The 897411-nt window shown below is 65.9% G+C and carries 884 protein-coding genes, 4 tRNA genes and 5 pseudogenes (2 of these 893 only partly in view); 424 read left to right on the top strand and 469 right to left on the bottom strand.

Translation table 11 applies throughout. From position 1 onward, the window contains the following. Positions 1-673, top strand: the 3' portion of a protein-coding gene (locus ACQY8M_RS37660; RefSeq protein ID WP_428667589.1) for an error-prone DNA polymerase. It extends 2570 nt beyond the left edge of the window; only the last 673 of its 3243 coding nucleotides appear in the window; the start codon falls outside the window, past its left edge; it ends in the stop codon at positions 671-673. Between the two features lie 978 nt (positions 674-1651). On the opposite strand, the gene ACQY8M_RS37655 is transcribed toward ACQY8M_RS37660, so the two are convergent. The 3 genes from ACQY8M_RS37655 to ACQY8M_RS37645 all read right to left on the bottom strand — a co-directional run bounded on the left by ACQY8M_RS37655 (position 1652) and on the right by ACQY8M_RS37645 (position 5629). Then, on the bottom strand, positions 1652-2224 hold the full coding sequence (locus tag ACQY8M_RS37655) for a hypothetical protein (protein ID WP_428667587.1): 573 nt from the start codon (positions 2222-2224) through the stop codon (positions 1652-1654). 211 nt (positions 2225-2435) lie between these two features. Next, positions 2436-2654: a hypothetical protein gene (locus ACQY8M_RS37650; RefSeq protein ID WP_428667585.1), complete on the bottom strand. Its 219-nt coding sequence runs from the start codon at positions 2652-2654 to the stop codon at positions 2436-2438. Between the two features lie 674 nt (positions 2655-3328). Then, the gene (locus ACQY8M_RS37645) at positions 3329-5629 is read right to left on the bottom strand and encodes an AAA family ATPase (protein ID WP_428667583.1); all 2301 of its coding nucleotides are present in this window, start codon (positions 5627-5629) and stop codon (positions 3329-3331) included. A 767-nt stretch (positions 5630-6396) separates the two neighbouring features. Here ACQY8M_RS37645 and ACQY8M_RS37640 point away from each other — a divergent pair. Further along, positions 6397-6600, top strand: coding sequence for a hypothetical protein (locus tag ACQY8M_RS37640; RefSeq protein WP_428667581.1), 204 nt, complete (start codon positions 6397-6399; stop codon positions 6598-6600). Positions 6601-6646: 46 nt separating this feature from the next. Here ACQY8M_RS37640 and ACQY8M_RS37635 read toward each other — a convergent pair whose 3' ends face one another. Next, complete coding sequence (locus ACQY8M_RS37635; protein ID WP_428667579.1) at positions 6647-6814, bottom strand: hypothetical protein; 168 nt, start codon at positions 6812-6814, stop codon at positions 6647-6649. Between the two features lie 167 nt (positions 6815-6981). Next, positions 6982-7332, bottom strand: coding sequence for an Hsp20/alpha crystallin family protein (locus tag ACQY8M_RS37630; protein ID WP_428667577.1), 351 nt, complete (start codon positions 7330-7332; stop codon positions 6982-6984). Positions 7333-7853: 521 nt separating this feature from the next. On the opposite strand from ACQY8M_RS37630, the gene ACQY8M_RS37625 reads away from it, so the two are divergent. Then, on the top strand, positions 7854-8366 hold the full coding sequence (locus ACQY8M_RS37625) for a DedA family protein (RefSeq protein ID WP_428667575.1): 513 nt from the start codon (positions 7854-7856) through the stop codon (positions 8364-8366). On the opposite strand, the gene ACQY8M_RS37620 is transcribed toward ACQY8M_RS37625, so the two are convergent. From ACQY8M_RS37620 to ACQY8M_RS37605, 4 genes are all read right to left on the bottom strand, one after another. Next, positions 8363-8725, bottom strand: coding sequence for an enoyl-CoA hydratase-related protein (locus tag ACQY8M_RS37620; protein WP_428667573.1), 363 nt, complete (start codon positions 8723-8725; stop codon positions 8363-8365). The genes ACQY8M_RS37625 and ACQY8M_RS37620 overlap by 4 nt on opposite strands. Continuing rightward, entirely contained in the window at positions 8718-9389 is a 672-nt protein-coding gene (locus ACQY8M_RS37615; protein WP_428667571.1) for a glutathione S-transferase family protein, read from the bottom strand. The genes ACQY8M_RS37620 and ACQY8M_RS37615 overlap by 8 nt, the downstream gene beginning before the upstream one ends. A 1-nt stretch (position 9390) precedes the next feature. Further along, a complete protein-coding gene (locus ACQY8M_RS37610) occupies positions 9391-10134 on the bottom strand; it encodes an SDR family NAD(P)-dependent oxidoreductase (protein ID WP_428667569.1) in 744 nt (247 codons plus the stop codon). A 125-nt stretch (positions 10135-10259) separates the two neighbouring features. Next, positions 10260-10784, bottom strand: coding sequence for a winged helix-turn-helix transcriptional regulator (locus ACQY8M_RS37605; RefSeq protein WP_428667567.1), 525 nt, complete (start codon positions 10782-10784; stop codon positions 10260-10262). Between the two features lie 152 nt (positions 10785-10936). On the opposite strand from ACQY8M_RS37605, the gene ACQY8M_RS37600 reads away from it, so the two are divergent. Beyond that, entirely contained in the window at positions 10937-12139 is a 1203-nt protein-coding gene (locus ACQY8M_RS37600) for a CaiB/BaiF CoA transferase family protein (protein ID WP_428667565.1), read from the top strand. 40 nt (positions 12140-12179) lie between these two features. On the opposite strand, the gene ACQY8M_RS37595 is transcribed toward ACQY8M_RS37600, so the two are convergent. From ACQY8M_RS37595 to ACQY8M_RS37585, 3 genes are read right to left on the bottom strand one after another with little or no spacing between them, the layout of a single operon-like run. After that, complete coding sequence (locus ACQY8M_RS37595; RefSeq protein WP_428667563.1) at positions 12180-12785, bottom strand: 2-hydroxychromene-2-carboxylate isomerase; 606 nt, start codon at positions 12783-12785, stop codon at positions 12180-12182. A gap of 3 nt (positions 12786-12788) precedes the next feature. After that, positions 12789-13532, bottom strand: a complete 744-nt coding sequence (locus ACQY8M_RS37590) for an SDR family NAD(P)-dependent oxidoreductase (protein ID WP_428667561.1) — start codon at positions 13530-13532, stop codon at positions 12789-12791. Between the two features lie 9 nt (positions 13533-13541). Further along, positions 13542-15086, bottom strand: coding sequence for a class I adenylate-forming enzyme family protein (locus tag ACQY8M_RS37585; RefSeq protein WP_428667559.1), 1545 nt, complete (start codon positions 15084-15086; stop codon positions 13542-13544). Positions 15087-15247: 161 nt separating this feature from the next. Here ACQY8M_RS37585 and ACQY8M_RS37580 point away from each other — a divergent pair, with 161 nt between their 5' ends. Genes ACQY8M_RS37580 through ACQY8M_RS37570 form a run of 3 tightly spaced genes read left to right on the top strand, consistent with a single transcriptional unit; the run spans position 15248 to position 17547 of the window. After that, complete coding sequence (locus ACQY8M_RS37580; RefSeq protein WP_428667557.1) at positions 15248-15949, top strand: SDR family NAD(P)-dependent oxidoreductase; 702 nt, start codon at positions 15248-15250, stop codon at positions 15947-15949. A gap of 4 nt (positions 15950-15953) precedes the next feature. After that, entirely contained in the window at positions 15954-16751 is a 798-nt protein-coding gene (locus ACQY8M_RS37575; protein ID WP_428667555.1) for a glutathione S-transferase family protein, read from the top strand. Between the two features lie 28 nt (positions 16752-16779). Then, on the top strand, positions 16780-17547 hold the full coding sequence (locus ACQY8M_RS37570; protein ID WP_428667553.1) for an SDR family oxidoreductase: 768 nt from the start codon (positions 16780-16782) through the stop codon (positions 17545-17547). A 28-nt stretch (positions 17548-17575) separates the two neighbouring features. On the opposite strand, the gene ACQY8M_RS37565 is transcribed toward ACQY8M_RS37570, so the two are convergent. The 11 genes and pseudogenes from ACQY8M_RS37565 to ACQY8M_RS37515 form a co-directional block, all read right to left on the bottom strand. After that, positions 17576-18817 (bottom strand): TIGR02679 family protein, encoded by a 1242-nt coding sequence (locus ACQY8M_RS37565; RefSeq protein WP_428667551.1) that lies wholly within the window; start codon positions 18815-18817, stop codon positions 17576-17578. Continuing rightward, positions 18814-22986, bottom strand: coding sequence for a TIGR02680 family protein (locus ACQY8M_RS37560; protein WP_428667549.1), 4173 nt, complete (start codon positions 22984-22986; stop codon positions 18814-18816). Before ACQY8M_RS37560 ends, ACQY8M_RS37565 begins: the two co-directional genes overlap by 4 nt. After that, a complete protein-coding gene (locus ACQY8M_RS37555; protein ID WP_428667547.1) occupies positions 22983-23750 on the bottom strand; it encodes a TIGR02678 family protein in 768 nt (255 codons plus the stop codon). The genes ACQY8M_RS37560 and ACQY8M_RS37555 overlap by 4 nt, the downstream gene beginning before the upstream one ends. A gap of 22 nt (positions 23751-23772) precedes the next feature. After that, positions 23773-24135, bottom strand: a pseudogene (locus tag ACQY8M_RS37550) (TIGR02678 family protein); the annotation flags it as partial. A 95-nt stretch (positions 24136-24230) separates the two neighbouring features. Further along, positions 24231-25754: a TIGR02677 family protein gene (locus tag ACQY8M_RS37545; protein WP_428667545.1), complete on the bottom strand. Its 1524-nt coding sequence runs from the start codon at positions 25752-25754 to the stop codon at positions 24231-24233. 183 nt (positions 25755-25937) lie between these two features. Beyond that, positions 25938-26954, bottom strand: coding sequence for an oligopeptide/dipeptide ABC transporter ATP-binding protein (locus ACQY8M_RS37540; protein ID WP_428667543.1), 1017 nt, complete (start codon positions 26952-26954; stop codon positions 25938-25940). Beyond that, the gene (locus tag ACQY8M_RS37535) at positions 26951-27994 is read right to left on the bottom strand and encodes an ABC transporter ATP-binding protein (protein WP_428667541.1); all 1044 of its coding nucleotides are present in this window, start codon (positions 27992-27994) and stop codon (positions 26951-26953) included. Before ACQY8M_RS37535 ends, ACQY8M_RS37540 begins: the two co-directional genes overlap by 4 nt. Further along, complete coding sequence (locus ACQY8M_RS37530; protein ID WP_428667539.1) at positions 27994-28902, bottom strand: ABC transporter permease; 909 nt, start codon at positions 28900-28902, stop codon at positions 27994-27996. The genes ACQY8M_RS37535 and ACQY8M_RS37530 overlap by 1 nt, the downstream gene beginning before the upstream one ends. Position 28903: 1 nt before the next feature. Next, positions 28904-29902 carry an ABC transporter permease gene (locus tag ACQY8M_RS37525; RefSeq protein WP_428667537.1) on the bottom strand — a complete coding sequence of 333 codons (999 nt, stop codon included), beginning with the start codon at positions 29900-29902 and terminating at the stop codon, positions 28904-28906. 14 nt (positions 29903-29916) lie between these two features. Beyond that, positions 29917-31560, bottom strand: a complete 1644-nt coding sequence (locus tag ACQY8M_RS37520; RefSeq protein ID WP_428667535.1) for an ABC transporter substrate-binding protein — start codon at positions 31558-31560, stop codon at positions 29917-29919. Between the two features lie 30 nt (positions 31561-31590). Next, positions 31591-32616 carry an isopenicillin N synthase family dioxygenase gene (locus ACQY8M_RS37515; protein ID WP_428667533.1) on the bottom strand — a complete coding sequence of 342 codons (1026 nt, stop codon included), beginning with the start codon at positions 32614-32616 and terminating at the stop codon, positions 31591-31593. Positions 32617-32803: 187 nt separating this feature from the next. On the opposite strand from ACQY8M_RS37515, the gene ACQY8M_RS37510 reads away from it, so the two are divergent. After that, complete coding sequence (locus ACQY8M_RS37510; protein ID WP_428667531.1) at positions 32804-32986, top strand: hypothetical protein; 183 nt, start codon at positions 32804-32806, stop codon at positions 32984-32986. A gap of 4 nt (positions 32987-32990) precedes the next feature. Continuing rightward, positions 32991-33977 carry an isopenicillin N synthase family dioxygenase gene (locus ACQY8M_RS37505; protein WP_428667529.1) on the top strand — a complete coding sequence of 329 codons (987 nt, stop codon included), beginning with the start codon at positions 32991-32993 and terminating at the stop codon, positions 33975-33977. A gap of 51 nt (positions 33978-34028) precedes the next feature. Here ACQY8M_RS37505 and ACQY8M_RS37500 read toward each other — a convergent pair whose 3' ends face one another. Genes ACQY8M_RS37500 through ccoN form a run of 9 tightly spaced genes read right to left on the bottom strand, consistent with a single transcriptional unit; the run spans position 34029 to position 41918 of the window. Continuing rightward, positions 34029-34217 carry a hypothetical protein gene (locus ACQY8M_RS37500; protein WP_428667527.1) on the bottom strand — a complete coding sequence of 63 codons (189 nt, stop codon included), beginning with the start codon at positions 34215-34217 and terminating at the stop codon, positions 34029-34031. A gap of 14 nt (positions 34218-34231) precedes the next feature. Beyond that, positions 34232-34378 (bottom strand): cbb3-type cytochrome oxidase assembly protein CcoS, encoded by a 147-nt coding sequence (gene ccoS / locus ACQY8M_RS37495; RefSeq protein ID WP_428667525.1) that lies wholly within the window; start codon positions 34376-34378, stop codon positions 34232-34234. Beyond that, positions 34378-36747 carry a copper-translocating P-type ATPase gene (locus tag ACQY8M_RS37490; protein ID WP_428667523.1) on the bottom strand — a complete coding sequence of 790 codons (2370 nt, stop codon included), beginning with the start codon at positions 36745-36747 and terminating at the stop codon, positions 34378-34380. Before ACQY8M_RS37490 ends, ccoS begins: the two co-directional genes overlap by 1 nt. Further along, on the bottom strand, positions 36744-37226 hold the full coding sequence (locus ACQY8M_RS37485; RefSeq protein WP_428667521.1) for a FixH family protein: 483 nt from the start codon (positions 37224-37226) through the stop codon (positions 36744-36746). Before ACQY8M_RS37485 ends, ACQY8M_RS37490 begins: the two co-directional genes overlap by 4 nt. Positions 37227-37240: 14 nt before the next feature. After that, positions 37241-38659 carry a cytochrome c oxidase accessory protein CcoG gene (ccoG, locus tag ACQY8M_RS37480; protein ID WP_428667519.1) on the bottom strand — a complete coding sequence of 473 codons (1419 nt, stop codon included), beginning with the start codon at positions 38657-38659 and terminating at the stop codon, positions 37241-37243. Positions 38660-38686: 27 nt separating this feature from the next. Further along, positions 38687-39547: a cytochrome-c oxidase, cbb3-type subunit III gene (gene ccoP, locus ACQY8M_RS37475; RefSeq protein ID WP_428667517.1), complete on the bottom strand. Its 861-nt coding sequence runs from the start codon at positions 39545-39547 to the stop codon at positions 38687-38689. An 8-nt stretch (positions 39548-39555) separates the two neighbouring features. Continuing rightward, complete coding sequence (locus ACQY8M_RS37470) at positions 39556-39711, bottom strand: cbb3-type cytochrome oxidase subunit 3 (protein ID WP_428667515.1); 156 nt, start codon at positions 39709-39711, stop codon at positions 39556-39558. A gap of 7 nt (positions 39712-39718) precedes the next feature. Next, positions 39719-40441 (bottom strand): cytochrome-c oxidase, cbb3-type subunit II, encoded by a 723-nt coding sequence (gene ccoO / locus ACQY8M_RS37465; RefSeq protein ID WP_428667513.1) that lies wholly within the window; start codon positions 40439-40441, stop codon positions 39719-39721. Positions 40442-40451: 10 nt separating this feature from the next. Next, entirely contained in the window at positions 40452-41918 is a 1467-nt protein-coding gene (ccoN, locus tag ACQY8M_RS37460; RefSeq protein WP_428667511.1) for a cytochrome-c oxidase, cbb3-type subunit I, read from the bottom strand. A 124-nt stretch (positions 41919-42042) separates the two neighbouring features. On the opposite strand from ccoN, the gene ACQY8M_RS37455 reads away from it, so the two are divergent. Further along, the gene (locus ACQY8M_RS37455; protein ID WP_428667509.1) at positions 42043-42837 is read left to right on the top strand and encodes a DUF2189 domain-containing protein; all 795 of its coding nucleotides are present in this window, start codon (positions 42043-42045) and stop codon (positions 42835-42837) included. Between the two features lie 3 nt (positions 42838-42840). On the opposite strand, the gene ACQY8M_RS37450 is transcribed toward ACQY8M_RS37455, so the two are convergent. Beyond that, positions 42841-43575, bottom strand: a complete 735-nt coding sequence (locus ACQY8M_RS37450) for a sulfite exporter TauE/SafE family protein (protein ID WP_428667507.1) — start codon at positions 43573-43575, stop codon at positions 42841-42843. 107 nt (positions 43576-43682) lie between these two features. Between ACQY8M_RS37450 and ACQY8M_RS37445 the strand changes: the two genes are divergently transcribed. The 8 genes from ACQY8M_RS37445 to ACQY8M_RS37410 all read left to right on the top strand — a co-directional run bounded on the left by ACQY8M_RS37445 (position 43683) and on the right by ACQY8M_RS37410 (position 50940). After that, positions 43683-44519: a universal stress protein gene (locus tag ACQY8M_RS37445; RefSeq protein WP_428667505.1), complete on the top strand. Its 837-nt coding sequence runs from the start codon at positions 43683-43685 to the stop codon at positions 44517-44519. A gap of 8 nt (positions 44520-44527) precedes the next feature. Further along, positions 44528-45874, top strand: a complete 1347-nt coding sequence (hemN, locus tag ACQY8M_RS37440) for an oxygen-independent coproporphyrinogen III oxidase (protein WP_428667503.1) — start codon at positions 44528-44530, stop codon at positions 45872-45874. A 19-nt stretch (positions 45875-45893) separates the two neighbouring features. Next, positions 45894-46109: a hypothetical protein gene (locus tag ACQY8M_RS37435; protein WP_428667501.1), complete on the top strand. Its 216-nt coding sequence runs from the start codon at positions 45894-45896 to the stop codon at positions 46107-46109. Between the two features lie 63 nt (positions 46110-46172). Beyond that, a complete protein-coding gene (locus ACQY8M_RS37430) occupies positions 46173-47738 on the top strand; it encodes a PAS domain-containing sensor histidine kinase (protein ID WP_428667499.1) in 1566 nt (521 codons plus the stop codon). Next, positions 47728-48342 carry a response regulator FixJ gene (gene fixJ, locus ACQY8M_RS37425; protein ID WP_428667497.1) on the top strand — a complete coding sequence of 205 codons (615 nt, stop codon included), beginning with the start codon at positions 47728-47730 and terminating at the stop codon, positions 48340-48342. The genes ACQY8M_RS37430 and fixJ overlap by 11 nt, the downstream gene beginning before the upstream one ends. Before the next feature lie 49 nt (positions 48343-48391). Continuing rightward, entirely contained in the window at positions 48392-48769 is a 378-nt protein-coding gene (locus tag ACQY8M_RS37420; protein WP_428667495.1) for a response regulator, read from the top strand. A 97-nt stretch (positions 48770-48866) separates the two neighbouring features. Further along, entirely contained in the window at positions 48867-49928 is a 1062-nt protein-coding gene (gene epsC / locus ACQY8M_RS37415; RefSeq protein ID WP_428667493.1) for a serine O-acetyltransferase EpsC, read from the top strand. A 157-nt stretch (positions 49929-50085) separates the two neighbouring features. Continuing rightward, positions 50086-50940, top strand: a complete 855-nt coding sequence (locus ACQY8M_RS37410; protein WP_428667491.1) for an alpha/beta fold hydrolase — start codon at positions 50086-50088, stop codon at positions 50938-50940. Between the two features lie 417 nt (positions 50941-51357). Here ACQY8M_RS37410 and ACQY8M_RS37405 read toward each other — a convergent pair whose 3' ends face one another. The 19 genes from ACQY8M_RS37405 to ACQY8M_RS37315 all read right to left on the bottom strand — a co-directional run bounded on the left by ACQY8M_RS37405 (position 51358) and on the right by ACQY8M_RS37315 (position 75931). After that, on the bottom strand, positions 51358-52005 hold the full coding sequence (locus tag ACQY8M_RS37405; protein ID WP_428667489.1) for a carboxypeptidase-like regulatory domain-containing protein: 648 nt from the start codon (positions 52003-52005) through the stop codon (positions 51358-51360). Then, positions 52005-55589, bottom strand: coding sequence for a DUF6519 domain-containing protein (locus tag ACQY8M_RS37400; protein WP_428667487.1), 3585 nt, complete (start codon positions 55587-55589; stop codon positions 52005-52007). The genes ACQY8M_RS37405 and ACQY8M_RS37400 overlap by 1 nt, the downstream gene beginning before the upstream one ends. An 8-nt stretch (positions 55590-55597) precedes the next feature. Further along, a complete protein-coding gene (locus ACQY8M_RS37395; RefSeq protein WP_428667485.1) occupies positions 55598-57820 on the bottom strand; it encodes a hypothetical protein in 2223 nt (740 codons plus the stop codon). After that, positions 57813-60293, bottom strand: a complete 2481-nt coding sequence (locus ACQY8M_RS37390) for a hypothetical protein (protein ID WP_428667483.1) — start codon at positions 60291-60293, stop codon at positions 57813-57815. Before ACQY8M_RS37390 ends, ACQY8M_RS37395 begins: the two co-directional genes overlap by 8 nt. Further along, positions 60290-62866, bottom strand: coding sequence for a hypothetical protein (locus tag ACQY8M_RS37385; RefSeq protein WP_428667481.1), 2577 nt, complete (start codon positions 62864-62866; stop codon positions 60290-60292). The genes ACQY8M_RS37390 and ACQY8M_RS37385 overlap by 4 nt, the downstream gene beginning before the upstream one ends. After that, positions 62866-63243, bottom strand: coding sequence for a GPW/gp25 family protein (locus tag ACQY8M_RS37380; RefSeq protein ID WP_428667479.1), 378 nt, complete (start codon positions 63241-63243; stop codon positions 62866-62868). Before ACQY8M_RS37380 ends, ACQY8M_RS37385 begins: the two co-directional genes overlap by 1 nt. A gap of 4 nt (positions 63244-63247) precedes the next feature. Next, positions 63248-63580, bottom strand: a complete 333-nt coding sequence (locus tag ACQY8M_RS37375) for a hypothetical protein (protein ID WP_428667477.1) — start codon at positions 63578-63580, stop codon at positions 63248-63250. Then, positions 63580-64137 (bottom strand): phage baseplate assembly protein V, encoded by a 558-nt coding sequence (locus ACQY8M_RS37370; protein ID WP_428667475.1) that lies wholly within the window; start codon positions 64135-64137, stop codon positions 63580-63582. The genes ACQY8M_RS37375 and ACQY8M_RS37370 overlap by 1 nt, the downstream gene beginning before the upstream one ends. Further along, positions 64137-65198 (bottom strand): phage late control D family protein, encoded by a 1062-nt coding sequence (locus tag ACQY8M_RS37365; protein ID WP_428667473.1) that lies wholly within the window; start codon positions 65196-65198, stop codon positions 64137-64139. Before ACQY8M_RS37365 ends, ACQY8M_RS37370 begins: the two co-directional genes overlap by 1 nt. After that, the gene (locus ACQY8M_RS37360) at positions 65199-65474 is read right to left on the bottom strand and encodes a hypothetical protein (protein ID WP_428667471.1); all 276 of its coding nucleotides are present in this window, start codon (positions 65472-65474) and stop codon (positions 65199-65201) included. A gap of 9 nt (positions 65475-65483) precedes the next feature. Then, positions 65484-66242 carry a hypothetical protein gene (locus tag ACQY8M_RS37355; RefSeq protein WP_428667469.1) on the bottom strand — a complete coding sequence of 253 codons (759 nt, stop codon included), beginning with the start codon at positions 66240-66242 and terminating at the stop codon, positions 65484-65486. Then, positions 66239-66388 carry a hypothetical protein gene (locus tag ACQY8M_RS37350; RefSeq protein WP_428667467.1) on the bottom strand — a complete coding sequence of 50 codons (150 nt, stop codon included), beginning with the start codon at positions 66386-66388 and terminating at the stop codon, positions 66239-66241. Before ACQY8M_RS37350 ends, ACQY8M_RS37355 begins: the two co-directional genes overlap by 4 nt. Continuing rightward, positions 66385-66621: a hypothetical protein gene (locus tag ACQY8M_RS37345; protein ID WP_428667465.1), complete on the bottom strand. Its 237-nt coding sequence runs from the start codon at positions 66619-66621 to the stop codon at positions 66385-66387. The genes ACQY8M_RS37350 and ACQY8M_RS37345 overlap by 4 nt, the downstream gene beginning before the upstream one ends. Continuing rightward, the gene (locus tag ACQY8M_RS37340) at positions 66618-68732 is read right to left on the bottom strand and encodes an ATP-binding protein (RefSeq protein WP_428667463.1); all 2115 of its coding nucleotides are present in this window, start codon (positions 68730-68732) and stop codon (positions 66618-66620) included. Before ACQY8M_RS37340 ends, ACQY8M_RS37345 begins: the two co-directional genes overlap by 4 nt. Further along, a complete protein-coding gene (locus tag ACQY8M_RS37335; protein ID WP_428667461.1) occupies positions 68729-70000 on the bottom strand; it encodes a DUF4255 domain-containing protein in 1272 nt (423 codons plus the stop codon). Before ACQY8M_RS37335 ends, ACQY8M_RS37340 begins: the two co-directional genes overlap by 4 nt. A gap of 697 nt (positions 70001-70697) precedes the next feature. Beyond that, positions 70698-71495 (bottom strand): hypothetical protein, encoded by a 798-nt coding sequence (locus tag ACQY8M_RS37330; protein ID WP_428667459.1) that lies wholly within the window; start codon positions 71493-71495, stop codon positions 70698-70700. A gap of 13 nt (positions 71496-71508) precedes the next feature. Next, positions 71509-72009, bottom strand: a complete 501-nt coding sequence (locus ACQY8M_RS37325; RefSeq protein WP_428667457.1) for a phage tail protein — start codon at positions 72007-72009, stop codon at positions 71509-71511. Between the two features lie 61 nt (positions 72010-72070). After that, entirely contained in the window at positions 72071-74482 is a 2412-nt protein-coding gene (locus ACQY8M_RS37320; protein ID WP_428667455.1) for a phage tail sheath family protein, read from the bottom strand. Positions 74483-75130: 648 nt separating this feature from the next. Further along, on the bottom strand, positions 75131-75931 hold the full coding sequence (locus tag ACQY8M_RS37315) for a glucose 1-dehydrogenase (protein WP_428667453.1): 801 nt from the start codon (positions 75929-75931) through the stop codon (positions 75131-75133). Positions 75932-75980: 49 nt separating this feature from the next. Between ACQY8M_RS37315 and ACQY8M_RS37310 the strand changes: the two genes are divergently transcribed. Together ACQY8M_RS37310 and ACQY8M_RS37305 are read left to right on the top strand one after the other, a co-directional pair. After that, a complete protein-coding gene (locus tag ACQY8M_RS37310) occupies positions 75981-76853 on the top strand; it encodes a TauD/TfdA dioxygenase family protein (RefSeq protein WP_428667451.1) in 873 nt (290 codons plus the stop codon). 12 nt (positions 76854-76865) lie between these two features. Continuing rightward, positions 76866-77900: an energy transducer TonB family protein gene (locus ACQY8M_RS37305; protein ID WP_428667449.1), complete on the top strand. Its 1035-nt coding sequence runs from the start codon at positions 76866-76868 to the stop codon at positions 77898-77900. On the opposite strand, the gene ACQY8M_RS37300 is transcribed toward ACQY8M_RS37305, so the two are convergent. Genes ACQY8M_RS37300 through ACQY8M_RS37285 form a run of 4 tightly spaced genes read right to left on the bottom strand, consistent with a single transcriptional unit; the run spans position 77897 to position 81325 of the window. Then, positions 77897-78664, bottom strand: coding sequence for an ABC transporter permease (locus ACQY8M_RS37300; protein WP_428667447.1), 768 nt, complete (start codon positions 78662-78664; stop codon positions 77897-77899). The genes ACQY8M_RS37305 and ACQY8M_RS37300 overlap by 4 nt on opposite strands. After that, the gene (locus ACQY8M_RS37295; RefSeq protein ID WP_428667445.1) at positions 78661-79464 is read right to left on the bottom strand and encodes an ABC transporter permease; all 804 of its coding nucleotides are present in this window, start codon (positions 79462-79464) and stop codon (positions 78661-78663) included. The genes ACQY8M_RS37300 and ACQY8M_RS37295 overlap by 4 nt, the downstream gene beginning before the upstream one ends. Next, the gene (locus tag ACQY8M_RS37290) at positions 79464-80234 is read right to left on the bottom strand and encodes an ABC transporter ATP-binding protein (RefSeq protein WP_428667443.1); all 771 of its coding nucleotides are present in this window, start codon (positions 80232-80234) and stop codon (positions 79464-79466) included. Before ACQY8M_RS37290 ends, ACQY8M_RS37295 begins: the two co-directional genes overlap by 1 nt. Continuing rightward, entirely contained in the window at positions 80231-81325 is a 1095-nt protein-coding gene (locus ACQY8M_RS37285; protein WP_428667441.1) for an ABC transporter substrate-binding protein, read from the bottom strand. Before ACQY8M_RS37285 ends, ACQY8M_RS37290 begins: the two co-directional genes overlap by 4 nt. Before the next feature lie 106 nt (positions 81326-81431). Between ACQY8M_RS37285 and ACQY8M_RS37280 the strand changes: the two genes are divergently transcribed. The 8 genes from ACQY8M_RS37280 (at position 81432) to ACQY8M_RS37245 (ending at position 90919) form a co-directional block, all read left to right on the top strand. Continuing rightward, positions 81432-82886: an FAD/NAD(P)-binding protein gene (locus tag ACQY8M_RS37280; protein WP_428667439.1), complete on the top strand. Its 1455-nt coding sequence runs from the start codon at positions 81432-81434 to the stop codon at positions 82884-82886. Positions 82887-82890: 4 nt separating this feature from the next. Next, entirely contained in the window at positions 82891-83709 is an 819-nt protein-coding gene (locus tag ACQY8M_RS37275) for a creatininase family protein (RefSeq protein ID WP_428667437.1), read from the top strand. Positions 83710-83776: 67 nt separating this feature from the next. After that, complete coding sequence (locus tag ACQY8M_RS37270; protein ID WP_428667435.1) at positions 83777-84808, top strand: ABC transporter substrate-binding protein; 1032 nt, start codon at positions 83777-83779, stop codon at positions 84806-84808. Positions 84809-84817: 9 nt separating this feature from the next. Beyond that, on the top strand, positions 84818-86161 hold the full coding sequence (locus ACQY8M_RS37265) for a cytosine deaminase (protein ID WP_428667433.1): 1344 nt from the start codon (positions 84818-84820) through the stop codon (positions 86159-86161). Further along, complete coding sequence (locus tag ACQY8M_RS37260) at positions 86158-87495, top strand: FAD-binding oxidoreductase (protein WP_428667431.1); 1338 nt, start codon at positions 86158-86160, stop codon at positions 87493-87495. The genes ACQY8M_RS37265 and ACQY8M_RS37260 overlap by 4 nt, the downstream gene beginning before the upstream one ends. Next, on the top strand, positions 87492-88847 hold the full coding sequence (locus tag ACQY8M_RS37255) for an FAD-binding oxidoreductase (RefSeq protein ID WP_428667429.1): 1356 nt from the start codon (positions 87492-87494) through the stop codon (positions 88845-88847). The genes ACQY8M_RS37260 and ACQY8M_RS37255 overlap by 4 nt, the downstream gene beginning before the upstream one ends. Continuing rightward, positions 88838-89884, top strand: coding sequence for a Rieske 2Fe-2S domain-containing protein (locus ACQY8M_RS37250; RefSeq protein ID WP_428667427.1), 1047 nt, complete (start codon positions 88838-88840; stop codon positions 89882-89884). Before ACQY8M_RS37255 ends, ACQY8M_RS37250 begins: the two co-directional genes overlap by 10 nt. 3 nt (positions 89885-89887) lie before the next feature. Then, positions 89888-90919 carry a Rieske 2Fe-2S domain-containing protein gene (locus ACQY8M_RS37245; RefSeq protein WP_428667425.1) on the top strand — a complete coding sequence of 344 codons (1032 nt, stop codon included), beginning with the start codon at positions 89888-89890 and terminating at the stop codon, positions 90917-90919. Here the strand turns inward: ACQY8M_RS37245 and ACQY8M_RS37240 are convergent. Genes ACQY8M_RS37240 through ACQY8M_RS37230 form a run of 3 tightly spaced genes read right to left on the bottom strand, consistent with a single transcriptional unit; the run spans position 90904 to position 93847 of the window. Next, on the bottom strand, positions 90904-91485 hold the full coding sequence (locus ACQY8M_RS37240) for an NAD(P)H-dependent oxidoreductase (protein WP_428667423.1): 582 nt from the start codon (positions 91483-91485) through the stop codon (positions 90904-90906). The genes ACQY8M_RS37245 and ACQY8M_RS37240 overlap by 16 nt on opposite strands. Beyond that, positions 91482-93056 (bottom strand): CocE/NonD family hydrolase, encoded by a 1575-nt coding sequence (locus tag ACQY8M_RS37235; RefSeq protein WP_428667421.1) that lies wholly within the window; start codon positions 93054-93056, stop codon positions 91482-91484. The genes ACQY8M_RS37240 and ACQY8M_RS37235 overlap by 4 nt, the downstream gene beginning before the upstream one ends. Before the next feature lie 17 nt (positions 93057-93073). Then, the gene (locus tag ACQY8M_RS37230; RefSeq protein ID WP_428667419.1) at positions 93074-93847 is read right to left on the bottom strand and encodes a cysteine hydrolase family protein; all 774 of its coding nucleotides are present in this window, start codon (positions 93845-93847) and stop codon (positions 93074-93076) included. Between the two features lie 83 nt (positions 93848-93930). Between ACQY8M_RS37230 and ACQY8M_RS37225 the strand changes: the two genes are divergently transcribed. Further along, positions 93931-94350 (top strand): cupin domain-containing protein, encoded by a 420-nt coding sequence (locus tag ACQY8M_RS37225; protein WP_428667417.1) that lies wholly within the window; start codon positions 93931-93933, stop codon positions 94348-94350. A gap of 29 nt (positions 94351-94379) precedes the next feature. Beyond that, positions 94380-94955 carry a hypothetical protein gene (locus ACQY8M_RS37220; protein ID WP_428667414.1) on the top strand — a complete coding sequence of 192 codons (576 nt, stop codon included), beginning with the start codon at positions 94380-94382 and terminating at the stop codon, positions 94953-94955. Between the two features lie 46 nt (positions 94956-95001). Here ACQY8M_RS37220 and ACQY8M_RS37215 read toward each other — a convergent pair whose 3' ends face one another. From ACQY8M_RS37215 to ACQY8M_RS37205, 3 genes are all read right to left on the bottom strand, one after another. Continuing rightward, positions 95002-95814 (bottom strand): enoyl-CoA hydratase/isomerase family protein, encoded by an 813-nt coding sequence (locus tag ACQY8M_RS37215; protein WP_428667412.1) that lies wholly within the window; start codon positions 95812-95814, stop codon positions 95002-95004. A gap of 11 nt (positions 95815-95825) precedes the next feature. Continuing rightward, on the bottom strand, positions 95826-96806 hold the full coding sequence (locus ACQY8M_RS37210) for an isopenicillin N synthase family dioxygenase (RefSeq protein WP_428667410.1): 981 nt from the start codon (positions 96804-96806) through the stop codon (positions 95826-95828). Between the two features lie 322 nt (positions 96807-97128). Beyond that, positions 97129-97266: a hypothetical protein gene (locus tag ACQY8M_RS37205; protein ID WP_428667408.1), complete on the bottom strand. Its 138-nt coding sequence runs from the start codon at positions 97264-97266 to the stop codon at positions 97129-97131. Positions 97267-97706: 440 nt separating this feature from the next. On the opposite strand from ACQY8M_RS37205, the gene ACQY8M_RS37200 reads away from it, so the two are divergent. The 4 genes from ACQY8M_RS37200 to ACQY8M_RS37185 all read left to right on the top strand — a co-directional run bounded on the left by ACQY8M_RS37200 (position 97707) and on the right by ACQY8M_RS37185 (position 103124). Next, positions 97707-98957: an MFS transporter gene (locus ACQY8M_RS37200; protein WP_428667406.1), complete on the top strand. Its 1251-nt coding sequence runs from the start codon at positions 97707-97709 to the stop codon at positions 98955-98957. 640 nt (positions 98958-99597) lie between these two features. Continuing rightward, a complete protein-coding gene (locus ACQY8M_RS37195; protein WP_428667404.1) occupies positions 99598-101202 on the top strand; it encodes an ABC transporter substrate-binding protein in 1605 nt (534 codons plus the stop codon). Positions 101203-101227: 25 nt separating this feature from the next. Then, positions 101228-102199 (top strand): ABC transporter permease, encoded by a 972-nt coding sequence (locus ACQY8M_RS37190; RefSeq protein WP_428667402.1) that lies wholly within the window; start codon positions 101228-101230, stop codon positions 102197-102199. A gap of 10 nt (positions 102200-102209) precedes the next feature. After that, positions 102210-103124: an ABC transporter permease gene (locus ACQY8M_RS37185; protein WP_428667400.1), complete on the top strand. Its 915-nt coding sequence runs from the start codon at positions 102210-102212 to the stop codon at positions 103122-103124. A gap of 1 nt (position 103125) precedes the next feature. Here the strand turns inward: ACQY8M_RS37185 and leuD are convergent, their stop codons facing one another. From leuD to ACQY8M_RS37145, 8 genes are all read right to left on the bottom strand, one after another. After that, entirely contained in the window at positions 103126-103728 is a 603-nt protein-coding gene (leuD, locus tag ACQY8M_RS37180; RefSeq protein ID WP_428667398.1) for a 3-isopropylmalate dehydratase small subunit, read from the bottom strand. Positions 103729-103740: 12 nt separating this feature from the next. Then, a complete protein-coding gene (gene leuC, locus ACQY8M_RS37175; RefSeq protein ID WP_428667396.1) occupies positions 103741-105141 on the bottom strand; it encodes a 3-isopropylmalate dehydratase large subunit in 1401 nt (466 codons plus the stop codon). Between the two features lie 15 nt (positions 105142-105156). Then, positions 105157-106035: an isocitrate lyase/PEP mutase family protein gene (locus ACQY8M_RS37170; protein ID WP_428667394.1), complete on the bottom strand. Its 879-nt coding sequence runs from the start codon at positions 106033-106035 to the stop codon at positions 105157-105159. Next, positions 106032-106814, bottom strand: coding sequence for a GntR family transcriptional regulator (locus ACQY8M_RS37165; RefSeq protein ID WP_428667392.1), 783 nt, complete (start codon positions 106812-106814; stop codon positions 106032-106034). Before ACQY8M_RS37165 ends, ACQY8M_RS37170 begins: the two co-directional genes overlap by 4 nt. Beyond that, on the bottom strand, positions 106811-107560 hold the full coding sequence (locus tag ACQY8M_RS37160; protein ID WP_428667390.1) for an ABC transporter permease: 750 nt from the start codon (positions 107558-107560) through the stop codon (positions 106811-106813). The genes ACQY8M_RS37165 and ACQY8M_RS37160 overlap by 4 nt, the downstream gene beginning before the upstream one ends. Continuing rightward, positions 107557-108306 (bottom strand): ABC transporter permease, encoded by a 750-nt coding sequence (locus tag ACQY8M_RS37155; RefSeq protein WP_428667388.1) that lies wholly within the window; start codon positions 108304-108306, stop codon positions 107557-107559. The genes ACQY8M_RS37160 and ACQY8M_RS37155 overlap by 4 nt, the downstream gene beginning before the upstream one ends. A 144-nt stretch (positions 108307-108450) precedes the next feature. Further along, positions 108451-109260: an ABC transporter ATP-binding protein gene (locus ACQY8M_RS37150; protein WP_428667386.1), complete on the bottom strand. Its 810-nt coding sequence runs from the start codon at positions 109258-109260 to the stop codon at positions 108451-108453. Beyond that, positions 109257-110240 carry an ABC transporter substrate-binding protein gene (locus tag ACQY8M_RS37145; RefSeq protein WP_428667384.1) on the bottom strand — a complete coding sequence of 328 codons (984 nt, stop codon included), beginning with the start codon at positions 110238-110240 and terminating at the stop codon, positions 109257-109259. The genes ACQY8M_RS37150 and ACQY8M_RS37145 overlap by 4 nt, the downstream gene beginning before the upstream one ends. A 283-nt stretch (positions 110241-110523) precedes the next feature. On the opposite strand from ACQY8M_RS37145, the gene ACQY8M_RS37140 reads away from it, so the two are divergent. The 4 genes from ACQY8M_RS37140 (at position 110524) to ACQY8M_RS37125 (ending at position 112479) form a co-directional block, all read left to right on the top strand. Then, positions 110524-110652, top strand: a complete 129-nt coding sequence (locus tag ACQY8M_RS37140; RefSeq protein WP_428667382.1) for a hypothetical protein — start codon at positions 110524-110526, stop codon at positions 110650-110652. Between the two features lie 155 nt (positions 110653-110807). Next, positions 110808-111791, top strand: coding sequence for an isopenicillin N synthase family dioxygenase (locus ACQY8M_RS37135; protein ID WP_428667380.1), 984 nt, complete (start codon positions 110808-110810; stop codon positions 111789-111791). 75 nt (positions 111792-111866) lie between these two features. After that, positions 111867-112115 carry a hypothetical protein gene (locus ACQY8M_RS37130; protein ID WP_428667378.1) on the top strand — a complete coding sequence of 83 codons (249 nt, stop codon included), beginning with the start codon at positions 111867-111869 and terminating at the stop codon, positions 112113-112115. Positions 112116-112125: 10 nt separating this feature from the next. Beyond that, on the top strand, positions 112126-112479 hold the full coding sequence (locus tag ACQY8M_RS37125; protein WP_428667376.1) for a DUF1622 domain-containing protein: 354 nt from the start codon (positions 112126-112128) through the stop codon (positions 112477-112479). A 60-nt stretch (positions 112480-112539) separates the two neighbouring features. Here the strand turns inward: ACQY8M_RS37125 and ACQY8M_RS37120 are convergent, their stop codons facing one another. Beyond that, entirely contained in the window at positions 112540-112800 is a 261-nt protein-coding gene (locus ACQY8M_RS37120; protein ID WP_428667374.1) for a glutathione S-transferase N-terminal domain-containing protein, read from the bottom strand. Between the two features lie 96 nt (positions 112801-112896). Here ACQY8M_RS37120 and ACQY8M_RS37115 point away from each other — a divergent pair, with 96 nt between their 5' ends. Both ACQY8M_RS37115 and ACQY8M_RS37110 read left to right on the top strand, forming a co-directional pair. Then, positions 112897-113985 carry an ABC transporter substrate-binding protein gene (locus tag ACQY8M_RS37115; RefSeq protein WP_428667372.1) on the top strand — a complete coding sequence of 363 codons (1089 nt, stop codon included), beginning with the start codon at positions 112897-112899 and terminating at the stop codon, positions 113983-113985. A 68-nt stretch (positions 113986-114053) separates the two neighbouring features. Next, entirely contained in the window at positions 114054-114788 is a 735-nt protein-coding gene (locus tag ACQY8M_RS37110) for a cobalt ABC transporter substrate-binding protein (RefSeq protein WP_428667370.1), read from the top strand. Positions 114789-114791: 3 nt separating this feature from the next. Here the strand turns inward: ACQY8M_RS37110 and ACQY8M_RS37105 are convergent, their stop codons facing one another. Further along, entirely contained in the window at positions 114792-115166 is a 375-nt protein-coding gene (locus tag ACQY8M_RS37105; protein WP_428667368.1) for a Rid family hydrolase, read from the bottom strand. A gap of 36 nt (positions 115167-115202) precedes the next feature. Here ACQY8M_RS37105 and ACQY8M_RS37100 point away from each other — a divergent pair, with 36 nt between their 5' ends. Continuing rightward, a complete protein-coding gene (locus ACQY8M_RS37100) occupies positions 115203-116081 on the top strand; it encodes an alpha/beta fold hydrolase (protein WP_428667366.1) in 879 nt (292 codons plus the stop codon). A 47-nt stretch (positions 116082-116128) separates the two neighbouring features. Here the strand turns inward: ACQY8M_RS37100 and ACQY8M_RS37095 are convergent, their stop codons facing one another. Both ACQY8M_RS37095 and ACQY8M_RS37090 read right to left on the bottom strand, forming a co-directional pair. Next, positions 116129-116962 carry an enoyl-CoA hydratase gene (locus tag ACQY8M_RS37095; RefSeq protein WP_428667364.1) on the bottom strand — a complete coding sequence of 278 codons (834 nt, stop codon included), beginning with the start codon at positions 116960-116962 and terminating at the stop codon, positions 116129-116131. After that, the gene (locus tag ACQY8M_RS37090; RefSeq protein ID WP_428667362.1) at positions 116959-118134 is read right to left on the bottom strand and encodes an amidohydrolase family protein; all 1176 of its coding nucleotides are present in this window, start codon (positions 118132-118134) and stop codon (positions 116959-116961) included. The genes ACQY8M_RS37095 and ACQY8M_RS37090 overlap by 4 nt, the downstream gene beginning before the upstream one ends. Before the next feature lie 33 nt (positions 118135-118167). On the opposite strand from ACQY8M_RS37090, the gene ACQY8M_RS37085 reads away from it, so the two are divergent. Together ACQY8M_RS37085 and ACQY8M_RS37080 are read left to right on the top strand one after the other, a co-directional pair. Then, positions 118168-118911 (top strand): 2-keto-4-pentenoate hydratase, encoded by a 744-nt coding sequence (locus ACQY8M_RS37085; protein WP_428667360.1) that lies wholly within the window; start codon positions 118168-118170, stop codon positions 118909-118911. Then, on the top strand, positions 118911-119705 hold the full coding sequence (locus ACQY8M_RS37080) for a hypothetical protein (protein WP_428667358.1): 795 nt from the start codon (positions 118911-118913) through the stop codon (positions 119703-119705). Before ACQY8M_RS37085 ends, ACQY8M_RS37080 begins: the two co-directional genes overlap by 1 nt. 102 nt (positions 119706-119807) lie before the next feature. Here the strand turns inward: ACQY8M_RS37080 and ACQY8M_RS37075 are convergent, their stop codons facing one another. Beyond that, a complete protein-coding gene (locus tag ACQY8M_RS37075) occupies positions 119808-120209 on the bottom strand; it encodes a hypothetical protein (RefSeq protein ID WP_428667356.1) in 402 nt (133 codons plus the stop codon). A 92-nt stretch (positions 120210-120301) separates the two neighbouring features. Between ACQY8M_RS37075 and ACQY8M_RS37070 the strand changes: the two genes are divergently transcribed. Continuing rightward, positions 120302-120502 (top strand): DUF1127 domain-containing protein, encoded by a 201-nt coding sequence (locus ACQY8M_RS37070; RefSeq protein ID WP_428667354.1) that lies wholly within the window; start codon positions 120302-120304, stop codon positions 120500-120502. A gap of 4 nt (positions 120503-120506) precedes the next feature. Here ACQY8M_RS37070 and ACQY8M_RS37065 read toward each other — a convergent pair whose 3' ends face one another. Beyond that, a complete protein-coding gene (locus tag ACQY8M_RS37065) occupies positions 120507-121286 on the bottom strand; it encodes an enoyl-CoA hydratase/isomerase family protein (RefSeq protein WP_428667352.1) in 780 nt (259 codons plus the stop codon). 12 nt (positions 121287-121298) lie between these two features. Between ACQY8M_RS37065 and ACQY8M_RS37060 the strand changes: the two genes are divergently transcribed. Next, the gene (locus ACQY8M_RS37060) at positions 121299-122039 is read left to right on the top strand and encodes a carbonic anhydrase (protein ID WP_428667350.1); all 741 of its coding nucleotides are present in this window, start codon (positions 121299-121301) and stop codon (positions 122037-122039) included. A 469-nt stretch (positions 122040-122508) separates the two neighbouring features. On the opposite strand, the gene ACQY8M_RS37055 is transcribed toward ACQY8M_RS37060, so the two are convergent. After that, positions 122509-123699 carry a pyridoxal-phosphate-dependent aminotransferase family protein gene (locus tag ACQY8M_RS37055; protein ID WP_428667348.1) on the bottom strand — a complete coding sequence of 397 codons (1191 nt, stop codon included), beginning with the start codon at positions 123697-123699 and terminating at the stop codon, positions 122509-122511. A gap of 111 nt (positions 123700-123810) precedes the next feature. Between ACQY8M_RS37055 and ACQY8M_RS37050 the strand changes: the two genes are divergently transcribed. The 7 genes from ACQY8M_RS37050 to ACQY8M_RS37020 all read left to right on the top strand — a co-directional run bounded on the left by ACQY8M_RS37050 (position 123811) and on the right by ACQY8M_RS37020 (position 129661). Further along, positions 123811-125214, top strand: a complete 1404-nt coding sequence (locus ACQY8M_RS37050; protein ID WP_428667346.1) for an aspartate aminotransferase family protein — start codon at positions 123811-123813, stop codon at positions 125212-125214. Positions 125215-125264: 50 nt separating this feature from the next. Next, a complete protein-coding gene (locus ACQY8M_RS37045) occupies positions 125265-125480 on the top strand; it encodes a CopG family transcriptional regulator (protein ID WP_428667344.1) in 216 nt (71 codons plus the stop codon). Next, on the top strand, positions 125474-125839 hold the full coding sequence (locus ACQY8M_RS37040; RefSeq protein ID WP_428667342.1) for a type II toxin-antitoxin system VapC family toxin: 366 nt from the start codon (positions 125474-125476) through the stop codon (positions 125837-125839). The genes ACQY8M_RS37045 and ACQY8M_RS37040 overlap by 7 nt, the downstream gene beginning before the upstream one ends. 80 nt (positions 125840-125919) lie before the next feature. Beyond that, positions 125920-126912 carry a TRAP transporter substrate-binding protein DctP gene (gene dctP / locus ACQY8M_RS37035; protein WP_428667340.1) on the top strand — a complete coding sequence of 331 codons (993 nt, stop codon included), beginning with the start codon at positions 125920-125922 and terminating at the stop codon, positions 126910-126912. 48 nt (positions 126913-126960) lie between these two features. Then, on the top strand, positions 126961-127455 hold the full coding sequence (locus tag ACQY8M_RS37030; RefSeq protein ID WP_428667338.1) for a TRAP transporter small permease: 495 nt from the start codon (positions 126961-126963) through the stop codon (positions 127453-127455). Next, positions 127452-128759 carry a TRAP transporter large permease gene (locus tag ACQY8M_RS37025; RefSeq protein WP_428667336.1) on the top strand — a complete coding sequence of 436 codons (1308 nt, stop codon included), beginning with the start codon at positions 127452-127454 and terminating at the stop codon, positions 128757-128759. Before ACQY8M_RS37030 ends, ACQY8M_RS37025 begins: the two co-directional genes overlap by 4 nt. Continuing rightward, positions 128756-129661 carry an isocitrate lyase/PEP mutase family protein gene (locus ACQY8M_RS37020; protein ID WP_428667334.1) on the top strand — a complete coding sequence of 302 codons (906 nt, stop codon included), beginning with the start codon at positions 128756-128758 and terminating at the stop codon, positions 129659-129661. The genes ACQY8M_RS37025 and ACQY8M_RS37020 overlap by 4 nt, the downstream gene beginning before the upstream one ends. A gap of 143 nt (positions 129662-129804) precedes the next feature. Here ACQY8M_RS37020 and ACQY8M_RS37015 read toward each other — a convergent pair whose 3' ends face one another. Next, on the bottom strand, positions 129805-130206 hold the full coding sequence (locus tag ACQY8M_RS37015) for a RidA family protein (protein WP_428667332.1): 402 nt from the start codon (positions 130204-130206) through the stop codon (positions 129805-129807). 7 nt (positions 130207-130213) lie between these two features. Continuing rightward, complete coding sequence (locus tag ACQY8M_RS37010; protein ID WP_428667330.1) at positions 130214-131185, bottom strand: Bug family tripartite tricarboxylate transporter substrate binding protein; 972 nt, start codon at positions 131183-131185, stop codon at positions 130214-130216. 20 nt (positions 131186-131205) lie between these two features. Between ACQY8M_RS37010 and ACQY8M_RS37005 the strand changes: the two genes are divergently transcribed. The 3 genes from ACQY8M_RS37005 (at position 131206) to ACQY8M_RS36995 (ending at position 137368) form a co-directional block, all read left to right on the top strand. Further along, complete coding sequence (locus tag ACQY8M_RS37005) at positions 131206-133302, top strand: acetate--CoA ligase family protein (RefSeq protein WP_428667328.1); 2097 nt, start codon at positions 131206-131208, stop codon at positions 133300-133302. A gap of 208 nt (positions 133303-133510) precedes the next feature. Then, positions 133511-137089, top strand: coding sequence for an ATP-binding protein (locus ACQY8M_RS37000; RefSeq protein ID WP_428667326.1), 3579 nt, complete (start codon positions 133511-133513; stop codon positions 137087-137089). 18 nt (positions 137090-137107) lie between these two features. Continuing rightward, a complete protein-coding gene (locus ACQY8M_RS36995; RefSeq protein ID WP_428667324.1) occupies positions 137108-137368 on the top strand; it encodes a DUF4242 domain-containing protein in 261 nt (86 codons plus the stop codon). A gap of 63 nt (positions 137369-137431) precedes the next feature. Here ACQY8M_RS36995 and phhA read toward each other — a convergent pair whose 3' ends face one another. Beyond that, the gene (gene phhA / locus ACQY8M_RS36990) at positions 137432-138184 is read right to left on the bottom strand and encodes a phenylalanine 4-monooxygenase (RefSeq protein WP_428667322.1); all 753 of its coding nucleotides are present in this window, start codon (positions 138182-138184) and stop codon (positions 137432-137434) included. 105 nt (positions 138185-138289) lie between these two features. On the opposite strand from phhA, the gene ACQY8M_RS36985 reads away from it, so the two are divergent. The 7 genes from ACQY8M_RS36985 (at position 138290) to ACQY8M_RS36955 (ending at position 144935) form a co-directional block, all read left to right on the top strand. After that, on the top strand, positions 138290-138766 hold the full coding sequence (locus tag ACQY8M_RS36985; RefSeq protein WP_428667320.1) for an Lrp/AsnC family transcriptional regulator: 477 nt from the start codon (positions 138290-138292) through the stop codon (positions 138764-138766). 25 nt (positions 138767-138791) lie between these two features. After that, on the top strand, positions 138792-139967 hold the full coding sequence (locus tag ACQY8M_RS36980) for a M20 aminoacylase family protein (protein WP_428667318.1): 1176 nt from the start codon (positions 138792-138794) through the stop codon (positions 139965-139967). Positions 139968-140085: 118 nt separating this feature from the next. After that, positions 140086-141846, top strand: a complete 1761-nt coding sequence (locus ACQY8M_RS36975; RefSeq protein ID WP_428667316.1) for a glucan ABC transporter ATP-binding protein/ permease — start codon at positions 140086-140088, stop codon at positions 141844-141846. Positions 141847-141914: 68 nt separating this feature from the next. After that, complete coding sequence (locus tag ACQY8M_RS36970) at positions 141915-142928, top strand: ABC transporter substrate-binding protein (protein WP_428667314.1); 1014 nt, start codon at positions 141915-141917, stop codon at positions 142926-142928. 90 nt (positions 142929-143018) lie between these two features. Next, complete coding sequence (locus tag ACQY8M_RS36965; protein WP_428667312.1) at positions 143019-143804, top strand: ABC transporter ATP-binding protein; 786 nt, start codon at positions 143019-143021, stop codon at positions 143802-143804. Continuing rightward, positions 143801-144577: an ABC transporter permease gene (locus tag ACQY8M_RS36960; protein WP_428667310.1), complete on the top strand. Its 777-nt coding sequence runs from the start codon at positions 143801-143803 to the stop codon at positions 144575-144577. Before ACQY8M_RS36965 ends, ACQY8M_RS36960 begins: the two co-directional genes overlap by 4 nt. A gap of 58 nt (positions 144578-144635) precedes the next feature. Continuing rightward, a complete protein-coding gene (locus tag ACQY8M_RS36955; RefSeq protein ID WP_428667308.1) occupies positions 144636-144935 on the top strand; it encodes a hypothetical protein in 300 nt (99 codons plus the stop codon). Here the strand turns inward: ACQY8M_RS36955 and ACQY8M_RS36950 are convergent. The 3 genes from ACQY8M_RS36950 to ACQY8M_RS36940 are packed head-to-tail and all read right to left on the bottom strand — an operon-like array spanning position 144932 to position 148696. After that, entirely contained in the window at positions 144932-146473 is a 1542-nt protein-coding gene (locus ACQY8M_RS36950) for an ABC-F family ATP-binding cassette domain-containing protein (RefSeq protein ID WP_428667306.1), read from the bottom strand. The two genes, ACQY8M_RS36955 and ACQY8M_RS36950, sit on opposite strands and share 4 nt — an antisense overlap. A 49-nt stretch (positions 146474-146522) precedes the next feature. Beyond that, positions 146523-147686: an amidohydrolase family protein gene (locus tag ACQY8M_RS36945; RefSeq protein ID WP_428667304.1), complete on the bottom strand. Its 1164-nt coding sequence runs from the start codon at positions 147684-147686 to the stop codon at positions 146523-146525. Continuing rightward, positions 147683-148696, bottom strand: a complete 1014-nt coding sequence (locus tag ACQY8M_RS36940; RefSeq protein WP_428667302.1) for an ABC transporter substrate-binding protein — start codon at positions 148694-148696, stop codon at positions 147683-147685. The genes ACQY8M_RS36945 and ACQY8M_RS36940 overlap by 4 nt, the downstream gene beginning before the upstream one ends. Before the next feature lie 78 nt (positions 148697-148774). Between ACQY8M_RS36940 and ACQY8M_RS36935 the strand changes: the two genes are divergently transcribed. Genes ACQY8M_RS36935 through ACQY8M_RS36925 form a run of 3 tightly spaced genes read left to right on the top strand, consistent with a single transcriptional unit; the run spans position 148775 to position 151237 of the window. Beyond that, positions 148775-149635 carry a TauD/TfdA dioxygenase family protein gene (locus ACQY8M_RS36935; RefSeq protein WP_428667300.1) on the top strand — a complete coding sequence of 287 codons (861 nt, stop codon included), beginning with the start codon at positions 148775-148777 and terminating at the stop codon, positions 149633-149635. Continuing rightward, a complete protein-coding gene (locus ACQY8M_RS36930; protein ID WP_428667298.1) occupies positions 149628-150395 on the top strand; it encodes an ABC transporter ATP-binding protein in 768 nt (255 codons plus the stop codon). Before ACQY8M_RS36935 ends, ACQY8M_RS36930 begins: the two co-directional genes overlap by 8 nt. Beyond that, positions 150395-151237, top strand: a complete 843-nt coding sequence (locus ACQY8M_RS36925; protein WP_428667296.1) for an ABC transporter permease — start codon at positions 150395-150397, stop codon at positions 151235-151237. Before ACQY8M_RS36930 ends, ACQY8M_RS36925 begins: the two co-directional genes overlap by 1 nt. A 45-nt stretch (positions 151238-151282) precedes the next feature. Here the strand turns inward: ACQY8M_RS36925 and ACQY8M_RS36920 are convergent, their stop codons facing one another. From ACQY8M_RS36920 to ACQY8M_RS36890, 7 genes are all read right to left on the bottom strand, one after another. Continuing rightward, positions 151283-152314 carry a formamidase gene (locus ACQY8M_RS36920; protein ID WP_428667294.1) on the bottom strand — a complete coding sequence of 344 codons (1032 nt, stop codon included), beginning with the start codon at positions 152312-152314 and terminating at the stop codon, positions 151283-151285. Positions 152315-152493: 179 nt separating this feature from the next. Continuing rightward, complete coding sequence (locus tag ACQY8M_RS36915; protein ID WP_428667292.1) at positions 152494-152736, bottom strand: hypothetical protein; 243 nt, start codon at positions 152734-152736, stop codon at positions 152494-152496. 78 nt (positions 152737-152814) lie between these two features. Beyond that, entirely contained in the window at positions 152815-153504 is a 690-nt protein-coding gene (locus ACQY8M_RS36910) for a hypothetical protein (RefSeq protein ID WP_428667290.1), read from the bottom strand. A gap of 324 nt (positions 153505-153828) precedes the next feature. Continuing rightward, complete coding sequence (locus tag ACQY8M_RS36905) at positions 153829-154614, bottom strand: HpcH/HpaI aldolase family protein (protein WP_428667288.1); 786 nt, start codon at positions 154612-154614, stop codon at positions 153829-153831. A gap of 64 nt (positions 154615-154678) precedes the next feature. Next, positions 154679-155566 carry a carbohydrate ABC transporter permease gene (locus tag ACQY8M_RS36900; RefSeq protein WP_428667286.1) on the bottom strand — a complete coding sequence of 296 codons (888 nt, stop codon included), beginning with the start codon at positions 155564-155566 and terminating at the stop codon, positions 154679-154681. Next, complete coding sequence (locus tag ACQY8M_RS36895) at positions 155566-156468, bottom strand: carbohydrate ABC transporter permease (protein WP_428667284.1); 903 nt, start codon at positions 156466-156468, stop codon at positions 155566-155568. Before ACQY8M_RS36895 ends, ACQY8M_RS36900 begins: the two co-directional genes overlap by 1 nt. A gap of 91 nt (positions 156469-156559) precedes the next feature. Next, positions 156560-157915, bottom strand: a complete 1356-nt coding sequence (locus tag ACQY8M_RS36890) for an extracellular solute-binding protein (RefSeq protein WP_428667282.1) — start codon at positions 157913-157915, stop codon at positions 156560-156562. A gap of 95 nt (positions 157916-158010) precedes the next feature. On the opposite strand from ACQY8M_RS36890, the gene ACQY8M_RS36885 reads away from it, so the two are divergent. The 5 genes from ACQY8M_RS36885 (at position 158011) to ACQY8M_RS36865 (ending at position 161701) form a co-directional block, all read left to right on the top strand. Further along, entirely contained in the window at positions 158011-158838 is an 828-nt protein-coding gene (locus tag ACQY8M_RS36885; protein WP_428667280.1) for an aldose 1-epimerase, read from the top strand. 7 nt (positions 158839-158845) lie between these two features. Beyond that, a complete protein-coding gene (locus tag ACQY8M_RS36880) occupies positions 158846-159595 on the top strand; it encodes an SDR family NAD(P)-dependent oxidoreductase (protein WP_428667278.1) in 750 nt (249 codons plus the stop codon). Beyond that, positions 159592-160113, top strand: coding sequence for a hypothetical protein (locus ACQY8M_RS36875; protein WP_428667276.1), 522 nt, complete (start codon positions 159592-159594; stop codon positions 160111-160113). Before ACQY8M_RS36880 ends, ACQY8M_RS36875 begins: the two co-directional genes overlap by 4 nt. 47 nt (positions 160114-160160) lie before the next feature. Then, the gene (locus tag ACQY8M_RS36870; RefSeq protein ID WP_428667274.1) at positions 160161-160553 is read left to right on the top strand and encodes a RidA family protein; all 393 of its coding nucleotides are present in this window, start codon (positions 160161-160163) and stop codon (positions 160551-160553) included. Between the two features lie 182 nt (positions 160554-160735). Then, on the top strand, positions 160736-161701 hold the full coding sequence (locus tag ACQY8M_RS36865; protein WP_428667272.1) for a Bug family tripartite tricarboxylate transporter substrate binding protein: 966 nt from the start codon (positions 160736-160738) through the stop codon (positions 161699-161701). Here ACQY8M_RS36865 and ACQY8M_RS36860 read toward each other — a convergent pair. From ACQY8M_RS36860 to ACQY8M_RS36850, 3 genes and pseudogenes are all read right to left on the bottom strand, one after another. Further along, a complete protein-coding gene (locus ACQY8M_RS36860; protein WP_428675595.1) occupies positions 161688-162377 on the bottom strand; it encodes an alpha/beta fold hydrolase in 690 nt (229 codons plus the stop codon). The genes ACQY8M_RS36865 and ACQY8M_RS36860 overlap by 14 nt on opposite strands. A 23-nt stretch (positions 162378-162400) precedes the next feature. After that, the gene (locus tag ACQY8M_RS36855) at positions 162401-162634 is read right to left on the bottom strand and encodes a malate:quinone oxidoreductase (RefSeq protein WP_428675593.1); all 234 of its coding nucleotides are present in this window, start codon (positions 162632-162634) and stop codon (positions 162401-162403) included. A gap of 112 nt (positions 162635-162746) precedes the next feature. Continuing rightward, positions 162747-163293: pseudogene (locus ACQY8M_RS36850) on the bottom strand (malate:quinone oxidoreductase); the annotation flags it as partial. A gap of 148 nt (positions 163294-163441) precedes the next feature. On the opposite strand from ACQY8M_RS36850, the gene fumC reads away from it, so the two are divergent. Further along, positions 163442-164842: a class II fumarate hydratase gene (gene fumC / locus ACQY8M_RS36845; RefSeq protein WP_428667270.1), complete on the top strand. Its 1401-nt coding sequence runs from the start codon at positions 163442-163444 to the stop codon at positions 164840-164842. 8 nt (positions 164843-164850) lie between these two features. Further along, complete coding sequence (locus ACQY8M_RS36840; protein ID WP_428667268.1) at positions 164851-166401, top strand: alpha-N-arabinofuranosidase; 1551 nt, start codon at positions 164851-164853, stop codon at positions 166399-166401. Here the strand turns inward: ACQY8M_RS36840 and ACQY8M_RS36835 are convergent. The 5 genes from ACQY8M_RS36835 to ACQY8M_RS36815 all read right to left on the bottom strand — a co-directional run bounded on the left by ACQY8M_RS36835 (position 166387) and on the right by ACQY8M_RS36815 (position 172212). Continuing rightward, on the bottom strand, positions 166387-166791 hold the full coding sequence (locus ACQY8M_RS36835) for a response regulator (protein ID WP_428667266.1): 405 nt from the start codon (positions 166789-166791) through the stop codon (positions 166387-166389). The two genes, ACQY8M_RS36840 and ACQY8M_RS36835, sit on opposite strands and share 15 nt — an antisense overlap. 136 nt (positions 166792-166927) lie before the next feature. Then, positions 166928-168115 (bottom strand): MFS transporter, encoded by a 1188-nt coding sequence (locus tag ACQY8M_RS36830; protein ID WP_428667264.1) that lies wholly within the window; start codon positions 168113-168115, stop codon positions 166928-166930. A 307-nt stretch (positions 168116-168422) separates the two neighbouring features. Beyond that, entirely contained in the window at positions 168423-168662 is a 240-nt protein-coding gene (locus ACQY8M_RS36825; RefSeq protein WP_428667262.1) for a hypothetical protein, read from the bottom strand. Then, positions 168662-169756, bottom strand: a complete 1095-nt coding sequence (mtnA, locus tag ACQY8M_RS36820) for an S-methyl-5-thioribose-1-phosphate isomerase (RefSeq protein WP_428667260.1) — start codon at positions 169754-169756, stop codon at positions 168662-168664. Before mtnA ends, ACQY8M_RS36825 begins: the two co-directional genes overlap by 1 nt. Positions 169757-169869: 113 nt before the next feature. Beyond that, complete coding sequence (locus ACQY8M_RS36815; protein WP_428667258.1) at positions 169870-172212, bottom strand: transketolase; 2343 nt, start codon at positions 172210-172212, stop codon at positions 169870-169872. A 99-nt stretch (positions 172213-172311) separates the two neighbouring features. On the opposite strand from ACQY8M_RS36815, the gene ACQY8M_RS36810 reads away from it, so the two are divergent. Further along, positions 172312-172794, top strand: coding sequence for an Lrp/AsnC family transcriptional regulator (locus ACQY8M_RS36810; RefSeq protein ID WP_428667256.1), 483 nt, complete (start codon positions 172312-172314; stop codon positions 172792-172794). 90 nt (positions 172795-172884) lie between these two features. Here ACQY8M_RS36810 and ACQY8M_RS36805 read toward each other — a convergent pair whose 3' ends face one another. After that, positions 172885-173184, bottom strand: a complete 300-nt coding sequence (locus ACQY8M_RS36805; protein ID WP_428667254.1) for a c-type cytochrome — start codon at positions 173182-173184, stop codon at positions 172885-172887. A gap of 2 nt (positions 173185-173186) precedes the next feature. Next, positions 173187-173594, bottom strand: a complete 408-nt coding sequence (locus ACQY8M_RS36800) for a translational machinery protein (RefSeq protein ID WP_428667252.1) — start codon at positions 173592-173594, stop codon at positions 173187-173189. A gap of 142 nt (positions 173595-173736) precedes the next feature. Here ACQY8M_RS36800 and ACQY8M_RS36795 point away from each other — a divergent pair, with 142 nt between their 5' ends. The 7 genes from ACQY8M_RS36795 to ACQY8M_RS36765 all read left to right on the top strand — a co-directional run bounded on the left by ACQY8M_RS36795 (position 173737) and on the right by ACQY8M_RS36765 (position 185509). Continuing rightward, entirely contained in the window at positions 173737-174432 is a 696-nt protein-coding gene (locus ACQY8M_RS36795) for a CBS domain-containing protein (RefSeq protein WP_428667250.1), read from the top strand. 27 nt (positions 174433-174459) lie between these two features. After that, entirely contained in the window at positions 174460-176880 is a 2421-nt protein-coding gene (gene ppsA / locus ACQY8M_RS36790; protein WP_428667248.1) for a phosphoenolpyruvate synthase, read from the top strand. Positions 176881-176922: 42 nt separating this feature from the next. Further along, positions 176923-179442 (top strand): magnesium-translocating P-type ATPase, encoded by a 2520-nt coding sequence (gene mgtA / locus ACQY8M_RS36785; protein ID WP_428667246.1) that lies wholly within the window; start codon positions 176923-176925, stop codon positions 179440-179442. Position 179443: 1 nt separating this feature from the next. Continuing rightward, the gene (locus tag ACQY8M_RS36780) at positions 179444-180427 is read left to right on the top strand and encodes a zinc-dependent alcohol dehydrogenase family protein (protein ID WP_428667244.1); all 984 of its coding nucleotides are present in this window, start codon (positions 179444-179446) and stop codon (positions 180425-180427) included. A gap of 195 nt (positions 180428-180622) precedes the next feature. Further along, the gene (locus ACQY8M_RS36775) at positions 180623-181630 is read left to right on the top strand and encodes an HlyD family secretion protein (protein ID WP_428667242.1); all 1008 of its coding nucleotides are present in this window, start codon (positions 180623-180625) and stop codon (positions 181628-181630) included. 1 nt (position 181631) lies between these two features. Then, entirely contained in the window at positions 181632-184382 is a 2751-nt protein-coding gene (rbbA, locus tag ACQY8M_RS36770) for a ribosome-associated ATPase/putative transporter RbbA (RefSeq protein ID WP_428667240.1), read from the top strand. A gap of 2 nt (positions 184383-184384) precedes the next feature. Next, a complete protein-coding gene (locus ACQY8M_RS36765) occupies positions 184385-185509 on the top strand; it encodes an ABC transporter permease (protein WP_428667238.1) in 1125 nt (374 codons plus the stop codon). Positions 185510-185542: 33 nt separating this feature from the next. On the opposite strand, the gene ACQY8M_RS36760 is transcribed toward ACQY8M_RS36765, so the two are convergent. Both ACQY8M_RS36760 and ACQY8M_RS36755 read right to left on the bottom strand, forming a co-directional pair. Further along, positions 185543-185618, bottom strand: a tRNA-Ile gene (locus ACQY8M_RS36760). Between the two features lie 25 nt (positions 185619-185643). After that, the gene (locus tag ACQY8M_RS36755) at positions 185644-186279 is read right to left on the bottom strand and encodes a winged helix-turn-helix domain-containing protein (protein ID WP_428667236.1); all 636 of its coding nucleotides are present in this window, start codon (positions 186277-186279) and stop codon (positions 185644-185646) included. 229 nt (positions 186280-186508) lie between these two features. Here ACQY8M_RS36755 and ACQY8M_RS36750 point away from each other — a divergent pair, with 229 nt between their 5' ends. Both ACQY8M_RS36750 and ACQY8M_RS36745 read left to right on the top strand, forming a co-directional pair. Next, on the top strand, positions 186509-188656 hold the full coding sequence (locus ACQY8M_RS36750; RefSeq protein WP_428667234.1) for an ATP-binding protein: 2148 nt from the start codon (positions 186509-186511) through the stop codon (positions 188654-188656). Beyond that, positions 188653-188997 carry an Hpt domain-containing protein gene (locus ACQY8M_RS36745; protein WP_428667232.1) on the top strand — a complete coding sequence of 115 codons (345 nt, stop codon included), beginning with the start codon at positions 188653-188655 and terminating at the stop codon, positions 188995-188997. The genes ACQY8M_RS36750 and ACQY8M_RS36745 overlap by 4 nt, the downstream gene beginning before the upstream one ends. A 44-nt stretch (positions 188998-189041) precedes the next feature. Here the strand turns inward: ACQY8M_RS36745 and ACQY8M_RS36740 are convergent, their stop codons facing one another. Continuing rightward, a complete protein-coding gene (locus tag ACQY8M_RS36740) occupies positions 189042-189560 on the bottom strand; it encodes a hypothetical protein (RefSeq protein WP_428667230.1) in 519 nt (172 codons plus the stop codon). 173 nt (positions 189561-189733) lie between these two features. Then, positions 189734-190627, bottom strand: coding sequence for a PaaI family thioesterase (locus tag ACQY8M_RS36735; protein ID WP_428667228.1), 894 nt, complete (start codon positions 190625-190627; stop codon positions 189734-189736). A 58-nt stretch (positions 190628-190685) separates the two neighbouring features. Here ACQY8M_RS36735 and ACQY8M_RS36730 point away from each other — a divergent pair, with 58 nt between their 5' ends. The 5 genes from ACQY8M_RS36730 (at position 190686) to pstS (ACQY8M_RS36710) (ending at position 195380) form a co-directional block, all read left to right on the top strand. After that, the gene (locus ACQY8M_RS36730) at positions 190686-191474 is read left to right on the top strand and encodes an enoyl-CoA hydratase (RefSeq protein WP_428667226.1); all 789 of its coding nucleotides are present in this window, start codon (positions 190686-190688) and stop codon (positions 191472-191474) included. Positions 191475-191476: 2 nt separating this feature from the next. Further along, complete coding sequence (locus ACQY8M_RS36725) at positions 191477-193273, top strand: acyclic terpene utilization AtuA family protein (protein ID WP_428667224.1); 1797 nt, start codon at positions 191477-191479, stop codon at positions 193271-193273. An 18-nt stretch (positions 193274-193291) separates the two neighbouring features. Further along, positions 193292-193504 (top strand): hypothetical protein, encoded by a 213-nt coding sequence (locus ACQY8M_RS36720; protein WP_428667222.1) that lies wholly within the window; start codon positions 193292-193294, stop codon positions 193502-193504. Between the two features lie 16 nt (positions 193505-193520). Continuing rightward, on the top strand, positions 193521-194153 hold the full coding sequence (locus ACQY8M_RS36715; protein WP_428667220.1) for a universal stress protein: 633 nt from the start codon (positions 193521-193523) through the stop codon (positions 194151-194153). Positions 194154-194327: 174 nt separating this feature from the next. Next, on the top strand, positions 194328-195380 hold the full coding sequence (gene pstS / locus ACQY8M_RS36710) for a phosphate ABC transporter substrate-binding protein PstS (protein ID WP_428667218.1): 1053 nt from the start codon (positions 194328-194330) through the stop codon (positions 195378-195380). 21 nt (positions 195381-195401) lie between these two features. Here pstS (ACQY8M_RS36710) and ACQY8M_RS36705 read toward each other — a convergent pair whose 3' ends face one another. After that, positions 195402-196121: an HXXEE domain-containing protein gene (locus ACQY8M_RS36705; RefSeq protein ID WP_428667216.1), complete on the bottom strand. Its 720-nt coding sequence runs from the start codon at positions 196119-196121 to the stop codon at positions 195402-195404. A gap of 39 nt (positions 196122-196160) precedes the next feature. After that, positions 196161-197045, bottom strand: coding sequence for a haloalkane dehalogenase (locus ACQY8M_RS36700; protein WP_428667214.1), 885 nt, complete (start codon positions 197043-197045; stop codon positions 196161-196163). A 17-nt stretch (positions 197046-197062) separates the two neighbouring features. Here ACQY8M_RS36700 and ACQY8M_RS36695 point away from each other — a divergent pair, with 17 nt between their 5' ends. The 3 genes from ACQY8M_RS36695 to murA all read left to right on the top strand — a co-directional run bounded on the left by ACQY8M_RS36695 (position 197063) and on the right by murA (position 199130). Then, the gene (locus ACQY8M_RS36695; protein WP_428667212.1) at positions 197063-197215 is read left to right on the top strand and encodes a hypothetical protein; all 153 of its coding nucleotides are present in this window, start codon (positions 197063-197065) and stop codon (positions 197213-197215) included. A 120-nt stretch (positions 197216-197335) separates the two neighbouring features. Next, entirely contained in the window at positions 197336-197839 is a 504-nt protein-coding gene (dcd, locus tag ACQY8M_RS36690; protein WP_428667210.1) for a dCTP deaminase, read from the top strand. A gap of 10 nt (positions 197840-197849) precedes the next feature. Beyond that, positions 197850-199130, top strand: coding sequence for a UDP-N-acetylglucosamine 1-carboxyvinyltransferase (gene murA / locus ACQY8M_RS36685; protein WP_428667208.1), 1281 nt, complete (start codon positions 197850-197852; stop codon positions 199128-199130). A 3-nt stretch (positions 199131-199133) separates the two neighbouring features. Here murA and ACQY8M_RS36680 read toward each other — a convergent pair whose 3' ends face one another. Genes ACQY8M_RS36680 through ACQY8M_RS36670 form a run of 3 tightly spaced genes read right to left on the bottom strand, consistent with a single transcriptional unit; the run spans position 199134 to position 200790 of the window. After that, complete coding sequence (locus tag ACQY8M_RS36680) at positions 199134-199931, bottom strand: sulfite exporter TauE/SafE family protein (protein WP_428667206.1); 798 nt, start codon at positions 199929-199931, stop codon at positions 199134-199136. Further along, positions 199928-200455: a rhodanese family protein gene (locus tag ACQY8M_RS36675; RefSeq protein ID WP_428667204.1), complete on the bottom strand. Its 528-nt coding sequence runs from the start codon at positions 200453-200455 to the stop codon at positions 199928-199930. The genes ACQY8M_RS36680 and ACQY8M_RS36675 overlap by 4 nt, the downstream gene beginning before the upstream one ends. Before the next feature lie 11 nt (positions 200456-200466). Next, a complete protein-coding gene (locus tag ACQY8M_RS36670) occupies positions 200467-200790 on the bottom strand; it encodes an ArsR/SmtB family transcription factor (RefSeq protein ID WP_428667202.1) in 324 nt (107 codons plus the stop codon). 73 nt (positions 200791-200863) lie between these two features. On the opposite strand from ACQY8M_RS36670, the gene ACQY8M_RS36665 reads away from it, so the two are divergent. Beyond that, positions 200864-201733 (top strand): MBL fold metallo-hydrolase, encoded by an 870-nt coding sequence (locus ACQY8M_RS36665; protein WP_428667200.1) that lies wholly within the window; start codon positions 200864-200866, stop codon positions 201731-201733. Positions 201734-201901: 168 nt separating this feature from the next. Here ACQY8M_RS36665 and ACQY8M_RS36660 read toward each other — a convergent pair whose 3' ends face one another. Both ACQY8M_RS36660 and ACQY8M_RS36655 read right to left on the bottom strand, forming a co-directional pair. Then, a complete protein-coding gene (locus tag ACQY8M_RS36660; protein WP_428667198.1) occupies positions 201902-203137 on the bottom strand; it encodes an efflux RND transporter periplasmic adaptor subunit in 1236 nt (411 codons plus the stop codon). Beyond that, a complete protein-coding gene (locus ACQY8M_RS36655) occupies positions 203134-206322 on the bottom strand; it encodes an efflux RND transporter permease subunit (RefSeq protein WP_428667196.1) in 3189 nt (1062 codons plus the stop codon). Before ACQY8M_RS36655 ends, ACQY8M_RS36660 begins: the two co-directional genes overlap by 4 nt. Positions 206323-206487: 165 nt before the next feature. Here ACQY8M_RS36655 and ACQY8M_RS36650 point away from each other — a divergent pair, with 165 nt between their 5' ends. The 9 genes from ACQY8M_RS36650 (at position 206488) to ACQY8M_RS36610 (ending at position 213241) form a co-directional block, all read left to right on the top strand. Next, on the top strand, positions 206488-207933 hold the full coding sequence (locus ACQY8M_RS36650; protein WP_428667194.1) for a sensor histidine kinase: 1446 nt from the start codon (positions 206488-206490) through the stop codon (positions 207931-207933). Next, entirely contained in the window at positions 207930-208583 is a 654-nt protein-coding gene (locus ACQY8M_RS36645; protein WP_428667192.1) for a response regulator transcription factor, read from the top strand. Before ACQY8M_RS36650 ends, ACQY8M_RS36645 begins: the two co-directional genes overlap by 4 nt. A gap of 112 nt (positions 208584-208695) precedes the next feature. Beyond that, the gene (locus ACQY8M_RS36640) at positions 208696-209091 is read left to right on the top strand and encodes a response regulator transcription factor (protein WP_428667190.1); all 396 of its coding nucleotides are present in this window, start codon (positions 208696-208698) and stop codon (positions 209089-209091) included. 104 nt (positions 209092-209195) lie between these two features. After that, positions 209196-209777: a YceI family protein gene (locus ACQY8M_RS36635; protein ID WP_428667188.1), complete on the top strand. Its 582-nt coding sequence runs from the start codon at positions 209196-209198 to the stop codon at positions 209775-209777. Positions 209778-209847: 70 nt separating this feature from the next. After that, positions 209848-210270 (top strand): DUF2948 family protein, encoded by a 423-nt coding sequence (locus ACQY8M_RS36630; protein WP_428667186.1) that lies wholly within the window; start codon positions 209848-209850, stop codon positions 210268-210270. A gap of 80 nt (positions 210271-210350) precedes the next feature. Continuing rightward, positions 210351-211019: an ATP phosphoribosyltransferase gene (gene hisG, locus ACQY8M_RS36625; RefSeq protein WP_428667184.1), complete on the top strand. Its 669-nt coding sequence runs from the start codon at positions 210351-210353 to the stop codon at positions 211017-211019. Beyond that, a complete protein-coding gene (hisD, locus tag ACQY8M_RS36620) occupies positions 211009-212313 on the top strand; it encodes a histidinol dehydrogenase (RefSeq protein WP_428667182.1) in 1305 nt (434 codons plus the stop codon). The genes hisG and hisD overlap by 11 nt, the downstream gene beginning before the upstream one ends. Positions 212314-212315: 2 nt before the next feature. After that, on the top strand, positions 212316-212801 hold the full coding sequence (locus ACQY8M_RS36615) for a UPF0262 family protein (protein WP_428667180.1): 486 nt from the start codon (positions 212316-212318) through the stop codon (positions 212799-212801). Then, positions 212798-213241, top strand: coding sequence for a low molecular weight phosphatase family protein (locus ACQY8M_RS36610; RefSeq protein ID WP_428667178.1), 444 nt, complete (start codon positions 212798-212800; stop codon positions 213239-213241). The genes ACQY8M_RS36615 and ACQY8M_RS36610 overlap by 4 nt, the downstream gene beginning before the upstream one ends. Here ACQY8M_RS36610 and ACQY8M_RS36605 read toward each other — a convergent pair. From ACQY8M_RS36605 to ACQY8M_RS36595, 3 genes are all read right to left on the bottom strand, one after another. After that, positions 213201-213557, bottom strand: coding sequence for a DUF805 domain-containing protein (locus ACQY8M_RS36605; RefSeq protein ID WP_428667176.1), 357 nt, complete (start codon positions 213555-213557; stop codon positions 213201-213203). The genes ACQY8M_RS36610 and ACQY8M_RS36605 overlap by 41 nt on opposite strands. 278 nt (positions 213558-213835) lie before the next feature. Then, the gene (locus tag ACQY8M_RS36600) at positions 213836-214378 is read right to left on the bottom strand and encodes a hypothetical protein (RefSeq protein WP_428667174.1); all 543 of its coding nucleotides are present in this window, start codon (positions 214376-214378) and stop codon (positions 213836-213838) included. Positions 214379-214386: 8 nt separating this feature from the next. Further along, positions 214387-215124, bottom strand: a complete 738-nt coding sequence (locus ACQY8M_RS36595; protein WP_428667172.1) for a hypothetical protein — start codon at positions 215122-215124, stop codon at positions 214387-214389. A 116-nt stretch (positions 215125-215240) separates the two neighbouring features. Here ACQY8M_RS36595 and infA point away from each other — a divergent pair, with 116 nt between their 5' ends. The 6 genes from infA (at position 215241) to ACQY8M_RS36565 (ending at position 218136) form a co-directional block, all read left to right on the top strand. Next, entirely contained in the window at positions 215241-215459 is a 219-nt protein-coding gene (infA, locus tag ACQY8M_RS36590) for a translation initiation factor IF-1 (protein ID WP_296385517.1), read from the top strand. Positions 215460-215462: 3 nt separating this feature from the next. Further along, positions 215463-216023, top strand: a complete 561-nt coding sequence (locus ACQY8M_RS36585) for a Maf family protein (protein WP_428667169.1) — start codon at positions 215463-215465, stop codon at positions 216021-216023. After that, positions 216020-217207 carry a ribonuclease E/G gene (locus ACQY8M_RS36580; protein ID WP_428667167.1) on the top strand — a complete coding sequence of 396 codons (1188 nt, stop codon included), beginning with the start codon at positions 216020-216022 and terminating at the stop codon, positions 217205-217207. The genes ACQY8M_RS36585 and ACQY8M_RS36580 overlap by 4 nt, the downstream gene beginning before the upstream one ends. A 112-nt stretch (positions 217208-217319) precedes the next feature. Continuing rightward, positions 217320-217523 carry a DNA gyrase inhibitor YacG gene (locus tag ACQY8M_RS36575; protein WP_428667165.1) on the top strand — a complete coding sequence of 68 codons (204 nt, stop codon included), beginning with the start codon at positions 217320-217322 and terminating at the stop codon, positions 217521-217523. Between the two features lie 58 nt (positions 217524-217581). Further along, positions 217582-217657, top strand: a tRNA-Phe gene (locus tag ACQY8M_RS36570). 179 nt (positions 217658-217836) lie between these two features. Beyond that, positions 217837-218136 carry a hypothetical protein gene (locus tag ACQY8M_RS36565; protein ID WP_428667163.1) on the top strand — a complete coding sequence of 100 codons (300 nt, stop codon included), beginning with the start codon at positions 217837-217839 and terminating at the stop codon, positions 218134-218136. 63 nt (positions 218137-218199) lie between these two features. Here ACQY8M_RS36565 and ACQY8M_RS36560 read toward each other — a convergent pair whose 3' ends face one another. Both ACQY8M_RS36560 and ACQY8M_RS36555 read right to left on the bottom strand, forming a co-directional pair. Further along, the gene (locus tag ACQY8M_RS36560) at positions 218200-218859 is read right to left on the bottom strand and encodes a TetR/AcrR family transcriptional regulator (RefSeq protein WP_428667161.1); all 660 of its coding nucleotides are present in this window, start codon (positions 218857-218859) and stop codon (positions 218200-218202) included. 142 nt (positions 218860-219001) lie between these two features. Beyond that, entirely contained in the window at positions 219002-219685 is a 684-nt protein-coding gene (locus ACQY8M_RS36555) for a Crp/Fnr family transcriptional regulator (RefSeq protein ID WP_428667159.1), read from the bottom strand. Positions 219686-220191: 506 nt separating this feature from the next. On the opposite strand from ACQY8M_RS36555, the gene ACQY8M_RS36550 reads away from it, so the two are divergent. Together ACQY8M_RS36550 and ACQY8M_RS36545 are read left to right on the top strand one after the other, a co-directional pair. Further along, positions 220192-221043, top strand: coding sequence for a c-type cytochrome (locus ACQY8M_RS36550; RefSeq protein ID WP_428667156.1), 852 nt, complete (start codon positions 220192-220194; stop codon positions 221041-221043). Positions 221044-221591: 548 nt separating this feature from the next. Then, positions 221592-221861: a hypothetical protein gene (locus tag ACQY8M_RS36545; RefSeq protein WP_428667154.1), complete on the top strand. Its 270-nt coding sequence runs from the start codon at positions 221592-221594 to the stop codon at positions 221859-221861. A gap of 186 nt (positions 221862-222047) precedes the next feature. Here ACQY8M_RS36545 and ACQY8M_RS36540 read toward each other — a convergent pair whose 3' ends face one another. From ACQY8M_RS36540 to hemP, 3 genes are read right to left on the bottom strand one after another with little or no spacing between them, the layout of a single operon-like run. After that, positions 222048-222530, bottom strand: a complete 483-nt coding sequence (locus ACQY8M_RS36540) for a hypothetical protein (RefSeq protein WP_428667152.1) — start codon at positions 222528-222530, stop codon at positions 222048-222050. A gap of 22 nt (positions 222531-222552) precedes the next feature. Continuing rightward, entirely contained in the window at positions 222553-223323 is a 771-nt protein-coding gene (locus ACQY8M_RS36535; protein ID WP_428667150.1) for a ferredoxin--NADP reductase, read from the bottom strand. A gap of 54 nt (positions 223324-223377) precedes the next feature. Further along, complete coding sequence (hemP, locus tag ACQY8M_RS36530; RefSeq protein WP_428667148.1) at positions 223378-223569, bottom strand: hemin uptake protein HemP; 192 nt, start codon at positions 223567-223569, stop codon at positions 223378-223380. A gap of 85 nt (positions 223570-223654) precedes the next feature. Between hemP and ACQY8M_RS36525 the strand changes: the two genes are divergently transcribed. Further along, complete coding sequence (locus tag ACQY8M_RS36525; RefSeq protein ID WP_428667146.1) at positions 223655-224173, top strand: hypothetical protein; 519 nt, start codon at positions 223655-223657, stop codon at positions 224171-224173. A 34-nt stretch (positions 224174-224207) separates the two neighbouring features. Here ACQY8M_RS36525 and ACQY8M_RS36520 read toward each other — a convergent pair whose 3' ends face one another. Continuing rightward, positions 224208-226550: a type IA DNA topoisomerase gene (locus ACQY8M_RS36520; protein ID WP_428667144.1), complete on the bottom strand. Its 2343-nt coding sequence runs from the start codon at positions 226548-226550 to the stop codon at positions 224208-224210. A gap of 124 nt (positions 226551-226674) precedes the next feature. Here ACQY8M_RS36520 and ACQY8M_RS36515 point away from each other — a divergent pair, with 124 nt between their 5' ends. After that, on the top strand, positions 226675-227661 hold the full coding sequence (locus ACQY8M_RS36515; RefSeq protein ID WP_428667142.1) for a ketopantoate reductase family protein: 987 nt from the start codon (positions 226675-226677) through the stop codon (positions 227659-227661). Between the two features lie 19 nt (positions 227662-227680). On the opposite strand, the gene ACQY8M_RS36510 is transcribed toward ACQY8M_RS36515, so the two are convergent. After that, entirely contained in the window at positions 227681-228241 is a 561-nt protein-coding gene (locus ACQY8M_RS36510; protein ID WP_428667140.1) for a carboxymuconolactone decarboxylase family protein, read from the bottom strand. Positions 228242-228275: 34 nt separating this feature from the next. Beyond that, the gene (locus ACQY8M_RS36505) at positions 228276-229439 is read right to left on the bottom strand and encodes a phytanoyl-CoA dioxygenase family protein (RefSeq protein ID WP_428667138.1); all 1164 of its coding nucleotides are present in this window, start codon (positions 229437-229439) and stop codon (positions 228276-228278) included. A 146-nt stretch (positions 229440-229585) separates the two neighbouring features. Here ACQY8M_RS36505 and ACQY8M_RS36500 point away from each other — a divergent pair, with 146 nt between their 5' ends. Further along, positions 229586-230563, top strand: coding sequence for a hydroxyacid dehydrogenase (locus ACQY8M_RS36500; protein ID WP_428667136.1), 978 nt, complete (start codon positions 229586-229588; stop codon positions 230561-230563). Positions 230564-230947: 384 nt separating this feature from the next. Then, entirely contained in the window at positions 230948-231712 is a 765-nt protein-coding gene (locus tag ACQY8M_RS36495; RefSeq protein WP_428667134.1) for a Hint domain-containing protein, read from the top strand. Between the two features lie 8 nt (positions 231713-231720). Here the strand turns inward: ACQY8M_RS36495 and ACQY8M_RS36490 are convergent, their stop codons facing one another. Continuing rightward, positions 231721-232371 carry a hypothetical protein gene (locus ACQY8M_RS36490; RefSeq protein ID WP_428667132.1) on the bottom strand — a complete coding sequence of 217 codons (651 nt, stop codon included), beginning with the start codon at positions 232369-232371 and terminating at the stop codon, positions 231721-231723. A gap of 205 nt (positions 232372-232576) precedes the next feature. Between ACQY8M_RS36490 and ACQY8M_RS36485 the strand changes: the two genes are divergently transcribed. Continuing rightward, complete coding sequence (locus ACQY8M_RS36485; protein WP_428667130.1) at positions 232577-233212, top strand: hypothetical protein; 636 nt, start codon at positions 232577-232579, stop codon at positions 233210-233212. 52 nt (positions 233213-233264) lie between these two features. Here the strand turns inward: ACQY8M_RS36485 and ACQY8M_RS36480 are convergent, their stop codons facing one another. Then, on the bottom strand, positions 233265-235052 hold the full coding sequence (locus ACQY8M_RS36480) for a flavin-containing monooxygenase (RefSeq protein WP_428667128.1): 1788 nt from the start codon (positions 235050-235052) through the stop codon (positions 233265-233267). Positions 235053-235109: 57 nt separating this feature from the next. Here ACQY8M_RS36480 and ACQY8M_RS36475 point away from each other — a divergent pair, with 57 nt between their 5' ends. From ACQY8M_RS36475 to ACQY8M_RS36465, 3 genes are read left to right on the top strand one after another with little or no spacing between them, the layout of a single operon-like run. Then, positions 235110-235961: a TauD/TfdA dioxygenase family protein gene (locus ACQY8M_RS36475; RefSeq protein ID WP_428667126.1), complete on the top strand. Its 852-nt coding sequence runs from the start codon at positions 235110-235112 to the stop codon at positions 235959-235961. Between the two features lie 31 nt (positions 235962-235992). Continuing rightward, positions 235993-236730: a DUF6946 family protein gene (locus tag ACQY8M_RS36470; protein WP_428667124.1), complete on the top strand. Its 738-nt coding sequence runs from the start codon at positions 235993-235995 to the stop codon at positions 236728-236730. Positions 236731-236777: 47 nt separating this feature from the next. Beyond that, positions 236778-237629 carry a GNAT family N-acetyltransferase gene (locus ACQY8M_RS36465; protein ID WP_428667122.1) on the top strand — a complete coding sequence of 284 codons (852 nt, stop codon included), beginning with the start codon at positions 236778-236780 and terminating at the stop codon, positions 237627-237629. Here ACQY8M_RS36465 and ACQY8M_RS36460 read toward each other — a convergent pair. Then, entirely contained in the window at positions 237561-237788 is a 228-nt protein-coding gene (locus ACQY8M_RS36460) for a hypothetical protein (RefSeq protein ID WP_428667120.1), read from the bottom strand. The two genes, ACQY8M_RS36465 and ACQY8M_RS36460, sit on opposite strands and share 69 nt — an antisense overlap. Before the next feature lie 411 nt (positions 237789-238199). Here ACQY8M_RS36460 and ACQY8M_RS36455 point away from each other — a divergent pair, with 411 nt between their 5' ends. The 3 genes from ACQY8M_RS36455 to ACQY8M_RS36445 all read left to right on the top strand — a co-directional run bounded on the left by ACQY8M_RS36455 (position 238200) and on the right by ACQY8M_RS36445 (position 239930). After that, the gene (locus ACQY8M_RS36455; protein ID WP_428667118.1) at positions 238200-238472 is read left to right on the top strand and encodes a hypothetical protein; all 273 of its coding nucleotides are present in this window, start codon (positions 238200-238202) and stop codon (positions 238470-238472) included. A gap of 173 nt (positions 238473-238645) precedes the next feature. Beyond that, positions 238646-238918 carry a hypothetical protein gene (locus ACQY8M_RS36450; protein ID WP_428667116.1) on the top strand — a complete coding sequence of 91 codons (273 nt, stop codon included), beginning with the start codon at positions 238646-238648 and terminating at the stop codon, positions 238916-238918. Between the two features lie 265 nt (positions 238919-239183). Then, the gene (locus ACQY8M_RS36445) at positions 239184-239930 is read left to right on the top strand and encodes a LuxR C-terminal-related transcriptional regulator (protein WP_428667114.1); all 747 of its coding nucleotides are present in this window, start codon (positions 239184-239186) and stop codon (positions 239928-239930) included. Between the two features lie 767 nt (positions 239931-240697). On the opposite strand, the gene ACQY8M_RS36440 is transcribed toward ACQY8M_RS36445, so the two are convergent. Then, positions 240698-240774: transfer RNA gene (locus tag ACQY8M_RS36440), tRNA-Pro, on the bottom strand. A gap of 96 nt (positions 240775-240870) precedes the next feature. Here ACQY8M_RS36440 and ACQY8M_RS36435 point away from each other — a divergent pair. Continuing rightward, positions 240871-241695 (top strand): aspartate dehydrogenase, encoded by an 825-nt coding sequence (locus ACQY8M_RS36435; protein WP_428667112.1) that lies wholly within the window; start codon positions 240871-240873, stop codon positions 241693-241695. A gap of 75 nt (positions 241696-241770) precedes the next feature. Here the strand turns inward: ACQY8M_RS36435 and ACQY8M_RS36430 are convergent, their stop codons facing one another. The 3 genes from ACQY8M_RS36430 to glpD form a co-directional block, all read right to left on the bottom strand. After that, on the bottom strand, positions 241771-242568 hold the full coding sequence (locus ACQY8M_RS36430) for a sulfotransferase domain-containing protein (protein ID WP_428675591.1): 798 nt from the start codon (positions 242566-242568) through the stop codon (positions 241771-241773). A 212-nt stretch (positions 242569-242780) separates the two neighbouring features. Beyond that, positions 242781-243377, bottom strand: coding sequence for a Spy/CpxP family protein refolding chaperone (locus ACQY8M_RS36425; RefSeq protein ID WP_428667110.1), 597 nt, complete (start codon positions 243375-243377; stop codon positions 242781-242783). A 90-nt stretch (positions 243378-243467) separates the two neighbouring features. Beyond that, on the bottom strand, positions 243468-244991 hold the full coding sequence (gene glpD, locus ACQY8M_RS36420) for a glycerol-3-phosphate dehydrogenase (RefSeq protein WP_428667108.1): 1524 nt from the start codon (positions 244989-244991) through the stop codon (positions 243468-243470). Between the two features lie 63 nt (positions 244992-245054). On the opposite strand from glpD, the gene ACQY8M_RS36415 reads away from it, so the two are divergent. The 6 genes from ACQY8M_RS36415 to ACQY8M_RS36390 all read left to right on the top strand — a co-directional run bounded on the left by ACQY8M_RS36415 (position 245055) and on the right by ACQY8M_RS36390 (position 252498). After that, the gene (locus ACQY8M_RS36415; protein WP_428667106.1) at positions 245055-245315 is read left to right on the top strand and encodes a hypothetical protein; all 261 of its coding nucleotides are present in this window, start codon (positions 245055-245057) and stop codon (positions 245313-245315) included. A gap of 91 nt (positions 245316-245406) precedes the next feature. Further along, positions 245407-246312 carry a glycine--tRNA ligase subunit alpha gene (locus ACQY8M_RS36410; protein WP_428667104.1) on the top strand — a complete coding sequence of 302 codons (906 nt, stop codon included), beginning with the start codon at positions 245407-245409 and terminating at the stop codon, positions 246310-246312. Between the two features lie 111 nt (positions 246313-246423). After that, a complete protein-coding gene (glyS, locus tag ACQY8M_RS36405) occupies positions 246424-248475 on the top strand; it encodes a glycine--tRNA ligase subunit beta (protein ID WP_428667102.1) in 2052 nt (683 codons plus the stop codon). Between the two features lie 2 nt (positions 248476-248477). Next, complete coding sequence (gene ppdK / locus ACQY8M_RS36400) at positions 248478-251153, top strand: pyruvate, phosphate dikinase (RefSeq protein WP_428667100.1); 2676 nt, start codon at positions 248478-248480, stop codon at positions 251151-251153. Next, on the top strand, positions 251150-252076 hold the full coding sequence (locus ACQY8M_RS36395) for an ArgK/MeaB family GTPase (RefSeq protein ID WP_428667098.1): 927 nt from the start codon (positions 251150-251152) through the stop codon (positions 252074-252076). Before ppdK ends, ACQY8M_RS36395 begins: the two co-directional genes overlap by 4 nt. After that, on the top strand, positions 252073-252498 hold the full coding sequence (locus ACQY8M_RS36390) for an HIT family protein (protein ID WP_428667096.1): 426 nt from the start codon (positions 252073-252075) through the stop codon (positions 252496-252498). The genes ACQY8M_RS36395 and ACQY8M_RS36390 overlap by 4 nt, the downstream gene beginning before the upstream one ends. 227 nt (positions 252499-252725) lie before the next feature. On the opposite strand, the gene ACQY8M_RS36385 is transcribed toward ACQY8M_RS36390, so the two are convergent. Both ACQY8M_RS36385 and ACQY8M_RS36380 read right to left on the bottom strand, forming a co-directional pair. Further along, positions 252726-253127: a GFA family protein gene (locus ACQY8M_RS36385; RefSeq protein WP_428667094.1), complete on the bottom strand. Its 402-nt coding sequence runs from the start codon at positions 253125-253127 to the stop codon at positions 252726-252728. Between the two features lie 27 nt (positions 253128-253154). Then, positions 253155-254048 (bottom strand): LysR family transcriptional regulator, encoded by an 894-nt coding sequence (locus ACQY8M_RS36380; protein ID WP_428667092.1) that lies wholly within the window; start codon positions 254046-254048, stop codon positions 253155-253157. A 336-nt stretch (positions 254049-254384) separates the two neighbouring features. On the opposite strand from ACQY8M_RS36380, the gene ACQY8M_RS36375 reads away from it, so the two are divergent. The 3 genes from ACQY8M_RS36375 (at position 254385) to ACQY8M_RS36365 (ending at position 256584) form a co-directional block, all read left to right on the top strand. Further along, positions 254385-255653, top strand: a complete 1269-nt coding sequence (locus tag ACQY8M_RS36375; protein ID WP_428667090.1) for a hypothetical protein — start codon at positions 254385-254387, stop codon at positions 255651-255653. Further along, entirely contained in the window at positions 255650-256213 is a 564-nt protein-coding gene (locus ACQY8M_RS36370) for a GNAT family N-acetyltransferase (protein WP_428667088.1), read from the top strand. Before ACQY8M_RS36375 ends, ACQY8M_RS36370 begins: the two co-directional genes overlap by 4 nt. Positions 256214-256329: 116 nt before the next feature. Continuing rightward, a complete protein-coding gene (locus ACQY8M_RS36365) occupies positions 256330-256584 on the top strand; it encodes a hypothetical protein (protein ID WP_428667086.1) in 255 nt (84 codons plus the stop codon). A gap of 39 nt (positions 256585-256623) precedes the next feature. Here ACQY8M_RS36365 and ACQY8M_RS36360 read toward each other — a convergent pair whose 3' ends face one another. Both ACQY8M_RS36360 and ACQY8M_RS36355 read right to left on the bottom strand, forming a co-directional pair. After that, positions 256624-257766 (bottom strand): M20 family metallopeptidase, encoded by a 1143-nt coding sequence (locus ACQY8M_RS36360; RefSeq protein ID WP_428667084.1) that lies wholly within the window; start codon positions 257764-257766, stop codon positions 256624-256626. A 108-nt stretch (positions 257767-257874) separates the two neighbouring features. After that, the gene (locus ACQY8M_RS36355) at positions 257875-259116 is read right to left on the bottom strand and encodes a Zn-dependent hydrolase (protein WP_428667082.1); all 1242 of its coding nucleotides are present in this window, start codon (positions 259114-259116) and stop codon (positions 257875-257877) included. Positions 259117-259162: 46 nt separating this feature from the next. Between ACQY8M_RS36355 and puuE the strand changes: the two genes are divergently transcribed. Then, complete coding sequence (gene puuE, locus ACQY8M_RS36350; protein ID WP_428667080.1) at positions 259163-260077, top strand: allantoinase PuuE; 915 nt, start codon at positions 259163-259165, stop codon at positions 260075-260077. On the opposite strand, the gene ACQY8M_RS36345 is transcribed toward puuE, so the two are convergent. After that, positions 260074-261255 (bottom strand): CynX/NimT family MFS transporter, encoded by a 1182-nt coding sequence (locus tag ACQY8M_RS36345; protein ID WP_428667078.1) that lies wholly within the window; start codon positions 261253-261255, stop codon positions 260074-260076. The genes puuE and ACQY8M_RS36345 overlap by 4 nt on opposite strands. A gap of 102 nt (positions 261256-261357) precedes the next feature. Here ACQY8M_RS36345 and ACQY8M_RS36340 point away from each other — a divergent pair, with 102 nt between their 5' ends. After that, positions 261358-261813: a hypothetical protein gene (locus tag ACQY8M_RS36340; protein WP_428667076.1), complete on the top strand. Its 456-nt coding sequence runs from the start codon at positions 261358-261360 to the stop codon at positions 261811-261813. A 46-nt stretch (positions 261814-261859) separates the two neighbouring features. Beyond that, the gene (locus ACQY8M_RS36335; protein WP_428667074.1) at positions 261860-262294 is read left to right on the top strand and encodes a hypothetical protein; all 435 of its coding nucleotides are present in this window, start codon (positions 261860-261862) and stop codon (positions 262292-262294) included. A 24-nt stretch (positions 262295-262318) separates the two neighbouring features. Here the strand turns inward: ACQY8M_RS36335 and ACQY8M_RS36330 are convergent, their stop codons facing one another. The 8 genes from ACQY8M_RS36330 to ACQY8M_RS36295 all read right to left on the bottom strand — a co-directional run bounded on the left by ACQY8M_RS36330 (position 262319) and on the right by ACQY8M_RS36295 (position 270957). Continuing rightward, entirely contained in the window at positions 262319-263014 is a 696-nt protein-coding gene (locus ACQY8M_RS36330; protein ID WP_428675589.1) for an ABC transporter ATP-binding protein, read from the bottom strand. After that, positions 263014-263766, bottom strand: coding sequence for an ABC transporter ATP-binding protein (locus tag ACQY8M_RS36325; RefSeq protein WP_428667072.1), 753 nt, complete (start codon positions 263764-263766; stop codon positions 263014-263016). Before ACQY8M_RS36325 ends, ACQY8M_RS36330 begins: the two co-directional genes overlap by 1 nt. Continuing rightward, positions 263763-265040 carry a branched-chain amino acid ABC transporter permease gene (locus ACQY8M_RS36320; RefSeq protein WP_428667070.1) on the bottom strand — a complete coding sequence of 426 codons (1278 nt, stop codon included), beginning with the start codon at positions 265038-265040 and terminating at the stop codon, positions 263763-263765. The genes ACQY8M_RS36325 and ACQY8M_RS36320 overlap by 4 nt, the downstream gene beginning before the upstream one ends. After that, positions 265037-265984: a branched-chain amino acid ABC transporter permease gene (locus tag ACQY8M_RS36315; RefSeq protein ID WP_428667068.1), complete on the bottom strand. Its 948-nt coding sequence runs from the start codon at positions 265982-265984 to the stop codon at positions 265037-265039. The genes ACQY8M_RS36320 and ACQY8M_RS36315 overlap by 4 nt, the downstream gene beginning before the upstream one ends. 60 nt (positions 265985-266044) lie before the next feature. Then, positions 266045-267289: a branched-chain amino acid ABC transporter substrate-binding protein gene (locus ACQY8M_RS36310; protein ID WP_428667066.1), complete on the bottom strand. Its 1245-nt coding sequence runs from the start codon at positions 267287-267289 to the stop codon at positions 266045-266047. A gap of 239 nt (positions 267290-267528) precedes the next feature. After that, positions 267529-268704 carry a sensor histidine kinase gene (locus ACQY8M_RS36305; RefSeq protein WP_428667064.1) on the bottom strand — a complete coding sequence of 392 codons (1176 nt, stop codon included), beginning with the start codon at positions 268702-268704 and terminating at the stop codon, positions 267529-267531. A gap of 246 nt (positions 268705-268950) precedes the next feature. Then, the gene (locus ACQY8M_RS36300) at positions 268951-270090 is read right to left on the bottom strand and encodes an amidohydrolase family protein (protein ID WP_428667062.1); all 1140 of its coding nucleotides are present in this window, start codon (positions 270088-270090) and stop codon (positions 268951-268953) included. A 33-nt stretch (positions 270091-270123) separates the two neighbouring features. After that, positions 270124-270957: a DMT family transporter gene (locus ACQY8M_RS36295; protein ID WP_428667060.1), complete on the bottom strand. Its 834-nt coding sequence runs from the start codon at positions 270955-270957 to the stop codon at positions 270124-270126. A gap of 69 nt (positions 270958-271026) precedes the next feature. Here ACQY8M_RS36295 and ACQY8M_RS36290 point away from each other — a divergent pair, with 69 nt between their 5' ends. Genes ACQY8M_RS36290 through ACQY8M_RS36280 form a run of 3 tightly spaced genes read left to right on the top strand, consistent with a single transcriptional unit; the run spans position 271027 to position 273959 of the window. Beyond that, positions 271027-272772 carry an NAD(P)-binding domain-containing protein gene (locus ACQY8M_RS36290; RefSeq protein WP_428667058.1) on the top strand — a complete coding sequence of 582 codons (1746 nt, stop codon included), beginning with the start codon at positions 271027-271029 and terminating at the stop codon, positions 272770-272772. 3 nt (positions 272773-272775) lie between these two features. After that, the gene (locus ACQY8M_RS36285; RefSeq protein WP_428667056.1) at positions 272776-273201 is read left to right on the top strand and encodes a CHRD domain-containing protein; all 426 of its coding nucleotides are present in this window, start codon (positions 272776-272778) and stop codon (positions 273199-273201) included. 11 nt (positions 273202-273212) lie between these two features. After that, positions 273213-273959 (top strand): SDR family NAD(P)-dependent oxidoreductase, encoded by a 747-nt coding sequence (locus ACQY8M_RS36280; protein ID WP_428667054.1) that lies wholly within the window; start codon positions 273213-273215, stop codon positions 273957-273959. A gap of 4 nt (positions 273960-273963) precedes the next feature. On the opposite strand, the gene ACQY8M_RS36275 is transcribed toward ACQY8M_RS36280, so the two are convergent. The 4 genes from ACQY8M_RS36275 to ACQY8M_RS36260 form a co-directional block, all read right to left on the bottom strand. After that, on the bottom strand, positions 273964-274788 hold the full coding sequence (locus ACQY8M_RS36275) for an amidohydrolase family protein (protein ID WP_428667052.1): 825 nt from the start codon (positions 274786-274788) through the stop codon (positions 273964-273966). Further along, positions 274785-275624 carry an amidohydrolase family protein gene (locus ACQY8M_RS36270; protein ID WP_428667050.1) on the bottom strand — a complete coding sequence of 280 codons (840 nt, stop codon included), beginning with the start codon at positions 275622-275624 and terminating at the stop codon, positions 274785-274787. Before ACQY8M_RS36270 ends, ACQY8M_RS36275 begins: the two co-directional genes overlap by 4 nt. Before the next feature lie 7 nt (positions 275625-275631). Next, positions 275632-276459, bottom strand: coding sequence for an amidohydrolase family protein (locus ACQY8M_RS36265; RefSeq protein ID WP_428667048.1), 828 nt, complete (start codon positions 276457-276459; stop codon positions 275632-275634). 176 nt (positions 276460-276635) lie between these two features. After that, positions 276636-277664 carry an aldo/keto reductase gene (locus tag ACQY8M_RS36260; protein ID WP_428667046.1) on the bottom strand — a complete coding sequence of 343 codons (1029 nt, stop codon included), beginning with the start codon at positions 277662-277664 and terminating at the stop codon, positions 276636-276638. 192 nt (positions 277665-277856) lie between these two features. On the opposite strand from ACQY8M_RS36260, the gene ACQY8M_RS36255 reads away from it, so the two are divergent. Then, positions 277857-278702, top strand: a complete 846-nt coding sequence (locus tag ACQY8M_RS36255) for a hypothetical protein (RefSeq protein ID WP_428667044.1) — start codon at positions 277857-277859, stop codon at positions 278700-278702. Between the two features lie 14 nt (positions 278703-278716). Here the strand turns inward: ACQY8M_RS36255 and ACQY8M_RS36250 are convergent, their stop codons facing one another. From ACQY8M_RS36250 to gpt, 11 genes are all read right to left on the bottom strand, one after another. Beyond that, positions 278717-279514, bottom strand: a complete 798-nt coding sequence (locus tag ACQY8M_RS36250) for a 2-keto-4-pentenoate hydratase (RefSeq protein WP_428667042.1) — start codon at positions 279512-279514, stop codon at positions 278717-278719. Positions 279515-279555: 41 nt separating this feature from the next. Then, positions 279556-280890, bottom strand: coding sequence for a TRAP transporter large permease (locus ACQY8M_RS36245; protein ID WP_428667040.1), 1335 nt, complete (start codon positions 280888-280890; stop codon positions 279556-279558). After that, a complete protein-coding gene (locus ACQY8M_RS36240; protein ID WP_428667038.1) occupies positions 280890-281408 on the bottom strand; it encodes a TRAP transporter small permease in 519 nt (172 codons plus the stop codon). Before ACQY8M_RS36240 ends, ACQY8M_RS36245 begins: the two co-directional genes overlap by 1 nt. 18 nt (positions 281409-281426) lie before the next feature. Further along, on the bottom strand, positions 281427-282410 hold the full coding sequence (gene dctP / locus ACQY8M_RS36235) for a TRAP transporter substrate-binding protein DctP (RefSeq protein ID WP_428667036.1): 984 nt from the start codon (positions 282408-282410) through the stop codon (positions 281427-281429). Between the two features lie 41 nt (positions 282411-282451). Further along, positions 282452-283255, bottom strand: a complete 804-nt coding sequence (locus ACQY8M_RS36230; protein WP_428667034.1) for an IclR family transcriptional regulator — start codon at positions 283253-283255, stop codon at positions 282452-282454. Positions 283256-283512: 257 nt separating this feature from the next. Next, positions 283513-284403, bottom strand: coding sequence for a TauD/TfdA dioxygenase family protein (locus ACQY8M_RS36225; protein ID WP_428667032.1), 891 nt, complete (start codon positions 284401-284403; stop codon positions 283513-283515). Positions 284404-284462: 59 nt separating this feature from the next. Next, positions 284463-286499: a bifunctional aldolase/short-chain dehydrogenase gene (locus ACQY8M_RS36220; RefSeq protein ID WP_428667030.1), complete on the bottom strand. Its 2037-nt coding sequence runs from the start codon at positions 286497-286499 to the stop codon at positions 284463-284465. Between the two features lie 2 nt (positions 286500-286501). Continuing rightward, positions 286502-286810, bottom strand: coding sequence for a type II toxin-antitoxin system RelE/ParE family toxin (locus tag ACQY8M_RS36215; RefSeq protein ID WP_428667028.1), 309 nt, complete (start codon positions 286808-286810; stop codon positions 286502-286504). 3 nt (positions 286811-286813) lie between these two features. Next, the gene (locus tag ACQY8M_RS36210) at positions 286814-287053 is read right to left on the bottom strand and encodes a ribbon-helix-helix domain-containing protein (RefSeq protein ID WP_428667026.1); all 240 of its coding nucleotides are present in this window, start codon (positions 287051-287053) and stop codon (positions 286814-286816) included. 17 nt (positions 287054-287070) lie between these two features. After that, the gene (locus ACQY8M_RS36205) at positions 287071-288081 is read right to left on the bottom strand and encodes a zinc-dependent alcohol dehydrogenase family protein (RefSeq protein WP_428667023.1); all 1011 of its coding nucleotides are present in this window, start codon (positions 288079-288081) and stop codon (positions 287071-287073) included. Beyond that, complete coding sequence (gpt, locus tag ACQY8M_RS36200; protein WP_428667020.1) at positions 288081-288581, bottom strand: xanthine phosphoribosyltransferase; 501 nt, start codon at positions 288579-288581, stop codon at positions 288081-288083. Before gpt ends, ACQY8M_RS36205 begins: the two co-directional genes overlap by 1 nt. Before the next feature lie 118 nt (positions 288582-288699). On the opposite strand from gpt, the gene ACQY8M_RS36195 reads away from it, so the two are divergent. From ACQY8M_RS36195 to ACQY8M_RS36180, 4 genes are all read left to right on the top strand, one after another. Further along, positions 288700-289437 carry a TerC family protein gene (locus ACQY8M_RS36195; protein ID WP_428667017.1) on the top strand — a complete coding sequence of 246 codons (738 nt, stop codon included), beginning with the start codon at positions 288700-288702 and terminating at the stop codon, positions 289435-289437. A gap of 8 nt (positions 289438-289445) precedes the next feature. Further along, positions 289446-289877 (top strand): universal stress protein, encoded by a 432-nt coding sequence (locus ACQY8M_RS36190; RefSeq protein ID WP_428667014.1) that lies wholly within the window; start codon positions 289446-289448, stop codon positions 289875-289877. 112 nt (positions 289878-289989) lie between these two features. Then, positions 289990-290538 (top strand): YjbE family putative metal transport protein, encoded by a 549-nt coding sequence (locus tag ACQY8M_RS36185; RefSeq protein WP_428675587.1) that lies wholly within the window; start codon positions 289990-289992, stop codon positions 290536-290538. 23 nt (positions 290539-290561) lie between these two features. Next, positions 290562-291749: a deoxyguanosinetriphosphate triphosphohydrolase gene (locus ACQY8M_RS36180; RefSeq protein ID WP_428667011.1), complete on the top strand. Its 1188-nt coding sequence runs from the start codon at positions 290562-290564 to the stop codon at positions 291747-291749. On the opposite strand, the gene ACQY8M_RS36175 is transcribed toward ACQY8M_RS36180, so the two are convergent. Then, positions 291738-292640, bottom strand: a complete 903-nt coding sequence (locus ACQY8M_RS36175; RefSeq protein WP_428667008.1) for a TerC family protein — start codon at positions 292638-292640, stop codon at positions 291738-291740. The two genes, ACQY8M_RS36180 and ACQY8M_RS36175, sit on opposite strands and share 12 nt — an antisense overlap. A gap of 33 nt (positions 292641-292673) precedes the next feature. Further along, positions 292674-293048, bottom strand: coding sequence for a hypothetical protein (locus ACQY8M_RS36170; protein WP_428667006.1), 375 nt, complete (start codon positions 293046-293048; stop codon positions 292674-292676). 295 nt (positions 293049-293343) lie between these two features. Between ACQY8M_RS36170 and glgA the strand changes: the two genes are divergently transcribed. Next, a complete protein-coding gene (glgA, locus tag ACQY8M_RS36165) occupies positions 293344-294768 on the top strand; it encodes a glycogen synthase GlgA (protein ID WP_428667003.1) in 1425 nt (474 codons plus the stop codon). Between the two features lie 18 nt (positions 294769-294786). Here the strand turns inward: glgA and ACQY8M_RS36160 are convergent, their stop codons facing one another. Continuing rightward, a complete protein-coding gene (locus ACQY8M_RS36160) occupies positions 294787-295485 on the bottom strand; it encodes an SDR family NAD(P)-dependent oxidoreductase (protein ID WP_428667000.1) in 699 nt (232 codons plus the stop codon). A 67-nt stretch (positions 295486-295552) separates the two neighbouring features. On the opposite strand from ACQY8M_RS36160, the gene argS reads away from it, so the two are divergent. The 11 genes from argS (at position 295553) to ACQY8M_RS36105 (ending at position 305755) form a co-directional block, all read left to right on the top strand. Then, positions 295553-297295, top strand: coding sequence for an arginine--tRNA ligase (gene argS / locus ACQY8M_RS36155; RefSeq protein WP_428666997.1), 1743 nt, complete (start codon positions 295553-295555; stop codon positions 297293-297295). A 148-nt stretch (positions 297296-297443) separates the two neighbouring features. Then, positions 297444-298211 (top strand): SPOR domain-containing protein, encoded by a 768-nt coding sequence (locus tag ACQY8M_RS36150; RefSeq protein ID WP_428666994.1) that lies wholly within the window; start codon positions 297444-297446, stop codon positions 298209-298211. A gap of 37 nt (positions 298212-298248) precedes the next feature. Next, entirely contained in the window at positions 298249-299271 is a 1023-nt protein-coding gene (gene nagZ / locus ACQY8M_RS36145; RefSeq protein WP_428666991.1) for a beta-N-acetylhexosaminidase, read from the top strand. A gap of 55 nt (positions 299272-299326) precedes the next feature. Then, positions 299327-300148 (top strand): segregation and condensation protein A, encoded by an 822-nt coding sequence (locus ACQY8M_RS36140; RefSeq protein WP_428666988.1) that lies wholly within the window; start codon positions 299327-299329, stop codon positions 300146-300148. Between the two features lie 8 nt (positions 300149-300156). After that, positions 300157-301284 carry an SMC-Scp complex subunit ScpB gene (gene scpB / locus ACQY8M_RS36135; protein WP_428666985.1) on the top strand — a complete coding sequence of 376 codons (1128 nt, stop codon included), beginning with the start codon at positions 300157-300159 and terminating at the stop codon, positions 301282-301284. A gap of 85 nt (positions 301285-301369) precedes the next feature. Next, the gene (locus tag ACQY8M_RS36130; protein WP_428666983.1) at positions 301370-301630 is read left to right on the top strand and encodes a twin-arginine translocase TatA/TatE family subunit; all 261 of its coding nucleotides are present in this window, start codon (positions 301370-301372) and stop codon (positions 301628-301630) included. Between the two features lie 27 nt (positions 301631-301657). Continuing rightward, positions 301658-302173, top strand: coding sequence for a Sec-independent protein translocase protein TatB (gene tatB, locus ACQY8M_RS36125; protein ID WP_428666980.1), 516 nt, complete (start codon positions 301658-301660; stop codon positions 302171-302173). 69 nt (positions 302174-302242) lie between these two features. Continuing rightward, positions 302243-303019: a twin-arginine translocase subunit TatC gene (gene tatC / locus ACQY8M_RS36120; protein WP_428666977.1), complete on the top strand. Its 777-nt coding sequence runs from the start codon at positions 302243-302245 to the stop codon at positions 303017-303019. A gap of 2 nt (positions 303020-303021) precedes the next feature. Next, entirely contained in the window at positions 303022-304311 is a 1290-nt protein-coding gene (gene serS, locus ACQY8M_RS36115; RefSeq protein WP_428666974.1) for a serine--tRNA ligase, read from the top strand. A gap of 2 nt (positions 304312-304313) precedes the next feature. Next, positions 304314-305090 carry a 5'/3'-nucleotidase SurE gene (surE, locus tag ACQY8M_RS36110; RefSeq protein WP_428675585.1) on the top strand — a complete coding sequence of 259 codons (777 nt, stop codon included), beginning with the start codon at positions 304314-304316 and terminating at the stop codon, positions 305088-305090. Between the two features lie 17 nt (positions 305091-305107). Continuing rightward, a complete protein-coding gene (locus ACQY8M_RS36105) occupies positions 305108-305755 on the top strand; it encodes a protein-L-isoaspartate(D-aspartate) O-methyltransferase (protein ID WP_428666971.1) in 648 nt (215 codons plus the stop codon). A 380-nt stretch (positions 305756-306135) separates the two neighbouring features. On the opposite strand, the gene ACQY8M_RS36100 is transcribed toward ACQY8M_RS36105, so the two are convergent. The 3 genes from ACQY8M_RS36100 to ACQY8M_RS36090 all read right to left on the bottom strand — a co-directional run bounded on the left by ACQY8M_RS36100 (position 306136) and on the right by ACQY8M_RS36090 (position 311256). Next, positions 306136-309519 (bottom strand): M10 family metallopeptidase C-terminal domain-containing protein, encoded by a 3384-nt coding sequence (locus tag ACQY8M_RS36100; RefSeq protein WP_428666968.1) that lies wholly within the window; start codon positions 309517-309519, stop codon positions 306136-306138. 960 nt (positions 309520-310479) lie between these two features. Next, positions 310480-310956: a DoxX family protein gene (locus tag ACQY8M_RS36095; RefSeq protein WP_428666965.1), complete on the bottom strand. Its 477-nt coding sequence runs from the start codon at positions 310954-310956 to the stop codon at positions 310480-310482. A gap of 66 nt (positions 310957-311022) precedes the next feature. Further along, positions 311023-311256, bottom strand: a complete 234-nt coding sequence (locus ACQY8M_RS36090) for a hypothetical protein (protein ID WP_428666962.1) — start codon at positions 311254-311256, stop codon at positions 311023-311025. Positions 311257-311416: 160 nt separating this feature from the next. Here ACQY8M_RS36090 and ACQY8M_RS36085 point away from each other — a divergent pair, with 160 nt between their 5' ends. The 3 genes from ACQY8M_RS36085 (at position 311417) to ACQY8M_RS36075 (ending at position 313580) form a co-directional block, all read left to right on the top strand. Next, positions 311417-311965: a sigma-70 family RNA polymerase sigma factor gene (locus tag ACQY8M_RS36085; protein ID WP_428666959.1), complete on the top strand. Its 549-nt coding sequence runs from the start codon at positions 311417-311419 to the stop codon at positions 311963-311965. After that, on the top strand, positions 311962-312597 hold the full coding sequence (locus tag ACQY8M_RS36080) for an NrsF family protein (RefSeq protein WP_428666956.1): 636 nt from the start codon (positions 311962-311964) through the stop codon (positions 312595-312597). The genes ACQY8M_RS36085 and ACQY8M_RS36080 overlap by 4 nt, the downstream gene beginning before the upstream one ends. A 68-nt stretch (positions 312598-312665) precedes the next feature. Further along, positions 312666-313580: a peptidoglycan DD-metalloendopeptidase family protein gene (locus ACQY8M_RS36075; RefSeq protein WP_428666954.1), complete on the top strand. Its 915-nt coding sequence runs from the start codon at positions 312666-312668 to the stop codon at positions 313578-313580. 39 nt (positions 313581-313619) lie between these two features. On the opposite strand, the gene ACQY8M_RS36070 is transcribed toward ACQY8M_RS36075, so the two are convergent. Together ACQY8M_RS36070 and ACQY8M_RS36065 are read right to left on the bottom strand one after the other, a co-directional pair. Further along, positions 313620-313955 carry a DUF1491 family protein gene (locus tag ACQY8M_RS36070; protein WP_428666951.1) on the bottom strand — a complete coding sequence of 112 codons (336 nt, stop codon included), beginning with the start codon at positions 313953-313955 and terminating at the stop codon, positions 313620-313622. A gap of 10 nt (positions 313956-313965) precedes the next feature. Beyond that, on the bottom strand, positions 313966-314904 hold the full coding sequence (locus ACQY8M_RS36065) for a hypothetical protein (protein WP_428666948.1): 939 nt from the start codon (positions 314902-314904) through the stop codon (positions 313966-313968). Positions 314905-314964: 60 nt separating this feature from the next. Between ACQY8M_RS36065 and ACQY8M_RS36060 the strand changes: the two genes are divergently transcribed. Further along, positions 314965-316767, top strand: coding sequence for an ABC-F family ATP-binding cassette domain-containing protein (locus ACQY8M_RS36060; RefSeq protein WP_428666945.1), 1803 nt, complete (start codon positions 314965-314967; stop codon positions 316765-316767). 74 nt (positions 316768-316841) lie between these two features. On the opposite strand, the gene ACQY8M_RS36055 is transcribed toward ACQY8M_RS36060, so the two are convergent. The 6 genes from ACQY8M_RS36055 to ACQY8M_RS36030 form a co-directional block, all read right to left on the bottom strand. Beyond that, a complete protein-coding gene (locus ACQY8M_RS36055) occupies positions 316842-317447 on the bottom strand; it encodes a GNAT family N-acetyltransferase (RefSeq protein ID WP_428666942.1) in 606 nt (201 codons plus the stop codon). Positions 317448-318008: 561 nt separating this feature from the next. Next, on the bottom strand, positions 318009-318878 hold the full coding sequence (locus ACQY8M_RS36050) for a carbohydrate ABC transporter permease (RefSeq protein ID WP_428666939.1): 870 nt from the start codon (positions 318876-318878) through the stop codon (positions 318009-318011). Then, positions 318875-319777, bottom strand: a complete 903-nt coding sequence (locus tag ACQY8M_RS36045) for a carbohydrate ABC transporter permease (RefSeq protein ID WP_428666936.1) — start codon at positions 319775-319777, stop codon at positions 318875-318877. The genes ACQY8M_RS36050 and ACQY8M_RS36045 overlap by 4 nt, the downstream gene beginning before the upstream one ends. Before the next feature lie 13 nt (positions 319778-319790). Beyond that, a complete protein-coding gene (locus ACQY8M_RS36040) occupies positions 319791-321194 on the bottom strand; it encodes an ABC transporter substrate-binding protein (protein ID WP_428666933.1) in 1404 nt (467 codons plus the stop codon). A gap of 40 nt (positions 321195-321234) precedes the next feature. Then, positions 321235-322200 (bottom strand): Bug family tripartite tricarboxylate transporter substrate binding protein, encoded by a 966-nt coding sequence (locus ACQY8M_RS36035; protein ID WP_428666930.1) that lies wholly within the window; start codon positions 322198-322200, stop codon positions 321235-321237. Between the two features lie 67 nt (positions 322201-322267). Then, complete coding sequence (locus tag ACQY8M_RS36030) at positions 322268-323155, bottom strand: TauD/TfdA dioxygenase family protein (protein ID WP_428666927.1); 888 nt, start codon at positions 323153-323155, stop codon at positions 322268-322270. A 135-nt stretch (positions 323156-323290) separates the two neighbouring features. Here ACQY8M_RS36030 and ACQY8M_RS36025 point away from each other — a divergent pair, with 135 nt between their 5' ends. From ACQY8M_RS36025 to ACQY8M_RS36010, 4 genes are all read left to right on the top strand, one after another. Then, positions 323291-324124, top strand: coding sequence for a GntR family transcriptional regulator (locus ACQY8M_RS36025; RefSeq protein ID WP_428666925.1), 834 nt, complete (start codon positions 323291-323293; stop codon positions 324122-324124). 61 nt (positions 324125-324185) lie between these two features. Beyond that, the gene (locus ACQY8M_RS36020) at positions 324186-324662 is read left to right on the top strand and encodes a hypothetical protein (protein WP_428666923.1); all 477 of its coding nucleotides are present in this window, start codon (positions 324186-324188) and stop codon (positions 324660-324662) included. Position 324663: 1 nt separating this feature from the next. After that, the gene (locus tag ACQY8M_RS36015; RefSeq protein WP_428666920.1) at positions 324664-326268 is read left to right on the top strand and encodes a GMC family oxidoreductase; all 1605 of its coding nucleotides are present in this window, start codon (positions 324664-324666) and stop codon (positions 326266-326268) included. A gap of 72 nt (positions 326269-326340) precedes the next feature. Next, positions 326341-327186 (top strand): LLM class F420-dependent oxidoreductase, encoded by an 846-nt coding sequence (locus ACQY8M_RS36010; RefSeq protein WP_428666917.1) that lies wholly within the window; start codon positions 326341-326343, stop codon positions 327184-327186. A 1-nt stretch (position 327187) separates the two neighbouring features. Here ACQY8M_RS36010 and ACQY8M_RS36005 read toward each other — a convergent pair whose 3' ends face one another. Beyond that, positions 327188-327514 carry an NIPSNAP family protein gene (locus tag ACQY8M_RS36005; protein ID WP_428666914.1) on the bottom strand — a complete coding sequence of 109 codons (327 nt, stop codon included), beginning with the start codon at positions 327512-327514 and terminating at the stop codon, positions 327188-327190. A 51-nt stretch (positions 327515-327565) separates the two neighbouring features. Between ACQY8M_RS36005 and ACQY8M_RS36000 the strand changes: the two genes are divergently transcribed. Further along, positions 327566-328144: a VOC family protein gene (locus tag ACQY8M_RS36000; protein WP_428666912.1), complete on the top strand. Its 579-nt coding sequence runs from the start codon at positions 327566-327568 to the stop codon at positions 328142-328144. 24 nt (positions 328145-328168) lie between these two features. On the opposite strand, the gene ACQY8M_RS35995 is transcribed toward ACQY8M_RS36000, so the two are convergent. From ACQY8M_RS35995 to selD, 9 genes are all read right to left on the bottom strand, one after another. Further along, positions 328169-328876 carry a response regulator gene (locus ACQY8M_RS35995; RefSeq protein ID WP_428666909.1) on the bottom strand — a complete coding sequence of 236 codons (708 nt, stop codon included), beginning with the start codon at positions 328874-328876 and terminating at the stop codon, positions 328169-328171. Between the two features lie 120 nt (positions 328877-328996). Next, entirely contained in the window at positions 328997-331738 is a 2742-nt protein-coding gene (locus ACQY8M_RS35990; protein ID WP_428666906.1) for an ATP-binding protein, read from the bottom strand. A gap of 32 nt (positions 331739-331770) precedes the next feature. Next, complete coding sequence (locus ACQY8M_RS35985; RefSeq protein ID WP_428675584.1) at positions 331771-332262, bottom strand: molybdopterin-dependent oxidoreductase; 492 nt, start codon at positions 332260-332262, stop codon at positions 331771-331773. Positions 332263-332394: 132 nt separating this feature from the next. After that, complete coding sequence (locus ACQY8M_RS35980; RefSeq protein WP_428666903.1) at positions 332395-332925, bottom strand: 6-pyruvoyl trahydropterin synthase family protein; 531 nt, start codon at positions 332923-332925, stop codon at positions 332395-332397. Continuing rightward, the gene (gene folE, locus ACQY8M_RS35975) at positions 332922-333506 is read right to left on the bottom strand and encodes a GTP cyclohydrolase I (protein ID WP_428666900.1); all 585 of its coding nucleotides are present in this window, start codon (positions 333504-333506) and stop codon (positions 332922-332924) included. Before folE ends, ACQY8M_RS35980 begins: the two co-directional genes overlap by 4 nt. 267 nt (positions 333507-333773) lie before the next feature. Further along, entirely contained in the window at positions 333774-334325 is a 552-nt protein-coding gene (locus tag ACQY8M_RS35970) for a GNAT family N-acetyltransferase (RefSeq protein WP_428666897.1), read from the bottom strand. Positions 334326-334338: 13 nt separating this feature from the next. Then, positions 334339-334845 (bottom strand): GNAT family N-acetyltransferase, encoded by a 507-nt coding sequence (locus tag ACQY8M_RS35965; RefSeq protein ID WP_428666894.1) that lies wholly within the window; start codon positions 334843-334845, stop codon positions 334339-334341. A 109-nt stretch (positions 334846-334954) separates the two neighbouring features. Next, entirely contained in the window at positions 334955-335287 is a 333-nt protein-coding gene (locus ACQY8M_RS35960; protein WP_428666891.1) for a hypothetical protein, read from the bottom strand. A gap of 313 nt (positions 335288-335600) precedes the next feature. Continuing rightward, complete coding sequence (selD, locus tag ACQY8M_RS35955) at positions 335601-336647, bottom strand: selenide, water dikinase SelD (protein WP_428666888.1); 1047 nt, start codon at positions 336645-336647, stop codon at positions 335601-335603. A gap of 154 nt (positions 336648-336801) precedes the next feature. On the opposite strand from selD, the gene ACQY8M_RS35950 reads away from it, so the two are divergent. Then, positions 336802-337233 (top strand): GNAT family N-acetyltransferase, encoded by a 432-nt coding sequence (locus ACQY8M_RS35950; protein WP_428666885.1) that lies wholly within the window; start codon positions 336802-336804, stop codon positions 337231-337233. On the opposite strand, the gene ACQY8M_RS35945 is transcribed toward ACQY8M_RS35950, so the two are convergent. From ACQY8M_RS35945 to ACQY8M_RS35935, 3 genes are read right to left on the bottom strand one after another with little or no spacing between them, the layout of a single operon-like run. Further along, positions 337211-337585, bottom strand: a complete 375-nt coding sequence (locus ACQY8M_RS35945) for a hypothetical protein (protein WP_428666882.1) — start codon at positions 337583-337585, stop codon at positions 337211-337213. The genes ACQY8M_RS35950 and ACQY8M_RS35945 overlap by 23 nt on opposite strands. Positions 337586-337637: 52 nt before the next feature. Then, positions 337638-339410, bottom strand: a complete 1773-nt coding sequence (gene mdoH, locus ACQY8M_RS35940; RefSeq protein ID WP_428666879.1) for a glucans biosynthesis glucosyltransferase MdoH — start codon at positions 339408-339410, stop codon at positions 337638-337640. Positions 339411-339419: 9 nt separating this feature from the next. Next, on the bottom strand, positions 339420-340928 hold the full coding sequence (locus tag ACQY8M_RS35935; protein ID WP_428666876.1) for a glucan biosynthesis protein: 1509 nt from the start codon (positions 340926-340928) through the stop codon (positions 339420-339422). A 76-nt stretch (positions 340929-341004) separates the two neighbouring features. Here ACQY8M_RS35935 and ACQY8M_RS35930 point away from each other — a divergent pair, with 76 nt between their 5' ends. Continuing rightward, positions 341005-342036, top strand: a complete 1032-nt coding sequence (locus ACQY8M_RS35930; RefSeq protein WP_428666873.1) for a DNA topoisomerase IB — start codon at positions 341005-341007, stop codon at positions 342034-342036. A 19-nt stretch (positions 342037-342055) separates the two neighbouring features. Here ACQY8M_RS35930 and ACQY8M_RS35925 read toward each other — a convergent pair whose 3' ends face one another. Next, complete coding sequence (locus tag ACQY8M_RS35925; protein WP_428666870.1) at positions 342056-342436, bottom strand: hypothetical protein; 381 nt, start codon at positions 342434-342436, stop codon at positions 342056-342058. 335 nt (positions 342437-342771) lie between these two features. Between ACQY8M_RS35925 and ACQY8M_RS35920 the strand changes: the two genes are divergently transcribed. Further along, positions 342772-343107, top strand: coding sequence for a hypothetical protein (locus ACQY8M_RS35920; protein WP_428666867.1), 336 nt, complete (start codon positions 342772-342774; stop codon positions 343105-343107). Between the two features lie 71 nt (positions 343108-343178). Here the strand turns inward: ACQY8M_RS35920 and ACQY8M_RS35915 are convergent, their stop codons facing one another. Next, positions 343179-344324 carry a hypothetical protein gene (locus ACQY8M_RS35915; RefSeq protein WP_428666865.1) on the bottom strand — a complete coding sequence of 382 codons (1146 nt, stop codon included), beginning with the start codon at positions 344322-344324 and terminating at the stop codon, positions 343179-343181. Positions 344325-344415: 91 nt separating this feature from the next. On the opposite strand from ACQY8M_RS35915, the gene ACQY8M_RS35910 reads away from it, so the two are divergent. Beyond that, positions 344416-345162 carry a class II aldolase/adducin family protein gene (locus ACQY8M_RS35910; protein ID WP_428666862.1) on the top strand — a complete coding sequence of 249 codons (747 nt, stop codon included), beginning with the start codon at positions 344416-344418 and terminating at the stop codon, positions 345160-345162. A 185-nt stretch (positions 345163-345347) separates the two neighbouring features. Here the strand turns inward: ACQY8M_RS35910 and ACQY8M_RS35905 are convergent, their stop codons facing one another. Further along, a complete protein-coding gene (locus ACQY8M_RS35905) occupies positions 345348-345794 on the bottom strand; it encodes a nuclear transport factor 2 family protein (RefSeq protein ID WP_428666859.1) in 447 nt (148 codons plus the stop codon). Positions 345795-345870: 76 nt separating this feature from the next. On the opposite strand from ACQY8M_RS35905, the gene ACQY8M_RS35900 reads away from it, so the two are divergent. Continuing rightward, positions 345871-346329 carry a (2Fe-2S)-binding protein gene (locus ACQY8M_RS35900; RefSeq protein ID WP_428666857.1) on the top strand — a complete coding sequence of 153 codons (459 nt, stop codon included), beginning with the start codon at positions 345871-345873 and terminating at the stop codon, positions 346327-346329. Further along, positions 346326-348440, top strand: a complete 2115-nt coding sequence (locus ACQY8M_RS35895) for a molybdopterin cofactor-binding domain-containing protein (protein ID WP_428666855.1) — start codon at positions 346326-346328, stop codon at positions 348438-348440. The genes ACQY8M_RS35900 and ACQY8M_RS35895 overlap by 4 nt, the downstream gene beginning before the upstream one ends. 92 nt (positions 348441-348532) lie before the next feature. On the opposite strand, the gene ACQY8M_RS35890 is transcribed toward ACQY8M_RS35895, so the two are convergent. The 7 genes from ACQY8M_RS35890 to ACQY8M_RS35860 all read right to left on the bottom strand — a co-directional run bounded on the left by ACQY8M_RS35890 (position 348533) and on the right by ACQY8M_RS35860 (position 353601). Continuing rightward, positions 348533-349612, bottom strand: a complete 1080-nt coding sequence (locus ACQY8M_RS35890) for an amidohydrolase family protein (RefSeq protein WP_428666852.1) — start codon at positions 349610-349612, stop codon at positions 348533-348535. A gap of 55 nt (positions 349613-349667) precedes the next feature. After that, positions 349668-350528: a TauD/TfdA dioxygenase family protein gene (locus tag ACQY8M_RS35885; RefSeq protein ID WP_428666849.1), complete on the bottom strand. Its 861-nt coding sequence runs from the start codon at positions 350526-350528 to the stop codon at positions 349668-349670. 183 nt (positions 350529-350711) lie between these two features. Further along, positions 350712-350945 carry a hypothetical protein gene (locus tag ACQY8M_RS35880; protein ID WP_428666846.1) on the bottom strand — a complete coding sequence of 78 codons (234 nt, stop codon included), beginning with the start codon at positions 350943-350945 and terminating at the stop codon, positions 350712-350714. A gap of 373 nt (positions 350946-351318) precedes the next feature. Then, a complete protein-coding gene (locus tag ACQY8M_RS35875) occupies positions 351319-351594 on the bottom strand; it encodes a hypothetical protein (protein ID WP_428666844.1) in 276 nt (91 codons plus the stop codon). A gap of 67 nt (positions 351595-351661) precedes the next feature. Then, on the bottom strand, positions 351662-351889 hold the full coding sequence (locus tag ACQY8M_RS35870) for a hypothetical protein (RefSeq protein WP_428666842.1): 228 nt from the start codon (positions 351887-351889) through the stop codon (positions 351662-351664). A gap of 78 nt (positions 351890-351967) precedes the next feature. Continuing rightward, a complete protein-coding gene (locus tag ACQY8M_RS35865; protein WP_428666839.1) occupies positions 351968-352771 on the bottom strand; it encodes an enoyl-CoA hydratase/isomerase family protein in 804 nt (267 codons plus the stop codon). Then, on the bottom strand, positions 352768-353601 hold the full coding sequence (locus ACQY8M_RS35860) for a TauD/TfdA dioxygenase family protein (protein ID WP_428666837.1): 834 nt from the start codon (positions 353599-353601) through the stop codon (positions 352768-352770). Before ACQY8M_RS35860 ends, ACQY8M_RS35865 begins: the two co-directional genes overlap by 4 nt. 127 nt (positions 353602-353728) lie before the next feature. Between ACQY8M_RS35860 and ACQY8M_RS35855 the strand changes: the two genes are divergently transcribed. Then, a complete protein-coding gene (locus tag ACQY8M_RS35855) occupies positions 353729-353878 on the top strand; it encodes a hypothetical protein (protein WP_428666834.1) in 150 nt (49 codons plus the stop codon). Between the two features lie 38 nt (positions 353879-353916). After that, positions 353917-355011, top strand: a complete 1095-nt coding sequence (locus ACQY8M_RS35850; RefSeq protein WP_428666832.1) for an ROK family protein — start codon at positions 353917-353919, stop codon at positions 355009-355011. Between the two features lie 3 nt (positions 355012-355014). Here ACQY8M_RS35850 and ACQY8M_RS35845 read toward each other — a convergent pair whose 3' ends face one another. The 12 genes from ACQY8M_RS35845 to ACQY8M_RS35790 form a co-directional block, all read right to left on the bottom strand. Next, on the bottom strand, positions 355015-355731 hold the full coding sequence (locus ACQY8M_RS35845) for a Crp/Fnr family transcriptional regulator (RefSeq protein WP_428666829.1): 717 nt from the start codon (positions 355729-355731) through the stop codon (positions 355015-355017). A gap of 192 nt (positions 355732-355923) precedes the next feature. After that, positions 355924-356415 (bottom strand): hypothetical protein, encoded by a 492-nt coding sequence (locus tag ACQY8M_RS35840; protein WP_428666826.1) that lies wholly within the window; start codon positions 356413-356415, stop codon positions 355924-355926. Positions 356416-356432: 17 nt separating this feature from the next. Beyond that, the gene (locus ACQY8M_RS35835; RefSeq protein WP_428666823.1) at positions 356433-357503 is read right to left on the bottom strand and encodes an LLM class flavin-dependent oxidoreductase; all 1071 of its coding nucleotides are present in this window, start codon (positions 357501-357503) and stop codon (positions 356433-356435) included. 466 nt (positions 357504-357969) lie between these two features. Beyond that, positions 357970-359340, bottom strand: coding sequence for an ABC transporter substrate-binding protein (locus ACQY8M_RS35830; protein WP_428666820.1), 1371 nt, complete (start codon positions 359338-359340; stop codon positions 357970-357972). Between the two features lie 53 nt (positions 359341-359393). After that, positions 359394-360221, bottom strand: coding sequence for a carbohydrate ABC transporter permease (locus tag ACQY8M_RS35825; RefSeq protein WP_428666817.1), 828 nt, complete (start codon positions 360219-360221; stop codon positions 359394-359396). Between the two features lie 20 nt (positions 360222-360241). Continuing rightward, positions 360242-361150, bottom strand: a complete 909-nt coding sequence (locus ACQY8M_RS35820) for a carbohydrate ABC transporter permease (protein WP_428666814.1) — start codon at positions 361148-361150, stop codon at positions 360242-360244. 312 nt (positions 361151-361462) lie between these two features. After that, positions 361463-362668, bottom strand: a complete 1206-nt coding sequence (locus tag ACQY8M_RS35815) for an ABC transporter substrate-binding protein (protein ID WP_428666812.1) — start codon at positions 362666-362668, stop codon at positions 361463-361465. Positions 362669-362834: 166 nt separating this feature from the next. Then, the gene (locus ACQY8M_RS35810) at positions 362835-364268 is read right to left on the bottom strand and encodes a sensor histidine kinase (RefSeq protein WP_428666810.1); all 1434 of its coding nucleotides are present in this window, start codon (positions 364266-364268) and stop codon (positions 362835-362837) included. Positions 364269-364344: 76 nt separating this feature from the next. Beyond that, a complete protein-coding gene (locus ACQY8M_RS35805) occupies positions 364345-365094 on the bottom strand; it encodes a response regulator transcription factor (protein WP_428666807.1) in 750 nt (249 codons plus the stop codon). Then, positions 365084-365599, bottom strand: coding sequence for a hypothetical protein (locus ACQY8M_RS35800; protein WP_428666804.1), 516 nt, complete (start codon positions 365597-365599; stop codon positions 365084-365086). The genes ACQY8M_RS35805 and ACQY8M_RS35800 overlap by 11 nt, the downstream gene beginning before the upstream one ends. 504 nt (positions 365600-366103) lie before the next feature. After that, entirely contained in the window at positions 366104-366661 is a 558-nt protein-coding gene (locus ACQY8M_RS35795) for a VOC family protein (protein ID WP_428666801.1), read from the bottom strand. Positions 366662-366677: 16 nt separating this feature from the next. Beyond that, positions 366678-367943, bottom strand: coding sequence for an MFS transporter (locus ACQY8M_RS35790; protein ID WP_428666798.1), 1266 nt, complete (start codon positions 367941-367943; stop codon positions 366678-366680). Positions 367944-368066: 123 nt separating this feature from the next. On the opposite strand from ACQY8M_RS35790, the gene ACQY8M_RS35785 reads away from it, so the two are divergent. After that, positions 368067-369497, top strand: coding sequence for an MFS transporter (locus tag ACQY8M_RS35785; RefSeq protein ID WP_428666795.1), 1431 nt, complete (start codon positions 368067-368069; stop codon positions 369495-369497). Positions 369498-369532: 35 nt separating this feature from the next. Beyond that, entirely contained in the window at positions 369533-370360 is an 828-nt protein-coding gene (locus ACQY8M_RS35780; protein WP_428666792.1) for a metallophosphoesterase family protein, read from the top strand. A 209-nt stretch (positions 370361-370569) separates the two neighbouring features. On the opposite strand, the gene ACQY8M_RS35775 is transcribed toward ACQY8M_RS35780, so the two are convergent. Continuing rightward, a complete protein-coding gene (locus ACQY8M_RS35775; RefSeq protein ID WP_428666790.1) occupies positions 370570-371295 on the bottom strand; it encodes a glutathione S-transferase N-terminal domain-containing protein in 726 nt (241 codons plus the stop codon). A 119-nt stretch (positions 371296-371414) separates the two neighbouring features. Between ACQY8M_RS35775 and ACQY8M_RS35770 the strand changes: the two genes are divergently transcribed. From ACQY8M_RS35770 to ACQY8M_RS35760, 3 genes are read left to right on the top strand one after another with little or no spacing between them, the layout of a single operon-like run. Continuing rightward, positions 371415-372818 (top strand): adenylate/guanylate cyclase domain-containing protein, encoded by a 1404-nt coding sequence (locus tag ACQY8M_RS35770; RefSeq protein ID WP_428666787.1) that lies wholly within the window; start codon positions 371415-371417, stop codon positions 372816-372818. A gap of 53 nt (positions 372819-372871) precedes the next feature. Then, positions 372872-375127, top strand: a complete 2256-nt coding sequence (locus ACQY8M_RS35765; RefSeq protein WP_428666784.1) for a xanthine dehydrogenase family protein molybdopterin-binding subunit — start codon at positions 372872-372874, stop codon at positions 375125-375127. Further along, complete coding sequence (locus tag ACQY8M_RS35760; protein WP_428666781.1) at positions 375124-376011, top strand: DMT family transporter; 888 nt, start codon at positions 375124-375126, stop codon at positions 376009-376011. The genes ACQY8M_RS35765 and ACQY8M_RS35760 overlap by 4 nt, the downstream gene beginning before the upstream one ends. On the opposite strand, the gene ACQY8M_RS35755 is transcribed toward ACQY8M_RS35760, so the two are convergent. Together ACQY8M_RS35755 and ACQY8M_RS35750 are read right to left on the bottom strand one after the other, a co-directional pair. Continuing rightward, positions 375977-378772: a patatin-like phospholipase family protein gene (locus ACQY8M_RS35755; protein ID WP_428666778.1), complete on the bottom strand. Its 2796-nt coding sequence runs from the start codon at positions 378770-378772 to the stop codon at positions 375977-375979. The genes ACQY8M_RS35760 and ACQY8M_RS35755 overlap by 35 nt on opposite strands. A 199-nt stretch (positions 378773-378971) precedes the next feature. Next, complete coding sequence (locus ACQY8M_RS35750; protein WP_428666775.1) at positions 378972-380570, bottom strand: ABC transporter substrate-binding protein; 1599 nt, start codon at positions 380568-380570, stop codon at positions 378972-378974. Positions 380571-380662: 92 nt separating this feature from the next. Between ACQY8M_RS35750 and ACQY8M_RS35745 the strand changes: the two genes are divergently transcribed. The 3 genes from ACQY8M_RS35745 (at position 380663) to ACQY8M_RS35735 (ending at position 384537) form a co-directional block, all read left to right on the top strand. Then, positions 380663-381943, top strand: coding sequence for an amidase (locus ACQY8M_RS35745; protein ID WP_428666772.1), 1281 nt, complete (start codon positions 380663-380665; stop codon positions 381941-381943). Further along, complete coding sequence (locus ACQY8M_RS35740; protein WP_428666769.1) at positions 381940-383202, top strand: amidase; 1263 nt, start codon at positions 381940-381942, stop codon at positions 383200-383202. The genes ACQY8M_RS35745 and ACQY8M_RS35740 overlap by 4 nt, the downstream gene beginning before the upstream one ends. Before the next feature lie 108 nt (positions 383203-383310). After that, entirely contained in the window at positions 383311-384537 is a 1227-nt protein-coding gene (locus tag ACQY8M_RS35735; protein ID WP_428666766.1) for a Zn-dependent hydrolase, read from the top strand. Positions 384538-384568: 31 nt separating this feature from the next. On the opposite strand, the gene ACQY8M_RS35730 is transcribed toward ACQY8M_RS35735, so the two are convergent. From ACQY8M_RS35730 to ACQY8M_RS35675, 12 genes are all read right to left on the bottom strand, one after another. Next, positions 384569-384757: a hypothetical protein gene (locus ACQY8M_RS35730; RefSeq protein ID WP_428666763.1), complete on the bottom strand. Its 189-nt coding sequence runs from the start codon at positions 384755-384757 to the stop codon at positions 384569-384571. A 49-nt stretch (positions 384758-384806) separates the two neighbouring features. Further along, a complete protein-coding gene (locus ACQY8M_RS35725; RefSeq protein WP_428666760.1) occupies positions 384807-385526 on the bottom strand; it encodes a hypothetical protein in 720 nt (239 codons plus the stop codon). Between the two features lie 66 nt (positions 385527-385592). Beyond that, positions 385593-386342: an alpha/beta fold hydrolase gene (locus tag ACQY8M_RS35720; protein ID WP_428666757.1), complete on the bottom strand. Its 750-nt coding sequence runs from the start codon at positions 386340-386342 to the stop codon at positions 385593-385595. 14 nt (positions 386343-386356) lie between these two features. Next, positions 386357-387337: a tripartite tricarboxylate transporter substrate-binding protein gene (locus ACQY8M_RS35715; protein ID WP_428666754.1), complete on the bottom strand. Its 981-nt coding sequence runs from the start codon at positions 387335-387337 to the stop codon at positions 386357-386359. A 22-nt stretch (positions 387338-387359) separates the two neighbouring features. Beyond that, entirely contained in the window at positions 387360-388412 is a 1053-nt protein-coding gene (locus ACQY8M_RS35710; RefSeq protein WP_428666751.1) for a phosphotransferase, read from the bottom strand. Between the two features lie 69 nt (positions 388413-388481). After that, entirely contained in the window at positions 388482-389651 is a 1170-nt protein-coding gene (locus ACQY8M_RS35705) for an OmpA family protein (RefSeq protein ID WP_428666748.1), read from the bottom strand. Positions 389652-390125: 474 nt separating this feature from the next. Then, complete coding sequence (locus tag ACQY8M_RS35700) at positions 390126-390392, bottom strand: hypothetical protein (protein WP_428666745.1); 267 nt, start codon at positions 390390-390392, stop codon at positions 390126-390128. A 67-nt stretch (positions 390393-390459) separates the two neighbouring features. Beyond that, entirely contained in the window at positions 390460-390837 is a 378-nt protein-coding gene (locus ACQY8M_RS35695; protein WP_428666742.1) for a hypothetical protein, read from the bottom strand. Between the two features lie 100 nt (positions 390838-390937). Then, on the bottom strand, positions 390938-391594 hold the full coding sequence (locus ACQY8M_RS35690; protein WP_428666739.1) for a hypothetical protein: 657 nt from the start codon (positions 391592-391594) through the stop codon (positions 390938-390940). Beyond that, positions 391572-392108, bottom strand: a complete 537-nt coding sequence (locus ACQY8M_RS35685) for a VOC family protein (protein WP_428666736.1) — start codon at positions 392106-392108, stop codon at positions 391572-391574. The genes ACQY8M_RS35690 and ACQY8M_RS35685 overlap by 23 nt, the downstream gene beginning before the upstream one ends. 13 nt (positions 392109-392121) lie before the next feature. Then, positions 392122-392406, bottom strand: coding sequence for a hypothetical protein (locus ACQY8M_RS35680; protein WP_428666733.1), 285 nt, complete (start codon positions 392404-392406; stop codon positions 392122-392124). 18 nt (positions 392407-392424) lie between these two features. Next, positions 392425-396006, bottom strand: coding sequence for an ABC transporter ATP-binding protein (locus ACQY8M_RS35675; protein ID WP_428666730.1), 3582 nt, complete (start codon positions 396004-396006; stop codon positions 392425-392427). A gap of 65 nt (positions 396007-396071) precedes the next feature. Here ACQY8M_RS35675 and ACQY8M_RS35670 point away from each other — a divergent pair, with 65 nt between their 5' ends. From ACQY8M_RS35670 to ACQY8M_RS35635, 8 genes are read left to right on the top strand one after another with little or no spacing between them, the layout of a single operon-like run. Beyond that, positions 396072-396977: a LysR family transcriptional regulator gene (locus ACQY8M_RS35670; protein WP_428666728.1), complete on the top strand. Its 906-nt coding sequence runs from the start codon at positions 396072-396074 to the stop codon at positions 396975-396977. After that, positions 396955-397275, top strand: a complete 321-nt coding sequence (locus ACQY8M_RS35665) for a serine hydrolase (RefSeq protein ID WP_428666725.1) — start codon at positions 396955-396957, stop codon at positions 397273-397275. Before ACQY8M_RS35670 ends, ACQY8M_RS35665 begins: the two co-directional genes overlap by 23 nt. Positions 397276-397305: 30 nt before the next feature. Further along, a complete protein-coding gene (locus ACQY8M_RS35660) occupies positions 397306-398493 on the top strand; it encodes a substrate-binding domain-containing protein (RefSeq protein WP_428666722.1) in 1188 nt (395 codons plus the stop codon). Between the two features lie 31 nt (positions 398494-398524). Next, on the top strand, positions 398525-399310 hold the full coding sequence (locus ACQY8M_RS35655) for an ABC transporter ATP-binding protein (RefSeq protein WP_428666719.1): 786 nt from the start codon (positions 398525-398527) through the stop codon (positions 399308-399310). Further along, positions 399303-400028 (top strand): ABC transporter ATP-binding protein, encoded by a 726-nt coding sequence (locus ACQY8M_RS35650; RefSeq protein ID WP_428666716.1) that lies wholly within the window; start codon positions 399303-399305, stop codon positions 400026-400028. Before ACQY8M_RS35655 ends, ACQY8M_RS35650 begins: the two co-directional genes overlap by 8 nt. Positions 400029-400038: 10 nt before the next feature. Further along, on the top strand, positions 400039-401013 hold the full coding sequence (locus ACQY8M_RS35645; protein ID WP_428666713.1) for a branched-chain amino acid ABC transporter permease: 975 nt from the start codon (positions 400039-400041) through the stop codon (positions 401011-401013). A 4-nt stretch (positions 401014-401017) separates the two neighbouring features. After that, entirely contained in the window at positions 401018-402058 is a 1041-nt protein-coding gene (locus tag ACQY8M_RS35640) for a branched-chain amino acid ABC transporter permease (RefSeq protein ID WP_428666710.1), read from the top strand. Between the two features lie 53 nt (positions 402059-402111). Continuing rightward, the gene (locus ACQY8M_RS35635) at positions 402112-402621 is read left to right on the top strand and encodes a hypothetical protein (protein WP_428666707.1); all 510 of its coding nucleotides are present in this window, start codon (positions 402112-402114) and stop codon (positions 402619-402621) included. A gap of 23 nt (positions 402622-402644) precedes the next feature. Here the strand turns inward: ACQY8M_RS35635 and ACQY8M_RS35630 are convergent, their stop codons facing one another. From ACQY8M_RS35630 to ACQY8M_RS35620, 3 genes are read right to left on the bottom strand one after another with little or no spacing between them, the layout of a single operon-like run. Continuing rightward, complete coding sequence (locus ACQY8M_RS35630; protein ID WP_428666705.1) at positions 402645-403526, bottom strand: inositol monophosphatase family protein; 882 nt, start codon at positions 403524-403526, stop codon at positions 402645-402647. Then, positions 403469-404539: a TauD/TfdA family dioxygenase gene (locus tag ACQY8M_RS35625; RefSeq protein ID WP_428666702.1), complete on the bottom strand. Its 1071-nt coding sequence runs from the start codon at positions 404537-404539 to the stop codon at positions 403469-403471. Before ACQY8M_RS35625 ends, ACQY8M_RS35630 begins: the two co-directional genes overlap by 58 nt. Positions 404540-404582: 43 nt before the next feature. Beyond that, positions 404583-405068, bottom strand: coding sequence for a GNAT family N-acetyltransferase (locus tag ACQY8M_RS35620; RefSeq protein WP_428666699.1), 486 nt, complete (start codon positions 405066-405068; stop codon positions 404583-404585). A gap of 48 nt (positions 405069-405116) precedes the next feature. On the opposite strand from ACQY8M_RS35620, the gene ACQY8M_RS35615 reads away from it, so the two are divergent. The 6 genes from ACQY8M_RS35615 to ACQY8M_RS35590 all read left to right on the top strand — a co-directional run bounded on the left by ACQY8M_RS35615 (position 405117) and on the right by ACQY8M_RS35590 (position 410947). Further along, positions 405117-405950, top strand: a complete 834-nt coding sequence (locus tag ACQY8M_RS35615; protein WP_428666696.1) for a TauD/TfdA dioxygenase family protein — start codon at positions 405117-405119, stop codon at positions 405948-405950. Positions 405951-405957: 7 nt separating this feature from the next. Further along, entirely contained in the window at positions 405958-407106 is a 1149-nt protein-coding gene (locus ACQY8M_RS35610) for an iron-containing alcohol dehydrogenase (RefSeq protein WP_428666694.1), read from the top strand. 68 nt (positions 407107-407174) lie between these two features. Further along, positions 407175-407954 (top strand): SDR family oxidoreductase, encoded by a 780-nt coding sequence (locus ACQY8M_RS35605; protein WP_428666691.1) that lies wholly within the window; start codon positions 407175-407177, stop codon positions 407952-407954. Between the two features lie 141 nt (positions 407955-408095). Next, complete coding sequence (locus tag ACQY8M_RS35600; RefSeq protein ID WP_428666689.1) at positions 408096-408857, top strand: TSUP family transporter; 762 nt, start codon at positions 408096-408098, stop codon at positions 408855-408857. Positions 408858-408969: 112 nt separating this feature from the next. Continuing rightward, positions 408970-409944: an ABC transporter ATP-binding protein gene (locus ACQY8M_RS35595; RefSeq protein ID WP_428666686.1), complete on the top strand. Its 975-nt coding sequence runs from the start codon at positions 408970-408972 to the stop codon at positions 409942-409944. Positions 409945-409948: 4 nt separating this feature from the next. Then, entirely contained in the window at positions 409949-410947 is a 999-nt protein-coding gene (locus tag ACQY8M_RS35590) for an ABC transporter ATP-binding protein (protein WP_428666684.1), read from the top strand. Here the strand turns inward: ACQY8M_RS35590 and ACQY8M_RS35585 are convergent, their stop codons facing one another. Genes ACQY8M_RS35585 through ACQY8M_RS35575 form a run of 3 tightly spaced genes read right to left on the bottom strand, consistent with a single transcriptional unit; the run spans position 410948 to position 414497 of the window. Beyond that, positions 410948-411895, bottom strand: coding sequence for an ABC transporter permease (locus ACQY8M_RS35585; protein WP_428666681.1), 948 nt, complete (start codon positions 411893-411895; stop codon positions 410948-410950). Between the two features lie 10 nt (positions 411896-411905). Continuing rightward, positions 411906-412856, bottom strand: coding sequence for an ABC transporter permease (locus ACQY8M_RS35580; RefSeq protein ID WP_428666678.1), 951 nt, complete (start codon positions 412854-412856; stop codon positions 411906-411908). 15 nt (positions 412857-412871) lie between these two features. After that, positions 412872-414497 carry an ABC transporter substrate-binding protein gene (locus ACQY8M_RS35575; protein WP_428666675.1) on the bottom strand — a complete coding sequence of 542 codons (1626 nt, stop codon included), beginning with the start codon at positions 414495-414497 and terminating at the stop codon, positions 412872-412874. A gap of 267 nt (positions 414498-414764) precedes the next feature. Between ACQY8M_RS35575 and ACQY8M_RS35570 the strand changes: the two genes are divergently transcribed. The 4 genes from ACQY8M_RS35570 (at position 414765) to ACQY8M_RS35555 (ending at position 419079) form a co-directional block, all read left to right on the top strand. Further along, positions 414765-415199, top strand: coding sequence for a MarR family winged helix-turn-helix transcriptional regulator (locus ACQY8M_RS35570; protein WP_428666673.1), 435 nt, complete (start codon positions 414765-414767; stop codon positions 415197-415199). A 78-nt stretch (positions 415200-415277) separates the two neighbouring features. Further along, on the top strand, positions 415278-415790 hold the full coding sequence (locus ACQY8M_RS35565; protein ID WP_428666670.1) for a (2Fe-2S)-binding protein: 513 nt from the start codon (positions 415278-415280) through the stop codon (positions 415788-415790). Beyond that, positions 415787-416773 (top strand): FAD binding domain-containing protein, encoded by a 987-nt coding sequence (locus ACQY8M_RS35560; protein ID WP_428666667.1) that lies wholly within the window; start codon positions 415787-415789, stop codon positions 416771-416773. The genes ACQY8M_RS35565 and ACQY8M_RS35560 overlap by 4 nt, the downstream gene beginning before the upstream one ends. Then, a complete protein-coding gene (locus ACQY8M_RS35555) occupies positions 416770-419079 on the top strand; it encodes a xanthine dehydrogenase family protein molybdopterin-binding subunit (protein ID WP_428666664.1) in 2310 nt (769 codons plus the stop codon). Before ACQY8M_RS35560 ends, ACQY8M_RS35555 begins: the two co-directional genes overlap by 4 nt. A gap of 84 nt (positions 419080-419163) precedes the next feature. Here the strand turns inward: ACQY8M_RS35555 and ACQY8M_RS35550 are convergent, their stop codons facing one another. Both ACQY8M_RS35550 and ACQY8M_RS35545 read right to left on the bottom strand, forming a co-directional pair. Further along, on the bottom strand, positions 419164-419331 hold the full coding sequence (locus ACQY8M_RS35550) for a hypothetical protein (protein ID WP_428666661.1): 168 nt from the start codon (positions 419329-419331) through the stop codon (positions 419164-419166). A 16-nt stretch (positions 419332-419347) separates the two neighbouring features. After that, positions 419348-420196, bottom strand: coding sequence for a TauD/TfdA dioxygenase family protein (locus tag ACQY8M_RS35545; protein ID WP_428666658.1), 849 nt, complete (start codon positions 420194-420196; stop codon positions 419348-419350). A 44-nt stretch (positions 420197-420240) separates the two neighbouring features. Here ACQY8M_RS35545 and ACQY8M_RS35540 point away from each other — a divergent pair, with 44 nt between their 5' ends. Next, positions 420241-421212, top strand: coding sequence for a Bug family tripartite tricarboxylate transporter substrate binding protein (locus tag ACQY8M_RS35540; RefSeq protein WP_428666655.1), 972 nt, complete (start codon positions 420241-420243; stop codon positions 421210-421212). On the opposite strand, the gene ACQY8M_RS35535 is transcribed toward ACQY8M_RS35540, so the two are convergent. The 3 genes from ACQY8M_RS35535 to ACQY8M_RS35525 form a co-directional block, all read right to left on the bottom strand. Beyond that, complete coding sequence (locus tag ACQY8M_RS35535; RefSeq protein WP_428666652.1) at positions 421181-421942, bottom strand: hypothetical protein; 762 nt, start codon at positions 421940-421942, stop codon at positions 421181-421183. The two genes, ACQY8M_RS35540 and ACQY8M_RS35535, sit on opposite strands and share 32 nt — an antisense overlap. 1358 nt (positions 421943-423300) lie before the next feature. Further along, entirely contained in the window at positions 423301-424068 is a 768-nt protein-coding gene (locus ACQY8M_RS35530) for a 2OG-Fe(II) oxygenase (protein WP_428666649.1), read from the bottom strand. Positions 424069-424178: 110 nt separating this feature from the next. Further along, a complete protein-coding gene (locus ACQY8M_RS35525; RefSeq protein ID WP_428666646.1) occupies positions 424179-425159 on the bottom strand; it encodes a Bug family tripartite tricarboxylate transporter substrate binding protein in 981 nt (326 codons plus the stop codon). Between the two features lie 121 nt (positions 425160-425280). Here ACQY8M_RS35525 and ACQY8M_RS35520 point away from each other — a divergent pair, with 121 nt between their 5' ends. Continuing rightward, the gene (locus ACQY8M_RS35520; protein ID WP_428666643.1) at positions 425281-426300 is read left to right on the top strand and encodes a LysR family transcriptional regulator; all 1020 of its coding nucleotides are present in this window, start codon (positions 425281-425283) and stop codon (positions 426298-426300) included. On the opposite strand, the gene ACQY8M_RS35515 is transcribed toward ACQY8M_RS35520, so the two are convergent. The 4 genes from ACQY8M_RS35515 to ACQY8M_RS35500 are packed head-to-tail and all read right to left on the bottom strand — an operon-like array spanning position 426233 to position 429289. Continuing rightward, the gene (locus ACQY8M_RS35515) at positions 426233-426835 is read right to left on the bottom strand and encodes a zinc-binding dehydrogenase (RefSeq protein ID WP_428666640.1); all 603 of its coding nucleotides are present in this window, start codon (positions 426833-426835) and stop codon (positions 426233-426235) included. The genes ACQY8M_RS35520 and ACQY8M_RS35515 overlap by 68 nt on opposite strands. Before the next feature lie 20 nt (positions 426836-426855). Beyond that, entirely contained in the window at positions 426856-427242 is a 387-nt protein-coding gene (locus tag ACQY8M_RS35510) for an alcohol dehydrogenase catalytic domain-containing protein (RefSeq protein ID WP_428666637.1), read from the bottom strand. Between the two features lie 3 nt (positions 427243-427245). After that, positions 427246-428310 (bottom strand): Ldh family oxidoreductase, encoded by a 1065-nt coding sequence (locus ACQY8M_RS35505; protein WP_428666634.1) that lies wholly within the window; start codon positions 428308-428310, stop codon positions 427246-427248. 25 nt (positions 428311-428335) lie between these two features. Next, on the bottom strand, positions 428336-429289 hold the full coding sequence (locus ACQY8M_RS35500; protein WP_428666632.1) for an SMP-30/gluconolactonase/LRE family protein: 954 nt from the start codon (positions 429287-429289) through the stop codon (positions 428336-428338). Positions 429290-429384: 95 nt separating this feature from the next. On the opposite strand from ACQY8M_RS35500, the gene ACQY8M_RS35495 reads away from it, so the two are divergent. Both ACQY8M_RS35495 and ACQY8M_RS35490 read left to right on the top strand, forming a co-directional pair. Next, positions 429385-430131, top strand: coding sequence for an SDR family NAD(P)-dependent oxidoreductase (locus ACQY8M_RS35495; RefSeq protein ID WP_428666629.1), 747 nt, complete (start codon positions 429385-429387; stop codon positions 430129-430131). 334 nt (positions 430132-430465) lie between these two features. Beyond that, on the top strand, positions 430466-432406 hold the full coding sequence (locus ACQY8M_RS35490; protein WP_428666626.1) for a primary-amine oxidase: 1941 nt from the start codon (positions 430466-430468) through the stop codon (positions 432404-432406). 31 nt (positions 432407-432437) lie between these two features. Here ACQY8M_RS35490 and ACQY8M_RS35485 read toward each other — a convergent pair whose 3' ends face one another. Continuing rightward, positions 432438-434018, bottom strand: a complete 1581-nt coding sequence (locus tag ACQY8M_RS35485) for an ABC transporter substrate-binding protein (protein ID WP_428666624.1) — start codon at positions 434016-434018, stop codon at positions 432438-432440. A gap of 93 nt (positions 434019-434111) precedes the next feature. Between ACQY8M_RS35485 and ACQY8M_RS35480 the strand changes: the two genes are divergently transcribed. Beyond that, a complete protein-coding gene (locus ACQY8M_RS35480; RefSeq protein ID WP_428666622.1) occupies positions 434112-434402 on the top strand; it encodes a LacI family DNA-binding transcriptional regulator in 291 nt (96 codons plus the stop codon). Positions 434403-434431: 29 nt separating this feature from the next. On the opposite strand, the gene ACQY8M_RS35475 is transcribed toward ACQY8M_RS35480, so the two are convergent. Together ACQY8M_RS35475 and ACQY8M_RS35470 are read right to left on the bottom strand one after the other, a co-directional pair. Beyond that, a complete protein-coding gene (locus ACQY8M_RS35475) occupies positions 434432-436258 on the bottom strand; it encodes a cache domain-containing protein (RefSeq protein WP_428666619.1) in 1827 nt (608 codons plus the stop codon). 33 nt (positions 436259-436291) lie between these two features. After that, entirely contained in the window at positions 436292-437266 is a 975-nt protein-coding gene (locus ACQY8M_RS35470; RefSeq protein WP_428675582.1) for an ABC transporter substrate-binding protein, read from the bottom strand. A gap of 308 nt (positions 437267-437574) precedes the next feature. Here ACQY8M_RS35470 and ACQY8M_RS35465 point away from each other — a divergent pair, with 308 nt between their 5' ends. The 3 genes from ACQY8M_RS35465 to ACQY8M_RS35455 all read left to right on the top strand — a co-directional run bounded on the left by ACQY8M_RS35465 (position 437575) and on the right by ACQY8M_RS35455 (position 440338). Continuing rightward, the gene (locus ACQY8M_RS35465) at positions 437575-437961 is read left to right on the top strand and encodes a hypothetical protein (protein WP_428666616.1); all 387 of its coding nucleotides are present in this window, start codon (positions 437575-437577) and stop codon (positions 437959-437961) included. Positions 437962-438226: 265 nt separating this feature from the next. Next, complete coding sequence (locus ACQY8M_RS35460) at positions 438227-438706, top strand: GNAT family N-acetyltransferase (protein WP_428666613.1); 480 nt, start codon at positions 438227-438229, stop codon at positions 438704-438706. 48 nt (positions 438707-438754) lie between these two features. Next, positions 438755-440338: a peptide chain release factor 3 gene (locus ACQY8M_RS35455; protein WP_428666611.1), complete on the top strand. Its 1584-nt coding sequence runs from the start codon at positions 438755-438757 to the stop codon at positions 440336-440338. Positions 440339-440377: 39 nt separating this feature from the next. Here ACQY8M_RS35455 and ACQY8M_RS35450 read toward each other — a convergent pair whose 3' ends face one another. Continuing rightward, entirely contained in the window at positions 440378-441223 is an 846-nt protein-coding gene (locus ACQY8M_RS35450) for an amidohydrolase family protein (RefSeq protein WP_428666608.1), read from the bottom strand. Positions 441224-441237: 14 nt separating this feature from the next. Continuing rightward, positions 441238-442431 (bottom strand): CaiB/BaiF CoA transferase family protein, encoded by a 1194-nt coding sequence (locus ACQY8M_RS35445; protein ID WP_428666605.1) that lies wholly within the window; start codon positions 442429-442431, stop codon positions 441238-441240. 127 nt (positions 442432-442558) lie between these two features. On the opposite strand from ACQY8M_RS35445, the gene ACQY8M_RS35440 reads away from it, so the two are divergent. Together ACQY8M_RS35440 and ACQY8M_RS35435 are read left to right on the top strand one after the other, a co-directional pair. Then, positions 442559-442909, top strand: coding sequence for a RidA family protein (locus tag ACQY8M_RS35440; protein WP_428666602.1), 351 nt, complete (start codon positions 442559-442561; stop codon positions 442907-442909). A gap of 40 nt (positions 442910-442949) precedes the next feature. Next, on the top strand, positions 442950-443297 hold the full coding sequence (locus ACQY8M_RS35435) for a RidA family protein (RefSeq protein ID WP_428666599.1): 348 nt from the start codon (positions 442950-442952) through the stop codon (positions 443295-443297). Between the two features lie 104 nt (positions 443298-443401). Here ACQY8M_RS35435 and ACQY8M_RS35430 read toward each other — a convergent pair whose 3' ends face one another. Both ACQY8M_RS35430 and ACQY8M_RS35425 read right to left on the bottom strand, forming a co-directional pair. After that, complete coding sequence (locus tag ACQY8M_RS35430) at positions 443402-445099, bottom strand: glycosyltransferase family 4 protein (RefSeq protein WP_428666596.1); 1698 nt, start codon at positions 445097-445099, stop codon at positions 443402-443404. 171 nt (positions 445100-445270) lie between these two features. Continuing rightward, on the bottom strand, positions 445271-446674 hold the full coding sequence (locus ACQY8M_RS35425; RefSeq protein WP_428666593.1) for an FAD-binding oxidoreductase: 1404 nt from the start codon (positions 446672-446674) through the stop codon (positions 445271-445273). Between the two features lie 85 nt (positions 446675-446759). Between ACQY8M_RS35425 and ACQY8M_RS35420 the strand changes: the two genes are divergently transcribed. From ACQY8M_RS35420 to ACQY8M_RS35410, 3 genes are all read left to right on the top strand, one after another. Continuing rightward, positions 446760-448010 (top strand): thiolase family protein, encoded by a 1251-nt coding sequence (locus ACQY8M_RS35420; RefSeq protein WP_428666590.1) that lies wholly within the window; start codon positions 446760-446762, stop codon positions 448008-448010. Positions 448011-448154: 144 nt separating this feature from the next. Next, positions 448155-449048, top strand: coding sequence for an SDR family oxidoreductase (locus tag ACQY8M_RS35415; RefSeq protein ID WP_428666587.1), 894 nt, complete (start codon positions 448155-448157; stop codon positions 449046-449048). A gap of 28 nt (positions 449049-449076) precedes the next feature. Next, complete coding sequence (locus ACQY8M_RS35410) at positions 449077-450234, top strand: adenylate/guanylate cyclase domain-containing protein (protein ID WP_428666584.1); 1158 nt, start codon at positions 449077-449079, stop codon at positions 450232-450234. On the opposite strand, the gene ACQY8M_RS35405 is transcribed toward ACQY8M_RS35410, so the two are convergent. Both ACQY8M_RS35405 and ACQY8M_RS35400 read right to left on the bottom strand, forming a co-directional pair. Next, complete coding sequence (locus ACQY8M_RS35405) at positions 450231-450779, bottom strand: hemerythrin domain-containing protein (protein ID WP_428666581.1); 549 nt, start codon at positions 450777-450779, stop codon at positions 450231-450233. The genes ACQY8M_RS35410 and ACQY8M_RS35405 overlap by 4 nt on opposite strands. 60 nt (positions 450780-450839) lie before the next feature. Next, positions 450840-451286, bottom strand: a complete 447-nt coding sequence (locus ACQY8M_RS35400) for a flavodoxin domain-containing protein (RefSeq protein ID WP_428666578.1) — start codon at positions 451284-451286, stop codon at positions 450840-450842. Between the two features lie 102 nt (positions 451287-451388). Between ACQY8M_RS35400 and ACQY8M_RS35395 the strand changes: the two genes are divergently transcribed. From ACQY8M_RS35395 to ACQY8M_RS35385, 3 genes are read left to right on the top strand one after another with little or no spacing between them, the layout of a single operon-like run. Next, on the top strand, positions 451389-452186 hold the full coding sequence (locus ACQY8M_RS35395) for an enoyl-CoA hydratase-related protein (protein WP_428666575.1): 798 nt from the start codon (positions 451389-451391) through the stop codon (positions 452184-452186). Between the two features lie 4 nt (positions 452187-452190). After that, a complete protein-coding gene (locus tag ACQY8M_RS35390; RefSeq protein WP_428666572.1) occupies positions 452191-452979 on the top strand; it encodes an enoyl-CoA hydratase-related protein in 789 nt (262 codons plus the stop codon). 14 nt (positions 452980-452993) lie between these two features. Next, on the top strand, positions 452994-453926 hold the full coding sequence (locus tag ACQY8M_RS35385) for an SMP-30/gluconolactonase/LRE family protein (RefSeq protein WP_428666569.1): 933 nt from the start codon (positions 452994-452996) through the stop codon (positions 453924-453926). A gap of 225 nt (positions 453927-454151) precedes the next feature. Here the strand turns inward: ACQY8M_RS35385 and ACQY8M_RS35380 are convergent, their stop codons facing one another. Next, entirely contained in the window at positions 454152-455546 is a 1395-nt protein-coding gene (locus tag ACQY8M_RS35380) for a malonyl-CoA decarboxylase domain-containing protein (RefSeq protein WP_428666566.1), read from the bottom strand. 414 nt (positions 455547-455960) lie between these two features. On the opposite strand from ACQY8M_RS35380, the gene ACQY8M_RS35375 reads away from it, so the two are divergent. Continuing rightward, entirely contained in the window at positions 455961-456296 is a 336-nt protein-coding gene (locus tag ACQY8M_RS35375; RefSeq protein ID WP_428666563.1) for a type II toxin-antitoxin system HicA family toxin, read from the top strand. A gap of 12 nt (positions 456297-456308) precedes the next feature. Here the strand turns inward: ACQY8M_RS35375 and ACQY8M_RS35370 are convergent, their stop codons facing one another. Further along, positions 456309-456698 carry a hypothetical protein gene (locus tag ACQY8M_RS35370; protein WP_428666560.1) on the bottom strand — a complete coding sequence of 130 codons (390 nt, stop codon included), beginning with the start codon at positions 456696-456698 and terminating at the stop codon, positions 456309-456311. Next, the gene (locus ACQY8M_RS35365) at positions 456691-457254 is read right to left on the bottom strand and encodes a methylated-DNA--[protein]-cysteine S-methyltransferase (protein ID WP_428666558.1); all 564 of its coding nucleotides are present in this window, start codon (positions 457252-457254) and stop codon (positions 456691-456693) included. Before ACQY8M_RS35365 ends, ACQY8M_RS35370 begins: the two co-directional genes overlap by 8 nt. 75 nt (positions 457255-457329) lie before the next feature. Here ACQY8M_RS35365 and ACQY8M_RS35360 point away from each other — a divergent pair, with 75 nt between their 5' ends. From ACQY8M_RS35360 to pcaF, 3 genes are all read left to right on the top strand, one after another. Next, complete coding sequence (locus ACQY8M_RS35360; protein WP_428666555.1) at positions 457330-458562, top strand: DUF3419 family protein; 1233 nt, start codon at positions 457330-457332, stop codon at positions 458560-458562. 3 nt (positions 458563-458565) lie between these two features. Next, on the top strand, positions 458566-459225 hold the full coding sequence (locus ACQY8M_RS35355) for a class I SAM-dependent methyltransferase (RefSeq protein WP_428666553.1): 660 nt from the start codon (positions 458566-458568) through the stop codon (positions 459223-459225). A gap of 84 nt (positions 459226-459309) precedes the next feature. Beyond that, on the top strand, positions 459310-460512 hold the full coding sequence (gene pcaF / locus ACQY8M_RS35350; RefSeq protein WP_428666551.1) for a 3-oxoadipyl-CoA thiolase: 1203 nt from the start codon (positions 459310-459312) through the stop codon (positions 460510-460512). Between the two features lie 39 nt (positions 460513-460551). Here the strand turns inward: pcaF and pncA are convergent, their stop codons facing one another. Genes pncA through queA form a run of 3 tightly spaced genes read right to left on the bottom strand, consistent with a single transcriptional unit; the run spans position 460552 to position 463305 of the window. Further along, positions 460552-461160, bottom strand: a complete 609-nt coding sequence (pncA, locus tag ACQY8M_RS35345; RefSeq protein WP_428666549.1) for a bifunctional nicotinamidase/pyrazinamidase — start codon at positions 461158-461160, stop codon at positions 460552-460554. Between the two features lie 13 nt (positions 461161-461173). After that, positions 461174-462298 (bottom strand): tRNA guanosine(34) transglycosylase Tgt, encoded by a 1125-nt coding sequence (gene tgt / locus ACQY8M_RS35340; RefSeq protein ID WP_428666547.1) that lies wholly within the window; start codon positions 462296-462298, stop codon positions 461174-461176. After that, positions 462295-463305: a tRNA preQ1(34) S-adenosylmethionine ribosyltransferase-isomerase QueA gene (queA, locus tag ACQY8M_RS35335; RefSeq protein WP_428666545.1), complete on the bottom strand. Its 1011-nt coding sequence runs from the start codon at positions 463303-463305 to the stop codon at positions 462295-462297. Before queA ends, tgt begins: the two co-directional genes overlap by 4 nt. A 3-nt stretch (positions 463306-463308) precedes the next feature. On the opposite strand from queA, the gene ACQY8M_RS35330 reads away from it, so the two are divergent. Next, the gene (locus ACQY8M_RS35330; RefSeq protein WP_428666543.1) at positions 463309-463653 is read left to right on the top strand and encodes a type II toxin-antitoxin system Phd/YefM family antitoxin; all 345 of its coding nucleotides are present in this window, start codon (positions 463309-463311) and stop codon (positions 463651-463653) included. Between the two features lie 9 nt (positions 463654-463662). Continuing rightward, positions 463663-464094 carry a hypothetical protein gene (locus ACQY8M_RS35325; RefSeq protein ID WP_428666541.1) on the top strand — a complete coding sequence of 144 codons (432 nt, stop codon included), beginning with the start codon at positions 463663-463665 and terminating at the stop codon, positions 464092-464094. 13 nt (positions 464095-464107) lie between these two features. Here the strand turns inward: ACQY8M_RS35325 and ACQY8M_RS35320 are convergent, their stop codons facing one another. Genes ACQY8M_RS35320 through ACQY8M_RS35310 form a run of 3 tightly spaced genes read right to left on the bottom strand, consistent with a single transcriptional unit; the run spans position 464108 to position 466732 of the window. Continuing rightward, on the bottom strand, positions 464108-465232 hold the full coding sequence (locus tag ACQY8M_RS35320; protein WP_428666539.1) for an MBL fold metallo-hydrolase: 1125 nt from the start codon (positions 465230-465232) through the stop codon (positions 464108-464110). 32 nt (positions 465233-465264) lie between these two features. Continuing rightward, positions 465265-466542: a phosphoribosylamine--glycine ligase gene (purD, locus tag ACQY8M_RS35315; protein ID WP_428666536.1), complete on the bottom strand. Its 1278-nt coding sequence runs from the start codon at positions 466540-466542 to the stop codon at positions 465265-465267. A gap of 4 nt (positions 466543-466546) precedes the next feature. After that, positions 466547-466732 (bottom strand): hypothetical protein, encoded by a 186-nt coding sequence (locus tag ACQY8M_RS35310; protein ID WP_428666534.1) that lies wholly within the window; start codon positions 466730-466732, stop codon positions 466547-466549. A gap of 63 nt (positions 466733-466795) precedes the next feature. Between ACQY8M_RS35310 and xseA the strand changes: the two genes are divergently transcribed. Both xseA and ACQY8M_RS35300 read left to right on the top strand, forming a co-directional pair. Further along, positions 466796-468319, top strand: a complete 1524-nt coding sequence (gene xseA, locus ACQY8M_RS35305; RefSeq protein ID WP_428666531.1) for an exodeoxyribonuclease VII large subunit — start codon at positions 466796-466798, stop codon at positions 468317-468319. 11 nt (positions 468320-468330) lie between these two features. After that, positions 468331-469068: a ribonuclease activity regulator RraA gene (locus ACQY8M_RS35300; protein WP_428666529.1), complete on the top strand. Its 738-nt coding sequence runs from the start codon at positions 468331-468333 to the stop codon at positions 469066-469068. On the opposite strand, the gene ACQY8M_RS35295 is transcribed toward ACQY8M_RS35300, so the two are convergent. The 4 genes from ACQY8M_RS35295 to ACQY8M_RS35280 form a co-directional block, all read right to left on the bottom strand. Next, the gene (locus ACQY8M_RS35295; RefSeq protein WP_428666526.1) at positions 469034-469972 is read right to left on the bottom strand and encodes a DMT family transporter; all 939 of its coding nucleotides are present in this window, start codon (positions 469970-469972) and stop codon (positions 469034-469036) included. The genes ACQY8M_RS35300 and ACQY8M_RS35295 overlap by 35 nt on opposite strands. A 39-nt stretch (positions 469973-470011) precedes the next feature. After that, positions 470012-470398, bottom strand: coding sequence for a VOC family protein (locus ACQY8M_RS35290; protein ID WP_428666523.1), 387 nt, complete (start codon positions 470396-470398; stop codon positions 470012-470014). A 352-nt stretch (positions 470399-470750) separates the two neighbouring features. After that, the gene (locus tag ACQY8M_RS35285) at positions 470751-471800 is read right to left on the bottom strand and encodes a glycosyltransferase family 4 protein (protein ID WP_428666520.1); all 1050 of its coding nucleotides are present in this window, start codon (positions 471798-471800) and stop codon (positions 470751-470753) included. Between the two features lie 5 nt (positions 471801-471805). Beyond that, positions 471806-472624 carry a UDP-2,3-diacylglucosamine diphosphatase gene (locus ACQY8M_RS35280; protein WP_428666518.1) on the bottom strand — a complete coding sequence of 273 codons (819 nt, stop codon included), beginning with the start codon at positions 472622-472624 and terminating at the stop codon, positions 471806-471808. Positions 472625-472732: 108 nt separating this feature from the next. On the opposite strand from ACQY8M_RS35280, the gene ACQY8M_RS35275 reads away from it, so the two are divergent. Both ACQY8M_RS35275 and ACQY8M_RS35270 read left to right on the top strand, forming a co-directional pair. After that, positions 472733-473656 (top strand): diacylglycerol/lipid kinase family protein, encoded by a 924-nt coding sequence (locus tag ACQY8M_RS35275; RefSeq protein WP_428666515.1) that lies wholly within the window; start codon positions 472733-472735, stop codon positions 473654-473656. 23 nt (positions 473657-473679) lie between these two features. Beyond that, the gene (locus ACQY8M_RS35270; protein ID WP_428666512.1) at positions 473680-474288 is read left to right on the top strand and encodes a hypothetical protein; all 609 of its coding nucleotides are present in this window, start codon (positions 473680-473682) and stop codon (positions 474286-474288) included. Positions 474289-474394: 106 nt separating this feature from the next. On the opposite strand, the gene ACQY8M_RS35265 is transcribed toward ACQY8M_RS35270, so the two are convergent. The 4 genes from ACQY8M_RS35265 to ACQY8M_RS35250 all read right to left on the bottom strand — a co-directional run bounded on the left by ACQY8M_RS35265 (position 474395) and on the right by ACQY8M_RS35250 (position 479745). Beyond that, on the bottom strand, positions 474395-475594 hold the full coding sequence (locus ACQY8M_RS35265; protein WP_428666510.1) for a lytic murein transglycosylase: 1200 nt from the start codon (positions 475592-475594) through the stop codon (positions 474395-474397). Positions 475595-475606: 12 nt separating this feature from the next. Continuing rightward, a complete protein-coding gene (locus tag ACQY8M_RS35260; protein WP_428666507.1) occupies positions 475607-476971 on the bottom strand; it encodes a TldD/PmbA family protein in 1365 nt (454 codons plus the stop codon). Between the two features lie 84 nt (positions 476972-477055). Beyond that, positions 477056-478726, bottom strand: coding sequence for a 2-isopropylmalate synthase (gene leuA, locus ACQY8M_RS35255; RefSeq protein WP_428675581.1), 1671 nt, complete (start codon positions 478724-478726; stop codon positions 477056-477058). A 167-nt stretch (positions 478727-478893) separates the two neighbouring features. After that, positions 478894-479745: a class I SAM-dependent methyltransferase gene (locus ACQY8M_RS35250; protein ID WP_428666505.1), complete on the bottom strand. Its 852-nt coding sequence runs from the start codon at positions 479743-479745 to the stop codon at positions 478894-478896. Between the two features lie 65 nt (positions 479746-479810). Between ACQY8M_RS35250 and ACQY8M_RS35245 the strand changes: the two genes are divergently transcribed. Beyond that, the gene (locus tag ACQY8M_RS35245) at positions 479811-483062 is read left to right on the top strand and encodes an AAA family ATPase (RefSeq protein ID WP_428666502.1); all 3252 of its coding nucleotides are present in this window, start codon (positions 479811-479813) and stop codon (positions 483060-483062) included. Here the strand turns inward: ACQY8M_RS35245 and ACQY8M_RS35240 are convergent. Continuing rightward, positions 483036-483362: a hypothetical protein gene (locus tag ACQY8M_RS35240; protein ID WP_428666500.1), complete on the bottom strand. Its 327-nt coding sequence runs from the start codon at positions 483360-483362 to the stop codon at positions 483036-483038. The two genes, ACQY8M_RS35245 and ACQY8M_RS35240, sit on opposite strands and share 27 nt — an antisense overlap. 386 nt (positions 483363-483748) lie before the next feature. On the opposite strand from ACQY8M_RS35240, the gene ACQY8M_RS35235 reads away from it, so the two are divergent. The 5 genes from ACQY8M_RS35235 to ACQY8M_RS35215 all read left to right on the top strand — a co-directional run bounded on the left by ACQY8M_RS35235 (position 483749) and on the right by ACQY8M_RS35215 (position 488265). Next, positions 483749-484942 carry a CaiB/BaiF CoA transferase family protein gene (locus ACQY8M_RS35235; protein WP_428666497.1) on the top strand — a complete coding sequence of 398 codons (1194 nt, stop codon included), beginning with the start codon at positions 483749-483751 and terminating at the stop codon, positions 484940-484942. A gap of 64 nt (positions 484943-485006) precedes the next feature. Further along, the gene (locus tag ACQY8M_RS35230) at positions 485007-485993 is read left to right on the top strand and encodes a Bug family tripartite tricarboxylate transporter substrate binding protein (protein ID WP_428666495.1); all 987 of its coding nucleotides are present in this window, start codon (positions 485007-485009) and stop codon (positions 485991-485993) included. A gap of 26 nt (positions 485994-486019) precedes the next feature. Continuing rightward, a complete protein-coding gene (locus ACQY8M_RS35225) occupies positions 486020-487009 on the top strand; it encodes a Bug family tripartite tricarboxylate transporter substrate binding protein (protein WP_428666492.1) in 990 nt (329 codons plus the stop codon). Positions 487010-487237: 228 nt separating this feature from the next. Then, a complete protein-coding gene (locus ACQY8M_RS35220; RefSeq protein WP_428666490.1) occupies positions 487238-487948 on the top strand; it encodes a hypothetical protein in 711 nt (236 codons plus the stop codon). A gap of 50 nt (positions 487949-487998) precedes the next feature. Beyond that, positions 487999-488265: a flavin reductase gene (locus tag ACQY8M_RS35215; RefSeq protein WP_428666487.1), complete on the top strand. Its 267-nt coding sequence runs from the start codon at positions 487999-488001 to the stop codon at positions 488263-488265. Here the strand turns inward: ACQY8M_RS35215 and ACQY8M_RS35210 are convergent. The 7 genes from ACQY8M_RS35210 to ACQY8M_RS35180 form a co-directional block, all read right to left on the bottom strand. Next, positions 488187-489356: an AGE family epimerase/isomerase gene (locus ACQY8M_RS35210; protein WP_428666484.1), complete on the bottom strand. Its 1170-nt coding sequence runs from the start codon at positions 489354-489356 to the stop codon at positions 488187-488189. The two genes, ACQY8M_RS35215 and ACQY8M_RS35210, sit on opposite strands and share 79 nt — an antisense overlap. Positions 489357-489403: 47 nt before the next feature. Further along, the gene (locus tag ACQY8M_RS35205; RefSeq protein WP_428666482.1) at positions 489404-489598 is read right to left on the bottom strand and encodes an aldo/keto reductase; all 195 of its coding nucleotides are present in this window, start codon (positions 489596-489598) and stop codon (positions 489404-489406) included. A 102-nt stretch (positions 489599-489700) separates the two neighbouring features. Then, positions 489701-490198, bottom strand: coding sequence for a tRNA (N6-threonylcarbamoyladenosine(37)-N6)-methyltransferase TrmO (tsaA, locus tag ACQY8M_RS35200; RefSeq protein WP_428666480.1), 498 nt, complete (start codon positions 490196-490198; stop codon positions 489701-489703). Between the two features lie 225 nt (positions 490199-490423). Continuing rightward, entirely contained in the window at positions 490424-490834 is a 411-nt protein-coding gene (locus ACQY8M_RS35195) for a DUF2852 domain-containing protein (RefSeq protein ID WP_428675580.1), read from the bottom strand. 109 nt (positions 490835-490943) lie between these two features. Next, positions 490944-491579: a TetR/AcrR family transcriptional regulator gene (locus ACQY8M_RS35190; RefSeq protein WP_428666478.1), complete on the bottom strand. Its 636-nt coding sequence runs from the start codon at positions 491577-491579 to the stop codon at positions 490944-490946. Between the two features lie 93 nt (positions 491580-491672). Then, complete coding sequence (locus ACQY8M_RS35185; protein ID WP_428666475.1) at positions 491673-491987, bottom strand: nucleotidyltransferase family protein; 315 nt, start codon at positions 491985-491987, stop codon at positions 491673-491675. A 55-nt stretch (positions 491988-492042) separates the two neighbouring features. Continuing rightward, positions 492043-493464, bottom strand: coding sequence for an MATE family efflux transporter (locus ACQY8M_RS35180; protein WP_428666472.1), 1422 nt, complete (start codon positions 493462-493464; stop codon positions 492043-492045). A gap of 28 nt (positions 493465-493492) precedes the next feature. Between ACQY8M_RS35180 and ACQY8M_RS35175 the strand changes: the two genes are divergently transcribed. Further along, positions 493493-494572 (top strand): LLM class flavin-dependent oxidoreductase, encoded by a 1080-nt coding sequence (locus tag ACQY8M_RS35175; RefSeq protein WP_428666470.1) that lies wholly within the window; start codon positions 493493-493495, stop codon positions 494570-494572. 12 nt (positions 494573-494584) lie between these two features. After that, positions 494585-495355, top strand: coding sequence for a hypothetical protein (locus tag ACQY8M_RS35170; RefSeq protein WP_428666467.1), 771 nt, complete (start codon positions 494585-494587; stop codon positions 495353-495355). Here ACQY8M_RS35170 and ACQY8M_RS35165 read toward each other — a convergent pair. Next, positions 495352-496854 (bottom strand): UbiD family decarboxylase, encoded by a 1503-nt coding sequence (locus ACQY8M_RS35165; RefSeq protein WP_428666464.1) that lies wholly within the window; start codon positions 496852-496854, stop codon positions 495352-495354. The two genes, ACQY8M_RS35170 and ACQY8M_RS35165, sit on opposite strands and share 4 nt — an antisense overlap. A 41-nt stretch (positions 496855-496895) precedes the next feature. On the opposite strand from ACQY8M_RS35165, the gene ACQY8M_RS35160 reads away from it, so the two are divergent. Then, on the top strand, positions 496896-497645 hold the full coding sequence (locus tag ACQY8M_RS35160) for a tetratricopeptide repeat protein (RefSeq protein ID WP_428666461.1): 750 nt from the start codon (positions 496896-496898) through the stop codon (positions 497643-497645). Continuing rightward, positions 497642-498355 (top strand): hypothetical protein, encoded by a 714-nt coding sequence (locus tag ACQY8M_RS35155; protein ID WP_428666458.1) that lies wholly within the window; start codon positions 497642-497644, stop codon positions 498353-498355. Before ACQY8M_RS35160 ends, ACQY8M_RS35155 begins: the two co-directional genes overlap by 4 nt. A gap of 13 nt (positions 498356-498368) precedes the next feature. Here ACQY8M_RS35155 and ACQY8M_RS35150 read toward each other — a convergent pair whose 3' ends face one another. From ACQY8M_RS35150 to ubiA, 5 genes are all read right to left on the bottom strand, one after another. Then, a complete protein-coding gene (locus ACQY8M_RS35150) occupies positions 498369-498845 on the bottom strand; it encodes a CreA family protein (RefSeq protein WP_428666455.1) in 477 nt (158 codons plus the stop codon). Between the two features lie 58 nt (positions 498846-498903). Continuing rightward, positions 498904-499806 (bottom strand): DMT family transporter, encoded by a 903-nt coding sequence (locus ACQY8M_RS35145; protein WP_428666452.1) that lies wholly within the window; start codon positions 499804-499806, stop codon positions 498904-498906. Between the two features lie 36 nt (positions 499807-499842). After that, a complete protein-coding gene (locus ACQY8M_RS35140; RefSeq protein ID WP_428666450.1) occupies positions 499843-500595 on the bottom strand; it encodes a hypothetical protein in 753 nt (250 codons plus the stop codon). A gap of 63 nt (positions 500596-500658) precedes the next feature. Next, positions 500659-501333, bottom strand: coding sequence for a class I SAM-dependent methyltransferase (locus ACQY8M_RS35135; protein WP_428666447.1), 675 nt, complete (start codon positions 501331-501333; stop codon positions 500659-500661). Then, entirely contained in the window at positions 501333-502259 is a 927-nt protein-coding gene (gene ubiA / locus ACQY8M_RS35130; protein ID WP_428666444.1) for a 4-hydroxybenzoate octaprenyltransferase, read from the bottom strand. The genes ACQY8M_RS35135 and ubiA overlap by 1 nt, the downstream gene beginning before the upstream one ends. Positions 502260-502276: 17 nt before the next feature. Here ubiA and ACQY8M_RS35125 point away from each other — a divergent pair, with 17 nt between their 5' ends. From ACQY8M_RS35125 to ACQY8M_RS35110, 4 genes are all read left to right on the top strand, one after another. After that, a complete protein-coding gene (locus ACQY8M_RS35125; protein ID WP_428666441.1) occupies positions 502277-503065 on the top strand; it encodes a 16S rRNA (uracil(1498)-N(3))-methyltransferase in 789 nt (262 codons plus the stop codon). Between the two features lie 139 nt (positions 503066-503204). Continuing rightward, the gene (locus tag ACQY8M_RS35120; RefSeq protein ID WP_428666438.1) at positions 503205-504569 is read left to right on the top strand and encodes a glutamate--cysteine ligase; all 1365 of its coding nucleotides are present in this window, start codon (positions 503205-503207) and stop codon (positions 504567-504569) included. Positions 504570-504584: 15 nt separating this feature from the next. After that, complete coding sequence (locus ACQY8M_RS35115; RefSeq protein WP_428666435.1) at positions 504585-505439, top strand: VOC family protein; 855 nt, start codon at positions 504585-504587, stop codon at positions 505437-505439. Beyond that, entirely contained in the window at positions 505436-505978 is a 543-nt protein-coding gene (locus ACQY8M_RS35110; RefSeq protein WP_428666432.1) for a hypothetical protein, read from the top strand. Before ACQY8M_RS35115 ends, ACQY8M_RS35110 begins: the two co-directional genes overlap by 4 nt. Positions 505979-506056: 78 nt before the next feature. On the opposite strand, the gene ACQY8M_RS35105 is transcribed toward ACQY8M_RS35110, so the two are convergent. After that, on the bottom strand, positions 506057-507127 hold the full coding sequence (locus tag ACQY8M_RS35105) for an amidohydrolase family protein (protein WP_428666429.1): 1071 nt from the start codon (positions 507125-507127) through the stop codon (positions 506057-506059). Positions 507128-507188: 61 nt separating this feature from the next. On the opposite strand from ACQY8M_RS35105, the gene ACQY8M_RS35100 reads away from it, so the two are divergent. From ACQY8M_RS35100 to ACQY8M_RS35090, 3 genes are all read left to right on the top strand, one after another. Further along, on the top strand, positions 507189-508172 hold the full coding sequence (locus ACQY8M_RS35100) for a ketopantoate reductase family protein (protein WP_428666427.1): 984 nt from the start codon (positions 507189-507191) through the stop codon (positions 508170-508172). Between the two features lie 90 nt (positions 508173-508262). Beyond that, a complete protein-coding gene (locus ACQY8M_RS35095) occupies positions 508263-509852 on the top strand; it encodes an ABC transporter substrate-binding protein (RefSeq protein ID WP_428666424.1) in 1590 nt (529 codons plus the stop codon). A 149-nt stretch (positions 509853-510001) separates the two neighbouring features. After that, on the top strand, positions 510002-510544 hold the full coding sequence (locus ACQY8M_RS35090; protein ID WP_428666421.1) for a hypothetical protein: 543 nt from the start codon (positions 510002-510004) through the stop codon (positions 510542-510544). A gap of 35 nt (positions 510545-510579) precedes the next feature. On the opposite strand, the gene tldD is transcribed toward ACQY8M_RS35090, so the two are convergent. Beyond that, positions 510580-512025: a metalloprotease TldD gene (gene tldD, locus ACQY8M_RS35085; RefSeq protein ID WP_428666419.1), complete on the bottom strand. Its 1446-nt coding sequence runs from the start codon at positions 512023-512025 to the stop codon at positions 510580-510582. Positions 512026-512129: 104 nt separating this feature from the next. Here tldD and ACQY8M_RS35080 point away from each other — a divergent pair, with 104 nt between their 5' ends. Then, positions 512130-512963 carry an NAD(P)-dependent oxidoreductase gene (locus ACQY8M_RS35080; protein ID WP_428666416.1) on the top strand — a complete coding sequence of 278 codons (834 nt, stop codon included), beginning with the start codon at positions 512130-512132 and terminating at the stop codon, positions 512961-512963. A 9-nt stretch (positions 512964-512972) separates the two neighbouring features. Here ACQY8M_RS35080 and ACQY8M_RS35075 read toward each other — a convergent pair whose 3' ends face one another. The 3 genes from ACQY8M_RS35075 to ACQY8M_RS35065 all read right to left on the bottom strand — a co-directional run bounded on the left by ACQY8M_RS35075 (position 512973) and on the right by ACQY8M_RS35065 (position 516696). Further along, the gene (locus tag ACQY8M_RS35075; protein ID WP_428666414.1) at positions 512973-513944 is read right to left on the bottom strand and encodes a zinc-binding dehydrogenase; all 972 of its coding nucleotides are present in this window, start codon (positions 513942-513944) and stop codon (positions 512973-512975) included. A gap of 119 nt (positions 513945-514063) precedes the next feature. Further along, positions 514064-514810: an FAD-binding oxidoreductase gene (locus ACQY8M_RS35070; RefSeq protein WP_428666411.1), complete on the bottom strand. Its 747-nt coding sequence runs from the start codon at positions 514808-514810 to the stop codon at positions 514064-514066. Positions 514811-515154: 344 nt separating this feature from the next. Next, positions 515155-516696 (bottom strand): AMP-binding protein, encoded by a 1542-nt coding sequence (locus ACQY8M_RS35065; protein WP_428666408.1) that lies wholly within the window; start codon positions 516694-516696, stop codon positions 515155-515157. 113 nt (positions 516697-516809) lie between these two features. Here ACQY8M_RS35065 and ACQY8M_RS35060 point away from each other — a divergent pair. From ACQY8M_RS35060 to ACQY8M_RS35020, 9 genes are all read left to right on the top strand, one after another. After that, positions 516810-516896 (top strand) — tRNA-Leu (locus ACQY8M_RS35060). A 180-nt stretch (positions 516897-517076) separates the two neighbouring features. Further along, complete coding sequence (locus tag ACQY8M_RS35055; protein ID WP_428666405.1) at positions 517077-518084, top strand: hypothetical protein; 1008 nt, start codon at positions 517077-517079, stop codon at positions 518082-518084. Between the two features lie 89 nt (positions 518085-518173). Then, on the top strand, positions 518174-519187 hold the full coding sequence (gene hpnA / locus ACQY8M_RS35050; protein WP_428666403.1) for a hopanoid-associated sugar epimerase: 1014 nt from the start codon (positions 518174-518176) through the stop codon (positions 519185-519187). Continuing rightward, positions 519184-520344, top strand: a complete 1161-nt coding sequence (locus ACQY8M_RS35045) for a glycosyltransferase (protein ID WP_428666401.1) — start codon at positions 519184-519186, stop codon at positions 520342-520344. Before hpnA ends, ACQY8M_RS35045 begins: the two co-directional genes overlap by 4 nt. After that, positions 520341-521225, top strand: coding sequence for a squalene synthase HpnC (hpnC, locus tag ACQY8M_RS35040; RefSeq protein WP_428666398.1), 885 nt, complete (start codon positions 520341-520343; stop codon positions 521223-521225). Before ACQY8M_RS35045 ends, hpnC begins: the two co-directional genes overlap by 4 nt. Then, positions 521225-522070, top strand: a complete 846-nt coding sequence (hpnD, locus tag ACQY8M_RS35035) for a presqualene diphosphate synthase HpnD (RefSeq protein ID WP_428666395.1) — start codon at positions 521225-521227, stop codon at positions 522068-522070. Before hpnC ends, hpnD begins: the two co-directional genes overlap by 1 nt. Then, complete coding sequence (gene hpnE / locus ACQY8M_RS35030; protein WP_428675578.1) at positions 522070-523353, top strand: hydroxysqualene dehydroxylase HpnE; 1284 nt, start codon at positions 522070-522072, stop codon at positions 523351-523353. Before hpnD ends, hpnE begins: the two co-directional genes overlap by 1 nt. Continuing rightward, complete coding sequence (gene shc / locus ACQY8M_RS35025; protein WP_428666392.1) at positions 523350-525302, top strand: squalene--hopene cyclase; 1953 nt, start codon at positions 523350-523352, stop codon at positions 525300-525302. The genes hpnE and shc overlap by 4 nt, the downstream gene beginning before the upstream one ends. Further along, the gene (locus ACQY8M_RS35020) at positions 525299-525997 is read left to right on the top strand and encodes a phosphorylase (RefSeq protein ID WP_428666390.1); all 699 of its coding nucleotides are present in this window, start codon (positions 525299-525301) and stop codon (positions 525995-525997) included. The genes shc and ACQY8M_RS35020 overlap by 4 nt, the downstream gene beginning before the upstream one ends. On the opposite strand, the gene hpnH is transcribed toward ACQY8M_RS35020, so the two are convergent. Beyond that, positions 525908-527068, bottom strand: a complete 1161-nt coding sequence (gene hpnH / locus ACQY8M_RS35015) for an adenosyl-hopene transferase HpnH (RefSeq protein WP_428666387.1) — start codon at positions 527066-527068, stop codon at positions 525908-525910. The genes ACQY8M_RS35020 and hpnH overlap by 90 nt on opposite strands. Before the next feature lie 12 nt (positions 527069-527080). Beyond that, positions 527081-528040 carry a 4-hydroxy-3-methylbut-2-enyl diphosphate reductase gene (ispH, locus tag ACQY8M_RS35010; RefSeq protein WP_428666384.1) on the bottom strand — a complete coding sequence of 320 codons (960 nt, stop codon included), beginning with the start codon at positions 528038-528040 and terminating at the stop codon, positions 527081-527083. A gap of 472 nt (positions 528041-528512) precedes the next feature. Here ispH and ACQY8M_RS35005 point away from each other — a divergent pair, with 472 nt between their 5' ends. Beyond that, entirely contained in the window at positions 528513-531131 is a 2619-nt protein-coding gene (locus ACQY8M_RS35005; protein ID WP_428666381.1) for an MMPL family transporter, read from the top strand. Between the two features lie 65 nt (positions 531132-531196). Next, complete coding sequence (locus tag ACQY8M_RS35000; RefSeq protein WP_428675577.1) at positions 531197-531916, top strand: EipB family protein; 720 nt, start codon at positions 531197-531199, stop codon at positions 531914-531916. A gap of 31 nt (positions 531917-531947) precedes the next feature. Here ACQY8M_RS35000 and pstS (ACQY8M_RS34995) read toward each other — a convergent pair whose 3' ends face one another. Then, entirely contained in the window at positions 531948-532970 is a 1023-nt protein-coding gene (gene pstS / locus ACQY8M_RS34995; RefSeq protein ID WP_428666378.1) for a phosphate ABC transporter substrate-binding protein PstS, read from the bottom strand. Positions 532971-533033: 63 nt separating this feature from the next. Between pstS (ACQY8M_RS34995) and ACQY8M_RS34990 the strand changes: the two genes are divergently transcribed. From ACQY8M_RS34990 to ACQY8M_RS34955, 8 genes are all read left to right on the top strand, one after another. Continuing rightward, positions 533034-533918: a metalloregulator ArsR/SmtB family transcription factor gene (locus ACQY8M_RS34990; RefSeq protein WP_428666375.1), complete on the top strand. Its 885-nt coding sequence runs from the start codon at positions 533034-533036 to the stop codon at positions 533916-533918. Between the two features lie 11 nt (positions 533919-533929). Next, positions 533930-534976 (top strand): ArsJ-associated glyceraldehyde-3-phosphate dehydrogenase, encoded by a 1047-nt coding sequence (locus tag ACQY8M_RS34985; RefSeq protein ID WP_428666372.1) that lies wholly within the window; start codon positions 533930-533932, stop codon positions 534974-534976. Continuing rightward, positions 534973-536223, top strand: a complete 1251-nt coding sequence (arsJ, locus tag ACQY8M_RS34980) for an organoarsenical effux MFS transporter ArsJ (RefSeq protein WP_428666369.1) — start codon at positions 534973-534975, stop codon at positions 536221-536223. The genes ACQY8M_RS34985 and arsJ overlap by 4 nt, the downstream gene beginning before the upstream one ends. Before the next feature lie 24 nt (positions 536224-536247). After that, a complete protein-coding gene (arsB, locus tag ACQY8M_RS34975) occupies positions 536248-537291 on the top strand; it encodes an ACR3 family arsenite efflux transporter (RefSeq protein ID WP_428666366.1) in 1044 nt (347 codons plus the stop codon). A gap of 61 nt (positions 537292-537352) precedes the next feature. Next, a complete protein-coding gene (locus tag ACQY8M_RS34970) occupies positions 537353-537679 on the top strand; it encodes an ArsR/SmtB family transcription factor (protein ID WP_428666363.1) in 327 nt (108 codons plus the stop codon). 50 nt (positions 537680-537729) lie between these two features. After that, on the top strand, positions 537730-539121 hold the full coding sequence (locus tag ACQY8M_RS34965; RefSeq protein WP_428666360.1) for an NAD(P)-binding domain-containing protein: 1392 nt from the start codon (positions 537730-537732) through the stop codon (positions 539119-539121). Positions 539122-539131: 10 nt separating this feature from the next. Continuing rightward, entirely contained in the window at positions 539132-540310 is a 1179-nt protein-coding gene (locus tag ACQY8M_RS34960; protein WP_428666357.1) for an MFS transporter, read from the top strand. Beyond that, positions 540300-541523, top strand: coding sequence for an MFS transporter (locus ACQY8M_RS34955; RefSeq protein WP_428666354.1), 1224 nt, complete (start codon positions 540300-540302; stop codon positions 541521-541523). Before ACQY8M_RS34960 ends, ACQY8M_RS34955 begins: the two co-directional genes overlap by 11 nt. Before the next feature lie 46 nt (positions 541524-541569). Here ACQY8M_RS34955 and ACQY8M_RS34950 read toward each other — a convergent pair whose 3' ends face one another. Further along, a complete protein-coding gene (locus tag ACQY8M_RS34950) occupies positions 541570-542592 on the bottom strand; it encodes an acetamidase/formamidase family protein (RefSeq protein ID WP_428666351.1) in 1023 nt (340 codons plus the stop codon). A gap of 80 nt (positions 542593-542672) precedes the next feature. On the opposite strand from ACQY8M_RS34950, the gene ACQY8M_RS34945 reads away from it, so the two are divergent. The 6 genes from ACQY8M_RS34945 (at position 542673) to ACQY8M_RS34920 (ending at position 548219) form a co-directional block, all read left to right on the top strand. Next, a complete protein-coding gene (locus tag ACQY8M_RS34945) occupies positions 542673-543749 on the top strand; it encodes an isopenicillin N synthase family dioxygenase (protein WP_428666348.1) in 1077 nt (358 codons plus the stop codon). Between the two features lie 135 nt (positions 543750-543884). Next, the gene (gene pxpA / locus ACQY8M_RS34940) at positions 543885-544613 is read left to right on the top strand and encodes a 5-oxoprolinase subunit PxpA (protein ID WP_428666345.1); all 729 of its coding nucleotides are present in this window, start codon (positions 543885-543887) and stop codon (positions 544611-544613) included. A gap of 45 nt (positions 544614-544658) precedes the next feature. Beyond that, positions 544659-545528 (top strand): 5-oxoprolinase subunit B family protein, encoded by an 870-nt coding sequence (locus ACQY8M_RS34935; protein ID WP_428666342.1) that lies wholly within the window; start codon positions 544659-544661, stop codon positions 545526-545528. Positions 545529-545540: 12 nt separating this feature from the next. After that, positions 545541-546509 (top strand): biotin-dependent carboxyltransferase family protein, encoded by a 969-nt coding sequence (locus ACQY8M_RS34930; protein ID WP_428666339.1) that lies wholly within the window; start codon positions 545541-545543, stop codon positions 546507-546509. A 26-nt stretch (positions 546510-546535) separates the two neighbouring features. Continuing rightward, positions 546536-546754, top strand: coding sequence for an acetyl-CoA carboxylase biotin carboxyl carrier protein subunit (locus ACQY8M_RS34925; protein WP_428666336.1), 219 nt, complete (start codon positions 546536-546538; stop codon positions 546752-546754). A 166-nt stretch (positions 546755-546920) separates the two neighbouring features. Next, complete coding sequence (locus tag ACQY8M_RS34920) at positions 546921-548219, top strand: aminotransferase class III-fold pyridoxal phosphate-dependent enzyme (RefSeq protein ID WP_428666333.1); 1299 nt, start codon at positions 546921-546923, stop codon at positions 548217-548219. 50 nt (positions 548220-548269) lie between these two features. Here the strand turns inward: ACQY8M_RS34920 and ACQY8M_RS34915 are convergent, their stop codons facing one another. Both ACQY8M_RS34915 and ACQY8M_RS34910 read right to left on the bottom strand, forming a co-directional pair. After that, complete coding sequence (locus tag ACQY8M_RS34915) at positions 548270-549001, bottom strand: GntR family transcriptional regulator (RefSeq protein WP_428666330.1); 732 nt, start codon at positions 548999-549001, stop codon at positions 548270-548272. A gap of 27 nt (positions 549002-549028) precedes the next feature. Next, a complete protein-coding gene (locus tag ACQY8M_RS34910; protein WP_428666327.1) occupies positions 549029-551092 on the bottom strand; it encodes a hydantoinase/oxoprolinase family protein in 2064 nt (687 codons plus the stop codon). 87 nt (positions 551093-551179) lie between these two features. On the opposite strand from ACQY8M_RS34910, the gene ACQY8M_RS34905 reads away from it, so the two are divergent. Beyond that, positions 551180-552091, top strand: a complete 912-nt coding sequence (locus ACQY8M_RS34905) for a DMT family transporter (RefSeq protein ID WP_428666324.1) — start codon at positions 551180-551182, stop codon at positions 552089-552091. A 106-nt stretch (positions 552092-552197) separates the two neighbouring features. After that, the gene (locus ACQY8M_RS34900; RefSeq protein WP_428666321.1) at positions 552198-553988 is read left to right on the top strand and encodes a hydantoinase B/oxoprolinase family protein; all 1791 of its coding nucleotides are present in this window, start codon (positions 552198-552200) and stop codon (positions 553986-553988) included. Positions 553989-554171: 183 nt separating this feature from the next. Here ACQY8M_RS34900 and ACQY8M_RS34895 read toward each other — a convergent pair whose 3' ends face one another. The 4 genes from ACQY8M_RS34895 to ACQY8M_RS34880 are packed head-to-tail and all read right to left on the bottom strand — an operon-like array spanning position 554172 to position 557737. After that, the gene (locus tag ACQY8M_RS34895; RefSeq protein ID WP_428666318.1) at positions 554172-555248 is read right to left on the bottom strand and encodes a branched-chain amino acid ABC transporter permease; all 1077 of its coding nucleotides are present in this window, start codon (positions 555246-555248) and stop codon (positions 554172-554174) included. 10 nt (positions 555249-555258) lie between these two features. Beyond that, positions 555259-556173, bottom strand: coding sequence for a branched-chain amino acid ABC transporter permease (locus ACQY8M_RS34890; protein WP_428666315.1), 915 nt, complete (start codon positions 556171-556173; stop codon positions 555259-555261). After that, positions 556170-556931 (bottom strand): ABC transporter ATP-binding protein, encoded by a 762-nt coding sequence (locus ACQY8M_RS34885; RefSeq protein WP_428666312.1) that lies wholly within the window; start codon positions 556929-556931, stop codon positions 556170-556172. The genes ACQY8M_RS34890 and ACQY8M_RS34885 overlap by 4 nt, the downstream gene beginning before the upstream one ends. Before the next feature lie 38 nt (positions 556932-556969). After that, a complete protein-coding gene (locus tag ACQY8M_RS34880) occupies positions 556970-557737 on the bottom strand; it encodes an ABC transporter ATP-binding protein (RefSeq protein WP_428666309.1) in 768 nt (255 codons plus the stop codon). Positions 557738-557923: 186 nt separating this feature from the next. Between ACQY8M_RS34880 and ACQY8M_RS34875 the strand changes: the two genes are divergently transcribed. Then, complete coding sequence (locus tag ACQY8M_RS34875) at positions 557924-559138, top strand: ABC transporter substrate-binding protein (protein WP_428666307.1); 1215 nt, start codon at positions 557924-557926, stop codon at positions 559136-559138. A gap of 189 nt (positions 559139-559327) precedes the next feature. Here ACQY8M_RS34875 and ACQY8M_RS34870 read toward each other — a convergent pair whose 3' ends face one another. Genes ACQY8M_RS34870 through ACQY8M_RS34860 form a run of 3 tightly spaced genes read right to left on the bottom strand, consistent with a single transcriptional unit; the run spans position 559328 to position 565051 of the window. Beyond that, positions 559328-561148: a hydantoinase B/oxoprolinase family protein gene (locus tag ACQY8M_RS34870; protein WP_428666304.1), complete on the bottom strand. Its 1821-nt coding sequence runs from the start codon at positions 561146-561148 to the stop codon at positions 559328-559330. Then, entirely contained in the window at positions 561145-562950 is a 1806-nt protein-coding gene (locus ACQY8M_RS34865; RefSeq protein ID WP_428666302.1) for a hydantoinase B/oxoprolinase family protein, read from the bottom strand. Before ACQY8M_RS34865 ends, ACQY8M_RS34870 begins: the two co-directional genes overlap by 4 nt. Before the next feature lie 25 nt (positions 562951-562975). Continuing rightward, on the bottom strand, positions 562976-565051 hold the full coding sequence (locus ACQY8M_RS34860) for a hydantoinase/oxoprolinase family protein (RefSeq protein WP_428666299.1): 2076 nt from the start codon (positions 565049-565051) through the stop codon (positions 562976-562978). A 386-nt stretch (positions 565052-565437) separates the two neighbouring features. Here ACQY8M_RS34860 and ACQY8M_RS34855 point away from each other — a divergent pair, with 386 nt between their 5' ends. Then, entirely contained in the window at positions 565438-565716 is a 279-nt protein-coding gene (locus ACQY8M_RS34855; RefSeq protein WP_428666296.1) for a hypothetical protein, read from the top strand. 410 nt (positions 565717-566126) lie between these two features. On the opposite strand, the gene ACQY8M_RS34850 is transcribed toward ACQY8M_RS34855, so the two are convergent. Then, positions 566127-566885 (bottom strand): SDR family NAD(P)-dependent oxidoreductase, encoded by a 759-nt coding sequence (locus ACQY8M_RS34850; protein ID WP_428666293.1) that lies wholly within the window; start codon positions 566883-566885, stop codon positions 566127-566129. A gap of 174 nt (positions 566886-567059) precedes the next feature. Here ACQY8M_RS34850 and ACQY8M_RS34845 point away from each other — a divergent pair, with 174 nt between their 5' ends. The 4 genes from ACQY8M_RS34845 to ACQY8M_RS34830 are packed head-to-tail and all read left to right on the top strand — an operon-like array spanning position 567060 to position 572226. After that, entirely contained in the window at positions 567060-568670 is a 1611-nt protein-coding gene (locus tag ACQY8M_RS34845) for an ABC transporter substrate-binding protein (RefSeq protein WP_428666290.1), read from the top strand. A 3-nt stretch (positions 568671-568673) separates the two neighbouring features. Beyond that, positions 568674-569699 (top strand): ABC transporter permease, encoded by a 1026-nt coding sequence (locus ACQY8M_RS34840; RefSeq protein WP_428666287.1) that lies wholly within the window; start codon positions 568674-568676, stop codon positions 569697-569699. Then, positions 569696-570568 carry an ABC transporter permease gene (locus ACQY8M_RS34835; RefSeq protein WP_428666285.1) on the top strand — a complete coding sequence of 291 codons (873 nt, stop codon included), beginning with the start codon at positions 569696-569698 and terminating at the stop codon, positions 570566-570568. Before ACQY8M_RS34840 ends, ACQY8M_RS34835 begins: the two co-directional genes overlap by 4 nt. Continuing rightward, positions 570565-572226, top strand: coding sequence for a dipeptide ABC transporter ATP-binding protein (locus ACQY8M_RS34830; RefSeq protein WP_428666282.1), 1662 nt, complete (start codon positions 570565-570567; stop codon positions 572224-572226). The genes ACQY8M_RS34835 and ACQY8M_RS34830 overlap by 4 nt, the downstream gene beginning before the upstream one ends. A 153-nt stretch (positions 572227-572379) precedes the next feature. Here the strand turns inward: ACQY8M_RS34830 and ACQY8M_RS34825 are convergent, their stop codons facing one another. Next, positions 572380-573957: a hydantoinase B/oxoprolinase family protein gene (locus ACQY8M_RS34825; protein WP_428666279.1), complete on the bottom strand. Its 1578-nt coding sequence runs from the start codon at positions 573955-573957 to the stop codon at positions 572380-572382. Beyond that, entirely contained in the window at positions 573954-575975 is a 2022-nt protein-coding gene (locus tag ACQY8M_RS34820) for a hydantoinase/oxoprolinase family protein (protein ID WP_428666276.1), read from the bottom strand. Before ACQY8M_RS34820 ends, ACQY8M_RS34825 begins: the two co-directional genes overlap by 4 nt. Before the next feature lie 167 nt (positions 575976-576142). Here ACQY8M_RS34820 and ACQY8M_RS34815 point away from each other — a divergent pair, with 167 nt between their 5' ends. From ACQY8M_RS34815 to ACQY8M_RS34780, 8 genes are all read left to right on the top strand, one after another. Beyond that, positions 576143-577693, top strand: coding sequence for an ABC transporter substrate-binding protein (locus tag ACQY8M_RS34815; protein ID WP_428666273.1), 1551 nt, complete (start codon positions 576143-576145; stop codon positions 577691-577693). 65 nt (positions 577694-577758) lie between these two features. After that, the gene (locus ACQY8M_RS34810) at positions 577759-578703 is read left to right on the top strand and encodes an ABC transporter permease (RefSeq protein WP_428666271.1); all 945 of its coding nucleotides are present in this window, start codon (positions 577759-577761) and stop codon (positions 578701-578703) included. Then, positions 578696-579577: an ABC transporter permease gene (locus ACQY8M_RS34805; protein ID WP_428666268.1), complete on the top strand. Its 882-nt coding sequence runs from the start codon at positions 578696-578698 to the stop codon at positions 579575-579577. Before ACQY8M_RS34810 ends, ACQY8M_RS34805 begins: the two co-directional genes overlap by 8 nt. Then, entirely contained in the window at positions 579577-580566 is a 990-nt protein-coding gene (locus ACQY8M_RS34800) for an ABC transporter ATP-binding protein (protein ID WP_428666265.1), read from the top strand. Before ACQY8M_RS34805 ends, ACQY8M_RS34800 begins: the two co-directional genes overlap by 1 nt. Beyond that, positions 580566-581540 (top strand): ABC transporter ATP-binding protein, encoded by a 975-nt coding sequence (locus ACQY8M_RS34795; protein WP_428666262.1) that lies wholly within the window; start codon positions 580566-580568, stop codon positions 581538-581540. The genes ACQY8M_RS34800 and ACQY8M_RS34795 overlap by 1 nt, the downstream gene beginning before the upstream one ends. Then, positions 581530-582969 carry an amidase gene (locus ACQY8M_RS34790; protein WP_428666259.1) on the top strand — a complete coding sequence of 480 codons (1440 nt, stop codon included), beginning with the start codon at positions 581530-581532 and terminating at the stop codon, positions 582967-582969. The genes ACQY8M_RS34795 and ACQY8M_RS34790 overlap by 11 nt, the downstream gene beginning before the upstream one ends. Before the next feature lie 35 nt (positions 582970-583004). Beyond that, positions 583005-584555 (top strand): ABC transporter substrate-binding protein, encoded by a 1551-nt coding sequence (locus ACQY8M_RS34785; RefSeq protein ID WP_428666256.1) that lies wholly within the window; start codon positions 583005-583007, stop codon positions 584553-584555. 8 nt (positions 584556-584563) lie between these two features. Beyond that, on the top strand, positions 584564-586258 hold the full coding sequence (locus tag ACQY8M_RS34780; protein WP_428666254.1) for a N,N-dimethylformamidase beta subunit family domain-containing protein: 1695 nt from the start codon (positions 584564-584566) through the stop codon (positions 586256-586258). Positions 586259-586288: 30 nt separating this feature from the next. On the opposite strand, the gene ACQY8M_RS34775 is transcribed toward ACQY8M_RS34780, so the two are convergent. Genes ACQY8M_RS34775 through ACQY8M_RS34765 form a run of 3 tightly spaced genes read right to left on the bottom strand, consistent with a single transcriptional unit; the run spans position 586289 to position 592332 of the window. After that, positions 586289-589465 carry an efflux RND transporter permease subunit gene (locus tag ACQY8M_RS34775; RefSeq protein ID WP_428666251.1) on the bottom strand — a complete coding sequence of 1059 codons (3177 nt, stop codon included), beginning with the start codon at positions 589463-589465 and terminating at the stop codon, positions 586289-586291. A 12-nt stretch (positions 589466-589477) separates the two neighbouring features. After that, entirely contained in the window at positions 589478-590725 is a 1248-nt protein-coding gene (locus ACQY8M_RS34770; RefSeq protein WP_428666248.1) for an efflux RND transporter periplasmic adaptor subunit, read from the bottom strand. Between the two features lie 5 nt (positions 590726-590730). Next, entirely contained in the window at positions 590731-592332 is a 1602-nt protein-coding gene (locus ACQY8M_RS34765; protein WP_428666245.1) for an efflux transporter outer membrane subunit, read from the bottom strand. A 398-nt stretch (positions 592333-592730) separates the two neighbouring features. Here ACQY8M_RS34765 and ACQY8M_RS34760 point away from each other — a divergent pair, with 398 nt between their 5' ends. The 8 genes from ACQY8M_RS34760 (at position 592731) to ACQY8M_RS34725 (ending at position 601242) form a co-directional block, all read left to right on the top strand. Then, positions 592731-594431, top strand: coding sequence for an FAD-dependent oxidoreductase (locus ACQY8M_RS34760; protein ID WP_428666242.1), 1701 nt, complete (start codon positions 592731-592733; stop codon positions 594429-594431). 166 nt (positions 594432-594597) lie between these two features. Further along, positions 594598-595356 carry a dienelactone hydrolase family protein gene (locus ACQY8M_RS34755; protein ID WP_428666240.1) on the top strand — a complete coding sequence of 253 codons (759 nt, stop codon included), beginning with the start codon at positions 594598-594600 and terminating at the stop codon, positions 595354-595356. An 11-nt stretch (positions 595357-595367) separates the two neighbouring features. Continuing rightward, positions 595368-595673, top strand: a complete 306-nt coding sequence (locus tag ACQY8M_RS34750) for a DUF6295 family protein (protein ID WP_428666237.1) — start codon at positions 595368-595370, stop codon at positions 595671-595673. Between the two features lie 67 nt (positions 595674-595740). Beyond that, on the top strand, positions 595741-596055 hold the full coding sequence (locus ACQY8M_RS34745) for a hypothetical protein (protein ID WP_428666234.1): 315 nt from the start codon (positions 595741-595743) through the stop codon (positions 596053-596055). 126 nt (positions 596056-596181) lie between these two features. Next, positions 596182-597231: an amidohydrolase family protein gene (locus ACQY8M_RS34740; RefSeq protein ID WP_428666231.1), complete on the top strand. Its 1050-nt coding sequence runs from the start codon at positions 596182-596184 to the stop codon at positions 597229-597231. A 9-nt stretch (positions 597232-597240) separates the two neighbouring features. Further along, positions 597241-598116, top strand: coding sequence for an HpcH/HpaI aldolase/citrate lyase family protein (locus ACQY8M_RS34735; protein ID WP_428666228.1), 876 nt, complete (start codon positions 597241-597243; stop codon positions 598114-598116). A 141-nt stretch (positions 598117-598257) separates the two neighbouring features. After that, positions 598258-599133 carry a glutathione-dependent disulfide-bond oxidoreductase gene (gene yghU, locus ACQY8M_RS34730; RefSeq protein ID WP_428666225.1) on the top strand — a complete coding sequence of 292 codons (876 nt, stop codon included), beginning with the start codon at positions 598258-598260 and terminating at the stop codon, positions 599131-599133. A 225-nt stretch (positions 599134-599358) separates the two neighbouring features. After that, positions 599359-601242, top strand: a complete 1884-nt coding sequence (locus ACQY8M_RS34725; protein WP_428666222.1) for a flavin-containing monooxygenase — start codon at positions 599359-599361, stop codon at positions 601240-601242. Between the two features lie 59 nt (positions 601243-601301). Here the strand turns inward: ACQY8M_RS34725 and ACQY8M_RS34720 are convergent, their stop codons facing one another. The 4 genes from ACQY8M_RS34720 to ACQY8M_RS34705 all read right to left on the bottom strand — a co-directional run bounded on the left by ACQY8M_RS34720 (position 601302) and on the right by ACQY8M_RS34705 (position 606325). Then, positions 601302-602723 carry an amidohydrolase family protein gene (locus ACQY8M_RS34720; RefSeq protein WP_428666219.1) on the bottom strand — a complete coding sequence of 474 codons (1422 nt, stop codon included), beginning with the start codon at positions 602721-602723 and terminating at the stop codon, positions 601302-601304. After that, on the bottom strand, positions 602723-603739 hold the full coding sequence (locus ACQY8M_RS34715) for a CobW family GTP-binding protein (protein WP_428666216.1): 1017 nt from the start codon (positions 603737-603739) through the stop codon (positions 602723-602725). The genes ACQY8M_RS34720 and ACQY8M_RS34715 overlap by 1 nt, the downstream gene beginning before the upstream one ends. Beyond that, the gene (locus ACQY8M_RS34710) at positions 603736-604656 is read right to left on the bottom strand and encodes an NADP-dependent oxidoreductase (RefSeq protein WP_428666213.1); all 921 of its coding nucleotides are present in this window, start codon (positions 604654-604656) and stop codon (positions 603736-603738) included. Before ACQY8M_RS34710 ends, ACQY8M_RS34715 begins: the two co-directional genes overlap by 4 nt. Before the next feature lie 94 nt (positions 604657-604750). Beyond that, a complete protein-coding gene (locus ACQY8M_RS34705; protein ID WP_428666210.1) occupies positions 604751-606325 on the bottom strand; it encodes a hypothetical protein in 1575 nt (524 codons plus the stop codon). 159 nt (positions 606326-606484) lie between these two features. Between ACQY8M_RS34705 and ACQY8M_RS34700 the strand changes: the two genes are divergently transcribed. Further along, positions 606485-607195 carry an SDR family oxidoreductase gene (locus ACQY8M_RS34700; protein ID WP_428666207.1) on the top strand — a complete coding sequence of 237 codons (711 nt, stop codon included), beginning with the start codon at positions 606485-606487 and terminating at the stop codon, positions 607193-607195. Here the strand turns inward: ACQY8M_RS34700 and ACQY8M_RS34695 are convergent. Continuing rightward, positions 607168-608028, bottom strand: a complete 861-nt coding sequence (locus ACQY8M_RS34695) for an enoyl-CoA hydratase-related protein (RefSeq protein ID WP_428666204.1) — start codon at positions 608026-608028, stop codon at positions 607168-607170. The two genes, ACQY8M_RS34700 and ACQY8M_RS34695, sit on opposite strands and share 28 nt — an antisense overlap. Before the next feature lie 110 nt (positions 608029-608138). Here ACQY8M_RS34695 and ACQY8M_RS34690 point away from each other — a divergent pair, with 110 nt between their 5' ends. After that, a complete protein-coding gene (locus tag ACQY8M_RS34690) occupies positions 608139-608930 on the top strand; it encodes an enoyl-CoA hydratase (protein ID WP_428666201.1) in 792 nt (263 codons plus the stop codon). Here the strand turns inward: ACQY8M_RS34690 and ACQY8M_RS34685 are convergent. Beyond that, the gene (locus tag ACQY8M_RS34685) at positions 608924-609856 is read right to left on the bottom strand and encodes a branched-chain amino acid ABC transporter permease (RefSeq protein ID WP_428666199.1); all 933 of its coding nucleotides are present in this window, start codon (positions 609854-609856) and stop codon (positions 608924-608926) included. The genes ACQY8M_RS34690 and ACQY8M_RS34685 overlap by 7 nt on opposite strands. A 40-nt stretch (positions 609857-609896) precedes the next feature. Between ACQY8M_RS34685 and ACQY8M_RS34680 the strand changes: the two genes are divergently transcribed. The 3 genes from ACQY8M_RS34680 (at position 609897) to ACQY8M_RS34670 (ending at position 611946) form a co-directional block, all read left to right on the top strand. Then, positions 609897-610667 carry a VOC family protein gene (locus ACQY8M_RS34680; protein WP_428666196.1) on the top strand — a complete coding sequence of 257 codons (771 nt, stop codon included), beginning with the start codon at positions 609897-609899 and terminating at the stop codon, positions 610665-610667. Between the two features lie 141 nt (positions 610668-610808). Then, the gene (locus ACQY8M_RS34675) at positions 610809-611555 is read left to right on the top strand and encodes a glutathione S-transferase family protein (protein ID WP_428666193.1); all 747 of its coding nucleotides are present in this window, start codon (positions 610809-610811) and stop codon (positions 611553-611555) included. Between the two features lie 4 nt (positions 611556-611559). Next, positions 611560-611946, top strand: a complete 387-nt coding sequence (locus ACQY8M_RS34670; RefSeq protein WP_428666190.1) for a hypothetical protein — start codon at positions 611560-611562, stop codon at positions 611944-611946. A gap of 4 nt (positions 611947-611950) precedes the next feature. Here ACQY8M_RS34670 and ACQY8M_RS34665 read toward each other — a convergent pair whose 3' ends face one another. From ACQY8M_RS34665 to ACQY8M_RS34645, 5 genes are all read right to left on the bottom strand, one after another. Continuing rightward, entirely contained in the window at positions 611951-612925 is a 975-nt protein-coding gene (locus tag ACQY8M_RS34665; RefSeq protein WP_428666187.1) for an NAD(P)H-dependent flavin oxidoreductase, read from the bottom strand. Positions 612926-613012: 87 nt separating this feature from the next. Beyond that, the gene (locus tag ACQY8M_RS34660; RefSeq protein ID WP_428666184.1) at positions 613013-613426 is read right to left on the bottom strand and encodes an ester cyclase; all 414 of its coding nucleotides are present in this window, start codon (positions 613424-613426) and stop codon (positions 613013-613015) included. Positions 613427-613527: 101 nt separating this feature from the next. Beyond that, positions 613528-613962, bottom strand: coding sequence for an OsmC family protein (locus ACQY8M_RS34655; RefSeq protein ID WP_428666181.1), 435 nt, complete (start codon positions 613960-613962; stop codon positions 613528-613530). An 11-nt stretch (positions 613963-613973) separates the two neighbouring features. Next, the gene (locus ACQY8M_RS34650; protein WP_428666178.1) at positions 613974-614804 is read right to left on the bottom strand and encodes an alpha/beta hydrolase; all 831 of its coding nucleotides are present in this window, start codon (positions 614802-614804) and stop codon (positions 613974-613976) included. Next, a complete protein-coding gene (locus ACQY8M_RS34645) occupies positions 614801-615922 on the bottom strand; it encodes an NAD(P)/FAD-dependent oxidoreductase (RefSeq protein ID WP_428666175.1) in 1122 nt (373 codons plus the stop codon). The genes ACQY8M_RS34650 and ACQY8M_RS34645 overlap by 4 nt, the downstream gene beginning before the upstream one ends. A gap of 39 nt (positions 615923-615961) precedes the next feature. Between ACQY8M_RS34645 and ACQY8M_RS34640 the strand changes: the two genes are divergently transcribed. The 6 genes from ACQY8M_RS34640 to ACQY8M_RS34615 all read left to right on the top strand — a co-directional run bounded on the left by ACQY8M_RS34640 (position 615962) and on the right by ACQY8M_RS34615 (position 620643). Beyond that, positions 615962-616723 carry an SDR family oxidoreductase gene (locus ACQY8M_RS34640; RefSeq protein WP_428666172.1) on the top strand — a complete coding sequence of 254 codons (762 nt, stop codon included), beginning with the start codon at positions 615962-615964 and terminating at the stop codon, positions 616721-616723. Position 616724: 1 nt separating this feature from the next. Next, positions 616725-617075: a dihydroneopterin aldolase gene (locus tag ACQY8M_RS34635; RefSeq protein WP_428666170.1), complete on the top strand. Its 351-nt coding sequence runs from the start codon at positions 616725-616727 to the stop codon at positions 617073-617075. 175 nt (positions 617076-617250) lie between these two features. Beyond that, complete coding sequence (locus ACQY8M_RS34630; RefSeq protein ID WP_428666167.1) at positions 617251-618189, top strand: DMT family transporter; 939 nt, start codon at positions 617251-617253, stop codon at positions 618187-618189. 38 nt (positions 618190-618227) lie between these two features. Further along, positions 618228-619106 carry a DMT family transporter gene (locus ACQY8M_RS34625; RefSeq protein WP_428666164.1) on the top strand — a complete coding sequence of 293 codons (879 nt, stop codon included), beginning with the start codon at positions 618228-618230 and terminating at the stop codon, positions 619104-619106. Next, on the top strand, positions 619103-619531 hold the full coding sequence (locus ACQY8M_RS34620) for a sugar 3,4-ketoisomerase (protein ID WP_428666161.1): 429 nt from the start codon (positions 619103-619105) through the stop codon (positions 619529-619531). The genes ACQY8M_RS34625 and ACQY8M_RS34620 overlap by 4 nt, the downstream gene beginning before the upstream one ends. Continuing rightward, complete coding sequence (locus ACQY8M_RS34615; protein WP_428666158.1) at positions 619528-620643, top strand: DegT/DnrJ/EryC1/StrS family aminotransferase; 1116 nt, start codon at positions 619528-619530, stop codon at positions 620641-620643. The genes ACQY8M_RS34620 and ACQY8M_RS34615 overlap by 4 nt, the downstream gene beginning before the upstream one ends. Here ACQY8M_RS34615 and ACQY8M_RS34610 read toward each other — a convergent pair. Further along, a complete protein-coding gene (locus tag ACQY8M_RS34610) occupies positions 620616-620888 on the bottom strand; it encodes a hypothetical protein (protein WP_428666155.1) in 273 nt (90 codons plus the stop codon). The genes ACQY8M_RS34615 and ACQY8M_RS34610 overlap by 28 nt on opposite strands. 121 nt (positions 620889-621009) lie before the next feature. On the opposite strand from ACQY8M_RS34610, the gene ACQY8M_RS34605 reads away from it, so the two are divergent. The 3 genes from ACQY8M_RS34605 (at position 621010) to ACQY8M_RS34595 (ending at position 623576) form a co-directional block, all read left to right on the top strand. Further along, entirely contained in the window at positions 621010-622044 is a 1035-nt protein-coding gene (locus ACQY8M_RS34605) for an LLM class F420-dependent oxidoreductase (protein WP_428666152.1), read from the top strand. Positions 622045-622146: 102 nt separating this feature from the next. Then, positions 622147-623196, top strand: coding sequence for a sterol desaturase family protein (locus tag ACQY8M_RS34600; RefSeq protein ID WP_428675576.1), 1050 nt, complete (start codon positions 622147-622149; stop codon positions 623194-623196). Between the two features lie 122 nt (positions 623197-623318). Beyond that, the gene (locus ACQY8M_RS34595; RefSeq protein ID WP_428666149.1) at positions 623319-623576 is read left to right on the top strand and encodes a hypothetical protein; all 258 of its coding nucleotides are present in this window, start codon (positions 623319-623321) and stop codon (positions 623574-623576) included. A 14-nt stretch (positions 623577-623590) separates the two neighbouring features. Here ACQY8M_RS34595 and ACQY8M_RS34590 read toward each other — a convergent pair whose 3' ends face one another. Continuing rightward, a complete protein-coding gene (locus tag ACQY8M_RS34590; RefSeq protein WP_428666146.1) occupies positions 623591-624529 on the bottom strand; it encodes a ferritin-like domain-containing protein in 939 nt (312 codons plus the stop codon). Between the two features lie 148 nt (positions 624530-624677). Here ACQY8M_RS34590 and ACQY8M_RS34585 point away from each other — a divergent pair, with 148 nt between their 5' ends. After that, positions 624678-625526, top strand: coding sequence for an LLM class F420-dependent oxidoreductase (locus ACQY8M_RS34585; RefSeq protein WP_428666143.1), 849 nt, complete (start codon positions 624678-624680; stop codon positions 625524-625526). 117 nt (positions 625527-625643) lie between these two features. Here the strand turns inward: ACQY8M_RS34585 and ACQY8M_RS34580 are convergent, their stop codons facing one another. From ACQY8M_RS34580 to ACQY8M_RS34570, 3 genes are all read right to left on the bottom strand, one after another. Beyond that, positions 625644-626114 carry a YybH family protein gene (locus tag ACQY8M_RS34580; RefSeq protein WP_428666141.1) on the bottom strand — a complete coding sequence of 157 codons (471 nt, stop codon included), beginning with the start codon at positions 626112-626114 and terminating at the stop codon, positions 625644-625646. 74 nt (positions 626115-626188) lie between these two features. Further along, the gene (locus tag ACQY8M_RS34575) at positions 626189-626314 is read right to left on the bottom strand and encodes a hypothetical protein (protein ID WP_428666138.1); all 126 of its coding nucleotides are present in this window, start codon (positions 626312-626314) and stop codon (positions 626189-626191) included. Continuing rightward, positions 626311-627261 (bottom strand): LLM class flavin-dependent oxidoreductase, encoded by a 951-nt coding sequence (locus ACQY8M_RS34570; protein WP_428666135.1) that lies wholly within the window; start codon positions 627259-627261, stop codon positions 626311-626313. The genes ACQY8M_RS34575 and ACQY8M_RS34570 overlap by 4 nt, the downstream gene beginning before the upstream one ends. 60 nt (positions 627262-627321) lie before the next feature. Here ACQY8M_RS34570 and ACQY8M_RS34565 point away from each other — a divergent pair, with 60 nt between their 5' ends. Together ACQY8M_RS34565 and ACQY8M_RS34560 are read left to right on the top strand one after the other, a co-directional pair. After that, positions 627322-628716 (top strand): amidohydrolase family protein, encoded by a 1395-nt coding sequence (locus ACQY8M_RS34565; RefSeq protein ID WP_428666133.1) that lies wholly within the window; start codon positions 627322-627324, stop codon positions 628714-628716. 11 nt (positions 628717-628727) lie between these two features. Next, positions 628728-629519 carry a class I SAM-dependent methyltransferase gene (locus ACQY8M_RS34560; protein ID WP_428666130.1) on the top strand — a complete coding sequence of 264 codons (792 nt, stop codon included), beginning with the start codon at positions 628728-628730 and terminating at the stop codon, positions 629517-629519. A 119-nt stretch (positions 629520-629638) separates the two neighbouring features. On the opposite strand, the gene rfbB is transcribed toward ACQY8M_RS34560, so the two are convergent. The 9 genes and pseudogenes from rfbB to ACQY8M_RS34515 all read right to left on the bottom strand — a co-directional run bounded on the left by rfbB (position 629639) and on the right by ACQY8M_RS34515 (position 638861). Continuing rightward, positions 629639-630694 (bottom strand): dTDP-glucose 4,6-dehydratase, encoded by a 1056-nt coding sequence (rfbB, locus tag ACQY8M_RS34555; protein WP_428666127.1) that lies wholly within the window; start codon positions 630692-630694, stop codon positions 629639-629641. A gap of 46 nt (positions 630695-630740) precedes the next feature. Next, entirely contained in the window at positions 630741-631517 is a 777-nt protein-coding gene (locus tag ACQY8M_RS34550) for an amino acid ABC transporter ATP-binding protein (RefSeq protein WP_428666125.1), read from the bottom strand. Further along, entirely contained in the window at positions 631517-632797 is a 1281-nt protein-coding gene (locus ACQY8M_RS34545) for an amino acid ABC transporter permease (protein ID WP_428666122.1), read from the bottom strand. The genes ACQY8M_RS34550 and ACQY8M_RS34545 overlap by 1 nt, the downstream gene beginning before the upstream one ends. 1 nt (position 632798) lies before the next feature. Continuing rightward, positions 632799-633986: an amino acid ABC transporter permease gene (locus tag ACQY8M_RS34540; protein ID WP_428666119.1), complete on the bottom strand. Its 1188-nt coding sequence runs from the start codon at positions 633984-633986 to the stop codon at positions 632799-632801. Between the two features lie 17 nt (positions 633987-634003). Then, the gene (locus tag ACQY8M_RS34535) at positions 634004-635035 is read right to left on the bottom strand and encodes an amino acid ABC transporter substrate-binding protein (protein ID WP_428666115.1); all 1032 of its coding nucleotides are present in this window, start codon (positions 635033-635035) and stop codon (positions 634004-634006) included. A gap of 4 nt (positions 635036-635039) precedes the next feature. After that, positions 635040-636071 carry an amino acid ABC transporter substrate-binding protein gene (locus tag ACQY8M_RS34530; protein ID WP_428666113.1) on the bottom strand — a complete coding sequence of 344 codons (1032 nt, stop codon included), beginning with the start codon at positions 636069-636071 and terminating at the stop codon, positions 635040-635042. A 102-nt stretch (positions 636072-636173) separates the two neighbouring features. Next, a pseudogene (locus ACQY8M_RS34525) lies at positions 636174-636308 on the bottom strand (amino acid ABC transporter substrate-binding protein); the annotation flags it as partial. A gap of 147 nt (positions 636309-636455) precedes the next feature. After that, positions 636456-637490 carry an amino acid ABC transporter substrate-binding protein gene (locus ACQY8M_RS34520; protein WP_428666110.1) on the bottom strand — a complete coding sequence of 345 codons (1035 nt, stop codon included), beginning with the start codon at positions 637488-637490 and terminating at the stop codon, positions 636456-636458. A gap of 153 nt (positions 637491-637643) precedes the next feature. Next, a complete protein-coding gene (locus ACQY8M_RS34515; protein WP_428666107.1) occupies positions 637644-638861 on the bottom strand; it encodes a M23 family metallopeptidase in 1218 nt (405 codons plus the stop codon). A gap of 375 nt (positions 638862-639236) precedes the next feature. Between ACQY8M_RS34515 and ACQY8M_RS34510 the strand changes: the two genes are divergently transcribed. After that, the gene (locus ACQY8M_RS34510) at positions 639237-640118 is read left to right on the top strand and encodes a pirin family protein (RefSeq protein ID WP_428666105.1); all 882 of its coding nucleotides are present in this window, start codon (positions 639237-639239) and stop codon (positions 640116-640118) included. Between the two features lie 9 nt (positions 640119-640127). Here the strand turns inward: ACQY8M_RS34510 and ACQY8M_RS34505 are convergent, their stop codons facing one another. From ACQY8M_RS34505 to ACQY8M_RS34470, 8 genes are all read right to left on the bottom strand, one after another. Then, positions 640128-641468, bottom strand: coding sequence for a TRAP transporter large permease (locus ACQY8M_RS34505; protein WP_428666102.1), 1341 nt, complete (start codon positions 641466-641468; stop codon positions 640128-640130). Beyond that, positions 641465-642013, bottom strand: a complete 549-nt coding sequence (locus tag ACQY8M_RS34500; RefSeq protein WP_428666099.1) for a TRAP transporter small permease — start codon at positions 642011-642013, stop codon at positions 641465-641467. The genes ACQY8M_RS34505 and ACQY8M_RS34500 overlap by 4 nt, the downstream gene beginning before the upstream one ends. Further along, entirely contained in the window at positions 642010-643017 is a 1008-nt protein-coding gene (locus ACQY8M_RS34495) for a TRAP transporter substrate-binding protein (protein ID WP_428666097.1), read from the bottom strand. The genes ACQY8M_RS34500 and ACQY8M_RS34495 overlap by 4 nt, the downstream gene beginning before the upstream one ends. A 196-nt stretch (positions 643018-643213) precedes the next feature. Continuing rightward, positions 643214-644779: an ABC transporter substrate-binding protein gene (locus tag ACQY8M_RS34490; RefSeq protein ID WP_428666095.1), complete on the bottom strand. Its 1566-nt coding sequence runs from the start codon at positions 644777-644779 to the stop codon at positions 643214-643216. A gap of 131 nt (positions 644780-644910) precedes the next feature. Further along, entirely contained in the window at positions 644911-646446 is a 1536-nt protein-coding gene (locus ACQY8M_RS34485; RefSeq protein ID WP_428666093.1) for a M81 family metallopeptidase, read from the bottom strand. Positions 646447-646455: 9 nt separating this feature from the next. After that, complete coding sequence (locus tag ACQY8M_RS34480; RefSeq protein ID WP_428666091.1) at positions 646456-647274, bottom strand: alpha/beta fold hydrolase; 819 nt, start codon at positions 647272-647274, stop codon at positions 646456-646458. A gap of 159 nt (positions 647275-647433) precedes the next feature. Continuing rightward, positions 647434-648303: an SDR family NAD(P)-dependent oxidoreductase gene (locus tag ACQY8M_RS34475; protein ID WP_428666088.1), complete on the bottom strand. Its 870-nt coding sequence runs from the start codon at positions 648301-648303 to the stop codon at positions 647434-647436. After that, on the bottom strand, positions 648300-649292 hold the full coding sequence (locus ACQY8M_RS34470) for a 2Fe-2S iron-sulfur cluster-binding protein (RefSeq protein WP_428666085.1): 993 nt from the start codon (positions 649290-649292) through the stop codon (positions 648300-648302). The genes ACQY8M_RS34475 and ACQY8M_RS34470 overlap by 4 nt, the downstream gene beginning before the upstream one ends. Before the next feature lie 84 nt (positions 649293-649376). Here ACQY8M_RS34470 and ACQY8M_RS34465 point away from each other — a divergent pair, with 84 nt between their 5' ends. Further along, a complete protein-coding gene (locus ACQY8M_RS34465; RefSeq protein WP_428666083.1) occupies positions 649377-649841 on the top strand; it encodes a MarR family winged helix-turn-helix transcriptional regulator in 465 nt (154 codons plus the stop codon). Positions 649842-649851: 10 nt separating this feature from the next. Continuing rightward, on the top strand, positions 649852-650331 hold the full coding sequence (locus tag ACQY8M_RS34460) for a PaaI family thioesterase (protein WP_428666080.1): 480 nt from the start codon (positions 649852-649854) through the stop codon (positions 650329-650331). A 59-nt stretch (positions 650332-650390) separates the two neighbouring features. On the opposite strand, the gene ACQY8M_RS34455 is transcribed toward ACQY8M_RS34460, so the two are convergent. The 7 genes from ACQY8M_RS34455 to ACQY8M_RS34425 all read right to left on the bottom strand — a co-directional run bounded on the left by ACQY8M_RS34455 (position 650391) and on the right by ACQY8M_RS34425 (position 657347). Then, positions 650391-651302 carry a polysaccharide deacetylase family protein gene (locus ACQY8M_RS34455; RefSeq protein WP_428666077.1) on the bottom strand — a complete coding sequence of 304 codons (912 nt, stop codon included), beginning with the start codon at positions 651300-651302 and terminating at the stop codon, positions 650391-650393. After that, positions 651295-652044, bottom strand: a complete 750-nt coding sequence (locus ACQY8M_RS34450; protein ID WP_428666074.1) for an aspartate/glutamate racemase family protein — start codon at positions 652042-652044, stop codon at positions 651295-651297. The genes ACQY8M_RS34455 and ACQY8M_RS34450 overlap by 8 nt, the downstream gene beginning before the upstream one ends. 130 nt (positions 652045-652174) lie before the next feature. Continuing rightward, entirely contained in the window at positions 652175-653533 is a 1359-nt protein-coding gene (locus tag ACQY8M_RS34445; RefSeq protein WP_428666071.1) for an amidohydrolase family protein, read from the bottom strand. 1 nt (position 653534) lies between these two features. Next, complete coding sequence (locus tag ACQY8M_RS34440) at positions 653535-654335, bottom strand: ABC transporter permease (RefSeq protein ID WP_428666068.1); 801 nt, start codon at positions 654333-654335, stop codon at positions 653535-653537. A 24-nt stretch (positions 654336-654359) separates the two neighbouring features. Next, positions 654360-655208 carry an ABC transporter permease gene (locus ACQY8M_RS34435; protein WP_428666065.1) on the bottom strand — a complete coding sequence of 283 codons (849 nt, stop codon included), beginning with the start codon at positions 655206-655208 and terminating at the stop codon, positions 654360-654362. Continuing rightward, a complete protein-coding gene (locus ACQY8M_RS34430) occupies positions 655205-656269 on the bottom strand; it encodes an ABC transporter ATP-binding protein (protein ID WP_428666062.1) in 1065 nt (354 codons plus the stop codon). The genes ACQY8M_RS34435 and ACQY8M_RS34430 overlap by 4 nt, the downstream gene beginning before the upstream one ends. 31 nt (positions 656270-656300) lie before the next feature. Further along, the gene (locus ACQY8M_RS34425; RefSeq protein WP_428666060.1) at positions 656301-657347 is read right to left on the bottom strand and encodes an extracellular solute-binding protein; all 1047 of its coding nucleotides are present in this window, start codon (positions 657345-657347) and stop codon (positions 656301-656303) included. A gap of 123 nt (positions 657348-657470) precedes the next feature. On the opposite strand from ACQY8M_RS34425, the gene ACQY8M_RS34420 reads away from it, so the two are divergent. Together ACQY8M_RS34420 and ACQY8M_RS34415 are read left to right on the top strand one after the other, a co-directional pair. Next, positions 657471-658619, top strand: coding sequence for an epoxide hydrolase family protein (locus ACQY8M_RS34420; RefSeq protein ID WP_428666058.1), 1149 nt, complete (start codon positions 657471-657473; stop codon positions 658617-658619). 34 nt (positions 658620-658653) lie between these two features. Next, entirely contained in the window at positions 658654-659178 is a 525-nt protein-coding gene (locus ACQY8M_RS34415; protein ID WP_428666055.1) for a pyridoxamine 5'-phosphate oxidase family protein, read from the top strand. Positions 659179-659275: 97 nt separating this feature from the next. Here ACQY8M_RS34415 and ACQY8M_RS34410 read toward each other — a convergent pair whose 3' ends face one another. Beyond that, entirely contained in the window at positions 659276-659869 is a 594-nt protein-coding gene (locus ACQY8M_RS34410; RefSeq protein ID WP_428666052.1) for a pyridoxamine 5'-phosphate oxidase family protein, read from the bottom strand. Positions 659870-659873: 4 nt separating this feature from the next. Next, positions 659874-660743 (bottom strand): ATP-binding protein, encoded by an 870-nt coding sequence (locus ACQY8M_RS34405; protein ID WP_428666050.1) that lies wholly within the window; start codon positions 660741-660743, stop codon positions 659874-659876. Positions 660744-660865: 122 nt separating this feature from the next. On the opposite strand from ACQY8M_RS34405, the gene yajC reads away from it, so the two are divergent. From yajC to ACQY8M_RS34380, 5 genes are all read left to right on the top strand, one after another. Continuing rightward, positions 660866-661294: a preprotein translocase subunit YajC gene (yajC, locus tag ACQY8M_RS34400; RefSeq protein WP_428666047.1), complete on the top strand. Its 429-nt coding sequence runs from the start codon at positions 660866-660868 to the stop codon at positions 661292-661294. A 22-nt stretch (positions 661295-661316) separates the two neighbouring features. Next, positions 661317-662987: a protein translocase subunit SecD gene (gene secD / locus ACQY8M_RS34395; RefSeq protein ID WP_428666044.1), complete on the top strand. Its 1671-nt coding sequence runs from the start codon at positions 661317-661319 to the stop codon at positions 662985-662987. A 9-nt stretch (positions 662988-662996) separates the two neighbouring features. Then, the gene (gene secF / locus ACQY8M_RS34390) at positions 662997-664181 is read left to right on the top strand and encodes a protein translocase subunit SecF (protein WP_428666041.1); all 1185 of its coding nucleotides are present in this window, start codon (positions 662997-662999) and stop codon (positions 664179-664181) included. Continuing rightward, entirely contained in the window at positions 664178-664582 is a 405-nt protein-coding gene (locus ACQY8M_RS34385) for an Mth938-like domain-containing protein (RefSeq protein ID WP_428666038.1), read from the top strand. Before secF ends, ACQY8M_RS34385 begins: the two co-directional genes overlap by 4 nt. A gap of 147 nt (positions 664583-664729) precedes the next feature. Continuing rightward, on the top strand, positions 664730-665344 hold the full coding sequence (locus ACQY8M_RS34380) for a LysE family translocator (protein WP_428666036.1): 615 nt from the start codon (positions 664730-664732) through the stop codon (positions 665342-665344). A 142-nt stretch (positions 665345-665486) separates the two neighbouring features. On the opposite strand, the gene ACQY8M_RS34375 is transcribed toward ACQY8M_RS34380, so the two are convergent. Next, positions 665487-666080, bottom strand: coding sequence for a urate hydroxylase PuuD (locus ACQY8M_RS34375; RefSeq protein ID WP_428666033.1), 594 nt, complete (start codon positions 666078-666080; stop codon positions 665487-665489). Positions 666081-666184: 104 nt separating this feature from the next. Between ACQY8M_RS34375 and ACQY8M_RS34370 the strand changes: the two genes are divergently transcribed. From ACQY8M_RS34370 to ACQY8M_RS34355, 4 genes are all read left to right on the top strand, one after another. Then, positions 666185-666832: a squalene/phytoene synthase family protein gene (locus tag ACQY8M_RS34370; RefSeq protein ID WP_428666030.1), complete on the top strand. Its 648-nt coding sequence runs from the start codon at positions 666185-666187 to the stop codon at positions 666830-666832. Positions 666833-666909: 77 nt separating this feature from the next. After that, a complete protein-coding gene (locus tag ACQY8M_RS34365; RefSeq protein ID WP_428666028.1) occupies positions 666910-667173 on the top strand; it encodes a hypothetical protein in 264 nt (87 codons plus the stop codon). 19 nt (positions 667174-667192) lie between these two features. Continuing rightward, positions 667193-668080: an alpha/beta fold hydrolase gene (locus ACQY8M_RS34360; RefSeq protein ID WP_428666025.1), complete on the top strand. Its 888-nt coding sequence runs from the start codon at positions 667193-667195 to the stop codon at positions 668078-668080. A gap of 9 nt (positions 668081-668089) precedes the next feature. Then, positions 668090-669322, top strand: coding sequence for an LLM class flavin-dependent oxidoreductase (locus ACQY8M_RS34355; protein WP_428666023.1), 1233 nt, complete (start codon positions 668090-668092; stop codon positions 669320-669322). An 18-nt stretch (positions 669323-669340) separates the two neighbouring features. Here the strand turns inward: ACQY8M_RS34355 and ACQY8M_RS34350 are convergent, their stop codons facing one another. Together ACQY8M_RS34350 and ACQY8M_RS34345 are read right to left on the bottom strand one after the other, a co-directional pair. Further along, positions 669341-670078: an SDR family NAD(P)-dependent oxidoreductase gene (locus tag ACQY8M_RS34350; RefSeq protein ID WP_428666021.1), complete on the bottom strand. Its 738-nt coding sequence runs from the start codon at positions 670076-670078 to the stop codon at positions 669341-669343. 10 nt (positions 670079-670088) lie between these two features. Then, complete coding sequence (locus ACQY8M_RS34345) at positions 670089-671324, bottom strand: FAD-binding oxidoreductase (RefSeq protein ID WP_428666018.1); 1236 nt, start codon at positions 671322-671324, stop codon at positions 670089-670091. Positions 671325-671444: 120 nt separating this feature from the next. Between ACQY8M_RS34345 and ACQY8M_RS34340 the strand changes: the two genes are divergently transcribed. Genes ACQY8M_RS34340 through ACQY8M_RS34325 form a run of 4 tightly spaced genes read left to right on the top strand, consistent with a single transcriptional unit; the run spans position 671445 to position 675520 of the window. Then, entirely contained in the window at positions 671445-672272 is an 828-nt protein-coding gene (locus tag ACQY8M_RS34340; protein WP_428666015.1) for a decaprenyl-phosphate phosphoribosyltransferase, read from the top strand. After that, positions 672248-673813: an FAD-dependent monooxygenase gene (locus ACQY8M_RS34335; RefSeq protein ID WP_428666012.1), complete on the top strand. Its 1566-nt coding sequence runs from the start codon at positions 672248-672250 to the stop codon at positions 673811-673813. Before ACQY8M_RS34340 ends, ACQY8M_RS34335 begins: the two co-directional genes overlap by 25 nt. A gap of 59 nt (positions 673814-673872) precedes the next feature. Then, complete coding sequence (locus ACQY8M_RS34330) at positions 673873-675042, top strand: FAD-dependent oxidoreductase (RefSeq protein WP_428666009.1); 1170 nt, start codon at positions 673873-673875, stop codon at positions 675040-675042. After that, positions 675032-675520 carry a GNAT family N-acetyltransferase gene (locus tag ACQY8M_RS34325; protein ID WP_428666006.1) on the top strand — a complete coding sequence of 163 codons (489 nt, stop codon included), beginning with the start codon at positions 675032-675034 and terminating at the stop codon, positions 675518-675520. Before ACQY8M_RS34330 ends, ACQY8M_RS34325 begins: the two co-directional genes overlap by 11 nt. 226 nt (positions 675521-675746) lie before the next feature. Here ACQY8M_RS34325 and ACQY8M_RS34320 read toward each other — a convergent pair whose 3' ends face one another. Next, positions 675747-676226 (bottom strand): GFA family protein, encoded by a 480-nt coding sequence (locus ACQY8M_RS34320; protein ID WP_428666004.1) that lies wholly within the window; start codon positions 676224-676226, stop codon positions 675747-675749. Positions 676227-676275: 49 nt separating this feature from the next. Between ACQY8M_RS34320 and ACQY8M_RS34315 the strand changes: the two genes are divergently transcribed. The 3 genes from ACQY8M_RS34315 (at position 676276) to ACQY8M_RS34305 (ending at position 679938) form a co-directional block, all read left to right on the top strand. Further along, entirely contained in the window at positions 676276-676758 is a 483-nt protein-coding gene (locus ACQY8M_RS34315) for a VOC family protein (protein WP_428666002.1), read from the top strand. A 14-nt stretch (positions 676759-676772) separates the two neighbouring features. Further along, the gene (locus tag ACQY8M_RS34310; protein WP_428665999.1) at positions 676773-678422 is read left to right on the top strand and encodes a hypothetical protein; all 1650 of its coding nucleotides are present in this window, start codon (positions 676773-676775) and stop codon (positions 678420-678422) included. A gap of 178 nt (positions 678423-678600) precedes the next feature. Beyond that, a complete protein-coding gene (locus ACQY8M_RS34305) occupies positions 678601-679938 on the top strand; it encodes an ABC transporter substrate-binding protein (protein ID WP_428665996.1) in 1338 nt (445 codons plus the stop codon). 157 nt (positions 679939-680095) lie between these two features. Here the strand turns inward: ACQY8M_RS34305 and ACQY8M_RS34300 are convergent, their stop codons facing one another. Beyond that, the gene (locus tag ACQY8M_RS34300) at positions 680096-680269 is read right to left on the bottom strand and encodes a hypothetical protein (RefSeq protein ID WP_428665994.1); all 174 of its coding nucleotides are present in this window, start codon (positions 680267-680269) and stop codon (positions 680096-680098) included. A gap of 30 nt (positions 680270-680299) precedes the next feature. Continuing rightward, positions 680300-680536: a tripartite tricarboxylate transporter substrate-binding protein gene (locus ACQY8M_RS34295; protein ID WP_428675574.1), complete on the bottom strand. Its 237-nt coding sequence runs from the start codon at positions 680534-680536 to the stop codon at positions 680300-680302. Positions 680537-680671: 135 nt separating this feature from the next. Between ACQY8M_RS34295 and ACQY8M_RS34290 the strand changes: the two genes are divergently transcribed. Continuing rightward, a complete protein-coding gene (locus ACQY8M_RS34290; RefSeq protein WP_428665992.1) occupies positions 680672-681433 on the top strand; it encodes a hypothetical protein in 762 nt (253 codons plus the stop codon). A 120-nt stretch (positions 681434-681553) separates the two neighbouring features. On the opposite strand, the gene ACQY8M_RS34285 is transcribed toward ACQY8M_RS34290, so the two are convergent. From ACQY8M_RS34285 to ACQY8M_RS34270, 4 genes are all read right to left on the bottom strand, one after another. Next, positions 681554-682027 carry a DUF2019 domain-containing protein gene (locus tag ACQY8M_RS34285; protein WP_428665989.1) on the bottom strand — a complete coding sequence of 158 codons (474 nt, stop codon included), beginning with the start codon at positions 682025-682027 and terminating at the stop codon, positions 681554-681556. 62 nt (positions 682028-682089) lie between these two features. Further along, positions 682090-683271 carry a 4-hydroxybenzoate 3-monooxygenase gene (gene pobA / locus ACQY8M_RS34280; protein WP_428665987.1) on the bottom strand — a complete coding sequence of 394 codons (1182 nt, stop codon included), beginning with the start codon at positions 683269-683271 and terminating at the stop codon, positions 682090-682092. A gap of 150 nt (positions 683272-683421) precedes the next feature. After that, entirely contained in the window at positions 683422-684552 is a 1131-nt protein-coding gene (locus tag ACQY8M_RS34275) for an LLM class flavin-dependent oxidoreductase (protein WP_428665984.1), read from the bottom strand. Positions 684553-684660: 108 nt separating this feature from the next. After that, positions 684661-686526 (bottom strand): dihydroxy-acid dehydratase, encoded by a 1866-nt coding sequence (locus ACQY8M_RS34270; RefSeq protein WP_428665982.1) that lies wholly within the window; start codon positions 686524-686526, stop codon positions 684661-684663. 140 nt (positions 686527-686666) lie between these two features. Between ACQY8M_RS34270 and ACQY8M_RS34265 the strand changes: the two genes are divergently transcribed. After that, positions 686667-688115 carry a 4-hydroxyphenylacetate 3-hydroxylase family protein gene (locus tag ACQY8M_RS34265; RefSeq protein ID WP_428665979.1) on the top strand — a complete coding sequence of 483 codons (1449 nt, stop codon included), beginning with the start codon at positions 686667-686669 and terminating at the stop codon, positions 688113-688115. Here the strand turns inward: ACQY8M_RS34265 and ACQY8M_RS34260 are convergent, their stop codons facing one another. Together ACQY8M_RS34260 and ACQY8M_RS34255 are read right to left on the bottom strand one after the other, a co-directional pair. Next, positions 688116-688982 (bottom strand): TauD/TfdA dioxygenase family protein, encoded by an 867-nt coding sequence (locus ACQY8M_RS34260; RefSeq protein ID WP_428665976.1) that lies wholly within the window; start codon positions 688980-688982, stop codon positions 688116-688118. A 205-nt stretch (positions 688983-689187) separates the two neighbouring features. Then, positions 689188-690279 carry an AI-2E family transporter gene (locus ACQY8M_RS34255; protein WP_428665973.1) on the bottom strand — a complete coding sequence of 364 codons (1092 nt, stop codon included), beginning with the start codon at positions 690277-690279 and terminating at the stop codon, positions 689188-689190. Between the two features lie 25 nt (positions 690280-690304). Between ACQY8M_RS34255 and ACQY8M_RS34250 the strand changes: the two genes are divergently transcribed. Next, the gene (locus ACQY8M_RS34250; protein ID WP_428665970.1) at positions 690305-690475 is read left to right on the top strand and encodes a hypothetical protein; all 171 of its coding nucleotides are present in this window, start codon (positions 690305-690307) and stop codon (positions 690473-690475) included. A 71-nt stretch (positions 690476-690546) separates the two neighbouring features. Further along, positions 690547-692010, top strand: coding sequence for a cardiolipin synthase (cls, locus tag ACQY8M_RS34245; protein WP_428665967.1), 1464 nt, complete (start codon positions 690547-690549; stop codon positions 692008-692010). Between the two features lie 25 nt (positions 692011-692035). Here the strand turns inward: cls and ACQY8M_RS34240 are convergent, their stop codons facing one another. Beyond that, positions 692036-692797 carry an alpha/beta fold hydrolase gene (locus ACQY8M_RS34240; protein WP_428665964.1) on the bottom strand — a complete coding sequence of 254 codons (762 nt, stop codon included), beginning with the start codon at positions 692795-692797 and terminating at the stop codon, positions 692036-692038. A 134-nt stretch (positions 692798-692931) separates the two neighbouring features. On the opposite strand from ACQY8M_RS34240, the gene ACQY8M_RS34235 reads away from it, so the two are divergent. The 5 genes from ACQY8M_RS34235 (at position 692932) to ACQY8M_RS34215 (ending at position 697358) form a co-directional block, all read left to right on the top strand. After that, positions 692932-693906, top strand: coding sequence for a Bug family tripartite tricarboxylate transporter substrate binding protein (locus ACQY8M_RS34235; protein ID WP_428665962.1), 975 nt, complete (start codon positions 692932-692934; stop codon positions 693904-693906). A 262-nt stretch (positions 693907-694168) separates the two neighbouring features. Then, positions 694169-694441 carry a HigA family addiction module antitoxin gene (locus ACQY8M_RS34230; RefSeq protein WP_428665959.1) on the top strand — a complete coding sequence of 91 codons (273 nt, stop codon included), beginning with the start codon at positions 694169-694171 and terminating at the stop codon, positions 694439-694441. A 37-nt stretch (positions 694442-694478) separates the two neighbouring features. Beyond that, a complete protein-coding gene (locus tag ACQY8M_RS34225; protein WP_428665956.1) occupies positions 694479-695486 on the top strand; it encodes an alpha/beta fold hydrolase in 1008 nt (335 codons plus the stop codon). A 151-nt stretch (positions 695487-695637) separates the two neighbouring features. After that, a complete protein-coding gene (locus tag ACQY8M_RS34220) occupies positions 695638-696891 on the top strand; it encodes an aromatic ring-hydroxylating oxygenase subunit alpha (RefSeq protein ID WP_428665953.1) in 1254 nt (417 codons plus the stop codon). Next, positions 696891-697358, top strand: coding sequence for an aromatic-ring-hydroxylating dioxygenase subunit beta (locus ACQY8M_RS34215; RefSeq protein WP_428665950.1), 468 nt, complete (start codon positions 696891-696893; stop codon positions 697356-697358). The genes ACQY8M_RS34220 and ACQY8M_RS34215 overlap by 1 nt, the downstream gene beginning before the upstream one ends. Before the next feature lie 85 nt (positions 697359-697443). On the opposite strand, the gene ACQY8M_RS34210 is transcribed toward ACQY8M_RS34215, so the two are convergent. Further along, on the bottom strand, positions 697444-698328 hold the full coding sequence (locus ACQY8M_RS34210; RefSeq protein ID WP_428665947.1) for a polysaccharide deacetylase family protein: 885 nt from the start codon (positions 698326-698328) through the stop codon (positions 697444-697446). Between the two features lie 82 nt (positions 698329-698410). Next, a complete protein-coding gene (locus ACQY8M_RS34205) occupies positions 698411-699538 on the bottom strand; it encodes a zinc-binding dehydrogenase (RefSeq protein ID WP_428665944.1) in 1128 nt (375 codons plus the stop codon). A 119-nt stretch (positions 699539-699657) separates the two neighbouring features. Between ACQY8M_RS34205 and ACQY8M_RS34200 the strand changes: the two genes are divergently transcribed. Continuing rightward, positions 699658-700677 carry a hypothetical protein gene (locus ACQY8M_RS34200; protein ID WP_428665941.1) on the top strand — a complete coding sequence of 340 codons (1020 nt, stop codon included), beginning with the start codon at positions 699658-699660 and terminating at the stop codon, positions 700675-700677. Positions 700678-700765: 88 nt separating this feature from the next. Here the strand turns inward: ACQY8M_RS34200 and ACQY8M_RS34195 are convergent, their stop codons facing one another. Both ACQY8M_RS34195 and ACQY8M_RS34190 read right to left on the bottom strand, forming a co-directional pair. Further along, entirely contained in the window at positions 700766-702118 is a 1353-nt protein-coding gene (locus ACQY8M_RS34195) for an MATE family efflux transporter (RefSeq protein ID WP_428665938.1), read from the bottom strand. Between the two features lie 112 nt (positions 702119-702230). Then, complete coding sequence (locus ACQY8M_RS34190) at positions 702231-703430, bottom strand: CinA family nicotinamide mononucleotide deamidase-related protein (RefSeq protein WP_428665935.1); 1200 nt, start codon at positions 703428-703430, stop codon at positions 702231-702233. An 80-nt stretch (positions 703431-703510) separates the two neighbouring features. Between ACQY8M_RS34190 and ACQY8M_RS34185 the strand changes: the two genes are divergently transcribed. Together ACQY8M_RS34185 and ACQY8M_RS34180 are read left to right on the top strand one after the other, a co-directional pair. Beyond that, on the top strand, positions 703511-704338 hold the full coding sequence (locus ACQY8M_RS34185) for a class I SAM-dependent methyltransferase (RefSeq protein ID WP_428665932.1): 828 nt from the start codon (positions 703511-703513) through the stop codon (positions 704336-704338). 219 nt (positions 704339-704557) lie between these two features. Beyond that, on the top strand, positions 704558-705118 hold the full coding sequence (locus ACQY8M_RS34180; protein ID WP_428665930.1) for a fasciclin domain-containing protein: 561 nt from the start codon (positions 704558-704560) through the stop codon (positions 705116-705118). A gap of 137 nt (positions 705119-705255) precedes the next feature. Here the strand turns inward: ACQY8M_RS34180 and ACQY8M_RS34175 are convergent, their stop codons facing one another. Beyond that, entirely contained in the window at positions 705256-706221 is a 966-nt protein-coding gene (locus ACQY8M_RS34175; RefSeq protein WP_428665928.1) for a S1C family serine protease, read from the bottom strand. Between the two features lie 151 nt (positions 706222-706372). Between ACQY8M_RS34175 and ACQY8M_RS34170 the strand changes: the two genes are divergently transcribed. The 6 genes from ACQY8M_RS34170 to ACQY8M_RS34145 all read left to right on the top strand — a co-directional run bounded on the left by ACQY8M_RS34170 (position 706373) and on the right by ACQY8M_RS34145 (position 713292). Beyond that, a complete protein-coding gene (locus ACQY8M_RS34170) occupies positions 706373-707776 on the top strand; it encodes a fibronectin type III domain-containing protein (protein ID WP_428665925.1) in 1404 nt (467 codons plus the stop codon). Positions 707777-708029: 253 nt separating this feature from the next. Next, positions 708030-709541: a trypsin-like peptidase domain-containing protein gene (locus ACQY8M_RS34165; protein WP_428665923.1), complete on the top strand. Its 1512-nt coding sequence runs from the start codon at positions 708030-708032 to the stop codon at positions 709539-709541. 126 nt (positions 709542-709667) lie between these two features. Next, complete coding sequence (locus ACQY8M_RS34160; protein ID WP_428665920.1) at positions 709668-711098, top strand: hypothetical protein; 1431 nt, start codon at positions 709668-709670, stop codon at positions 711096-711098. Between the two features lie 4 nt (positions 711099-711102). Then, positions 711103-711960, top strand: a complete 858-nt coding sequence (locus tag ACQY8M_RS34155) for a DNA adenine methylase (protein WP_428665918.1) — start codon at positions 711103-711105, stop codon at positions 711958-711960. Positions 711961-711966: 6 nt separating this feature from the next. Next, positions 711967-712518 carry a hypothetical protein gene (locus tag ACQY8M_RS34150; protein ID WP_428665915.1) on the top strand — a complete coding sequence of 184 codons (552 nt, stop codon included), beginning with the start codon at positions 711967-711969 and terminating at the stop codon, positions 712516-712518. A gap of 15 nt (positions 712519-712533) precedes the next feature. Beyond that, the gene (locus ACQY8M_RS34145; protein ID WP_428665912.1) at positions 712534-713292 is read left to right on the top strand and encodes a hypothetical protein; all 759 of its coding nucleotides are present in this window, start codon (positions 712534-712536) and stop codon (positions 713290-713292) included. Positions 713293-713594: 302 nt separating this feature from the next. Here ACQY8M_RS34145 and ACQY8M_RS34140 read toward each other — a convergent pair whose 3' ends face one another. Beyond that, a complete protein-coding gene (locus ACQY8M_RS34140) occupies positions 713595-714530 on the bottom strand; it encodes a TAXI family TRAP transporter solute-binding subunit (protein ID WP_428665909.1) in 936 nt (311 codons plus the stop codon). 299 nt (positions 714531-714829) lie between these two features. Next, complete coding sequence (locus tag ACQY8M_RS34135; protein WP_428665906.1) at positions 714830-715264, bottom strand: hypothetical protein; 435 nt, start codon at positions 715262-715264, stop codon at positions 714830-714832. Positions 715265-715411: 147 nt separating this feature from the next. On the opposite strand from ACQY8M_RS34135, the gene ACQY8M_RS34130 reads away from it, so the two are divergent. Together ACQY8M_RS34130 and ACQY8M_RS34125 are read left to right on the top strand one after the other, a co-directional pair. Further along, the gene (locus ACQY8M_RS34130; protein WP_428665904.1) at positions 715412-716761 is read left to right on the top strand and encodes a CapA family protein; all 1350 of its coding nucleotides are present in this window, start codon (positions 715412-715414) and stop codon (positions 716759-716761) included. Positions 716762-716874: 113 nt separating this feature from the next. Continuing rightward, positions 716875-717207, top strand: coding sequence for a GIY-YIG nuclease family protein (locus tag ACQY8M_RS34125; protein ID WP_428665901.1), 333 nt, complete (start codon positions 716875-716877; stop codon positions 717205-717207). 178 nt (positions 717208-717385) lie between these two features. Here ACQY8M_RS34125 and ACQY8M_RS34120 read toward each other — a convergent pair whose 3' ends face one another. After that, entirely contained in the window at positions 717386-717814 is a 429-nt protein-coding gene (locus tag ACQY8M_RS34120) for a hypothetical protein (protein ID WP_428665898.1), read from the bottom strand. A gap of 7 nt (positions 717815-717821) precedes the next feature. Then, the gene (locus ACQY8M_RS34115; RefSeq protein ID WP_428665895.1) at positions 717822-718244 is read right to left on the bottom strand and encodes a cupin domain-containing protein; all 423 of its coding nucleotides are present in this window, start codon (positions 718242-718244) and stop codon (positions 717822-717824) included. 164 nt (positions 718245-718408) lie between these two features. Between ACQY8M_RS34115 and ACQY8M_RS34110 the strand changes: the two genes are divergently transcribed. The 4 genes from ACQY8M_RS34110 to ACQY8M_RS34095 are packed head-to-tail and all read left to right on the top strand — an operon-like array spanning position 718409 to position 721920. Continuing rightward, the gene (locus ACQY8M_RS34110) at positions 718409-719641 is read left to right on the top strand and encodes a GTP cyclohydrolase II (RefSeq protein ID WP_428665893.1); all 1233 of its coding nucleotides are present in this window, start codon (positions 718409-718411) and stop codon (positions 719639-719641) included. Positions 719642-719672: 31 nt separating this feature from the next. Continuing rightward, positions 719673-720848, top strand: coding sequence for a URC4/urg3 family protein (locus ACQY8M_RS34105; protein ID WP_428665890.1), 1176 nt, complete (start codon positions 719673-719675; stop codon positions 720846-720848). A 17-nt stretch (positions 720849-720865) separates the two neighbouring features. Continuing rightward, the gene (upp, locus tag ACQY8M_RS34100) at positions 720866-721504 is read left to right on the top strand and encodes a uracil phosphoribosyltransferase (protein ID WP_428665887.1); all 639 of its coding nucleotides are present in this window, start codon (positions 720866-720868) and stop codon (positions 721502-721504) included. A gap of 29 nt (positions 721505-721533) precedes the next feature. Next, positions 721534-721920, top strand: a complete 387-nt coding sequence (locus tag ACQY8M_RS34095) for an MAPEG family protein (protein WP_428665884.1) — start codon at positions 721534-721536, stop codon at positions 721918-721920. Between the two features lie 124 nt (positions 721921-722044). On the opposite strand, the gene ACQY8M_RS34090 is transcribed toward ACQY8M_RS34095, so the two are convergent. The 3 genes from ACQY8M_RS34090 to ACQY8M_RS34080 form a co-directional block, all read right to left on the bottom strand. After that, positions 722045-722284, bottom strand: coding sequence for a hypothetical protein (locus tag ACQY8M_RS34090; protein ID WP_428665881.1), 240 nt, complete (start codon positions 722282-722284; stop codon positions 722045-722047). Positions 722285-722462: 178 nt separating this feature from the next. Further along, complete coding sequence (locus ACQY8M_RS34085; protein WP_428665879.1) at positions 722463-723212, bottom strand: glucose 1-dehydrogenase; 750 nt, start codon at positions 723210-723212, stop codon at positions 722463-722465. A 33-nt stretch (positions 723213-723245) separates the two neighbouring features. Continuing rightward, the gene (locus ACQY8M_RS34080; RefSeq protein ID WP_428665877.1) at positions 723246-723563 is read right to left on the bottom strand and encodes a DMT family transporter; all 318 of its coding nucleotides are present in this window, start codon (positions 723561-723563) and stop codon (positions 723246-723248) included. Positions 723564-723693: 130 nt separating this feature from the next. Between ACQY8M_RS34080 and ACQY8M_RS34075 the strand changes: the two genes are divergently transcribed. From ACQY8M_RS34075 to ACQY8M_RS34055, 5 genes are all read left to right on the top strand, one after another. Beyond that, positions 723694-725484 (top strand): peptide ABC transporter substrate-binding protein, encoded by a 1791-nt coding sequence (locus ACQY8M_RS34075; protein WP_428665874.1) that lies wholly within the window; start codon positions 723694-723696, stop codon positions 725482-725484. 93 nt (positions 725485-725577) lie between these two features. Next, the gene (locus ACQY8M_RS34070) at positions 725578-726504 is read left to right on the top strand and encodes an ABC transporter permease (protein WP_428665871.1); all 927 of its coding nucleotides are present in this window, start codon (positions 725578-725580) and stop codon (positions 726502-726504) included. Beyond that, positions 726470-727417 (top strand): ABC transporter permease, encoded by a 948-nt coding sequence (locus ACQY8M_RS34065; protein WP_428665868.1) that lies wholly within the window; start codon positions 726470-726472, stop codon positions 727415-727417. Before ACQY8M_RS34070 ends, ACQY8M_RS34065 begins: the two co-directional genes overlap by 35 nt. Before the next feature lie 5 nt (positions 727418-727422). Next, positions 727423-728394: an ABC transporter ATP-binding protein gene (locus ACQY8M_RS34060; protein ID WP_428665865.1), complete on the top strand. Its 972-nt coding sequence runs from the start codon at positions 727423-727425 to the stop codon at positions 728392-728394. A 157-nt stretch (positions 728395-728551) separates the two neighbouring features. Then, entirely contained in the window at positions 728552-729523 is a 972-nt protein-coding gene (locus ACQY8M_RS34055) for an ABC transporter ATP-binding protein (protein WP_428665862.1), read from the top strand. Positions 729524-729527: 4 nt separating this feature from the next. Here the strand turns inward: ACQY8M_RS34055 and ACQY8M_RS34050 are convergent, their stop codons facing one another. Beyond that, positions 729528-730229 (bottom strand): hemerythrin domain-containing protein, encoded by a 702-nt coding sequence (locus ACQY8M_RS34050; protein ID WP_428665859.1) that lies wholly within the window; start codon positions 730227-730229, stop codon positions 729528-729530. Positions 730230-730355: 126 nt separating this feature from the next. Here ACQY8M_RS34050 and ACQY8M_RS34045 point away from each other — a divergent pair, with 126 nt between their 5' ends. Together ACQY8M_RS34045 and ACQY8M_RS34040 are read left to right on the top strand one after the other, a co-directional pair. Beyond that, complete coding sequence (locus ACQY8M_RS34045; protein ID WP_428665856.1) at positions 730356-731162, top strand: urea amidolyase associated protein UAAP1; 807 nt, start codon at positions 730356-730358, stop codon at positions 731160-731162. Beyond that, a complete protein-coding gene (locus ACQY8M_RS34040; RefSeq protein ID WP_428665853.1) occupies positions 731155-731802 on the top strand; it encodes an urea amidolyase associated protein UAAP2 in 648 nt (215 codons plus the stop codon). Before ACQY8M_RS34045 ends, ACQY8M_RS34040 begins: the two co-directional genes overlap by 8 nt. Positions 731803-732023: 221 nt before the next feature. Here ACQY8M_RS34040 and gmd read toward each other — a convergent pair whose 3' ends face one another. Further along, entirely contained in the window at positions 732024-733007 is a 984-nt protein-coding gene (gene gmd / locus ACQY8M_RS34035) for a GDP-mannose 4,6-dehydratase (RefSeq protein WP_428665850.1), read from the bottom strand. Between the two features lie 416 nt (positions 733008-733423). Here gmd and ACQY8M_RS34030 point away from each other — a divergent pair, with 416 nt between their 5' ends. After that, the gene (locus ACQY8M_RS34030) at positions 733424-734413 is read left to right on the top strand and encodes a GDP-mannose 4,6-dehydratase (RefSeq protein WP_428665848.1); all 990 of its coding nucleotides are present in this window, start codon (positions 733424-733426) and stop codon (positions 734411-734413) included. Positions 734414-734432: 19 nt separating this feature from the next. Further along, positions 734433-735158 carry a nucleotidyltransferase family protein gene (locus tag ACQY8M_RS34025; RefSeq protein WP_428665845.1) on the top strand — a complete coding sequence of 242 codons (726 nt, stop codon included), beginning with the start codon at positions 734433-734435 and terminating at the stop codon, positions 735156-735158. A 272-nt stretch (positions 735159-735430) separates the two neighbouring features. Here the strand turns inward: ACQY8M_RS34025 and rfbC are convergent, their stop codons facing one another. Both rfbC and ACQY8M_RS34015 read right to left on the bottom strand, forming a co-directional pair. Beyond that, on the bottom strand, positions 735431-735997 hold the full coding sequence (rfbC, locus tag ACQY8M_RS34020; RefSeq protein WP_428665842.1) for a dTDP-4-dehydrorhamnose 3,5-epimerase: 567 nt from the start codon (positions 735995-735997) through the stop codon (positions 735431-735433). Between the two features lie 438 nt (positions 735998-736435). Beyond that, the gene (locus tag ACQY8M_RS34015) at positions 736436-737530 is read right to left on the bottom strand and encodes a glycosyltransferase family 4 protein (RefSeq protein WP_428665839.1); all 1095 of its coding nucleotides are present in this window, start codon (positions 737528-737530) and stop codon (positions 736436-736438) included. A 184-nt stretch (positions 737531-737714) separates the two neighbouring features. On the opposite strand from ACQY8M_RS34015, the pseudogene ACQY8M_RS34010 reads away from it, so the two are divergent. Both ACQY8M_RS34010 and ACQY8M_RS34005 read left to right on the top strand, forming a co-directional pair. Beyond that, positions 737715-737811 (top strand): annotated as a pseudogene (locus tag ACQY8M_RS34010) (transposase); the annotation flags it as partial. Positions 737812-737998: 187 nt separating this feature from the next. After that, entirely contained in the window at positions 737999-738817 is an 819-nt protein-coding gene (locus ACQY8M_RS34005) for a 2OG-Fe(II) oxygenase (protein ID WP_428665836.1), read from the top strand. Positions 738818-739016: 199 nt separating this feature from the next. Here ACQY8M_RS34005 and ACQY8M_RS34000 read toward each other — a convergent pair whose 3' ends face one another. From ACQY8M_RS34000 to ACQY8M_RS33935, 14 genes are all read right to left on the bottom strand, one after another. Further along, on the bottom strand, positions 739017-740120 hold the full coding sequence (locus ACQY8M_RS34000) for a glycosyltransferase (protein ID WP_428665834.1): 1104 nt from the start codon (positions 740118-740120) through the stop codon (positions 739017-739019). A gap of 289 nt (positions 740121-740409) precedes the next feature. Next, positions 740410-741660 carry a hypothetical protein gene (locus tag ACQY8M_RS33995; RefSeq protein WP_428665831.1) on the bottom strand — a complete coding sequence of 417 codons (1251 nt, stop codon included), beginning with the start codon at positions 741658-741660 and terminating at the stop codon, positions 740410-740412. A 166-nt stretch (positions 741661-741826) separates the two neighbouring features. Beyond that, positions 741827-742015 (bottom strand): GDP-mannose 4,6-dehydratase, encoded by a 189-nt coding sequence (locus tag ACQY8M_RS33990; protein ID WP_428665828.1) that lies wholly within the window; start codon positions 742013-742015, stop codon positions 741827-741829. A 366-nt stretch (positions 742016-742381) separates the two neighbouring features. Then, entirely contained in the window at positions 742382-742507 is a 126-nt protein-coding gene (locus tag ACQY8M_RS33985; RefSeq protein ID WP_428665826.1) for a GDP-mannose 4,6-dehydratase, read from the bottom strand. A 225-nt stretch (positions 742508-742732) separates the two neighbouring features. After that, positions 742733-743956: a glycosyltransferase gene (locus ACQY8M_RS33980; protein WP_428665823.1), complete on the bottom strand. Its 1224-nt coding sequence runs from the start codon at positions 743954-743956 to the stop codon at positions 742733-742735. A 4-nt stretch (positions 743957-743960) separates the two neighbouring features. Then, positions 743961-744959, bottom strand: coding sequence for a polysaccharide deacetylase family protein (locus tag ACQY8M_RS33975; RefSeq protein ID WP_428665820.1), 999 nt, complete (start codon positions 744957-744959; stop codon positions 743961-743963). 13 nt (positions 744960-744972) lie between these two features. Beyond that, a complete protein-coding gene (locus ACQY8M_RS33970) occupies positions 744973-746073 on the bottom strand; it encodes a hypothetical protein (protein WP_428665817.1) in 1101 nt (366 codons plus the stop codon). Then, positions 746074-746856 (bottom strand): glycosyltransferase family 2 protein, encoded by a 783-nt coding sequence (locus ACQY8M_RS33965; protein WP_428665815.1) that lies wholly within the window; start codon positions 746854-746856, stop codon positions 746074-746076. 28 nt (positions 746857-746884) lie between these two features. Beyond that, positions 746885-747952 carry a glycosyltransferase gene (locus ACQY8M_RS33960; RefSeq protein ID WP_428665812.1) on the bottom strand — a complete coding sequence of 356 codons (1068 nt, stop codon included), beginning with the start codon at positions 747950-747952 and terminating at the stop codon, positions 746885-746887. 92 nt (positions 747953-748044) lie between these two features. Continuing rightward, positions 748045-749004 (bottom strand): hypothetical protein, encoded by a 960-nt coding sequence (locus ACQY8M_RS33955; RefSeq protein ID WP_428665810.1) that lies wholly within the window; start codon positions 749002-749004, stop codon positions 748045-748047. Beyond that, positions 749001-750422 carry an O-antigen ligase family protein gene (locus ACQY8M_RS33950; RefSeq protein WP_428665807.1) on the bottom strand — a complete coding sequence of 474 codons (1422 nt, stop codon included), beginning with the start codon at positions 750420-750422 and terminating at the stop codon, positions 749001-749003. Before ACQY8M_RS33950 ends, ACQY8M_RS33955 begins: the two co-directional genes overlap by 4 nt. Positions 750423-750468: 46 nt before the next feature. Beyond that, on the bottom strand, positions 750469-751773 hold the full coding sequence (locus ACQY8M_RS33945) for a lipopolysaccharide biosynthesis protein (RefSeq protein WP_428665804.1): 1305 nt from the start codon (positions 751771-751773) through the stop codon (positions 750469-750471). Beyond that, positions 751773-752777: a glycosyltransferase gene (locus ACQY8M_RS33940; RefSeq protein ID WP_428665801.1), complete on the bottom strand. Its 1005-nt coding sequence runs from the start codon at positions 752775-752777 to the stop codon at positions 751773-751775. The genes ACQY8M_RS33945 and ACQY8M_RS33940 overlap by 1 nt, the downstream gene beginning before the upstream one ends. 31 nt (positions 752778-752808) lie before the next feature. Further along, positions 752809-753729 (bottom strand): NAD-dependent epimerase/dehydratase family protein, encoded by a 921-nt coding sequence (locus tag ACQY8M_RS33935; RefSeq protein WP_428665798.1) that lies wholly within the window; start codon positions 753727-753729, stop codon positions 752809-752811. Positions 753730-754060: 331 nt separating this feature from the next. Here ACQY8M_RS33935 and ACQY8M_RS33930 point away from each other — a divergent pair. Beyond that, a pseudogene (locus ACQY8M_RS33930) lies at positions 754061-754291 on the top strand (dTDP-4-dehydrorhamnose 3,5-epimerase family protein); the annotation flags it as partial. A 42-nt stretch (positions 754292-754333) separates the two neighbouring features. Here ACQY8M_RS33930 and ACQY8M_RS33925 read toward each other — a convergent pair. Further along, entirely contained in the window at positions 754334-755890 is a 1557-nt protein-coding gene (locus tag ACQY8M_RS33925; RefSeq protein WP_428665795.1) for a hypothetical protein, read from the bottom strand. Positions 755891-756843: 953 nt separating this feature from the next. Here ACQY8M_RS33925 and ACQY8M_RS33920 point away from each other — a divergent pair. The 6 genes from ACQY8M_RS33920 to ACQY8M_RS33895 are packed head-to-tail and all read left to right on the top strand — an operon-like array spanning position 756844 to position 762535. Continuing rightward, a complete protein-coding gene (locus ACQY8M_RS33920; RefSeq protein ID WP_428665792.1) occupies positions 756844-757683 on the top strand; it encodes a sugar transferase in 840 nt (279 codons plus the stop codon). Further along, the gene (locus tag ACQY8M_RS33915) at positions 757680-758948 is read left to right on the top strand and encodes a polysaccharide biosynthesis/export family protein (RefSeq protein WP_428665789.1); all 1269 of its coding nucleotides are present in this window, start codon (positions 757680-757682) and stop codon (positions 758946-758948) included. Before ACQY8M_RS33920 ends, ACQY8M_RS33915 begins: the two co-directional genes overlap by 4 nt. Before the next feature lie 11 nt (positions 758949-758959). Beyond that, a complete protein-coding gene (locus ACQY8M_RS33910) occupies positions 758960-759919 on the top strand; it encodes an NAD(P)H-binding protein (RefSeq protein WP_428665786.1) in 960 nt (319 codons plus the stop codon). Continuing rightward, entirely contained in the window at positions 759916-760623 is a 708-nt protein-coding gene (locus ACQY8M_RS33905) for a sugar phosphate nucleotidyltransferase (protein WP_428665784.1), read from the top strand. Before ACQY8M_RS33910 ends, ACQY8M_RS33905 begins: the two co-directional genes overlap by 4 nt. Next, a complete protein-coding gene (locus tag ACQY8M_RS33900) occupies positions 760620-761669 on the top strand; it encodes an NAD-dependent epimerase/dehydratase family protein (protein WP_428665781.1) in 1050 nt (349 codons plus the stop codon). Before ACQY8M_RS33905 ends, ACQY8M_RS33900 begins: the two co-directional genes overlap by 4 nt. Positions 761670-761716: 47 nt before the next feature. Beyond that, positions 761717-762535, top strand: coding sequence for a class I SAM-dependent methyltransferase (locus ACQY8M_RS33895; RefSeq protein WP_428665778.1), 819 nt, complete (start codon positions 761717-761719; stop codon positions 762533-762535). A 524-nt stretch (positions 762536-763059) separates the two neighbouring features. Here ACQY8M_RS33895 and ACQY8M_RS33890 read toward each other — a convergent pair. The 5 genes from ACQY8M_RS33890 to ACQY8M_RS33870 all read right to left on the bottom strand — a co-directional run bounded on the left by ACQY8M_RS33890 (position 763060) and on the right by ACQY8M_RS33870 (position 767529). Beyond that, the gene (locus tag ACQY8M_RS33890; RefSeq protein WP_428665775.1) at positions 763060-763872 is read right to left on the bottom strand and encodes a putative DNA-binding domain-containing protein; all 813 of its coding nucleotides are present in this window, start codon (positions 763870-763872) and stop codon (positions 763060-763062) included. Continuing rightward, on the bottom strand, positions 763869-764705 hold the full coding sequence (locus tag ACQY8M_RS33885; protein WP_428665773.1) for a DUF692 domain-containing protein: 837 nt from the start codon (positions 764703-764705) through the stop codon (positions 763869-763871). Before ACQY8M_RS33885 ends, ACQY8M_RS33890 begins: the two co-directional genes overlap by 4 nt. Positions 764706-764798: 93 nt before the next feature. Continuing rightward, on the bottom strand, positions 764799-765038 hold the full coding sequence (locus ACQY8M_RS33880; RefSeq protein WP_428665771.1) for a hypothetical protein: 240 nt from the start codon (positions 765036-765038) through the stop codon (positions 764799-764801). Positions 765039-765598: 560 nt separating this feature from the next. Then, positions 765599-765835, bottom strand: a complete 237-nt coding sequence (locus tag ACQY8M_RS33875; protein WP_428665768.1) for a hypothetical protein — start codon at positions 765833-765835, stop codon at positions 765599-765601. A gap of 557 nt (positions 765836-766392) precedes the next feature. Next, a complete protein-coding gene (locus ACQY8M_RS33870) occupies positions 766393-767529 on the bottom strand; it encodes an NAD(P)/FAD-dependent oxidoreductase (RefSeq protein WP_428665765.1) in 1137 nt (378 codons plus the stop codon). A 48-nt stretch (positions 767530-767577) separates the two neighbouring features. Between ACQY8M_RS33870 and ACQY8M_RS33865 the strand changes: the two genes are divergently transcribed. From ACQY8M_RS33865 to ACQY8M_RS33850, 4 genes are all read left to right on the top strand, one after another. Beyond that, a complete protein-coding gene (locus tag ACQY8M_RS33865) occupies positions 767578-769098 on the top strand; it encodes an AMP-binding protein (RefSeq protein ID WP_428665762.1) in 1521 nt (506 codons plus the stop codon). Positions 769099-769269: 171 nt separating this feature from the next. Further along, the gene (locus ACQY8M_RS33860; RefSeq protein ID WP_428665759.1) at positions 769270-769929 is read left to right on the top strand and encodes a dienelactone hydrolase family protein; all 660 of its coding nucleotides are present in this window, start codon (positions 769270-769272) and stop codon (positions 769927-769929) included. 100 nt (positions 769930-770029) lie between these two features. Beyond that, positions 770030-771382 (top strand): MFS transporter, encoded by a 1353-nt coding sequence (locus ACQY8M_RS33855; RefSeq protein WP_428665757.1) that lies wholly within the window; start codon positions 770030-770032, stop codon positions 771380-771382. After that, on the top strand, positions 771379-771867 hold the full coding sequence (locus tag ACQY8M_RS33850; RefSeq protein WP_428665754.1) for a DUF2165 family protein: 489 nt from the start codon (positions 771379-771381) through the stop codon (positions 771865-771867). The genes ACQY8M_RS33855 and ACQY8M_RS33850 overlap by 4 nt, the downstream gene beginning before the upstream one ends. A 3-nt stretch (positions 771868-771870) precedes the next feature. Here the strand turns inward: ACQY8M_RS33850 and ACQY8M_RS33845 are convergent, their stop codons facing one another. Continuing rightward, on the bottom strand, positions 771871-772827 hold the full coding sequence (locus ACQY8M_RS33845) for a Bug family tripartite tricarboxylate transporter substrate binding protein (protein ID WP_428665751.1): 957 nt from the start codon (positions 772825-772827) through the stop codon (positions 771871-771873). Between the two features lie 63 nt (positions 772828-772890). Here ACQY8M_RS33845 and ACQY8M_RS33840 point away from each other — a divergent pair, with 63 nt between their 5' ends. Next, positions 772891-773298, top strand: coding sequence for a DUF1801 domain-containing protein (locus ACQY8M_RS33840; RefSeq protein ID WP_428665748.1), 408 nt, complete (start codon positions 772891-772893; stop codon positions 773296-773298). Here the strand turns inward: ACQY8M_RS33840 and ACQY8M_RS33835 are convergent. Then, a complete protein-coding gene (locus ACQY8M_RS33835) occupies positions 773280-773768 on the bottom strand; it encodes a nucleoside deaminase (protein ID WP_428665746.1) in 489 nt (162 codons plus the stop codon). The genes ACQY8M_RS33840 and ACQY8M_RS33835 overlap by 19 nt on opposite strands. A gap of 67 nt (positions 773769-773835) precedes the next feature. On the opposite strand from ACQY8M_RS33835, the gene ACQY8M_RS33830 reads away from it, so the two are divergent. After that, positions 773836-774651 carry an SDR family NAD(P)-dependent oxidoreductase gene (locus ACQY8M_RS33830; RefSeq protein ID WP_428665744.1) on the top strand — a complete coding sequence of 272 codons (816 nt, stop codon included), beginning with the start codon at positions 773836-773838 and terminating at the stop codon, positions 774649-774651. A gap of 87 nt (positions 774652-774738) precedes the next feature. Here the strand turns inward: ACQY8M_RS33830 and ACQY8M_RS33825 are convergent, their stop codons facing one another. After that, positions 774739-775863 (bottom strand): AbrB family transcriptional regulator, encoded by a 1125-nt coding sequence (locus ACQY8M_RS33825; RefSeq protein WP_428665742.1) that lies wholly within the window; start codon positions 775861-775863, stop codon positions 774739-774741. Between the two features lie 10 nt (positions 775864-775873). Continuing rightward, complete coding sequence (locus ACQY8M_RS33820; protein ID WP_428665739.1) at positions 775874-776656, bottom strand: NAD kinase; 783 nt, start codon at positions 776654-776656, stop codon at positions 775874-775876. 93 nt (positions 776657-776749) lie between these two features. On the opposite strand from ACQY8M_RS33820, the gene ACQY8M_RS33815 reads away from it, so the two are divergent. Continuing rightward, positions 776750-777631: a TauD/TfdA dioxygenase family protein gene (locus ACQY8M_RS33815; protein ID WP_428665737.1), complete on the top strand. Its 882-nt coding sequence runs from the start codon at positions 776750-776752 to the stop codon at positions 777629-777631. A 46-nt stretch (positions 777632-777677) separates the two neighbouring features. On the opposite strand, the gene ACQY8M_RS33810 is transcribed toward ACQY8M_RS33815, so the two are convergent. Further along, complete coding sequence (locus tag ACQY8M_RS33810) at positions 777678-778871, bottom strand: adenylate/guanylate cyclase domain-containing protein (protein WP_428665734.1); 1194 nt, start codon at positions 778869-778871, stop codon at positions 777678-777680. A 190-nt stretch (positions 778872-779061) separates the two neighbouring features. Continuing rightward, positions 779062-780870: a B12-binding domain-containing radical SAM protein gene (locus ACQY8M_RS33805; protein WP_428665731.1), complete on the bottom strand. Its 1809-nt coding sequence runs from the start codon at positions 780868-780870 to the stop codon at positions 779062-779064. Between the two features lie 313 nt (positions 780871-781183). Between ACQY8M_RS33805 and ACQY8M_RS33800 the strand changes: the two genes are divergently transcribed. Then, entirely contained in the window at positions 781184-782428 is a 1245-nt protein-coding gene (locus tag ACQY8M_RS33800; RefSeq protein WP_428665728.1) for an MFS transporter, read from the top strand. A gap of 33 nt (positions 782429-782461) precedes the next feature. After that, entirely contained in the window at positions 782462-783538 is a 1077-nt protein-coding gene (locus tag ACQY8M_RS33795; protein ID WP_428665726.1) for a lipid A deacylase LpxR family protein, read from the top strand. A gap of 46 nt (positions 783539-783584) precedes the next feature. On the opposite strand, the gene ACQY8M_RS33790 is transcribed toward ACQY8M_RS33795, so the two are convergent. Beyond that, positions 783585-783740: a DUF3309 family protein gene (locus tag ACQY8M_RS33790; RefSeq protein ID WP_428665724.1), complete on the bottom strand. Its 156-nt coding sequence runs from the start codon at positions 783738-783740 to the stop codon at positions 783585-783587. Between the two features lie 14 nt (positions 783741-783754). Continuing rightward, positions 783755-784369 (bottom strand): superoxide dismutase, encoded by a 615-nt coding sequence (locus ACQY8M_RS33785; RefSeq protein WP_428665722.1) that lies wholly within the window; start codon positions 784367-784369, stop codon positions 783755-783757. A 406-nt stretch (positions 784370-784775) separates the two neighbouring features. Between ACQY8M_RS33785 and bfr the strand changes: the two genes are divergently transcribed. Beyond that, positions 784776-785258: a bacterioferritin gene (gene bfr / locus ACQY8M_RS33780; RefSeq protein ID WP_428665719.1), complete on the top strand. Its 483-nt coding sequence runs from the start codon at positions 784776-784778 to the stop codon at positions 785256-785258. A gap of 139 nt (positions 785259-785397) precedes the next feature. Beyond that, positions 785398-785706, top strand: a complete 309-nt coding sequence (locus ACQY8M_RS33775; protein WP_428665716.1) for a copper resistance protein CopC — start codon at positions 785398-785400, stop codon at positions 785704-785706. A 5-nt stretch (positions 785707-785711) separates the two neighbouring features. Here the strand turns inward: ACQY8M_RS33775 and ACQY8M_RS33770 are convergent, their stop codons facing one another. The 3 genes from ACQY8M_RS33770 to ACQY8M_RS33760 form a co-directional block, all read right to left on the bottom strand. Beyond that, on the bottom strand, positions 785712-786080 hold the full coding sequence (locus tag ACQY8M_RS33770) for a hypothetical protein (protein ID WP_428665713.1): 369 nt from the start codon (positions 786078-786080) through the stop codon (positions 785712-785714). Between the two features lie 89 nt (positions 786081-786169). Beyond that, the gene (locus tag ACQY8M_RS33765) at positions 786170-786373 is read right to left on the bottom strand and encodes a (2Fe-2S)-binding protein (protein WP_428665711.1); all 204 of its coding nucleotides are present in this window, start codon (positions 786371-786373) and stop codon (positions 786170-786172) included. A 79-nt stretch (positions 786374-786452) separates the two neighbouring features. Continuing rightward, a complete protein-coding gene (locus ACQY8M_RS33760; protein WP_428665708.1) occupies positions 786453-786887 on the bottom strand; it encodes an acyl-CoA thioesterase in 435 nt (144 codons plus the stop codon). Between the two features lie 25 nt (positions 786888-786912). Here ACQY8M_RS33760 and ACQY8M_RS33755 point away from each other — a divergent pair, with 25 nt between their 5' ends. Then, on the top strand, positions 786913-788073 hold the full coding sequence (locus tag ACQY8M_RS33755) for an acyl-CoA dehydrogenase family protein (protein ID WP_428665705.1): 1161 nt from the start codon (positions 786913-786915) through the stop codon (positions 788071-788073). Between the two features lie 21 nt (positions 788074-788094). Here the strand turns inward: ACQY8M_RS33755 and ACQY8M_RS33750 are convergent, their stop codons facing one another. Continuing rightward, positions 788095-789624 carry an adenylate/guanylate cyclase domain-containing protein gene (locus ACQY8M_RS33750; RefSeq protein WP_428665702.1) on the bottom strand — a complete coding sequence of 510 codons (1530 nt, stop codon included), beginning with the start codon at positions 789622-789624 and terminating at the stop codon, positions 788095-788097. An 87-nt stretch (positions 789625-789711) separates the two neighbouring features. Between ACQY8M_RS33750 and ACQY8M_RS33745 the strand changes: the two genes are divergently transcribed. From ACQY8M_RS33745 to ACQY8M_RS33720, 6 genes are all read left to right on the top strand, one after another. Next, positions 789712-790209, top strand: a complete 498-nt coding sequence (locus ACQY8M_RS33745; RefSeq protein WP_428665699.1) for a MaoC family dehydratase — start codon at positions 789712-789714, stop codon at positions 790207-790209. Beyond that, complete coding sequence (locus tag ACQY8M_RS33740) at positions 790206-791048, top strand: VOC family protein (protein WP_428665697.1); 843 nt, start codon at positions 790206-790208, stop codon at positions 791046-791048. The genes ACQY8M_RS33745 and ACQY8M_RS33740 overlap by 4 nt, the downstream gene beginning before the upstream one ends. After that, the gene (locus ACQY8M_RS33735; RefSeq protein ID WP_428665694.1) at positions 791045-791488 is read left to right on the top strand and encodes an acyl-CoA thioesterase; all 444 of its coding nucleotides are present in this window, start codon (positions 791045-791047) and stop codon (positions 791486-791488) included. Before ACQY8M_RS33740 ends, ACQY8M_RS33735 begins: the two co-directional genes overlap by 4 nt. Continuing rightward, entirely contained in the window at positions 791485-791946 is a 462-nt protein-coding gene (locus ACQY8M_RS33730) for a PaaI family thioesterase (RefSeq protein ID WP_428665691.1), read from the top strand. The genes ACQY8M_RS33735 and ACQY8M_RS33730 overlap by 4 nt, the downstream gene beginning before the upstream one ends. 167 nt (positions 791947-792113) lie before the next feature. Beyond that, positions 792114-792260, top strand: a complete 147-nt coding sequence (locus ACQY8M_RS33725; RefSeq protein WP_428665688.1) for a hypothetical protein — start codon at positions 792114-792116, stop codon at positions 792258-792260. Further along, positions 792260-792994, top strand: a complete 735-nt coding sequence (locus tag ACQY8M_RS33720) for a serine/threonine protein kinase (RefSeq protein WP_428665685.1) — start codon at positions 792260-792262, stop codon at positions 792992-792994. The genes ACQY8M_RS33725 and ACQY8M_RS33720 overlap by 1 nt, the downstream gene beginning before the upstream one ends. On the opposite strand, the gene ACQY8M_RS33715 is transcribed toward ACQY8M_RS33720, so the two are convergent. After that, positions 792973-794364, bottom strand: coding sequence for a hypothetical protein (locus ACQY8M_RS33715; RefSeq protein WP_428665683.1), 1392 nt, complete (start codon positions 794362-794364; stop codon positions 792973-792975). The genes ACQY8M_RS33720 and ACQY8M_RS33715 overlap by 22 nt on opposite strands. On the opposite strand from ACQY8M_RS33715, the gene ACQY8M_RS33710 reads away from it, so the two are divergent. From ACQY8M_RS33710 to ACQY8M_RS33680, 7 genes are all read left to right on the top strand, one after another. After that, positions 794326-795420 carry a class I SAM-dependent methyltransferase gene (locus ACQY8M_RS33710; protein ID WP_428665680.1) on the top strand — a complete coding sequence of 365 codons (1095 nt, stop codon included), beginning with the start codon at positions 794326-794328 and terminating at the stop codon, positions 795418-795420. The two genes, ACQY8M_RS33715 and ACQY8M_RS33710, sit on opposite strands and share 39 nt — an antisense overlap. Next, positions 795413-796453 carry a glycosyltransferase family 2 protein gene (locus ACQY8M_RS33705; RefSeq protein WP_428665677.1) on the top strand — a complete coding sequence of 347 codons (1041 nt, stop codon included), beginning with the start codon at positions 795413-795415 and terminating at the stop codon, positions 796451-796453. Before ACQY8M_RS33710 ends, ACQY8M_RS33705 begins: the two co-directional genes overlap by 8 nt. After that, positions 796450-796782, top strand: coding sequence for a DMT family transporter (locus ACQY8M_RS33700; protein ID WP_428665675.1), 333 nt, complete (start codon positions 796450-796452; stop codon positions 796780-796782). The genes ACQY8M_RS33705 and ACQY8M_RS33700 overlap by 4 nt, the downstream gene beginning before the upstream one ends. A gap of 10 nt (positions 796783-796792) precedes the next feature. After that, positions 796793-797656 (top strand): crotonase/enoyl-CoA hydratase family protein, encoded by an 864-nt coding sequence (locus tag ACQY8M_RS33695; protein WP_428665672.1) that lies wholly within the window; start codon positions 796793-796795, stop codon positions 797654-797656. A 104-nt stretch (positions 797657-797760) separates the two neighbouring features. Continuing rightward, on the top strand, positions 797761-798807 hold the full coding sequence (locus ACQY8M_RS33690) for an ABC transporter substrate-binding protein (protein WP_428665669.1): 1047 nt from the start codon (positions 797761-797763) through the stop codon (positions 798805-798807). A gap of 4 nt (positions 798808-798811) precedes the next feature. Beyond that, entirely contained in the window at positions 798812-799636 is an 825-nt protein-coding gene (locus tag ACQY8M_RS33685) for an ABC transporter ATP-binding protein (protein ID WP_428675572.1), read from the top strand. Beyond that, a complete protein-coding gene (locus ACQY8M_RS33680) occupies positions 799636-800433 on the top strand; it encodes an ABC transporter permease (RefSeq protein ID WP_428665667.1) in 798 nt (265 codons plus the stop codon). Before ACQY8M_RS33685 ends, ACQY8M_RS33680 begins: the two co-directional genes overlap by 1 nt. A gap of 278 nt (positions 800434-800711) precedes the next feature. Here ACQY8M_RS33680 and ACQY8M_RS33675 read toward each other — a convergent pair whose 3' ends face one another. Then, a complete protein-coding gene (locus ACQY8M_RS33675; RefSeq protein WP_428665664.1) occupies positions 800712-801533 on the bottom strand; it encodes an enoyl-CoA hydratase in 822 nt (273 codons plus the stop codon). A gap of 116 nt (positions 801534-801649) precedes the next feature. On the opposite strand from ACQY8M_RS33675, the gene ACQY8M_RS33670 reads away from it, so the two are divergent. From ACQY8M_RS33670 to ACQY8M_RS33660, 3 genes are all read left to right on the top strand, one after another. Further along, on the top strand, positions 801650-802117 hold the full coding sequence (locus tag ACQY8M_RS33670) for a MaoC family dehydratase (protein WP_428665662.1): 468 nt from the start codon (positions 801650-801652) through the stop codon (positions 802115-802117). 14 nt (positions 802118-802131) lie between these two features. Beyond that, positions 802132-802836 carry a gamma-glutamylcyclotransferase gene (locus ACQY8M_RS33665; RefSeq protein WP_428665660.1) on the top strand — a complete coding sequence of 235 codons (705 nt, stop codon included), beginning with the start codon at positions 802132-802134 and terminating at the stop codon, positions 802834-802836. Between the two features lie 104 nt (positions 802837-802940). Continuing rightward, positions 802941-803873, top strand: a complete 933-nt coding sequence (locus ACQY8M_RS33660; protein ID WP_428665657.1) for a DMT family transporter — start codon at positions 802941-802943, stop codon at positions 803871-803873. On the opposite strand, the gene moaA is transcribed toward ACQY8M_RS33660, so the two are convergent. The 7 genes from moaA to ACQY8M_RS33625 form a co-directional block, all read right to left on the bottom strand. Continuing rightward, on the bottom strand, positions 803870-804862 hold the full coding sequence (moaA, locus tag ACQY8M_RS33655; protein ID WP_428665655.1) for a GTP 3',8-cyclase MoaA: 993 nt from the start codon (positions 804860-804862) through the stop codon (positions 803870-803872). The two genes, ACQY8M_RS33660 and moaA, sit on opposite strands and share 4 nt — an antisense overlap. A gap of 52 nt (positions 804863-804914) precedes the next feature. Beyond that, positions 804915-805217: a DUF2252 family protein gene (locus tag ACQY8M_RS33650; protein ID WP_428665653.1), complete on the bottom strand. Its 303-nt coding sequence runs from the start codon at positions 805215-805217 to the stop codon at positions 804915-804917. Beyond that, a complete protein-coding gene (locus tag ACQY8M_RS33645; RefSeq protein WP_428665651.1) occupies positions 805199-805342 on the bottom strand; it encodes a hypothetical protein in 144 nt (47 codons plus the stop codon). The genes ACQY8M_RS33650 and ACQY8M_RS33645 overlap by 19 nt, the downstream gene beginning before the upstream one ends. Then, positions 805339-805566 (bottom strand): hypothetical protein, encoded by a 228-nt coding sequence (locus ACQY8M_RS33640; protein WP_428665649.1) that lies wholly within the window; start codon positions 805564-805566, stop codon positions 805339-805341. Before ACQY8M_RS33640 ends, ACQY8M_RS33645 begins: the two co-directional genes overlap by 4 nt. Then, positions 805563-807143, bottom strand: coding sequence for a cisplatin damage response ATP-dependent DNA ligase (locus ACQY8M_RS33635; protein ID WP_428665646.1), 1581 nt, complete (start codon positions 807141-807143; stop codon positions 805563-805565). The genes ACQY8M_RS33640 and ACQY8M_RS33635 overlap by 4 nt, the downstream gene beginning before the upstream one ends. 70 nt (positions 807144-807213) lie before the next feature. Then, a complete protein-coding gene (locus ACQY8M_RS33630; protein ID WP_428665644.1) occupies positions 807214-808233 on the bottom strand; it encodes a ligase-associated DNA damage response exonuclease in 1020 nt (339 codons plus the stop codon). Between the two features lie 175 nt (positions 808234-808408). Then, positions 808409-809716, bottom strand: a complete 1308-nt coding sequence (locus tag ACQY8M_RS33625; RefSeq protein WP_428665641.1) for a radical SAM protein — start codon at positions 809714-809716, stop codon at positions 808409-808411. A gap of 58 nt (positions 809717-809774) precedes the next feature. Between ACQY8M_RS33625 and ACQY8M_RS33620 the strand changes: the two genes are divergently transcribed. Continuing rightward, positions 809775-812246: a ligase-associated DNA damage response DEXH box helicase gene (locus tag ACQY8M_RS33620; protein ID WP_428665639.1), complete on the top strand. Its 2472-nt coding sequence runs from the start codon at positions 809775-809777 to the stop codon at positions 812244-812246. Positions 812247-812267: 21 nt separating this feature from the next. Beyond that, entirely contained in the window at positions 812268-813380 is a 1113-nt protein-coding gene (locus ACQY8M_RS33615) for a serine hydrolase domain-containing protein (protein WP_428665636.1), read from the top strand. On the opposite strand, the gene ACQY8M_RS33610 is transcribed toward ACQY8M_RS33615, so the two are convergent. The 4 genes from ACQY8M_RS33610 to ACQY8M_RS33595 all read right to left on the bottom strand — a co-directional run bounded on the left by ACQY8M_RS33610 (position 813365) and on the right by ACQY8M_RS33595 (position 819386). Beyond that, on the bottom strand, positions 813365-813502 hold the full coding sequence (locus ACQY8M_RS33610; protein WP_428665634.1) for a hypothetical protein: 138 nt from the start codon (positions 813500-813502) through the stop codon (positions 813365-813367). The genes ACQY8M_RS33615 and ACQY8M_RS33610 overlap by 16 nt on opposite strands. A gap of 62 nt (positions 813503-813564) precedes the next feature. Continuing rightward, positions 813565-816852: an error-prone DNA polymerase gene (locus ACQY8M_RS33605; protein ID WP_428665631.1), complete on the bottom strand. Its 3288-nt coding sequence runs from the start codon at positions 816850-816852 to the stop codon at positions 813565-813567. Positions 816853-817027: 175 nt separating this feature from the next. Further along, positions 817028-818659, bottom strand: a complete 1632-nt coding sequence (locus ACQY8M_RS33600; protein ID WP_428665628.1) for a Y-family DNA polymerase — start codon at positions 818657-818659, stop codon at positions 817028-817030. After that, positions 818577-819386, bottom strand: a complete 810-nt coding sequence (locus ACQY8M_RS33595; protein WP_428665626.1) for an ImuA family protein — start codon at positions 819384-819386, stop codon at positions 818577-818579. Before ACQY8M_RS33595 ends, ACQY8M_RS33600 begins: the two co-directional genes overlap by 83 nt. A 102-nt stretch (positions 819387-819488) precedes the next feature. Between ACQY8M_RS33595 and ACQY8M_RS33590 the strand changes: the two genes are divergently transcribed. Both ACQY8M_RS33590 and ACQY8M_RS33585 read left to right on the top strand, forming a co-directional pair. Then, positions 819489-819749 (top strand): DUF433 domain-containing protein, encoded by a 261-nt coding sequence (locus ACQY8M_RS33590; RefSeq protein WP_428665623.1) that lies wholly within the window; start codon positions 819489-819491, stop codon positions 819747-819749. A 253-nt stretch (positions 819750-820002) separates the two neighbouring features. Next, positions 820003-820842 carry an MBL fold metallo-hydrolase gene (locus tag ACQY8M_RS33585; protein WP_428665620.1) on the top strand — a complete coding sequence of 280 codons (840 nt, stop codon included), beginning with the start codon at positions 820003-820005 and terminating at the stop codon, positions 820840-820842. Between the two features lie 9 nt (positions 820843-820851). Here the strand turns inward: ACQY8M_RS33585 and ACQY8M_RS33580 are convergent, their stop codons facing one another. The 7 genes from ACQY8M_RS33580 to ACQY8M_RS33550 all read right to left on the bottom strand — a co-directional run bounded on the left by ACQY8M_RS33580 (position 820852) and on the right by ACQY8M_RS33550 (position 826118). After that, complete coding sequence (locus ACQY8M_RS33580; protein ID WP_428665617.1) at positions 820852-821631, bottom strand: amino acid ABC transporter ATP-binding protein; 780 nt, start codon at positions 821629-821631, stop codon at positions 820852-820854. After that, on the bottom strand, positions 821618-822262 hold the full coding sequence (locus ACQY8M_RS33575; RefSeq protein ID WP_428675570.1) for an amino acid ABC transporter permease: 645 nt from the start codon (positions 822260-822262) through the stop codon (positions 821618-821620). Before ACQY8M_RS33575 ends, ACQY8M_RS33580 begins: the two co-directional genes overlap by 14 nt. Beyond that, positions 822262-822945: an amino acid ABC transporter permease gene (locus tag ACQY8M_RS33570; protein WP_428665614.1), complete on the bottom strand. Its 684-nt coding sequence runs from the start codon at positions 822943-822945 to the stop codon at positions 822262-822264. The genes ACQY8M_RS33575 and ACQY8M_RS33570 overlap by 1 nt, the downstream gene beginning before the upstream one ends. Positions 822946-823305: 360 nt before the next feature. After that, on the bottom strand, positions 823306-824094 hold the full coding sequence (locus tag ACQY8M_RS33565; protein ID WP_428665611.1) for a transporter substrate-binding domain-containing protein: 789 nt from the start codon (positions 824092-824094) through the stop codon (positions 823306-823308). An 8-nt stretch (positions 824095-824102) separates the two neighbouring features. Further along, on the bottom strand, positions 824103-824891 hold the full coding sequence (locus ACQY8M_RS33560; protein WP_428665608.1) for a transporter substrate-binding domain-containing protein: 789 nt from the start codon (positions 824889-824891) through the stop codon (positions 824103-824105). Between the two features lie 28 nt (positions 824892-824919). Further along, positions 824920-825366: a ribose 5-phosphate isomerase B gene (gene rpiB / locus ACQY8M_RS33555; protein ID WP_428665606.1), complete on the bottom strand. Its 447-nt coding sequence runs from the start codon at positions 825364-825366 to the stop codon at positions 824920-824922. Further along, entirely contained in the window at positions 825363-826118 is a 756-nt protein-coding gene (locus ACQY8M_RS33550) for a FadR/GntR family transcriptional regulator (protein ID WP_428665603.1), read from the bottom strand. Before ACQY8M_RS33550 ends, rpiB begins: the two co-directional genes overlap by 4 nt. 195 nt (positions 826119-826313) lie before the next feature. On the opposite strand from ACQY8M_RS33550, the gene ACQY8M_RS33545 reads away from it, so the two are divergent. After that, positions 826314-827327, top strand: a complete 1014-nt coding sequence (locus ACQY8M_RS33545; RefSeq protein WP_428665600.1) for a DUF4331 family protein — start codon at positions 826314-826316, stop codon at positions 827325-827327. Here the strand turns inward: ACQY8M_RS33545 and ACQY8M_RS33540 are convergent. The 5 genes from ACQY8M_RS33540 to ACQY8M_RS33520 are packed head-to-tail and all read right to left on the bottom strand — an operon-like array spanning position 827324 to position 831080. Further along, positions 827324-828352 carry a histone deacetylase family protein gene (locus ACQY8M_RS33540; RefSeq protein WP_428665597.1) on the bottom strand — a complete coding sequence of 343 codons (1029 nt, stop codon included), beginning with the start codon at positions 828350-828352 and terminating at the stop codon, positions 827324-827326. The genes ACQY8M_RS33545 and ACQY8M_RS33540 overlap by 4 nt on opposite strands. After that, positions 828349-829233, bottom strand: a complete 885-nt coding sequence (locus ACQY8M_RS33535; protein WP_428665594.1) for a dienelactone hydrolase family protein — start codon at positions 829231-829233, stop codon at positions 828349-828351. Before ACQY8M_RS33535 ends, ACQY8M_RS33540 begins: the two co-directional genes overlap by 4 nt. An 11-nt stretch (positions 829234-829244) precedes the next feature. Continuing rightward, a complete protein-coding gene (locus tag ACQY8M_RS33530) occupies positions 829245-830417 on the bottom strand; it encodes a CaiB/BaiF CoA transferase family protein (RefSeq protein WP_428665591.1) in 1173 nt (390 codons plus the stop codon). A 43-nt stretch (positions 830418-830460) separates the two neighbouring features. Then, a complete protein-coding gene (locus ACQY8M_RS33525; protein WP_428665589.1) occupies positions 830461-830796 on the bottom strand; it encodes a type II toxin-antitoxin system RelE/ParE family toxin in 336 nt (111 codons plus the stop codon). Continuing rightward, on the bottom strand, positions 830793-831080 hold the full coding sequence (locus tag ACQY8M_RS33520) for a type II toxin-antitoxin system Phd/YefM family antitoxin (protein WP_428665586.1): 288 nt from the start codon (positions 831078-831080) through the stop codon (positions 830793-830795). Before ACQY8M_RS33520 ends, ACQY8M_RS33525 begins: the two co-directional genes overlap by 4 nt. Positions 831081-831139: 59 nt before the next feature. Here ACQY8M_RS33520 and ACQY8M_RS33515 point away from each other — a divergent pair, with 59 nt between their 5' ends. From ACQY8M_RS33515 to ACQY8M_RS33490, 6 genes are all read left to right on the top strand, one after another. Continuing rightward, a complete protein-coding gene (locus ACQY8M_RS33515; RefSeq protein ID WP_428665583.1) occupies positions 831140-832381 on the top strand; it encodes a Zn-dependent hydrolase in 1242 nt (413 codons plus the stop codon). Continuing rightward, positions 832378-833532 (top strand): benzoate/H(+) symporter BenE family transporter, encoded by a 1155-nt coding sequence (locus tag ACQY8M_RS33510; protein WP_428665580.1) that lies wholly within the window; start codon positions 832378-832380, stop codon positions 833530-833532. The genes ACQY8M_RS33515 and ACQY8M_RS33510 overlap by 4 nt, the downstream gene beginning before the upstream one ends. A gap of 116 nt (positions 833533-833648) precedes the next feature. Beyond that, complete coding sequence (locus ACQY8M_RS33505; RefSeq protein WP_428665578.1) at positions 833649-834353, top strand: TVP38/TMEM64 family protein; 705 nt, start codon at positions 833649-833651, stop codon at positions 834351-834353. 29 nt (positions 834354-834382) lie between these two features. Continuing rightward, a complete protein-coding gene (locus tag ACQY8M_RS33500; RefSeq protein WP_428665576.1) occupies positions 834383-835816 on the top strand; it encodes a dihydrolipoyl dehydrogenase family protein in 1434 nt (477 codons plus the stop codon). Further along, entirely contained in the window at positions 835810-836979 is a 1170-nt protein-coding gene (locus tag ACQY8M_RS33495; protein WP_428665573.1) for an FAD-dependent oxidoreductase, read from the top strand. The genes ACQY8M_RS33500 and ACQY8M_RS33495 overlap by 7 nt, the downstream gene beginning before the upstream one ends. A 6-nt stretch (positions 836980-836985) precedes the next feature. Then, complete coding sequence (locus ACQY8M_RS33490) at positions 836986-837603, top strand: CDP-alcohol phosphatidyltransferase family protein (RefSeq protein WP_428665570.1); 618 nt, start codon at positions 836986-836988, stop codon at positions 837601-837603. Between the two features lie 3 nt (positions 837604-837606). Here the strand turns inward: ACQY8M_RS33490 and ACQY8M_RS33485 are convergent, their stop codons facing one another. Beyond that, positions 837607-838149, bottom strand: coding sequence for a carboxymuconolactone decarboxylase family protein (locus ACQY8M_RS33485; protein WP_428665568.1), 543 nt, complete (start codon positions 838147-838149; stop codon positions 837607-837609). A gap of 64 nt (positions 838150-838213) precedes the next feature. Here ACQY8M_RS33485 and ACQY8M_RS33480 point away from each other — a divergent pair, with 64 nt between their 5' ends. After that, positions 838214-838528, top strand: a complete 315-nt coding sequence (locus ACQY8M_RS33480; protein WP_428665566.1) for a winged helix-turn-helix transcriptional regulator — start codon at positions 838214-838216, stop codon at positions 838526-838528. On the opposite strand, the gene ACQY8M_RS33475 is transcribed toward ACQY8M_RS33480, so the two are convergent. From ACQY8M_RS33475 to ACQY8M_RS33445, 7 genes are all read right to left on the bottom strand, one after another. Next, entirely contained in the window at positions 838521-838955 is a 435-nt protein-coding gene (locus ACQY8M_RS33475; protein ID WP_428665563.1) for a hypothetical protein, read from the bottom strand. The genes ACQY8M_RS33480 and ACQY8M_RS33475 overlap by 8 nt on opposite strands. Next, entirely contained in the window at positions 838952-840175 is a 1224-nt protein-coding gene (locus ACQY8M_RS33470) for a sulfite oxidase (protein ID WP_428665561.1), read from the bottom strand. Before ACQY8M_RS33470 ends, ACQY8M_RS33475 begins: the two co-directional genes overlap by 4 nt. Positions 840176-840486: 311 nt before the next feature. Then, on the bottom strand, positions 840487-841584 hold the full coding sequence (locus ACQY8M_RS33465) for a sulfite oxidase (RefSeq protein ID WP_428665558.1): 1098 nt from the start codon (positions 841582-841584) through the stop codon (positions 840487-840489). 45 nt (positions 841585-841629) lie between these two features. Further along, positions 841630-842421 (bottom strand): ABC transporter permease, encoded by a 792-nt coding sequence (locus tag ACQY8M_RS33460; RefSeq protein WP_428665555.1) that lies wholly within the window; start codon positions 842419-842421, stop codon positions 841630-841632. After that, positions 842418-843257 carry an ABC transporter permease subunit gene (locus tag ACQY8M_RS33455; RefSeq protein WP_428665553.1) on the bottom strand — a complete coding sequence of 280 codons (840 nt, stop codon included), beginning with the start codon at positions 843255-843257 and terminating at the stop codon, positions 842418-842420. Before ACQY8M_RS33455 ends, ACQY8M_RS33460 begins: the two co-directional genes overlap by 4 nt. Before the next feature lie 137 nt (positions 843258-843394). Then, positions 843395-844360, bottom strand: coding sequence for an ABC transporter ATP-binding protein (locus ACQY8M_RS33450; protein WP_428675568.1), 966 nt, complete (start codon positions 844358-844360; stop codon positions 843395-843397). Positions 844361-844415: 55 nt separating this feature from the next. Continuing rightward, on the bottom strand, positions 844416-845498 hold the full coding sequence (locus ACQY8M_RS33445; protein WP_428665550.1) for a polyamine ABC transporter substrate-binding protein: 1083 nt from the start codon (positions 845496-845498) through the stop codon (positions 844416-844418). A gap of 151 nt (positions 845499-845649) precedes the next feature. Here ACQY8M_RS33445 and ACQY8M_RS33440 point away from each other — a divergent pair, with 151 nt between their 5' ends. Further along, positions 845650-846330: a cysteine hydrolase family protein gene (locus ACQY8M_RS33440; protein WP_428665548.1), complete on the top strand. Its 681-nt coding sequence runs from the start codon at positions 845650-845652 to the stop codon at positions 846328-846330. Between the two features lie 10 nt (positions 846331-846340). Then, entirely contained in the window at positions 846341-847945 is a 1605-nt protein-coding gene (locus ACQY8M_RS33435; protein WP_428665545.1) for a regulator, read from the top strand. A gap of 186 nt (positions 847946-848131) precedes the next feature. Here ACQY8M_RS33435 and ACQY8M_RS33430 read toward each other — a convergent pair whose 3' ends face one another. The 13 genes from ACQY8M_RS33430 to boxC all read right to left on the bottom strand — a co-directional run bounded on the left by ACQY8M_RS33430 (position 848132) and on the right by boxC (position 859933). After that, a complete protein-coding gene (locus ACQY8M_RS33430) occupies positions 848132-848551 on the bottom strand; it encodes a DUF1801 domain-containing protein (RefSeq protein WP_428665542.1) in 420 nt (139 codons plus the stop codon). 25 nt (positions 848552-848576) lie between these two features. Next, positions 848577-849278, bottom strand: a complete 702-nt coding sequence (locus ACQY8M_RS33425; protein ID WP_428665539.1) for an ABC transporter ATP-binding protein — start codon at positions 849276-849278, stop codon at positions 848577-848579. Further along, the gene (locus tag ACQY8M_RS33420; protein ID WP_428665537.1) at positions 849278-850030 is read right to left on the bottom strand and encodes an ABC transporter ATP-binding protein; all 753 of its coding nucleotides are present in this window, start codon (positions 850028-850030) and stop codon (positions 849278-849280) included. The genes ACQY8M_RS33425 and ACQY8M_RS33420 overlap by 1 nt, the downstream gene beginning before the upstream one ends. Next, positions 850027-850977 carry a branched-chain amino acid ABC transporter permease gene (locus ACQY8M_RS33415; RefSeq protein WP_428665534.1) on the bottom strand — a complete coding sequence of 317 codons (951 nt, stop codon included), beginning with the start codon at positions 850975-850977 and terminating at the stop codon, positions 850027-850029. Before ACQY8M_RS33415 ends, ACQY8M_RS33420 begins: the two co-directional genes overlap by 4 nt. Beyond that, positions 850974-851888: a branched-chain amino acid ABC transporter permease gene (locus ACQY8M_RS33410; protein ID WP_428665531.1), complete on the bottom strand. Its 915-nt coding sequence runs from the start codon at positions 851886-851888 to the stop codon at positions 850974-850976. Before ACQY8M_RS33410 ends, ACQY8M_RS33415 begins: the two co-directional genes overlap by 4 nt. 215 nt (positions 851889-852103) lie before the next feature. Continuing rightward, positions 852104-853282: an ABC transporter substrate-binding protein gene (locus tag ACQY8M_RS33405; protein ID WP_428665528.1), complete on the bottom strand. Its 1179-nt coding sequence runs from the start codon at positions 853280-853282 to the stop codon at positions 852104-852106. Between the two features lie 47 nt (positions 853283-853329). Continuing rightward, a complete protein-coding gene (locus tag ACQY8M_RS33400; protein ID WP_428665526.1) occupies positions 853330-854877 on the bottom strand; it encodes a benzoate-CoA ligase family protein in 1548 nt (515 codons plus the stop codon). Positions 854878-854978: 101 nt separating this feature from the next. Then, a complete protein-coding gene (locus ACQY8M_RS33395) occupies positions 854979-855212 on the bottom strand; it encodes a hypothetical protein (protein WP_428665523.1) in 234 nt (77 codons plus the stop codon). Beyond that, positions 855209-855466 carry an addiction module protein gene (locus ACQY8M_RS33390; RefSeq protein ID WP_428665522.1) on the bottom strand — a complete coding sequence of 86 codons (258 nt, stop codon included), beginning with the start codon at positions 855464-855466 and terminating at the stop codon, positions 855209-855211. Before ACQY8M_RS33390 ends, ACQY8M_RS33395 begins: the two co-directional genes overlap by 4 nt. A 39-nt stretch (positions 855467-855505) precedes the next feature. Beyond that, a complete protein-coding gene (locus ACQY8M_RS33385) occupies positions 855506-856468 on the bottom strand; it encodes a Bug family tripartite tricarboxylate transporter substrate binding protein (protein WP_428665519.1) in 963 nt (320 codons plus the stop codon). 45 nt (positions 856469-856513) lie between these two features. Beyond that, complete coding sequence (locus ACQY8M_RS33380; protein ID WP_428665516.1) at positions 856514-856846, bottom strand: hydroxyisourate hydrolase; 333 nt, start codon at positions 856844-856846, stop codon at positions 856514-856516. After that, entirely contained in the window at positions 856843-858261 is a 1419-nt protein-coding gene (gene boxB, locus ACQY8M_RS33375) for a benzoyl-CoA 2,3-epoxidase subunit BoxB (RefSeq protein ID WP_428665513.1), read from the bottom strand. The genes ACQY8M_RS33380 and boxB overlap by 4 nt, the downstream gene beginning before the upstream one ends. 10 nt (positions 858262-858271) lie before the next feature. Continuing rightward, entirely contained in the window at positions 858272-859933 is a 1662-nt protein-coding gene (boxC, locus tag ACQY8M_RS33370) for a 2,3-epoxybenzoyl-CoA dihydrolase (protein WP_428665510.1), read from the bottom strand. 77 nt (positions 859934-860010) lie between these two features. On the opposite strand from boxC, the gene ACQY8M_RS33365 reads away from it, so the two are divergent. From ACQY8M_RS33365 to ACQY8M_RS33355, 3 genes are all read left to right on the top strand, one after another. Next, the gene (locus tag ACQY8M_RS33365) at positions 860011-860430 is read left to right on the top strand and encodes an N-acetyltransferase family protein (RefSeq protein WP_428665507.1); all 420 of its coding nucleotides are present in this window, start codon (positions 860011-860013) and stop codon (positions 860428-860430) included. Then, complete coding sequence (locus tag ACQY8M_RS33360; RefSeq protein WP_428665504.1) at positions 860427-860819, top strand: Rrf2 family transcriptional regulator; 393 nt, start codon at positions 860427-860429, stop codon at positions 860817-860819. Before ACQY8M_RS33365 ends, ACQY8M_RS33360 begins: the two co-directional genes overlap by 4 nt. 109 nt (positions 860820-860928) lie before the next feature. Further along, complete coding sequence (locus ACQY8M_RS33355) at positions 860929-861633, top strand: hypothetical protein (RefSeq protein ID WP_428665501.1); 705 nt, start codon at positions 860929-860931, stop codon at positions 861631-861633. A gap of 24 nt (positions 861634-861657) precedes the next feature. Here ACQY8M_RS33355 and ACQY8M_RS33350 read toward each other — a convergent pair whose 3' ends face one another. Continuing rightward, positions 861658-862188, bottom strand: coding sequence for a TetR/AcrR family transcriptional regulator (locus ACQY8M_RS33350; protein WP_428665498.1), 531 nt, complete (start codon positions 862186-862188; stop codon positions 861658-861660). A gap of 77 nt (positions 862189-862265) precedes the next feature. Between ACQY8M_RS33350 and ACQY8M_RS33345 the strand changes: the two genes are divergently transcribed. Next, entirely contained in the window at positions 862266-862622 is a 357-nt protein-coding gene (locus tag ACQY8M_RS33345) for a hypothetical protein (RefSeq protein ID WP_428665495.1), read from the top strand. Here ACQY8M_RS33345 and acdA read toward each other — a convergent pair. The 9 genes from acdA to ACQY8M_RS33300 form a co-directional block, all read right to left on the bottom strand. After that, a complete protein-coding gene (acdA, locus tag ACQY8M_RS33340) occupies positions 862612-863805 on the bottom strand; it encodes a 3-sulfinopropanoyl-CoA desulfinase (protein WP_428665493.1) in 1194 nt (397 codons plus the stop codon). The genes ACQY8M_RS33345 and acdA overlap by 11 nt on opposite strands. Beyond that, positions 863802-865289 (bottom strand): adenylate/guanylate cyclase domain-containing protein, encoded by a 1488-nt coding sequence (locus ACQY8M_RS33335; RefSeq protein ID WP_428665491.1) that lies wholly within the window; start codon positions 865287-865289, stop codon positions 863802-863804. Before ACQY8M_RS33335 ends, acdA begins: the two co-directional genes overlap by 4 nt. Continuing rightward, positions 865286-866788 (bottom strand): adenylate/guanylate cyclase domain-containing protein, encoded by a 1503-nt coding sequence (locus ACQY8M_RS33330; RefSeq protein WP_428665488.1) that lies wholly within the window; start codon positions 866786-866788, stop codon positions 865286-865288. Before ACQY8M_RS33330 ends, ACQY8M_RS33335 begins: the two co-directional genes overlap by 4 nt. A 54-nt stretch (positions 866789-866842) precedes the next feature. Continuing rightward, positions 866843-867928: a transglutaminase-like domain-containing protein gene (locus ACQY8M_RS33325; RefSeq protein ID WP_428665486.1), complete on the bottom strand. Its 1086-nt coding sequence runs from the start codon at positions 867926-867928 to the stop codon at positions 866843-866845. Between the two features lie 144 nt (positions 867929-868072). Next, positions 868073-868777, bottom strand: a complete 705-nt coding sequence (locus ACQY8M_RS33320; RefSeq protein WP_428675566.1) for an ABC transporter ATP-binding protein — start codon at positions 868775-868777, stop codon at positions 868073-868075. Positions 868778-868785: 8 nt separating this feature from the next. Further along, on the bottom strand, positions 868786-869517 hold the full coding sequence (locus ACQY8M_RS33315) for an ABC transporter ATP-binding protein (RefSeq protein WP_428665483.1): 732 nt from the start codon (positions 869515-869517) through the stop codon (positions 868786-868788). Next, positions 869514-870479, bottom strand: coding sequence for a branched-chain amino acid ABC transporter permease (locus ACQY8M_RS33310; protein WP_428665481.1), 966 nt, complete (start codon positions 870477-870479; stop codon positions 869514-869516). Before ACQY8M_RS33310 ends, ACQY8M_RS33315 begins: the two co-directional genes overlap by 4 nt. Further along, the gene (locus ACQY8M_RS33305; RefSeq protein WP_428665478.1) at positions 870476-871360 is read right to left on the bottom strand and encodes a branched-chain amino acid ABC transporter permease; all 885 of its coding nucleotides are present in this window, start codon (positions 871358-871360) and stop codon (positions 870476-870478) included. Before ACQY8M_RS33305 ends, ACQY8M_RS33310 begins: the two co-directional genes overlap by 4 nt. Positions 871361-871499: 139 nt before the next feature. Then, positions 871500-872747 carry an ABC transporter substrate-binding protein gene (locus ACQY8M_RS33300; protein WP_428665476.1) on the bottom strand — a complete coding sequence of 416 codons (1248 nt, stop codon included), beginning with the start codon at positions 872745-872747 and terminating at the stop codon, positions 871500-871502. A gap of 65 nt (positions 872748-872812) precedes the next feature. On the opposite strand from ACQY8M_RS33300, the gene uraD reads away from it, so the two are divergent. The 3 genes from uraD to ACQY8M_RS33285 all read left to right on the top strand — a co-directional run bounded on the left by uraD (position 872813) and on the right by ACQY8M_RS33285 (position 876261). After that, complete coding sequence (gene uraD / locus ACQY8M_RS33295; protein ID WP_428665473.1) at positions 872813-873694, top strand: 2-oxo-4-hydroxy-4-carboxy-5-ureidoimidazoline decarboxylase; 882 nt, start codon at positions 872813-872815, stop codon at positions 873692-873694. A gap of 18 nt (positions 873695-873712) precedes the next feature. Then, positions 873713-875152: an NAD-dependent succinate-semialdehyde dehydrogenase gene (locus ACQY8M_RS33290; RefSeq protein ID WP_428665471.1), complete on the top strand. Its 1440-nt coding sequence runs from the start codon at positions 873713-873715 to the stop codon at positions 875150-875152. Between the two features lie 134 nt (positions 875153-875286). Further along, positions 875287-876261, top strand: a complete 975-nt coding sequence (locus tag ACQY8M_RS33285; protein ID WP_428665469.1) for a Bug family tripartite tricarboxylate transporter substrate binding protein — start codon at positions 875287-875289, stop codon at positions 876259-876261. Between the two features lie 48 nt (positions 876262-876309). On the opposite strand, the gene ACQY8M_RS33280 is transcribed toward ACQY8M_RS33285, so the two are convergent. After that, positions 876310-877305, bottom strand: coding sequence for a Bug family tripartite tricarboxylate transporter substrate binding protein (locus tag ACQY8M_RS33280; RefSeq protein WP_428665466.1), 996 nt, complete (start codon positions 877303-877305; stop codon positions 876310-876312). Positions 877306-877395: 90 nt separating this feature from the next. Here ACQY8M_RS33280 and ACQY8M_RS33275 point away from each other — a divergent pair, with 90 nt between their 5' ends. From ACQY8M_RS33275 to ACQY8M_RS33265, 3 genes are all read left to right on the top strand, one after another. Further along, on the top strand, positions 877396-879216 hold the full coding sequence (locus tag ACQY8M_RS33275) for a CocE/NonD family hydrolase (RefSeq protein WP_428665464.1): 1821 nt from the start codon (positions 877396-877398) through the stop codon (positions 879214-879216). A gap of 82 nt (positions 879217-879298) precedes the next feature. Further along, entirely contained in the window at positions 879299-879904 is a 606-nt protein-coding gene (locus tag ACQY8M_RS33270; protein WP_428665461.1) for a TRAP transporter small permease subunit, read from the top strand. Continuing rightward, on the top strand, positions 879901-881205 hold the full coding sequence (locus ACQY8M_RS33265; RefSeq protein ID WP_428665458.1) for a TRAP transporter large permease: 1305 nt from the start codon (positions 879901-879903) through the stop codon (positions 881203-881205). The genes ACQY8M_RS33270 and ACQY8M_RS33265 overlap by 4 nt, the downstream gene beginning before the upstream one ends. 7 nt (positions 881206-881212) lie before the next feature. Here the strand turns inward: ACQY8M_RS33265 and dctP (ACQY8M_RS33260) are convergent, their stop codons facing one another. Continuing rightward, the gene (dctP, locus tag ACQY8M_RS33260; RefSeq protein WP_428665455.1) at positions 881213-882253 is read right to left on the bottom strand and encodes a TRAP transporter substrate-binding protein DctP; all 1041 of its coding nucleotides are present in this window, start codon (positions 882251-882253) and stop codon (positions 881213-881215) included. A 229-nt stretch (positions 882254-882482) separates the two neighbouring features. On the opposite strand from dctP (ACQY8M_RS33260), the gene ACQY8M_RS33255 reads away from it, so the two are divergent. After that, on the top strand, positions 882483-883454 hold the full coding sequence (locus ACQY8M_RS33255) for a Bug family tripartite tricarboxylate transporter substrate binding protein (RefSeq protein ID WP_428665452.1): 972 nt from the start codon (positions 882483-882485) through the stop codon (positions 883452-883454). A gap of 105 nt (positions 883455-883559) precedes the next feature. Here the strand turns inward: ACQY8M_RS33255 and ACQY8M_RS33250 are convergent, their stop codons facing one another. The 3 genes from ACQY8M_RS33250 to ACQY8M_RS33240 form a co-directional block, all read right to left on the bottom strand. Then, on the bottom strand, positions 883560-884306 hold the full coding sequence (locus ACQY8M_RS33250) for an SDR family NAD(P)-dependent oxidoreductase (RefSeq protein ID WP_428665450.1): 747 nt from the start codon (positions 884304-884306) through the stop codon (positions 883560-883562). Next, a complete protein-coding gene (locus ACQY8M_RS33245) occupies positions 884306-885493 on the bottom strand; it encodes a CaiB/BaiF CoA transferase family protein (RefSeq protein WP_428665448.1) in 1188 nt (395 codons plus the stop codon). The genes ACQY8M_RS33250 and ACQY8M_RS33245 overlap by 1 nt, the downstream gene beginning before the upstream one ends. Before the next feature lie 115 nt (positions 885494-885608). After that, positions 885609-886397 (bottom strand): enoyl-CoA hydratase, encoded by a 789-nt coding sequence (locus ACQY8M_RS33240; RefSeq protein ID WP_428665446.1) that lies wholly within the window; start codon positions 886395-886397, stop codon positions 885609-885611. On the opposite strand from ACQY8M_RS33240, the gene ACQY8M_RS33235 reads away from it, so the two are divergent. Beyond that, positions 886350-887129, top strand: coding sequence for a hypothetical protein (locus ACQY8M_RS33235; protein WP_428665444.1), 780 nt, complete (start codon positions 886350-886352; stop codon positions 887127-887129). The genes ACQY8M_RS33240 and ACQY8M_RS33235 overlap by 48 nt on opposite strands. A 2-nt stretch (positions 887130-887131) precedes the next feature. On the opposite strand, the gene ACQY8M_RS33230 is transcribed toward ACQY8M_RS33235, so the two are convergent. The 3 genes from ACQY8M_RS33230 to ACQY8M_RS33220 all read right to left on the bottom strand — a co-directional run bounded on the left by ACQY8M_RS33230 (position 887132) and on the right by ACQY8M_RS33220 (position 890284). Then, complete coding sequence (locus tag ACQY8M_RS33230; RefSeq protein WP_428665442.1) at positions 887132-888043, bottom strand: amino acid ABC transporter substrate-binding protein; 912 nt, start codon at positions 888041-888043, stop codon at positions 887132-887134. 327 nt (positions 888044-888370) lie between these two features. Then, positions 888371-889336 (bottom strand): ABC transporter substrate-binding protein, encoded by a 966-nt coding sequence (locus ACQY8M_RS33225; protein WP_428665439.1) that lies wholly within the window; start codon positions 889334-889336, stop codon positions 888371-888373. A gap of 27 nt (positions 889337-889363) precedes the next feature. Further along, on the bottom strand, positions 889364-890284 hold the full coding sequence (locus ACQY8M_RS33220) for an ABC transporter substrate-binding protein (protein ID WP_428665435.1): 921 nt from the start codon (positions 890282-890284) through the stop codon (positions 889364-889366). Between the two features lie 223 nt (positions 890285-890507). Between ACQY8M_RS33220 and ACQY8M_RS33215 the strand changes: the two genes are divergently transcribed. Next, a complete protein-coding gene (locus tag ACQY8M_RS33215) occupies positions 890508-891674 on the top strand; it encodes a M23 family metallopeptidase (RefSeq protein WP_428665433.1) in 1167 nt (388 codons plus the stop codon). 458 nt (positions 891675-892132) lie between these two features. After that, positions 892133-893578, top strand: a complete 1446-nt coding sequence (locus ACQY8M_RS33210) for an SRPBCC family protein (protein ID WP_428665430.1) — start codon at positions 892133-892135, stop codon at positions 893576-893578. Between the two features lie 49 nt (positions 893579-893627). Here ACQY8M_RS33210 and ACQY8M_RS33205 read toward each other — a convergent pair whose 3' ends face one another. After that, positions 893628-895346, bottom strand: a complete 1719-nt coding sequence (locus ACQY8M_RS33205; RefSeq protein ID WP_428665428.1) for a gamma-glutamyltransferase family protein — start codon at positions 895344-895346, stop codon at positions 893628-893630. A 4-nt stretch (positions 895347-895350) separates the two neighbouring features. After that, on the bottom strand, positions 895351-897411 hold the 3' portion of the coding sequence (locus tag ACQY8M_RS33200; protein ID WP_428665425.1) for a xanthine dehydrogenase family protein molybdopterin-binding subunit. It continues 252 nt past the right edge of the window; 2061 of the gene's 2313 nt are visible here — the last part of the coding sequence; the start codon falls outside the window, past its right edge — the gene reads right to left on this strand; the stop codon is at positions 895351-895353.

Genomic DNA, 897411 nt, shown 5'->3' with positions numbered 1-897411 from the left:
GCTGGGCATGACACGCCGCGATGTCCTGTGGGCGGTGCGGGCCTTCTCTGAGGCATCCCTGCCGCTCTTCGTTGCACGGCCGGTGAAGGACCTGGAGCCTTCAGTGAGCCTGCCCAAGTTGACGCTGGGTGAGCAGGTGGTCGACGACCTCTCGACCATCTCCATGTCGCTGCGCGCCCATCCGCTGCAATTGCTACGACCGACGCTGACTGAGCGGGGAATGAAGCATTCCCACGCACTACGCGAGGCGCGCAACGGCGACCGATTCGGCATGGCGGGGCTCGTGATGATCAGGCAGCGACCCGGTACCGCCTCGGGCGTGGTGTTCGTCACGCTGGAGGACGAGTTCGGGATCGCCAACCTGGTCGTCTGGCCCTCGGTACTCGAGACCTATCGCCGGATCGTCATGGGCGCGCGGATGATGGGCGCCAAGGGCACCGTGCAGCGCGAGGGGATCGTGATTCACCTCGTAGTCCAGCAGCTGTGGGACTGGTCGGCGGACCTCGACCGCATCGCCAACTTGGACGGCCACTTCGAATTGCGCACCGGCCGGGGCGATCAGGCCCGTTCCTCGACACCGGACCCGCGCGACGGGCCACAGTCTGACTACGACCGCGGCCGGGTCGTCCTCGAGCGACCGGCCATCAGGATCGCCTCACGTGACTTCCACTAGGGGCCGGGCTGACCCGTGGCCGGGCCCAATCCTCACGAGCTGCACTCGTTTAGGGAACTGCGGGCCGTCATGGGCCGCGCGTACGTCATGTGTGAGCCCTGCCGGAGGTTTGTCGCGGTAGGAACCTGGCTCGACAGTCTGGACTCCCGTGTCGTGACCTTCAGCTGCTCGACGTGCGGCAGGCCCGGGAAGCTCACCTTCGACGATCCGGGCAAGGCAGGCCTCCAACGCGATCTGCGGGGCCAATCCGGCACGACACCCGGAGGTCGCCGGCCACCTGCAGCGTATGCAGGACCTGGCCAATCCCTTTGGCCGTCGCCCGACTGTCGTTCGCGAGATGATGCCCCAGAGCGAGCGCACGAAATTCGTCCCGGAGCCGCGCTATCGGCTGAGGCCAACTCCCTTCGTCACGTACGCCGAGCCGCCGGCGCTCGGCTTGGTGCTCGAGGTGTGGTGCTCGACTTGCAAGAGTAGCCGGGCGGTGGCCATCGGCGACGGATGGGCCGGCTCACGCTTCGGCCGCCTCCGGTTCACTTGCAGCGCGGCGCGCCATGACGGCGTGATCTGCGGCGGATTCGGCCATCCGCAAATCGTGCCTTTGGCGCCGATCGAGCGCGGGGCGCCGTTCGTCAGCCTCAACTGCCCGCGGTGCGTGCCGCCATGGAGCGCGAGCCCTGTCGAACTCGATCGACCGCCCTGGAGCGCTGCGCCGATCGACACCGTGACGGAGCGTTATCGGTGTCCGGCATGCGGGGGCCAGGTGCGGGCAACCCTCCACGGGCTCGCAGCGTGGCGGCGGGACCGAGAGCCGATAGTGCCCCTCAGGTCGGCGAACTGAAAATCGCGCTGTGCGTTCGGAGCATCTCCGTCGGGAACACCGAGACCCGGCGACCGAGATGGAACCCAAACGCCGCAAGGCTGCTCAATGCAGCTCGCTTAGTGCCGATGGCCGCCTAGCACAACATCCCGCAGACAGGACTACTTCATCTTGCGGCACAGAAACAATGCTACGTAGGGAGGATACAGGTCTATCTGCTTAGGCGACACGTTTCCTCCAGTGAAGTAGGTTCCAGAGGCCGGTTTAGCAAAGGCAATCCCAGTTGGATGGGTCCTAGAGTACTCTCCACCGTGATTGCTGTTGATATAGCTAAGATAGATCTGCGGCATATGTTCTGCTCCGAGGACTACGCTCGCTTCGCCACCTTGAATTCGATAGTTAAAGCGAGCGTCCTTCTGGTCTACGCCGGCAATCACCTTCTTTCCAAACCCTGCGTCTTGCCACGCGTCGCCCAATCTCTGACAACCTGCGTGGTCATCGAGCGCAACAATAGTTCCAACAGGCAATTTTTCATTTTCCACCGGCTTTGAAACTGCCACCATGAGTGCAACCATACCGAGAATAAGAGACGCCACTGAGAGGCTAAAGGAAACTCGAGATGATGTTTGTTCTTTCCAAATCTGCTTTGCGCGTAAAAACAACCAAGTAGCGACACCAACGGCGCCGGCGCTGGCAACTGCGGTTGCGACTGCACTCAAATCGATGGCCAGCATATCCCTCTCCCCGTCGATTTCCCGAATCTAGTGTAGGGGAGCAACCATTCGCAACCAGTTTTCGAAGGCGGCTACACCATGAGCTTCCGGTCCAGGGTGCGCCTCGTACCGGGCCAGCGTATCCAGCTTGTCCCCTTCAGAGACTCGCCGAACGCCTGTTCGTTAATAAGCGACCGGTTCGTCAATTAGGTCCGGCACCCGTCACCGCGAGTTAGTTCCGGCTGGGAGCCGGCAGCATCTGCGCCCGCAGCGCAGTCAACCGCTTGATGATCTCGTCGACCGTCTCGGCGTCGAAGTCGAGGTGGATACGCAGCGGCTCCGGAATGCCGGCGATCGGCAACGATGGCAACTGCAGGCGAACCGTCTCGCGGTCATCGGATAGCGTCCACATCCGCTCGGGCAGCACGTCGGCAAGTATGTCGTCGCTCACGCTTTTCGCATCTCCAATCGCCGTCCGTCGTCGGTCAGGCACACGCCATGCCCGCCCTCGACGACAAGCCAGCCATTGGCCGCAGCTTCGGCCCCGTCCCATGACAACCGGAGCCGTTTGGCGACGCTGTCAATCATCCGCCAACGCTGGGGGTGACAGTCGCTGAGATCCCCAAGTGCCTGGCAGAAGCGCCGGGCGCGATCGGTCGACAGCTTCCGGGGGAGTTTCATAGGCGCGGCATCAATTGCAGTTCCATACGTGGCCCCTCACGAACTGCCGGACTCAATGCGCAAGATGGCGAGTCGTTGCACCGCGATAACCCCCGCCATCTACACTCTGAACGAGGCCGCCCAGCTCAACGACACAGATCCCAAGGCCTGGCTGACCGCTGTTGTTGGCGCGCCTGCACGATCATCCCGCCAAGCGCATCGCTGAGCTGATGCCCTGGAACTGGGAGCCACAATAACAACCACAACGAGCCGCCGCCTAGGCTCCTCGATCAGATCTAGTTCACGACATCAACCAGCGATCCCGCGGCCTTCGCCGGCCGCGCACTATGCGCGGAAGCATGCTCCAGATTTCCTTATAGAAGAGCCACACCGCCACCACTGTCGCTATAGGCCACCCAAGCGATACTAGAGATTGCACGAAGGGGGCGATGAACTGGTGGAGGTTCATGCGGCGTTGGCCGGGATCTCGGTCAGCGCACCAGTGAGTTCGAGCACCTTACCGACGAAGCCGCTCAGCTCGGTCGTGTGTAGAGGCTCGGTGTCGGGGTTCTTCCCTTCGCCGTGCATGTATTTCCGGGTGTAGGTGTTGACGTCTTCGATGTCGGCGTACGCCTCGACGAGGACAGGCGGCGACTGCGCGTCTCGCACCTTGTCCAGCATGTTGCCAAGGCCCTTCACGTTCGCGAGGAGCTGGGGAGCCATACGCCGCATGTGCGTCTCGACCACCGGACGGAGCTTTTGAACCACGTCGCGCGGCTTGCCTTCGTTGTAGAGATAGTAGCTCAGCAAAACACGCCGATTCGCGGCATCCTCGGTCTCGGTGTCTGTCTCGATGGGCCACTCGGAGATCACGGTGTCCTTGTGGCCAAACGGAATCAGCCAGAGCGCTTTACGGTCACCCGTCGGCAGCGGCAGGTCCCAGAGGTCTCGCAGGAAGTGGCGGTCATGGGACATGACGATCACCTGCGCGACCGAGTCACCGCACCGCCGGATTTCGGTGACCGTGCAGGTTCGTCGAAAATGGTCCTGGCTGTTGAACGGGTCGTCGAGGACCACGACGGTATCACCCTTGGCCGGGTCGGCTTCGACCTCGGCTAGGAAGAAGGCGAGTGCCAGCGTGCTGCGGTCGCCAGCCGAGAGCGTGTTCTTGAAGCTGGGCTCGCTCAGCGGCGTATCGCTGTTGCCCATCTCGACTTGGACCTCGTTAATCAGCACGCAGAACGTCGAATTCGCCACCCTGCCGGAGTACTCGACGCGCACGCGATCGAGCTGGAAACCGGCATTGAAGCGCTTGAGGAACTTGTTGATGCCCTTCCGGTAGTTCTCGCAGACCGTCGCGCTATAGGTCTCAAGGCGCGTCCGGGCCTCGCCCTTCTTCTTGTCCAAGGCGTCCTTCTCGGCGTTGAGCGTCGTGTACTGGCTGCAGGCCTCAGCCACGGCTGCCTCATGCCGCTTCTTGGTCAGCTCGAGCCAACGCAGCTCGTTCTGCGAAGACTGGAGCTTGGTCGGGTTCGCGTCTTTCTTGAAAGCCTCGATCTTCGCATTAGCGTTGGTCACCGCCTGGTCGTACGCGGTGCCCGCTGCCGCCAACTCGGCAAGCGCGGTGTAGGCATTCTCGTACTCTTCGGATATTTTGACGACTTCCAGCAGTGCGGCAGCCTTCCTCTCAAGCAGGGCGAGCATCTCCGTCCGGAAGTTCGTCAGCAGCTCGGCCGGATCGAGGTCCGCCGGGGTGGCTGGCGCGTCGAAGACGACGTAGCGCTTCCATACTTCGGTGCTGGCCTCGTTCGACTGAATTCGGGTCTGCACGAGCGTGATGCGGTCGTCAGAGTAATACTTCGCCGGCAGCTGTTGGTACTGCTGCAGCTCCGTGCGAAACGACGTGTACGCATCGTTGAAGTAAGACTGGTAGGCCTTGATCAGGGCCAAGCCGTCTGCCGGCTGGCCGCAGAAGGGGCATTCCTTGGTCAGATGCGGCAGACCGCCTGCAATCCACTCCTCGTTGCCCAGCATGCCATGCGCCTTCAGATGCGCCTGTACGGCCGCTTCCGCCGCGCGCGACACATCCTTCAGAGTGCGGCCCAAGATCTCCGCCAGACGCGTGGGCATCGGAGGGAACTTCAGCTCCTCCAACAGCTTCTGCGAGCGCAGTTTGTCGATGTCTTTCAGCCCCTCGACTTCCTTCCGTTTTGCTTCGATCTTGTCGTCAATCTCGGCGTCTTCGTTGAGGCCGATTAAGGTATCCACCTGGTTCGCCTGCACGTGGGTGGTCAGGACGCGCCGCGCGTCACGAATGGCGTTGTTCTTCTCGGTGATGGCGGTGTCGAGGTCGTGGTATTCCTTCGCGATCGCAACGCCCTCTTTGCCCAGGATCACGTTGCAGAGGTTCCGGCGCTGGTCAGTACCGATTGCATCGCCCAGATAGATGTTCTCGGCGACGTACTGTGCATCGAAGATGCGCAGGTGCTCCTGCGCCCGGTTCCAAGTGCCATTCCGGAAAAGCGCGGTGCCGGTGCCGAGCGTCAGGACGACGTTCGGCTCACGTTCATCCCCGAGTGTCTTGCGCCCGGCGATGATATCGGCGTCGTCGGTCTGGAGAGAACGGAGGATTGAGCACAGAGTCGTCTTGCCTCGCCCGTTCTCCCCGAACAGGAGGGTGAATTTCTTGAACGTCGCGTCACCTTCCGCAGCGCAGTTGCGGAAGCGTCCGACGGACGCGATGTGCTTCACTTGCTTGATGAACATCGCCCGCTCACCTTGGCCCACCGAGCCGCGGAACTTAGCCTCCCAGCCGCGCCGTGTTGACTCCGGTGTTGGGGGTTCTGTTTTTGTTCTTAACGATTTGCGCAGGGACAGTTCATGGCTCGGTTGACAGCTCGGTCGAAGTACACTCGCTGGGTCTCTGGTCGCGTCGTCGTTTGCTAACACTGGCCTTCGTCGGCTGGGCGACGTCCGACCTGTTGGCTGTGTGGGATGCAGCTGTGGGACGGCTGTCCGCTAAGGCGCGTCTATCGCCTTTTAACGCTTTGTTAACAGAGAGTTAAATGGCGGACCCGGCGAGATTCGAACTCACGACCTCTGCCTTCGGAGGGCAGCGCTCATCAATCGAATTGTGGTTCGGTAAAGGTGGTTGCGGGCCCCCGCAACCAATTCCGGCATTATTCACTCACCGTCCCGATCTAGCCATCGGGGCGGTGTTAGTGTTTTAGAAAAGTTCCCCAACCTCGCGAGCTCGGTTCCCGCAAAAGGGCGAAAATTGCGCCGCGCGGCCAGCTGCGCCTTGCGGTAGATCAACGGCCAGTGATCTGTCGAGCATCGCGCGCGAGATAGCGAGCTATGGCGCGACGGCGATCGTTCGAGGGTCGGACGCCTCGCCATGCGCAGGATGGTCGGCCATGCGCTCACCATCGCAGATCAGCCTACGTAATGCCCCTTAGTTGGGCCGATCTACGTGTCTCTGTAGAAACGATCGTCCCATCTCGAAACGGCGACGGCGCCATGAATGCCGCCCCATGGTCATGGCAGAAATGCGCATCAATTTCCTGTTCAAATGTCCGCACCTCGGGTTGCTGGTCCAAGGCAGCGTCACCGAATCGGTGCTCCCTCCGGAAGGGTTGTTCCTGCCCTACGAGTGTCCGGCCTGCGGCACCATTCATTTCGTGGATCCCAGAAAGTCGGAGGGTCCACAAATCCCGCCGCAGCCGAACTCGGGCTGACGCGGAGGCCCAGAGGCCAAGCCGGGTCGCCTTCCAACGCAAATCTTCAGTGGCGGATCTCTTCTTCCGTGGCCACAGGCACTGGCCGGGGCGCCCACTCTGCAATCGCTACGATCAGCAGCGCGGCAATCAGGATGGAAAAAAGGCTGAACAGCCAGCCACGCAAGTTGCCGTCGTCTGCGCGGCCGAGCCACTTCGGGGCTGGCATCGACATGGTCGCCTCCCGGGATTGTTCTGGTGTCTTGCGCCTCCGCGATAAGGGCGAGGCCTGTCATCTCCTTCAGGCCGCAGCCTTGACTTCGATCGTCTTCGCCGGCCTGCATGCTTCCTGTGTCGTCGGGAGCGTGACCGTCAGAACCCAGTCTTCATTCTGGCCTCGATCTATGCACGATCGACACCTTCCGGCAGCGGGAAGCTGCGCTCGAACGAGCCGAACTCACGTTCGCGCAGATAATAGTCCTTTTGTTTCTCTTCCTCATCGGATTCGCGCTCGCCCCTGATTGACAGTGAGCCGTTCGCGACCTTGACCTCGATGTTCTTCTCGTCGAAGCCGGGCACGTCGGCGGTGAGCTCGTAGACCTTGTCCTTCTCCACGATGTCGACGGCAAGGCTCATGCCCGTCATCGGTCGCCAGAAGAATGGATCCTCGAAAGGACCACGGCCCGACCGCCACAGGCCCGCAATGCCGAAGTCCTCGAACAGCCGGTCGACCTCGTGGCTAAGGACTTCCATCGGATGCCCCATGGCGGTGAACGGGGACTTGCACCTCTCCTCCACTTTTCAGGAATCTCGATCGCGTCGGCCATGGCAAGTCTCCCATGTTCACACTTTAGCTTTTCGCCGCGAAGATCTGCCTGCGCGTTGCCCCAGATCAATTCTCTGCAACTTCGTGGACGGCAGAGTACACACCCTGCATGAACGCACCGCCGCACAGAGGGCAGCGTGGTCGGCGTCCGGCGTTCACGTCGTGGAAGACCGGATCAAGGGCGGGTAGACCACCGAGGCAAATGCGCGAACGATCGAACCAACCGGTCCCGTATGCCACGCTGGAGGCCTTGGCGTCGGCGATTCGCGCCGATCTGTCTCCACAGGTGCATCGACTCAATTTTGACGCCTTCACCAGCGCGTGGCAGCAGTACGCTGACTTCGCAGATCGCGAAGCGTTCTGTCACCGTCTGGCCCGATCGGCAGTCCGACTTCACCGACTTATTGGTGATAGCAGTATTTCTCTCGCACTGGAGTGAGAGCTCGCGATGCAGTCTATAGCTGAATTTCTAATCCACTATCCGGCAGCATCGGTGGCTGCGGCGTTCTTCGTCGCATTCTGCGAATCGTTCGTCCTTGTGAGCTTTGTCTTTCCGGGCAGCACGCTGCTGTTCGCGATCGGCATCATGGGCGCTGCGGCAGCGGTACCGCTCGGTGGCATCCTCGCCGCGGCTGTGCTCGGCGCGATCGCAGGTCAGGCCAGCTCATTCTGGCTGGGGCGATCTGTCCGGCGCTCGCCCGGCCGGGTGTGGCCCTTCAATCGCAACCCAGAACTTATTGGCGACGCCCGGTCGCTGTTTCAAGAATGTGGCATCGGCGGCGTCTTTGCGTCGCGCTTCCTGGCGCCATTGAGGGCTGTCGTTCCTTTCGTTGCCGGCATGTTCGGGATGAGTGCCGGTCGATTCTGGCTCATGAATGTCGCCTCGGCATTGATCTGGACGCCGGGTGTGCTGTTGAGCGGCGCACTGACATTCGTCGTGGTGAAGCTCATTGCTGCCTAGACGGATCTCAATTCGTAAATGGACGCTGACTCGCGGCGCTCGATGAACGAGCGGATGCCCTCCTTGGCATCCCCGGTTTCCATCACCGCGGCGTGGATCGACGGGATGGCGGCGACCGCCGTCGCCTCGCCGGCCTGGATGTACTTGAGGGCTGCCTCCTTCATCGCCCGCAGTCCGATCAGTGCGTTGCGCGCGATGCGCCGGGCGATCTCGAGGGCGCGCTCGATCTGCCGGCCGGCCGGCACCACCTCCTGGACCAGGCCGATCTGCAACGCGCGCCCGGGGTCGAATTCGTCGCGAAGCATGAGGCGGTCGGTCTTCTCGGTCCGGATGGTGTCGGACGGCGTGCTGTCAGCCATGATCCTTGCCTGCAGTCGGGGGTAGGGGAAGGTTGGCCCGAAGCGCCGCCTGATAGGCGGGGCGCTCGGCGATACGGGTGGCGTAGTCGCGGCACACCGGCGGTACCGGCACGCGGTAGTTGATCGCCCAGACCAGGCAGGTCGTGAGCAGCATGTCGGCGCTGGTGAAGCGGTCTCCGATCAGGTACTGGCGGCCATCGCCGAGCGCCTGCACGGTATGGCGGAGCTGCGTCCCGAAATACTGGCTGGCGCTTTCGACGGCGACCGGTGCGTCACCGTAGATGTGCTTGAGGTCGCGGTGACGACGCATGACGTAGAGGCTGGTGGCGTCGAGCTCCATGGCGATGTGGAAACACCACTCCAGCCATGTCGCGCGCAGCCGCGGATCGCGCGGGATCAGCCTGTTGTCGTCGGTGCCGTAGGTGTCGGAGAGATAGGCAATGATGGCCGGGCTCTCGGCGATGGTGAAGTCGCCGTCCTGCAGGACGGGGATCTTCTGGCGCGGATTGATCCGCGTGAACTCGTTGGTCTTGGTCTCGCCGGTCCGTGGCAGGATGCGATGACCCTCGTAGTCGAGCGAAAGCTCGTGCAGGGCCCACACGGCGCGCAGGGTGCGAGTGGTGCTGACGCCCCACAGCTGCAGGCGTGGTTTCGCGTCGGCCATGTCACCACCTCTCGATCGAGGTGCGGAGATCGAGCTCGTGGGTCCAGCCCCAGGTCGGCTGAGTGTGCAGCATCCAGTAGGCATCGGCGATCGCCTCCGTCCGGATCAGCGTGTTGGTTGGCAGCGAGTCGACGGCGTCGCCGATCCGCGCCCGCATGCGCTTGCGGATGGCATTGCTGTCGACGCCGCCGTCGACCAGCAGGTGAGCGACGTGGATGTTCCCGGGGCCGAGCTCGCGTGCCATCGATTGCGCGACAGCACGCAAACCGAACTTCGCCGAGGCGAAGGCGGCAAAGCCCGAACCGCCGCGGACGCTGGCCGTGGCGCCCGTGAACAGGATGGTGCCGCGCCCGCGGGGCACCATGTAGCGCGCCGCCTCGCGGCCGGTGAGGAAGCCGCCGTAGCAGGCCAGCTCCCAGGCCTTGCGGAAAAGGCTTTCGCTCGTGTCCAGGAGCGGCGTGTTGACGTTCGAGCCAGCGTTGTAGAGACAGGCGTCGATCGGTCCGACCTCGCCTTCGATCTTCGCAAACAGGTCCTGGATGCTGCCTTCCTGGCGCGCATCGACGCTGAACGCACGCAGGCTGCCGCCGCGGGCCGCGACCTCGTCGATCAGCGCTCTGGCCTTGCCGGCGTCGCGTCGCGCCACGCAGACTTGCATTCCGCCGGCTGCAAAGCGGCGGGCCACGGCCGCGCCGATGGCGTCGCCGGCGCCGACGAGCAGGGCGACTGGCCCGCTGGCGGTCATGTGCGCTCCTCTCCTGTGACGCAGATTTCGACGGAACTCTATGGTCCGTTCGAAAATAACACTGATAGTCTCGACTGGTTCGTCGCCGCTCGCAAGCGGCTTTCCCGTGCCAAGCGCGAGAAGATTTAGCCGGGCGCTGCCGTTTTCTTTCGCCGGCCCGCAGGGCGGGCGGCCAATTCGGCCGGCAGGTGGCGCACGTTCGCCGCGCCGGGCCCGCGATGGACATGAACCTGCCGGGGGTTCAAGGGCTCGCCGCACTCCGAGCAGATCATCACCGGATCGAACGTCTTGCCGCAGCTCGTATGCTGGTGGAGCAGGGGACGCCCCTTCTTGCCAGACATATGGACATCGCCCCAGTGCACGATCGACATGACGATGGGATAGAGATCGAGGCCCTTCTGCGTCAGCCGGTACTCGTACCGCAGGGGGCGTTCCTGGTAGGGCACCTTCGCCAGGACGAAATCCTTGACCAGCTTGCGCAGGCGTCCGGCCAGGATCGGCCGTGTGATGCCGAGCCGCGCCTGGAACTCCTCGAAGCGGCGCACCCGCAGGAAGCAGTCGCGCAAGATCAGCAGGGTCCAGCGATCGCCGATGACCGACACCGTGCGCGCCAGCGAGCACGCCTCACTGTCAAGTTTGCTCCAACGCATGACGAAAAAGTCTACCGTAAGTTCAGTAAGAATACCAACTACAGCATAGTTCGAAGCACGGGATTAGTTTTGATCGAGGCCCCATGACGTCGTCTTTTTTGCCGCGTTGGCCGCCAGGCTGTATACGTGTCGAAACGAAACTGGAGGCGACGATGACGGGTCCATTGGCTGGAGTGCGGGTCATCGACCTCACCAGCGTGGTGTCGGGGCCGTTCGCGACGATGTTCCTGGCCGACCAGGGCGCCGACGTCATCAAGGTCGAGCCGCCAGGCGGCGACATCACGCGCCGTAGCCGCCAGTCGGTCGATCCGACAGGGCAATTCTCGGCCCTGTTCATATCGACCAACCGCGGCAAGCGCTCGCTGTCGATCGACCTCAAGCAACCCGAGGGGGCCGACATCCTGCGCAAGCTGATCGTCCGCTCCGACGTGCTGGTGCAGAATTTCAGGCCGCAGGTGATGGATCGGCTGGGTTTTGGGGAGGCGGCCATGCGGTCGCTCAATCCACGCCTGATCTACGTCTCGATCAGCGGTGCGGGCGACAGCGGGCCCTATGCGGAGAAGCGCGTCTACGACCCGATCATCCAGGGCTTGTCGGGCTTTGCCGACGTTCAGGCCGAGGCCAGGACGCGGCGGCCCCAGATGATCAGGACCATCGTGGCCGACAAGACGACCTCGCTGGTCACCGCGCAGGCGGTGGCATCGGCCCTCTATGCGCGCGAGAAGACGGGAGTCGGCCAGCACATCAAGGTGGCGATGCTCGACGCCATGATCTCCTACCTCTGGCCCGAGGCGATGGCGCAGTACACGGTCGTCGGCCAGGAGGCCACAGCCAACGACCCGAACGCCCGGCCGGACCTGATCTTTCAGACCATCGATGGCTACATGACGGTCGGCACCATCTCCGACTCGGAATGGCAAGGCTTCTGCCGTGCCGCCGGGCAGCCCGCGCTCATCGAGGACAAGCGCTTCAGTACGCCTGCCGCCCGCACCGCCAACGCCAGCGAACGGATTTACCTGATGGGCGACATCCTTGCCACGCGCACGACGGCCGATTGGCTCGCGCGGCTCGACGAGGCCGATGTGCCTTGCGCTCCCGTGCTGCGTCGCGGCGAGGTGATGAACAACGAGCAGGTCGTCGCCCGTGAGTTGATAGCGGAGTTCGATCATCCCGGCATAGGCCGCGTCCGCCAGCCCAAGCCGGCCCCGCAGTTCGGCGGCACGCCGTCCCGCACCCCATCGCCGGCGCCTGCGGTCGGCGAGCATGGGGCGGAGATCCTGGCCGACCTCGGCTATGCCCGCGAAGACATCGAACGCCTCGCCGGTGCCAAGGTGGTGCGGCTGGCGAGAGCCTGAAATTCCTCCCCGCTGCGCGCAGGGAGGAAGCCGACGCGGCCTACTTCTTCGCGGCGATGGCCTCCTCGACGTCGCGCAGACGGTCCTTGCCGAAATAGATCTCATCGTCGACGAAGAAGGTCGGTGAGCCGAAGGTGCCGCGTTCGACGGCGCGCTGGGTCTCGGTCAGCAGCTGGTCCTTGATCTCCTGCGTCTGCACCAACTCGAACAGCCTGTCTGCGGGCAGGCCGGATTCGATCAGAGCCGCTTTCAGCACCGCGGGGTCGTCGAGCTTCTTGGGCTCGGCCCACATGTGGCGGTAGACCTCGTCGACATAGCGCTCGAAGACGCCGAGCTTGCGGGCTGCGAACGCGCCGCGCATGGCCATCAGCGTGATGACCGGGAAGAACGGGTTGGGCTTGTAGCGCGTTATCCCATGCTGGCGGATGAAGCGCTCGGTCTCGAGCTTCTGATACTCGGGCTTGTTCCTGATGCCGGCATTGCTCTCGGCCGGAGAGCGGTTGCCGGTCAGCTTGAAAACGCCGCCCAGGAGGATCGGGACGTAGTCGAACGTCACGCCCTGGCGCTTCTCGATCGCGGGAATGACCAGGTGGCTCAGGTAGGCGTTCGGGCTGCCGAAATCGAAAAGGAACTCAACCTTGGGCATGGCTCACCATTTCTCTGCAAAGGGACGAATCTCGATTTCCGAGCTCCAGGCGTCGCGCGGTTGCTGGTAGAGCGCCCAGTAGCTCTCGGCGACGGCCTCCGGCCGCATCAGCCGGCCGGGATCGAGCGTGGCGAGAGCCTCGGCACCCTCGCGCGCCTTGATGCGCTCGCGCACCCAGGCTGTGTCGACGCCGGAATCGATCACCAGATGGGCGACGTGGATATTCCTGGGGCCGAGCTCACGCGCGGCGGATTGCGCTACCGCCCGCAGTCCGGCCTTCGCTGCGGCAAAGGCGGCGTAGCCGACGCCACCGCGCATGCTGGCCGTCGCGCCGGTGAAGAAGATGCAGCCCTTGCCGCGCGGCACCATCAGGCGAGCAGCTTCGCGGCCGGCAAGAAAGCCCGAGTAGCAGGCCATCTCCCACACCTTGCGGAAGACCCTCTCGGTCGTATCCAGGATCGGGAAGTTGACGTTGGCGCCGATGTTGAAGATGCAGACCTCCAGGGGCGCTTCGCGGTCGGCCTCCTGGAGAAAGGCAGTGATGTCCTCTTCCTTGCGCGCATCGAGCGATCGGCCGAAGGCTTTTCCTCCGGCCTTCTCGATATCGGCGATCAGCGGCGCCAGCTTGTCGCCGTTGCGCCTGCCGGCGAAGACGGCGAAGCCTTCGGCCGCGAACTTCCGGGCGATGGCGGCGCCGATGAAGTCGCCGGCACCGATCACCGCCGCGGTGGCGTTTCGTGTTGTCACTTGGTCCTCCTATGCCCTCAGGCGGTGCTTCAGGATCTTTCCCGTCGACGATGTCGGCAGGGCATCCAGGATCACGATCTCGCTGGGGCGCTTGTAGGCCGTGAGCAGGCGGCCGGCGTGCTCCATCAGATCATGGGCCGTGGCGCTCGCTCCCGGCAACAGCTGCACGTAGGCCACGACCTCTTCGTTGGCGGCAGCGGCGCGACCGATCACGGCGGACTGCACGACGGCCGGATGGGCATTGAGCACCGCCTCGACCTCCGCCGGGTAGACGTTGAAGCCCGAGCGGATGATCAGCTCCTTGGTACGGCCGGCAATGAACAGCGCCTCGCCTTCGAAGCGGGCGAGATCGCCGGTATTGAACCAGCCCTTCTTGTCGATGGCTGCCGCTGTGGCCTCCGGCGCACGGTAGTAGCCGCGCATCACATTGGGGCCGCGCACATGCAGCTCGCCGACCTCGCCGTTCGCTACCGGCGTGCCGCCCGGATTCACCAGACGAACCTCGATGCCGGGCAGGACGGTGCCGACCGACGTGTCCGTGCGCGGCGCCTCGGCGCGCACGCCGGAGATGCCGGGGGCGCACTCGGTGATGCCGTAGGCGTTCAGGAGTGGCTGGCCGAACTCGCGTTCGATGTTCGCCTTCAAGGTCGGATCGAGCGGGGCGCCGGCGACATAGAGCCCGCGCAGGCGGCCGCGCGGCAGCCCGTTCAGCCCCGCCGTCGTTTTGTACTCGAGCAGGCGCTGATAGGTCGTCGGGACGCCGAACACCAGCGAAATGCCGTCGTCACGAACCGCGTTCACGAAGGCCGCCGGGTCATATCTGGGCACCAGGTGCGCGGCGCTGCCGCCGATCAGGGTGCCGGCGAGAATGGTCGAGAAGCCGACGATATGCGACATCGGCAGCACGCCGTAGATGACATCCTCGGGCGTCGGCTTGCGCAGCGCGCGCGAGATGCTGGCGTTGAACAGGATGTTGCGATGGCTCAGCATCACGCCCTTCGGGTTGCCTGTCGTGCCCGAGGTGTAGAGAAGCGCGGCCACCTGTTGCGCGCCGTCCTCGCTCACCGGCTCGGGCTCGGTGTTGCTGTTCAGCGGGCTCACGGCGATCGTTCCGAGCGCTCCCATCGCGACCTCGCGGGCGTCATGCCGGAGGGCGTGAGCTGCCGCCATCTCCGAGATGTCGACCGTGTAGTAGAGGAGCCGTGCACCGCAATGCGCGCAGATCTGGTCGATCTCGCGGTCGGACAGGCGCGGATTGACCACCACCGACCAGGCATCGAGTGCCGACACGGCAAGGATGAGCGCGGCCAACGCCAGGCTGTTCTCGCTGACGACCATCACGCGATCGCCCGGCCGCACGCCGTGATGCCGCAATGCTGCCGCTGCGTCGTCGACGATGCCGGCGAGCGTGCCGTAGCTCCATACCTTGCCTTCGCCGATCAGCGCGGGTTGCTCGGGGGCACTCTGCGACCAAGGTCGGAAGACCTGGTCCAGGCGCGCCGGCAGACCGGCCAGCAGTTCCGCCGCGGCGGCTTGGAGCCCTGACGCCGCCATGTTGTCTCCTCCCGCATCTTGCTTGATCGCATGTCAGTGCATTTTTAGAACGTTGTCAATCTGCCGTTATCGCGAGCATCTCAGGTAGTCATGAGTTTTTGCCGTTTGATCCATGCTCTTTCGACATGCACGAATGCCCCGTCTTACTGGGAGGCTAATTCATGAACCGTCCGCTTGCCCTTGTTACCGGCGTCGGTCCGGGAACCGGCAGCGCCATCGCTCGCCGACTGTCGGCTGGCGGCTACGATGTCGCCATGCTGGCCCGCAAACAGGAGCGGCTCGCGGCCTTCGAGCGCGAGATCGCCAACGCTCGCGCCTTCCCCTGCGACGTGACCGACGAAGCGCAGCTCGACGCGACCCTGGGCGCTGTACGTGAGCAGATGGGTGAGCCTTCCGTGCTGGTCCACAACGCGGTGGGCGGGGCGTGGGGCAGTTTCCTGGAGATCGATCCCAAGGTCCTGAACGCCAACTTCCAGGTCAACACCATGGCGCTGCTGCACTTGGCGCGACGCCTCGCCCCGGCCATGGTGCAGGCGGGCAAGGGAGCGATCGTCGCGACCGGCAACACATCGGCCTTGCGCGGCCGCGCCGGCTTCGCGGGGTTCGCGCCCACCAAGGCGGCGCAGCGGATCCTCGCCGAGGCGATGGCCCGGGATCTTGGCCCCAAGGGCGTCCATGTCGCCTATGTCGTGATCGACGCGGTCATCGACCTGGCGTGGACACGCAAGCGCTACCCCGACGCACCGGATGGCTTCTTCATCAAGCCGGCTGCCATTGCCGACGAGGTCTGGCACGTCATCCACCAGGACAGGAGCGCCTGGTCGTTCAATGTCGAGATCCGCCCGTTCGGCGAGAAATGGTGAGGCCATGACCGACCTGCGAATCTTCTCCTATCTGCCCAACCCGCGGATCTGGAAGGCGACGATCGCCGCTCGCCTGTGCGGCGTCGACATCGAGGTCCGCGGGGCGAAGCCTTCGGAGCTCAAGGATTGGCTCTGGGATTTCGACGCGCATCCGCTGTCGGATGCCGACCGGAGCACGACAACGCCTCGGGCCGGCCGTGTCGGGTTCAAGGGCGGCACCTTGCGCAAGACCGATGCGTTCCTGGCCGGCCATCCGTTCGCCACGGTGCCCGCCGCGTTCAGCCCGGATGGCACGACGGGCATCTTCGAGTCCAACAGCATCATGCGGGCGGTCGCGCGGATCGGCGAGGGACGCGCGCGGCTCTATGGCCGCGATCCCTACGAATCCTCGCGCATCGACAGCTTCCTCGATGCCAGTCTGGTCTTCGCGCGCGATTCGCAGCTCTATCTGCTGGCCCTGCGCGATCCCGACTTCGCGGCCGATATTCACGCGCGGGCACGGGACGCCTTCGCGATCTATGCCGCAGGGATCGATCAGGCCCTTCAGCCCGATCGACCTTTCCTGGTGGGTGACGGCCTGTCGTTGGCGGATATCTGCTTCGTGGCCGAGCTCTGCCTGTTCCTCAACGAGCGGCATCATCGCGCGACGCTCGGTAAGCGCGGCCTCGCGCCGATACTGAACGAGCAGTGGCGGGAAGCGTTTCCGCTGGCCTCTGCTCATTTCTACCGGCTGATCGACCATCCCGCTTTCGCACCGGACGTTCAGCCCTACTTGCAGAAGCTCTACGCACGGGCGGCTTAGGCCACATCCAATGGAGGAATTGAGACCAATGACAACCCCGACGACTCCCGTGCAAGACATTGCCCTCATCGTGGGCGGTGGGCCCGGCATCAGCGCCAGCTGTGCGCGGCTGTTCACGCAGGAGGGAATGCGCGTCGCCGTCGCTGCCCGCAATCCCGACAAGCCGGTGCTGCAGGCTCTCGAGAAGAGCCACGGCGTGCGGCGCTACGCCTGCGATGCCAGCGATCCTGCCGCGGTGGAGCGGTTGTTCGACAGCGTTACCGGCGAGCTCGGTAAGCCCACGCTGGTCGTGCACAATATCGATGGCCGGGTTCCCGGCATCTTGCGCAAGTCCATCGCCGAGGTCGAGGCGGGCATGGCGTTCGACACCATGCGCAACGCGGCGTTCAGCGCCTTCCTGATCGGTCAGCAGGCCGCCCGGCGGATGCGCGAGAACGATCCGAACGCCAACGGTGCGAGGGGTACGATCATCTTCACGAACGCCAGCGCCGCGCTGAAGGGCTATCCCTTGAGCGGTGCCTTCGCCATGGCCTGCCATGCCAAGGCCGGGCTCGCCCAGAGCATGGCCCGGGAGCTCATGCCGCAAGGCATCCACGTCGCGAACGTGCCGATCGACGCCGCGATCGGCTGGACGCAGGAAGATGGCACGCGGGCGCACCGGTTGGCCGGAACCAGCGTCGACGACAACCTCGCCGATCCGGACCACATCGCGCAAACCTATCTGCAGCTCCATCGCCAGCATCGCTCGACCTGGGCCTTCGAGATCGTGCTGCGTCCGTGGGTCGAGAAGTGGTGAGCGGGAACCCGGGACAGGAAAGCCCCTATCAATCGCCGAGGTCCGACAGCAGTTGTGCCGCCACCGCCTCTTCGGCGACAGCGACGCCGTGGTCGCGCATGGCAGCCGCGAGCCCGTCGTCCCAGGATGCCTCGACGGTTGTTCCGTCAAGGTGCTGAGCCAAGCCTGAGGCGCTTCGAACGGCGGCGACATAATCTGCCGCATTGAAGCGCCATGGGGCGGCCTTGTGCTCGCGCATCACATGATTGGCGATTCTCAGGCCGGGCCAATCGAAGTCGCCATGGTAGCAAAGCCGCGCCTCAGCCAGTACGAGCTGGGACAGCAGGGTGCGCTGGGCGGCAGCCGGCATGCCGTCGGTGCAGACCAACGGGGCGCAACCGCATCCCCAACGATCGGCGGCAGTGGCGACCAGGTTGGGATTCTCGCACACGAAGATCCGGCATCCCGCGACATCCCAGGAAGGTGGAGCGCGCAGCAACGATCGCAGCGACAGATAGGATGGCTCGCCTGTCCGGTCGCCGCTGCCGGCCGACTTGACCGGCAGGTTCAGGAACAGGACGGGCCGCGCGAGCTGGTTGACGAGGACGCCGGCTCTGGCCCACGTGTCGCGGGCGCGTTCGGCGCTGCCGAGCAACGAATCGCTTTCGTTACTCTGGGAACGCAGGTCGCGCCGACGCCAAGCGGCCAGGACCAGGGTCGCCACGGGCTGCCTGTTGTCGAGGGCATGGGCGTCGCCCAGGACGTTCGCGGCGAGCTGGGACCGCGCGATTCCTCGTGCGGGAAGGCAGCACAGCACCGCCTCGGCGGATCGGCACAGCTTGCTTGCCACGGCGGCATCCTGGCGTGCCAGGCGCTTGAGCAGGCCTGTGCCTTCCGGCATAGCCAGCAGGCCGACAAGGTCCGGATGCGTGCAACCGTCGACGACGTTCGACCAGAGCGATTCCTGCCGAAGGCGCGCCGCGGCGAGATGCGTTATCGGACCGTCGAGCCGTTCGAGCGCCTCGCGTAGCGAGGAAGCGACGCCGGAACGCCGCAGGTTGCCGTCGGCCAGCTCGACGTCGAACTGCAGCGAGCTGGCGTAGCGTTGCGGGCGGCCCAGCAGCACGGCCAGTGCCGCATGCTCTTCCGCGCCGAGCCCGTCCACCCGGATTTGTGCGATGGCGCTGTCGAGCGGTGCGCGCTCGAAACGCCGCCGCAGACGCTTGCGCAACGGCGCGAGATGCTCGCCGCCGAGCAGGCGTTGCAGCCGGTCGTCGAGCGGCTCGCTCATGCCGGCGAGAACCGGCGGTCCGGATCGGCTTCGCGCGCCCTGGCCCGGCCGTCCCAGGTCCAGCGCGACACGAACACGGCATCGACGCCCTCGCGACGCTGGAGCTGGCAGATGGAGACGCCGGGCAGCTCGGCGTAGCACGCCCATTCGCGTTCGCTGGTGATGACGAAGTCGAGATCGAACTCGCGGATCAGGCCCATGCAGTGGGCACGCGCGGCGTCGTCGATGCCGGCGAAGGCTTCGTCGAGGAGGATCAGCCGGGGTGCGAGCGGGTAGGCGCCCTGGCTGTAGAAGCTCGCGACGGCGGCGAAGAGCGGCACCGTGAGACCGAGCGCGCGTTCGCCGCTCGAGGCGGGGCCGGACAGCTTGCGCCACTGTCCATCCTGCCAGCGCTCGACGCGGAAGCGGTGCCAGCGGCGATAATCGAGGGCGCGAGCCAGTTGATCGACCAGGCTGCCGCCTTCCCGGCCGGCACCCGCGTCGGTGCGCTCGCGCTCGGTCGCGATGCGCCGCTGCAGCATGGTGCCGACCACGTTACGATCCTCCGCCGACCAGAGATCGGCGCTGGTGTTGAGCAATCGCTTGCGCGCCGCCTCGAGCCCCAGGGGCGCGCCCTCTTCTTCGGTCAACGGCTGCCACAGGAGACGATATCGGACGCCTGTCGAGGTCGGTCGCTTGTGCAGCTCTCTGTTGATCGCATCGCGCTGCTTCTCGGTATTCGTCAGCAGACGCTGGATCTCGGCCGCGATCTCGGCCTGCAGATGGTTCTCCAGCACCGCCCGCTCCTTGGCCGTCAACAGCTCGGAGCGCTGGGCAATCTCCTCGGCAAGACGGGCGGCGAGCCGGTTCGGACGTTCGGCGTGATTTTGGTACGTGATGTGGACGACGAGACCCCAGTCGCTGGTCTCGGCTGACGCCTGATGGCCGAGGGCGCTCAACGCGCGTTGCAGCTCCGTCAATTCCTCGTTGATCTGCCGTTGCACGCGGCTCCAGGCCTCGTCGTCATCCCTGAGCTCCGACAACGCCTGCTCGATGCGGCGCGCCAGCGTCAGGGCCGGATCGATCGTCCATGCTGCCGACATATCGGGCAATTCGACCTGTGGCAGGGCCGACGACAGCAGGCCGGTATGTGCGAACGATTGCAGCCGCACGACCATCTGGGAGCGGGCGGCGCTGCGTTCCTGAAGGGTCGTTTGCGCCGAGACGGCTCGTTCGGCGGCGATTGCGCGCGCTTCGCCGGATCTACGAAGAGCCTCATCGGCCCGTTTGGCGGCGTCTTCCCCGGCATCGACGACCAGACGGGCGTCGCCCAGCTTCCGTTGCAGCTCTTCCACCTTGGCCCCGACCGTTTCGCGCAGCGCCTCAAGTCGAGCGGCGGCCTGCTCGGCCTCGTTTCGCGCCTCCGCGAGGCGCTCTTCGCTTCTCGTCTTGTCGGTGCGAGCCTCCAATTCCCGCAGGCGCTGACGTTCCAGGTCCGGCAGCGCCATGCGCAGCTCGAGGGCCGCCTGCACGAGCGTGGGGAGCAGGTCGCGATAGCGCTCGAGCGCTGCCTCGATCTCGGCGAGCGCTTCCGGCGCCAAGGGCAGCCGAAGGTCAGCGGCATCCATGGCCAGGCGTTCTCGTGCCGCCTTCAGCACGTCGAGAGCATCGGTGCAGCGGCGATCCGCTTCGGCCAGCCTTTCGCGGGCACGCTGCACCTCGTGGCCGCTGGCGATGGCCGTCGCATGAGCCGCTCGCAACGAATCGTCGGCGGGAGCCCGGCGCCATTCCTCTTCGGCTGTATGGCGGTCGTCCGCAAGCCGGTCGGCGGCGGCCGTCAGCTCGGTCATCTCGGTTGCCAATTGGCCGAGCCGCTCGGCGATTTCTGAGAGGCGTTGCCGGCGGGCCGACTCGCGTGCCGCATGGCCGATGTAAACCGCTACAGGCTTCGCCCAGGCGCCGACCAGGGTACCGAGACGAAAGCGTCCGTCAGGCGACAGCCAGGCTTCGCTATCGCCAATATCGTCGTCGGCGCAGGAGATTGCCGACAAGATCCGTTCGATCGTGCCGCCGGAGACCGGACTGCCCTCGGGCATCGCCGGCCTCAACCAGCCGGCAAGCGAGAAAGGCAGCGCGCCGCGCTCCATGAGCTGCGTGTCGTGAGGCAGCTGGCCGTCCTCGCCAATCTGCAGGCGACCGTCGGGCGAAACCCAGGCGTCCAACAGACCCGCGGCTTCCAGGCCGGCTTCGAGCAGCGCACGCTGCACCGCCGGCACCGCGTCGTGAAAATCGACCAGTTGCCAGAACGGCGCTCCTGGACGATCCGCCCGGACATCGGCGCCGCGAGTGTAGGGTGCCGGCGGGCCAGGGGAAATTCCCGCCTCGAGACGGCCCTGCTCCTCTTCGAGGTCGCGGCGCTCCTGTTCCAGCGTCCGGCGCAGCCCGTCGAGGACGGCGGCGCGCTCCGCGAAATCCCGGCTGGTGCGCTGCTGCGCTGCCTGCAGAAGCAGGCGAGCCGGGTTCTCTCCTTGCAGCGTTATCACCCATTCAGTCATGGCGGCGAGGGTCGCGCTGCCCTCGTCCGGATCGACCGCCAGCCGAACAAGCGTCGCAAGATAGCGCTCCCAGTCCGCCACGAGGGTGCTGCCTTGGCGCTCGACGTCGGCATCCGCGTCGTCGCGCCGCCGCGACGCCGCTTCCGCCTCGTCGCGCTGCTCGTCCTGAAGCTGCCGCCGCTGCGCATGGACGGATTCGGCACGTTCCACCTCGCGCTGACGACGGCGCAGCAGGGCAATCTGCTCGCTCCGGCTGCGAACGAGCGCCGAGAGCCCGGCTCGCGACTTGTCGAAATCCGCCCGCGTCTGCCCGGCAAGCGCCGCTGCCTCCAAATGGGAAAGCCCGTTGTCCGCGTGCCCGGCCGAGATGCCTGCGGCATCGGCGTGGATCGCGATCTCCTGACGAGCTGCCGTGACGCGATGTTCGGCCTGCGTGGCGAGCTGTTCGCTCCGCGCCGTCTCCTTGCTCCTGTCCCGCAGTCGCCGGTCCGCCTCCTCGGCGGCTCCCGCAGCGTCGCCGAGCGCCTTCCGGCGGGCGACGGCGTCGGTGCGCGCAGCCTCGAGCCGGTTGGCGTCCTGCATCGTCGGATCGGCGAGCAGGGTGTCGAGCCGGGCGCGCGCTCGCTTGAGGGCGGTATCTGCATCGGCGTGCCGCACCTTTGTCAGCTCTTCCTCGGCCTGCGCCTCCTGAAGCTTGGCCATTGCGTCGCCGCGAGCCCGGCTGGCGTTGTCGTACTCGGTCTGGGCCTGACGCAGCGCTCGTGCCTGTCGGCGGCTCTGGGTACCGGCATAGACGCGATAGCGCTGCTCGAACCTGCCGACGGCACGCGCAAGGGCCTGGTATTCCTCGAGCTGGCGGCGATCCTCCTCGAGTTGCCCGAGCGCCTCGGCCACATCGCCCAGCAGTTCCGACGGCAGCGGCGGCAAGGCCTCGGTTAGGGCATTGGACAGGCCCGCTTCGTCGGGCTTCTTCGATAGCTGCGGCTGGCGGAGCTGGATCAGCGTGTCCATCAGGGCGTCGTATCGCTTGGAGCCGAGGCGAAACAGCCGCTCGTCGACGGCCCGGCGGTACTGTCCGGCGTTGTCGAACACCTGGCCGCGGCCTTCGAGCGCGTCGCGCAGACGCTCCCTGGTGAGCACGACCCGTTGCGGGCTGGTCAGCCAGAGATCGTGGTTGAGGCGCGCGCCGGCCGAGTCGTCCAGGACGAAATACCAGCTTTCCACCTGAGCCCGGCCTTCCTTTGCCGACAGCCCGGCGCCGAGCGACAGGTAGCGCGGCGTCCCGTCCTCGGCCTGGCGCCCGAACTCGATCCAGGCATAGCCGATGCGCCTGGAGTAGCCGTTCATCAGCAGGTTCCACGCCATCTTCTTGGCGCCGTCGCCATCGGGCTCGACACGCGACGGCTTGAGCTGGGCGTCGAGCAGGAACGGCAGCGTGAGCGACAGCACCTTGGACTTGCCGGTGCCGTTGTTGCCGCGCAGCAGCAGATGGCCGTCACGGAACCAGAATTCCTCGCTGTCGTAATGGAAGAGTTCCACCACGCCCAGCCTGAGTGGCTGCCAGCGCAGTTGCGTCGGAACGGGCAGTGCCGGCCTGTCCAGCGGCTGTTGCATCGCGAATGGACTGTCGTTCATGGCGAGACCTGCCGCACTTCGGCGTCGCCCAGCGCGAACCGGGCGAGCGCCGGCAGAGGACGGACGAAGCCTGCCTGCCGCTCGACGAGCCGCAGCCTTTCCAGGCGCTCGACGGCGATGGCAGCGAGCTCGCGCTCGGCGCCGGGTTCGCGAGCCGACTTGCGCCAGTAGCGGCCATAGCGCTCCTTTGCGTCGCGCAGGAACTCGGCGATGTCCTGCTCGCGTATCGCGGCAGAGGTCTGTGCAGCACCGTCGTCCGCCGCCCGATCAAGTCGCTGGCGCGTGGCGAGATAGTCCGCGGCGAGCAGCGTGACATGGGCGTCGGTGCCTTCGGACGGCATGGCGAGGTCGGTCAGCAGGCCTGCCTCGTCGACCAGCGCCAGGCCTTCGGCCCTCTGCTCGGCGACGAGGCCCGAGGCCTCGCACAGCCGGCCGGCCATGGCGCCGCGCTGATTGAGGAAATAGGTGCGGGCCTCCGGCGCCAGCCGGTCGACATAGACCACCGGATCGTCGAGGAGGCGGCGGGCGATGTCGTGGCGCATCGCGGAGCGTCGGCCTTCGTCGCTGTCGGATACATGCTCGTCGACCAGCGCGTGCAGCCTTTCCTCGATCGACGCGGGCGCTTCGGCCTTCGTCCAGGTCGAGGGTCCGCGCACCGCGGCCAGCATGCCGGCCAGCGTCCGCCGATGCACGTCGTAGAGCGCGTCGCCTTGTCCGGCCGCGCCGGCGGGCCTGCACGAAGGCTTCGGCGTCGCCGGCGACATGCTGCAGCACGCCAAGCGCCAGCAACGTGCGGCACACCATCACCAGCTCACGCCGTTCATGCTGTGCGCCCAGCGTAAAGGCGAAGCCCAGCGAGGCGAGCGCAGGATCGGCGGCGAGCTCGAGCAATCGCTCTCCCAGCAGGCGCAGCGTGATCTGCGGATCCGCGCGCTCGAGCACGGCGCAGGCGAGGCACAGCAGCACGTAGCGGCGGCGATCGTAGCCTGGCAGGCCGCGCGTGGCGTCGATCAGGTCGGCCGGCCTCTTGTAGAGGCGCGCGCCGTCGCGCTCGACGTGGAGGACCCAGCCGGTCTCTCGTGCAAACCACTCGCGCAGCCGATCGGCATGGCGGCGCACGGCGGCAAAGTCTTCGTGCGCCGCGTTCATAAGTGGCGTCATCAGAAGGGCACGCAAGGCGGCGCGCATCTCCTCGCGCTGGAAGCGCTGCTGGCGTTCGCCGAGATCGTCGTCCCGATCCGTGCTCATCGACCGTCCTGCACGGGCGACACGGTGATAACGTGGTCTCGGCCGGCGAAGACGCCGCGTGGCGTGGCGATCTCGGCCCGGCTTTCCGCGCCCAGCGGCTCGAGCCGGACGTGCAGCAGCCCGTCGCCGGTCTGCCGCGCAACGGCCTCATACGGTGTGCTCTGCTCGCCAAGCGTCTCGCTCAGCAGTCCCAGCAGGACCTCAAAGGCGTGCACGTCGAGCGCGCCCAGGTCGGAAAGCCGCACCGGCTGGCCGGTGGCGAGCCGCCGCCGCGCCGCCTCGAGTTGCTGCACCTGCCCGGCGAGTTCTTGTGCCAGGTCGGCGCGCTCCCTGCTGCGGTCGCGTACGCGCGGCAGCGGCCCCCGCGGCGCGGCCTCGCCGTATTCGCGCAGGCGCGGATGGATTCGAAGCGGCGGAGCGTCCGTCCACGACGTGCTGGCCGGCAAGTCCATGTCGGCATCGGCATTGAGCGAAAAATGCCGTGCCGGATGGAGCGCGAAAGCGGCCCGTGCGAGCCGGTGGGCGTCGCCGTCGCTCTCGCAGGCGGCGAACCACTGGGCCAGCATCCGGAAATCCGACGACCGGTCGCTGCGTCCGCTGCGCCGCTCGTTGAGGGCGGCGATCGCCGACAGAAGCTGCGGGATGGCCGATCGCGCCCGCGCGCGCAGCAGTTCCGCCTGCGGCGGCTCGTGCCCGGTGCTGAGGAACCAGCCGCGCAGGCCTTTCCAGCGCTCCTCCCATGACTGCCGATAGGACTGTCGTGCGTCTGCCGCGCCCTGTGCGTCGCCTGGCGCGGCGTCGCGCGCTTCGCGCTCGGCCACCTGCGCGAGCATGGCTTCGATCGCCGGCTCCAGCGCGACGATCAGGCGGGCGATGGTATCGGAGCGTCGCACCAGATCGCTGATGAATCGTTCGAGGTAGTCGATCAAGCGCCGCTTGTAGCTAGCCACCGCGGTCGCTTCGGCTTGCTGAAGCTCGATGCTGCGGGCAACGCCAGCCATGAAGGCTTGCGCGTTCTCGGCAAGGCCTTCGAAGACCCGCACGAGATCGCGCAGCGTCTCATGAACCTTCGCGGCATCGGGTTCAGCTGCGTCCTGTGCCAGCGCATGAAGGGCCTGAAGCCGGCTGGTAATGTCCTCGAGCGCCACCGTCTGCAGCTCGGCCCGACGCTGCAGGGTGCGCACGAACGTGACGAGCGCCGACTCGACCGCCTCGCCGCCCTGGGAGAGCCGGTAGAGGAAACGGGCGCGGTAGTAGTCGTCCAGGCTGGAAACCCGAGCCATGTCGGGGTGCGATTCGAGATTGCCCCAAGTCGTCAGTTGAGCAAGGGCCGCGTTCACCTCCTCCAGCGGAGGAGGAGAGCCCGGCCACCTGGCTTCGCCGAGGACCTCGTCAGGCCGCAGTTGTAGGCGGTATTGCCGTTTCGCGGTGGCGAAGACGTCCATGATGCAGCGATAGAAAGCGGCCTTGTCGGCACTGACGTGCCGGAACAGGTCGGCGGCGTGGCTGGCTACTTTCACGGGGCCTGCTCCGGCGTCTCATGGGCATCACAAGTGTTTTTGCTTTGTTCTCGTCATCCGTCAAGCGCGTGGGCGAGCAGAACGGGCGTTCGTCGCGCATTCAATGTCGGTCTGGGTGCTTGCAAACCTCCGAACCACTCAAGTAAAGCGCTGACGGGTCGGCTCAAATCTCGGACCGCTCTCTCAACTCGCGACGGGTGCCGACACATGACAGCTCACCTTCCGTCCATCGGCCAGCGTGGCCAGCGCCGGATGGGCGCGTTCCAGGCATTGCGGCTGGCGTGCTGCACAGCGTGAGTAGAATGAGCAATGGCGCGGCGGATCGATGAAGGACGGCAGCTCGCCGTCACGGGCTTCGACCGACGGGATCAAGGCGCGCTCGGACTCGCGCACCACCGGGATCGCCGAAAGCAGCGTCCTGGTATAGGGATGCCGCGGGTCGGCCATGAGCTGGTCGACGGTGCCGATCTCGACGATCTTGCCGAAATACATCACCGCCACGCGGTCTGCGATGGCGCGCACGACGCCGAAATTGTGGGTGACGAGCACGTAGGTGAGATGCCTCTCCTTCCTCAGTGTCATCAGCAGCGCCAGGATGCGCGCCTGCACCGAGACGTCGAGCGCGGATGTCGGCTCGTCGAGCACCAGCACATTGGGCTCGAGCGCCAGCGCGCGCGCGACATTGACCCGCTGCTTCTGGCCGCCGCTCAGCGATACCGGATAGCGGCTGGCAAAGTCGGCGGGCAGATGAACGGCCTCCAGCAACTCGGCGATGCGCTTGCTGCGATCGCGATGGCCGCGCATGCCGGCAAGCTTGAGCGGCAAGGCCACGATCTCGCCCACCGTCTGGCGCGGGTTGAGCGAAGAGCCGGGGTCCTGGAAGACGATCTGGATCCGGCGGCGCAGGCTGCGCAGGTCGATGTCCTTGCCACGCGAGATCTCCTCGCCGTCGAGCATGATGCGGCCTTCGGTCGGCACCGTGACCCGCGCCAGCAGATTGGCGAGCGTGGTCTTGCCCGAGCCCGATTCGCCGACGATGGCAAAGACCTCGCCGCGGGCGATGTCGAGTGACACATCGTCGACGGCGCGCAGGGACGTCGTCTGCCCGCCTTTCAGGCTCTGCAACAGTCCCTCGCTCTTGCGCTGGACCTTGAAGGCCTTGGTGACGGCGTCGGCCCGCAGGAAGGCGGCGTCGCTCATGTCCGCGCCTCCTGGTGAAGCCAGCAGGAGACCTGTCGGCCGGCTGCCGCATCGATGCGGGCCGGCGTCTCGCGGCAGCGGTCGAAGGCCTCGGGGCAGCGGGGCGCGAAGCGGCAGCCCTTCGGTGGGGCGAGATAGTCGGGCACCTGTCCCGCGATGGTGCGGGGCAGGCCGCCCAGCAGCGACGGAATGGCCTCGACCAGGCCACGCGTATAGGGATGCAGCGGCGCGTCGAGCAACGGGCCGGTCGGGCCGTTCTCGACGGTCGTGCCGGCATACATGACATAGGTGCGCGCACAGATCTCGCGCGCCACGCCGAGATCGTGGGTGATGTAGAGGCCGGCCAGCCGTTCGCGCTCGACGAGATCCTTCAGGAGATCGATGGTGCGTTTCTGGATCGTGACGTCGAGCGCCGTGGTCGGCTCGTCGGCGATCATGAGCTGCGGGCTGCCGCTCAGCGCCATGGCGAGCAGCACGCGCTGGCGCATGCCACCCGAGAGCTGCACCGGATAGCGGCGCAGCACCTGCTCGGGATCGGCAATGTAGACTTTCTCCAGCAGATGGGCGGCATGGTCGCGGGCGCGGGCGACCACGCCGCGGGTGTGCCGCTTCCTGAAATAGGTGAGCAGATGCCGGTCGCTCTCGTACCAGACGATCATGTCGATCATCTGCGTGGCGATGGTGAAGGACGGGTTGAGCACGGCCGACGGGTCCTGCGGCACGTAGGCCACGAACTTCTTCATCGCCTCGCGCTCGCCCGCCGGGAGTTCCGCGAGATCGCGGCCGAACATCTCGATGCTGCCCGCCTTCACCACGGCCGGCGGCATCGGCAGGATGCCCAGCAGCAACTTGGCGGTGACGCTCTTGCCGCAGCCCGATTCGCCTACCAGCCCGACGATCTCGCCGGGATCGATGCGCAGGGTGACGTCCTTGATGACCTGCTCGATGCCGTCGCCGGTGTGGAAGTCGATGCGCAGCCCGTTCAGGCGGATCACGGGCGCCTGCACCGACACTGACGGAAAAGACAATGAATCGGGCATCACTCTTCCGAAAAGTAGTCGCGCAGCCCATCGCCCAGCAGGTTGAAGCTGACGACGGTGATGAAGATCGCGATGCCGGGGAACAGCGACGGCCACCATGCGTCCGGCAGGTAGTTGCGGCTGGCCGCCACCATCTGTCCCCACTCCGGCGTCGGCGGGCGGGCGCCGGCGCCGAGGAAGGAAAGCGCGGTGCCGGTCAGCACGGCGTAGCCGGCGTTGAGCGAGATCGCGACCAGGAGGGGCGAGGAGATGTTGGGCAGGATCTCGCGGAACATGATGTGCATGTCCGATGCGCCCAGCGACCTGGCGACGGTGACGTAGGTCTCCTGCTTGCGCGACAGCGTCTGTCCGTGGGCGATGCGCGCGAAGCTGCGCCACCAGACGAAGCCGATGGCGATCATGGCGTTGATCAGGCTCGGCCCCAGCAGGACCGTGATGGCGAGCGCCAGCACCAGGGCCGGCACGGCCGAGAAGCCGTCGGTGATGCGCATCAGCACCTGCTCCAGAGCGCCGCCGTAGTAGCCGGCGAACAAGCCGAGCGGCACGCCGATGGTGACGGCGATCGCCAGCACGATCGCGGCCATCGACAGCGACCAGCGCGCGCCGGCCATGACGCGCGTCAGCACGTCGCGCCCGACCTCGTCGGTGCCCATCGGATGTTCCAGCGATGGTGCCTGCAGCACGGCGTCGAAGTTCAGCGAATCGGCGACGTCGTCGGGATAGGGCACGATCCAGGGCGCCAGCACGGCGACAAGGAGCAGGACCAGCAGGCAGACTGCGCCGGCGAGCGCCAGGCGGTTGCGCGCGAAGCGGGCGAAGCGGCGGCGGAAGCCGGTCTTGCGGGTCGGTGCGGCCTGCGGCTGCTCGACGCCGTCGAGCGCCGCCTGGTCGATCGAGGTGACGGCCATGCTAGCGCTCCAGCCGGATGCGAGGATCGAGGGCGACGTACAGCTCCTCGGTCACGAAGTTCACCACGACCACGAACAGGCAGATCACCAGAGTGACGCCGACGATGGCGTTGTAGTCGTTGGCGAGGATGGCATCGGCGCCAAAGCGGGCGAGGCCTGGCCAGGCGAAGACCTTCTCGACCACGAAGGCGCCGCCGATCATCAGCGGGAACAGGAAGCCGATCAGCGTCAAGGTCGAGGAGAAGGCATTGCGCAGCACGTACTTGTAGTTGATCAGAAAGCGCGGCATGCCGACGGCCTGGCTGAAGCCGACATAGGGCTTGGAAAGCTCGTCGAGCATGGAGCTGCGTATCATCGAGGTGATCTGCGCCAGCGGGCCGAGCGCGAGCACGATCGTGGGGGTGATCAGGTGGCGGGCGGCGTCGCCCATGGCCTTGAAGTTGCCGGTGAGGAGGGCGTCGACCAGGTAGAGGCCGGTGATGTGTTCGGGCGGCGGCCCGGTGAGGCGGCCGGTGATCGGCACCAGCGCCAGCGCCGCGCCGAGGACGAGCTGCAACATCAGCGCCGCCCAGAAGTTGGGGAACGACACGCCGGTCAGCGACCACAGTCGGCTGGCCTGGTCGATCGGGCCGTTGCGGTGCGTGGCGGCCAGAATGCCGAGGGGCACGCCAACGAGGATCGCCAGCACCAGCGAGCACAGCACCAGCTCGAGCGTGGCCGGCAGCCGCTCCCAGACGATCGTGCCGACGTCGCGCGGCTCCATCAGCGACACGCCGAAATGCCCCTCGAGCAGGCCGCGCAGGTAGGCGAAATACTGGACCTGCAGCGGCTTATCCATGCCCATCTGGACGCGGAACTTGTCGATCTGCTCCTTCGTCGCGCCGTCGCCCAGCGCGGCACCCACCGGGTCTCCCGGCAGCACGCGCACCAGCACGAACATCAGCAGCGACACGAACAGCACCACCACCAGCATGTTGAGGACGCGGCGCAGGAACCTCATGGTGCCGGCGGTCCTTACTTCGACTGGTTGGCGATGAAATCGGCATCCTTGGTGTCGAAGCGGAAAGTCTCGAAGCGGTACTCATATTGCGATGAACCGCCGTCCTGCTTGGCCGCCGTGACCAGGTATTTCCAGCGCGGCTGCACGCGGACGTCGTTGTGCGAGAAGATGGCCGGCGCCTCGGCGGCGATCTTCTTTTGCGCATCGCAGTAGAGGGCGTACTGCTCGGGCGCGCCGTCGGGCAGCAGCGCGGCCTTCTCCATCATCGCCGTGACGTCGGGATTCTGCCAGTAGATGCCGCCACTGGGATAGGGCGCGCCCCAACCCTTCTTCGTGTAGAAGGCGAGCAGCGGGCTGGGATGCCGAACGCGGGCCGAATCATAGAAGAACACGAAGGAATAGGCCGATTCGGGCTTGGTCTGCGCCGCCACGATGTCGGTCCAGCGTACGGTCTTGACCTCGGCCGTGAGGCCGATCTTCTTGAGGTTCAGTGTCAGCAGCAGGCCTACTTTTTCGAAGGCCTCGGCACCCGCCGTCGAGGCATATTCGAGCTTGAACTTCTTGAGGTCGTCAGCCGAGTACTTCGACTTGGCGATATATTCCGCCGCCTTCTTCAGGTCGTACTCGTAGGTCGCGATGCCGTCGCACTTGCCGAGCAGTGCCTCCGGCACGGGTCCCTTCAACCGGATGCCACCGGAATAGATCTTGTTCATCACCGTGTTGGCGTCGAACGCGTACGCGATTGCCTTGCGCACGTTGACGTCATCGAGCGGCGGCTTGGTCGTGTTCATGACCACGTAGTAGTTGTTGAGCGTCGGCCACGTATCGACGGCGAACTTCGGATTGTCGGCGAAGATCTTCACCCGCGGCGGCGACGGACTGACCAGGCTGACGTCGAATTCCCCGGCCAGCATCTTGTTCTCGAGCGTCACGACCTCGGGGATGATGCGCAGCTTGACCTCGACCGGCGCGCCGGGCTCGAACGGCCGCAGCTTGTAGCCCTCGAAGGCCTTCAGCGTGAGGCCCTCACCCGACTTGAAGTCGGCGATGGAATACGGGCCCGAGCCGGCGTCCTTGCTCTGCAGGTACTTCACGCCGTAGTCGCCATACTCGCCGTACTGGCCCTCGGCCTTGTTGGCCATCAGCAGCTTGCCGTTCAGGATCTTGAGATTGACCAGTGCGCGGATGAAGGTCGGGTCGACCTCCTTCAGCTGGAAGCGGATGGTGCGCGGATCGACGACCTCGATCTTGTCCTTGTCGACATTGCGCAGATAGCCGCCGACCAGGCCCGGCAGGGTGAGCACACGGCGCATCGAGAAGGCGATGTCGTCGGCCTCGACCGGCTTGCCGTCATGGAACAGCACGTCGTCGCGCAGATGGAAGGTGTAGGTCTTGCGATCGTCCGAAACATCCCACGACTTGGCGATCCACGGCACCACGGTGTTGTCGGGCATCGGCATCACCAGCATGTCATAGACATTGAGGACGATGATGTTCTCTCCGTAGTTGGTGGCGCGCACCGGGTCGAGCGTCGAAACCTCCAACGTCAGGCCGGCGCGCAGCACCGGCTTGGCGGCGTCGGCCCAGCCGGCGACGGGCGCAATCGACAGACCAAACGCAAATGCGGCCAGCGCCGCCGTGATCGAGAACGCTTTCACGACTCTACCTTCCTTGAAATTCAGACTTGATTAGCGGGCAGCGGTGTAGTCGGTCGTGTACCAGGACATGTACTCGGCGTAGGTCATCGCCTCGTACTGGAACGGATTTTTCTCCGACTTGCAGCTCGGCAGGCAATCCATGACCCAATCCCGATTGACGTCGAGGAAGAAGGGCATGGCGTAGCGTTCCTCCGGCGAATGGTTCACGACTTGGTGCGGCGTCGACATGCAGCGGTTGTTGCTCCAGCGGCGCAACATGTTGCCGCTGTTGACGACGAAGCTGCCCGGCACCGCCGGCACGTCGACCCACTGGCCGCTGGTCAGCCGTACCTGCAGGCCCTGGACTCGATTGTAGGGCAGCAGGGTCATGAAGCTGGTGTCGGTATGCGGCGGCAGGCCCTGCTCGCGCTCACCGAGGGTGGCCTGGCGCGGGTAGCGCGAGATGCGCAGCGTGTACATGGGATCGACGAACGCGTCGTCGAACCAGGGAGCCGGCAGGTCGAGAGCCGTGGCGTAGATCGGGAGCAGCGACTTTCCGAGCGCCTCGAGTGCCAGCGAATAGCCGACCATCGCGACGCGGAAGCCCGGAGCCGATTCTTCCTTCGGCCACTGATTCGGTGAACGGAAACGCTTGCCGGCCAGCACGTCGGGATGATCGGGCGCGAGATCGGCCTTCATGAAGAAGGACTCGGCGGCCGCGGTCACCTGCCGCTTGTCGTTCAGCTCCGACGTCGGGCGGTTATAGGAAGACCGGATGGGCGTGTAGCCGATATTGTGCTGGTTCTTCAGCAGCGGCATCTTCACGTCGTCCGGCAGGGCGAAGAAGGCGCGCACCGCGTCATAGGCTCGATCGATCGTCGTCTGCGGCACACCGTGATTGACGATGAGATAGAAGCCGACATTTTCCAGCGCATCCTGCAGCCGGGCGGCGCATTCTTCGAGGGCGCCCGGCGTCCCGGCCCGGAAATCCGAGAGATCAATCACGGGGATTTCACGCACGGTGCCTGTCTGCACGGCCTGAACGGGTGTCAAATAGTCCTTCACCTGCACATTCATCGGACCCTCGCTACGCAACACTCTGGGAATTGCTTCCGCTCGGAACTGCAGAAGCAATAAACATTCCAGCCGAGAACATGGGCCCCCGGACTGAGGCGGCAGGCAGGTGTGCGATGAATGCGTGGGTCCTGTTCGGTCCGAGCCACGCGCTTCTCAGGCCAAGATCTGCCCTGCGAGTTTGTGATTTTTGAGTTCAGAGGGCGACACCGTCGATTTCGCGGTGCCGGAGCTGCAACGGCGCAAGCTGTTCCGCCCGGACCATGTCGGCACCACGCTGCGCGAAAACATGGGACTGGAGATTCCCGAGCGCCAAGTTCACGGGCAGGATGGCGTCATGAGGAGACCCGGCCAGCGTGTCACAGGAGGTTAGGTCCATGCAGGTGTCCGTCAAGAGCGAGCTGCCCGTCATCGATGTGAGTTGCCTGTGGAACGGCGGCTCGGACAAGACCTTGATCGAGCTCGGCGAGCAGATCTACGCCGCCTGCCGCTCGGCGGGCTTCTTCTACATTGCCAATCACGGCGTCGATGCTGCGCTTATTGCCGATACCTTCGAGGCCAATCGGTGTTTTCATGCGCTTCCCTTGGAAGAGAAGCTCAGGATCAAGCTCAACCGCTGGCACCGCGGCTACCAGGCCTTCGCCGGCTCCACGCTGGTTTCCTCGGCGCGGTTCGCGCCGGCCAGGCACCCCAACCAACTCGAATCGTTCTTCCTGCGCCACGAAGTCGATCCGTCCGATCCGTCCTTTATGGTCGACCCCCTGCAGGGTCCCAACCAATGGCCGGACGATCCGGCGTTCCAGACGACCGTGCGGCGTTACGATGCCGCGATGCTCGATGCCGGCATGCGCCTGTTGCGCGGCTTCTCGACCGCCATAGGCGAGGCGCCTGGCTTCTTCGGCAAGTTCTTCATGCCGGCGACCACCGCGTTGCGCCTGATCCACTATCCGCCGGCGCCGGCCGAGCGCCCGGCCGATCTCTACGGCAGCCATCCTCACACCGACTACGGCTTTCTGACCATCCTGGCACAGGACAGAATCGGCGGGCTCGAGGTGCGGAAGCCGGACGGCAGCTGGATGCCGGTGCCGTACATACCCGACACGTTCATCGTCAATGTCGGCGATGTGCTCGCGCGCTGGACGAACGACGCCTTCAACTCGACGCCGCATCGCGTGATCAGCCCGGCGTCGGACAAGGACCGCTACTCGATCGGCTACTTCTTCGATCCGAGCCTCAGCACCGAGATCCGGACACTACCCGTCTTCACCAGGGATGAGGCTGACACGCGGTACCAGCCGGTGCGTTATTCAGCCTATTTCAGCGATCGGCTCGACGCGAACTACCAGGACAGGGTCGGTGCCTAGATCGATAGCGGCAACCCGTTCTGCGTGCGCGAGGACAGGTGATCGTCCGGTTCAGGAAGCGCCGACGTCGCTCTCCGCCTCGTCGTAGGCGGTCTTGATCATCCACCACGCGAACAGCACGCCGGCGACGAACAGGCCGAGGCCGAAGATGAATATCCCGGTGTCGCGTGCGGCCGCCGCCATGAAGAGACCCAGCAGGGCGAACAGCGTGGCCATGATCCCCATGATCCAGTGAGACATCGTTCTCTCCTTCGTTATCGGTCGTCGTCGTCGAACAGGATGCGGCCGGCGGCGCCCTCGGGGTCGTCGAACTGGCCGTGCCGGAGCGCCCACAGGAAGGCCGCCAGCGCGAGCAGGCCGAGCGTCAGTGCGGCCGGTATGAGGATGAGCAGGCTGTCCATCAGGGAGTCCTCCCTCGGGTCGGCGCCGCGCCCAGCCGCAGGGCATTGCCGATCACCAGCAGCGAGGACGAGGACATCGCGACCGCCGCGATCAGCGGCGTCACGACGCCGGCAATGGCGAGCGGCACCGCGGCGAGGTTGTAGAGCAGGGCGACCGTCAGGTTCTGGCGCATCGCACGCTCCGCGCACCGGGAGACCGCGAGGATCTCGAGCACCGCGGCGAGGCTTTCGCCCTGGAAGACGGCGTCGGCGGCATTCTGGGTGGCCTCGCTCGCCGTGGCGGGGGAGATCGACGCGTGGGCGGCGGCGAGCGCCGGTGCGTCGTTCAGTCCGTCGCCGACCATCAGCACGCGCCGGCCACCGCGTGCGAGCTCGACCAGGCGTTTGACCTTGCCAGCCGGCGACACCTCGGCACGCCAGTCGGCGAGGTCGCAGTCCTTCGCCACGCGTGCGACGGCATGGGCGCGATCGCCCGACAGGAGCTCGACGCCGAGGCCGCGACGCTTCAGCTCGGCGAGCACGGCCGCTGCGTCGGGCCGCAGCCGGTCGGCGAAGGCGAAGCGCACGGGCGGATGATCCGGCCGCGCCAGCCACAATTCGGGGCGGCCGTCTTGCGGCGCGTCGGCGACACCGCAGAAACTGGCCGAGCCCAAGCGTATTCCACCCTTCTCGAGGCCCAGCCCCGGATGCTCGGCGACGCCGTCGACGGCAACTGCGTCCGGTGCTGCGCGCTGCAGGGCCCTGGCCAGCGGATGACGCGAGTTGGCGGCCAGGCCGGCGGCCAGCGCGACCATCTCGCGGCCGGGCGTATCCACCAGCTCGGGGCGGCCCAGGGTCAGCGTGCCGGTCTTGTCGAATACCACATGATCGATAGACGCCAGCCGTTCCAGCGCGGTCGGCGACAGCAACAGGACACCGGACTTCATCAGCCGCGTGGTCGCCACCACCTGGACCACGGGGACGGCGAGCGCCAGGGCGCAGGGGCAGGTGATGATCAGCACCGCCGTCGCGATCACGAGGGCGCGGTCCCAGGCAAGTCCGCCCAGCACGGTCCAGCCGAGAAAGGTGAGCAGCGCAGTAAGATGCACGACCGGCGCGTAGGCGCGCGCCACCCGATCTGCCAGCGCCACGAACCGCGAACGGCCGTGCTCGGCCGCCTCGACCAGTCTGACGATGCCGGCCAACACCGTGCGCTCGCCCGAGGCCGTGACCCTCACGCGCAACGGTGCGCCGAGATTGATCATGCCGGCGACGACACGCGCTCCCGGCGACACCGCAAGGGGCAGGCTCTCGCCGCTGATCAGGGAACCATCGAGCGAGGACCGGCCCTCGATCACCATGCCGTCCGCGCCGAGCCGGTCACCTGCCGCGACCAGCAGGATGTCGCCCGGCCTCAGGCTCTCGACCCGGCGTGCCTCGGTGCTGCCGTCGTCCTTCAGGACATGCGCGCTGCCGCCCGAGAGCGCGAGCAGCGCCTGCACGGTGCGGCGCGCGCGCGCGCGCGCGCGGCGGTCCAGCGTGCGGCCGATCAGCAAGAAGAAGAGCAACGTGATCGCCGAATCGAAGAAGGCATGCTCGGCGCCGATCCAGGTTTCGTGCAAGCTGACGGCCGAGGCAAGGACGACACCGATCGAGATCGGCACGTCCATGTTGCTGCGGCCGGCGCTGAGCGCGCTCCAGGCCGAGCGGAAGAACGGGCGGCCGGCATAAGCCACCGCCGGCAGCGCGATCGCGGCCGACAGCCAGTGGAACAGCGTGCGCGTCGCCTCGCCCATCGAGCCGTCATGGCCCGACCAGACCGCGACCGAGAGCAGCATGACATTCATGGCGGCGAAGCCGGCAACCGCGAGGCAGCGCACCAGGTCGCGTGTTTCGGCATCGTCGCGCGCCGCGGCTGCCAGCGCGCGGTAAGGCGCGGGCCGGTAGCCCAGCGCCGCGACCAGTCCGGCGTGCTCGTTGGCGGCGTTGGCCGCGCCGTGCCAGCGCAGTGCCAGCCGGCGTGTCGATAGATTGACTCGGGCGGCCACGATCGCGGGATTGCGCGCCAGCAGGCTTTCGATCAGCCAGACGCAGGCGGCGCAGTCGAGCCCATCGATCAACAGGTCGAGCGCGAACAGGCCGGGTTCGACCTCCTGCGCGAAGCCCGCGAAATCGGTCTCGAGCGGCACCGGCCGGTGGGCGTGCGCGTCCTCCAGCTTGCGATAGAAGGAGCCGAGACCCGCCGCGCCGATGATGGCGTGGGCGCTGGCGCATCCGCTGCAGCAAAACATGGCATCGCTTGCCAGGCCTCGCAGGCTTTCGCCGCAATGCACGCAGACGCTTTGCGCGCGCGCCTGCGGGTGCGTCGCGATCAGCGCATGGTCGGTCATTGCAGGAACAGCCGTTTGGTGATCGCGAAACGATGGCCCTCGGCTTCGATCGCGATGTCGGCATCCCAGTTTCCGCGTGCCGGCAGAACGACGCTGCCCGAAAACTTGCCGCCGCCCAGGCCGTTCATGGTGACCCCGACCGGCGGCCGCTTCTCCGCAGGGCGGATCAGCGCGACGCTGACGACGGTTGCCTCCAGCGGCCGTCCGGCGGCATCGCTCAGCGTGAGATCGAGGTGGTTGCTCTCGGGCTTCCAGCCGGTTTGCACCGTCCAACCCAGGGCGTCGCGGCTCCGCTGCTGGGCAACGACCTCGTTGTAGTGCACGCCGCGCTCGCGGGCGTGACCGCTGTACAAGCCGGAGAAGGAACCGATGGCAAGCCACATCATCGTGCCGTTGACGGCGATCACGATGGCGAAGCCCGCGACGAACAGCCAGGGGACGATGCTGAAGCGCGGTGAGCGCACCGAGAGGAGAGACATGGCGGGCTCCTGGATCAATGCGCCGGGCCGACGAAGACCGAGCCGTGCGTCGCGGTCTCGTGGCCGCTCGCGTCGAGCACGATGAACTGGACGGCCTGCGATCCGGCCGGAGCCGCTGCCGCAGGAACGGTGACCAGCACGCGGAAGCTGCCGACCGCGTCGGCATGGACGGCGAGGTGTGAAGCGGCCGTGTCGGACGCTCCGGCGACGGCGAGGGTGGCACCGGGCAGACCGCGCACCTCGAGCGCGAAGAGGCTCTCCTGCTGCTGCTTGTTGGAGATCTTGACGGTGTAGGAGTTGCGAATATCGCCACTGCTCAGCCGGACGAAGTTGGGACTCCGGTCGCGCTGCACGGAAAGATCGGTGGTGCCACGCAGAATAAACGCGATGACCATCACGGCAGCGACCATTCCCAGCAGCGCGCCATAGAGCATGGTGCGCGCTCGCACCGGCCGCCACGGCGCCGGTTGTCTGGCCTGCTCGCGGTCCTGCTGGCGGGCCAGCGTATCCCAGCGGATCAGGTCGCGCGGCCGGCCGACCTTGTCCATGGTCTCGTTGCAGGCGTCGATGCAGAGTCCACAGCCGATGCATTCCATCTGCTGGCCGTCGCGGATGTCGATGCCGGTCGGGCAGACGTTGACGCAGAGCCGGCAGTCGACGCAATCGCCGCGACCCTCCCAGCTGTCGCCAGCTTTATGCTTGCCGCGCGTCTCGCCGCGCCATTTCTGATAGGTGACGATCACGCTCTGCTCGTCGAGCATCGCTGCCTGGAAGCGTGGCCACGGGCACATGTAGGTGCAGACCTGCTCGCGCGCCCACCCGGCCAGAGTGTAGGTGGTTGCGGTGAGCAGGCCGATGAAGAAGTAGACCTCGCTCGATGCCTCTCCCCGGAAGATCCTGAGCAAGGTCGAAGGGGCGTCGACATAATAGAAAACCCACGCGCCCCCCGTCGCTGCGGCGATGACCAACCACACGGCGTGCTTGGCGCCCTTGCGCGCGGCCTTGGCAAGGGTCAGCGGCTCGCGGTCCCGCCGCATGCGCTGATTCCGATCGCCCTCGATCAACCGTTCGACCAGCATGAAGAGGTCGGTCCATACCGTCTGCGGACAGGCGAAGCCGCACCACACGCGACCGAACAGCGACGTCGCGAGGAACAGGCCGATCGCGCCCAGAATCAGGAAGCCGGTCACGAAATAGACTTCCTGCGGCCAGATCACGACATCGAAGAACCAGCCTCGGCGGCCGTCGAGATCGATCAGGATCGCCTGGCCCGGCGCGTTCGGACCGCGGTCCCAGCGCAGCCACGGCACGAGGTAGTAGATCCCCAGCAGGACCGCGAGCGCCGTCCATTTGACGCGGCGCCACGTGCCGCTGACCGCGCGCGGATAGACCTTGACGCGGGAGGCGTAGAGCGGGGGGCTGCTGCCGTCCATGATGGCTGACCGTTGCCGCGCGGCCCGTTACTTGCCGCCGCCCAGCGAGTGGACGTAGAGCGTGAGCATCTTGATCGTTGCCTCGTCCAGCCGCTCGCCCCACGCCGGCATGCTTCCGTTGCGGGCGTAGAAGATCGACCGGTAGACCCCGTCGCGGCTGCCGCCATAGAGCCACAGCCCGTCGGTGAGGTTGGGTGCCCCCATCTCGAGATTGCCTTTGCCGTCGGGCTGATGGCAGGCCGCGCACTGTTCCTGGAACAGCTTCGCGCCCTGCGGTGTCGCCGTGCCCTTGCCGGACAGGCTCAGCACATAGTCGGTGACGGCGCCGATTTCCTGGGGCGTCAGGAGCCCATCGGCGCCGAAGCGCGGCATCATGGTCTGGCGCGACTTTTCGTTGGCGTTGCGCACACCGAACTGGATGGTCTGCTGAATCTGCTCGATGTTGCCGCCCCACAGCCAGTCGTCATCGACCAGATTGGGGAAGCCGGTGCTGCCGGCGCCGCCGGCGCCATGGCACTGCATGCAGTTGGTCTGGAAGGCCGAGCGGCCGCCCGCCACGGCGAAGTTGAACAGCTCGGGATCCTGGCGGATCTGATCGAACGACGCCGAACGGATGCGGTCGACGAACTTCGCGCGCTCGCGGCCCTGCGCGTCGAGCGACTGGGTGAGCTCGGCGCGGTTGGTATAGCCGAGCAGGCCCGTCGTATGGCTGCCGACCCAGGGCCATGCGGGATAGAGCACGCTGTAGACCGCGGCGAACACGATGCAGGCGTAGAAGGTATAGACCCACCAGGTCGGCAGCGGAGTGTTGAGCTCCTTGATGCCGTCCCACTCGTGGCCGGTCGTCTCGCGGCCGGAGACGGAATCTTTTTCGATCTTGGTCGGCATGGCGCGCCCTACCGTTCGTCGTTGAGAGGGATGTGCGCGTCGCTTTCGAAGCGCGTGCGGTTGGAAGGCCGCAGTGCCCAGAAGGCGATGCCGCCGAACACGACGACGGCCCAGACCGTCCAGATGGTCGAAAGCAGCTCGCCGAGCGATGCAAGCATTGTCATGGCGTCCTCACTGGCGCAGGCGTTCGGGGGGGATGTCGCTGATGCGGACCAGGGTGCCCAGCATCTGCAGGTAGGCGACGAGCGCATCCATCTCGGTGACGCTGCTGCTCTCGCTGTTGAACTTGCCGACTGCAGCGCGCGGATAGCGCTTCAGCAGGGCGGTCGGATCGGCGTCCGGATTGACCTGGGCGTCGAGATCGGCCGCGGCATTGGCGATCATCTCGTCGCTGTAGGGCACGCCCACCGTGCGCAGCGACTTCAGGTGCGCGGCAATGTCGGGCACTTCCAGCTTGCGCTCGACCAGGAAGGGGTAGGCCGGCATCACGCTCTCCGGCACGACCGCGCGGGGCGAGGCCAGGTGCTGCACGTGCCAGTCGTTGGAGTAGCGGCCGCCGACCCTTGCAAGATCGGGCCCGGTGCGCTTGGAGCCCCACTGGAACGGCTTATCGTACATGCTCTCGGCGGCGAGGCTGTAGTGGCCGTAGCGCTCGACCTCGTCCTTGAACGGACGGATCTGCTGGCTGTGGCACAGGTAGCAGCCCTCGCGGACGTAGATGTTTCGGCCCATCAGCTCGAGCGGCGTGTAGGGTCGAACCCCGTCGACCCGCTCGATCGTGCTCTCGATCGTGAACAGAGGGATGATCTGGACGATGCCGCCGATCGATACCGTGATCAGCGTCAGCACCAGCAGCAGGATGGCGTTCTTCTCGATGATTGCGTGACGGAACATTGCGCGCCTCCTAGGCCGCGAGTGCGGGGCGCGCGGTCCCGACGGCGAGCGATTCCGGCTCGCTGCGCACCGTGCGCCACATGTTGTAGGCCATGATCAGTCCGCCGCTCAGGAAGAGGACCCCGCCCAGCATCCGGATGAAGTAGAAGGGATGCATCGCTGCCACGGTCTCGACGAACGAGTACTGGAGGAACCCAAGCTCGTCGTAGGCACGCCACATCAGGCCTTGCATGATGCCGCTCACCCACATCGCGGTGATGTAGAGCACGATGCCGAGCGTCGCGATCCAGTAGTGCCAGCCGATCAGCCGGGTCGACCACATGCCCGCGCGCTTCCACAGCACGGGAACAAGGTAGTACATCGTGCCGAACACGATGAAGGCGACCCAGCCCAGCGCACCCGAATGGACGTGGCCGATCGTCCAGTCGGTATAGTGGCTGAGGGAATTGACCGCCTTGATCGACATGACCGGACCCTCGAAGGTCGACATGCCGTAGAAGCCGACGGCAGTGACCGAGAAGCGCAGGCCGGGATCGGTGCGCAGCTTGTCCCACGCGCCCGACAGCGTCATCAGGCCGTTGATCATGCCGCCCCACGACGGCATCCACAGCATGACCGAAAAGACCATGCCGAGCGTCTGCGCCCAGTCGGGCAAGGACGTGTAATGCAGATGATGCGGGCCGGCCCAAATGTAGAGGAACACCAGCGACCAGAAGTGCACGATCGACAGCCGGTACGAGTAAACCGGCCGGTTCGCCGCCTTCGGGATGAAATAGTACATCATGCCGAGGAAGGCCGCGGTCAGGAAAAATCCGACGGCGTTGTGGCCGTACCACCACTGGATCATCGCGTCCTGCACGCCCGACCAGGCGCCGTAGCTCTTGGTGCCGCCGAAGGAGACCGGCATCGCGAGGTTGTTGACGATGTGCAGCATCGCGATGGTGATGATGAATGCGAGATAGAACCAGTTCGCCACGTAGATGTGCGGCTCCTCGCGCTTCAGGATCGTGCCGAGATAGGCGATCAGGTAGGCGACCCAGACGACGGTCAGCCACAGGTCGGCGTACCATTCCGGTTCGGCGTACTCCTTGCTCTGGGTGATGCCGAGCAGGTAGCCGGTCGCCGCAACGACGATGAAGAACTGATAGCCCAGCAGGATGAACCAGCCGAGCGGCGCGCCGCCGAACAGCCGCGCGCGGCAGGTGCGCTGCACGACATGGAAGGCCGTGCCGATCAGCGCGGTGCCGCCGAAGGCGAAGATCGCGGCGGAGGTGTGCAGCGGCCGCAGGCGGCCGAAGGTCAGGTACTCGCTGTCGAAGCTGAGTTGCGGCCAGACGAGCTGGGCGGCGATGACCACACCCACCGTGAACGCCGCGATGCCCCAGAACATGGTGAGCGCCATGGACGCGCGCACGACATCCTCGACGTAGCGGGGTGCCGATCGCGGAGCGGCAAGGACGGCTGGATTGCTGGACATACGGGCTCCCCGGAGTGGCGTGCGCGGGAAAGCTAGCGCTTGATGGAGCGTCGGCGTTTGACCTGCATCAAGGCCCGTATGCGATACGGAGCGTCACTCTGTCCGCCAAATCGGGAGGATGTAAATGCACGAGACCGTTGCCGTCTTCCAAGGGCCGCAGCCCCGCATCCGGCGAGTCCCTGTCGATCGGCCCTGGACTTGGCTCACGGCCGGCTGGCGCGACCTGATCGCCGCGCCTGGACCCAGCGTGGCCTGCGGCCTGGTGCCGGTGGTCGTGGGCTGGTTTGCGGTCACGCTGATGGTCTGGCTCGACCTGCCCTATCTCGTGCTGCCGCTCGGCGCCGGCTTTTTCTTCATTGGCCCCTTCATCGCGGTAGGACTGTACGAGATCAGCCGCCGGCGCGAGGCTCACCTCCTGGTCGATCGCGACAGCATGTGGCTCGCCTGGCAGCGCAATCCCGACCAGATCGCGCTGATGGGCCTGCTGCTGCTGCTTTTCCATCTTGCCTGGATGCGGACCGCGCAGCTCCTGTTTGCGCTGTTCGAATGGCGTACCCAGTCGTGGGACCGCTTCGCCGATCTCCTGTGGTTCTCCTCACGCAGTCTGCCGTTCCTGGGCTTCGGCATTGCCTGCGGCGCCGTGCTGGCCGCTGCGGCTTTCGCCATCGGCGCCTTCTCGATGCCGTACCTGCTCCATCGCCGCAATGCCAACCTGTTCGAGGCCATCGCCACTTCCGTCACGGCCGTCCGGCTCAACCTTCGGCCGATGATCCTGTGGGCCGGGCTGATCGTGTTGCTGGTCGGGATCGGCATGGTGCCCGGCCTGCTCGGTCTCGCCGTCGTCGTGCCGGTGGTGGGCCATGCGACCTGGCACGCCTACCGCGATATCGTGATCTTCCCGGATGAAGGCGGCACCTGACGATCAAAACCTCCGGCCCGCCAGCGCCAGCATGAGCAGCGCGCTGACGACGAGCAGCGGAGAGGCGATCCAGCGAGTCATTCCTTGCCAGCGGCGGCGGAGAAGGACACCGCCCCAGCCGACGGCGACCAATGCAGGCATGGTCCCGAGCGAGAAGGCGGCCATCGCCAGCGCACCGTGCAGCATCGATCCCGTGCCGGCTGCGGCGCCAAGCGCCCCATAGATCAGGCCGCAGGGCAGGAAGCCGAGCACGACACCCAGTGCGTAACGCGCCGCGGGATGGCGTGAGGAGGTGAGCGGGGCGGCCACGCGCTGGATCAGTCCGGCCTGTGGCGCCGCCACCCCAAGGGCGAGACCGAACGCCTGGGCCACCATCAGCGCGGCCCCTGCGATCAGCAGGACTGCGGACAGCCAGGCGAAGACGACGGTCGACGCGAACAGCGCGGTGGCGGCGCCGGCCAGGACGCCCAAGCCCGTATAGGTGGTGAGCCGGCCGAGATGGTAGGGCGCGAGCGCAGCTCCCGACAGGCGGCGCCATTCGCCGTAGGCGCCCGGCCCGACGTGCTCGGCATCGGCCATCACCTGACCGAGCACGAATGGCCCGCACATGCCGACGCAGTGCACCGCGCTGCCGCTCAATCCGGCGAGGAACAGCGACAGGGAGAGCCCGGCCGGAAGCCCGGCGACATGCACGAACCCGTCGCGGCACGCGGCGATGGCCTGGAATACGAACTCCATGACGCCTCATTAGGCCGCGCGATCGAGGCACAGCTTGATCTGCATCAATCACCGGCCTCGCCGTGCGTGGCAGGAACATCCTCGCACGCGCCATCAGGAGGCAAACGATGAGCTACAAGACCATTCTCGTTCATTGCGACGCCAGCCGCAGCGTTGGCGGCCGTCTGGCCGTCGCCGCCGAGGTCGCCCAACGCTTCGAGTCCCGGCTAATCGGGCTGCATGCACGCGAACCGTTCGAGGTCGTTTCCTACGTCGACGGTGGCATGGCCCTCGGCCCGTTGATGGAGGCCTACGAGGCCGGCCGCGACGCGGCCGAGAAGACCGCCCGTGCTGCCTACGAGAAGGCGATCAAGGGCCAGAGCTTCGCTTCGGAGTGGCGGGTGACCGAGGCCTTCTCGGACGATGCGCTCGCGGTCAATGCGCGTTATGCCGACCTGCTCGTCGTCGGCCAGGCCGATCCCGAGGATGTCGCAGGCAGTCGCGGCGATCTGCCGGAGGCAATGGCCTTTGCGACCGGCCGTCCGGTGCTGGTCGTGCCGAAGATTGGCGCGCTGTCGCCCGTCGGCAGGACAGTGATGCTGTGCTGGAACGCCAGCCGTGAGAGTGCCCGTACCGCCACTGACGCGCTGCCCTTCCTGCACGCTGCGGAGAAGGTGATCGTCCTGGTGGTCGATCCCGAGGTCTCCGCCGACGGCCACGGCCAGGAGCCCGGCGCCGACGTCGCCCTGTGGCTCGCGCGCCACGGCGTGAAAGTCACCGTGCAGCGCGACGTGGCGGCCGACGCCAGCGTGGGTGAGACCATCCTGTCGCGCGCCGCAGACTGCAGCGCCGACCTGATCGTGATGGGCATTTACGGCCATTCGCGCCTTCGCGAGTTCGTTCTCGGGGGTGCGAGCCGCACCTTGCTGGAGAGCATGACCGTTCCCGTCCTGATGTCGCACTAGGGCAATCGATGGATCCGGCATTGCTGGCGGCATACGACCGCCCGGTCCCGCGCTATACCAGCTATCCCACGGCGGCGCAGTTCACGCCGTCGGTCGGTGCGGCGCAGCACGAGGCGTGGTTGCGCGCGTTGAACGAGATCTCCGCCTCGCTCTACGTACACGTGCCATTCTGCAAGGAACTGTGCTGGTACTGCGCGTGCCATACGATGGCAATGAACCGGCCCGGTACCCTCGACAGCTACGCCGACGCGCTGCTGCGTGAGCTAGAGACGCTCGCCGGGGTGGTGCCGGGACTGATCCTCGAGGGCGTGCAATGGGGTGGCGGCACGCCCAGTCAGCTCGGCGCCGCACGCCTGGAAGCCGTGGGAAAGCGCATCGCAGCGCTCTTCGATCGCCGGTGCGACGCCGAGGTGTCGCTCGAGATCGATCCGCGCCGTTGCGACCGCGAGATCGCCGCCGCCGCGGCGGCAATCGGGGTGACGCGCGTCAGCCTTGGCGTGCAGGATTTCGACGAGGGCGTGCAGGCGGCGATCAACCGCCGTCAAAGCTTCACGGACACGGCGGATGCCATCGATCGGCTGCGCGCTGTAGGCATCGGCCGCTTCAACATCGACCTTGTCTACGGGTTGCCGCATCAGACCCTGGAGACGCTGGCGGCAACGCTCGATCTCGCCCTGAAGCTCGGACCCGACCGCTTTGCCGTATTCGGCTATGCGCACGTGCCGTGGATGAAACCTCACCAGAAGCTGATCGAGAATGCCGACCTGCCGGACAATGCGTTGCGGGCGGCGATGTCGACGCTGGTCGCCGAGCGGTTGGTGACGGCAGGCTATTGCCGGATCGGGCTCGACCACTATGCGCGGCCGGGCGACCGGTTGGCGCGTGCGGCCGCCGCCGGCACTTTGCATCGCAACTTCCAGGGTTATGTCGCCGACCGGGCCGCCTTCGTCGCAGGTATCGGCGCGTCCGCGATCTCCAGCCTGCCGCGGGGCTTCACCCAGAATGCCGCCGATCCGTCGCGTTATATGGCGGCGGTGGCCACCGGCGGCTTCGCAACGGCGCGCGGCGTCGCGCTCACCCGCGACGATCGCCTGCGCGGCGCGATCATCGAGCGCGTGATGTGCCACAACGCCGTCGACCTCGCGGCTCTGTGCAGCGAATACCAGGTCAGCCACAAGGCGTTTCGAGCCTCGCTCGATCCCCATCTCGATCGTCTGGAACGCGACGGGCTGATCCGGCGTGCTGATGCGCAAGTCACGGTCACCGAGACCGGCCGACCCTTCGTTCGCTTCGTCTGCGCCGCCTTCGATCGTCACTACGCCGGCGGGGCTGGCCGCCACTCCCGTGGACTCTAACCCAGGAAAGGTTAGGCAAATGAGTACATATGATCTCGTGGCGCGCCATGTTGCCGCGGCGCTGAAGGAGGCGGAAGCACAATCGATCGCCAGCGATGTCGTTGCCCGTTGCCTGCTGTCGGAGGCGATCCGGCTGTTCCGTCAGGACCGCCCGATCGCGGACATCGCAGCCGAGCTCACCGCCGCGATCGACAATCTCGACGAGGATGCACCGCTCGCCTTCATCCGGCCCTGACGACCGACTTCTTTGTCCAGTCTGGTGCTGCTGCTATAGTCACGGCCACAAAAGGGCTCTGACATGGCGACGACGCACGCGCTGGCGGTGCTTCCGCAAGAATTTGCGGCCCTTGTCAGCGCTTCCCCGCATGCCGAATTACTGCTTTCGGCCGATTTCTCCATTGTCGCCGCGAGCGAGGACTATCTCGAGTTGCTCGAAGCGCCGGCGCAGGCGGTGGTCGGGCACGATATTCGCGAGCTGCTCGAGGGCAGCCCGGCGATGGTCGGCCTCGTCGCCTCGCTGGAGAAGGTGGCGCGGTTGGGCACCAGGCACCAGATGGGCCAGGGGACGTTCCGCCTGCCAGGACGCGACGGATACAGGGCGCGAGTCCTGGACGTGGTCAACGCCCCCGTGCTGGCGGTTGACGGGTCGGTTGCCTGGATCATCCATAGCGTGCGCGCGGTCACCGACCTCGAGGACGGGCGGAATGCTGTCCGTCTCGCCAATGACGCGGCGCTTCAGGCGGCCGAGGCGCGATTGCGATCGGTCCTGCAGACCGTACCCGATGCCATGGTCATCATCGACGAGCGCGGCCGCATCGAATCGCTCAGCGCCACGGCTGAAGAGCTGTTCGGCTACACGATGGCGGAGGCCGCCGGCCAGAACATCAAACTGTTCATGCCCGAACCGCATCGCGGGCAGCATGACGATTACCTCAAGCGCTACCTGCGGACCGGCGAGAAGCACATCATCGGCATCGGCCGGATTGTCGTTGGTCAACGCAAGGACGGCACGACCTTCCCGATGCATCTGACGATCGGTGAGCTGCAATCCGCCGACCGGCACTATTTCACCGGCTTCATTCGCGACCTCACGGACCAGCAGCTGACCCAGAACCGGCTCAAGGAGCTGCAGTCGGAGGTGGCCCACATGTCGCGCTTCACCGCGCTCGGCGAGATGGCGTCGACCCTGGCGCACGAGATCAATCAGCCCCTCACCGCGATCAACAACTACCTCAAGGGCTGCCACCGCCTGCTGCAGAGGGTCGACGGCGAGCAGGTGCCGGCGCTCCAGGACGCCCTTGGCAAGGCCGCCGACCAGGCGCTCCGCGCCGGCCAGATCATTCGCCGGTTGCGCGAGTTCGTGGCGCGTGGGGACAGCGAGCGTCGGGTCGAGAACCTGCCAAAGCTGATCGAGGATGCGAGCATGCTGGCCCTGGTCGGCACGCGCGAGAACGCGATCGCGGTGTCCTTCCGGCTGGATCCCCGCGCCGACGTGGTGCTGGTCGATCGCATCCAGATCCAGCAGGTGCTGGTCAACCTGATCCGCAATGCCGTCGAGATCCTGCTGGAGGCGCCGGGCAAGCGCGAACTCGCCATCGAGACGGTGGTGGCGAGCGATGGCGTCGTGCAGGTAAGCGTGACGGATTCGGGTGCAGGCCTCGCGCCCGAGGTGAGGGCGCATCTCTTCCAGCCCTTCGTCACGACGAAGCAGAAGGGGATGGGCCTCGGCCTGTCGATCTGTCGCACCATCGTCGAGGCGCACGGCGGCAAGATCTGGGTCGAGTCGCGGCCGCAGGGCGGGACCATCTTCCGCTTCACCTTGAGGATGCCGGGCGAATCGGAGGAGGCCGAGCTTGGCCAATAGCGACATCGTTCACGTTATCGACGACGACGCCGACGTCCGTCAGTCGCTGGCATTCCTGCTCAGCACCGTGGGACTGGCCGTGCGTGTGCACGAATCGGCCACGGCGTTCCTCGAGTTCCTGCCCGACGCCCAGGACGGCTGCATCGTCACCGACGTACGCATGCCCGGCGTGGACGGCATCGAGCTGCAGCGCCGGCTTCGCGCCGCCGGCAACACGATCCCTGTGATCGTGATCACCGGCCACGGCGACATCGCGCTCGCCGTCGAGGCGATGAAGGCCGGTGCCGTGGACTTCATCGAGAAGCCGTTCGATGACGAGGCCCTGATCGGTGCGATCAGGTCAGCCCTGGCGCGGCGCGCTGGCGACCGTGAGCGGGACGCGCAGGCGGCCGAGTCGCGCGCCCGCCTCAAGACCCTGTCGAAGCGCGAGCTCCAGGTGCTCGAAGGCCTGGTTGCCGGCAAGGCCAACAAGATTATCGCCCACGAACTCGAGATCAGTGCACGCACCGTCGAGATCTACCGTGCCAACGTCATGACCAAGATGCAGGCCGACAGCCTGTCGGCCCTGGTGCGCAAGGCGCTTCTCGCCGGCGACTTCCTGTAGGCTTGCGCTGGATCAATTCGCGCATGGGCGGCGCGGATAGACTGCTGTCATGCTGAGCAAGCTCCCCGTCATCTGTGTGGTCGACGACGATGCGGCCGTGCGCAACGCGCTGAAGTTCGCCTTGGAAGTCGAGGGGCTGAACGTTCGCCTCTTCGATGGCGCGGTCAGTCTGCTGAGCGATCCCGCCATCCTGCCTTGCGGCTGCATTGTCATCGATTACCGCATGCCCGTGATTGACGGGCTGGAACTGATCGGCGTTCTCCGCCGCCGCGGCATCGAGGCGCCCGTCATCCTGATCACCGGCCGTGCCAACAAGGAATTGCGTGCCCAGGCCCAAAAGCTCGGGGTCCATTGCCTGTTGGAAAAGCCCTTGTCGGACGATGCGCTGCTCGATTCGATTCGTTCCGCGCTCGCCAAGGCAGGCTAGACGACGGGACCGCCATGCCGCATCAGGCCGGACTGGCGCTGCTGTCGGTCGCGGTGTTGCGGTTGGTTCTGCCGGCGCGGCGCTGGCCGAGCAGCTATTGAAGCTGACGCGCAATGTCTATTGCGGATGGATTGCGGAACGCAGTGTGCGCCGCCCGTGCCATCGGATCAGCGCCATCGCTCCCGGGTCGCATACGGATTCGGCACAAGGCACGGGTGTGGAGATCGCGATGATCCTGGACGAGGCCGAGCCGATCGACGGCCTCGGCCTGGTCGAGGAACCCTCGGGTCGCGCGCGGTCCTTCCATCGCCCGGACAATGGCCGACGCGCTCGGTCAATCGACGGCGCTTGCCGATGCCGCGAAGTTGGGACGACGCTGCTGGGCTCGGAAGAGGTGTCGACGCTGCAGGAATTCGCCGCACTTCTGCGGTGGGAGCCCGCACTCGGGCAGACTGTAGGTGCGGTGCTCGAGCGAGCGTTACCGGCTCTCAACGATCAGGTTCGACGGACACTGCCCTTCGCGACCGACAACACATTCTCGGAAAACGAACTGGATCTCCGGGCATCGGCCATCACGCGTGAATTCGCGGCGGGCTTGCCGGCCATCCGCGGGTTGCTGGTGAGCGATCTGAAGGCCGCCTATGTGGGCGACCCTGCGGCCACCGGTCATTCCGAGATCCTGCTGGTCTATCCGGGCATGACCGCCGTGATCCACTATCGGCTGGCGCATGCGCTCCACGGCCTGGGAGCGAGGTTCCTGGCGCGGCAGATTTGCGAGATCGCTCACTCGCTGACCGGCATCGACATCCATCCCGGCGCCCGGATCGGCGGCAGATTCTTCATCGATCACGGCACCGGAGTCGTCATTGGCGAGACGGCGGTGATCGGCGAACGGGTACGCCTCTATCAGGCAGTCACGCTCGGCGCGCGCAGTTTTCCGGCCGACGAGACGGGGGCCTTGATCAAGGGACGGCCGCGCCATCCCATCGTCGAGGACGACGTCGTCATCTATGCCGGCGCCACCATCCTCGGCCGCATCACCGTCGGGCGCGGCTCGACCATCGGCGGCAGCGTCTGGCTGACCCACAGCGTGCCGCCGGGCAGCCAGATCACGCAGGCGCAGCTCCGCAGCGAAGCGAACAACGATCGTCAGGGCTGAGTTCATCGGGGCGCTCGCCGCAGGCCGGCCTGCAACACCGCGCCCGCAAGGCCGCTTCCCGTGCGACCGATGATCCGAGTATCTATATGCACTTGGCCTCGCAGGCTTGCCGGTGGAAGTTGCCGTCTGATCGCGGGGCCTACGGGGGTGAACAGCGATGGACGTGCGCAAGATCAAGACGGGACCGGGGCTTGAATTCGATTGCTCGGTGGCAGGCCTGCCCGACAATTCGCTGGTCCTGCTCCTGCACGGCTTCGGTGTCTCGCGGCATTTCTGGGACAGGCAGGTGCCGGCCTTGGCGGGCGCGGGCTACTATGCGCTCGCTCCCAACCAGCGCGGCTATTCGCCGGGGGCGCGTCCCGATCCCAGGGATCTCGATGCCTATCGGATCGACCGGCTGGTGGACGACGCGCTCGATATCGTCGCGGCGGCAGGCCATGGAGGCAGCCGCTTCCATCTGGTCGGCCACGATTGGGGCGGCAGCCTTTCCTGGATCATCGCGGCGCGCCATCCCGAGCGGCTGCATACGCTTACCATGCTGTCCCGGCCGCACCCGGCGTCGTTCCTGCGCGCGCTTGCCATGCCGGACGGTGAGCAGAAGCGGCGATCGGGCCATCACACGGCGTTTCTCGAACCGGACGCCGTGCCGAAGTTGCTGGCGAACGATTGCGAGTGGCTGCGGTCGCGCCACATACGCCAAGGGATGCCCAAAGCGGCGACCGATGCTCATATGTCGGTGCTCGGCAACAAGCCCGCGCTCGAGGCGGCATTGGCGTGGTACCGCTCGAGCGGTCCACGGCAACCCCTCGGCCCGATCAAGGTGCCCACGCTCTATCTCTGGGGCGACGCCGACGACACGGTAGGACGTGTTGCGGCCGAGGGCACGGGTGAGTTCGTCGACGCGCCGTATCAGTTCGAGGTGCTGCCGGGCGTTGGGCACTACGCAGCCGATCAGGTTCCCGATCGGGTCACCGAGCTATTGCTGGCACACATAGGCAGGCATACCGGCTAGGCGACGACGGCGTCGGCTCCCTTCGTGCGCTGCCTGATCCTGTTCGCCTATAATGAAGACGAAGGACCTGACCACGACATTCTTGCGGCAGCGCGCATCGGCAGGCGTGGTCGGGTCGACGTACCTGTAACCGGAAGTCGAGCAGCTGCTGCGCCAGACGCTGGGCGCCAGCCGGGTGTTCATCTTCGGCCACAACGTCCGCAATGCCGTGCGTCCGGGCCTGGCTCCACCGTCGCGACAAGTGCACAACGATCATGCGGTGAACTCGGCGCCGAGCCGGGTCCGCGACCACCTGGGCGCCGAGGCGCCGGAGCTGCTGATGCACCCGTTCGGTGTGTCAACGTATTGCGGCCGATCCGCGAGAAGCGTCCAGGAGCTGTAGACGAGCTCATGCGCGAGCCTCGGCACATCAGCGGATCACGCCGCGGTCTTGTCCGTCGCGGCTCCCGCCACGGTCAATTCGCGGAGAACGATGTCGCCGGCGCGAAGCGTCAGCATCTCTTCGTCGGTCAGCACGATCTTGCCGCCGACGCTCACCTGCAGCTGGATCACGATTGAGGGTTCGGCGGAGGCAGCGGCACTCTCCGTCACGATTCTTCCGCGCGCGGCGGCGGCGGCGCGCACCGGGACCGTCATCTGATAGCTGCCATCAGCCGAGGTCGTCGCCTTTGCGGCCTGCCCCCCGGCCTGGTTCAAGGCCAAGATGGCCGCCCTGGCGATGCCGTTTCCATCCTGGTCGGAGACACGGCCGAAAATGCCCGCGGCGTTGGCCGGAAGCTGCGGCGGCACGAGCTGCGCCCGCGCCTGGGCCAGAAGCATCTGCTGCATCGCCTGCTCGCCCTCCTCGAGCCGGACATCCATCGCGCCGACCTGGTCGGCGGCAGGCCCGTACTTCGCCGCGTTGCGCGCGCGGTTGATCGTCAGCGCAAATTGCTGGGCCCCCTGGAGGGCGAGGGCGGCGCCCAGGCCGGCAAGCCGGGCCGCGTCGGCGGCTGGAACGATCGCCGGCAACTGCTCGCCGACCGTCTTGCGCTGCTGCTCGGTGTAGCTGGCGTCGAGTTTCATCATTGCCTCCCTGGAACAAAGCCGAAGTCTCGGGTGCAGATCGGCGGCATCTTCATCGCCTGCGCCCAGGCATCGATCAGCGCGAGATTGTCGGTCTGGACCTCTCCAGCCGCGCCCAGCAGGCTGGCGACGAAGAGGCAGTGGGTGCTCTGGTTGAGCGACGCCGTCGCCAGCACGCCGATGCCGAGACCGGAGAGCAGGCAGCGCAGCATCGTTTCGCTCAGCCGGTTGCCGACGATCCGCAGCGATCCCGCGACCACGGCGAGATCGGCGAGCAGCAGCGTGTTGGCCGACCGTACGGTGAGCTGATTGTCCTGTGCGCTCACGTCGTCGAGGCTGATCAGCAGTACAGAGCTGGCGAGCAGCCTTGCCCTTGTCACCCCGAGGTCGAGCAGGACCTGGTTGTCGTCGAACATCACCCCGCCGCGCGTCTGGGCAAGCTGCGTGGCCGCGAGGTAGAGGTACTTCGAATTGCCGAACGACCCCGTCGGCACCATTTCCGAGCTCAGCCCCAGGTCGACGATGACCACCGCCGATCCAAAGCGGAGATAGGGCTGGGCGAGGCCGGGGGCGGTCGGTGTCTGCGCGACGCCGGTGAAGCCCGTCGACTGGCCGTTCTCGCCGGTTGCTCCGCGGCTGGTCAGCGCATTGCGATGGACGGTGACCGCGCCGCTGGCGGCCACGATGACCAGCGCCTGACCGTCCTCGCAAACCACGACATTGTCGAGGATGCGAGCGGCCGGTCGTGCCTCCGGGCCGATCTCCTCGCGCGGTGCGGTGACGAGCCCGAGGAAGAGCCCGCCGCGCAGTCCGGGCTGGGCGGTGCCGGCACTTTCGATGCGCAGGCCGTTGCTGCGCACGGTGTTGCCGTCGATGGTGACGCCCGTGCCGCCGAGCAGGAAGACGCCGCAGATCGGCTGGAGATGCGAGCGGCCATTGCCGGCGATGGTGTTGGCGCCGATCTGTAGGTCATGGACGGCGGCGAGCGCGATGGCGCCATAGGCTGCCCATCCGGCCAGCGCGCCGCCGATCTCGGGCAACTCGATCTGCAGGCACGAGCGGATACGGTTCTCCAGGATGCGCAGGCCGTCGACGATGATCGTCTGCCGGACGCTGGTGGCGGCGAAGAAGCGGGCCACGGCGATGCCGCTCTGCCCCATGTCCGCGATCTCGTTCTCCTTGATCAGGATGTCGGTCAGGTTCCCGGTCGAGATCGGGACCATCGGACCGCCGTCCGGGCCGTTCGGCGGCGGCGGATCGGGGACGTACTGGATGCAGCCGTTCTCGTCGACGGCCAGGTGGCCGCCGGGGCCGACATAGGTCCATTGCCTGGCGAGATCGAGGAAGTCGCTGCCCACCGTGAAACGCCCGATCACGCGCTCCGGCACATAGGCGATCGAACCGAGCGTGATGCCGTTGCCGGTGCCGCCGACGATGCTGTTGCGGCGGATCGCGACGCGCTCCGAACCGCCTGCGATCTGGATGCCGCCCAGCGCCAGACGCGAGCGGACCGTGAACGCGGCTGGCGGGTCGGCATTGTCGCTCGCGGCCGCAAAAGACGCGACGCGTTTGGCCGACAGCGATCGGGCCGTCACGCTGTTGCGCTCGACGAGGACGTCGTCGGCGGCGATGAACACGGCCGGCCACCGGCCATCGGTCGAATTGATCGTGAAGTCCGCCGCCAGCGCGTCGACGGCGATCGTGCTCTCGGTCAGGTCAATGAAGCGCCCGCCAGCCATGGCCACGGCGGAGCGGTCGCGACCTTCGATCAGGAGCTTGTGCAGGTGGATGTGGTCGAGGCGCCGTTGCGCCCTGTTCCTGCCGGCAGCTGCATCCACCGTCGCGAGATCGGCCGGGAGATTGAGGGCCTGTGCCTCCAGCCGATCGACGAGCTGCAGGCCGATGCGCTGGGGGTTCGCGATTGCGAAGTCGGTCAGCACGATCTCGCTGCTGTCGACGATGGTGACCACGGCGCGGTGGTTGGACCGCGGCGCGCCGGTGATCTGCGTACGCGGCCCGCATCCTTCAATTCGGACCTGCCGGCGTCCATCGACGCGGAAATCCTGGGCGAAGGTGCCGGCGAGGATGCAGATGCAGCCGCCCCGCGGCGGCAGATGGTCGATCGCGTCCTGGATGACGCTGTAGTTTCCATGGCTCGTAACGCCGTCGCCGACCGTGAAGGTGCAGCAGGTCGAGCGCCGGGTCAGCGGCTGGAAGGGTGGGCGGCAGTCGTCGACCGTGCTGCCGCTGGCGCTGTCATCGTTGATCGACCAGAAGATCTGCCCGATTGGCGCGAAGTAGCGGCGGATGCCGTGCGGTGCGCGGCTGGTCAGGAGATCCCACGGCACGACGCGCGTCGGATCTTCCGGCCGTGCGGCGATCACCCAATAGTCGGCGGGCACGAAGACCGTGCCGGTGAGGGTGACGAGGATGCCGGTGTTGCCGAGAGCGACCGCCGTTCCGGGCATGAAGGCGATGGCGGCCGGCGAGACCGTGTCGCTGCCGCGCGCCCAGACGCGCATGAAGTAGTAGGGCGTCTCCCCTTCGAGGGTGGCGGCATCGTCTCGCGCCCGCCACTGCTCGCCGAAGCCGGGCGGCGGCGCGGCTGGCAGGGCATCGGTCAAGGTCAGCGTATGCAGGTCGGGATCGTAGGCGCCCGCGACGGTCGTCAGATGACCCGAGATTTCGGCGAGCTTCTCGCCATTCGGCAGGACGGCCGACCAGGCGAGGATCTCGACGGTGATGCCGGACTGCATCCAGTGCGCCTGGTCCTTGGGCTCGGTCTGCAAAGTGACGGTCTTGCGGTCGGCGCCGATCGTGACGCGATAGAGTGGCGAGGCGTTGTCGAAGCCCCAGGTGAACTTGTTCGTGTCGACGATCTGCACGCGGATCGCCTGGTTCTCGGCGCCGAGATAGCCGCCGACCACCGACGGCGCGCACAGGTCGTCCTTCTTGCCGGTGTTGTCGAACGTCACCCGCAGCTTCGTGTCGGGCTCGCACAGGCAGGTTTCGGGATTCCAGATGCCGTAGGTCGCCTCGATCTGCAGCAGCGCATCTGTCCAAGCCGTCGCACAGTCGCTGCCGCCGAGGCCCGCGCCGAGCATGATCCGGCGCATCAGCCGCAAGCGTGTCGCGGTGTCCGGCCCGCCCAGCGCCGTCTCGAACAGCTCGGAGTCCTCGATTGCCTCGACCGGCTGCTCCCAGGCCATCACATAGGCGAGATCGGCCCGTCCGTCGGTCGGCGCCGCGCGATCGGCGGCCGGCTGCTCGAGCCAGTCGACCTGTTGCGTATAGCTCTCGCCGAGACACTCCAGGCGAAGACCGCCGAGGTAGAGCGTGCCTGCGGCGATGTCGAAATCGAGGTCGCCGCGCGTGTTGATCCGCGGGTTGGCGATCGCGAATCCGGAGTCGGGGCTGCCCGACGGCCCGACGACATCGAGGACAGTGAGCCTCGTCTGCTCGGCGTCGAGCCTCGCGCCCTCATTGTAGTCGTCATCGGTGGTGACGCGCCCCTGCTGGAGGCGGATGCCGTCGTAGCGCTTCGCAAAGGAGGTGGCGTTGCGCGAAATGTCTTCGGTCGCCATGGGATGCCTCAGGTCTCGAAAATGAACGCGGGGATCAGGCCGAACGGCATGTATTCGGTCACCTTCGCGGTGATGCCGTCGAGCATGATGGGTGAATTGAGCGAGCTGAACGCGCCGATCTCGGAGCCGCTCTCCGCGCCGCGCCGGATGCCCGGGGCGGCCGCGTCGCCGATCTGGCAGTAGTCGGCATCACCGAATCGGGTCGATGCCAGGACGTGGGCGCCAACGGCGAGCTCGGTCGAGGCGAAAGGATGCGGCAGGCGGCTGCCGGCCAGCGCCGCGCTGAAGCGGAAGCAGCCCCATTGCGTGTCGGCCACCATGACCTCGCCGGTGACCAGCGTCTCGGTCGCAAAGAGCTTGTCGAGCGCGAGGTCGCCCAGCACCGTGACGCGGCGCAGCGTTGCCGTTCCAGGCACGAACGCGACGGTGGGCTGGCCGGTGGGGGCCTGCAGGATGCTGTCCGACACGTAGAGCGAGTCGATCACGCCGCTGTCCGAGATGCCGATCGAGGCGAGGATCGAGCCCTCGACCGTGAGGTTCTCCACGTTGCCGGTCACGACCAGCGGCACCGCCGCGATCGCGTTGCCGTTAGCGTCGGTACCGCCCGGATCGAGCGTCATGCGCCGCAGCGTCACCGACTTCCACGAGCCGGCGAGCTCGATGCGCGTGCCGACGTCACCGCCGATCCACAGCCCGTCGAGCACCAGCGTGGCGTCGCCGCCGGCCGCCGCCGTCACGCGCCATGGTGCCGCGAGCCGGACATAGGGCCGCTGCAGGTTGTCGGCCTGCACGACCAGGCTCTGGACACTGGAAACCGACGCGACCGGCCCGTAACGGAGGCTGTTGTCGAGTGACAAGCCGCCCGATACCGGCAGGTCGGCCAACATGATCGCGCCGCCGGCGTTCAGGCGGACAAAGGTGGGCAGGGTGGTCACGTCGATCAGGGCGGCACGCCGGTCGTCCGTGCCGGCGCCGACAGGTCCGGAGAAGCCGTAGTGGTAATCGACGGTGACCGGCGCCGCGGGTGCGCCAGCCATGAGCTTGAGCCGGCCGCGCTCCGGATCGATGACCAGCTGCTTGTTCGGAGGGGCATTCGACCAGTCGTCGAGCGATCCGGATGTCGTCAGGGCGACGGGGATCGCCGTGCCGCCAACGTCGACCTTCGCCGCGGCGGGCAGCAGTCCCGCCTTGCCGCAATCGGCGACCAGCGCGCCGTCGAGGATCGCCCGCATCACCGGCGGCAATAGCAGCGACGCCTGCGAGGGCAGGGTGGCGATGCGCGCCAGCAGCGCGCTCTCGGACGAAAAGCGGAAGTCGCGTAGGACGACGAGATCGTTGGCGGCGGCGGACGGTTGACCGGCGGCCGTCAGTACGGCGCCGAGGGACAGGATCAGTGCCTGGGTGACGACGTACTCGGCGTCGCCGAGAAGCCGGCAGGCGATCGGTCCGGGAAGATCCCAGGGCAACGGGAAGCGCCAAGCCTCCCAATCCGGCACGACCCGGCGCGGCGCGAACAGGGCGATGTCACGGCCAGACGGATCGAACAGGAAGGTGCCCGCCGCGCCGCGGCCGAAGGGCGTCGAGCCGACGACCGGGAAGGCGCGCAGCCGGTGCAGGAAGAAAAGCAGTTTCGGGATGTTCCACAACCCGTCGCGACCGTGCCGGCGACGGACGTCGGCGACATGGGAATATTCGTCGAATGGGCCGTCGGTCAGCGTTGAGGCGAGAGGCCGGCGCAGATCGGCGGTGCCGCCGCGCGGCGTCCGCGAGAAGCGGCCCAACTGCACGGCGGGAAGCTCATCGAGGCCGTGATGGGCCCGGCCGAGCCGCCGGAATGCCTCGACCACGGTGCCGTCCCACGGCGTGATGTCGGCGATCAGCTCCGCGAGCACGCGCGGCGTGCCCTTGCGCCGGCGATAGTAGATCGTCTTGGCCACGTCGATGCGGCGGCCGCGCTTGTCGAGCGCGGAAATCATCCGCGTGCCGACCAGTTCACCGATGTACGGCACCGCCCAGTCGTCGCAGAGATCGATGAAGTTGTCGTCCCATAGGCGGTCCTGGTCGCGACGCAGGATCGCGGCCTGGCTGGCGATCGTCTCGATCAGGCCGCGCACGACGCCCTTCTGCTCGCCGCTGCCGTCGAGGTTGCGATAGATCGCGGGCACCAGTGCCCACAGCTTCTCGGTGAAGTAGGCCTCGTAGCCGTCGGCGGCGCGCGACAGGTCAGCCATTGGACGGACTCCCGGTCACGCCGAGCGCGCCTTTGAAGTCGAAATACCGGCCGGGTCCGGGATTGCGGCCGTACGGCTCGAACGCCACGCCATCGAGCGTGAGCGCGCGGACGGCGACCGCCCCGGGAACGGCGAGCACCGTCTCGAACAGGGCGCTGCGGAACAACGTGCTGCCGATGCCCTGCGACCCCGGTTCGAGCAGGCCGTGCTGCGGGAACTCCAGCGCGTCGCGCACCGCTGCCAGCACCGTGGCCGTGTCGCGCATCGGATCGGTCTGCACGTCGATGCCGAGCGCGGCGGGCACGGCGGTGGCCTGGGTGACATCGATCGGTGTCGACGGATCGGCGATGCCGCGCAGGCGCTGCGAGACGAGGCTGCGCAGCCCGGCGGCGCCGACGTACCAGACCTGCACCACGGCGCGCTGGCGCAGTGCCGACCAGCGCCACTCCGCCGTCGCCAGCCGAACGCTGCCCACGGCGGCAGCGGCGGCGGCGAAATCGTCGATCGACACGGCGCGCCCGAGCAGCAGCGCCGTACGCGGCGCGGCGGTGCGCACCGAGCCGGGATTCTCGGCGTCAGCTCCGCCAGCCGCCGCGACGGGATTGACGACCGACTTGAGGCCGGGCGCGGGGCGGGCGATCTGGGCGATGCCGAAGGCCGGCGGCGAAGCTGCCCCGCCGCCGAAGCGATAGCGCGCGACGACATTGCCGATCCCGGTCGGCAGGGGAGAACCGAACGTGACGGCTGAACTGCCGTCGTCCTGGCGACGAACGATGTAGACCCGGTCCGCGGGGCCCACGCCGTAGAGTGTCGGCACTTCCGTCCAGACGATGCCGTCGACCAGGACGCGCAGCGTGCTGATCGCGCCCCAGTCGTTCGCGGCGGTCGCCGATGGCACGTAGGTCAGTGGTTTCTTTTGAAGCTTGAAGGACTGGAAGCTCTGCGTGGCGTCGCCGTTGCCGAGCACCTCGGCGGTGACCGTCTCGCCGCGCGTGACGGGCAGCACGTTGCCGTAGGCCCTGACCGGCAATTCGAGCGCGGGCTGCCAGTGCGTCGTCGGGTCGAGGGTGAGGGTGCTGCCGGTGAAATCGACGGCGGCCGGACTGTCGACGCCGCGCTGGTCGGCGCTCGCCAGCAAAACCTGGTCGACCTTTGGTGGTCCCATTGGCGAGACATGTAGATCGGCGAGGCCGATCGGATCGGAGTCGGCCAGGGTGGTCGCGGTGGGAGCGACGATCGTGCCGGCGTCGACGAGGCCGTAGTGGATCACCAGCTTGCCGGGATCTTGCCACGCCGGATCTCCGGCGGCGGTGTCCGCCGGATCGGGAATCGTGGCGTCAGCGGAGAGACGGGTCGTCGGCACGCGAGTGGCGGGCGTGGTGACGTCGTCGGAGCCGACCTTGATCGTCTGTTCGGGCACGACCGTGACCAGCGGCTCGTCGATCCTCGCGACACGCACTGCTTCGTAGTGGCCGGGGATCTCGAGCAGGATCCGGTCGCCAGCGCCGATGCCGCGGTTCAGGCTGTTGAGAAGAAGTCTCGTCCCCCCGAGGCCGGTAGAGGCGTCGCTCCAGCTTTCCACAGTCGAAGGTTCATCGGAGCCGAAGAAGAGCGGGGCGCTTGCAATGACGCTTTTGGCAAGGGCGACGATGTGGAACTGCAGAGAGGTCGTGCGCGATACCCAAAGTCCGGTCTTCTGCGTCGGCATCATGAGCCGCATCGAGGCGATCGCGCGCGGCTGGTCGAGCACGACCGGCGTGGCGAAGTCGACGCGCGTATAGCGGCCGCCATCGTCGAGCGTCACCATCGATACGCGTTGCGCGCGGGCAAGACGGACAGCGGGCTTCGCGCCGCCACCGAGTTCGAGCCAGAGGAGTCTGTCGCGCTGAACCCGCGCCGTCGCCGCGTCGAGCAGGATGTGGTCAAGCGTGCCGCTCAGGGTCGCGGCGCGGGGCGGGACGACGGTCCACTGGTTCGCGTCCGGATGAGAGATCGCGTCGGCGGAGGTCTCGAAGACCTGCGGCGGCTCGCTGCCGAACGCGGCGGAGCGGAAGGCGGTGCCCGCCGGAATGGTGATCGGAATGCGGCCCTCGACCAGCGCGCCGAGATTGGTCGCCGACGCGAGTTCCGGACGTGGCAGGTAGCCGATCATTCCGACGAGGCGGCGCAGCGACGATGGCAGGACGGCGGTGCGCAGATATGACTCGTTTGCGTGCGCCTGATCGTAGAAAGCCACCACATCGCACACATAAGCCCACATCTCGAGCAGCATGAGGCCGAGATCTTCCGGATCGCGCGCCCGCCAGGCGGCCAGCGGCGGATAGGCACCACCGGCTGCGGTGAGGCGCGCGAGCAGGGCGGACCGGAATTCCGGGAAGCCGCCGATCTGGCGCGGCAGCGACGGCAGTCCCGCCGGGATGTCGAGAGCCGCCGGGAAGATGCGGATGTCGCAGGGGCAGACGGGGTCGGTCATGCGCCACCATCATGGAAAATGCGCAGGGTCCCGCGATCGGCATGATCGGGATCGTTGTCGAGGCGGATGATCTCGTTCGGCTCGATGGTGAAGGTGAGCTCGGTGAAGGGCCGCCAGTCGAACCAGCCGCGGCGGCGGATCGCCATGCGCTCGACGGCCTTGACGCCGGGGACGAGCATGATGGTCGCCTCGAGCCGGCTGCGGAACAGCGGTGCGCCGAAGGTGAAATTGTCGGGATCGAAGAAGCCGCGCCGGGCGAGCGGCCCTTTGGTCCCGAGCAGCGCGGTTTCGACTTCGCCTGCGACATCGGCAGCATAGCGCGTCGGCGCCACGCAGATCTCGATCTGGAGGTCGATGTCGGCATAGATCGGATCGGGCACGACCGTCTCGCGGCCGGCTTGCCGGAAACGGTCGAGCTGCGCCTGCAGATCGCTGCGCCGATCCTGCGTCAGCACGTCGGTGCCGCGCGGATCGGGCGTCACCATCGCGGTGAGCCAGCTGCCGGTCCATCGGAACTGCGATCCGGCGCGCTGCACCCAGTCGAGCCGCTCGGCCGCCTCGGCGTAGTCTTCCGGCCGCACCGCGCGATAGGTGATCGCGCGGAAGGCATCGGGCGCATTGCGCCGCACGGCGTCGAGCGGTTCCGGATCGACGCCGCCTTCAGTCGGCAGCGGATTGGTGATCGCGGCAACCAGCCCGCCGAGCGCCGCCGCGTCGAACACGATGAGCGTGTCGGCGCCGAGATTGCCGCCGGTGCCGTTGCCGAGGCGGTAGCTCACCTCGAAGACCGTGCCGGGCGACGCGGTGGGCGAGGGGATCGCGCCGAACACGCCGTCGCCGAAGCGCACGGTGACGCCGTCGCCATCGGTCCGGTCGAGCTGCGCGTAGTCCTGATGGACGAGCGTATCGAGCGGCCGGCGAAAGCCGACGACGCGGCGCCAGATCCCGTCGTCGAGCGTGAAGTGCTGGTCCTCCGCCTGCGAGCTCGATACGCCGAGCAGCCTGCGGCGCCACTCCCAGCCATCGTGCTGGTCCCATTGCGAGCCGTTCCACTTCGGCGCCGATGCCGGCGTCGCCAGCGTTGCGCTGTAGAGGCGGATTTCGGGCGCGGCTGCGGCAGCGGTGCGGGCCAGCCAGGTGAGGCCCTCGAACTCCGAATCGGCGAGGCTGAAGAGGTAGGCGATGCTGGCATCCGGGCCGGTCCGTTCGACCGCCCGCGGCACCGGCGCGTAGGTTGCCGGATCGCCGCCCAGCGGCGGCTCGAGCGCGGCATAGTCGCTCGGCCCGATGCTGAAGCGGCGCACGACGGTGCGCCCGGCCGTGGCCGGCACGATATTGCCGCGCAAGGTCAGCACCGTCTGGTCCATCTCAAAGGGCAGCGCCTGCGCGTTCTCCCATGCGATCTGCGTGTAGTCGGCGGCGAGCAGCGGGTCGTGTCCGTCGACGACGCTGACGAGACGCACCAGCCAGCGTCGCGCCGGCAGCGAGCGGTCCGCCGGATCGGTGCGAAGGATCACCCAGCGCCCCGGCGTCACGCCGGGCGGCACATCGTCGAGTGGGAGGTCGGCGGCGCGATGCCCCGCGAGATACATCCCTGTCGCGCCGACCGGAAGGCAGGCCCGCGATGAGTCCCAGAGGTAGGGCGCAAGGGCGTTGCGCGCCGGTGAGATCGCGTAGCTGCGCGGCCCGGCGGGAAGGTCGCGCTCGGCGAAGCCACGACCGATCTCGAAGGTCACCGGCAGGATGGCGCCATCCGGAAGCGGCTGGTTGTCCGGCAGCGGCGCCACGAGCATGCCCTGCGCGCGCGGCAGGCCGTCGCTCACGGCCTGGACGGGCGTACCGGCCGGAAGGACGCCATCGGCGAGGGCGGTCACGTCGAGCCAGCCGGTGGCGGCGAGGCCGTCCTTCACGTCGTAATCGACGAGGCGTGCCATGCGCCGCACCGATCGGCGCTGGGTGGCTGTTTCGAGCTTCGTCTCGCGTGCGATTCGGTCCTGGGTGTAGGCGAATTCGTCGCCCAGGCTGCTCATTACCTCGACCAGCATGTTGCCGACATCGGCTTCCAGCCGGTCCTGCCAGGCGGGGTAACGTTGGCCCGCGAACTCGAGCAGCGCCGCGCGCAGGCTCCAGAAGTCGCGCGCGGTGTAGTCAACCGGGAAATCGACCGGCGTCTCGGGCGGACATTCGTGCGACGGCGGCTCGCAATCGACGTCGCGCGGACAGGCCGCCTTGAAGCTGAAGACGATGTTGTTGAAGAACGGATCGATCCGCGGATCGCCGATGCTGAGGACGTACGGCGCGAAGCCGCCCGGCTCCGCCGCGACGAGGCGGAGGATGTTGCGCCCGTCGGCTGCAGCCTGCCAGCCCGCTGTCACCGGTATGTCGGGCAACCCGTCGGCGTGGACGCGGACGCTGTTCTGCAGCGCTGGCGCAACGATCGGCGGGACAAGCGTGCTGGGCTGCTTCAGGAAGTAGACATCCAGCGTGACCTGGTCGGGTTGGACCAGCACGAAGTCGATCCCGGTCAGGCTGTTCTGGCCGAGCAGCGCTTCGAGGCGGTCGGGGCCGGCCATCAGGGTGCAACCTCGAGATTGAGATAACGGCGCTGCTGGCGGGCCAGCAGCAGGTAGCTGATCCGGATCGACAGCGTTGACTCTCCGGCGGTGACGACGACGTCGTCGACCTTGATCACGCTGCCGAGCCAGCGGTCGAGCGACTGATGGACCAAGACCTGTGCCAGCGAAGCGCTCACGACGGAATTGGGGGCGAACAGCATGCGGCGGACGCCGCAGCCGAATTCGGGCCGGTTGATCCGCTCGCCGGGTGCAGTCAGCAGCACCTGCCGGATCATCTGATCGACGTGCTGCTCGTAGCTGCGCTCGGCGGCGAGCCGGCCGAGGCCGACATCGACGCCGATCTGATAATGGATCGAGGTGAAGGGCTGGGTCATCGGCTCACATCCCCTTCACGCGCGGCTGTGTCGCCACGACGCTGACCGGCCCCTGTGGCGCGCCAGTTGCGGCGAGGCACAGGCCGACGCTGCCGGCGTCGAGGGCCTGGCCGCCTGCCCTGACGCGCAGGCCCGGCACGATCCACTGCACGCGGATGCAGGGGCTCGGCACCGGCCCCGGCAGCGTGAAGACGCAGCCGGCCACGAGGAAAGTGTCGGCAGAGGTCGCGATCGGCGCGCCGCCGGCCATCGCGCGGACGTTCGCGGGCACGATCGTGACCTGGCCACCGTGCGGGCAGAGCAGGGTCGAGGTTGCGGTGAGGCTGGGTCCGGCCATCACACGACCTCCAGCGCGCCGCTGTTCACGCTGAACGAGGCGGCGGTAAGCTCCGTCTTGTTCGGGGTGATCTCGGCAGCGACGCCGGTCGGGCTGACCGTGTGCGTGCTCGATCCTGCCGCGGTGACGGCCTCGGTCGTGAGCGTGACCGAAGCGCCCGAATCGGGGGCTAGCCTGGCCTGCTGCTGCGCGTCGTCGAGGCGCAGGACGAGCTTCTCCGTCTTCAGCTGCTTGACGTCCGGGTTGGCGCCTTCCGGCGCTTCGCCGTCGGCCCAGAAGCAGCCGACCCAGATCGGAAACGAAAGGTCGCCGCCTTCGAATTCGACCCATACGCCGGCGCCGGCCGCCGGAAGCGCGACGAAGCCGACCTTGTCGCCGGCATAGGGCACGCACGGCATGGCCCACACGTCGAGCCCGGGCGGCAGCAACGAGGGCACGCTGACCTTGAGCCGGCCCTTCTGCTTGGGATCCTTGTTGTCGGTCACGGTTCCCCGGTATTTCCCGAAATGTCGGCTGCGGACATGCTCCAGCAGCAGGCGAATGACATCGCGCTCCATCACGCCCCCCATCCGTTGCGCACCAGCTCGAACTCCATACGGTGCGTCGTGGCGTCGATCAGGTGACGCACGCTGGAAACGAAGTACGGCCCGCTGTGCCGCGTGCCCGTGCCCTGCACCTGCACGAGGGTATGGGCGCGCAGCACCGAGCCGAGCGCGTGGACGGTCGTCTCGCCGGTCACGGTGACGAAGAAGTCCGACTCGATCAGCGCCGCCTCGCCGCGGCTGCGCAGGTCGCCGGCATCGTCGACGGGCGCGGTGATCAGCGTGCTTCGGGCGTCGCCCGTGATCTCGGCCAGCCCCTTGTCGCCCAGCAGCTTCTGCGGCGATCGGGCGACGCTGCCGTCGATCTGGCTCTTGTCGGCGAGATCGAGATTCCATCCGACAGCGCTCGAGGGTCGTTCGACATCCCATGAAATGTCGAGCGCATTCAGGTTTGGATTGCCGATGTTGATCGCCAGCTTGGCCGTCGGCGCGCCATCGAGAACCGGGCGGCGGAAATGCGCGGTCTGCACGCCCATCGGATCGGCGGTCAGCCAGAACAGGCAGCCGTTGCGGCGCGCCAGCCGGCGGATGAAGCGCAGGTCGCTGTCGTGCTGGACCAGCGTGTGCTTGTCCTCGGCATGGACGGCCGGCGTGGCCTGGGCGTCGGCCACGAGACCGTAAACCGTCACGATCTGGCCGACCACGTCACTGTCATGCACGGCGTCCCAGACCTTGGCCTTTACCTCGCGGTCCATGACGAGGGAGGTGTCGCTGCCCATCACGTCGACGTAGGAGCCGGTGCCGCCGTGGAGCAGGCGGATCTGTTGCCCATGTACGGGGCCTTTGACGAGACAGTCGGCGACATTGTTTTGCAGCGACAGGACCTGGATCGTCGATCCGGGATCGACCCGGCCATCCCTGAGAAAGGGCAGGTCGCCGCCCGTGATGCCGACCTCGTAACGCATGCGGTAGGTCGTCGGCTCGCCCATCCGCTCCAGGACCTCGACGACCGAAGCCTGCGCGAGCTGAGCGTCGGCGGTGTCGCCGACCTTGATGGCGAGCGCGGTCGCGGCCATCTAGTCCGCCTTCACCGGAATCGGGATGTCGCGCGCTTCGGCGAGCGCGTCCGGCAGCATCACGTCCGACAGCTCGCAGATCCGCCAGTAGCCAGCGGGATCGGCGAGATAGTGGAAGGCGAGATGATCGAGCCGCTGCCCGTCGGTCCGCCGGTGCAGGCCGAGCAGCGCCTGCTCCGGCTTGTCGGGAGCGGGAATGACGGTGACCATGCGGCCGCGCCGATCGATCGCGGTGTAGCCCGCGACGCCCAGATACCGGCTGTTCGGATCGAACATTGGAGGCCCCTAGATCGGCAGCAGGCCGAGAATGGATTCGACGCCGTTGGCGTTGTTGGCCAGGGCCAACACGCGCTTCTGCGTCATCGTGAATTTATGGGCGGCGATAGCCAGCTTCTCGATCGTGTCGGGATCGCGGCCGAAGTCCGCCTCGGTAAGGACCTGCATGCCGAGCGACACCTTTGCACGCAGCGGATAGAGCATCGGATTGTTGAGCTGCTCTTCGACGGCGAAGGTGTTGATGCGTACCGGCACGATGCGTCCGGGCCCCCAGACGAAGAGGATCGTCGGCGACTTGGATTTCGGCACCGGCTCGGCCTGCGCGGCGACCGATGCACCGACCGACGCGCCGGCACCGCCGCCGAGGCTGGCACCGACCGACGGCGAGAGCGAGAAGCCCCGGCCCGAGGAGTCCTCGGCATAGAGCAACATCTCGAGGGCTGCGAGGCGGTCGGCAACGCCGGTAAGGACTGCCGCCGGATGGAATTTCGGGACTTCGAGCGCATCGCTCGCGTCGAGCTGCAGCGCGAGCGTGAAGTTCTCGACCGGCGGCTTGGGCTGCGTCGTGCCGGGCGCATCGGACACGGCCTTGCCGGGGCCGGCGGCCTTGCTGTCGGGGAGCTGATAGGGCTCCAGGGTGTGCGACAACGATTCCGGATTGTATTGAAAGACGATGACGTTCGGGATCGGCACGATCATCGGCGCGCTGAACTGCACCAGGGCGCCGCGCAGGAGCCTGGGGCTGGACGGAAGGCCGCTGCTGCTCACGACTTCCTCCGCCACTTTTCGTCGATCATGCAGGGCGCGGGCATCTGCACTTGCAATCTGGTTTCGGCAGGACCGATGGTGACGTGAGTCAGTCCGTAGGGTCGGCCCATCGCAGCCTTGTGCTGCGGCGTGGCGACGGATTTCATCGCAAGGCCTCCAGAATGCGGTGGGCGATCGTCTCGGCGAGTTCCTCGGTTGGCGTGCCGTCGGGAATGCGGATCGACAGGGAGGCGCCGGCCGGTATTGGATACATCTCCGTGCGGCTCAGCGCGCGCGCCAGCCGGTCGGCGACATCCTCCGCGAGACGGCGCGCCTGCGCTTCGTCGAGTGACGGCAGGCGCAGCAGCAATTCGTCGATGCGGACGTTTCTCGGCATCATGGCGCACCCAGCCGGTCGCGGTCGCGCTCGGTGAGCGCGCGGCCCTCCTTGATGAGCTCGCGTTCCAGTCCGCGCAGGATGTGGGTCATGCCGACCGGCGCGCCGTCCCGCTTTGCCGCGAACAGGGCCGACAGGACCGCGTACTTGATCTGTGCCCCGGTCACCTCAAGCGAGTCGGCTAGCCGCTGCAGCGGCGAGGCGAGCCGCGTCGCAGTCTCGCGGCCGGCCAGCTCGCCGACGAGACGGCGCCAGAGCTCGATCCTCTCGCCCGGTCCCGGCTTGGGAATGTCGAGCACGTACCGGATGCGGCGCAGGAACGCCGCGTCGATGTTCGATTTGCGGTTGGTCGCCAGCAGCGCGACGCCGCCATAGGCCTCGACCGCCTGCAATAGATGGTTGGTGTCGGTGTTGGCGTAGCGGTCGTGCGCGTCCTTGATCTCGGTGCGCCGGGAGAACAGAGCGTCCGCCTCGTCGAACAGCAGGACGGCGTCCATCTCCTCGGCGCGCGCGAAAACGCGCTGGAGGTTTTTCGAGGTCTCGCCGACATACTTGCTGACGACCTCCGACAACGAGATGCGGAAGAGGTCGAGGCCGAGCGAAGCGGCGACTGTCTGGGCCGTCATTGTCTTGCCGGTGCCGGGCGGCCCTGCGAGCAGCGCGAGCAGGCCGCGGCCCTGCGGAAACAGGCGGCGGGCCGCGCCATCCTCCCAGACCTGGGCGCGCGTGCGGGCCTCGAAGACGAGATCGGCGATCGCCTCGCGCAGCGACGGCGGCAGCACGAGGTCGTCGGCGGTGAAGCTGCATTCGACCCATTGCGCGACCTCGCCCAAGCGATGCCGATGAGTGCGCCGCACGTGCGCGGCAGCCTCGTCGGGGCCGGCTGGACGGTGGGCGGCCAGTGCGGCGATCTCGCCGATGACGAGGCGGTGCCGGGCCGCCAGCGTGGAGACCGCTCCCTCGGGCCATGCATCGGCGCCCGGCACGAGGCGGCGCAGCATCGTCTCCCGCTCGGCGAGCGAGAGCGACGGTATTGAGATCATCTCTTCCACGGCGTCGATGGACGGCGGCGCGGCCTGGCCCGCTTCGACGATCATGAACTGTACCGGAAACGGCGCGATCGAACGTGGCCAGAGACGATGCGTCAGCCGCTCGCCGGCCCAGGCCAGCGCGCAACGATCGAGGAACGCCTGCCGCTGCGCCCGCACGAACAGTCGCGGCCAGCTCTCGTCGTCGATCGCGTCGGCATCGACGACGAGAAGCTGCAGGCCGAGGCGCGAGGCGATCGAGGCGGCGAACGTGCGCCGGCCGCTGCCCGGAGTTCCCCGGACGAGGACGCGGGCGCGCCCAGCCGTGGCGAGGATCCGTTCGATGTGCGCCGCCATCTCGTCGACCGGCCAGCGCGGTAGGGGCCGGGCCGGGGTCGCGTGCAGGTGGGCCACGCCGACCAGCGCCTCGTCGAGATGGTGGCCGCCCAATATCCAGGCTCGGATCAGCGGATCGCAGACGAGGGCCGGCGGCTCGCCGGGCGCGACCGGCTCCTCGCTCACGAGCTGCCACCGGCGCAACGCCGAGGCGGCATCGAGCACCGCCGCTGGTCCGTGGTCGAAGAGCTGGGCTGCCAGCTCCTCGGTCACGTAACTTCGGGTCGCGACGTCCTGCAGATAGGCGAACACACGGGCGAGCGTGGGATCGAGGCTTGCCGCGAGGCAGGCTTGGAGGAGATCGGCCTCCGGTCGTGTCAGGGCGAACAGGCTCGCGAGCTTGCCGAGCCGGTCGGTCCTGTCGGCCTCCATGGCGGCCTCGACCTGGGCCAGCAGTTCGACGGCCTGCCGCGCTGCCGGGAAGCCGAGTCGGAAGGCGGCTTCCGCTTCCGGCGTGTCCCAACCTTCGAGGGCAGCGTCGACCTGCGCATGCGTGACCACACGCGGGGTTTCCCGATCGGTCTCGCGTCGCCACAGGGTGCGCAGCCAGAGCACGCGAAGCTGCGCACGCAGTCTGATCCGCAGGGTCAGCCGCTCGATGGCGTCGACTGGAATGCCGCGTCGGCCGCCGGCTGGGCCTTCCGACGCCATGCCGCGCAGCGGCGGGACTGCGTGCTGTGCGTCGGTCATTGCGCGACTACCCATTGCGGCGGGCCCTCGCTGCCGGAGACGATCACGCGCACCGGAACGATCGCGGCGGCCGGAGTACCAGCGGGCAGGCGGGCAAGGATCGCAGTTGGGCTCTGCACGGCGAACTCGCCGGGATTGAGGCTCGCGGGATTGCCGGGTTCGGCGCGGTCGGCGCCGAGGTAGAGCGTCACGGCCGGCGCGGGCGTGAAGCCAATACCGGTGATCGTGAACTGGCCGGCCGGCGAAGGAGCGCTCAGGGCCGAGATGCCGGGCGCGATGGCGATTGGCACTTGGTTCGAGATCTGCGTGATCACCCGGATGGAGCCGTCCGGCAGCCGGAGCTGGCGCGCGATCTGGACTGAGGCGGCGTAAAGGCCGGGAGGCGTGGGCGTGCCGCTAGCGGTCGTTTGCACCCGGGCCGTGATGCCCTCGGCCGTGACCCGCACCTGCCAGGCCGCGTCCGCGGTCAGGGTTGCCGTGGCCGATACCTGGCGCAGCAGCAGCGTCGCGGTGCCTCCGGTCAGGCCGGTGCCGAGGAGGGTGAAGAGATCGCCGGCGCCAAGCTGGGTGGCCTGCGCCGGCTGCACCACGATCGTGCGGTCCTGTGTCTCGCCCGGCAGGCGGTAGGTGACGACACTTTGGCTGGTGTCGAGCCGGGGCGCGCCGGTGGTGAAGGTCTGGATGCCGTATTGCAGGACTCGGCCCGCGCCACGCGGCGGCCTGTCCGGCTCGAGCATGACGACGCTCGCCTGATAATAGGCCGAGAGGCGGAGCGGTGAGGAACCCGCGGTCCAGTAGCTGACGGCCTCCGCCGCCGGCACCGGCTGCAGTGTGATGCGCAGACGATTGCCGTCGCCCGACATCGCCGGGTCGAGGACCGGCAGGCCGTTTATTTGCGTCGTGTCGTCGATCATCGGCACGTCGCGCAGCGCCTTCACGGCCAGTCCCATGATGAGTTGCTCTGTGAGGGTGCCGACATCGGTCTCGGCCGAATGCGCGCTCAGCACGTAGTAGAGATCGAGCGCCATGGGCGTGTAGTGCAGCGCTTCCACGCCGGATGGCGGCGGCTGGTTCTTGAAGGCCGCATCCTCGCTCAGGTGATAAAGATAGAGGCCGGCCACCGGATCGCCGGTCAGCTTGTCCGGCGGCATCGGCGATGTGGTCAGCTTCGGCGACGGAAGCGGCGGCCATGCCGGCGAGGCGTTCACCGAGAGATCGATGACCTTGAGCAGCGTGCGCGTCACGGCGCCGAGGTCGAGCAGCGCCATGGTTAGCTCTGTCCGAATCCGAAGCGCTGGCCGAGCAGCGCGCTGCCGGACAGCACGCCGCGCGGCGCGGTCGGGGCAGCACGGCGCGGGGCTGCAGGTGGCGCGGGCGGCGGCGCTTGCACGACGACTTCGATACGGCCGATCTGGAGCGACGGACCGCGGGGCGGTGGCGTCGTCGGGGCGGCGGCGATACGGGGCTCGAGTGGGGCGCGCGCCGGAGGCGGCGTGGCGCGCGTGCGGGACACCGGCGGGGTTGGGGCCGGAGATGTCGGCTGCAAGAGCGTCGGCTGGCCTTGCGGGGTCGATGGCGGAATCACGGAGGTTGCGACAGGCGCCGCAACTGCGGGCGGCAAGACCATGGGTGGCACGGACGTGGAACGTGGCGGCGGCTCGGCTCTCTGCGACGACAGTTGCGCGATCGGATAGGCGCCTCGCTGCGGCGGCAATGGATCGGGCGGCGACGCCGTCTGGGCGCGCGCAGTCGGCATGATCGGCGTCGGAGCAGGCTGAGCCTGCATCCCCTGCGGCGACGCTGCGGTGTGGCTGGATCTTGGTTCCGGCTCGCTCGACAGAGTCTCTTCCACCAGGCCGGCTGCTCCGGTGAGCGTCGTCCGGGGCGACGGTGTGACTCGCGCCGTCGACGGCGCCTGCCGGCCGACCGATCGCGTCACCAGTCTCTGGAGATATCCGAACATGGCTAGAAGCTTCCGGCGTGGGCGCCGCGATCGCGTTCGATCGCGGCCGCGAAGGCCCGCCGGCGCTTGCGATCGAGTTCCAGGATTTCGTGCAGGCTCCAGCCATAGGTCGAGGCCAGCAGATGGACCTCGGCGGTCCGCGCCGGCATCTCCTGCAGGATCGACGTGAGCAGATAGTGCTGGAGGTCGAAATGCGTCTGGGTCGGCGCGCCGCACTCCGGGCAGGTCGCGTCGAGCTCAGTATCGAGGATCGGTGCGGCCGCCTCGAGCGCGTCGTGTACCGCCAGGTCGCCCGGTGCCGCGTCGCCCTCGACGATGCAGCGGGCGAGCAGCGCCGCCTCCGCCGCCTCGGCCGACATGCCCTGCAAGGCCAGTTCGTCGCTGCCGCGCGGCAGGCGAAGCCGCCGTCCGTCGTCGAGCGTCACGGTCGAATTGCGCGCGAAAGCGATATCCACCGGCAGCAGGCCGGCGCTCGCCAGAAGGTCTCCGAGCTTGAAATCGATATCGAAGGGACTGCCGCACGCCTCGCAACGCAGCACGCAGTCGATCCGGTCGCCGAACTCCGCGACGTAGATTTCCGCCAGCAGCCTGTCGCGGTCGCATGCCGTCAGGCGGTCGGCCTCGCCGGGCCGCAGCGCCGCGCCCTTGGTGTCGACGAGCAGGCGATCTAGCAGACCGATCGCCGCTGCCGTATCGGTGCCGCCGATCGCTTCCTCGTCGCCGCCCCGGAGGTTGCGGAGCGCGATCCATCCGGCCGTCGTTCCGTCGTCCGGCGGAAAGGTGAGGAAAAGGCGTCGCATCCCCCGCCCTCGGTCAGGTCTGGGTCGGTTCGACGATAGCAAGGTCGCGATCCCAGCCTTCGTTCTCGAGCTTGATCATCTCGATCGCCACCGCATTGGCGTTGGCGTCGAGGTCGGGAAGAGCGTGGTACTCCGACACCCAGCAGCGGTAGACGTTGTAGGCCTTCGCCACGACGCCGTTCTCGTTCAGCAGCTCGATGGTGATGTCCTTGCGGAAATTCTTTAGCGAGATGGTTCCGCCGGCACCGGGCGCGTAGATCAGGTTCGCCCAGTTCTCGAATTCCGGATCGTGGGTGACGCCGCGCTCGAGCGTGATCGGCTCGAAGGACGTGGTCGTCGGCATGTGGCGCGCCGTGCTCGGGTCGTTCGCTTCCCGATGCTTGGCTACTTCGGTCGAGCGCTTCAGCATGCTGACCTTGCTGATGCCGAGCACGTACTTGCCGTCCCACTTCACGCGGAACCTGAAGTTCTTGTAGGGATCGAAGCGGTAGGAATTGACGGTGAAGAGAGCCATCGCGTGTATCCTCGTCGCATGGCGGCAGTGGCCGCCGAATGGTGCTGCCCGCCAAGTCGCGTCAGGCCTGCAAGGCGCCCGCGATCTGCTGGATGTAGAGCACGACGAACTCGGCCGGCTTGAGCGGGGCGAATCCGACCCAGATGTTCACGATGCCGAGATCGCGATCGTTCTGCGTCGTCGTCTCGGCATCGCACTTGACGAAATAGGCTTCCTGCGGTGTCGAGCCCTGGAAGGCGCCCTGGCGGTAGAGACCGTGCATGAAGGAGCCGACGTTGAGCCGGATCGACGCCCAGAGCGGCGTGTCGTTGGGCTCGAACACCACCCACTTGAGCCCGCGATAGAGGCTCTCCTCCATGAAGAGGGCGAGGCGGCGGATCGGGATGTACTTGTATTCGCTGGCGAACATGTCGGCGCCGTCGTTCGTCCGCGCGCCCCAGCTCAGCACGCCTTCCGGCATGACCCGGATGCCGTTGATGCCGAGCGGATTGAGCTGGCCGCTCTCGCCGTCGGTCAGGTTGAGGTCGACGCCGGTGACGCCGCGGAAGTCGGCCTCGGTGCCGGCCGGCGCCTTCCAGACGCCCCGGGTGCCATCTGTGCGCGCATAGATGCCGGCGACGGCCCCGGCGGGGCCGACGGCGACGTTCAACCCGCCCTCGTTGATGGTGAGACGCGGGAAGTAGACGGCGCTGTAATCCTTCACCATGCCGATGCGGAAGGTGTTCACGCCGCTCGTCGCGCTCTGGGCGGAGGTCCAGGAATCCGGCGGATCGGTGACCAGGAAGGCGCGCCGCTGCTGGCAGAAGATGCTGGCGTTGGCGTAGAGCGTCTGGACCGGTGTCGCGCCGGTCGAACGCTCGGGCGGCAGGATGAGAAGATTGAACAGGTCGACATCGTGGTCGATCACGACATAGGCGGCGTCGTAGTCGGCCGGCGTCGGCGGGTTGCCGTCGTTGCCGGGCACGCCGGCGGTCTGGAAGAGCGGGTTGCCGGCAAGGCCGAGGCTGTCGTAGCGCACGTTAACGATCGTCGGCGGGCCGGCCGTTGCGATGTTGCTCGGGGCCGTCGCGAACGGAGGAATCGTGTTGTCGTCGCCGGCGGTCGCGATGAAGGCGATGCGCGTGCCCCACAATTCCGCTGTCCAGCGGAAGGTGGACGGGTTCAGGGCCTGGAAGGCGTTCACCGCGTCGGCCCAGCGCTGGAGCTTGGTCACGAGCGAGGAACCCTGCCAGTTGGCGGCTCCCGCCGGCGGCGCGGCATCGGCGAGCGCCAGTGGCACCGCCTGAGGAACGAGGTTGCCCGCGGCGTCGAACGTGTCGAGGGTCATCGCGTTGATCGCAGTGCCGCCGGTCTGCGGCAGATTCAGGAAAGCGGTCGCGGTGGCGAGCGACGCGCGCTCGTAGGCATTGTAGACGACGCCGGTGGGGGCCGGCCGCCGCACCGAATAGGCGCTGACCTCTATTCCGCCGTTGGCCGCGCCCAGGCCCAGGGCGGCAGACGCATCGTTCGCCGGCGCGGACTGGATGAGGATGTCGCCCTGCGCGGTCGATTCGATGATGAGGACGGCGGTGGCGAGAGGGGCGGCATCAGCCGGACCTGCCGTGATCGTCACGTTGACGGTGACGCCGCCGCTCAACGCGGCGTTGATGCGATTGGCGATCGCCGCCGCGTATTGAGTACTGAGGGCGGCAACGGTCGTTCCGGGGAAAGCGGTCGTATCTGTGAAGTCGTCGGAGATGGTGACGACGACGGACGGACTGCCGTCGACGCTGATCCGGAAGGATCTCTGCGGCGACGTGGCGCCCAACGCGGCGGCGAACTGCGCCCTGAAGTCCGCAGCGTTGGCGACCGACGAATCGTATTCGATCGGCCGGGTCGACATCGAGTAGCCGTCGATCGTGGCGACGGTCGCGGGGTCGCTGGCCGACACGAGCGCGGATTTCTGGGTCAGCACCGTCGGCGCATAGGAGGAAGAGTTCGGATCCATCGAAAGGTTGTTCCAGACCTCGCGATTGGCCTGGACGCGCTGCCCGCGGCCATCGACCGTGCTCTGGAACAGCACGATGTTGAAAGTGTTCTCCGGCGTCGGCGTGTTGTAGTTGATGCCAACGCGGATGGAATCGCCGAGAATGCCGGCGCTGACCGCACTGATCGTCAGCACGTCGGCCTTCGCCTCGTTCTGCAGCGTGATCGACGAGGACAGGGCGCCGTTGGCGATGCGGGTAACGTAGCAGTCGCTGCCGCCGTTCAGGAAGAACAGTCGAACATAACGTGCGAGGTCCCCGACGCTCGCGTCGTCGCCGAACAGCCTGGCGAAGTCGGTGAAGGTCTGGATGCGCCTCGGCGTCGAGAGCGGGCCCGACTTCGTGCGGCCGACGAAGCAGCCGATCGAGGTGCTGACGCCGACGATCGTCCTGACGCCGCTCGGCACCTCCTGCACGTACACGCCCGGATAGCTAACCTGGACAGCCATACTCGCCCCCTTCTGTCGTTGGACTGCAGCCGGAACTGCGTTACCGATCGGTTGAGCACTCACATGGCTTGTACTGTCGACGGCCAAACGCGGCGCGGTCGCGCATGATGTCTCGAGGAGAACCCGTCTCCGAATTGAACGCGACCGGCGTAATGATTTCCATCAAAACGAGGACTTGTACAGTATCGACAATCGTCGGTAATCGACGGGACCAATCAACGAAGGTGAAAAATAGCGCAGCCAAACTATGAACCCGAAGAAATCGCTCGATTAAGTCTCTCTTCGGCGAACTCAACCTAATCGGCGCCAATTTCATTTCTATTGCGCGCCGCCTCCCAATTGTTTCGTCAATTTCATCTGGCCGTCCCATGAAACACGGGGCGAAGGGGCCAAGAACACGAGGGAATTTGGGCGCTCGAGGGCTGTGACAATATTAGGGCCGAACGGCGACACGCCCTATAGAGGGTTACGCGACCTCAAACGCCATCCACAAGCTATATCGCGAAAAGAATGGGAGAGTGACAGGGCGAGTAGATCGCCCGAGAAGGCGAAGCCCGCCGAAAGCGGGAGGCGAGGCTTCGGCGAGCGCTGCTCGGTGTCAGATGATTCTCGGAAGAGATATCTGACGCTTGGTGCTGTTCGGGGGGCTCATCGTGTGGCGACGTTGGTGACGGCGCCGCCCGTCGCGGTGCGACCGCCATCGACGACGAACTGGCCTCCGGTGGTGTTCGAGGCGAGGTCCGAACACAGGAAAAGCACCATGTTGGCGATCTCCTGCGCCGTTGTGTAGCGGCCGGTCGGGAGCGAAGCCTGATAGCGGGCCTCGACGGCCTTGGGATCGCCGGGCGAGAGCTGGGCCTCGAGGGAATGTATCATTCGTGTATCGACCGGCCCGGGGCACACTGCGTTCACACGAATACCCTGGCGGGCGACCTCGCCGGCTGCGGTCTTGGTCAACCCGAGCACGGCGTGCTTGGAGGCGACATAGGCGGACATGCCGGGCGTGCCGACCAGGCCCGCGACGGAGGCCGTGTTGACCACCGCGCCGCCGCCCTGGCGGATCATCTCCGGCAGGACGTGGCGCATCCCCAGGAAGACGCCCCGGACATTGACGCCGATCACGGCGTCGAACATCGCCTCGTCATAGTCGGCGGTCGGGGCGACCTTGCCCTCGATGCCGGCATTGTTGAAGAAGCAGTCGATCCGGCCGTACTTGCCCACCGTCGCCTTTACATAGGCCTTCACGTCCTCGGACTTCGTGACATCGGCCGTGACGGCAAGCGCCTCGCCACCGTTCTGGCGGATGATCCCCGCGGTCGCTTCGGCGGCCGTCCCGTCGCGGTCGACCACCACCACCTTGGCGCCATGGGCGGCGAAGCCTACACAGGCCGCACGCCCGATGCCGTTACCCCCGCCGGTGACCAGGGCGACCTTGCCTGTGAAATCCATTATTTCCTCCCTTTGTCCGTTGACCGGGGAAGTCTAACATCGGAACGCCATGACAATCACCGTCAAGCCTCGCCATCCTGCGCTCGGCGCGGAGGTCCACGGCGTCGACATGAGACAGCCGCTGGACTGCGAAACCATCCAGGCCGTCCGCGACGCCTGGACCCGCCATCTCGTGCTGGTGTTCCCCGACCAGGACATCACCGATGCCGAGCATGTTGCCTTCACGCGGCATTTCGGCGAGCCCGAGATCTTCCACCAGACCTCGCTAAACCTGCGTTCAGACCGGGTGAAGGAGATCTTCCTCGTTTCCAACGTCGACGGCGAGAACCGGCTGATGAAGCCTTCCGACCCGTCGCAGAAGCAGCTCTCGTCGTCGCGCCAGTGGCACACCGATTCGAGCTACCGGCCGATGCCGAGCATCGGTTCGCTGCTGCACGGCATCGAGATCAGCCGGACCGGCGGCATCACCCAGTTCATCAACATGTACGAGGTGTACGAGGCGCTGCCCGAGACCCTGCGCCGGCAGGTCGAGGGTCGCCGCGCGCGGCACGATTTCAGCATGTTGCACCGGATCACCGGGGCGCCGCCGCCCACCGCGGCGGAGCAGGCTGCGATGCCGGCGGTGTGGCATCCGATGGTTCGGCGCCATCCGGTGAGCGGCAGGAAATCGCTCTATATCAGCTCGATCTACAACGATGCGGTCGAGGGTCTCGATGGCGACGCCGCGCGTGCCCTGATCGAGGAGCTGTCGGTGTTCGCCGCCCAGCCGCAATTTATGTACCGGCACGTCTGGGAGCCGAACGACGTGCTGATGTGGGACAATCGCTGCACCGTGCATGCCGTGACGCCGCACGATCCGGACGAACGTCGCGTGATGCATCGCACCACCATCGTCGGGAGCGAGCCGGTGGTGGCTGGTTAGCCGTCACGCTTCATGGAACACGTTGCCGGCCACCCGTCCTCCGCCTCGACACGGATGTCGCCCGGAGCGCTTGCGCTCGCGGTGCTGCTGCATGTCGCGGCGGCGGTGGCGTTGTGGTGGATGTCGGTCAACCGCCCGGTTCCCCCACCGGTCGAAGAGGCGATCGAGATCACTGTCGAGAAGCCCAAGCCACCCGATCCGCCACCGCCGCCGCCTGAGCCCAAGCCACAACCCCAGCCGCAGGCACAACCGAAGCCCCCGCCGGCGCCGCCCCTCCGGGGAGTGCCTCCGCCGGCCGAGATTACGGCGGATAGGCGGACCCAGGTGCCACCCTCGGGCAATCAGCCGAAGGACATTGCCTCCCAGCCGCCACGTTCGCTCGACGACCCCGTGCCACAGCCGCAGCCGCCAAGTCAGCCTGCGACGGCGGAACCCCCCAAACCAAAGGAGCCGCCTCCGCCGCCGCTCGAGCAGGCCGTGCCGCCACCACCACCACCCGGTCCGGCCATTGCGTCTTTGCCGCCTCCGCCCAAGGAGCCGCCGGCGCAGCAGCCTGTCGTGCCGAAGCCGCCGCCGGCGCCCCCCGTCGCTACGACGAATCCGCCGCCGCCCCGGCCGCAAACGCCGCCGGCCGTCACGCCTCACGTGCAGCCGCGTCCCTCGCCGCTTGTCGCCCGGCCTCAGGAACGTCCACCCGCGATCGCCAATCGCGATACGCCGTCCTCCAACTCGCCGTTCGTCAATCCCGCAGACGTCCGCAATCGCGCGCTGGCGAGCGACAATTACATTTGGCAGAACGCCCGCAAGCTGAGCTTTCACATCGACGAGCCGGCCCGGGCCTACTTCATCACGCTGCGCCTCGTCATCGCGCGCGACGGCCGGCTGCTCGCCGCCGATGTGGCCCAGTCAAGCGGGACACCTGCGATCGACCAAGCCGTTCTCGCCGGCGCCCGCAGGAACTCGCCCTATCTGCCCCTGCCGCCCGAGATCGGCGGCGACCGCGCAACATTCCTCGTGCCGCTCTCTACGCTTCGCGGACGGTTCTAACGGCTGTCGTAAAGGCGGATAACGATAGCCTCGAGGGCGAGGAACAGCCCGAACAGCACGATGCCGACGGCGCACAGCATCAGGATCGCGGCCAGCAGCAGAGCCGTCTCGAAGTTGTTGGCGGAGAACAGGATAATGTAGCCCAGCCCGGTCTGGGCGGTGATGAACTCGCCCAGCACGACGCCGATCACCGCGAAGGTGACGCCGATTCTGAGGCCGCTGAAGATGTGTGGCAGCGCGAAGGGCAACTCGACCGCGAGCAGGGTTCGCAGCCGGCTCATCAGCAGCGCCTGGCACAGCCGGCCGTAGCTCGGCGGCGCGGCCTGCAGGCCGGCGATGGTGCCGACCAGCACGGGAAAGAAGGCGATGAAGACGGCGAAGATCACCTTCGCCGTGAAGCCGGTGCCGAACCAGATGAGGAACACCGGCGCCAGCGCGACCTTGGGAATGAGCTGGAAGAACACGATCGTCGGATAGATCGCCTGCATGGCCGTGCGCGACACCGAGACGGCGATGCCAAGCAGGATGCCGAGCAGGGCGGCGGCGAAGATGCCCGCGATGGCCACCCAGAAGGTCGGCTGCGCCTGCTCGAACAGCACGCTCATCGAGCGCAGCAGCGTGTCCCAGACCTTGTCCGGCGCCGGCAGCAGGCGCGCGCTCACCGCGCCGCTGCGCGCCAGCAGATCCCAGGCGGCGAACAGCACCAGGGTGGCGACCGCCGGCGGCGCGATCAGCCGGATGGGGGCGGAGACGGCGGCGTTCATTCGCCCCGCCAGCGGCGCACGGCCACCTCGCCGGCGTGGACGGCGCCGTAGCAGACGAGGCCGACGATGCAGAGCACGGCGATCGCGGCCAGGATCATGTCGGTCTGCAGCAGCGCGGCGCTCTTGAGGATCAGGAAGCCGAGCCCTTCGGAGGAGGAGATGAACTCCGCCACGATGACGCCGATGACGCTGAGCGTGATGGCGATCTTGAGGCCTGCGAACAGGTAGGTGAGGGAGCCGGGCAGCCGGACCAGCCAGAAGGTCCGCCAGGCCGAGGCGGTTAGGCCGCGGCACAGCCGGACCAGGGAATGGTCGGTCGATTCGAGGCCCGCCACCATCGCGATGAAGATCGGGAAGAAGCAGATGAAGGTCGCAATGGTGAGCCGCGACTGCCACCCGATGCCGGCCCAGACGATGAACAGCGGCGTCCAGGCGATCTTCGGGACGAGCTGGATGACGATCACCATCGGATAGATCGCATCGCGCAGCAGGCGGCTAAAGCTCAGCAGCGACGCCAGCCCGATTCCCAGCACGGTCGCGAGCGCGAAGCCCAGCAGCGTGTCGCGCACGGTCGGGATGGTCTGCTGCCAGATCGTGCCGGCGTTGTTCACCAGCGCCCGGAACACATCGACCGGTGTCGGCAGGATGACCTTCGGCATCTGGAAGCCGATCGCCGCGAGCTGCCACAGCAGCAGCAGGCAGGCGCCGAAGGCGACGGGGAGAATGACGCCGCGTGCCCGGTCGAAACCGAGGGCGAGCGGAGCGGACGCCGGCGGCGTGGTGTCGACTGCAGAAACCATCACTGCCGACGATGCTGGATCTTGCCGCGCAGATGGCCGCAGATCCGATTGAATTCCGCCGTCTCGCCGATCTCCAGCCCGCGCGGCCGGGGGAAGGGAATGCGGATGTCCTCGATGATGCGGCCGGGCCGCTGGCTCATCACCAGCACGCGGTCGCTCAGGAACACCGCCTCGCGGATCGAGTGGGTGACGAACAGGGCGGTGCGGTGATGCTCCTGCCAGATCTTCATCAGCACGAGGTTCATCTCGTCGCGCGTGATCGCGTCGAGCGCGCTGAACGGCTCGTCCATCAGCAAAAGGTCGGGCTGGTAGACCAGCGCCCGGCAGATCGCGACCCGCTGGCGCATGCCGCCAGAGAGCTGACGCGGCTTATGGTCGTGGAAGCCTTCGAGACCGACCTCGTCGAGCAGCGCCCGGGCGTGGCCGATGTGCGGTCCGACCGGACGGTTCATGGCCCGGAAGGGGAACAGCACGTTGTCGAGCGCGCTCTTCCACGGCAGCAGGGTCGGGTCCTGGAACATGATGCCGGTCTCGGCGCGCGGCGCGGACATCGGCTTGCCGCCGACCCGGATCGCGCCGGCGCTGGGGCCCTCGAGCCCCGCGACCATCATCAGCAAGGTGCTCTTGCCGCAGCCCGAGGGGCCCAGCAGGGAGACGAATTCCCCCGACTCGATCCTGAACGAGGTCGGTGCCACGGCTTCGACCTGTCCGCGGCTGCCCGCATTGAAGACCTTGCGGACGTTGTCGATGGCGACGTAGTCGGTCGTCATCCCAGAGCGTACTTGGCCGTGCCCGCCTTGACCTTGGCCCACTCGGCGTCCGTGAGCTTCAGCTTGCCGACGAACTCGTTGGTGAACAGGGTGTTCGGATCGGGTTTCTTGTCGCCCGCCGCACCCGACGTTTCGAAGATCAGATCGGTCATCGTCTTGTAGATGGCCGGATCGGAGTAACCGACGCCCTTCTCCTTCGCTTCCTTGGTCATGTAGTTGGCGGCCCACACGCCCATGCCGATCTCGAGCTGCTCCTTCGCGGTCGAGGCAAGCTTCAGCTCCGGCAGCTCCTTGAACAGCAGCTCGATCGTCTCCTGCGGATTGAGCAGGGCGAACTTCACGCCCTCGGCCAAGCCTGCGGCCATTGCCTCGCAGACGCTCTTTTCCTTGGCAAAGTAGTCCGGTGTCGTGGTCAGCGAGTGCGCATAGAACGGCATGCCATACTTGCTGTAGAGGAAGACACGCGGATTGACGCCGGACGCGATGAGCTTGGGCAGCGCGCTGGCGACGAAGCAGGTGATGCCGTCGCATTGCTTCTCGATCAGCGCGACCTCGCGGACCTTGCTGTCGAGGGCGATCGACTGGATGTCGTTCATGGTGAGGCCGAACTTCTTGAGGAAGGTCGGCAGGAATGGATACTCGCCGGAGGTCAGGGTCGAGCCGAGCTTCTTGCCCTTGAGATCGGCCGGCTCCTTGATCGGCGACTCCGGCCGCACCGCCACGCCCATGGTGGTGTCGTAGTTGAAGCAGCCGAGCGACAGCAGCGCGGCGCCCTTCACAGCCTGCTGGATCGAATTGGGCGTGGCCGGGATACCGAACTGATACTTGCCCTGGGTAATGGCCTGCGTCGCCGCGGCGGAGCCGGTGCCCTTCTCGATCGTGACGTCGAGACCGGCCTTCGCCCAAAACGGCTTGGCCGCGTAAGACCAGATGTTGGCGCCCTCGGGCAGCCAGCCGAGCGTGTAGTTGATGGAGACCCTCTTCTGCGCGAAGACCTTCTTCGGCAGGAATGTACCGGCTGCGGCGGCACCGGATGCCGCGACGAATCCGCGGCGGGACAGCGTCCCGATCTTGCTCACATCCTTGCGCATGCGCCCTCCCGAGTGTGCGATCCCACACACGCTGCAACGCAATATGTATGCCAGAGAAATGGATGAAGGCTGCGCTGGCACACGACTTGCTGCCATCCTTCCAAGCATGAGCCTGTCCACATCGACATCCTTCCTGCGCGGCGACTGTCTCGCCGCCCTTGATGCCCGCGTCCGCCGCGAGGTCGAGATGACGGCTCATCCGCGTTCGGAATGGATGCAGCCCCGCCTGTTCCAGGGCCGGCCGGCGCTCGACGTGCTGATCGTCGGTGCGGGCCAGTCCGGCCTCGTCACCGCCTATGCGCTGACGCGCGACCGGGTGCGCAATATCCTGCTGATCGACCGCGCGCCGGCCGGCCGGGAGGGGCCGTGGGTGACCTATGCGCGCATGCCGACATTGCGCAGCCCCAAGGAGCAGACCGGGCCCGACCTCGGGCTGGCGAGCCTCACCTTCCAGGCGTGGTACGAGGCCCAACACGGTCCGACGGCGTTCACCGACCTGCATCTCATCCCGGCGGTCGACTGGCACAATTACCTGCAGTGGTATCGCAAGGTGCTCGATCTGCCGGTGCGCAACGAGGCCGAGGCGGTGGCCATTGCGCCCGGTACGCTCGACGACGGCGGGCGCTGCCTCCTCGTGACACTTGCGAACGGCGAGGTGCTCGCGGCCCGCAAGCTGGTGCTGGCGACCGGCCAGGACGGCACCGGCGAATGGTGGATGCCCGACTTCGTGCGTGCCTTGCCGGCGGATCGCCGCGCACACACCGCCGACGTGATCGATTTCGGCCGGCTGCGCGGCCGTACCGTCGCCGTTCTGGGCGTCGGCGCTTCGGCGATGGACAATGCCGCCGTCGCGCTAGAGCACGGCGCCAGGGCCGATGTCTTCTGCCGGCGCGGGGCGCCGTCGATGGTGCAGCAATATCGCTGGCTCACCTTCGCGGGCTTCCTCAAGCACATGGGCGACCTGCCCGATGAATGGCGATGGCGGATCATGAGTCACATCATGCGATCGCGCGAAGGCTTCCCGGCCGACACGTACAAGCGGGTGCTGGCCTTTCCGGATTTCCGCATGCATGTCGAGCGTCCGTGGACGGGCGCCCGGATGGAGGACGGCCGCATCCGCATCGACACGCCGAAGGGGCCGTTCCATGCCGACTACGCGATCTGCGGCACGGGCATCCGGCAAGACGTGACCTTGCGCCCCGAGCTCGCGCCCTTCGCCGGCAAGATCGCGACCTGGCGCGACCGCTACGTCCCACCGCCGGCCGAGAAAGACGACTGGATGGGCGGGTTTCCCTACTTAGCGCCGGATTTCTCCTTCGTCGAGCGCACGCCTGGCGAGGCCCCCTGGCTCGCCGACATCCATGTCTTCGGCATCGGCGCGACGATGAGCTTCGGCCCCTCGGGCAGCAGCATTAATGCGCTCACCTCGTCGATCCCGCGGCTCGTCTCCGGCCTGACGCGCGGCCTGTTCCAGGGCGATCTTGCCCGGCACTGGGAGTCGCTGCGGAGTTACAATGTCGAACAGGCCACGCTCGACTGGAGCCGCATCGTAAAGGATTGAGGCCATGGCGAGCCGCCTGCGTCGCGACTGGGTCGAGATGACGACCAAGGATTTCCAGCTCACCGACATGTCGACGGTGATCGCCGTGCTGCCGGTGGCGGCGATCGAGCAGCACGGACCTCATCTCCCGGTGGAAGTCGATACGGCGATCAATCGCGGAGTGGTGGCGCGCGCCCGGGAACTGCTGCCGTCGGAATTACCCGTGACGTTTCTGCCCGCGATGCCGATCGGCAAGTCGAACGAGCACATCTCTTATCCCGGTACCCTGACCCTGTCGGCCGAGACGGTGATTCGGCTGTGGACCGAGATCGGCGACAGCGTCAACCGCGCCGGCGTGCGCAAGCTCGTGCTGTTCAACAGCCACGGCGGCCAGCCGCAGATCGCCGACATCGTCGCGCGTGACCTGCGCGTGCGGCGCGACATGTTCGTGGTGACCGCCAGCACCTATGCGCTGGGCCGACCGCCCGGGCTGTTTCCCGAGTCCGAGCTGAAGCACGGCATCCATGGCGGCTCGGTCGAGACCTCGATCATGATGCATCTCTGCCCCGACCTGGTCCGTCGCGACGAGCTGGCCAACTTCCGGCCGAGCTCGCTCGACATGGAAGGCGACTACGAGATCCTGACGCCGGAGGGCCGCGTCGGCTTCGGTTGGGAGACCCAGGATCTCAGCCTGCCCGGCGCCTGCGGCGATGCCACCGATGCCGACGCCGAGCGCGGTGCGCAGCTGGTCGAGCATGCGGCTGCGCGGTTCGTCAAGCTGCTGGCCGAGATCGACCGCTATCCGCTCGACTCCTTGCGACCGGGGCCGTTGCGTAAGAATTAGGCAGGCCAACGCCGCGCCCCGTGGCACAGCAATTGCGTTTTCGACCGGCAGACCAAGGAGGTTTTCCATGGCCGCTGCTCGCTACCGCCTGTCCCGTCGCGCCGCTCTCGGTCTTGCCGGTGCAACCGCCGGGTCGGTCCTGATCAAGCTGCCGGGCTCGTCAGCGCGCGCGCAGACGCTCGACAAGGTGAGCTACATGACGAGCTGGCGTGCCCAGGCGGAGCATGGAGGCTTTTACCAGGCGGTCGCCGCCGGAATTTTCAAGAAGCACGGCATAGAATGCGACCTGCGTATGGGCGGGCCGCAGATGAGCGCCTCGCAGATGATGCTGGGCGGCCGGGTCGACATGATCATGTCGAGCGGGCTCGAGGCACTGAACTACGTCAAGGAGGACGTGCCGTTCTATTGCATCGGCTCGATCTTCCAGAAGGATCCGCAGGTGCTGATCAGCCATGCCGGATCGGGCAACGACAGCTTCGAGAAGCTGAAGGGCAAGACCATTTTGGTCGGCGCCAGCGGCAGGGTCACCTACTGGCCGTTCCTCAAGGCCAAGTACGGCTACAGCGACGAGCAGCTGCGGCCCTATACCTTTAATCTCGCACCCTTTATGGCCGACAAGACCCTTGTGCAGCAGAGCTTCATCTCGTCCGAGCCCTACGCCATGCGCCAGGCCGGCGCCGATCCGGTGCCGCTGATGATCGCGAGCGCGGGCTACGACAATTACCACACCACCATCGCCGTCTCGAAGAAGATGGCGGCGGAGAAGAAGGATGTGGTGCAGCGCTTCGTCACCGCCTCGCTCGAAGGCTGGGCCGAGTATCTCAAGGGCGGTGCGGCGGCTGAGCCCGGGAATGCGCTGATCAAGAAGGACAATCCCGAGATGGCCGACGACAAGATCGCCTATGCCATCAAGGTCATGAACGAGTCGGGCATGGTCATGTCGGGCGATGCGCTCACCCTTGGGATCGGCGCGATGACCGATGCGCGCTGGGCCAGCTTCTACGACTCGATGGCCGCCGTCGGCGTGCTCCCCAAGGGGCTCGACCCGAAGAAAGCCTACACGTTGGAATTCGTGAACAAGGGCGTCGGCAAGGTCTAAGATCGTGAGATGAAGCGCCTCGGCTTCGCGAGCGTCCCAGAGCAGCCGCATTACTGGCTGGCGGATGCGCGTGCGCAAGCATGCCTGATCGACGTCGAGCTGACGTCGAAACCGGATTTCGAAGGCCTGGTGCGCTTCGATCTTGAGGTAAAGGACGGGCGCATCGCCTCGATCGCGCCACTCGGCACGGCGCCCGCCGGCGCGATCGACCTCGAGGGTGGCTTGATCTGGCCGGGCTTCGTCGACGTCCATACCCATCTCGACAAGGGCCATATCTGGCCGCGCTCGCCCAACCCCGACGGCAGCTTCCGCGGTGCCGCGGGCATGACCTCGGCCGATCGTTCGGCGCGCTGGAACGCCGAGGACGTGCGTGCGCGCATGGAGTTCGGCCTGCAATGCGCCTACGCGCAGGGCACGGTCGCCGTGCGCACCCACATCGACTCGCATGCGCCGCAGGGCGAGATCTCCTGGCCGGTCTTTCGGGCGTTGCGCGAGGCGTGGGCCGGCCGCATCGACGTGCAGGCGGCGAGCCTGATGCCGATGGATTTCTTCGCCCAGCCCCAGGGCCTGCGCCTTGCCGACATCGTGGCCGAATCGGGCGGCGCGCTGGGCGCTGTCACGCGGCTGAGCGGCGGCGGACACGACGCGCTGCCGGTCGAATTCCACGGCCTGCTCGAGCTGCTCTTCCGGCTCGCGATGGAACGCGGCCTCGATCTCGACCTGCATGTCGATGAAAGCGGCGACCTGGGCGCGACGGCGCTGGTCGAGATCGCGCACATGGCGACGCGGCTCGGCTTCAAGGGCCGCATCCAATGTGGCCATTGCTGCTCGCTCGCCGTCCAGACCGACGACTATATCGCGGCGACGATGCGGGTCGTGGCCGATGCCGGCATCTCGGTGGTCAGCCTGCCGATGTGCAACATGTACCTGCAGGAGCGCACGCCCGGCCGCACGCCGCGCTGGCGCGGCGTCACCCTCCTGCATGAGCTGAAAGGCGCCGGCATCGAGGTCTCGATCGCCTCCGACAATTGCCGCGATCCGTTCTACGCCTACGGCGACCACGACATGCTCGAGGTCATGACCCAGGCGACGCGCATCGCCCATCTCGACCATCCGTTCGGCGACTGGCCGCTCGCCTTTTCCGCAGTGCCCGCCGAGGTCATGGGCCTCGAAGGCCGCGGCCGTCTGAAGGCCGGGGCGCCGGCCGATCTCGTGCTCCTCTCGGCGCGCTTCATGTCGGAGATGCTCGCGCGCAACCAGGCCGATCGGATCGTGCTGCGCAACGGCAAGCCGATCGGCACATCGCTGCCGGATTACCGCACGCTGGACCAGTTCGTGGGTCACGGCGCGTGATCGATCCTGACTTTAAGGCTGTCCTCGACGGACTCGAGCTGGTCGACCAACCGGTGCTCCTGCGCCAGCGCAGCCGCGATTTCTATTGGTACTCGCCGATCCTCAAGCGTGAGCTCGACGGCAAGGCGGCCGAGCTGATCGTCGTGCCGCACAGTGTAGACGAGGTCGTTCGGGTGGCCGCCGCCTGCGCGCGCTTTCGCGTGCCCCTCGGTGTGCGCGGCGGCGCGACCGGGAACTACGGCCAGATGGTTCCGCTTCAGGGTGGCGTCCTGCTCGACATGGCGCGGCTCGACAGGACGCTGTGGATCGACAAGGGACGCGGCCGCTTCGAAGCCGGCGTGAAGCTCGCCGATGCGGACACGCTGGCGCAGCAGCAGGGCTGGGAGCTGCGTATGTTCCCCTCGACGCGTCGGCAGGCGACCGTCGGCGGCTATGTCAGCGGCGGCGCGGCCGGAGTCGGCTCGATCCGTTACGGCCAGCTGCGCGATGCGGGTTCGGTGTTGGCGCTGAAGGTCGTGACCTGTGAGGAAACCCCTCGGATCGTCGAGCTCCGCGGCGCAGACATCGGCAAGGCGCTGCACGCCTACGGCACGAGCGGCATCGTGGTCGAGGTCGAGCTGCCGCTGGCGCCTGCGTATGCGTGGGTCGAGATGATCGCCACCTTCGACGACTTCGCCGTCGCCGCGCACTTCGCGCAGGCGCTGGGTGAGTCGGACGGTATCTTCCTCAAGCTCGACAGCCTGATGGCCTGGCCGTTGCCGCGTTACTTCATGGGGTTCGAGGACGGTGCGCTGCCCGAAGGCAAGCACGTCGTCTTCATTATGGTCGCGGCGAGCGATGCCGGCGCGGTGCGCTGCCTGGTGGCGGAACGCGGCGGGACGGTCACGCTCGATCGGCCGTATCGCGAGGAGCGGGGACAGGTGCCGCTTTACGAATACACCTGGAACCACACCACCCTGCAAGTGCTGAAAATCGACAAGACGGTGAGCTACCTGCAGACCGTCTTCCCGATCGACGCCAATATCGACGCGCTGATCGCTTCGCACGAGCGCTTCGGCGAGGAGGTCATGGCCCACGCCGAGTTCCAGCGCCGGCAGGGCCGCACCAACTGCTCCTCGCTGCAGGTGCTGCGCTATACGACCGACGAGCGGCTGTGGCAGATCGTGGCCGAGCTCGAGACGCTGGGCATTCGTCTTTCCAATCCGCACAGCTACATCCTCGAGGACAAGGGCGCGCGCGTGCTGTCGGCCGACCTGCAGCTCGAGTTCAAGCGCGAGTCCGATCCTTACGGCCTGCTCAATCCCGGCAAGATGAGCCGGTGGCAGGCCGCATGACCGCCGCCGCCATCGACTGGGCGCGCGTGGCGTCCGACCTGGCCCCGATCGGCTGCGTCGCCGACCGCGCCCTGGTGCGCCGGAAGAGCCGCGACTTCTTCTGGTATTCGCCGGTGCTGAACGAGCGGCTGAAGCATGTGCGCGCCGACCTCGTCGTCTGTCCCGCGGACGAGGCCGAAGTCGTGCGCACGTTGGCCTACTGCCACGCCCATCGCATTCCCGTGACGCCGCGCGGCGCCGGCACCGGCAATTACGGGCAGGCAATGCCGCTGGAGGGTGGCGTCGTGCTCGATCTCAGCGGGCACGACAAGTTTCTGTGGCTCGAGGACGGCGTGGCGCGCGTGCAGGCGGGGTTGAAGCTCGCGGATCTCGAAGCGCACAGCCTGCCGCGCGGCTGGGAGCTGCGCTTCCATCCCTCGACGCGACGCACCGCGACGATCGGCGGCTTCGTCGCGGGCGGCTCGGGCGGCATCGGCTCGATCCAGTTCGGCGGCCTGCGCTCGCGCGGCAATGTGCGTGCCTTGCGGCTGGTGACCATGGAGGCCGAGCCGAATGTGATCGAGCTGCGCGATGACGACGTGATGCCCGCCGTTCATGCCTACGGCACCAACGGCATCATCACCGAGCTGGAGATGCCGCTGGCCCGCTCATGGCCATGGCGCGAGGCGGCCGTCTCCTTCGCCGATATCGGCGCCGCGACGGCGTTTGCCGGCGCGCTCGGCGAAGCGGACGGCGTGGTCAAGAAGCTGGTCGCCGTCTGCGATGCCGCGACCGTTCGCTATTTCACGCCGTTGCTCGGCCATCTGCCCGAGGGCAAGGCGGTTGCGCTCTGCATCGTTGCCGACCCGTCGTGGGAAGCCTTCGCCGGTCTCGCGCAAGCCATGGGAGGCATCGTCTCGTTCGAGCGCGCGGTTGGTGCGGAGACCGACTCGATCCCGCCGATCTACGAGTTTACCTGGAACCACACGACCCTGTGGGCGCTGAAGACCGATCGCACGATCACCTATCTGCAATGCCTCTTCGGCGGTCCGGACTATCTCGACAGGATCGCGCGCGCCGTGGCTCAATTTGGCGACGAGACGCCAATGCATCTCGAGTTCAGCCGGGTCAACGGACGGGTCGCGGCTTTCGGCCTGCAGCTCGTGCGCTACACGAGCCGCGAGCGGCTCTACGAGATCATCGGCTGGCTGGAGGCGAACGGCATTCCGGTCGCCGATCCGCACACCTACATTCTGGAAGACGGCGGGATGAAGCAGGTCGACGAGGCGCAGCTCGCCTTCAAGCGGCGCGCCGATCCGCTGGGCCTGCTCAATCCCGGCAAGATGAAGTCATGGAGGCAGCAATGCTCGTAACGCAGCAGAAGGTCCTGCGCCGCTTCTGGTATCCGGTCATCCCGAGCGACCGGCTGGCCGGCGGACCGCACCCCTTCACCTTGCTCGGCACCAACCTCGTGCTGTTCCGCGATGCCGCCGGCAAGGCCGCGGCCCTGATCGACCGCTGCTGCCATCGCACCGCCAGGCTCAGCAAGGGCTGGCTCGACGCCGGCAACGTCGTCTGCCCCTATCACGGCTGGACCTATGCCGGCGACGGCAAGTGCGTGCGCATTCCCCAGCGACCGGGCGGCGATCCGGGCAAGAACATCGGGGTCAAGGCCTTTCGCTGCACCGAGCGCTACGGCGTGGTCTGGGTCGCGCTCGAGGAGCCGTTGCGCGACATCCCCGCGCTGCCGGAATACGACGACCCGGCCTATCGCCGGGTGTTCGAGTTCTACGAGCCGTGGCAGGCCCCCGGCCTGCGCATCATGGAGAACTCGTTCGACAACGCCCATTTCGCCTTCGTGCACAAGGAGAGCTTCGGCATCGTCGATGAGCCCGAGCCGGTGCAGCCGCGGCTCGAAGCCGATCCGGCCGGCTTCACGATGTATGCCGACGTGCCGGTGAAGAACCCGGTCCTCCAGCAGGCCAATCTCGGAATCGCTTCGGACCGCACGGTGCGCCACTACGAGAAGACCTGGTGGATGCCGTTCTCGCGCAAGATGAAGGTGACCTATCCCAACGGGCTGGTGCACATCATCATGACCCTGACCGCACCGATCGACGATCGGCGATCCCAGGTCATCCAGTTTCTGCTGCGCAGCGACAGCGAGGCCGATGCGCCGGCCGAGAACCTGATCAAGTTCGACCGCCAGGTGACGCACGAGGACATGGCGATCCTCGAAGCCTGCGACCATGACGTGCCGCTGTCGCCCACCGGCGAGCTGCATATGCCGACCGACCGGCCGGGTCTCGAGATGCGGCGCATGCTGGCCCGTCTGCTTGCCGAGCATGGCGAGTCCGAGGTGCGCCGCGACGGCTCCGTTCCCCCTATGCTCGCCTCGGCCGCGGAGTAGACCATGCTCGCCACAAGACAGCCCCTATTGCGCCGCTTCTGGTATCCGGTGCTGCCTGCGTCATCGCTGGAAGAGGGGCCTCAGCCCTTCACCCTGCTCGGTCAGCGGTTGGTGATCTGGCGGCAGGACGACGGCCAGTACGCCGCGCTGGAAGATCGCTGCGCCCATCGCTCCGCCGCGCTGAGCAAGGGCTGGGTCGACAAGGGGGCGATTGTCTGCCCGTATCATGGCTGGGCATACGACCTGAAGGGCGTCTGCCTGCGGATACCGCAGCGGCCTGACTCCGGCCCGTCGAAGCAGCCGGTGGTGAAGAGCTTCGCCTGCTCGGAGCGCTACGGCTATGTCTGGGTCGCGCTCGACGACCCGCTGGCGCCGATTCCCGACTGGGCGGAAGAAGGCGATCCCGCCTATCGCCGCATCGACCAGTTCTACGAGCCATGGAACTGCGCCTCGTTCCGGCTGATGGAGAACAGCTTCGACAACGCGCACATCCACTTCGTGCATCGCAACACCTTCGGCGACATCAACGACCCGAACCCGCCACAGCCGACCATCGAGCGCGATGAGCTGAGCTTCGTCGCCCGCTCCGACGTACCTGTCTTCAACACCGAGGAGCAGAAGCGGAACCTGCGAGACGACAGTCCGGTCACCATCCGCCACATCGCGGCGACCTGGTACCTGCCGTTCCTGCGCCGCCTGCACATCCGCTACCCCAGCGGCCTCGAGCACATCATCATCACCGCCGCCACGCCGGTCGCGGACGACGCCTGCCAGGTCGTTCAGTTCTGCTTCCGCAACGATACGGAGGCCGACGCGCCGGCCGCCAACATCATCGCCTTCGATCGCCGCGTGACGGCCGAGGACAAGGAGGTGCTGGAGGCGACCGATCACGACGTGCCGATGGATATGAACTCCGGCATCGAGAAGCACATGCCCTCGGATCAGCCCGGCCTCCTGATGCGCCGCATGCTGCTCGAGCTGTTAGCCCGGCACGGCGAGACCGAGCAGACGCGCCACTATCACCACGCTGCGTAGGTCGAGCGCACCTTTTCGAGGAACATCTTGAGCGTGGCTTCGCTGTTGCGGTTCATGTCGTAGCAGCCGAGGTACGATACCGGTACGGCCGGGCCGGCATAGAATCTGAGGGCTCGCGTTACGAGCTTGCGCGGCGGGTCGCCGGCGAGGAATGCGCGCAGGCGGTTGCCGCCATAGGTCGAGACCGCGCCGAGACGCTTGAGGTTGCGCATCGAGCCACGCGTCTTGCCGTCGACGATCTGGAAGGCGACACCGGGCAAGAAGACTTTCTCGCAGAAGCCCTTCAGGATCGCGGGCGGGCCGAACACCCAGGTCGGAAACACCAGCGCCAACGCGTCGGCCGCGAGGACACGCTCGATCCACGGCGCGGCAAGCGCGCGATTGTCCGGGACGGCGTGATAGAGCAGCCGATCGGCGCGGCTCATGATCGCCGGGAAGCTCTCGGCATACAGGTCGCAGGCGTCGACGGTGTGCCCGCCGCGCGTGAGGGCGTCCTTCACCGTGGCAAAGACCGCCGCGTTGAAGCTGGTCTCGACCGGATGGGCGTAGACGACCATGACCCTCATGGCGTCGCCACCGGCAGCAGCAGGCAACCGCCCTTCAAGGTCAGGGTCACGATGCGGCAGTCGAACAGCCGTGTCTCGGCAGCCGCGACGCCGGTCCCGGGATTAACGGCGAAAGCCGGGAAGGAAGAGGCCTGCAGCGAGAGCCGCAGCGCCGCGCCGGCCGGCACAGTTGTGCAGATCGCGCGCATTGGGACATGCCCGGAATCGCGCCGATAGCCTTGCGTCAGGGTGAGGGCGCGGCCGTCCGGCATGACCTGCGACAGCACGGCGAGCAGGTCGTGCGACGGGGCGTCGGCTTTGACGGCGATCTCGGCCGAGACGCGGCCGGTCAACGTAAGCGGATGCGCCAGCGGCGCCGACGTGTAGCAGGCGACATCGGTGCGACCGTCGAGCGCGCTGCGATCCTGCGGGCCGGGCGGCTGGCCGTCATGGCCGCCGAGCGACGGCACGGGGCGCCAAGGATCGTGCACCAGCGTGTCGTGCATCGACGCAGGAGGCTCGCGGCTGAGCACGCCATCCTCGGTACGCGCCGTCGCCAGTCCGCCGCTCGACAGATGCCACGTCTGCGCCGAGTGCTCCGGAAACGCCGCGAAGTCGCGCCATGCCTTGGTACCGAGGTCGAACAGGCGCACGCAGGGCTGTGGATCGTGGCGGTCCTTCAGGAAGCGGTCGAACCAGCGGAGCTGCTCGCGATCGATCGGGCTGGATGCCTCGGGTCCGAAATCGACGCTGCCGACACGACGGCCCCACGGGATGTGGCCCCACGGCCCGACGATCAGGCGTTGTGGCGCCTTCGATGCGGCCATCGCAGCGTATCCGGCCAGCGTGCCCTCGAGCATCGGGTCGTACCATCCGCCGATGTGAAGCATGGGAACGTCACCGGTGCGGCCGGCCAGCGCGGCTCGTGGCGAGATGCGATCCCAATAACCGCCCGGCGCCGGATTGCCGACCCAGTCGGCGTAGTGCGTGTAGTGGCTGTAACGCTGCAGCACGGCGGGCCAGGCCATGTGCTCTTCGAGCAGGGGCGGGTTCCTTGCGGCGGCCAGCATCGCGACATAGGCGGTGACGTCGCCCGCGAGCCGCGCGCGCTCGGCGCCCATCTGCAGTGCCCAACCAACGTTGCCCTGCAGGCAAAAGGCGCCGGCCTCATAGGCCCAGTCCGAGAAGATGTCCCAGCCGGCCATCGACGGACAGAGCGCCGCCGGTTTGGGGCCGCCGCTGTCCAGCGCGCCGGCGAGCGCGAGGAACTGCGTCACGGCCTGGTAGGAGAAGCCGTACATACCGATCCGGCCGTTGCTGCCCTCGAGGGAGGCGGCCCAGGCGAGCGCATCGGCGCCGTCTGTGCGCTCGTGCTCGAACAGCTTGAATGTGCCCTCCGAGGTGCCCGAGCCGCGCACGTCCTGGATGACGACCATGTAGCCGTGCGCGGCGTACCAGGTCGGATGGGCATAGACCACGGTCGAGGCGATCTTGCGGCCATAGGGCTGGCGCATCAGCAACACCGGCCACGGCCCGACACCGGCAGGCCGATAGACGTCGGCATAGAGCCGCACGCCGTCGCGTGTCCGCATCGATGCCGTCGTTGGGGTCACAGTGCGGCCAGCAGGCTCTGCGACGAGACGGTGAAGCCGAAAATCTGCCTAACGTTGTAGAGCGTCGCCTCCCAGCAAAAGGCGGGCGAGGTGGTGGCGGTGCAATCCTCGATCATCAGTGTGTCGTAGCCGAGGAAGTTGCCGTCGGCCAAGCTGTGCAGCACGCACTGATCGGCATTGACGCCGCAGAACAGCAGCGTGGTCACGCCGAGATTGCGCAGGATGCTGTCGAGCGGCGTGTCCCAGAAGCCGGACATGCGGTACTTGTCGACCTTGATGTCGCTGGCCTCGGGCGCGAGCTCGTCGACCACCGCCGCCGACCAGCTGCCCTTCTCCAGCACCTTCGCGCCATCCTTCGGCAACGCATCGCCGAGACCGCAGCCCCGGCCGCTCGGATTGTAGACATGCAGCAAGGCCGGGCTGAGATTGAGTCGGTCTGGGCGGTTGCCCCAGTTCAGCCAGACGACGGGCACGCCGGCGCCGCGCAGCGCCGGCAGCAACGTGACCAACGGCGCGATCGGCTTGCGCGCCGGTGCGACGTCGACGCCGATCGAGGCCAGCCAGCCCTCGGGATGGCAAAAGTCGTTCTGCATGTCGATGACAACCATCGCGGTTCGCGTGAGGTCGATCGTGCAGGGCTTGGGCTCGGCGGCGAGGGTCGCCGGCCGCGGCGGTCGGGCGGCGCGCACCAGGTCGGCACCGGCCTCGCTGACCCGCCAGGCGTTGCGGTCGGTCGGCCCGAGCGTTACGGGCGGGGCTTTTTCGGTCACGAAATCCTCCGCGAATGCGGCAATCAGGCATGATTTGTGCCATGGAAGTCCGACAGGACCGATTCCGCCGGAGGGGACCTCCCATGGACAAGCCGTTGCTACGCCGCGCCCTCGACTGCCGCACCTCGCGCATCAAGCCGGCCGACACCAACAAGTTCGTCATGCTGGTCGATCCACTGGCCGACAAGTCGCCCTTCATCTCGGTTGTCGAGATCTTCGATGTCGGCGGCAAGACTCCGCGCCACCACCACGGCCATGCGCACGAGATGTTCTATGTGTTGAGCGGCCGCGGGAAAGCCCATTGCAACGGCGAGATCTTCGACATGGAGAAGGGCGACGCGCTGATGCTGCCGCCGGGCTTCGACCACGTGGTCGAGAATGTCGGGCCCGACAAGCTCTACTGCCTGACCGTTATGGTGCCCAACGAAGGCTTTGCCGAGATGATCCGTGACGGCGAGACGATGACGCTCGACGCGGCTGACCGGGCGGTCGTTTCGGCGTAGAGTTCTGCTTGCAACGGGGAGGTTTCCGCATGAGTTCGAGATCGCTCGTGCTACCGCTGATCGTGGCCACGACGTTCGTTACTTGGCCCGCCACGGCCCAGGTTCCACGCAATTCGGTGACGGCGGCCCCCCAGCCAGCCGAACCCGGCGTCCCATCCTTCCGCGATCCCAAAACCGGGCAGGTCTGGACGCCCGAAAACGTTGGCGGTGGCGGGCCACCGACGACGGCGGCGGATCGCGCCTTCAATCCAAGCGCCCAGTCAGTCCCGATCGGGCAGGTTGTCCAGCAAAACGCGCAGGTGCGTGTCGTTGGTCAGGTGCCGATCACGGCCGGCCCAACCGTGCCCCTGGTCGAGATCGACAATCCGACGCTCAGCGTTCAGCCTGGCGCGCGATGGCGGGTCGTGATGTATCTGCAGAACAACTCGGCGAGCACATTCGCCCCCAGCCTGGATTGCCGCTTCACCAATGCCGGCAATACCGTGATGGCGAGCTATGTCCTGATCGCGCCGGTCGCCGGCGGCACCCGGGTGGGACTTGTCTTCTCCGGCCCGCCGAGTGACGTCTTCGTCAACAACGTCTCCTGCAGCGTGCTGTCGCCGTAATATCTTCGCCGGGAGCGCGCCACTGGAGTCGCGCGATCCCATCAGATCAGCGGTATTTCGCCCGAGCGCTTTGCGGGGTGGGCAGGCGGTGCCGGTCCGCCGGATCCTTCCAGCCCTTGAAGTTGGGCTTGCGCTTCTCCGCGAACGCGGCGCGCGATTCCATCAGGTCGTCCTTGTCGCCGTGATTGTGCAGCGCCTCGGCCAGCATCTGCATCTCGGGGCTCGCGGCCGGCCGCATATGACGCATCATGTGCACGGTGTTCACCCGTGACGCGGGCGGCAGGGTGAGCAGGTGCTCGGCCATGCTCATCGCCGTCGGCATCAATTCGGCGGCATCGACGATGCGATTGAGGAAGCCGACTTCGTAGAAGCGCTGCGCCGTAAAGCGGAAGCCCAGCGCCATCTCCATCGCGATCGGATAGGGCAGGTTGGCGACGTGACCATGATTGTAACCGCCCAGCAACCAGCGCTTGGCTTCTGAGACCTCGAACACCGCCTCGCGCACGGCGACCCGCAGGTCGGTGCGCTCGACCAGCATGAAGCCACCACCCATGGCGAAGCCGTTGATCGCACCGATCACCGGCTTCTCGAGCGCACCGCTCATGAACGGGTCTTCGATTGCCGGACGCTGGCCGCCAGGCTTTCCTTTCTCCAGGGATTCCTTCATGTCCTCGCCGGCGCAGAAGCCTCGGCCCGTGCCGGTGAAGATCGCGACCTCCAGCTCCTTGTCGTGACGGAAGTCGGTCCAGATCTGCGCAAGCTCGCCGCGAATCTCCGTGTTGAGCGCATTCAGCCGCTCGGGCCGGTTCATGCGCACGACGAGCACTTGCCCGTGACGCTCGGTTTCCACCACGGCCATGATTCTCTCCTCTATTCGGCGGCTTGCAGCAGGTCGTAGGTGCGCTTCTGATAAGCGATCATGTAGTCAGTATAGGTCGTCGTCGGATACTTCGGCGGCTTGTCCGGGCCGACGCAGGTCGGCACTGCGGCGATCGGCCAGTCGATCGTGGCGTCGCAGAAGAAGGCGAGCGCATAGCGTTCGCGGCCGCTGCGATTGATCGCGCGATGCGGCGTCGCCAGGAAGCGGTCGTTGGTCCAGCGCAGCAGGAGCTGGCCACCATTCACCACGAAGGCGTCGGGAATTGCTGGCGCATCCATCCACTCGCCGTTGCGCTTGCGGATGGCGAGCCCCGGCACTTCGTTGGGGGCGAGCACTGTCAGGAAGCTGGTGTCGGTGTGCGGCGCGATGCCGAACTCGTCTTCCGGCGTCGTTTCGGGCTGCGGCGGATAGTGCGTCATGCGCAGCTTGTACTGGTAGTCTTGAAATGCCGCATCGAACCAGACCGGCGGCAGGTCGAGCGCGACGGCATAGAGCCGCACGAGCTTCTGCACCAACCGATCCATCGCATTGCAGTAACCCATCACCGAGTCGCGGAACCCCGGCAGGTCGGCAGGCCACTGGTTGGCGCTGCGGAAGCGCTTTCCGGCGACGACGTCGGGATGGTCCGCCGGCAGGTCGCGGGCGATGAACAGCGCCTCGTTGAGGTTGGGTTTGGTGACGGTCTGCACCACCGACGTCCGCAAGGTGTCGCCCTTCATCGGAAGGTAGCCGACATTGTGCTTGTCGATGCGGATCTTCATCTTTTCGTCGAGCGGCAGCGCGTGGAAGCGTGCGGCCTGCTCATAGGCGTCGCGGATCAGCGGCTGCGCAATCCCGTGATTGACGATGAAGTAGAAGCCGACCTCCGTGAGGGCGTGCCGAAGATCCCGGGCGGCCTGCTGCAACGCGCCCGGCTCGCCGGCAAGGGTGGGACCGAGGTCGATGATGGGAATGGTGGCATGCGCGGACATGCTCAACAATAGCGCGGCCGTGGAGGAAACAACAATGCTGACCCGCCGCGCTGCCGTCAAATCATTGGCCGTCTCCCTGCCGTTCCTCGGCGCGAGGGGAGTGCGGGCAGCCACGGGTCCTGCGGTCGGCGCCGACTGGGAGAAGGGTTCCGCCAGGGACGCCGGCTACCGTGCGAGACGCTGGACGAGCTGGAACTGGAACTCCGTACTCTGCCAATGACGGCCTTCATGATCGTGACCGACGGCAGGCTGGTCTACAATGACGCCGACCTCGTACAGGCCTGCTATCCGCCTCGGCACGCAAGTCGATCCTGTCGATGCTCTACGGCAACGACGTTGCCAACGGCACGATCGACCTCGATAGGACGTGGCCGAGTCCGGTATCGGCGAGCCCGACGGCCTGCTGCCGATCGAGGACCGCGAAGTGCGCGACCTGTTGCTCGCCGGCTCCGGCGTCCATCACCCGGCCGGCTTGACGATGCCAGCAGTCCGCCACGCGGATCGAAGGAACCGGGCAAGTTCTTCCAGACGAGGAAGACATGAATTTCTTCGACTTCCCCTGTCTGCGGGGAAGGTGCCGAAGGGCGGAAGGGGGTTCACGGCTACTTCATCTCGACATTTTTGCTCAACCACGAGACCAACCAAGTTGCGAGCTCTAGGAGCGTGTCGGACTTTACATCCTTGCCGCCGATGAAGAGCTGCCCTGGCTGCCGATGGTGAGCGGCTCGGCCCGCGCAGCGGCAACGCCGATGAACAGCGCCAACACAGCAAGACGGATTGTCTTGTTCATTGCTTCCCCCAATGAAGTTCAGGACTGCCGCCGCGAGATGAGGTGTCGGAGGGTCTTCGTTGCGCGATGAGAGCAGGTATTCGCGCGATCGTCATCTTACACTGGCGGCGATGAAACCCCCGCCGCTTCCCCGTTTCCTCGCGCCGCGCCTGCCCTTCTACTACGGCTGGGTCGTGCTGGGTTGTCTCTGCCTGGCGGGCTTCGCGCGGCAGGGTCCGGCGGTGGCCGTGCTGTCGGTCTTCGTCGTGCCGATGACCGAGGCGTTCGGCTGGACGCGCATGGAGATCGCGGGCGCGGTGTCGCTCGGCGGCCTGATCGCAGCCTTCCTATCGCCGATTCTGGGCCCGATGCTCGACCGGCATGGTGCGCGCCTGATGCTGTGTCTCGCCGTGCTCGCCACCGGATTGTCGACCATGGCGCTGTCGCTGACGCAGTCGCTCGTGGTGTTCTACCTGCTGTTCTGCTTCGCGCGGATGGTCTGGGCAGCGCCGTTCGATCTCGGTCTCTATGGCGCGCTGAACAGCTGGTTCGTTTCGCGCCGAACAATCGCAACATCGATCGCGACCGTAGCGCAGATGTCGGGGCTCGTCGCACTGCCGATGATCGCCCAGTTCGCGATACACGACGGCGGCTGGCGCAGCGGATGGATCGCGGTCGGCGCGACGGTCCTGGCTATCGGTTTCCTGCCGGTATGGTTGCTGCTGGTGCGTCGGCCGGAAGATCTCGGCCTTCTGCCTGACCAAGCCAAGCCCGGTGCCAAGGCGGCCGCGCCGGAACCGCGCTTCAGCCGCGCCGAGGCCATGCGCACACGCGCCTTCTGGATGCTGTCGCTGTACACCGTGCTGGTCTTTCCGGTGCAGGCCGGCGTCAGCCTGCATCAGGCCGCACACCTGATCGAGCGCGGCCTCACGCCGATCGCCGCCGCGACGGTGATCAGCGTGTTTTCGGTGATGACGGCGGTGGCGAGCTTCGGCGTCGGCTTCCTGCCGCGGCGATTGCCTCTGCGCTACACGATGTCGGTCCTGGCCGTGCTGCTGACGATCGGCACTTTTGGCCTCATCGGGGTAGCGAGCGTCCACGCCGCCTATCTGGCGGCGGGCTTCTTCGGTCTCGGGATCGGCGGGATCATGACCTTGCTGCCGGTGGCCTGGGCCGACTATTTCGGGCGCGAGAGCTTCGGCGCCATCCGCGGGGCCGTTCTGTCGGTGCAGACACTGGCGCAGGCGGCAGGACCGCTGTTGTCCGGCATGCTGCGCGACTGGAGTGGCAACTACACCTTGTCGCTCACGGTGTTCGGGGCGCTGGCTGGCCTCTCGGCATTTATCGCGCTCGCGGCCCAGCGGCCGCGCGTCTCGAACTGAACGGCTTGCGGCGGCTGTCAGCTTCCCGTAAGGTTTTCGCAGCCCGAAAGAGGCTGCGCCTGCCAAAGGTGGGCAGCACGACGAGGAAACAGGCTTCACTTTAGAAGAGACGACGGATCTGCGGCAGGACGTGCGCATCAGCGAGTTCGCTCGCCATGGCCGCTCGTCCTGCCGTCAGTCTGGCGCAGGAAGACCGTATGCCGCCATTGCTGGAGTACGGGCGCTTCATGGCGAATTTCGCACCGGTGCGGACGGCGTCCGCGCCGTCGATGACGTTCCCCATACTGTTACTGTCGAGACCGGCCTGGCCGGCATTAGCCGCGCCCTTCGGCTCGATCCAGAGTTCATCGCCGGTGACGAGGCAGTGCCGGCGCTCCGACCTGTCGATCCAGGCGCAGGGTGTCTACCTGCTGGAGGGCCTGCGCGATCGGTTTGGGCGTCGCGCGCTTTCCTGCCACCCAGGGCGGGGTGCCGAGTCCCGTCGATCCCCATCGGGTTGCATGGTCCATCCGCTGCCCAAAAGGGAGTCGACTCCTGCAAGGCGGTGCGGCCGGAGTTGAGAGACGTACGCCCAGGCCATTGAGTGGCCTGTAGCGAGGCGAACCAGGGAGAGAAGACAAGACAACAACTGGAGGAAGCGATGAGCGTTCGCACAGGCGTGTGCGCTGCCACCGTTGCGCTGGCGGCGATGACGACGATCCCCGCGCTGGCGGAGGGACCACCTAAACGAGGCGGCACGCTGACATACATGATACCAGCGGACTCTCCGCCGAGCTTCGACGGGCATCGCGAAACGACCTTCGCCACGGTGCATGCCGTGGCGCCGTACTACAGCGTGCTGATCCGCGTCCCGCCCGACAATCCGGCATCGACAACCGAGTTCGTCTGCGATCTCTGCACCGAGATGCCCAAGCCGACCGACGACGGCAAGACCTTTACCTTCAAGATCCGCGAGGGTGTGAAGTTCCACGACGGCAGCAAGCTCACGGCGCAGGATGTGGCCGACAGCTGGAACCGCATCGTCTTCCCGCCGCAGGGCACGATCAGCGCGCGGGTCAGCTACTACGCCATGGTCGACAAGATCGAGGCGCCCGACGATTCGACGGTCATCTTCCGGCTCAAGCGGGCGACGACGGCCTTCCTGCCGGCGCTCGCCGATCCTTTCACCTGGATCTACAAGAAGGAGATCCTCGCCAAGGATCCGCACTGGTACGAGAAGAACATCATGGGCTCCGGCCCGTTCAAGTTCACGGCTTACGAGGTCGGCCAAGCGATCAGGGGCGTGCGCAATCCGGATTACTATCACAAGGGCCAGCCCTACCTGGACGCGATCGAGGGAATCTTTGCCGACAAGCAGTCGGTCAGGGTCGACGCCCTGCGCGGCGATCGCGCTGCCATCGAGTTCCGCGGCCTGCCGCCGTCGGCACGCGACCAGCTCGTCAAGGAGGCGGGCAACACCATCGCCGTGCAGGAAAGCGACTGGAACTGCGGCAACCTCATCACCTTCAACCACAAGAAGAAACCGTTCGACGATGTCCGGGTGCGGCGCGCGCTGCAGCTTGCGGTCGACCAGTGGAAGGGTGCCCCGGCGCTGTCGAAGATCGCCACCGTACGCACCGTGGGCGGCATCGTCTTCCCGGGATCGCCGCTCGCGGCCACCAAGGAGGAGCTGCAGCAGATCGCGGGCTACTGGCCCGACATCGAGAAATCCCGCGCTGAGGCCAAACGCCTGCTTAAGGAGGCGGGCGTGGAGGGCCTGAAGTTCGAGCTGACCAACCGCAACGTCGACCAGCCGTACAAGTACGTCGGCACCTGGCTGATCGGCGAATGGAAGAAGATCGGCGTCACTGCCGAGCAGAAGGTCGTGCCGACCGGCCCGTGGTTCCAGGCGATGCGCGGCGGCACCTTCGACGTGGTCGTCGAGGCCAACTGCCAGAGCGTGGTCAACCCGGTGCTCGATACCGGCAAGTACCTGCCGGCGAAGGTCTTTCCCGAGAACTTCGGCGGCTATGACGACCCCAAGTCGATCGAGCTCTACGAGAAGATGCAGCTCGAGACCGATCCGAAAGCGCAGCGTGCCGCCATGCGCGCCTACGAGAAGCACACGCTCGACACCGAGGCGCACGGGATCGTCATGCCCTACTGGTACCGCATCGTGATGGCGCGGACCTACGTCAAGGGCTGGAAGATCAGCCCAAGCCACTACCTCAACCAGGATCTCGCCAACGTCTGGCTGGACAAGTGAGTCCGTCGCGGCGGGAGCGGGACGGATGCATCGCTATATCGTGACCCGGCTCCTGCTGGCAGTACCCACGCTGGTCGGAGCCGCAGCGTTGGTCTTCGTGCTGATGCGGCTGATCCCGGGCGACGTCTGCGTGATCCGCATGGGCTCCGGCGGGGCGCATGTGAACCAGGCGGCGGTCGAGGCCTGCCGACTGCAGCTCGGCCTGAACGAGCCGCTGATCCTGCAGTTTTTCCACTTCCTCTGGAGTTACTGCACCTTCGACTTCGGCATTTCGATGTGGTCGGGCAATCCCGTCTCCAAGGAGATACTGACCCGCTTGCCGGTGTCGCTCCAGATCGCAGTGATGGCGACGGTGATCGCCGTGGCGATCGCCATTCCGCTCGGCACCATCTCGGCGCTCAAGGAGAACACCTGGCTCGACCATGTGGTGCGCATGGTGGCGATCGCCGGTATCGCCACGCCGTCCTTCTGGCTCGGCATCATGTCGCTGGTGCTGGTGCTCGATATCACCTACCTCGCGACTGGCAAGCCGTGGCTGCCGCCGATCGATTACGTGTCGTTCTGGAAGGACCCGTTGCGCAACCTGTCGATGGTGGCGCTGCCGGCAATCACGGTTGGCTACCGCTATTCCGCGGTGACCATGCGCATGACCCGCTCGGCCATGCTCGAGGTGCTGCGCGAGGATTATATCCGTACCGCGCGCGCCAAGGGCCTGCTCGAGCAGATCATCGTCAACCGCCATGCGCTCAAGAACGCGCTGCTGCCTGTGGTGACTCTCATCGGCATCGAATTCGCGTTCCTGATCGGCGGGCTGGTCGTCACCGAGCAGGTCTTCAACCTGAACGGCATCGGAAGGCTTTTCGTGCAGGCGGTGCAGAACCAGGACAACGTACTGGCGCAGGCGCTGGTGATGCTGGTCGTCGCGGTCTTCGTGGTCAGCAACCTGGTGGTCGACGTGCTGTATGCCTGGCTCGACCCGCGCATCCGCTTCTCGTGAGGGATTTCGCATGACCGCCGCCGTCCCCAACCCGGAAGCTGTCGCCGCGCCCCCGGTCGAGGCGATGTCCGAACCCAAGCGCTCGGCGCTGCGCATCGTCGGGAGGTTCTGCCGGCGCCAGCCGCTCGGCACCTTCGGGCTCGTGCTGGTGCTGGTGATGTTCGCGGCCGGCATGCTGGCCGGCTGGATCGCGCCGTTCGATCCGGAGGAGAACGACTTCAACGCCATGATGGAGGCGCCGAGCTGGCTGCACCTGCTGGGCACCGACCAGCTCGGCAGGGACATCTTCTCGCGTCTGGTGTACGGCGCGCGCACGGCTCTGATCGTGGGCTTCAGCGCCGCCATCATCGGCGGCCTGATCGGTCTGGTGCTGGGCGTCAGCTCGGCGTATTTCGGCGGCTGGTTCGATCTCGTCTTCCAGCGCGTGCTCGACGTGCTGATGGCCTTCCCGCTGATCATCCTGGCGCTGGCGGTGGTCGCGGTGTTCGGCACCGGCGTGTTCAACGTTATCGTCGCCATTACCATCCCGCTGATCCCGCGCTGCGGCAGGGTCGTGCGGGCAAGCGCACTGGCGGTGCGCGAGGTGCCCTATGTCGACGCGGCGCGGGCGCTGGGCTTCAGCCATGCCCGCATCGTGCTGGCCCACATGGTGCCCAATGTCGTGGCGCCGTTCCTGATCCTGCTGTCGGCCTTCGTCGGCCAGGCGATCCTGGCCGAGGCATCGCTGTCCTACCTCGGACTCGGCGTGCAGGAGCCGGTGCCGGCCTGGGGCCTGATGCTGCAGGGTGGCGCCGAGGAATATGCGACGACGGCACCCTGGATTGCCATCTTCCCCGGCCTGGCGATCGTACTCACCGTGCTCGGCATCAGCCTGTTCGGCGATGCCCTGCGCGATGCGATTGATCCAAAGCTCAGGGTTCGGTGAGCTACAGCCAGGGCATTTCTTGCCGTTGCCGGGCCTCGAACTTGGCGATGTCGCTCTCGTAGCCGAGGGTGATCTTCACTTCGTCGGCGCCCTTCAGCAGCATGTCCTTGCGGAAGGGATCGATCTCGAAGGCGTCCTTCTGGCCGTCAGGGCCGACCACCGTCTGCGACGGAAGATCGATCGAGATTTCCGCACCCGGCAGCTCGTGCAGGATGACGCGAATGCGCGCCACCCGATCGGCCGGCAGGCGGATCGGCAGGCAGCCGTTCTGGAAGCAGTTGTTGAAGAAGATGTCGCCGAACGACGGGGCGATGAAGGCGCGGAAGCCGTTGTCGACCATCACGGTCACGGCGTTCTCGCGCGAGGAGCCGCAGGCGAAGTTGTAGTTGGCGACGATGATCTTCGCGTCCTTGTAAGCCGGGTTGTTGAGGGTCACGCCCTCGCGCGGCCGCCCGTTTGGATCGAGCCGGAAGTCGTGGAAGTAGCCCTCGATCTGCTGCGGCCGCAGCCTGCCGAGATACCGTGCCGGGATGATCTGGTCGGTGTCGATGTTGGCCTGGTCGAGCGGCACGGCGACGGCGGTGAGGGTGGTGAAGGCGTCCATGTTCTTATCCTCCTAACCCAGCAGCTTGCGGACATCGGTGAAGTGGCCGGTGACGGCCGCCGCTGCGGCCATCGCCGGGCTGACGAGGTGGGTGCGGACGCCCTGGCCCTGGCGGCCGACGAAATTGCGGTTGGAGGTCGAGGCGATGCGCTGGCCGCGGGTGCCGACATCGCCGTTGACTCCAATGCACATCGAGCAGCCGGGCTCGCGCCAGTCGAAGCCGGCGTCGCGGAAGATCTTGTCGAGCCCTTCCGCCTCGGCCTGCTCCTTGATGAGTCCCGAGCCGGCGACGACCCACGCCGGGATCTTGGCCTTTCGGCCCTTGGCGACGGCCGCCGCCGCGCGGATGTCCTCGATGCGGCTGTTGGTGCAGGAGCCGATGAAGACGCGGTCGACGGCGACGCCGTCCATCGGCGTGCCGGGCTTGAGGTCCATGTACTCCAGCGCGCGCTTCATGTTCTCCTGCTTGCCGGCGTCGGGCGCGGAAGCGGGATCGGGCACGCGGCCGTTGATCGACAACACGTCCTCAGGGGAAGTGCCCCAGGTCACCATCGGGGAGATCTCCGCGGCGTTCAGCGTCACCTCCGTATCGAAGGTCGCGCCTTCGTCGCTCGGCACGGTCCTCCAGAAGGCCATCGCCTTGTCCCAGTTCTCGCCCTTGGGCGCGAACGGCTTGCCTTTCAGGTAGTTGAAGGTGACCTCGTCGGGCGCGACCATGCCGGCGCGGCCGCCGGCCTCGATCGACATGTTGCAGAGGGTGAGGCGGCCTTCCATCGACAGGCCGCGGATCGCGCTGCCGGCATATTCCATCACATGCCCAACCGCACCCGCGGCACCGATCTTGCCGATGATGGCGAGGATGATGTCCTTGCCCGTGATGTGCGGGCTGAGCGTGCCCTCGACGGTGATGCGCATCGACTTCGGCTTGCGCTGCCACAGGCACTGCGTCGCCATGACATGCGTCACTTCCGACGAACCGATACCGAACGCGAGCGCGCCAAGCGCGCCGTGGGTCGAGGTGTGCGAATCGCCGCACACCAAGGTGATGCCGGGCTGGCTCAGGCCCTGTTCGGGGCCGACGACATGGATGATGCCCTGCCGCGCATCGCCGAGGTCGAACAGCGTGACCCCTGCCTCGTTGCAGTTGGTCGTGATGTCGTTCAGCAGCCGGCGGTGATCGGGATCGGGCACGTCCTTGGTACGGCTGTCCGTCTTCACGTAGTGATCGGGCGTGGCGGCGGCGCGGTCGGGGCGGCGCAGGCCCATGCCACGCGCCTTCAGGCGCGTGTAGGCCGGCGAGGAGCCGTCATGCATCAGATGACGGTCGACGTAGAGCAGCGTGTAGCCATCCGGCCGGTCCACCACGACGTGGCGTTGCCAGATCTTCTCGAACATGGTCCGCGGGGCGGTCATCACTTGGGTCCTTTTCTACTCAGCGGCGGCTTTGAGCTCGTCGCGGAACGCGGTGCGACGGACATCCCAGTCGGCGGCGCCGAAACGGGCAAACGTCTTGGCCGGGGAGGACTCTACCAGCGGCGGCGGATACTTGCCGAGTCGCTTCGTCTCCGCGAGCGTCTGGTCGCAGATGGCGATGATGTTGCCTAGCAGAAGGCCGGGCAGGATCGAGATCGCATAGCCTATGCGCTCGGCGTCGGCGAGCGCGATGTCCGGGGTCTTGCCGCCGCGCACCATGTTGAGCAGGCAGGGCCCCTTGACCAGCGCCGGCACCTTCTCGACCTCCTCCATCGTCTGTGGCGCCTCGACGAACACCGCGTCGGCGCCGTTGGCGAGGGCGAGCTGGGCGCGCGCGATCGCCTCGTCGAAGCCGGCCACCGCGCGCGCATCGGTGCGCGCGATGATCGTGAAGTCGGGCGTGCGCTTGGCCGCTGCTGCGGCGCGGATCTTGGCGACGTAGTCCTCGCGGCTGACCAGCTCCTTGTTCTCGAGATGGCCGCAGCGCTTGGGGAACACCTGGTCCTCGACATGGATCGCGGCGACGCCGGCGCGCTCGAACTCCTGCACGGTGCGGAACATGTTGAGCTCGTTGCCGTAGCCGGTGTCGGCGTCGCTGATCAGCGGGATCGAGATCGAGTTGGCGATGCGCGAGGCATTCGCCACCATTTCGGTCATGGTGATCAGGCCGTAGTCGGGATAGCCGAGCGTGGCCGAGGTGCCTGCGCCGGTCATGTAGGCGGCTTCGAAGCCCGCCTGGTCGATCAGCTTGCCGGTGATGCAATCGATCGCGCCGGGCGCGACGATCATCTTGCCGCTCTTCAACATCGCACTGAATTTGGCTGCCTGGCTCATGACGATCTCCTTCTGGACTTGGTCTGCTTTGAACCCGGAACGAGCTGGTCGGCACCGAGCTCGAAACGGAGGGTGAGGCGCTCGGGCACGGCAAGCATCTCGACGTATTCAACGGCGCGGCCATGTTGGTCGAGCATCATGCTGCGCAGGTCGATCAGCGCGGCGCCGACCTTCACGTCAAGACGCCGCGCCACGACCGGCTCGGCCAGCGTCGCCGACACGATCTGCTCGCCGGCCGAGATGTTCGCGCCGGCGCGGGCAAGGAGCTGGAACATCGGGATGCGGTCGAGCTCGGCCTCGGTGAAGCTGCTGCCGAGCGTCTCGGGCACGTAGCTGGTGAGATGCATCACCGGCACGCCGGCCTGGCTGCGAATGCGCACGGCGCGCTGCACTGGTTTGTCGGTCGCATCCCACAGCCGCTCGCGCAGGAGAGCGGGCGCCGGGCCGTAGCCGAACTCGACGACCTGCGCGACCGTCTCCGCGCCATAGGCCGCAATGTTGGAGATCACCGATGCCATCGGCATGCGGAGCGGACGGCCGAGCGGCTTGACCGTGGTTCGGCGGCCCGCGCCACGCTCGATGAGCCCGGCGCTCTGCAGGCTGGCCATTGCGCGGCGCACAGTGATGCGCGAGACGTTGAACAGCCTGGTGAGCTGCTCCTCGGTCGGCAGCAGCTCACCTGCGCCATAACGGCCGGTGGCGATACCGTCGGCAAGCACCAGGTAGATCTGGTGATGCAGCGGGGTGCCGAGGTCGCGGGCGATGGCGATGCCGGTCATGCCGCCGATCCGCGATGCAGGCGACGATCGATTGCCAGCAGGATCGAATTGGCGCCGACCGCGAACAGCGAGATCAGCACGGCGATCGACAGGATGGTCTGCACGTCGTTGAGGTCGATCGCCGTCATCAGCAGGAAACCCAGCCCGCGCTGCGAGGCGAACAGCTCACCCAGCATCGTGCCCAGAAGCGTGAGCGAGAAGCCGATGCGCAGCCCCGTGAAAATCTCCGGCAGGGTGGCGGGAACCAGGATGTGCCAGCCCGTTTGGGCCGGGGTGAGCCGCATGGCGCGGCCGGCCCGCAGATAGGTGCGGTTGACGTTGCGCACGGCGTTCATGGTGAACAGCACCACCGGAATGATGCCGTGCAGCGCGCCGAACGCGACCTTGGCCGGCATGCCCAGCCCGAACAGCAGCAGGATCACTGGATAGAGCGTGATCTTGGGCAGCGAATAGAGTCCGACCAGGATCGGCTCGGCCACTTCTCCCGACAGGCGGTGCCCGCCCAGCAGAACGCCGATGCCGACACCACCCAGCACGGAGATCGCCAGAGCCTGGGCGAAGGCAAGGCCGGTCTCGGCGAGATGGGGCAGGAAGCGCTTCTGCCCGATCATCTCCCACATGTACTCGAGGGTTGGCAGCGGCGCGGTGAGAGCGGTGTTCCCAGCCCACTGGTGCAAGACCTGCCACACCAGCAACAGCGTGACGGTGAGCAGCAGCGGGCCGCGCAGGGAACGGATGGCAGTCACAGGCCACGCTGCCGCGCCAGCCGCCGCTCATAGGCGAATACCAGCAGGTTGAAGGAGGTGGCGATGCAGAGCACGAACAGGATGAGGCCGTACATCTTCGAATTGTCGAAGTTGTCGTAGGCGAAGGCGATCTCGTGGCCGAGGCCGCTGGTCGACAGGATGAACTCGCCCGCGATGACGCCGATGAAGGAATAGGTGACGGCGAGCTTCAGCCCGGAGAAGAGATGCGGCGCGGCCGCCGGCAGTCGGATGTGCCAGATCTCGGACAGCAGCGAGAGGCGCTGCATGCGCGCAGTCTTGATCAGCACACGCGGGATGCGGTCGAGGCCACCGAGCGTCGCCATGATCATCGCCACCATGGCGAACAGGGTCGCCAGCACGATCAGCGGCATGGCGCCCAGGCCGAAGATCACGATCAGCAGTGGATAGAAGGCGAAGTGCGGTAGCGAGTAATAGGCCGCGAGGAACGGATCGAAGGTGCGGCGCAGCGGCGGCAGCCAGTAGAGCACGCAGCCCAGGGCAAAGCCGCCGACGATCGACAGGCTCATGGCGATGCCGACCGACGACAGTGTCTGGCGGATGTCGTCATTGAACTCGCCCGAGGCCAGCAGCTTCACCATCGATTCGACCATGGCCGACGGCGCGATGATCAGCTTGGGCGAGATCACGCCGGTGCGGCACAGCGCCTCGACCGTGCCGAAGAAGGCGATCAGGACGAGCGTGCGAATCCAGCCGGCCTTGCTCATGCCTTCCCCCGCAGAATCTCCGTCGTCCCGACCGGAGCCGAGCGCAGCGAGGCGGAGTGGAGGGACCTGCTCATGCAACCTCTGCCGGGATGAGCAGGTCCCTCGACTGCGCTTCGCTTCGCTCGGGACGACGGGAAATTGGGCTCATGACGCGGCCGCCTTCCCCTGGCCCATCGCCAGCATCGATTCCGTGCGGAGCAGCGACCACAGGCGCGAGGTGACGGCGCCGAAATCGGGCCGCTCGGCGAGACGCGAGTCGCGGTCGCGCGGCCAGCCGGTCTCGACGACATCGATGAAGCGGCCAGGCCGGGCCGACATCACGCCGATCCGGTCGGAGAGGAGGTTGGCCTCGTCGAGCGCGTGGGTGATCAGCAGGATGGTCGCCGAGGTCTCGCGCCACAGCCGCAGCAGTTCGTCGCCCATCAATAGACGCGTCTGCTGGTCGAGGGCGCCGAACGGCTCGTCGAGCAGGATGAGGCGCGGCTGCAGGACGAGGGTGCGGGCGATGCAGACCCGCTGGCGCATGCCGCCCGAGAGCTGGCTCGGATAGGCGCGGCTGAAATCGTTCAGCCCCATGAAGCCGACCGCGAAGTCGACACGGCGGCGGATCTCGCCGGCCTCGATGCCGAGCCGGCGCAGGCCGAACGCAACGTTGTCCTCGACGGTCAGCCAGGGAAACGAGGCGTCTTCCTGGAAGACCACGCCGACGCCGTCCGGCACGGTGCCGACGACCGATTTGCCTTCGAACTCGACCGTGCCCTGGCTCGGTAGAGCAAGGCCGGCCAGCACGTCGAGCAAGGTTGACTTGCCGCAGCCTGACGGCCCGACGACGCTGAAGAATTCGCCCTTGCGCAGGTCGAGCGACAGCGGACCCAGCGCGTGCACCGCCGCGTGCCCGGCACGCGGCGGGTAGATGCGCGAGACGTCGGTGAGGCGCGCGACGACGTTGTTCATTGCGTCCTGGACTGCAGGTCCTTCGGGATGAAGCGATCGTCGATCGCCGCCTTCCAGTCGACGGCGCCTGCGAGCGCGCCGGTCTCGATCAGCGACTGCGCCGTGAGATCCATCAGCTTGATCTTCAGGTCGCCGCGGCCGAACCAGTCCGGCGTCTGCTTCAGGAGCCCGGCCAGCGCCGACGCGGCGATGTCGGGCGGCAGGTTATAGCCCTTGGCCAGGCTCGCGGCTGCTTCCTTCTGGTTGGCATAAAGGAAATCGACGCCCTTGCGGCGGCCCTCGATCACGGCGCGCAGCTTGTCGCCTTTCTTGGCGATCATCTCGTCGGTCGTGATGCCCACGGTCTGGGTGTAGGGCGGCAGCTTGGCGTCGAGCCAGGGAATGATCTGGTACTTGGCGCCGGCCTTCATCTTCTGCGAGTAGATCGGCTCCGGAATGATGGCGATGTCGATCTTGTTGTGCTCGAGCGCGGTCAGGCCCGCGCCGAAATCGCCGATCGCCACCATGGTCACTTCGGACGGCTTGATGCCGTGTGACTTCAGGACGGCGAAGATGGTGCTCTCGCTGACCGATTTCGGCCGGCTGTAGACGAAGCGCTTGCCCTTGAGGTCCTCTGGCGTGTCGATCTTCTCGCCCGGTCGGGTCACCCAGAAAGAACTGGGCCCGTCGGTGCCGCCGCTGATGATCTTGATCGGGAAGCTTTCCTTGAGGGCGCTGAGCACCGCCGGGAAGGCGACCTCGGCGAACAGCGTGTCGCCCGCCATCATGTTGCGCACGCTGGTGCCGCCGCCCTTGGAGGTCAGGATGCTGGAGACATCGACGCCGGCTTGCTTGAAGTAGCCCTTGTCGAGCGCCACGGCATAGGGGGTACCGTAAAGCAGCGACGCGTAGTGGGTGACGACGATATCCTCGGCGCGGGCGGCGCTCGCGAGGCCAAGACCGAGCGCAAGCGCGGCCAACATCGTGCGAACCGATCTCATATGCGTCCTCCGGTTGGCAGGTCTCTCAGGGGACCAGCTCTCCTATTGTCATGACATTAGGACAATGCCCGCCGGAGGAGTCAACGCGGGCGCTTCGCTAGGCGGCTGCCGGAGGCTTTCACCGGCATATCACGGGAATGAGCGAGCCGCCCGGCGAAGCCCTTGTCGTTGAAGACATCGTGTACGCGCTGAGGCATTGCGGCCAATGGCCATGTGCCGGCCCGCAAGCTCGACGATGGCCGGGTCTGAACGAGGGTCCGTCGGTCCCTGCAGTATCTCGCGGATGCCAAGTCCGAATCGGGGCTGGCGCCTGCCCACCTTCGCGGTGGGCGACGCCTATCTCGTGACGATACTGAACTGGTTCGCCTTCGGAGGAGTCGACCTGAAGAAGTGGCCGACGCTCGCCGCCTAGCACCAGAAGCGCCTCAAGCGGCCATCGGTCGCCCAGGCGAGGGCTGTGGATATGGAGGTGCGCAGGCGCCGCCTCGCGGCCTGATTCCTGCACGTTGGCAGGGGCCCGGGCGGCGGATATCGTCACCCGGCGCGCCAGTCCCGGGAGTGTACGTCATGACCCTGTTGCAGAGCCGAAAGGTCGAGATCAGCGAAATTCCCGTGATCGACCTCGCCCGGCTCGGCCAGGGCCCGGCGGCACGGTCGCGTCTCTACATCGAGATGCGCGAGGCCTGTGAGACCACCGGCTTCTTCTACGCCCAGAACCATGGGGTCCCGGCTGCGGCGGCTGAGCGTGTCTTCGAGCAGTGCCATCGCCTCTTCGCGTTGCCCAAGGCCGAGCTGCAGGAAATGGCGATGACCAAGTCGCCGCTCTTTCGCGGCTTCCTCGAGGTCGGCCAGCGCGGCACCAACTTGCAGCGCCCGCCGGACATACTCGAAGCCTTCAATCTCGGCCAGGATCTCGGTCCGGATCATCCCGGGGTGATCGCCAGGAAGCCGCTGCATGGGCCGAACCAGTGGCCGAACCTGCCGGGCTTCAAGGAGGTGGTCGTCGAATGGCAAGGCCACATGAACGGGCTGATGCACACCATCCTGCGTGCCATGTCCGGCGCGCTGGACATCTCCTACGACAGCCTCTCGCCTTGGTTCGAGCAACCGCTCTGTCAGATGCGGCTGCTGCACTATCCGCCGCAGCCCCCGCAGATCGGCCACATGATGGGTGCGCGGCCGCACCAGGACACGTCATTCATGACCATCCTGCTGCAGGACGATCGCGGCGGGCTGGAGGTCGAGGCGCGCAACGGCGAATGGCTGCAGGCGCCGCCGCGGCCGGACATGTTCGTGGTCAATGTCGGCGAGTATCTCGAGCTGCTGACCAGCGGCGTGTGCTATCCGGCCAAGCATCGTGTGGTGAACCGCTCGGGCAAGGACCGCTACTCGGTGCCGTTCTTTTTCAGCCCGAACTTCGACACCATTGTTGATCCGCTGCCGGAATTCGCCGCCAAACCCAACGCGCGGCCGTTCAAGCCGATGCATATCGGCAACGACATGGCGCGCTTCTTCAACAGCCTGTGGCCGACGGTCGGCAGCGGTGGCTGAGGCAACCTTTGATCTTCATCAAGGCGGTCGAAAATCGGCTGCTTAGAATGTTGATGGAGATGAGGAGAGACAGTCATGCAGGCAACGGCGCTTGGTTGGAGTAACAACTTCCCGGCCGGGATAGCCCCTGCCGGAACGAGCGATTTCGATGCCCGACTGGACACGCTCCTGAAGCTCAAGCGTGCGATCGGCGCCCTTGCGCCCGGACGCGAATGTCACTTCGGCCGGATGATCGAGCAGGCGCGTGCCGATGACGGGGCGGGCAACCCGTCCGCGGCGGCGCGAGTGCTCGAGTTGCTGGCGCTCGAGCTGTGCGACGATTAGGGTGGAAACGGTGTCCCTCGATCATTTCGCCTCGGTCGCCGGCCGCGCCGTCGAGTTCGTCGGCATTGCGGTCCTGATTGCCGGAGCGGTCTTGGCCAGCATCGCCTTTGTCGTGCGGCTTGCGCGCGGCGCCACGATGCAGGCCGGCTACCATGAACTGCGCGCGGACCTCGGCCGGGCGATCCTGCTCGGGCTCGAGTTCCTGGTGATCGCCGACATCATCGGCACGGTCGCGGTCGAGCCAACCTTGCAGAACCTCGGCGTGCTGGCTGTCATCGTGGCCATCCGTACATTGTTGAGCTTCGCGCTCGAGCTGGAGGTCAGTGGCCGCTGGCCCTGGCAGAAGGGCACGCCCGCGGGCTGATCAGGCCAGCGGCACCATGACGTGGGTGCGGAGAGCGGGATGTCGCCCATCGTCAGATGATCAGTGGCAAGACCACAGCGTGCCGGCACCGTGCTTGGTCGCGAGATAGCGGATGATGGTGTTGGATTCCCACAGCACGAAGCCCGCGTCGTCCATTGTCGGAATCAGCCCCATCGGGTTCATGGAGCGATAGTCTGGCGTGTCGGTGCCGCCGAACGAGCCGCCGACATCGAGCCTTTCATGCGCGAGCCCGAGCTCGCCCACGCACCACATCACCATCTGGCTGTTCGAGGAATTGGCGCGGCCGTGGATGCGCAGCATGACAAGGCTCCGAATGGTCGAGCCCGTTTAGCAGAAGAAATGCCAGTTTTGGCCCACCGCTTGCAGCGGTGCGGCGGTTCGCGTTGGGGGAAAGAAATGAAAGGTTTCGTTGTCGGTGCTGCCTTCGCAGCCGTACTCCTGTCGGCTTTCGCCGCCTCCGCGCAGACGCCGCCGCTCAAGAAGGCGAAGTTCGGTGTGGGGACGCTGACGCTCAACATCACCTATCCTTGGGCAATGCTGCCGCCGGTGCTCGGCTACTGGAAGGAAGAAGGCTACGAGATCGAAGTCTTCGCCGCGCAAAGCTCATTGCAGGGCATCCAGCTCATGAGCGCCGGCAACGTCGACTTCGTCGAGGCCAACAGCGCGCCGATCATGCAGGCCGCCGCCGACATCAAGATCCCGATCAAGACCATCATGGTGAACACCGTCATCGACTGGTCGCTGGTTTCGGCCGAGGCCGGGCCGGTGCAGAAGCTCTCGGACTTCAAGGGCAAGACCATCGGCGTGGCGAGCCTCGGGACCGGCGGCGTTCCGCTGCTGCACGCCTTCCTGCAGGCCAATGGCCTGAAGCAAGACGACGACTACGCGCTGGTCGCCGTCGGCGGCGGACCGGGCGCGCTCGAAGCGCTGCGCTCCAATCGGGTGCAGGGCCTGATGTTCTGGGGCTCGGCGATCACCTCCTTCGAGGTCGCCGGCGGCAAGTTCAGATATTTCCACGATCCGATGTGGCGGCAGTATCCCGACTTCTCGGTGGCGACGCTGCAATCGACGATCGACCGTGACCCCAAGATGGTCGAGGCGATGGTGCGCGGCGGGGTGAAGGCTTCGCTTTTCGCCGCGACCAATCCCGACTGCGTGCGCAAGATCCAGTGGGCCAAGTATCCCGACACCAAGCCGACCGGCGGCAACGAGGCGACCCAGATCAAGGGCGACCTTCATCGCCTCGCAGGCCAGATGGACGGCATGAAGCAGGCGCTCGACATGGCCGGCGGCAAGCTGTGGGGCGCGGCGACGCCGAAGAACTTCGCCGACCTGGAACAGGTGTTCCTCGAGACCAAGGTGTTGAAGCAGAAGATCGCCAACCCGGCCAACTACTTGATCGGCATCCCGAACTTCTTCGAGAAGGTCAACGACTTCGACCACGCCGCCATCGTCAAGCAGGCACAGGAATGCAAGATTCCCTGAGAGGGACAGCGACGAGGGCTTGACTGCGAACGATTCGCAACCGACACCTCCTGTCGGAGGACGATGACATGCGCGCAATTCCCCTATTTGCCGTGGCCCTTTTGTGGGCGTCGACGGCGTCGGCCCATCATCTCTGGCTCGAGGCCGACGGCCAGAATCCCAGCCAGGGCGCCAAGCTCTATTTCGGCGAGTTCGACGAGAACGTGCGCGAGGCCTCGCCCGGCCTGCTCGACCGCTTCAAACCGCTGCCCGAGGCCAAGGTCATCGGAGGATCGGGCATGCAGCCGCTCAAGGTCGAGAAGACGCCGAGCGCCTTCGTGCTGAGCGGCGCGATCGCAGCCGGCGACAGCATCATCGCCGAGCAGGGGCTCGTGACCGAACGCAAGCAAGCCGACAAGGCGATCCGCACGCTCGGCACCCTGGCGGCACGCTGGGTGCCCGACTTCGCCGAGCGCGCGCCGGCACTGACTCTCGACGTCGTGCCGACCGGCAAGCCCGGCAGCTTCAAGGTGATCTACAACGGCAAGCCGTTGCCCAAGGCCAAGCTCGGGCTGAAGGCCGAATCGGGCTGGCAGCGCGAGCTGCACACGGACGAGAGCGGCGCATTCACCGCCGCCTTGCCGTGGCGCGGCACCTACGCGATCGAGGTCGAGCATCTCGACACCAAGGCGGGCGGCGAGGGCGCCATTGCCTATGATCGCAAGCGCTTCGTGACGACGCTGTCGTTCCGCGTCGCTGAGGGCCTGGAGGGCCCGGCGGCGCCGCCGCTCATCGTGCCCAAGCGCGCCGCGATGCCGGAGTAGCGCCTAAGGCAGAGCGGCGGTGATGATGATCTCGATCATGTCACCTTCCGGCATGATCGACTGCACGAAGGACCGCACCGGACCCCTGCCATCGGGCATCCAGCTCGCCCACGCTTCATCGAAGGCCGGCTTGTTGTCGTGGTCGGTGACGACGATCTCCGCCTTTACGATGCGCGTGCGGTCGAGTCCGTTGGCGTTCAGGTAGCCGTCGATCACGCCGAGGCAGCCGAGTGTCTGGACCTTGATGTCCTGCGTCCGATCAGGTGATGTCGCCACGGCCCACAGGAAGCCGCCACCGCCCGGCAGGCGATACACGGCGACGGAGGATTTGCTCGGCAGCGTCCGGTTCGGGACGCGCGTGATATCGTCGGTGCTCATGCGTGCGTTATGCAGCGACGTTGAAGGCGAGGAAACATGTTCTTCGAGAATTTCACCCTGACCGAAATTGCCGTTCCCGGCGGCACGATTCGCTTGCGCCATGGCGGCTCGGGAGCGCCCTTGCTGTTGGTGCACGGCAATCCCCAGACGCACGCGATGTGGAACGGGGTCGCGCCGGCGCTTGCCGAGCGCTTCACGGTGATCGCGCCCGACCTGCGTGGCTACGGCGGCTCGTTCAAACCGGAAGCGACCAGGGACCATGCGCCCTACTCGAAGCGCGAGATGGCGAAGGATCTCGTCGCGGTGATGGCGCATTTCGGTCACGACCGATTCAAGGTCGGCAGCCATGATCGCGGTGCCCGGGTCGCGCATCGCCTGGCGCTCGATTATCCCGACCGGGTCGAGAAGCTCGCCGTGCTCGACATCGTGCCCACGATCGAGCACTTCGAGCGCGCCAACATGGAATTCGCGATGGGCTACTATCACTGGTTCTGGTTCGCCCAGCCGCACCCGATCCCGGAAGCGGTGATCAGTGCGGCGCCCGATGTCTGGTTCCATGGCCACACGTCTCGCAGCCCGAAGCCGACCAACGTCTTCCATCCCGACGCACTGGCCGACTATCTCCACTTCGCACGCCAGCCCGACACGACGCGCGGCATGTGCGAGGACTACCGTGCCGCGGCGACCATCGATCTGGTGCACGACCGTGAAAGCCGCGCTGCGGGGACGAAGGTGCAATGTCCGATGCTGGTATTGTGGGGCAGCAACGGCAAGATCGGCGAATGGTACAAGCCTCTACCGTTGTGGCAGAGCTATTGCGCCAGCACCGTGACCGGCGGCGCCGTCAAGGCCGGCCACTACATCGCCGAGGAAGCGCCCGAGGCGACCTTGGAGTGGTTCGCGAGGTTTTTCTGAACTTCAGCGTCTTGCCTTCCCCCGTCTGCGGGGGAAGGCAAGAGGAGTCAGCCCGCTTTCTTGTTCAACATGCCGAACCGGTCCTTCGGGTTCTTCTCGCGTGCCGCCGCGCCGTAGGTGCCGAGCTCGATGCGGTGCGGGATGGTGAGCATGTAGTTCTTGAACGCGCCTTCCATCGACTCGCGCCAGCCCTGCGCGTTCTGCATCTCGTTGACCGAGGCTTTGGCGAACTTGAGCGCGAAGGGATCGCGCTCGGCGATCTGCTGGGCGAGCTTCATCGTCTCTTCCTCGAGTTTTCCACGCGGCACAACGCGGTTCACCAGGCCGAGCTTCTCGGCTTCGGCGGCGGAGATGAACTCGCCGGTGAAGAGATATTCCTTCGCCTTGCGCGGGCCGAGGTCCCACGGCATGGAGAAATACTGGACGTGGCTCCCGCCCCACTTAACGGCGCGATCGGCGAACAGCGCGTCCTCGCTGGCGATGATCAGGTCGCAGGCCGAGGCGATCATCATCCCACCCATGATGCAGTAGCCCTGGACCTGCGCGATGGTCGGCTTCGGCAGGTCGCGCCAGCGCATGGTGTTGTCGAAGAAGCGCTCCCACAGGCGGCGATACTCGCCCTTGAAGCCGGGCTCGAGCGGCGTCTTCTTCTGGTCTTCCATCTCCTGCGGCGAGCCGAGATCATGGCCGGCGGAAAAGTGCTTGCCGGCACCGGCCAGGATGATGACCCGCACCTCGGGATCGTCGACCGCGCGGAGAAACGCATCGTCCAGCTCCTCGAGCAGGATGCGGCTCTGCGCGTTCAGTACTTCCGGGCGGTTTGTGGTGATCTTGTGCACCGCTCCGGTCTGTTCCGTCAGCAAGGTGGTGTAGGTCTTCATGCGGCTTGCCTCAGCTCGGGCGCCAGGCCCGCGCCCATCAGGTCGACGAAATTGTCGCAATAGAAACGCTGCTTCTGCGCCTCGCTCGTGCCGGCAGTCTGCATCGAGGTCTCGAAGCGCTTGATCGGATTGCGGCCGCCCTCGACATGCGGATAGTCGGACGAGAACAGGCAGACCTCGTCGCCCGTGTTGGCGATGATCCAGCCCGTGTCCTCATGCGGGTAGGGCGTGACCCTCACCTGCCGCTTCACGAACTCGCTCGGCTTGAGCGACATCTTCTGCAGCCGCTCCTCGTTCTTGTAGAAGGCGTTATGTGCGCTATCCATGTTGCGGATCCAGCCCGGCACCCACGATGCGCCCTGCTCGATCACGCCGAACTTCAGGGTCGGAAATCGATCGGGCACGCGGTCCACGATCAGCGCGGTCAGCGCCTTCATTGGCGCGTAGCCGATCGCCATGTAGTCGATCGACTTGAAATTGTCGTCACCGCCATGGAAGTCCGGCACCGGCGGCAGTCCGTTGTTGAAATATGCCTTCTCGAGCAGCGTGCCGCCGCCGCCGACATGGAACACGATCGGCAGCCCCGCTTCCTGCGCCATCGCCCACAGCGGATCGAAGCCGATATGGCTCGGCGAATGGTCGTCCGGGCAGCGCGAGGGAATCAGAAGCGCCTTGGCACCCCTGTCGATCGCCTCGCGCGCGGCCTTTGCGGTGCGCTCGAAGTCGAGCAGCGGCACGTAGCCGGTCGGCAGCAATCGCCGGTCGACCGAGCAGAAGTCGACCATGTGCCGGGTATGGGCGCGCGCGACGGCATAGGCGAGGTCGTGGTCCTTGCCGCTTTCCAGCACGTTGGAGAGGTTGAGCAGGGCCGTGGTGAACATGAGCTGGCTGGCGAAGCCCAGCAGGTCGACCGAGCGCGTGCGGTCCTGCTTGCGCCATGAGCCGAGCGCGGCCCAGTTCTTGGCCAGCATGATCTGCGACTCGTCAAATGTCTCGCCGTCGGCGCGCTCGGCTTCCTGCAGCCGGCTGTGGAAGCCGTCGCGGCGCGGGAACAACGCGTCGTCGCTTATCGCGGCGCGGTACTTCGCCTCGAGATGATCGGCGAGGAAGCCCGGCACTTCCATGATGTGCGCATCGGCGTCGTGAATGACGCGCCCGCTGGCGTAGGGCATGGTTCCTCCGTCTTTCGTTGCCGGGAGCTTAGCATGAGTGCGGATGTTTCGAAGGTGGTGCAGCAGTTGCTCGAGGCTCGCCGTTCCGGCCTGCAGCTGAAGCCGCCGTTCGGGCTCCCGGACCGCGCGGCCGTCTATGCCATCCAGGACGGCGTCGCGCAGGCGACCGGCCCCGTCTCTGGCTGGAAGGTCGGCGCACGGACGCCGACCGCCGAACCTAATCCTGCGCCGCTGCTCGCCGGCGCGCTGGTGAAATCCCCCGCGGCGTTCGACGGCAAGGCGATGCACATGATCGGAGTCGAGATCGAAATCTCGTTCCATATCGTGAAGAACATCGCCGCGCGCAGCGAACCGGTCGGGCGCGACGAGGCGCTCGCTGCCGTCGGCGATGCCTTCGTCGGCCTGGAGGTGGTCGACACGAGGCTGGCCGATTTCAAGTCGGCCGATCCGGAGTGGCTGCTGGCCGACAACCAGATGAACCACGCGTTGGTGATCGGCGAGTCGATCAAGGGCTGGAAGGGCCTCGACTGGGCCGGCCTGCAGGTCAAGCTCACGATCGACGGCAAGGTCGAGGTCGATCAGAAAGGCGGGCTCGGTTCCGTCGATCCGGTGCGGCCACTCGCCTGGATGATCGACCACGCGGTGCGCCGTCGCGGCGGCATTCGCGCGGGCCAGGCGATCACCACCGGTTCCTGGACGGGCCTTCGCTACTATCCGCCCGGCACGAGGGCGCGAGGCGAGTTCGTCGGCCTGGGGAGCGTCGAAGCGAGCTTCTGATGCGGACCGTTCTGGCACCTCTGTTGTTGCTCGCGACGCCGGCCTGGGCGCTCTCGCCGGAGGAGGCAACCTACATTGCCGCGCGCGATCGGGCGGCCGCAGCGCTCGAGCAGAAATGGGACAGTGCCGCGCACGATAAGGCGATCGGCACCCTGACACCGATGCTGCGGCGAATCGTCGGTCCGCCGCCGAAGGGCTATCCCGGTCCCGGCGATATGGTGCGCGACAGCCTGTGCTGCGGGACAGGCTCGGACAAGCTCGATGCCATCGCCTTTGGCGACGCGGTCGTCACGACAGAGGGCCTGGCGCGCCACTGGCTCGGTGAGAAGCCGAAGCAGCCGATCGATCTCGAGGCCAAGCTCGGGGAGGGAGAGGATCTCTACTTCGGGCTGACAGGCGACGCCGCGGTGACGGTCTACGCCACGCTCCCGATCGAACGACCGGCGAAGGCGGTGCAGGCCGTTGCGCATCTCGCTCTCGCCTCGCAGGCTGGCGCCTTCTCGCCGCCGCGCGAGATCGGCGTCATCGTGCGCAAGGGCGGAAAGATTTTTCTTTATCTCGACAAAGCCGCGGCGGCGCCTGAGCTTCCGGCTTGCGAAGAGCCTCTCGTGACCGCGCTGGACAAGGCCAAGACCATGCGGGCGGACGGCAAGGCCGACGACAGCTTCACCCTGGAGAACGAAGCGTCGGAAGCTTACGTACGCTGCTGGAGCCTGCGGGTTCGCGAAACGCCTGCATATGCGGGCCTGGTCCAGCAGGCGCAACGCGTCGTGGACTCCCTCGCGGCGGATTAGCCCTCGTCCGCCGCGTCAGGCGCGGTGTGCTCTTGCGGTCTTCCTCACCGCGAGCACCCGTCGGTACCTTCGTTGGGCGGGCTCCCGCGGTCCAGGTGGAGACTAGTAGTAGGGAAAGCCCATCGGATAGCCGCCCCACGGACCCCAATCCCAACTCGCCATCGAGATGTCCGCGGCGGCCTGGGCCTGCTCATCGGCAATCTGCTTGTTGAGGCGGCGGGCCTGGTAATTGGCGTAGGCTTTCTGCCCGCCGACATAGAGGCAATTGCAGATCGTCGGATCGGCATAGATGTAGGCCACCTTGTCGCCATTGACCTGGCGGAAGAACTTGTGTGGCGGCAGCGTCTTGAAGGAGGCGATGCGCTCCGGCGTGTTGACGGGCACGAAGGTGAAGCCCGACGCCGCCATCATGTCTTCCTTGTCCGCGATCACCTGCTTGGGATTGGTGCAGGCCGTCGCCGCCAGGAAGATGCCCATTGCCGCCAGCGTCTTTCCAAATCGCATCGTTCTTCCCCGTTGTTATCTGGTTTCATTCTTATCAGATGTTTCGGCCATCGCCGCAACGCCGAACGCGAATAGGGCGGCATTGTACGCTCATGGAAAGCATTCTTCACGGCCCTGTGCTGACCAGCGAACGGGACCTGACGCGCCGCATCCTCCTTGCCCTTGCGCTGTGGCACCATCGCCAGCGCTCGCGCCGGCACCTCGCGGCGCTGGAAGACCGCGAGCTCGACGATGTCGGCCTTAGCCGCGATCAGCGCCGGGCCGAATGCAGCAAGCGCTTCTGGCAGGCCTGACCGGTCATGTACCCGTCCATTTCGGCGCCCGCTTCTGCAGGAAGGCGTCCATGCCCTCCCGGAAATCGGCGCTGGCGTAGGTTTGGCGAATCAGGTCGTCGATATTCTCGTCGCCCATTTTCGCTTGAAGGCGCCGCAGGGCCTCCTTGGTCGTCGAGAGGGTGATCGGCGCATGGCCCGCAAGGGTGGTTGCCAGCTCTTCCGCGCGGGCGAGCAAGGCAGGCTGATCCGGCAACAGCTCGCTCACCAGCCCGATCTGCAGCGCGGTCGGCGCGTCGACCAGCTTGGCGAGGTACAGCATCTCCTTCACGCGCTGCGGGCCGACCAGCGCGACCAGCCGGGCGTAGTTGCTCATCGACAGGCAGTTGCCGAGCGTACGGGCGATCGGGAAGCCGAACTGGGCGCTGGCCGAGGCAATGCGGAAGTCGCAGACCGCCGCGATCGCCGCCCCGCCGCCGGTGCAGAAGCCGACGACCGCCGCGATGGTCGGGATCGGGCAGCGCTCGATCGTTTCAAGGATACGGTCCATCTTGCGCTCGTAGGCGATGCCGTCCTCGCCGTCCTTGAACTCCTTGAACTGGGCAATGTCGGTGCCGGCGGCGAAGGCCTTGTCGCCGGCGCCGGTGATGACCAGCGCCTTCACCTCGCGCGTTCGGGCGATCCGGCCGCAGACCTCGGCCAATCCTTCATACATCGCGAAAGTCAGCGCGTTGCGCGCCTTGGGGCGGTTGAAGGTCACCCACGCGACATCGCCGCGCTTGTCGTAGAGCAGTTCTTCGGTCATTTGAGGAACACCATGGCATTGGATCGGCTACTCAAGGGCTTCGCGGACTTCCGCCTGGGCTACTATCAGGACCATCTCGACCTGTTCGAGAAGCTCGCGACGGAAGGGCAATCGCCCAAGATCCTGATCATCGGCTGTTCCGACGCGCGCGTCGATCCCGGCATCCTGACGCAAACCCGCCCCGGCGACATCTTCACCGTCCGCAACGTGGCCGCCATGGTGCCGCCGGCCCTGAACCCGCCCGACCAGGCCCAGCACGGCACCTCAGCGGCAATCGAGTTCGCGGTGCGCGGCCTGGACGTCGAGCACGTCGTGGTGCTCGGCCATGCATTGTGTGGCGGCATTGCTGCCCTGGTGGACGGCGCAGCGAGCGCCTACGCGACCTATGATTATCTCTCGACCTGGACGGCAGTGGCGCGGAACGTGCGCGACGTGGCGGTGCACGATCTTGCCGGGCGGTCGCGTGAGGAGATCGTGCGTGCCGTGGAGCAGGCCGCGGTCGTGAACAGCGTTGCAAACCTGATGACCTTCCCGTGGCTCGCCGAGCGCGTCGATGCCGGCAAACTCGTCCTGCACGCCTGGTGGTTCAACCTCATCGAGGGCCAGCTCTATGCCTTCAATCCGGGGACAGCGATGTTCGATGCGGTGCAAGGCGTCGAGGTCGTGCCCACGGTCCAGCAGGGAACCCGGCTATCGGCGATCAAGCCCGAGCGGCTGCTCCTCGCGCTGGCCGACAGCAAGCCCGCCTTTTGAGCTGGGAACGCGGCTCTCCACAGCCCCGCTTCCAGCTATTCGATCTTGATCCCGGCTGCCTTGATCAACGGCCACCACAGCTTGATCTCGGCCTTGTGGTAGGCGCGCAGCGAGTCCGCCGTCTGTTGTGCAGGCTCGGGAATCTCCTGGCCAAGCGTGGCGAATTTCTCGCGGACCTGCGGATCGTCGTATTATCGACGATCATCGTCTGGCCGAGCGTTCGGCTCATCCGCTCGGCGAGGATGCGGCCCAGCGTGTCGGTCGGACTGCCGGCAGAGCACGGCACGACCAGTGTGATCTGATTCGACGGAAAGGCCTGGGCGCCAGCGCTTCCGGGGGCAACGCTGCAGGCCACCAAGAGGCCTGCAATCAAGCGTCTGCGCATGGTCGTCTCCCAGCTCGTTTTTGCGACCTGACTTCGCGGAAAACGAAGGAAGAGACAAGCATCGGCCCATTCGGGCCGAGGTCGCTAGGCGGCGAGCGATTCGATCGCCGCGTCGACCCCGCCGGCGTTGAACGGCACGCCGGCTGTCTTCATCGCGAGCTCGGTGGTGGCGAGGCAGCCCAGCAGCATCGGCTCGTTCAGGTCGCCGAGATGGCCGATGCGGAACACCTTGCCCATCAGCGGGCCAAGCCCGCCGCCGAGCGACAGGTTGAACCGCTCGAGCGCGATCTTGCGCATGGAATCGGAGGAGTGGCCCTCCGGCATCAGGATGGTCGTGACGGAGTTGGAGAGACGATCCTCGGTCTGGCCGTAGAGCGACGGTCCCTTGCCGTCCTTGCCCCAGGCCCGGACCGCGGCGCGGGTCGCTTCGGCGAGACGCGCATGACGGGCGAACACGCCTTCCAGCGTCTCCTCCTCGATCAGCTTGATCGACTGCTGCAGCCCGAAGAAAAAGTGCACCGGCACCGTGCCGATGAAGCGCTGCGGCTTGCGCTGTGCCATCAGCTCCCAGTTGAAGTAGTACTTGGGCAGCTTGGACTTGCGCGAGGCCTCGAGCGCCTTGTTGCTGACGCCGGTGATGGCCATGCCGGTCGGCATCATCAGGCCCTTCTGGCTGCCGGCGATCGTGACGTCGATGCCCCAGGCATCCATCTTGTATTCCATGCTGCCGAGCGAGGAAATCGTGTCGGACAACAGCAGCGCCGGATGCTTGGTCTGGTCGAGCGCGCGACGGACCTCGGCGAGCGGCAGCACCATGCCGGTTGCGGTCTCGTTGTGGACGGCGAGTACCGCCTTGATCTCGTGGCTCTTGTCGGCGGCGAGCCGTTCGCTCAGCTTCGAAAATTCCAGCCCCTTGCGCCAGTCGGCGCCGACGACCTCGACCTTGAGGCCGAGCGTCTCGGCGAGCTCCTTGAAGCCCAGCGAGAAGTAGCCAGTCTCGATCACCAGCACCAAGTCACCCGGCGAGAACAGGTTGGCCACCGCCGCCTCCCAGGCGCCGTGGCCGGTCGAGGCGTGGAAGAAGACCTCCTGGTCGGTCTTCAGGATGCGCTTCACGCCGCCGGTGCAGGCGCGCTGGATCTCGAGGAACTCCGGGGCGAGGAAGTCCATCACCGGCCGGTCCATTGCCCGCAGCACGCTGTCGGGGATGTTGGTCGGGCCCGGATTGTTGAAGAACTGGCGTCCGCGAGGCTTCGTGTTCACTTGGGCGGTCAAAGGAGGCTCCGGGGTGCGAAAAGTGGCGCACGATTAGCGCTCAGCCCTTGGCGAAGCAAGCGAGGCTTGCGATGTTCTCGCATTAGCCTAGTTGTGGGCAAGCGAGGGTCAATGAGCAGCGCAGAAACGACGAGTGCAGCCACCAACTCGGCAATCGTGACCGATTACAAGGCACGGACGGGGCGTTCCGGTGCGCTGTTTGAGCGCGCCCGTAAGGTGCTGCCGAGCGGCATCACGCACGATGCACGCTATCTCGACCCCTATTCGATCCATGTCGCCAAGGCTACGGGACCGCGAAAGTGGGACGTCGACGGCAACGAGTATGTCGACTATTTCGGCGGTCACGGCGCCATGCTGCTGGGCCATTCGCATCCAGCAGTCGTGGAGGCGGTGAAGAAGCAGATCGAGCTTGGGACGCACTATGGCTCGAGCCACGAGCTCGAGGTGCGCTGGGCCGAGCTGGTCTGCGAGCTCACGCCCTGTGCCGAAAGGGTGCGCTTCACGGCCTCGGGGACCGAGGCCTCCCACATGGCGATCCGCCTGGCGCGCGCCCATACCGGCAGGGACAAGATCGTGCGCTTCATCGGCCACTTCCATGGCTGGCATGACAACGTGTCGGCGGGCGCGGGTGCGACCTACGACGGCGGCACCACGCCGGGCGTTCCGCAGAGCGTGTCCGACCTGTCGATCATCATGCCGAGCGACGACGTCGCGGCGGTCGTCAAGCTGATCGAGACGCGCGACGACATCGCGGCCGTCATGTTCGAGCCGTCCGGCGCATCGTGGGGCCAGGTGCCGCTGCCGCCGGGCTTCGTCCAGGCGGTGCGCGACGCGACAGCGAAGAAGGGCGTCGTCATGCTGATGGACGAGGTCATCACCGGCTATCGCTGGTCGTCCGGCGGCGCGCAGAAGGCGATGGGCGTGACGCCCGACCTCTGCATCCAGGCCAAGATCGTCGCCGGCGGCCTGCCGGGCGGTGCGGTGGCGGGCAGGCGCGACATCCTCGACCGCATCGACTACGCCGCGACGGCGGCCAAGAAGATCGAGAAGATCGCCCATCCCGGCACCTACAACGCCAATCCGCTGTCGGCCGCGGCGGCGGTCACGGCTCTGACCCTGCTCCGTGACGAGGACCTGGCGGAGAAAGCCAACAGGACCGCGGCCGAGCTGCGCAAGGCGCTGACCGAGGTGCTGGTGCAGGAGGGCGTGCCATGGGGCATCTATGGCCAATCTTCGACCTTCCTGATCTATCCCAACCCGTACGGCGATCCGATCGACCCGGCGACCTTCGATCCGCTCAAGGTGCCGTTCGCCAAGCTCAAGGGCGCGCGCGGCGCGGGGCCGCTCACCGGCAAGATCCGCATGGGCCTGATGACCCACGGAGTCGACGTGATGGGCGCCCCCGGCGGCTTCGTCTCGGCCACGCACGGCGGTGCCGAGATTGAGAAGACCGTGCACGCACTGCGCCAGACCGTCCGCGCGCTGAAGGCCGAACGCGAAGTGAAGGCGGCTTAACCTTGAATCCGCCTGTGTGATATATGATATGTATATCATACAGGTGGATCATGAGAACCTTGGTCGACATTGGAGATTCGCAAGTCGAAGCGCTCGACGAACTGGCGAAGGCTGAAAAAAAATCGCGTGCTGCTCTCATTCGTCGGGCGATCGACGACTATCTGGCCCGACACCATGCCAAGCGGCGTGAGGATGCGTTCGGCTTGTGGGGCAGGCACAAGGTCGATGGACTCGCCTATCAGAGGAAGGTGCGCAGCGAGTGGTGAAGGCGCTGTTCGACACCAATATTCTGATCGACTACCTGAATGCAGAGCCGCAAGCGCGCGGCGAGATTCAGCGCTACGCTGACAAGGCGATCAGCATCGTCACGTGGATGGAAGTCATGGTCGGCGCCGAGCCGGCAGTGGAACCAGCCACCCGCGCATTCCTGGACGACTTCGAGTTGCTGGGTGTCGACGAGAAGGTCGCTGAGGGTGCCGTGCGGCTGCGCCGCGATCGACGCATCAGGCTTCCCGACGCCATCATCTGGGCGACGGCCCAAGTCCACTCGATGCTTCTCGTCACACGCAACACGAAGGATTTCCCGGCCGATGATCCCGGCATTCGTTCACCATACAAACTCTAGATCGGCAGGCGGAAGGCCGGTGTTTGCGCACGCGTGAAGCATGACTAAGCTCCTCCCGGCCATACTTGGGGAAGCAAACAATGATCACTCGTCGTCAGGCCATCGTTGCGTTGGCCGCGAGCCCGGTTGCCGCGCCCGCGGTGCTGCGCGCGCAGGGTACCGTCACCTGGACGATCTACACCTACGTACCGGCGGCGACGCTTGCGCCGGCGAAGGTGTTCCAGGAGATCATCGAACGGGTCTCGAAGGAAACCAACGGCGGCTTCCAGATGAAATATCACCTGGGCGGCGCGCTCACGATCAAGGCAACGGATATCACCACCGCGGTCGGCGACAACGTCATCCAGATCGGCGACGACGGCTTCCAGCAGGGCAATGTGCCGATCACTGGCATCCTGCGCCTGCCGATGCTGATCACGAGCACGACCGAGTTCGAGAGGGCGCTGGCGGTGATGAAGCCCTATGTCGAGCGCGCCTACGACAAGAAGGGCTCGACCGTGTTGTCGACTTATTACTTCCCGATGCAGATCGCCTGGTCGAGCAAGAAGCTCACCTCGCTCGACGAGTTCAAGGGCCAGAAAATTCGTGCCACCTCGCCTGAGCAGATCGAGTTCCTGAAGCGCTTCGGCGCCAACGGCCTCACCGTCGGCGGCTCGGAAGTGCCGTCGGCGCTGGAGCGCGGCGTGGTCGACGGCGTGCTGACCGCCAATGCCGGCGGCGGCAAGGTCTGGAAGGATCTTCTCAAATATTGCTACGACATCGGGCTCAACTACTTCGAGGCGAATGTAGCGGTGAACAAGGAAGCCTATGCCAAGCTGCCGCCCGCGTACAAGGAGTCGCTGACCAAGGCGATCGTCGAGCTCTCGCCCAAGATGACCCAGATGATGGCCGCGGAGGAGAGCGAGGAAGCGGTCAAGCGCAAGGCCGAGGGCATGATCCAGACCAAGGCGAAGCCCGAGGACTACAAGCGCGGCGCGGAGAAGATGGCCGACTATTGGGACGGATGGGCGAAGGCCAAGGGCGGAGAGACACCGGAAGCGCTGAAGAAGGTGCGCGAGACGCTCGGGCGTTGAACGTGGCTGTCAAGCTTTCCCTCCCCCGCAGACGGGGGAGGGAATGACATGAGTGCTTCTCCCGACACTCGTCCGTTCGACCTGATCGAGCGCGTGAGCCTCTGGCTCTCGGCCTTCTGCCTGATCGGCATGACGTCGCTCATGTTGCTCGAGGTCATCCTGCGTGGCGTCTTCAACAGCACGACCGAACATTCCGACGAGCTGGTCGGCTACCTGCTGGTCGGCATCTCCTTCCTCTCGCTCGCGTTGTGCCAGAGCCGCGGCGCGTTCCATCGGGTCGAGATGGTGCAAATGCGGCTCGGGCCCCGCGGCAAGGCGGTCTCCGCGCTAGTCTTCAACGTCCTGTCGTTCGCCTATATCGCGTTGACCGACTGGTACTTCCTGCAGTTCGTCATGAGCTCGTACCGGCGCGAGGCCCAGGCGCCGACCGTGCTGGCCACGCCGCTCTGGATTCCGGAGACAGCGATGATCGTCGGCGCCACGCTTCTGCTGATCGTGCTCGGCCGCGCCATCGTGCGCGACCTGAAGGAACTCATGGCATGAGCGCCGGTCTTGAAGTCGTTATCGTTCTGGCCGTCTTTCTTGGCCTGCTGGCTGCCGGCATGGCGATCCCATTTGCCATAGGCGTGCCGGCGATCGTCTATCTGCTGCTGCACGGCGGCGTCGCCTCGCTCAAGGGCATCGGCCTGATGAGCTGGGGCTCGATGAACAGCTTCGCGCTGACCGCCATCCCGCTGTTCATCCTGATGGCCGAGATCATGCAGCACTCGGGCCTCAGCTTTCGAATATATAGAGGCCTGTCGAAGCTGGTTTGCGTCATCCCGGGCGGCCTGCTGCAGACAAACATCGCGGGTTGCGCACTGTTCGCGGCGATCTCCGGCTCCTCGGTGGCAACCGCGGCGGCGATCGGCACGGTGGCGCTGCCCCAGCTGATCCAGCGCGGCTACCACCGGCCGCTGGCCGCCGGCTCGCTGGCCGCGGGCGGCACACTCGGCATCCTGATCCCGCCGTCGATCGCCATGATCGTCTACGGCACCTTCACCGAGACCTCGGTGTCCAAGCTGTTCATCGCCGGCATCGTGCCCGGTCTGCTGCTGACCGCGCTGTTCATGGCCTATGTCTTCGTCCACTCGCTGCTCAAGCCGGAGATCGCGCCGCGCGAGAAGGGGCCGCAGAACATGGCCGAGCTCGTCTCGGCCCTGTCCGACCTGCTGCCCTTCGCCCTGGTGATCGGCGGTACGATGGGCAGCCTCTACGCGGGCTGGGTGACGCCGACCGAGGCGGCGGCGGCCGGCTGCGCGCTGGGCCTCGTGGTCTCGGCGATCTGGGGCAAGCTCGGCTGGGCCGAGCTGCGCAAGGCGATGGTGTCGTCGGTGCTGATCAGCGGCAATATCCTGCTGATCGTCTACACCGCCTTCGTCTTTTCCTATGCGATCAGCATCGCGGGCGTGGGCGAATCGCTGACCAGCTGGATGGTGGCGATGAAGCTGTCGCAGCTCGAGTTCTTCGCTGCGCTGTTCGTGCTCTACACTATCCTGGGCTGCCTGGTCGAAAGCCTCGGCATGATCGTCATCACCGTGCCGCTGCTCTATCCGGTGCTGCTGAAGTATGGGATCGACCCGGTGTGGTTCGGCATCATCCTCGTGCTGTACATCGAGCTCGGCCAGATCTCGCCGCCCATCGGAATCAATCTGTTCGTGATTCAGAGCATCTGGGACGGCAAGCTGTCGGAGGTCGTGCTGGGCACGCTTCCGTTCCATTTGCTGATGTTCGTGCTGCTGATCATGCTGATGGTGTGGCCGGAGATCGCACTCTGGCTCCCGGCGCAGATGGGAAAACCACCATGAGTACAGATCACACGTCCTATCCGACCGGCCTGCGCACCACGCCGACGCGTCATCGCGCGCTGCGCCAACGTATGGCGAAGCCTGGGATCGTCGTCGCGCCGGGCTGTTACGACTGCGTCACCGCCCGGCTGGTCGAGGTCTCCGGCTTCGACGCGGCCTATGTAACGGGCTCGGGTGTCTCGATGAGCGCCCTCGGCGCGCCCGACATGGGGGCACTCAGCTTCGGCGAGATCCTCGACCGTGTGCGTCGCATCTGCGACTCCGTCACGATTCCGATCATAGCCGACGCCGACACCGGCTACGGCGGTCCGCTCAACGTGATCCGCACCATGCGCGAGTTCGAGCGCGCGGGCGTGAGCGCGGTGCAGATCGAGGACCAGGAGTGGCCAAAGAAATGCGGCCACGAACCCGGACGCAAGGTCGCTTCGTCGAAGGAGATGGAGCAGCGCATCCGGGCAGCCGCCGACGCAAGGGTCGACGCCGACGTGATGATCGTGGCGCGCACCGATGCGATCGCCATCGAAGGCTACGAGGCGGCGCTGGAGCGCGCGGAGCGCTATCGCGAGGCCGGCGCCGACATCGCCTTCGTCGAGGCGCCGCCCAGCCAGGCCGAGCTTGCCGAGGTGCCGAAGCGGCTCGGCATGCCCTGCCTCGCCAACATGGTCGAGGGTGGGCGCACGCCAGTCCTGCCGTTCCCGCAGCTCGAGGCGATGGGCTTCAAGGTCGCGATCTATCCCAACTCGCTGACGCGTCTTTTCGCGCGTGCAGGCCAGGACCTGTTGGCGTCGCTCAAGACGACCGGCGGCACGGCCGCGTTCGCCAACCAGATGCTCGACCATGGCCAGCTCTGGAGCCTGTTCGAGAACGAGAAGTGGCAGTCGCTCGAGAAGCGCTTCCAGTGAAGTGGATATCACCGCGTTTTTCCCGGAACGTGAGCAACGCGTCTTTGTCATCCTGAGCGCAGCGAAGGATCTGGCGCTACGACCAGCGGAGCTCTTTAGAGCAAGCGCAAGTCCTTGTTCGCTCAGGACGACGGGGGTGCCGACTACCGCGCACCCTTGCCGATATGGGCGATGGCCTCGATCTCGACCAGGATCTCCGGCGCGGCGAGGGCCGCGACCTGCACCAGCGTCGAGACCGGAAAGTTGCCGGTGAAGAACTCGCGCCGGGCGGCCCACACCTTAGTGTTGTTCTTGATATTGGTCACATAGATGATGACCTTGACCACGTCGGCCATCGTGCCGCCGGCAGCCTCGACCATGCTCCTGATCTTGCCGAAGATCTGCTTGGCCTGCTCGTACTCGTCCATTTTCGCCAGGGTCGCGGCATCGGTGCCGCGCGCGGTCATACCGGCGACATAGGCGATGCCGTCGACGACGAGGCAGTTCGACCAACGCTCAGGTGGTGGCTCGGGCACATCTGGGGAAGTCACGCGGCGGATGGTCATCGTTGCCTCACTGCTCGGGCTTGGCGCCGGACGCCTTCACGGCGGCGGTCGCCTTTTCAAGTTCGGTCTTCACGAAGGTAGTGTATTCGGCCGGAGTCATCGTGCTCGATTCGGCGCCGATGTCCTGCCAGCGCTTGATCACGTCGGGGTTCTTCAGGACGACCTGCATCTCGGCCGCCAGCCGCTCGACGATCGGCGCTGGCAGCTTCGCCGGACCGGACAGGCCGAACCAGGAGTAGGAGACGAGGGTGGGATATCCTTGCTCCTTCAAGGTCGGCACGTCGGGGAAACTCGGGTTGCGCTCGGCGCCGCTAACCACCAGCGCGCGCACCTTGCCGCTCTTGATGTGCGGCGCGGCCGAGGGCAGCGAGTCGAACATCGATGGCACGTTGCCTGCGATCGTGTCCTGCATGGCGGGGCCGGCGCCGCGATAGGGGATGTGGACCAGCTTTGTGTTGCTGATCAGGCCCAGCATCGTGCCCAGAATGTGATTGCTCGAACCCGGACCGGAGGTCGCGAAGGCGAGCTTGTCCGGATTGGCCTTGGCGTAGGCGATGTACTCGGCCAGCGTCTTCGCCGGAAAGCTTGGGTTCACAACCAGAACGCTGGGGTTGAACGACGCCAGGGTGATGTGGGTGAAGTCCTTGACCGGATCGTAGTCGAGATCGCCGTAGAGCGGCGGCGCGATGGCGAACGAGGAGATGTTGGAAACCAACAGCGTGTAACCGTCGGGTGCGGCCTTGGAGACCTGTGAGGTGCCGATGCTGGCGCCCTTGCCCGGCCGATTCTCGACCACGATGTTCTGGCCGATTCGTTGGCCGAGATACTCCGCGATGACACGGCCGACGACGTCGGTCGACCCGCCCGGCGCATAGGGCACCACAAGCTTGATGGGTTTGGAGGGCCACGGCGCTTGCGCCCCGGCGGGCAGGGCGAGGGCGGCGAGGGACGCGGTGAGGATACTACGACGGTACAACATGGGCAGAGTATACTCCGCCCATGAGCCTGTTCGACTCCCTGTTCCAGCCCAAACGCATCGCGCTGATCGGCGCTTCCGCCGACGAGAAGCGCACCACCTCGCGGCCGCAGCGCTTCCTGCAGAAGCACGGCTTTCCAGGCGAAATCCTGCCGGTCAATCCGGGGCGTGCCGAGGTGTTTGGCGTCAAAGCCTACAAGGACATCGACGCCGTCCCGGGCGACATCGACCATGCCTATATCCTGCTGAACGGCAAGGATGCGGTGGCAGCGTTGGCGGCCTGTGCGAAGCGCGGCGTGAAGGTCGCCTCGATCCTGGCGGGCGGCTTCGCCGATGCGGGGGCCGCAGGCGCGTCGCTGCAGGACGAGCTGGTGCGCATCGTGAAAGAGACGGGCATCCGGCTGGTGGGTCCCAACAGCATCGGCACCGTGAGCAGCGACCCGCCGGTGGCGCTCACCGCCAATGCAGCCTTCGCGGTCGACAAGCTGCGGCCCGGCAACTGGGGATTGGTCAGCCAGAGCGGCAGCCTGATCGGCGCGCTGCTGTCGCGCGCCGATGCGCGCGGCATCGGTTTCTCGCGGCTGATCTCGGTCGGCAACGAGGTCGACCTTGCGGTGGGCGAGATCGCCGACCTGCTGGTCGACGATCCGAAGACCAAGGCGATCCTGCTGTTCATGGAGACCTTGCGCGACGGCGAGCGGCTGGCGCACGCGGCGCGCAGGGCGCATGTCGCCGGCAAGCCGGTCGTCGCCTACAAGCTCGGCCGCTCCGACATCGGCCAGGAGCTGGCGAAGTCGCACACCGGCGCGATCGCCGGCTCCGACGCGACCTTCGACGCCTTCTGCCGTCGCCACGGCATCGCGCGCGTGTCGATGTTCGAATCGCTGGTCGACGTGCCCACGTTGCTGGTCGACCGCCCGCCGGCGACCGGAAGGCGTGTCGCGGTCGCGACGACGACCGGCGGCGGCGCGGCGATGGTGGTCGACAACATGGCGATGGCCGGGCTCGACATCGCCGATCCGCCGCAGGCTCTCGTCGACTGGCTGAAGCCGCTCGGCATCGCGGCGGGCGAGGGCAAGCTGGTCGATCTCACGCTCGCCGGCGCCAAGCCCGAGATCGTCGCTGGTACGATCGAGCGCCTGCTGGCGGATGACGGCAACGACGCGGCGATCTTCGTCGTGGGCTCGTCTGCGCAGTTCAATCCCGAGCTCGCGGTCGAGCCGCTGCTGCGCTTCGCCGGATCGAAGAAACCGTTCGCCGTCGCGCTGACGCCTGCGGCGGAGAAGTCGCTGGCCCTGCTGACGGCGGCGGGCGTGCCGGCCTTCCGCCATCCCGAATCTTGCGCCGAGGCGATGGCTCTCTGCCTGCTGCGGCCGACGCCTCAACCGGTGCCGGCCTTGGCGGAGCCGGCAGGCGCCGCGCGCGAAGCGCTCCAGGCCGGGCGAGAAGCAGGCTTCGATGAACGGCGCGCGGCGGCGCTTTTTGCCGCCCTCGGCGTGCCGATGGCGAAATCCGTCGCTGTGCCGGACGCCCGCAAGGTCGCCTCGGCTGTCGGTGAGATAGGTGGGCCCGTGGCGCTGAAGATCCTGTCGGCCGACATCGCGCACAAGACCGAAGCCGGCGGTGTGGCGCTCAGCCTGCCGGACGGGCAGCACGCGGCCGTCGCGGCGCGCGAGATCGAAAAGCGGGTCAAGGACTATGCCCCCCACGCGAAGCTCGACGGCTTTCTGGTGCAGAAGATGGAGCGCGGGCTTGCGGAGGTGATCCTTGGCTTCCGGCGCGATCCTCTGTTCGGCCCCACCGTCACCGTTGGCCTGGGCGGCGTGCTGGCGGAGATCTACAAGGACGCCGCGACGCGGCTTGCGCCGGTCGACGAGGCGGAGGCGTTGCAAATGATCGACGAGGTGAAGGGGCTCGCCACGATCCGCGGCTATCGCAACCTGCCGCGTGGCGACGTGGCGGCACTGGGCCGCGTCATTGCCGCGTTCTCCAATCTGGCGCATGCCGCGTTCGCGCAAGTATCGGAGGCAGAAATCAACCCGCTACTCGTAAAGCGCGCAGGCGAAGGCGTGATCGCGGTCGACGGCCTGGTGGTGCTAACACACGCTTTGTCCTCATAGAGCGATGCGATTGCATTGCACTTTGCCGGTCCGAGCGACGCTGTCGTTCTGAGCGGTGTCCAAGAGTAGCGACTCCAGCGGCTGTTCCGCGAAGCCATCCGCGGCCGCCCGGGGCTCGGCACCAATCTCGGCGAGCAGCCGCCTTGGGGATGCTCGCAGTGCCCTTGTCCCGTGTTATAGTTGCTGAAGCGAGGCCACGGGGCGACTCATGGCAGAAGACTTGAGGGCGTGGCTGTCCAGCCTGGGGCTCGGTAGTCACGCGGACCGATTTGCCGACAACGGCGTCGACTGGGACGTCCTGTTCGAGCTCACCGAGGCGGACCTCAAGGAGCTCGCCCTGTCGCTCGGCGACCGCAAGCGGTTGATGAAGGCCGTAGCTGGACTGCGGACGGCCGAGGTGAGGCTTTCGCCGCAGGAGGAAGCGGCGCAGCCAAATCTTGCGGCCGAGCGCCGGACCATCACCGTGATGTTCGTCGATCTTGTGGGCTCTACGCCAATGTCCGAGCGGCTCGACCCGGAAGACCTGCGCGACGTCCTGCGCACCTTCCATGCCCACTGCGCCACGGCAATCGAGGCCGAGGATGGCCACCTGGCCCGCTATCTCGGTGACGGCGTGCTGGTCTATTTCGGCTATCCACGGGCCCATGAGGACGATGCCGGCCGCGCGGTCCGCGCTGCGCGAGCGATCGTTGCCGGTCTTCGCGCCGGCAACGAGGCGCTGGCCCAGCAGTTTGGCGTGCAGCTGCAGACCCGCATCGGCATCCATACGGGCCTTGTCGTGGTCGGCGACGTCGGTGCCGGCGTGGCGCGCGACAGGGAGGCAATCGTCGGCGACACGCCCAACATCGCCGCCCGGATCCAGGCCGAGGCGCCGCCTGACACCGTCCTGGTGAGCGCCGCGACGCGCCGGTTGATCGAGGGCTTGTTCACGCTTGAGGATATCGGCGCGCGCAGCCTCAAGGGCCTGTCCTTGCCGGTGCGGCTGTTCCGGGTAACCGGGCCGGCGGAGTCGGCGGACCCATTCGATGCCCGGGTCCATCGCGGCCTGACCCCCCTGGTCGGCCGCGAGGCCGAGCTCGGAATGCTGCGGCAGCGCTGGGAGCAGGCGCGGGATGGCGAGATGCGGTGCGTACTGGTGGTCGGAGAGGCCGGCATGGGCAAATCCCGTCTGATCCGGGCTTTACGCGACATGCTGGGCGAGGACCCGCATCAGTTCCTCACCTGGTACTGCACGTCCTACTACCAGAACAGTCCCTTCTTTCCCGTGATCATATGGCTCCGTCGGGCGCTCGATCTCGACACGCAGGACGGCAGCAGCGTCGTCAAGTTGAAGGAGGCGGTCGAAGGCCTGCATATAAGGGAGCCGGGCGCGACGGAGACGTTGACGACCCTGCTCGGCTTGCCCGGCGCAGAGCTCGTCGGCATGTCGGAAATCTCCGGCCTGCAGTTCAAGCGCAGGGTGCTCGATGTCCTTGCAGCGGCTATCGAGGCGATGGCTCAACGGCAGGCTCTGTTGCTCGCTGTAGAGGATGCGCATTGGATCGATCCGTCGACGCTCGAGCTGCTGGGCGACCTGCAGGAGCGTCTTTCAGCCTCGCGATTGATGCTGCTGATAACCGGTCGGCCCGAGTTTACCCCCAACTGGAAGTATCCGCAGTTCGTGCCGGTCAGTCTAGACCGGCTGTCTCGCCGCGAACGCCATGCGATGGTCGAGCGCATTACCGGCGGCAAGGCGCTACCCAGCTTCGTGCTCGACACCATCGTGGCGCGCACAGACGGCGTGCCGCTGTTCGTCGAGGAGCTGACCAGGACGGTGCTCGAAGGCACCTCGTGGCGCGATGCCGGCACCCACTACGAGCTCGAAGGGCCATTTCAGGGGGTTGCGATTCCGGATTCGCTGCAAGGTTCGCTGCTGGCCCGGCTCGATCGCCTCGATCCAGTGGCGAAGGAACTCGCTCAAATCGGCGCCACTATAGGTCGAGAGTTCGATCGGGACCTGGTGCGCCTGGTCACGCGCAGCGACAACTCGAAGCTGGAAGGCGTGCTCGGGGAGCTGGTCGCGGCGGGGATTGTGCAACCGATCAGGTCGTCGGGAACATCTGGCGCTGCCTACGCCTTCCGTCATGCCTTGATCCAGGATGCCGCATACCAGTCGCTGCTGCTGGCGCGGCGGCGCCAGTATCACGCCCGGATCGCCGAGGCCCTCTCCGCCGAGTATCCCGATATGGTCGCCGGCCAGCCCGAAATCGTTGCCCAGCATTTGACCTTGGCCGATCAGTTCGATCAGGCGATCGATGCCTGGCATCGGGCCGGCACGGGCGCGATGCGTCGTGGCGCGTATCCTGAGGCCTACGCCCATCTGGCACGCGGGCTGGAGCTGATCGAGCGATTGCCCGGCGACGAGCAGTCACGAGCGGCGAGAACGCTGCCGTTCCTGCTGGTGCGTGGCCGCGTTGAGGCCAAGAACACCATGTACCGAGCGACGGCGACCTATCGGGAGGCCGCTGACGTGGCGCGCCAGAACGGCAGGGCGCGCGAGCTGGCTGCAGCCGCGATCGGCTTCGCCGAGGCGGAGCAGCTCGCTACCGTATCGCCGACACCCGAGAGCATCACTCTGGTCGAAGAGGCGATCGCCGCGAATCGCGATGCGCCGGCGGAACTGTGTTGCCGATTGCAATGCGCTCTCGGCCGGGCGCTGATGCTGAATGGCGTCTTTGATCGCGCGGCCGCAGTTACCGCTCATGCCCGGCGCATGGCCGAAGAGCTCAATGACCAGCGCAGCCTGCGCGACGTGATGGCCAACGAGATACTGATGCTGAAGCCGCCTCAGGCTTCCGAGTTCGAGGCGCAGCAGTACCATATTCGCGAGTTTCGCAGGCTGTCGGAGCAGGTTGGTGACCTGCTCGACACCATTTATGCCTTCGTCATGGGCGGGACCCGGTTGCTCGAGATGGGCGATCTCGAGGGCTTCAATGAAAGCGTGCGCCCGATGGAGGAGATGGTCAAAATCTCGCGAGCCGAGTCCGATCGGTGGATGCTGCTCTGCCTGCAGGCGTTGAGCGCGACCCTGCACGGCGATTACGCGATGGCTGAGCGCCACGCCGGCGAGGCGGCGGTGGCAATCACCCAGACCAGCTTCAGTCCGGTGCTCGGCATCTACGGCACGCAGATGTTCACCATCCGCCGCGAGCAGGGCCGTCTCATGGAAGTGGCACCCCTGGTCAAGCGGTTCGTCGACGATAACCCGGCCGACATGCTGTGGCGACCGGGCCTCATGCTGATTGCGAGCGACCTCGGCTTTCAGGCAGAGGCCCGGCGCCAATTCGAGATCCTCGCGGAGTCGGACTTCGCGCTGCCGGACGACGCCAAGCTCGCGCTCACGCTGAGCTACATCACGGAGGTCTGTGCCGAACTGGGCGACGCGACCCGGGCCGAGAAGCTTTACGAGCTGATGTGGCCGTACCGCGATACTGCCCTCCTGGCAAAACCCACCACGATCTGTGTCGGCGCCGGCGCCCATTTCCTCGGTCTGCTGGCCGGCACGATGACTGACTGGGACCGGGCTGCGATGCATTTCGAGGCAGCGCTTGTACTAAACGAGAAGCTCAAGGCTTGGCCGCGGCTTGCCGCTACGCGCCTCGCCTATGCCCGCTTGCTATTGGCGCGCGGCAGAAACCAAGATAGGCTTTTCGCGTCCGAGTTGCGAGGCATGGCGGTCGCAGCGGCCGAGAGGATGGGGATGAAGAGCATCCTTCAGCGTGACGCCCAGCTCGACTTCGGACGCTGAGGACGGACGGAGGAAGTCATGCCGCGGTACCTGATCGAACGAAAGTACGCCGAGCGACTTGATGTCACCAAGGACGCTGCCACCGCGATCATTCGCATCAACGACGAGGAAGGGGTGAAGTGGCTCTTCTCGTTCCTCAGCGCCGACAAGATGCGGACTTACTGCCTGTACGAGGCGCCGAACGCCGAGGCGATCCGTATCGCCGCCCGCCGCGCTAGCCTGCCGGCCGACGCCATCATCGAGATCGACAGCGAAGTGCGGCCGGAGATGTTCGCCTGACGATTCGAGGCGTTGCTGAGCGCCTTGGCGGAGGTCGGCGCTGAGTGGGACCAGGTCTCGTGCTTAATTGATCCGCATGTCCGCAGCCTCGAAGAGTTGTCGGAAATCGTCGAGGACAAAGTAGGTGTTTTGCAGCTTGTCGATCTGGTAGGGCCGGCGCATCACCATGGTCGCCTCGAACGGCAAGCGCTCTACGCCGTCGCCGCCGATGGCGTGGCCGACTTCCTTGGCCGACGACAGGATCCCGGCACCGTAAATCTTGAGGCCCTGCTTTGTGTGGATGAGGCCGAATTCCACCGTGTACCAATAGAGGCGCGCCCACAGGTCGAGGTCCGGCCCGGCCTCGGCAGCGCATTGGCCGTAGCGCTGCATGAAGTCGGCAAAGATCGGATCGCTGAGCAGGGGCACATGGCCGAAGAAGTCGTGGAACAGATCGGGCTCGACCAGATAGTCGAGTTCTTCCCGCCCGCGAATCCAGACCGTCACCGGAAATCGACGATGGGCGAGATGATCGTAAAACGCCGCGTCGGGAATGAGACCCGGAACGCCAACCACTTTCCAGCCGGTCAGAGGCTCGAGGCGCGCATTTACGGCGGCGAAGTCGGGAATGCCCTCGCTGATGCTCAGCGACTCCAAGCCTTTCAGGAATTCCCCGCAGACGAAATCCCGGGCAAATCCGGTCTGGCGCGCGACGAGAAGGCGCCACACGGCCTGGTCCTCGTCCGAGTAGAGGTCGGCGGATTGAGGCACCGTCCAGTCCGGGCTGATGCCGATGTAATTGCCGCGAAGTCCGGCCACGGGAGCACGTGCTTGCATGACGTTCAATATGGATGGGAGGCCTCGGAGAATCCCGGCGAAGTTGGATCTCCTTGCCTCCAGTTTTGGTGATAAGCTGCAAAAATATGGCCTCTTGGAGAGAAAATGGCCGCTTTCGACGATATTGACAGGAAGATCATCGCAGTCCTCCAGAGCGAAGGCCGGCTGCCCATCGTCGATCTCGCAGATCGCGTCGGCCTGTCGCCGACGCCCTGCCAGCGGCGGGTCAGGCGGCTCGAAGAGGAGGGCGTCATCACCCGCTATGCCGCCCTCATCGCCCCGGCAGCGATGGGCTACGGGTTGCAGGCGCTGGTCGAGGTGACCCTGGACGACCACTCGGAGAAAACCGTCGAAGCGTTCGAGGCGGCGATCCGTGCCAGGCCCGAAGTGGTGGCCTGCTATGCGGTGACGGGCGACATGGACTTCCTGCTCCACGTCTTCGCGCCCGATCTCGCGACCTTCAGCGATTTTGCGATGAAGGCCCTGCTGCGCATGCCGGGTGTGAAGGGCTCGCGCTCGTCCTTCATCATGCAGGCCGTCAAGAGCGATCTCGCTTGGGCGCCGCTTCCCCGTCTAAAGTAGCGCAATCCCCTATCCGGAGTCGTTCATGCCCGTCGTGCCGCGTTCCCTCGAAATCCAGGGCGAGATCACCGCCATTCGCCGCGATATTCATGCTCATCCCGAGCTCGCCTACCAGGAGACGCGCACGTCCGACATCGTTGCCGCCAAGCTGGCCGAGTGGGGCCTCGAAGTGACCCGCGGCCTGGGCAAGACGGGGTTGGTCGGGACCTTGCGCAAGGGCAACTCGTTGCGCTCGATCGGCCTCAGGGCGGACATGGACTGCCTGCCGATGGACGAAACCAACGACTTCGAGCATCGCTCGCAGAACCCCGGCCGCATGCATGCCTGCGGCCATGACGGCCACACCGCGATGCTGCTCGGCGCTGCAAAGGTCCTGAGCGAGAAGCGCAACTTCGAGGGCGCGGTGCACTTCATCTTCCAGCCGGCCGAGGAGGGCGGCGGCGGCGGCAAGGCAATGATCGACGACGGACTGTTCGAGAAGTTCCCGTGCGATGCGGTGTTCGCGATCCACAACAAGCCGGGGGTGCCGCTCGGCCACATCGTGTCGCGGCCGGGCCCGTTGCTTGCAGCGGCCGACCGGTGGGACATCCGCATCACCGGCAAGGGCGGCCATGCCGCGCATCCGCACACCACATCCGATCCGATGATCGTCGGCGCCAGCATCGTGATGTCGCTGCAGACCATCGTCAGCCGAAACATCGACCCGCAGGACGCCACGGTCGTCACCGTCGGCTTCTTCAAGGCCGGATCTGCGTACAATGTGATCCCGGGCGAGGTCCATATCGGCGGCACGACGCGCACGACCACGTCGGAGAATCGCGCGCTCGCGCAGCGCCGCATCAAGGAAATCTGCGACGGCGCAGCCCAGATGTACGGCGTCAAGATCGAGGTCGAGCATCGGCCGGGCTATCCGCCGACGATCAACAACGCGGAGCAAACGAAGTTCGCTCTTGGTATCGCGGCGACCGTGTGCGGCGAGAATGGGGTGCGCGACAACGTCAAGCCGAGCATGGGCGCGGAGGACTTCTCCTACATGCTCGAGAAGGTGCCGGGCGCCATGGTGATGCTGGGCAACGGCGGCACGGAAGCGATCAACCTGCACAACTCGCGCTATGACTTCAACGACATGGCGATCCCGTTCGGCATCAGCTTCTTCGTGAAGACCGTCGAGAGCTTCCTCGGCGAGAAGCATGCGGGATAGGAGTCGGGATGGTCACTTGCGCACCGTGTCATCCCGAGCGTAGCGAGGGATCTATGGTGACCGGCATAGATCCTTCGCTGCGCTCGGGATGACACCGAGTTTGCGGTGACATAAGGACATGGAGTTCTTCCGGGTCTACGGTCGGGTGATCGGGCTGCTGCGCGACGAGCGGGGGCTGGCGATCGCGCTTGCCTTCGCCAATGTTGCCGTGGCGGCGCTGCAGTTTTACGAGCCTGTCCTGTTCGGCCGGGTCGTCGACCTGTTGTCCAACGCCAGGAACCAGACCAGCGAGGCCCTCTGGCACGACGCGCGGCAGCTCCTGATGCTATGGGCTGCCGTCGGCATCGGCGGCATCGTCGCCAACATCGTCGTGTCGCTGCAGGCCGACCGCATGGCGCACCGCCGCCGGCTGGGCGCCATGGCGCACTACTTCGAGCACGTGCTGGTGCTGCCGTTCTCGTTCCACAACACCCAGCATTCCGGCCGCCTGCTCAAGATCATGCTGACCGGCGTCGACCACCTGTTCGGCATCTGGCTCAGCTTCTTCCGCGAGAACCTCGCAACCTTCGTGGCGCTGTTCATCATGCTGCCGCTCAGCCTGTTCATGAACTGGCGGCTCGGCCTGCTGCTGATCGTGCTGATCGTCTTCTTTGCGGTCGCCAACGCCTGGGTGGTGGGCAGGACCGACCGGTTGCAGGCCCAGGTCGAGGAGTATCACAGCGAGCTCGCCGGCCGCGCCGGCGACGCGCTGGGCAACATCCATCTGATCCAGAGCTTCGTGCGGCTGGGCGCCGAGACCAGCGAGATGCGCCGCATCATCGGCCAGACTCTGGCGGCGCAGTATCCGGTGCTGAACTGGTGGGCGCTGCTCTCGGTGCTGACACGAGCGGCTTCAACGGTGACGGTGATCTCGATCTTCGTTCTCGGCACGTGGCTCTATACCAAAGGCGAAGCGAGCGTCGGCGAGATCGTGAGCTTCATGGGCTTCGCCACAATGCTGATCGGCCGCATGGACCAGGCCTCGGGCTTCGTCAGTCGCGTCTTCTTCCAGATGCCGGCACTGGCGGATTTCTTCCGCGTGCTCGACCACCAGTCGACCGTGCCCGACAAGCCGAACGGCAGGGATATCGGCCGCGCCAAGGGCAATGTCGATTTCGAGGACGTCAACTTTTCCTACGATGGCCGGCGGCCGGCGCTGGTCCATTTCAACCTGCATGTGCCGGCGGGCGCGACCGTGGCTTTCGTCGGGCCGACCGGCGCGGGCAAGAGCACGGCGCTGTCGCTGCTGCATCGCATGTGGGATGCCCAGTCGGGCATGATCCGGATCGATAGTGTCGACCATCGCGACATCAAGCTCGAATCGCTGCGCCGCAACATCGGCGTGGTGTTCCAGGATTCAACGATGTTCTACCGCTCGATCGCCGACAATCTGCGCATCGGCAAGCCCGATGCGACCCAGGCCGAGCTCGAGGAGGCGGCCAGGCTCGCCGAGGCGCACGACTTCATCGTGCGCCAGCCGCAGGGCTACGAGACGCTGGTCGGCGAGCGCGGCGCGACCTTGTCCGGGGGCGAGCGGCAGCGGCTGGCCATCGCCCGCGCGCTGCTCAAGAACCCGCCGATCCTGATCCTCGACGAGGCGACGAGCGCGCTCGATTCGGTGACGGAGGCGCGCATCCAGAAGGCGCTCAAGGTGCTGATGCAGGGCCGCACCACTTTCGTGATCGCCCATCGCCTGTCGACCATTCGAGATGCCGACCAGGTCGTCGTGCTGGAGCATGGCCGCATGGCCGAGCAGGGCAGCTACGCCGAGCTGATGGCCAAGGGCGGCGTCTTCGCCGGCCTCGTGGCCACGCAGAGGGCTGGCATAGAATCTGCCTGATATCCCCTTGGCGGGACCTGTGGGGCCGCCTAAGAGTCGCGCACAGGGAACGAAACGAGGGGATGACGATGAACAGGATCGCCAGGTGGTTGGGTGGCGCGGCCGCGATCGTGCTGGCCATGGGGATGGTGCCGGCCAACGCGCAGACGCCGATCAAATTCACGCTCGACTGGGTGTTCCAGGGCCCGACCTCGCCGTTCCTGGTGGCTCTCGACAAGGGCTACTACAAGGCTGAAGGGCTCGACGTCACGATGGATCCGGGCCAGGGCTCGGCCGGCGCGGTGCAGCGGGTCGCTACCGGCGCCTACCAGATCGGCTTCGCCGACGTGAACTCGACGATCGAATACAACGCCAAGAACCCGGGCAAGGAAGTGCTCTGCGTGTTCATGGCCTACGACTACGCGCCGTTCGGCGTCTATGCGCTGAAGAAGAGCGGCATCAAGGGACCGAAGGACCTCGAGGGCAAGAAACTTGGCGCGCCGGTGTTCGACGCCTCGTTCCGCCTGTTCCCGGCCTTCGCGAAGATCAACGGCATCTCGAAGTGGGAGCACGTCAACCTGACCCCGCAGCTGCGCGAGCAGAGTCTGGTGCAGGGCACGGTCGACTTCGTCTCCGGCCACTACTTCTCCTCGATGCTCGACCTCAAGGCGCGCGGCGTGAAGTTCGATGACATCGTGGCCATGCGCTATGTCGACTTCGGCCTCGACCTCTATGCCAACGGCATCGTCGTGTCGTCCGAGATGGCCAAGAACGAGAAGGCGGTGAAGGGCTTCATCGCCGCCACGATCAAGGGCTGGAAGGACGTGATTGCCGACAACAAGGTCGGCATCGCCGCCGCGAAGAAGAAGGACCCGCTGGTCGACGAGGCGCTCGAGACCGAGCGCCTGCAGATCTCGCTGCAGACCAACATCTTCACGCCCTGGGTGAAGGCCAACGGCATGGGCGACGTTGATCCGGCGCGTTTCGCCAAGGCGGTCAAGACGGTGTCCGATGCGTTCGGCCTGCCCGAGGCGCCGGCGCCGGACAAGGTGTTCACCAACAAGTTCCTGCCGCCCCAGGCCGACCGGATGGTCGCCAAGTGATCTTCCGCTGGGAGCGCGGCTCTCCAGAGCCGCTCATAGGGCGAGGCGAAGGAAGAGCGGCTCTGGAGAGCCGCGCTCCCAGCAACTGAGATGAGCTTCGTCGACCTCAAGGCCGTCAGCCTCACCTACCGTCTCGGCAAGGAAACGACGCTCGCCCTGGCCGATGCCACGATGGACATCGGCAAGGGCGAGTTCGTCGCCGTCGTGGGTCCGTCGGGCTGCGGCAAGTCGACGATCATGAAGCTGGTGACCGGGCTACTGCCCGCCACCAGCGGCGTGGTGACGGTCGCCGGCAAGCGGGTGACGCGGCCGATCAAGGGCGTCGGCATGGCGTTCCAGAACCCGACCCTGATGCCGTGGCGCACGACCATCGACAACGTCCTGCTGCCGATGGAGATCGTCGAGCCGCACAAGCGGCGCTTCCGCCGCCATCGTGCGGAGTACGTTGCCAAGGCGATGGCGCTGCTCAAGACCGTCGGCCTCAGCGACTTCGCCGACAAGTATCCCTGGCAGCTCTCGGGCGGCATGCAGCAGCGCTCCAACCTCTGCCGAGCGCTGATCCACGAGCCCGAGCTGCTGATGCTCGACGAGCCGTTCGGCGCGCTCGACGCTTTCACGCGCGAGGAACTGTGGGGCGTCATGCAGGCGCTCTGGCTGGAGAAACGCTTCACAGGCGTGCTGGTGACCCACGACCTGCGCGAGGCGGTCTACCTGGCCGACACCGTCTATGTGATGAGCCGCCGGCCGGGCCGCATTGTCATGGCGAGGACGATCGACCTGCCGCGGCCGCGTACATTGGCCTCGACCTTCGAGCCGGCCTTCGTCGACATCGTTCACGAGCTGCGCGACCGCATCCACCAGGAGCACGCGGCATGACCGACCGCACGCGTCGCATCGTCACCCTCGCCATGCCGTGGATGGCGATGGCGGTATTCCTGATCCTCTGGGAACTGGCCTGCATCGTCTTCGACCTGCCTGAGATCATCCTGCCGCGGCCGACCAAGGTGTTCGTGGTGTTCGTCCAGCGTATCGACATCCTGCTGGCGTTCTGCTGGGACACGCTCTGGACCACCGTGCTGGGCTTCGCGATCGCGATCGCGGGCGGCGTGATGCTGGGTGTGCTGATCGGCGCCTCGCCGCTGGTCTACGCGGGACTTTATCCGCTGCTGATCGCCTTCAACGCGGTCCCGAAGGTGGCGATCGTGCCGATCCTGATGATCTGGGTCGGCGTCGGCGCGCTGCCCGCCGTCATCACCGCCGGCGTCATCAGCTTCTTCCCGATCGTGGTCAACGTCGCCACCGGCCTCGCCACCATCGAGCCGGAGATGATCGACGTGCTCAACAGCCTAGGCGCCTCGCGCTTCGAGATCCTGCGCAAGGTCGGCATTCCGCGCGCCATGCCCTACCTGTTCGCCAGCCTCAAGGTCGCGATCACGCTGGCTTTCATCGGTTCGGTGATCTCCGAGACGGTCGGCGGCAACCGCGGCATCGGCTTCCTCATGCTGTCTGCCGGCGCGCGCAACGACACGGCCACCACCTTCGCCGGCCTGTTCGCCATCGCCATCATGGGCGTGGCCATGTACGCCGTCTGCGTGCTGGTCGAGAAGCGCATGACGCGCTGGGCGTTCCGCGGACAGCTCGTGAGCTGAGCCGCAACCTTCGACGCCTCCGGACGCTGATTTGCCGAGGCATTCTGGAGGTTTCACCATGTTTCGGTCAATTTGGGCAATGGTCGCCGTGGGCGTGATGGCTTGTGCGGCGGGCGGTGCCTGGGCCCAGTATTCGCCGATCCCGGACACGCGTGTGCCCGGCGTCGGCGGCAGCGACGTACGCCCTGGCTCAATGGGCGGCAGCCCGGCCGGCAGCGGCAGCGGGATAGGTTCCAACGTCGGCGCCGGCGCTACCGCCTCGCCGGTCGACGGCGATGCGAAGCCGCTTCCCGAGACGGCTCAGATGCCTGAACCCAAGCCGCTGATCGGCCTGTCGCGCGATTTACCACCGCGTTAGGCTGCTGCGTCGGTCTGGGCGTCGAAGAAGGCGTCCGGATCGTCGATCTCGGCCAACCGGCCGCGTCGGATCTCGATGAAGCGGGTCGCGGCCGTGCGCGTGAAGAAGCGGTCATGGCTCACGAAGACGCAGGAGACGTCCGAGCGTTCGAGCTGCTCCTCGAGGTCCTCCTGTCCTTCGATGTCGAGGTGGTTGGTCGGCTCGTCCAGAAGGTAGAAGTTCGGGCGCAGCAGCTTCATCTTCAGGAACACCAGCCGCGCCCGTTCGCCGTGGCTCAGTACGCCGATCGGCTCCTGTATCTTCGCGAAAGCGAAGCCGGCCTGCGCCAGGACCCGGACGGCGTCCTTCTCGTTGACGCCGTCGGCCTCGGACACGAAGTCGAGGATGGCCTCGTCGACCGGAAGGTCACGCATGCTCTGATCGAAATAGACCAGCCGGCAGGATGGGTTGAATCTCACCGGCGCCTGGCCGTCATAATGTTCGCGCGCCGGATCGTAGGCGGTGGCGATCGCCGACAGCAGCGTCGACTTGCCCGCGCCGTTGACCCCGAGGAGGGCGATGCGGTCGCCCGCGGCGATCGTGAGCCGGTCGATCGCGATCAGCTTGCGGCCGTCGGGCGTTTTCACCTCCAGGTTGGCCAGCCGCAACGCCACCTTCGCGTCGATGTCGCCGTCGCTGAGTTCCAGCCGCCGCTCGCGTGCGACATAGGTCTGCGTTCGTTCGGATTCGATGCGAGCGATGCGGGTCTCGACAGCGTTCTTGCGCTTGTTGAGATCGGGGTTCTTGACCGCCCAGACCTTGTAGCGGGCCGCGGCCTGCTCGAGCCTCTTGATCTCCTTCTCCTCGAGCCGGGCGCGGGCCGCCGCCGTGGCGTCGCGGCGCAGCAGCTCTTCGCGCGCGACGGAGAAGCGCGTCTTGAAGGCATGCACACCGTCACTGCGCAGGAAGAGGGTGCGCTCGGTTACCCGGTCGAGGATCTCGCGGTCGTGGCTGACGATCAGCATCGGGATGTCGAACTCGACGGTCAGCCAGCGTTCGAGCGTGTTGATGTTGGCGAGGTCGAGATGGTTGGTTGGCTCGTCGAGGATCAGGATGTCCGGCTTCTCGATCTTGGCCGCCGCCGCGATCAGCATCAGCCGCTGCCAGCCCCCGGACAGCTCGCCGAAGCGCTTGTCCAGGATCGCGGGCTCGATGCCGATCTCGTCCACCAGCACGTCGATGCGCCACCAGTCGTCGTCCTGGCCGACCCGCACGAGGGACTCGTGCAGCACCTCGCGGACCGTCTTGCTGGCGAGACCCTCGGGGACATCCTGAGGGACGCTGCCGATGCGCAGCCCGCGCGAGCGGATCACCTTGCCACCGTTGAGCTCCAGCGTCCCCGTCAGGCACTTCAGCAAGGTCGATTTGCCAGCGCCGTTCTCGCCGACGAGCGCGGTGCGCGCGTCGTCGAGCAGGAACGAAATGTCCCTGAAGACCCGGGCCGAGCCGTAATAGAACGATGCGTGCTCCATGCCGAGCACGGCGTGACGTGCCGCCATGACCGAAAGTCTCCCGCCTCCACCCTCCCCCGATGACGGGGAGGGGGAGCTATTCGGCCGCGGTCAGTACACCATCCCAGGCGACGACGCGACCGGCTTTCATCACCCATTTCCGGCGCGGGCGAGCGGCGACGGCCTCGGCGAGCGTTTCCGCCTCGACAGCCACGAGGTCGGCCGGGCCGCCGACCTTGATGCCGTAGTCGGGCAGTCCGAGCACACGGGCGGCGGCCTCGGTCACCATCTCGTAGGCGAGCTTGAGCTCGTGGTCGTGGCGGAAGTTGCCGCGGTAGCCGATCAGCATGGCGCGGTCGAGCATGTCACCGTTGCCGAACGGCGACCAGGCATCGCGGATGTTATCCGACCCGCCGAACACCTCGACGCCATGGGCGCGCAGCAGTGGTAACGGCGGCATGGTGCCGGCGCCCGGCCCGTGGCTCATGATCGCGATACCTGCCTCGGCCAGCGTATCGGCAGTGCGGGCGGTTAGGTCCGTCGGCACCGAGCCCAGCGCAAAGGCATGGCTGATCGCGACCTTGCCCTTCAGCCCGTTCGCGCGCGTGCGCTCGGCGATCGCCAGCATCTGGGCGATGCCGCTCTCGCCGCCGTCATGGAGGTGGATGTCGATGCCGACGCCGTGCCTGGCGGCAATCTCGAAGATCGGATCGAGATGGCCGGCGAGGTCGCCGTCGATCCCGACCGGATCGAGACCGCCCACGAGGTCTGCGCCCTGGGCCACGGCCTCGTCGAGCAGTTCAGCCGTGCCCGGCGAGCGCAGCAGCCCGCTCTGCGGGAAGGCGACGATCTGGATGGTGACGAGGTCACGGAAGCGCTCGCGGATGGCGAGCACCGCATGCAGGTTCTTGAGCCCGAGCTGGTTGTCGATGTCGACATGGCTGCGCATGTGCAGCGTGCCGGTCGCGACGACCTGCTTCACCAGGTTGGCGCCGGTCTCGGTCTCCGGGAGCGTGCGGGCGGCACGCACCTTGCGCTCCGCCTCTATGCGATCCGACACGGTGTTGCCGGCCGCCTGGTTCGGCACCCAAGGCAGGCCGAGCAGGGTCTTGTCCAGATGGATGTGCCCGTCGACCAGCGGCGGCAGGAGCATCACGCCCGGTTCGCTGGTCGTCGGCGGAAGGAGGGCCGCAACGCGGCCGTCCTCGATCTCGACGTCGTGCCTGCTGCCGTCGGCGAGCGTTGCGTTCTTGATAATCATCCGATCTTCGCGCGCGCGTCCTTGGTCGCGTCGAGAATTGACGTCGTGATCACGTCGTCCAGCTTGGGCGCCCCCGCCGTGAACTGCTTCAGCTCGTCGTAGAGCGTGATCTGGTCCTGCCACACCTTGGGATCGAACGCGCCCCAACCGTTGGCCTTGGTGTTGTCGTTGAAGGCGAAGGACAGCAGCACCTTGACGCCTTCGAGCTCGTCCGCACGTTTGAAGTTGGGATATTCCTTCACCAGCAGATCGACCGCCTTTTCCGGGTTTTTCTGCGTGTACTCGTAGCCGCGCGCCAGTCCCCTGAGGAACCCGGCGAGCATCGCGGGCTTCTTCTCCAGCGTATCCCTGGTGGCATAGAGCGGCAGCGCATAGAGCTGCACGCCGGCGTCCCACAGGCGGAGCGTGACCGGCGGCTGACCCAGGCCCTTGATCGCCGTCGTCGAGGTCAGCCAGCCGGTGACCGCGTCGGTCTGGCCGGTCAGCAGCGGCGCGAAGTCCGAGCCGATGACAACGACCTCGACATCCTTCTCCGGGATATTGTGCTTCTTCAGCAGCGCCGAGAGCAGGATCTTGCCGGTGGCCTGGATGCCGATCTTCTTGCCGACCATGTCCTGCGGCTTGCGGATCGGCTTCTTCTCGAGCGAGAAGAACGTGTAGGGGTGCTGCTGCAGCACCGTGGCGAAACACTTCACCGGGATCTTCTGCGAGGCCGCCAGCATGAGGGAAGGGCTCGAGGAGACCTGGCCGATCTCGTGCCGGCCGGAGGCCACGATCGCCACGCCGTCGATGCTGGGTCCACCCGGCTGGATCACGACATTGAGCTTCTCCTCCTCGAAGTAGCCCATGTGCTTGGCGGCGATTTCGCCGATATTGTTGTTGCTGGCGAGCCAACCGAGCTGGAGGTTGACCGTCTGGGTCTTGGCCTGGGCGAAGCCGCCCGATGGCAGGAGATTTGCTGCGGCAACCGCGGTGGCGGCAGACCCCGTGAGTAACGTGCGGCGGCGCATTATCGATCCTCCCCCAATTGTGTGGCCCGCGACGGCCACGATAGACTGCAGCAAGAGACGGACCGAATCGAGGCTCCCATGGCACAATCCTTCGACGTCCAGCCGGTCGACGCGTCTTTCGGGGCGGTGATCACCGGGGTCAGGATTCCCGAGCTCGATCAGCCGACCTGGCAGGCCCTGCACGACACCTGGCTCAAGTATGCTCTGCTGATCTTTCCCGGTCAGTTCCTGAAGAAGGACGAGCAGGTCGCCTTCGCCAAGCGCTTCGGCGCGCTCGAGTTCGAGATGGGCGCGGTCAGCAACGTGCGCGAGGACGGCACGCTCCGGGTCGAGGCCGAGGGCGACGATGTCGTGAAGATCCTCAAGGGCAACGAAGGGTGGCACGCCGATTCGACCTTCAAGCCGATCGCGGCCAAGGGCGCGGTGTTCAGCGCCGAGGTCGTGCCGACGATCGGCGGCCATACCGGCTGGGCCGACATGCGCGCCGCGTACGATGCCCTAGACGACGCGACCCGAACCAGGATCGCGCCGCTGCGGGCGTATCATTCGCTGCATTACAGCCAGTCGCGCATCGGCCACCGGCCGAAGGCGGGGACCGAGGATTATCGCCGGCTGGGCTTCGCCGGTGACGAGAACGTGCTGCGGCCGCTGGTGAAGACCCACCCCGACACCGGGCGCAAGTCGCTGCTGATCGGCCGGCATGCGCACGACATTCCGGGCCTGGCACCGGAGGAGTCCGAGGCGCTGCTGCAGGAGCTGATCGACTTCGCCTGCCGGCCGCCGCGGGTCTATCACCATGACTGGCGGCCGGGCGACGTCGTGATCTGGGACAATCGCTGCCTGCTGCACCAGGCGACGCCCTTCGACATGACCCAGCCGCGCATCATGTGGCACACGCGCATCGCGGGCGACCCGGTAAGCGAAGCCGCCGTTGGCTGAGACGGCGGTCTCCTGCGAGAAGGTCAGCGTCCGCTTCACCAGCGAGCGCGGCACCGTCACGGCGCTCGATAGCATCGATCTCGCGATCCCGCGCGGCAGCTTCCTGACGCTGCTCGGGCCGTCGGGCTGCGGCAAGTCCACCTTGCTGCGCGTGATGGCCGACCTGATCGCGCCGACCAGCGGCCGGATCTCCGTGCTGGGCGGCGCACCGCAGGCTGCCCGAGAAGCGCGCCAGATCGGCTTCGTCTTCCAGGATCCCGCGCTGCTCGCCTGGCGCACGGTGCTGGAGAATGTCTCGTTGCCGCTCGAGGTCGGTGGCGGCAGGTCGCTGACCGGCGCCCGCGCGCCGCGCGAGCTCTTGAGCCTCGTCGGGCTCGATGGTTGGGAGCAGGCCTATCCGCACGAGCTGTCCGGCGGCATGCGCCAGCGGGTCGCCATCGCCCGCGCGCTGGTCTCGGGCCCGCGCCTGCTGCTGATGGACGAGCCGTTCGGCGCGCTCGACGAAATCACGCGCGACCGGCTGAACGAGGAGCTGCTGCAGCTCTGGGAGACCACCGGTACGACCATCGTATTCGTCACCCACTCGATCTACGAAGCCGCCTTCCTCGGCCAGAGCGTGCTGCTGCTCGCGGCGCGGCCCGGACGGGTGCGCGAACAGGTGCCGGTCACGCTGCCCAGCCCGCGCCGGCTGGCGCAGCGCGAGACGCCGGAATTCACCTCGCTCGCCGGCCACCTGCGCCGCGTGCTGGAGACTTGCTGATGGCCAACCAGGCCGAACCGATGGCCCTGGGCGGGTTTGCCGAGGATGCCGAAGCCGACGCCCGCTTCCTCGCGCACAAGCGCTACCTCGCCTGGCGTCGTCGCCTGTTGCCGCTCGGCGCGGTGATCCTGTTCCTGCTGATCTGGTGGCAGGCGGTCGTGCAGTTCGAGATCAAGCCCTTCATCGCGCCCTCGCCGGTCGCGGTGGCGACGGTGCTGGTCGAGCGTTTCGGCATCCTGATGACCAATTTGCTGCCGACGGCGATCGAGGCGGTGTGCGGCTTCCTGCTCGGCAATATCGCCGCCATCAGCCTCGCGACCGTCTTCGTCTATCGCAAGACGGCGGAGGAGGCGCTGTTCCCGCTCGCAGTCATGGTCAACACCATTCCGGTAGTGGCCAAGGCGCCGATCCTGGTGCTGCTGCTGGGCAACGGCATGGAGCCGAAGATCGCCATCGCGGCGATCATCTGCTTTTTCCCGACCCTGGTGAACATGACCCGCGGCCTGCGCGACGTGCGGCCCGAGCAGCTCGAGCTGATGCGCATCCTGTCCGCCACGCCGCGCGAGGTATTCTTCCGCATTCGCGTGCCCAACGCGCTGCCCTATCTATTCTCGGCGCTGAAGATCGCCGCCTCGACGGCGGTGATCGGCGCGATCGTGGGCGAATGGATCGGCTCCAACGTCGGGATCGGCGCGCTGATCATCCAGGCGACCTACAACTTCGACTCGCCGCTGCTCTACGCGACCATTGTCGTCGGCTCGACCTTCTCCGCCCTGTTCTTCGGCGTCATCTCGCTCGCCGAACGCCGCATGCTGCGCTGGCACTCCGCGCACAAGGACTGAAGTCGCTCATGCTCTCCCGGACCACGAGCATGAGGAGACCGGAGGCTACTCCGCCGCGAGTTTTTTCGGCGCCATCGTCGTCGGCACCGGCTTGAAGTTACGTGTCGGCTTGGGAAATCCGCAGCTCGTGCCGTCTGTCACCTTGACCAGCTTCTCCCACGGCAGCTCGTACTTCCCGACCGCAAGATCGGCCATGTAGGTATAGGGGAAGTCGCGCGCGCCGCCCTTCACCGCGACATAACCGCGATGGCCGAACTGGTAGATGTTGTTCTCGACGCCCCAGTGGATGCGCGCCTCGTCGCACTGCCGGGGCCGCACCTCGCCGGTGATGATCTCGTCGGGGATGCCGTTGCCGGTCACGAGCGGCGTGCCGTCGTAGTTGACGATCATGCCTTCCCCCATCGAATTGAACGAGCCGTCGGAGCCGGCGAGGCAGACCGAAGCCGTGTACATCAGATTGCAGAAGGCGTTCGACTGGTTGGTGAAGTGCCAGCTTTGGCGGATCGGCGCAGTGTATCCCGCCGTGCGGATCATGATGTTGGCGCCCTTGTAGGCACTCTCGCGCGCCATCTCGGGGAACATGCCGTCGTGGCAGATGATCAGCGCGATCTTCGAGCCGTTCGGCCCGTCGCACACCGGAATGCCCAGGTCGCCCGGCTCCCAAGGCTCGACCGGCACCCAGGGATGCATCTTGCGGTAGTAGAGCTGGATTTCGCCCTTGTTGTCGATGATGAGGCCGGAGTTGAAGGGATTGCCGTGTGGATTGAGCTCCATGATGGAGAAGCAGCCCCAGATGTCATTGGCGATGCAGGCGCCGCGGAAGTGCTCGACCTCCGGCCCGTCGAGCCGGCACATGATCTCCGGGTTGGTGTCCATCGACAGGCCGTGCAGCGAATATTCGGGGAAAACCACCAGATCCATGGTCGCCATGTTGCGGCGCGCCTTGGCGACCAGCGAGCAGATGCGATCGGTCTGCCGTGCGAGATCCGCCTTGGTGACGACGACGGGACTCTGGATCTGCACCAGCCCGATGACCACGCCATCGGGCGCCTTGTTGAGTCCGCCAAGCCCGCTCACTTGCTTCCTCCGCCGGTTGATTTACCGGCGGGAGAGCAAAGGGCGTGCCACACGCGCGCATCCCCATAAGGGCGTTGTCGATCGCCGTGCTCGAAGAAAAAGGCGCCCGCGAGGGGCGCCTTCGTCGTGAATGGGCAGGACGGTCGGTCGACCGCCCCAATGTTCCTGGCTGGGAGTCCTCAGCGGATGATCTTGACGTTGATGGCGGTCTGCTGGCTGTAGACCGTCACCACGTCCATGCTTGGCCTGAGGCTCGCCATCGCTGCCTTACCGCTCGCCGAGACGATGCGGGGCATTTGGATGATTTCGCCGGAGTCGGGGGCCGGCTTGTCGAGCTCGCCACCGGTGTGGCTGTCCGATCGCCTGCCGGCGCAGTGCACACATGCCGAGCCCCACCAGCTGTTCACCAGATCACTGGTCACCCCGTCAGACTGCAACTGAGTGACGATCAGACACGGCGGGACCTTGCGGTCCCGCCGTTGCTGCTACATCCGCCGATGTTAACGGATGATATGGATCTTGAGTGCCGTCTGGACACTATACACGAAGGTCGCCAGTTCGCCGGCCTTGAGCTGCGCGAGCGCCGCCAAACCAGCCGCCGTGCGAATCTGCGGTAGACGAATGATCTCGCCACTATTGGGTGGCGGTGCATCGGGTTCGCCACCGACCGCATTGATGATGTCCACTGCGCCCACGTCGGGATAGGTCTTTACAACCATGCCTTCTAACGTGAACAGGCGGACAACCGGCCGGCTCCCGACGACGCCCTCGAGGCTGGCGCCCTTGTCGACCATCGCCTTCGCCTGTGCCCTGACCTCCGGCGTGGTCTTGGCGACCAGGAAGTCGACATAGTCGAACCACTGGATGTCGACAGTCTGGCCAACCTTCAGCTCTTCGTAGGAGTTCGACGCCGCGCCACCACCGCTCGTGGTCTTAGCGACTAGGTCGGAGGCCTTCATCTTGACGCGGCCCAGGTCCGGCCAGACCACGACCAACCCGCGAGTCGCGGGATCGAGGCTGTGGATCGTGCCCCGCTTGAAGTTCTGATAGGCGTTGGGGATGGAGAGGTCGGTTGTCGTGCCCGCAAATGACTGGGCCGCCGCCGGAAGCGTCAAGCCAGTCATCGCGACCGCCCCCACGGGTGCCAGTGCCAAGAGCTTTGCCATGCTGCGACGTGTGATCTTGTTCATCGTTCCCTCTCTCAGGTGGTCCACACCCATCATCTACCGAGCACTTCAGGAAAACGGGTCCCGTTGGCCTTGTGTCGCTCCGACGGTCAACGGTCCAGCCCTTCGTTGCGCCGCGACGCCTAGCTTTCTACCGAAGGTTCGACAGGGCAAATTGATCTGGGTCAAAAGGAGAGAGAATCTCACTCATGAGGAGAGCCCCATGAGCCGGCGCCGCCGCACCGGGCATCGGAGCGCGGCACGACGGGGCGATATGGCGGGTGCTCGGGCAAGTCCACCGCCGCAGCGCCGCACGCACGCGAGGGCGCGTGCGGCCTGCCCCTTGGGTTACTTGTCCGCGTCCACCCCGACTTCCTTGCGGAAGCCGTTGACGGCGGCGCGGGAGGCGAGCGCCATCAGGCCGGAGTCGTTGGCGATCGTGCAGAGCTGAAAGCCCATGCCGAACGCGCGCGCGGCGTAGCTCGCGGTGCCGTTGTGGATGCCGGCGAACTGTCCGCGCTTCTTGCACGCAGCCGTGAGCTTCTCGTAGATCTTGAGCACCTGCGGCTCCTCGCGGTCGAGCCGTGGCTCCAGGCCGAGCGACAGGCCGAGGTCGGACGGGCCGACATAGATGCCGCTGATGCCCGGCACGTCGAGGATGGCGTCGATGTTGTCGATCGCCTCCTGGGTCTCGATCATCGGGATGATCAGCACCTCGTCGTTGGCCGTCTTCTGGTACGGCGTGGCCGAGCCGTAGGCGCCGGCGCGGATCGGCCCATTGCTGCGCTTGCCCTTCGGCGGATAGAGCGAATAGGACGCCAGCGCCCTGGCTTCGGCAGCGTTGTTCACCATCGGGCAGATCACGCCCCACGCGCCGCCGTCGAGCACCTTGCCGACGATGCCGGGCTCGTTCCAGGGAACGCGCACCAGCGGCGTGATCGGATGCTTGTCCATCGCCTGAAAGCAGGCGACCATCGAGTGATAGTCCTGCACGCCGTGCTGCATGTCGACGGTGACGCTGTCCCAACCGCACTGCGCCATGACCTCGGCCGAGAAGCCGCTCGGGATGGCGAGCCAGGCATTGACGCAGGCCTTGCCCGCTTGCAGGCGCTTCTTCAGCATATTCGACGACATATCGGCGTTTCCTTTTCCGTCCTTGATGGAGACGGCCGGATCATAGGCAGGCCGATGCCCGTCGTCAGCCTTTGACTGCGCCTGCCGCCAGCCCCTCGACGATGTACTTCTGCAGCAGGATCACCAGGATCACGGTGGGCAGGAGCGCCAGCAGGCAGATCGCCATCATCAGGTTGAAGAAGACGAAGACGTCCCCGACCAGGCTTGCGATCACCACCGGCAGGGTCATGAAGTCCGGCCGCGCATTCAGGATCAGCGGGATCAGCAGCTCGTGCCAGGAAACGATGAACATGATGACGCCGCAGGCTGCCAGCGCCGGCGTGGCGAGTGGCAGCACGATGTGCACGAAGGCCCGCAGCCGCGTGCAGCCGTCGATCCGCGCGGCCTCCTCGAGCTCTGCCGGGATGGAATCGAAATAGGGGGCGAGGATCAGGATGGCGTAGGGCAGCAGGAAGCCGGTCTCGGCGACGATGACGCCGCTCAGCGAGTTGATCTGCCCGAGCGAGCGCATGACGATGTAGAGCGGAATCATCAGCACGATCGCCGGCACGAAGCGCGACACGATGTTGGCCTGCAGCAGGAACAGCGTCCATCGGTAGCGCAGGCGCGCAATCGTGTAGGCCGACAGGGCGCCGAACAGCAGGGTCAGGATGGTCACCGACGCCGACACGATCAGCGAGTTGCCGAAGGCGCGATAGAACTTCTTGATGTTGTCGGGCAGGTAGGTGTTCTGCTCGAAGATGCGTCCCTTCTGCTCGCCCTGCGTCAGGATCACGACGAAGTTGTCGGGGATGACCTCGAGCGGCAGGACGCGGCGTGTGTCGGCCTGAAGGGCCTTCTCCGACTGGACGCTGCCGATCAGCACGGCGGCCAGCGGCAGCAGGATGACGGCGATCACCACGAGGTTGGCGACATGCAGGGCGAGCCGCGCCGGGCGCGAGAGCTTGAACATCAGAGCTGCACCCGGCGGTAGACGGCGCGCAGATAGACCAGCGCTATCGCCGCGATCATCAGGGCGAGGATGAAGGCCGAGGCGGCCCCCATGCCGAAGTTGTTCGGCGGCGAGAAGGTGATCTTGTAGCTGTACCATGCCGCGACCCAAGTGGCGTCGCCCGGCCCACCCTGGGTGATCGCCAGGATCTCCTCGAACACCGCGAAGGCGAAGGCCGTGCGCAGGATCAGGATGATGGCGATGATCTGCTGCAGCATCGGCAGGGTGATCTGGCGGAAGCGATGCCAGGCATTGGCACCGTCGATCGAGGCCTGCTCGTAGAGCTCGCGCGGGATGCCCTGAAGGGCGGCGTGCACCAGGATGATGGCGAAGGGCAGGGTGCGCCAGATGTAGGGAACGCTCACCGCATAGAGCGCGGTGCTCGGGTTGCCCGCCCAGTTCACCGGATCGTCGATCAGGCCGAGGCTGAACAGGATGCGATTGAGGAAACCGAACTGGAAGCTGTAGAGGAACGACCAGATCAGGCCGTTGCAGATCGGCGGGATGGCGTAGGGCAGCAGGATCAGGAACCGCGTGACCCGCGAGGTCCAGACGCTCGTCTGGTTGATCAGGAGCGCGATCGCGATCGCCAGAACGACCTCGCTGATGACGGTGATGGTGGTGAACAGCAGCGTGTTCTTGATCGCCACCCAGAACAGCGGGTCCTCGAGCACGCGGCCGTAATTCTCCCAGCCGCTGAACGGGAACTCGCCGCGCCGGAGCTGGGCGAGCCCGACCTTGTGCACCGAGAGATAGCCCGCATAGATCACGGGATAGGCCAGCACCGCGCCCAGGAAGAGGAGCGATGGCAGATTCATCATGAAGGCAAATTGCCTGGCCGACAGCTCGCCGCGGAATTTCATTGGACCGTCGGCCTCATCGGAGCGCGCCACTCCAGTGGCGCATCATGATCATGAGCGCCACTGGAGTGGCGCGCTCCTCCGAGCATAAGCATCACACCTTGCGCTTGGCGTCGGCGATGCCCTTGATCAGGTTGTCGCAGCAGGCGTCGGGCGTGATCTGGCCGGTCAGGCACTTCTGGACCTCGATGTTGAGCTGGTCGGTCCAGGGGAAGTGCCAGGGCTGGTAGATCGAGGAGCAGACCTCGGCGATGTAGGCTGACTTTTCCCAGATCTTCAGGATTTCCGGCACGTCGCCCCACGGCGCCCAGCCGGTCTTGATCACGTCGCTCTTCATCACCGACTCGTAGCCGGAGCCCAGCATGGCGTCCTTGGCGAGATTGATCGCCTGCGTGTAATTGCCGTCCTTGGTCTTGCCGCCGAGATACTGCAGCAGCTTCCACGCCCATTCCTTGTTGCGGTTGGCCGTGCACAGGAAATAGACATGCGCGTCGGCGATCGTCTTGCCGTCGCCCGGCGAGCCCAGCACCTTGACCTTGCCGGCGATCGGCGACTGCGCCGGATCGTTCGCCACATTCAGCCCATAGTGATGGTTGGGACCGCGATAGAGATTCTTGCCGGCGCCGAATGCCTTGGCCGAAGTGGTGAACTGGACCTTGAGCGATTCGGGATCGGCGATGTCGAGGCCCTTCTCGAAGGTGTTGGCCCACCATTTCAGCGTCTCGCGCGCGACCGAGCCGGGCCCCAGCATGTGATTGCCCTGCTTGTCGAAGAAGGTGCCGCCGCGGTTCCAGGTCATCTGGTACCAGGTGCCCGGAAGCTGCTCGAGTCCGACGCCCGCGACCCACAGCACGGGATAGCGCGAAACGCCGTCCTTCTTGGCCTTGACGCAGTGCTCGATGAACTCCTCGTAGGTCGAGAACGGCTTGTCGAACTTCAGCTTTTCCAGCATGTCGCTGTAGTAATTCCAGACCCAGGCCGTCGCGAAGTAGGGCAGGCCCATCAGCTTGCCGTTCACCATCGCGACCTGCTTGGTGAAGGGCGTGAAGTCGGCGGCGTATTCCTTGGCGCCCGGCATGTCGTCGAGCGGCTCGACGAGGCCCTGGCTCACGAAGTTGGGGAAGGAGAAGGGCGAGGATTGCGACACGTCGATCTTCTCGCCGGCGGCATACATCGTGGCGAGCTTGGTCGGATGGTCGTTGAACGAGGAGATCGTCGAATCGACCTTCACGCCCCAGTCGGCCTCGAACTGCTTGGAGATGCGGGCGTAGATGTCGCCGTAGGTCCAGACCACGAAGTTGAGCTTGTCGACCTTGCTCTTCGGTGGCTGGCTCCAGGGACCCGCGCCCTGCCCGAATGCCGCTGCCGGGCCGAGCAGGCCGAGGCCCGCCGCGCCGCCCAGCACTCTACGCCGGCTCAACTCCCACCTGGACATGAAATCGTCGGTCATATGGTCCCCCTCGGCACACGGCTCTGCAAAAAGCGCGCCGCTGTGGTAGAGGCGAGCCTATGACTCTTTTGGCGTTGGCGACAGGGCGCCTTGGCGTGGATCTCGCTCCGGCCTCGGGCGGAGCGGTTGCGCGATTTACTGTCGAGGGCGCCGATGTCCTGCGGCCCATGGCGGCGGCCGATGTCGCGTCAGGCAGGGGAAACAATGCGGCTCTCTACCCGTTGGTTCCCTTCTCCAATCGCATTCGGGACGGGCAACTGGTCTTTGAGGGCGAGCAGTTCCACCTCATCCGCAACTGGCCGGGCGTCGGTCATCCGATGCATGGCGACGGCTGGGCGCAGGCGTGGGAGATCGTGCGCCAAGACGGCGTGTCGGCCGAGATCACCTACCTGCATGAGCGCGCCGGCGAGATCGGCGGCTGGCCCTTCCGCTATCGCGCACGGCAGTCGTACCGGCTGGACGACGACCGGCTGACGATCCGCATTTCCCTCGAGAACCTCGAGGATTGGGCCGTGCCGGCCGGCATCGGGTTGCACCCGTTCTTCGTCCGTGATGCCGACACCGAACTCGCCTGCCGCACACAGGCGGTGTGGCGGACCGATGCCGAGGTGCTGCCGGTCGAGCGCATCGCCGTGCCGGCGGACTGGGATTTCAGTGCCGGCCGCAAGGTCGATAGCGTTACGCTCGACAATTGCTTCGACGGCTGGGACGGGCGTGCCGCGATCGTCTGGCCGCGGCGTCGCCTGCGGCTCCATCTCGAGGCGACGGTCCCGTTCCGCCATCTCGTCGTCTACGTTCCGCCCGGCCAGACGTTCTTCTGCGTCGAGCCGGTGAGCCATGCCAATGGGCAGGTGGGTCTTTCGCCGCTCGGACCGGGCGGCACCCTGGCCGGCGAGGTCGTCTTTCGTCTCTCCAACCTGTGAGGGGGTCATGCCTGAATTCGCTTCCTATCCGAGCCTCAAGGGCCGCATCGTCTTCGTCTCGGGCGGCGGCTCGGGAATCGGCGCCTCGATCGTCGAGCACTTCGCGGCGCAAGGCGCCAAGGTGGGTTTCGTCGACATCAACGAGCCGGCTTCTAAAGAGATCGCCGGCAAGACAGGCGCGCTGTTCCTGAAGTGCGACATCCGCGACGTGAAGGCCTACCAGGCGGCGATCGGCGAGGTCGCGGGCAAGCTCGGCACCATCACCGTGCTGGTCAACAACGCCGCGCACGACGAGCGGCACAAGCTCGAGGACGTGACGCCGGAATTCTGGGACGACCGTATCGCGGTCAACCTGCGTCATGCGTTCTTCGCCATCCAGACAGTGGTTCCCGGCATGAAGCAAGCCGGCGGCGGCTCCATCATCAACTTCAGCTCGATCAGCTATCACACGATGACCGCCAACCTCTCCGTCTATCAGGCGGCGAAGGCGGCAACGATCGGCATGACGCGCGGCCTGGCGCGCGATCTCGGCGTGCACAGGATCAGGCTCAATGCGATCACGCCGGGCTGGATCATGACCCAGCGCCAGATCGACCTGTGGCTGACGCCGGAGGCCGAAGCCGACCTGATGAAGGCGCAGGTGCTCAAGGAGAAGGTCTACCCGGCCGATATCGCCCGCATGGCGCTGTTCCTCGCGTCCGACGACAGCCGGCTGATCTCCGCGCAGAACTTCGTCGTCGACGGAGGCCGGATGTGAGCGTCGATGCCGCTTCGTGGCCGGCCAAGGCCTACCGCTTGTGGCTGCACGAGATGAAGCTCCTGTTGCCGCCGACGATCTATTTCTTTTGCGCCTTCAACCTGATCGTCTTCACGACCAATCTGCTGACCCGGAGCTATTTTCTCGCGCTGACGAACTTCCTGACGGCGACGGCTCTTGCCCTGCTCGTCGGCAAAGCGGTGCTGGTGGCCGACAAGTTCCGCGCCATCCATCGCTTCCAGCACGCGCCGCTGATCAAGCCGATCCTCTACAAGACGCTGTTCTATGGTCTCGTGGTGATGCTGTTTCGGATCATCGAGCAGCTCGTCCATTTTTCCTTCGACGCCGATGGCTTCCGTGTTGCGCTCAACGAGGCCGTCGAAGCCTTCACCTGGCATCGCTTTGCCGCGATCCAGATCTGGCTGTTCACCTGCTTCCTGATCTACGTTACCGCCGCGGAGCTTTCCAAGGCGCTCGGACCGGGCAAGCTCAGGCAGCTGTTGTTCGGTCCGCGCTAAGGGCGTGGCACGGCTCTTGCTGCCCGCCGATCGATCAGGAGGAAACGATGAGCGCACCGCTATTCTTCATGGCGCCGGGTGCGCCGACACCTGTCGCGCCGTTTAGTCACGCCGTCGAGGTCGACGGCTGGTGCTTCGTCACCGGCCAGATGCCGACCGATCCGCACGACGATTCCAAGCCGCTGCCGCCCGACATCGAGGGCCAGACCGTGCGCGTGATGGAAAACCTCAAGATCGTGCTTGCCGGCCTGAAGCTCGGGCTCGAGCACGTGATCGTCGCGCGCGTCTACATCACCGACTTCGAGGTTAACTATCCGCGCATGAACGCGGTCTACGCGAGCTATTTTCCGGCCGACCGCCGGCCGGCGCGGACCTGCATCGGCGTCACCGGCCTCGCGCGTGGCGCGATGGTCGAGATCGACCTGCTCGCCAAGCGTTGATCCACGAAGCGCACGCCGAGCAGGCGGACAGCGATGTTTGCCGGCGGCACTCGTCGCCAGCGGCCACGTTCTGCCGATGCCTGGCGAGCACATTGCGCAGAGCGACTTCCTTCGAAGGCAACGGGTGCACGCCATCGCGGTCGGGGGCATCTTCCTCATCTGACATCTCAGAGGGAACCGCCATGCGCAAGCAGGCGCGATGGATGATGGCAGTGTTGGCCGCCATCCTTGCCTTTCCGGCCGCCGCACAGGACTGGCCGACCAAGCCGGTGAAGATCGTGGCGCCGTTCGCCGCCGGCGGAAATGTCGATGTCACGGCACGCATCGTCGCGGAGAACCTGCAGCCACTGCTCGGCCAGCCGGTCATTGTCGAGAACAAGACCGGCGCAGGCGCGATGATCGGCTCGGAGGCGGTCGCGCGGGCGGCGCCCGACGGCTACACGCTGCTGATGACCTCGGCGTCGCTCACCAACAGCCCCGCCCTGTTCGGCCGCTATCCCTACGACTGGCAGAAGGACTTCGCCTTCATCACCGCCGTGTCGTTCCAGCCGCTCGTCGTACTGGTCAATCCATCCAACCCGGCGAAGGACTTCAAGGCGTTGCTCGATGCCGCGAAGCGCGAGCCGGGCAAAGTCACAATGGGCACGGCGGGAGCGGGATCATTCACCCACCTCGCCGGCCTGCTGCTGGAGCAGCGCACCGGCGTGACGTTCGAGGCCGTGCATTATCGCGGCACGGCACCCGGTCTCGCCGACCTGATGGCGAACCAGATCGCCTTCCAGTTCGAGCCGATCGCAACGGCGCTGCCGCTGGTCAACGACGGACGGCTGAAGGCGCTGGCGGTGACCTCGCTCGAACGCGCACCGAGCCTGCCAAACGTGCCGACGGTCGCCGAGTCGGGTGTGGCGGGCTACGAGGCGATCAACCTCCTCGGCTTGATCGGTCCGGCCGGGATGCCCGCGCCGGTGATCGAGAAGCTGAGTGCGGCGATGAAGAAGGTATTGGGCGATCCCAAGGTGGTGGAGAAGTTTGTCGGGCTCGGCACGGAAGCACGCTTCACGACTTCACAGGCCTTCTTCGAGATCATGCGCACCCAGGCCGAGACCTGGATTCCGGTGATCCGCGCGGCCAACCTCAAGCTGCAGTAGTCGTCTCGATCCAGCCGGTGAGCAGCGCCGCCAACTCGTGCGGCTTCTCGAGCGGCGCCATGTGGCCGCAATCCTCGATCACCTCGAAGCGCGCGTTGGGCAGGTGCTTCGCCATGCGCTCGGTCTCCTCGAAGCTGCGCAGCCGGTCCTGGCGGCAAGCGACGACGAGCGAGGGGCAGGTGATGCGCTCGAGGTCGGCATAGCCGTCCTTGCGGATCAGGGCGGATTGGCGCGCCCGAACCTCGGGGCCGAGCCGACGCTGCATGTCGCGCATGCGGTCTAACAGCACCGGATCGCGTTCGCGCTCGGGATGCAGGCCGAGCGCCACGCCGGGATTGGCGCGCTTGAGCCGGTCGCCGGGCAGGGCGCCTTGCAGCCGCCGCGCGTGCTCAGCTTCGCTATATTCCCGTGCCGAGCTGGCAACGAAAGCCACGCCGGCCACACGCTCGGGAGCCATCAAGGTCAGCACTCGCGCCACGAAGCCGCCCATCGAGAAGCCCACCAGCACGAAGCGCTTGGGCGCTTCGGTCAGCACGCGACGGGCCATGCCTTCCAGCGTATCGTCCTGATAGACGTTGCCGTAGTGGAGGGGCCCGAGCTTGCCGAGATCGGGCGCCACGTCGCGCCATAGATCGCTATCGCACATGAAGCCGGGAAGCAGGACGAGATCAAGCATGGGCACTCTGAAGGTCTGTCTGGTCAAACGTCCTGCAGGCCGAGAATTTCCGCCGTTTCGGCGCGGACCCGCTTGAGCAGTGTCGCTTCCTGCCTGAGATCGTGAACGCAAGACGGAATCATTTTCTTGAACTTGGGCTGCCAGTTGCCGACGAGCTGCTCGTGAAAGCAGCTTTCCGGCATATGGACCATGATCAGGCCGCCGTCGAGGCGCCGGTAGATGTGCCGGGCAGGACCACGATCGAGGAGTCGGCACAAGACACGATCTCGGTGCCGAACACGAGCGCGCCCGTGCGGGTGCGATCCTTCTTTGATCGAGCAGAGAGCCGTGCATGAGGAACTTGGTGGAGAAGCCGGCATAGGGGCCGAACAGCAGCCAGCGCCTGCCCTCGATGATGGGCGTGTCGAGATGCGGCAAGGACATCGGCGGCGAGCCTACTGCCGCCATGCCGTAGACCTTGGCGGTGTGGCGGTCGACGACCTCGAGTTTGTCGCAGCGCAGCCAGATACCGCTTCCGGGGCCCTCGGCTTCCGGGATGCCGGACTTCTGCAGCAGCGTGATCGCGGCACCACCGGCGCCCAGTAACACGATGCCGGCGTCGACGGTACGCCGCGCGCCGGTGGTCTCGTTCGCGATCTCCAGGCGCCGGCCGCCCTTGGGCAGGCGATGCAGGCCGCGCACCTTCTCGGAGAAATGCACCGCGAAGCCGTCCTGCTTTCGGAGGTGGTCGAGCAGGTTGCGGGTCAGCGCGCCGTAATTCACGTCGGCGCCGTTGATGATGCGCGTCGCCGCGACGGGCTGGTTTGGATAGCGACCCTCGATGAGTAGGGGCGGTATAGTCCATGCCGTGATGGCAAGGATGCGCGCTCATCGTGGCGTGGCGCTTCCGGAGGAAGGCCTGGCGGTCGGTGCCCATCACGAAGCTCGTGTGCGGCACGGGATGGATGAAGCTGTCGGCCGAGGCGATCGCGCCCTTGCCGCCTCCTTGCGCCACCGTAGCCACCTTTCGCCTTCCGGTCGCGTTTGTTAGCGTTGAACCCACCATCGTTCAGCAAGGGGTACCCATGGCCGACATGCGCACGGAAACCGACAGCATGGGCGAGGTGAGGGTGCCGGCCGACAAGCTTTGGGGCGCCCAGACCCAGCGTTCGCTGCATTATTTCTCGATCGGCAAGGACCTGATGCCGCGCGAGATGATCGGCGCCTATGCGACGCTGAAGAAGGCCTGCGCCAACGCCAACCTGGCCGGCGGACGGCTCGATCCCCAGCGTCACCGGCTGATCGTCGAGGCGTGCGACGAGATCCTCGCCGGCCGGCACCACGACATGTTTCCGCTGCATGTCTGGATGACCGGCTCCGGCACGCAGTTCAACATGAACGTCAACGAGGTGATCTCGAACCGCTGCTGCCAGCTTGCCGATACGCCGGTCGGCTCCAAGAAGCCGGTGCATCCCAACGATCACGTCAACATGTCCCAGTCGTCCAACGACAACTTCCCGTCGGCGATGTACGTCGCCGCCGCCGTTGGGGTGACGTGGAAGCTGCTGCCCGCGGTCAAGGCGCTGCACGACGCAATCGAAAAGAAGGCCAGGGCCTGGGCCGACATCGTCAAGATCGGCCGCACGCATCTGCAGGACGCGACGCCGATCACGCTCGGGCAGGAATGGTCCGGCTATGTCGGCATGCTGGCCGAGGATATCGGCCGCATCGAGCATGCGATGGGCGATGTCTACAAGCTCGCCCTCGGCGGCACGGCCGTCGGCACCGGCATCAATGCGGCGCCGGGATTTGCCGAAGCGGCGACGGCGGAGATCGCCCAGCTGACCGACCTGCCGTTCGTCTCGGCGCCCAACAAGTTCACCGTGCAGGGCTCGCACGATGCGCTGGTCGCTCTGTCGGGCACGCTGCGCACGCTCGCCGTATCCCTCTACAAGATCGCGAACGACATCAGGCTGATCGCAAGCGGCCCGCGTGCCGGGCTGGGCGAGCTGCTGCTGCCCGAGAACGAGCCGGGCTCGTCGATCATGCCGGGCAAGGTCAACCCGACCCAGGCCGAGGCGCTGACCATGATCGCCGCCCAGGTGATGGCCAACGACGTGGCGGTCGGCTTCGGCGGCGCCGGCGGCTTCCTCGAGATGAACGTCTACAAGCCGCTGATCATCTTCAACCTGATGAACTCGATCGTGCTGCTGGCAGACGGCTGCACCAATTTCCGCAAGTTCATGATCGAGGGCGCCCAACCCAACCTCAAGGCGATCAAGACGCAGCTCGAGCGCTCGCTGATGCTGGTCACGGCGCTCGCCCCGGTGATCGGCTACGACAAGGCTTCGCAGATCGCCCATCACGCCACCGAGCACGATCTGACATTGAAGGAGTCCGCCTTGCAGCTCGGTTATGTGAGCGAGGCCGAGTTTGACCGCATCGTCGACCCGGCCAAGATGGTGCATCCCTACGTGGCGAGCTGACCGTTCCCATGCGCACCGTCGAGGTCCGCCTTCATCGCGATTTCGCGATCGGCACCACCCACCCGCGCTTGTTCGGCGCTTTCATCGAGCATCTCGGCCGCTGCGTGTACGGCGGCATCTTCGAGCCCGGCCATCCGACCGCCGATGCCAGGGGCTTCCGCCAGGATGTGCTCGAACTGGTGCGTGAGCTTGCCCCGACCGTCATGCGTTACCCCGGCGGCAACTTCGTCTCGGGCTACAATTGGGAGGACGGCGTTGGTCCCGTTGCCGAGCGTCCGCGCCGGCTCGACCTCGCCTGGATGTCGACCGAGACCAACCAGTTTGGCACCAACGAGTTCATCGACTGGTGCCGCGCGGCGGACATCGAGCCGATGCTGGCGGTCAATCTCGGGACGCGCGGCGGTGACGCGGCCCGCAACATGGTCGAATACTGCAACCACCCCGGCGGCACGACGCTTTCGGAGCTGCGCCGCACGCATGGCTGGGACAAGCCGCATGGCGTGAAGTTCTGGTGCCTGGGCAACGAGATGGACGGTCCGTGGCAGATGGAGGCCAAGACCGCCACCGAGTACGGCCGAATCGCGCAGGAGGCGGCCAAGATGATGCGCTGGGTCGATCCCTCGATCGAGCTCGCCGCCGCCGGATCGTCGGGGCGGCGCATGCCGACCTACGGCGCCTGGGAGGATACCGTGCTGCAGCACACGTTCGACCAAGTCGAGTACATCTCGCTGCACACCTATCTCAACAACTATGACCAGGATACGCCGGCCTTCCTCGCCAGCGTCGACCTGATGGACAGTTTCATCGACGAGGTCGTGGCGATCGCCGATGCGGTGGCCGCCCGCCGCCGCTCGCCCAAGCGCATCATGTTGAGCTTCGACGAATGGAACGTCTGGTACCGCACGCGGCGCAATCGTGCGGCGCGGGTCAAGGAAGGCTGGCCGGTCGCGCCGCCGATCCTCGAGGAAGTCTACAATATGGAGGATGCGTTGGCCTTTGGCGGCTGCTGCATCTCGCTGCTGAACCATGCCGACCGGGTGACGGCGGCCTGCCTCGCCCAGCTGGTGAACGTGATCGCGCCGATCATGACCGAGACCGGTGGGCCGGCATGGCGGCAGACGATCTTCTACCCCTTCATGCATTTCAGCCGCATGGGCCGCGGCCGGGTGATGCGCACGGAGATCGATTCGCCGACCTATTCGTCGCGCTACAACGACCCGCAGGGGCCGATCGACGACTACTACGACATCCCGGCCGCGCCCTACCTCAAGCTCGCGGCTGTGCATGACGACAAGAAGAAACGCCTGACCTTGTTCGCGCTCAATCGCAGCCTCGACGATGCCATGCCGCTCGAGGTCAACGCAGCGGGCTATTCGAACCTCGTCGTGCGGCAGGCCCTGCAGCTCTGCGATCCGGATCTGAAGGCCGTCAACATCAAGGCCGCGCCTGACAGGGTCAGCCCAAGGCCACTCGCCAAGGTGAAGGTTGATGGCCAGCGCGTCGAGGCGACGCTGGCGCCCGCGTCTTGGAACGTGATCGAACTCTCAATCGGCGGCTGACGCACGCATCGGCGGCACCGCGAACATTGCCTGACGGATGACCTCGTCGAGCGCGCGCAAGGGGACCGGCTTGTCGAACACGCTGAGTGGAGGCGCGTCGGGGCGCTTCACCAGGGCGCGGGGGTGATGCAGCATCTCCGCCTGAGCGGACATGATCAGCCACTTGGCGTGCGGCAGGCGGGAGAAGTGGTCCAGGCAGAAATTGGCGCCGTTGCCGTCCGGTAAGCCCACGTCGGAGACGACGACATCGGGCTGCAGGTCATGCAGCGCCTGCGCGGCCTCCGCCAAGGTGCCGCACCCGGTGACGCGATTCCCGCTTCTTGTCAGATAGCCGACGATCAGATCGCGCGTCGCAGATTCGTCTTCAATGACAACGACCGTCACTGTCATGCACACGTCTCATGGCTGCTTGGTTTCCTGTGGCGGGAGTGTATCGCTTTTCCCATTTCGTACGCATTTCGTTCGGTATCGCGCGCAATATACACTTCTTCACAGCGCTGCTTCCTGATCCCGGCCAGGATGGATATCAGCGCACCGCTTTGCTGCGAAGGGCCAGCAGGATCATGGCGACCAGCGAGACCATCGCAACGCAAAGGGTCAACCAGAGCGCGGGCGCCGTGCCGAACTTGCTCAGCACCGCCGCCATGATCGGCGGCGAGACGGCCGAGACGATGCCCTGCGGCAGCGCCAGCCGGCCCATGTAGGCGCCGAACTGGGCTCGGCCGAACAGGGCAAGCGGCAGGGTCGCCCGCTGCACGGCCTTGAGTCCGTTCGACATGCCGTAGGTCACCACGACGAACAGTGCTCCGGCGAAGAGGTCGCCGGCCATGAGCGCGACGCCGAGGCCGACCGGCAGCATCAGCGAACCGAACACGGCCGAGCGCATGATCGAATAGCGGTGGCCGAACACCAGCTCGACGGCGCGCACGCCGACCTGGGCGGGGCCGATCATCGAGGCGAGCAGGAGGGCCTGCGCGGGCGAGTGGCCGAGGCCGCGCAGCATCTCGATCATCTGCAACTGCACCCCGGTAAAGACGAAGGCGCCGAAGGCGAGGCTGATCGACAGCAGCAGATAGACGCGGCCGAGGTCGCCGGGCGCCACGGCGCCGCTGACGGTGGAGGTGTTGGCGGCGGGCGGATGCACCGGCGGCCGGCGCGGCAGGATCAGCAGATGGATCGGAAGGCAGGCGCCGAGATGGATTGCCGCATAGAGGAGGAGGGTGAAGCGCCAGCCGACCGCCGCTTCGAGCAAGCCGGTCAGCGGCCAGAACACTGTCGAGGCGAGGCCGCCGATGATGGTCAGCATGGCGATCGCCTGGCGCGAGCGGGGGCCGGCAACCTGGACGATGGCGATGCTGGACGGGTTGCTGAGCGCCAAGGTCGAGGCGACGCCCATGACGCCCCAGCAGGCGAGGTAGCTCAGCGCTCCCTGGCTCATCGAGACGCCGACCAGGGCCAGCGCATAGATCGCCGAGCCGGCCGCCATCAGGCTGCGCGCACCGATACGGTCGATGATCTTGCCGACCCGCGGCGAGCAGACCGCGTTCACCGCGAACATCACGGTGATGCCGGCGAAGACCAGCTCCGACGAGATCCCAAGATCGTCCTGTAGGTGCCGGCCGAGCACCGACGGCATGAGATAGGTCGTGCCCCAGCCGACGATCTGGGTGAAGCCCAGGCCCAGTGTCACGCGGGCCGTGGGTGAAAACGTCATCTTGCCGAGCACGCCGGCCCTATGATGGCAGCAGGATCAGTGCCAACGCGAGGAGAGGCAGGGCACTCGCATTTGAGCCATTTCCCTGTCGTCCCGAGCGCAGCGAAGCGTAGTCGAGGGACCTGTTCATGCCGGCTGAAGTCAATGAATAGGTCCCTCGACTACGCTTCGCTCCGGTCGGGATGACGGAGATTTTGCTCATGCGTGAATGCCCTGCGGGAAAGGAGCCTCCGATTCCTCAATGTGTTTGATCGCCCATTGATGGCGGCGTTCTGCCCTGGCGAAAAACGCGAGCAGCGGCCCGGTGTCAACGATGACGGGCATTGCGGCCGAAGCTCGAGAGATGCTTCGGATTGCTCGCCAGATCGGAGACCCGGGAGTCCACTACGCCGCGGGCCCGCTTCATCAGAGCCGACGTCCTGGCCTGGAGACGTTGCTCGACTGGTGCGTCGAGCACGCGCGTCAGACCTTCCACGACGAGTTCACGGAACCGCCGACCACGCGACGCAGCTTCGGCCTTCACCCGTTGATGGAGCTCGTCGGGCATCACGCCGCCTTTGCCTGCTCGGGATAGAGGGAGAGCAGGCCCGCCTCGCTCGCCGCACAGACGCCGCGCTCGGTGATCAGCGCCGTGACCAGCCGCGCCGGCGTGACATCGAAGGCCGGGTTGGCGGCCGGGCTGCCTTCGGGCAGCACGTCGATCGTGACGATCTCGCCCGAGTCGGCGCGGCCGGTGAGGCGCGAGACCTCGTGCGGATGACGCTCCTCGATCGGGATGTCGCGGTGGCCGTCCGCGATCGTCCAGTCGATCGTCGGGTAAGGCAGGCCGACATAGAACGGCACGCCGTTGTCGTGCGCAGCCAGCGCCTTGAGGTAGGTGCCGATCTTGTTGCAGACGTCGCCGCGCCGCGTCGTGCGGTCGGTGCCGACGATGCAGAAGTCGACCTTGCCGTGTTGCATCAGGTGGCCGCCGGCATTGTCGGCGATCACGGTGTGCGGCACACCGTGCTTGGCGAGTTCCCAGGCGGTCAGGCTGGCGCCCTGGTTGCGCGGCCGGGTCTCGTCGACCCAGACATGAATCGGGATGCCGGCATTGTGGGCGTGGTAGATCGGCGACAGGGCAGTGCCCCAGTCGACCGTGGCCAGCCAGCCGGCATTGCAGTGCGTGAGGGCATTAAGGCGCTCGCCGCGCGGCTCGAGGCGCCTGATCTCGGCCAGGCCGTTCTCGCCGATGCGGCGGCAGATCTCGGCATCCTCGTCGCAGATTTCGGCAGCGCGCCGGTAGGCCGCCTCTCGCCGTTTGCCCTGCGGCAGCGGCCCCAGCAGCCCACGCAAGTCGTCAAGTGCCCAGCGCAGGTTGACGGCGGTCGGCCGTGACGCCAGCAGCACGTCGTAGGCGCGCTCGAGGCCGGCATCGGAGGGATCGCCGGCCATGGCGAGCGCCATGCCGTAGCCGGCGGCGGCCCCGATCAGCGGGGCGCCGCGCACGATCATGGTGCGGATGGCGCGTTCGGCGTCCTCGAGGGTCGTGAGATCGCGGATGACGAAGCGATGCGGCAGCAGGGTCTGGTCGATCGCCTGAACGGTGGTGCCGTCGGCGCCGAGCCAGATCGTGCGGTAGGGCTGCCCGTCGACTTTCATGTCTCCGCAATAGGGGTGCAACGCTGCCGAGGTCAAGCGTGGGCCTCGGGCATGGGGCAAGCAAAGCGTCGCGCGGTCGCGATGCCTCTCGACCCTCGACCAGCGTTGACGGTTTAATCCACCCCGCGGGCCACCGCGTCGACGATTGCCGCCGCGTCGAGCCTGTAGGTGCGGTAGAGGTCGGGGATGTCGCCCGACTGGCCGAAAGTCTCGATGCCGAGCGGGACGACCCGCTGGCCGCGCACGCTGCCCAGCCAGCTCAGCGCCAGCGGATGGCCGTCCATGACGGTGACGATGCGGGCGTCCCGGGACAGGGGCGCGAGCAGGCGCTCGATCGGTGCCGGCGAGCGGTCGACCGCGCCGGCGGTGCGGCCGCGGTTGCGCTGCGCGGCGAGCCAGTCGGCATGCAGGCGATCGGGTGAGGTCAGGACCAATAATCCCGCGCCGCCGAAATCGCGGACGATGCTCTCATGCGCCGCGATCGCCTCGGGCGTGACGGCGCCCATGCAGACGATGGCAATGTCGGCGCCGCTCTCCGGCGCGGCATACCAGTAGCCGCCCTTCACGATGTCGGACTGCTGAGCGGCCGACAGCGTGCGCTCGGGCTGCTGCAAGCTGCGGGTCGAGAGGCGCAAATAGATCGAGGAGCCGTTGGGCTGTTGCATGTGCTCGAGCCCGAAGCGCATCAGCACCGCGAGCTCGTCGACATAAGCCGGCTCGTAGGACAGCAGGCCGGGCTGGCCCATGCCGATCAGCGGCGTATGGATGCTCTGATGCGCGCCGCCTTCGGGCGCCAGCGTCACGCCCGACGGCGTGGCCACGACCATGAAGCGGGCGTCCTGGTAGCAGGCATAGTTCAGCGCATCGAGGCCGCGGGCAATGAAGGGATCGTACAATGTTCCGATCGGCAGCAGGCGGGTGCCGAAGATCTCGTGGCTGAGGCCCAGCGCCGCGAGCTGGATGAACAGGTTGTTCTCCGCGATGCCGAGTTCGATATGCTGGCCGCGCGGAGTCTTCCGCCACAGCTGCGCCGATACGACCTTGAGCTCGCGGAACACGTCCTCCGCCTCGGTGCGGCCGAACAGGCCGCGCCGGTTGATCCAGGCGCCGAGATTGGTCGAGACCGACACGTCCGGCGAGGTCGTGACGATGCGACGCGACAGCTCGCTGTCCTCGCCCGCGATGGCGTTGAGGATCTTGCCGAAGCCCGCCTGCGTGCTTGACTCCCTGTCGTTGGGACGGGGCAACGCCGCAGGAATGGCGATTGCTGGCGCGTCGGTGCGGCGGCGACCCTCGGCATTGAACGGCGCATCCTTCAGGAACGCCTCGAACTCGGCCGGCGGCACGGTGAGGCCGGCGAACCGGTCCCATTCCTGGCCGCCCTCGATCCCCATGCCCTTCTTGAAGCCCGCCATCTGCTCGAGCGTCATCAGGCCGGAGTGATTGTCCTTGTGGCCGGCGAAGGGCAGGCCCTGGCCCTTGATCGTGTAGGCGATGAAGCAGGTCGGCGTGTCGTCGCCGACTTCCTCGAACGCATCGAGCACGGCCTGCATGTCGTTGCCGGCGAGGTTGGTCATCAGCCGGTGCAGGCTCGCGTCCTCGTGCTGCTCGAGGATTCGCCGGATGCCGGGATACTGGTTGAGGTCGCGGGTCAGCGCCTCGCGCCAGCCGGCGCCGCCCTTGTAGACCAGCGCCGAGTAGAGCGAGTTGGGGCAGTCGTCGATCCATTGCCGCAGATGCTCGCCGTCGGGCTGGGCGAAAGCCGTCTCCAGCAGCTTGCCGTACTTCAGGGTCACCACCCGCCAGCCGACCAGCTCGAACATCTCGCCGATGCGGCCGAACAGCCGGTCGTTCACGACGCCGTCGAGGCTCTGGCGGTTATAGTCGATCACCCACCACAGGTTCCGCACGTCGTGCTTCCAGCCCTCGAGCAGCGCCTCGAAGATGTTGCCCTCGTCGAGTTCGGCGTCGCCGACCAGTGCCACCATCCGCCCGGTCGGACGTCCGGCGGGCGCGAGCTCTTTCAGTCGCACATAGTCCTGCACGATCGAGGAGAACAGCGTCATCGCCACGCCGAGGCCGACCGAGCCGGTCGAGAAATCGACGTCGTCGACGTCCTTGGTGCGCGACGGATAGGACTGCGCGCCGCCCAGCGCCCGGAAGCGCTCGAGCTTCTCGCGCGTCTGGTGGCCGAACAGGTATTGGATCGCGTGGAACACCGGCGAGGCGTGCGGCTTCACCGCGATCCGATCCTCGGGCTTCAACACCGAGAAGTAGAGCGCTGTCATCACCGTCGCGAGCGAGGCGCAGGAGGCTTGGTGGCCGCCCACTTTCAGGCCGTCGCGATTGGGCCGCAGGTGGTTGGCGTGATGGATCGTCCAGGACGAGAGCCACAGGACCTTGCGCTCCAGCTCGCGGAGCAGGCGCAGGCGTTGCACGGGGGCCAAAGTGGTCATGGATAAGGCATACGCCTAGAAATGGGGAAAATCCTTGCGTTCGGACTGTCCCTGACGATGTATAGGGAATAATTGCGCGATTCGGCGGGAGTTTGAGCAATGATCGCCCTCGATGCCATCGACCGACGCATCCTCGAACGTCTGCAGCAGGACGGACGCCTGAGCAACGCCGACCTCGCCGAGAAGGTCGGGCTGTCGTCTTCGCCCTGCTGGCGGCGGGTCAAGGCGCTGGAGGAAGCGGGCGTCATCAAGGGCTATGCCGCGCTGCTCGACGCGAAGACGGTGGGCCTGTCGGTCAACGTCTTCATGTCGGTGTCGCTTTCGACGCAGAACGAGAAGTCGCTGAAGGATTTCGAGCGGGCGGCCGCGGCCCGGCCCGAGGTGATGGAGTGCTACCTGATGACCGGCGACAGCGACTACCTGCTACGCATCGTCGTACCCGATCTCGAAGCCTACGAGCGCTTCGTCATGGACTTTACCAAGATCCCCGGCATCGCCCAGATCCGAAGCTCCTTCGCGCTGCGGCCGGTGAAGCAGGGCACCGCCTTGCCGCTGAACGCCCATATCCCTCCGCCTCGCTAGGAAGCAATGGCGAGGCATAGTGAGGTGGCGCGAGCCGACTTCCTCCCCGCGCTTCGCGCGGGGAGGAAGTCGATCCCGGAGGGAGCGAAGTCACCGCAAGCTGAGGATGTAGGCGGCGAGGTCATCCTGGTCGCGCTTGCTGAGCGACAGGTCCGGCATCCTGCCGTGGATAGGGTTCATTGCCGCGCGCAGATGCTCGGGCGTGCTGTCCGGCTTGCCGGCGATCGCGGGGAAGGTCGGAACGCCATCCGCACGGGCCTCCCGCGACGAGCGGTCCACGACATGGCAGCCTGCACACCAGCGCGCCGCAAGCTGGCGGCCTCTCTCGATATCCTGCGCAAGAGCGATGCCGGGCAGCAACATCACGGAACAGACGATGAGGCGAACCATCGCTAGGCCGGCGTTGTCGGATAATTGGGCCGCATGCGATCGGCCTTCTTGAACGCCTGCCGGGCGTGGGCGAGCAACTCGCCGTCTGTGGGATGGTCGGCGGGCTGTACGCCAAGCAGCTTGCGGCTCAAGTCCGGCCGGTGTTGCTCGGTATAGCTTGCCATTTCGGTCTTTGCCGCGCCCGGTCCGATCAGCAGCCATTCCTGGATTCCGCTCAGGGCTTCCGCGACCTCGTCGAAGTAGCGATGATCCGGATGTGCGTGACCCGATCCGATGACACCGGCCTTGTGATGGACCTTGCGGAACGGGCTGTGGGCCTTGATGCGCTCCTTCTCGACATCGTCGGCGCCAAAGTGAAAGACGTGCGCCTCCTTGGCGTCCATCCAGACAATGGCATGTGCATGAGACATTCGTGGATCCTCTTGCTGCTGTGCAAGGAAAGCCCAGGACGCCTGGCATTCCCTTGATCTGCCTCAAATCGCAATTTGATTTGGCGCAAGGCAGCACCTGTGGATAGGCGCCAAATGCCTCGACCATCAAGAGGAGAACGCGATGCGTGCAGCACAGGTGATGTCCCCGACTATTCTGACGATCTCCGCCGATGCCTCTGTCTTCGACGCCGCGGAGCTTCTGGTTGGTGCCGGCGTCAGCGCCATGCCGGTGGTCGATGGTACGGGCAGGATCGTCGGGATCGTCAGTGAAGCCGACCTGATGCGCCGGGCCGAGATCGGCACCGAGCCCCATAAGTCCTGGCTTCAGCGCTTTTTTGCCGACGATGCTACCGCGGCCGCGGAATATGTGAGCTTTCATGCCCGCCGCGTGACGGACGTGATGAGCAAACCGGTCGTCACGGTGCAGGAGGACGCGCCTCTCGGGGAGGTCGCCGACCTGATGGCCAAGCACAAGGTCAAGCGCGTGCCCGTGCTTCGGGGCGAGGTCGCAGTCGGTGTCGTGAGCCGCTCCAATCTGCTCCAGGCGCTGCTGTCGCGCGAACCCGAGACGACAGCCTCGCGCTCTTCGGACGAGGAGATCCGGCGCGAGGTCGAGGCCGTCGTCGCCAAGCAGCCCTGGTCGTCGCCCTGGCCGACGAATATCGTCGTCAGCGCGGGCGTGGTCCATCTCTGGGGCATGGTGCCGAGCGAGGCCGCGTCGACCGCCTATCGCGTCGCTGCAGAGAACGTGCGGGGCGTGAAGAAGGTCAAGAACCACATGCGCCGCATGCCGGCCTCCGTGGGCATGGGGATCTAGCGTCTTCTCCCTTCGACGGAGGCACCGATGGTCGAGCAAATGGACGTCCGCTGGTTCGCCGATTTGCGATCGGAGGACATCGCCACCGTTGGCGGCAAGAACGCGGCCCTGGGAGAGCTCTATTCGGCGCTCTCCGCGCAGGGCGTCAAGGTGCCCAATGGCTTCGCCTTGACTGCCGGTCTCTACCGGGCCGCGTTGACCGAGGCGGGCGCCTGGCCGCGACTGGAGCGCCTGCTCGCCTCCATTCGCCCAGGCGATGTCTCGGGCCTTGCCATTGCCGCCGCGGAAGCGCGCACGATCGTGCGGGCCGCGACCGGCACGGCACGGGTCCGCGCTGCCGTTGCGGAAAGCTATGCGCGGCTCGAGGCGGAATACGGCAAGGGCGTCGCCGTCGCGGTACGCAGTTCGGCGACGGCGGAAGATCTGCCGACTGCGAGCTTCGCGGGCCAGCACGAGAGCTTTCTCAACGTGCGCGGCGCCGAGCGGGTCTTCGAGGCGTGCCGGCAGTGCTTCGCCTCCGTCTTCACCGACCGCGCGATCGTCTATCGCAACGACAACGGTTTCGATCACCTGAAGATCGGCCTTTCGGTCGGCGTCATGAAGATGGTCCGGGCCGACTGCGGCAGCAGCGGCGTGGCCTTCACTCTCGACACCGAATCCGGCTTCCGCGACGTCGTCTTCATCACGGGAGCTTACGGCCTGGGTGAGAACGTCGTGCAAGGTCGCGTCGACCCCGACGAATTCTACGTGCACAAGCCCACATTCCGCGCTGGGCATCGCGCCGTCCTGCGCCGCACGCTGGGAACCAAGCAGCAGCGGCTGGTCTACGGCGCGGAGGGCAGCCGTGACACGACGGTCAACGTCGAGACGTCTCCCGCGGATCGCGACCGGTTCTGCATCGGCGACGACGATGTCCTCACGCTGGCCGGCTACGCCCTGCGTATCGAGGAACATTTCTCGCGGCGGGCGGGGCACGCGATGCCGATGGACATCGAATGGGCGAAGGACGGCATCGACGGGATTCTCTACATCGTGCAGGCCCGTCCCGAGACGGTGGCGTCGCGCCGGCCTCTCGGAACGTTCGAGAGCTATCGCTTGAAGCAGCCGGGACCGGTGCTGCTGGTCGGCCGGGCGGTCGGTGAGAAGATCGCGACCGGCCCCGTGCGCTATGTCCGAAACAACGCCGACCTGGCGGCCTTCCAGCCGGGCGACGTCGTGGTCGCCGAGACCACGAGCCCCGACTGGGAGCCCGTGATGAAGCGCGCCGCCGCGATCATCACCAATCGCGGTGGTCGCACCTGTCACGCTGCGATCGTTGCACGCGAACTCGGCATTCCGGCGGTTGTCGGTGCCGAAGGGGCGACGGAGGTCCTGAGCCCCGGTGCCGTGGTGACGGTGTCATGCGCGGAAGGCGAGACCGGCCGGGTTTATGCCGGTGCGGTGCCGTTCGAGATCTCGATCGTCGAACCGGGCTCGCTGGCTCGGCCCCGTACCAAGATCATGATCAACCTCGGAAATCCCGATCTCGCGTTCAGGACGGCGTTGCGGCCCAACGACGGCGTGGGGCTGGCACGCATGGAGTTCATCGTCACCGAGCAGATCGGTATCCATCCCATGGCTCTGGCGCACCCGGAGAAAGTGACGTCGGCCTCGGACCGCGACGCCATCGCGCAGCTGACGCGGCGGCATGCGCGGCCGGCCGACTTCTTCATCGAGCGGCTCTCCGAAGGCGTCGGCACGATCGCGGCCGCATTCCATCCCAGGCCCGTGATCGTCCGGCTCTCCGATTTCAAGACCAACGAATATTCGAAGCTGATCGGCGGCGCCGACTTCGAGCCGAAGGAGGAGAATCCGATGCTCGGCTTCCGCGGGGCCGCACGCTACGCCCATCCTGCCTACGCGGACGGCTTTGCGCTGGAATGCGCCGCCTTGCTGCGGGTCCGCAGGGAGATGGGCCTGACCAATCTCAAGGTCATGGTGCCGTTCTGCCGGCGGGTCGAGGAGGCGCGCCGGGTGCTGACGGCCATGGCGGCAAATGGCCTGAAGCGCGGCGAGAACGGCCTGGAGGTCTATCTCATGTGTGAAATCCCGAACAACGTCATCCAGGTCGATGCCTTCGCCGAGCTGTTCGACGGCTTCTCGATCGGCTCCAATGACCTGACGCAGCTGACGCTGGGCGTCGATCGCGATTCGCAGATCGTCGCGTTCGATTTCGATGAGCGCGATCCCGGAATGCTCGAGATGCTGCGCCAGGCGGTGACGGGTGCGCACCGCAACGGCCGCCATGTCGGAATTTGCGGCGAGGCGCCGGCGAATTACCCGGAGATCGCCGCCTTCCTAGCGCGTCTCGGGATCGACTCGATCAGCGTCAATTCCGACAGCGTGCCGAAGACGATGAAGGTCGTGCACGACGCGGAAGCGATGCTGCTTCTCAAGAAGGTCGTCTGATGAAGAGAGGAGGAAATTGACGAAGCTCGATGGGGCATTTCGATGACCTCGGCTGAAGTCGCGGTGCCTTTCTGGGTGCTCGGTGAGGATGCCCTCTGCGCCAGGCTCGGATGCCGGACCGTCGGTCTCGCATCGGAGGAGGCAGAAGCGCGCCTTCGGCAGTACGGCCCCAATGCCGACGTATTGCCCAAGCGCATCGGTGTGACCGGTGCGGTCCTGCGACGGTTGCTCGAACCGCTGTCGCTCATCCTGCTGGCTGCTGGACTGGTCTCGGCGGCGACCGGCGACGCCATCGGCGGCACGATCATCGTCGTCATCCTGTCCCTGTCGATCGGTCTCGACACCTTTCAGGAAGGCCGCGCGCTGCGCGCGGCCGAGGAGCTTCGTCATTCGGTGGCGCTCAAGGCCGAGGTCAAGCGCGACGGCGCCTTCGTGGCGGTCGTGATCGACAAGGTCGTGCCGGGCGACATCGTGCGCGTGCGCGCCGGCGATATCGTCCCGGCCGATGCGCTGGTGCTCGAGGCAACTGCCTTTACCGCCAACGAGGCGGCGCTGACCGGCGAGCCCTACCCGGTCGAAAAGCGGCCCGGCCTGGTGACCGCTCGCAGTGCCGGCGAGGCCTCAAATGCCCTGTTCCGCGGCGCCATCGCGCAGACGGGCGAAGCTCTGGCGCTGGTCGTCGGCACCGGCCGCGAGACCCTGTTCGGCGCGGCGGCGTCGGCGTTGGCGGAAATCCAGTTGCCCTCGCCTTTCCAGCGCGACCTGCATGCCTACGGCTTGCTGACGGCGCGGCTTACGATCGCGCTGGTCGTGGTCGTGCTGACCACGCACGTGCTGTTCGGCCGGCCGGTGATCGAATCGCTGATGTTCTCCGTGGCGCTTGCCGTGGGCCTCACGCCCGAGCTGCTGCCGATGATCACGACGGTTACCCTGTCCCGGGGCGCCCTGCGCATGGCCACGCAAAAGGTGATCGTGAAGCGGTTGGCGTCGATCCATGACCTCGGCGCCATGACGGTGCTGTGCACCGACAAGACCGGCACGCTCACTGCGGCCGAAATCACCCTGGCGCAGAGCCTCGACGCGGCGGGGGCGAGCGACGACCGCGCGGCGCGGCTCGGCGCCATCTCTGCCGCCCTGGGCGGCGATCGCGGCGCCCTCGACGTTGCCCTGGTGGGCGGCGTGCCCGACGCGGCCCAGGGCTGGACGATGCTCGCCCGCCACACCTTCGATTTCAGCCGACGGCTGGGCTCCGTGTTGGCCGACGGACCCGAGGGCAAGCTGCTGATCGCCAAGGGGGCGCCCGAGGCGCTGCTGCCGCTCTGCAGCTCGATGCGGACGGCAGCCGGCGTGCTGCCGATGGGGCCCGTCGAACGCGAGCAGGCCCAGGCGCGCGTGCGGGCGCTGGCGGAAGAGGGGCTGCGATCGGTCGTCATCGGCTCCAAGCCGTGGTCCGGAACAACGCACGACCTGGAAGCGGCCGACGAAACGGACCTGCGATACGAGGGAATCTGCGCTTTTGCCGATCCGCCGAAAGCCAGCTGCAATGCCGCCATCGCCCGGCTGGCGGCGGCGGGCATCCGGGTCAAGATCCTGTCCGGCGACGATCCCGTGGTGGTGAAGCGGCTGGCCGGACTGGTCGGGCTGCATTTCGAGACCGTCCTGTCGGGATCCGACATCGCCCAGCTGAGCGACGACGCGCTCGCCGTCCAGGTGCAGACAGTCGATGCCTACGGCCGGCTCGCGCCCGACCAGAAGTCGCGCCTGATCAAGGCGCTGCAGTCCCGGGGCGAGATCGTGGGCTTCCTCGGCGACGGCATCAACGACGCTCCGGCGCTGAAGGTGGCCGATATCGGCCTGTCGGTCGACGGCGCCACCGGCGTGGCCCAGGCCGCCGCGGACATGATCCTGCTCGCGCCCGATCTCGAGGTCGTGGCCGATGGCGTGGCGGAGGGCCGGCGGACCTTCGCCAACATCCTGAAATACGTCCGCATGGGCGCGAGCTCGAACTTCGGCAACATGCTGTCGATGGCGGTCGCATCGCTGTTCCTGCCGTTCCTGCCGATGCTGCCGACCCAGATCCTGCTCAACAATCTCCTCTACGATTTTTCCGAAATAGGCATTCCCTTCGACACCGTCCGGCCCGAGGCGATCGCGCAGCCGCAGGTCTGGAACATGCGCGCGCTCATCCGCTTTGCGGGGGTGATGGGGCCGCTGTCCTCGGCCTTCGACCTGCTCACCTTCGGCGGGCTGCTGCTGGTCTTTCACGCCGCACCGGAGGAATTCCGCACGATCTGGTTCCTCGAATCGATGGCCACGCAAGTCCTGGTCATCTTCATCATCCGGACCAACGGCAGGCCGTGGAGCAACCGGCCGCACCCCGCGCTGACGGTGTCGTCGCTCACCGCCCTCGTCGTGGCGATGGCGGTGCCCTTCAGCCCGATCGGTTCGTGGTTCGGCTTCCAGGCGCCGCCGCCTGCGGTCACCGCGAGCGTCGGCATGATCACGATCGTCTATCTGGTATCGGCCGAGCTGCTGAAGCGGTTCGCCGTCGGGAGAATGTAAGATGAAGGCAATGGTCCTGAGTACGCCCCGCACGCCCCTGGTGCTCGAGATGCGTCCCGATCCTGCGCCTGGGCCGGGCGAGATCTTGGTCCGCGTCGAAGCCTGCGCCGTGTGCCGGACCGATCTCCATGTCGTGGACGGCGAGCTGCCCGAACCGCACCTTCCTCTGGTTCCCGGGCACGAGATTGTCGGGATCGTGGAAGATGCCGCTGCCGGCGTGCCTTCCGGGCTGCTTGGTCGGCGGGTGGGCATTCCCTGGCTGGGGCATACGTGCGGATGCTGCGGCTACTGCCGCTCGGGTGACGAGAATCTATGCGATCATCCGCTATTCACGGGCTATACGCGCGATGGCGGCTTTGCCACGCACGTCGTCGCCGACGCAGCCTTTGCCTTCCCGCTCGATCGCGACGCCGATCCGGTCGCGACGGCCCCACTCATGTGTGCCGGCCTGATTGCCTGGCGCTGCCTCAGGAAGGCGGGGGATGGCCGGCGTATCGGCCTCTACGGGTTCGGCGCGGCGGCCCACATCCTGGCCCAGGTCTGTCGGTGGCAAGGCCGGGAGGTCTATGCCTTCACGAGCCCCGGCGACAGGGCAGCACAGGCTCACGCCCGGTCGCTCGGCGCGCGCTGGGCCGGCGGCTCGGACGAAGCCCCGCCGGAGCTGCTCGATGCCGCCATCATCTTCGCGCCGGTCGGGCCGCTGGTTCCACAAGCGCTCAAGGCTGTCCGCAAGGCGGGCAGGGTGGTCTGCGGCGGTATCCATATGAGCGACATCCCTTCGTTTCCGTATCGCATCCTGTGGGAGGAACGCCAGGTCCTCTCGGTCGCCAACCTCACGCGCCAGGATGCGGTCGAATTCCTTGGCATCGCGCGGGCCGCAAAGCTGCGCACGAGCACGACGGTCTACGCGCTCGAGCGCGCCAATGAGGCTCTCGCCGATCTGCGGCAGGGCCGCATCCAGGGAGCCGCCGTTCTGGTGCCGTGAGACGGTGGATTGACCTGTCTCAAACCGAGTTGCCGCTCTCCGGAATAGGTTAGCCCATCGCTGGCGCGCTGCTGCGATGGGAGTTTGTAGATGGATGGTCCGCAACGCGTTCGCACGGATACTGCTCCTGAGCAGGTTGGCGAGATCATCGCCCCGCCAGCGGCGCAAACCGATGCTTCGCCGGCTGGACTACCCATGGTGCTGCCGACGGCGGCGCCGCGGTCGCGCAGGCGGAGGATGGCGCTGGCGCTGACAGTCTTGGCGCTCGCTGCGGCTGCAGCCGGCGGCAGCTATTGGTGGACTCACCGCCTGCCCGCACTGCCGCCGGGCTTCGCCTTTGGCAACGGACGGATCGAGGCCGATCCGATCGACATCGCCACCAAGTTCGCCGGCCGCATCGCCGAGCTCAAGGCCGACGAAGGCGACATGGTGACCGCCGGCCAAGCGCTCGCCGTCATGGACACGCGCGACCTTTCACACTCCCTCAAGAAGGCGCAGGCGGAGGTGGATCTGCAGCAGAAATCGATTTCCGGTGCCGAGGCCGCCCTCGAGCAAATCCGCACCCAGCGCGTTTTTGCAGAGCAGCAGATCGAGCGCACGCAAACGCTGCTAAAAAATGGCTGGACCACCCAGGAAGTATTCGACCAGCGCCGCCAGCAACTGGATTCGGCGCGCGCTGCGGAGCGCGTCTCCAGTTCGCGGATCAACCAGCTCACGAGCTCCCTGCAGGCGGCGCTGCACGACGTCGAGCTGCTCAAGGTGAACATTGCCGACAATACGCTGGTGGCGCCGCGAGACGGGCGCATCCAGTACCGCATGGCCAACGTCGGCGAGGTCCTGCCGGCCGGCGGCAAGGTCTTCACCCTGCTCGACCTCGGCTATCTCTACATGGACATCTACCTGCCGAGCCTCGTCGTCGGCCGCCTCAAGGTCGGCGACGAGGCCCGCATCGTGCTCGACGCCTATCCGCAGGCTCCGATCGGCGCGAAGGTGACGTTCGTTTCGCCCCAGGCGCAATTCACGCCCAAGATGGTCGAGACCCAGACCGAGCGCGACAAGTTGATGTTCCGGGTCCGCGTTCGCGTCGATGCCGAGCAGTTGCGCAGCCGGCCGGCGCAGGCTCCGAGCGGGCTGCCGGGCCTTGCCTACGTGCGCTTCGACCCGGCGGCCGCCTGGCCCGCGGCGCTTCAGGGAACGCCCTAGCATGGACGCTCCCGGTGTCGTGGTGCGCATCGACGGCCTGCGACACCGCTTCGGGCGATTGGTGGCGCTGGACGGGATCAGCCTCACCATCCCGACCGGCACCATCGTCGGTCTGATCGGGCCGGATGGCGTGGGCAAGTCGACCTTGCTCGGCCTGATCGCCGGCGCCAAGCGCTGCCAGGGCGGCATGCTGGAGGTGCTGGGCGGCAGCATGCGCTCGAGCCGGCATCGGCGCGCGATATGCGCGCGGATCGCCTACATGCCGCAAGGGCTGGGCAAGAACCTCTATCCCGACCTCAGCGTCGAGGAGAACATCGACTTCTTCGGCCGGCTGTTCGGTCACGGCCGGGCGGAGCGCAAGCGGCGCATCCGCGAGCTCCTGGCGGCGACCGGCTTGACGGCCTTCGCCAGCCGGCCAGCGGGAAAGCTTTCGGGCGGGATGCGGCAGAAGCTCGGCTTGTGCTGCTCGCTGGTCCACGATCCGGATCTTCTCATCCTCGACGAACCGACGACCGGCGTCGATCCGCTGTCGCGTCGGCAGTTCTGGGAGCTCATCGATCGCATCCGTGCACGCCGCCCGCAAATGAGCGTGATCGTGGCCACCGCCTACATGGAGGAGGCCGAGCGCTTCGGCTGGCTGGTCGCGATGAACGCCGGCGCCATCCTCGCGACCGGAACGCCGGCCACGCTGAAGGAGAGGGCGGGCGTCGACACGATCGAGGACGCGTTCGTTGCATTGCTGCCCGACGGACGCGGCCGCCGCGGGCGGCGACCACAGAAACCGCCGCGTGCCGGAAACGACCGCGAGATCGTCATCGCAGCCCGCGGCCTGACCTGCCGGTTCGGCGATTTCACCGCGGTCGACCATGTCAGCTTCGACATCGAGCGCGGCGAGATATTCGGCTTCGTCGGCTCCAACGGCTGCGGCAAGACGACAACGATGAAGATGCTGACCGGCCTGCTGCCGGCGAGCGAGGGCACGGCGACGCTGTTCGGCAAGCCGCTCGCGGCCGACGGCATGGAGTCGCGCATGCGCGTCGGCTACATGTCGCAGTCCTTCTCGCTCTATACCGAGCTGACGGTGCGGCAGAACCTCGACCTGCATGCGCGGCTCTTCCACCTGCCGGCGGCGAAGGCCCGGGCGCGGGTTGCCGATCTGGTCCAGCAATTCCGCCTCGCCGACCACGTCGACCAGCTCGCGTCCGACATCCCGCTCGGCATCCGCCAGCGCCTGTCGCTGGCAGTTGCCGTCGTCCACCAGCCCGACCTGCTGATCCTCGACGAACCGACGTCCGGGGTCGATCCGCTGGCGCGCGACCTCTTCTGGCAGCTGCTGATCGACCTGTCGCGCGAAGCAGGCGTCACGATCTTCGTGTCGACGCACTTCATGAACGAGGCGGCGCGTTGCGACCGGATTGCCTTGATGGATGCCGGGCGTGTGCTCATGACCGGAACGCCGCAGGCGATCACGCAGGCGCGCGGCGCGGTATCCCTCGACGACGCCTTCGTATCGTTTCTCGAGGAGGCAAAGGGCGCCGGTGCCGCCGGCGATTTGGCTGAGCCCCCAGCCGGAATGCCGGCCAGAATACCGACCAGCCCGGTCAGGGCCCGTCGGGAGGATCTCTTCAGCCTGCGCCGCCTGCTGGCCTATGCGGTCCGGGAATCGCTCGAGCTGATGCGCGATCCGATCCGGCTCGCTTTTGCCCTCGGCGGCACCGCCTTCCTGATGCTGATCTTCGGCTTCGGCATCACCACCGACGTCAACTCGCTGTCGTTCGCGGCGCTCGACCGCGACAATTCCTTCGAAAGCCGCGCCTATCTCGGCGAGCTTCGCGGCTCGCCCTATTTCGCCGAGCAGCCGCCGCTCGCGGACGCGAGGGATCTCCAGGACCGGCTGAAGCGGGGTGAGGTCATGGCGACGATCGAGATACCGCCGGGTTTCGGTCGCGATCTCAGGCGCGGCCGGCCGGCCCAGGTCGGCGTCTGGATCGACGGCGCGATGCCCTTTCGCGCCGAGACGATCCGCGGCTATCTCGAGGGTGCCCATGCGCAGTTCCTGAGCGACGCCGCGATCCGCGGCCATGGCGGCGCCGTCGTGACCGCGCCGCTGGCCGATGTCTCGCTGCGCTTCCGCTACAACCAGGATTTCGACAGCATCTATGCCATGGTGCCGGCGCAGTTTGCGCTGCAGCTCGCGCTCATTCCGGCGATCCTGATGGCGCTGGCGATCGTGCGCGAGAAGGAGCTCGGCTCGATCGTCAATCTCTACGTCACCCCGGTGACACGGCTCGAGTTCCTGCTCGGGAAGCAGATTCCCTACGTCGCGGTCGCCATGGTGAATTTCGCCATCATGTTCCTGATGTCCATCTTCGTCTTCGACGTTCCCATCAAGGGAAGCTTCCTCGCCCTGCTGATCGGCGCCTTCGTCTATGTCCTGGCGACCACCGCCTACGGACGGTTGATCTCCGCCTTCACGAGCACACAGATCGCCGCGCTGTTCGGCACGGCCATCATGACCGTCCTGCCCGCCACGATGTTCGCCGGCATGATGACGCCGGTCTCCTCGCTGACCGGGTTCGCTGCACTGCTCGGGCGATTCTTCCCGATGACCTACTTCCTGCCCATCAGCGTGGGCACCTTCACCAAGGGCCTGGGACTCGGTGATCTTTCCGGCCACCTGCTGGCGCTCGCCGCCTTCGTTCCGGCGCTGACCCTGCTCAGCCTGCTGCTGATGCGGCCGCAGGAGAAGTGACGGTGGCACGGTCGGTCTCGACGATCTTCTGGCTGGCGGCCAAGGAGGTGCGCAGCTTCTTTCGCGACGGGGTGCTGATCGGGCTGGTGATTTATTCCTTTTCGCTCGCGATAATCGCGCAGGCTCAAGGCAATTCCCAGGAACTGCACAACGCCTCGCTGGGGGTCGTCGACGAGGATCGATCCGACCTGTCGCGTCGCATCGCCGGCGCGTTCCTGGCGCCGTACTTCAAGCCGGCGGAGCCGATCCGGCAGCGTGATGTCGACCGGCTGATGAATACCGGGCGCTATACCTTTGTGCTCGACATCCCGCCGCATTTCGAACGTGACGTGCTGGCTGGCCGCGTGCCGACCCTCCAGGTGCTGGTCGATGCCACGGCGATGGTCCAGGCCGGCATCGGTGCAAGTTATGCCCGGCAGATCATCGAAACCGAGATTTCCGGTTTCGTTGCCCGGTTTCATGATCGGCGACCGCCCGCGGCCGATCTCGCAGTGCGCATCGCCTTCAACCCCAACGTCACGACGGGCTGGTTCACCAGCATCATGGGCGTGGTGAACAACGTGACCATGCTGGCGATCATCCTGGCTGGAGCCGCGGTGGTGCGCGAGCGCGAGCATGGGACGATGGATCATCTCCTCGTGATGCCCGTCACGCCCTTCGAGATTGCGGTATCGAAGGTCCTCGGCAATGCCCTGGTGATCACCGTGGCGGTCGGCCTGTCGCTGACCCTGGTGGTGCGGCAGCTGCTCGGCATCCCGATCGCGGGCTCGGTGCCGCTCTTCGTGGCCGGCGTGGCGGTTTATCTCTTCTTCGCCATGTCGGTCGGCATCTTCCTGGCGACCATCGCGCGGACCATGCCGCAGCTCGGGCTGCTGTACATGCTGGTCGCCATTCCGCTCAATTTGCTGTCCGGTGCGAACACGCCGCTCGAAAGCATGCCATACGTGCTGCGCATGGTGATGGAGGCCTCACCCTCGACGCATTTCGTCTCGTTCGCCCAAGCCATCCTCTACCGGGGCGCGGGGTTCGACATCGTCTGGTCTCAATTCGTCAGGGTGGCGCTGATGGGGGCGCTGTTCCTTGGGCTCGGGCTCGTTCGCTATCGCAAGGTCATGGGCCAATCGTGACGGGACCCAGCTTCGCCATGCGTGGCAAAGCGGTGGTAGGCCCGGCAGGATTCGAACCTGCGACATAACCGTTATGAGCGGCTCGTTCTAACCGCTGAACTACGGGCCCCCGCCTCGCGGCCCGCTGTCATACATCATTCGGCGGGCACGAACATATAGCCGACGCCGCGCACGGTGCGAATGACCGTCGGCTTTTCGGGCAGCGGCTCGATCTTGCGCCGGATGCGGGTGATGCGCAGGTCGATCGCCCGGTCGAAGGGGTCGCGGGTACGGTGGCTGGTGGTCTCCAGCAGCCAGTCGCGGCTCAGCGGCCGGTTGGGGTTCTCGGCGAAGATCTTGAGGATGTCGAACTCGGCGGCCGTCACCGGGATGTCCTTGCCGGCGTCGTCGTGCAGCGCCCGTTTGGCGAGATCGAGCATGTGGTGGCCCATGCGCACCCTTTCGATGCGCGAGGGCGTGGTCTTGTTGACCGAGCGACGCAGCACGCTCTTGCAGCGGGCGAGCAACTCGCGCGGCTCATAGGGCTTGGCGACATAATCATCGGCGCCGCTGTCCAGTCCGAGCACCTTGTCGACCGAATTGCCCGCCGCCGTCAGCATGATGATGCCGACCCGCGCACTGTTTTCGCGCAGCCAGCGGGCGAGGGCGAAGCCGTCATCCTGCCCGGGGAGCTGGACGTCGAGCAGGGCGAGATCGGGCATCGCGCGCGAGACCTGATGGCGCATCTGCGCGCCATTCTCGACCGCGATGACCTTGAGATCGTGATTCATGAGGTAGGTCTCGGCCGCCTTCCGTTGGAATGCGTCATCCTCAACCAGAAGAACCGAAGGCTGCTGCATGGCCAGAATTCACCTGTAAATGCCTTCCATTGGTAACAATTTACCTAGTTCACACAATAATTTATAGGGCTTTCTTGATATTCTTGATACGATGCTACCGGTTCTTCGCGCATCTTCAATCGCATGTCGGGTTCAATTCATTCCGGACGATAGCTCGCCATTGCCGCTCGTCGTTGGATCTTCCATAGCCGCTCCTCCGCGCGAGGTCGCCGATCCGGCACGGCTGGACGCCTTCGTCCGCGCCGAGCTCATCCGCCGCTTGTTCAAGAGCTCGAAGCAGGCGCGCTATTTCTCGTTCGTGCTGTGGCCGGTGATCGGCGCAATCTACTGGCGGCAGATCGATCTGACCGAACTGGCGCCGCCGTTCGTCGCGCATCTGGCGGTGACGGTCGGCTTCGACGTCCTGCGCCGCAAGTTCGCCCGTGCAGATCCTCCGGATAGCGAGGTCATCCGGTGGGGGCGGTGGTTCGCCGTCCTGTCGTTCCTCGCGGGCGCCTGCTGGGGCGCGGCGGGCTTCATGCTCGCTGCGAAGGAGTACGAGCTGCAACGCATGCTGCTCGCCCTCGTGCTGCTGGCCACCATCACCACCGCGGTGCCGATCCGCTCGGTGCATCCGCCGACCTTCTACGCCTTCGCCGCGGCGACGACCGCGCCGCTCCTGGTCGTATTGCTCCTTTCGGCCGATCCCTTCTACCAGCTGGTCGGGTTCGCGGGCGGCGCCTATGTCGGCCATCTCATGACCCATGTGCGCGACGTTCACCGCTGGCAGTACGACAACATCGCGCTCGCTTGCCAAAGGGAGGAACTCGCTCGCCGCCTGCAGCTCGCCTACGATGAAGAGCGGGAGGCGCGCGCCGCCGCGACGGCTGCCCAGCGCGAGGCCGAACAGGCCAACCAGGCGAAGTCGACTTTCCTCGCCATGGTCAGCCACGAGATCCGGACGCCGATGAACGGCGTGCTGGGCATGGTCGACATCCTGGGCCATACGCCGCTCTCGCCCGAGCAGCAGGAATCGCTCGGTACCATCCGCTATTCCGCGGCGACGCTACTGCGCATCATCGATGATATCCTGAACTTCTCGAAGATCGAGGCCGGCCGGCTCGACCTCGAGCACCTCGCGCTTTCGACCGTCGATCTGATCGAGGGCGTAGCGGAAGCGCTGGCGCCGCATGCGATTGCCAAGGGCATCCGGCTCGCGGCTTATGTGGCGCCTGAGGTGCCGGAGCAGGTGAAAGGAGATCTGCTGCGGCTGCGGCAAATTCTTTTCAATTTGCTGGGCAATGCATTGAAATTCACCGAAGTTGGCGTTGTCAAGTTATCGCTGGAGCGGGCCGCGGGCGGTGCGCTTTGCATTAAGGTCGAGGACACCGGCATCGGCCTGACCGAGGGGCAGCGCGAGCGACTATTCGAGCCTTTCGTGCAGGCCGACAGCACCACCACGCGCCGCTTTGGCGGCAGCGGCCTGGGCCTGTCGATCGTGCGCCGCCTGGCCGAAGCCATGGGCGGCAGCGTCGCGGCCGAGAGCGTGCCGGGCGTCGGCTCGATCTTCAGCGTCACTTTGCCCCTCGAACCTGTCGAGCCTGCCGTGGTGTTACGACGCCCGCTGAGGAATCTCGCGCTGGTGCTGTCGCTGCCCGACGCCGACGAGGCGCGCGCGATCGGCCGTTACCTGGAGGACGCCGGCGCCACCGTGGTGCTCGCACCGGCGGAAGGCTTCGTCGGCATGCGCGTCGCGGGCAGCGATGGCCCAGGCCACGTGCCGATGCTCGACGTCACCGCGACGCCGGGCTCAGCCGGCGGCCTGCCGCGGCCCTGGCGGCGCGAGGTGCTGATCCAGGCCGCGACGCGCGCCGCCGGCAGGACGCGGCCGACCCCTGCCGCCGCGCAGACCCTTCATAAGCCAGCACGGTTCGGCGGGCGTGTGCTGGTCGTCGATGACAATTCGGTCAACCGCCGCGTGCTCGCCCGTCAGGTCGAGCTGGCGGGCGCCTCGACCGATACGGCAGCGGGTGGCGCGGAAGCGCTCGAGCTCGTGCGGCGCGGTTCCTACGACCTCGTTCTCGCCGACCTGCAAATGCCGGGGATGGACGGTTTTGAGCTGGCCCGCCGCATCCGGCGCCGCGAGAACGATGAGCGGTTGGCGCGGACGCCGATCCTCGCCGTGACTGCGAGCGCCTTCGAGGACGAGGAAGCGCGCGCCCACGCGGCCGGCATGGACGGGCTGATCGCCAAGCCGGTCGGCATCGAACGGCTGCGCGCGATCCTGGATGCCTGGCTGAAGGACGTCCGCGCGGAGCAGGCGGCGTGAGCGCGGCCTACGACCGGGACAGGCTGGTCGAGCTGTTCGGTGACGATCCCGAAACTCTGGCCGAGATCGAGCGCGAGTTCTTCGACACGGCACAGAATGCGGCGCGCGAGATCGCCGGGACTGACGATCTCGCGACCATTGCCCGCGCTGCGCATCGGCTGAAGGGCGCCTCGGGGATGGTCGGCGCGGTGCCGCTGCACCAGATCGCCGAAGCCGTCGAGCGTGCTGCCAAGACGCATGACCTGCTCAGCGTGCGCCGTATGCAGGAACAGTTCCACCGCGAGATCCTTCACGTGGCAGAGCAGGCCGCCCTTCTGGCGGAAGGGGCGCACGTGCGGTGAAACGACATCCGAACACCGGAAATCATTGCCGAACGCGGCTCGGATTACCATCCGGTGAACTTCACGGCAGCGACGAGGGCGGCGATGATGACGATGACCCCCGCCCGGCGCGGAAAGTCCGGAACGTACAGCAGGCAAAGTTCCGCAATCACCATAACGGCGAAGGCCACAGCCCACGCAGCGGTGATCACATAGTTGACCCGAAGGAATTCAGGCGTGTTCCAGGAAGCCTCGGGCACACTTTCGCGAGCGTACTGAAGGGTGAAGGGGCGACGGAGAGCCATCGAACCCAGAACGATCACGAGGAGGCCCGCATCGACGCACAGGCGCACGCCGATGACCGACCAGGTGGGGGCACCGAACAAGGCATAAATCGCGAGACCCGTGAACAGCACGGCCGTTCCAATCTCGAGGGCTTTTGGACTTCTGCCCGGCGTGAACCGGTCGCGAACCAATAGAACCATCGAGACGACAGCACCGGCAACAAGTCCCTCGACCGAGCCCGCCAGCCGATCGACGATCGCAAACGCGATGAACGGAGCGAACGCCAGGAGCATCCCCATGCAGCACCTCGGTAGTCGTGCCCAAATTCGGCAATAGCGCCGGTTCTCTACGCTCGTGGTCGAGATTGTGCCACCGCGGCCGAACCCTGGGTGTAATTTGCCGCGAGCGCGCAAAAGCCGAGCACGGCGGCTACCACCCAATGCCGATGTCTCGGTGCGTCTCGGCCGCGCCGCTACGCTTTCGGCCGCAGGAAGATCGTCGCCGAATAGGACAGCAGCGGCTTGCCGTCCTGCTCGAGCAGCCCGCGCAGGAAGGCAAGGTTGCGACCATGGCGCGGCACCTCGACCCGGGTGACCAGCGGCACGGTGGAGGAGCCGGCGGCGAGGAACTCGGCGGCGAACGACACCGTGCTCGGCGCCATGCCGGTGACGACGCCCGCCGCGCGTGTCACGGCCGAGTCGGCGAAGCTCATCATGTAGCCGCCATGCAGCGCACCGCCCGAATTGCACATGCGTGGCAGAGTGGGCTGGATCATCGTCACACCGTCGACTTCCTTGCGCGCATAGGACGGTCCGATGTGGCGCGAATAGACGCTGGCATTGGTCAGCGGCTCGAAGCCCTCGGGTACGGTCTGTGCCGGCGCGACGCTGCTTGTTGGCGCAGCCGCGTCCTTGCGGCCCATGACCTTGGCGCGCGCGACGTGGCGCACGACGCCCGACCACAGCGCCACCGCCTTGCCTTGCTGGGTGATGCTGCCGCGCGCGAAGGCGAGCCGGCCGGTGACCTGCAAGGGTTCGCCGGTCGCCTCGAGCGGCACGCCGATGCGGCCCGCGCTCAGGAACTCGACGGCGATGCTCACCGTCATCGCGAAGGAGGTGTTGGTGCCGCCGTCGGCGGCGCGGCCGGCCACCAGGCAGAGCGCGTAGTCGGCGAAGGTCAGGATCGCGCCGCCATGCACGCCGCCGGCATAGTTGCCGTGGCGCGGCTCGGTCGGCAGGACGCAATGCACCGTGCCGGCCTTCGACGCATCGCCATGGATGCGGAAGTAGAACGGGCCGGTATGGTCCTCGAACGGGTCGGGCGGGGTGAAGACGGCGTAGCGGGCGAGGTCGATGGAATCGGGCATGTCCATGCTCTAATAGAAGAACGCGCGAGAAGTAAGAAGCACCACGGAGCGAAACGACATGGCGACGCCCATCCACAAGGTCGACATTTCCTGGGATCGTCGTCCCGGAGGCACGGTGGCGCATGTCGTGTACGACAATGCGCGCAAGCTGAATGCGGTCAATCCGCCGGCGCTGCTCGACCTGACCGAGGCGTTCCTCGGTTTGGCGCGCGAGGAGGATCTGCGCTGCGTCGTGTTCTCCGGCGCGGGCGGACGGTCTTTCATCGGCGGCGCCGACATCAACCACATGACGACGATGAGGCAGCCCGAGGACGGGCGGCGCTTCCTCACCCAGATCCACAAGCTCTGCCAGGCGATCCGCGACGTGCCGGTGCCGGTGATCTGCAAGGCCGAGGGCTACACCCTGGGCGCCGGGCTCGAGGTCGCGGTGTCGTGCGACATCCGCATCGCCGCCGACAATGCCGTGTTCGGCATGCCGGAGGTGAAGGTCGGCCTGCCGTCGGTCGTCGAGGCGGCGCTGCTGCCGCGCCTGATCGGCTGGGGCCGGACCTCGTGGCTGCTGCTCACCGCGGAGAATATCGACGCTGCGACGGCGGATCGCTGGGGCCTGGTCGAGCAGGTCGTGCCGGCGGCGACGCTGGACGAAGCGATCGAGCGCTGCGTCGCGTCCATGGTCGAGGCGACTCCCAAGGCGATGCGGGTGCAGAAGCGGCTGATGCGGCGCTGGGAGCGGCTGTCGATCGACGAGGGCATCCAGGCCGGCATCGATGCCATGGCCGAGTCGGTGGCCGATGGCGAGCACCTCGAGCGCATGACGGCGTTCGTCAACCGCAAGAAAAAGGGGTGAGCATGACCCGCACTGTCCGCATCGGCTGTCACTCGGGATTCTGGGGCGACACCGAGACCGCCGCCGCGCAGCTCGTGCGACACGGCAATGTCGATTACTTGGTGAGCGACTATCTCGCCGAAGTCACCATGTCGATCATGGCCGCGCAGAAACTTCGCAACCCGCAGGCGGGTTATGCGACCGACTTCGTGACCGCCGTGATGGGGCCGCTCGCGAAGGAGATCGCCGACAGGAGGATCAAGGTCGTCACCAATGCCGGCGGCGTCAATCCGCAGGCCTGCCGCGACGCGGTGCTGAAGGCATGTGAGGCGGCGGGCGTGACGCTCAAGGTCGCGGTCGTGCTCGGCGACGACCTGCAGCCGCGGATCGAAGAGCTGCGTAAGCTCGACATCCGGGAGATGGATACCGGCGCGGCGCTGCCGGCGCGGATCGCCAGCATGAACGCCTATCTCGGCGGCTTCCCGATCGCCCGGGCGCTGGCGGAGGGCGCCGACGTGGTGATCACCGGGCGGGTCGTCGATTCGGCGGTCACCTTGGGCGCTCTGATCCACGAGTTCGGCTGGAGCATGGACGACCATGACCGGCTGGCGGCCGGCACGTTGTGCGGCCACATCATCGAATGCGGCGCGCAGTGCAACGGCGGCAACTTCACCGATTGGCGGCTGGTGCCGGACTACGACAACATCGGTTTCCCCGTGGCCGAGGTCGAGGACGATGGCGCATTCGTGCTCGGCAAACCCGACAACACCGGCGGGCTGATCACGCCGGCGACGGTGGCCGAGCAGATGCTCTACGAGATCGGCGATCCGCGCGCCTACATCGTGCCCGACGTGGTCTGCGATTTTACGCAGGCGCGCTACGAGCAGGTCGCCAAAGACAAGGTGCGCGTCTCGGGCGCGAAGGGGCGCCCGGCGTCGGATACCTACAAGGTGTCGACGACGTTTCCCGACGGCTACAAGCTCTCGACGATCTTCATGCTCGGCGGACGCGAGGCCGTGGCCAAGGGCCGGCACAGCGCCGAGATGATCCTCAAGAAGACGCGCCGCCTGTTCGCCGAGAAGGGCTGGGCCGACTATCGCGACGTCAGCCTCGAGGTGATTGGTGGCGAGGCGACCTACGGGCCGCACGCGCGCACCGGGGACAGCCGCGAGGTCGTGGTCAAGATCGCGGCCAAGCACGATCAGAAGGAAGCGCTGGCGCTGCTCGGTCGCGAGATCGCGCCGATGTCGACCGGCGGCGTTGTCGGGATGACCGGCAGCTTCGGCGCCGGCCGCGTCTCGCCGACGCCGGTGATCCGCATGTTCTCCTGCCTCGTGCCGAAGAGCCAGGTGCCGGTGACCATCGACCTCGACGGTCGCCAGATCCCGATGCAGGAAGGCGCGCGCGCCGGCGGCTTCACGGCGGCGCAGTTGCCGGTCGAAGCGCCGGCGGCCGCGCCGCTGCCGGCAACGCTCAGCGAGACGGTGCCGCTGATTGCGCTCGCCTACGGTCGCTCCGGCGACAAGGGGGATAACGCGAACATCGGCATCTTCGCGCGCAGGCCGGAATTTGTGCCGATCCTCGACTCGGAGATGACGGAGGAGGCGGTGGCGAACTACTTCGCCCATCGCATCCACGGCAAGGTGACGCGCTGGCGCCTGCCCGGCATCGGCGGCTTCAACTTCCTGCTGCGCCAGGCGCTGGGCGGCGGCGGCATGGCCTCGCTCAAGGCCGATCCGCTGGCCAAGGCCTTCGCACAAATGTTGCTCGACATGCCGGTGCGTGTTCCGTCAGATGTCGCGAGGTCGCTGGCCGCCTGACGCGGCGGGAGGTCGCGCGTGGCATTCAAGGATCTGCTCCTCGTGCTCAGGAGCTTTCCCACGCCGACGCTGGACGCAACCATCGAGCAATGCGTCGACCTGGCCGCTGCATGGGGCGCTCGTATCTCGGCCGTCGCCTGCGGGATCGTTCCGCGGGGCTCGACGAATGTCCTGCGGCATGTGCTGATCGACATTTCCGCAGTGTTGGGCCGAGCAGAGCAATATCAGTAGCGCCGACGCCGAGGCGATGCTGCGGAATTTCCGCGCTGCCGCCACCAAGCAAAGCGTCTTTGGCACGACGATCTTCGAGAAGGGCGAGCTGGCTGATGTCTCCGGCATCGTGGTCGATCAGGCCCGCTTGCGCGACTTGGCGATCCTGCCGGTTCCCGGTGAATATTATCTCTCGGCTCACGACCTGCACTTCTACGCCGAAGCGCTGGTGTTCGATTCGGGACGCCCGACCCTGGTCCTGCCCCAGGCACGCAAAGCCGCCGCCGCCAGCGCCTTTGAAGCCGTCGTGCTGGCGTGGGACGGCTCGCGGCCATCGACGCGGGCGATTGCCGACGCTCTTCCCACCCTGCGCCGGGCGAAGGCCACGCACATCCTCACCGTGGCCAACCGCAAGACGCTCGCCGCGACACGCACGGCGCCGGCGCTCGCTGCGCATCTGGCGACGCACGGCGTCGAGGCGGTCGTGGCCAGCGTCGCCTCAGCCGGACGCACGATTGAGGTCGTGTTCGCGGACTACGCCGCGTCGTGCGGCGCCGGTCTCATCGTCATGGGCGCATTCGGTCAGTCGCGGCTGCGCGATTTCATCCTGGGCGGCGCCACGCAGCGGCTGCTCGCCGCGCCGCCGACGGCACTCTTTCTGTCGCACTGAACGAGACCTGCTTCTGAATCGAGCCGACGGGTTTCTGCGCAGGCTCGCGTTACCGCCGAAGTCCATCGGAAACCTTTCCTGCACAATTGTATCGGCGATTTCGTTTCGCGTGCGTCGCAGTGGTTCGTCCAACAGAGGAGTCATAAATCTGAAAATATCGAGCGGGAGGCAATCATGGTATTCGCCGCGTCACTCTTCCGAATGGTCGTTGCTGCGATTCTTGTGCCGTTACTGGCGGGCGTTGCGCCGGCAGTCGCTCAGGATATCACCGGCGCAGGATCGACCTTTGTGTATCCGGTCATGGCCAAGTGGTCCGCGGCGTATTCGTCCAGGGGCCAAGGCAAGGTGCTCTACCATCCCATCGGCTCGGGCGCGGGAATCGCGCAGATCAAGTCAGGGGCGTTGGACTTCGCCGCTTCCGACGCGCCCTTGAAGCCAGAGGAGCTTGCTCATGCCGGTCTGGAGCAGTTTCCGTTGGTTATTGGCGGCATTGTGCCGGTCGTGAATATCGCCGGTATCAAGGCGGGCGACCTGAAGCTGACCGGAGGCATCCTGGCCGATATCTACCTTGGCAAGGTACGGAGGTGGAACGACCCGGCGATAGGGACGCTCAATCCCGGCCTCGCTCTGCCGGATGCGGCGATTATGGTCGTCCATCGCCTGGACAGCTCCGGCACCACCTTCAACTGGGCCTACTACCTGTCGAAGGCGAGTGACGAATGGCGCAGCAAGGCTGGTTGGGGCACCAACATTTCATGGGTCGTCGGGGTTGGCGGAAAAGGCAATAGTGGGCTCGCCGCCCTTGTTGCCCAGATTCCCAATTCGATTGGCTACGTCGAATACGCCTATGCGCTGCAGAAAGAGCTGACATATGCCGTGGTGAGGAACAAGGCCGGCAACTTCATCGCGCCGAACGCGGCGAGCTTCCAGGCCGCTGCCATGAGCGCGAACTGGGCTGGTGCGAGGAATTTCCATCTGATGCTGGCAGATGCGCCGGGAGAAAATGCTTATCCCATTGCAGCAACCGTATTCGTGCTGCTGCGCCGGGAGTCCGCGGTGCCGGCTCGCAGGACGGCGGCATTATCCTTCTTGCAATGGGTCCTGCACGACGGGAAAGCGATTGCCAGCGACTTGAACTACGTTCCTCTACCGGCAGCGCTCGTCAGCTGTATCGAGAAAGGCACCTGCGATGGCACCCCTTTGACCAGTGTCAGCTCGTCTCAATGAGCGTCGGGATCGCGACGGTGGCTATAGGAGCGCGGACCGGCGGACGCTGCTGCCTCCTCGCCCGGCCAGCAACACCACGATCAAGGCGGACAGAAACGGATTGGCGACCTGCAGCAGGAGCAGTCCCTCCAGCCCGAGGCGGCCGTCGATGAACGCCATCAGCGAGGTCATGAGGACGAGGTGCAGCGCCACTCCCGCGAACAGGGTGGCCAGGATCGAGCGCACACCGAGGCCATAGCGCGTTACGGCGGTCGCGAAGACGATAAGGCACAGCGGCAGGAAGAGCACCAGCGCGCTCAGCAGGCCGGGATTGTAACGGCCCGACAGGACCGCCGGCCCGGCATGGGCGAACAGGTTGACTGCCGGGATGGCGAAGAAGCTGAGCCCGATCACCGGCCAGCGCGCTGCCAGCAGCGCCGACAGCGGGCCGGCGAGCCACACCGCCGCGATGTTCACTGCCGTGATGAAGGACAGCGGCACCGGGCAGGCGTTGGGATCGGGAAAGCCGACGTAGGCACACAGGAAGCCGCGGAAGGCATAGGCATGGTCCATGGCATCGATGCCATGCTCCTCGAACTGGTGCACGAGATAGACGAAGGTGCCGGCCCATGTCAGCCAGACCATGTCGCCCCAGCGCGTCACGGCACGGTCGCTGCGCAGGACGTTGGTGCACAGCAGAATCAGGAGCAGGCCTGCCGCGCCGATGCCGATCCACGGCCAGACCAAGGCAAATGCAAACATCGGCGGGAAACTAGACCCGTGTCGACGTGCCGTCGACGATTACAGTGTATCAACCGCTTTATGCGCGATGGCGTCGCCCCACTCCTGCAGGAAGTGCCCGCCGTCGGCAATCTCCAGCGGCGGCGGGCAATTCCTGATGTGGGCATGCAAGGACCGCATCACCGAAGGTCCGAGCACCGGATCCTTCATGCCGACCGCCATCAGGCTCCTGCCGGTCCAGGCGTTGCGCCAGAAGTCGCGCGCTTGGCGCGACACGGCCGCGCCCGGAGCGTCCGGCCGGTCGGGCACCAGGTTGGGAAAGGCGCGCACGCCCGCCTTGTAGGAGGCGTCGGGATAAGGCGCGCCGTAGGCCATAGCTTCCTCGTCGCCGATGTGCGGGCAGGCGCGCTTCAGGAGTCGCGCGATATCCATGTCGGGGTTGCGGTTGGAGAAATCGCGCCAGTCGAGGAAGCCCTGGCTCAGCGGCTCGTCTCCGGTGCCCAGGGTGGTGTTCATCACCAGCAGCGCCTCGAACCGGTCGGGCATGGCCATCGGCAGGGTGAGGCCGATCAGCCCGCCCCAATCCTGCACGACCAGAGTGATATTGCGGAGGTCGAGCGTCTCGATGAGGTCGATCAGGCTGCGGCGGTGGAAGTCGAAGCTGTAGGCCTTCTCGTCCACCGGCTTGTCCGAGCGTCCGAAGCCTGCGAAATCGGGCGCGATCACGCGATGCCCCGCCATCGCGAATGTCGGCATCATGCGGCGATAGAGGTAGCTCCAGGTCGGCTGGCCGTGCAGGCAGAGCCAGGTCCGCGCCGCCCGGCGCGGGCCGGTATCGGCATAGTGCAGGCGCAGACCGTCGGTGCGCTGGTGATAGAAGGGCGCATATGCCCAGCCATGCAGGGCCTGGAAACGATCATCGGGAGTGCGCAGGGCCTGAACCAATGGTGTATCCTTCGGCAATGACCGCCCCTGCCAAGCCCGCCGATTCCAAGGACGCGCGTGCCGAGCGGCTGGCCGCGGCTTTGCGCGAAAACCTCAAGCGGCGCAAGGCCCAGGCCCGCTCGCAGGCGAGCGGCAAGGAACAGACCAAGGACAAGGACAAGCCCGGATGAGCAGTGGTTGAGCGGCCCGGTCCGCTCGTCTAGAAGCCTCGAACTCCCCTCGTACAAAGACAAACAAGAATGGCCATTCTTTCCGATCGCTGGATTCGCCGCATGGCGCAGGAGAGGGGCATGATCGAGCCCTTCGTCGATGCCCAGAAGCGCGACGGCATCATCTCGTACGGGCTGTCCTCCTACGGCTACGACGCCCGGGTCGGCACCGACTTCAAGATATTCACCAATGTTAACTCCTCGGTGGTCGATCCGAAGAACTTCGACCAACAGAGCTTCGTCGACCGCAACACCGACGTCTGCATCATCCCGCCGAACTCCTTCGCTCTCGCGCGCACGGTCGAATATTTCCGCATCCCGCGCGACGTGCTGGTGATCTGCGTCGGCAAGTCGACCTACGCGCGCTGCGGCATCATCGTCAACGTGACGCCGCTGGAACCCGAATGGGAGGGACACGTCACGCTCGAGTTCTCGAACACCACCCCGCTGCCGGCGAAGATCTACGCCAACGAAGGCGCGGCGCAGTTCCTGTTCCTGCAGGGCGACGAGCCCTGCGAGGTCTCCTACCGCGACAAGGCCGGAAAGTACCAGGGCCAGCGCGGCGTCACCCTGCCGAAGATCTAGAGGAGCCGACATGGATCGCATCAGGATCAGGGGTGGCCGCCAGCTCAAGGGGGAGATCGTCGTCTCCGGCTCGAAGAACGCCTGCCTGCCGCTGATGGTGGCGGCGATGCTGACCGACAAGCCGCTGACCTTGAAGAACGTGCCCCGGCTCGCCGACATCACGACCATGATCGCGCTGCTGAAGCAGCACGGCGTGGAGATCAGTGCCGCGCCGGGCGAGAACGGCCACAGCCACGGCACGACGCTCACCTTGCGCGCCGACAGGATCACCTCGACCACCGCGCCCTATGACATCGTGCGCAAGATGCGCGCATCTGTGCTGGTGCTGGGGCCGCTGGTGGCGCGCGAGGGCGAGGCCCGGGTGTCGTTGCCCGGCGGCTGCGCGATCGGGGCGCGGCCGGTCGACCTGCATATCGCAGGCCTCAAGGCGATGGGCGCGGAGATCGAGATCGACGGAGGCTACATGGTCGCCCGGGCCCCGAAGGGCCTCAGGGGTGCTCGCTACACTTTCCCGAAGGTGTCGGTCGGCGCGACGGAAAACCTGATGATGGCGGCTGCGCTCGCCAAGGGAACGACCGTGCTCGACAACGCCGCGCGTGAGCCGGAGATCACCGACCTCGCCGAGTGCCTGTCGAAGATGGGCGTGCCCATTCTGGGTATCGGCACGGAGACGCTCATCATCGAAGGTGTCGAGCAGCTCAAGGCGGCCACCCACGCGGTGGTGCCCGACCGGATCGAGACCGGGACCTATGCGATGGCGATTGCCATGACGGCGGGCGACGTCGAGCTCGTTGGTGGTCGGCTCGACCTCCTCGAGGCCGCGGCGCAGAGCTTGCGCGCCGCCGGGGTCGTGCTGGACAAGACCAATCGTGGCTTCCGGGTCCATCGTGCCAACGGCCTGCACGGCGTCGACGTCATGACCGAGCCCTATCCCGGCTTCCCGACCGACCTGCAGGCGCAGATGATGGCGCTGATGACGCGCGCGGAGGGCGCCTCGATGATCACCGAGACGATCTTCGAGAGCCGCTTCATGCATGTTCCGGAGCTGGCCCGCATGGGCGCCAACGTCACCATCCACCACGAATCGGCGCTGGTGCGCGGCGTTTCGCGGCTGCGTGGCGCCGACGTCATGGCCACCGATCTGCGCGCCTCGGTCTCGCTTGCCATCGCCGGTCTCGCCGCGGAAGGCGACACGACCCTGCACCGGGTCTATCACCTCGACCGCGGCTACGAGCGGCTCGAGGAGAAGCTCGCTGCCTGCGGCGCCGACATCGAGCGGCTGAAGGGATGATGCTTACGCGAAGGTCAAAGCCCCGCGACCAGTGACGTAAAGGCCGGCGGCTATCACGAACCAGGCGAAGATGCGGGCCAGCATGTCGCGCCGCCGGGACAGGATGGTATTGAGACGTGTTCCGGCGACGGCTCCGACCGCGCCTCCCGCCACCAGCAGAAGGGCAACCGGCCAGTCGACGAGGCCGGACCACGCATAGCTCGACGCCGAGGCGACGCCGAAGGCGGTGACCGCCACGAGTGAAGCGCTTGCCGCCTCCGCGATCGGCATGCGTGCGGCGAGCATCAGGCCCGGCACGATGAGGAAGCCGCCGCCGATGCCGAAGATGCCGGACAGCAGGCCGACGCCGGCCCCCAAGCCGGCGAGCCGTGGCAGGAGCTGCGGCATGGTCTGCCAGGTCAGCCAGGGAGACGGGTGGTCCACCTGGGTCCTGGGCCGAAGCATCATGACACCGACCACGATCATCAACAGGCCGAATCCCGCGAGGAGCTTCTGGCCGTCGATCGCCTTGCCGATGGCTGCGCCCGCGAACGCGCCGGTGATGCCGGCGGCGCTGAAGACGATGGCGCAGGGCCAGCGGATCTTGCTGCGTCGAGCGTGCAGGCCGAGGCTCGTCGCGGCGTTTACCGCCACGGCGAAGGCTGCCGTACCGATGGCGGCATGTGGCGAGGCCATACCTACGGCGTAGATCAGCAGGGGCACGGCCAGGATCGATCCGCCGCCGCCGATCACCCCCAGGACAAGCCCGATCACGCCGCCCGATCCGAGGGCCAGCCCCGCAGGCAGTGCGGTAAGCATCATGCCACCGGGTTCGAGAGCGGGCGGCGGTTCCATGGCATCAGGCCAAGCAGCTTGGCCATGCCGCACCAGCCGCTCGCTCCGGCGAACACCAGGCCTGCGCCAACGAAGGCAGAGAGACCGAGGAAAGCTGGCGCCACCCATGCCCCGAGCACGACGCCCACGAGCACCAGGCTACCGGCGGTGATCTGGACCTGGCGCATGATCTCGATCGGCTGGCTGCTGTCGGCCTCGACCGGCAGCCCCGCCTTCTTCCAGGCGTCGAGGCCGCCTTCGAGAATGTACGCTTGGCAATCGGCGGCTGCGGCGAGACGCGGCGCGTTTGCCGAGGTGCGGGCGCCCGACCGGCAATGGAACACCATCGCCTTGGCGCCAAAGGGCAGCGAGCCAAGCCGTGACAAGGGCACATTGCGCGCACCGGATACGTGCTCGCGCGCATGTTCGTCGGCCTCGCGGATGTCGACCAGGATCGCGCCCCGGTCGATCAGGCGTTTGGCGGCGGGGGCATCTATCGTTTGCAGAGACATGAGTCTTCCTTTCAGCGGCAGTAGAGGCGGTGCAGGGTGCCGAGCAGGTCTTCGACCCGGGGATCGGCGATGCGGTACCAGAGCGTCTGCGCGTCGCGGCGGAAGGCGACCAGGCCTTCCTCCCGCATGCGCGCCAGATGCTGCGACAGGGCGGACTGCGACAGCTCCACATCGTCGGCGAGCTGTCCCACCGTGGCTTCGCCGCATTCGACCAGCCGGCACAGGATCAGTAGTCGGCGGTCGTTGGCGATGGCGCGCAACAGGTCGGCAACCTGGCCGGCCTTGGCCTTGAGGTCGCGCGATGCGTTACGGGCGGAGTTGGTCCTGGTCTTCACCGGTTCAATATATATTAGATATTGCTAAATTAGCAAGACCTTATATATATGTCGAGCCACCATGGAGTTCGCGATGTCCGTCAAACCCGTCATCGACGCCTTTTTCGACGAGGCTACCTTCACCATCACCTATCTGGTGAGCGACCCGGCACAGCGCAGGGCCGCCATCATCGACCCGGTGCTCGACTACGATCATCGCTCGGGCAAGGCGACGACGGTGTCGGCCGATCGTGTGCTGGCGAAAGCCGCGGAGCGTGGTGTCCGCGTCGATTGGGTCCTCGAGACCCACGCCCACGCCGATCACCTCACGGGCGCGCCGCATCTCAAGGCGAGGACGGGCGCGCAGGTCGCGATCGGCGAGCACATCAAGGACGTACAGAAGATTTTCAAACCGCTTTTCAATGCCGCCGACGTGAGCGGGGAAGGTCGCGAGTTCGACCGCCTGCTGAAGGACGGCGAGGTTCTGCCCCTGGGTGACCTCGCGATCGAGGTGATGCATCTCCCGGGTCACACGCCGGCCGATGTCGCCTACCGAATCGGCGATGCCGTATTCGTCGGCGACACGATTTTCATGCCCGACTACGGGACCGCACGCGCCGATTTTCCGGGCGGCGATGCTGCCACGCTCTACCGGTCGATCCGGCGCCTTCTGTCGCTGCCGCCTGAAACCCGCCTCTTCATGTGCCACGACTACAAGGCGCCGGGACGCGACCGCTATGCGTGGGAGACGACGGTAGCCGAGGAACGGGCAAGGAATGTCCATGTCCGCGACGGTGTGGCGGAGCAGGCTTTCGTCGAGATGCGACGCGCGCGCGACACCACGCTGGCCGCGCCGGTCCTCCTCCTGCCGTCGGTGCAGGTCAATATTCGGGCCGGGCGCCTGCCGCCGGCCGACACCAACGGCACGAGCTATCTTCGCATTCCGGTGCGACTGGCAGGCTAACGCTCGGGCGAGATGAACGATGTCGAAGCGCTACGGGACTGAAGTCAGTCGACTCGCGCTCGATAGAACCGCGAGGGATGCCAGATCGGCCTGCATGGGCTGGCGTCGTCAGCGTCGATCGGGGTGCGGTCGATTTGGGCCGAGGGTGGCACTTCCCACTCCCTGATTTCAGGGACGAGCGGGCGCGGACGCAATCGCCACGGACTCGCCGTCGCGCAGATCGACGGCCGGATTGAGGATGACCTGTTCGCCGGCCTTCACGCCGTCGCGCACCTCGAGCTCGGTCCCCAAGTCACGTGCGACCGTGATCTTGCGGAGTCGCGCCACGCCGCCCTTGGCGACGGCGACCTGCAGGCCGTTCTGGTTGAAAATGATCGCACCGGCAGGCACCAGCAACGTTGGTGTAGAACGCGGCACCTGGAGCTCGACCATGCAGTAGGTGCCGGGCTGCAGCACGCCGTCAGGATTGGCGATATCGATCTCGGTCAGCAGCGTGCGAGAGCCGGGCTGGAGCGCGTCGGCGATGCGGGTGACCGTGCCGGAGAATATTCGGTCTGGCAGTTCGGGTACGCTGATGGTGGCCTTGATGCCCGGTTTCACCCCGGGCGCTGCATCCTGCGGCACGTAGATCTGGGTGCGGATCACATTGCTCTGCAGGACCGTGAACATGAAAGTGCTGTTTACCGCATCGGCCTGAACCAGGCTGCCAATATCGATGTTGCGCTGGGTCACGACGCCGTCGAACGGCGCGACAACCCGCTGGTAAGCCTTCTGCTGGCGCAGCACGTCGAGCTGCGATTGCTGGGCCACGACGTTGGCCCGCGCCACCTCGACCGCCGCCTCGTTGGCCTTGAGCGTCTGGACATCGATCGAGCCCTGCTGCAGAGGCAACCAGCCGTCCTTGACCAGCGGATGGTCGCGGTGCCACGTCACCTGAGCGAGATCGCGATTGGCGTCGGCCTGCTGCACGGCGGCCCTGAGCTGGCCGAGCGTCGCCTCGGCCTGCGCGATCTGGTGATCGAGCTCGGGGGCGACGATGGTGGCGAGCAGGTCGCCTGCTTTCACTTTGTCGCCGATATCTACCTTTCGCGTGTCGACGTAGCCGCTTGCCCGGGCGAAGACGTTGGCGGCGGCAAAGGCCGTCGTGTTGGCGGGCAGCCGTACCGGCCTCTCGCCGCTGGCCGCCCGGACCGCGGCGACGCGCACCGTCGGCACGAAGTTGCGGCGATGCTCGGCGGCGGCGCGCAGATCGGCGATCCGTTCCTGCTGGCGCCATGCGCCGAGGCCGATCGCGACCGTGAGCAGGGCGAGCGCGCTGGCTGCCAGCAGCAGGCCGTGCCGCGCGCCGTGCGAGCCGGTCGGCTCGACTGCCCGGGTGAGATCGATTTCGCTCGTATCGGTCATGTCACTTGCTCCTCGAAGACGCCGCCTTTGGTGACCTTGCCGTCGCGCAGCCAGGCGAACAGGCAGGGGACGATCAGCAGGGTGGTAGGCGTGGCGAACAGCAGCCCGCCGATCACGGCGCGGGCGAGGGCGGCGTTCTGCTCTTCGCCGGCGCCGCCGATCGCCATCGGGATCATGCCCACGATCATCGCCGCGGCCGTCATCAGCACCGGCCGGATGCGGGTGTGGCCGGCAGCGACGGCGGCGTCGCGCGCGCCGAGGCCCGCCTGCCGCTGCTCGCGGGCGAAGGTGACCAGCAGGATGGAGTTGGCCGAGGCGACACCGACCGCCATGATCGCGCCCATCAGCGACGGCACGCTGAGGGTGGTGCCGGTCGCGAACAGCATGGTGACGATGCCGACCAGCGTCGCCGGCAGGGCGAGCAGCACCACCAGCGGGTCGCCGAAGTTCTGGTAGTTCACCACCATCAGGAGATAGACCAGCACTGCGGCGAACAGCAGGCCGATGCCGAGATCGACGAAGGCGCTGTCCATGCTCTGGATCTGGCCCACGATCTGGATCGTGTTGCCGGGCGCGAGCTGCTTCCCGAGGTCGGCCACCACGGCGCGGATATCGTCGGCGACGCGGCCGAGGTCGCGGCCCTGGACGCCCGCATAGACCTCGTAGACCGGTTGGATGTTCGCCTGGTTGGCGTTGGTCGGCACGCTCTGGCGCTTGAACGAGGCGACGTTGCTCAACAGGCCCGGCACCGGCACGCCATTGGCTCCGGCGTCCGTGGCGAGCGTGGAGGAAACCGGCGTGTTGCCCAGGTCGTTGAGCGACGCAACCTGCGCCTCGGGTGTCTGGACCGCGATGTAGTAGGGAATGCCGGAGGTCGGGTCGGTCCAGAAGTTGGGCGTCACCTGCTCCGAGGAGCTCAGGCTCACGTTGATGTTGTTGGCGATGGTGCTGGCGCTGAGGCCGAGCTGGGCGGCGCGCGTGCGGTCGATCGTGGCGTAGAACGACGGCGCGTCGACCTCCTGCTGGAGATGAGCGTCGACGATGCCGGGGATGCGCGCCAGGCGGCGCTGCAGCTCGCGGGCGACGCGGAGGTTGTTGGCCCGGTCGTAGCCGACTGTACGGACGTCGATCTGCGCCGGCAGGCCGAAGTTCAGGATCTGGGTCACGATGTCGGCGGGCTGGAAGTAGAAGGTCGCCTCCGGGAAGGCGCGATGCAGCTCACGGCGCAGCGTGCGGACATAGTCTTCGGTCGGCGCGTGTCCTTCCTTCAGCGCGACCTGGATCACGCCGTCATTGACGCCGATGGTCGAGCCGTCGGTGAAGGCAAGATTGTAGGTGCGTGCCGGTAGGCCGATGTTGTCGACGATCAGGTCGAGGTCGCGCGCCGGGATGGTTTCCCGGATCTTGTCCTCGACCTGCTGGAACAGCCTCTCGGTCGCCTCGATGCGCATGCCGGCCGGGCCGCGGACGTGGAGCTGCAGGCGGCCGCCATCAATGTGGGGGAAGAAGTCGCGGCCGACGATGGTGAAAAGCGCGCCGCCGGAACCCAGCACCAGGAAAGCCACGGCGATGACCGGCACGCGCCGCTCGATCAGCGTTTCGAGGAGGCCGACGTAGCCCCGGCGCATGCGCTCGAAGCCGGCATCGAAGCCTGCCTGAAGGCGGCCGAACAGGCGGCCGATCGCGGTGGTCGCTCCGTGCGTCTCGTTCCTGAGCAGCAGGCCGATGGTGATCGGCGTCAGCGTGCGCGACAGGCCGTAGGAGGCGAGCATCGCGAACACCACCGCCAGGCCGAGCGGCGTGAAGAGATACTTGGCCGGCCCGTCGAGGAACACGACCGAGGTGAACACGCAGCTGATGGCCAGCGTGGAGACCAGGGTCGGGACGGCGATGCCGGCCGCGCCGTGCAGTGTTGCCGCCGGCAGGGGCATGCGCTCTTCGGTCAGCAGGCGATGGGTGTTCTCGATCGTGACCGTGGAATCGTCGACCAGGATGCCGATCGCGAGGGCGAGACCGCCCAGGGTCAGGGTGTTGATCGTCTCGCCGAGGAAGTAGAGCGCGACCAGCGAGCTCAGGATGGCGAGGGGAATCGAAATCATCACCACCACGGTCGAGCGCCAGGAGCCGAGGAACAGCAGGATCATCGCCGCGGTCAGGGCGGCGGCGATCGCGCCCTCGCGCAGAACGCCGGTCAGGGCATCGCGCACGAATACGGACTGGTCGAACAGCTCGTGGATCTCCATGCCGGCCGGCGCCGACTGGCGGATGGTCTGCAGGGCCGCCTTGACCTTGTTCACGACCTCGAGTGTCGAGGCATTGCCGTTCTTGATGATGCTGAGCAGCACCGAATGCTTGCCGTCGCGGCGCACGACGTTCTGCTGCACCAGCCAGCCGTCATGCACCTGACCGACATCCTTGATGAACACCGTGGCGCCGTTCACCACCTTGATCGGGATGTCGTTCAGGTCGTCGATCGTCGCCGGCGTGGCGTTGGTGCGCACGACGTACTGGGTGTCGCCGATTTTGGCCGTGCCCGACGGCAGGGTGAGGTTCTGGGTGTTGATCGCGTTCACCACATCGAGCGGTGTCAGGCCGCGCGACACCAGCTTGGCGGGATCGATGTCGACCATGATCTGCCGGTACTTGCCGCCCATCGGCGTGGGCAGGGTCACACCCGGGATCGGCGCAAGCGCCTGGCGCACACGATAGATGCCGTAGTCGTAGAGCTGCTGCTCGTCGAGCGTGTCGGAGCTCAGGCTGATCTGCAGCACGGGTACGCTCGAAGCATTGAATTGCACCACCACGGGAGGCTGGATGCCCGGCGGCAACAATGCGCGGATCGAATTGGTGGCTGCGACGATCTGTGCGATTGCGAGGTCGAGATTGACGTCCTGCTGGAAGTAAATCTTCTGCACCGAGATGCCCATCAGGCTCTGCGCCTCGATATTGCGGATGCCGTTTACGTTGGTGCTTATGGCGTACTGGCTGTAGGTCGTGATCCGCTGCTCAACTTCCGGCGTGCTGAGGCCGGTGTAGCTCCAGATCACCGTGACCACCGGGATGCGGATCTCCGGGAAAATGTCGGTTCGCATCGACCAGGCGGCGATCCCGCCCAGGAACAGAATCAACGTCGCGGCGACGTAGAAGGTATGCGGGAAGCGCAGGGCGAAGCGGACAATGCCCATGGACGGGCTCCCTCGGGGTTCGAATTGGAGCCCGAGTAAGCGCTCCGTTACTGGTGCTTCCCATCCATACATGGGAAGAGCGGACCCTATACGTTGGTATGGAAGACGACTCGCGCTGCCTCGCGTACCCCCGCTACGATATGATTCCTGCGGAGTTGCCTTACGATGTCGTTTCACGCCTTGACGCCAGCGCGGCGCGCCATCGCCTCGCCCCTTTTCGCGGTCCTGGTTGCGATCACGATCTTCACGGTCGATACGGTCACGTCCCTCGATATCGCGGTCGCCGTGCTCTATGTCGCGGTGGTGCTGCTGGCGCTCGACTTCACGGGGTACGAGGGGATTCTCACCGTAGCCGCAGGTTGCATGCTGCTGACGGTGCTGAGCTTCGTCATTTCGCACGGCGCCGATCCCGAACCTGGGCCGATCCTGCGCGGCTTCGTCAGCCTGGCCGCCATCACGATCACAGCGCTTCTCGCGGCACGCAACCAGCGGGCCGTGGCGGCGCTGCGCGAGCAGGCGAGCCTGCTTGACCTCACGCATGACACGATCTTCGTGCGCGACCGCAACGACGTGATTACCTACTGGAACCGCGCCGCAGCCGAACTCTATGGCTGGCGCCGGGAGGAGACGGTTGGCCGCCGCGCCGCGCAGCTCCTCGACACGGTGTTCCCCGCGCCGCAGGCGGCGATCATGGATGAGCTCGAGCGCACCGGCCGCTGGGAGGGCGAGCTGATCCATACGACCCGCAATGGGGGGCGTGTCACCGTGGCCAGTCGCTGGGCGCTGCAGCGCGATGCACGCGGCCGCCCGGTCTCGATTCTCGAGACCAACAACGACGTCACCGCCCAGCGCGCCGTCGAGGACAAGCTGCACCGTTCCCGCATGGAGCTGGCGCATGTCTCGCGCATCGCCACCCTGGGCGAGCTCACGGCCTCGATCGCGCATGAGGTCAACCAGCCGCTGGCCGCCGTCGTGGCCAACGGCGAGGCGGGCCTGCGCTGGCTCGACCGGCCCGTCCCGGACCTCAATCGGACGAGGACGACCGTCGAAGCGATGATCCGCAATGCGCGCCGCGCCAGCGATGTCATCGTCCGGCTACGCGCCCTGGCTCGCAAGGCCGAGACGGTCCAGGCCCCGCTTTCGGTCGCGGAGCTGGTCGAGCAGACCACGCTGCTGGTCGAGCGGGAACTCCGTGTTCACGAGGTGCAGCTTTCGACGACGGTGCCGGCCGATCTTCCACCGGTGCCGGGCGATCGTGTGCAACTGCAGCAAGTCCTGATCAATCTGCTGATCAACGCCGTCCAGGCACTCGATTCGGTCGCCGCCGATCGACGCGTCCTGTCGGTCGGCGCTGAGCGCGCGGTCGACGAGGCGTGCGGCGATGTGGTTGTCGTACTGGTTGACGATAGCGGACCCGGCATTCCGGACGACGTGCTGCCGCATCTGTTCGATGCCTTCTTCACGACAAAGCGCGAGGGAATGGGCATGGGGCTGTCGATCTGCCGGTCGATCGTCGAGGCGCATGGCGGCCGCATCTCGGCCGAAAACCGTTCGGAAGGAGGGGCGTCTTTCCGCCTCGCGTTGCCGATCGCGCCGGCAGGTGCCACATGACGCGCCGCCCCGGGCCTGCCGGCTCGGCTGTGTCCACGCCGGTGGTCTTCATCGTCGACGACGACGAGGAGCTGCGGCTCTCTCTCGACAACCTGTTCCGCTCGGTCGACCTCGAATGCCGCCTGTTCGGTTCGGCGCCCGAGTTCCTGAAGGCCGTGACGGCCGACGCACCGGGCTGCCTGGTGCTCGATATCCGTCTGCCGGGCGTGAGCGGGCTGGAATTCCAGGCCCAGCTCGCGCGCGCCGGTGCGAACCTGCCGATCGTCTTCATGACGGGGCACGGCGATGTCCCGATGTCGGTCCGCGCGATGAAGGCCGGCGCGGTCGACTTCCTCACCAAGCCGTTTCGCGACCAGGACATGCTCGATGCGGTTTCGGCTGCGATCGAGATGGATCGCCGCCGGCGCGAAGCCGACGGCGCGGGGCGCGAGCTACGCAAGCGCTACGAGAGCCTGTCGCCGCGCGAGCGCGAGGTCATGACGCTGGTTACGCGGGGCCTCATGAACAAGCAGGTCGCCGGCGAGCTCGGCCTCAGCGAGATCACGGTGAAGCTCTATCGCGGCCAGGCGATGCGCAAGATGAACGCAGCCTCGCTGGCCGATCTCGTGCGCATGGCCGAGCAGCTCGGTCTCCACAAGGAGGGTCCGTAGCGTCGTCGCTCTGGCGTAACAAACCTCTGTATAGCTGTCGGTGCCGGATCGACTCGGGCAGATTGGCCGCGTTCGAGCCTCTGCGCTCGCCTGCTCTTTTCTTGCCGAGATCATGCCTGAGCCCGCCGTCATTTCCTCGCGCTCGAAAGCGCCGATCGTCGCCGTCATCGACGACGACGAGTCCGTGCGCGAGGCGCTGGGCAATCTCCTGATGTCGATGGGCCTCGAGGTCGAGGCTTTCGGTACCGCCGAGGATTTTCTCGCCTCGCCGCGCTGCAAATCGGTCGCCTGCCTGATCAGCGATGTTCAATTGCCCGGCATGAGCGGACTGGAACTCCAGCGCCAAATCGTTGAGGGCGGCAACGCGCCGCCGATCATCCTGATCACGGCCTTTGCGCGGGACCATGTCCGCCGCCAGGCGGAGCAGCAGGGCGCGGTGGCCTTGCTTGTCAAACCGTTCGACGGCAGCCGCATGGTCGATTGCATCCACCGCGCCCTGCAGGACTGAAGGCACCCGACGCCGGTGTCCGGCACTAGACCTTCGTATGGATGGCCGGCGGTCGCGACAACACCATCTCTCCGGTGAGGCAAACGAGTCGAGGAGCAGTCACCATGCGTTCGATCTGGCTTCTTGCCTGCGCAACGTCACTCGCGGCAGTTCTGGCACCTGTTCAAGCCGGCGCGACGCCGGTCGACCTCAACATCGGGTCGCCGGGCGGCACGCTCACCTTCGGCATCGGCGACTCGGCGCTGTTTCGGATCACGGGCGGCTTCGACCGCTGGCATGGCACGGCGCATGTCGATGAGGATCATCCCGAACGCAGCACCGTCGATGTGACAGTCGATGCGGCGAGCGTCTCGATGGCCGACAGGCAGGAGGCGGCGACGGTGCGCGGGCCGGATTTCTTCAACGCCTCGGCCTTTCCGGCGCTTGCCTTCCACTCCGACCACATGATTCGGACCAGTGAAACCAGCTGGCAGGTCGACGGCGAAATGACCCTGCGCGGCATCACCCGGCCGATGACCTTCGAGGTGACCGTGCGCGATCGCAATACCGGCGCCGCGCCCGGTGCGCGCTATGCGCGGCTCGAAGCGCACGGCACGCTGCAGCGCTCCCAGTTCGGCATGGACAGGTATATCGATCTGCTGGGCGATCCAGTGAAGATCACGATCGACTCGGACGCCTGGCGGTGACCGCCACGTTCCGACCTTCCGTAGCTAGCTATTGCTCAAGGCTGCTCCATGCCTGTATCCATCCCACGGCATGGAGAAACTGAAGCTATCGGCGCTGGACGCGGGCGACCTCGAGGTCATCTCGGCGGCGGTCCAGGACTCGCTCGTGGCGGTGCGCGATTGCGCCCACTTCGCGCGTGAGAAGCGCTTTGTTCTGCTCTTGAACCGCTTCTGCTGGGAAGCCTACGCCACGGTTGAAACGGCCTACTGGCGGACCCATTCCGCCCTGGTTTTCAACCAGGTGAATGCGGTCCACCATCACAATATCCCGCTGGAGAGGCCGGATCGCGTGCTCGATCTGCTGTCGGTGGGGCTGGAAAACGGCAGTTCGGTGGTCCTGCGCTTCGCGGCCAATCGCACCATACGGCTGGAAATCGATCGGCTTGCATGCCATTTGGGTGACGTCGGGGAGCCTTGGCCTACCCCGTGGAAGCCCGCCCATCCGGTTGCCTAGTTCTACTGTATTGTCATCACGGTAGAATGGGCCAGCCGCCGGACCCCGGGGCGGGCGTTCGTGTTGCTGGAGCAATTGTCGTGCAAAGCGAAGCCAACGAGAAGCTGATCCTGGCGGTGCCCAAGGGTCGAATCCTCAAGGAGGCAGCGCCGCTTCTGGCGGCCGCCGATATCGCGCCGGAGAAGGCGTTCGCCGATCCCGACTCCCGCCAGCTCCGCTTCGCGACCAACCACCCCGACCTCGACATCATCCGCGTCCGCTCGTTCGACGTCGCGACCTTCGTGGCGTTCGGCGCCGCCCATCTCGGCATCGCCGGCTCCGACGTGCTGATGGAGTTCGACTATCCGGAAATCTACGCGCCGATCGATCTCGGCATCGGCAAGTGCCGGCTGGCTGTCGCCGAGCCGGTCGAGATGGCGGGCAGCGACGATCCCAGGCGCTGGAGCCATGTGCGCATTGCGACCAAGTATCCCGAGGTGACGCGCCGCCACTTCGCGGCGCGTGGTGTACAGGCCGAGTGCGTCAAGCTGTCGGGCGCAATGGAGCTGGCGCCTTCGCTCGGCCTCAGCCATCGCATCGTCGACCTGGTCGACAGCGGCCGTACCCTGCGCGAGAACGGGCTGGTCGAGATCGAGCACATCGCCGACGTCACTTCGCGCTTCATCGTCAACCGCGCCGCGCTCAAGACGCGGCCGCAGAGGGTCGGCTACTGGGTCGATCGCTTCCGCGAGGTGCGTCGTGCCGCTTAGGCTCGACGCCGCGGCGCCGGGCTTCGACAAGGACTTCGCCTCCTTCCTGGCGCGCAACCGCGACACTGACGAGAATGTCGACAGGATCGTTGCAGATATCATCGCCGATGTGCGCGCGCGCGGTGACGCGGCGGTGGTCGATTACACGCGCAAGTTCGACCGGGTCGACACCGACGCAGCCGGCCTGCGCATCTCCGACGGCGACCGTCGTGCCGCCGCCCTCCAGGTGCCGGCGGCGCAGCGCGAGGCGCTGGAATTCGCGGCCAAGCGGATCGAGACCTTCCATCGCGAGCTGCTGCCGGCCGATGTCGAGTTCGTCGACTACACCGGCACGCGGCTCGGAGCGCGCTATCGGCCGCTCGACTCGGTCGGCGTCTACGTGCCCGGCGGCACCGCGGCCTACCCGTCGTCGGTGCTGATGAACATCGTGCCGGCCAAGGTGGCGGGCGTGAAGCGTATTGTCATGGTCGTGCCGACGCCGGACAGCGTGCTCAATCCACTGGTGATGCTGGCGGCCGAGATCGCCGGCGCCGACGAGGTCTGGCGTATCGGTGGTGCCCAGGCCGTGGCGGCGCTCGCCTACGGCACCGAATCGATGACGCCGGTCGACAAGATCACCGGCCCGGGCAACGCCTATGTCGCCGCCGCCAAGCGGCGGGTCTTCGGCAAGGTCGGTATCGATCTGATCGCCGGTCCGTCGGAGATCCTCGTCGTCGCCGACCGGTTCAACGATCCGGCCTGGATCGCGGCCGACCTGCTGTCGCAGGCTGAGCACGACGCTTCCTCGCAGTCGGTGCTGGTCGCCGACGATGTGGCTTTCGCCGATGCCGTCGCCGGCGCGGTGGATGCGCAACTGAAGGCGATGCCGCGCGCCGGGATCGCCGGCGCGAGCTGGCGCGACAATGGCTGCATCATCCTGGTACCGAACATCGCAGCCAGCGCGCCGATCGTGGACGCCATCGCGGCCGAGCATGTCGAGCTCGCGATGGAGCCGGAGGCGGCGGATGCGCTCAGCCACAAGATCGCCCATGCCGGAGCGATCTTCATCGGCCGCCATACGCCCGAGGCGATCGGCGACTATGTCGCCGGCACCAACCATGTGCTGCCGACATCGCGCGCGGCCCGCTTCTCGGGCGGCCTCGGTGTCGCCGACTTCCTGAAGCGCACCTCGATCGTCGCCTGCACACCCGAGTCGCTCGCCGCGCTGGCTCCCGCGGCGTTGGCATTGGCCGAGGCCGAAGGCCTCGACGCCCACGGCCGTTCGGTCTCGATCCGGCTGAACCGCCGCGGTTGACGATGCCCACGTCCCCTTCCACGGCGCGGCGCATCGTCGACATCTCGCTCGATGAGCAGTCGGTGGCGCGGCGCTCGCCTGAGGTCGAGCACGAGCGCGCGGTCGCCCTGTTCGATCTCCTCGAGGAGAACGACTTCGTCCTCGTCGACGGCGAGCCCGGACCCTACAAGCTGCATGTCGGCGTGTACGAGCAGCGGCTCGTGTTCGGCGTGCACGCCGCCGACGACCGCAAGTTGCGCGACATCATCCTGTCGCTGACGCCCTTCCGGAAGGTGGTGAAGGACTACTTCCTGATCTGCGAGAGCTACTACACCGCGATCAAGAAGCTCGGTCCGTCGCAGATCGAGGCGCTCGACATGGGACGGCGAGGACTCCACAACGAGGGCTCCGAGCTGTTGCGCGAGCGGCTGGCCGGCAAGATCGAGCTCGATCTCGACACGGCGCGGCGCCTGTTCACCCTGATCTGCGCGCTGCACATCACGGCATGAGCGCCTTGCCGCCCAGCGTGCTGTTCGCCTGCAGCCACAACGCCATCCGCTCGCCGATGGCCGAGGGGCTCGCCAAGCGGCTCTACGGCAATACGGCCTACATGGATTCGGTCGGAGTCCATGCTGGCGAGCTCGACAGCTTTGCCGCTGCAGCACTCGATGAGCTCGGCGTCGATCTTCATGCCCATCGCGGCAAGTCGTTCGACGACGTGGACCCGACGTCCTTCGACCTGATCGTGACGCTTTCGCCGGAAGCGCATCACAGCGCCCTTGAATTCACCCGCAGCGCTGCGACCGACGTTGAATACTGGCCGATCCCCGATCCCAGCGCCGTGGAGGGCTCGCGCGAGGCGCGTCTCGACGCCTACCGCCGCACCCGCGACATGATCCTGGCGCGGCTCAAGGCCCGCTTTGGAACGCCGGGTGGGCCGACTCTGTAGCCGGCGGCAGCAGGCCGCAATCGACCAGCAGCCACAGGAAGCCGATCACCGGGATGAACAGCAGCAGCGCCCAGAAGCCAGACTTGCCGCGGTCGTGGCAACGCTTGATGACGATGGCGCATTGCACCCAGATCAGGGGTGCGGCGAGGACCAGGGCGAAGGTCACGCCTTCGAACACGCTGTAGGGAAACCATCGCGCCAGCAGCGGGTCGACATGTTGGCCATAAAGCCAGAACAGGATCAGGACCGGAACCTGGACGACCCAGAACACGCGACGGCCGATGCAGCCCTCGAAGCCGAAAAGCAGCTCCCGCATTGCCGGTGAGTCTCCCCTTCATTGTTGAGCGGAAGGGTGCCCGAGCGCACGTCGGTCGTCGAGGGCGTCATTTGGAGCGCTCCAATGAAGGAACGTGACCGGAGCGTGATGGCCGAGCTCAAATCAGAGTCCCTCCCCCGTCATCGGGGGAGGTGGCGCCGTCATACGGCGCCGGAGGGGGAAGGCAACAGAGATGGTGCATTACGCCCCCTCCGTCGCGGATTACCGCGCCACCTCCCTCGCAAGCGGCGGAGGGAAGCTGAACACATCACGTTAATCTACCGCTGCTTGGCGGCCGCGTACCAGGCGCTGCGCTGGGCGGTGCGCCGCGCCGTCGGCAGGTTGATGATGTCGATGAAGACCGTCGCCGGCCCGTCGGCCTGGCCGAGGTCGCCTTCGATCACGACGACGTCGAAGGTGAGCTTCTCGCCCTCGAGCTTGGGCGCCTTCAGCACGACGACGATGTCGGCGACGCTGGCGTTGGCCTTGTTCAGCACCGAGACCGTGGCGTTGGGCGGATCCTTGGCAAAGCTGTCGGGCGCGCCGTCACCCCATTCGGCGAGCAGGTGGGCGGTGAGCGCGTGGCCGGCGGCGCGGATCGGCCGGTCGGCGAAGACGATGGCGTTGGGCGACACGCCGTCGAGCGTCAGCGTGCGGCCGGAGAGCTTCGCCCCATTGGCGTTGAGCACGATCATCGACGGCACGATCTGCGGCCGCTGCGGCGTGCCGATGGTCTTGGCCGACGATTGGCTGGAGGTTTGGGCGGCTGCGACGCCCGACAGCACGAGCAGCGCCCCGAGGACGAGGATGAGAAAGCGCATGGGATGACTCAGTAGCAGGGCAGCAGCGGTGGCGCACCGCAGGCGGGACGATCGGCAGCGCCCGGAGGCGCGTTGGGCCCGAAGTTGGTGCGCGGATAGGACCGGTAGGTCGGGGCGTCCGGCGCCGGATTGGACCAGCCCGAGAAAGTGCTGGTGTCGCTCGCGCTGCCGATCGCGGGATCGGTGCCGCCGGTGGTCTGGCTCTGCCCGAGATAGTTGAAGCCCCCCGAACCGACGCCGAACCAGATCGTGTCGATGAATACCGAGGCCGGCCCGTCGGCATTGCCGAGGCTTCCCTCCAGCACCGCCACGTCGAAGGTGAGCTTGTCGCCCGCGACCTTGGGCGACCGCAGCACCACGACCGCGTCGGTCACCTTGGAACCGTCCTTGGCGAAGGCCGAGACCGTGGCGTTGGGCGGGTCCTTGGCGAAGCTGCCGGTCGCCCAGAGATCGACCAGCTCGGCGGTTTGCATGTGCCCGGCGCCGCGCACCGGACGGCTCGTGAACAGGATGGCCGACGGCGCCACTCCTTCGAGGGTGAGCGCGGCGCCGGCCAGTTGCGCGCCGCGCGCGTTCAGGACGATCAGCGCCTCCGACCGCTTGCGGGCAGACGGCACGCCGATCGTCTTCTGCGCCGGCGCGGTGATGGCATTGGGCGCGGGTGGGATCGGTGGCGGCGTCTGGGCCAACGACAGGGCGGGCGTGAGAAAGCACGCGAGAGCGGCGATGAGGCGGGGGGCTGACATGCGCGGAGTTTAGGCTGCCAGGGGGACGGTCGGGAAGGGGAAGACGTTGACTAACCCCCTGCCGAAGCCCATTTTCCGGCCGCTTCGCCCCTATTTCACTCTTTGTCGGAGGCCGGATGGCCAAGGAAGATCTGATCGAGTTCAACGGCGTGGTCGCCGAGCTGCTGCCCAACGCGATGTTCCGCGTGAAGCTCGACAACGACCACACGATCCTCGCCCATACGTCGGGCAAGATGCGCAAGAATCGTATCCGCGTGCTGGCAGGCGACCGCGTCACCGTCGAGATGACGCCCTACGACCTGACCAAGGGCCGCATCACCTTCCGCTTCAAGTAGGCATTGCTCGTCCTGGCTTCCGCCTCGCCGCGCCGGCTGGACCTGCTGCGGCAGATCGGCCTCGAGCCTGCCGCGATCGACCCCGCCGACACCGACGAGACACCGGCTGCCGCCGAGGCGCCGCGCGCCTACGCATTGCGCATGGCGATGGCCAAGCTTGCTGTCGTGGCGCCGCGGCATCCCGGCGCGACGGTGCTCGCGGCTGACAGCGTGGTCGCGCTCGGGCGGCGCATCCTGCTCAAGGCCGAGACCGAAGCCGAGGCCCGGCGCTGTCTCGCCTTGCTGTCGGGGCGCCGCCACAGGGTGCTGGGCGGCGTCGCCGTTCGCTCGGCGGCGGGCAAGGTGAGCACGCGGCTGGTCGAGACGGTCGTGCGCTTCAAGCGCCTCGAGCCGTCGGAGGTCGAGAGCTACATCCGAAGCGGCGAATGGCAGGGCAAGGCGGGCGGCTATGCCATCCAGGGCCGCGCCGCTGCCTTCGTTCCATTCCTGTCCGGCTCCTACAGCAATGTGGTCGGGTTGCCGCTGTTCGAGACGGCGGCCATGCTGCGGGCGGCATCGCCGTGAGCCGGCCCGACCGGCTGATCGTCCACGTGCTGCCGCAGGCCTTCCTGATGGCGCTGACGGCGGGCGGCCGTCTGGCCGAGCTGCAGATCGCGCGGCGCGATCGGCCCTCGCCGGTCGACGGCGTGTTCCTTGGCCGGCTCGAACGGGTGATGCCCGACCTCGACGCGGCGTTCGTCGACATCGGCACGGGCCGCTCTGGCTTCCTGCGCAGCGAGGACCGCGCCGGGATCGATGGCTGGCCGCCGGCCGGCGCGCCGGTGCTGGTGCAGGTGCGCAACGAGGGCGAGGGAGACAAGGGCCCCCGCCTGTCGATGGATGTCGCGGTGTCGGGCCGCTATCTTGTCTATCGCCCGCTGGGGGCGGGCGTGAGCTTCTCGCGGCGCATCGATGGCGAGTCCGAACGCGAGCGGCTGGCGCGCCACGTCGCCGCAATGCTCGACGGCGGAGTCGTGCTGCGCACCGCGGCCGCCGGTGTGTCGGCGGACGTGCTGCGTGCCGATGCCAGCCAGGTGATGGAGCACTGGGAGCAGCTCCGCCGGCACGCGCTCGACGCGCCGCCGCCGGCCGATCTCTCGTCCCGCATTCCCGGCGCACGCGATCCGATCGAGCGGATGCTGCGCGATCACGGGGCGGGACTGGAGGAAGTGATCCTCGACGATCGCACGATGGCGCGCACCCTGCAGGACGAGATGGACCGCCGCGAGGAGAAGATCCGCGTCCGCTGGCACAATGGCGCGATGCCGGTCTTCGACATCGACGATGTCGCCGGCCAGATCGACACCGCGCTCGCGCCGCGCATTGCCCTGGCGAGCGGCGTCGAGGTGCTGTTCGAGCCGGGCGAGACGCTGTGCGCGGTCGACGTCGACAGCGCGGCGGCCGGCGGTCGCCAAGGCCGCGCACCGCGCCGCCCGGTCGAGGTCAACCTCGAGGCCGCACCGGCGATCGCCCAGCAGCTGCGGCTGCGCAACATCGCGGGTGCAGTGGTGATCGACTTCGTCACCATGCGCAGCAGCTACGACCGCGACAAGGTGCAGGCCGCGCTGGCGGAAGTGCTGCGCGAGGACCCGGTGCCGACGCAGGTTTACGGCTTCACCCGGCTCGGCCACTTCGAGCTGACTCGCGCCCGGCGGGGCACGACGCTCGCGGGGCAATTCGAGGCTCTCGAGGATCGCGGAAGCGCGTAAGCAACGGGTCGCCCTTGTCGTGGCTTCGGCAGGAGACCGATGGGCGCAGTCCGCGCTACGGCGGCCGATCCGGTTGACGACGAGGGGTGGGCTGCACGATTCTCGATGGACCATGGGACCGACTGACCGCTCCGCGCCGCCGTTGCGCGCCGTGCGCCTCCGGGCGCGATGTCCAGGGTGCGGCAAGCCTGCCGAGCAGAAATATCGGCCCTTTTGCAGCAAGCGTTGCGCCGACGTCGACCTCGGGCGCTGGCTGAAGGAGGGCTACCGGGTCCCGACCGACGAAACGCCCGACGACGGCGGCGGGCAGCCCTAGACCAGCTGGACAGGGAGGTCGACGCGTCCTATACAGCCCGCCGCCAAACACGTGGCGCGCCCAGGTAGCTCAGTTGGTAGAGCATGCGACTGAAAATCGCAGTGTCGGTGGTTCGACTCCGCCCCTGGGCACCATTTGCCATAGCTTAAGCGGGTGTGGATTTTAGGCCCGTCGGTACCGCCGCCGAGCGACCCTTCCGAAAGATTCTTTCCAAGCCCCGTCGCAGCTTTGCCAGAATCTTGGTCTGTCCTCGTTCTCTCGAACGGACGCTCGCCGCACATCGGCTGGCGCGTAGACACACGAGTGCGAGTAGATGCCAGACCAGTTTGTTTACTTCGACACCAAGAAGAGGGGCGTGGTCTACGACAGCAGCGTTGGCGCGAGCGCCAGATCGCAATGCATCTACAGAATGCGATGCGATGACGAAAACGTGGTGATGCTCGTCTACACCCAAGGCGGAGCCGGTCCGAGAAAGATTGCGACTCTGGTGTCGGGCGAGTCGGTAGACATCCTGGCCACCAACATCTGGGTTGTGGCCGATCCTTCCAATGTCAATATGCCCGCGCCCTTCAAGTGCTTCTACGAATTCGTCGCGTATATCGGCGAAGTTTGACGCTGCCTTCGCCCCTTGGAGGGCATGCACTCGCCCCCTGCTTGCGGCCTCGACCGGTTGACCTCATGGATTCGGCCCGGGTGACGCTTCTGGGGTGGGGGGCAAAAGGCGGTCAATAGCGCCAATCCAGATGTCGCAGGCATCATCGAACGACATCTCATGGTACTCGCGCATCAGCGCCCAGCTCTCGAAATCCGTCAGGGCCTCGAGAGTAACCAGGAGCTTGTGTCGTTCTGCTGCCGGCAAGGTGCCCAACTCGGGCCGATACATTGCCTCGAGTCGCAGGCCGATCATCTTGCGCGCGACGGTGACCTTGTTTCGCAAGCCGGGGGAACTGCTTTGGCCGGCGAGCAGCAAACGCCACAAGCGAAGCGCGCGTTCGCACGTACCGGCGCGGGTGCGTACCTGTGCCGTGATGCGCGTCTGACGGTCGGCATCGGCGCTGGCGAGTGGTGCCAGGGCGATGGCCTGGTTCATGGCGTACTCAGCCGCCGTACCGTGCAATTCGTCCACCGACACGAACCGTTCGTGGATCGAGCGGGCGGCACAGCCGGCTCGACTGGCGATTTCGCCGACGCGGGGGTTCGGGTTTCCCTCCTGCAGGAGTTCCAGGAAAGCCTCGATGATGCGCTGCTTGGTACGCGCGCTTCGCAAACGTCGGCGGTCGAGCTGTGGCGCGAATCCGTCAGAAGAGTCCTGTTTGGGAGTAGGGAGCCTGCTCATTCGCACTCTGTCGATTCTTCCCCGGACGGTCCGCTCTTCGCCCGGCTGCCCTCTTCGGAAGCGCCATTGCCGTCGCGCAACGTCCAGCCATCCCCGCTCAACGTTCCGAGTGAAGCCAGCGCGAGCCGCCCGTCGCCAGCCATCAGCCCTCGATGTGCAGGTCCCAGCGGGACAAGAACTCGCTCGGATCAAGATAGCGACTGTCGAAGACAGCGATTTCCTTCAGTCGCTTCGTGTCCACGACCTCGATGCACCGCTTTTCCGACAGCACGCCTAGTCTGCGCAGGTCCTGGAAGCTGCGGTTGGTGTGCACGATCGATAGCCCGACTGTATCGGCAACTTCGATCTGGTTGAGCGGAATGACCCGATTGTCGGGACCAAGCCGGAACAGCTGCTCGCACAGGAGATGCGCGACCCGCTGCACGGCTGGCCACCGCGCCATGACCAATCGCTGCCGAAAGATGCTTGCCTCGATCATCGAGGCCCGCCACAGCGCTCGCCCCACCACAGGGTGACGCTGCATCGTTTGCTCGAGGATATCTCGGTCGATCGTTCCGATGGAGCAATTCGACAGCGCCTCCACCTCGATATGCTCCGTTGATTTTGGATGCAGCAGACCGTGAAGGCCGAGAAAGTCGCCGGGATGGTGGAAGGCGTATATCTGCCTGGCCCCATCTTCATGGCGCGTCGTCATGCAGGCCAAGCCCTCAAGCAGCACGGTGAAGTGCTTGGAAGACCGCACGGTGTCAGCGATGATCTCGCCACGGCATATTCCTCCCCGTACTTTCATCAGATTCCGGATCGCCTCGAGATGGCCATTGCTCACGGCGTTCACTCCCCGTGACCCTGTCAGTGGCGGGCGCAGGCCTTTCGGAGCCTCTTCATGCTTCCCCCGTTCGTATCCCCTTCTCATCGGTACGTGATTTACGTTTCCCTCGGCCAACGCGCGGCGTTGCCAAGTGGTCCCAACGTTCGCACCAGCCGCCACGGTTTGCATATCGAGCCCAAAACCCATTTGACCCTCCATCCCATCTTCGCGCGCCCCTGCCGGGCGATGTGCCGGCTACCCACCCAAGTATCAGCACAGGAGGTTCAATAAGCTTATTGCCGGCCGTACGCAATACAATTGTATCGTCACTTGTATCATTCATGTCGCATCATGATGCCGGACTATTGGCCGCCCCGGCTGTTGCCATGGGGCCGGCAAGGCGGACGCCCGACCCGATATCGGCCGAAGGACCGTGCGGCGCGCTACGCAGCAGGCATGCAAGCGCTATACTTGGAAGATGCCGGCCGAGGAAACGCGGGCGCCCAAGTGTTGAGGATCAGCCGATGAATGTCCTTGCGGTGGTTCTGCTACATGTAAGCTGGGTGGCTTGGGCCAGTGCCGTGTTCGCCCAGGGTCAGTCGGCGAGCCTGACCATCGCGGGCAGGGATTCCTCAATGACGTATTTCGCCCACGACTTGCGCGCGAACCCTTCTGCTCGGGAACTGAGCATCTCCAAGGATCCCATTTATCGCGGACCGAGGGTGTATCGGGTTGTCCCGATGAACTATCTTTTGAAGGGCATCAGCCTCGATGCCGACGACTATGTCCAGATACGCGCGACCGACAACTTCTCCGCATCCATACCGGCCGCGCTGCTCAAACCGGCGACCGGGACCGATACGGAAGCATTCCTGGCGATTGAGAATCCGGCAATGCCATGGCCGGCCATCCCCGGCAAGCAAGGGAGCGCGGGCCCCTTCTACATTGTGTGGCAATCGACGAAGGCCCCCGTCGCCAGGACCTACTGGGTCTATCGAGTGGCGGCGCTCACAGTCACCGATAGTCCTCACAAGCGCTGGCCAAACCTCGGCGTGCCGGACGCGCTACCCGCCTCCGATCCGGTTTGGCGTGGTCGCGACCGGTTCGTCGCCCTTTGCATGGCCTGCCATCGCTTCAACGGCGACGGCGAAGGAGATGCCGGTCCTGATCTGGCGACACCGATGAGCCCCGTGGACTATTTCCAGCCGCTTGCGTTCAAGCGGTTTCTCCGAAACCCGTCCGCGGTTCGTAGCTGGCCCTCCCAGAAGATGCCGGCATTCGATGAGACCAATCTCAGCGACGCCGATTTGGACGCAATCGTCGCCTGGCTCACGTACAAGAGACGATCCGCGCTCCCGCAAAAAGCGGGGCCCTGAGAGCCCGTCCGGATAGTGTGGACGAAGCAGTTACTTGTGTCGGTCGAGGAGGCATGCGACCCGCGTGAAAACGGCGAGGTTGTGAGCGGTGCAGATGAGAGTTCATTCGGCGGCGCCTTTCCAATGCTGCGGAGCGGGAATGGCCTGAACCCTGTTGCCTGCTTGATCTGACCGAATGCTGTCCTCCCAGGCTCCGAGCTAGGCCCTCGTCAGAGGCCCCTCGGTGCCTCGAATGTAGATGCGACGGATCTAACGGGGTAATTGGGGGGTAACGACGACGCCGGAAGGTCTACCTCGGCACCGCGTTCTTTTCTGCTGGGCGTGCGCTCATCGCCTCCCCGACATCACCAACCAAGTGGGCGAGCTCTCGCCGCTTGCAACATTCCGGCGCAGACATCGTTATGTCACAGGTCAGGCCAGAGGTTCCTTCGCATTAGGATCATCCCTGGGCCAAGCCAGGGTGGCGCATCGGCGCATATCCCCGGCGATAGATGCTTCGGGGCCCATGTCTCCGGTGCTTTTGACTCCTTGTTTCTGAGGAGGCGTTAATGACCGTTCAATTGCCAATGCCTGGCCACTGGCCATGCAACATGAGCCGGTGCGACCCGATGGCCGCCCTCGAGGTCATCGAGCGCGACAAGGTCGAGGCCACGCATGAAATTGTGCTGTTGCTCGACCGTCTCGCAAAGAAACACGGCATCAGCAAGTCGATCGGCCCGGTCGTTGGGGGCTATATCGACGACATGCTCGAGGATGTCTTCTTCGAGCTCGAGGAAGAGTTGGGGCGGGAATGTGATGAATCACGGGAAACCAGGTGACCGCGCGCGGCAGGTGCCGGGGGCGTCCTCGACCGTGCTTCATCAGGGAAAGTGAGGTGGCCAACCAATCGCGATGTTTCCTCACCGCCGCGGTGCCCCAAACATGCGACCGTCGTTCCCATCGTGACCCTGGAGCCGATCGCCCTGACACCGCGCTCGCGGTGGCGCCCATCGAGGTCGCTGCCCTCAAGTGACCGCATGCGGGCGTGCGCGGCTGTCGGGCGTGGCCGACGGCGGCAGGGCAAGGGGAAGATCGTTCGCCTTGAAGGCGTTGGCGAGAGCCTGAGTGGCGATCTGCAGCCCACGCCGCCGCTCCGGAGGGGCGAGCCAGCGAAGGTGTGCCTGGAACAGGGAATGGTCTTCCGACTGGGCTGCAGCGAGCAGCGTGAGGACCTGGCGCTCGTCGGACGTGACGCCGAACGGATCGGGCGCGCGGATGACGAGTTGCCGGCGGCTGGCGAAGGCCAGCGCCTTCAGGAAGGTGCAGAGCGTGAGGAAGACCTCGCCCGCGTCGCTGCCGCAGGCATCGGCGAATTCCTGCGCCATCACCGGGCAATGAATCCGTCCGGTGACGATGCGCCGCCAGGACCAGACCAGCAGGTGCTCGCCGTAGCCCAGCCCTCGCGCGTCCGCGGCTGTCCGGACGGTCGCCTGTCCCGTGGGCATCATGGCTCTTCCCCTTCGCGTGTTGCTATTCGACGAAGGCTTTCTCGACGACGAACTCGCCAGGCACCGTCGTGCTGCCTTCGGTCAGGTCCGCGCTTTCGAGGATCGTGCGCAGGTCGAATAGCATCTGCACGCTGCCGCACAGCATGAAGCGGTCGGTCTCCTTCGCGATCGGCGGCAGGCCGATGTCGCGCGCCAGCGCGCCGTTCTCCAGCAGGTGCGAGATGCGGCCGCGATACTTGAACGGCTCGCGCGTCACCGTTGGATAGTAGATCAGCCTGCCGCGCACGGCGTCGCCCAGGATCTCGTCGGCGGGCAGCTCGTCGGCGAGCGTCGAGCGATAGGCGAGGTCGCGCACGTGGCGGCAGCCATGGACCAGGATCACCTTCTCGAAGCGCTCGTAGACCTCGGGGTCGCGCACGATCGAGAGGAACGGTGCCAGCCCCGTGCCGGTGCCGAGAAGGTAGAGGTTGCGGCCCGGCGTCAGGCTGTCGAGCAGCAGCGTGCCGGTCGCCTTGGCGCCGACCAGTACCGGATCGCCCGGTGCGAGGTCCTTCAGCCGCGAGGTCAGCTTGCCGTCGGGCACCTTGATGGAGAAGAACTCCAGCGCCTCGTCATAGTGGGCGCTGGCGATCGAGTAGGCGCGCAGCACCGGCTTGCCCTCGATCCGCAGGCCGATCATCGTGAACTGGCCACTGGCGAAACGGAAACCCTTGTCTCGGGTCGTCCGGAAGCTGAACAGCTCGTCCGTCCAGTGATGCACGGACAGGACGGTCTCGTCTCTCAACGCACTCAAACGCGCCTCCGCACGGCCGACAGGGCCAGCGTGTCTTCGACCTTGGGGGATGGCCTACTTGGTCAGGATCAGCTTGTCGGATGCCGTGACCCGCAGCCGATAGAGGCTGATGCCGTGACGAATGCGGATTTCGCGAGCGCCGTTCATCAAGTCGGCGCTGTCGACCACGAGGGACACGATCTCCTGCGCGACCGCAGGCGAATGATTGGTTTTGTTGACCTGCGAGGGGCGGAGCGACGCATCCATCGGGATCTCCCAGTCGTTGTTTGCGAGTAATTCTGAATTGCATATACTGATGCGCCGGTCAATGCCTTCCGGGGAGGACCTCCAAATGAAAAGCCTGCGGGATCGAGGCCGTGCGTCCTTCGCTCGCGACCGCGCCACCGAGGGGTCACGCGGACCCCGGCCGATCGACTTGTCGGTCGGCGAGCAGTTCGTGCTGTGGGCCTTGCGCCAATGGCAGTGCGAACTGACTGCCTGGGAGAGCGACGGTGCTTTTCCTGCCGCGGAGTCCGGCCTTCGCGACGGCTTCCGAGCGGCTGGCCTTCTCGAGGCGTTGCCCGAATTCGCCATGGCCATGGATGGCATCTTGTTCTCCATCGGCCGCACCCTTGAAATTCATCGGCCGCCGCATTCGACCGTCAGCCGCGACGAAGCCGTGTTCATCGCCCTGTGCGGTTTGGCCCAAGCCGATCTCGGGCGGCCGCTGTCGGCATCGCTCAACGGGATGCTGGGCGCGGAGGCAGCGGAAGTGGTCCGAGCGCGCCTGACGGCGTTTGCGACGATTCTCGGCGGCGCAGGTCTCGATCTTGCGTCGGCTCAGAGTGCTATGGGCAGGCGCCTTCATTGATCCCGGTGGATTTCGCCGAGGCGCCTGCCTCCCGTCACAACCAGCCCTTGTCCTTGAAGGCAGACAGGTCCACGCCCGGTGGCGCATACCAGCCGCTGGCGCTGTAGCGGGCACCGAGCTTCATGGCGATGTCCTTGTTGCCGTAGGGAATGCTCAACGGCGTGCTCGCGTCGGCATCCTGTCGAGCGCGAGAAGGCGACGCATCGGCTGGCAGGTCGGCGAGCTTGCTCTTTCGTGCCTTCCTGCGCGATGGCGCCTTCTTGCCGGCGAGCGTCGCGCCTGTGCGGCGACGTCTCTTCTTCACGGACGGACTCGCTTCATCCGCTAAAGCCGGTGTTGGGCTTGCTGGTTGTGACGAGGGAGCGGCATTGCGGTCGCTGGCAGGTTTCTGTGGCGCATGCTGCTTCAAGAACGCCCGGCATGCCGTGCCTGAAGTGGCATAGTCCGCCGGGAGTCCGATCCGCTTCTGCCGCGCAAGGCTCTCCGCATAGCGTTTCATCGCAGGGGTAGGCGGGCGCTCCCCGCTGCCATTCCCGCGGGCGCTGCCCAGCAGCAACGGTCCACCGCCTGCAGGACCTTGGGTCAGCTTGCCGATGATGCGCCGGGCGACATCGCACACGGCATCGACCGCGCCCACCATCTGCTGCTTGCCGACGACGACGTCGTCGAGGAGGCACTCGAGCTGCGCCGTCTGCCCCGGATCGACCAGCGCCGGATCGGCGTCCTTCAACACGCCGAACAGTCTCAACCCATTCTCGGTGGGGACAATGTTCTTGCCCTGGGCGACGAGGAATTCCTGCTTCTTCAGCCCGCCGATGATCTCGGCCCGAGTTGCCGGCGTGCCGATGCCCTTGGCTTCCTTCAGGCGGTCGCGCAGCAGATCGTCGTCCACGAAGCGCCACGCATTCTGCATCGCTTCGATCAGCGTGCCTTCGCTGTAGCGCGGCGGCGGCTTGGTCTCCTTGGTCTCGACCTCCGGATCGCGCAGCCGCGCCGGTTCGCCGTCGCGCATCGCCGGGAGCAATTGCCCACCATCGCCCTTCTCGTCGGCAGGCTGCCATTCCGGAAACGCCGCGCGCCAGCCGAGCTCGAGGGGCTGCCGGCCGGTCGCCTTGAACGGGAAGCCCTTGACGTCGAGCGTGGCGGTGGTCTGGCGATAGCGGAAATCCGGCATGAGCGCGGCGAGATAGGCGCGCGCGATCACGTCGAACAGCTTCTTCTCGTCGATCGACAGGCGCGGCCACACCTCGCGCAGCGTGTCGACCGTGTTGACGTTGGGGATGACGGCATGGTGGCTCGCCCCCTCGAGTCCCTTCTCGTGGAACGTACCGCTCGCGCCCCGGCGAATGAGCGGCGGAACAGGGACGGGAATGTCTCTGAACGATTGGCCGACCTGAAGGCCGGCCACGATCTTCGGCACGTCTGCGATCAGGCTTTCCGGCAGGTAGCGCACTTCGGCGCGGGGATAGGTGATGATCTTCTTGCCTTGGCCGTCATAGAGTTCCTGGGCGACGTCGAGCGTCTTGGCGGCCGACCATCCGAATCGCGTGGAGCACAATTTCTGTAGCGAAGGCAGGTCGTGCAGCTTGGGCGGTCCCTGCCGCTTGTCCTCGACCTTCACGCCGAGCAGGCCCTCGAAGTCCCGCGCCGCCTCGACGACGGCGTCAGCCAGCTCGCGCTTCAGGATCCGCTCCTGCGGCGCATGCCGCATCTTGAACTCCCCGCTGGCGACCTTCGCCGTGGCGACCACCTCGAAGTAGGTGACCGGCACGAAGTTTCGGATCTCGAGCTCGCGCTTGCAGACGATTGCGAGCGTGGGCGTCTTCACGCGACCGACGCCGATCACGCCGCGCGCGCCACGACCCAGAACCACGGTGGCCGTGCGGGTGAGCGAGAGATTGTAGATCTGGTCGGCCTGCCGCCGCGCCACGGCGGCGGCGTACAGGCGAGCGTACTCTGAGTTTGGCCTGGCCTCCTTGAAGGCATCCCGGATGGTTTGGGAATCCTGCGCGGTGAACAGCACCCGCATGACCTCGCCGCGATACTTGTAGTGCTCGAGGATCTCCTGGCCGATCAGCTGGCCTTCGCGATCGCAGTCGGTCGCCAGCCAGACCCGTTTGGCGGTGCGCAGCGCCTCGCGAATCGCCTTCAGCTTGGCGGCCTTGTTGCCACCGATTGCGGGTCGCGTGCCGTACAGCCCATCCGGCTTCAGCAGGATCGGCGACCAGCGCTTCCACTCGGGGACCACGTCCTCCGGCTCGAGCAGATCGATCAGGTGGCCTTCGGCCGGGAGGATGGCGCCGTAACGGCCGCCCACTGCGCCTCGGACGTCCTTTGCCTGGCTGCTCTTCTCCGTGATGACGATTTGATCGGTCATTCCGGTCCTGCAAGAAACGAATTGCAGAAAGGAACATAAATAGAACAACGGCGCGCGACAAGCTTCGGTTCTGGCTCGATGCTCGGAGCGGTAAGGTGATGCCGGATTAGGGAGAGAGCGGTTCATGCGTATTTGCGTGTTTGGGGCGGGCGCGATCGGCGGCAATTTCGCGGCGCGCCTTGCCGATGCCGGCAACGAGGTTTCCGTCGTAGCGCGCGGCCAGCACCTCGAGGCGATCAGGGCCAACGGCCTCACCCTGATCGCGGGCGACAGGAGGATCGTCGCCAAGGTGCAGGCGAGCGACCGGCCGGCCGATCTCGGGCCACAGGACGTCGTGATCTCGACCTTGAAGGCCACCGGCCTCGAGGCGCTCGCTGCGAGCGTCGGGCCGCTGCTCGGTCCTGGGACGGCCGTGGTGTTCGCGCAGAACGGCATCCCGTGGTGGTACGGGCACGGTCTCGGCAAGGCGCGACCGCCGGCCCCCGATCTGTCGCGCCTCGATCCGGGCGGCGCGCTCGCCCGGGCGGTAGGCTACGAGCGCACCCTGGGCGGTGCCATCACCTCACCGAACCACGTCGTCGAGCCGGGCGTGATCGTCAACGAGCAGCCCGACCGCAACACGCTCTGGGTCGGCGAGATCGACGATCGGCAGACGCCGAGGATCGAGGCCCTGCGCAAGGCCCTGATTGCCGCCGGCATCGGTTCGCCCTCGACGCGCGATATCCGTTACGACATCTGGCACAAGCTGATGGCCAACCTCACCGGCTCATCGGTCTGTCTCATCCTGGGGCAACCGGCGACGATCCAGAAGACGCCGATCGTCAATCAACTGGCGCGTCGCGCCCACGCCGAGGCGCTGGCAGTGGCCGCCGCCCACGGCGTCGTGCTCGATGACAGTCCCGAGGTGCGCTACGGACCCAAGCGGGTCTATTTCGACCATCGCCCGTCGATCCTGCAGGACTACGATCTCGGCCGTCCGATGGAGATCGAGGCCATCGTGCGGGCACCGGTCGCCTTCGCTCGCAGCGCGGGCGTGCCGACGCCGACACTGGATGCCATCGAGGCGTTCGCCGTCAGCATGGCCGCGTCGAAAGGCCTTTACGTGCCGTGACGCTCCCGGCCATGAGTGCTCAGCGCGCCATCCCGGTCGCGCCGTCGGGGACGTCGTAAAAGGCCAGGGTCATCGCGACGCTGGTGTAGTGCCCCATCAGCGTGATGACGTCGGTGATGCTGACGTGGCCGAGAGTCTTGACGGCACGGTCGTGAAGACCGCGCGGGATCCAGCGACCGTTGGAGAGCGCGATCGCCATCTCGTAGACGATCTGCTCGCGCTCGTCGTCGAAGGCGGTCGGCATCCCGCAAAGGATCGCGTCGATCTTGGCCGCCGGCAGTCCGGCAGCCTTCGCGATCCGCTCGTGCGCGGACGTCGGATAGGCCGCCCGCCAGTGGCTGGTGATGACGCAGACTGCAATCTCGCGCTCGCGCTCGGTCAGAGAGTAGCCGCCCGGCTGGAAGTGCGCGCCGTACGGACCGGCGACCTTGGCGAGCTTCGGATTGTGCACCCAGATCTTGGTCGGGCCGGGCAGGCGGCCGCGGGCCTCGATCATGGCGTTGTAGCCTGCCTGCTGCTCCGGGGTCATCTTGTCGTACGGAATCTCGGCATAGCGGCCGAAAGTCGGCGTTTCAGACATCGATTTCCTCCCTTTTTGTCGTTGCCCGCGCCGCTCAGATGAACATGTCGAGCTGGTTGTAGTTCTTCAGCACGGCGGCGCGCGTCGTCTCGTTCCACCGGTTCTCGTCCTCATGGCCGGCGAGCGGCCGATAGACGTAGCTCTTCTCCTGCGGGAAGCGCTGGCGGCGCGCGTCGATGGCGATCTGCAGGATGCGCGTGCGCGCATCGATGCGGGCCTGGTCATAGGTCTCGACCGCCCCGGTCAAACGCTTCGTCGTCACGTTCAGCACGCGTCGGCGCGGAAAGAATCCCTCGTTGAGCGTGATGCGCCGGTCGGGCGAGCTGTTGGCGAAGGAGCCGTGCACCAGCTGGCGGTTGGTCACGATCGTGTCGCCGGCGTCGCACAGCATCGGCACCGCCCCTTCGATGCGGTCCGATCCGCTCTCGGCCACCATCCTCTTGATGTCGGCCCTGCCGTGCTTGTGGCTGCCGGGCAGCACCCAGACTCCGTTCCCGGCCGTGCTGGGATAGAGCTGCGTCATGAAGTTGAAGCCGTGCGCGCCCTGGTCCCAATCGGGCGCGTTCCAGTGGGTCGTACCGTCCTGGTGCCAGGCGACCGATGGGCCGAGACCGGGTTCCTTCACGAAGGTCACTTCATTGTAGGGCACGAAATCGTCGCCGAGGATCGATGCCGCCACAGTCAGCAATCCGGGATGGCCATAGAGGCGCAGGCAGGCGTCGCTGAGATAGAGGTTCCCATCGAGCAACTCGACGGTCCAGTCCGGCGAATCCTGGGCCGGCTCGGGCTGCAGCATGGCGGCGGGATGGCGGCCGTTGTTCCTGTCGGTGCCGCCGACCGGATCGCTGAGCGGCTTGGCCCAGCGATAGGGCGGCTTGATGATGCCGTGATCGAGCGTCGGCCGTCCGCGAACATCGACCTTGGCATCGGGGGCGACCGGCGCGTGGGACAGCACCTCGTCGATCTCGGCCCGCAGCTCCTGAATTTCCTCGGATCCGATGACGCCCTGGAACACGTAGAAGCCATGGGTCCAATACGACTCGAGGATTTCCGGCAACAGCTTGCCGTCGGCGCCGACGCGGATCGGCCCGCGATTGCCCAGCGCATAGGCGCGTGCTTCGGCGCGTTGGCCATATTCCCTCATGGCGCGCTCGTGATCGAGTGGGCTCAGGGGGCGGGTGGCAGTGGCGGTGGTCATGGCAGGCTCCCAACGAATGCCGGCTTGCGAAGGAACGACGTAGCCAACGATATCCCAGCCGGCGGCCCGCGACCAACCTGCCCGATGCGGATCGCCCGTGCTCGGGGCACAATGCTTCCGTCATCGCCTGAAGAAAGAACCAGCTCATGCATATCGTCGTCGCCGATCCCATCCACCAGGACGGCATTGACCGCCTGCTCGCGGCGCCCGGCGTCACGCTCGACTACCCCGGCAATGCGACGAACATGTCGCTCGAGGAGCGGCTGCGCGATGCCGACGGTCTGATCGTTCGCGGCACGAAAGTGGACGATGCGCTGCTGGTGAACGCGGAGCGGCTGCGTGTCGTTTGCCGCCATGGCGTCGGCTACGACCTGGTCGATGTGCCGGCCCTGACGCGGCGGGGCATCGCACTGATGATCACGCCCGAGGCCAATGCCGCTTCGGTCGCCGAGCATGCGCTGATGTTGATGTTGAGCCTCGCCCGGAATGTCGTGCAGGTCTCCACCGCGGTGCGGCGGGGGGAATGGCGTGTTCATGGCCAGTCGAGCACATTCGAGCTGGGCGGACGGAGCGTGCTCGTGATCGGCTTCGGGCGCATCGGCACGCGGGTCGCCCGACTCTGCAACGCCTTCGGCATGCGGGTCATGGTGCACGATCCCTACATTCCCGCGGGCACGATCCGGGGGGCGGGATATGAAGCGATCGTCGATCGCGATGCCGGCCTGGCCAGGGCCGACTTCGTGACGGTGCACATTCCCGCCAACGACGCGACGCGCGGCCTGGTGGACGCGACCTTCCTGTCGCGCATGAAGCGGGGCGCCGTGCTCATCAACTCCGCGCGAGGAACGCTCGTCGACGAAGCGGCCCTGGAAGGGGCCCTCCGCTCGGGTCACCTGGCAGGCGCGGGTCTCGACGTGCTGCGCGTGGAGCCGATGGTTCAACCGGTCTCCATGCTCGCCCTCGACAACCTCATCGTCACGCCGCACGTCGCGGCGAGCACGGCCGAGGGACTGCGCCGCATGGCGTGGGATTCCGCCGGCAATGTCCTCGAGTTCCTGGCTGGCCGGCCCGATCGCGACGCGGTGGTGAACGGGGAGGTGCTGGCAGCCGCGCCGGCGCGATGACGGGGATGGAGATCTGATGATCACGATCGTGTAGCCGGTGCCGCCTTGGCGGCAGCGTCTGCCCCGTCGTCCCGAGCGTGCAACTCACAAAATTTCTCCGGACAGCCCTGCCGTCTGCGGGGGAAGGTGGCGCGCTGCGCCGGATGGGGGCTTCGTATTCGTGTCCGTCGATGGCTCAAACCAGGGGCGCATGATCCCCTTCCGGCCCTTCGGGTCTCCTTCCTCGGCAGACATAGCCCCGCATCACAGGCCAGTGCGTAGGGCGTGAACTCTATTGGGGCAACTCCGATGCCCCGCTCGCTTGTGCATTCGGCCCATGGATTGGGGGCAATGCGTCTCCCTACATTTCGCCGAGTTACATGATGCTGTCACCTAGAGGATGGGATGAACGGAACTCCGAATATCGATCGTGCCCGGCGTAGTGCGCTGAAGGCAGGCGTTTTGGTGTTGGGCGCGCTCCTGGCGGCCGGCGCTCTGCCCAGGCAGGCATCGGCGGTCCCAGGCAACAACGGCAACGGCAAGGGAGGCTGTGGCCAAGGTCAGCAGACCAACGGATGCGGCGGCAATTGCTTTGCGCTGGGCACGCTTGTCCGGACGCGCGAAGGCTACCGGCCGATCGAAACCCTGGCAGCAGGCGACGAAGTCGCGGTGCATTTCGGGGGCTTCGCGCCGATCAAGGCAATGGTCAGCCACACCTTGAACGGCGTGGCGGGCAAATGGGATGGCAATCCGGACAATCAGCCCGTCGTCATCCGGCGCGGCGCTCTTGGCGAGGACTTGCCGACCGCAGATCTCTGCCTCACGGCTTCGCACCCCGTCTACGTCGATGGTTTCCTGATGAAAGCCGGCGACCTGGTCAACGGGACCAGCATCTACTTCAAGAAGGCCGACGGCCAGGACAGTCTCGATTTCTTCAACATCGAGCTCGACCGCCACGACATCCTGGATGTGCAGGGCGCATTCTGCGAATCGCTGTACAGAGCGGGGGCGGAGCGTTGTGCACCGCTCCTGGGTTTCGACGGCGGCCGCAGCAAGCTTCGCTCTCGCCTGCGCAGCATGACATCGCTCGTGATCGACCGGCGGCAGCCGATCGACATCATTCGCGACGATCTGGAGGAGCGTGGGCTTGGCTTTGCGCGGGCGGCCTAGGCGCGCCGTCAGGGCGTCTTGCCCTGCAGGCGAAAGACAAAAAGGGCGATGGACAGGGCGACCGCGAGATAGGCGAGCGTGCTGGCGATGAAGCCTCTCCAGCGTTCGTAGCGCTCGATAGCCGCGCTGAGCTCGTTGAGGCGCCGCTGGCCGCGGGTGATCGTGGAAAGCGCATCCGCGGTCACCTTGTTCTCGAACTCCTGCAATCGCCGGACGTCGTCCGGGCTGTCGTAGCCTCGGGCGATCGTCTCCTCGTAGGGTTTGAGGACCGATTGCCAGCGCTCGGGATAGACGATGGCGGCGGCACGGCGCAGCGAACCGATCGACGCCGAGTTTGCTCGGTAGAGATTGTCGCCAAGATAGCGTAGCCGCATGTCGGCCGAGACGGCAGTCATCAGCAGGTTGAGGGTGCCGCGACCGAGTTCGTTTGCCTGGAATTGGGCCACGAACCGCTCGAGGTCGCTCATGCTGGCCCTGAGGGTCTCGACCTCCAGCTTCAGGGGCCGCTCCAGCTCATCGATCCGCAGGTAGATGACGTTGCTGCTGAACCACGAGCCGATCGACGGCGCGGCGAACAGTACCGCGACCAGGAAACGGCGGAGGAATAGCCGCACGGCCGAAGGCTTCGCGGCTTCCGGGAGTGCGTCCTCAGTACTCATGGCATCCCGCCGCCGATCGCCGATCCGTCACCGAAATCCCCACCCACAGGCGCCGCACCGCATCGACTTTGGCCGAGAAGCCGGGATTGTGCCATCCCCGCGCCGGAAGGAGGCAAGGCGCTCGCCGCCGTGGTAGCATCGATCGATGAATGATCGCGGGGAGGTAGGACCGATGCCTTTCGGACGTTGCGGCGCAGGATCGCGAGTGTGCCTTGTTCTTTTGGCGGTTGCCGCAGCGGCATGCGGGGCGACGCGGGCTACCGCCCAAGTCTATTACAACGGCTACGACATCGGGCCCGATTACGGCGCCATGCTGAACCAGCAACTGCAGCGCAGCCAGCAGCTCGATCGCGAGATGCAGGCGCGAACCGCCGATATCGTCCAGCGCACGATGCAGAACCCGGATTGCTACGCCAAGTACCAGCAGCACCTCGCGCAGGGCGGCACGCTGAGCTATCCGCAGTTCGCCTACCAGTACGCTGCGACCGGTGGTTTCACGCCCGATGGCATCCAGCGCTACCGCACGTCCGAGCAGCAGAACCAGCAGAAGGAGCGTCAGGCGTGGCAGGACTGGCAGCGGGCGCAACGCGAACGCGGCCAGGCCCAGCAGCAATATGCCGACGGCTACAGCCGCAACCAGAACCAGGCCGGCGACGTCCTGCAGGGCCGAAGCTGGTGGATCGATCCGACGACCGGCCAGCGTCAATCGCTGGCGTATATCGGCCCGAACCAGGGATATGTCGATTACCAGACCGGCAACCGCTACTGGCGCGATGAGAACGGCCGGTATGCCGTGCAGACGCCGAACGGCCAATGGTACTGGATGGTCCCGACGCAGTGACGCTGCGGCCGCGGGTAGTCTTGCCGGGAGCGCGGGTCTCCAGACCCGCTCATCACTCTGAGCGGGTCTGGAGACCCGCGCTCCCGGCAAGACCGTCCTCGCGCGCCTTGATCTGCAGCGCGAGGTAGCGGGAGTAGATGCGGCACTGGGCGAGGCTGCCGGCGGTGAACCACAGGCCGGGCTGCGCGGTCGGGCGCCACATGTTGGCGAGCTCGCCGCCCTCGTCGAAACCCCACACCTTGCCGATGCGGTCGGCGATGGCGTCGCCCATGTAGCGGCGCACGGTCTCCTGCTGGTTCTCGTAGCCGGTCGCCACGACCACCAGCTCGGCCTCGCGCAGCGTGCCGTCCTTGAGCCGCACGCCGCCGGACTCGAACGTCTCGATCGCGTCGTATTGCAGCAGCTTGATGCGGCCGTCGACGATCATGTCGGAGCAGCCGACATTGAAGTAGTAGCCGCCGCCGCGGCGCAGATACATCATCTGGAAGCCGGTATCGTCCTCGCCGAAGGTGAGACGGAAGCCGCGCTTCTCCAGCCCGGCGAGGAGCTCGCGGTCGACGGTGCGCATCTCGGCGGTGGAGAGCTGGTAGGCTTTGCGCATCACCGCGTAGGGCGACGCCGCCGCCAGCAGGTCGCAATCGGCGAAGGGCAGCCCCTCGGTGTAGATCGCATAGACCTTCTGCGCCTCGCGGATCGAGACGATGTAGGTCGGGCTGCGCTGCACGATGGTGACGTCGGCGCCGCTGGCACACAGGTCCTGCGCCACGTCGTGGCCGCTGTTGCCGGTGCCGACGACGATCGCCTTCCGACCTTTCCATTCAGTGCCGTTGGTGTAGTCGCCGGAATGCAGGATCTTGCCCTTGAAGTCATCGAGGCCCGGGATGCGCGGCCGGATCGGAATTGCGCTGACGCCCGTCGCGAACACGACATGGCGCGGATGCAGCGTACGCTCGGTGCCGTCCGGCCGGCGCAACACCAGCTTCCAGCGCCCGGCCGCATCGTCGTAGCTGCCGGAGACCAGCTCGGTGCCGGTCCAGTAATTGAGGTCCAGCGCCTCGACATAGGACTCGAACCAGCTCGCCAGCTTGTCCTTCGGGATGAACACCGGGAAGGTCGGCGGGAAGGGCATCAGCGGCAGGTGATTGACGTGCACCTCGTTGTGCAAGGTGAGTGAATGGTAACGTCGCCGCCAGTTGTCGCCGATCCGCTCGTGGCGATCGACGATCAGCGTGTCGACACCCAGCGCCTTGAGACGCGCCGCGACGGAAAGACCCGCCTGGCCGCCGCCCACGACCACCACGGCCGGATCGCGGTCGGTGTAGGCCAGCGCCTTCTGCCGTTGGTCGAGCCAGTTCTCGCCGCCGAAGTCGCGCGAGTAACGCTCCGCGTCGCTCACTTCCGGCGGGCGGCCGTCGGGCCAGCCATGCAGCGTCTCGAGCGTGGTGAGCAGGCTCCAGGCGCGCCAGCCGTCCTCGGCCTCGACCAGCCGCACGACGGCGTTGGCGTGGCCGGCCGCGGTCTCGAACTCGAAGATGGTCTCGATGCAGTCGGTGCCGGCGCGGCGTATCCGGCGCGGCGGCGAGCGCTCGTCCGGCAGGTGCAGGCCGGTGGCACGGGTCGGCGCGAGGGTGGGGCGTAGGGCCTGCTCGATCGCCGAGCGGCCGGAATGGGTCACGATGGTCCAAGTGAAGGCCACGACATCGCGCCAGTGGCCGTCGGGGATGAACAGGACGGCTGCGGCGGCTGCGTCGCCGGCAGCCAGGGCCTCGGCGAATTCCGCCAGCCAGACTTCGGCGATCCGCTGCTCGTCTTCGATCTCGGGGGCGAATTGAACGGACATGGCCGGACTCCTTAAAACCCGTTTGACGCGACCGCCTGGTGCGAGATGATGGCGGCCATGACCCAGGACAGCACGATCAAAGTTACTCCTATCGCGGGATCGCTCGGCGCCGAAGTCTGCGGTGTCGACCTGCGAACCATGGACAACCATGCGTGGGCGCAGGTCCACCAGGCCTTCCTCGATCACAAGGTGATCGCGATCCGCGACCAGGATCTCTCGCCGCAGGACCTGATGGATGTCGGCGCCCGCTTCGGCGAGCCCAACCACTATCCCTTCGTCCAAGGCATCGAAGGCTTTCCCTTCCTGTTCGATGTCGTGAAGGAGCCGGTCGAGACGAAGAATTTCGGCGGCGGCTGGCACTCCGACACGACCTACATGAAGACGCCGCCGATGGCGACGCTACTCTACGCCATCGAGACGCCGGACAAGGGCGGCGACACGCTCTATTGCGACACCGCCGCGGCCTACGACGCGCTGTCGGAGCGCATGAAGGAACTGCTCGGCACGCTGAAGGGTGTGAACAGCGCCGGCTTGAAGCATCTCGGCGGCCGCAAGTCGCATCATGCGACGGTCGGCGGCATGAAGATCACCGGCACCGACGATGCCGATTCGTACGAGGCGGTGCACCCGATCGTTCGCACCATCGAGGAGACCGGCCAGAAGGCGATCTATTGCAGCCGCGGCCACACCATCCGTTTCGACGGCATGACCGAGGACGAAAGCCGGCCGCTGATCGACTGGCTGCAGGCGCACACGACCCGGCCCGAATTCACCTGCCGGGTCCGCTGGAAGCCCGGCACGCTCACGATCTGGGACAACCGGCGCACCATGCACAACGCGATCAACGACTACCAGGGCATGCGCCGCCATATGCGCCGCCTGACCTCGGGGCCGACGCATCCGGCGTGACGGACCGCCGCGAGACGCGTTAGGCAACAAGATGCCTGCTTTTCACATACGAATCGAACGTCCCGCTGAAATCATCCCGAAGCTGGGAAAGCAGGAACTCGACTGGAAAAAGGGCCGAAGCGCCTTCGAACTCGCCACGGCTTGGATGCAGGCCAACGCCCTGCCGCCGCCTGTAACGGCAATTCTCGCTCAAGCCCCTGAATGGCAGGCTGCAGAACTTCTCGAATGTTTCTTCGAGCGGGAGACGGGCCTGCCGGGACGAGGAAGGCGAAGCCAAACCGATCTGCTGGGCATCGTCCGACTTGAAGATGGCAACGGAATCCTCGCCGTTGAGGGCAAAGTGGACGAGCCGTTTGGTCCCCGAGTAGCCGACTGGCTCGACGGTGAGCCGGCCAGGCAGGGAGATGATCTTTCGGAAGGCAACCGCGAAAGAAGCAGGATAAATCGCCGGCAGCGCCTCGCTCAGCTGTGCGCTTTGCTGGAGGTCGATCATGCTTCAGTCGGGAACCTGTTCTATCAACTGTTTCACCGGACTGGCGCATCGATCTACGAAGCCAGACGGTTCGGATACAAGCGAGCGGTCGTGCTCGTTCATTCATTTGCCGAGAGGCCGGAACCACCGTCCATGCCTGCGGGATTCGACGACTTCAGAGACTTCACCCATAGGGTAGGCATGCCAATCTTCGTGCCGGATTCTATTTCTTCACCAAAGGTCTGCGGCGGGATCGAAGTGCGTCTTGCGTGGTTGTCGGACAAGGTCTCGGCGTGAGGGCAAAAGGCTATCCCGTTTCAAAGATGTGAATGGTAGGCTTAGCGATGGCCTCGCGCATTTCCATCCAGGAGGGCGTCGACGCACTCGCCCGCGAGCCGCTTCGCCATATCGTCTTGCTGAAGCAGCTCCTCGCTTATCCGGGGCGTGTGACTATCCATCGGGTATCCGGCGCGGCGGGCGCGGCCACGCTGGTCGCGCTCGATATGTCGGTCAGCGCCTATGACCGGCAGGCCTATCCGGAGGCATCCGTTGCGGCCTTCATCTCCAGCGACCATCCCGAGTTGACGGCATTGCTCATGCCGCATATGACGCGCGGCGCCGGCATCGTGTTCAAGCTCGCGAGCGAGGCCGACCTGGCACCGGTCCAAACCCACTTTCCCGTCGTGCGGCGGACCGCGTTTGTATCGTTCACGTCGGCCGGAGCGATCGAACCCGACGCCGACGTTCTCGTTACGACGGAGCCTGGCAGTGCTGCTTTCCGGTTATTCGCGGAACAGGGTCACGATCGCGATTGGCTCGAGCCGTTGCTGACCGGAGGCAAAGCCTTCGCCTGTGTGCTGGAGGGCCACGGCAGGACGCTATCGGCCTGCTTCGCGTTCGAGAACTATGGCCAGGTGTGGGAGGTCGGCGGCGTGGTCACCGCTCCGGCGCATCGCCGGAAAGGTCTCGGCGCGCGCGTCGTGCGGACGGCTCTCGCCGAACTCGCTCGCCGTGGGCTGGTGCCGCGCTATCAGGTCGAGGAGCACAACAGGCCGTCGATCGCGCTCGCCCGGTCGGTCGGTCTTGCCCCGTTCGTGACGATTACCCACTACACCTGCGATGGTCCGTCATGCCCGCCGTACCTCGTCGAGCAGGTCGACGATATGGCTGCGCCTCGCCTCGAGCTCGGCTCGTAGCTCCGCCCAGACGCCGGGCGGAATCGGCGGGCCCTTGCCCGCGGCCCATTCGTCGACGACCTGGCTGCGCACGTTACGGCTGCGCGCCATCTCGCTTCGCCATTGCGCGCCGTACAGGGCCTTGCCGACCGCTGCGAGCAACTCCGCCTTATCAGACATGAGGGTCATCTCCGCTGGGCCGTGCAGAAGGTAAGCTTCCCCGGCCACGGGTGGCTACTGGTTTCGTGCGAGAGGCGCGCCCCGGATCCTCGAAGAACCAACGGCGGACCTGAAGGCCCGCCGTCGCTGTACCGAGTGATGCCGGTGGGACCGACCACTGCCAGGCAGAACTCCCGTTCAGCAGCGAGATCGAGAACAGAAGGGCGCGCGGTGTGCGTACGGGTCTTCGTCGAGTAGGCCGGGCGAGGCGCCTGCGTCCGGCGATTTGTGGGTATCACCACGAGTCTCCCTTTGATCCGTTGCGTGCACGAAGAAGAGCAACCTACGCTTGTTGACCGCCACTAAGGCGATGGAACGCTTGGGTCGCAGCGTCAGCGCCCTTGCGTCCTAATGGATAGCGAGGAGACGATCATGACTGTTCATTTGCCGCTGCCCGACGATTGGTTGCGCAAGAGGGACCGCCGCGACCCGATTGCCGCTCTCGCGGACATCGAACGTGCCAAGGCCGAGGTTACGTTCGCGATCGAGCTCCTGCTCGAACGTCTCGCCGATGAACACGGCATCAGCCACAAGACGGTGGAGACGGTTGTCGGGTGCTACGTCCACGACATGCTCGAGGATGTCTTCCTGGATATCGAGGAAGAGCTGGCGCGACAATGCGACGAGCCGCCGGCGCTCAACTGAGCGCGCCCGCCGGGTCTTCCTGAAGGTTGCGACAACGCGCCGAGTTCGCGCCCAACGCGGCTGTTCGCGGACGAGGCGCGTCAGGAAGCGGCCTATGAGGGTAACTCCAATGGGTCATGTCAGGGCACGTCAAACCCCCACTATAGGGTGTCTGGCGCTGAGCGGAGTCACCGATGCCCGAGGACGATATTGTTGCCCTTCAAAATGATCGCATTGCAGCCCTTGAGATGGTCGTCGGGGTCATGGCGAAGGTAATCGATGCAACCGCCAATAACGTCTTGAACGTGCTTAGGGATGTGATCGACTGTCGATTGGCCGATCTCGAGGTTGCTGCTCTGTTGATCGGCGCCGCTGGCCGTGGGTCGCACCGGTCATTGCTGTTGGCCAGGGAGATTCTCGACGAGGCGCCGCGCCACTCAAAACCGGCACCTCCGAGCGGCATCTAATCTCTAGCGCCAACAGAGACACCGCTACCTCGTGCGAGGTATTGAATCCCCGTCGTGATGACCGCGCATGGAACGCCAGCTCGACTCTTCCCATAGCTAGACCGCGAGCCGGTGCCGCGTTCCGCGCGGACCCAAAGCACGGCCTCTGTCCGCAATGTCAGCCAGCGGACTCAAAAATATCACAAAATGTTCGGTAGTTAACTCATGTTAATTTCCCGCCGGTAGTACCCTTCTATGTTCGCCCTGCAAATTGGTGGGGTGCGGGATGGAACAGGGTATCACTGCGGTTGTCATTGAGCCGCGCTCGCTGGTTCGCGAGGCGTTGATGTCGCTGCTGACTAGTCATTCATATCGGGTAGTTGGCAACTTCGGCTCAACGGCCGATATAGACAAGTCGTTGCCTGCACCAGGGCTTGTCGTCCTTGGTGCGCTGCCAGTCGAAGAGGCAGCCAGCGCCGCAGGCAGCATCCGCGCGCGGTGGGCGAAAGCCAAGATCGTCCTGCTCTTTGAGCGCGCGTCGGCGGCCGATATACAGAAACTCCTGGCGTCAGAGATTGACGGATGCATTCCGCTTTCTGCATCGCCTGGTGCGCTTACCGGTACTCTCCAGCAAATTACCAAGTCGGGACACAGGATTGTGGTTCTGCAGACCGGGCCATTGGCAATCGCCCGCTCGACCGGAGGACAAGAAAAAGCCGACGAGCCCGCTGTGGCCCAGAACGATGCGGCACCGGCCGACGTCGCGCAGAACGGCCCTACTGACCGTAAGACTTCCGTTTCAATCGTTCACGGTCTATCCCAGCGCGAGGAACAAATTCTTAAGAGCGTTGTGAGGGGTCATTCAAACAAGATGATCGCGCGTACGTGCGGCGTCACCGACTCGACGATCAAGGTTCACATGAAGTCGATTCTGCGGAAGATCCGAGTGGAGAATCGGACGCAGGCCGCCATCTGGGCGCTCGAGCGCGGTTACGGAGCCGAATCCACGCAGCAAGTGAAGGCGGCAGCCTGAACGAGTTCGGACCTTACCCTCGGCATTGCGCTTGATGCCGAGACTCTGCTGTATTGGGGCGGCGACACGCGGCATCGCCGCTATATTGAACGGGAATCGAAGAAGGCGCTTGTTTCGGCGGCAGCGTCCGCCGGCCGCGCCGCTGCGGGCACCTGCCAAGCGCCCTTGAACACTGCCGCCTTGATGTGGGAATCAGCGATTGAGTGTATTGCTGGGTGTGGCGGGTGCAGGCAAAATCCCGAAATCCTTCTCGGCATGAAGCAATAACGTCGAAACCTCGTGCGAGGGGATGGATTCGCGCGTTATCCGGGTGCTAGCAGAGTCAACGATGCGCCGATGGCTGGCCGGCCGGGATTGAGGCCCGCAAGCTGCGGCACCTCATTGAATCGGAACTCGGCCTCTCGCACTACGAAGGTCGCAACTGGCGCGGCTTTCACCATCACGCCACCCTGTGCATTGCCGCCTGCGGCTTCCTGGTGCTCGAGACCTGCTCGACAAAAAATCCGCTCGACTCCAGGCATCTGCCATACCCGAGGATTCTGACCGCGCGGCGCTCAATCCGATGCAGCGCCATCGGGCACAGGGCTCGCCCTGTGAAGCGATCGCCTCGCACGCTCCTATACTGCACCGAAGGCGGCGAAATCCCCTCGCTCTGTTGAGCGCTGCTATCTGAACCAAGTTCCTGAACAAGGTCCCTGAAAACGAACGGCGGACCCGAGGGTCCGCCGTCGCTGTAGCGATTGATGCCGACGGGACCGGCATCCGATTGGTCGGAGTGAGAGGATTCGAACCTCCGGCCCCTAGCTCCCGAAGCTAGTGCTCTACCAGGCTGAGCTACACTCCGTCAGGCGGGCGGGGTTATAGCGGCGGCCTCCCGCGGTCGCAAGGGCCGCGGCCGCCCGCTATAGTCGCGCCCGCACGGTAATTGCGAGGATATTGGATGGCGAAGAAGAAACGGCTGAAAATCGCGCTGATTGGCTATGGCGCCATCAGCCAGATGCTGTTCGACGTTTTCAAGGAGAAGAAACCGGCCATCGATATCGTCGGCGTGCTGGTCCGGCCGGGCCGGGCCAAGGCAACACAGAAGGCGGTCGGCCGCAAGGTCGCCGTCGTCGAGGACCTCAAGGCGCTGCTGAAGCTCAAGCCCGATGTGGTGGTCGAGGCGGCGAGCCAGCAGGCGGTCAAGGATTGGGGCGAGACCATCCTCGACAAGGGGATCGACCTGATGGTGATCGCCACCGGCGCTTATGGCGATCCCAAGCTGTGGAAGAAGCATGTCGCCGCGGCGGCCAGGAGCGGCGCGCGGCTGCGCCTGCCGGCGGGTGCGATCGCCGGTCTCGACGGCTTGCTTGCAATGCGGCTCGGGAAGCTCGAGCGGGTGAAGTACACCTCGATCAAGCCGCCGCACGCCTGGAGCGGCACGCCCGCTGAAACCGAGTTCGACCTGCCCTCGATCAAGGAGCCGACCGTGATCTTCCGGGGCACGCCGGCCGATGCGGGGCGCCTCTATCCCAAGAACGCCAATCTCGCGGTCACCGTGGCGCTGTGCGGCGCGGGGCTCGATCATACCGACATCGAGCTGGTCGCCGATCCGACGTTGCCGCCCGGCACCAATGCGAGCCGGCTGGAGGTGATCAGCGATTCAGGTGAGCTCAAGCTCGAACGCCTCGGCCGCTCGATGCCGGATAATCCCAAGACGGGTGTGCTGACGGCGCTGACGATGGCAGACGACCTGATGAAGATCGTCCGCGCCAGCGACTGGTAACGATCGGGGGACGTCACGCTCACGCCTCCCCTCCGAGGAAGGGGAACATGAGCGGGATTCCGCGCCGGCCGGTGGTCAGAACTTCGACGGGCTTCGTATCAGTCCGGCAAGACCTTCCCAGTGATGGGCGGCGAGGCCGCGAAGAGCGGAGAACATGCTTGGGGCCGCGGGCTGTTGCAGCTCGTGGACCCAAGCGTCGTTTGTCTCGTAACCCAAGGTCTGCAAGGCATTGGGAAAGCGCTTCAGGAAGGCATCGGCGAGTTCCGGCGTGAACTCGCGCCGCCATTGGGCGATGGCGCCGGACCGGACATGCTTGTTGCCCAGCCGCGAGAGGCCGCCGAAAAGGCTGTTCTGCCAGAACCGGCGGCTGCCGAGCGCCTGTTCCTCGGCATCGAGGCCGAGGAACGTCATGATACGCTGCCAGGTCACGAGTTCCTCGTCCCGCCGGAGGTCCTCGTAGCGGGCTTCGAAGCAATTGGCGCGGCCGTAGCGCCACCTCTCCATGTCGCGCAACGTGCTCGCGCTCGAATTGTCCATTTCGAAGAGATATTGCTCGAACTTCGTCGGCAGGTTCTGCAGAGCCCGCTGATAGGTGAGATTGTCGTAACCAGGGATAGGCTCGTGCAGCCAGCTTTCGCGCGAGGCCTTGTGATAGTGCATGGCAGAAATGACGACATCGCGTGGATCGCGAATGAGATGAAGGATTTTCACGTCTTCGCGATCAAGCAGGGAGGCGAAGTTACCGAAATCCGAGTCGTAGCTGAAAAGAATAAACGGTCCGCGATCGAGGTCGGTTTGATGCCCATGCTCTGGACGGAAATCCATGTATCGAGCGCCCAGATCGCCCGCGATCGCCTTGAAAACACCATCCATCCACACGGTTCCCGTTTTGTGATGGGTGGCAACGACAAGGTTATATTTCATCTACTCTTGCTCTCCCTGAATTGAATCGGTACCCGCCTGCCCCAAATCGACCGACTCATTCTGGTTACCGCCTTTCATCGGAAATGTAGCCAACGCGAAGATGCAGACCGGGTATGTACAGAACCCGGCCCGCACGGCACGATTCTTGCTAGACTTTCACCTCAGCCGCGGTGAGGTCGGCCCGGGCCGCCGTGGTGAGGACCCATCATCGGCCGGTCGAACGCGGCCTTCTGCTCGGGCGACAGCTTGTCGTAGAGCGCCAGCAAGGTCGGCTTCACCGCCTGGATGCTCTCGAGCCGGCTCTTCATCATCTCTTCCTGACGGGTCAGACGGTCGGGGAAGCTCGGCGGCGCTTTCATCTCGGTCGGCAGGGAAGCGCAGCGGGCCTTCTCCTTGGCGCTCGCCTCGTCAGCCGCCTTCTGAAACGCGTCCCATGCCGGCATCTGGTCGGGCTTGAGGTCGAGCCTTGCCTTGAGATAGGCGCGGTTGCCGATGCGCCGCGCGATACGGTCCTCGCAGAATGCCTTGGGCGAGAAGTCGCGCATCATGCGTTCCGGGCCTCCGGCGGGGGCGGGGCCTCCGGCGGGAGCCGCACCGCCGCCGGTCGCCGGGGGCGCGGCGACCGGCGGGGCTGCCTGGGCGATCTGCGGCGCTCCATCGAACCCACCGTTAGAGGCGGCGGCCGAGGTCAGCCAGGCAAAACCGGCGGCTGCCACGACGGCAGTCGGCACGGCCAGGAAAAGTGGGCGAACACGCATCCAATGAACTCCTTGAGGGGCAGAAACTGCTCTCTGACCTCAAGTACGGGCTCACTTCCGGAATCGTGCCCGGGGCGTTGTAAGTTTTCTTTAAGTATTGGGGCGCAGCGATTGCATCCACCGGGTGAAGCTGGCGCGCTGTTCGGCCGTCATGTGAAGGCCCTCCTTGCTGCGTCGCCACAGCACGTCGTCGGGCTCGGCTGCCCACTCCTCGCGCATCAGATAGCGCACCTCGTGCTCGTAGAGATGACCGCCGAAGTGCCGGCCGAGATCGCCCACGGTGCGAATGCCTTCCATCAGCTCGTCAAAGGCAGTGCCATGCCGGCGCGCCAGCACCCGCACGAGATCCGGCGGCAGTCCGGGCTTTGCTTGCGCCGCGCCGGCGACGAAGCGGTCGAACGCCTGCTCGAAGGTCGGGGCGTCGGCGAGCTCCCCGTCGGCCAGTGCCTTGGCGCCGGTCCAGGCGCCGGCCATCTGCGGATAGAATTTGCGCAGATCCTCCAGCGCGTGCTCGGCGAGGCGGCGGTAGGTCGTGATCTTGCCGCCGAACACCGACAGCAATGGCGCGGCGCCGTCGGGTGCGTCGACCTCGAGATGATAGTCGCGCGTCACCGCCGAGGGATTGTCGTCGCCGTCGTCGAACAGCGGCCGCACGCCCGAATAGGTCCACACCACATCCTCGGGCCGCACCGGCTTGGCCATGTAAAAGCTGGCGAGTTCGCAGAGATAGGCGATCTCCTCCGGCGTGCAGACCGGGCTCTCGCTGGCTTCCACGGGAATGTCGGTCGTGCCGATCAGCGAGAAGTCGCGCTCGTAGGGAATGACGAAGACGATGCGGTTGTCCTTGTTCTGCAGGATGAAGGCGTGATCGCCGTCGTGCAGGCGCGGGACGACGATGTGGCTGCCCTTGATCAGCCGCACGCGCTTTGACGTCTTCACCTGCGTCTGCTCGTCGATGAAATGCTTCACCCACGGTCCGCAGGCGTTCACCAGGCCGCGGGCGTGGAGCTTCACCGTCGTGCCGTCCGGTGCGGCGAGCTCGATGTTCCACAGCTTGCCGTCGGCGCTGCGCCGCGCCGAGGTGCAGCGATGGCGGGCGTAGATCGTCGCCCCCATGTCGCGTGCCGACTTCACGTTGGCGATCACCAGCCGGGCATCGTCCACCCAGGCGTCGGAATAGACGAAACCGCGCTCGAACGAGGGCTTCAGCCCCGTCCCCCATTTCGACGTCCTCAGGTCGACCGCCTGGGACTTTGGCAAGGTCATGTGCCAGTCGAGATGGTCATAGAGGAAGAGGCCCAGTCTCAGCATCCAGCGTGGCCGCAGGTGCGGCTCGTGCGGCAGCACGAAGCGCAGCGGCCAGGAGAGGTGCGGCGCCTTGGCCAGCAGCACCTCGCGTTCCATCAAAGCTTCGCGCACCAGGCGGAATTCATAGAGTTCCAGGTAGCGCAGGCCGCCATGGATCAGCTTGGTCGCCTTGGACGAGGTCGCCGACGCGAAATCGTTCATTTCGCAGAGTCCGACCTTGAGCGCCCGTCCTGCCGCATCGCAGGCGATGCCTGCTCCGTTGATGCCACCGCCGACCACGAAGAGGTCGAGCGGCCGGTCGTCCATTCCATTCATGGCGTCGACATATAGCGTGCTTGACCCCCGCGCGCTCGCACCGCAAAAGGCCGCATGGGTTTCCTGCTCAAGATCGTGGTCTTCGCGATCGCCGTTTACGGCATCTGGGCCATGGCGAGCCGCTGGTACCGGCTGCTGGGCGGCGGCCAGGCCAAGCCGCCGGCACCCGCGCCGGACCGGCGAGAGCCGGCCGCCGCGCCGCCCAAGCCGCGCCCGCCGGTGGTCGAGGATACGCGGCTATGCGAAGCCTGCGGTTCCTATGTTTCGGCAGGCGCTGCAAAATGCGGCCGTCCGGATTGCCCGCAGCCGGCTTGACCGGGTGTAGGCCGATCCCTATTTTGCCGCGCCGCAACAACGGCCTTAAGTGGCGGAAATAAAAGGCCTTCTGAGCTTCTCGGGGAAGTCCGTGTCCAAGCCGCAATGCTTCCAGGAACTGATCCTGACCCTCCAGCAATACTGGGCGGGGCAAGGCTGCGTAATCCTCCAGCCCTATGACATGGAGATGGGCGCCGGGACGTTCCATACGGCGACGACCCTGCGGGCGCTCGGTCCGAAGCCCTGGCATGCGGCCTACGTGCAGCCTTCGCGCCGTCCCAAGGACGGGCGCTACGGCGACAACCCCATGCGGCTGCAGCATTACTATCAGTTCCAGGCGATCCTGAAGCCCTCGCCGGCAGACATCCTCGAGCGCTATCTTGGCTCGCTGGAGGCGATCGGCATCGACACGACCCTGCACGACATCCGCTTCGTGGAGGACGATTGGGAGAGCCCGACCCTCGGCGCCTGGGGCCTGGGCTGGGAAGTCTGGTGCGACGGCAGCGAGATCAGCCAGTTCACCTATTTCCAGCAGGTCGGCGGCATCGAGGTCGACGTGGTGTCTGGCGAGATCACCTACGGGCTCGAACGGTTGGCGATGTACCTGTTCGACAAGAAGTCGATCTACGATCTGCCGTTCAACCGGACCGACTCCGACGTGCCGCTGACCTATGGCGACGTCTTCCTCCAGAACGAGCGCGAGCAGTCGGCCTATAATTTCGAACAGGCCGACACCGAGATGCTGTTCCGCCACTTCGCCGATGCGGAGAAGGAATGCGCACGGATGATCGAGCGCAAGTTGCCGCTGCCTGCCTACGAGCAGTGCATCAAGGCGAGCCACACCTTCAACCTGCTCGATGCGCGCGGCGTGATCAGCGTGACCGAACGGCAGAGCTACATCCTGCGGGTGCGCGATCTCGCCAAGGCCTGCTGCGAAGGTTGGTTGGCGACGCAAGTGGCGAGGCCTGCCCTGAGCGTCGCCGAAGGGGCTGCGTGATGGCCCGGTTTCTTCCGCTGGGAGCGCGGCTCTCCAGAGCCGCTCTTCTTCGGATTGCCTCTTCCCATGAGCGGCTCTGGAGAGCCGCGCTCCCAGCGAAGATTCGTGACGATGGCTGAATTTCTCCTGGAGCTTCTGTCCGAAGAGATTCCGGCGCGCATGCAGACGCGCGCGGCGGACGATCTCAAGCGCCTGGTCGCCGACGGCCTGAAGGGCGCCGGGTTGAGCTTCACCGAGGCACGCGCCTTCGCGACGCCGCGGCGGCTCGCGCTCGTCTTCGACGGATTGCCGGCGGCACGTCCCGATGTCAGCGAGGAGCGCCGCGGTCCGAGGGTTGGCGCGCCGGACCAGGCCGTCCAGGGCTTCCTGAAGGGGGCGGGCCTTGCCTCGCTAGACCAGGCGGAGAAACGCGACACCGGCAAAGGCGAGTTCTGGTTCGCCGTGCTGAAGAAAAAGGGTGGCCCGACCGCCGATGTGCTGCCGGGCATCGTCGAGGCGGCCATGAAAGCGCTGCCCTGGCCCAAGTCGATGAAGTGGGGCAGCGGCAGCATGCAGTGGGTTCGTCCGCTGCAAGGCATCGTCGCGCTGTTCGACGGCAAGGTGCTGGCCGGCGAGATTGCGCCGGGCGGCCAGATGACACCTGTGAAATTCGGCGACACCACACGCGGCCACCGTTTCCTCAGCAAGGGCGAGTTCCCGGTCGTGGGCTTTGCCGACTACGTCGCCAGGCTTCGCGCCGCGCATGTCGTGCTCGATCCGGCCGAGCGCAAGAAGATCATCCTCGACGGCGCCCGGAAGCTCACGGGCGAGGCGCAGGTCGCGCTCAAGAACGATGAAGGCCTGCTCGAGGAGGTCGCCGGCCTGGTCGAATGGCCGGTGCCGATGCTCGGCACCATCGATGCGCAGTTCATGGACGTGCCTCCGGAAGTGCTGACCGTCTCGATGAGGACGCATCAGCGCTACTTCGTGACGACTAGATCCGACGGCACGCTGGCCAATCGCTTCGTGGTCGTTGCCAACAACGTCGCGCGCGACGGCGGCAAGACGATCGTCGAGGGCAACGAGCGCGTGCTGCGCTCGCGGTTGAGCGATGCCAAGTTCTTCTGGGACCAGGACCGCAAGGTCACGCTCGAGGAGCGGCTGCCGATACTGAAGGACATCATCTTCCACGCCAGCCTCGGCACGCAGGCCGAACGGGTCGAGCGGATCGTCAAGCTCGCCGGCGAGATCGCCAAATTGGTGCCCGGTGCCGATGCCGCCCAGGTCGCGCAGGCCGCGCGCCTGTGCAAGGCGGATCTCGTGTCCGGCATGGTGGGCGAGTTCCCCGAGGTGCAGGGCATCATGGGCCGCTATTACGCGCTGGGCGAGAAGCTGCCGGCGGCTGTCGCCGACGCGATCGGCGATCACTATGCGCCGGCCGGCCCGAACGACCGCTGCCCGAGCGCGCCGGTGTCGATCGCCGTGGCTCTCGCGGACAAGCTCGATGCCCTGGTGTCCTTCTGGTCGATCGGCGAAAAGCCCACCGGCTCGCGCGATCCCTACGCGCTGCGCCGCGCGGCGCTCGGCATCATCCGCATCATCACGGAGAACAAGCTGCGGCTGCCGCTCGGCAGGTTCTTCGAGCAAGCCGACCTGCTCGACTTCTTCGCCGAGCGCCTCAAGGTGCAGGTGCGCGAGAAGGGCATGCGCCACGACGTCGTCGATGCGGTGTTCGCGCTGGGCAACGAGGACGATCTCGTGCGCCTCCTGGCGCGGGTCGAGGCGCTGCAATCCTTCCTCGGGACGGAAGCCGGCAGGAACCTGCTGACAGCGTACGGTCGCGCCGCCAACATCGTCCGTGCCGAGGAAAAGAAGGACAAAGGGCTCGCCGCCAGGATCGCCGGTGCGCCCGATGTCGCACTGCTGGAACAGGGCGAGGAGAAGGCCGTTGCTACCGCCTTGGAGGAAGTCGAGCGCACGGTGAGCCCGGCGCTGGAGAAGGAGGATTTCGCCGGCGCCATGCAAGCCTTCGCAGGCTTGCGCGCGCCGATCGATGCGTTCTTCGACAAGGTCACGGTGAACGTCGCGGACAAACCCGACCTGCGTCTGAACAGGCTGAAATTGCTCAATCAAATTCGTGCCACCATGGACTCGGTGGCGGATTTTTCGAAGATCGAGGGCTGACGATGGCGAAGTGGGTTTACAGCTTCGGTAATGGTACGGCCGAGGGCCGCGCCGAGATGCGCAATCTTCTCGGCGGCAAGGGCGCCAACCTCGCCGAGATGTCGAGCCTCGGCTTGCCGGTTCCACCGGGCTTCACGGTAACGACTGAACTCTGCACTTACTATTACGCCAACAACGAAAGCTATCCGCCCGAGCTGAAGGACGAGGTCGAGGCGGCGCTCGCTTCGGTCGAGAAGACCGTCGGGGCCGGCTTCGGAGACGCCAACAATCCGCTGCTCGTCTCGGTCCGCTCCGGCGCCCGCGCCTCGATGCCCGGCATGATGGACACCGTCCTGAACCTCGGCCTGAACGACCGCACGGTGCTGGGGCTCGCCAAGTCGTCCGGCGACGAGCGCTTCGCCTGGGACAGCTATCGCCGCTTCATCCAGATGTATTCCAACGTCGTGCTGGATGTCGGCCACCACTATTTCGAGGAAGCGCTCGAGCTCAAGAAGGAGGATCTCGGTGTCCACATGGATACCGACCTCAAGTCCGACGACTGGCGCGCGGTCGTGGGCGAGTACAAGAAGATCGTCGAGAAGCGCACCGGCAAGCCGTTCCCGCAGGAGCCGCGCGAGCAGCTCTGGGGCGCGATCGGCGCGGTGTTCGGCTCGTGGATGAACCAGCGCGCCATCACCTACCGTCGCCTGCATCAGATCCCCGAGAGCTGGGGCACCGCGGTCAACGTGCAGGCCATGGTGTTCGGCAACATGGGCGACGATTGTGCCACCGGTGTCGCATTCACGCGCGATCCCTCGACCGGCACGAACCTGTTCTACGGCGAGTATCTCGTGAATGCCCAGGGCGAGGATGTCGTGGCCGGCATCCGCACGCCGCAGCATCTCACCGTCGAGGGCAAGAATGCCCAGAAGTCGGACGCGCCGGCGATGGAAGAGGTGATGCCCGAAGTCTTCCGGCAGCTTTGCGGCGTGCGCGAGACGCTCGAGAAGCACTACAGCGACATGCAGGACATCGAGTTCACCGTCCAGCGCGGCAAGCTCTACATGCTGCAGACCCGCAACGGCAAGCGCACCGCCAAGGCCGCGCTCAAGATCGCCGTCGACATGGTGCGCGAGGGCCTGATCGAGAAGAAGGAGGCCGTGGCGCGCATCGTGCCCTCGAGCCTCGACCAGCTCCTGCACCCGACGCTCGATCCCAAGGCGCCGCGCAAGGTGATCGCCAAGGGCCTGCCCGCTTCGCCGGGCGCGGCCTCGGGCAAGGTCGTGTTCACCGCCGACGATGCCGAGAAGCAGGCGCGCGCCGGCGAGAAGGTGGTCCTTGTTCGCCGCGAGACCTCGCCCGAGGACATTCACGGCATGCACGCCGCCGAAGGCATCCTGACGTCGACCGGCGGCATGACCAGCCACGCCGCCGTCGTGGCGCGCGGCATGGGCAAGCCGTGCGTCGCCGGCGCCGGCGACTGCCGCATCGATGCCAAGGCCGGCACGCTCGTGGTGCGTGGCACGACGGTGAAAGCGGGCGAGATCATCACGCTCGACGGCAGCACGGGCGAGATCATCCTCGGGGTCGTGCCGACCGTGCAGCCCGAGCTTTCGGGCGACTTCGCCGAGCTGATGGTGTGGGCTGACGAGGTCCGCACGCTCGGTATCCGCACCAACGCCGAGACGCCGGCGGACGCCGCCCAGGCGCGCAAGTTCGGGGCCGAAGGCATCGGCCTCTGCCGCACCGAGCACATGTTCTTCGAGGGCGACCGCATCGTCGCGGTGCGCCAGATGATCCTGGCCGACGACGAGAAGGGCCGCCGCACCGCTCTGGCCAAGATCCAGCCGATGCAGCGCCAGGATTTCGTCGAGCTGTTCGAGATCATGGCCGGTCTGCCGGTCACCATCCGCCTGCTCGACCCGCCGCTGCACGAGTTCCTGCCCAAGACCAACGCCGACATGGAGGTCGTGGCCAAGGATCTCGGCGTCGACGTCGCCGAGATCGAGGCGCGTGCTCACAAGCTGCACGAGTTCAACCCGATGCTTGGCCATCGCGGCGTGCGGCTCGGCATCTCCTATCCTGAGATCTACGAGATGCAGGCGCGCGCGATCTTCGAGGCCGTCGCCGAGGTGCAGAAGAAGGGCGGCAAGACGGTGATCCCCGAGATCATGATCCCGCTGATCGCGACCAAGAAGGAGCTCGACCTGATGAAGGCCGTGGTCGACCAGGTCGCGTCCGAGGTCAGCCAGATGTCGGGTGAGAAGTTCGAGTACCTGGTCGGCACCATGATCGAGCTGCCGCGCGCCTGCCTGCGGGCCGGCGAGATTGCCGAGACGGCGGAGTTCTTCTCGTTCGGCACCAACGACCTGACGCAGACTACCTTCGGTCTCAGCCGCGACGATTCGGGTTCGTTCCTGGAGAAGTACCAGCAGCGCGGCATCCTCGAGCACGATCCCTTCGCCTCGCTCGACACCGAGGGCGTCGGCGAGCTGATCGAGATCGGCTGCGAGCGCGGCCGCAAGGTGCGGCCCAAGCTCAAGGTTGGCATCTGCGGTGAGCATGGCGGCGATCCGGCGTCGGTGTTCTTCTGCCACAAGGCCGGCCTCGATTACGTCTCGTGCTCGCCCTACCGCGTGCCGATCGCGCGGCTGGCGGCGGCACAGGCAGCCCTGGGCGGCGCGCTCAAGACGGAATGACCCTCGACGCGCTTCGAAGTGGCGGCAAGCGCGCGCTGGCGGCAGCACTTGCGTCCCTGGAGCGTGATTCCGACGGCGAGAGCGCACAGCGCCTGCTCGACGAGGCCTGGCGCTCGCCCCGCGCGCACGTCGTTGGCGTCACCGGACCGCCGGGCGTCGGGAAATCCTCTCTCTGTGCGGCGCTGGTCGCGGCCTGGCGCAGGGACGGCAAGACCGTCGGGGTGATCGCCGTCGATCCCTCGTCGAAGACCAGTGGCGGTGCGTTGCTCGGAGATCGCGTGCGGATCGTCCACGATTCGTCGGACGAAGGCAGCTTCGTGCGTTCGATGGCGGCGCGCGACCGGCTGGGCGGGCTCGCCGATCAGACGCTGGCGGCAATGGTCGTCATGCGCGCGCTGTTCGACCGCGTGCTGATCGAGACGGTCGGCGTCGGCCAGTCCGAGACCGACGTCGCGGGCGTGGCGGACACGGTCGTGTTCTGCGTCCAGCCGGGCTCGGGCGATTCGCTGCAATTCATGAAGGCGGGCATCGTCGAGATCCCAAACCTGATCGTCGTGACCAAAGCCGACCTTGGTGCCGCAGCGGAGCGGGCGCGGGCCGACGTCGCTGGCGCGCTCTCGCTCGCGACGGCCGGCGACTGGCCGCTCAAGACACTGGCCGTTTCGTCACGGAGCCGCGCTGGCATCGAGGCGCTGATGGCTGCGCTGGAGGGACATCGCGCCTACCTGGCCGAGGACGGACGGCTCGCCGTCGCGCGCCATCGCCAGAGCGAGGGCTGGGTGCGCGAAGCGTTGCGCGAGCGCTTCGGGACGCGGGGACTTGCGCGCCTGGCGACACTTGGTTTGGATGCCGCGCTGCCGGCGGGGGCGCAGCCCTTCGAACGCCTGCGCGCCCTCACGACTGCCCTGGAGACACCGCGATGACCCACCCGACCGATGGCACCTGCATCTTCTGCAAGATCGTCGCGGGCCAGATCCCGTGCTTCAAGCTGCTGGAGGACGACAACACCATCGCCTTCATGGACATCAACCCGCTCAATCCCGGCCACGCGCTGTCGGTCGCCAAGGGCCACTGGCCGACGGTCGACGTGATACCGCCGGAGGTGCTGGCCGACGTCGCGAAGACGGCGCAGCGTGTGGCCAAGGCGGTATTCAAGGAACTGAAGCCGGTCGGTGTGAACCTGCTTCAGGCCAATGGCGAGGGCGCGGGACAGAGCGTGCCGCACCTGCATTTCCATATCGTGCCGCGCGTGGCCGGCGATGGCCTGTCTCTCAACTGGGCCTATAAGCCCGGCGACATGGCCGCGATCAAGGCGGTGTATGAACGGCTGAAGGCGGCTCTTTGATCTTGCTCATGGGAGCGCGAAACTCATAGGCGCCGACTTTGAGGGCGTCCGAGCACTTCCATGAAGTTGGTTCGTAACGGATTCATCGCTGGGAGCGTGGCTCTCCAGAGCCGCTCATGGGATGTGGCAATCCGAAGAAGAGCGGCTCTGGAGAGCCGCGCTCCCAGCAGACCAAAGTTAGCGCATATGAGCGCGCAACTGGAGTTGTGCGCTTCCATGAGGCGGGGCTACTCCTGTGGCGGGTAGCGGTCGAAAACCGGCAGCTCGTGGGCGCGCTCCATCCATCCGATCCGTTCGGCAACCTGGATGTGCGCGCGAGGCGGAACGGAGTCGGGATCGTCGTAGGTCGCACTCTGGATGTCGATGATCCCCGGGAGCATTTGCTCGTTCACGTAGAAGAGCCCGGTGCCGCAATCGGCGCAGAAATGTCGCCGGCCATGTTCTGACGACGCGTACACCTTGGGCGTGCCCTTCGTCGTCTTGACCGCGCCTTGCGGATACATCGTCCAGCCGACCATCGGTGCACCGGCATGGCGCCGGCAATCGGTGCAATGACACAGCGCGTGGACGATGGCCTCGCCTTCAGCCTGATAGCGGATCGCGCCGCAGTGGCAGCCGCCGGTGATCATGGTCTGCTCTCCTCTGTCGTTCCGACCTTACATCCCAACGGGGCGGCTCGCCGTGAGGCTGAACCATTCGCGCTCGTCCTGGCGGAACTGGTCGCGCACGTAGTCGATCACGGTGCGGATGCGCGCGCCCTTGTTGGTTTCCTCGTGGCTTACAAGCCAGATATCGCGGACGATCTTGAGATCGATCGGTGCCGCCACCAGGTTCGACGACTTGGTGACGTAATCGGGGAACACCGAGATGCCGTAGCCCACGCGCACGGCCTCGACGGCGGCGTAGGACGAGTTGGTACGCAGCACGACGCTCGGGCTGCGTTCGACCACCTCGCTCCACGGCTTCATCGACGGCAGGCTGTGCAAGGTCGTGTGGTCGACGATATGATGCTCGCGCAGGTCATCGAGCTTCTGCGGCAGGCCGTACTGCTCGATGTAGTTGGGCGCGGCGAAGATCGACATGTTGAACTGGCCGACCCTCGCCGCCACGAGCTGATTGGATGTCGGGCGGAAGAAGCGGATGGCGAGATCGGCCTGGCGCGTGGCGAGATCGAGCACCTGGTCGCCCGAGATCACTTGCACGATGATGTCGGGATGGCTGCGGCGCAGGTGATCGAGCCTCGGCACCAGCCAGTGCGCGGCGATGCCTTCGGTCGAGGCGATGCGCACGACACCTGCCATCTCCCGATCGAGCCCGGCGAGATGCCGCTCGATCGATGTGGCATTGGACAGCATCGATTCGGCCTGCACCAGCACACCGCGCGCCGCCGGCGTGACTTCCATGCCATGGCGATGGCGGTCGAACAGCTTCGCGCCCAGCCGACGCTCCAGCGCCTGGATTCGACGGCCGACGGTCGTCTGCTTCGTGTTGAGCTGGGTCGCAGCAGCGCTGAAGCTGCCGGTCTTGGCGACGGCCAGGAAGAAACGCACGTCGTCCCAATCGCCGAGGATATTGGGTACTTTGCTTTTTCGGGAAGACGGATTGACCATCGCAATAGTCGATACAATTTGTTCGCAATCGAATTGTTCTAAGTCGAAATTCAGGCAAGCGGCACGTTTATGGCTTATCCTACATGACCGATCGCCGAATGTCGTTTTATGTCTTTTTTGTAGGGGATTAGCCGATCTTTTTCAAAGACCGGTTGGCTTGGAAACCCCATATGTAGTGCGTATTTAGGTGTACGATCAATATGTTGCGGTTTTATCTTCGCAGTTGTCGCGAGGTACTTCGTGTCCGCAGTGAGTCCGGACGGTAAGGCAGCACCATTGTCCGGTCTCCCGGACAAGGTTCGTCGCCATCTGCGCAGCCCGTCCACACGACTGGCGGCATTTGCCGGACTGCTGACTTATCTCTGCTATGCATACGCGCATGACAGCTGGACCAACCCGGCGCTGATCGGCGTGGCGGTCTTCTTCGCGGTCTTCATGCCGGCCTACACCAGGCTCAGCAACAAGGCCGAGTTGTGGGCCAACAACCGTTTCGGCTTCGTGACCGCCGGCCGGCTCGGGCGCTTCATCCCGCAATTTGCCTTCAACCTCGCAGTATTCGCGGTGATGCTGTGGGGCGGCGGGATGAGCCGAAGCGGCGTGGCGACCGTCGGCGGCATCGCGGGCGCGGCGCTGATCACCAGCCTCGCATCACAGGGCCTGCAATACCTCGGCACTTACCTTTTCGCGCGCGGCATCGGCGACTTCAATCGCAACGTGCTGGTCGGCCTTTGCGTCAACACCGTCCTGACCGCGCTCGGCACCGCCGGCCTTCCGTACGGCCGGGAAGCGTTCCTGCTGCTCGGCTTCGGCCTGGGCGGGTTCCTCGTCGTCGTCGGTATCCTGTCGGACTTACGCTCGATTTTTGCGCCTCGGGGCGGCATCGGCCTCTTCTTCGGGACCTTCAATCCCTTCCACAACACCCACCTCGCGATCCTGAAGCGGGCGATGGCAGAACGGCGGCTCGACAAGATCATCATCCATCCGACGCTGATCCCGCGATTCTATGCCGAGGCCTTCCGCAAGGGCCAGATCCGCGTCGGCCGGCTGAGGGCAGACGGGTTCCAGGTCTACGAGAAAACCGACAAGGCCGACGTCAATGTCGACTACTTCCCGACCGGCAACGTCTTCCTGCCGCCGGAGACCCGCCGGGCGCTGATCGAGCTCTCGGTCGCGGAAGCAGGGCTCGGGGAGAAGGTCGACGTGCTCTTCCTGCGAGAGACCTACGACGCGCAGGGCTTCCAGGGCGTGATCGCCGAGATCAAGAAGCGTCATCCCGGAGTGCGCCTGCACACGCTGCACGGCACCGACTTCGGCGGCATGATGGTACGCTCCATTTGCGACGAATGTGGCTGGATCTATCCGTGGCGCATCCTGCGCCGTGACGATATTTCGGCGACGGCGATTCGCAAGGGCGCCAAGGGCATGACGCCGGCCGTCGTGACCGATGTGCTGGACCAGATTTCACGCAGTCTGCCGGAAGTGGCGGCGGGGGGCCGTCGCTTTCGGAACGACAACGGAGTGCTGACCGGGTACGTTCAGCAATGACCGTTCGCTCGATCGACGGCACGCCGGTCACCATCCGGCTGGCGATGAAGATGGAGGATGCGCTGCAGGCTTTCGCGGTCCGCGCCGCCTGCTTCATCGGCGAGCTCGATGTGCCGTTCTCCGAGGAATTCGACGGCCACGATCACGGCGCCACCCATGTCATCGCCTATCTCGGCGACGAGCCGGTAGGCGCGGTCCGCCTGCGCTGGTTCCGGTCATTCGCGATGACCGAGCGGCTCGCGGTGCTGCAGCGTTTTCGCGGTCTTCGCATCGGGCAGCAGCTGCTCGAGCACTGCGGCACCCTGGCCGAGAGCCGTGGCTGCGGCCTGCTCTATGCCCAGGTGCTGCCGTGCGACATCGGCTACTGGGAGAAGCAGGGCTGGTGTCGACTGGTGCCAGAGGCCCAGAGCAAGGCCGATCCCGACCAGATCGTCGCCGTGATCAAGGCGGCCGATCCTGGCAAGCCGCTGCCCGATGTCGAGCCGCCCGAGGTGATCAACCTGCGGCGCGAGCCGCAACGCGATGCCACCCGAAATCCGCTCGTCGCGTGCACGAAATAACTGCGTCGCCTACGAAATATGACAAAGACGGCACTGGAGATCGCCAGTATGATTTCCAAACTGGGTGGGTTGCCAGGAGGGGCATCTCTCCCACGAATAGGGGGCAGTGGATGGGAGTGTTCGAGATCGTCGTCGAACCGAACGTTCGACGACGCCGTAACCGTCAGCCTTTGACGGGGTCAAAACGCGCCGCTGCCATGTTCCGGATCTGGCACGGCATCCGCGACCTGATCGACGAGGCCGAGCGCCTGAGGGACGGCGAGCTGGTTCATTTCCTGGCTGTGGCGCAGCTCCTGATCGAGGAGAAGACAGTCGCGCTCGGCGCGGGCACAACGGCCTTCGACGAGGTCGACGCCAGCCTGCCGAACTAGCCTGACCTGCGCAGAATGGGCCGGCAGCCTTGATGGAAACTACCCCAGCAGCAGCCGAACCACCTCGAGCTGGATCTCCGCTGCTTCGACCATCTCGCTGATCGGAACGCTCTCGTTCGCCGCATGGCCCTGCGCGCCCGAGCCCGGGCCGAAATTGATGATCTCGATGCCGTCGTCGGCGTAGTACCGCCCGTCGCTCACGCCCGTCGCGTTGAGGAACTTCACCTTCCGCCCGGTCTGCTCCTTCACCACCGCCTCGAAGGCGCCGACCGCCGCGCCGTTCTCCGGGGCGAAGAAGCCGTTGGTGCCGGTCAGGAACTCGACCGTGTACTGGCCCTTCGGCTCGCCCACACCATCGATCACCTTCTTCAGCTCGGTGAAGGCGGCCTTCACCTTCTCATCCGGCAGCAGGCGGCGGTCGATCTCGACCGTGCAGGCCGAGGGCACGACGTTGGTGTTGTGGCCGCCGTGGAACATGCCGATGTTCACCGTCGACCTCATCGCGCCCGACACGCGCTTGGCCAGCGCCTTGTCGTAGTAGGACTGCAGCGCGCCCACCAGCCGCATCATGCGCAGGATGGCGTTGTCGCCGGCCGACGGGTTGCCGGCGTGGGCGGCCTTGCCCTTGGTCGTGATCCTCGCCCACAGCACGCCGCGCTCGGCGACGATCAGGTTATTCTCGGTCTGCGCGCCCAGGATCAGCGCGTCGGGTCGGACCTTGCCGCTCTTGCGCAGGAACTCCATGCCGTTGGGGCCGAGATTCTCCTCGTCGGCCACGAAGGTGAAGATCAGTTCGCCCTTCGCCGGGCCGCCGCGCCGCGCGATCTCCTCGGCGAGCCAGAGCTGGACCGCCATGCTGCCCTTGCAGTTGCCGGCGCCCAGCCCGTAGACCAGCCCGCCCTTGACCAGCGCCTTGTAGGGATCGCTCTTCCAGTTCGCCCGCTCGCCGACGCCGACGGTGTCGACATGGGCGTTGAAGGCGATGGTCGGGCCTTTCGCCTTGCCCTTGCGGCGGGCGACGACGTTGTCGACACCCTTGGCTTTGGTCGCGATCTCGACCTTGTAGCCAGCCTTCTTTAGCCGCTTCGCCGCATAGGCGCAGATCTCGACCGACGTGCCGGGCGGGTAGGGGCTCGGCAGCGCGATCAGGTCGGAGAGGATGGAGACGAGTTCTTTTTTCATCGTGGTTCCTTGAAAGAAGGACGGTGTCATCCCGAGCGAAGCGAGGGATCTATGCTGTTGCCCATAGATCCCTCGCTTCGCTCGGGATGACACGGTGCGGTCCGGACGTCAGCGATTCGCCAGAGCCTCCAGCACCTCGACCAGCACCCTCGTGCCGGCCGCGAGATCTGCGGGCGTCGCGTTCTCGATCTCGTTGTGGCTGATGCCGCGCTCGCACGGCACGAAGATCATGCCGGTGGGGCAGAGCCTGGCGATGTGCATCGCGTCGTGGCCGGCGCCCGAGGGCATGTCCATGTGGCTGAGGCCGAGGCTCTCCGCCTTGTCGCGGACCAGCCCGATCACCGTCGGGTCGAAGTCGGTCGGCGGCACGTTCGTCACGCGCTCGATGCGGGCCGGGCAGGGCGGAGCCTTCGCCGCGACGATCGCCTCGAGCTTGGCCTCGTGCGCCGCGAGCACGGCGTTGTCGGGATGGCGCATGTCGATGGTGAACACCGCCTTGCCCGGCACCGTGTTGGGCGAGCCGGGCGAGACATCGACCCGGCCGATAGTGAAGCGCAGCGTGTCGTCGGCGTCGGCCGTCGCCTCGTACATCGCCGCCGCGATCCGGGTCGCCGCGGCATAGGCGTCCTTGCGCGCGGCGCGCGGCGTGGTGCCGGCATGCGCCTCCTCGCCGTCGATCTCCACGATGTAGCGCCGGCTGCCCTGGATCGCGGTGACGACGCCGATCGTGGTCGCCGCGGTCTCGAGCCGCGGGCCCTGCTCGATATGCGCCTCTATATAAGAGTCGACCGGGAAGCCCGGCGCGCCGTCGCGGATCGGGGCGGGCGCGGCCTTCAGTGTCTCGGCCAGCGCGTCCTTCAGAACGATGCCCTTCCAGTCCTTCTGCCCGAGCATGTCGTCGAGCCGGCAGGCGCCGGCGAACACCGCCGAGCCCATCGCCCCGGGCTGGAAGCGAGAGCCTTCCTCGTTGGTCCAGGCGACCGCCATCACCGGCCGCTTCGTCTTCACGCCGGCATCGTCGAGCGCCTCCAGGGCCTCGAAGGCGGCGAGCACGCCGTACATGCCGTCGAAGCGTCCGCCGGTCGGCTGGCTGTCCATGTGACTTCCGCTCAAAACAGGAGCCAATGCGGGGTCGGTGCCGGATTTCTGGATGAAAAGGTTGCCGATTGCGTCGGTGAATACGTCGAAATCGCGTGCTTTTGCCCACGCGGCGAGCTGGTTTCGGGCGGCCGCGTCCTCCGCTGACAACGCCTGGCGGTTGACGCCGCCCCGAGGCGTGCCGCCGAGCTTCGCCATGTCGGCGTGCCGCTGCCAGAGCCGGTCTTCTTTGACCGCATCGGCCCCGCTCATGCATCCTCCTTCGATCGTCCGCGGAGCTATAGTCGGGAGACCCTCAATGCACAATCATCTGGACCGCAACCTGATCGGCTACGGCGCCAACCCGCCCGATCCGCAATGGCCGGGCGAGGCGCGGATCGCGGTGAGCTTCGTGCTGAACTACGAGGAGGGCGGCGAGAACACCATCCTGAACGGCGACCCGCATTCGGAGAGCTACCTCACCGAGGTCTACGGCACGGTGCCGCTGATGGGTGAGCGCGATTACTCGACCGAATCGATGTACGAATACGGCAGCCGGGCGGGCTTCTGGCGCATCCTGCGCCTGTTCGACGAGCGCGGCATGAAGTTCACCTCCTGGGCGGTCGGCAAGGCGCTGGAGCTCAATCCCGCGGCCGGCAAGGCGATGGCCGATTCGGGCCACGAGGTGGCGACCCACGGCTACCGCTGGATCAACTACAAGGACTTCACCCTCGAGCAGGAGCTCGACCATATAAGGAAGACGGTGAAGGCCACGATCGACAGCGCCGGCAAGGCGCCGGTCGGCTGGTACACCGGCCGGTTCGGCCAGAACTCGCTGCGCGCCGTCGTCCGGCACGGTGGCTTCCTCTATTCGAGCGACTCCTACAACGACGACCTGCCCTACTGGGTCAAGGTCGAGGGCACACCGCACCTGATCATCCCCTACACGCTCGAGGTCAACGACATGAAGTTCGCGGTGCCGCCGGGCTTCGGCATCGCCGACGGCTGGCTGCAGTCGATGAAGGACGCCTTCGACATGCTCTACGCCGAGGGTGCGCGGTCGCCCAAGATGATGTCGGTCGGCATCCATTGCCGGCTGGGCGGCCGGCCGAGCCGCGCGCTCACGCTGGCGCGGTTCCTCGACTACGTCGCCTCCAAGCCCAAGGTCTGGGTTGCCACCCGCGAGCAGATCGCTCGCCACTGGATGAACGTCCACCCGGCTCCGGCCGGCTAGCGGGTGAGGCGCTGGACCAGGCGAAAGGCGAAGGTTCCGGCCAATGCGGCCGCCGTCAGGCCGACGGCAAACAGGATCGGGACATAGGCGTCGCCGGTGCGGTCGTAGAGCCAGCCGGCGAGGCCGGGCGCCGGGGCGGTGCCGAGGAAGAAGACGGTCAGGAACACGCCCATGCCGAAGGCGCGCTTGTGCGGCGCCATCGCCTGGCCGGTCAGTGCCATCACCAGGCCAGCCGGCGCGACGCCGATCAGGCCGTAGGCAAGGCTGAGCGGGATCGCCCAGTCGAGCAGCGGGAGGAGGGCCAGGCTCGCCATGCCGCCAACCAGGCAGACCCGGAGAATCAGGTCTGCCCGGCCGAACCGGTCGGCGAGCTGGCCGACCAGGGTGCCCGAGAAGATCATGACCCAGCTTGCCAGGCTGACGATCGAGGCGGCGGTCAAGGTGCCCATGCCGCCGTCGGTCAGGACGCGCGGCGCGAAACTCAGATAGACGACGTAGGCGGCGTTGAAGAATGCCCAGATGGAGGCTGCGATCAGCGTCAGGCTCCATTCGCGGCCGGTGAGGCCGGCGGATGCCGCCGCTGGCGCGCTCGTGCCCTGCGGCGGAGCGCGATAGAGCAGCAGCACGGCAGCCGCGCTCAGCAAGCTGTAGAGGGCGGCGACCGCGAACGGCATCCGCCACCCATGGTGCGCGGCCAGCCAGCCATGGCCGATCTGGCCCATGGCGACGCCGAACGGCCAGCTCATCACCACCACCGCCATCGCGGTGGCGAGCTCGCGGCCGGCGAACCAGTCAGCCGTCATCTTGGTGAAGTAGAGCGAGCAGACGACGAAGCCTGCGCCGGCGACGAGGCGCGCCGCCGCTAAAGTCTCCAGGCTGGTCGACACAGCCGAGAGCATGCCGCCGGCAGCAAGCGCGACGAGGCCGACCGCGACCAGCAGGCGGTCGGAAAGATAACGGCCGAGCAGTCCGGCCGGCATGGCCAGCACCATGCCGGGCATCAGGAACAGTCCGATCAGCGTGCCGACTTCGGCGTAGTTGAGATGGAGGTCCGCCGCGATCGGCTCGCCGACCGAGCCCATCGTCTGGAACTGAAAGCCCAGCGCCACGCGTGTCGTGAACAGCAAGGCGAGGATCGACCAGCGGCGATCGGAGACGTTTTCAACCAAAGCGAGCACGAGATAACGGCGAAAGAATGTGCGCGCGCCACGCGATTGTCCGAGCTTTCTGTGGATAAGTGGGGTTTACATGGCAAAATTTGGGCGGCAAAGAAGTGTTGCATGAAAGCAACACTGCCTTTGGGCCTCCTGGTTTCGTCACTCGCGCTTGCGGGTTGCGTCCAGCACACCGCCTCGAAAGCTCTTCCCGGACCGGTCATGACCGTCCAGGAAGCGAAGGCTTATTATGTGGAGCAGCGCAAGAATGAGGTCCTGCGCAACCTGGCGACCTGCGAGAGCGGCGGCCATGGCGAGTCGGACCGGCCGATCGTCGGCGGCCGCGGCGCCTATGTCGGACGTTTCCAGTTCAGCCCACGCACGGTGGTGGCCTACGTCCAGCAGAAGGAGGGTCGCCAGCTCAGCCTGAGCGAGGCCAAGGAACTCGCCCACGACTACGACCAGGCCGCGGAGCTGGCCAAGTACATGATCTTCGATCTCGACCGGGCCGGCGACTGGCCGCTCTGCTCGCGCAAGATCGGCCTGCGCGCGCAGGTCGAGGAGATCAGGTCGGCTCTGTAGCCACACCGCATCAGGAACCGGGCGCCCCCGCCGTCGTTGAACGCCAGTGACTGCCCGGTACCTCCTGCTTCTCTGCCTATGTGTCCTGCCGGGCGGTGCGTTTGCCGCCGAGCCGGCCCCGGCGGCGGCTGCCCCTAATCCCTCCGCCGAAGCACGCTCCATCACCATCGAGGTGCGCCGGGACGCGCTGATCCGTCGGCTCGCCGATTGCGAAACCGGCGGCCGTGGCGAGGCCGGCGTTGGCCGGGGGCCCTATGTCGGCGTCTTCCAGTTCGAGCCGCGCACCGTGGTGAACTTCGTGCGCGAGCGCGACGGTCGGACGCTGAGCGCCCAGGAGGCGATCGCCCTGGCCCGCGATTACCGCCGGGCGTCCGCGCTCGTACGGTATGTGATCTTCGACCGCGGTGGCCATACCCATTGGCCGGCCTGCAGCCGCAAGCTCGGCATCGCCCGCCAGGTCGCGGCGATCAAGGCACTGTAGCGCTGGAGAGCCGCGCTCCCAGCCTCAGACTTCCAGCCATTCCTTGCGGATCGCCGCGTTGGCCGCCAGCTCGCTCGGCGTGCCCTCGAACACGATACGGCCGTGGCCCATGACGTAGAGCCGGCGCGAGATCTTCAGCGCGATGGTGAGCTTCTGCTCGACAAGCAGGATCGCCGTGCCGCGCCGGGCGATCTCGTCGAGCAACGTGCCGACCTGCTCGACCAGCTTGGGGGCCAGCCCCTCGGTTGGCTCGTCGATGATGACAAGATCGGGATCGCCCATCAGGGTGCGGCACATGGTGAGCATCTGCTGCTCGCCGCCCGACAGCACGCCGGCCGGATTGTCCCGCCGGGCGCCGAGGTTAGGGAAGAGCGAGAAGACGTCGTCGAACGTCCAGCGGCCGAACACGCCGGCCCGCTTCAGCCCGAGCTCGAGGTTCTGGCGGACCGTCAGGCCGGGGAACACCTGGCGGTCCTCGGGCACGTAGCCCATGCCGGCATGGGCGATCTGGTCCGGCCTCAGCCCCGCGATCGGCCGGCCCTTGAAGCTGATTTGCCCGACGGGCGGAACCAGCCCCATGATCGCCTTGCAGGCAGTCGAGCGGCCGACGCCGTTGCGGCCGAGCAGGCTCACGATCTCGCCTTCGCCCACCGTCATGTCGACGCCCTGCAGGATATGGCTCTTGCCGTACAGCGCGTGCAGGTCGCGCACCTCGAGCATCATGCGGACACCGTCCCGAGATAGGCCTCTTGCACGGCAGCGTTTCCGCGGATGGCGGCGGGCGCGTCGGAGGCGATCACCTCGCCATAGACCAGCACGGTGATGCGGTCGGCAAGGCCGAACACGACGCTCATGTCGTGCTCGACCATGATCAGCGTCTTGCCCTCCGACACGCTGCGAATCAGCGCGACCGCAGCCTCGGTCTCGCTGTGGCTCATGCCGGCGGTCGGCTCGTCGAGCAGGATGATCTTGGCGCCGCCGGCGATGGTGATGCCGATCTCCAGCGCGCGCTGCTCGGCATAGGACAGCAGGCCGGCCGGCAGGTTGCGCCGCTCGGTGAGCTTCAGACGCTCCAGCAGCACTTCGGCCGCGATGTTGAGCGCCTTCTGCCGTCCCAGCAGGTGCCAGAACGAGTAGCGGTAGCCCCGCGACCACAGCAGGCCGCAGCGGAGATTCTCGAACACCGTCATGCGCGGGAAGATCGAGGTGATCTGGAAGCTGCGGGACAGGCCGAGCCGGTTGATCTCCTGCGGCGCCAGGCCGGCGGTCGACCGGCCGTTCACCGCGATCGTGCCCGAGGTGAGGGGAAAGCGCCCAGAGATCAGGTTGAACAGCGTGGTCTTGCCGGCGCCGTTCGGGCCGATGATGGCGTGCCGCTCGCCGCGCGGGATGCTGAGGTCGACGCTCCGGATGATCTCGGTCTGCCCGAAGCTCTTGCGCACTGCGCGCAGCTCGACCGCCGGCGTGCTCACGACATCACCCCCTGCCGCTTGGCGTCCTCGATCAGGACATCCCAGCGCTCGCGAAAGCCGCGCGCCGCGCGCCGCATCCACAGGGCGCCAAGACCGAGTGCCGCCAGCGCGACCAGCCAGGGCAGCGGCGCGGTGGTGTCGATCACGTTGCCGGCGATGGCGAACTTCTTGCCCTGGGCCGCGCCGATGGTCGTGAACGACGTGAGCTCGACCAGCAGCACGAAGCCCAGCAGGATCAGCAGCGCGGGCGGAAAGGCGCGCAGGTAGGGCAGGGCCAGCTCGCGCAGCCGGCCGATGCGCCAGATCGGCACGTGCATGAAGAGCAACCCTATCAGCCCGCCCGGGGCGTACATCACCATGACGATGAACAGCACGCCGACATAGAGCAGCCAGGCATTGCTCAGCAGGCTGACGCCGCTCTGGAGCAGCACGACGACGATGGTGCCCAGGATCGGCCCGAAGAAACCGCCGGCACCGCCGATATAGACGGCGAGAAGGGCATTGGCCGACTTTGCCGCGGACACGGTGTCGAAGGTGACGATCTCGTAGATCAGCACATACAGGCCGCCGCCGATGCCGGCGAAGAAGCCCGACAGGGTGAACTGCAGAAGGCGCACCATCCTCGGGTCGTAGCCGACGAACTGGGCGCGCTCGAAATTGTCGCGCGTGGCGTTGGACATGCGGCCGAGCGGAGTCTGGGTCTGCAGGCGCATCAGCACGGCGGCGATGAACGCCCAGGCGATGACGAGGCAGTAGACCTGCCAGGGCGAGGTGTAGCTGACGCCCAGCAGGCTGGTGTCCATGACGCGGTCGACGCTGATGCCGCCCTCGCCGCCGAAGAAGCCCATGAACATCAGGGCGGCGGCCGAAACCAGCTCGCCCAGCCCCATCGTGATCATGGCGAAGGCGGTAGCGCGCTGCTTGGTCACCAGCCAGCCGAGGACATAGCCGAAGGCCATGCCGCCGAGCCCGCCGGCCAGCGGCACCAGCTCGGTCGGCAGCCAGATCGTGCCCGCTTTGACCAGATTCACGACATGGGCGGCGCAATAAGCGCCCAGCCCGAACAGCACGGCATGCCCGAACGACAGCAGGCCGGCCTGACCCATCAGCATGTTGTAGCTGAGCGCAAAGATCGCCATCACGCCGATCTCGCTCATCAGGGTGAGCACGAAGCCGGAATGACGGCCCTTGGTCCAGTCGTAGAAGAGGAAGGGGAAGGCGAGCAGCACGGCGAGTGCCAGCAGCCAGATCCAGTGGCGGCGGAGCGCGGTCATGTATCGCGCGTTCCCATCAGGCCGCGCGGCCGGAAGACGAGGATCAGGACCATCAGCAGGAACGGCAGCAGGGCGCCGACCCGCGGCAGAGTGACGGTGAGGACCTCCGCGAACGGCGTGTCCTTGGTCACTACGAAGCCGAATTTGGCCAGCAGGTCGGCCAGCGACACGTCGAACACCACGGCGAAGGTCTGGATCAGCCCCATCAGGATCGAGGCGATGAAGCAGCCCGACAGCGAACCGAGCCCGCCGAACACCACGACCACGAAGACGATCGGCCCCATGGTGAAGGCCATGGCCGGCTCGGTGACCTGGTAGTTGCCGCCGATCACGCCGGCCAGCCCTGCCAGCGCGGTGCCGGCGGCGAAGACCAGGGTGAAGATGCGCGGCACGTTGTGGCCGAGGGCGGACGCCATCTCGGGATGGGTGAGCGCCGCCTGGATGACCAAGCCGATGCGGGTGCGCGTCAGGCCGAGCCAGATCGCGCCGAACATCAGGGCGGAGACCAGCAGCATGAAGGCACGGTAGGCCGGGAAATGCGTGCCGTAGATCGTGAACAGCGGGAAATCGAGCAGCTCCGGCACCCGGTAGGGAACCGGCAGCAGGCCCCAGGTCATCTGCACGGCCTTCTCGATGATCAGGGCGAGGCCGAAGGTGAACAGCAGCTCGGCGATGTGACCGTTGCGATGGACTCGCCGGAGCCCCCACATCTCGATTGCCGCGCCGATCAGCCCGCACAGGAGGGGGGCGATGACCAGGGCCGGCCAGAAGCCGATGTACTGGCTGATCGTGTACGCGAAATAGGCGCCCAGCATGTAGGCGCTGGCATGGGCGAAGTTCAGCACGCCCATCATGCTGAGGATGAGGGTGAGCCCGCTCGCCAGCATGAACAGCAGCATGCCGTAGACGAGGCCGTTGAGGAGCGAGACGACGAAGACTTCCATCGGACCGGACCGCCACAAGGCGAGGCCCGCTTCCTGTCAGGGAAACGGGCCTCTGGGCCTTCACATCTTCGGACGCTTCATCTTGCAGCTGTTGGGCTGGTCGATGTCCTTGGCGAGGATGGTCGCCGAGGTCGCCCAGCCGAGGCCGGTGCCCTCCGCGTCGTATTTCACGCCCTTCTTGAAGGTGCCGACGAAGTATTCGGTGATGATCTGGTGGTCATCCTTGCGCATCGTGGTGTCGTAGCCGAGGAAGTCCTTGATCGAGAGGCCTTCCAGCGCATAGGCGATCTTGGTCGCGTCGACCGCCCCGGCCTTGTTCACCGCCGCCTGGAGATACTCGAAGATGGTGCGGAAGCCCGCGGCCGAGAAGTCGAACTTGTGCTTGTCGCGGAAGCCCTTGGTGAAGGCCTCGGCTTCGGCGTTGCCGATCTCCGGCGCCACGTTCTCGCCGAACGACATCACCGCCAGCACGCGGTTGTCGCCGCCAGCGCCGATCGCCGTCGGCCCGCCGGCAAGATGGGCATAGAAGGTGTAGTAGCGCAGGTCGGCACCGGCATCGACGCCCGCCTTGATCAAGAGGTTCATGTCCGGGCCCCAATTGCCGGTCAGCAGCGCCTGCGCGCCCGAGGCCTTGATCTTGGTGATGTAGGGCGAGAAGTCCTTGATCTTGCCGAGCGGGATCAGCTCGTCTCCGACCACCTGCACGTCGGGCCGCACCTTGGCGAGGAAGGCTTTCACGTCACGCTGGACCGACTGGCCGAACAGGTAGTCCTGGTTGATCAGGTAGACCTTGGTCACGTCCTTGGGCAACGCGCGCACCATCACCTCGGCCTTCATGCCGACATGCAGGTCGAAGCGGAAATGCCAGAAGCTGCACTGCTCGTTGGTCAGCTCCGTCGCCACCGCACCGCAGTTCAGGTAGATGATGCGGTTGTCGGGATTGCGGTCGTTATGCTTGTTGACCGCCTCGATCAGCGCGGCGGCGATGTTCGACCCGCTGCACTGCATGATGAAGGGCATGTTCTGGTCGGTCGCGCTCTTGAGCGCGATCAGCGCGTCCGAGGGCTGGGACTTGTTGTCGAACGGCACCAGCTCGAACTTCTTGCCGAGCGCGCCGCCCTTCGCGTTGATGTAGTCGATGATGTACTGCATCTGCTTCAGGTTGGCGTCGCCCACCTGGGCGAACGGACCCGACAGCGGATCGGTGTAGGCGATCTTGATGGTTTGCTGGGCCCAGGCCGAACCGCCGATGGCGATCGCGAGCACGAATCCCACTAGCGCTGAAAGCCCTTTGCGCGGCTGCATGGTGCGAATCCCTTCCCGGTATAGTGGCCGCTCTTTTTGGTAGTCTGGCGGTGCCGTCGCGAAACTATAGGATGGACGCGGCACGGGCCGCCAGCGCGAATCCGCTTCAACGGATGTGCGAGGACTCGTGCTCGGCTTGCCACTCCTTTGTGGGACCCGACTGTCGGGGAAGACCAGGAGAGGTCAGTGAGGCCGATAGCGCCCTGGCGGGGACCAGGGAAGACAGGGCGGCTGCAACTCTAGCGGCTGAGCCCGTCGAGTGGCAGGCGGAGCGTGACCGTGAGGCCGCCGGGTTTCCAGGCGTGCTCGACGACGCCCTTGAGGCCGCTGACCGTCTGTTGCAGGAGACGCATGCCGAAGCCGGAAGTCGCCGGCGGCGAGGCGGTCGCTGGTCCACCGGCTTCGCGCCATGTCAGCACCAGCTGGCTGTCCTGGATGCGCCAGACGATCTCGATCGTGCCGCCCTCTGCCGACAGGGCGCCGTACTTGGCGGCGTTGGTCGCCAGCTCGTGCAGGACCAGCGCGAGGCCGTTGGTGGCATGTTCTCCCAACGGCACCATCGGACCGGTCACGGTGAAGCGCGCCTCGCGGCCGGGAAGCGCTTCGTGGGGCCGCAGCATCGCGCTCATCACGGCCGTCAGTTCGGTCGCGGGGCTGGAGATGCGCTCGTCCGTGAAGGTCCGACGCACCAAGCCGTGCGCGGCGGCCAGCGCGCGCACCCGGCCCGAGAGCGCCTCCGCCAAGTCTTCCTTCGTCGCCGATCCCTTGGCGCTGAAGTGGATCATCCCGTGCAGGATGTTGAAAACATTCTTGACGCGATGACTCATCTCCTTGGCGATGGCTTCCTGCTCGGCCAAAGCCTGCTTCAGGCGCGCCTCGGTCTGGTGCATCTGCAGAGCCGTGCTGACGAAGGTGGCGAGCTCGCCGATTGCCGCGACGTGCCCACGATTGAAGTGACCGACGCGGTCGGAGACGATCCACAGCGTGCCCAGCAGCTCCTCGCCGCGCCGCAGTGGCACAAGCAACACCTCGGGCACCACGATGTTGGCGTCCGAGATCCACGAATAGTAGCGCTCGGCATGGCGCGCGAGGGTGGGCCTGTTCGCGTCGAGCGTCACGCCGCACGGGCTGTAATTGCGCGGCGTGGTCGCATCATTGAAGGCGGCGAGGGAGCCTTCGAGGAAAGCCCACCGGAAGATCGGCGGCGAGGCGTGCGGTTCGAACACGCTGATCCCCGACGAAACGCCCTCGCCGAGCTGCATGGCCAAGCTGACGAAGCGCGGCAGGACTAGCTCGGGGCCATCCAGCATCCGCGCTGCAAGCTCACGGATGGCAGTGTTCACCTGGCGATGGTCGACAGCGCTGTCCGGGCGCCGGTCGAGTTCGCGCGTGACGATCACGTCGTCGAGGCTCACCAAGGCGTCATTTGACGGCGTTTGATTCAAGGATTGCCGCACCGCGATGCCATCAATCGCAGACTAGGCAGAAACGGCGATCATTTCCGTCTCCTCGCGAACACTCGGAGCAGACAGGTGAACGATCATCGGCTCTCCGGGTTGCGCCGGGCACGCAGGATTCGATGGATCGTAGGTGCCGCGACACGAGGCCGTCATGTTCCTCCCCTGCTTCGCACGAGAAGGAACACGGGGCGAATGCGCCGGCTAGTTCGCCAGCCGGTAGAGCTTCATCGCGTTGTCACGCACGATCTTGCGCTTGGCCTCGGGCGAGATGTCGTTCAGCTCGGCGGCCAGGAATTCCTGGCTGTCCGGCCAGATGCCGTCGGGGTGCGGGAAGTCCGAGCCCCACATCACATTGTCCTCGCCGAGATGCTTGAGCAGCTCGATGCCGACCGGGTCGGTCTGATAGGTGGCGTAGAACTGACGGTGCCAGTATTCGCTGGGCTTCATCTTGAGGTCGAGGTCCTGGAACTGGTCGCCCCATTCGAGATCCATGTGCTGCAGCACATAGGGGATCCAGCCCAGCCCGGCCTCGCCGATCACGATCTTGAGGTTCGGATAGCGCGCCGGCGCGCCGGAGAAGATGATGCCCATCAGCATCGCACTCATGTGCATCTGGAAGCCGGTGATGTGCACGGCGAAGATGCGGCGCTGCACATGCGGCGGGAACTTGGTGACGTCGGGTGAGCGGCCGCCGATCGTATGGAAGTGCAGCGGGATGCCGGTCTCATGGCCGAACTTCCAGAGCGGCTCCCAATGCTCGTCCCACAGCGGCGTCATGTCGGGCCGGTTCGCGATGTCGAGACCGAGCACGCCGCGCTTGGCGCAACGCATCGCCTCCGCGACCGACTCTTCCATGTTGTAGTTGGGAATATTGGCCAGGCCGATCAGCCGATCGGGAGCCTGCTTGCAGAAATCGTGGAGCCAGTCGTTGTAGATGCGCAGCATCTCCAGCGCCGCTTCCGGGTCGTTGAGCCGGCCGCTCGAGCCCAGCACGCCGTACAGCACCTCGGCCTGCACGCCGTCACGGTCCTGGTCCTTCAGGCGCAGATCGACCTCGGTCAGGCGCCGCACGCCCTTCTTGCCGTCGTCATACAGGCCGGTCGAGGCCATGCGGTCGGAGCGATGGATGACGCCCGGCACGTATTCCCGGCCCGCCGAGCCCATGCCGTTCACCAGGCCGAACTTGGCGCCCTTCGCGCTGACCCACTCCGGGCCCTTCGGTCCGTCGATGACGTGAGGCATGCGATCCTTCAGCGCCGCCGATGCGTTCCTGGTGAACAGGTCCGGCGGCAACCAGATCAGGTCGACATGCCCATCGGCCGAGATGACGTCATATTTCATAACCGTTCCTCCTGTAGGGTGATCATCCTCCCGTCAGGTGCGAGGACGCAAGATCGTCAACGCGATCCCGCCCAGGATCGTGGCCGATGCGATCATCAGGCGGTTCGAGAGGGGTTCGGCCAGCAAAACAACACCGCCCAACGCGGCAATCGCCGGCACGCTGAGCTGGATCACGGCGGCCGACGCGGCGGTGAATGAGGGCAGCACGGCGTACCACAGCACGTATCCGAGGCCCGACGTGATCGCGCCCGAGGCGACCGCATAGAGCGCGCCCGTCTGGTCGATGCCGGTGCGCGAGGCGACGGCCAGGCTGAGGGCGGCGGCAAATGGGACGGCGCGCAGGAAGTTGCCGGCCGTTGCCGCGGTCGGGTCGCGGGTGCCGCGTCCGAGCAGCGAGTAGCCGGCCCAGGCGATACCGGCGGCGATCATGAAGGCCGCGCCCTCGATCGGCGGCGCGGCGAGGCCGGGCAGCAGCATGTAGACGAGGCCGCCGACGGCGAGAAGCAGGCCAGCGAACTGCATCGGCCGCAGGCGCTCGCCCTTGGCAAGACCCCAGGAGAGCATCGCGATCTGCACCGCGCCGAACAGCAGCAGCGCGCCGGTCGCCGCCGAGAGCTGGCGGTAGGCGAAGGAGAAGCCGGCGGCATAGGCGAACAGGCAGGCCGCAGCCACCCAGCTCCCGCCGCCGGCAGGCTGGCCTTTCCGCAGGCGCACGATCAGCGCCAGGATGAGGGCGCCCGAGGCGAGGCGGATCGAGGTGAAGCTCGCCGCGTCGATCGCGGTGTCGCGCAACGCCACGCGGCAGAGCAGCGAGTTGCCGGCGAAGGCCAGCATGGCCAGCGTGGTGAGGGCGATCAGGCGGGGCATGGCGGACGGCTCATGAGCGCGCCGTCCTATCACGTTGCAGAGGACTTGGCTGCGCGCTAACGAAGACGGGTGACTGAACAGGAACAATGGCTGGCGAGCTTCGCCGCGGCCCTCGAACGCGGCGACGCCGATGCGGCCGCTTCGCATTTCATCGAGACGAGCTACTGGCGCGATCTCGTCTCCTTCACCTGGAACATCGTGACCTTCGAAGGCCGCGCGGCGATCGCCGCCATGCTGAAGGCGCGGCTCGCCGACGTGCGGCCCTCGACCTTCCGGATGGAAAGCGGCGAGGGCTGGTTCACCTTCGAGACCGCGGTCGGCCGCGGCCGTGGCCACGTCCGGTTGAAGGACGGCAAGGCGACGACGTTGTTCACCGCGCTGATGGAGCTGAAGGGCTTCGAGGAGAAGGCCGGTCCGACCCGCGAGGCCGGCACCGAGCACGGCGCGTTCAGGAACCGGGTGACCTGGACCGACCGCCGGCAGGCTGACGCGGAGGAATTCGGCATCACGCGCCAGCCCTTCGTGCTGATCGTCGGCGGTGGACAGGGCGGCATAGGGCTCGCCGCACGGCTGAAGCGGATCGGCGTGCCGGCGCTGGTCGTCGATGCGCACGAGCGGCCGGGCGACGCCTGGCGCAAGCGCTACAAGTCGCTCTGCCTGCACGATCCGGTCTGGTACGACCATCTGCCGTACCTGCCTTTCCCCGACCATTGGCCGATCTACACGCCCAAGGACAAGATGGGCGACTGGCTCGAGTCTTATGTGACAATCATGGAGCTCGACTACTGGTCCTCGGCGCCGTGCAAGAGCGCGTCGTACGACGAGAAGGCCGGCGAGTGGACGGTCGTCGTCGAGCGCGCGGGCAGGCCGGTCACGATCCGGCCGAAGCATCTCGTGCTGGCGACCGGCATGTCGGGCTTCCCGGAGATTCCGCGCTTTCCCGGCGCCGACAGGTTCAAGGGCACGCAGCATCACTCGAGCCGCCACACCGGCGGCGAGGGCTGGGCGGGCAAGCGCTGCGTCGTCGTGGGCTCGAACAACTCGGCGCACGATATCGCGGCCGATCTGTGGGAGCACGGCGCCGACGTCACCTTGCTGCAGCGCTCGCCGACGCTGGTCATGCGGTCGGACTCCCTGGCGCGCCATCGGCCGCTCTATTCGGAGGAGGCGTTGGCCAAGGGCATCACCACCGAGAAGGCCGACTTCATCGCTGCCTCCTTGCCCTACGCGCTGCAGCCCGCGGCGGCCAAGCCGATGACGGCGCAGATCCGGAGCGACGATGCCGACTTCTACGCACGGCTGGAGAAGGCGGGCTTCAAGGTCACCTTCGGCGAGGACGAGACCGGCATCGGCACGATGTATATGCGCCGCGGCTCCGGCTACTACATCGACGTCGGCGCGTCGGAGCTGATCGCTTCGGGCGAGATCAAGCTGAAATCGGCCGAGGTCGATCGCGTGACCGAGAGCAGTGTGGTGTTGAAGGACGGCACCGAGCTGCCGGCCGACCTGATCGTCTATGCGACGGGTTACGGCTCGATGAACCAGTGGGCGGGCGCGCTGATCTCGCAGAAGGTCGCGGACAAGGTCGGCAAGGTGTGGGGTCTCGGCTCCGGCACCGCCAAGGATCCCGGCCCGTGGGAGGGCGAGCCGCGCAACATGTGGAAGCCGACGGCGCAGGAGAACTTGTGGTTCCACGGCGGCAACCTCGCCCAGTCGCGCCACTATTCGCGCTTCCTCGCGCTGCAGCTCAAGGCACGGCTGGAAGGGATCGCGACGCCGGTCTACGGTCGCGCTCCGGTGCACCACAAGGCGTAACGCGTGAAACATCTCACGGTCCTTGCCGCGGCGGCCCTGCTTCTCGGGGGCTGTGGCGGCTTCTATCCCGGCGACCCCTCGGAGAAGAAGCCGCATTTCGTGGCCTCGCTCACCGGTCAGAGCCCGGCGCGGGGCGGCCTCACCGCCGACTACTCGCCGTCGCGCCGTTTGCTGTCATGGCAATTGAGCTACGGCGATTTGAGCGGTCCGATCACCTGGGCCGAGTTCCGCGGTCCCGATATCGAAGGCGGCGATTACGCGATCGTGTCGATCAACAGCCAGATCGAGGGCAATCCACACCCCGGCGGCGCGACGCTGACCGACCAGCAGGCGGCCGACCTGATCGCCGGCCGCTGGTCCGTGGTCATCAAGACCGAGAAATATCCTGGGGGTGAGCTCAAGGGCGCGGTGGTCGCGACGGGCCGTTGATGTACCCGGAAATGAAAGGGAAGATCGCTCTTGTCACCGGCGGGAGCAGCGGGATCGGCCTTGCGACTGTGGCGGCATTCGCCGCCGAAGGCGCGACGGTGATCCTCGCGAGCCGCGACGAGCAGCGGGCGAAGGCTGCGCTCGGGAGGATCAAGGGCGGCGGCAACGCTTCCTGGTTGCCCTGCGACGTGGCGAGTGGCGCGGACGTCGCAAGGCTCTGCGCGACGATCAAGGAGCGGCACGGCGGCCTCGACTATGCCTTCAACAACGGCGGCAGCGGCGGTTTCGTCGGGCCGGTTGCGAACGGCGACGAAGCCGGCTGGCGCAGGACGATGGACGGCTACCTGACCTCGGCCTTCCTGTGCCTGAGTCACCAGATTCCGCTGATGCTGGAGAAGGGGGCGGGCGTCATCGTCAACAACGCGTCGGTCGACGGCCTGCGCGGCTATCCGTTTCCCGGCGGTGCGGCCTATTCCGCCGCCAAGCACGGCGTGATCGGCCTGACCCGGAGCGCGGCGCTGGAGAACGCAAAGGCAGGCCTGCGCATCAGCGTGATCTGTCCCGGCTGGGTCGATACGCCGGCGATCGCGCGCTATCTGGAAGATCCCGCCCTGAAAGCCGAAATCCTGCGCCAGACGCCGCGCGGCAAGATCGCGACTCCGGAAGAGATCGCGTCGAGCGTCCTGTGGCTCTGCTCCGACGGCGCCGCCGCCATGACCGGCAGCCCGCTGATCGTCGACGGCGGCTATATGGCCTGACGGGCTAGAACTTGAAGTTCCACCCGATCCATTTGGCAAGCCCGCGGCCCATGACCTTCTCCAGGTCCTCGCCTTTCAGCCAGGGCAGCTCCTCGGTGAAGAAGGTCACGCACTGGCGGTAGCTGCAGGGCATGCGGGTGATGTCGGTGCCCCAGAAGAAGCGGTCCGGCCCGAAGGCATCGAACAGGCGATGCAGCGGATCGTGCAGGTTGCGGAACGGGTAGGGCTGCGTCGAGTAGCCCGGCGCGCCGGTCGCCTTCAGCGCCACGTTCGGCAGCTTGGCCAATGGCAGCAGCTTGTCGAAATGCTCCAGGGCGGCCTCGTCCTTGGCGCCCGACTTCAGGCCGCAATGGTCGATGATCAGGGTGAGGTTCGGATGGGTCTCTGCGATCCAGCGGAACTTGTCGAGGAAGTTGCCGGCCAGCATTGCCACGGGCAGGCCGGCTTTCTCGACGGCCGGCCAGATCCAGTCGAACTGGCCTTCCTGCAGCTGGCGCGGCTGGTCGCCGTAGGCGAACACCCAGCGGAAGCCCAGCATGCCTGGCTGCTGCCGCCAGGCCGCGATCAGCGTCTCGTTCGACCGGTCGCCCGGCGGGAACTGCCCCAGGATGGCAAAGCGGTCCGGATATTTCTTGCAGGCCTCGATCGAGAGCGCGTTCGAGGTCGGATCCCAGCTGAACGGCGGGTGGATCAGGGCGCCGTCGACGCCGGCCGCGGCCATCTCGGTAAGCAGCTCCTCGGCGCTGAAGCTCTGGATCTGGCGATGGTTGGAAACCGGCGGAATGATCGCCTGCGACCAGAGATGCACCTGCGCGTCGATGATCTTCATGGGTGTCCCCCTTGGAAGTTGAAGTCCCAGCCGACCCACTTCGCGAGGCCTCGGCCCATCACCTTCTCGAGTTCCTGGCCCACGAGCCACGGCAGCTCCTCGGTGAAGTGCGTGACGCACTGGCGGTAGCTGCAGGTCATGCGGGTGATGTCGGTTCCCCAGAAGAAGCGGTCCGGTCCGTAGGCATCGAAGATGCGCTGCAGCGGGTCGCTGATGTCGCGGAACGGATAGTCCTGCGCCGAGTAGGCCGGCGCGGCGGTCGCCTTGATCGCGACGTTGGGCAGCTTGGCGAGCGCCAGCAGCTCGGAGAGATGCTCCAGCGCATCGGCGCCCTTGGCCAGCACCTTCAGGCCGCAATGGTCGATGATCAGCGGCAGGCGCGGATGGGTCTCGGCGATCCAGCGGAACTTTGGGAGGAACAGCCCGGCCTGCAGCGCGACGGGCACGCCGGCTTTCTCGGCGGCGGGCCAGATCCAGTCGTAGGTGCCTTTCGGCAGCTCGACCGGCTGGTCGTAGTAGAACATCGACCAGCGCAGCCCGACCATGCCGGGCTGCTGGCGCCAGCCCGGGATCAGCTGCTCGTTGCTGCGATCGCCGGGCGGGAACTGGCCCATGACAGCGAAGCGGTCGGGGTATTTCTTCGCCGCTTCGATCGAGAGCTGAACCGAGGTCGGGTCCCAGCTCGCCGGCGGGTGGACCAGGCCCGCATCGACGCCGGCCTCGTCCATTTCCGCCAGCAGCTCCTCGGCACTGAAGCTCGATACCTGCCGGTGGCCGCCGTTCGGCGCCACCGTGGTTTGCGACCAGATATGGACCTGGGCGTCGATGATCTTCATCGCATCCTCAGTCGAACTTGTAGTCCCAGCCGATCCACTTGCAGAGCGAGCGGCCCATGACCTTCTCGAGGTCCTGGCCTTTCAGCCATGGCAGCTCCTCGGTGAAGAAGGTGACGCACTGCCGGTAGGTGCAGGGCATGCGGGTGATGTCGGTCCCCCAGAAACAGCGGTCCGGCCCGTAGGCATCGACGATGCGATGCAGCCCGTCCTGGATGTTCTTGAAGGGGTAAGGCTGGGTCGAATAATGCGGCGCGCCGGTCATCTTGACCGCGACGTTGGGCAGCCTGGCGAGCGCCGTCATCTCGTCGAGATGGATGAAGGCCTCTTCGTCCTGGCCGAGCCGGTTGAGGCCGCAGTGGTCGAGGATCAGCTTGAGGTTCGGATAGCGCTCGGCGATGCCGCGGAACTCCTTGAGGAAGATGCCGCCCATCATGCCGATCGCGAGGCCGGCCTTCTCGGCCTCCGGCCAGATCCAGTCGAGCGCGCCCTCGTGCAGCAGCTTCTGCTCCGGCGGATGCAGCAGCGCCCAGCGCAGGCCCATCATGCCGGGCTGCTGCCGCCAGGTCGGGATCAGCGCCTTGTTGGCCGGGTCCTTGGGATCGAAGCTGCCCATCACCGCAAAGCGGCCTGGATATTTCTTTGCAGCCTCCAGCGCCATGTCCTGCGAGGTCGGGTCCCAGCTCATCGGCGGATGGATCAGGGCAGCATCGACTCCGGCCTCGTCCATCTCCTTCAGCATCTCTTCGGCGGTGACCTGCGTGACCTTGCGGTGCTTGCCGGTCGGCGGCGTGACGGTCTGTCTCCAGATATGGACCTGAGCGTCGACGATCTTCATGGCGTTTCCTCCTTTTTATTCCGCTGGGGGCGCGCCACTAAAGGCGAATGTGAATTCGCCGAAGTGGCGCGTTCTTGTCTTTTCTGCACGGTGCGGGCTCTCGCGCCTCAGTGATTTGGTCGGAGACGACCAAATCACGAGAAGGCGCTGCCGCCCGCCAGCGCATGTGAATGCGCTCAATTGGGTGTCGGCGAGGCCGGGTCGATCAGCTTCTCGCGCTTGAGCTCGCTCCACAGCTCGGTCGGAATCGGAGCCGACAGACGCTCGACGTTCTGCTTCACCTCGGTGGTGCTGAGCGCACCGGGGATTACCGCGCAGAGCGCCGGATGGAACAGCGGGAACTGCATCGCCGCCGCGCCGAGCTCGACGCCATGGCGCCGGCAGATCGCCTCGAGCTTGCGCGCCTTCTCGATCAGGGGAGCCGGCGCCTGGGCATAGTCGTGCGTCGCCGTGTCGGTCACGCCGCCGGTCAGGATGCCGGAATTGTACGGTCCGCCCAGGATGACCGACACGCCGCGCTTCGTGCATTCCGGCAGGAAGCCGTCGAGCGCGCCCTGCTCGAGCAAGGTGTAGCGGCCGGCGAGCAGCATGCAGTCGAAGTCGCCGGCCTGGACGAAGCGCAGGCTGGTGTCGCTCTCGTTGATGCCGACGCCGATCGCGCCGATGATGCCCGCCTTCTTCAGCTCGACGAGCGCCTTGTAGCCGCCCTCCATCACCGTCTTGAACCGTTCGTCGAGGACGGCGCGGTCCTTGGTGGTCCAGAAGTCGACGTCGTGGATCAGCGCGATGTCGATCTTCGCCATGCCGAGCCGATGATGCGAATGCTCGAGCGAGCGCATGACGCCGTCGTAGCTGTAGTCGAACACCGGCGAGAAGCCGGGCAGGCCGTTCTCGCGGAACTCCGGCGGCTTCTTCTCCCCCGGCTTCAGCGGATGGAGGATGCGGCCGATCTTGGTCGACAGCACGAACTCCTCGCGCGGCCGGTTGCGCAGGGCGGCCCCCATGCGCAGCTCGCTGCGGCCATAGCCGTAGAACGGCGAGGTGTCGAAGTAGCGTACGCCGAGGTCATAGGCGGCATCGGTGAGCTCGACGGCTTCGGCGTCTGTGATGGCGGCGCGAAAGCCGCCCATCGGCGCGCCCCCGAGGCCGAGCGTGGTGACTTCCAAGGACGTCTTGCCGACTTTGCGGCGCGGTAGGCTGGTCAACGGTCTTCCCCCCGAATTTCTTTGCGGCTGTTCTCCGAACTCATCACAATAGTCACGAAATCATTTCCAATGCGTCATCGATTATTATCGTTTCTGCTGCCTTTTTGCATGGGTCTGCTACCCTATCATGCGAGCGCGCTCGATTGCCAAAGTCCGGCGCGTGCGGATTTCAGGACGATCTGCCGCGACGCTATGCTGAAGGCAGCGGAGGAGAGGCGACTCTCTCTTTACGAGCGCATTTTCGCAGGCCTGCCGGCGGCGGACAGGTCGGCATTCGCCGCCTATGAGAACGGTTGGGTGATCGCGCGAAGCGGCCGGTGCCCGGCCAGCGATGGCGAGGTCGACAGGACGTGCTTGCGCGAAGCAATCGACGATCATGCCGCCGAGCTGGCGGCGCTCGACGGTATGAGCAGCGGATCGATGGGGCGGCTGCGTTTTCGATCGCGAAAGAAAGCGGACGTCAATATGAACGTCGACATCCATGCGACCTATGTCGAGTTCGAAGCGCCGCGGACGCCGGGGGAACGTCATTTCAACGAGCAGGTGCTGAAACTGGTCGATCGACTGCCCTTTGGGCAATCGATCGATCCGAAGACCACGAACACGTGGCAGGATACGATCGACGTTCGCACCATCTACCGCTCTCCCCGGCTGATCTCGGTGAAGTTCGCGGAATGGGTGTGCTGCGGTGCCTACGGTTCGGGCGGCTTCTACACGGTGAACATCGATGCCGCGAACGGCACGATGCTGGCTCCCGAAAGGTGGTTCCATCTCGACGAGGTCGCCGCCGCCTGCTGGTACCAGTTCGTCGAAGGGGACAAGGGAGGCGAACCGTTTCGCCGCCTCTATCCGTTGCGCGAGGCGATCGAGCGCTTCAGCGAGAACCTGCGCCGTCCGTCGATCTGGTCCTTTTCGCAACGCGGCGTCGAGCTGCAATTCTCGGCCCTGATGGGCTACGCCAGCGGCCCCTTCACCTGCCGCCTCGGCTATCCCGAGCTGTCGAAGACGACGATCGCGGGGTTCCAGCTGCCGCCGTGACCCCCGCAAAGGGTCTACGAGACACGGCTTCGGAAATGGATCGTGATCTGGCCGAGCCGGGGGCCGAAATCGGCCACGACCTTGCTTTCGGACGGGGCGAAATGGAGCCCGGTGCAGGTGCCGGCTGCCACCAGCTCCCCGGCCCTCAGCCCGACGCCCTGGTGTGATAGTTCGTTGACCAGCCAGGTCAGCGCCAGCAGCGGATGACCGAGGACGAGCGCACCGGTCCCGGCGCCCTTCGGCACGCCGTCGATTGCCAACGTCACTTGATGGGCGCCAAGGTCGAGCTCGCGCCATGCCGTGAAATCGGATCCGATGACAACACCGCCGTTGAAGGCATTGTCGGCGGTGATCTCCTCGATGCGTCGCGTCCGCCAGTCCGACAGCCGCGTATCGCAGATCTCGATCAGCGGTACGACAGCGGCGACGGCGGCCGCCGTCTCCTCGGGCGAGTAGGGCGTGGGGCGAGGCGGCAAGTCGGCGGCCATCCGGAATCCGAACTCGGCCTCGACGCCGGTCACGAAGAAGTGCCGCGGATCGAGCGTCGCGGGCTGCCGCCAGACGCTGTCGGCAAACAGGCATCCGGCGATCGGTCCCGGCGCGTTCACCAGCCGCTGCGACTGCTCGGACGAGCAGCCGACCTTGTATCCGACAACTTCCTGTGGCCAGCACGCCCGAAAGGCCGATTGCACGGCGTAGGCATCGTCGAAAGTGCGGACCGTCGACAGATCCCCGACTGGTTCGTGCCTCTGTCGCGCAGTGGCCAGCAGCGCCGCCGCATCCGTCATGGAAGGAGCGTTCTCGTTCTTCACGTTGCGATCTCCGGCCGTTCGACGGCAGTCATTGTCCCTCCTTAACCGCGGGATGCGAAGAACGTGGCCACGGAGGGAACGAAGACGACCAGCATCAGCACCCCGAAGACGATCACCGTGTAGGGGAGCGCGGCGGCCCAGACCTGGCGCATCGTGATGTGGGGCGGGGCCACGCCCTTCATCACGAAAAGCAGCAGGCCGAAGGGCGGCGTCAGCAGACCGATCTGCAGCGAGATCAGCAGGATCACGCCCAGCCACACCAGGTCCATGTTGAGCGCATTGGCCAATGGCATGAAGAACGGAAACGTCAGCAGCATCATGCTGATCTGGTCCATGAAGCATCCCATCACGACCAGGATCGCGATCATCACGAAGACCGCGACCAGCGGCGTCATCTCGTATTTGGCGATCTCCGCCAGAGCGCCGTCGGTGGCGCCCGAGAAAGCCAGGATCTGCGCGAAGGTCGTGGAAGCCGCTATGATGAAGAAGATCATGGTGGCGACGACCGCCGTGCTCTTGAGGCTGTCGAAGACGACTTTCCAGCTGAGCACTCGATAGCAGGCCGCCAGCGCGACGGTCGCCAGGCAGCCGAGGGCGGCCGAATCCGTCGGCGAGGCCCAGCCCAGGAACATGCTGCCCATGACGACGACGAAGATGAACGATAGCGGCACGACGTCGACGAAGAAGGGCCGCCACCGCTCGGCGAGGGTCATGGGTGTCCGTGCGGCCTCGTCCTGTGGCGCGAGGTCGGGCCTCATCCAGCAGCGCAGCACGATCCATCCCAGGAAGCAGGCGCTCATGATCAGCCCGGGGATGATGCCGGCGATCAGCAGGTCCGCTACCGACACCTTCTCGCGGCTGACGCTGCTGGCCAGGGTCGCCAGCAGGACGGTCAGGGCTGACGGCGGGATCAGCATGTCGACGCCACCGATCGCCATGATCGGTCCCATCGCCATCGAGGGGTGGTAGCCGCGCTTCAGCATGTCGGGCAGCAGCGACTGGCCGAGCATCGCCGTCGTGGCGATGGTCGAGCCCGAGAGCGCCGAAAACACCGTGCCGCCGGTCACCGCAACGACCGACAGGCGGCCCGGCACCCGCAGGATCAACCGGTCGATGGCATCGATGGCGCGGAACGCCATGCCGCTGCGCAGCAGGATGTCGCCCATCACCAGGAAGAGCGGCACCGGTGCCAGGTTGAAGTTGGCGATTGAGGCCATCGAGCCGCGCAGGAACGACATGATGCCGTTCTCGCCGCCCAGGAAAATCACCGCGCCGACGATGTTGGTGAGGAAGAAGGCGAAGGCGACAGGCAGGCCCATGATCATGGCCGCGACGACCAGGCCCAGCATGAGGCCGAGGGCGACGGGCCACGCCATCAGATCGACGCCCTGTCGGAGATATCATACGTCTCGCGCACGACGCCCTGCACGCGCAGGAAGCGGAGCACGAACTCGACGGCGAGCAGCAGAGCGCCGACCGGAATGGCGAGGAACAGCAGCCATTCCGGCACGTACCAAGTCTTGTAGGCGACCATGTCGGTGCGCCACGCGTCGGAGACGACGGCGCTGCCGTAGTAGAGCAGCACCAGGCTGATGCCGAAGCCCAGCAGGTCGACCAGCTGCTCGAGGCGAACCGCCAGCCGCTTGGGCAGGGCCACGAACAGCATATCGACCCTGACATGGTTGCCTTGGCGAAGCACCCAGGGGGCAGCCAGGAACGTGCCGGCGTAGAGAAGATACTCCGACAGCTCGATCAGCCACGGCAGCGAGCCCAGGGACAGGTTGCGCATGGCGACGTCGAGGCAGATCAGCACGATGATCGACCCGATCGCCAGCGCGAACAGCGTGGCGAAGAACCCGAGCAACTTCTCGAATAAGGCCAGTGCGACGGCCATGGCGCGCGCCTCTGACACTTATTCCTTGGCGAAGTAGGTGCGCAGCTTGGGACCATTCTCCGGGCTGATCCTGTTGACGACCGCCCAACCGGCCTCGCGCGCCTCCTTCACGTAGCGCTGCTCGTCGGCCGGCGAGAAGCGGATCACCTTGATGCCCGCCTCCTCCTGCTTCTTGCGTTCAGCCTCGATCAAGCCGATGTCGGCAGTGCCGCTCTCGATCTCGAGCGCCAGGTCGAGCAGCAGCTTGCGCTGTGCGTCGTTCAGCTTCTTGGTCCAGGTATCGTGGTTGGCCATGAGCGTAATGTCAGGGTGATAGAAGCCCGGATCGATACGGAACTTCGTCACCTTCTGCCAGGAGTAGTCGAAGATGCCGCGCGTCGCCCAGCCGTAGCCGTCAACCGTGTTGCGCTCCAGCATGGTGTAGACCTCGGGAGGCGTCGAATTGATTCCCGCGCCGCCCAGCTTCTCGACCATCGGTCGGTACATCGGCGTCACGCGGATCTTCAGCCCCGAGAAGTCGGGCTTGGCGATCTCCTTGTTCAGGAAGATGTGTGCCCGCTCGTAGTTGTAGAAGCGCGCCAGGAACTGGGTATTGGCCTTCTCGACATGCAGCTTGTTGACGAAATCCAGCCCGCCGTTGGCGCGCAGCTCGGACATCGGCACCTCGATCAGCTTCATCGCCTCGGCCTCGGGCAGCACGTTGCCGTAATAGGCGCTCGAGGTCGTGACGATGTCGATGACGCCGTCCTTGAGATTCTTGCCGACGTCGAACAGCGGCATGACCTTGGGGGCGCCGCCGAGATACTGGATGCGGATCAGGCCCTTGCCCTTCTCGTTCACCGCCTTGACGTACTGTTCGAACTTCTGGGCATAGATCGAGCCTTCCTGGAAGGCTGCGACGCCCTTGAGGACGACTTCCTGGGCTGCCGCCGGAACGGCCAGAGACACGAGTGCGACCCCGAGAGCGACGGCCCGCCGTGACGGCATCCTGAATTCCTTCATTTCTCACCTCCCCCGTCGAAGCGACCGAGACGGCCGCTGCATTACGTTGCGCTGCCGCCGATGATCGCCGCCGCATGCGCGACCCTCGGCCCGACATCGGCGACCGCGCGTTCCTCCGAGAGTTCGAAGGGCGGGCCGCCGCAATTCACCGCGAGAACGATGCCGTCGGCCGTGACGATCGGCGCGCCTACCCCCACCACGTCGGTCCGCCATTCTCCGGCCGACACGCAGAAGCCCTTGCGATCGAGCATGTCGAAGGCGCGGTCGATGCTCGACCGGAGGGAGCGCCAGTCGCGACCGGCATCCTGGCGGATGCGATCGAGCAGGCTAGCGCGTTCGGACTCGGGCAGGGCGAAGAGGTAGGCGCGCCCCATCGCCGTCGTCGCCAGCGGGATGCGGGCCCCGAGGTCGAAGCGCGCTGGTGGCGCATTGTCGTGCCGCACCGTGTCGATGTTGATCATGTGGAGCTGGTCGCGAGCACCGATCGATACCGGCAGCCGTGTCGCCTGCGCGACCTCCCGCAGGTAGGGACGAGCAGTGATGCGGTACGGCATGCCCGACAGCAGCGAATGGCAGAGCGAGGCGATCGCCGCGCCGAGCGTGTAGCGGCCCAGCCGCGGAACGTATGCGAGATAGCCGAGTGCCGTCAGCGTCTGCGTCAGGCGCGATACGGTCGGACGCGTGAGGCCGGTCCGGGCCGAGATCTCGGCATTGCTCAAGGCGCTTTCGCCTGGCTGGAAGGCGCGCAACACGGACAGGCCGCGCGCCAATCCCTGTACCGGCGCCTCCTCGGCTTCGAGGTGATCCGTCTCGACCTTGCGCTGCAGGGGTGACAGCCGTCCCATGGACATAAATTACGGTGGCTGGAATTGTATTGTCAAACGCGTGTTTCGCGCCATGGCGCGCGCGGCCCTCGAAAGCGGCTTGGTCCGAGCCGCGGGGTCAGGCAAATCACGAATGGTGTGGTTGTGATGACGCGCGCGCTCCGGCCTTCGCACGCCTTTGGCGCGATGCCGATCCGGGCTGCGCCCGCCCGCGCTCCTCGCGAGGCGCAATCAGATATCGGCGCCGTTGCCGGTCGAGGGGCCGATTGCGGGAGAGGTCAGGAGATAGAGCCGACCTGCTCCGCCGTGGGGCCATCGCCCTTCGTCGTCGTGCGGCGCAGGTCGCGGGTGGCGTTGAGGTCGTCGTAGCGGCGCACGCGGTGCATGGTGGTGCGGTTGTCCCAGATCACCAGGTCGTGCTGCGTCCACTGGTGCGAATAGACGAACTGCTCCTGCGTGGCATGCTCGGTCAGGTCGTGGATGAAGGCCAGCGCCTCGGGCTGCGGCCAGCCGACGATGGTGCCGATGTGCGCCGACAGGAACAGCGACTTGCGGCCCGACGTCGGATGGGTGCGCACCAGCCGGTGGCGCACCGGCTTCATGTCGGCGAGCTCCTCGGGCTTGTAGGCCTCGAAGCCGAGCTGGGCGCGCGAGAAGATCAGCGAATGCTCGCAGATCATGTCCTCGACCTCGGCCTTGGTCGCCGCATCGAGCGCGTCATAGGCGGCGCGCATATCGGCGAACTCGGTGTTGCCGCCCCTGGTCACGACGATGCGGCCGCTCAGGATCGAGTAGTTGGCCGGCACGACGCGGAACGAGGCATCGGAGTGCCACAGCCGGTTGCCGAGCGAGGCCATGCGGCGGCGGTCGTCGCGCGCGAGCTTCTGTCCGGTCCTGTCGAGGTTCGAGACGTCGGCGAAGGCTGGATCTAGGCGCAGCTCCTGCTTGCGCTCGGTCGAGTTGGCGCCGTCCTGGAAAGGACCGAAGTTGGCGGTGAAGGCGAGCTGCTGCTCGTCGGTGATGTCCTGGCCCGGCAGCACGAGCACGGCATACTTGGCCATGGCGGCGTCGATCGCCTTCACTTCGTCCGGCGTCAGCGCCTTTCGCGCGTCGATGCCGGTCATGCGGCCGCCGATATGGCGGGTGAGGGGCTCCACCGTGATCGTCATGTTCTCCTCATCGAACTGCATGATCATGAGGCGGGCCGGAAGCCTGCGGTCCACATGAATTAACGCAAGGCAGCTGCGATGTTTCCGCCGTCCACCGTCAGCACGGCGCCCGTCGTCTTCGGCGCTTTGGCAAGCGACAGGAAGCATTGGGCCACGTCCTCGGCGGTCACTTCGAGGCCCAGCAGGTTGCCGCCCATGTAGTCTGCCTCGGTGAGGCCGCGCGCCCTGGAGCGCTGGGCGATCATCTCGTCGGTCAGCAGGCCCGAGCGGATGCGGTCCGCGTTGACCGCGTTCGATCGGATGCCGTCGGCGCCATGGTCGAGCGCGTACTGCCGCATCAGGAACAGCGTCGCGGCCTTGGGCAGGCCGTAGGGGCCGAAGTCCGGGCCCGGGTTCACGGCCTGCTTGGAGGTGTTGAACAGCAGGCAGCCGCCCAGTCCCTGGGCGCGCATGATGCGCACGGCGTTCTGCGCCACGCTCTGGTGCGCCCAGAAATTGAGCTCGAAGCTCTTGCGAAGGGTGGCTTCGTCGACCGTTCCGATCTTGCCCTGCCAGGCCGCGCCCGCATTGGAGACGACGATGTCGACGCCGCCATAGGTTGCCGCGACCTTGTCGAATGCCACCTGCACCTCGGCCGCGTTGGTGACGTCGCAGGCGATGGCGAAGCCCTTCACCTTGGACACATCGCGATCGATCACCACCACTTCGGCACCGTCCTTGGCAAGGGCAGCCGCGGTTGCCGCGCCGATGCCCGACGCGCCGCCCGTCACGACGGCGATGCGCCGTGCCAGCGGCTTCTCGGCCGCCGAGCTGAGCTTCGCCTGCTCGAGCGACCAGTACTCGATGTCGAAGATGTCCGGCTCGGGGATGCACTCGTAGGTGCCGAGCCGCTCGGCATCGGCGATCACCGCCACCGTCGTCTCCGCGAGGTCGGCCGCGATTTTCGCGTCCTTCGAGCTGTTGCCGACGCCGAACAGGCCGACGCCCGGCACCAGCACGACACGCGGCACGGGATCGAGTTCCTTCTTCGCCAGGATCTGCTTGCCGTTGTAGCGCTCGAAATAGGCATGGTAGTCGGCGGCGAACGTGTCGAGCGCGGCCTTGGCCTCGGTCTTGAAAACATCGAGCTTGCCGGCTTCGGGCGCCGGCGCGATGAATGGCAGGTTCTTGGTGCGGATCGCGTGGTCGGGCGTGACCGGACCCTGCTGGCTGTAGCGCGTGATCTCCTTGCCGTTGACGAAGGCCAGGATCTCCGGATTGGTGCGGAACTCGAACACGAAGCGCTGCGCTGCCTCGCGACCGCCGTTCTTCGCCGGGATCGACATCAGCCCGCGCAGGATCGGTGCGATCTCCTCGACTTTTGCAAGTTGCGAGGGCAGGGCGGCGCCCGGGAATATCTTGCGTGTCGCCTTGGCGAGCCGCTGTTCGGCCATGGTCACGAGGTCGATCATGCGGACATAGGCTTCTTCGGCCGTCGCGCCCATCGAGAAGATGCCGTGCTTGAGCAGGATCAACCCCTCGACATCCGGATTCGCCTGGCCGACCTCGCTGCATTTCCTGGCGAGCGCGAAGCCCGGCATGACGTAGGGCACCAGCGCGGCGCGCTTGCCGTAGAGATCGGCCGCGAGTTCTGCGCCGTCGGGCTGGTCGGTCAGCGCCAGCACGGCGTTCGAATGGGTGTGGTCGATGAATTTGTGCGGCAGGAAGGCGTGCAGCAGCGTCTCGACCGACGGGTTGGGTGACTTGCTGTCGAGCAGGTTGCTGCGCTGGACGTTGACCATGTCCTCGTCCGACAGCGCCTGCAGCCCGTGCAGCTCCTTGAGCGGCGCGAGCCGTACCGCCGGCAGGCCGGGCGCCTCGATCGTGCCCATGTCCCAGCCGCTGCCCTTGACACACAGCACGTCGATCGTCTGGCCGGTGATGTCGGGCATGCGCGTCTTGACCGAGGTGTTGCCGCCGCCGTGCAGCACCAGCTTCGGCTCTCCGCCCAAGAGTCTCGTCGTGTAGACGCGCAATGCGAGATCCTCGCCGATGCCTTTTTTGGCGTGAGCGGCGATCGCGGCCTTGGCGTCGGAATCGGACCAGAGGTTTTGCATGATCACTCAGTGGGTTCGGTCAGCATGTGGCGCGTTATCCTACGATGTCCATGCAACACACGCATGATCATGACGTTGTCTGCGCTGGTTCGATAAATCACAACGTATGGCCGGACAACAGCAATGCGAACTCGGGCGCCGAGCCTTGATCGGCGGCTTCCTGATAGCGGATGCAAGACCAGTCTGTCGAATGTCGACGTGAAGCGCGCCAGATAGTCGATAGCTACCGACTTCCCGGCGGCCTCCGCGAGAGTGGCCGATATTGCGGTCAGGTCGGCGATTGCACGCGGCGCAAGAACAAGCCGCGGCACGTATCAGCGGTCGAGAGATTTGAAGATACGTGCGAATGCCTCATCGGCGGGCACACCTTCTCCCCTATCCAACTCGGCAGCGGCCTCGTCGACGAGGGGCTTGGCCCAGTCGAGGTCATCCTCGGCCATTGCCATGAGATCGGCGATGGCCACTGCAACCGCCTGTTCCACGGAGGAGAAGTGTCCGGCAGCGACCTGGTCTTCCAGCCACTGTTGCTGCTCGGGGGAAAGCTGGATCGTCATACTCGCATCTTAGCACATCAATGCGCGATGATGATCTTGCCGAAGTGACCCTGGCCCTTGAGGTGGCGGTAGGCGTCCTTCGCCTCGGCGAAGCGAAAGACCTTGTCGATGACCGGCTCGAGGCCGTTGGCAGCGATGGCGCGGTTCATCGCTTCGAACATCTGCTTGCTGCCGACATAGAGGCCCTGGACGCGCAGGTTGCGGCGCAGGATCGGCATCGGATCGACCTGCGACGGACCGGTCAGCAGGCCGATCACCGCGATCCGCCCGCCGAGCCGCGCCGCGAGGAAGGACCGGGGCAGGGTGCCGGCACCGCCCACTTCGACGATCAGGTCCACGCCGCGCCCGCCGGTCAGCCTGAGCGCTTCCTGGTCCCAGTCCGGTGTCGCCTTGTAGTCGATCACCGCCTCGGCCCCCATCGCCTTCAGCCGCTCGGCCTTGGCCGCCGAGCTCGAGGTGGCGATCACCCGTGCGCCGGACATCCTCGCGAACTGCAGCGCGAAGATCGAGACGCCGCCGGAGCCCTGAACCAGCACCGTGTCGCCGGCCTTGAGCTGGCCGATCTCGACCAGCGCGTGCCACGCCGTCACCGCCGCGCACGGCAGCGTGGCGCCCTGCTCGAAGCCAAGATGGGCGGGCAACACGACGGCGCCGTCCTCTTCCAGCACCGCCAGCTCGGTCAGCATGCCGTCGATCGCGCCACCCATCGCCGAAGCCTGCGCCGCCTCGTCGATCGTGCCGCCGATCCATTTCTGCATGAAGCATCCCGCGACCCGGTCGCCGACCTTGAGGCGCGATACGCCGGGACCCAGCGCGACGACTTCGCCCGCGCCGTCCGAGAGCGGGATCAGGTCGGGCTTGGGCGCGGCACGGGCGTACTTGCCCTCGACGGTGATCAGGTCGCGGTAGTTGAGCGACGTCGCCCGCACGCGCACCAGCACCTGGCGCGGACCGGGCGCCGGGTCGGGCCGTTCGACCAGCCGCAGCCCATCGATGCTGCCGGGATCTGAGAGAACGTAGCAGCGCATCACTGTGTCGCCTTCAATTCGAGGATGGTCTTGGCCATCACGGCCTCCTGGTCCCAAGGGAACAGGATCCAGGTGTCCTGGCTCACCTCGGTGATGTAGCTGTCGACGGTCGGTCGGCCGGCGGGTTTTGCATAGACCGTGGCGAAATGCGCCTCGGGCAGCATGGCACGAACCGCCTTGGCGGTGACGCCGGTGTCGACCAGGTCGTCGACGATCAGCCAGCCCTTGCCCTTGTCCTGTTCCGCCAGGGTGCCTTTGAGAGTCTCGACCTTGGCGCCGCGCTCCATGCGGTCGTACGTCGAGCAGCATACCGTGTCGATCAGGCGCAGGTTGAGCTCACGGGCGATGATGGCGGCCGGCACCAGCCCGCCGCGGGTGACCGCGACCAATCCCTTGAACGGCCCGAGATCGGCCAGCCGCCACGCCAGCGCTCGCGCGTCGCGGTGCAACTCCGTCCACGATACGGGAAACATCTTGCTGTAGCCAGCGCCGCTCGCCATGCGATTTGGTCTCCCCCCGGTCCGGTTTGGCTTGCCCCCCGGCAAGGCCTGCACTAACACCTTCGGCCGGTGCAATGAATACGACGGCGCACGTATAGCAGGATGGGAACCGCGGCGTATGGGATTTGAACTGACCCCGGCCTTCTGGAGCGGTCTTCTCCAGATCATCCTGGTGAATATCGTCCTCTCCGGCGACAACGCGTTGGTCATTGCGCTGGCGTGCCGCAACCTCGAAACGCGCCACCAGAAGCCCGCCATCTTCATCGGCAGCGCGGGCGCCATCATCCTCCGCATCATCTTCGTGCTGATCGTCGATCAGCTCCTTAATATCAGCTTCCTCAAGCTCATCGGCGGCCTGCTGCTGCTATGGATCGGCATCAAGCTGGTCCAGGGCGAAGAAGAGGGCGAGGATGGCGTGAAGGCGGCGGGCTCGCTTTGGGCGGCCGTGCGCACCATCATCATTGCCGACGCGGTGATGAGCCTCGACAATGCCATCGCCATCGCCGCGGCGGCCAAGGGCGACGTCGTCCTTATCGTCCTCGGCCTGCTGATCAGCATCCCGCTGATCATCTTTGGCGCCACCCTGATCATGATGCTGCTCAACCGCTTCCCGATCATCGTGATCGCCGGCGGCGGCCTGCTGGGCTGGATCGCGGGCGAGGTTCTGGCGACCGACCCGGCCTACGCCGAGAAGCTTGCCGCGGCGCTGCCCAACGCCAAGACGATCTTCGAGATCGGCGGTGCGGTGATCACCGTGGCGATCGGCTACGCGCTGCAGTACCGCGCCCGGAAACGCGCCCATGCCGAGCCGGTCGACCTGGCCGAGGAAAAAGCCAGCGACGCTCAGAGGAAGTGAGGGACGATATGGCACAGATAAATGCGATCCTGGTGCCGGTAGACGGTTCGGAGAACTCCGATCGCGCGGTGAAGCATGCGCTCGGGCTGGTCGCGGCCGGACCGGCGGCCGAGCTGCACCTGCTGAACGTGCAACCAAGCTTCGGTGGTGCGATCTCCACGTTCGTCGGCCGCGACCAGATCGATTCCTACCGCCGCGAGGAAGGCAACAAATGCCTCGCCTCGGCAGTCGCACTGGCCAAGGCGGCGTCTGTCCCGGCCAAGGTGCATATCGGCGTGGGCCGGCAGGGCGAGGTGGTGCGCGACTATGCGAAGAAGCTCGGCGCCGATCTGGTCGTCATGGGTACGCGCGGCCATACCGGATTGGGCGGCGTGCTGCTGGGCTCGGTGGCGCAGGACGTCATTGCCCATTCGCACGTGCCAGTCACGCTCGTGAAGTAGCACGCTCGTGAAATAGGGCGCCCTGCGCGCCGACTGGAGGCTCATGGACGCGCTGGGATTGGATCAAACCGTCTTGTCGGCCTTCCTGCAGGTCGTCCTGATCGACCTCGTGATGTCGGGCGACAATGCCATCATCATCGGCATGGCGGTGGCCGGGCTTCCGGCCGAGCATCGTACCCGCATCATCTTCTGGGGCGTGGCCGGCGCGACCGTGCTGCGGCTGGCCTTTGCCGGGATTGCTACCGAATTGCTGCAGATCATCGGCCTCACCCTGGCGGGCGGGCTGCTGCTGCTGTGGGTCGCATGGCGCATGTATCGCGAGCTGCGTTCCAAGAAACATTCGGTGACGGGGGAAGGCGGCGGGCATGCCGCGCCGAAGACACCGCGTCAGGCGATGATCCAGATCATCGTCGCCGACATCTCGATGTCGCTCGACAACGTCCTGGCGGTGGCCGGCGCGGCGCGCGACCACAAGGTCGTCCTGTGGATCGGCCTCGGCCTCTCCGTCGTGCTGATGGCCGTGGCGTCCAACCTGATCGCCCGCATTCTCGATCGTCATCGCTGGGTCGCCTGGATCGGCTTCCTGATCGTGCTCTACGTCGCCGCCGACATGATCTGGGAGGGCAGCCACGAGGTTGTTGGTGCTGCGCGGAAAGCGTAGAAATCGGCCGCATTGGAGGATTCGTGGCCGACGAGTTGTGGCGAACGCAAGCACTTGCATCCTATGCCACCTTGCCGTGGGCGAGCCGCGGCCGCCTGCACGTCGAGCCCGAGGCCCCGAACCGCAGCCCCTTCCAGCGCGACCGTGACCGCATCATTCATTCGACCGCATTCCGTCGGCTCAAGCACAAGACGCAGGTTTTCGTCTATCACGAGGGCGACCACTACCGGACGCGGCTCACCCATTCGCTCGAGGTGGCGCAGATCGCGCGCACGATCTGCCGCACGCTCAGGCTCGACGAGGATCTCGGCGAGGCCGTCGCGCTCGCGCACGATCTCGGCCACACGCCGTTCGGCCATGCCGGCGAGGAGGCGCTCGACGCCGCGATGAAGCCGTTCGGGGGCTTCGACCACAATGCCCAGACGCTTCGCATCCTGACCAAGCTCGAGGAGCGCTACGCCGAGTTCAACGGCCTCAACCTCACCTGGGAGACGCTCGAGGGCGCGGTAAAGCACAATGGGCCGTTGCTCGAGGACGGCCGCGTTCTGACCGACCTGCCGGCCGCGATCGTCGAATATTGCCGCGACCACGATCTCGAGCTCGATGGCCATGCCGGGCCCGAAGCGCAGGTCGCCGCCCTCAGCGACGACATCGCCTACAACAACCACGACATCGACGACGGCCTGCGCGCGGGCCTGTTCGAAATCGCCGACCTGCGCGACCTGCCGCTGGTCGGCGAGATGTTCGTGCTGGTGGAGAAGAAGTATCCGGGCATCGCCCAGTCGCGCCTGATCCACGAGGCGATCCGGCGCATGATCAACGCCATGGTCGAGGACGTGCTGGCCGAGTCCGGCCGGCGCCTGGCGGAGGCCAGGCCAAAATCGGTCGCCGACGTCCGGGCGCTCGGCCGGCCGATCGTTGCCTTCTCCGGGAAGATGGCGGCGACCGACCGGACGGTGAAGGGATTCCTCTACAAGCGCATGTACGAGCACTGGCATCTCAACCGCTCGCATTCCAAGGCGCGCCGGGTGGTGATGGACCTGTTCGGCCTGCTATTCGCCGAACCCAACTGCCTGCCGCCGCCCTGGCGTGAGCGGGCGGAGGCGGCCGAGAGGGCCGCCCGCGCCCGCCTTGTCGCCGACTATATCGCCGGCATGACCGACCGGTACGCGCTCGACGAGCACCGGCGGCTGTTCGACCTATGGTCGTGACGGCGCATTGACTGTGCGCGGCGCGGCGCGTTCCCGCAACAGGATGTAGGCCGCCGCCAGCGGCAACCATCCAAGCCAGCGCACCGCCTGGATGAGGTACGAGCCCATGTCGGTGGCCAGCACGCCGCCGCTGCCTTTGAGGTACGGGATGGCGACCTCGAAGGCGAGCAGCCAGACGAGCAGGCCGGGCAGCAGCACGACGAGGGGCTGCATTTTGCGCGACAGGCGCTCGCTCCACCACGGCGCGAGCGAGAGCGAGAACACCAGGACTGCGATCACGAAGCGGGCCGGCGGGTGCGCCGCCAGCCAGGTCATCAGCAGGGGCTCGCGAACGATCATCGAATATCCGGTCCAGGCCAGCACCGCGCCCCCGAGGAGGATGACGGCCGGATAGCGGTCGACCAGGCGGATGACGAGATGGCTTCCCCACACGATGATCGGGACGCTGATGATGAGACCCATTATGATCAGCACGATGCTGCCTGACGCAGCACCGCCGATCGCCAACACGTTGTCGATACCCATGACCGCGTCGGCCACGACGATGGTGCGCAGAGCGGCGGGGAAAGAGGTCGCCGGTGCCGGCCCCTTATGCGCGTCTGCTGCATTTTCATCGGGCGTGAGGAGCTTGCGTGAGATCCAGATGAGCGCCAGGCCACCAGCCAGCATGAATCCCGGCACGTTCAGGATGTAGACGACAAGGATCGCCATCAAGCCGCGCACCGCAATGGCGCCGAAGGTGCCCCAGAAGATCACCTTGCGTTGCTGTTCTTTGGGGAGGTTGCGTGCGACCAGGCCGATGATCAGGGCGTTGTCGCCCGCCAGCACGAGATCGATCAGAACAATAGCGAACAGGGCCGACAGGAACGCGGCCGAAAAGATTTCGGGCATTTTGAAACTCCGACGAAAGACGACAGAAGGGCTTTAGAAAGACTTCGGTCGGAGTTCGATCGGCACCTTGTCCAGGCCGCGCCGCGGCGCGGGGTGCAATGGCTGGAAAATTCGGCCGACGACGGCCCTGAATGCGCCGATGCCGCCGGCAATCACGGCGCCAGCGAGAAGGAACTGGAGAAGGTGCCACTGCTGCACGCCGAGCAGCGCAATTTCGCCGCCGAAATCGAACAGAGCGACTTCAAGGCCGACTTCCTCCAGCCAGAGCGGATCGACGGCATCGCCGAACGCCGCGAGCAGCATGGTCACCACCACCGAGGCAACAAACAGCTCTCCACCCGGGGAAGCGGTCCGGACGGCGTTGGCGGCGCGGCGCGAGCGATGGACGAGAAGCATGCTGGTGCCCAAATGTCGCCTTTCCATTCCGGAATTTCAAGGGGCGCGCGCAACGCGCGACAATGTTCGATCCATAGACCTGCGACAACTTGGTATGTGACCAAAGTGGGGCGGCCAGCGTTACGCCATTGGTCCCGCAATGTGCGCTTCGAAAAGGGCGTCGTGTCGCGAGTGGCTGCGGATACGAATGGCGAGCCCGAGAGAAAATGAAGCGGCGGAAGTGGCGCGATAGTTGCTTCCTCGTCTTCATCGATCGGGCGAGACCCGAGAGCCGCTTTGCAGCCCCGGTCGGTGGTGAAGTCGCGACATGCGTGTCCTGTTCGCTGCATCGGAGTTCGAGGACTTTGTCCGCGTCGGCGGTCTCGCCAGCGTTTCGGCGGCGTTGAGCCGGGCGCTGAATAGAAACCATGACGTCCGCGTGATGATTCCCGGCTTTCCGTCGGTCCTGAAGGGCCTGAGCTCGACGAGCCGTGTTGCCCATTGCGAGAGGGCCGGGCATTTCCCGGCCTATTCGATCGTGCAGGGCGCGTCGGCCGACGGCCTGACGATCTACGTCGTCGACTGTCCGGAACTGTACGATCGCGACGGCACGCCCTACACCAACGCGCAAGGCGACGACTGGCACGACAACGACGTGCGCTTCGCGGTGCTGGCTTCGGCAGCGGCGCGGCTCGCGGCCGGTCAACTCGATCCGAACTGGCGCGCGGATATCGTGCATGCCAACGATTGGCAGACCGCGCTGATCCCGGCCTACCTGTCCTGGATGGGAGCCAGTGTTCCGAGCCTGCTGACGATTCACAACCTCGCGTACCAAGGCCTGTTCTCGCCCGAGACGCTGCAGCGGATCGGCGCGCCGGAGAGCGCGTTCCAGATGGAAGGAGTCGAGTTCTACGGCAAGGTCTCCTTCCTCAAGGCCGGCATCTACTACGCCAACCATCTGACCACGGTGAGCAAGACGTATGCGACCGAGATCACGACGCCCGAGCAGGGCTGCGGCCTCGACGGCTTGCTGGCCCGGCGCTCGCAGGAAGGTCGCCTATCCGGCATCCTGAACGGCATCGACGAGAGCTGGGATTCGCGCTCCTGCAGCGCGCTGGTCTCGCCTTTTGCCTCAGGCGAGTGGGGAGGAAAGCAGGCCAACGCCGATCACATTCGGCGGGAATTCGGCCTGGCCCTGTCGAAGGGACCGTTGTTCGCGCTGGTCGCACGGCTGGTTCACCAGAAGGGGATCGACCTGGTCGCTTCCGCCGCGGACACCATCGTCGAGGCAGGCGGACAGATCGTCATCACCGGTCGCGGAGAGCCGCATCTCGAGCGCGCGCTCGAAGACGCCAAGCGCCGTCATCCCGAAGCGATCGCGGTCGCACTGGACTTCGAGGATGCCCGGGCGCGCCGGATGTTCGCCGGCAGCGACTTCACGCTGATGCCGTCGCGTTTCGAGCCGTGCGGCCTCAGCCAGATGTATGCGCAGCGTTTCGGCTCGCTGCCGATCGGCTATCGCACCGGTGGCCTCTCCGATACGATCGTGGACGGCAAGACCGGCTTCCTTTTCAAGCGTTGCTCGGCCGAGGGCTTGCTGGGTGCGGTGTGCCGTGCGTTCGCGACCTTCGGTGCCAAGTCGCGACTTCATTCGATGCGTAAGCTCGCGATGGCGCAGCCGTTCGGATGGGACGAGTCGGCACGCGCCTACCAGGCCCTCTACGGTAACGTTGCTCGCACAGCAGTGCCCTGACCGTTCGTCGCGAACGGCTTATGCCTTGCCGTAGACCGGGATCAGCGCGCCGGAGTTGACTGGATCGCTGAGCCCGAGCTGCGCCACGATTACCTTGGCGATCGCGGTTGGTGTCACCCAGCTCGCATGGTTGGCCTTGGGCATGTCGGCCCGGTTGGTCGGCGTGTCGATGGTCGAAGGGGCCAGCGCGATCACCGAGATGTTCTCGCCCTTGAGTTCCTCGGCCAGCGCCACGGTGAAGGCGGCGACGGCGGCCTTCGAGGCGGTGTAGGCGGTCATGCCGGCCCCCTGGCGCGGATTGAGCGCCGGACGGGCCGAGATGTTGACGATATGTCCACCGTGGCCGGCCTTGCGGAAGTTCGCCACCGCCTCGCGGCAACTCAGGACGCAGGAGACGAGGTTCATGGAAAGCTGCTGCTGCAGGACCTTCAGCGGGCTGTCGGCGATCGGCGCCCAGGCGAACCCGCCGGCGATGTTCACCACGGCATGCAGCGGCGGCAGTTTGGCGTAGAAACCGGCGACCGCCGCTTCGTCCGACAGATCGATGCCCGTGGTGACCGAAACCTTGCCGGCAGGAAAAAGGTCGGCCGGCACCGAGGTTTCGATGGCCGGCACATGGCAGTGCGCGCCGGCCTCGACCAGGGCTTGCGACACAGCCCTGCCCAGCGCTCCGGTCGCGCCGGTGATGACAACGTGGGAATCGTGCAAAGCGCGCATGTTCAGGCCTCGTCTGGGGTGGTGATGCTACATGACAAACTTGACGGATTAGGCAATACCCCGCCCCATGAATCCCTACCGTCATTTCATCGGTGAGATCGAGGCTGCGCTGCGGGCCATGCAGGCGGCGGGCGAATTGCCGTCCGCGCTCGATTTCTCCGGCCTCACCGCCGAGCCGCCGCGCGATGCCTTGCACGGCGACATCGCCACCAATGCCGCCATGGTGCTGTCCAAGGCCGCGAGGAAGAAGCCGCGCGATATCGCCGATGCGCTGCTGCCGCGGCTCAAGGCCAATCCCGATGTAGTCGACGGCGCCGTCGCCGGGCCGGGCTTCATCAACCTCAAGCTCCGCGACGATTTCTGGCGCGCGCGGCTGGCCGAGTGCCTGGCGGAGGGCGCGGCCTACGGTGCGTCGACGATGGGCGGCGGGCAGAAGGTCAATGTCGAATACGTCTCGGCCAATCCGACGGGGCCGCTGCACGTGGCGCATGCGCGCGGCGCGGTGGTGGGCGACGCGCTTGCCAACCTGCTCGCCAAGGCAGGCTATGCCGTCACCAAGGAATACTACATCAACGACGCCGGCGCGCAGGTCGACACCCTCGGGCGCTCGACCTACCTCCGCTATAAGGAGGCGCTGGGCGATCAAATCGGCCAGATTCCCGACGGTCTTTATCCCGGCGAGTATTTGAAGGAGGTCGGCGCAGCGATCGCAAAACGCGATGGCGCGCGCTGGATCGACAAGCCCGAGGCCGACTGGCTGCCCGAGATGCGCAGCTTCGCCATTACCACCCTGATGGCCGAGATCAAGCAGGACCTCGAGACGCTGGGCGTGAACATCGACGTCTATTCGTCGGAGCGCGCGCTGGTCGAGTCGGGCGCGGTCGATCGCGCCTTCCAGGAGCTCATGCGCCAGGAGCTGATCTATCAGGGTCGGCTCGAGCCGCCCAAGGACAAGAAGCCCGACGACTGGGAAGACCGCGAGCAGACCCTGTTCCGGGCGACGAAGTTCGGCGACGACATCGATCGGCCGCTCAAGAAGTCGGACGGGAGCTGGACCTACTTCGCCAACGACATCGCCTATCACCACGACAAGTTCCGCCGCGGCTTCGCCGACATGATCGACATCTGGGGCGCCGACCACGGCGGCTACGTGAAGCGCATGAAGGCGGCGGTCAGCGCCATCACCGAGGGGAAGGGCGCGCTCGACGTCAAGCTCTGCCAGCTCGTGCGCGTGCTCCGGAACGGCGAACTGGTGCGCATGTCCAAGCGCGCCGGCACGTTCGTGACCCTGCGCGACCTGCTCGACGAGGTCGGGCCCGACGTCGTGCGTTTCACCATGCTGACGCGCAAGAACGACGCGCCGTTCGACTTCGACCTCGTCAAGGCCACAGAACAGTCACGGGATAACCCGGTGTGGTACGTCCAGTATGGCTATGCGCGGACGCGAAGCGTCATGCGCCAGGCGAGTGCGGCCGGCATCGCAGTTGATGGCCTGGCCGGCACAGCGCTCGATCGTCTGGCCGATGCGGGCGAACTCGCCCTGATCCGCCTGATCGCCCAATGGCCGCGGCAGGTCGAGGCCGCCGCTTCGGCGCACGAACCGCACCGCATCGCCTTCTACCTCTACGATCTCGCCGCCGCCTTCCACGGCCACTGGAATCGCGGCAAGGATGAGCCATCGTTGCGCTTCGTGGTCGAAGGGGACGCCGAAACGACGCGCGCGCGGCTTGCGTTGGTGCAGGCGATCGGATTTGTGATAGAATCCGGTTTATCGATCTTCGGCGTAACACCCGTCGAAGAAATGAGATAAGGAAAAAATGCACATCCGCCGGCCCCCCTCCGGCGACGGCCCAAAGATCTACCGACCGAACGAGTCGGTCGCCTCACGGCGTGAACCGCCGGCCCGGCCCGTCGCGCACGAACCCGATTCGATCCCCCCGCCGCCGCGGGATTCACTGTTGGCCAAGGTCAACCGGCGGCGCGGCACCATCCTCACCATGATGGTCTCGATCGCCGCCATCGCGAGCTTCGGCTCGGTCGTATGGTGGGCACACAATCAGGACGTCCGCGCTGGCGGCAAGGGGCTGGAACCCTTGGTCGTGCAGGCGCCGACCACGCCGACCCGGGTCAAGCCGGAGAATGCCGGCGGCCTCGTCCCACCCGACCAGGACAAGGAAGTCTACAATCGCATCTCCCCCGGGGCGGTGCCGATCCAGCCCGAGAAGCTGCTGCCCGGACCGACCACCCCCCGGCTGCCGGCGGGCGGCATCATGCCGACGCCGTCGGCGCCCAAGGAACCGGAGACTGCCAAGACCCCGACACCGGTGCAGGCGGCCGCAACGTCAACGGCACCGGCGCCGGCGCCCGCGCTGCCGGCCAACCCGCCGACTGTGACGCAGGCGCCGTCCTCGACCCCATCCAGCGAGAGCGGCCCAAGCATCGCCAGCCTGATCGAGGGCATGTCCGGCGCGAGCGGTGGCTGGCGCATCCAGATTGCCTCGGTGAAGAGCGAGGATATCGCCAAGTCGACCTGGGCGCGTCTTCAGGCGGCGCACGGCGATGTGCTTGCCAACCTGCGCATGCAGCCGGCGCGGGTCGATCTCGGTGACAAGGGCGTGTGGTATCGCGTACAGGCGGGCCCGCTCGACGAGAAGCAGGCGCACAACGTCTGCGGCACGCTCAAGTCGCGCAAGACCGACTGCGTCGCGGTCCCGCCGGCCAGGTAATGCCCAGCCATGAGCGCCACTGGAGTGGCGCGCTCCGATGAAGGCGGCGATCTTCGGTTGCGCCGGAACCGCCTTGTCGGCAGAGGAGCGTGCGTTCTTTCGGGATGCCGATCCGCTGGGGTTCATTCTCTTCGCCCGCAACGTCGAGACTCCCGACCAGGCCCGCCGGCTGACCGAGGACCTGCGCTCCTGCGTGGCGCGCGCCGAGGCGCCGGTGTTGATCGACCAGGAGGGCGGTCGGGTCGCGCGGCTGCGGCCTCCGCATTGGCGCAAGGCGCCGCCGGCCCGCCTGCTGGGCGAGCTCTATGCGCGCGATCCGGAGCGTGGGCTGGAGGCGACCCGGCTGAATTCGCGCCTGCTGGCGGCGGACGTGGCCTCGATCGGCTGCGACGTCGATTGCCTGCCGGTGCTCGATATCGCCTTTCCCGAAACCCACGCGGCGATCGGCGACCGCGCCTATGCGAGCCAGCCCGAAGCCGTCGCGGCCTTGGGCCGTGCCGCCGCCGAAGGCCTGCTGGCCGAGGGCGTGATGCCGGTGATCAAGCACATGCCCGGCCACGGCCGCGCCACGGTGGACTCGCACAACACGCTGCCGCGGGTCGGCGTCTCGCGCGAAACGCTGGAGCGCACCGATTTCGTGCCCTTCAAGTTCCTGGCCGACCTGCCATGGGGAATGACGGCGCACGTGCTCTACGAGGCGATCGACCCGGCTGCCGCATTCACGGTTTCGGCAGGGGGCGTGAGAGATATCGTGCGCGGCCACATCGGTTTCGACGGCCTGCTCTTGTCGGACGATCTTTCGATGCAGGCGCTGGGCGGCACCCTGGGCGAGCGAGCGGCCCGCGCGCTGGCGGCGGGCTGCGACATCGCCCTGCACTGCAACGGCCGGATGGCGGAAATGCACGATGTCGCGGCAAATGCCGGTCCGATGACGGCCGCCGCCCGCCACCGGTTCGAGGCCGGCCGGCGCTATCTGGCGCGGCATCGCGCCCCGCTGGCCAAGGCCGACTTGGCCGATTCCGGGCAAAAGCTGTCCGCGCTGATCCCGGAATGGGGATAAGGCGGGGTCAAATCCAGTGGCGGCAGGCGCTCCGGCTGGACTACACCAAACCTGCATGAGCGAACCCGCCACGCCTCTTCCCAATGACGGCTTCAGCGCCGACACGTTTGCGTCGAGCGGGCCCGACGTGATCGCGCCGGGCGAGGGCGAGCTGATCGTCAATCTCGAAGGCTTCGAAGGTCCGCTCGACCTGCTGTTGGCGCTTGCTCGCGACCAGAAGGTCGATCTGCGCCGCATCTCGATGGTCGCGCTGGTCGACCAGTATCTGACGTATATCGCCCAAGCGCGCCGGATACGGCTCGAGCTTGCGGCCGACTATCTCGTGATGGCGGCATGGCTCGCGTACCTCAAGTCGCGCCTGCTGCTGCCCGAGCCGCCGGCCGGAGAGGAGCCGTCGGGGCAGGAGATGGCCGACGCACTGCAATGGCAGCTGCGCCGCCTCGAAGCCATGCAGGAGGCGGGCGCGCGCCTGATGGCCCGTCCGCAGCTCGGCAAGGACATCTTTGCCCGCGGCCAACCCGAGGGCGTCGTCGTGGTGCGCCGCGCCGTCTGGGACGTGAAGCTTTACGACCTTCTGCAGGCCTACGGCCATCAAGTCCGGCCCAAGGACGCTGACACCTATCAGATCGCGCCGATGCAATTCTTCTCGGTCGAGGAGGCGGCGGAACGGCTGGGCCGCATGCTTGGTATCGCCATCGACTGGCAGATCCTGGAGGCGTTCCTGCCGGCCGGCCTGACCGATCCGACGAAGCGTCGCTCGGCCATCGCCTCTACCTTCGTGGCGGGGCTGCAGTTGGCCAAGGACGGCCAGATCGAGCTGCGCCAGACCGAGCGTTTCGGTCCCATCCACTTGCGCAAACGTACCGAACCGCGGTGACGTCAATCATGTCTGCAGAAGAACTCCCTCCCGCCGAAGGTGTCGAAGAGCCGGTGGCCGTCCCGGCCGTGGACGAGCTCTCGGCTGCGAAGGAGAAGTCCGAGGTCGAGGACGCGGAAGACGATTCGTCGCCGGACGATTCGGAAGACGCCGAGGACGACGATGAGGACGACGACGATGAGGATGACGACGACGGGCCGGACGACGACGGGTCGGATGATGACGATTCTGATGACGACGACGACGAAGATGAAGACGATTCTGCTGACTCCGAAAAGGACGAGGAAGAAAAGGAACTCAAGGACGTCGCCGGCCAGGCGGTAGAACCGCCCGCGCTTACCGAGCCGGCGCCGGAGGTAACCGATGGTTCCGACGCTTCCCGAGAGGGCAGGCAAGAGAAAGAGGTCGAGGTAGTCGTTGCCGAGGCGGTGGAAATGCTCACCATTGCCGCTGCCGCGCCCCCATCGCAGGTCACGGATGCGATGTCGTCCGACCACGTCCAGCATCTGCGCCTGCTGGAGGCACTGCTCTTCGCCGGCACCCAGGCACTCGACGAGAAGGAGCTGGCCGAGCGCCTGCCCAACGACGCCGACCTGCCGCGTCTGCTGGCCGACCTCGCCGAACTCTATGCCAATCGCGGTATCAATCTGGTGAAGGTGGCCGGCGGCTACGCTTTCCGCACGGCGCCTGATCTTTCCGAGAAGCTCAAGATCGAACGGCCGGTAACGCGCAAACTGTCGCGTGCCTCGGTCGAGACGCTGGCGATCATCGCCTTTCACCAGCCCGTGACGCGGGCCGAGATCGAGCAGGTGCGCGGAGTCGGCTTGAGCAAAGGTACGCTCGACCTCTTGTTCGAGCAGAACTGGATCAAGCCGATGGGGCGCCGCCGCGCGCCGGGTAAGCCCGTGACTTGGGGAACGACCGACTTTTTCCTGGAGCATTTCGGCCTATCGTCTCTCGACGATTTGCCGGGACACGAGGAAATGCGGGCAGCCGGCCTCTTGGACCCGCGCGCCCAACCCCCCATATTCCGTCCAGAGGAGCCCGATCTGCCGCTTGAACCGACGGAAGATGAAGCCGTCGAGCCGCTGGAGGCAGAAGAGAAAGGCACTGGCCGCGCCACCGGGCCGCAATAACGCCTTGATCGGCAGGTTGCCGGGTGTTTGTGCCGGATGCCATAATCGGGCATAGCGATCGCAATGGTTTTTCAGGAGCAATCACATGGGTAGCTTCAGCGTATGGCACTGGCTGATCGTGCTGGCCGTCGTGCTGCTACTATTTGGCGGCAAGAACAAGATCTCGTCCCTGATGGGCGACTTCGGCAAGGGCCTGTCGGCCTTCAAGAAGGGCGTCTCGGGCGACGGCACCGACAAGGATACGGTGCAGGCGGGTCAGCCTGGCGATTCGGCCAAGCCGATCGCGGCCCAGACCACCACCTCGTCGCCGAGCCAGGCGCACCAGGACAACACCGCCAAGGTCTGAAGGCAGCGCTTCAGGCTTCGGTGATACATGTTCGGCATCGACAGTCCTGAACTGCTGGTGATCGCGGTCGTGGCGCTCGTCGTCATCGGCCCCAAGGAACTGCCGAATCTGCTGCGCTCCTGGGGCAAGTGGATGTCCCAGATGCGCGGCATGGCGTCGGAGTTCCGCGGCCATGTCGACGAGATGGTGCGCCAGTCCGAGCTGGACGAGGTGAAGAAGCAGCTCGAGGGTTCAGCCGGCGGCTTGGACCTGCAGTCGCTCGATCCGACCAAGCAGATCAAGCAGCACATACAGGAAGGCATGGCCGAGGGCGACAAGGCCTGGGCCGAGGCCAAGTCGACCTTCGATAATCCGTTGGCCGAACCGGAGTCAGCGCCGCAGGTCGGCGCGCCGGCACCGCAGATCGCGGCCGAACCGGCGGACGTGCCGGAGGCTGCACCCGCCGTGACGGCAGAAGGGCCACCGGCGGCAATCGAAAAGCCGGTCGAGGCGCCGGTCGAACCGTCGATCGAGCACAAACCTGCCAAGGCAGCAGCCGAGTAGGCGAATTAGCGCTTTGAATTGCCGGCCAAAGGGCGGCATAACGCGCCACTCACGGACGCGAAGATTGCCTTGACCCAAGCGCACGACGGACCCGAAGACGACAAGCCGATGCCGCTGCTCGATCACCTGATCGAGCTGCGCAAACGGCTGATCTGGGCGCTAGTCAGTTTCTTCGCGGTTTTCTTCGTCACCTTCTACTTCGCCAAGCCGATCTTCTCGTTCCTGATCCAGCCGGCGCTGGCCGACGGCTACAAAGTCGTCGTCCTCGACATCTTCGAGTTCTTCTTCGTCACGGTGAAGCTGTCGGCCTTCGTGTCGCTGATCGTGGGCTTCCCGTTGATCGCGGTGCAGATCTGGCTGTTCGTGGCGCCCGGGCTCTATCGGCAGGAGAAGCGCGCCTTCCTGCCGTTCCTGGTGGCCACGCCGTTCATGTTCTATGCCGGCTGCGCGATCATGTATTACGTCGTGCTGCCGTACGTGATCAATTTCATGCTTACGCAGTACGCGCCGCCCGACATCGAGAAGACCCTGCGCTCGTCGGATTATCTCGAGCGCATCCTGCAGCTGGTGTTCGCCTTCGGCTTCGCCTTCGAGATGCCGGTGCTGCTGATCCTGCTGATCAAGGTCGGCATCACCAGCTCCGAAGGCCTGCGATCCAAGCGGCGCTACGCCATCGTGATCTGCTTCGTGATCGCGGCGGTCCTGGCCCCGCCCGACGTGGTGAGCCAGATCGCGCTGGCCGTTCCGCTGCTCCTCTTCTACGAGATCAGCATCATCGTCGGCTCGTGGATCGAGAAGAAGCGCGAGCAAGAGGAAAAGAAGGCCGACGAAGCCGCCGGCAGCTAGCCATGCACGACATACGATTCATTCGCGAGAACCCTGCCGCCTTCGATGCCGGCCTCAAGAAGCGCAACCTGGCGCCGCTGTCGGCCGAGCTGCTCGAGATCGACAAGCGCCGGCGTGCGGCGATCTCGGAGAGCGAGAGCATCCAGAGCAGGCGCAAGGCGCTCAGCCAGCAGATCGGCATCGCCAAGCGCAAGGGCGAGCCGGCCGATGCGCTGATGGCCGAGGTCGCGGCGCTCGAAGAGTCGCTGAAGAAAGGCGAGGCCCTGGCGGCCGAGCTCGATGCCGAGCTGACCCGCCGGCTCGAAGTGCTGCCCAACCTGCCGTTCGACGACGTGCCGGATGGCACCGACGAGACCGGCAATGTCGAGATCCGCCGGGTCGGCAGCCAGCGCAACTTCGCCTTCCCACCCAAGGATCATGTCGCGCTGGGCGAGGCGACCGGCGAGATGGACTTCGCCGCCGCCAGCAAAATGTCCGGCGCGCGCTTCGTCGTGCTCAAGGGCAGGCTCGCCAAGCTCGAGCGCGCCATCGCGCAGTTCATGCTCGACCTGCACACGTCGGAGGAGGGCGGCTACACCGAGGTCAACCCGCCGTTCCTGGTGCGCGACAACGCGGCCTACGGGGTCGGCCAGCTGCCGAGATTCGCCGAGGACATGTTCCATACCGACAACGGCTTCTGGCTGATCCCGACCGCCGAAGTGCCGCTCACCAACCTAGTGAACGACACGGTGCTGGACGAGAAGGCGCTGCCGCTGCGCTACACTGCCTGGACGCCGTGCTTCCGCTCCGAGGCGGGCGCCGCCGGCAAGGACACGCGCGGCATGATCCGCCAGCACCAGTTCCCCAAGGTCGAGCTGGTCTCGATCACCACGCCCGAGCTGTCCGACGAAGAACATAAGCGCATGACCGGACGCGCGGAAGAAGTGCTGAAGCGCCTCGGCCTGCCGTTCCGCACCATCATCCTGTGCGGCGGCGACATGGGACCGGCCTCGCGCAAGACTTTCGACATCGAGGTCTGGCTGCCCGGCCAGAATGCCTATCGCGAGATCTCGAGCTGCTCCAACTGCGGCGAGTACCAGGCCCGCCGCATGGGTGCGCGCTTCCGGCCGAAAGAAGGTAAGGGGACGCGCTTCGTGCATACGCTCAACGGCTCGGGCCTCGCCGTCGGCCGCACCCTGGTCGCGGTGCTGGAGAACTATCAGAACGAGGACGGCTCGGTGACCGTGCCTGAAGCGCTGCGCCCCTACATGGGCGGGCTTGAGACGATCCCCGGACCGGTGAAGGCGAAGTGAAGATCCCCGAGCTCTCGCGTACCCGTATCCTCGTCACGAATGACGATGGCATCCATGCGCCGGGGCTGGAGGCGCTGGTCGAGATCGCGACCCAGCTGTCGAGCGACGTCTGGGTGGTGGCGCCGGAATTCAACCAGAGTGGCGCGGGCCATTCGCTGTCGATCTCGAAGCCGATCCGCGCCCGCGAGGTGAACGAGACCAAGTTCGCCATCGAGGGCACGCCCACCGACTGCGTGCTGTTCGCGGTCAAGCACCTGCTGAAGGGCCGCAAGCCGGATATCGTCCTGTCGGGCGTGAACCGCGGCACCAACATGGCCGACGACGTGACCTATTCCGGCACCATCGCCGGCGCGATGGAAGGCTGCCTGCTCGGCATCCCGTCGATCGCCTTCAGCCAGGCCTATACCCATCCGCATCCGGTGAAATGGGGCACGGCGACGGCGTATGGCGCCGATGTGGCGCGGCGTGTCCTGGCAATGGATTGGCCGCGCAACATCTTCGTCAACGTGAACTTTCCCGACGTGGTCACGGCTTCGGTCAAGGGCATCCGGGTGACGCGCCAGGGCGTGCGCGGCTTCGGCGGCACCATCATCGAGCGCACCGATCCACGCGGCGGCGCCTACTACTGGATCGGCTATTCGCCGGGCGAGCACGAGGTCGACGAGGAAAGCGACCTTTTCGCCGTCCGTCACGGCTGGATTTCGGTGACGCCGCTGCATCTCGACCTCACCCACGAGGCGACGCGCCGCAAGCTCATGGCGCAATTCGAGTCGGCCTGAGCAGGCGGGCGCGCACGATGAACGGTCTCGCCATGCAGCGCCTGATCGCCGAGCTCCGGCAGTCGGGCATTGCCGACGAGGCCGTGCTGGCAGCGATCGCCGCGGTCGACCGCGAGCGTTTCGTGTCGGCGCCGTTCGCCGAGCGTGCCTGGGAGAACACCGCCCTGCCGATCTCGTTCGGCCAGACCATCAGCCAACCGCTGGTGGTCGCGGCGATGACCGAGGCGCTGCGGGTCGGCCCGCGCATGAAGGTGCTCGAGATCGGCACCGGCTCGGGCTACCAGGCCGCGGTGCTCGCCAAGCTGGCGCGCCGGGTCTATTCGATCGAGCGCTTCAAGCCGCTCTCGAAGGAGGCCGAGCGCCTGCTGCTCAACCTCGGCATCTATAATGTGGTGTGCGATGTCGGTGACGGCAGCAAGGGTTGGCCGGCCCAGGCGCCGTTCGACCGCATCATCGTGACGGCCGCCGCCGAGGAGCGGCCGCAGGCGCTGATCGACCAGCTTGCCGTGGGCGGCATCCTGGTCGTGCCGGTCGGGCGTGATCCGACCGCCCAGGTGGTCGAGCGCATCGTCAAGAGCGAGAGCGGGCTGCAGCGCGACACCTTGATGCCAGTGCGCTTCGTGCCGCTGGTCCCCGGCGCGCTGCCGGTGCTGGGGCAGGGCTGAAGGTTCCTTCCGTCTCAAGCTCGATGCGGCCGTCGACGATGGCGTCGAGATAGCGGTCGTAGCTTGCGGGCGTCCCCGAGGTGAGGACGTCGACCCCGGTCGCCGGACTCGATGCGCTCGAGTATGCGGCCCGACGCGTCGAACTCGGTGCTAAGTAGCTGGTGCCATAGATTCCCAGCAGTCGCGCTCACCTGGGTGCCGCGCTTGTGACCGATGCAAATCGCGGCGAGAAAATGGACCAACGGAGCATTGGCTTCTCGTCGTCGGCGAGCCGGCCGAGCCTGCTTCCTCTTCACCAACTGTCGGGCTCGCTCCTTCAGCGTCACGCTGTGAGGCACCCGACCGAACCAGCCAAGCTCGGCAGCGTCCGTTGATACCAACTAGACAATATTGAAGTCCGCGTTGGTCAATACAAGCCCGGAGGAGAGGGTAGCGAACTGTGCTGCGCCGCCGGCGACGTTGCCGTTGCTGTCGTAGAACAGCTTGCCGGTATCGGTTTCGTAGATGATACGGTCGCTGGCATCCTGCGCCGTGCCGCTGGCATTGGCGGCGAACTGGGCAAGGCTCAGCGTTCCGGTTCCCGCGATGGCGCCGAAGACCGTCCGGTCGAGCCGGATCGTGTCCGCCGCGACGTTGAAGTCGATGACCGTGTCGACGTTAGATGCGCCGAGGACGTCCCTGAAAACGAATGTATCGGCGCCGAGCCCGCCGGTCAGCGTGTCCGAGCCTGCCCTGCCGTCGAGGATGTTGTTGCCGGCGTTGCCGATGAGGGTGTTGGCGAGCGAGTTGCCGGTGCCGTTGATATTGCCGCTGCCCGTCAGGGTCAGCCGTTCGATGTACTGGCCGGTCAAGTCGAAGCCGACGGAGCTGTTGACCCGGTCCGTTCCTCCGCCGTCGTTCTCGAACACGACGTCGCCGTCATTGTCGACCGTGTAGGTGTCGTTGCCGGCGCCGCCCGTCATCGTGTCCGCGCCCGTCCTGCCGTCGAGGACGTTGTTGCCGGCGTTGCCGGTGAGGGTGTTGGCGAGCGAGTTGCCGGTGCCGTTGATGTTGCCGCTGCCGGTCAAGGTCAGCCGTTCGATGTACTGGCCGGTCAGGTCGAAGCTGACGGAGCTGTCGACCCGGTCGGTTCCTCCGCCGCTGTTCTCGACCACGAGATCGCCGGTACTGTTGACGATGTAGGTGTCGTTGCCGTCGCCGCCCGCCATCGTGTCCGCGCCCGTCCTGCCGTCGAGGACGTTGCTGCCGGCGTTGCCGGTGAGGATGTTGGCGAGCGAGTTGCCGGTGCCGTCGATGTTGGCGCTGCCCGTCAGGGTCAGCTGTTCGATGTACTGGCCGGTCAGGTCGAAGCTGACGGAGCTGTCGACCCGGTCGGTTCCTCCGTCGCTGTTCTCGACCACGGTGTCGCCGGCATTGTCAACAATGTAGGTGTCGTTGCCGTCGCCTCCGGCCATCGTGTCCGCACCCGTCTTGCCATTGAGGACATTGTTGCCGGCGTTGCCGGTGAGGGTGTTGGCGAGCGAGTTGCCGGCGCCGTTGATGTCGCCGCTGCCCATCAGGGTCAGCAATTCGATGTACTGGCCGGTCAGGTTGAAGCTGACGGAACTGTTGACCCGGTCCGTTCCTTCACCGTCATTCTCGATCACGACGTCGCCGGCATTGTCGACCGTGTAGGTGTCGCTGCCGGCGCCGCCCGCCATCGTGTCCGCGCCCGCACCACCGTTGAGGGCGTTTCTGCCGGCATTGCCGGCCAGGGTATTGGCGAGCGTATTGCCGGTGCCGTTCAGGTTGCCGGAACCGGTGAGTATGAGCTTCTCGATGAACTGACCGCTCAGGCTGAAGCTGACCGAAGACTCGACCGTATCGGTGCCGTTGCCGTTGGCCTCGACGGCCTGGTCGCCGGCATTCTCTACCACATAGGTGTCGTTTCCCTCGCCGCCTTCCATCCTGTCGGCGCCCGTGCCTCCGGAAAGGCGGTTGTTGCCGGCATTCCCGACGATCGTGTTATTCAGGCCATTGCCGGTGCCGCCGATGGCCGCGGTGCCGGTCAGGGTGAGGATGTCGACGTTGGCAGAAAGGATATGGGTGACACTTGCATCTACGCGGTCGACCCCCTCACCTGCGGCTTCGAAAATCTCATCAAGCACGTTGTCGACGACGTACCTGTCGTCGCCGCCGCCACCCGTCATGCGATCGGCACCGATCCCGCCGTCGAGGTAGTCCGTGCCACCGAACGCCGTAAGGACGTCGTTACCACCGCGTCCAAATAGTCGGTCGGAGCCGCCAAAGCCATGGATATCGTTGACACCGTCATTGCCGCGAAGAGTGTCATCGAGGCCGGAGCCGCGGAGATTTTCGATCGAGCTGTAAGTGTCGCCGACCGCTTCGCCGGTGTTCTGATTCGGGTTGAGGAGATCGACCGTTACCGCGCCGCCCAATTCGTAAGTCGCGGTATCTCTTCCGCTGTTGCCAAACATGGCATCGCGTCCGACTCCGCTTCCCAAGAAGTCGTTGCCCAGACCGCCGATCAAAATATCGTTGCCGCCGGTGCCGTTGATGAAATCATGGCCAATCCCACCATTCAACGTGTTGTCCCCGGCATTGCCGGAAAGGATGTCGTTGAACGCCGAACCTATCAGGTTCTCGATCGAGTTGAATGAGTCTCCGGCAGCGTCGCCGCCGTTGTTTATCTGCGGCGCGTTGAGGAAAGCATTTACGCCGGAAGCAGAATTGATGTACGTGGCCGTATCGAAGCCATCGCCGCCATCCAGTATGTCGGCACCGAGACCTCCATTGAGGATGTCGTTGCCGTCATTGCCGATGAGGCGGTTAGCAACGTCGTTGCCTCTCAGGGTATCACCACCGCTTCCACCGGCTGCGTTCTCAATCTGCGTGGTGAGATAGATGCCGATGTTATGGACACGACCCCCAATCGAGGACCAAGTGCCTGGACGCAAGTCGATGGTTTGGTTGTTACTGAAGGTGGAGCCACTAAGGGCGTCGTTCCCACCCGAATCGAAGATGGTGAACGAAGAGACACCACCTAGCGTCGCAAAGTTGTAGACGAGTCCGGGAGTGGCACCGCTCCCGTAAATGGTGTCTCCAGGATTGTTCGTGGGCACTCCATATATCCGCTGGGCTGAAAGAATGTCCACCATCGCTGGATTGATTGGCGTCGTTGCCGATCCACCATCGTATTGGGATTGGTCGTTGTAGGACATGATGGTGTACTGCCAAGTGTCATTGGCAAAGAGGGTCTGGTTGGTGTTGTAGTAGGAATTGATGTTCCCGCCGTCGTAGTTGCCACCATGTCCCAGACCTATCGCATGTCCGATTTCATGGATCAGCGTGTAGAAGTACGTGCTATTGATACCATCGCTCGGATTTCCGTTGAAACCGGGCTGGATGTTGATCCGGGCACCTGTGATCCAGTTCTGGTTGGTCAAGGCATCGTAAAACAGGGTAGTATCACACCGACTTACTTCCCCCGTATTGGAACTAAAATTGACCTGTGCGGGGTTGCTGACGAAGACGAAATCAATGTTGGCTACCTCTTCCCAAGCGTGGAAGGCCAACTCCGCCAGCGTGCGTGCGGCTCCGGCGGGCAGGCCGTCGAGATTGTAGGTGATGACCGTAGGATTGCCCGAGTTGAAGTTGGGCCAAAAACGGGCACCGGGAAATCCAGCAGGGTCAGACCAGTTCCAAAAGCCTCTACGGAGTTGTTCGTCAAAGGTGTTGTAGTCGGTTGGTCCACCTAACGGCATGGTAGTAATCCTTCTGAAGGGTGGCTTTCTATTCCACTCCGGTCGTAGGGATAACGCTACCTGACGCAACTACACGGTAAAGTAGTTGGCGGGCGTGGTGTCGGTCAACCGGATCACTAACTCGGGGTTGGAGTTGGATGTGCCTGAGAGATTGGCTTCCACCAACACGTCCTGCCGTATCGGTGATGCGGACTTTCCCACGCAGCATTGCCGGAACAACTTTGAATGTTTCAGCGAAGACCGAGAAATCTATGGTGTCGTTTCCGGCGTCGTCGAAATCGGTGACGAGATCAGGGCCGCTCTTATTGTGCCGTTAGCTTGCAAAACGCGTATGAGTTCATCGCCCAGACCGCCGGACAAGGTGTCACCGCTAGTATCCCCATTGAGGACATCATCGCCCGCACCGCCGTTAAAATTGTCTGACCCATTGCGATGGCTTTGATCGTGTAGTGGGAGACGCTTGTTGCGGTAACGTCGCCTTCCTTTGGCAACGCCGTTTGGGCTCTCGATGGAAATTGCGACGCGGACGCAGACAGGCACCCGGCGAGCCATACCCTTCCGTTCGTGGGATACCTCATTATTATCCGCACGACAAGGCTACAGCCTTTTGGTGCGAGGAGCTATATTTTGGTCAATGTTCGAAAGAGGTAACCCTTTCGGCGAAGGCCGCCTTGTAGGGTTTGAGTAGTGGGCTAAGAGATTGTCCTTATGGCAGGCCTAAGGACAGCCCTGAAGTGGCGCGGCTTGAGGTTGTAGAGACCATATTGGGCTTTCGAGGCCTTCGCCGGGCCGCGAGAGAATGTCCGCTCGGGAGGCAGTGGCGGAGGGAAAGAACCTGGGAGCCAATGGTTTCCGCTTGGTAGTTGTTGGCCTACTGGGAGATCAGCACCTCGTCCTACCCGTAGCGCTGTCAAAGATGTGGGGATCCGACCGCGACGAGAGGGGTGGGAAGCTTGGAGATTACGCGCCGTAGTCCGACGGCGGCCGGTCGGGGCGCAGCGCTTTGAGGATGAAATGGTCGAGCGAGACCGGGCCGGGGCCGGCGATGCCGAGCCAGGCGAACATCACGAAGTAGGAGACCTCCTCGAAGCCGAGCAGGGTCTGCAGCGAATCGACGTCGCTCCATTTCGCCGAGACGATGGCGACGATCATGATGATCATCATCGGCACCGAGACGAAGCGCGTCAGCAGGCCGAGGAGAAGCATCACGCCGCCGACGAATTCCATGCCCGACGCGAACGGTGTAAGGATCTCCGGCGCGGGGATTCCCCACGAGCGGAAATTCTCGATCATGCGCGGCAGGAAATGCAGCTTCTGCCAGCCAGTCCACAGGAAAACCCAGCCGACGACGATGCGAACGGCGAGTGGACCCGCCCAGCTGAAATAGCCGGCGACGATGCGGGACCAATCGTAGAAGACCGTCGCGAAGAGAGTCATTGGAGCACCGTGGAGCGTGAGGGAATGCGGGCGTCCGTGGCCGTGCGCCGGGACGCCCGCCGCCGATTACATCACCTTGCCGCCCTTGGCGGTGCACTCCGCGCCGTCTTTGGCCTCGGTGAAGCCCTGACCCTTGCAGGCATTCTGACCCTTGCAGGCATTGCTCGCGCCCTTGCAGGCGCTCTGTCCCTTGCAGGCGTTCGTGCCGCCACAATGGACGGGAGCCGCATGAGCGGCGGTCACGAAGGTCGTGGCGGCGAAGACCGACGCGGCGGTGACGAGGAAGTTGCGCTTGTTCATGGACGTCTCTCCTGATTGACCGGGCACCTGCGCCCGTACCAGGTCTTTCGCGGCGAACGGCCGGGCCGTTACAGTGCGTGGAGAACTTTTTTCGCGTCGGCGTGAAGCACGCCTGTAATGTTCGCCCCGCTGTACACGAATACGTGAAAGAGCAACTTCGTTGGCCGACCTGAACGATCTCTCGGCATTGATGCGATCGGCACGGCAGGGAGACGACGAGGCCTATCGTCGGCTGCTTGGCGAGGTGACGGTGTGGCTTCGCATCGTGGTGCGGAGGGGGCTGGTCTCGGCCGGGCGCGGCGCGGCCGATTGCGAGGATATCGTGCAGGAGACATTGCTGGCGATGCATCTGAAGCGCGATACCTGGGACGAGGCGCGGCCGATCGCCCCCTGGCTGCGCGCCATCGCCCGCCACAAGCTCGCCGATCACCTGCGGCGGCGGGGCTTCACGGATCATGTCGATATCGACGATCACGCCGACGCGCCCGAGCTCGCGGTCGAAGTCGACCCCGCGTCGCCCCTGGATTCCCGCCAGATGCTTGCGAGCCTGCCGGAGCGCCAGAGGCGGATCGTGCAGGAGATTTCCCTCGAAGGCCAGCGTGCCGCCGACGTCGCCCGGGGGCTGGGCATGACCGAAGGCGCGGTGCGCGTGACGCTTCACCGCGCCCTCAAAGCCCTCGCCGCCGTCTATCGACGAGACCGCTCATGAAGACCGAACAACTGGTCGAAGCCCTGGTCGCCGATCGTGCGGCACGCCGCAAGCCGATCTCCCTTGTGCTCGCACTGGGCATTGCGCTCGGCGGCGCGGCGTCGCTCGTGCTCTTCCTCATCGATCTCGGTGTGCGCGCGGACATCGGCCCGGCGCTCGCGACCTGGCGCTTCGATCTCAAGATCGGGATGGTCGTGCTGGCTCTGATCCTGGCCTTTGGCTTGTGCCGCGAATGCGCGCGTCCCGACGCGTCCCGCCGTCCGGCGTGGCGCTTGTTGGCGCTCGCCGTGCTGGCGATAGGGGCGGTCGCGTTAGAACTTGCCGTCGTTCCCAGGGCGACCTGGGGCACGCGCCTTGTCGGCACCAACTCGATGGTCTGCCTGTCGGCGATCCCGGTGCTGTCGATCGCGCCGCTCGTCGCCGTGCTCACGGTCCTGCGGCGTGGCGCGGCGGCATCGCCTGCTCTCGCGGGTGCCGCCGCCGGCCTTCTGGCCGCGGCTTTGGGCGCGATGCTCTATGCCTTTCACTGCTTCGACGATTCGCCGCTGTTCGTCGTGACGTGGTATAGTCTGGCAGCGATTCCGATCGTGCTGGTGGGCGCCCTCATCGGTCGCCGGCTGTTGCGCTGGTGAGGTGCGGCTGCGAAGAAATCGCACCCCGCCGGATTCCCGCCGGAATCATGATGTAGTAGAGTGTATCGATGAAAACCGCCCCTCGCATCCCCTCGCGATGGGCCGGCTGGTCGCGATCGTTGGCAATAACGGCGACGCTGTCGGCTGTGCTCGGCGCCTGTACCTCCGTGGACAACGTCATGTATGGCGCCCGTGAGGGTACCATGGAGTATCCCGGTTCGGCGGCTGGACCCAATGCCGTCCCGACCTATGTCGTGAAGCAGAAAGACACGGTCGACGGCATCGCCAACCGCTATGGCGTCACCAGGCAGAGTATCGTCGACCGCAACAAGCTGCAGCCGCCGTATGCCCTGCAGCCGGGCCAAACACTGGAGGTCCCGGGCGCGAGGTATGTGCCGCCGTCGGCTCCGGCCGATACCACCGCGACCATGGCGGCCGCTCCGTCGGGCGGTCCCGGTCCGGTCAAGCGCGAGGCCCTGCCGCCTCCGCCCGGCACGCTGGAATCCAAGGCTGCCTATGCGGCGCCAGCACCGCCCGCCGCCGGCCAGCCGACCCCGCTCAGCCCGCCCGCCGCTGCGTCCGCACGGCCACCGAGCGCGACACCGCGGTTCCAGTGGCCGTTGCGTGGCAAGATCATCACGCCCTACGGGTCGACCGGCGGCGGCCAGAAGAGCGACGGCATCGACATCGCCGCCGACACCGGTGCGCCGGTCAAGGCGGCGGATGGCGGAAAGGTCGTCTATGCTGGCGACGGCGTGCCCCATCTCGGCAACCTGCTGCTGATCGAGCATTCGGGCGGCTACATCACCGCTTACGGCAACAACGAAGCGCTGCTGGTGAAGAAGGGCGACGAGATAAAGAAGGGCCAGACCATCGCGCGCGCCGGGGCGAGCGGCGGTGCGGCCAGCCCGCGCCTGCATTTCGAGGTCCGCCGCGGCGGCGCCAAGACTATCGATCCGGTATCGGTATTGCCGGGTCAGTGATCCTGCCGGGAGCACCACCAGGGTAGCGCGCTCCAACGACTACACGATCTTTCCGTCCATCTTGTACTGGCCCCGGCGGTCCTCGATCTCGAGGACCCAGACGTCGGGATCGTATTTCACCTGCCGTTCGATATAGGCGTCCGCCTCGGCTTCGGTGACGGGCTTGGGGCCGGTGCCGCGGCTCCACGCCGGCGTGTCGGTCATGGTGCTGGCCTGGGTGTAGACCGTCACTCCTTCCTCGAAGCGGTTGAGCTTCAGCAGCACCGTGCCGGCGTCCGGATCGCCGCGGCGCACGACCGTCGCCGGAATGAAGGCGATATCGCAAAGCCGGACCTGAGCGCTCACCCAAAGACCCGTGGTCAATCCCATCGCCATGTGCGGCCCCTCATGCCAGCGCGTCGTCGAGGCCGTCGAAGACGGCCCGCGCGCCGCGCCATGTGTAGCGCACGCAGGCGAAAGGCAGCGAATCCAGGGCGGTCTCGCATCGTTCAGGGGCGACGAGGATCGGCCGCACGGCGGTGCTTCGCCGTGCCGAGGCGCGCGACAACGACTTGACGGCGCGCGCCAGCTCGTCGGGCCGGCCGCCGGCCACCAGGGCGAACAGCGGGCGCGGCCGCTCGCCCCGCAACGAGAAGAGATCGGGCGCGCCGCCGAACAGGCCGCGCTTGGCAAGCTCCTCGTGCAGCGCCACGTCGACCAGCCGCCGGTCGCAGGCGGCCGTCGCCGAATCGCGGGCCGAGGGTTGCAGGCAATGGGCGGCCCGGCGCGCCGGAGGATCACCCGCCTTGAAGCGATTCACCGACTCGACGAAGCGGCCGAGCAGGCGCATCAGGCGCGGGCTGTCGAGCGGGGCGACGATCAGCGCCACAGTCTTGTGGCCGTCCGGCCATTCGATCTTCCGCCACACGCCGTCGGCGAGGAAATCGCGGAAGTGAGAGGCGCGCTGGCCGGGCCGCGCGCCGCCCATGCGTCCCGAGTGGGCGAGATAAAGCCTGCCCTCAACGTCGGCGGCGATGATGCCGGCGGTCTTTCGGCTGGCTCCGTTGCGCGCGAGATTGAGGCTGCAGGTGATGCTCTCGCGCTTGCCTGGCGCATCGGGCGCGTGGCCCAGAAGCAGTGTGTCGCGATCGGTGCGCGGCTCGATGGCCCACCAGAAGGCATCGTCCCTCGCCCAATGGATGGCCGTGCGCAACTCGCCGCCGCGCCACGTCAACCGCACGCCGCGCGCAGGAACACCCTTCAAAGCCTCGCGAAGACGCGCAATTGCCCCACCAATCTCCTCGGAATCCCCCACGACCTGCAGCATGCGCTCAGCATAGCGCATAGTTATCCTTGCCCATGTGGACAGCTTCGGCCAAACACGCCGCTCGCAGTCCGAGTACCTATGGCCGATCCGCCCCTCCTGACCCTTGCCGGGATTCGTTTCCATCTCGGCGACCAGACCATCCTCGACGGCGTCGATCTCTCGATCGCGCCGGGCGAGCGGCTGTCGCTGGTCGGGCGGAACGGCGCGGGCAAGTCCACCCTGCTGCGCATCCTGGAAGGCCAGCCGATCTTCGACGGCGGGACGCGCTTCGCACAACCCGGCGCCACGATCGCCACCCTGCCGCAGGAGCCGGACTTCATCGGCCATGCGACGGTGGCGCACTACGTCGCGTCTGCCCTCACCGATTCGCTCGGCCCCTCCGACTATCGCGTCGAGGCCTTGCTGTCCGACATCAAGCTCGACGGCGCGCGCGAGCCGGCGGGGCTGTCAGGCGGCGAGGCGCGCCGTGCTGCGCTCGCGCGCGCGCTGGTCGCCGAGCCCGACGTCATGCTGCTCGACGAGCCGACCAACCATCTCGACCTGCCGACCATCGAATGGCTGGAAGCGACGCTGTCGAGCTGGAAGGGCGCCTATGTCCTGGTGAGCCACGACCGGCGCTTCCTGTCGACCCTCACGCGCGCCGTGCTGTGGCTCGATCGCGGCATCGTGCGCCGGCTCGACAAGGGCTATGACGCCTTCGAGGAGTGGTCGACCGGCATTCTCGAACGTGAGGCGACCGAGCGGCACAAGCTCGACCGGCTGATCGAGCGCGAGACCGAATGGGCGGGCAAGAGCATCCGCGCCCGCCGCACGCGCAACGAGGGGCGGCTGCGCGCGCTCGGTGACCTCCGCAGGCAGCGCCGCCAGCAGATCGGCCCGACCGGTCGCGCCACTATCGAGGTCGCGCAGGCGGAGCAATCGGGCTCGCTCGCGATCACCGCGCGCAACATCTCCAAGAGCTTCGGCGACCGGACGATCGTGCGCGATTTCTCGGCGCGCATCTTCCGCAAGGATCGCGTTGGCCTGATCGGCCCCAACGGGGCGGGCAAGACCACGCTGCTCAAGATGCTGATCGGCGAGCTCGAACCCGACACCGGCTCGGTGAAGCTCGGCGCCAATCTGATGCCGGTCGTGATCGACCAGCGCCGCACCGCGCTCGATCCCGACAAGACGCCGTGGGAGATCCTGGCCGATCGCAACGATCACGTGCTGGTGCGCGGCACGCCGCGCCACGTCATGACCTATCTGCGCGAGTATCTCTTCAAGGACGAACAGGCGCGCCAGCCCGTCCGCACCCTGTCGGGCGGCGAGCGCAACCGCCTGCTGCTGGCCAAGGCGCTGGCCGCGCCGTCCAACATGCTGGTGCTCGACGAGCCGACCAACGACCTCGACGCCGACACGCTCGACCTCCTGCAGGAGGCGTTGGCCGAGTTCGACGGCACCGTCCTGCTGGTCAGCCACGACCGCGACTTCCTCGACCGGCTGGTGACCTCGACCATCGCGCTCGAGGGCGATGGCACGGCGACCGAATATGCCGGCGGCTACAGCGACTACCTGATCCAGCGCGGCCCGCGCGAGGCGCCGGCCGCCGCTCCGGTTGCGCCACGCAAGGAGAAGGCCGCCGCGCCGGCACGCGAAACCAAGGCGCGGCTGGGTTACAAGCGTGAACGCGCGCTCGCCGAGCTGCCGAAGAAGATCGAGGCGCTGCAGGCCGAGATGGCGCGGCTGCAAGCGGTGCTTGCCGACCCCGACCTCTATCGCCGCAACGCCGCCGATTTCCAGGCCAAGACCAGGCGCCTTGGCGCCGCTCAATCCGAGCTGGACGCCGCCGAGACCGAATGGCTGGAGCTCGAGATGCTGCGGGAAGAGCTGGACGGCTGAGGTTGCCTGTCCGGCATGAGCGGACGAACGCCGGAAGCTGTGCGTCGACTGACTGCACCCAGCCGGGGTTGTTGTCACGGTCGGCCGAGCCAGAGCGTACGCCCTTCCGGCAGTCCGAGAGCCAGATCGACGAACCCCATCTTCCTCCAGAACTTGGCCGCTCCAATATTGGCCCGGTTGACGGCGACATGCAGGGCCTTTGCGCCTCGGGTGCTTGCCACGCTTGTCCAACGGTCGAAGAGGCTGGTGCCGACGCCCCGCCCGTGGAGGCGAGGCAGAAGATTCAGATGGAGGTGTGCCGGGTATGGCCGGGCGACAGCGGGAGGCGTGAGCGCAGGGCGGTGAATCGCGAACGCCCGTCGCTGGTCTGGCGTCCATCTCGCGGCGTCAGCCTCGGCGGGGAGGGCGTAGCGCTCGCGGAGCGCAGGCCACCAATTCCGTTCGAGCCTCCGTTCCCACGCCATCGTATCGGTCGTGCCGACGGCAAAGCCGGCCACGCCGTCGCCGTCTTCCACGACAAGCGCCAGCCGCGGTTCGAGCAGGGCATAGGGCGCCGCGTAGATGTGCCCCATCAGCCTGGGATCGGCGTAGAGGTGCGAAGCATCGCCTCCCGCATGGCCGGTCGCGAGCGAAATGCGGTACAGCGCGTCGAGATCGTCGGAGCGGAACGGCCGGATCATCGACATGCGTCGCGGTGGTCAAGTGCCGGCCATGTCGCTTCCTTCAGTCCAGAGTTACGGGCAATAGCCGGCGCCGCCCGCAGGAACGCCGGCGGTGAGCGGTACGCGACAGCATACCGGGGCCCACGCAGGTGGCGGTCGCCGCGGCGAGAACGATCGGGAGCCGACGCATCAATGGCCTCCAGAAACGAATCCCGGCGTCACTCTCCCGGTGCATAGGCCGAAAGCAAGGGACATGCCTGGCGACGGTCTTCGCGTAGGCTTCGAATATACACGGGATGTGTATATTCAGGCGGTATCGGTAGTGGCGTTTTGGCCACACGGCCGCCGGTTTCGCTCTATTCCTGCTGGCGGGAGATTTACCGTACGCGACCGCCGTGCGAGGCTGAGATCCCATCAATTTTGAAAGGAGGTGATTACGTGAAGTTCATCATCGCAACGCCGACGACCTTCGCAGTAACCGCCACCGGGATCGTTCCTGAACTGGCGCATCGCTGCCCATAAGGGGGTCGACGGACGTTGGCACAAAGCCGCCTACGGGCGGCTTTGTCGTGTCTGGGCCTATTTCACCGCGCCCATCGTCAGGCCGCGCACGATGTACTTCTGCACCATCAGGCTGAGCACCAGCTGGGGCAAGGCGGCGACGATCGTCGCGGCGGCCATTTGGCCCCACAAGACCTGCTCATAGGAAATGAACTGGATGGCGCCGACCGTCACCGGGAAGGTCTGGCGGCCGGCGAGCATCAGCGGATAGTTGAACGCGTTCCAGCAGAAGATGAAACCCAGGATCACCGTGACCGAGATGCCCGGCATGCTGAGCGGCAGGATGACCTTGGTGAGGACGCCGAACCACGAGCAGCCGTCGATCTTGGCCGCCTCCTGGATCTCCAGAGGGATCTCCTGGAAGAAGCTGCGCAGCATCCAGATCGTGAACGGTAGCGTGATGAGCTGATAGGCGAAGATCAGCCCGGCATGCGTGTTGTACAGGCCGAGCCGCTGGTAGAGCAGGTAGAGCGGGATCACGAAGGCGATGAACGGCACGAAGCGGAAGCTCATCAGCACGAAGGCGAGGCCGTTCTTCATCGGGAAGTCGAAGCGCGCCAGGGCGTAGGCGGCGGGAATGCCGGCCACGATCGACAGCGCCACCGCGCCGACGGAAATGATGATGCTGTTGAGGAAGAACAGGGGAAAGTCGGGCCGCGTCGAGGAATACTGTCCGCGCTGCTCGCCGATCACCAGCGCCGCATAATTGTCGAAGGTCGGCGTGAACACGAACTTCGGCGGCACGGAGAGCATGTCTCCCGGGCCCTTGAGCGACGTCAGGAGAATCCAGAAGAACGGAAAGACGGTCCAGAACAGCAGCACCGCGGCGGCTACTGCGATGACGACGTTTCGGACGTAGCGTTGATGGGAGGCACCTTGCGCGCTCATTGGGTGCTCTCGGACGCCCGGTTCCAGAGCCGCATCAGCAGGTAGCTGCAGATGACGACCAGCAGGAGCAGGACGATCGCCTGGGCCATGCCCTTGCCCATCTGGAACCACTGGAAGGAATACTGGTACGCCATGATGTGCAGGTTGGTGGTCGCATCATTGGGACCGCCCAGCGTCGTCGCGTAGATCACGTCGAAGATCCGGAGGGAGTCCATCGTCCGGAACAGCACGACCAGCACAATGAATGGGCTGAGCAGCGGCAGGGTGACGTAGCGCAGGACCGCGAAGGCGCCGGCGCCGTCGACCCTTGCGGCCTCGTACGGTTCGTTCGGCAGGGCCTGCAGCCCGCCCAGCAGGATCAGGGCGACGAACGGCAGGTTGCCCCAGGTGTCGATGATGAGGATCGAGGCGACCGCGCCTTCGGTGGAGCCGAACCAGTTGATCGGACCGACGCCGACGAACGACAGCATGTGGTTCAGGATGCCGGCGTTGGTCGAGGCCATCATGATCTTCCACATCAGCGCCGTGATCACCGGCGGCATCATCAATGGCAGCAGCATCAGCGCGCGGATCGCGCCGCGTCCCGGGATGCGGCCGTGCAGGAACAGCGCGATGGCGAGGCCGAGGCCAACCTGGATCACGACCGCCGCCAAAGTGAAGGCGAGGGTGAACTCGAGCGAGCTCAGGAACAGCGGCTCGGTCACCAGGCTGACATAGTTGTCGAACCAGACGAAGCGGAACCGGTTGGGATACTGCAGCCAGTAGCTGGTAAAGCTGTAATAGAATCCGAGCGCGAACGGGTAGATCATCCCGGCGAGCAGGACCAGGGCTGGCGCCAGCAGCAGGTACGGCAGGAACTTCTCCTGCCGCCAGTGCCGGCGCCCTTGCGCGGTGTTCACGGTCTCGACGCCGCTACTTGATGCCGGCTTCCTTGAGCACCTTGTCGACCTCGACGCTCGCCTTCTTGAGCGCGTCGGCGGCCGACAGGCGCTTGAAGTAGATCTCGTGCAGCGCGCGCGCCCAGATGTCGCCGAGCCGCGTGCGCTCGGGCTGGGGCGTCCAGGCCACCCGCGCAGTCTCGAGATTCTTCGCGAGGACCTTGAGGTAGCTGCCGTTGCCCCACGACCCCATGATCTCCTGGACCTTCGGGTCGTTGGTGATCGACATGCGCGACGGATTGTAGTTGCGATAGCCGAGCGTGGCGTTGAGCAGGGTGCGCTGCGCGGTTGCCCACTGCACGAACAGCCACGCTGCTTCCTTGTTCCGGGTCGCCTTGCTGATCCCCAGCGCCCACGTCCAGAGGCCCGAGTAGGTCTTGCCGCCCGGACCGGCCGGGATCAGGGCGTATCCGACCTTGCCGGCGACCTTTGATTTCTTGGGATCCTCGTAGTTGGCCGCGAAGAAGTCCGCGTCGGCGATCATGCCCGCTTGGCCGGCCGTGAAAGCTTCCATGGCATCGTACCACTGCATGTTGGCCCAGTTCGGTGGACCGCTATCGCGCACCATGTTGATCCAGGTCTCGGTGTACTTGACCGAGCGCGGATCGTGGAAGTTGGCGTTCAGCTTGCCGTCGAACTCGCTCCACTGGCCGTCGGTATAGGACTTGAGGCCGCTGAGGAAGCCGGTGCCCATGCTCGCCACGCTCGGTGTGCCGCGAGCGACGATGCCGGGAATGCCGGCATTCTTCTTCACCAGCGCCGCCGCCTCGGCCATCTCCTCGATCGTCGTCGGCACCTTGATGTTGTACTGATCGAAGAGGTCCTTGCGGTAGGCGAGGATGTAGGTTTCCGCCAGCACCGGAATCGAATAGAGCGGGCCCTCGCCGACGCCGCCGCCCGTCTTGCCGTCCCACCGGTTGGCCTTGATCAGCGCCGGATAGAAGTCGTCGAGCTTGAACCAGCTCTGGTCGGTCAGCTTGGCATTGTTGAGGAAGCCGTCGAGCGGCAGGATCCAGTCCGGCGGCACGTACTGCCAGTTCCGCATCGGGCCGGTCATGATGACCGAGAACTCGCCGCGCTGCTGCGACAGATCGGCGACCAGCTTGGTGAAATATTCCGCCTCGGGCAGGATCAGGTACTCGACATTGATGCCCGTCAGCCGCCTGAACTCGGGAATGAGCGGCAGCAGCGATTCGGTGAACGGGTGCTTGTTCAGCCCGATGGTGAGCGACTGGCCGTCGGCCTGCTTCCAGTTGATCTTGGCCTCGCGATAGTAGGCGAGGGCTGCGTCGTCCTGTGCCCGCGCGGCGAGCGCGCCACCCATCGCAAAGGGCGAGGACAGTAAAAGGCGATTGATCCACCGACGTTGCATGCGCATGCGCTTCTCTCCCTTGTAAGGCGGTTCTTTGCGAACCTTTTCAGTCGAGACGGATGTTCAGCTCTCCAATGATTGCCGTCCATTTGGCGGTTTCTTCGCGGATCAGTGTCGCCATCTCGCGTCGTCCGCGGAAAGACGGAAAGTAGCCGAGGCTCTCGAGCAGCTTCGATGTCTCGGGAACGGCCAGCGCCTGGCGATAGGCGCCTTCGAGCTTCTCGAGGACGGGAACGGGCGTGTTGGCGGGCGCCATGATGCCCTGCCACGACATGACGACGAGGTCGGGCCATCCCTGCTCGATCGCCGTGGGCACGTCGGGAAGGGCCGGATGGCGCGTGCGGCCGAGGATGGCGATGATGCGCAACCGGCCGGCATCGACCTGTCCCTTGTACATGCCGTAGCCCGAGATCATCAGCTGGATGCGCCCGCCGAGCATGTCGTTCAGCGCCGGGCCGCCGCCGCGATACGGCACGTGCATGAAGTCGACACCGGTCTGGCGGCGCAGGACTTCGAAGCTGAGGTGATCGACGCTGCCCAATCCACCCGAACCAAAATGGAGCTCTTGCGGCTTGCTCTTGGCCAGCGCCACGAACTCGCGCAGATCCTTGGCCGGCAGGTCCGCCGGCACCGCGAGGACGACCGCGGAGTCCGCGACGGTGCAGATCGGCGCGAGGTCGCGCTCCACGTTGACGGTCAGGTTGCGATAGAGCAGCGGATTGGTCAGCACGACGCTGCTGTTCACGTGGCCGAGCGTGTAGCCGTCGGGCGCGCTCTTGGCGACGGCCTCCAGGCCTACGCTGCCGTTGGCGCCGCCCTTGTTGTCGACCACGACCGTTTGCCCCAGCGGTGCCTGGATGCCTTGCGCCATCGGCCGCGCGACCAGATCGGTGCCGCCGCCCGGCGGAAAACCGACGATGACGCGCACAGGACGCGACGGGTAATCCTGGCTCCAGGCGGCCGCGACGGGCACGGCACCCAATGCGGCAGCGAGCAGGCTGCGGCGATACATGATTTCCTCCAATGGCCCGCCGGTCCAGGCCGATATTGTCTTGCTTGGTCTTCCGGCGAGGGGGTGCTCAGGCCGCCAATTGCTCGATGGTGGGAGCGTCGCCAGCGAGGGTCGTGCGGCGCATGTCGCGCACCTCGTTACGGTCGAAGCGGCGCGCACGGTGCATCGTTGCCCGGTTGTCCCAGATGACGAGATCATACTGCTGCCAGACGTGCGCATGGACGAATTCACGTTGCGTCGCATGCTCGGTCAGATCGCGCAGGAAGGACCGCGCCTCGGGTACCGTCCATCCCTCGATCGCGCCCGCATGGGCCGACAGGAACAGCGACTTGCGTCCGGTCTCCGGATGGATGCGGACGAGGCGCTGCCGGACCGGCCGGAAGCTGGCGATCTCCTCCGGGGTCAAGTCGGTGAAGCCGATGGAGGCGCGTGAATGGATCAGGGAGTGCTCGCACACCAGATCCTCGATCTCGTCCTTGGTCCTCTGGTCCAGTGCATCGTAGGCCGCGCGCATGTCCGCGAACTCGGTGTTGCCACCCCACGACGGGACGACCCGGGCCGACAGGAGGGAATGCTTGGCGGGAACCTCGGCGTACGAGCTGTCGGAGTGCCAGAGGCGGTCACCCAGCTTGAAGAACCACTGGCGGTCGTCGCCCGAAATGATCTTCCCGTTCTTGTCGAGGTTGGACAGATCGCCGATACCCGCGCCCAGGCGGCTGTCCGATGCCTTGCGGATGTTGCCGGGCCGGGCCTTGACCTCGAGCTCGCCGAAGTTGCGCGAGAAGGCGATCTGCTGCGCATCGGTGACGTTCTGGCCGTGGAAGACCAGCACCGCATGCCGGTTCATGCCCGCGTCGATTGCGGCGGCGTCCTCGCGGCTAAGCGGTTTGGTCAGGTCCACGCCGGAAACCTCGCCGACGAACACGGGATGGATCTGCTTGATGGTGAGCGCCACTTTGCTGTCGTCCTCCGGCGATCGAACTTGTTATAACATATGACACGCTAAAGCCCGGCGGTCCGCACTGTCAAACGGGCCGCGCTTTTTCAAGTCGCCTTGCGGCACCGGATGCAAACTGCGATTCAACCCGCCATGCAGCATGTCGAGCACGTCAGCCTAGCCACCCAGGTGCTGCGTGAAGTCCGTTCCGCCATCGTGTTGGGCGACCTCGCCCCGGGCGCACGGCTGACCTTCCGGGACGTTGCCCAGCGTCTCAATGCCAGCGTCACGCCGGTGCGCGAAGCCCTGCTTCAGCTCGTGGCCGAGCGGGTATTGAGCGTAGGGCCTGGCCGCACCATCACCGTGCCCATTCTCACGCGCGCGCAGTTCCTCGAGCTGCGCGTGGTACGTATCGTCCTCGAGGGCCTCGCGGCCGAGGCGGCAGCCCGGCAGGCCGGAGGGGCACTTGCCGACGAGTTGCAAGCGATCCACGTCCGGTTGGACGACGCCAAGCGGGCGCGCGATCCGCGCCAGGCGACGATCCAGAACCGCACCTTTCATTTTCGACTCTACGAGGCGGCGGCGTTGCCCGCGCTGCTGGGCATGATCGAGAACATCTGGCTCAGGACGGGGCCTTATCACCGCTACATCTTTGCCGACGCGACCAGGCACATCTTCGACACCCACCCGCCCGAGCGCGGCGTGCCGCTCCATTTCCACAGCTATGTCATCGAGGCCGTGCGCAAGCGGCGGCCGGCCGAAGTGCGGCGCGCGGTCGAGCTGGACATCCTGTCCGGCGACGCCGTCATTCTTCCGCAGCTGCCGCTGGATTCCCCGGAACAGATCGAGTGCCTGGCGCGCAGCCTGCCGAGCCTCAAGGCGCTTCCCGTGGAGCTTCTGCAGGCGGCGACGGACATGAAGCCGGACGCGCCTCGCACTCCCTCGCGTCCAAGGCAGCGCAAGCGAAACTTGCTCCGTGCCGGTTGATTGCCGTGCGAAGCCGCGTATAGACCGACTGCAGGTTCCCACCCATCCAAGCAAGGCTCTCATGGGCAACGCCGCCGCACCCGGACTGACCGAAGACGAAATAAGCGCCTTGCGCGAGATTGCCGGGGCGATGATCCCGGCAGACCCTGCCCTCGGCATGCCCGGCGCCGACGATCCGGCCATCCTGGCCGACATCGTCAGATCGGTGGGACGCGATCTTCCGCTGGTTCGCGAGGCCGTGGCGGCGATCGGCAGAAAGTCCGGCGGCTCCTTCGCCGGCATGGACCAGGACGCACGCGAAGCCCTGCTCAATGGTTATCACGCCGATGGCGGCGCGCCGGCCGCGACCCTCGGGCGGGTGATCCTGGGCGGCTACTACCGCGACGACCGTGTCCTGCTCGCCATCGGGCACGAGGCCCGTGCTCCGTTCCCGAAGGGCTACGAGGTGGAGCAGGGCGACTGGTCGCTGCTCGATCCGGTGAAGCGTCGGGCGAAATTCTGGCGCGACGACCGCGTCGCTGCCGAGGGAGATCGCTGAGATGGCCGGCAACGAGAAGGTCGATGTCCTGATCATCGGTTCCGGCGCCTCGGGCGCCGCGACGGCCTGGAGCCTGGCCGACACGAAGATGCGCATCCTCTGCCTGGAGCAGGGCGACTGGATGAAGCCGACCGACTTCCCCAGCAACGGCCGCGACTGGGAAGCCCGGCGCCACACAGATTTCGCCATCAGCCCGAACCAGCGCGGCCGCGACACCGACTATCCGGTCAATGACGACAACTCGATCATGAAAGTCGCCAACTTCAACGGCGTCGGCGGCGGTACGGTGATCTACACGGCGCACTGGCCGCGCATGCATCCGTCGGACTTCAAGGTGAAGTCGCTCGACGGCGTCGCAGACGACTGGCCGATCGACTACTGGGCGCTCGAGCGGTTCTACGAGGAGAATGACCGCATGATGGGCAGCTCCGGCCTGCCCGGAGACCCGGGCGTACCGCCACGCCATCCGCCGATGCCGCCGATCCCGCTCGGCAAGACCGGCGCGCGCTATGCCAAGGCGATGAACAAGCTCGGCTGGCACTGGTGGCCGTCCGACACCAGCATCGCCACCACCGACTACGAAGGCCGGGCGCGTTGCATCAACCTCGGTCATTGCACACCGGGCTGCGCGCAAGGCGCCAAGGCCAGCACCGACATCACCTACTGGCCGCTCGCGATCCGCGCCGGCGTCGAGCTGCGCACGCGCTGCCGGGTGCGCGAGATCACCACCGCTGAAAACGGCATGGCGTCGGGCGCGATCTACTACGATGCCGACGGGTGCGAGCAGTTCCAGCCGGCCGAAGTCGTTATTCTGGCCTGCAACGGCGTCGGCACGCCGCGCCTGCTGCTGAACTCGACGTCGGCGCGCTTCCCGAACGGGCTCGCCAACTCCTCCGGCCTCGTCGGCAAGAACCTGATGCTGCACCCCTGGCCGATGATCTCGGGTTATGTCGAGGAAAAGCTCGATGGCGGCCGCGGCCCGATCACCTCGCTGTGGAGCAAGCAGTTCTACGAGACCGATACCTCGCGCGGCTTCGTGCGGGGCTACACGTTGCAGTTCAATCGTGGCACCGGCCCGGCCAGCCAGGCGTTCATGGGTGCCGCCGCCGGCATGCTACCGTGGGGACGCGGCCATCACGGCGCCTATCGCGAGCTGCTCGACCATCGGGTGGGGATCGGCGTGGCCTGCGACGACCTGCCGGAAGAGCATAACCGCGTCACCCTCGATCCAGCGCTGAAAGACAGTAACGGCATTCCCGCGCCCAGGATCGACTACACGATCAGCGAGAACACGCATCGCATGATGGAGCACGGCATCGCCCGGGCCGAGGAGATCCTGGCCGCCGCCGGTGCGACCCGGATTCACTGCTCGCGCACGGTATTGAATTATCCCGGCCACCTGCTGGGCACGGCGCGCATGGGCGTCGACCCGGAGCGCTCGGTGGTGAACGAGTGGGGCCGCTGCCACGACGTGAAGAACCTGTTCATCGTCGACGGCAGCGTCTTCGTGACGGGCGGTGGCGTAAACCCGACCTCCACGATCCAGGCGGTTGCGCTCTACATCGCCGACCAGATGAAGCAGCGGTTGGCGACCTTGTTCGATTAGTCGGCTAAGCTCGAGTCATGTTCCTCCCCGCGATCCACGCAGGGAGGAATTAAAGCGAAGGGGAGGACGGGCATGAAATTCGGCATCACGATGTTTTCGACGGACTACGCGATCCCGCCGCACGAGCTCGCCATCGAGGCCGAGGCGCGCGGCTTCGAATCGGTCTGGTTCCCGGAGCACAGCCACATCCCGACCAGCCGCAAGTCGCCGTGGCCCGGCGGCCCCGAGTTGCCGAAGTGGTACTACGACACCTACGATCCGTTTCTCGCCATGGCTGCCGCAGCGGTCGTCACCAAGACCATCAAGCTCGGCACCGGCGTCTGTCTCGTGGTCCAGCGCGATCCCATCCATACCGCCAAGGAAGTCTCGACCGTCGACCGGCTGTCGAACGGCCGGCTCTTGTTCGGCATCGGCGGCGGCTGGAACGAGGAGGAGATGGCCGACCACGGCACGGCGTTCGCCACGCGCTTCAAGCTGATGCGCGAGCGGATCGAGGCGATGAAGGAGATCTGGGCGCGCTCGAAGCCGAAATATTCCGGCGAGCTCGTCAAGTTCGACGAGATGATGCAATGGCCCAAGCCGGTGCAGAAGCCGCATCCGCCGATCATCGTCGGCGGCGGCTTCCCGCACGGCGCGCGCCGCGCCATCGCCTATGCCAACGGCTGGATGCCGATCGGTGGCCGCGGCGGCGACACGCTGGCGATGCTGCCGCCCTTCCGCGAGATGCTGAAGGCGGCCGGGCGGCCTGAATCCGACGTGCCGGTCACGTTGTTCGGCGTCGGCATGGACAGGGAGGCGCTCAAGCGCGCCGCAGAAGCCGGCGTCGACCGTATCGTCTTCGGCATTCCGCCCGAGGCCCGGGAGAAAGTCCTCCCCCTCCTCGACAAGGGCGCCGCCCTGATGCGCGAGATGGCTTGATCTAGGGGTGCGGACCCCACGGGGCTGCGTTCAGCAGCTTCACTTCCTGGGTCATGACCAGTGGTCGGAACTTGGAGGCGAAGCCTTCGGTGAAGTCGGTATTGGCGAAGACCGCCGCCCAATGCGCCCGGCGGTCGGCATCGTCGTCGAACTTCCAGAGATGGACGAGCTGGTTGATCGTGCCGGTGTCGCCTTGGAAGTAGCCGATCAGCTTCTTGTCGTGGCCGCCCTTGGCCAGCGCGGGAAAGCCGAGCTGCTGGTAAAGCCGCGTCGCTTCAGCCATCTTTCCGACGTACAGCGTATAAGTCCTGAGCTCGTAAAGTGCCATCGAAGGCCTCCCCAGTGGATTGACGACCAACACTGAACAGGAATTTCCGCCATGTCACGCATCCGTCCCTCGCGCTTCGTCCATGTGGTCTATCGCACGCGCCGCTTCGACGAGATGATCGCCTGGTACCAGGCCGTGTTCGATTGCAAGGTGCAGTACCAGAATCCCGCGCTCGCCTTCCTGACCTATGACGACGAGCATCACCGGGTGGCGCTGATCAACATGGCGGCGGTCGGACCGCCGGCGAGCGAGGGCGACCGGCGCGGGCTGATCGGGGTCGACCATGTCGCCTACACTTACGACTCGGTCGACGACCTGATCGAGAACTACGCCCAGCTCAAGGACAAGGGCATTCTGCCCTACTGGTGCATTCACCATGGCGTGACGATGTCGATGTATTACGCCGATCCGGACGGCAACCAGATGGAGCTGCAGGTCGACGCTTTGACCTCGGTCGACGAGGCTAATGCCTTCATGCATGGCCCCGGCTTCGCCGCCAATCCGATCGGCGTCGAATACGATCCGGAGGAGATCCTGGCCAAGATGCGGTCGGGAACGCCGGGTTCGGCCTTCCTGCGTCGGCAGGCCGACCTGCCCGTGTCGCCGATCCGCGGAGCGATCACCGCGTAATCTCCCTGCAAGAGAAAAGCTTGGTTAATCCTGCGGCGGGACGAACATGTAGCCGACGCCCCAGACGGTGCGGATCGCCGTGGGATGCTCGGGGTCGACCTCGACCTTGCGGCGGATGCGGTTGATGCGCAGGTCGATGGCGCGGTCGAAGGCCGCCATCTCGCGATGGCCGATCCGCTCCAGCATCCAGTTCCGCTCGAGCGGCCGGTTCGGGTTGTCGGCGAACAGCTTCAGCAGGTCGAACTCGCTGGCCGACAGCGTCTCCTCACTGCCGTCGGCCTCGATCAGGATGTGCCGCTCCAGGTCGAGGATGCGCCGGCCCATGCGGATGCGCTTGGTCGGCGCGGCTGCCGGCGCCTCGCCGGTGCGGCGCAGCACGCTCTTGATGCGCGCCAGCAGTTCGCGCGGCTCGAAGGGCTTAGGAATGTAGTCGTCCGCGCCCGACTCGAGGCCGACAATCCTGTCGACCGTCTCGCCCGCCGCCGTCACCATGATGATGCAGATCTTGCTGCTCTTCTCGCGCAGCCAGCGGGCCAGCGCGAGGCCGTCCTCGCCGGGCAGGCCTATATCAAGCAGAACGAGATTGGGGATTTCCCGTTCGACCAGCCTCCTCAGGCCGACGCCGGAGGCAAAACCGGTCACGCGGTAACCGCGCTTGCTGAGGTAACCGATCAGCAATTGGCGGCCCGCAGCTTCATCTTCGACAACGACGATGTGTGGGCGCCAGTCCATTCCGTCACAATTCTAGTCAGGGCGGGAAAGGCCCAACGTCAAAATGCTAGAGGATTTCAAAGCCGGAGCCAAGCTTGCTCGGCGGCTGCGAACCGTTTCGCGAGTGGAGATACGACCGGCTCAGGCCTCGATCTGACCCTTCACCCGGTCCATCTCGACCACGAGCTGGCCGAACTCGCCTTCGCAGGCGACCCGGTCGCCAGTCTTGGCTGCCGTTTCCAGGGCGGCCGCCGTGCTGCTCAGCAGACGTGCGCCGACGGCCAGCGCGCCGCTGCGAAGGCGATGAGCCGCCGATTGCAGCGTCGCGAGATCGCCGCAGGCCATTGCCTGCTCGATGTCGTGCGATGAGGCGTCCACCGTCTCGCTGAACCGCCGCAGGATGCTGCGCCGCGCGGCGTCGTCGTTCTCCACCCAGGGGTCGAGGACGCTCGGATCGATTGCCGGGGTGTCGTCATTGCTGGCGGCCTTGGGGGAGCTCGAAGCGGGCACGGAAATCTCCTTCTTGTCGGGCAGCCAGCGCTTCAGGACCTCTCGCAGGCCATCCAGGCCGACCGGCTTGGCGAGATAGTCGTCCATGCCGGCCGCCTTGCAGCGTTCTTCCTCGCCGGCCATCGCGTCGGCCGTCACGGCGACGATCGGCGTGCGCTTGCGGCTCTCGGCCGTCTCGATGGCGCGGATCTCGCCGGTCATGGTGAAGCCGTCCATCAGCGGCATGTGCACGTCGGCAAAGACGATGTCGTAGCCGCCGCCTCGCCAGGTGCTGAATCCGGCAAAGCCATCGGCCGCCGAATCGGCGGGGATGCCGAGCACCTTGAGCTGACGCAGCATCACCTCGCAATTGATCGGATTGTCGTCGACGACGAGGGCGCGACGTTGGGCGCGGGCCGATGCCGGCACGCTCGCGGCCACCGCCAGCTTGGCTGGGACGGGCGCGACATTCTCGATTACGGTCGGCTTCAGCTTCAGTGTCACGATGAAGGTCGCGCCCGAGCCCGGCAGGCTGCTGACGGTCACGTCGCCCTGCATCAGCTCGGCAAGCTGCTTGACGATCGACAGGCCGAGGCCGCTGCCGCCGAAGCGGCGGGTGATCGAGCTGTCGACCTGGGAGAACGGCTTGAACAGGCGCTGCTGCTGCTCGCTCGAGATGCCGATGCCGGTGTCGGTCACCGCCAGCACGACCCGTGCCATGCCGCCATCGATCGGCTCGGCGCTGGCGCGCAGCATGACGCCGCCGCGGTCGGTGAACTTCAGCGCGTTGGACAGCAGGTTGAAGATGATCTGGCGCACCCTTGTCGGATCGCCGACGAAGGCGTCGGCCGGGCTCGAGGCGACGATGCCGACCAGCGACAGGCCCTTGCGCGTCGCCTGGGGTTTGAACACCTCGACCGCGCCATCGATCAAATCCTTGAGCACGAAAGGCAGCTCTTCGAGCCTGAGCGCGCCGGCCTCGATGCGCGAGTAGTCGAGCAGGTCGTTGATGTTGCGCAACAGCACCTGGGCCGACTCGCGCATCATGTTCAACGTATGCGTCTGGTCCTTGCCCGGACCTTCAGCCTCGAGCACGTCGATCATGCCTAGCACACCGTTCATCGGCGTTCGCAGCTCGTGGCTCATGGTGGCGAGGAATTGCGACTTGTGCTGCAGCGCCCGCTCGAGCTGCCAGCCCTTTTCGCGGATCTCGTTGATCAGGCGCACGTTCTCGATCGCGATGGCAGCCTGGTCGGCGAATACCGTCGCGAGCTCGATCTGCTTGGCCGAGAAGGGCTCGACGCTCTCGCGCGCCAGCGCCAGCACGCCGATCAGCTGGCCGTCGCGGGTCATCGGCAGGCCGAGCATCGTGCCGAGCCGCCGCATGCCCGCGATGTCGCCTTGAGTCCCTTCCGCCGAAGCGTTGGCGACGGAGACCGTGCGTGCGCCGCCCGCAACACGGGCGACGAGCTCGTCCCACGCCGGCGCGGTGGGCGCCATGGTGGACAGCAGGTCCTTTTGCGCCGGCCCGTCCGCGCCGCTGCCGGCCATCCAGCGGAAGGTACCGTCCTGGAATTGGTAGATGCCGGCCATCTGCGCCCGGCACAGCCGGGTTGCGGTGTCGAGGACGACCTGCAGGACGGGCGCGAGGTCGAAGGTCGAGCGGCTGATGGCCTTCAGCACGTCGGAGATCGCGGTCTGGTAGTCGAGCGATTCGCGCAGCTCGGCGGTGCGCTCGAGGATCTCGTGCTCGAGGTCGACCTTGGATCTCTGCTGGGCCGAGGCAAAGCGATAGAGCAGCACCACGATCAGCACACCCGCGGTTGCCAGCAGGCCGGTCAGCAGCCAATGCTGGAAGCTGAGATCATGCTGGTCCTGCGCCACGATATCGCCGCTCCGCACGTTGGCGGCCGCGGCGAGCTGCAGCATTCGCGGCACCTGCGGCTCGAGCAGGCTTCGGATCTTCATGACGGTGTCGGGGTTGGGCAACCCGGCGATCATCTTGTCGACCGTGGCGAGCGTCGCCTCGAGCTCCTCGACGTTGCGCTTGAGATCGGGCCGTTCGGCGATGAAGTCGGCAGCCTCGCCGGTGCGCAACAGGACGAGACGATTGACCAGGACGTCTAGCCTGAGTGCCACCGCATCGGCATCGACGTGGTTGCCGGGCAGGGCGGAGGCCGAGATCGTCTCTTCCAGCCGCAGCACCTCGTGCGCCGCCTGGCTCAGCAGCCAGGTCAGGTTGTAGCGCGAGACGCGGCCGAGTGCCTCCTGCCGGTTGACGATCAGCACCGAGTTGGCGATCACCGCGACGGCGAGGAAGCCCAGCGCGAGTGCGAGCAGCAGCCTTTTGACGTTGGAGAACCGGCCAAGTCCGGCAGCCAGTACCTTCCACATTGCGTCGCTTCCCGCCCGCCCCTGCAGGAAAGTTACTTCACGACCATGCGGGCGACTTGCCACACCGACCGACTGTAGAAGCGCTGGTGCTGCAGCTCGGCGTTCGAATCGTAATTGTAGACGATGAAGAGGGGGCCCTTGTCGCGGACCGGCATGTAGTTGCCGTCGCGCTTGGTCGCCAGCATCACGGGATGGGTCTTGAAGTCTTCGACCGGGATGTCGGTGGCATAGTCGTTCAGCGCCGTGACGGTCAGGCTGGTCCCTTTGGCGCCGACCACCTCGAGCAGCTTGGCCATCGGGACGCCGCTGAAGGTTACCGTATCCTTGTACCAGGGCGTCTTGGTGGTCCAGGAGACGGTGCCGAGCCCCTCCAGCATCGGCATGTCGAATTCCGCCTTGTCGCCGTTGTTTGTGTTGCTGATCAGGCCCGAGATGGACAGCACCACCTTGCCTTCGGGCTTGGCCAGCGGAGCTGCCAGCGCCTGTGTCGCGCCGCCGAAGCCGGCCGCTGCTGTCGCCGTCATGGCTGCGACTCTGACGAACCCGCGCCGCGTGAAGGTCAATTGCATCGTGTTCTCCCCTAATTCGACAAGGCGTCTTGCGTTGCTGCGGCCCTATCCGGTGCCGCCGTTTCTCTCGTGCCTGGGCCTGCGACCTCAGATCGAGGGCTCTGAGTTCCAGTGTTCCTGGTAGATGGCCGAGTTCCCGCCGTGCTCGCTCACCTCCACGGACTCCACCCAGACACGACCGTCGGTCTCGGCCTTCACCATCTTTCCGACATGCATGTGCACGAAACGGGCGGTCTCCTCGCATCCCACCGCCGGCAGGATTCGCAGGTTCATCAGTCCGAGACCCGCCATGCGCTCGAACTCGGCGAGCTGCGGATCATCGGCGGCCACCAGCACGGTGTGATCGAAGACCTCGTGCAGCCAGGCGCGCACTTCCTTGAGGCCGCCGAAGTCGAGGCACCAGTTGTTCTCGTCGAGCGTATGTGTGGCGAACACGAAACGGAAGGCGAGGGCATAGCCGTGGACCTGCTGGCAATGCGAATGGCTGGCCCGCCATTGGCGGAAGCAGCAGGACAGACCCTCGTTGTGATCGTAGGTCTTGGTCGAGCGATACACGATACCGGCGCGCGACGGCTGCGACACGGGGGTGAGCTGCATCTTGTCGAACAGGACGGTCATGAGTGCGTCCTCCGTTCGAGGTTTCGACATTCCTCGAGGAACTCGGCCTTGAGCCGCTCGTCGTCCTTGAGTAGGCCATAGTAGGCACTGCTGATCATCTGTGAATTCTGAGATGCGAGCACGCCCCGGTGTGTCTTGCACATGTGCACGGCGCGGACCCGCACGGCGAGCCCGCGCGGCGCGGTCCGCTCCATCAGATAGTCGCCGATCTGCCGGGTGAGCTCTTCCTGCACCTGGAAGCGGCGGGCGAAGTGATGGACTACCCGGTCGTACTTGGAGAGGCCGATGATCCGGCCGTCGGCGGCAATGACGCCGATGGTGGCCGAGCCGAAGATCGGCATCAGGTGGTGGGCGCAGGTCGAGCGCAGCTCAATCGGGCCGGTAACCATCAGGTCGCCCGAGGTCTCGATGCTGTCGAATTCGGTGAGCCGTGGCGGTGCGGAGAAGCGCCCGGCCAGCAGCTCGTTGACGTACATGCGGGCGACGCGGTTCGGCGTGTCCCTGGTGTTGGGGTCGCTGCGATGGTCGATGTGCAGGATATCCAGGAGCTCGCGAAGCTTGTGAGCTGCCGCGTCGATCATGGATTTTCTCTGTTCCGGGCTTAGCGGCGTGTCCAAGGCCTGGTTCGATGGCGTACCCAGATACAGAGTATCAAAAATATCCATGGATTTTCCTCGCGCTTAAGCCGCTGCTCGCGACCTTTGAGGCAACGCCGTGGTCCAATGTGGCCGTGGGCAATGACCTCCAGCGCAATTTACCATTTCGATGTGTCATGCTGCTAGGTCCAAGGGTCGCTTCAGGCGCAGCGCAATATGGTTATGTTTGGAAACGGAGGTAACCCGTTCTCACTACGCGACGGCGCCTGCCGGCATGTCTAGCCGGTACTGGGTAGATAGGGCAATGGCATCCGTGTCAGCAATTTCGGCACTTTGGTTGGCCGGATCGACCGGGCGGACCAGCGCCACCGTCGGGCGGGCGCCGGGCACTCGCCCGTCGTCGAGCCGCCGCCAACCCTGCTTCTCAAAATAAGTCGCCTGCCCCGGCGATAAACGCGTGTAAAGGATTTTGCATCCCCGGCTCTCGGCCAGGGTGCGGGCGCGTTCGAGCAGGAGCCGCCCGACCTGATGTCCACGGAACCGCTGCATCACCGCCAGTCGCTCGGGCATGGCGAACGACTGGAACCAGCGGATTCGCAGAGCGCCCACCGGCTCGCTGCCGAGATATGCCACCAGGTGGGTAGCGCCGAAGTCCTGACCGTCGAACTCTTCCGAGTAGGGGACATCCTGCTCGCCGATGAAACATGCTGCGCGGACGGCAAAGGCTTGCATGGTGTCTTCCATCCGCCCGGCAAGCCTGGCGGTCACGAGCTCGCCGTCGATCGAGCAGGGCGTGGTTTCCATCACCGCTTCCCCTTCAGTTCATCCGGCGCTCGGTCCAACCCGCATGAGGATTGGTCGCGCCTCGCTCCATCGACTTTTCGAGGATGCCTGGCCGGTCGAACTGGTCCTCCGGGCGGTTCAGCACCATCGGGTCGGTCAGCACCGACGGCGCATCCCCCGCGATGTCCAGGTCGGCGGCGAACGCCCCGTACTCATGATCCGAGAAATGGAACGGCTCCTCGTTGACCTTTTGGAAGCCCTGACGCTCGAAGATTTCCCATAACCGCTTTTGGCCGTGCAGATAGGCCTTGGGATATCCCTTTTGCGCAGCAAAGCTCTTGGCCCATTCCACGAACGGCACGAACAGGCCCATCGACCGGTAGCGCTTCAGGATGATCGCCCGCTCGAGCTTGGCGAAGCCCGCAAACCAGCGCACCCGCATCGACGCCGCCGGTTCGCCGTCGACATACAGCATGAGGTGGCTGGCGCTGTAGTCGTTGCCGTCGAACTCTTCCCGGTATGGACATTGCTGCTCGCCCATGAATACCGCAGCCCTGAGCGCATAGCACTGCAGGAGTTCGTCGGATGTCGAGGCGAGCTTGATCGTCACGAAGGGCTGGTGGCTTCTTACGGACGGGGTCATGCCCGCCTCACCCGTCCTGATTGAGTTCGCGATACATCCGCTCGATGCGCTCGTCGTCGAGTTCGGGCTGCGGATCCCCCTCGGGATCGTCGCCCAGCGGCTGCCGGTCGACGGCGGTCCACGGCCGGACGATCCGGCGTGCCTTCTCGAGGCCCGCGCGCGCCTGGTCCAGGGTTGCCGGCGGAACTTTCCTGGGCAGGCGCGTCAGCTCTTCGAGCTCGGTCAGGAGCCGAGCGATCCGTTCCACCCGAAATTCAACAATGCTCGTACTGCGCGTGCCCGGCGCCGGCCCGCGCGGCACGTCCTGCTGGCGGTAGAGTCGGCCCCTTTTGAAGGCCACCAGCTGAATAACTTCTCCGGTCACTACCCAAGCCCCTTAATGGGAATGAATCGAGAAAGTCCGACCGATGGATAGGATAGATCCGCCCCTATTCGAACCTATTGGGGAAAAAGCTCCCACGCCCTCCCCCAATAAATATGAGCATTTTGGGCCCATGGATATTTCGTATCGACTGCTTGTTTTGCGCCGATATCGTTCGCGCGCGTAACTTGTATCGTCCGTATCGTCGCGACAGATTTATTTCGGGACCGCGCCGTGTGCTGCGCACAGGATGTCAGGCTCGTGTTGTGTCGGCGCGAACGGGCCTTTGGCTTCAGACGACCTTGACGGATGGTCTGCCGGCTTCGGTCTTGCCGATAATCCGCGCCCCGGGGAAACCTCCAGCCTTGATCGCCTGCAGGATGGACCCGGCGCGCTCCTCGGCGCAGGACACCAGCAAGCCGCCTGAGGTCTGCGGATCGGACAGAAGGTGGCGCTTCCATTCCGGCATATCCGCCGGCAGGACCACGTCATGGCCGTAGCTCGCCCAGTTGCGATGCGACGCGCCGGTCACGAAGCCGTTCTCGGCGAGCATGGCCGCCTCGTGCAGCAGCGGAACGTCACCGGCCTGCAACACGACGGACAGCCCGGACCCCCGTGCCAGCTCGAGCGCGTGTCCCAGCACCCCGAAGCCCGTGACGTCGGTCACGGCATGCACGCCTTCGTCCTTGCCGAGCTCGGCGCCGATCCGGTTGAGGGTCGTCGTCGTCTCGATCATCTCCTGGTAGGCGGCGGGCGGCAGGGCACTTTTCTTGATCGCGGCGGAATAGATGCCGACGCCGACCGGCTTGGTCAGGATCAGCACGTCGCCAGGCTTGGCCTCCGAGTTGCGTCGGACCTGGCTCGGATGGCAGGTGCCGATCACGGCAAGCCCGTATACCGGTTCCGGGCAATCGATCGAATGGCCACCGGCGACCGGAATGCCGGCCGTGCCGCAGACCGCCGCGCCGCCCTTGAGGATCTCGCGCACCATCTCGACCGGGATCTTGTCGACCGGCATGCCGAGGATGGCGAGCGCCATGATCGGCTTGCCGCCCATCGCATAGACGTCGGAGATGGCGTTGGTCGCGGCGATGCGCCCGAAGTCGTAGGGATCGTCAACCATCGGCATGAAGAAGTCGGTGGTGGCGATCACGCAGGTATTGTCGTCGACCTGCCATACCGCGGCATCGTCCGACGTCTCGGTGCCGACGAGGAGCTGCTTGTAGACCGCCGCGGCAGGCTGGTCGGCGAGAAGCTGCTGCAGCACCGATGGGGCGAGCTTGCAACCGCAGCCGCCGCCATGGGCGAGGCTGGTCAGCCGAACGGTGTGGGTGTTCATTGCTTCGTCCTCCACGAATGCCTGAGCGGCGCTGGCGCGTCTCGAACTCGGGCCAGCCTAGCATGCGTCCCGCTCGAGGACGAACGGCGGTCTGCACTAGCGTACATCATCCTATTCGGGACTATAGTTGGCGCGCAGCAGAAAATAAAATGGCATGATCGACGATCCTCGCATCGACTTGACGGACAATCCGCCGCAGGAAGCGCGTGACGTCATCTCGGCCGGCCTGATTGATTTCAATCGGCGCTTGCTCGGGGACCCGCAGATCACGCCACTTGCGCTCCTGCTGACATCCACCGATGGTGCCGTGGTCGGTGGCATGTGGGCGAGAACGGGATTCCAGTGGCTGTTCGTCGAGCTGCTGTACGTGCCAGAGTCGTTGCGCGGCCGTGGATTGGGGCGCGAGCTGCTCGATCGGGCCGAGCAGGAAGCCAAGCGCCGCAGCTGCATCGGCGGGTGGCTCGAGACCTTCAGCCCGCGGGCACGCGCGTTGTACGAACGATGCGGCTACACCGTCTTCGGCGAGATTCCCGACTATCCGCCAGGCAACGTGCGGACATTTCTCAGCAAGCGCTGGGATCGCTGACCGCTCCGTCGTAGAAGTCCGGGGAGTGCTTCTGGCCGACTCTGGTCAGCATGACCTCGGCATGCAAAGCGTGCGTCTGTTCGGCACTGGTGTTCATCGACGGTACGCGGTCGTTGTCCCAATTGTTCTTGAAGTGCGCCGGATTGCCGCTCAGCACGCCGTAGCCGGTCTTCTTCAGGTTCACGAGCAGCGACCGATGGCCGGGCGTCGCCAGGATGACCGAGCCGCCGTCGCCGAAGATGTCGAAATCGCCACCCAACTCCCTGGTCGGTCGATCCTTCTTGAACGGCGCGGGCTTGCCGACGGCGAAAACCCAGTCGAGCTCGGCCTTCTGGATCGGAGCACGCGTCATCTCGCTCCCGTCTGAAGAACGGAAGAATTGCGCAACTTCATGTGGCAGCCCTTCACGTTTTCGTTGAGCGCCCCTCCTCGGGCGTGACGAATACGCCGGCACGGCGGGCCGCGACGCCGACGTTCCGACGGCTGGTCAACACGGCAATCGGGATGGAAAGGATCAGGCCGGCGACGACCGGCAGGATCCAGGGAAGGTAGGAAGGCGTCAGGAATCCGAGAACGACCATGGCGGCGACGCCCAGCAAGGCGTGCAGGATGTGGCGCCGCAACGCCACCTTCCAAGGCATTCCCCGATCGCCGCGCGGCTGGGCCGGCCAGCCCACCGCGTTGCCGGCCAGGATGCGGATCACGAAGCTGGTGTGGAACAGCATCATCACTGGAGCGAGCAGAGTGGTGAGCGCGATCTCGCCCAGGAAGCTCAGGATCAGGCTGGCCCGGCCGCCGAAGCGGCGCGCATTGCGTGTCGACCAGAGCCTCAGCGCCAGCGCCAGCAGCTTTGGGCCGAACAGCAGCACGCCCGTCACGGCGAGCAGCCCGTGGATCTCCGGCCAGCGCACCTGCGGCCAGATCGGGAAGAGGCTGCGCGTGGCGCCGAAATAGACATCGCCGGTCAGCGTGTGATCGACCACCAGGCTGCTGCTCAGGAGCAGCATCAGCAGCCACAGCGGCGAGGCAAGATAGGCGAAGATGCCCATGCCGAGGTGCAGCCGGCTCATGGCGTGCAAGCCGCGCTCGCCGATCAGGCGCGCATGCTGGAGGTTGCCCTGCACCCATCGCCGGTCGCGCACGGCGTAATCGAGCAGGTTGGTCGGCACTTCCTCGTAGCTGCCGCGCAGCTCGGGCAGCATCCAGCAATGCCAGCCGCCGCGGCGCAGATAGGCCGCCTCGACGAAGTCATGGCTCAGGATCTCACCGCCAAGCGGCGGGGGGCCCGACAAGACGGGCAGGCGGCAACAGGCGGCGAAAGCCGACACGCGCAGGATCGCATTATGGCCGTAGTAGTTGGCTTCGCTCATCTGCCAGAAGCTCGTTCCCATCGCGAGCACCGCTCCCGTCATGCGCGTCGAGAACTGGAGGGCGCGCGCGAACAGGGTCTCGCGGCCGGCCGGCACGATGTGGGTCTGGATGATGCCCGTCTGCGGGTTGGCTTCCATGAGGGCCGCCAGCCGCACGACGGTGTTGCCGTCCATGGTGCTGTCGGCATCGAGGATGATCATGTGTGCGTAATCGGCACCGCGTGTCTCGATCCATTCGGCGATGTTGCCGGCCTTCTTGCCGACATTGGCCTCGCGCCGGCGATAGAACAGGCGCTCCCCTGCCTGCAGCCGCTCCCGCAGGCTCGACCAGGCAAGCGCTTCCTCCCGGGCGATCTCGGGGTTGGTCGTGTCGCTCAGCATGTAGAAGTGAAACGAGTCGAGCCGGCCCGTCGCCTCAAGCGAGCGGTAGTTCGCCTCGAGCCGGGCGCAGACGTCGGTCGGGTCTTCATTGTAGACCGGGACAAGGATCGCCGTGCGTTCGCGTAGCGTCGGAACCGCGCCGTCGGCCGGGCTTCCGCGGCGCAAGGTCACCGGGTGCAGGCGCAGCACGCCGAGCAGGAATCCGAAGAAGCCGCTCCAAAAGGAAATCGCGATCCAGGCAAACACCAGCACGAAGACCGCGAGGAAGGCCAACTCCGCGACATTGACTCCGTTGCCCGCCAGCACCTTCCACATCAGGAAGGCGCCGATCGCTGCCGTCGCGACGACGAGGACGGCCAGCAGCACGCGTCGCCAGCCGGCATTGCCCGCGTACCTGTCGAGACTCCAGGGGGTGGCGTCGCTCATTCGGATTGCTCAGGGTCTATGGACGGTGGCGAATGCTTCCGTGAGCGGGAGGCCGCGGAGGGTGAGGGTGGCGCGCATATCGACCGGCTTCTTTCCGTCGGGCTCGAAGTCGATGAAGAGGCGCCAGCTCCGTTGCGACGGCAGAGCCTCGACATAACTCCGCAGCAGCTTGCCACTGGACAGGGAAACGTTGGCTTCGACAGGTTGTTCCGGCTGCAGCGTCGAGAGATCGCCTCCGGTGAATTCGACTACGACCCGTCGCGCCCTGGCATTGTTCGGGATCGCACCGGAGCGGGTCGCCGCGACACGCGCGAGCGGTGAGAGCGCGGCCTCGTCGGTCAACGCGGACAGGCGGTAGCCATATTCGTGCCGGCTGCCCTGCTTGGCCGGCCAGCGCGAGACCCAGAAGGCGACGATGTTGTCGTTGGTTTCGGACTGGGTCGGGATCTCGACCAACCGCACTTCGCCGTCGCCCCAATCTCCCTCGGGCTCGACCCACAGGCTCGGCCGCGCCTCGAGGCGGGCGCTGCTGTCCTGATATTGGGCGAACGCGCGCTCCCGCTGCAGAAGGCCGAAGCCGCGGGGATTGGTGTCGCCGAAGGACGAGACGCTGAGCGCCGACGGATTGGCGAGAGGCCGCCAGATGCGCTCGCCCTTGCCGGTCAGCATGAAAAGGCCGTCGGCGTCGTGGATTTCCGGCCGGTAGTCGTCGCGCGGCGGCGAGGCCTTGCCGGCGAAGAACATCGAGGTCAGTGGCGCAAACGCGAGCAGGCCCACGTCATGGCGGATGAAGAGAACGGCCTTGGTCTCCACGACCGTGCGCCCTCCCGGGCGGACGGTGAAGGCGAAGGCACCGGCTGCGGCGGGCGAGTCGAGCAGTGCCCAGACGACGAGCTCGTTGGAGTCGTCGGCCGGCTTCACGAGCCAGAACGAGCGGAAAGTCGGGAATTCCTCCGGCCGGCCAGTAGCCGTGTCGACGGCAAGGCCGCGCGCCGAGCTGCCGTAATCCTGGTTCCGCCCGATCGGCCGGAAATAGCTGGCGCCGAGAAAGGAGATCACCTCGTCGAACTTGTCCGGCCGGTTGATCGGATAGGTGATCTTGAAACCCGCCAGCGCGATATCCTTGGGCGGCTCCTTCAGGCCCGTGTCGCTGAAGTCGAACTGGCCGCTGCCGACGATGACCGGCGTGACGTTGCCGTCCTCGACGATGCCGACCGACACGGGCTTCTCGTAGATGAAACCTGCCGGGAAGAATTCGACGCGGAACAGTCCCTTGGTCTCGCGCCACAAGGCGGTATCCGGCTTCGTGCGCAGCGCCCGGTATTTGTCGTAGCTCAGCTTGCGCATGTCGCCTTCGACGGACGGCACGTCGCGATAGGGTTCGCTGGCAAGCTTTTGTGCCTGGGCTTCGACCGAAGCGAAGTCGAACGACACTGGCTGTGCGGCGGCAATCGCTCCCGGAAGGCCGAGGAGGAGAGCGAGGGCGAGGAACGGCGCGCGGCATCGTATTGAGGTCATGCTCGGCCACAACGAAAGATCGTGCCATCGAGTTGCAGCGGAACGGCGACACTGCGGCAACGTTGCCTGAACTCACATGATCAAGTCGCAAGCAAAATTCATCGAGACTCTCGCCCGCGACAAGGGCCTGACGATCGTGGGGCCGGAGGCACTGACGGTTCGCCGGCAGCGTTGCGGCACGGGTTTCATCTTTCGCCTCGCGTCGGGCGCCGTGTTGCGCAACCGCGCCGATATCGCCCGGCTGAAGGCGCTGGCTGTGCCGCCGGCCTATGCCGAGGTGCGCTTCGCCGCCGATGCCTCGGCGCATCTGCAGGCCGTCGGAACCGATGCCGCCGGCCGCTTGCAATATCGCTACCATCCCAAATGGACCGAGGTGCGTGAGGCGCTGAAGGCCCGGCGATTGGCCAGCCTCGCGCGGTCGCTGCCCGATATCGAGCGCGCCATCGCCAAGGCACTGCATGCCGAGGCGGTCGATGCGAGCTTCGTGCTGGCCGCCGTCGTCCGCCTCGTCGCCCTGACGGCGATCCGCGCCGGCGGCGAGGCCTATGCCCGCGAGCGCGGCACACGCGGCGCCACCACCCTGCTGAAGTCGAACGTGAAGGTCGCCGACGGCGTCGTGATGCTGCAGTTCAAGGCCAAGGGCGGCAAGCCGGTGTCGAAGGAAGTGCGTGACGCGCGCCTGTGCGCCGCGATGAAAGCGCTGATGCTCCTCCCCGGCCGGCGCCTGTTTCAGTACCAGGACGCGGAAGGTGTGCTGCACACGGTGCGGGCGGGCGATGTGAACGCCTATCTCTGCGGTATCGCCGGGCGGCGCATTTCGCTGAAGGATTTCCGCACACTCGTCGCCTCGTCCAGTGTCCTCGAGGCGCTGGCCGCAACCGAGCCCGCAAACACTGAACGCGGCCGCCGTTCGCAGTTGCGCACGGCGGTGGTGGCGGTGGCCGACGAATTGACCAACACGCCCACCGTCTGCCGCAAGAGCTACGTGCACGAAGCCGTGGTCACGGCATTCGAGGAGGGTGCGCTCGCGCGCTTGGGCAAGCTGTCGCGGTCGGCAGCCAAGAAGGCCAACGTGCTGGCCCGCATCGTGGCGCGCCACTCGGCCTAGCGCGCGCTCCGCAAGGAGGCTAGCCCGGCACTGCGTCCTGCTCGTCCAGCCAGCGGCGGGCGGCGTGCAGTTCCCGGAATATCCGCAGGGGCCGGCGTGCCTTGGCGGCATCGGCGAACGCCTGGGCCTGGGCGTAGCTCTCGTCCGAGCTGGCGACGAGGGCCAGCGGGCCGATCTGGCCATGTTGCGCATAGAGCATGACGCGCTGGCCGAGCGCTCGCAGATTTTGCTCGCTCAGCGCCATCGGCGTCGCGGTGATCTCGAAGATCTTGCGATAGGCCATGGCGCCTTCCGCCGTCACGCCGGCGAAGTACTGCTCGATGTCCTCGACCTTCACTTCGTCCTTGGTGACCGCAACGACGAGTCGCGCGGAATGGGAGATCGTCCAGTGAACCGGCATCGCGTCTTCCTTGGGACTGTCTTCAGGCGATCGCGGAGACTCATAAGGAAATCCTCCGCGCGGCGCACGTTAACGCGGGGAATGTGATTATTGCGTGGTTAGTCCTTCTCCTGGGAGGGTCTTTGTTCCCACGGTGCATCGCGCCTGGCACCATGCAATCCTAGTCGGCGCGCGCTGTCGGTGCAGCGGCTGGACGCCGCAACGGCTGCCGCGGTGAGACGCAAGCCGAAGCTTCCGGTTCAGCAGGAGAGCAACGCGGGATTGTCACGCGCGTTGGGTTCGTCAGGATCAACGAACCGAGGAGGCGCGCCGCAAGCAGACGCGCGAACAGGGCCATGGAGATCGACAGCCTCATTACTGCCCTGGAACGGATTGATGAGGCGGCGCGGGAGTTCTTGCGCCTGTCGGACATGCCGGGTTCACCCGCTCAGTTGCACGCAGCGCTGACGAGCTGGTGCACGGACCTCGATCATCCATATTCTCTCGATCCTGCCTTTGATCGCCAGCGCGTGGTGGTGCGGGAGGCTTGCTTATCGGTGCGGGAGGCTCTCTCGGTTCTCGCTGTCGAGGTCGGTCCGGTCCCGCATGCCGTAGTACGCCATGTGCGTGAGCTCTCCCATTTGATCGGTGCGCTCCTGCCGGCTCTGGTGCGAGCCGCCGATCGCGGCTGATTGCGACTTCGGGACGACCACTGCATGCAAAATGAAGGCTGACGACTCCGGGCGGGCGTACCTTTACGGCGCTAACGCACCGCCGACAGGGTCTCGGCGAAGGCTTTGGCCATCGGCACCAGCAGGTCGGGATCGACTGCCGCCAGTCCGTCGGCCGGGGTGTGGAAGGACCTGTGCGATCCAGCCATGCCGAAAAAATGCCGGTAGCTTGCAGCGTGCACGTCGCGCAATTCGCCGATCGCGGCTTTCTCGCCGGTGAGCCGGATGCCCTCGATCTGCGCGAAGGCACGCTCGACCGGCTGCGCCATGGAGACCGAGCTGTTGATCGCCGTCACCACGGGATCGCGGCACGCGAGCGAGGAACCGAAATGCGCCCACGCCGCCGTGATTTCGGGCGGCGGCGCGCCGTGCTGCATGAAGTGCTCCATGCCGCCATGGCCGATCTCGTGGCCTGAGGTCGCCACGAACGCGAGATCGTGCTTGGCGAAGTTATTCTTGGCGAGCCGCGCCATGGCGAGGAAGCCGGCGATGCCCGGCCCGCGCTCGCAGGTGCTGGTGAACCAGCTGGTCACCGGCGTGGAAACCACCAGCCATTTGCCGCGTCCGCGATCGAGGCGCGCGACGATGTTGCGGCCGTCGACCCCGCGCCGATAGGCGCCGCGCAGAGAGATGGTGGCCATCGCCCCCGGCCGCAGATGCGGCACGTCCCTGGAAGCAACCAGCAGCACCGGCACAGGCCAGGAAGGGGCCGCCTGATCGACGTTGTAGGTGAAGATCTCGCCGCTCGGATGACCGATGTCGAGCAGCACTGCTGCCGGCTTTCGAGCGAAAGCCTCGGCAAGCCTGGCGCGATGGCCCTCGTTGAGGTAGGCGCCGCGGTCGTAGGGCAGGCTGAGCCGCAGCAATCCCTCGGGCGCGATCGGCGCGGTGAGCTCGACGCTTGCCCGATCCTCGGGAATCCACCATTGCGGCAGGATATCGAGCTTCCGGCCCTCGACCTCGAGCGTGCCGCGCTCGAAGACATACTGACGATCGATGGTGAAGCGCTGCTCGGTGACCGCGAGCCCTGCCGCCGCGAGCTCGGCCGCGATCCAGTCGAGTGCCGCCGCGGCGCCCGGCGAGCCGTAGCGATGGACGCCGAAGGACTCGTAGCGTGCGATGTCGGCCATAAGCCGGTCACGGTCGAGCGGATCGGCCTGCGCCGGTAAGGTCACCATGGAGAACCCCGCGAGAAGGACGGCAACGGTCTGGCGCAGCATCGCGCCACAGTGGCATGATGCCTGCATTGGCCCAAGAGGGGGTGCTCCGATGCGTAATGTCGATCCGCAAGAATGGGAGGCGCGCTGCGACCTCGCTGCCGCCTATCGCCTGATCGCCCATTTCGGCATGGACGACCTGATCTTCACCCATCTGTCGATGCGCATCCCCGGCGAGGGCCATCGCTTCCTGCTCAATCCCTACGGCTACCTGTTCGACGAGATCACGGCATCGAGCCTGGTCGCGGTCGATCCCGACGGCCATGCCATCGAGTCGGAGGAGGAATCCAAGATCAATAATGCGGGCTTCACCATCCACTCGGCCGTTCATATGAGCCGCGACGACGCTCACTGCGTGATGCACACGCATACGACGGCAGGCATGGCGGTGGCGGCGCAGGAGCAGGGGCTGTTGCCACTCAACCAGATGTCGATGGAATTCTACGGCCGTGTTGCCTATCACGACTATGAAGGTGTCGCGGTCGATCTCGACGAGCGCGAGCGGTTGGTGCGCGACCTCGGCGACAGGAAGGCGATGATCTTGAAGCATCACGGCCTGCTGACATGCGGTCGCACGGTCGGCGAAGCGTTCTACTATATGTACTATTTGGAGCAGGCGTGTCGCATCCAGGTCGCTGCGACGCAAGGCGGCCAGAAGATCACGCTGCCGCCGCCCGAGGTGTCGGAGCACACGGCCGCCCAGTTCGACGGCTTCGCCGCCCAGAGCCCGAAGGGCCAGCGCCCATGGAACGCGCTGCGCCGCAAGCTCGACCGGATTGCACCGGACTATGCCACGTAGCGTGCGGCGCATCTGGCATTCCGAGGCGTAGAGGCTTGCGCGGGGGCTGGACTGCTTCGCGCGCCAGCAGTCCCCCGGAAACCCCGCGAAGTCTTTCCGGGGTTTCCGGTGCACTCATCCCGGCACGCCGACCGGCGCGACGGAGCGCGCCTAGCCCCACGGGACCGCTCTAAGCGCTCAGGCGCTTAGACTTTGAAAGCCTGTCGCGCGAGCAGCTTCCAGCCACTCGGCTCCTTCTGCCAGACCTGCATCACGCCGATCTTGGAGACGTTCCACTTGCCGTCGCCCGTGCCGCTCTCGCTTTCCCAGGCATGACGCACGATGGCGTTGTTGCCGGCGACTGCGACGGTCTGATTGGAGAGCTCGATCGACTTGTAGACCGTCTTCTTGGTCGCAATGACCTCGACGAACTCCTTCTTGTTCTCGAGCTTGCCGGCGGAATGGCCATAGCTCAGCTGGTCGGAGACCAGCGATTCGAGCTTGGCCTTGTCGGCTGCCAGCATCGCATTCCTGAGCGCGGTGACCGCTTCGGCGACCGCGGCGGCATCATTGGTTTCGGCAAGAGCGGACGCGGTGGTTGCACCCAGGGCGAGGAACGCTAACGCGGAGACCTGTCGGCGAGAGATGGTCATTGTTTCCTCCGTTCTTCCCAACTGCGTGGGATGGACGCGAATGCTATCACTGCGGGCATCGGCAGGGGAGGAGTCATTGGCAATCGCACTCACTGTGAATGGAAGTGCCCGAAACGTGGACGTGCCGGACACGACCACGCTGCTCGAGGTGCTGCGCAATCATCTCGGGCTGATGGGCACGCGCTACGGCTGCGGCCTCGAGCAGTGCGGTGCCTGCATGGTTCTGGTCGACGGCCAGCCCACCTATGCCTGCACGCGCGAGGCCGGCACCCTTGCCGGACGCACGGTGACGACGATCGAAAGTCTCGGCACGCCGGAGAAACCTCATCCCTTGCAGCAGGCTTTCCTCGACGAGCAGGCCGGCCAGTGCGGCTACTGCCTCTCGGGGATCATCATGTCGGCCAAGGCGCTGCTCGATCGCACGCCGGCACCAACGCGCGCCGAGATCGTGACTGCGCTCGACAAGCATCTGTGCCGGTGCGGTGCGCATCAGCGCATCATCCGGGCCGTCGAGCGGGCCGGGAGGGCGGCATGAGCGTGCCCGTGCTGCCGACCAGCCTGGTCGACAATCCGCGGCTCGACCGCTGGATCCGTTTCAATGCCGACCGCACCGTGCGCATCGCCACGGGCAAGGTCGAGATCGGGCAGGGCGTCGTGACCGCGCTCGGGCAGATCGCTGCCGACGAGCTCGACGTGCCGCTCGACAAGGTCGTCATGCTGTCGGGCGACAGCGACGAGGGGCCGGACGAGATGTACACGACCTCGTCTCTCTCCATTCAAATGTCGGGCAGCTCGATCCGGCTGGTCTGCGCTGAGGTGCGGGCGAAGGCCCTCGATCGCGCGGCGCTCCGGCTGAATTGCAGCCCCGCCGATCTCACCGTCGTCGACGGCGAGTTCCGGCGGAACGGTGCAGCAACCGGGCAGGACTACTGGAGCATCGCCGGCGAGATCGACCTGTCGAAGGACGTCAGCGGTACGACGCGGCCCAAGCCGCACGGCGAGTACAAGGTGGTCGGCCGGTCGATCCCGCGGCTCGACCTGCCGGCCAAGGTGACGGGGCAGCCCGCCTACGTTCACGACGTGCTGCCGGCCGGCGTGCTGCATGCGCGCCTGCTCCGGCAGCCCAATCCCGGCGCGACGCTCGTAGCGCTCGACGAGGCCGCCATCCGGCGCGCCGCGAAGGGCGAGCTGCAGATCGTGCGGGAGGCCAACTTCGTCGCCTTCGTCAGTCCGGTCGAGAGCGTGGCGCAGGCAGCGGCGGCCGCCGCTCCCGGCCACACAAGCTGGCAAGGACTGCGGCGTCTCACGCCGGCGCATGAGGAAGCGGCATGGCTGAAGGGGCAGGCCGCCGAGGATCGCCACATCGGCGTGCCGCCGCGCACCGAGCCGCCGCGCAATCCGGTGCAGATCACGGTGTCGCGCCCCTACATCGCGCACGCCTCGATGGGGCCGTCATGCGCGCTGGCCGAGTTCAAGGACGGCCATCTCACCGTGTGGTCGCACGGCCAGGGCATGGCGCCGCTGCAGAAGAACCTCGCCCCCGTGCTCGACCTGCCGCTGTCGGCGATCACCACCAGGCACCTGCATGGGCCGGGCTGCTACGGCCACAACGGCGCCGACGATGCCGCGCTCGACGCGGCTCTGGTGGCGATGCGCCTGCCGGGGCGCACAATCCGCGTGCAATGGCGGCGCGAGGAGGAGTTCGGCTTCGAGCCCGTGGGTCCCGCGATGCTGGTCACCCTGCATGTCGACCTCGACGACAAGGGCCGACCGGCCGACTGGACGACCGAAATCTGGAGCGCCACCCACGTGCAGCGGCCGGGCAGTGGCAGCGGATTCCTGCTGGCGACGGAGGCCCTGCCCAATCCGCCGCCGGAGGTGAAGCCGACCGATCCGACGGAAGCGCGCGGCGGCGGCGGCACGCGCAACGCGGTGCCGCTGTACGACGTGCCGTCACATCGAATCCTGCACCATCTCGTGCAGCGCGGGCCAGTGCGGACCTCGGCGCTGCGCGGCCTGGGCGCGCTGCCCAACGTCTACGCGATCGAGATGCTGATGGACGAGCTGGCCGAGCGGGCCGGCATGGATCCGGTCGCCTATCGTCTCTCGATAATGTCCGAGCCGCGGGCGCGGCGGTTGATCGAGCGGGTGGCCGAGATGGCGGGCTGGACGGCGCGCGGGCCGGCCGGTTCGGGCAAGGGGTTGGGCATGGCCTTCGCGCGCTACAAGAATACCGCGGCCTATTGCGCTGTCGCGGCGTCCGTCACGGTCGACGAGATCGTGAGGGTCGATCGGGTCTGGTGCGTGGCGGATGCCGGAGTCGTGGTCAATCCCGACGGCGGCCGCAACCAGCTCGAGGGCGGCGTGATCCAGGCGCTGAGCTGGACGCTGAAGGAGCAGGTGCGTTTCGACGACCACGGAATCGCCTCGCTCGATTGGGACGGTTATCCGATCCTGCGTTTCAGCGAGGTGCCCGAGATCGAGGCCGAGCTGGTCGACGGCGCCGGCAATCCGTCGCTCGGACTGGGCGAATGCTCCTGCGGGCCGACCGCGGCGGCGGTCGGCAACGCCGTGGCGCACGCACTCGGCGTCCGCATCCACGACATGCCGCTTACCCGCGAGCGGATACTGAAAGCACTGGCATAAGTTTCACGTCTTCCGGACCGCGAGCATCCTGCTCGCTCATGAGCATGAGCGAGCAGGATGCTCGCGGTCCGGAAGAGAATGAGTCCCAGCCTTTACATTGGGATGTTCAGGATCTTCGCTGCCGTCGTGCCGAGGATAGCGATCTTCTCGTCGTCGCTGAGCGAGGTGCTGGCGAAGATGTGGTCGACCGGCTTCATTTCCCAGGGATAGGGATAGTCGCTGCCGAGCACGATCTGGCTCGCCCCGACCTGTGCGGCGAGGTGGCGGATCGCTTCGGGCGTGAAGATCAGGGAGTCGAAGTAGAGCTGCTTGAGGTACTCTGTCGGCTTCTTCTTGAGCTTGATGTCGGGGTTGCAGCCCTTGGGCCCCACCATGCAGGCATGGTCCGAACGGTCGGCATAGGAGGGCAGAAAGCCGCCGCCGTGGGCGGCGATCACCTTGAGGCCGGGGAACTTGTCGAGCGTGCCCTCGAAGATCAGGTGGGACAGCGCGATCGTCGTTTCGAGCGGGTTGCCGATCGTGTTACCGAGCCAGCCATTGCCCGACAGCCGCTTGCTGAGCTCGGCGACGCCTTGCGGATGGATGAACAGTGGCACGCCGAGTTCCTCGGCCTTGGCCCATACCGGATGGAACTTGGCGTCGGAGAACTCGACGCCGTTCACCATGCCGCCGATCGCGGCACCCTTCAGGCCCTGCTTCTTGACCGCGGTCTCGAGCTCGGTGACGGCGAGGTCCGGCGCCTGCAGGGTGAGCGAGGCGAAGGCGGCGAAGCGGTCCGGCTTGCTGGCGCAGAGCTCAGCCAGCTTCTCGTTCTGGATCTTCACGATCTGGCCGGCGAGGTCGCGGTCGCGGCCGTACCAGAAGGGATTGATCGACAGCACCTCCATGTCGACCGCCTGGGAGTCCATGGCGGCGAGGCGCTTGTCGATCTCGATGAAGGCCTCTGCGGCGCCGTTGACCGGCGGGAGCTGGATGCTCGTGGCGTCGGCACCGAGCAGCGCGCCGGCCTCGCGGAAGTGGCAATGCGAGTGGACGTCGATCGTCTTGACCTTCTTGCCGGCGACGGCCACCGGCAGCTTGGCGGGCCCCGCCTGCTGCGCCTGTGCCTGGTCGAGCAGACAGCAGCCGCAGAACACAACGCCCGTCTTCAGAAAATTCCGACGCGAATTCATTGCCGTTCCTCCGTCCTGGTTTCCTCCGTCGTGGCGTCTTGCGCGCCTTCGTTCTTCAGTTCCTTGCAGCCTCGCTTTGCGGATCGCCGGCGATCCGGCTGTGCCACATGATGCGCCGCTGGGTCATGTCCCAAGGCGTCGCCTGGTGCAGCAGGCAGCGATTGTCCCAGACCACCGCGTCGCCGGGCCTCCAGTCGTGATGGTAGGTGCGTGGCGGTTGGCACGCGAATGCGACGAGGCCTTCTAGGAAGCGCTCCGACTCCGCCTTGTCCATGCCGGGAATGTTGTGGGCGTGACGGCCGATCAGCAGCGACTTACGGCCGGTCTCGGGGTGCGTCTTGACCAGAGGCCGCAGCGGTACCGGCCCGTCGTGCAGGCCGTAACCGTTATAGGCGCCGTCGGATTTCTTCGTGTCGTGGCCGAGCTTGGACTGACTGTAGTGCAGCGAGTGGTAAGCTGCGAGGTCGGATATCTTCTCGCGCGTATCGTCGTCGAGCGCGTCGTAGGCGGCGCGCATGTCGGCCCAGCCGGTATGGCCGCCGATCGTCGGCACTTCCTCGGCGGAAAAGACCGCGCCCTTGGCCTGCACCGGCATGTAGGTTGAATCGGCGTGCCAGCCCATGTTGCCTTTCAGGATCTTGAGCCGGTCGTCGTTGTCCTTCTCGAGGCGGAGGGTCCCGTCTTCCTTGACATTGCTGATTGCCGACATCTCGAATTCGAGCGGCCCGAAGCGCTTGGCGAATGCGATCTGCTGCTCGCGCGTCAGATACTGGCCGGGAAAAATCAGCAGCGCGTACTCGAGCCACGCCGCATGTAGCTCCTGCCAGGTGTCGTCATCGAGCTCGGCGATGCGAAAACCGGTGACGATTGCGCCGAAGGTGGCGTTGACGGGCTCCACGGTGAGAGGGCGTGCCATTGAGTTTCCTCCCGATGCTGCGACCGGGGCACTATAGCACTTTCTGCAGCAGGCGCGCCGCTATCGTTGCTCGACGAATTCGAGCAGCGGCTCTGTCACGCCGGGGAGGGAAGCCATACCCGTAGCGCAGCAGCCGAGCGCCTGTCGTCCCGGTCCTGATGTCCTCTTGAGCCTGGTGACGACTTATGGGGCGGATTGCGAGCCGGCAATCGCGAAGGCGGCGATCAACGCTACCGTTCCCCCGAGCCCCAGCAGAGCTGCAATCACGGGAGCATGCCCGAGGAACGCCAAGGCGAGGGAGGCGAGAACAAGTGTGACGTGCATTGCAGCAAAAAGGACCAGTCGTTCGAAGGCGGCGAAGGTCCGCCTGTGTGCCCGCACTTCGGCATTTGTGGAATCAAGTTCGACAACAGACACGTTTGCCTCTCCGTTGCTTAACTAGAAAGTCAGCGCAACTGTGAGCAGGAGCAGGCTTGCGGCCAATGTCACCATCCAGCGTGCACCCGATATGGAGCGGTATCCCGTCATGGTTTGTCTGCCGGATTGTTGGTGATTCCTGCATTAGAGCGCGAGGGGAAGATGGCATTGTTCGTCGACGTGCTCTTGGGGACGCCCTCCGACGTATCGAGCCGGCTTTGATCGACTGGATGGGTGTCCGGTACCGTCGGTCCAGTGCTGCCCTTTGCCGGGGGCGCTGCGATGCCCGATTGAGCATACGCAACTCCCCCGCTGCAGAGGCACAACGCCGCCACGATGACCAGCATTCTGCGGGGCGTGCTCATCGCAATGCTTATCTGGTCATCGTTGAGGCGCCGCCATTGACGGTGGCGCTGTTTGTGGTTGAGCCCGGAACGCCGGCACCACTGGTACCACTGGTACCGGTCCCCCCGCCCGTGCTGTTTGACGGGGCGGTGCCCGTACCCGGCGTATTGGTCGTGCCGGGGACGGCGGTGCCAGTGCCGGTGCTGCCGCCGACGCTGCCGCCCGTCGTGACGCCGGTGGATTGAGCGTGCGCCGCGACGGTCGAAAGTGCCAGCGCGGCTGCGAAAATCATGACCTTGGTCACTGTCAGTTCCTCCAGTTGGTCGAGGAATCAACAGCCCGAGTCGGGGAAAGGTTGCCCTCCGTGGCCGTCAGTGGCGCTGTCGGGCGAGAAAGGAGCGACCCTGCGGCGTCACTTCGATCGTCGTCCCCTTGCGGGCAATGAAGCCCCGATCCGTCGCTTCCTCCCAGACCGGGAGGCGGGGACAGGACGTGCGCCAGCCGTCGATCACTTCAGCGTGCGTGCGCGGTTGCCGGTCGAGCCATTCGAGCAGGTCGCAGACCAGCGGGGCGATGGTGTCGGAGAGTGTGTCGATCATGGCGGCAAAGTGTGCTCGCTCATGATGGCGAAAGCCAATATGTCCGTGGCGCGCATGCCATATGCCGGTGATATGGCGTCACGACGGACGGTGCCAGCGCGGCGGCCGCTTGGCGAGGAAGGCATCGACGCCCTCGACGAAATCGGGACTCGCGCCGAGCTCGGCGACCGCCTCGAGCTCGTAGGCCATACCCTCTTCGAAGCTCATGCCGCCACCCAAGGTCACCGTTCGGCGGATTGCGGCGAGGGCGGCCGGCGACTTCGCCGCGAGCTCCTCGCCGTAAGCCTGCACGCGCGGGCGCAGCATCGCCGGTTCGACCAGCTCGCTCACCAGGTCCCAGTCGAGCGCCTGCTGCGCGGGGATCAGGCCGCCGTCGTAGAGATAGCGGATGGCGCGCGGCCGGCCGATCAGGCGGGCCAGCGCCTGGGTCGTCGCGATCGGCGGGATGAAGCCGATGCGGATCTCGGGCTGGCCGAAACGCGCGTCGGTCGCAGCGAAGCGCACATCGCAATGCAGAGTCATCTCCAGTCCGCCGCCGACCGCCGTGCCGTGTATCGCAGCCAGCAACGGCTTGGCCGAGCCGCGCAGCAGGCGCGCCAGCTCGTGGCAGCGTCTGGCCCAATCGCGCACGCCCTCGGCCGTCAGCCCCTTGAAGGTATGGAGGTCGGCGCCGGCCGAAAAATAGCCCTCGACCGCGCTCGCCAGGACCAGCACGCGCACGTCGGGATCGGCGAGCGCCGCCTCGATCGCATCATAGGTCTCGTCGACCATCGGGCGGGTGAAGGCGTTGACCGGCGGCCGGTTGAACTCGATCCACACGACATGACGTTCGACGGTGCTGCGAATATGGGTGTAGGTCCGGTTCACTGGGATCCGGCTCATTGCGGCACGTCCCCCTGCAGCATCACGCGGTAGAGATAGCGCACCTCGTTCATGTCGTAGTCGCCGTTCGCCTTGTGCAGCAGGCAGCGATTGTCCCAGATCACGAGATCGCCGGGCTGCCAGGCATGGCGGTACTGGAAGCGCTCCTGCGTGGCGTGCTCGATCAGCTCGCTCAGCAGCGGCAGGGCCTCCTTGTGGTCGAGGCCGACGATGCCTTCGATCCGGATCGGATTGACGTAGATCGACTTCCGACCGTTCTCGGGATGGGTGCGCACGAGCGGATGCAGCACCGCGTTGGGCACCCGCTCCTTGTTGGCCTCCGACAAGGTCATCAGCTTCCGGGCGCTGTGGCTGCTTTGATAGACATGGATCGCCATCAGCGGCGCGAGACGCTCCTTCGTCTCGTCCGGCAGCGCGTCGTAGGCCGCTGCCATGTTGGCGAACTGCGTGTCGCCGCCCCGGCTCGGCAGCTTGACGGCGTGCAGCACGGTGGCCTTGGGCGGCCGGATGTCGTTCGAATGGTCGGTGTGCCAGCCCTCGCCGGGGATGTAGCGGCGGCCGTCGGGGAAGCTGTCCTGGTTGGAGAGGTAATGGATCTGCGGGCAGTCCGGCAGCGCGAAGCGGGTATTGTGCTGGTGGAACACCTCGCCGAACAGCGACACGGCCTGCAGGACCTGCGGCGGCGTGAGGGTCTGGCCCCGGATCGCCAGGACGTGATGGGCGAGGAAGGCATCGTTGAGGACGCGCCGGATGTCGTCGGTCGCCGGTTGCGAGAGGTCCAGGTCATGGACTTGAGCGCCCGTATGCTCGGTCATTGGGGTGATCTGCACGACGGCTTCCTTCCCTTTTCTTTCGCTTATAATTTGCAGTTTTGCAGTAATTGGCTGCAATCGGGCTATATTTCTAGCCCGGCGCGCTGCAGATCGCCTTGGTGCCGCCGCGCGACGGGGAAGGCACGTGGGGCCTTTACGAGATCACCCGCGCCGGCCCGGCTCGAGCTCGCTCGTCGCAGGATACGGCAGCTCCTATCTCAATCGGCTGGAAGCGATGCGCCGCTACCTCGCCGGCGTGCCGACCGATCGCAATCCGCCCGTCGCGCCCTGGTGAGCCTCGGAACTTTGGACGGGACGGCCCGTTGGCTGCGGGTGAGCAAGAAGCCCGAACTGGCCGTCAAGGCCAAGCATGAGGCGGCCCGCCGCGCCGAACGCGCACCCGGCCACGCCGAGTTGTCACTGCCCTCCGTGACAGTCGATACCTACAACGAGGAGCTGCGCGACGAGGAGGGCTTCATCGGCGACCGCGCGAGCGGGCGGGCGTTCCGCGCCATCCTCGACGACTGGCGCGAGCGCCTGACGCAGAACAGCGAGGATCCGCTCGGCAGCAAGCCGACCCAGGACATCTCGAAGACCGAGCTCGACAAGAAGCTGGCCTCGGACGATCCGGTGGCCGCCGGCCTGATCCACTCCGCCGTCGAGGAATTCGCGCAGGAACTCGCCGCTGTCGTCCGGCGCTTCCTGCGGCTCGAGAAGTGGAAGGGCACCGAGCGCATCGTCGTCGGCGGCGGCCTGTCGAGCAGCCATATCGGTCGCCTCGCCATGGGGCGCGCGGCCGTGCTGCTCAATGCCGAAGGCATCAGGATCGAGCTCGTCCCGATCGAATATCATCACGATCAGGCAGGCCTGATCGGCTCGCTGCATTTCGCGCCGGGCTGGGCGTTCACCGGCTACGACGCCATACTCACGGCCGACATCGGCGGGACCAACCTGCGCGTCGGGGTGGTCAAGCATCATGCCAGCAAAAGGAGCGATCTTTCCAAGGCGTCGGTGTGGAAGCTCGAGCACTGGCGCCATGCCGACGACAAGCCAAACCGCGAAGAGGCGGCCGAGCGCATCGCCGCGTTGATGACCGCGCTGATCGGGCAGACGGTCAAGGAGGAGGTCAAGCTGGCCCCGTTCGTCGGCATCGCCTGCCCGGGCATCATCGACGAGACTGGCGTCATCCTGCGCGGCGGCCAGAACCTGCCGGGCAATTGGGAGGATGCGTCCTTCAACCTACCGGCGCAGATCGCCTCGCGCCTGCCCAAGATCGATGGCGACACGGCTTTGGTCGTGATGCACAACGATGCCGTCGTGCAGGGCCTCAGCGAGGTGCCGCGCATGACCGACGTCGAGCGCTGGGCCATCCTGACGATTGGCACCGGCCTCGGCAACGCCCGCTTCACCAACCGGCGCCGCGGCTGAACGTCAGCTGCCAATCTCGCCCAGGATCCGTCGTGTCTTGTTGCGGATCTCGCCGACACATTCGCAGGCGAGCTTCTCCAGGCCTTCGCGGTCGGTGATGGTTATGCGGCCGCGGCGGTAGCGAATCAGTCCGGCAGCCTGCAGCTTCTGCGCGATCAGCGTGACTGTTGGCCGGCGCACCGCCAGCATCTGTGCCAGGAAATCCTGGGTGAGCATAATGACGTCGCCGTCCATCCGGTCTCGCGCCTGGAGGATCCAGCGGCACAGCCGAGCCTCGGCCGCATGCAGGGCATTGCAGGCGGCGATCTGCTGCATCTGGGCGATCGCCAACTCGGTGCTCAGCAGCACGAGGTGTTGCAAGGTGCGGCTCTTGTCGACGGCGGCGCGAAGGTCGCTGGCGGGGATTTTCCAGCCGGATCCCTTGATCTGTGCGATCGTCCGCGCGCTGCTGGGACGGTCGACGATTGCCGACAGCACGCCGACGATCGATTCGTGGCCCAGGGTCGCGCTCTCGAAGATCGAGCCGTCCTGCATCGTGGTGAGAACCGACACCATGCCGGCCTCGATGAACATCACGTCGGACACGCGCCGTCCCGGCTCGCTCAGGATATCACCTCGCGACAGCTCGACGAACTGCAGCGCGGGCCGGAGAAGCGCGAGGTCACACGGCGGTAGCACAGCGAGGAAAACGTTCCGATACGCGACAGTCTCGACGGCCACGAAGGCGGCTTCCTTGTTTTCATCGCTCGACCGCGGTGACTCGCGTGACTGAACGCCCACTCACGAGCGCGAACAGAGGCGGTCGGTTCCCCATCGCAGATTGCCCCGGTTAACGGAGCCGATGGTCTGCGGTTCCAGATATCGCACCGCCGACGGGAACCCCGTTTCGCATCAGCTAGCGGTCGGACAGCCTCAGGCGGTCGGCGGCCGGAACCGCCGGATCGCCACGATACCGATGACCACGAACAGAACGAGGACCGCACCCTGGGCGAGAGCAAAGGGCGGCTCGCTCTGGGTCGGGGCCAGCGCGCGCAATCGGCCGACCTTCTGAAAGGACTGCACGACGGCAACGAAGACATTCAGGTAGAGCGCCATTGCTGCCGTGACGACATAGATCCAGCGCCAGCGACCGATCAGGTTGCCGGCGAAAAGCGCGAACAGCGCGACGGCCAGGATCACCAGCGAGATGACACCGAAGGCGAGGGCCGGCGTGACTCCGTTGAATGGGAATAGGAAGCCTGTCACGCTCGTAGCGATGGTGGTGACCAGGAAGATCGTGTTGGACAGACCCAGGGCGCGGTTGCGCACGAGCTGCCACATCACGATCAGGCCCGACGCGATGCCGACGAGGCTGATGACCACGTGCACCAGGGTGAAAGTCGCGAGCGACATGCCGAGAACCATTTGACGCTCCCGGTCCCTTATTCGTGCCAGAAAGCCGGCATTACCTGCTCGCCGAAGCGGCGCATCGAGGCGATGTTCTGCTCCTGGTTCATGGCGCCGAAGCCGGTCTGGCAAAGCAGATGCTGCACGCCGACATTGCGCAGCTCGGCCACCTGCTCGCGCACGCGCGCGGGCGAGCCGTAAAGCGAGCCGGTCGAGAGCACGTACGGAACGGCGACGCTGTCGTTCACCTTGGGATCGGTCCAGGGGTTGAGCGTCTCGGGACCCGGCGTGAAGTCGGGCGGGTTGAACGCCTCGCGCACATGCATCATGTGATGCCGCGTCTCGGTGAGGAGGGCGCTCAACTCGTCCTCGGCCTGGGCGTCGGACTCGGCGACGTAGACGTTGCGCCACAGCGCGCTCTGCGCAAGCAGCCGGCTGCGTGTCGCCTTGTCGTGGCCGCCGGCGTCCAGGCCCGCCTCGTAGAGCGCCCAGCGCTCCCTGATGCGCTCCACCGGCAGGCGCGCGGTCAGGATCGGCACGCCGAGCCTGCCGCATTCGGTGAAGGAGCCGGGCGAGATGACGCTGCGCCACAGCGGCGGGCCGGGCTGCTGCACCGGCTTGGGCCGCAGCTCCGGGATATGCACCTTGTGGAACTTGCCGTCGAAGGTGAAGGGGGCCTCGTGCCAGATCCGCTGGAGGATCTCGACCGACTCTTCCATGCGCTCGCGGCTGTCGTCGCTGCGCAGCCCGTGGCCGACGAACTCGTACTCGTTGTAGACGGTGCCCTTGCCGATGCCGACATCGATGCGGCCGCCGCTGAGATTGTCGAGCAGGGAGAGTTGCACCGCCAGCCGCACTGGATGATGGAACGGCGTCTGCACCACGGCGAAGCCGATCCGGATCCTGCTGGTCTTCATCGCCAGCGCCGAGGCGAACAGCAGCGAGTCGTTATAGACGCTCTCGCCGGTGAAATAGTGCTCGGTCAGCCAGACGTCGCTGAAGCCGAGCTGCTCGGCGTAGCAGACCTGCTCGATCTGCTGCCCGATGCGCGCCGCGTCCTCCTCTGGCGACGGCGACAGCGCCAAGGTCAGCCAACCGAACTGCATGTCGTTGTTCCCCGCTCACGCTACTCGCGCGCACCTTAGCATCACCTGCCGATAGCTCGCCATGAAAAGGTCGCTTTTGCGTCGCGGCGCACATGGCCTTTCCTAGGTGTTACGCTGGGAGCGCGGTTCTCTAGAGCCGCTCATGGGATGTGGTAAAGCCGAAGAAGGAGCGGCTCTGGAGAGCCACGCTCATAGGCGCTAACTTTGGTCGAAGGACCAGAATAACCCTCATCCTGAGGAGGCCGCGAAGCGGCCGTCTCGAAGGATGGCCCGCACCGGAAATCGTAGAACAAGCCGATTTGCAACATCGGTGGTGTTGCCACCCTTCGAGACGCGTCGCTTCGCGCCGCTCCTCAGGGTGAGGAGCAAGCCAAAGTTAGCGCCTATGAGAGCCACGCTCCCATCTGTTCGAGGCGACCGAAAAATCACACGCTCTGGGATGACAAGTCGGCGGGCCGCCGAGCCGTCATTTCTGAAACTGCTCGAACAGTTGCTTGATCCGCTTGGCCGCTTCCTCGGTCGCCTGCTCCGGGGTCATGTTGCGTTGCGTGATATTGGCCTCCGCCTGCGGCCAGATCTGCTCGGACAACACCACCGAATAAGCAGGATTGTAGCACATCCACCACGGCACCGTCGGCTTGATCAGCCCCATGTCCACCGCGACCGGGCGGTGCGGATCCTTCGAGTCGGTCCAGTACGGATCGTTCTTCACGATCGAGGCCATCACCGGCAAATAGCGCGCGCGGGTTTCCTTCAGATACGCGTTCATGTTCGCGGGCTTGATGAAATCGCGCAGCAGCGCCTTGCCGGCGTCGACGTTCTTCGACCCTTTCGGGATGATGGTGGGAGCAATCGCCAGCAGGCTCGCCACCGGCTTGCCGTCATTGCCGAGGGGGACGCCCCGGGTGGAGATCTCCTTGTAGTAAAGATCGGCCTTGTCCATTTGCGCCGCGGCGATGGAGATGGTGGCGTTCGGCGTCATCACGATCTGCTTGGCGAAAAAGGCGTTGTTGTTGTCGACATCGCCCCAGTTGATTGCCCCTGGCGGCACATAGCCTTTCTTGAATGGCGTCGTCAGGCGCTCCAGCGACGTGGTCGCCGCCTTGCGCACGGCGGGATCGTCGATATTCAGCTTGCCATCCGGCGTGACGATGCCGACGCCGCCATAGCTGATCAGGAATTGGTGGAACAGATTGCCGGCATCCGCTTCCTTTGCGGCCATCGAATAGCCGAGACCGAAGATACGCTTGCCCTTTGAGCGCAGCTTGTCCTGCACGGTCTGGAAAAAATCGTAGAACTTGTCCTGTGTGCCCGGCAGGTCGGCCTCGGCAAAGCCGGCTTCCTGCAGCAACGGAAGCCAGACCGAATTCATCAGTGAGGAGGCTTTGGTCGGCACGCCATAGTACGAATATTTCTTTTGCTTCAGGTTATACATGCGCGCGCTCAGCAGCGCGGTTTCCGTGAACTCGGCCTTCTGCGAGTCCACGACGTCGGAGACATCCTCCAACTGATCGTTCCATGCCGCGCGCGGCACCAGGAAGCGGTCGCCGGTGACGGTATGCACCACATCCGGCACGTCGCCCACCTGCATGCCGGCAATCAGCTTGGTGATCACATCCGGCCCGTTCATGATGGTCAGATTGACTTTGGTGTTGTTGCGCTTTTCCCAGTCCGCCATCCAAGCGATCACGGCATCGTTTTCGGCCTTGTAGAAACCCTGGGTCCACCAGACCGTGAGTTCCCCGGCCGCCTTCGCGCCCCGCGGCTTCAGGCCGGTGCCCGTCGCGACCGCGGCGCTCAGCCCGCCCAAAGCCAGCCGTCGTGAAATGCGCTTCATCCTGCTTCCTCCCAAGACGCCGTTGGAGCCACGCTTGACGCAGACGCAGACGCTTAACCCTTCACCCCGCCCATGGTCAGGCCGCCGCTCATCTTGCGGCGGAAGCCGTAGTAGATGATCAAGGGCGGAATGGCGTAGATGATCGCCGCCGCCATCAGGTAGTTCCAGGGTGCTTCGTCCCCCACCAGGAATTTTCCGAGTGCCACCGGCACGGTGACGACCTTGCCGCCCGAGAGCAGCAGGAACGCATACAGATATTCGTTCCAGGACAGCAGCAGCGCGTAGGTGCCGATCGCCACCAGGGCAGGGGCCATCAGCGGCAGATAGATCCGGAAGAAGATTTGCGGCGGCGAGGCGCCGTCGATGCGCGCCGCTTCATCCAGCTCGAACGGAATCGAGGCGCTGTATTGCTGGAAGATAAAAATCGCATAAGGCGTGGCGAAGGTCACTTCGACCGCGATCACCGCAAGCGGATTATTGGTCAGGCCGTACTTGCCCATGATGCCGTAGAATGGGATGGCCAGGAAAGATGCCGGGATAACGTAGGTCAGCAGCGCCGCATTGGTCAGCATCCAGCCGCTGCGGATGCGCATCCGGCTGATGGTGAAGCTGGTCAGGGACCCGATGGCCAGGGTCAGGAACGCGACGACGATTCCGATATAAAAACTGTTGCCCATCTGATTCCAGAATGTCTCCAGCAGCCAGAAGGACTGGTGAAATACGACGCTGAAGGCATGCGTGCTGGGCGCGATCGGGTAGACGGAAGTGCTGAGCACTTCCTCCTTGTCCTGCATCGACACGCGGATGATGTTGTAGATCGGCAGTAGCGTCCAGACCAGCAGCACCACCGACAGCAGGGCCGCGCCGATGTTGCCGATCATGCGGTCTCGACGGTGCGCGGTCATATCGTGACCTCGTTGCGCCGCAGCTGGCGCATCAGCAGGATCACCAGCGGGATCAGCAAGGGCAGCGCCGTCAGCACGGTCGCCATTCCCAGCTTCGGATCGCCCAGTTCGAAGGCGTTGCGGATGCCGAGGGTCGCGAGCACATGCGTCGACAGCGCCGGCCCGCCGCCGGAGATGAAGCGCACGGCGTTGAAATCGCCCAGCGCCCAGATGGTGGAGAGCATGGTGCAGACCAGGTACATCCCCGCCATCAGCGGCAGGGTCACGTGCATGAATTTCTGGACCGAGCCCGCCCCATCGACGTCCGCGGCCTCATACAGCTCGCGCGAAACGGCCATGCGCCCGGCGAGGAAGATCAGGGTCCAGAAGGGCAGCCATTTCCAGATATGGCCATAAATGACCGAAGCGAGCGCGAGGCCCGGACTGTCGAGCCAGGGCGGTCCATCGACCTGCGCCACCAGCCAGACGATATTGTTGATCAGCCCCCACTGCCCGTTCAGCATCCAGTTGATGGACAGATAGCTGGGCAGCGCCGGTATCGCCCAGGGCAGCATGAAGATGAGCAGCAGCAGCTTCGTCCACCAGCCCTTGCGCATGAAGAAGCCCGACAGCAGGAGCGCCAGCAGCAATTTCAGGTTCACACCGAACAGCAGATAGAGCAGCGTGTTCACCACCGTGCGTGGATAAACCGGATCGCTGAACAGTGCGCGATAGCTGGCCGGATCGCTGCCCAGCCACAGCCCGTAGCCGATCGGGTAGATCACGAAGGCCACGAATACTGCGACATAGGGGGTGACGAAGGCCAATGCCCAGAGTTTGTCGGGGCCAAAGGTGCCGCGTCGCCGCGCCAGAGGCGTGGCGTTCGTGGCCGCGGCGGGGCCGTCGATCGTGGTCGTGACCGCCATCGTTCGCTCCTTCCCCTGGCCCCGCGTTCTGGTGCGCGGTGGCATTCCTGTCTTTCGGCGAAGGCGGCCCCGTTCGTCGTGGTCTGCCTCGGCCCGCTTAGTCTGGGTGCAAGTGTGGCGATTTGTCCAGCGCGACACAACCGCTCTTGCATCGGGCCGGCATTGTCATGTCGCCGATCGAAAACGCCAAGAGCCTGCGGCCGGCAGAGCGGTAATAGGTTGCAGCTGCCGTCCGCCATGCACCCATCACGAGGTGTGCCGGCTCCCTCAGGAACCGGCGGCACTTCATCCTGCTTCTGTGAGGGCGATGCCCTACTTGGCCACGAGCGGGCAGTCGCCTTCGTTCAGCGGCCGCAAGGCTTCGCTGCCCGGCACCGTGGCGATCATCTTCACCAGGTCCCATCCGCCCTTCGACTCCTCGGGCGTCTTGGCCTGCATCAGGTACATGTCGCGGATGACGCGGCCGTCGGGCCGGACGGTGCCGTTCTTCGTCATGAAGTCGTTGATCGGTATCTTGCGCATCTCGGCCAGCACGGCCTTGGCTTCGTCGGTGCCGGCGGCCTGCACGGCCTTCAGGTAGTGCAGCACGGCGCCGTAGGTGCCGGCCTGGATGAAGGAGGGCGGCCGGCCGATCTCCTTGGTGAAGCGGTCGGTATAGGCGCGCGCCTCGGGAGTCATGTCGTAATAGAATGGGCTCGAGATCAGAAGGCCCTGCGCGATCTTGAGCCCGATGCCGTGGATGTCGGGGAACTGGGCGAGCGGCACGCTTATGCGCACGCCCTTCTTCATCAGTCCGAACTCCGAGGCCTGCTTGACGGCATTGATGATGTCGCCGCCGCCATTGGCCACCATCAGATTCTTGGCCTTCGACGAATCGGCCTGCAGCACATAGGAGGAGAAGTCGGCGGTGTTGAGCGGATGGCGCACCGAGCCGAGCACCTTGCCGCCCGCAGCCTTGATGAACTGCGTAGCGTCCTGCTCGACGGCGAGCCCGAAGGCGTAATCCACGGTGATGAAGAACCAGCTGTCGCCGCCCTGCTTGGCGAGGGCGTTCACGATGGTCTTGGTCTGGCCATAGGTGTCGTAGATGAAGTGAACGCTGTTGGGGCCGCAGGCCTTGCCGGTTAGCGCCGAGGTCGCCGCCGCGGTCGGCATGAGGATGCGGTTCTTCTCCTCGGCCACCTTGACCAGCGCGAGCGCGATCGCCGAGTTGGGAATACCGAGAATCATATCGACGTTCTCGTCGTCCCACCAGCGCTTGGCGATGCTGACGCCGACATCGACCTTGCTCTGGAAGTCGGCACTCACCAGCTCGATCGGCTTGCCGAGCACCGAGCCGCCGAAATCGGCGATCGCGAACTTGGCCGCGGCGACATCACCCGGCCCGGTGTTCTCAGCGTAGGGACCGGACATGTCGTCCAGCACCCCGATCTTCACGGCCTTGTTCTGGGCCAGCGCGGTGGCGCCGAGCAGACAGCAGGACAGTAACGCCGCAGCAGCGGCCCGCAGGTATGGCATCGTTTTCTCCCTGAGATTTCTTTTTGGTAAGCGTGGCTCGGTCGTCGCCAACCCGTACGCGGCGCGCCGAACCTTACTGTACGGAGGGTGGCGCGAGGGCCATGCCATGGTCAATAGAGGAACGCGGCGGGTTCCGACGCGACCGCCACCGCCGTTGCCCGACCCTTCAGTCGCCGTTGCGCGGCAGGACGACGGAGATGGCGAGCCCGCCGCCTGCCCGGTTGGTCGCGCTCACCTCGCCGCCAAGCGCCTCGACGTTGCGCCGCACGATCCACAGGCCCAGTCCCGAATGGCGCGGCTGGGCGCTGTCTTGCTGGCTGGGTCGCGCGGAGAAATAGCGTTCGAAAATGTAATCGATCCTCTCGGAGGCGATGCCCGGACCTTCATCCTCGACCCTGAGTTCGACGGTGTTGCGTCCCTTGCTGAGGGTGACGCCGATCGTGCCGGCGCGCGGCGAGAAGCTGATGGCATTCTCCAGGATATTCTGAAGCACTATCTCCAGCATGCCCTTGCCGGCGCGCACGATCGCCCCATCTTCGAGGTGGCGGACGAGATTGATGTCGCGGCTCGCCAGGATCTCGCGGAAATTGAGTGTCGCCTCGCCCACCAGGTGGGTCAGGTTGATCGGCACGCGCGGTGCCTCGATCAGGTCCGCGGTGCTGCTGTCGAAGCGCTGTGCCGCGTTGACCAGCCCGAGCAGGCGGGCGAGCGAGGAATCGATGATCTCGATCGCCCGCCGTGCCCGCTGCTCCTCGGCCGGCACCGCCTTGCGCACCGGTGACAGCGACGACTGGATGGCGGCGAGCGGTGTCTTGAAGGCATGCGCATTGTCCTCGGCCGACTGCCGGATCTGCTGCGACAGGTGCTTGAGATCGAGTACCAGCTTGTCGAAGTCGCGCGCCACGCTCGATAGCTCGGGCACGATATTGCGGTGGGAGAAGGCGTAGTCGCCGATGCGGCCCTGGCCGATCTCGCCGGCGACCTCGCGGAAACGCCGCAGGCTGAGGTAGATGCTGACCGCGGCCAGCATGGCGAGGATCGCGAGCACGAGGTAGATGCCGGCCGCCACCCGCACGGCGCGCGTCTCCCAGTAGGGACGGCCGATCGAGGTATTGAGGAATTCCGACGTGGTGTGCGTCGAGGTTAGCACCCAGCAGCCCTTCGCCGTCTTGATCGGGATGATCGAGGTCAGGAGCTCGACGGTGCCGTTGGGTTGGCGATAGCGGATCTCGTCGGAGGCCTCCCACATGCAGGCTTCGCCCAGCCGCTTGAGGATGCCGCGATGAGCGAGCTCGTCGAGCTCGGGCACGACCTCGTCGGCGCGGATCGCCGGGGCGGAGGCGACGAAATAAAAACCCGCGCCGGATTGCGGATTGCCGGCCGGCGCGGCCGGCTGGACCATCAGCTTGAGCACGGTGCCGTCGCTGGAGAACTTCGCGAGCTCCGCATTCAGGCTGCCGCCGGCGCCGGGCTCGGCGTTGCGCAGTATCGGCGTCAGGGCGTGACCGATCAGCTTGCTACGGTCCTGGACGGCGCGGGTCACCAGATCGCGCATCTGGCGATCGGCGCTCTCGAACTGGCTGTACAGGACGATGGGCAATGCGATGAAGATCGCGATCAGTCCGACCAGCTTGAGGGTGAGCGACGCGCCGAAGCGGCGCGCCGTCTCGCGCCAGCTACGCTGTGCCGTCCTTGGGCTTTCCCCAGCGGTAACCGAATGACGGGTAGTTCTCGATCTCGGCAAATTCGGGATCGACGAGCCGGAACTTGTTTCGAACGCGCTTGATGGATGAACGGACATTGGTTCGGTAGCCATTCTCCCCACTCCCGGCGATGAAGCCGACGTGATGCATGCAGTCGTAGACCGCACGATACGTCACGTGATTGCCGACATTCGAAGCGAGAAGTCGCACGATATTGAATTCGGTCAGGGTCAGGTTGATGTCCGCCTCGTCCCAGTAAGCGCGGCTGACCCGGGGCTTCAGCATCAGCCGGCCGCAGTGCAGGACCTCCTCCACCTCGAGCGCCTGCGGCCGCTTGGAGGATTCGACGATCACCCTGATCCGCTTGGCGAGGATCGGCACGCCGCGCGCCTTGTCGACAAAGTCGAGGGCGCCGCGATCGAAGGCCAGATGCTCATGATTGGGCGACGTGCGGCCAGTCAGGAACACGACAGGCAGCTGGATGCCCTCACGGCGCAGGCGCGGCAGGAGGTCGATGCCCGAGAGCGCCGGCAGGCCCCAATCGAGCACGATGATGTCGGCATTGGTGCCGTCGGCAACGGATGCCAGCATGCTGGCGCCATCGGCAAAGCATTGGACGGCAAAGCCCAGGTCGGCCAACTCTCCCGACACGGCTTCGCGGAAATCATCGTCATCATCGACAAGAATCAGCCGGATGCGCTCGTCGGTGCTGTCAGCCGCCACGGGACTGAGCACGGGAGCTGAACTGGGCCACACAGCCGCGCCTTCCTTCGTCGGTGTTGTCATCGCTCTTCACCTCGTACGCAAGGGTTCCGAATTGCCGCGTCTGTACGTCCGGATAGAGCTGGACGTCGGCGCTGCACTGTCCGTCTCGATAGTGCCAGGTTTTGCCCGGCGCGCGCTCCTCCACGCTGGTTGGTGGGCCGAGCAGGGCGCGGACCTCGCCCTCGCTCTTGCCGATGAGACTTAAGGGCGCCGGCATTATAGCCTCCTGGGGCGGTTCGGTCTTCGGCGGCTCCGCCTTGGGATCCGACACAGCCACAGTCGCCGGCGGCGGCTTGGCGGGCGCGCTGGCGACCCGCGCCGCAGGCGCGGGCTTGGGGGCGGTGAAGGGATCCGAATGCACCAGCCTGGCGAGGTCGCGCTGCGCATTGTGGGCAACATCGCATCCGGAGAGCATCAACAGGCTCATTCCCAAGGTCTGTCGATACAGACTCTTTTGCAGCATACGTCCTTCCCCGGAGAGGCGCGCCAACAGAGTAAACGACATACCCGGCGTTGGGTTGCGTTCCGAGCGGCCAGCGCCCTTTCCCGACCGTTGGATGCGATGAAGAGCTGCGACATTCGCGTGTTCGCCGTGTCGCAGCAAGCGCGTCTTCCACACTGGTCGGTGGATCACAGAAATGCCACGGTCCGCAACATACTGAAGACAATGTGAATATTCGCCCTGTGTGATGGTTACCGTGGCGATCCTACTCTCCTGGGCTACCTAAAGCGCGGTAACCGGCGTGAGGCCAATCCGCGCGCTAAGGGCAAAGACGACGGCCGATCTGACGCCGCTCCTCGATCGATCGCCGCCATGGCGGCCCGCGACGCCATCGATCTCGCTCTGCCTCGAAAAGGTGGATTCGACAATCGGAAAGTCAGCGGCAAATTCGGCAAGCAGCGCGCAACGCGATGCCCGGCCATGGAGTTGGCGCCCGGGCCGAAATAAAGCGCCAGGTACCCATGTTCAGGGCCGGCGCAGCAGGTCCACTTCCGGCACACCGGCCTCGTAGTCGGAGAGCATCTGGTCGGCGTCGTACAGCACGCCGATCGGATTGCTCATGAATGCCTCGGTGTGGAAGTAGGAGGCGGATCCAGCCTTGTCGAACACGTCAACCTGCAGCTCGACCTGGTTGCCGTCGGGGTCCTTGTAGTACATCGATACGGTCGGGCCGTGATTGATCGTGCGCACCGGCACGATGCCTTCGCCTTTCAGCCTGCGGTAGGTCGACAGCAACTGGCCGAGGTTGGCGAACGAATAGGCGACGTGGGCGAGACCCCAGCTGTCGTCCGGTGCCTTCTTCAGGTTCGGGATCTGAACAAAAGCGACCCTGTGGTGCTCGTCGTCGTAGGTGATGAACGAGATGTACTCGTTTGTGAACACCAGCCGCGCATTCAGCACGGTCTGGTACCACTTCTGCAGCGGCTCGCGATTGGCGGTGCGCAGCACGAAGTGGGCGAACAGGGACGGCGAGACGGGTATGCTGTCGAGCGGACGGCGGATCTTGTCGGCGTGAGAGTCCATGGATGCCTCCCGGACGTTAGAGCAGGTGCGCGGGCCTCCCGGGGTGTTTCGGCAGGAAGGCCGTCAACAGGCCCAAGCATAGCAGGAACGGCGTCACCTGGTAGACCGTCTCGATGCTGGTCCAGTCGGCAAGCTTGCCGAGGGCGGCGGCGCCGAGGCCGCCCAGCCCGAAGGAGAAGCCGAAGAACATGCCGGCCACCAGCCCGACCCGGCCGGGCAGCAGTTCCTGTGCATAGACCAGGATTGCCGGGAAGGCCGAGGCCATGATCATCGCCACGGTGACGGCCAGCACGCCGGTCCAGAACAGGTTGGCGTGCGGCAGGATCAGCGCGAAGGGGAGCGCGCCCAGGATCGAGAACCACATCACCGGGATGCGGCCGACCCGGTCGCCGACCCAGCCGCCCAGCAGCGTGCCGAGCACGACGCCGATCAGGAAGGCGACGAGGAAGAACTGCGCCGTCTGCACCGACAGGCCGAACTTCTCGATCAGGTAGAAGGTGTAATACGAGCCCAAGCTGGCCTGATAGACGTTCTTGGAGAACAGCAGCGTCACCAGGATGATGATCGCGAACAGCACGCGGCCGCGGGTCAGCGCCGGTGCGCTGGCGGCGGCTCTCGCGGCCTTGCGCGCGACCGGTTTGGACGCAGCGCGCGCTCGATACCAGTGGCCGACCTGGAACAGGATGGTCATGGCCACGATCGCGGCAGCGCAGAAGTACAGCAGGCTGGCCTGTCCGTGCGGCACGACGATGAAAGCCGCCAGCAGCGGGCCCGACGCTCCACCGAGGTTGCCGCCGACCTGGAACAACGATTGGGCGAGACCGTAACGGCCGCCCGCTGCCATGCGCGCCACGCGCGAGGCTTCCGGATGAAAGACCGAGGAGCCCATGCCGATCAGCGCGGCCGAGACCAGGATGACTGGATAGGTGGTCGCCTGAGACATCATTGCCAGCCCGACCAGCGTGAAGCCCATCCCGACCATCAGCGAATAGGGCTGGGGATTCTTGTCGGTGTACATGCCGACGACCGGCTGCAGCATCGACGCGGTGAACTGGAAGGCGAGCGTGATCAGGCCGATCTGGCCGAACGACAGCGCGTAGTTGTCCTTGAGGATCGGATAGAGCGCCGGCACCAGCGACTGCATCATGTCGTTCAGCAGATGGCAGAAGCTGAGCGACAGGATGATCGCGAAGGTCGTGCTGTTGGCGGAAGCCGAAGCGGACGCGGGCGTGACTGTGGCGGTTGCCGGAGCGGCGCCGGCCGCCATCGTATTATCGGTCATGTTATTTATCATAGAGTCTGGCGCGCTATTCCACCATCGCTCGTGCGCAAACCAGCCCTGCATCCCTCCGACCGGAAATGATTGCGCAACGCTTCACACGATGTGGCGTTGCTTTGCGATCCGATGGCTACCCGCAGCACCCTGACCGACGTTCCGGCCCGGCTCGACCGATTGCCCTGGAGCAGCTTCCATCGGCTGGTCGTGGCGGCGCTCGGCATCACCTGGATCCTCGATGGGCTCGAGGTCACCCTGGCAGGCTCCGTCGCAGCAGCACTGCAAACCAGCCCGCGGTTGCATCTGACGGCCGAGCAGGTTGGCCTCACCGGTAGCGCCTACCTCATAGGCGCGGTGCTGGGTTCGCTCTATTTCGGCCATCTGACCGACAAGCTCGGCCGCAAGAAACTGTTCAACGTGACGCTCGGCGTCTATCTCGCGGCGACGGCGGCGACCGCCTTCTCGTGGAACTTCGAGAGCTTCCTGTTCTTCCGCTTCCTCACCGGTGCGGGCATCGGCGGCGAATATTCGGCGATCAACTCGGCGATCCAGGAGTTGATCCCGGCTCGCCTGCGCGGCCGCATCGACCTCGCCATAAACGGCAGCTTCTGGCTGGGCGCCGCGGCAGGCGCGCTGGTCTCGGTGCCGCTGCTCGACCCCGAGTTGGTCGGGCCGGACCTCGGTTGGCGCATCGCCTTCGCCAGCGGCGCCGTGCTCGGCCTGGTCATCCTGTTCCTGCGTCGCTACCTGCCGGAGAGCCCGCGCTGGCTGATGATCCACGGCAGGGAAGGCGAGGCGCGCAAGGTGATGGACGAGATCGAGGCCCGCGTGATGGCGAGCGGCCATCCCGCGCTGCCGCCGTTCACGCCGACCCTGTCGCTCGGCGACCCGCACAAGCTCACCCTGGCCTCCGTCGCGCGCACCCTGCTGAAGCACTATCCCGGCCGCACGGCGCTCGGCGTGGTGCTGATGGCCTCGCAGGCCTTCGTCTACAACGCGATCTTCTTCACCTATGCGCTGGTGTTGACCAAGTTCTACGGCATCGCCGCCGACCGGGTCGGCCTCTACATCCTGCCTTTCGCGATCGGCAACTTCCTGGGGCCGGTGCTGCTCGGCCCCTTGTTCGACACGTTCGGACGCAAGCCGATGATCGCCGCGACCTACGCCCTCGCCGGGATACTCCTCGCTGTCACCGGGCAGCTGTTCGAGATGGGCGTGCTCAGCGCCACGACCCAGACAGCGATGTGGAGCGTGGTGTTCTTCTTCGCCTCGGCGGCGGCCAGTGCAGCCTACCTCACGGTGGGCGAATGCTTTCCGCTCGAGGTGCGTGCCCTCACCATCGCGCTGTTCTACGCCTTCGGCACGTTGATCGGCGGTGTCGGCGGACCGTGGCTGTTCGGCGTGCTCATCGAAGGCGGCAACCGGAGCAACATCGTCTACGGCTACTTCCTCGGTGCGGCGCTCATGATCGTCGCCGCCGTGGTCGAGCTCTTCCTCGGCGTGAAGGCCGAACGCAAATCGCTCGAGGACGTGGCGCCGCCGCTCTCGTCCCTGCGTTAGCCGTCGTGCAACAAAACGGGCCTAGGCTCACGGGCATGACCTTCCGCATTGCCCAGATCTCGGACACCCATCTCAGCGAAGCCAAGCCCTTCTTCGTCGACAACTTCGTACGCGTCGGCGAAACGTTGCGCGCGAGCAGGCCGGACCTGGTGCTGAACACCGGCGACATCACGCTCGACGGCGCCTCGCGAGAGGGTGATCTCGCGGCGGCACGCGGGCTGCACGACGCGTTTGGCCTGCCGGTGCGCTTTCTGCCGGGTAACCACGATCTCGGCGACTCGCAAGATGCGCCGGGTCATCACGAGGCACCGATCGATGCCGCGCGCCATGCGCGGTACCTCGCGCATTTCGGCCCCGACTGGTGGTCGTTCGACGCACCGGGCTGGCGCGTGCTCGGCCTCGACGCTCAGCTTCTCGGCAGCGACCTCGCGGCGGCGGTCGCGCAGGAAGCTGCCATCGCCGACGCCGTGGCCGATCTCGGCGCGCGTCGTCTCGCGCTGTTCCTGCACAAGCCGCCGTTCGACCGCTCGCCCGACGAGAGCGAGATCGCCGGCCGCTTCGTCAATCCCGCGCCGCGCCGCCGCCTGCTCGACTGCCTTGGCACGACGACGCCAGCCCTCGTCGTCTGCGGTCACGTCCATCAGTATCGTGCCACCGAACGCGCCGGCACAAGCCACGTCTGGGGCACCTCGACGGCCTTCGTGATCCCCGATCGCATCCAGCCGCGTTACGGAATCAAGGAAGTCGGCTATGTCGAGCACGATCTCCGACCCGACGGTACGCACGACAGCCGGTTGGTGCGCGTGCCCGGCGTGGCGACGTTGAACATCGCCGATTTTCCGGAGGCTTACGGCCCGGTCTGAGTAGAGATGTGCTTTAGCAGCAAATGAGCATTCCTCCCCCGCTTGCGGGGGAGGTGGCGCCGTCTTACGGCGGCGGAGGGGGCGTGATGCATCGTCCTTGCCGCCTTCCCTCTCCGTCAGCGTAAGACGCTGACACCTCCCCCGCAGAGCGGGGGAGGGGAAGCTCATGAGAGAAGGCGCCTGGGAGAGAGATTTATGCTCGCTGCAACTCAGGCCGGAACCGGCCGGGCGCGCTGGTTGTAGAGCATCTTGCGGATGCGGGCTTGCTCCTCGGGCGGAAGCTTGGTGTTGTCGACGGAAAGTTCGGCGCCGACCGCCATGCCCTTCTGGACGGCGGGACGCGCGCCCATCTCCTCGAACCAGCGCTTGAAGTGCTTGAACTCCTCGATGTCCTGGCCCTGGAACTTCCAGTTGACGGTCCACGGGTAGCAGATCATGTCGGCGATCGTGTACTGGCCGCCGGCCAGATACTGGTGCTTGTGGAGCCGGTTGTTGAGCACGCCGTAGAGGCGGTTCACCTCGTCGGTGAAGCGGGTGATGGCGTAGGTCTGGTCGCCATATTCCTTCTGGTCGACGCGGCGGAAATGGCCGCACTCGCCGCTCTTCGGTCCCTGGTTGGCCATCTGCCAGATCAGCCACTCATTGACCTCGGCCTTGCCGCGAAGATCCTGCGGATAGAACTTGCCGGCCTTCTCCGCGAGATACAGCATGATCGCGCCCGACTCGAACACGGCGAGCGGCTTGCCGCCGTCCGCCGGTGCGTTGTCGACCATCACCGGCATGCGGTGATTGGGATTCATCTCCAGGAACTCGGGCGTGAACTGGTCGCCGCGGCCGATATTCACCGGCACGATCCTGTACGGCATGCCGAGCTCTTCGAGCAGGATGGTGACCTTCTTGCCGTTGGGCGTCGGCCAGTAATGCAGATCGATCATTGGTTTCCTCTTGGAGTTTGAGCGAGCTTAACGGCCCGGCAACAGGGGACAATAGGGACGACAACTACCTGCAACAAATCGTGATAGGCGAACGCCATTGCGATGACTACTTTGAGACCATGAGCGAAGCCGCCTCCCTGTTCGCAACCCTGCGGCAATCGGCAGACGCCGATGCGGTAGATGCCATCGAGCGCCTGGTGCGCGAGGCGCCGGACCGCGACCTCTGTCGCGTCAATGCATTGGCCTTTGCCGGCCGCCATGGCCTCAACGAGCAAAGGGTCATCAGCGCCTTTCTACACGCCGCACAGCTCGGACTGTTCGAGATGTCATGGAACGTCCTGTGTCCGAACTGCAGCGGCGTGCTGGATGCAAACGCATCGCTGAAGAGCGCGCTCAGCCAGGATTATTGCGCCTTTTGCGCCGCCGGCTGCGAGCCGACACTGGATGAAAACGTGGAGGTCAGCTTCACCGTCACGCCGCGCGTGCGGCACATCGCGGCGCACGCGCCCCATGAGCTGCCCTTCGCCGACTATGTCCGTCAGATGTTCTTCAGCTCGGGCGTCGATCTGCCGGACGACTACGCACAGCGCATGGAGCGCGTCATGCTCGATGCGGTCGAGCTGCCGGCCGGCGAAAAGGCGCAGGTATCCCTGCAGCTTCCTGCCGGATCGATCATTTTGTTCGATCCGGTGACGCACGCCGCGCATTACTTCGAGGTCAAGGGTGAGCCGACGAGCGAGCGCCGCACGCTTTCGATTGCCTACGGCAATGTGAAGGCGCCGACCGAAACGAGCGAGCTGCCGCCCGGTCCCGTGCGGATCACGCTCGATAATCGCTCGCCTGAGCGCGTGCTGCCCGGCCTCTGGATATACGGCGACGAGATGAACGACATGATCGGCCGGCGCCGACCATTCCTGACCGCCAAACACCTGTTCACCAACCAGACGTTCCGCGACCTCTACCGCACCGACACGCTCGACATCGACCAGCGGCTCAAGATCACCAGCCTGACCTTCCTGTTCACCGACCTCAAGGGTTCAACCGATCTCTACGAGAGGGTCGGCGATCTCGTCGCCTTCGATCTGGTGCAATCGCACTTCAAGGTGCTGCAGGAGATCGTGGCCCAGGAGGCCGGCGCCGTGGTCAAGACGATCGGCGATGCGGTCATGGCGACATTCCCGACGCCCGGCCGCGCGCTTTCGGCGGCCCTGCGCATGCGGGAGGCGATGGTTGGGCTCAATCGCCAAGGAAGCAACGAAGACCTGCTGCTCAAGATCGGCATCCACGAGGGTCCCTGCCTTGCCGTGAGCCTGAATGAGCGCCAGGATTACTTCGGCCAGACGGTGAACATCGCGTCGCGCGTGCAGGGGCTTGCCGCCACGCGCTCGATCCTGACGACGGCGCCGGTGGTTCAGCACCCCGAGGCCGCTGCGATCCTGCAAGCCGGCGGATTGAGGCCGACGGGTCAGCAGCGGTCGGTGCGCGGCGTAGCGGGCGAGGTGGCGATCTACGAGATTCCCTGACGCAGGCCGCGCCCGGACGTGACACGACCCCGCGAGTGCGCAAGAAACGGGGCATGAGCCCGCATATCGGCCGATCTGCCCGACGCCTCGAAGACTTCCGCTTCCTGACCGGCCGCGGCCGCTACCTCGCCGACATCGACTGTCCCGGTGCGCTGTGGGGCCACGTCCTGCGCTCGCCGCACGCGCACGCCCGCATCACGCGGATCGATGCGGCCGCTGCGCGGCAGTGTGCCGGCGTGCACGGCGTCTACACCGCCGCCGACCTGGCCGGCCTCGGCCCGATGCCCTGCCTGGCGGCAGTGTCGCCGCTGACCGTGCCGCCGCGCCACGCGCTGGCCGTCGATCGCGTGCGGCATGTCGGCGACCCGGTGGCGTTCATCGTCGCCGACAGCGCGGCGGTCGCACGCGAGGCCGCCGAGCTCGTGGAGATCGACTATGAGGCGCTGCCGTCGGTCGTCGACGGCCGCGCAGCGCTTGCCGACGATGCGCCCTTGCTGTGGGACCAGGCGCCGCGCAACACCGCGTTCCATATCCAGAAGGGCGATGCTGCCGCAGTGGCGGCGGCGATGAAGAACGCCGCGCACATCGTCGAGATCGATGTGATGAACAACCGCGTCGTGGTGGCGCCGATCGAGCACCGCGCGGGCATTGCGCGCCACGATGCGGCGACCGACACCTTCGACCTCGAGCTGACTGGGCAGGGCGTGCACGGCATCCGCCGCCAGCTCGCCGAGTTCGTGTTCAGGATGCCGCCCGAGCGCATCCGCCTGCACGCGCCCGATGTCGGCGGCGGATTCGGCACCAAGAACTTCCTCTATCCCGAATGGATCCTGTTGCTGTGGGCGGCGCGCGCGCTCGGCCGGCCGGTGCGCTGGGAGGCCGACCGCACGGAGGAGTTCGCGTCGAGCGCGCAGGGCCGCGATATTGCCGCCAAGGCGCGGCTGGCGCTCGACAACGACGGGCGCTTCCTTGCCCTCGATATCGAGATGGTCGCCAACCATGGCGCCTATCTCTCGGGGAATGGCCCGGGCGCCGCGGCGGTCGCGGCCTCGACCGCGCATGGCGGCATCTATGACATTCCCGCGATCGCGGCCGATGTGCGCGGCGCCTTCACCAACACCGTGCCGGTCGATGCCTATCGCGGCGCCGGAAAGCCCGAGGCAAACTACATCGTCGAGCGCTGCATCGAGGCGGCGGCGCGCAAGCTCGAGCGCGATCCCGCCTCCCTCCGGCGCCAGAACCTGATCGCGTCCTTTCCGCACAAGACCGCGATGGGCATGAACATCGATTCCGGCGGCTTCATCGACAATCTCGATCGCGCCGTCCTGCGCGCCGAGCTGGCCGCATTCGAGACGCGCCGTGCCGAGGCAAGGGCCCGCGGCAAGCTGCGCGGCATCGGCGTCGCGTGTTTTCTCGAGACCTCGCGCGGTGCGCCCAACGAAGGGGCCGAGGTCCGCTTCGAGACCGACGGCACGGTGATGGTCGCGGTCGGCACCGAATCGAACGGTCAGGGCCATGAAACTGCCTTTGCCCAGATTGCAGCCGATCGGCTGGGCGTGCCGATGGATGCGATCCGTTACGTACAGGCCGACACGCGCGCGGTGAAGAGCGGCGCCGGCCATGGCGGCGCGCGTTCGATGCACATGGGCGGTGCGGCGGTGGTGAAAGCGATCGATGCGACCCTTGTGAAAGCGCGGCAGCTTGCGGCCCGCCTCTTGCAAGCCTCCGAGGACGAGCTGGTGCTCGAAGGAGGAGGTATCGCCGTGCGGGACAGCAAGCGTCGCATCGATCTGTCGGATATCGCGCGCGAAGCCGGCGCGTTCGGCGAGCACGTGATGAACATGACCGACGTCTTCACTTTCCCCAGCGGCTGCCATGTCGCGGAGGTCGAGATCGATCCCGAGACCGGCGCGGCGAGCCTCGTGCGCTACACGGCGGTCGACGATTATGGCCGGCTGATCAACCCGCTGCTGACCGAGGGCCAGGTGCAAGGCGGCGTGGCGCAAGGCATCGGGCAGGCGATGTTGGAGCACACCGTCTATGATTCCGAATCGGGCCAGCTCCTGAGCGGCTCGCTGATGGATTACGCCCTGCCGCGCGCCGACGACCTGCCCGGCTTCGACATCGAGCTGGTCGAGCGGCCGACAGCGGCCAATCCGCTGGGCGTCAAGGGCTCGGGGCAGGCGGGCTGCATCGCGGCGCCCCAGACGGTGATGGCGGCGGTGCTCGACGCGCTGCGGCCGGCAGGCGTGGAAACCATCGACATGCCGGTGACGCCGGAGAGGATCTGGAAGGCCCTGCGCCGTTGATCGACCAGAAGGCGTCGGACAGCCAGCGCGTCCTGGCCGGCATCCTGTTCATGTGCGGCGCCGGGCTGCTGTTCCCGGTGATGAGCGGGTTCGCCAAGTTCCTGGGCCAGGACGGCTACAACTCGCTGCAGGTTTCGTGGGCGCGTGCCTTCGGCCACCTCGTTTTCATGTTGGCGGTGTTCGTGCCGAAGTTCGGGTTCGGCATGTTGCGCACGCGCCGCCTGCTGATCCAGCTCGCACGGTCGGCGATGCTGTTCATGTCGAACGCCACCAGCTTCTTCGCCATCATCTTCATCCCGCTCGCCAAGACCGCCGCGATCACCTCGATCGCACCGCTGATGGTGGTGCCGCTGTCGTGGCTGGTACTCGGCGAGCGTACGACGGTGGGCCGGGTGGTTGCGCTCGCGGTAGGTTTTGCCGGCGTGCTGATCCTGATCCGGCCTGGCACCGAACTGTTCCACTGGGCATCGCTGCTGTCCGTGGTGAGTGCCTTCGGTTACGCGACCTACCAGGTGCTGACGCGCAAGGTCGCCGGCATCGACCCACCTGAGACCTCGACCATCTACAGCTCGGTCGTTGGCGGCATCGGCATGTTCGCCGTGCTGCCTTTCGTCTGGCGCACGCCGGAGACGCCACGCGACATCCTGTATTTCTGCAGCCTCGGCGTGATCGGGGCACTGGGCCACTATCTCGTCGCCCGCGCGCTCACCAACGCGCCGGCCAACATCGTCTCGCCGTTCCAGTACATGCAGCTCATCGGTTCGGTGATCGTGGGCTACGTCTTCTTCGGCGACTTCCCCGACCTGCTGACCTGGATCGGCGCGGCCACGATCGTCGGCTCGGGGCTCTTCATCGGCTGGTCGCAGACGCGCCCGAAGACTTGACCGGCGGGCCCGCGGCGGCCTGCTTGTCGTACTGGACGATGTATTCACTGAGATGCTTCCAGTAGGGCTGCAGCGCCTCGGTCGGTGCGGTCTTGTCCGCAGGACCCGGCTCGCCCAGCACGGTGTCGGCGATGTACCTCCCGAGGGAGCGATAGCTCTCCATCTGCGATTCGGAGAAGAACTGATCCGCCGTGGTCTCGTGCGGAAAGGTGAGGTTGGCCAGCGCATAGGCGCAGACATCCGGCGGTTCGGTACCGTTATCGTGGAAGCCGGGCTTGATGTAGAGCACGTAGCTCGCGTCCTTGCCGGTTCCCTTGAGCTCAGGATAGTAGATGCGGCCGAGCGCGCAATACAGCGCGTCCTTGTCGGCGCCGCGCTTGCGGATCTCGATCTTCCGGAAATCGATCCTGATGCCGAAATCGATCCATATCTTGCGAACCGCGTTGCCGAGATCCTCGAAGGCGCAATTGGGATCGCAGCCGCCGTCGCTGACCACGATCATGTGGCAGCGCCGGCGCACCATCTCGTAGAGGCCGAGATTCTCGAAGTGTCCGCCGTCCGACAGATAGACGTAGCTGCTTTCGTCGTTGGTCAGGCCGAACAGTTCCTTGACCACCTGGAAGATTCCCCAGCGCGGCCCGGCGCGCGCAGCCTTTTCGGGATTCCTCGGATTGCCGAGCCACCAGCCGAGGCGGACATTGAACAGGGTCATGATGAGGCCGATGAGCGGCGAGGAGTGATAGCCCTGGTTGGGGCTGGCGGCTGCGCCCGATATCGCCATGCATGTGCCGAGGGTGATGCCGCCGTCGGGCGCGCCGAACCTGTCGGTCGGGCAGAAGCCGACATACTCGTTGCCGGCGGCTCTCGGGGAGACGATGAACGGTTCAGCCTTGCGCTCCTGCCAGGCGTTGTTCCTGCCCGATACGACATTCAAGGCCATGTTGGCGACGTGGAACAGGCGCGGCCGACTGGCTGGAGTCGCGAGCTCCGCCATGCGCGGATTGTCCTTGGCATCGAAGCCGGTGAGCGGATCGCGGGTCGGAGAATCCAGGCCGTCGTCGCCGCGCGCCGAGCCGAGGAAGGCGCGCGCCAGGCGGTTGCGGTAGAGCGAGTGCGAGGAGAAGCGGTTGACGTTGATGGGAACCGACGCCAGCAGGACGATCGCGGCGCACACGGCAATCGCCGCCGCGACGGCCAACGCTGCCGGCGTCCCCGCGGTCAGCGCAAAGCCGAGGATGCCGAGCTTGCTGGTCGGACCGAGGTCGAGCAGGTCGGCCCACCACGGCAGCATCGTCAGCAGGACCTTCGCGAGGATGATCGTCATCGTCACGAGGAACAGCAAGCTGGCGGCGGAGAGGATCGTCGTCATCGATACGCTTTCGCCCTTCTTCGAGCGGACCAGGTTGGCCAAGGTCTGCGCGCTCGAGCCGATCCCGGCGGCGATGGCGCCGGCGCCCGCACTCACGGGAAAAAGGACCCAGAAGCCGGACTGCAGCAGGGTGCGGATGTCGGCGGCGAACAGGACGAGGGCTGACAGCAGGCCCCAGCCCAGGGTCAAGGCGAGGAACCAGCCGGACGATCGCGCCAGCCATTCGCGCTCGTCGTCGCCGCGTGGCGAGTAGCTCGTCAGCCCAAGGTAGATCGCCTCCGCGACGAACAGGGAACCGGCGATCCATCCGACACCGAAGATCACCAGCAGCCGTGTTCCGTGATCGATGCCGATGCCTCCCTGGGGGTTCATCAGGCCGTCGGCGATGGCCAGGCCCCAGCCGATCAGCGCGCCGCCGATGCCGCCGGCGACCAGCCAGGACAGGAATGGGATTGCCGTCGGCCAGTCGAGCCGCAAGGACTTGCCCGATCGCACGGCAAAGCCGATCCAGGTCAGGATATGGAACGTGGCGACGCCGAGAGCCGCGATCGGAACGGTGATGGGGCTGATCAGCGTCCTGGCCGGATCGTAATGATAGGCTCCCACGGAATAGAGGCAGACCAGCAGCGCGGCGGCATACAAGGGCAGCAATTCCAGCCGCAGGAATTCGCCCTGGCTCACGCGATCGGCCCTGGTCGTGCCCTGCCTGCCCCGAAGCGAGGTATAAAGCGCCAGCACGAGCAGCAGGCACGCCAGCCCCATGAAGGACTGATGGACGATTGGGGGCCACAGGACGGCCGCCTTCAGAACCGATTGCGCCAGGACGGGGAGGAGTATGACGGCCGCGGCCAGGGGAAGGTACACGACCCAGTTCAGGAGCAGGTTGCGGACATAGAGCGCTGCCAGCGCCCAGGTGTCGGCCGACAGGACGCCGAGCTTTGGCGTCAGGTAGTTGCTGTAGACGCGGAGGCCCCTCAGCTCGGGAGGCTCGCGCCCCAGGCCGCTGCTTCGTGCATTGAGCCCTGCCGCCGCGGCCGCGTTGTTTCGGCGCCAGGCCGTCAGCCAACCACCGACATAGCCGCCGCCGGACACCGTCGACAGATAGTGAAAGCGCTCGAGGAGTTCCTTGCTGGCGAACGCCTGCAGCACGCCGAGCGCGAAGGAAGCGCTGCGGATGCCGCCGCCAGACAGGCAGATGGCGGTGCGCGGTTGCGGATGATCGCCGTCGCGGAGCTGGTGGACCGCCGCGTAGATCTTCTCCAGCGTATCGAGCGCAGCGCCCGCCGGCGGCATCCCGTGCAGCGTTTCGAACTCGTCGGCCAGGACCTTGACCAGCCGTTGCTCCTGCTCGTCACGCTCGTTCACCGACGGTGTCTTTCGCGGCCTGGCCATGCGGTTCCCCCGAAGCTGAAGGCAGCTTAAGCTTTGCCACCGCGGGGTCGCGTATCAAAAAGGGCAGTATTACTGCCCGAAAAGGCGGTGGGCGCCATGAATGGCGCGTCTCTTGAGGCTCTGTTGGACCGCGACCTTCCAGCGCGCTCCTGATTCCAAGCGGGTTGGAAGCTTGCGGTTCCAAAGGCGAAGATGGCTCCTAGCCGACCGTCACCGGCGAGAAGTCGACGTACCAGCTCTTGGGATGCACGTAGCCCTTGACCTTGGACGAGATGGCGTTTGGCCATACGTCGTGAACGACCCAGACGAACACCGCGTCGTCGACCATCTTGGTGTTGATCTTCGCCAGCACCTTGTCGAGCTCCTTCGGGTCGGACGTGCTGCGCGCCTGCTTGGCGAGCGCGTCGAATACCGGATCGTTGATATAGCCCCAGTTCGAGCCCTTGGGCGGGACCTGCTGGCTGTCGACGAAGCGCATGAAGGCGTTGTGCGGATCCATCGTGTTCCAGCTCACGTTGATCGCGCTGAACGGCGCCGCGTCGGGCGCCTTGGCGCCCTGGCGCATGAAGTTGAGCAGCGCATTCCAGTCCATCACCTGGAACTCGACGTCGATGCCGACCTCGGCCCATTGCTGCTGGATCGCCTCGTTCATGATCAGCGGATACATCTGGCCCGAGCCCGACGTCGAAATAGCGATCTTGGTCTTGAGCTTCTTGTTCGGACCATAGCCGGCGTCCGCCAGGAGCCGCTTGGCCTCGGCCGGATCGTACTTGATCTTGAAGGAGGGATTGCCGAACCAGGGATGGTCGGCCGGGACGCAGCCGACGGCCGGGACGGCGAGCCCGTTCAACACCTTCACGATCGCATCGCGGTCGATCGCCAGGTTCATCGCCTTGCGGACGCGGATATCGGCGGTCGGCGCGCCCGGCAGCATCGAGAGCGTGTAGGGCCACATGTGAGGAATGGCGTTGGTCTCGATCTTCACGCCGGCCGCCTTCAGCTTCTCCAGTGAATCGGGCGCCGGCGCCTCGATCCAGTCGACCCGGCCCGACAGCAGGGCCGCGGTCCGCGTCGAGACGTCGGGGATCGGCAGCAGCACCATGCGCTCGCTCTTGGGGATGCGGTCCTTGTTCCAGTAGTCGGTGTTACGCTCGAGCTCGGCGCGCTCGCGCGGCGTCCAGGCTTTCATCTTCCACGGACCGGTGCCGGACGGAGATTTGCGATAGGCCTGCCAGTCCTTCCCGACCTTCTCGAAGTTGTCGGCGCTGGCGATGTTGAAGCGGTTGAGCAGCGAGGGCATCAGCGTGTCGACGCCGTTGGTCTGCATCTCGACCTTGTGGCTGTCGATCTTGCGATAGCCGACCAGCGGCCAGACCGAGGCGATCAGCACGGAGCGGCCGAGCCGGTCGAAAGCCGGCGACTTGTCGTTCAGGGTCCGGTCGAGGCTGAAGATCACGTCGTCGGCGGTGAAGGGTGCACCGTGATGGAACTTCACGCCTTCGCGCAGCTCGAAGATCCACTTCGTCGGATCGGCAGGGTCCTGGTACCATTTGGTGGCGAGGCCGGGCACCAGCCTGGCGGGCTCGGTGGCCGACGACAGGTCCCATGCCACCAGCGGGTCGTACATCGTGTAGCCCATGAAGCGGATCCCCTCGGTGCCTTGGTCAGGCGCGCCGTCGGTGACCGGGATGTCGGCAAGCGTCATGGCGATGCGCAGCGCCGAGGGCTGCTGCGCTTTGACCGTGCCGGCGAAAGGAAGGGTGGCGCCCGCGAGCAGGGCGGAACGACGGGTGAGCATGCGGTACCTCCGGAGTTTCGCCCGACGAAGCACGAAGCGAGCCACCCGACGCTCTTGGCGCGGCACGGGATTTGCTGCTCATATGCGCGATCATGTCCGGGCCGAACACGCTTACCGCTACCGAAATCGCGAAACAGATCGATGCTGGCACGCTGACTGCCGAGGCAGTGATCCGGGCCCATCTCGAACGGATCGACAAGCGGGACGCCGATGTGCTCGCCTGGTCGCATCTCGCGCGCGAGGCTGCCCTCGAACGCGCCAGACTGCTCGACCGCGGGCCGCGCAAGGGTCTGCTGCACGGCGTGCCGATCGGCGTGAAGGACATCATCGACAGCTTCGATCAGCCGACGGGCTACGGCTCGCCGATCTACAAGACGCACCATCCGCTCGCCGATGCCGCGACCGTCGCCTTCGCGCGCGATGCCGGCGCGATCCTGCTCGGCAAGACGGTGACGACGGAATTCGCCAACCGCCATCCCGGCAAGACGCGCAACCCGCACAATCCCGCGCACACCCCGGGCGGCTCGTCCTCCGGCTCAGCCGCCGCCGTCGCCGACTGGCAGGTCGTGCTCGCGACCGGCACACAGACCGGCGGCTCGGTGATCCGTCCGGCCGCGTTCTGCGGTGTATATGGATACAAGCCGAGCTTCGGCCACTTCCCGGTTGCCGGCATGAAAGCCAATACCGAGTGGCTCGACACGATCGGCGCCTATGCCCGCAGCCTCGACGACATCGCGCTGTTCCGCGCGGCGTTGATGGCGATCCCGCACCGGCCGATCGCGAAGCTCGACACGCCGCCGCGCATCGCGGTCTGCTTCACGCCGCACAAGGATGAACTGCAGCCCGAGGGCATTGCCGCGATCGAGAGCGCAGCGGCCAAGCTCGCCAAGGCCGGCGCCAAGGTGAGCGAATACGTCATGCCGCAGGAGATGGTCACGATGCGCGAGGGCCAGCGCACGCTGAGCGCCTTCGAGGGCCCGCGCGCCGCGGCGGACGAGGCGCGCCGCTTCTACGAGCTGCTGTCGAAGAGCTTCCAGGAAGACAAGCTCGCGGCGGGCGCGAAGATCGACTATGCGACCTGGGTCGCGGCGCGCAAGCTGGGCGAGCGTGGACGCGCGGCAGTCGATGCGACCTTCTCGGACATCGACGTGATCCTGACCGCACCGGCGCCCGGCGAGGCGCCGCTCGGGCTGGAGCGGACCGGCAATGCCACCTTCAACCTGTTGTGGACCTACCTCTGGATGCCCTGCGTGACCTTGCCCTTTTCGCGCGGACCGGCCGGTCTGCCGGTCGGCATCCAGCTCGTCGGGCGCCAGCATGAGGACGCCACCCTGCTGGACATTGCGGGTTGGGTGAAGGGAGCGCTGCAATGAAGCCGCTCAGCGCCACCGAAGCAGCCCAGGCGATCGAAGAGGGCACGCTTACATCCGAGAAGCTGATTCAATCCTGCCTCGACCGCATCGCCGAGCGTGATGGCACGGTGAAGGCGTGGGTCCATCTCGATCCGTCCTTGGCCCTGAAGCAGGCGCGCGCGGCGGACGCGGCCCAGGGCGGCGTGCTGCGCGGCATTCCGATCGGCGTGAAGGACATCATCGACACCCACGACATGCCGACCGGCCACAACTCGGCGATCTTCGAGGGCAAGGTGCCGTTCGGCGATGCTGCCTGTGTGGCGCTGTGCCGGACGGCCAATGCCGTGATCATGGGCAAGACGGTGACGACGGAATTCGCCAATCGTCATCCTGGCCCGACCACCAATCCGCACAATGCCGCGCATACGCCGGGCGGTTCCTCATCGGGTTCGGCGGCGGCCGTCGCCGACGGCCATGTGCCGCTCGCTTTCGGCACCCAGACCGGAGGCTCGGTGATCCGGCCGGCGGCCTATTGCGGCGTGATCGGCTACAAGCCGACCTTCGGCGACTTCTCGCGGGTCGGCATCAAGATGCAGTGCCATTCGGTCGACACGCTCGGGCTGATGGCGCGCACGCTCGACGACATCGCGCTGTTCCGCGGCGCCGTGCTGGCCTTGCCGCCGGTGCCGGTTGCCCGGGACATCGCCGCACCTAGGATCGGCTTCTTGCGGACGCCGATCTGGGACGAGGCCGAGGACGACACGAAGGCGCTGCTGGAGAAGACCGCCGTCAATCTCTCGACGGCGGGCGCGACCGTGTTCGACATCGTCTTCGGCAACGCCTTCAGCGACATCCTCGACGACCATGGCGCCATCACCGGGTGGGAGAGCTTGCGTAATTACGCCGACGAGCGGCTGCGCAATCCGGACAAGGTGAGCGCCGAGCTGACGGCGATCATGAAGCGCAGCGAGGCCATCACCTTCGAGCGCTACGTCGGCGCGCAACGCAAGACCGTCGCCTTCAAGGCGCATGTCGATTCGCTGTTCGACAAGGTCGACGTGCTGCTGTGCCCGAGTGCGCCGGGCGAGGCGCCGAAGGGGCAGGAGTTTACCGGCGATCCGCGCTTCAACTCGATCTGGACCCTCGCCGGCACGCCCTGCGTCACGCTGCCGGCCGGAACGGGCGACATGAACATGCCGCTCGGTATCCAGCTCGTCGGCCTGCGCCACGATGACGACAAGCTGCTCTCCACCGCCGCGTGGGTCGCGGCGCAGCTGTGAGGCTGGGAATGCGCTGGGAGCGCGGCTCTCCAGAGCCGCTCATGGGATTTAGCAAGCTGAAGGAAGAGCGGCTCTGGAGAGCCGCGCTCCCAGCGAGGTGATCGGAAAATGCCCAAGATCAATGGTGAACGACTGCTCGCCGATTTGCGGCGCATCGCCGACTTCGGCCGCTACGAGACCGGGGTGCATCGCCCGCATCTGTCGCCACAGGATGTCGAGAGCCGCCACTGGCTGGCAGGCCGCATGAAGGAGGCAGGCCTCGAGCCGGTGATCGACGGCGTCGGCACGGTGCTTGGGCGCAGCCCGAAGACAGGCCCGCGCATCCTGATCGGGTCGCATTCCGACACGCAGCCGCGCGGCGGCTGGCTCGACGGGGTGATGGGCGTGATCTACGGCCTCGAAGTGGCGCGCGCGCTGGGCGAGGACCCCGAGACGGCACACCTCGCCGTCGACGTCGCCTCGTGGGCCGACGAGGAGGGGCACTGGGGCCAGATGACCGGCAGCCGTTCGTTCGTCGGCATGCTGTCGGAAGCCGACATCGACAAGTCACGCCATCGCGACGAGGGCACGCCGATGCGCGACGCGCTGAAGTCGGCCGGGCTCGACAAGGTGCCGCGCGAGCATCTCGAGGAAGGCCGCTATCGCGGCTATCTCGAGGCGCATATCGAACAGGGCGGTCTTCTCGAGGCAAGCGACAAGCGGATCGGCATCGTCACCGCTATCGTCGGCATCTACGTCTATCGGCTCATCTTCAGCGGCATCCAGAATCATGCCGGCACGACGCCCATGCCGATCCGCAAGGATGCCGGCGTGGCGATGATGCGGCTCTACAACGAGGTGATGGAGACCTTCCCGAAGCTTTCCGGCCCGCGCAGCGTCTGGACGGTCGGCAAGATGTCGGTCGAGCCCGGCGCACCGGCCATCATTCCCGGCAAGGCCGAGATGATCCTGCAGTTCCGCGATGCCGACGTGGCCGTCCTCGACCGCTTCGAGAAGGCGCTGGTGGAGATCGTCGCGGCGGCCAATGCAAAGGGTCCGTGCAAGGTCGACTGCGTGAACCTCTCGAAGACGATGCCGACGGTGATGGACGACCGCTTCCTTGAAGCGATCGAGGAGGCCGCGGTCATCCATGCCCCCGAGAAAAACGTGCGCATGCCGTCAGGCGCAGGCCACGACGCGCAGATCCTGGGGCTGAAGCTGCCGGCGGCGATGATGTTCGTGCCGTCGATCGGCGGCATCTCGCATCATTTCACCGAAAACACCGCAGACGCCGACATCGTGCTGGGCTGCCAGGTCTTCGCCGATGCGACGGCGAAGATCCTCAAGGGCAATTGAAGCGCGCTCCGATGAAGGAAGACTTTCCGCTTCAATGGAACAGCTTGCGTAGCTTTTCCTTCGCAACGTCGAGCGGGCGCTGACGGCGGACGGCCGGTCGCTTGGCTGAAGCCGCGGCGACCTGGGCCTCGTCTTCCCGAGCGACCTTGTCGGACCACTTCTTGAGCTTGGCCCGGTGCCCCGCGCCGACGCGGCCATGGGGATGTGAAGTGGCTGCCATGTGGGCTCAACGTCTCCACAGACGGCTTCGTTGCGATATTTCCGCCGCTTCAATATGTCAGCATGTAGCGCGCGAACGGCCCTTGCTTGTCGGCCGGCAGGAGAGGCGGGATCGAATCGACCATGAGCTCGATGTCGCAGCTCACTTCGTTCGACAGGTGGCGGAAGGCGTTGAGCCGATCGAAGTCGACTTTCTGGAAGCCGGCCTGTTTCAGAAGTTCCACGAGCTCGGCGCGGGTGGGCATGGGCCGCGGCTGGCCGGCCGCCTTGCCGGAGCGATAGGCGGTCTCCACCGCCTGCTGCCACAGGCCGAACAGCCGGCGGCCTTCGGGGTCGAGCACGTCCGGGCGCTGCAGCGTGCCGACCGAGAAGCCGCGGCAGGCTGCGGCGTCGGCGTGGCGCAGGTGGCGCACCAACTCGGCGCGTGCCGCGACCGCGGCGACCGCCGTCGCGTCGTCGGCGGCGCGCAGCGCCGGCACGACATACTGGCGGCGCAGATCGACGATCAGTGCGGAGGGACGGGACAGGCCGTCCAACGTCGGGCTGCGCTTCTCGTCCTCGATCGCCTTGCGCATGCGGCTTTCGACGTCCGGATTGTCGGCCATAACCAACCCGATCAGCGGCATGCGCCGGATGTTGTCGAGCGTGGAGTCGAGCGGAGTTCTGCCACGAATCAGCGCCCAGCCGCTGCCGACCAAAGCGAGCAGGATCACCACCGTGAGAAGGCCGGTGCCGCCGTAGCGAACGAGATCCCGTCTGTCGATTTCCATCGATCAAGACCGTAACAGGCAGCGTTCTATCTGCAACCGTGCCTGGAATGACGCCCGCTCCGCGCTCTAGGCCGGTGTGTTCTTCTCCAGGAAGGCGTGGACCCGGTTGATCGACTCCTGCAGGTAGGTCGGCGCCTTCCAATCCTTCTGGACTTCGATATTGGGAGCCAGAGCGGCGATCTCCTCGCTGGTCTTGGCCGGATGTGGCTTGTCGGTGCCGGGCTGGAGCAGCAGCGGCGTCTTGCAGCTTTTCACGAAGTCGCGCGTCACCGAAAAAACGAAGTCGGTGCCGAACATGTTGTGGCCGAATGCCTGGATTGTTTCCTCGCTGATCGACGGATCGCGGCCCCGTACCGTCTCGCTGTAGCCCTTGATCGCGGCGTCCCAGGTGTCGCGGTTCTCCCACAGGCCGATCGGGTTCTGCAGCACCGCCGAGGCGATGCGCGCGGGATCGTGCTCGATCGCCTCGAAGCAATAGCTGCCGCCGATGCAGCCGCCCAGGACATGGAACTTGCTGAAGCCGAGATGGTCCATCAGGGCGAAGTGGTCTTCCGCGAAGGTGTGCCAGCCATGGTCGGGCTTCACGTCGGCGATCGACTTGCCGGCATTGCGCTGGTCCATCGCGACCACGGTGTATTTGCCGGAGAGCGCCTCGCGCGGGTCCATCCAGGGGAATCCGTTGGGATAGGCGGCCGACTGGCCGCCCCACATCTCCAGCTGCGATCTCAAGCCGCCCGGCGCGTAGAGCAGGATCGGGAAGCCCGATCCGGTCACGGTGTAGTGGATCTCCGCATCGGCACGCTTGAACATCGGCATTGAACGCTTCCTCGTCAGTTCGACGGCTTATAGCCGATCGAATCGAGAATTTCCTTCCAGCGCTTGAAGTCTGCGGCCATGCGCTGGCTGACCTCGGCGGGCGTCGAGGTTTCCACGTCGAGGCCGAACTCGGTCATTTTCTTCTCGATTTCGGCCAGCTTGAGCACGGTGCGCAGCTCGGTGCCCCACGCTTCGATCAGAGCAGGCGGCGTCTTGGGCGGCGCGAAGAAGACGTACCAGCCCAGGATGCTGATGTTGGGATAGCCGAGCTGGGTTACGGTCGGGATCTCGGGGGCCGATGTGGTGGGCTTCTGTCCGGAGGTGAAAATCACCTTCACCTTGCCGGCACGGTGATGCTCGAGGAAATCGGTGATCCCGCCGCAGCCGGCCGGGACATGGCCGCCCTGCAGGTCGGCGACCAGCGGAGCCGCACCGCGATAGGGCACCGGTTCGAGTGGAATGCCGATCGCTTGGCCCGTCATCACGCCGAAGAAATGGGTGAAGGAGCCCATCGCCGTCGTGCCGAAGCCGTTGCGCGTGGGGTTCTTCTTCAGCCACTCGATGTATTCCTTGAGCGAATTGACGCCGATGGCCGGCGACACGCAGAAGGCCGTCTGGACGGTGCCGGCCAGCGTAATCGGCGCGATGTCGGTCTGCGGGTCGAACGGGATCGAGGCCATGGTGAGCTTCTGCACCACCGTGGCAGAGGGCATGAAGCAGATCGTCGTGCCGTCGGGCGCGCTGTTCTTCAGCGCTTCACCGGCGATCGTGCCCGAGGCGCCGGTCTTGTTTTCGATGATGACGTTGCGCCCGGTCCGCCGCTTCACCGCCTCGGCGATCACTCTCGCCATCACGTCCGAACCGCCGCCCGCCGGGAATCCGACGAGGATTTTCAGCGTCTTGTCGGGCAGGGCGGTATCGGCGCGGCCGATGGCCGGTGCAGCGAGCGTCGCGCCGCCCAAGGCGAGCGCGGTGCGGCGCTTGATCGTCGTCATTGTCGTTCCTCCCTTTGTTTGATTAGCCGACCAGGCTCCACGCCAGCTCGGCGCGCTCGCGCGGCGATTTGCTCATCTTCACGGAGTCCGGATTGGACGAGTTGCCCGCCAGCCCGCGTCGATAGACGCCCTGCGCGATGGCGGCGAGGCGGAACAGCGAGAAGGCGACGTAGTAGTTCCAGTGATCGATCCGGTCGCGGCCCATCCGGCGGCAGTAGGCGGCGACATACTCTTCTTCGGTCGGCAGGCCGAGCTTCCTGAAGTCGGCCCTAGCGAAACCGTGCGGCGGATCCTTGAGATGGTAGCCGATGCAGTTGTAGGCGAGGTCGCACAACGGATGGCCGAGCGTCGACAGCTCCCAGTCGAGGACGGCGACGATGCGCGGCTCGGTCGGATGGACGATCAGGTTGCCCAGCCGGTAGTCGCCGTGGACGATTGTGGTCGGATCTTCGGCCGGGATGTTCGCGGGCAGGAAGGCCGCGAGCTTGTCCATCGCCGGGATGTTCTCGGTCTTGAGCTCGGCATATTGCTTGGTCCAGCGGGACACCTGGCGGGCGATGTATTGGCCGCTGCGGCCATAGTCGCCCAGCCCGACCTTGGCCGGGACGACCTTGTGCAGGCGCGCCAGCACGTCGTTCATCGAATCGAAGATCGCCGTGCGCTCGGCCGGCGTCTGGTCCGGCATCGACGGATCGACCAGGATGCGGCCCTCGACGCAGCTCATGATGTAGAACATCTGGCCGATGACCGAATCGTCGGCGCACAGCAGATGGGCGGGGGCGACCGGCACGTCGGTCGCGGCAAGTGCCGAGATCACCCGGAACTCGCGATCGACCTGATGGGCGGAGGCGACCAGCTTGCCGGGCGGTTTCTTGCGCAGCACGAAGTCCTGGCGCTTGCCGCCCTCCATCTCGGCCGAGAGGAAGAAGGTCGGGTTTGAATGGCCCGAATCGAACTGGCGCACGTCGAGGCCGCCGCGGTAGCCGGCGAGTTTCGCGCGCAGGTAGCGATCGAGCGAGGCTACGTCGAAGCGGTGGCGCTCCATGACGGGCACGGTACTGGCATAGGTCGGCATGACCCGGCGACCCTAGGGTCAGCGCGTGTCTCGCGGCAACCGCGCTATCCCACAGAGAGAAACACGATTTCAGAAAGTGATCTGAGCCCGCGCATTCCTGCCTTCCAGCATGCCACCGGAGACTGGGGCGAGCGGCGCGACCTCGCCCGAGGCAGCGATATCGACCTGCAAAGGCGAGACGCCTTCCTTGGCCAGCGCCTCGCGGATTGCCTCGGCGCGGCGCTGCCACAGCGCCCGGGAATATTCGGTGCCGTTCTCGACATCGGTGCTGGCGATCGCGATGTTGGCCGGCTGTCCGCGCCGGATGTCTTCGGCGGCCTGTCGGATCACCGAGGCGGCCACGAGGCTGATGTCGCTGCGCTCGTAGCCGAAATGGACGAGGTAGCGCTGTGTGCCGGTCGGCGGTGAATTGGTCCAGATCTCGCGCTCTTCCTTGACCGCCATTCGCTGGCTCCTGCTCGGGCCGGCGAAGTTGTAGGCCATGCGGATGAAGGGGCCGTACTCGACCAGGGTTCCCCGGCGCGAACCGTCCGAGGTGATGGTCGTGCTGAAGGAGGTGGCGATGCGCGCGCCGGTCGTGAACGAGAAGGATGGCGAGTCAGAGGAGCGCCAGCTCACGCCCAGCTCGCCGCTGAGCTGCGGCACGAACTGCCAGTAGGAGGCGTTGTTGAGCACCACGCCGCCACCGGTGTCGGCGAACGACGCATAGAGCAGGGCCGCATCCGCGCCGCCGACTACCGCCCAGCTCTCGGAGACCGGCACGCGTATGCCCACGCCGATCTTGGGACCGATACCGTACATCTCGCGCTGATCGGAGCCGGCGAAGCCCGGGATGCTGTAGACGGCGCCCTGCCTGTAGTGAAAGCCGCGCAGGCCGGCGTTCGCACGCCACCAGGCGTTGCTGTAGCCGGCCTCGAGATCGAAATGCTGGTGGTTGGCGTCAACCGAGAGCGTGCCGTTGCGGAACTGCGTCAGGGTCGACAGCAGGCCCTGCACGTCGCCGGCCAACGCCACGTCCCAGTGCGGATCGAGCTTGTAGCCGATCAGCATCTGGCCGCCCGGGCCGTTGGTGACCGGGGCCGCGCCGCCCTGGGCGGAGATGCGGTCGCCACCCAGCCACATCCAGCGTCCGTCGATGTGGCCGAAGAAGCCCTGCTGATCGGGCACCTGCGCCGACGCGGGTGCGGCCAGTGCGCCGATGAATCCTGCAAGAGCGATCAGCCTGCCGACAGGGGCCACCACAACGCACTCCTCGGAGTTCCGTCGTCATGGAGAACGCTGCTTTTCCGCACCAGTTTCGCCACAAGTCAAACAGAATCTTTTTGCGAGCCGCGCATGGCACTGGCAACCGTCACGAGCGGTCGTCGTTACTGTCAATCACGGGAGAGACGTCGTCATCCCGACGGTTCACGTGCGCGCCGCTTCGGCCATCCGCCGTGCATTAATCGTCCTGTCGGTCTGCGTGACCGGCTTTCGTCAGCCGACGTTGCGCGCTCAACACGGTGGCCGTGTTCGTCGCGAGCGCGCTGCTTGGCTGGAAGTGTGGAACGATCGGTGCAAGTGTGGTTGTGCCGCTGCTGATCCTGTTCAGCACGATCGCGGCCCCTTGCGTCGTTGTGTTGGCTGGATGGCCGACGATCGTCAGGTGGCGGAGTGGATCGCAGTCAAGCCGCCGTTGGCGTCGCGGGCTCAGCCGGTGCGCCAGCGCCCGCGTCAGCCGCGACGCCGCCTGGTCGCCGCGAAGTAAAGGATGCCGCCGACCGCACTGTAGAAGCCGCCGAGCACGGCCCAAGCCTCGGCCGGATCCATATTGCGCTCGAGCACGGTCAGGGTGGACCGGCTGAAACAGAAAAGCCCCACGGCGCCCGCCAGGCCGGCGGCAAGCCCGAAACCGGCACGGGTCGCTGCGTCGGCCGCCGAGGCACGCACGGTACGCGCCATCGCCGGAACCGCCATGAGCTTGAGAAGAGGCCCGATCATTGCCGGAAGCGCGGCGCGCGCGGGACGCGCCGCGACTTGGGCAATCCTGGCTTCTCTGGTCTTGGGCTTAGCCCCGACGACAAAGGAACCCCGCAAGGAAGCCGATGCCGATTACCGCGGCGAGCGTTCCGAACGGACGTGCCTGCACGGTCTCGACCAGCGAGTTGGCAGCGCTGTCGCGGATCTGCTCGGACTTCTTGCCGAGCGCTGCGGCATAGTCCTTGGCGTTCTCCGCATATTCATCGATGAAGTTCTGCGCCGTCTCGATGGCGTCGTCGATGGCTTCCTTGCTCTTGGACTCGATGGTACCGACCGCGCGGCTCACGCCTTCGGTGGCATCGGCCTCCATGGCCGACGACAGCTTCTTGAGCTGGGCCTTCAGGGCGTTGATTTCCTTGACCAGGTCTTTGCTCGGCAAGGCGTTGGCAGTACCGTTGGCGCGCATCGATAACCTCCGGGCTAGGGGTGAACTCTGCGCAATAAACGCAGTTCCCCGTCGAAGGTTTCGCTCAATAGAGTCTTCTGATCGCGAGCGCCTGGCGGCCTCAACCGTCCCAGACGTTTTGGGGGAACGGCAGCCTGGTGAAGTCGGGCGGCTTGAGAGGGGTATGATGGCTCACGCCCTCCTTCTCCAGCAGCATCATGTACTGCCGGACATGCTGGCCGCAGTGCCAGGTGGTGCGTTCCATCAGCTCGTGCAGGCTCTGTGCGCCATAGTAGGTCGGCAACACCTTTTCTGGTGCCGTATCGCCCTTGGCCCACCAGTCCTTGAAGCGTTTGCGTACACTCTCGCCATACGCGACGAGGGCCGCGGTGTCGGCGTCGGCTGCCGGTTCCTCGCGGAACGCGGCCTGCACCAGGGTCGTGCCCTCGTTGGCATCGAGGAAGGCCGCCACGACCCGGAAGAGATGGAAGCCCAGAGTTCGGTAGCTGCGCGGGCGGCCAGGGACAAAAGTGCCGAGCCGATCGTACGGCATCATCGGGATCAGCTCGAGCGCGGCGCCCATGTACTTGTCGACACGTCCGGCCAGTTCGTCGGTCGAGAGCTCGGGGCCCGATTTCTCGTTCAGGCCGAGGAAGTCGACAATCTGCTTGGTGCTTTGGCCGAAGGTGAATTTGTCGGCGCGCGACAAGACAGGTACCGACCGCGCGCCAAGCTTCTGCAGCTCGGCAAGGCCGTCAGGGTCTTCGAGAACATTCACTGAAACGAAGTCGATCCCACGGACCGATAGAAACTCTTTGAGTCTCAGACAGCTGGTTCAACCCGGCTGCCAGAACACCTTGAACGGAGGCATGTGTGCGTACTCCACGAAACGAGTGGAAAGATACGCCTAACGCCGGCTTGTGGCAAACGATGCAAACCTTGTTGCCTTCCGGATCGCGAACATAGGCGCCGTAATAGTTCGGATGGTAGTGCGTGCGCAGGCCGGGCTTGCCTTCGTCCTTTCCGCCCGCGGCCACGCCGGCGGCATGGGCGGCATCGACTGCAGCGCGTGTGTCGGCTTCCAGGCCGATGGTGATGCCGTTGCCGACCGTGGCCGTCTGCTTGTCGAGCGGGCGCACGATCCAGAGCTGCGGTCGACCACCCTTCGGGCCGTAGCCCATGCCGTCGGGGAATTCCATATGAAGCACCAGGCCGAGCGGCTTGGTCACGCCGTCATAGAAGGCCTTGGACTTCGCCATGTCGTTGCTGCCGGCCGTGACGTGACTGAACATCGAGCTTCCCCCCTCAGTTGATCGGCTGCATGCCAACGGATTGCATGCGGGCCTTCCATTCCTTCTGATGGCTGACAACCCGCGCCGCCACCTCCTGCGGTGTCGAGGATTCGACATCGAGACCGAGCTGCGTGAGCTCCTCCCTTAGATTGCCGTCGTTGAGCACGGTGCGCACCTGGCGATTCCATTCGTCGATTGCCGGTGCGGCCGTACCGGTCTTCGCGAAGTAGGCGAACCATTCGACGACCTCCAGGCTGGGGTAGCCAAGCTCGACGAAAGAGAGCAAAGGCCATGGCACGCGGAACTCCTCCGCGGATCACGATGCCGCGGGTGCATAAGCGGAAGCAAGCTGGCGCGATACCAGCCGGGCGTACAGTCCGCCCTTCATCAACAGGGCGCCATGCGTGCCGGTCTCAGCGATTCGGCCCTCGTCGAGCACCACGATCAGGTCGGCATCGCGCACGGTCGACAGGCGGTGGGCGATGACGATGGTGGTGCGCTCGGCCTGCAGCAGGTCGAGTGCGCGGCGTACGGCCTGCTCGTTGACCGCATCGAGGTGCGAGGTCGCCTCATCGAGGATCAGGATCGGAGCGTCCTTCAGGAAGGCACGGGCAATTGCGACCCGCTGGCGCTGCCCGCCGCTCAGGCTCGTGCCGCGCTCGCCGACCGGCGAGTCGAGCCCGTTGGGCAGGGCAGCCACGAGATCGCCGAGCGAGGCGTGCGTGATGGCCGCATGCAGCTCCTCCTCCGAGGCCTCGGGACGCGCGATCAGCACGTTAGCACGCAACGTGTCGTTGAACAGGTACGTGTCCTGCGCGACGAGGGCGATCATGCGGCGCAGGTCGTCGAGCTTGTAGTCCTTGAGGTCGGCGCCGTTCAACGTGATGCGGCCGGAGTCGGGATCCCAGAAGCGCATCAGCAATTGGGCCGTCGTCGTCTTGCCCGCGCCCGAAGTCCCGACAAGTGCGACCGTCTGGCCGGCGGGTATGGCGACAGTGACATTGGACAGCGCGCGTCGCGTCTGGCCGGGATAGGTGAAGCTCACGCCCTCGAGGGCGAGCGCGGCGGCGCCTTTCCTGACCGGCACGCCGGGGCCGTCGCGCACCGGGATCGGCTCGTTGGCCAGCGCGTAGACGCGGCGCGTGGCGCCCAGGGTGTCGGCAAGCTGGCGGCCGATCTGGGCGATCTCCGACACCGGCAGGAAGGCTGCCATCGCGAGGATGGTGAGCAGCGGCAACAGGCCGGGATCGATCGTGCCTTGCGACGACAGTGCCGCCCCGGTCACGACGACGGCGAGGCCGCCCAGGCCAGTCAATACCTCGAGGATGGCGTGCTGCAGCGTGAGCTCGCGGAAGAACGGCAGGCGCAGGTCGATGTGACGCTGCGACAGCTCGTTCAACCGCTCGCCGCGCCGAGCCTCCTGCTGGAAGGCGACGATCTCGCTTAAGCCCTGCACCGAATCAACGGCGAAGGCGCCGAGCTCGCCTGCCGCCTCGCGCGCTTCGGAGCCGAGACGGTCCACCCGCTTGCGCATCAGGAAGGGGCTGAGGCCGACGGCCAGCAGGAAGGGCAGCAGTGCCAGCGCCAGCCAGCCACTGGCCCAGGCCAGCGCGGCAAGGACGGCGGCCGGTATGAGAATCGCCACGAACGCGGGCGCCACGGTGTGCGCGAAGAAGTACTCGACCAACTCGATGTCGTGCGTGGCCAGGGCCATCAGATCGCCGGTGCGGCGGCGCACCAGATAGGCCGGCGCCAGGGCATCGAGCTTGCGGAAGGCGTCGATCCGCATCTCGGCCAGCAGGCGGAAGGCCATGTCGTGCGCCATCCAGGATTCCAGCCAGTGCAGCACGCCCGACACCGGCGCCAGCAGGGCGAGCGCGACGGCCAGACCGCCCCACGGCTCTTGGTTCTTGAGCGCCAGCACGATCAGCGCCGACAGCACGCCGACGCCGACGAAAGCGATGACGCGCAGCACGCCCAGGACGAAGGTCGCGGTGAGCTTGCCCTTCCACGGCATGATCACCTTCATCAGCGTGGCCACCACCTGATACCAGGTGAGGCCATCGGCCTTGATGATGCCTTCGGTCAGCGGCTTCACCGCGCCGCCCGGCGTGTCCGAAACGCTCTCGGTGCGGGCCGGCGTCACGAAGGCATCGAGCGTTGCGCCGGTCGACGACTCGCGCGCCTGCTCGGCCATCAGCCCGGAATAGACGCCGCCGCGCGACATCAGGTCGGCATGGCGACCCTGCTCCGTCACCTTGCCGCCGTCGAGCACGAGAATCCGGTCGCAGTCGATCACGCTCGACAGGCGATGGGCGAGGATCAGGGTCGTGCGGCCCTGCATCAACCGGTCGAGCGCCTCCTGGATCACCGCCTCGTTCTCGGCGTCGACGGCGGAGAGCGCCTCGTCGAGCACCAGGATCGGCGTGTCGCGCAAGAGCGCACGGGCGATGGCGAGCCGCTGGCGCTGGCCGCCCGAGAGCTTGATGCCCTTCTCGCCGATCACGGTGGCATAGCCCTGGGGCAGGCCCTGGATGAACTCGTGGATGTTGGCCGCGCGCGCCGCGTCCTCGAGCTGTCGCTGCGAGGCGCCGGGTTTGCCCAGCCGGATGTTCTCCTCGACCGTGCCGTGGAACAGAAACGTGTCCTGGTTCACCACCGAGATCAGCGAGCGGATCTGCTCGAAGGAGAGCGTGCGCAGGTCGTGCCCGCCCAGGGTGATGCGGCCGCCGTCGGGATCGTAGAAGCGCAGCAGCAGGCGCACGATCGACGACTTGCCGCCACCCGACGGGCCGACCAGCCCGAGCCGTTGGCCGGCTTCGGCGCGGAAGCTGAGACCGTCATGCACCGTGCGACGCGTGCCGGGATAGGAGAAGCGGATGTTCTCGAAGGCGATAGTCGGGGCCAAAGCCTTGTCGAGCGGCGCCGGCAGAACGTCGGCGACTGATGGCTTGTCGTCGAGGATCCTGTAGATGCCCTGCGCGGCCGACAGGCCGACCATGCCCTGGTGCAGCACGGTGCGCAGCTCGCGCATCGGCCGGAAGATTTCGACGCCCAGCATCAGGATGATCAGCAGGGAGGTCAGCGCCATCGCGCCCGACTCGACGCGCACTGCGCCGTAGATGAGCGCCGTCGCTGCGCCGCAGGCGATGGCGGTATCGGTGATGCCGCGCGCCAGCGCGTTGGTGCCGAGCACCCACATGGTGCGGCGGAACAGGTCGCGCGCCTCGACCTCGAGCTTGTCGGCGCGGGTCTTGCCCTGGCCGAACGCTTTCAGCGTGGCGAGACCCTGGATCGAATCGAGGAACTCGGCGGCGAAGCTCGCATAGGCGCGCTGGCGGGACTGCGAGTTGCGGACGTCGAACTTGTGCCACAGTGCCGGCGCGAACAGTGCCACCAGGGCGAAGCCCAGCATGACCAGCGCGATCGGCAAATCGATGAAGGCGACGAAGGCGAAGATCAGCAGCGGCGAGAGCAGTGCGATCAGGAACTGCGGCAGGAACTGGCCGAAATAGGTTTCGAGCTGCTCGACGCCGTCGATCATCGACAGGGTGAGGCCGCCCGAGCGCTGGCGGCCGACGGTGCCCGGTCCGAGTGCGGCGATCTTGTCGTAGAGCGTGCGCCGCAGCGCCTTCTGCACCCGCGCGGCGTTCTCGTGCGCGACGACCGCGCGCCAGTGCTCGGCAGCACCGCGCAGCACCATGACCGCGGCGATCGACAGGATCGGCGCCTCGAGGCTCCAGATGTCGCGGCCGGCGAAGACCTGCCCGATCAGCCAGCCCAGCAGGGCGAGGCGGGCGACGCCCAGTCCGACCGACAAAAGGCCCAGCGCCACGGCGGCGACGATGCGGAGGCGTATGCCCTTGGTGAAGGCGAGGAGGCGCGGTTCGATGTGCATGGTCGAAGGCTAGGCCGAACATTCCTATTCGTCAGTCCACAATTGGGAAATCTGCCTGTACAATTATGAACATGGAGCCGAACTGGGACGACCTGCGGATATTCCTCTCGCTTGCACGCGGGGGCACGTTGACTACAGCGGCCAAGGCGCTTGGCGTCAGCCATCCCACCGTCGCGCGCCGCGTCCAGGCGCTGGAAAGGCAGATCGGCGCGCGGCTGTTCGATCGTCTGCCAGACCGCTTCGTGCCGACCGCTGCCGGAGCGGAGCTGCTGGCCGACACCGAGGCAATGGAGAAGGCGGCCCTGTCGATCAATCGGCGCAGCGTCGGGCTCAGCGATACGGTGAGCGGCGTGGTGCGCCTCTCGGCCGGCGAGGCAATGGCGGTGCTGGTCGCGCGTCATCTGCCGGGGCTGCGCGCGCAGCTGCCGCATATCGAGTTCGAGGTGATAGCCAGCCATACGCTCGCCAACCTGTCGCGGCGGGAGGCCGACCTGCTGATCCGCGAGCAGGTGCCGGAACTCGCCGGCATCGTCACGCGCAAGCTCTGCAAGGTCGCCTACGCGGTCTATGCCGCGCGCTCGCTCGATGTGGGTCGCACGGAGATGACGGCACTTGTCGACCGCCCCTGGATCGGCTTCGACGACGACCACAGCTACATGCCGGGCCAGCATTGGCTGCACCACCATATTGGGCGGCGACCGGAGATCAGGGTCAACAATTGGCTCGTCCTGCACGATGCCGTGCGTGTCGGCGCGGGCCTTGCCGTGATGCCCTGCTATCTCGCCGATCAGGATGCCGCGCTACGCCGTGTTGGCGGTGTGCTGCCCGAGATCACCACCGAGCAATGGCTGCTGGTGCATCGCGACCTGCGCGCCCTGCCGCGGGTGCGGGCGGTCATGGACGCCCTGGTCGAGCTCTTCCAGCGCCATCGTCCCGTCCTGGAGGGCCATGGCCGAGCAGGCAGCCAATGAAGCGCGCCATCAGCAGGCGGACCCGCGAATCGTGACCGCCGACCACACCGGCGTGCGACCCGGCCGTCCGCCAGGCCAGGGCTTCGGCCTTGGCGTCGAGGTCCGCCAGCAGGTCGGCGAGGCGGTGGTCGCGGGCTCGGTCGGCGAACATGGCCAGGCCGGCAATGCCGGCACCTTGTTCTGGGTCGATCCCAAGGAACAGCTCGTCGCGATTTACATGGTGCAGGTGAGCGATCCCGACCGGATCGAGCTGCGCAATCGCGTCCGGAGCATGGTGCAGGCCGCCATCATCGACTAGAAGGACCTCCTCGCAAGGGAGGGTTCCTCGATGCTTCGTCGTTCGATTGTTGCACTCGCCGGCGTGATGCTGGCGGGCCCGGTGGCCGCGCAGCAGCCGCTCAAGATTGCGCTCATCTACAGCAAGACCGGACCGCTCGAAGCCTATGCCCGCCAGACCGAGGCGGGCTTCATGCTCGGCCTCGAATACGCGACCCAGGGCAAGATGGAGATCGACGGCCGCAAAATCCAGGTCATCGTCAAGGACGACCAGCTCAAGCCCGACATGGGCAAGGCCGCGCTCGAGCAGGCCTATGGCGACGACAAGGTCGACATCGCCGTCGGCACCACCGGCTCTCCGATCGCTCTGGCGATGCTGCCGGTTGCCGAGGAGTACAAGAAGATCCTGATCGTCGAGCCTGCCGTCGCCGACCAGATCACCGGCGACAAGTGGAACCGCTACATCTTCCGCACCGCGCGCAACTCCTCGCAGGACGCTCTGGCCGCAGCGGCGACGCTGAAGGACGAGAACATCTCCATCGCCACGCTCGCGCAGGACAATGCCTTCGGCAAGGACGGCATCGCCTCGCTCAAGGACGCGCTGGTGGCCGTCGGCTCGAAGGCCAAGGTGGTGCACGAGGAATACACGCCGGCGCAGACCACCGACTTCACCGCCTCGGGCCAGCGCCTGTTCGACTCGCTGAAGGACAAGCCCGGCCGCAAGATCATCGCCGTGGTCTGGGCCGGCGCCCATCCGCTGCCGAAGCTGATGGACCTCAAGCCGGAGCGCTACAAGATCGAGATCGCGCCGGGCGGCAACATCCTGCCGGTGATGGCCGGCTGGAAGCAGTTCGCCGGCCTCGAAGGCGCGATCTACTACTACTGGGGCTTCCCCAAGAACCCGGTGAACGACTGGCTCGTGACCGAGTACAAGAAGAAGAACAACGGCGCGCCCCCGGACTTCTTCGTCGCGGGCGGCATGGCCGCCGGCATGGCGGTGGTCGCCGCGGTCAAGAAGGCGGGCAGCACCGACACCGAGAAGCTGATCGCCGCGATGGAAGGCCTGGAGTTCGACACGCCCAAGGGCAAGATGACCTTCCGCAAGGAAGACCATCAGGCGCTGCAGGTGATGTACCAGTGGCGCATGAAGGCCAACCCGCCGGACAACACCGATCTCCTCGAGCTGGTCCGCGAGATCCCGGCTGACGAGATGAAGCTGCCGATCAAGAACAAGCGCTGATCAGGGGAGCGCGCTACTCCAATGGCGCATCATGAGCGCCACTGGAGTGGCGCGCTCCGATGAGTTGATGCTCGAAACCCAGTCCCTCACCATCCGCTTCGGCGGCCACGCGGCCGTCGACGGCGTGTCGTGCGCCTTTCAGCCGGGCACGCTGACCTCGATCGTGGGTCCGAACGGCGCCGGCAAGACAACCTACTTCAACCTGATCTCCGGCCAGTTGCCGGCGACCTCGGGCCGGGTGCGGCTGAACGGCGAGGACATCACGGGCTACGCCGCGCCGCGCCGCACGCGGCTGGGGCTCGGCCGCGCCTTCCAGCTGACCAACCTCTTTCCCAACCTCACAGCGCTGGAGAACGTGCGGCTGGCGGTGCAGGTGAAGAGCGGCAAGGCGCTCGACCTGTTCAGCCGCACCTCGACCCATCGCGAGCTGGCCGATCGAGCGCGCGAGCATCTTGCCGCCGTGTCGCTGTCGGACCGCGCCGACGCTGTGGCCGCGACCCTGCCGCACGGTGACCAGCGCAAGCTCGAGGTCGCGATCCTGCTGGCGCTCGAGCCCGACATCTTCATGTTCGACGAGCCGACCGCCGGCATGAGCATCGACGAGGTGCCGACCGTGCTGGCCATCATCGCCGCCATCAAGCAGCGCGGCGACAAGACGATCCTGCTGGTCGAGCACAAGATGGACGTCGTCCGCTCGCTCTCCGACCGCATCGTCGTGCTGCATCAGGGCAAGCTGGTCGCCGACGGCAAGCCGGCCGAGGTGATCAACTCCGACATCGTGCGCGAGGCGTATCTTGGCGGAGCGGCCGATGGCTGAACCGCTCCTCTCCCTGCGCGGCGTGAAGACCGATATCGGTCGCTATCACATTCTGCACGGCGTCGAGTTCGACGTACCCGAGGGCGGGCTGACGATGCTGCTGGGACGCAACGGCGCGGGGAAGACCACGACGCTGCGCACCATCATGGGGCTGTGGCGCGCGGCGGCGGGCGAGATCCGTTTCGCCGGTCAGGACATCGCGAGGCTCCCGACGCCAGACATCGCCCGACGCGGCATCGCCTACGTGCCGGAGAGCATGGCGATCTTCGCCGACCTTACGGTGCAGGAGAACCTGATCCTCGCCGCGCGTTCCGGCCCACCGGACCAGAAGCGACTCGACTGGATCTTCACCCGCTTCGAGGCGTTGAAACGCTTCTGGCAGCTGCCGGCCGGCCATCTCTCGGGCGGCCAGAAACAGATGCTGGCGGTGGCCCGCGCCATCGTCGAGCCGCGCCGCCTGCTGCTGATCGACGAGCCGACCAAGGGCCTGGCGCCCGCCATCATCGCCAACATGATCGCAGCCTTCCGCGAGCTGAAGGACGGCGAGTCGACCCTCCTGGTGGTCGAGCAGAACTTCGCCTTTGCGCGCCAGCTCGGCGACTACGTCGCCGTGATGGACGACGGCAAGGTCGCGCACACCGGCGGCATGGCGGCTTTCGCGGCGGACGGCGCGCTGCAGCAGCACCTGCTCGGCCTCGGCATGGACACGCACCAATGACCCTCAATCAATGAAACGCGACTGGATTCCGCTGCTGCTGATTCCCGCTCTCGCGATTGCCGCGTTGCCGCTGGTCGGCGCGCCGTCGAGCTGGGTGACGCTCACCGTTGCCGGCCTCGCCATGGGGCTCATGATCTTCGTCATGGCGTCCGGCCTGACGCTCACCTTCGGCCTGATGGATGTGCTGAACTTCGGCCACGGCGCCTTCATCGCCGTCGGCGCCTTCGTGGCGGCGAGCGTCATGCTGGCACTCGGACCGTGGATGCAGGCCGACTCGCTCTGGCTCAACCTGGCGGCCTTCCTGCCGGCGATCCTAGCCGCCATGGCGGTAAGCGGCGGGCTGGGCCTGGTCTTCGAGAGGGTGATCGTGCAGCCGGTCTATGGCCAGCACCTCAAGCAGATCCTGGTCACGACCGGCGGCCTGATCGTGGCCGAGCAGTTGCTCAAGGTCGTGTGGGGGCCCGAGCAGATCACGCTCACCCGGCCGACCGCGCTGCGCGGCGCCCTGCTGATCGGCGACATCGCGATCGAGAAGTACAGGCTGCTCGCGGTCGTCATCGGCCTGGCCGTCTTCGCGGCGCTGGCACTGACCCTCAACCGCACCCGCATCGGCCTGCTGATCCGGGCCGGCGTCGAGAACGGCGAGATGGTCGAGGCGCTGGGCTATCGCATCCGCCGCCTGTTCGTCGGCGTGTTCGTGGTCGGCTCGGCGCTCGCCGGGCTGGGCGGTGCCATGTGGGGCCTCTACCAGGAGACGGTGACGGCGGCGATCGGCGCCCAGGTCATCGTGCTGGTCTTCATCGTCATCATCATCGGCGGGCTGGGCTCGGTCGGCGGCTGCTTCGTCGGCGCTCTCTTGGTCGGGCTGACGGCCAACTATATCGGCTTCCTGGCGCCCAAGGTGGCGCTCGGGTCGAACATCCTGCTGATGGCGCTGGTATTGCTGTGGCGACCGCAAGGCCTCTATCCCGTGGCGAAGAGGTAACGCGATGCTGCGTGCCCTCCTCTCCGACGACTTGCCGCGCAGCCGCTGGCTCGCGGTCGCGCTCGTGGCCTTGCTCGTCGCCCTCGCCGTCGCGCCGTTCCTGTTCCCCGGCGCCAAGTCGCTGAACGTCGCCGCCAAGATCTGCGTGTTCATCGTCCTGGCGGCGAGCTTCGACCTTCTGCTGGGCTACACCGGCATCGTCTCCTTCGCGCACACCATGTTCTTCGGCATCGGCGCCTATGGCGTGGCGATCGCGCTCACCCGCATGGGGCCGGGATGGGACGCCGTTGCTGTCGGCGTCGCGGGGGGCCTTGCCCTCGCCATCGCGCTCGCCGTGCTGATCGGCCTGTTCAGCCTCCGCCTGCGCACGATCTTCTTCGCCATGATCACCCTGGCCGTGGCCAGCGCCTTCCTGATCCTGGCCTCGCAGCTGTCCGACATCACCGGCGGCGAGGACGGTCTGAACTATCGCCTGCCGATGGCGCTGCGCCCGTCCTTCCGGCCGTTCGAGGGCGTGACCGGCCGGGTGCTCGACTATTACCTCGTGTATTTCGTGTCGCTGGCGCTCGTGCTGATCCTGCTCCGGATCGTGAACTCGCCGTTCGGATCAGTCCTGATGGCGATCCGCGAGAACCCGTTCCGTGCCGAGGCGATCGGCTACCGCACCGTGGTCTATCGCACGCTCGCGAGCTGCATCGCTGCGGCGACGGCCGCGCTGGCCGGCGCGCTGCTGGCGCTGTGGTCGAGCCAGACAAATCCCGACACGACGCTCAGCTTCGACATCATGGTCGACATCCTGCTGATGGTGGTGATCGGCGGCATGGGCACGATCTACGGCGCGGCGATCGGCGCCGTGCTGCTTGTCTTCGCCCAGAACTACCTGCAGGACCTGCTCGCCATCGCCAGCAAGGCGCTGGCCGATGTGCCGCTGCTCGGCAACCTGTTCCACCCCGATCGCTGGCTGCTCTGGCTCGGCGTCGCCTTCATCCTCTGCGTTTACTTCTTCCCGACGGGAATCGTTGGAAAGCTGCGTCAGAGGCGCTGACATCCGGTTGTGTCGGGCCGGATGATCTGGAAGAGTGGTTACACAGATTTCCTATGCAGATTCTTCTTCTCGTCGCCCATCTTGCGGCGGTGCTCCTGGCGGCGCTCGCTCTTTGGTCGATGCGCCACGAGCTCAGCGAAACGGCGGCCAGCCGCTTCGAGTGGCTGCTGCCTACTGCGTTCGCGGTTGCAACCGCTACGGTGTTGCTGATCGTCTCGCCGGGCAAGCGGCTCGAACTGTGGGTGATCGCTATCGCCATCGGCTTCGCGGTCGGTCTCGGCGCGGGAATGATACCCACGGCCATAAAGGATTTCTCGCTGGAGTTGGTGCGCATCAAGCGCACCTGGGACGGCACGATCGCAGCCGGGCTGCTGCTTCTGCTCGCGCTGGTGCGCTTCGTGACGACCGAGCTGATGGGGCGGCAGTCGGGCGGGTACGGCGTCCTGGCCGCGGCGGCGTCGTTTCTGGCAGCCTATCTGGCCGGCCGGGTCATCACCTTGCTGTTCTATAACGCCCCGAGAACTATCCATCTCGACATGGTTCGGGGACAAAGCTACCGCTGAACCAGGCAGGGAAGGGCGAAGGGTCAGCGCTCGAGCAGGGCGTCGCGCGCGGCGCGCCAGCTGGCTTCGTCCGGTGCACAGATGAGGCCGCTCGTCAGATCGGTCGGCAGGTAGGGTGTGCCGTCCAAGTGCGCGCTGTAGCCGCCGGCCTCGCGATGCAGCAGCCAGCCCGCCGCATGATCCCACGGCATCAGCTTGTTGTAGAACAGCAGGTGGCAGTGCCCGGCTGCGGCAAGCCGGTACTCGTGCGCGGCGCAGCGCAGCCACGTGCTGGTCGCCAGGCGCGAGAGGTTGCCATTGACCGTGTCGCGCAGCGGTTGGGGCAGGAAGGTGGTGCCGACGACGCCCTCCATCTCCGCGACAGGCACCGGCGATGCCACCTGCAGGGTAGTCCGGGTGCTGTCCTCGCGCTCGATCCAGGCGCCGCCATCACGGACGGCATAGGCGAAGTCGCGGCAGATCGGATCGTGGATCACGCCGGCGATGATCTCACCCCGCACGATCGCCGCCGCCATCACGCCGAACAACGGCAGCCCGGACACGAAGTTCTTCGTGCCGTCGATCGGATCGACGATGAAAGCGAGTTCGGCTGTTCCTATCGTTTGCAGGAGCCGGGGATCGCGATGCGTCGCTTCCTCGCCGACAATCATCGCGTCTGGAAAGACCGCCCGGAGGTCGGAGGTGATGGCCGCTTCCGCTGCTTCATCGGCCTCGGTGACGATATCGAACGCCGATGACTTCTGCCGAACCTGTGCGGCATTGAGCGCGCGGAAGCGCGGCAGGATCTCCGCGCTGGCGGCGCGTGCGAGGATCGCGCCGACCTGTTCGATAAGATCGCAACCTGCGGTCAGACCGCCACCTGTGCGATGCCGCCGCGTGGCTTGCCGGCCTCGATGCTGCGCCACAGCACCTCGTGGCCCTCGGGCAGCGGGCGGCTGTTCGCCATGGTGAGCCACAGCCGGAGCAGCAGGCGGTCGTGGCCGCTTGCGGCATCGTCCTCGAACGGCGTGCGGCCGTGATAGGTCAGGTGGCTGTTGATGAGCTGCAGGTCGCCGGGCTCGAGCGTCATCTCGAAGCAGAGTTCCTGCGCGGTCGTCATCAGCATGTCGATGGCTTCCTTCTGTGCCGCGGTGAGCTTGGGCACGTCGGGAGCCATCTGCGCCGCCTCGATGAAGGTCAGCGAATAGTGCGAGGTGAACTTGCCGTCGCGCACGCCGAAGATCGGCAGCGGATAGGCCGTCTCCCTGCGCGTGCCTTCACCGTCCTTGACCGTGCCTTCCTCGCCGAAACGGCTGCGCCAATAGTCGGTGAACAGTGCGTCGAGCAGGTCCGGGCGCTTGGCCAGGATCGCGTTGTGGATCGCGGGCGTGGAGGCGAGCGTGCTGACGCCGCCTTTCTGCGCCTGGCGCACGCAGAGCAGGCCGACCACGTCGGTGCGGTCGGTGTGGAAGCGCAATCCGCCGTTGGTCAGCGTGCGCGCATAGGACGACAGGAACGTGCCGCCCTTCTGGTCCCTGGTCTCGCCGTAGGTGCGGCCGACATGGGCGCCTTCGTCGCGGATGGCGCGCATCAGCTCGCCGCTGCGGTTCTGGAAGACCGGCGTGCCGAGATGCGTGCCGAGGCCCCAGTACATGCGCCGCAGGTCGTCCTCGCTGTGGTCGGCGACCGGGAAGCCCTTCAGCTTCATGATCCCGCAGCCGTTCTCCAGCTCGTCGGCGATGTCGTCGACCAGATCGCCGAGCGTCGGCAGCGGGAAGTCCTCGCGCGTGATCTCCTGCCACGGCAGGGCCTGCACGGCCTTGAGCGCCGCCTCGAGCTCGTCGACCTGATCGGGCGCAAGCTCGCGGATCCAGCGCCTGGAGTTCTTGATGTCCTTGCCCTCCCAGACGGAGGGACCGGTGAGCGGGGCGCGTGTCATGGCGGCTTCATATAATCTTCGCCCGCGCCGCGCCACCCCGTGCTCACGCCCAAACCAGTGCCTTGCGCATATTGATCGACGTCGGATGGTCGAAACCCTCGTGCGCCTCGCGCGAGATCTCCTGGTAGCCGAGCGACTGGAAGAGCCTCTGGTTGCCGGTCAGCACCACCCTGACGCCGAGCCGCACGCCGGGCAGGCCGCGCCGACGAGCCTCGTCCTCGACCGCCTCGACGAGGCGCGCGGCCAGTCCTTCGCCGCGCGCCGCCGGCAGGACCGACAGGCGGCCGAGGTAGAGGTCGCCCTCATCGAGCCTGGTCATGACGCAGCCCAGGACGACGCCGTTCCGCTCCGCGATGATGGCTCCGGCGCCCTTCCTCAGTTCTGCGGCGATGCCGTCTGCCGTTTCGCGAAAGGCGCCGGACTCCGGCACGAGCTTGCCGCGATACTGCTCGAAGGCTGCGGCTATGGTGGCTGCCAGAACGGGTGCATCCGCCGCCGTCGCGGGACGCAGGACAAGGGTGTCGCCCATGTCCTTGTTCTCGCGTAGGATTCGGCAAATGGCGAGGAGGAAATGACGATGGCCTACCAGACGATCGAGGTGCGCAAGCTCACGCCCGTCATCGGTGCGGAGATCTTCGGCGTCGACCTCGCCCGGCCGCTCGGCAACCAACAGTTCCAGGAGGTGCACGATGCGTTGATGGAGAACCTGGTGATCTTCTTCCGCGACCAGGAGCTGACGCACGAGCAGCACAAGGATTTCGGCCGCCGCTTCGGCGAATTGCACATGCACCCTACGTCGACGCGCAAGGACTGGGAACATCCCGAGATCCTGATCATCAAGGCGGACGAGAACTCCAAATACATCTCGGGCGAGGAATGGCATTCCGACGTGAGCTGCGATCCCGAGCCGCCGATGGGCAGCATTCTCTACATGAAGGAGCTGCCGCCCGATAACGGCGGCAATACGCTGTTCGCCAACATGTATCGCGCCTTCGAGACGCTCTCGCCGCCGATACAGAAGCTGTGCGAGGGGCTGACGGCCATGCACGACGGCACGCAGGTCTATGGCGGCCGCTTCGGCCAGACGCCGAAGGAGGGCGGCTTCCCGCGCAACGAGCATCCGGTGGTGCGCACCCACCCGGTGACCGGCCGCAAGGCGCTCTTCGTCAACCGCAACTTCACCACCGGCATCGTCGGCCTGCGCAAGTACGAGAGCGACGCACTGCTCGAAATGCTCTACCGCCATTGCGAGACGCCGGAGTTCCAGTGCCGCTTCGCCTGGCGCCCCAACTCGATCGCCTTCTGGGACAACCGCTCGGCCCAGCATCATGCGATGTGGGACTATTACCCGCACAAGCGGCTGGGCTACCGTGTCACCGTCAAGGGCGACAAGCCGTTCTACCAGGCCTGAGGATCACATGGCGCTCATCACCTATCTCACCCGCATCCAGTTCGACTTCGGCGCGCTGAAGCTGCTCGAAGCGGAGCTGCAGCTGCTCGGTATGCGCCGGCCGCTGATCGTCGCCGACAAGGGCGTGATCGCCGCTGGCCTGTGGGCCAAGGTGAAGGACAACCTGCCCGGCAACATGCCGATCACGATCTATGACGGTACGCCGGAGAATCCGACCGAAGCGGCGATGCGCGACGCTCTCGCGGTCTACAAGGACGAAGGTTGCGACGGCATCATCGCGATCGGTGGTGGCTCGCCGATGGATCTCGCCAAGGCGGTGGCGCTGATGGCGACGCATCCCGGAAACTCGCTGCAGGCCTATTCCTTCGTCGAGGGCGGCGCCGGCAAGATCACGGCGGCAGTCGCGCCGATCGTCGCCATTCCGACGACCTCGGGCACCGGCAGCGAGGTCAGCCGCGGCGGCGTGATCATCATGGACTCCGGCCGCAAGCTCGCGATCGGCAGCCCGCACCTGATTCCGAGGCTCGCGCTGATCGATCCCGAGCTGACCATGAGCCTGCCGCCGCATCTCACGGCCGGCACCGGGATGGACGCCTTCACGCACAACATCGAGTGCTTCCTGTCCAATGCCTTCAATCCGCCGGCCGACGGGATCGCGCTCGACGGGCTGGAGAAGGCCTGGAAGTACGTCGAGCGGGCGACGAAGGACGGCTCCGACCGCGAGGCGCGCTACAACATGGCGATGGCTGCCATGGAAGGCGCGATGGTCTTCCAGAAAGGTCTGGGGGCAGTGCATGCGCTCAGCCATCCGACCGGCGGGCTCAAAGGGTACCGACTGCATCACGGCACGCTGAATGCGATCTATCTGCCGGCGGTGCTGCGCTTCAACGAGCCGGCTGTTGGTGAGAAATACAAGCGCGTGGCCGCGCTGATGGGCCTGCCCGAGCGGGAGGCCAATGCCGCGGGCGTCGCCGATGCCGTCGCCGCGCTCAACGAGCGGCTCGGTATCCCGAAGGGCCTGGGCGCGATGGGCCTGCAGCAGGACACGGTCGAGAAGATTGCCGACGGTGCGCTGGGCGATCACTGCCATCTGTCGACGCCACGTCAACCGACGAAGGCCGAGTACGTGCAACTGATCGAGCAAAGCTGGGGCTGACGACGGCATGCCTGCTGGGAGCGCGGCTCTCCAGAGCCGCGCTCCCAGCCAAGACTTGGGAGAAACATATGAAAGTGAGAGACAAGGTCTGCGTCGTTACCGGCGCAGCAGGGGGAATCGGCGAGGCGATCGCGCGGCGCTACGCCAAGGAAGGTGCCAAAGGCGTGGTCATTGCCGACCGCGACGCGGGCCGGCTCGAGGCCGTGGCCAAGGATATCAAGGGCATCGCCGTTGCCTGCGACGTCGGCAAGGAAGCCGATGTCCGCCATCTGATCGCCGAAGCGGAGCGGCATTTCGGACCGGTCGACGTGTTCTTCTCGAACGCCGGTATCGGCCGCGGCGGGCACGAGGATGCGACTGACCAGGACTGGGCCGACAGCTGGGCGATCCATGTCATGGCCCATGTCTATGCCGCCCGCGCGCTCGTGCCGGGCATGCTCGCGCGCAAGTCGGGCTACCTGCTGAACACAGCAAGCGCGGCCGGCCTGCTCGCGTCGATGGGATCGGCGCCCTATGGCGTCACCAAGCATGCCGCCGTCGCGCTGGCCGAGCATCTGGCGATCCAGTACGGCGACAAGGGCATCGTCGTGTCGGTGCTGTGCCCGCAGGCGGTCGACACCAACATGCTGCGCATGGCGGGATCGACCGCGGCATCGGTGGATGGCGTGATCAACACCGACGCCGTGGCGCAGACCGTGATCGAGGCGATGGACGCCGAAACCTTCCTGATTCTCCCCCATCCGGAGGTGAAGGAGTACATGGGCCGCAAGCTCGATCGCGATCGCTGGCTGCGCGGCATGCGCCGGCTGCGCGACAAGACGGGCGAGTCGTGGAAGAAGCCGGGTTGACGCCGCCGGCGCGCTCGGGAATGGTCGCGGCCCCATGATGCGACCGACGCTCCGACTTACCGCCTGATTCCTCGCCTCCGCGTGCCGGAGGCCAGCGAATCGCGAAGTCGTGCGTCTTCTCTCCCTTGCGGTTGTCGTTTCATGCTCTCCTACATTCAGCACCTGTTCGCCGACGTCGGCCTGTGGACGGCGATCGGCGTCACCTTGGTCGCCGGCCTGATGCGCGGCTTCGCGGGCTTCGGGTCGGCCATGCTGATGGCGCCGATCTTCGCCATCCTGTTCGGCTCGGCGGAAATGATCCTCACCGTGGTGGCGATCGAGACGATCGTCTCGATCCAGCTCTTTCCTCAGGTCCGGCGCCACGCCGACTGGAAGACGCTCGCGCCGATGAGCATCGCCGCCTGCCTTGCCATGCCGTTCGGCGTCTGGGCTTTGGCGAGCGTCGACAAGGGCACGATCGTGACCGCCGTGTCGGCGATCATCGTCGCTTTTGTCAGCCTGATGTGGCTCGGCTGGACCTATCGCGGGCGGCGCTCACCCATCGCCTCGGCGACGGTCGGCGCTTTGTCAGGTGCCATGATGGCGACGACCAGCGTCGGCGGCCCACCGGTCCTGCTCTATCTGTTGTCGGGCAACGATCCGCCGGCCGTGAACCGCGCCAACATCGTCACCTACTACTTCCTCACGCAGTTCCTGCTGATCGCCATCGTGCTGCTGAGTGGCGTTGCCGGCTGGGACGCGCTGGCCCGCGCCGTCGTGCTTTTTCCGATGATGGTGCTGGGCGCGTGGCTGGGTGGCCGGCTGTTCCACGGCCTGGCGAGCGAGCGCGTCTATCGCAATGTGGCGCTCGGGATCCTGTTCGCGACCGGCATGTTCGGTCTGCTGCGCAATGTCGTCATTTGATGGCGGAGCGGTTGCGCCGCGCAGGCCTCTGACCTAGGCTGTTCGCAACAGGGACGAACGCAAGTCATCCGCGAGCAGGTCGAACAACAGACCGCGACGGGAGCGACGAACAATGGGCGAGGCGGTACTCGAACTCGAGGACGTGACCGTGCGTTTCCGCCTGCGGCGGGGCGATCTCACGGCTGTGAACGGCGTGTCCTTCTCGATCGCACGCGGCGAGACCTTCGGGCTGGTCGGTGAATCCGGCTCGGGCAAGTCGGTCACGGCGCGGGCGATCATGCGACTCATCCCGGAGCCGCCCGGAGAGATCGAGCGCGGCCGCATCCTGTTCGAGGGTGCCAACGTGCTCGACAAGAGCGACGCCGAAATGCGCGCCCTGCGCGGCCGCCGGATCGCGATGGTGTTTCAGGAACCGATGAGCGCGCTCAACCCGGTGTTCACCGTTCACGACCAGATCGCCGACGCCCTGCGCACCAACCTCAAGCTGTCGAAGCGGCAGGCCCGCGAGCGGGTTATCGAGCTGTTGTCACTGGTCGGCATCCCGTCACCGCACAAGCGGGCCGACAGCTACGTGCACGAATTCTCCGGCGGGATGCGCCAGCGCGTGATGCTGGCCATGGCGTTGAGCTGCGACCCTACCTTCCTGATCGCCGACGAGCCGACCACTGCGCTCGATGTGACGATCCAGGCGACGATCCTCGAGCTGATCACCAACATGATCGACCGGCTCGGCATGTCGCTGCTGTTCATCACGCACAATCTCGGCGTCGTCGCGCATTCCTGCGACAAGATCGGCGTGATGTACGCCTCGCATCTGGTCGAGCTCGGCGACAAGCGCGAGATCTTCGCAAATCCGCAGCATCCCTACACGATCGGCCTTTTGAACTCGATCCCGCGGCTCGACGCGCAGGCCAAGTACCTGACGCCGATCAAGGGCTCGGTCTGCAACATGATGGAGCCGCCGACTGGCTGCAAATTCCATCCACGCTGCGCGCAGGCGATGGATATCTGCCGGCGAGAGGTTCCGAAGTTCAGGGAAGTCGCGCCCGGCCACATGGCGGCGTGCCACCTGCATGCCCTGGGGTGATTGCATGACGGCGCACGCGGCACCCTCGGACACTCTGCTCGAGGTCAGAGGCCTCACCAAGCACTTCACGCTGCACGGCGACATCTTCTCCAGGCTGGCCGGCGAGAAAACCCAGACCTTGAAGGCGGTCGACGGGATCGACTTCCACATTCGCCGAGGCGAGACGCTGGGACTGGTGGGCGAGTCGGGCTGCGGCAAGTCGACGACGGCGCGCCTGGTGACGCGCCTGATCGAGCCGACGGGTGGCGCCGTGAACTTGAAAGGCGAGGACCTGCTGGCCTTCTCAGCCGGGCGCATGAAGGCTGCGCGCAAGGAGATCCAGCTCGTCTTCCAAGACCCCTACAGCTCGCTGAACCCGCGCAAGACCGTCATGCAAATCCTCAGCCGGCCGATGGAGCTGCATGGGCTCGCGAGGTCATGGGCCGAGAAGCGGGAAAAGGTGCTCGACCTCCTGCACCGCGTCGGGCTGAACGCCGAGCATATCGACCGCTATCCGCACGAATTCTCCGGCGGGCAACGGCAGCGCATCGCGATCGCGCGCGCACTGTCGGTCGATCCCGAGCTGGTGATCGGTGACGAGCCGGTGTCGGCTCTCGACGTGTCGATCCAGGCCCAGATCCTCAACCTGTTCCGCGATCTCCAGGAGCAATTCGGCCTGACCTACCTCTTCATCGCTCACGATCTCAGCGTCATCCGTCACATCAGCGACCGGGTCGCGGTGATGTATGTCGGCAAGATCGTCGAATCGGCGCCGGCGGGCGCACTGTTCGAGGAGCCGCTGCACCCCTACACCAAGGCGCTGCTCGCGGCAGTGCCCGAGGCCGACCCGACCAAGCCGCCGCCCAGGCTGACGCTCAAGGGCGAGGTCTCGACCCCGATCGACCCGCCGCCGGGCTGCCGGCTGTGCCGACGCTGCCCCAACGAGACCAAGGTTTGCAGCGAGATCGCGCCGCCCCTGGTCGATGTCGGCGGCGGTCGTCAGGTCGCCTGCCACAACCTCTGATCAGCGCTGGGAAAGTCGCGGATCGAGGATGTCGCGCAGGCCGTCGCCGAACAGGTTGAAGGCGAGCACCGTGTAGCAGATGGCGAGACCGGGGAAGGCCGCGATCAGCGGATGGGTTTCCATGTAGTCGCGCGCGGCGCTGAGGTCGGAGCCCCAGTCGGGTGTCGGCGGCGGCGTGCCCAGCCCGAGGAACGACAGGGCCGCCACGGTCAGGATGACGAAACCCAGCCGGACGGTGGCCGTCACGATCAAGGGCGACACGATGTTGGGCAGAACTTGGGCCAAGGCGATCCGGACCGAAGAATCGCCCATAGCGCGCGAAGCCTCGACATATTCCTTCTGCTTCTCTGCCAGCACCGAGCCGCGCGCAAGCCGCGCCTTCTCGGGCATGCCGGCAAGAGCAAGCGCTCCCACGAGCACGACATCGACCATCATGCCCTCGAACTTCCAGGCCTGGGCGACCGTCACGAACAGGAGATAAAGCAGCAATCCCGGGAAAGCGAGCAATCCGTCGACGATGCGCATGCCTATGGTGTCGGCGAACCCGCCGAAGTATCCGGTCAGCACGCCGAACGGCACGCCGATCGCCAGCGAGAGCGCGACCGCCACGACGGCGATGGTCACCAGTCGCCGCCCGCCATAGAGCAGCCGCGAGTAGATGTCGCGGCCGAGGCGATCGGTTCCCAGCAGATGCTCCTCCGAGGGTGGCGCGAGCCGCGCGCGGTAGTTCTGCTTGATCGGATCGTGCGTGGCGAGCCACGGTGTGGCGATGCAGGCGCCGAACAGCAGCGCCAGCATGACCGCGCCGATCGAGGCGGTGCGGCTCTTGCGCAGCTCGTACCAAGCATTGCCGAGGGCGACGGCGAGCCGGCGGCGGCGCGGCGTCGCCGGTGGGACGCGCCAGGCGATCGCGCCATCGACCAGCTTGTCGGCTTCCAGTTCGGACATGGCAGGTTCCCTAGGCGAATTTGACGCGCGGGTTGAGCAGCCTGTAGGTCAGGTCGACCAGCAGGTTCATGACGACGACGATGCAGCCCAGGACGAGCACGCCCGCCTGGATCAGCGGATAGTCGCGCTGCAGGATCGCCTCGAAGATCGCGCGGCCGATGCCGGGCCAGGCGAAGATCGATTCCAGCACCACCGTGCCGCCGAGCAGGTTGGCGAGCTGCAGGCCCGAGATGGTGATGGTCGGGATCATGGCGTTGCGCAGCGTGTACTTGAAGATCACCTTGCTCTCGCTGTGGCCGAGCGAGCGCGCTGTATCGACATACTCCTTGCTCAGCTCGTCGAGCATGGAGGAGCGCGTCAACCGCGTCGTGAAGGCGGCCTGGCGGAAGCCGATGGCGGCTGCCGGCAGGATCAGGAACTGCAGGCTGCCCCAGAAGTCCTCGAACGGGCTGACATAGCCGGACGACGGCAGCCAGCCGAGGTAGAGCGAGAACAGCAGCACGCAGAGGATCGCGAACCAGAACTCCGGGATCGATATCCCGGTCAGGGACGTCACCTGCGCCGTATAGTCGACGGCGGAGTTGCGGCGCACGGCGGCGAAGGTGCCGAGCGGTATGGCGATCAGCATGGAGAGCACGATCCCGACCGTGGCCAGGTAGACCGTGGCCGGGATGCGGCTCAGCAGCTCGGTCGAGATCGGTCGGCGCGTCACCAGGGAGTTGCCGAAGTCGAACTGGACGGCGCGATAGAGCCACTTGGCGTAGCGGACATAGAGCGGCTGATCGAGGCCGTACTCCTTCTCCAGGATCTTGCGCGCTTCCTCGATGTCGCCGCCTTCAGTGCCGACCAGCGTGTCGACGATGGACCCCGGCAGCGCCTCGACGAAGCCGAACACCGCCACGCTGAGCAGCAGCAGGACGGGGACGAGCTGCGCGATGCGCCGCAGCGTATAGGCGAGCATCGCCCCGTCCCCGTCTCAACCTTCGATCCAGGTTCGGCGCATGCCGGCGCCGGTGTAGTTCCACGGTCCGGTGAATGACACGTCGTAGTTCTTCACCCGGGCGCGGTTGCTGGCCATCATCAGCGGAACGAAATGGGTGTAGAGGATCGGCAGGTCGCGATTCACCAGGGTCTCGACGTCGGCATACATCTGTCTGCGCTTGGCCCGGTCGCGCTCCTTGCGCGCGGCCAGGATGATCTGGTCCGCTTTCTCGTTCTTGTAGCCGTTGCGGCGCCGGGTCTCCGGCGCGGTCGACAGGATATTGCGGGCAAACCAGCCGTCGGGGTCGAGGCGGTAGGAATTGGCCGTCGAATCGATGTTGTAGTCGCCCTTGTTCTGCTTCTCGAGCATCACCGGCCCGGGCAGGATCTCGAGCACGGCATTGAACCCGGCATCCTTCAGCATGGCGTGCACCAGCTCGCCCGACTGCTGCATGTAGGGGAACGTGTCGTTGGCGATGATGGTGAACTTCTCGTCGCCGCCCTTGGCCTTCTTGCGCAGCGCCTTGGCCTTGTCGGGATCGAACTTGGGCGTGCCCTCGATATCCTTCGAGTGCCAGGGGCTGGCACTGCTGTAGAAGCCCTTCGAGATCTCGCCGATGCCGTTGAACACCGCCTGATGGATGCCCTCCTTGTCGATGGCGTGGGCAATCGCCTGCCGGAGCAGGAGGGCATCGGGGTTGTCCTTTTCCGACAGCAGGCCGTTCTTGAGGTTGAAGTACATCATCGCCGTGCCGACCTGCGCCACCGGCCAGGTGTCGTACGTCTTGCTCTGCTCCTTCTTGAAGGCCGGCGCGTCGGCATAGGCGACGTTGTCGATCAGATCGAGCTCGCCGGTGCGCAGCCCGGTCAGGCGCACGCGGTCCTCCTTCTTCGGCCGGCCGATCAGCGCGTCGAGGTAGGGCAGCGAGTTGCCTTCGGCGTCGGTCTCCCAGAAGTTCTCGAAGCGCACCATCTCGGTCACGTCGTGGCGGCGCCATGACTTGAACTTGAACGGCCCGCAATTGACCGGATGCGTGTCGACCGTGTCGACAGCGCCGGGCGCCATCAGGTTCACCGGGTAATAGATCAGGTTTATGTCGAGCGCTGCGTGCGGCTCCTTGAGGTGGAACTGCACCGTGTGCTTGTCGTCGACCGTGACGCGCTCGACGTCGGCCAGGACCGAGCGGGTGAAAGCGTGGCTGGTCTTCGGATCCTTGATCCGCTCGATGTTCCATTTCACCGATTCGGCGTCGATGGTCTGCGCGTTGTGGTACTCGGCCCCGCGCCGGAGCTTGAAGGTCCAGGTCTTGAGGTCGGCCGATGCGTCCCACGACTCGGCGACGCCGGGCTTGGCTTCCATCTTGTCGTCGAAGTCGACCAGCCCGCCGGTAATGCCGGTGAGCGGCGTCGACACGAAATAGATGATGTTGCGGTGGGTATCGAGGCCCACCGTGTCCTCGCGCGTACCGAATCGCAGCGTGCCGCCGCGTTTGGGATGACGCTTGTCTGCCTCGGCGGCGCCGGGCAGGCCGACGAGCGCGGCACCCGCGAGCGCCGTCGTCGTCTTCAGAAAGTTACGCCGTGTACGCTCGGGACCCCTGTTGTGTGCTTCGCCGGACATGGACGTCGCCTCCCAGATCTTTTGGTTGTGGGCCGAAAGCGGCTATGTGGATCAACGCTTACTCGTGACACCCCTCCAGACGTAGAACCCGCGTGACCGACCTTTGCCTCGAGTTTCGAGGATTGAAGCACGGGTGCGCGATGCGAAATAGCCTGCCTTCATTCGCTGTGAAGGTCAATGGCAGGGACATTGAAGGGGAATGACGATGGGCTTTTCCCAGGATCAGAATTCTGGAGATGCGGCTGCAGAAGTGCTTTGGTCGGTGACATGATCGAGCCTACGGCAGAGCAGGTGGAACAGCTCACGCGCGCCTTCGAGCGGTTCACCCGCCGCTTCAAAGTCGCCGAGGCGGCTGCGGCGGCCGACAATGCTTTGAATGCGCTTGACGCGCAGACGCTGCTGTTCGTCAGCGAGCATCCCGGATGTGGTCTGGGCGATGTCGCTCGAGATCTGGGCGTTGCGGCCACGACCATGTCGTCCGCTGTCGACCGGCTGGTGCGTAAGGCAATGATCGAGCGTCGCCGGCCCGAGGACAATCGGCGCACGATCGCGCTGACGGCAACCGCCAAGGGACGGCAGGTCGTTGAGGATCAGAAGGCCGGCTATCAGAACGCCTGCCTTGCCATGCTGCGCTCCCTCGATCCTGGGGAGCGGGGCGAACTGATCCGCCTGACCGAAAAGATTGCTGACACCGAATCTTGAACATTACGAAAGTCGTACTAAATTTTCTGAGATCGCCGGTGACGATGCCAACCGCCGGCCCACGCGGAGGAGTCGGCAGTGGCGATTGCTATCAACGGAACCGACTATCCGATCCCGGATGACCCGAGAGTATCGTTGCTCGACCTGCTTCGGGAGCGCATCGGCCTGACCGGCACCAAGCTCGGCTGCAACCAGGGCGCCTGCGGCGCGTGCACCGTCCTCCTCGACGGCGAGCGTGTCCTGTCCTGCCTCACGCTGGCCGTTCAGGCGTCGGGGCGGCAGGTGCGGACGATCGAAGGTCTGTCCGGCGAAGGGGGCGAGCTCCACCCGCTCCAGCAGGCGTTCATCGATCACGATGGGCTGCAGTGTGGCTATTGCACGCCGGGCCAGATCTGCTCTGCCCTCGGGATGCTGGAAGAGTTCCGTCGCGGAGACCCGAGCCACGTTACGGAAAGCCTTTCCTCCGGCCCCGCCGCTCTCACGCGAGACGAGCTGCGCGAGCGCATGAGCGGCAATCTGTGCCGCTGCGGCGCGCATAATGGGATCGTGGACGCGATCCTGGAATTTGCCGATGGAGGAGGCGCGAAATGATCCCCTTCTCCTACAGCCTGGCCGCCAGCGAGCAGGATGCGGTAACGCGAATCTCCAATGGCACGGCCCGATACATTGCCGGCGGCACCAATCTGGTGGACCTGATGCGTCAGGACATCGAACGCGTTGAGGCGGTGGTCGATGTCTCGCGGCTTGCGGCCACTGTCGAAGAGACTTCCGATGGCGGGCTCATCGTCGGAGCGGCAGTCCGCAACACCGCTCTGGCAGCCGATCCGCGCGTCAGGACGCGTTATCCGATGCTGTCCCGTGCCCTGCTCGCCGGAGCCTCCGCACAGATCCGCAACATGGCGACCGTCGGCGGCAACATTCTCCAGCGCACACGCTGCTCCTATTTCTATGACGTGCGCGGCTCGCGCTGCAACAAGCGCACGCCCGGAACAGGCTGCGACGCGATCGGCGGCTTCACGCGCTATCACGCCATCCTTGGCGCTTCGGACCGATGCATTGCCACGCATCCCTCCGACATGTGCGTCGCGCTGGCCGCGCTGAACGCCATCGTCCATCTCGAGGGAGCCGCGGGCAAGCGCTGTGTCCCGTTGACCGACCTCCACCTGCTGCCGGGCGACACGCCCCACATCGAAACGGCGCTGCTGCCCGGCGAATTGATCACCGGCGTCGAAATCCCGGCCTGCCCTGCAGCGGCGAACTCCACCTATCGCAAGGTCCGCGATCGTTCGAGCTATGCCTTCGCGCTGGTCTCGGTGGCGGCGGCGCTGCGGGTCGTCGACGGAAAAATTGCCGACGCCAGGATCGCGCTGGGCGGCGTCGCGCCGAAACCGTGGCGCGCGAGCCGGGCAGAAGCGGCATTGCACGGAGGTACGCCGACCCACGATACCTTCCTGAAGGCGGCCGATTTGGAACTCGCCGATGCCAAGCCACTCGAGGGCAACGCCTTCAAGATCGCGCTCGCCCGCAGCACCATCGTCGCCGTGCTCGGCGGCCTCGCCGGAGATGCCACATGAGCAAGTTGCAGAACGCGATTGTCGGCGGGGTTCGCGCGGTATTGAGCCAGGTGCCGGCCGCCTGGTTGCCCGGCGCCACGCCCGATCCGCTGATCGACAAGCGCGTGACCCTCGGCACGCAGCAGTCGCGACTCGACGGTCCCGACAAGGTGCGCGGCGCCGCGCGCTTCGCGGCCGAGGTGCCGATGGACGGCCTGCTCTACGCAGCCCTGGTCCACTCCACGATCGCGCGCGGACGCATCGCCGCTCTGGACACCGCGGCCGCCGAAGCAGCACCCGGCGTCGCTTTGGTGATGACCCACCGCAATGCGCCGAAGCTCGCCGTGCCACCGCCGATCGGGCTCACTAACCTCAAGGCCGCGGGCAACAACATCCTGCCCGTGATGCAGGACGACGCGATCCGCTGGAACGGTCAGACGGTGGCACTGGTGCTCGCGGAAACGCAGGAACAGGCCGATCATGGGGCCTCGCTGGTCGATGTCCGCTACGATGTCGCTGCATCGCGCACACGCTTCGAGGACGGCAAGGCCGACGCGCGGACACCGGACTCGATCCTCATCGAGAGGAACCGCCTTCTCAAGGGCAACGCGAAGAAGGCGTTGGAAACGGCGGCGCACCGAGTCGATCGCCTCTATCGTACGCCCTGGCAGAACCACAATCCGATCGAGCCCCACGCCGTGACCGTCTTCTGGGAGGGCGAGCGGCTCATCCTTCACGATGCGACGCAGGGGCTCAACGCCACCGCGGGATCGCTCGCCAAGGTGTTCGGCATCAAGGAAGAGCAGGTCCATGTCAGCTCGCCGTTCGTCGGCGGCGGGTTCGGCGCCAAGGCGCTGTGGGATCACCAGATCCTCGCTGCGGCCGCCGCGAAGCTCGCGGGCCGACCGGTACGGCTGGTGCTGTCCCGCTCGGGTATGCACCGCCTGATCGGCGGTCGGACGCAGACCGAGCAAAGGGTCGCTCTCGCCGCCGACAAGGACGGCAAGCTGCAGGCGCTGCTGCATCACGGCTACTCGGTAAAGCCGCTCCACAGCGCCTGCGACGAGCAGTTCGGCCTGACCGGCCGCTCGCTCTATCGGTGCGAAAGCTTCGACATCGTCCAGCACCATGTCGACCTCGACGTGCTGGCCAACACCTTCATGCGCGGTCCTGGCGAGGCCGTCGGAACCTTCGCCATCGAAAGCGCGATGGACGAGCTGGCGCACGAGCTGGGCATGGACCCGGTCGAGCTGCGGCTGCGCAATCTGCCCGACCGCGACCCGGTGAGTGGCGCCCCGCATTCGCAACACGACGCGGCACGCGCGTGGACGATGGGAGCGGAGCGCTTCGGATGGCACCACCGCGCATCCGCTGCGGCAAACCGCAACGGCGAATGGCGGACCGGCATGGGCTGCGCCGCCGGCACCTTTCCCTACGTGCGCATGCCCGGCACGTCGGTTCGGATCACGATCGACGGCAACGGCCAGGCGACGGTCGCCAGCGCGGCACACGAGATGGGCATGGGCACGGCCACCGTGCAGCGCCAGCACGCCGCCGACCGGCTCGGCCTGCCGCTCGAAATGGTCTCAGTCACGATCGGCGATTCGAGCCTGCCGTTCGCCGGCTTCGCCGGCGGGTCGTCGCAGACCGCCTCGCTGGGCGCGGCGATCAACGCGGCGAGCGGCAAGCTGGCCGGCGAATTGCTGCGCCTTGCCGGCAACGACACGCCGCTGGCCGGCCTGAAGGCAGGCGAGGTCGAATTTGCCGAGGCCGGCCTGCGCAAGATCGGTGACCCCGCCCGGCACGAGAGCTTCATCTCGATCCTGCGGCGCGGCGGGCGGACCGACATCAGCGCGAAAGGGGAGAGCGGCCCGCCCCTGGAAATGCTCAAGTTCAGCATGCACAGCACCTCCGCGATCTTCTGCGAAGTCCGTGTCAGCGACGTCACGGGCGAAGTGCGCGTCGACCGGCTCGTGGGCGCTTTCGATTGCGGCCGCATCCTCAACCCCAAGATCGCGGCCAGCCAGTTTCGCGGCGGCATGATCATGGGCCTCGGCATGGCACTGACCGAGGAGACGCTGTTCGACGAGCGCAGCGGACGGATCATGAGCGCGTCGCTCGCCGACTACCATGTGCCCGTGCATCTCGACATTCCGGAGATCGAGGTGCTGTGGACCGACATTCCCGATCCGCGCACGCCGATGGGCGCACGGGGCATCGGCGAGATCGGCACCACCGGCGTCGCTGCCGCCGTCGCCAACGCTGTCTTCAACGCCACTGGCAAGCGCGTCCGCGACCTCCCAATCACGCTCGATAAGCTGGTGTAGCCCGTTCATTTCTTCCGGACCGCGAGCGTCCCGCTCGCTCAAGCTCATGAGCGAGCGGGACGCTCGCGGTCCGGAAGACGATGATCAAGCGTTGCGGCAGACCGTGTCGTAGCCCCAGGTGACGCAGCTCAGGAGCTGGGTGCCCTGGCGCAGATGATAGTGCACCGCGCCGGGCGGGTTGCTCGCCTGCGTCGTCGGCTCGGCGCAAGCCAGCAGGGCGAGGGGTAGGAACAGGGCCAAAAGCCTGGGCATGGCGATCCTTTCGCAGTCAGGCCGCGCGCTGCTGCTCGGCGGCGTCCTGCATGATGGTGACCCTCCAGTGGATGCGCTGCTCCTCGATCGGATAGCCGCCGGTCGCGGAGTGCAGGGCGCAGCGATTGTCCCAGATCACGATGTCACCGACCTGCCATTTGTGCCGGTACTGCGCCGTGGTCGCGACCATGTGATCGGTGAGCTCGGCGATCAGAGCCTCGCTCTCGGCATCGCCGAGTCCCTGGACGCGGGTGATGTGATAGGGGTTGGCATAGAGCGAGATGCGGCCGGTTTCCTCGTGCGTGCGCAGGATCGGATGCACGGCGGGCGGGCGGTTGCGGTCCTCGGGATCGAGCAGGTCGTTGCCGCGCCGGCCGCGCCCGCCATAGACATGCTCAGCCTTCAGCCCCTGCAGGCGCTGCTTCAGCCCCTCGGGCAGGTTCTCGTAGGCGTCGTACATCGAGGCGAACAACGTGTCGCCGCCGGTGGAAGGGATGGCGATGCCGTAGAGCTGCGTGCCCTTGCAGATGTCCTGGTCCCACGGCGAATCGGTGTGCCAGCCGCCGCCGCGATCGTAGATCGTCTTGTCGATCTTGCCGTCGGGCTTGCGCGTGCCGATGCCCATCACCGTCAGCTCGGCATGCTCGGGATGACGCGTCTTCTTCACGCGATGCGGCTTCAGTCGGCCGAAGCGGCGCGAGTAGGCGAGGAACTCCTCGATGGTCAGGGTCTGGCCGCGCACGACGAGGACGATGCCGTCGAGCCAGGCGCGGTAGAGGGCGTTCCAGTCGCTGTCGGACAGCGAACGGACGTCGACATCGGTGGCGATTGCCCCGATGCGCGGGTCGGGCTTGTCTATCTTCATGTCGCGAGCCTAGCATTCCCGCAGAAAAAGTAACCGGAGGAACAATGACCCGCATCGCGGCATGTATTTTCGCAGCTCTGTTCGCCGCCTTGCCGGCTGCCGCCCAGGAGAGTTACCCGAGCCGGACCATCACGCTGGTCGTTCCCTATGCGCCCGGCGGCGGCAGCGATTTCCTCGGCCGCATCCTGGCCGAAGGGCTGCACTCGCGGCTCAACCAGACCGTGCTCGTCCAGAACCTCGCGGGGGCGGGCAGCGTCGTCGGCTCCCAGTTCGTCGCCAAGGCCAAGCCGGACGGCTACACCCTGCTGCTCAACCATGTCGGCATGTCGACGGTGCCGGCGCTCTACAAGAAGCTGAACTTCGACCCGCTCGCCTCCTACGAGTTCGTCGGCCTGTACGCGGAGGCGCCGATGATGATCATGGCGCGCAAGGAGTTCGAGCCGAAGACCTTCGCCGAGCTGGTCACCTACGCCAAGGGCCGCGGAGACAAGTTCACCATGGCCTCGTCCGGCATGGGCAGCTCGACGCATCTCTGCGCCATGCTGTTCCAGGAGGCGATCGGCGTGCCGATCACCATCGTGCAGTACAAGGGGGCGGGCCCTGCCGTGATCGACGTACGCTCGGGCCAGGTCGATGCGATCTGCGATCTGCCGACCACAACGTCCGCCCAGATCAGGAGCGGCGACCTGCGCGCTTACCTCCTGACCGCCCCGCAGCGCCTGAAGTCGCTTCCCGATGTGCCGACCGCCACCGAGCTCGGCGTGCCCGCGCTCGCGATCGGTGTGTGGTTCGGCGTCTATGCGCCGGTCGGCACGCCCAAGTCGGTCATTGCCACGCTCAGCAAGGCGTTGCAGGAAATCGTGCAGGACAAGTCGGTGGCCGAAAAGCTCGCCGGCATCGAGACCTACCTGCTGCCGCTCGACCAGGCGACGCCCGAGGCGCTGCGCGCCAAGCTAGCTTCCCAGATCGCGCTCTGGACGCCGCTTATCGAGAAGGCCGGCGTCCAGGCGGAGTAGCGCGCGGGACGCGGGAGGAGGCATTCGCTTCGAGATCGCGCTGCACTTGTTGCAGGACCTTCGGCTCGACCAGGAGCCCTTGTCGCTCGTAACGACCACGGTTCTTGCTGAAGCGCACGACGACGGCATGCCTGGCGCTTTTCGCCTTCACCCGCCGTGTGAGCAGCGCGTCACCCGCCGGCAAGAACTCGAGATCGCCGAGACCGACACAGTGCAGGCATGCCGGGCCTGGCTTTTCCATGACGAGGATGCCGCCGGTGCCGCCGCACCGGTGGCACTTCCATTCCCTATTCACGGGCTGGATCGCCACCAGATCCGGGGCGCGGTTCGCCTTCTCCACCAGACGTTCGCGCTTCTTTTCCGGAAGGTCGCCCGAAATCCAATGAGTCCGGAAAAGCTTCTCCAGTGCCGCGTCTCCACTTTTGCTGAAGCGCAGCGTCTGGCGCTGCGGCGTCCGTGCTACATAGTCGGTCTCGCTTGCGACCAGTCCTTTTCGAGTCGCCCAGTCTCGAAACAGCCTCATTGCTTCCGACAAGCGCGACGGGTTGGTCTGGATGACGTCATCGAGGTATTCGATCCGCCCTTGCTGCCATTCCTTGTCAGCTCCGGGGTACAGCCAGCGGATCCCAAGAAGCACGTCGATCGCGCTCGCGTAGCCTTGCTCCGTGAGTGCGTCCTCGGCCGCCCGCGTAACTCGTTCCGCAAGTGTGGCCTTATCCTTCTGGCTCATTGCGACACTCCCAGGTTGCGATAGATGGTAACGCAATACGCGATGTCATCCCCCCAGTGCCGATACGTGCGCGATGTCCTCTCTGCGCTGCTTCGAGCGCCTTTCGTAGCTTGCCTGATTCTTGGTCGCGACCAGCGTATCCGGGCTGCCTCGCTTTTCGGTCGCGAGATCGAGGTCGCACCCGGCGCTGCGGACGCTCTGCTCGACATGGCTCCGCTGTGCCTGGGGTGCTCTGAGCAGCCATTGTCGCCGCGCGGTGTCGAGCAGGAAAGCACCCAGGTGCCGGCAGTCGGGGCACTTGCAGTCGAGCGGGTTGGCCCGGGCCCAATCACGGGGAGCTTCCAGCGGGAGAACGATCCGCGCCCGCAGATGGTCGAGAGCCGCTTGCCGGAGCCGTCCGGCCGCCGGCCATTCCGCGCTTTCCTTCTGTTTGGCCAGAGCCAGCGCGGCTGGAACCACGACGCCATCCGGATTGTACGTCTCGGGCCAGGCGCGCACATGCTCGACCGCACGCGCGGCGAGTCCGGCATCGATGCGGCTCGTTGCTGCCAGAAGGTCGACGACGAAACGGGGTGTCATCGTCGAAGGTCGAGCCCAGGGGTCGCGCTCGGCGGGCTTCGCCGCCGGGGCGCCCGGAAGGCTTTCGATCAAGGCCATGCCGACCTGCGCGACGTCTCCGGCTGAAGCGGCGGGCGCCGTAGCGCAGCAGCAGGTTGCCGCAGGCGCCGAGATCAGCGGGAGCGTTGCGTTTGACGATGCTGACCAGCAGGTTGGTCGCCCGCGCTGCTGGAAGGAGCGCGACGGAGCGTACGATCGATTCATTGTCGGACGCTGCGTAGTGACCGTGAGCCGATGTCTCGTCGAGAAACGTATCGATCCACGCCGCATTCCCGAGCCGAACCTGCAGATCGAGCGCCCGGCCGACATTTTCGTCGTTCTCACGGCGCCACGCCTCGCGCGACCAGGTGCGCAGCACATGCTTCGAAAGCTCGTCGGCCTCGCGCCGCAGCGGCGAGTCGATTGCCGCACCGGTGGTTTGCCAACGCGTGACCAGATCTTCGAGATAGGGCAGGGTGCCGCGCAGGCCGGCGTGGTTCAGCACCGCGAGCCGACGGGCGCGGGGCCACAGCACCAGGCCGGCGCGGCGGTAGGTTCGCTCGAAGGTGGCGCCCTCGTTGCCGGTCGCCTCGTGGAAATGCTGCTCGTCCGGCGTCATGTCCTCGAAGGCGTCGGGCGGGCACAGCTCATTCTCGTCGAACGGCAATTCGCCGAGCCCTGCCGTGTCGCCGTCGGGCCGCCGCCACCCGGACAAGATCATCGACTTGTCGTCGACTTCGACGACATCGAACGTCTCGCCGTCATCGGCCTCTTCGCTGCCGCCTCCGCGCCAGCGCCCGCGGCTGTAGTAGCCGGTTTGCTCCGCGCTGCCGCTCTCCTCGACCGTCATGAGCGCGAGATGAAGATCGCAATCGGCTTCGCCGGCCACCCTTCTTGAGGAAGCGCAAACTATAGACGAGGGTCAGGCGGTACCCGCTGACGACGGGCCGGACGTCATGGACGCAGTCGGCATAAAAGGCAGCGAACCCGAGCTCCGCCGGATCGTCGGGACGGAGCTCGAGCGTCACCTCCCGGCCGAGGTGGCGCACGACCAGCTCGCCGCCGCTGTGGGCGGAGGGCAGCACGATCACCAGGGTCGCGAACATGCCGGGAACCTTCTCCGTGTCCCGGTGGTCGACGAAGAAGCTGCCGGCGTCATAGATCAGGAGCTTGTAGAAATCAGCCGTGACCGGCTCGATCACCCCAAGGCCGCGCGCCGCTTCGGCGACGATCTCGGCCAGCGCCTTGTCCCAGTGGCGCCCGCCGATATGCAGGCTGCGGGTCGCGACTTGCCATGTTCTCCGGACGTCGCGATCGACCACCGTTTCCGTGCCGCGCCCACGGGGCGCCGCCTCGGCGATTCCGATCAGCTGCTCGGCTTGGGCCGGCGGAACAGGAAAGGCGATCCTGCCCACGCCCTCGACATCGATCGCCGGAAGAAAAGACGGTCGCAATTCGCCGACACTGAAGTCGCCTGGCCGCTCGATCGAACGGAGGAGTTTCGGCAGAGCCCCGGCGATCGCTGACATGACAATTCCCGGTAAATCTTCCACGAGCCGCCGTTCGGCCCGCCGGAAGATTATAAGCAAGGAGTGTCCGCGTCAGAATCAACGTCGTGGATAACCGGGGTGCCCATCCTTTACTGTTCGGGCTCGAATCCCGAGGCCCGGATGATCGGTCCCCATAGGTCGAGGTCGGCGCGCTGGATACGGCTCAGCTCGGCGGGCGTCGTGCCGGTCGGGCGAAGACCGAGAAGCTTCATGCGGTCGACGACCGGCGGCGTGCGGGAGGCTGCAACGATTGCCTCGCTCAGCCGCGATACCGCGCGATCCGGCGTCCGGGCGGGAGCGAATACGCCGTACCAGCCGGTGCCCTCGATGGCGTAGCCTGCTGACGCAAAGGTGGGAATGTCCGGGAGAACGATCGAGCGTTCCCGCCCGGAGGTGGCGAGCACATGGATGCGGCCGGCTTTGTGAAGCTCGACCAGATCGGGAGTCGAGGTGAAGAATAGCGGCAGATGGCCGCCGGTGAGATCGGCCAGCGCGGGCGCATTGCCCTTGTAGGGGACGTGGCGCAGCTCGATGCCGGCCGCACGGCCGAACAGCATGGCAAAGAAGTGCGGCAGCGATCCCGCTGCGGGTGTGCCATAGGCTGCCTTGTCGGGATTGGCCTTGAGCCATCCGACGAGATCCTGCAGCGACCTCGCCGGGAGGGCAGGTCCGACAGCCACACCGAGATCGAAAGTCGCTATTTGCGTCACCGGCCGGAAGTCGGCCACGGCGTCGTATCCGGGCAGCTTGTAGACAAGGGGAAAGATGCTCATGGGTGCGATTGGCGTATAGAGCAGGACGCTGCCGTCGGCTGGCGCGTCTTTGACATGCTGGACGCCGAGCCGACCGGCAGCGCCCGGCCGGTTTTCGACGACGACAGGCTGATCGAGGCTGGCGCGCAGCGCATCTGCCATGAGCCGAATCAGCGAATCGCCGCCACCGCCGGCCGCATATGGCGATACGAAGCGCAGCGGCTTGTCGGCTGGCGCGGCAAGCGGTGCCTGGGCTCTGGCGCTCGCGGCAACGGCAAGTGCAGTACCGAGCGAAAGCAAGAATGCCTTACGGCGCATGATCGGCTCCTCTCGTCATGTGGAAGGTTATCGATCGATCTGCGGGAGCGTGTGTTGGCTAAGGCAATAAGAGAAGCCTCCAAATCATGATAGGGCTATAAGGTGCTTCTGGAGCCTCCCAATGCCCCTGGATGACCGCGTCGGACGCCGCATAAAGCTGCGTGGCCTGCATATCCTGCAGGAGACTGTCGCGAGCGGGAGCATGGCGAGAGCTGCGCGCACTCTCGGCATGACGCAACCTGCCGTATCCTACGCCATAACCGAGATGGAACAGGCCCTTGGCGTAATCCTGCTGCACCGCAGCCCTCAGGGCGTCTCGCCAACTGCGTTCGGTGACTCGCTGTTGCAGCGTAGCGTCGTCATCTTCAACGAGCTTCGACAGGGCATTCGCGACATCGCTTTCCTCGCCGATCCTTCGGCGGGTGAGATCAGGATCGGGGCTACACCTCCCATGTCCGCTGTCGCCGGAATGGCGATCAATCGGCTGATTCGGCGCTATCCCAAGTTGACATTCGATCTGGTGGTCGAGTCCACCCAGGTGCTGATGCGCGAGCTTCATCGTCGTGGCATCGAGCTCGCCATCAGCCGCATGGCCGAACCGGTCGCGCCGGAGGGGACGACGGCAGAAATTCTGTTCTACGACCGGCTTGTCGTCATTGCTGCCAAGGGCAGCCGGTGGACGCGCAGGAAACGCCTCGACCTGCGCGGCGTCGCGGCAGGGCCATGGGCTCTTCCATCAGCGGACGGCTTTCTCGGCGCGATGATTCGTGCCGCCTTCGAGGCGCGGGGACTCGCGATGCCGGCCGCTGCGGTCACCACCGGCTCGACCTACACCTTGGCGAGCCTGGCTGCACAGGGTCTCTTTCTGACGATTCACCCCGAAACGATGCTTCGTGTTCCCACCCGGCATCCCTTGCTGGTTGCGCTACCCATCGAGCTTTCGCAGGCGATCCATCCCATCGGCCTCGTCCAGCTGCGGGATCGCGCTCCAAGCCCGATGGCGACCATGTTTGCTCAGGAAGTCCGCACGGTCGTGAAGGCAGCAGGTCTGGGGCGCAAGGCAGCCGAACCAGTCAGAGCAGGTGCGGATTGGGCAGCAGCAGGATCTTGCCGAAGCGATCGGGCCGAGCGGCGTGGGTGAGGGCGTCGCGCACGCGTTCGAGCGGATAGCACGCTTCGACTGTCACGCGGATCGTGCCGTCGACCACGAGCTGGCCGAGCTCGGCATAGAGCGCCGCCCGATCTTCGGCCGATGCGCGCTCGAACCATGGCGTGAACCAGTAGCCGCGCAGGGTGATATCGCGAAAAACCAGCTCGCTCGCTGCCACCGTGCAGTCGGGCGAGGAGAGGAGGCCGTAGACCACCAGCGTGCCGCGGGGAGCGAGGCAGTGCGCCAGGCGGGTTGTGGCCGAGCCCGCCACGGCGTCGAGCGCCAGCCGCACCGGCTGCCCGCCGACCGCGGCGGCAGCCCTTGCCGGCAGGTCGGGACCGTCGACCAGCACGACGTCGCCGCCGATCGCCAACAGCGGCGCCACCTGGTCAGCGCGACGCACCACGCTGACCGTGCGCAAGCCGCGCCGGCGGGCGAGCCAGATCACGCAATGGCCGACGGCCGAGTTCCCGGCGTTCTGGATGAGCCACTCGCCGGGCGAGAGCGTAACGTAGCGCGTCAGCATGTGTAGCGCCGTCGCCGGATTCACCGCCAGCATCGCCAGTTGTAGCGGGTCCGCCGCGGCGGGCAGCGCTCGAACGCCGGCGGCAGGCGCCAGCACCCTTTGGCGCCAGTTCCCGCGCCCGGCATGGAGCGCGAGAATCCGTCGCCGATCTTCAGGTTGGTGACGCCCTCGCCGAGCGCCGCGACCTGTCCCACCGCCTCGCCGCCGGCGGGAGCGGGCAGGGACGGTGGCGTGGCGCCGAAGCGTCCCTGGAAGACGAGGAAATCGGACGGGTTGATCGGCGCGGCCAGGATGTCGAGCAACACCTGGCCAGGGCCGGGAGATCCCGGGTCGCGCACGTCGGCGACGTCGGCGACGTCGGCGACCTCCGCTGCCGACCCGAAGCGCGTGACCAGGACCGCCTTCAACGGTCAGCGCTCCATAATCCACTCGGCGCCCGAGGCAAGCGCGACCGCTTTCACCTTGGCGAGGAGGCCGGGGCCGACAGGGATGCCGGTTTCCCGCCGCCGCGCCGCCGTGCGGCGTTCCGGATCACCGGCGACCATAACAGGCTTGGCCGGATCGGCCGGCTTGGTGGCGCGCAGCGTGTCGCAGAAGGCCGTGACGTCGGCGCGGAAATCAGCGGCATCGCGGAACAGGCCGGGATCCATCGCCAGCATGAAATGCCCGATATCCATGGTGCCCGGCTTCTTGGTGTGCATCGGGTCGGTCACCATGCAGGCGCCCGACAGCGCCGAGGACAAGATATTGACCATAGCGCCGAGGCCGTAACCCTTGTGGCTGCTGCCCTCCGGCGTGCCGCCGAGGGGAGTCATGAAGCCGCCCTTGCTGACCTCGAGCGGATCGGTGCTGGGCTGGCCGTCCTTGGTGACCAGCCAGCCCGGGGGCGTCGCCAGGCCCTCGTTCGCCTTGTTGCGGATCTTGCCGGCGGCCACAGTGGTCGTGGCCATGTCGAGCAGGAACGGTTCGCCCGGCTTGCCGGGGGCGGCGAAGGCGATCGGATCGGTGCCGAGGCGGGCCTGAGCGCCGTTGGTCGGCGAGACCTGGATGCCGCTCGCCGAGGTGGTGACCATGCCGATCAGCCCGGCCTCGACCGCCATCAGCGCATAGAAGCCGCAGGCGCCGAAATGCGCCGAGTTGCGCACGGCCGCGACGCCGATGCCGGTCGCTTTCGCCTTGTCGATGGCGAGCTCCATCGCGCGCCGCGCATTGGGATGGCCAAGGCCGCCGCCGCCGTCGATCAGCGCCGACACCGGGGTCTCGCGGGCCACCTTCGGAACGGCGCGCATGTCGATCTTTCCGGCGCGGCGCCGTTCGTCGTAGGGCGGCACCATCGAGATGCCGTGCGTGTCGATTCCGTGCAAGTCCGCCCAGCTCATGATCTCGGCGGTGCTTTCGGCGGTTTCCTCCGGCATACCCCAGGCCTGCAGGATGAGCTGGAGCTGCTTTCGATGGGTCGCATAGGACGCAGGCATTCAGTTGTTCTCCAATTTGAAGATGTCAGCCGCCGGCGACGCCTTGAGCCTCGACGTAGAGCGCGTAGACGGACTGGCTCGCGGTCATGAACAGGCGATTGCGCTTGCGGCCGCCAAAGCAGAGGTTGGCGCAACGCTCCGGCAACAGGATGCGGCCGATCAGCGTCCCGTCGGGTGCGAATACGGCGACGCCGTCGTGGTCCGGTCCGCCCGAGAAGCCGCACCAGACGTTGCCGTCGGTGTCGCACCGGATGCCGTCGGCGAAGCCCGGCGTGTCGTCGAAGAACAGACGGCCGTTCACGGGCTTGCCGTCAACCATGTCGTAGACGTGCGTGGTCTTGGTGCCGCTCGGTGTGTCGACGACATAGAGGCGCGATTCGTCGGGCGAGAAGCAGAGCCCGTTCGGCCGCTCCATGTCGCCCACGGCGATGGTGAGCGCACCGGTAACGGGATCCAGCCGATAGACGCGGAACGGCATCTCCTGCTTGGCCTTGTCGCCGAGATAGTTGCCGCGGATGCCGGCGCCGTTGTCGCTGAACCAGATCGAGCCGTCGGACTTCACGATCACATCGTTGGGGCCGGTGAGCCGCGTGCCCTCGAAGGAATCGGCCAGCACCGTCACGCTGCCGTCGTGCTCGGTGCGGGTGAGCGTGCGGCTGCCCAGCTCGCAGCTCAGCAGCCGGCCCTGCCGGTCGCGCGTGTTGCCGTCGGGATAGCCTGCCGGGTTGCGCAGCGTGGCGACTGCGCCGGTGATCTCGTCCCAGCGCAGCAGCGCGTCGTTGGGGATGTCGGAGAACAGCAGGTAGCGGCCGTCGCCGTAGTAGGCCGGCCCTTCGGTGAAGCGGAAGCCGGTGGCGATCCGCTCGATCGCAGCCATCGGCACGACGAGATGCTGGAAGCGCGGATCGAGCACGACGATGTTGGGATCCGGATAGCGGATCGGCGCCGACGATTCCCAGCGCGATTGTCCTTGAGTCATATACGCCTTCTCTCCACGGATTTGCCGGAGTGGACACCGATACGCGCCGGTCTGCAAACTGCGTCGAACAGAACGACCGCGGGAAAGATCGCATCATGAAAATCGACTTCACGGGCAAGAAGGCCATTGTCTGCGGCGGCAGCCGCGGTATCGGCAAATCGATCGCACTGGGCTTCGCAGCCTGCGGCGGCGATGTCTCGATCTGCGCCCGCGACGTCACGACGCTGGAGGAAACCCGCGCCGAGATCGCCAGGCACGGCCACAAGGCCCATGCCGCCAGCGCCGACCTCGCCCGGGGCGATTCGGTGCGCGGCTATGTGAAGGACGCAATCGCTGCCCTGGGCGGCGTGGACTTCCTGGTCAACAATGCCTCGGCCTTCGGCTCGTCGGACGACGACAAGGGGTGGACCAGCAGCCTGGCGGTCGACATGCTGTCGATCGTGCACGCGACACAGGAAGCGCTGCCTGCGCTGCGCCAGTCGCAGGGCAGCGTGGTGAACATCTCCTCGATCGCCGCGCTCCATCCCGCGGGACGGCAACCGCCCTACGGCGCGATCAAGGCGGCGGTGATCCACTACACAACCACGCAGGCGGCTATGTATGCCAAGGACCGGATCCGGGTGAACTGCATCGCCCCGGGCTCGATCGAATTCCCTGGCGGCCTGTGGGACCGGCGCAAGATGGAGAACCCGGCGCTCTACAATGGCACGCTGAACTCGATCCCATTCGGCCGCATGGGCCTGCCCGAGGAAGTCGCCAACGTGGCGCTGTTCCTCGCCTCGCCGCTGGCCGCGTGGGTCACCGGGCAGACGATCGCCGTCGCGGGCGCCCAAGGCCTCTAGCCCCCGGCTTGCGCAGCAGGGCAAGGCCGCTCGCGGCCTGGAATCCGTAGAAGTCGGCGTCGCGCGCCGTGCCGCGTGTGCCGGCGCGCGGCGTTTGCCCCGGTGCTGGAGCGCAGGGTCGACAAGACCGCCGCCCAGTCGCTCGCCCGCTACGTCGCCGCCCTTTTGCAGGGCCTGTCGATCCACGCACGCGACGGCGCTACCGCGCCGGAGTTTCGGACGAGCATCGACGTGGCGTGTCGAGACTTGGCTGCGGTCAGGTCTGGTCCTTAAAGTCGCTTAGCGCTCGTCCTCGGCGTCGGGTACGCTCCATCGAACGTGGAGAGAGGACCCCATGCCTGACGCTGTCGTCGCCGAAGCCCGCACGATCTCCGCGCCCAATCATCCGCTCGATCCGCTGACGCCGGACGAGATCCGGCGCGCGTCGGCCGCCGTCCGCAGTGCGCACGATCTCGGGGCAGGCATGATGTTCGAGACCATCACCCTTCACGAACCCGAGAAGAGCGTGGTGCACGGCTTCCAGCCCGGGACCGCCTTCCCGCGCGAGGCCTTCGTCTGCGCCTTCGACCGCACAAATGGCCAGGTCTTCGAGGCACGGGTCGATCTCGTCGCCGACAAGGTCGTCGATTGGCGGCACGTGCCGGGCGTGCGGCCGCGCATCCTGATCGACGACATCACGCTGGTCGGAGAAGTCGCGCGGGCCGATCCGCGCTTTCGGGCGGCGCTCGCCAAGCGCGGCATCGCCGATTTCGAGAACGTCCAGGTCGATCCCTGGTCGGCCGGCAACTACGGCCTGCCGGACGAAGAGGGCAGGCGGCTCTGCCATACCTTCTGCTGGTATCGCAGCGAGAAGAACGACAACCCCTACGCCCATCCGATCGAGGGGCTGTGCGCCGTGGTCGATCTCGACCGCGCCGAGGTCCTGCGCATCGACGACCATGGGCCGGCCGACGTGCCGCGGGAGGACCGCAACTACGCGGCGCGCTACCGCACCGTCTATCGCACTGACGTGAAGCCGCTGGAGATCGTGCAGGCGGACGGGCCCAGCTTCACTGTCGAGGGCAACGAGGTGCGCTGGCAGAAGTGGCGCCTGCGGGTCGGCTTCAATGCGCGCGAGGGCCTGGTGCTGCACGCCATCGGCTACGAGGACGGTGGCCGGCTGCGTCCCGTGCTGCATCGCGCCGCCCTGTCGGAGATGGTCGTGCCCTACGGTCATCCGGGCGGCGGCCACTTCCGCAAGAACGCCTTCGATGTCGGCGAGTACGGCATCGGCGTGCTGGCCAACTCGCTCACGCTGGGCTGCGACTGCCTGGGCGTGATCCGCTACTTCGACGCGTGGCTGGCCGACAGCAAGGGCGAACCGTACTGCATCCCGAGCGCGGTGTGCCTGCACGAGGAGGATTTCGGCATCCTGTGGAAGCACACCGACCTGTTCACCGGCGAGGTCGATGTGCGGCGCGCGCGCCGGCTGGTCGTGTCGTCGATCTCGACGGTCGGCAACTACGAGTACGGCTCGTTCTGGTATTTCCACCAGGACGGTTCGATCCACTTCGAGATGAAGGCGACCGGGATCGTCAACACCGCCGGCCTCAAGCCGGGCGAGCAGCCGAACTACGGCACGATCGTGTCGCCTGGAGTCTATGCGCACTACCATCAGCACATCTTCAACATGCGCCTCGACGTGGCGGTCGACGGCGAGCGCAACCGGGTGGTCGAGGTCGACACGGTCGCGTTGCCGGTCGGGCCCGACAATCCGCATGGCAACGCCTTCACGATCCGCGAGAGCATTCTCGCCAACGAGCTAGCAGCGCAGCGCACCGTCGATTTCAATGCCGCGCGCTTCTGGAAGATCGAGAGTGCCGACGCGCGCAACAAGCTGGGGCAGCCCACTGCCTACAAGCTGCTGCCGCTCAGTCCGGTTCCTGCCTTCGCGAGCCCGCAATCGTCGGTGGCCCGGCGCGCCGCCTTCATGACCAGGCAGCTCTGGGTCACCGCCTATCATCCCGACGAGATCCACGCGGCCGGTCGCTATCCCAACCAGAGCAGTGGTGGCGACGGCTTGCCGGCCTGGACGGCTGCCGACCGGTCGTTGGTCGATACCGATATCGTAGTCTGGCACAGCTTCGGCCTGCACCACATTCCCCGCCCCGAGGATTTCCCGGTCCAGCCCGTGATCACGGCTGGCTTCGCGCTCCATCCCGCGGGATTCTTCACCGAGAACCCGGCTCTCGACGTCCCGCCGGCCAAGAGCAGCATGAGCTGCTGCGTCGACTGAGGGCGTAGTCGATTGAAAGTCGGCGCGGACGTCAGCTCTTCTCGATGTTCCACAGCACGGTCACCGGCGCCTTCAGCCAGCCGACCACATTGCTGCGCGCGGCGCCGGGTCCGTACCACTGGCCGAGCCAGGCGTACTGCGCCGTCTCGAGCGCGCGGTTCTGCACCGCCGCCGCCAGTGCCTTGGACTTGGCCGGATCGGTTTCCTTGGAGTAGGCGTCGCGCAGCTTCTCCATCTCCGGATCGTTGGGCCAGCCGAACCACGCCTTGTCGCCGTTGGCGACGGTGAAGTTGGCGGCGATCGGGTTCAGGATATCGGCGGCGATGGCGTAGGTGTGGAAGGCGCTCCAGCCGCCTTTGTCGGACGGATCCTTCTTGGCGCGGCGGGTGACGACCGTCTGCCAGTCCATCGACTGCATGTCGACCTTGAAGCCGCCCTGCTCGAGCAGCGACTTGGTCACCGGCGCCATGTTGGTCAGCACCGGCAAGGTCGTCGATTGCATCAGCACCACCGGTGTGCCGTCGTAGCCCGCCTCCTTGAGCAGCGCCTTGGACTTCTCGAAGTTCGGCTTGGTGAGCAGGTCGCCCTGGATCTCGACGGCATTGGGCGTGCCGCAGACGAAGGCGGCGGTGCAAACCTTGTAGAACTCGGGCTCGCCGACCGTTGCCTTGAGATAGTCCTCCTGACGCATGCACAGCAGCGCGGCCTGGCGGATCTTGGGATTGTCGAACGGCTTGGTCAGATGGTTCATGCGCAGCACGAACTGCTGGCCGAGCGGGTTCCAGTTGACGATCTGCACACCCTTGTCCTTCTTCAGGATCGGGATCAGGTCGTGCGGCACCTGTTCGACCATGTCGATCTCGCCGGCGATCAGCGCATTCACCTGCTGCTGCGAGTCGGGCATGTCGATGAACTCGACCCTGTCGACCTTGGCGATCTTGCCGCCGGCGAGGCCCGAGGCGGCCTCCGGCCGCGGCTTGTACTTCGGATTCTTGACGTAGACGTGCTTCTCGCCGGGCTTTGACTCGGCGTTGACGTAGATGAACGGCCCGGAGCCGATCTGGCTGTCGATCTGCTTGAACGGATCGGTGTCGGCGATCCGCTTGGGCATCATGAACGGCACGTTGGACGAGGGCTTGCCCAAAGTGTCGAGCACCAGTCCGTAAGGTTCCTTGAGCTTCAGGGTGAAGGTCTTGGCGTCGACCGGTTTCCACTCGACGACGAAGTCCGCCAGCTTCTGGCCCATCGGGTCGCGGGCCTGCCAGCGCTTCAGCGAGGAGACGCAATCCTCGGCCGTCACCGGCTTGCCGTCATGCCATTCCAGGCCGTCGCGCAGGGTGAAGGTCCACAGCGTCTTGTCGGCGGAGACCTCGTGCTTGTCGACCATCTGCGGCTTGATCGCGCCGGCCTCGTCGGTCGCGAACAGCACGTCGTAGATCATGTAGCCGTGGTCGCGCGTGACATACGCCGTCGTCCAGATCGGATCGAGGATCGTCAGGTTGCCGTTTTGTACGAAGCGCAGGAGCTTTTTGGTCTGGGCGCTGGCGACGCCCGGCACGAGGGCGAGGGCAGCACTGCCGGCCGCGAAGGCACGGCGATTTATCTTGAACACGTTTCGTCTCCCAGAGTGGTTCTTGATCGTTTTTGAGAACGTTTCCACGAACGTTGTCATTTCGGCGTCGAGAGTCAATAGATGCGGGAATTCATGGAAGAGATCGTTTCTAAATGGGGCGTTACGATTCGTGACGTTGCGCGCGTTGCCGGCGTCTCGCTCAGCTCGGTGTCGCGCGCCCTGAACGGTGGAAAGAACGTGAGCGCGCGCGTGGCACGCGATGTGGCGGCAGCGGCCAGCACTCTGGGCTACCAGCCCGATTTCCTGGCGCGCAGCCTGCGGACGCGATCTCCTGGAAGACGACGACATCCGCTAGCGCAGTCCCGCGCCCTGCTGCCCGTCGATCTCGTGCTGCGCGAGTCCTGCGCGCCGACCGCGAATTGATGTTTGCCCCACTTTCTCGCCAGAAATGCTCAAAACAGAGCGGGGCGGTTGGAGGGATCCGTGCCGACCAGCTCCGACGGGTCACGAGCAGCGGATGAGCGCGTGACAGGGGCAAATACGGGAACAGGCCGATCGAAGCCCTTCAAGGCCAAAGGGTGCAGCTCAACGAGAGGCAAGCTCGAACCGATTGCGTGGGCGGCGACGCGATCGATGAGGATTTCGCGATCTTCCGCACTGTCGCTCAGGCGCGATGCAAGGTTCACGACACTGCCGATCGCCGTGTAGTCGAGGCGGCCCTCGGAGCCGATCTGCCCCACGGTAGCCGGTCCCATGGCCAGTCCCACGCCGAAGCCAAGCCGGGGATCGAGCGCACGCCAGCCGGTCAGGAGCTTCTGCACGTTCGACTGCATGTCCTGTGCCATCTTGACGGCGCGCAATGCCGGATCTGAGCAGGAGACCGGCGCGTTGAGCAGCACCATCGCGCCGTCGCCGGCGAAATTAATGAGCGTCGCTTCATGGGCGCTGACCGCCTTTTCCAGTGCATCGTAGTATTCACGCAGCACGGCGAGGACGGTTTCGGATTCGGCACGCGCCGAGAAGGCAGTGAAGCCGCGCAGGTCGCAGAACACCACGACCACCTCGACCCTCCGCCCGTCGAGGACGCGATCGTCGCCGATACGGTCGACCAGCTCGGCCACCTGCGGTGCGAGAAAGCGCTTGAGCCGGCTGATGCGTTCGGAGCGCTCCTGCGAGACCGAAAGCTCGCCGGCCATCGCATTGAACCGGGTCGCGAGCCGTTCGAATTCGTCGCCGGTCGCGAGGCTGATCCGGTGGTCGAATTGCCCCGCACCAATTCGCGCGACGCCGTCCTCCAGCACACGGATGGGGCCCACCATGCGCTGGGTCAACCAATAGGCGAGCCCTGCGGCGAAGACCGCACCGGCGACGAGCAATGCTGCCGTGCGCCAGAGCGCTGCGTAGATCGGCCTGTATGCCTCGGTGAGGGGTTGCTTGACGATGACGCTCCAATCCACGCCGGGAATCTGGGCCATTGCCGCCAGCACCGTCCTTCCCGCAAGGTCCTGGCCCGTGGCTGCCTGGCCGGGACCTGTGAGGCGAATGGCATCGCGCAGGGTCCGGAGGGGTTGCGCCGCGGTTTCGTCGGCCCGCAGCACCAGGCTGATGTCCGGATGGGCGACGAGCCTTCCCGGCAGGTCGAGCACAAACGCCTCGCCGGTGCGCCCGACCCGGATTGCCGAGATTTCCTCCCAGATGAATTTCAGGTTGACCTCGGCGACAGCTACTCCGACGGCCGAGCGGTTGCCCGCGATCGCGATGGTCATGAACGGTTCCGAGCCGTACTGGAACGTGACCGGGCCAAACCAGACCCCATCCGAACGGGCGCCCAGCACGGCGGGCCTTGCCGGGTGGTCGTCACCGCTCCCGATCCGGTTCAGGCCGATGCGCGACACGAACAGGCGTTCCTTCCCGGCGGCATCGACGAGGCTGAGGCTGATCACGGCCGGTGCCTGGCGGAGCAGGCCCAGGGCGTCGAGCCTGTGCCGGTCGCCGGTATTCTCCGACAAGGGCAATTGCACCGTCCAGGCGAGCTGATCGCGAATGCCTTGGATGAAGTCCTGGATCTTCGACGCCGCCAACCTGGCTTCTGCGTCCAACAGGTCGTTCAGCCGGGCGCGCTGGTCGTGATAGCCGAACCACGCCTCGCTCCCGCCCGCGATCAGAAGGGGCGCGACGACCGCCGCGAACAAGGCGCAGAAATACTTCGTGAACAGCGAGCTGCGCGGAGCGACAGGTCGCGGAGCGACAGGTCGCGGAGCGACAGATCGGTCGGACATCGTCTCAGCCCGCGCGGTGAACGGCCGGCGAGGTCACTCGATCACCCTGTCGGCGCTGGCCAGAAGCGAGGGCGGGAAGGAGAGACCGAGCGCGTCGGCGGCCTTCTGATTGATGAACAGCTCGACTTTGGTCACGCGTTGCACCGGCAGGTCGGCCGGCTTCTCGCCCTTGAGGATGCGTCCAGCGTAGAGACCGGAGTGACGGTGGGACTGATCGAAATCGCCGCCGTAGCTCATCAGGCCGCCGGCGAGCGGAAAGTCGCGCGATTGGGTGATCGCCGGCACGGCGTAGCGGGCCGCGAGCGCGGCGAGCTGCTGGCTGCGGAATGCGAAGTAGGGATCTGAGCTGAAGACGAGGCCGCCCATGCGCGACTGGTTCACGGCGGTGAAGAGGGAGTCGAACTCCTGCTCGGTGCTGGCTTTCAGCACGGCCAATTCCACCCCGAGGGTCTCCGCCGCGACTTGGAGGTTCTTCAATTGCGTGCTCGAGGTCGGGCTGTTCGGATTGAGGGCAACGGCAAATGTCTTGCTGTCCGGGCGCACCTCGCGCATGAACTCCAGGCGCTTGCGCGAGACCTCCACGCTGAGGCTCGACACGCCGGTAAGATTGCCGCCGGGGCGAGACAGGCTGCTGACCAAGCCCAGCGCGATGGGATCGCCCCCCATCTCGAAGACGATCGGGATCGTCGCTGTTGCCGATTTCGCTGCGAACGCGACCTCGGCGCCGCCCGGCGCCACGATCACGGACAGCTGACGCCCAGCCAGTTCCTTTGCCAGTGCCGGCAGCCGGCTGTATTGACCGTCGGCCCAGCGAAAATCGATGGCGACCGTGCGCCCCTCCACGTACCCCGCTTCTGCCAATCCCCGGCGGAAGGCCTTGAGGCGACTTCCGTAGCGTTCCGGGGATTCCGAGCCGAGATAGCCGATGACCGGCAGGGTCTGCGCGCGGGCCGGGACGGCCGAGGCCGACGCACACCCGACGAGGGCGATGAAATCGCGCCGGCCCATCCGACCGGCGGCCTTGGCAATGGCGCGAGGCATGAAGCGCAAGGTGTCTCTCTTTCCCGCCAACCCGCGCAATCGCGCCCCAGTGGCATGGCGTCTGCAATTGGCTCAGCCACACAACTTTTGCAAGAGCCCCCGGACGGGCGCTTTTCGCCGCCAGCGCAGTCGGGACGGAACGGCTCGACCGCGAAACGCTGCGCGAGGACCTGAATGATCGTGGCGATATTTTCGCGCGCCCTGTCAGCAGATTGTCAGGCAATAGGCGCCTAATGGGCGCGGGAGAATCGGGGGAGGAGGAAAGGAGCTCCACCATGACTCGTGCACTCTCAGTTGCAGTGATCGCGTTGCTGGGCCCATGCGCCGTTGCGCATGGCCAGACAAGTCCCTCGCCTTCGGGCTGCGGCCCGGAGACATGGTCGACCGAGAAGGTGACCTATGTCGGCGTCCCGTGCGGCGACAGCCAGGCGCCGGTTCGTCAGCAGGCCGCGGCGCCGCTGACCGACATCCAGTATTGCGGCGCGCTGGTCACGCGTTACGACACCTTCCTGAACAAGTTCGGCAAGCACGGCGGCATGCTCTCGACCGACGTCGCGGCCAATGTCGCCGCCGCGAAATGCCGGGCCGGCGACAGCAGCGGAATCGCCGACCTCGAACGGGCCCTCAAAGACGCGAAGGTCGATCTGCCGCCACGGAGCTAGGATGACGGGGGCGCTCGCCGCTTCGGCGGCGAGCGCCGTTCTTTGCTTGACCCTCGGGCCGATCCCGCCAACCATAAGACGATGTCCCGTACTCTCCGCCGGCCCGTGAACCGACGCCGACTTTGCACCCCGGTGCAGGGCGTTGGGTCGCTGTGGCGTCGACGACGAGGAGATCGCTGATCGTCCGTCGTTTCCGCCTCATCAAGCCCAGCAACCCTGCCACTACCAAGTCGGCGGGTTTTTTGTTGCCCGAAGGGAGAGTGTCATGTCGAACATCAGTCAATTGCGGATCAGGAGAGCCGGTCCGCGCGATGCCGATGCCGTGCGGAGCCTGACGCGGGCGGCCTATGCGCAATGGATTCCCGCAATCGGCCGCGAACCGCTGCCGATGAAGGCCGACTACGAGAAGGCCGTGCACGAGCACGAGATCGATCTGCTCTATGCCGGCGACGATCTGCGTGCCCTGATCGAAGTCTTCCTGACAGCCGATCACCTGTTCATCGAGAACATCGCGGTCGCGCCCGAGCACCAGGGCAAGGGCCTCGGGCATCATCTGCTGACTCATGCCGAAACGAAGGCGAAGAGCGCGGGGTTGGGGGAACTGCGCCTGCTGACCAACCAGGCCTTCGCAAGCAACGTGCGGCTCTACCAATCGGTCGGCTTCCGCATCGACCGGACGGAGCCGCATTTCGGCGGCGGCACAACAGTCTATATGAGCAAGCAACTCTGGGGCGGCGAGAGTTGACGCCATTCGGCCCCTCGGCTACGCCCACGCACCCCGAAGGTTCAAGAAGTGCCCGATTCCACGATCTCCCTTGCGTCCGATGCTACGCTTGCCGGCCACCCTGCCGGCTTGCGCCGCACTTTCGCCATCATCTCGCATCCTGACGCCGGCAAGACGACGCTGACCGAGAAGCTGCTGCTGTTCGGTGGCGCGATCCATGTCGCGGGGGCCGTGAAGGCGCGCGGCGAGGCGCGGCGGGCGCGCTCGGACTGGATGAAGATCGAGCAGCAGCGCGGCATCTCGGTCACCACCTCGGTGATGCATTTCGAGTACGGCGGCGCGGTGTTCAACCTGCTCGACACGCCGGGCCACGAGGATTTCAGCGAGGACACCTACCGCACGCTGACCGCCGTCGATTCGGCGGTGATGGTGATCGATGCCGCCAAGGGCATCGAGGCGCGCACCCGCAAGCTGTTCGAGATCTGCCGCCTGCGCGACGTGCCGATCATCACCTTCATCAACAAGATGGACCGCGAGACAAAGGATCCGATCGAGCTGCTCGACGAGATCGCCTCGACCCTGGCGCTCGACGTCTCGCCGATGACCTGGCCGATCGGCTCGGGCCACGGCTTCAAGGGCACCTACGATCTCGCCAACAGCCGCATGCTGGTGTTCGACAACACCGACCGCAGCCGCATCGGCGAGGTGATCGAGAATTACAGCATCGCCGACCCGGCCCTCGCCGAGGAGGTCGAGCTGGTGCGCATGGGCTATCCGGCGTTCGACATGGAGTCCTATCGTGCCGGCCATCTGACGCCGGTGTTCTTCGGCAGCGCCTACAATAATTTCGGCGTGAAGGAGCTGCTCGACTCGCTGGCCGCCTGGGCGCCGCCGCCGCGGCCGCAACCGGCCGAGCCGCGCGCCATCGAGCCGACCGAGCCCAAGGTCTCGGGCTTCGTGTTCAAGGTCCAGGCCAACATGGACCCCAACCACCGCGACCGCATCGCATTCCTGCGGCTGTGCAGCGGCAGGTTCCGGCGCGGCATGAAGCTGACCCAGATGGGCACCAACAAGGTGCTGTCGGTCAACTCGCCGATCCTGTTCTTCGCCCGCGAGCGCGAGATCGTCGACGAGGCGTGGCCGGGCGACATCATCGGCATCCCCAATCATGGCGTGCTGCGGGTCGGCGATACGCTGACCGAGGGCGAGACGATCAAGATCACCGGCATCCCGAACTTCGCGCCGGAAATCCTGCGCCGCGTGCGGCTCGAGGACCCGATGAAGTCCAAGCAGCTCAAGCGCGCGCTGGACGACCTTGCGGAGGAGGGCGTGACCCAGGTATTCCGCCGCGTGATCGGCGGCGACAATATCGTGGGGGTGGTCGGCGAGCTGCAGCTCGACGTGCTGAAAACCCGGGTCGAGGCCGAGTATTCGGTGATGATCGACCTCGAGCCCGCGCCGTTCGAGACCGCGCGCTGGATCTCGGCCGAGAGCAAGGCCGACCTCGAAGCCTTCATGTCGGCCAACCGCGGCGGCATGTCCGAGGACCGCGACGGCTCTCCGGTCTTCCTCGCGCGCAACGCCTGGGAGCTGGGCTACATCGCCGAGAAGAGCCCGAAGATAAAGTTCTCCGACATCCGCGAGCGGTCTTAGTCTTCCGGACCGCGAGCGAGACGCTCGCGGTCCGGAAGATCATGACCCTTTGGTCGGTGACCAGCCGTAGGCCTTGGTGCAGGCACCGCCCATCAGCATGGCGCGCTCGGAGTCGCTGAGGCGCTTGGTCTCCAGGAACGGCTTCACCGCCTGCTCGTAGTTGACGACGGCGAAGGCGCGCGTCCAGTCGGTGCCCCACAGGCAGCGCTCGAAGCCCCAGGCATCGAACACGCGCTTCAGCGGATCCCAGATGTCGGGGAACGGGTATGGCGCCTTCGACAGCGTGCAGGCGCCGCTGACCTTGATCACGGCGTTCGGGCGCTTCGCGAGCTCAAGGATCTTGGGCAGGTCGGCCCAGGGTTCTGCCGGCGCCGGCGGGACACGTGGCTGGAGGATGCCGAGGTGGTCGACGATGAAGCGCGTGTCGGGATGGCGGTCGATGATCTGCATTCCCTCATCGACCCGGCCCCAGAACAGGAAGTTGACCGGGAGATCGTATTTCACGGCCGCCTTGCAGATGCGGTCGAACCCGGGATCGTCGGCGGCACGCTTCTCTTCGTCCCGCAGGAAGATTCGGATGCCGACGGCGCCCGGAGTCTTCTTCCACTCAGCGACGACGTCGGCCACGCCGGGGTTGTCCGGGTCGACCGGCTTGACGATGGCCATGCGGCCGGGATGTGCGCGCTGCACCTCGACCGCGTAGCTCGCGTCGTACTGGTATAGCGAGAAGGCCGAGATGAAGATCGCGCCGTCGACTCCGACCTTGTCCATCGCCGCGACCATCTCGTCGCCGGTGACATGGTCGGGCCAGTTCGGCACGTTGTGCCACGGCCGCTTCGGTGTGTTCGCCTCGTAGGCGTGGACCTGCGAATCGATGATTGGCATTGGACATCTCCTCCTTATTTTTTCCGTTCCGTTACCGGCAGGGTGACACCGCTGGCGCGCAGAGTCGCGAGTTCGTCAGCCTTGAGGTCCAGCATCTCGGCAAGCACCAGGTCCGTGTGCTGGCCGAGCGTCGGTGCCGGCCGGCGGATCTCCGATTTGCCGCCGGTATGCAGGCGGATCGGCGAGATCGGCACGCGCGTCTTGCCGCGGCGCGGATGGTCGGTATCGACCCAGAAGCCACGCGCTTCGAGATGCGGATCGCTCGCCACCTCGCGCGCCGTCTTCACCGGCGCGCATGGCACATGCGCCTCGTTGAGGAGCGCGAGCACCTCGGCCTTGGTGCGTCCGAGTGTCCAGGCCGAGACGATGTCGTCGATCTCCTGCATGCGCTTCGCACGGCCCGGCGTGGTCGAATAGTCCGGATGCTCGGCCAGATCCTTGCGGCCCAGCATCTGGCACATCGACTGCCAGTGCCGCTCGGCGGCGGTGAAGATCGCCACATAGCCGTCGCTGCACGGGTAGGTGTTGTACGGTGCGATGGCGAGCGCGGGATGACGGTTGCCGGTGCGGTCGGGCACGTTGACGTCGCCGTCCATCACGGCGCCGAGCGCCGAGGCGAGCGCGATCACGCCCGCCTCGTGCATGGCGACCTCGACCCGCTGGCCCTGGCCGGTACGTTCGCGCTGCACCAGAGCGCCCAGGATGCCGGCGCAGAGATGGATGCCGGCGAGGAAGTCGCAGACCGCGGCGCCCGCCTTGGTCGGCGGCCCGTCCGCGTCGCCGGTGGCGTTGGTGATGCCGCTCATCGCCTGGATGGTGACATCCATCGCGGCGAGATCGCGATAGGGGCCGTCGAGCCCGAAGCCCGAGCTGCCGCCATACACCAGGCGCGGGTTGAGCTTGCTCAAGACGTCGTAGCCGATCCCGAGACGGTCCATCACGCCGGCCGCGAAGTTCTCGATCAGCACATCGGCCTTCTCGACCAGCGCGAGGAAGATCTCCTTGCCGCGCGGCTGCTTGAGATCGAGCACCACCGACTCCTTGTTGGAGTTCAGCATGACCAGCGGATAGGGCTCGACCTCGCGCTTGCGGCGGCGCACGACGTCGCCCTCCGGGGGCTCGATCTTGAGGACGCGCGCGCCCATGAAGCTGAGCTGCAGGCCGCAATAGGGACCATTGTAGATCTGCCCGAGATCGAGGACGAGCATCCCGTCCAATGGCCGTTGAATGGGGGGCCGGCGGATGGTCATGGGGCTATGTCTTCTCGATTGGTCATGATTGTCCTCCCATTGGAAGCTTATCGCGAACCGTGGGAATGTGCTCTACGGTTGGCGCATGACCGACATCACCCGAATCGATCCCGGCCCGCGCATGAGCGAGGCCAGCGTCCATGGCAGCCGCATCTACTGCTCCGGCATGATCCCGGAGGACACCGGCCTCGACATCGCCGGCCAGGTGACGCAAGCGCTGGCGGAGATCGACTCGTTGCTCGCCAGGGGCGGCAGTGACAAGACGAAGATCCTGACGGCGACGATCTGGCTCGCCGACATCGGCGACTTCGCCGCCATGAACGCGGTGTGGGATGCTTGGGTCGTCCCCGGCCGGACGCCGGCGCGGGCGACCGTCGAGGCCAAGATGAACGACCCGAGGATGAAGGTCGAAATCATGGTCGTCGCCGCCACCTAGTCTGCTAAGGTCTGCGCCGTTTTACGGAGGAGAGAAGACTATGAGCGTCAAGCGAATCAATGCCGGCCCGCGCATGAGCAGCGCCGTGGTGCACGGCGGCACGGTGTATCTCGCCGGCCTCACCGCCGACGATGCCAAGGCCGACGTGAAGGGCCAGACCAAGCAGATCCTCGACAAGATCGACCATTTCCTGAAGGAAGCCGGCACCGACAAGTCGAAGATCCTGTCGGCCAACATCTGGCTGACCGACATCGGCACCTGGGGCCAGATGAACGAGGTGTGGGACGCCTGGGTGTCGCCCGGCAACGCGCCCGCGCGTGCGACGGTCGAGGCGAAGCTCGCCAACCCGGCGCTCAAGGTCGAGATCATGGTGCAGGCCGCGATCTGAAGGACCACGCTCGCGACTACGACAAAGGGCCGGCAGTTGCCGGCCCTTTTTTCTGGAAGAGCGGCCACTCTCCGTTCCAGCTCATTCGGCTCCGGACGGCAGACCTACGATTGCCCGCTGGCATTTCGTGGCTGACCAATCCGGACAAGGCCAAGCTTCGCCAGCCAGACCAGGCTGCGCACGACGCGGCCCCGCTGCTGTTCCGGCCAGTTCGCGACGGCGTTTTCCACGGTGCCGGCGCCGCTCGCTTTCAGTTGGTCGAGCAGACGATTCAAGTCCTCAGTCGGTGGTAGCTTGGTGCGGGCAAATTCGAAGAGCGGCGATTGCAGAAACCTGTCGATGGCCTGCGGTGTCATCGCGTCGGTGGCGGCGATGACATGATTGCTCGAAAGGCTATCGGTCGGATAGCTCGCGAAGAGCTTGAAGGGATCCATCCGCGCAGGCTGAGCCGAGCGTCCTTCGAGGCGTTGCGCGGATTCGACGCCCATACGGCGGCGTTCTGCCAGCTCAGCCCAAAGCCGCTGGTAGCGTGCCACGACCAGCCGCCAGTCGAACTCTTCGACGGCGCGTTGCCGGGCATTTGCTCCCATCCGGCGCCGAAGTGGCGGATCCGCAAACAACCGTGCATAGGCGGCGGCACAAGCCTGGGGATCGATCGCCACGAACTGGCTGGAGGAAGCGCAGTAGGTGTCGTAGTTGTCGGCCCCCGCGGCGTGGCGGTAGGCAACGTCATCTCCGAGCCCGGCCGGCGGCATCATGGTAGGAACCCGGATCCCGTCTATTCCTTGACGAATGGTGTCGCGATAGCCGTCCCAGTCGCTGACGACGCTCGGCAACCCGGCGGCCATCGCCTCCACCGGGGCGAGCCCAAAGGTCTCCTGAATATTGTCCGAAAGTGAGGTGAAGAGGTCAGCCGCCTGCCAGATTTGCCAACGCACATCCGCGGCCCTTCCATCGAGGAAATGGCAACGCACTGACGGGCAATATTCGGCGGCACTGGCCTTGAACGCGTCTTCGATGGACGTGTTGGCGAACCAGCCTGCCTGTATCAGATGGACGCGTTGTCCGGTCGCCCGGGCCGCTTGCTCGAGGCCGGCATACATCGGGAAAGGATGCGCCTTCGCATGATAGCTGAGGCGTCCCAAGAACAACGCTGCAATCTCGTCCTCGGCAATGCCGAGGCGCTGCCGCCATTGCGCGCGCAACGCCGGATCCGGCGCAAAGGCTTTCGTATCGACACCGAGCGGAATGATGGGAAGCTGGGGCCGCACGAACCGCGTGGCACCAAGACGCGCTGCCAGGAACTCGGCCTGCGCATCCAGCAGGAGTTCGACGGTCGCGCGGACGACCGTCGAGGTGCAAATCAGAGCATCCCATTCCTGGATGGGAGCCGTGAGCATTTCGGTGATCAAGTCCATGCCGCGCATCGAAGCGGTCGTGTGGGTTATGCCGGTGATGGAATAGGCGCGCTGGTCGATGCGGCGGCGACGCCAGGCGTGGGAACTGAGGTTCGGATCCGGTACATGGAGCGCGCCCGACTGGACCAGACCCGCCGGCTCGGCCCGCAACAGCCATTCTATCGGCTCGGCCCTCCCCAGGTCACGAACCGTGCGGGCGAAATGCTGCGCCTCCTCCTGGTGATTGACGGCGCAGTAGAACCGTTCGACCTTGGCATGGCGCGCGAACCCCTTGAGAAAGCCTTCGCCCGCAGCTTGCCGTCCCATCAGCCTCGGACCACTCGTCGAAAAGCCATCAAGTGCATAGAAGAGGGTGGCATTAGCCAGCGGCGGGGACGATGTCATGGCATCTGTGAAAGCGAAAGCAGGTCTGTGCGGGCTTGCAGCCGCGGAGCACGATGTTTCGAGCGCTATCGGCGACTCCCTGGTGACGATCTTCCGAAGCGGCGCCTTCGGTCGATACCACAAGTCCTTCGCTGCAATCACGACGATCGTAATGTCCACCCAAATCAAGTGTCAGTTTATCGGGCCCAGGATCTTGCCGGGGTTCATGATGTTGTCGGGGTCGAGCGCCTTCTTGATCGCGCGCATCAGCGACATCGCCTCGCCATGCTCCTCGTACAGGAACTTGATCTTGCCGATGCCGACGCCGTGCTCGCCGGTGCAGGTGCCGCCGAGCGCCAGGGCGCGCGCCACCATGCGGTCGTTCAGCGCCTCGGCGCGCGGCAGGTAGGTCGGGTCGTCCGGATTCACCATCATGGTGAGATGAAAGTTGCCGTCGCCGACGTGGCCCACGATCGGTGCATAGAGATCGTTGGCGACGATGTCCTTCTGCGTCTCGAGGATGCATTCGGCGAGCCGCGAGATCGGCACGCAGACGTCGGTCGCCCACATGCCCCAGCCGGGTTTGTAGGCCTTGGCCGCCCAGGCGGCGTCATGGCGCGCCTGCCACATCTTGCTGCGCTCCTCGGCCTGGCTGGTCCAGGCGAAGTCGCCGCCGCCGTTTTCGGCGGCGAGCGCCTGCACCATCTCGGCTTGCTCCTTCGTTCCGGCCTCGGTGCCGTGGAATTCGAGCAGCAGAAGGTTCTTCGACGGCAGGCTGAGCTTGGAATATTGGTTCACCGTGTCGACGGTGAAGGTGTCCATCAGCTCGATGCGCGCCACCGGGATGCCCGACTGAATGGTCTGGATCACGGTATTGACCGCGCCCTCGAGGCTGTCGAAGGCGCAGGTCGCCGCGACCATCGATTCCGGCATGCCGTAAAGCCGCAGCGTGATTTCGGTGATGACGCCAAGGGTGCCTTCGGAGCCGACCATCAGCTTCACCAGGTCGTAGCCCGCGCTCGACTTGCGCGAGCGTCGGCCGATCCGCATCAGCCGGCCGTCGGAGGTCACGATCTGCAGCGCCAGCACGTTCTCGCGCATCGTGCCGTAACGCACCGCATTGGTTCCCGAGGCGCGGGTGCTCGCCATGCCGCCGATCGAGGCGTCGGCGCCGGGATCGATCGGGAAGAACAGGCCGGTGGCGCGAAGATATTCGTTGAGCTGCTTGCGCGTGACGCCGGGTTGCACGACGACGTCGAGATCGGCCTCGTTGACCTGCAGGACCTTGTTCATGCGGCTGAGGTCGAGCGAGATGCCGCCGTTCGGGGCGCTGATATGGCCCTCGAGCGAGGTGCCGGTGCCGAAGGGAATGATCGGGGTCTTGTGCCGGGCGCAGAGCTGGACGATCGCCTGCACTTCCTCGGCCGACTCGGCGAACACGACGGCGTCGGGCAGGTGCGCCTCGTGATAGGAAATATCCTTGCCGTGCTGCTCGCGGACGGCATGGGCGGTGGTCAGCCGATCGCCGTAGAGCCGCTTCAATTCGGCGATGGTGGCATCGACCTGGGGCGCTCGAACCTGGGCCGTCACGGTCATGTGCGTACTCCTAGTATTGGCTGTCTGGATACGCTCAAATGCCGCCAAAGCCAACGCCTCTGCCAACAATGGGGAAATGCCTGAAATGCGCGACGTCTATATGATCGGCGCCTACACCACGACCTTCAAGAAGCATCCCGGCATGAGCTTCGGGGACCTTGCCCGCGAGGCCTATCTGGGGTCGCTTGGGGATGCCGGTATGAGGACGGGGACAGACATAGAGTCCGGTTGGCTGGGCAATTGCGGCATGGGCTTCTGGGGCCAGAACTCGATCCGCGGCCAGGCGCTGTTCCAGCCGCTGGTCGAGGAGGGGCTGTTTCCCGAGCGGGTGCCGATGTTCAATGTCGAGAATGCCTGCGCCACCGCCTCGACCGCCTTCATGGGCGCCTGGAAGGACGTGCTGGCCGGCACGCACGAGCTCTCCTTCTGCCTTGGTGTCGAGAAGCTGTTCAGCCCGGACGCGCCGGAGCGCACCGCGGGGCTGTTCAACCAGGGCTACATCACCAGCCAGCACGACCGGCTGGTCGAGGAGATGAACCGGGTCGGCAAGATGGTCGGCTCCGAGTTCAAGCCGGGCGATGACCGTACGATCTTCATGGACACCTATGCCATGCAGGCCAAGTGGCACATGTGGAAGTACGGCACCACCCAGGCGCAGATCGCGGCCGGCGCGGCCAAGAACCACAATTACGGCGCCCTGAACGACAAGGCGCAGTACCGCTTCCAGATGACGACCCAGTCGGTGCTCGATGACCGGCCAGTGTCCTGGCCGCTGACGCGCGCGATGTGCGCGCCGATCGGCGACGGTGCGGCAGCGGCGCTGCTGTGCTCGGCGGAGTATCTCGAGAAGCTGCCCGCCTCGGTGAAGGACCGGGCGATCAGGATCGCGGGCGTCGGGTTCTCCGGCGGCATGTACCGCCAGCTCGACGCGCCCGGTCTCACGCGTGCGGCGTCCGACAAGGCCTACAAGATGGCGGGACTCGGCCCGCAGGACATCGACGTTGCCGAGGTGCACGACGCGACCAGCTTCTGCGAGGTTTACCAGTGCGAGATGCTGCGCTTCTGCCCCGAGGGCGAGGGCGGCAAGTTCATCGAATCGGGGGCCACCGGTCCGGGTGGTAAGTTGCCCGTGAACACTTCAGGCGGCCTGGTTTCCAAGGGCCATCCGGTCGGCGCCACCGGCCTGTCGATGCTGGCCGAGCTCGCCACCCAGCTCCGCGGCGAGGCGGGGCCGCGCCAGGTGAAGGGAGCAGAGATCGCCCTGGCCGAGAACGGCGGCGGCGTGATCGGCATGGAGGAGGCAGTAGCTTCGGTGGTGATCCTGCAGAAGGTGTGACGGCCAATGCGGGCCCCACCGCAAGGTGCGGTGCGTCGTGTCATCCCGAGCGTAGCGAGGGATCTATGGGCAACGGCGTAGATTCCCTCGCTACGCTCGGGATGACAAACTGCTTTTGTGGATTGCAACTTGGAGAATAATGAAATGACTATCCGTTTCGACAATCGCGTCGCCATCGTCACGGGCGCGGGCAACGGGCTCGGCCGGGCGCATGCGCTGCTGCTGGCGAGCCGCGGCGCCAAAGTGGTGGTGAACGATCCGGGCGGTGCAGTCGACGGCAAAGGGGGCGGTCACGCCGCCGCAGACAAGGTCGTGGCGGAGATCAAGGCGGCGGGTGGGCAAGCGGTGCCGAACTACGATTCGGTGGCCGAGGCGAAGAGCGCGGCCAACATCGTCAAGACGGCCGTCGATTCCTTCGGCACGGTCGATATCGTCGTCAACAATGCCGGCGTGCTGCGCGACAAGACCTTCCACAACATGACGGTCGAGGATTTCGATTTCGTGGTGAAGGTGCATTTCCTCGGCACCGCCTATGTCACGCACGCCGCTTGGCCGATCCTGCGCAGCAAGGCCTATGGGCGTGTGGTCGTCACCTCGTCGAACTCAGGCATCTATGGCAACTTCGGCCAGTCGAACTATGGCGGCGCCAAGCTCGCCGTGGTGGGCTTCATGAATGCGCTCAGGCTCGAGGGCCAGAAGTACAACGTCCTCATCAACGCCCTGGCGCCGGTCGCCGGCACGCGCATGACCGAGAGCCTGATGACCCCGGAAATGCTCGAGAAGATCAAGCCGGAGTTCGTCTCGCCGATGGTCGCCTATCTGTGCAGCGAGCAGTGTCAGCGCACCGGAGAGATCTGGAGCGCGGGCGCGGGCTACTTCGCGCGCATCGAATACCGCGAGGCCCCAGGCGTGCGCATCGAAGGCCGCGCGCCGACAGTCGAGGACGTGATGGAAAACATCGACAGGATCGCCGATCTCTCGACCAACAAGGTCTACCGGACCTCGACGGAGGAAGTGCAGGCGGTGGTGGGTGGTTGAAGGCGGTTCGGCGACTGACAGCGTGCGATTGAAGCCGCTCCTCGACTGGCTGCTGGCCGAGGGGCGCCTCGAGAGGCGCTTCGATCGCCTCGTCGACCAGCTGATGAGCCGCGCGGTCGCTGCGGGGGTGCCGATCTGGCGGTTCTATATCGGCCTGCAACTCGTCCATCCGCAGATGGTGGCGACCGGCGTGCTGTGGCGTCGCGGCCAGGGATACGAGGAAGTGCCGCGCCTTCACGGCATCCTCGAAAGCCCGGCCTTTATCGGCAGCCCGATGCAGGAGGTGCGCCAGAAGGGGACGCCCGTGCGCTACTGCCTGACTGACTTGCCGGAGACTGCCCACGCGGTGCTGCACGAGCTGCAGTCAGGCGGCGGCACGGATTATGTCGCCTTCCCGATGCGACTCGGCCGGCCGGGCTCGATCCCCGTCGCGTCTTTCGCCACCGACCGGGCGAGCGGCTTCACCGATGAGGACGTCGCCGACTTGCGCCGCCTCGTCGACATGATGGCGCCATTTGCGGAAATCTACATCTATCGCAACATCGCCGAAACAGTGACGGACACCTATCTCGGCCACATCGTCGGTGAGCAGATCCTGGGCGGGCTGATCAAGCGCGGCGACGGCCGCGAGATCAATGCGGTGCTGTGGTTTTCCGACCTGCGCGACTTCACCGGGCTGAACGAGCGCATGGCGGCATCCGACCTGCTGGAACTGCTCAACAACTACCTGCAGCTCGTGGGCGACGCCCTGAAGGCCTACGGTGGAGAGATACTGAAGTTCATCGGCGACGGGGTGATGGCCTATTTCCCCGCGGAAGATGCGCTCTTCCTGCCAATGGTGACCAATAATGCGATCGGCGCGGCCCGGCGTCTGATCGACGACATCGAGTCGGCCAACGAGGCGCGCGCGACCGGTGGCAACGACCCGGTGCGTTGCGGCGTCGGCCTGCACGTCGGGCCGGTCACGTTCGGCAACATCGGCACAGAGGACCGGCTCGACTTCACGGTCATCGGTCCCGCCGTCAATCGCGCGGCGCGGCTCGAGAGCCTGACCAAGGTGCTCGGCGCGCCGATACTCGCTTCGGCCGAGTTCAACGCCGTGAGCACCATCCCGTTGAAATCGCTCGGCAAGCACCGGCTGCGCGGCGTGCCCGAGCCGGTCGAGGTCTTCACACTGCCGGACTAGCGATCGCCCATCGCGCGCAGGGCTGCTGCGCAGTCGGTGCGACTCCTCGATCGTGCCAGCCGATCATCGATGGCACCATAGGCCTGCTCGATGGCGCGCCAGTCCTGTTCGGGCAGGACCTTCAGGGCAACGGACAGGACATCGCGGGCCTCGATACGGGCATGCAGCCGGCAGAAGCGGGCATAGTCATCCGCCAGCACGGCGACCTGCGGTCCCGCCATGGGGTCGCCCTTCTCCCAGTAGGCGAGTGCGGTGCGCAGGCGGTCGAGATAGCCCAGGCAGGTCGCATGGTCCCGTTTCGCGCGCTTCACGGCACGCTCCGCTCCGGCATCGCGGCGCAGAACGGCCTGGAACAGATGCTTCTCTTCCGCCGGCTGATGCAGCCTTTGTGGGAACCGCTCGACGTAGTGGAGCAGCCGGCGCAACTGGGTGAAATCCGGCGGCGTGCCAGCCTTCAGGCTCCGGCGGGCAATCGTCCGCATGGCAAGCAGAGTAGACGACATCGCCCGTTGGCGATCGTGCATGATCTCGATGGCGCGTTGCATGACGCAAGCAGGCCACGGGGCAGATCGAAAGCCCTTGATCCAGATCAAAGGGCGGTCAGGTCAGACCAGCGTTTTCCAGCCCTCGATCCAGCCCAGCGCTTCCTCGTCGGGCAGCGGCTGGGAGGAGGCGTCGACCTCGAGCCGCTGGCCGAGCTTCTTCGCACCGCACAGCTCGAACACCTTGTCGACCTTCTTGCCGCCGCCGCAGTAGGTATCCTGGTAGGTCATGTCGCCCAGCGCGATTACGCCATAGCGGTGACCCGACAGGTCGGGCCGCTCGCGCTCCAGCGTCTCGGCCAGCGGCAGAATGTTGGTCGGGATGTCTCCAGAGCCGTGCGTCGCGCAGACCACCAGCAGCACGTCGTGCGCTTCGAGGTCAGTCTTGGTCGCCGCTTTGTCGGTGACGTCGACGGTGTGGCCGGCGGTGCCCAGCACCGGCTTCAGCGCGTCGGCCACCATCTGGGCATTGCCCGACTCGGTGCCGACCAGGATCAGAATGTTCGCCATCGTTTCGGAAATACGGCAGCGCAGTCCGCCCTGCGACGCGACAAGTCCGCGCTGGCGCGGATGAGTTGGCGCAGTTCATGGCCTCATGCCAGTCTGCCGACCATGGATGAACCTCCTGTCCTGTCCGCCCTCGACGGCGGCGTCCTGACCCTGACGCTCAATCGCCCGGCGCGGCTGAACGCCATGAACAATGCCCTGATCGAGGCGATGAACCGCGAGTTGGCGAGAGCCAAGGACGACTCGGTCGTCCGCGCGGTGCTGCTGACCGGGACCGGCCGCGGCTTCTGTGCCGGCGCCGACCTGGCAGGTGGGGGCACGGTCGATGCATCGGCACACGAGCCACCCGACCTCGGCACCAACATGGACCGCCTGTTCAACCCGATGATCCGGGCCATGCGGGAACTGCCCAAGCCGATCGTCGGCGCGATCAACGGCGTGGCGGCGGGCGGTGGTGCCAACCTCGCTCTTGCCTGCGACATCGTCCTCGCCGCCCGCTCGGCGCGCTTCGACCAGGCCTTCGTGCGCATCTCGCTGATGCCCGATCTCGGCGGCACCTATTTCCTGCCGCACACGGTAGGCGACGCCCGCGCCCGTGCGCTCGGTATGCTGGGCACGTCGGTGCCGGCCGGGGAGGCCGCGCGCATGGGCATGATCTGGCAGGTCGTCGACGACGCGGCGCTGATGGATGAGGCAACCGCGCTCGCCGGCCGGCTCGCGTCGGGGCCGACGCTGTCCTACGCCGCGATCAAGCTGGCGATCAATGCCGCCGCCACCAATACGCTCGACCAGCAGCTCGACCTCGAGCGTGACAGCCAGCGCCTGCTCGGCAAGAGCGCAGACAACAAGGAAGGGGTAGCCGCTTTCCTCGCCAAGCGGCCGGCACAATTCACAGGACGATGAGACGATGACCTATACGCAGATCACCCTGGTCAAGGCCGACGGCCTGGCCACGCTCACCCTCAGCCAGCCCGAGAAGCTCAACGCGGTCTCGCGCAAGATGATCGCCGAGATCAAGGCGGCGTGGGAGGATATCGCGGCCGACGGCTCCGTTCGCGCCGTGCTGCTGACCGGCGCCGGCCGCGGATTCTGTGCCGGTGCCGACCTCGCCGATCCGGACCGCGCCAACAGCCCGACGGCCGATTCCGGCGCCGCGCTGGAGCAGTTCTTCAATCCGGTGATCCGGTCCATGCGCGCCCTGCCCAAACCCATCGTGGCGGCGGTCAACGGCGTGGCGGCGGGCGTGGGCATGAGCTTCGCGCTGGCCGCCGACATCGCCGTGGCCGGCAAGTCGGCTTCCTTCCTGCAGGCCTTCGCTCGCATCGGCCTGCTGCCCGACGGCGGCAGCACGTGGTTCCTGCCGCGCCTCGTGGGCGACGCCCGTGCCCGCGCGCTGACCCTGCTGGCGCCGCAGATCAAGGCCGAGCAGGCCAAGGAATGGGGCCTGATCTGGGACGTGGTCGAGGATGCCGAGCTGATGAAGACGGCGACCGACCTGGCCCGCCGGCTGGCCGACGGGCCGACCCTGTCGCTCGCGCGCATCAAAGAGGCGCTGAACAGGGCCAGCGGCAACGACCTCGGCGCACAGCTCGACGTCGAGCGCGACTTCCAGCGCGAGCTCGGCAAGAGCGAGGATTTCAAGGAGGGCGTCCAGGCCTTCCTCGCCAAGCGCAAGGCGAACTTCAAAGGAAAATGACGGGAGAGACGACGATGACGACGCCGCACAAGGAAATCACCTCGGGCCTGAAATTCCCCGAGGGTCCGATCGCCATGCCGGACGGCTCGGTGATCCTGGTCGAGATCGCGCGCGAGACGCTGACCCGCGTCATGCCGGACGGCAAGCAGCACATCGTCGCCAAGCTGGGCGGCGGCCCGAACGGCGCGGCAATGGGGCCGAACGGCAAGATCTATGTCTGCAACAACGGCGGCTTCAACTGGATCGAGCGGCCAGACGGCCGGCTGTTCCCGGGCACGCAGCCCGCGTCGTACAAGACCGGCTCGATCCAGGTGGTCGATCCCGAGACCGGCAAGTTCGAGACGCTGTACGACTCGTGCAACGGCCGCAGGCTGAACGGGCCGAACGACCTCGTGTTCGACAAGGACGGCGGCTTCTGGTTCACCGACTTGGGCAAGACGCGCGAGCACGATAACGATCGCGGCGCCGTCTATTACGCAAAGGCGGACGGCTCGAAGATCGAGCAGAAGGTGTTTCCGCTCGAGCGCCCGAACGGCTGCGGCCTGTCGCCCGACGAGAAGACGCTCTATGTCGTCGAGACGCCTACTGCGCGCTGCTGGGCGTTCGATCTCTCCGCGCCGGGCGAGATCAAGGATGCCAACGGCCCCTATCGCGGCGAGAAGGGCCGAGTGATCGCGGGGCTCGGCGGGTACCAGATGTTCGATTCCCTGGCGGTCGATTCGGCCGGTCACATCTGCGTCGCGACTCTGATCACCGGCGCGGTGTCCGACATCTCGCCCGACGGCCAGACGGTGGTGCAGTTCAAGCTTCCCGACCCGATGGTCACCAACGTCTGCTTCGGCGGCAAGGATCTGCGCACCGCCTTCGCCACCCTGTCGATGACCGGCAAGCTGGTCAGCTTCGAATGGCCGCGGCCGGGGCTGAAGCTGAACTATCTGAACAAGTAAACGGTCCGCTGAATCTTGGTCCTTCTCGGCATCTTCGGATACGATAGCTTATGGTTCACGATCGGATCACCGTTAATCCCGCTGTGTGCACGGGTAAGCCCTGCATACGGCATCGGCGATCGGCCTCGACGGCTGCGGACACCGAACGAATGACATTGTCGGCAGCGTCTTCGTGGTGGGGCGCGAGCGCGTGAGACGGCGACGATTGCCGATGTAGAAGCTCCTCTACCCCTTCGCTTGCGCGCGGACTTCGCGGCTGGCGATGACCTTGCCGGCGGCGTAGGCCTCGTGATTGGCGTCGACGTCGCCGAGCTTGTAGCGGTAGTTCACCATCATCGCGTAGGACTGCTTCAGGCCGTTGGTGCTGGTGTCGGCGATCCAGTTGATGCGCTCGACGATCGCGCCGTTGCCGAGATGGAAGTGGGCGACGCGATCGAGCGCGCGGCCTTTCTCGTCGGTGCTGGTGAGAAAGCGCGCGGCCATGCGGGTCAGGATCGGGCGGAGCGCCTTGTCGATCGCCGGCACCTCCCACCACACCGGACGATCGAGCAGCTTGCGGACGGCGGCAGCGCCGGTTGCTTCATCGGTGACGGGAGCCAGCGAGGCGATCTCGCTGTGGGTCAGCGCCGCGTTGCCTTCGGTCTTCAGACAATCGTCGATGTGGCGACGCAGGGCGGGGACCGGCGAGAGCGTTGCGAAGTCGCGGAGGTTGGGCAGGTCGCGCGCGAGTTGCTCGGCCACCCGCTTGATCAGGAAGTTGCCGAAGCTGATGCCGGCGAGCCCTTGCTGGCAGTTCGAGATCGAATAGAAGATCGCCGTGTTCGCACCCTCGGCGTCCGACGTCTCGGCCTTGGCGTCGAGCAGGCGCTGTACGTTGCCGGCGAGGCCGTTCACTAGGGCGACCTCGACGAAGATCAGCGGCTCGTCCGGCATGCGCGGATGGAAGAAGGCGAAGCAGCGCCGATCGGAATCGAGCCGGTTCTTTAGGTCGCGCCATGAGCGGATCGCGTGCACGGCCTCGTAGGCGACGAGCTTCTCCAGGAGCGCCGCCGGCGCGCGCCAGTCGATCCGTACCAGGTCGAGGAAGGCGACGTCGAACCAGGCACTGAGCAGCGGACGCAGGTCTTCGCTCAGGGTCCGTGTCGCGGCGTCGGTACGGCCGAGCGTCAGCAGCTCGGCGCGCAGGTCGACCACGAACTTCACACCCTGCGGCACGCCGACGAACTCGCGCAGCAGCCGAACGGCGGGCGGCTCGAGCGTCTTCATCAGGGTGCGAGGCGGCTCCTTGGTGGCTCGCCAACGCTCGACCTCGGCCACCGCCGCGTCGCGCGGCAGTCCGTAGTCGTGTGCCAGGGTCAGCAGGAATTTCTTGCGGCCGGCCGGCGAAAGCGACAGGTATGCCTGCCCCAGCTCCGCCGCACGGCCGCGTCGCGCGGTCTCGCCGCCCTTGCCTTCCAGGCACGCGTCGATGCGGTTCTTGAGGCGCGGAATGTCGTCGTCGGGAAGGTCGGGACGCAGCGGTGCACCGACGGCCTCGCGCGCACCGCGTGCGGTCTCGACGAAGGCATTGCGCAGACGTTCGAGCGTGCGGCTGGCGGTGTTGGAGAAGGGAAGTGCCATGCCGCGGATTATGTCATGGCGAACGTGTCACTCCAGTGGCGTCAATTTCCAGTGTGGCGGACGGGTTTTCTGCGCAATGCCGCGTGCGCCCATGCGGCCCAACCATGCAGCAAGTCGCGGCATGATGATGTCGGAGGGGAGTGCCTTTAGACTGGGCTCGATGCATGGCGCATCTTTTCCTGACATAATGACTGATCTCAGGAGCCAAGAGATGACCGAGATCATTTTTGTAGTCGAGGAGGCGCCCGAGGGGGGGTACTTGGCGCGCGCTGTCGGAGAATCGATCTTTGCCTAGGCGGAGTCCGTTTCCGAGCTGCATGAGCGTGTGCGGGATGCCGTGCAGTGCCATTTCGACGTCGGAATGGGGCCAAAACTGATTCGTCTGCATTTCGCAAGGGACCAAGTGATTGCGGCATGAGATTGCCGCGTGACCTTTCGGGCGTGGATTTGGCGAAGGCGCTTGGCCGAGTCGGCTATCGTGTCGTCAGGCAGACGGGCAGCCATCTTCGCCTCAGTCGAGACGGGTCAACCCAGCATCACATAACCATTCCGGCGCACGATCCGTTGAAGAAGGCCGCCACCTCTCGCCGTGCTTTTCCGGCGCCTGGGGCGAGGGCAGGATGCGCTTGCGGAAGGCCTTCATGTACGCTTTGCGCAGGCTATAGTCGTCGAGCGGCAGCACGTCCGGGCGGCCGAGCCGGAACATCAGGAACATCTCGGCGCTCCAGCGGCCGATACCGCGCAAAGTGACCAGGCGCTCGATCAACTCGGCATCGGCAAGGGCGTGGGCCTCGTCGAGGCTCGGCAACTCGCCGCCCTGAACCCGGCGGGCCAGATCCTGCACCGCCAGCACCTTGGCGCGCGACAGGCCGCAGCTCCGCAATGCCTCGTCGGTCGCGCTGGTATGTGCCGCGGCGTGACGCCGTCCTTCGCGCGCGGAAACAGCGCCTCGACCCGGCCGTAGATCGTGGCGGCGGCCTTGTTCGATAGCTGCTGGTAGACGATCGCCTTGGCCAGCGCGCCGAACAGGCTGCGCAAGGACTTGAGTTCCATCGCAAACGGCCCGACGGAAGCCATGATCTCGCCGAGCGCCGAATCGGCGGCCTTCAGATGGCGAACGGCCTTGTTCGGGTCGAAGCCAAACTCAGCCATGGCGCCGGTCGAGGGCCGCGAATAATGGCCCCGCGCTCACCGCGGCCGCACCCTCGATTTCCAGGATACGCCGCTTGGTCGCGACACCGCCGCTGGCAGAGAAGCCGCCCATCTTGCCGTCCGCGCCCAGCACGCGATGACACGGCATGATGATGGCGATCGGGTTCTTACCCATCGCCTGACCGACCTCCCGCGATTCATGTGGCACGCCGAGGCGCCTGGCGATCTCGCCGTAGGTCATGGTCTGGCCGGCGGGAATCTTCCGCGCGATCTCGTAGGCGCGCTGGTGGAATTCGGGAGCGGCGCCGAAGTCGAGCGCCACATCACTGAGATCGATCGGATCGCCTGCAAGCAGTGCCAGCACGCGGTCGATGACCTTCTGCATGTCCGGCGGCGGGGCTTGCTCCTCGGCCTCCGGCCAGCGGCGCGCGATCCGAGCCCGCGTTGCGGCCGGGTTGGCTTCGGGCAGCTGCAGACCGATGATTTTATCGACCTGCCAGACGAGGCTGCAGGTGCCGATCGGCGTCTCGAAGAGAGTGAAGCCTGGAGCGGTCATACCGATACCTTGTCATGAAACTGGCACTGACACCCAGTATGTTGGGGGGATTGCTTCTAATGTGGAGTCCTTGGATTGATCTATCCGCGGGCCGATATTGATTTGCGCCTCAAGCATGCGGTACGCCGCCACCGGGCGCTCAGCCGTGAGGGACTCCTAGAGCGGCTGTTCGAACGCCTCTTTCGCGGGCTCGTATACACCCAGATCTGGGAGGACCCCGAGGTCGATCTCGAGGCGCTGGCGCTGCAGTCCGACAGCCATGTCGTGGCGATCGCCTCGGGCGGCTGCAACGTCCTTTCCTACCTGACCGGAGATCCCGCCCGGATCACCGCCGTCGATCTCAGCGGCGCACACGTGGCGCTCAATCGCCTGAAGCTGGTGGCCGCCAGCCGGTTGCCGTCATGGGAAGTGTTCTACCGCTTCTTCGGTTCGGCCGATGACGAGGCCAATGTCGCGGCCTACGAGCGGCTGATCGCGCCTCATCTCGACGCGCAGAGCCGTTCCTATTGGGAAGGCCGCTCGCCGCATCAACTCGGGCGTCGGCGCATCTCGATCTTCGCGCGCAATGCCTATCGCCACGGCGTGCTCGGCCGCTTCATCGGCGTCACGCACGCGGTCTGCCGGGCCTATGGCGTGGACCTGCACGAGTTGTTGGGCGCCCGCACGCTGGAGGAGCAGCGCGAGTTCTTCGAGACGACGCTGGCGCCACTTTTCGACAAGCGCGCGGTGCGCTGGGCCACCGCCAACCGGTTGTCGCTTTACGGCCTCGGCATTCCACCCGCGCAGTACGAAGCGCTGGCCGCAGGCAGCGACGTGCGTCATGTGCTGCGCGCCCGCCTCGAGCGCCTGACCTGCGGCTTCAGTCTCGACGACAACTACTTTGCCTGGCAGGCGTTCGGCCGCTCCTATGCCGCCAATGCGGCGGGGCCTCTGCCGCCCTACCTCCGGCGCGAGCATTTCGATGCGGTGCGGGCGCGGGTCGATCGGGTCGAGGTGCTGAACCGTTCGATCACGGAATATCTCGCCGGCTGTGCCGATTCATCGCGCGACCGCTACGTGCTGCTGGACGCACAGGACTGGATGACCGACGCCCAGCTCAACGCCCTGTGGCGGGAAATCACCCGCACCGCCCGGCCCGGGGCGCGGGTGATCTTCCGCACTGCCGCCGAGCCCTCGCTTCTGCCGGGACGCCTGGATGACGCGCTGCTCAGCCGCTGGCGCTACGAGGCCGAGCAATCGCAGGCGCTCAGTGTGCGCGACCGGTCGGCGATCTATGGCGGCTTCCATCTCTATGTCCTCGAAGGCTGACGAATGAGCGACCTCGCTGCGCCGGGCGTCCTGATGGACCGCATCTATCGTCGCCAGCGACATGTCTACGACGTAACGCGCAAATTCTATCTGCTCGGCCGTGACCGGCTGATCCGTCGGCTGAATCCGCCGGCCGGCGGCAGGGTGCTGGAGATCGGTTGCGGCACGGCCCGCAATCTGATCGTGGCGGCGCATGCCTATCCCGATGTCCACTTCTTCGGCATCGACATCTCCACCGAGATGCTGGAGACGGCCCGCCGGCTGGTCGCCCGCGAGAGCATCTCCGCAGACATCCGGCTGGCGCGCGCCGACGCCACGACCTTCGATCCCGCGCTACTGTTCGGCGTTCCGGGATTCTCGCGCATCTTCGTATCCTACAGCCTGTCGATGATCCCTGGCTGGCAGGCCGTGCTCGAGCGTGCGCTGACCTGGCTGGCACCCGGCGGCGAGCTGCATGTCGTCGACTTCGGCGGGCAGGAGCATTTGCCCGACTGGTTCCGTCTCGGTCTGCGGCAGTGGCTCCGGCTGTTTCATGTCACGCCACGTGACTCGCTCGAAGCGGAACTCACGTTGATCGGCCTCCGCGCGGGAGCACTGACCGTTTTCGAGCGGCCGTTCCGGGGCTACGCCCAATACGGCATCTGCCGCCGTCTCGCTGGCTGATCTCGCATGGCGGACAGGCATTGGCAGGGGCAGCGCCCGGTGCTAACCGGGCAGGCACAATCGTTGTGCCGGGAGTAGCCCAAGATGACCGAAGCCTTCATCTGCGACGCCATTCGTACCCCCGTCGGCCGCTATAATGGCGGCTTGGGCGCCATGCGGGTCGATGACCTGGCGGCCCATCCCATCAAGGCGCTGATGCAGCGCAACGCCAATGTCGACTGGGGCGGTGTGGACGACGTGATCTATGGTTGCGTCAACCAGGCCGGTGAGGACAACCGCAACGTGGCGCGCATGGCGGGCCTGCTGGCTGGTCTGCCGGTCGAGGTCGCCGGTGCGACCGTCAATCGCCTGTGCGGCTCGGGACTCGAAGCGGCGGGCCATGCGGCGCGCGCGGTGAAGCTCGGCGAGGCCGATATGATGATCGCCGGCGGCGTCGAGGGCATGACCCGCTCGCCCTATGTCATGGGCAAGCCGGAAGGCCCTTTCGACCGCAACATGAAGCTCGAGGACACTGTGCTCGGATGGCGCTTCGTCAACCCGAAGATGAAGGCGGCCTACGGCATCGATCCGATGGGCCAGACCGCGGAGAATGTCGCGACCGAGCATCAGATCAGCCGCACAGACCAGGATGCCTTCGCCTATCGTAGCCAGCGCCGCTGCAAGGCCGCGCAGGACCGCGGCTTCTTCGACAAGGAGATCGTCAAGGTCTGCGTCAAGAAGGGCAAGGCTGAGGTGATCGTCGACAAGGACGAGCATCCGCGCGGCGATACCACGATGGAGACGCTGTCGAAGCTGTCGGCCGCGTTCCGCGACGGCGGCTCGGTGACGGCGGGCAATTCCTCGGGCATCAACGATGGCGCCTGCGCCATGATCATCGCCTCGGAAGCCGCCGCCAAGGCCAACGGCCTCACCCCCCGTGCACGCATCCTTGGCGCCGTCTCGGCCGGTGTGCCGCCGCGGGTGATGGGCATCGGCCCGGTGCCGGCTACGCGCAAGCTGCTCGCCAAGCTCGGCATGACGACCAAGGATTTCGACACGATCGAGCTCAACGAGGCCTTCGCCGCCCAGGCGCTCGCCGTGCTGCGCCAGCTCGGCCTCGCCGACGACGGGGAGCAGGTGAACCCGAACGGCGGCGCGATCGCGCTCGGCCACCCGCTCGGCGCTTCCGGCGGTCGGCTGATGATCACTGCGCTCAACCAGCTCGAGGTGACGGGCGGCAAACGGGCCCTCTGCACCATGTGCATCGGCGTCGGGCAGGGCATCGCGCTGGCTCTGGAACGCGTCTAATGCTGCGGCGGCTGCTCGCTCGCTCGAAGCGGAAGGCAATCAGGCCGTCGCGCTTAAGTTGATTCCCGCCTGGCGCATCTCGGCCAGCATCTTGTTGCGGCTGCCGTCGAGGTCGATTGCAGCCGTGGCCTCGACCACGACGGCAGCATCGAAGCCGGCCTGCCGGGCATCGATCGCCGACCAGGCGACGCAATAGTCCAGGGCGAGGCCGCAGAGCATCAGCCGGGTAAAGCCGCGCTCCTTCAGGTAACCGTCGAGCCCGGTACGCGTCACGCGGTCGTTCTCGCGGAACGCCGAGTAGGAATCGATGCCGGTGTGGAACCCCTTGCGCACGATCAGCTCTGCCTTGGTGGCGTCGACGCCGGGATGGAACGCCGCGCCCGGGGTGCCTTGCACGCAATGCGCCGGCCACAGGGTCTGCGGACCGTAGGAGAAGTTCATGGTGCTGAACGGGGCGGCATTCTGCCAGGATGCGGCAAAGGAGGCATGGCCGGCGGGATGCCAGTCCTGCGTCAGCACGACGTGGTCGAAGCGGCCGATCAGGCGGTTGACCAGCGGCACGATCGCGTTGGCGCCCGGCACGGCGAGCGCACCGCCGTCGCAAAAATCGTTCTGCATGTCGATCACGATCAACGCCTCGTTGGGCATTCCGATCACTCCCTCAAATCGCCGGTATGTCTCCCAAGGCCTGCTCGCTCTCGAAGGCGGCGATCCATGAGCAGAGCGAACCGCCTTCGATCGCGCTGCGCAAGCCGCGCATGACGTCCTGATAGTAGTGGAGATTGTGCCAGGTCAGCAGCATGGCGCCGAGGATCTCCTCGCTGCGGATCAGGTGATGAAGGTAGGCGCGGCTGTGATGGCGGCAGGCGGGGCAACCGCACCGCTCGTCGATCGGCCGCGGATCGTCGCGATGGCGCGCGTTGCGCAGGTTGATCTCGCCACGCCGGGTGAAGCCCTGCGCCGTCCGTCCGGCGCGCGTCGGCATCACACAATCGAACATGTCGATGCCGCGCTTCACGGCCCCCACGATGTCCGCCGGTCGGCCCACACCCATCAGGTAACGCGGTCGATCGGCAGGCAGCTGCGGCACGGTCGTGTCGAGCGTGGCGAACATCATCGCCTGGCCTTCACCGACTGCGAGGCCGCCGACCGCGTAGCCGTCGAAGCCGATATCGATCAGCGTCTTCGCGCTCTCCGAACGTAGAGCAGGATAGATGCTGCCCTGCACGATGCCGAATAGGCCGTAGCCCGGCCGGTCCTCGAAGGCGCGCCGGCCGCGTGCTGCCCACTTCATCGACAGCCGCATCGACTCGGCGGCCACCGGCTCCTCGACCGGCCAGGTCGTGCATTCGTCGAACGACATGGTGATGTCGGCATCGAGCAGGTTCTGGATCTCGACCGAGCGTTCGGGCGTGAGGCGATGTTGCGAGCCGTCGCTCGGCGAGCGGAAGGTGACGCCGTCGGGATCGAGCTTGCGCAGCTCCTTCAAGGACATGACCTGGAAGCCGCCCGAGTCGGTGAGGATCGGGCCGGGCCAGTTCATGAACTTGTGCAGCCCGCCCAGCGCCGCCACGCGCTCCGCGCCGGGCTTCAGCATCAGGTGGAAGGTGTTGCCGAGCACGATCTGCGCGCCGGTCTCGGCGACCGATTGCGGCATCATCGCCTTTACCGTGCCGGCGGTCCCGACCGGCATGAAAGTTGGCGTCTCGACGGTCCCATGCGCGGTCGTCAGGCGGCCGCGACGCGCGGCGCCGTCGGTGCGCAAGAGGTCGAAGGACAGGCTCATCGCCGCAACAGACAACAATCGCCGTAGGAATAGAAGCGGTATCGCGCGGCGACGGCGTGCGCATAGGCGCTCTTCATGCGTTCCAGTCCCGCGAAGGCCGAAACCAGCATGAACAGGGTCGAGCGCGGCAGATGGAAGTTGGTCAGCAGCAGGTCCACCACCCGGAAGCGATAGCCCGGCGTGATGAAGATGTCCGTTTCGCCGGCCCAGGCGCGGATCGGTCCGTCGCGCGCTACCGTTTCGAGCAGGCGCAGCGCAGTCGTGCCGATGCTGACGACGCGCTTGGCGGTGGCGATGGCGTTAGCCGTCGCCTGCGGGACCTCGCCCCATTCGGCATGCATGGTGTGCTGCTCGGTGTCATCGACCCGTAAAGGCTGGAAAGTGCCGGCGCCGACATGCAGTGTGACGTTGGCCGTGCGCACGCCGGCGTCGTCGAGGGCCGCCATCAGCTCGGGCGTGAAATGCAGGCCGGCTGTCGGCGCGGCGACCGAGCCATCCACCTTGGCGAACAGAGTCTGATAGTCGGCGCGATCGCGCGCATCGGCCGTACCGCCGCGGATATAGGGCGGCAGCGGCACGGCTCCGGCGCTTTCAATGGCGGCCATCAGCTCCGCGCCGCCCCGGTCGAAGACGATATCGATCGACCCGTCGTCGTGCTTGGCCGCGACCCGGCCGGCCAGCGCGCCGAATGTCAGGATATCGCCATTCTTGAGGCGCTTGCCCGGCCGCGCGAAAGCCAGCCATCGGTCCGCGCCCTGCCGGCGGATCAGCAACACCTCGACCTTGCCGCCGCTCGCCCGCGTCCCGAGCAGGCGCGCCGGGATCACCTTCGTGTCGTTGAACACCAGCAGGTCGCCCGCCTGCAGCAGGTTCGGCAAGTCGCGCACCGTGCGATCGTGCAGGGCGTCAGGCGTCACATCGAGCAGGCGCGCCGAATCCCGTGGCGAGACGGGCCGCTGGGCAATCAGCTCCTGAGGAAGAACGAAATCGAAAAGGTTGACTAGCATTGGTTGCTGCTTTTCCACGATTTGCGTAAATTGCGCAAATCCTGCTTTCTCGACGGAATAGGCGGAAATATCATGGCTCCTGCGAAGATCGTGCCTGCGTCGGAATTTACGCGCAATTTTGGGCGGTACCGAATGCGGGCCCAACGACAACCCGTCGCAGTATCCAACCATGGCCAGATCAGCGGCTATTTCATCGGCCCAGAGGAATACGAGGAGTTCCAGCGCTATCGCGACAGCCGCCGCAGCTTTGCGACGGCAGAGTTAACTGAAGAGAAGATCAAGGCAATCGGTGCCTCCCGCATGCACCCGCGACATGCACATCTCGACAGGATGCTGGACCGCAAATAGCGACCGGTCATGCCGATCCCCAATCCGGAGCCGGGCCTCGTCATCTCCTACTCGTATCTGTGGCATGGCGAACGGGAGATAGGACAGGAAGAAGGGCGCAAGGACAGGCCAAGTGTCATCGTGCTTGCCGTCGTGCAGGAGACGGATGAAACGACTGTTGTGACAGTCCTGCCGATCACCCATAGCGCCCCATCGGATTCAAGGACGGCCGTCGAGCTCCCAATGCAGGTGAAGCGCCATCTTGGTCTCGACGACCTACGTTCATGGATCGTCGTCACCGAGGGAAATGAGTTCATTTGGCCTGGCTACGATCTGCGCAGGCTTCCGAACATCGATCGCTATGACTATGGCTTCCTGCCACCACGTCTCTTCAATCTCGTCGTCAAGGCGTTCTTGAGTTTCCATCGACTTGGCCGTCGGCGTATCGCTTCACGCGAGTGAGAGTGCATCGGCGTCAGGCCGTGCCAGTGTCCATCATCTCGGTCTCGGAATCGTCGGACGGCGAGGTGCTGGTGTCGAGCAGGGCGACGAAGCGGTGCACGCCGTCGACCACGGTCCGCTTCACCCTGGCGCGGGTCTCGAGGCAATGCAGATGCGCCAGCGTCTCGCCGAAGGCGAAGACGACCTGGTTGTTGTCGAGATGGCGCGGGAACAGCACGGGCACCATGTCCCAGCCGGTCGAACCCCGGGAGCCGGTGCGGGCGATCGCCGCGGTGATCTCGTTCAGCCGGGCGTCGTGATGGGCAACCAGCTGGTCGAGCCGCGTATGCATGCCGACGAAGGGGAAGCCGTGGCTCGGCAGCACAAGCGCGTCGGCCGGCAGGCGGCGGAAGCGCGAGAAACCGTCGAGAAACCAGGTCAGGGCGTCGGCGAAGGGCTCGTTTGGCCACACGCCGACATTGGTGCTGATCTTGGGCAGCACCTGGTCGCCGGCGATCAGCACGTTGAGCTCGGGGCACCACAGCGAGGCATGCTCCGGCGCATGGCCGCGGCCGACGACGACGTCCCAGCGATGGCCGCCCAGGGTGATCGGATGGGCATGGATCATGCGCTGGAAGGCCGGCGGCAGCGGCGCCACGCCCTTGGCGTAACCGCCCTTGTGGCGGTGGAACAGGGGAATGCTGTCGGCCGGCACGCCGTTGCGCAGCAGATGGGCCGCGCGCAGGTCCTCGTTCTCGATGAAGTCGTTGCGGGCGGCGACCGCGCTCATGTACTCGCCGAGCGTCATCAGGAGCGGTGCGTTCCAGCGCTCGCACAGCCAGCCGGCGAGGCCGACGTGGTCGGGATGGAGGTGCGTGGCGACGACCCGGATCACCGGCTTGCCGCCGAGGTGATGGGCGAAGATCTTCTCCCACAACTCGCGGGTGGCGTCGGTGTTGATGCCGGTGTCGACGATGGTCCAGCCGTCCTTCTCCTCGATCAGCCACAGGTTGATGTGGTTGAGCTGGAACGGCAGTGGCATGCGCAGCCAGTAGATTCCGGGCGCGACATTCTTGATGACGCCGGGATCCGGGACATCGCCGCAGGGATAGCGCAGCTGGGCCTGCAGGCGCTGGGAGTCGGTGATTGCGTCGGGCATGGCTTCACCCTAGCGGGCGGTGGGGGGCGGTGTCACGGCCGTGGAATGCCTGCCCGCCATGCGATATCGCGCCGGCAAAAGCCTTCCGGCCAATCGATCAGATCGACGGCTCTGTAAGCCCGGGCGCGCGCTTCCTCCACAGTGGGCGCCAGTGCCGTGACATTCAGCACACGGCCGCCGTTGGCCAGGATGCGGCCGCCTTCGGCCTTCGTGCCGGCATGGAAGATTTCGACACCCTCGATCTTCGAGGCGGCCTCGAGACCGCGGATCTCGCTGCCCTTCGGATAGCCGTCCGGATAGCCCCTGGTCGCGAGGATCACGGTCAGCGCCGCGTCGCTCGACCAGCGCAGGTCGAAATGCTTCAGCCCGCCGTCGGCGCAGGCCATGAGGGCCGGCAAAATGTCCGACTTGAGCCGCATCATCAGCACCTGGCATTCGGGATCGCCGAAGCGGCAGTTGTATTCGACGAGCCTCGGACCGGTCTTGCCGATCATCAGACCGGCATAGAGCACGCCTTTGAACGGCGTGCCCGCCTCCTTCAGCGCCTTTACCGTCGGCAGCACGATCTCGCGCATCGCGCGGTCGAACATCGCCTGGTCGAGGATCGCCACCGGCGAATAGGCGCCCATGCCGCCGGTGTTCGGTCCCTTGTCGCCGTCGAAGGCGCGCTTGTGGTCCTGCGCGCCGACCAGCGGCAGCACGTGCTTGCCGTCTGACAGCGCGAAGAGGCTGACCTCCTCGCCCTCCATGAATTCCTCGATCACGACCGAGGCACCGGCGGCGCCGAAGCGGTTGCCCGACAGCATGTCGCGTACCGCCTCGATGGCCTGCTCGACGGTCTCTGCCACGATCACGCCCTTGCCCGCGGCAAGCCCGTCCGCCTTCACCACGATCGGCGCGCCTTGCTCGGCGATGTACGTCTCGGCGGCAGCAAGGTCGGTGAAGCGCTCATAGGCGGCGGTCGGGATGTTGTGCCGCCGGCACAGCTCCTTGGTGAAGCTCTTGGAACCTTCGAGCCGGGCGGCCTGCTTCGACGGACCGAACACCTTGATGCCTGCCGCCGTGAAGGCGTCCGCCATCCCGGCGACCAAGGGAGCGTCCGGCCCGATCACCACGAAGTCGATCTTCTCGCGCCGAGCGAGCGTCACCTGGCCCGGAATATCCTCGGCACCGACCTCGATGCACTCGGCGACCTGGGCGATGCCGGCATTGCCAGGGGCACAGAACAGCTTTGTGCACAGGGGGGATGCGGCTATCGCCCAGCACAGCGCATGTTCGCGGCCACCGCCGCCAACGACCAATATTCGCATCCGCCTAACCTTCAACGTCCATTTCTGCCAAGATGCCGTCAACCAATCCGACGATCACAATGCCGTCCACCATGACAAAAACCATGAATGCGTTGGAGTGCAAAGAGAAGTTTCTTTCCGTCGTTGACGATGTCGCCGAAACGGGCGAGTCCGTCGTGGTAATCAGGAACGGCAGGCCGGTCGGCCTCATTCAGCCTTACGTTGCCGACAGGAAGACCTCCGGGCGCCCAAAGAAAGTTCTGACTAAAGGCCGATGACCGATATTGCCGTCCAAGACGCTCCAAGCAACGTCCCTGAGTTCTCCGTCTCCGAGCTGTCGTTCGCCCTGAAGCGCCAGCTCGAGGGGGCGTTCCCGCGCGTGCGGGTGCGGGGCGAGATCAGCCAACCGGTCTTTCCGCGCTCGGGCCACGCCTATTTTCGCCTGAAGGACGAGAACGCCGTGCTCGACGGCGTGTGCTGGAAGGGCACGCTGCCGCGGCTCGGCATCAGGATCGAGGAAGGCATGGAGGTGATTGCCACCGGCAAGATCACCACGTACCCCGGCTCGTCGCGCTACCAGATCATCATCGACCGCATGGAGCTGGCGGGCGAAGGCGCGCTGCTGAAGCTGCTGGAGGACCGGCGGAAGAAGCTCGCCGCCGAGGGCCTGTTCGCCCAGGAGCGCAAGCGGCCGCTGCCCTTCCTGCCCGAGGTGATCGGTGTGGTGACTTCGCCGTCGGGTGCGGTGATCCGCGACATCCTGCACCGTCTCGCCGACCGTTTTCCGCGCCGCGTGCTGGTCTGGCCGGTGTCGGTGCAGGGCGACAAGGCGGCCGGCGAGGTGGCCGCCGCGATCGCCGGCTTCAATCGCCTGCCGATGGACGGTCCCGTGCCGCGTCCGGGCGTGCTGATCGTCGCGCGCGGCGGCGGCAGCCTCGAGGATCTCTGGGCCTTCAACGAGGAGATCGTGGTGCGCGCTGCCGCCGCCTCGACCATCCCGCTGATTTCCGCGGTCGGCCACGAAACCGATACCACCCTCATCGACTTTGCCTCCGACCGCCGGGCGCCGACGCCGACGGCCGCCGCGGAGATGGCCGTGCCGGTGCGCGCGGACCTGCTCGCCCAGACGCTCGATTTCGGCAAGCGCACCATGGCCTGCATGACTCGCACGCTACGCGAGGCATCGACCGAGCTGGCCGGCCTGGCTCGCGGCTTGGGCGACCCGTTGCGCCTGATCGAGGAGCGCCAGCAGCGCCTCGATGTCAGCGGCGAGCGGCTGGCGCTCGCGACACGCGCGCTGGTCGAGCGGCGCGGCCATGAGCTGGAGCGCGCACGCCTCACCAGTCCGGTCGCGGTGATCAACGCCAAGGAGCAGCTCCTCGTGAGCGAGGGACGCGCGCTCGACGGCGCGATGCGACGCTTCAAGAGCGATGCCCTGCAGAAATATGCGCGCGCCTTCGACCGGCTCGAACAGTTCGGCGAGCGCCTGCAGCGGCATTCGACCGACCTGCTTCAGCAGGGCCGGCGCCAGGTCGATCAGATCGGCAAGCTGCTCGAGAGCTATTCGTTCCACTCGGTCCTCAATCGTGGCTTTGCCCTGGTGCGCGACCAGGACGGCCAGCCGGTGCTCGCCGCCGCGGGCCTGCGGTCGGGCGACACGATCGGCATCGAGTTCGGTGATGGCGAGGTGCGCGCGCGGGTCAGCGACGGCACCATCACCACTGCCGGCGGGCCGCGTCCCGCCCCTGCGCCGCGCAAGCGCGACGGCGGTGGCGGCAATCAAGGGTCGTTGTTGTAAGGGGGAAACGAATGTCCAGTGCGCCTCTGTCGGCGGAGACCACCAAGAACTTTCTCTATGCCAGCACCGCCACCGTCTCGATGCAGATGCTGAAGCGCGGCTTCCGCAATTGCGCGATCAACGGCGTGCGTCCGCTGAACCCGAAGGCGACGCGGTTGGTCGGACCGGCCTACACGCTGCGCTACATCCCGGGCCGCGAAGATCTCGACAAGCCACCGACACCCGCCGATCCGCCCAGTGCACAGCGCGCCGCGATCGAGGAGACGCCGGCGGGCCATGTGCTGGTGATCGGGACCGAAGGCAACACGCGCTCGGGCACGCTGGGCGACATCCTCGCGCTGCGCCTCAAGGTGCGCGGCGTCGCGGGCGTGCTGAGCGACGGCGCGATGCGCGACACGCCGGTGATCGGCAAGTTCGACTTCCCGGTCTACTGCTCGGCGGCCGCCGCGCCCCCCAGCATGGCCAACCTGCATCCGGTCGAGGTTCAGACGCCGGTCGGCATCTGTGGCGTGCCGGTCTATCCCGGCGATGTGATCGTGGCCGACGAGGACGGTGCCATCGTCGTACCGCGCCACATCGCCGACGAGGTGGGGCGCGATTCCTTCGAGCAGGAACGGCTGGAGAAGTTCGTCGCCATCCGGATCGGCCAGGGCCGCGAAATCCCCGGGGTCTATCCGCCGAACGATCAGACCAAGGCCGACTATGCGGCCTGGATCAAGGCTGGCGAGCCGGCCGACTGGCCGAAGTAAAGGGCAGGGGGCCGCCGCTCGCGAGATAGACCCCGGTGCTGATCACGGCGATGCCGATCCAGTCCGTCAGGCTCGGCCATTCGTGCAGGATGGGAATGGCGAGCAGGGCGGCGATCACCGGACCCAGCGAGATGAAAGCGGCCGCGGCGGACGGACCGATCAGCGCGATCGCGTATCCGTACAGCACCATCGACACCAGGGCGGTAAGCACTCCCTGGTAGGCGCCTTGCCACAGGATTTCCTGCCAAGGCGCCGCGAGCAGGCGCTGTGGCCCGACGAGCATCAGGTAGATCGGCAGATAGACGATGCAGGAGGCGACGGCGGCGATGGCGGTCGCGTGCAGCCCGTCGAGGCGCGAACGGCGCAGCACGACGGAGTAGGTTGCCCACAGGAGAGTGGCGGAGACCAGGATCAGGTGGCCGATGCTCTGCCGGCCAAGGGCCAGGGCGCTCACGCCGGCAATGGTGACGGCCCCGACCACGATCAGCCCGATACCGAATTTGCGCGATCCCGGCAGCCTCTCCTTGAGCATGATGGCCGCCACGATCGCCGTAGTGAGCGGCAGCACGCCCTGGGTAAAGGCGCTTGCGTGCGCGACGGGCGCGAAGAGCAGGCCCGCACCAACGGAAAGATTGTAGGCCGCCCCGCCGCCGATCACGATCGCCAGCAGGCCCGGCCAGCGCAGTCGGTCGAGCGCCCAGCCGCGCCGAAGCACCACAGGCAACAGCATCGCTCCCGCTACCGCAAAGCGCAGGGCGATCAGGTCGAGGACACCGAGATTGGCGGCCATGCCGACACGCATCGCCACCAGCCAGCCTGCCCAGATGAAGATTGTTCCCATCGCGCACAGCGCACCGAGAACGAAGCGCGAGGTATCTCTCACGGGCGCGGTGCGGAACGGCATTGCGCGATCTTAGCAGCGGCAGAGAGCCGCCGTCCGATCTCAAAGGTCGGCGAGATCGCCGTACGGCTTGGTGATCAGCTCGAGCAGATGGCCGCTGGGGTCCTCGAAATAGACGCCGCGACCGCCCCAATGACGGTTGATTTCGCTCGGCTGTCCCTTGTGTGGGTCGGCCCAGTAGGTGAGGCCGGCCTTCCTGATGCGCGCGAAGGCGGCATCGAACTCGGCATCGTCGACCAGGAAGGCGTAGTGCTGCATGCGCACCTCGCTCTCGCCGTCGACGAAATCGATCGTGACACCGTTGCTGGTCTTCACCGGAATGAACGGCCCCCACTCGGCGCCGACCGGAACGCCCAGCATGTCGCCCAGGAACTTCGCCGAGGCGTGCTTGTCCTTGGACCAGACGATGAGATGGTTTAGCGCTGCCATGGTCGCCTCCGTTCCCCGAATCTGGGCGCGACGCCACGACCGTTCAAGGCTTGACGGGCTGAGCCACCAACCGGACACCAAGCGCCGCGCAGACCCGACTGACAGTATCGAATCGCGGTGCGCTGCCTCCCGGTGCTAATCCTGTCATCCTAAGCGTAGCGAAGGATCTCGCGTTCCTTCAAAAGGCATTCTCCTGGAGCAAGCGTGAGGTCCTGCACTGAAGCAGAGTACTTTCCTGTCGTCCTGAGCGGAGCAAGGACCTCATGCCAGTGACGCGGCCCATGTCTGACCGTTCGGTGAGATCCTTCGCTGCGCTCAGGATGACATAAAGAACGCCGGAGACATCTGCACGTCACGAAGCCGCGTTCGGGACCACGCGGCGCTTGAGGGGTTGCCAGGTCCCGCGTGGTATCGGGTGCAGCGCGTCGCGGAACTGGGCCGCGCATCGTGCCCAGGTGAAGGTCTCGGCATGGGCGCGACAGTCGGCCGGCTTGCAGTCGATCGCGGCGAGGCAGGCGGTGCGCAGGTTCTCGTTCAGGGCGCCGACTTTCGGCGTGGTGACGACGTCGAGCGGACCGGGCACGGGATAGCCTGCAACGGGAACGCCGGAGGCGAGCGCCTCGACCATCACCAGGCCGAACGTGTCGGTGCGGCTCGGGAAGACGAAGCAGTCGGCCTGAGCGTAGCGCGCCGACAGTTCCTGGGGATCGACCGAGCCGAAAAAGCGTGCGTCCCTGTAGCGACGCTGCAGCTCTTTCATTTGAGGGCCGCCGCCCACGACCCACTTGGTGCCCGGCAGGTCGAGGTCGAGGAAGGCCTTGATGTTCTTCTCGACCGCGAGGCGCCCGGCATAGAGCCAGATCGGCCGCGCGTCCTGGAGTTGCTCGCGCGGCTGCGGCTTGAAGGCGGCGATGTCGACGCCACGCGACCATGGCACGAGGTTCCTGAAGCCGCGCGCCGTCAGCTCGTTGCGGATCGATTGCGCCACCACCAGGACGGCCGCCGACGGCGCATGGAACCAGCGTACGAAGGCGTAGCTCCAGGCCACCGGTATTCGGGTCCGGGCATGGACATATTCGGGGAAGCGCGTGTGATAGGCGGTGGTGAAGGGGATGTTGCGCTTCCGGCAGAACGCGCGCGCCGCCCAGCCAAGTGGCCCTTCGGTCACGAGATGGATCGCATCGGGTGCGAACAGCTTCAGCATGTGGTGCAGCCGCGACCCCGGGAACAGCGACAGACGAATCTCGGGATAGGTCGGGCAGGGCAGCGTGCGGAACCGGTCCGGCCCGAACACTTCGACCTCGTGGCCCTCGGCCTGCAGCAGCTGTACGATGGTCTCGATCGTGCGCACCACGCCGTTGATCTGCGGGCGCCAGGCATCGGAGACGATGGCGATGCGCAATCCGGCTACTCCGCCGCCAGCCGCGCCGGGGCGTGATACGGCAACACCGAGCGCTCGCGCGCAACTTCCTCCGCCCAGTGCACGATGCGCAGGCGACCCTCGAAATCCTCGACCAGCGCGGTGCAGCTCTCCACCCAGTCGCCGTCGTTGCAGTACAGGATGCCGTCGATGTTGCGGATCTCGGGGTGGTGGATGTGGCCGCAGACCACCCCATCGACGCCGCGCCGTCGCGCCTCGCTGGCGACGGCGGTCTCGAAGTCGGCGATGAACTGCACAGCGTTCTTGACCTTGTGCTTGAGATAGGCGGAGAGCGACCAATAGTTCAGCCCGAGCTTGCGGCGTCCCCAATTGAACAGGGTGTTGATGCGAAGCGCCGCGGTGTAGGCCCAGTCGCCCAGGATCGCGAGCCACCTGGCGTAGCGCACGATGCCGTCGAACTGATCGCCGTGGATCACCAGCAGCTTCTTGCCGTCGGGCGTCTCGTGGATCCATTCCTCCTCGACCCGCACATCGCCGAAGGTGAGCTGGCAGTATTGCCGCGCGGCCTCGTCGTGGTTGCCGGGTATGTAGATGACATGGGTGCCCTTGCGCGCCTTGCGCATGATCTTCTGCACCACGTCGTTGTGCGGCCGCGGCCAGTACCACCAGCGCTTGAGCCGCCAGCCGTCGACGATGTCACCGACGAGATAGAGATATTCGGACTCGTTCTTCTTGAGGAAGTCGAGCAGCATCTCGGCCTGGCAACCGCGCGTCCCCAGGTGGATGTCCGAGAGGAAGATCGCGCGATGGCGGGCGGCGTGGTGAGGACGTTCGATGGCAGTCATGTGGATAACGACTCGACCGACACAAAATATGTCGTGCGCGATTGCACGAACCTCAGCGGATTGTGTATGGGAGCGATTGCGCGCCAGTGAATCGCTTGTGACGGTTGGATGACATTCACATCTCCCAAAGCCGTATTGCTCATCCGGAACCCGACGGCGGGCCGCCGGCGGCGCGGGCTGGTCGATGCTGTGGTGCAGCACGTGCGGGCCGCGGGCTGGACGGTCGATCTAGTCGACACCGCTGCCGTCGGCGATGCGCGCCGGCTCGCGGCGTCCTGCGATGCCAGCCGCTATGCCGTGATTGCGGTCGCGGGCGGTGACGGCACGATCAACGAGGTGGTGAACGGCCTGTCGCGGCGCGGCGGGGGTGCCCCGCCTCTTGCGATTGTGCCGCTCGGCACCGCCAACGTGCTCGCCTACGAGCTTGGCCTCGATTTCAAGGCCACTGCGCTCGCGCACACCATAACGTCGGGCCATGCCCTGCTGGTGCATCCCGGCGAAGCGACTGGAGGCGGCGGTCCGCGCTGCTTCTCGCTGATGGCCGGCGCGGGCTTCGACGCCAAGGTGGTCGCGGGCGTCAGCGCGCGATTGAAGCGCCGGTTCGGCAAGGCGGCCTATGTCTGGCGCTCGCTGATCGAAACGCGGCGCTACCGGCCAGTGCGCTACGTCGCCGAAGTGGATGGCGTGCGTTATGAAGCGGCGTCCGTGATCGTGACGCATGGTCGGCATTATGCCGGGCCGTATGTCGTGGCGCCCAAGGCTGCGCTCAGCGAGCCGCTGCTTCATGTCTGCCTGTTCGAGCGCTGGGGGCGCTCGCATACGCTTCGCTTCGGCTTTGCCCTGCTGATGGGATGGTTGCCGACGGCGGGCGGCTATCGTGTGGTGACGGGGCGCGACATCAGGCTTTCCGTTCTGAGCGATGCCGGCGAAGTGCGCCGGCAGCCGGTGCAGATCGACGGTGACGATGCCATGACGCTTCCAGTGTCGATCAGCGTCACCTCGGGAGCGATCCGCATGTTGCAGCCGGCGTAGCCCTTTCCGAAAGGAATGTGACGATGTTCAGTTCTTCGCTACGCTCGGCGGCCGGCTTTGCCGGGATCGTGGTCGTTGCCCTGTCGATCCCGGCAACGTCGTCGCGTGCGACCGACCTGGGCAAGGACGACGAGGTCGCGATTCGCGGCAACATCGTCGCTGCCGACCCGAGCACCCGAATGATCATCGTCGAGAGTCCCGAGCGGGATACTCTGTCCTACCGCGTCCTTCCGACCATGGGCGCTTCGTCGTCGGGCGACACCTTCGGTCGGCTGCGCCCCGGTGTGACTGTCGACCTGCGTTACTATCGCGTGGTCGACTTGCTGGTCGCCAAGTCGACCCCCGAGATCGACAAGCAGGCGGCGACCCTGGTCGCCGATCCGGCGCAGGGGCCGGGCATCCTGGGCACAGGCATGCGGGCCCGGCTTTGGGCGCTGTCAGGTACGGTGGTCCGCACCGACCTGGCGGCGAAGAAGATCGACCTCGTCGATTCCAACGGCGGCATGACCTACCGCACGCCGTGGATCAAGTCGGCCGAGGGGCAGGCGGTGCTCGCGACCCTGAAACCGGGCGACAAGGTCACGCTGGTGTTCAGCGAGCGTACCGCATTCGAGGTCGTCCCGATCAACTGAGGCTGGGAGCGCGGCTCTCCAGAGCCGCTCATGGGGCGTGGCGAACGGAAGGAAGAGCGGCTCCGGAGAGCCGCTCCCAGCGTCACACGAATGAGTTCACGGCCTCTCAGCGCACGGTGCGCTGCAGTCGCGCCACCATGTCCGGCGTGGGATGGCCGTCGGCGGGCAGGCCCGCCTGCTTCTGGAACAGGCGCACGGCCGAGCGGGTCTTGGGGCCGAGCAGCCCGTCGGTTTCGTCGGTGTAGAGGCCGAGCTTCGTCAATCGCGTCTGGATGTCGATCACGGTGTCGCGCGCCAGCGGCGCGTCGTCGGTCGGCGCGGCCTGCATGATCGTCGGCCCGCCCGCGATCTGCTGCGCCAGGATGGCGACTGACAGCGCGTAGAGCGTCGAGCGGTTCCAGTTCATCACTGCCTTGAAGTTCGGATAGAGGATGAACGCCGGGCCGCGCCAGCCGGCCGGCAGGATGATCTGGGACGGCTCGTCGCTTGCCGGCAGGGCGCCGCCACCGGCGCGCTTCACGCCCATTGCCGCCCAGGCGCGGACCGGCTTGTCGACCGTCGTGTCGGCCTGATCGAGGGGGAACCCCTGTGGCAGGATCACCTCTTCGGCTGCCGGCAGGCCGGGCTTGAAGCCGACGCCGCGCAGGAAGTTCGCGGCCGAGGCGAAGGCGTCGGGCAGGCTGTTCCAGATGTCGATGCGGCCGTTGCCGTCGCGATCGACCGCCCACTTGGTGAAGGTCGAGGGCATGAACTGCATGTTGCCCATCGCGCCGGCCCACGAGCCTTTCATCTGCTGCGTGGTCATGTGGTTATTGGCGAGGATCTTTAGCGCCTGGACCGTCTCGTTGCTGAAGAAGGCCTGGCGCTTGGTCATGCAGGCGAGCGTGGCGACCGAGCGCAGCGCGGAGAAGTCGCCCATGAAGCTGCCGTAGTTCGTTTCGACGCCCCAGAAGGCGACGAGATACGGCGCCGCCACGCCATATTCGCGCTCGATGTCGGTGAGCAAGCCGCGATTCTGCTGAAGCTTCTGCTGGCCCCTGGCGATGCGGTCGGGCGTGACCGCGTTGGCGATGTACTTGCCGTAGGTCAGCGAGAATTCCGGTTGACGCGAATCGAGGTCGACGACCTTGGCATCGGGTGTCAGGCCCCGGAAGGCGGTGTCGATGGTAGCGGTCGGTACGCCCTGACGCACCGCTTCGCTACGGATGTTCTGCAGGCACGCCTGGAAGTCGCTTTGCGCCAGCGCCGGGCCCGCGGCAACCGCCGTCATTGCGGCGAGGAGGACGATCTTGGGGGAAGGGATCATGCTCCAATTCTATCATGACCCGGCGATGGTCATGCCTTCGATTCGCACTGTCGGCGCATTGGTCGAGCTCTTGAATTGCAGGTCGTTCGCGGCGGCCATGTTGAGGAACATGTCCTTCAGATTGCCGGCCACGGTGAGGCCGCTGACCGGCCAGGCCTTCTTGCCGTTTTCGATCCAGAAGCCCGAGGCACCGCGGCTGTAATCGCCGGTGACGCCGTTCACGCCAAAGCCGATCAGGTCGGTGATGTAGAGCCCGCTCTTGATGTCGGCGATCAGCTCGTCGGGCGACAGCTTGCCCTTTTCGAGATAGAAGTTGGACGTGCCGCCGCCCGGTCCGTGACCGGTCGGCGCGAGGCCGAGCTGTCGCGCCGAGGCAAGGTCAAGCAGCCAAGTGGTCAGCACGCCATCGTCGATAACTGCCCGGCGTCTGGTCGGCAGGCCCTCGCCGTCGAACGGCCGGCTGCCCAGCCCGCGCTTGCGGTGCGGATTGTCGATGACGCGGAGGCCCTTGGCGAAGATCTGCTGGCCCATACTGTCCTTCAGGAAGGACGTGCCGCGCGCCACGCCGCGGCCGTTGATGGCGCCCGCAAGATGGCCGAGGAGGCCGCCTGCGAGGCGACGGTCATAGACCACCGGCGCGCGCGCGTTGCCGGCCTTGCGCGGATTGAGCCGCTCGACGGCGAACTTGCCGGCATTGCGACCGACCTTGGCAGCGGGCATCAGGTCTTCGAAATGGACCGCGCTCGACCATTCATAGTCGCGCTCCATGCCGGTGCCCTCGCCCGCGAGCACTGCGCAGGATAGCGAGTAGCCGCCGCGTCGGTTGCCGCCGCTGAAGCCGTTGCTGGTGACCAGCATCATGGTCGTGCGGCTCCAGCTCGCCTCGGCTCCCTCGGAATTGGTGACGCCTTTCACCGAGCGGGCGGCATCCTCGGCTTCGGCTGCGAGCGTCAGCAGGGCCTTGGCCGACGGTGGCCGGCGCTTGTCGTCGAGATCGAGGTCCGGCCAGCTGGTGGCCAGCAATTCGGCCGGGGCGATGCCGGCATAGGGATCCTCCGGCACCGCACGCGCCATGCTCACCGCGCGCTCGACGAGCGCGCGCAGAGCCTTGGGGGAGAAGTCGGTCGAGGACACGGAGGCGGAGCGCAGGCCGACGAAGGCGCGCAGCCTCAGGTCGCGGCCCTCGCTGCCCTCGAGCTTCTCGCGCTTGCCGAGCCGCTGGGCGACCGAGATCGACTCGCCGCCGACGTAGACCGCTTCGGCGGAGTCCGCGCCGGCCGCCTTCGCCCATTTCATCAGGTCTGTCAGGAGATCGGCATCGACCCCGGGAGGCGGAGGCGGCTTGCGCGGGGCGGTCTTTTTCTTCGGTTTGGCCATGCCCTCGTTTTACTTGCTGGGGGCGCGCCACTCCAGTGGCGCGTCATGAATCGCCCCACTGGAGTGGCGCGCCCCCAGCGAGGACTAAAGGCGGCTCGAGCGGTTGGCCGCGCAGGTCACAGCCTTGAGCGAGGCGGTGACGATGTTGGAGTCCATTCCTACCCCCCACAGGACCTTGCCGGCAGCCGTTTCAGCCTCGATGTAGCTGACCGCCTGGGCGTCCTCGCCGGCGCCCGTGGCATGTTGGTGATAATCGCGCACCCGGATCTTGATGCCGCAATCCTTGGCCAGCGCCTCGACATAGCCCGCGATCGGGCCATTGCCGTGCCCGCTGATCGCCTTGGGTTGGCCGTCGACCATCACCTTGGCGTCGATCAGCCGGAGCTCCGGATGGCCGGGCTCGGGCAGGGTGGTGTGGCCCTGAAAGGTGATCGGGCTGGTGTTCTCGAGATACTCCTTGCGGAAGGTGTCCCAGATCAGCGCCGGCTGAATCTCCTTGCCGGTTTCGTCGGCGATCTGCTGGATCACCTTGGAGAACTCGACCTGGAGAAGACGGGGCATGTCGATGCCGTAATCGCTCTTCAGGATGTAGGCGATGCCGCCCTTGCCCGACTGGCTGTTGATGCGGATGATCGCCTCATAGCTCCGACCCAGATCGGCCGGATCGATCGGCAGGTAGGGCACTTCCCAGACCTTGCTGTTCGACGACTGAAGCGCCTTGAAGCCCTTGTTGATCGCGTCCTGATGCGACCCCGAGAAGGCCGTGAACACGAGGTCGCCGCCATAGGGATGACGCGGATGGACCGGCAGCTGGTTGCAATATTCGACCGTCTGGCGGATCTCGTTGATGTTCGAGAAGTCGATCTCCGGATCGACGCCCTGGGTGAACATGTTGAGGCCCAGCGTCACCAGGTCGACGTTGCCGGTGCGTTCACCGTTGCCGAACAGGCAGCCTTCGATGCGGTCGGCACCGGCCATGAAGCCGAGCTCCGCCGCAGCCACGCCGGTGCCGCGGTCGTTGTGCGGGTGCAGGCTCAGGATCATCGAATCGCGGTACTTGAAGTTGCGATGGCACCATTCGATCTGGTCGGCATAGATGTTGGCCGAGGCCATCTCGACCGTCGCCGGCAGGTTGATGATCATCTTCCTCTGCGGCGTCGGCCGGTAGACGTCGCCCACCGCCGCGCAGATATCGCGCGCGAACTCGAGTTCGGTGCCGGTGAAGCTCTCCGGCGAATATTCGAAGACCCACTCGGTGTTGGGATCGGCATCGGCGAGCTGCTTGACCAGCTTGGCGCCCGATACGGCGATGTCGATGATGCCGGCGTAGTCGGTATTAAAGACAACCCGCCGCTGCAGGGTCGAGGTCGAATTGTAGAGATGGACGATTGCGCGCTTGGCGCCGCGACAGGCTTCGAAAGTGCGCTCGATCAGCTCGGGCCGGCTCTGCGTCAGCACCTGGATGGTGACGTCGCCCGGGATCATCCCGTGCTCGATCAATTCGCGCACGAAGTCGAAGTCGGTTTCCGACGCGGCCGGAAAGCCGACCTCGATTTCCTTGTAGCCCATCTGGACCAGGAGCTTGAACATCCGCGTCTTGCGGTCCGAGTCCATCGGCTCGATCAAGGCCTGGTTGCCGTCGCGCAGATCGACTGCGCACCAGATCGGCGGCTTTGTGATCACGGCGTTGGGCCACTTCCGGTCCTTGATGTCGATCGGCTTGAACGGAACGTATTTTTCGCCCGCGGTGGGCATCATTGGCTTTTGGGGTGACATGGCTCGCTACGACTATTTGAGAGAATGAGACGGACGACAGCGCGACCCGCAAGGTTCCCTGTCGAGGGAGGCGGGTCAGCGAATAAGTCGAAGCGTCGTCAGTCGGAGCATTGCGGGCCTGACATTCCCTGATTTGCGGGCTCGCGTCAACCCGCGGCGTAGGCGGCCACCGGCTGGGCGACCGGCGGCTTGCGCAGCAGGTAGCTGTAGTAGGCCATGCCGCCGGAGGCGAGAAGCGAAGGGATGCGCGTGCCGTCGACGCCCGTGAACACGTCGGCAATGCCCGCGAACGGCCCGCCCGCGATGCGTCGTCCTCCGTCACGGCGGCGGATGCTGTCGCGGTGGAGCGCCTCGACGACATTGGTCGTGATGTTGCGCTCGAAGACGATCTCCAGCCCGGAGCGGGCGATCGCGGCCCGCCAGTCGACGAGCTCGTGCGCCAGCCGGAGATCGGTGTAGTGCAGGTGACCGCCCGGTCGCAGCACGCGTTTCACCTCGGCAAAGAAGCCGTCGATCGACGGATAGCAAAAGGAAGATTCGACGTTGATGACGGAATCGAAGCTCTGACTGTCGAAGGGAAGTCGTTCGGCATCGCCTTGGCGAAAGTGTAGATTAGCGATGATATGCCGCCTGTTGCAGAACGCCACCGCCTTGCCGCTGAGATCGATGCCGACCATACGGCGCGGCTTGAGGTAGCGTGCGACGTAGGAGGCGCCGCCGCCGCGGCCGCTGCCGATCTCCAGTACGTCGCGTCCGGCAACCGGCGCCAGGGTCGCGACATGGCGGTAGAGCGCGATCGGATAGCGTTCGGCCTCGTCGTCCGGCTGCAGATCGAACGACCCTGTCGTGCCGTCGGGCTCGGCATAGCCGTAGTTCATCAGGGTCCACCAGCCGACGTTGCCGAAGCGGGCCGCGAGCACATCGAAGAACAAGCGCCACATGGCGCGCCGCAGGGAGGGCGTGCGGTTGAGGACCCACAAGAAAGCGTCGGCTATCATTCCAGGCAATTCTCCCCCGCAAGGCCGTTAAACGATCGTCGAAGCGCCCGCAAGCAGGTGCACGCGTGATTTGCCCGACCTGCAAAAGTCCAAACCAGCCGGGCGGCCGGTTTTGCACCGCGTGCGGTTCGCAACTGGTGCTGACCTGCAGCGCCTGTGGCTTCTCCAATACGCCGAGCGATCGATTCTGTGGCGGCTGCGGCAAGGCCGCCGAGGCGGTTGCGGTGGTCGAGCCGACGGTGCACCACGCCGTGGTCCAGCGCCGCGCCGGAGACGGCGAGCGCAAGCGGGTGACGGTGCTGTTCGCCGACCTCGAGGGCTCGACCGCCGCGATCGAAGGCCTCGATCCAGAGGCGGCACTGAGCCAGATCGAGCCAGCGGTGCAGATCATGATGCGGCTGGTCCATCGCTACGAGGGCGTGGTCTGCCGGCGGCTGGGCGACGGCATCCTCGCCCTGTTCGGCGCACCGGTCGCGCATGAGGATCACGCGGTACGGGCCTGCTTCGCCGGCCTCGGCATCCAGCGCGAGCTGCGCGAGGCCGGCATGGCCGACCGTGCACGGGTCGGGCTGAACTCGGGCGAGGTGTTGTACCGCACCATCGCGTCCGACCTCGGCATCGAGGTCGACGTCGTCGGTCCGGTGGTCCATGTCGCGGCACGCATGGAGCAGATGGCGCCGGCGGGTGGCGTCTACCTCACCGGCGAGACCCAGGCGTTGACCCAAGGCCTGATCGAGACCCGCGAGGTCGGGCCGCTCGACATCAAGGGCGCGTCGGCGCCGATCGAGACCTACGAGGCGATCGGCGCCTCGCTCTACGTATCGCGCTGGGAAGCTTCCAGCCTGCGCGAGCGCGCACCGTTCGTCGGCCGCGAGCGCGAGCGGGCGACCTTGCAGACCGCTCTTGCGGCGCTCGCGCAGGGGCGCGGTGGCGTTGTCGGTATTTCCGGTGAGGCCGGACTCGGCAAGTCTCGGTTGGTGCACGGCACGATCGGCGAGGGTGGCCCCGACGGGGCGCACAGGGCGCTATTTGCCGCCGCGACGGGGCTCGGCCGCACCATTCCCTACCATGCGCTCGCATCAGCGCTGCGCGACCTGTTCGGCATCTCCGAGGGCGACGACGCAGGCCGCGTGCGCCAGCGGGTCGCCGCGGTGCTCGACGATCTGGACTCGATGCTGATGGCCGACGCTGCCTTCTTCGCCTCGATGGTGACGCTGGCGGCTGCCACGCCGGAGTGGCTCGCCGTGGATCCGCGCGCCAAGCGGCTCGCTGCGCGCGAGGCGACGCTGCGGCTTTGCCGTCGCGTCTCGGCCGCCACCCCGCTGGTTCTGGTGTTCGAGGACGTGCACTGGATCGACCGCGACAGCGAAGAGGTGCTGCGCGCGGTGGCGCAACTCACCCGAGAGGCACCGCTGCTCGTGGTGCTCACCTACCGTTCCGAATACGACGACGCGTGGTTGGCAGCGACGGGCGGCACGCGGCTGCGCATGGCGCCGCTCGGCGATGATGACGTGCGGCGCTCGCTCCTGGAATGGTTCGTTGCAGGCCCGGAGACGGAGCGGCTGGTCGAGCGCCTGACTGCGCGCGCCGCCGGCAACCCGCTGTTCTTCGAGGAATGCGTGCGCGATCTCGGCCAGAGCGGGGCGCTAACCACGGTGCTCGTGACTGACGGGACGGGTGTGCGGCGGCGTTATGCCTGCTCGGAGGCACCCGAGGCGATTCGCATGCCGCCGTCGGTACACGACGTCATTGCCTCGCGCATCGACCGACGCTCGCCCGATTGCGTCGCCCTGCTACGCGCCCTCTCGATGATCGACGGCCGCATCCCGCTCTGGCTGGCGGCGGCCGTCGCCGGTCGGGCGCCCGCCGCGGCCGAAGCGGTGCTGCGCGAGGCCATGGCAGCGGGGATCCTGGTGCAGGCGAGCCTCTATCCCGACGTCGAATATGTCTTCGCTCACGCCTTGCTGCGCGAGGTGGCGCACGATTCGCTGACCCGCGCGCGCCGGATCAAGGTCCATCGACGGATCGTCGGGGCGCTCGAAGCCCATCATGCCGGCCGGCTGCAGGATCAGGCGGAATTGCTGGCCCATCACGCCGTGCGGGGAGCGCTGTGGAGCAAGGCGGCGCTGTACCAGGGGCTGGCGGCCGATCGGGCGCTGGCGCGCGGTTCCTACGCCGAGGCGATCGACGGCATGCGCGAGGCGCTGAGATCGTTCGACGAGGCGACGCCCTCCCTGGAGGCGACGCAGCGGGCGATCGACCAGCTGCGCTCCCTGCGCGCGTTGCTCTATGCGACCGGCGGAGACGCTGCTGAAATCGATCGCATCCTCGTGCGTGCCGAGGAACTCGCGCTGGGCGCCGGCGATCGGGTGCGGCTCGCCTGGGTATGGGCCGACCAGTCGGCCCAGTTCTGGGTCGCGGGCGCCAATGAGGCTGCCATCACCGCCGCCCGTCGAGCGCTCGAGATCGCCGAGCAGGCCGGCGAGACGCGATTGCGCGCTCTGGCGTTGTTCCGCCTCGGCCTCGGCTACTATGCGACCGGCGACTATGCAGAAGCAACTGATGCCCTGCGGCGCAGCATCGGGCTGCTGGAAGGCGAACTGCGGACGGAACGGATCGGCACCACCGGCGCAACCTTGGTGATTGCCACCGGCTACCTGATCACCACGCTTTGCGAACTTGGTCGCTTCGACGAGGCGGAGCTATGTTCCCGGGAAATGGTCGCGGTGGCTGATGAGGCGGGCGACGTCTATTCGATCGCGTCGGCGCAGATGGCCCGCTCTACCCTGGCAATCGCCAGGGCGGCTGATGTGGCAGGAGCGCTCGCCCGGCTCGAGACGGTGCTGGGCGCAGTCAAGGCTGCCGGTGCGCTCGCAGTGGCGCAATTCATCGAGACCTTGCTGGGCCGCGCCCGGTTCGTGACGGGCGATACCGCAGGATCGCTCGCGCTGCTCGCGCCGAAGAAGGAATACGGCGTCGTGCCGCGGGCGCACACCCACGGACTGGCGAAGGTCTGGCTGGCCGAGGCGCTGGGCGCAGCTCGGCAGATCGACGAGGGAATGGCGGCGCTCGACGCTGTCGAGCGCGGCGCCCAGGAACGCGGCGAACGCGGCACGCTCGCCCATTGCTGGAAGGCGCGAGGCGGGCTGGCATTGGCAGCCGGAGATCCCGTGGAGGCGGAGAATCAGTACCGGCGGAGCCTGGCTCAGGCCCGACAGCTCTCGATGGCGCCGGTCTGCGAGGCGTGCGAGGCGGCTCTCGCCGCCCTCGCCGCCCTGCAGGCAGGGGCCTCAGTTGAGAGGAATGTTGAAGTTTAGGTTCAGGCCGGATGGGCCCTGGTTCTGCTGGTACATTGGTGCAGCGTACATCGGCGCGGCGTACACCGGTGGCGGCTGCACGAGGACCGGTCGTGCCCGCTCGACATAGACAGGACGTTCGCGGACGACCACCGGACGCTCATACACGTGGCGGCGCTCGTACCGATGGTCGTGGCGCCACTCCTCATGGCGCCAGCGATCGCCGTAGCGGTCGTGATCGTAGGCTTGAGCGGCGCCGGCTGCGGCAAGGAAGAGAAGACCGGTGCCAAGTGCGGCGCCGACGAGATGGGAAAGACGCATTGAGCAATACCTCCGCTGACACCAGAAGGTACGCAGGCTCGCCATCGATTCATCCCGAAGAAAATTGCGGCATTTGTCCGGAATCGCGACAGCGGGATTCTGCCTCATTCACAACGCCGGTCACAAAAAAGACGCGCCAAGAAATGGCGCGTATCGAAAACAAGGAAGTCCGCACTTTAGCGGCAGTGAAGGTCAGGACTCGGGCCGATCGGTTCCGAGTAGCAGGAATAAACCTGCGGCGGCTAGCAGGCTGGCGCGGCGTAACGCGATGCGCGCGAGGGGTTTGAATGTGACCGGCGCGAGGAATTTCGCAGCCGGTTGTCGCCAGGTTTCGCACCCGGCCTCGTGACGGCTAAGATGCGCCAAAATCCGTGGAGGAGATGCAAATGGCGGGTCCGCTGGCCGGAGTGAGAATTCTCGACTGCACGACGGTCGTGCTGGGACCGTGGGCCGCGCAGCAGCTCGGGGATCTCGGCGCCGACGTGATCAAGATCGAGCCGCCCGAAGGCGACACCACGCGGGTGCTCGGGCCGTCGCGGCACCCGGGGATGGCGGCCTTCTATCTCGGCTGCAATCGCTCCAAGCGCTCGATCGTCCTCGACCTCAAGCAGGACTCCGGCCGCAAGGCGCTGTTCAAGCTCGCCGAGACTGCCGACGTGCTGATGCACAATTACCGGCCCGATCCGGCCAAGCGCCTCGGCGTGGAATACGAGAAGTTCGAGAAGATCAATCCGCGGCTCGTCTATGTCGCGGCCTACGGCTACCGCGCCGCGGGCCCGATGGGTGCCAAGGCGGCGTACGACGACATCATCCAGGCAGGTTCCGGCCTCGCCGCGTTGCAGAGCGTCGTCGCCGGCCAGCCGCGCTTCCTGCCGACGATCGTCGCCGACAAGACCAGCTCCAACGGCGTGGTCTCGGCGCTGCTCGCGGCCCTCTTTGCGCGCGAGCGCACCGGCAAGGGCCAGGCGGTCGAGGTCCCGATGTTCGAGACGCTGGTCTCTTTCGTGATGGTCGAGCATCTCTACGGCGAAACCTTTATCCCGGCACTCGACACCGCAGGCTACAAGCGCGTGCTCAACAAGGAGCGACGGCCCTATCCGTCGAAAGACGGCTATTTTGCCCTGCTGCCCTATACCGACGGTCACTGGCGCGAGTTCTGCGTCCTGGTCGGCCGCGAGGACCTCGCGAAGGACCCGCGCTTCCAGGGCATGGCCAATCGCCTGAAGAACGTCGAGCAATATTACGCGACCCTCGCCGGACTCTGCGCCGAGCGCACCAACGCCGAATGGGTCGAGTTGCTCAAGAACTCCAACGTGCCGCACGGCCCGGTAAACACGCTCGACGATCTGTTCGTCGACCCGCAGCTCGAGGCCACCGGGTACTGGCAGGAAGTCGACCATCCGACAGAGGGTAAGCTTCGCATGCCGGGTATCGCTCCACGCTTCAGCAAGACCAAGCCCGAGATCACGCGCCTGCAGCCGCGGCTCGGTGAGCATAGTGTCGAGGTGCTGCGCGAGGCTGGCTTCACTCAGGTTGAAATCGATGCCATGCTGGCATCGGGCGCGACCAAAGCGGCGTAACAGCCGTTTCAAGGCGGCATAAACAACCGCATCAACGAGAGTCGTGGCCTGCAGGGAGGCTACGATGATCCGTCCGACACGGCGCGACGTGTTGCGTTATGGCGCCGCTGCCGCCGCGGCGTCTGCGCTGGCGGCGCCGGCGATTGCCGACGCTTGGCCCAGCAAGCCGATCAAGATCGTCTGCACCTATCCGCCGGGCGGCCTGACCGACGTCTTCTCGCGCGCCTACGGAGAGTACGTGTCGCAAAAGCTCGGCCAGTCGGTGGTGGTCGAGAACAAGACGGGCGCGGCGGGCGCGATCGGCGCCGAGCTTGTGAAGAATGCGCCCCCTGATGGCTACACGCTGATGTTCACCAACTCGACTACGATGGTTCAGAACAAGGTGCTGTTCAAGAAGTTGCCGTACGATCCAGACAAGGACTTCTCTCTGGTCGCATGGTTCAACACCGGGCACCTGCCGACCGCGGTCAACAAGGACATCCCGGTAAAGGACATCAAGGAGTTCGCTGCTTGGTGCAGGGACCGCAAGGTTTCGGCCGCGACCTACGGCGCCGGATCGTTCGCGCATGTCGTGGCCGAGACGCTCAACCGGAACCACGGCTTCAAGCTCGAGCCCGTCCACTACCGCGGCGAAGGCGTGATGTGGCAGGACGTGGCGGCGGGCAACGTGCAGACCGCGACCGGCAGCTACGCCTCGCAATTGCCCTTCCTTCAGCAGGGTACGGTCAAGGTGATTGCGGTGCCGACGCTCGAGCGCATGAGGAAGCTGCCCGATGTGCCCACCTTTTATGAGCAGGGCTTCACCGACAAGGCGTTCCAGGTGCGCGGCTGGGTTGGCTGCGCGGCGCCGGCCGGCACGCCTGAGGAGATCGTGAAGAAGCTTTCCGACCTCATGGTCGAGGGCGGCAAGACCGAGCGGGTGCTGAAGATCAACGACCAGTTCGGTATCGACGAAGGCGCGCGCGACCGCGTCTATTTCAGGAAGGTCCTCGACGAAGAAGGGCCGGTGGTGCTCGGGGTCATCAAGGGCCTGAACATCGAGCCGCAATGACTTCAGTAGACTGTCCGGGAGGAAAAATGATCATCCGTTCATCGCGGCGCGACATGCTGCGCCTTGGCATGGCGTCGGCCGCGGCCGCGTCCTTGTCGGCGCCGGCGATTGCCGAGACCTGGCCGAGCAAGCCGATCAAGATCGTCTGCGGCTATCCGGTCGGCGGGCTGACCGACATCTTCGCCCGCGCCTATGGCGAGGGCATCGCCCAGACGACCGGCCAGCCTGTGGTGGTCGAGAACAAGACGGGCGCTTCGGGCGCGATCGCGGCCGAGCAGGTGAAGGCAGCCCCCGCCGACGGCTACACGCTGATGTGGACCATCTCCACGACGCTGATCATGAACAAGGTCCTGTTCAAGAAGCTGCCCTACGATCCGGACAAGGATTTCGTGCCGATCTCCTGGATGGATGCCGGCCACTTGCCGACCATCCTGCACAAGAGCGTGCCGGCGGCGGGCCTGAGCGACTTCGCGCAATATGCACGCAACAACAAGGTTTCGCTCGGTACCTACGGTGCTGGTTCCTACAGCCATGTCGCGGTCGCCGCGCTCAATCGCCACTTCGGTCTCAACATGGAGGCGGTGCATTACCGTGGCGAGGGGCCGATGTGGGTCGATGTCGGCTCGGGCGCGATCCAGGGCGGCAGCGGCAGCGTCGCCGCGGCGTCCGGCGTGCTGCAGACAGGGAGTGGCCGGGCGATCGCTGTGCCGACCAAGGTCCGCATGAAGAAGCTGCCCGACGTGCCGACCTTTTTCGAGCAGGGCGTCACCGACGTCGCCTTCCAGGTGCGCGGCTGCATCGGGCTGGTGGGGCCGGTGGCGATGCCGAAGGAGATCGTCCTCAAGCTGTCCAGCATGATGGTGGAGCTCGGCAAGTCCGACCGCATCCAGAAAATCCTCACCACCTTCGGCATCGACATGGCGGCACAGGATCACGTTTACTTCGAGAGGTACCTTGCCGAGGAAGGGCCGGTCTGGATCGAGCTGGTCAAGGGCCTGAACATGGAGCCGCAGTAGCGAACAAATCGCGGGTCTTCGGGGCCGCTCGCCTGACAGTTCGATGAAGGCCGCGGCGGCCGTGTTAAATTGCGCTGCGGAAGGAAGAGGTGCGAAACCGAAATAATCAGCAAAAATGAATCTTCGCCGTGTGCACACGATTGCTTTCACGCGATCTTCGTCGGTGCTAAAGCAACTTCCAGTAGAAAATCGCTGAGTCAAGGAAAGAGAAAGTGGGGCCTGCAGTCGATGGCCTTGAATGTCTACGTCGGCTCACTGACAAGGTACTATGCAGGGGGCTGGGAAAGCGTCACCGACAGGACCGGGCGGGAGCGACGCTGGAAGGCCGAGGCCGGTCAGCCTCGCGCTGCCGGTGTGCCGAAGAAGGACCACGAGCGTATCCAGGCTTCGGTGTTGACATGGCGCCGGACGCTGGATTCGGCGCTTGCGCCGCATCTCACCGAGCCGTTGTCTTGGAATGAATCGCCGGAAGCGCCGTGGTTCACTGACTGGATGGGATGGGACGGCTTCGGCTCGCTGGTGCTGTGGGCAGCCTATGCCGAGCAGCCGACGTTGAGCCGGCCCGCCGTCTTGCCGAGGGACTGGGATGACGACGCCGCGCTGGTGCGCAGCAACGCCGACGGCTTCCACTCGCGCTTCTCCCACCTCGTGCGCAACGTCGAGCTTTGGCTGCCGACGACTCTCGACTTCACCTTCGAGGCCGAGGACGTCGACGGCCGGCGCGTCATCGTCGGCTCCTCGACGACGTTGCGCTGCCAGCTCGCCGAGCTCAATGCCGCGACTTGGAAGATGGACGAGGACGAAATGAGCGCGCTCGCCCGAGGGCGGCCGGAGGGCGATCCATCGTTCGAGGTCTCCGCGCGCCAGGCGATGGCGGTGCTGAGCGGGCTGGCGGGGCAAGCCGTGAAGCATCGCCTGCCGATGAAGCTCGACTACTGATCCCTCGCTGCATTTTCGGGCTGTTCCTTTTGTTTGCGAGGAGGCCCGCGATGGCGAGGCCGGTAAAGAAGCGCGACTTTTCGGTCCACGGCGTCCGCCGCTATCTCGAGCCCCGCCCGATCGTGCTCGTGTCGTCGAAATGGCGCGGTAGGACCAACAACATGACCTCGGGCTGGCACGTCGTCCTGGAGTTCACGCCGTCGCTGATCGGCCTGATGATCTCCAGCGGCAACCATAGTCACGACATGGTCCGGCGCAGCAAGGACATTGGATCGGCCGGCCAGGCGGCCAACACGCGCAACGCGTCGATGATATGATAAAATGAGCTCGCTGGCGCTGGCTCATCGACCCAGCTGCCGTCAGCGAGCAGCTTGTCGCGCCACAGTCCGGCGACCGGCGTGTTGAAATAGAGCGTCAGCGCCTTCGCCGCGGCGATTGCATCGGCCAAATACGGTTCGCGTTCGTCGCCGCTCGCCGCGCGCGCCAAAATGAGCGCCGCCTTCAGCCATTCGGTCTGCGACCACAGCCGTGCCTTGGCGTCGTTCACCGACAGGTCGTCGAGCAGCTCGAAAATGGCGACGCCCCGATTCGGGTCGATGCCGTGGTCGGCGCCGTAGCGGTAGAGGCGGCGGGCGATCCCGCGCACGTCCTCGCGGCCCCGCCGCAGCGCCCAGCGCTCGAGCAGCCCGGCCCATTCGAACTGATGGCCCGGCCACGCAAGCCGTCCCTGCAGGCCGGCGGCCGGCGCCCAGGTGGCGTCGAAATATTCGAGCAGCAGGCCGTTGGGCGTCATGAAGCGGGCGAGGCAGAGCTCGGCGATTTCATCGGCCAGCGCGCACCAGCGCGGATCGGGCGAAAGCTGCTCCCAGGCGAGTGCCGCCTCGAACAGGTGCATGTGCGGGTCGGACTGGAAGAACCGGTCGTCGGCGAAGCCGGTGTAGCCGCCCGCGGTGCCGCGTCGCTCGGTCGACAGCCGGTCGCGCACCGTGTCGGCGACCGGGGCCAGCGCCGGGTCGCCGGCGGTCGCCAGCGCCAGCAGCGCGAAGGCCTGCTCGTAGAGATGAGGTGTGGTGGGGGAGGGGCTGCCGTCGGCGCGCAGGGCATTGACGAACAGGCCGTCCGGCCGGCGATAGCGACCGACATAGTAATCGAGGCCATGCCGCACGGCCTCGCGCCACGGCCCGTTCCAGCCGAGCTCGCCGGCCACCGCGTAGGTGAAGATCTGCCGCGCCTGGACGCGGGCGCGGCGCTCGCCAAGGACTGGCTTGCCGGCGAGATCGATCGCCTCGTGGAAGCCGCCGCCGGTCTTGTCGGCGCCAACCTCCCACCAGATCGGCAGGGCGTCATTCAGTAGCCAGTTCAGAAGGCACTCACGCACGTGGGCGAGCTCGGACTCGACGTCAGTCATGACGCCAAGCTCGCGCACCGGCCGGCGCCGCGCAAGCCGGGGCGGCGTCACCGTTCGGCGTCGACCGCCTGCCATTCGCGGGTGATCTCGTCGAGCCTGGCCTTGAGGTCCTTGGGCAGCGCGCCCTGCTCGGCGGCCGCGGAGCCGTCGGCGAGCTGCTCGGGCTTGCTGGCGCAGATGATCGGCGCGGTGATCGCGGTGTTCGAGATCACCCAGCGCATCGCCATCGTTGCCATGGTCATGCCGGCGGCGGCACCTTGGCGCTGTGCTTGCCGGTCAGCATGGCGCCGGCCAGCGGATTGTACGGGATGACCGCGATGGGCGGAGTAGATGCGCTTTCAGCGTCATTTGTCGCCGACCTGGAAGTCGCCGGCCTGCGCGGGCGCGAGCGGCTTGAACAGCGTGCGATCGGGCTTGAGGTCGATCAGCGGCGTGCCGTCGAGGCAATCGAGTCCGCGCACCAGCAGGACCGAGCCCTGGACCTTCTCGAGCTGCACAATCGAGGTGCCGATCGGATTGGGCCTCACCGGTGTGCGCAGCGAGAACACCCCGCGCCCGTTGCCGTCGCTTTTCGGTGCCTGCAGCACCAGATCGCGCCGCGACTCATGCAGCCAGTAGAGCACCTCCAGCCGCTCGAACTCGGCGATGCTGTCGAGCCCCTTGTCCCACGGCGCGAACAGCTCGATGCGGCAGGTCGGCCCGTCGGGCCGGCCTTGACGCGGCGTGCTCAGCCGGTCGGTCCACGGCGTATGGATGCGGCCGATGAAATAGAGCTCGGCGTCGGTGCGCATCGGCAGCTCGACCTGCAACTCGCCCTGCCGGACCTCGTTCAACCGGACCATCGGCTGATCAGTCGTCGAGCCCGACCATCACGTCGGATGCCTTCGCGATCGCATGGGCCGTGTTGTGTGCGCGCTAATTTTCATGGCTGCACCTCGATTGCTGGCGTTATTCCTGTTGAACCATAGCGGCTACGAGACGGCCGACGCAATGCGCGCTCTCCACAAACGAAAACGCCCGCGATGGCGACCATCGCGGGCGACTCTATCGGTTGGGGCGTCGGCGTCTCAGGCGGACGGCGGCGGCACATCCGTGGCCGGCGGGCGGCCGCGGCGCTCGTTCATGAACTGGTCGAACTCGGCGCGGTCCTTGGCCGAGCGCAGCCGGTCGAGATAGTCGCGGAACTCGCGCTGCTCCTCGTCGAGCTTGCGCAGCGTCTCCTCGCGATATTCGTCGAAGGCGACGTTACCGCTCGAGCTGCTTCCCCACGGGCGGCTGCGGCCGCGCCAGGCGCGGAACTCCTCGCGGCTCCCGGCCTGCTGCGAGCGGCCGCAAGGGCCATTCTTCCACCAAGACATGCGTCCACTCCATTTCAGGTAGATCAGAAGAGCGAGGCCCACGGGCCAGAACACGATGAAACCCAGCACCACCAGGGCGATCCACGCGGCCTTGGGGATGTCGTCCAGTCTTTCCATCATCAGGCCGTAATTCACGGTGGCCTCCTTCTTGAGATGTTAACGATGTAAATGTTAACGACATTTACATTGGGTATCGCGCCGGGCGGAATCAAGCCCGCTCTGTGCATTTTTAGGCCTGTGCCGGAAAGCCCAACCCTTGCAGATAAATGAGCATCGCCGACTCCAGCAGTTCCTCGGCCGACATCGGCAGGCTGCGGCGGCCGGCGTCGCCGCGGCCGAACAAGGACGCGATGCCATGGGCCAGCGACCACACATGCAGGCTCATCATCAGCGCCGGCGGCCTTTTGCCGGCCGGCAACATCGCGACCAGCCCGTCGGCGGCGGTGCGCAGCACGCTGAAGGCGCGGTCTCCCGCCGCGCGCAGCTCGGGATTGATGTCGGGCGGCAGGCCCGATTCGAACATCGCGGCGTAGTAGGCGGGCTCGGCCCGTGCGAAGGCGAGATAGGCGCGGCCGACATTGTTGAAGGCGGTGAGCGCGTTGGGCTTGCCGTTCGCCCAGCCGGTCGTGAGCATCGCCTCGAAGCGCACGAAGCCCTCGCGCGCGACGTCCGCCAGCAGCGCCTCGCGGTCGCGGAAGTGGCGATAGGGCGCCGCGGGCGAGACGCCGGCCGAACGCGCGGCATCGGCGAAGGTGAAGCCCCCCGGGCCCTTCTCCTTGATCAGCTCGCGCGCTGCCTGGATCAGCGCCTCGCGCAGATTGCCGTGATGGTACGCGCCGTCGCGGGCGCGTTTTTTCCAACTCATGTTAAGGGCTTTTACATCAAAGCAGGAAGCGGCAATAGGCGAGGAACTCGATGGCTGCTTCCCGTGCTGCGGACGCTTGCGTCCGGGACAGCGTCACGCGGCGATGCCGTCCTCGTAGACATTCTTGAGGAAGGAGGAGTGCTCGACCGGTCGAGCTGAATCGATCGCCACCGTCTGGACATGCTGGCCGTATTCCATCATGAGGTCGAAGCCGACGTCCGACAGGACATTCCGGTCATCCCGGGTCGGTTTGCCGCGAAGAAAGACGGCGACATCCCAATCGGAGTCATCGCGCGCATCGCCGCGGGCCCGCGATCCGTAAAGCAGCACGCGCACGATGCGGCCGGGCAGAGCCTCTTCCGCGCGCCGCTTGGACTCGCGGATCAGGGTGAGATCGGGGCCAGCCATGATCGACGTTATAGCGCGTCCGTCGGCGTCTTGCAGGCGATAGCGGAGGAGCTGCCTATCGCGGCACCTCGCCCGTCAGGATCTCGTCGGTGACCTTGCCCGTGAGGACTTCCTCCTCGTCGAGCAGGCGCTTCTTCTTCCAGTCGCCCTTGGCGTAGACACCGATCGTGATCAGCGCGATGACCACGTTGGCGATCGGGAACGCCCACCAGATGCCCTCGACTCCAAGCGTCGTGTGCTTGGACAGCACGTAGGCGAGCGGGAACTGCAGCACCCATTGCGACACGAGCGTCAGCACCATGGTCATGACCATGTTGCCCGAGGCGCGCAGCACGCCGGTCAGCGCGAACTGCAGGCCGAGGAAGCCCCAGGCCGGCGCCACGATGCGGAGATACTCCGCCCCGGCAGCGATGACGGCCGGGTCGTCCGGCACGAAGAAGGCGACGATCGAAGCCGGGAAGAGGAAGACCGGCAGGCCGAGAACCGACAGGCTCACGAAGCCCAGCAGGCCGCCCAGCCGGCCGATTCGCGCCGCGCGCTCGATATCGCCGGCGCCGATGTTCTGCCCGACCAAGGTGGAGATTGCCATCGAAAGGCCCATCGCCGGGATGATGACCACGCCCACGACGTTGGAGCCGACGCCGTAGGCGGCGAGAGTCAGGGTGCCGAAGCTGGTGATCAGGAACGTCATCATCATCAGCCCGAGCGCGCGCGCCGACATCTCGATCGAGGCAGGGAAGCCCAGGAAGAAGGCGCGCTTCACATACCCCAGGTCGGGCACGAGGTCCGCCCGCCGCACATGGACGCCATGCATGCCGCGCCGCAGGATGACGACGCCGATGATCGCGGCGATGCCCTGGGTGATGAACGTGGCGATCGCCGCTCCCATCACGCCATAGGCCGGCACGGGACCCCATCCGAAGATCAGCAGCGGGTCGAGCCCGAAGTTCAGCACGACCGTCCCGCCCACGATCCAGACCGGCAGCGTCGCCCGGCCGAGCGAGCGCATGATCGCGTTGAAGACGAAGAAGGTGAAGTTGAACACCAGCCCGATGAACGACACGCGCATGAAGCCGAGCGCGCCGGCATAGACGTCGGGAGCGACCCCCATCAGCCTCAGCAGCGCGGGCGCCGTGAAATAACCGATCGCCCCCAGCACCAGCGAGGCGAGGACGACCATCAGGATGGTCTGGCCCGCGACGTGCCCCACCATCCGTTCGTTCCGCGCGCCGACGTATTGCGCGATCAGGGTCGAGCCGGCCATCGACAGCCCCGCGCCGACCGCGAACATCAGGAACATCACCGGGAAGCTGAGCGACACGGCGGCGATGGCGGCACCACCCAATCGCCCGACCCAGAAGGCATCGATGATCTGGTAGCCCGACTGCAGCACGTTCGCCGCCACGATGGGAATCGCCAAGGTCAGCAGCGAACGCAGGATCGGCCCCTCGAGGAGCTTGTTTTTGGGGGGCGTCACGCTATCGATATGGGACCGGAGGAAAGACATGCAACTTTGGACCACACAGGTGGCGTCGGCACGCGGCGCAGCACGCACCGCGCAGGAGACCGAGGCGGCCGGCTGGGACGGCCTGCTGGTGGTCGATTCACAGAATCTGTCGGGCGACCCCTACGTCTCGCTCGCGCTCGCCGCCGTGGCGACCAAGCGCATCGGCCTCGGCACCGGCGTCACCAACTCGGTCACGCGCCACGCCGCGGCGACGGCGACCGCGATCACCTCGGTCGATCGCATCTCCAACGGCCGCGCGGTGCTGGGCATCGGCCGCGGCGATTCGGCACTCGCCCATCTCGGCCGCGCGCCGGCCCGGCTCAAGCAGTTCGAACGCTACCTCGTGCAGCTCCAGGCCTATCTTGCCGGCGACAGCGTGCCGTTCGGCGAGATCGACATTCCGCCCGAATTCGCGCCGCCGATGTCGGAGCTGCATCTGCACGACGCACCGCCCGACAGCCGCATCGGCTGGATTGCCGAGGGCGTCAAGAAGGGCAACGCCAAGGTGCCCGTCGAGGTCGCGGCCAGCGGCCCCAAGGTGATCGCGATGTCGGCGCTGCATGCCGAGCGCGTGATGTTCACCGTGGGCGCCGACGTCGAGCGCCTGCAATGGGGCATCGAGCTGGCGAGGAAGACGCGGCGCGACGCCGGCCTTGATCCCGACGCGATCGCCTTCGGCGCCTACATCAACATGGGCTGCCATACCGATATCGAGAAGGCGCGCGGCCTGGTGCGCGGCGGCCTCACGACCTTCGCGCGCTTCTCGGTGATGCACGGCAAGGCGAACGGCCCGGTCTCGGCCAGGGACCGCGAGCAGCTAGAGACGCTGGTCACCAACTACGACATGAAGCAGCACACCCGCGCCGATTCGCGCCAAGCCGGCACCCTGGCCGACGACTTCGTCGACCGCTTCGCCGTCGTCGGCTCACCCGAGCGCTGCGTCGAGCGCCTGAAGTCGCTGGCCGCCCTCGGTCTCGACAAGGTCGCGATCAGCGGCGGCACCCGCGGCGCGTCGGCGGAGGATGCGGCGGTCAATCGCGACCTTGTCGCGAAGCACGTGCTGCCGGGTATGCATTAGTGCGGTTAGCGGGTGATGCGAGCGGAAGAGCTGCCCAGAACCTACGAACTCGTGGCGAGCTTGAAAGGTGCACCGAGATCGTACTTCAAGAACTTCGCCGCTTCGCTGCGGGATAACCCAATCAAGAAGAAGTACTTCGTAGACATTGAAGCGGAGCTGGCATCTCTGGACCCTGCCGCGTGGGATCATCTGAGAACGAAAGTCGGCCCACTCTTCTTGAAGAAAGAGAAGGTTCGGGGCTGGCAAGGGCCATTCAGCGAGCTGAATGAAGCCAAGGCCTATAATTACCTCGTCCGCTCTGGCTACACTTCGGTTGAATTCGTCCCGCGCAATTCGGACATCAAGACGCCTGATCTGCGCGCAAAGCTCGGCGGCGTTGACGTTCTGTGCGAAGCAAAGACCATCAATCGGTCGACACGCGCAATTGTCGCTCAGTTACAAAATCCTGTTAGCTCTGTCGCAATTTTGCTGAGCAAGGAATTTTTCCTGAAGATCGCATCGACGATAAGGCGCGCCGACCTACAGATGGCTGCATTCTCAATGGCAGTGGACATCAAGAGAATCGTCTACATTGTCATCAACTTCGACGACTGGTTGCACGAGTACGTCGATCGCTATCTGATCCAGATTCAGGAGCGGGAGAAGGAATTCGTTCTGCCGGGCTTGGAAATCGTCGTAGACGCGAAGCCGAAATTCTACTCGGCAAGTCCTCTTTCTGAAACGCCGCACATGCTCCGATTCACTTCCATTGTGCCCTGGCAGCCGCCAACCGCGCGCAACTAGCGCCAGATTTTCTTTCCGCCGCCCGGCAGCCCCAATGTGCTCCACATCGTATCGACTTTGTCGATGACGGCCTGGTCCATGCGAATCTGGCGGCCCCATTCGCGGTTGGTCTCGCCGGGCCATTTGTCCGTGGCGTCCAGCCCGATCTTCGAGCCGAGGCCGCTCACCGGGCTCGCGAAGTCGAGATAGTCGATCGGCGTGTTCTCGATCACGGTGATATCCCGCGCGGGGTCCATGCGGGTCGAGAGCGCCCACATCACGTCTTTCCAGTTGCGCGCGTCGATGTCGGCGTCCACCACGATCACCCATTTCGTGTACATGAACTGCCGCAGGTAGCTCCACACGCCCAGCATCACGCGCTTGGCGTGGCCTGCGTAGGCCTTCTTCATCGACACCACGGCGATGCGGTAGGAGCAGCCTTCCGGCGGCAGCCAGAAGTCGACGATCTCGGGGAACTGCTGCTGGAAGAGGGGGATGAACACCTCGTTGAGCGCCTCGCCCAGCACGCTGGGCTCGTCGGGCGGCCGGCCGGTGAAGGTCGAGAGGTAGATCGGCTTCCGGCGCATCGTGATCGCGCTGATCGTGAAGACCGGGAACTGCTCGACGCTGTTGTAGTAGCCGGTGTGGTCGCCGTAGGGGCCTTCGTCGCCGTAGTCGTCGAGGCTGACATGGCCCTCGAGCACGATCTCGGCCTCGGCCGGCACCTTGAGCGGCACCGTCTTGCACTCGACCAGCTCGACCTTCTTGCCGCGCAGCAGGCCGGCGAACTGATACTCGGACAGCGTGTCCGGCACCGGCGTCACGGCGGCGAGGATGGTGCCGGGATCGGCGCCGATCACGACCGCGGCGGGCAGCGGCTCGCGCTTGCCGGCGCCTTTCCAGCGCGCGTGATGCTGCGCGCCGCCGCGATGCTTCAGCCAGCGCATGAGCGTGGTGTTCCTGCCCGTGACCTGCAGGCGGTAGATGCCGAGATTGAAGCTGTCCTGCTTGTCGCCTTTCGGGTTGGGGCCCTGCGTCACGACCAGCGGCCAGGTGATCAGCGGCGCGGGCTCGCCCGGCCAGCAGGTCTGGATCGGCAGCTTGCCGAGATCGATGGCGTCGCCGGTCAGCACGATTTCCTGGCACGGTGCGCTGGAGACCGTGCGCGGCTTCATGGCCATGACGGTGCGCAGCATCGGCAGCATGTCGAGCGCCTCGCGCCAGCCGCCCGGGGGCTCGGGCTGGCGCAGGAAGGCCAGCGTCTCGCCGACGCCGCGCAACTGGTGCGGCTCGCGGTCCATGCCCCAGGCGACCCGCTCGACCGTGCCGAACAGGTTTACCAGCACCGGCATGTCGAAACCGGTGACGTTCTCGAACAGCACCGCCGGGCCTTTTTCCGCGAGAAGCCGCGTCTGGATCTCGGTCATCTCGAGCACCGGCGACACCGGTGCCTTGACGCGCACCAGCCGGCCCTCCCGTTCGAGGCGGGCCATGAAATCGCGGAGCGAGGCATAGGGCATGGTGTTGCTTAGACGCGCGGCATGTGGGAGGCAACGGCCACATGGACCTCAACTTCTCGCTCGCCGGCCTGCTGGGCCTCGCCCTCTACGCCGGCTGCATTTTCCACGCGATCAGGACCGGCCGGATCAATTACTGGCTGCTGATCCTGATTTTCCTGCCCGGCCTCGGCTCGATCGCCTACCTGCTGATCGAGGTGCTGCCCGAGATGCGCACCAGCCGTGCCGCGCGCCGGGCCGTCTCGGGGCTCGGCGAGGTGCTCGATCCCAACCGCGCGCTGCGCGAGGGCGAGGCCAATCTCGAGGTCCTCGACACCGCCGACAACCGGCGGCACCTCGCCGAGGAGCACATGAAGCGCGGGCGATGGGCCGAGGCGGAGGCGCTCTACCGGGCCGCGCTGGTCGGGCCGCTGGCGGACGATCCGGCGCTGCTGATCGGGCTGGCGAAGGCGCTCTCCGGCCGCGGCGATCACGCCGGTGCTGCGGAGGCGCTCGACAAGCTCTATCGCGACAGCCCCAACTACGAGTCGCGCGAAGCCCGCCTGATCCAGGCGCGCTCGCTCGAAGGCGCGGGTCGCCTGCAGGAGGCCGCCGAGGCCTGGCGCGCGCTGATCGGCTACGCGCCGGGGCCGGAGGCGCAGGTGCGCTACGGCCTGCTGATGAAGAAGGCGGGCGAGGCCGGGCGCGCGAAAGAGGCCTTCACCGAGGCCGTGCGCACCTACGGACGCGATCCCGGCAAGCTCGATCCGGCCGATCGCGAATGGCTCGCCCAAGCGCAGCGAAACCTGGCGTGATTCCCGCCGAATTCGAGGACCTGCTGAGCCGCGCCGGCAAGCGCGTGCTGGCCGGCACTCATCCTCTCTGCGGCGCGCTGGCCGATCCGAAGCGGCGCTTCCTCGCGGCCGACGATCTGCTCGACCGCGCGAAAGCCGGCAAGGTGCGTCGCGTGCTCGAGGAGGCGCTGACGCCGGTGCTCGAGCCGCTCGCCAAGCCGATCCCGCCGGAAACGATTTGGGAGATGCAGCGCGACTATGGCGAGCTGCTGCCCAAGACCAGCCGCAACAGCACGATCTTCTTCGACAGCCGGCGCGAGCCCGGCGTGAAGGCGGCGGAACGGATCGGCCTGGTGCGGATGATGCGCTCGGCCTCGTTCCGCGCCTTCGCCGAGGCGCTGGCCGGCCGCACGCTGCGGACGGGCTGGGGCCTGCAGGTGCTGCGCTACGGGCCGGGCGACTATGCCGGCCCGCACAACGACCATCACCCCGAGAACCCGGCGGCGGCGCGCGGCTATATCGACCTGCATCTTAGCCTGTGCACGCCGGGCGTGGCGCACCAGTGGCTGGTCTATAGCCGCGCCGGTCATTTCAGCGAGATCGTCTCGGTCGCCGCGCCCGCGACGGTTACCGCCTACCGGCTGCCATTCTGGCACTACACCACGCCGCTCGCCGGAACGGCGAAGGCGGCGCGCTGGGTCCTGCTCGGGACGTTCCTGTTTCGCGACTGAGGCAGGGGTCCGCCTAGTTGGTGGTCATGCCGACCGGCACGACGCTGATCGAGTTGCGCGGGCTGCCCTCGATGATGCGGTCGGTATAGACGAGATAGATCAGAGCCTTGCGCTTGGCATCCCAGAACCGGGTGACCTGGGTGGACTTGAAGATAAGGGAGGCGCGCGAACTGAATACCTCGTGCGGGCTCCGGATCTTGTCGAGCTTCTCGACGTCGACCGGCCCGACCTGACGGCAGGCGATCGAGGCCTCGCCCGGGTCCTCGGCGAGCCCGATCGCGCCCTTGATGCCGCCGGTGCGCGCGTGGCTCATGTAGCAGGTCACGCCCGGCACGTCGGGGTCGTCGAACGCCTCGACGACGATCTTGTCGTTCGGCCCCAGCCATTTGAAGCGATAGCCGACAGACCCGACGTCCTCGGCCCATGCCGGGGCGAATAGGGCGGGCAGGGCAATCAGCGAGAGCAGGACGGCAAGCAGGCCACGGCGCATGGACGGACTCCTTCGGGACAGGACATGGTGCGTACGGGATGCTGCGCCAAGGGCTCGGTCAGGCCGGGCGCGGACGGGTCGGACGCGTCGCCAGGAAGAGGCCGGGAAGGACGAGGGCGATCCCCAGCAGATGGTACCATTGCGGCCGCTCGCCCAGGGCGGCCCAGGCCATCACGGCGACATAGGGCGGCCCGAGATACATCGCCAGGCTGGTGCGCGACGGGCCGAGCTCGACGACGCAGAAGGCATAGGCCGCATAGGCGCCGATGCCCGGCACCAGCGCGATCACCAGCCAGGCCAGCCAGACCCGCATGTCGGCGAGGTCGGGCGGTCCCCACAGGATCGCCTCGCCGACGGTGAAGGGCAGCAGGATCAGCGAGCCCGCCAGCGAGAACAGGCAGAGCCGGGTGAGTGGATCGAAGCGACTCGGGCGATGACGCAGCAGCACCGAATAGAGGCCCCAGCTCGCCGAGCCCGCGGCGATCCAGAGATCGCCGGCGCCGAACTGCACGTCGAGCAGGTTCTCGACCCGGCCGCGCGTGAAGACCATGGCGACGCCCGTGAGGCAGAGCAGGATGCCCGCGACCCGTCCGGCGCTCAGCGGCTCCTTGTCGATCGCGCGGCCCAGCAGCACCACGAGGATCGGCGACGCGGCATAGATCAGCCCGATGTTGAGCGCCGTGCTGGTATGCGCGCCGATATAGACGAAGGCGCCGCAGATCCACATGCCGAGCGCGCCGAACAGCAGGATGTCGGGCCATTCGCGGCCGAGCGCGGAGGCATTGGTCCGCAGCCGCGGCCAGACGAACGGCAGCAGCAGGAGCGCGACCAGCAGCCAGCGTCCGAGCGCCAGGGCATTGGGCGGCACGAAGGTGGCGTAGCGCGCCGCGAGCATGTTGACCCCGAACAGCGCGGGCGAGAGCAGCAGCAGGAACCAGGCGAGACGACGACGCGGAGACACCGCAGAGCTGTCAGGCAGAGCCTCGAGCGCGCACGATCAGGGGACGCGCAGGCCTTCCGGCGGGACTTCGCCGCCGGCTTCCTTGCATGCGGCCTTGTAGGCCCTTTCGGAATTGAACGGGGCCATCTTTGGGAAATCCTTCAGCTTGCCGGGCCGGATCGCGCCTGTCGACGGCTCGACGATCATCAGCTTGCCGTCGCGGCCGAGCAGCGGGATCTCGCGCTTCCAGCGCGAGAAGACGCGGCGTGCGGAGGCTGAGAATTCGACGTAGGTCTGGAACTCGCTTGGGTCCTTAGCGAAGATCGCCTCGTAGGTGGCGAGGAACTGATCGATGAAGGTGCGCTCGACGATCTCGAGGTTGGAGATCATCCAGCAGCGGTCCTCGAACATCCAGTAGGTGCCGATTCCCACGAGCTCCTTCTGGCGGGTCAGGTAGGGATAGAACGGGAAGCCCCGGCAGGTGAGCGTCCGGTTGTTGCGTTCGCAGAACGCGACGCCCTTGCACTCGATCGCCATGCAGTCGTGCGTCAGCTCTTCGACGATCTGCCGGGTCGGATAATCGTAGGGCTTGAACTTCGACCATATGTCGGTGCGGCCCTTCAGGAACTCGAACTCCGCCTTGTAGGCGACCACCACCGCATTATCCGCCGAGCAGCAGAGCGCCGTGCCGTTGTTCAGCGGCGCGCATTTCCGGCCGCAATCGTAGCGCGACACGGGTGCATCGAAACCTTCGTAGAGAGCGGCAAAATCGGCCGGCTCCAGCGCCGGTTTCGGATTCTTCGGGGCCATGCGCAAGCTGTACTCCGAAAGCTCTGTTAAAGAACAGTCAAGGAATGCCGCCCAGACGTTATTTTAGTCCGCGAGCGGCAGAACCTTCCAGACGACCGTCTCGCGCATGCCGCGATTTTCGAGCTGCAGGGAGGTCGGGATCTCGTAGCGTGCGAGTTCCTCGAGTCCCTGTGCGGAGAAATAGTTGCGCCCCGGGTCGCCGAGCAGCACCAGCCGCCCGGCATTGGCGTGGCTGCGTAGCCAGGCCAGGGCGCGGACCGACATCTCGCGCTCGTAGCAGACATCGCCTGCGATCACGACGTCGGCGGCAGGCGCGTGGTCGGGGTTGGCGAGCCAGTCGTCGGAGCTGACCTCGAACTCAAGTCCGTTCGCCTCGGCATTCAGCCGTGCGGCGACCAGCGAGAGCAAATCGATGTCGTTGGCGGTCACCGCGGCCGCGCCGCTGTGGGACGCCGCCATCGAGGACACGCCCGAGCCCGCCGCGAAGTCGATCACGCGCTTGCCCCGCACCGTGTCGGGATTGTCGAGCAGATAGCGCGCAATCGCCTGGCCGCCGGGCCAGCAGAAGGCCCAGAAGGGAGGATCGATATTCTGCTGCTCCATCCAGGCTTCGGTCGCCTGCCAGATCGGCACATACTCGGTGGCGAGCCATAGCCTGAACTCCGGCACCATGGCCGGGCGTTCGAGGGCGAGGTTGGCGCGGACGAATCCTTCCGGGTCCGCTGGCAGGCGCGCCATCAGAGAAGATGCGCCGCGACGATTGCCGCGGTAAGCAGCAGGCCGACTTGGGCGTTCGACTTGAACTTTGCCTGGCAGTCGGCCGGGTTGTCGGGCTTGACGAAGATGATCTGCCAGGCGAAGTGCAGCGCGATCGCGGCCAGGCCTGCGTAATAGATCGGCTGCAGATGCGCGAGGAGGCCGGCAAGCATCCAGCACAGCACGGTCACGCTGGCGAACAGCGCCAGCCACCGCCGTGGCTTGTCGCCGAAGCGGCGCGCGGTCGAGCGCACGCCGATGATCGAATCGTCGCGCTGGTCCTGCATGGCGTAGATCGTGTCGTAGACCAGCGTCCAGGCGACGCCGCCCCAGTAGAGCGCGATCGTCGCCCACGAGAGCGTGCCGGTCACCGCTGCGTAGCCGACCAGCGCCCCCCAGTTGAAGGCGAGGCCAAGCACCGCCTGGGGCCAGGAGGTGAAGCGTTTCATCGTCGGATAGATCGCGACGATCGCCACCGAAAGCAGCGCCACGCCGCCTGCGAACTTGTTCAGCTTGAACAGGATCGCCACGCCGACCAGCGACTGCAGGGCCATCCAGATCACCGCGTCGCGCAGCTTGACCTCACCGGCCGGCAGCGGCCGGCTGCGCGTGCGCTCGACCCGAGCATCGATCTTGCGGTCGACGATATCGTTCCAGGTGCAGCCCGCACCGCGCATGGCGAGCGCACCGATGGCGAACAGCGCCATCCAGCCGATCAGGTTGCCCCAATTCTGGCCGCTGCCCAGCGCCGCCGACCACCAGCAGGGCAGCATCAGCAGCCAGGTGCCGATCGGCCGGTCCCAGCGCGCGAGCCGGCCGTAGGGCCGCGCCCACGCCGGCAAATAGCGCAGCGTCCAATGCTGGCTGTCGATGTCGGTGAAGCCCGTGGTTGTCGGCCCGGTCGTCATCACGGCATCATGGGCGCATGAGCGCTATGCGTCTATTCGTCGAAGCCGATCTGTCCGCAGGGAATGAGGCCGCGCTCAACGAGGCGCAGGCCCATTACTTGCGCCATGTCATGCGGCGGGAGGAGGGCGCGGACCTGCTGCTGTTCAATGGCCGCGACGGCGAATGGCAGGCGCGGCTGTCGTTGCGCGGCAAGAAGGCGGCCGTCGCCGAGGTCGGCGAGAGGACGCGCGAACAGGCTGCCGAGCCTGATGTCTGGCTGTGCTTTGCGCCGGTCAAGCGGGCGCGAATCGACTACATCGCCGAGAAGGCGACCGAGCTTGGCGTCGCGGTGCTGCAGCCGGTGATCACCCGGCATACCAATGTCGAGCGCGTCAATGTCGAGCGACTGCGCGCCAATGCCGTGGAAGCGGCGGAACAGACCGAGCGGCTGTTGGTGCCCGAGGTGAGAGCGCCTATCGATCTCATGCGGTTGCTGGCCGACTGGCCGCCGGAGCGCCGGCTGCTGATGTGCGACGAGACCGGCGGCGGGCCGCCGATTGGCGAGGCGTTGGGCGGACTAGACGAGGCGGCGCGTGCCGCGCCCTGGGCGATCGTGATCGGGCCCGAAGGCGGCTTTGCCGAAATCGAGCTGTCGGCACTTCGTCGCATGAAGGATGTCATGGCTGTCGGGCTCGGTCCGCGCATCCTGCGGGCCGACACCGCGGCGCTGGCGGCGCTGGCCTGCTGGCAGAGCATCGTGGGTGACTGGCGGAGGCCGACGCCGAGATTACCGAGCGATTACCGCACATCGCGTGGCGCCGTTTAGAGCCTTGCGTCCGCCCCTGCCGATATGGGACAGGGGACTCCGAACATCATGAACCAGCCGCAGGCTCGCGTGAGGAAAGCTCATGTGACCGCGCCGCCGCGCACTCTCACAGCGCGTGGTGATCAGGGAGCACCAACGCATGTCCGCACCACCATCGGGCGGCGGCACGCCGATCGAAAATCGGCGGCAGCTGATCGAGTATTTTGCTGCCGGCAACAAGCCCCGCGCCGCCTGGCGCCTGGGCACCGAGCACGAGAAGTTCGGCTTCGACAAGAAGACGCTCAAGCCTTTGCCCTATGACGGCGAGCGCGGCGTGCGCGCCATGCTCGACGGGATGACCCGCTTCGGCTGGGAGCCGGTGACCGAAGGCAACAATACGATTGCGCTGCTGCGCGGCAAGGCCAGCATCACGCTCGAACCGGGTGGTCAGTTCGAGCTGTCGGGCGCGCCGCTCGAGACGGTGCACGAGACGGCGGAGGAGAATGCCCAGCACCTGCGCGAGGTCAAGGAAGTCGCGAACGAGATCGGCGCAGGGTACATCGGGCTGGGCTTCGCGCCGGAATGGAAGCGCGAGGACATCCACTGGATGCCCAAGGGCCGCTACAAGATCATGCGCGAGTACATGCCGAAGAAGGGGAAGCTCGGCCTCGACATGATGCTGCGGACCTGTACCGTGCAGACCAATCTCGACTTCGAGTCCGAAGCCGACATGGTCAAGAAATTCCGCGTCTCGCTCGCCCTGCAGCCGCTGGCGACCGCCTTGTTCGCCAATTCGCCCTTCGTCGAGGGCAAGCCCGTCCCCTACAAGAGCTATCGCAGCCACATCTGGACCGATACCGATCCCGACCGATGCGGCATGCTGCCGTTCGTCTTCGAGGACGGCTTCGGTTTCGAGCGCTATGCCGACTATATGCTCGGCGTGCCGATGTACTTCGTCTATCGCGACGGCAAGTACATCGATGCCTCGGGCCAGGACTTCAAGGATTTCCTGAAGGGCAGGCTCCCGGCACGGCCGGGCGAGCTGCCGTCGATCAACGACTGGGCCGATCACATCACCACGGCGTTCCCCGAGGTCCGGCTCAAGCGCTACATCGAGATGCGCGGCGCCGACTCGGGGCCCTATCCGGCACTGAACGCGTTGCCCGCGCTATGGGTCGGCCTGCTGTACGACCAGACCGCACTCGACGCGGCATGGGACCTGGTGAAGGACTGGACGGTCGAGGACCACGACTATCTGCGCAGCCATACGCCGCGCGCCGGTCTTGCCACCAGGTTTCAGGGCCGGCCGCTGTCGGACCTCGGGCGCGAGGTGGTCGAGATTGCCCATGCCGGCCTGCGCGCGCGCAATCGGCTCGATGCGCACGGCAACGACGAGACGATCTACCTGGCGCCGCTCGACCGGGCGGTGGCGAGCGGGCTCGCGCTTGCCGACGAGTTGCTGGAGAAATGGCGGGGCGAATGGGGTGGCGCCTTCGCGCCGCTGTTCCGCGACTACGCCTATTGAGCTAGGGTGCGGTCCATGCTCGACCGCTGCGACCGCGTCCAGATTGCCGTGCACGACGCCGCCAAGGCGGCGCAGCGCTATCGCCGGCTGCTGGGCTGCGAGACCGCGCGCCACGACCACAGCCGCCGTCTCGGCGCGAAGCGCACCATCCTCGCGGTTGGCGAGAGCGAGTTCGAGTTGTGCGAGCCCGACGGCGGAGGGGTGACGCAGGAGTTCCTGGCCAGGCGCGGCGAAGGGCTGATGACGGCGGGGTATTGCACCGCCGACCTCGACGGCATGGTGAAGCGCTGGGAGGGTCTCGGTATCCCCTACGAGCTCGATGGCGAGCAGCTCTATCTCGGCCCCGACGTCACCTTCGGGCTGCCGATCGTGATCTCGCAGAGCACCTACCGCAAACGAGTCGGGCCGGTGTCGTTCCTGTACGAGACGACCAACACGCTGATCAGCGACTGGCGCCGGGTGGCCGCCGTCTATGCCGGGTTGTTCGGGCTCGACCCGTCGCGCTTCAGCGCGATCGGCAGCGAGCGCTTCGGCTACATCGGCACACTCACCCTTTTCGACCCGCCCAACCGGCTCGACCGCATCGAATTGAGCCAGGTCACCGACAACGTCCATCCCATGGGCCGTTTTGCCCACAAGCACGGCGACTCGCTCTACATGTGCTACGTCGAGGTGCACGACTGGCCCGACCTGCGCGGGCGGCTGCTGGAAGCGAATGCGCGGTACACGCCGCGCGGCAGCGATCCGGTAACGGAGCCCGACGGTGGTTGGGTACATCCCAGGGAACTGCATGGCCTGCTGCTCGGCGTCTCGCGCACCGGCGTGGCGTGGGAGTGGTCGGGCCGAGAGGATCTGGTGCCGGCTGCATGATTTTCATCAATCGCCGTTTGGTTCTTCTTTCGTTGATGGCAGTGCCGTTGAGTGCACGGGCGCAAGCCGACGAGTGGCAGACCGTCGTGGCGCCAGACCTGCGCTTCCGGCTCGAGATGCCGGCGCCTGCGGCCAAATCCACTGCCGAAGAGAAGGAGAAGGGCCACGCCGGAGTGCGCGTCGCTTGGGAGTCCAAGCGGGGCGAGCAGATCTTCAACTTCGACTACGTCGACTACGAGCCCGGCTGGTTTTCGAGCCGCGACGGCAAGGTGATGGCCAAGGAGCTCGGCCGGGGCGATGCGGAAAAAGCGTTTCCCAAGCCCAAGTACAAGTATCTGCGCGACGAGCCGATCACCCTGCAGGGCTGGGACGGCTACGCACTCGACATCGAGGGCGAGGCTGGCGCTGGCGTGATGATGCGCACCTACATCGTCAAGGACCGGCTGTTTCGCCTGCTCGTGACCGTGGGCGACGAGAGCAGCAAGGCGGCGGCCAATCGCTTCCTCGATTCGTTGAAGCTGGCGGAAACGAAGCCGTAGGAACTCAAGGCCGGGACCGCGCCACTCCGTGGCGCTCATGGTCATGACGATGAGCGCCACGGAGTGGCGCGGTCCCAGCTAAGGCTTGATCAGCCGGTACACCTTCGCCGCCGTGCCGCTGTACAGCGCCGTCTTCTCCGCGGCCGAAGCGTTCCTCGTCAGGTGCTTGAACGCGTTCCACAGCTCGGTGTAGCCGCACGACTGCTTGTCGGGCGGGAAATTGCTCTCGAACATGCAGCGGTCGACGCCGAATGCCTCGATGCAGGGCTCGATATAAGGCCGCCAGGTTTCCGCGAGCTTCTCCGACGAGGGCGGCGCATCCTCGAACTCGAAGCCGAAGCCGAACGAGGTCATGCCGAGCCCACCGAGCTTCATGTGCACGTTCGGGCACTTGGCCAGCTCGGCAATGCTCTTCTTCCAGACCGGCATCACCTCTGCGGTCTTCCCGGCGTACTGGCCGATGCCCAGCATGCCGCCGACATGGTCGCAAATGATCGTCGTGTCGGGGAAGGCGCGCGCGAGATCGACCAGGTCGGGCAACTGGGGATGGAAATGCCACGAGTCGAACGTCAGCCCCATCTTGCCCAGCACCGCGAAGCCCTCGCGCAGCTTGGGATCGAGCAACCGGTGCGCCGGCATGGTGCGCGACACGAACTTGCCGGCGATGCCTTCGTCGTAGGAGGTCCCGTAGCGCACGCCGCGGAAGCGGCCACCGCCGGCGGCGATCTCCGCCTCGAGCACCTCGCGCACCTTCGTGCCGAGCATGAGGTCGGCCCAGCCGATGATGCCTTCGCAGACGCGCGTCTTGCCGTACTGCCCCGATGCGCTCTGCGCGGCCTGGCCGGCGACGAACTCGACCTCGCCGACCGGCTTAAGCTCGTCCGGTCCGCCCGCGCGGAACATCGACTGGCACTCGAGGAACACGGTCGAGACGATGTTGTGCCCGCCGCCCCCCTTACCGCCACTGAGATCGGCCATCAGCTCGGGCAGGAAATAAAGCCCACGCGTCGGCGTGTGCCAAAGATGATGATGCGGATCGATAATCGGCAACTCGGGCTCGAGCGCCGTTTCCGTTGGCCGCTTGGCAAGCCACGCGGCGAGGTCGGCGTTATTGCGATAAGCGAGCCCGCGATATTCCCTGGCAGCCATCTTTTCCTCCCGCACTTTGCGTGCGCGCCCGCTACGATAGCGGAACAGGGAAGTGGGGATCATGCGTATTTGCGTATACGGAGCGGGCTCGATCGGCGGCAATTTCGCTACGCGCCTCGCCGCGGCAGGCAATGAGGTTTCCGTCGTCGTGCGCGGCGCCCATCTCGAGGCGATCCGCGCCAACGGCCTGACCTTGCTCACTGGCGACCGGAAGATCGTGATGCCGGTAAAGGCGAGCGACAAGCCGGCCGATCTCGGGCCGCAGGACGCCGTGCTGGTGACCATGAAGTCGTCGGGCCAACACGTGCTGCCCGACACGATTGGTCCGCTGCTCGGCGCCGATACGATGGTCGCATTTGTGCAGAACGGCATTCCCTGGTGGTACGGCCATGGGCTCGGTGCGCGGCCCGCGGCACCCGACCTGTCGCGGCTCGATCCGGGCGGTGTGCTCGCCCGCACGATCGGGCTGGAGCGCACCGTGGGCGCGGTGGTGACGTCGTCGAACCACGTGATGGCGCCCGGCGTGGTGCGCAACATCTCGCCCGAGCGCAATACGCTGTGGGTCGCCGAGACCGACGACCGCCAGAGCCGGCGCATCCGCGCGTTGCGCCAGACGTTGATCGCGGCAGGGATCGCCTCGCCGGCGACGACCGACATCCGCTACGACATCTGGCACAAGCTGATGGCCAATCTCTGCGGCTCGGCGCTGTGCCTCATCCTGCGCGAGGCCACGACGGTCCTTGGCGACCCGACGATCAATCCGCTGGCCCGCCGCGCGCATGAAGAGGCGCTGGCGATCGCGGCGGCGCACGGCGTGGTGCTCGACGACAGTCCCGAGCAGCGCTTCGGACCTCACCGGGTCTATCCCGACCATCGTCCGTCGATCCTGCAGGATTACGAGCTTGGCCGGCCGATGGAGATCGAATCGATCGTGCGTGCGCCCGTCGCTTTCGGTCGCGCGGCGGGTATCGCGACACCGACGCTCGACGCCATCGAGGCGATCTGCGTGCGGCTCGGCGCGGCCAAGGGTCTGTACATGCCCTGATTTCTTCATCACAGTCCGAATGAATCGCGTAAGCGTGAGGGCGTAACCGAGGAGGTGATTCGAGAGTCCAATAGAGTTCGGGAGGAAATGATGAAGACCCAAAGAGGTCGCTTTGCCTTGCTTGCCGCCATGGCGGCTGTTGCGTTCGCGGGCCCGGCATCGGCCCAGAAGTCCGGTGGAATCCTCAAGATCCAGCACATGGACAATCCGCCGAGTGCGTCGATCCACGAGGAATCGACCGTGTCCGTCGCGGTGCCTTTCATGTCGGTCTACAACAACCTTGTCATGTTCGATCAGCACGTTCCCAAGACCAGCCTCGCGTCGATCGTGCCTGACCTTGCGACCAAGTGGGAATGGAAGGACGGAGGTAAGGCGCTGGTCTTCACCTTGCGCGAGGGCGTGAAGTGGCATGATGGCAAGCCGTTCAGCGCCAAGGACGTTGCGTGCACGTTCGACCTCGTGCTCGACGGCGAGAGCAAGCTTCGACGCAATCCGCGCTCCTCCTGGTACACCAACGTCGAGAAGGTGACGGCCGACTCGGACACCCAGGCGACGTTCCATCTCAAGCAGCCCCAGCCCTCGCTGCTCGCGCTGCTCGCCGCGGGCTACACGCCAATCTACGCCTGTCACGTGCCGGTCGCGGATTATCGCCGCAAGCCGATCGGCACCGGGCCATTCAAGCTCGCCGAGTTCAAGATGAACGAGAGCATCAAGCTGGTGAAGAACCCCGACTACTGGAAGAAGGGCCTGCCATACCTCGACGGCATCGAGTTCAGCATCATCCCCGACCGCTCGACGCGAATGCTGGCCTTCGTCAGCGGCAAGTTCGACATGACCTTCCCGACGGACGTTTCGATTCCACTGCTCAAGAACGTCAAGGCCGACGCGCCGAAAGCTCAATGCACGATGCGCGGCACCGGCGTCAGCCGCAACCTGATCGTCAACAAGGACGCGCCGCCGTTTGACAATCCCAAAATCCGTAAGGCGCTGGCGCTGACCCTCGACCGCAAGGCTTTCATCGACATTCTCGACGAGGGTGACGGCAAGCCGAGCGGCGTCATGATGCCGACGCCGGACGGCGTCTGGGGCATGCCGGACGAGATGGTGAAGGAGCTGCCGGGCTACGGCGACGTCGCAAAAGCGCGCGAGGAGGCGCGCAAGCTGATGCAGGAGGTCGGCTACGGGCCCGACAAGCGGCTCAAGATCAAGGTCAGCACACGGAACATCGCCACCTTCCGCGACCCTGCGGTGATCCTGATCGACCAGCTCAAGCAGGTCTATGTCGATGGCGAGCTCGAGGTGATCGACACGCCTGTCTACTACAACCGCGTCTTCAAGAAGGACTACGTGGTAGCGCTAAATCTCAGCGGGCTCGCCGTCGACGATCCCGACGTGGCCTTCTTCGAGACTTATGGCTGCGAGTCGCTGCGCAACTACAACGGATACTGCAATCCGGCAATGACCAAGCTGTTCGAGGCGCAGTCGCGCGAGTTCGATCAGGAGAAACGCCTCAAGATGGTCTGGGACATCGACCGCAAGCTGCAGGAGGAGTTCGCCAAGCCGATCATCTCGTATGGCCGCGCCGCCGGCTGCTGGCAGCCGCAGGTCAAGAACGTGACCTTCCACACCAACAGCATCTACAACAACTGGCGCTTCGAGGACGTCTGGCTGGATCGGTGATTCACATCCAGCGCATCTAGTGTTTCACCGCCGATACAGGCGCGTACCGAACGATACAAAGCACCACCTTTGGGCGCTTGCCGGGTGGTGCGGCGCGCGCTTTTCTCCCTCCGCCTCAAGAGCCGAGGCTGGTGGTGACGATGCGATCGATGAACGTGCTCATGATGTTGGTGTCGCTAGGGCTGCCAGCTATGGCCCTGGCGCAGGCGGGAATCGTCGAGTGGGTGGACATCGATTGCGCGCAATCCCGGATCGGGCCGACCGACGGCCTGCGCTGTCGGGCGACGGACAAGCTGACGAAGGATGCCCTGTCGACCGGCGAAGGCCTCTACCGCTTCTGGAGTGCCTCGGGCAGCATCGAGCAGACGAAATACTACTACTATGTCGCGGAAGCGCTCAGCGCCGAGGCGACGCTCGTCGCCAAGCAGGACTTGCCCGACGCCGTTCGCGGGCGTAGCCCGCAGGGTCGGGGTAGCGCCAACATGTCCGATGTCCGACAGCGGCAGGATGCCGCCGTCGTGTCGTTCGAGAGTGCGGCAAAAGAATCGTGCATCGGCATCCGCAAGACCGGCCCGGGCAATGGCCAGAGCGTCAAGTGGATCCTCTATGCGACGCGTTGCGTGCCGCCGGGCCAACCGGTTACCGACGGCGACATCGCCGCCTTCGTGCGCCAGGCCCGGATTCGGGAGTAGTCACGCGCTTCCAGACGGCGAGCGTGACCTAGGCTTCAGGTCGCCGTGCCGCCCACCGTCAGCGCGTCGATCCGCAGCGTCGGCTGGCCGACGCCGACCGGGACGCCCTGACCGTCCTTGCCGCAGGTGCCGATGCCGGGATCGAGCGACATGTCGTTGCCGACCATGCCGACCTTGGTCAACGCCTCGGAGCCCGCGCCGATCAGGGTCGCGCCCTTGACCGGCCGGGTGATCTTGCCGTCCTCGATCAGGTAACCCTCGGTCACGCTGAACACGAACTTGCCCGACACGATGTCGACCTGGCCGCCGCCGAAGTTGGCGCAATAGAGGCCCTTCTTCACCGAGGCGATGATCTCCTGGGGATCCTTGTCGCCGCCCAGCATGAACGTGTTGGTCATGCGCGGCATCGGCGCATGGGCATGGCTCTGGCGGCGGCCGTTGCCGGTCGGCTTCACGCCCATCAGGCGGGCGTTCATGCGGTCCTGCATCAGCCCGACCAGGCGACCATCCTCGATCAGCACGTTGCGCTGGGTCGGCGTGCCCTCGTCGTCGATCGTGAGCGATCCGCGGCGGTCGTTGAGCGTGCCGTCGTCGACCACGGTGACGCCGGGCGAGGCGATCATCTCGCCCATCAGGTGGCTGAACATCGAGGTCTTCTTGCGATGGAAATCGCCCTCCAGCCCGTGGCCCACGGCCTCGTGCCACAGCACGCCCGACCAGCCCGAGCCCAGCACGACCGGCATCTCGCCGGCCGGCGCCGCGACCGAGTCGAGGTTGACCAGCGCCTGGCGGATCGCCTCGTCGGCCTCGCGCTTCCAGTAGTCGGGTTGGAAGATGTCGCCGTAGGCGGCGCGCCGGCCGGAGCCGGTCGAGCCCGATTCCATGCGGCTGCCGTCGGCGCAGACCACGCTGACGTTGAGGCGGACCAGGGGACGCACGTCGGCGGCACGCCAGCCACCGGCGCGGATGATCTCGACCACCTGCCAGGAGGCGGCGAGCGAGATCGAGACCTGCTTCGCCTTGGGCTCCTTGCCGCGCACGTACGCGTCGATCTCCTGAAGCAGCTTGACCTTCTTCTCGAAACCCTCGCCGTCGATCGGATTGTCGTCGGCATAGAGCAGCCGGTTGGTGCCGTGCGGCGACTCGTTCGAAGTACCACCCTTGCCGGCGCGTACCGCCTTGACCGTGTCGGCCGCCCGCCTCAACGCTTTCTCGTCCAGGGCGGAGGCATGGCTGAAGCCGGTCACCTCGCCCGATACCGCGCGCAGGCCGAAGCCCTGAGTGGTGTCGTAGGAGGCGCTCTTCAGCTTGCCGTCGTCGAACGCCAGGCTCTCGCTCTGGACATATTCCAGGAACAGCTCGCCATCGTCGCAGCCCTTGAGCGCCTCGTCGACCGTCTTGCCGGTCTTGCGCAGATCCAACGCGCCCTTGCTGAAAAACAGCCGGTCGGCGGTCGCAAGATGGTTGATGTCCTTTGCCATACGATTACCCCTTATGCGTCCTCCTAAGTTGGGCGTTGGCTGGCATGTGCGCAAGCGCGGCGCTGTGCCATTGTCGAGCCATGAACGCCGTCGGAATTCTCGGCTTGGGCAATATCGGACGCGCCGTCGCCGCCAATCTCGCGGAGGCCGGCTTCGACGTGACTGCCGTGCGCAGGGCCAGTGCGGTGGACTTTCCCCGCCTGGTCGACAGCCCGGCTGAACTGGCGCGCGAGAGCGATGTCGTAGTCGTCGCGCTGGCGAGCGAAGAGGCAATGCGGTCCGCCTATCTCGGCGCCCAGGGGCTGGCGGCCGGGGCGCATCCGGGTCTGGTCACGATCGACATGGGAACCTTCCCCGTTCCCCTGAAACGTGAGCTCGCCGATGCGCTCGCCCCCAGGGGAACAGCGATGCTCGATAGCCCGGTGAGCGGCACGCCGCCCGTGGTCCGCGCCCGCGAGGCGGTCTTGTTCGTGAGTGGCGACGGGGCGGCGATCGAGCGTTGCCGGCCGGTCCTCGCTGCGATCTCGCCAAACTTCCGCGCAGTCGGTGCGTTCGGCGCCGGCATGGCGGTGAAGTGGGCGGCCAACCTGCTGGTCGCCGTCCAGACCTTCGCGACCGCGCAGGCCATGCTGCTGGGCACGCGCTCGGGCATGGATCCGCAGGTGCTGATCGAGGCGATCGGTGCGAGCTTTGCGAGCAGCCCCGTGTTCCGCTCGCGCGCGCCGCTGATGGCCGAAGGGCGCTACCAGCCAGCCCTCGGGCCAGCCCACGTCTTCCTGAAGGACCTGGGCTACATCGATGCCGAGTGCCGGCGGCTCGGCACCGTCGCGCCGCTGATCGGGCCTACCCTGGAATGGTATGCCCGCCTGATCGAGGCCGGGCGCGGCAACGACGAGGGGGCCGCGATCTACGAACTGCTCAAGGACGCGCGACCGTGAAAAGGCCGGTCAGACCACCAGGACGATCTTGCCGAAGTGGGCGTTGGCTTTCATGTGGGCCAGCGCCTCGGCCGCCTGGGACAGCGGGAAGGTCCTGTCGATCGGCAGGTGCAGCTTGCCCGATTCAATGGCCGGCCACAGGTCGGCGCGGGCGGACTTCACGATCGCGCGGACCTCGTCGGGCGAGCGGGTGCGGAAGGTGACGCCGATATAGTCGATGCGCTTCAGCGCATGCAGGTCGAAGTTGAACTCGCCTTTCATGCCGCCCAGCCGGCCGACATTGACGATGCGGCCCAGGATGGCGGCGGCTTCCATGTTCTGGTTCATCACGCCGGCCGAGACCTGGTCGACGATCAGGTCGACGCCCTTGCCCGCGGTCGCCTCCTTGACCTTCTCCGGCCACTTGGGATCGGTCGTGTCGATCGCCACGTCGCAGCCGAAGTCCTTGAGCTTGCCGCGGCGGCCCTCGTTGGTCGAGCTGCCCATCACGATCGAGGCGCCCATGTGCTTTGCGATCTGCATGCCGAGCAGGCCGACGCCGGACGAGGCGCCCTGAATCAGCACCGATTCGCCCTTCTTGAGCCGGCCGGCGCCAACCAGCGCATTGTGCATGGTCTGCACGGCGACCGGCATGCAGGCTGCCTGCTCGTAGCTCATGTTGTTGGCGGGGATCTTGTGGGCGCGGCCCGAGTCGGTCACCGCGTATTCGGCGAAGCCGCCGGCCGCGGAGCTCATCACGCGGTCGCCCGGCTTGAAGTCCTTCACGTCGGCGCCGACTGCCTCGACCTCGCCGGCGCATTCCAGCCCGACGATGGTGCCGGTGCCGCCCACCGTGCCGTGGCGATGGCCCGAGGCGACCGCAAGGTCGGCCCGGTTGAGCGACGCGGCCTTGACCTTGATCAGGATCTCGTTGGCCTTCGGCGAGGGCGTGGGGGCGTCGGTGTATTGGACGCCTTGCTCGGTGACGACGGCGGCTTTCATGGTGGTCTCCCTGAAACTGGAGGCCAGCCATAGCACGTCTGCTCGGCGCTGGGCTTGGTCAGATTGCCCAAGCCGGCGACCGCAGCGTTCGAGTGCCAGAACCTTCTGCCGCGGTTGGATCAGCCGGGCGGTATGTTTGCATTGACGCGGAACAGATTGCCCGGATCGAACTTCGCCTTGAGTTGCCGCAGCCGCTGGTAGTTGTCGCCGAACGAGGCGCGCACCTTCTCCGGCAGGTCGTCAGCGGCAACATGGTTTATGTAGACGCTGCCCTTCAGATGGGACTCGACCCGGCTCCAGGTGTTGCGCACCCAGCCGATGTGTTTCGCGGACTGCGCGCCTTCGGCCCATTGTCCGATGGCATGGAAATCCCATTGCGCCCGCCGGGCCGAGAAGGCGGTCTCGGTCGCTGGAACGTGCGCGCCAGTGCCGTGCAGGTAAAAGAGGATCAAGGAACTTGCTCGGTGAAGGCCGATCGCCAATAGCGATGGAGACCGTGCTCTGCAATCGGGACGTCGAGCATCGACTGGCGAGCACAATAGGCCATGGGTGCTACGAGATCGGCGAGTGGCGTACCGAACCGACGGGCAGGCGCGAGGGCCTTTTCCGTCGATGGGCCCGCTGTAGCCCAGGAGCAATGCCGCCACCGGCATCCCTTCCGGCGACGTCAGCAAGGCCGCGTAGGCTTCGGCTTCATCCGGCAGCGTGGGACAAAAATCGCGATAGAAGCGCAAGACCGCGGCTGCCTGCTCCAGCGGGTAGAGCACCATGCCGCCCAGGACCTGGCTCACCGGATGGAGCTGGTATTCGAAAGCCGTCACGACACCGAAATTGCCGCCGCCGCCACGCAGGGCGGCGATCGACATTGCCGTTACAGACGTGCCGTGCCGTTTCGTAACCCTCCTCGCCGGGCTGAACCACCGCGCCTCGAATGCCGGAGCGCAACGCCGAAATGTGTTGCGCGCCCAACGCGGCTTGGCTTCCATTCAGTGTCATGATGTCGACCATGAGCGTGATCCCCTCGTGGACATGAAGACAACGTGGAGTCCGCCGCCAACGACGCAGTGGTTGGCGTGCCTTTGCGCTACGATACCGAGACAATGTCAAAGCCAACAAAATCACGTGGGAGCCAAGCAACTCGACCAAATCGTGATTCGATTAATATCGCCTACGCTGCATGGCGCGTCAATATTCTCGCGTAGCGCGAAGTCTAGAGGATGCGGCTCTCCCGGCCCTGCCAGTAGCGGTCGCGCAGCAGGCGCTTGTAAAGCTTGCCGGTGGGATGGCGCGGCAGCTCGGCCTCGAAGTCGATGCTGCGCGGGCACTTGAGCGTCGAGAGATTCTGGCGGCAGTAGGCGAGCAACTCCTCGGCGAGGCCCGGCCCCGCGTCCGACATGCTGCGCGGCTGCACGACGGCCTTCACCTCCTCGCCGAAATCCTCGTTGGGCACGCCGAACACTGCACAATCCATCACTTTGGGATGGTTTATCAGCAGATTCTCAGCCTCTTGCGGATAGATGTTCACGCCGCCCGAGATAATCATGAAGGCCTTGCGGTCGGTGAGGTGCAGGAAGCCGTCGGGGTCGATGTAGCCCACGTCGCCGAGCGTGCTCCAGCCTTGGGCGTTGCGCGACTCGGCGGTCTTCTTGGGATCGTTGTGATACTCGAACTGCCGGCCGCCGGCGAAGTAGACGGTGCCCGGCTCGCCCGGCGGGACCTCGACGCCGGCATCGTCGCATATGCGGAGCTCGCCCACGACCGCGCGGCCGACCGTGCCCTTGTGGGCCAGCCATTCGGCCGAGCTGCAGATGGTCAGGCCGTTGCCCTCGGTGCCGCCGTAATACTCCCAGATGATCGGCCCCCACCACTCGATCATCTTCTCCTTGACCGGGATGGGGCAGGGTGCGGCGGCGTGGATTGCGCAGCGCAGCGAGGAGACGTCGTATTTCAGCCGCACCTCGTCGGGCAGCTTGAGGAAGCGCACGAACATGGTCGGCACGAGCTGCGTGTGGGTGATGTGGAACTTCGGCACCAACCGAAGGAATTCCTCGGCGTCGAAATGCTCCATGATCACCGACGTGCCGCCGAGCTTCATCACCGTCATGTTGAAGCGCAAAGGCGCCGCGTGATAGAGCGGCGCCGGCGAGAGATAGATCGTCCGCTCGTCCATGGCGTAGAGCTTGCGGGTGATCTGCAGCAGCGGGTTGTCGGCGTCGATCGGCTGCGGCTCGATCACCGGCAGCACGCCCTTGGGCCGGCCGGTGGTGCCCGACGAATAGAGCATATCGTGCCCGGCAGTCTCGTCGGCGATCGGCGTCGCCGGCTGCGCGGCGACGGCATCTTCCCACGACTCGTAGCCGTCGAGGGGCCCACCGATCGAGTAGCGGTTCGCCACGCCCGGCATCGAGGTCGCGACCTCGGCCGCCTTGTCGGCAAGGGCGGTCGAGGTGACGAACAGCCTGGCGCCGCAATCGTTCACGATGTACTCGACCTCGGCCGCGGTGAGTCGCGAGCTGATTGCGGTGTAGACCAGGCCCGAGCGCTGTGCGCCCCAGCAGATCTCGAAGTAGCGCGGGTTGTTCTCGAGGAAGATCGCGATATGGTCGCGCGGTTTCAGCCCGAGCGAGCGGAACAGCTGCGCGATGCGGTTGGATTGCTCGTCGAGCTGGCGATAGGTCACCGTCTCGCCGGTGGCGGCCATGATGTAGGCGGCCTTGTCGGGATGCGTCTTGGCGTGGATCGAAGGATGCATGACGGGCGGTATATGAGCGGAGGGGGCAGCCGCCCGCAAGCATCGGTCGTCGTGCCACCTCCATCGTTGACCGCGCCCGGGCCATCGGCTTTATTCGGGGTGCACCTCAGCGTGCCCCCGTGGCGGAATTGGTAGACGCGCCTGACTCAAAATCAGGTTTCCTCACGGAAGTGTTGGTTCGAGTCCGACCGGGGGCACCATCGCTGAAAAGCAAGCCGGCGGGCGTTTGATCTTCGAAGATTGGACGAGTACGTCAATGGGCGGCGTTACGGTGGAATATGGCTGGTTGGCGGTCGGTGTCCGGCCGCGAGCGACATCGAGTTCGGGAACAAAACCTGCAGAGACCCAATGACGACTCTCATGTCGAATGGCAGCGGAAAGTGAGTGCCGACGTCGGCAATGGCCAGGTGAGAGAGATTGAAGAGATACTATCGGCCTTCATTCCCACTCAGCGCCCTGTGGAGCCCGTCACACCCGAAACCCTCACGGCGGCCCACCGGATTTCTCGGCAGTGGACCAGCTCCGAGGCTGGAACGCTGCGCGCGGGCACCCCGGCCCACAGGCGCGCGCTTTGCGCCATGCTCGGCGAAACGTTCAACCCCTATCGACCTTCGGTCATTACTTGGCCTGAACTGGACGCGGAGCAGCTGCAACGTTTGAAGGCTCTGCCGATCTGGGACATCGCGGTTCAAACCGAGGGAAGGGCGCAGCTGCGCTTTGCCGCTTATGCCAACTCGCTTGCAGATGCCGACTTGCGGGCGGCGATTCTGTTGAATGCCTGGGAAGAGAACCGCCACAAGCAAGTTCTTTCCAAGCTGGTTGTAGCGTACGGGATCAACCTGGCTGAAGAGCCACCCTACGAGCCGCCGCGCGACGTGGAATGGGCATTCCTGGTGACCGGATATTCCGAGTGCATCGACAGCTTCTTTGCGTTCGGTCTCTTCGACCTGGCGCGGCGCTCGGGTTTTTTTCCGATGGAACTGGTCGAGACGTTCGAGCCGGTCATTCAGGAGGAATGCCGGCACATCCTGTTCTTCGCCAATTGGTTGGCTTGGCATCGCGCGAACCTGCCCTGGTGGCGGCGTCCGTTCTTTGAGCTTCGCGTCGCCGCCGTCTGGATCCATATCGGCTGGCTACGCGCACGATTGGCCCGGACCATGTCGCCGGCTGGCAAGAGCGGGATTCCCGATCCCAACTTCACCCTTCACGGCGCCAAGTCGGTCACTCCCATCGACCTTGGATTTCGGGATCTCGTGGCGCTCTGCCTGACGGAGAACGACCGTCGCTTCGCAGGCTACGATAGTCGTCTGGTCAGGCCGACCACCATACCAAGCCTGTTCAGATTTATGCTCGGTATCAGCAAAATCTGGATGCGGCCGAAGCGATAATTGAGAGGGACGAGGCCGCCGCCGCGAATTGCGAACCTGGCGGATATTGTCATACTCCGCCGACCTCGCCGTGCCGGAGGCAATTCTACATGACTGCATCCCTGCTGCCGGGCGAGCTCACGCTCGTTACTGGTGGGTCGGGCTTTCTGGGCTCCGCCGTCGTGCGTGCGCTGATCGCGCGGGGCGCCCGCGTGCGCGTGCTCGTGCGTCCGACCAGTCCACGCGGCAACCTCTCCGGACTGGGCTGCGAAGTGGTGGTCGGCGATCTCACCGACAGGGAATCGCTGAAGGGCGCCCTGAAGGATGTCCGCTACCTGTTTCATGTCGCGGCGGACTATCGCCTGTGGGCGCGCGATCCGTCGGCCATCATTCGCGCGAACGTCGAGGGCACGCTGAACCTCAAGCGTGAAGCGTTGTCGCAGGGCGTCGAGCGCATCGTCTATACCAGCAGCGTCGCCGCGCTCAGGGTCGCGGGTGCCACCCATCCGGTCGACGAGACCGCGGCGCTCGCGCCGGACGAGGCCATCGGTGCCTACAAGCGTAGCAAGACCATGGCGGAGCGAGCGGTCGAGGAGATGATTCTGCGCGATGGCTTGCCCGCCATCATTGTCAGCCCGACTACGCCCATAGGGCCGCGGGATATCCGGCCGACTCCGACTGGCCGCATCCTGCTCGACGCGGCGCGCGGGCGGATTCCGGCCTTCGTGGACACCGGGTTGAATTTCGCCCACGTCGACGATATCGCCGCCGGTCATCTGATGGCGTTCGACCATGGCCGCATCGGCGAGCGCTACATCCTGGGAGGTGAGAACCTGTCGCTGCAGGATTTGCTGGGCACGGTCGCGCGCGCCACCGGGCGCAGGATGCCGCGCATCAAGCTGCCGCGCGGGCCACTGTTTCCGTTGGCAGCTGCCGCCCAGGCGTTCGCTCATCTGACGGGGAGGGAGCCGCTGCTTACGGTCGACGGCCTGCGCATGTCGAAGCATCGCATGTTCTTCACGTCGGCGAAGGCCGAACGCGAACTGGGCTACCGAAGCCGTCCGTATCAGGAAGGCGTGACCGATGCACTGGCCTGGTTCCGCCATGCCGGCTATCTCACATGAGCGCGTGGACGGCGGTTGGCCTTTCCGCCCTGGTCATCTGGCTCTACCTGCTCGCCGGCCGGGGCGGCTTCTGGCTGGCACGCGTGCGTGACGACATGGCGGTGGCCGCATCGCCCGAGCGGTGGCCCGCCGTGGTGGCAATCGTCCCGGCGCGCAACGAGGCGGACGTCATTGCGCAATCCGTGCGCAGCCTGCTCGCTCAGGACTATCCCGGACCGATTCGCATTGTCGTCGTCGACGACGGCAGCAGCGACGGCACCGCCGCGGTGGCACTGCAGGCGTCGACGGCGAGCACGAGCGGGCGGGCCTTCGACGTCATCTCGGGAGCGGAGCTGCCGTCCGGATGGACAGGTAAGTTGTGGGCTCTGGAGCAGGGTGTGCGACACGCGAAGGCCGGCGGCGCGATCGACTATTTCCTGCTGACCGACGCCGACATCGGACATGCGCCCGACAATCTCAGGGCTCTCGTCGCGCGCGCCGAGCATGAGGGTCGCGTCCTGGTCTCGCTGATGGCCGAACTGTCGTGCACGACCTGGTCGGAGCGGTTCCTCATTCCAGCCTTCGTCTTCTTTTTCCAGATGCTTTATCCCTTCGGCTGGGTGGCCCAGACCGATCGCAAGATGGCCGCCGCCGCCGGCGGATGCATGCTGGTCAAGCGCGTTGCCCTGGAGCGGGCAGGCGGGATTGCCGCGGTGCGCGCCGAGATCATCGACGACTGTGCCCTGGCCCGCCGCTTGAAAAGGCAAGGGCCGATCTGGCTGGGGCTCACGCGGCGCGCCAAAAGCTTGCGCCCTTACGGCGGCTTTGTCGCGATCGGTCGCATGGTTTCGCGATCGGCCTATGCTCAGCTCGGCTATTCCGCATTCGTGCTAACGGGTACCGTGGCCGCCATGGCCCTGATTTACGTCGCGCCGCCGCTAATTGCCTTGGTCGCCGAAGGACCGGCTCGATGGGCAGGCTTGGCTGCCTGGATGGTCATGGCGCTGTCGATGCAGCCCATGCTGCGTTTCTATCGGGTATCGCCGATCTGGGGGCTGGTGCTTCCCGCCATGGGTGCGGCTTACACGCTCTTCACCGTACAGTCGGCTTTCGCGGTCTGGCGCGGCCGCGGCGGGCTGTGGAAGGGACGCGTCCAGGCCATCAAGGGCGGTGCATGACGGAGACCACCGACTTCGCGTCAGGCAAGGGTCACCGGGATGAGAACTTTCCCGTGGCCTCGCGCCTTGTAAGGGCCGAGCTGCGCCCGGCGATCCTGGCCTTTTATCGGTTTGCGCGCGCGGCGGACGACGTGGCCGACCATGAAACCGCGGATGCCGCACAAAAGCTCGCGCAGCTCGACCGCCTGGAGGCGGGGCTGCGCGGCGAACCCGGCGCCAGCCCCGAAGGCAATGCGCTGCATGCCAGCCTGAAGGCACGCGGACTCACGGACCGCCATGCGCTCGATCTTCTGGTGGCCTTCCGGCGTGACGTCACCCAGCGGCGCTATGCCGATTGGGCTGAGCTCATGGACTACTGCCGCTATTCCGCGGCGCCGGTCGGTCGCTTCGTCCTCGACCTGCACGGCGAGCCGCCCAACCTATGGCCGCTCAATGACTCGCTGTGCGCCGCGCTCCAGGTCATCAATCATCTGCAGGATTGCGCCAAGGACTATCGTACCCTCGACCGGGCCTATATCCCGCTCGATGCTTTCGCTGCCCGTGGCCTGACGGTCGCATCGCTTTCCGACCGACAGGCCGTGCCGCCGCTGCGCGATGCGATCTCCGCTCTTGCGCAACGGACCGTCGGGTTGCTCCATCAGTCGCGACCCTTCGCCGAACGCATCGCCGATCGGCGGCTCGCGCTGGAAGTCGGTGTCATCCAGGCGCTGGCGGAAGATCTGGCGCTTCGTCTGACTCGGCGTGATCCGCTGTCGCAGCGTGTCCATCATCATGCCGTCGAGGCCTTCGCACTGGCGCTGCGTGGCGCTCTCGGCGTGATGGGCAAACGCTTCGGCCGGATCTTCCGTGCCAACCAACCCGGCTTGCACGGCAGTTCGTGATGACCAACGTCGGCCCGCTCGATGCCGCCCAGTTCAGAACGCAGGTCTCGGGCAGCTCCTTCTACGCGGCCATGCGCGTCATGCCGAAGGCCGAGCGGGAGGCCATGTTTGCAGTCTACATGTACTGCCGGCTGGTCGACGACATCGCCGACGATGGAACGCGGCCGCGCCCCGAACGTGCCGCCGCGCTCGCCCGCTGGCGCGAGGATCTCCAGGCGCTCTATGCTGGCCGTCCGGCCGGACAGGCCGCCTTCCTGCAGGGTCCGGTGCGCGATTTCGGCCTGAAGCAAGCAGATTTTCTAGGCGTGATCGACGGCATGGACATGGATGTCGAGGCCGATATCCGCGCCCCCGACCTCGCGACCCTCGATCTTTACTGTAGTCGTGTGGCCGGCGCTGTCGGCCGCCTATCGGTGCGCATCTTCGGCATGGACGAAGGACCCGGCCACGAGCTTGCGCATCGACTGGGCGATGCCCTGCAATTGACCAACATCCTGCGCGATCTCGACGAGGACGCAGCCATCGGGCGCCTGTACCTGCCGCGTGAATTGCTGACGCAAGCCGGCATCGACACCACCGATCCGGTCGCCGCCATCGCCGACCCGCGCGTGGATCGCGCTTGCCGGGCCCTGGCTGCCGTGGCGCTCGATCATTTTGCCGCGGCCGACCGGCTGCTGCGGTCCCGCCCGCGCGGCCGCCTGCTGGCACCACGACTGATGGCGGCGGTCTATCGCGCGTTGCTGCAGGATATGCTGGCTGTCGGCTGGGCGCCGCCGCGCCGACGGGCGCGCATCGGCAAGCCGAGATTGCTCTACCTCGTCGCGCGCGCGAGCCTGTTCGGATGATGCCAACGACCGGGCTGGCCCGCCCGCCGGCACGAGTCCATGTCATTGGCGCCGGATTGGCCGGATTGTCGGCGGCGGTGGCTTTGACTGACCGCGGCGTTCCCGTCGTTGTCTCGGAAGCGGCAAGGCAGGCTGGCGGGCGCTGCCGATCCTTCCACGACGGCGTGCTCGACATGGTGATCGACAATGGCAATCACCTCGTGCTGTCGGGCAATACCGCGGTCCATCGTTACCTGCGGGCGATTGGCGCGGAGGGCCGGTTGACAGGCCCCGACCGGGCGGAATTTCACTTCTTCGACCTTCAATTGGGCGAGCGCTGGACCCTGCGTCCGAGCGACGGTGCTTTGCCCTGGTGGATCCTCGATCCGGAACGGCGAGTGCCGGGCACGCGCCCTCGCGACTACCTGGCGCTGCTCACCCTGCTGCGCCGTCATCCCGGCCGGCGCATCGACGAAGTCATCCGGTGCGACGGTACTCTGTGGGACAAATTCCTGCGGCCCGTGCTTTTGTCCGCCCTGAACACGGCACCGGAGGAAGCCTCGGCCGATCTCGCCGGCGCCATCGTGCGCGAAACATTCGCGAAAGGCGGGCGCCACATACGCCCTCTCGTCGCTACGCCAAGCCTCGCCGCGGCATTCGTGGACCCCGCCCTTTCGCGGCTGGAGCGTGGCGGGGCGGACATCCGATTCGGCCGTCCGCTGCGTGCCATGCGAATTGACGGAGACAAGGTGCTCGGCTTGACCTTCGACGATGGCGAAGAGACGCTGGCGCCACAGGACAGGGTGATCCTTTCGGTGCCGCCCTGGATCGCCCGGACTCTGTTGCCCGGGATCAGCGCTCCCGATGCGTTCCATGCCATCGTCAACGCGCACTTTCGCATCGTTCCACCGACAGAGGCGGTAGCCATGGTCGGCTTGATCGGCGGCACGGCGGAATGGGTCTTCGCCTTTCACGACCGATTTTCCGTCACCGTCAGTGCCGCAGACCGTCTGATTGATCGCGAGACCGAAACCCTGGCCTTGCTGCTGTGGCGCGACGTTGCGATCGTCCACGGGCTGACGGGTCCGGTTCCGCCCCACCGCATCGTCAAGGAGAGGCGCGCCACGTTCTCGGCGACGCCGGCCCAGGCCTCGCAGCGGCCCTCCGTGCGAACCGCGTGGACCAATCTTTTCCTGGCAGGCGACTGGGTCGATACCGGCCTGCCCGCGACCATCGAGGGCGCACTGCGTTCGGGCGAGGCTGCTGCCTCCCTCGCTTTCGGCACCGGGATGGCCGGCCGATGACCAGCTCGAGACTTGTCGACGGCATTGAAGGCGACATAGACCGCGCCGCAAAGGCGCTGCTGCGCCAGCAGCGCGCGGACGGGCACTGGGTCTTCGAGCTGGAGGCGGATGCGACCATCCCCGCGGAGTACGTCCTCCTGCGTCAATATCTCGGTGAGCCGGACGAGCTCGAGCTGGAGCGCAAGATCGGTGTCTATCTTCGCCGCATCCAATGCGACCACGGGGGCTGGGCGCTGTTCCACGGTGGTGCCTTGGACATCAGCGCGTCGGTGAAGGCCTATTTCTGCCTGAAGATGATCGGCGACAGTCCCGATGCGCCGCACATGGCCAAGGCCCGGTCAGCGATCCTGGGCCATGGCGGGGCAGGGCAGGTCAATGTCTTCACGCGCATCCTGCTGGCGCAGTTTGGCGAGCTCTCGTGGGCGCACGTACCGACAATGCCGGTGGAAATCGTGCTGCTGCCGCGCTGGTTCCCCATCCATCTCTCGCGGATGTCCTATTGGGCGCGCACCGTGATCGTGCCCCTTCTCGTCCTGGCCGCGTTGCGCACACGTGCCCGCAATCCGCGCAAGGTGGGCATCCCGGAGCTTTTCGCCAAGCCGCGCCCGAAGGTAACCAACAAAGCGGGGCATCAGCATCGCGGCTGGGCTCTGTTCTTCAACGCTCTTGACCGGGTGCTGAAGGTGGCCGACCCGTTGTGGCCGAAATCCCTGCGCCGCCGCGCCATCGACCGCTCGGTGGCGTTCGTGAAGGAGCGGCTCAACGGTGAAGATGGGCTGGGTGCGATCTATCCCGCCATGGCGAACACCGTGATGATGTTCGACGCGCTCGGCTATCCGCCGGAGCATCCCGAGCGCGCCATGGCCCGCCGGGCGATCGACCGGCTGCTGGTGGTCCGCGAGGACGAGGCCTATTGCCAGCCCTGCGTCTCGCCCGTCTGGGATACTGCGCTGGCGAGCCACGCGCTGTTGGAAGTGCAAGGCGAGGAGGCTTCAGCCGCCGCACGGCGCGGGTTGGACTGGCTGCGGCCCCTCCAGGAGCTGGACGTCAAGGGCGACTGGGCTGAACGACGTCCTGATGTGCGCCCCGGCGGGTGGGCCTTCCAGTACCGCAATGCGCACTACCCGGATCTCGACGATACGGCGGTCGTCGTCATGGCGATGGATCGCGCGCGGCGCACGCTTAACGCAGGCGAGGCGGCTCCCGCGGGCGACGTCGCCGCAATCGCCCGCGGCGCCGAGTGGATCGCAGGGCTGCAGAGCCGCAACGGCGGTTGGGCCGCTTTCGACGCCGACAATGTCGATCATTACCTCAACAACATTCCCTTCGCCGATCACGGCGCCCTGCTCGATCCTCCGACCGCCGACGTGAGCGCGCGTTGCGTCGGCATGCTGGCCCAGCTTGGCGAGCCGTCGAGCAGCCCCGTCATGCGTGCCGCGCTCGACTACCTCGAGCGTGAGCAGCTGGCGGATGGAAGCTGGTTCGGCCGATGGGGCGTGAACTACATCTACGGCACGTGGTCGGTGCTTTGCGCCTTGAACGCGGCCGGCCTGGAGTCGACAGCGCCGACCGTGCGCAAGGCGGCCGACTGGCTGATCTCGATCCAGAACCAGGACGGCGGATGGGGCGAGGATTGCACGAGCTACAAGCTCGACTACCGCGGCTATGAACCCGCGGCTTCCACCGCCTCGCAAACCGCCTGGGCGCTATTGGGGCTGATGGCAGCGGGGGAAGTCGAACACCCCGCCACCCAGCGCGGCATCGCCTGGCTACGGCAAACCCAGGATGAGACCGGGCTTTGGCGGCAGGATGCCTACACCGGCGGCGGCTTTCCGCGCGTCTTCTACCTGCGCTACCACGGCTATCCGAAATTCTTTCCGCTGTGGGCGTTGGCGCGTTACCGCAATCTGCTGCGCGCCAACACCCGCCGTGTGGGCTACGGCATGTGACGATCCTGGCGGTCACCGGCCTGCAACGCGAACGGCGCCTGGTGGCCGGCCCGGGTGTCGAGGCGGTCGCGGGCGGCGGCGATCATGCGCGACTGGCAGCGACGCTTGATCGTCTCGCTTCCGGCATGGACGGCATCATCAGCATCGGAATCGCGGGCGCCCTGGCACCGGGATTGCGACCCGGCGAGTGGGTCGTGGCAACAGCCGTCCACGCGGGCGGTGGGGCGATGCCGACCGACCGAGACTGGACCGATCGTCTTGTCTCTCGCCTGCCGCAAGCCGAGCGGGGCCTGCTGCTCGGCAGCGACGAGATGGCGGCGACTGCGGCTCACAAGGCCGATCTTTATCGGACGACCGGCGCGGTGGCTGTCGACATGGAATCGCACATCGCGGCCCGGATCGCCCGGCGCCACGGCCTGCCCTTCGCCGCGGCGCGCGTCATTTCCGATGCGTCGCATCGAACGCTTCCGCCGGCGGCGCGCGTCGGCATGCGCCCAGACGGCACAATGGACCTGCCGGCCGTGCTGAGATCCCTGCTTGCCAATCCCTGGCAGTTGCCGGCAATGATCCGCACCGGCCTCGAGGCAGAGCGGGCCTTTCGCGCCTTACTCCGCGGGCACCGCACCTTTGGGGCGCGGCTTGGCGCCGGTCTTGGCGGCCCGGATGTCGGCAAGCTTTCGTCCGACGTGGTCTGAGAAGACGAACTCGGCGCGCCGCTGGCCTTCCAGGGAGATGTCCTTCGCCATCGGACCGTCGGTACGCACGCCGCGCATTGCGACGGTCAGCGCCTGCAGGGGGTGCTGGAACATGTCCTTCACGGCCGAGGCCTCGAAGCCGCAATGGACCATACAGTCGGCGCACTTCTCGTACTTGCCGACGCCATACTTGTCCCAGTCGGTATCATCCATGAGCTCACGGAACGTCTTCGCATAGCCCTCGCCCAGCAGGTAGCAGGGCTTCTGCCAGCCGAAGACGGTGCGCGTCGGGTTGCCCCACGGCGTGCACTGATAGCTTTTGTTGCCGGCGAGGAAGTCGAGGAAGTTGATCGACTGGCTGAAGGGCCATTTGCGGCCGCCGTCCCCGCGCGCCAGGATGCCGCGGAACAGCTCCTTGGTCTTCGTACGGTTCAGGAAGTGCTTCTGGTCCGGCGCACGCTCATAGGCATAGCCGGGTGAAACGGTCATGCCGTCGAGCCCGATCTCCTTCATCTCGTCGAAGAAGGCGGCGACCGCGGCGGGATCAGCATCGTTGAAGAGCGTGCAGTTGATGCTGACGCGGAAGCCCTTCGCCTTGGCCAGCCGGATCGCTTCGACGGCTTTATCGTAGGTGCCCTGTTGGCAGACCGACTTGTCGTGCATCTCCCGGTTGCCGTCGAGGTGGATGGACCAGGTGAAGAAGGGATGGGGCTTGTAGTCGTCGATCTTCTTGGCGAGCAGCAGGGCGTTGGTGCAGAGGATCACGACTTTCTTGCGGGCAAGATAGCCATCGACGATCTTCGGCATCTCACGGTGCAGCAGAGGCTCGCCGCCGGCGATCGACACGACAGGGGCGCCGCATTCGTCAATTGCCGTCATGCAATCGTCGTAGGACAGCCGCTGATCGAGGATCTCGCTCGGATAGTCGATCTTGCCGCAGCCGGCACAGGCCAGGTTGCACCGGAACAACGGCTCGAGCATCAGCACCAGCGGATAGCGCTTGCGGCCGCTGAGGTGCTGTCGAACCAGATAGGTCCCGATCCGGGCGGCCTGATGGAGAGGAATTCCCACGATGCCGCTCCTTCACCTGCCCGATGACGCGACGGCCTTGCGCGGGGCCGGCGTTCGCAGCTCGGGGGGCAAGCGAAACTCGATATCTTCGCGGACGCCGTCCATCTGCTCGACCTCGACGTCGCTGTGGCGGCGCAGGGATTCGATGACGTTGAGGACCAGTTCCTCCGGCGCAGACGCGCCGGCGGTCAACCCTACGGCCTGCACGCCGTCCAGCCACGCTGGATCCAGCTCGCTGCCGTCGGCGATCAGGTAGCTGGGCACACCCTGCTCGACCCCGATCTCGCGCAAGCGGTTGGAATTCGAGCTGTTGCTGCTTCCCACGACCAGCAGCAGGTCCACCGTCTCGCACAGTTCCCGCACTGCCGATTGGCGATGCTGCGTCGCATAGCAGATATCCGAGACGTCCGGCCCTTCGAGGTCGCTGAACCGCGCCTCGAGTGCGGTGATCACGCCGCGCGTATCGTCGACGCTGAGCGTCGTCTGGGTGACGTAAGCAACCGCCGCATTGTCCGGCAACTCGAGCCGCGCGACGTCCTCGACTGAAGAGACGAGGTGAACCGGCGCACCGACCTGGCCCATGGTTCCTTCGACCTCGGGATGGCCCGCATGGCCGATCAGGATCAACGTCCGGCCACGCGTCACGTATCTCTTGCCCTGGGCATGGACCTTCGACACCAGGGGGCAAGTGGCATCCAGTACCGGAAGACCGCGCGATATCGCCTCGTCGATGATCGACTGGGCGACTCCATGGGCACTGAAGATCGTCACCGCACCATCGGGAATTTCTTGCAGATCTTCAACGAAGACGGCGCCCATTCGCTCCAGCCGCTCGACGACATGCCGATTGTGCACAATCTCGTGGCGGACATAGACCGGAGCGCCGAATTTCTCGAGCGACCGCTCGACAATCTGGATTGCGCGTACGACGCCCGCGCAAAAACCTCGAGGTTGAGCCATCAAGACACGCATCTAGACATACTCCTCACGTGACGGAAGCCACAGCGTGTTCGGAATTCGCAGGGGCTGTCTCGCGATGTGCATTCGTCTGCTTACCCTAACTCGGCAGACAGGCAACGCTGCAGGACAGGTTTGCAGACGTGGCTTATTGTCCGCTACTGTGCGGTTGGCTGCAAGCCTTCGAAGGCATAGATCGGGCCAAGCGGCGCGACCCAATGCACACTGAGCCAAGGAGGGCTGCCGGGATTCGCGCGCCGTGCTGGAAGTGAGTACGACTCTATCTTTGGCGATGCGATCTTCGTGACACCGATCACAAGGGGCCGATTCTGCTGCATGTCGTGATCCACGAGGGAAACGGCTACCTAAGCCCTGGCCCGAAATCCTGCATTAAATTGTTTGCCAATGGCTTGATGGATATCGGAATTGCCGAGCGGCATGCTGTCGCTTTCGCTGTAGGCAAGGGACGTTACCGGCGAATTTGTCCATGTTGACATCGTTGATCGGTCGTATCGTCGCGGCCAGTGCACGCCATCCTCTGATCGTGCTGCTTTTCGCTGTCGTCCTGACGGCGGTGGCCTTGGTCTACTCGTCGCGACATTTCGCCATGACGGCCGATACGGCCGAGCTGATCTCGACGAAGCACGAGTGGCGGCAAAGAGAACTGGCATACGAAGCGGCATTTCCGTCGCTGCAGAAGCTCACCGTCGTGGTGATCGACGGTGCGACAGCGGAACTCAGCGAGAGTGCGGCCGCGCGACTGGCCGCCGCACTCGCCGGCAAGCCCACTCTGTTCAAGAGCGTGCGCCGTCCTGATGGCGGGCCGTTTTTCGATCGCAACGGCCTGTTGTTTCTCGCACCGGACAAGGTGAAGGAGACAATGGAAGGGCTCCTCCGTTCCCAGTTCCTGCTCGCCACGCTTGCGGCTGACCCCTCGCTCCGTGGGGTCTTGGCGACAATCACGGCAACCTTGCAAGGAGTGAGTCACGGTCAGGCCAGGCTAGGCGACATCGAGCCGTTGATGAGCGCGCTCGCCGCGACGTTCGAAAAGGCGTTGGCCGGAGAAGCGGCTTACTTCTCCTGGCAAGCCTTGATGGCGGCGGACGCGGTGGGCGAACCTGCCGCGCGGCGACAATTCCGCCGCGTCCTGCTGGTCCAACCCGTGATGGACTACACCCAACTGCAGCCCGGTGCGGCGGCGAGCGATGCCGTCCGAGCCGCTGCCCGGTCTCTCGAACTCGATCCTTCGCATGGCGTCAGCGTACATCTGACGGGACCGGTGCCGCTCGGCGATGAGGAGTTCGCGTCACTGGCCGAGGACTGGCACCTGGTGGCGGCGGCGATGGTCGTTTCACTGTTGGGCATCCTGTGGGTGGCAGTCCATTCTGCACGGGTGGTGTTCGCGATCGTGGTGACCACGGTGATCGGCCTGATCATGACGGCTGGGATCGGGCTGCTCGCGACAGGACGTTTCAACCTGATTTCCGTTGCGTTCATTCCCCTGTTCGTGGGGCTGGGCATCGATTTCAGCATCCAGTTCAGCGTGCGCTTTCTGGCCGAGAGGAACTTCCATCCGGAGCTCAGGGTCGCCCTGACCGAAGCCGGCTTGGGAGTGGGGCGGCCGCTGGCGCTGGCTGCCGCGGCCATAGGCGTGGGCTTTTTCGCGTTTCTACCCACCAGCTACATCGGCGTGGCCGAACTCGGCGTCATTGCCGGCCTTGGCATGGCCATCGCGTTCGGCTTGAGCATCACCCTTCTGCCGGCATTGCTCAGCCTGGCTCGGCCGGCGCCTGGCGGCATGCGCGAGGTCGGATATCACAGCCTCGCGCCGGTCGAAGCTTTCCTCGGCCATAACCGGCGGATCGTTCTGGTGATCGGGCTTCTTGTCGCGGTCCTGTCCGGGGCACTGCTTCCTTTCGTGCGCTTCGACTTCGATCCCCTCCACCTCAAGAGTCCAACCGTGGAATCGATGGTCACCCTGCGGGCACTGACGTCCAATCCCGATTGGACGCCCAATACGATCAACGTTCTCGCGCCGTCGCTTGCCGCGTCGGCACCGATCATGCGCCGCCTGGCCGCTCTGCCTGACGTTTCGCGAGTGGTCACGCTCCAGAGCTTCGTTCCGGCGCAACAGGACGAAAAGCTCGCGCTCATTCATGCCGCGGCGGCACGCCTCGGTCCGGCTCTTCGGGCGGTTCCGATGATGCCGCCATCGGACCCGGAGCTGCAACAAGACCTCGCTGCTGCTGCTGCGGCGCTTCGGCAGGCCGCCGCGGGCAGCCCGACAGATTCGGCGGCGGGCCCAGCGCGGCACTTGGCGGAGGCGCTGGACCGACTGCAGCGAGCGGCCCCCGACGTGCGCGCGGCAGCAGCGGAGGCGGTGGTGATGCCGCTCGGCGTCATGCTCGAGCGCGTTCGCGCGCTCTTGCAGGCAGGGCCGATAACGTCTGAGTCGCTTCCGGCCGATATCGTCGCCGACTGGATCGCCAAGGACGGCCGGGCCCGCATCCAGGTCTTTCCGCAGCCAGGCCGGGAGGACGAGGGAGCGCTGTGGCGATTTGCCCAAGCAGTTCAGGCAGACGCGCCCGACGCGACGGGTGTGCCGATTTCGATTCGCGCGGCAGGCGACAGTGTTGTGGTGGCATTTCTGCAGGCAGGCCTGTATTCCGCAATTGCCATCACGCTTATCCTCGCGGTGGTGCTGCGCCGGGTGCGCGACGTGATCCTGACCATGGTGCCGGTGCTGCTGAGCGGCCTTTTGACATTCGCTACGTGCGCGGTCCTCGACCTGCCCCTCAACTTCGCGAACATCATCGCCCTGCCACTGCTGTTCGGTGTCGGCGTCGCCTTCAACATCTATTTCGTGATGGCGTGGCGGGCGGGTGAAACAGCGCCGTTGCAGTCCAGCTTGATGCGCGCCGTCCTCTTCAGTGCTCTCACCACGGCGACGGCGTTTGGCGCTTTGTGGCTGTCGAGCCATCCAGGGACCGCCAGCATGGGCAGGCTGCTGATGATCTCGCTCGGCTGGGAGCTGCTGGTGACCCTGTTGTTCCGGCCCGCTCTCCTTGCCCGCCCGCCAGCACAGCATCCGTCGGCACGACCGTGACGCGACGTGGCCGTTGGCTCGTGCTTGCGGGCGCTCTTCTGGCTCCGCAACCAGGCTTGGCGCAGATGCAACCTCATCGCGCAGAATATGCGCTGCGCCTCGGCATTGCAGCCAATGCGCCGCGCCTGGGCACGGCCTTTCAGGACATCAACTTCGATTGCGCCGCCTGGAATCTGCATCGCGAGGTTACGACCGAGCTTGCCCTGACCCCCTCGTTGAAATTCAGTCTTACCTCCCGGCTCAATGGTGAAGAATCGCGGAGCGGCAACAGCTTTCGGTATCGCACTGTCCAGGTCCAGAATGGCGTCGAACGCAAGACGCGTGGCGAGGTCGACCGACTCGACGGCGAGACACGAGTCGGCATCGTCACGCCCGAAGGACCGGAGCGCCAGGTCCTGCCCTTGCAGACTTTGATGCCGATCGCCGCCATCGGCCAGGCAGTCGACCGCCTGGACGCAGGGGCCACATCATTCGCGCTCCTCATGTTCGCTGGCGAGGCGACGAGCGCTGCGTTCCAGCTCGACGTGAAACAGCTTGGTGCCGATGCATTGCCCGCGGTGCCACCTGCCCTGAAACCCGTGCCGGCACCGCCGGGGCGCTCCTGGCCAGTTCAAATCGCAGTAACGGGCCTTGGCCAGCTGTCGCAGAAGCCTCTCCTGTCGGTACGCGCCAGGATATTCAGCTCGGGTGTCCTGGAGAGGATGGTTGTCGAGGCTGGCCCCGTAACCATGACCGCCTACCTCCAGTCCCTGCAGATGCACCCCGTCCAATGCCTCAATCGCTGAGGGACGGGTTCGGAATGGCTCCTCCTTCTCATCACTTGGCGAATGAGAATTCCGAGCCCCAGTACCGCTCGACCGATGCGACGAGGCTGGCCGGAAGCGGAACATAGTCCAAGTCGCGGGCAGCCTTCTGGCCGTTCTCGAAAACCCAACGGAAGAAATTGATCGTCGCCTTGCTGCGCTCGACAGCCTTCGCCTCCTTGGACACCAGTACAAACGCCGTGGCGGCGATCGGGTAGGCGCTCTCGCCTGGCGCGTCCGTCATGATCAGGTAGAAGTCCCTGGCTGACGCCCAATCGGCACTCGCCGCAGCGGCCTGGAAGCTCGCCGTGTTCGGCTCGACGAACGTGCCAGCCTTGTTCTGCACCAGCGCGAAGGCGAGCTTGTTCTGCAGGGCGTAGGCATACTCGACGTAACCGATCGCATTCGGCGTCTGCCCTACCAGTGCGGCGACTCCTTCGTTGCCCTTTCCACCGGCGCCGGTCGGCCACGATACGGCGATGCCTTCGCCGACCCTGCCGCGCCATTCGTCGCTCGCCTTCGACAGGTAATTCGTCCAATTGAAAGTGGTGCCCGAGCCATCCGTGCGATGTGCCACAATGATTCCTGCTGCGGGCAGCGTGAGGCTGGGATTGAGCTTGGCGATCTCTGGATCGTTCCACTTCTTCGTCTTGCCGAGGAAAATGTCGGCGAGCAGGCGGCCGGTCAGCCTGAGCTCGCCCGCTTTGATTCCGGCGATATGTACCACCGGGACGATGCCGCCGATCACCAGCGGAAACTGCCGCAGACCAGCCTTGGCGAGGTCGTCCGGCTTGAGTGGTGCGTCCGACGCACCGAAGTCGACCGTGCCGGCCTTGATCTGTGCAATGCCCGCACCCGATCCGATCGGCTGGTAATGCACCTTGGGAAATCCCTTGGCCTCATACTCTCCTGCCCATTTTGCCATGGCGGGAGCGACGAAGGTCGATCCAGCGCCGGTGATCTCCTGCGCGACCGCGGGCGTCACGACGCCCAGGATCAAGGCCGCTCCGATGGCCAGCCGTCGCAAAAAATTCATGTGGTTCCTCCCTCATGTCTGTTATTGTCGACGCGTCGAGACTAACCGACATAAGTGAAGTCCATGTTACAGTCGAGCGTTTTCGAATCCCTGTCAGAGGACACCGCACTGGCCGGTCTGGCGGCACTGTCCCAGCCAACGCGGCTCGCCACCCTGCGGCGACTGCTGGCGGCGCATCCCGGCTCGCTACCGGCGGGCGAACTGGCCCGCGCCTGCGACACGCCGCACAACACCATGTCGACGCATCTCGGCGTGCTGATGCGCGCCGGCCTGGTCGAGGTCGAGCGCGCCGGCCGCACAATGAATTATCGCGCCGACGTCGCGGCCTTCCGGCGGTTGGTGACCTTCCTCACCGACGACTGTTGCGGCGGTCGCCCCGAGTTGTGCGGCGATATCGCCAGTCTCATCCCAAAAATCACGAAACCAGCCAACGAGGATGTCGTGTCGCCAACATTCAACGTCCTGTTCCTCTGCACTCGCAATTCCGCCCGTTCGATCATTGCCGAGGCGCTGCTCGAGCGGATCGGTCGGGGGCGTTTCAACGCCTATTCGGCGGGCTCGGACCCTGCCGACCAGCCGATGCCGGAGGTCGTGGAGCGCCTTGCGCGGCTCGGACACGATGTGTCGCGGCTGCGCTCCAAGTCCTGGAACGAATTCACCGGTCCCAATGCGCCGAAGATGGATTTCGTAATCGCGCTCTGCGATTCGCCGCAAGGCCAGGTCTGCCCCGATCTCGGCGAGAAGTTCGTCACCGCCGCATGGCCGCTGCCGGACCCGGCCGACTTCCGCGGTTCGGCGGTCGAGCGCACGACGCTCCTGAATGAGCTTTATGCGATGGTCCGGCGCCGCATCGAGATCTTCACCAGCCTGCCGTTCGGCAGCCTCGATCGCATGGCGCTGAAGAAGCGGCTCGACGAGATCGGCGACACCGTTCGCACAGCACCCTGAGGGAAAAGACCATGCGTGTCGGTATCAATGGCATGGGCCGGATGGGCCGTCTGGCCCTGCGCGCGGCGATGGGCGGCGTGCGCCGCGCCGTCGACGATCCGCGCGCGAACAACCGCCTCGACGTGGTGCACCTGAACGAGATCAAGGGCGGTGCCCCAGCGACGGCGCATCTCCTCGAATTCGACAGCGTGCATGGCCGCTGGCACGCTTCATTCGGCGTCGAGGACGACAGCGCCATCCGGATCGACAACAAGAAGCTCGGCTTCAGCGCGTCGCCGCATCCACGCGATGTGCCGTGGGGCGATCTCGGCTGCGACATCGTCCTGGAATGCACCGGCAAGTTCCTCAAGCCCGCCGATCTCGACGGCTATTTCGACCGCGGCGTTAAGCGGGTGATCGTCGCCGCGCCGGTCAAGGACGACAGCGCGCTCAACGTCGTCGTCGGCGTGAACGACAAGCTCTATCGGCCCGACCGCTATCGCCTCCTCACGGCGGCCTCGTGCACGACCAACTGCCTCGCGCCTGTCGTCAAGGTGATCCATGAGGCGATCGGCATCGCGCACGGCCAGATCACGACGATCCACGATCCGACCAACACCAATGTCGTGGTCGACGCGCCGCACAAGGACCTGCGCCGCGCCCGCTCGGCGATGACATCTTTGTCGCCCACGACGACCGGCAGCGCGACGGCGATCACGCTCATCTACCCCGACCTCAAGGGCAAGCTGAACGGTCACGCCGTGCGCGCCCCGGTGCTGAACGCCAGCCTCACCGATTGCGTGTTCGAGCTGAAGCGTCCGACCACCGAGACGGAGGTCAACGATCTGTTCGTCGCGGCGTCAAAGGACGGATTGGCAGGGATTCTCGGTTTCGAGCACCGGCCGCTGGTGTCGGCCGACTACTGCAACGATTCGCGCAGCTCGATCGTCGATGGGCCGAGCACGATGGTCACCGACGGCACCTTGCTCAAGGTCTACGCGTGGTACGATAACGAGATAGGCTATGTCTGCCGCATGGTCGACTTGGCCAATATCGTGATCGACGCAGGCGTCGCATGACCGCGGGCGCCCGGCACTACCTGATCGTCACCGCCTCCTACTGGGGCTTCACCCTGGTCGACGGCGCCTTACGCATGTTGGTGCTGTTCCACTTCTTTCGGCTCGGCTACTCGCCCTTCACGCTCGCCTTCCTGTTCCTGCTCTACGAATTTGCCGGCATCGTCGCCAACCTGAGCGGCGGCTGGTTCGCGACCCGCTACGGCATCCCGCGCATGCTGGCGGTGGGTCAGGGGCTGCAGGTGGCGGGCCTGTTCATGCTGTCGGCGCTCGATCCCGGCTGGACCCTGTCGTGGTCGGTCGCTTGGGTCGTCGCCGCGCAGGGCATCGCCGGCCTCGCCAAGGACTTCACCAAGACCGCGTCGAAGTCCGCCATCAAGGCGACCGCGGCCGAGGGCGCCGGGCAGCTCTTCAAGTGGGTCGCCTACTTCACCGGCTCGAAGAACGCAATGAAAGGGGTCGGCTTCTTCTTCGGTGGCCTGCTGCTCGAGGTGCTGGGCTTCAGGGGCGCGCTGTGGTTGATGGCGGCCATCATCGGCGTCATCTTCCTCGCCGGCATGGCGTTGCTGCCCCGCCAGCTCGGCAAGGCGAAGGCATCCAAGACCATGCGGGAATTCTTCGCCAAGTCACGCGGGGTCAACCTGCTGGCGGCGGCCCGAGTCTTCATGTTCGGCGCGCGCGAAGTCTGGTTCATGGTCGGCGTGCCGGTCTTCCTCTACGCCGCGGGTTGGAAATTCCTCGAGGTGGGCGGTTTCCTCGCCGCGTGGACGATCGCCTATGGCCTGATCCAGGCCGTGGCGCCGTCGCTGGTGGCGCGTAGTGCCGACGGCCTCAGCAAGGAAATCAATCACGCGCGGCTATGGGCGGGCCTCCTGTTCGCGGTGCCGGTGATCCTGGCGCTGATGATGCGGGACAACGGCCTGTGGCGTCCCGATATCGTCCTGGTGGTCGGGCTCTCGATCTTCGGCTTGCCGTTTGCCGTCAATTCCTCGCTACATTCCTACCTGATCCTCGCGTACGCTGGGTCGAAGAAGGCCGCCGAGGATGTCGGTTTCTACTACGCCGCCAACGCTGCCGGCCGGTTGATCGGCATCCTGCTATCGGGGGCGCTCTACCAGGCCGGCGGTGTCGTCGCCTGCCTGCTGGGTTCTGCCGCCATGCTCCTTATCTGCTGGGTCATTACGTTCTTCCTGCCGCACTCGGCCGAGCGCTCGACGCTGCCGCGCAACGCGATGCGGCCGGCGGCCTGAAGCGCTGTCTGGAAACTCCAAGCCATGTCCTTGTTCGAACGCTACCTCACGCTCTGGGTCGCCCTCTGCATCGTCGCGGGTGTCGCTCTAGGCCACTTCTTTCCGGGGCTGTTCCACGCCATCGGCGGCGCCGAGCTCGCCCACGTCAATCTCCCGGTGGCGGTGCTGATCTGGCTGATGATCATCCCGATGCTGCTCAAGGTCGATTTCGGCGCGATCGGCAAGGTCGGGCAGCACTGGCGCGGCATCGGCGTGACACTCTTCATCAACTGGGGGGTCAAGCCGTTCTCCATGGCGCTCCTCGGCTGGTTCTTCATCGGCCATCTCTTTCGCCCGTGGCTACCGGCCGAGCAGATCGACAGCTACATCGCCGGCCTCATCCTGCTGGCCGCGGCGCCGTGCACGGCCATGGTTTTCGTGTGGAGCAACCTTACCGACGGCGAGCCGGATTTCACCCTGACGCAGGTGGCGCTCAACGACACCATCATGGTGTTCGCCTTCGCGCCGATCGTCGGTCTGCTGCTCGGCCTGTCGGCGATCACCGTGCCGTGGGAGACGCTGCTGCTGTCGGTCGGGCTCTACATCGTCGTTCCGGTGATCCTGGCGCAGATCGTGCGCGCCGCCGTGCTGCAGCGGAGCGGCGCGAAAGGCCTCATGGATTTGCTGAGGCGCCTGCAGCCGCTCTCGCTTGTGGCGCTGCTCGCCACGCTCGTGTTGCTGTTCGGCTTCCAGGGCGATCAGATCCTCGGCCAACCGCTGACAATCGCCTTGCTCGCCGTGCCGATCCTGATCCAGGTCTATTTCAATGCCGGCGTCGCCTACCTCCTGAACCGGCTGTCGGGCGAAGCGCATTGCGTCGCCGCGCCGTCGGCCCTGATCGGCGCAAGCAACTTCTTCGAACTGGCGGTGGCCGCCGCCATCAGCATCTTCGGATTCTCCTCGGGGGCAGCGCTCGCCACGGTGGTCGGCGTTCTGATCGAGGTGCCGGTCATGCTGACGGTCGTTCGCATCGCCAATGCGAGCAAGCGCTGGTACGAAGCCGGTGACGCAGTGGCGCGCCGGACCTGACATATTTCGAATATTCTAGAAATACCGTTGACAGCGGCCGGACAGGCGTTATCTTGAAGGCATGAAGCTCGACGACGCTGCCGCCCGCCTGGAAGCCCTCGGCAATCCGACCCGGCTTCGCATCTACCGTACGCTGGTGCGGGCGGGGGCGGACGGGATGGCGGTCGGCAAGCTGCAAGATCGGCTCGACGTCGCCGCCTCGACACTGTCGCACCACCTCAAGTCGCTCGTCGGCGTCGGCCTGGTGACCCAGACACGGGAAGGCACGACCCTGATCTGCCACACCAACTATGAAATCATGCGCGGCCTGCTCGAGTACATGGTCGAGGAGTGCTGTGCCGAGAGCTGTGCGCCCGGCGGTGCCGTTCGATTGCCCAGGGTCGCGTGAAAATTTTTTGCTCGAATATTTCGAAGATTCCGGAAGGACAGGAGAACGAAATGCCCGACTTGATCAGCAAGCCGAAGACGGTCGCCATCCTGGGCGCCGGGCCGGTGGGTCTCGCCGCTGCAGCCCATGTGCTGGAGCGCGGGCTGGAGCCGATCGTCCTGGAGGCGGGGCCGCAGGCGGCGCACGCCGTGCGCCAATGGGACCATGTCCGAATGTTCTCGCCCTGGGAGTACAACATCGACAAGGCCGCCGGGCGGCTGCTGCAGGCCATCGGCTGGAACGCTCCGGCGGGAGGCGAGTATCCGACCGGCGAAGAGCTGGTCGAGCGCTACCTTGAGCCCCTGGCGACCCGTACGCCGCTCAAGGACCGCATCAGGATCTCGAGCCGCGTTACCGCGGTCGGCCGCGCCGGCTTCGACAAGATGAAGAGCAACGGCCGTGCCTCCGAGCCCTTCACCATCCGCTACCAGAACGGCAGGGGCCCCGAGCAGATCGAGGCCGATGCCGTGATCGACGCGTCGGGGACCTGGTTCTCGCCCAATCCGGCCGGCGCCGCCGGCTTGCCGGCAATCGGCGAGGAGGCGGATCATCCGCAGATCGCGTACGGCATGCCTGACGTGCTGGGCCGCGAGCGCGCGCGCTATGCGGGCAAGACGGTGGCAGTGCTGGGCGCCGGCCATTCCGCAATCGGCACGCTGATCGATCTGGTGCGGCTGAAGGAGGAAGCGCCAGCGACCGAGGTCGTCTGGCTGCTGCGGGGCGACACGCCCGAGAAGGCCTTCGGCGGCGGCGCCAACGACAAGCTTGCGGCGCGCGGTGCGCTCGGCGCGGCGTTTGCCGCACTCGTCGCCGCCGGCAAGATCCGGGCAGAGGCCGGATTCAAGGTTTCCCACATCGGCAACGACGGCGGCCGGTTGCGCGTCGCCACCGGCAAGGCGCAGTGCTGCCGGTCGGTCATCGTCGACGAGCTGGTGGTCGCGACCGGTTTCCGTCCGCAGCTCGACTTCCTGCGCGAGGTCAGGCTGTCGCTCGATCCCGCGGTCGAGAGCCCGATCGCGCTGGCGCCGCTGATCGATCCCAACATCCATAGCTGCGGCACGGTGCGGCCGCACGGCGCGCGCGAGCTGGCCCAGCCCGAGGCGGGCTTCTACTTCGCCGGCATGAAGAGCTACGGCCGTGCCCCGACCTTCCTGATGATGACCGGCTATGAGCAGGTGCGCTCGATCGTGGCCGAGATCGCCGGCGACCATGAGGCCGCCGCCAGGGTCGAGCTGGTGCTGCCGGAAACCGGCGTCTGCTCGGGCCCGGGACCGACTGTTGCCCTGACCGAGGCCGAAGCCGCCGCCGGCTGCTGCGGCGGACCGGCGCCAGAGCCCGCGAGCGCCTGCTGCGTCGCCGACGTGAAGGCCAAGGCTCAGGGCAAGCAGGGCTGCTGCGGATAGCGCCAAGCCAATGGCCTTCGATCGAAGTCGTTTCACGACCATCGCCATCCTCGGCTCGACGCAAACCCTCGCCTGGGCGTCGAGCTATTACCTGCCTGCGGTGCTGGCGGACAACATCGCGCACGACACCGGCGTTTCGACCGACTGGCTGTTCGGCATCTTCTCCGGATCGCTGATCATCTCGGCGTTGCTTGGTCCGCGCATGGGCCGCATGAGCGACGCCGGCGGCGGCAATCGCATGCTCGCCGGTTCGAACCTCCTGTTCACGGCCGGCCTGGTGCTCCTGGCCTTCGCGCAGTCGCTGCCGATGCTGGCGCTGGCCTGGCTGGTGCTGGGCGTCGGCATGGGCTTCGGGCTGTACGATGCGGCTTTTGCCGTATTGGGCCGCATCTACGGGACCAAGGCGCGCGGCGCGATCACCGGCATCACCCTTTTCGCGGGCTTCGCCAGCACGGTCGGCTGGCCGCTGACAGCCTGGGGCGCCGCGACCATCGGCTGGCGCGACACCTGCCTTGCGTGGGCGGCGCTGCATCTCTTCATTGCCCTGCCGCTCAACTATTGGGCCCTGCCGCGGCCGACCGTGACGGCCGGGGACAACAAGGCGATGGACAAGCCGGTGCCGATCGACCGGGCGATGATCCTGCTCGGCTTCGCTTTTGCCGCCGCCTGGATCGTCACGGCGGGCATGGCGGCGCATTTCCCGCGCATCCTCGAAGCGGCCGGCGCCTCGCCGGCGCAGGCGATCGCCGCCGGCGCGTTGATCGGTCCGGCGCAGGTCGGTGCCCGGATCCTCGAGGCAAGCGTGCTCGGCCGCTTCCATCCGATGGTGTCGGCACGGCTCGCGACGCTCACGCATCCGATCGGTGTCGCCGTCATCCTGGCGGCGGGCGGCGGGGTGGCGGCCAGCGCCTTCGCCGTCCTGCACGGTTCCGGCAACGGCGTCATCACCATCTCTCGCGGGACCGTGCCGCTCGCCCTCTTCGGCCCCGAGAACTACGGCTATCGTCTCGGCATCCTCGGCATGCCGGCGCGCTTCCTTTCGGCCGCGGCGCCGATCGGCTTCTCGCTGCTGATCGACCACCTCGGCAGCCATGTGCTGCTGGTGTCGGCGGCACTCAGCCTGTCCGCCTGCGGCGCTCTGTGCCTCCTGCGACGGCCGCGCGCTGTTGCAGTCCTGCATGCCGACTGACCGTCGCACTGCCGCCCGCCTCGTCGCCATCGTCTGTGCGGCGCAAGTGTTCGTGCAGCTCGGCGCCGGCTACTGGCCGGTGCTGCTGCCGGACCTGATGGGCCGCTGGTCGCTCAGCAACAGCGAGGCCGGATGGATCACCTCGGCCTTCTACGCCGCCTACATGGTGAGCGTGCCGGTTCTGGTGACGCTTACCGACCGCATCGATGCCAAGCGCGTCTATCTGTTCGGCGTCGGCTGCACGACGGTGGCGCACTTGGCTTTCGGCGCTTTTGCCGACGGCTTCTGGTCGGCGCTGCTCCTGCGTGGCTTGGCGGGCATCGGCTGGGCAGGCACCTACATGACGGGTCTCAAGCTGCTGGCTGACCAGGTCGATGCGAAGATGATGTCGCGCGCGGTCACCGGCCACGCTGCCAGCATAGGGATCTCGGGAGCGGCGTCCTACCTGCTGGGCGAATTGCTGGCCCAGGCCTTCGGCTGGCGTGTGGCCTTCGCCAGTGCCGGCCTCACCGCGGCAATCGCCTGGCTCACGGTGGCACTGGCGGTGCCGGCGCGGCCGGCGCCGGCCAGGACGTCGGCAGCGCTGTTCGATTTCCGTCCGGTCCTGCGCAACCGCTCGGCCGTCGCCTATTCGCTGGCCTATTGCGTCCACACACTGGAGATGAACGCGTTGCGCGGCTGGGGCGTGGCGTTCCTGACCTGGGTGGCGGCGACCACCAGCTTGTCGGCCGGGCTGGTGTCGCCTGCCGTGGTCATCACCGTGCTCGGCCTGCTCGGTACCGTGATGAGCGTGCTCGGCAACGAAGCCTCGATCCGCCTCGGCCGTCGGCGGCTGGTCATCGTGGCGATGGGCCTCTCTATCGTCGTCGGTGGGTTGATCGGCTTCGTCGGATCGACCGGGTACTGGATCGCGGTCGGGTTGATCGTGCTCTACGGCATGATCATCTGGCTCGATTCGTCGTCGCTCACGGCGGGTGCGGCAGGTTCGGCCGACCCGTCGCGCCGTGGCGCCCAGCTCGCGCTGCATTCGATGCTGGGCTATGCGGGCGGCTTCGTCGGGCCGCTGGCGATCGGCTGGACACTCGATCTCGCCGGCGGCATGTCGCCGATTGCCTGGGGCCTGTCGTTCCTGGTGATCGCTGCACTGATGGCGCTGGGCCTCGGGGCCTTCACGCTGCTGCGACCGAGCGATCTGGAAGGGGATCGCCGTTAGCCGTGGAACTCCTCGCGCGCCTGAGCGACGGCCTGCGCTTGGCGTCCTATTTCTTCGGCGGGAACACCGAGCGCGGGATGCGGGCATGGATGCCCTGCCGGCCGTCGACGACCTGAGTCACGGTAAAATCGGCGGCGACGCTCATCAGCGAATAGGCGTCGTCGCGGCTGGTGCCCTTGAGGTCGGTCAGCAGGCGCAGCATCTCGAGCGAGGCCTGGCGCATGGCGACATTCAGGTCCTCGTCGAAGCCGTGCACCATCCATTCGTGCGGCGTTTCGATCAACGGCGTCGGGAAATGGAAGTCGCGGCGGACCCCGATCTGCATCATGACGTCGAGCGACGCCTCGATCGCGGTGCCGCTCAGTTCCCCGTCGCCCTGAGAGATGTGCGGGTCGCCGACAGAGAACATGCCACCGTCGACCTGCACCGGATAGAACACGGTCGAGCCGGCACCGATGCGCCAGTTGTCGATGTTGCCGCCGTGGACGCCGGGCGGAATCGTACTGACCCGGCCCTTCATGTCGGGCGCCACCCCCGCTGTGCCGAGATGCGGCCGCACGGGAATGCGGAAGCCCGGCAGCGCCGGCTGGCAGTTGCAGTTCTCCGGATGGGTGATCTTGCCCGGGATCAGGTACTTGCCGGGATAGTCGTAGGCGAAGACGGCCTCTGCCTGGTTGCTGTTCTCGTCGAGCGCATAGATCGTAACCCTCTCCTTCTCGCCGAACTCCTTGTAGAGATAGCCCCAGTTGGCAGCGAGATTCGAACCGTGCTTGAAGCGCGGGATCATCGACAGGTAGCGCACCTCCAGCATGTCGCCCGGCTTGGCGCCCTCGACATGGATCGGGCCGGTCATGATGTGGACGCCGGGATTCCGGTCGTCCTCGGGGATCTCGCGATAGAGCTGGCGGATCGCGTCATCCATCATAAGGTCGGGCGCGTCGCCGGCATGATGGGTGATCGCCTGAACGTGGATGTGGTCGCCGCTCTTCACCTTGAGCGCCGGTCCGAGGGCGGCGTCGAAATAGCCCCAATGAACGGTTTCCTTGGTAGCCCTCAGGATATGGAGCATGAACGCGGCCTCTATGCGACGAACTGGACGAGCCCGTCGACCATAAGGGCAGCGGCTCAAGTTGCAATCGCGGCGCGCTATTGATTCGCCGCGGCCTCAATTTTGCAAGAGTCTTCGCTAATCGGCCAGGAGCGCAAGACATGAGCGAAGCCGCTGAACAGGTCATTGAAGCCGGACCGGGAATCCGCTTCAGGCGCAACGCCAGCGATGTCATTCCCGTCCTCGATTTCAGCCCGATGCTGTCGGGGCGCGTCGAGGACCGGCGGCGCCTTGCGGACGAACTGCGGACGGCCTGCACCGAGGTGGGCTTCTTCTACATCAAGAACCATGGCTTTCCGAAAGCCGTCATCCGTCGCGCGCATGACGCGATGCAGCGATTCTTCGCCCTGCCGCTTGCGGAAAAAATGAAAATCCACTATCTGGCCACGCCAAATCATCGCGGGTACGTGGCGCCGGGCGACATCAAGGCCGACCACGAGCTTCGCGGCGGTGACATGCATGAAGCCGTCGAGCTCGCCCAGGATCTTCCGCGCGACGATCCCGACTATCTGAAGGGCATCAAGTTCTACGGTCCAAATGCGTGGCCGGCGGTACCGGAAGATTTCAGATGGGCGCTCGGCACCTATTTCGACACCCAGCTCGAGTTCGGCGGAAGGATGCTGCGTGCCTTTGCACTTGCGCTCGACCTGCCTGAAGACTTTTTCGATTCGATCTACACCAAGCCGATGTCCCGCGTGCGTGCCTGCTACTATCCTCCGCAGGCGCCGGAGTGGGATGTGCGGAAGATCGGCATCGGCGCTCACAAGGACTACGAAATATTCACCACCGTCTGGCAATCGCCGCACGCCGGGCTGCAGGTCCTGGCCACGACCGGGGATTGGATCGAGGTGACGCCGATCGAGGATACCTTCGTCATCAACATCGGCAATCTGATGCAGCGCTGGACGAACGACAAATTCCTGTCGCGCCCGCATCGGGTCGTGAACCTGACTGGTGAGCATCGCTATTCGATCGTGCAGTTCTTCGGCGTGGACTACGACGCCGCCATGGACGCCTTTCCGACATGCAAGTCGCAAGACGAGCCGGCGCGCTATCCCGTCATCTCCTGTGGCAGGAATACAGAAGAGCTCGTCGCCAGGACCTATTACGGGGGTTGATCGCGGCGGCGACGGGGTGGTGAGATTGAACGCGCCGTCGCTCGGGGTGCTGTTATTGGCCTCGCTTTTGCATATTCTTACGTGTGGCGGGCCGTCCACGTGGCCGGCGGGCACCTGTCCTATTGCGAGGCAGTCATGACGTGGGAAATCAATTGCGACATGGGCGAGGCCTACGGCCTCTACGAGATGGGCGACGATGAAGGCATGATGCCGTTCATCACCGTCGCCAATGTCGCCTGCGGCTTTCACGCCGCCGACCCGATGGTGATGCGCCGAACGGTGCGCCTGGCCAAGCGCTTCGGGGTGAAGGTGGGGGCGCATCCCTCGTTGCCGGACCGCGAAGGTTTCGGTCGTCGCGAGATGAAGATGCGGCCCGAGGAGATCACCAACGCCGTGATCTACCAGGTGGGTGCGCTCAAGGGCTTCCTCGAGGCCGAGGGGCTGCCGCTGAACCACATCAAGCCGCACGGCTCGCTCTATGGCATGGCAGCGAAGGATCCGGCCGTTGCCACGGCCATCGCCGAGGCCGCATCGGTCTTCGGCGTGCCGATTTACGGCATGAGCGGCACGCATCATGAGACCCACTACGCCAAAAGCGCCGCCTTCGTCGGCGAGTTCTACGCCGATCTCGATTATGGCCCCGACGGCTTCCTGATCATCACCCGCGAGCACCATGCTGTCGATCCGGCCGAGGCGGCAGGGCGCGTGCTGCGCGCCATGAACGAGGGCAAGGTGCGGGCCATCAACGGGCAGGACTTTTCCGTGCGCGCGCAGTCCGTGTGCGTTCATTCCGACACGCCGGGGGCCCTCGCTGTTGCGAAAGCGGTGCATGAGGCGCTGCAACCCGCCCGGGCGGCGGAGTAGGGGAGGCCGAGCGCGTCGGCCGATTGGGCGAGGGGGAGCTACCGCGTGATCTATGAAAAACCCGTCTTCAAGCCGGGTGGCGATCGCTACATGCTGATCGAATTCGGCGACGAGTTGAACCTCGCGCTGAACTTCACCGCCCATAGCCTCGGCGATGCGATCGCCCAGGCCGGCATGAAGGCGGTGATCGAGAGCGCGCCGTGCTTCGCGTCCCTGTTGCTGCATTACGAGCCCGACCTCATCGGCTACTCCGACCTCAAGCGCGAGATGGAGTCGCTGATCGCCACGCTGGGCTCGTCCGCCGAGATCGAGCTGCCCAGCCGGCTGTTCTACTTCCCGACCTGCTATCTCGATCCCTGGACCAAGGCTTGTGTCGAGGATTATTCGGCCAAGATCACGCCCAAGAAATGGGACGCCGAGTATGTCGCCGAAATCAACGGCCTGAGCGGTCCCGACCAGCTCGTTCGCGTGCATTCCGGCACGGAATACTGGGTGGCGTCGCTGGGGTTCTGGCCGGGCCTGCCGTTCCTGATGCCGCTCGACCCGCGCTCGCGCCTCACGGCCCCTAAATACAATCCGCCGCGCACCTGGACGCCGCAGGGCACGGTAGGCATGGGCGGCGCGGCCTCGGCGATCTATCCGGTGGCGACTCCCGGCGGCTACCAGATCTTCGCCCGCATCCCGATCCCGATCTGGGACACCGAGCGGCGATTCCCGGAGTTCGAGCACTCGATCTGCCTGTTCAAGCCGGGCGACCGCATCAAGTTCGTGCCCTGCTCGGTCGAGGAGTTCAAGGACACCGAGGCGCAAGTCGCGGCCGGCACCTACGTCTACAATGTCGTCGGCTATCAGAAGTTCTCGGTGCGCCAGTACAACGACTGGTTGGCCGCCGTCGACGCCAGCAAGCGGTTCTAGGAGAGCGGACCCATGATCGACGTCGTGGTGCCGGGCCTGGAAACCTCCGTGCAGGACTTTCCCGGCCGCATCGGCTTCTGGAACCAGGGCTTCCCGCCCTCCGGCCCCTTCGATTCGTGGTCGTTCCGTCTGGCCAACCTGCTGGTCGGCAATCCGGCCGGCGCTGCCGGGCTGGAATGCCAGTATGTCGGCCCGACCCTGAAGTTCACGCAGCCGGCGGTGATCGCGGTGACCGGCGCCAACATGGCTCCGACCCTCGACGGCATACCGGTGCCGCTGTGGCAGAGCGTTGCCGTGACGGCAGGCCAGACGCTGAAGACGGGGCCGGCGAAATCCGGCACCCGCGCTTACATCGCCATCGCGGGCGGCATCGATACAGTACCGTGGCTTGGCTCGCGCTCGACCTTCCACAAGGCGGGCGTCGGCGGTCTGGCCGGGAGTGCGCTCAAGAAGGGATCGCAGATCCCGGTTGCCTATGCTGCCGGCACGCCCGGCCGCAGCGTGAAGCCGGAATGCCGGCCGGAGTTCTCCAGCAACAAGCAATGGCAGATCGAGGTTGTGCCGGGCCCTGACGACGAGTGGATCGATGAGGCCGGCCAGGCGCGCTTTCTCGGCAGCGACTGGAAACTGTCGGCCAAGAGCGATCGCACGGGCTTCCGTCTCGACGGGCCGCAATGGACCTTCACCGCCAAGGCCTACGACAAGCTGCCGGAGAATGGTTCCGAGCCGTCCAACATCATCGACCACGGCTATCCGCTGGGCGCCATCAACCTCGCCGGCCAGACGCCGATCATCCTGGTCAGCGACGGCCCCAGCATGGGCGGATTCATCAATCCGTACACGGTGCCGTCGGCGGCATTCTGGAAGCTGGGTCAGTCGCGCCCGGGTGACGTCTACCGCTTCAAGGCGGTGTCGGTCGACGAGGCGCAGGCGTTGCGGCGCACGCTCGACGCGCTGTGCCGCGAGAGCAGCCTTTTATGAGCATCACGACATCGAGGTGAATTTCCATGGGCGAACGGATCGAGACCCAGGTGCCGGGCAATATCTGGAAAATCCTCGTGAAGCCAGGTGACGCGGTGAAGGCGGGCGACACGCTGTTCATCATGGAAGTGATGAAGACCGAGGTACCGCATGACGCCGGCGTCGACGGCACCGTCGCCGAGGTGCGCATAACCGAGGGCGAGGAGGGCCTGGAAGCCGGTATTCTGGCTGTTGTGATCACATAGAGCCCCGCTTCGATTGACAGCTGGGCTGTCACATTGCATCCTGAGCGCGCTTGCGGAACGACGCGGAGGCGGCATGGTTGCAACACAGATGCTTTCAAATGCCGGTTCCGGCCCTCTCCTTATCGGCTTCAGCGATCTGAGGCGCACTCGCCAGGAACGTCCTCTTGTGATCACAAAAGGACGCGGCGTCTTCATCCTCGATGAGGATGGAAGGGAGATCCTGGAGGCATCCTCGTCGTTCTACTGCGCCGCCCTGGGCTACAGCGATCCGCGTCTGGTCGAGGCGGCGACCCGCCAGTTCGCCCAGCTGCCGTTCTACACGACCGGCATGCATCGCACCGTCGACGTTGCCATGGCGCTGGCGGACAAGCTGAAGTCGCTGGTGCCGATCGCCAATGCGCATGTGTCCATCACCTGCACCGGCTCGGAGGCGGTCGACTTTGCATTGAAGTTCATGCGTTACCGCAACGTCGCGCGCGGCGAGCCGCAGCGTCGCCGGTTCATCTCGCGCTGGGGCAGCTACCATGGCGGCACAATCGCCTCGGCCGCCCTCGGCGGAGGGCGCGAGCTGCACGACTCCTTCGCACTGCCGATGGACGATTTCCTGTTCGTCAGCCAGCCCAACTGGCCGGCCGGCGCCGAGCCCGGCGAAAGCGAGACCCAGTTCACCGCCCGTCTTGTGGCCGAGCTCGAGCACACGATCGAGGCTGCCGGGCCCGAAACCATCGCCGGCTTCGTGGCCGAGCCGATCAGCTTCTCCTGCGGCTTCTTCCCGCCGCCGGCCGGATACTTCGCCGGCGTCCGCGAGGTGCTCGACCGCCACGGCATCCTGTTCCTCGACGACGAGGTGATCTGCGGCTATGGCCGCACCGGCGAGCTGTTCGCCGCCGGCGCGCTGGGCCTCAAGCCCGACATGATGACCCTGGCCAAGGGCATGACCAGCGGCTACTTCCCGGTCTCGGCCACGGTCATCAGCGGCGAGCTCTACGATTGGCTCGAGCAGGGCAGCGACCGGCACGGCAGCTTCGCCCACGCGACGACCTGCTCGGGCCATCCGGTCGGTGCCGCTGTGGCGCTGGAGATGCTGCGCATCGTCGAGGAAGACAAGCTGCTCGAGCACGTGCAGGCGCGGATTCCCGCGCTGCACCGCCATCTCCATGCCCTCGCCGACCACCCCGTGGTCGGCCAGGTACGCGCATACGGTTTGGCCGGCGCGCTCACGCTCACCACGGCAAAGCTGAAGGGCGGTGCCACCACCGCAGCCGATGGCGGCGTTGCGAAGATGGGCGCCGTCGGCAGGATCCTCGGCCAGGTGATGCTCGACCACGGAGTCATCGTGCGGGTAACCGGCGACAATGCCGTCATCGCGCCGCCGCTGATCATCCAGGAGCAGGAGATCGACGAGCTGTTCCGCCGGCTGCGCGCGGCGCTCGACGACACCGAGGTCCAACTCGCGCGCTCATGATTCTGAGCGAGCGGGACGCTTGCGGTCCGGAAGAGCATGAACCTCCGCTTCTAAGTCCAGCCGAGGCGCTTGTAGACGTAGGTATGGAACGTCCGGATATCGGCGGCGCGCACGTCGCGCGCGCGGGCGGGATCGTGGTCGCGGATGGCTTCGGCGATCTGCTCCTGCAGCGGCAGGCTGAACCAGAAGAAGGGATCCTCCGGCACGATATCGCCGCCGAACGCGGCCGCGATATGAGGCGCGCAGCGCAGCCGAAGGTTCGAGATATAGCCGATGTACGGCTCCGAGTGGCTGGCCTTGGCGAGCTGCATCGCCCACAGACCGGTGCCCTCGACGAAGGTGTGCACGTCGCGCCGGCGCAGCGCCTGCCACATCCCGGCGGTGATCTCGGCCATGCGGTCGACCTCGTCGCTGGTCGCGACTTCCGCGGCGAGTGCCGCGGCGTCGCTCTCGATCAGGCAGCGGATCCGCCACAGCTCGCCGATCTCCCGCCGCGACAGCTCAGGCACGACGATGGCGCGGTTGGGTTGTAGCTCCAGCGCCTGCTCGGCCGCCAGCCGGCTCACCGCCTCGCGCACCGGCATGATGCTGGTGCCGAGCCGCTCGGCCAGGCCTCTCAACGTCAGGGCGGTGCCGGGAAGGAAATCACCCCGCATCAGCGCGGCGCGCAGCTCGCGATGCGCGCGCTGCGCCAGGGTTTCGGCCGACGATGCCGGGTCGGAGTCGATGCGATGGAGGGTGGACTTGGCGACGGACATTGGCGGGTTGCTAACACGGGGCATCGCACGGTGCATCCATCGCCGTCGGCGCTATTTTCCGGGCTCGATCAGCAGGCTGCCAGTGGCCAGCCGGCGCGCCCGCGCACCGGGGTCGACGACGATGGTGGTGAAGGGCGACTCGACGATCGCCGGACCGCACAGCGTTTCGCCCACCGTGAGCCTGCCGAACTCATGCAAGGCCGCGTCGACGAAGCCGGTGCCGCTGAAATAAGCCCGCCGGACCGCCGGCAGGGCGCCAGCCGGTCCTGCATCGGCCAGGCTGAAGTCCGACCGCGCGGCAAGTCGGCAGGCGGCGCGCGCCGTCCAGCCCACGATCTCCACGGGTGAGGCTTCGTCGCGTATGGCGAAGACGGCCTCGTGGGCGGCATGGAACGCGGCGATGAAGCGATCGACGTCGGCTGCGTCGGCGAATCCCTCGACCGGCAGGGGCACCTCGATCTCCCATACCTGATTGGCGTAGCGCGCTTCGACCGCCAGCTCGATGCGGCCATCCTGCAGGCCGGCGGCGGCGATGAATTTCTCGCCGCGCCGGCGCAGGGCATCCAGCACGTCGTTGGCCGCCGCGAAGTCGAACGCATCGGTGGTGACGAAGCGGGTCGCGCGATAGAGCTGCGTGAGCTCCGACATCAGCGCGCCCGCCGCGCTCAATGCCGCGCCGAGCGAGGGCACCAGGACGGCGGCACAGCCCAGCCGGCGGCCGATCATGGTGGAGTTGAGGCCGGCCGCGCCGCCGCCGCCGATCAGCACCGATGCGGCCGGGTCGATGCCCTGGTTCACGGTGATATCGAGGATGGCCTGCACCATGTTCTCCGTGGCGACCGCGATCACGGCGGCTGCGGCCTCCTCGACGGCGAGCCCCAACGGCCTGGCGAGGCCGCGCTCGACCGCGTTGCGTGCGGCGGTGGCATCGAGCCGAACGGAGCCGCCGAGAAAATGGGCCGGGTCGAGATGGCCCAGCACCAGTGAGCAGTCGGTGACGGTGGGCTCCGTGCCGCCCTTGCCGTAGCAGACCGGACCGGGCACTGCGCCGGCGCTTCGCGGTCCCACCGTCAGAAGGCCGCCGGCATCGACTGCGGCGATCGAGCCACCGCCGGCGCCGATCGAGCGCACATCGACCGAGGGAAAACCGGTCATGTGGCCGACATAGGGCGTGCCGATCCAGGTCTCGCGCGTCCAGGGAATGCGTCCGCCCCGCACCAGGCTCACGTCGTAGGTCGTGCCGCCGGTGTCGGCCACCACGGCCGTGTCCGTGCCGACATCGGTCGTGACATAGTGCCGGCCGGCGACCGGCGCCATCGCCGGGCCGGAATTGATAAGATGGATCGGCGTCTCGGCGCCCTCGGCGGCATCGATCACGCCGGCCTGCGAGGTCACGACGAAGACGCGGCCGCCGAAGCCGGCGTCGCGCAGCCGCGCCTCGAGGTCGCGCATGTAGCGGCTCATCAGCGGCTTCAGCGATGCGTCGATGGCGGCAGACGAGGCGCGGCGATATTCGCGCAGCGACGGGTTGAGCGCGTGCGACAGCGTGAACGGCATGCCCGGCAAGTGCTGCTCGATCAGGGCGCCGATGCGCTCTTCGTGCGCCGGGTTGACGATCGACCAGAGCAGGCAGACGGCGATCGCCTCGACACCGCGCGCCGGCAGCTGCCTCAGAGTCTCGATCACTGCCGCCTCTTCGAGAGCCGTGATGATCGTGCCGTCGGGACCGATCCTTTCCGGCACCTCGAACGTCAACGAGCGGGGCACATAGGGTTGCGGAAAGGGTATGTTGAAGTTGAACGCTTCATGCCGGCCGCCCTCGCGCAACACCAGAATGTCGGGATGGCCTTGCGTTGCCAGCAGCGCGGTGCGCGCCGTGTTGCCGGTGACGATGGCGTTGATCGCGCGCGTCGTGCCGTGGATCAGCATGCTGCCGCGGCTCAGCAGCTCGGCGCGCGCGACACCCGCGGCGTCGGCCGCTACCTGCAGGCTGTCGAGAACGCCGACGATCGGGTCGTGCGGTGTGGTCTGCGCCTTGAACATGCGGAGCCGGCCATCGTCGTCCTCGACCACGAGGTCGGTGAAAGTGCCTCCCGTATCGACCGCAAACCGCATCTCGCTGCCCCTTTTGTGATCACATTGCCTTGCGCGGTCCCAGCGCTCTGGCGCGTGCGTTGCAAGGACTGTGCGAGGGAGGAAGACGTGCGGGCCTTGCCGGTGATCTATCTCGTGCTGGCCGCCGGGAGCTTCGGCGCGATCTTCTGTCTGAACAAGATTGCGGCGGAGGCCGGCCTGCCGCCGCTCGCCTATGCCTTCTGGCAGAGCGCGCTTTCGGGCTTGAGCCTGCTCGCCATCGCTGCCGTCCGCGGCTGCCGCGTTCCGCTGGGCGCCGATGCGCTCAAGACATACTTCATGGTGGGCGTCCTGGGACTCGGCCTGCCCGGCGCGCTGCTGACCTTCGCCGCACCGCATCTGCCGGCCGGCTTGGTGACGCTGGTCCTGGCGCTGTCGCCGCCGCTCACCTTCCTGATGGCGGTCGCCGCGCGTCAGCAGAAGTTTCGCTGGTGGGGCCTGGCGGGCGTGGCGTTCGGTTTCGCCGGCATACTGGTGATCGCCGGGCCTGGCAGCGGCGCCATTCCGGCGGCCGATGGCGTGGGCTGGTTTGCGCTCTGCCTGATCGCGCCGGTGTTGTATGCCATGGCCAATGTCGCGGCCTCGATCTTCCGCCCCCCAAGCGCCGACGCGGTGGCGATCGGCGCCGGCATCCTGCTCGGTGCGGCGGCAGGCTTGCTCCCCTTGGCGATCGTCACCGGCCAGATCGCCTGGCGCCCGTCGGGGTTGGGTGACGCCGAAATCGCCACGCTGCTCGCTGCGGTGATCTATGCCGCCTTCACCTGGCTGTTCCTCGAGATCGTTCGCATGGCCGGGCCGACCTTCTTCGCCCAGTTCAACTATCTCGCCGTCATGTCGGGTATTGCCTGGGGCTGGATCGTCTTCGCCGAGCCGGTGCCCGGCGCGATCTGGCTGGCGCTGGTGCTCATGGTGACGGGGATCCTGCTGCTCATGCGTAGCGGCCCGCCGCCGGCTTCGATAGATGCACAAAAATCGAGCTAAATGTGATCACATGAGGGCAGATCTCACTCGGGGCGCGGAAAATGCATGGCCGCGTGGTGAGCCGGGGGCGGCTGGGCCGCTGATGAGCGATCGATAGGAGGCGGAGATGGCGAACGGGACGGACGGGCCGAGCGAGGGGGCCAGCCTCGCCATCCTGAGCAACCGCCTGCAGGGCGTGGCCAAGAAGATGGCCAATACCCTGTTGCGGACCGGCCGCTCCGGCGTGCTCAACATTGCCCGCGACTTTTCCTGCTGCATCGTCACCCGCGACAACCGCCTGCTGGCCGCGGCCGACAGCCTGCCGATCCATATCCTGTCTGGCCCGGACCTCATGTGCGCGGCCATGCAGCGCTTTCATCCGGAGCTGAAACCGGGCGATGCATTCCTGCACAACTCGCCCTACCACGGCTGCTCGCATCCCGCCGACCATACCCTGCTGGTGCCCGTGTTCGACGAGGCCGGCACGCATCACTTCACCGTGCTGGCCAAGGCGCACCAGGCCGATTGCGGCAACTCGATCCCGACGACCTACATGGGCGCGGCGCGCGACGTCTACGAGGAAGGCGCTCTGATTTTCCCAGCAGTGCAGGTGCAGCGCGATTTCCGCGACATCGAGGACGTGGTGCGGATGTGCCAGATGCGCATCCGCGTGCCGGAGCAATGGCGGGGCGATTATCTCGCCATGGTCGGTGCCGCCCGCATCGGCGAGCGCGAGCTTCTGGCGCTGGCGGCCGATGTCGGCTGGGACAGGCTTCATAGCCACACCGAGCGCTGGTTCGACTATTCCGAGCAGCGCATGGTCGACGCGATCCGCAAGCTCCACTCGGGTCGGGCCGTGCGCACCTCGCGTCACGATGCGGTGCCCGGGACGCCGCCGGAAGGGGTCGAGATCAAGGTCTCCGTCCATGTCGACACGGACGCGGCGACCATCGAGGTCGATCTCCGCGACAATCCCGATAGCCTGCCCTGCGGCCTCAATCTCTCGGAAGCCTGTGCCCGCACGGCGGCGATGGTCGGGGTCTACAACAGCATCGATCATACCGTGCCGAAGAACGCCGGCTCGCACCGGCGCATCAAGGTGCTGCTGCGCGAAGGCTGCATCGTCGGCATTCCGCGCCATCCGACGAGCTGCTCGGTGGCGACCACCAACCTCGCCGACCGGGTCGCCAATCCGGTGCAGTGCGCCATTGCCGAGATCAGCGACGGCGCCGGGCTTGCCGAATGCGGCGCCATCATCCCGCCCAGCTCAGCCGTGGTGTCGGGCGTCCATCCCGGCAGCAACCGGCCCTTCGTCAACCAGCTTTTCCTCGGCTTGTCGGGCGGCGCGGGCGCTCCGGCGGCCGATGCGTGGCAGACGATCTGCCATGTCGGCAATGCCGGCCTCTGCTACGTCGACAGTGTCGAGCTCGACGAGCTGCGCCAGCCGATGCGCGTCTACGAGCGCCGTTTCCTGACCGACAGCGAGGGCGCCGGCCGGCATCGCGGCGCGTCCAGCCTCAAGGTGGTCTTCGGGCCGATCGGCACCAGCCTCGACGTGGCCTATGTCAGCGACGGCACGACTAACGCCGCCCGCGGCGTGCGTGGCGGCGCCGACGGCGCGCGGGCGCACCAGCTGCGTATCGACCGTGATGGGCAGGCCCACGAGGTCACGACCTGCGGTGTCGTCACGCTCCAGGACGGCGAGAGGATCCTGACCCACACGACCGGCGGCGGCGGTTACGGGTCCGCGCTCGAGCGCGCGCCGGACGAGGTGGCGCACGATGTTCGCGAGGGCTGGGTCAGCCGGAACAAGGCCGCTTCGACCTATCGGGTCATCGTCGACGGCGCCGGACGGCTGGATGCCGCCGCGACCGCGACGCTCCGGGGCGAGAGGGTCGCGGTCGCGGCCGGCGAATAGCGCGTCGTAGGGCGTGATGAGTTCGGTCTTCCTCCCCCGCTTGCGGGGGAGGTGGCGCGGTAATCCGCGACGGAGGGGGCGTGACGCACCATCTCCGTTGCCGTCCCCCTCCGACGCCGTATGACGGCGCCACCTCCCCCGAAGACGGGGGAGGGACTCTGATTCGAGCTCAGGGCACCACACTCACTCGGCCGGCTGGGCCTGTTCGGCCGGTTCGCCGGCAGGCTTGGCGCCGCGCCGGACGAACGGCCACGGGACCTCGCGGCTCCTGGTGAGACCGGCGGGACGGAACAGCAGGATCAGCACCATGATCACGCCAAGCCCGATTTCCTGTGCGCCCTGGGGCAGGGCGAACTTGCTGCCGCCGATGGTGACGCCGGCCTCGAACATGCGCAGGACCTCGACCACGAGCGTCACGACCAGCACGCCGACCACGGCGCCGGACAGGCTGCCGATGCCGCCAACCACGAGCATCGACAGGGTGATGAAAGTGAGGCCCATGTAGAAGATGTCGACCGTCAGCACGCCCAGGAAGTGGCCGTAGAGCGCGCCGCCCATGCCGACCAGGAAGGCGCTGGCGACGAAGGCGATGAGCCGCACCTTCACGATGTCGACGGCCGAGGCCTTGGCCGCGACCTCGTCGTCGCGCGAGGCTTTCAGCATCAGGCCATAGCGCGACCTCTGGAAGACGAAGGCTGCGACCAGGCTGATCAGTGCAAAGGTCAGCGCCTCCCACGGGCCGACGACCTGGGGAATGCCGATGATCGAGCTGGTTCCAGCGGTGACCGAGTCCCAGTTCGAATAGACGCTGTTGACGATGGCCAGGAAGGCGAAGGTCGCGATCGAGGCGGCGATGCCGGACAGGCGCATGATGGCGAAGCCGACGATCAGCGCTACCAGGGCGGCGAGTACGCCGCCACCCACGACCGCCAGCAGGAACGGATACTCCTCCTCGCGCAGGAAGAGCGGCAGGCCGGTCAGCATCAGCTGCTTCCAGGCCGGATTGCAGGTCGCCCACCCGGCCGCGTAGGCCCCGATGCACATGAAGCCAACATGGCCGAACGACAGGATGCCCGAGTTGCCGATGAACAGGTAGGTGGCGATCACCACCACCATGCGGATCAGCATCTCCGTGAGCGTGACGCTTGTCTGGTCGCCGCCCACGCCACTGACGACCGCCACGATCAGCACCAGCGCCAGGCCGAGCGACACCACCGGCCACCATTCGCGCGCGAGGCGCATCAACCGCCCGTCGTTCATGGTCGCAACCTCATACGCGCTGTGCCAGGGCTTTGGTCGGAATCAGGCCGGATGGCCGGAAGAGCAGCACCACGATGACGACAGTGAACACGAAGGCATCGCGAAAGGACCGCAAATCGTCCGGGAGGTAGGCCTGCGCCATCACCGAGACGAATCCGACCGCGAAGCCGCCGACCACGGCGCCGACCAGGCTGCCCATGCCGCCGATCACCGTTGCGATGAAGGCGAACAGCATCAGCGGAACGCCCATCATGTGGCTGAGCGTACCGGTCTGGGAGACGAACAGCAGCGCGGTCATGGCAGCCAGCACGCCGGAAATGGCGAAAGCCAGGCCGATGACGAAATTCCCGCGGATGCCGAGGTAGCGGGCCATGCGGAAGTCCTCGGCGGCGGCGCGCATCTGCACGCCGTAGGAGGTGCGGCCGAGGAACAGGCTGAGACCGACCATCAGCACGACCGTGGCCCCGATCGTCACCAGTTGAAGCTGCGGCACGCGCAGCTCGCCGATGGTGACCTGCTGCTGCAGGTTGGACCACATGTCGATCGCCTTGGGCCGCGCGCCATAGACCATCAGGATGGTGTTCTGGATGATGTAGCCCAGGGCGAAGGAGGCGATCATCAGCGTCGGCGCCGAGGCCTGGCGGAGCTTGCGGAACACCAGCAGGTCGCTCAGCAAAGCCAGCACGACCACGAGGGCGGCGACGACGGGCAGCATGAGATACCACGGCCAGCCGCCGATGAACTTGGTCGCCATCACTTCGGCCGAGGGCACGATCAGGGCGTAGGCGCCGAACGAGATGAAGTCACCGTGGGCGAAGTTGGTGAGGCGCAGGATGCCGAACAGCAGGCCGATGCCAAGAGCCGCCAGCGCGTAGAGGCTGCCCAGGCTGAGCGCGTCGATCAAATTCTGAAGGAAGACGATCATCGTGCCACACCTCCCAGCGCCACCGACCCGGCCGCGGGAGCGGGATGCTCGCCGAAGCCGAAATAGGCTTCCATGATCGCCTTGCCGTCCTGCAGGTTGCTCGCCCGGTCGTGGAGCTGGATGCGGCCGCCGCGCAGGACGTAGATGCGGTCGGCGAACTTCAGCACGCGCTTGGACGACTGCTCGTTGATCAGCAGGGTCAGGCCCTCGCTCTGCCGCAGGGATAGCAGGATCTCGTAGACCTGATCGACGATCAGGGGCGCGAGGCCGAGCGACGGCTCGTCGACCATGACCAGCCGCGGCTTGGTCATCAGGGCACGGCCGATCACCAGCATCTGCTGCTCGCCGCCGGAGAGCTGGCCGGCGGGCTGCTGCAGGCGTTCGCGCAGGCGCGGAAAATGCGAGAGGATGCGTTCGAAGTCGGCTGCTGCGCCGCTGCGGTCGCGGCGCTGGAAGCCGCCGATGCGCAGGTTCTCGGCGACCGTGAGCGACGCGAACACGTGGCGGCCTTCCGGCACCAGCGAGACGCCGAGCCGCGAGATCGCTTCGGGCGCCATGCCGATCAGGCCGCGTCCCTGCAGCTTGATGCCGCCGGCGTGGGGCGTCACACCGCCTGCGATCGCCGCCAGGGTCGTCGACTTGCCGGCGCCGTTGGGGCCGACGAGGCAGACGACCTCGCCTTCCGCCACGGTCAGGGAGACGCCACGCAAAGCCTGCAGCCGGCCATAGTTGACGTGAATGTCGTCGATCTCGAGCATGCTGCCGCTCCTCTATCGCTCGTGTGCCGGCCGGTTGGTCACGCCTGGCTGCCAAGATAGGCGGCGATCACGGTCTCGTTGCGCTGGATCTCCTGCGGCACGCCCTCGGCGATGGTGCGCCCGCCGTCGAGCACATGGATGCGGTCGCAGATCCCCATGACCACGCGCATGTTGTGCTCGATCAGCAGGACGCCGCAGGTGAAGACCTTGGGAATGGCGCTGACCAGATGCATGAGCTCGTCGCATTCGGCGTCGGACATGCCGGCGGCCGGTTCGTCGAGCAGGACGAAGGCCGGCGACAGCATGAGCGCGCGGGCGATGCCGACGCGGCGTTCGTCGGTGTAGGGCAGGGTGCCGGCGATGACGTCGGCCTTGGCTGCGATGCCGACCCACTTCAGCAGGTCGAGCGCCCGCATCCGGGCCTGGCGACGTCCCAGTCCGAGCCCGACGCCGCTCACCTCGACGTTCTCGACCACCGTCATCTCGCGGAACAGGCGGCCGGCCTGGAAGGTGCGGCCGACCCCGGCCTTGCGAAAGCGTTCGGGCTTCCAACCCGTCGTATCCTCGCGCGCCAGGAGGACACGGCCGCTGGTCGGGGCCTGAAAGCCGGTCAGGCAGTTGACCAGCGTGGTCTTGCCCGCGCCGTTGGGTCCGATGAGACCGAAGACCTCGTGACGGCCGACCGACAGGCTGACGTCGGCGATCGCCGCAAGGCCGCCGAAATGCACCACCACGTCCTTGGCGGTCAGCGTCGCGGCGTCTGCGGGCTTCAGCGAAATCGGCGGCGCCTCGGCCATAGCGTCCATGATTTTTCCGTGATCGCGGCAATCGATGCTCGGCAACAGCCGAGACCCCTTCAAAGGCAAGAAGCATGCAAATCCCCAAGGGCAACTTCGACGCGGTCTGGAACGGTCCTTGCGTAGAGTTTTCGCGGCGGCAGGCAGACGAGAACGACCTGGCCGCTTCGCACTCACCTAGCCGGGAGCAGCTTCATGATCATGCACACACGATTATTGCGCAGGGCATTAGCCGGTCTCGGCCTGCTTCTGTCTGCGAGTGTCACTCAGCCGTCGCACGCGGCCGACGACATCGTCTTCGGATTCTCCGTCGCGATGTCGGGGCCGATGGCGGCTTACGACGACAACAGCACCAAGATGGCGCGCGTCTTCATCGACGACATCAACGCCAAGGGCGGCCTGCTTGGCCGCAAGATCAAGGCGGTGTTCGCCGACACCAAGTCCGATCGCGCCGAAGGCGCCAAGGCGGGCCAGGAGGTGCTGCGCCAGGGCGCCGACGTGGTTTTCGGCACCTGTGATTACGACTTCGGCGCGCCGGCCCTGCTGCAGGCGCAGAAGGCCGGGAAGGTTTCGATTTTCCTGTGTGCCGAGGATCCGAAGGCCGGCATCGCCGGCATCGGTCCCTACTCGTTCACCTCGTCGATTGCAGCGCAGGTGCAAGGCGCCGTGGGCGCCGAGTGGGGCTACGAGAAGAAGGGCTGGAAGACCGGCTATGTCCTGCTCGACGACACGATCGAATACGACAAGTCGGTGTGCGCCGGCTTCGACTGGATGTTCCCGATCAAGGGCGGAAAGATCGTCGGTCGCGATACTTTCAAGAACGGCGATTCATCGATCGCCTCGCAGATTACCCGTCTGCGCAGCACCATGCAGGCCCAGAAGGTCGACATGATCATGTTGTGCACCTACCTGCCCGGCGGCGGCTCGGCGACCCGCCAGATCCGCGCGGCCGGCATCGACTTGCCGATCTTCAACGGCAGCTCGATGGACGGCACCTATTGGCTGGATGCCGTACCCAACCTCTCGAACTTCTTCGTCCCGGTGCAGGCGTCGATCTACGGCGACGATCCGCGGCCGGAGATTGCCCAGCTCATCGAGCGCTACAAGAAGAAGTTCAACGAGGCGCCGGTCACGCAGTACGCCTTTCCGATCTACTCGGTCCTCGAGCTGTGGGCGAAGGCGGTCGAGAAGGCCGGCACGACCGACACTGCCAAGGTCGTGGCCGTGATGAATACGTTCAAGGACGAGCCGACGGTGCTTGGTGTCCGCAGCTTCAGCGACAAGCTGCATATCCAGGACCGCGCGCCCTACATGGTCGTCGAGATCGCCGACAAGAAGGGCAAGGTCCTCGAGCCCTGGCGCATCAGCCAGGCGGTGCCCAACGACGTTCTCTATCGCCTGAAGAAGTAGTCGGAGACCCTATCGCGCAATCAGGAAGGCGGCCCCGGGCCGCCTTCTTCATGTCCGGTGGAATGCTGGGTTCTTGGTTAGAGAGGGCGCTGCGCTGGGAGCGCGGCTCTCCAGAGCCGCTCATGGGATGTGGCAAACCGAAGAAAGAGCGGCTCTGGAGAGCCGCGCTCCCAGCAGTAGGATATCGGTTCAGCGATAAGCAACGCGCATGGCGCGCAGCTCTGCTCGTCTCTGCCGTGTCGCGTCGAGGTCGACCGCCAAGGTCTCCTCCTCGGGACTGCCGACGAGGATGACGCCGTACAGGTCGCGCGCCCGCTCCATCGTCTCCCAGCGCTCGAGGACGTCGTTGAGGACGCGCCGTGGGTCGCGCTCGAGGGGATCGCCGTAGCCGCCGCCGGAGCAGTCGATGCCGCGGATGGTCTCGCCCTTGGCGATGTCGATACGCACGATGTTGTCGAGCTGTTGCGCCAGGCCGTTGGCGCTAATGTGCCAGCCGGCGGCGGTCTGTCCGTCGCGGCCGCCGCGCACGCCCTTCGGCGGCACGTGCTGGCCGTCGCAGGGATAGATCACCGTGACGGGATGCTCCTTGGGACCGAAGGCCACGTCGCCGCCCGGCGCGCCGCGGAAGCGGCCGGCGCCCCCCGAGCCCGGGATCAGCCTGAGATGGCGGAACTCGATCGGGTGCTTCAGCTCGTCGATCTCGACGGAATCTCGGAAGACGACGCCGCTATCGACCGGCAGGCCGTAGTTCGGCCAGCCGTCGGCGCGCGGGCTGGCCGGGCCGCCGTTGTTGGCGATGATGAGCTGATTGATATAGCGCGCATCGCCGAAGCGGTGATCGCGCCCCGAGATCACCGAGAAGGCGACGCCCATCCCCAGCCCGCCCTCGGCGATGCCGTAGCGGTCGCCGAGCTGGGCAAAGGCCGCGCCCGTGCAGTTTACCAGCCGGTCGGCCACGTTGGTGGTGGCGAGCGAACAGGAATGGGGGAAGCGCGGCCGGCCCACGACCGAGCCGTCGCGCATCAGCACCTCGACACGCCGGAACGAGCCCGAGTTCTTGGGGATGTCGGGATCGAGCGAGTTGAACACGCCGGTCAGCACGGCCGACACGGTGCAGGCTTCGCTGAGATTGAGGCCGGCCTCGACATTGTCGGCATTGCCGCGCAGGTCGACCGTCACGCGCGCCGCCTGCGGGTCGATCGTGATGTCGACATGGATCGGGATACCCTCGGGCAGCATGGGCTGGAACGGGTCATGCCGGCCGTCATTGACCAGATGCGCCGGCGGCAGGCGGCCGAGCGAGGCCATCATGCGCTGCTCGGAGTAGTCCAGCCAGTCGGCGACGAAGCGCTTGATCGTCGCCGTGCCGAACTTGGCGCACAGCTCCTTGAGGCGGCGTTCGCCGATGCGGGCGGCGCCGAGCCCGGCGAGGAAGTCTCCGTACCACTGGTCGGCGACGCGGATGCGGCTGCGCGCCATGCGCACCACGTCGTCGATCATCCGGTAGTCGCGCTGGATGCGCACCGACGGAAAGATCAGCCCGCCTTCCTCGTAAACGTCCTTGGCACCGGCGTGATAGGTGCTAGGGATCGAGTTGCCGATATCGGCCTGGTGGGCCTTGGCAACGGCGGTGAAAAGATGCTCGCCATCGACGAAGACCGGCACCAGGAACGTATGGTCGGCGGGGTGCGTGTTGCCCGTGTAGGGATCGTTGTGCAGGAACGCATCGCCCTCGGCCAGGACCGGATGTGCCACCGTCATCGCCCGCGCCTGTTCGTGAACGCCGAAGATATGGATCGGCAGCCCCTCGACGCAGGCCAGAAGCTGGTTGTCGGCCGTACAGATGCCGCAGGAGAAGTCGCGGGCGCTGCTGATAACGGCCGATCGCGCGGCGCGCAGCAGCGTATTGGTCATCTCGCGGACGATGCCGTCGATCCGGTTGGCGATGACGGCCGTCACCACCGGATCGATTGCGGGCCCGGGCGTGGACTCGCCCGCCGATGCGGTCATTCGGCGGGCGCTGCCTCCGCCGTCCGTCCGGCACGCAAGGCGGCCGTGGCGGAGATATCGACGGCCAGCGACTCGTCCTCGATCGAGCCGGTGAAGACCACGCCGTAGAGCTCGCGCGCCCGCTGCGGGGTTTCCCACTTCTCGATCACGTCATGCAGCACGCGCCGCGGATCGCGCTGCATCGGGTCGCCGTATCCGGCACCGGACGAGTCGAGGCCGCGGATCTGCTCGCCCTTCTTGATCTCGATCTGCGTCACGTTGGGCAGCTTGGTCTCCAGCCCGTTGGCGCTGATGTGCCAGCCCTCGGCGCAGGTTCCGTCATCGCCGCCGCGCACGCCCTTGGCCCCAAAATGCTGGCCGTCGCAGGGATAGATCACCGTGATCGGGTGTTCCTTCGGCCCGAAGGCGATGTCGCAGCCCGGCGCGCCGCGGTAGCGTCCGGCGCCGCCCGAGCCCGCCACCAGGCGCATGTGCTTGAATTCCATCGGATGCTTCAGCTCGTCGATCTCGACGGAGTCGCGGTACATCAGGCCCCCGACCACCGGCAGCCCGTAGGTCAGCCAGCCGTCGGCCCGGGCGCTGGCCGGACCACCGTTGTTGGCGATGATGAGCTGGTTCACATAGGGGTTGTCCTCGGCACGGTGGTCCTTGCCGGAAACCACGGCGAAGGCCACGCCCATGCCGACGCCGCCCTCCGCCAGGCCGTAACCGTCGCCGAGCTGGGCGAAGGCGGCACCCGTGCAGTTCACCAGCCTGTCGGCGACATTCGTGGTGGCGACCGAGCAGCTATGCGGGAACTTCGGCTTGCCCACCACGGCGCCCTCGCGCATCAACATCTTGACCCTGCGGAACGAGCCGGAGTTGCGCGGAATCTCCGGATCGAGCGAGTTGAACACGCCGGCCATGACCGCCGACACGGTGCAGGCCTCGCTCTCGTTGAAGCCGCAATCGATGTTGTCGATGTTGTCGCGCAGATCGATGGTGATCGCCGCATTCTCCGGATCGATCTCGATCTCGACCTTGAGCGGGATGCCGTCGGGCAGCAGCGGCTCGAACGGATCGTGCCGGCCGGTGTTGACCATCCTGGCCTTCGGCATCTTGCGGATGCCGTGGATCATGCGCTGCTCGGAATAATCCAGCCAGTCGCGGGTGAAGGTCTTGATGACCTCCTTGCCGTACTTGGCGCACAGCTCCTTCAGCCGCCGCTCGGCCACGCGGGCCGCGCCGATGCCGGCCAGGAAGTCGCCATACCACTGGCCCGGCACGCGGATCCGGCTGCGGCACATGCGGATCACATCCTCGATCATCTCGTAGTTGCGCTGGATGCGCACCGCCGGGAAGATCAGCGAGCCTTCCTCGTACACGTCCTTGGCGCCGGCGTGATAGGTCGTGGGAATCGAGTTGCCGATATCGGCCTGGTGCGCCTTGGCGGCGGCCGTGAAGAGATGCTCGCCCTCGAAGAACACCGGCACGAGGAAGCAGTGATCGGCCGGATGGGTGTTGCCCGAGTAGGGATCGTTGTGCAGGAACGCGTCGCCCTCGGCGAGGTCGGCATGATACTCGGTCATGGTGCGCGCCTGGTTGTGGACGCCGAAGATGTGGATCGGCAGTCCCTCGGCGCAGGCCAGGAGCTGGTTGTCGCCCGTCGCGATGGCGCAGGAGAAGTCGCGGGCGCTGTTGATGACAGACGATCGGGCGGCACGCAGCAGCGTGTTGGTCATCTCGCGCACGACGCCGTCGATGCGGTTGGCGATCACGGCGGTGATCACCGGATCGATCGTTGAGGAGGCTTGCTGGCTCATGTCCGGTGCTCGCTCTGCAGGAAGGTCAACCGATGCCGAATGTGTAGTTGCCCGCGCCCGAGACGGTGGTCGAGGTCTGTGGGAACACGACGAGGGTGGTGGTCGGCTCCTCGACGATGGCGGGGCCGATGATCTTGAAACCGGGCTGCAGGTCGCTCGATTTGTAGATCGGCGTGGCGACCGGCGCGTTGCCGCCGAAATAGCAGGGGCGGGTGGTCGACGGCATCGGCGCGGGCGTCACCGTGGCCGTGGCGCCGGGCTTCACTTCCGCGGCCAGCTTGACGACCAGGCGGGCCTTCCAGTTGACGCATTCGACCGGGCTGCCTACGTCGCGCATCGCGAAGACACGCTCGTGGACCTTGTGAAAGCTCTCGACCAGCGCGTCGACATCGGCCTGGTCGCGGAAGCGGGCGAAGGGCAGTGGCGTTTCCAACTCCCAGACCTGGGCGAGATATCGGGCCTCGGTCAGGAATTCGATGTGGTGAGTGCCTTCGGCGCGCGCGCCCAGCGTCGTGACGAACTTCTTCAGCTTGTCCTCGAGCGCCGCAAGGGTCCGGTTGACGCCGTCCATGCCGAAGCGGTCGGAGGTCGTGACCAGGCTCGCGGTCTCTTCCTTGACGATGTCGGCGAACTGCATGCCCGAGGCCGACAGGGCCGAGGCGACCTTGGGCAGGATCACCCGGTCGCAGCCAAGCTCCTGGGCGATCGGCAGGATGTTGATGCCGGCGGCACCGCCGCCTGCGACGATCGTGCTTTCGCGCGGATTGACGCCTTCGGCGATGGTGATCTCCTGGATCGCCTTGATCATCAGCTCGGTTGCGAGGTTCAGGATGTTCCAGGCCGTCTCCTCGACCGAGCGGCCGATGCGGTTCGCCACCGTGGCGATCGCCGTACGGGCCGCTGGAATATCGAGCTGCATGCGGCCGCCGAGGAAGAAGTCCGGATCGAAATATCCCAGCACGCAGGCCGCGTCGGAGACCGTCGGCATGGTGCCGCCGCGGCCGTAGCAGGCCGGACCCGGCTCGGCGCCGGCCGACTGGGGGCCGACCCGCATCAGGCCGCCCTCGTCGATCCAGGCGATCGAGCCGCCGCCGGCACCGATCGAGCGCACGTCGACCGACGAGATACCGAGCAGGTGTCCCGTCCACTGACCGCCGAGCCAGGTGTCGCGGCTGTAGGCCAGGCGGCCGTCGCGCACCAGGCCGACGTCGAAGGTCGTGCCGCCGGTGTCGCAGACGATGACGTTGTCGCCCATCTTCTCGATGGTCGAGTAGGTCAGCCCCGCGACCGGTGCCATCGCCGGTCCCGATTTTGCGGTATGGATCGGCGCGTCGATCAGTTCGTCGATCAGCATGACGCCGCCGACGCTGGTCGAGACCAGGATGTCGTTCTTGTAGCCGGCTGCCCGCAGGTCGGTCTCGAGGCCGCGCAGATGGTCCTGCATCAGCGGCTTCAGCGAGGCGTCGATCGCCGTCGCCGAGGCCCGGCGATACTCGCGCACGATCGGCACGAGCTGATGCGACAGGGTGAAGGGCACGTCCGGCATGATCTCGGTGAGCAGCTCGCCCAGCCGCAATTCATGCTCCGGATTGGCGATCGACCAGAGGAAGCAGACTGCCACGGCCTCGAACCCGCGGTCCTTCAGCGTCTGCACGACCGAGCGTGCCTGCGCCTCGTTGAACGGTACCGACGCGGTGCCTTCCGCGCTCATGCGTTCCTCGATCTCGAACGTGTAGCGGCGCGGGATGTAGGGTTCGGGATAGTCCTTGGTGAAATCGTGCGGGTTGACCTTGCCGCCTTCCTTCAGCACCAGTGTGTCGGGGAAGCCCATCGTGGTGACGAAGGCCGTCTTGGCGACGGTCCGCGTGACGATGGCGTTGGTTGCCCGCGTCGTGCCGTAGATCAGCAAGTCGGTCTGGGTCAGCAGCTCAGGCATGGTCATGCCGAGGTCGCGGGCCGCCACCTCGATCGCTTCCCGCATGCCGACGAAAATGCGGCTTTTCGTGGTCAGCGCCTTGCCGATGGTCTGTTGCCCGGCCTCGTCCATCACGACGATGTCGGTGAAGGTGCCGCCGGTATCGACCGAGATCCTGAATCCCATCTTGGTCCTTTGTCCTGAGTCTTGTCGTTGGGCCGGGACCGAAGGATGCAAGGTTCGTGCCGGTGCCTTCTTATGTGATCACATTGGTCGTGACGGTATCGTAAACGGCCCTTGTCCCCTGAGCGCAGCAAAGGATCTCATCGAACGATCGGACGCGGGCGACGTAGCTGGCGTGAGGTCCTTGCATGTTGCAGGAGAAGCGCTTGAAAGGGAGCTGACGCGAGGGAGCGACACCTCTCTCCTGCGCCGACGGGACGGAGCCCGATAAGGTCCATGGAGGCCGCCTTGGCGGACCCCGCAGCGAAGCTCGGAGCCAGTATCGTCTCGTCGCAAAGCCTGCACGGCTGCATGGTCACGAGACCGAATGCAAGGAAGGGATCCCGAAGATGAGCCAGACGGTAGTCATCGCCGGCATCGGTGTCAGCAAGGACAAGCTCGACATTCATGTCTTGCCGAGCAATCAGACCTTGGTGGTCAACCGCGACCATCGCGGCTTGGCCAGCCTTGTTCGCCGGCTGCGCAAGGCAGACGTCGAGCAGGTCGCCCTGGAAGCCAGCGGCGTCTACGAACGCATCGTCATCGAAGCCTTGGGGCCGGTCGTAGATCTCCTGCGGTATGCCGACCTGCAGGAGCTCGGCACCATTCATGATGCCAATGCGGTCTGATAGGACCAGCGCCTCCGCCTGGTCGTGGGTGACGTAATGTCTCCAAGCACGACAGCTGACTCACGTCTCCATCGCGTGCCGAATACCCTCGTCGGTAGACGGGCATTCATTGGCGGCCTGGATACGATGATCGAGCCTTCTCTCTCTCCTCGGCTTGTTCGCACAGCAGGCTTCGCAATGGACGAAGGATGGGATCGCAAAGGGAAAAGCAGTAACCGTGTCAGAGGTTCACGGCGCGCGGGCCACTGCGAATGTGCTGCGCGATAATCCTCCCTGATCGGGATTTTCCCGGAATGCGCCCGGCTCATGCCGGTTGCGTCCCCGCGCTGGATCAGCGTCCGTCCCTCATGATGTGATCAAAACTTGGGATGGTGACGCCCGAAATGGCAGCAGGGGCAGACCATCAATATCTAGTATCTGCCGACCAGCAACCCGCCATCGACAGCGATGACCTGGCCGGTGATGTAGCGCGCAGCCGGCGAGGCGAGAAACACGATGACGTCGGCGATGTCCTGGGGCTCACCCAGCCGGCCCATGGGAATGAAGGCGGGCGCCGCTTCCGCGCCCTCGGGACCGAGCGAGTGCTCCTGCGACAGAAGCTGCGCCGTGCGGATGTAGCCAGGTGCCACGCCATTGACGCGGACTCCGCTGCGCGCGAGCTCGACGGCGAGGCCGCGCACCAAGCCGACGACGCCCGCCTTTGCCGAGGAATAGTGGACGTGCTCGTCCCAGCCGTAGGCGACACCCATGATCGAGGAAAGTGCCACGACGGCACCCGAGCCGCGCTTGATCATGCCGGGGACGGCGGGGCGTACGATTCGCAGGATACCCTTGAGGTCGACGTCGAACGTGTGGTCCCACTTCTCGTCGGTCATGGCGCCGAAGGGGACACGGTGGGCGATGCCGGCGTTGGCGATGACGACGTCGACCGCGCCCAGGCGCTGCTCGGTCTCGGCGACGACTGCATTCGCCTGCTCGGTGCTCGTGACATCGAGGAACCGGAAATCGGCGCTGCCGCCCTTGCCGCGGATTTCATCGACGACGGCATTGCCTTCGGCCTCGAGCACATCAGTGACGACGACATGACAGGCCTGGTCGGCGAAGGCCAAGGCCGTCGCGCGTCCGATGCCGATTCCTCCACCCGTGATCAATACGACTCGCTTCGCCATTTCGACCTCAAGTGCCCGATACGCCCTGCGAGCAACGTTCGTGCCACGATGTGCTCACGGCGTGGCCGCTTCATCGTTCGGCGCGCCAACCCATGGCATGGGATTTGCGACATCGGCTTTTTGAAAGGCGGCGGGTGGATACGCTTTTCTTCCAACCGTTGAGATGGTGTCGAGATGAAGCGTCGAGTGCTTTTGCAGGGAGCGGCTGGTGCGGCTCTGATAGCGGGCGGCGGAGGCAAGGCCTTCGCACAGAGCAGGGCGGAAACGCTGCGCTACGTGACGGGCGCCACCATCAATACCCTCGACACGACCATGCCGGGTGCGACCCGCGAATCGTTCGGCCTCAGCATGAACGTCTACGACCGCCTGTTCGCCTTCGGCCGCAAGAAGCTGCCCGGCGACGCCTGGAGCTTCGATCCCAACACGATCCGGGGGGAGCTGGCCAAGTCCTACAGCATCAGCGCCGACAGCAAGGTCATCACCGTCACGTTACGCACCGACGCGACCTGGCACGACGGCTCGCCGGTGACGGCGGAGGACGTGAAATGGTCGCTCGACCGCCATGTCACGGCGAAGTCGCTGGCGGCGCCGCAGTTCACGACCGGGTCGTTGCTGAAGGCCGACCAGTTCAAGATCGTCGACCCGCAGACGATCACCGTGACGCTCGACAAGCCGGACCGGTTGGCGCTCGCCAATCTCTGCGTCTGCTACGCGATCATGATCAACAGCAAGCTCGCCAAGCAGCACGCCACCGCCGACGACCCGTGGGCGACGGAGTGGATGAAGACCAACACCGCGGCGAGCGGCGCCTACATCGTAGAGAGCCACAAGCCGGGCGAGAGCACGGTGCTGCGCCGGAACGAGAAGTGGGTGGGCAGTGGCAGCGGAGCGTTGCCGTTCTTCAAGCGCATCATCATCCAGACCGTCCCCGAGGCGCCCACGCGCGCCAACCTGATCGAGCGCGGCGACGCCGATCTGGCGATCGATCTGGCGGCCAGCGACATCCCGACGCTCGAGAAATCTGCCAAGGCCAAGGTCGTGTCGATCCCGCAGTCGAACGGCTTCACGCACATCACGATGAACACGCAGATGGCGCCGTTCGACAACGTCAAAGTGCGTCAGGCGGTGGCGGCGGCACTGCCGTACGACGATATGTTCAAGGCGACGATCTTCTCCCGCGGCCGCAAGCTCTATGACGCGAGCTGGACGACCACGCCGCCGAACTCGAGCTTCCCGCAGGAGATTCCCAACAAGACGGACCTGGCGCTGGCCAAGAAGCTGCTCGCCGAGGCGGGCCATCCCAACGGCTTCTCGACCACCTTCGCGTTTACGGCGGGGCAGGCGGCGACTGCCGAGCCGATGGCGGCGCTGGTGAAGGAGTCGCTGGCCAAGATCGGCATCCAGGTCGAGATCCAGAAGAAGCCCGATGCCGAGTTCAACACGCTGGAATCCGACAGCAAGATGCCGTTCTTCACCGACGGCGCGACAGCGTGGCTGCCTTACACCTATTACTACTTCTACCTCTACTTCACGCGGCCGCAGCGCTGGAACTTCGCCGCCTGGAAGAGCACTCGGATGGAGGAGCTCACGCTCGAGGCGCGCTACCAGACCGACCAGGCGAAGTACGACGCCGGCTGCAAGGAGATGATCGAGCTCTTCACCGCCGCGACGCCGCTGGTCATGTTGTGGCAGCCCAACCACGACGCCGTCATGGCGAAGTCGGTCGATGGCTACACCTACCAGTTCTACCGGCAGGCCGACTTCCGCGACCTCAAGCGGGTGTAACCCTTGTATGCCGCCGTCCTCCGGCGGGTGGGCCGCAGGCTGCTGGCCTCGATCCCGGCCTTGCTTGGCGTGATCGTGGTGACGTTCACGCTGATGCGCGTGCTGCCCGGCGATCCCGCGGTGTTCTTCGCCTCCGGTCCCAGCGCCGGGCGCGAAGAGATCGAGGAGCTGCGCCGCACCATGGGACTCGACAAGCCGATCCCGGTGCAGCTCGTCCGCTATCTCGGAGAGATGGCCAAGGGCGACTTCGGGCGGTCCATGACGACCGGTCAGCGCGTGGTGCAGGATATCCGAAACCGGCTGCCCGCCTCGCTCGAGCTCACCTTCAGTGCCCTCGCCATCGCGCTCCTGCTGGCGCTGCCACTCGGCATCGCTGCGGCGCTGCGGCCGGGCTCGATGGTCGATCACGCCGTGCGCCTTCTCTGTACGCTCGGCGTCTGTGTCCCCACTTTCGTGTCGGGCCTGCTGCTTATCTATGCCTTCTACTATCTCCTCGGATGGGCGCCGGATCCGACGGCGCGCATCGACATCTTCGCCTCGCCGCCGCCCGAGATCACCGGCTTCTACCTGATCGACTTCGCGCTGACGGGTGATGGCGAAGGCTGGTGGGCGGCGTTCCGCCAGCTCCTGCTGCCGGCCTTCACCATGGCGCTCTTCGTGCTGGCGCCGCTCGCCCGCATGACCCGCGCCTCGATGCTGGCCGTGCTGGGCAGCGACTTCATCCGCACCGCGCATGCCGTGGGCCTGCCGCGCGCCCGCGTGATCGTGGCCTATGCGCTGCGCAATGCGCTGCTGCCGGTGCTGACCATCACCGGCATCGTCTTCTCGACCATGCTGGGCGCCAACGTGCTGGTCGAGAAGGTCTTCTCCTGGCCGGGCGTGGCCTCCTATGCGCTCGATGCGCTGCTCTCATCCGACTACGCGCCAGTGCAGGCCTTCGTGCTCCTGATGGCGTCGATCTTCGTGCTGGTGAACGTCACGATCGACATTCTCTACGGCATCGCCGATCCGCGGGTGTCGGTCGTATGAGCGAAGCGGTTCTCGGCCAGCGACGCGGCGGCATCGGCCGGCACATCGTCTATGTCTTGCGCTCCAACCCCGTCACGGCCGTCGCGGCGGCCGGAGCCTCGGTCCTGCTCTTCATCGCGCTCTTCTCGCCGCTGCTCGTGCCCTACGACCCCATCGCCTCCAACGTGCCGATCGCGCTGCAGCCGCCCTCGGCCGCGCATTGGGCGGGCACCGACCAGCTCGGCCGCGACATCCTGAGCCGCATCCTGGCGGCGACCCGTCTCGATCTCGCGATCGCCTTCTCGGCCGTCAGCCTGTCCTTCGCCGCCGGCGCGGTGATCGGCGGCTTCTGCGGCTATGTCGGCGGCAGCCTCGATCGCTGGGTCGGCCGCTTCGTCGACGTGCTGATGGCCTTCCCGCTGTTCGTGCTGGCCATGGCCATGGTTGCCGCCCTGGGCAATCGCGTCGAGAACATCATCATAGCGACCGCCGTCATCAACCTGCCATTCTACATCCGCTTTGCGCGCGCCGAGGTGAACGTGCGGCGCAACGCGGGCTGGGTCGAGGCGGCGCGCGCCTGCGGCGACAGCCACCTCTCGGTCGTGCTGCGTGTGCTGCTGCCCAATGTCCTGCCGGCGATGGCCGTCCAGATCTCGCTCAATCTCGGATGGGCGATCCTCAATGCCGCCGGCCTGTCCTTCATCGGTCTGGGCGTGCGGGCGCCGACGCCGGAGTGGGGCATCATGGTGGCCGAAGGCGCGCGCTTCATTACCACCGGCAAATGGTGGCTGGTCGCCTTCCCGGGCCTGGCGCTGATGCTGACCGTGCTCTGCTTCAATCTGCTGGGCGACGGGCTGCGCGACATCCTCGATCCCCGCATGCGGACATGACGGCGCGGCTCCTGGAGGTCGAGAAGCTGCAGGTCGCCTTCTCGACGCGGCACGGCATCGTCGAGGCGCTGCACGGAGTCGACATCGCGCTGGAGCCTGGCGAGACACTGGGCATCGTGGGCGAGAGCGGGTCGGGCAAGTCGGTGACATCGCTTGCCGTCATGCGCCTGCTCGACCGGGCGGGCCGCATCACCGGCGGAACCGTGCGCTTCAAGGGGCAGGACATCACGCGGTTGGCGCCGGCCGATCTGCGGCATCTGCGCGGCTCGGCGATCTCGATGATCTTCCAGAACCCGCGCGCGGCGCTCAACCCGATCTGCACCGTCGAGAAGCAGATCGTCGACGTGCTGGCGGCGCACGGGCGGCTGTCGAAGGGCTCGGCGCGGGATCAGGCGCTGGCGCTTCTGAAGGCGGTGCTGATCCGCGATCCCGAGGCGCGGCTCTCGGCCTATCCGCACGAGCTGTCGGGCGGCATGTGCCAGCGCATCATGATCGCCATGGCGATCGCCTGCGAGCCCGCGTTGCTGATCGCCGACGAGCCGACTACCGGCCTCGACGTCACCACGCAGCAGACGGTGATGGAGCTGCTGTCGCGGCTGCAGAAAGAACGCGGCATGGCGATGATCCTCATCACCCATGATCTCGGTCTTGCCGCGCGCTGGTGCGACCGCATCGCGGTGATGGAGGCCGGCCGGGTGGTCGAACAGGGCCAGACCGAGGCGTTGTTCGAGGCGCCGGCGCACCCCTATACCCGCCGGCTGGTCGCGGCATCGCCGACCCGGCACTCGACGCTCGCCGACCTGGCCGTCGACGCGCCGCCGGTCGTGCAGGTGCAGCGGCAGCAACGGCCGGGCACACCGCCGCTGCTCGAGCTCGTCCATGTCGTGAAGTCGTTCGGCGGGCCGAGCCGCGCGGTCGACGACGTGTCGTTCCAGATCCCGCCCGGCGGCGCGCTGGGCCTGGTGGGCGAGTCGGGATCGGGCAAGAGCACGCTCTCGCGACTGATCTGCCGGCTGCTCGATCCCGACGGCGGCGACATCGTCTTCGAAGGCGAGTCGATCGCGCGCGTGCCGGCCCGCGAGTTCCACAAGTCGCCGCTGCGCGGTGACATACAGATTGTGTTCCAGGATCCGAACGACAGCCTGAACCCGCGCCATTCCGCCTTCGACAGCATCGCCTATCCGCTGCGTCGGCTCGAAAAGCTGCGCGACGGTGCGGCGCTCACGACCCGGGTGCGCGACGCGGCGAGCCGCGCCGGCCTGCAGCTCGAGCTGCTGGAGCGCTTTCCCCATCAGCTTTCCGGCGGGCAGAAGGCGCGCGTCGGCATTGCGCGTGCGATCGCGCCGCGGCCGAAGCTGATGATCCTCGACGAGCCGACGGCCGCCCTCGACGTGTCGGTGCAGGCGGTGATCCTGCAGCTTCTCGACCGGCTGCGCCGCGAAGAGGGGATCGGCTTGCTGTTCGTCAGCCACGATCTCAACGTCGTGCGGATGCTGTGCGAGGACCTTGTCGTGCTGCAGGCCGGCAAGGTGGTGGAGGCCGGGCGAAGCCGCGACATCTTCCACAAGCCACAGGACGCCTACACCCGCGCGCTGCTCGAGGCAGTGCCGTACTTCGACCCGCAGCGTCGGGCGCGGCTGCAGGCGTTGAGCGCCTGACCCCGTTCCCGTCGTCCTGAGCGGAGCGAAGCGTAGTCGAGGGACCTGCTCATTCCGGCAGACGTTGCATGAACAGGTCCCTCCACTACGCCTCGCGGAGTTTACCCCGAGGTAATCCGAGGGGCTCAGCTCCGGTCGGGACGACGGAGCGAATCACGCCGCGCCGTAGCCGCCGCCGCCTGACGTCTCGATTACGACCCGGTCGCCGACGGAGAGGGCCAGGTTTTCCTTGCCCCGCAGCTCTCGGCTCGTGCCGTCGCGATGCAGCGTCACGCGGAAAGGCAGGCCGGGGGTGCCGCCCTGCAGGCCATAGGGCGGGACGACCCGGCGCTCGAACATGGTGGTGAGCGACAGGCCTTCGCCGAGCACCGTGTAGCTGCGGACCATGCCGTCGCCGCCGCGATGCTGGCCCGCGCCGCCGGACTTGGTCCGCAGGCGCTGCTCGTCGACGCGGATGCGGTACTCCGCCTCCACGATCTCGGCCGGTGTATTCATGGTGTTGGTGAGATGGACGCGCACGACCGGCGTGCCGTCGCGGTCGGCGCGCGCGCCCTCGCCGCCGCCATGAGTCTCGTAGAAGGTGCCGATCGCACCGTCGCGCCGCTTGCCGCCGAAGATCAGCAGACCGGCCGTTGTCGAGCCACCAGCCGTGAGGCGCTCGGGCACGGCCTTCTCGAGCGCGCGCATGATGGCATCGACCGCGCGCTGCGACGTCTCGTGATTGCCGCCGACCACCGGCTTGTCGATGCCGGGTTCGAGGATCGAGCCGGGGCGGGTGCGGATCTCGAGCGGCCGGTAGCAGCCGCCATTGGGCTGGATCTCGGGGCCGGCCACCGCCTTGATAGCGTAATAGACCGCCGCCATGGCGACGAACGGCGTGGTGTTGAGCGGGCCGGAAACGGCGTCGTCGGTGGCGCTGAAATCGAATCGAGCCTGGTCGCCCGCAATCTCGATCCGTACGCGGATGGCCGCGGGCTGTCCGCCGGGGCCGTCGTCATCGAGGAAATCCTCGCCCTCGTAGAAGCCGTCCGGCAGGCTGGTGATGGCCTCGCGCATCTGCGCTTCGGAGAGATCGTCCAACCGGTCGAGGGCGGCGCGGATCGTGGCGGCGCCGTGTTCCTCGCACAACCGGACGAGGCGGGCTTCGGCGGCACGGGTCGCCGCGATCTGCGCCAGCAGATCGCCCTCGCGCTCCTGCGGTCCGCGCAGGTTGGCGAGCAGGAAGTCACGCTTCTCGACGTCGATGCCGTCCGCCGTGAACAGGCGCAGCGGCGGGATGCGCACGCCTTCCTGCCAGGTCTCGGTTGCGGCGGCGAAATAGCTGCCGGCCCACGCGCCGCCGATATCGCCCCAGTGGGCCAGGCTCACGGCAAAGGCGAACAGCCGGCCTTCGAGGAAGATGGGGCGGATCGCCTTCACGTCGGGCAGGTGGTTGCCGCCGACCTCCGGCAGGTTCAGGAACCAGACGTCCCCCGGCTGCAGCCTTTCCGGCGGGACGCGTTCCAGGAACTTCTTCACGGTGAAGCTCATCACGCCGAGATGGATCGGGATGTCGCGGCCCTGTGCGATCAGATCGCCCTTGTGGTCGGTCAGCGCCGAGGAGAGATCGCCCGCCTCGCGCAGGAGCGGCGAGCGGGCCGAGCGCATCACGACGAAGGACATCTCTTCCGCCGCGGCGGTCAGCGCGTGACGGATCACCTCTGTGGTGAAGGGATCGACCGCGTTCCTCATCGTCCCTCCTCGCGGATCCAGAGATGTCCCATGGTGTCGGCGGTGAGCGCGTAGCCGGGCGGCACGACGACGGTCGACCACGCATCCTCGACCACGGCGGGACCGGCGATCTTCGCGCCGGCCGGCAGGAGATCGCGATCGAAGCGCGGTGTCTGGTACGGCGCTGCAGGCTCGAACCAGCAGGGGCCGACGCTGGTCGGCTGCGGTGCGGCGCCCGGTGGAAGCGGGGCGGCGGAAGAGGCGGGTCGTGCGACCCTCGTGCGCAGCCGCAGGCTTTGCATTTCCCAATGCTCCTCGGTGGCGTAGCCGTAGATCTCGAGATGCCGCCGCCGAAAGTCCCGGCCCAGCGTGTCGAGGTCGAGCGGTGCCGCGAAGCCGACCTCGATGGCGTAGCTCTGACCGACATAGCGGACCAGCGCCATGCGCTCGACCAGGATGTCGTTTTTCGAGTGCCCTTGGCGGAGGAGCGGCTCCATCAAGGTCGACAGCATGCCGTCATGCAGCGCCGTGAAGCGGTCGGCGTCCCATTCGGTGCTGAGCATACGCACGGCGTGCTGCTGCGTATGGATCATGTCGGCCACGATGCAGCCCAGCGCGGAGAAGCCAGAGGAGAACCGCGGGACCAGGATCTCGGCGATGCCGAATTCGCGGGCGAGGCGCGCCGCATGCATGGGGCCCGCGCCGCCGAAGGCGAGCAGCGTGCATTGCCGGCCATCGACGCCGCGCTCGACGGTGACGCGCGCCAGCGCCCGCACCATGGTGGCGTTGGCGACGCGCTGGATGCCGAGGGCCAGCGCCACGACCCCGATCCCGAGCTGCCGGGCCAGCGGCGCCAGGGACGCTTCGGCCGCGGCGACGTCGAGTGCGATCGAGCCGCCCAGCCGCCGCGTGGTGTCGAGATAGCCCAGCACGGCGTTGGCGTCGGTCACGGTTGGCCGCGTGCCACCGCGGCCGTAGGCGGCAGGGCCGGGCTCGGCCCCGGCGCTTTCCGGCCCGATCGACAGGCCACCGGTCCCCATCGTGACCAGCGAGCCGCCGCCGGCGCCGATCGATTCGACCGCGACCATGGGCTGGCGCACCGGACGTCCGGCGAGCTTCGAATCGGTCGAGATCTCCGCCGTGCCGTTCACGATCAGGCAGACGTCCGTGGTCGTGCCGCCCATATCGAAGGTCAGCGCCTTCTCGAGGCCGAGCGCGGCGGCAGTGTGCGCGGCCGCCGCGATTCCTGCGGCGGGACCCGACAGCGCCATGGATAGCGGTCTCCTGGCGGCCGCTTCGGGCGATGCCATGCCGCCCGCCGAATGCATCACGTGCAACCGCGTGCCTGCGACCTCGCGCTGCAGCCGGTCGAGATAACGCGCCGCGATCGGCATGACCGAGGCGTTGAGCACCGTGGTCGCGGTGCGCTCGAACTCACGGGTCTCGGGATTGATCTCGTGCGACAGGGAGACGAAAGGCACGCTCTCGCCCAGCGCCGCGCCGAGCGCGCGTTCGTGCACCGGGTTGGCGTAGGCATGCATCAGCGACACCGCCACGCTCTCGACGCCGGTGGCCTTCGCCCGGGCAACCGCCTCCGCGATCGCGCGGTCGTCGGCTGCGAGCAGGACGTGCCCCGCATGGTCGACGCGCTCGGCGAGTCCGATGCGGCGCTCCGGCGGGACTTGTGCCGCTCGACGCGGCGGCAGATCGAGCCGGTAGAGATGCTGGCGGCCGGCGCGGCCGATCTCGAGCACGTCCTCGAAGCCGCGCGTCGCCACCAGTGCGACCGGCTCGACGCGATCCTCGACGATGGCATTGGTCACCAGGGTCGTACCGTGCACCAGGTCGTCGACGTCCTCAGGCGTCAGGCTGGCAGCGGCAAGCGCGGCCTTGATGCTGGCGACGGGATCGTTACGCTGTGTCGGCACCTTGATCGAGCGATATTCCCCGGTCGACGCCTGCAAGGCGATCAGGTCGGTGAAGGTGCCGCCGATATCGATACCGACTTGCCAACCTTTGCCGGCCAAGTTCGCTCTCATGGTTATGGTCAAGGAGAAATTGCCGGGCCAGGGCAAGCTATGCAAGCGCGTTGCGTCATGATTGGCCTTTGTGCGTGGAATTCTTGCCGGGCACGCTTCTTGTATGGCAGTTGGTGACAATCGTCCGTCGATAACCGGCGTGAGTAAGGGGATATCGGATGGCCTTGATGAAGCGACGCGACGTTGTTCGCAATGTTGCCGGCGGCGCAGTGCTGATCGCGGGACTGTCGCCGACGGCGCAGGCCCAGGCGAAGAAGGGCGGTACGCTCGTCTACGCCACCGTTTCCGGGCCCGGCACCCTCGATCCGCATGTTTCCTCGAGTGCCGTCGAGCTGGAGGTCATCAACAACGTCTTCGAAGGGCTTGTTGCACTCGACAACCAGAATGCCACGCGTCCGATGCTCGCCGCCAAGGCGACGGTGTCGCCCGATTCGAAGACCTATACGTTCGAGCTGCGCCGTGGCGTGAAGTTCCACAACGGCGACGAGCTCACGTCGGCCGACGTGAAGGCGTCGATGGAACGCTACGCCGCGGTCAGTCCCAATGCCAAGAACCTGTCGGATGTCGAGCGCTACGAGACCCCCGATCCTTACACATTCATCATGCAGCTAAAGACGCCGAACGTGGTGCTGCTCGATGTCCTGAAATCACCGATCTTTCCGTTCATGATCCTGCCCGCCTCGCAGAAGGACAAGCCGGCGCGCGGCATCGACATCATCGGCACCGGACCGTTCTCGATGGGCGAGTGGGTCAAGGACAGCCATCTCGTGATCAAGCGCTTCGACGGTTATGTGCCGGATACATCGGCGCCTGGCCGCGACGGCTATGCCGGCCGCAAGACTGTTTATGTCGACGCCGTGCGCTTCCGGTTCATCCCGGAGGCGACGACGCGCATTGCCGCACTCCAGACCGGCGAGGTGCAGCTCGCCTCGAGCATCCCGACGGAGCTGCGGCCGCGTATCGAGGAGCGCAAGGAGCTCGCGATCCGCGAGTCATTTCCGATCGGCGGCACCTATGTGATCGTGAATTCTCAGTTCGGTCCCACGGCCAATGTGCTGATCCGGCAGGCGATCGGCGCGGCGATCGATATCGCGGAGATCACCGAGGCGACGGGCGGCATCAACAAGCCGAACGCCTGGATGTCGTTCCCCAACACGCCCTATTACCTGGGCGATACGGAGAAGGCGCCCTGGTACGACATCAAGAGTCCGGCCAAGGCGAAGGCGCTGCTCACCCAGGCGGGGTATCGCAACGAGAAGATCATCATCGAGACCAACAGCAATTATCCCTGGATGCGGACGACGATGCTGGTGGTGGCCGAGCAGTTGAAGGCGGCCGGCATGAACGTCGACGTCAAGATTGTCGACTGGACGACGAACGCCTCGCACATGCAGCAGGGAACCGGTGAATGGAACCTGTCGACCACGCTGTTCGGACCGGATCACATCCTGGGACCGCAGCAGTGGCGGCCGCTGATCTACGCCTTTCCCAGCATCAAGGGGAACGACGCGCTGGACGCCGCCTACGCGGAGTTCTTCGCCGAACCTTCTCTCGACAAGCGGCGCGCCGCCTGGCTGAAGATCCAGCAGCAGGTGCTGGGCAACGGCTACATGATCAAGATCGCCGATTCGGGACGTCTCAACGCCTATGCACGAAAGCTCAAGGGGCAATCCGACTATTCGGGTATCCTGCAACTGTGGGATCTCTATCTTGAATAGACGGAACGGCGCAGGACGAGGGGGCGAAGGACAGTGGGTCGGACGATAGCGCACCAGGCGCGACGATGAGCCGGCTGTTGGCCATCAAGGTCTTGCAGGCCATCCCGGTTCTCCTGCTCGTTTCGGTCCTGGCGTTCCTGCTGATGAGCCTTCTGCCGGGCGATCCGGCCGTCGTCATCGCCGGCGACCAGGCGTCGCCCGAGGCGATCGAGAAGGTCCGGCGCACGCTCGGGCTGGACCGGCCGTTCCTCGAGCAGATCGCCCTGTGGTTCGGGCAGCTGGTGCAGGGCAATTTCGGCAGCTCCCTGATGCTGAACCAGAGCGTGCTGTCGGCCATGGGCGAGCGGCTGCCGGTGACGCTCTCGCTGGCCGGCCTGTCGCTCGCGATCACCCTGCCGATCGGCATCCTGGTCGGCTCGATCGCCGCCTACTACCGGCAGACCTGGATCGACTCCGCGGTGATGGCCGTGGCGCTGCTCGGCGTGTCCATCCCCGGCTTCTGGATCGCCATCCTCGCGGTCATCCTCTTCTCGGTCATCCTGGGGTGGCTGCCGTCGAGCGGGTTCGTGGCGTTGTCGCAGGATCCGATGTTGTGGCTGCGCTCGCTCATCCTGCCGGCGGCGATGCTGTCGCTGTTCCAGATCGGATTCCTCGCCCGCATGACCCGGTCGGCGATGCTCGATGTGCTCAGCCAGGATTTCATTCGGACCGCCCGCTCGAAGGGGTTGAGCGAGTGGGTGACGGTCGGCAAGCACGCCTTCCGCAATGCCCTGATCATGGTGATCACTGCCTTGGGCATCCTCGTCTCGACGGCGATCGGCGGTTCGGTCGTGATCGAGCAGGTCTTTGCCTTGCCCGGGATAGGCCGCCTCGTCGTGCAGGGAATCCTTGCTCGTGACTATCCGCTCGTCCAGGGCGTCATGCTGATCTATGGCTTCGCCTTCGTGGCGATCAATCTGACGGTCGACATCCTCTATACCTTCGCCGATCCGCGCGTGCGCTATGACTGATATCGGCATCGGTATCGGCTCGCCCGTCCTGGCGCCGCGGCGGCGCTTCATGCTGCTGCGCCGGTTGCTGGCGCATCGCTCCTTCCAGATCGGCGCGGTGCTGCTGATCCTGCTGACGGCGGCGGCGATCCTGGCGCCGCTCACCGGCATCGATCCATCGTCGATGAAGGTGCGCTTCCGCTACAAGCCGCCGTCCGCCATGTTCCCCTTCGGCAGCGACAATTTCGGCCGCGATGTGCTGACCCGCGTCCTCTATGGCGCGCGGGTTTCGCTCTGGATCGGCTTCGTGGTCGCTGCACTTTCCGGCATCACCGGCGCGGTCATCGGCGTCATCGCCGCACAGTTCCGCAGCCTCGATGCGCCGATCATGCGTTTCATGGACGCGCTGATGTCCTTCCCGGCCATCCTCCTGGCGCTCGGCATCACGGCGGCGCTCGGACCGCGCATGGAAAGCGTCATCATCGCGCTCACCGTCGCCTACGTGCCGGCCGGCGTGCGCATCGTGCGTGCCTCCGCGCTGGTGGTGCGCGAGCTCGACTACGTCCAGGCCGCGCGAATCGCGGGGGCGGGCGACATGCGCATCATGCTGCGGCATATCCTGCCCAACAGCGTGGGGCCGCTGCTGGTCCATATGAGCTTCGTGTTCGCCTATTCGATCCTGGCCGAAGCCGCGCTCAGCTTCCTCGGTGTCGGCGTGCAGCCGCCGACCCCGAGCTGGGGCAACATCATCGCCGAGGGCCGCGACTACGCGACCGAGGCGTGGTGGGTCATGCTCTTCCCCGGCATCGGCATCAGCCTGGCCGCGCTCGGCCTCAACCTGCTGGGCGACGGGCTGCGCGACGTGCTCGATCCAAGGCTGAAGGGGGGCCACTGATGGCCTCACCGCCCCTGGTTTCCATCGACGATCTCACCGTCCAGTTCCGCGGCGACCGCAAATGGACGACGGCCGTCGAGGGCGTGTCGTTCGACGTCGGCGAAGGCGATTGCCTCGGCATCGTGGGAGAGTCGGGCAGCGGCAAGAGCGTGACGGCGCTGTCGATGCTGCGCCTGCACGCGCGCGGCACGTCGCGCTTCGCCAGCGGCACGGTTCGCTACGACGGCCAGGATCTCCTGCAAGCACCGGAAAGCCGCCTGCGCCAGGTGCGCGGGGGCGACATCGCCATGGTGTTCCAGGATCCGATGTCGTCGCTCAATCCCGTGCTGACGATCTGCGACCAGATCTCCGAGACGCTGCGCCTGCATCAGGGCATGTCGCGTGCCGATGCGCGGGTGCGGGCCATCGAGCTGCTCGACCTGGTGCGGATCGCGGACGCGCGCCGGCGGGTCGACGAGTATCCGCACCGCCTGTCGGGCGGCATGCGCCAGCGCGTGATGATCGCCATCGCGATCGCCTGCCGTCCGCGGCTGCTGATCGCCGACGAGCCGACCACGGCGCTCGATGTCACCATCCAGGCGCAGATCCTGGAGTTGCTGCGCGAGCTGCGGAGCGAGCTCGGCATGGCGGTGATGCTGATCTCGCACGATCTCGGCGTCATCGCCGAGTTCGCCGAGCGGGTGATCGTGATGTATGCCGGACGGATCGTCGAGCAGGCGCCCGTCGAGGTGCTGTTCCGTACGCCCGTGCATCCCTATACCGAGGGGCTGATGGCCTCGATCCCGGCGCTCGACGGCGGCGACGGGCGTCTCTATTCGATCCCGGGACGCATTCCGGACCCGGACGAGCCGATCGCCGGCTGCCGCTTCGGACCGCGCTGCGCGCATGTCCAGGCCGTCTGCCGCGCCGCGATTCCCGATCTCGCGTCGATCGGGCCGGACCATCGCGTGCGCTGCACGCCGCGGACCTCCGGCCGGACGGCGGCGTGATGGCCGACGAGCTTCCGGTCGAGGTGCGCGACGTCGACATGGCGTTCCGCACAGGCGCCGTCACGCAGCAGGTGCTGCACAAGGTGTCCTTCACCATCCGTCCGGGCGAGACGCTGGGGCTGGTGGGGGAGTCAGGGTCGGGCAAGTCGACCATGGGCCGCATCCTGGTCGGGCTCTATGTGCCGACCGGCGGTTCGGTCCGCTTGTTCGGCCGGCCGATCACCGGCGCGGAGCGCCGCGGCAACCTCGCCGCCGTTCGCTCGCGCCTCCAGTTCGTGTTCCAGGACCCCCACTCGGCGCTCAATCCGCGCATGAGGATCGGCGATTCGGTCGGCGAGCCGATCGACATTGCCGGCGGTCATTCGCGGCGCGACCGCAACGGCCGCGTCCGCGAGCTGCTGGAGATGGTCGGCCTGCCGCGCGACAGCGCCGAGCGCTTTCCGCACGAATTCTCGGGCGGCCAGCGCCAGCGTATTGTCATCGCCCGCGCGCTCGCGCTGCAGCCGAGCTTCATTGTCTGCGACGAGCCGGTGTCGGCGCTCGACGTGTCGATGCAGGCCCAGATCGTCAACCTGCTGATGGACCTGCAGGAGAAGCTCGGCCTCAGCTACCTGTTCATCGCGCACGATCTCGCGGTGGTGCGGGCGATCGCCCATCGCGTGGCGGTCCTCTATGCCGGCTCGATCGTCGAGGTGGCGCCCAAGGCCGATCTCTACCGCGCGCCGCAGCATCCCTACACGCGTGCGCTGCTCGATGCCGTGCCGCGGCCCGATCCGTTCCGCAAGCGCGGGCCGGTCATCGGCGGCGAGGTGCCGAGCCTGTTGTCGCCGCCGTCCGGTTGCCGGTTCCACACGCGCTGCCCGAACGTGATGCCGCGCTGCAGTGTCGACGTGCCGCATCTTCTCGAAACTGGCCCCATGCGCCAGGCGTCATGCCATCTCTACGATCCGGAGCCGCTTTGTAATGTCGAATAGCGAGTTGCTGTTTACGCCCGCGACGGTCGTCGCCGCGATGATCCGCCGGAAGAAGCTGTCTCCGGTCGAGCATATCGACGCCGTGCTGGGCGCGATCGACACGCTCCAGCCGCAGCTCAATTGCTTCGTGACGGTGACCGGCGAGGCGGCCCGCAAGGCCGCGAAGGCTGCCGAGCAGGCGGTGATGTCGGGCGACGAGCTAGGTCCGCTGCACGGCGTCGCCGTCGGCATCAAGGATCTCTTCCCGACCAAGGGCGTGCGGACGACCTACGGCACCGTGGCGTTCGAGCACAACATCGCCGAGCGCGACGACGTGCTGGTGACGCGCCTGCGCGAGGCGGGCGCCATCATGGTGGGCAAGACGACCACGCCCGAGTTCGGCATCAAGGGCACGACCGAGGGACCGATCTTCGGTGTCACCCGCAATCCCTGGGACCTCAGCCGCACGCCGGGCGGATCGAGCGGCGGCGCCGGCGCCTCGGTCGCGGCGGGCCTGACGCCTCTGTCGCTCGGCAGCGACGGCGCCGGCTCGACCCGCGGGCCGGCGGCCTGCTGCGGCCTCGTCGGGTTGAAAGGAACCACGGGCGTGCTGCCGTGGCAGGAAGGGCGTGAGACCTTCGGCAATCCGGTGGCGGCGGGCCCGCTCACCCGCACGGTCGCCGATGCCACGGCGACGATGTTGGCGATGGCCGGCCCCGATCCGATGGATGCCTGGTCCGAAAGTGCGCTGCCGTTCGGCTTCGTCTCGGCCCATCTGCTGTCGAAGGACCTCTCGGGCGTGAAGATCGGCTATCTCGGCCAGACCGGCGCGACAGTGGTCGCCGCCGATGTCGCGGAGAACACGAAGACCATGCTGGGCGCCCTGGCCGACCTCGGCGCCGACGTCGAGGAGGTGCGGACTCCGGTCGACTGGATCAGCGACGAGCAGCGCGTGCTCTACCTCTGCTCGATCGCCAATTACCTGGGTCATGTCGTCGACAAATACGGGGAACGCACGGATAAGGTGCTGCGTGGCTTCGTCGAGGCGGGCAAGAAGTACGATATTTCCGCCTATTTGCGGGCTGTTGCGGCCAAAACCCGGTTGTTTCGGGCGGTGCAGGGGTTGTTCGAGACCTATGATTTCCTGGTGTCGCCGACCCTCTCGCGGACCGCGCTCGATGCCGACTTCAACGGCGTGACGGGCCGGGTCGAGATCGACGGCAAGGAAATCGGCCCCGCGCAGCCGCATTGGACCGGCTTCATGTATCCGTTCAATCTGACCGGCCACCCGGCACTGTCGATCCCGTCGGGTTTCGGCCGCGACGGCCTGCCGACCGGTTTCCAGATCGTCGGCCCGCGTCATGCCGATGGCGACGTCCTGCGGATCGGCGCGCTGCTCGAGGAGGCCTGCCCGTGGGCCGACAAGCGGCCGCCGATTGCGGCAAGCTGAGTTTCCGTTGTTCGAATTATGGGAAGGGTGCTGACATGAAGATCTTTGGGTCACTGCTACGGATCGGCCTTGCGGCGGTCTTCGTCGTTGCCGGTGCGGGCCTGTCGGCCGAGGCGCAGCAGAAGAAGGGCGGCACGCTCACCTACGCCTATGTCTCGGGGCCGGGCACGCTCGATCCGCACGTCGCGGCAAGCCTGGTCGAGCTCGAGGTCATTCACCACATGTTCGAGACGCTGGTGGCGATCGATGACAAATACAACACGCGCATGTCGCTGGCCTCGAAGGTCGACACGAGCGCCGACGGCAAGACCTTCACCTTCACCCTGCGCAAGGGCGTGAAGTTCCACAACGGCAAGGAGATGACATCCGCCGACGTGTTGGCATCGTTCGAGCGCTACAAGAAGGTCAGCCCGAATGCCAGCGTGCTGGCCGATGTCGAGGGCTACGACACCCCCGATCCGTCGACGTTCGTGGTCCGGCTGAACAAGGTGAATGCCGTCTTCGTCGATATCCTGAAGTCGCCCGTCTATCCGTTCGCCATCATTCCGGCCGAGCAGAAGGACAAGGCGGCCCGCGAGCTCGAGATCATCGGCACCGGTCCGTTCATGCTGGGCGAGTGGGTCAAGGACAGCCATCTCGTGATGAAGCGCTTCGACGGCTATGTCGCCGACGAAAGCGCGCCCGGACCGGACGGCCTCGCCGGCCGCCGCACCGCCTTTCTCGACAGCGTGCGTTACAACTTCGTGCCCGAAGCCAACACGCGCGTGGCCGCCCTGCAGTCGGGTGGCGCCGACGTGATCAGCGACGTGCCGCCGGACCTCGTCAAACGGCTCGAGGGCCGCGCCGACCTGACGACGCTCAAGGTCTTCCCCTTCTGCATGCAGGTGTTCGTGGTCAATACGCAGCAGGGCCCGACCAAGAACCCGCTGGTCCGCCAGGCCATCGAGGCGGTCGTCAATGTCGACGACATCCTGGAGGCGATGGGTTCGGTGTACCAGAAGAGCCATTCGATGGTTTATGCAAGCAGCCCATACTACCAGGGCGACGCGATGAAGCCCTATTACAGCCAGAACAATCCGGCCAAGGCGAAGGAGCTGCTCGCCAAGGCCGGCTACAAGGGCGAGAAGATCGTCCTGCAGACCAACTCCAACTACGCCACCATGCGTAGCGCGATCCTCGTGCTGGACGAGCAGATGAAAGCGGCCGGCATGAATTCGTCGGTCGATGTCGTCGACTGGACCACCAATGCCAGCAACATGCAGCGCGGCACCGGCACCTGGAACGTCTCGACGACCGGCTACTGCTCCAATCCGCTGCTCGGCCCGCAGCAGTGGAAGGTGATGTTCTACACCTTCCCGCACGTCGAAGGGGACAAGGTGCTCGATGACGCCTACGACAGGTTCTACACCTCGCTCGATCCTAAGCTGCGCATCGCGGCCTGGGCGGACATCGAGAAGCGCGTGCTCGACCAGGCCTACATGATCAAGATCGGCGACATCGGCACGATCCGCGCCTTCAACAACAAGAAGGTCGAGAACTTCACGCCCTATTACCTGCCGCGATTCTCCAACGTCTCGGTGAAGTAGCGGCAGCCATGGCGAACGACCAGCAGAAGCACCCCGGCATCGACTGGATGCCGGAGTTCAGCCCGATGAATGTCGTGAAGCGGCATTCGCTTGTGATGCATCCCGGCGATTCCTGGCATCTCGCGCACTGGTACGAGGCGCCGCGCGAGGATCCGGCAGTGCCGGAGGTCTATACCTATACCGACGCCATGTCCTACGCGCCGGGTGAGGAGGTCGCCTTCCACACCAGCACGACGGCGAAGGACTGGACCTTGCAGGTCTATCGCGACGGCAACGTGCCGACCCTGGTGCATGAGGCGAAGGGCCTGCCCGGGACGTTCCACGCAACGTCGCCGCATGCCTATCGCGACGGCTGCAAATGGCCGGTCGGGCATCGCTGGCGCCTGCCGGCCGATCTCGCATCGGGCTTCTACCGCGTGGCCTCGAGCTGCCGCTTCGAGAACGGCGCCTCGTTCGTGCAGCACCATTTCTTCGTCGTTGTTCCGGTCGATCCGGCGCCGGCCGGCCGCTTCCTGCTGATCCTGCCGACCTCGACCTGGCTCGCCTATAACGACTGGGGCGGCGCCAATTCCTACGACGGCATCGACGGCCCCGACCGCAACCAGTTCTCGCCGATCCTCAGCATCGAGCGGCCATGGACGCGCGGATTGCTCTGGCTGCCGCCCGGCGCGCCGCGCCTGTGCGACCCGATCAAGCGGCCGGCGTGGGATGCGCCGCGCTACTACACCAAGGAATGGGCCTACACGAACGGCTTCGCCCAGTTCTTCGCGTCGGCGGGCTGGGCGCAGTTCGACCGCCACTTCGTGATCTGGGCCGAGCGCGAGGGCTATGCCTTCGACATGATCACGCAGACCGACCTGCATTTCCGGCCGGAGATCCTGAAGCGCTACGGCAGTGCCGTCATCGTCGGGCACGACGAATATTGGACGGCCGAGATGCGCGACACGATGGACGCCTTCGTCGAGGAGGGCGGCAAGGTCTCGCGCTTCGCCGGCAATTTCCTCTGGCAGGTACGGCTCGAGGACGAGGGCCGGCGCCAGGTCTGCTTCAAGGCGCGCGCGCATGCCGAGGATCCGGTGAAGGGCACCGACCGGGCGAAGCTGCTGTCCGGCGCCTGGGAGGATCCGGCGATCGGGCGTCCCGGCGCCTTGACCTTCGGCGTCAACGGCGCGCAGGGCATCTATTCCTCCTGGGGTGCCCTCGCGCCGCGCGCCAGCCAAGGCTTCACGGTCTATCGGCCACGGCACTGGGCCTTCGACGGCACCGAGACGCACTATGGCGACGTCATCGGCGCCGAGGCCGGCATCTTCGGCTACGAGGTCGACGGCCTCGACTATACCTTCCGGCGCGGCTTGCCCTATCCGACCGGCGACGATGGCGCACCTGGCTTGATCGAAATCCTGGCAATGGCGCCCGCGGTTCGCGTCGAGGAAGAGCATCGCGGCGAGGGCTTCCGCTATTACCTCGGCAACGGTCGCAAGGATTCGACGACATCGGCCAAGCCGGCCGGCGCCGGCGGTGACGGTGGCGACAGCGATCCGCAGCGCTACGGATCGGGCATGATTGTCTCCATGCCGCGCGGCAAGGGTGAGGTTTTCACCGCGGGAAGCTGCGAATGGGTCATGGGGCTCGCTCGCGGCGATTTCTGCACCCAGCAGATCACCCGCAATGTCCTCGATCGCTTCCTGGACTCGAAGTCGTAGTAGACGCGCATATTTGCGGTGGGCAGCGACTCAGGCTGGCTTGTCGACCGCGAGCCCAGCCGACGGGCCCGGCTTGGCGGCACCGGGCTTGCGCTTGCGCCATTCGTCGAGGCGCTGAAGCAGCACGAAGAAGCAGGGAACGAACAGCACGGCAAGGCAGGTCGAGGCGAGCATGCCGCTGAACACGCTGATGCCCAGCGAGCGACGGGCGTTCGCGCCGGCGCCGACTGCCAGTACCAGCGGCAACACGCCGAGGATGAAGGCGAAGGACGTCATCAGGATCGGCCGGAAGCGGGCGCGCGAGGCCTCGACCGCCGCCGCGAGGATTTCCTCGCCCTCTATGCGCCGTTCGCGCGCCACCTCGACGATCAGGATGCCGTTCTTGGCCGACAGGGCGATCAGCAGCATCAGGCCGATCTGGGTGTACAGGTTGTTGGCCGCGCCCAGGCTGGTCAGCGCAACGACCGGGCCGACGAGCGCCAGCGGCACCGCCGACAGGACGGAAAGCGGCAGAATCCAGCTCTCGTACTGGCCGGCGAGGCAGAGATAGACCAGCAGCACCGACAGCGCGAAGACGTAGTAGAGCTGGTTGCCGGTGATCTTCTCCTGGTAGGACATCGCCGTCCATTCGAAGGTGACATCCTTCGGCAGGACGCGCGCCGCAATGCGTTCCATGGCGTCCATCGCCTGGCCGGAGCTGTAGCCCGGCGCCGCGCCGCCGACGATCGTCGCCGAGGCAAACAGGTTGTAGACGGTGATGAGCGGCGGGGCGACGACCTCGCTGAGGCTGGCGACCGCGCTCAACGGCACCATGTTGCCATCCTGGCTGCGCACGAACAGCTTCAGCAGGTCATCGGGCTGGAGGCGATACTTCGCATCGGCCTGGACGTAGACCTGCAGCGACAGGCCGTACTTGTTGAACTGGTTGACGTAGGTCGAGCCGACATAGTCGGTGAGCGTCGAGAAGATGTCGCCGACCGAGACGCGCAATGTCTCGGCCCGGGCGCGGTCGACCGTCAACACCACGTGGGGGGCATTGGCCCGGAAGGTGGTGATGACGTTGCGCAGGCTCGGCTCCGACTTTGCCTCCTTGACCATCTGCTGCGCGAGCTCGTCGAGCTTGCGGTAGTCGAAGCTGCCGCCCAGCATCTCGAGCTGCATCTGGAAGCCGCCGGCATTGCCGATGCCCTGGATCGCCGGCGGCGGCAGAACCAGAGGTTGGCCGTCCTTCAGCGTCTCCAGCGCCTTCTGCACGCGGCCATAGATGGTGAGCAGGTCCTGGCCTTCGGCCTTCACGCGCGCGTCGAACGGCTTCAGCATGATGTAGCCGACGCCGGCATTGGCGAGGTCGGCGCTGTTGTCGAGCGGCGAGATGCCGGAGATCGCAATGACGTGGTCGACGCCCGGTATGTCCTTCACCAGCTCCTGGACCTGCTGCAGCGAGGCGGTCGTGCGGTTGAGCGAGGCGCCGTCGGGCAGCTGCACGGCGGCAATGAGATAACCCTGGTCGTCGATCGGGATGAAGGAGGTCGGCAGGCGCGCCAGGCCCCACATGGCCACGCCGGAGACGCAGAGTCCGACGATCACCATCAGGCCGCTGCGCCGGACCATGCCGCCGATCAGGGCGGCATAGGCCGCCTCCATGCGGTCGTAGACGCGATTGAAGCCGCGATAGAAGAAGTTGCGCTGTTCGGGAGGCACGGGCGTGCGCAGCCAAAGGGCGCACTGGGTGGGCTTCAGGGTAGCGGCGTTGAACGCGCTGATCAGCGCGGTCACGGCAATCACCAGGGCGAACTGCGCGAACATCTGACCGGTCAGCCCGGGGACGAAGGCGGCCGGCAGGAACACCGACATCAACACCAGCGTGATGCCGATGATCGGACCGAACAGGTCCTTCATCGCCCTGATGGCCGACGCAGGGCCCGACATGCCCCGTTCGATGTACTTGGTAACGCCCTCGACGATGACGATGGCGTCGTCGACCACGATGCCGATGGCCAGCACGATGCCGAACAGGGTCGACAGGTTGACGGTGAAGCCCAGCGCCGCCATGCCGGCGAAGGCGCCGATGATGGTGACCGGCACAGTGGTGGCCGGCACCAGCGTCGCGCGGAAGTTCTGCAGGAAGACCAGGATGACGATCAGGACCAGGATGCCGGCCTGGTAGAGCGTCGTGTAGACTTCGTTGATCGAGGCCGTGACGAACAGCGTCGTATCGTACGGAATGCTCCAGCGCAGGCCCTCCGGGAAGCGGCGCGCCAGCTCCGTCATCTTGGCGCGCACCGCGTTGCCGACCGCCAGGGCGTTGGCCTCGGGCGTCTGATAGATCGCAATGCCGGCGGCCGGGCGGCCGTCGAGATTGAACTGCTGCGAGTAGGTCTGCGCCCCCAGCTCGACGCGCCCGATGTCGCGCACATAGACCAGCTCGCCGCCTTCCTTGGTCTTGTCCTTGACGATGATGTTGGCGAACTGTTCGGGTTCGTTGAGGCGCGACTGGATGTCGACTGTGTACTGGAAGCCGATGTCGGGCGGAGTCGGGGGCATGCCGACCTGCCCTGCAGCGACCCGCTTGCTCTGCTGCTGGATGGCATCGATGACGTCGCTGGGCTGCAGCCCGAAGCTGTAGAGCTTCTCCGGATCCATCCAGATACGCATCGAGTACTGGCCGGCGCCGAATACCTTGACCGAGCCGACCCCGGGCAGGCGCGCCAGGATGTTGGTGATATTGATCGTCGCGAAGTTGCTGAGGAACAGGCTGTCGAAGCGATTGTCGGCCGAGTCCAGCGTAACGATCTGCAGGATGGCGGTATTCTTCTTCTGGACGTTGACGCCCTGTGCCTGGACCGGCTGCGGCAGCGACGCGAGGGCCAGCTGAACGCGGTTCTGCACCAGCACCTGGTTGATGTCCGGGTCGGTTCCGATCTCGAACGTCACCGTCAACACGTAGGTCCCGTCGGCGCCGCTGGTCGATTGCATGTACAGCATGCGGTCGACACCGTTGACCTGCAGCTCGATAGGCAGCGCCACCAGGTCGATCACGGTCTGCGGGCTGGCGCCCGGGTAGCTCGCCGTCACCTGCACCGTGGGCGGCACCACGTTGGGATACTCCGACACCGGCAGCCGGAACAGGGAGACCAGGCCCAGCAAGACGAGGACGATCGCGAGCACATTGGCGAGGACCGGATGCTCGATGAAGAACTTCGACATTGCCGTTGCGTCCTAGCCGTCGATCGTCTTGACCTGGGGCGTGATCGTCGTGCCGGGCGAGGAGCGCCACAGCTCGCCGATCACCACAAGGTCGTCCGGCGCGAGCCCGCCCGTGATGACCCGCAGCGATCCGACCTGTTGGCCGATCTGGACATAGCGCTGCTGCGTGACGTTATCCTTGCCGACCACCAGCAGGTAGCGGCCACCCTGGTCCTCCTGCAGCGCGTTGTTGGGCACCATGAGTGCACTCTGCGTGCCTTTTTCCATCGGCAGGCGCATGCGCACGAAGACACCCGGCAGGAGCGCCCGGTCGGGATTACGCAGGATGCCGCGCACGAACAGCGTTCCGGTCGCGGGGTCGATCGTCGGCGCCACGTATTGCAGCGTGCCGCGGCGCGGGAAGCCCTTGTCGTTGCTCAGCGCCACCTCGACGGGGATCTGCTGAATCTGCGCCAGGGTCAGCTGCCGATTGTCGAGGTTGGCGCGCACCTGCAGCGCTACCTGCGAGCTGACATTGGCCTCGACGTAGATCGGGTCGAGCTGCGTGATGTTCGCCAGAGCACCCTGCTGGCCATTGCCGCCGACCACGTTGCCGACATCGACCAGATGCTTGCTCATCTGGCCGTCGAACGGCGCGCGCACTTCGGTGTAGCTGAGATTCAGCTGGGCAATGGCGACCTGGGCCTCGGCGCCGAGGATGTTGGCCAAAGCGGCCTGCTGCTCGTACACCCACTGATCGACGTTGACCTGGGTGGCGGCGCCCTTCTTGACCAGCGCGGTGTAGCGGACAACCTCGATGTTCGCGTGATTGAGCTGGGCGCGCGCCAGCTGGAGCTGGGCCTGTGCCTGCTGGAGCTGTGCCTTGTACTGGTCCTGCTGGATCGTCAGCAGCAGATCGTTCTTGCGGACCAGCGCGCCGTCCTCGAAGTGAATCTTGTCGAGGTAGCCGACAACGCGGGCCAGCAGCTTGACCTCGGCAACCGCCGCCGCGTTGCCGGTCACCTCGATCGTATCGCTGACGCTCATCGTCTTCGGCTTGGCAACGGGAACCGGTGCCGCGGCCGGCGCCTGGGCCACCGACGGACCGACGGCCGGTGCCGCGGCGGCTCCCGACACGACACCCGAGGCCGCGGGGGCCGAGTCGTTCGCGGGGCCCCAGCGCAGTCGATCGACACCGAAGCCGAACGCAGCGGTGGCCAGCATCAAGGCGACCGATGCGAGCACTATCCGCTTGGATGTCAGGGCAGGAAGACTTCTCATGCGTTTCACCATTGCGGCGGGCGTACGGTCGGGCCGCGGTCCTCGGGACCCGGCAGCCCGGGGGCCGGGCCGGGTGGCGGGCCTGCGGCCGGCAGCACGGTTCCCCAGTTGGTACGGCTGCGCATCTGCTGGCGAACCTTGTCGTCCACGAACTCGCGGTCGCCGCGGATCTGCCAGCCGCCGCCCAGCGCCCGAAAGACGTTGGTCAGGCTGGTCGCGAGGTTGCCCTCGGCACCGGCCAGGTTGCTTTGTGCCGTGTAGAGGTTCTGCTCGGCCGTCAGCACCGTGGTGAAGTCGCGGGTTCCGAGCGAATACTGATCCATGGCGACCCGCAGCGCTCCGTTGGCGGCCCGCACGCTGGCGCGCAGCAGCTCGATCTGCTTGCGCCCGTTGAGGAAGCCGGCGAGGCCGGACTCGACCTCCTTCTGCGCCTTCAGCACGGTATTTTGGTAGTCGAGGAGCAACGCCTGAAGGCGGGCATCCTGCACGCGGACCTGGTTGGTGATCTGGCCGTAGTTGAGGATCGGCCAGCTGAAGGTCGGGCCGAAGGCGAAGGTGATGGCGTTACCCGTGAAGACCTGGCCGACCGGGATCTCGTTGAACGACGAGGCCGCGCCGCCGAAGGCTCCGGTCAGCGAGAAAGCGGGGAAAAGCTGCGCCTTGGTCATGCCGATCTTGGCGCTCTGCGCGGCCGCCTTGAGCTCGGCGGCGCGGATGTCGGGCCGCCGGCGTACCAGATCGGCCGGGATACCGACGGCAACGTCGCCCGGCGGCACCGGGACGGTCCTGGGACCCGCGAGCAGCGCATTGAGGGCCTCCGGCGTCATGCCGAGCAGCACGCGCAGCGCGGCTTCGCCCTGCTGCAGCTGGGCCGTCAGCTGCGGGATGGCGGCCTCCGTCTGGGCCAGCACGTTCTGCGCCTGGTAGACGTCGAGCAGGGTCGATGCGCCGCCTTCGAAGCGGTCGCGCGCGACCTGCAGGGCCCGCTTCTGCCTGACCACGTTCTCGCGGGCGATGTCGATCTGCACCTGCAGCGTTCGAATACCGATGTAGGTCGTCGTCACGTCGCCCAGCAGCGTGACGAGCACGTCGTCGTAGGTCGCTATCGAGGCCAGGTAGGCGGCGCTGGCCGATTCGACGCCGCGGCGGAACTTGCCCCAGAAATCCAGCTCCCAGCCGACCTGCGCGCCAAGGTTGGCGCGCCAGATGTTGTTGTCGAGGGCTCCAACCGGGTTGGTCGTGGCGTCCGCCTTGCTGAACTGATTGTAGGTGACGCCGCCCCCGAGCTGCTGCTGTTGCGGATAGAATTGGCCGATGGCAACGCCCAAGGTCGCACGCGCCTCGATCACGCGTGTGCCGGCGGCCGCGAGGCTGAGGTTCTGGTGGTAGGCGCGATCGACCAAACTGCTCAGCGTCGGATCGTTGAACGCCGACCACCACGCGGCATAGTCTTGGCGATCGGTCCGCACCGCAGGATCGCCCGCCTCCAGCCATTGTTCGGCAACCGGCGCGTCGGGCGAAGAAAAATCCGGCCCGACCATACAGGCCGTCGTGGAAACGGGCAGCGCGAGGCCCACCATTAGCCGCAGCGCCGCGACGATGGTCACGCGACCGCCGCTCCCGAGCCCGCGGCCCCATGCTGACCGTGATCTTGCAGCCGCCAGCACGAAGTGCCTCATTCAACGCCTCTACCCCATTAGTATTAGACCAGATTATCCCGCTGCTTCTCAATCGCAATTTTGCCATCTTCACCAGTGTGCCGAAAGGCGATGGCCCATGCAGCGCGATCGATGTGTCTGGGTGTGCGACGCTCGATCATCGTGGACTCTCGCCTGCCTGCAGATGTGATAGAGTCCCGGCGTGTTCACGGGCAATCGGATCGTCCCATCCCGATCTTTGCTGACGAGCCTTTCGTCGGCGATGAACCTGTGAGTTGTTCTCGCGGTAGGCCGCGCCGCGAGGGCGAGGTCGTCGCGTGGGTTGGCGATGCCATGATCGAACGCCAATGGCCAAGATAGTCTCCTCGCCGATATCGGACAGCCGCCGTCCGCAGATGTTCCCGGTCCTCACCGCCGCCGAGCTGCGTCGTATCGAGCGCTTCGGCCGGAGGCGCCACTATCGGAGCGGGGAATTCCTCGCGAGAAACGGTGCGCCAGGCCCGGGCATGTGCGTCGTGTTGAGCGGCAGGATCGCCGTGACGCAGCACGACGGCCTCGGCCGCGTATCGCCGATCGTCGAAATGGGGGCGGGCGAATTCGCCGCCGAGCTCGCGGAGCTGTCGGGGCTGCCGTCGCTGGTCGATGTCCAGGCCGAAGGTGACGTGGAGGCCCTTATCGTGCCTGCGGAGGGGATGCGGTCCCTTGTGGTGGCCGAGGCCGAACTGGGTGAACGTATCGTGCGCGCGCTGATCCTGCGCCGCGTCTATCTCATCGAAAACAAGGCCGCCGGCCCGATCCTGGTCGGTCCCTTGACGTTGCCGGACATGATCCGCCTGCAGGTCTTCCTGACCCGCAATGGTCAGCCGCACAGCGTCCTCGATCCCGAGATCGATTCCGACGCGGCGCAAATGATCGCCTGCCTGTCGCCCAGCCCGGCGGACTACCCGCTTGTCGTTTGTCCGGACGGCACCTTGCTGCGCAATCCGTCTGAGCAGGAGCTTGCGAAGTGTATCGGCCTGCTCGACGAAATCACGGAAAGGCGGATCTTCGACGTCGCGATCGTGGGAGCAGGGCCGGCCGGCCTTGCGACGGCGGTCTACGCGGCCTCCGAGGGGCTGTCGGTCATCGTTGTCGAAAGCCACGCCTTCGGCGGTCAGGCCGGCGCCAGCGCCCGTATCGAGAATTACCTTGGCTTTCCCACGGGCATCACCGGGCACGCGCTGACCGCTCGCGCGTTCGTGCAGGCTCAGAAATTCGGCGCCCAGTTCGTTCTGCCGGTCACGGTTTCCCGGCTCGACTGTTCCAGCACGGGTCGGCCCATGACACTGGAGATGACCGACGGATGGCACGTCCAGGCCCGCGCGGTCGTGGTCGCGTCCGGGGCTCGTTATCGAAAGCTTGCATTGGCCAATCTCGAGCAGTTTCAGAATCGCGGCATTTGGTACTGGGCATCGCCGATCGAGGCGAAGCTCTGTTCCAATGCCGAGGTGATCATCGTGGGCGGCGGCAACTCGGCGGGCCAGGCCGCGGTGTTCCTCTCGGCGCATGCCGCGAAGGTGCGTATCCTGGTGCGGGGTAGCGGCCTGGCCGAGACCATGTCGAGCTATCTGGCCGAACGTATCGAGGCGGCGCCGAATGTCGAGGTGCTCGCCGGAACGGAGATCGTCGAGCTGATAGGCTCGTCACAGGAGGGCCTTCGGGCCGTGCGCTGTCGCCATCGTCCGACCGACACCGAGACGACGCTGCCTATCCGCCATGTATTCCTGTTCCTCGGCGCGGAGCCGGCGACGGAATGGCTGAAGGAATGTGGTGTCGGTCTCGACCCGAGGGGGTTCGTCCACACCGGCGCGGATGTCGTGTCGGCTGCCGACGGCCACAGGCCCTCTGCGCACGAGACCAGCGTGCCGCGCGTCTTCGCCGTGGGCGACGTTCGCTCAAATTCGGTCAAGCGGGTCGGCGGCGCAATTGGCGAGGGCGCAAACGTCGTGGCGCAACTGCACGGCGCTCTTGAGGCCATCAAAGCCGTGTTGCCGGCGGGCGGGTCCTGACAGCAGTTGGAGATCCGCGGCTCGACGCCGGAGTTGCCGCAGGCATGGGATCGTCGAATACTGACAGCGGTGCGATCCCGGCAGCAAAGGGAACACGAGCCCTTCTCGACACCTGTGCTGCGTGCGCGGACGGACGATCAAGACTGACGCCCATGGAGGAAGATCGATGTCATTCTACCGAGGCATGACCTGCGAGAACGTGACGCTCAAGGGGGACAAGGGAACGCCGATCACCGCTTACGTCGCAAAGCCGTCCGGCGCCGGTCCCTTCCCGGGCGTGGTGCTCATTCACCATCTGCCGGGTTGGAGTGAGCTCTATATCGAGACGACCCGGCGGTTCGCGCATCACGGCTACATGGCGATCTGCGCCAACCTCTATGAGCGCGAAGGCGGCGGCAGTGACGGCAACCCGGACGACGTCGCCGCCAAGGTGCGCGCGGATGGCGGCATTGCCGACGCCCAGATGGTCGGCGATACCGCAGCCGCCGTGCAGTGGATGCGCGCGCAGCCCAACCTCAACGGCAAGGTCGGCCTGTTCGGCTCCTGCTCCGGCGGCCGGCACGCTTTCATCTACGCCTGCCAGAAGAAGGACGTCGACGCCGTCGTCGACCTTTGGGGCGGCCGCGTCGTGATGGGGAAGGAGGAACTCAACGCCAAGACGCCGGTCGCGCCGATCGACATGACGAAGGACCTGGCCGCTCCGCTGCTCGGCCTGTTCGGCAACGACGACCGCGCGCCCAGCCCCGAGCAGGTGAACCAGCACGAGGCCGAGCTCAAGAAGCTGGGCAAGACCTACGAGTTTCACCGCTACGACGGCGCCGGGCACGGCTTCTTCTACTGGCACCGGCCGCTTTACCGGCCCGAGCAGGCGATGGACGGTTGGAGCAAGGTGTTCGCCTTCTTCGGCAAGCATCTGGCGAAGTAGGAGGGCCGGCCATGTGCACCTCCATCATCGAGATCGCCCGGGCCGAGGGCATGGCGAAGCGCGGGGACGAATGGTTCCCGCTCTCGCAGGCAGTGGTGGCCTATGACCACGCGCGCCATGCGCCGCTGGGCGACGTCATCACGCTCGACTTCATCAATGTCCATCTCGATCCCGGCGCGCGCGCCGGGATCGAGCTGACTCTGGAGACGGCCAAGGAACTGCGGGCCGCACTCGACCGGGCGATTGCCGCCGCCGAGTTCGAGGAGGCGGAAGTGCGCGGCAAGGGAGCTGTGCCCCGCCTCATTCGGGCGGCGTAGTCACGATCAGTCAGTTTCGCGCGGGGCCGCGTCACTCCAGTGACGCGTCATCCATAAACAAGTGCTCATGCTCTTCTGGACCGGTCCGGAAGACTATGACAAGCGAGTCGATATCTTCATCCAGTCGAAGGGCGCCTACGCCTATGGCGGATATCCCGACATCGACGAGTTGTTCCAGCAGCAGTCGTCCGAACGCGACACCGAGAAGCGCTCGGCGCTGTTGCACAAGATCCAGCAGCTCTCCTTCGAGCGGGCAATGTTCGCGCCGGTCATGGACCTGCGCACCCTTAGCGGCATCGGACCGCGCATCGCCAGGCATACGATCACCGACGTCTGGATGAGCCCGTTCCCGTCCTACGAGGACCTGGAGCTCAAGCCGTAGAACCGCGCGAAATTCGCGCTTCGGACAGTCTGGACCTGTCCCGCGTTGTGTCTCACTCTCGACGTCGCCGGCCGGATCGTTCCCGCAGGGAACGAAATGAGGCGCGCGGCGCGAGGGGCAAAGACGATGGCATCCACGATACCGGCGGGCACGATCAGCTCGCATCTGGCGGTCCGCCCGGACTGGCTCGCCCTTCGTCGCGAGGCCGCGCTCGAGCCCGAGCTGACGATCGTCGATCCCCATCATCACCTGATCGATCGGCCCGAGAGCGGGAGGTATTTGCTGCCCGACCTGCTGGCCGACATCGACAGCGGGCACAACGTCGTCGCCACCGTGTATCTCGAATGGCTCTCGATGTATCGAGCCGACGGGCCGGAGGAGATGCGCCCGGTCGGCGAGATCGAGTTCGCCAACGGCGTCGCGGCGATGTGCGCCAGCGGCAGCTACGGCAAGCCGCGCGTCTGCGCCGGCATCGTCGGCCATGGCGAGCTTACGCTGGGGTCGCGCGTGGCCAAGGTTCTCGAGGCGATGATCGTGGCGGGCGGCGGCCGGTTCCGCGGCATTCGCTTCATCTCCGCCAGCGATCCCGAGCAGGCCCAGTGGGGCGCGACGCTCAGCAGGCCGGAGGGGTGGCTACGCGATGCGAAGGTGCGCGAGGGCTTCGCCCAGCTGGCGCCGCTCGGTCTCAGCTTCGATTCCTACATGTACCATCCGCAACTCGGCGACCTGGTCGATCTGGCGCGCGCCTTTCCGGCGACGCCGATCGTGCTCAACCATGTCGGGGGCACGATCGGACTGGGCCGCTACAAGGGCAAGCGCGAAACCGTCTTTGCCGACTGGAGCGCGCGCATCCGCGAGCTGGCGGCATGTCCCAACGTGCATGTGAAGCTGGGTGGCCTCGGCATGAAGGTGTTCGGATTCGACGTCCATGAGGGCGAGCTTCCTCCCAGCTCGGAGCAGCTCGCGACGGCTTGGCGACCCTATATCGAGACCTGCATCGAAGCCTTCGGCCCCAGCCGTGCAATGTTCGAAAGCAACTTCCCGGTCGACAAGGGCTCGTACGGCTATGGCGTATTCTGGAATGCCTGCAAGCGGCTGGCGCAAGGGGCGAGCGCGAGCGAGAAGGCGGATCTGTTCCATGGGACGGCGTCGCGATTCTACCGGCTTGGGATTTGAGTATCCCAGATGACCCGTGTCCAACCGTCCTGGCGATCATTGCTGTTCGTGCCGGTATTGTCCGAGCGCTTCCTGTCGAAGGCTCATACACGCGGTGCCGATGCCATCATCCTCGACCTCGAGGACTCCATCCTGCCTGTGAACAAGGTGGCCGCTCGTGCCGCTCTGCCGGCCGCTGTGCCGCGCGCCGCTCAGGGTGGGGCGGACGTCGTGGTGCGCATCAATCGGCCCCTCGACCTCGCCGTTGCGGACATCACGGCGTCGGTCATGCCCGGCGTTGCTGCCCTGATGCTCCCGAAGGTCATGGGGCCAGAGCATGTCCGGCTGCTCGCCGAGCTGGTGACCGACCGCGAGGCCGCGCTCGGCATGCCGATCGGCCATACGCGTTTCCTCGCCCTGATCGAATCGCCGGCGGCGCTGCCGCATCTCTACGCCATCGCTGCCGAACCGCGCTTGGCTGGGATGTCGGTGGGCGGCGAGGACATGGCGACCGAGCTTGGCGCCATTCCGTCGGCCGACAGCATGTATGTCTTCGCGATGCAGGGGCTGGCGGCGTGCCGCACGGCCGGCATCCTGCCGATGGGATCGATGGGGCAGCTCGCGAACATCAACGATCTCGACTCCTACCGGGCGGGATTGAAGCGCGGCAAGGCGCTGGGCTTCACGACGGCATCGTGCATCCATCCCGCGCACGTGCCGATCATCAATGAAGAATATGGCGCCTCGGCCGCCGAGCTGGACCGCGCCCGCCGATTGCTCGCTGCGTTCGACGCCGCAGCCGCCGATGGCGCCGGCGCGGTGGCATTCGAAGGCAGCATGATCGACCTGCCTGTCGTCATCCGGGCACAGCGTCTGCTGGAGCGTGCGGAGTCCTGGAAGCGATAGCGTCTTCGTGAGCAACGCTAATAGCCCCATTACAATTACGATGGGCGGTTGGTCGTGCCTCCACGGAATCAGGACACCACGTTGCGGCAGGCAGGGTAGAATAGTGGCCCTGACGATGCACCTTGCTAGAGGATTTGGAGAATGAGCGACTCGATCGAATACACGCCGCCGAAAGTCTGGACCTGGAACAAGGCCAGCGGCGGCCGCTTCGCCAACATCAACCGCCCGATCGCCGGCCCCACCCATGACAAGGAGCTGCCGGTCGGCAAGCATCCCCTGCAGCTCTATTCGCTGGGAACGCCGAATGGCCAGAAGGTCACCATCCTGCTCGAGGAGCTTCTTGCCCTCGGCCATAAGGGCGCCGAATACGACGCCTGGCTGATCAAGATCGGCGAGGGCGATCAGTTCGGCAGCGGCTTCGTGGCGATCAATCCCAATTCCAAGATCCCGGCGCTGATGGATCGCAGCGGGCCTACGCCTATCCGCGTGTTCGAATCCGGTGCGATGCTGCTCTATCTCGCCGAGAAGTTCGGGGCGTTCCTGCCGAAGGACGGCGCCGCGCGCGCCGAGTGCCTGTCCTGGCTGTTCTGGCAGATGGGCAGCGCGCCTTACCTGGGCGGCGGCTTCGGTCATTTCTATGCCTATGCCCCGGCGAAGTTCGAATACGCCATCGACCGGTTCGCGATGGAGACGAAGCGGCAGCTCGATGTCCTCGACCGCCGACTCGGTGAGAGCACGTACCTGGCGGGCGACGACTACACCATCGCCGACATCGCGGTATGGCCGTGGTACGGCGGCCTCGCCAAGGGCCTGTTGTACGGTGCGGGCGAGTTCCTGTCGGTGCAGGACTACAAGAACGTCCAGCGCTGGGCCGATGCCATCGGCGCGCGCCCGGCCGTGAAGCGCGGCCGCATCGTCAACCGCCTGCAGGGCGACCCCGCAGCGCAGCTCCACGAACGCCACGATGCCAGCGACTTCGAGCTGAAGACGCAGGACAAGATCGCGGCGAAGAATTAGGGGCCGTCCGCCTTCGTCATGACCCCTGCCGTACCGGCCAGGCTGAGCGGAGGGAGGCCGCGCGCGCTCCCTCCTGTGGCGGGTCGAAATCCCGCCCCGCTCGGGAGCGCCGATTCGCGTTTTACTCGGCTTTGCGGCGTCTCCTAAAGTGCAGGCAAGACAAAGACGGAGCACCGGGATGAATATTGGCGCGATGTATCTCCTGTCCAGCAAGGGGCCGCACAGATGAGCCAAGCCGTCCGCATAGATTCCACCGGCCGCAAGCTGTTCGCCACCCGCGCTGCCAAGGCAACGGACAAGATCGCGGGAAAGGGTTACTCGATCGTCGAGGACAAGGCCCTCAAGACCTTGCCGCCACCGCCTCCCGGCGCGGTCTTCGACGCCGAAGAGCAGGCGAAGTACCGGAAATTCAAGGAAGCCCGCACCGGCGCCGCAGACTACATCCGACTCGAAGGCGAGTTCTCGAGGTATCTGGAGGATGTCTATTCCGATGCGCCGGTTCCACGCGAGGCCCTCGACGACGAATGCGAGATCCTGGTCATCGGGGCAGGCTTCGGCGCGCTCCTCCTCTGGTACAGGCTCATGAAAGCCGGCTTCACCGACGTTCGCTTTTGCGAGAAGGGCGGTGATGTCGGCGGTACCTGGTACTGGAACCGCTATCCTGGAATCGCCTGCGACGTCGAGAGCTACAGCTACCTGCCGCTTCTCGAGGAGATGGGCCACATCCCGTCGATGAAGTTCGCCTCGGGCTTCGAGATCCTCGAATACTGCCAGCTCATGGCAGAGCGGTTCGGCTTCTATGACCGCTGCCTGTTCCATACCACGGTCGAGGAAACGGTTTGGGACGACGCGGCCAAGCGCTGGATCGTCAAGACCGACCGCGGCGATGCGATGCGCGCCCGCTTCGTCGTTCTGGCCAACGGCATCCTGACAACCCCGCGTCTCGCCAAGATCGAAGGAATGGAGACTTTCAAGGGCGAGGCATTCCACACCTCGCGCTGGAACTACCATGTCGAATTGCAGGGTAAGCGGGTCGGCATCATCGGCACCGGTGCAACGGCCGTGCAGGTCGTGCCCGAGATCGCGAAGGTGGTGAAAGCGCTCTACGTCTTCCAGCGCACACCCTCGTCCATCGATGTGCGCGACCAGCGCGCCACGACACAGGAGGAATATGCGACCTGGCCACAGGAGAGCAACTGGGCAGTCAAGCGGCGCGAGCGCCTGGCCCTCATCTCCGCCGGGCGAACCGCCCTTCAGGGCAACGACGACTTCCTGTCGGGCAAGGTCGAGCAATACAAGCGCGCAAGGCAGTACGAGCGCGAGCTATCGCCCGAGGAGATGATCCGGGCCCAGCTCAACTCGAACTTCCGCATCATGGAGCAGATACGTGGCCGGGTGGATGCGGTCGTGAAGGACGAGAACACGGCGGCGGCGTTGAAGCCCTACTATCCGTACGGCTGCAAGCGGCCAACCTTCCATGACGAATACCTGTCGGCCTTCAACCTCGCCCATGTTCACCTGGTCGACACGGCGCCCACGGGCGTGAAGCTGATCAACGAACAAGGCGTCGTTCACGACGGCGTGGCCTATCCGCTCGATGTGCTGATCTATGCGACCGGCTTCGAATGGATGGGCACCGGTTCTTTCAACATGATTCGCGGGCAGGGAGGACGGACGTTGAAGGAGAAGTGGGAGACGGAAGGGACGAAAACCTTCCTCGGCATACATTCGGCCGGCTTCCCGAACCTCCTCATCATGAACGGCCCGCAGGGCGGTGGTGGCCAGTTCAACTTCACGCGCGTCGCGGAGATGCACGCCCACTACATCGTTTGGGCCCTGGAGACCGTCAGGGCGCGCGGCGCCGCAACCATCGATGTGACCCAGGAGGCCGAAGAGGAGTACGCCCAGCACTGTGCGGATATGGATCTGCTGTCGGCACCGTTGCGGGATTGCCTCTCCTACTACAATGGTGACGGCAACGCGAAGCCGGGCAGCCTTGCCTACTACGGCGGCGGCAAACGCTGGCATGACAGGCGGGAGGCGGCACAGACGTCGATGACGCCCTATCAGTTCAGCGGCAGCGCCAAGGGAAGCTCACCCATGATGTGACTGGAAGGCACGGTCGATAAGGTCGACCAGGCCGCGGGTATCGAAGGAAGAAGACGAGTTCAAACCGCCGGCCGGCTGCGCATCTCCTCCGACACCTTGCGCTTGAGGAATTTTCCGTCCTTGAGGTCGCCGCTGAACGCGCCATTCTCCACCACCACGCGGCCGTGGGCTATCGTCGTCGCGGGCCAGGCGGTCACGACGTGGCCCTCCCACGGCGTGTAGTCGGTCTCGTGCAGGTCGGCGGCCGTGATCGTTTTCCTGATCCCCGTCTCCATCAGCACGATGTCGGCGTCCGAGCCGACCGCGAGCGCGCCCTTGCGCGGATAGAGCCCCATGATCTTGGCCGCGTTGGTCGAGATCATGTCGACGAAATGCGCCTCGGTGTAACCGCGCTCGGTAACCATCTGCGTGTACATCAGGCCGACCCGCGGCTCGACGCCGGAGTTGCCGCCGGTCGTGTCGTCGATCCGGCTGCCCTGCAGCTTGATGCGAATCGGGCAGCACAGCTCGTCGGTCGCGATCACCTGGATGGCGCCGCGATTGGTTGCGCCCCACAGCCGCTTCTGGTCCTCGGGATACTTGAGCGACGGATAGGTGTGATACATCTGCCCGCCCGGCCGCTTGTAGTCCTCCGCGTTGTACATCAGGTACTGATGCAGGGTTTCGCCGTACATCGGGAAGCCTTTCGCGCGCGAGGCTTCGAGCGCCGCCACGCCGGTCGCCGCCGAGACATGCACCATGTAGAGCGCCGCGCCCTCGACATTCTCGGCGAGCCGGATCACGCGGTTGAATGACAGCTCCTCCGACAAGGCGTTATGCACTTCGGCCATGTGCTCGAAGCTGACACGGTTCTCGCGCATCAGCTTCTCGTACATGAACATGACGATGTCGTTGTCCTCGGCGTGGATGCAGGCGATGCCGCCCTGCGCCGCGACCACCTTGAGGGCCTCCCAGATGTGGCCGTGCGGCACCATGCGGCCAAGATTTCCCGGCCGGATGTTGGTGGTGAAAATCTTGATGCTGGCGTGGCCGTCCTGCATCGCATCGGCGAGCTGCCCGAAATGCGGCTGAGGGACCTCGCCCATCAAGGTGAGATGGAAGCCGTAGTCGCAGTAGCAGCCGTCCTTCCAATGCGCTTGCGTCTGCTCGATCGACTCCTGGACGGTCCGCTCGTGCACGCATTGCACGAAATCGATCAGGGTCGTGGTGCCGCCGTGCAGCGCCGCCTTGCTGACCTGCGATGGCGGATCGGTCAGCACGTCGGGCCGTCCCGGCGCGCGTACCGGCATCGAGCAATGGATGTGCGGGTCGATGCCGCCCGGGATCACCAGCTTGCCGGTCGCGTCGACCTTGCGTCCGGCTTCCGCCAGCGTGCCCGGCGCGCCGATCGTCGCGATCATTCCGTCCTTGACGCCGATGTCGGCCGCGACGGTTCCGCTCGGCAGCACGCAGGTCCCTCCGGACACGATCAGATCCAGCATCAGGCTTCCCCTTCCCCGGTATCGATTTTCACGGGATCGCCCCGCATGAAATGGGCCAGAACTATTTCGGGTTCGAGATCGCGAAAGATGAAGACGAGCCGGCTGCTGCGATCGGCATCCGGCCAGTCCGCCAGCCAGCGCGGCGGATACATCGTGTGCTGCACGGCATGGATGGCCGCGGGCCGGCCGTCGCCGTCGGCGAATTCGACCAGACCCTTCACGCGCAGCAGCTTCTCGCCGTGCTCCTGGGCAAGCCGGCCCAGCGCCATCGCGAACTCCAGCCGCGTCATCGGCTGCTGCAGTCGCAGGCAGAGCGAGCCAATGCCGTGAGCATGCACCGCCTCGGCGCGCAGGCGCGGTCGGGGCAAGGCGATCGGAGCACCGCCGAACAGGGCAGCCGCCGCGTCGATCGCCCCGCCGTCCACCACCCGCGCGATCGGATTGAGCGCCGTGAGCAGTTCCAAGAGTTCGGGCGTCGCCGGCGCGAGATCCGTCTTGGTCAGCACCAGCAGGTCGGCACTGGCTGCCTGCGCGGTCGCCTCGGGAAAGCGCTCCAGCGTCGAGGATCCGGCGATCGTGTCAATCGTCGTCACGACGCGGTCGAGCCTCAGCGAGGCCTCGAGATAGGCGTCGGCGGAGAGCGTGTAGAGGATGGGTGCGGGATCGGCCAGCCCGCTGGTCTCCAGCGCAATGCGCCGGAAGGGCGGGCGTCCGCTGTCGCGGCGGTGATCGACCAGACGGTAGAGCGTATCGGCGAGGCCCTGGCGGACGGCACAGCACGTGCAGCCATTCGGCAGGTCGACGATCCCCTCCGACTCCGCCTCGATCAGCAGGTGGTCGAGGGCAACCGCGCCGAACTCGCTGATCACCACGGCCGTGTCGGCGAGATCGGGACTCGCCAGCACGCGACCCAGGAACGTCGTCTTGCCGCTGCCGAGAAAGCCGGTCAGCACCGATAGGGGGATCGGTTCCGCGGGTACGACGGCGAGGTTCTTCAGCCCGCGGGCCACGCTCATACCTTGAGGACCAGCTTGCCTTTCAGATGGCGCGCCGCACTGACGGCGAGGGCTTCCGCGGCCTGCGCCAGGCTGTACTCCGTGACGTGAGGCGCACGGACTGCGCCGATGCGGCGAAGCTCAAGGATGCGCTCGAGATGGGGGCGGTCGCGTCCGACGGCTGGTCGCAACGCTGTCACGTCGCTGCGCTCGGGCTTCGGCGCCTGGGCGCCCGACGCGATGAAGGTCGCGCGTCCGCCCGGCTTGAGGACGGTGAACGACCGGGTCGCGACATCGCCGCCGACGGTATCGAACACCGCGTCGCAATTGCTCACGGCCGTGGTGAAATCAGTCGTGTTGTAGTCGATGACCTCGTCGGCGCCGAGTTCGCGCAGATAGTCGCGGTTTGCAGCGCTGGCCGTGGTGATGACGCGCGCACCGATATGCTTGGCGACCTGGATGGCGAAGCTGGCCACGCCGCCCGCGCCGCCCTGGATCAGGATCGTCTCACCCGATTTCAGCTTCAGCGAGTCCTCGACCGCGCACAAGGCCGTGAGGCCGGTGAGGGCGAGCGCCGCGGCCTCGACATGGCTCATGCTCGCCGGCTTCTTCGCGACGATGGCGGCGCCGATCGCGATCTTCGCGCAATAGGTTCCATCGCGGCCGCCTTCCAGGACGCCGAAAACCTCGTCGCCGACCTTCAGGTCCTGCACGCCCGTGCCGAGCGCGCTGACCACGCCGGAGAAGTCGCGCCCCAGCACCATCGGAAATTTCGGCTTGCCACCGTATTCGCCCGCGCACACCTTCCAGTCGGCCGCGTTGATGCTGGCGGCCACGGTGTCGACGACGATCTGCCCTGGCCCTGCGGTCGGATCGGGAAGGTCGCCATAGGTGAGGACCTCGGGCCCGCCGAATTCCTCGATGTAAGCAGCCTTCATTCTATGCAGTCCTCGCGATGGGGCGTGGTGGATATCGTCCACCAGCGACGTCGGCTCCGCAACCTTGACCCGACCACATCGCCGGTGATCCGTGTCAATGCAGTGCGGCAATTCCCAGCGCCTGGCCGAAGCGGCGGCTGCAGTCGAGCGGATCGCCGTACTTTCGATGCCGCGCGGTGTGCTGGGCCGCGGCGAGCAGCAGGCGGCCTCGGTCGGAGCTGCGGTTCTTGCCGTAGTCCTCCAGCATGCAGAGCGCAATCTCCTGGTTGTGCGGATCGTTGCCGAGCCGCGAGCAGGCCATGGCGAGTGCCTGCACCAGCGGCGCAGGATCGTGGCCGCTCTCGAGATAGGCCTGCGTCCAGCCGACCGCCTTGGGTGCATCGAGCGCGATCGTCGCCGCCTCGACCGCGGCGGCCATCTGCCCGGCGTCGAGACCGCTGGTGTTCGCGGGCTTCTCGATGCGCGCGGGCAGGAGATCGCCGGTTAGCCTCTGATGGTGGGCGGCCTGGTTGAGATAGGCCGCCGAGAGATAGAGCAGCTTGATGCGCTGCGGATGGGCGAACGTGTCCCAGAACCAGCCCAGCGTGTTGCAGTACTCGTAGCAATGCTGCGGCAGGGAGAAGTTGAGGTCGTTGTGCGTGGCGAGCACGGTCTTGGCACAGCCCACCTGGATGGCATCGAGGATCGAGCGCGGGTCCTTGCCGGCCTTGAGAAGCGCGGTGATCTGTTCGAGGTAGCCGGGTTCGGGTAGGTGCAGGATCACGTCGAGCAGCGCGTCGGACTCGGGCTTCGTGAGCGGCGCCTTGTTGTCGGCGAGGATCGTGCGTTCCAGCTCGGTCGTGCCGCCATAGGGCACGGCATGGAGGGTCTGGCCCTCGAGATAGACCGTGACCGCATTGCAGGCGACTTCGTAGAGCGAGTACCAGCGCGGGCCGACGGCGATGTCGAGTGCGCCGGCATAGAGCACGTCGTGCGCGAGGTCCCACCCGATAGCGTCGCCCAGCTCGACGGTCGCGCGGGCGCGGAAGGACTTGTGGCCGGTCGTGTAGGAGCGATTCTGGAACGAGCGGTCCTGCACGTCGATCAGGCCGGCGAAGACCAACTCGGCCAGCGCCGCGCGCCGCTCCGTCGGATTGGCCATCAAGCCGAGGAACACGCGATAGGCGTCGACCACCTGGCCGCGATGCACCAGCGTCATCCACTGGCCGAGGCGCTCCTTCAGAGAGCCGTCGAGCGCCAGCGGCTCCTGGTCGGGCCAATGGACGATCGGTGCGGGTGGCGGGCCGTCCGGCATCTGGAAGCCGCGCGCATAATGGCCGGGCGCCCTGGCGATCTTCTGGTTCCAGATGTCGAGGCCGGTCGGGATGTACCAGACGGTCTGCGCCATCGGCAGCCCTGCGGCAGCGGCGGGCACCATCTTCGACAGGTGCAGCGCGGCGCGGGCGCTCAACAGGCAATGATCGTTGTTGACGAAGTTCACGTAACCGTCGTCAATCCGCTCGTGGTAGGGCACGTGCGTGTAGGGGGCGTGGATGCGCACCGCCTGGCGCAGCATCTCCGGCAATGGCCGGCCCGACTTCACCAAACCATAGTAGATTTCACTCGCGCCCTTCTGGTCGCGGGCGAGAACGCGTTCCTCGAGAGCGGCGTATGCAGTGTCTGGCGACATGGCTTCCTCCGAGGCCGTCATTAAACGCCCGAGGCGGGAGCCTTCCAACCGCCAATTCAACAAAACTCCGCTCTGCGCGAGAAAAGCTCGCTTTGCGGTTCCGCAAACACCCCCAAGTCCATCGCAACTCGTCATTCCGACGCTCGAAGGACTATCGTCATGAAGATTCAGGATTCCGTCGCCCTCGTCACCGGCGCCAACCGCGGGCTCGGCCTCGCCTTCGCGCACGGGCTACTGGCCGGCGGTGCGCGCAAGGTCTATGCCGCCGCGCGTGACCCGGCTTCGGTCACCTTGGCGGGGGTGGAAGCGATCAAGCTCGACGTGACCAAGCCCGACGAGGTCGAGGCGGCCGCCCGCGCGCTCGGCGACGTCAGCGTGGTGATCAACAATGCGGGCATCTCGCGCGGCTCAGGTTTCCTTGGCGATGATGGCCTGCCGGCGCTGCGCGCCGAATTCGACACCAATTTCTTCGGGCCGCTCCTCATGAGCCGCGCCTTCGCGCCGATACTGGCCAAGAACGGCGGCGGGGCGATCGTCAACGTGCTGTCGGCGCTGTCGTGGGTAAACATGCCGACTTCCTCGACCTATTGCGCGTCGAAGTCCGCGGCATGGTCGCTGAGCAATGGGCTGCGAAACGAGCTGGCTGGGCAGGGCACCCAGGTGCTGGCACTGCATGTCGGCTTCATGGACACCGACATGGTGCGCCACGTGAAGGCGCCGAAGTCGAAGCCCGAGGACGTGGTGGCGCAGACGCTGGCCGCGCTCGAGGCTGGCAAGTCCGAGGTGCTGGCCGACGAGGTCAGCCGTCGCATCAAGCAGAACCTGTCGGCCGAACCGGGTGTCTATCTGGTGCCGCCCGCCGCGGCCTGAGCCCATGGCCCGAACGGCGGCATGTCCTTCGAGGGCTTGAGCGGGAAGGCGGGCGCGCGCTTCTCGAAGAACGACTTGATGCCCTCCTGAGCGTCGGCGCCCGCCGCGAGGTAGCCGACGCAGGCGACATCGAGCGTCACCGCATCGAGCGGGTCCTGCGCGCCCATCATGTTCCACATCAGCCGGCGATTCACCGCCGCCGCGACGGCCGACGAGGTGTTGGCGGCAAACTTCTTTGCCAGCGCCTGAGCGGCCGGCAGCAACTCTTCCGGTGGATGGACCGAGCGAACCAGGCCACCCTTCAGGGCCTCCTCCGCGCCGAACAGCTCGGCGGTCATCACCCATTCCTGCGCCCGCTGCATGCCGACCAGCCGCGGCAGGAACCACGACGAGCCGGCTTCCATCGCCATGCCGCGCTTGTTGAAGACAAAGCCGATCCTGCCGGCGGTCGACATCATGCGGATATCCATCGGCAGGCACATGGTGATGCCGACACCCACCGCCGCGCCGTTGATCGCCGCCACGATCGGCTTGAGGCAGTTGAAGATCGCGAGCGTGATCGATTCCTTCGGATCGCGCTTCACCGGCGCGGCGCCGTCGTTCCAGACCTGGAAGGCGCCGCTGCCGCCCGAGATATCGGCCCCGGCGCAGAAGGCGCGGCCGGCGCCGGTGACGACGATGGCGCGCACCTCGTCCATCTCATTGACGCCGTGGAAGAAGTCGATGAGCTCCCGGCTCATCACCGTGTTGAAGGCATTGAGCTTGTCGGGCCGGTTGAGGGTCACGGTCATGACGCCGTCCTGCAGGTCGGTGAGCAGCGTCTTGTAGGCCATTGTCGTCTCCTGCAGGGTTCCGCGCAGCAAGACGGAATGTCGTTGCGCGACTAGGTCGTTTGGGAAACATTCGCCGCAACGGAACCGAACCGCAATCCCGGAGGATGCCCATGCCCGACCTGCTGAAGTCCGTCGAAGACGGCGTGATGAAGCTCACGTTCAACCGCCCCGAGGCTATGAATGCGCTCAGCCGCGACATGCTGACGGGCTTCCAGGACGCGCTGAACGAGGCGGCCGAGTCGCGCGACATCGGCTGCGTCGTGGTGCGTGGTGCGGGCGAGAAGGCGTTTTGCGCCGGCGGCGACGTCAAGTCGATGGCCGCTGGCCGCGACCAGAACAAGACCTACGAGGACAAGGTCCATGATATCCGCATCCGTATGCAGGTGTCCGAGCTGCTGCACGAGATGGGCAAGCCGACCATCGCCATGGTGAACGGCGTGGCGGCGGGCGCAGGCCTCTCGATCGCTCTCGCCGCCGACATGCGCTTCGTCGGCAAGAGCGCGCGCATGACCACGGCTTTCGCGAAGGTCGGCTTCTCCGGTGATTTCGGCTCGCACTACTTCCTGCACAAGCTGGTCGGCACCGCGAAGGCGCGCGAGTTCTATTTCACGGCCGAGATCCTGAATGCCGAGCAGATCGAAAAGCTCGGCCTCGCCAACCGCGTGATCGAGGACGACAAGCTCGACAGCGAGACCATGGCCTTTGCAAAAAAGCTCGCCGCCGGTCCGCGGGTGGCGTGGTGGCACGTGAAGAAGAACATGAAGGTTGCCGAGGAGGGCACGCTTGCCGAAGCGCTCGACTCGGAAGCCGCTCGCATGATCCGCACCGGCGAGACCGAGGACCACAAGGAAGCCGCCCGCGCCTTCGTCGAGAAGCGCGCGCCGGTGTTCAAGGGCTACTGAACCTTTCTCCGTTTCAGGAGACGCGTGATCACGCCCGCGATGCCGGTCGGCATCGCGACGATGGCGGCGATCAGCAGCACGGCATAGAGCAGGGCCGACAGGCCCTTGCCGAGGCCGGCGACGAGGCCGGGCAGGAATTCGAGCACCAGCCCACCGATGACCGCGCCGGCCACCGAGTTCATGCCGCCGATCACCAGGCCGAACAGCATCTGGACCGATAGAGCGAAGTTGTAACCGGTCGGGCCGACGAAGCCGAACTGCATCGCCGACAGGCAGCCTGCGAGCGCGATGTAGCCGCCGGCGAGGCCTGCGGCGATGGCTTTGGCTTTCGCGACATCGATGCCCTGTACCGATGCCGCGAGATCGTGGTCGCGGGCAGCGAGCAGGGCGCGGCCGGAGCGGCTGGCGATGAGGTTCGAGGCCAGCCACGTGCCGGTCGCCAGCAACGTCAGCGACAGCAGGAAGTGCCAGCGGTCGGGGCTCAGGATCTCGCCGGGCGCTTCAGGCAGGTCGAGATAGAGGCCCTGCACGCCGCCCGTCCAACGCTCGATCAGTCGCCAGCGCAAGATCTGCGGGAAGGCGATGGCGAGCGCATAGCCGATCAGCGCCTGTGTCCAGATATCTTGTCCGGCCGCGACCCGGCCCAACCCATAGCCCGCCACGTAGCCGACGAGGGGCGCGACCAGGAGAGCGCTGTAGACCGGCAGGCCGGTATGGGTGACGACCAGGGCCGCGCTGTAGCCGCCCATGCCGAAAAAGGCGGCCTGGGCGAAGGTGAACTGGCCGCTCACGCCGCATAGCAGCACCAGGCCGAGCAACGCGATCGCCCAGATCACGGCCTGTGCGAATCGGAAGACGATGAAGTCGGGAAAACAGAAGGAGAGGGCGGCCGCTGCCACGAAGCCCATGGTCGACACGGTCCGCATGGCGCTACCATAGCCGAATAACAGAGATTTGGAGGGAGCGATGAAGCTCAGGCAGTGTGTTTTCGTCTGCAAGGATCTCGAGAGCTCGGCCAAGGAGCTATGCGACACGCTCGGCATCGAGATCGCCTATCGCGACCCCGGCGTGGGCAAGTGGGGGCTGGCCAACGTCGTTTGTCCGACCGGCCACGACTTCCTCGAGATCGTCTCGCCGATCGAACCCGGCACGTCGGCCGGCCGCTATCTCGAGCGGCGCAAGGGCGACGGCGGCTACATGGTGATCATCCAGGTGCCCGACGCGGTGAAGGAGCGCGAACGCATCACTGCGCTCGGCGTGCGCGCCGTCGAGAAGAAGGACCTCGCCGAATACAAGTACACGCACTTCCATCCCGCCGACACCGCCGGCGTGCTGCTCTCGATCGACCAGACAGTTGCGCCGTCCGGGGTCGATCCGGCGCTGTGGTGGCCGCCGGCGGCGAAGGACTGGCTGCCGCATGCGCGCTCGAACGTCACCGCGGGTCTCGCCGGCGTCGAGATCCAGTGCGTCGATCCGGACGCAGCGGCCGCGCTCTGGTCGAAGATTCTGAACCGGCCGGTCGAGGGTGACATCATCCGGCTCGATGACGACGGCGAGATCCGCTTCGTGCCGATCGCCGACGGACGCGGGCCGGGCGTATCGGCGTTCGACGTCAAGGTGGTCGACCGCGAGCGCGTCATCGCGGTCGTCAAGAAGCGCCACGATCCGACCGCCACGCACATTCCGATGAGCCCGACCCAGATCGAATTGTGCGGCTGCCGCATCAACCTGGTGTGAGTCGTAGACTAGTATTCGTCTCCTCCCTCGGGCGGAGAGGAATATGAGGTCATGCTCTTCCGGACCGCGAGCTTCCAGCTCGCTCAAGCTCATGAGCGAGCTGGAAGCTCGCGTTCCGGAAGAGCATGAAAGGACTTCCGCATGAAGCCGCTTCTGATCGTCGGCAGCTACCTGTCGCCATATGTCCGAAAGGTGCTGGTTTGCCTCGAGCTCAAGGGCATTTCCTACGAGGTCGATCCGATCGTGCCGTTCTATGGCAACGACCGGTTCTCGGAATTGAGTCCGCTGCGGCGCGTGCCGGTGCTCGTCGATCGCGATCTCGTGGTTACGGATTCGTCGGTCATCTGCGAGTATCTGGAGGAGCTTCGGCCGTCACCACGCCTGCTGCCCGAGGATATCCGCGACCGGGCGCGAGCACGCTGGCTGGAGGAATTTGCCGACACCCGCATGGGCGATGTGTTCATCTGGCGGCTGTTCAACCAGGTCGCCATCCGCCCCGCGGTGTGGGGCGAGAAGGGCGACCGCACGCTGATGGACAGGACGCTGAAGGAGGACGTGCCCGCGGTGCTGGATTATCTCGAAGCCGATGCGCCCGCCGATGGTTTCCGGTTCGGCACCCTCGGCCTGGCCGACATCGCCCCGGCCTGCTTCTTCCGCAATGCTGGCTTCGCCCGCTTCCGGATCGATGCCGAGCGCTGGCCGCGCACCGCGGCATGGATGGACCGTGTCCTGGCGGCGGCGCCGTTCGTCAAGCTCGCAGCGTTGGAGGACGCGATCCTGCGTACGCCGATTGCCGATCAGCGTGCCGTGCTGAAGGCGGCCGGCGCGCCGATCAGTGCCGCGACCTTCGGCTCGGCCACGCCGCGACGCGGCATGATGCCTCTCTGAATCGATGCGTGGGCTGTCGTCCTTCGTCTATGGACAGGTCGTCGGCGCACTCGTGATCGGCGCCGTCGGCGGCGCGTTCCTCGATCTCCGGGCGATCTTCACCTTCGCGATTGCCATGGCAATCGGGGCGGCGGCGAGTGCCATGGTGTGCCGCTGGTGGCCGGGCTTGGACGCCCCCGGCAGGCGGCTATGGCTGGCAGGCGCCCTCGGCAATCCGTTGCTGCTGGTGGCGCTCGGCTTCTCGATCGACTCCTACGATTGCCTGCTCGGCAAACGCAGAGGCTGGGACTGCATGTTCAGCGACATCGGTCCCTTGGTCGTCGGCGTCTGCCTGCTGCCGCCTTTGCTCGGCCTGGGCTTGCGCTGGCTGTGGGGCCGCAACCCCGCGTGAACCGTCAGGCGGCGATGGCCTTGGCCAGCCGGCCGCGGATCATCTCCTCGGCCTCGCCGACGATCCGTTCGACCAGCTCCTTGCAGCTCGGGATGTCCTGGATCAGGCCCATGCAAGTCCCGGCCGACCATACGCCGTGCTCCATGTCGCCGGTCTCGTAGACGATGCGGCCCTTGGCGCCGGATACGATCGGCCCGATCTCCTGGATGGTCTTGCCCTCGGCCTCCATCTCGATCGCCTTCTTGGCTACCGAGTTGCCGTAGACGCGGCTGGTGTTGCGCATGGTGCGGAAGATCAGCGAGGTCGAGCGCTCGTCGGAGGAGACGATCTTCTCCTTCACGTTCTGGTGGATCGGCGCTTCCTTGGTCGCCATGAAGCGGGTGCCCATGTTGATGCCGTCGCAGCCCAGCGCCAGCGCTGCGACGAGGCCGCGCGCGTCGGCGAAGCCGCCCGAGGCGAGCATCGGGATCTTGATCACGTTGGCCGCCGCCGGCAGCAGCACGAGGTTCGGCACGTCGTCCTCGCCGGGATGGCCGGCGCATTCGAAGCCGTCCATCGAGATCGCATCGACGCCGGCCTTCTCGGCCGATATGCCGTGACGGACCGAGGTGCACTTGTGGATCACCTTGATGCCGACTTCCTTGAACTTGGGCAGGAACGGCTTGGGGTTGTTGCCGGCGGTCTCCACGATCTTCACGCCGGACTGGCAGATCGCGTCGATATACTCGCCGTAAGGCCGCGGCACGAGCGTCGGCAGGATGGTGAGGTTCACGCCGAACGGCTGGTCGGTCATCTCCCGGCAGCGCTTGATCTCCTTGCTGAGGTCCTCCGGCGTCGGCTGGGTGAGGCCGGTCAGGATGCCGAGCGCACCGGCATTGGAAACGGCCGATGCCAGCTCGGCCCGGCCGACCCATTGCATGCCACCCTGCACAATGGGGTGCTTGATGCCGAACATCTCGGTAAAGCGCGTCTTGATCATCGTCCGTTTCCCCGCTGGAAGTTGATCCAGCATTAGCGAACGGCAGGCGCGCGCACTAGCCCCCGGAATACCCTTCCGCTGCGCGATCTATGACCAGCCCAGCTCCTTGAGCGCCCAGCCGGAATTCCAGATCTTGGTCATGTGGGAGATCTTCTCCCCGTCGAAATGCATGTTGTAGACGTAATCCGACTGGGTGCTCTTGCCGGTGGGAGGCGGACCGCCCTCTCCTGTATGGGTGGCCTTGAAGATCGCGTAGGCCGTCACGTTGTTGCGCTCGTTATCGACCGCGAACGACTTCAGGTCATACCGGCCGTCGGGCATCATCTTGATCAGCCCCTGCATCCAATCGGTGTATCCCTGAAGGGTCTTCACCTCGGCCAATGGCTCGGCCTGGCAGTCGAAGGAAGCGTTCGGCGCACAATAGGGCTTGCAGGCCTTCCACCCCTTGCCCGCTTCGCACGCATCGAAAAACTTCATCGCGATGTCTGCTGTGGACGCCATGATCGTTTCCTCCATGCGGGTCATTCAATATTCCGCACCAACCATGCGTATTCTTGTGTGCGGAACTTGGCAACCCCACGCGGTAAACGGAAACGGTGACGTCAAGCCTCCAGCGTCGCGTCGAGGGTGATGGTGGCGTTGATCACCTTCGAAAGGGGGCAGCCGGCCTTGGCCTTGTTGGCCAGCTCCTCGAAGGTCTTCTGGTCGGCGCCGGGGATCTTGGCCTTGAGCGTGAGATGCACGGCGGTGATGGCGAAGCCGCCCTCGACCTGCTCGAGCGTGACCTTGGCGGTCGTGTCCATCTGCGTCGCGGTGAGCTTGGCCTCGCTCAGGATCAGCGACAGCGCCATGGTGAAGCAGCCAGCATGGGCGGCACCGAGAAGCTCCTCGGGATTGGTCCCCTTCTGGCCCTCGAAGCGGGCGGCGAAGCCGTAGGGATGGGCCTTGAGCGCACCGCTCTCCGTCGAGATCGAGCCCTTGCCGTCCTTGAGACCGCCGCTCCAGGCGGCCGATGCGGTGCGATTGATCTTGAGCATGCGCTACTCCTTCAGGATGCGTCGATGTAGGCGAGAACATCCTCGCGGGTCGTGGCTCTTTTGTGAAGGAGGTCGGAAAAGGCCGCGACCACATCGATGTGCCCGACGTCGGGATAGAGCTTCAGCTCGACCGGCGCGCCGGCTCGTCGCCAGGCGGCGGCGAGGTTCTTGCTGTTGCGTGGATAGACAGTGGTGTCGGCCGTGCCGTGCAGCAGCAACGCCGGCGGCAGCGGGGCCCGGGTGAAGGTGATGGCCTCGATCTCGGGCCGGTCGGCGCCGCCGAAGATGTCGATCAGCTTGGCCGACTTGAGCGGCAGGAAATCATAGGGGCCGGCGATGCCGATCGCGCCCGCGAGGTTCAGGCGGTCGATGCCGGCTCGCGCGAGATAAGGTGTGTTGGACGCCAGCATCAGGGCAATATGAGCGCCGGCCGAGTGGCCCATGACGAAGAGCTTCGACGGGCCGACGCGATCGCCCGTCCACCGCGTCGCCTGCGCGGCGTCCTCGAGGAAGACCGGGAAGCGCACTTCCGGATAGAGACGATAGTCGGGGACGATCGTGGTGATGCCGCGCGAGGCCAGCGCCTGGGCGACGAATAGGTAGTCGCCCTTGGCGCCGCTGTCCCATGAGCCGCCGTAGAAGAAGATCACCGCCTTGCCATCGGCGCGCGGCGTTACCGGCTGATAGAGGTCGAGCTTCTGGCGCGGCAGCGGCCCATAGGCGATGTCGGCGTGGCGGATGTAGCCCTCGCGTGACACGGTCGAATTGAGAAGACGCGCCGGAGAGCAGCCGCCGAGCAGCGCCGCGAGGCTCGCGAGGAGGCCGCGGCGCGCCACCGTCATGTATTGCCGGAAAGTGCGCGCACCTTCTCTGCCAGCGCCAGTGAGGCGGTTAGGCCGGGTGATTCGATGCCGAAGAGATTGATAAGTCCGGGCACGCCGTGCTCGGCCGATCCCTGGATGGTGAAATCCTGCGCCGGCGCGCCGGGCGGCACGATCTTGGGCCGGATGCCGGCATAACCCGGCTGCAGCGCGCCGTCCTTCAGAGCCGGCCAATATTTGCGCACGGCGGCATAGAACTTGTCGGCGCGGTGCGGATCCACCGTGTAGTCGATGCCCGGAATCCATTCGACGTCCGGGCCGAACTTCGCCTGGCCGCCGAGATCGACGGTGATGTGCACGCCGAGCCCGCCCGGCACCGGGACGGGATAGATCAGGCGCGAAAAGGGCGAGCGTCCGGCCAAGGTGAAATAGTTTCCTTTGGCGTAATACGCGGTCGGGATGCGATCGGATGGCATGCCCTCGATTTTTTGCGCGAGGATCGGGGCGTGCAGGCCGGCGGAATTGATCACCAGACGACAACGAAGTCTCATCGGCTCCGTTCCGCCGATCTCCAGCTCGATGCCTTGCTCCGTTGCGCGGCCCTTCGCCACCGGGCTGTGGAAAGCGAGCATCGTGCCATTGCTCTCGGCATCGCCCTGCAGCGCCAGCATGTAGCTGTGGCTGTCGACGATGCCGGTGGCCGGTGATAGCAGCGCCGCGGTGCATTGCAGGTTGGGTTCCATCGCCATCGCCTCGGCGCCACTCAGGAATCGCATGCCTTCGACCCCGTTGGCTTCGGCGCGGCCCTTGATCGAGGCCAGCAGCTCGCTTTCCTGCTGGTTGGTGGCGACGATCAGCTTGCCGCAGTTGAGATGCGGCACCCCATGCTCGGCGCAATAGGCATAGAGCAGGCGCCGGCCGGCGACGCAGGTCTCGGCCATCAGGCTACCCTTGGGATAGTAGATGCCGGCGTGAATGACCTCGGAATTGCGCGAGCTGGTCTCGGTGCCGATGCCTTCGGCGGCCTCGACGACGATGACCTCACGGCCGGCAAGGGCAAGCGCACGTGCGACGGCGAGGCCAACCACGCCGGCGCCAATCACCACGCAGTCGACAGTTTCGAACGGGGACGAATCCATGGGCGCATGGTACTAAACTGCGATGCAGGAGCGAGCAATATGAAGGGTGCGCTGGTCACCGGTGCCGGCGTGCGGATCGGCCGGGCCTTTGCCATCGCGCTGGCGGAGGATGGATACTTCGTCTTCGTCCATTACAATCGCTCATCGACGGGCGCGCTCGAGACGGTTGCGGCGATCAAGGCGGCCCGCGGCAAGGCAAAGGCGGTGAAGGCCGATCTCGCTTCCGCCAAACAGGCCGAGGCGCTCGTCGGGCGCTGCCAGGCGCCGGGCGTGAAGCTCGTTTGCGCCGTGAACAATGCCTCGATCTTTGAGCTCGACCGTGCACCGACGGCGACGGCCGCCGCCTTCGACAGGCACATGGCGATCAACCTGCGGGCGCCGTTGCTGATTGCCCAGGCGTTGGCGCGCCAGTTGCCGGAAGACGAGGTCGGGTTGATCGTCAACCTGGTCGACCAGAAGCTCTTCAACCTCAACCCTGATTTCCTGACCTACACCCTCTCCAAGATGGGCCTGCATGGCCTCACCCATATGCTGGCTCAGGCCCTGGCGCCGCGCTTGCGGGTGATGGGTATTGCGCCAGGGCTGACCCTGCAGGGCCTGCACCAGACGCCGGCGCGGTTTGCCGAGCAGCATGTCGCCAACCCGCTGGCCGTCGGCGTCACGACCGACGACCTGGTGCGGGCGCTGCGTTACATTGTGGCGACGCCCAGCGTCAGCGGCGACACGCTGATCGTCGACAGCGGCGAACACCTGACGGGCCGGCCGCGCGACGTTGCCTTCTTCAAAGAAAAGAACAAATGACATGGAACGCCGGATTTTCTTCCGCGACTTTCGCCTCAGGGTCTCGATCGGCATTCATGACTTCGAGAAGGAAGGGCCGCAGACCGTCGTCGTGAACGTCGACCTGGGTCTTGCGCCAGCCGACAAGGCGCATGGCGACCGGATCGGCAACGTCCTGAATTACGATGTCGTGCATGACGGCATCATGGCGCTTGCGGGCAGCCGGCACTTCAACTTGCAGGAGACGCTGGTCGACGCGATCCTCGACCTCTGCCTCGCCCAGCCCGGCGTGATCGAGGCGCGCGTGTCGACCGAGAAGCCGGATGTCTACAAGGATTGCCGCGTCGGTTACGAGGCCGCCAGGCGTAAGTAGAGCCAAGTAGAATGATGAATGCCGGCGGCCGCTCGCTTTGATTGCAGATCATGATCTGCAACATGCGTACAATTCCACTGCGGCCTTCCCCCTCCGCCCTTCGGGCACCTCCCCCGTCAGACGGGGGAGGCTGGGTGGGGGAAAGCGACGCGGACGCTCTTACTGAATTGGGCTCATGATCTCTCCTGTAGACGCGGCTGGGGAGCGCAAAGCGCTTCGCCGCGCCACCATTGTCCTGCTTTTCGCCGCACTGATCTGGGGTTCGATGATTCCGGTGCTCTCGGCGCTGACACAGCACTACGACCCTTGGCTGCTGTCGTGGTTGCGCTATGTGCTCGGCATGCCTGTGCTGTGGATCGCGGTGATGTTCAGCACGCGGCCCGTCCTGACGCCGGCGCCGTTGCGCGCCGGTCGGCTGCTGAAGCTTGGCGCCGCGATGACCGTTTTCTCGGTCCTCTACACCTTCGGGGTCGCGCACTCGCATCCCGCCACGGCGGCGATCGTGCTGATGTGCGGGCCGATCACGGCCACAATCCTGTCGCGGATCATGCTTGGCTCGATCATGCCGTCCGGATTTCTCTCCACCCTCGCGCTGGTCGTGGGCGGGGGCGTGGTCGTCGTGCTCGGCACCCCCGGCCGTCCGGCGGGCGGCCTCGGCCTGCGCGGGGGAGAGATCCTGCTGATCGCCGCCCAGCTGTGCTGGAACTGGTATTCGATCCGCGCCCAGCAATGGCTCGCCGATCGTGGCCAGATCATGCTGTCGGCATTGACCACGAGCATGGCGAGCGTGCTGCTGGCCGCGGCCTGCGCCGTAGTGTGGGCGACGGTCGGCATCCAGTGGCCGGACCGGCCGCCGACGGGGGCGGAGGTCGGCATGATGCTCTGGATCGGCGTGCTCGGCGTGGCGGCGGCTATCCTGCTCTGGAACACCGGCGTGTCACTGGTCGGCGTGGCCGTTGCCTCGCTGTTCTCGAATTCGGCACCGGTCTTCGCCATCGGGCTCGCGGCGCTGATGGGCGCGGAACCGAGCTGGCTGCAACTCCTGGGCGGCGCGATCGTGATGGGCGGCATCGCCCTCCATCAGCTGCGCCAGATGCGCCTGACCCGAGGATGACCCGCGAGCGCCGCGATCTGCTGGGCGCCTTCGGCGCCATGCTGTTCGTCGGCGCGAGCTGGGGCGCCAACCTGCCCGTCACGAAAGTGATGCTGGGCCATTTCGACCTCATGCCCATGGCCGCGATACGCACGGCGACAGCTACCGCCACGCTCGCGCTTCTGGTTGTGGTGCTGGAAGGACGCCGCATGCTGCGGCTCGAGCTTGACTGGGGACGCTTCCTGCTGCTCGGACTGATGATGTCGAGCTTCTTCGCCTTCTATGCCATCGGCATCTGGTTCAGCAATCCGATCACGGCCGCAACGATCCAGGTCGCGAGCCCGCTGGTTTCGGCCGCGACTGTCCGCTGGGTGACGGGTGCGCCCTTCGACCGGGGTTTTGGCCTGGCGCTTGGCCTGACCTTGCTGGGAGGCGCGATCCTGTCGGCCAGCGGTCTGTCCGGTGGCGCCTCCTTCGTCTTCGGCGGCGGCGAGCTCATCGTGCTGGCAAGCACGATCCTGTGGACGCTCTACAGCATCAAGGCGCAGGTCTGGTTCAGGCACGCGAGCCAGCTCCAGCGCGCCTATGTAGCCTCGCTGTCGTCGACCGGCTGGCTTCTGCTATGGAGCGTCCTGCTGATATCGTCCGGGCTCTCGCGGTCGCCGTTCGGCGTTGCCGACGGCTGGATCTGGACACAGCTTCTCGGCTTCGCGGTCCTGGCCAGCGGGGTTGCCAGCTACAGCTGGAATGTCGGCGCGTCGCGCCTGGGCGTGGCCATCGCGGCGCTGTGGACGAACCTCGTGCCGTTTTTCGCCGTATTGTGGTCCATGGTGTACGGCTTCGTCCCCAACGCCTACCAGATCGTCGGCGGCTTGGTGGCCCTGAGCGGAGTGGTGTACATGCAGGCACGCAAACTTCAAACGCCGGCGAATTCATGACCTTACCTGCGTTGAAATCCCGCAACTGCCATTGGATCGATGCCCCCGGCGCCGCTGACCCGCGCGGCAGCGTCAATTTCCTCCAGCCCGGCAAGGGCCTCGATTTCGAGCCCAGGCGTCTCTTCTACCTGCACCATGTTGCGCCCGGTCAATGGCGCGGCCGTCACGGCCATCGCCAGACCCAGCTCGTCCTGATCGCCGTCTGCGGGAGCTGCCGCACTCATCTCGACGACGGCACGGTCAAGGAAACCGTCACCCTCGATGATCCGACCAAGGCCCTCTATGTCGCGCCCTGGGTGTGGCACGAGCTGACCGACTTCGCGCCCGGCACGGTTATCGTGGTGCTCGCCTCGACGCTCTACGAGGAGGCCGACTACCTGCGCGACTATGAAATCTTCCGCCGCGAAGTGGGTATGCACCGATGATTCCGTTTCTCGACATGAAGTCGGTCTACACCGAGCTGAAACCGGAACTGGACGCAGCCTACGCCCGGGTGATGGAATCGGGCTGGTTCGTGCTGGGCGAGGAGGTCGAAGCCTTCGAGCAGGAGTACGCCGCCTTCTGCGGCACGCGCCATTGCGTCGGCCTCGGCAATGGCCTGGAAGCGCTGGAACTCACCTTGCGGGCCTGGAATCTCGGCCCCGGCGACGAGGTTATCGTGCCCTCGAACACCTATATCGCGACCTGGCTGGCGGTATCGGCAGTCGGCGCGACGGTGGTGCCGGTCGAGCCTACGTCGACCGGCACGAACATCGATCCCGACCGGATCGCGGCCGCCATCACGCCGCGCACGCGTGCGATCATGCCCGTCCATCTCTATGGCGAACCCGCCGACATGGACGCCATCATGGCGCTGGCGGAAAAGCACGGGCTCAAGGTGGTTGAGGATGTCGCCCAGGCGCAGGGTGCGAAAGTGCGCGGACGCCGGACCGGATCACTCGGCCATGTTGGGGCGCATAGCTTCTTCCCGACCAAGAACATCGGTTCCTTCGGCGATGGCGGCGCGGTGACGACCGACGACGCGGCGGTGGCAGACCGGCTTCGCGCCATGCGTAACTACGGCAGCAAGGTGAAGTATGTGAACATCGAGCGCGGCTACAATTCAAGGCTCGATGAGTTGCACGCTGCCTTCCTTCGGGTGAGGCTGAGGAAGCTCGACGAATGGAACGAGCGCCGGCGGGTGCTGGCGGCGCGCTATGGCGAGCGGCTGGCGGGGATTCCCGGCCTGGGCCTTCCCCGTGTTCCGCAATGGGCGGAGCCGGTGTGGCATCTCTACATCGTGCGCACCAGACACCGCTTGGAGCTGATGGAAACGCTCAACAAGGCCGGGATCGGATCGCTCATTCACTATCCGATCCCGCCGCATCTGCAGCAGGCTTACGCCGATCTGGGCTACACGAAAGGGGCGTTCCCGCTCGCGGAGGCACTTGCCGATACGGTGCTCAGCCTGCCCATCGGGCCGCACGTGAGCCTCGAGTCGATCGATCAAATCGCCGCCGTCGTGCGCACCTACATGTTGCGCTCGGGCGGCGAGTGAATGCCCCGGTAGTTCCGGTAGTAGTCGCCCTGCGAATAGTAATAGCCCGTCGTGCTGGGGTAGGCGTTCGACGGATAAGCGTAGCCCGAGGACGGGGAGACATAGTAGGTGCTGGCCGGAGCACGGTCGCCGTAATACGTCGCGCCCGGACGAGCATAGGCATACTGCGTGCGCTCGCTGTAGCCGCAGCCGGCGGTGAGAGCGGCGAGGGCCACCGCGGCGGTGGTGAACAGAATCTTTCTCATGGTGAACTCCTGCAGCTGAATTCCGTGGTCGCGTGCGGATACAACCCGGAAGTCCGCCAGTGGTTCCCGCCCATAAACCCGCCGCAATGCTATAGTGACCGAACCAAATAGGGGAAACCTCATGAAGCTCGGCCTCTCGATCGGCTACTCCAGGGCGCAGCTCGACGTACCGGTGGCACTGGTGCAGCGCGCCGAGGAGCTCGGCTATGACTCGGTCTGGACTGCCGAGGCCTACGGCTCGGATGCCGTCACGCCACTCGCCTTCCTCGCCGCCAAGACCAGCCGTATCAAGCTCGGCACCGGCATCATGCAGCTTGCCGCACGTACGCCGGCCAATGCCGCGATGTCCGCGGCCACGGTCGATGCGATGGCGGGCGGCGGCCGCTTCATCGCCGGCATCGGCGTGTCGGGCCCGCAGATCGTCGAAGGCTGGTACGGCCAGCCGTGGGGCCGGCCCTACTATCGGATGAAGGATTACGTGGCGATCATGCGCAAGATCTTCGCGCGCGAGGAGCCCGTGACGCATGACGGCAAGGAGATCTCGCTGCCTTATACGGGCGAGGGCTCCGCGGGGCTGGCCAAGCCGTTGAAGTCGATCCTGCACATGAACCAGATCCCGATCTATCTCGCGACCGGCAGCGAGAGCACGGTCAAGCTCACTGCCGAGATCGCCGACGGCTGGCTGCCGATGGGATTCGTGCCGGGCGCGATGGAGGAATACCGGCCGTGGCTCGAGGAGGGCTTCCGCCGCGCCGGCAACGGCAAGGGTTTCCACAGCTTCACCACCCAGGCCTCGGTCCATGTCGAGGTCGAGAACGACGTCAAGGCGGCGCTGCAGCGGCTCAAGCCCGAGGTCGCGCTCTATGTCGGCGGCATGGGGCACAAGACCAAGAACTTCCACAACGACATCATGGTGCGGCGCGGCTTCGGCGATGCCGCAAAGCGCATCCAGGAGCTCTACCTCGCCAAGCGCAAGGACGAGGCGATCGCCGCCGTGCCCGACGAATGGGTCGACCTCAAATCGCTCGTCGGCCCACCGGCCCGGATCAAGGAACGCTATCGCGCATGGGAGGATTCCGGCGCCGATTCGCTCAGCGTCCGCTCGCGCCAGCCCGAGGCGATCGAGGTCATGGCCCAGGCGGCGCGGCTCAATTAGGGCGAGCGCTGGGAGCGCGGGTCTCCAGACCCGCTCGGAATCATGAGCGGGTCTAGAGACCCGCGCTCCCAGCAGGACCAGGAACGTTTATACTTCGTGCCCATGAAGCCACCGCCGATCGTCCGCAAGCCGACTGCCGTCTTTCACCAAACCGGGGCCCTCGAGGTCGGGAAGGGCAAGATCACCGGGGTGATCGCCCTGACCTTGGGCGGCCTCGCCGTGATGTCGGTTCTGGCCTTCCATTTCCCCGAGTATCTGACGACGCCGAACCTGCGGAAGAAATATGACGTCAACGTCCTGCGCGAGATCCTGCTGGTCGGCATGGTGATCGCGGGCGGCCTCGCCCTGGCCAACCTGATCCGGCTGCGCAATCGCTGGCTGAACGGCACAGCGCTGGCCTTGATCGTCGCCGCGGTGGCGATGGGCGGCCATCGCGTGCCGGTCGGCGATTTCCCCGACAACACGCCCTATATCGGTCTCGACTGGTTCATCCTCGACCTGCTGGGCTCCAGCATGGTGTTCATCCTGATCGAGAAGATGTTCCCGCTGCATCGCGACCAGCCGGTGTTCCGGCCGCACTGGCAGGTCGATTTCACGCATTTCATCGTCAACCACCTGCTCGTCGGTCTGGCGCTGCTGATCGTCAACTTCGCCATCCACCGCCTGTTCGGCTGGCTGGTCTATGCGCCGCTGCAGAAATGGATCGGGGGCTTGCCGTTCTTCGCCGAGCTGTTCCTCGTGCTGCTGGTCGCCGATCTGGTGCAGTACTGGACGCATCGCGCCTATCACGAGATCCCGTTCCTGTGGCGCTTCCACGCCGTCCACCACAGTGCCGAATACATGGACTGGATGGCAGGCTCGCGGCTGCATCTGCTCGAGCTGCTGACGACGCGCGTATCGATCCTGGGCGTGCTCTATGTGCTGGGCTTCACCGAGGCGGCGATGAACGTCTACATCATCGTCGTCGGCTTCCAGGCGGTGTTCAATCACGCCAACGTCGCCGTGCCGGCCGTGTTCGCCCGCGCCCCGCTCAAATGGCTGATCGTGACGCCCGACTTTCACCACTGGCACCACAGCTCGGAGCGCGAGGCGATCGACCGCAACTACGCCGCTCACTTCGCCTTCATCGATTACCTGTTCGCACGGCAGTGAAGTCCGACCGGCGCTTTCCGGGCAAGTACGGCGTGGTCGGCGACTACATGCCGGCGACCTACGTTAAGCAACAGCTCTTTCCCTTCACCCGGAAGCGCTAACCGAGAGACCGAGGCATCCGAATGGACGACGAGACCAAGCTGATCACCTCGCGGCTGAGCCGGACGATCACCCGGGATGGGATCACCGTGGAAGTCCTTATCGTGCGTGCAGAAGGCGATCCCGAGTGGACGCTCGAAGTTGTCGATCAAGAAGGTGCCTGCACGGTCTGGGAGGACACGTTCGCGACCGAACAGGACGCCCTGAACGAGCTCTTCCAGACCATCGCCGCCGACGGCATGAGCAGCTTCCTGTGGCGGCCCGACCGGACGCTCCACTGAGCGCCCTCAGGGATTTAAAGGAGCCGTGACGGTCGCTCCCCATCGGCGGACGCCCCCGGTGCCTGCCGGCGTTTGTCGAAGTTCCCCACTCCGGATGACGGCGTGGGACTTCCTGTGTGCCGCATGAAGATGAAGCGGATCGCCGACGTGGCGGCTGGCAATATTGCGCGCCCAAGCACGGGATTGAGGCCGAGAGGTTTCAGCAGCATCTTGACCGCCATGCCAAGCGGAAAGTGGTTCTTGGCGAGCCTGGAAATGCCATCGACGTAGGCCGTGTAGTCACTCCTCTGGAATTCGGTCTCGGGGTTGCGCACGAGAAACACGGACTTGAAGGCATGGAATGCATCCTCGGCCTCGATCTCCGACGCCCGGCTCCAAAGTATCCGCAGCACCGCGGCCCGGCTTGGCCGTTCGTGCGCCTGATAACGAAGAAAATAACGGTAGAAGTGCTTGTAGTGGCGCACCTCGTCGGCACTGATCCTCGCGGCAAGCTGCTTCAGCACGGGCTCACGGCTTTGCTCCGACAACATGCGGTAGAAGCCGGCGGTGCCGGTCTCCACGACGCAGCGCGCCGCCATTTCGAGCGCCCGCGTAGGGGCGAGCTGATCGACGGTGCAAAGGGGAGTATATTCGGCGAGGAAGTGCCGGTAGGCTGCGTCCCAGTCGAAGTCGGGCCACGCGGTCCGAACGTAGCGCCTCAGGGCTTCACCGTGCTGAAGTTCCTCCTTTTGCCAGACGTTCTGCAGCCACTCGACGACTTCGCTGTCGTGGCGGAAATACTCGATCAGATTATAGGTGTAGAGATCCGAGGTGATCTCGATGAAGGATGCCGAGGCCACGGTGTAGAAGAGATGCGTGTCGTCGCGTACCCGATCGCGCGCGAGGGCGTCGTAAGGGATATTGTCCGCCGACCATGAAGCCCCGCCCTTGCAGCGGGCGTATCGCATTGCCATGCAAATCTCGTATTCCGGTGGCGCAGCAGCCTAGCATCATTCAGCACGCAATAGGAGGTCGCGCGAGACGTCCTCCGGCTCCGCGGCAAAGCGTGCGTTGGCCCGCCAGTTCATCCTACACTGACGGCAAGAGAGGGAGAGACGAGCGATGAAAATCGGCGCGGTGATGTTTTTCACGACGGATTCCATGCGACCGGCGCCGCTGGCGAAGGAGCTGGAGGAACGGGGATTCGAATCGCTGTGGGTGCCGGAGCACACGCACATCCCGTCCTCGCGCAAAACGCAGTATCCGGCGGGCGGCGGGTTGGTCCGACCGTACTACGATATCATGGATCCGTTCCTGGTCCTGAACGCGGCAGCCACGGTCACGACCAGGCTCAAGGTCGGCACCGGCATCGCGCTCATCATCCAGCGTGACCCGATCGTCACCGCCAAGGAAGTCTCGACCATCGACCAGCTCTCCAATGGCCGCTTCCTGTTCGGCGTCGGCAATGGCTGGAACCAGGACGAGATCGAGAACCACGGCACCGTGTTCAAGACGCGCCACAAGCTGGCGCGCGAGCGCATCGAGGCGATGAAGACGATCTGGGCCAACGAGGAGCCGGAATATCACGGAGAGTTCGTCAACTTCGACAAGATGAAGCAGTGGCCCAAGCCGTTCCAGAAGCCTCACCCGCCGATCATTGTCGGCGGCCGGCTGGAATATGCCGCCAAGCGCGCCTTCCGCTATGGCGACGGCTGGATCCCGCGCGACGACTGGCTGGAGACCGATGGCGTCGAGTCGATCCACACGTTCCGCAAGATGGCGGCGGATGCCGGCCGCGATCCGGCCAGCCTGCCGATCAGCATCTTCCGCACGCCCGACAGCCTCGACCGGTTGAAGCTCTGCCAGGACGTCGGCATAGACCGCGTGGTCTTCACCCTGCCGGCGGAGAAGGAGGACAAGATCATGCCGATCCTCGACCGCTGGTCCGAGCTGATGCGGCAACTCGGATAGATTGGTCTGCTGGGAGCGCGGCTCTCCAGAGCCGCTCATGATCTTTCATCGGAGCGCGCCACTGGATTGGCGCGCTCCTCCGAGCATGAGCGGGTCTGGAGACCCGCGCTCCCAGCGTCAGATCCCGCCCGGCCGCGGGCCCATGTCGCCTTCCGAGAAGTGTGCGTGGAGGACGCGCCAGGCGTCGCCCTCCTTATGGAAGACCAGGGTCGAGCGGCTCATGAATTCCTGGCCCTGGTAATGGATGTCGCGCGGCGGCTGGACGCCGGTGCCGACCCATTCGCGCTGGCAGCGGCGGTGGCACCAGATGACGGCCATGTCGCCGCCGACCTCGCCGCCGATGTCGTAGGGCGTCCAGTAGGAGCCCTTCACGTTCTGGATGTAGAAGGCCCACAACCGGACCCAGTGCGCAGCGCCGTTGTAGGTATGGCCGTTGAGATTGAAGAAGGTGGCGTGCGGCGCCGAGCTCCAGATCGGCTCGATCGCGGGCCAGTCGAACTTGCCGTTGGCGACCAGGTATTCCTCATGCAGCGCCAGCAGCTTCTGGCGGTCGGCCTCGCTGCCGCCGACGATCTTCGCTTCCGTCATTTTCATTCCTGAGTGTCAGTCCGCTTTGGCGCCGGACCTTATCACCACCTCGCGCCACTTCACGGCCTCTTCCTTCACGAAGGCGCCGGCCCGCGCTCGGCCGTGCTGATGGCGAGCGCCCGTACGCCGCCGCCCTTGTTGTCGACCATGCACGGCACCTTCAGCTCGGCGGGGAGCTGCTCGCAGAGAAGGCGTTTCATGCGCCGGAAGCTCGCAAAAGATAGGCCATGTCCGCGAGCGGATCGGCGCCGACGAAGGTCAGGACGAGGTCGGTGATGCCCGCCGCTTCGTAGTCGGAGAGGCGGCGGCGGATATCGTCGGCGTCGCCGGCAACCGAGAAGGCCTCGACGAACCGCTCGTCGGGCTCCGAGGTCGCGAAATCGGCTTCGGGAATGCCGCTGTAGGTGACCAGGCTGGTGCGCGCGGCGGGCACTTTCTGCGCCAGGCCCCAGAAGGTCTTGAGCATGCCGGCCAGCACCGGTTTGATTGTTGCGATGGCCTGCGCGCGGTCAGGCCCGACGGCACAGGGCACGTACTGCACCACGCGCGTGGCCGCGGCGGCCCGCTTGGCGTGAGCGGCGAAGCCGGGCGGGCACATGTTGGAGATCATCAGCCCGTCGGCGATGCGGCCGCATAATGCCAATGCCTGCTCACCGCGCGCTGCCATCAGCAGGGAAAGGTCCGAGCGTAGCGGCCTGTAGGAGAGCTTCGCGTCCTCGACGGAGAACACCGAGCCCTTGTGGGTGAAGCTCTCGCCGCGCAGCAGTCCGCGCACGATCGCGAATGTGTCGCGCAACGCTCCAAGCGGACGCGAATTGTCGATGCCGAGTTTTCGGATCGGAGCGGCGAGGCCGGATCCGATGCCGAGCGAGGTGCGACCGCCCGACAACTCGTCGAGCGCACCGATCTCCATTGCGATCTGCGCCGGATGGCGGAGGTACGGGTTCCAGACGCCGATCCCCAGCTCGATCGTGCGCGTGGCCAGGGCGCAGCCCGCGAGGGCGGCCATGACACCGCGCTCCATCGGGTTCTCCGCGAACCAGACCGAGGAAAAGCCGTTCTGCTCGGCAGCTGCGGCAAGCTCGACGCACCGTCGCGCATCGAGGCCGCCATGCAGGCGGATGCCAACTCTCAATTCACTCGCCATCCGCCGCTCCCTTGCCGGCATGTATATTGCCAGCATGAATGCCGAGTGGGGAGGTGGCCTTTGACGACCCGTCTTGCCGTGCGTGCGCGCTGGGCGCTGATTCATGAGGACGGCGGTCCGCGAATCGTCGGCGACCGTTGGATCGTGGTCGAAGGCGACCGGATCGCCGCGATCGCTGGCGACCGGCCGGGCGGCGTCGACGTCGTGGTCGACCGGCCCAACCTGTTCGTGCTGCCGGGCCTGATCAACCTGCACAATCATGTCTTCACCGAATCGCTGATCCGCGGCCGGTCGGAGGACCTGTCGAAGGCGCTCTACGAGACCAACCTCGTCTACGGGCTGCTGATGCCGTTCGGGCAGCTTGCCATGCAGCACCTGTCGCCGACGGAGTGCGAGGCGATTGCCGAGTTCGGCCTGATGCAGCTCATGAAGAGCGGCGTGACCACGCTGATGGAATCCTTCCGCGCCGGGCTGACCGATCCGTTCGTCGCCGCCGCCACGCGCGCCGGTTTGCGCTTCTATGCGGGACCCTATCTCTTCTCGACGCCCGATCTCGACATCGATGCCGAGGGCAAGCCGACCTACCGCGCCGGCTCGGGCGACGCCGACGCGGCCTCGCTCGCGGAATGGCGCGCCCTGCACCAGCGCCATAACGGCGGGGCGGGCGACCGCGTCCGTGTGATCCTGTCGCCGCACGCCACCGACACCTGCGGTCCCGACCTGCTCCGCGCCACGCGCCGGCTGGCCGACGAGATCGGTTGCCTTGCGACCATCCATGTCGCGCAAAGCCGCGAGGAGGTCGAGAAGAGCCGGCAGCTGCACGGCCGCTCGCCGACCGAACTCCTCGAATGGACCGGCCTGCTGGGGCGTGACGCCCTGCTGGCGCACTGCTGCTTCTCTTCCGATTCCGACCTCGACATCGTCAAGCGCTTCGGCGCGACAGTGATCAACTGCCCACGTACCTTCGCCCGCGGCGGCGTCACGGCGGCGTTTGGGCGCTTCCACGACCATGGCCTGCGTACCGTCGTGGCGACCGACGGCTACGTGCCCGACATTATCAGCGAGCTGCGCACGGCCGGCATGGTGTCGAAGCTCGCGGCCAACGACCCGGGCGTGGCGACGGCGGCGCAGCTGGTCGATGCCGTGACCGGACAGGCCGCGGCGGCACTCGGCCGCGACGATGTCGGTCGGTTGGCGCCCGGCGCGCGGGCCGACCTCGTGGCGGTCGATCTCGGCGGTGTCCACGTTGCGCCGGTAGTCGATCCGGTGAATGCGCTGGTCTGGCGCGCCCATGCCTCGGACGTGTGGGCGAGCGTGGTCGACGGCCGGCTGGTGGTTGGCGAGGGCCGCTATCTCGCCGGAGACGAGCCGGCGATCGTGGCGCGAGCCGTCGCGGCGATCGACAAGGTCACGCGCATCGGCGAATCGGCGGGCATTCTCGGGCGGGCGAAGTGAGGGCAGGGTAGATGGCGGAAGCGTTCAAGGCGATCGGCGCCGACGGCTACGATCGCATCATGGGCCGCATCAGCGTGCGGCTCGCGACGCCTTTCATCGTCTTTGCAGGCCGTACGCCGGGCGAGAGGATTCTCGACGTCGGCTGCGGCACGGGCAGCCTGACCTTCGCGCTCTCGGGCTTCGGCGATCATGCGGAGATCGTCGGGGTAGACATTGGCGAACCGTTCCTCGCCGCCGCGCGCGACCGCAACACCGATCCGCGTACCAGCTTCCGTGTCGCCAGTGCGACGTCGCTGCCGTTTCCCGACGGCCATTTCGACCGCGCGCTGTCGCAGCTCGTGCTGCAGTTCGTGCCCGATTCGCTCGCGGCAGTGTACGAAATGCGGCGTGTCGTGCGGCCGGGCGGGACGGTTTCAGCCTGCGTCTGGGATGCATACGGGGGCCAACCGCACATCCGCATGATCTGGGACGCTGCCGCGGTGCTCGGCCTGATTGGCACGCACGCGATCATCCGTCCGCTCAGCACCGAAGGCGAGATGGCTGCTCTCTGGCAGCGCGCCGGTCTGACCGACGTCATCGAGAGCGAGATCTCCATGCGCTTCGCCTTCGAGGATTTCGACGACTACTGGTCGCCCTATCTGACCGGCAACGGTCCCTTGGGCGAGATGGTGATGAGCCTCACGGCCAGACAGCGCGCCACGCTCGAGGAACGGATGCGCTTCGTCTACCTCAGCGGCCGTCCCGATGGCCGCCGCTCCTTCGTCTCGACAGCGTGGGTCTGCAAGGGGACCGTCCCCGGCTGACTCGCGACCTACTCAAGAACGACGATGGTGGGCGTGCCGACGTTGGCGCTTTCGGTGAGGATGGCTTCTCCGTTGGACAGCCTTGAGAACGGGCCGCTGTGCTCGTGGTTGCGTGTCCGTCAGCCCGGCAGGCCGAGCCGCTCCCCACGATAGGCGCCGCTCATGATGCGTTCCCACCAGACCTTGTGGTTGAGGAACCACCGCACCGTGTCGCGCAGGCCGTTGTCAAATGTGTGGCGCGGCTGCCAGCCGAGCTCGCGCCGGATCTTCGACGCATCGATCGCGTAGCGCGCGTCGTGCCCGGGCCGGTCGGTGACGAACTCGATCAGATTTTCGTGCGGGCGATTCGGGCTGTCGGGCAGCATCTCGTCGAGCAGGCGGCAAATCGTGCGGACGACGTCGATGTTCTGCCGCTCGCTGTCGCCACCGACGTTGTAGTTCTCGCCCGGTCGGCCCCTGGTCAGCACGGTGATCAGCGCCTCGGCGTGGTCCTCGACATGCAGCCAGTCGCGCACGTTCGCTCCCTTGCCGTAGACCGGCAGCCGCTCGCCGCGCAGCGCGCGGATGATCACCAGCGGGATCAATTTCTCGGGGAAGTGGTAGGGACCGTAGTTGTTGGAGCAGTTGGTGGTGAGCACCGGCAGGCCGTAGGTGTGATGCCAGGCGCGCACCAGATGGTCCGATGCGGCCTTGCTCGCCGAGTAGGGCGAGTTGGGCGCGTAGGGCGTGGTCTCCGTGAATTTGCCGGTGGAACCGAGCGAGCCGAACACCTCGTCGGTCGAGATGTGCTGGAAGCGGAAGCCCTGGCGGGCCTCGGCGTCGAGCGTGCGCCAATAGGCGAGAGCGGCCTCGAGCAGCGTGTAGGTGCCGCCGACATTGGTGTCGATGAAGGGCGCCGCGCCGTCGATCGAGCGGTCGACATGGCTTTCCGCGGCGAGGTGCAGGACGGCGTCGGGCCTCGTTTCGATGAAGACCGCGTCGAGCGCTGCCCGGTCGCGAATGTCGACCTTGTGGTGGCGATGGCGGTTGCTGGCGCGGGCCTCGCCCAGAGACTCGAGGTTGCCAGCGTAGGTCAGCACGTCGACGTTGGCGACCGACCAGTCGGTGGTGCGGATCACGTGCCGCACGACCGCCGAGCCGATGAATCCCGCGCCGCCGGTGATCAGGAGTTTCATGTTCTGCTCTTGTGGACAGCGCGCAGGTTGCGCGCGGTCCAGGAGATCAATGATGCAGGATCTGGCCGAGGAAGAGCTTGGTGCGCTCGTTCTTCGGATGGGCGAAGAACTCCTCGGGTTCGTTCTGCTCGACGATCTCGCCGCGGTCCATGAAGATCACGCGGTCGGCCACGGCGCGGGCGAAGCCCATCTCGTGAGTCACGCAGATCATGGTCATGCCCTCGCGCGCCAGCTCGACCATGACGTCGAGCACTTCCTTGACCATCTCGGGGTCGAGGGCGGAGGTCGGCTCGTCGAACAACATGATCTTGGGCCGCATGCAGAGCGCGCGGGCGATCGCCACGCGCTGCTGCTGGCCGCCGGAGAGCTGGCCTGGATACTTGCTGGCCTGCTCCGGGATGCGCACGCGCTTCAGCAGGCCCATCGCCACCTCCTCGGCGTCCTTCTTGGGCATCTTCTTCACCCAGATCGGCGCCAGGGTGAGGTTGTCGAGGATGGTGAGGTGCGGGAACAGGTTGAACGACTGGAACACCATGCCGACCTCGCGGCGGATGGCCTCGATGTTCTTGACGTCGTTAGAGAGCGTCACACCGTCGACGATGATGTCGCCCTGCTGGTGCTCCTCGAGCCGGTTGATGCAGCGGATCAGGGTCGACTTGCCCGATCCCGACGGGCCGCAGACGACGATCTTCTCGCCCAGCTTCACGTCGAGGTTGATGTCGGAAAGCACGTGGAACTGGCCGTACCACTTGTTCACGCCCCGGAGCGTGATCACTGAGGGAGCCTTCAGGAGCTCCTGAGCGTGGGCTGCATTGGTGGCCATCAGCGTCTGGTCCCCTTGTTGAGCTCGATTTCGAGATGCTTGGAGTAGCGCGACATCGAATAGCAGAAGCAAAAATAGACGAAGGCGGCGAACAGGTAGACCTCGCCCGGGAACCCGGCCCAGTTGGGGTCGACCAGGGCCTGGTTGGCCGTGTTCAGGAAGTCGAAGATGCCGATGATCAGCACCAGCGAGGTGTCCTTGAAGAAGCCGATGAAGGTGTTGATCAGTGGTGGGATCACCACCCGCAGGGCCTGCGGCAGGATGATCAGCGTCGTCTTCTGGAAGTAGTTGAGGCCCATCGCGTCGGCCGCCTCGAACTGGCCCTTGGGCAGCGACTGAAGGCCGCCGCGGATGATCTCGGCGATGTAGGCGCCGGCAAACAGGATCACCGCCACCTGAGCGCGAAGGAACTTGTCGATGGTCATGCCCGAGGGGAGGAACAGCGGCAGCATGACCGAGGCCATGATCAGCAGGCTGATCAGCGGCACGCCGCGGATCAGCTCGATGAAGCCGACGCACAGGCCCTTGATCAGGGGCAGGTTGGAGCGCCGGCCGAGTGCCAGCAGGATGCCGAACGGGAAGGCGAACACCAGGCCGTAGGTGGCCAGGATCAGCGTCACCGGGATGCCACCCCACAGGCCGGTCTCGACGTAGCTGAGCGGCGCGATAGCGAGGCTCCAGGCCGGCAGCACGTCGGCGAGGCGCAGCACCAGCCCGATCGCGCCGATCCCGGCGAGTGCCCGCCAGCCATTGATCTCGGCCGGTGCGGCGACGGCGCCGCGCAGGATCATGCCCAGTCCGCCGGCTGCCAGCGCAACGAACAGAATCAGGCCGATCGAGATATGGAGCTGGCCGAACATCAGCAGGAAAGTGACGAAGGTGCCGACGCCCCAGATCAGGAGCAGTCGCTTGTTCCACATCCGCCGATCCGCGCTCAGGATCAGCATCGCCAGCATGGCGATGACGGCGAACAGCGGCCGCCAATGCTGCTCGTACGGAAACGAGCCGAAGAAGATGTAGCGGTACTTCTCGGAGATCAGCGCCCAGCAGGCGCCATGGCCGCGACATTCGGCGCCGGTCGCGGCCTTGAAGGTCGCGGTGAACACCGCCCAGTTCAGGAACCATGAGAGCAACCAGCCGAAGAACAGCGCCAGCACGATCGTGGTGATGCCGTTGCCCCAGCTCGAGAACAGGTTCTTGCGCGCCCAGCCGAACGCGCCGGTGTCTACGGTCGGGGGGGCGAGTTGCCGGCGTTCGCCGACAGGCAGGGCGTCGGTCATGTCAGCGCTCCCGCAGCGCGATGCGCTTGTTGTACCAGTTCATGAAGGCCGAGATCGACAGGCTGACCGACAGGTAGGCAGCCATGATGATCAGGATGTTCTCGATCGCCTGGCCGGTCTGGTTGATGGTGACGTTGACCGACGCAACCAGGTCGGGATAGCCGATCGCGATCGCAAGCGAGCTGTTCTTGGTGATGTTGAGATACTGGCTGGTCATCGGCGGCACGATGATGCGCAGCGCCTGCGGCAGCAGGACGAGCCGCATCACCTGCGTGCGCGACAGGCCGATCGCCATCGCCGCTTCGCTCTGGCCCTTGTTGAGGGCCAGGATGCCGGAGCGGACGATCTCGGCCACGAAGGCGGAAGTGTAGAGCACGAGGCCGACCAGCAGCGCGGTGAACTCCGGCTGGATCACCGTCCCGCCCTCGAAATTGAAGCCCTTGAGCTCGGGCCAGCTCATGTGGTGCGGCGCGCCGCCCAGCAGCCAGACGAGAAGCGGCAGGCCCAGCACCAGTCCGGCGCCTGCCGACAAGACGGGGAAAGGCTGGCCGGTAGCGTCCTGACGCTTTTTTGCCCAACGCTTCGTTACGAAGGCCGCCACGATGCCGACCAACAGCGCGATGCCCATCCATTGATGGATCGGATCGGCGAGGGGCACCGGGAAGTAGAGCCCGCGATTGGAGAGGAAGAACGAGCTCAGGACGTTGATCGCCTGGCGGGGGCCGGGAAAGGCCTCGCTGATCAGCTTGTAGATCAGGAACAGCCACAGCAGCAGCGGCACGTTCCGAAACATCTCGACATAGCCTTCGCAGACCTTGGACAGCAGCCAGTTGGGCGAGAGCCGGCCGACGCCGATCAGCGTGCCGAGGATGGTGGACAAGATGATGCCCAGCACGGCCACCTTCAGCGTGTTGAGCAGGCCGACGAAAATCGCGCGCGCGTAGGTGCTGGCCGGCGAGTAGGAGATCATCGTGTCGCCGATCTCGAAGCCTGCCTCGCGCTCGAGATAGTGGAAGCCCGACGCGATCTTCTGGCGCTGCAGGTTTTCGACGGTGTTGGAGACGAGGAACCAGGCGAGCGCGGCGACAAGGCCGACGACGACGATCTGGAAGACCCAGCCGCGGATGACCGGGTCGTTCCAGGGCGAAACCTTCGCCCGTGACCGGGAGCCGAGTGTCTCGACTGCCATGCGCTGAACTCCCTGAGCTAGCGGATCGGCGGAGCGTATTGCAGACCGCCCTGGGTCCACAGCTTGTTCACGCCTCGATCGATCTTGAGCGGCGAATTCGGCCCGACGTGCTTGTCGAAGCTTTCGCCGTAGTTCCCGACCTGCTTGATGATGTTGTAGACCCACTTTTCCTCGACCCCGAGCGCCTTGCCCATGCCGGGGGTGACGCCGAGGATGCGTTTGATCGTCGGATTCTCGCTCTTCAGCATCTCGTCGACGTTTTTCGACGTGATGCCGTACTCCTCCGCCTCCAGCATGGCGTACTGCGCCCATCGTACGATGTCGGTGAACTGGTTGTCGCCATGACGGACCATCGGGCCCAACGGCTCCTTGGAGATGATCTCCGGCAGGATGATGAAATCCTCGGGCGTGGACGGCGCCGGCACGTTGGCGACGCGCGTGGCGGCGAGGCTCGAGACGTCGGTCGTGTAGACGTCGCAGCGGCCCGAGAAGAAGGCGGCGCGGATCTCCTCGACCTTCTCGATCACCACCGGCTTGAAGCTCATCTTGTTGGCGCGGAAATAATCCGCGAGATTGAGCTCGGTCGTGGTCCCTGGTGCGACGCAGACCGTAGCGCCGTTCAACTCCTTGGCGCTCTTCAGCCCGAGCTTCTTGGGCACCATGAATCCCTGGCCGTCATAGTAGGTGATGGCCGTGAAATCGAGGCCGAGCGCGGTATCGCGGGTCAGCGTGATCGTCGTGTTGTTCGACAGCAGGTCGACTTCGCTCGACTGCAGCGCGGTGAAGCGCTGCTGCGAGGTGAGGGGCACGTACTTGACCTTCTCCGAGTCTCCGAAGATGGCGGCCGAGACGGCGCGGCAGACATCGATGTCGAGCCCGACCCACTTGCCTTGGCTGTCGGCGACGGCGAAGCCCGCGATTCCGGTCGGCACGCCGCAAATCAGCGCCCCGCGCGCCTTGATGGCATCGAGATCCTTGCCCGCCATCGCGGTGCCCGAGGCAAGCGCGATCGCCAGTCCTGCAGCTGCTGCAATCAATGGATGTTTCATGGTGTCACCGGATCGGCGGGGCGTACTGAAGGCCGCCCTGCGTCCAAAGCTTGTTGAGGCCGCGATCGATCTTGAGCAGCGAGCCCTGTCCGACGTTGCGCTCGAAGCTTTCGCCGTAGTTCCCGACCTGCTTGACGATGTTGTAGACCCACTTCTCGTCGACGCCGAGCGCCTTGCCCATGCCCGGCGTGACGCCGAGGATCCGCTTGATTGAGGGGTTCTCGCTCTTCAGCATGTCGTCGACGTTCTTGGAATGGATGCCGTACTCCTCGGCCTCGACCATCGCGTACTGCGACCAGCGGACGATGTCGGCGAACTGGTGGTCGCCATGGCGCACGGCCGGCGCCAGCGGCTCCTTGGAGATGATCTCGGGCAGGACGATGAAGTCCTCGGCCTTCAGCGGCGGCGGCGTGTTGGCGGCGCGTGTCGAATAGAGGCTCGACGAGTCGTTGGTGTAGACATCGCAACGGCCCGAGAAGAAGGCCGCACGGATCTCCTCGACCTTCTCGATGACCACCGGCTTGAAGGTCATCTTCATGGTCCGGAAGTAATCGGCGAGGTTGAGCTCGGTGGTGGTGCCGGGCGCCACGCACACGGTCGCGCCATTCAGCTCCTTGGCGCTTTTCACGCCGAGCTTCTTGGGCACCAGGAAGCCTTGGCCGTCATAGTAGGTGACGGCGGTGAAATCGAGGCCGAGCGCGGTGTCGCGGGTCAGCGTCTCGGTTGTATTGTTAGAGAGGATATCGACCTCGCCCGACTGCAGCGCGGTGAAGCGCTGCTGCGCGGACAGCGGCACATATTTCACCTTTTCGGAGTCGCCGAAGATGGCGGCAGCAACGGCCCGGCAGACATCGACATCGAGCCCGACCCACTTGCCCTGGCTGTCGGCCATCATGAAACCGGCTGTACCCGTGCCGACGCCGCAGATCAGGCTGCCGCGAGACCGCACCGAATCGAGGTCCTTGCCGGCCATCGCGTTTCCGGATGCCAGGACCGCTCCCAGGCCCAAGGCCGCAGCCAGTGAAATCTTTCCCATCGTGCCTCCCGCTTCTTTCTTGCCCCAAGTGTCGCCTTGGCAGGGCTTGCAAGCAACAGGCCAAATGCAACGGCCCCTGGGCGATGCGACGTCCGCCAGGCCTCAGCGGATCGGCGGCGCGTCTTGCAGGCCGCCCTGGGCCCAAAGCTTGTCGAGGCCACGCTCGATCTTCAACGGGCTGTGCTTGCCGACATTGCGTTCGAAGCTCTCGCCGTAGTTCCCAAGCTGCTTGACGATGGGCTAGACCCACTTCCGACGACGCCGAGCGCCTTGCCCATCCCGGGGGTGATGCCGAGGATCCGCTTGATCGTCGTCATGGCCCAAGCCCATACGCAAACCGCCGCCCCGAGGGGCGGCGGCATGGCGCAACGAGAAATAGCGCGCTCAGCGGATCGGCGGGGAGTACTGGAGGCCGCCCTTGGTCCACTGCGCGTTGAGGCCGCGTTCGATCTTGAGCGGACTGCCCATTCCGACGTTCCGCTCAAAGCTCTCGCCGTAGTTCCCGACCTGCTTGACGATGTTGTAGACCCACTTTTCGTCGACGCCGAGGGCCTTGCCCATGCCCGGCGTGACGCCGAGGATACGCTTGATCGTCGGGTTCTCGCTCTTCGTCATCTCGTCGACGTTCTTGGAGGTGATGCCGTATTCTTCGGCCTCGACCATCGCATAGAACGCCCAGCGCACGATGTCGGCGAACTGGTTGTCGCCCTGGCGGACGGCCGGCCCCAGCGGCTCCTTCGAGATGATTTCGGGCAGGATGATGAAGTCGTCGGGCTTGAGCGGTGCAGGGGTGTTGGCGGCGCGGGTCGAATAGAGGCCCGACGCGTCGGTCGTGTAGACATCGCAGCGGCCGGCATAGAAGGCGGCGCGGATCTCCTCGACCTTCTCGATGACGACCGGCTTGAAGGTCATCTTGTTGGCGCGGAAGTAGTCGGCGAGGTTGAGCTCGGTGGTGGTGCCGGGCTGGACGCAGACGGTGGCGCCGTTCAGCTCCTTGGCGCTCTTCACGCCGAGCTTCTTGGCCACCATGAAGCCCTGGCCGTCGTAGTAGTTGATGCCCGTGAAATCGAGACCGAGAGCGGTATCGCGGGTCAGCGTGTACGTCGTGTTGCGCGACAGGATGTCGACTTCGCCCGACTGCAGCGCCGTGAAGCGCTGCTGCGCCGTGGTTGGCACGTACTTGACCTTCTCGGCATCGCCGAAGATCGCCGCCGCGGTGGCGCGGCAGACGTCGACATCGAGGCCCGTCCACTTGCCCTTGTCATCGGGCTGGGCGAAGCCCGCGACGCCGGTGTTGACGCCACAGATCAGGTTGCCGCGTGCCTTGACTGCATCGAGATCCTTGCCGGCCTGGGCTGTGCCGGCGATGCCGAGCAGCGCGGCGGCAGCGGTGCCGACAACGATGGACTTGCTGAACATGAAGGTGCCTCCCTGGAGTTTATTGCGTCGCTGACGGCCGCCGGACGGCCATTTCAGTGGAGACGCAATTCCTAGGCGAACACGCAGGCCGGCGCAACGCCGACAGGCCGGGGAGTGCCGCCAAAGCCGCCGGTCGACGTTACCCGACTGGACCTAGTTCTGGCCCCACTCGGCGCCGCCCTGGACATTGCGGTATTGCGCACGATCGTTGCGCCTGCCGGTGGTGGCCGAGCGGACGTCCTGCTGCCATTGGCGGTAGGCCACCAGCGAGCTACCGCTGAGGGCGTTGGTATGGCCGCCCTCCGAGATGTATGGCGCCGGATCGACGAACTTGCCGTCGACGATGGTCGAGAAATGAAGGTGCGCGCCACTCGATCGGCCGGTCGAGCCGATATAGCCGATCACCTCACCCTTGCGGACGCGGCTGCCCGGACCGATGCTGGTCTCGAAACGCGACATGTGCGCGTAGAGCGTCTCGAAGTTGTCGGCGTGGCTGATCTTCACCGTGCGGCCGTAGTTGAAATACCAGCCTTGGTGGTTGATCACGCCATCGGCTGCGGCATAGATCGGCTCGCCGGTCTTGCCTTCGAAGTCGATACCGTTGTGGAAGCCGCCGCCGCTGCTGCGGCCATAGTAGCGGCGTGTGCCGAACGGCGAGGACACGCGGGCGTCCGGTTTCGGCGTGGCCAGCGCCGTGCCGCCCAGGCGCTTGCCGTTCTCGTCGAACCAGCCTTCCGGCTGGTCGAGCGGCGCGAACCACCAATAGGACTGCTTGGTCTTGCCGTCACCGATGCTGGCGACCAGCAGGCGGGTCGTCCCGTCGCCGGTGCGGCCTTCGAACAGCTCGATCCTGGAGTTGCCGGTCGAGAAACCGGCGAAGGTCTCGCTGAGGTATTTCAGGCTGGGCTGCGCCGTGGCGCCTGGCACGGTGCCGAAGCCCGAGAAACCATTGGCCTTGATGTACTTGACCGAGCCGGGGACCACGGTGCGCGCGCTGGCGCCGGGCAGGGTCGCCATGCTGGGCACGCTCGAGACGCGCTCGTCATTGGGTTCGGTGCCATCAGGCGCCGGTTTGACCGCCGGACCAGCGGCGGTGGCCGGAGTGGCGGGAGCCGCTTCGGCCTTCTCCTTGTTGAACTCGTTCAGCCATTTCTCGTTGAGCTGATCGGCCTGGTTGTCGGTTGGGGAGGGCTTGGCGGCCGCGGCCCGGGGGCCCGGCTTGAACTGGTGCTTGTTGGGCGCCTTGACCTGCGCGATCGCGCCTGTGGCGGCGAAAACGCCGAGAGTGGGAACCGCCACCGCCACGGCCAGAAAGGCACGCATTATCCGCGAACGGTCACCGCGCTGTTCGCGCGTCGTCGTGATCGCCATTCGCCTCTCCTGCATTGCCTACGACACACTTGAGGCTAACAGCGACCTGCCAGCCTGCCCGGCCGGCGCTCCCCGCAATCGCCCCTTTCCGGAATACTGGCCACTCAATTTCCGCGAGTCCAACGAAAAGTGGCAAAAATGCAACAGTGCCGCAGGTCATTGAAAAGACGAGAGAATTCGCATTCTCCAGGAGAACAGGCGCAACAACCCGTGGAAAACTACGACGTGCACCGGGATTATTTGGCTTCGCATGCTGCAGTGCGGCATAGTGCATAAACTCCCAGACGAGACCATGGCCGCGTAACCCACGAAACGCCGCCTTACGGGATTGACCGGCGCGCTTTGTCCGCCATAACCGGCACGATGGAGAACGAGATGACCGATCCGATCGAGCTTCTGATCCAGGGCCGCGCCCACGAGCTGGGACCTGGCTTCGCGGTGCGCCGGGTTTTGCCGAGCGTGAAGCGGCGCATGGTCGGGCCGTTCATCTTCCTCGACCACTTCGGGCCGATGACCGTGGCGCCGGGCGGTGACGGCATGTCGGTGCGACCGCATCCGCATATCGGGCTGGCGACGGTCACCTACCTGTTCGAGGGCGGCATTTTCCATCGCGACAGCCTGGGCTATGCGCAGGCGATCCGGCCGGGCGACGTCAACTGGATGACCGCGGGGAGCGGCATCGCCCACAGCGAGCGTACCGAGGACGAGATGAAGCGCACGGGTTTCCGCATGCACGGCGTCCAGACCTGGGTGGCGCTGCCGCATGCGCATGAGGAAACGGCGCCGGCCTTCCAGCATGTCGCCGCTGCCGACTTGCCGACCTGGAAGGAGGGCGGCTCGTCGATGCGGCTGATCGTCGGCACCTACGGCGGACGCACCGCACCCACGACGCACTTCTCGCCGATCTTCTATGTCGCGGCAGAGATGCCGGCGGTTGCCAGCATCACGGTCTCGCCGGAGCATGCCGAGCGCGGGGTCTACGTCTCGCACGGCAGCGTCATGGTCGGCGACCGCCAGCTCGGGGTCGGCGACCTCGCGGTGCTGGCCGCCGGCCAGCCGATCAATGTACTGGCAGGGGCTGACGGCGCCAAGCTGATGCTGCTGGGCGGCGCGCCGATGGACGGTCCACGTCACATCTGGTGGAACTTCGTCTCCTCCTCGCAGGAGCGCATCGAGAAGGCCAAAGCCGACTGGAGGGAAGGCCGCTTCGCCAAGGTCCCCGGAGACCCCGAGTTCATCCCGCTGCCCGACCGGTAAGTTGGATCGTCAGGTCGGGCAGATGTAGCCGGTGCCGCTGGGATTCTTGAAGCAGCCGACCGATTCGGGAAGCAGCAGCTTGGGCAGGTAGAGCACCACGTCTGGAAACAGCACCGTGAAGGCGATGGTGACGATGAACACTACGTAGATCGGCAGTGAAGCGTACATGGCGCGCGCGAAACTGACGCCGACGAATTTCGAGGCCACCAGCAGCGACAGTCCGTAGGGCGGCGTGATCAGGCCGAACACCAGGGTGGTGATGATCACCACGCCCATATGCACCGGGTTGATGTTCCCGAGCTCGGTCAGCTTGTTGATGATCGGCATGAAGATGATGATCGCAGGCACGGCGTCGACGAAGTCGCCGATGATCACGAACAGCAGCACCAGCAGGAGCAGGATCATGCCGGCGTTGGTGCCGGCATAGTCGGCAATCCAGGTGGCGACGATGTCCGGACCGCGCAGGTAGCCCAGCATCCAGCCGAACGCCGACGCCCCGGCTACCGCCGCGAGCGGGATGGCATAAAGCATCCCGGTGTAGACGAAGTCCCAGAGCAGCAGCCGGACGTGGCTGCGATTGAGCAGCGGAATCAGCACGACCAGGATGTAGACCGAAGCGATCATGCCGGCCTCGGTCGGCGTGAACCAGCCGGTCAGGATGCCGCCCATGATGATCACCGGGATCATCAGGGGCAGCGACGAGTCCTTCAGCGCCGTGCCCATCTCACCGAGCGTCGCCCGCATCTTCCTGACGCCGACCGGGCCGAAGAAATGCGAATAGATCATCAACCCGATGCCGATCAGCACACCGGGCACGATGCCGCCCAGGAACAGGCCGCCGATCGAGACGTTGCCGGTGGCGCCGTAGACCACCGCCATGATGCTGGGCGGGATCAGGTTGGCCATGGTCGAGGCGCAGGCGATCAGCGCCGCGGTGAAGGCGCGGTCGTAGCCCTCGCGGTCCATCTCCGGCGCCACGGTGCGGCTCAGCACCGCCACGTCGGCGGTGGACGAGCCGGAGATTCCGGCGAAGAACATGCTGAACAGCGTCACGACCTGAGCCAGGCCGCCGCGCAGATGGCCGACCAGGGTCTGTGCCAGCCGCACCATGCGCTGCGTGACGTTGGCCGACGTCATCAGCTCGCCGACCAGCAGGAAGAACGGCACCGCCAGCAGCGTCTCCGAATCGATGCCGTGGAACATCTGTCCCACCATCGACTGCAGGCTGATCTGGGTGAACGAGGTGGCGACGATCACGCCCGCCATCAGGGCGAAGGCGACCGGCACGCCCATGTAGCCCAGCCCGAGGAACAGGAACGCCATCAGGAAAAGGACATGGCCGTTGCTCATTGGGCGAGCTCGGCAAGGTCGATGGTGTCCTCGGGGCCCTCGAAGCCGTTCTGCCAGCCGTTGACCAGCTGCTCGACGGCGAACAGGGCGATCAGGAAGCCCGAGAGCGGTACGCTCGCGGTGTACCAGGTGAGCGGGATGAGCGAGGGCATGCGGAAGCTGCCGAGATCGAGCAGGGCGTTCTTGTAGCCGAACCAGACCATGCAGGCTGCCACGCCGAGCACGACCAGCCGGTTGAAGCTCTCCATGAAGGTCCGCTTCGGCCCGGTCAGCCGCTTGGTGATCTCGACCAGGTAGAGATGGTCGTTGCGCCGGGCGGCGGCCGCCATGCCGATGAACACGCCCCAGGCGAAGAAGCCGGTGGTGACCTGCTGCAGCCACAGCCAGGGCGCGCCCAGCTCGCGCGTCACCACGTCGAAGAACACCGAGCCCGTGAAGCCGATGATCGATACGCCGCACAGCACCATGAGCCCGGCCTCAACCGGGTCCAGCGCCCGCCACTTGAGGTGGCGATGGCGCTGGAGGACGAGGGACCGGTTGCTCACTTGATGTTGCGCACCAGCTCCAGGATCTTGACGGCGTGCGGGCCGAGTTCCTTGGCGAGGCTGTCCTGAATGGGCGCCGCGTCCCTGGCGAAACCGGTCTTGTCGACGTTGTCGACGACCTTGACGCCCATCTTCTTGAGCTTCTCGGCCGAGTCCTTCTCGAGCTGCAGCGCCTTGGCCGGCTCAGTCCTTGAAACCTCGTCGGCCGCGGCCTGCACCCATGCCTTCTGCTCGTCGGTGAGGCTGTTCCAGGTCTTGTCGCTCACCCAGATGCAGTTGTTGTTGGCCTCGTGCTCGGTCATCGACAGCACCGGTGCCACTTCGTAGTGCTTGTTGGCGAGATAGACGTTCACGCCGTTCTCGGCGATGTTGACCACGCCGGTCTGCAGCGAGGTGTAGACCTCGCCGAACGGCATGTGCACTGTTTGCGCGCCGTAGGCCGGGAAATGCGTGTCCTCGGTCTTGGTTGCCTGCACGCGGACCTTCTGGCCCTTCACGTCGTCGACCGACTTGATCTCCTTCTTGGAGTACATGTTGCGCATGCCCATGGTCATCAGGCCGAGCACCTGCGCCCCCTGGACCTGGTCCTTGATCATGGCGCGGAAGGCATCCTTGACCTGCGGGTCGGCCAGCACCTTCACCAGGTGCGCCTGATCGCGGAAGATGAAGTGCAGCGAGAAGACGCCGGCCTGCGGCGCCAGGGTCGAGGCGTTGGCGGTCGCGGTGATCACGAAGTCGATGTCGCCGGCCCGCATCTTCTGCAGCATCTGCGGTTCCTGGCCGAGCTGCGCCCCGGGAAACTGGTTGATGCTCATCGTGCCCTTGCTCAGCTCCTTGAGCTTGGCATCGAAGGTATTGGCGGCGATGCCATAGGCCGTGGTGTTCGGCTGGTCATAGGCGAAGCTGAACTGCCGGTTCTGAGCCGATGCCTGGCTGCCGGCGAGAATGAGGGCCGCGACAGTCACTGCCCCGAGCGCGCGACGGCGCCGGATCGTCCTGGACATTGTTCTCTCCCGAAGAACGGCGACTGTTCCGTCGCCTGATTGCTTGGCTGGGAGAGTGGCATTCTCGCTGTTGTCAGACAACTTCTGATTTGCCGTCTCGGTGTCTTCCGCGCACGGCGTCATCGCATGTGAGCTTCCCCTCTCCCGTCATGGGGGGAGGGAGGGAAGATGACATGGAATAGTCGTCAGGCCTTGGCTACTTCTTCTCGACGTTCCAGAACACCGTGACCGGCGAGGCGACGTTGCCGGTCACGTTCTTGCGCATCGCTTGGGGCTGCACGAACTGGCCGAGCGGCACGGTGACGCCGAGGTCGAGCACGCGCTTCTGCACCTTCTCCGCCAGCTCGAACTGCTTTTTCGGGTCGCTCTCCCGCGCGAAGTCCATGCGCAGCTTCTCGATCTCCTCGTCGAGCGGCCAGCCGAACTGGGCGCGGTCGCCGGTCGCCTCGGCGTAGTGATTGACGATCGGGTCGGAGAGTAGGACCGTCGCCGCCGCGGTCATCGAAATGTTCCAGCCGCCCTTGTCGATCGGGTCCTTCTTGGCGCGGCGCGTGACCTGGGTCTGCCAGTCCATCGCCTGCACGTCGACCTTGAAGCCGCCCTTCTCCAGCAGGCTCTTGGCGACCGGTGCGAGGTTGATGTGCGTGTTGATGTCGGTGGTCTGCAGCACGACGATGGGCTTGCCGTCGTAGCCCGCCTCCTTGAGGAGCTTCTTCGACTCCTCGAAGTTCGACTGCAGGATGCCGTCCGAGCCGGCAGCGGTCTCGAGCGGCGCGCCGCAGCCGAACATCGCCCTGCATTCCTTGAAGTAGCGGGGATCGCCGATCGCGGCCTTCAGGAAATCGGGCTGGTTCAGCGCGTATTCGGCGGCACGGCGGACCTTGAGGTTGTCGAACGGAGGCTGCTTCCAGTTGAAGCGCAGCACGTAGGTGCTGCCCAGATGGTCGGGGATCCGGATTTCGATGTCCTTGTCCTTCTCCAGCACCGGCAGCAGGTCGTGCGCCACCGACTCGATCATGTCGATCTCGCCGGTCATCAGGGCGTTGACCGCGGTCTGGCCGTCGGGGATCGAGATCCATTCGACCCTGTCGAGCTTGGCGACCTTGCCGCCCGCCAGGCTCGACGGCGGCTCGGCGCGCGGCTTGTAATCGGGGTTGCGGACATAGACGACCTTCTCGCCGGGCTTCCATTCGTCCTTCTTGAAGATGAACGGCCCCGAGCCGGTTGTGTCGGAAAGCTGCTGGCTGATCGGCAGCTCGGCGACCCGCTTGGGAAACACGAACAGCGGCACCGAGGCCGACTTGGCCAGCGTCTTCAGCATCAGGCCGAACGGCTCCTTCAGCACGATGGTGAAGCTGCGGTCGTCAACCGCGGCCATCGACCGGGTGAACCTGGCGAGCAGCCCGCCCTGGACGTCCTTGTCGGTGAAGCGCTTGATCGAGGGCAGCACGTCGGCGGTCGTCACCGGCTGGCCATCGTGCCACCTGAGCCCGTCGCGCAACTTGAAGGTCCAGGTGAGCTTGTCGTCGCTCACCGTCCAGCTCTCCACCATCTGCGGCTGCGGCTCGAGCTTGGCGTCGAGGGCGAACAACGTGTCGTAGATCAGGTAGCCGTGGTTGCGGACGATGTAAGCGGTCGTCCAGATCGGATCGAGGATCTTCAGATCCGAGTGCAGCACCACCTTTAGGGTCTTGGGTTGCTGCGCCAGCGCCGGCCCTGCCAGCAAGACGGCCGAAAGGGCGAGAAGCGAACGACGCAACATGGACCGGCTCCCTGCAGATTCATTGTGGCTGCAATTGGAGGTGTCCGGCCTGCCGCGGTCAAGCTCTTATGGACCGCGCGCCTCCGTCGCGCTCGTGAGCCTGAGCGCGCTGGAAACACGCGCTCCGATGATCAGACGCTCGCGGGCGGCGTCCAGGTCGTCTCTTCGTCGAGCGGGTAGACCGGGCGCGGCAGCTTGGTCCAGGTGAAGTTCGCCAGCACCGGCGAGGTCAGGCCCGGGCAATCGACCTCGTAGATCTGCTCGGGCTTGAAGAACTCGTCGAAGCCGCCGCGGAAATGGCCGCGGCTCTTGACCACGACGACGCGGGCGGCGGCGATATCGAGGCCGAAGCTCTCGAACTGGCGCGGGTCCATGCACTGGCAGCGATGGGTGATGACCACGATCTCGATGCCGCCGAGATCGAGCAGCGCCGACGGCCCCATGTCGGCAGCGACGTTGCGCAGCACGCCGCGGCGGCCGACGTACTTGCCGTCGGTCAGCTTGACGACCTTGGCCTCGCAATCGAACGGCAGCGAGAATTCGTGCGTCTCCCTGGTGTTGAAGGAGGCGGTGAAGGTCGCACCCTCGCCGAGTTGATGGGCCTGGGCGGCCAGCGCGGCATCGTTGAACACGCCGAAGATCACGCCGCGCGCGCCGGCGGCTTTCAGCGCGCGCAGCAGGTAGGTCGTGTTGCCGCGCGCACCGCCGCCGGGATTGTCGGCGACGTCAGCCAGGATGATCGGCTTGCGCCGCCGGTCGCGGCCGACCGAGCTTGCGAGGGCGACTGCGTCCGACAAGGCCATCATGCCGCGCTTGAATCGCTCCTTCATGCCCCAGGCGCGCTGCGCGATGTCGAGCGACAAGGCGGCCGCCGCGTCGCGCTTGCCGTTGCGCGCGGTGACCACGGCGGTGAGGCCGTTCTTGGGCGAGTCCGCATAGGCGAAGCCCGCCATTACCGAGACGTTCATGATGTCGGCGCCGACTTTCGTCTGGCCGTAGTTGATCAGGTCGGCGTAGGGGCCGCGCGCGGTGAGCAGCGCGATCTGGGGCGCGACGATCGGCACCTTCACCATGGTGACCGACGTCTGCGCCCCGGCAAGGCATTCGCGCATGTGCTTGGCGGCTTCGATGCCGCGCTCGCGGATGTCGTTGTGCGGGTTCTCGCGATAGCCGACGAAGACTGAGACGTTGTCCGTCATGCGGCGCGAGACGTTGGCATGGAGATCGAACACCGCGACAACCGGCACGCCAGGCCCGACGATCGAGCGGATCAGCTCGAACAGATCGCCGTCTGGATCGTCGGTGCCCTCGGCTAGCGCGGCGCCATGGCAGGAGACGAACACACCATCGACTGGCAGCACCGACTTGAGACCCGAAGCGATCTCGGCGAGGAAGGTCTTGAAAAAGCTCTCCTCGACCGGTCCGCCGGGCTGCGCCTGCGACACGCGCAGCGGCACCGGAGTCCACGGCCCGCTGCGGTCCATCTCGGTGAAGAAGCCGGGCAGGTCGGGCAGGGTGATCGAGGCCTCGGCACGGCCTTCGGCCACGATCCGGTTACCCCTGATGTCGACGTCGGTCTCGAAGTCCTCGGCGGTGCTGATCGGCGAGAAGCGATTGCACTCGATGGCGAATCCCAACACGGCGATTCGCGGGTTGTCGCTGGACAACATCTCCTCCTAGCGGTGGAGCGACAGGAAATCCTCCACCAGATGATTGAACGTAGCGGCCTGCTCGAAATATGGCGAGTGCCCCGCATCGGGGATCAAATGTGCGTCGGCGCACGGCAGCTTTGCGGCGATGGCGCTTGCGAGGAAGGGCGGGAAGACGACGTCCTCGCCGCCGGCGATCAGCAAGGTCGGTACCCGGAAATCGGCGAGCTCATCGAGCGTGCGCTGCGCGGTGCGGCGCAGGCCGGCCCGCACGCGCTCCTTGTCGAGCCCGCCCGCCATTTCGTCGATGCTCTTGTAAAGGAGGTGTAACGCCGGGAATCGTGCGGCCCCGGTGAGGCCTATCGCCGGATGGATGCCGTCGCGCAGGCCCGTGGCGACCTTCGCCTCGGCCTCGCTTTGCCAGGCGTCGTATTGCGCACCACCCGACGGATCGGCGCCGCGGCGGTCGATCGTTCCCGAGGTCGAGCTCAGTACCAGCGCCTTCACCGCGGAGGGAAAGGCCAGCGCGTATTCGAGCATGGTCCAGCCGCCCATCGACTTGCCGACCAGGCGCACGTCGTCGAAGCCGAGATGGTTGATCAGCGCCGACAGGTCGCCGGAATAATTCTCCGGATTGGGGCCGCCGGGCACCGGGTCGGACGGCGTGAAGCCGCGATGGGCAAAGGCCACGCAGGTGTAGATCGCGGAGAAGTGCGCGACCTGCTGCCACCAGCTCATCTGGTTGCCGCCCAGGCCATGGGCGAAGATCAGCGCCGGCCCGCTACCGGTGACCTCGTAGTGGAGATTGCCGAACGGTCGCTTCAGCTTGCCGATAGTGCGCTTCATTGGTGGCCTCTCGAAGAACCCGTCGTCCCGACCGGAGCGAAGCGGAGTGGAGGGATCTGTTCATGTGCTTGCGCCGACCCGAAGAGATTTCTCGGATACGCTCGGGATGACGGAGAAGTTAGTCAAGTGCGATAGGGGGACGACCTTTTCGTCCGAGACTTAATCGAGCGGGCTGGTGTCTAAGGCTTCCAAATCGGTCTTCATGTCTGTGAAGTGGGGGCCGAGCTTGGCGGTCAGATCGGCCGCGAGCGTCTCGGCTGTCCTGACTTCGAGCGTTGCAACAGGGCGTGGCTGGTTGAAGAGGAAAACTTCACGACCGCGCACGCCAAGGAGCTGGCCGGTGATGTCCTTGGCCGCGGGTGTGCACAACACGGTCACCAGGTTGGCGGCATGGTGCGGGCCGATCTTGAGCGTGTGTTCCTGGCCCTCGGTCATGCGCGTGGTAGCGAACGGCGCCACGGCATTCACGGTGATCCGCTCGGGCGCGAGCTCCAGCGCCGCGACGCGGGTGAGGCCGAACAGGCCGGCCTTGGCGCTGGCATCGGCGGCCTGGTCGAAAGCGCCGAAGAAGCCCGCCGTCGACACGATGTTGACGATGCGGCCGCCGCGGCCCTTGTCGCGCATCACGACAGAGGCCGCATTGATCAGATAGAACGCGGCCGAGAGGTTGTTGCGGATTACCGCGTCCCAGTCGAGCGGATCCAGACTGAACACGGGCGCGTCGCGCCGGATGGCGGCGTTGTTCACCACGATGTCGATACTGCCGAAGCTCCTCATTGCCGTCGCGACCAACTGGCGCGCGACGCCGGGCGAGGCGACCGACTCGGTGAAGGCGATCGCCTTCTTGCCGATCGCCGCCGCGACCTCGCGGGCCGGGGTGGGGTCGGCACCCTCGCCGGCGATCGAGGCGCCGACATCGGCGACGACGACGCTCGCACCGTGAGCGGCCAGCTGCTCGGCGATGGCGCGGCCGATGCCGCGGCCCGCACCGGTGACGATGGCGGTCCGGCCGTCCAGCACGCCGGTCATAGCTCCGCTCCCGTCTTGCGGCCGGCCCGGGCCATTTCGGCGGCGGTGTAGAAGGCGTCGGCGTGGATGTCGTTGCGACGCATGCCGCGTTGCTCGAACAGCAGCGTCGCCGCCTCGACCATCACCGGCGGCCCGGCAAGATAGGCCTTGCAGCCGTCGAACGAGCCGAAGTCCGCCGCCGCTGCATCGTGCACAAAGCCGGAGCGATCGCCGCTGCTCGGACCCTCGCTTACCACCGGCGAAAAATGGAAGTTGGCATGCCTGTCTGCGAGGGCCGCGAAGTGCCGGTCGAGATAGAGGTCGCGGGTGGTGCGAACGCCGAAATAGAGATGGATGGGCTGGGGCAGGGCGAGGGCGAGCGCGCGCTCGACGATCGACTTGATTGGCGCCAGGCCCGAGCCGCCGGCGACGGCGATGATCGGCCCGCGATGGCTCTCGCGGAGGTGGGAGGCGCCGAACGGTCCCTCGACTCGCACCGCGTCGCCGAGCGTCAGCCGGTCGCGGACATAGGCGCTGGTCGCACCGCCCGAGCCGTGGCGGACATGGAACTCGAGCGTCGGGTCGCCCGGCACGTTGGCCATGGAGTAATCGCGCGGCGGGCAGCCGTCGAAGGTCACCGAGGCGAACTGGCCCGCCGAGAAGTCGAACGGTCCGCCCGACACGATGCCGAGCCGTATGCGCTTGATGTCATGGGTGGCGTCGTCGACGTCGATCACCCTGCAGGACAGGACGCGGCGCGGATGGGCGACCAGATCGTCCTCTTCGATCCAGGCAACCTCGCCGTCGGTTTGAGGCACGGCGCGGCAGGCGAGGATCAGGCCGCGCGCCCTCTCCTCTTCACCGAGCGCGAACTCCGAATATCCTGCCATCGCGACCTCGCCCGCGACGAGCCGCGACTTGCACGCGCCGCAATTGCCCGACTGGCAGCCGAACGGGTAGTCGATCCCCGCGTCGAGCGCGGCGTCGAGGATGGCGGTGCCGGCCGGCACGTCGATCGTTCGGCCGGCCTGGGAAATGCGAACCTGGGGAATTTGTTTGCTCCACAAACAATCACCGTCTACCACACTCGTACCATGGCCCGTCCATTCGACAAGCCACTCGATCGCGGCCTGCTGCCGTCGCTGCTGGGTTACGTGCTCCGGCGCACGCAGTCGGCTGTGTTCGCCGATTTCGCCGCGACCTTCGCCAAGGCCGGTGAGGCGCTGACGCCGGGCGAGTTCGGGTTGCTGGTGCTGGTCGAGCGCAATGCCGGCCTCAGCCAGATGGCGCTGGCCCGCGCGCTGGGTATCGACCGGTCGACCCTGGTGCCCATCCTCAACCGCCTCCAGGCGCGCGGCCTGCTGGTGCGGCGCGAGTCGCCGACCGACGGACGCACCCATGCGCTCGGCCTGACGCCGGCTGGCGAGAAGGCGCTGGCGACCTTCGCGCGGCTCGTCAAGGCACATGAGAAGCGCATCGCGTCGGGCCTTTCGATCGCCGAAACCCGCACCCTGATCGAGCTCCTGGAAAAGGTGCGCGCCGCGGCGCGGTCGCTATAGTCCGCGCACCATGAGTTCAGCGCACCCCGACTTCGCCCATATCGATGCAGACCAGCTCACTGACAAGGACCTGCTCGCGCTTCTTAAAGCCACCGCGCCGGAGGCGTCGAAGACGCTGAACGGCGAGCTGCTCGACATCGACTCGACGCGAGGCATCGCGCGATTTCGATTCGAGATCGTTCCGGCCTTCTGCCATTCGCAGGGCAGGATCTGCCAGGGCGGGTTCCTCACCGGCATGGTCGATACGGCTATGGCGAATGCCGCCATCGCCAAGGGCAAGATGGCCGTCGCGGTCCCCACGCTCGAACTGAAGATCAGCTTCTTCGAGGCGATGGGGCCGGGCATCGTCTTCGCCGAGGGCAGGGTGATGCGCTGGGGCGGCAGCGTCGGTTTCCTCGACGGCGAGCTGAAGGACGAGAAGGGGCGCCTGATCGTGCACGCTACCTCGACCATCAAGATCGTGCGGCCGAAGAACAAACCGTCGTCGTGAGTGACGGCCTCACTCCTTCTCATGCTCTTCCGGACCGCGAGCTTCCAGCTCGCTCATGATCATGAGCGAGCTGGAAGCCCGCGGTCCGGAAGACGCAGAGAGAGCCAATGCTCGGCGATCTGCTGGCGCGTGGCGAACCAGACGCTGCCCTTCTGCTTCATGTGGCCGACGATGCGGTCGAGGGCGGCGATGCGGCCAGGGCGGCCGATCATGCGCAGATGCAGGCCGATCGACATCATCTTTGGATGCCGCTCGCCCTCGTTCCACAGCGTGTCGAAGGCGTCGCTCGTGTAGTCGGCGAAGTCGCGCGCCGTCACGAAGCGGTGGAAGCCCTGATGGTAGTGCATGTCGTTGGTGTCGAAGCTGTAGGGAATCACCAGGTGCTTCCTGCCTGAGACCTCGGTGTAGAACGGCAGGTCGTCTGAGTAGTCGTCGCTGTCGTAGAGGAAGCCGCCTTCCTCGACCAGCAGGCGGCGCGTATTGGGAGAGGGCGTCGAGCGCGTGTGCCAGCCGACCGGACGATGGCCCGCGATCGCGGTCAGCACGCGCACCGTTCTGGCGATCGCCTCGCGCTCCTGTGCCTCCTCCATGTGGGCGTGCTTCTCCCAGCGCCAGCCGTGGCAGGAAATCTCATGGCCGCGCTTCACCGCATCCTCGATCAGCCACGGCGAGAGCTCGGCCGCCTTGCCGCAGGTGCTGACCGTCGCCGGCACGGCCAACCGCTCCAGCGTGTCAGCGATGCGCCACCATGCGGCCTTGGTGCCGTATTCGAAGTGCGATTCCATGCAGCGGTCGGGCACGCCCGCGACCTCGTCGGTGACCTCGTAAACCTTCTCGTTGAAAGCGTCGCCGGTGGAGAGCGACATCTCCGCGCCCTCCTCGAAGTTGATGACGAAGGAGACGGCAACCCGCGCGCCGCCTGGCCAGTTGGGGTTAGGGGGCGTGCGGCCGTAGCCCTTCAGGTCACGCATCCTTATGGCCGATCACATCGGCGAGCGCCTTGCTGAGACCCGTCGAGTCCTTAGGCCCGGGCCGGCGATAGGTGCCCACCGTCGCCTTTCGCGGATTGAGGCGCACCAGCCCCTCGGCCATCGCCACGGCAGCCTGGATGCCGTCGACCAGGGGCACCGGCACGCGGTCGCGGAGCTTTGTGGCGAGGCCTGCCAGGGGTGCCCCGGCCAGGATCACGACATCGGCGCCGTTGTCGGTGACGGTCCGGTTGGCGAGATCGACGAGAAGCTGCTCCATCTCCTCTGCCACCGCGTTGATGTTGGTGAAGCTGGTGTCGAGCATGCGGATCGCGGCGCACCGGCCCGACAGCCCGTGCCAGGCGACGATCTCGGCGAACCAGGGCTCGAGCGCCTTGGCGAAGCTCACGATCGAGAACGAGCGGCCGAGCGTGCAGGCGACCAGCATCGCCGCTTCCGCCATGCCGACGATCGGGAAATCGAACAGCTCGCGCGCGCCGCCCAGCCCCGGATCGCCGAACGCGGCGCAGACCGCGGCGTCGAACGTGCCGCGCTTCTCGGCCAGCATCTCGAGCATGACGGCACTGCCGATCGCCGCTTCGGCGCGCGTGGCGATGTATGGCACCCCGCGCGGCGCGGTCATCGGGATCAGCTCGGTGCCGGCGCTGGCGACCAGCCGGCCGGACGCGACCAGCCGGTCGGTGACGCCGGTCGAGGTGTTGGGATTGGCGATCAGGATCTTCATTGCACGGCCATGGGTGAGTTTCCGAAAGGGGCCGTGTCATTCCGAGCGCAGCGAGGGATCTATGGTCGGTGCCGGCATAGATCCCTCGCTGCGCTCGGGATGACACGGTGCGTTGATCGATCGGCCATTCTTACCCAATCGGCTGACGTCCGACACGCTGCCAGAGGCTCGTCGCGGCTTTCTGTGCGTTGGCGACGATCGAATCGCCGTCGGCCAGGGTGAGGCGGCCGCCCGACAGGACGACCTTGCCGTCGATGATCACCGTGTCGACGTCGTGGCCCGAGGCGCTGTGCACCAGCACGCCGTAGCCGTCGACCAGCGGCGCGAGGCTGGGCGAGCGGTTGTCGAGCATGACGATGTCCGCCTTCTTGCCGACTTCGAGCGAGCCGACCTGGTCGCCCCAGCCGATCGCCGCGGCGCCCTCGCGCGTGCCCCAGTCGAGCACGGTGCGGGCATCGAGCACGTTGCCCTGGCGGTTGATGCGCTGCATTGAGATCGCCCAGCGCATCGCCTCGATCAGGTCGCCGGAGAAAGTGTCGGTACAGAGCGCGATGCGGGCGCCGGCTTCCTTGAGTTCCATAATCGGCGCGATGCGTCCGCCTTTGGCGTTGCCGATCGGCGCGTGCGCGACGGTCATCTTGGACTTGCCGCACAGCTCGATGTCGGCGCGGTCCATGTGGATGCAGTGCGCCGCGATCATCTTGTCGTTGAGCAACCCGAGCTTGTCCATGAGCTGCGGCGGCGTGAGGCCGGTGCGCGCCTTCACGGCGTCGATCTCGGCCGGGAGCTGCGACAGATGCGTATGGATGTTGCCGCCATGCGCGTCGGCGAGCTTCTTGACCTCGCGCAGCAGATCGTCGGAGCAGGTGTCCGGCGCGTGCGGCGCCCAATCGCAACGGATGCGGCCGTCGTCATGGCCGTTCCAGCGCTCGATCAGCGCGGCATTCTCCTCGAGGCTCGCCTTGCCGATGGCGCGGCTGTACTCGTGCTTGCCGGTCGCGAGCGAGGCGGGATCGGCGTCGTGCACCCGGCCGGCGATCACCGCGCGCAGGCCGAGCTCGGCGGCGGCGCGGGCGCAGGCCGAGGGATAGCGATAGAAGTCGACGACGGTGGTGCAGCCGGCTCGCAGCAGCTCGTACATGCCGAGGCTCGACAGCGAGTAGGCATCGTCCTCGGTCAGCCAGTGGCCCTGCGGGACGCCGGGCGTGTACATCGGTGCGAAGCCGACATCCTCGATCATGCCGCGCGTGATCATCAGCGGCGTGTGATTGTGCACGTTGACCAGGCCCGGCATGACGATGCGGCCCTTGCCGTCGATTTCGCGGGCCGGCGTCCATTTGGCGCGCAGCGCGTCGGCAGGACCGATATCGACGATCGTCTTGCCGGCGATGGCGATCACGCCGCTCTTCAGCGTGCTGCTGGCGGCATCGAGCGTCAGGATCAGGTCGCCCGTGACCAGCAGATCGCAGGGCGTGGGCGCGTCGGTCATGTTAGAAATCCGCAAGTTTGCGCAGGCCGACCAGACGGTCGCCGGCGATGAGCGCCAGGATGGCGAGGAGGACCAGTCCGGTCGAGATGGCGGCGATCGTCGGGTCGGGATTCTCCTCGACGAATTGCAGCATCTGGATCGGGAGGGTCTTGGTCCAGGCATCGGTAAAGAAAATCGAGATCGGATAATTGTCCATCGAGGCGAGGAACGCGAACATGCCCGAGGTCAGGAAGGCCGGGCCGAGCGCCGGGACCAGCACGCGTGTGATTGCCATCGGATAGGAGCAGCCGAGCGTGCGGGCGGCGTCGATCAGCGAGAAGTCGAACAGCGACAACGCGGCGAGCACGGTGCGCACGATGTAGGGCAGGGTGATGATCACGTGCGCGATCAGCAGGCTGGAATAGGCCTCGCGCAGGCCGGCCGCCTTGAAGCCCTGCAGCATGGCGATGCCGACCACGAGGCCGGGCAGCATCAAGGGCGAGATCAGGAAGGTGGCGATCGCCTCGCGGCCGGGGAAGCGGCCGCGCACCAGGGCGATGGCGCAGAGCGTGCCAAGCACCATTGCGACGGCGGTCGAGAAGGCCGCGACCTGCAGCGAGGTCAGCAGCGAGGGCCACAGGCCGCGCGTGTTGGCCAGCCGCTCGTACCAGCGCGTCGACCAGTCGGGCGGCGGCAGGGTGAAGACGCTCGACGAGCCGAACGACACCGCCACCGTCACGACGAGCGGCGTCATCAGGAACACCACCGTGAAGAGGGCGGCGATCCACATGATCGCACGTGCGGCGTGCTCTATCGGGGTCATGAGGGCGGGGTCATGAGGGCGGCGTCATGCGCTGCTGCCCAGCCGCCGGGCGATCCAGCTCGACCCGACCACGACGCCGACGGCGAGCGCCAGCAGGATCACCGCCGTGGTCGAGCCGAGCTGCTCGTTGCGCATGAACAGGAACGACCGGCCGGTCAGGGTCGAGAGCGTCTGGAAGCGGTCGCCGATCAGCAGCGAGGGGATGACGTACATCGACACGCTCATCGAGAAGACGAAGGCTATCCCTGAGACCACGCCGGGCAGGGTGAGCGGCAGCATGATCTTCACGAAACGGTAGAGCGGCGCGGCGCCCAGGGTCGCGCCGGCCTCGAGCAGGCGCGGATCGATCAGCTTCACGACGGAATAGATCGGCAGGATCATGAACGGCAGGAAGATGTTGGCGGCGCCCAGCACCAGGCCCGTCTCGGTGAACAGAAGGCGCTGCGGTTCGTCCCAGATGCCGATGCCGACGAAGAATTGCGAGATCACGCCGTCGCGCCGCAGCACGATCTGCCAGGCGAAGGACTTGACCACGACGCCGACCGACAGCGGCAGGATGATGGCGACCAGCATCGCGATCTGCAGCGCGGCACCCGCACGGGCGAGCGCGAAGGCGGCGGGATAGCCAATGACGAGGCAGACCAGCGTCACCCACAGCGCGATGCCGAGCGTGTTCCACACCACGCGCCAGTTGAAGGGATCGGCGAAGAAGTCGATGTAGGGCCGGAGCGTGACGCCGTCCGGTCCGGCGAAGCTCTTGGCCAGCAGCCAGAGCAGCGGCAGCGCGTAGAGCAGCACCAGATAGAGCAGCGCGGGAACCGCCAGCAGGACGACCGGATCGCGCCACGGCGAAGGGGCGGCGGCCGGCTTCACGGCGCGGGATAGAGAAGTGTGTCGGCGACGGCCCAGCCAAGCCTCATCTCGGTACCCGGGGTGGGTAGGCCGTGGGCGAGGTCCGCCGTCTCGGCCATGAGCTGGTCGCCCTTGGGCGTCTCGAAATGGAGCTGGACCTTCGACCCCTGGAAGACAGCATCGCGCAGGCGCGCGGTGAGGGCGAAGTCGCCCGGCGCGTCGACCTTGATGCGTTCGGGCCGCACCGCCAGCAGGACAGGCGCGCCCTTGGTGAAGTTTCCCGGCGCCACGAGCCGGCCGAAGGCGGTATCGACCGTGACCAAGCCGTTCTCGGTGCCGACCGCAGTGCCTGCAAGGCGCGAAGAGAGGCCGACGAACTCCAGCGCGAAGGCCGTCGCGGGCCGGCGATAGATCGCTTCCGGCGTGTCCAGCTGCTCAATCGCGCCGCGATTCATGACGGCGATACGGTCCGACATCGTCAGCGCCTCGTCCTGGTCGTGGGTCACGAACACCGAGGTCGTGCCCAGCTCGCGCAGCAGCCGGCGCAGATCGATCTGCATCGCCTCGCGCAGCTTGCGGTCGAGGGCGGAGAAGGGCTCGTCGAGCAGCAGCAGCTTGGGCCGCACCGCCAGCGCGCGGGCGACGGCGACCCGCTGCTGCTGGCCGCCGGACAGAGCGCGGACCGAGCGGTCGGCGAAATCGGAGAGATGGACGAGCTCGAGGAAGCGCTTCACCGCCTCCTTGACCTCGGTGGTGCCGCGCCGGTGGGCCTTGAGCCCGAACGCCACGTTCTCCGCGACGGTGAGGTGGGGAAAAAGTGCGTAGTTCTGGAAGACCACGCCGACATCGCGCCGGTGCGGCGGCAGGGCGGTGATGTCCTTGCCGTCGAGCTTGACCGTTCCGCGATCGACGCCAAGCAGGCCTGCAACGATGCGCAGCAGGGTGGTCTTGCCGCAGCCCGACGGCCCGAGCAGCGACACGAACTCGCCCTGCGCGACGCCGAGATCGACACCACCGAGTACAGTCGCCGCGCCGAACGACTTCTCCGCACCGGCGACGTCGAGAAAGGCCGAAGCGCTCACAGGCCCTGAAACGACGCGACTTTCCGGCACGTCACATCGCCATGTCGCGGTCCCAGCGCTTGACCCATTCGCCTCGTTCCTTGGCGACGAAGGCCCAGTCGAGGTTGTGGACCTTGACGTCGGCGGCCAGCCCGACCGGCGGCTTGGCGGCGGTGTTGGACGGGAAGGCGTAGGTCTCCGGCTGCAGCTTGTCCTGCAGCTCGGCGGACAACAGCATGTCGATCAGCGCCAGCGCCATCTCCTTGTTCGGGCCGCCCTTGACCAGGCACACGCCGGCCGGGCCGACGAAGATGCCTTCCTTGGGGGCGCTCATCTTGATCGGCGCTTCCTTCTCGCGCGGGATCACGACCGAGGAGAACTGGCTGGGGATCGCCCACGCTTCGCCCTGCTCGAGGAGGTTCATCGCCTGAGGGATCTGGGTGTAGATGGTGAGGATGTTAGGCTTCAGAGTCTTGATCTTCTTGAAGCCGGCCTCGATCTCGAACTGCGCCTGGTCGATCGGCTTGCCGGTCTCGATCGCGGCGGCCATCACGAGATTGGCGAGGCCCTCCGTGTTTTGCAGCGAGGGGATCACCAGCCGGCCCTTGAACTTCGGATCGTACATGTCGGCCCAGGCCGGGAAGCCGCCGGCCAGCGCCTTGGTGTTGTAGGCAATGCCCTGCCACGGCTGCAGGTAATTGGCCCACATGCCGTCCATGTGCACGGTCCCCGGCCGCAGCTTGGCGAGGTTGGGCACCGTTGCGGGCGTCAGCGCCTCGAGGAGGCCTTCCTTCACGGCGAGGATCATCACCGGATCGTCCATCATGACGACGGAGAGATACTGCTTGTCCTTGTTCTTCTGCATCTTCTCGAGGTTCACCAGCGAGCGCGATCCCTCGTAGACGATCTTGGTCTTGTATTTGGCCTCGAATGCCTGGGCGACGGTGCCGTTCATCCACGGAGCGAAGCCGGCCGCGCCGCCGACCACGATCTCCTTGGCCTGCGCGCGCACGATCGCCGGAAACCCGCCGAGCGCGGCGGCAGCGGCCGTGCCGACCAGCAGGCGACGACGCGAGAAAGTCGTGAGATCATTCGACATGGCGGCGAGTTCCCTGGCAGCATTTCCCACCCATACGGCGTGCAATCGGTGTGCCAATGATGGCGCGTCACTGGAGTGCCGCGCCCCCAACGGAAAAGTTGAAGCCGCCCAACAGGAGGTTATATGGCCAGCGCGATCACTCCGTTTCGCATTTCCGTCGACGATGATGTGCTCGACGATCTGACATCGCGATTGCGCAACACGCGCTGGCCCGAGGCCGAGCCGGTGGATGACTGGAGCCAGGGCGTGCCGCTGAAGTGGATCGAGGAGGTCTGCCGCTACTGGGCAGCGGACTATGACTGGCGGCGGCGCGAAGCCCTGCTCAACCGCTTCGCGCAATTCAGGACCGAGATCGACGGGCTCGACATTCATTTCCTGCACGTGCGCTCGCCTCATCCGGAGGCGATGCCGATGATCGTCACCCACGGCTGGCCGGGTTCGATCGTCGAGTTCCACAAGGTGATCGAGCCGCTGACCAATCCGACGGCGTACGGCGGCGATGCCGCCGATGCGTTCCACGTTGTCTGCCCGTCGTTGCCGGGCTTCGGCTTCTCGGCGAAACCGACGACCACGGGTTGGGGTGTCGATCGCATCGCCGCGGCTTGGGCCACGCTCATGGCTCGCCTCGGCTACGCGCGCTACGGCGCGCAGGGCGGCGATTGGGGGTCCGCAGTGACGACGTCTCTGGGCGCGCAGGACCCTGCGCACTGCGCCGGAATCCACATAACGCTCGCCATGGGCGTGCGGCCGGCGGTCGGCGGCGAGCCGACGCCGGAGGAGGCGCGGGCACTCAAGGGGATCAAGTATTACGCCGACTGGGATTCGGGCTATTCCAAGCAGCAATCGACCCGGCCGCAGACCGTAGGGTACGGCCTCACGGACTCGCCGGCCGGGCAGGCTGCCTGGATCCTGGAGAAGTTCTGGGCATGGACGGACTGCGATGGCCATCCCGAGAACATCCTCACGCGCGACGAGCTGCTCGACAACGTGATGCTATATTGGGTGACCGCCACCGCGGCCTCGTCGGCGCGCCTGTACTGGGAGAGCTTCGGCCCGGAGCGGCGCAAGCTGCACACCGTCGCCATCCCGACCGGCGTCGCGGTCTTTCCCAAGGAGATCGTCGCACCCGTGCGCCGGTGGATGGAGGGCAGCTACACCGACATCCGCCATTGGAGCGAGATGACCAAAGGCGGCCACTTCGCGGCCTTCGAGCAGCCCGAGCTGTTCATTGGCGACGTGCGGGCCTTCTTTCGCTCCCTGCGCGGGGTATAGTCGACACCCATAAACAACGCGTTCGGGAGGTGACATGGCACAGGGCATCACTGTCGCGAAATTCCGCGACGTCGCCAGCGGCCTGCAGGAAGGCCAGTTCGCCATCGGCGACAGGGTCAGGATCAAGGGGCTGTCGGATCTCGATCCGATCTACAAGGCGCTGCTCGACCGGCCGATCACCGTCACGCTCGGCTTGATCGGGCCGGACGGGAGTGTCGGCCTGACGCCGATGTGGTTCGACTACGAGGGCGACAAGGTGCTGGTCAACACCGCCTCGCACCGGCCCAAATGCGACTGGATCCGCAGGAATCCCAAGTTCACGATCCTGATCGTCAATCCCGACAACGCCTATCACTGGGTCCAGCTCAAATGCTCGGTGGAGCGCGAGGAACGGGAAGCCGATCCCGGCGGCGAGCGGGTGACGCGGCAGCTCGACAAGATCTGGACGAAGTACACCGGCAATCCGCCGCCCTACGGCCTGCGCGATCCCGCGATCGACGAGAAGCGCGTCCTGTTCATCTGCAACGTCGACCGCATCGCGACCTTCGGTAAGCCCTGAGTCTTCGCTGGGAGCGCGGCTCTCCAGAGCCGCTCTTTCTTCGGTTTGCCACATCCCATGATCGGCTCTGGAGAGCCGCGCTCCCAGCGATAAGAATCTACCCGCCAGCCTTCAGCCGCGCGACTTCGTCCTCGAGCTCCTTGATGCGGGCGATGAGATTGTTCATGCCCGGGGCGATCTCGGCCTCGGTGTAGCGCGGCACGATGTGCTGGGGACAGTTGATGTCCCAGGCTTCGAGCTTGAAGACGATGGCGCGCTGCGGCCGCGCCTTGTAGGTCGGGTCGACCAGCCGCTCCATCAGTTCGATGTCGTTCTCGACCACCCGCGCGCGTCCCCACAGCTTGACCCGCTGCTGGGTGGCGAAATGCGGGATGTACATGTGGGCGCGGTCGTTCTCCTTAAGGTGACCAAGCGTAATGTACTGCCGGTTGCCGGCAAAGTCCGCGAACGCCAGTGTGTGGGTCCCGACCGTCTTCAGGAAGCCCGGCGGGCCGCCGCGATGCTGGACATAGGGCCGGCCGTCGGCGCTGGCGGTCGCGAAGAAGAAAGTGTCGACGATCCCGACAAACTGGCGGAGATCGTCGGTGATCTCCGTCTTCCATTCGCGATCCTCGAACATCGCGCGCGATCCCAGGCGCGTCTGCTCCGCTTTCACCGACGGCGAGAACATCACATCGTCGGGATCGCTCATGTCGCTACTCCAGCTTCTTGCCCAAGTTGCCGGCAACTTCCTGGATGAACTGCCAGGCGACGCGGCCGGACCGCGAGCCGCGCGTCACCGACCATTCAACCGCCTGCTTGCGCAGTTCTTCGGCCGGCACGCCGAGCTTGTAGCGCTCGGCGTAGGCCTCGATCATGGCGAAGAATGTATCCTGGTCGGCATTGTGGAAGCCGAGCCACAGGCCGAAGCGGTCGGACAGCGAGACTTTCTCTTCCACCGCCTCGGACGGATTGATCGCGGTCGAGCGCTCGTTCTCGATCATGTCGCGCGGCATCAGGTGGCGCCGGTTGGAGGTCGCGTAGAACACGACGTTCTCCGGCCGGCCCTCGATCCCGCCCTCGAGCACCGCCTTCAGCGACTTGTAGGCGGCGTCCTGGCCGTCGAACGAGAGGTCGTCGCAGAACACGACGAAGCGCCGGTCGGTCTCGCGGATGCGGCCAAGCAGGGCGGGCAGGGAGGGGATGTCCTCGCGGTGGATCTCGATCAATGCGAGCGGTCCCGGCGGGCCGCCCAGCTCGCGGTTCACATGGGCATGGACGGCTTTCACGATCGAGCTCTTGCCGGCGCCGCGCGAGCCCCACAGCAGCGCGTTGTTGGCCGGAAGCCCTCTGGCGAAGCGGCGGGTGTTCTCGAGCAGGGTCTGCTTCTGCCGGTCGATGCCCTGCAGCAGATCGAGGTCGACCCGGTTGACCTTGGGCACCGCCTCCAGCCGATGGCCGGCCGCGTGCCAGATATAGGCCTCGGCTGCGGTGATGTCGGCGCCGGCGGGAGCGGGCGGCGCCAACCGGTCGAGCGCTTCCACGATGCGTGAAAGGGTGGCTTTAAGGTCTTGATCCATCGTCATCCGGGGGCCATTTGAGGCCGAAAAAGGGGGGCGACCATATCGCCCCGCACTTGCGTTGCAAAGCGGTGAAGGGCCGCTATAGTCCGCCCGCTTTTCGACGGCCGGAAGAATCGGAGCAGGGGATGTTCATCACGGAAGCTTGGGCGCAAGGCGCCGGCGGCGGCGGCTCGGATTTCCTCGTCCAGCTCTTCCCGCTGGTCCTGATCTTCATCGTCTTCTATTTTCTCCTGATCCGTCCGCAGCAGGCCAAGGTCAGGGCGCAGCGCGAGATGTTGGCCGGCGTGAAGCGCGGCGACAGGGTCGTCACCGGCGGCGGCATCATCGGCCTGGTCACCAAGGTGATCGGCGACAACGAGTTGCAGGTCGAACTCGCAGACGGCGTGCGGGTGCGCATCATCAAGGCGACCATCACCGACATCCTCACCCGTGGCGAGTCGGTGCGCGGCGCCAAGGATTCCGACGAGGACGACAAGCCGATGCTGCCGCCCCCAGCTCCAGCACCGGAGCGCAAGAGCCTGCTCGGCAGCCTCTTCGGCGGCGGCAAGAAGTAGGTAAGGGCCGCCAGATTTCATCATGCTTAATCTTCCGCGCTGGCAGGTCATTGCGATCGTCGTGGTCACGGCACTGGCGGGGCTCTTCGCCCTGCCCAATGCGTTGCCTGGCGGGCTGCTCGACAAGCTTCCGGGCTGGTACGCCCAGAACCGCATCAATCTCGGCCTCGACCTGCGCGGCGGCGCTTATTTCCTGCTGGAAGCCGACCTGCGCGGGGTGCTGAACGAGCGCCTGACCAATCTGTCCGACTCGGTGCGCGGCGAACTGCGCAAGCAGCAGGTCGGGTTCAAGGACGTCACCATGCAGAGCGGCGCCTCGGTGACCGTGGTGCTGCGCGAAGAAGCCCAGCGTGCCAAGGCGCTCGAGGCGATCCGGACCCTCGACCCCTCGCTCGCGGTGTCGGGTCAGGGCGACACGATCCGCCTTGCCTTTTCCGACCAGGACCTGACCCGCAAGAAAAAGGAAGTGATCGAGCAGTCGATCGAGATCCTGCGTCGCCGCGTCGACGAGACCGGCACCATCGAGCCGACCATCGTGCGCCAAGGTGACGACCGCATCGAGCTGCAGGTGCCGGGCATCAAGGACACGACCGACCTCAAGCGCAAGATCAACCAGACAGCCAAACTGACATTCCATCTGGTAAACGAGGACGTTGCGCAGACCGGGCAGAATATCCCGGCCAACCTGCCGCCGACCACCTTCCTGGTGCCCACGCGCGAGGGCATGCAGGCGCTGCGGGCCTCCAACCCCACCGCCTACGAAGCCATCCAGTCCGCCAACCCACGGCTGACGCCCGAGCAGGTCTGCCGACGCTACCAGCCGCAGTGCCTGCCCGTCTTCAAGCGCATCGTCGTCGGCGGCGAAGATCTTGACGACGCCAAGTCAACCTTCGAGAGCCAGCAGGGCGGCCGGCCGATCATCTCCTTCACCTTCAACAGCGCCGGTGGCCGGGCCTTCTGCAATGCCACCCGGCAGAACATCGGCAAGCGCCTGGCGATCCAGCTCGACGGCGAGATCATCAGCGCACCGGTCGTGCAGAGCGCGATCTGCGGCGGCAGCGGCATCATCACCGGCCAGTTCACCACCCAGCAGACGCAGGAGCAGGCGCTGTTGCTGCGCTCGGGCGCCCTGCCGGCCACGCTGACCATCATCGAGGAGCGCACGGTCGGCGCAGACCTCGGCGCCGACGCGATCCGTGCCGGCACGGTCGCGGCGCTGGTCGGCACGGTCCTGGTCGTGATCTTGATGCTGGCAGTCTACGGCCCGCTGTTCGGCGGCTTCGCCTCGATCGCCATGATGGTGAACATGCTGCTGGTCTTTGCCGGCATGTCGATCCTCGGTGCCTCGCTCACCCTGCCCGGCATCGCCGGCCTGGTGCTGACTGTCGGCATGTCGGTCGATTCCAACGTGCTGATCTACGAGCGCGTGCGCGAGGAGAAGGCCAACGGACGCTCGCCGTTCAGCGCGCTCGCCGAAGGCTACGGCCGCGCGCTGACGGCGGTCATCGATTCCAACCTGACGGCGCTGATTGCCGGCGTCGTCCTGTTCGGCTTCGGATCGGGCCCGATCCGGGGCTTCGCCACGACGCTGACGCTCGGCCTGCTCACCCATCTGTTCACCGCGACCATCTTCACCCGCATGCTGCTCGCAGCCTGGGTGCGCTGGCGGCGGCCGACCGAACTTCCGATCTGAGGCGACGCCATGCTGTGGAGGCCTCATCACCTCATTCGTGCGAAGACGAATTTCGACTTTCTGGGCAAGCGCCGGCTGGCGCTCGTCCTGTCGACGGCGATCAACGTCCTGGCAGTGGTCGGCGTGACCGTATTCGGCCTCAATTTCGGCATCGATTTCGAGGGCGGCATCGCCATCCAGGTCCGCGCCAAGGAAGGTCCGACCCAGCTCGACGAGTTGCGCGCCACGGTGGGCAATCTCGGTGTCGGTGAGGTAACGCTGCAGGAATTCGGCGACAGCCGTACCGCGCTGATCCGCGTGCAGCGCCAGGAAGGCAATGCCGCCTGCGTGGCGCATGCCGACCGGGTGATGAAGACGCGCGCCGGCGACGGCTGGGGCGTAAAGCCAGTCGGGCCGCCGTCCGGCGGAGACGTCGAGTTCACGTCACCGGGTGCGCTCGATGCGGCCGGCTGGCGCGATGCGGTGAGCCGGGTTGGCCTCACGATCCAGGAACGCCAGCTGCCGCGCGCCAACACCAACACCGCCAAGATCGAGATGAGTCAGGAACAGCGCGCCGAATGGTGCCAGCAGGTCGCGATCAAGCTCGTCGAGGACACGATCGGCGGCAAGTACGAGCTGCGCGGCACCGAATCGGTCGGTCCCAAGATCGGCGCGGAGCTGATGCAGCACGGCATCTACGCCGTGCTCGCCACCCTGGGGGCGATCTGCCTCTACGTCTGGGTCCGCTTCGAATGGCAGTTCGGCGTCGGCGCCCTGGTCGCGCTGCTGCACGACGTCATATCGACGCTCGGCCTCTTCGTGCTGCTGCGGCTCGATTTCAGTCTGACTGCGCTGGCGGCGTTGCTCACCATCGCCGGCTACTCGATCAATGACACCGTCGTGATTTTCGACCGCGTGCGCGAGAACATGCGCCGCTACAAGAAGATGGGCCTGATCGAGCTTCTGAACCTCAGCGTCAACGAGACGCTCGCCCGCACCATCATGACGTCCGGTACCGTCTTCGTGGCGGTGGCGGCCCTGGTCCTGTTCGGCGGCCCCGTCCTCTACAGCTTCTCGGTCGCCATGCTGTGGGGCATCATCGTCGGCACCTACTCCTCGATCTGGGTCGCCTCTGGCATGCTGGTCTATCTCAAGCTCCGGCCCGACCAGCTTCGCGAGAAGGACAAGGACGAGGCTGCACCGGCGAAGGCGTGAAGCCGCCGGTTCCCGGACCGCTCGACAAGACCCTGCCGGCGCCCGACCCGGCGCAGGTCCAGGTCATCCGCACCTACGGCCCCGGCCGTTTCCTGATCAGCGACCGCGAATGGCGCGAACCGGTGCTGGTGATGCCGACCGTAACGAGGCCGTGGACGGTGACACGCCCCGAGGACCTCTCGCTCGCGAGTCTTGCGGCCTTGAAGGACGCGCCGGTTCCGACCGAACTACTGGTGCTGGGCTGCGGCACCCGGGCCATCTTCGTCCCGCCGGCGCTGCGTGCCGAGCTGAAGGCTGCCGGCCTGGCGCTCGAAGTGGTCGATACCGGCTCGGCCTGCCGCATCTACAACGTCCTGCTTGCCGAGGGACGCCGGGTCGCGGCCGCGCTCATTCCTCTCTGAGCCGACGGCTCATTTCCGTACTGGTCTTTGCGAAGGTGAGCCGCGGGCTGCTGTTCGTTCTGTGCGGCGCGCGATTGCGCTCTCCCGCTGGCGCTCGCCCACAGGGTGTTCGTCCACCTCGCACAGTGACGCTATGCTGGCGGCACGATGCCGCTCGAACTCTATCTCGCCTTCATCGCCGCCACCGTCATCCTGATGGTGATCCCGGGCCCGAACGTGGCGCTGATCGTGGCGAACAGCGTGGCGCACGGCACGCGCTTCGGCCTGCTGACCGTCGCGGCGACGAGCTGCGCGGTGATCGTCCATCTGGCGCTGACCGTCGTGGGAGCGACTGCGGTGCTGGGCATCCTGGCGGCGAGCTTCGACTGGCTGCGCTGGGCGGGCGTCGCCTATCTGATCTATCTCGGCATCTTGGCCTGGCGCGCGCCCGTCACCGATCTCGCGCGGACCACGGCGCAGGCCCGCTCGGCGCAACTCATCTTCGCGCGCGGCTTCCTGGTCGGACTGACCAATCCCAAGACGCTCCTATTCTACGGCGCCTTCTTCCCGCAGTTCATTACGCCGGGCCCGACCGCCGCCGACCAGCTCCTGCTGCTGGCCTTCACGTTCCTCGTCGTGGCGATCGTCTGCGACAGCGTATGGGCAATCCTCGCCGGACGATTGCGAGCGCTGCTGGTCGCGCACACCCGGTTGCGCAACCGGATCACCGGCGGCCTCCTGGTGGGGGCGGGCGTCGGACTCGCCCTGGCGCGCCGCCCATGAGCGACGATCGCGCGCTTTTCCGCCGGGCGGCCGACTTCGGCGGAGCATTGCCGAGCGCCCGCAGCGGCCCGAGCAGACCTACGCCGACGCAGTCGTTGCGGCCTGGCGCGAGTACAGTGAAAAACGGGAACGGCGATCGTCGTCAGATCGGCGCGTTCTGTTGGGCCACCATGCAATACAGCATGCCGATCGAGAACATGGTGTTGAAGCGGCTGGCGTAGAGCGCGGGCTTGGCGGCGGCAGCCTTCTGCTCGGCCGTCGCGTCGACGAGACCCAGGATCTTCTGCTGGGCCGGCCAGATGATGAACCACACGTTGAAGGCCATGATAAGGGCCATCCACATGCCCGTACCGATCATGATGAATCCCTTCTGGAACGTCAGGGCCTGCGCGAGATAGCCCTGCATGAAGGCCAGCAGCAGCCCGGTGACGACCGTGGCCACGGCGCCCCAGCGGAAATAGAAAAGCACGTTGGGGGCGATGTACTTGCTGATCGCCACGCGGTTCTCGACCGGGATGCTGGGCATCGTCGGCACCTGCACGAAGTTCAGATACCAGAGCAGGCCGACCCACAGGACCCCGCTCATGACATGGAGCCAGCGCATGACGAACGTGCCCCAAGCATGGTCGATCCGGGTCATCTGGCCGGTCACCGCGCCGATGACGACAACGATGATGATGAGCAGGACAATGCCGACGCCTACCGTCCGACCAGGTGATGTGAAGATCGCACCCATGAGTGAATCCCCTTATCTTGTTGACGGTAGGAAAAATCCCACCAACTTATTGTAATATACATGCTTCCTGCGTTCAACGGTCGCAGGCAACCCTGAATTTCACCATGACCAGTTCCTACAGCGCGCCCGATGCAGCGCACGCTTATGTGCTCGATGAAGTCCGTGCGGCCGATCGTGACCGTTTCCTGGCAGCGCTGTTCGCTCCTGAGCCGCAGCGCCGCGGGCTTCTGGCTCTCCTGGCGTTCGATCACGAGCTCTCCCGTACTGGAAGCGTCACGCGCGAGCCGATGCTGGCGCGCATCCGACTCGAATGGTGGCGCGAGGCAGTGGCCGAGGCAGCAGGTGACAGCAAGCCGCGCGCTCAGCCAATCGTTGAATCGCTCAGCGAAATAGTGCGCCGTCACCGGCTACCGGAGGAAGGCTTCGGCGATCTGATCGATGCCCGTGCAGAAGAAATCGACGGCGCGTTGGACGTCGTGCACGCAGGCCACGCCCTGGCCGACCTCCAGCTTGCCGTGCTGGGCGTGACGCACGGGCCGACGCGCGACGCCGCGCGCGCAGTCGGGGCGGCGTGGCTGATGGGCGAGGGGCCGGAGCGCGAGGCGCTGCTCGCCGAGGCGCGCAGCCATCGCGCCGGCATCGATGCACGCGCGCTGCCGATCCTGCTGCCGGCACGCCTCCTCGATCGCCGCTGGACGCCGTGGCAGAAGCCGCTGGTGCTGTGGTGGGCGGCGCAGCGGCGGCGTTACTGAGAGCTGTCATGGTCTTGCTGGGAGCGCGGGTAGTATCCGCTGGTCTATCGCGCACGATGGCCGCTACGGTGTCGGACATGTCTACGCGCATCGACAAGTCTTGGCGCGTCCTGGAGAGCGTCGAGAACGCCGAGCACGATCGGTGCGTCGACCTGTTCCGGCGGCCCGACGGGAGCTTCGGCTTCGAGGCATTTCGCCGGGATGTCGAGGATGCCGGCCTGTGGACGGCGGTTGCATACCATTCCGGCGCCGCCTATGGCTCGAAGGAGGCGGCCGTGGCGGCAGCCGCCGGCGCGGTGAGCTGGCTGGCGGAAGCCCTTGCAGCGCGCTCGCGGCGATGAACCGAAGGACGGAGGCAGCGTGGCGAAGGTCAAGGCGAACGGCATCGAGATCGAGTACGAGACCGCCGGCAACAAAACCGATCCGGCCTTGCTGCTGGTCATGGGGCTCGGTGCCCAGCTCACCATCTGGCCGGACACGCTGTTCCAGGGCCTGGCGGACCGGGGCTTCTACGTTATCCGCTTCGACAACCGCGACACCGGCCTGTCGACCGGCTTCGATTCGTGGGGCGTGCCCAACCTCCCGGCGGCAGTGCAGAAGGTCATGAAGGGCGAGAAGGTCGACGCGCCGTATCTCCTGAAGGACATGGCCGCCGACGCAATTGGCCTGCTCGATGCCCTCGGTATCGAGCGCGCGCACATGGTCGGCGCCTCCATGGGCGGGATGATCGTGCAGATCGTCGCCGCGCAATATCCCGAGCGCACGCGCTCGATGGTCTCGATCTACTCGACCAGCGGCCGTCCCGGTCTGCCGGTGGGCAAGCCGGAGGCATTGGCGATGCTGTCGGCGCAGCCCGAGGGGCCGGCGCGCGAGCAGCTCGTCAGGCACGGCATGAAGCTGCGCCAAACCATTGGCAGCCCGGGATATCCCACGCCCGACGACGAGATGCGGGCCTTTGTCGAGAAGAATGTCGACCGCCGCTGGTGGCCGGAGGGCGCCGCGCGCCAGTATCTGTCGGTGATCGCCTCGGGAGATCGGGTCGAGCTCCTGAAAACGATCAAGGTGCCGACCCTGGTGATGCACGGCGAAGACGATCCGCTTCTGCCGGTCGAGGGCGGCCGCGACGTCGCCCGCCTGGTGCCCGGTGCGGAGATCGAGACCTGGCCCGGCTGGGGTCACGATTTCCCGAAGGCGCTGATCCCCAAGGTGATCGAGCGCATCACTGCCTTTTGCCGAGGAAGATCATAGGGGCGAGCCATGAAGTTCGGAATCTTCTACGAGCATCAGCTTCCGCGTCCCTGGGGTCCGACCAGCGAGTACCAGCTGCTGCAGGACTCGCTGACCCAGATCGAGCTCGCCGACAAGCTCGGCTACGATTACGCGTGGGAAGTCGAGCACCATTTCCTCGAGGAATATTCGCATTCCTCGGCGCCGGAAGTGTTCCTGGGTGCCGCGAGCCAGCGCACCAAGCGCATCCGGCTCGGCCACGGCGTGATCCAGCTCACCACCAACCAGCCGCATCGGGTCGCCGAGAAGGTGGCGACGCTCGACCTGCTGTCGGGCGGTCGGGTCGATCTCGGCATGGGCGAGGCGGCGGGGCCGGCCGAGCTGCACCCCTTCAACATCCGCGTGCGCGACAAGCGCGAGCGCTGGGAGGAGGCGGTCAAGGCCATCATCCCGATGTTCACCAGGGAAAGCTGGGAGTTCCACGGGCAGTACTACGACTTCGAGGCGCGCAACGTCATTCCCAAGCCGTACCAGAAGCCGCATCCGCCGCTGTGGGTCGCCTGCTCCAATATCGCGACCATCGGCAAGGCCGGCGAATGGGGCATGGGCGCGCTCGGCTTCACCTTCGTGACGCCGGAAGCGGCACGCGCCTGGGTGCACAAGTATTACAACAACCTGCTGAACAACGCGCAGAAACTCACCGATTATCCGAGCAACCCCAACGTCGCGATGGTCTCCGGCTTCATGTGCGCCGCCACCGACGAGGAAGCCGAGGCCAAGGCGGCCGGCTGGACCTTCTTCATCTTCGCGCTGTCGTACTACGGGCGAAAGGGCGTCGATGCGCCCGGCACGTCCGATCTCTGGAAGGAGTACCAGAGCTGGAAGGGCGGGCCCGAGGAGAAGAAGGCGCTCGAGTCGGGGCTGATCGGCTCGCCCGAAACGATCCGGCGCAAGCTGCGGCAGTTCCAGGCGAGCCGGGTCGACCAGGTGATCCTGCTCAACCAGGCAGGCAAGACCAGCCACCAGGACATCTGCGACTCGCTCGAGCTGTTCGCCGCTGAAGTCATGCCTGAATTCCACGCCGCCGAAGCCGAACACGGCGAATGGAAGAAGAAGGTCCTGGCGCGCGAGATCGTGCTCGAGGATCTCGACGTCCAGAAGTACGACATCTACAGCCACCAGAACGAGCACATCGTCCGCCTCACACCCGAGCAGCTCAAGGCCAAGATGGCCGAGAAGGAAGCACTGGCGAAGAGCGCGTAACTTTGCTGGGAGCGCGCCTCAAATCGATAGCCGGTTGAACACGAAGCGCGGGACGTGGCGCACGATCAGCATGATCGGCCACCAGATCTGCGGCGTGTAGACCATCGGCCGGCCGCGGCGGATGCCGTTCACCGTCTCGCGCGCGACTTGGGCGACGGGGGCCAGCTTCCTGCCCCGGGCCTTGTGGGCCGCGGCCATTGGCGTGTCGGTCGGGCCGGGCTTGATCAGCACGATCTTCACGCCGCTGCCGGCGAAGCGGTGCTGCATGCCCTCGGCATAGCGCCCGAGCAGGCCCTTGGAGGCGGCGTAGGTGTAGTTGGCCTTGCGGCCGCGGTCGCCCGCCACCGAGCCGATGATCGCGATCGTACCCCGGTTGGCCCTGGCGAAATGCGCGGCGAACGCCTCGGCAAACAGCACCGGCGATACCGCGTTCACCTCCAGCGACTCGCGGCAGACGGCAAGGTCCTCCTGGCAGCTCTGCTGGCTTGACATCCAGCCATGGGCGATCAGCACCAGGTCGACCTCGCCTGCGGCGACGGTCGCGTCGGCGAAAGCCTTGATCGCCGCCGGATCGAAGAACTCGGGCGTGGCGAACGAGATCGAGCGTGCGCCGCGGACCTTGAGATCGGCGGCGATCTTTTCCATCTTGGCCGTATTGCGCGCCATGAGCACGAAGTCGGCGGCATCCTCCGTGGCCCATTGGCGGCAGCAATGCTCGGCGATGCCGGATGTCGCTCCGATGACGACGATCTTCATGGTATCCTCTTCAGCGTCCCATCAGGCGGCGTGACATGCCCGAGCTCATGCCGGGATCGCGATGCACCGCGAAGGCGGGCAGGTTGGGATAGGTGGCCTCATAGAGCGCCCGCGGCATGCGCGCGTCCTTGGCCGGATAGAGCCGTCCGCCCGCCGCGCGCACGATGTCGTCGAGCCGGGTGAAGAGCTGCGGCAGGACGCGGCTGTGGCGGAAGTCGAGCGCGAGGGTCACGCCTTCGCGCGGAAAGCTCAGCAGCCCGGCCGGCGGCCGCTCGCCGAAGGTCTTGAGCACGGCAAGGAACGAGCCTTCGCCCGAGCGGGCGATCGCGTCGAGCATGTCGCGCGTTGCGTCGAGCCCGGCCGCGCGCGGCACCACGCTCTGGTACTGGAAGAAGCCCATCGGCCCGTAGAGGCGATTCCACTCGAGCACCGAGTCGAGCGGATAGAGGAAGGGCTCGTAGTGCACGACCTGCACGCCGGCGCGCCGGCGCCCGAGCGCGTAGTAGAGCGCATTGAAGGGCCTCAGCGACAACCGGTTGACCATCGACAGCGGCGGCGTGAAGGGCACCCGCCGCGAGCGCTCGAGCCACGGCTTGCCGGTGCGTCCCACTGCCGGCCGGGCGCGCATGAAAAGGCCGCGCGGGTCGCTGCCCGAGGTGCAGTCGATCCACGACACGGTGTGTTCCCAGCCCGCCTCCGACTCGTCCGAGAGAGCAAAGAAGTCGGCGAGTCCGCCGAAGGATACCGTCTCGGCCTCGAGCCAGGGCCCCGTGCTGGCGCGCAGCTGCAGCTCGACCTCGACGATGAGGCCGGTGAGGCCGAGGCCCGCAACCGTGGCGGCGAACAGGTCGGGTCGAATGTCCGGGCCGCATGCCACGCTCTCTCCGTCGCAGCGCACCAACCGCAAGCGACGGACATGCTCGCCGAAGCTGCCGACGACATGGTGGTTCTTGCCGTGCACGTCGTTGGCGATCGCGCCGCCCACGGTGACGAACTGCGTGCCCGGCACGACCGGCAGGCTCCAGCCGCGCGGGATCATGAGCTTCTGGATGTCGCGCAGCACGACGCCCGCCTCGCACACCAGCCGGCCGGTGGTATCATCGAAGGAGATCAGGCGGTCGAGGCCTGCCGTACACCACAGCACCCCGCCGGGGTTGAGGCAGACATCGCCGTAGCTGCGGCCCAGCCCGTAGGCGATACCGGGCCTGCACGCGAGCGACGCCGCCACTCTGTCGCGGTCAGTCAACTCGACGATATCGTGAGGCGGGGCTCCCAGACGACCCCAGGACGACACTGGCCGCATGTATCTGGTACTATAAGACAATTGGGGAAGGGGAGCGGGTCAATTCCGAATCCGGCGTATTCATTGCTGCGGCTGACGCGGCCGAAGCAGTGGATCAAGAACAGTTTCGTGCTCGCGCCCCTGATCTTTGCCCGTGCCTATTCGGACCTGAGCGCGATCCAGAACGCCCTGTTCGCCTTCGGGCTGTTCTGCGTCGCGTCCGCAGCCTGCTACATCGTGAACGACATCCGCGATATCGAGCGCGACCGCGCCCATCCGGTCAAGAGCTGGAGCCGGCCGCTGGCCGCGCGGCATGTCTCGATGCGCGCGGCCCTCCTGCTGCTGGTGGTGCTCTATGTCGCCCTGATCGTCGGCTTCTTCATCTTGCCGGCGGTGACGCTGCCGATCCTGGGCTACATCGCGCTCAACCTCGCCTACAGCTATCTGCTGAAGGACAAGCCGGTCATCGACATCTTCTCGGTCGCCGGCGGCTTCGTGATCCGGGTGTGGGGTGGCTCGGCCGCTCTCGGCGTGCCCTTGTCGAGCTGGATGGCCATCACCACGCTTTGCCTCGCGCTCTTCCTGGCTTCGATCAAGCGGCGGACGGAACTCGCCAGCGCCGGATCCGGCGGACGCAGGGTGCTGAACGAATACTCCATCACCCTCGTCGACCGCTACGCCGAGATGTCGGCGATGGGCGCGCTGCTTTTCTACAGCCTGTTCGTGATGTCGACGAACCCCAAGCTCGCCGGCACGATCCCCTTGGTGCTCTTCGGCATGTTCCGCTACTGGTATGTGGTCGAGGCACGCGAGGGCGGCGAGACGCCGACCGACGTGCTGTTGACCGACTGGCCGTTGATCGCCTGCATCCTGATCTGGGGCAGCATATGCGTCTACGCTCTGATGCCGTGAGGCACGTTCCGGTCCTGATCGCGGGAGGCGGTCCGGTCGGCATGACCCTGGCCCGCACGCTGGCCGCGCTCGGCGTCCGCTGCATGCTGGTCGAGCGCAATGCCTCGACCACGCGACATCCCAAGATGGACATCACCAACGGCCGCTCGATGGAGCTGTTTCGGCGGCTTGGCCTGGCCGACAGGCTGCGCGCGGCGGCGGTGCCCGAGGAGAACAATTTCGATATCTCCTGGATCACGTCGCTCGCCAAGGAGGCAGGGGGCCGCGAGCTGCATCGCTTTCGCTATCCCTCGGTCGTCGAGAAGCGCGCCGAGATCCGCGCCCGGAACGACGGGACCCAACCGCGCGAGCCCGCCATGAGGGTCAGCCAGGTGATGATCGAGCCGGTGCTGCAGCAGGCCATTCTCGGCGATCCGCTGGTCGAGGCGCGCTGGGGCGTGGCGTTCGAGGCGTTCACCCAGGACGAAGCGGGCGTAACGGCCACGCTGCGCATCGTCGAGACCGGCGAGACCGAGACCGTGCGTTGCGATTTCCTCGCCGGCTGCGACGGCGGCTCCTCGATCGTGCGCGACCAGCTCGGCATTGCCTGCGAGGGCAAGGCAGCGGTCACGCAGCGCTACATGATCCATTTCCGCTCCGACGCGCGGGATATACTGCAGGCCTTCGGCGTCGCCTGGCACTACCAGACCGATAAGGGCACCTTGATCGCGCAGGACGACAAGGACACCTGGACCCTGCAGACGCGGCCGCCGGCCGGAGTCGATCCGGCGGCGATCGACCCCGACCCGATCCTCGACGCCTGGGTCGGCCGGCCCTTCGCGCGACAGATCCTCGTCGCCAATCCCTGGGTCACGCATCTGCTGCTGGCAGAGCGCTACCACAGCGGCCGCGTGTTCCTCGCGGGCGACTCGGCGCACCAATACATCCCGACCGGCGGCTACGGCATGAACACCGGCATCGGCGATGCGGTCGATCTCGGCTGGAAGCTCGCCGCGACGATCAAGGGTTATGCGGGCAGGGGCCTGCTCGAGAGCTACGCGCGCGAGCGGCGGCCGGTCGGCTACCGCAATCGGCTGGCCTCCGAGCGCCATACCGGGGTGCGCCTCAGGATCGCCGAGCTCTACCAGAACGAATGTAACCCCGAGGCGCTGGCGCGCGGCATCGCGGCCCTGGGCAACGCCGAGAACGAGAGCTGGGGCATCGAGTTCGGCTACCGCTACGACGGCGTCGAGGGCGATCCGGTCATCTATGCGCCGACCACCGCCCCCGGTGCGCGCCTGCCCAGCACCTTCCTGCGCGACGGCTCCGCGCTCTACGACCGGCTGGGTCCGTGGTTCACCTTGCTGCGCTTCGGCGATGCCGATCCATCGCCGCTGATCGACGCCGCGCCTGTGCCGCTCGAGACCGTCATCGTCGACGACGCCTCGCTGGCCCCGATCTACGAGGCCAAGCTCGTCCTCGTCCGCCCCGACACGCACGTGGCCTGGCGCGGCGACCATTGCGACGACGGCGAGGCGGTGTGGCAGAGTGTGCTGGGATGATCCAATCCATCGTTTAACCCGAGCGAAGCCGAGGGGCTGATCATGCAACGGGTGTTGCAATGAAGATTGTAGTGATAGGCGGCGGCATCGGCGGCCTTTCCGCGGCGCTGCATCTGTTGCACGCCGGCTTTGACGTCCATGTCTACGAGCAGGCGCCGCGCATCACCGAGATCGGGGCCGGGATCCAGATGAGCCCGAACGCCTCGCGGCTGCTGATCCGGCTCGGCCTGAAGAAGGCGCTCGATGCGGCGGGAGTCCGGCCGCTTGCGGTGCACCAGCGGCGCTGGGACAATGGCCGCACCCTGCAGCGCGCGCCGCTCGGCTCCGAGATCGAGACAACGTTCGGCGCGCCCTACTATCATCTGCACCGCGCTGACCTCGCCAACCTGCTGGCCGCGGCACTGCCGGCGGAGCGCCTGCATGTCGGCCACAAGCTCGCCGACCTCGAGCAGAACGGCGATCGCGTGACCGCGCGGTTCGACAATGGCGCAACGGTCGAGACGGACCTGCTGGTCGGCGCCGACGGCATCCATAGCCGCGTGCGCCACGTCCTGTTCGGCCCGGAGAAGCCGCGATTCACAGGTTGCGTCGCCTGGCGCGGGCTGGTGCCGGCCGAGAGGGTCGCAAAACTCGGCATCGAGGTGGCATCGAACAACTGGATGGGGCCGGACGGGCACGTGGTTCACTACTGGGTGTCGGCCGGGCGATTAATGAACGTCGTCTGCGTCGCCGAACACGGCGACTGGACGTCCGACGGCTGGACCGACAAGGGCAATGTCGCCGACGCGTTGGCACGTTACGAGGGCTGGCACCCGATGGTGCGCAGCCTGATCTCGGCCTTTCCCGAGACCTACATCTGGGCACTGCACGACCGCCTGCCGCTGCCGCAGTGGACTGCCGGCCGCGTAACCTTGCTGGGTGACGCCTGTCATCCGATGCTGCCCTTCATGGCGCAGGGCGCCGCGCAATCGATCGAGGACGGGGCGGCGCTGGCGTCCCTGCTGAGCGCCATGCCGGACGATGTGCCGGCCGCGTTGCGCCGCTACGAGGAGATCCGCAAGCCGCGCGCGACGCGCCTGCAGGAGGCCAGCGCCAACAACCGTACGCGCTTCCATCTGCAGGATGGACCCGACCAGCAGAAGCGCGACGAGGCGTTGGCTAATTCGGGCGACCGCTCGATCGCCAACATCGGATGGCTCTATGCCCACGATGCGGCCGATGTCGGCTGAAGCCACTCTTGCTTTGGCCGTTGCCGTGCCGGCGCAACTTGCCCAGGTCGATGCGCTGATGCGGTCGGCCTTCACTCCCTATGTGCGCCGTCTGGGGCGTGAGATCACGGCCGATGCCTATGACTGGTTTGGCCAGGCGATCGCACAGGGCGACATCTACATCGCACTCGACGGCGGCGAGATCGTCGGGGCCATCGCCACCCGCCCGCGCGGCGCCGACATGGAGCTGGCCCTGATCAGCGTCAGCCCGATGCGGCAGAAGAGCGGGATCGCGAGCTTCATGATCGGCAGGGTCGCGGAGATCGCACGCTCCAGGGGCTTGCAGACCCTGTCGCTCACCACCGCCGAGATGATGGAGGACCGCATCCGCCTCTATCGTCGCCACGGCTTCGAGATCGTCCGGCGCGGCCTGCCGGAACATGGCAAGGATGCGCATATGCGCGTCCACATGGAGAGGGTTCTGGCGGCGGATGCGTAGCGAGCGCTCATGCTCTCCTGAACCGCGGCACCTGCGCTGAGCGAAGTCGAAGGGGCTGCCCTGAGCGAAGTCGAAGGGTTCAGCTCGCTCATGATTGATCGCATTCATATGCGCGGATGAGCGGGCTGGAGCCGCGGGGGCGATGCCTGTTCGGGCGGCCGCTCGATCGGCAATATCGGCTGGCTCTACATGCACGACGCGGCCGAGGTCACTGAAGCCGGGCTCGTCACAGGCCGTAGCGCTGGCGCCAGATCGCGACGAGGGGAGCGTAATCGTCCGAGCCGGCTTCGAAGCAGGTGGCGTCCGCGGTGTCGAACCGCTCCCACGGCTGGGCGCTGCGCATGAAGAAATGGGCGACCGGCGTTACCCAGGACGTGTCGTCGAGCGTGCCGCCGCGCAGGACCGCTATGTCAGGGGCGCTCGCACGCTCGCCGTAGATGCGGCCGCCGCAGTCGCCGCAGAACCAGAAGGTGCCGGGCACGCCGCTCGGACTCGTCCGATGCGAGGCCTTGGGCTGGCCCTGCGTGATCTTGAGCGCCGGCTTGGCGACCGGCATGTTGAGCGCGAAGGCGCTTCCCGAAGCGCGCTGGCAGTTGGTGCAGTGGCAGGCGTAGGCCAGATACGGCATCTCCCTCACCGCGAAGCGCACCGCGCCGCATGGGCAGCCGCGGGTCAAGGGCAGGGTCGGAGGCTTGAGGCTTGTCATGGCGCACCGGGAATGGGCTAGGCTCAGGTAGGCAATCGAAGAGGACAGCATGATCGAAGTCAACGGCATGGCGCATGTCATCCTGACCGTGAGCAGCTGGGAGAAGGCGCACGCCTTCTACGGCGAGCTGCTGCCCTTCCTCGGTCTGAAGAAGGTCTTCGACGGCAACAACTTCCTCTATCACGTCGGCGGCCGCACGGCGGTCGGCATCCAGCGTTGCGCGCCGGAACACGAGGGCCTGCGCTTCGAGCAGAACCGCGTCGGGCTGCATCATTTCTGCTTGCGCGCCCGCACGCGCGAGGACGTCGACAAGGCGGCGGAGAAGGTGCGCAGCATCGGCGGCCGCATCGACCGCGGCCCGCTGGAGGGCGCGTGGGCGCCGGGCTACTATTTCTTCGTCTTCGAGGATCCCGACGGGATCCGCCTCGAGGTGAACTACATACCCGGCAAGGGGCTGCTGGCGAGCGACCCACCGCTCAATCCCAGCAGCGATCCGGACTGGGACCAGAATGCAGGGCCGCCACGGTTCTGAAGGGGGGACGACGCATGGATTACTACAATCTTGGCTCCTACTCGCGCCCGGTGACGACGACGTCGGCCGAGGCGCAGCTCTGGTTCGACCGCGGCTTGAATTGGCTGTTCGGCTTCAACCATGGCGAGGCGATCAAATGCTTCGCCAAGGCGGTCGAGCACGATCCTGCCTGCGCGATGGCCCATTGGGGCATCGCCTATGCCGCGGGCCCGAACTACAACCTGCCGTGGGACCGCTATGACCCCGACGGCAAGGCAAAGGCGCTGGCTGCCTCCTACGATGCCATGAGCGCGGCGCTGGCCGTCGCCGACCGTGCCACGCCGGTCGAGCAGGCGTTCATCAGGGCCCTGCCGGCGCGCTATCCGCAACGCACGCCGATCGACGACCAGTCGGAGTGGGACAAGGCCTTCACCCGCGAGATGCGCAAAGTGTTCGCCCGCTTCCCCGACGATCTCGAGGCCGCGGGCGTCTTCATCGAAGCGATCATGGACGAGACGCCGTGGCAGATGTGGAACATCGACACCGGCGGCGTTCCCGAGGGCGCCGGCACCCGCGAGGCGCTGGCGCTGTTCGACATGCTGTTCGCCGACAGGCCGCGGGCCTGGGACCATCCCGGCCTGCTGCATCTCTACGTCCACCTGATGGAGATGTCCCCGTTCCCGCAGCGCGCCCTGCGGCAGGGAGACCGGCTGCGCGAGCTGGTGCCCGACTCCGGCCACCTGGTCCACATGCCGACCCATATCGACGTGCTGTGCGGCAACTATCGCGATGTCGTGGTCTACAACCAGAAGGCCGTCGTGGTCGATCGCAAGTTCCTCGCGCGCGAGGGGGCGATGAACGTCTATGCGCTGTACCGCACGCACAACCATCATTTCATCATCTATGGCGCGATGTTCCTCGGCCAGTTCGAGCCCGCGATGAAAGCGGCGGAAGAGCTGATCGCCACCACTCCCGATGCGCTGCTGCGCATCCCGTCGCCGCCGATGGCCGATTTCATCGAAGGCTACATCTCGATGAAGCAGCACGTGCTGGTGCGCTTCGGCAAGTGGCGCGAGATCATCGCCCAGGAGCTGCCCGCCGACCGCGATGTCTACTGCTCGACGACGGCGATGATGCTCTATGCCAAGGGCCTGGCACATTCGGTGCTGGGCGAGATTCCCGAGGCCGAGGCGGCACGGGCCGCCTTCCTCGAGGCCAAGGCGCGTGTGCCCAAGTCGCGGTTGGTGCACAACAACACCGTCGTCAGCCTGCTCGATATTGCCGAGCAGATGCTGAACGGCGAGCTCGAGTATCGCCGCGGCAACTTCGATGTGGCCTTCGCCCATCTGCGGCGCTCCGTCGAGCTCGAGGACGCGCTGCCCTACGACGAGCCGTGGGGCTGGATGCAGCCGACGCGACATGCGCTGGGCGCGCTGCTGCTGGAGCAGGGCCGGCTCGCCGAGGCCGAGGCGGTCTATCGCGCCGATCTTGGCTTCGACAAGAGCGTCAGTCGGGCGTGCTGGCATCCCGACAATGTCTGGAGCCTGCACGGCCTGCACGAATGCCTGACGCGCCGCGGGGAGACCCTCGAGGCGCCGCTGATCAAGGCGCGGCTCGATCTCGCACAGGCGCGTGCCGACACGCCGGTGCGCGCCTCCTGCCTCTGCCGGCGCCAGGCGGCCTGATTGTCGCGGCCGCGGCGGCGCGCTGGCGTCGCCGCAAACCTTGGAATAGGGTGGCGATGCTGTAAGTGCGTCCGGGGCCGCTCTTGCCATCGTTGCTGGCAGGACCGCCCCGCATAACGATCAAAAAAACCGTAAGCGTCAGTCGCGTGCGCAAGCGTTCCTTCAGGGAGGACGATTCATGCCGCAAACTAGCGTTGTTACGCGTCGTCGAGTCGTGGCCGGAGGCACCGCCCTCGGCCTGGTCGCTGCGCCCTTCGTGCGCAGCGCACATGCAGCCGGTAGCCTGACCATCGGGCTTTGGGACCACTGGGTCCCCGGCGCCAACGATGTCCAGTCCGCCATCATCAAGGAGTGGGCCGATCGCGAGAAGGTCGACGTCAAGGTCGACTACATCACCAGCCAGGGCAACAAGCTGCTGCTTACCCTGGCAGTCGAAGCGCAGGCGCGCTCCGGTCACGACATCATGGAGTTCACCAACTGGGAATCGGCGCAGTACAACCAGGCGCTCGAACCGGTCGACGACGTCGTCAAGAATGTCGTGGCCAGGAACGGACCGATCGATCCGGCGGTCGAGTATCTCGGCAGGTACCAGGGCAAGTGGCTGGGTGTACCAATGACGCGCGGCACCCTGCTGCTCGGCTGCTGCACGCGCTTCGACCTCATGAAGCAGCATGCAGGCATCGACGTGCAGGCACTCTACCCGGCCGGCAAGCCGCCCAATGACGCGAGCTGGACCTGGGACGCCTTCCTTGCCGCAGCCGAGAAGTGCCAGAAGGCCGAAGCCGGCTTCGGCCTGCCGCTCGGCAACACGACCGACACAAACCAATGGATCGGCGCGCTTTTCCTGGCCTATGGCGCCCAGCTCATGGATGCCAAGGGCGACATCACGGTCAAGTCGGACGCCGTCCGCCAGGTGCTGGAGTACGGCAAGCGGCTTGCCGCCTTCTGTCCCGCCGACGCGCAGGCATGGGACGACGCGTCGAACAACAAGTGGCTGCTCGCCGGCAAGGGATCGCTGATCTTCAATCCGCCGAGCGCCTGGGCCGTCGCCAAGCGCGACGCGCCGCAGGTCGCGGAGAAGTGCTGGACCATCGGCTTCCCCAAGGGGCCGGCCGGCCGGTTCAACCCGATCCTGCCGCGCTTCTACGGCGTGTGGAACTTCTCGAAGAACAAGCCGGCGGCACGGAGCCTGCTCGAATTCCTCGCGATGCGGCAGAACGCTGAGAAGCAGGTCGCGGCGAGCCAGGGCTACGACATCCCGCCGTACCCGAGCTTCACCAACTTCAAGACCTGGGACGAGGAGGGGCCGCCCAAGGGCTCGATCTCGCACTATCCGATCAAGGGTGGCGATCAGGTGGCCGGCGTGGTCTGCTCGCCGGCGCCGCCGCTGATCGCCGCCCAGATCTGGGCGCAGGCGATCCAGGCGCAGATGGTCGTCCGCTACTCCAAGGGCGAGTCGCTGACCAAGGTGAGCGACTGGGCCGCAACGGAACTCGAGGGCTTCAAGCGGACCTGATCATAAATTCCTCCCCTCCGCGGAGTCCGCGAAGAGGAGGTGCCCGCGTAAGCGCGGGCGGAGGGGTCATAGGCAATGCGACTGGTGCTCATGACCCCTCCGTCAGCGTAAGACGCCGACACCTTCCCGCGCTTGCGCGCGGGGAGGAAGCGAACCCTCAACCCGGCTTCATGTTGGCGGCGCGAATTACCTTGGCCCACTTCGCGGTCTCTTCGGCGAGGGACGGCGTGAACGCCACGGGCGTCATCGCAATCGGCACGCCGCCGAAATCGAGGGCTCTTGCCTTCAGCGCCGGATTGGCCAGCGCCACGCCGATGGCCGGTCGGGACATGGTCGATCGACGACAGCAGGTTGTCGAACTTCACCTGCACCTGGCCGGCCAGCAGGTCGGCGAGCGCCAGCGGGGCGCACCGATGGGGCACGTGCTGAATGTCGACGCTGGCATCATCCTGAAAAGCTCGCCACTCACATGCGTGACGGAGCCGGTTCCGGCCGAGCCGAAGTTGATCTTTCCCGGATGCGCCCTGGCGTAGGCGATGAACTCGGTGCCGGTAGCCAGCGCCGGAGCGGCGAGGCCGCCCACGGCAAGGCGCTGCATCTGCCTGCGTGTAAGCCGCATTGGTTCCTCCCGTTGTGCCGACCGTAGCTTAGGGGGCGTGGCAGTGTCACTTCCGGCGCTTCGTGCTAGGCTGGAGACGCAAGCCCGGGACCCAGAGGCCGTAGGAGGAATGCCATGAACGATTTCGCCACCCTGTCACAGCGTGCCGACGCGTACGAAGAGAAGATGTCGCGCGAGCTCGATTACCATGTCGTGAAGTCGCGGCTGCACAGCCTCGCGGAAGGCGATCTGAGCGCCCCGCCGAGCGCGTCGTCTCTGATGAAGGGCAATCCGAACGCCCGCATGCTGATGATCGACGATCCGCGCCTTCCGGCGATGCCGGAGAAGCCAACCCTGGTCGACTTCTTCAAGCTGCGCTTCGGCCCCAGCATGCACCTGCTGCAGAGCGCTCGCCACGCGGTGAAGGGCGGCTTGCCCGAGAAGATGGTGCTGGCCTGCCTGCTGCACGACATCGCCGGCGTCGGTTTCATCCGTGGCGACCATGGCTATTGGGGCGCGCAGCTCGTCGAGCCCTATGTCGACGAGGAAGTGACCTGGGCGATCCGCGCCCATCAGGTGCTGCGCTTCTATGCCGACGAAGCCGCCGGTTACGAGTACCCGCAATCGTACGTCACGATGTTCGGCCCCGAGTATCGGCCCGACCCGTACATCGAGGAAGACTACAAGCGGATGCGCGCTCATAAATGGTACATGTACGGCCGTCAGATCACCGTGCACGACATCTACTCGTTCGATCCGAACGTGCATGTCGAGCTCGAGGAGTTCACCGACGTCATCGGCCGCAACTTCCGCCAGCCCGAGCAGGGATTGGGCTATGACAACAGCCCGGTCGCGCACATGTGGCGCGCGATGATCCGGCCGGCGAAGTATCTGTAGGTCTGCTGGGGCGCGCCACTCCGGTGGCGCGTCTTTTTTTGTCCGATCGCGAACTCGAAGACCATAGCGCATCTTTGGCCAAAGGTTCGTGTACTTGCACTTGCGGAGAACGCCGTCGCTTCACGGGAAGCTGAGCTCGCCCTTCTTCCAAAGCTTGAGTGTCATTCCTGCGTTGAAATTTTCTGGCCATGGTGCCGTTTTGGCGAGTTCCTCGAGAATGGGAATGCCGCGATCGGGATCGAATTCCAGCGCGTGGGCCGCCGTCCATAGCCGTATACCCAGATCCTCCTCGTCAAGCAGCGAAAGCAAAGCGCGTTGGGCCTCCAGGCCTCGCCGCCTAAGCTCGCGATAGATTGCAAAAACGATGGTCGCCTGCGGATTTCCTGTCCTCCAATCGCCCACGAGATTGGCCGCGTGATGCTTCTTCGCCGCGGATCCGTAGGCCTCGAGCAGTGCCTCGAGGGATGCCTTCCTGCGCCAGGCAGCGGACAGATTCGGATCTGTAACGCGCAGTCTCCGCATTTTCACCTCTTCGCGTTGCGTCGTGCTCGCTGCCAATAATACCCCGATATTCGAGAAATTATTATCTGACAAGCAACCCTCGATAGCATGGCGTATGGCTTAGCGGCGATTTCCATCAGCGAAAGAGACTTTGGTCAGAACGGCAGGCCGACGTAGTTCTCGGCAAGCACCGTCTGTGCGGCGCGCGAGCTGGCGAGGTAGTCGAGTTCGGCACGCTGCATCTGGGCTTCGAAGCTGGCCTCAGGATGAAGCCGGTGCAGCAGCATGGTCATCCACCACGAGAAGCGCTCGGCCTTCCACACGCGGGCGAGCGCGGTGACGCTGTAGGCGCGGAGAAGATCGTCGTTTCCCGTGGCGTAGTGCGCGGCCAGGGCGCGGCAGAGATAGTGCACGTCCGAGGCCGCGAGATTGAGTCCCTTGGCACCGGTCGGCGGAACGATGTGGGCGGCGTCGCCGGCGAGGAAAAGGCGACCGTGCTGCATCGGCGTCGAGACGAAGCTGCGCAGCGGCGCGATGCTCTTCTCGATCGCTGGGCCGGTCGTGACGTCCGGCGCTGTATCCGATCCGAGCCGCAGCTTCAGCTCGTCCCAGAGTCTTTCGTCGGGCCAGTCCTCGATCTTCTCGTCGAGCGCGCACTGGATGTAGTAGCGGCTGCGGGTCGGCGAGCGCATCGAGGCGAGGGCGAAGCCGCGCGGATGGCTGGCGTAGATCAGCTCGTCCGAGCATGGCGGCACGTCTGCCAGGATGCCAAGCCAGCCGAACAGATAGGTGCGCTCGAAGGTCTGGCCGAGCGATGTGGGCAGGGACGGCCGGCTCACCCCGTGGAAGCCGTCGCAGCCAGCAATGAAATCGCAGACCAGCTCGCGCTCGACGCCTGCCACCCGATAGCCGAGCCGCGGGCGATCGCTCTCGATGTCATGGATCTTGACGTCCGCTGCCTCCCAGACGATCGGACCATCCCCGGCGAGGCGCGCGGCGATCAGGTCCCGCGTCACCTCGGTCTGGCCGTAGACGGTGACGGTCTTGCCGGTCAGCTCGCGGAAGTCGATACGCAGGCGCCGGCCGTTGCCCGCAATCTCGACGCCATCGTGCACGAGCCCGTCGCGATGCAGCCGTTCGGCGACGCCGGCCTCTTCGAGCAGTCCGACCGTGCCCTGCTCGAGCACGCCAGCGCGAACGCGCGCTTCGACATAGTCGCGCGTGCGGGCTTCCACGATCACGCTGTCGATATCATGCAGCTTCAGCAGGCGGGCGAGCAGGAGCCCCGCCGGTCCGGCGCCGATGATTCCGACTTGAGTCCGTTCCTGCACAGCCACGGCATGCTTCTCCCTGCCCATGTTAGTTTCGGCAGTGTCATCCCGAGCGCAGCGAGGGATCTATGCTGATCGGTCTGGATCCCTCGCTGCGCTCGGGATGACACTGCGCGGACAGTAGACGGGTTCTGCTTTGGGCCAAGTCAATACCTGCTACTTCCGTAGCCCCGCCTGACGCAGCAGCGGCATCACCGCACTGTCGAAGTACTTCAGCTCCTCGTTGTAGTCGAGGAAGCCGAATACGACGCCGTCGATGCCGGCCGCCGACACTTCGGCCAGCTGGGCAGTGACCTGCTCGGGCGTGCCGATGATCGGGTTCGTTCCCCAGCCGGCGACGATCCGTTCGCGATGCTTGTCGATGCGGTCGTTGAACGACTGGCTCTCGATGCCCAGCACCTTCATGAGATTGCCCGCCGCGACCCAGTCGCCATGCTCGATGATGCTGCGATAGACTTGGCGCGCCTCGGCCTCGGTCTCGCGGCAGACGATCAGAGCCGAGGTGCAGACGCCGATGTCACGCCGATAGTCCGTGCGGGCCTTCGCGCGCATCCGGGCGGCGACGGCCCTGACCTGCTCGATGCTGTCGAAGCCCACGAAGCTGAAGTCGACCTCGCGGGCGGAGAATTCCGTGGCTGCGGTGGAATGGCCGGCGTTGATCAGGACGGGGTGGGGTTTCTGGACCGGCTTGGGATGGGCCTGGGCCTGCCTGATATGAAAGTCCGCCGTCTCGAAATCGAACGGTTCCTCCTCGGTCCACAGGCGTTTGACGATGGCGAGCCATTCGGCGCCGTAGCGGTAGCGGTCGTCGTGCGCACGCTGGCTGCCCTGGAACATCTCCATCTCGGGCGTGAACCAGCCCATCACCAGGTTGAGGGCGAAACGGCCGTTCGAAATGTGGTCGATCGTCGCCGCCTGCTTGGCGGCCACGATGGGGTGCACCGTCGGCACGTGCGAGGTCGCGGCGACCATGATGTTCCTGGTCGCCTGCGCCAGTCCCGCCGCCCAGGTGTAGGTCTCGAACGATTCGCCGTTGAAGTCGGTCGTGCCGCCGAAGCCGCGCCAGCGCGCGACGGGCAGGGCGAGTTCGAAGCCCATGGCGTCGGCGCGCTTCACGATCTCGGAGGTGTGCTCCCAGGTCACCTTGTAGGTGGTGGGCGCGTGGCTGATGTTGAGGCCGTAGCTGCAGTTGATGCCGAACACGCCGAGTTTGAGCTTCTGGCCGTTGTACAGCGGCACGTGCGCGCGGCGGTACTCCGCCAGGGCGATCGCTTCGGCCTTCGTCATATCAGCTCTCCCGAGGGATCGCGTTGCTGGGAGCGCGGCTCTCCAGAGCCGCTCATGGGATGGGGCAATCCGAAGAAGAGCGGCTCTGGAGAGCCGCGCTCCCAGCGTTCAGAACGTCTTGTTCGCGGCGGGCCGGTGCTTGTTGCGCAGCACGAAGCCGGAGCGGTCCGCCGTGCGCGGATTGCGCACCCAGACCTCGCGGTTGGGATGCAGCCCGCCGCCGCGCGTTGCCGGCACGGCGCTGAGCCGCGCGCGGCGCAGCAGCCGCGTGTCGGCGATGCCGCAATTGGGATGGATGCCGCCGTTGTCGGCGACCGCCTTGTCCCAGGCCGCCTGCCGTTTGGCGCGGATGGCTGGATCCGAGAGGGCTGTGCAGTTCAGCTCGTCGGTGTTGAGGTCGGCCACGATCTCGTCGCCTTCCTCGATCAGCGCGATCGGCCCGCCAAGGGCCGCTTCCGGACCGACATGGCCGATCACCAGCCCGACCGAGCCGCCCGAGAAGCGCGCATCGGTCATCAGCGCCACGACGATGCCGCGCTCGCGACAGAGCGTCGTGATGCGCGAGGTTGGGTCGAGCATTTCCGGCATGCCCGGCGCGCCGCTCGGGCCTTCGTAGCGCACGATGATCATGTCGTGGTTCTGGAAGGTCTCCGGCTTCTGGTCGAGGGCGTCGAGCAGGCCCTGCTCGCCCTCGAACACGCGTGCGCGGCCGCGGAACAGGTTATTTTCCAGCCCGCCCTCGACACCGGCGAGCTTGAGGATCGCCGAGAAGTCGGGCGACAGGTTGCCGCCCAGCACGCGCAGGCCGCCGGTCGGCTTGTACGGCTTCTCGACGGAATAGACGACCTTGCCGTCGGCCCGCTTCGCGCCGAGACGCTGGACTTGCGCGCCGAGCGTTTCGCCGGTGCAGGTGAGCATGTCGCCATTGAGCAGTCCCGCGTCGAGCAGCTCGCGCACGATGACCTGCACGCCGCCGACATTGTCGATGTCGACCATCGAGTATTTGCCGTAGGGCCGCGCGTCGGTGAGCACCGGCACGATGTGTTGCGAGAGGTAGTTGAACTCCTCCGGCGTCATGATCTCCTTCCAGAAATCGCCGTAGCCCGCGGCGCGGGCAATCTCCGGCGCGTGCAGCGTCACGTTGGTCGAGCCGCCGATCGCCATTGCCACGATCACCGCGTTGCGCAGCGAATCGCGCACCACGATGTCGCGCGGCTTGATATCCTTCTCCATCAGGTTCGCGAGATGGTCGACCAGCTCAGCCGCGAACGGCCCGACGCGGCGCGGATCGTCGGACGGCGGCGCAACCATGTGCAGCGGCTGCATGCCGACCACACCGATGAAGGTCTGCATGGTGTTGTAGGTGAACATGCCGCCGCAGCTGCCGTATCCGGGGCAGGCGTGGCAGGCGATGTGGTGGCGATACTCGGGGTCGGGATGGCCGGCGACCTGGTAGGCGCTCACGAGATCGATCGTTTCGCCGGTCTTCGGGTCCGTGCCGGGGTGGATCGGCCCGTCCGACATGATGATCGAGGGGCGGTTGTGCTCGAGCAGCGCGGCGAGGGTGCCGACCGGCGGCTTGTCGCAGGCGACGACGGCGATCGTGCCGGCAAGGCCCGTGGCGCTCAGATGCTCGCACAGGGCATCGTTGGTCACCTCGCGGCCGATCAGCGAATAGCGCATCTCGCGCGTGCCGTTGCGGATGCCGTCAGAGGTCGCGATCGTGTACTCGGGTTGGACCAGACGCAGCTTGAGCTGGCCCTGTCCCTGGCCGATGCGGCCCTTGAGCTGGGCGTGGATCGCCTCGACCTTGGCCATGACGCCCAGATAGCACTGGCTGTCGCCCTTGGTGCCGACGACGCCGACCGACGGCTCGTGGATCAGGTCGGGATCGGTGCCGATCGCACGCGCCAGTCCGATCGACTGGGTGGAGCGGCCGGGATGGCGATCGATGAGAACGGTTGTCGGTTTCATTGGGCGGATTCCGTCGGCTGGTTGGCGCCCCGGGTTTTAGGGGAGCAGACCGGCCGTGACCAGCCCGGCGCGGGGAATGCTGCTACAAGTGTTTTCTCCCCGCGCTACGCGCAGGGAGAAAAAGGAGCGGAGGAGACGGCATGGGGGCACGGACGGGGGCGGAGTTTCTCGAGGGACTGCGCAGGACGAAGCGCGAGATCTGGGTCGACGGAGAGCGGATCGGGGACGTGACGGCGCATCCCAGGCTGCGCGGCGGCGCGGCGAGCCTCGCGGCAATCTTCGACCGGCAGCACGAATTCGCCGGCGACTGCCTGTTCGCCGACCCCGAGAACGGCGCGCCCACCAACGTCAGCCACATGATGCCGCGCTCGCGCGACGACCTCCTGCGGCGCCATGCCGGCCTGGTCCGGCTGTCGGAGGGCTCCATGGGCATCATGGGCCGCACCCCCGACTACATGAACATGAAGTTCGCAGCTTTCGCCTCGGCACCCGAGGTGTGGGCCGGTGCCGACGGGCGCAACGAGCGCGGCGCGCGCAACGTCGTCGCGTTCCAGCGCCGGATTGCGCGGGACGACATCTCGCTGACGCACACGATCATCCAGCCGACCGTCGACAAGCGGACCGATGCGCGGATCGTCGGCAACAAGGTCACCATCCGCAAGGTCGGTGAAACCGCCGACGGCATCGTCGTGCGCGGCGCCAGGGTGCTGGCGACGCTCGCGCCCTACGCCGACGAGACGGCGGTCTATCCGGGCCAACCGATTCCACCGGACGCCAAGGACTATGCCGTGGCCTTCGCCCTCCCACTCGACACGCCGGGCCTGAAGTTCCTGTGCCGCGACTCGGCGGCGGCGCCGGGCGCCGATTCGTTCGACAAGCCGCTGTCGTCGCGCTTCGACGAGCAGGATGCCTTCTGCATCTTCGACGACGTCGTGGTGCCGTGGGATCGGCTGTTCATCGACGGCGACGTCGCGATCTACAACTCGATGCGCGCGACCGGCTACGCCATCCACATGACCACGCAATCGACCGTCCGCGCGCTCACCAAGCTGGAGTTCGCCTATGGCCTGGCGACGCGCATGGCGGAGCTGATCGGCGACCATTCACCCGCGACGACGGAGATGCTGGGCGAGCTCGCCTGCTACGTGCGCATGACCGCCAATGCGCTGGAGCTTTCGCTCGAGCAGGCGTCGGAGCGGGCCGACGGGGTGTGGTTCCCCAACGGTGTCGTGCTCGAGCCGATGCGCTCGATGCTGCCGGTCTGGATGCCGCGGGTGGCCGAGATCATCACGCTGATCGGCAGCCACAACCTGCTGACGACGCCGAGCCGCGCCCAGCTCGACGATCCGGCGCTGCGGCCGCTGATCGACGAGATGCTGCACGGCGCCGACGGCGCGACCGCCGATGCCCGCGCCGCGGTGTTCCGCATGGCCTGGGACTTCGTCGGCTCGACGCTGGGCGGCCGCGGCTTCCTCTACGAGCGCTTCTATCTGACCTCCGCCGCGCGCAACAAGCAGATGCTCCACACCCGCTTCTTCGACCGCGCCCGCTCGCAGGCACTGCTCGACGACATGCTGTCGCGCGCCTGACTAGGCAGCTTCCTCCAGGGTCGGACAGGCCCCGCTGACGCGGGTCTGGCGCATGTAGCGGCGGTGGCGGTCGGCGTCGTAGCCGCTTCCGGCGTGGAGGAGGCAGCGGTTGTCCCAGAGGACGACGTCGCCCGGTTGCCATGCGTGGTGATAGATATGCTCGGGCTGGATCGCCGCTTCGGTCAGCTCATCGATCAGGGCGCGGCCGGCCGCCGGGCTCATGCCCTCGATCTCCCGGACGTGGGAGCCGAGGAACAGGTTTTTCGCACCCGTCGCCGGATTGGTCCGGACCAGCCGCTGACGCACGGGCGGCAGCGAGGCCGCCAGCTCGGGCGATACGGCATCGGGGGCGACCTTCGAGCGCGAAAAGACGTAATCGTGGATCGCGATCAAGGGATCGAGCTCGGCCTTGCGCTCGGGCGGGAGGCGATCGTAGGCGGCACGCAGGGAGACGAACATCGTCTTGCCGCCCTCGGCCGGCGTTTCGTAGGCGCACATGATCGAGAGGAACGCCGGCACCGGTTTGAACGAGGCATCGGAGTGCCACATGTTGTTGCCAGTGAGGAAGATCGTCTTCTTGTGCGAGTTGCCCAGCACCGTGCCGTCCTGCTGGACGTTGCCGATGGTGCCGAAATACTCGGTCTTGCCGACACTGGTGTGGCTCGGCTCGGGGTTGCCCAATTGGCGCGTGAGGGCGAGCTGGCGGTCGTCGTCCATCGACTGATCGGGGAAGCAGACGAACGAATAGCGATCGATCGCAGCGTTGATCTCCCGGATCAGGTCTGCTGTGAGCGGCTTGCCGAGGTCGACGCCGCGGAGGCTGGCACCAAACTCGGGATGCAGCGTCTCGTATCGTATTTGGGACATGCCTCGCGAACCTCCAGGATGCTGTCGAGGAAGCAACTTGGCACGACCGTGTTCGACCGTGCCTGACGGACCAGGAGATACCGTCGGGCCCAAAGTAATCTCCGACGAAGCCGCAAGCTACCGCGCTGCGTCGCCCATCGGAATGGGCGAATTGATGAGCGTGAGCGCCCCTATTCAAGGCGACAGCCCGGAAGACCAAGTCCGGTTAATCCGGAGTCTCCTTAACCCAGCTCATAAACACCTGATAGGCCAACGCCAGCAGCGTCGCCCCAACGAACATTCCGACAATGCCTGTGGCTGCCATGCCGCCCAGCGCACCCACGAGGATTATTGGCATCGGTACGTCTACACCGCGGCCGAGCAACAGCGGTTTGAGAACGTTGTCCGCCATTCCGGCCACAAGCAGCAGGACCGTATAGACGATCGCCTCGACGCTGCCGTATCCGTCGTGGGTCCAGATGTAGGCGATCGCGGGAAGAGTGACGATCACTGCGGGCACTTGCGCAATGCCCAGCACCAGGACGATCGCCGCCACGGCGCCCGCCCACGGCACCCTTGCGAGAAGCAGGCACAAGCCGACGAGCAGGGCCTGGATGAGGGCAACGCCGACCACGCCCTGTGCGACCGCCCGGATTGTTGCGGCGGAAAGTGTCGTGAACTCTTCCCCGCGGCCCTTGCCGGCAATCCGCTCGAAGATGGCTCGGCAGCCGCGTATTCCTGCCTCGCCGAAGGCAACGATCACGCCCGCGAGAATGACAGCGGCCAGAAACCCGAGAATGGCGCCGGCAATGCTTGCGACAAAGCCCAGCCCCGCCACGGCCAGCTCGCCAATCTTGGGTTGCATGGTTTGAACCAGGCCAGGCAGGTCGCTGTGCGCACTGGACCATGTGCTATGGAGCTTCTTGCCGATCAGCGGCCAGCCAGCGACGTAGTCGGGCGGTGGCGGGATCTCGATCGTGTTCGATTGCATGCCCTTGATGAAATCCTGGAGCGTGTCGCCCAGCGAGCTCATCAGCACCGCCGTGGGCACGACGAAGAGCGAAATGGCCAGGATCACCAATAGCGTTGCGGAAATCCCCTGGCGCCCATTCAGTTTCGCGGCAATGGCCTGATGAGCGGGGTAGAGCGTCACAGCAAGGATCACTGCCCAGACTGTCAAGGTGAGAAATGGTGCGAACACCCGATAGCAAAGGATCACCAGCGCAAGGATGATCCCGGCGCGGATGAAGACGTCGAGAAGTCGTGAGGTGCGATGCCTCTCGATGCTCGGCCTTCCGGATGGATCGGTTGGGGTCATGCGCCAGCCTCCAGGTAGAGTCCTCGTGGGCATTCAAAACGGACGCACGCATGAATTTCGTCATTATGGCAGCCCGCTTGGCATTTGTCGCGGTGCACTGGGCATCCGCGAAGGCCAAATGACCTCGCGCGAGGTTCAGGTGGAGCATGCCAAGGAGGCGGGCAATTTCATGGTTCTGGATATTCGTCCGGTATAGGATTGGGCTCGGCTGTGGCGCGCGATCTGGAGCACGGCGGCTTCGCGCCGATCGCTGCGGGGCATTGACCGATGTACTTTCCTTTCGAATCCTCCGCCTTTGTAATGGTCGTGCACGTCGCGCTCGTGCTTGCCATTGGCGTGCGCGTGGTCATGCGCCGATCGGTCCGGGGTGTCGCGCTGTCGTGGCTGCTGCTGGTGGTGACGCTACCCGTGGCAGGTGCCGTGGTCTATCTGCTGATCGGCGAGCGCCGGATCGGGCGCCGGCGCACACACGCCATCACCACGCTGCGCACGGATTTCCGACAGATCGCAAGGGCCACCATTCCCACCGACTTCACGGCCGTCCCCTGGTCCGATCTTCCAGCGGCGGCACAGGCGATGGACCGTCTGGGCCGATCGATGATCGGCTTCGCGACGGTTCGCGGCAACAGCTTCGAAATGGTCACGGACACCCAGGCCATTCTCGCGAGGATTGTCCGCGACATCGATGCCGCAAGAACCAGCGTGTTGATGGAGTTCTATATCTGGAGCGACGGTGGGGCGGCGGACGATGTTGTCGACGCAGTCATTCGTGCGGCCGCGAGGGGCGTGCAGTGCCGTCTGTTGGTCGACGCTCTCGGGGCACGGCCGTGGTGGAAGGGGAGACAGCCGAAGCGCCTGCGCGACGCCGGCGTTCAACTGCGTTCGGCGCTTCCGACCGGGCTGTTCCGCACCCTGATCGGTCGTACCGATCTTCGCCTGCATCGCAAGATCGTGGTGATCGACGGCATGACGGCCTGGACAGGAAGCATGAACCTCGTCGATCCCCGCTACTTCAAGCAGGAGTCGGGCGTCGGAGAGTGGGTCGATGCGATGGTTCGCTTCCAGGGCGCGGTGGTCAATCCCCTTGCCGGAATCCTGGTCGGCGACTGGATTCTCGAGACCGGCGAGCCGTTGCACGAGCTGATTGCCGCCGCCGGCCTCGGACGGGCGCAGCCTCTGGGAACGGCGAATGTGCAGATCGTTCCGTCGGGTCCGGGCGAGTCGGAGGACGGCCTCCTGCAGATGATTCTGGGACTGATCAACGCGGCCCGGCATGAGCTGGTGCTGACGACGCCCTACCTGGTGCCTGACGATTCGATGATCCTCGCGCTGCGCGGTGCCGCCGGCCGCGGGGTGCAGGTGACGCTCATCGTCCCCGAAAAGGTCGACTCCTTCCTCACGCGCTACGCCAGCCGGTCCTACTACGACGACCTGCTCGATGCGGGCGTGGTGATTCAGCTCTATCGCGGCGGGCTGCTTCACACCAAGTCCATAGCCGTGGACGGGGCGATGTCGATGTTCGGCACCGTCAACCTCGATATGCGAAGCCTGTGGCTGAACTACGAGGTGGCGCTATTCATCTACCATCGCGAGTTCACCGAGACGTTGCGCACCCTGCAGAAGAGCTATGCGCTTCAATCGACGCAGCTCGATCCCACTGTCTGGGCCGGACGGCCCTTCAGGGAACGCCTGATCGAGAATACGCTGCGCCTGTTCAGTCCATTGCTGTAACGGCAGCCGGGAAAGGAGGCGCCGGCTACTCCGCGGCGCGGCGCATCGGAAGGTGCGATTTGTGGAAGGTGCGCACCTTGTTGATCGTGCGGGCCTTGAGCTCGGGCGGGTCGCGCCAAGGGAAGACCGTGATCTCGGCATTGGGCGCCAGCGACGCGACGTCGATCGATGTTTGCAGCGGATGCGATGACGTGTCGTCCGGCAGCACCAGGATCGGCGTCGGGCAGCTGGCGATGAATTCGCGCGACACGCTGTAGAGGAAATCGGGCTGCGCGCTCCAGAGGCTGTGCTGATATTTCTCGATCGTTTCCGTCGACACCTCGGGCCGTCGTTCCCGGAAACCCGGGAGCCAATTCTGCGCGCTGTGCCGGACCATGACGCCCGGGTCTTCGGGCCTGTCGCCTACGGTCTGGCAGAACACGGCGGCGACGACCCTTTCGGGCGCCCGCTGCAGCAGCTTGCCGGCGAAGCAGCCGCCGATGCAGAAGCCCATGAAGAGGAATTCGCGGATCCCGAGATGGTCCATCAGCCCGAGCTGGTCGTCGGCGAACGCGTCCCACGCGTTCTCGACCGGCACCGGACCGGTGGACTCGCCGCCATTGGCATTACGCTGGTCCATGGTGATGCAGCGGAAGTCGTGCTTGAACTCCTCCATCGCGTTGATGACGGCGTTCGGCCAGTTGCTGATCCTCGAGTTCAACCCGCCGCCAGGGATGACCAGCAGCGGGAAGCCGGAGCCAACCTCCTCATAGCGAATGCGAACGTCGCCTCTTTGATAGAACGGCATCGATATCTCCCTGACTCTCCATCGGAGCTTACGGGAGGACCGCGTTCATTTCGATCTCGACCTTTGCCTTCTGCTGGGCGAGACACTTGAATGCAGCGTGGCAGTCTCGACTGTGGCCCCATGGGAGGAATGAAATGCTCGACCGTCGCAGTGTGATCGCCGGTGTCGCCGGCTGGATGATCGTGCCGGCCGCCGCCGTGCGCGCGCAGGCGTGGCCCAGCCAGCCGGTGAAGCTCGTCGTGCCCTATGGGCCGGGCGGCGCGTCGGACGCGTTGGGCCGCGTGGTGGCGGAGAAGATGACGGCGCTGCTCGGCCAGCAGGTCATCGTCGAGAACAAGGCGGGCGGCAACACGATCATCGGCATGGACGCGGTGGCGAAAGCGAAGCCCGACGGGCACACGCTGCTGCTCGGCAGCACGACGATGGCGACCAATGTCGCACTGGGCTTCAAGCAGCCGTTCGACCCGCTGAAGGACTTCCAGACGATCTCCACGATCGCCGACATTCACGACCTGCTGGCGGTGAACAAGGACCTGCCGGTCAAGGACTACGCCTCGTTCGCCGCCTGGGTGAACGCCCAGCCGAACCCGGTGCGCTTCGCCTGCTCGGGCATCGGCAACCAGCCGCATCTGTGGGGCGAGCTGTTCCGCACGCGCAACAAGCTCCGGATGGAGGTCGTCGGCTACAAGGGCTCGGCCGACGCGCTGCGCGACGTGACCGCCGGCCACGTGCCGGTCTTCGTCGACGTCGTGATGCCGACCGGCAGCCACGTGAACCAGGGCCGCCTGACCGGCATCTGCATCGCCTCGCCCGAGCGCTCGCCGATCTGCCCGATGGTGCCGACGGTGGTCGAGCTCGGCATGCCGGACCTGGTCGGCGCCGCGTTCTATGGCCTCGTCGCGCCGGCCGGCGTGCCGGGCCCTATCGCCGAGCGCCTCAACGCCGTCTGCCTCGATATCGTGAAGGACGAGGCGGTGAAGAAGAAGCTCGCGGAGCTGGGCCTCGTCACCACCGGCAGCACGGCGGCGGCGTTCCTGGAGCGGGTGAAGGCCGAGACTGACCGGTGGAGCAGGGTGGTGAAGGAGAACGACATCAAGGTTGAGGGGTAGGTCGGCGCCTGACGCCCAGGCCGAGTTGGGTCAACATCTTCGACGCGCCGACAACTCGCTCCCGTCCGTCGTCTCGACCGCGGGGCGAAGCGCGGAGTGGAGAGACCTGTCGCCACAATCGATGACCTTCCGTGGAAAGAAGATTGCTCGTGTTTTGGTCGAAATAGCGAAATGGTGCGAGTGCGACGGCTTTGCGTAAGACAGAAGAGGAAGAAGCGTCGGAAGCCTATCTCGACGATCACCGCTATAGATGAGGCGGACCATGCTGACGACGAAGCGCAAGCCGGCCGGAATTGCCGAAATCCTGGTCGAGGAATTCATGCAGCCTCTTGGCCCCACCCAGGCCGCACTCGCGGCAGCGATGGATGTGCAGCGCAAGCTCGTGAACGAACTGTGCAACGGCAAACGTTTGGTCGCGGCCCCCACCGCGCTCATCCTCGACCGCGTATTCGGCAATACCCCGGACTTCTGGCTGAACGTGCAGCGGCGCAGTGATCTTTGGGGGGCCATGAACAGTCCCCGCGAGCGTGAGTGAATCAGGCGGGCTAAGCCCTTGTGGATCGCGGCCTGAGATGCCTTCCTGGCCGGTTCAGCACGAGGGCGACTTCGTGCTCAAGGACTACGTCTTCGAAAGCGGCGAGACGCTGCCCGAGCTCAAGCTGCACTACACCACAATCGGCACGCCGCACCGCAATGCCGCCAGCGAGATCGACAACGCCGTCCTGCTGCTGCACGGCACCAGCGGCACGGGCAAGAACTGGCTGCTGCCATCGCTCGCGGACGAGCTGTTCGGCGCGGGCCAGCCGCTCGATGCCTCGTGTTATTACATCGTCATGCCCGACGGCATCGGCTGCGGCGGCTCGAGCAAGCCGAGCGATGGCTTGCGCGCAAAGTTCCCGCATTACCGCTATCGCGACATCATCGCGTCGCAATACCGCCTGCTCACCGAGCACCTCTGCATCGGGCATCTGCGGCTGGTGCTCGGCAGCTCGATGGGCGGCATGCATTGCTGGATGTGGGGCGGGATGTATCCCGGCTTCATGGACGCGCTGGTGCCGATCGCCAGCCAGCCGGTCGAGATTTCCGGCCGCAACTGGATCTCGCGGCGCATCGCCATCGAGGCGATCCGCAACGATCCCGGCTGGAACGAGGGGAACTACACCACCAAGCCGACGCACTACATCCGCACCGCGCCGTTCGCCTCGCTGATGACCGAGAACGTCGTCCGCCTGCAGGAGATGGGCCGCACGCGCGAGGCGGCCGATGCGCTCTACCGGCAATGGGTCGCAAACGTCGCCAAGGGCGACGCCAACGACCAGCTCTACGCCACCGAGGCGGTGATGGACTACGATCCGGCGCCGCTGCTGGGCAAGATTACCGCGAAGCTGCTCGCCATCAACTTCGCCGACGACGCGGTCAATCCGGCCGAACTGGGCGTGGTCGAGCCGGCGATCCGGCAGATCCCGGGCGCGAAGTTCGTGCTGGTGCCGGCCAGCGCCGGGACGCACGGGCACTTCACGCATCTGCAGGCGGCGATCTGGAAGCCGCATCTCGCGGAGTTTCTCGCGACATTGGGATGAGCTTTTCGGCTGGGAGCGCGGCTCTCCAGAGCCGCTCTTGGGGTCGTGCAAACCGAAGGAAGAGCGGCTCTGGAGAGCCGCGCTCCCGGCAATCGGGCATGGGAGTTGCATCGTCCTGGATCGTGCCCCGACGGACGCAGGTGGACGGACCATGGACCGCAGGATCGAATGGCAGCGGGACGATTACAGCCGGGTGCCGTATGTCGTCTATCACGACGAAGGGATTTTCGAGCAGGAGCGCGAGAGGATCTTCTCGGGCAAGACCTGGTCCTATCTCGCTCTCGAAGCCGAGCTTCCCGATCCGGGTGACTTCAAGACGAGCTTCATGGGCGACATCCCCATCCTGGTCAGCCGCGATCGCGGCGGCGCCGTCCATGCCTTCGTGAACCGCTGCGCGCATCGTGGCGCACTGGTCCGGCGCGAGGCGCGCGGCAATGCGAAGAACCACACCTGCATCTATCACCGCTGGTGCTTCGCGCTCGACGGGCAGCTCGTCGGCGTGCCCTTCCGCAACGGCATCGATGGCCGGGGCGGCCTGTCGGCCGACTTCAAGCTCGCCGATCACGGGCTGAAGCGCCTGCGGGTCGGCATCCTGAACGGGGTGATCTTCGGCACGCTTTCGGCCGAGGCCGAATCTCTCGAGGACTATCTCGGCCCGGAGGTCTGCGAGCACATCGCGCGCATCTATCACAAGCCGATCCGGCTGCTCGGCTACCAGCGCCAGCGCATGACCGGCAACTGGAAGCTCTATGTCGAGAACAGCCGCGACAACTACCATGCGAGCCTGCTGCATGCCTTCCTGACCGCCTTCGGCATGGGGCGTGCCACCCAGAAAGGCGGGCAGGCGATGGATGCGCGGCATCGCCATACCTGGACCTACGACTATGCCAACAGCGACAGCGACGAAGCCGCGAAGGCCGCCTATGCGTCGGCCACGCCGGACGCCTTCAAGCTCAAGCTCCGCGATCCGTCCTTCCTGAAGATGCGGCCGGAGCGCAACGATGGGCTGCGCGGGCTGATCATGAACGTCTTTCCCTGCACCATCTTCGTCCACAGCGGCAACGCGATCGCCATCCGGCAGGTGCGGCCGAAATCGGCCCGCGAGCACGAGCTGGTCTTCACCCTGGTCGGCTATGCCGACGACGACGAGGACATGACCGAGCGCCGGCTGCTGGCGGCGAACATGTCTGGCCCGGCGGGCTATGTCGCCATGGAGGACGGCGAGGCGGTCGAGATCGTCTCGGCGGCCACGCGCTCCCAGCAGGAGGCGACATCGCTGATCGAGGTGGGCGGCAAGGGGCCGTTGCCGCGCGAGTTCGGTCGCGCCACCGATCTCTCGCTGCGCGGCTTCTGGTCCAACTACGCGCAGTTCATGGGCATCGAGCCGGAGGGCGGAGTCCGCTGATGGCGAGCCTGGGAGAGCGCATCGGCCGGTTGTTTGCCGACTATGCCTGGCTGCTCGATTCCGAGCGGTACGACGAATGGCTCGATTTGTTCAGCGAGCAGGCGACATACCAGATCGTGCCGCGGGAGAACGTGCAGCTCGGGCTGCCGGCGTCGCTGATGCTGTGCAAGAACAAGGACATGCTGCGCGACCGCATCACGACGCTGCTCGAGGTGAACGAGTACGACATCTACAGTGCGCGGCACATTCTCGGGCTGCCGCGCTTCGACGAGCCGATCGGCGACATTGTTTCGGTTGAGACTCCGTTCGCCGTCTATCACACCGACCAGGAAGGGGTGAGCCGCCTGTTTGGCGTCGGCGAATATCGCAGCCGCATCGTCTGCGCGGGCAGCCGGCTGCTGTTCGAGGCCAACATCGTCCAGCTCGACACGTTCTCCGTGCCGACGCTGCTGGCCGACCCGCTCTGAGTGTGGCTGAAACGAAAGATCCCTCGCTGCGCTCGGGATGACAACAATGCTGTCATCCCGAGCGAAGCGAGGGATCTTTATCTCTTCAACTAGCGGCCGAACGGTACCAGTCGAGGATCTCCGCGCCGGTCCACATCACCACGCCGTCGTGGCCGAGGATGTAGTCGTACAGCATCTCGAGATACTTGATCCGGTGCGGCACGCCGGTGAGGTAGGGGTGAATCGAGATCGCCATTACCCGCGGCGCCTTGGCGCCGTCGAGGTAGAGGCGGTCGAACTGGTCGCGGCCGCGGCGGAAGATCTCGTCGGAGGGCTGCTTCTCGACGGCGCTGATCACCACGTCGTTGATCTCGACCGTGTAGGGCACCGATACGATCGTGCCGGCGCGGGTCGCGAGCGGCACCGGCTGCTCGTCGAGCACCCAGTCGGCGACGTACTCGATGCCGGCCTCGGCCAGCAGGTCGAGCGTCTCGTCTGTCTCGGTCAGGCCGGGCGACTCCCAGCCCCGCGGTGGCTTGCCGGTGAAATCCCGGATCGCCTTGATCGTGTCGGCGATCGCGGCGCGCTGGTCGTCCACCTTGTGCATCGGCTTCTGCACGAAGCCGTGACCCATGAAGTCCCAGCCGGCGTCCAGCGCCGCCTGGCAGGCCTCGCGGTAGAGATCGACGACCGTGCCGTTGAGCGCGAACGTCGCCTTCAACTTGCGCGCGCCCAGTACTTCGACGAAGCGCCAGAAGCCGACCCTCATGCCGTACTCGTGCCACGCCCAGTTCGGCACGTCGGGCAAGAGCGGCTGTCCCATGGGCGGCGGCAGCACGGTACGCGGCATGGCGCCCAGCGGGCTCCAGTTCTCGACATTGACGATCGTCCACACCGCCACGCGCGCGTTGCCCGGAAGCGTCAGCTTCGGCCGCTTGTGGATCGGCAGGTAGGGCGTGCGCCTGCGCAGGCTGTCGCCGGGCTCTGTCATCGCTTTACCTCATGATCATTGGACCGCGCGCTTCCAGCGCGCTCGGACTCATGAGCGCGCAGGATGCGCGCGGTCCAATGAGTCAGCCCTTGTTCGGGTTGATCAGGTATTTCTCGCCGGTCGCGCGCTTGTTGTAGACGGCGATGTTGGCGAGATCGAGCGCCTCGGGCAGCGAGATCGTCTTGGTGTAGTGGCTGGCGAAGGTGGTCTTGAGCGAGTTGACCACGCGCTCGCGCAGGGGCCCCTGTCCTTGCCGGCCGATCTTCTGCAGGAACGGCGTCAGCAGCCAGCCGCCGACGCCCCACGCCATGCCGTAGTTGCGCGTCAGCTCGACCGCGCCGGTGTTGAGGCTGCCGTAGATGTAGACCTGCTTGTGCGTGGTCGAGCCGTAGCGGCTGTATTCCTTGGCGGTCTTGTTGAGTGCGATCTCCATCGCGGTGAGGATCTGGCTGGCGAGCTTGCCGCCGCCGATCGCGTCGAAGGCGATCGTGGCACCAGTCTCGACCAGCGCCTGCACCAGGTCGTCCTGGAAGCTCGCGGCCGAGGAATCGACGATGTGCTTGGCGCCGATGTCCTTCAGGATCTTCGCCTGGGCCGGGCTGCGCACGATGTTGACCAGGCCGATGCCGTCCTCGTTGCAGATCTTGTTCAGCATCTGGCCGAGGTTGGAGGCGGCGGCAGTGTGGACCAGCGCCTTGTGGCCCTCGCGCTTCATCGTCTCGGTCATGCCGAGCGCCGTCAGCGGATTGACGAACCACGACGCGCCCTCGGCCGCCGTCGTGCCGGCCGGCAGCGGCTGGCAGTCGCGCGCGTTCAGGATCCGGTATTGCGAATACATGGAGCCGCCGACCGCCGACACGATCTTGCCCATCAGCGCCTGCGCGGCATCCGACGAGCCTGCCTTCACGACGGTGCCGGCGCCCTCGTTGCCGACTGCCATCGACTGGTCGAGCCGCGCGGCGAGGAAGGGCAGGGCGGCCGGTGAGACCTTGGCCTTCACGACGGTGCTTTCGCCGCTGCCCGAGGTCGTCGCGGCCGACATGTCGGCGGGGCCGAGCAGCAGGCCGAGGTCGGACGGGTTGATCGGCGTCGCCTCGACCCTGACCACGACCTGGTCGGGGCCGGGCTCGGGGATCTCGATCCTCGCCAGCGACAGCTCGAGCTCGCCGCTCTTGGTGATCAGGGAACGGAGCTGCAATCCGGTGTTCATCGTGGGTCTCCTCGCTTGTCCGATGTTTTCCAGGGGGCGGCGTCCTTTGTGGCACAGACCGCCCGGCCATGACAGGGTTGCGCCGGGCCGAACGCGTTGTGGGAGGAGATGGGGGCACCATGATCTCGCGGCAGCTGGCGATGGGACTGCTGGGCGCCGCGCTGATGGCCTTGCCGTCGGCTCCGGCGCGGGCCTGGGGCGCGAGCGGTCATGAGTTCATCAGCGGCATCGCGGCCGAGCTCTTGCCCGACGAGATTCCCGACTTCCTGCGCACGCCTGAGGCGATCGAGACCATCGCCGTGTTCGGGCGCGAGCCCGACCGGGACAAGCATACCGGCGATCCCCACGACAGTGCGCTCAACCCGGCGCATTACGTGAAGCTGTCCGATGACCACGCGGTCGCCGGCCTCCTGTCGATCGACAAGCTGCCCCTCACGCTCGACGGGTACGACGCGGCGCTGCGGGCTGGCGGCAGCAGCCAGTACAAGGCGGGCTACCTGCCCTACGCCATCGTCATCGGCTGGCAGCAGCTCGCGAAGGACTTCGCCTACTGGCGTGCCGCGTCGATCGGCGCACGCACCGCCGTCGACCCGGCCGACCGCGCCTGGTTCGATAAGGACCGCAAGCAGCGCGAGCAGCTGATTCTGCACGACCTCGGCTACTGGAGCCACTTTCCAGGTGACGCCTCGATGCCACTGCACACCTCGGTGCACTTCTACGGCTGGGGGCGTTATCCCAATCCGCGCGGCTACACCAATGACGAGGCGATGGACGTGTTCATCAAGGGTACCTTCGTCCGCCGCAACATCAGGCGCGATGCGGTCAAGGCCGAGGTCGCGCCCTACTGGGACTGCAAGTGCTCGATCTGGGAACGCAGCCGCAAGCTGATCCTCGACAGCCATAAGTTCGTCGTGCCGATGTACGAGCTCGACCTGCGCGGCGCGTTCAAGGCCGCCGATCCCGAGGCGGTCGCCCTGGTGACATCGCAGCTCGCCGCCGGTGCGGCGGCGGTGCGCGACATGGTGGTCGATGCCTGGCAAGCGAGCTCTGACATGATGGTGGGCGATCCGGCGATCAGCATGCGCGACATCCTGTCGGGCAAGCACATCCTGCGCCGTGACGATTTTCACTTCGACTGATCGCAGGCGTCTATCGGCGCCAGGCGATGCGCCTGGTCGAGAGGGCGAGCAGCAGGTTGTTCGAGCATGAGGGTCCGGCGATCGAGGGCTACGGCGCCCGCCATGCCGGACGCGTCGTCGAGAAGGCGAGCACCGCGGAGAAGCAGACGATGCCCAGCGCCACGAAGGTGAACAGCCCGGGCAGGCCCCAGCCCAGCACGTCGAGCGCCAGCAGGCTGCCGCAGACGGCGATCAGGATGCGGCAGAGATTGGCAATCACCGGCCACACCATCTCGCCGGTGCCCTGGCTGGCGAAGTACAGCGCCATGGCGAGGCCGAAGAAGCCGTAGACCGGGCCGACGATGCTGAGATAGGTGCGGCCCGAGGCGAGCGCGGCCGGATCGTTGGTGAACAGGCGGAGCCACAGGTCGGGCTCGATCGCCACCACGAGGCCGATCGCCGCCGCAATGCCACCCGCCATCAGCGCGCCCATCCAGGCCACGCGTTGCGCGCGCGCAAATTGCTTGGCGCCGATGTTGGTGCCGACCAGCGCGGTCAGGGTCGCGCCGATGCCGAAGCTGATCGGCACCAGCATGTATTCCAGCCGGCTGCCGATGCCGTAGCCCGCGATCGCCGCATCGCCCGCGCGGCCGATCAGGCCGGTGACCAGCAGCACGGTGCCGTTGGTCAGAATCACGACCAGGCAGGCCACGAGGCCGACTTTCAGTATGTCGCGGAACGAGCGCCACCGGAAACCGTCGAGCGGCCAGCGCAGCCGCAGCGCCGCCTTCGGGCCGACGAGGCGGCTCAGCATCCACACGGCCGCGAGGGTGAAGACGATGACCGCCGCCGTGGCCGGCCCGACGATTCCGAGCTTCGGCAAGCCGAACCAGCCGAGCGTCAGCGCGCCGGTGAGCGGAATCTGCAGCGCCGCCGTCGCCACCAAAGCGTAACCGGGTGTCTTCATGTCGCCGGTACCGCGCAGCACCGACGCCAGCGTGTTGGCGATCCAGTGCGCGCCGCAGCCGAGGAACAGCACCGACGCGTAAGCTATGGCGCCGTCGAGCGCCCGGCCACTGCCGCCCAGCGCGCCGTAGATCGGCCGGCCGAAGCCGACCAGCACGATCGCGAACAGCGCCGCCATGCCGATCGCGATCACCAGCGCATGGGCGGCCGCCGCTTCCGCCGCCGCACGATTGCCCGAGCCCAGAGCGCGCGCCACCGAGGAGGAGACGCCGCCGCCCATCGCGCCGGCCGACATCTGGCCGAGCGCCATCTGCGTCGGGAACACCAGCGCAAGGGCGGCGAGATCGACCAGGCCGAGCTGGCTCACGAACCAGCTGTCGGAGATGCTGACCAGGCTCTGCATCGCCACGTTCAGCACGTTGGGCGCGGCCAGCGTCAGGATGGTCGGCAAAATCGGGCCGACGAGCATCATCTGCCGGCGTTCAGCGGGAGTCATGCCCGCGTGTCTATCACGCGCTGACCGCCGGCCACGCGAGCTTATCTCATGCAGCGATCACTGATATTCGCCGGGACCGCGCATGCTCTCCGCAAGAGGATGCGTCGATGATTCATCTCCGCTCGAAGTCGATGCGTTCGTCGACCGGCAGGCCGAGGAGGTGACGGCGCAGGCAGTCGAGGCCGAGCTCGGCGGCGCCGACCCGCACCCAGTCGCGGCCGCCGACCAGCCTGGCAGTACGGGAAACCATACCTCTCGCGTCGGCGATCTGGATGGTGATCGTGGCACCGAAGTCCGGCCGGTCCGGCCCCTCGTCGAGCTGCGCGGCGACGGCGAGCGCATGGCTCGCGCCGCTTTCTGCACGCAGCGCCTCGGCCGTGACGCCGCTCGCGATCACGCCTTTGCGGAACACGCTCTCGGCACCGACCAGAGGCGCGATGCGGGCGGCGACATTGCCGCCGGTGTAATCCTCGCCGACGGCAAGCGTGAGCCCGCCGGCGCGCAGCTCCGCCAGGATCACGCCTTCCAGCGACTCGTTGTCCTCGGCGACGATGAAGTTGCCGAGCCGCTTGCGCACCTCCGCCTCGACCGGCGCCAGCCGCGTGTTCAGGTCGGTCTCGTCGGCGCCGCGCAGGGCGAGCTTGGTCTCGAGCTGGGGATAATGCGCCTGGAAGCCGAGCTTGATCTCGCCGTCGATGGCCAGCCCCGGGATGCCGGCCAGCATCTCGTCGGCCCGGCTCTCGCCGATGCCGAAGGTGTGGAAGCGCTTCAACCTGGTAATGCCGGTGATACCGCTGAGCTTGAGCAGGCGCGGGATGACCTGTTCATCGAGCATGCGCCGCATCTCGCGCGGCACGCCGGGCGTGAACAGGAATCGCGCCTTGCCGATCGTGACCGCGAAGCCGCAGGCCGTGCCGATCGGGTTGTCGATGAACTCCGCGCCCTCCGGCAGCATCGCCTGCTTGCGGTTGTTCGCAGGCATCACGCGCCCGCGCCGCGCGTAGGACTCGGTCATGCGCTGCATCCAGTAGTCGCTCAGCACCAGGGGCACGCCGCACGCCTCGGCCGCGATCTCCTGCGACAGATCGTCGACCGTCGGCCCCAGCCCGCCGTTCACGATCACGGCGTCGGCGCGCGCACTGGCCTGGCGGAAGGCCGCAAGCAGGCTTGCGCGGTCGTCGCCCACCGTCGTTCCCCACACCACGTCGAGCCCGACGTCGCCGAGCCGCCGGGCCATGTAGCCGTAGTTGGTGTTGATCGTCTTGCCGGTCAGGATTTCATCACCGGTGCACAGGATCTCGACCTTCATCATTCCCCTCTCGCTGCATTCCTCCCTTGTCATACAGGAGAGTCTCGCCGGGCGCGCAAGGGATCATGATGCCGGCCATGTACATGCGTACCAGACCGATCGAGGGAGCGCCGTCGCTCGGCCTCGACAATGCGTCCCTGGCGCTCGACTACGAGCGCATCAGCGCCACCCGCCAGTTCGAAGCCGGCAAGCTGCTGGTCTCCGACCTCGGCATCGGCCCCGGCGAGCGCGTGCTCGATGTTGGCTGCGGCACCGGCCTGCTGGCCTGCCATATCGCCGAGCTGGTCGGCCGGGAGGGCCGGGTGCTGGGCATCGATCCGCTGCCGCTGCGCATCGGCCTGGCGTCGAGCCGCGCGCGCGACAACCTCACCTTCGAGGTCGGCGACGCCTACGACCTCGACCGCCTGCCCGACAACAGCTTCGACGTCGTGGTGCTGAACGCGGTGTTCCACTGGCTACCCGAGAAGACCGGCCCGCTGCTCTCCTTTGGCCGCCTGCTGCGGCCGGGTGGGCGGATCGGCATTTCAACCCAGCTGAAGGGCGACCTCACGCAACTGCAGCAGATCCTGCGCACCGTGCTGGCCGAGCCGCCGTTCGACCGCTACCCGCGCATCCGCGAGTCGATCACTTTCCGAGTCGGCGCCGATGAGCTGCGCGCGTTGTTTCAGACCACCGGCTTCCTGCCCGTCCGCATCGAGGTGCGCGAGAGCGAGCGTCAGCACCCGTCGGCCGAGGCCGCCGTGCGCTTCACCGAAGCGAGCTCGTTCGGCAACGTCTTCGGTCACCTGCCCCCCGAGCTGAAGGACCCCGCGCGGGAACGCGTGCGCAAGGCGCTGGGGGCGGTGGCGGAAGCGGACGGCAGTATCGTCGTCAATACCCACCGCCTGGTCGCGATCGGCGAGCGGCGCTGACCTCACGTCTCGGAGTCTTCTCCCTCCCCCGCGAGCGGGGAGGATGGGCAAATGTGCTGCGCTGCGAGGGCGCGCCTACGCGCGAGGCCCTCCCGCGGATGTTCAACCATCACACAAGATGAGTTGATGACGCCTTCCTGAACCGGCGCGGAGCGGAACCCGTAGACCCTTGTGACGATGGTGGCCCCGACCGCCACGTCGAACAAGGAGCATCAGACCATGTCAAACCGCCGTCTCTTCCTCGCCGCCCTTGCGGCCGTTTCCGTCACCGCCGCCGTGCCGGCCTTCGCCGGCGAGAACCCGATGGTCGGCGGCGCGGCGATGTACGACAGCAAGACGATCGTCGAGAACGCCGCCAACTCCAAGGACCACACCACGCTGGTCGCCGCGGTCAAGGCCGCCGGCCTCGTCGAGACGCTTTCGGGCAAGGGCCCGTTCACCGTCTTCGCGCCGACCAACGCCGCCTTCGCCAAGCTGCCGGCCGGCACGGTCGAGACGCTGCTCAAGCCCGAGAACAAGCCGATGCTGGTCAAGATCCTGACCTGCCACGTCGTCGCCGCCGATGCGATGTCGCCGGCGATCGCCAAGATGATCGCCGACGACAAGGGCACTCATCCCGTGAAGACCGTCGGCGGCTGCGTGCTGCAGGCCAAGATGTCCGGCAAGAGCATCACGCTGACCGACGAGAATGGCGGCGTGGCGACCGTTACCATCGCCGACGTCAAGCAGTCGAACGGCGTGATCCATGTGATCGATACGGTGCTGCTGCCGAAGAAGTAAGACCTTCCTCCCTGCGCGCCAGCGCGGGGAGGTGTCACGGTAATCCGTGACGGAGGGGTCGTGGGCCACGGCATCGGTGTGGCCTATGACCCCTCCGCCCCTGCAGGGCACCTCCCCGGCTTCGCCAGGGAGGAACGTTATTTGCGGACGCGCTCGACGGGCACCACGGTGCGGTGCTCGACCTTGCCGCCGCGCAGCAGGGCGAGGGTGGTCGCGCGGCCGATCCGCTCGGCGTTGAGCAGGCGGATCAGCGCGTCGGCGCCCTCGACGGCAACGCCGTCGACCGACAGCACCAGGTCGCCGGCCATCACGCCGGCAGAAGCGGCCGGGCCGCCGGGCTCGACCTCGCTCACCCGGATCGCGCGGGCGCCGGCGCCGGTCGCCAGCGCCAGCCGGCGCGGCAGCGGCACGGTCTCGGCCGCGATGCCGATATGGGCACGCCGCACCCGGCCGTGGGCGATGAACTCGGTGACCGAGAACACCGCGGTGTTCGACGCCACGGCGAAGCAGATACCCTGCGCGCCGTTGATCATGGCGGTGTTGATGCCGACCACCTCGCCCGCGCTCGACACCAGCGGCCCGCCCGAGTTGCCGGGGTTGAGCGCCGCGTCGGTCTGGATCACGTCGTCGATCAGCCGGCCTCCGACCGAGCGTAGCGAGCGGCCGAGCGCCGACACAACGCCGGCCGTCACCGTCGATTCGAAGCCCAGCGGATTTCCGATCGCGACCACCACCTGGCCGCGCTTGAGCCGCGCGCTGTCGCCCAGCACCGCCGACGGCGTGCCGGCCGGAAGCTCGGTCCGCAGCAGCGCGAGATCGGTGTCGGGATCGTCGCCCAGCACGCGCGCCTCGGCATGGTTGCCGTCGGGGAACGACAGCCGCACGCGACGTGCGCCGCCGACCACGTGCGAATTGGTCAGCACCAGCCCGTCGCCGGCGATGACCACGCCGGACCCGGTGCCGCCGCCGGGCTTGCCGTTCTCGGCCAGGCGCTCGACCCTCACGACGGCGGGGCCGACACGATCGACCACCGAGACCACGGCGCGGGAGTAGGCGTCGAGCAGCAGCTCGTCGGAAGGGAACTGGGGAGAGTCTAGGGGCATGACGCACCTCCGGGGAAAGGAGGGGCTATATGGGAGCGGCGTCGAGCGATTTGTAGGCCACCCGGCGGCGGGCGGGGCGAGCGCCCTCGGTTTGACTCCGTCCTGCAACCGGGAGGAGTATTCGCACGGCGGAGAACGATGCGGGGGAGCCATGCGCTGCTATATTCGAGGCCTTCTGCGCGCTGTCGCGATGCTTCTGTCGGCAGTCGTCGCGCTCTGCCTTGCGCTCCCCGCGTTCGCGCTGGAGTGCAAGACCGCCCCGATGGTGTCATCCGCGGAGTTCGTGGTCACGGTGGATCCGTCGACGGCCTGGCAGCCGCGCAGCGGCCAGATCCGCATCTTGATCCAGAGCAACACCCTGTCGCTGAAGGACGTGGCCGTCCAGGCCTGCTTCAAATGGAGCGGCCTCGACAACGATGCCTTCCAACCCGCGCCGCTGGTCCAGCTCGTCGAGATCGTCGGCGATATCCCGGGCAAGGCGGTCTATTCCGTTTCGGTTCCGGACCGCGCGCTCCCGCCGGTGAAGTCGAACTGGTTCGGCCGGCTTTTCGGCAGCAGCACGGCGGCGCCCGGCGACCCCGACAGCTACGACGCCGCCCGCATCGTGCCGGTCGCCGATCTCAGAATCGTCCTCAGAAAATCGGGGGCGGCGCTCGCGGTCGCCGATCGCTCGGTCGGGATCACGAGCGTTTGGACGGCCGTCGGCATTACCGCCGGCACGGTGCTCGTCGTCCTCGTCATCCTCGTGCTGTGGGCCAGGTCGCGCCAGGTGCCGGGCACGGATCCCCTGATGCGCCTGATCGCGACGCGCGAGGGCTATGTGAGCCTCTCGCAATTCCAGATCGTGATGTGGAGCTTCCTGTTCGGCGCGGGGGCGGTCTACGTGATGGGGCTTTCGGGAAGCCTGATCGATATTCCCGCCGGCGCCCTGGTCCTGCTCGGGATTTCCGGCGCGACGATCATCGGTGCCAAGATCAGCGACGTGAACGCCAAGGCGCAACCGCCCGGCAGGCCGCCGCCTTCGACGGCAACGATCCGCCCCGGCCCCGTGACCGGCCTGACCTTGACGAACGTGACCGACCGCGGGGTCACGCTGAGCTGGACGCCGCCGGCGGTCGTTGCCGGCGCGGAGGTCGCCGTCTACATCGTGCGCTATGCGCGGGCGGCCTTTGCCGACTGGAGGTCCGCGAGCGACTCGTACCAGGGGACCTCGTTCGACGTGACCGGCCTGCAACCGCAGACGGCGTATTTATTCGAAGTGCAGACGAGCAATGCCGCCGGCCAGGGTCCCGCGGTCCAGGGGCAGGCGACGACGGCGGCGCCGGTGCAGAACGTTCGAACGCCGGTCTGGTCCGATCTCGTCGTGACGCCCGAGCATCCCGGCGAGCTCGACGTCACCCGGGTCCAGATGCTGCTGTTCACGCTCATCGCGGCCGGCTTCGTCGCCATCAAGCTGTTCAACAGCTATATCATCCCGGAGATCCCCCAGGGCATCCTCGTCCTCATGGGCATCAGCAACGGCACCTACCTGAGCGCGAAGTTCGTCCGGAACTGAGAGCGCGGCGCAGGGCCTGAAAGCAGCAATTTCCTCCCCCGCTTGCGGGGGAGGTGTCGCCGTCTTACGGCGACGGAGGGGGTGTGACGCGAGATGGTGCGTCACACCCCCTCCGTCGCGGATTACCGCGCCACCTCCCCCGCAAGCGGGGGAGGAAAGTTCCACGGGGAAGCTCAGGAGTGAGTCCTACCGAGGCCGTCGCCTTGTCAGGCCGCCTGCCTGCGTGGGAGCATCGGCGGCAATGACAGACGGCATGAATCGGAACACAGGCGGCGGCAGGCGCGGGCGGGGCTCGATCCTTCGGCGCGCCGTCGTCCTGCCGTTCGTCCTCGCAGCAGCCGCCACCGCGCTACTCCCGGCCGCGGCCTCCGCTGCCCCGATCCCCGGTTCGCAGAGCCAGGTCGGTGCGTGGCGGGTCGGCGCCTACACGCGCGGCAGGACGGCGGAGTTCGACCACTGCGCGCTCTACCGCGTCCAGGGCGACGGCTTCGCCATGTCGGTCGCCCTGTCGGCGCGGGGGCTGAACTTCCTGGCGGTCGAGGCGCCCGACTGGGGCCTGACGCCGAACGAAGCCTACACGGTGTCCGTCACGGTCGGCACGGCGCCGCCCTATACCTTCAGCGGCCGGGCCATCTCGCCCCGCGCGATGGTCCTCAACGCGGCGCCGGAGGTCTTTCCCCAGCTCAAATCGGGCGTGACGATCGCGGTGTCGGCCAACCAGAAGCAATACGCGATGAGCCTCGACGGCATCGAGGCCGCCGGCGCCAGGGTGAAGGACTGCGTCCGCCAGTACGCCGCCGCGGCCGGCCCGCCGCGTGGGTCACCGTCGTCCGGGCCGCCGCCGTCCGGCCTTGTCACCTCCATCCAGGTCCTGCTGGCGCGGCTGGGCTACGACCCGGGGCCGCCCAACGGAACCGTCGGCCTCAAGACCAACATGGCGATCTCCGCCTTCCAGAAGAGCCGCGGCGAGCCGGGCGACGGCGTCCCGTCGGAGGCGCTGCGCGCGAAGCTGGAGCGGGCCGTCGCCGAACGGAGCGCCGCCGCGGAGGGACGGCCGGGCACGCCCCCCAATGCGGGGCCCCCCGGTGCGGGGACCGGCCCGGGCGCCGTGCCGCCGTCCCGCCCGCCGGCGCGCGACGCCACCACCACGGGCACGGGCTTCTACATCGGCCCCGACACGCTGGTGACGAACTACCACGTGGCCGGGAACTGCCGCACGATCCGCGTCCGCAAGAGCGGCGCGGACCTCGGCGCCGCGAAGGTGATCGCGCTCAGCCGCAGCGATGACCTGGCGGCGCTGCGCACGGAGGCGCCGTCGAAATCCTTCCTGAAGCTCCGGGCCGGTGCGCCGATCAAGCCGGCCGAGGCGGTGCTGGTGTTCGGCTACCCGCTGGCCGGCGCGCTGTCCTCGACCGGCAACACGACCCTGGGCAACGTCACCGCGCTCACCGGCATGAACGACGACTCGCGCTTCATCCAGATCTCCGCGGCGGTGCAGCCCGGCAACAGCGGCGGCGCGGCGCTCGACGAGTCGGGCCGGGTGATGGGCGTCGTCGTCTCCAAGCTGAACGCGCTCGCGATCGCCCGCGTCACCGGCGACATCCCCCAGAACGTGAACTTCGCGATCAAGGTGGCGACGCTGGTGAGCTTCCTCGAAGCGCACAACGTCGCCTACGAGGCGGACACCGTGACGCGCGAGCTGTCGAACACGCAGCGGGCGGAGCGGGCGGAGGCGGGGAGCGCGCAGTTGGAGTGCCGGAAGTGAAAAACTCGAATGTACACACAGCAGCGACACTATAAAGTCGCGTACTTTCGGTTGTAGTTGTTGACGCTTTTGCTGAACAATGAAGAATCACACAAAGGGTGAAGGCCGACTTGCTGTGGGGCTACCATGACAATGGACAAATGGATTACACAACGCAAAGGCGTTGCGGGATTGGTCCTCGATTCGCGCAATCCAAGACTCAGCGCGAGCGCGATGGCCGGAAGTCCTCGGGAGATAGTGCAATATCTGTTCGAACACGACAAAGCAGGGGACATCGCGGAAAGTATTGCCACACGCGGCTACTTTCCCAACGAACCTTTGCTCGCGATTGTCGAGAACGGTCATTTAACTGTGGTCGAGGGAAATCGGCGTCTCGCTGCGTTGAAGGCTCTCCAAGACACCTCCTTGCTAGAGGGAACGGATCGGCGATCTATCGACCGTCTTCTGCGTCGGTTCCCACTAGGCTCTGCGAATTCCATGGTCCCTGTAACCGTAGCCCCTAATCGTCGATCTACAGATCGATTACTAGCCGGACGTCATATCGGCACGGCGGTTCGTCCTTGGGAAGCTGAAAAACGTGCCAACTTCATTCTCGCAAAGTTGGACGATGGCTACGATGAAGAGGAACTGCAGCGGGATCTGGGCTTTAGCCCCGCCGAGGTACAAAAGGCCCGTCAAACGAAAGCTATCGTGGAAATAGCGCGTTCGCTCGACGTTCCGGATGACATCAAAGACAAGCTCGACAATCCCCGAGCCCAAATTTTTACGACGATTAGTCGTGTCTTCGATTCTACGTCGGGTCGAAAATACCTCCGCATTGAGTCAGATCCCGCACACGGGTTCCGCGGTACAACAACAAAAGAGGAATTCCTCAAGGGTTTCAAAAGGCTTATTATTGATGTGGCGAAACGCGAACAATCGTCCCGTACGTTAAATACGTCCGCCAATATTGAAACATACTTCAAGAAATGGAAGACTTCAGATCTTCCCGCGAAGAAGAATGGAACTTTCACTCCGGAAGAGATACTTGGTGGCAAGCAAGGCACAACAACAGGTCAAGCGGCAGCAAGTACTAGCCCCAAGAAAGCTAAACGTGACAACTACAAGGTCATCCCAAAGAGCTTTCAAGTAAAGTTTGGGAACCCGCGCCTCAAAAAAATACGCGACGAGTTAGTTCGCTTGGACAGAAGAAAATTCACTAACGCCGGGTCCGTTCTACTGCGCGTCTTTTTAGAACTAGCAATCGAGCACTATCTAGAACGCACAGGTGCACTTGCCACGCTGACGGCAGAACTGAAGTCCAAAGAAAAACTTAGATTCGATAAACCAGAACTGCGGCATCTAGCGACGGCAATTATAGCAACTGCGAAGCGAAAATTGCCACCCCGTGAAGCGACGACCGTCGAGAGGGCTCTGAGATACGACGAGGCTGCTCCGTTTTCCATACAAGAATTGAACGCTTTTATTCACTCGACCGTACAACCAAATCCTAGAGATATCGAAACCTTCTGGCACCGTACCGAGCCTCTTTTCCGGCTGATGCTAGAAGTCGAGTGACACTATGCTCGCATCAAGTCCCCTTCGTTATCCTGGCGGCAAGAGCGCCCTTGTTGGCATTCTAAGGCAAATTCGCAAACTGAACTCCGTCGGGGATCGCGCCATGGCAGAGCCCTTTGCCGGAGGAGCGGGAGCATCTCTGACGATGCTTTTCGCCGAAGATACCGCTGAGATACATATCAATGATGCCGATCAAGCGATCCATGATTTTTGGTGGGCCGTAACTGAGCGAAATAGGAAATTTCGTTCCTTAGTCGAGAAAGCCAAACTCAACATGCAGGAGTGGCGTCGCCAAAGAGACACTTATCGTAACAGATCCCGTGTCGGCCGACTACGGCGAGGCTTTTCTGCATTTTATCTCAATCGGTGCAATCGCTCCGGTATTATAATGAATGGCGGTCCGATCGGAGGAGTACATCAATCAGGTATCTGGAAGCTGGATGCCCGGTTCAATCGAAGAGAATTAATCCGTCGCCTTGAAATACTTTCGAATTTCAAAGAGCGGATCCATTGCACAGGTCTTGACGGCCTCGATTTTATCGAAACACTTGATCCTAGAAGAACCTTTTTCTTTATAGATCCTCCATACTACGCCAAGGGCAAGACCCTATACCTTAATGCCCTCGATGATGATTACCATTCGGCATTGGGTGCGCGGCTAAAGAATATGACGGAAGCGTCTTGGGTGCTGACCTACGACGACTGCCCGGAAGTTCGGAGAATATACCGCAGTTGGGCGAATATACGGCCATTTTCTCTCGACTATGCTGCATCAGAGCGGCGGAAAGGGAGTGAGATCTTGATCACTCCCAAATGGATGCGAGTGCCAACGTCTCAGGCTTCCAGCGCAATTCGCTGGTGAACGAGAATGGCTGATTCCGGGTCCATCAACGATGATCAACCGCGCGGCAGGGTGCTGGAACTTGTATATCGACTTCGGGAACTGGGTTTTACGGATGCCGCGGACATCATCACTAATGACATCTTGCTTCGAATAAGAACACATGTCCGCCGCACGACAACACAACAGCGAGGAGCGGTGCCACCGGATGAGTCTGGTACGGGCCAAAGATTTGCGGTAGGCGGCTTTGAGGAGGCGGATGTAACTCCACTTGAAGAAGATGTGACTCCACTAACAGATGAGGAACAGACGCTTCTCGCCTTGAGAGCCATAGAATTGGCCATTATCAATCCGCTTAAGATGTTCGAGGAGGTGACGTCGATAACGGCCGAAATAGCTACCGGAACCAGGGGACCCGATGATGGGACGGATGTTGCTGTACGCAGAATTCCATACATTCAATTGGGGCCAGATCGGGCGGCGATACCTTTAGCCGATCCAGAAATTCCACGCTTGGGCAGAGATCTTTCTGGTCGCATGACCGAACTTGAGATTTGGCTAAGAGTCGGGCATTCGTAGCCGGATCCTAATGAGATGCCAATTCCCGCCGACATCGATGCGATTTTGCAGGCTATCGCAGCAACACCTCTTGCAACAGCCAAGCTGGCTGCAACGAAAGGAAAAATCCACGAGCTATGGCTTGTCGTCAATATCGCTGATGCGTTACGGAAGAATGGCTGGTTTGTTCAGATGAGGACGTCCAATGATCGCCGGGCGGCTCAGTTCATTCAACGGGGAGCCCCTGGTTGGATTCAACCAATAGCCTTCGGGGCTAATAACCCTAGTTTCTTCTATTTGCGTAGACCGGATGGTCGAGAGTTCGAATTACATAACAGCCTTGTCTTCAGAGGTCGTAGTGGCGCCTCTCACGAATTCGACATTTGTGTCTTTAGTCGTAGCCTTGGTAAGAGCTTGAGGAAGAGAGCCGAAGCGCAGCGAGCCTATGGCCACCCGATGTACTCAGTGGAATGCAAACAGTATACGGCTGCGGTCGGTATTGATGTTCCGCGCGGGGTTATGGCTTGTACATTCGACGGCACCCGATGGACACGCGCAGCTTTATCGCACCGGAGGAAAGTTGAGGGCAACGCCGTCATGCGACATACGACGTTGTCGGGTCGACTCGGCACGACATTTACGGCCATTGTAACGCCCAATGGAATATCAAAAGGGGCGAAGACACTCGCAAATAGGTATAGTATTCGTCTTTTTGATAGCGTTGAGGTGGTATCTGGTGCCTTAGATATTTTTCTTAGGGCATCGGTCAGATGGTTGAACAGATATCAAGGATAGCCAGATCGCCGATGAAGGTATGGTAAAAAGATCGGACTAATAGGAGTGCGCTTCGGAAGGCATAGGTCAATCATGAGTGACGGGACGCTAGTTTACGGAGATCACCATCAGGAAGTCGACGGACTTTCTCGCCATTCCTTTCCACAGGATCGACTAGCGTTTGACCCAAGCTCAGAGCGCTCATAGACGTTCGCGAAGCTTCGCTTTGTTGTACTGCGACACGATCCTCCAACGTTAGCAAGCATTCCGGCGATCATGCGCGGAAATCTGGCGTTACTCGGTTCGCCTGACGACGCTTACGGCTACGGCACGATCCCCGCCTCCCGAAAATACCGCAGCACCCCCGGGTGCAGCTCCTCGGGCGACTCCACGCTGGCCAGCGTGTTGGCCGTCGTCGTCTGCGCCAGATAGGTCGGCCGCGCCTCGAACTTCTCGAGCTTGTGCAGCGCGGCGGCGAGGCGGTGGACGTGGGCCTCGTCGAGGTCGGGCCGCGCCACGATGAAGCTGGCGGAACCGATGGTGGCGATCGGCTCGGTCTGGCCCGGATAGGTGCCGCGCGGCACGGTGAGCGGCACCAGGAAGGGATGGGCGGCCCGGATGCGTGCGATCTCCTCGGCGTTGGGCGCGATGAAGCGCACGCCGAACGGATGCTCGGCGATCCGCACGAAGCTCGGCAGCCGCAGCCCGCTGGCCCACAGCGCCGCGGCACTGCCGTCGAAGATGTACTCCGGGCCGTCGGTGAAATTGGCCGGGTAGATCTCGGCGAAGTCGCGGTCGACGTCGAGCCCGAGGCCGTGCATCACATAGCGCGCCTGGACCGCGCTGCCGGTGCCGCGCGGCTGCCAGACGATCGCCTGGCCGCGCAGGTCCGAGATCGTCCGGTGGGGGCTGTTGCCCAGCACGGCGAACATGCCGGGCGTGTAGTACATCACGCTGACGATCTTGAGCCGCCCCCGCGCGCGCGCTTCGCTCTCGTCGAAGACCTCGCCGCTCACCAGCCCGAGATCGATGCTGCCGGCCTGCAGGCGGGCGGCATTGTCGGTCGAGCCCCTGGTGTCGACGGGCCGCAGCTGCAGGTCGCGATCGATCGATTTCAGCGTCTCGATGAGCGCCACGGAGTAGGGCGCAAAGCCGCCGCCATCCGGCGTGGTGCCGAGGGTGAGGCTCACCGTCTGCGCCACCGCCGCAGGCGACGCCTCGAACAGGAGACCAGCGACCAGGATACGCCGTCCGAGCATGAGCCTGCCACCGTGAACGTCCTACGCCAATATTACGCAGCGACTGAAACAACGCAAAGGAAAGCACGGGCTGCAGTGCCTCGTTGCGCCGTTCCGCCGTGGCGAAGCCCGGGAGGTGCCCCCATGGTCGCCAACTTTGTTCGATTTTGTGGCTGCGGTCAGCTTGCTGGGAGCGCGGCTCTCCAGAGCCGCTCATGGGATGTAGCATCCGAAGAAGAGCGGCTCTGGAGAGCCGCGCTCCCAGCAGACCAAAGTAAGCGCCTATGGGGCACCCCCCGCGCTTCACGCAGGAAGGAATCCTACGGGTTCCCACGCACCGTGATCTTTTCGGCCGACCACGGCGTGGGCGTGCCGGTGACGCTCGGGCGGAGACAGGTGTATTTCCGCACCTTGTCCGTGTCGTCGAACTCGAAGGTGTATTCGGAATATTGCACGCCGCTGGTCGGCTGATTGAGCCTGGCGGCGGTCGATTCGGCCACCCAGCACTTGATCCGCGTCGAGTCCGTGACGGGGCCGACCCGGTCGATTACCGCCATGTGGTTGTCGTGGTGCCAGACGATGGCGTCGCCGGCCTGGAAGTCCTCGATCCTGGTCCGTTCGATGCCGCGGGTGCGGAAGGCGGTGGAGTTGAGGTCCTTGCCGACGTAGCCATAGATCACCGACGCCAGGCCGCTGCAGCCCATGCCGCAATGCGCGTCGCAATAGGCCTGCAGGGCTTCGTGCTCGGGCGCCATGACCCCCTGCCGGCCCTTCGGGCCACCTTCCCTCGCAGACGGGGGAAGGCAAGAACGTTACATGCGATAGCCCTGTTCGGAATGGGGAGGAAAGAGTGAGGCTAGCGTGTTTGACACTCTCCCGGCAGTCCTCCCAGAGTCGGCGGCATGACTGGTTCCACGCTCCGCGTTCTCCTCACCGGCGATTCGATCCTGCAGCGCCGGCTGCAAAGCCGCAGCGACGCCGCCGTGCGGCCGCTGTTCGACAAGGTGCGGGCGGCGGATGTCGCCTTCACCAACCTCGAGGTGCTGGCCAACGACTATCGCGGCGATCCGGCGCTGGAGAGCGGCGGCTCGCATTTCGGCGCGCCGGCCTGGGTGCTCGACGAGCTGGTCGAGGCCGGCTTCTCGCTGTTCGCGACCGCGACCAACCATTGCCTGGATTATTCGATCTCGGGCCTGCTCCATTCGATCGAGGCGATGGAGGCGCGCGGGCTGTCGTACGCCGGCGTCGGGCGCAATCTCGAGGAGGCGCGGCGGCCGGTCTATCACACCCATCCGAACGGCACCGTGGCGATGCTGTCCTGCGCCTCTTCCTTCGCCAAGGGGCAGGAAGCGGGCGCGCAGCGGTCCGATCTGCCGGGGCGGCCGGGGCTCAATCCGCTGCATTTCGAGACGGTGCACGAGGTCACGGAGGCTCAGTTTGCCGCCCTGCGCGAGATCGCCGACGGGTTGGGGCTGGAGGCCGAGCGGCAGGCGAAGATCAAGCTGGGCTTTGCCTTCGCGCCGGCCGATCCGTCGGTGTTCCCGTTGGGCGAGATGAAGTTCCGGCTCGCGCCGGCCGCGGCCAACCGGCCGGCGGTGCGCACCTCGGCGAACCGCAAGGACATCGACGCCATGGTGCGCTGGGTGCAGGAGGCGCGCGGGCTCAGCGACCTCGTGGTAGTCAGCCTGCATGCGCACGAGCAGGGCGAGAGCAAGGAGATCCCGGCCGAGTTCATCCCGGCCTTCGCGCGCGAGATGATCGACGCCGGCGCCGACCTGGTCGCCGGCCACGGGCCGCACCTCTTGCGCGGCATGGAGATCTACAAGGGCAAGCCGATCTTCTACTCGCTCGGCAATTTCCTCGGCCAGAACGAGCTGGTGGCGAAGATCCCGGCCGACGGCTACGAGCGCTTCCGCGCCGATCCCGAGCTGAAGCCGGGGCAGGTCTACCAGCAGCGCACCAACAACGACCAGGGCGGCTTCCCCGCCGACCGGCGCTACTGGGAGTCGGTCGTGCCCGTGCTGACGTGGGAAGGCCGCGAGCTGCGCAGCCTCTCGCTGCTGCCGATCAGCCTCGGCTGGAAGGACCCGCGCCACCGCCGCGGCCGTCCGCGCCTGGCCGAGGGCGAGGAGGCGCGCACCATCCTCGACCGCTTCGCCGCCCTGTCGAAGCCCTACGGCACGACGGTGGATGTGGAGGGCGCTTCCGTTGTCATCCCGAGCGTCGCGAGGGATCCTTCCTCATTGCCTTGAAGACACCCTCGCTTCGCTCGGAATGACAATTTTCCCGATCCTTTGGTCATCGTCTCACGCAGCTCTGTTGGTTGGTTGTCATCCCGAGCGCCGCGAGGGATCTTTGCGCGGCAATGCGTACTTACTGGACCGACATCCTGACGAATGCCGCTCGAAACGTGATGTATGTTGGCGTGACCAATAATCTCGAGAATAGGATCGCCGAACATCGCAGCGGACATGGGAGTGTTTTCACGCGGCGCTACAACGTGCACACCTTGGTCTATGCGGAGGATTATCAGCAGATCGAGGACGCAATCGCGCGGGAGAAGGAGATCAAGGCCTGGAGGCGGTCGAAGAAGAACGCGTTGGTTGAGTCAGTGAATCCGACTTGGGCGGACCTCTTCTCTCCCGGGGCTGCCTTTGTCATCTCAAGCGCAGCGAGGGATCCATACTCGTTGCCCTAAAGATCCCTCGCTGCGCTCGGGATGACAGCACTGCCGGCAGTGCTGTCACTTCACGCCGCCGGCCGAGAGCCCCTGGACGATCTCCTTCTGGATGATCACCGGCCGCGTGACAGCATCAGGGCCATGGCGAGCAGGAGCTTCATGATCGGTTCCTTGTCGGCGAGGGCGGGGAAGGCGATCACTCGATCCGGACGTCCATGCTGTAGCGCGCATTGCCGCGCGTGCTGCCGACCGCGATCAGGTAGGTGCCGGTGCGCGGCAGGCGGCCGCTCCAGCGCGTGGCGTCGTTGCCGTCGCCCGCGACGTGCAGCGACTTGCCGTGGAACTCGAGCAGGCCATCGGCATCGCGGCCGAGCGTCGTGCCGGGCTCGTAGATCTGGAAGACGGCATTGTCGTCCGGCACGGTCAGGGTGACGGTCATGTGCTGTCCAGCGTTGGCGGTCAGCGAGTAGAGGTCGCGCGCGCCACCCCGTACATGGCCGCCAGCCGTGCCGCGGGTCGAGCCGGTGGCAAAGAATATCTTCCTGGGCGTCGGCACGGGTTCGGCCGCCATTGCCGTACCGAGCGGCAGCAGCAGGGCCAGGATCAATGCAAACGCTCGTATCATGCGATCGCTACTCGGCCGTCTGCGTTTCGAACTCGGCCGGCATGGTGATCTCCAGCACCTCGAAATCGTCGGAATGGGCGATCTCCTTGTGCCTCACTCCCGGCGGTTGGTAGACCGTCGAGCCGGCGACCAGCTTGTGCTCGCCGTAACCCTCGTAATCGAAGATCGCCCAGCCTTTCAGCACGTAGATGAACTGGAAGTCGAGCGCATGCGTGTGACGCGGCGCGTCGGGATGCCGGCCGGGCCTGGCACGGGCGACAAGAGCGCCGACCTTGCCGCCGGTGAGCTTGTCCAGGCCGAGCTGGCGATACTCGAAGAACGGGCGCATGCCGTCCGGCTTGAACGAGTCCGGTCCGAGATGGTTGACGATGCCGATCTCGCGCGCCTGGTCCTGGGCGGCTTCCTCGGTCGTGGGAAACAGGTCGGGCATGGTTTGCTCCTCTGTGGGCGCTTATCCTGCGCCGGGAAATGGGGGTAGGCCAGACGGTAAGGGCAGCCGGCGCACGGATCATGAACGTTACACCCTGTCTTCCCATGTTCATCCACAGGACCTAGACTGCGCCGCTTTCCCGGCTGTCGGCATCTGGAAAGCACATGGCTCACATCAGACTGAACACCCACCCGTCCCAGGGCGGCCAGGCCGCTCCTCCGGTCGTGTGGGGGGCGCGCGATCCGGTGATTCGCGGCCCTGTCGTCGGTACGGTGGGCGATGCGGCGCGGCGCAATGCGATCGGCGTTCATTCCGGCAGCTACGGGATCTATCGGGCGCTGGCGATCGCGGCCAAGGAGCTCAAGGCCGACCACCGGCCCGACTACACCAACACCTCGCCGGCCGAGCGGATCGGCCCGTTCGAAAGCTGGTTCGATCCGAAGAAGATCGTGTCGCTCGATCCGTGGGGCCACATGGTGGCCGACGTGTTCGCCGACAAGCTGGCGGCCGGTTGGGACATCCGCCCGACCATCGCCGTCACCAAGGCGCATGTGAACATGCCGGAGATCATGGATGCCATGGCGGCCGGGCGGCTGAAGCCCGACAACGACATCCTGAGCGGGTCGGGCGACGTCAAGGTGACCAAGGCCGCGATCGAGCCGGTGTGGTGGCTGCCCGGCATCGCCGAACGCTTCGGCGTGCGCGAGGTCGACCTGCGGCGCACGCTCTTCGAGCAGACCGGCGGGATGTACACCGAGCTGGTGACGCGGCCCGACCTCGAGCTGTTCCTGCCGCCGATCGGCGGCTCGACGATCTACTTCTTCGGGGACGTGTCGAAGCTCGGCAAGGGTGAGACGAAGATCGCCTGCCGCCTCCACGACGAGTGCAACGGCTCGGACGTGTTCGGGTCCGACATCTGCACCTGCCGGCCCTATCTCGCGCATGGCATCGAGATCTGCATCGAGATGGCGCAGAAGGGCGGCGTCGGCGTGGTGATCTACAATCGCAAGGAAGGCCGTGCGCTGGGCGAGGTGACGAAGTTCCTCGTCTACAACGCGCGCAAGCGCCAGCCCGGCGGCGATTCGGCGGCGCAATACTTCAACCGCACGGAGTGTGTGGCGGGCGTGCAGGACATGCGCTTCCAGGAGCTGATGCCGGACGTGTTCCACTGGCTGGGCATCGCGCGCATCGACCGCTTCGCCTCGATGAGCAACATGAAGTCGGACGCGCTGCGGGAGCAGGGCATCGAGGTCGTCGAGCAGGTGCCGATCCCCGAGGATCTGATTCCTGCCGACGCGCAAGTCGAGATGGATGCCAAGAAGGCCGCCGGCTATTTCACCACGACGAAGCCGACCGCCGACCTCTCCCAGCCCAAGGGTCGGGGGCTGATGGAATGAGGCGCGGTCCGGAAGAACATGAGCAGCGGCAATGAGCGCCACTGGAGTGGCGCGCTCCGCTGAGAACCTCGTCTATTTGCGCACGCCCGTCGCAATCCGCGAGCGGGCGGGGCAGGTGCTGAAATACGTCGAGGATGGGCGCTCGCCGTGGTGGTCGGTCGATGCCGGCGGCCTCGAAGCGGCGGTGCAGGCGACGCTCGCCGTCACGCGTCGGCGCTTCCCGAATCCCGCGGCGATCCCCTTCCATTCGCGCTGGCGGCATTTCGAGGCGGGCGGGCATGACCGATGGGCGGAGCTGGCGCCGCGGCTCGCAGGGCTGCCGAAGGACGAGATCGCGCGCCGCATGATGGATCTCGCCGTCGTGTCGGTGCTGCTCGATGCCGGCGCGGGTCCCGCCTGGTCGTGGCGCGAGCCCGAGACCGGCGAGACCTACGCGCGTTCCGAGGGCCTGGGTGTGGCGAGCTTCCATATGTTCGCCAATGGTGCCTTCAGCCGCGACGCCAAGGGCGATCCGCTCCGCGTCGATGCCGAGCGCCTCGCCGCGCTGACGCCGATGGACATCGCCATGGGCTTCCAGGTGAAGGCACACAATCCGCTGACCGGGCTCGAAGGGCGCGCCGGGCTGCTGCGCAAGCTGGGCGGTGTCGGCCTCGACCGGCCGGGCGCGCTGTTCGATGTCATTGCGAGGGATGGCGGCACGGTAAAGGCTGCCGCGATCCTCGCGGCGGTGCTCGACAGGCTGTCGCCCATCTGGCCGTCACCGATGGGCGATGTCTGGCCGCACCCTGTCGTCGGCCTCGTGCCGTTTCACAAGCTCTCGCAGTGGCTGTCCTACTCGCTGGTCGAGCCGATCGAGAGCGCGGGCCTCAAGGTGGCCGACCTCGATGCGCTGACGGGCCTGCCCGAATATCGCAACGGCGGCCTGCTCGTCGACGCCGGTGCGCTGCGGCCCAAGCAGTCGCGGTTGCTCAGCGACGTCTTCAAGCCCGGTGACGAGGCAATCGTCGAATGGCGCGCGCTCACGGTCGCGCTGCTCGACCAGGTCGGTGCGCACGTGCGCCTTCACCTGGGCATGGACGCGACGCAGCTACCGCTGGTGAAGGTGCTCGAAGCCGGCACCTGGTTCGCCGGCCGCGTGCTGGCGGCCGAGCGCCGCCCGGGCGGCGGGCCGCCGATTGCCGTCGAGAGCGACGGCACCGTATTCTGAGTTGGGGAGAGAAAAGCATGCCGCTACCGCCGTCGATCCACGTCGTCACGCATCCGCTGGTGCAGCACAAGCTCACCAAGATGCGCGACAAGCAGACGTCGAGCGCCAACTTCCGCCGCCTTCTGCGCGAGATCGGCCTGCTGCTGGGCTATGACGCCACGCGCGACCTGCCACTGGGCACGACCCGCATCGAGACGCCGATCGAAGGCATGGAAGCGCCGCTGCTCGACGGCAAGAAGCTGGTGATCGTGCCGATCCTGCGCGCCGGACTCGGCCTTGCCGAGGGCGTTCTGGACCTCGTGCCGCTCGCCCGCATGGGTCATGTCGGCCTCTATCGCGACCCGCGCACGCTGCAGGCGGTCGAGTACTACTTCAAGATTCCGGGCGACATTTCCGACCGCGACGTGATCGTGTGCGACCCGATGCTGGCGACGGCTCATTCGGCGATCGCGGCGGTCGACCGGTTGAAGGAGACGGGGGCGCGGCGCATCAAGATGATCTGCATCCTCGCGGCGGAACCTGGGGCGCGCGCCTTCGCGGAGGTGCATCCGGATGTGCCGGTTTTCACCGCCGCCGTCGATGCGAAGCTCAACGACCACGGGTATATTGTCCCCGGCCTCGGTGACGCGGGAGATCGCCTGTTCGGCACCAAGTAGCCCCGAGGCAAAGGCGGGGAGAAACGACAATGACTCCGGATCTGAAATATCTCCTGATGTCGGTGGTGCTCACCTTCGTCCAGGTGCTGATTGCCGCCGCGGCGGCGAACCAGGCGGTCGGGCTGACCACGCTGGCCGGCAATCGCGAGGACCTGCCGGTGCTGACTGGCTTCGCCGGCCGCGCCAAGCGTGCGCATCTCAACATGATCGAGAACCTGGTGCTGTTCGCGGCTTTGGTCCTGATCGCCGCCGTTGCCGGCAAGGCCAATGCAACGACCGCGATGGGCGCGGCTATCTTCTTCTGGGCGCGGCTCGCCCACGCCGTAGTCTACCTGCTCGGAATTCCCTGGCTGCGCACCGTCGCCTGGTTCGTGTCGGTCATCGGCATGGTCATGATCGCCTGGCAGCTCTTCTGAAGCGGCTTCCGCTCAGGACTAACAAGACAGCGAACCTCCGGTACGAGCAGGGCGACCGCCCCAAAAGAAACGGGCGTCGCCGGAGCACCGGGACGCCCGCATGGTGTTGGTCGAAGGGTCGGTTCTAGTCCTTGACGGCCTTGCCGCCCTGGTTCTCGCAGCCGATGACGTCCTTGGTGTCCGAGAAGCCTTGGCCCTTGCACGCATTCTGGCCCTTGCAGGCGCTTTTCCCACCCTTGCAGGAGCTCTGCCCTTTGCAGGCGTTGGTGCCGGCGCACTTCACCTGGGCACTTGCCGACGCGGCCACGAAGCTGCTGGCGGCGAAGATCGAGATCGCAGTGGCGATCATGGTCTGCTTGGTCATCTTTGGTGTCTCCCTAACCAAATTCCGTATCGATGATCGATCCGGCAGAGGCAATCCTAACCCTACTTTCGACCCGCCGCCCAGATTTTTGCAGTCCAGTTGCTCAAACTATGGTGAGCGGATCGTGCGTGCCTGTCGCGGTCACGGTGCGTTCGATGCGCCTGTCAGACGCTGATCATCAGACCGCCGTCCAGCCGCCGTCGACCACCAGTTCCGCTCCCGTGACGTAAGACGATTCGTCCGACGCCAGGAACAGGATGGCATAGGCGACCTCGTCGACCTCGCCCGCGCGTCCCAATGGGACACCTTTCAGTGTCTTGGCACGTGTCGCCGGATCGGCGGTGCGGCCGGAGGTGCGCATTGGCGGCATCAGCCCCGGATGGACCGAGTTGACGCGGATGTTGTCGCGGCCGTGCTGGGCGGCGCCGGACTTGGTGATCAGGCGCACGGCACCCTTGGAGGCATTGTAGCCGACATGGATGTAGCCTTGGCCGACAATGCCGGAGACAGACGACAGGTTGATGATCGAGCCGCCGCGGCCACGCCGTTTCATGGCGGCGGTGCCGTGCTTCATGCCGAGGAACACCCCCGTCGCGTTGATGCCCATCAGCCGGTTCCAGGCGGCGGTGTCGTAGAGGTCCTGCTCGGCCGAGCCGGAGATGCCAGCGTTGTTCACCAGCACGTCGAGGCCGCCCGCGCTCCTCTCGACCTCGGCGACGACGGACTGCCACTCGGCTTCGTTGGTGACGTCGAGATGGAGGTAGCGGGCCTTGCCGCCGGCCGCTTCGATTTCGGCGACGACGGCCGCTCCCTCCTTGTCCAATATGTCGGCGACGAAGACCGTGGCGCCCTCGCGGGCGAGCAGCCGGGCGGTGGCGGCACCCATGCCGCTGGCCGCGCCGCTGATCAGCGCGACCTTGTCTTTCATGCGCATTGCTTCCTCCTCTTTTCCTTTTTGATCTTAAGCGAGCTTCAGGCCGACGATGCCGGCGACGATCAGTGCGATCGAGATGATGCGCATGACGGATGCAGAATCCCCGAACAGGAGCACACCGGTGGCGAAGGCGCCGACCGCGCCGATGCCGGTCCAGACCGCATAGGCGGTACCCATCGGAATAGCCCGCTGTGCCATCATCAGCAGGGCGCCGCTGATCATCATGGCGACGAAGGCGAAGATCAGCCAGCCGGCCTGAACACCGTCTGGCCCCCAACCCTTCTTCAGCCCGAGCGGCCAGCCGATTTCGAACAGCCCTGCGACGACAAGATACAGCCAAGCCATGCTCTCTCCCCCGGCGACACGCGGGGCGTCGTTGACTGCGACGTGCCAGCCTGTTCTCATGAAGAATTGCACGCATCTTGCAAGATAGCGAGAGCGTCGGTAGGGACGGCTCAAAGTTAGGGGTAATTTCATGAACGAGCATGAACTGCGCGGCCTGATCGACAACGTGAAAGCTGGCCGCATGTCGCGCCGCGGATTCGTCCGGCGGATGGCGGCGGTGGGACTGGCCGCGCCGATGGCGACGCAGCTGCTGGCGATCTCCGGCGTGGCGATGGCCCAGACCAAGTCGACCTACAAGCCGACCAAGCGGGGCGGCGGTGGCCAGCTGAAGGTCCTGTGGTGGCAGGGTGCGACCCTGCTCAATCCGCATTTCGCGGTCGGCACCAAGGACCAGGACGGCTCGCGCCTGTTCTATGAGCCGCTCGCGGCCTGGGATCCCGAGGGAAATCTCAAGCCCAAGCTCGCGGCCGAGATACCGAGCCGTGAAAATGGCGGCCTTTCTGCCGACGGCACGTCGGTCACCTGGAAGCTGAAGCAGGGCGTCACCTGGCACGACGGCAAGCCGTTCACGGCCGACGACGTCGTCTTCAACTGGGAATATGCCAAGGATCCGGCGACGGCGGCGTACACGATCGCCTCCTACCAGGACGTCACGGTCGAGAAGGTCGATCAATACACCGTCACCGTGAAGTTCAAGAAGCCGACGCCGTTCTGGGCCGACGCCTTCATCGGCGCGCGCGGCATGCTGATCCCCAAGCACCTGTTCGCCGACTACACCGGCGCCAAGTCGCGCGATGCGCCCACCAACCTCAAGCCGGTCGGCACCGGCCCCTACATGTTCAAGGACTTCAAGCCGGGCGATCTGGTGACGGGCGTCATCAACCCGAATTACCACCAGGCCAACAAGCCGTATTTCGACTCGGTCGAGATGAAGGGCGGGGGCGACGCGGTTTCGGCCGCGCGCGCCGTGCTGCAGACCGGTGAATTCGACTTTGCCTGGAACATGCAGGTCGAGGACGAAATCCTGACGCGCCTCGAGAAGGGCGGCAAAGGGCGGGTCGCGATCACGCCCGGCGGCAATATCGAGTTCCTTCTCTTCAACCAGACCGATCCGTGGACCGAAGTCGACGGAGAACGGTCGAGCAAGAAGACCAAGCACCCGACCCTGAGCGATCCGGAGGTGCGCAAGGCGATTGCGCTGCTGGTCGACAACAAGTCCATCCAGGACCACATCTACGGCCGCACCGGCCCGGCGACGCGCAATTACCTCTACGGTCCGGAGCGCTTCGCATCCAAGGCCAACCCGATCGAGTTCAACATCGACAAGGCCAACGACATTCTCGATAAGGCCGGCTGGAAGAAGGGCTCGGACGGCATCCGCGCCAAGGACGGCAAGAAGCTCAAGTTCGTCTATCAGACCTCGATCAACCAGCCGCGCCAGAAGACGCAGGCGATCATCAAGCAGGCCGCCCAGAAGGCGGGCATCGACATCGAGCTGAAGTCGGTGACCGCTTCGGTGTTCTTCTCGTCCGACGTGGCCAATCCGGACACGTACACCAAGTTCTACACCGACCTCGAGATGTACACGACGACCATGGGCCAGCCGGACCCGGGCACGCATATCCTCCAGTTCGCCTCGTGGGAAGCGTCCAGCAAGGACAACAAGTGGCAGGGCCGCAACATCACCCGTTGGCAGAGCCCGGAAGCCGACAAGCTGATCCGGGACGCGGAGGTGGAACTCGACCCCGTCAAGCGTGCCGCCATCTTCATCAAGATCAACGACCTGGCCATCCAGAACAACATCGTGATGGGCATCGTGCAGCGGCCCACCGTCTCGGCGAAATCGTTGCAGCTCAACGCCGATATCAGCGGCTGGGACAACAACACCTCGGACCTCAGCGACTGGTTCAAGGACGCCTAAGTCCGCAACGCCCTCCCCGCGTCGAGCGGGGAGGGCTTTCATTTGCAGGCCCATCACGTGAGCAGGCAGTACGTAATACGGAAGCTCCTGATCATGATCCCGAGCCTGCTCGGGATCAGTGTCGTACTTTTCACGCTCCTGGCCCTGGCGCCGGGAGATCCTTTCGACGAACTGGCCACCAACCCGGCGGTGCCGCCCGAGGTGCGCGCCGCTTTGCGCGCCAAGTTCGGCCTCGATGACCCGGTCTGGATGCGCTACTGGCACTGGCTTGCGGCCCTGCTGCAGGGTGACTGGGGCTTCTCCTTCGTCAGCCGCATGGACGTCAGCACGCTGATCCTGCAGCGCCTGCCGGTGACGCTGATCGTCATCGGCGCTTCGCAGTTCCTGGCGATCGCGATTGCCCTGCCGGTCGGCGTGCTGGCTGCCACCAAGCCCTATTCGCTGTTCGATCAGATCGCCAACACCGTCGCCTTCATCGGCTTTTCGCTGCCGACCTTCTTCACGGGTCTGGTGCTGATCCTGATCTTCTCGATCCAGCTCGACTGGCTACCCTTCGTCTACCGCGCGGACATCAGTGCGACGGGCTGGGCGTTCTATTGGGAGCACATCAAGCAGTCGATCATGCCGGTGACCGTGCTGGGCCTTTTCCAGGGCGCAGCGCTGGTGCGCTTCGTGCGTTCCTCGGTGCTCGACGTCATCCGGCTGGATTACGTCACGACTGCCCGGTCCAAGGGCATTGGCGAGCGCAAGGTCATCACCCGGCACGTGGTGCGCACGGCCCTGATCCCGGTCGTGACGCTGGTTGCGCTGCAGATGCCGATCGTCTTCAGCGGCGCCATCGTCACCGAGCAGATCTTCCGTGTGCCCGGTATCGGCTCGCTGCTGATCACCTCGATGCTTTCCAACGACACGCCTGTGGTCATGGGCGTCACCTTCGTTGCGGCCTGCCTGGTCGTCATCTTCAACCTCATTGCAGACATCCTCTATGGCTGGCTCGACCCCCGCATCGCTTTCCGCTGAGGCGCCGGCGGCGGCTCCCGCTGCGCGCAAGGCGCGGCGGTTCTCGCCCTGGCAGGAGGCGTGGCGTCGGTTCCGGCGCCACAAGATGGCGCTGGTCTCGGCGTTCGCGCTCCTGGTGATCGTGTTCGCCGTGCTGGCGGGGCCGTTCATCTGGCCCGTGCCAATCAACGAGATCGACTTCGCCGCCAAGCTGCAGGGCCCGTCCGCTCTTCATCCATTGGGGACCGACGATCTGGGGCAGGACCTGCTGTCGCGCCTGATCTACGGCGGCCGCATCTCGCTCGCGGTCGGCGTCGCGGCGATGGTCGTCGCGATCTTCTTCGGCGTGCTGATCGGCGCCATTGCCGGCATGGCGAGCGGTGCGGTCGATGCCGCCCTGATGTGGGTCACCGACCTTTTCCTGTCGCTGCCGCAGCTTCCTTTGCTGCTGCTGGTCATCTACCTGTTCCGCGAACCCGTGAAGGGCGTGCTGGGGGTCGAAGGTGGCGCGTTCGTGCTGATCGTTGCCGTCATCGGTGGCACACGCTGGATGCCGGCGGCGCGGCTCGTGCGTGCGCAGTTCCTGTCGATTCGTGAGAAGGAGTTCGTCGAGGCTGCAAGGGCGCTTGGCGCCTCGCGGCTTCGCCAGGTTATGATGCACATCCTGCCCAACGCCATGGGACCGGTGATCGTGGTCGCGACCATCGACATCGCCGCGGCCATCATCGCGGAATCGACGTTGTCCTTCCTCGGCCTCGGCTTCCCGTCGGACGTGCCGACTTGGGGCAGCGTGCTGCGCGACGCCAAGGATTATCTCGACATCGCTCCGCATTGGGCGCTGTTCCCCGGCGCCCTGATCTTCATCACCGTCCTGGCGATCAACTTCATCGGCGACGGGCTGCGCGACGCGCTCGATCCGCGCCGCGTCCTGTAGGCGACATGGCCGAAAAGCTGCTCGATATCCGGGGCCTCAAGACCTGGTTCAAGACCGATGACGGCGTGGTGCGCGCGGTCGACGGCGTCGACCTGCATCTCGACCGCGGCGAGACGCTGGGGGTGGTGGGCGAGTCGGGCTGCGGCAAGACCGTCACCGCGCGCTCGGTGCTGAAGCTGATCGACATGCCCCCCGGCCGCTTCGAGGCGGGCGAGATCCTGTGGAAGGGGCGCAACCTCATTCCCCTGCCGGCCGAGGAGATGGACAAGATCCGCGCCCGCGAGATCGCGATCATCTTCCAGGAGCCGATGACCTCGCTCAACCCCGTCTACACGGTCGGCGACCAGATCGCCGAGGTGCTGCGCCAGCACGAGAAGCTCTCGCGCAAGCAGGCCATCGAAGGCGCGGTCGAGATGCTGCGGCTGGTCGACATCCCCAATCCGTCCAAGCGGGTGCACGACTATCCGCACCAGTTCTCGGGCGGCATGCGCCAGCGCGTGATGATCGCCATGGCGCTCAGCTGCAAGCCGCAGCTCCTGATCGCCGACGAGCCCACCACCGCGCTCGACGTCACCATCCAGGCGCAGATCCTCGAGCTGATGCAGGAGATGAAGGACCGGCTCGGCATGTCGATCATGCTGATCACCCACGCGATGGGGGTGGTCGCCGAGACCTGCCAGAGGGTCGTGGTCATGTATGCGGGCAAGGTCGTCGAGGAGGCGCCGGTCGAGGCCCTGTTCGCCAATCCGCGCCATCCCTATACGCAGGGCCTGATCCGCTCGATCCCGCGCGTCGATCGGGCGGCGGCGCACAAGGAACGGCTCGAGGCGATCCCGGGTAGCGTGCCGAGCCTGCTCAATCCGCCGGTCGGCTGCCGGTTCGCGGCGCGTTGCAAGTTCGCCATGGACATCTGCGTGAAGGCGCTGCCGCCGCTCAAGGAGGTGGGGCCCGGCCACCGGGTCGCGTGCGTGCTGTGAGAGCTCGTGAAACTTTCAGACCGCTGGGAGCGCGGCTCTCCAGAGCCGCTCACATTGGTTGGTTGCAACATTCCATGAGCGGCTCTGGAGAGCCGCGCTCCCGGCAGCATGATCATGAATTGGGTTGCGTGGACGAACATTCTCTGAGGGCCGTGCCGTGACCGAGACCCTGTTGTCCGTCAGGAACCTCAAGAAGCACTTCGCCGTATCGGGCGGCGTCTTCGCGCGCGAGGTCGACCGCGTCCATGCCGTCGACGGTGTGAGCTTCGACATCGGCAAGGGCGAGACCCTGGGCCTCGTGGGCGAATCAGGCTGCGGAAAGTCGACCACCGGGCGCTGCATCCTGCGGCTGATCGAGCCCAGCTCGGGCGAGGTGTGGTTCCAGGGGGCGGACGTTACGCGGCTCGGCCCCGAAGCGATGCGTGCGCTGCGCCGCGACATGCAGATCATATTCCAGGATCCCTATGCTTCGCTGAACCCGCGCCTCACCGTCGGCGCCATCGTGGGCGAGGCGCTGCAGATCCACGGCCTTGCCAAGTCACGCCGGGATCTCGAGGAGCGGGTCCTCGCGCTGCTCGAGACGGTCGGCCTGCAGGCAGACCACATGGGCCGCTTCCCGCACGAGTTCTCCGGCGGCCAGCGACAGCGCATCGGCATCGCCCGCGCGCTCGCGGTCGATCCGAAGCTGGTAATCTGCGACGAGCCCGTGTCGGCCCTCGACGTGTCGATCCAGGCCCAGGTGATCAATCTCCTCGAGGACCTCCAGGAGAAGTTCGGGCTGACCTACCTCTTCATCGCGCACGACCTGTCGGTGGTGGAGCACATCTCGACGCGGATCGCGGTTATGTATCTCGGTCGCGTGGTCGAAATCGCCCCGGCCCGCGACCTCTACGACACGCCGTTGCATCCCTATTCGGAGGCGCTGCTCTCGGCGGTGCCGATCCCCGATCCGACCGTGAAGCGCAAGCGCATCATGCTGCAGGGAGACGTGCCCAACCCGATCCGGCCGCCATCGGGCTGCCACTTCCATACCCGCTGCCCGATCGCCCGGCCCGATTGCGGCGAGCGCTCGCCGGAGCTGCGCGAAAGCCGCCCCGGACACTGGGTAGCCTGCCACTACCGGGGATAGGCGCCTACGACTTCGGGGTGAACACACCGAGATCGTGGATGCCGATGCGCTTCTCGAGCGCTTCGACCTTCTTCGCCATCTTGTCGAACCCTTCCGCGCCGAGCTTCTCGCTCTCGTCCTTGGCGAGGGCCGCGCTCAGCTCGTCGAACTCGTTCGGCGTGACGAGGGTGCGCAGGGTCGGCAGCACGTCGGTGAGCTCGCGTGCCACATGGGGCCGATAGAGCACGATGGACGCCTGCATGGCGTCGATCATCGACTGGCGCTCGGCCTTGTTGCCGCTCTTTGGTGCCAGCTCGATGATCGTGTTGGTGAGCTTTTGCCCGGCGGCATGCTGGACCGTCAGCACGTCGACCAGCTCGACCATGCGGCCGGCCTTCTTGAAGCGCGGGAAGATGTGCTCGTTCTCCTGCTTCTCGTGATAGGCATGCACGAAGTCACGCATCGTCTCGGCCGCCTGGGTGAAGATGGCCGGCTCGATGTCTTCTCCGCCGCCCAGCCGTCGGGCTCCGGCCTCGTAGATCGACAGGACCCGCAGCAGCACGCCGCTGTCGCGCATCAATCGCTCCGTCGCCGTGATGCCGGCCTCGGTCGCCTTGGTCTTGGGCGTTGCCTGCCGGCGGTTTTGCGCCAACGCTGGCGTGGCAAGAAGCACCGCGCCGGTCGTCGCAATCAACCAGCGGCGCCGCTCGTAAAGGACATTGGCCATTGCCGCTTCTCCTGGCTGTGCCGCATTTCCGGAGAAAGAACGGCAACGGGCTCTGCCGGTTGCGTGGCCCGCCGCGGTCCACATCTTGCTCACGTGTTTCCGATGCGATGTGCGAGGATGGATTCCATGACGAAGCAGGAGAGCGCGGAAGCCAACCGTCGTCGCTACGAAGCTCTTCGCGCTGTAGGGCAGGGCGCTGCCCCCGCGGCGCTGCCGGCCGCCACCGCCATTGATGCCGCGCCGATCGGCCCCGGTGCCGTGATCGACAGCGAAACTGTGCCGGCCGGCTGGTATCACACGGTGCGGCTGCGGCGCGGCGAGGCGCTCAGGGTCAGCGATTCCTCCGGCCGTTCCAGCGTGTCGATGATCGGCTGGTGCGAGAAGGACATGTCGGAGCGGCTCAACTGCGCCGATACGGCCAAGATCCAATGGAGCGCCGCCTTGTCGAAGGGCCGTGTCATCCTGACCGACATGGGCCGCGTGTTCTTGTCGCTGATCGAGGATACGAGCGGCGCGCACGACCTGCTGGTGGGCGGCTCGACGCCGGCGTCGGCGCTCGCCGCCTACGGCGTGCCGGCGCGCAACACGCACGAGAACTTTCTCGCGGCCGCATCCAAGCTCGGGCTCGGTTTGCGCGACATTCCACCGTGCGTGACCTTCTTCGCGCCCGTCTCGCTCGACGCGGACGGCCGCTTCGGTTGGGATGGCATGCGCAAGAAGGCCGGCGACTTCGTCGACCTTCGCGCCGAAATGGACGTCGTGCTCGTTCTGTCGAATTGCGCCCACCCGACCGATCCGGCTCGTCCGGCCGCCAGCGGACCCGTGACCCTCGTTCGCCACCGCGCCCCGCCCCCCGCGCCGGGCGATCCTTGCCGGACCCGGTCGCCCGAAATCGTCCGCGCCTTCGAATTCACGGATCGCCTCCATGCCTGAGAAGCCCGTCCTTCGGCCCGATCCCGCCGACGCGGTCTATTCCCACGACGTCCCCGCGGAACGGCCGTGGTCGCGCCTGCTGAAGCGCGGGCAGACCTTGCGCATCGTCGACATCGAGGGCCAGCAGGCCGTCGATGCCCTGCTCTACCGCGCCGACGATCCGGCCGAGCGCTACAGCGCCCAGGACACATTGCGCGTCCAGGGCTCCGCCTATGTCGGGCTCGGCACGCGGCTCGTCTCCAACCGGGGCAAGGTGATGGCGCGGGTCACAGCCGACAGCTGCGGCCGGCACGATACGTCGGCGGGCTGCTGCTCGTGCGAGAGCAATGCCGTCCGCTTCGGTGAGGCGGCCCGGTACCAGCACGCCTGCCGGGAGAACTTCCTGCTCGAGCTCTCGAAGTACGGCCTCGCCAAGCGCGACGTCGTCGCCAACCTGAACTTCTTCATGAACGTGCCGATCGAGCCGTCGGGAGATTTCACCGTCATCGACGGCATCTCGGCGCCGGGCAACCATGTCGACGTGACGGCGGAGATGGACGTGATCTTCGTCCTCTCGAACTGCCCGCAGATCAACAATCCCTGCAATGGCTTCAATCCGACGCCGGTGCGCGTGCATATCTGGGATCCGCCCGTGGTTTGATCGTTTCGAGCAGATTGGGCAGCCCCGAGGCCGGCAACCTTCAGCACCTTGATTCCAGTTGCCGTCGTTTTCCGGGCCGGCCGAGGGGGCATTTCCGTGTCGTTGCCGATGCAGCTATCGCCCAGGATGTTATGATGAGGTACCTTGGCGACCCAGGACTGGAAGCACGGCACGACGTTCCCGCTCGCGCCGTCGTGGCAAGCTTTCAGTCCGACAGGCTGCTAGGCGTGGTTTCGTGCGGTGTGACGGCGCAGATCAGCCTCGACCATCTCGGCCACCATGTCGCCGAACGAGATCGTCGGCGCCCACCCCAGAACGGTCCGTGCCTTCGTCGCATCACCGCACAAGACGTCGACTTCTGCCGGCCGAATGAGATCGGACCGCGTCGTGACGTAGTCCTTCCAGTTCAGTCCGACAACATCAAAGGCAATTTTGCAGAAGTCGCGGACAGAGGTTGTTTGTCCAGTTGCGACGACGTAGTCGTCAGGCTTCTCCTGCTGCAACATGAGCCACATCGCACGAACATAGTCGCGGGCATGGCCCCAGTCTCGACGTGCATCCACATTGCCGAGCGCCAAATCCTTTGCCAGCCCGAGCTTGATCCGGGCAACCCCGTCGGTGATTTTCCGTGTGACGAACTCGATGCCCCGTAACGGGCTCTCATGATTGAAGAGGATCCCGGACGATGCGTGCATTCCGTGGCTTTCACGGTAATTCACCGTCATCCAGTGTGCGTAGAGCTTGGCGACGGCGTATGGCGACCGCGGGTAGAACGCCGTCTTTTCGTTCTGCATGGGCTGCTGAATCAAGCCAAACATCTCGGACGAAGACGCCTGATAGAATCTGGTTTTTCGATTCACGATGCGAATCGCCTCCAGCATGGTGAGCGTTCCGATGCCCGTCACCTGTCCCGTCAGAATGGGCTCATTCCAGGATGTAGCGACGAAGCTTTGAGCTCCCAGATTGTAGATTTCGTCGGGCTCGCAAGCCGATATTACGCGGATCAGGCTCGTAAGGTCGATCAGATCACCGCTCATCAGTTCGACGTGCTTGAGGACATCAAGCGATTGCAGGCGTTCGCCGACGAAGTCCAGGGTCGCGGAATGACGCACCAGTCCTACGACCCGAGACCCCTTGCTGAGCAAGAGTTCAGCCAAATAGGCTCCGTCCTGTCCGGTAATGCCGGTGATCAAACATGTAGACATATATTCCAGCCCTATCCTAGGAAGCAGGCCTCACGGCCCCAGGCGGTTCGTCTGAGATACCACCTGTCGCTTTGTTGTTTGACGGTCCGCCGCCCTCGACAAGGCATTTGCGCGTCAATGAGTTCGACAGTATTCCAGAAGGTATTCGGTGAAAAATCCGTTACGCCATTCTCAGTGAGATTGCAGCCATCGTAGAAGAAGTCGGCAGTTAATGGAAGGCCGTGGACGAGTAAATAGAGGACGACACCCGCGGCAATCGTGGGCGCGCGTACTCCACCAGGAAATTTGAGCGTCCTGCGGCGGTGATGCGAGATCAACTGAGTAATCTTGGCATCTTGAGATTGACGCAGCACAGTTTCATGCGGCGTATTATACAGTGCTGTGGCCCGATGCGGTTGAACGGATGAGGGACGATTATGGATTGGACAAACAAGCGCGTACTGGTCACTGGCGCGGGCGGTTTCATTGGCAGCAATCTCGTAGAGGCCCTGGTGCAGCGCGGCGCCAAGGTGACCTGCTTCCTGCGGTACAAGGCGAGCGGCGACCATGGCGCCCTGGAGTTCCTGCCCGCCGCGGTACGTGAAGGATTGACGATCATCTCCGGCGACCTGGCCGACCCTGCGACGGCGGCGGCGCTCGTGGACGGGCAGGAAGTCGTGTGTCACCTGGCCGCGCTGATCGGCATCCCCTACAGCTTCATCCATCCGATCGAGGTGGTGCGCACCAATACCCTCGGAACGGCCTACCTGCTGGAGGCCTGCCGGAACCGCGGCATCGAGCGTATCGTCTGCTTCTCCACCAGCGAGGTCTATGGGACCGCGCTCTATGCGCCAATCGACGAGGAGCATCCGCTACAGGCACAATCACCCTATGCCGCCAGCAAGATCGGCAGTGACCAGATTGCGTTGAGCTATTTCCGGTCCTTCGGCGTTCCGGTTTCCATCGTGCGGCCGTTCAACACGTTCGGCCCGCGGCAATCGTCCCGGGCTGTGATTCCGACCATCATCACCCAGGCGCTGCGCGGCGGCGCCGTGCGGCTTGGCGCCGTCAGCCCGACACGCGACCTTTGTTATGTCGGGGATACCGCGGCAGGCGTGATCCGGATGTGCGAGGTGCCGGAGGCGGTGGGCGAGGTGATCAACATCGGCACTGGAAGCGAGATCTCGATCGGGGCGCTGGCGGAGCGCATCTTCGCCATTATCGGCCGGGCCCCGGAGATCATAACCGACGAGAAGCGGCTGCGCCCCGAGAAGAGCGAAGTGATGCGCCTGATCGCCAGCGGCGACAAGGCACGCCGGCTGCTCGGCTGGTCGCCGAGCGTGTCGCTCGACGAAGGCCTGGCGCGCACCATCGACTGGATCCGGGCCAATCCCGGCTTCTTCAAGGTCGGAGATTACCATGTCTGACGCGCCTGCGATGAAGGCGGTGATCCTGGCCGGCGGGCGTGGCACGCGGCTCGCACCGTATACTACCGTGTTGCCGAAACCGTTGGTGCCGGTCGGCGGCGTGCCGATCCTCGAAACCGTGTTGCGGCAGCTTTGCTTCCACGGATTCCAGGAGGTGATGCTGGCCGTCGGGTATCTCAGCCCGCTGATCCGCGCCTACTTCAACGAGGCGCCAGTGTCGAAGCGGATTCGCATCGGCTATCATCAGGAACACGAGCCGCTGGGCACGGCAGGTCCAATCGCCACCGTCGAGGGATTCGACGACGATTTCTTGTTCATGAATGGCGATCTGCTGACGACGCTCGACTATGCCGCGCTGATGCGCTTCCACCGGGAACACGCCGCCGCGCTGACCATCGCGGTTGCCGATCGGCACACCCAGATCGAGGTCGGCGTCCTCGGCATCAACGAGGCGAGTGAGGTGGTCAGCTATACCGAGAAACCGACGCACAGCTATTCCGCCAGCATGGGAATCTATGCCTGCTCGCCGAGAATCCGCAAGCACATGCAGGCCGGGGTCGCGCTGGACGTGCCTGCGCTCGTGCTTCGGCTGATCGCCGCCGGGGAAAAGGTGGTGGGTTTTCGCTCCGAGTGCTTCTGGCTCGACATGGGCAATCCGGCCGACTACGCGCGCGCGGCCGAAGCCTTCGAGGCCAATCGCGCCGCCTTCCTCAAGGACGAGGTGACGGCCGCCCCGGCGGATTGACGGTCGTGGTGCCGTCGGGCGCCGCGCGAATGATGGCCGCCTTCCGCTGGGTCCGCGCCTCCCACGAATGCGGCCGGACAGCGGCGAGCCGGGCTGCCTGAGCCTGTGGCATCGGTCAGCGCGGCTTCCACCCGCGCGACCAAATACCTCCGGCGGCGCCGCGGAATCGGCAGACCGACTCGTGGCGCTCGATCCGCCGCCAGACCCGCGCCGCGTCGATGTCCCGCAGGGGGCGCATGGGGGAATCGGAAGGTCAGGTGGGAGCCGAACTTCTACTTGATGCCCCGCAGCCTCTCGATTCCATGGAAGTCGGGATCGAAATCTGGCCACGACCTGTCCTTGTCGGAGATTTCCGTCGGTGTGACAGGCCATTCAATGGCAAAGCGCGGATCGTTCCAGCGCAAGCCGCGTTCCTGGGTCGGTTCGTAGAACTCGCTCACGAGGTATAACACCTCGCTGTCGTCGGCGAGTGTCAGGATGGCATGGGCGAAACCGCGCGGCACGTACATCATGCGTCTGTTTTGGGAGGACAGTTCGGCCCCGAACCACTGGGTGTACGTTGGGCTGTCGGGACGGAGGTCGATGATGGCGTCCCACACAGCGCCGCGAATGCAACGCATGATCTTGACCTCGGCGGCCGGGGCGAGCTGGTAGTGCAGTCCTCTCAGCGTACCGCGGTTGCCCGACAGCGAATTGTTGATCTGGACGAACCGCTGCTCGAGCCCGTGGTCGGCGAGTTCCCTTTCGCAGAAGGCGCGGGCGAAGAACCCGCGGTCGTCGCCCCGCTTTTCGAGCTCGATCGTGAATGCGTCCTTCAGGGGCGTAGGTTCAAATTTCATGTTTTCGGCTATTGAAGGAATTGATCGACGTTAAGGCGAATTTCAAGCGAATCACGCCACTACCGTGTGCAAGTTTCAATGAAAAAGGTGTTCCGCTTGCCCCGCGACGCCCGTTCTATACAGTTGGTTAATTTGGGAGTGAAGCGTCCATCGATCTGCAAGGTGGAAGCGACAAATGCGAACGTCAAGATCAGGCCATTTCATTTCCACCAGTTCCACAAATGAAGAGACGCGCGGGCGCGCGCCGACTCTGCGTCATGCGGTGGCAGCGCCGGGTGCGATAATCTCTCGGGTTTCTCCTGTGGCCGTATGCCGTTCTCGACGACGATCGTGCGATCGGAGGCGAGAAACCGACCACGAAATTGGGACATGTTGGGATACGACGAGGATGCCTTCGCGTACGCCGTCAGCACCATTTGTCAGTCTCGTGGCAGCTCGCTAGGAAAGAGCTTCCTGGTACGCACGCAGAGTTCGTCTCGCACACTCTTGCCAGGTAAAGCTGGCGGCGCGCTTCCGTCCCTTTTCGATGAAGGCGGCACGTGTCGCCGGTTCGGTTGTGAGGCGACCAAGCTTTTCAGCAATGTCGTCGATGGACAGTGGGTCACAGAGTAACGCAGCGTCGCTGGCCACTTCACGAAGCGAGGAATTGTCCGAGGTCAGCACCGCCGATCCCGCTGCCATCGCCTCCACAACCGGCAGGCCGAACCCTTCGTACAACGACGGGTAGGCAAAGACGTCACAGGTCGCATAGAGGCTCAGAAGCTCGGCGTCAGTGATGAATCCCGTGAAGAGCACATGCGGGGCCAGATCTGGCGCTTGGGCGCGCCGGTAGACTTCGCTGTTGTCCCAGCCCGGTTCACCGCTGAGTACCAGGCGATGCGGAATCAATCCCGCATTCTTGAGCTTGGCGAACGCTTGCAGAAGCCGCGCGAGGTTCTTCCGTGGCTGCACCGTGCCCACGGACAGGATGAAAGGCCCATCGAGTCCAAACTTCCTAAGCACCGCTCGAGCATCGTCGATCGGTGGCGGAGAGAAAAAGCGTTCGTTAACGCCGCCCAGTGTCGTGATGATCCGATCGGTGGTTTCGGGAAACATCTGTGCAATGTCGGCCCGCGCACTCTCCGATATTGCCACGATACGCTCAGCCTGCCTCAGGGCGCGCGGAATCAACGATCGGAAATACAACGTCTTGATTCTCTCATCGATCTTGCCGTGGGCGAACCACGTCATATCATAAATGGTTACGACCTGTCGGCTGTTCTTGCGCAAAGGCAACGTAAAACCCTGGCCATGCAGTAGGTCGACGCCCAGCCGACGAACGATGTCCGGCAGTATCGCCTGTTCCCACACCAGCCTGACTGGGCGGGACATATCCGGTGCGTGAGTGGTGAAGTTCCTCCCCAGACGCAATTCGCGCTTACCGAGCTCAGTCGTGTAGACAATGTACTCGTTGTCTGTGTCAACGAGGGACAGCGCGCTAAGAAGTTCGTCGACGAAGCGGCCGACTCCCGTCTTTACCCGACCCATCGCCATTGCGTTAATTAATATCCTAGCCATCTCCCTATGGAATACTCCCTTCCCATGGACATGCGATCACCGACATCGCCCGAGCGTGCTTCATCCTGCATGTTACGTCACTATCCTACTGAGGTTGAATCGGCTTGTCTTGGAATCCCGCGATGGTGCGGCATGACTTGACGAAGCGGAATGGACGGCGATGAAGCGCAAGGCAGATCGTCGAGTCGTGAATGGCATCATCTGGGTGCTGCGGACAGGAGCGCCCTGGGCGCGATCGGCTTGAGCGGTACGGCCCCTCTTTCTTTATTCTGCGGGCCGGGGTACCGTGTTCCGAACGTCGTTCAGATTCCTTGCGTCTGGTCTCAGCAGTTCGGTTACAAGAAGCCCGCCCCTCCGAGGACGACGCAGTCCCATTTGAGCGATGGCGGGCTATGGCCGTACGCGATGCACCGGATGACGTGGGCCTAATGGGGAGCAGCCCTCATGGACCGAACCGAGATTGCCGACCTTATCGTCGAGCGTATCAAGGCCGAGAAATCCCGGGTCGCCCAGCAGTATGCCGCGAGCGTGGGCACCATCGGCCATTTTGTGATCGACGACCTTCTGCCCGCTGAACTCGCCGAGCGGATCTACCGACAGTTCCCCAAGCCCGACGCGATGCGGCTCAAGAAGACCCTGCGTGAATACAAGTACATTGCCGCCCAGATGGATGAGCACGACCTGCTTCTCGAGGAGGCGATCTATGCCTTCCAGGATGCGCGGGTCGTCGAGCTGATCAAGGGCATCTGCGGCATGAACTCGGTCTACCCGGACGTCCATCTCTATGCCGGCGGCATCTCGATGATGGGCAACCAGCAGTTCCTCAATCCCCACCTCGACAACAGCCACGACAAGGACCGTGACCGCTGGCGGGTTTTGAACCTGCTCTACTATGTGACCCCGGACTGGGCCGAAGCGAACGGCGGCAACCTGGAACTCTGGCCGCAGGGTGTCGGAGGCAAACCCCTCACGATCCAAAGCCGCTTCAACCGTCTCGCCGTGATGGCAACGCACGGCGGTTCCTGGCACTCGGTCAGCCCGATCCACGCCAACGGATTCCGCTGCTGCGTGTCCAACTACTACTTTTCCGACGATCCCCTGAAGGAAGGGGATAGCTTCCATGTAACCTCGTTCCGGGGCCGTCCCGAACAGAAGCTCCGGGATATTGTGCTCCGCGCCGACGCAGCCTTGCGAATGGGCATCCGCTCATTGTTCGCCAAGGGTATCAAAGACACCACGCACATCTACAAGCGCAAGCAGTAGTGCTCCGGCGCAGAAATAGGCGCGCCAGATCAATCGCTTGACCAAAACAAAAGCAAATTCGGTTTAGACTGGGGGTTTTCCAGGGTAGGGTCGACGGTCGACACCAAGAAAGGGGAGGCGGTCGGCGACTTCAAGAACGCCGGTCTCGGTCATATCCGCAAGTCAGGCGACGTCGTGCCTCTGGCGTGGGCGTCGGGTGTCAGAAGACGAGATACCGCCGACCGAGGAAATTCAGGACGACGCCAACCATCGAGGCCAAGATCTTCGCGAGCCAGGGAGATGTCCCCATGGCGACAAGAGCGCTCGTGATGCCGACATCGAAGACTCCGGCGACCACGACGACCAGGATGTAGGCGAAGATCTCCGCCGCCGTATTCCAGCGCGCCTTGTGGCGAAACAGGAGGGCGATGCAAAGGAAATAGTTGACCGCAGCGGCAATGACGAAGGCGGACACCGCGGACACTGAGAGGGACACGCCGACCTGGAGGAGACACAGGAAGATAGCGAGATTGACCAGGGCGGCGGTGCAGCCGATGACCAGATATGCGAGGAACTGAATCGGGAGCGGTAAGTGGACCGAATTGTAGCGGAAGATGCAATACAGTGCGCGCACCCCGTCCCGCCAGTTGATCTTCTTCCCCTCCGCGTAGGTCCGGCCCTCGTAGGAGATGGCCATTTCATAAATCCGCAGTTTCTTGTGGGCGACTTTGGCGACGATCTCGGGTTCGAACCCGAATCGATCCTCCTCGATCTGGATGTCCCGGATGGCCTCACGCCTGAAGACCTTGTAGCAACTCTCCATGTCGGTGAGGTTGAGGTCGGTAAACATGTTGGAGAGCAGAGTAAGAAAGGCGTTCCCGACGTAATGCCAGAAGTACAGCACCCGATGCGGACCGGAGCCCTTGAACCGGGAACCGATGACTACGTCAGCGCGCCCGTCGCGGAGCGGCTCGACGAGGTTTCGAAGCTCGAGCGGATTGTATTCGAGATCCGCATCCTGGACGGCTACGAAATCCCCGGTCGCCTCACGGAATCCCGTCCGGAGGGCAGCTCCCTTGCCCTGGTTCCGCACGTGCTGCAGGACACGGATTTCCGGGTAGCGCGCCTCCAGTTCCCGCGCGATCGCCAGGCTCCGGTCACGCGAGCAATCGTCGACGATGATTATCTCCAGCGATAGATCGCTGCCGTGTTTCAGAGCTAAGACTCTCTCGATGCAGGATTGAAGTGTCCGCTCCTCGTTGAAGCAGGGTACAATGATGGAGAGGGTGGCTGGTGACGTATCGGTGGTCCCAAAATCGGTCATGGCGGCTCATCTCTATGGATACTGGACGAGCCACTCAAGCAGTTCGATCTGCAATCGCTCCCAGGATGGATGCATTCTTCAATCATCGCGGCCCTGCCGGCCAGCCGCCATTTCTGCTCATCCCCGCTTTCTTCACGCTCGGCGGCTTCAGCAGCCTGATGACTGGGATATGATGTCCACGGCATCGCCAATTCACGCGCGGAACATCCTTCCCGAAAAGGCGGCGGAGGCCGGCGGGCGCTTGCCCGCCTCGCCTGCGCGCCGGTCAAATGATCCCTGTCGGTCGGCATTACCTGGCGTCGAGCCGGGACTCCGCCCGCTCCCGCCCCCGCTCTCGCCGGGTGCTGATCCGAAAGACCAGGGCGGTCGCGATTGCGGCTGAGAAGTGCACGGCGGCAAACCATTTGTTCTTTTCGGCCGAGAACGCCCCTGGAAAAGTGTAAATATGGTGCACGGACCCCAGCACGATGAGCCCCCCGAGCGTGCTCGCGATCTGCGGACTCAGACGGTGTACATACGGATTGATCCACATCCCCACGAGCAGGAAGACCGGGAACACGGCCAGCGAATTGAGCCGCGCGATGCTGTTGAGTGTCCAATCGGGTCCGCCGAGAAACGGCTGGGCGCAGATCGGGACGATCAAGGCCAACAGTCCGACGATAACGAGTTGTCGATCGCGCTCGCGCGGAATCGTGATCCTGCAGCCAAACAGTAAGGCGAGTGCAAACGCAAAAGGAATCACGCCTCGAATCATAAAATCCACGAGCCGCCCTGCAGAAAAATCGGAATGGATCCAATACAGGAGTCCTAGCAGCGCCATCTCGGTCTCGCTGGGAAGACCCGTGCGCGAGGCGATGTATGATGTGCCAAGATAGATCAGGATGGGGAGTGCGAGGTAGCTCAGCGTGAAGACGCTGCCGCGCCACCCGCGAGAGTGATTCAGGGCATACTCCAGCACGATGAACGCCGGCAGGATAACCAGCGTCGTTTGCCGGCTCAGCGATGCGAGGAGAATGCCGCCGAGCAGCGTGCCTCTTTTCCTGGCGAGCAGGCCGAAGAGACTGGCGGAAAGTCCTGCCAGGAACCCGATGTCGCTGATATAGCCATTGAACATGAAATAATGGCGAAATACATACGGATTGAAGAGAACAGCCAACGAGATAAGGAAGACCGTCTCTTCACGCATATCAAGCAGCTCACAGCACCGGATAAAAAACCAGAACGCCAGGGCCAGGAGAAGGCTGCCGCCCACCAAGTAGGCCATCGGGATCGAGACTCCCGTGATGTGACTCGCCATGCCGAGAACATAGGGCAGGAAGATCCGCTGGGCGTGATGATAGGGCACGGGAATAGCGACCACTCCCGGCGCGGCTTCTGACATGGCAAAATAGGAAAAGATATCGCCTGCTCCAGTTACGATCCGCTCGTGATCAGTCTGATAATTCAACTGGTTTGAACTGATCGCAACCAGAACGAGTAACACAAACAGAAGAAGACGTTGCTGCTTGAACTGAAGGAAACCTATCCGCGGCTCGGTCACCGATCTGAACCTCCTCACGCACCAACAGTTCCGTAAGACAGCTGCGGGCTAGTCGCAACAGTGAATTCTCGAGTGAAATGCCATCAGAGCACAAGCGTGGTCTGAAATCAGCATAGCAGAGCGATTGTGTCGCGAATGGCGCCTGTGCTCAACATGGAACTCGCGTCTACACGAGGCTGCGCGCGCAGTGCCGGCGCAGATCAGCCTCAACCATCTCGGTCACCATGTCATCAAACGAGATCGTCGGCTCCCAACCCAGAACGGTCCGTGCCTTCGTGGCATCCCCGCACAGGACGTCGACCTCGGCCGGACAAATGAGATTGGACCGTGTCTTGACGTGGTCGTGCCAGTTCAATCAGACAGCATCAAAGGCGATCCGGCAGAATTTACGAACCGGCCTCGCTTTTCCGATGGCGACGACATGGTTGTCGGACTTTTTCTGCTGAAGAATGAGCCACATCGCACGCACGTAGCCGCGCGAACGGCCCCAATCGCGCCGTGCATCCACATTAACGAGAGCCAGGTCCTTGGCCAGCCCGAGCTTGATGCTGGCAACACCATCCGTGATCTGCGAATGACGAACTCGATGCCCCGCAACGGAATCTCATGATTGAAAAGGATATCCGATGATGGGTGCATTCCGCTCCCAAGCGGGTATCACGCGGATCGGCTCGCAAGATCGATCAGATCACCGCTCGCCAGCTCGACGTGCTAGAGGACATCAATGGATTGCAAGGCGGCGCCGACGAAAACCAGGGTGGCGTACCAGCCCCACAACCCGTGATCCCTTGCCAAGCAAGTGCTGCGCCAACCACGCTCCATCCTGCCCGGTAATTCCGGTGATCACACATATAGACACGTAACCTCGCCTTACCTGTAGTGGCAGAACCTTACATCGATACGTCCGAATTTATCCGACATGCTCCGATACGTTGGCGGGTACAAGCACCAATATTCTGCCGTGTCCCGGCCTACGCAATCTTTCAGTGGCGCTCGCCGCTTCCGCCATCTGCTTCGGCGGGCGTCCGACCGCAGGAAGATCGTAGGTTTCGGCTCGAGTTCGGATCGACGGTCAATGACGAGGCCCCGTCGTCGGCGAAAGCGGGGACTCATCGAGAGCCGCACGGATGATGGCCGCCTTCTGCCGAGTCCGCGCCGCCCAGGAATGCGGTCGGACTGCGGCGAGCCGCGCTGCCCGCGCCTCTGGAGGGTCGGTCAGCGCGGCTTCCACCGCGGTGACGAAGTCCGCTTTGTTATCAGCGATGCGTACCACGGAAGCGAGCCTCCTGGCGGCTGGAACCGACGTGCTGACCACGGGCTTTCCGCCGCAGAGATATTCGTAAAGCTTCAGCGCATCGCCGCGAAGCGTGGTGTCGTTGAGCGGAAACGGCATGATGCAAACATCCATGCCTTTCAGAAAAGCCGGAAAATCTCCATACGCCTGCGGACCAAGCAGATGGATATTGCGGCAATCGGCGAAAACGGCGGCGTCGAAGCCGAACCAGACGTACCCGACGAGGACGATGCTCCACTCCGGATGGCTCTGCGCCAAGTGGCGAAGCAGGGCGACATCAATTTTCCAGGGATCGACACCGCCGAGATAGCCGATGACGGGCTTGGGCAAACGGGCGATGGCCTCCGGCACGTTCGTCTCGGGCAGCAGGGCGCGACCGAACACTTCCGGTGCGGCAGCACAGTATACCACATGCATGTTGGGATTGTGGACCCGCAGAGGTTCGGCGAGCTCGTCGGTCACGGCGAAGACAAGGTCGGCGGCACGGCAGGCTTCCGCCTCCAACTTCAGCATCATGGCGCGCTGCCTCGCGTTGCGCGCCAAGGCGGCGTCGAAATCAACCGTCTCGAATATCTTGAGCCGCGCCGGGAAGTGCCGCAGCACGGCTCCGGAATTGTATAGCGGCGACCACAGAATGGGATTGCGGAGGCCCAACCGCTGCTGCACGCGGCGCAGCAGCCAGGCGAGAATTCGACCGTTGATGCGGGAGACGGCGGCGAGGCGGCTGATGCCCGGCAAGCCGATGGCCGGCGGGCGATAGACCCAGAAGCGCTCGCCGATTTGTTCCAGTACCGGCTTCTGCTCGCGCTGACGTTGCTGAAAGCGGGCGACGTTGCGCAGCGTCAGGGAAGCGCCGAAGGGCTCGACGTAGACTACCCGGTTGGCTTCCGCCATGCCCTGCATTGTGTAGTGGGTGACGCTGTGGATCACGCCCCATACCGCGGGGCCGAGGCAGATGATGTCGGCGTCGCGCAGGGCGAGCCGGTCGGCACCCTCGTCCATTGCTTCAGCCCTGCCGCAGCGGATTGCGAACGCCGGCGAGCTTCAGCCGCACCGCCGCCGGCCCATCGGCAGGGCCGATGCCGTGCCGGGGCAACTGATAGCGCGCCGCAGCATGGCGGCGCATCAGGTTCCCGGGCTTGGTCGTCACGGCAGTGCGAAAGCCGAGCGCCGCAGCCAGCCGGATGTCGCGCACCCCGATCGTGTCCCTCCTGCCGTAGGGATAGGCGAAGTGGCGCACGGCGCGGCCGGTTTCACGTTCGAGCCGGTCGCGACTGGCCGCCATCTCGTGCGATGCCGCCGTCTCGTCCAGCGTGGCGAGAACAGGATGCGACAGCGTGTGCGCACCGATCTCGACCAACGGGGAGGCCGCGAGGCGGCGCACCATCTCCCAATCCATCATGTGCAGCGCGGCCAGCGCGGCCGCATCGACTCCGTAGCGATCGGCCAACACCTGCATCATTCGCGCCGAGGCCTCCGGGCGTGCGGTCAGCATGAATCCGGCGGTGACGTCATAGGTCCGCCGCTTGGCTGCATGGTCCCGAGCGTCGAGCGCGGTCTCGTTCGGGATGGGCAGGTGCAGCACCTTCTCCCGCTCAATCACCTGCTCGAGCGCGTACCACCACAGCGGGGCGCTGCCATCGATCAGGCCCGGGGTGATGTAGACGGTGATCGGTATATGCCGCGCCTCGATGATCGGCAGCAATGTGTCGTGATTGTCACGGTAGCCGTCGTCGAAGGTCAGGCAGACGAAACGACCGGCGCCTGCCGCCTGCTGGCGGAACAACGCCTCCTCCAGCCCCACGATTTCGATGCCGTCTTCGGCCAGCGTATCCAGCAGCCGCTCGAAGGCATCGGCCGGCACGTTGTTGCGGTAGTTCGTCGAGAAGGCCACTGCCGGATCGGCCGCACGGATGCGATGGAACACGAAGATGGCGCCGGCACCGCCGAGCATCGGCCGCGCGAGCGACACCAGGCCGAGACGCAGCAGCAGTTGCTTCAGCATGGCCGCTTCCGGATCATGGGCCGCAAGGCGCTTCGGCAAGCTGGATCTCGGAAGCCAGTCCACCGGTGGGGTTGCCAAAGAACCAGAGGCGAATCCGCCCTTGCTCGACGATTGCGGAGGGGCCGCCAATGGTCCAAGCGTCCGCCTGGCCTGGCCGCGGCGACAGGATAGGATTGCGGGGGTTGCGTTCCCAGCGCACTCCGTCCGCGCTGAAGGCATGACCGATCGCACCGCGCTGCATCTCGATGCCATCACGGTAGTCCTGCGGAGCGCTGCCGAAGTAGAACATGTGATAGCCGCCACCGGGGTCGGCCACGACATTGACGTGGCTGGTCCACATTTCGTCCCAGCTGCCGCGAGGGCCGAGCGCGAACACCGGCGTCGGCAGCCGCGTCCAGTTGATGCCATCCGGCGAAGTTGCGTAACCGATCCGGAAGGTACGGAAACTGTCCGGCGGCTCGCCCAGACCGACATACCACATCCGGTAGAGGCCGGCCGCCGCATCGAACAGAACGCTGGGTTCCAGCACGCCGCCGTGCCGGCAGGAACCAGGGCTGGCGCAGACCGGCCGCTCCCAGGCGGCGACGGGTTCCAGCACTGGCGTGTCACGGCGGGTCCAGCGAATACCGTCCGGCGAGGTTGCCATGCCGATGGCAAAGGTGACGCTGCCCTCTGGCGCCCGGTTGCCGGTGTAGTACATGCGGTAGATCCCATCGGGGCCGACTAGGACATTGGCAGTTTCCAAGCCTGGTGAATCCCAGGCGTTGGGCGGCGCCGCGAGCACAAGATCCATCAATGGGTCCGGCGCGGTCGGCGACTTCCAGACGGTCCACGCCTGACCGTCGCCGCTTTCGGCGCGCGCAAAGCCGGTGCGCTGTCGACTGTCGGCATTGGTGAACCACATCTCGTAGCGGTCCCCGCGGCGGATGACCGACGGATCGGCGGCGATACGCAGTGGACTGAGCGGGCCGCCGGCAATGGTGCGGGCGGGCTGCGGCGCCCGGACCCAGTTGTCAGGAAAGCGGCAGCGCGGCGCTGCCACCGCGGATGCGGCCTCGGCTACGGAAAGCACAAGGGCGAGGAGAACAGCGAGGCGGAGACGTCGAGGATTCATTCAGAAAGTTCCTCCAGCAGGCGCCCGGCCGATCGTCTTGACGAAGTAGCGGAGCGCGCTGCCGACATGCCATCGCCAGGTTCGGCTGAAGGGTCGCCGGGCGCTGCTCCGCTGGTGCTCATGCAGGAATACCAGGGAAGGGAAGACCCAAGTCTGCAAGCCGACGCGGCGCATCCGCCAAGCGAGGTCCACGTCTTCGTAGTACAGGCGGAAGCCCTCGTCCATGCCGTCGACGCGCGCGAAATCGGCACGCCGCGTTAGCAGGAACGCGCCAAACACCCAGTCGACGGGAAAGGGCGACTCCGACGGTGCAGTCTGCTCCATCAGCGCGTTCCGATACCATTGCGGGCGCCAGGGCCAGTGGTCGATGCCGAGGCCGCGGGCCAGAGGGACGGCTGGCGAGGGAAAACGTCGAAAACTCTGCTGCGGCGTGCCGTCAGGGTTGAGCAGGCGGCAGCCCAGCAACCCGACTTCGGCATTGCCGTCGAGGAAGCCGACGGCGTTTGCGAGTTGGCCGTCGCGATGGCGCGTATCCGGATTCAGGAAGAGCAGGCATCGCCCCGTGGTATGGCGCGCGCCGGCATTCACGTTGGCGGCGAAGCCGAGCGGGATGGGGTTGGTCTTCACCCGTATAGGATGGCGAAGGAGCGCCGCAACACCACCATCGGCCAGATTATCTATGACCAGGATCTCAGTCCTCAGACCGTCGAGCGCCGCACCGAGCGAGGCGATGCAGTCGGGCAGCATCGCCTTGTGCCCATGGCTGACGATGACGATCGACAAATCCGGGACGCCAGTGATGTGGCGGCGGTCAGCTTGCATGGCGCCGCTCCGCCAGCAATTGCACGCAGTAGCCTTCGAGTTGGCGCAGCATCGCCTCCGGCGTGTAGCGCGTCATCAGGTTGCGGCGTCCGGCTTCTGCGAGCTCCCCACGCAACGCCGGAGAGCGGGCAAGGCGTTCCATCGCCGCTTCCAACGCCGAAGCCGAGCCGACCTCCACCAGCAGCCCGTCGCGCCCATCGGTGATTGCCAGAGGCAAGTCACCAGCGCGCGAGGCAATGACGGGCCGCTCCATGCTCATCGCCTCCAGCGCTGTCAGCGGTAGGCTGTCCTTCAGCGAGGGTACGCAGACGACATCCATCGCGCGGAGCCATGGCAACGTTTGCGGCACCAAACCGGCGAAGTGTACCTGCTCGGCGATCCCCAGGCGTTTCGCCAGTGCACGGTAATCGCTCTCTGCCGGACCTTCGCCTACCAGCACGCCGCGTATGTCTAGACCCCTCTGGCGCAATCGGGCCAAGGCCTCAATCATCAGGGACTGGCCTTTGCCAGGGTGCAGCCGGCCGAGGATGCCGACGAGGAGTCCGGTTGGCGCGATGCGGGCGCGTATCTCGGCCGCCTCGGCGTCGTGCAGCGCAGGGTCGGTGGCGGGAATTCCATTGCTGACAATCTCAACGCGCTTGCCCCCGGCCAGGCGGACTTCATCGGCCATGGCGGAAGAGCCGACCAACACGAGGTCCGCGGCGCGGATCAGATAGCGGTCGATATCCTCGTAGACCTTGTGCTTGCCGGAATGGGTATGCCGAAGCCAGCCATGGACATGCGCGATCCAGGGCACGCGACGAAAGCGGGTTATCATCCAGGCAAGCAGGTCGGCGCGCATGTCGTTGGTATGCAGGATGGCCCCGGGCCGATCAGCGAGGAGGCCTGCGATGCGATAAGCCGTGCGCGGCGCGTCGGACAGGCCGTGCCAGGGAAGGCGGCAGGTCTGCACGCGCGTGGTGAGATCCTCGAGCACGGGCGGCAACGGCCGCTCCGGCTTTGCCAGCAGCGCCAGCAATGGCGGAAAGCGATCGCGGTCGAGGTGCTGCACGATCATCTGCAGCACCGTCTCCGGCCCGCCAGCCCGGTCATAGGCTCCCTTAACCATGACCAGGGGAGTCGACGAGGAGTTCGAGGACGGCCCCGGCCTCATGGGAGGCTGCTCCGCCGGAGAGTCCGGATGGCGGCGACAAGGAACAGCGTGGCGCCGGCCGCGGTGGCCAGCATGCCAATCGCCCACAAGCTATGCAGAGGCAATTGGGATGCGCCGAGCAGGGCATAGACGGCGGTCGCCGCCAGCGGCATCAACGCCAGCATGGTGAGGTTACCCGGCCGCGGCGGGGACGAGTGGCTGGTCAGGAGGCCCGGACTCGAACCGGCATTGGCAAGACGATGTCGGCGCAACAGCACAAAAAGCAACGCGGTGAGAGCCGGCAGCACCAGCAGGGCGAGGGGCACTTGCGGCACGGTCACCGCGCCCAGGAAGCCGAAGAGTACCAGACCGGCCAGGATGAGTCCGAGGCGCGAGGGTTGGAAGGAGTCAGGCCGTCCGGCAGCGACCCCAAGGTAGGCCAAGGCGAGAAAGGCCGTGGCAATCGTGGCTTGAATCAGGAAATCGACAGGTGCCGCGGCCACGGGTGGCGTCTCGAAGCGCCAACCATACGCCCAGACACCCCAGAACACGCCAAAACCCAGAGACAGCCAGGCCGCTGTACCGAGGCTTGGTTTGCGCAAGGCGACTCCCAGCGCATGCCAGCCGAGGACGACCGAGATCGGGGCATGCCAGGCCAAAGCGGTCCAGCTGATGGTGAAGGGGAAGGCCATGCTCGGATCGCCGAACAGCGTCATCGCGAAGACGCCTTCTCCGATCCATCCGAAGGCTGCGCCGGCAAGAAACAGGCCGGAGGTATTCCGGATGCGGAAGTACCATAGAACGACCAGAGTCAGATAGCCGAGGTAGGAGTAGAACAGGCACGCGAGCGGCCGGTCGACAAGCCCTTCATCGGGGCGCAACTGCGACCAGAACATCGCCTCAGAAAAGAAATACAGGATGTAGCCGGTGCCGAGCAGCAGGCTGACACGGCGCAGCAGGGCCTCGCCACGGTTCATCGGGAGAGCCCCGAACCGTAGGCCAGATTTGTGGCGGCGCTCGCCACCGCCACCCGCCTCACGGCGGCGGCATAGCCGGCCAGCAGCCAGATCATCTTGGCCAGCATCAAATGGCCGAACAAGGCGCAGGCCAGGAATCCGAGCGTCGCAGCGACCAGACAGTCCGCCAGCAACTGAGAGGAGGGATCGCCAAAGCGATGCGCCTCGAACAGGTCGCGAAAGATGAAGACGATGATGCCAACGAAGCCCAGCAACCCGAATATGCCGAATTCCACCCAGACCTGCAGTACGGTGTTGTGCGGCATGATCCATTCCAGCCGCTCAATGCCCTCCGCAACTCGAAGCTCGTAGTCCTCCATCGTCTGGTCGACGAGCTGGGGGACGTCTGGTTGCCGGCCGAGCCAGTGAATGAAGTGCGGACCATACTGATTGTAGCCGAAACCCGTGATCGGCCGTTCCAGCACCAGATCAATGCCACCGAGAACTAGGTAGGTGCGGAGCGGCGTGCTGCCTCCTTCGGTTGCATATTCGAAGGAGTAGAGGCGCTGCAGGCCCGCAGGGCTCCAAATCGCGAAGCCGGTAGTTCCAAGAAGTCCAGCCAACAGCAGCGGCTTCAACGGCAGGCGATTGCGGATCAGCAGGTAAAGCACTGAAATCGCCAACGCGATGACCGCTGAGCGGGTGAAGGACAGCACGACGCCCATGCTTTGCAGCGTCGTCGCCGAGGCGATCAGCATGCGCGCGACAAGTCCGTTGAAGCGGACGAACAGATACAGGTTAACGGGCAGGACGGCGACCAGCATGTAGGCGAACCAGTTGGAATCGAACAAGCCGCCGGTGATCCGCTTGATCTCGACGCCCTCCAGCGAATCCCGGTCGATGATCGCGCCGATGTTGCCCCCAACCAAGCTGGGATCGTCGAAATCGAAAGCGAGGCTGGGCAGCAGGAATTCCGCGAACCCAATCAGGCTGGACAATGTCATGCAGGCAGTCAGCGCGATGCAGGCCTGGTTCAGGGCGCGTTCCGACTCGCCCGCGATAGCGGCGATCATTACTGTCAACAGGACGAGCTGGATGTAGCGAGACAGTCCCTCGAACCCTTCTGCTACGTCCGCGGTTCTGGTGGTGAACATGGCCACGAAGACTGCCGCAAGAAATCCCGCTAGCGGGACGAATTGGGGCGACCAGGTGACGGGCAACCGGTGCACCAGGCTGCGCGCCAACCAGGCAGCGACAGTCACCGCGCCAGCGAGCTTGCCGAGGCTGAAGGGAAGGCCGGTGATATGCTCGCTGCCGAGAACCTGCAGCGCGGTGCCGGTCAACACCATCAGCGCCAGGCCGATGAGGGGCACTGCATAGATTGCGGCGAAAAGGGCCACGCCCAGAACCGCGCCGACGGCGATCAGCGGGCCAGTCACGGCTGCACAGCCGAACAGCGCGACTCCCACGGCGACAGGGATCAAACTAGGGCGCATGGGGCCTCGGTTGGCGCAGCGCCGCCTCGCCGTCGGTGGTATGGGCGAGTCGCAGCGCCGTCACATGCAGCACGGCGGCGACTCCAACCCGCATCACGAAGATTCCGAAGGCCATGCCGATGGGACCGTAACTCGGCAGCAGCAAAAGCCCGATCAAGACGACATATGCGGATTGACCGAGGGTCACCAGCGCGATCCGCGCTGGAGCATGAACGGCGACCATCGTCATCGGCAGCGGCGCGACCGCGAGCCAGAACAACGTTCCTGCCAGCAGCCAGAGAAAGATGCCGGAACTCTCGGCGTACGTCTCACCCAGTAGCAGCGCGATGACCGGTTTCGCCAGCGACACTGCCAGGACGAAAGTCACGGCGGCGGCCGGGAGGGAAATCCACTGGAACTGATGCAGTCGGGCGGCATATGTCCCCTCCTCGCGCATCCGGGCGATCCGTGGCTGCAGCAGCGAGATCAGACAGCCCGCCACCAGGTCGGGCACTAGAGCCAGGGTCAGCATGGCGCCATAGCGGCCGGCGGCGTCGGATCCGCTGAAGCCGTAGACCAAAAGGACATCAACCCTCTCGTTGAAGGCAGCCAGCATCATCGCCGGCATCATCCATTTGAGGAAATGCAGGAGCTGGACCATGTCTGCGCGATCGAAGCGGGCCGAGGCGAAGAGGCCCCGTGGCAGCCATGCCACTCCGACAAGCACAGCGGCGAACGAGGCTGCGGCATAGCAGGCCAGCACGAGTTCCACGTTGATCGCGCCGAGCAACCACAACAGCATGATCGACCCGAAGCGCAGCACCTGCATCAACCCTTCGACCAGCACGAATGCAACGAAGCGCTCTGCAGCCTGCATCACCACCATCACGGAGCGGATCAGCATGTCCCCGACGATCGCTGCGCCGACATAGCGGATGAGCGACGTCGCCTCGGGATGGCCGAGGACGTCGCGGCTGAAGATCGGCGCGAACACCAGCAGGACCGCCACCACCGCCACCGTTCCTACACCGCGCAGCCAGAAGGCCGAGCGGAACAGGCGATAGGCCGCCTCCGGATCGCTGCGCATCAGCCCCGGTGCATGCCGCATCAGCGCCACGTCGCCGGGATCGACAATGCAGCCGGAGGCGATCTTGATGCAGGCGATGGTGACGGCGAAGAGTCCCGCTTGCGAGAGGCCGGCTGCGTCGGAGCCGAGGCCGCGATAGATCAGCAGGGTGGCCAGGAACCACAGGGCCACGAATCCGATGCGACCGCCGACGACCAGCATTGCATCACGCGCTGCGTCTCGCAGCATTATCCCGCCTTCGGTAACGCGGACTGCTGCCGCACAAGGGTCCGGCGGCGCCACTGGGCAAGGCGCCGGATAACCCTCCCCGGCAACAGGCCGAAACCCAGCCGCGCCCATGTGGCGGGCCGCAGCAGCACCTCGGGCACGGCGCGCACCACTTCGGCGAGGTTTCGCAGGAAGGCGCCGTAGCCATCGGCACGGCTCATGTGCAACACCTCGATGGCAGTCGCAGCGGCGTGCCGCTCGGCAGCTCGACGGTAGCCGCTGGCGCCCGCTGCCACCGCTTCGGGCCAGGCGAAGCACTCGCGGGCCGCGGTCATCTGCCGGCGGAACATCAGGTTGGCGCGGTACATCGGCATCGACATAGCAGCATCGTGCACCCGATATTCGCAAAGGACACGGTCCAGATAGCCGATCTGGCCGGCGAGGCACATGCGCATGAACAGCCAGAGATCGACCACTTCACGCCAAGCCTCGTCAAAAGGGCCAGTGGCGCGGATCGCGGCGGTGCGCATGAGCATAGTGGAGAAGCAGAAGCCGTCGCCGAAGGCGCCGAGCATGGCGCGGGGGCCGGGGGTGATGCGCGCCCAGCCGCCGGCGGTGCCGCCAAAGCGTCGGCCCTCGGCATCGATCCAGGCAGCCGGACCATGAACCATGCTGACCCCCGGCTCGGCATCCAGAAAGTCGACTGCCGCTGTCAGGAAGTCCGGCATCAGACGATCGTCCGCGCCGATCACCATGATGAATTCACCACGCGCCTCCCGGCAGCCTCGATTGACATTGCCAGCGAACCCCAGATTGGTTGAATTGCGCCGGAAGTCGACCCGGGAATCGCTGTAACGTCCAATCACGGCGGGAGTGTCGTCAGTCGAGGCATTGTCGAGGACCAGCAGTTCGAAATCCCTGAACTTCTGCGCCAAAATGCTGTCTACCGTCTCGTGCAGCCAACGCACCGCATTGTAGGTCGGGATGACTACGGTGACGCGTGGTGTTGCTCCCGCTTGCGTCATTGGTCCGGGAACCTTTCACGATGCCAGGCAATCATTGTCCGATCAGTGCCGAGTAGCATTGGGCAATGCCCGTGGAGAGGGATACCGTCGGCTTCCAGCCAGGCAGAACCGGAACGGCTGCTGTCGGCTCCATGATCTCGCCCGGTCGATAGGCGCGCGCTCCCCAGTTGGCAAGAAGGGGACGCCCTGCGATTTTCTCGATGGTACTAGCCAACTCGCGCAGTGAGATCGTTCCGTCTGAAGGCGCGCTGTACACCTGATGCCTGGAATGTCCAGCAAGGGCCAAACCTGCCGCGATGCGGACGGCACGAGCGATATCGTCGACGTGCACCAGATGGATTCGTTGATGTCCCGGCGACAGCTCGGCAACTCTCCGCTCTGCTGCGGCAGTCAGCATGTAATTCAGCACCTTGTTTCGCCAGTCGTTGGGACCATAGGTGTCGAACAGCCGAAGGGTTACCGCGGACAGCCCGCCGCGCGCGAAATACTCGATGACGTCTTCACAACATTGCTTCGTGACGCTGTAGAAATTGAACGGTGAGTAGTCGGCGCCATACGCTGTCTGCCAACTCGACCCGAAGTTTACCAGGGCGCGCACGCCATGCTTCTTCATTGCGGCGACGAGAATGGCCGGGTAGGTGATGTTCGCGTGGATTGAGCCCGCCAGATTGTCGGGCGATTCAGCGGCGCTAATTTGTGAAGCCAAATGCAGAACAAGGTCGGGTTTCACCCGGCCAACGATCTCATCGACATTCTCGAAGTCCGGCTCGATGAACTCGAGTGAAACCGATGCCAAAGTCTGTGGCGCCAGCCGAATCTTGCTTCCCGGCCGCGCCAATATGACGACGGTATTGTCCATGGACAGATATTTGGCCAAGTGGCAACCGATATACCCGGTGCCACCCGTGATGATTACCGTTCCGAGCCGATTCTCCAATTCTGACGATTGCACGATAAAACTCCGCGTCGAGCCCAACTACTCGAAAGACTCGCCGCTGTGACTTGACCAGCGACAGCAAGCCGTCCGGCATCTCACACCAGCAACTGCAGGCAGTCAACTCGCGGAGGCTGGATCTGCAGAAAGTACGGCACAGCGCCAAGGGAACGGCTTCGTCGTCGAAACTTGCGTTCGGTAGTGGCGTGATTTGATAGTTGGCCGACGTGGAATTCAGACCTACACGCTGAAGGACGCTTCCACTATCGACCTCGAATAGCGGGGCGGTGACCGCGGGTTCCTCGCCCGCGCGCTTTGCGAGAGAGAGCTCGCCGACCGCGGTCTCGAAGAACGGTTCGTCAAGATTTACAATTTGCTGGAGGGCAAGCGCGGCACATTAAAGGGATTGCACTATCAGCTGGCGCCGGCGGCCCTAACCAAGATTATTCGCTTTTTTCCCGGCGCATTCTGGGAGGCCATCATCAACCTCCATCCCGACAGCCCGACATTCGGCCAGTGGTTCGGGACCGAGCTGTCCGCCCGGAACCGGCGCACGAAGTACGTGCGGGACATCAAGTGAAGGTACTGCTCATGGCGACCGGCCCGGCCATGGCGGGCTGGGTCATGCCACGTTCTGCGGTCTATCGACCCGGCGTGGCTCGGGCATTGGTTCCATCGGCAACGGGCCACCGTCATGCTTCTCGCCGCCCTGCGCATGGGCGCGGAATTCCCGCAGCAGGATCAGGCCCGCGCCAAGCACCAGGCCGCCGACCAAGCCGAGCAGCACGGTGCGAAGCAGCGACGGCGAGGAGGGCAAGATTTCTGCCGTGGGAGGCATCACCACACGCAGGCCGGAAAACTTCACCGCCTCGATTGCCTCGGTCAGGCGAGCCTCCTCGAAACCCCGCTCGTAGACGTCGAGCGCACGGCGCAGCCTCGCCACATCCTGTTCCAGCTGGCCAATCTGGATGGCTGCGGTCTCCATCTGCTGAAGCTGAGCACGCAGGCCCGAGACCTGCTCTTCCAGCCGTGCCGCACTGCCGCGCAGGCCTTCCAGCTCGATCCGCTTGGTCATCAGGTCGCGGGCGAGGGACTGGTGCAGTTGGTTGATGCCGACCGTAATCTGGTCGACCACGAGGGGTGCCTCCGCGTCGATCTGCGCCAGCAGGGCGTCGATCTGGCGACGGATATCGGCGATCTCCTGGCTGCCCTCGCCATAGCGTGCCTGCTGGGTGCCAAGGTCTAGGCGGAGCTGGACCAGGCGGCTGCGCATCGCATCGGTCGCCGTGTTGCGCGACCGCACGGTGGACAGCTCGACCTCCGACGGCAGCTTCGCCAGTGCCGCTTCGGATTGCGCGACCTGCGCCTCCGCCGCGGCGATCGCGGCACGCAGCTGGCGCAGCTGGAGCTGGCTTTCCGCTTCCGCACGGATCAGCACCGGCCGCTGTTCGGTCACCGACCAGACCGGATCGTTCGTGGAAAGCCTCAACTTCAGCAGCCGGTCCTCCGCAGCCTGCAGCTCGGCGAGGGTTGCCGCGCGGCCATCGCGGAAAAACTTGGTGGCGCCGGGAGAGCGATAGGCTTGCAGATGGCCCGACAGCGCCTGGGCAATGAAGCGCTCCAGGATGGCCTCGCCGGCCCGCGGATCGGGGAAGGTCAGGTCGACGGTAATGATATCGGTCCGCTTGACAGGCTCGACCCGCAGGGCCGCGCCGATGGCCAGCGTCAGCCGGTCCCGCTGCGTCGTCGGCGGCCGCAGGCCGGTCAATACCACGGTTTCGCGCAGCACATCCTGCACGGCTCGGATCGTGGCCTTCATGGCATGCTTGATGTGCTGGAAGATGGTCACGGGCGGCTCATCGGCGAAGAAGTCGTCGCCGAGCTGAGCCACCACTTCGCGAATCAGGCGGGGATCGGTGAAGATCTCCACGCCTGTCGCCGAATCTTCGGGCCTCCGCGTCGCGGCAACCGCCGCACCCGTTTCCCGCGCTCTCAGCAGCGGCGTGGCGGCCATTTCCGGGCCCAAATTGACCAGGATCTTCGCGGTGATGATGTAGCGCGGGCCGGAGAACACAATGGTGGTTGCCAGAAGCGCAAGGCTGCCCGCGACGCCGCACGCGATCAGCAGCAGCCAATAACGCCGCAGCAACGCGATTAAGCCGGCAATATCGGACGGCACCCACGTCGTCCGAGGTAGAGGTCCAACAGCCTGCGGACCATGCATGGCATCAGCACTTTCCAACAGATATCCTCGATCACCGCCGCCCGTGCATTATGGCGACGTCTACAAAAAGACTGCGCCGGTCGCTGTCAGATCGCGGGGGCATTTCGCAACGGACATTCTAATCATGCCGGACAGCCAGTATCAAATTGTGCTTGCAGATTTCGATTCAGGTCGGCCACCCGTTCCGACAAGAAGTTGGCCACCCGGTGGGGCGGGCACTCGATCACTAATTGAACCGCATGGTCTCTCCGGCTTGCAAGGGAGAGCCCAAGCCCGTCGAGACAGTGCCGTTGCGAAGTATCAGGGAGTTATTGCGGCCCAGGCCTGAGGGGCCGAGCAACCCCCGATCGCGCGCAGCCCTCGCTTTTCCCGCAGCAGGGTGGGCGAATATGCTGGCCGGGTGGTCGCGGCCGGATTCAGCTGGCAGCTTGCATGAGAGCTAAACTTGCTAACGATTGCATGCATAGAAATATACTCCTCCTCTAGTGGTGATGCCAAGCTGACTTAGCCACACAACAAACTAGGTCAGATCAGTTGCGCCACGCGTGCAAGTCTGACAGGCTAGAGTTCAACCTTGGTGTCGCGTGTCGAATGGTCACGGACTCCATCGGAAGATGCTATGTGGCACGCGTTGTTTGTAAGGAATATCGGACGCATGTGATATTAACGATACTAATATTTGAATAGGTCAGGACTGCTAATTTGGCACAGATCTCGCGTGGTAGAGAAGGCGAAATACCGTATCTGCCGCTCTATTCCATGGGATGCAGTTCTAAATTGCACCAACCAGCTTCCCGAACCGATCATCGTATTAAAGTTTGGCCAGGGTAAGGTAGCTAGCAAACAGTTTTATGGTTTGGCGGGGGATAGGTAATCTATCGAATTTTGGCTGTCCGAAGGAGGGGATTATGTCCAATGATATTCCGCGCATGAAGAGGGCTTTTGACCTGGTCGTTGGCCTGCCTATGCTATTCTTTTTACTGCCCGTATTGGCAGCGTCGACTATGTGTCTGCTGATCGCTGAGGGACGGCCGGCATTTTACATATCCCGTCGGCGTGTAGACCGTGGCCCCGCGCAGAAGATTATTAAGTTCCGTACGATGCGTCGCGATGCAGATCGGATTGCCAATCGCGCAACGGTTCCCGTCAATGGAACGCGTTTCCTGAATCTGCCGCACGACTCGCCTCTCTACACGCCGATCGGGCGCCTTATCGAGCGCGCGATGCTTACAGAGATGCCTCAGCTTGTGCATGTGCTGCAGGGCCGGTTGAGCGTCATTGGCAATCGGCCGCTGCCAGACAACGTGGTGCTGGCGCTGGCGGAGACTTTTCCGCAAACTGAACAGCGCTTCCTTGTACGTTGCGGTCTGACCGGCCCCGTCCAACTGGTCGGTCGGGACAATCTTTCCGACGAGGCCAGGTTGGAAGTGGAGATTGCCTATTGCGAAGCTGTCCTCCGATCCTATTCGGTCAAGCTCGATCTGCTGATCCTCCTTTACACGGTCTTTGGTGGGCTGATGGGCCGTTTTCGCCTGACACATGAGGGGGTCCTGGCTCTGATCCGGCGCCATAGCGGTTCGCCGGTCGCGGTGCCGACGCCGGAGCATCTGCCGCCGCGGCCTCCGCCGATCGATCTTGGCGTCCCGCCTGCCGCGCCGGAGGCCCGTAGCCTGGCTACCGAGCTACCGGCCCGGCGATTGGTATCGGTTCGCGAACAGTTGGCCGTCCGCCAGGAAGGAGTGCGGTGACCACGGCCGCCGCCCTGAGGTTGCTGCGCCTCACTTGGTCATTTGCAGCTTGGGCAGCGGCAGTCTTTGCTTTGCTGGGCAGCGGACCTGCCGTGGCAGCGGAAGACTTTGTCGTGGGTCCGGGCGACAAGCTAGCCATCTCCGTGCATCGGCGCGCCGATCTATCCGGCGAATTCCGGGTACTACCGGGCGGCGCCGTGTCTCTGCCTTTCCTCGGCAATCTCTCCGTTGCCGGAAAATCGGTGGAACAGGTGCGCGATGCCGTGGCGCAGCGCCTCCGCGAGGATGCGGCGTTGCTGGATCCGCGTGTTTCCGTGGAGATCGCTGAAATGCAGCCGATCCTTGTCGCCGGTCCGGTGCGACGGCCTGGCCAATACCCTTATCAGCTCGGCATGACCGTCGGCCATGCGCTCGCGGCCGCTGGCGGCGTCCGCCGGCTCGACCCTGAAGAGGCTGGCGTGCATATCGAGATGGTTCGGCTGCGCGAACGCCTCCGGCAAGCACAGGAGAGCTACGGTTTGGCATTGATGCGCCATGCCCGATGGACGGCGGAAGGGCGAGACGCCGAAAATTTCGAAGCCCCTGCGGAGGCCGCACGCTACCTTTCGAGCGAGCGGCTGCAGCAGAGTTTGGCCAGCGAGCAGCAGATTCTCCGCAGCCGCAGCTCCAGCTTCCGCAACCTGCTCGATATGCTGACCGCGCAGACCGCGGCGCTGAACGAAGAGGTCGAGGAGCGGAAGCAGAACGCCACGGCGAAGGAGAAGGAACAGGCGCTGCTGCAGAAGGAAACCGAGTACGTCGATTCGCTAATGCAGCGAGGCCTGACTCCCCGCACAACACGCGTAATCGAGCTTGCGCGGCTCGCGACACAGGTTGATGGCGAGCGCCGGCAGATCCTCTCCAACATCGCGCGCGCACGGCAGGAAATCATCCGCCTGGAACATCAGCGCAACGATGCAGGGACGCAGCGCAAGCTCGAGTCCCAAATCGGTCTGAAGGAAATCGAAGATCAGATGGCCGGCCTGCGGGTGACGCTGGAAGAAACACGATCCGGCCTCGCGCATCTGAGCGACGCCCTGCCAACCGACGAGGCTCCGCTCGGCACGCCCCCTAGCGCAAAGGTCGAGATCCTGCGGATACGCGCCACGCCACCGCAGCGGATCGATGCCAATGCCGATACGCCACTGCTGCCCGGCGATCTCGTTGATTTCTCCACGCGACAGGCGGGCGCCAGCGGACGCGTCGCCCTGGGCCAGCCACGTTGACGGGCATGGAGATGGCCTACGAGGATGCTTCGGCCCGTGGCAACGCCTATCTCGGGCGGAACACGCGCGCGGCGGAGCGAATTGCGGTGATCGGTGCCTCCGGGAGGTCGGGCTCTGCTGTGTGCCGTTTGCTCACTGTTGAGGGTCATCATCTTATAGCCGTACAGCGCCGGGCCGGCAGTGTGCCATTGCCCGGCCTTGTTGCTGAACCTCGAATCGCAGATCTCGATGACCCAAAGGCCCTTGCAATCGCCTTGGCCGACGCAACTGTTGTGGTCAATACGGCGCATGCGCGCTGGACACCGCAAGTGATCGCCGCCGCGCCGCGTAACGCGCGGCTGGTGCTCATGGGATCGACGCGTCGGTTCTCGCGGTGGGCGGATCCGCACGGAGACGGCGTTCGGCTTGGAGAGGCTGCCTTTCTCGCCAGCGGCAGGTCGGGTGTCATGCTGCATCCCACGCTGATCTACAGCCGACAAGGCAACGGAGATGTACAGCGCTTGGCCGCGTTGCTGTCGCGACTCCCGGTCGCGCCACTGCCAGGCGGCGGCCGGTCTCTGGTCCAGCCGATCCATCAGGGGGATGTGGCGCGCTGCCTGCTGGCCGCGGCGTTGCACCATTGGGATGGGCCAGAAACCATGGTCATCGCCGGACCCGAGCCGATTGCCTATCGGGATTTTCTGCGCGCTGTCGCCGAAGCTGCCGGCCTGGATGTGCCGAGAGTGTTGGAAGTCCCGGCCGGTCTGCTTCAGATGATGGCGCCACTCAGCGCCGTGTTGCCTGGAGTGCCGCGCATCGACAGTGCGCAGATTCGACGGCTGACAGAGGACAAGGCCTTCGACATCGCTCCCATGCGGCAGCGTCTTGGCGTAGTGCCGATCCCGCTGGGCGAAGGACTGGCAGAGACTTTGTCGCCTTCGTTTCCCAGCGGAGAGGCCACTACCTGCACCCCTCCAGGAACACGTCAATGAAGGTCGTCATTTTGGCCGGCGGGTCGGGCACGCGCGCTTATCCCTACACGGACTATCTACCCAAGCCGATGATGCCGGTGGGAGGCAAGCCGATCCTGCTGCGTGTGATGAACCTGTACGCCCGGCAGGGCTACACGGAATTCGTGCTCTCCGTCGGATACCGCAAGGAGGTTATCCTGGACTATTTCGAGGGGCGCGATTTCGGTTGGCGCATAGACATCGTCGATACCGGCGCGGCTACCGATACCGGCGGACGGATATGGGGTTGCCGCCACCTGCTCGGCGACACCTTCATGGCGACCTACGCCGATGGGCTGTCCGATGTCGTGCTGGACGATCTGCTGGCCTTTCATCACCGCTCCGGCCGGCTCGGCACCATCACCTCGGTGCCGTTGCGGTCGCAGTACGGGACCATCGAAGCGGATGAGTCCGGCATAATCCGTGATTTCCGCGAGAAGCCGGTGCTGCAGGATTATTGGATCAATGCCGGTTTCTTCGTGATGGAGAAGCGCATCTTCGAGCATTGGCGCGGCGAGAACCTGGAACGCGAAGTCTTCCCGAATCTTCTGGCGGGGCGTTATCTTGGCGTCTATCGGCACCACGGTTTCTTCAAGTCGCTCGACACTTACAAGGACCAGCAGGAAATCGAAGCCATGTTCGCGGCAGGCAACCTGCCCTGGATCCGCAACGAGGTCGCAGCGTGAGCCATCAGTTCGGCACCGCGGCGAAGCCACAGCCCGGATTCTGGTCGGGCAAGCGTGTCTTCGTCACCGGCGCGTCCGGATTTCTAGGGTGTTGGACGGTGAAGGAGCTTAACCTCGGTGGCGCGATCACGATCGGCTACGTGCGCGATGGTGGGCACCACCTGTCGCGCCGTGACGATCCGGAAATCGAGCCGCATTTCACCGTCCACGGGTCGCTCGAGGATTATGAGACGGTCTTGCGGGCGATCAACGAATATGAGGCCGACAGCGTGCTGCATCTTGGCGCGCAACCAATCGTCGGCGTCGCGAACCGCAACCCGCGCTCCACCTTCGAAGCGAATGTTCGCGGCACCTGGAACGTGCTCGAGGCGTGCCGAGAGCTGGGGGGCCAAGTCAAGCGTATCGTTGTGGCCTCCTCGGACAAGGCCTATGGCGTCGCAGCGAGGTTGCCGTATGACGAGACCATGCCGCTGAACGGTAACCATCCTTACGATGCCTCGAAGGCCTGCACGGACATCATCGCGCAGACGTATTTCCACAGCTACGGACTGCCGGTTTGCGTGACTCGCGCGGGCAACTTCTTCGGCGGGCGTGACCTGAATTTCAATCGCATCGTTCCAGGCGTGGCGCGCTGGGCCATCCGTGGGGAACAGCCGGTGTTGCGCTCGGACGGTTCCATGATCCGTGACTACATTTACGTCCGCGATGTCGTGCTTGGCTACCTGACCCTGGCCGAGCGAATGGAAGACCCGGCGCTGCATGGCCATGCTTTCAACTTGTCGACCGAACAGCCGCTCTCCGTGATCGCGCTGGTGCGACGCATCCTTGCCGCGGCGGGTCGAGAAGACCTGGAGCCGATCATCCAGGGCGGGGCGACCAACGAGATTCCAGAACAGCACCTCTCGGCGGCCAAGGCCCGGTCAATGCTCCGATGGTCGCCACTCTGGACGCTCGACAAGGCACTGGACGAGACACTGGCCTGGTATCGCGGCTGGCTTGGGATCGGGGGACGGTTTCCGAATGATGGGACACGGCCTGTGAACTGAGCGGGTGACTCCGCGGGATGTAGATCCGCGGATGGCAGGAGGACAACGTGGACCTGATCGGGAAGCAAGAGCGTGAAAGCCAGTTCTGGGACGCCAAGCAGTCCTCGCTGGCCGAACGGGATTCCGCGCTCTATCGCGTGACCGCGGGGGATCTCAGCGACCGCTCCGTGCCCTGGCTGCCATATCTCGGCTTTCCGGATTACGTCCGCTGCGTGCTCGATCATCTCGGTGATCTTCGCGGTGCGCGCGTGCTGGATCTCGGCTGCGGAACTGGATTCATGTCCTGCCTGTTCGCTGCGGCCGGTGCCCAGGTCGACGCCGTTGATGTCTCGGAGTCGTCGCTCGAGGTGGCGCGTTGGCGCGCCGAGGTCAGCGGGTTGAACCACCGCATCAGCTTTCACGCCGTACCGGCTGAAGTGTTGCCCTTTGATGACGGGCAGTTCGATGCCGTCGGCGGTGCCTTCGTACTGCATCATCTCGATCTGTCTGTCAGCGGCCCAGAGCTTCGACGTGTTCTGAAGCCAGGCGGGCGAGGTGCGTTCATCGAGACCTCTGCCAACAGCACACTCTTGATGACCGCGCGGCGCCTGCTACCAGGCCGGTTTGGCATCGAGAAGTCCAGTAGCGACGATGAGGCGCCGCTCGGACAGTCGGCGCGTGATTTGCTAGATCGAGTTTTCGATGGCACTGTGAGGCTCGAGTCTCCCAACACGCTGTTTTTCCGCATGTTGAGCTACGTGCCGCCCATGCATCTTCGGCCCATGCAGTACATGCTTTCGAAGGTGGATCGCCTAATCCACAAGGTGCCGGCTTTCAGAACACAGTCGTATTATGTGGTCGTGGCCTTTCGGCGAACCGGATCATGAGGCCGTCGGACTGAGTTTACCAACGAGATCCTGAACGAGTCGCAGCAATCGAGGTTGTCACCGCCATCGACGAGATGACGGCAGGATTCGAGAAGAGTGGTGCGGACGGAGGGAATCGAACCCTCACGAGGTTGCCCTCAACGGATTTTCGTACCACTTCGGCTTTCGCCGCCGCGCCATCGAGCCGTTCGGCAGGATGGGAGTTCGTGGTCTGGACTATCCCTTCACCATGGCGACTGCTTTAGGTGCTGCCCGTCTAGTCTCTACACCTTCCCGTGGCCGGGCTTGGTTCGGGATTGCCATTGAAGGTTTCCCCGACTTTGAGCAGTTCTGCATCGCCAGTTTCCCGGCGAGCACTCAAACATTCGTCTAAGTCCGTTGCGTCTACCGATTCCGCCACGTCCGCACTGGATCATGTATAGCGGGTACGAGGAAGCAGGCCAAGATGATGCGGATTGCGCCGGTTCAAATCTGGCATTCGTCAGCCAGCGCCGCATCGTCAAGGGGTTCGGCTTGCCGCTGCATCAAGCGGGCAGAGATCGGTGGCTGAAGGAGCCGATCATCCCTTCCTCGACCCAGGCGCGCAACAGACCGGCGGCGCGGGCGGGCGCCTGGTCCTCTTCGACATATGCGAGCAGCGCTTCGCACAGCGCTGGGAAGGGTTGGCCCTCGATCATGGTGTCGAGCATCGCCGCCTCATCCGGTTCGAGCGAGCGGAAATTGGCCACGAGCTCGGGCCGCCAGATCACCCAGGCGATGGGCTCGGCCAGGGCCGCGACCTCGAGCTCGCCCGGCTCGACTTCCTCGCGGCGCTGCCAGCTCGGCGGCACGTCGAAAGCGAGGTTCAGGCGGCGGAGCGAGGGCAAGGCGGCGAAGGAGATCGTCTCCCACGCTTCGGGTGGCACGGACATGACGGCCTCGGCCGCGACCGGCTTCTTATCGGTACTGTCGAACGCCTCGCCCAGTGCCCATTCGAAGCGCGCCATCTCGGCGGCGGCCGGCGATTTGTCATAGGGCGATGTTGCGGCGAGGAAGTCGGCCAGCTGCTTGCCGACCCATCGCGCGTTGGGATGACGTGATGGATGGGCGGCGATGTAGGCCCGCGCCATGTGGTTGAAGTCGGCGGGGCCCGCCATCGCCAGCACGCCGGGATAGTCGCTGGTCAGCACTTCGATCAGGCGCAGTGAATAGCCGTCGCGATAGACGTCGAGCAGGGTGGTCCGGTCGGCCTTGCTGGTGTCGCGCACCGAGCCGGTGAAGCCGTCGCTGCTTTGCAGCACATAATCCTGGAAGGCGCGCTGCAGGTCGGCCAGAGAGCCGGCGTTGGTGCGGGTCATTCCGCTGCCTCGCGCGCCTGCCCTGTTATCTTGGCGGTGATGTCGCGCGCTACATCGAGCTCGGCCAGCAACTCGGCATAGGGCGGGATGTTGGCGTCGCGTTCGATCATGGTCGGCACGCCCGGGAAGAGCCGCACCGCCTCGGCGTAGAGCTCCCACACGCCGGACACGATCGGATGGTCGTGAGTGTCGACGATATGGCTGCCGTTGTTGATGTGGCCGGCAAGATGAAATTGCCGCACGCGCTCGCGCGGGATACCACGCAGGAACTGCATGGCGTCGAACTCATGATTGTATGCGCTGACGAAGACGTTGTTCACGTCGAGCAGCACCTCGCAGTCGGCGCGCTGGGCGAGGGCGGCGATGAACTCCCATTCGGTGAGCTCGGAGGCCGCGTAGGTGACGTAGCTCGACACGTTCTCCAGCACCAGCCGGCGCCCGAGGCGGTCCTGCACGCGCATCACACGCTCGGCGACATGGTCCAGTGCTTCTTCTGTATAGGGCAGCGGCAACAGATCGTGCATGTTGATGCCGCGCAGGCCGGTGAAGCAGAGATGGTCGGAGACCCACAGCGGATCGACGCGGTCGATCAATTGCTTCAGCTCGCCGAGATAGGTGTGGTCGAGCGGGTCGATCGAGCCGATCGACATCGACACGCCGTGCAGCGCGATCGGATAGTCGCGGCGAAACGTGTCGAGCCAGTGGAGCGGCATGCCGCCATCGACCATGTAGTTCTCGCTGAGCGCCTCGAACCAGGAGACCTTGCCGGGAGCCGCGACGATCTCCTCATAGTGCTCATGGCGCAGCCCGAGGCCGAATCCGATGTCGTTCATGGTCGCAGTCTACTCCAAAAACGAAAGCGGGCGCCCCCGGTCAAGCCGTGGCGCCCGTCCATCGATAACCGGCAATGCGCCGGCATCAAGGCGTCATGGCGTGGGCGCGCCGCCCAGTGCCGTGCACTCGAGAGTCGTGCCGGTGACGGTTATGCCCTTGCCCTTGCAGTCGTTCTTGCCTTTGCAAGAGGTGCGGTGGCTAGCGCAGGCGCTTTGGCCCTTGCAGGCATTCACACCGTAGCATTTGTTGGTCGACTGGGCATACGACGCCGTCGCGAGACTGCCCGAGGCGAACAGTGCAGCCGCCGTGCTGATGATGAACTTCTTGTCCATGAAGCTATGCTCTCCGTCATGCCCCAGCCAGGTCATTCGACTGTGCTTGAGCATGCAAAAAGTATGACCTGCGCCGCGGAATTTATCAACGTTCTGCCCGGCTGTCAGACACGTCGACGGGGTGTCCGACTCCTGTCCTGAACGCTGAAGCTTCCTACAGAACCTTACCGCCCTTCGTCGTGCAATCGGAAGCGCTCTGGCCCTTGCAGGCGTTGGCGCCGCCGCACTTGATGCCCTCGCCACGCGCGCCCGTGACGAGTCCGCCAGCGGCGAAGATCGAAACTGCAGTCGCGATGATTGTGCGCTTGTCATGGTCTGCTCACTGACAAACTCGCACCGGAAACCGATGCGGCAGGATGCACCCTGGAGCCGATCTACGGCGAGGCATCGCTTTGCGATGAGAGGGAGCGCGTCAAACTATGTTGAGGGCAACGTGATCGATGTGCGCTGATCCATTTTGAACGATCACCGTAACGGGAGGGCAAAAGAAAGGGTGCCACAGACGGGGAGACGTGGCGCCCTTTCACCGCTCCGACGGCGTGTCGCCGTCGGCGCGCCGGTCAGTTCGTCGGGTTGCCGCCCAGTGCGGTGCACTCGAGCGACGTACCGGTGACGATCATACCCTGACCCTTGCAGGCGTTCTTGCCCTTGCAGGAGGTCTTGTAGCTGTTGCAGGCGCTCTGCCCCTTGCAGGCGTTGATGCCATAGCACTTGTTGGTCGACTGCGCGTGACCGGCAGTGGCCAGCGTGCCGGCGGCGAACACCGATGCCGCCGCAATGATGTAGGACTTCTTCATCTCGACTGCTCTCCCTCAGGAAGTTGTGCACGTATCGTTCGATGAACGTGACGAGGGTCATTCTACTGCGGTGCAAGGCACGGTAGGCGTCACACCGACGTGTCACAACCCGGCAGGTTTTCACCGAACCGTGAGTGCACGCGCGCTATTCAGTGCAGCGAGGATGTGCAGAGGGCAGGAAATTAATACGACGGAAAATACTCGATAATACGACCGGAAAGTCCGGTGCACCGCCTCAAAGGACTTTTCCGCCCTTCGCGGTGCAGTCCTTGGCGCTGACCATGGTCCAGCCCAAGCCCTTGCAGGAGTTCTTGCCCTTGCACGAGGACAACGATGTCTTGCACGAACTAGTGCCCTTGCAGGAGTTGATTCCGCTGCATTTCACCGACTCATCCGCCCGCGCGGCTGTCGTCGCGCCGGCGGCGAACAAGGCTGCGGCGGACGCAGCGAGGAGAGTGAACTTGCCCATATCGACTCCTGTAGCCCGACATCCCCAACATGCCCCGACAGGACGCGGACGGGAAGTCACGGACCGTGCAGGGCGTGTGATCGGCCGATCACCCCTGCGTGAAGCGCCCGGGAGAAAGGGCGCGCTCCGTCACGCCGAGTGAAACGATATCGCCGGGCAGCTCCTTGCCCAGTGCAAGGCTCGCGGCCAGCCGACCGGCCGCCGCGCCGGTCTGGATGCCATAGCCGCCCTGACCGGCGAGCCAGAAGAAGCCGTCGACGGCGGGGTCGTAGCCGACGACCAGGTTCTTGTCGGAGACGAAGCTTCGAAGGCCGGCCCACTTGTTCTTGATGCGCGACACCCGCAGCGCCGTCGCCGTCTCGATGCGCTCCACGGCGATCGCGATGTCGATCTCCTCGGGTTGCGCGTCGCACGGCGGCGACGGGGTCTCGTCGGCCGGCGACGCGAGGAACTGGCCGACCTCCGGCTTGAAATAGAAGCTCTCGTCGAAGTCGATCGCCATCGGCAGGCCGGCAAGCTCCAGCCCGGGCGGGGAATCGAAAGTGAAGGCGGTGCGGCGCTTGGGAACCAGTCCGATCGGCGCTGCACCCGCCAGGCCGCCGAGCACGTCGGCCCAGGCGCCGGCCGCATTGACGACGGTTGTCGCCGAGATCGTCTCGCCGTCGCGCAGTGCGATGTGCCAGCGGCCGTCCTTGCGGGCGAGCGACATGACCTCCGCGTTGAGGCGCAACACGGTGCCCGCCGCGCGCGAACCGCGCAGGAAGCCGCCGTGGATGGCGGCGACGTCCATGTCGTCGGCCTCGGGTTCGAAGATCGCGCCACCCTGGACGGCTTCCGGCTTGAACAGGGGCTGCAGCTGCAGGGTCTCATCGGGGTCGAGCCAGCGCACGCTCGGCACCAGCCGCGCATAGTCGGCGGCGGCCTTCTTCAGGTCCGCCTCCTGCTCGGCGCGGCCCACGATCAGCGCGCCGCGCGGCGTGAGCAGCGCATGGTCGGTAAAGCCCGCGGGGGGCTGGCGATAGAAATGTCCGGAGGCCACGGTGATGGCGCGGATCTCGGCGCTGCCGTAGGTCTCCGAGTGGAGCGCCGCCGAGCGGCCGGTCGTGTGATAGGCCGGCACATGCTCGCGCTCGAGCACGATGACGCTCGCGGCGGGCGCGAGATGGTAGGCCGCGGAAACGCCGGCGATGCCGGCGCCCACGATGGCGAAATCGAATTCCTGCATGGCCTCACATTGCAAGGTCGCTCGCTCACCTGCAATAGTTGGGCCGCCATGAACATCGCCCACCTGCTCTTGGGAGCGGCCCAGGAATTCCGCGACATCACCGCGTTGGCACGCGCAAATTCCGTCCACCTCGGCTATCGCGACCTGTGGCGCAAGGTCTCGGTCATGAGCACCCATCTTGCGGCACGCTTCGGCCTGTCGCGCGGCGACCGCGTCGCCTTCGCCATGACCAACTGCGTCGAGTCGATCGAGGTGATGTACGCGATCTGGCATGCCGGCCTCTGCGCCGTGCCCATGAACGCCAAGCTTCATGCCCGGGAGTTCGCCTTCATCCTGGAGAATTCGGGTGCCAGGCTCTGCTTCGTGACGCCCGACCTCGCTGCCACCATCGCCGAGGCGGCGAAGGAGGCGCCGGCGCTGAAGGAGATCGTCGATGTGACGACGCGCGCCTACGCCTTCATGGCAGTCGGCGATCCCAGCCCGATCGCCGACTGCGAGCCGACCGACACCGCGTGGCTGTTCTACACCTCGGGCACGACCGGCCGGCCCAAGGGTGCGATGCTCAGCCATCGCAACCTGCTGGCGATGACGCTGAACTACTATGCCGATGTCGACCGCCCGCCGGCCGGCAGCTCGATGGTCCATGCCGCTCCGATCAGCCACGGCTCGGGCCTGTGGAACTTCCCGATGGTGGCGCGCGGCGTCACGCAGGTCTTCCCCGAGAGCGGCCACTACGACGTGCCCGAAACGGTCGATCTCATGAACCGCTGGCCCGATTGCAGCATCTTCCTCGCACCGACGATGGTGAAGCGCCTGATCGAGCACGGCAGCGTGAGCGCGCTGAAGCCCGGCGCGCTGCGGCTGATCTCCTACGGCGGCGCGCCGATGTATGTCAGCGACCTCAAGCGCGCGCTCGATACCGTGGGCAACGTGCTCTGCCAGCTCTATGGCCAAGGCGAGAGCCCGATGACGATCACGCATCTCTCTCGCGAGGTTCATGCCGCGCGCCAGCATCCGCGCTGGGAGGAGCGGCTCGCCTCGGCCGGCCTTGCCGACACCTGCGTCGAGGTGCGCGTGGTCGACGAGGACGGCCGGAAGGTGCCGCTCGGCGAGGTCGGCGAGATCGTCGTCAAGGGTGACACGGTGATGTCGGGCTACTGGAACAATCCGGAGGCGACGGCCAAATCGTTGCGCAACGGCTGGCTTTGGACCGGCGATGTCGGCGCCTTTGACGAGGACGGCTTCCTGACCCTGAAGGACCGCTCGAAGGACATGATCATCTCGGGCGGCTCGAACATCTATCCGCGCGAGATCGAGGATGTCCTGAATCTCCATCCCGCGGTCGCCGAGTGCTCGGTCGTCGGCCGCCCGCATCCCGAATGGGGCGAGGAGGTCGTGGCCTTCGTCGTCGCCCGCTCCGGCAGCACCGTGACGCCGGCCGAGCTCGACCGGCTGTGCCTCGACAACATCGCCCGCTTCAAGCGGCCGAAGGACTACCGCTTCATCGATGCGCTGCCGAAGAACAACTACGGCAAGATCCTCAAGACCGAGCTCAGGACAAAGCTATGACGCGAGCGGCTGGGAGCGCGGCTCTCCAGAGCCGCTCATGGGATGTTGCAAGCTGAAGGAAGAGCGGCTCTGGAGAGCCGCGCTCCCAGCAGGTCATCCATAGCAGCACGCTTCGCGATGCTCCTCGGAGTGAGGTAGTGTGCACCAACGCAGGAAAAGAGAGGAAACCGCATGGGCAGCATGATCGACTTCAAGCGACCCGACGGCTCGAGCTGCAAGGGCTATATGGCGGAGGCCGGCGGCGGCAAGCCGGGCATCGTCGTCATCCAGGAATGGTGGGGGCTGAACGACCAGATCAAGGGCGTCGCCGATCGCTTCGCCGCGGCGGGCTATAACGCGTTGGCGCCCGACCTCTACAAGGGCCGGGTGACGCAGAAGCCCGACGAGGCCAACCACATGATGAGCGGCCTCGATTTCGTCGGCGCCTCGGACCAGGACATCGCGGGCGCGGTCAGGCATCTCGCCGCCGCGAGCCGCAAGGTCGGCGTGATGGGCTTCTGCCTGGGCGGCGCGCTCACAATCGCGGCGGCCGCAAGGCTGACCGGCATCGCCTGCGCCGTGCCGTTCTACGGCGTCCCGCCGGGGGCGCTGGCCGATCCGGCCAAGATCAGGATCCCGGTCCAGGGCCACTTCGCCAATCAGGACGACTGGTGTACGCCTCAGGTCGTCAACGACTTCGAGAAGGCGATGACGGCCGCCGGCAACAAGCCCGAGATCTATCGCTACGACGCCGCGCACGCCTTCGCCAACGAGAAGAGCCCGGCCTACGACGCCGCATGCGCGGCCAAGGCGTGGGAACGCATGATGGCCTTCCTGGGCGGCAACCTCTGACTTGCCGGCGGCGCGCCTCTTTCCGTCATGTCTTCCGGACCGCGAGCGTCCCGCTCGCTCATGAGCTTGAGCGAGCGGGACGCTCGCGGTCCGGAAGAGAATGAGAAGTCGCGTCTCTCCTGCGCTCGGCCTCGTCATCGTCGGGCTGGGCGCGTCGCTGGCGCCGCTCGATATCGCGGTCAACGTGGCGCTGCCGGCGATCACCGCGCACTTCAAGCTCGCGCTTGGGGACGTGCAGTGGCTCGTGATCTGCTACGTGCTGGTCTACGGCTCCCTGATGCTGGTGTGCGGCAAGCTGGGCGACCTGTTCGGCCACCGCCTGATCTTCCGGCTCGGCCTGTTGCTTTCGGCGTTTGGTCTCGCCGCCTGTGCCCTGGCGCCGAGCTGGCCGCTGTTCCTGTGGGCACGCGCCGGGCAGGGGATCGGCACGGCGCTCGCGCTGTCGTGCGGCCCGGCACTCGCGACGTCGCTGTTCGCCGAGAACGAGCGCACCAAGGGCCTCGCGGGCTTTGCCGCCGGCCAGGCGCTCGCCTCGACCATCGGGCCGCTGCTGGGCGGGCTGCTGGTGCAGATCACGGACTGGTCGGCCGTCTACTGGATGCGCGTGCCGATCGCGCTGATCGCGTTGGCGGCGTCGGGACTGCTGCCGGCGCCGAAGCCCGACCGGCGGGCGTTCGACGCGCTGGGGGCGTTGCTCCTCGCCTTCAGCATGAGCACGCTGTTGCTGGCGCTGGTCCTGTCGCAACGTGCCGTGCCGGCGTGGCAGGCGGCGGCCTTTGCCGGTGCGGCCGTCATCGGCATCACACTGTTCGTCCGTCACGAGAACCGCTTTCCAGAGCCGATCCTGCGGCCGGCGGTCTTTGCCGATCTCGACTTCACGATCCCCAACATCGTGAGCGTTCTGGTCAACCTGGCGAGCTTCACCATCCTGCTGCTGACGCCCTATTACCTCGGCAACATCCTGGGCATGACGGCCGGCGGCATCGGTGTGATGATGGCCCTGGCCTTCGTTGGCGGCACGGCGGGTGCGCCGCTGGCGGCCCGTCTGGCGCCGCGCCTCGGACGACGGCCGACCGCCTTTGCCGGCATCGTGGTCATGGCATTGTGCATCGTCGCGCTCGGCCAAACAGACGCCGGCACGCCGATCCCGGCGCTGGCCGCGCTGCTGCTTGTCGAGGGCGTGGCCTACGGCCTGTTCATCGTGGCTTACACCGACATCGTGACCGGCACGCTGGCGCGCCGCGACCGCGGTGTCGCCGGCAGCCTGTCGCTGCTGACCCGCACGCTCGGCATCGTCAGCGGCGCCACGGTGCTGAGCGCGCTGCATGCCCATGCGGCAGCCGACGGCTTCCTCGCCGGCTATCGCTTCGCTTTCACCGTCGCGGGCGGCGGCCTCCTGGCGGCATTGGCGCTGTCGTGCGTGCGGCCTCGCACCTGGTTCTCGCGCCAATGATCGTGCGGCTGGTGAAGGTGGCGATGGTGGTGTCCTGCGCGCTGTTCGCGCTGCTGGTGGCGTTCAACAACTTCGTCGACTACGGCTCGAACTACGCGTTCGTGCGCCATACGCTCAGCATGGACACGACCTTCCCCGGCAATGCGCTGACGGGCCGGGCCATCACGTCGCCCGCCATATGGACGCTCGGCTACTGGCTGATCATCGCTGCCGAGGCGGTGACGGGGCTGATCCTCGTCTTCGGGTCCCTTCGGCTGGCGCTCGCGGTACGCGGTCCGGCGGCACTGTTCAACGCCGCCAAACCTGTCGTCGTCCTCGGCATGGGGTTGGGCTTCCTGCTCTGGTTCACGGGCTTTACGGTGATCGGCGGCGAATGGTTCGCGATGTGGCAGTCGAAGGAATGGAACGGCGTTCCGCCGGCCTTTCGTTTCTACGCCACGCTGCTGCTGGTCCTGATCTTCGTGATGCAGCCGGACGGCGACTGACCGTCATTGAACCTTGATGTTGCCGCGCCGGATGATGTCGCCGAACATCGCGGCCTCGGTGCCGATGCTCGCGCGGAAATCGGACGGATCAAGATAAGTGACGCGCATGCCGCCGTTATGCACCTTCTCGCCGATTTCGGCGGTGCGCAGCGACGCGGCGATCGCCTGATCGAGCCGGGCAACGACGGCCGGTGAGGTGCCCGCCGGGGCGAGGATGCCGAACCACGAATCGCCGCCGTCCTTGCCGTAGCCCGCCTCACGCAGGGTCGGGATATCGGGGAAATCCGGATGGCGCACCTCGGCCAGCATGGCGAGCCCAACCAGCTTGCCCGACTTCACATGCGGCAGGCAGGTCTGGTCGAATTGGGCCTGGACCTCGCCCGCCAGCAAGGCGTTGGTCGCCGGTGCGCTGCCGCGATAGGGCACATGGGTCATCCTGATGCCGGCCTCGAGGCTCAGCATCTCACCGAACAGATGGGTGATGGTGGCCATGCCAGACGAGCCGAAGTTGATCTTGCCGGGGTTGGCCTTGGCGTAGGCGACGAACTCGGCGACGGTCCGCGCCGGCACCGACGGATGGAGCGCGAAGACGCCCCATGAGGTCGTCATGCGCGAGACGGTGACGAAGTCCTTCTCGGGATCGAACGGGATCGCCTGCAGATGGCGGGTGATGCAGACCATCGCCGTCGTGGTGGTCAGGAAGGTGTGGTCGTCGACCGGCTGGTTCTTGACGAACTCCGCCCCGATCATGCCCGAGGCGCCGGCCTTGTTGTCGAACACCACCGCCTGGCCGAGACTGCGCGCGGCGTGCTCGACCACAATGCGGGTCGAGACATCGGACGGCCCGCCCGGTGGATAGGGGATCACCATGCGCAACGGCTTGGTCGGCCAGGCGGGTTGCGCCACGGCAGGGGCGGCCAGCGCGGCCAGGGCCGAGGCGGCAAAAGCGCGACGTCGCATGCGGATCCTCCCTCGTTTTCTTTGCCTGAGAGCATTTCATGCGCGCCATGCTACGGTCCAGCGATGAAGCGCTTCGCCGATCCTGCCGTCGCGGCGGTGTTCAAGGCCTATCCGGCCGATCTGCGGCGGAAGCTCATGGAGCTGCGCGCGCTGGTCTTCGAGGTCGCCGCCTGTACCGACGGCGTGGGCCGGCTGACCGAGGCGCTGAAATGGGGCCAGCCGAGCTATCTCACTGAAGAGACCAGGAGCGGCACGACCGTGCGTATCGATCGCCTGAAGAGGGGCGACGGCTACGCGCTCTACGTCCACTGCCAGAGCGGACTGGTGCCGAAGCTCCGCCAGCTCTATCCCGACACCTTCCGCTACGAAGGCAAACGCGCGCTCTTGTTCGAGAGCGACGCGCGACTGCCGTTGCCGGAACTAAGGCACTGCATCGGCCTCGCGCTCACCCATCATTTGCGCGCGAAGTAACGGCTGCGCAGGGCCTGGCAGTCCTCCTGGAGGATGCCAGTGGTGAACTTGATGTCGGCGCCGACGAACTCGGCGAAGGTCTCCACCGAGTATTTTCCGATGCTGCGCCCCACCGCCCTGAACCGCCCACCCAGCACCCAATGGCCGATCTTCACGTTGAGCAGCGCGCCGGCGCACATCGGGCAGGGCTCCATGGTCGTATAGAGCGTGCTGCCCGACAGGTCGTCGGTTCCCAATGTCTTGCAAGCGTCGGCTATGGCATCGGTTTCGGCGTGAGTTAGAGGGTCGCCGGTGTGGATACGGTTGCGGCCACGGCCGACGATCCTGCCGTCGCGCACGATCACCGAACCGACGCCCATGTCGCCTTCCTTGTCCGCGACCGCGCCCAGTTCGAGCGCCTGCCGCATCATGGTCTCGTGAAACTCTGCATCCATGAGCGTCATCGTGTACCCGGCACGCTGCGTCGTCATCCTGAATCGGCCGGTCCTGCCGGGTCCGAAACCCGTGCTAGGGTCGCGGCAAAGGGAGCGAGCGACAATGGCCGGCAGGTTGAAGGACAAGGTGGCGATCGTAGTGGGCGCGGGGTCGAGCGGCCCGGGCTGGGGCAACGGCAAGTGCACTGCCGTCACCTTCGCGCGCGAGGGCGCCAAGGTCCTGTGCGTCGACCGTCGGCGCGCGGCCGCCGAGGAGACCGTCGGCCTGATCGCCAAGGAAGGCGGCGAGGCAATGGCCTGGGAGGCCGACTCCTCGAAGAACGCCGACGTCAAGGCGATGGTCGATGCCTGCATGGGCAAGTGGGGCCGCATCGACGTGCTCGACAACAATGTCGGCATCGGCTCGACCGGCGGCCCGGTCGAGCTCAGCGAGGACGAGTGGCATCTCGTGTTCGACGTCAACGTGAAGAGCTTCTTCCTCACCGCCAAGCACGTGCTGCCGATCATGGAGAAGCAGGGCGGCGGCGCGATCGTGAACGTGAGCTCGATCGCCTCGATCCGCTCGCCCAAGGGCGTCAGCTACATCGCCTACAACGCCAGCAAGGGCGCGGTGAACGCGCTCACCATCGCGATCGCTTCGCAGTACGCCGACAAGGGTATCCGCTGCAACGCAATCCTGCCCGGCCTGATGCACACGCCGATGATCGACTTCCTCGCCGAGCAGTATGCCAAGGATGCGACCGACCACAACCAGGCCTACGACAAGATGATCGCGATCCGCCATCGGGCCTCGCCGACCGGCAAGATGGGCACCGGCTGGGACACCGCGAATTGCGCCCTGTTCCTGGCGTCCGACGAGTCGGCCTACGTGAACGGCCACCTGCTGGTAGTCGACGGCGGCATCACGACACGTGCCTAGGCTTGTGCTGGGAGCGCGGCTCTCCAGAGCCGCTCAAGGGATGTGGCAAAGTGAAGAAATAGCGGCTCTGGAGAGCCGCGCCCCCAGCTACGATGGTGCCTCAGGCCCCTCGCGTTCCCTCCGCAGCCACATCCGGAAGATCAGCGGGCTGGTCATCAGGATCAGGAACAGGCGGAACAGGTGGTGGGTCGCGACCATCGCGATCTCAACGCCGAGCGCCAGGCCGATCAGGCTCATCTCGGCGAAGCCGCCCGGCGCGTAGCTCAGCACTGTGGCGTCCAGGTTGAGGCCGGTGAGGGCGACCGTGAGCTTGGCGAACAGCACCGCGATGGCGATCATGATCAGCGCCGCGCCGATCGACGCGGCAATCTCCTTGTGCAGCTTGTCGAAGACCGCGCCGACGAAGCGGCAACCGATGCCGGCGCCGACGACGACCTGTGCCGCCGCCACCAGCTCGCCCGGCGGCTTGGAGTCGCTGAGGCCGCCAAGATGCGCGGCGGCGCTGATGATCATCGGTCCCATCATGAAGGCTGCGGGCAGGCGCAGCAGCCTGCCGGCCGTAGCGCCGACCACGCCGCAGCCGATCAGCACTGCATAGTCCTTCCAGTCGTTGCCGCTCGGGCCATGGATGATCGTCAGCACGCTGGTCTGCGCGCCGTTGACCAGCCGGTACCAGATCGGAATCGTCATCACGACGGTGAGGATGCGCAGCGCCTGGGCCAGGGCAATGCACCGCTCCTCGCCACCCATCGCGCCGCCCAGGATCGTCATGTCGTTGAGTCCGCCGGGCATGGCGGCGAAGTAGCAGGTCTGGCGGTTCCAGTCGGTCGTGCGCCGCAGCCAGAAATAGCACGCCGTCGCGGCGGTCACGGTCATCAGCGAGACTACGCCGAGGCTGACGGCCCACTGGCCGAGCCGCTGCACCAGGTCCGGGTTGAAGCCCGAGCCCAGCAGCACGCCCAGGATGATGATCATGCCCTGGCGCAGCCGCACCCGCATGCCGACGCGCAGGCCGGCAAAGGCAGCGATTGTGGTGAACAGGCACGAGCCCAGCATCCAGGCGAGCGGCATTCGCAGCCAGTTGAAGACGAAGCCCCCGACCGTGCCGATCGCCAGCGCGAGCACGATCGGCCCAATGCCGTCGTGGCCGATGATGTGCTTGCGCTCGGGCTTGAACGGAAGCTCTTTCTTGCTCGAGGCGCTTACCCTCATGGCGCAAGCCTCATGGCGCGAACTGTTCCTTGAGGATGCGTTCCTCGAGATCGTGCTCGGGGTCGAACAGCAGGGTGAGCTCGATGTCGGTGGCTTCGGTCACCACGACCTTCACCACGTTCGGGATCTCGACCGAATCGGCGGCGGCGGCGACTGGCCGCTTCCTGGAGTCGAGGATCGTGAACTCGACCTTGGAGCGGCGTGGCAGCAGCGCACCGCGCCAGCGCCGGGGCCGGAAGGCGTTGATCGGCGTCAATGCCAGCAAACCCGCGCCCAACGGCAGGATCGGCCCATGGGCCGAGAGGTTGTAAGCAGTCGAGCCCGCGGGTGTCGCGACGATGGCGCCATCGCAGTAGAGGTCGGAAATGCGCGTCGTACCGTCGATCGCGACGGCGATGCGCGCGGTCTGACGGCTGGAGCGCAGCAGCGAGACCTCGTTGATCGCCTTTGCCTCGTGACGCTTGCCGCGAGCGTCGGTGGCGACCATGCTCAGTGGTGTCAATGTGACGCTGCGGGCATTGCGGATCCGCGCCGGGAGGCCGCTCGCCCGGTACTGGTTGAGCAGGAAGCCGACCGTGCCGAGATTCATCCCGAAAATCGGCGTCTTGCGCCGCATGTTGCGATGAAGTGCCTGAAGCATCAGCCCATCGCCGCCCAGCGCGACGATGACGTCCGCTTCGGCAGGCGGAACGGTGCCGTAGCGCTGTTCCAGCGCCGCCTTGGCCGCGCGCGCAGCCGTTGTGGCGGCGGCAACGAAAGCAAGGCGGGTTGTGCTGGGAGAACGGGCTGCCATCTGCGATGCTTTCGGTGCAAGAATCGTACTATAGCGACCCGGGGGGCCGATGCGATAAAATCCCCGGCGCATAAGGTCGCGAGGAGGAACGTCATGGAGCTGGTGCCATTGGGACCGGGGTTCGGCGTGGAAGTCAGAGGTGTGAGCATCCTCGACGTCGCGAGCGACGGCGATGCCTACAAGGCCGTTCGCGCTGCCTTCGAGGATCATTCGTTGCTGCTGTTCCGCGACCAACCGATCGCCGACGACATCCAGGTCGCATACAGCCGCGCCTTCGGGCCGCTCGAGCTTACCAAGGTCGCTTCGCTCGGCGCCGGCGGCTTCTATTCGCGCCTGACCAATGTCGGCGCACACGGCGAGATCGTACCGCCGACCGACCGCCAGGTGCTGGTCGCGCAGGCCAACGCGCTGTGGCACACGGATTCGTCATTCAAGAGAACGCCCGCTCTCGCTTCCGTGCTGAGCGCGCGCGTGCTCCCAGGGCAGGATGGCGACACCGAATTCACCTCGACGCGACTCGCCTGGGAGCGCCTGCCGGGCGAACTGCGCGGCAAGCTGCAGGACGCAGTGGCGACGCACTCCTATGCCAACAGTCGCGACCAGATCCATCCCGACCTCGCTAATGCGGAGGAGCGCAAGGCTCTGCCGCCGGTGCGCTGGCGCATGAACTGGCTCAATCCCGTCAACGGTCGGCGCGCGCTCTATATCGCCAGCCATGCCTACGCGATCGACGGCATGGACGATCGCGACGCGCGCCAGCTCCTGGCCGAACTGATGGACGAGACGACACGGCCCGAGTTCGTGTACGTCCACAAGTGGCGGACCGGTGACGTGGTGATGTGGGACAACCGCGCCATGCTCCATCGCGGCCGGCCGTGGGACTACAGCAAGGAACGCTCGATGGTGCGCACCACCATCTCGGCGACCGCAGCCGACGGCCTCGACCAGGTGAAGCCGCCGCCGACGGTGCATTAGGCTTGCCGCTGGGAGCGCGGCTCTCCAGAGCCGCGCTCCCAGCCACTCAAGACATCGTGCCTTTCAATCCGAACACCGCCTGCGGATGGACGATGTCCTTGAGCGTGTGGCTGCCGAGCGGCTCGATCTCGGCCGCGGGCAATAACGCCTCCATTGCGGCCGACAGCAGCACGCTGCGGTCGAGCGGACTGCAGAGCTTCTCCAGTCGCGCGGCGTAGTTCACCGCGGGGCCGATGACGGTGAAGTCGAGCCGCTGGCTGGCGCCGATATTGCCGAACATCACCTCACCGATATGCATCGCCAGGCCGAAGCGCACCGTCGGCTCGCCCTCGGTGGCGCGAATGCGGTTCAGCACCAGCATCGCATCGACCGCCGCCGCCGCGGCTTGCGCTGCCGTCGCCGCCGTCGCGACGCGCTCGGCCGGTGCGGGCACCGGGAAGATCGCCAGCATGCCGTCGCCCATGAACTTCAGGATCTCGCCGCCGGCATTGGTGACGATCGTGCCCATGGTGTCGAAGTAGTCGTTGAGCAGGGCGATGATCGTGTCGCGCGGCAGCGTGTCGGAGGCGCGGGTGAAGCCGCGCAGGTCGCAGTACCAGATCACCGCCTCGATCGTCTGGCCGTCGCCGCGCTTCACCTCGCCGGCCAGGATGCGCTGTCCGGCGGCGCGACCGACATAGGCATCGAGCAGGTTGGCCGCGGTGTCGCGCAGCGAATGGATTTCGACGATGCGCGCGAAGGCGAACTGCAGCAGGAACATGCGGTCGAGATCGGTGCTCGAGAAGCCGTCCGGCCTGTCGGAGACGACGCTCAGCGCATCGGCATGGCCGGTGGTGAACAACAGCGGCAGGGCCACGTAGTCGGTTGCCCCTTCGTCCTTGAGCTGGCGCAGCAGCGGGGCCTGCGGCTCGATCCGGTCGAGCCGCACGCGCACCGTCTTGTGCTGCTCGAGGACCGCCGGCAGCGGGTTGTCTCGGTACTCGGCATCCTGGTTGTCGCCGTGCGGGCGGGTGCCGCTCTCGACGCCGCGGCCGCGGCGCCAGAAGTAAGCCTTGCCTTGGAACTCCGGGTGGAGCGTGAATTGGAAGTAGGCGAGGCGATAGAGCGGAATGCCCGACAGCACGAGCTGCTCGCCTGCCGCGGCGACGAGCTCGGCCGTATCCGTGATGCGATAGGCTTCTGTGACGAACCAGCGCGCGACCGGATCGCTGTAGACGCGCTGGGCGATGTCGTCGTCCATGAGTGGATTATAGCACTTGCGTCTCGATACCCTTCAGCCTTGCCTCCCCTGCTTGCGGGGGAGGTGGCGCGGTAATCCGCGACGGAGGGGGAGGGAGGCGGAGATGGTGCGTCACACCCCCTCCGTCAGCGTGAGACGCTGACACCTCCCCCGCGAGCGGGAGAGGGTAAGAATTGACCAATGCCGAAGTCTACTCCGCCGCAGCCAAACGCTGGTTCTGCGCGGCTGCGGATTTGGCGCGGGCGAGGTCTTCGCTGCGCACCTTGTTCACGGCGCCGCCGCCGCCGGCCGTCTCGGTGAACATCGAGAGCTTGTCCATGTCCTCGTCGTCCACCGGGGTCAGGGCGAGGTCGGTATATTCCAGGCGCTTGGGATCGTTCTTCACCCGCTGGCCGATACGCCAGCCCTGCCAGGCGAGGCGGCCGTAGATCCGGAGCTTCTTCACGGTCTCGACCGCGAGCTTCCAGTGGAACACGCCGATCGGCTCGATCGGCATGCCATGGCGGCGGTCGCGGCGATACTTCATGCGGATCACGCCGCCTTCGAGCGGATGGATGCCCTCCGCCTCGAACATGATCTTGAACATGGTCATGAACTGGGCGGGCTCGGCGGGATTGCGGCCCTTGATCGATCCATGGCGGCGCGCGACCGTCTCGATATGCTCGGGCGTATAGTAGGCGCGCCAGCAGTCGAGATAGGTCTGGTAATATTCGTCGTCGCTCATCTTCGGATGGTGCACGACGCGGTGGTGGAGATCGTACTTGTTGAGGTCGGGATCCATCCACACGCCCTGCTTCCAGAGCTTCTGGTGGTCCTCCGATCCGGGCAGCGGCGTCAGCATGAACAGCTCGAGGATGTCGAGCGGCAGCTCCTTCTTGATGATCTCCATGTCGCGCAGGATCGATTCGCGCGTGTCGCCCGGGAAGCCGAGGATGTACCCCGCCCAGGTCGAGATGCCGGCCTTGTGCCAGGCCTGCAGCATCTTGCGGTATTCGGTGATCTTGTTCTGGCGCTTCTTGGCGGCCAGCAGGTTGTCGGGGTTGATGTTCTCGAGACCGATGAAGCAGCGATAGACGCCGGCCCATTGCGCCTTGTGGATGAAGCGCGGGACGCGATGGCACTGGGTGTCGACCTGGATGAGCAGGGAGACCTGGATGCCCTCGTTCTCCTTGAGCTCGATAATGCGGTCGAAGAACTCCTCCCAATGGCGGTTGCGGGCCATGTTGTCGTCGGTGATGAAGAACGACGTGATGCCCTGCTTGTAGTTCTCGCGGATGATGGCTTCGAGGTCGTCCGCGTTGCGGAACCGGCTCTTGCGGCCCTGCACGTTGATGATGGTGCAGAACGAGCATTGGAACGGGCAGCCGCGGCCAAGGTCGAAGCTCGACTTCTTGCCCTCGTTGCGCGCCAGCGCGGCCGGCGGCAGACGCGGGGTCGGCGCGTTCTCGATGCCCGGCAGGTCGTCCATGTAATTGTAGAGGGGCTTCAGCGTGCCGTTCCAGGCATCACGCAGCACCTCGTCGAGCCGGCCCTCTTCGGCCTCGCCGGCATAGATCGAGATGCCCATGTCCATGGCTTCCTGGATCTCCGGCGGCACGACCGGCAGCATCGACAGGCAGCCGGCAGCGTGGAAGCCGCCCATTGCCACGGGGAGGCCGGCTGCGAGGAACTTGCGGGCAAGATCCACGGCGTGCGGGAACTGGTTGGACTGGACGCCGACGAGGCAGATCAGGCCCTTGCCGCCGCCCCGCTTGAAGTCGGCGGCGATCTTGTCGGTGCGGACCCGGATGTTGGTCTCGTCGAACGGCTTGATCACGATCTCGACGTCGGGCCCAAGAACTTGACGCTGCCGGCAATCCTCACCCAACCCATAGAGGGCCGCCAGGGTGTTGGAAGGGATATGCGACTTCAACCAAGTGATCGGATAGCCATCGTCGTCGTAATGAGTCGGCTTGATCAAGACGAGCTGGAAGGTCTTCTTCTTACTGACACCGCCCATTACGGACTTTCTCCCACGAAGCCGCACTCGGCTTCGCATTTTTGCCTCAAACACCGAGTCAAATTCACACTGCGCCGCCATTTACATCAGCGCAAGTCTCCTACCATATAAGTAGGAAAAGAAACTTCCGTTATGGTCATGCTGTGCGCAATAAATATTCACGACTCACAATTGTCAATTGACTTCCCAACAGAAGTTCCCCGTTTGGCGCCGTATCGGCATGAGGAGGAGTTCGTTGCGTGGCCTCTGGTGAGGCTACAAGGTGCCACACCCAAGGCGCGCGAACAGCGTCGGCGAGGACACGAACAAGACTGTGACTGTTATCGAGCGCGTACCGGCGCTGGCTCCATTCCGGATCAGGAGCTTCCGCTTTCAGTGGCCGGCGGACCTGCTCGCCTCCTGGGCCTTCGAGATGGAAGGCGTCATTCTTGGGTGGTTCGTGCTGGTTTCGACCGGTTCGGTGCTGGCCCTGGCAGTTTTCGGCTCGCTGCAGTTCCTCGGCACCCTGATCTCGCCCTTCTTCGGCATGGCCGGCGATCGCATCGGCAATCGCAACCTGATCTGCCTGATGCGGCTCACCTATATCGTTGCCGCGGCGATCCTGGCGGCGCTGTTCCTGACCGGTCAGGCCACGCCCGCCGTGGTTTTCGTCGTCGGCGCGGTGATGGGGCTGGTGCGTCCGTCCGACATCACGATGCGCAATCTCCTGGTCGGCGAGACGATGCCGTCCGACCTGCTGATGCGCGCGATGAGCGTGTCGCGCACGACCGCCGACTCGGCGCGCGTCGTCGGCGCCCTCTCGGGCGCGACCCTCGTCGCCACGTTGGGCTCGGGCGTAGCCTATGTTGCGGTCTTCCTAGTCTACATTGCCAGCCTGCTGCTCTCGCTCAATGTCGGCATCCGGCGCCTGCGCGTGATCGGCGAGACGGTATTGTCGCCCTTCGCGGCGCTCAAGGCAGGTTTCGCCTATGTCTGGTCGACGCCCGACGTGCGCGCGGCGACGCTGCTGGCTTTCCTGATGAACTTCGCGGCCTATCCGTTCGTCGGCTCGCTGCTGGCCCACGTCGCCAAGGACATCTACGCCCTCGATCAGCGCGGCATGGGCTGGCTCATCGCCTGCTTCGCGGCCGGCGCACTCGCTGGATCGGTCGTGCTTGCCACGAACGGGGCCCGGATCCGGGCGGCGCGCACCATGATCGTCTGCGCGCTGCTCTGGTTCACGGGCAACCTCGTCTTCTCCTGGATCACCGTGCCGCTGTGGGGCGAGGCGATGTTGGTTGCAATCGGCTTCGTGCAGAGCTTCTGCATGGTGCCGATGGCGGTCATCCTGTTGCGCACCGCCGATCCCGCGTTCCGCGGACGGGTGATGGGAGTGCGCATGCTCGCCGTCTACGGCCTCCCGCTCGGCATGTTGCTGAGCGGGCCGCTAATCGAGCGCTTCGGCTTTGCCGTGACGGGTACGGTGTTCAGCCTCGTGGGTATCGGCTTTACCGTTCTGATCGCCTCGCGCTGGCGACATCATCTCTGGCACCCGGAGGCGGCAGCAAATTCTCGCTGAGCAACGTTGTGGCGCAAAACTCGTTCATAACCGATGGCAGTAAAGTCCGGAGTCCTCCTAATTGCGGCATTCATGTTGGTTGGAGGAGCCGCTCAAGCGCAACTTCCGGCCATCGACACTCATCCAAGTCCTGACGAGCAGCGCAGCATCTTCACATTTCAGGTCGAGAACGACGTCTTCAACCGCATCGGCAAGTCGGACCGCGATTACACAAACGGCGTGCGCTTCGGTTGGCTGTCGCCGGCGCTGCCGGATTTGCCGGATTCGCTCGCACGTCTCGTGACTTTTCCCACTTTCTTTGGGGAAGGCCCGGTCTCGTCGGTGACGCGCCGGGTGGGAATCTCGATCGGCCAGAATCTCTACACGCCGCAGGACACGGAGACCACCGCTCCAATCCGCAACGATCGGCCATACGCCGCATGGCTCTATTCCAGCTTTGCCCTGCAACAGACCTATAAGCGGCGGAATCCCCAGACCGACAGGGAAGACCCCGTCCGACTCGATACGCTCCAGCTGGATCTCGGCCTCATTGGTCCGGCGGCGGGTGGCGAGTTCGTGCAGAACAAGTTCCACAGGCTGATTGGCGTACCGACGGCGAACGGCTGGTCAAACCAGCTCCACAACGAGCCGACGATCGGCCTCACCTTCGAGCGTCGCTGGCGAACCAGTCAGGGTGTGGTTGTCGAGAATCCCTTGCTCGAGTATGACGTCATTCCGAGTATCGGTCTCGCGCTCGGCAACGCGGCAACCTATGCCAGCGCGGGCGGCACGCTCCGGATCGGCAAGAATTTGCGCAAGGACTTCGGACCGCCCCGCCCCCGCCCGGCGCTGCCGGGATCGGACGGATTCATCGGCGAGGGGTTTGGCTGGTATTTCTTCGTCGGCGCCGGCGGTGAGGCGGTGGCCCGCAACATCTTCCTCGACGGCAACAGCGATGGAGACAGCTTGAGTGTCTCGCATCGACCGTTCGTGGGCGAGGCCCAGGCGGGCCTCGCCATCCTCTTTCGGGGCGTGCGCATCAGCTACACGCAGGTCCTGCGATCTCCGGAGTTCTTCGAGCGCGATCGCTGGAACCAGTTCGGATCTTTCAACGTCTCGTTCAGGTACTAGGCGGGGGAAACGGGCGCGCGAAGCGCTGCTTCGCGCGCCCGTATCCCTATATCCGGCCCATGAGGAGCAGGACGAGCACGATGATCAGGACCAGGCCGATGCCGCCGCTGGGGTAATAACCCCAGCCGCTGCTGTGGGGCCAAGTCGGCAGGGCACCGATCAGGATCACGATCAGAATGATCAGCAAGATGGTGCCCAGCATCGCAAGTCTCCTGTCTAGTTGAGGTTCTTCTCCGCGAAAGACCAGTTCGCGAGCTTCTCCACCCAGTCCTTGACGTGGTCCGGGCGGCGATTCTGATAGTCCAGGTAGTAGGCGTGCTCCCACACGTCGGCGACGAGCAGGGCCGTCTCGCCGTGCGCAAGCGGCGTGTCGGCGTTGCTGGTGGTGGTGATCTTGAGCTTGCCGTCCTTGCCCTTCACGAGCCAGGCCCAGCCGCTACCGAACTGCGCTACTGCCGCTTTGGTGAAAGCGTCGTTGAATTCTGCGATGCCGCCGAAGCTGGACTTCAGTGCATCGGCGATCTTGCCGGCCGGCGCGCCGCCCTTCGGCGCCATGCTCTCCCAGTAGAAGTTGTGATTCCAGACCTGCCCGGCATTGTTGAAGATGCCCTTGTCCTTATCGTTGCCGGCAGACTTCTTGACGATCTCCTCGAGATCCATCTGCTCGTAAGGCGTGCCGGCAATGAGCCTGTTCAGATTGTCGATGTAGGCCTTGTGATGCTTGGCATGATGGAAAGAAATCGTCTTGGCGGAAACCACCGGTTCCAACGCGTTATCCTCGTAAGGAAGCTTGGGGAGCGAAAACGGGGCTTTTGGCTTGTCCAATGGCATGACTTGACTCCTGTGCTTCCCCGGACTGAGGCTCAACGCTGCCGTGGGGAAGATGTTCCGGCGGCGCAACCTTGATCAAAACGTGGACGTTAGGCGGGAAGTTCTCGTTTTATGGAGACTTCTCATGGACGCCGTCATCTATCTGGTCGGTCTGGTCGTGATCGTGATGGCAATCCTGTCGTTCTTCGGACTCCGGTAGCTGAACGCACCAGCCTCCCATGTCGGCGCGCGAGGATAGGACGAAACGCTTCCGGTGAGGCAATTTTTCAAATCTAGCCCGCAAACGGTTCTCAGTCGCGCGCGATCTAAATTATTACCGCGAACGTTTCTCAGTCGCGCGCGATTCGGTTGCGCGGCGCGCGGCGGGGCGTATCTAGGACGAACATTCATTGTCAGGAGGTTCGTCGTGCAAGGGAATCCACAAATCATCGCCGAACTGAACAAGCTCCTGAAGAATGAGCTGACTGCCATCAACCAGTACTTCCTCCACGCCCGGATGATGAACCACTGGGGCTTCGAGCGGCTTGGCAAGAAGATCTACGAGGAGTCGATCGGCGAGATGAAGCACGCCGACAGGCTGATCAAGCGCATCCTGCTGCTCGATGGCCTGCCCAATCTGCAGGACCTCGGTCGGCTCGGTATCGGCGAGACGGTGGGCGAGTGCCTGAAGGCCGACCTCCAGCTCGAAACCGCGGCGCGCACCGACCTGGTGGCGGCGGTGGCGAAATGCGAAGCGGAAAGGGACTTCGTCAGCCGCGAGATCGTGGTCGACATTCTCGAGGACGCCGAAGAGCACATCGACTTCCTCGAGACCGAGATCGGCCTGATGGATAAGGTCGGAGAGCAGAACTACCTTCAGACCCAGATCGGCGAAGGCAAGGACAGCTGAAGCCTGTCGCTTCTGCCAAGAATTCAACGAGGGCGCTTCATGTTCGCTGCCGCCCTTGTTAGGCTCGGGAATGATCGCACGACGACTTTTCACCGCCCGGGCTCTCGCGGCTTTCCTTGCCGGCGGTGCCGGTTCCGCCATGGCGCAGGTGCCCAAGGTGATGGACACGATGCCCGCCGACCGTGCCGTGCTCACGAACGCCAGCGGAGAGTTCTACGTCCGCTTTGATCGTCCGGTCGATCACATTCGCTCACTGATGTTCATCAAACGGGATGGTGCGGTCGTCAGGACGCTCCACCCGCGCTTCAAGACCGAGCCGAATGTCCTGTTCGCGATGGCCCTTCCCTTGCAGCCGGGCCCCTACAGCTTTCACTGGTCCGTCCGGTCCTTGGCCGGAGCGGAAGTGCTCGAGGGCGAAGTCCCGTTCTCGGTCTCAGCCGAGCAGTAGCGGCACTATTCGTCGTAGGACGCCGTCGTGACGCCGCTCATGCGGTCGAAGTTCAGCCGGATCTTCTGCAGCTCGCACATGTTCAGATAGCGCCAGATCGCCTGCGAAGCGTCGTCGGCGAACACCACTTTGAAGTCCTGGTTGCAGTCGAAAATCTGCTTGTCGAAGACCACTTCGCGCCGCTCGCCCGGCTTCAGGGCCGGACCCCGGAGCACGTTCTGGCTCCACGTGCCCATGTCGTGAGGCGAGACGACGAGTTCGCGGATCGGGTAGTTCGTGCCGTTCACCAGCAGGAAGCGGGTTTGTTCTTGCGCGAGCGCGGCGTCGCCGAGCAACGACAGGAAAGCAACGCTGAAAGACAGAGTCCGGAGCATGAAAATCCTCTGATCGCCCCGAGATGGGCGCGGAGGAGATTTGCCTTTCCGGGGGGCCAAAGTCCATGGCGGCCAAGGCCGCCGCTGCGCTAGTCCGCGGCCATCAGCGTGGGCGCGGCCGCCTGTTCGCGGCCGATCGTCTGGTCGATCCGCTTGCGCATGTCGGAGGCGCAGCTGCCACATTGGGGGTTCTGGCCGCAGGCGCGGAAGACATCGACTGGGCGACGGGCGCCGGCTCTGACGGCGGCATCGACATCGCGTTCCCGGATGGCCCGGCAGATGCAAAGATACATGTCTTTGGCGTTTCCGTCCCGCAGTTGCGACTTACTCGCACGACGAACGTAAGAGGCATTCGCAATCTGGTCAAGCGCCTTAAAGGCCTCTCAGCCTGTAATTTTCCAGCGCCTGCCTGAAGCCCTCGTCGAGCGGATGGGGCACCTTGCCTTTGAGCCGGACGACCGTCATCTCGGCGGCGGCGATGCAGAGGTCGTCCTTGAAGGCGGCCGAGCCGACGGTGAGGGAGCTGCTGCCGACCCTGAGCACGCCGGTGCCGAGGTCGATCTTCCCGGGCCAATGGGACTCGGCCAGGAAGGAGATGGTCATGCCGGCGGAGATGCCGCGCACGCCTTCCTCGCGCGGCGCCATCATGCCCATGTCGCGCATGAAGGTGAGGCGCGCGGTCTCCATATAGGCGCAAATTGCCACATTATTGATGTGGCCGGCCGCATCCTGGTCGCAAAAGCGCACGGTATCGCTGCACCAATGCGGATAAATGGCACGGTTTTGCAGGCGTTTGTCGCGTGACATGGCCGGAGTGTAGCATCTCGCCCGCATGACACATCCGATCTTCACCGAAGACCACGACCTGATCCGCGCCCAGCTCCGCCGCTTCGTCGAGGAGAAGGTGAAGCCCGACGGACCGGAATGGGAGGCGGCGGGCTTCGTGCCGCGCGAGATCCTGCGCGAGATGGGCGGGCTCGGCTTCTTCTCCCTTCGGGTGCCCGAGGCGCTGGGCGGGGCGGGCCTCGATGCCCGCGCCTCGGTCGTGCTGGCGGAGGAGGTCGGCCGCTCGACCCACGGCGGCTTCGCCATCACCGTGCTGGTGCATACCGACATGGCGAGCCCGCACCTGATCCGCTTCGGCACCCGGCGCCAGCTCGAGAAGTACCTGCCGGGCGTGATGGCCGGCTCGACCATCACGGCGGTCGGTGTCACCGAACCCGGCGCGGGCTCCGACGTCGCGTCGATCCGCACGCGGGCGGTACGCGACGGCGACCACTACGTGCTGAACGGCGCCAAGATGTTCATCACCAACGGCGTGCACGGCGACCTCTACTTTATCGCCGCCCGCACCGACCCGGAGGCCAAGGGCTCGCGCGCCATCACCATGTTCATCGTCGAGAAGGGCACGCCCGGTTTCCGCGTCGGCCGCGCCCTGAACAAGACCGGCTGGCTCTGCTCCGACACCGCCGAGCTGGTGTTCGAGGATTGCCGGGTGCCGGCCGAGAATGTGCTCGGCGAGCCCAACCGCGGCTTCTACTCGATCATGGCCAACTTCCAGACCGAGCGGTTGGTGATCGGCGCCATGGCGATGGCCGAGGCGCGCGAGGCGATCCGGCTGACCTTCGACTATGTCAACCAGCGCACCGCCTTCGGCGCGCCCTTGTGGGAGAAGCAGGCCATCCGCCAGCGCCTGTCCCGCCGTCTGGCCGAGGTCGAGGCGGCGCGCCAGCTCGTGCATCACACCGCCTGGCTCGATGCGCAAGGCACCGACTGCGTGGCCCAGGTCTCGATGGTCAAGGCGCTGGCCGGTGACCTGGTGAACGAGGTGCTCTACGACTGCGTGCAGTTCCATGGCGGCGCCGGCTTCCTGCGCGAGACGGCGGTCGAACGCATGGCGCGCGATGCCCGCGTCCAGGCGATCGGCGGCGGCGCCTCGGAGGTCATGCTGGAGGAGGTCGCCAAGCGATTCGGCCAGGCCCTGTCGGACTGAGCCCTGTCGGACTGATCGCCGCTATTTCGGTGCGACCAGGAAGGAGCCGACCGCGGTGACGGCGCACTCCGTGCCGCCGGCGCGCACGCAGTCCCTCAACGCATCGCCTGCCGCGATGGCCTCGCTGGACCGGCCGGAAACGATGCCGACCTTTCCGTTGCGGCCGACCGCGACGGCGCGCCAATCGTCGGCGACGAGATAGCGCCCGATCGCCGCGTGGAGCTCGGCGTCGGCCATGTCCTGCGGCGTGAACACCTCGACGGCGCGATAACGCTGGAGCGGGCGTACGGCGAGATCGCCGTTCACCGCCAGCACGACGCATGGGCGGCCGGTTCCATGACCACACACCTGCAACGCTCGCCGCATCGCGTCGGTGTCGCTATCGCCCGGCATCCAGAATTCGGCGCGGCGCCGGCCGATCACGAGCGCCCGGCTGCCGTCGGCCTTTGCATAGGTCTCGGCCAGATCCTTGCGAGCCTTGTCGGTGAGCAGGGGCGCGCTCGCGAGGTCGAGGCCGAGCGCGGGAGCCTGCTGTGCCGCCGGACGATACGGCGGCGCCGGCGTGGGCGGCGGGCGGAACGTCCAGACGACCTCGTTGCCGACCGCATAGGTGGAGCAGCGATCCGGGTCGCGAAGGGCGCCCGTCTCGCGCTGCACGGCCTTGTTGCATTCGTCCACCGCCAGCCTGCGGGCCGTCTCGTCGTCGATCCGCCGCGTCACATAGGCCGATACGCCGCGCGCGCTGATCGCCAGGGCCTTGGCGCCCTCGGCGCGGCTGTACGCCTCGAATTGCCGCCGCCGTTGCTGGCTGACGAAGGGGATTTCCGATGCGTGGAACGGTCGCGATACAGCCGGGGCGGCGGCGATTCGCGATGAAGGCGGGGCAGGAGGAACGGCCGCGACGGCCGCCTGTTCGATGTGTTGTGCAGGGGCGGGCTGGCGGGTGAGAAAGAAGGTGCCAGCGCCCGCCGCCAGGCTGGCGAGGGCAACGACACTGGCCAATGCCACCTGCACAGAGCGCCTGGTGGTGCGCTTGATGACCGGCGCGACGCCATCGAGGGAAAGGCCGTAGACGCGGATCGGTCGCGGGATGTTCTTGATCTGCCGATCGCCGAGGTCGGTCACGGGCCATGGCAGCTTGCCGACAATCTGCTCCTGGACCGCGCGGGAGAAGCAAACACCGCCGACGGGCGCGAGCGCTTCCAGCCGGACCGCCACGTTGACCGCGTCGCCCATCAGGTCGTCACCGCTCTCCACGACGTCACCCAAATTGACACCGATGCGGAGGCTGAGCTGGCGCTCTGCGGTGGCCACGGCATTGGCCTGGTGCATCGCCTGCTGGATCTCGGCCGCGGCCCGCACGGCCTCGACCGGGCTTGCGAATTCGGCGAGCACGCCGTCGCCGGTCTCCTTGAACACGCGGCCGCGCCGCTGGCGGATGACGGCCGTCGTCGTGCCGAGCCGCTCGCGCAGGAGGCCGAGCGCCTGCTCCTCGTCGCGTGCGGACATGGCGCTGAAACCCACGACATCGATGGCGACGATCGCGGTCAACCGTCTGACCAGGGGAGAGTCTTCCATGGCGCGATGCCCTCGTCCTGCAGGCTATCCGAGCGACTCGCCGCTTTCCATAGGAGCGGCTTGCAGGACCGCCCGGGCTCTGCGATGACGCTGGCCATGCAGACGGCCGCGCCACCGCGTTATTGGGATGACTACCAGGTCGGACAGAGATTCCCGTTGGGCTCCACGACCTTCACCGAGCCGGAGATCGTCGACTTCGCCCGCCAATTCGATCCGCAGAGCTTCCATGTCGACGCAGAGGCGGCGAAGGCCTCGATGTTCGGCGGCCTCATCGCCTCGGGCTGGCATATCGCCTCCAAGATGATGCGGCTGTTCGTCGACAACTACGTCGACCATCGCACGGCACTGGGCTCGCCCGGCGTCGACGAGCTGCGCTGGCTGAAGCCGGTGCGGCCGGGCGACACGCTGACCGGCTGGGTCGAGTGTGCGGCCAAGGTGCCGTCGAAGAGCCGGCCGACAATGGGCGTGATCCACGAGCAGTGGACGGTCACCAACCAGAAGGGCGAGGTCGTGATGACGACCAAGGGCATCAACATGGTGCGGCGGAGACCGCAATGAAGCGGGCGGTGAAGGGCCTCGACCATGTCGTGGTCATGGTCGACGGCATCGATGCGGCCCAGGCGCAGTACACAAGGCTCGGCTTCCAGGTCCAGCCGAGGGGCTTCCACACCAAGCTCGGCACGGCCAACCATCTGATGATCTTCGACACCGACTATTTCGAGATCCTGGGCATCGTCCAGGACACGCCGTTCAATGCCGAGCGCCGCGAATGGCTGAAGGACGGCGGCGGGCTGGCCAACGTGGCGCTGGCGACCGACGGTGCCGACCTGGCGTTCGACGCGTTCAAGGCGGCCGGCCTCAATCCCGACGCGCCGCTGTCCTTCGACCGGGCGGTCGAGGTCGCGGGCAGGACCGAGCAGGCGCAGTTCCGCACCGTGCGCATCCCCAAGACCAACATGCCCGTGGTCGGCTTCTTCGTCTGCGAGCATGTCACACCGCAATTCGTCTATCGTGCCGAATGGGCGAAGCATCCCAACGGCGCGCGCGGCATCGCCGGCGTCACCGTGATCGCGGAGCAGCCGGCGAAGTGGATCCCGGAACTGGAAAAGTACTTCGGCGCCGGTTCGGTGAAACGCGATGGCGAGGGGCTGGTGGCGGATACCGGCACGCAGCCGATTCGCTACCTCACGCGTGCGGACTACGCCGCGCGGTATCCCGGCATCACGCCGGTGCGGCCGGGCGACCACCCGGCGTTGCTCGGCATCCGTGTCGACAGCCTCTCCGCCTGCGAGGCGCTGCTGGCCAAGAACGGTGTGAAGACCGTAAAGCCCGATGCCGCGCGTCTGCTCGTTCCGCCCTCCGAAGCCGCCCACCTGACCATCGAATTCGTGCAATGACCTTCGATCTCGCCGACCGTGGCATATACGGCTTCGCCACGTCCGAGCATCTTCGCTTCGCCGACCTCGACGCCAACGGCCATATCAACAACGGCTCGTTCATCGAGCTGCTGGAGAACGCGCGCGTCTCCTACCTGCGCCAGATCGTGCGTTCGGGCTTGCCGCGCTTCCGCCTGGTCATCGGCCGCATCGAGGCCGACTTCAAGCGCCAGATGTTCTTCCCCGGCTCGGCGACCGCCTGCGCGCGTCTCGTCGAGGCGCATGAGCGCAAGGTCGTGATCGGCCAGGGCCTGTTCGATTCGGACGGCCATTGCACGGCGGTGCAGAAGGTCATCATGGTGTCGCTCAACGAGGAAACGCACCGCAGCACGCCATTCGATCCCGCCGTGCGCGCTGCGCTCGAAAAGCTCGCGGTCTCGAAGGATGGCATGCCGACATGAGCGCGCAGATCCCGGACGGCTTCAAGGCGCTGCACCTCCCCGACGATTTCGTGGCGCTGGTCGGCCCGCTCTGGCTGAAGGCCGAAGGCGAGAAGCTGCGCATCGGCCTGCCGCTCGAGCCGCGTCACGGCAATCCGATGGGGTGGGCGCATGGCGGCCTGCTGGTCACCGTTGCCGACATGGTGATGGGGCTTGGCTCGGGTCATGCCACAGGCATCCGCTGGCCGCATCCGACCGTGTCGATGAGCACCGAGTTCGTACGCGGTGCGAAGCTCGGCCAGTGGCTCGAGGGCACCGCACGGGTCGCGCGGCGCACGGTCAACCTTTGTTTCTGCAGCTGCGATCTCGTTTGTAACGGTGAAATAGTCCTGATCGCCTCGGGCGTGTTCAAGGTGCCGGAGATCGACAGGATTCCCGCGGAAATGCGCGACAAGGTGATGGGGCGCTGGGGCGGCTAGCCTACGAATTTGCGACGTAGCCTACGAAACACTCTCAAACTTGCGACGAGAAAGGCCAAGTGTAGCTTTTCCCTCACGCAACCTGCGGGAGAGAGTGCCTCATGGCCCCAAGCCAAGAAGAGAACATTCGGTTCGCCGTCCGTCATCTGATGACGACGGGGGGTCGTATGATCGACATGATCCTGTTCGTCTTCCACGGCTTCGAAAACGGAGTGCGGTTCCATCGCGTGCATGAGCACCGCGGGCAGATGCGAATGCTCATGCCTGCCGGCAAGACGCCGGGGCTGCCGGTCGCCGAGCGGTTGTTCGACTAATGTCGCTCGGCCCCCTCGAGCGGCGGCTGGCGCCGCACGGCCTGCGTCCGCACGGACCGGTGCGGCGGCGACCGTTTTCCCTTGTCTTCCCCGCACGGCAGGACAGCACCGGGCGGGAGGTGTTCGTCAAGCTCCTGACCTCGCGTTCGGCCGGCGTGCGCCGCAACTTCGGCCGCGAGATCGATATGCTGCAGGCGCTGGCCGGCCAGCCGGGCGTCCCGGCACTCGTCGCCGCCAGCACCGACGATGGCCAGATCTTCCATGCCTGCGAACACGTTCATGGGCGGAGCCTGCGTGAGATCGCCCGCTCGCCGGAGGGCCGTGACCTTGCGATGGTGCTTGGACGGGCCAAGGCACTGGCGGACTGGATCGCGGCGCTCCATCGAGTGGGAATAGCCCATCGCGACCTGTCGCTCGATCACGTCTTCATCGAGCCCGACGGCAGGCTTGTCGTGATCGATTTCGGCATGGCCAAGCGGACCGGCGATCTGCCGGCCGAGGAGCGGCTACATTACGAGGGCTACGACCTGCAGGCGCTCGGCATGATCCTGTGGGAGATGATCTGCGGTCACTCGATCTTTCCCTATCGCAACATGGCCCTGGGTGACGTGCTGCGGCGGGAGGCTGCCCTGGTGCGGGATGCCGGCCTGCCGGCGGCGATTCGCCGTTGGCTGCTCGACTGCTTCGCCACACCGTCGGAGTTCACTCCCGATCAGCGCTTCTTCTTGCGGTAGATCCTGTAGCGATCGACGTCCATGAGATGCTCGTAGCGCTCGAAGGCGTCGGCGAAGACCTTGTTTTGCTGGAAGTACTCGAGATAGTCGAACACCTTGCCCTGGCAGCGCGGCATGCCGGGGATGGTGTCGAGGATCAGCAGGTCCGGCTGGCCCTTGGCGAAATCCTCCGACACGGCGTCGAACACGAACTTCTCGGTGTCGCCCATCGTGTCGGGCGCGTTGTAGAGGGCGGGGAAGTCCTCGCAGTCCGCATAGACGCCCTGTAGCACCCACATCGTCAGGAAGCGCATGGTCATGCGTCCATTGATGTAGTTCAGCATCGGCCAGAACGGGTAGATGCCGGGCGACAGCGCCATGATCGTGCGGTGCGGCGCGTTCTGCTCGACGATGTGGCGCAGGATGCCGCCGATCGAATCCTCGTACTGGAGCTGCTTGTAGAACGGCGGGGTATAGAGCGCAGCCTGGAAATAGAGCAGCACCATCAGGGTCGCCGAGATCACCGCGACCGGCAGTCGATGGAGGCTCCGGCTGATCGGCAGGTAGCGGTCGATCGTCTGGGAGAGGGTGAAGGTCGCGAGCAGGATCGCCGCCGACAGCGCCGGCAGCACGTGATAGGGCCAGCCTTTGGCCTGGGCGATGGCAGAGAGTGCTGCGCCGATCCCGAAGGCCAGCAGGGCCCGGGCGGCGAGCGCCCGGGTGAGGAAGATCGCGAAGGCGCCGAAGATCAGCAGCGCGACCAGGGTCGGTGCCATGACATTGCTGGTCAGGACCTGCCGCCAGCCAGAATCGCCGATCGGCGCATAGGACTCCACGGCGAGCGGCATGACGAAACGGCCGAATTCGGAGAACACCGTGTACATCAGGACGAGATGCGCCAGCGCGACCGCGAAGATCGACCATGGGATCAGGTCGGTGAAAGTCGCGCGCCAACCGCGACGGGTCAGCAGGAAGATCTCCACGACGGCGGGAATGGCCAGGTAGTAAGGCTTCATCGCCAGGAACAGGCCGGCCGTCAGCCCGATGGCCAGCGCACTGATGCGCGATGGGTGGACCCCTTCGGCGCGTGCCATCGACGCTAAAAGGTAAGGCGCGGAAGCCACGAACATGACGTGCTCGCGTTGGCCGAAATGCTCGTTGGGCAGGACGGTAAAGAGGAACAGAAGCACCGGCGGAAATAGCGCCTCGGTCAGCGCATGGTCGGCCGAGGGCACTGTCCGGACCAGGCGGCTGCAGGCGTAGAAGGACGCGGCGATGCCCGCCACCACCCAGGCGGTGAACCAGAACGGGACGCTGCCGTGCACCAGTCTTGCCGTGAGCACGGGCAGGGCATGGACGATGAAGGTGAGCGGCAGGTTCTCGTCGATCACCTCGACATAAAGCTTCTCACCACCCACCCAGCGTGCCGAGACGTCGAGGATGGCCGCTACATCGTGATTGAGCGGCGGGAAGAAATAGCCGGCGAGCCACAGGATCGGCAGGACGAACAGCGGCGCCAGCAGCAGCCGCTCGAGGCGTGGCGAAAGGAGGGGCGGTTTGGCGGCAGCGGTTGGCAAGGCACGGTGAAGATATCACAAGCACCGATCGACATTCCTCCCCTTGCGTTGCGAGCTGCGATATGGGCACACGTTGAATTCCTCCCCCGCGCCGCGCGCAGGGAGGAAGGAGGGGAGACGGCCGAGGACGTGGAGCGGGCTGAATACGAACGCATGCACGCGGTCGAGGATCGCATGTGGTGGTATCGCGGCCTGCGGACGCTCGTGCGCCAGGAGTTGGCGCGGACCCTGGAGTGCCGTGAGGGGACCGGGCCGGTGCTCGACGCAGGTTGCGGGACCGGCGGCATGCTGGCGCGGCTCGGAGGCTCGATCGCCGGCCGTCCGACCATAGGGCTGGAATTCGACCCCATTGCTGCTGCGATGGCCGGCAACAAATCTGGCTGTCCGGTCGCGTCGGGCTCGGTCAACGAAATGCCGCTGGGCGACGGCGCGCTCGATGGCTACGTTTCCCTGGATGTGCTCTGCCATGGCGGTGTCGACCCCGAACGCGCCGTGATGGAGGCGCGGCGCTGCCTCAAGCCGGGCGCGATCGCGTTGTTCAATCTGCCGGCCTATGGCTGGATGTTGTCGACGCATGACCGGCGCGTGCACAATGTCCGTCGCTTCACCCGCGGCCAGGCGCGCGCCTTGCTGGCCGGCCATGGGTTCAAGATCCTCAAGGCCACTTACTGGAATACGCTGTTGTTTCCCCTGATGCTTCTCCACCGCCTGACCGAACGCGACGATGCCGACAGCGACGTGCGCGACTTTCCGCGCTGGCTCGACGCGCTTTTCTCGGTGGCCCTCGCCGTCGAGCGGACGGTCATCGCAGCCGGCGTGCCGTTGCCGTTCGGCGGATCGCTGCTGATCGTGGCGGCGCGCCGTGGCTGAGGTCCCTGCTTCCGCCCCCGCGCTGTCCATCGTCGTGCCGGTCTACAACGGCGCGGCGACCGTCGGCGAACTGGTTGCCGCCCTGCGCGCGCTCGACATCCAGGGCGGGCTGGAGATCGTGCTGGCCGTCGACGGCAGTCCCGACAACAGTCTCGATGTCTGCAAGAAGCTCGCCGCCGAGCCTGGCGCGCCGGTCACCGTGCTGAGCCTCAGCCGGAATTTCGGCGAGCACAATGCGGTGATGGCGGGGCTTGCGCGTGCCCGCGGCGCCTTCGCCATCACCATGGACGACGATCTGCAGAACCCGCCGTCCGAGGTGAAACGGCTGTTCGAATACGCGCGCGATGGCGGCTACGACGCGGTCTACACCTATTACGCCGAGAAGAAACACGCCGCCTGGCGCAACGTCGGCAGCCGCTTCACCAACTGGTGCGCCGACCACCTGATCGACAAGCCCAAGGGCCTCTACCTTTCTTCCTTTCGCTGCATCTCGGCCTTCGTGCGCGAGCACATCACGGCGGGCTACGAAGGTCCGTTTCCCTATGTCGACGGCCTGGTCTTCCAGGTGACGCAGAATGTCGGCCGCCTGCAGGTCGAGCATTTGCCACGGAGCGAGGGCCGCTCGAACTACACGCTGGCCCGCCTGTTCCGGCTGTGGCTGTCGATGTTCCTGAATTTCTCGGTGATTCCGCTGCGCTTCGCCACGCTGTTTGGCATTGCCTTCGGCGCGCTGGGCGCTCTGGCCGCGGTCATCGTCTTCGCCGAGGCGATCTCCTCGAACAAGCCGCCGCAAGGCTGGGCGTCGCTGATGGTCGCCGTGCTCGTGCTCGCGGGTGTCCAGCTCATCGTCGTCGGGGTGATCGGCGAATATCTCGGCCGCATGTTCCTCGCCGTCAACCGCAAGCCGCAATACCTGGTCCGACAGGTATTCAGGCGCGGCGCCGACGGGCTCGAGATCGAGTGTCCGCCCGTCAATACGCAGGCGGCGGGCCAGCCCTATCGCGTGCCGTCGCAACCGGAGGCCGGGGGATGATGATCCATTACGTGGTGCTGGGCATCGGCATCCTGACCGGCATCGGCGGCCAGATGCTGCTGAAAGCCGGTGCCGACGCGCCGACACTCATGGGCCAGTTGCTGCGCCCGTCGACGCTGCTGGGCCTCGCGCTCTACGGCTCTGCGGCTTTCCTCTATATTTTCGCGCTGCGCAAGATCCCCGTATCGGTCGCCTTTCCCAGCGTCTCGCTCTCCTATGCAATCGTCGCCGTGCTCGGCCACTTCCTGTTCGGCGAGCCGTTCGGCATCAAGCAGATCGGCGGCATCGCGCTCATCATGGGCGGTGTCGTGCTGATCAACCAGGGATGAGGAGACGACCGTGGACTACGAGCAGATCAAGTACGAGGCGAAGGACGGCATCCTCACCATCACATTGAACCGGCCGGACAAGCTCAATGCCTTCACCGGCAAGATGCTGTCGGAGCTGCTCGATGCGATGGACCGCTCCGACCGCGACGACGACGTGCGCGCGGTGGTCTTCACCGGCGCCGGTCGCGGCTTCTGCGCGGGGGCGGACCTCTCGGGCGGTGCCAACACCTTCAATGCCGAGAATCGTGGGCCGATCGATCCGGGGCTCGACGGCCATCGCGATGGCGGCGGCCTGTTCACCCTGCGACTCTACGACTCGCTGAAGCCCACCATCGCCGCCTGCAACGGGCCGGCGGTCGGCGTCGGCATCACCATGCAGCTCGCCATGGACGTGCGGCTGGCCTCGGAGGCGGCGCGCTACGGCTTCGTCTTCACCCGCCGCGCCATCGTCATGGAGGCCTGCTCGAGCTGGTTCCTACCGCGCCTCGTCGGCCCGCAGCAGGCGCTGGAATGGGTGATGACCGGGCGCGTCTTCCCTGCCGACGAGGCGCTCGCGGGCAGGCTCGTGCGCTCGGTCCATAAGCCCGAGGAACTCCTGCCCGCCGCCTACACGCTGGCGCGCGAAATTGCCGACAATACCGCGCCGGTCTCGGTCGCACTCAATCGGCAGATGATCTGGAAGATGCTGGGCGCAGACCATCCGATGGAGGCGCACAAGGTCGATTCCAAGGGCATCTACGCGCGCGGCAAGTCGGCCGACGTCAAGGAGGGCGTGACCGCCTTCCTGGAAAAGCGTCCGGCCCGCTTCCCGATGAAGGTCAGCGACGGCATGCCGTCCTATTACCCGTGGTGGAAAGAGCGGATGTTCAAGTAGGGTCCGAACTTCACCGGGAGACTGTGGCGCGACAGCGCGCCGGTTGATGGAGGCATCCGCTTGCGGCACTCTCCGCCGCAACAAACGCCCCCTCGGAGGAAATCATGACCAAGCTGCTGCGTCTGCGGCGCCGTGCAATTCTGGCCGCCGTGCCTGCTCTTGTCGCTGCGCCCGCCATCGTGCACGCCCAGGGCAGCAAGCCCGAGAAGAGCAAGGTCGTGCTCGCCGTAGGCGGCAAGTCTGCACTCTATTACCTCTCGCTGACGATCGCGGAGAGGAAAGGCTTCTTCAAGGATGCGGGACTTGACGTCGAGATCAACGACTTCCAGGGCGGTTCGAAGTCCCTCGAAGCGCTGATCGGCGGCAGCGCCGACGTCACGGCAGGCGCCTACGAGCATACGATCCGGATGCAGCAGCGTGGACAGCCGATCAAAGGCTTCGCCCTGATCGGCCGTGGCATGCAGATATCGATCGCCGTCCGCAAGGACCTGGCGGCCAAGATAAAGGGGCCTGCCGACATCAAGGGCCTGAAGTTCGGCGTCACCGCGCCGGGATCGTCTACCCATATGCTGCTGCTGAGCTGGGCGGCGAAGGGCGGTCTTAAAGGCTCCGACGTGGTGGCGGTCGGCGTGGGTGCCGGTGCTTCCGTGGTTGCGGCGATCGAGAACAAGTCGGTCGATGGCGTGTCGCAGACCGATCCGGCGCTCACCATGCTGGAGGACAAGGGCCTGATCGAGATCAAGGTCGACACGCGCACGACGAAGGGCAACCAGGAGGTGTTCGGCGGCCCGTTCCCGGCAGCATGCCTCTATGCCCAGCCGAGCCTTTTCAGCAAGACTCCGAACACCGCCCAGGCGCTGGCCACGGCGATCGTGCGCGCCGACGAATGGTTGCAGATGGCGTCGCCGGCCGAGGTCGCGAACACGGTGCCGGAGGGCTATCTTCTGGGCGATCGCGCGATCTATGAGAAGTCGTTTGCCGGTGTCCGCGAAACCATCTCGCCCGACGGGCTGATGCCTGCGGGAGCCCAGGAGAACTGCCTGAATTTCCTGGTCGGGGCGGACCCCAAGCTCGCGGCCGACAAGGACAAGATCAAGCTTGCCGACACGTGGACCAACGAGTTCGCGCAGCACGCCAAGAAGCGGTCCTAAGGCCATCGTGGCAACCGACGCGCCGGCGCTGGCCTTCGACCGCATCACCTGCCGCTTCGCCGGCCGGGACGGCGGGCTGCCGTATACCGCAGTGTCCGACGCGACCCTGGCCGTCGGTAGGGGCGAATTCGTATCGGTCGTAGGACCCACCGGATGCGGCAAGTCGACCTTGCTCAACGTCGCGGCGGGCTTGCTCTCGCCGTCATCCGGCACGATCTCGGTGTTCGGCGAGAGACTGGTCGCGGCCAACGGCGTGAACAGGCGCGCGGGTTACATGTTCCAGGCCGACGCGTTGATGCCGTGGCGCACCGGCATCGACAATGTCATCGCAGGGCTCGAGTTTCGCGGCACGCCCCGCGCCGAGTCTGTGCAGCAGGGCGAGGAGTGGCTGCGTCGCGTCGGGCTGGCCGGCTTCGGCGACCGCTATCCGCACCAGATGTCGGGCGGCATGCGCAAGCGCCTCGCTCTTGCGCAGACGTTGATCCTCAGCCCGGACATCCTCCTGATGGACGAGCCGTTCTCGGCACTCGACGTGCAGACGCGGCAACTCATGGAGAACGAGTTGCTGGCGCTGTGGGCCGAAGACCGCAAGTCCGTGCTCTTCATCACGCATGATCTCGAAGAGGCGATCGCCCTCTCGGACCGTGTGGTGGTGCTTTCGGCCGGCCCCGGCACGCATCCGATCGGCGACTTCCGGATCGACCTGCCGCGCCCGCGCGATGTTTCCGAGATCAGAATGACGCCCGCGTTCCTCGACCTGCATCGTGTGATCTGGGCGGCCATGAAGGAAGAAGTGCTGAAGGCCTATCACGCGCAGAAGGCGGCGTGATGCGTCTTCGCCTCCTGCAGTTCGCCGTGTTTGCCGTGCTGATTCTGCTCTGGCACGTCTTCACCAAACCCGGATTGATTCCGAGCTTCTATTTCGAGCAGGACAACCGCGCAGCCTTCTTTTTCGGTGAGCCGCTCAAGGTCTTCTGGGTAATCGTGGAGTGGTTCACCTCGCTCGAGATTTTCCCTCATCTCGGAGTGACTCTGCTCGAAACGATGCTGGGCTTCGTCATCGGCTCGGTGGGTGGGCTGGGCATCGGGCTGTGGCTCGCCCTGTCGAACACCGCGTCGGCGGTGATGGAGCCCTATATCAAGGGCTTCAACTCGATGCCCAGGGTCGTGCTCGCGCCGATATTCGCGGTGTGGTTCGGGCTCGGTATCTGGTCGAAGGTGGCGCTCGGCGTCACGCTGGTCTTCTTCGTGGTGTTCTTCAACGTCTACCAGGGCGTGCGCGAGGTCAGCCCGACCCTCCTCGCCAACGCCCGCATGCTGGGCGCCTCGCGCCGCCAGCTGCTGCGCTCGATCTACCTGCCGTCGGCCATGAGCTGGGTGTTCGCCAGCCTGCATAATGCCGTCGGCCTCGCCTTCGTCGGCGCCGTGGTCGGCGAATATCTCGGCTCCTCGCAGGGCGTCGGCTACCTGATCCTGCAGGCCGAGGGCACGTTCGACATCAACACGGTATTCGCCGGCATCATCGTGCTGACCGCCTTCGCACTGGTGCTCGACGCCATCGTCGGCGTAGTCGAACGCCGCCTGATGACCTGGCAACCCAAGGCAAGCGAGACGGAGAAGGTGTAGCGTCGCGCGCAGTCGCCCCGAGCACCCCTGTCATCCTGGGAGCTTGTGAAAGAATCGACTTGGCGACTCAAAGATGATCTCGCTCCTCAGGATGAGGCGGGAGGGTTGCCAGACCGGTCATCTCACCGTCGGCCCAAAAATTTACAACTCTGAGCGAAGCGAAGGATCTGGCGCTTCGTTCAACGGCGTTCTTTGGGGTTGGCGTGAGGTCCTTCGCTTCGCTCAGGACGACAGATTCGCGCCCTTTGCCGTCTCTCGCTCAGTACGACAGAGGTGGGCTACTTCCCCGTAAACCGCGCCGCGCGCTTTTCGAGGAAGTGCGCCACGCCTTCCTTGAAGTCGGCGGTCTGGAACGACAGTTCCATGTCGTGGTTGGCCTGGACCGTCGCCTCTGAAAGTGTCTGGAACTCGGCCTCCCAGATCTGGCGCTTCATCACGGCGACGGAACGCGGCGAGACGGTGTCGGCCATCAGCCGGGCATAGGCGCGCGTCTCGGCCATCAGCTTGTCGTCGGGGATGATCCGGCTCACCAGGCCGAGCGACAGCGCTTCGGGCGCGCGGAACTTGCGGGCGGAGCAGAGCAGGTCCATCGCTGCCGGCAATCCGACCAGGCGCGGCAGCAGCCAGCTCACGCCGTGCTCGGCGATCAGGCCGCGCTGGGCGAAGGCAGTGGTGAACACGGCCGACTCCGAGGCGAAGCGAAGGTCGGCGTAGAGCGGGATGACGAAGCCCAGCCCGGCCGCCGGACCGTTGATGGCGGCGATGATGAACTTCGGGATCGCGGGGAAGTACGAGTAGTTCATCCGGAACTCGGCCAAGGTGCTGCCGCCGGGCAGGTCGGCGCCCGCCTTCGTGCTGCGATCGGCAGAGGCGCCGGCGCCGATCGCCTGCAGGCCGCCCATGTCCGCTCCCGCGCAGAAGCCGCGGCCGGCACCTGTCAGGATGATGATGCGTACGTCAGGATCGGCGCCGGCATTTTGCATCGCATCCTTGAGGTCGAAATGCATCTGCCGCGTCCAGGCGTTGAGCTTCTCCGGACGGTTCAATGTGATGGTGCAGATGTGGTCCGCGACCTCGTACAGAACGGTCTCGTAGGTCATGGCCGGGCGTCCTCCTGTGCGCTTTTGTGGCTCGCATGATGGGCAAAAGGGCGCGACGATACAATGCAGGTTGCTGTATCGTTGCTGGCAGCGAAGAATCGAACAGAGGTTAGGAAATGGCCAAGCGGGAATTCTCCCATCCCAACGAGATGCACAACTACGTCGGTCAGGAGATCGGCGTCAGCGACTGGGTCGACGTCACCCAGGAGCGGATCGACCAGTTCGCCGAGGCGACCGGCGATCACCAGTGGATCCACGTCGACGTCGAGCGCGCCAAGACGGACATGCCGGGCGGCAAGACGATCGCGCACGGCTTCCTGACGCTGTCGCTCATCCCGATGCTCAACCAGCAGATCTCGCACATCAACAACGTGCGCAACGGCATCAACTACGGCTGCAACAAGGTGCGCTTCACCAGCCCGGTGCCGGCGGGATCGCGGGTGCGGGCGCGGGCCAAGCTGATCGCGGCCGATCCCATGAAGGGCGGCGGCGTGCGGCTCACCAACGAGATGACCGTCGAGATCGAAGGCCAGGAGCGCCCGGCCTGCGTCGCGGAGACGATGGCGATCGTCTACGGCACCTGAGCGGAGAGCCGGCGTTGCTCAAGCGTGAGGAACTGAGCGACGAGCGGATCGAAGAGATCATCCAGGAAGCCCGCGCCGCCGGCTATCACTTCTTCCTCTCGGCCGAGGAGCGGGCGGCGAGCCTGAAGGAGGCGTTGGCGCGTTACGCCCCCGGTGAGGAGGCGTGGATCTTCGCCTACGGCTCGCTGATGTGGAATCCGGCGCTCGACTATGCCGAATCCTTGCCGTGCCGGATCGAGGGCTGGCACCGCTCCTTCTGCTTCTGGATGCCGATAGGGCGCGGTACGCCCGAATTGCCCGGCCTGATGCTGGCGCTGGAGCCGGGCGGGGCGTGCGAGGGGATCGCCTATCGCCTGGCGCCGGACCGAGTGGAGCGCGAACTGGCGATCCTGTGGAACCGCGAGATGCTGGCCGGCATCTACAGGCCGCAATGGGTGGCGACGACGCTGCGTGATGGGCGCAGCGTCACGGCGGTCACCTTCGAGGTCGATCCCGGGCACTCTCAGTATTGCGGGGACCTGTCGATCGAGAAGCAGGCGCATCACATGGCCTTCGCCGAAGGGCGGCGCGGCACCAGCCGCGACTATCTCGCCAACACCGCCGCTCATGCTCGGGCGCTCGGCATCCATGACCCCTATATCGAGGACATGATCGCGCGCGTGGCGCATCTGCGCGGCGAGGACGTGGCACCGTCGGTGCCGCCGATCGCGGCCGACTAATTTCTTGGCTGGGAGCGCCGCTCTCCAGCGATGATATCCCGCTTCTCGAAAATCTCATGGCGACCACAAGTGCGGTGATACAGTCGCTATGACATAGTCGGGTTGTGAGTGCTTTCGTCGACCGCTGGCATGCGATGCCGCCCAACCTGCGCGGTATCCTGTGGGTCGGAATGTCGGGTGTGCTGTTCGCCCTGCTCAACGTCTTCACGCTGATCCCCTCGCAGCACCTCAATCCCTACGTCATGGCGTTCATGCGCTATTTCTTCGGGACGCTGATGCTCCTGCCGATCGTCCTGAAGCTCGGCCTCCATCGTGCCATGAGCACCAATCGCCTGCCGCTCCACCTGTTCCGCGGCTGCATCCATGCCTGCGGCATGTTCCTCTGGTTCATCGGCCTGCCGCTCACGACATTGGCCAGCATCACCGCCCTGGGTTTCACGGGCCCGATCTTCGTCACCATCGGCGCGGCGATGTTTCTCGGCGAGAAGGTGCGCATGCGCCGCTGGATGGCCGTCGCGGTGGGCTTTGCCGGCGCCATGATCATCATCCGGCCGGGCATCGGCGATCTCGGCCTGGGCGCGATCTGCATCCTGATCTCGACCCCGATCTTCTCCGCCTCGAACCTGATCTCCAAGGCGCTGGCGCGGACCGAGACCGCCAACAAGATCGTGATCTGGCAGCATCTCACGATCCTGGTCTTCGCCTGCCCGGTGGCGCTCTGGTTCTGGCAGACGCCGAGCCCGACCGATCTGCTGTGGTTCGTCGCCGCGGGCCTGTGCGGCACGCTCGGACATATCTGCCAGCAGAACGGTTATCAGCTCGCCGACATCACCTTGCTGCAACCGATCGGCTTCCTGTCGCTCTTGTGGAACACCTTGCTCGGCTACTTCCTGTTCTTCCAGCAGCCCGACGTCTGGACGTTCGTCGGCGCAGCGGTGATCTTCGCCAGCGCGCTCTACATCTCCCACCGCGAGGCGGTGCGGCGTGCGGCCGTGAAGTCGGCGGACACCGCGACGGGGCAGGCGACGGAAGTCTAGCCGCCGGTCACGCTCATATGGCGGCGCACGGCGGGCGCGCTGTGGCGGCGGTCGATGATGAAGTCGTGGCCCTTGGGCTTGCGGGCGATCGCCTCGGTAATGGCGCGATCCAGCAGCTCGTCGCTCTCCGAGGCGCGCAGCGGTGCGCGCAAGTCGGCGGCGTCCTCCTGGCCAAGGCACATATAGAGCGTGCCCGTGCAGGTCAGACGCACGCGGTTGCAGGCCTCGCAGAAATTGTGGGTGAGCGGCGTAATGAAGCCCAGCCGTCCGCCGGTCTCCTCGACCCGGAAATAGCGGGCCGGACCGCCGGTGCGGTAGTCGCTGTCGGTCAGGGTGAACTGCCGCTCGATGCCGGTGCGGGCGAGCGACAGCGGCAGATACTGGTCGAGCCGCGCCTGGTCGCCGATCTCGCCCATCGGCATGACCTCGATCAGGACCAGATCCATGCCGCGGCCGTGGCTCCAGCGGATCATGTCGCCGAATTCGTGGTCGTTCACGCCGCGCAGGGCGACCGCGTTGATCTTGATCTTCAGCCCGGCGTTCTGCGCGGCGTCGAGGCCGCGCATCACCTGGCCGAGGTCGCCCCAGCGCGTAAGCTGACGGAATTTGTCGGGATCGAGCGTGTCCATCGACACGTTCACGCGCTTCACGCCGATATCGGCGAGCTCGCGCGCATACTTGGCAAGCTGGCTGCCGTTGGTGGTGAGCGTCAGTTCCTCGAGCGCGCCGCTGTCGAGATGCCGCCCCAGGCCACGGAACAGCGACATGACGTTCTTGCGGACCAGCGGCTCGCCGCCGGTCAAGCGGAGCTTCCTGACGCCGCGGCGGACGAAAGCACTGCACAGCCGTTCGAGTTCCTCGAGCGACAGAACCTCTGCCTTGGGCAGGAAGGTCATGTCCTCGGCCATGCAATAGACGCAGCGGAAGTCGCAGCGGTCGGTTACGGAGACCCGGAGGTAGCTGATATGGCGGCCGAAGGGATCGATCATGTCCCGCCGATAATGGGGATGGCGCAGGTGCGCTGCAAGGCCCGGAAGACCTCTAAGAATCCTGTGCCGCGTCGGGCAATCGGCCGGCTTTTATGGCTTGCTGCAGGGCCGCATGGTCCGATTCGGTCTGTTCGGCATAGGCGTAGGCGAATATCCTGATCGCCTCGTCCAGGACGGTGCTCTTGCCGAGATAGGCGGCCAGGACGACGGCATCGGCGGTGCGGGCGTGAGCCCGGGCCAGCACCTTGCCGACCGAGCCGATCCCGACCACCTTGTACGCGACGTCGGCGAGGCGGAAGCGCTCGAGCAGGACGCGCGGCGCCAGATAGAGGGAGTTCAGATAGTCGGCGTGCATCGCCTCGGCGGCGACATTCCCACGGCGCGACCGCCGTTGCGTCGAAGTCGTTGATGTCGAACACCAGCCGCCGCTCGGGCGTCGCCAGCGCCGCCACGAAAGAAGGCGAAGGGCGAGACCTTCATGCGGGTGTATCGCAGCGGCAGCAGGTTGGGCAGCCGCGCTCGCCCTGTTCGATCAGGATCTCGATGGGATTGCGGCGATTGGCGGGAGCTTTCCAGGTGGCCTGCTGCTCGCGCGGCTGGTGCGCGCGCAGAGCACGGCCGCGCGATGCGCGTTCGTCGATCGACTGGATATGGGTTTGGGCCGGCACGGCGCCGGGGGGAAGTTCGGCCATCGCCGAGGTCATGGCACGAAGCGCAGCAGATTGTCGACGGTGTCGGCTTCGCTGGCCGGCTTGTCAGTGCGTATGCGATTGATGCGGGGGAAGCGCATGGCGACGCCCGACTTGTGGCGGGTCGAACGGCCGATGCCGTCGAAGGCGATCTCGAGCACGAGCTTGGGCTCGACCTCGCGCACCGGCCCGAAGCGGTTGGTGGTGTGATCGCGCACCCATTTATCGAGCCAGCGCAATTCCTCGTCGGTGAAGCCGAAATAGGCTTTCCCGACCGGCGCGAGCTCGCGCGTGCCGTCGGCCGCCTCGCGCCAGCAGCCGAAGGTGAAGTCCGAGTAGAACGAGCTGCGCTTGCCGTGGCCGCGCTGGGCATACATCAGCACGCAGTCGGCCAGCATCGGGTCGCGCTTCCACTTGAACCACGGGCCCTTGGGCCGGCCGGCGAGATAAGCCGAGTCGGCGCGCTTCAGCATCAGCCCTTCGATGCCGTCGCTGCGCATCTCCTCGCGCAGTTGCGCGAGATGCGCCCAGTCAGTGAACGGGACCAGCGGCGAGAGATCGAAGCGCTGGCGCGGCGTCCTGGCCATCCACGCTTCCAGTCGCGCCCGACGCTCGACGAACGGCAGCACGCGCAGGTCCTCGCCCTCCAGCCACAGCGCGTCGTAGAGGCGGACATGCGCGGGATGCTCCTTCAGCATCTTCGGCGTCACGAGCTTGCGGTTGAGCCGCTGCTGCAGGTCGTTGAAGGGCGCGACCGCCTCGTCGCGGCGCACCAGCAGCTCGCCGTCGAACACACCCTCGAAGTCGATGGCGTCGACGACGTCGGGGAAGGACTTGGAAACGTCCTCGCCGGCCCGGCTGTACAGCCGCTTCACGCCGCCCGACGAGGCGACCTGGACGCGGATGCCGTCCCACTTCCATTCGGCGCGGAAGTGTGCGGGATCGAGCGCATCGAGCTCGGCGCGCTCGATGGCGTTGGCGAGCATCGGCGGCAGGAAGGCGCCGCCCATGTTGCTCCTGGGCTTCGGACCTTCGTTCAGCAGCCAGTCGAACAGGGGACGGTAGGGTGGGCTGAGACCGTGCCAGACCTCCTCAACCTCACTGACGGGCTGGTTGCCGATATTGGCAACGGCCTGCTTGGCGAGGCGCGCCGATACGCCGACGCGCAGCGCGCCGGTCAGCAGCTTGAGAAGCGCCCAGCGGCCCGTCGAATCGAGCGCATCGAGCCAGCGCTTGATTATCGACGGTGTCTGCATCTTCGTCGCATTCCGCAGCGTCTCGACGACCTCGCTCAGGGTCGGCGGCGGACCGGCCTCGGGCTTCGTCTCCCAGATGAGCGCCAGGGTCTCGGCGAGATCGCCGACGTAGTCATAGGAAAGATGAAACAGCTCGGCGCCGATCTTCTCCTCGCCGAAGCTGCGCAGCAGGGCGGGCTTCGCGGCCGGGAAGTCGAGCCCGCTGGTCAATGCCGCCAGCGCCCAGCCACGATCGGGATCGGGCGTTTGCCGCAGGTAGGTCTCGATCAGCCGCAGCTTGGAATTGCGCGCAGGCTGGAAGGAGAGCGCGTCCAGCAGCTGGGCGAAGGCCTGCATCAGGCGGTCTTCTTTCGGATTCCTCTCCCACGATTGGGGGAGAGGAGCATGAGGGTGAGAAGAGACGGGCTCACGTCTCGTCCTCTTCCTCGCGGCCGGTGAGATGCAGCGCTTCGGCATCGATTCCGATCGAGCGTGCGTAGGCCACCAGCGCTTCCTCGCGGCCGTGGGTCACCCAGACCTTTGGCGCGCCGACATCCTTGAGCGTCTGGGTCAGCTCGCCCCAGTCGGCATGATCGGAGATGATGAGCGGAAGCTCTGCACCGCGCTGTCGAGCGCGGGCACGCACGCCCATCCAACCCGACGCCATCGAGGGAATGGGATCGAAGAAGCGGCGCGACCAGCGGTCGGCGATGGCCGACGGCGGACAGAGCACGATGGCGCCCTTGAAGGTTTCGAGGACCGCATCCGACACCAAAGCGATGTCGCCGAGATCGACCCCATGATCCTGATAGAGCTTGCACAGCGAAGCGAGCGCGCCGTGAATCCAGATCCGCTTGTCGTAGCCCGCGGCGCGCAGGAGCTTGATCACGCGCTGGCACTTGCCCAGGGCATAGACGCCCACCAGGTGAGTGCGCTCGGGAAAGGTCTCGATCGAACGCAGCAGCTTTCCGATCTCCCCGGCGTCGGAGGGATGATGGAACACCGGCAGGGCAAAGGTCGCCTCGGTGATGAAGACGTCGCACGGCACCGGTTCGAACGGAGGGCAGGTCGCGTCCGGCCGGCGCTTGTAGTCGCCCGAAACCACGATGCGCTGTCCCTTGTATTCGAGAACGGCCTGCGCCGACCCGAGGATATGGCCGGCAGGCACAAGGCCAACGTCGACGTCGCCTGCCTTCACGCTTTCGCCGTATTTCAGCGGCTGTTGGACGGTATCGGGCATGTCCTGAAAACGGGCACGCATGATGGCCAGTGTCTCGGGAGTGGCCAGGGCATTGCGATGGCCCGGTCGGGCATGGTCGCCATGGCCATGCGTGATGATCGCGCGCGGGACCGCTACCGCGGGATCGACATAGAAGTCGCCGGGTTCACAATAGAGGCCACGCGCAGTCGGATAGAGCCACGAGCGGGGATTCGGGGTGTCAGTCATCGAGCGGGAGCCAACATGCCGGCCGGATATGGGGGCTCCGGGCCCGCCTGCCTATCGTCGAGAATGACTTTTGCCCTCCTGGTCCCAGTCCGGCCGAGCCGCGAGAGGCCGGGAACGGAACCGCAGCTCAGGCCGCCGGCGATCGGCTGGGACAACTCGTATTGTGGCCGGTCCGTTATGGAGATGCCCGCCAGGCGCGCCAGTCCATATTCCAGAACCGCTTGGAATGTGCCCAGCTCTCAAGCCTCATCAAGGCACCGACTTCAGGGACGAGAATTTTGTCTTCGGGTAGAAAGTAGGTCTCCGGCTCCTTTGCCAGGAGGCGAACCGCCCAGTCGGGAGCATTGCGGAGAATGGCGCGCAGCTTCATCCTGAACTGATAGTGCTGAGCCCGCGGTTGAGGGCATTTCTGGCAGACAGTCCGGGAGATCGCTCCGGTGGCGAACATGTTCCGGGCTTCGACGTGCTTGGCACTGTTGAACGCCCCGTCGACAGGGCCGAGCTGCTCGAAGGTTTCGGCGAAGTCGTCGACCTCATCGTTGGAAACGCAACAGGGCCCGATCCGGCCGCTCGGGTGAATCATGCCGCTGAAATAGAGCCAGTCACACTTGCGCGTGACGCTCTCGATCTCCACTTCGCCTCCGGCAATGAACTTGGGAACCATGCGAGCCAGCTTCCGTGTCGCGCGCTGATGCGCTGCGAGCCTGGCCAGCGCCGGACCGGATATCGCGGGACCGGCCAACGGTTTGGTGGATCTGTAGACACCCTCTTTCCGACGGGACTCTGCAGGCGGCGCGCCCCCCGGCCAGAATTCCAGCAGATCGACGCCGATGTCCGCGGCAAGTTTCCGGGCCGCCTTCTCCTCGTGCTCGTTGTGCTGGAAGCGCAGGAAGCGCCACTCGATGAGGGGATAGGTCAGGCCCAGCTCCCTCTTGAGTTCCACGAGGCGCCGCATGTTGCGGACAACCAGGTCGAAGTCGCCCCCGCGACGGTACAGGGAGTATGTCTCCGCTGTTGCGCCATCGAGAGAGACGCTGATCATGCCGAGACCGCTCGCCACAAGCTGGCGAAGGGCGGTATCCGACAATTCCAGGCTGAGGTTCGTCGAGATGATCGAGAAAACCTGCTGATGCTGCACGGATCCGACCAGCTCGGCGAATCTCTTGTGAAGAAGCGGCTCGCCGTTGCTGAAGTACCACATCAGGAAGCAGCTCTCGCCGACCCGGCGCATGAGGTCGAGGTAGAGATCCTCCTTCATGATGGATTTCTGCCGCTTGAGCGTGCCGTTTCCGGTAGAGCAATAGGGGCACTTGAGGTGGCAGATGGACGTCAGATCCATCGTCAGGTCGAACGGCTTGGACTCCAGCAGCGTGACGCGTTCCCTGCGATTCCTCAACGACACGAGGAAATTGTCGTACTTGACGCGCTCGAGCACCGGATCGGTGATTGGCGCCAAGACGTAGGGCAATGCAAGGTCGGACACGCCAAAACCTTTCCCGAATGTGGCGCGGGGTGTCAACTCGGTGCCAAAACAGGCTGAAATGCCCGGAAACATCGATCGGACCGTGGAGCTTCCCGACCTGTTCGCGCGCTGGTTCGAGGGCCGCGGCTGGACGCCCCGGCGGCACCAGCTCGCCCTCGTCGAGCTCGCCCGCGAGGGCAGGAGCGCGCTGCTGATCGCGCCGACCGGCGGTGGCAAGACGCTGGCCGGTTTCCTGCCGTCCCTCGTCGAGCTCACCGAGCGCCGCCGCGCCGGCAAGGACCTTGCCCACGCCAAGGGCATGGGTGAGCTGCACACGCTCTACATCTCGCCGCTGAAGGCGCTCGCGACCGACATCCGCCGCAACCTCGACGCGCCGATCGCCGAGATGCAGTTGCCGGTGCGCGCCGAGAGCCGGACCGGCGATACGCCGCAGAGCCGGCGGCTGCGCCAGCGCGAGCGGCCGCCGGACCTGCTGATGACCACACCGGAGTCGCTGGCGCTGCTGCTGTCCTATCCCGACGCCGAGAAGTTCTTCGCCAGCCTGCGCTGCGTGATCATCGACGAGCTGCATTCCTTCGCGACCTCCAAGCGCGGCCATCATCTGGCGCTCTGCCTGGCGCGGCTGGCGGCGGTGTCGCCCGCGGCCCGCTTCGTCGGGCTGTCGGCCACGGTCGCCGATCCGCCGGTGCTCGCCGACTTCCTGCGCCTGCGCGACGGGGAAACTGTCGAGATCGTCCAGGGTGAGCCCGGTGCGCCGCCCAGAGTGACGATCATCGACGCCCACGAGCGGCTGCCGTGGGGCGGCCATATGGGCCAGCATGCGGTGCCCGAGGTCTACAACATCATCCGCCAGCACCAGACCTCGATCGTGTTCGTGAATACCCGGGCGCAGGCGGAACTGGTCTTCGACGGGCTATGGCGCATCAACGACGACACTCTGGCGATCGGCCTGCATCACGGCTCGCTCGCCACCGAGCAGCGCCGCCGGGTCGAGGCGGCAATGGCCGCGGGCAAGCTGCGCGCGGTGGTCGCGACCTCGTCGCTCGATCTCGGCATCGACTGGGGCAATGTCGACCTGGTGATCCAGATGGGCGCGCCCAAGGGCGTGAGCCGGCTGATGCAGCGCATCGGCCGCGCCAACCACCGGCTCGACGAGTCGAGCCGCGCCATGATCGCGCCGGCCAACCGTTTCGAGGTGCTGGAGTCGCTCGCGGCGCTGGAAGCGATCGAGGCGCGCGAGCTCGACGGCGATCCGCCGCGGCCGGCTTGCCTCGACGTGCTGGCGCAGCACATCGTCGGCACCGCCTGCGCCCAGCCGATCGATCGCGAGGCCTTCTTCCACGAGGTGCGCCGCGCCCAGCCCTATCGCGACCTGCCGCGCAAGGATTTCGACGACACGTTCGATTTCGTGGCGACGGGCGGCTATGCGCTGGCGGCCTATGAGAAATGGCACCGGCTGAAGGAGCTGCCCAACGGCCGGTGGATGCTGTCGTCGCCAATGGTGGCGCGGCAGTTCCGCATGAATGTCGGCACCATCGTCGAGCTGCCGCTCCTGAAGGTGAAGCTGCGCCGCGGGCCGATGCTGGGCGAGGTCGAGGAGTCGTTCATCCAGGCGCTGGTGCCGGGCGACACATTCGTCTTCGCGGGCCGCCTGCTGCGCTTCGAGGGCGTGAAGGAGCTGGTCGCGCAATGCTCGCTGGCGACCACAGGCGATCCCAAGGTGCCGGCCTATGGCGGCGGACGCCTGCCGCTTTCGACCTTTCTCGCCGATCGGGTACGTGGGATTCTGCAAGACCCGTCGAAGCATCCCAAGCTGCCGGCCGAGGTGCGCCAATGGCTCGACATCCAGAAATGGCGCTCGGGCCTGCCGCGGAAGGACATGCTGCTGGTCGAGGGCTTTCCGCGCGGCAGCCGGCAGTTCATCGTCGCCTACTGCTTCGAAGGGCGGAACGCGCACCAGACGCTCGGCATGCTGCTGACCCGGCGCATGGAACGCATGGGGCTGAAGCCGCTGGGTTTCGTCGCCACCGATTACGTGCTCGGCATCTGGGGCCTGCGGCCGCCGACCCAGTTGCAGATCGACCAGCTGTTCGACGAGGACATGCTGGGCGACGATCTCGAGGCGTGGATGGACGAATCGACCATGCTGAGACGCTCGTTCCGCAACGTGGCGGTGATCGCCGGACTGATCGAGCGCCGCTTCCCGGGCGAGGAGAAGTCGCGCCGCCAGGTGACCTTCAGCTCGGACCTGATCTACGACGCGCTGCGCAAGCACGAGCCCGACCACATCCTGCTGCGCGCGACGCGCCAGGATGCGGCGCACCAGCTCGCCGACCTCCGGCGGCTCGGCGATCTTCTGCGGCGCGCGAAGGGCCGCATAGAGTATCGCCGGCTCGACCGCATCTCACCGCTTGCGGTGCCGGTGCTGCTCGAGATCGGTAAGGAGAGGGTGCTCGACGGCACGGCGGAGGACGAGCTGCTCGACATGGCCGCGCAGGAACTGATCGATGAGGCGACGCGGCTGGCGTAGGCTCGGGCAAACGGGGGAACGATGGATATCGCGAAGACATTGAATGATGCCGTCGACGCCGGCGATCTGCCGGGCGTGGCTGCGGCTGCGGCGACCGACAAGGGCGTGATCTTCGAGGGGGGCGCCGGCCTGTTGCGGTCCGACAGCGTGATCTGGATCGCGTCGATGACCAAGGCGGTGACGGGTGCCGCCGCCATGCAGCTCGTCGAGCGCGGCAAGCTCACCCTCGACAGCGCGGCGTCCGACATCGTTCCAGAGCTCGCGACCAAAGGGGTGCTCGAAGGCTTCGATGCGTCGGGCAAGCCGATCATGCGCAAGCCCCGGCGGCCGATCACGCTCCGTCATCTGCTGACGCACACCTCGGGCCTAGGCTACGACACCTGGAATGCCGAGGTGATGAAGTATCGCCATGCGACGGGGATTCCGGCGATCGGCTCGTGCCAGAACGCGGCGCTCACCACGCCGCTGCTCGCCGAGCCGGGCGAGCGCTGGGAGTACGGCATCTCGATCGACTGGGTGGGCAAGATGGTCGAGGCGGCGAGCGGCCAGCGGCTCGATCGCTACATGACCGAGAAGCTCTTCATGCCGCTCGGAATGGCCGATACCGGCTTCGCGATCGGCCCGGCGCAGCGCCTGCGCAAGGCGTGCATGCATACGCGCGGCGTGAACGGCATCGCGGCCGTCGACCACGAAATCCCGCAGTCGCCCGAGTTCCACATGGGTGGCGGCGGGCTCTATTCGACCGTGAGCGATTACCTCAAGTTCACCCAAGCTCTGCTGGCGGGCGGCGGACCGATCCTGAAGCCCGAGACCGTGAGGCTGATGGCGGAGAACTCGATGGAGGAGGGCGTGCTTTGCCGGCCGCTCAAGAGCCAGCTACCCAACCTCAGCACTGACCTCGACTTCGTCGACGGCATGAAGTGGGGCCTTTCCTTCATGATCAACCCGACGGAATTTCCTGGCCGCCGTGCGGCGGGCAGCCTTGCCTGGGGCGGCCTCGCCAACTCCTACTACTGGATCGACCCGGTGAAGAAGGTGACCGGCGTATGGGCCACACAACTCCTGCCGTTCTATGACCCCAAGGCGGTGGCCGCGTTCGAGAACTTCGAGCGGGCGGTCTATTCCGCGCTTTGAATCCGCCGCCCTGTCTTCCTGACCCACGCCCGATATTGGATCATCGACCAGCCCACGCCCACCGAGAAGGCAGCAAAGCTGGCGAGCACGAGCGCCAGATAATAGAATTCGTTGGTCGTCATTTTCTCCTCCGATTTGACGGCCGCAAGCTGCGGTGTCGGAGGGAGGGTTGCGTTGATCTGGATCAATGGAAGTCGCGCGAGGCGATCTTGATCTGCGGCCGGTCGAAGATGATGCGGCTGCGGTCGTAGGGCGGCTTCTTCGCGGGCGGCTTGTGCGGGCCGGGCCGGGGCTTGGGTTCGTCGCGCGGGTCGGGCGTCGAGGAACGAGCCTGGTCGCCGCGGCCCGTGCGCAGCTCGAAGTGGCCGTCGAGATCGGCGATGTGGTCGAGGTCGGCCGACCAGTCCCACAGGCGTTCGACGACGAGATGGATCACGATCCCTTCGCGCTGCACGGCGCCGCTGGCGGCGAGCAGGCGCGCGCCCATGACGATCCGGCGATGCGCCTCGAAGACCTTGGGCCAGACCACGAGGTTGGCGATCCCGAACTCGTCCTCCAGCGTGACGAACACCACGCCCGATGCGGTGCCGGGACGCTGCCGCACCAGCACGAGGCCGGCCAGGGCGAAGCGATCGCCGTTGCGCGCCTCCCGCAACCTTTCGGAGTGAGACATGCGCCGCTCCGACAGCATCGGCCGCAACAGTTGCAACGGATGGGCGCGCAGCGACATCGAGATCGTCGAATAGTCGTCGACCACCTGCTCGCCCATGGTGAGCTTCGGCAAGCTGACCGCCGGTTCGCGGTCGCGAACCGGCGGGCGCGCGTCGAACAAAGGCAAGGACGCTTCGGAGAAGGCCCGCACCGCCCACAGCACGTCGCGCCGCGTGAGTCCCATCGAGGCGAAGGCGTCGGCGCGCGCCAGCGCCAGAATCTGGCGCTTGCTCAGCCCGCCGCGCCGCCACAGGTCGGCCGGATCGCGATAGGGTGTGGTGCGCCGCTCGACCATGCGCTTCAGGTCGGCTTCCCTGAGGCCGGTGACCTGGCGAAAACCGAGACGCAAGGCACGGCGCTGGCCGTCGGTCTTCTCCAAGGTGCAATCCCACTCGCTGGCATTCACGTCGGGCGGCCGCACCTCGACCTTGTGCTCGCGCGCATCGCGCACGAGCTGTGCCGGCGCGTAGAAGCCCATCGGCTGGGAGTTGAGCAGGGCGGCGGCGAAGACCTCTGGGAAGTACCACTTCACCCACGACGAGACGTAGACCAGGATCGCGAAGCTCGCGGCGTGGCTCTCCGGGAAACCGTACTCGCCGAAGCCCTCGATCTGCTTGAAGCAGCGCTCGGCGAACTCCTTCTCGTATTCGTTGTCGATCATCCCCTGGATGAAATCCTCCTTCAGCTTGTGGATGGTGCCGGAGCGGCGGAACGTTGCCATCGCCCGCCGCAGCTTGTCGGCCTTGGCTGGCAGGAAGCCCGCGCAGTCGATGGCGATCTGCATCGCCTGCTCCTGGAACAGCGGCACGCCTCGCGTCCTCTCCAGGATCTTGCGGAGCTTCCCGGGGTACTCGATCTCTCCCGGATCCCGGGCGCGATTCTTCAGGTAAGGATGCACCATGCCGCCCTGGATGGGACCCGGCCGCACGATCGCGACCTCGACGACGAGGTCGTAATATTCCCGCGGCTTGAGGCGCGGCAGCATCGACATCTGCGCGCGGCTCTCGACCTGGAACACGCCGACCGAATCGGCCTGGCACAGCATGTCGTAGACAGCCGGGTCGTCCGGCTCCATGGCAAGGGTGTGGCGCTGGCCGTAATGCTGCCTGATCATCTCGAAGGACTTGCGCAGGCAGGTCAGCATGCCGAGCGCCAGCACGTCGATCTTGTAGATCCCGAGCGCATCGAGATCGTCCTTGTCCCATTCGACGACGGTGCGATCCTCCATTGCTGCGTTCTGGATCGGGATCAGCTCGTCGAGGCGATCCTCGGTCAGCACGAAGCCGCCGACATGCTGCGAAAGATGACGCGGAAAGCCGCACAGCGTCGCCGACAGCTCGAGCGCCAGCGCGAGCCGCGCATCGTCGAGGTCGAGACCCGCTTCCCGCACATGCCCGTGATTGACGCCGTGCCCGCCGCTGCCCCAGACCGTGTTCGCCATCACGCCCAGCGTGTCGGTGGAGAGGCCGAGGGCCTTGCCGACATCGCGGATGGCGCTGCGGCTGCGATAGGAAATGACCGTGGCGGCAAGCGCGACCCGATTGCGGCTCCACTTCTCGTAGATCCACTGGATCACGTCCTCGCGCCGCTCGTGCTCGAAATCGACATCGATGTCGGGCGGCTCGTCGCGTGCGTTGGACAGGAAGCGCTCGAAGAGAACCTCGTGCTCGTTGGGATTGACCTCGGTGATGCCAAGGCAATAGCAGACGGCGGAATTGGCGGCGGAGCCGCGACCCTGGCAAAGGATCTCCATCGCTCGCGCCTGCTCGACGATCTCGTGCACGGTCAGGAAGTATTGCGCGATCTGCTTTTTCTCGATCAGCGCGAACTCGTGCCGGATCGTCCGGGTGACCTTGTCGGGCACTCCCTGCGGATAGCGCCAGGCGGCGCCTTTCCAGGTCAGCCGCGCCAGCTTCTGCATCGGCGTCTCGCCGCCTTCATAGACGGCCGGGTACTGGTAGCGCAGGTCCTTCAGCGAGAATCGGCAGCGGTCGACGATTTCCCGGATGCGCTCGACGGCATGCGGATGCTTGCGGAAGAGGCGGTGCATCTCTTCCGGCGCCTTGAGATGTCGCTCGGCCGAGGCGAAGCGGTGGAAGCCCAGCTCCTCGACAGTGCAGCCGAGGCGAATCGCGGTGACGACGTCCTGCAACGCGCGGCGATCGGGGATGTGATAGTGCACGTCGTTGGTGGCGACGAAGCCCATCTTCATCCGGGTGGCGAGAGCGTCGAGAGCGGCAAGGCGCCGCGCATCGTCGCCGCGGAACAGCATGGTGCCGGCGAGGTAGCAGCGGTCGCCGTACAGGCGGGCGAGCTTGCGCAGCCGGTCGTGGAACGCCGGATTGTCGATGTCGCGCGGCGGCAGGACGATGGCGATCAGGCCTTCCGAGTACTCCACCAGATCGTCGAAGGTGAGATCGCATTCTCCCTTCACCGCACGGCGATTGCCGGCGGTCAGCAGGCGCGACAGGCGCTTGTAGCCTTCGACATCGATCGGATAGGCGAGCAGGGAATAACCGTCCCGCGTCTCCAGCCGCGCGCCGACGAGAAGCTTGATCCATTGCTCTTCCGGGGCGGGATGCTCGTCGTAATAATCCCGGATCGCCGAATAGGCCCGCACCACACCGGCCAGGGTGTTGCGGTCGGCGATGCCGATCGCGTCATGGCCGAGCTCGATCGCACGCCAGACCAGCTCGCCCGGATGCGAGCCGCCGCGCAGGAAGCTGTAGTTGGTCGTGACCTGAAGCTCGGCGTACGGCATGGGTTCTATTTTTTGGAGTCTCGCCCTTGCTGACTTGCTAAAGAATCCCTCGTTGCGCTCGGGATGACACCATTGTTGTCATCCCGAGCGCAGCGAGGGATCTATGTTTCATAGGTACTAACGCAGGTTGCGGATGGTGACGGTCCCCATGGTCGTTGCTCCCACAATTCCAAAATCACGCACAAAAGCCGTGCAGGTACCAATGGGCGCCGTTCAGCGGGCCGTCGCGGAACAACCAGAAGCGGCCGCCGTCGTCGTCCTCGACGCGGTAATAGTCGCGCACCGGCGGGATGATGTTGGGCGGCATGATCTTGCCGCCGGGGCGCGGCCGCCACCATTCGTCGGCGATGCGTTCGGGGCCTTCGATGCGCACGAGGCGATGGGAGTGGCGGCGCCAGACGAAGCGGCGCGGCGGCTCGTCGGGCACCTCGGCCATGGCTTCGACCAGCTCGGGCCGCTGCAGCAGCCGCGTCGGGCGAATCCCCTTCATCGAGGCGACGCGTGCCCAGGCGCCGGCCGGTGCCGCGGGGGCGGAGATCGGCGCCGTGGTCTGCACGCGTTCGGGGATGTGGCTGTCGCGCGGCAGCAGGCGCACGACGTTGCCCGCGCCCAGGCGCAGCGCCAGCCGATCGGCGAGATCGATCGTGCCATCCTCGCCCAGCGGATTGGCCGTGATCGGCGCCGTCTCGGGCAGCATGTCCTGCGCGCCGGTCCAGGTCTCGACCTCGGGTGCCGACAGGATCATCAGCTCGACGCCGAAGCCGGGATCGAGCTCGCCGAGCTTCTGCTCGAACAGCTTCATCAGCTTCGGGTTGTCGCGGTTGGGCCGGCTGGTGCCGATGGCGGTACGGTCGACCGAGCCGTCGACCCTGTAGAGCGCGATCTCGAGCTTGCGGGCGCCGACGCTCGCCTGCTCGAACTGCTGGCAGAGCGCGGCGAGCAAGCGGCTGGTCACGGCGGCGATGTCCTCGGGCCGGCCGATCGGCTCGGCGAAGGAAAGCCGCGTGCGGAAGGCGGGTGGCGGCCGGCGCGGCTCGATCGCCTCGTCGACCTTGCCGAGCGCCTGGTCGAGGCGGGTGAGCGGCTGGTCGCCGAAGCGGCGCGACAGCGGCGCGCGCGGCAGCGGGTAGAGATCGCCGATGCGGCGCAGGCCGAGCTTCAGGAAGGTCTCGAGGATCGGCTTGTCGAGTCGCAATCCGTCGACCGGCAGCGCGGCGAGTGCATCGCGCTGGCCGTTGACCGGACAGAACAGGGCGGCCTGCGTCTCGGCGAAGCGGGCCAGCGCCCAGGCCGCACCCGCCGTGTCGGCCATCGCGGCGCGGCAGGCGAAGTCGTGCCGGCTCAGGCGCTGGACCAGATCGGCCAGCAGCGCGCGCTCGCCCGCCTCGCCGGAACCGAAGAGATGGCCACAGCCGGTGACGTCGAGCAGTAGGCCCGCGTCGCCGCCGAAGCCGCCGGTGGCGCAGGCCTCGGCACTTTCCTCGGCCATGGCGTCGCCCAGCGGATCGATCGCGACCCACGGCGTATAGCGGTCGCACCAGTTGGCAAGCGTCTCGATCAGGTGGCGGTCGGCCAGCGGCTCGATCGGCAGGGTGACGAGGTCGGGCACGAGGGTCCGTGAATCGGCCAGCCGCATGTACGGGCGCAGGCCGGCGGCGCGGGCATGCGGGTTGACCGCCGCGAGCCGCGGGCAACTGTCGCGCCAGACGACGGTGGCGGCAGCCCTAGCCGACCAGTCTTTCGCGTTGAGGCGCGCCAGCCGATCGGTCGAGAGCTTGGGGAACCACAGAGAGACAACGCGCTTCATCGTTCCACTCCAGGAGCCAGGATGGCATCTCTTCGACCGAGGGCTTGCCGAAACGGTTGCGCCGCAGCTCGACCCGCCATCGCGGACGGTCGAACTCGGGCGAAGGTATCGAGGCCACCCGCCAGCGTGTCGCGCAAACGCTTTGCGGCGGTGCCGGCTGGGCGCGCAGCAGCAGCACGGGCACGCCGTTCTTCTCCGCCGCGAGCGACAGGCGGCGGCCGGCGGTGGGGTCGGCGGCGCGGGTCTCCCCGACGACGGCGGCGATGCCGGGCGTGCGCAGCCCTTCTTCCATCGCCCAGAACAGATCCTCGTCGCGCCGCGCCGTGACCATCAGCAGCCGGGCCGGATCGACCCAGGCGGCCAGCGCCGGCGCATAGGGCGGTGCGTCGGCGGCACCCGAGGGCTGGCGGCACCACAGCAGGGTGCCGGGGCCCAGCCGGCCGATCAGGAAGGCGGCGAAGGCCAGCGCCGCGCCGTCATGAGCGGCGACGCGGCCGGAGGGCGACGGACCCGCTTCGATCTCATGCAAGGCGCCGGTCAGCAGGCCGCCGTCGGGCAGCAGCCGGTCGATCTCCGGCACGCCCAGCGGGGCAGCCGCGCGGCCGGCGTGCTGGGTGCTGTGGGCGCGCTCCAGCCGGCGCACCTGCTCGCGCAAGGTGGGCGGGACGGGACTCCCGCGGTCGTTGGCGACGGGGGAAGCAAAAGCATGCGGGGAAATGACGGGCATCGCCCCCTCGATCCGGTGTCAGGGTTGGGGATAACAAATGTTCTGTGTTTGTTCTATTCCCTTGGATAAGGAGAGTCAATCGAGGGGGTAGGAGGTGCTAGAGTGACTTTTTCAGCCTATCTTTCTGCAATGTCCGACTGGCGTTCCCGCATCACTGTTGAACCCGGCAAGCTCGGCGGAAAGCCTTGTGTGCGGGGCATGCGCATATCTGTAGCCGATGTGCTCGAATATCTGGCTGCCGACATGAGCATTGACGAGGTCCTTGCCGACTTCCCTTATTTGGAACGCGAAGACATTCTGGCGTGTCTCGCCTATGCAGCCGAGCGTGAGCGGGAACGCGGCTCGACTCCCCAGCCTGCGTGAAGCTGCTCTTCGACGAAAATCTGAGCCTCGGTCTGGGGCAGTCGGACGACGCTACGATTTCCACCTTTGCCCGCGACCATGACTACATGGTTGGACAAAGGACGCTGACTTCCGCGCCCTTTGCCTGACGTTTGGAAAACATGCCCCACGTGAAGCTTGGATCAGATCCGGGAACAGTTCGACGAATTGCGCAGCGGCACGATGCTTGCGACTGTACTGCGTCAGCTAATCGTCAGGTCGTGAGGAACGTCCGATGTCGCTTCGCTTTTCCGCTGCCGCCCTGATCGCCGCCACCGTTGCCTTGCTGGCCGGCCCAGCCTTGGCGCGCTGCTCGAAGAACCTGGTCGAACGGCTGGGGCCCGGCACGCACGTCGCCTCGCTCGACGGGGCGCAGCTCGCCTCAGGCAACGGCGAGCCCTCGCCCAATCGCGCGGTCATCACCTTCGTCGGCCATGCCAGCTACCAGATCGACACGCCGGAAGGGGTGCGGGCGATCACCGACTACAACGGCGTCAACGGCTTCGGCCGCCACCCCGACATCGTCACGATGAACAACGCGCACAGCACGCATTTCACCGACGAGCCGGAGGACGGCATCACCTTCGTCCTGAAAGGTTGGCCCGAGCCCGGCCAGACCGAAGCCAAGCACGATGTCCGGCTCAAGGACATGCGGGTGTGGAACGTGCCGACCAACGCGCGCGACTGGGGCGGCAGCACGGCGCGCATCAACGGCAACTCGATCTTCATCTACTCGGTCGGCGACCTCTGCATCGCCCATCTCGGCCACCTGCATCATCGCCTGACCAGGGAGCATCTCGAGGAGATCGGCCGTATCGATGTGCTGATGGTGCCGATCGACGGCTCCTTCACCATGGGCGTGCCGTTCATGGCCGATGTCATCAAGTCGATCGACCCGAAGATCGTGCTGCCGATGCACTACTGGGGCAAGTACCAGCTCGACCGCTTCGTGGGCCTGATGGCACCGCTCGATGCCGACTTCGTGTGGCCGGACAAGCGCAGCATCGAGGTCGTGAAGGAGGAGCTGCCCGAGAAGCTGACGGTGATCGCCGTCGCCGGCGAGGGCGGCGGCTGACGCCCCGATCTACAGCTCGCTCGAGACGAACTGGGTGAATTCGGCGGTCCTTGGCTTCGCGAACAGCTCGGCGGTCGGGCCGCTCTCCCACACCTTGCCCTTGTGCATGAAGACCACGAGGTCGGCGACGCGGCGTGCGAAGCCCATCTCGTGCGTGACGGTGATCATGGTCATGCCGCGCCGCGCGAGATCCTCCATCACCGCCAGCACCTCGGAGGTGAGCTCGGGATCGAGCGCGGAGGTCACCTCGTCGAACAGCATGACCTGTGGCGACAGCGCCAGCGAGCGGGCGATCGCGACCCTCTGTTGCTGGCCGCCGGAGAGCTGCTCGGGATAGGCGGTGCGCTTGTCGGTCAGCCCGACCATCGCAAGCACCTCGGCCGCCTTGGCGAGGGCGGCGTCGCGCGACTGCTTCTTTACCAGGATGAGCGCGAGCGTGATGTTCCGCTCGACGGTGAGGTGCGGAAAGAGATTGTAGCTCTGGAACACCATGCCGACGTCGCGTCGGAGCTGGGCGCGCGCGGCGCTGCCCGGACGGCCGACCGCATGGCCGCACACCGTGATCGCGCCGCCCTGAGTCGTCTCCAGGCCGGCGATGCAGCGCAGCAGGGTGCTTTTGCCCGAGCCGCTCCGGCCGACGATGGCCACGACCTGCCCGCGGGCTATATCGAAGCTCACGCCGTCGAGCACGCGCAGCGGGCCGAATTCCTTCACGACATCCTTGATCTGGACGATCGCTTCTCCCGGCGCTTCCTTCGGCACCTCGCGTATCCCTTCAGCGGCCGGCATTGGCTTTCCTCTCGAGCGCGCGTGCCGCGAGCGACAGCGGGTAGCACATCGCGAAATAGATCGCGGCGACAACGGTGAAGATCGTGAACGGCTCGAAGGTCGAGTTGTTGACGATCTGGCCCGCGCGCGCCAGCTCGACGAAGCCGATCACCGAGGCGAGCGACGTGTTCTTCACGATCTGTACCATGAACCCCACCGTGGGCGGGATGGCGAGCTTCACCGACTGCGGCAGGATCACGTAGGCATACTGCTGGAAGCGATTGAGTCCGAGGCAGTCCGATGCTTCCCACTGGGTGCGCGGCACTGCCTCGATGCAGCCGCGCCAGATCTCGCCGAGGAAGGCCGCGGCGTAGAGCGTGAGAGACAGGCCGGCGGCGACGATCGGCACCAGCTTGTAGCCCATGATGCCGAGCCCGAAATACGACAGGAACAGCACGATCAGAAGCGGCGTGCCCTGGATGATCTGGATGTAACCGCTGGCAAGGGCGCGCAGCACTCCGATCTTGGACACGCGCAGCAGAGCAAGTCCGAGGCCGACCACCGAGCCGCCGACGAAGGCAATCAGCGACAGCAGCAGGGTCCACCGTGCGGCCTCGAGCAGGTAGAGGAAGTGGTTGGCGTTGAGCTGGATCACAGCGCAGTACCAAGCTTGCGCTTGCGCGCGAACAGCACCAGCCCGATCAGCCAGAAGGCGAAGCGGTAGAGCACCGACAAAGCGAGATAGACGACGGCCACGATGATGTAGACCTCGAAGCTCCGATAGGTGTCGGACTGCACGAGGTTGGCGGTGGCGGTCAGCTCCTCGGTCGAGATCTGCGAGGTGATCGACGAGGCGAGCATCAGCAGCACGAACTGGCTCGACAGCGCGGGGTAGACGCGCTCCATCGCCGGCAGCAGCACGACGTGGACGATGGTCTGCAGCCGCGTCAGGCCGAGGCAGTCGGCTGCCTCGAGCTGGGTGCGCTGGATCGACTGGATGCCGGCCCGCATGATCTCCGTCGTGTAGGCGCCCATGTTCACGACCAGCGCGATCACGGCCGAGACCTCGGCGGAGAGCTTCAGGCCGAGGCTCGACAGGCCGAAATAGACGATGAAGATCTGGACCAGCAGCGGCGTGTTGCGGATCAGCTCGACATAGAAGCTTACGGGAGCCCTGACCCAGCGGTTGCCGTAGACGCGCAGCAACGCGCACACCGTGCCGACCGCGAGCCCGAGCGCGATCGACACCACGGTGAGCTGGACGGTGAGCCAGGCGCCCGCGACGAAGTCCGGCCATCTCTCGGCCAGGAACGAGAAATCGAACTTGTAGCTCATGCCGGGAGCGCGGGTCTCATAGGCGCTACCTTCGGTTGGCAGACCAACATGACCTCATCCTGAGGAGCGCAGCGCAGCGAAGCGTCTCGAAGGATGGCAACCCGAAGGACAGAGCCGCCCAGATCATGAGACGCATCGGCGCCGCGCCTGTTGCCACCCTTCGAGACGCTCCGCTGCGCTGCGCTCCTCAGGGTGAGGCAAGTAGGTGGTGAGATCATCTTTGAGTCGCCAAGGCGATTTGTTCACAAGCTCTCAGGGTGAGGTGGCGATTGTAGCCAAAGCAGGCGCCTATGGGCGCGGGTCTCCAGACCCGCTCAGGTTCATGAGCGGGTCCGGAGACCCGCGCTCCCAGCGAAGAAATCATCCGCCGACCTTGAGCAGCTGGTCGACCGGGATGTCGACGCCGTGCCACTTCTTGTAGATCGCGCCGAGCTTGCCGTTCTGCAGGTTGGTTTTTACCCAGTTGTCGACCCACGCTTTGAGCGCCGGCTCGTTCTTGCGCATGCCGATCGCGAGATAGTTGGTCTGCATCGTGATCTGCGACTCGGCGATGCGCGCGGGATTCTTCTTGCTGATCGCCGGCAACAGTGACCGTGCCGTCGCCAGAATGTCGACCTGGCCCGAGGCAAAGGCGAGCGCCATCGTGGCGTCGTCTTCGTAGCGCACGAGCTGTGCGCCCTTGGCCTCGCGCGTGAGGTCGGTGTCCTGCGTCGTGCCGCGCACGACAGCGACTTTCTTGCCGGCGAGGTCGGCGTAGCTGGAGAGAGTCATACCCTTCAGCGCGCCCACGACCGACGGGTGGTCGGCATAGGGGATCGAGAAATCGATCACCTTGGCGCGGTCGGGCGTGATCGACAGGGTCGACACCACGAGGTCGGCCTTGCTGGTCTGCAGGATCGGAATACGTGTCGGCCCGGTCGTGGTCACGATCTCGAGCTGGACGCCCAGATCCTTGGCCAACAGCTGCGCGGTGTCGATGTCCGAGCCGGCCGGCTGCATCTTGTCGTCGGTCATGCCGAAAGGCGGGATCGCAGTGTCGATGGCGATCCTGACCTTGCCGGCTTTCCGGATGTCGTCGAGCGTGTCGGCGTGCGCGACGGTGACGAGCGAGATCAGGGCGATCAGGGCGCTCGCGAATACTGACTTCATGGCCGGGCCTATTGCTTGACGATCAGTTCGGGCAGGTCGGTGCCGAAGTACTTCTTGTTCAGCTCGTTCAGCCTGCCGTTCTTGATGTTTGCGAGGACCCACTTGTTGACTTCCTCGAGCAGCCGCTTCTCGTCCTTCTTGATGCCGATGCAGAGCTTGAAGTTGTCGAGCACGAACTTGACCTCGACCTGACGGGCCGGGTTCTTCTTGTCGAGCTGCGGCACGAGCATCTCGGCCGTCGAGAAGATGTCGACCTGGCCGCTGAGGAACGCCTGCCCTTCGGTGGCATCGTCCTCGTAGCGCACAAGCTTCATGCCCTTGGGGGCTTCCTTGGTGAGCTGGGTGTCGTGCGTCGTGCCGCGCACCGTGCCGACCGTCTTCCCGTCGAGATCGGCCAGGCTCTTGACGTTCACTGACTTCGGCGCGGCGATCACGGTGCGCAACACCGCGTAGCCCTGCGAAAAGTCGATCACCTTGGCACGCTCCGCCGTGTAGGACAGGCTGGAGATCACGAGATCGGCCTTGCCGGTCTGCAGCGAGGGAATGCGCGTGGCGCCGGTAGTCGGGACGTGCTCGAACTGCAGGCCCCAATCCTTGGCCAGCATCTTGCCGGCTTCGACGTCGAGCCCGGTGGGCTGCATCTGCGCGTCGGTCATGCCGTAGGGCGGCACGCCGAGATCGATGGCGATGCGGATCTTGCCCGACTTCTTGATGTCGTCGAGGGCGTCGGCATTGGCGACATGGCTCGCGCCCACCATCGCCGCGACGGCCAGGGCCGCCATCACAATTGTCTTCATCGTTTCCTCCGGTTGCTTTTCCTGAACTTTAGCGGCCCGCATCCATATCGGCGAGCTTGGCGACGCGGCGGCGGAATTCCTCCGCCGTCGAGAACTTGGCATCGAGGTAGGCCGCGATCAGATCCTTGGCGAGCCAGGGGCCGACGATCTGGGCGCCGATGCACATCACGTTGACGTCGTCGTGCTCGACGCACTGATGAGCGGAATGCACGTCGTGGCACACCGCGGCGCGGATACCCTTCATCTTGTTGGCGCCGATCGAGGCGCCGACGCCGGTGCCGCAGATCATCAGGCCGCGTTCGGCCTCGCCCGAGGTGATCGCCGCGGCGACCTTGCGGGCGACGTCGGGAAAGTCGACCGGCTCGGGATCGTACGAGCCGACATCGAGCACCTCGTGGCCCTTGTCCCGCAGGAAGGCGAGCAGGTCGGCTTTCATCGGAAAGCCGGCATGGTCCGAGCCGACGACGATTTTCATGAGCGCTTCCTTCTGGGCTGGTAGGCGGAGATCAGGTTGCGGCGGCGCAGATCGTCGCCGATCGCGAAATGGTCGCGCAGGCCGCGCTCTGCCGCATCGGGATCGCGGTTCGCCAGCGACAGGAACACGTGGCGATGCGCGTCGACGAGGCCCGAGGTGATGGCGGGCTCGCGGAACGTGTCGCGCCGGCGCTCGACATGGCTGCGCATCAGGAGCGGCGAGATCGCCTCGTAGATCTTCATCAGAGAGGCGCTGGCGCTCGCTCGCACGATGGCGAGATGGAAGGCGTAGTCCGCTCCGCCGCCGCGCTCGGGATCGTCGAGCGAGCCGACCAGGGTGTCGAGCGTGACCGCGATCGCCTGCAGGTCGCGCTCGCTGGCGCGCTCGCACGCGAGGCGAATCGCCTGGCATTCGATGGCGATGCGCGCCTGCAGCACGTCGTCCAGGATGTTGGGTTCCGGCGCCAGGCAGAGCGTCAGCGCCTGGCCCAGCACCGAGGCGTCGGCGCTGCGCACGAACGCGCCGCGGCCGTGCTGGATGTCGAGCAGGCCGAGCATGGCCAGCGACCGCAGCGCCTCGCGCAGCACTGGCCGGCTGACGTCGAGTGCCGCCGCCAGCTCGCGCTCGGGCAGCAGCCGGTCGCCGGCCTTGAGCTCCCCGGTGAGCAGGCGGTCGCGGAAGAAAGTGAGCACGCGTGCGGCGCCGCTCTGTGACTCCTCCAGGTCCGGCTTCTTGATGTCGATTTTGGTCATGCCGTGGTCAGACCACTCTACGGTTGGGCAGCTGGTCTGACCAGCGCCCGGTTTCGAAATGCGAATACATGTCCCAAACCGCGATCTGGCCATCCACGCCGCGACTGTCGTCAAGCTGCAATGTTGAATGGCAAGAGTGAGGCTCGGCGGCCGCGCGAGCTGATAGGCTCGGCGCTCCAGAGAACGGAGAGACGGATGTCGAACCATTTCACCGGCTTGAGCCTTGGTCCGCCGCTGGGCGATCAACGACTCGACCTTTGCGATCTCTACGCCTTCCAGTCGCCGGCTGATCCGGGGCGGACGGCGATCATCCTCAACGCGAATCCGTCAGCCGACGGCTTCCATCCGGATGCCATCTACCGGGTCAATATCGACACCGACGGCGATCTCCTGACTGACATCGCGTTCAGCTATGTGTTCTCTCCGGTGAAGGACGGCCGGCAGACCGCGAGTGTCTACCTGGCCAAGGGTGCCGAGGCGCGCTCACCCGAGCCTGTGGGGACAAAGATCGTCTCCGATGCCGAGGTCTCGTTCGGCGCGCGGCCGAACATCGTCGAGGCGGGCGGCTACAGCTTCTTCTGGGGCACGCGCAGCGATGCGTTCTTCTTCGATTTCGACGGCATCAAGAATCTGTTCGACACGCGCGGCAAGCGGAACTTCACCGAGCCACACCTCACCCCCGGCAAGTCGCCGTGGACCGGGGTCGATTCGAACACCGAGGCCAACGTATTCTCGACGGCGGTCGAGCTGCCGACCAGCGAGCTCGGCGGCAAGACCATCCGCATCTGGGGCCGCTGCAGCCTGAGGCAGGACGGCAAGTTGCTCCATGTCGACCGCGCCGGTCACCCGTCGGTCTCGAGCTTCTTCAACACCGACGATACCAAGGAGGAATACAATGCCAGCGAGCCGGTCAACGACCGCGAGCGCTGGCTGGAGATGTTCATCCATCTGATGGGACACACCGGCGATTACACGCGCGAGGAGGCGATCGCCGCAATCGACGCCCACGGCATTCTGCCGGACGTGCTGAGCTTCGATCCCACGCGGCCGGCAAAGTATCCCAACGGTCGTGTCTTCACCGACGACGTGATCGACTTCCGGCTGGCCTTCCTGACCAAAGGCGCATGCCCGCCGGACGGGTTGAGCCCGCATACCGACACGCTCAAGGTCTTTCCCTATCTCGGCCCGCCGCACGAGAAGAAGAACTAGACGCGGCCCTTTTCGAAACCCGAAAGGAACTGAACGAGGTTCTGGCCGAGGTCGTCGCTGAGATAGCCGCCTTCCTGGACCAGCACGGTCGGCAGGCCGAGAGAGGCGATCTTGCCGGCCATGGCGTGGAAGCCCGCGCCGGTGACTTTCAGGCCCTGGAGCGGGTCGCTTTCGCTGGCATCGAGCCCCAGCGCGACGACCAGCGCGGTGGGCGCGAAGGCCTTGATTCGGGCGAGCGCCGTATCGCCGGCGGCGAGCCATGGCGCATCGCCCGAACCGATCGGCTGCGGCAGGTTGAGGTTGAAGCCTTCGCCTTTGCCCGCGCCGGTTTCGTGCGCATGGCCCCAGAAGTAAGGGTAGTAGTTCGACGGATCAGCATGGATCGAGACGGTCAGCACGTCAGGGCGTTCGAAGAAGATGCCTTGCGTGCCGTTGCCGTGATGCACGTCGACATCGAGGATCGCCACGCGCTCGTGCCTGCCGCGCAGGCGCTGCGCGGCGATTGCGGTATTGTTCAGGAAGCAGAAGCCGCCGGCCATGTCGGCATAGGCGTGATGACCAGGCGGCCGGCAAAGTGCGTAGGCGTCGCGCGCGCCCTCCAGCACGATATCGGCAGCGGTGGTCGCCACCTCGGTAGCCGCGAGGGCGGCGTCCCAGGTGCCAGGCCCGATCGGGCAGGCAAGATCGACCTGATGCCAGCCGGCACGGCCGGCCAGCGCCTTGGGATAGGTTGCCGGATAGCGCGCGGGATGGACGTTGGGCACGACCTCCGCCGACGCGTTGGGCAGCGTCGCCCATTCCTGCGCGATGGTTCGCAGGAAGTCGAGGTATTCGGGCGTGTGGACCGACGCGGCCGGTGCCGCGCCATATGTCCGCGGCGCGATCACCTCGTGCTTTGCGCCCTTCGCCGCTGCGAGCAGGCGGGTGGCCCGCTCGGGCTGCTCGGCGCTGCGTTGCTTCACGCCGCGCACGACGAAGGTCTGCGGGTCGTGCGCGGCGTGCTTGTCGGAGTAGACGATTTTCAAGCGAGATTCTTCTTGAAGTGGGCGATCGTGCGCTCCCAGGAGAGCTTGGCGGCCGCTTCCTGGTAGCGCGGCGTCGAGTTGTTGTGGAAGCCGTGCTGCGTGCCGGGATAGGTGTATTTCTCGTAAGGCGCGTTGATTTCCTTCAGCGCCTTCTCGAAGTCCGGATACATCGCATTGATGCGCTCGTCGTTCTCGGCGAGCTGGATCAGCAGCGGCGCCTTGATTTGCGGCACCGCCGTTATCGGCGGTGCGGCGCCGTAATAGGGCACGGCGGCCTGCAGGTCGGCGCCCATCGTGGCGGCGAGGAAGTTCGTCGTGCCGCCGCCCCAGCAGAAGCCGGTGACGCCCAGCTTGCCGGACGAGAGCGCATGAGCCTTCAGGTACCTGGCGCTGTTCAGCATGTCGGTGCGCAGCTTGGCCTGGTCGAGCTTGGCCTGCAGCTCGCGGCCATCGTCGTCGTTGCCGGGATAGCCGCCGACCGGGGACAGGCCATCGGGCGCCAGGGCGAGAAAGCCGTCGATGGCGGCGCGCCGCACGACATCCTCGATATAGGGATTGAGACCGCGATTCTCGTGGATTACCACAACGCTCGGGAATGGCCCGTTGCCCTTGGGCTGCACGAGATAGCCGCGCATCGTGCCCGAGCTGCCGCCCGGCGACGGATAGGTGACGTACTGCGCCTTGATACGTTCGTCGGTGAAGGAGATGGTCTGGGCGTTGGCGTAGCGCGGCATCAGGGCCTGCGCCATCGCGAGGCCGCCGGCGACCCGTGCCGCCTGATAAAGGAAGGCGCGGCGGTCCATGCGGCCGTGGCAATACTCGTCGTAGAGGTCGAAGACGCGCTGATCGATCCAGTCGTGCTGCCTTACGTGCCCGTCCATGACCGCCTCCCTTAGGCCCCTGCGATCGCCTTGGCCTCTTTGAGGGCTGCGATCTCTGCGTCGCTATAGCCGACTTCGCGCATGATCTCGACCGTGTGCTGGCCCACCATGGGCGATTTCCGTCTCACTTCTACGGGAGCGTCGGACAGCTTGATCGGATTGTTGGCCGATTTGACCGGGCCGATACCGGGATAGTCGACCTCGATCACGCTGCCCCGTGCGGCGGTGTGGGCGTTGGCCACGACGTCGCTCACCTTGTAGGCAGCTGAGCAGGCCATGCCGGCGGGGATCAGCTTGTCGAGCAGCTCGTCGGCCGTGTGCTGCAGGAAGAAGGCCTCGATCATCGGCTCGAGGATGGCCCGATGAGCGACGCGATCCTTGTTGGTGGCGAAGCGCGCGTCGGCCAGCCAATCCTGCCTGCCGAGCGCGGTGCAGAGCAGCTTCCAGAAAGCGTCGTTGGTGCAGGCGACGAACACCGGCTGGGTTTTCGTCGGGAACACGCGCAAGGGGCAGAGGATCGTGTTCGACGTGCCCATGCGCTCGGGGTTCTCGCCCGTGAGGCCATGGTTGGTGATCCAGTGGCTCATCAGGTGAATGCCGACATCGAACAGCGACACGTCGAGCCGCTGGCCCTTGCCGGTCTTGTGACGGTGCAGCAGGGCGAAAGCGATGCCGTTGGCGCAGGCGAGGCCGGTGGAATAGTCGATCGGTGCGGTGCCGACCCGGCACATCTCGCCCTGGTAAGGGCCCGTCGCTTCCATCAGCCCTATCTCGGCCTGGATGCAGGGATCGTAGCCGGCGCGATGGGAATAGGGGCCGGTCTGGCCGTATCCCGAGATGGAGGCATAGACCAGGCGGGTGTTCTCCTTCGAAACAACCTCCCAGCCGAAGCCGAGCTTGTCGATCACGCCCGGCGTGAAGGCTTCCATGAAGACGTCGGCCTTCTTCACGAGCCGCATCAGCACGTCCCGGCCGCCGGCGGTGCGCAGGTCGACCGCAAGCCCGCGCTTGTTGCGATTCATCGACGGCACCCAGGCACCCCCGAAGTGCGGCCGGAAATGCTCGCCGTGCAGCGGCTCGACCTTGATCACATCGGCGCCCATGTCGCCCAGGATCTGGCCGGCGGTCGGCCCGGCGATGGCTTGCGTGAGGTCGAGGACGAGGGTGTCGGATAAAGGGAGCATGTCCGAGCAATAGCGTTGGATGGCGGCGGAGGCCAGCCTTGGGCTAGGCGCCCAGCACGCGTGAGGTCAGCAGGGTCTGCATGTCCCGCCTTCCGTCGGCTATGAGAACGATGATGACCAGCGCGTCGTCATCAAGGACGCGATAGATGATTCGATACGGTTTGAAGTAGATTTCGCGATAGTCTCGGCTGCCGTAGTCCAGCAGCTCCTTGGGGTACGCGCCGCGATTGGGGAGGGTTTCCAGGGTGCCGAAGCTGCGCTCGATCCGGCTTGCGACGTCGACCGCCCGGTCGACGGAATCGTGCGAGGCAATGTATTCCACGATGCCGTTAAGATCGTCTTCCGCGCCCGGCTCGACGACGACGGTGTAGCGCTTCACTTGCCGGTCTTGCGGGTGTTCAGCCGCTCACGCACGTCGGCGAACACGTCTTTCGCAGGACGATAGCGGCCCTTTTCGATGTTCCGGTTCGCCAGCGCCAGGATTCTGAGAAGGGCCAACGTCTCCTGCGTCTTCTCGTAGGAGACGATATCCTGCACGATGGCCTTGGCCTCGCCGTTCTGGGTTATGATCATCGGCTCGCCGACCTCGCCCAGTTCCTGGATGATCTCGGCGGCGTTCGCCTTGAAATAGCTTATGGGCTTGATGCGGCTGGCGCGGGTCATGCTAGGGTCCTCTTAGTCTTAATTTAGTCCGATAACGGTTCGCCTTCAACGGAGTTGCCATGACCACCGCCGACCGCCCCAATCTCAGGATCGATACCGATCGCCTGTGGTCGAGCCTGATGGAGCTGGGCCAGATCGGCGGCACCGAGAAGGGCGGCGTGTGCCGCATCGCGCTGACCGATTTGGACAGGATCGGGCGCGACCTGTTCGTGCGCTGGGCGAAGGAAGCGGGCTGCACGATCAAGGTCGATCAGCTCGGCAACATCTTCGCCCGCCGCGAGGGGCGCGATCCGTCGAAGGCACCGATCATGACCGGCAGTCATTTGGACACCCAACCGACCGGGGGCAAGTTCGACGGTGCTTACGGCGTGATGGCGGGGCTCGAGGTGCTGCGCGTGCTGCATGATTCCAACTACGTCACCGAGGCGCCGATCGAGGTTGCGGTCTGGACCAACGAGGAAGGCTGCCGGTTCGCGCCGGCGATGGTGGCGTCGGGCGTGTTCGGCGGCGCCTTCGAGCTCGACTACGCGCTCGGCATCAAGGACCGCGACGGTGTCACGTTCGGCGAGGCGCTGAAGAAGATCGGCTATGACGGGCCCGAAAAGGTCGGCGGCCGCCCGATCGGCGCGTTCTTCGAGGCCCATATCGAGCAGGGACCGATCCTGGAGCGCGAGAACAAGACGATCGGCGTCGTCACCGGCGCGCAGGGCCAGCGCTGGTACGAGATCAACTGGACCGGCATGGAGAGCCACGCCGGTACGACGCCGATGGAGGGCCGCCGCGATGCGCTGGTCGGCGCGGCCGAGCTGATCGTCGAATGCCGCCGGATCGGCAACCGGCCGAACGGCCGCTCGACCATCGGCGTGATCGAGAGCCAGCCGCAATCGCGCAACACCATTCCCGGCCGCGTGTTCATGACAGTCGACTTCCGCCATCCCGACGACGGCGAGCTCACCAGGATGGATGCCGAGATGCGTGCCGCCGCCGCGGAAATTGCGAAGCGCCATCGGCTCGAGGTGAAGATCGAGCAGATCTGGTACTTCCCGCCGTCGCCGTTCGCGAAGGAGCTGGTCGAGTCGGTGCGCCGTGCTGCGGGGCAGGCGGGCTATCCGCACATGGATATCGTGAGCGGCGCGGGCCACGACGCCTGCTATGTATCGCGGGTCGCGCCGACCGCGATGGTCTTCGTGCCGTGCAAGGACGGCATCAGCCACAACGAGATCGAGGATGCCAGCAAGGTCGATATCGGCGCCGGCTGCCAGATCCTCCTGCAGGCGATGGTCGAGCGCGCCAACGCGTGAGATCGGGACTGGTCTCTGCCGCGTCGGCGGCGCTGGTCGCCACCGTCGCCGGCGTCGGCGGCACCTTGCCGGTCGTGCTGGCCGCGGCGCAGGCCGTTGGCGCGACACCGGAGCAGGCAAGCTCGTGGGTGTCGGGCCTTGGCCTCGCCACGGCCGTCAGCGCGCTGATCCTGAGCATGCGCTATCGCATGCCGATCATCACCGCGTGGTCGACCCCGGGTGCGGCGCTGATCGCGTCGAGTTCGGCCGTGCCGAGCTTCCACGCGGCGGTCGGGGCCTTCGTACTGGCCGCCGCCTTGATCCTGCTCACGGCGGCGGTCCGGCCGCTTGCGCGGCTCATCGAGAGGATTCCCGGCAGCATCGCCGCCGCCATGCTGGGCGGCATCCTGCTGCGGCTGGTCGTGGCGATGATCGAGCAGGTGCCGAACCAGCCGCTGCTTGTGCTGTCGCTGATCGTGCTGTTCCTGATCGCGCGGCATCTCGTTCCGACGATGGCCTCGCTGATCGTCCTGGCGGCGGGTGCGGCGCTGGCCTGGAGCCTGGGGCTTGTGAAGCCGATTCCGCCGCTCGGCGTCTCCAGTTTGACGCTTGCGCTGCCGGCGTGGGACCTGGCGACTTTGATCGGGCTCGGCGTGCCGCTTTATCTCGTCACCATGGCGTCGCAGAACCTGCCGGGCTTCGCGGTGCTGCGCGCCTCGGGCTACCATCCGCCGACCCAGCCTGTGCTCGCCGTGACTGGCGCGGCCTCGCTCGGCACGGCATTCCTTGGTGCACACACCTCGAACCTGGCGGCGATCTCGGCTGCGCTTTGCACCGGTCCCGACGCCCATCCCGATCCGGCCAAGCGCTGGATCACCGGCCCGTTTTACGCCCTGTGGTGGGGCCTTATCGCGCTGTTTGGTGCGTCGCTGGTCGGGCTGTTCGGCGCGCTTCCACCGGCGCTGCTGACGACGGTGGCGGGCACCGCCCTTCTGGGCTCGATGGCGGCGGCGCTGGGCAGCGCTCTCGGACCGGAGAAGGATCGGCTGGCAGCCGCAGGCACGCTCGCGGTCACCGCATCGGGCGTTACGCTGCTCGGCATCGGATCGGCCTTCTGGGGCCTCGTGCTCGGCCTGGCAGTGTTGGCACTGGAGCGCCTGTTCAGGCGATGACGAGGCCCTCCATCACGTGTGGGTGACGGCAGGAACATCTGCTGTACCGTATCGATTGCGACGTGCTTATCTGCCAACTGTCGGTCGCAGGTACGACGGGCAGCAAGGAAACCGATATGGCGGACGCAACGACGAGGAGCCGTGCCGCGCTCTGGGTCGGCGTGGCGGCCGTGGTCGTCGCCCTGATGGTCGCCTGGCTGTCCCTGCCGGCGAAGGAATGGGCCGAGGCCTTTCACCGCTGGGTGCAGGGGCTCGGCATCTGGGGCCCGATTTTTTTCGGCCTGGCTTACGTGGTGGCCGTCGTGGCGTTGGCGCCGGCGAGTGCCCTGACGATCGCCGGCGGGCTGGCGTTCGGCTTCTGGGCATTCCCTCTGGTTCTTGTTGCCGCGACCGTTGGAGCATCGCTGGCCTTCCTCGTGTCGCGGTTGTTCCTGCGCGACAGAGTGAGGAGATTCGTCGAGCCGCGCGCCAAATTGAGAGCAATCGATAGTGCAGTGAGCGACGACGGCTGGAAGATTGTCGGCTTGTTGAGGCTGAGCCCGATCTTCCCCTTCAATCTGCAGAACTACTTCTTCGGCGCGACCCGAATTCGCTTCCTGCCCTATCTTGCTGCCACCGCCGTTGGCATCGCGCCGGGCACCCTCGTTTACGTCTATCTCGGCTCGCTGGGCAAAGTCGCGGGAGACGGCGAGGACGGGGGAACGCTCAAATGGCTGTTCTTCGGCATCGGACTTGTCGCCACCATCGCCGTTGCTGTCTTCGTCACGCGCAAGGCCCGGGAAAAGCTGAAGGAAGCCGGCGTCGGCGAGGAGAGCAGGTGAGGCAACGTCAACCGTCGGAGAGCTGACGCATGGCGCAAATCGAGGGCGAGGTCTGCGTCATCGGCGCAGGCTCGGCCGGCCTGTCGGTGGCGGCGGGACTGAGCCAGCTCGGGCTGCGAACAGTCCTGATCGAACATCGCGAGATGGGAGGCGAGTGCCTCAATACCGGGTGCGTGCCCTCGAAGGCTCTGCTGGCAGCCGGCAAGGCAGCGCACAATGGCGGGACGACCGACATTCCCGGCATATCGAAGGCGGCGGCCCCCGGCGTCGACTTCGCAGCGGTGAAGTCTGGCCTGGCCGAAGTCATCGCCGCCATCGCGCCCAAGGACTCTGTGCATCGCTTCGAAGGTCTCGGCGTGCAGGTGCTGAAGAGCACCGCCAGGTTCATCGATCGCCGCACGGTCCGGGCCGGCGACGACACGGTGCGAGCCGGGCGGTTCGTCATCGCGACGGGATCCGATGCGGTCGTGCCCGCGGTGCCTGGGCTTTCCGCCGAAAGGGTTCTCACCAACGAGACGGTGTTCGCCCTGCGCGACAAGCCGGACCACCTCCTGATCCTGGGCGGCGGTCCTGTCGGAGTCGAAATGGCGCTGGCGCACCGCCGTCTCGGCGTGCCTGTCACTGTCGTCCAGAAATCCTCGATCCTGCCGCGCGACGAGCCGGAGCTTGTGGAAGTCCTCCGCGGGGCGCTGCGAGACGAGGGGATCGACTTTCTGGAACAAGCCGAGGTCATGTTCGTCCGGCATGCGCCGGATCGCGTCGTCATGACAGTCCGGCATGCCGGACGGGAAGAGGTGATCACCGGATCGCACCTCCTCGTCGCGGCGGGGCGTGCGCCGCGCGTCGCGGGGCTGGGCCTCGACGCCGCCGGGATCGAGCACACGGCGCGCGGCATCGTCGTCGACTCCCGGCTACGGACGACGCAACGCCACGTCTTCGCGCTGGGCGACGTGATCGACGCGCCGCGTTTCACCCACGTGGCGGCGTATCAGGCCGGCATCGTCGTGCGCAACATGGCGTTCCGGCTTCCGGCGAAAGTCGACTATGGAACCGTGCCCTGGGTGACCTACACCGATCCGGAACTCGCGCACGTCGGCGCCACCGAGGCCGACGCCCGCAAGACCCATGGTGACGAGGTGCGGATCGAGTATGTGTCCCTGGAAGAGAACGACCGGGCTGTCGCCGAGCGCCGCGTCGCCGGGGCGATCAAGATCGTGCTGGGGCGTCGAGACCGCATCCTGGGGGTATCGATACTGGCGCCCGCCGCCGGGGAAATGATCGGCCTGTGGTGCCTTGCCATCAAGCGCAAGCTGCCGCTCCGGGCGATCGCCGAACTGATGCTGCCCTATCCGACGATGAGCGAGATCGGCAAGGCCGCCGCGGGCCAGCACTATCGCGCAGCCCTGTTCGGCAGGACGACGCGACGGGTGGTTCGGGCCTTGCAGCTGCTGCCGCGATGGTAGCGACCGGCAAGCTCTCCAACGTCGTCCTCGTCGGTGCCGGACATAGCCATGTCGAGGTGCTGCGGTCGTTCGCCCAAGACCCGCCGCGCGGCATCCGGCTCACCCTCGTCACGCGGACGCGGCAGGCGTACTATTCCGGTATGTTGCCGGGCCTCATCGCTGGCCTCTATCGACCCGACGAGACCATGATCGATGCCTGGCCGCTGGCGCGCGCAGCAGGCGCGGAGATCGTCGAGGCGAGTGCCGATGGAGTCGATCTCAATACGCAATACTTGAGATGCGCGGGGCGGTCACCGATTCCCTACGACGTTCTGTCCTTCGACATCGGCTCCACGACCGATATCTCCGGCATCTCGGGCGTTGGCGAGCACACGGTTCCCGTCAGGCCCATCGACGGATTCCTCGAGAGATTTGAATCGCTTCGGCAGCGCGTCTTGCGCAACACACGGATGACCAGGGTCGCCGTTGTCGGCGGCGGCGCGGCCGGAGTCGAGCTGGCTCTCTCGGTCGCAAATCGGCTGCGAGCCGAGGCAAAGGAAGCGGCTGGTCCCGCCGTTCGGCTGCAGTTCGTCCTGGTGTGCGGCACGCCTGAACTCCTGCCCGACTTCTCCCCGTCCTTCCGCGAGAAATTCCGCACTGTCCTGAAGGCAACAGGGATCGAGTTGGTTGCTGGCGCCATCGTCAGCGCCGTCGAGCCAGGCCGATTGATCATCGACGGCCAGCCGCCGGTGGCGGCGGACGAGATCCTGTGGGCGATCGGTGCGGCCGCGCCGCCGTGGCTTCGCGAGACCGATCTTCCTCTCGATCGGCAGGGGTTCATTTCGGTTGATGCCTACCTCCGCGTGTTGAACCTGGAGAATGTCTTTGCAGCCGGGGATGTCGCTTCGTTCACGCCGCGCCCGTTGGCCAAGTCGGGCGTCTACGCGGTTCGCCAGGGACCGGTGATCGACCGGAATATTCGGCGCCTGTTGGCCGGCGCGCCGCTGGAGGGTTACCGGCCGCAACGCAATACGCTCTATCTGGTATCGACCGGCAAGCGGCACGCGATCGGAACGCGTAACGGCATCGTCGTGGCGGGACGCTGGGTGTGGCATGTCAAGGATTGGATCGATCGGCGCTGGATCGGCCGCTACAAGGCGGTCGGCGGCTCGACGGGAGAGTGATCAGGGATGCTCGATCCGGCGATGCGTCCGCTCATCGGGCCTCCTCTCGAACGAGCCGGCGCGTGGCTGGCGGCCCGGCGCGTGTCCGCCAATGCGGTCACGTTGACCGGCCTGGCGATCGGCCTGCTGGTGCTGCCTTGCCTTGCGTACCAGCAGTATGAAGCGGCCCTGGTCGTCATCCTCGTCAACCGCGTGTGCGATGGCCTCGATGGCGCGATCGCCCGGCGGGCCGGTCCGACCGCGTTCGGCGGCTACCTGGATATCGTCTGCGATGCCGTTTTCTACGCCGCCGTTCCGTTCGGCTTCGCGCTGGCCGACCCGCGCAACGGTCTCTGGGCGGCTCTGCTTCTGGGCACTTTTGTCTGCACCATGACCTCTTTCCTGGGCCGGGCGATCGTGGCGGCCAAGCGGGGTGAGGCGGATGACGGCGCCAGGGGGAGGAAGTCCTTCTTCTACGCCGCCGGCATCATCGAAGGCACGGAGACCATCGCAGCCTTCGTGCTGTTCTGCCTCCTGCCATCGCACTTCCCGTTGCTCGCCGGGATCTTCTCCGCGTTGTGCCTGTGGACAGTCGTGGCTCGTGTGCTCGAATGCGCCCACAGCGAGCGGAACGCGCCGCATTGAGCGTCACGGCGGAAAGCGCGCGCTCCAGGCTTCCAGCGGCAGGTCGAGGCCGCGGCACAGGAAGCTGATTGTGTGGTAGTAGCCCGCCAGTGCGATTGCCTCGAGGATCTGTGGTTCGTCGAAGTGAGCCGAGAGCGCCATCCAGGTGCCGTCGGCGATCGTGCGGCGGTCGACCAGGTCGTCGACCATCGCAAACAGGGCCTGCTCTTCTGCCGACCAGCAGGCGGCATCGGTCGGACCGGTAACCGTTGCCGCGATCTCCGCCTCGCCGAAGCCCACCTTTGTGGCGAACAGCGCGACATGCACGCCCCATTCGTATTCGGCGCCGAGCCGTGCCGTGGTGCGGTCGATCACGATCTCGCGCTGGCGCAGGCTGAGCGGGCCTTTGTCGAGCAGGCCGCCGGCGAACATCTTCGTGAAGATGCGCGGGCTTCGAGCCATGGTTCGAAACAGCGCCAGCGGCTCCATACCGGGCGGCATGATGCGCTGGAGCGCTTCGGCGATGGCAGGCTCGTAGGGTGGGACGGCGGGGGCGATGCGCGACATGCTACGGATTATGTAGTAACATCATGGATGGCGCTACAGAAATTGTAGTAACGGAGTGAAATAGATGGTGAAGCGGCGCGTCCGCGGGTCGACGACCGGCCGGCCGATCATGGCATTGCTCGACCTGCTGGGCCGGCGCTGGGTGTTGCGGCTGGTGTGGGAGCTGCGTGAGGAACCCAGGCGTTTCCGTGAGCTGCAGGATGCGATCGGCGCCAGCCCGACCATCGTCAATGCACGGCTGGCCGATCTGCGCGAGGCGAAGCTGGTCGAGCTCGATCCCGAAAGCGGCTACCGGCTCACGGCACTCGGTGGCGAGCTGCTGCGGCTCTTCCTGCCGCTCCATGTCTGGTCGGAGAAATGGGCGAAAGCGACTACTTGAGGAACGGGTTGTCGGCGCCCCGGCCGCGCCGGCGCGGCGGGAACTGCTGGCTGAGATAGTCGAGGATCTCGGCCCGTTCCGCCGGCTTCACCGGCGGCATGCGGTGCTTCTCCAGCATCAGGTCGAAGGTCGAGTCCCAGAGATCGCGCGTCAGGCCCTGCGCCTTGATCAGCGCCACGCCGTGGCACGCCGTGCAGGTATAGAACGTGACTTCCCGGCCGGGCCCGTCCGGCAGATCCTCGACCTTGTCGTTGTGCGGCGGCGGCTTGCCGTCATCGGGCTCGACTTGGGCCGGCGCCGCCTTGGGGGTTGGCGGCGTCCAGACGTAGGTGTTGGGGCGCAGCTGTCCCGCCTTGTCGAAGGCCAGCAGCACGACGGTCGTGGTCAGCGCAATGACGCAGACATGCGCGATCGTGAGCTGTCTCAAGACTCGACGAGCACCCGGATACGGTTGACCGGATTGGCACCGTAGCCTTGCGGGTTCCAGTTGGCGGCGGCGAACGGCTGGGTCGCGCCCTTGGAGTCGGTCGCCTTGGCCCAGACTTCGTAGTAACCCGCCGTCGGCAGGTCGACTGTTGCGGTGAAACGCTGCCAAGCGAACCTGTTGGCCGGCTCCTTCACCGTGGTCGGCTTCCACGTTGCGCCGTAGTCGATCGAGACGTCGACCGATTTTACCTCGTTGTCGCCCGCCCAGGCATGGCCGCGCAGATCGAGCTTGCGCGCGCCGGCGGCGAGCTTCGTGCCATCTGCGGGGAAGGTGATGATCGAGCGGACCGGCATTGCCTCGAGGATCGCCATATCCTTCTCGTTGCCCTTGCTGCCGGGCACGATCGGCGTCTTCGGTGTGCGATAGGAAAAACCGCCCATGCCCGGCCCGTCGTGCTCCTTATCGCGCACCCAGATGCGCTTCAGCCACTTGGTCGAGAGCGAGCCTGCCCAACCGGGCACGACCAGCCGCACCGGCGCGCCGTGCGCCAGCGGGATATCCTTGCCGTTCAGCCTGAAGGCAATCAGCGTGTTCGGGTCCATCGCCTTCTCGAGGCGCATGCCGCGCGAGAGGGTCGGCTTGTCGGTCTCGCCCGCCAGGGTCGGATCGGCGCCGTAGTGGCCGGTGTAGATCGCGCCGGGCTTCACGCCGGCTGCCTTCAGCACGTCGGCCAGCCGCACGCCGGTCCATTGCGGACAGCCCGCGCCGCCGTTGGTCCACTGGTTGCCGCGCGCCTCGGGCGAGAAGAATGAGCGGCCATTGCCGCCGCATTCCAGCATGAGCTGCAGGGTCACGTTCTCGAACTTGCCCATGAGATCGCCGAGCGCGATGTCCATCGGCGTGTTGACCTCGCCGTCGATCCTGATCTTCCAGCCCTTGAGGTCGGCCGGCATGTCGGGAATTTGCCCGTTGTTGCGCACGAACAGCTTGTCGGTCGGCGTCACGTCGTCGTCGAGCATTTCGGCCGGTGTCTCGGCGACCAGCGGCCGGTCGCCCAGCACGAGAAGCTTCGCTTTGCCGTCCATCTCGAGGACCTTCGGGCCCTTGGCGGCCGAGGCCGGCGCGTTCTGCGCGAGCGCGGCGCCGGCCGGCAGCGTCATGCCCAGCGCACCGATGGTCGTGCCCTTCAGCATCGTGCGTCGAGTGGCGGCCTTGATCATGAGCGTTCTCCCAATTTGGGAAAACGTTAGCCCACCACGCGGCTACGTGTCAGCACGTGCGCGGCCAATTCACGGAGATGGGAAGATCGGGAAAAGAGCGACAACGGGAGCGGCCGTGGTGGGGTCTTGCCTGACTGATGCGACCCACGGGGACCGCTCCCGGTGCGTCATCCGCTGGTTCCCGCTATGCCGATGCCCGAATGGCTGCTTCGACAATCATTGCGGCGCGCGTCTTCGGTGGAAGCATCTAAACCTCCCTGTCCGGTCATGCGTATCCGTATCCAGTCACCGACGGCGTCTCTTGTCAATCGCTAGCTGGCGACGAACAACCTCAGCCGGTGGACGGGGTTCGCGCCGTAGCCTTGCGGGTTCCAGTTTACGGCGAGAATTGGCTGGCTTTTGCCGCCGCTGTCCGTCGCCTTGCACCAGACTTCATGCTGGCCGGCCGTCGCGAGGTCGACCTCGGCAGCGAAGCGCTGCCAGGCGTAGCGATTCGCCGGCGGATGGAGAGTGGCCCGGGACCAGTGCGCGCCGCGATCGATCGATATCTCGACCGATGTCACCTCGTTGTCGCCCGCCCAGGCATGGCCGCGCACGTGCACGCGGCGCGTGCCGGCCGGAAGAACCGTGCCGTCCGCCGGGAAAGTCAAGATCGAGCGCACCGGCATCGATTCGATGATCGCCATGTCGGCAGGATCGCCCTCGCTGCCCGGCGCGATCGGCGTGCGTGGCAGACGGTAGGAGAAGCCGCCCATGCCGGGCCCATCATGTTCGCGATCACGGATCCAGATGCGCGTCAGCCATTTGGCCGAGAGCGAGCCCGGCCAGCCTGGCACGACCAGGCGAACCGGGCCGCCGTGCACTGCGGGAATGTCTTCGCCGTTCAGACTGAAGGCGATCAGCGTGTGCGGCTCGAGCGCCTTCTCGATCCGCATGCCGCGCGACAGGCTCGGCACGTCGGTCCTGCCGTCGAGCGTCGGATCTGCGCCATAGTGTCCGGTATAGATGGCTGACGGCTTGAGCCGTGTGGTTGCCAGCACGTCCGCGAGGCGCACGCCCGTCCATTCGGCACAGCTCACCCCGCCCACCGTCCAGGCATTGCCCTTCGCTTTCGGCGTGAAGAAAGACCGGCCGTTGCCGCCGCATTCCAGCAACAGACGCAGGGTGACGTGATCGTAGCGGTGTTTCAGCTCGCCGAGCGTCGTTTCGAGCGGCTTTTCCACCTCGCCATCGATGCGAAGGCGCCAGCCTTCTGCATTGCCTGCGATGCACGGCGTGCGGCCGTTGTTGCGGATGAACATCCGCGCGGTCGGCGTGATCTCGTCATCGAGCAGATGGGGCGGCGTTTCGGCAACCAGCGGTGCGTCGCCGAGTAGGGTCAGACATGCCTTGCCCCGCATTTCCAGCATCTGTGCCGCCATTTCACCCAAACGAACAGGCGGGCGGATTGTTGCTCAATTCCCGCGCCGGGTCAGCCAGCCCGACAGGATGAGGGCGCCGGCAGCGATGGCGACGACGATCGTCGCGAGCACGTTGATCTGCGGATCGACTCCCAGCCGCACGCTCGAATAGACGCGCATCGGCAAGGTCTGCGACTGCGCGCCGGAAACGAACTGCGTCAGGATCAGGTCGTCGAGCGAGAGAGTGAAGGCGAGCAGCCAGCCCGACGCCAGCGCCGGCGCGATCAGCGGCAGGGTGACGGTGAGGAACGTCGTCCACGGCGTCGCGCCGAGATCCATCGCCGCCTCCTCGAGCGAGCGGTCGAAGTCGGCGAGCCGCGCCTGCACGACGATGGCGACGAAGGCGAGCGAGAAGGTCACATGCGCGGCGGTGATGGTGAGGAAGCCGCGCTCCGGCCCGCCGAACAGCCAGTCGCTGCCGACGAACAGCAGCAGCATCGAGATGCCCATGACCACCTCGGGCATCACCATCGGCGCGACCACCAGGCCGGCGAACAATGTGCGGCCGGCGAAGCGCGGCACGCGCGCGAGCGCGTAGCCTGCCGCGAGGCCGAGCAGGGTGGCCAGCGTGGCGCTCACGAGCCCGATGCGCAGGGAGAGCCATGCGGCATCGAGCATGGCCTCGTTCTCGACCAGGGCCCTCCACCATTTCAGCGAGAAGCCGGCCCATACCGTGACCAGCCGCGAGTCGTTGAACGAGTAGAGCATCACCAGCGCGATCGGCAGGTAGAGGAAGGCGTAGCCGAACGCCAGGATCGTGACCGCGAAGTGCGCGCGGCCGTTCACGAGCGGCGCTCCAGGCTGCGCTGCTGCTGGCGCTGGAACAGGAGGATCGGCCCGACGAGCAGCACGAGCAGGCAGATCGCTACGGCCGAGGCGAGCGGCCAGTCGGAGTTGGTGAAGAACTCGTCCCACAGGACCTTGCCGATCATCAGCGTTTGAGTGCCGCCCAGCAGGTCGGGGATCACGAACTCGCCGACCGCTGGAATGAACACCAGCAGGCAGCCCGCCACGATGCCCGGCAGCGACAGCGGCAGGGTCACGGTGAGGAACGCGGTCAGCGGCCGGGCGCCGAGGTCCGACGCCGCCTCGAGCAGGCCCCAGTCGAGCTTTTCCAGCGCAGCATAGAGCGGCAGCACCATGAACGGCAGGTAGGCGTAGACGATACCGAGGTAGATCGCCCACTCGGTGCCGAGGATGGTGCCGGGATCGGCGGCGAGGCCGGACCAGCGCAGGAACTGGTTCAGGATGCCGTTCTCCGACAACAGCCCCATCCAGGCATAGACGCGGATCAGGAACGACGTCCAGAACGGCAGAACGACCAGCATCAGCAGCAACGGCCGGCGGCGCGGCTCGGCGCGGGCAATGGCGTAGGCCATGGGATAGCCCAGCAGCAGCGTGACGAGCGTCGAGAGGACGGCAATGCGCAGCGAGGACAGCCAGGCCGCGAGGTAGAGATCGTCGGTGAACAGGAGCTTGAAGCTCGCGAGATTGACGCCGAGCTCGACCGGCGGCACCGAGTCGGGCGAATTGGTGCCGAACGCGATGCCGAGGACGAGCGCGAACGGCAGCAGGAAAAAGATCCCGAGCCACAAGAATGGAAGAGCAATCACGAGTCTCATGGGATCGCCTCATCCCAGTGGCGCTCATGCTCTTCCGGACCGCGAGCGTCCCGCTCGCTCATGAGCATGAGCGAGCGGGACGCTCGCGGTCCGGAAGACGATGACGAGCAAAATGGATGGTGCGCTCCCACGAGTTCTTACTCACCCAGCACCTGTCCGGCGTCGTCGGCCCAGTCGAGCCAGACAGCGTCGCCTCGGCGGTAGGTGCTCTCCCGCGCTCGGGCGATGTTCATCGTCGCAACCTGCATGAGCGGGCCATTGTCGATCGCTATGCGATAAAGCGAGCGGTCGCCCTCGTAGGCGACGTCGACCACCTTGCCGGCGACGGCCTGCGGCGTGCCCGGATGTTCGGCCGAGAGCGCGATTTTCTCCGGCCGCAGCGCCAGCCAACGGCCGGGCGCTGTCTCCAGGATGTTGGCGATGCCGATGAAATCGGCGACGAAGCGCGTCGCCGGCCGTTCGTAGAGATCGTGCGGCGTGCCGGTCTGCACGATTCGGCCGGCATTCATCACGGCCAGCCGGCTCGCCATCGACATTGCCTCGTCCTGGTCGTGGGTGACGATCACGAACGTGAGGCCGAGCTGCTCCTGCAGGCGGACCAGCTCGAAACGGGTGCCCTCGCGCAGCTTGCGATCCAGCGCGGCCAGTGGCTCGTCGAGCAACAGCAGCTTGGGCCGCTTGACCAGCGCACGCGCCAGTGCCACCCGCTGGCGCTGGCCGCCGGACAGCTGCGAGGGCCGCCGCGCGTCGAGCCCCTCGAGCTTCACCAGAGCCAGCGCCTCGGCAACGCGGCTGGCGATCTTTGGCTTGGCAACACCTTCGCGCTTGAGGCCGTAGGCGATGTTGCTGGCGACATCGAGATGCGGGAACAGGGCGTAGGACTGGAACATCATGTTGACCGGCCGCAGGTGCGGCGGCACCCCGGTCATGTCCTGTCCGTCGATCAGGATGCGGCCACTGTCCGGCTGCTCGAAGCCCGCCAGCAGGCGCAGCAGGGTGGTCTTGCCGCAGCCCGAGCCGCCCAGCAGCGCGAAGAGTTCGCCGGGCGCGATCTCGAGATCAACGCCCGCCACGGCCTCGACCGCGCCGAAGCGCTTGGTCACGCCGTCGATTTTGACGATCGGGCCGCTCACCGGCTCAATCTAGCGGCCAGTCTTGTTAGCGACCAGTCTTGATCGCGGTCCACAGCCGCGTGCGCTCGCGAGTCTGCTCGGCGTTGGCGGCGGAAATGGTGTAGAAGCGCGCGCGGTTGTCCTCCGGCGGGTAGATCCAGGGGTTCTGCGAGATCGACTTGTCGAGCAGCGCCGTGGCCGGAACGTTGGCATTGGCGTAGCGCGTCAGAGTGCTCGATGCGGCTGCAACCTTGGGCTCCATCATGAAGTCGAGGAAGCGCAGCGCCGCGTCCGGGTTCGGCGAATCCTTGGGAATCGCGGCGGTGTCGATCCACAGCATCGCGCCCTGATTTGGAATGGCATAGGCGATGTCGCGCGGCTCGGCGGCGGCTGCCGCGCGCTCGCGTGCCTGCAGCACGTCGCCGGAGTAGCCGAATGCGAGGCAGATGTCGCCGCCGGCCAGTGCGTTGATGTACTCCGACGAATGGAACTTGCGGATGAACGGCTGGATCGCCTTGATCACGGCGGCCGCCTTCTCGAGATCCTCGGACTTCTTGGAATCGGGGTCGAGTTGGAGGTACTTGAGCGCCGCCGGAAAGACGTCGGTCGGGCTGTCGAGCATCATCACGCCACAATCGACGAAGCGCGACACGATCGCCGGATCGAACACCATGGCGAGCGAGTCGACCGGCGCATTGGTCATGCGCTTGCGGATCTCTGGCACATTGTAGCCGATGCCGATGGTGCCCCACATCCAGGGGATGGCGTGGGTGTTGTCCGGGTCGTACCGGGCGAGCGCCGCCATGATATTGGGGTCAAGATTACCCAGGTTCTTGAGCTTCGCTTTGTCGAGCGGCCGGTAGAGCTTGGCTGCCAGCTGGCGCACCAGGAACGGCGAGGCGGTCGGCACCACTACGTCGTAGCCCGAACGGCCGGCCCGCAGCTTGGCGTCGAGGATCTCGTTGCTGTCGTAGGTCGTGTAGTTGACCTTGATGCCGGTCTGCTGGGCGAAGACCTTGAGCTGGTCCTCAGCGATATAGTCCGACCAATTGTAGACGTTGACCTGCTTCTGGGCGAAGGCAGGGCCTGCTGCAAGGGCCAGCAAGCAGGCGAGAAAGCCGAGACGCATCAAGCACTCCAGAGCGGGGCAGGCATCATTTCGGCACATGAGGTGAATGGCAAGCCGGGGTCCCGGGAAGACAATTTCTGCCGGGTTGTGAAAATACTGGCACGGCGCTTGCGTCGAATTGTCCCGAGCGGCTGCGGGGAGGCGCTCGGAGATGCAGGCAAAGACGTCGTTGGTTCCTGCCGAACCGTATGCATTCGAGCTGAAGCCTGCCGAATGCGCACTGTTGATCATCGACATGCAGCGCGACTTCCTGGAGCCCGGCGGCTTCGGCGAGATGCTGGGCAACGACGTATCTCAGTTGCGCCGAACGATCGAGCCCAACCGCCGGCTGCTCACCGCATGGCGCGCTGCCGGCCTGCTGGCGATGCACACCCGTGAGGGGCATCGGCCTGACCTGTCCGATCTGCCGCCGTCCAAGAAGATTCGCGGACGGAGTGCAACGACCATCGGCGATTCGGGTCCCATGGGCCGTATCCTGGTCCGCGGCGAAGCCGGCCACGACATTATCCCCGAGCTCTATCCGGCGCCGGGCGAGCCGGTGATCGACAAGCCGGGCAAGGGCGCATTCCACGCCACCGATCTGCACTCGATCCTGCAGCATCGCGGCATCACCCAGCTCGTCGTGACCGGCGTCACGACGGAAGTCTGCGTCAACACCACGGTCCGCGAGGCCAACGACCGTGGCTACGACTGCCTCGTCCCGGAGGATTGCGTCGGCTCCTATTTCCCCGAGTTCCAGGAGATGGGGCTCAAGATGATCAAGGCGCAGGGCGGCATCTTCGGCTGGGTCACCAGCTCGCCCGCCGTCATTTCGGCGATCGGCCAGGCGTGAGGAGGCCAACATGTCAATGACGACGAGCTTCAAGCCCAAGCTGTGGGTTCCCGGCGACTGGAACGCCTTCTTCGGCTTCGGCACCAACATCCTGGTCAACATGCTGGTCCTGACCGGCCTGATGCGCTTCGTGCTCAAGTTTCCGGACGAGCTGGTGTTCGGGCGCATCCTGCCGGCGACCGGCCTGATGCTGCTGCTGAGCACGCTCTACTACGCGTGGCTGGCCTACAGGCTGGCCAGGGAGACAGGTCGCACCGACGTCTGCGCGCTGCCCTCGGGCATCAGCGTGCCGCACATGTTCGTGGTGGTGTTCGTGGTCATGATGCCGATCCTGATCACGACCAAGGATCCGGTGCAGGCCTGGGAGGCGGGCCTCACCTGGGTCTTCGTGCAGAGCTTCGTCCTGATGATCGGCGGCTTCATCGCTCCGGTGATCCGCAAGATCACACCGCGCGCGGCGCTGCTCGGCTCGCTGGCCGGCATCTCGATCACCTTCATTTCGATGCGGCCCGGTGCGCAGATGGTCATGACACCGGTCATCGGCCTGGTCTGCTTTGCGGTTATCATGGCCGACTGGTTCGGCGGCGTGAAATACTTCAAGGGCGTGCCAGGCGGGCTCGTGGCGATCATCGTCGGCGCGGTCATCGCCTGGGGCTCGACCCTGTTCGGCTTCAACTACGGTGGCCTGTCGCTCGCGGGCGTCAAGGACGCGCTGGCGAGCTTCGCCTTCTCCTATCCGATGCCGGCGGTTGGCCATGTCTTCGGCGGCTTCCAGTTCATCGGCATTATCCTGGTGACGGCGATCCCGTTCGGCATCTACGACCTCGTCGAGGCGATGGACAACGTCGAGAGCGCGGCCGCGGCGGGCGATTCCTTTCCGACGACGCGCGTGCTGACCGCCGATGGCGTGGTCAGCCTGATCGGCTGCCTGATGGGCAACCCGTTCATCAACGCGGTCTATATCGGCCATCCCGGCTGGAAGGCGATGGGCGGCCGCATTGGCTACTCGGCCGCCACCGGCGCGCTGGTCATCGTGCTCGCCTGGTTCGGCGTCATCGCGCTGATGATGGCGGTGCTGCCGCTGGTCGCGATCCTGCCGATCCTGCTCTACATCGGCATGCTGATCGGCTCGCAGGCCTTCCAGGAGACGCCGGCGCGTCATGCCCCGGCAATCATCCTGGCGCTGGTGCCGCAGATCGCGGCTTGGGGCAAGACGCAGATCGATGGCGCGCTGCACGCTGCCGGCACCGACGCCGCCGTGGCCGGCGTGATGGAGAAGCTCGGCGACCAGGGTGTGCTCTATCACGGGCTCGCGGTCCTGGGTGGCGGCGCCACCCTGGCCGGAATCGTGCTCGCCTCGATCACGGTGTTCATCATCGAGCGCGATTTCATCAAGGCGTCGTGGTTCGCGGTGGCGGGGGCCGTGTTCACCTTCTTCGGCCTGATCCACGCCGAGGCGCTGGGCTTCGGCCAGACGCCGTCCATGGCGGTGAGCTACCTCGGCATCGCGGCTGTCCTTTATGCCTGCGCCAGGTACGCCAAGGTCTCGCCGCGCGAGGACGAGGCGACGGCGATGCACGGCCATGGCGGGGTGGTCGCGAAGCCGGCGGAATAGGCATCCGCGAGCGTTCACTTCTGGACGCTGGGAGCGCGGCTCTCCAGAGCCGCTCTTACATTCCATGAGCGACTCTGGAGAGCCGCGCTCCCAGCATCCGAGCCTTTCGAGGAAGCCACCATTATTCAGGCTCCTCGCCTCTACCAAGGGGAAGTGGGCAGGATCGATGGGCGTCGTGCCGGCGGTTCAGGCCTTCTTGCTCTTGGCGGTCTTCAACCGAGCGTTCGCCGGCGCCTTCTTCTTCGCTTTGCCCTGATTGAACTCAATTGCCGTCCGCACGAGTGCCTTCAGGGCGCGCTCGTCGACTTTGTCTCCCTCGAGATAATCGATCGCGCGCCTCATGTTGCCGTCGAGGCCCGTGTTGAACTGCTTGTCGGGATCCGTAAGGCTCGCCCCATGTGCAAAGGTCAGCTTGACCTTCCCCTTGTGGGCATTGGCGACGGCGATCATGCCGTCGCGCGACCATACCGGGCTGCCCATCCACTTCCATTCCTCGACGATCTCCCGGTCGGCTGCGAGGATGGCCTTGCGGACGGCGGCGAACGTCTTCCCGCGCCAGTCGGTGATTCCCGCGATGAGCTGGTCGATTCTCTCGGAGGGAGTCATTGGGCGCTCCTGCTTCTGCCGCGGGTCAAACGCCAAGATAGCGGTGCTGCAGGTCCTTGTCGGCGGCCAGGGCGGCGGAGCGGCCGGACCACACTACGCGGCCCTTCTCGACGATGTAATGGCGGTCGGCGAGGCCGATCAGGTTGCCGACGTTCTTGTCGATCACCAGGATCGCCTGGCCCTCGCCCTTGAGCCGGGCGAGGCAGGACCAGATCTCCTGCCGGATCAGCGGCGCCAGCCCCTCGGTCGCCTCGTCGAGGATCAGCAGCTTGGGGTTGGTCATCAGCGCGCGGCCGATCGCCAGCATCTGCTGCTCGCCGCCCGAGAGCTGGTTGCCGCGATTGCCCTGCCGCTCGCTGAGCCGCGGGAAGAACTCGAAGACGCGCGCGAGCGTCCAGGGATTGGTCCTGCCGGTGCGATTGGCCGAGGCCGCGACCAGGTTCTCGCGCACCGAGAGGTTGGGGAAGATCTGGCGGCCTTCCGGCACCAGCCCGAAGCCGAGCCGGGCAATACGGAACGCGGGCAGGTGATCGACCCGCTTGCCCTCGAACTCGACGGTGCCGCGCCGGGCCGGCAGCAGGCCCATGATCGCGTGCACCGTCGTCGTCTTGCCCATGCCGTTGCGGCCCATCAGGGTGACGACCTCGCCGGCGTCGACCGCGAAGTCCATGCCGAACAGCGCCTGGCTCGCGCCATAGAAGCCCTCGAGGCCGCCGACCCGCAGCATCACGCGGTCTCCTCGCCGAGATAGGCCTGTCGTACCTCGGGATGGGCGCGGATCTCGTCGGGCGTGCCCGAGGCGAGGACGCGGCCGTAGACCAGCACGGTGATGCGGTCGGCGAGCGCGAAGACGGCATCCATGTCGTGCTCGATCAGCAGCATGCCACAGCGGCTCTTGAGGCCCTGCAGGAAAGAGACCAGGCGCTGGCTCTCCTCGACGCCCATGCCGGCCATCGGCTCGTCGAGCAGCAGCAGGCGCGGCGCGCCGGCCAGCGCCATGGCGATCTCGAGCTGGCGCTGCTCGCCGTGGCTGAGGGCCGAGGCGCCGACGTTCGCGCGGGCGCCGAGTCCGACCGCCTCGAGGCCGCGTTGCGCGGGCTCGCGCAACCTTCCGTCCTTGCGCACGTCGCGGAGGAAGCGGAACGAATGGCCGTCGTGCGCCTGGACGGCGAGCGCCACATTGTCGAGCGCGCTGAACTCGCGCAACACCGAGGTGATCTGAAACGAGCGGCCGAGCCCCAGCCGCACCCGCGCGTGGGTCGGCAGGCGGGTGACGTCGCGGCCGGCAAAATGGATCGTGCCCGAATCGGGCGCAAGATTGCCGGTGAGCTGGCCGACCAGGGTCGTCTTGCCCGCCCCGTTGGGCCCGATCAGGGCATGGATCTCGCCCGGCCGCACGTCGATCGTGACGTTGTCGGTCGCGAGCAGGCCGCCGAAGCGTTTGACCAGCCGGTCGGTGGAGAGCAGCGGCTCGCTCATTCGCGCGCCTTCAGAAGCGATGCCATACCGCCCCGAGCGTACAGCGCGACGATCACCAGGAGAGGGCCGAACACGATCTGCCAGTATTCGCCCCAGCCCTTGTGCATCATGTCGAGGAACGGCTTCAGCATCTCCTCGAGCGCGAAGAAGACGATCGCGCCATAGAGAGGGCCGAAACGCACGCCGATCCCGCCCAGCACGACGATCACGATCAGATCGCCCGACTTCACCCAGGACATCATGGCGGGTGAGACGTAGGCGCCTTCGTTGGCGAGCAGGATGCCGGCCAGGCCGCCGAACGCGCCGGCGATGATGCAGGCCACCAGCCGGTAGCGGAACACCGGAAAGCCCAGCGCCATCATGCGCAGCTCGTTCGACTTCGCGCCGCGCAGCACGTAGCCGAAGCGCGAGTTGGCCAGCCGTCCGCAGAACCACAAGGTGGCGCAGAGCAGGGCGAAGCAGAGCCAGTAGAAGGTCGCCTTGTCGCGCAGGTCGATCAGGCCGGAGAAGCGGCTGCGGCTGATGTTCAGCCCATCGTCGCCGCCATAGGCCGCGAGGCCCGAGGCGAGATAGTAGACGAGCTGCGCGAAGGCGAGCGTGATCATGATGAAATAGACGCCGCGGGTGCGCAGCGACAGCGCGCCGACCAGGGCGGCCCACAGGATGGAGGCGCCGAGCGCGATCGGCCACTGCACCCACCCGCTCTGGATGCCCTCGGCCGACAGGATGCCGACGGCATAGCCGCCGATGCCGAAGAAGGCGGCGTGGCCGAAGCTCACCAGCCCGCCATAACCCAGGATCATGTTGAGGCTGACGGCGGCGATCGACCAGATCACGATGCGCGTGCCGACCGACAGCAGGTAGCGCTGGTCGAAGGCCTGGGTCAGCAGCGGCAGCGCGGCCAGGATGATCAACAGCACCGCGGCAACGATCGTGCCCGGCTTCATGTGCGTTGGCCGAACAGGCCGGTCGGCCGCCACACCAGCACGCCGGCCATCAGGACATAGACCATCACCTGCGAGATCGCCGGTGCGGCGGCTGAGGCCGAGGCGGGCGGCATGAAAGTTTTCAGCAGGTCGGGCAGGAAGGCCCGGCCGACGATGTCGATCTGGCCTACGACCATCGCGGCCACGAATGCGCCCTTGATCGAGCCGATGCCGCCGATGACGATGATGACGAAGGCGAGGATCAGGATGTCGTCGCCCATGCCGATCTTCACCGAGCTGATCGGCGCGGCCATCAGGCCGGCGAGGCCGGCGAACACCGCGCCCAAGCCGAACACCAGGCTGAACAGCAGCTCGATGTTGACGCCCAGCGCCGCGATCATGCGCCGGTTCGAGGCGCCGGCACGGATCAGCATGCCGAGCCGTGTTCGCGCCACCAGCCAGGCGAGCAGGAGCGCCACCAGCGCGCCGACCACGATCAGCGCGAAGCGGTAGGCCGGGTAGGGCACGCCGGGCAGGATCTCGATCGTGCGGCTGAGGAACGTTGGCACCGCGATGCTCTTGCCGGCCGGTCCCCAGATCACCCGCACCAGCTCGTTGAAGAACAGGATCAGGCCGAAGGTCGCCAGCACCTGGTCGAGATGGTCCCTGGCATAAAGCCTTCGCATGACCACCGCCTCGATCACCACGCCCAGCGCGAAAGTCGCCGGCAGCGCGAGCAGCGCCCCGAGAACGAACGAATCGGTCCAGGTGACGAAGGTCCAGGCGATGTAGGCGCCCATCATGTAGAGCGAGCCATGTGCCAGGTTGACGAGATCCATGATGCCGAAGGTGAGCGTCAGCCCGGCGGCGAGCAGGAACATCAGCAGCCCGAGCTGCACCCCGTTCAGCACCTGGATCAGCAGATATTCCATCGTCCCCCGGTCTTCAGATTCCTCCCTGCGCGAAGCGCGGGGAGGTGTCAGCGTCTTACGCTGACGGAGGGGTCATGGGCCACAGAATCGGTGCGGCCTATGACCCCTCCGTCGCGGATTACCGCGCCACCTCCCCGCGCTTCGCGCAGGGAGGAACTCGAAAACGAAACAGGAGCGCGTTGCCGCGCTCCCGTCGGCCGTCCACGCAACGAGCCTTACTTCATCGAGCACTTTTCATAGTAGGGGTCCTTCGCCGCAGTCACCGCGGTGGCGATGGTCTTCACGGTCATCATGCCCTGTGGGTCCTTGACGGTTTCCTGGATGTAGAAATTCTGGATCGGGAACTGGTTGGTGTTGAACTTGAAGTCGCCGCGCAGCGACTTGAAGTCGGCCTTCTTCATCTCGGCCCGCACCTTGTCCTTGTTGCTGAGATCGCCCTTCAGCGCTTCTGCGGCCGAGGCGATCAGCATGATCGCGTCGTAGCTCTGCGCGCCGTAGTAGGACGGGTAGGTGTTGTGCTTCTTCTTGAAGTCCGCGACGTAGCGCTTGTTCTGGTCGTTCGGCAGGTCGTTGACCCACTCCTGGGCGCCAAGGGTGCCGAGCGCCAGCTCGCCCTGCTGCGGCAGCGTGATCGCGTCGATCGAGAACACCTGATAGAGCGGCACGGTCTTGTTGAGGCCCGACTGCGCCCATTGCTTGACGAACTGCACGCCGTGCGCGCCCGGATAGAAGATGAAGATGCCCTCGGGCTTCGCCGCGCCGATCTTGGTGAGCTCGGCCGAGAAGTCGAGCTGGTCGGGCCACTTGGTGTAGTCCTCGCCCATCAGCTTGCCCTTGTAGGTACGCTTCACGCCCGCGAGCATGTCCTTGCCGGCGGCGTAGTTGGGGCCGACCACGTAGAGGCTCTTCACGCCTTTGGTGTTGAGGTATTCGCCCATCGCCATCGGCGTCTGGTCGTTGTTCCATGAGGTCGAGAAGAAGTTCTTGTTGCACAGCTCGCCCGCGATTTGCGATGGGCCGGCATTGGCCGAAATCAAAATCGTGTCGCCCTCATCGGTGACGGTCTTGAGCGAGGCGAGCAGCACGTTCGACCAGATGTAGCCGGCGACGAAGTTCACCTTGTCCTGCTGCACCAGCTTCTCGGAGCGCGCCTTGCCGACGTCGGGCTTGAACTGGTCGTCCTCGTAGACGATCTCGATCTTCTTGCCGCCCATCTTGCCGCCGAGATGCTCCAGCGCCAGCTCGACCGAGCGGCGCATGTCCTCGCCGATCGCCGCCTGCGGCCCGGAGAAGGTGCTGACGAAGCCGATCTTTACGCTGTCCTGCGCCCACACCGGCTGCAGCCCGAACGTCAATGCGGCGATGGTCGCGGCCCCAAACAATCCCCGTTTCATGAGTCCCACTCCCTGTTTCACACGATCTGTATAGAACCCGAAAACGGCTAGGCGCGCAATTTGAAGCGCTGGATCTTGCCGGTTGCCGTCTTGGGCAGCTCGGGCACGAACTCGATCCAGCGCGGGTACTTGTAAGGTGCCAGGCTGGTCTTGCAGAGAGCGACCAATTCGTCGGTCAGGCCTGCCGCCGCATCGCCGGCCTGTTTCAGCACCACGATTGCCCGGGGCTTGATCAGCTCGTCGGCATCGGCCTGGCCGACGACGGCCGCTTCCAGCACTGCGGGATGGGTGATCAGGCAGCTCTCGATCTCGATAGGGGAGCACCAGATGCCCCCGACCTTCAGCATGTCGTCGTTGCGCCCCTCGTAGACTAGGTAGCCGTCCGGATCCTCGCGGTAGGTGTCGCCCGTGTTCAGCCAGCCGTCGACCATGGTCTCGGCCGTCTTCTCCGGCTTGTTCCAGTAGTACTTCGCCGCCGACTCCGCGCGGATCCATAGCGCGCCGCTTTCGCCCTTCCCCACCGGTTGGCCGTCGTTATCGAGGACCCTGGCTTCGTAGCCCGGCACCGGCTTGCCGCTTGTCCCCGGCCGGTAGTCGTCGAGCCGGTTGCCGATGAAGATGTGCAGGCACTCGGTAGAGCCGATGCCGTCGAGGATTACCGTGCCGGTCTTCTCCTTCCAGCGCCGGAAGATGTCGGCGGGCAAGGGCTCGCCCGCGGAGACACAAGCACGGATGCTGTCGAGTCGGCGTGGCTTGGCGTCGAGAGCGACCAGCAGCGCGGCGTAGAGCGTGGGCACGCCGAAATACAGCGTCGGCTGGTAGCGCTCGATGTTCTCGAAGGTCGTGTCGGGCGTCGGCCGGCGGTCGTCGAGCACTGTCGTGCTGCCGGTCCACAGCGGGAAGGTCATGGCGTTGCCCAGCCCGTAAGCGAAGAACAGCTTGGCCGCCGAGTAGGAGACGTCGTTTTCGCCGACGCCGAGCACCCTCACGCCGTAGAGCTCGCTGGTCACCACCATGTCGCGATGAGCGTGAACCGCGCCCTTCGGCCGGCCGGTCGAGCCGGAGGAGTAAAGCCAGAAGCAATCGTCGGTCGGCGCCGCGAGCCGCGCCTCGAGCGCCGGCGAGGCCTTTTCCATCTCGGCGAGGAAGGCGTCGACCGTCAGCGCCGCAACAGGCGCCTGCTCGAGCGCCGGCTCGATCTCGGCGGCGAACTCCGTCGAGTAGACGACGATCCCGCAGCCCGAGTCCTCGAACATGTAGGCATAGTCGGCGGCGCGCAGCAGCGTGTTGGGCGGGACCGGCACGATGCCTGCTTTGATCGCTCCCCAGAAGAGATAGAAGAACGCCGGGCAGTCCTTCACCACCATCAGCAACCGGTCGCCGGGCTTCAACCCGCGCGCCAGCAGCACATTGCCGGCGCGGTTCACCCGCTCGGCAAGTTCGCCGTAGGTGACGGTCTCGTGAGCCGTACGGATCGCGGCCTTGGCCCCGCGCTCGGTGAGATGCCGGTCGATGAACGGCACGGCGACGTTGAAGTGCTCAGGCAGGTGGACCCTGTTGTCGGAGTCGAAGGAAATGCCGGACGGAAGAGCCATGGTCGGACCTGCAACGAATTCGGAGGCGCCTTCATGTAGCCCAAGACGGCGCCGGATGGCAGCCGGGTTGCGGCGGAGATCGATGATCGCAGCCACGAAGATTACGCCGTCCAGGCGCTCGTAGAAGATCCCCAGGGGCCAACCGCGTAAAACCGCACGCCGCAGGTTTCCTTCATATATCTCGTGGAGCTCAGGAAGTCGGAGATGAGATCGAGCGTGGCAGAAACACGTGCACTCAGCGCCCGTGCCGCAGCGGGATTTAGTTCGGCGAGACGCGCCAGATGTTCATGCAGCTCGATGCCGGCTTCGCGATCGAGAGCGACCGGCAGCTTCACCCGTATTTTTGCTGCAGCTCTGCCCGCAGATCCTCCCAGCGGATTGCCCTCGAAGGGTCGCGCTTGAATGCTTCGACGCGTCGTTCCATCTCGGCAAGAAGCTCAGGATCGATCTTGTCGTCGAAACCCAACGCTTCGATCGCGGCAGAATCACCTATTTCCGCATCCTTCTCGATGCTGAGCCAAAGGTCCTCTATGAGCCGAAGCCGCTCTTCGACAGTCAACGCGGCGGGATCGAGGGAAGGTTGTGCCATGACTCACTTTATACTTGCTTTCCCACCGGTCCCCAAATGTCAAAGCTTGGCGCCCGACGCCTTTACTGGCGCCTGGAAGGTCTGGACCTGGGTTGCGACGAAGGCAGTGAACTCCGCCGGCGTCATCGCCTTGGTGACGAAGCCCAGGTCGCCCAATCGCTCGACCACCTTTGGATCGGCCAGCACCTCGGCCATCGCCTTGTGCAGGCGGGCTTGCGCGGCCGGCGGGAAGCTCGCGGGGGCGGAGAGACCGACGAAGTTCTCGGCGACGAGCTTCGGATAGCCGAGCTCGGTGACCAGGGGCACCTCGGGCGCGCTCGGTGCCTTCTGCGTCGAGGTCAGCGCGATCATGCGCAGCTTGCCGTCCTTGGCCAGCGGCAGCACCTCGGTGAGGGTGACGACGGCGAAGTCGAGCTGGCCCGCCATCATGTCCTGAAACATCGGGGCCGCGCCACGGTAGCCGATGTGCTCCATGCTAAGGCCGAGCTCGGCCTTGAACATCTCGCCGATGATGTGGCCGATCGAGCCCTGGCCGCCCGAGCCGAACGGCACGACCTTGTTCTGCTCTTTGATCCAGGCGATCAGCTCCGGAATGGTCTTGGCCGGTACGGCAGGACGCACCACGAAGGCATTGGCGACGGAGCCGATATAGGCCACGTGCACGAAATCCTTCAGTGGGTCGTAAGGCGGCTTGTCGAACAGGTAGGGAGCGATCGAGAGCGGCGCGCTGTTCGACAGCATCAGCGTGTGGTCGTCCTTGGCCTGCAGCACGGCGTTGGCGCCGATCGTCGTGCCGCCGCCCGGCTTGTTGTCGATCACCACGGTCTGGCCGAGCTTCTCCGACAAGGGGCCGGAGATCACGCGCGCGGCTGCATCGGATGCACCTCCGGGTGGGAAGGTGACGATGATCTTCACCGGCCGGCTCGGCCATTGCTGCGCCGCCGCGCTGCCGACGGCGGCGAGCGTCATCAAAAGGGCCAGGACAAGTCTGCGTGCGATCATGGAAGTTCCCCCGTTCGGCCTCGTCACGCAATCGCCATGCCCGCCTCAGGCGCCGCCACGGAAAAGTGAGAAACCCCACGGCGTCATCTTGAGCGGGAGGTGATAGTACTGCGCCAGATCCGCAATGCCGAAGCGGAACGGCACAGCTTCGAGGAATGCCGGCACGGGAACGGGCACGCCCTGCGCCCGGTACCAGTCGCCGATGTGGAAGACCGCCTCATAGAGACCCGTCGAGGGCGTGGCGCAGTCCAGCGTGCCCTGTGGCGAGACACGGCCGTCCAGCAGGCTCGCCCCGTCAGGGCCCTTCATCTCGACCCGCAGTCCCGCGGCAGGAATGCCGCGGGAGACGTCGAAAACGTGGATCGAGATGCCGCTCAATTGAACCGCACGTACTCGAAGTTGCCCGGCTGGTTATTGATGCCGCGCAGCGGCGGGGAAATCCAGTTGGCATACTTGCCGGGCTCGATCACCGCCGGGCCCATCAGCGAGGTGACGTAGGCGCGGTCCTCGTCGGTCGGCAGCCACTTGCTCTCGTTGGCGGCCCACTCGGCTTCGCTCAGCATCCGGCCGTCCGGCGAGATGCGTTGGCCGGCGAAGCCGCCGATGCGGCGGTCGAAGCCGCGATGCGGCAGCTTCAGCTCGAAGTCGATGCCCGCCTGCTCGATCACCCGGTTCCAGCGCAGCAGGCCTCGGCCACAATCCTCGACATAGTCCTGGCGCAGACGTTCGTTCAGCGCCGCCAGGGCGGGCACGGTCTTGCGGACGATGCGGCCGTCCTCGACGGTGTCGATGTCGTAGGTGCTGCCGGTCAGCAGGTGATCGTCCTCGATACGTGTCTCGAGGTAACGGCCCTTCACGCCCATCGTGTAATAGTTGGCGGCGTTGGTCGACGCCTCCTGGCCGAACAGGTCGAGCGACACCGAGAAGTGGAAGTTGAGGTACTTCTGGATCGTCGGCAGGTCGATCGCGCCAAAGCTGCGCACGTCGTCGGTCTTGTGCTCCTTCATCAAGTCGCAGGTGCGCTGGACGATGCGCTGCACACCGGATTCACCCACGAACATGTGGTGCGCTTCCTCGATCAGCATGAAGCGGCAGGAGCGCGACAGGGGATCGAAGCCCGATTCGGCCAGCGACGCGAGCTGGTACTTGCCGTCGCGGTCGGTGAAGTAGGTGAACATGAAGAACGAGAGCCAATCCGGCGTCGCCTCGTTGAAGGCGCCGAGGATGCGCGGCTTGTCCGGGTCGCCCGAATGGCGCTCGAGCAGCATCTCCGCCTCCTCGCGGCCGTCGCGACCGAAGTAGGCGTGCAGCAGATAGACCATGGCCCAGAGGTGCCGGCCTTCCTCGCAATTGATCTGGAACAGGTTGCGCAGATCGTAGAGCGACGGTGCGGTCTTGCCGAGCAGGCGCTGCTGCTCGACCGACGCCGGCTCGGTGTCGCCCTGGGTCACGATCAGCCGCCGCAGCGTCGAGCGCAGCTCGCCCGGCACCTCCTGCCAGACCGGCTTGCCCTTGTTGTCGCCGTAGGCGATCACGCGGTTGGGATCCTGGCTGGCGAGGAAGATGCCCCAGCGGTAGTCAGGCATCTTCACATAGCCGAAGTTCGCCCAGCCATTGGCATCGGCCGAGATGGCGGTGCGAAGGTAGACGTCGAAATCGTTCGTGCCGTCCGGCCCCATGTCCTTCCACCAGTCCAGGAAGCGCGGCTGCCAGTTCTCCAGCGCGCGCTGCAGGCGGCGGTCGGACGAGAGGTCGACGTTGTTGGGAATACGCTGGCTGTAGTCGATGGCCATGATTGCCTCCTTAAGCCCGCTTGCGGTCGTACTTGGATTGCTTGCCCGTGCCGTAAAGCTTCAGCGCGCCCTCCGGGCCGGTCGCGTTGGGACGCTGGAAGATCCAGTTCTGCCAGGCCGAGAGGCGTGAGAAGATCTTGGTCTCCATCGTCTCGGGGCCGGCAAAGCGCAGGTTGGCTTCCATGCCGATCAGCCCGTCGGGCGAGAAGCCGGCTCGCTCCTCGACGGCGAGGCGGACTTCGTCTTCCCAGTCGATATCGTCGGGTGTGAAGGTGACGAGGCCGAGCTCGTCGGCGGCCTCGGCGTCGATCGCTTCGCCCATCTCGTCCTTGAGTGCGTCGACGTGCTTGGGGTCGGCGAGGAAGCGCGACGAGAGGCGCGTTAGACCATTGCCCATTGGGTAGGGGCCGAAGTTCATGTCGGTGAGCCGGATGTTCGCCGCCGGCAGATTCGAGCCCTCGAACACGCCGTCGAGCATGTAGGAGCGGTCGGCCGCGAGCACGAGCTCGAACAGGGTACCGGCGAAGCACGAGCCGGGCTCGACCAGCGCGATCAGGCTGCGCGAGGAAACGTCGAGGCGCTTCAAGGTGCGCTTCCAGTAAAGCACGATCTCCCGTACCAGCCAGTTGTCGGCGTGCCTGGCGAGCAGCGCGTCATAGGCCTCGACCAGCGCCGCATCGCCCTGGCTGTGCAGCACCCAGGTGCCGATCTCGGTCTCGTTGAGACGCAGATGCATCATGGCATCGTCGATCGAGCGGGCGAGCTGCAGCGGCCAGAAGGCGGCGCCCTGGGCGTGGATGGCGGCGGCATCGGCCGGCGGTGCGGAGGCGGGACCGTTTACGCGGAAATGCGCGGCGCGGCGCTCGCGGTCGATCTCGACGGTCAGGCCGGCATAACGCAGCGTGTCGCCGTCAAACGTCCGCTCGACCCGCGGCAACGCGATGCCTTTCGCATCCTTCGGCCGCGATGACTTGGCGGCGATCTCCTCGGCGATCTTCTGCGTCTCGCTGGCGAGCTTGCTCGGTGGGATCAGCCTGTCGACCAGCCGCCACTGTTGCGCGCGCTTGCCGCGCATGCCCTCGGCGGTGGTGCAGAAGAAGTCGGCGTGGTCGCGCCGCACCATCCGCTTGTCGACCAGCCGCGTCAGGCCGCCCGTACCGGGCAGCACAGCAAGCAGCGGCAGCTCGGGCAGCGACACCGCGCTCGATCCGTCGTCGGCCAGCAGGATCTGGTCGCAGGCCAGCGCCAGCTCATAGCCGCCGCCGGCGGCGATGCCGTTGATCGAGCAGATGTAGCTCTGGCCGGAATGTTCGGTCGCGTCCTCGATGGCCAGACGCGTCTCGTTGGTGAACTTGCAGAAGTTGACCTTGTGGTCGTGGGTCGAGAGGCCAAGCATGTTGATGTTGGCGCCCGAGCAGAAGATGCGGTCGCGCAGGCTGCGGATCACCACCGCGCCGATCTCGGGATGCTCGAAGCGAAGCCGCTGCACGGCATCTGCCAGCTCGATGTCGACGCCGAGATCGTACGAGTTGAGCTTGAGCTTGTAGCCGGGTTTCAGCCCGCCATCCTCGTTCACGTCCATGGTGAGATAGGCAACGCCGGACTCCAGCGCGAGCTTCCAGTGCTTGTAGCGGGACGGCTCGGTACGGAAGTCGATGGGCGTCTCGGCCATGGCGTTCCCTATCAGTAATTCGGTACTGAAATACCTATTTACTTTCCCCGCCGCAAGCGCATTCTGCTCGTACGATCATGGTCGCTATTCGTCCCGTCCAAGCCTCTGATTTGTCGGCGATTTCCGCTTTGGACGCACGCCTGACCGGCAATGCGAAGCCCGACTACTGGCGGGAGATGATGGCTCCTGATCGTCATTTCCTGGTCGCGGAAAGCGCGAAAGGCGCATTGGTGGGCTTCATCGCCGGTGAGGTCCGCGCGTGGGAATTCGGCCAGCCGCCGGCCGGTTGGGTATTCGCCATCCAGATCGACCCCAGGCTGCGGCTAAAGGGCGTCGGCAGCCAGTTGTTCGAAGCCATCGTCTTGCGCTTCAAGGGGGAGGGCGTGACACGCGTGCGCACCCTGGTCGATCGCAGGGACCACCTGATCCTGTCGTTTTTCCGTGCGCAGGGCATGGTCGCCGGACCTTCGCTGCAACTCGACAAGGATCTGTCGTGAAGCTGCAGACGGCGACGCGACTCGGTCTCTACGCCGTGCTCGAACTGGCGCGTGATCCCGAGCGGACGCTCTCATCGGCGGATCTTGCAGAGCGCTACGGCGTGTCGGGCCATCACCTCGCCAAGGTCCTGCGCACACTCTCCGCCGCCGGCCTGGTGCGCGGCGGACGCGGCGCCTCCGGTGGCTATCGCTTCACGGGCAATCGGCGGCGCATCACGTTGATGGATATCGTGGCGCTATTCGAGCCTGCACCGGGCAGCCGGGCCGAGGAACCGGGCGAGCACACGGAGATCGGCGCCGCTCTGCAGCGTGTGCTGACGGAAGTCGACGAGATCGCGGAGGCGACGTTGCGCTCGATCAGTCTCGAAACCATGCTCAAGGGCAAGTGAGAAGACGTGCTTTCGAAGCTCGCAATAGCCGTCATGCTCACTACGAGGTGACGTGCGGCGAGGTCGTGAATCGAGCTAGCATCGATGTGGATCACTCAAGACTTGCCGAATGCCGCGAGGTTCCTGGCTTCTCGATTCGAAGACGCTGCACCGCGACTTAGCCGTCGGGTTGGCCGCTGGTTGTTGCCTGCTGACCGGCGCGGTTCGGGCGGAGACCGGCGGCTGCGACACCAAGGCGACCCCCGACCCGGAGTACGAGCGTTACGCCGCCGAGGAATGGCCTCAGGAAGCGGAGCGCTACAAGAACAATCGGCAGAGCGTGTCGCGTACGGAGGGCCGTCTTCGCCTTGCCCTGGAAGGCATCGGCTCGGTCGAGCTGAGGGATTGTCCTTACGGCGACACGGCCTACACCTATCTTTTCGAACGCTACGAGGAGGCTGGCCGTTTCTATGTCGTGCGAACTCCAGCCTATGAGGACTTTTCCTACACGCTGGTGATGCGCAAGACCGGAAGGCAGGTCACCGTTTACAGCACGCCGGTGTGGGCGCAGGACAAGTCGCGCTTCCTGACGGTCGCCTGCTCGCTACTGCCCGAGCGCGGCACGCTGACGGTTCACATGCCCGAGGGGGACGGACTCAATGTGGAAGGCGAGATCGCGTTGCCGTGTGGTAACGAAAGTTGCTCGGCGCGCTGGGACCATGCGTCGTGGATCTCGGTCTCTTGCACGCCATGGGGCGAAGAGAGCAAGGGCAGGAAAGGCACCGAGTTCGTTCTGCTGCGCGGCAAGGACGGATGGCGGAGATTCGGCCGTTAGTCGCGCAGCGAGTTTTCCCGGACGTCAGCGTCGGAAGAGATACAACAGTTCCCCGATGAACTGCTTCAGCAATGCTCCCTCCAACCTGTATGAGGAGATGGAGAAGCCGAGATAGGTCCAGTTCACCACGCGGGCGCGCATTGCGGCGACGTCGGGGGCGATGCCGGCGTCGACCAGCAGCTTCTGCAAATAGCGGATCCGCTCCGCGTCGACGGTTTCGACCGCCTTCCGTGCTTGGGCGTTGGCCGTTGCCCAGGCACGCACCGCGCTCTCGACGCCAGAGCCGCCGGCGAACGCACGATGCAGGAGCGCTTCGAGGGGATCGTCCGTGGTTTCGATCTCCGCGATGATGTTCTCCAGAGCGACCTCGCGCCAGCGCTTCAGAACCGCCGCGTGGAACGCGGGCACGTCCGCGAAGTGCCAGTAGAAGCTGCCGCGCGAGACGCCGAGGCTGGCAGCGAGCTTGTCGGCTTTGAGGGCCGAGGCGCCCGACTTCGCCAGCGCCTTCAATCCTGCGCCCACCCATTCTTCCGGTCCCAATCGCGTGTCGGCCATGATCCATACAGTACTGTATTGACGACTTGCGGGCGAGATGATATCCGATCCATACACTACTGTATGGAGGAAATGCGATGCGCAATCTCCTCGTCCAATCGGCTGGCGTGCTCGCGTTGGCGGCGGCGCTCGTTCACGGTGTGCTCGCGGAGACGAAGATCTTTCCGCGCATCCGCATCGAGCCGGAGCGGCTGCGCTTGCTGCTACGACTCGTGTGGCAGTGCAGCACGGTGGCGTGGATCGCCCTGGCGGTCCTGCTGATCGCCGCGCCCAGCTTCGGCTCGGATGAGGCCCGTCAGTGGGTTATCGCCGTGAGCGTCGTCACCTTCGGTCTGGCCGCCATGGGCAATGCCTGGGCGACGCGCGGCCGTCACTTCGGATGGGTCGCCCTGACCGTTGTCGTGGGACTCGCCGCGACCGGCTTCAATCCCTGAGCCAGCCGTCGCGCGTCTGCGGCAGCTTCTTCTTGAGCAGCGCACCCGCCACGACGTTGCGCAGCACCTCGGCCGTGCCGCCGCCGATGGTGAACATACGGACGTCGCGCGCCATGCGTTCGAGCGGCAGCTCGCGGCTGTAGCCGCGGGCGCCGAAGAACTGCAGCGCGTCGTTCACCACCTGGATGGCGCTCTCCGACGTGAAGACCTTGGCCTGCGCGGCCATCAGCATGTCGGGGAAGCCGCCTTCGCCCGAGCGCGCGGCGTTGTAGACCAGCGCGCGCGCCGCCGAGAGCTTGATCGACATGTCGGCCAGCTTCCACTGCAGGCCCTGGAACTCGTTGATCGGCCGGCCGAACTGCTCGCGCGTCTCCGACCAGTCGAGCGCGAGCCGGTAGGCGCCCTCGGCGATGCCGAGCGCCACCGTCGCCGCACCGACCCGCTGGCTGTTGTAGGCGGTCATCAGGTCGGCGAAGCCCTTCTTCAGCCCGCGCGGCGGGATGACGAGCGAGGAGGGTGGCACGTCCATGTCCTCGAAGTCGATCACCGCCTCGGGGATGCCGCGCAGGCCCATCGTGGGCTCGCGCTTGGTGATCCTGAGCCCCTTGGTCTCGTCGCGAATGGCGAGGAAGCCGCCGATGCCTTCCTTGTTGCCCTTCTCGTCGTAGACCTTGGCGAAGATCAGGTGCAGGCGCGAGACGCCGCCGCCGGTGATCCAGTGCTTGCGGCCGTTGATGACGTAGCGGTTGCCCTTCTTGTCGGCGCGCGTGGTCATGCCGTTGGCATCGGAGCCAGCGTCGGGCTCGGTGATGCAGATCGCCGGCTTGTCGCCGGCCAGCACCATGTCGGCCGCCATCTTCTTCTGCTCTTCCGAGCCGTAGGCCATCACCGCGCTGATCGCGCCCATGTTGGTCTCGACGGCGATCCGGCCGGTGACGGCGCAGGCTGCCGACAGCGCCTCGATCGCCAGCACGGCGTCGAGCCAGTTTTTGCCCTGGCCGCCGTACTGCGTCGGGATCGTCATGCCGATCAGCCTGGCGTCCTTCAGCAGTTCGACATTGTCCCAGGGATACTGCTCGGTGCGGTCGACCTCGGCGGCGCGGGCGGTGACCGGCCCGGCCGCCAGCTCGCGGGCGCGGGCCTGCAGCGTCACCTGCTCGGGAGAAAGACCGGAGGCATTCATGAGGCGGTTTCCTGGAGGTTGGGATCGGGAGTGAATATGGCAATCTGCTCGCTGCGTCCGCGCACCCCCACGGTGCCGAGCGGCGTGAAGGCGAAGCGCTCGCCGCAGGCATCGCGCGTGCTCTGCGAGACCAGAATGCGCGTGCCGAGCTCCTTGTTCAATACTTCGAGCCGGGCCGCGAGGTTCACCGTGTCGCCGAGCAGGGTGTAGCTCATGCGCTGGCCGGCGCCGACCGAGCCGCCGATCACCGGACCGGAGCTGATGCCGATCCGGGTGGCAAGCGCCACGCCGAAATCGCCGAAGGTGCGGCTGCCCACCGCGCGCTGGATGTCGATCGCGGCCTGCACCGCCGCGCACGCATGATCGGGGCAGGCGAGCGGCATGTTGAACGAAGCGAACAGACCGTCGCCGATGAAGGTGTTGACCACGCCGCCGTTGCGGCGAATCGGCTCCAGCACCGTCCCGAGGTATTCGTTCAGTACCGCCACCAGCTCGGACGGGGAGAGATACTCCGCGATGGTTGTGAAGCCCGCGATGTCGGTGAAGAGAATGGTGGCCTCGGCGACCTCGCCCGACGCGTCGCCCCGGCGCGCCAGGATGGTGGCGGCGACGCTCTCGTCGACATAGCGGCCGAAGGTCTCGCGGATGCGCTCACGCTCGCGCAAGCCCTCGACCATGGCGTTGAAGCGCGTGGTGACCTCGCCCGCCTCGTCGTTCGAGGTGACCGCGACCCGCACTTCCAGATTGCCCGAGGCAACCTCTTCCATGCCGTCGGACAGGATACGCAGCGGGCGCAGGAAGGAGCGCACGATGAAATAGGCGGAGAGCGCAACGCCCAGCGCCGCCGTCGCGACGTCGACCAGGATCTCGGAATGCAGCCGCTCGCCTTCGTAGGAGTAGAGCTCGGCCATTATGGCGGCGAGCGGCGTAATCGAGATCACCAGCAAGGCCACCATAAGCTTCTGCCGGTAGCTGCCGAAGAAGAGCCCGAGGTTCTCGCCATAGCGGTCGAAGATGAAGCCGCATAGCGTCGCGAGATAGTCGCTGATCACGAAGTAGGTGAAGGTGAAGTAGAAGACCGTCAGCACGAGGTCGGCGACGATGAAGTCGGCGATGGTGGGGGGAAGCTGCGAGGTCTCGATCCACCAGGGCGTCGACAACCGAAACGACCAGACGATGAAGGCCATGATGCCGACCCCGGCTGCGGACAGAATTGGCAGCTGGGTCAGCCGGCGCTGGATGGAATCGAATGATGTCTTGCCTTCGAGATAGTCCTGGATCGGTGCGAACAGGCGGCTGGAGATCGTCCAGTTGAAGGCCAGCAGCAGGATCACGCCGGCACCGATCGTGCGCCAGGAGTTGGCCCAGGCTCCGGAGAGCGCTGAGAAGATGAGTGTGATCGCGAGATCGAGGACGAAGATCGACGTCGCCATCAGAAGATAGCGGCGGCGCAGGGCAGCGATCTCAGTGGCGGTCGCGCTCATGCCGGCGGCTCGACGCGATAGACCACGACCTCGCCGCTGTGGCCGCGCACGCCGGTCCCGCCCAGCCGCACGCAGGAGAAGCCCTCGCCCGCGGCGCGTACGGTGCTTTCGGTTGCCAGGATCACCGAGCCGAACTGCTTGTTGAGCTGCTCGACCCGCGAGGCAATGTTCACCGCATCGCCGAGCAGCGTGTAGCTCAGCCAGTCGCTGGTGCCGATGGTGACGCCGATCACCGGTCCGGTGTTGAGGCCGATGCGGGTGCGGATCTGCACCCCGGCGGGAAACCGGACGGCGGCCAGGGTTTTCTGGATCTCGAGGGCTGCGTCCAGGGCGGCGGCCGCGTGACGTTCCTGCGGCAGTGGCAGGTTGAAGGACGCGAGCAGCCCGTCCCCGATACAGTTGTTCACCACGCCGCCGTGCCGTTGGATAACCGGCACGATAGCGGCATAGTAGCTGTTCAGGATGGTGGCCACGTCGGCCGGCGTGAGGTGCTCCGACAGGCTGGTGAAGCCCTCGATGTCGGTGAACATCAGCGTTGCCTCGGCCAGTGTGTCGGCGGCGCGGCCCTTGCGCTCCTGGTCGTCGAGGATGGCGGCGGCGACGCTCTTGCTCACATACTTGCCGAACGTATCGCGCAGATACTGCCGCTCGGCGAGGCCATCCACCATTTCGTTAAAGCCACTCAGCGCCCGCCCGACCTCGTCATCGGAGGTGACGGGCAGCCGCACCGCGAGGTCGCCATCGGCCACCCGCTCCATGCCGCGGTCGAGCCGGGCGAGCGGCAGGGTAAGGGCGCGCGAGATCCAATAATAGATCGTGGCCGCGCCGACGACCGAGGCGAGCAGGTCTTGCGACGCCTCCCGCAGGAGACGGTCGCCCTCGTAGCTTGCTATGTCGCCGGCCAGCAGGGTCATGGCGGCGAAGGAGACGAAGAGCACGGCCAGCCCGACCTTGCGGCGGAAGGCACCGCGGAAGGCGTTGATGTTGACGCCGCGGGTCCGGAACAGAAAAGCAAGGAGACCATCGAGATAGGCGCTGACCACGAAGAAGGTCAGCACGTAGTTGAAGCTCGTCACGACGATGAAGGAGCAGACCGTGTCGATCCAGGCCGAGACCTCGATCGTAGCACCAAAGGTGTAGCCGGCGCGCGGCCCCAGCAGGCGTAGGGCAAGCATCGGCCCGTAGAGGCAGGCGACGATCGTCGCGGAACGCCATGGCAGGCTCGCCAGAGCGGGTTCGATGTTGGCGAAGGCGACCTCGCCGTCGAGGAAGCGCTCGATCGGCCGGATCAGCAGCCAGGCCCCCAATCCCACGCCGACCAGGAGGAATGTGGCCGAGATCGTCGTCAGGGGCAGAAGCGACAGCGGATGGTCGTTAATTCCAGCATAAACCGCGGAGGTCAAAAGGTCGATGCCGAACGGCACCGCCATCGCGAGGTAGTAGCGCCGGAGGATCGTGCGGGAGTCGCGGTCGGTTCCCGCTCCTGGCGTGGCCGTCATGACGGCGGGTATAGAGCGGATCGCGGCGGAGCGGAACGCCCCGCCACGAGCGCATCAGGCGGTCAGTTCGCGCGCCGTGATCTTGTACTTGAAGGCGTCCGGATCGAGCGGGTCGACGGCGCCCCCCTTGTCCTCGGCCTGCGGGTACATCAGGAACGGCAGCGGCGACTCCTTGCTGCCCGGCAGCTTCACGTCATGTGCGACATTGAAGGCCAGCCAGTTGCCTTCCCAGGCGCCGAACAGCGTCCTGCGCGCGGCGGCGACCTTGAGATCGGTCATCGAGAGGTTGGTCGGCGGTTCCTCGAGCACGACCTTGCGCACGTCGGCCGGATCGACCGGCGTCCAGCCGCTGTTGGAGAGCCAGACCTCCGCCCGGCAATGCTGCGCCTTGGTGACGACCTCGCTGCCGGCGCCGAGCGACTTGAATCCGAACTCGGAGGGCACGACCCGGATGCCATAGACGTCGCGTGCCGGCACGCCGACCGAGCGGGCCATCGCGACGTAGAGCGCATTGAGATCGGCACATTTGCCGTTGAGGTTGCCGGTCTTCAGCATCCAGCTCACGTCGCCCACGCCGCAGCCCTTGGTGGCGGCGTTGCGGAAGGTGTTATCGACCACCCATTCATAGAGCGCGCGCGCCTTGTCGACGTCGGCGGTCTTGCCGCGCACAATGCCCTCGGCCGTCTCCTTCACCAGGCCGTCGACCGGCAGCAGCGCCGTCGCCATCAGGTTGAACCTGCGTTCCTCGTCGCCGAGCGGCGCGACCGAGCTCTGGCCGATGCGGACGGCGCGGTTCTGGGCCTGGACCTGGGTGGTGACCTCGATCACCGGGTTCTGCTGATCGGCCGCCCATTCGACCTGCAGCATCTCTGCGCCATATTTGGGATCGCTCACCTTCTCGGCGACCTTGGCGTTGCCGGTCCAGGTGGTGGCGCCAGGCCGCTGCCAGTCGTCCGCCGCGAAGGTCGGCAGCGGAATCCACGCCTTGCTGGCAAAAGTCGGTTCGACCCGTGTGGTCAGCGCGAAGGTGCGCCAGCCCTTGGGCACCGGCGAGAAATTGACTTCAGCAGACACCAGGCGCGGCGCGAGACCGATGGTGCCGGCAGCGAGGCCGGCCTTGAGCATGTCGCGGCGATTCATTCGAAAACTCTCCTCCCGAATTCGATGCGTCGGGAGGACGATCCTGTCTGCCGTCAGAAAAGATCGACCGTCCCGGACCAACTCGCACCGCAACGCGGCAACGACCTGTACCGGAGGCGGGACAATGGCAGCGCCAAATGCGCCTCACAAGCCCAGATAAGCCTGGCGCACGCGGTCGTTGCTCAAGAGTTCGCTACCGGCACCCTGCAGCTCGATGCGGCCGTTTTCGAGCACGTAGCCGCGATGCGCAATCCTGAGCGAGGCCATGACGTTCTGCTCGACCAGCAGGATGGTCAGGCCTTCCTCGTTCAGGCCCCGGATGATGCGGAACATCTCCTGCACGATCGCGGGCGCGAGGCCGAGCGAAGGCTCGTCGAACATGATCAGGCGCGGCTGGCCCATCAGGCAGCGGCCGATCGCCAGCATCTGCTGCTCGCCGCCGGACAGCGTACCGGCCGACTGCTTCCGACGTTCGGCGAGACGCGGAAACATTGCAAGGACACGCTCGAGCGTGGCCTTCTCCGCCGCGCGCGCACGCTTCAGCACGGCCCCCATCTCGAGGTTCTCGAGCACGGTGAGATTGGGAAACACCTGCCGCCCCTCGGCGACATGACCAATGCCTGTCTCGCAGACGCGATAGCTCGGCCAGCCGGTGATGTCGGTGCCGTCGAAGCGCACGGTGCCGCGCGCCGGCGTCTCGATGCCGTGGATGGCGCGGATCAGCGAGCTCTTGCCCGCGCCGTTGGCACCGACGATCGCCACGATCTCGCCGGCCGCTATGTCGAGCGAGACGCCCGCGAGCGCCTGCGCGTCGCCGTAGAAGAGGTCGAGGGCGGAGACCTGCAGCAGCGGCGCGGTCACGCGACTTCCTCATCACCGAGATAGACGTCGAGCACGGCCTGGTTTCGCGTGATTTCGGCCGGTGTGCCCTGGGCTATCTTCTCGCCATAGCTCACGACCACGATCTCGGCCGCCAGCGCCATGACGGCGCGCATCACGTGCTCGATCAGCAGGATGGTGAGCCCGGTCCCGGCATTGAGGTCGCGCAGGAAGCCGACCATGACATCGACCTCGGTCGGGCGCAGGCCCGCCATCACCTCGTCGAGCAGCAGAAGCTTGGGTTCGGTCGCGAGGGCGCGCGCGACCTCGAGCTTCTTGCGGTCGGGCAGGGTGAGGCTCTCGGCGAGCTGGTCGCGCCGGTCAGCAAGGCCGAGCCGGTTCAGGATGTCGAGCGCGGCGGCGCGCGCCTCGGCGAGTCGCGGCCGGCGATGAAGGGCGCCGACCGTGACGTTCTCCAGGACGCTCAGTCCCTTGAAGGGTCGCACGATCTGGAAGGTGCGGCCGACGCCCGCGTCGCACACGCGATCGGGGCGCAGGCCGGAGATTGGCCGCCCGTCGAGCCGCACCGTGCCGGCGCTCGGCGCATGGACGCCGGCGATCATGTTGAAGATCGTGGTCTTGCCCGCGCCGTTGGGGCCGATCAGTGCGTGAATCGCGCCGGCCGGCACCGCAAAGCAGACGTCGTGCACGGCGCGCAGGCCGCGGAAAGTCTTGCCCAGGCCATCGATCTCGAGACGCGCGCCGCTCATTTGAGGCCCATCCGGGCGGCCAGCCACGGCCACACGCCGGCCGGGCGATACATCACGATGGCGAGGAGGGCGAGGCCGTAGAAGATCTGCTTGATGCCGGGGATGCCGAGATAGTCGCCGATGTCGGTGAATATCTCGCCCAGGCCGGTCAGCACGACCGCGCCGACGAAGGGCCCGAACAGGGTGCCCAGGCCGCCGATGATCGGCGCCAGGGTGATCTCAATCGAGCGGCCCATCGAAAACGCCGTCTCGGGGAAGAGGTTGTTGTAATAGAAGGCGTTCCAGACACCGGCGAGCGAGGTGAGCGCGGCCGAGATGATGACCGCGATCATCTTGCAGCGCAGGACCGGTACGCCGACGGCTTGCGCTGCCTCCGCATCCTCGCGGATCGCGAGCCAGTAGCGGCCGAGCCGGCTCTCCAGCAGGATGCGACTGAGGACCAGCGCGCCGACCGCGAGGGCAAGGATCACGTAATAGAAAAGGACCGGTCCGCCGCGCAGGTTGAGCAGGCTGACCGTCCCGTCGACCTTGAGAAACAGGCCGCCCGAGCCGCCGGCCCAGCTCCAATGGTCGAAGGCAAGCCGCGTGAATTCGCCGAAGGCGATGGTAAGCAGGGCGAAATAGACGCCGGCGAGCGAGAAGCGGAAGCCGAGATAGCCGACGATCGCGCCCGCAAGCGAGGCGGCGGCGACCGCGGCGAATACGCCCGCCCACGGGCCGAGCCCGTAGTGGAAGAACAGGCCGGCTGCGATGTAGCCGCCCAGCCCGGCATAGAGGGCGTGGCCGAGCGAGAGCTGGCCGGCGAAACCCATCATGATGTTCCAGGCCTGGCCGACATAGGCGAAGTACAGGATCAGGATCAGGACGGAGAGGCCGTACTTGCCGAGCATGGCGGGTGCCACGAGCAGGAACGCGAGCAGCACACCAAGCAGCCACAGCAGGCGGGGAGGAACGCCGCTCATGAGCTGTTCCTGGGACCGAACAGGCCTTGCGGGCGAAGCAGCAGGACGGCGATCAGCAGGCCGAAGCTGAACATGCTCTTGAGCGAGGGATCGACGAGCAGGCCCGCCACCGCCTCGCTGACGCCGATCAGCAGCCCGCCCATCAGCGCGCCGGTCATGCTGCCCAGCCCGCCCACGATCACGATGACGAAGGCGAGCAACGTGTATTCGGCGGCAAGGAACGGGGTGACGGGGATGATGGTGATCATCAGCGCGCCGGCCGCACCGACGCAGGCCGCGCCGACGCCGAAGGTGACGGCGTAGAGCCGCCGCACGTCCAGCCCGACGACCAGCGCGCCCATGTGATTGTCGGCCGCCGCTCGGATCGCCTTGCCGGTCCGCGTGCGGGTGAAGAACAGCCAGAGCAGGGCAGCGATCACGACGGCTGCGACGGCTGCATGCAGGCGCACGGCGTCGAACACCAGCGGTCCCAGTTCGTAGGATTCGAACTGGGCCTCGAGTTGGACACCGCGCGAATCGGGGCCGACGATGGCGAGGCAGGCATTGACCAGCACCAGCGCCACGCCCAGCAGCAGCAGGAACTGCTGGTGCTCGGGCCGGCCGATGAAGGGCTGTATCAGCCCGCGCTGCATAATGTACCCCAAGCCGAAGAACAGCACGGCGATCGCCGGCAGGCTGAGCAGCGGCGAGACCTGGAGATATTCGAACGCCGCCCAGGCAAGGTACATGCCGACGACCATCAGTTCGCCATGCGCGAAGTTGACCACGCGCATGACGCCGAAGATCACCGACAGGCCGAGCGCCATCAGCCCGTACACCATGCCGGTGAGCAGGCCCTTGGTGATCGCCTGCGCGAGGGAGAGGAGGAAGTCAGAGGTCAATGCGGTTGCTGTGGGCCGATGGCTATGGAACGAACATCCAGCGACTTCCTCCCCGCGCTGCGCACAGGGGAAAAATCGACCTCGCAGAAGCGTCCATATCGAAATTACGCAGCAAGGGGGCGAGTTTGACGGAAAGGCCTCAAGTCCGGCGCGGATCGTTCCAGCCCGGTGCCGGGAAGACCAGCTTCGCGGCAGCCGATTCCTCAGGCATCACGACGGTCGGCTTGCGCTTGAGGTTCTGGATCGCCGAGGCCTTGATGTTGACGTTCTGGCCCTTGGCGTCGAACTGGATCGGGCCGCCGATGATCACGTGCTGGTCGATCTTGATCTTGCGCAGGGCATCCATCAGCGCGTCGGCCTTGGTCGATTTGGCATCGAGGAAGGCTTGCGCGGCGACCAGCAGCGCCTCGAAGGTGAAGCCGCCGTTGAGATCGAGCTGGTCGTTCGGGAACTTCGCGAGATGGCGCTTTTCGAGCGACTGGGTCATCGCCGACTTCGGGTCGAGCCATGGCACGTTGGAGATGGCGAAGTCGCCGTACTTGCCCATGGTCTTGAGGAAGTCCTGCTCGTAGAGGCCGGGCGAGCCCGGGTTCATGATCGCCATCGGCTCCCAGCGCTGCTTGACCAGTTCCTGGACGAGGAGCTTGGCGTCGTTCAGCCGCGATACCGGCATCAGCATGTCGGCCTTGGTCGCCTTCGCCTTGGCCACCTCGACGGAGAGGTCCTTCGCGGCCGGATCGTAGGTGATGATGTCGAGCAGCTCGTACGGCATTCCGAGTTTGGGGAACATCGCCTTGATGCCCGCCACCATCGAGGTGCCAAACGTATCGTTGATGCTCATCATCACGGCCGTCTTGGGCGTCGTGCCCGAGGCCTTGAAGATCTGCTTGTGCAGGTCGAACGCACCGGTGATCAGCATCGGCGCGGTCGGGAAGTTGCGCACCACGAACTTGTAGCCCTGCTCGGTGATTTGCGGGGCGGCCGCGATGTTGACGATGAACGGAATGCCGCGCTGCTCGGCGACCTGGGCGATGGCGATGCTCTGCCCGGAATCGAAGGCGCCGACGATCATGTGCACGCCGGCGTCGATGGCTTTCTCGGCCTGGGTGCGGGCCACGTCGGGCTTGGTCTCGGTATCGTAGTTCACGATGTCGAGCTTCACCGGCATCTTCATGTCGGCGAACACGTCGTTCGCGAGATCGGAAACACGGCGGCAGGCCTGGCCGATCTGGGCCTGCACGCCCGAGGTCGGCAGGATCAGCGCGACCTTGACGTTGACCGGTGCCGACTGGGCCGCGGCGAAGCGCAGCGGCAGGGGCGCGCCGACCAGGGCGACGCCGGCGGCGGCGCGGCCGAAGCCGCGGCGGGTGAAGCGGTTGTTGCTCATGCGACCCTTTCAGATTTGCTGCCGGACTATAGTGAGGGCCGTGTGGGCGTGCTAGTTCGGCGGACATGACCGTGACGTTGGCCGACCTCAACCACATGGACCTTGCCGCCTTCGAGGCCGCCATCGGCGAGGCGTTCGAGCTCGCCCCGTGGGTCGCGGCCGCGGCCCACGCCAGGCGGCCGTTCGCGACGGTGACGGACCTGCACGCGGCCATGATGGGGGCGGTGCGGGCGGCGCCCCGCGACACGCAGCTCGCCTTCGTGCGCAATCACCCCGATCTGGCCGGCAAGGCGGCACGGGCCGGCGCCATCACCGAAGACTCGAGAAGCGAGCAGGCGAGCGCGGGACTAGACACGCTTTCTGACGAGGAGTTCGTTCGCTTCCATCGGCTGAACGATGCCTACAAGGCGAAGTTCGGCTTCCCCTTCATGATCTGCGTGCGGCGGCACACGCGGGATTCGATTCTGGCGCAGTTCGAGCGCCGATTGCCGCATGACGAGGCAACGGAATTCGCAGCAGCCTTGCAGGAGGTCTTCTACATCACCCGCCTGCGCCTCGCCGCGAAGGTGACGGGCGAGGGCATGCCCAAGGTCGACGGCAGGATCAGCACCCACGTGCTCGATACCCACGCCGGACGTCCGGCCATCGGCGTGGCGATCGAACTTCACGAGCTTGCCGGCGACCGCTACCACCGCATTACCTCAGCGGTCACCAATGCCGACGGCCGCACCGATCATCCGCTGATCGGCGGCCGGCCGTTGCCGATCGGGCGCTACGAGTTGCGCTTCGCAATCGGCGACCATTATCGCACAAGGGGTATCGAGGCGGGCGATCCGCCCTTTCTGGACATCGTCCCTTTGCGCTTTTCGGTGGCCGAGCCCGAGGGGCATTACCATGTCCCCTTGCTCTGCACCCCCTGGAGCTATTCCACCTATCGCGGAAGCTAGAGAGAACGGAGGAAGACAATGACGACCTACAGCGACGTTTCCCTGATGATCGACGGAGCCTGGACCAAGGGCGCCAAGGGCCGGACCATCCCGGTGATCAATCCCGCGACCGAGGAGGTGATCGGTCAGGTGGCACATGCCGAGACGGCCGATCTCGACCGCGCGCTTGCTGCTGCCGACAAGGGCTTCCGCCAGTGGAAGAAGGTCTCGCCGTTCGACCGCTACAAGATCATGCGCAAGGCGGCCGAGCTGATCCGCCAGCGGGTCGACGAGATCGCGCCGATCATGACCATGGAGCAGGGCAAGCCGGTGATCGAGGCCAAGGGCGAGACCCTGCTCGCCGCCGACATCATCGACTGGATGGCCGAGGAAGGCCGTCGCACCTATGGCCGCATCGTGCCGGCGCGGATGGAGAACGTGCACCAGCTGGTGATGAAGGAGCCGGTCGGGCCGGTTGCCGCCTTCACGCCGTGGAACTTCCCGATCAACCAGGTGGTGCGCAAGGCCTCGGCCGCGATTGCCACCGGCTGCTCGATCATCGTCAAGGGCCCCGAGGACACGCCCGGTTCCTGCGCGCAGCTGATCAAGGCGTTCGTCGATGCCGGCGTGCCGGCAGGCGTGATACAGCTCGTCTACGGCGTGCCGTCGGAGATCAGCGAGTACCTGATCCCGCATCCGATCATCAAGAAGGTGACGTTCACCGGCTCGACCCCGGTCGGCAAGCAGCTCGCAGCACTGGCCGGCGCGCACATGAAGCGCGTCACCATGGAACTCGGTGGCCATGCTCCGGCGATCGTGTTCGAGGATGCCGACCTCGAGCAGGCGGTGAACGTCCTGGGCGCCAACAAGTTCAGGAACGCAGGCCAGGTCTGCGTCGCACCGACCCGCTTCCTGGTGCATGAGAAGGTCTATCCCGAGTTCGTCGAACGCTTCACCGCCTACGCCAAGAACGTGAAGGTCGGCAACGGTCTCGAGGCCGACACCCGCATGGGCCCGCTCGTCGCCGAGCGCCGCCTCCACGCCATGGACTCGTTCGTGAGCGATGCCATTGCCAAGGGCGCCAAGATCCAGACCGGCGGCCAGCGCAAGGGCAACAAGGGCTACTTCTACGAGCCGACTGTCATGACCGACGTGCCGCTCGACGCCAAGATCATGAACGACGAGCCGTTCGGCCCGCTCGCGCCGATCTCGTCGTTCAAGGATTTCGACGGCGTGATGACGGAAGCCAACCGACTGCCGTGGGGCCTTGCCGCCTACGCCTACACCAAGAACATCAAGACAATGGCGGCCGTTGGCGCGGGCTTCGAAAGCGGCATGGTGTCGATCAACCATCACGGGCTCGCCCTGCCGGAAGTGCCGTTCGGCGGCATGAAGGACTCGGGCTATGGCTCGGAGGGCGGCATCGAGGCACTCGAGGCTTATCTCAACACCAAGTTTGTCACGACCCTCGGGATGTGACGAGCGGGGCCCTCTTCCACGGAAGTGGAGGAGGGCCATCGCTCGCGCGTCGAAATTCGGGGCAACTCCCGCTCGCCTTTCCGTGGCGTCGCCTTATGAGGGAGGCGTTTCAAAGCGGAGAGTAAAGCGTGACGATGAAGCGTAGAGAGGCCCTTGCGCTGTTGGGCGGCGTGACGGGGACGATGGCCGTGGGCCAAGCGGCCCGGGCCAACGAGGCCTATCCGGCCAAGGTGGTGAAGATCCTGGTGCCGTTCGGACCGGGCGGCTCTACCGACATCATTGCGCGGCTGGTCGGCAAGCAGCTCGAGACCGTGACGAACCAGCCCTTCGTGATCGAGAACAAGCCCGGCGCCACGGGCATGATCGGCACGACGCAGGTCAAGAACGCACCTGCCGACGGCTACACGCTGCTGCTCGGCTCGACCAGCACGCTGGCGGCCAATCCCAGCCTCTACAAGCAGATGACCTACGATCCGGCCGACTTCACCACGGTCGCGGTCAACGGCTCGACCGGCAACTTCATGCTGGTGAACAAGGACGCGCCCTACAAGACGGTGAAGGAATTCGTAGCCTATGCCAAGTCGAGCAAGGAGCCGTTGTTCTCAGGCTACGGCAATGCCTCCTCGCGGGTGCCGGCGGCGCTGTTCGAGGTGACGAGCGGCGTGAAGTTCGAGGAGGTCGCGTACCGCGACGCGGTGGCCTCGATCCAGGACCTGAACGCGGGACGTGTGCACGCCGTCTTCCCCGACCAGGTCGTGGGCGAAAGCTATGTGCGCTCGGGCTACGTCCGCGCGCTCGCCGTCACGTCTCCAGAGCGCTCACCGCAATATCCCGACGTCGAGGCGATCGCCGAGACATACCCGGACTACAGCATCGTGGCCTATTCCTGCTTCTCGGTGCGCAAGGAAGTCCCTGCCGCCATCACGCAGCGTCTCAATCGCCTGATCATGAGTGCGCTCTACGAGCCCGCCGTGCTGGCGCGCGTCAAGGAGCTGGGCTTCATCCCGCCGCCGCGCGACTGGGACATCACCAAGTGCGACGCCTTCGTCCAGCGCGAGCGCGAATCCTGGACGAAGCACATCAAGCTCGCGAAGATCGAGCCGCAGTGATCACATCTCCTCCCCTTCGCGTAGTCCACAAAGGGGAGGAGCAAGGATTCAATCGACCTTCGCGCCGTTCGCCTTGACGATTGGGCCGAAGCGGGTCTCCTCGGCGCGGCGATAGGCGACGGTGTCAGCGACGTTCATCCAGAGCGGCGTCGCGCCGTTCTTCAGATAGGCGTTCTTCACGTCGTCGCTGGCGAGGGTTTGCTTGGCGAGGGCATTGAGCTTCTCGACGATTGCTGGCGGCAGGCCGGCCGGCCCGCAGATGCCGCCCCACGAATTGATGTCGTAACCCGGGAGGAATTCGGTCATCGCCGGCACCTCAGGCGCCATCGGGCTGCGCTCGAGGCTGGTGACAGCGAGCCCGTTCACCTTGCCGCCGCCCATCTGGGCGAGCGATCCGGGGATATTGTCGAAGATCATGTCCACCTGGTCGGCGAGGAGGTCCTGCGTCGCCGGCGCGCTGCCGCGATAGGGCACGTGCAGGATGTCGACCTTGGCCATGGAGCAGAACAGCGCGCCGCTGAGATGCACGGTCGTGCCGGCGCCCGACGATGCATAGGACAGTTTGCCGGGCTTCTCGCGCGCCAGAGCGATCAGCTCTGACACCGTCTTGGGGCCGAGGCTCTTGCGTACGATCAGCAGATTCGGCAGCGACCACAGCATGCTGACCGGCGTGAAATCCCTGTCCGCGTTGAACGGCAGCCTGGCGTAGAGCGACGTGGCGATGGCGTGCGAGGCCACGCTCATCAGGCCGATCGCGTAGCCATCCGGCGCTGAATGCGCGATCGCGTCGGCGCCGACGTTGCCGCCCGAGCCGCCCTTGTTCTCGACGATGAACTGCTGGCCGGTGAGGTCAGAGAGCTTCTGGCAGGCGATGCGCGACAGCACGTCGGTCGGCCCGCCGGCCGGAAAGAGGTTGATGTATTTGACCGGCTTGGTGGGCCAGTCGTCGGCGGCACGGGCGACGCCCGAGGCGATCATCGGTGCGGCGAGCGCACCGCTCGACAGGAGCAGCGCGCGGCGGCGCGACAACACGAACTTATTCAACGCGGACTTCCTTACGCTTCATTACGCGAGAAATCGATTCTACACGAACGGGCTGGTTGATGTTGTGGCGGTCAACCGCGACACTCCGTCATGCCCGACCGTGACGACCTCGGCGCCGCCTGGCGCGTGCCGCCCAGCCGCTATCTCGCCGGCCGTCCGGCGGAGCATTCCGTCGGCGCGCCGACCTCCGTCTATGTCGCCATGGCCGATGGGTGCCGGCTTGCGGTCGATGTCTTCCTGCCCGATGGCAATTCGGGCCGGCGCTGGCCGACGGTGTTGATCCTGACGCCGTACATCCGCCGTTTCGAACTGGCGCCGGGAACGAGCGGCGTCGAGCCGTCGCCCAACACCTATCGTTACCGGGACATGTTCGTGCCGCGCGGCTACGCGCTGGTGGTGGTCGACGCGCGCGGCACCGGCGCGTCCTTCGGCACGCGCGATTCCTTCCGCAGCCCGCGCGAGCGCGCTGACTACAAGACGATCGCCGACTGGATCGTGGCGCAGCCGTGGAGCGACGGGGCGATCGGCGCCACCGGCATCTCCTACCTTGGCGCTGCCTGCGATTTCCTCGCGAGCACCGGCCACACGGCGGTGAAGGCGATCGCGCCGCTGTTCGCCGTGTGGGACACCTGGGCCGACAACTATTATCCGGGCGGCATGCTGATCAAGCGGCTGGCGCTGGTCTACGACGAGCTGATGCTGGCGCTCGACCATGACAGGCGCGAGCTGCGCAAGCAGTTCTCCTACTTCGCCAATCCGGCGCTGCTCGGGCCGCTGCCGGTCGACGATGACCGCGACGGTTCGCTGGCCCGCGAGGCGGTGAAGGGGCATCTGGCGAATTTTCGCATGCCCGATTTCATCACCGAGTTCAAATGCCGCGACGATGCGCTGCCCTACGATCCGAGCTTCACCAGCGCGTCGTTCAGTCCCTACAACTATCTTGACGAGATCCCGGAGGACGTCGCGGTCTACGCCGTCTCCGGCTGGACCGACGGCGCAGGCTATGCCAACGGCGTGCTGTCGCGCTATCTCTCCCTGCCGAACAGGCACAAGCGCGTGTTGCTGGGGCCGTGGGACCACGGCGCGCGGGTGAACACCTCACCGTGGCGCGCGCGGCAGGAACCGGAGTTTCCTGTCCTGGGCGAAGTACTGCGCTTCTTCGACCAGCATCTCGCCGGCCGCGACACCGGCCTCGAGGCCGAGGAGCCGATCCATTACTTCGTCGTCCATGCCGAGGAATGGCGCTCGGCGAAGGAGTGGCCGCCGGTCACGGGTAGCCGCCGCTTCTACACCATGCCGGGGCGCGAGCTTTCGGCCGCTCAGCCCAATGCCGCCAGCGTCGACGAGGTCCAGGCCGACTTCACCGTCGGCAGCGGCTTCCAGACGCGCTATGAGCGCATCGCCGGCATCGACGCCACCAACTACTACGTCGACTGGCCCGAGCGCGAGGCGAAGCTTGCGAGCTTCACCACGCCGGCTCTGGAGGCGCCGCTCGAAATCGCCGGCCATCCCGTTGTCTCGCTGTGGCTCGCCTCGAGCGAGCCGGACGCCGCGGTCTTCGCCTATCTCTCCGAGGTCGAGGCCGACGGCACCGTGCGCTACGTCACGGAGGGCGTGCTGCGCGCCATCCATCGCGCCGAGGCGCCGGCGCCGCGTGAGTATCGTACCACCTGGCCGTGGCACAGCTTCGCGCGCAAGGACGCGAAGCCGATGCCGGTCGGCGAGCCGCAGCTCCTGAGGTTCGCGTTGCTGCCGGTCGCCTGGCGCTTCATCAGGGGCAGTCGCCTCAGGCTCTCGATCAGCGGCGCCGATGCCGACCATTTCGTGCAGACGCCGCATGGCCGTCCGCCGCTGCTGAAAGTGTTGAGCGGTGGCGAGCAGGCGACCTTGCTGGAGCTTCCGGTCGAGTGACTCCGTCGAATTGCCTGTGAGCGGGGTGTGAGCTAGCCTCCCGACAAACCCGGCGCGCGAACGACCGGCCTTGGGAGGAAACATGGGAGACGGCACGGCCGCACTGGCGGTCGCGCACCGTTATTGGGCGCGGCTGGAAGACGGCATGAACCTCGTGGCCGCGGCGGCCATCTTCTTTCTGATGTTCGTCGGCGTCTTCCAGATCATCGGTCGTACCGTCTTCGACACGGCGATCTATGGCTACATCGACTACATGGAGCAGGCGAGCGCGCTGTTCGCCTTCCTCGGCATCTCCTATGCCCAGCGGGTCGGCGCCCATATCCGCATGGACCTGCTGCTGCGCGGCTTCTCGATGCGCTTCCTGTGGTCGATGGAGCTGTTCTGCGTGCTCGTGGCGATGGTCGTCATCATCGTCCTAATCGACTCGACGTTCCAGAATTTCGTGCGGGCCTGGCAGCTCGGTGATTCGACCATCGACATCAAGCTGCCGGTGTGGCCGACCAAGCTGATCGTGCCGTTCGTGCTGGTCGTTCTCTGCGTGCGTCTGGTGCTGCAGGCCCTCGACTACATGCGCCTGATCCGCCATCCGGATGCGGAGCCGATCGCGGTGCCGGTCATCGAGACCATCGAGGTCCAGGCGAAGAACGAGATCGCCGAAGCGCTCGGCCGCGAGGAGAAGCGGCCATGAGCCTCGAACCGCTCACCCTCGGCTTCATCGGCTGCGGCCTGCTGATCCTTCTCTGCGTGCTGGGCGTGCGCATCGCCTATGCCGCGGCGATCATCGGCGCGTTCGGCCTCGCCGTACTGACCGGTTGGGGCCCCGGCCTCGCCGCCGCCGGCGTCGTGCCGCATGCCTCAGTCGTGAACTACACGCTGAGCGTCCTGCCGATGTTCATCCTGATCGGCTATCTCGCCTATTACGCCGGCATCACCCAGGCAGCCTTCGAGGCGGCGCGGCGCTGGCTCGGCTGGCTGCCGGGCGGGCTCGCCATCGCCACGGTCTATGCCGTTGCCGGCTTCTCGGCCGTGTCGGGCGCCAACACTGCCGCCGCCGCCGTGTTCGCCAAGGTCGCCATCCCGGAAATGCTGAAGGCGGGCTACTCCAAGCGGCTGGCGGCCGGCGTGGTCGCGGCAGGCGCCACTCTCGATTCGCTCATCCCGCCCAGCGCCCTCCTGGTCGTCTACGGAATCATCACCGAGCAGTCGATCGGCAAGCTGCTGGTCGCGGGCTTTGCGCCGGGACTCTTCTCGGCCTTCGTCTACACCGCGATCATTCTCTTCATGTGCGGACGCAATCCCGCGCTCGGCAAGCCGATCCGCGGCTACACCTGGCCGCAGCGCTTCAAGTCGCTGCCCGGCACGCTGCCGATCGTGCTGGTGATCGCGATCATCTTCTACAGCATGCTGTTCGGCTGGGCGACGCCGACCGAGGCCGGGTCGCTGGGCGCGCTCTGCGTCTTCGTCATCGCGCTGGCCAACGGCATGAAATGGCCCGAGTTGCGCGACGCGCTGCTCGAGACGGCGCGGCTGACGGCGGTGATCTTCACCGTGATCTGGGGCGTGCTAATCTTCGTGCGCTTCCTGGGTTTCGCCGGCCTGCCGGAAGAGCTGGCGAAATGGGTCACCGGCCTGAACGTGCCGCCGATTGTCGTCCTGCTGGCGATCTACGTCGTCTACCTGATCCTGGGCACCATCCTCGAGGGCATCGGCATGTTCCTGCTGACCTTGCCCGTGATATTCCCGGTGGTCGAGGCGCTGGGCTACGACCCGATCTGGTTCGGCATCATCCTGGTCAAGCTGAACGGCATTGCGACATTGTCGCCGCCGGTCGGCCTCGTGGTGTTCGTGGTCAACGGCGTGCGGCCTGACATTTCCGTCGCCGACATCTTCCGCGGCATCTGGCCGTTCATCTTTGCCGACATCATCACCATCGGCTTCCTCACCGCCTTCCCGGAGATCGTGACTTTCATCCTGGATCTCGCGGGATAGGCGCCGCTCAGGATTTCGGTGAAGTGGCTTCCTTGAGCAGGAAGTCGAGAAGCTCGCGCGCCGGGATGCCCTGGCCCTCGCGTTTGGTCACCCATTCCTCCCACACCGGCGTCCCGCCGGCCTTGCGGAAGGCGGCGACCTCGTCGGGCGTGAACTTGATGAACTGCAGCTTCTTCCTGAACAGCGGGAGATTTTTTTCGTCCGCCTCGGCATAGGCCTTCTTGGCGGCAGCCTGCGCAATCGGCCGCGCCTCCTCGAACAGCGCCTTGTACTGCGCCGGCAGCTCGGCCCAGCGGTCGACATGGATCAAGGTCGGGCAGCCGACCGAGCCCAGCGCCATGTTCTCGGTGTACCACTTGGTCACTTCGTAGGTGCGGTAGGACTGGTGCGCGTAGGTCGAGGGGAAGGCCGCGGCGTCGACCGTGCCGCGCTCGAGCGAGGTGTAGACCTCTGTCGCGTCGACCGAGGTCGGCACGGCGCCGAGCTTGCGCATCGCATCGCCGATGCCGGCGAGCGCGCGCACCCGCATGCCCTTGAAGTCCTCGATCGCCTTGGGCGGCTTGCCGCGGCCGACGAACTCGTTGTTGGGCAGCAGCGCCGACAGGTATGGCATCGCCTTCCAGCCCGCCATCTCCTTGATCACCAGCGGATGCTGGTGGAAGGCGTTGTGCACCTTCTCCTGCACGTCGGTGTTGGGGATCGGCAAGAACGGCAGGTCGAGCGCCGAGTACACCGGCAGCTTCTCGGGATGGTACGAGGCGCAGATGTTGGTCATCTCGAGGCTGCCGACCTTCAGCAGGTCGAGCAGTTCCTTGGGTTGGCCGAAGCTCTCGTAGCCGATCTGGATCTTGAACTTGCCGCCGGTGCGCTCGTCCATGAACGCCTTGAGCTTCTCGACGTTGGCGGTGCCGGCGCGCGGCTTGCCCCAGGCGGCAAGCTTCCACCTCATCTCGGGTCCGTCGACGATCTTGTTCTGGGCGGACGCTGTCGCTGATCCCGCAACCACTGCCACGAGGGCAGCAACGACCATGCCGGCGAGACGGCTCATGAATGCCTCCTGGTTTTCCTCCGGATGTCTTGTTTTTCTTTTTCCTTGTCTTGCGGGCAGATTAGCGTCGCGACAGCGCGCGGCAAGCCGTTAAAGTCCGCCTTGCCGGTTTTCGGACCCGGGGGCGTGATGCAAGTGCGAAGACAGGCCGCGCTCGCGGCAACGACGTGAAGGCGATATGGGTCGAGCAGGGCGCGAATGCCGCCAACATCCAGCTGGAGCAGGCGCGATGAAACCCAACCGTCGTGCCGTCCTGGCGGGCTTTTCCACGGTGTTCGCTGGACGCGCGACGAAGGCGAGCGACTGGCCCGAGAAGACGGTGACCTGGGTGCTGCCCTTTCCGGCGGGCGGCCCGAGCGACGGTTTCGCGCGCGTCATCGCCGAGCTCGCCGGCACGGAACTCGGCCAGACCATCGTGATCGACAATCGCAGCGGCGCGGGTGGCAGCGTCGGCGCGGCCGTCGTCGCCAATGCCCGGCCCGACGGCTACACCATGCTGGTCGGCTTTACCGGTAGTACCTACGCATCGCTGATCTATGCCAATCCCGGCTTCGACCTCGCCCGCGACTTCACGCCGATCTCGGCGATCGATCGCGTGCAGGCGGTGCTGCTGGTCAATCCCCGGCGGCTCGATGTCTCTTCCCTCCAGCAGTTCCTCGAGGCGGCGCGCGAAAAGCCGGACTCGATCGACATGGCCTCGGGAGGGCTCGGCACCGTGCCGCATTTGGCAATCGAGCTGCTGCAAATCCGCGCGAAGGTGAAGCTGCGCCATGTCCCGTATCGAGGCGGCGCGCCGGCGTTGCAGGATCTGCTGTCCGGCCACGTTGGCGCCATGTTCGGCACGGCGGGCCTCGCCCACGGCTACGTCAGAGGGGGCCAGCTGCGCGCGCTGGCTGTCGCCGGCCGTCGGCGCGAGGCCTTGTTGCCGGAAGTGCCGACCTTCGATGAGGCCGGCCTGCCCGACTTTCGCGCGATCTCGTGGGACGGCATCTTCGGGCCGAAGGCCACCCCCGAGCCGGTGCTCGACCGCATGCATGCGGCCATCCAAAAGGTCCTGGGCTCCGACAAGGTGAGGCAGCAATGGGCCGAGCGCGGCGCACGGGTCGAGCTCGAAAGCCGCGCCGATTTCGCGGCCTTCGTCGCCCAGGACGGCGCCCGCTGGAGCGCCGTCATCAAGGCGGCCGGCATCAGGCCCGAGTGATCGGCGCAACGTCGGCCTGCTGGGAGCGCGGCTCTCCAGAGCCGCTCTTCCGTCTGCCTCCCACATTTCATGAGCGGCTCCGGAGAGCCGCGCTCCCAGCGATGATCAGGTCGCACCGCCGCCGTTCACCGCGATCATCTGGCCGTTGATATAGCCGCCGGCCTCCGACACCAGCAGGCGCGCCGCCGCGGCGACCTCCACGGGCGCGCCGAAGCGGCCGAGCGGGACGCGCGCCAGGGTCTGGGCGCGGGCCTGGGCAGAGGCGTTCTCCTCCTCGACGTCGGGGGCGATCGGGCCGGGCGAGATCGTGTTGGTGGTGATACCCTTCGGGCCGAACTCCATCGCCAGCGCCTTGGACAGGCCCCAGACGCCGTGCTTGGCAACAGACACCGGTGCGCGGCCGGCATGGCCATGGATCGCGTTCATGCCGGCGAAGTTGACGATGCGGCCCCAGCCCTTCTTCACCATGCCCGGCAGGCAGGCGCGCGCGAGCCAGACCGCTGCATTCATGTCGACGTCGATGACGCGTTGCCACTCGTCATCCGTCATCTCGAGGAAGGGCTTGTTGGGACGAAGTGCTGCGTTGTTGAGCAACGCATCGACCGCGCCGAACGCCTTGATTGCCTCGTCGGCAATCCGCTTGCACTCGGCGGGCTTGCCGACGTCGCCCATGACCACGATCGTCTTGACGCCGAACATGCCGGCTTCCCGGGCGACGCTCTCACAGGCAGCGCGATCGCTCGAGCCGTTGATCGCGACATTGAAGCCGTCCTCGGCGAGGCCGAGCACGCAGGCCCGGCCGATGTTCTTGCCGGCGCCGGTGACGAGGGCCGCCTTGCCGTTGCCCGCCATCAGACGACGCCGCCGGCGCGCAGCTTCTCGATCGCCGGCTTGTCGTAGCCGAGGCCGGCCAGCACCTGGTCGGTGTGCTCGCCCATATCCGGTGTGGGCTTGAGTGCCGCGGGCTGCGGGAAGTCGGACAGGTTGATCGGCTGGCCGACCACCTTGATGTCGCCGAGCTTGGGATGCTTGACCGGCCGCGCGATGCCGAGATGCTGGACCTGCGGCTCGGCGAAGGTCTTGTCGATGGTGTTGATCGGCCCGCACGGCACCCCGGCCTTGTTGATCTTCTCGATCCAGTGCGCCGAGGTGTCGGTCTTGGTGATCTCGCCAATGCGCTGGTTCAGTGCCTTGCGGTGCTCCGAGCGCAGGGCAGGCGTCGCATGCTCCGGATGGTCGAACAGCTGCGGCGCATCGAGCGCGGCGCAAAAGCGCTTCCACAGGTTGTTGCCCGAGGCGGCGATGTTGATGTGGCCGTCGCTGGTCGGGAACACGCCCGTCGGGATCGAGGTCGGATGATCGTTGCCGGCCTGCTTGGCGACCTCGCCCTTCATCAGCCAGCGCGAGGCCTGGAAGTCGAGCATGAAGATCTGCGCCTCGATCAGCGAGGTGTGGACCCACTGGCCCTTGCCGGTGCGCTCGCGATTGTAGAGCGCAAGGATCATCGCCTGGGCGAGCAGCAGGCCCGAGGTGAGGTCGGCTATCGGGATGCCGACCCTCATCGGGCCGCGGTCCGGCTCGCCGGTGATCGACATCAGTCCGCCCATGCCCTGCGCGATCTGGTCGACGCCGGGGCGTGCCGCATCGGGACCGCTCTGGCCGAAGCCCGCGATCGAGCCGTAGACAATGCGCGGATTGACCTTGGCCACCGTGTCGTAGTCGACCTTCAGCCGGTACTTAACGTCGGAACGATAGTTCTCGACGATGACGTCGGCGTCCTTCGCGAGCTTCATGAAGATCGCGTGACCTTCGGGGCTCTTGAGGTTGAGGGTCAGCGATTGCTTGTTGCGATGCAGGTTCTGGAAGTCGAAGCCGTGCCGGCTGCCGCCCATCGCATCGGTATTGCTGCCGGGCTCCGGCGGCGGCTCGATCTTGATCACGTCGGCGCCCCAGTCGGCGAGCTGCCGCACCGCCGTCGGGCCGGCACGATGCGCGGTGAGGTCGAGAACCTTGATGTGGGAGAGCGGGAGCTGGGTCATTTTCGTCGTTTCCTCTCTTGCTGGGAGCGCGGCTCTCCGGAGCCGCTCATGGGTGGGGCCAATCCGAAGAAGAGCGGCTCTGGAGAGCCGCGCTCCCAGCGGACCAAAGTCAGTGCTACCGGCCCTTGAAGACGGGCTTCCTCTTTTCCATGAAGGCGCGGCGGCCTTCCTTGAAGTCTTCGCTGTCGAAACAGGCCTCGGTCATCTTCGCGAGCTTCGCGTGATCCTGTTGCGCCTCGGGCTTGGCGATCTCGCGGGCGGAGGCCTTGGCGAGCGCGATGGTAAGCGGGGCGTTCTGGCTGATCGCGTCGGTCGTCCTGGTGACCAGCGCATCGAGATCGCCGTCGGCCGCCACGGCGTTCACCAGGCCCATCTCATAGGCCTCTTTCGAGGAGTACTGCCGGGCGGTGAACAGGAACTCCATCGCGCGCGGCAGGCCGACGATGCGCGACAGGCGTTCGATGCGCAGGAAGCCGTAGCCCAGCCCGAGCTTGCCCGCCGGCACGCCGAAGCGGGCGCCTTCGTTGCAGAAGCGCATGTCGCAGCAGGCCGCGAGGTTCATCCCGCCGCCGATGCAGTAGCCGGTGATCTTGGCGATGGTCGGCTTGGAGAAGTTGTAGAGGCCTTCGTAACCCTGCTTGGAGATCGCGTCGTAGCGGACCTGCGCCTCGGCATCGGCGCGCTCGCTCTCGAACTTGGAGATGTCGGCGCCCGACACGAAGGCCTTGCCGCCGGCGCCGCTCACGACCAGGCAACGCACCTCGGGATCCTTCTCGTACTCGGTGAGCAGGCTGACGAACCCGTCCCACATGTCGAGCGAGACCGCATTCAGCTTGGCGGGATTGTTGAAGACGATGTGGGCCACGGCACCGTCGCGATGGCCGTAGAGCTTCTGTTCCTGCATGAGTACTCCTTTGACGCCAGTATAGAGGCAAAGCTACTCGGGCTTCAGCACCCCCGTCTTCTCAACCTCTGCAACCGTCTGGTCCTCTTTTCCGAGGAAGGCGGCAAGCTCGCCGGGCGTCATGGCCTGAATTTCGTTGCCCAGTTCCGCGAGGCGCGTCTTGACCGCCGGATCGGCCATTATCTGGGTCACGTTCTGGGAGCTGAGCTCGACCCTGCCGGCGCTCAAGAACACCTTCCTTCTGGCAACGGCGACCGCCACGCTGGGCGGCCTGCTGCACACCTGATTGCCTACATTGTGGCCCGGCGCGCGATGGTCGGGCACCGCGTGCTCGCTTTCCTCGCCACTGCGCCGCTCGCCATCCCGGGCATCGTGCTCGGCGTCGGGCTTTTCCTTGCCTATACGCGCCCACCTCTACGGCACGCTTTGGATCCTGCTGATCGCCTTCATCACCATCGAGCTGCTGCGGCCTACCAGCAGCTTGGCTCGGCCTTCCATTCGGTGCATCCGGAGCTCGAGGAGGCCGGCCGCATGCTGGGCACCACGCGGCTGCGCACCCTGAAGGGCATCACCGCGCCGTTGCTGCGTCCCGCCGCGATCGCGACCACCTGGTGCTTCATCTTCGTCGGTGTGCTCCGTGAGCTCAGCGCCGCCGTGATCCTGTTCACCTCGGAGGCCAAGGTCCTGTCGGTGCTGATCGTCGACCTCAAGGAAAGTGGCGACGTCGGCTAGACTCAGTTCGTGCCCTGGCTCCAGTCTTCGAGCCTCTTGAACGAGTACTCGAGTTCCGCCGACATCGGTACGCCCAGCCGCTCACCGGTCGGCAGACGGTCCATCAGCCATTTCTGGTAAAGCGGCACCAGATCGCGGTTGGTGGCGAGCTTGCGGAAGGTGCGCTCGACCACGGCTGCAAGCTGAGGTTCGTTCTTGCGGTACATGATGCCGTAGGGGTCGTAGCTCAGGAACTCGCCCACCACCTCGAACCTGTCCTGCGCCTCGTGCCGTGCGATCAACCCGTACAGAAGAATGTCGTCGGTGGCGAAGGCCTGCGCCATTCCGTCGGAAAGCAACTGGTAGGACTGCTCGTGGTCGGTCGTGGCGATGATGGCAAGTCCGAGCGAGAGCTGTTTGTTGACGATTTCGATCGCACGTTCGTTGGTCGTGCCGCTGGTCACGACAATCGTCTTGCCCCTGAGATCGGCGATACCCGATACAGCGGAGCCATTCGGCACCATCAGCTTCGTTCCCGCGACATACATCATCGGTGAAAAGGCGACGCGCCGCGCGCGATCGGGGCTGGCCGTGGTCGCGCCACACTCGATGTCGATCTTGTTGTTCAGAACGGCAGGGATGCGCGTCTCCGGCGTCACCTTGACGTAGACGATCCTGAGATCGACCGCCCCGATCTCGATGCCGATCTCGTCGACGATCGCCTTGCAGAGATCCAGGCTGTAGCCGATCGGCCGATTGGCGCGGTCGAGGTATGAGAAGGGCGGCGAGGCCTCGCGGTGCCCGAGCCGCACCGTATGCGTGCGCTTTATGTTGGCGAGCGTCGGGCTCAACACGGCCTCCTGCGCCGCCACCGGCATGGAAACCGAGAGAGGCAGAAGCGCCGCCACGATCAGCAGATGTGCCAGTTTCGACATTTGCCAACCCTCCTCGTTGATGTCGCACGATCGCATTTGTTGCTGGACGGATTCGGGTGCCTGGACGCAGAAGCAGGTGCGGGTGTCTAAAACGGCTCGACCAAATGCAGACTAGCAGGCAAGCGTGATTCGTTCGTGAGCCAAACATCATGCTTCGACGAAATCTGGACGGCCGCGGCTTTGGTGACGCGTATCCCCACTGTCCAGTACAACCCGCCTCCGCCTGGCTCGACGGGCAGGCATTTCGGCCGATTCGTGCGCTTGGCGACACCGGGATCGCTCGACCGTAGCGTGCCGCGCGATCAGAAAAATGGAAGTCGGGAACGCCTATTCCAGGATCGCCACCTCGTCGGCGGTGACCGGACGGGCCAGCAGGTTGAGCGAGGACAGGAGGTTGATCGTCTCCTCCCAGCCCTGCCTGGTCTGGCCGCCGACCGGCGCCGGCGATAGCTGCAGTGCGACCGACACCATGGCGCGGTCGACATAGCGCGGCGCGAGCCGCGGGAAGAGTCGGGAGAAATGCGCCGCGGCATCGCCCGGCCGCTCGTTGACCAGGCTGTAGCCCTCCTGCACCGCTTCGGCGACCTTCTTGGCGATCGCGCGCTTCTCCGGCGAGGCCCAGGCGGCGTCGTTGACGATCAGGTTGAGGCTGTAGCTGCGCACGCCGAAGTCGCTGAGCCGCATCGCGATGATCCGTCGGCCCTCGGCCAGCAGTTCCGACGGCGTCATCTCCTCGTAGTCGATCATCGCGTCGACCTTCTTCTCGAGCAGCGCCCACGGGTCCCAGTCGACGGTGACCTGCTCGATCTTGTCGCGCTGCAGCCGGTTGAGGGCGACCAGGGCACGGAATTCCTCGTTGGTGATGCTGCCCGGCACCATGCCGAGCCTCTTGCCGTAGAGGTCGCGCGGGTGGGCGATGCGGTCCTCGGCCCGGCTGTAGATTGCGCTCGGTGTCTTCCGGTAATAGACGGCCAGGCTCTTGATCGGCAGGCCCTTCGAGCGGCCGATCACGGTGGCCGTGCCGCTCGACGAGCCGATCCAGTATTTCGACCCGTCGCCGATGGTTTCGGCGGACACAATGGCGCCCTGAACCTCGCTGAAGGTGACATCGAGGCCGCGCCGCTCGAAGGCGCCGAGGTCCTTGGCGAGGAAGAAGCCGGCGAAGGTCGGCAGCGCCTTCCAGTCGAGCACCACCTCGACCTTGGTGAGCGGCTGCGCGACCGCGGGCGACAGGACCGAGAGGCCAAGCAGAAAGGCCAGCACGCCGCGACGGGCGGCACGAACACGACGCATTTATGGCCTCACGGCATTGAGCAGGGGTCAATCGTAGATCGCGACTTCCTCGGCGCTCACGGCGCGCGCCAGCAAGCGCAGCGAGGACAGCGTCTTCAGCGTGTCCTCCCAGCCGATCCGCGTCTGGTTGCCGATCGGCAGGGCAAGTTGGCGCGACACGATCTGCATGCTGAGATTGACATAGCGCGGCGAGAAATCAGGGAAGAGCCTGCAGAAGATCGTGGCCGCCTCGGCTGGCCTGTCGCGCACGAACTGGTAGCCTTCCTGCACCGCCTCCTCGACCAGCTGCGCCGTCTGCTTGCGCTGAGGCGAGGAAGTCCAGGCCATCTCGTTCACCAGGAGGTTGAGGCTGTAGATGCGCACGCCGAAGTCGGCGATCCGCATCACCGCGATGCGATTGCCCTGAGACTGCAGTTGGGCCGGTGTGATCTCCTCGTAGTCGAGCAGTGCGTCCACCTTGCGATCGAGCAGGGCCTTGGAATCCCAGTCGACATCGATTTCCTTGATCCGGGTGCGGTCGAGGCGGTTGGCGAGCAGCAGTGCGTGGTATTCGTCGACGGTCGTGCTGCCCTGCACCAGGCCGACCCGCTTGCCCAGCAGATTGCGCGGCGCGTCGATGCGGTCTTCGGTGCGCGAATAGAGCACGGTCGGTGTGCGCCGGTAGTAGACGGCGAGGCTGCGGATCGCCAGGTCGCGCGACCGGCCGATCGCGGTGGCGGAAGCGCTCGACGAGCCGATCCAGTATTCCTTGCCGGCCGCGATCATCTCGGCCGCCACGTTGACGCCGTGGCCCTCGACAATACGCACGTCGAGCCCGCGCCGCTTGAAGGCCTCGATTTCGCGGGCAACATAGAAGCCTGCATAAGTCGGCGCCGGCTTCCAATCGAGCAGCAGGTCGAGGCGCTGCCTCTGGGCGTGGCCTCTGACGGGGACCGCGGCTGCAGCCACGCTGGTTCCCAAAAGTGTCCGGCGCGTGAGTGTCGTCGCGTTCATTTAGGTGTACTGTAGCACACGATCCGGCGAGGAGGCATTCCGCCGCAGTGCATCTTTAATACTCGAAGGTGATCTTCCTGGGCGACCCTGAAAAGGTCACTTTCCCACCAGATCATTGGGCCTATCCTCCGCCGGGACCGTGCTACTTGCTCGTTCACACCATCGAACACGAGGCTGAATGAACAGGATACCGTTTAAGGCGGCACTGGCCGCTCTGTTTTGTTCTGGCATCGTGTCTCCCGCCCTGGCGGTCTCGCCCGAAGAAGCGCGCCTGCTGGGCAGCGACCGGGAAGAGGCGCAATACCAAAGCTATATGCCGTTCACCCGCGTCTTTGGCGCGAGCGGCGTCGTATCGGGTTCGTTCGCGGAGTCGGCTGCCGAGGCCGGCGTTCCGGCCGCCGCCATGGTGGAGGCGCTCGCCGCCCTTGGTACCACCATCGATCTTGAACGGGATATGCGCAAGGGTGATCGCTTCTATGTCCGTTATGAGCGGACCTTCACTGCCGTCGGCAATCCGATCGGCATCGGCAAGGTGCTGTGGGCCGAGTTGCGCACCGGAGCGAAGGGCACGATAGCCATCCATCGCTTCCGCACCGGCAAGCCGGCGATCGAGCGCTTCTTTCTTTCCAATGGCCAGGCCGCCGCCGCGCCCGAGATCCGCCTGCCGCTGCAGAATGTCGTCGTATCGTCGGGCTTCGGGCTGCGCGCCGATCCGTTCGACCAGCCCGGACGGAACTGGGCGTCGGCCCTCAAGCCAACGGGAAAGGGCGCGGGTGGCCCGGCGCCCAGCCCGCTGACGACGGTCAATGTGCCGACTGTGCCGGCGGCGCTCGGCTCGCCGTTCGGCCTGAAGCCTGTCGGCACGAAGGGGGCGGCCAAGCCAGGCGGCACGACCCTGATGATGCATGACGGCGTCGACCTCGCCGCCGACATGGGCACCCCGATACGGGCTGCGGGCGATGGCATCGTGATCGGTGCCGAGCTCAAGGCCGGCTATGGCAATTGGATAGAGATCGAGCATGACGGCGGATCGAGCGGTGCCTTCGACGGCTTCAGGCGTCCGACGAAGCTGATGACTGTCTACGGCCATCTCTCGGCCTTCGCCGCGGGCATCGAACCGGGGACGAGGGTGAAGCAGGGCGACGTGATCGGCTATGTCGGCTCGACCGGGCGCTCTACCGGCCCGCATCTCCATTTCGAGATCCTGAACAACGGCAAGCCGACCAACCCAATGGTCAACCCTGCGCTACGGCCCGAGCAACTGCGCGGCGGCGAACTCGAGCGCTTCAAGAAGACAATGATGCGCGACCTGCAGGAGCGCGACCGCGAGGCGGGCGCGATCTAGCCGCCGGCCGCCTCGGCCAACGAATCCGGCCAGCGTAGGCGCGGTTCTGAAATGACGATGCGGGCTCGGTCGCCCTCCCCGTGGCTTGACCGAACTGTCCTCGGGCGAGGTGATGTAAAGGTGGCCGTCACTGCTTATCAGCAGCCCGTCGGCGACGCAGGAGGTGCCGGCTTTCTCGACCGTCTTGTCGGGCTGGGTGCTGGGAGGGTTGTCGAGGCTGGAGTGGGCTCACCAAACGTTGACTGGGGCGCCGCGGTTTCGCACGTGCGGAAGGTCGCCGCCTCCACGCCGCAGTGCAGTGCCCTCCGGCATCGCGGCCGCGGTGGCTGGCCTGCCGGTTAGGTGCCAGGATCTGGCGCGCCAAGTCTTGCCACCATTCAGTGGTTCATCTGGGGAATGTCGGAGTATAGCTGTTTCCCGTCATGCAGATGACAGGACCGTCACACCGTTGGAAAGTGTTGAACCTCTTTCCGCCCGCCAATTATCGGGGACACATCGATGTGGTCCGCGATGGCCAGGTATTGGGTTGGGCACAAGACGGTTCCCAGCCCCGCCGCCGGCTCGTCGTCGAAATCTATGCGGGAGGCGTTCTCCTCGGCGCCGTGCGTGCGGATCGATTTCGCAAGGATTTGGCGGCCGCCGGCATCGGCGATGGCAAGGCCGCCTTCTCCTTTGCACTGCCCTCTCCCGCGCCCGACCGGGCGACCCTGACCGCACGCGTGGCAGGGACTCACTACTGGCTGGTCGATGAAGGCGGCGCAGGTAAGTCCGGTGATCATGGCCTCGTCGAGACGATTCCGCCCGGCTGGTCGCATGCCATCGCCGATGAGACGGCGTTTCGTCGCGAACAGCAGGCGCTCGCCCACACCTGGACGTTTCTTGGGTTGGCGCGGGACCTCCAGAAGGATGGCGACTGGTTTCGCGCCTCGTTGGCGACCCGGGAAGTCTTCGTCCAGAGGTTCGGGGACGAATTGCGGGGTTTCGAGAACATCTGCCCGCACAGGTCCTATCCACTGCGTCAGGGCGACAGGGGAAATGGACCAATCGTCTGCGGATTTCATCACTGGCAGTTTAATCGCGACGGGCTCGCCATCGGGATTCCGAACTGCCGGCAACTGTACGGCAAGCTGCCCCACGAACTCGGCGCCCGCCTGGCACCGATCGAGGTCGCGACCTGCGGCGCCCTGATATTCGGCCGGTTTCCCTCGGAACATGCGGGCGAGTCGCTGCAGGACTTCCTGGCCGAGGGCTTCCCGATTCTCGAGGCATTGTCGCGCATGCCGGAAAAGCCGCAGATCGTCCGCGAGAAGATCGATGCCAACTGGAAACTGTACGTTCACATCACGCTGGACGACTATCACGCCCCGTACATTCATGCCTCGACCGCCCGCTCGTCGGGGGGCCACCTCGACCCGCGCGAAATCACCTATCGGCAATTCGGGGCCCACAGCTGCTTCCTGATGACGTCCGATACCAGGGCGTTCGATCGCATGGTGGCGGGTTGCCGCGACGGATCGTACGGCGCGTCCCATTATTCCATATTCCAGATCTTTCCCAGCCTGGTCGTGTCGCTTTCCTGCTCGGACAACGATAACTGGCATTGCTGCTTTCAGCAGTTCATCCCGCAGGCGCACGACCGCTCGTTGTTGCGGGCGTTCGTCTATCCCTCTCCTCTTTCGGCCTATCGCTCCCGTTACGCGCGCGTGACGCGACTTCTGACGGACCCGATCAGGAACCGATTGGCGCTTCTCGTCTTCCGCCGCATTTCGCGCGAGGACCGCGACGCCTGCGAGCGCCTGCAGGAAATCCACCGGACCGGCACCGTTCCGCAACTCGGCGGACTCGAGCGGCGAATCGCCTGGTTCGAGAAGACCTACCGCGACGCAATGAACGTCGACCGCTGAGAGGTCAACCGACGGCAACCGCCCAACATCGTCGTTGCGCCAGCCGTACTTACCCCACCATGGCGTAGGCGGGCTGGCGCCAATCGGCGCCGGCGCGCAGGAAGCCGGTTTTGCTGTCGAGCAGGATGGCTTCGACCGAGCAGGCTCGTCGCGTCAGCGCGGGCCACATCTCGACGTCGTGGCCGCGCCGCTGCAGCTCCTCGATCGTTGCCGCCGGTAACCGGTCCTCTATGTTCAGCCGGCCGGGCAGATGCGTGTACGGCGCGAAGGAATTCGGGAAGCTGAACGTTGCGAATCGCGGCTGCTCGATGGCTTCCTGGACGTCCATGCCAAAATGGAAGGTATTCAGGAACACCTGCAGCATCGCCTGGACCTGCACGTCGCCGCCTGGGGCCCCGAAGGGAATGACGCTGTCGTCGTCGCGCACGGCGATCGCGGGGTTGGGCGTGAGCCGCGGTCGCTTGCCGGGCGCCACGCCGGAGGGATGGTTCGGGTCGGGCCGCGATTGTGTGCCGCGGCCGGACGGCACGATGCCGAGGCCCGGGATCACCGGCGAGCGCCACGAGCCATCGCTCGGCGTTGCCGACAGGACGTTGCCCCAGCGGTCGATCGCGCAGCAGTAAGATGTGTCGGGCTCGACGACGGCGTCGCTCCGCGCCTTTGACGGTTCGGGCGGGGGAGGCGCGTTCGCCGGATAGCGCCCGACCGGCGGCGGCATGTCGGGCATGGCGCGCTGCATGTCGATCGCGCCGACCCTCGCCTTGATGTGAGGATCGGACAACAGCTCATCGAGGCCGACATCGACGAACAGCGGATCGCCGTAGCGATACTCGCGGTCGGCGCAGGCCGCCTTGAGGATCTCGGTGATCAGGTGCACATAGTCGGCGCTGTTGTGCTGCAGGCCTGCGAGGCCGCCCGACGCCTCGATCATGCGCAGCGCCTGCGCCAGCATCGGGCCCTGGCACCACGGCCCGCAGGTATAGACCTCGAAGTCGCGCCAGCGGACTTTCACCGGCTCTTCGTAGCGGCTGTGGAAGTTGGCCAGATCGTCGCGAGCGAGATATCCGCCGTTCTGCTCGTGGTAGCGCACGATCGTCTCGGCGATGTCGCCGCAATAGAATGCGGCGCGCGCCGCCGCGAGGCCGGCCAGCCGTCCGCCGCGCACCGCCGCGCCGCGTTCCTGGTCGACCATGTATTGCAGCGTGCCGGCGAGGTCGGTCTGCAGGAAGCGGTCGCCGACCTTCGGCACCTTGCCGCCGAGCAGGAAGATCGCCGCATTGGACGGCCAGGAACGGTAGCCGTCCTCGTATTCCTTGATCATGGTCGCCATGTATTCGAACACGGCGAAGCCTTCCCGGGCGTAGCGGATCGCGGCGCCGGCCACGTCGCCGAACGACATCGTGCCGTAGTCCGAGAGCGCGGTGATCCAGGCGTCGGGCGCCGCCGGCACCACCGTGCGCAGGATGCCCAACGGCATCTTGCCGCCATGCTCGCGCATGAACAGGTCCGCCGGGAAGCGCCTGGGCCAGTGGCCGAGGCCGGCGATGGTCACGACCTTGCCTTGGCCTGTCCGGATCATGATCGGCGCCACGCCGGCGACGTTCACCTCGTCGGGATGCAGGACGGCGAGCGCAATGCCCGCCGCGCAGCCGGCGTCGATCGCATTGCCGCCCGCCTCGAGGATCGAGAAGCCGGCCGCGGCGGCGAGATAGTGGCCGGCAGAGACGGCGTGGCGGCTGCCGTACAATGTCGGGCGGGCAGAGGCCATGGGCCTACGCCGCCTTCTTCCCGCGATGAGCCTCGATCACCGCCCACAAGGTTGCCGGCGTCACCGGCATGTCGATGTGCTTCACGCCGGTATGGGCGTGGATCGCATCGACGATCGCGTTAATCACCGAAGGCGGCGCACCGATCGCGCCGGCCTCGCCCGCGCCCTTCACGCCGAGCGGATTGGTCGTGCACGGGCTGTTGTGCATGTCGAACTTGACCGCCGGCACGATGTCGGCGCGCGGAAAGGCATAGTCCATGAAGCTGCCGCTCAGCAGTTGGCCGGAATCCTTGTCGTAGATCGTGTGCTCGGTGAGCGCCTGGCCGACGCCCTGGCCGATACCGCCGTGGATCTGGCCCTGCAGCAGCAGCGGGTTCAGCGCCATGCCGAAATCGTCGGTCACGGTGTAGTTCTTGATCTCGAGCGTCCCGGTGTCGGGATCGATCTCCAACTCGCAGATATGGCAGCCGTTGGGGTAGGTGTCGGCCTCGGGCGTGCGCGTGAAGTCGTCGTCGAGCGCGCCCTTGTTGGCCTTGGCGACGTCGAAAAGGCTGACGCTCCGGTCGGTGCCCACGATCCGGAACGACCCGTCCTTGAAGTCGATATCGGCGGCGCTGGCTTCGAGCAGGTTGGCCGCGAGCGGCTTGCCCTTGGCGATGATCTTGTCGGCGACGCCCATGGTCGCCACGCCGTTGATCGCGATGGTGCGGCTGCCGCCGGTGAAGCCCTCGGGCACCACGTCGGAATCGCCCTGCACCAGGTTGATGCGCTCGACATCGATGCCGAGCCTAGCCGACGCGATCTGTTTCAGCGCCGTCTCGTGGCCCTGGCCGTTGGTCTGGTTGCCGGTGATAAGGCTGATCGTGGCGTCGTCGTTGAACACCGCCTTCACCGTCTCCGGCCCGCCGCCCGAGCACTTCTCGACATAGGTCGCCATGCCGATGCCGCGCCATTTGCCGGCCCTGGCCGACTGCGCCCGGCGCGCGGCGAAGCCCTTCCAGTCGGCCTTCTCCATGCCCTTGCGCATCACCGTCTCGAAGTCACCAGAATCGTAGGTGTCGCCCAGCGCCGTCTTGAACGGCAGCTGCGCGGGCTTGATGAAGTTGCGGGCGCGGATCTCGTCCGGCGTGAGGCCGGTCTCGCGCGCGATATGGTCGACGAAGCGCTCGACCAGGTAAGCCGCCTCGGGCCGGCCCGCGCCGCGATAGGCGTCTGTCGGCACGGTGTTGGTCATCACGCCTTTCACGTTCACGTAGACCGCCGGCGTCTGATAGAGGCCGTTCAGCATCGAGCTGCCAGCCATGGTCGGAATGAAAACGCTGAAATGGTTGAGGTAGGCGCCGAGCGCGGCATAGGTCGTGATGCGGCAGCCGAGGAACCTGGCGTCCTTGTCGAGTGCCATCTCGGCGATCGAGACGTGGTCGCGGCCCTGCACGTCGGACTGGAAGGCCTCCTGCCGGTCGGGGATCCATTTGACCGCGCGCTTCAGCGCGCGGGAGGCCCAGACGACCATCGGATATTCGGGATGGACGAAGATCTTCATGCCGAAGCCGCCGCCGACGTCGCCGGTGCGCACACGCAGCTTGGGCGAGCCGATCTTCAGGATCATGTCGGCCACGACCGGCCGGATCATGTGCACGCCCTGCGAGGACAGCCACAAAGTCGACCGGTCGTCGCTCGGATCGTACTCGCAGATCGCGCCGCGCGGCTCCATCGAGTTCACGACCAGCCGCTGGTTGACGATCTGAAGCTTCACGACCTTGTCGGCCTTCTTGAAGGCCGCTTCGGTTGCCGCCTGGTCACCCATCGCCCAGTCGAATACGATGTTGTTGGGAATATGGTCATGCACCAGCGGCGCGCCGGGCTGGGCCGATTCCCAAGTGTCGACCGTATGCGGCCGGGGGGCGTAGTCGATCTCGATCAGCTCGGCGGCGTCCTTGGCCTGCTCCAGCGTCTCGGCGACGACCAGCGCCACCGGATCGCCGACATGCCGGACGCGGCCCTTGGCCAGCATCGGCCGGGAGGTGTCGGCGCGCGGGGTGCCGTCGCGGTTATCCAACGGCAC

The organism is Reyranella sp., assembly GCF_965279465.1.
Taxonomy (GTDB): domain Bacteria; phylum Pseudomonadota; class Alphaproteobacteria; order Reyranellales; family Reyranellaceae; genus Reyranella.
This window is presented reverse-complemented; position numbering and strand designations above follow the sequence as displayed.

What these genes read in the sequence shown, in the direction of transcription:
- ACQY8M_RS37655 (WP_428667587.1), bottom strand. Translation starts at nt 2,224, where the DNA reads ATGCTGGCCATCGATTTGAGTGCAGTCGCAACCGCAGTTGCCAGCGCC.
- ACQY8M_RS37645 (WP_428667583.1), bottom strand. Translation starts at nt 5,629, where the DNA reads ATGTTCATCAAGCAAGTGAAGCACATCGCGTCCGTCGGACGCTTCCGC.
- ACQY8M_RS37640 (WP_428667581.1), top strand. Translation starts at nt 6,397, where the DNA reads ATGGTCATGGCAGAAATGCGCATCAATTTCCTGTTCAAATGTCCGCAC.
- ACQY8M_RS37635 (WP_428667579.1), bottom strand. Translation starts at nt 6,814, where the DNA reads ATGTCGATGCCAGCCCCGAAGTGGCTCGGCCGCGCAGACGACGGCAAC.
- ACQY8M_RS37630 (WP_428667577.1), bottom strand. Translation starts at nt 7,332, where the DNA reads ATGGAAGTCCTTAGCCACGAGGTCGACCGGCTGTTCGAGGACTTCGGC.
- ACQY8M_RS37625 (WP_428667575.1), top strand. Translation starts at nt 7,854, where the DNA reads ATGCAGTCTATAGCTGAATTTCTAATCCACTATCCGGCAGCATCGGTG.
- ACQY8M_RS37620 (WP_428667573.1), bottom strand. Translation starts at nt 8,725, where the DNA reads ATGGCTGACAGCACGCCGTCCGACACCATCCGGACCGAGAAGACCGAC.
- ACQY8M_RS37615 (WP_428667571.1), bottom strand. Translation starts at nt 9,389, where the DNA reads ATGGCCGACGCGAAACCACGCCTGCAGCTGTGGGGCGTCAGCACCACT.
- ACQY8M_RS37610 (WP_428667569.1), bottom strand. Translation starts at nt 10,134, where the DNA reads ATGACCGCCAGCGGGCCAGTCGCCCTGCTCGTCGGCGCCGGCGACGCC.
- ACQY8M_RS37605 (WP_428667567.1), bottom strand. Translation starts at nt 10,784, where the DNA reads ATGCGTTGGAGCAAACTTGACAGTGAGGCGTGCTCGCTGGCGCGCACG.
- ACQY8M_RS37600 (WP_428667565.1), top strand. Translation starts at nt 10,937, where the DNA reads ATGACGGGTCCATTGGCTGGAGTGCGGGTCATCGACCTCACCAGCGTG.
- ACQY8M_RS37595 (WP_428667563.1), bottom strand. Translation starts at nt 12,785, where the DNA reads ATGCCCAAGGTTGAGTTCCTTTTCGATTTCGGCAGCCCGAACGCCTAC.
- ACQY8M_RS37585 (WP_428667559.1), bottom strand. Translation starts at nt 15,086, where the DNA reads ATGGCGGCGTCAGGGCTCCAAGCCGCCGCGGCGGAACTGCTGGCCGGT.
- ACQY8M_RS37580 (WP_428667557.1), top strand. Translation starts at nt 15,248, where the DNA reads ATGAACCGTCCGCTTGCCCTTGTTACCGGCGTCGGTCCGGGAACCGGC.
- ACQY8M_RS37575 (WP_428667555.1), top strand. Translation starts at nt 15,954, where the DNA reads ATGACCGACCTGCGAATCTTCTCCTATCTGCCCAACCCGCGGATCTGG.
- ACQY8M_RS37570 (WP_428667553.1), top strand. Translation starts at nt 16,780, where the DNA reads ATGACAACCCCGACGACTCCCGTGCAAGACATTGCCCTCATCGTGGGC.
- ACQY8M_RS37565 (WP_428667551.1), bottom strand. Translation starts at nt 18,817, where the DNA reads ATGAGCGAGCCGCTCGACGACCGGCTGCAACGCCTGCTCGGCGGCGAG.
- ACQY8M_RS37560 (WP_428667549.1), bottom strand. Translation starts at nt 22,986, where the DNA reads ATGAACGACAGTCCATTCGCGATGCAACAGCCGCTGGACAGGCCGGCA.
- ACQY8M_RS37555 (WP_428667547.1), bottom strand. Translation starts at nt 23,750, where the DNA reads ATGTCGCCGGCGACGCCGAAGCCTTCGTGCAGGCCCGCCGGCGCGGCC.
- ACQY8M_RS37540 (WP_428667543.1), bottom strand. Translation starts at nt 26,954, where the DNA reads ATGAGCGACGCCGCCTTCCTGCGGGCCGACGCCGTCACCAAGGCCTTC.
- ACQY8M_RS37535 (WP_428667541.1), bottom strand. Translation starts at nt 27,994, where the DNA reads ATGCCCGATTCATTGTCTTTTCCGTCAGTGTCGGTGCAGGCGCCCGTG.
- ACQY8M_RS37530 (WP_428667539.1), bottom strand. Translation starts at nt 28,902, where the DNA reads ATGGCCGTCACCTCGATCGACCAGGCGGCGCTCGACGGCGTCGAGCAG.
- ACQY8M_RS37525 (WP_428667537.1), bottom strand. Translation starts at nt 29,902, where the DNA reads ATGAGGTTCCTGCGCCGCGTCCTCAACATGCTGGTGGTGGTGCTGTTC.
- ACQY8M_RS37515 (WP_428667533.1), bottom strand. Translation starts at nt 32,616, where the DNA reads ATGAATGTGCAGGTGAAGGACTATTTGACACCCGTTCAGGCCGTGCAG.
- ACQY8M_RS37505 (WP_428667529.1), top strand. Translation starts at nt 32,991, where the DNA reads ATGCAGGTGTCCGTCAAGAGCGAGCTGCCCGTCATCGATGTGAGTTGC.
- ACQY8M_RS37500 (WP_428667527.1), bottom strand. Translation starts at nt 34,217, where the DNA reads ATGTCTCACTGGATCATGGGGATCATGGCCACGCTGTTCGCCCTGCTG.
- ccoS (WP_428667525.1), bottom strand. Translation starts at nt 34,378, where the DNA reads ATGGACAGCCTGCTCATCCTCATACCGGCCGCACTGACGCTCGGCCTG.
- ACQY8M_RS37490 (WP_428667523.1), bottom strand. Translation starts at nt 36,747, where the DNA reads ATGACCGACCATGCGCTGATCGCGACGCACCCGCAGGCGCGCGCGCAA.
- ACQY8M_RS37485 (WP_428667521.1), bottom strand. Translation starts at nt 37,226, where the DNA reads ATGTCTCTCCTCTCGGTGCGCTCACCGCGCTTCAGCATCGTCCCCTGG.
- ccoG (WP_428667519.1), bottom strand. Translation starts at nt 38,659, where the DNA reads ATGGACGGCAGCAGCCCCCCGCTCTACGCCTCCCGCGTCAAGGTCTAT.
- ccoP (WP_428667517.1), bottom strand. Translation starts at nt 39,547, where the DNA reads ATGCCGACCAAGATCGAAAAAGATTCCGTCTCCGGCCGCGAGACGACC.
- ACQY8M_RS37470 (WP_428667515.1), bottom strand. Translation starts at nt 39,711, where the DNA reads ATGACAATGCTTGCATCGCTCGGCGAGCTGCTTTCGACCATCTGGACG.
- ccoO (WP_428667513.1), bottom strand. Translation starts at nt 40,441, where the DNA reads ATGTTCCGTCACGCAATCATCGAGAAGAACGCCATCCTGCTGCTGGTG.
- ccoN (WP_428667511.1), bottom strand. Translation starts at nt 41,918, where the DNA reads ATGTCCAGCAATCCAGCCGTCCTTGCCGCTCCGCGATCGGCACCCCGC.
- ACQY8M_RS37455 (WP_428667509.1), top strand. Translation starts at nt 42,043, where the DNA reads ATGCACGAGACCGTTGCCGTCTTCCAAGGGCCGCAGCCCCGCATCCGG.
- ACQY8M_RS37450 (WP_428667507.1), bottom strand. Translation starts at nt 43,575, where the DNA reads ATGGAGTTCGTATTCCAGGCCATCGCCGCGTGCCGCGACGGGTTCGTG.
- ACQY8M_RS37445 (WP_428667505.1), top strand. Translation starts at nt 43,683, where the DNA reads ATGAGCTACAAGACCATTCTCGTTCATTGCGACGCCAGCCGCAGCGTT.
- hemN (WP_428667503.1), top strand. Translation starts at nt 44,528, where the DNA reads ATGGATCCGGCATTGCTGGCGGCATACGACCGCCCGGTCCCGCGCTAT.
- ACQY8M_RS37435 (WP_428667501.1), top strand. Translation starts at nt 45,894, where the DNA reads ATGAGTACATATGATCTCGTGGCGCGCCATGTTGCCGCGGCGCTGAAG.
- ACQY8M_RS37430 (WP_428667499.1), top strand. Translation starts at nt 46,173, where the DNA reads ATGGCGACGACGCACGCGCTGGCGGTGCTTCCGCAAGAATTTGCGGCC.
- ACQY8M_RS37420 (WP_428667495.1), top strand. Translation starts at nt 48,392, where the DNA reads ATGCTGAGCAAGCTCCCCGTCATCTGTGTGGTCGACGACGATGCGGCC.
- ACQY8M_RS37410 (WP_428667491.1), top strand. Translation starts at nt 50,086, where the DNA reads ATGGACGTGCGCAAGATCAAGACGGGACCGGGGCTTGAATTCGATTGC.
- ACQY8M_RS37405 (WP_428667489.1), bottom strand. Translation starts at nt 52,005, where the DNA reads ATGAAACTCGACGCCAGCTACACCGAGCAGCAGCGCAAGACGGTCGGC.
- ACQY8M_RS37400 (WP_428667487.1), bottom strand. Translation starts at nt 55,589, where the DNA reads ATGGCGACCGAAGACATTTCGCGCAACGCCACCTCCTTTGCGAAGCGC.
- ACQY8M_RS37395 (WP_428667485.1), bottom strand. Translation starts at nt 57,820, where the DNA reads ATGGCTGACCTGTCGCGCGCCGCCGACGGCTACGAGGCCTACTTCACC.
- ACQY8M_RS37390 (WP_428667483.1), bottom strand. Translation starts at nt 60,293, where the DNA reads ATGACCGACCCCGTCTGCCCCTGCGACATCCGCATCTTCCCGGCGGCT.
- ACQY8M_RS37385 (WP_428667481.1), bottom strand. Translation starts at nt 62,866, where the DNA reads ATGGCCGGCCCCGACCGCCTCGAAGCGCTGCTCGGCCAGAACAGCCTG.
- ACQY8M_RS37380 (WP_428667479.1), bottom strand. Translation starts at nt 63,243, where the DNA reads ATGACCCAGCCCTTCACCTCGATCCATTATCAGATCGGCGTCGATGTC.
- ACQY8M_RS37375 (WP_428667477.1), bottom strand. Translation starts at nt 63,580, where the DNA reads ATGGCCGGACCCAGCCTCACCGCAACCTCGACCCTGCTCTGCCCGCAC.
- ACQY8M_RS37370 (WP_428667475.1), bottom strand. Translation starts at nt 64,137, where the DNA reads ATGGAGCGCGATGTCATTCGCCTGCTGCTGGAGCATGTCCGCAGCCGA.
- ACQY8M_RS37365 (WP_428667473.1), bottom strand. Translation starts at nt 65,198, where the DNA reads ATGGCCGCGACCGCGCTCGCCATCAAGGTCGGCGACACCGCCGACGCT.
- ACQY8M_RS37360 (WP_428667471.1), bottom strand. Translation starts at nt 65,474, where the DNA reads ATGTTCGATCCGAACAGCCGGTATCTGGGCGTCGCGGGCTACACCGCG.
- ACQY8M_RS37350 (WP_428667467.1), bottom strand. Translation starts at nt 66,388, where the DNA reads ATGAAATCCGTCGCCACGCCGCAGCACAAGGCTGCGATGGGCCGACCC.
- ACQY8M_RS37345 (WP_428667465.1), bottom strand. Translation starts at nt 66,621, where the DNA reads ATGATGCCGAGAAACGTCCGCATCGACGAATTGCTGCTGCGCCTGCCG.
- ACQY8M_RS37340 (WP_428667463.1), bottom strand. Translation starts at nt 68,732, where the DNA reads ATGACCGACGCACAGCACGCAGTCCCGCCGCTGCGCGGCATGGCGTCG.
- ACQY8M_RS37335 (WP_428667461.1), bottom strand. Translation starts at nt 70,000, where the DNA reads ATGGCGCTGCTCGACCTCGGCGCCGTGACGCGCACGCTGCTCAAGGTC.
- ACQY8M_RS37330 (WP_428667459.1), bottom strand. Translation starts at nt 71,495, where the DNA reads ATGCGACGCCTTTTCCTCACCTTTCCGCCGGACGACGGAACGACGGCC.
- ACQY8M_RS37325 (WP_428667457.1), bottom strand. Translation starts at nt 72,009, where the DNA reads ATGGCTCTCTTCACCGTCAATTCCTACCGCTTCGATCCCTACAAGAAC.
- ACQY8M_RS37320 (WP_428667455.1), bottom strand. Translation starts at nt 74,482, where the DNA reads ATGGCTGTCCAGGTTAGCTATCCGGGCGTGTACGTGCAGGAGGTGCCG.
- ACQY8M_RS37315 (WP_428667453.1), bottom strand. Translation starts at nt 75,931, where the DNA reads ATGGATTTCACAGGCAAGGTCGCCCTGGTCACCGGCGGGGGTAACGGC.
- ACQY8M_RS37310 (WP_428667451.1), top strand. Translation starts at nt 75,981, where the DNA reads ATGACAATCACCGTCAAGCCTCGCCATCCTGCGCTCGGCGCGGAGGTC.
- ACQY8M_RS37305 (WP_428667449.1), top strand. Translation starts at nt 76,866, where the DNA reads ATGGAACACGTTGCCGGCCACCCGTCCTCCGCCTCGACACGGATGTCG.
- ACQY8M_RS37300 (WP_428667447.1), bottom strand. Translation starts at nt 78,664, where the DNA reads ATGAACGCCGCCGTCTCCGCCCCCATCCGGCTGATCGCGCCGCCGGCG.
- ACQY8M_RS37295 (WP_428667445.1), bottom strand. Translation starts at nt 79,464, where the DNA reads ATGGTTTCTGCAGTCGACACCACGCCGCCGGCGTCCGCTCCGCTCGCC.
- ACQY8M_RS37290 (WP_428667443.1), bottom strand. Translation starts at nt 80,234, where the DNA reads ATGACGACCGACTACGTCGCCATCGACAACGTCCGCAAGGTCTTCAAT.
- ACQY8M_RS37285 (WP_428667441.1), bottom strand. Translation starts at nt 81,325, where the DNA reads ATGCGCAAGGATGTGAGCAAGATCGGGACGCTGTCCCGCCGCGGATTC.
- ACQY8M_RS37280 (WP_428667439.1), top strand. Translation starts at nt 81,432, where the DNA reads ATGAGCCTGTCCACATCGACATCCTTCCTGCGCGGCGACTGTCTCGCC.
- ACQY8M_RS37275 (WP_428667437.1), top strand. Translation starts at nt 82,891, where the DNA reads ATGGCGAGCCGCCTGCGTCGCGACTGGGTCGAGATGACGACCAAGGAT.
- ACQY8M_RS37270 (WP_428667435.1), top strand. Translation starts at nt 83,777, where the DNA reads ATGGCCGCTGCTCGCTACCGCCTGTCCCGTCGCGCCGCTCTCGGTCTT.
- ACQY8M_RS37265 (WP_428667433.1), top strand. Translation starts at nt 84,818, where the DNA reads ATGAAGCGCCTCGGCTTCGCGAGCGTCCCAGAGCAGCCGCATTACTGG.
- ACQY8M_RS37255 (WP_428667429.1), top strand. Translation starts at nt 87,492, where the DNA reads ATGACCGCCGCCGCCATCGACTGGGCGCGCGTGGCGTCCGACCTGGCC.
- ACQY8M_RS37250 (WP_428667427.1), top strand. Translation starts at nt 88,838, where the DNA reads ATGCTCGTAACGCAGCAGAAGGTCCTGCGCCGCTTCTGGTATCCGGTC.
- ACQY8M_RS37245 (WP_428667425.1), top strand. Translation starts at nt 89,888, where the DNA reads ATGCTCGCCACAAGACAGCCCCTATTGCGCCGCTTCTGGTATCCGGTG.
- ACQY8M_RS37240 (WP_428667423.1), bottom strand. Translation starts at nt 91,485, where the DNA reads ATGAGGGTCATGGTCGTCTACGCCCATCCGGTCGAGACCAGCTTCAAC.
- ACQY8M_RS37235 (WP_428667421.1), bottom strand. Translation starts at nt 93,056, where the DNA reads ATGCGGACACGCGACGGCGTGCGGCTCTATGCCGACGTCTATCGGCCT.
- ACQY8M_RS37225 (WP_428667417.1), top strand. Translation starts at nt 93,931, where the DNA reads ATGGACAAGCCGTTGCTACGCCGCGCCCTCGACTGCCGCACCTCGCGC.
- ACQY8M_RS37220 (WP_428667414.1), top strand. Translation starts at nt 94,380, where the DNA reads ATGAGTTCGAGATCGCTCGTGCTACCGCTGATCGTGGCCACGACGTTC.
- ACQY8M_RS37215 (WP_428667412.1), bottom strand. Translation starts at nt 95,814, where the DNA reads ATGGCCGTGGTGGAAACCGAGCGTCACGGGCAAGTGCTCGTCGTGCGC.
- ACQY8M_RS37210 (WP_428667410.1), bottom strand. Translation starts at nt 96,806, where the DNA reads ATGTCCGCGCATGCCACCATTCCCATCATCGACCTCGGTCCCACCCTT.
- ACQY8M_RS37205 (WP_428667408.1), bottom strand. Translation starts at nt 97,266, where the DNA reads ATGGACGCCGGAGCCGGCGAGCAACAGGTCGCGCACTTCGCGGTCCTC.
- ACQY8M_RS37200 (WP_428667406.1), top strand. Translation starts at nt 97,707, where the DNA reads ATGAAACCCCCGCCGCTTCCCCGTTTCCTCGCGCCGCGCCTGCCCTTC.
- ACQY8M_RS37195 (WP_428667404.1), top strand. Translation starts at nt 99,598, where the DNA reads ATGAGCGTTCGCACAGGCGTGTGCGCTGCCACCGTTGCGCTGGCGGCG.
- ACQY8M_RS37190 (WP_428667402.1), top strand. Translation starts at nt 101,228, where the DNA reads ATGCATCGCTATATCGTGACCCGGCTCCTGCTGGCAGTACCCACGCTG.
- ACQY8M_RS37185 (WP_428667400.1), top strand. Translation starts at nt 102,210, where the DNA reads ATGACCGCCGCCGTCCCCAACCCGGAAGCTGTCGCCGCGCCCCCGGTC.
- leuD (WP_428667398.1), bottom strand. Translation starts at nt 103,728, where the DNA reads ATGGACGCCTTCACCACCCTCACCGCCGTCGCCGTGCCGCTCGACCAG.
- leuC (WP_428667396.1), bottom strand. Translation starts at nt 105,141, where the DNA reads ATGACCGCCCCGCGGACCATGTTCGAGAAGATCTGGCAACGCCACGTC.
- ACQY8M_RS37170 (WP_428667394.1), bottom strand. Translation starts at nt 106,035, where the DNA reads ATGAGCCAGGCAGCCAAATTCAGTGCGATGTTGAAGAGCGGCAAGATG.
- ACQY8M_RS37165 (WP_428667392.1), bottom strand. Translation starts at nt 106,814, where the DNA reads ATGACCGGCATCGCCATCGCCCGCGACCTCGGCACCCCGCTGCATCAC.
- ACQY8M_RS37155 (WP_428667388.1), bottom strand. Translation starts at nt 108,306, where the DNA reads ATGAGCAAGGCCGGCTGGATTCGCACGCTCGTCCTGATCGCCTTCTTC.
- ACQY8M_RS37150 (WP_428667386.1), bottom strand. Translation starts at nt 109,260, where the DNA reads ATGAACAACGTCGTCGCGCGCCTCACCGACGTCTCGCGCATCTACCCG.
- ACQY8M_RS37145 (WP_428667384.1), bottom strand. Translation starts at nt 110,240, where the DNA reads ATGAGATCGGTTCGCACGATGTTGGCCGCGCTTGCGCTCGGTCTTGGC.
- ACQY8M_RS37140 (WP_428667382.1), top strand. Translation starts at nt 110,524, where the DNA reads ATGCCAAGTCCGAATCGGGGCTGGCGCCTGCCCACCTTCGCGGTGGGC.
- ACQY8M_RS37135 (WP_428667380.1), top strand. Translation starts at nt 110,808, where the DNA reads ATGACCCTGTTGCAGAGCCGAAAGGTCGAGATCAGCGAAATTCCCGTG.
- ACQY8M_RS37130 (WP_428667378.1), top strand. Translation starts at nt 111,867, where the DNA reads ATGCAGGCAACGGCGCTTGGTTGGAGTAACAACTTCCCGGCCGGGATA.
- ACQY8M_RS37120 (WP_428667374.1), bottom strand. Translation starts at nt 112,800, where the DNA reads ATGCTGCGCATCCACGGCCGCGCCAATTCCTCGAACAGCCAGATGGTG.
- ACQY8M_RS37115 (WP_428667372.1), top strand. Translation starts at nt 112,897, where the DNA reads ATGAAAGGTTTCGTTGTCGGTGCTGCCTTCGCAGCCGTACTCCTGTCG.
- ACQY8M_RS37110 (WP_428667370.1), top strand. Translation starts at nt 114,054, where the DNA reads ATGCGCGCAATTCCCCTATTTGCCGTGGCCCTTTTGTGGGCGTCGACG.
- ACQY8M_RS37105 (WP_428667368.1), bottom strand. Translation starts at nt 115,166, where the DNA reads ATGAGCACCGACGATATCACGCGCGTCCCGAACCGGACGCTGCCGAGC.
- ACQY8M_RS37100 (WP_428667366.1), top strand. Translation starts at nt 115,203, where the DNA reads ATGTTCTTCGAGAATTTCACCCTGACCGAAATTGCCGTTCCCGGCGGC.
- ACQY8M_RS37095 (WP_428667364.1), bottom strand. Translation starts at nt 116,962, where the DNA reads ATGAAGACCTACACCACCTTGCTGACGGAACAGACCGGAGCGGTGCAC.
- ACQY8M_RS37090 (WP_428667362.1), bottom strand. Translation starts at nt 118,134, where the DNA reads ATGCCCTACGCCAGCGGGCGCGTCATTCACGACGCCGATGCGCACATC.
- ACQY8M_RS37085 (WP_428667360.1), top strand. Translation starts at nt 118,168, where the DNA reads ATGAGTGCGGATGTTTCGAAGGTGGTGCAGCAGTTGCTCGAGGCTCGC.
- ACQY8M_RS37080 (WP_428667358.1), top strand. Translation starts at nt 118,911, where the DNA reads ATGCGGACCGTTCTGGCACCTCTGTTGTTGCTCGCGACGCCGGCCTGG.
- ACQY8M_RS37075 (WP_428667356.1), bottom strand. Translation starts at nt 120,209, where the DNA reads ATGCGATTTGGAAAGACGCTGGCGGCAATGGGCATCTTCCTGGCGGCG.
- ACQY8M_RS37070 (WP_428667354.1), top strand. Translation starts at nt 120,302, where the DNA reads ATGGAAAGCATTCTTCACGGCCCTGTGCTGACCAGCGAACGGGACCTG.
- ACQY8M_RS37065 (WP_428667352.1), bottom strand. Translation starts at nt 121,286, where the DNA reads ATGACCGAAGAACTGCTCTACGACAAGCGCGGCGATGTCGCGTGGGTG.
- ACQY8M_RS37060 (WP_428667350.1), top strand. Translation starts at nt 121,299, where the DNA reads ATGGCATTGGATCGGCTACTCAAGGGCTTCGCGGACTTCCGCCTGGGC.
- ACQY8M_RS37050 (WP_428667346.1), top strand. Translation starts at nt 123,811, where the DNA reads ATGAGCAGCGCAGAAACGACGAGTGCAGCCACCAACTCGGCAATCGTG.
- ACQY8M_RS37045 (WP_428667344.1), top strand. Translation starts at nt 125,265, where the DNA reads ATGAGAACCTTGGTCGACATTGGAGATTCGCAAGTCGAAGCGCTCGAC.
- dctP (WP_428667340.1), top strand. Translation starts at nt 125,920, where the DNA reads ATGATCACTCGTCGTCAGGCCATCGTTGCGTTGGCCGCGAGCCCGGTT.
- ACQY8M_RS37030 (WP_428667338.1), top strand. Translation starts at nt 126,961, where the DNA reads ATGAGTGCTTCTCCCGACACTCGTCCGTTCGACCTGATCGAGCGCGTG.
- ACQY8M_RS37025 (WP_428667336.1), top strand. Translation starts at nt 127,452, where the DNA reads ATGAGCGCCGGTCTTGAAGTCGTTATCGTTCTGGCCGTCTTTCTTGGC.
- ACQY8M_RS37020 (WP_428667334.1), top strand. Translation starts at nt 128,756, where the DNA reads ATGAGTACAGATCACACGTCCTATCCGACCGGCCTGCGCACCACGCCG.
- ACQY8M_RS37015 (WP_428667332.1), bottom strand. Translation starts at nt 130,206, where the DNA reads ATGACCATCCGCCGCGTGACTTCCCCAGATGTGCCCGAGCCACCACCT.
- ACQY8M_RS37010 (WP_428667330.1), bottom strand. Translation starts at nt 131,185, where the DNA reads ATGTTGTACCGTCGTAGTATCCTCACCGCGTCCCTCGCCGCCCTCGCC.
- ACQY8M_RS37005 (WP_428667328.1), top strand. Translation starts at nt 131,206, where the DNA reads ATGAGCCTGTTCGACTCCCTGTTCCAGCCCAAACGCATCGCGCTGATC.
- ACQY8M_RS37000 (WP_428667326.1), top strand. Translation starts at nt 133,511, where the DNA reads ATGGCAGAAGACTTGAGGGCGTGGCTGTCCAGCCTGGGGCTCGGTAGT.
- ACQY8M_RS36995 (WP_428667324.1), top strand. Translation starts at nt 137,108, where the DNA reads ATGCCGCGGTACCTGATCGAACGAAAGTACGCCGAGCGACTTGATGTC.
- phhA (WP_428667322.1), bottom strand. Translation starts at nt 138,184, where the DNA reads ATGCAAGCACGTGCTCCCGTGGCCGGACTTCGCGGCAATTACATCGGC.
- ACQY8M_RS36985 (WP_428667320.1), top strand. Translation starts at nt 138,290, where the DNA reads ATGGCCGCTTTCGACGATATTGACAGGAAGATCATCGCAGTCCTCCAG.
- ACQY8M_RS36980 (WP_428667318.1), top strand. Translation starts at nt 138,792, where the DNA reads ATGCCCGTCGTGCCGCGTTCCCTCGAAATCCAGGGCGAGATCACCGCC.
- ACQY8M_RS36975 (WP_428667316.1), top strand. Translation starts at nt 140,086, where the DNA reads ATGGAGTTCTTCCGGGTCTACGGTCGGGTGATCGGGCTGCTGCGCGAC.
- ACQY8M_RS36970 (WP_428667314.1), top strand. Translation starts at nt 141,915, where the DNA reads ATGAACAGGATCGCCAGGTGGTTGGGTGGCGCGGCCGCGATCGTGCTG.
- ACQY8M_RS36965 (WP_428667312.1), top strand. Translation starts at nt 143,019, where the DNA reads ATGAGCTTCGTCGACCTCAAGGCCGTCAGCCTCACCTACCGTCTCGGC.
- ACQY8M_RS36960 (WP_428667310.1), top strand. Translation starts at nt 143,801, where the DNA reads ATGACCGACCGCACGCGTCGCATCGTCACCCTCGCCATGCCGTGGATG.
- ACQY8M_RS36955 (WP_428667308.1), top strand. Translation starts at nt 144,636, where the DNA reads ATGTTTCGGTCAATTTGGGCAATGGTCGCCGTGGGCGTGATGGCTTGT.
- ACQY8M_RS36950 (WP_428667306.1), bottom strand. Translation starts at nt 146,473, where the DNA reads ATGGCGGCACGTCACGCCGTGCTCGGCATGGAGCACGCATCGTTCTAT.
- ACQY8M_RS36945 (WP_428667304.1), bottom strand. Translation starts at nt 147,686, where the DNA reads ATGATTATCAAGAACGCAACGCTCGCCGACGGCAGCAGGCACGACGTC.
- ACQY8M_RS36940 (WP_428667302.1), bottom strand. Translation starts at nt 148,696, where the DNA reads ATGCGCCGCCGCACGTTACTCACGGGGTCTGCCGCCACCGCGGTTGCC.
- ACQY8M_RS36935 (WP_428667300.1), top strand. Translation starts at nt 148,775, where the DNA reads ATGGCACAATCCTTCGACGTCCAGCCGGTCGACGCGTCTTTCGGGGCG.
- ACQY8M_RS36925 (WP_428667296.1), top strand. Translation starts at nt 150,395, where the DNA reads ATGGCCAACCAGGCCGAACCGATGGCCCTGGGCGGGTTTGCCGAGGAT.
- ACQY8M_RS36910 (WP_428667290.1), bottom strand. Translation starts at nt 153,504, where the DNA reads ATGAACAAGATCACACGTCGCAGCATGGCAAAGCTCTTGGCACTGGCA.
- ACQY8M_RS36905 (WP_428667288.1), bottom strand. Translation starts at nt 154,614, where the DNA reads ATGTCGTCGAATATGCTGAAGAAGCGCCTGCAAGCGGGCAAGGCCTGC.
- ACQY8M_RS36900 (WP_428667286.1), bottom strand. Translation starts at nt 155,566, where the DNA reads ATGTTCAAGCTCTCGCGCCCGGCGCGGCTCGCCCTGCATGTCGCCAAC.
- ACQY8M_RS36895 (WP_428667284.1), bottom strand. Translation starts at nt 156,468, where the DNA reads ATGAAATTCCGCGGCGAGCTGTCGGCCAGGCAATTTGCCTTCATGATG.
- ACQY8M_RS36890 (WP_428667282.1), bottom strand. Translation starts at nt 157,915, where the DNA reads ATGACCGACGATTTCATGTCCAGGTGGGAGTTGAGCCGGCGTAGAGTG.
- ACQY8M_RS36880 (WP_428667278.1), top strand. Translation starts at nt 158,846, where the DNA reads ATGCCTGAATTCGCTTCCTATCCGAGCCTCAAGGGCCGCATCGTCTTC.
- ACQY8M_RS36870 (WP_428667274.1), top strand. Translation starts at nt 160,161, where the DNA reads ATGAGCGCACCGCTATTCTTCATGGCGCCGGGTGCGCCGACACCTGTC.
- ACQY8M_RS36865 (WP_428667272.1), top strand. Translation starts at nt 160,736, where the DNA reads ATGCGCAAGCAGGCGCGATGGATGATGGCAGTGTTGGCCGCCATCCTT.
- ACQY8M_RS36860 (WP_428675595.1), bottom strand. Translation starts at nt 162,377, where the DNA reads ATGCTTGATCTCGTCCTGCTTCCCGGCTTCATGTGCGATAGCGATCTA.
- fumC (WP_428667270.1), top strand. Translation starts at nt 163,442, where the DNA reads ATGGCCGACATGCGCACGGAAACCGACAGCATGGGCGAGGTGAGGGTG.
- ACQY8M_RS36840 (WP_428667268.1), top strand. Translation starts at nt 164,851, where the DNA reads ATGCGCACCGTCGAGGTCCGCCTTCATCGCGATTTCGCGATCGGCACC.
- ACQY8M_RS36835 (WP_428667266.1), bottom strand. Translation starts at nt 166,791, where the DNA reads ATGACAGTGACGGTCGTTGTCATTGAAGACGAATCTGCGACGCGCGAT.
- ACQY8M_RS36830 (WP_428667264.1), bottom strand. Translation starts at nt 168,115, where the DNA reads ATGACGTTTTCACCCACGGCCCGCGTGACACTGGGCCTGGGCTTCACC.
- ACQY8M_RS36825 (WP_428667262.1), bottom strand. Translation starts at nt 168,662, where the DNA reads ATGCCCGACGAGCTCCATCAACGGGTGAAGGCCGAAGCTGCGTCGCGT.
- mtnA (WP_428667260.1), bottom strand. Translation starts at nt 169,756, where the DNA reads ATGAAAGTCGACGGGCAGCCCTACCGCACGATCTGGCTCGGCGCCGAC.
- ACQY8M_RS36815 (WP_428667258.1), bottom strand. Translation starts at nt 172,212, where the DNA reads ATGACCACTTTGGCCCCCGTGCAACGCCTGCGCCTGCTCCGCGAGCTG.
- ACQY8M_RS36810 (WP_428667256.1), top strand. Translation starts at nt 172,312, where the DNA reads ATGATCGCCCTCGATGCCATCGACCGACGCATCCTCGAACGTCTGCAG.
- ACQY8M_RS36805 (WP_428667254.1), bottom strand. Translation starts at nt 173,184, where the DNA reads ATGGTTCGCCTCATCGTCTGTTCCGTGATGTTGCTGCCCGGCATCGCT.
- ACQY8M_RS36800 (WP_428667252.1), bottom strand. Translation starts at nt 173,594, where the DNA reads ATGTCTCATGCACATGCCATTGTCTGGATGGACGCCAAGGAGGCGCAC.
- ACQY8M_RS36795 (WP_428667250.1), top strand. Translation starts at nt 173,737, where the DNA reads ATGCGTGCAGCACAGGTGATGTCCCCGACTATTCTGACGATCTCCGCC.
- ppsA (WP_428667248.1), top strand. Translation starts at nt 174,460, where the DNA reads ATGGTCGAGCAAATGGACGTCCGCTGGTTCGCCGATTTGCGATCGGAG.
- mgtA (WP_428667246.1), top strand. Translation starts at nt 176,923, where the DNA reads ATGACCTCGGCTGAAGTCGCGGTGCCTTTCTGGGTGCTCGGTGAGGAT.
- ACQY8M_RS36780 (WP_428667244.1), top strand. Translation starts at nt 179,444, where the DNA reads ATGAAGGCAATGGTCCTGAGTACGCCCCGCACGCCCCTGGTGCTCGAG.
- ACQY8M_RS36775 (WP_428667242.1), top strand. Translation starts at nt 180,623, where the DNA reads ATGGTGCTGCCGACGGCGGCGCCGCGGTCGCGCAGGCGGAGGATGGCG.
- rbbA (WP_428667240.1), top strand. Translation starts at nt 181,632, where the DNA reads ATGGACGCTCCCGGTGTCGTGGTGCGCATCGACGGCCTGCGACACCGC.
- ACQY8M_RS36755 (WP_428667236.1), bottom strand. Translation starts at nt 186,279, where the DNA reads ATGAATCACGATCTCAAGGTCATCGCGGTCGAGAATGGCGCGCAGATG.
- ACQY8M_RS36740 (WP_428667230.1), bottom strand. Translation starts at nt 189,560, where the DNA reads ATGGGGATGCTCCTGGCGTTCGCTCCGTTCATCGCGTTTGCGATCGTC.
- ACQY8M_RS36735 (WP_428667228.1), bottom strand. Translation starts at nt 190,627, where the DNA reads ATGCCCGATTCCATCGACCTCGCCCGCTACGCCGTCTTCACCCCGCCC.
- ACQY8M_RS36730 (WP_428667226.1), top strand. Translation starts at nt 190,686, where the DNA reads ATGGCGACGCCCATCCACAAGGTCGACATTTCCTGGGATCGTCGTCCC.
- ACQY8M_RS36725 (WP_428667224.1), top strand. Translation starts at nt 191,477, where the DNA reads ATGACCCGCACTGTCCGCATCGGCTGTCACTCGGGATTCTGGGGCGAC.
- ACQY8M_RS36715 (WP_428667220.1), top strand. Translation starts at nt 193,521, where the DNA reads ATGCTGCGGAATTTCCGCGCTGCCGCCACCAAGCAAAGCGTCTTTGGC.
- pstS (WP_428667218.1), top strand. Translation starts at nt 194,328, where the DNA reads ATGGTATTCGCCGCGTCACTCTTCCGAATGGTCGTTGCTGCGATTCTT.
- ACQY8M_RS36705 (WP_428667216.1), bottom strand. Translation starts at nt 196,121, where the DNA reads ATGTTTGCATTTGCCTTGGTCTGGCCGTGGATCGGCATCGGCGCGGCA.
- ACQY8M_RS36695 (WP_428667212.1), top strand. Translation starts at nt 197,063, where the DNA reads ATGACCGCCCCTGCCAAGCCCGCCGATTCCAAGGACGCGCGTGCCGAG.
- dcd (WP_428667210.1), top strand. Translation starts at nt 197,336, where the DNA reads ATGATCGAGCCCTTCGTCGATGCCCAGAAGCGCGACGGCATCATCTCG.
- murA (WP_428667208.1), top strand. Translation starts at nt 197,850, where the DNA reads ATGGATCGCATCAGGATCAGGGGTGGCCGCCAGCTCAAGGGGGAGATC.
- ACQY8M_RS36680 (WP_428667206.1), bottom strand. Translation starts at nt 199,931, where the DNA reads ATGATGCTTACCGCACTGCCTGCGGGGCTGGCCCTCGGATCGGGCGGC.
- ACQY8M_RS36675 (WP_428667204.1), bottom strand. Translation starts at nt 200,455, where the DNA reads ATGTCTCTGCAAACGATAGATGCCCCCGCCGCCAAACGCCTGATCGAC.
- ACQY8M_RS36665 (WP_428667200.1), top strand. Translation starts at nt 200,864, where the DNA reads ATGTCCGTCAAACCCGTCATCGACGCCTTTTTCGACGAGGCTACCTTC.
- ACQY8M_RS36660 (WP_428667198.1), bottom strand. Translation starts at nt 203,137, where the DNA reads ATGACCGATACGAGCGAAATCGATCTCACCCGGGCAGTCGAGCCGACC.
- ACQY8M_RS36655 (WP_428667196.1), bottom strand. Translation starts at nt 206,322, where the DNA reads ATGGGCATTGTCCGCTTCGCCCTGCGCTTCCCGCATACCTTCTACGTC.
- ACQY8M_RS36650 (WP_428667194.1), top strand. Translation starts at nt 206,488, where the DNA reads ATGTCGTTTCACGCCTTGACGCCAGCGCGGCGCGCCATCGCCTCGCCC.
- ACQY8M_RS36645 (WP_428667192.1), top strand. Translation starts at nt 207,930, where the DNA reads ATGACGCGCCGCCCCGGGCCTGCCGGCTCGGCTGTGTCCACGCCGGTG.
- ACQY8M_RS36640 (WP_428667190.1), top strand. Translation starts at nt 208,696, where the DNA reads ATGCCTGAGCCCGCCGTCATTTCCTCGCGCTCGAAAGCGCCGATCGTC.
- ACQY8M_RS36635 (WP_428667188.1), top strand. Translation starts at nt 209,196, where the DNA reads ATGCGTTCGATCTGGCTTCTTGCCTGCGCAACGTCACTCGCGGCAGTT.
- ACQY8M_RS36630 (WP_428667186.1), top strand. Translation starts at nt 209,848, where the DNA reads ATGGAGAAACTGAAGCTATCGGCGCTGGACGCGGGCGACCTCGAGGTC.
- ACQY8M_RS36615 (WP_428667180.1), top strand. Translation starts at nt 212,316, where the DNA reads ATGCCCACGTCCCCTTCCACGGCGCGGCGCATCGTCGACATCTCGCTC.
- ACQY8M_RS36610 (WP_428667178.1), top strand. Translation starts at nt 212,798, where the DNA reads ATGAGCGCCTTGCCGCCCAGCGTGCTGTTCGCCTGCAGCCACAACGCC.
- ACQY8M_RS36605 (WP_428667176.1), bottom strand. Translation starts at nt 213,557, where the DNA reads ATGCGGGAGCTGCTTTTCGGCTTCGAGGGCTGCATCGGCCGTCGCGTG.
- ACQY8M_RS36600 (WP_428667174.1), bottom strand. Translation starts at nt 214,378, where the DNA reads ATGCGCTTTCTCATCCTCGTCCTCGGGGCGCTGCTCGTGCTGTCGGGC.
- ACQY8M_RS36595 (WP_428667172.1), bottom strand. Translation starts at nt 215,124, where the DNA reads ATGTCAGCCCCCCGCCTCATCGCCGCTCTCGCGTGCTTTCTCACGCCC.
- infA (WP_296385517.1), top strand. Translation starts at nt 215,241, where the DNA reads ATGGCCAAGGAAGATCTGATCGAGTTCAACGGCGTGGTCGCCGAGCTG.
- ACQY8M_RS36575 (WP_428667165.1), top strand. Translation starts at nt 217,320, where the DNA reads ATGGGACCGACTGACCGCTCCGCGCCGCCGTTGCGCGCCGTGCGCCTC.
- ACQY8M_RS36565 (WP_428667163.1), top strand. Translation starts at nt 217,837, where the DNA reads ATGCCAGACCAGTTTGTTTACTTCGACACCAAGAAGAGGGGCGTGGTC.
- ACQY8M_RS36560 (WP_428667161.1), bottom strand. Translation starts at nt 218,859, where the DNA reads ATGAGCAGGCTCCCTACTCCCAAACAGGACTCTTCTGACGGATTCGCG.
- ACQY8M_RS36550 (WP_428667156.1), top strand. Translation starts at nt 220,192, where the DNA reads ATGAATGTCCTTGCGGTGGTTCTGCTACATGTAAGCTGGGTGGCTTGG.
- ACQY8M_RS36545 (WP_428667154.1), top strand. Translation starts at nt 221,592, where the DNA reads ATGACCGTTCAATTGCCAATGCCTGGCCACTGGCCATGCAACATGAGC.
- ACQY8M_RS36540 (WP_428667152.1), bottom strand. Translation starts at nt 222,530, where the DNA reads ATGATGCCCACGGGACAGGCGACCGTCCGGACAGCCGCGGACGCGCGA.
- hemP (WP_428667148.1), bottom strand. Translation starts at nt 223,569, where the DNA reads ATGGATGCGTCGCTCCGCCCCTCGCAGGTCAACAAAACCAATCATTCG.
- ACQY8M_RS36525 (WP_428667146.1), top strand. Translation starts at nt 223,655, where the DNA reads ATGAAAAGCCTGCGGGATCGAGGCCGTGCGTCCTTCGCTCGCGACCGC.
- ACQY8M_RS36520 (WP_428667144.1), bottom strand. Translation starts at nt 226,550, where the DNA reads ATGACCGATCAAATCGTCATCACGGAGAAGAGCAGCCAGGCAAAGGAC.
- ACQY8M_RS36515 (WP_428667142.1), top strand. Translation starts at nt 226,675, where the DNA reads ATGCGTATTTGCGTGTTTGGGGCGGGCGCGATCGGCGGCAATTTCGCG.
- ACQY8M_RS36510 (WP_428667140.1), bottom strand. Translation starts at nt 228,241, where the DNA reads ATGTCTGAAACGCCGACTTTCGGCCGCTATGCCGAGATTCCGTACGAC.
- ACQY8M_RS36505 (WP_428667138.1), bottom strand. Translation starts at nt 229,439, where the DNA reads ATGACCACCGCCACTGCCACCCGCCCCCTGAGCCCACTCGATCACGAG.
- ACQY8M_RS36500 (WP_428667136.1), top strand. Translation starts at nt 229,586, where the DNA reads ATGCATATCGTCGTCGCCGATCCCATCCACCAGGACGGCATTGACCGC.
- ACQY8M_RS36495 (WP_428667134.1), top strand. Translation starts at nt 230,948, where the DNA reads ATGAACGGAACTCCGAATATCGATCGTGCCCGGCGTAGTGCGCTGAAG.
- ACQY8M_RS36490 (WP_428667132.1), bottom strand. Translation starts at nt 232,371, where the DNA reads ATGAGTACTGAGGACGCACTCCCGGAAGCCGCGAAGCCTTCGGCCGTG.
- ACQY8M_RS36480 (WP_428667128.1), bottom strand. Translation starts at nt 235,052, where the DNA reads ATGTCCGTTCAATTCGCCCCCGAGATCGAAGACGAGCAGCGGATCGCC.
- ACQY8M_RS36475 (WP_428667126.1), top strand. Translation starts at nt 235,110, where the DNA reads ATGACCCAGGACAGCACGATCAAAGTTACTCCTATCGCGGGATCGCTC.
- ACQY8M_RS36470 (WP_428667124.1), top strand. Translation starts at nt 235,993, where the DNA reads ATGCCTGCTTTTCACATACGAATCGAACGTCCCGCTGAAATCATCCCG.
- ACQY8M_RS36465 (WP_428667122.1), top strand. Translation starts at nt 236,778, where the DNA reads ATGGCCTCGCGCATTTCCATCCAGGAGGGCGTCGACGCACTCGCCCGC.
- ACQY8M_RS36460 (WP_428667120.1), bottom strand. Translation starts at nt 237,788, where the DNA reads ATGTCTGATAAGGCGGAGTTGCTCGCAGCGGTCGGCAAGGCCCTGTAC.
- ACQY8M_RS36455 (WP_428667118.1), top strand. Translation starts at nt 238,200, where the DNA reads ATGACTGTTCATTTGCCGCTGCCCGACGATTGGTTGCGCAAGAGGGAC.
- ACQY8M_RS36450 (WP_428667116.1), top strand. Translation starts at nt 238,646, where the DNA reads ATGCCCGAGGACGATATTGTTGCCCTTCAAAATGATCGCATTGCAGCC.
- ACQY8M_RS36445 (WP_428667114.1), top strand. Translation starts at nt 239,184, where the DNA reads ATGGAACAGGGTATCACTGCGGTTGTCATTGAGCCGCGCTCGCTGGTT.
- ACQY8M_RS36435 (WP_428667112.1), top strand. Translation starts at nt 240,871, where the DNA reads ATGGCGAAGAAGAAACGGCTGAAAATCGCGCTGATTGGCTATGGCGCC.
- ACQY8M_RS36430 (WP_428675591.1), bottom strand. Translation starts at nt 242,568, where the DNA reads ATGGATGGTGTTTTCAAGGCGATCGCGGGCGATCTGGGCGCTCGATAC.
- ACQY8M_RS36425 (WP_428667110.1), bottom strand. Translation starts at nt 243,377, where the DNA reads ATGCGTGTTCGCCCACTTTTCCTGGCCGTGCCGACTGCCGTCGTGGCA.
- glpD (WP_428667108.1), bottom strand. Translation starts at nt 244,991, where the DNA reads ATGGACGACCGGCCGCTCGACCTCTTCGTGGTCGGCGGTGGCATCAAC.
- ACQY8M_RS36415 (WP_428667106.1), top strand. Translation starts at nt 245,055, where the DNA reads ATGGGTTTCCTGCTCAAGATCGTGGTCTTCGCGATCGCCGTTTACGGC.
- glyS (WP_428667102.1), top strand. Translation starts at nt 246,424, where the DNA reads ATGGCTGAATTTCTCCTGGAGCTTCTGTCCGAAGAGATTCCGGCGCGC.
- ppdK (WP_428667100.1), top strand. Translation starts at nt 248,478, where the DNA reads ATGGCGAAGTGGGTTTACAGCTTCGGTAATGGTACGGCCGAGGGCCGC.
- ACQY8M_RS36395 (WP_428667098.1), top strand. Translation starts at nt 251,150, where the DNA reads ATGACCCTCGACGCGCTTCGAAGTGGCGGCAAGCGCGCGCTGGCGGCA.
- ACQY8M_RS36390 (WP_428667096.1), top strand. Translation starts at nt 252,073, where the DNA reads ATGACCCACCCGACCGATGGCACCTGCATCTTCTGCAAGATCGTCGCG.
- ACQY8M_RS36385 (WP_428667094.1), bottom strand. Translation starts at nt 253,127, where the DNA reads ATGATCACCGGCGGCTGCCACTGCGGCGCGATCCGCTATCAGGCTGAA.
- ACQY8M_RS36370 (WP_428667088.1), top strand. Translation starts at nt 255,650, where the DNA reads ATGACCGTTCGCTCGATCGACGGCACGCCGGTCACCATCCGGCTGGCG.
- ACQY8M_RS36360 (WP_428667084.1), bottom strand. Translation starts at nt 257,766, where the DNA reads ATGAAAAAAGAACTCGTCTCCATCCTCTCCGACCTGATCGCGCTGCCG.
- ACQY8M_RS36355 (WP_428667082.1), bottom strand. Translation starts at nt 259,116, where the DNA reads ATGAGCGGGGCCGATGCGGTCAAAGAAGACCGGCTCTGGCAGCGGCAC.
- puuE (WP_428667080.1), top strand. Translation starts at nt 259,163, where the DNA reads ATGCACAATCATCTGGACCGCAACCTGATCGGCTACGGCGCCAACCCG.
- ACQY8M_RS36340 (WP_428667076.1), top strand. Translation starts at nt 261,358, where the DNA reads ATGAAAGCAACACTGCCTTTGGGCCTCCTGGTTTCGTCACTCGCGCTT.
- ACQY8M_RS36330 (WP_428675589.1), bottom strand. Translation starts at nt 263,014, where the DNA reads ATGCTCGAGGTGCGCGACCTGCACGCGCTGTACGGCAAGAGCCATATC.
- ACQY8M_RS36320 (WP_428667070.1), bottom strand. Translation starts at nt 265,040, where the DNA reads ATGACCGCGCTCCGCCGCCACTGGATCTGGCTGCTGGCACTCGCCGTG.
- ACQY8M_RS36315 (WP_428667068.1), bottom strand. Translation starts at nt 265,984, where the DNA reads ATGGAAGTCTTCGTCGTCTCGCTCCTCAACGGCCTCGTCTACGGCATG.
- ACQY8M_RS36310 (WP_428667066.1), bottom strand. Translation starts at nt 267,289, where the DNA reads ATGCAGCCGCGCAAAGGGCTTTCAGCGCTAGTGGGATTCGTGCTCGCG.
- ACQY8M_RS36300 (WP_428667062.1), bottom strand. Translation starts at nt 270,090, where the DNA reads ATGAAATATGACGTCATCTCGGCCGATGGGCATGTCGACCTGATCTGG.
- ACQY8M_RS36295 (WP_428667060.1), bottom strand. Translation starts at nt 270,957, where the DNA reads ATGCCCCGCCTGATCGCCCTCACCACGCTGGCCATGCTGGCCTTCGCC.
- ACQY8M_RS36280 (WP_428667054.1), top strand. Translation starts at nt 273,213, where the DNA reads ATGAAAGGGAAGATCGCTCTTGTCACCGGCGGGAGCAGCGGGATCGGC.
- ACQY8M_RS36275 (WP_428667052.1), bottom strand. Translation starts at nt 274,788, where the DNA reads ATGAAGATCATCGACGCGCAGGTGCATCTCTGGTCGCAGGCGATCATT.
- ACQY8M_RS36270 (WP_428667050.1), bottom strand. Translation starts at nt 275,624, where the DNA reads ATGAAGATCATCGACGCCCAGGTCCATATCTGGTCGCAAACCACGGTG.
- ACQY8M_RS36265 (WP_428667048.1), bottom strand. Translation starts at nt 276,459, where the DNA reads ATGAAGATCGTCGACGCTCAGGTCCATATCTGGAGACAGACCGTCACG.
- ACQY8M_RS36255 (WP_428667044.1), top strand. Translation starts at nt 277,857, where the DNA reads ATGCTGAAGGCAGCGGAGGAGAGGCGACTCTCTCTTTACGAGCGCATT.
- ACQY8M_RS36245 (WP_428667040.1), bottom strand. Translation starts at nt 280,890, where the DNA reads ATGGCGTGGCCCGTCGCCCTCGGCCTCATGCTGGGCCTGGTCGTCGCG.
- ACQY8M_RS36240 (WP_428667038.1), bottom strand. Translation starts at nt 281,408, where the DNA reads ATGGCCGTCGCACTGGCCTTATTCGAGAAGTTGCTCGGGTTCTTCGCC.
- dctP (WP_428667036.1), bottom strand. Translation starts at nt 282,410, where the DNA reads ATGAAGGAATTCAGGATGCCGTCACGGCGGGCCGTCGCTCTCGGGGTC.
- ACQY8M_RS36230 (WP_428667034.1), bottom strand. Translation starts at nt 283,255, where the DNA reads ATGGGACGGCTGTCACCCCTGCAGCGCAAGGTCGAGACGGATCACCTC.
- ACQY8M_RS36225 (WP_428667032.1), bottom strand. Translation starts at nt 284,403, where the DNA reads ATGACGATCACGGTGGAGCCCCTCACCCGCCATATCGGCGGCCGCATG.
- ACQY8M_RS36220 (WP_428667030.1), bottom strand. Translation starts at nt 286,499, where the DNA reads ATGCAAAACCTCTGGTCCGATTCCGACGCCAAGGCCGCGATCGCCGCT.
- ACQY8M_RS36210 (WP_428667026.1), bottom strand. Translation starts at nt 287,053, where the DNA reads ATGACGATCCAGCTTTCCCCCGAGCAGCAACAGTGGCTGGAAGACCAG.
- ACQY8M_RS36205 (WP_428667023.1), bottom strand. Translation starts at nt 288,081, where the DNA reads ATGCGCTGCTACGTTCTCTCAGATCCCGGCAGCATCGATGGGCTGCGG.
- gpt (WP_428667020.1), bottom strand. Translation starts at nt 288,581, where the DNA reads ATGGCGAGCGGCGCTGGCTACAGCAAGATGTTTCCCGTATCGTGGACG.
- ACQY8M_RS36195 (WP_428667017.1), top strand. Translation starts at nt 288,700, where the DNA reads ATGGGATTTGAACTGACCCCGGCCTTCTGGAGCGGTCTTCTCCAGATC.
- ACQY8M_RS36190 (WP_428667014.1), top strand. Translation starts at nt 289,446, where the DNA reads ATGGCACAGATAAATGCGATCCTGGTGCCGGTAGACGGTTCGGAGAAC.
- ACQY8M_RS36185 (WP_428675587.1), top strand. Translation starts at nt 289,990, where the DNA reads ATGTCGGGCGACAATGCCATCATCATCGGCATGGCGGTGGCCGGGCTT.
- ACQY8M_RS36175 (WP_428667008.1), bottom strand. Translation starts at nt 292,640, where the DNA reads ATGCCCGAAATCTTTTCGGCCGCGTTCCTGTCGGCCCTGTTCGCTATT.
- glgA (WP_428667003.1), top strand. Translation starts at nt 293,344, where the DNA reads ATGCGTGTCCTGTTCGCTGCATCGGAGTTCGAGGACTTTGTCCGCGTC.
- ACQY8M_RS36160 (WP_428667000.1), bottom strand. Translation starts at nt 295,485, where the DNA reads ATGCGCGCTTTGCACGATTCCCACGTTGTCATCACCGGCGCGACCGGA.
- argS (WP_428666997.1), top strand. Translation starts at nt 295,553, where the DNA reads ATGAATCCCTACCGTCATTTCATCGGTGAGATCGAGGCTGCGCTGCGG.
- nagZ (WP_428666991.1), top strand. Translation starts at nt 298,249, where the DNA reads ATGAAGGCGGCGATCTTCGGTTGCGCCGGAACCGCCTTGTCGGCAGAG.
- ACQY8M_RS36140 (WP_428666988.1), top strand. Translation starts at nt 299,327, where the DNA reads ATGAGCGAACCCGCCACGCCTCTTCCCAATGACGGCTTCAGCGCCGAC.
- scpB (WP_428666985.1), top strand. Translation starts at nt 300,157, where the DNA reads ATGTCTGCAGAAGAACTCCCTCCCGCCGAAGGTGTCGAAGAGCCGGTG.
- ACQY8M_RS36130 (WP_428666983.1), top strand. Translation starts at nt 301,370, where the DNA reads ATGGGTAGCTTCAGCGTATGGCACTGGCTGATCGTGCTGGCCGTCGTG.
- tatB (WP_428666980.1), top strand. Translation starts at nt 301,658, where the DNA reads ATGTTCGGCATCGACAGTCCTGAACTGCTGGTGATCGCGGTCGTGGCG.
- serS (WP_428666974.1), top strand. Translation starts at nt 303,022, where the DNA reads ATGCACGACATACGATTCATTCGCGAGAACCCTGCCGCCTTCGATGCC.
- ACQY8M_RS36105 (WP_428666971.1), top strand. Translation starts at nt 305,108, where the DNA reads ATGAACGGTCTCGCCATGCAGCGCCTGATCGCCGAGCTCCGGCAGTCG.
- ACQY8M_RS36100 (WP_428666968.1), bottom strand. Translation starts at nt 309,519, where the DNA reads ATGCCGTTAGGTGGACCAACCGACTACAACACCTTTGACGAACAACTC.
- ACQY8M_RS36095 (WP_428666965.1), bottom strand. Translation starts at nt 310,956, where the DNA reads ATGACTCTCTTCGCGACGGTCTTCTACGATTGGTCCCGCATCGTCGCC.
- ACQY8M_RS36090 (WP_428666962.1), bottom strand. Translation starts at nt 311,256, where the DNA reads ATGAACAAGCGCAACTTCCTCGTCACCGCCGCGTCGGTCTTCGCCGCC.
- ACQY8M_RS36080 (WP_428666956.1), top strand. Translation starts at nt 311,962, where the DNA reads ATGAAGACCGAACAACTGGTCGAAGCCCTGGTCGCCGATCGTGCGGCA.
- ACQY8M_RS36075 (WP_428666954.1), top strand. Translation starts at nt 312,666, where the DNA reads ATGAAAACCGCCCCTCGCATCCCCTCGCGATGGGCCGGCTGGTCGCGA.
- ACQY8M_RS36070 (WP_428666951.1), bottom strand. Translation starts at nt 313,955, where the DNA reads ATGGCGATGGGATTGACCACGGGTCTTTGGGTGAGCGCTCAGGTCCGG.
- ACQY8M_RS36065 (WP_428666948.1), bottom strand. Translation starts at nt 314,904, where the DNA reads ATGCGCTATGCTGAGCGCATGCTGCAGGTCGTGGGGGATTCCGAGGAG.
- ACQY8M_RS36060 (WP_428666945.1), top strand. Translation starts at nt 314,965, where the DNA reads ATGGCCGATCCGCCCCTCCTGACCCTTGCCGGGATTCGTTTCCATCTC.
- ACQY8M_RS36055 (WP_428666942.1), bottom strand. Translation starts at nt 317,447, where the DNA reads ATGATCCGGCCGTTCCGCTCCGACGATCTCGACGCGCTGTACCGCATT.
- ACQY8M_RS36050 (WP_428666939.1), bottom strand. Translation starts at nt 318,878, where the DNA reads ATGAGCGCGCAAGGTGCCTCCCATCAACGCTACGTCCGAAACGTCGTC.
- ACQY8M_RS36040 (WP_428666933.1), bottom strand. Translation starts at nt 321,194, where the DNA reads ATGCGCATGCAACGTCGGTGGATCAATCGCCTTTTACTGTCCTCGCCC.
- ACQY8M_RS36035 (WP_428666930.1), bottom strand. Translation starts at nt 322,200, where the DNA reads ATGTATCGCCGCAGCCTGCTCGCTGCCGCATTGGGTGCCGTGCCCGTC.
- ACQY8M_RS36025 (WP_428666925.1), top strand. Translation starts at nt 323,291, where the DNA reads ATGCAGCATGTCGAGCACGTCAGCCTAGCCACCCAGGTGCTGCGTGAA.
- ACQY8M_RS36020 (WP_428666923.1), top strand. Translation starts at nt 324,186, where the DNA reads ATGGGCAACGCCGCCGCACCCGGACTGACCGAAGACGAAATAAGCGCC.
- ACQY8M_RS36015 (WP_428666920.1), top strand. Translation starts at nt 324,664, where the DNA reads ATGGCCGGCAACGAGAAGGTCGATGTCCTGATCATCGGTTCCGGCGCC.
- ACQY8M_RS36010 (WP_428666917.1), top strand. Translation starts at nt 326,341, where the DNA reads ATGAAATTCGGCATCACGATGTTTTCGACGGACTACGCGATCCCGCCG.
- ACQY8M_RS36005 (WP_428666914.1), bottom strand. Translation starts at nt 327,514, where the DNA reads ATGGCACTTTACGAGCTCAGGACTTATACGCTGTACGTCGGAAAGATG.
- ACQY8M_RS36000 (WP_428666912.1), top strand. Translation starts at nt 327,566, where the DNA reads ATGTCACGCATCCGTCCCTCGCGCTTCGTCCATGTGGTCTATCGCACG.
- ACQY8M_RS35995 (WP_428666909.1), bottom strand. Translation starts at nt 328,876, where the DNA reads ATGGACTGGCGCCCACACATCGTCGTTGTCGAAGATGAAGCTGCGGGC.
- ACQY8M_RS35990 (WP_428666906.1), bottom strand. Translation starts at nt 331,738, where the DNA reads ATGTGGAAGGTACTGGCTGCCGGACTTGGCCGGTTCTCCAACGTCAAA.
- ACQY8M_RS35985 (WP_428675584.1), bottom strand. Translation starts at nt 332,262, where the DNA reads ATGACGGCGACAGCAGCGGCCGGCTTCGGCGGCGCGACACAGGCGCTG.
- ACQY8M_RS35980 (WP_428666903.1), bottom strand. Translation starts at nt 332,925, where the DNA reads ATGACCGTCCTGTTCGACAAGATGCAGCTCACCCCCGTGTCGCAGCCG.
- folE (WP_428666900.1), bottom strand. Translation starts at nt 333,506, where the DNA reads ATGATCGACGCGGCAGCTCACAAGCTTCGCGAGCTCCTGGATATCCTG.
- ACQY8M_RS35970 (WP_428666897.1), bottom strand. Translation starts at nt 334,325, where the DNA reads ATGGAAACCACGCCCTGCTCGATCGACGGCGAGCTCGTGACCGCCAGG.
- ACQY8M_RS35965 (WP_428666894.1), bottom strand. Translation starts at nt 334,845, where the DNA reads ATGGGCGAGCAGCAATGTCCATACCGGGAAGAGTTCGACGGCAACGAC.
- selD (WP_428666888.1), bottom strand. Translation starts at nt 336,647, where the DNA reads ATGAACACCCACACCGTTCGGCTGACCAGCCTCGCCCATGGCGGCGGC.
- ACQY8M_RS35950 (WP_428666885.1), top strand. Translation starts at nt 336,802, where the DNA reads ATGATCGACGATCCTCGCATCGACTTGACGGACAATCCGCCGCAGGAA.
- ACQY8M_RS35945 (WP_428666882.1), bottom strand. Translation starts at nt 337,585, where the DNA reads ATGACGCGTGCTCCGATCCAGAAGGCCGAGCTCGACTGGGTTTTCGCC.
- mdoH (WP_428666879.1), bottom strand. Translation starts at nt 339,410, where the DNA reads ATGAGCGACGCCACCCCCTGGAGTCTCGACAGGTACGCGGGCAATGCC.
- ACQY8M_RS35935 (WP_428666876.1), bottom strand. Translation starts at nt 340,928, where the DNA reads ATGACCTCAATACGATGCCGCGCGCCGTTCCTCGCCCTCGCTCTCCTC.
- ACQY8M_RS35930 (WP_428666873.1), top strand. Translation starts at nt 341,005, where the DNA reads ATGATCAAGTCGCAAGCAAAATTCATCGAGACTCTCGCCCGCGACAAG.
- ACQY8M_RS35925 (WP_428666870.1), bottom strand. Translation starts at nt 342,436, where the DNA reads ATGCCGGTTCACTGGACGATCTCCCATTCCGCGCGACTCGTCGTTGCG.
- ACQY8M_RS35920 (WP_428666867.1), top strand. Translation starts at nt 342,772, where the DNA reads ATGGAGATCGACAGCCTCATTACTGCCCTGGAACGGATTGATGAGGCG.
- ACQY8M_RS35915 (WP_428666865.1), bottom strand. Translation starts at nt 344,324, where the DNA reads ATGGTGACCTTACCGGCGCAGGCCGATCCGCTCGACCGTGACCGGCTT.
- ACQY8M_RS35910 (WP_428666862.1), top strand. Translation starts at nt 344,416, where the DNA reads ATGCGTAATGTCGATCCGCAAGAATGGGAGGCGCGCTGCGACCTCGCT.
- ACQY8M_RS35905 (WP_428666859.1), bottom strand. Translation starts at nt 345,794, where the DNA reads ATGACCATCTCTCGCCGACAGGTCTCCGCGTTAGCGTTCCTCGCCCTG.
- ACQY8M_RS35895 (WP_428666855.1), top strand. Translation starts at nt 346,326, where the DNA reads ATGAGCGTGCCCGTGCTGCCGACCAGCCTGGTCGACAATCCGCGGCTC.
- ACQY8M_RS35890 (WP_428666852.1), bottom strand. Translation starts at nt 349,612, where the DNA reads ATGAATTCGCGTCGGAATTTTCTGAAGACGGGCGTTGTGTTCTGCGGC.
- ACQY8M_RS35885 (WP_428666849.1), bottom strand. Translation starts at nt 350,528, where the DNA reads ATGGCACGCCCTCTCACCGTGGAGCCCGTCAACGCCACCTTCGGCGCA.
- ACQY8M_RS35870 (WP_428666842.1), bottom strand. Translation starts at nt 351,889, where the DNA reads ATGATCGACACACTCTCCGACACCATCGCCCCGCTGGTCTGCGACCTG.
- ACQY8M_RS35865 (WP_428666839.1), bottom strand. Translation starts at nt 352,771, where the DNA reads ATGAGCCGGATCCCAGTGAACCGGACCTACACCCATATTCGCAGCACC.
- ACQY8M_RS35840 (WP_428666826.1), bottom strand. Translation starts at nt 356,415, where the DNA reads ATGGTTCTCGGCATGTCGCTCGCGACTTTCACCCTGGTGCACGTGGTC.
- ACQY8M_RS35835 (WP_428666823.1), bottom strand. Translation starts at nt 357,503, where the DNA reads ATGCAGTTCGGTTGGCTGACCTTGGCGCTGTCGCCGTCGCCAGAGGAG.
- ACQY8M_RS35830 (WP_428666820.1), bottom strand. Translation starts at nt 359,340, where the DNA reads ATGAAGCGCATTTCACGACGGCTGGCTTTGGGCGGGCTGAGCGCCGCG.
- ACQY8M_RS35825 (WP_428666817.1), bottom strand. Translation starts at nt 360,221, where the DNA reads ATGATCGGCAACATCGGCGCGGCCCTGCTGTCGGTGGTGCTGCTGGTC.
- ACQY8M_RS35820 (WP_428666814.1), bottom strand. Translation starts at nt 361,150, where the DNA reads ATGGCGGTCACGACCACGATCGACGGCCCCGCCGCGGCCACGAACGCC.
- ACQY8M_RS35815 (WP_428666812.1), bottom strand. Translation starts at nt 362,668, where the DNA reads ATGCCATACCTGCGGGCCGCTGCTGCGGCGTTACTGTCCTGCTGTCTG.
- ACQY8M_RS35800 (WP_428666804.1), bottom strand. Translation starts at nt 365,599, where the DNA reads ATGCTGCAAAAGAGTCTGTATCGACAGACCTTGGGAATGAGCCTGTTG.
- ACQY8M_RS35795 (WP_428666801.1), bottom strand. Translation starts at nt 366,661, where the DNA reads ATGGACTCTCACGCCGACAAGATCCGCCGTCCGCTCGACAGCATACCC.
- ACQY8M_RS35790 (WP_428666798.1), bottom strand. Translation starts at nt 367,943, where the DNA reads ATGACCGATAATACGATGGCGGCCGGCGCCGCTCCGGCAACCGCCACA.
- ACQY8M_RS35785 (WP_428666795.1), top strand. Translation starts at nt 368,067, where the DNA reads ATGGCTACCCGCAGCACCCTGACCGACGTTCCGGCCCGGCTCGACCGA.
- ACQY8M_RS35780 (WP_428666792.1), top strand. Translation starts at nt 369,533, where the DNA reads ATGACCTTCCGCATTGCCCAGATCTCGGACACCCATCTCAGCGAAGCC.
- ACQY8M_RS35775 (WP_428666790.1), bottom strand. Translation starts at nt 371,295, where the DNA reads ATGATCGATCTGCATTACTGGCCGACGCCCAACGGCAAGAAGGTCACC.
- ACQY8M_RS35770 (WP_428666787.1), top strand. Translation starts at nt 371,415, where the DNA reads ATGAGCGAAGCCGCCTCCCTGTTCGCAACCCTGCGGCAATCGGCAGAC.
- ACQY8M_RS35765 (WP_428666784.1), top strand. Translation starts at nt 372,872, where the DNA reads ATGAGCCCGCATATCGGCCGATCTGCCCGACGCCTCGAAGACTTCCGC.
- ACQY8M_RS35755 (WP_428666778.1), bottom strand. Translation starts at nt 378,772, where the DNA reads ATGGCCAGGCCGCGAAAGACACCGTCGGTGAACGAGCGTGACGAGCAG.
- ACQY8M_RS35750 (WP_428666775.1), bottom strand. Translation starts at nt 380,570, where the DNA reads ATGCTCACCCGTCGTTCCGCCCTGCTCGCGGGCGCCACCCTTCCTTTC.
- ACQY8M_RS35745 (WP_428666772.1), top strand. Translation starts at nt 380,663, where the DNA reads ATGTCCGGGCCGAACACGCTTACCGCTACCGAAATCGCGAAACAGATC.
- ACQY8M_RS35740 (WP_428666769.1), top strand. Translation starts at nt 381,940, where the DNA reads ATGAAGCCGCTCAGCGCCACCGAAGCAGCCCAGGCGATCGAAGAGGGC.
- ACQY8M_RS35735 (WP_428666766.1), top strand. Translation starts at nt 383,311, where the DNA reads ATGCCCAAGATCAATGGTGAACGACTGCTCGCCGATTTGCGGCGCATC.
- ACQY8M_RS35730 (WP_428666763.1), bottom strand. Translation starts at nt 384,757, where the DNA reads ATGGCAGCCACTTCACATCCCCATGGCCGCGTCGGCGCGGGGCACCGG.
- ACQY8M_RS35725 (WP_428666760.1), bottom strand. Translation starts at nt 385,526, where the DNA reads ATGGAAATCGACAGACGGGATCTCGTTCGCTACGGCGGCACCGGCCTT.
- ACQY8M_RS35720 (WP_428666757.1), bottom strand. Translation starts at nt 386,342, where the DNA reads ATGCCGATGTTCAAGCGTGCCGATGCGGAGATCCACTACACCGTGACC.
- ACQY8M_RS35715 (WP_428666754.1), bottom strand. Translation starts at nt 387,337, where the DNA reads ATGACGACGATCAAGCGCCGCACCGCGCTCGCCTTGGGCGGCGCGACG.
- ACQY8M_RS35710 (WP_428666751.1), bottom strand. Translation starts at nt 388,412, where the DNA reads ATGCCGACCTATGCCAGTACCGTGCCCGTCATGGAGCGCCACCGCTTC.
- ACQY8M_RS35700 (WP_428666745.1), bottom strand. Translation starts at nt 390,392, where the DNA reads ATGATCGGGCCTCTTCTCAAGCTCATGGCGGTTCCGGCGATGGCGCGT.
- ACQY8M_RS35695 (WP_428666742.1), bottom strand. Translation starts at nt 390,837, where the DNA reads ATGCGCGCCAACGGTACTGCCAACGCCTTGCCGAGCAAAGACCTGGTC.
- ACQY8M_RS35685 (WP_428666736.1), bottom strand. Translation starts at nt 392,108, where the DNA reads ATGTTCAGTCACGTCACGGCCGGCAGCAACGACATGGCGAAGTCCAAG.
- ACQY8M_RS35675 (WP_428666730.1), bottom strand. Translation starts at nt 396,006, where the DNA reads ATGCACATCGAACCGCGCCTCCTCGCCTTCACCAAGGGCATACGCCTC.
- ACQY8M_RS35670 (WP_428666728.1), top strand. Translation starts at nt 396,072, where the DNA reads ATGAACATGGAGCCGAACTGGGACGACCTGCGGATATTCCTCTCGCTT.
- ACQY8M_RS35665 (WP_428666725.1), top strand. Translation starts at nt 396,955, where the DNA reads ATGGCCGAGCAGGCAGCCAATGAAGCGCGCCATCAGCAGGCGGACCCG.
- ACQY8M_RS35660 (WP_428666722.1), top strand. Translation starts at nt 397,306, where the DNA reads ATGCTTCGTCGTTCGATTGTTGCACTCGCCGGCGTGATGCTGGCGGGC.
- ACQY8M_RS35655 (WP_428666719.1), top strand. Translation starts at nt 398,525, where the DNA reads ATGAGCGCCACTGGAGTGGCGCGCTCCGATGAGTTGATGCTCGAAACC.
- ACQY8M_RS35650 (WP_428666716.1), top strand. Translation starts at nt 399,303, where the DNA reads ATGGCTGAACCGCTCCTCTCCCTGCGCGGCGTGAAGACCGATATCGGT.
- ACQY8M_RS35645 (WP_428666713.1), top strand. Translation starts at nt 400,039, where the DNA reads ATGAAACGCGACTGGATTCCGCTGCTGCTGATTCCCGCTCTCGCGATT.
- ACQY8M_RS35640 (WP_428666710.1), top strand. Translation starts at nt 401,018, where the DNA reads ATGCTGCGTGCCCTCCTCTCCGACGACTTGCCGCGCAGCCGCTGGCTC.
- ACQY8M_RS35635 (WP_428666707.1), top strand. Translation starts at nt 402,112, where the DNA reads ATGCAGATTCTTCTTCTCGTCGCCCATCTTGCGGCGGTGCTCCTGGCG.
- ACQY8M_RS35625 (WP_428666702.1), bottom strand. Translation starts at nt 404,539, where the DNA reads ATGACACGCGCCCCGCTCACCGGTCCCTCCGTCTGGGAGGGCAAGGAC.
- ACQY8M_RS35620 (WP_428666699.1), bottom strand. Translation starts at nt 405,068, where the DNA reads ATGGGCGACACCCTTGTCCTGCGTCCCGCGACGGCGGCGGATGCACCC.
- ACQY8M_RS35615 (WP_428666696.1), top strand. Translation starts at nt 405,117, where the DNA reads ATGGCCTACCAGACGATCGAGGTGCGCAAGCTCACGCCCGTCATCGGT.
- ACQY8M_RS35610 (WP_428666694.1), top strand. Translation starts at nt 405,958, where the DNA reads ATGGCGCTCATCACCTATCTCACCCGCATCCAGTTCGACTTCGGCGCG.
- ACQY8M_RS35605 (WP_428666691.1), top strand. Translation starts at nt 407,175, where the DNA reads ATGAAAGTGAGAGACAAGGTCTGCGTCGTTACCGGCGCAGCAGGGGGA.
- ACQY8M_RS35600 (WP_428666689.1), top strand. Translation starts at nt 408,096, where the DNA reads ATGCTCTCCTACATTCAGCACCTGTTCGCCGACGTCGGCCTGTGGACG.
- ACQY8M_RS35595 (WP_428666686.1), top strand. Translation starts at nt 408,970, where the DNA reads ATGGGCGAGGCGGTACTCGAACTCGAGGACGTGACCGTGCGTTTCCGC.
- ACQY8M_RS35590 (WP_428666684.1), top strand. Translation starts at nt 409,949, where the DNA reads ATGACGGCGCACGCGGCACCCTCGGACACTCTGCTCGAGGTCAGAGGC.
- ACQY8M_RS35585 (WP_428666681.1), bottom strand. Translation starts at nt 411,895, where the DNA reads ATGTCCGAACTGGAAGCCGACAAGCTGGTCGATGGCGCGATCGCCTGG.
- ACQY8M_RS35580 (WP_428666678.1), bottom strand. Translation starts at nt 412,856, where the DNA reads ATGCTCGCCTATACGCTGCGGCGCATCGCGCAGCTCGTCCCCGTCCTG.
- ACQY8M_RS35575 (WP_428666675.1), bottom strand. Translation starts at nt 414,497, where the DNA reads ATGTCCGGCGAAGCACACAACAGGGGTCCCGAGCGTACACGGCGTAAC.
- ACQY8M_RS35570 (WP_428666673.1), top strand. Translation starts at nt 414,765, where the DNA reads ATGATCGAGCCTACGGCAGAGCAGGTGGAACAGCTCACGCGCGCCTTC.
- ACQY8M_RS35560 (WP_428666667.1), top strand. Translation starts at nt 415,787, where the DNA reads ATGATCCCCTTCTCCTACAGCCTGGCCGCCAGCGAGCAGGATGCGGTA.
- ACQY8M_RS35555 (WP_428666664.1), top strand. Translation starts at nt 416,770, where the DNA reads ATGAGCAAGTTGCAGAACGCGATTGTCGGCGGGGTTCGCGCGGTATTG.
- ACQY8M_RS35550 (WP_428666661.1), bottom strand. Translation starts at nt 419,331, where the DNA reads ATGCCCAGGCTTTTGGCCCTGTTCCTACCCCTCGCCCTGCTGGCTTGC.
- ACQY8M_RS35545 (WP_428666658.1), bottom strand. Translation starts at nt 420,196, where the DNA reads ATGAAGATAGACAAGCCCGACCCGCGCATCGGGGCAATCGCCACCGAT.
- ACQY8M_RS35540 (WP_428666655.1), top strand. Translation starts at nt 420,241, where the DNA reads ATGACCCGCATCGCGGCATGTATTTTCGCAGCTCTGTTCGCCGCCTTG.
- ACQY8M_RS35535 (WP_428666652.1), bottom strand. Translation starts at nt 421,942, where the DNA reads ATGAGCCAGAAGGATAAGGCCACACTTGCGGAACGAGTTACGCGGGCG.
- ACQY8M_RS35530 (WP_428666649.1), bottom strand. Translation starts at nt 424,068, where the DNA reads ATGTCAGCGATCGCCGGGGCTCTGCCGAAACTCCTCCGTTCGATCGAG.
- ACQY8M_RS35525 (WP_428666646.1), bottom strand. Translation starts at nt 425,159, where the DNA reads ATGCGCCGTAAGGCATTCTTGCTTTCGCTCGGTACTGCACTTGCCGTT.
- ACQY8M_RS35520 (WP_428666643.1), top strand. Translation starts at nt 425,281, where the DNA reads ATGCCCCTGGATGACCGCGTCGGACGCCGCATAAAGCTGCGTGGCCTG.
- ACQY8M_RS35515 (WP_428666640.1), bottom strand. Translation starts at nt 426,835, where the DNA reads ATGCTGACGCGCTACGTTACGCTCTCGCCCGGCGAGTGGCTCATCCAG.
- ACQY8M_RS35505 (WP_428666634.1), bottom strand. Translation starts at nt 428,310, where the DNA reads ATGCCTGCGTCCTATGCGACCCATCGAAAGCAGCTCCAGCTCATCCTG.
- ACQY8M_RS35500 (WP_428666632.1), bottom strand. Translation starts at nt 429,289, where the DNA reads ATGACTCAAGGACAATCGCGCTGGGAATCGTCGGCGCCGATCCGCTAT.
- ACQY8M_RS35495 (WP_428666629.1), top strand. Translation starts at nt 429,385, where the DNA reads ATGAAAATCGACTTCACGGGCAAGAAGGCCATTGTCTGCGGCGGCAGC.
- ACQY8M_RS35490 (WP_428666626.1), top strand. Translation starts at nt 430,466, where the DNA reads ATGCCTGACGCTGTCGTCGCCGAAGCCCGCACGATCTCCGCGCCCAAT.
- ACQY8M_RS35480 (WP_428666622.1), top strand. Translation starts at nt 434,112, where the DNA reads ATGGAAGAGATCGTTTCTAAATGGGGCGTTACGATTCGTGACGTTGCG.
- ACQY8M_RS35475 (WP_428666619.1), bottom strand. Translation starts at nt 436,258, where the DNA reads ATGTCCGACCGATCTGTCGCTCCGCGACCTGTCGCTCCGCGACCTGTC.
- ACQY8M_RS35470 (WP_428675582.1), bottom strand. Translation starts at nt 437,266, where the DNA reads ATGGGCCGGCGCGATTTCATCGCCCTCGTCGGGTGTGCGTCGGCCTCG.
- ACQY8M_RS35465 (WP_428666616.1), top strand. Translation starts at nt 437,575, where the DNA reads ATGACTCGTGCACTCTCAGTTGCAGTGATCGCGTTGCTGGGCCCATGC.
- ACQY8M_RS35460 (WP_428666613.1), top strand. Translation starts at nt 438,227, where the DNA reads ATGTCGAACATCAGTCAATTGCGGATCAGGAGAGCCGGTCCGCGCGAT.
- ACQY8M_RS35450 (WP_428666608.1), bottom strand. Translation starts at nt 441,223, where the DNA reads ATGCCAATCATCGATTCGCAGGTCCACGCCTACGAGGCGAACACACCG.
- ACQY8M_RS35445 (WP_428666605.1), bottom strand. Translation starts at nt 442,431, where the DNA reads ATGCTCGTCCTCGATCTCGGGCAGATCTACAATGGTCCCTATTGCGGC.
- ACQY8M_RS35440 (WP_428666602.1), top strand. Translation starts at nt 442,559, where the DNA reads ATGACCGACATCACCCGAATCGATCCCGGCCCGCGCATGAGCGAGGCC.
- ACQY8M_RS35435 (WP_428666599.1), top strand. Translation starts at nt 442,950, where the DNA reads ATGAGCGTCAAGCGAATCAATGCCGGCCCGCGCATGAGCAGCGCCGTG.
- ACQY8M_RS35430 (WP_428666596.1), bottom strand. Translation starts at nt 445,099, where the DNA reads ATGACATCGTCCCCGCCGCTGGCTAATGCCACCCTCTTCTATGCACTT.
- ACQY8M_RS35425 (WP_428666593.1), bottom strand. Translation starts at nt 446,674, where the DNA reads ATGACCGTGACGGCCCAGGTTCGAGCGCCCCAGGTCGATGCCACCATC.
- ACQY8M_RS35420 (WP_428666590.1), top strand. Translation starts at nt 446,760, where the DNA reads ATGCGCGACGTCTATATGATCGGCGCCTACACCACGACCTTCAAGAAG.
- ACQY8M_RS35415 (WP_428666587.1), top strand. Translation starts at nt 448,155, where the DNA reads ATGACTATCCGTTTCGACAATCGCGTCGCCATCGTCACGGGCGCGGGC.
- ACQY8M_RS35405 (WP_428666581.1), bottom strand. Translation starts at nt 450,779, where the DNA reads ATGCAACGCGCCATCGAGATCATGCACGATCGCCAACGGGCGATGTCG.
- ACQY8M_RS35400 (WP_428666578.1), bottom strand. Translation starts at nt 451,286, where the DNA reads ATGGCGAACATTCTGATCCTGGTCGGCACCGAGTCGGGCAATGCCCAG.
- ACQY8M_RS35395 (WP_428666575.1), top strand. Translation starts at nt 451,389, where the DNA reads ATGGATGAACCTCCTGTCCTGTCCGCCCTCGACGGCGGCGTCCTGACC.
- ACQY8M_RS35390 (WP_428666572.1), top strand. Translation starts at nt 452,191, where the DNA reads ATGACCTATACGCAGATCACCCTGGTCAAGGCCGACGGCCTGGCCACG.
- ACQY8M_RS35385 (WP_428666569.1), top strand. Translation starts at nt 452,994, where the DNA reads ATGACGACGCCGCACAAGGAAATCACCTCGGGCCTGAAATTCCCCGAG.
- ACQY8M_RS35380 (WP_428666566.1), bottom strand. Translation starts at nt 455,546, where the DNA reads ATGGCACTTCCCTTCTCCAACACCGCCAGCCGCACGCTCGAACGTCTG.
- ACQY8M_RS35375 (WP_428666563.1), top strand. Translation starts at nt 455,961, where the DNA reads ATGAGATTGCCGCGTGACCTTTCGGGCGTGGATTTGGCGAAGGCGCTT.
- ACQY8M_RS35370 (WP_428666560.1), bottom strand. Translation starts at nt 456,698, where the DNA reads ATGGCTGAGTTTGGCTTCGACCCGAACAAGGCCGTTCGCCATCTGAAG.
- ACQY8M_RS35365 (WP_428666558.1), bottom strand. Translation starts at nt 457,254, where the DNA reads ATGACCGCTCCAGGCTTCACTCTCTTCGAGACGCCGATCGGCACCTGC.
- ACQY8M_RS35355 (WP_428666553.1), top strand. Translation starts at nt 458,566, where the DNA reads ATGAGCGACCTCGCTGCGCCGGGCGTCCTGATGGACCGCATCTATCGT.
- pcaF (WP_428666551.1), top strand. Translation starts at nt 459,310, where the DNA reads ATGACCGAAGCCTTCATCTGCGACGCCATTCGTACCCCCGTCGGCCGC.
- pncA (WP_428666549.1), bottom strand. Translation starts at nt 461,160, where the DNA reads ATGCCCAACGAGGCGTTGATCGTGATCGACATGCAGAACGATTTTTGC.
- tgt (WP_428666547.1), bottom strand. Translation starts at nt 462,298, where the DNA reads ATGAGCCTGTCCTTCGACCTCTTGCGCACCGACGGCGCCGCGCGTCGC.
- queA (WP_428666545.1), bottom strand. Translation starts at nt 463,305, where the DNA reads ATGCTAGTCAACCTTTTCGATTTCGTTCTTCCTCAGGAGCTGATTGCC.
- ACQY8M_RS35325 (WP_428666541.1), top strand. Translation starts at nt 463,663, where the DNA reads ATGCCGATCCCCAATCCGGAGCCGGGCCTCGTCATCTCCTACTCGTAT.
- ACQY8M_RS35320 (WP_428666539.1), bottom strand. Translation starts at nt 465,232, where the DNA reads ATGCCCGACGCAATCACCGACTCCCAGCGCCTGCAGGCCCAGCTGCGC.
- purD (WP_428666536.1), bottom strand. Translation starts at nt 466,542, where the DNA reads ATGCGAATATTGGTCGTTGGCGGCGGTGGCCGCGAACATGCGCTGTGC.
- ACQY8M_RS35310 (WP_428666534.1), bottom strand. Translation starts at nt 466,732, where the DNA reads ATGAGGCCGACCGGCCTGCCGTTCCTGATTACCACGACGGACTCGCCC.
- xseA (WP_428666531.1), top strand. Translation starts at nt 466,796, where the DNA reads ATGACCGATATTGCCGTCCAAGACGCTCCAAGCAACGTCCCTGAGTTC.
- ACQY8M_RS35300 (WP_428666529.1), top strand. Translation starts at nt 468,331, where the DNA reads ATGTCCAGTGCGCCTCTGTCGGCGGAGACCACCAAGAACTTTCTCTAT.
- ACQY8M_RS35295 (WP_428666526.1), bottom strand. Translation starts at nt 469,972, where the DNA reads ATGCCGTTCCGCACCGCGCCCGTGAGAGATACCTCGCGCTTCGTTCTC.
- ACQY8M_RS35290 (WP_428666523.1), bottom strand. Translation starts at nt 470,398, where the DNA reads ATGGCAGCGCTAAACCATCTCATCGTCTGGTCCAAGGACAAGCACGCC.
- ACQY8M_RS35280 (WP_428666518.1), bottom strand. Translation starts at nt 472,624, where the DNA reads ATGACTGCCATCGAACGTCCTCACCACGCCGCCCGCCATCGCGCGATC.
- ACQY8M_RS35275 (WP_428666515.1), top strand. Translation starts at nt 472,733, where the DNA reads ATGACATTCACATCTCCCAAAGCCGTATTGCTCATCCGGAACCCGACG.
- ACQY8M_RS35270 (WP_428666512.1), top strand. Translation starts at nt 473,680, where the DNA reads ATGTTCAGTTCTTCGCTACGCTCGGCGGCCGGCTTTGCCGGGATCGTG.
- ACQY8M_RS35265 (WP_428666510.1), bottom strand. Translation starts at nt 475,594, where the DNA reads ATGATCCCTTCCCCCAAGATCGTCCTCCTCGCCGCAATGACGGCGGTT.
- ACQY8M_RS35260 (WP_428666507.1), bottom strand. Translation starts at nt 476,971, where the DNA reads ATGGCCAAACCGAAGAAAAAGACCGCCCCGCGCAAGCCGCCTCCGCCT.
- leuA (WP_428675581.1), bottom strand. Translation starts at nt 478,726, where the DNA reads ATGCCCACCGCGGGCGAAAAATACGTTCCGTTCAAGCCGATCGACATC.
- ACQY8M_RS35250 (WP_428666505.1), bottom strand. Translation starts at nt 479,745, where the DNA reads ATGATAGCCGACGCTTTCTTGTGGGTCCTCAACCGCACGCCCTCCCTG.
- ACQY8M_RS35240 (WP_428666500.1), bottom strand. Translation starts at nt 483,362, where the DNA reads ATGCGTCTTTCCCATCTCGTCGGCGCCGCACTTGGCACCGGTCTTCTC.
- ACQY8M_RS35235 (WP_428666497.1), top strand. Translation starts at nt 483,749, where the DNA reads ATGGCGGGTCCGCTGGCCGGAGTGAGAATTCTCGACTGCACGACGGTC.
- ACQY8M_RS35230 (WP_428666495.1), top strand. Translation starts at nt 485,007, where the DNA reads ATGATCCGTCCGACACGGCGCGACGTGTTGCGTTATGGCGCCGCTGCC.
- ACQY8M_RS35225 (WP_428666492.1), top strand. Translation starts at nt 486,020, where the DNA reads ATGATCATCCGTTCATCGCGGCGCGACATGCTGCGCCTTGGCATGGCG.
- ACQY8M_RS35220 (WP_428666490.1), top strand. Translation starts at nt 487,238, where the DNA reads ATGGCCTTGAATGTCTACGTCGGCTCACTGACAAGGTACTATGCAGGG.
- ACQY8M_RS35215 (WP_428666487.1), top strand. Translation starts at nt 487,999, where the DNA reads ATGGCGAGGCCGGTAAAGAAGCGCGACTTTTCGGTCCACGGCGTCCGC.
- ACQY8M_RS35210 (WP_428666484.1), bottom strand. Translation starts at nt 489,356, where the DNA reads ATGACTGACGTCGAGTCCGAGCTCGCCCACGTGCGTGAGTGCCTTCTG.
- ACQY8M_RS35205 (WP_428666482.1), bottom strand. Translation starts at nt 489,598, where the DNA reads ATGACCATGGCAACGATGGCGATGCGCTGGGTGATCTCGAACACCGCG.
- tsaA (WP_428666480.1), bottom strand. Translation starts at nt 490,198, where the DNA reads ATGGTCCGGTTGAACGAGGTCCGGCAGGGCGAGTTGCAGGTCGAGCTG.
- ACQY8M_RS35195 (WP_428675580.1), bottom strand. Translation starts at nt 490,834, where the DNA reads ATGATGGAAAGACTGGACGACATCCCCAAGGCCGCGTGGATCGCCCTG.
- ACQY8M_RS35190 (WP_428666478.1), bottom strand. Translation starts at nt 491,579, where the DNA reads ATGAGTTGGAAAAAACGCGCCCGCGACGGCGCGTACCATCACGGCAAT.
- ACQY8M_RS35185 (WP_428666475.1), bottom strand. Translation starts at nt 491,987, where the DNA reads ATGGCTGGCCCCGATCTCACCCTGATCCGCGAGTCCAAGCGGCGCGCG.
- ACQY8M_RS35175 (WP_428666470.1), top strand. Translation starts at nt 493,493, where the DNA reads ATGCAACTTTGGACCACACAGGTGGCGTCGGCACGCGGCGCAGCACGC.
- ACQY8M_RS35165 (WP_428666464.1), bottom strand. Translation starts at nt 496,854, where the DNA reads ATGCCCTATGCCTCGCTCCGCGATTTCATGGCCCGCCTCGAACGGGAG.
- ACQY8M_RS35160 (WP_428666461.1), top strand. Translation starts at nt 496,896, where the DNA reads ATGGACCTCAACTTCTCGCTCGCCGGCCTGCTGGGCCTCGCCCTCTAC.
- ACQY8M_RS35150 (WP_428666455.1), bottom strand. Translation starts at nt 498,845, where the DNA reads ATGCGCCGTGGCCTGCTTGCCGTCCTGCTCTCGCTGATTGCCCTGCCC.
- ACQY8M_RS35140 (WP_428666450.1), bottom strand. Translation starts at nt 500,595, where the DNA reads ATGGCCCCGAAGAATCCGAAACCGGCGCTGGAGCCGGCCGATTTTGCC.
- ACQY8M_RS35135 (WP_428666447.1), bottom strand. Translation starts at nt 501,333, where the DNA reads ATGGCGCGCCTGCCAGCGGACCCGGAAGGATTCGTCCGCGCCAACCTC.
- ubiA (WP_428666444.1), bottom strand. Translation starts at nt 502,259, where the DNA reads ATGACGACCGGGCCGACAACCACGGGCTTCACCGACATCGACAGCCAG.
- ACQY8M_RS35125 (WP_428666441.1), top strand. Translation starts at nt 502,277, where the DNA reads ATGAGCGCTATGCGTCTATTCGTCGAAGCCGATCTGTCCGCAGGGAAT.
- ACQY8M_RS35120 (WP_428666438.1), top strand. Translation starts at nt 503,205, where the DNA reads ATGTCCGCACCACCATCGGGCGGCGGCACGCCGATCGAAAATCGGCGG.
- ACQY8M_RS35115 (WP_428666435.1), top strand. Translation starts at nt 504,585, where the DNA reads ATGCTCGACCGCTGCGACCGCGTCCAGATTGCCGTGCACGACGCCGCC.
- ACQY8M_RS35110 (WP_428666432.1), top strand. Translation starts at nt 505,436, where the DNA reads ATGATTTTCATCAATCGCCGTTTGGTTCTTCTTTCGTTGATGGCAGTG.
- ACQY8M_RS35105 (WP_428666429.1), bottom strand. Translation starts at nt 507,127, where the DNA reads ATGGCTGCCAGGGAATATCGCGGGCTCGCTTATCGCAATAACGCCGAC.
- ACQY8M_RS35100 (WP_428666427.1), top strand. Translation starts at nt 507,189, where the DNA reads ATGCGTATTTGCGTATACGGAGCGGGCTCGATCGGCGGCAATTTCGCT.
- ACQY8M_RS35095 (WP_428666424.1), top strand. Translation starts at nt 508,263, where the DNA reads ATGAAGACCCAAAGAGGTCGCTTTGCCTTGCTTGCCGCCATGGCGGCT.
- ACQY8M_RS35090 (WP_428666421.1), top strand. Translation starts at nt 510,002, where the DNA reads ATGAACGTGCTCATGATGTTGGTGTCGCTAGGGCTGCCAGCTATGGCC.
- tldD (WP_428666419.1), bottom strand. Translation starts at nt 512,025, where the DNA reads ATGGCAAAGGACATCAACCATCTTGCGACCGCCGACCGGCTGTTTTTC.
- ACQY8M_RS35075 (WP_428666414.1), bottom strand. Translation starts at nt 513,944, where the DNA reads ATGAAAGCCGCCGTCGTCACCGAGCAAGGCGTCCAATACACCGACGCC.
- ACQY8M_RS35070 (WP_428666411.1), bottom strand. Translation starts at nt 514,810, where the DNA reads ATGTCGATCGCCGCCCTGCGTGGCGGCGGCGGCAATTTCGGTGTCGTG.
- ACQY8M_RS35065 (WP_428666408.1), bottom strand. Translation starts at nt 516,696, where the DNA reads ATGCATCCTTCGATCCACGCCAAGACGCATCCCGACAAGGCCGCCTAC.
- hpnA (WP_428666403.1), top strand. Translation starts at nt 518,174, where the DNA reads ATGACTGCATCCCTGCTGCCGGGCGAGCTCACGCTCGTTACTGGTGGG.
- ACQY8M_RS35045 (WP_428666401.1), top strand. Translation starts at nt 519,184, where the DNA reads ATGAGCGCGTGGACGGCGGTTGGCCTTTCCGCCCTGGTCATCTGGCTC.
- hpnC (WP_428666398.1), top strand. Translation starts at nt 520,341, where the DNA reads ATGACGGAGACCACCGACTTCGCGTCAGGCAAGGGTCACCGGGATGAG.
- hpnD (WP_428666395.1), top strand. Translation starts at nt 521,225, where the DNA reads ATGACCAACGTCGGCCCGCTCGATGCCGCCCAGTTCAGAACGCAGGTC.
- hpnE (WP_428675578.1), top strand. Translation starts at nt 522,070, where the DNA reads ATGCCAACGACCGGGCTGGCCCGCCCGCCGGCACGAGTCCATGTCATT.
- shc (WP_428666392.1), top strand. Translation starts at nt 523,350, where the DNA reads ATGACCAGCTCGAGACTTGTCGACGGCATTGAAGGCGACATAGACCGC.
- ispH (WP_428666384.1), bottom strand. Translation starts at nt 528,040, where the DNA reads ATGCGTGTCTTGATGGCTCAACCTCGAGGTTTTTGCGCGGGCGTCGTA.
- ACQY8M_RS35005 (WP_428666381.1), top strand. Translation starts at nt 528,513, where the DNA reads ATGTTGACATCGTTGATCGGTCGTATCGTCGCGGCCAGTGCACGCCAT.
- ACQY8M_RS35000 (WP_428675577.1), top strand. Translation starts at nt 531,197, where the DNA reads ATGCAACCTCATCGCGCAGAATATGCGCTGCGCCTCGGCATTGCAGCC.
- pstS (WP_428666378.1), bottom strand. Translation starts at nt 532,970, where the DNA reads ATGAATTTTTTGCGACGGCTGGCCATCGGAGCGGCCTTGATCCTGGGC.
- ACQY8M_RS34990 (WP_428666375.1), top strand. Translation starts at nt 533,034, where the DNA reads ATGTTACAGTCGAGCGTTTTCGAATCCCTGTCAGAGGACACCGCACTG.
- ACQY8M_RS34985 (WP_428666372.1), top strand. Translation starts at nt 533,930, where the DNA reads ATGCGTGTCGGTATCAATGGCATGGGCCGGATGGGCCGTCTGGCCCTG.
- arsJ (WP_428666369.1), top strand. Translation starts at nt 534,973, where the DNA reads ATGACCGCGGGCGCCCGGCACTACCTGATCGTCACCGCCTCCTACTGG.
- arsB (WP_428666366.1), top strand. Translation starts at nt 536,248, where the DNA reads ATGTCCTTGTTCGAACGCTACCTCACGCTCTGGGTCGCCCTCTGCATC.
- ACQY8M_RS34970 (WP_428666363.1), top strand. Translation starts at nt 537,353, where the DNA reads ATGAAGCTCGACGACGCTGCCGCCCGCCTGGAAGCCCTCGGCAATCCG.
- ACQY8M_RS34965 (WP_428666360.1), top strand. Translation starts at nt 537,730, where the DNA reads ATGCCCGACTTGATCAGCAAGCCGAAGACGGTCGCCATCCTGGGCGCC.
- ACQY8M_RS34960 (WP_428666357.1), top strand. Translation starts at nt 539,132, where the DNA reads ATGGCCTTCGATCGAAGTCGTTTCACGACCATCGCCATCCTCGGCTCG.
- ACQY8M_RS34955 (WP_428666354.1), top strand. Translation starts at nt 540,300, where the DNA reads ATGCCGACTGACCGTCGCACTGCCGCCCGCCTCGTCGCCATCGTCTGT.
- ACQY8M_RS34950 (WP_428666351.1), bottom strand. Translation starts at nt 542,592, where the DNA reads ATGCTCCATATCCTGAGGGCTACCAAGGAAACCGTTCATTGGGGCTAT.
- pxpA (WP_428666345.1), top strand. Translation starts at nt 543,885, where the DNA reads ATGACGTGGGAAATCAATTGCGACATGGGCGAGGCCTACGGCCTCTAC.
- ACQY8M_RS34930 (WP_428666339.1), top strand. Translation starts at nt 545,541, where the DNA reads ATGATCGACGTCGTGGTGCCGGGCCTGGAAACCTCCGTGCAGGACTTT.
- ACQY8M_RS34925 (WP_428666336.1), top strand. Translation starts at nt 546,536, where the DNA reads ATGGGCGAACGGATCGAGACCCAGGTGCCGGGCAATATCTGGAAAATC.
- ACQY8M_RS34915 (WP_428666330.1), bottom strand. Translation starts at nt 549,001, where the DNA reads ATGCCCCGTGTTAGCAACCCGCCAATGTCCGTCGCCAAGTCCACCCTC.
- ACQY8M_RS34910 (WP_428666327.1), bottom strand. Translation starts at nt 551,092, where the DNA reads ATGCGGTTTGCGGTCGATACGGGAGGCACTTTCACCGACCTCGTGGTC.
- ACQY8M_RS34900 (WP_428666321.1), top strand. Translation starts at nt 552,198, where the DNA reads ATGGCGAACGGGACGGACGGGCCGAGCGAGGGGGCCAGCCTCGCCATC.
- ACQY8M_RS34895 (WP_428666318.1), bottom strand. Translation starts at nt 555,248, where the DNA reads ATGAACGACGGGCGGTTGATGCGCCTCGCGCGCGAATGGTGGCCGGTG.
- ACQY8M_RS34890 (WP_428666315.1), bottom strand. Translation starts at nt 556,173, where the DNA reads ATGATCGTCTTCCTTCAGAATTTGATCGACGCGCTCAGCCTGGGCAGC.
- ACQY8M_RS34885 (WP_428666312.1), bottom strand. Translation starts at nt 556,931, where the DNA reads ATGCTCGAGATCGACGACATTCACGTCAACTATGGCCGGCTGCAGGCT.
- ACQY8M_RS34880 (WP_428666309.1), bottom strand. Translation starts at nt 557,737, where the DNA reads ATGGACGCTATGGCCGAGGCGCCGCCGATTTCGCTGAAGCCCGCAGAC.
- ACQY8M_RS34875 (WP_428666307.1), top strand. Translation starts at nt 557,924, where the DNA reads ATGATCATGCACACACGATTATTGCGCAGGGCATTAGCCGGTCTCGGC.
- ACQY8M_RS34870 (WP_428666304.1), bottom strand. Translation starts at nt 561,148, where the DNA reads ATGACCGCATCGGCGGGCGAGTCCACGCCCGGGCCCGCAATCGATCCG.
- ACQY8M_RS34865 (WP_428666302.1), bottom strand. Translation starts at nt 562,950, where the DNA reads ATGAGCCAGCAAGCCTCCTCAACGATCGATCCGGTGATCACCGCCGTG.
- ACQY8M_RS34860 (WP_428666299.1), bottom strand. Translation starts at nt 565,051, where the DNA reads ATGGGATTCAGGATCTCGGTCGATACCGGCGGCACCTTCACCGACATC.
- ACQY8M_RS34855 (WP_428666296.1), top strand. Translation starts at nt 565,438, where the DNA reads ATGAGCCAGACGGTAGTCATCGCCGGCATCGGTGTCAGCAAGGACAAG.
- ACQY8M_RS34850 (WP_428666293.1), bottom strand. Translation starts at nt 566,885, where the DNA reads ATGGCGAAGCGAGTCGTATTGATCACGGGTGGAGGAATCGGCATCGGA.
- ACQY8M_RS34845 (WP_428666290.1), top strand. Translation starts at nt 567,060, where the DNA reads ATGAAGCGTCGAGTGCTTTTGCAGGGAGCGGCTGGTGCGGCTCTGATA.
- ACQY8M_RS34835 (WP_428666285.1), top strand. Translation starts at nt 569,696, where the DNA reads ATGAGCGAAGCGGTTCTCGGCCAGCGACGCGGCGGCATCGGCCGGCAC.
- ACQY8M_RS34830 (WP_428666282.1), top strand. Translation starts at nt 570,565, where the DNA reads ATGACGGCGCGGCTCCTGGAGGTCGAGAAGCTGCAGGTCGCCTTCTCG.
- ACQY8M_RS34825 (WP_428666279.1), bottom strand. Translation starts at nt 573,957, where the DNA reads ATGAGGAACGCGGTCGATCCCTTCACCACAGAGGTGATCCGTCACGCG.
- ACQY8M_RS34820 (WP_428666276.1), bottom strand. Translation starts at nt 575,975, where the DNA reads ATGAGAGCGAACTTGGCCGGCAAAGGTTGGCAAGTCGGTATCGATATC.
- ACQY8M_RS34815 (WP_428666273.1), top strand. Translation starts at nt 576,143, where the DNA reads ATGAAGCGACGCGACGTTGTTCGCAATGTTGCCGGCGGCGCAGTGCTG.
- ACQY8M_RS34810 (WP_428666271.1), top strand. Translation starts at nt 577,759, where the DNA reads ATGAGCCGGCTGTTGGCCATCAAGGTCTTGCAGGCCATCCCGGTTCTC.
- ACQY8M_RS34805 (WP_428666268.1), top strand. Translation starts at nt 578,696, where the DNA reads ATGACTGATATCGGCATCGGTATCGGCTCGCCCGTCCTGGCGCCGCGG.
- ACQY8M_RS34800 (WP_428666265.1), top strand. Translation starts at nt 579,577, where the DNA reads ATGGCCTCACCGCCCCTGGTTTCCATCGACGATCTCACCGTCCAGTTC.
- ACQY8M_RS34795 (WP_428666262.1), top strand. Translation starts at nt 580,566, where the DNA reads ATGGCCGACGAGCTTCCGGTCGAGGTGCGCGACGTCGACATGGCGTTC.
- ACQY8M_RS34790 (WP_428666259.1), top strand. Translation starts at nt 581,530, where the DNA reads ATGTCGAATAGCGAGTTGCTGTTTACGCCCGCGACGGTCGTCGCCGCG.
- ACQY8M_RS34785 (WP_428666256.1), top strand. Translation starts at nt 583,005, where the DNA reads ATGAAGATCTTTGGGTCACTGCTACGGATCGGCCTTGCGGCGGTCTTC.
- ACQY8M_RS34780 (WP_428666254.1), top strand. Translation starts at nt 584,564, where the DNA reads ATGGCGAACGACCAGCAGAAGCACCCCGGCATCGACTGGATGCCGGAG.
- ACQY8M_RS34775 (WP_428666251.1), bottom strand. Translation starts at nt 589,465, where the DNA reads ATGTCGAAGTTCTTCATCGAGCATCCGGTCCTCGCCAATGTGCTCGCG.
- ACQY8M_RS34770 (WP_428666248.1), bottom strand. Translation starts at nt 590,725, where the DNA reads ATGAGAAGTCTTCCTGCCCTGACATCCAAGCGGATAGTGCTCGCATCG.
- ACQY8M_RS34760 (WP_428666242.1), top strand. Translation starts at nt 592,731, where the DNA reads ATGGCCAAGATAGTCTCCTCGCCGATATCGGACAGCCGCCGTCCGCAG.
- ACQY8M_RS34755 (WP_428666240.1), top strand. Translation starts at nt 594,598, where the DNA reads ATGTCATTCTACCGAGGCATGACCTGCGAGAACGTGACGCTCAAGGGG.
- ACQY8M_RS34750 (WP_428666237.1), top strand. Translation starts at nt 595,368, where the DNA reads ATGTGCACCTCCATCATCGAGATCGCCCGGGCCGAGGGCATGGCGAAG.
- ACQY8M_RS34745 (WP_428666234.1), top strand. Translation starts at nt 595,741, where the DNA reads ATGCTCTTCTGGACCGGTCCGGAAGACTATGACAAGCGAGTCGATATC.
- ACQY8M_RS34740 (WP_428666231.1), top strand. Translation starts at nt 596,182, where the DNA reads ATGGCATCCACGATACCGGCGGGCACGATCAGCTCGCATCTGGCGGTC.
- ACQY8M_RS34735 (WP_428666228.1), top strand. Translation starts at nt 597,241, where the DNA reads ATGACCCGTGTCCAACCGTCCTGGCGATCATTGCTGTTCGTGCCGGTA.
- yghU (WP_428666225.1), top strand. Translation starts at nt 598,258, where the DNA reads ATGAGCGACTCGATCGAATACACGCCGCCGAAAGTCTGGACCTGGAAC.
- ACQY8M_RS34725 (WP_428666222.1), top strand. Translation starts at nt 599,359, where the DNA reads ATGAGCCAAGCCGTCCGCATAGATTCCACCGGCCGCAAGCTGTTCGCC.
- ACQY8M_RS34720 (WP_428666219.1), bottom strand. Translation starts at nt 602,723, where the DNA reads ATGCTGGATCTGATCGTGTCCGGAGGGACCTGCGTGCTGCCGAGCGGA.
- ACQY8M_RS34715 (WP_428666216.1), bottom strand. Translation starts at nt 603,739, where the DNA reads ATGAGCGTGGCCCGCGGGCTGAAGAACCTCGCCGTCGTACCCGCGGAA.
- ACQY8M_RS34710 (WP_428666213.1), bottom strand. Translation starts at nt 604,656, where the DNA reads ATGAAGGCTGCTTACATCGAGGAATTCGGCGGGCCCGAGGTCCTCACC.
- ACQY8M_RS34705 (WP_428666210.1), bottom strand. Translation starts at nt 606,325, where the DNA reads ATGTCGCCAGACACTGCATACGCCGCTCTCGAGGAACGCGTTCTCGCC.
- ACQY8M_RS34700 (WP_428666207.1), top strand. Translation starts at nt 606,485, where the DNA reads ATGAAGATTCAGGATTCCGTCGCCCTCGTCACCGGCGCCAACCGCGGG.
- ACQY8M_RS34695 (WP_428666204.1), bottom strand. Translation starts at nt 608,028, where the DNA reads ATGGCCTACAAGACGCTGCTCACCGACCTGCAGGACGGCGTCATGACC.
- ACQY8M_RS34690 (WP_428666201.1), top strand. Translation starts at nt 608,139, where the DNA reads ATGCCCGACCTGCTGAAGTCCGTCGAAGACGGCGTGATGAAGCTCACG.
- ACQY8M_RS34685 (WP_428666199.1), bottom strand. Translation starts at nt 609,856, where the DNA reads ATGCGGACCGTGTCGACCATGGGCTTCGTGGCAGCGGCCGCCCTCTCC.
- ACQY8M_RS34680 (WP_428666196.1), top strand. Translation starts at nt 609,897, where the DNA reads ATGAAGCTCAGGCAGTGTGTTTTCGTCTGCAAGGATCTCGAGAGCTCG.
- ACQY8M_RS34675 (WP_428666193.1), top strand. Translation starts at nt 610,809, where the DNA reads ATGAAGCCGCTTCTGATCGTCGGCAGCTACCTGTCGCCATATGTCCGA.
- ACQY8M_RS34670 (WP_428666190.1), top strand. Translation starts at nt 611,560, where the DNA reads ATGCGTGGGCTGTCGTCCTTCGTCTATGGACAGGTCGTCGGCGCACTC.
- ACQY8M_RS34665 (WP_428666187.1), bottom strand. Translation starts at nt 612,925, where the DNA reads ATGATCAAGACGCGCTTTACCGAGATGTTCGGCATCAAGCACCCCATT.
- ACQY8M_RS34660 (WP_428666184.1), bottom strand. Translation starts at nt 613,426, where the DNA reads ATGGCGTCCACAGCAGACATCGCGATGAAGTTTTTCGATGCGTGCGAA.
- ACQY8M_RS34655 (WP_428666181.1), bottom strand. Translation starts at nt 613,962, where the DNA reads ATGCTCAAGATCAATCGCACCGCATCGGCCGCCTGGAGCGGCGGTCTC.
- ACQY8M_RS34650 (WP_428666178.1), bottom strand. Translation starts at nt 614,804, where the DNA reads ATGACGGTGGCGCGCCGCGGCCTCCTCGCGAGCCTCGCGGCGCTGCTC.
- ACQY8M_RS34645 (WP_428666175.1), bottom strand. Translation starts at nt 615,922, where the DNA reads ATGGATTCGTCCCCGTTCGAAACTGTCGACTGCGTGGTGATTGGCGCC.
- ACQY8M_RS34640 (WP_428666172.1), top strand. Translation starts at nt 615,962, where the DNA reads ATGAAGGGTGCGCTGGTCACCGGTGCCGGCGTGCGGATCGGCCGGGCC.
- ACQY8M_RS34635 (WP_428666170.1), top strand. Translation starts at nt 616,725, where the DNA reads ATGGAACGCCGGATTTTCTTCCGCGACTTTCGCCTCAGGGTCTCGATC.
- ACQY8M_RS34630 (WP_428666167.1), top strand. Translation starts at nt 617,251, where the DNA reads ATGATCTCTCCTGTAGACGCGGCTGGGGAGCGCAAAGCGCTTCGCCGC.
- ACQY8M_RS34625 (WP_428666164.1), top strand. Translation starts at nt 618,228, where the DNA reads ATGCTGTTCGTCGGCGCGAGCTGGGGCGCCAACCTGCCCGTCACGAAA.
- ACQY8M_RS34620 (WP_428666161.1), top strand. Translation starts at nt 619,103, where the DNA reads ATGACCTTACCTGCGTTGAAATCCCGCAACTGCCATTGGATCGATGCC.
- ACQY8M_RS34615 (WP_428666158.1), top strand. Translation starts at nt 619,528, where the DNA reads ATGATTCCGTTTCTCGACATGAAGTCGGTCTACACCGAGCTGAAACCG.
- ACQY8M_RS34610 (WP_428666155.1), bottom strand. Translation starts at nt 620,888, where the DNA reads ATGAGAAAGATTCTGTTCACCACCGCCGCGGTGGCCCTCGCCGCTCTC.
- ACQY8M_RS34605 (WP_428666152.1), top strand. Translation starts at nt 621,010, where the DNA reads ATGAAGCTCGGCCTCTCGATCGGCTACTCCAGGGCGCAGCTCGACGTA.
- ACQY8M_RS34600 (WP_428675576.1), top strand. Translation starts at nt 622,147, where the DNA reads ATGAAGCCACCGCCGATCGTCCGCAAGCCGACTGCCGTCTTTCACCAA.
- ACQY8M_RS34595 (WP_428666149.1), top strand. Translation starts at nt 623,319, where the DNA reads ATGGACGACGAGACCAAGCTGATCACCTCGCGGCTGAGCCGGACGATC.
- ACQY8M_RS34590 (WP_428666146.1), bottom strand. Translation starts at nt 624,529, where the DNA reads ATGGCAATGCGATACGCCCGCTGCAAGGGCGGGGCTTCATGGTCGGCG.
- ACQY8M_RS34585 (WP_428666143.1), top strand. Translation starts at nt 624,678, where the DNA reads ATGAAAATCGGCGCGGTGATGTTTTTCACGACGGATTCCATGCGACCG.
- ACQY8M_RS34580 (WP_428666141.1), bottom strand. Translation starts at nt 626,114, where the DNA reads ATGACGGAAGCGAAGATCGTCGGCGGCAGCGAGGCCGACCGCCAGAAG.
- ACQY8M_RS34575 (WP_428666138.1), bottom strand. Translation starts at nt 626,314, where the DNA reads ATGAAACGCCTTCTCTGCGAGCAGCTCCCCGCCGAGCTGAAGGTGCCG.
- ACQY8M_RS34570 (WP_428666135.1), bottom strand. Translation starts at nt 627,261, where the DNA reads ATGGCGAGTGAATTGAGAGTTGGCATCCGCCTGCATGGCGGCCTCGAT.
- ACQY8M_RS34560 (WP_428666130.1), top strand. Translation starts at nt 628,728, where the DNA reads ATGGCGGAAGCGTTCAAGGCGATCGGCGCCGACGGCTACGATCGCATC.
- rfbB (WP_428666127.1), bottom strand. Translation starts at nt 630,694, where the DNA reads ATGAAACTCCTGATCACCGGCGGCGCGGGATTCATCGGCTCGGCGGTC.
- ACQY8M_RS34550 (WP_428666125.1), bottom strand. Translation starts at nt 631,517, where the DNA reads ATGGCCACCAATGCAGCCCACGCTCAGGAGCTCCTGAAGGCTCCCTCA.
- ACQY8M_RS34545 (WP_428666122.1), bottom strand. Translation starts at nt 632,797, where the DNA reads ATGACCGACGCCCTGCCTGTCGGCGAACGCCGGCAACTCGCCCCCCCG.
- ACQY8M_RS34540 (WP_428666119.1), bottom strand. Translation starts at nt 633,986, where the DNA reads ATGGCAGTCGAGACACTCGGCTCCCGGTCACGGGCGAAGGTTTCGCCC.
- ACQY8M_RS34535 (WP_428666115.1), bottom strand. Translation starts at nt 635,035, where the DNA reads ATGAAACATCCATTGATTGCAGCAGCTGCAGGACTGGCGATCGCGCTT.
- ACQY8M_RS34530 (WP_428666113.1), bottom strand. Translation starts at nt 636,071, where the DNA reads ATGGGAAAGATTTCACTGGCTGCGGCCTTGGGCCTGGGAGCGGTCCTG.
- ACQY8M_RS34520 (WP_428666110.1), bottom strand. Translation starts at nt 637,490, where the DNA reads ATGTTCAGCAAGTCCATCGTTGTCGGCACCGCTGCCGCCGCGCTGCTC.
- ACQY8M_RS34515 (WP_428666107.1), bottom strand. Translation starts at nt 638,861, where the DNA reads ATGGCGATCACGACGACGCGCGAACAGCGCGGTGACCGTTCGCGGATA.
- ACQY8M_RS34510 (WP_428666105.1), top strand. Translation starts at nt 639,237, where the DNA reads ATGACCGATCCGATCGAGCTTCTGATCCAGGGCCGCGCCCACGAGCTG.
- ACQY8M_RS34505 (WP_428666102.1), bottom strand. Translation starts at nt 641,468, where the DNA reads ATGAGCAACGGCCATGTCCTTTTCCTGATGGCGTTCCTGTTCCTCGGG.
- ACQY8M_RS34495 (WP_428666097.1), bottom strand. Translation starts at nt 643,017, where the DNA reads ATGTCCAGGACGATCCGGCGCCGTCGCGCGCTCGGGGCAGTGACTGTC.
- ACQY8M_RS34490 (WP_428666095.1), bottom strand. Translation starts at nt 644,779, where the DNA reads ATGTTGCGTCGTTCGCTTCTCGCCCTTTCGGCCGTCTTGCTGGCAGGG.
- ACQY8M_RS34480 (WP_428666091.1), bottom strand. Translation starts at nt 647,274, where the DNA reads ATGAAGCGCACTATCGGCAAGCTGAAGCGACCGTTCGGCAATCTCCAC.
- ACQY8M_RS34475 (WP_428666088.1), bottom strand. Translation starts at nt 648,303, where the DNA reads ATGACCGGCGTGCTGGACGGCCGGACCGCCATCGTCACCGGTGCGGGC.
- ACQY8M_RS34465 (WP_428666083.1), top strand. Translation starts at nt 649,377, where the DNA reads ATGGCCCGTCCATTCGACAAGCCACTCGATCGCGGCCTGCTGCCGTCG.
- ACQY8M_RS34460 (WP_428666080.1), top strand. Translation starts at nt 649,852, where the DNA reads ATGAGTTCAGCGCACCCCGACTTCGCCCATATCGATGCAGACCAGCTC.
- ACQY8M_RS34455 (WP_428666077.1), bottom strand. Translation starts at nt 651,302, where the DNA reads ATGCGTGACCTGAAGGGCTACGGCCGCACGCCCCCTAACCCCAACTGG.
- ACQY8M_RS34450 (WP_428666074.1), bottom strand. Translation starts at nt 652,044, where the DNA reads ATGAAGATCCTGATCGCCAATCCCAACACCTCGACCGGCGTCACCGAC.
- ACQY8M_RS34445 (WP_428666071.1), bottom strand. Translation starts at nt 653,533, where the DNA reads ATGACCGACGCGCCCACGCCCTGCGATCTGCTGGTCACGGGCGACCTG.
- ACQY8M_RS34440 (WP_428666068.1), bottom strand. Translation starts at nt 654,335, where the DNA reads ATGACCCCGATAGAGCACGCCGCACGTGCGATCATGTGGATCGCCGCC.
- ACQY8M_RS34425 (WP_428666060.1), bottom strand. Translation starts at nt 657,347, where the DNA reads ATGTCGAATGATCTCACGACTTTCTCGCGTCGTCGCCTGCTGGTCGGC.
- ACQY8M_RS34420 (WP_428666058.1), top strand. Translation starts at nt 657,471, where the DNA reads ATGGCCAGCGCGATCACTCCGTTTCGCATTTCCGTCGACGATGATGTG.
- ACQY8M_RS34415 (WP_428666055.1), top strand. Translation starts at nt 658,654, where the DNA reads ATGGCACAGGGCATCACTGTCGCGAAATTCCGCGACGTCGCCAGCGGC.
- ACQY8M_RS34410 (WP_428666052.1), bottom strand. Translation starts at nt 659,869, where the DNA reads ATGAGCGATCCCGACGATGTGATGTTCTCGCCGTCGGTGAAAGCGGAG.
- ACQY8M_RS34405 (WP_428666050.1), bottom strand. Translation starts at nt 660,743, where the DNA reads ATGACGATGGATCAAGACCTTAAAGCCACCCTTTCACGCATCGTGGAA.
- yajC (WP_428666047.1), top strand. Translation starts at nt 660,866, where the DNA reads ATGTTCATCACGGAAGCTTGGGCGCAAGGCGCCGGCGGCGGCGGCTCG.
- secD (WP_428666044.1), top strand. Translation starts at nt 661,317, where the DNA reads ATGCTTAATCTTCCGCGCTGGCAGGTCATTGCGATCGTCGTGGTCACG.
- secF (WP_428666041.1), top strand. Translation starts at nt 662,997, where the DNA reads ATGCTGTGGAGGCCTCATCACCTCATTCGTGCGAAGACGAATTTCGAC.
- ACQY8M_RS34380 (WP_428666036.1), top strand. Translation starts at nt 664,730, where the DNA reads ATGCCGCTCGAACTCTATCTCGCCTTCATCGCCGCCACCGTCATCCTG.
- ACQY8M_RS34375 (WP_428666033.1), bottom strand. Translation starts at nt 666,080, where the DNA reads ATGGGTGCGATCTTCACATCACCTGGTCGGACGGTAGGCGTCGGCATT.
- ACQY8M_RS34370 (WP_428666030.1), top strand. Translation starts at nt 666,185, where the DNA reads ATGACCAGTTCCTACAGCGCGCCCGATGCAGCGCACGCTTATGTGCTC.
- ACQY8M_RS34365 (WP_428666028.1), top strand. Translation starts at nt 666,910, where the DNA reads ATGTCTACGCGCATCGACAAGTCTTGGCGCGTCCTGGAGAGCGTCGAG.
- ACQY8M_RS34355 (WP_428666023.1), top strand. Translation starts at nt 668,090, where the DNA reads ATGAAGTTCGGAATCTTCTACGAGCATCAGCTTCCGCGTCCCTGGGGT.
- ACQY8M_RS34350 (WP_428666021.1), bottom strand. Translation starts at nt 670,078, where the DNA reads ATGAAGATCGTCGTCATCGGAGCGACATCCGGCATCGCCGAGCATTGC.
- ACQY8M_RS34335 (WP_428666012.1), top strand. Translation starts at nt 672,248, where the DNA reads ATGCGTCTACGCTCTGATGCCGTGAGGCACGTTCCGGTCCTGATCGCG.
- ACQY8M_RS34330 (WP_428666009.1), top strand. Translation starts at nt 673,873, where the DNA reads ATGAAGATTGTAGTGATAGGCGGCGGCATCGGCGGCCTTTCCGCGGCG.
- ACQY8M_RS34325 (WP_428666006.1), top strand. Translation starts at nt 675,032, where the DNA reads ATGTCGGCTGAAGCCACTCTTGCTTTGGCCGTTGCCGTGCCGGCGCAA.
- ACQY8M_RS34320 (WP_428666004.1), bottom strand. Translation starts at nt 676,226, where the DNA reads ATGACAAGCCTCAAGCCTCCGACCCTGCCCTTGACCCGCGGCTGCCCA.
- ACQY8M_RS34315 (WP_428666002.1), top strand. Translation starts at nt 676,276, where the DNA reads ATGATCGAAGTCAACGGCATGGCGCATGTCATCCTGACCGTGAGCAGC.
- ACQY8M_RS34310 (WP_428665999.1), top strand. Translation starts at nt 676,773, where the DNA reads ATGGATTACTACAATCTTGGCTCCTACTCGCGCCCGGTGACGACGACG.
- ACQY8M_RS34305 (WP_428665996.1), top strand. Translation starts at nt 678,601, where the DNA reads ATGCCGCAAACTAGCGTTGTTACGCGTCGTCGAGTCGTGGCCGGAGGC.
- ACQY8M_RS34300 (WP_428665994.1), bottom strand. Translation starts at nt 680,269, where the DNA reads ATGTCCCGACCGGCCATCGGCGTGGCGCTGGCCAATCCGGCGCTGAAG.
- ACQY8M_RS34295 (WP_428675574.1), bottom strand. Translation starts at nt 680,536, where the DNA reads ATGCAGCGCCTTGCCGTGGGCGGCCTCGCCGCTCCGGCGCTGGCTACC.
- ACQY8M_RS34290 (WP_428665992.1), top strand. Translation starts at nt 680,672, where the DNA reads ATGAACGATTTCGCCACCCTGTCACAGCGTGCCGACGCGTACGAAGAG.
- ACQY8M_RS34275 (WP_428665984.1), bottom strand. Translation starts at nt 684,552, where the DNA reads ATGACGAAGGCCGAAGCGATCGCCCTGGCGGAGTACCGCCGCGCGCAC.
- ACQY8M_RS34270 (WP_428665982.1), bottom strand. Translation starts at nt 686,526, where the DNA reads ATGAAACCGACAACCGTTCTCATCGATCGCCATCCCGGCCGCTCCACC.
- ACQY8M_RS34265 (WP_428665979.1), top strand. Translation starts at nt 686,667, where the DNA reads ATGGGGGCACGGACGGGGGCGGAGTTTCTCGAGGGACTGCGCAGGACG.
- ACQY8M_RS34260 (WP_428665976.1), bottom strand. Translation starts at nt 688,982, where the DNA reads ATGTCCCAAATACGATACGAGACGCTGCATCCCGAGTTTGGTGCCAGC.
- ACQY8M_RS34255 (WP_428665973.1), bottom strand. Translation starts at nt 690,279, where the DNA reads ATGACCCCAACCGATCCATCCGGAAGGCCGAGCATCGAGAGGCATCGC.
- cls (WP_428665967.1), top strand. Translation starts at nt 690,547, where the DNA reads ATGTACTTTCCTTTCGAATCCTCCGCCTTTGTAATGGTCGTGCACGTC.
- ACQY8M_RS34240 (WP_428665964.1), bottom strand. Translation starts at nt 692,797, where the DNA reads ATGCCGTTCTATCAAAGAGGCGACGTTCGCATTCGCTATGAGGAGGTT.
- ACQY8M_RS34235 (WP_428665962.1), top strand. Translation starts at nt 692,932, where the DNA reads ATGCTCGACCGTCGCAGTGTGATCGCCGGTGTCGCCGGCTGGATGATC.
- ACQY8M_RS34230 (WP_428665959.1), top strand. Translation starts at nt 694,169, where the DNA reads ATGCTGACGACGAAGCGCAAGCCGGCCGGAATTGCCGAAATCCTGGTC.
- ACQY8M_RS34225 (WP_428665956.1), top strand. Translation starts at nt 694,479, where the DNA reads ATGCCTTCCTGGCCGGTTCAGCACGAGGGCGACTTCGTGCTCAAGGAC.
- ACQY8M_RS34220 (WP_428665953.1), top strand. Translation starts at nt 695,638, where the DNA reads ATGGACCGCAGGATCGAATGGCAGCGGGACGATTACAGCCGGGTGCCG.
- ACQY8M_RS34215 (WP_428665950.1), top strand. Translation starts at nt 696,891, where the DNA reads ATGGCGAGCCTGGGAGAGCGCATCGGCCGGTTGTTTGCCGACTATGCC.
- ACQY8M_RS34210 (WP_428665947.1), bottom strand. Translation starts at nt 698,328, where the DNA reads ATGACAGAGCCCGGCGACAGCCTGCGCAGGCGCACGCCCTACCTGCCG.
- ACQY8M_RS34205 (WP_428665944.1), bottom strand. Translation starts at nt 699,538, where the DNA reads ATGAACACCGGATTGCAGCTCCGTTCCCTGATCACCAAGAGCGGCGAG.
- ACQY8M_RS34200 (WP_428665941.1), top strand. Translation starts at nt 699,658, where the DNA reads ATGATCTCGCGGCAGCTGGCGATGGGACTGCTGGGCGCCGCGCTGATG.
- ACQY8M_RS34195 (WP_428665938.1), bottom strand. Translation starts at nt 702,118, where the DNA reads ATGACTCCCGCTGAACGCCGGCAGATGATGCTCGTCGGCCCGATTTTG.
- ACQY8M_RS34190 (WP_428665935.1), bottom strand. Translation starts at nt 703,430, where the DNA reads ATGATGAAGGTCGAGATCCTGTGCACCGGTGATGAAATCCTGACCGGC.
- ACQY8M_RS34185 (WP_428665932.1), top strand. Translation starts at nt 703,511, where the DNA reads ATGCGTACCAGACCGATCGAGGGAGCGCCGTCGCTCGGCCTCGACAAT.
- ACQY8M_RS34180 (WP_428665930.1), top strand. Translation starts at nt 704,558, where the DNA reads ATGTCAAACCGCCGTCTCTTCCTCGCCGCCCTTGCGGCCGTTTCCGTC.
- ACQY8M_RS34175 (WP_428665928.1), bottom strand. Translation starts at nt 706,221, where the DNA reads ATGCCCCTAGACTCTCCCCAGTTCCCTTCCGACGAGCTGCTGCTCGAC.
- ACQY8M_RS34170 (WP_428665925.1), top strand. Translation starts at nt 706,373, where the DNA reads ATGCGCTGCTATATTCGAGGCCTTCTGCGCGCTGTCGCGATGCTTCTG.
- ACQY8M_RS34165 (WP_428665923.1), top strand. Translation starts at nt 708,030, where the DNA reads ATGAATCGGAACACAGGCGGCGGCAGGCGCGGGCGGGGCTCGATCCTT.
- ACQY8M_RS34160 (WP_428665920.1), top strand. Translation starts at nt 709,668, where the DNA reads ATGACAATGGACAAATGGATTACACAACGCAAAGGCGTTGCGGGATTG.
- ACQY8M_RS34155 (WP_428665918.1), top strand. Translation starts at nt 711,103, where the DNA reads ATGCTCGCATCAAGTCCCCTTCGTTATCCTGGCGGCAAGAGCGCCCTT.
- ACQY8M_RS34150 (WP_428665915.1), top strand. Translation starts at nt 711,967, where the DNA reads ATGGCTGATTCCGGGTCCATCAACGATGATCAACCGCGCGGCAGGGTG.
- ACQY8M_RS34145 (WP_428665912.1), top strand. Translation starts at nt 712,534, where the DNA reads ATGCCAATTCCCGCCGACATCGATGCGATTTTGCAGGCTATCGCAGCA.
- ACQY8M_RS34140 (WP_428665909.1), bottom strand. Translation starts at nt 714,530, where the DNA reads ATGCTCGGACGGCGTATCCTGGTCGCTGGTCTCCTGTTCGAGGCGTCG.
- ACQY8M_RS34135 (WP_428665906.1), bottom strand. Translation starts at nt 715,264, where the DNA reads ATGGCGCCCGAGCACGAAGCCCTGCAGGCCTATTGCGACGCGCATTGC.
- ACQY8M_RS34130 (WP_428665904.1), top strand. Translation starts at nt 715,412, where the DNA reads ATGACTGGTTCCACGCTCCGCGTTCTCCTCACCGGCGATTCGATCCTG.
- ACQY8M_RS34125 (WP_428665901.1), top strand. Translation starts at nt 716,875, where the DNA reads ATGCGTACTTACTGGACCGACATCCTGACGAATGCCGCTCGAAACGTG.
- ACQY8M_RS34120 (WP_428665898.1), bottom strand. Translation starts at nt 717,814, where the DNA reads ATGATACGAGCGTTTGCATTGATCCTGGCCCTGCTGCTGCCGCTCGGT.
- ACQY8M_RS34115 (WP_428665895.1), bottom strand. Translation starts at nt 718,244, where the DNA reads ATGCCCGACCTGTTTCCCACGACCGAGGAAGCCGCCCAGGACCAGGCG.
- ACQY8M_RS34110 (WP_428665893.1), top strand. Translation starts at nt 718,409, where the DNA reads ATGGCTCACATCAGACTGAACACCCACCCGTCCCAGGGCGGCCAGGCC.
- ACQY8M_RS34105 (WP_428665890.1), top strand. Translation starts at nt 719,673, where the DNA reads ATGAGCGCCACTGGAGTGGCGCGCTCCGCTGAGAACCTCGTCTATTTG.
- upp (WP_428665887.1), top strand. Translation starts at nt 720,866, where the DNA reads ATGCCGCTACCGCCGTCGATCCACGTCGTCACGCATCCGCTGGTGCAG.
- ACQY8M_RS34095 (WP_428665884.1), top strand. Translation starts at nt 721,534, where the DNA reads ATGACTCCGGATCTGAAATATCTCCTGATGTCGGTGGTGCTCACCTTC.
- ACQY8M_RS34090 (WP_428665881.1), bottom strand. Translation starts at nt 722,284, where the DNA reads ATGACCAAGCAGACCATGATCGCCACTGCGATCTCGATCTTCGCCGCC.
- ACQY8M_RS34085 (WP_428665879.1), bottom strand. Translation starts at nt 723,212, where the DNA reads ATGAAAGACAAGGTCGCGCTGATCAGCGGCGCGGCCAGCGGCATGGGT.
- ACQY8M_RS34080 (WP_428665877.1), bottom strand. Translation starts at nt 723,563, where the DNA reads ATGGCTTGGCTGTATCTTGTCGTCGCAGGGCTGTTCGAAATCGGCTGG.
- ACQY8M_RS34075 (WP_428665874.1), top strand. Translation starts at nt 723,694, where the DNA reads ATGAACGAGCATGAACTGCGCGGCCTGATCGACAACGTGAAAGCTGGC.
- ACQY8M_RS34070 (WP_428665871.1), top strand. Translation starts at nt 725,578, where the DNA reads ATGATCCCGAGCCTGCTCGGGATCAGTGTCGTACTTTTCACGCTCCTG.
- ACQY8M_RS34065 (WP_428665868.1), top strand. Translation starts at nt 726,470, where the DNA reads ATGGCTGGCTCGACCCCCGCATCGCTTTCCGCTGAGGCGCCGGCGGCG.
- ACQY8M_RS34060 (WP_428665865.1), top strand. Translation starts at nt 727,423, where the DNA reads ATGGCCGAAAAGCTGCTCGATATCCGGGGCCTCAAGACCTGGTTCAAG.
- ACQY8M_RS34050 (WP_428665859.1), bottom strand. Translation starts at nt 730,229, where the DNA reads ATGGCCAATGTCCTTTACGAGCGGCGCCGCTGGTTGATTGCGACGACC.
- ACQY8M_RS34045 (WP_428665856.1), top strand. Translation starts at nt 730,356, where the DNA reads ATGACGAAGCAGGAGAGCGCGGAAGCCAACCGTCGTCGCTACGAAGCT.
- ACQY8M_RS34040 (WP_428665853.1), top strand. Translation starts at nt 731,155, where the DNA reads ATGCCTGAGAAGCCCGTCCTTCGGCCCGATCCCGCCGACGCGGTCTAT.
- gmd (WP_428665850.1), bottom strand. Translation starts at nt 733,007, where the DNA reads ATGTCTACATGTTTGATCACCGGCATTACCGGACAGGACGGAGCCTAT.
- ACQY8M_RS34030 (WP_428665848.1), top strand. Translation starts at nt 733,424, where the DNA reads ATGGATTGGACAAACAAGCGCGTACTGGTCACTGGCGCGGGCGGTTTC.
- rfbC (WP_428665842.1), bottom strand. Translation starts at nt 735,997, where the DNA reads ATGAAATTTGAACCTACGCCCCTGAAGGACGCATTCACGATCGAGCTC.
- ACQY8M_RS34015 (WP_428665839.1), bottom strand. Translation starts at nt 737,530, where the DNA reads ATGGCGATGGGTCGGGTAAAGACGGGAGTCGGCCGCTTCGTCGACGAA.
- ACQY8M_RS34005 (WP_428665836.1), top strand. Translation starts at nt 737,999, where the DNA reads ATGGACCGAACCGAGATTGCCGACCTTATCGTCGAGCGTATCAAGGCC.
- ACQY8M_RS34000 (WP_428665834.1), bottom strand. Translation starts at nt 740,120, where the DNA reads ATGACCGATTTTGGGACCACCGATACGTCACCAGCCACCCTCTCCATC.
- ACQY8M_RS33980 (WP_428665823.1), bottom strand. Translation starts at nt 743,956, where the DNA reads ATGGACGAGGGTGCCGACCGGCTCGCCCTGCGCGACGCCGACATCATC.
- ACQY8M_RS33975 (WP_428665820.1), bottom strand. Translation starts at nt 744,959, where the DNA reads ATGCTGAAGCAACTGCTGCTGCGTCTCGGCCTGGTGTCGCTCGCGCGG.
- ACQY8M_RS33970 (WP_428665817.1), bottom strand. Translation starts at nt 746,073, where the DNA reads ATGAATCCTCGACGTCTCCGCCTCGCTGTTCTCCTCGCCCTTGTGCTT.
- ACQY8M_RS33960 (WP_428665812.1), bottom strand. Translation starts at nt 747,952, where the DNA reads ATGATCGTGCAGCACCTCGACCGCGATCGCTTTCCGCCATTGCTGGCG.
- ACQY8M_RS33955 (WP_428665810.1), bottom strand. Translation starts at nt 749,004, where the DNA reads ATGAACCGTGGCGAGGCCCTGCTGCGCCGTGTCAGCCTGCTGCTCGGC.
- ACQY8M_RS33945 (WP_428665804.1), bottom strand. Translation starts at nt 751,773, where the DNA reads ATGCTGCGAGACGCAGCGCGTGATGCAATGCTGGTCGTCGGCGGTCGC.
- ACQY8M_RS33940 (WP_428665801.1), bottom strand. Translation starts at nt 752,777, where the DNA reads ATGACGCAAGCGGGAGCAACACCACGCGTCACCGTAGTCATCCCGACC.
- ACQY8M_RS33920 (WP_428665792.1), top strand. Translation starts at nt 756,844, where the DNA reads ATGTCCAATGATATTCCGCGCATGAAGAGGGCTTTTGACCTGGTCGTT.
- ACQY8M_RS33910 (WP_428665786.1), top strand. Translation starts at nt 758,960, where the DNA reads ATGGCCTACGAGGATGCTTCGGCCCGTGGCAACGCCTATCTCGGGCGG.
- ACQY8M_RS33905 (WP_428665784.1), top strand. Translation starts at nt 759,916, where the DNA reads ATGAAGGTCGTCATTTTGGCCGGCGGGTCGGGCACGCGCGCTTATCCC.
- ACQY8M_RS33890 (WP_428665775.1), bottom strand. Translation starts at nt 763,872, where the DNA reads ATGACCCGCACCAACGCCGGCTCTCTGGCCGACCTGCAGCGCGCCTTC.
- ACQY8M_RS33885 (WP_428665773.1), bottom strand. Translation starts at nt 764,705, where the DNA reads ATGAACGACATCGGATTCGGCCTCGGGCTGCGCCATGAGCACTATGAG.
- ACQY8M_RS33880 (WP_428665771.1), bottom strand. Translation starts at nt 765,038, where the DNA reads ATGGACAAGAAGTTCATCATCAGCACGGCGGCTGCACTGTTCGCCTCG.
- ACQY8M_RS33875 (WP_428665768.1), bottom strand. Translation starts at nt 765,835, where the DNA reads ATGAAGAAGTCCTACATCATTGCGGCGGCATCGGTGTTCGCCGCCGGC.
- ACQY8M_RS33870 (WP_428665765.1), bottom strand. Translation starts at nt 767,529, where the DNA reads ATGCAGGAATTCGATTTCGCCATCGTGGGCGCCGGCATCGCCGGCGTT.
- ACQY8M_RS33865 (WP_428665762.1), top strand. Translation starts at nt 767,578, where the DNA reads ATGAACATCGCCCACCTGCTCTTGGGAGCGGCCCAGGAATTCCGCGAC.
- ACQY8M_RS33860 (WP_428665759.1), top strand. Translation starts at nt 769,270, where the DNA reads ATGGGCAGCATGATCGACTTCAAGCGACCCGACGGCTCGAGCTGCAAG.
- ACQY8M_RS33855 (WP_428665757.1), top strand. Translation starts at nt 770,030, where the DNA reads ATGAGAAGTCGCGTCTCTCCTGCGCTCGGCCTCGTCATCGTCGGGCTG.
- ACQY8M_RS33850 (WP_428665754.1), top strand. Translation starts at nt 771,379, where the DNA reads ATGATCGTGCGGCTGGTGAAGGTGGCGATGGTGGTGTCCTGCGCGCTG.
- ACQY8M_RS33845 (WP_428665751.1), bottom strand. Translation starts at nt 772,827, where the DNA reads ATGCGACGTCGCGCTTTTGCCGCCTCGGCCCTGGCCGCGCTGGCCGCC.
- ACQY8M_RS33840 (WP_428665748.1), top strand. Translation starts at nt 772,891, where the DNA reads ATGAAGCGCTTCGCCGATCCTGCCGTCGCGGCGGTGTTCAAGGCCTAT.
- ACQY8M_RS33835 (WP_428665746.1), bottom strand. Translation starts at nt 773,768, where the DNA reads ATGACGACGCAGCGTGCCGGGTACACGATGACGCTCATGGATGCAGAG.
- ACQY8M_RS33830 (WP_428665744.1), top strand. Translation starts at nt 773,836, where the DNA reads ATGGCCGGCAGGTTGAAGGACAAGGTGGCGATCGTAGTGGGCGCGGGG.
- ACQY8M_RS33825 (WP_428665742.1), bottom strand. Translation starts at nt 775,863, where the DNA reads ATGAGGGTAAGCGCCTCGAGCAAGAAAGAGCTTCCGTTCAAGCCCGAG.
- ACQY8M_RS33820 (WP_428665739.1), bottom strand. Translation starts at nt 776,656, where the DNA reads ATGGCAGCCCGTTCTCCCAGCACAACCCGCCTTGCTTTCGTTGCCGCC.
- ACQY8M_RS33815 (WP_428665737.1), top strand. Translation starts at nt 776,750, where the DNA reads ATGGAGCTGGTGCCATTGGGACCGGGGTTCGGCGTGGAAGTCAGAGGT.
- ACQY8M_RS33810 (WP_428665734.1), bottom strand. Translation starts at nt 778,871, where the DNA reads ATGGACGACGACATCGCCCAGCGCGTCTACAGCGATCCGGTCGCGCGC.
- ACQY8M_RS33805 (WP_428665731.1), bottom strand. Translation starts at nt 780,870, where the DNA reads ATGGGCGGTGTCAGTAAGAAGAAGACCTTCCAGCTCGTCTTGATCAAG.
- ACQY8M_RS33795 (WP_428665726.1), top strand. Translation starts at nt 782,462, where the DNA reads ATGGCAGTAAAGTCCGGAGTCCTCCTAATTGCGGCATTCATGTTGGTT.
- ACQY8M_RS33790 (WP_428665724.1), bottom strand. Translation starts at nt 783,740, where the DNA reads ATGCTGGGCACCATCTTGCTGATCATTCTGATCGTGATCCTGATCGGT.
- ACQY8M_RS33785 (WP_428665722.1), bottom strand. Translation starts at nt 784,369, where the DNA reads ATGCCATTGGACAAGCCAAAAGCCCCGTTTTCGCTCCCCAAGCTTCCT.
- ACQY8M_RS33775 (WP_428665716.1), top strand. Translation starts at nt 785,398, where the DNA reads ATGGCGCAGGTGCCCAAGGTGATGGACACGATGCCCGCCGACCGTGCC.
- ACQY8M_RS33770 (WP_428665713.1), bottom strand. Translation starts at nt 786,080, where the DNA reads ATGCTCCGGACTCTGTCTTTCAGCGTTGCTTTCCTGTCGTTGCTCGGC.
- ACQY8M_RS33765 (WP_428665711.1), bottom strand. Translation starts at nt 786,373, where the DNA reads ATGTATCTTTGCATCTGCCGGGCCATCCGGGAACGCGATGTCGATGCC.
- ACQY8M_RS33760 (WP_428665708.1), bottom strand. Translation starts at nt 786,887, where the DNA reads ATGTCACGCGACAAACGCCTGCAAAACCGTGCCATTTATCCGCATTGG.
- ACQY8M_RS33755 (WP_428665705.1), top strand. Translation starts at nt 786,913, where the DNA reads ATGACACATCCGATCTTCACCGAAGACCACGACCTGATCCGCGCCCAG.
- ACQY8M_RS33740 (WP_428665697.1), top strand. Translation starts at nt 790,206, where the DNA reads ATGAAGCGGGCGGTGAAGGGCCTCGACCATGTCGTGGTCATGGTCGAC.
- ACQY8M_RS33735 (WP_428665694.1), top strand. Translation starts at nt 791,045, where the DNA reads ATGACCTTCGATCTCGCCGACCGTGGCATATACGGCTTCGCCACGTCC.
- ACQY8M_RS33730 (WP_428665691.1), top strand. Translation starts at nt 791,485, where the DNA reads ATGAGCGCGCAGATCCCGGACGGCTTCAAGGCGCTGCACCTCCCCGAC.
- ACQY8M_RS33725 (WP_428665688.1), top strand. Translation starts at nt 792,114, where the DNA reads ATGATCGACATGATCCTGTTCGTCTTCCACGGCTTCGAAAACGGAGTG.
- ACQY8M_RS33720 (WP_428665685.1), top strand. Translation starts at nt 792,260, where the DNA reads ATGTCGCTCGGCCCCCTCGAGCGGCGGCTGGCGCCGCACGGCCTGCGT.
- ACQY8M_RS33710 (WP_428665680.1), top strand. Translation starts at nt 794,326, where the DNA reads ATGGACGATGAAGGTGAGCGGCAGGTTCTCGTCGATCACCTCGACATA.
- ACQY8M_RS33700 (WP_428665675.1), top strand. Translation starts at nt 796,450, where the DNA reads ATGATGATCCATTACGTGGTGCTGGGCATCGGCATCCTGACCGGCATC.
- ACQY8M_RS33690 (WP_428665669.1), top strand. Translation starts at nt 797,761, where the DNA reads ATGACCAAGCTGCTGCGTCTGCGGCGCCGTGCAATTCTGGCCGCCGTG.
- ACQY8M_RS33680 (WP_428665667.1), top strand. Translation starts at nt 799,636, where the DNA reads ATGCGTCTTCGCCTCCTGCAGTTCGCCGTGTTTGCCGTGCTGATTCTG.
- ACQY8M_RS33675 (WP_428665664.1), bottom strand. Translation starts at nt 801,533, where the DNA reads ATGACCTACGAGACCGTTCTGTACGAGGTCGCGGACCACATCTGCACC.
- ACQY8M_RS33670 (WP_428665662.1), top strand. Translation starts at nt 801,650, where the DNA reads ATGGCCAAGCGGGAATTCTCCCATCCCAACGAGATGCACAACTACGTC.
- moaA (WP_428665655.1), bottom strand. Translation starts at nt 804,862, where the DNA reads ATGATCGATCCCTTCGGCCGCCATATCAGCTACCTCCGGGTCTCCGTA.
- ACQY8M_RS33650 (WP_428665653.1), bottom strand. Translation starts at nt 805,217, where the DNA reads ATGCACGCCGACTATCTGAACTCCCTCTATCTGGCGCCGCGCGTCCTG.
- ACQY8M_RS33645 (WP_428665651.1), bottom strand. Translation starts at nt 805,342, where the DNA reads ATGAAGGTCTCGCCCTTCGCCTTCTTTCGTGGCGGCGCTGGCGACGCC.
- ACQY8M_RS33640 (WP_428665649.1), bottom strand. Translation starts at nt 805,566, where the DNA reads ATGACCTCGGCGATGGCCGAACTTCCCCCCGGCGCCGTGCCGGCCCAA.
- ACQY8M_RS33635 (WP_428665646.1), bottom strand. Translation starts at nt 807,143, where the DNA reads ATGCAGGCCTTCGCCCAGCTGCTGGACGCGCTCTCCTTCCAGCCTGCG.
- ACQY8M_RS33630 (WP_428665644.1), bottom strand. Translation starts at nt 808,233, where the DNA reads ATGACTGACACCCCGAATCCCCGCTCGTGGCTCTATCCGACTGCGCGT.
- ACQY8M_RS33620 (WP_428665639.1), top strand. Translation starts at nt 809,775, where the DNA reads ATGCCCGGAAACATCGATCGGACCGTGGAGCTTCCCGACCTGTTCGCG.
- ACQY8M_RS33615 (WP_428665636.1), top strand. Translation starts at nt 812,268, where the DNA reads ATGGATATCGCGAAGACATTGAATGATGCCGTCGACGCCGGCGATCTG.
- ACQY8M_RS33610 (WP_428665634.1), bottom strand. Translation starts at nt 813,502, where the DNA reads ATGACGACCAACGAATTCTATTATCTGGCGCTCGTGCTCGCCAGCTTT.
- ACQY8M_RS33605 (WP_428665631.1), bottom strand. Translation starts at nt 816,852, where the DNA reads ATGCCGTACGCCGAGCTTCAGGTCACGACCAACTACAGCTTCCTGCGC.
- ACQY8M_RS33600 (WP_428665628.1), bottom strand. Translation starts at nt 818,659, where the DNA reads ATGAAGCGCGTTGTCTCTCTGTGGTTCCCCAAGCTCTCGACCGATCGG.
- ACQY8M_RS33595 (WP_428665626.1), bottom strand. Translation starts at nt 819,386, where the DNA reads ATGCCCGTCATTTCCCCGCATGCTTTTGCTTCCCCCGTCGCCAACGAC.
- ACQY8M_RS33585 (WP_428665620.1), top strand. Translation starts at nt 820,003, where the DNA reads ATGTCGCTTCGCTTTTCCGCTGCCGCCCTGATCGCCGCCACCGTTGCC.
- ACQY8M_RS33580 (WP_428665617.1), bottom strand. Translation starts at nt 821,631, where the DNA reads ATGCCGGCCGCTGAAGGGATACGCGAGGTGCCGAAGGAAGCGCCGGGA.
- ACQY8M_RS33570 (WP_428665614.1), bottom strand. Translation starts at nt 822,945, where the DNA reads ATGAGCTACAAGTTCGATTTCTCGTTCCTGGCCGAGAGATGGCCGGAC.
- ACQY8M_RS33565 (WP_428665611.1), bottom strand. Translation starts at nt 824,094, where the DNA reads ATGAAGTCAGTATTCGCGAGCGCCCTGATCGCCCTGATCTCGCTCGTC.
- ACQY8M_RS33560 (WP_428665608.1), bottom strand. Translation starts at nt 824,891, where the DNA reads ATGAAGACAATTGTGATGGCGGCCCTGGCCGTCGCGGCGATGGTGGGC.
- rpiB (WP_428665606.1), bottom strand. Translation starts at nt 825,366, where the DNA reads ATGAAAATCGTCGTCGGCTCGGACCATGCCGGCTTTCCGATGAAAGCC.
- ACQY8M_RS33550 (WP_428665603.1), bottom strand. Translation starts at nt 826,118, where the DNA reads ATGACCAAAATCGACATCAAGAAGCCGGACCTGGAGGAGTCACAGAGC.
- ACQY8M_RS33545 (WP_428665600.1), top strand. Translation starts at nt 826,314, where the DNA reads ATGTCGAACCATTTCACCGGCTTGAGCCTTGGTCCGCCGCTGGGCGAT.
- ACQY8M_RS33535 (WP_428665594.1), bottom strand. Translation starts at nt 829,233, where the DNA reads ATGGACGGGCACGTAAGGCAGCACGACTGGATCGATCAGCGCGTCTTC.
- ACQY8M_RS33530 (WP_428665591.1), bottom strand. Translation starts at nt 830,417, where the DNA reads ATGCTCCCTTTATCCGACACCCTCGTCCTCGACCTCACGCAAGCCATC.
- ACQY8M_RS33520 (WP_428665586.1), bottom strand. Translation starts at nt 831,080, where the DNA reads ATGACCCGCGCCAGCCGCATCAAGCCCATAAGCTATTTCAAGGCGAAC.
- ACQY8M_RS33515 (WP_428665583.1), top strand. Translation starts at nt 831,140, where the DNA reads ATGACCACCGCCGACCGCCCCAATCTCAGGATCGATACCGATCGCCTG.
- ACQY8M_RS33505 (WP_428665578.1), top strand. Translation starts at nt 833,649, where the DNA reads ATGGCGGACGCAACGACGAGGAGCCGTGCCGCGCTCTGGGTCGGCGTG.
- ACQY8M_RS33500 (WP_428665576.1), top strand. Translation starts at nt 834,383, where the DNA reads ATGGCGCAAATCGAGGGCGAGGTCTGCGTCATCGGCGCAGGCTCGGCC.
- ACQY8M_RS33495 (WP_428665573.1), top strand. Translation starts at nt 835,810, where the DNA reads ATGGTAGCGACCGGCAAGCTCTCCAACGTCGTCCTCGTCGGTGCCGGA.
- ACQY8M_RS33490 (WP_428665570.1), top strand. Translation starts at nt 836,986, where the DNA reads ATGCTCGATCCGGCGATGCGTCCGCTCATCGGGCCTCCTCTCGAACGA.
- ACQY8M_RS33485 (WP_428665568.1), bottom strand. Translation starts at nt 838,149, where the DNA reads ATGTCGCGCATCGCCCCCGCCGTCCCACCCTACGAGCCTGCCATCGCC.
- ACQY8M_RS33480 (WP_428665566.1), top strand. Translation starts at nt 838,214, where the DNA reads ATGGTGAAGCGGCGCGTCCGCGGGTCGACGACCGGCCGGCCGATCATG.
- ACQY8M_RS33470 (WP_428665561.1), bottom strand. Translation starts at nt 840,175, where the DNA reads ATGATCAAGGCCGCCACTCGACGCACGATGCTGAAGGGCACGACCATC.
- ACQY8M_RS33465 (WP_428665558.1), bottom strand. Translation starts at nt 841,584, where the DNA reads ATGCTGGAAATGCGGGGCAAGGCATGTCTGACCCTACTCGGCGACGCA.
- ACQY8M_RS33455 (WP_428665553.1), bottom strand. Translation starts at nt 843,257, where the DNA reads ATGAGACTCGTGATTGCTCTTCCATTCTTGTGGCTCGGGATCTTTTTC.
- ACQY8M_RS33445 (WP_428665550.1), bottom strand. Translation starts at nt 845,498, where the DNA reads ATGCGTCTCGGCTTTCTCGCCTGCTTGCTGGCCCTTGCAGCAGGCCCT.
- ACQY8M_RS33440 (WP_428665548.1), top strand. Translation starts at nt 845,650, where the DNA reads ATGCAGGCAAAGACGTCGTTGGTTCCTGCCGAACCGTATGCATTCGAG.
- ACQY8M_RS33435 (WP_428665545.1), top strand. Translation starts at nt 846,341, where the DNA reads ATGTCAATGACGACGAGCTTCAAGCCCAAGCTGTGGGTTCCCGGCGAC.
- ACQY8M_RS33430 (WP_428665542.1), bottom strand. Translation starts at nt 848,551, where the DNA reads ATGACTCCCTCCGAGAGAATCGACCAGCTCATCGCGGGAATCACCGAC.
- ACQY8M_RS33425 (WP_428665539.1), bottom strand. Translation starts at nt 849,278, where the DNA reads ATGCTGCGGGTCGGCGGCCTCGAGGGCTTCTATGGCGCGAGCCAGGCG.
- ACQY8M_RS33420 (WP_428665537.1), bottom strand. Translation starts at nt 850,030, where the DNA reads ATGAGCGAGCCGCTGCTCTCCACCGACCGGCTGGTCAAACGCTTCGGC.
- ACQY8M_RS33415 (WP_428665534.1), bottom strand. Translation starts at nt 850,977, where the DNA reads ATGAAGCCGGGCACGATCGTTGCCGCGGTGCTGTTGATCATCCTGGCC.
- ACQY8M_RS33410 (WP_428665531.1), bottom strand. Translation starts at nt 851,888, where the DNA reads ATGGAATATCTGCTGATCCAGGTGCTGAACGGGGTGCAGCTCGGGCTG.
- ACQY8M_RS33405 (WP_428665528.1), bottom strand. Translation starts at nt 853,282, where the DNA reads ATGAAACGGGGATTGTTTGGGGCCGCGACCATCGCCGCATTGACGTTC.
- ACQY8M_RS33400 (WP_428665526.1), bottom strand. Translation starts at nt 854,877, where the DNA reads ATGGCTCTTCCGTCCGGCATTTCCTTCGACTCCGACAACAGGGTCCAC.
- ACQY8M_RS33390 (WP_428665522.1), bottom strand. Translation starts at nt 855,466, where the DNA reads ATGGCACAACCTTCCCTCGATCCCGCCGCGTTGACTGTCGAAGAGCGG.
- ACQY8M_RS33385 (WP_428665519.1), bottom strand. Translation starts at nt 856,468, where the DNA reads ATGATCGCACGCAGACTTGTCCTGGCCCTTTTGATGACGCTCGCCGCC.
- boxB (WP_428665513.1), bottom strand. Translation starts at nt 858,261, where the DNA reads ATGGCCATCGACTACAGCCAGCGTATTCCCAACAACGTCGACCTCTCG.
- boxC (WP_428665510.1), bottom strand. Translation starts at nt 859,933, where the DNA reads ATGGCCGAGACGCCCATCGACTTCCGTACCGAGCCGTCCCGCTACAAG.
- ACQY8M_RS33365 (WP_428665507.1), top strand. Translation starts at nt 860,011, where the DNA reads ATGGTCGCTATTCGTCCCGTCCAAGCCTCTGATTTGTCGGCGATTTCC.
- ACQY8M_RS33355 (WP_428665501.1), top strand. Translation starts at nt 860,929, where the DNA reads ATGCCGCGAGGTTCCTGGCTTCTCGATTCGAAGACGCTGCACCGCGAC.
- ACQY8M_RS33350 (WP_428665498.1), bottom strand. Translation starts at nt 862,188, where the DNA reads ATGGCCGACACGCGATTGGGACCGGAAGAATGGGTGGGCGCAGGATTG.
- ACQY8M_RS33345 (WP_428665495.1), top strand. Translation starts at nt 862,266, where the DNA reads ATGCGCAATCTCCTCGTCCAATCGGCTGGCGTGCTCGCGTTGGCGGCG.
- acdA (WP_428665493.1), bottom strand. Translation starts at nt 863,805, where the DNA reads ATGAATGCCTCCGGTCTTTCTCCCGAGCAGGTGACGCTGCAGGCCCGC.
- ACQY8M_RS33335 (WP_428665491.1), bottom strand. Translation starts at nt 865,289, where the DNA reads ATGAGCGCGACCGCCACTGAGATCGCTGCCCTGCGCCGCCGCTATCTT.
- ACQY8M_RS33330 (WP_428665488.1), bottom strand. Translation starts at nt 866,788, where the DNA reads ATGACGGCCACGCCAGGAGCGGGAACCGACCGCGACTCCCGCACGATC.
- ACQY8M_RS33325 (WP_428665486.1), bottom strand. Translation starts at nt 867,928, where the DNA reads ATGAATCGCCGCGACATGCTCAAGGCCGGCCTCGCTGCCGGCACCATC.
- ACQY8M_RS33315 (WP_428665483.1), bottom strand. Translation starts at nt 869,517, where the DNA reads ATGAGCGGCGCGCGTCTCGAGATCGATGGCCTGGGCAAGACTTTCCGC.
- ACQY8M_RS33310 (WP_428665481.1), bottom strand. Translation starts at nt 870,479, where the DNA reads ATGAGCGGCGTTCCTCCCCGCCTGCTGTGGCTGCTTGGTGTGCTGCTC.
- ACQY8M_RS33300 (WP_428665476.1), bottom strand. Translation starts at nt 872,747, where the DNA reads ATGAGCAACAACCGCTTCACCCGCCGCGGCTTCGGCCGCGCCGCCGCC.
- uraD (WP_428665473.1), top strand. Translation starts at nt 872,813, where the DNA reads ATGACCGTGACGTTGGCCGACCTCAACCACATGGACCTTGCCGCCTTC.
- ACQY8M_RS33290 (WP_428665471.1), top strand. Translation starts at nt 873,713, where the DNA reads ATGACGACCTACAGCGACGTTTCCCTGATGATCGACGGAGCCTGGACC.
- ACQY8M_RS33285 (WP_428665469.1), top strand. Translation starts at nt 875,287, where the DNA reads ATGAAGCGTAGAGAGGCCCTTGCGCTGTTGGGCGGCGTGACGGGGACG.
- ACQY8M_RS33275 (WP_428665464.1), top strand. Translation starts at nt 877,396, where the DNA reads ATGCCCGACCGTGACGACCTCGGCGCCGCCTGGCGCGTGCCGCCCAGC.
- ACQY8M_RS33270 (WP_428665461.1), top strand. Translation starts at nt 879,299, where the DNA reads ATGGGAGACGGCACGGCCGCACTGGCGGTCGCGCACCGTTATTGGGCG.
- ACQY8M_RS33265 (WP_428665458.1), top strand. Translation starts at nt 879,901, where the DNA reads ATGAGCCTCGAACCGCTCACCCTCGGCTTCATCGGCTGCGGCCTGCTG.
- dctP (WP_428665455.1), bottom strand. Translation starts at nt 882,253, where the DNA reads ATGAGCCGTCTCGCCGGCATGGTCGTTGCTGCCCTCGTGGCAGTGGTT.
- ACQY8M_RS33255 (WP_428665452.1), top strand. Translation starts at nt 882,483, where the DNA reads ATGAAACCCAACCGTCGTGCCGTCCTGGCGGGCTTTTCCACGGTGTTC.
- ACQY8M_RS33250 (WP_428665450.1), bottom strand. Translation starts at nt 884,306, where the DNA reads ATGGCGGGCAACGGCAAGGCGGCCCTCGTCACCGGCGCCGGCAAGAAC.
- ACQY8M_RS33245 (WP_428665448.1), bottom strand. Translation starts at nt 885,493, where the DNA reads ATGACCCAGCTCCCGCTCTCCCACATCAAGGTTCTCGACCTCACCGCG.
- ACQY8M_RS33240 (WP_428665446.1), bottom strand. Translation starts at nt 886,397, where the DNA reads ATGCAGGAACAGAAGCTCTACGGCCATCGCGACGGTGCCGTGGCCCAC.
- ACQY8M_RS33230 (WP_428665442.1), bottom strand. Translation starts at nt 888,043, where the DNA reads ATGTCGAAACTGGCACATCTGCTGATCGTGGCGGCGCTTCTGCCTCTC.
- ACQY8M_RS33225 (WP_428665439.1), bottom strand. Translation starts at nt 889,336, where the DNA reads ATGCGTCGTGTTCGTGCCGCCCGTCGCGGCGTGCTGGCCTTTCTGCTT.
- ACQY8M_RS33215 (WP_428665433.1), top strand. Translation starts at nt 890,508, where the DNA reads ATGAACAGGATACCGTTTAAGGCGGCACTGGCCGCTCTGTTTTGTTCT.
- ACQY8M_RS33205 (WP_428665428.1), bottom strand. Translation starts at nt 895,346, where the DNA reads ATGGCCTCTGCCCGCCCGACATTGTACGGCAGCCGCCACGCCGTCTCT.